The organism is Streptomyces sp. QH1-20, from assembly GCF_041283565.1.
Lineage (GTDB): Bacteria > Actinomycetota > Actinomycetes > Streptomycetales > Streptomycetaceae > Streptomyces > Streptomyces syringius.
Genome location: NZ_CP166299.1, coordinates 4,973,577 through 5,825,000, shown reverse-complemented (window position 1 = coordinate 5,825,000; position 851,424 = coordinate 4,973,577). Strand labels below are relative to the sequence as shown.

756 protein-coding genes, 9 tRNA genes, 4 pseudogenes and 3 riboswitches (1 of these 772 cut by a window edge) are annotated in these 851,424 nt (G+C 71.1%); of the genes and pseudogenes, 312 read left to right on the top strand and 457 right to left on the bottom strand.

The window, feature by feature from the left end; all coding sequences use genetic code 11:
• The 3 genes from AB8O64_RS26505 to thyX form a co-directional block, all read right to left on the bottom strand.
• On the bottom strand, positions 1-708 hold the 5' portion of the coding sequence (locus AB8O64_RS26505) for a ribonuclease J (RefSeq protein ID WP_130880226.1). Its footprint begins 978 nt before the window's first position; 708 of the gene's 1,686 nt are visible here — the first part of the coding sequence; its start codon is at positions 706-708; its stop codon lies off the left edge, out of view.
• Positions 709-845: 137 nt separating this feature from the next.
• Positions 846-1,745 (bottom strand): 4-hydroxy-tetrahydrodipicolinate synthase, encoded by a 900-nt coding sequence (dapA, locus tag AB8O64_RS26500; protein ID WP_130880225.1) that lies wholly within the window; start codon positions 1,743-1,745, stop codon positions 846-848.
• Positions 1,746-1,977: 232 nt separating this feature from the next.
• Complete coding sequence (gene thyX / locus AB8O64_RS26495; RefSeq protein ID WP_356456349.1) at positions 1,978-2,718, bottom strand: FAD-dependent thymidylate synthase; 741 nt, start codon at positions 2,716-2,718, stop codon at positions 1,978-1,980.
• Positions 2,719-2,970: 252 nt separating this feature from the next.
• On the opposite strand from thyX, the gene AB8O64_RS26490 reads away from it, so the two are divergent.
• Both AB8O64_RS26490 and AB8O64_RS26485 read left to right on the top strand, forming a co-directional pair.
• Positions 2,971-3,213, top strand: a complete 243-nt coding sequence (locus AB8O64_RS26490) for a hypothetical protein (RefSeq protein ID WP_356456347.1) — start codon at positions 2,971-2,973, stop codon at positions 3,211-3,213.
• Between the two features lie 113 nt (positions 3,214-3,326).
• The gene (locus AB8O64_RS26485) at positions 3,327-3,887 is read left to right on the top strand and encodes a hypothetical protein (protein ID WP_370421736.1); all 561 of its coding nucleotides are present in this window, start codon (positions 3,327-3,329) and stop codon (positions 3,885-3,887) included.
• Between the two features lie 148 nt (positions 3,888-4,035).
• Here the strand turns inward: AB8O64_RS26485 and AB8O64_RS26480 are convergent, their stop codons facing one another.
• The 6 genes from AB8O64_RS26480 to eccD all read right to left on the bottom strand — a co-directional run bounded on the left by AB8O64_RS26480 (position 4,036) and on the right by eccD (position 11,198).
• The gene (locus AB8O64_RS26480) at positions 4,036-4,494 is read right to left on the bottom strand and encodes a hypothetical protein (RefSeq protein WP_356456343.1); all 459 of its coding nucleotides are present in this window, start codon (positions 4,492-4,494) and stop codon (positions 4,036-4,038) included.
• Between the two features lie 5 nt (positions 4,495-4,499).
• Complete coding sequence (gene dapB / locus AB8O64_RS26475) at positions 4,500-5,252, bottom strand: 4-hydroxy-tetrahydrodipicolinate reductase (RefSeq protein WP_130880220.1); 753 nt, start codon at positions 5,250-5,252, stop codon at positions 4,500-4,502.
• Between the two features lie 78 nt (positions 5,253-5,330).
• Positions 5,331-6,710 (bottom strand): pitrilysin family protein, encoded by a 1,380-nt coding sequence (locus tag AB8O64_RS26470; RefSeq protein ID WP_361934672.1) that lies wholly within the window; start codon positions 6,708-6,710, stop codon positions 5,331-5,333.
• Positions 6,707-8,923 carry a polyribonucleotide nucleotidyltransferase gene (locus AB8O64_RS26465; protein ID WP_356456339.1) on the bottom strand — a complete coding sequence of 739 codons (2,217 nt, stop codon included), beginning with the start codon at positions 8,921-8,923 and terminating at the stop codon, positions 6,707-6,709. The genes AB8O64_RS26470 and AB8O64_RS26465 overlap by 4 nt, the downstream gene beginning before the upstream one ends.
• A 275-nt stretch (positions 8,924-9,198) precedes the next feature.
• Complete coding sequence (rpsO, locus tag AB8O64_RS26460) at positions 9,199-9,486, bottom strand: 30S ribosomal protein S15 (RefSeq protein WP_130880217.1); 288 nt, start codon at positions 9,484-9,486, stop codon at positions 9,199-9,201.
• 245 nt (positions 9,487-9,731) lie between these two features.
• Entirely contained in the window at positions 9,732-11,198 is a 1,467-nt protein-coding gene (gene eccD / locus AB8O64_RS26455; protein WP_370421735.1) for a type VII secretion integral membrane protein EccD, read from the bottom strand.
• Positions 11,199-11,460: 262 nt separating this feature from the next.
• On the opposite strand from eccD, the gene eccCa reads away from it, so the two are divergent.
• From eccCa to AB8O64_RS26430, 5 genes are all read left to right on the top strand, one after another.
• Positions 11,461-15,420, top strand: coding sequence for a type VII secretion protein EccCa (eccCa, locus tag AB8O64_RS26450; RefSeq protein WP_370421734.1), 3,960 nt, complete (start codon positions 11,461-11,463; stop codon positions 15,418-15,420).
• Positions 15,421-15,532: 112 nt separating this feature from the next.
• Positions 15,533-15,982, top strand: coding sequence for a type VII secretion target (locus tag AB8O64_RS26445; protein WP_370421733.1), 450 nt, complete (start codon positions 15,533-15,535; stop codon positions 15,980-15,982).
• 15 nt (positions 15,983-15,997) lie between these two features.
• The gene (locus AB8O64_RS26440; RefSeq protein WP_370421732.1) at positions 15,998-18,241 is read left to right on the top strand and encodes a DUF6571 family protein; all 2,244 of its coding nucleotides are present in this window, start codon (positions 15,998-16,000) and stop codon (positions 18,239-18,241) included.
• Positions 18,242-18,246: 5 nt separating this feature from the next.
• Complete coding sequence (locus tag AB8O64_RS26435) at positions 18,247-18,915, top strand: hypothetical protein (protein WP_370421731.1); 669 nt, start codon at positions 18,247-18,249, stop codon at positions 18,913-18,915.
• Between the two features lie 20 nt (positions 18,916-18,935).
• Positions 18,936-19,172 (top strand): DUF397 domain-containing protein, encoded by a 237-nt coding sequence (locus tag AB8O64_RS26430; protein ID WP_370421730.1) that lies wholly within the window; start codon positions 18,936-18,938, stop codon positions 19,170-19,172.
• Positions 19,173-19,250: 78 nt separating this feature from the next.
• Here AB8O64_RS26430 and AB8O64_RS26425 read toward each other — a convergent pair whose 3' ends face one another.
• The 6 genes from AB8O64_RS26425 to eccB all read right to left on the bottom strand — a co-directional run bounded on the left by AB8O64_RS26425 (position 19,251) and on the right by eccB (position 25,943).
• Entirely contained in the window at positions 19,251-19,526 is a 276-nt protein-coding gene (locus AB8O64_RS26425) for a WXG100 family type VII secretion target (protein ID WP_370421729.1), read from the bottom strand.
• 48 nt (positions 19,527-19,574) lie between these two features.
• Positions 19,575-19,919, bottom strand: a complete 345-nt coding sequence (locus tag AB8O64_RS26420) for a WXG100 family type VII secretion target (protein WP_130880209.1) — start codon at positions 19,917-19,919, stop codon at positions 19,575-19,577.
• A 133-nt stretch (positions 19,920-20,052) separates the two neighbouring features.
• Positions 20,053-21,504 carry a PQQ-binding-like beta-propeller repeat protein gene (locus AB8O64_RS26415; protein ID WP_370421728.1) on the bottom strand — a complete coding sequence of 484 codons (1,452 nt, stop codon included), beginning with the start codon at positions 21,502-21,504 and terminating at the stop codon, positions 20,053-20,055.
• A gap of 55 nt (positions 21,505-21,559) precedes the next feature.
• Positions 21,560-22,984, bottom strand: a complete 1,425-nt coding sequence (locus tag AB8O64_RS26410; protein WP_370421727.1) for a PQQ-binding-like beta-propeller repeat protein — start codon at positions 22,982-22,984, stop codon at positions 21,560-21,562.
• 24 nt (positions 22,985-23,008) lie between these two features.
• On the bottom strand, positions 23,009-24,340 hold the full coding sequence (mycP, locus tag AB8O64_RS26405; protein WP_370421726.1) for a type VII secretion-associated serine protease mycosin: 1,332 nt from the start codon (positions 24,338-24,340) through the stop codon (positions 23,009-23,011).
• A 4-nt stretch (positions 24,341-24,344) separates the two neighbouring features.
• Positions 24,345-25,943: a type VII secretion protein EccB gene (gene eccB / locus AB8O64_RS26400; protein WP_370421725.1), complete on the bottom strand. Its 1,599-nt coding sequence runs from the start codon at positions 25,941-25,943 to the stop codon at positions 24,345-24,347.
• 195 nt (positions 25,944-26,138) lie between these two features.
• Between eccB and eccE the strand changes: the two genes are divergently transcribed.
• The 3 genes from eccE (at position 26,139) to AB8O64_RS26385 (ending at position 31,364) form a co-directional block, all read left to right on the top strand.
• Positions 26,139-27,467, top strand: coding sequence for a type VII secretion protein EccE (gene eccE / locus AB8O64_RS26395; RefSeq protein WP_370421724.1), 1,329 nt, complete (start codon positions 26,139-26,141; stop codon positions 27,465-27,467).
• Positions 27,467-28,219, top strand: a complete 753-nt coding sequence (locus AB8O64_RS26390; RefSeq protein ID WP_370421723.1) for a hypothetical protein — start codon at positions 27,467-27,469, stop codon at positions 28,217-28,219. Before eccE ends, AB8O64_RS26390 begins: the two co-directional genes overlap by 1 nt.
• 358 nt (positions 28,220-28,577) lie before the next feature.
• Positions 28,578-31,364, top strand: coding sequence for an SCO5717 family growth-regulating ATPase (locus tag AB8O64_RS26385; protein ID WP_370421722.1), 2,787 nt, complete (start codon positions 28,578-28,580; stop codon positions 31,362-31,364).
• Between the two features lie 85 nt (positions 31,365-31,449).
• Here the strand turns inward: AB8O64_RS26385 and AB8O64_RS26380 are convergent, their stop codons facing one another.
• The 9 genes from AB8O64_RS26380 to rimP form a co-directional block, all read right to left on the bottom strand.
• Positions 31,450-32,415 carry a bifunctional riboflavin kinase/FAD synthetase gene (locus AB8O64_RS26380; protein ID WP_370421721.1) on the bottom strand — a complete coding sequence of 322 codons (966 nt, stop codon included), beginning with the start codon at positions 32,413-32,415 and terminating at the stop codon, positions 31,450-31,452.
• 52 nt (positions 32,416-32,467) lie between these two features.
• Entirely contained in the window at positions 32,468-36,616 is a 4,149-nt protein-coding gene (locus AB8O64_RS26375; protein ID WP_370421720.1) for a trypsin-like peptidase domain-containing protein, read from the bottom strand.
• Between the two features lie 264 nt (positions 36,617-36,880).
• Positions 36,881-37,753: a tRNA pseudouridine(55) synthase TruB gene (gene truB / locus AB8O64_RS26370; RefSeq protein ID WP_356456351.1), complete on the bottom strand. Its 873-nt coding sequence runs from the start codon at positions 37,751-37,753 to the stop codon at positions 36,881-36,883.
• A 167-nt stretch (positions 37,754-37,920) separates the two neighbouring features.
• Positions 37,921-38,406 carry a 30S ribosome-binding factor RbfA gene (gene rbfA / locus AB8O64_RS26365; protein WP_370421719.1) on the bottom strand — a complete coding sequence of 162 codons (486 nt, stop codon included), beginning with the start codon at positions 38,404-38,406 and terminating at the stop codon, positions 37,921-37,923.
• Positions 38,407-38,437: 31 nt separating this feature from the next.
• Positions 38,438-38,731 carry a DUF503 domain-containing protein gene (locus AB8O64_RS26360; protein ID WP_130880199.1) on the bottom strand — a complete coding sequence of 98 codons (294 nt, stop codon included), beginning with the start codon at positions 38,729-38,731 and terminating at the stop codon, positions 38,438-38,440.
• Positions 38,732-38,864: 133 nt separating this feature from the next.
• On the bottom strand, positions 38,865-41,942 hold the full coding sequence (gene infB, locus AB8O64_RS26355; RefSeq protein WP_370421718.1) for a translation initiation factor IF-2: 3,078 nt from the start codon (positions 41,940-41,942) through the stop codon (positions 38,865-38,867).
• A gap of 146 nt (positions 41,943-42,088) precedes the next feature.
• The gene (locus tag AB8O64_RS26350) at positions 42,089-42,385 is read right to left on the bottom strand and encodes a YlxR family RNase P modulator (protein ID WP_130880197.1); all 297 of its coding nucleotides are present in this window, start codon (positions 42,383-42,385) and stop codon (positions 42,089-42,091) included.
• 175 nt (positions 42,386-42,560) lie between these two features.
• Positions 42,561-43,619, bottom strand: a complete 1,059-nt coding sequence (gene nusA, locus AB8O64_RS26345) for a transcription termination factor NusA (protein ID WP_370421717.1) — start codon at positions 43,617-43,619, stop codon at positions 42,561-42,563.
• 2 nt (positions 43,620-43,621) lie between these two features.
• Entirely contained in the window at positions 43,622-44,155 is a 534-nt protein-coding gene (gene rimP, locus AB8O64_RS26340; RefSeq protein ID WP_130880195.1) for a ribosome maturation factor RimP, read from the bottom strand.
• 170 nt (positions 44,156-44,325) lie between these two features.
• On the opposite strand from rimP, the gene AB8O64_RS26335 reads away from it, so the two are divergent.
• From AB8O64_RS26335 to AB8O64_RS26325, 3 genes are read left to right on the top strand one after another with little or no spacing between them, the layout of a single operon-like run.
• Positions 44,326-44,883, top strand: coding sequence for a hypothetical protein (locus tag AB8O64_RS26335; protein ID WP_370421716.1), 558 nt, complete (start codon positions 44,326-44,328; stop codon positions 44,881-44,883).
• Positions 44,880-45,362 (top strand): ferritin-like domain-containing protein, encoded by a 483-nt coding sequence (locus AB8O64_RS26330; RefSeq protein ID WP_370421715.1) that lies wholly within the window; start codon positions 44,880-44,882, stop codon positions 45,360-45,362. The genes AB8O64_RS26335 and AB8O64_RS26330 overlap by 4 nt, the downstream gene beginning before the upstream one ends.
• 41 nt (positions 45,363-45,403) lie before the next feature.
• Positions 45,404-46,360, top strand: a complete 957-nt coding sequence (locus AB8O64_RS26325) for an aminoglycoside phosphotransferase family protein (protein WP_370421714.1) — start codon at positions 45,404-45,406, stop codon at positions 46,358-46,360.
• Positions 46,361-46,688: 328 nt separating this feature from the next.
• On the opposite strand, the gene AB8O64_RS26320 is transcribed toward AB8O64_RS26325, so the two are convergent.
• The 13 genes from AB8O64_RS26320 to AB8O64_RS26260 form a co-directional block, all read right to left on the bottom strand.
• Positions 46,689-48,386 (bottom strand): proline--tRNA ligase, encoded by a 1,698-nt coding sequence (locus AB8O64_RS26320; RefSeq protein WP_370421713.1) that lies wholly within the window; start codon positions 48,384-48,386, stop codon positions 46,689-46,691.
• 174 nt (positions 48,387-48,560) lie between these two features.
• On the bottom strand, positions 48,561-49,094 hold the full coding sequence (locus AB8O64_RS26315) for a GNAT family N-acetyltransferase (RefSeq protein ID WP_356456292.1): 534 nt from the start codon (positions 49,092-49,094) through the stop codon (positions 48,561-48,563).
• A gap of 50 nt (positions 49,095-49,144) precedes the next feature.
• A complete protein-coding gene (locus AB8O64_RS26310) occupies positions 49,145-49,990 on the bottom strand; it encodes a GNAT family N-acetyltransferase (RefSeq protein WP_356456290.1) in 846 nt (281 codons plus the stop codon).
• A gap of 171 nt (positions 49,991-50,161) precedes the next feature.
• On the bottom strand, positions 50,162-51,316 hold the full coding sequence (gene ispG / locus AB8O64_RS26305) for a flavodoxin-dependent (E)-4-hydroxy-3-methylbut-2-enyl-diphosphate synthase (protein WP_362212000.1): 1,155 nt from the start codon (positions 51,314-51,316) through the stop codon (positions 50,162-50,164).
• Between the two features lie 299 nt (positions 51,317-51,615).
• Positions 51,616-52,917 (bottom strand): RIP metalloprotease, encoded by a 1,302-nt coding sequence (locus AB8O64_RS26300; protein WP_370421712.1) that lies wholly within the window; start codon positions 52,915-52,917, stop codon positions 51,616-51,618.
• The gene (dxr, locus tag AB8O64_RS26295) at positions 52,914-54,191 is read right to left on the bottom strand and encodes a 1-deoxy-D-xylulose-5-phosphate reductoisomerase (protein WP_356459153.1); all 1,278 of its coding nucleotides are present in this window, start codon (positions 54,189-54,191) and stop codon (positions 52,914-52,916) included. The genes AB8O64_RS26300 and dxr overlap by 4 nt, the downstream gene beginning before the upstream one ends.
• 90 nt (positions 54,192-54,281) lie before the next feature.
• Positions 54,282-56,216 (bottom strand): acyl-CoA dehydrogenase family protein, encoded by a 1,935-nt coding sequence (locus AB8O64_RS26290; protein ID WP_370421711.1) that lies wholly within the window; start codon positions 56,214-56,216, stop codon positions 54,282-54,284.
• A 180-nt stretch (positions 56,217-56,396) separates the two neighbouring features.
• Entirely contained in the window at positions 56,397-57,104 is a 708-nt protein-coding gene (locus AB8O64_RS26285; protein WP_361930041.1) for a response regulator transcription factor, read from the bottom strand.
• On the bottom strand, positions 57,088-58,350 hold the full coding sequence (locus AB8O64_RS26280; RefSeq protein WP_370421710.1) for a sensor histidine kinase: 1,263 nt from the start codon (positions 58,348-58,350) through the stop codon (positions 57,088-57,090). The genes AB8O64_RS26285 and AB8O64_RS26280 overlap by 17 nt, the downstream gene beginning before the upstream one ends.
• Positions 58,351-58,628: 278 nt before the next feature.
• Entirely contained in the window at positions 58,629-59,609 is a 981-nt protein-coding gene (locus AB8O64_RS26275; RefSeq protein ID WP_365191080.1) for an NADP-dependent oxidoreductase, read from the bottom strand.
• 192 nt (positions 59,610-59,801) lie between these two features.
• Positions 59,802-61,247: an aldehyde dehydrogenase family protein gene (locus AB8O64_RS26270; protein ID WP_370421709.1), complete on the bottom strand. Its 1,446-nt coding sequence runs from the start codon at positions 61,245-61,247 to the stop codon at positions 59,802-59,804.
• 507 nt (positions 61,248-61,754) lie between these two features.
• Positions 61,755-63,428 carry a PucR family transcriptional regulator gene (locus AB8O64_RS26265; protein WP_370421708.1) on the bottom strand — a complete coding sequence of 558 codons (1,674 nt, stop codon included), beginning with the start codon at positions 63,426-63,428 and terminating at the stop codon, positions 61,755-61,757.
• Between the two features lie 93 nt (positions 63,429-63,521).
• Positions 63,522-65,738, bottom strand: coding sequence for an ATP-binding protein (locus AB8O64_RS26260; protein ID WP_370421707.1), 2,217 nt, complete (start codon positions 65,736-65,738; stop codon positions 63,522-63,524).
• A gap of 309 nt (positions 65,739-66,047) precedes the next feature.
• Between AB8O64_RS26260 and gabT the strand changes: the two genes are divergently transcribed.
• Together gabT and AB8O64_RS26250 are read left to right on the top strand one after the other, a co-directional pair.
• Complete coding sequence (gabT, locus tag AB8O64_RS26255; RefSeq protein WP_362211973.1) at positions 66,048-67,406, top strand: 4-aminobutyrate--2-oxoglutarate transaminase; 1,359 nt, start codon at positions 66,048-66,050, stop codon at positions 67,404-67,406.
• Positions 67,407-67,781: 375 nt separating this feature from the next.
• Positions 67,782-68,456: a phosphatase PAP2 family protein gene (locus AB8O64_RS26250; protein ID WP_370421706.1), complete on the top strand. Its 675-nt coding sequence runs from the start codon at positions 67,782-67,784 to the stop codon at positions 68,454-68,456.
• Here AB8O64_RS26250 and AB8O64_RS26245 read toward each other — a convergent pair.
• From AB8O64_RS26245 to AB8O64_RS26210, 8 genes are all read right to left on the bottom strand, one after another.
• Positions 68,386-68,835, bottom strand: a complete 450-nt coding sequence (locus tag AB8O64_RS26245) for a hypothetical protein (RefSeq protein WP_370421705.1) — start codon at positions 68,833-68,835, stop codon at positions 68,386-68,388. The genes AB8O64_RS26250 and AB8O64_RS26245 overlap by 71 nt on opposite strands.
• A 194-nt stretch (positions 68,836-69,029) precedes the next feature.
• On the bottom strand, positions 69,030-70,442 hold the full coding sequence (locus AB8O64_RS26240) for an FAD-dependent oxidoreductase (protein WP_361930027.1): 1,413 nt from the start codon (positions 70,440-70,442) through the stop codon (positions 69,030-69,032).
• 4 nt (positions 70,443-70,446) lie between these two features.
• Positions 70,447-71,262, bottom strand: a complete 816-nt coding sequence (locus tag AB8O64_RS26235; protein WP_370421704.1) for an ABC transporter permease — start codon at positions 71,260-71,262, stop codon at positions 70,447-70,449.
• A complete protein-coding gene (locus AB8O64_RS26230) occupies positions 71,262-72,200 on the bottom strand; it encodes an ABC transporter permease (RefSeq protein ID WP_370421703.1) in 939 nt (312 codons plus the stop codon). Before AB8O64_RS26230 ends, AB8O64_RS26235 begins: the two co-directional genes overlap by 1 nt.
• Positions 72,200-73,369, bottom strand: a complete 1,170-nt coding sequence (locus AB8O64_RS26225; RefSeq protein WP_370421702.1) for an ABC transporter ATP-binding protein — start codon at positions 73,367-73,369, stop codon at positions 72,200-72,202. The genes AB8O64_RS26230 and AB8O64_RS26225 overlap by 1 nt, the downstream gene beginning before the upstream one ends.
• Before the next feature lie 83 nt (positions 73,370-73,452).
• On the bottom strand, positions 73,453-74,646 hold the full coding sequence (locus AB8O64_RS26220) for a spermidine/putrescine ABC transporter substrate-binding protein (protein ID WP_370421701.1): 1,194 nt from the start codon (positions 74,644-74,646) through the stop codon (positions 73,453-73,455).
• A gap of 427 nt (positions 74,647-75,073) precedes the next feature.
• Complete coding sequence (locus AB8O64_RS26215) at positions 75,074-76,588, bottom strand: gamma-aminobutyraldehyde dehydrogenase (protein WP_370421700.1); 1,515 nt, start codon at positions 76,586-76,588, stop codon at positions 75,074-75,076.
• 130 nt (positions 76,589-76,718) lie between these two features.
• Positions 76,719-77,144 (bottom strand): DUF4190 domain-containing protein, encoded by a 426-nt coding sequence (locus AB8O64_RS26210; RefSeq protein ID WP_370421699.1) that lies wholly within the window; start codon positions 77,142-77,144, stop codon positions 76,719-76,721.
• A gap of 172 nt (positions 77,145-77,316) precedes the next feature.
• On the opposite strand from AB8O64_RS26210, the gene AB8O64_RS26205 reads away from it, so the two are divergent.
• Positions 77,317-77,949 carry an NADAR family protein gene (locus AB8O64_RS26205; protein ID WP_370423972.1) on the top strand — a complete coding sequence of 211 codons (633 nt, stop codon included), beginning with the start codon at positions 77,317-77,319 and terminating at the stop codon, positions 77,947-77,949.
• Here AB8O64_RS26205 and AB8O64_RS26200 read toward each other — a convergent pair.
• Positions 77,889-78,701 (bottom strand): DUF4190 domain-containing protein, encoded by an 813-nt coding sequence (locus AB8O64_RS26200; protein ID WP_370421698.1) that lies wholly within the window; start codon positions 78,699-78,701, stop codon positions 77,889-77,891. The genes AB8O64_RS26205 and AB8O64_RS26200 overlap by 61 nt on opposite strands.
• Positions 78,702-78,805: 104 nt before the next feature.
• Between AB8O64_RS26200 and AB8O64_RS26195 the strand changes: the two genes are divergently transcribed.
• Both AB8O64_RS26195 and AB8O64_RS26190 read left to right on the top strand, forming a co-directional pair.
• The gene (locus AB8O64_RS26195) at positions 78,806-79,828 is read left to right on the top strand and encodes an adenosine deaminase (RefSeq protein ID WP_365379694.1); all 1,023 of its coding nucleotides are present in this window, start codon (positions 78,806-78,808) and stop codon (positions 79,826-79,828) included.
• Positions 79,829-79,961: 133 nt separating this feature from the next.
• A complete protein-coding gene (locus AB8O64_RS26190) occupies positions 79,962-80,714 on the top strand; it encodes a glycerophosphodiester phosphodiesterase (RefSeq protein ID WP_370421697.1) in 753 nt (250 codons plus the stop codon).
• Between the two features lie 4 nt (positions 80,715-80,718).
• On the opposite strand, the gene AB8O64_RS26185 is transcribed toward AB8O64_RS26190, so the two are convergent.
• Together AB8O64_RS26185 and AB8O64_RS26180 are read right to left on the bottom strand one after the other, a co-directional pair.
• Positions 80,719-81,906, bottom strand: coding sequence for a spermidine/putrescine ABC transporter substrate-binding protein (locus AB8O64_RS26185; RefSeq protein WP_370421696.1), 1,188 nt, complete (start codon positions 81,904-81,906; stop codon positions 80,719-80,721).
• 17 nt (positions 81,907-81,923) lie between these two features.
• Positions 81,924-83,399: an MFS transporter gene (locus AB8O64_RS26180; RefSeq protein ID WP_370421695.1), complete on the bottom strand. Its 1,476-nt coding sequence runs from the start codon at positions 83,397-83,399 to the stop codon at positions 81,924-81,926.
• Positions 83,400-83,508: 109 nt separating this feature from the next.
• On the opposite strand from AB8O64_RS26180, the gene AB8O64_RS26175 reads away from it, so the two are divergent.
• Entirely contained in the window at positions 83,509-84,186 is a 678-nt protein-coding gene (locus tag AB8O64_RS26175; RefSeq protein ID WP_370421694.1) for a TetR/AcrR family transcriptional regulator, read from the top strand.
• A gap of 120 nt (positions 84,187-84,306) precedes the next feature.
• Here the strand turns inward: AB8O64_RS26175 and AB8O64_RS26170 are convergent, their stop codons facing one another.
• Positions 84,307-85,758, bottom strand: coding sequence for a gamma-aminobutyraldehyde dehydrogenase (locus tag AB8O64_RS26170; RefSeq protein ID WP_356454146.1), 1,452 nt, complete (start codon positions 85,756-85,758; stop codon positions 84,307-84,309).
• Between the two features lie 177 nt (positions 85,759-85,935).
• Here AB8O64_RS26170 and AB8O64_RS26165 point away from each other — a divergent pair, with 177 nt between their 5' ends.
• From AB8O64_RS26165 to AB8O64_RS26140, 6 genes are all read left to right on the top strand, one after another.
• The gene (locus tag AB8O64_RS26165; RefSeq protein ID WP_130880164.1) at positions 85,936-86,424 is read left to right on the top strand and encodes an Lrp/AsnC family transcriptional regulator; all 489 of its coding nucleotides are present in this window, start codon (positions 85,936-85,938) and stop codon (positions 86,422-86,424) included.
• On the top strand, positions 86,409-87,788 hold the full coding sequence (locus tag AB8O64_RS26160) for an aspartate aminotransferase family protein (protein WP_130880163.1): 1,380 nt from the start codon (positions 86,409-86,411) through the stop codon (positions 87,786-87,788). The genes AB8O64_RS26165 and AB8O64_RS26160 overlap by 16 nt, the downstream gene beginning before the upstream one ends.
• A gap of 391 nt (positions 87,789-88,179) precedes the next feature.
• Entirely contained in the window at positions 88,180-88,917 is a 738-nt protein-coding gene (locus AB8O64_RS26155) for an ATP-binding cassette domain-containing protein (protein ID WP_356454145.1), read from the top strand.
• Positions 88,899-90,104: a hypothetical protein gene (locus tag AB8O64_RS26150; RefSeq protein ID WP_370421693.1), complete on the top strand. Its 1,206-nt coding sequence runs from the start codon at positions 88,899-88,901 to the stop codon at positions 90,102-90,104. Before AB8O64_RS26155 ends, AB8O64_RS26150 begins: the two co-directional genes overlap by 19 nt.
• A 113-nt stretch (positions 90,105-90,217) precedes the next feature.
• On the top strand, positions 90,218-91,372 hold the full coding sequence (locus AB8O64_RS26145; protein ID WP_370421692.1) for an LOG family protein: 1,155 nt from the start codon (positions 90,218-90,220) through the stop codon (positions 91,370-91,372).
• Between the two features lie 143 nt (positions 91,373-91,515).
• Positions 91,516-92,451, top strand: coding sequence for a hypothetical protein (locus tag AB8O64_RS26140; protein ID WP_370421691.1), 936 nt, complete (start codon positions 91,516-91,518; stop codon positions 92,449-92,451).
• 73 nt (positions 92,452-92,524) lie between these two features.
• On the opposite strand, the gene AB8O64_RS26135 is transcribed toward AB8O64_RS26140, so the two are convergent.
• The 9 genes from AB8O64_RS26135 to rpsB form a co-directional block, all read right to left on the bottom strand.
• Positions 92,525-93,583: an ABC transporter ATP-binding protein gene (locus AB8O64_RS26135; protein WP_370421690.1), complete on the bottom strand. Its 1,059-nt coding sequence runs from the start codon at positions 93,581-93,583 to the stop codon at positions 92,525-92,527.
• A complete protein-coding gene (locus AB8O64_RS26130) occupies positions 93,584-95,197 on the bottom strand; it encodes an ABC transporter permease (protein ID WP_370421689.1) in 1,614 nt (537 codons plus the stop codon). It lies immediately after the preceding gene.
• 71 nt (positions 95,198-95,268) lie between these two features.
• Positions 95,269-96,351: a thiamine ABC transporter substrate binding subunit gene (locus AB8O64_RS26125; RefSeq protein WP_370421688.1), complete on the bottom strand. Its 1,083-nt coding sequence runs from the start codon at positions 96,349-96,351 to the stop codon at positions 95,269-95,271.
• A riboswitch (TPP riboswitch) is annotated at positions 96,347-96,452 on the bottom strand. Its footprint overlaps the gene before it by 5 nt.
• Before the next feature lie 38 nt (positions 96,453-96,490).
• The gene (gene rlmN / locus AB8O64_RS26120) at positions 96,491-97,597 is read right to left on the bottom strand and encodes a 23S rRNA (adenine(2503)-C(2))-methyltransferase RlmN (RefSeq protein ID WP_356454138.1); all 1,107 of its coding nucleotides are present in this window, start codon (positions 97,595-97,597) and stop codon (positions 96,491-96,493) included.
• 98 nt (positions 97,598-97,695) lie between these two features.
• Positions 97,696-98,778: a phosphatidate cytidylyltransferase gene (locus AB8O64_RS26115; protein WP_356454137.1), complete on the bottom strand. Its 1,083-nt coding sequence runs from the start codon at positions 98,776-98,778 to the stop codon at positions 97,696-97,698.
• Positions 98,778-99,335, bottom strand: coding sequence for a ribosome recycling factor (gene frr / locus AB8O64_RS26110; protein ID WP_130880153.1), 558 nt, complete (start codon positions 99,333-99,335; stop codon positions 98,778-98,780). The genes AB8O64_RS26115 and frr overlap by 1 nt, the downstream gene beginning before the upstream one ends.
• A 169-nt stretch (positions 99,336-99,504) precedes the next feature.
• On the bottom strand, positions 99,505-100,284 hold the full coding sequence (pyrH, locus tag AB8O64_RS26105) for a UMP kinase (protein ID WP_130880152.1): 780 nt from the start codon (positions 100,282-100,284) through the stop codon (positions 99,505-99,507).
• A gap of 162 nt (positions 100,285-100,446) precedes the next feature.
• Positions 100,447-101,283 (bottom strand): translation elongation factor Ts, encoded by an 837-nt coding sequence (gene tsf / locus AB8O64_RS26100; RefSeq protein ID WP_356454136.1) that lies wholly within the window; start codon positions 101,281-101,283, stop codon positions 100,447-100,449.
• Positions 101,284-101,378: 95 nt separating this feature from the next.
• Positions 101,379-102,248, bottom strand: a complete 870-nt coding sequence (gene rpsB, locus AB8O64_RS26095) for a 30S ribosomal protein S2 (RefSeq protein WP_338932235.1) — start codon at positions 102,246-102,248, stop codon at positions 101,379-101,381.
• Positions 102,249-102,562: 314 nt separating this feature from the next.
• On the opposite strand from rpsB, the pseudogene AB8O64_RS26090 reads away from it, so the two are divergent.
• Positions 102,563-103,084, top strand: a pseudogene (locus tag AB8O64_RS26090) (peptidoglycan DD-metalloendopeptidase family protein); the annotation flags it as partial.
• A gap of 147 nt (positions 103,085-103,231) precedes the next feature.
• Here the strand turns inward: AB8O64_RS26090 and AB8O64_RS26085 are convergent.
• From AB8O64_RS26085 to proS, 18 genes are all read right to left on the bottom strand, one after another.
• Positions 103,232-103,771: a TetR/AcrR family transcriptional regulator gene (locus AB8O64_RS26085; RefSeq protein ID WP_165451613.1), complete on the bottom strand. Its 540-nt coding sequence runs from the start codon at positions 103,769-103,771 to the stop codon at positions 103,232-103,234.
• A gap of 92 nt (positions 103,772-103,863) precedes the next feature.
• Entirely contained in the window at positions 103,864-104,700 is an 837-nt protein-coding gene (gene whiG / locus AB8O64_RS26080; RefSeq protein WP_130880148.1) for an RNA polymerase sigma factor WhiG, read from the bottom strand.
• A gap of 240 nt (positions 104,701-104,940) precedes the next feature.
• Entirely contained in the window at positions 104,941-106,191 is a 1,251-nt protein-coding gene (gene dprA, locus AB8O64_RS26075; RefSeq protein WP_370421687.1) for a DNA-processing protein DprA, read from the bottom strand.
• The gene (locus AB8O64_RS26070) at positions 106,188-107,804 is read right to left on the bottom strand and encodes a YifB family Mg chelatase-like AAA ATPase (protein WP_370421686.1); all 1,617 of its coding nucleotides are present in this window, start codon (positions 107,802-107,804) and stop codon (positions 106,188-106,190) included. Before AB8O64_RS26070 ends, dprA begins: the two co-directional genes overlap by 4 nt.
• Positions 107,804-108,163: a YraN family protein gene (locus tag AB8O64_RS26065; RefSeq protein ID WP_370421685.1), complete on the bottom strand. Its 360-nt coding sequence runs from the start codon at positions 108,161-108,163 to the stop codon at positions 107,804-107,806. The genes AB8O64_RS26070 and AB8O64_RS26065 overlap by 1 nt, the downstream gene beginning before the upstream one ends.
• Positions 108,164-108,341: 178 nt before the next feature.
• Positions 108,342-108,650, bottom strand: coding sequence for a DUF2469 domain-containing protein (locus AB8O64_RS26060; RefSeq protein ID WP_009714730.1), 309 nt, complete (start codon positions 108,648-108,650; stop codon positions 108,342-108,344).
• A gap of 39 nt (positions 108,651-108,689) precedes the next feature.
• Positions 108,690-109,178, bottom strand: coding sequence for an NUDIX hydrolase (locus AB8O64_RS26055; RefSeq protein WP_370421684.1), 489 nt, complete (start codon positions 109,176-109,178; stop codon positions 108,690-108,692).
• A complete protein-coding gene (lepB, locus tag AB8O64_RS26050) occupies positions 109,171-109,914 on the bottom strand; it encodes a signal peptidase I (RefSeq protein ID WP_370421683.1) in 744 nt (247 codons plus the stop codon). Before lepB (AB8O64_RS26050) ends, AB8O64_RS26055 begins: the two co-directional genes overlap by 8 nt.
• Before the next feature lie 82 nt (positions 109,915-109,996).
• Entirely contained in the window at positions 109,997-111,034 is a 1,038-nt protein-coding gene (lepB, locus tag AB8O64_RS26045) for a signal peptidase I (protein ID WP_370423971.1), read from the bottom strand.
• Complete coding sequence (lepB, locus tag AB8O64_RS26040) at positions 110,976-111,953, bottom strand: signal peptidase I (protein WP_365211578.1); 978 nt, start codon at positions 111,951-111,953, stop codon at positions 110,976-110,978. Before lepB (AB8O64_RS26040) ends, lepB (AB8O64_RS26045) begins: the two co-directional genes overlap by 59 nt.
• The gene (gene lepB / locus AB8O64_RS26035; protein ID WP_370421682.1) at positions 111,946-112,785 is read right to left on the bottom strand and encodes a signal peptidase I; all 840 of its coding nucleotides are present in this window, start codon (positions 112,783-112,785) and stop codon (positions 111,946-111,948) included. Before lepB (AB8O64_RS26035) ends, lepB (AB8O64_RS26040) begins: the two co-directional genes overlap by 8 nt.
• Before the next feature lie 45 nt (positions 112,786-112,830).
• Positions 112,831-113,178 (bottom strand): 50S ribosomal protein L19, encoded by a 348-nt coding sequence (gene rplS, locus AB8O64_RS26030; protein WP_130880139.1) that lies wholly within the window; start codon positions 113,176-113,178, stop codon positions 112,831-112,833.
• Between the two features lie 132 nt (positions 113,179-113,310).
• The gene (trmD, locus tag AB8O64_RS26025) at positions 113,311-114,159 is read right to left on the bottom strand and encodes a tRNA (guanosine(37)-N1)-methyltransferase TrmD (RefSeq protein ID WP_370421681.1); all 849 of its coding nucleotides are present in this window, start codon (positions 114,157-114,159) and stop codon (positions 113,311-113,313) included.
• Complete coding sequence (gene rimM / locus AB8O64_RS26020) at positions 114,159-114,770, bottom strand: ribosome maturation factor RimM (RefSeq protein ID WP_356454126.1); 612 nt, start codon at positions 114,768-114,770, stop codon at positions 114,159-114,161. Before rimM ends, trmD begins: the two co-directional genes overlap by 1 nt.
• Positions 114,771-114,894: 124 nt before the next feature.
• Positions 114,895-115,134 carry an RNA-binding protein gene (locus tag AB8O64_RS26015; RefSeq protein ID WP_020868149.1) on the bottom strand — a complete coding sequence of 80 codons (240 nt, stop codon included), beginning with the start codon at positions 115,132-115,134 and terminating at the stop codon, positions 114,895-114,897.
• Between the two features lie 2 nt (positions 115,135-115,136).
• Positions 115,137-115,577: a 30S ribosomal protein S16 gene (rpsP, locus tag AB8O64_RS26010; RefSeq protein ID WP_130880136.1), complete on the bottom strand. Its 441-nt coding sequence runs from the start codon at positions 115,575-115,577 to the stop codon at positions 115,137-115,139.
• 154 nt (positions 115,578-115,731) lie between these two features.
• Positions 115,732-116,322, bottom strand: a complete 591-nt coding sequence (locus AB8O64_RS26005) for a hypothetical protein (protein WP_130880135.1) — start codon at positions 116,320-116,322, stop codon at positions 115,732-115,734.
• A 242-nt stretch (positions 116,323-116,564) separates the two neighbouring features.
• Positions 116,565-117,977, bottom strand: coding sequence for a proline--tRNA ligase (proS, locus tag AB8O64_RS26000; RefSeq protein WP_130880134.1), 1,413 nt, complete (start codon positions 117,975-117,977; stop codon positions 116,565-116,567).
• 375 nt (positions 117,978-118,352) lie between these two features.
• Here proS and AB8O64_RS25995 point away from each other — a divergent pair, with 375 nt between their 5' ends.
• Positions 118,353-119,180: an SAM-dependent methyltransferase gene (locus AB8O64_RS25995; protein WP_370421680.1), complete on the top strand. Its 828-nt coding sequence runs from the start codon at positions 118,353-118,355 to the stop codon at positions 119,178-119,180.
• A gap of 88 nt (positions 119,181-119,268) precedes the next feature.
• On the opposite strand, the gene ffh is transcribed toward AB8O64_RS25995, so the two are convergent.
• The 5 genes from ffh to AB8O64_RS25970 all read right to left on the bottom strand — a co-directional run bounded on the left by ffh (position 119,269) and on the right by AB8O64_RS25970 (position 126,986).
• A complete protein-coding gene (gene ffh / locus AB8O64_RS25990; RefSeq protein WP_356454123.1) occupies positions 119,269-120,807 on the bottom strand; it encodes a signal recognition particle protein in 1,539 nt (512 codons plus the stop codon).
• A gap of 153 nt (positions 120,808-120,960) precedes the next feature.
• Positions 120,961-123,444, bottom strand: a complete 2,484-nt coding sequence (locus AB8O64_RS25985) for a [protein-PII] uridylyltransferase (protein ID WP_370421679.1) — start codon at positions 123,442-123,444, stop codon at positions 120,961-120,963.
• A 58-nt stretch (positions 123,445-123,502) separates the two neighbouring features.
• Positions 123,503-123,841 carry a P-II family nitrogen regulator gene (locus AB8O64_RS25980; RefSeq protein ID WP_370421678.1) on the bottom strand — a complete coding sequence of 113 codons (339 nt, stop codon included), beginning with the start codon at positions 123,839-123,841 and terminating at the stop codon, positions 123,503-123,505.
• Positions 123,838-125,115, bottom strand: coding sequence for an ammonium transporter (locus AB8O64_RS25975; RefSeq protein ID WP_370421677.1), 1,278 nt, complete (start codon positions 125,113-125,115; stop codon positions 123,838-123,840). The genes AB8O64_RS25980 and AB8O64_RS25975 overlap by 4 nt, the downstream gene beginning before the upstream one ends.
• Positions 125,116-125,432: 317 nt before the next feature.
• On the bottom strand, positions 125,433-126,986 hold the full coding sequence (locus tag AB8O64_RS25970; RefSeq protein WP_370421676.1) for a hypothetical protein: 1,554 nt from the start codon (positions 126,984-126,986) through the stop codon (positions 125,433-125,435).
• A 407-nt stretch (positions 126,987-127,393) separates the two neighbouring features.
• On the opposite strand from AB8O64_RS25970, the gene AB8O64_RS25965 reads away from it, so the two are divergent.
• Positions 127,394-128,062: a bifunctional DNA primase/polymerase gene (locus AB8O64_RS25965; protein ID WP_370421675.1), complete on the top strand. Its 669-nt coding sequence runs from the start codon at positions 127,394-127,396 to the stop codon at positions 128,060-128,062.
• A gap of 122 nt (positions 128,063-128,184) precedes the next feature.
• Here the strand turns inward: AB8O64_RS25965 and ftsY are convergent, their stop codons facing one another.
• Entirely contained in the window at positions 128,185-129,420 is a 1,236-nt protein-coding gene (ftsY, locus tag AB8O64_RS25960; protein WP_370421674.1) for a signal recognition particle-docking protein FtsY, read from the bottom strand.
• 210 nt (positions 129,421-129,630) lie between these two features.
• On the opposite strand from ftsY, the gene AB8O64_RS25955 reads away from it, so the two are divergent.
• Entirely contained in the window at positions 129,631-131,109 is a 1,479-nt protein-coding gene (locus tag AB8O64_RS25955) for a cytosine permease (RefSeq protein WP_365187793.1), read from the top strand.
• A 596-nt stretch (positions 131,110-131,705) separates the two neighbouring features.
• Here the strand turns inward: AB8O64_RS25955 and AB8O64_RS25950 are convergent.
• The 4 genes from AB8O64_RS25950 to AB8O64_RS25935 all read right to left on the bottom strand — a co-directional run bounded on the left by AB8O64_RS25950 (position 131,706) and on the right by AB8O64_RS25935 (position 138,085).
• Positions 131,706-133,124, bottom strand: a complete 1,419-nt coding sequence (locus AB8O64_RS25950; RefSeq protein ID WP_356454115.1) for a sugar porter family MFS transporter — start codon at positions 133,122-133,124, stop codon at positions 131,706-131,708.
• A 209-nt stretch (positions 133,125-133,333) separates the two neighbouring features.
• Positions 133,334-136,933, bottom strand: coding sequence for a chromosome segregation protein SMC (gene smc, locus AB8O64_RS25945; protein ID WP_370421673.1), 3,600 nt, complete (start codon positions 136,931-136,933; stop codon positions 133,334-133,336).
• A gap of 257 nt (positions 136,934-137,190) precedes the next feature.
• On the bottom strand, positions 137,191-137,397 hold the full coding sequence (locus tag AB8O64_RS25940; RefSeq protein ID WP_045933597.1) for a hypothetical protein: 207 nt from the start codon (positions 137,395-137,397) through the stop codon (positions 137,191-137,193).
• Between the two features lie 406 nt (positions 137,398-137,803).
• Positions 137,804-138,085 (bottom strand): acylphosphatase, encoded by a 282-nt coding sequence (locus AB8O64_RS25935; RefSeq protein WP_370421672.1) that lies wholly within the window; start codon positions 138,083-138,085, stop codon positions 137,804-137,806.
• A 378-nt stretch (positions 138,086-138,463) separates the two neighbouring features.
• Between AB8O64_RS25935 and AB8O64_RS25930 the strand changes: the two genes are divergently transcribed.
• The gene (locus AB8O64_RS25930) at positions 138,464-139,354 is read left to right on the top strand and encodes a CAP domain-containing protein (protein WP_370421671.1); all 891 of its coding nucleotides are present in this window, start codon (positions 138,464-138,466) and stop codon (positions 139,352-139,354) included.
• 126 nt (positions 139,355-139,480) lie between these two features.
• Here AB8O64_RS25930 and AB8O64_RS25925 read toward each other — a convergent pair whose 3' ends face one another.
• From AB8O64_RS25925 to AB8O64_RS25880, 10 genes are all read right to left on the bottom strand, one after another.
• Positions 139,481-140,065, bottom strand: coding sequence for a flavodoxin family protein (locus AB8O64_RS25925; protein ID WP_370421670.1), 585 nt, complete (start codon positions 140,063-140,065; stop codon positions 139,481-139,483).
• A 217-nt stretch (positions 140,066-140,282) separates the two neighbouring features.
• On the bottom strand, positions 140,283-141,182 hold the full coding sequence (mutM, locus tag AB8O64_RS25920) for a bifunctional DNA-formamidopyrimidine glycosylase/DNA-(apurinic or apyrimidinic site) lyase (protein WP_370421669.1): 900 nt from the start codon (positions 141,180-141,182) through the stop codon (positions 140,283-140,285).
• Between the two features lie 131 nt (positions 141,183-141,313).
• The gene (rnc, locus tag AB8O64_RS25915; protein WP_130880120.1) at positions 141,314-142,159 is read right to left on the bottom strand and encodes a ribonuclease III; all 846 of its coding nucleotides are present in this window, start codon (positions 142,157-142,159) and stop codon (positions 141,314-141,316) included.
• 19 nt (positions 142,160-142,178) lie between these two features.
• On the bottom strand, positions 142,179-142,352 hold the full coding sequence (rpmF, locus tag AB8O64_RS25910; RefSeq protein ID WP_030087884.1) for a 50S ribosomal protein L32: 174 nt from the start codon (positions 142,350-142,352) through the stop codon (positions 142,179-142,181).
• A gap of 2 nt (positions 142,353-142,354) precedes the next feature.
• Positions 142,355-142,948, bottom strand: coding sequence for a DUF177 domain-containing protein (locus tag AB8O64_RS25905; protein ID WP_356457212.1), 594 nt, complete (start codon positions 142,946-142,948; stop codon positions 142,355-142,357).
• 273 nt (positions 142,949-143,221) lie between these two features.
• Positions 143,222-144,328 (bottom strand): cell division initiation protein, encoded by a 1,107-nt coding sequence (locus AB8O64_RS25900; protein WP_370423970.1) that lies wholly within the window; start codon positions 144,326-144,328, stop codon positions 143,222-143,224.
• A gap of 111 nt (positions 144,329-144,439) precedes the next feature.
• The gene (coaD, locus tag AB8O64_RS25895; RefSeq protein WP_362219028.1) at positions 144,440-144,919 is read right to left on the bottom strand and encodes a pantetheine-phosphate adenylyltransferase; all 480 of its coding nucleotides are present in this window, start codon (positions 144,917-144,919) and stop codon (positions 144,440-144,442) included.
• A 26-nt stretch (positions 144,920-144,945) separates the two neighbouring features.
• On the bottom strand, positions 144,946-145,545 hold the full coding sequence (rsmD, locus tag AB8O64_RS25890; RefSeq protein ID WP_370421668.1) for a 16S rRNA (guanine(966)-N(2))-methyltransferase RsmD: 600 nt from the start codon (positions 145,543-145,545) through the stop codon (positions 144,946-144,948).
• A 186-nt stretch (positions 145,546-145,731) separates the two neighbouring features.
• Complete coding sequence (gene recG, locus AB8O64_RS25885) at positions 145,732-147,894, bottom strand: ATP-dependent DNA helicase RecG (protein ID WP_370423969.1); 2,163 nt, start codon at positions 147,892-147,894, stop codon at positions 145,732-145,734.
• A gap of 150 nt (positions 147,895-148,044) precedes the next feature.
• A complete protein-coding gene (locus tag AB8O64_RS25880; RefSeq protein WP_370421667.1) occupies positions 148,045-149,706 on the bottom strand; it encodes a DAK2 domain-containing protein in 1,662 nt (553 codons plus the stop codon).
• Between the two features lie 324 nt (positions 149,707-150,030).
• On the opposite strand from AB8O64_RS25880, the gene rpmB reads away from it, so the two are divergent.
• Positions 150,031-150,216: a 50S ribosomal protein L28 gene (gene rpmB, locus AB8O64_RS25875; protein WP_078645170.1), complete on the top strand. Its 186-nt coding sequence runs from the start codon at positions 150,031-150,033 to the stop codon at positions 150,214-150,216.
• Between the two features lie 180 nt (positions 150,217-150,396).
• Here the strand turns inward: rpmB and thiD are convergent, their stop codons facing one another.
• Positions 150,397-151,197, bottom strand: a complete 801-nt coding sequence (thiD, locus tag AB8O64_RS25870) for a bifunctional hydroxymethylpyrimidine kinase/phosphomethylpyrimidine kinase (protein WP_370421666.1) — start codon at positions 151,195-151,197, stop codon at positions 150,397-150,399.
• A 27-nt stretch (positions 151,198-151,224) separates the two neighbouring features.
• Positions 151,225-152,196: a thiamine-phosphate kinase gene (locus AB8O64_RS25865; RefSeq protein ID WP_130880114.1), complete on the bottom strand. Its 972-nt coding sequence runs from the start codon at positions 152,194-152,196 to the stop codon at positions 151,225-151,227.
• A 146-nt stretch (positions 152,197-152,342) separates the two neighbouring features.
• Here AB8O64_RS25865 and AB8O64_RS25860 point away from each other — a divergent pair, with 146 nt between their 5' ends.
• Together AB8O64_RS25860 and AB8O64_RS25855 are read left to right on the top strand one after the other, a co-directional pair.
• Positions 152,343-152,576, top strand: coding sequence for an Lrp/AsnC family transcriptional regulator (locus tag AB8O64_RS25860; protein ID WP_130880113.1), 234 nt, complete (start codon positions 152,343-152,345; stop codon positions 152,574-152,576).
• Between the two features lie 20 nt (positions 152,577-152,596).
• Positions 152,597-153,100: a DUF3515 domain-containing protein gene (locus AB8O64_RS25855; RefSeq protein WP_361929954.1), complete on the top strand. Its 504-nt coding sequence runs from the start codon at positions 152,597-152,599 to the stop codon at positions 153,098-153,100.
• A 52-nt stretch (positions 153,101-153,152) separates the two neighbouring features.
• Here the strand turns inward: AB8O64_RS25855 and AB8O64_RS25850 are convergent, their stop codons facing one another.
• From AB8O64_RS25850 to AB8O64_RS25840, 3 genes are read right to left on the bottom strand one after another with little or no spacing between them, the layout of a single operon-like run.
• Positions 153,153-154,307 carry a D-alanine--D-alanine ligase family protein gene (locus AB8O64_RS25850; RefSeq protein ID WP_370421665.1) on the bottom strand — a complete coding sequence of 385 codons (1,155 nt, stop codon included), beginning with the start codon at positions 154,305-154,307 and terminating at the stop codon, positions 153,153-153,155.
• Between the two features lie 46 nt (positions 154,308-154,353).
• On the bottom strand, positions 154,354-155,355 hold the full coding sequence (locus AB8O64_RS25845) for an NAD(P)H-dependent glycerol-3-phosphate dehydrogenase (protein WP_356457200.1): 1,002 nt from the start codon (positions 155,353-155,355) through the stop codon (positions 154,354-154,356).
• On the bottom strand, positions 155,352-156,110 hold the full coding sequence (locus AB8O64_RS25840) for a 1-acyl-sn-glycerol-3-phosphate acyltransferase (RefSeq protein WP_209517003.1): 759 nt from the start codon (positions 156,108-156,110) through the stop codon (positions 155,352-155,354). Before AB8O64_RS25840 ends, AB8O64_RS25845 begins: the two co-directional genes overlap by 4 nt.
• Positions 156,111-156,283: 173 nt before the next feature.
• On the opposite strand from AB8O64_RS25840, the gene cofC reads away from it, so the two are divergent.
• Complete coding sequence (gene cofC, locus AB8O64_RS25835; protein ID WP_370423968.1) at positions 156,284-156,940, top strand: 2-phospho-L-lactate guanylyltransferase; 657 nt, start codon at positions 156,284-156,286, stop codon at positions 156,938-156,940.
• A gap of 9 nt (positions 156,941-156,949) precedes the next feature.
• On the top strand, positions 156,950-157,174 hold the full coding sequence (locus AB8O64_RS25830) for a hypothetical protein (RefSeq protein WP_370421664.1): 225 nt from the start codon (positions 156,950-156,952) through the stop codon (positions 157,172-157,174).
• 144 nt (positions 157,175-157,318) lie between these two features.
• On the opposite strand, the gene AB8O64_RS25825 is transcribed toward AB8O64_RS25830, so the two are convergent.
• The 4 genes from AB8O64_RS25825 to leuC form a co-directional block, all read right to left on the bottom strand.
• Positions 157,319-158,023: an HU family DNA-binding protein gene (locus AB8O64_RS25825; RefSeq protein WP_130880107.1), complete on the bottom strand. Its 705-nt coding sequence runs from the start codon at positions 158,021-158,023 to the stop codon at positions 157,319-157,321.
• A gap of 125 nt (positions 158,024-158,148) precedes the next feature.
• On the bottom strand, positions 158,149-158,394 hold the full coding sequence (locus tag AB8O64_RS25820) for a hypothetical protein (RefSeq protein ID WP_130880106.1): 246 nt from the start codon (positions 158,392-158,394) through the stop codon (positions 158,149-158,151).
• Positions 158,395-158,563: 169 nt separating this feature from the next.
• Entirely contained in the window at positions 158,564-159,157 is a 594-nt protein-coding gene (gene leuD / locus AB8O64_RS25815) for a 3-isopropylmalate dehydratase small subunit (protein ID WP_130880105.1), read from the bottom strand.
• A 6-nt stretch (positions 159,158-159,163) separates the two neighbouring features.
• The gene (gene leuC, locus AB8O64_RS25810) at positions 159,164-160,606 is read right to left on the bottom strand and encodes a 3-isopropylmalate dehydratase large subunit (RefSeq protein ID WP_361929946.1); all 1,443 of its coding nucleotides are present in this window, start codon (positions 160,604-160,606) and stop codon (positions 159,164-159,166) included.
• Positions 160,607-160,734: 128 nt separating this feature from the next.
• Here leuC and ndgR point away from each other — a divergent pair, with 128 nt between their 5' ends.
• Positions 160,735-161,463, top strand: a complete 729-nt coding sequence (gene ndgR, locus AB8O64_RS25805; RefSeq protein ID WP_130880103.1) for an IclR family transcriptional regulator NdgR — start codon at positions 160,735-160,737, stop codon at positions 161,461-161,463.
• Positions 161,464-161,535: 72 nt separating this feature from the next.
• Here the strand turns inward: ndgR and AB8O64_RS25800 are convergent, their stop codons facing one another.
• From AB8O64_RS25800 to AB8O64_RS25755, 10 genes are all read right to left on the bottom strand, one after another.
• On the bottom strand, positions 161,536-162,504 hold the full coding sequence (locus tag AB8O64_RS25800) for an anti-sigma factor RsbA family regulatory protein (protein ID WP_370421663.1): 969 nt from the start codon (positions 162,502-162,504) through the stop codon (positions 161,536-161,538).
• Complete coding sequence (locus tag AB8O64_RS25795) at positions 162,494-163,387, bottom strand: MEDS domain-containing protein (protein ID WP_370421662.1); 894 nt, start codon at positions 163,385-163,387, stop codon at positions 162,494-162,496. Before AB8O64_RS25795 ends, AB8O64_RS25800 begins: the two co-directional genes overlap by 11 nt.
• A gap of 88 nt (positions 163,388-163,475) precedes the next feature.
• Positions 163,476-163,548, bottom strand: a tRNA-Glu gene (locus AB8O64_RS25790).
• A gap of 26 nt (positions 163,549-163,574) precedes the next feature.
• Positions 163,575-163,646 (bottom strand) — tRNA-Gln (locus AB8O64_RS25785).
• A gap of 12 nt (positions 163,647-163,658) precedes the next feature.
• Positions 163,659-163,731: transfer RNA gene (locus tag AB8O64_RS25780), tRNA-Glu, on the bottom strand.
• A gap of 63 nt (positions 163,732-163,794) precedes the next feature.
• Positions 163,795-163,867 (bottom strand) — tRNA-Glu (locus tag AB8O64_RS25775).
• A 49-nt stretch (positions 163,868-163,916) separates the two neighbouring features.
• A tRNA-Gln gene (locus AB8O64_RS25770) sits at positions 163,917-163,991 on the bottom strand.
• 298 nt (positions 163,992-164,289) lie between these two features.
• A complete protein-coding gene (gltX, locus tag AB8O64_RS25765; protein ID WP_370421661.1) occupies positions 164,290-165,768 on the bottom strand; it encodes a glutamate--tRNA ligase in 1,479 nt (492 codons plus the stop codon).
• Positions 165,761-166,543 (bottom strand): fumarylacetoacetate hydrolase family protein, encoded by a 783-nt coding sequence (locus tag AB8O64_RS25760; protein WP_365371644.1) that lies wholly within the window; start codon positions 166,541-166,543, stop codon positions 165,761-165,763. Before AB8O64_RS25760 ends, gltX begins: the two co-directional genes overlap by 8 nt.
• 88 nt (positions 166,544-166,631) lie before the next feature.
• Positions 166,632-166,823 (bottom strand): hypothetical protein, encoded by a 192-nt coding sequence (locus AB8O64_RS25755; protein WP_370421660.1) that lies wholly within the window; start codon positions 166,821-166,823, stop codon positions 166,632-166,634.
• 471 nt (positions 166,824-167,294) lie between these two features.
• Between AB8O64_RS25755 and AB8O64_RS25750 the strand changes: the two genes are divergently transcribed.
• From AB8O64_RS25750 to AB8O64_RS25715, 8 genes are all read left to right on the top strand, one after another.
• Positions 167,295-170,822, top strand: a complete 3,528-nt coding sequence (locus AB8O64_RS25750; protein WP_370421659.1) for a nitrate- and nitrite sensing domain-containing protein — start codon at positions 167,295-167,297, stop codon at positions 170,820-170,822.
• 9 nt (positions 170,823-170,831) lie between these two features.
• Positions 170,832-171,245 carry a roadblock/LC7 domain-containing protein gene (locus AB8O64_RS25745; protein WP_165451611.1) on the top strand — a complete coding sequence of 138 codons (414 nt, stop codon included), beginning with the start codon at positions 170,832-170,834 and terminating at the stop codon, positions 171,243-171,245.
• A 104-nt stretch (positions 171,246-171,349) separates the two neighbouring features.
• Positions 171,350-171,760 carry a DUF742 domain-containing protein gene (locus AB8O64_RS25740; RefSeq protein ID WP_130880095.1) on the top strand — a complete coding sequence of 137 codons (411 nt, stop codon included), beginning with the start codon at positions 171,350-171,352 and terminating at the stop codon, positions 171,758-171,760.
• Positions 171,741-172,322: an ATP/GTP-binding protein gene (locus AB8O64_RS25735; RefSeq protein WP_130880094.1), complete on the top strand. Its 582-nt coding sequence runs from the start codon at positions 171,741-171,743 to the stop codon at positions 172,320-172,322. The genes AB8O64_RS25740 and AB8O64_RS25735 overlap by 20 nt, the downstream gene beginning before the upstream one ends.
• Before the next feature lie 329 nt (positions 172,323-172,651).
• Positions 172,652-175,711 (top strand): nitrate- and nitrite sensing domain-containing protein, encoded by a 3,060-nt coding sequence (locus tag AB8O64_RS25730; protein ID WP_370421658.1) that lies wholly within the window; start codon positions 172,652-172,654, stop codon positions 175,709-175,711.
• A gap of 1 nt (position 175,712) precedes the next feature.
• Positions 175,713-176,135 carry a roadblock/LC7 domain-containing protein gene (locus tag AB8O64_RS25725; RefSeq protein WP_130880092.1) on the top strand — a complete coding sequence of 141 codons (423 nt, stop codon included), beginning with the start codon at positions 175,713-175,715 and terminating at the stop codon, positions 176,133-176,135.
• An 84-nt stretch (positions 176,136-176,219) separates the two neighbouring features.
• Positions 176,220-176,741 (top strand): DUF742 domain-containing protein, encoded by a 522-nt coding sequence (locus tag AB8O64_RS25720; RefSeq protein ID WP_130880091.1) that lies wholly within the window; start codon positions 176,220-176,222, stop codon positions 176,739-176,741.
• A complete protein-coding gene (locus tag AB8O64_RS25715) occupies positions 176,722-177,303 on the top strand; it encodes an ATP/GTP-binding protein (RefSeq protein ID WP_130880090.1) in 582 nt (193 codons plus the stop codon). The genes AB8O64_RS25720 and AB8O64_RS25715 overlap by 20 nt, the downstream gene beginning before the upstream one ends.
• 317 nt (positions 177,304-177,620) lie before the next feature.
• On the opposite strand, the gene AB8O64_RS25710 is transcribed toward AB8O64_RS25715, so the two are convergent.
• From AB8O64_RS25710 to AB8O64_RS25700, 3 genes are all read right to left on the bottom strand, one after another.
• Positions 177,621-177,818, bottom strand: a complete 198-nt coding sequence (locus AB8O64_RS25710) for an acyl-CoA carboxylase subunit epsilon (RefSeq protein ID WP_130880089.1) — start codon at positions 177,816-177,818, stop codon at positions 177,621-177,623.
• An 11-nt stretch (positions 177,819-177,829) separates the two neighbouring features.
• On the bottom strand, positions 177,830-179,413 hold the full coding sequence (locus AB8O64_RS25705; RefSeq protein ID WP_370421657.1) for an acyl-CoA carboxylase subunit beta: 1,584 nt from the start codon (positions 179,411-179,413) through the stop codon (positions 177,830-177,832).
• A 199-nt stretch (positions 179,414-179,612) separates the two neighbouring features.
• Positions 179,613-182,015, bottom strand: a complete 2,403-nt coding sequence (locus AB8O64_RS25700) for a polysaccharide lyase 8 family protein (RefSeq protein ID WP_370421656.1) — start codon at positions 182,013-182,015, stop codon at positions 179,613-179,615.
• Between the two features lie 224 nt (positions 182,016-182,239).
• Here AB8O64_RS25700 and AB8O64_RS25695 point away from each other — a divergent pair, with 224 nt between their 5' ends.
• Positions 182,240-182,872 carry a YceI family protein gene (locus tag AB8O64_RS25695; protein WP_370421655.1) on the top strand — a complete coding sequence of 211 codons (633 nt, stop codon included), beginning with the start codon at positions 182,240-182,242 and terminating at the stop codon, positions 182,870-182,872.
• A gap of 11 nt (positions 182,873-182,883) precedes the next feature.
• Here the strand turns inward: AB8O64_RS25695 and AB8O64_RS25690 are convergent, their stop codons facing one another.
• Complete coding sequence (locus AB8O64_RS25690; protein ID WP_370421654.1) at positions 182,884-184,401, bottom strand: FAD-dependent monooxygenase; 1,518 nt, start codon at positions 184,399-184,401, stop codon at positions 182,884-182,886.
• A 106-nt stretch (positions 184,402-184,507) separates the two neighbouring features.
• Here AB8O64_RS25690 and AB8O64_RS25685 point away from each other — a divergent pair, with 106 nt between their 5' ends.
• Entirely contained in the window at positions 184,508-185,155 is a 648-nt protein-coding gene (locus tag AB8O64_RS25685) for a TetR/AcrR family transcriptional regulator (RefSeq protein ID WP_370421653.1), read from the top strand.
• Positions 185,156-185,213: 58 nt separating this feature from the next.
• On the opposite strand, the gene cimA is transcribed toward AB8O64_RS25685, so the two are convergent.
• The 4 genes from cimA to AB8O64_RS25665 form a co-directional block, all read right to left on the bottom strand.
• Positions 185,214-186,848 carry a citramalate synthase gene (gene cimA, locus AB8O64_RS25680; protein WP_356452771.1) on the bottom strand — a complete coding sequence of 545 codons (1,635 nt, stop codon included), beginning with the start codon at positions 186,846-186,848 and terminating at the stop codon, positions 185,214-185,216.
• Positions 186,849-187,164: 316 nt separating this feature from the next.
• The gene (locus AB8O64_RS25675) at positions 187,165-188,526 is read right to left on the bottom strand and encodes an MFS transporter (RefSeq protein ID WP_370421652.1); all 1,362 of its coding nucleotides are present in this window, start codon (positions 188,524-188,526) and stop codon (positions 187,165-187,167) included.
• Positions 188,527-188,688: 162 nt separating this feature from the next.
• Positions 188,689-189,795: a branched-chain amino acid aminotransferase gene (locus tag AB8O64_RS25670; RefSeq protein ID WP_356452774.1), complete on the bottom strand. Its 1,107-nt coding sequence runs from the start codon at positions 189,793-189,795 to the stop codon at positions 188,689-188,691.
• Between the two features lie 262 nt (positions 189,796-190,057).
• Complete coding sequence (locus AB8O64_RS25665; RefSeq protein ID WP_356452776.1) at positions 190,058-191,098, bottom strand: 3-isopropylmalate dehydrogenase; 1,041 nt, start codon at positions 191,096-191,098, stop codon at positions 190,058-190,060.
• A 130-nt stretch (positions 191,099-191,228) separates the two neighbouring features.
• Here AB8O64_RS25665 and AB8O64_RS25660 point away from each other — a divergent pair, with 130 nt between their 5' ends.
• Complete coding sequence (locus tag AB8O64_RS25660) at positions 191,229-192,836, top strand: purple acid phosphatase family protein (RefSeq protein ID WP_370421651.1); 1,608 nt, start codon at positions 191,229-191,231, stop codon at positions 192,834-192,836.
• A 19-nt stretch (positions 192,837-192,855) separates the two neighbouring features.
• Here the strand turns inward: AB8O64_RS25660 and AB8O64_RS25655 are convergent, their stop codons facing one another.
• Positions 192,856-193,008 carry a hypothetical protein gene (locus tag AB8O64_RS25655; RefSeq protein ID WP_370421650.1) on the bottom strand — a complete coding sequence of 51 codons (153 nt, stop codon included), beginning with the start codon at positions 193,006-193,008 and terminating at the stop codon, positions 192,856-192,858.
• A gap of 330 nt (positions 193,009-193,338) precedes the next feature.
• Between AB8O64_RS25655 and AB8O64_RS25650 the strand changes: the two genes are divergently transcribed.
• Positions 193,339-194,223, top strand: coding sequence for a phosphatidate cytidylyltransferase (locus AB8O64_RS25650; RefSeq protein WP_370421649.1), 885 nt, complete (start codon positions 193,339-193,341; stop codon positions 194,221-194,223).
• 137 nt (positions 194,224-194,360) lie between these two features.
• Entirely contained in the window at positions 194,361-194,711 is a 351-nt protein-coding gene (locus AB8O64_RS25645; RefSeq protein ID WP_370421648.1) for an SH3 domain-containing protein, read from the top strand.
• A gap of 136 nt (positions 194,712-194,847) precedes the next feature.
• Here AB8O64_RS25645 and pruA read toward each other — a convergent pair whose 3' ends face one another.
• Positions 194,848-196,479, bottom strand: coding sequence for an L-glutamate gamma-semialdehyde dehydrogenase (gene pruA, locus AB8O64_RS25640; protein ID WP_356452784.1), 1,632 nt, complete (start codon positions 196,477-196,479; stop codon positions 194,848-194,850).
• A 42-nt stretch (positions 196,480-196,521) separates the two neighbouring features.
• Positions 196,522-197,448, bottom strand: a complete 927-nt coding sequence (locus AB8O64_RS25635) for a proline dehydrogenase family protein (protein ID WP_209518846.1) — start codon at positions 197,446-197,448, stop codon at positions 196,522-196,524.
• Positions 197,449-197,637: 189 nt separating this feature from the next.
• Between AB8O64_RS25635 and AB8O64_RS25630 the strand changes: the two genes are divergently transcribed.
• On the top strand, positions 197,638-198,897 hold the full coding sequence (locus AB8O64_RS25630; protein WP_370421647.1) for a PucR family transcriptional regulator: 1,260 nt from the start codon (positions 197,638-197,640) through the stop codon (positions 198,895-198,897).
• A 15-nt stretch (positions 198,898-198,912) separates the two neighbouring features.
• Here AB8O64_RS25630 and AB8O64_RS25625 read toward each other — a convergent pair whose 3' ends face one another.
• The 3 genes from AB8O64_RS25625 to AB8O64_RS25615 form a co-directional block, all read right to left on the bottom strand.
• Entirely contained in the window at positions 198,913-199,107 is a 195-nt protein-coding gene (locus AB8O64_RS25625; protein WP_356452788.1) for a ferredoxin, read from the bottom strand.
• A 44-nt stretch (positions 199,108-199,151) separates the two neighbouring features.
• Complete coding sequence (locus tag AB8O64_RS25620) at positions 199,152-200,414, bottom strand: cytochrome P450 (protein ID WP_370421646.1); 1,263 nt, start codon at positions 200,412-200,414, stop codon at positions 199,152-199,154.
• Between the two features lie 134 nt (positions 200,415-200,548).
• Positions 200,549-201,154, bottom strand: a complete 606-nt coding sequence (locus tag AB8O64_RS25615; protein ID WP_370421645.1) for a TetR/AcrR family transcriptional regulator — start codon at positions 201,152-201,154, stop codon at positions 200,549-200,551.
• Between the two features lie 95 nt (positions 201,155-201,249).
• Between AB8O64_RS25615 and AB8O64_RS25610 the strand changes: the two genes are divergently transcribed.
• Positions 201,250-202,812: an MFS transporter gene (locus AB8O64_RS25610; RefSeq protein ID WP_370421644.1), complete on the top strand. Its 1,563-nt coding sequence runs from the start codon at positions 201,250-201,252 to the stop codon at positions 202,810-202,812.
• Between the two features lie 107 nt (positions 202,813-202,919).
• On the opposite strand, the gene serA is transcribed toward AB8O64_RS25610, so the two are convergent.
• The 6 genes from serA to AB8O64_RS25580 all read right to left on the bottom strand — a co-directional run bounded on the left by serA (position 202,920) and on the right by AB8O64_RS25580 (position 212,812).
• Positions 202,920-204,524, bottom strand: coding sequence for a phosphoglycerate dehydrogenase (gene serA, locus AB8O64_RS25605; RefSeq protein WP_356452794.1), 1,605 nt, complete (start codon positions 204,522-204,524; stop codon positions 202,920-202,922).
• A 290-nt stretch (positions 204,525-204,814) separates the two neighbouring features.
• On the bottom strand, positions 204,815-205,816 hold the full coding sequence (gene ilvC / locus AB8O64_RS25600; RefSeq protein ID WP_356452796.1) for a ketol-acid reductoisomerase: 1,002 nt from the start codon (positions 205,814-205,816) through the stop codon (positions 204,815-204,817).
• A gap of 155 nt (positions 205,817-205,971) precedes the next feature.
• Positions 205,972-206,496 carry an acetolactate synthase small subunit gene (gene ilvN, locus AB8O64_RS25595; RefSeq protein WP_130880067.1) on the bottom strand — a complete coding sequence of 175 codons (525 nt, stop codon included), beginning with the start codon at positions 206,494-206,496 and terminating at the stop codon, positions 205,972-205,974.
• A gap of 48 nt (positions 206,497-206,544) precedes the next feature.
• A complete protein-coding gene (locus AB8O64_RS25590; RefSeq protein WP_370421643.1) occupies positions 206,545-208,404 on the bottom strand; it encodes an acetolactate synthase large subunit in 1,860 nt (619 codons plus the stop codon).
• Between the two features lie 243 nt (positions 208,405-208,647).
• Positions 208,648-211,557 (bottom strand): putative bifunctional diguanylate cyclase/phosphodiesterase, encoded by a 2,910-nt coding sequence (locus AB8O64_RS25585; protein ID WP_370421642.1) that lies wholly within the window; start codon positions 211,555-211,557, stop codon positions 208,648-208,650.
• Positions 211,558-211,849: 292 nt separating this feature from the next.
• On the bottom strand, positions 211,850-212,812 hold the full coding sequence (locus AB8O64_RS25580) for a 2-hydroxyacid dehydrogenase (protein WP_361930160.1): 963 nt from the start codon (positions 212,810-212,812) through the stop codon (positions 211,850-211,852).
• A gap of 72 nt (positions 212,813-212,884) precedes the next feature.
• Between AB8O64_RS25580 and AB8O64_RS25575 the strand changes: the two genes are divergently transcribed.
• The 3 genes from AB8O64_RS25575 to AB8O64_RS25565 all read left to right on the top strand — a co-directional run bounded on the left by AB8O64_RS25575 (position 212,885) and on the right by AB8O64_RS25565 (position 215,444).
• Positions 212,885-213,877 carry an aldo/keto reductase gene (locus AB8O64_RS25575; protein ID WP_356452802.1) on the top strand — a complete coding sequence of 331 codons (993 nt, stop codon included), beginning with the start codon at positions 212,885-212,887 and terminating at the stop codon, positions 213,875-213,877.
• A 137-nt stretch (positions 213,878-214,014) separates the two neighbouring features.
• Positions 214,015-215,190, top strand: coding sequence for a sorbosone dehydrogenase family protein (locus AB8O64_RS25570; RefSeq protein WP_370421641.1), 1,176 nt, complete (start codon positions 214,015-214,017; stop codon positions 215,188-215,190).
• A gap of 77 nt (positions 215,191-215,267) precedes the next feature.
• Positions 215,268-215,444: a DUF6191 domain-containing protein gene (locus AB8O64_RS25565; protein ID WP_362220540.1), complete on the top strand. Its 177-nt coding sequence runs from the start codon at positions 215,268-215,270 to the stop codon at positions 215,442-215,444.
• Here AB8O64_RS25565 and AB8O64_RS25560 read toward each other — a convergent pair.
• From AB8O64_RS25560 to AB8O64_RS25500, 13 genes are all read right to left on the bottom strand, one after another.
• Entirely contained in the window at positions 215,422-218,451 is a 3,030-nt protein-coding gene (locus tag AB8O64_RS25560; protein WP_370423967.1) for a BREX system ATP-binding domain-containing protein, read from the bottom strand. The two genes, AB8O64_RS25565 and AB8O64_RS25560, sit on opposite strands and share 23 nt — an antisense overlap.
• A 101-nt stretch (positions 218,452-218,552) precedes the next feature.
• On the bottom strand, positions 218,553-218,771 hold the full coding sequence (locus AB8O64_RS25555) for a hypothetical protein (RefSeq protein WP_370421640.1): 219 nt from the start codon (positions 218,769-218,771) through the stop codon (positions 218,553-218,555).
• Between the two features lie 150 nt (positions 218,772-218,921).
• A complete protein-coding gene (locus AB8O64_RS25550) occupies positions 218,922-221,162 on the bottom strand; it encodes an MMPL family transporter (RefSeq protein WP_370421639.1) in 2,241 nt (746 codons plus the stop codon).
• A 372-nt stretch (positions 221,163-221,534) separates the two neighbouring features.
• Complete coding sequence (locus AB8O64_RS25545) at positions 221,535-222,125, bottom strand: hypothetical protein (protein ID WP_370421638.1); 591 nt, start codon at positions 222,123-222,125, stop codon at positions 221,535-221,537.
• Positions 222,126-222,312: 187 nt separating this feature from the next.
• Complete coding sequence (gene gatB / locus AB8O64_RS25540) at positions 222,313-223,821, bottom strand: Asp-tRNA(Asn)/Glu-tRNA(Gln) amidotransferase subunit GatB (protein WP_365205843.1); 1,509 nt, start codon at positions 223,819-223,821, stop codon at positions 222,313-222,315.
• A gap of 14 nt (positions 223,822-223,835) precedes the next feature.
• The gene (locus tag AB8O64_RS25535; protein WP_130880055.1) at positions 223,836-224,090 is read right to left on the bottom strand and encodes a hypothetical protein; all 255 of its coding nucleotides are present in this window, start codon (positions 224,088-224,090) and stop codon (positions 223,836-223,838) included.
• Complete coding sequence (gene gatA / locus AB8O64_RS25530) at positions 224,087-225,586, bottom strand: Asp-tRNA(Asn)/Glu-tRNA(Gln) amidotransferase subunit GatA (RefSeq protein ID WP_130880054.1); 1,500 nt, start codon at positions 225,584-225,586, stop codon at positions 224,087-224,089. Before gatA ends, AB8O64_RS25535 begins: the two co-directional genes overlap by 4 nt.
• Position 225,587: 1 nt before the next feature.
• Entirely contained in the window at positions 225,588-225,884 is a 297-nt protein-coding gene (gene gatC / locus AB8O64_RS25525; RefSeq protein ID WP_356452817.1) for an Asp-tRNA(Asn)/Glu-tRNA(Gln) amidotransferase subunit GatC, read from the bottom strand.
• A gap of 504 nt (positions 225,885-226,388) precedes the next feature.
• A complete protein-coding gene (locus AB8O64_RS25520) occupies positions 226,389-228,518 on the bottom strand; it encodes a putative bifunctional diguanylate cyclase/phosphodiesterase (RefSeq protein ID WP_370421635.1) in 2,130 nt (709 codons plus the stop codon).
• A 240-nt stretch (positions 228,519-228,758) separates the two neighbouring features.
• The gene (gene ligA, locus AB8O64_RS25515; protein WP_370421634.1) at positions 228,759-231,062 is read right to left on the bottom strand and encodes an NAD-dependent DNA ligase LigA; all 2,304 of its coding nucleotides are present in this window, start codon (positions 231,060-231,062) and stop codon (positions 228,759-228,761) included.
• Positions 231,063-231,095: 33 nt separating this feature from the next.
• Positions 231,096-232,118 carry a methionine synthase gene (locus AB8O64_RS25510; RefSeq protein WP_370421633.1) on the bottom strand — a complete coding sequence of 341 codons (1,023 nt, stop codon included), beginning with the start codon at positions 232,116-232,118 and terminating at the stop codon, positions 231,096-231,098.
• Positions 232,119-232,190: 72 nt separating this feature from the next.
• Entirely contained in the window at positions 232,191-232,880 is a 690-nt protein-coding gene (locus AB8O64_RS25505; RefSeq protein ID WP_356452824.1) for an SDR family oxidoreductase, read from the bottom strand.
• A 15-nt stretch (positions 232,881-232,895) separates the two neighbouring features.
• A complete protein-coding gene (locus AB8O64_RS25500) occupies positions 232,896-233,435 on the bottom strand; it encodes a TIGR00730 family Rossman fold protein (RefSeq protein WP_370421632.1) in 540 nt (179 codons plus the stop codon).
• 247 nt (positions 233,436-233,682) lie between these two features.
• On the opposite strand from AB8O64_RS25500, the gene AB8O64_RS25495 reads away from it, so the two are divergent.
• Positions 233,683-234,285, top strand: a complete 603-nt coding sequence (locus AB8O64_RS25495) for a hypothetical protein (RefSeq protein ID WP_370421630.1) — start codon at positions 233,683-233,685, stop codon at positions 234,283-234,285.
• Positions 234,286-234,387: 102 nt separating this feature from the next.
• Here the strand turns inward: AB8O64_RS25495 and mnmA are convergent, their stop codons facing one another.
• The gene (gene mnmA / locus AB8O64_RS25490; RefSeq protein WP_370421628.1) at positions 234,388-235,545 is read right to left on the bottom strand and encodes a tRNA 2-thiouridine(34) synthase MnmA; all 1,158 of its coding nucleotides are present in this window, start codon (positions 235,543-235,545) and stop codon (positions 234,388-234,390) included.
• 121 nt (positions 235,546-235,666) lie between these two features.
• Between mnmA and AB8O64_RS25485 the strand changes: the two genes are divergently transcribed.
• Entirely contained in the window at positions 235,667-236,323 is a 657-nt protein-coding gene (locus tag AB8O64_RS25485; RefSeq protein ID WP_370421627.1) for an N-acetylmuramoyl-L-alanine amidase, read from the top strand.
• On the opposite strand, the gene AB8O64_RS25480 is transcribed toward AB8O64_RS25485, so the two are convergent.
• The 11 genes from AB8O64_RS25480 to AB8O64_RS25430 all read right to left on the bottom strand — a co-directional run bounded on the left by AB8O64_RS25480 (position 236,320) and on the right by AB8O64_RS25430 (position 249,099).
• Positions 236,320-237,489 carry a cysteine desulfurase family protein gene (locus AB8O64_RS25480; RefSeq protein WP_370421626.1) on the bottom strand — a complete coding sequence of 390 codons (1,170 nt, stop codon included), beginning with the start codon at positions 237,487-237,489 and terminating at the stop codon, positions 236,320-236,322. The two genes, AB8O64_RS25485 and AB8O64_RS25480, sit on opposite strands and share 4 nt — an antisense overlap.
• A gap of 50 nt (positions 237,490-237,539) precedes the next feature.
• A complete protein-coding gene (locus AB8O64_RS25475) occupies positions 237,540-238,391 on the bottom strand; it encodes a thioesterase family protein (protein WP_370421624.1) in 852 nt (283 codons plus the stop codon).
• Between the two features lie 55 nt (positions 238,392-238,446).
• Entirely contained in the window at positions 238,447-239,106 is a 660-nt protein-coding gene (locus AB8O64_RS25470) for a trimeric intracellular cation channel family protein (protein WP_130880043.1), read from the bottom strand.
• A gap of 93 nt (positions 239,107-239,199) precedes the next feature.
• On the bottom strand, positions 239,200-240,612 hold the full coding sequence (locus tag AB8O64_RS25465) for a M1 family metallopeptidase (protein ID WP_370421622.1): 1,413 nt from the start codon (positions 240,610-240,612) through the stop codon (positions 239,200-239,202).
• Between the two features lie 93 nt (positions 240,613-240,705).
• Positions 240,706-241,743: an ABC transporter ATP-binding protein gene (locus AB8O64_RS25460; RefSeq protein ID WP_370423966.1), complete on the bottom strand. Its 1,038-nt coding sequence runs from the start codon at positions 241,741-241,743 to the stop codon at positions 240,706-240,708.
• 56 nt (positions 241,744-241,799) lie between these two features.
• Positions 241,800-242,909, bottom strand: coding sequence for an ABC transporter ATP-binding protein (locus AB8O64_RS25455; RefSeq protein WP_370421621.1), 1,110 nt, complete (start codon positions 242,907-242,909; stop codon positions 241,800-241,802).
• Positions 242,906-243,904 carry an ABC transporter permease gene (locus tag AB8O64_RS25450; protein WP_370421620.1) on the bottom strand — a complete coding sequence of 333 codons (999 nt, stop codon included), beginning with the start codon at positions 243,902-243,904 and terminating at the stop codon, positions 242,906-242,908. The genes AB8O64_RS25455 and AB8O64_RS25450 overlap by 4 nt, the downstream gene beginning before the upstream one ends.
• Before the next feature lie 121 nt (positions 243,905-244,025).
• Positions 244,026-245,795, bottom strand: coding sequence for an ABC transporter substrate-binding protein (locus tag AB8O64_RS25445; protein WP_370421618.1), 1,770 nt, complete (start codon positions 245,793-245,795; stop codon positions 244,026-244,028).
• A gap of 115 nt (positions 245,796-245,910) precedes the next feature.
• Positions 245,911-246,909 carry an ABC transporter permease gene (locus AB8O64_RS25440; protein ID WP_365375549.1) on the bottom strand — a complete coding sequence of 333 codons (999 nt, stop codon included), beginning with the start codon at positions 246,907-246,909 and terminating at the stop codon, positions 245,911-245,913.
• 468 nt (positions 246,910-247,377) lie between these two features.
• Positions 247,378-248,136: an enhanced serine sensitivity protein SseB C-terminal domain-containing protein gene (locus tag AB8O64_RS25435; RefSeq protein ID WP_356452924.1), complete on the bottom strand. Its 759-nt coding sequence runs from the start codon at positions 248,134-248,136 to the stop codon at positions 247,378-247,380.
• A gap of 144 nt (positions 248,137-248,280) precedes the next feature.
• Complete coding sequence (locus AB8O64_RS25430; protein WP_356452925.1) at positions 248,281-249,099, bottom strand: enhanced serine sensitivity protein SseB C-terminal domain-containing protein; 819 nt, start codon at positions 249,097-249,099, stop codon at positions 248,281-248,283.
• Positions 249,100-249,475: 376 nt separating this feature from the next.
• Here AB8O64_RS25430 and AB8O64_RS25425 point away from each other — a divergent pair, with 376 nt between their 5' ends.
• Positions 249,476-250,006 (top strand): hypothetical protein, encoded by a 531-nt coding sequence (locus tag AB8O64_RS25425; protein WP_370421617.1) that lies wholly within the window; start codon positions 249,476-249,478, stop codon positions 250,004-250,006.
• Positions 250,007-250,034: 28 nt separating this feature from the next.
• Here the strand turns inward: AB8O64_RS25425 and AB8O64_RS25420 are convergent, their stop codons facing one another.
• A complete protein-coding gene (locus tag AB8O64_RS25420; protein ID WP_370421616.1) occupies positions 250,035-250,715 on the bottom strand; it encodes an AAA family ATPase in 681 nt (226 codons plus the stop codon).
• Positions 250,716-250,867: 152 nt separating this feature from the next.
• Positions 250,868-250,964: riboswitch (glycine riboswitch) on the top strand.
• Between the two features lie 176 nt (positions 250,965-251,140).
• Here AB8O64_RS25420 and gcvT point away from each other — a divergent pair.
• The 5 genes from gcvT (at position 251,141) to AB8O64_RS25395 (ending at position 256,188) form a co-directional block, all read left to right on the top strand.
• Positions 251,141-252,256 carry a glycine cleavage system aminomethyltransferase GcvT gene (gcvT, locus tag AB8O64_RS25415; protein ID WP_356452851.1) on the top strand — a complete coding sequence of 372 codons (1,116 nt, stop codon included), beginning with the start codon at positions 251,141-251,143 and terminating at the stop codon, positions 252,254-252,256.
• A gap of 77 nt (positions 252,257-252,333) precedes the next feature.
• On the top strand, positions 252,334-252,708 hold the full coding sequence (gene gcvH / locus AB8O64_RS25410) for a glycine cleavage system protein GcvH (RefSeq protein ID WP_370421613.1): 375 nt from the start codon (positions 252,334-252,336) through the stop codon (positions 252,706-252,708).
• 37 nt (positions 252,709-252,745) lie between these two features.
• Positions 252,746-254,008 (top strand): serine hydroxymethyltransferase, encoded by a 1,263-nt coding sequence (glyA, locus tag AB8O64_RS25405; RefSeq protein ID WP_184732368.1) that lies wholly within the window; start codon positions 252,746-252,748, stop codon positions 254,006-254,008.
• A 251-nt stretch (positions 254,009-254,259) separates the two neighbouring features.
• Positions 254,260-255,642, top strand: a complete 1,383-nt coding sequence (locus AB8O64_RS25400; RefSeq protein WP_370421611.1) for an L-serine ammonia-lyase — start codon at positions 254,260-254,262, stop codon at positions 255,640-255,642.
• A 105-nt stretch (positions 255,643-255,747) separates the two neighbouring features.
• On the top strand, positions 255,748-256,188 hold the full coding sequence (locus tag AB8O64_RS25395) for a VOC family protein (protein ID WP_370421609.1): 441 nt from the start codon (positions 255,748-255,750) through the stop codon (positions 256,186-256,188).
• On the opposite strand, the gene cutA is transcribed toward AB8O64_RS25395, so the two are convergent.
• Positions 256,139-256,483 carry a divalent-cation tolerance protein CutA gene (gene cutA / locus AB8O64_RS25390; protein WP_370421608.1) on the bottom strand — a complete coding sequence of 115 codons (345 nt, stop codon included), beginning with the start codon at positions 256,481-256,483 and terminating at the stop codon, positions 256,139-256,141. The two genes, AB8O64_RS25395 and cutA, sit on opposite strands and share 50 nt — an antisense overlap.
• A 62-nt stretch (positions 256,484-256,545) precedes the next feature.
• On the opposite strand from cutA, the gene AB8O64_RS25385 reads away from it, so the two are divergent.
• A complete protein-coding gene (locus tag AB8O64_RS25385; protein ID WP_184732376.1) occupies positions 256,546-256,854 on the top strand; it encodes a hypothetical protein in 309 nt (102 codons plus the stop codon).
• A 37-nt stretch (positions 256,855-256,891) separates the two neighbouring features.
• On the opposite strand, the gene AB8O64_RS25380 is transcribed toward AB8O64_RS25385, so the two are convergent.
• The 5 genes from AB8O64_RS25380 to AB8O64_RS25360 form a co-directional block, all read right to left on the bottom strand.
• On the bottom strand, positions 256,892-257,104 hold the full coding sequence (locus AB8O64_RS25380; protein ID WP_365375560.1) for an EF-hand domain-containing protein: 213 nt from the start codon (positions 257,102-257,104) through the stop codon (positions 256,892-256,894).
• A gap of 73 nt (positions 257,105-257,177) precedes the next feature.
• A complete protein-coding gene (locus tag AB8O64_RS25375) occupies positions 257,178-257,702 on the bottom strand; it encodes an N-acetylmuramoyl-L-alanine amidase (protein WP_370421606.1) in 525 nt (174 codons plus the stop codon).
• A gap of 454 nt (positions 257,703-258,156) precedes the next feature.
• The gene (locus tag AB8O64_RS25370) at positions 258,157-258,765 is read right to left on the bottom strand and encodes an ATP-binding protein (RefSeq protein ID WP_370423964.1); all 609 of its coding nucleotides are present in this window, start codon (positions 258,763-258,765) and stop codon (positions 258,157-258,159) included.
• 178 nt (positions 258,766-258,943) lie between these two features.
• Positions 258,944-259,711 carry an enoyl-CoA hydratase-related protein gene (locus AB8O64_RS25365; protein ID WP_356452866.1) on the bottom strand — a complete coding sequence of 256 codons (768 nt, stop codon included), beginning with the start codon at positions 259,709-259,711 and terminating at the stop codon, positions 258,944-258,946.
• 116 nt (positions 259,712-259,827) lie between these two features.
• Entirely contained in the window at positions 259,828-261,054 is a 1,227-nt protein-coding gene (locus AB8O64_RS25360; protein ID WP_370421604.1) for an Ig-like domain-containing protein, read from the bottom strand.
• Between the two features lie 406 nt (positions 261,055-261,460).
• On the opposite strand from AB8O64_RS25360, the gene glgX reads away from it, so the two are divergent.
• Positions 261,461-263,866 (top strand): glycogen debranching protein GlgX, encoded by a 2,406-nt coding sequence (gene glgX, locus AB8O64_RS25355; protein WP_370421603.1) that lies wholly within the window; start codon positions 261,461-261,463, stop codon positions 263,864-263,866.
• Here the strand turns inward: glgX and AB8O64_RS25350 are convergent.
• On the bottom strand, positions 263,836-265,026 hold the full coding sequence (locus AB8O64_RS25350) for a hypothetical protein (protein ID WP_370421601.1): 1,191 nt from the start codon (positions 265,024-265,026) through the stop codon (positions 263,836-263,838). The two genes, glgX and AB8O64_RS25350, sit on opposite strands and share 31 nt — an antisense overlap.
• A 187-nt stretch (positions 265,027-265,213) precedes the next feature.
• Between AB8O64_RS25350 and AB8O64_RS25345 the strand changes: the two genes are divergently transcribed.
• Both AB8O64_RS25345 and AB8O64_RS25340 read left to right on the top strand, forming a co-directional pair.
• Positions 265,214-267,055, top strand: a complete 1,842-nt coding sequence (locus tag AB8O64_RS25345; RefSeq protein WP_370421600.1) for an ABC transporter ATP-binding protein — start codon at positions 265,214-265,216, stop codon at positions 267,053-267,055.
• The gene (locus AB8O64_RS25340) at positions 267,052-268,920 is read left to right on the top strand and encodes an ABC transporter ATP-binding protein (RefSeq protein WP_370421598.1); all 1,869 of its coding nucleotides are present in this window, start codon (positions 267,052-267,054) and stop codon (positions 268,918-268,920) included. Before AB8O64_RS25345 ends, AB8O64_RS25340 begins: the two co-directional genes overlap by 4 nt.
• Before the next feature lie 40 nt (positions 268,921-268,960).
• Here AB8O64_RS25340 and AB8O64_RS25335 read toward each other — a convergent pair whose 3' ends face one another.
• A complete protein-coding gene (locus AB8O64_RS25335) occupies positions 268,961-270,535 on the bottom strand; it encodes an alpha/beta hydrolase (RefSeq protein WP_370421597.1) in 1,575 nt (524 codons plus the stop codon).
• A gap of 147 nt (positions 270,536-270,682) precedes the next feature.
• Between AB8O64_RS25335 and AB8O64_RS25330 the strand changes: the two genes are divergently transcribed.
• The 4 genes from AB8O64_RS25330 (at position 270,683) to AB8O64_RS25315 (ending at position 277,524) form a co-directional block, all read left to right on the top strand.
• Positions 270,683-271,993, top strand: coding sequence for a sensor histidine kinase (locus AB8O64_RS25330; RefSeq protein ID WP_370421596.1), 1,311 nt, complete (start codon positions 270,683-270,685; stop codon positions 271,991-271,993).
• Complete coding sequence (locus AB8O64_RS25325) at positions 271,990-272,766, top strand: response regulator (protein WP_370421594.1); 777 nt, start codon at positions 271,990-271,992, stop codon at positions 272,764-272,766. Before AB8O64_RS25330 ends, AB8O64_RS25325 begins: the two co-directional genes overlap by 4 nt.
• A 650-nt stretch (positions 272,767-273,416) precedes the next feature.
• Positions 273,417-275,684 carry a M4 family metallopeptidase gene (locus tag AB8O64_RS25320; RefSeq protein WP_370421593.1) on the top strand — a complete coding sequence of 756 codons (2,268 nt, stop codon included), beginning with the start codon at positions 273,417-273,419 and terminating at the stop codon, positions 275,682-275,684.
• A 265-nt stretch (positions 275,685-275,949) separates the two neighbouring features.
• Positions 275,950-277,524 (top strand): M4 family metallopeptidase, encoded by a 1,575-nt coding sequence (locus tag AB8O64_RS25315; protein ID WP_356452883.1) that lies wholly within the window; start codon positions 275,950-275,952, stop codon positions 277,522-277,524.
• Positions 277,525-277,597: 73 nt separating this feature from the next.
• Here AB8O64_RS25315 and glgP read toward each other — a convergent pair whose 3' ends face one another.
• Positions 277,598-280,225 (bottom strand): alpha-glucan family phosphorylase, encoded by a 2,628-nt coding sequence (glgP, locus tag AB8O64_RS25310; protein WP_370421592.1) that lies wholly within the window; start codon positions 280,223-280,225, stop codon positions 277,598-277,600.
• A 108-nt stretch (positions 280,226-280,333) separates the two neighbouring features.
• Between glgP and AB8O64_RS25305 the strand changes: the two genes are divergently transcribed.
• The 5 genes from AB8O64_RS25305 to glgB all read left to right on the top strand — a co-directional run bounded on the left by AB8O64_RS25305 (position 280,334) and on the right by glgB (position 290,052).
• Entirely contained in the window at positions 280,334-281,305 is a 972-nt protein-coding gene (locus AB8O64_RS25305) for a helix-turn-helix domain-containing protein (protein WP_370421590.1), read from the top strand.
• Between the two features lie 470 nt (positions 281,306-281,775).
• Positions 281,776-283,767 carry an alpha-1,4-glucan--maltose-1-phosphate maltosyltransferase gene (locus AB8O64_RS25300; protein WP_370421588.1) on the top strand — a complete coding sequence of 664 codons (1,992 nt, stop codon included), beginning with the start codon at positions 281,776-281,778 and terminating at the stop codon, positions 283,765-283,767.
• Positions 283,764-285,494, top strand: coding sequence for a maltose alpha-D-glucosyltransferase (gene treS, locus AB8O64_RS25295; RefSeq protein WP_370421587.1), 1,731 nt, complete (start codon positions 283,764-283,766; stop codon positions 285,492-285,494). Before AB8O64_RS25300 ends, treS begins: the two co-directional genes overlap by 4 nt.
• Positions 285,495-285,830: 336 nt before the next feature.
• Positions 285,831-287,414, top strand: a complete 1,584-nt coding sequence (locus AB8O64_RS25290; RefSeq protein WP_370421585.1) for a maltokinase — start codon at positions 285,831-285,833, stop codon at positions 287,412-287,414.
• A 67-nt stretch (positions 287,415-287,481) separates the two neighbouring features.
• Complete coding sequence (glgB, locus tag AB8O64_RS25285) at positions 287,482-290,052, top strand: 1,4-alpha-glucan branching enzyme (RefSeq protein ID WP_370421583.1); 2,571 nt, start codon at positions 287,482-287,484, stop codon at positions 290,050-290,052.
• 61 nt (positions 290,053-290,113) lie between these two features.
• Here the strand turns inward: glgB and AB8O64_RS25280 are convergent, their stop codons facing one another.
• The 6 genes from AB8O64_RS25280 to AB8O64_RS25255 form a co-directional block, all read right to left on the bottom strand.
• Positions 290,114-291,091 (bottom strand): hypothetical protein, encoded by a 978-nt coding sequence (locus tag AB8O64_RS25280; protein ID WP_370421581.1) that lies wholly within the window; start codon positions 291,089-291,091, stop codon positions 290,114-290,116.
• Positions 291,088-291,648 carry an RNA polymerase sigma factor gene (locus AB8O64_RS25275; RefSeq protein WP_370421580.1) on the bottom strand — a complete coding sequence of 187 codons (561 nt, stop codon included), beginning with the start codon at positions 291,646-291,648 and terminating at the stop codon, positions 291,088-291,090. The genes AB8O64_RS25280 and AB8O64_RS25275 overlap by 4 nt, the downstream gene beginning before the upstream one ends.
• A 229-nt stretch (positions 291,649-291,877) precedes the next feature.
• Positions 291,878-291,951: transfer RNA gene (locus AB8O64_RS25270), tRNA-Met, on the bottom strand.
• Between the two features lie 54 nt (positions 291,952-292,005).
• A complete protein-coding gene (locus tag AB8O64_RS25265; RefSeq protein WP_370423963.1) occupies positions 292,006-292,383 on the bottom strand; it encodes a MerR family transcriptional regulator in 378 nt (125 codons plus the stop codon).
• A gap of 26 nt (positions 292,384-292,409) precedes the next feature.
• A complete protein-coding gene (locus tag AB8O64_RS25260; protein ID WP_370421579.1) occupies positions 292,410-293,168 on the bottom strand; it encodes an SDR family NAD(P)-dependent oxidoreductase in 759 nt (252 codons plus the stop codon).
• 128 nt (positions 293,169-293,296) lie between these two features.
• Positions 293,297-294,976 (bottom strand): MFS transporter, encoded by a 1,680-nt coding sequence (locus tag AB8O64_RS25255; RefSeq protein ID WP_370421578.1) that lies wholly within the window; start codon positions 294,974-294,976, stop codon positions 293,297-293,299.
• Between the two features lie 151 nt (positions 294,977-295,127).
• Between AB8O64_RS25255 and AB8O64_RS25250 the strand changes: the two genes are divergently transcribed.
• Positions 295,128-295,814 carry a TetR/AcrR family transcriptional regulator gene (locus AB8O64_RS25250; protein ID WP_370421577.1) on the top strand — a complete coding sequence of 229 codons (687 nt, stop codon included), beginning with the start codon at positions 295,128-295,130 and terminating at the stop codon, positions 295,812-295,814.
• A 60-nt stretch (positions 295,815-295,874) separates the two neighbouring features.
• On the opposite strand, the gene AB8O64_RS25245 is transcribed toward AB8O64_RS25250, so the two are convergent.
• On the bottom strand, positions 295,875-297,260 hold the full coding sequence (locus AB8O64_RS25245) for a cation:dicarboxylate symporter family transporter (protein ID WP_370421575.1): 1,386 nt from the start codon (positions 297,258-297,260) through the stop codon (positions 295,875-295,877).
• Positions 297,261-297,408: 148 nt separating this feature from the next.
• On the opposite strand from AB8O64_RS25245, the gene AB8O64_RS25240 reads away from it, so the two are divergent.
• The 10 genes from AB8O64_RS25240 (at position 297,409) to AB8O64_RS25195 (ending at position 309,969) form a co-directional block, all read left to right on the top strand.
• Positions 297,409-299,451, top strand: coding sequence for an ATP-binding protein (locus tag AB8O64_RS25240; protein WP_370421574.1), 2,043 nt, complete (start codon positions 297,409-297,411; stop codon positions 299,449-299,451).
• The gene (locus tag AB8O64_RS25235; protein ID WP_370421572.1) at positions 299,448-300,149 is read left to right on the top strand and encodes a response regulator; all 702 of its coding nucleotides are present in this window, start codon (positions 299,448-299,450) and stop codon (positions 300,147-300,149) included. Before AB8O64_RS25240 ends, AB8O64_RS25235 begins: the two co-directional genes overlap by 4 nt.
• A gap of 144 nt (positions 300,150-300,293) precedes the next feature.
• Positions 300,294-301,655 carry an extracellular solute-binding protein gene (locus tag AB8O64_RS25230; RefSeq protein ID WP_370421571.1) on the top strand — a complete coding sequence of 454 codons (1,362 nt, stop codon included), beginning with the start codon at positions 300,294-300,296 and terminating at the stop codon, positions 301,653-301,655.
• Positions 301,652-302,554 (top strand): carbohydrate ABC transporter permease, encoded by a 903-nt coding sequence (locus AB8O64_RS25225; protein ID WP_370421570.1) that lies wholly within the window; start codon positions 301,652-301,654, stop codon positions 302,552-302,554. Before AB8O64_RS25230 ends, AB8O64_RS25225 begins: the two co-directional genes overlap by 4 nt.
• A gap of 36 nt (positions 302,555-302,590) precedes the next feature.
• Positions 302,591-303,043, top strand: a complete 453-nt coding sequence (locus AB8O64_RS25220) for an RICIN domain-containing protein (protein ID WP_370421568.1) — start codon at positions 302,591-302,593, stop codon at positions 303,041-303,043.
• A gap of 111 nt (positions 303,044-303,154) precedes the next feature.
• Positions 303,155-303,982 (top strand): carbohydrate ABC transporter permease, encoded by an 828-nt coding sequence (locus tag AB8O64_RS25215; RefSeq protein WP_370421566.1) that lies wholly within the window; start codon positions 303,155-303,157, stop codon positions 303,980-303,982.
• Positions 303,983-304,279: 297 nt separating this feature from the next.
• Positions 304,280-305,305, top strand: coding sequence for an AraC family transcriptional regulator (locus tag AB8O64_RS25210; RefSeq protein ID WP_370421564.1), 1,026 nt, complete (start codon positions 304,280-304,282; stop codon positions 305,303-305,305).
• The gene (locus AB8O64_RS25205) at positions 305,302-306,171 is read left to right on the top strand and encodes an SDR family NAD(P)-dependent oxidoreductase (protein WP_370421563.1); all 870 of its coding nucleotides are present in this window, start codon (positions 305,302-305,304) and stop codon (positions 306,169-306,171) included. The genes AB8O64_RS25210 and AB8O64_RS25205 overlap by 4 nt, the downstream gene beginning before the upstream one ends.
• Before the next feature lie 254 nt (positions 306,172-306,425).
• The gene (locus AB8O64_RS25200) at positions 306,426-307,217 is read left to right on the top strand and encodes an ABC transporter ATP-binding protein (RefSeq protein ID WP_370421561.1); all 792 of its coding nucleotides are present in this window, start codon (positions 306,426-306,428) and stop codon (positions 307,215-307,217) included.
• Between the two features lie 208 nt (positions 307,218-307,425).
• The gene (locus AB8O64_RS25195; protein ID WP_370421560.1) at positions 307,426-309,969 is read left to right on the top strand and encodes an ABC transporter permease; all 2,544 of its coding nucleotides are present in this window, start codon (positions 307,426-307,428) and stop codon (positions 309,967-309,969) included.
• Positions 309,970-310,050: 81 nt separating this feature from the next.
• Here the strand turns inward: AB8O64_RS25195 and AB8O64_RS25190 are convergent, their stop codons facing one another.
• Positions 310,051-311,076 (bottom strand): ATP-dependent 6-phosphofructokinase, encoded by a 1,026-nt coding sequence (locus AB8O64_RS25190; RefSeq protein WP_370421558.1) that lies wholly within the window; start codon positions 311,074-311,076, stop codon positions 310,051-310,053.
• A 234-nt stretch (positions 311,077-311,310) separates the two neighbouring features.
• On the opposite strand from AB8O64_RS25190, the gene pta reads away from it, so the two are divergent.
• The 3 genes from pta to pyk all read left to right on the top strand — a co-directional run bounded on the left by pta (position 311,311) and on the right by pyk (position 316,196).
• The gene (pta, locus tag AB8O64_RS25185) at positions 311,311-313,392 is read left to right on the top strand and encodes a phosphate acetyltransferase (protein ID WP_356455890.1); all 2,082 of its coding nucleotides are present in this window, start codon (positions 311,311-311,313) and stop codon (positions 313,390-313,392) included.
• Positions 313,393-313,488: 96 nt separating this feature from the next.
• Entirely contained in the window at positions 313,489-314,700 is a 1,212-nt protein-coding gene (locus AB8O64_RS25180) for an acetate kinase (protein WP_370421557.1), read from the top strand.
• Between the two features lie 71 nt (positions 314,701-314,771).
• Positions 314,772-316,196 carry a pyruvate kinase gene (gene pyk / locus AB8O64_RS25175; protein WP_356455894.1) on the top strand — a complete coding sequence of 475 codons (1,425 nt, stop codon included), beginning with the start codon at positions 314,772-314,774 and terminating at the stop codon, positions 316,194-316,196.
• A gap of 143 nt (positions 316,197-316,339) precedes the next feature.
• Here pyk and AB8O64_RS25170 read toward each other — a convergent pair whose 3' ends face one another.
• The 4 genes from AB8O64_RS25170 to AB8O64_RS25155 all read right to left on the bottom strand — a co-directional run bounded on the left by AB8O64_RS25170 (position 316,340) and on the right by AB8O64_RS25155 (position 320,499).
• Positions 316,340-317,653 (bottom strand): hypothetical protein, encoded by a 1,314-nt coding sequence (locus AB8O64_RS25170; RefSeq protein ID WP_370421556.1) that lies wholly within the window; start codon positions 317,651-317,653, stop codon positions 316,340-316,342.
• Positions 317,643-318,170, bottom strand: coding sequence for a DUF6114 domain-containing protein (locus AB8O64_RS25165; protein ID WP_356455898.1), 528 nt, complete (start codon positions 318,168-318,170; stop codon positions 317,643-317,645). The genes AB8O64_RS25170 and AB8O64_RS25165 overlap by 11 nt, the downstream gene beginning before the upstream one ends.
• A gap of 132 nt (positions 318,171-318,302) precedes the next feature.
• Positions 318,303-318,944 carry a DUF6230 family protein gene (locus AB8O64_RS25160; RefSeq protein ID WP_366684558.1) on the bottom strand — a complete coding sequence of 214 codons (642 nt, stop codon included), beginning with the start codon at positions 318,942-318,944 and terminating at the stop codon, positions 318,303-318,305.
• A 577-nt stretch (positions 318,945-319,521) separates the two neighbouring features.
• Positions 319,522-320,499 carry a tetratricopeptide repeat protein gene (locus AB8O64_RS25155; protein WP_370421554.1) on the bottom strand — a complete coding sequence of 326 codons (978 nt, stop codon included), beginning with the start codon at positions 320,497-320,499 and terminating at the stop codon, positions 319,522-319,524.
• A 264-nt stretch (positions 320,500-320,763) separates the two neighbouring features.
• Between AB8O64_RS25155 and AB8O64_RS25150 the strand changes: the two genes are divergently transcribed.
• Positions 320,764-321,417 (top strand): TetR/AcrR family transcriptional regulator, encoded by a 654-nt coding sequence (locus AB8O64_RS25150; RefSeq protein WP_370421552.1) that lies wholly within the window; start codon positions 320,764-320,766, stop codon positions 321,415-321,417.
• 36 nt (positions 321,418-321,453) lie between these two features.
• Here the strand turns inward: AB8O64_RS25150 and AB8O64_RS25145 are convergent, their stop codons facing one another.
• The 5 genes from AB8O64_RS25145 to AB8O64_RS25125 all read right to left on the bottom strand — a co-directional run bounded on the left by AB8O64_RS25145 (position 321,454) and on the right by AB8O64_RS25125 (position 326,106).
• A complete protein-coding gene (locus AB8O64_RS25145) occupies positions 321,454-323,157 on the bottom strand; it encodes a methylmalonyl-CoA mutase family protein (RefSeq protein ID WP_356455905.1) in 1,704 nt (567 codons plus the stop codon).
• Positions 323,158-323,304: 147 nt separating this feature from the next.
• On the bottom strand, positions 323,305-323,640 hold the full coding sequence (locus AB8O64_RS25140) for a DUF3817 domain-containing protein (RefSeq protein WP_130879986.1): 336 nt from the start codon (positions 323,638-323,640) through the stop codon (positions 323,305-323,307).
• 197 nt (positions 323,641-323,837) lie between these two features.
• On the bottom strand, positions 323,838-324,359 hold the full coding sequence (locus tag AB8O64_RS25135; RefSeq protein WP_370421550.1) for a MarR family winged helix-turn-helix transcriptional regulator: 522 nt from the start codon (positions 324,357-324,359) through the stop codon (positions 323,838-323,840).
• A gap of 165 nt (positions 324,360-324,524) precedes the next feature.
• Positions 324,525-324,863, bottom strand: a complete 339-nt coding sequence (locus AB8O64_RS25130) for a hypothetical protein (protein ID WP_370421548.1) — start codon at positions 324,861-324,863, stop codon at positions 324,525-324,527.
• A 31-nt stretch (positions 324,864-324,894) separates the two neighbouring features.
• Positions 324,895-326,106, bottom strand: coding sequence for an MFS transporter (locus tag AB8O64_RS25125; protein ID WP_370421547.1), 1,212 nt, complete (start codon positions 326,104-326,106; stop codon positions 324,895-324,897).
• Between the two features lie 70 nt (positions 326,107-326,176).
• On the opposite strand from AB8O64_RS25125, the gene AB8O64_RS25120 reads away from it, so the two are divergent.
• The gene (locus AB8O64_RS25120; protein WP_370421545.1) at positions 326,177-327,160 is read left to right on the top strand and encodes a DUF5937 family protein; all 984 of its coding nucleotides are present in this window, start codon (positions 326,177-326,179) and stop codon (positions 327,158-327,160) included.
• Positions 327,161-327,277: 117 nt separating this feature from the next.
• Entirely contained in the window at positions 327,278-328,837 is a 1,560-nt protein-coding gene (locus tag AB8O64_RS25115) for an alpha/beta fold hydrolase (protein WP_370421543.1), read from the top strand.
• A gap of 73 nt (positions 328,838-328,910) precedes the next feature.
• On the opposite strand, the gene AB8O64_RS25110 is transcribed toward AB8O64_RS25115, so the two are convergent.
• Both AB8O64_RS25110 and AB8O64_RS25105 read right to left on the bottom strand, forming a co-directional pair.
• On the bottom strand, positions 328,911-329,207 hold the full coding sequence (locus AB8O64_RS25110; RefSeq protein ID WP_184732477.1) for an MTH1187 family thiamine-binding protein: 297 nt from the start codon (positions 329,205-329,207) through the stop codon (positions 328,911-328,913).
• Positions 329,204-329,548, bottom strand: coding sequence for a DUF3817 domain-containing protein (locus AB8O64_RS25105; RefSeq protein ID WP_130879979.1), 345 nt, complete (start codon positions 329,546-329,548; stop codon positions 329,204-329,206). Before AB8O64_RS25105 ends, AB8O64_RS25110 begins: the two co-directional genes overlap by 4 nt.
• A gap of 275 nt (positions 329,549-329,823) precedes the next feature.
• Between AB8O64_RS25105 and AB8O64_RS25100 the strand changes: the two genes are divergently transcribed.
• The 7 genes from AB8O64_RS25100 to AB8O64_RS25070 all read left to right on the top strand — a co-directional run bounded on the left by AB8O64_RS25100 (position 329,824) and on the right by AB8O64_RS25070 (position 334,737).
• The gene (locus AB8O64_RS25100) at positions 329,824-330,462 is read left to right on the top strand and encodes an AIM24 family protein (protein ID WP_370421542.1); all 639 of its coding nucleotides are present in this window, start codon (positions 329,824-329,826) and stop codon (positions 330,460-330,462) included.
• Positions 330,462-331,112 (top strand): AIM24 family protein, encoded by a 651-nt coding sequence (locus AB8O64_RS25095; RefSeq protein WP_356455915.1) that lies wholly within the window; start codon positions 330,462-330,464, stop codon positions 331,110-331,112. The genes AB8O64_RS25100 and AB8O64_RS25095 overlap by 1 nt, the downstream gene beginning before the upstream one ends.
• A complete protein-coding gene (locus AB8O64_RS25090; protein WP_209516886.1) occupies positions 331,109-331,873 on the top strand; it encodes an AIM24 family protein in 765 nt (254 codons plus the stop codon). The genes AB8O64_RS25095 and AB8O64_RS25090 overlap by 4 nt, the downstream gene beginning before the upstream one ends.
• A 104-nt stretch (positions 331,874-331,977) precedes the next feature.
• The gene (locus tag AB8O64_RS25085; RefSeq protein ID WP_130879975.1) at positions 331,978-332,454 is read left to right on the top strand and encodes a MarR family winged helix-turn-helix transcriptional regulator; all 477 of its coding nucleotides are present in this window, start codon (positions 331,978-331,980) and stop codon (positions 332,452-332,454) included.
• A 168-nt stretch (positions 332,455-332,622) separates the two neighbouring features.
• The gene (locus AB8O64_RS25080) at positions 332,623-333,423 is read left to right on the top strand and encodes a Scr1 family TA system antitoxin-like transcriptional regulator (RefSeq protein WP_370423962.1); all 801 of its coding nucleotides are present in this window, start codon (positions 332,623-332,625) and stop codon (positions 333,421-333,423) included.
• Positions 333,408-333,653: a DUF397 domain-containing protein gene (locus AB8O64_RS25075; protein ID WP_370421540.1), complete on the top strand. Its 246-nt coding sequence runs from the start codon at positions 333,408-333,410 to the stop codon at positions 333,651-333,653. Before AB8O64_RS25080 ends, AB8O64_RS25075 begins: the two co-directional genes overlap by 16 nt.
• Positions 333,654-333,879: 226 nt before the next feature.
• The gene (locus AB8O64_RS25070) at positions 333,880-334,737 is read left to right on the top strand and encodes a hypothetical protein (RefSeq protein WP_370421539.1); all 858 of its coding nucleotides are present in this window, start codon (positions 333,880-333,882) and stop codon (positions 334,735-334,737) included.
• 80 nt (positions 334,738-334,817) lie between these two features.
• Here the strand turns inward: AB8O64_RS25070 and AB8O64_RS25065 are convergent, their stop codons facing one another.
• From AB8O64_RS25065 to AB8O64_RS25055, 3 genes are all read right to left on the bottom strand, one after another.
• A complete protein-coding gene (locus AB8O64_RS25065; RefSeq protein ID WP_370423961.1) occupies positions 334,818-335,690 on the bottom strand; it encodes a S8 family peptidase in 873 nt (290 codons plus the stop codon).
• Between the two features lie 186 nt (positions 335,691-335,876).
• The gene (locus AB8O64_RS25060; RefSeq protein WP_370421538.1) at positions 335,877-336,077 is read right to left on the bottom strand and encodes an SCO3870 family protein; all 201 of its coding nucleotides are present in this window, start codon (positions 336,075-336,077) and stop codon (positions 335,877-335,879) included.
• 133 nt (positions 336,078-336,210) lie between these two features.
• Positions 336,211-336,750, bottom strand: coding sequence for a GNAT family N-acetyltransferase (locus tag AB8O64_RS25055; protein ID WP_370421537.1), 540 nt, complete (start codon positions 336,748-336,750; stop codon positions 336,211-336,213).
• 254 nt (positions 336,751-337,004) lie between these two features.
• On the opposite strand from AB8O64_RS25055, the gene AB8O64_RS25050 reads away from it, so the two are divergent.
• Both AB8O64_RS25050 and AB8O64_RS25045 read left to right on the top strand, forming a co-directional pair.
• A complete protein-coding gene (locus AB8O64_RS25050; protein WP_370421536.1) occupies positions 337,005-337,478 on the top strand; it encodes a carboxymuconolactone decarboxylase family protein in 474 nt (157 codons plus the stop codon).
• Positions 337,479-337,602: 124 nt separating this feature from the next.
• Positions 337,603-338,526, top strand: coding sequence for an RNA polymerase sigma-70 factor (locus AB8O64_RS25045; protein WP_370421534.1), 924 nt, complete (start codon positions 337,603-337,605; stop codon positions 338,524-338,526).
• A gap of 66 nt (positions 338,527-338,592) precedes the next feature.
• Here AB8O64_RS25045 and AB8O64_RS25040 read toward each other — a convergent pair whose 3' ends face one another.
• Positions 338,593-338,850 carry a hypothetical protein gene (locus tag AB8O64_RS25040; protein WP_370421532.1) on the bottom strand — a complete coding sequence of 86 codons (258 nt, stop codon included), beginning with the start codon at positions 338,848-338,850 and terminating at the stop codon, positions 338,593-338,595.
• A gap of 225 nt (positions 338,851-339,075) precedes the next feature.
• Between AB8O64_RS25040 and AB8O64_RS25035 the strand changes: the two genes are divergently transcribed.
• Positions 339,076-340,062: a hypothetical protein gene (locus AB8O64_RS25035; protein ID WP_370421531.1), complete on the top strand. Its 987-nt coding sequence runs from the start codon at positions 339,076-339,078 to the stop codon at positions 340,060-340,062.
• A gap of 92 nt (positions 340,063-340,154) precedes the next feature.
• Here the strand turns inward: AB8O64_RS25035 and AB8O64_RS25030 are convergent, their stop codons facing one another.
• Complete coding sequence (locus tag AB8O64_RS25030) at positions 340,155-340,661, bottom strand: hypothetical protein (protein WP_370421530.1); 507 nt, start codon at positions 340,659-340,661, stop codon at positions 340,155-340,157.
• 539 nt (positions 340,662-341,200) lie between these two features.
• On the opposite strand from AB8O64_RS25030, the gene AB8O64_RS25025 reads away from it, so the two are divergent.
• Together AB8O64_RS25025 and AB8O64_RS25020 are read left to right on the top strand one after the other, a co-directional pair.
• Positions 341,201-341,608: a hypothetical protein gene (locus AB8O64_RS25025; RefSeq protein ID WP_370421529.1), complete on the top strand. Its 408-nt coding sequence runs from the start codon at positions 341,201-341,203 to the stop codon at positions 341,606-341,608.
• Between the two features lie 86 nt (positions 341,609-341,694).
• Positions 341,695-342,417 carry a DUF6766 family protein gene (locus tag AB8O64_RS25020; RefSeq protein WP_370421528.1) on the top strand — a complete coding sequence of 241 codons (723 nt, stop codon included), beginning with the start codon at positions 341,695-341,697 and terminating at the stop codon, positions 342,415-342,417.
• Positions 342,418-342,422: 5 nt separating this feature from the next.
• Here the strand turns inward: AB8O64_RS25020 and meaB are convergent, their stop codons facing one another.
• Both meaB and AB8O64_RS25010 read right to left on the bottom strand, forming a co-directional pair.
• Entirely contained in the window at positions 342,423-343,391 is a 969-nt protein-coding gene (meaB, locus tag AB8O64_RS25015) for a methylmalonyl Co-A mutase-associated GTPase MeaB (RefSeq protein WP_370421527.1), read from the bottom strand.
• 55 nt (positions 343,392-343,446) lie between these two features.
• Positions 343,447-344,622 (bottom strand): acetyl-CoA C-acetyltransferase, encoded by a 1,176-nt coding sequence (locus AB8O64_RS25010; protein WP_370423960.1) that lies wholly within the window; start codon positions 344,620-344,622, stop codon positions 343,447-343,449.
• Between the two features lie 173 nt (positions 344,623-344,795).
• On the opposite strand from AB8O64_RS25010, the gene mce reads away from it, so the two are divergent.
• From mce to AB8O64_RS24975, 7 genes are all read left to right on the top strand, one after another.
• On the top strand, positions 344,796-345,236 hold the full coding sequence (mce, locus tag AB8O64_RS25005; RefSeq protein ID WP_366684584.1) for a methylmalonyl-CoA epimerase: 441 nt from the start codon (positions 344,796-344,798) through the stop codon (positions 345,234-345,236).
• A gap of 175 nt (positions 345,237-345,411) precedes the next feature.
• Positions 345,412-350,232, top strand: coding sequence for a polarized growth protein Scy (scy, locus tag AB8O64_RS25000; RefSeq protein ID WP_370421524.1), 4,821 nt, complete (start codon positions 345,412-345,414; stop codon positions 350,230-350,232).
• A 114-nt stretch (positions 350,233-350,346) separates the two neighbouring features.
• Positions 350,347-351,285, top strand: coding sequence for a cellulose-binding protein (locus tag AB8O64_RS24995; RefSeq protein WP_130879962.1), 939 nt, complete (start codon positions 350,347-350,349; stop codon positions 351,283-351,285).
• Between the two features lie 185 nt (positions 351,286-351,470).
• A complete protein-coding gene (locus AB8O64_RS24990) occupies positions 351,471-352,469 on the top strand; it encodes an ABC transporter ATP-binding protein (RefSeq protein WP_370421523.1) in 999 nt (332 codons plus the stop codon).
• Positions 352,470-352,471: 2 nt separating this feature from the next.
• Positions 352,472-353,242, top strand: a complete 771-nt coding sequence (locus AB8O64_RS24985) for an ABC transporter permease (RefSeq protein ID WP_356455957.1) — start codon at positions 352,472-352,474, stop codon at positions 353,240-353,242.
• A 130-nt stretch (positions 353,243-353,372) separates the two neighbouring features.
• Positions 353,373-354,608, top strand: a complete 1,236-nt coding sequence (locus AB8O64_RS24980; RefSeq protein WP_370421522.1) for an ABC transporter ATP-binding protein — start codon at positions 353,373-353,375, stop codon at positions 354,606-354,608.
• Positions 354,605-355,546 carry an ABC transporter permease gene (locus AB8O64_RS24975; protein ID WP_370421521.1) on the top strand — a complete coding sequence of 314 codons (942 nt, stop codon included), beginning with the start codon at positions 354,605-354,607 and terminating at the stop codon, positions 355,544-355,546. The genes AB8O64_RS24980 and AB8O64_RS24975 overlap by 4 nt, the downstream gene beginning before the upstream one ends.
• Positions 355,547-355,760: 214 nt before the next feature.
• Here AB8O64_RS24975 and AB8O64_RS24970 read toward each other — a convergent pair whose 3' ends face one another.
• The gene (locus AB8O64_RS24970) at positions 355,761-356,102 is read right to left on the bottom strand and encodes an ATP/GTP-binding protein (protein ID WP_130879956.1); all 342 of its coding nucleotides are present in this window, start codon (positions 356,100-356,102) and stop codon (positions 355,761-355,763) included.
• A 204-nt stretch (positions 356,103-356,306) separates the two neighbouring features.
• Here AB8O64_RS24970 and AB8O64_RS24965 point away from each other — a divergent pair, with 204 nt between their 5' ends.
• Positions 356,307-357,347, top strand: a complete 1,041-nt coding sequence (locus tag AB8O64_RS24965) for an LLM class flavin-dependent oxidoreductase (RefSeq protein WP_370421520.1) — start codon at positions 356,307-356,309, stop codon at positions 357,345-357,347.
• A gap of 194 nt (positions 357,348-357,541) precedes the next feature.
• Here the strand turns inward: AB8O64_RS24965 and AB8O64_RS24960 are convergent, their stop codons facing one another.
• Complete coding sequence (locus tag AB8O64_RS24960) at positions 357,542-357,934, bottom strand: SCO5389 family protein (protein ID WP_365379224.1); 393 nt, start codon at positions 357,932-357,934, stop codon at positions 357,542-357,544.
• 221 nt (positions 357,935-358,155) lie between these two features.
• On the opposite strand from AB8O64_RS24960, the gene nucS reads away from it, so the two are divergent.
• Positions 358,156-358,818, top strand: coding sequence for an endonuclease NucS (gene nucS / locus AB8O64_RS24955; RefSeq protein ID WP_130879953.1), 663 nt, complete (start codon positions 358,156-358,158; stop codon positions 358,816-358,818).
• A gap of 161 nt (positions 358,819-358,979) precedes the next feature.
• On the opposite strand, the gene AB8O64_RS24950 is transcribed toward nucS, so the two are convergent.
• The 4 genes from AB8O64_RS24950 to AB8O64_RS24935 form a co-directional block, all read right to left on the bottom strand.
• Positions 358,980-361,571: an ATP-binding protein gene (locus tag AB8O64_RS24950; RefSeq protein ID WP_370421519.1), complete on the bottom strand. Its 2,592-nt coding sequence runs from the start codon at positions 361,569-361,571 to the stop codon at positions 358,980-358,982.
• Positions 361,572-361,839: 268 nt separating this feature from the next.
• Positions 361,840-362,163, bottom strand: coding sequence for an STAS domain-containing protein (locus AB8O64_RS24945; RefSeq protein ID WP_130879951.1), 324 nt, complete (start codon positions 362,161-362,163; stop codon positions 361,840-361,842).
• A 137-nt stretch (positions 362,164-362,300) separates the two neighbouring features.
• The gene (locus tag AB8O64_RS24940) at positions 362,301-363,149 is read right to left on the bottom strand and encodes a 3-hydroxyacyl-CoA dehydrogenase family protein (RefSeq protein ID WP_130879950.1); all 849 of its coding nucleotides are present in this window, start codon (positions 363,147-363,149) and stop codon (positions 362,301-362,303) included.
• Positions 363,150-363,320: 171 nt separating this feature from the next.
• The gene (locus AB8O64_RS24935; protein ID WP_370421516.1) at positions 363,321-363,971 is read right to left on the bottom strand and encodes a TetR/AcrR family transcriptional regulator; all 651 of its coding nucleotides are present in this window, start codon (positions 363,969-363,971) and stop codon (positions 363,321-363,323) included.
• Between the two features lie 80 nt (positions 363,972-364,051).
• On the opposite strand from AB8O64_RS24935, the gene AB8O64_RS24930 reads away from it, so the two are divergent.
• From AB8O64_RS24930 to AB8O64_RS24920, 3 genes are read left to right on the top strand one after another with little or no spacing between them, the layout of a single operon-like run.
• Positions 364,052-364,849: an ABC transporter ATP-binding protein gene (locus tag AB8O64_RS24930; RefSeq protein WP_370421514.1), complete on the top strand. Its 798-nt coding sequence runs from the start codon at positions 364,052-364,054 to the stop codon at positions 364,847-364,849.
• Positions 364,850-364,860: 11 nt separating this feature from the next.
• Positions 364,861-365,625: an ABC transporter permease gene (locus AB8O64_RS24925; protein ID WP_370421512.1), complete on the top strand. Its 765-nt coding sequence runs from the start codon at positions 364,861-364,863 to the stop codon at positions 365,623-365,625.
• 14 nt (positions 365,626-365,639) lie between these two features.
• A complete protein-coding gene (locus tag AB8O64_RS24920; RefSeq protein ID WP_356453983.1) occupies positions 365,640-366,212 on the top strand; it encodes a cob(I)yrinic acid a,c-diamide adenosyltransferase in 573 nt (190 codons plus the stop codon).
• A gap of 48 nt (positions 366,213-366,260) precedes the next feature.
• Here AB8O64_RS24920 and AB8O64_RS24915 read toward each other — a convergent pair whose 3' ends face one another.
• Positions 366,261-366,839 carry a hypothetical protein gene (locus AB8O64_RS24915; RefSeq protein WP_370421510.1) on the bottom strand — a complete coding sequence of 193 codons (579 nt, stop codon included), beginning with the start codon at positions 366,837-366,839 and terminating at the stop codon, positions 366,261-366,263.
• Positions 366,840-367,018: 179 nt separating this feature from the next.
• Here AB8O64_RS24915 and AB8O64_RS24910 point away from each other — a divergent pair, with 179 nt between their 5' ends.
• The 3 genes from AB8O64_RS24910 to AB8O64_RS24900 all read left to right on the top strand — a co-directional run bounded on the left by AB8O64_RS24910 (position 367,019) and on the right by AB8O64_RS24900 (position 371,407).
• Positions 367,019-368,239, top strand: coding sequence for a sensor histidine kinase (locus tag AB8O64_RS24910; protein WP_370421508.1), 1,221 nt, complete (start codon positions 367,019-367,021; stop codon positions 368,237-368,239).
• The gene (locus AB8O64_RS24905) at positions 368,236-368,922 is read left to right on the top strand and encodes a response regulator (protein ID WP_370421507.1); all 687 of its coding nucleotides are present in this window, start codon (positions 368,236-368,238) and stop codon (positions 368,920-368,922) included. Before AB8O64_RS24910 ends, AB8O64_RS24905 begins: the two co-directional genes overlap by 4 nt.
• A gap of 163 nt (positions 368,923-369,085) precedes the next feature.
• Positions 369,086-371,407: a glycosyl hydrolase family 18 protein gene (locus tag AB8O64_RS24900; protein WP_370421506.1), complete on the top strand. Its 2,322-nt coding sequence runs from the start codon at positions 369,086-369,088 to the stop codon at positions 371,405-371,407.
• Between the two features lie 51 nt (positions 371,408-371,458).
• Here the strand turns inward: AB8O64_RS24900 and AB8O64_RS24895 are convergent, their stop codons facing one another.
• The 25 genes from AB8O64_RS24895 to AB8O64_RS24775 form a co-directional block, all read right to left on the bottom strand.
• Positions 371,459-371,908, bottom strand: a complete 450-nt coding sequence (locus AB8O64_RS24895) for a DUF2550 domain-containing protein (RefSeq protein ID WP_130879941.1) — start codon at positions 371,906-371,908, stop codon at positions 371,459-371,461.
• A 120-nt stretch (positions 371,909-372,028) separates the two neighbouring features.
• Complete coding sequence (locus AB8O64_RS24890; protein WP_130879940.1) at positions 372,029-372,403, bottom strand: F0F1 ATP synthase subunit epsilon; 375 nt, start codon at positions 372,401-372,403, stop codon at positions 372,029-372,031.
• A 128-nt stretch (positions 372,404-372,531) separates the two neighbouring features.
• Entirely contained in the window at positions 372,532-373,974 is a 1,443-nt protein-coding gene (gene atpD / locus AB8O64_RS24885) for a F0F1 ATP synthase subunit beta (RefSeq protein WP_130879939.1), read from the bottom strand.
• A gap of 5 nt (positions 373,975-373,979) precedes the next feature.
• A complete protein-coding gene (locus tag AB8O64_RS24880; RefSeq protein ID WP_365212328.1) occupies positions 373,980-374,897 on the bottom strand; it encodes a F0F1 ATP synthase subunit gamma in 918 nt (305 codons plus the stop codon).
• Positions 374,898-374,920: 23 nt separating this feature from the next.
• Positions 374,921-376,513, bottom strand: a complete 1,593-nt coding sequence (atpA, locus tag AB8O64_RS24875) for a F0F1 ATP synthase subunit alpha (protein WP_130879937.1) — start codon at positions 376,511-376,513, stop codon at positions 374,921-374,923.
• A 115-nt stretch (positions 376,514-376,628) separates the two neighbouring features.
• On the bottom strand, positions 376,629-377,444 hold the full coding sequence (locus AB8O64_RS24870) for a F0F1 ATP synthase subunit delta (RefSeq protein ID WP_370421503.1): 816 nt from the start codon (positions 377,442-377,444) through the stop codon (positions 376,629-376,631).
• Entirely contained in the window at positions 377,441-378,004 is a 564-nt protein-coding gene (locus AB8O64_RS24865) for a F0F1 ATP synthase subunit B (protein WP_130879935.1), read from the bottom strand. Before AB8O64_RS24865 ends, AB8O64_RS24870 begins: the two co-directional genes overlap by 4 nt.
• 41 nt (positions 378,005-378,045) lie before the next feature.
• Positions 378,046-378,297, bottom strand: a complete 252-nt coding sequence (gene atpE / locus AB8O64_RS24860) for an ATP synthase F0 subunit C (RefSeq protein WP_087926250.1) — start codon at positions 378,295-378,297, stop codon at positions 378,046-378,048.
• 76 nt (positions 378,298-378,373) lie between these two features.
• The gene (gene atpB, locus AB8O64_RS24855; RefSeq protein WP_130880319.1) at positions 378,374-379,168 is read right to left on the bottom strand and encodes a F0F1 ATP synthase subunit A; all 795 of its coding nucleotides are present in this window, start codon (positions 379,166-379,168) and stop codon (positions 378,374-378,376) included.
• 279 nt (positions 379,169-379,447) lie between these two features.
• On the bottom strand, positions 379,448-379,885 hold the full coding sequence (locus AB8O64_RS24850) for a hypothetical protein (protein ID WP_356453976.1): 438 nt from the start codon (positions 379,883-379,885) through the stop codon (positions 379,448-379,450).
• A 295-nt stretch (positions 379,886-380,180) separates the two neighbouring features.
• Positions 380,181-381,500, bottom strand: a complete 1,320-nt coding sequence (locus AB8O64_RS24845; RefSeq protein ID WP_370421500.1) for an MraY family glycosyltransferase — start codon at positions 381,498-381,500, stop codon at positions 380,181-380,183.
• A 112-nt stretch (positions 381,501-381,612) separates the two neighbouring features.
• Positions 381,613-382,908, bottom strand: coding sequence for a serine hydroxymethyltransferase (gene glyA, locus AB8O64_RS24840; RefSeq protein ID WP_370421499.1), 1,296 nt, complete (start codon positions 382,906-382,908; stop codon positions 381,613-381,615).
• A gap of 100 nt (positions 382,909-383,008) precedes the next feature.
• Positions 383,009-383,680: a protein-tyrosine-phosphatase gene (locus tag AB8O64_RS24835; protein WP_370421497.1), complete on the bottom strand. Its 672-nt coding sequence runs from the start codon at positions 383,678-383,680 to the stop codon at positions 383,009-383,011.
• Positions 383,677-384,324 (bottom strand): L-threonylcarbamoyladenylate synthase, encoded by a 648-nt coding sequence (locus AB8O64_RS24830; protein WP_130879931.1) that lies wholly within the window; start codon positions 384,322-384,324, stop codon positions 383,677-383,679. Before AB8O64_RS24830 ends, AB8O64_RS24835 begins: the two co-directional genes overlap by 4 nt.
• 40 nt (positions 384,325-384,364) lie before the next feature.
• A complete protein-coding gene (prmC, locus tag AB8O64_RS24825; RefSeq protein ID WP_362209975.1) occupies positions 384,365-385,210 on the bottom strand; it encodes a peptide chain release factor N(5)-glutamine methyltransferase in 846 nt (281 codons plus the stop codon).
• A gap of 122 nt (positions 385,211-385,332) precedes the next feature.
• Positions 385,333-386,412, bottom strand: coding sequence for a peptide chain release factor 1 (gene prfA, locus AB8O64_RS24820; RefSeq protein ID WP_130879929.1), 1,080 nt, complete (start codon positions 386,410-386,412; stop codon positions 385,333-385,335).
• Positions 386,413-386,515: 103 nt separating this feature from the next.
• Positions 386,516-386,737: a 50S ribosomal protein L31 gene (rpmE, locus tag AB8O64_RS24815; RefSeq protein ID WP_087926259.1), complete on the bottom strand. Its 222-nt coding sequence runs from the start codon at positions 386,735-386,737 to the stop codon at positions 386,516-386,518.
• A gap of 251 nt (positions 386,738-386,988) precedes the next feature.
• Positions 386,989-388,176: an LCP family protein gene (locus AB8O64_RS24810; RefSeq protein ID WP_370421495.1), complete on the bottom strand. Its 1,188-nt coding sequence runs from the start codon at positions 388,174-388,176 to the stop codon at positions 386,989-386,991.
• Positions 388,177-388,570: 394 nt separating this feature from the next.
• Complete coding sequence (gene rho, locus AB8O64_RS24805; protein WP_370421493.1) at positions 388,571-390,646, bottom strand: transcription termination factor Rho; 2,076 nt, start codon at positions 390,644-390,646, stop codon at positions 388,571-388,573.
• A gap of 413 nt (positions 390,647-391,059) precedes the next feature.
• Positions 391,060-391,974, bottom strand: a complete 915-nt coding sequence (gene thrB / locus AB8O64_RS24800; protein ID WP_370421492.1) for a homoserine kinase — start codon at positions 391,972-391,974, stop codon at positions 391,060-391,062.
• Positions 391,975-392,281: 307 nt separating this feature from the next.
• A complete protein-coding gene (thrC, locus tag AB8O64_RS24795) occupies positions 392,282-393,370 on the bottom strand; it encodes a threonine synthase (protein ID WP_356453971.1) in 1,089 nt (362 codons plus the stop codon).
• Positions 393,371-393,386: 16 nt separating this feature from the next.
• Positions 393,387-394,679, bottom strand: a complete 1,293-nt coding sequence (locus tag AB8O64_RS24790; RefSeq protein WP_356453970.1) for a homoserine dehydrogenase — start codon at positions 394,677-394,679, stop codon at positions 393,387-393,389.
• 185 nt (positions 394,680-394,864) lie between these two features.
• Complete coding sequence (gene lysA, locus AB8O64_RS24785; RefSeq protein WP_370421490.1) at positions 394,865-396,256, bottom strand: diaminopimelate decarboxylase; 1,392 nt, start codon at positions 396,254-396,256, stop codon at positions 394,865-394,867.
• 14 nt (positions 396,257-396,270) lie between these two features.
• Complete coding sequence (gene nrtL, locus AB8O64_RS24780) at positions 396,271-397,092, bottom strand: ArgS-related anticodon-binding protein NrtL (protein WP_370421488.1); 822 nt, start codon at positions 397,090-397,092, stop codon at positions 396,271-396,273.
• Between the two features lie 88 nt (positions 397,093-397,180).
• Entirely contained in the window at positions 397,181-397,735 is a 555-nt protein-coding gene (locus AB8O64_RS24775; protein WP_370421487.1) for a response regulator, read from the bottom strand.
• A 99-nt stretch (positions 397,736-397,834) separates the two neighbouring features.
• Here AB8O64_RS24775 and AB8O64_RS24770 point away from each other — a divergent pair.
• Positions 397,835-397,906, top strand: a tRNA-Arg gene (locus AB8O64_RS24770).
• 160 nt (positions 397,907-398,066) lie between these two features.
• On the opposite strand, the gene AB8O64_RS24765 is transcribed toward AB8O64_RS24770, so the two are convergent.
• The 3 genes from AB8O64_RS24765 to AB8O64_RS24755 form a co-directional block, all read right to left on the bottom strand.
• Complete coding sequence (locus AB8O64_RS24765) at positions 398,067-398,303, bottom strand: hypothetical protein (protein ID WP_370421486.1); 237 nt, start codon at positions 398,301-398,303, stop codon at positions 398,067-398,069.
• Between the two features lie 219 nt (positions 398,304-398,522).
• On the bottom strand, positions 398,523-398,726 hold the full coding sequence (locus tag AB8O64_RS24760; protein ID WP_370421485.1) for a hypothetical protein: 204 nt from the start codon (positions 398,724-398,726) through the stop codon (positions 398,523-398,525).
• 156 nt (positions 398,727-398,882) lie between these two features.
• Positions 398,883-399,134: a response regulator transcription factor gene (locus AB8O64_RS24755; protein ID WP_370421483.1), complete on the bottom strand. Its 252-nt coding sequence runs from the start codon at positions 399,132-399,134 to the stop codon at positions 398,883-398,885.
• Positions 399,135-399,378: 244 nt separating this feature from the next.
• Between AB8O64_RS24755 and AB8O64_RS24750 the strand changes: the two genes are divergently transcribed.
• Both AB8O64_RS24750 and AB8O64_RS24745 read left to right on the top strand, forming a co-directional pair.
• Positions 399,379-400,434, top strand: a complete 1,056-nt coding sequence (locus AB8O64_RS24750) for a LuxR C-terminal-related transcriptional regulator (protein WP_370421482.1) — start codon at positions 399,379-399,381, stop codon at positions 400,432-400,434.
• Between the two features lie 89 nt (positions 400,435-400,523).
• Complete coding sequence (locus AB8O64_RS24745) at positions 400,524-401,102, top strand: hypothetical protein (RefSeq protein ID WP_370421480.1); 579 nt, start codon at positions 400,524-400,526, stop codon at positions 401,100-401,102.
• Here the strand turns inward: AB8O64_RS24745 and AB8O64_RS24740 are convergent.
• Positions 401,009-402,124 (bottom strand): ferritin-like domain-containing protein, encoded by a 1,116-nt coding sequence (locus AB8O64_RS24740; RefSeq protein ID WP_370421478.1) that lies wholly within the window; start codon positions 402,122-402,124, stop codon positions 401,009-401,011. The two genes, AB8O64_RS24745 and AB8O64_RS24740, sit on opposite strands and share 94 nt — an antisense overlap.
• Before the next feature lie 203 nt (positions 402,125-402,327).
• Here AB8O64_RS24740 and AB8O64_RS24735 point away from each other — a divergent pair, with 203 nt between their 5' ends.
• The 5 genes from AB8O64_RS24735 (at position 402,328) to AB8O64_RS24715 (ending at position 406,575) form a co-directional block, all read left to right on the top strand.
• On the top strand, positions 402,328-403,257 hold the full coding sequence (locus AB8O64_RS24735) for a diiron oxygenase (protein ID WP_370421476.1): 930 nt from the start codon (positions 402,328-402,330) through the stop codon (positions 403,255-403,257).
• Between the two features lie 55 nt (positions 403,258-403,312).
• The gene (locus AB8O64_RS24730) at positions 403,313-404,116 is read left to right on the top strand and encodes a TetR/AcrR family transcriptional regulator (protein ID WP_370421474.1); all 804 of its coding nucleotides are present in this window, start codon (positions 403,313-403,315) and stop codon (positions 404,114-404,116) included.
• A 77-nt stretch (positions 404,117-404,193) separates the two neighbouring features.
• The gene (locus AB8O64_RS24725; protein ID WP_370421473.1) at positions 404,194-404,949 is read left to right on the top strand and encodes an AAA family ATPase; all 756 of its coding nucleotides are present in this window, start codon (positions 404,194-404,196) and stop codon (positions 404,947-404,949) included.
• Between the two features lie 48 nt (positions 404,950-404,997).
• Entirely contained in the window at positions 404,998-405,273 is a 276-nt protein-coding gene (locus AB8O64_RS24720) for a hypothetical protein (RefSeq protein ID WP_370421471.1), read from the top strand.
• 150 nt (positions 405,274-405,423) lie between these two features.
• Positions 405,424-406,575: an NlpC/P60 family protein gene (locus AB8O64_RS24715; protein WP_370421469.1), complete on the top strand. Its 1,152-nt coding sequence runs from the start codon at positions 405,424-405,426 to the stop codon at positions 406,573-406,575.
• 7 nt (positions 406,576-406,582) lie between these two features.
• Here AB8O64_RS24715 and AB8O64_RS24710 read toward each other — a convergent pair whose 3' ends face one another.
• The 5 genes from AB8O64_RS24710 to AB8O64_RS24690 form a co-directional block, all read right to left on the bottom strand.
• Positions 406,583-407,887: a styrene monooxygenase/indole monooxygenase family protein gene (locus AB8O64_RS24710; RefSeq protein ID WP_370421468.1), complete on the bottom strand. Its 1,305-nt coding sequence runs from the start codon at positions 407,885-407,887 to the stop codon at positions 406,583-406,585.
• 92 nt (positions 407,888-407,979) lie between these two features.
• Positions 407,980-408,618, bottom strand: coding sequence for an ATP/GTP-binding protein (locus AB8O64_RS24705; protein ID WP_370421467.1), 639 nt, complete (start codon positions 408,616-408,618; stop codon positions 407,980-407,982).
• Entirely contained in the window at positions 408,599-409,015 is a 417-nt protein-coding gene (locus AB8O64_RS24700) for a DUF742 domain-containing protein (protein WP_370421465.1), read from the bottom strand. Before AB8O64_RS24700 ends, AB8O64_RS24705 begins: the two co-directional genes overlap by 20 nt.
• Positions 409,012-409,524 (bottom strand): roadblock/LC7 domain-containing protein, encoded by a 513-nt coding sequence (locus AB8O64_RS24695; protein WP_356453954.1) that lies wholly within the window; start codon positions 409,522-409,524, stop codon positions 409,012-409,014. The genes AB8O64_RS24700 and AB8O64_RS24695 overlap by 4 nt, the downstream gene beginning before the upstream one ends.
• Positions 409,521-412,118, bottom strand: coding sequence for a nitrate- and nitrite sensing domain-containing protein (locus tag AB8O64_RS24690; protein ID WP_370421463.1), 2,598 nt, complete (start codon positions 412,116-412,118; stop codon positions 409,521-409,523). Before AB8O64_RS24690 ends, AB8O64_RS24695 begins: the two co-directional genes overlap by 4 nt.
• Positions 412,119-412,341: 223 nt before the next feature.
• On the opposite strand from AB8O64_RS24690, the gene AB8O64_RS24685 reads away from it, so the two are divergent.
• Positions 412,342-413,115 (top strand): hypothetical protein, encoded by a 774-nt coding sequence (locus AB8O64_RS24685; protein ID WP_370421461.1) that lies wholly within the window; start codon positions 412,342-412,344, stop codon positions 413,113-413,115.
• Between the two features lie 108 nt (positions 413,116-413,223).
• On the opposite strand, the gene AB8O64_RS24680 is transcribed toward AB8O64_RS24685, so the two are convergent.
• Complete coding sequence (locus AB8O64_RS24680; protein ID WP_184732606.1) at positions 413,224-413,718, bottom strand: MarR family winged helix-turn-helix transcriptional regulator; 495 nt, start codon at positions 413,716-413,718, stop codon at positions 413,224-413,226.
• A gap of 218 nt (positions 413,719-413,936) precedes the next feature.
• Between AB8O64_RS24680 and AB8O64_RS24675 the strand changes: the two genes are divergently transcribed.
• On the top strand, positions 413,937-414,140 hold the full coding sequence (locus tag AB8O64_RS24675) for a hypothetical protein (protein WP_370421459.1): 204 nt from the start codon (positions 413,937-413,939) through the stop codon (positions 414,138-414,140).
• Between the two features lie 114 nt (positions 414,141-414,254).
• On the opposite strand, the gene AB8O64_RS24670 is transcribed toward AB8O64_RS24675, so the two are convergent.
• On the bottom strand, positions 414,255-417,086 hold the full coding sequence (locus tag AB8O64_RS24670; RefSeq protein WP_370421457.1) for a M4 family metallopeptidase: 2,832 nt from the start codon (positions 417,084-417,086) through the stop codon (positions 414,255-414,257).
• Between the two features lie 151 nt (positions 417,087-417,237).
• On the opposite strand from AB8O64_RS24670, the gene AB8O64_RS24665 reads away from it, so the two are divergent.
• A complete protein-coding gene (locus AB8O64_RS24665) occupies positions 417,238-418,251 on the top strand; it encodes a TrmB family transcriptional regulator (RefSeq protein WP_370421456.1) in 1,014 nt (337 codons plus the stop codon).
• Positions 418,252-418,265: 14 nt separating this feature from the next.
• Here the strand turns inward: AB8O64_RS24665 and AB8O64_RS24660 are convergent, their stop codons facing one another.
• The 3 genes from AB8O64_RS24660 to AB8O64_RS24650 form a co-directional block, all read right to left on the bottom strand.
• Positions 418,266-418,724, bottom strand: a complete 459-nt coding sequence (locus AB8O64_RS24660; protein ID WP_130879906.1) for a (2Fe-2S)-binding protein — start codon at positions 418,722-418,724, stop codon at positions 418,266-418,268.
• A gap of 60 nt (positions 418,725-418,784) precedes the next feature.
• Positions 418,785-421,013 carry a molybdopterin cofactor-binding domain-containing protein gene (locus AB8O64_RS24655; protein ID WP_370421454.1) on the bottom strand — a complete coding sequence of 743 codons (2,229 nt, stop codon included), beginning with the start codon at positions 421,011-421,013 and terminating at the stop codon, positions 418,785-418,787.
• Between the two features lie 100 nt (positions 421,014-421,113).
• Complete coding sequence (locus tag AB8O64_RS24650) at positions 421,114-421,683, bottom strand: PadR family transcriptional regulator (protein ID WP_370421452.1); 570 nt, start codon at positions 421,681-421,683, stop codon at positions 421,114-421,116.
• A gap of 104 nt (positions 421,684-421,787) precedes the next feature.
• Here AB8O64_RS24650 and AB8O64_RS24645 point away from each other — a divergent pair, with 104 nt between their 5' ends.
• Positions 421,788-422,231 carry a nuclear transport factor 2 family protein gene (locus AB8O64_RS24645; RefSeq protein WP_370421450.1) on the top strand — a complete coding sequence of 148 codons (444 nt, stop codon included), beginning with the start codon at positions 421,788-421,790 and terminating at the stop codon, positions 422,229-422,231.
• Between the two features lie 243 nt (positions 422,232-422,474).
• The gene (locus tag AB8O64_RS24640) at positions 422,475-423,305 is read left to right on the top strand and encodes a pentapeptide repeat-containing protein (RefSeq protein ID WP_370421449.1); all 831 of its coding nucleotides are present in this window, start codon (positions 422,475-422,477) and stop codon (positions 423,303-423,305) included.
• A gap of 28 nt (positions 423,306-423,333) precedes the next feature.
• On the opposite strand, the gene AB8O64_RS24635 is transcribed toward AB8O64_RS24640, so the two are convergent.
• From AB8O64_RS24635 to AB8O64_RS24625, 3 genes are all read right to left on the bottom strand, one after another.
• The gene (locus AB8O64_RS24635) at positions 423,334-423,921 is read right to left on the bottom strand and encodes a Uma2 family endonuclease (protein ID WP_370421447.1); all 588 of its coding nucleotides are present in this window, start codon (positions 423,919-423,921) and stop codon (positions 423,334-423,336) included.
• Between the two features lie 102 nt (positions 423,922-424,023).
• Positions 424,024-426,444, bottom strand: coding sequence for an endopeptidase La (lon, locus tag AB8O64_RS24630; protein WP_370421445.1), 2,421 nt, complete (start codon positions 426,442-426,444; stop codon positions 424,024-424,026).
• A 114-nt stretch (positions 426,445-426,558) separates the two neighbouring features.
• Positions 426,559-427,548, bottom strand: a complete 990-nt coding sequence (locus AB8O64_RS24625) for a helix-turn-helix domain-containing protein (RefSeq protein WP_370421443.1) — start codon at positions 427,546-427,548, stop codon at positions 426,559-426,561.
• 120 nt (positions 427,549-427,668) lie between these two features.
• Between AB8O64_RS24625 and AB8O64_RS24620 the strand changes: the two genes are divergently transcribed.
• Both AB8O64_RS24620 and AB8O64_RS24615 read left to right on the top strand, forming a co-directional pair.
• Entirely contained in the window at positions 427,669-428,535 is an 867-nt protein-coding gene (locus AB8O64_RS24620) for an NAD(P)-dependent oxidoreductase (protein WP_370421442.1), read from the top strand.
• Positions 428,532-429,128, top strand: coding sequence for a maleylpyruvate isomerase N-terminal domain-containing protein (locus AB8O64_RS24615; RefSeq protein ID WP_370421440.1), 597 nt, complete (start codon positions 428,532-428,534; stop codon positions 429,126-429,128). The genes AB8O64_RS24620 and AB8O64_RS24615 overlap by 4 nt, the downstream gene beginning before the upstream one ends.
• 66 nt (positions 429,129-429,194) lie before the next feature.
• Here AB8O64_RS24615 and AB8O64_RS24610 read toward each other — a convergent pair.
• Positions 429,195-429,857: pseudogene (locus AB8O64_RS24610) on the bottom strand (rhomboid-like protein); the annotation flags it as partial.
• A gap of 220 nt (positions 429,858-430,077) precedes the next feature.
• On the opposite strand from AB8O64_RS24610, the gene AB8O64_RS24605 reads away from it, so the two are divergent.
• From AB8O64_RS24605 to AB8O64_RS24590, 4 genes are all read left to right on the top strand, one after another.
• A complete protein-coding gene (locus tag AB8O64_RS24605; RefSeq protein WP_370421438.1) occupies positions 430,078-430,803 on the top strand; it encodes a spermidine synthase in 726 nt (241 codons plus the stop codon).
• 76 nt (positions 430,804-430,879) lie between these two features.
• On the top strand, positions 430,880-431,617 hold the full coding sequence (locus AB8O64_RS24600; protein ID WP_130879895.1) for a response regulator transcription factor: 738 nt from the start codon (positions 430,880-430,882) through the stop codon (positions 431,615-431,617).
• Positions 431,614-432,705, top strand: a complete 1,092-nt coding sequence (locus AB8O64_RS24595) for a sensor histidine kinase (RefSeq protein ID WP_370421437.1) — start codon at positions 431,614-431,616, stop codon at positions 432,703-432,705. Before AB8O64_RS24600 ends, AB8O64_RS24595 begins: the two co-directional genes overlap by 4 nt.
• A 251-nt stretch (positions 432,706-432,956) precedes the next feature.
• On the top strand, positions 432,957-436,766 hold the full coding sequence (locus AB8O64_RS24590) for a multifunctional oxoglutarate decarboxylase/oxoglutarate dehydrogenase thiamine pyrophosphate-binding subunit/dihydrolipoyllysine-residue succinyltransferase subunit (RefSeq protein ID WP_370421435.1): 3,810 nt from the start codon (positions 432,957-432,959) through the stop codon (positions 436,764-436,766).
• Between the two features lie 81 nt (positions 436,767-436,847).
• Here AB8O64_RS24590 and AB8O64_RS24585 read toward each other — a convergent pair whose 3' ends face one another.
• The 3 genes from AB8O64_RS24585 to AB8O64_RS24575 form a co-directional block, all read right to left on the bottom strand.
• Entirely contained in the window at positions 436,848-437,117 is a 270-nt protein-coding gene (locus AB8O64_RS24585) for a DUF6255 family natural product biosynthesis protein (protein WP_370421434.1), read from the bottom strand.
• Positions 437,114-437,434: a hypothetical protein gene (locus AB8O64_RS24580; RefSeq protein WP_370421433.1), complete on the bottom strand. Its 321-nt coding sequence runs from the start codon at positions 437,432-437,434 to the stop codon at positions 437,114-437,116. Before AB8O64_RS24580 ends, AB8O64_RS24585 begins: the two co-directional genes overlap by 4 nt.
• 122 nt (positions 437,435-437,556) lie before the next feature.
• The gene (locus AB8O64_RS24575) at positions 437,557-438,783 is read right to left on the bottom strand and encodes a helix-turn-helix domain-containing protein (RefSeq protein ID WP_370421432.1); all 1,227 of its coding nucleotides are present in this window, start codon (positions 438,781-438,783) and stop codon (positions 437,557-437,559) included.
• Between the two features lie 203 nt (positions 438,784-438,986).
• Between AB8O64_RS24575 and AB8O64_RS24570 the strand changes: the two genes are divergently transcribed.
• Entirely contained in the window at positions 438,987-439,172 is a 186-nt protein-coding gene (locus AB8O64_RS24570; RefSeq protein ID WP_301892376.1) for a DUF6104 family protein, read from the top strand.
• A 33-nt stretch (positions 439,173-439,205) separates the two neighbouring features.
• Here the strand turns inward: AB8O64_RS24570 and AB8O64_RS24565 are convergent, their stop codons facing one another.
• Entirely contained in the window at positions 439,206-440,027 is an 822-nt protein-coding gene (locus AB8O64_RS24565) for a hypothetical protein (protein ID WP_370421430.1), read from the bottom strand.
• 96 nt (positions 440,028-440,123) lie between these two features.
• Here AB8O64_RS24565 and AB8O64_RS24560 point away from each other — a divergent pair, with 96 nt between their 5' ends.
• Both AB8O64_RS24560 and AB8O64_RS24555 read left to right on the top strand, forming a co-directional pair.
• Positions 440,124-441,005: a DUF4097 domain-containing protein gene (locus AB8O64_RS24560; protein WP_370421429.1), complete on the top strand. Its 882-nt coding sequence runs from the start codon at positions 440,124-440,126 to the stop codon at positions 441,003-441,005.
• The gene (locus AB8O64_RS24555) at positions 441,005-441,988 is read left to right on the top strand and encodes a helix-turn-helix transcriptional regulator (protein WP_370421427.1); all 984 of its coding nucleotides are present in this window, start codon (positions 441,005-441,007) and stop codon (positions 441,986-441,988) included. Before AB8O64_RS24560 ends, AB8O64_RS24555 begins: the two co-directional genes overlap by 1 nt.
• Before the next feature lie 46 nt (positions 441,989-442,034).
• On the opposite strand, the gene AB8O64_RS24550 is transcribed toward AB8O64_RS24555, so the two are convergent.
• From AB8O64_RS24550 to AB8O64_RS24540, 3 genes are all read right to left on the bottom strand, one after another.
• The gene (locus tag AB8O64_RS24550; protein ID WP_370421425.1) at positions 442,035-444,683 is read right to left on the bottom strand and encodes a hypothetical protein; all 2,649 of its coding nucleotides are present in this window, start codon (positions 444,681-444,683) and stop codon (positions 442,035-442,037) included.
• A gap of 174 nt (positions 444,684-444,857) precedes the next feature.
• A complete protein-coding gene (locus tag AB8O64_RS24545; RefSeq protein WP_370421423.1) occupies positions 444,858-446,270 on the bottom strand; it encodes a cellulase family glycosylhydrolase in 1,413 nt (470 codons plus the stop codon).
• Between the two features lie 35 nt (positions 446,271-446,305).
• The gene (locus AB8O64_RS24540; protein WP_370421421.1) at positions 446,306-447,268 is read right to left on the bottom strand and encodes a zinc-binding dehydrogenase; all 963 of its coding nucleotides are present in this window, start codon (positions 447,266-447,268) and stop codon (positions 446,306-446,308) included.
• A 209-nt stretch (positions 447,269-447,477) separates the two neighbouring features.
• On the opposite strand from AB8O64_RS24540, the gene AB8O64_RS24535 reads away from it, so the two are divergent.
• Both AB8O64_RS24535 and AB8O64_RS24530 read left to right on the top strand, forming a co-directional pair.
• Complete coding sequence (locus tag AB8O64_RS24535; RefSeq protein ID WP_370421419.1) at positions 447,478-448,848, top strand: TolB family protein; 1,371 nt, start codon at positions 447,478-447,480, stop codon at positions 448,846-448,848.
• Between the two features lie 35 nt (positions 448,849-448,883).
• On the top strand, positions 448,884-450,224 hold the full coding sequence (locus tag AB8O64_RS24530) for a TolB family protein (protein WP_370421417.1): 1,341 nt from the start codon (positions 448,884-448,886) through the stop codon (positions 450,222-450,224).
• Positions 450,225-450,408: 184 nt separating this feature from the next.
• On the opposite strand, the gene AB8O64_RS24525 is transcribed toward AB8O64_RS24530, so the two are convergent.
• Positions 450,409-451,620, bottom strand: coding sequence for an NADP-dependent malic enzyme (locus tag AB8O64_RS24525; protein WP_130879884.1), 1,212 nt, complete (start codon positions 451,618-451,620; stop codon positions 450,409-450,411).
• A 586-nt stretch (positions 451,621-452,206) separates the two neighbouring features.
• On the opposite strand from AB8O64_RS24525, the gene AB8O64_RS24520 reads away from it, so the two are divergent.
• The 3 genes from AB8O64_RS24520 (at position 452,207) to AB8O64_RS24510 (ending at position 455,259) form a co-directional block, all read left to right on the top strand.
• Positions 452,207-453,172, top strand: coding sequence for an ABC transporter substrate-binding protein (locus AB8O64_RS24520; protein WP_370421415.1), 966 nt, complete (start codon positions 452,207-452,209; stop codon positions 453,170-453,172).
• A 432-nt stretch (positions 453,173-453,604) separates the two neighbouring features.
• Complete coding sequence (locus AB8O64_RS24515; RefSeq protein ID WP_370423958.1) at positions 453,605-454,501, top strand: amino acid ABC transporter permease; 897 nt, start codon at positions 453,605-453,607, stop codon at positions 454,499-454,501.
• A complete protein-coding gene (locus tag AB8O64_RS24510; RefSeq protein WP_365214852.1) occupies positions 454,498-455,259 on the top strand; it encodes an amino acid ABC transporter ATP-binding protein in 762 nt (253 codons plus the stop codon). The genes AB8O64_RS24515 and AB8O64_RS24510 overlap by 4 nt, the downstream gene beginning before the upstream one ends.
• Positions 455,260-455,340: 81 nt before the next feature.
• On the opposite strand, the gene AB8O64_RS24505 is transcribed toward AB8O64_RS24510, so the two are convergent.
• The 3 genes from AB8O64_RS24505 to AB8O64_RS24495 all read right to left on the bottom strand — a co-directional run bounded on the left by AB8O64_RS24505 (position 455,341) and on the right by AB8O64_RS24495 (position 456,963).
• Positions 455,341-455,697 (bottom strand): hypothetical protein, encoded by a 357-nt coding sequence (locus AB8O64_RS24505; protein WP_370421412.1) that lies wholly within the window; start codon positions 455,695-455,697, stop codon positions 455,341-455,343.
• A 31-nt stretch (positions 455,698-455,728) separates the two neighbouring features.
• On the bottom strand, positions 455,729-456,079 hold the full coding sequence (locus AB8O64_RS24500) for a hypothetical protein (protein ID WP_370421410.1): 351 nt from the start codon (positions 456,077-456,079) through the stop codon (positions 455,729-455,731).
• A gap of 125 nt (positions 456,080-456,204) precedes the next feature.
• A complete protein-coding gene (locus AB8O64_RS24495) occupies positions 456,205-456,963 on the bottom strand; it encodes a trans-aconitate 2-methyltransferase (protein ID WP_370421408.1) in 759 nt (252 codons plus the stop codon).
• A 102-nt stretch (positions 456,964-457,065) separates the two neighbouring features.
• Here AB8O64_RS24495 and AB8O64_RS24490 point away from each other — a divergent pair, with 102 nt between their 5' ends.
• A complete protein-coding gene (locus AB8O64_RS24490; RefSeq protein ID WP_370421406.1) occupies positions 457,066-457,716 on the top strand; it encodes a CGNR zinc finger domain-containing protein in 651 nt (216 codons plus the stop codon).
• Here the strand turns inward: AB8O64_RS24490 and sodX are convergent.
• Positions 457,599-458,072: a nickel-type superoxide dismutase maturation protease gene (sodX, locus tag AB8O64_RS24485; RefSeq protein WP_370423957.1), complete on the bottom strand. Its 474-nt coding sequence runs from the start codon at positions 458,070-458,072 to the stop codon at positions 457,599-457,601. The two genes, AB8O64_RS24490 and sodX, sit on opposite strands and share 118 nt — an antisense overlap.
• 142 nt (positions 458,073-458,214) lie before the next feature.
• Here sodX and sodN point away from each other — a divergent pair, with 142 nt between their 5' ends.
• Positions 458,215-458,610: a superoxide dismutase, Ni gene (gene sodN, locus AB8O64_RS24480; protein ID WP_130879876.1), complete on the top strand. Its 396-nt coding sequence runs from the start codon at positions 458,215-458,217 to the stop codon at positions 458,608-458,610.
• A 122-nt stretch (positions 458,611-458,732) separates the two neighbouring features.
• Here the strand turns inward: sodN and AB8O64_RS24475 are convergent, their stop codons facing one another.
• Positions 458,733-459,521 (bottom strand): phosphotransferase family protein, encoded by a 789-nt coding sequence (locus AB8O64_RS24475; RefSeq protein WP_370421404.1) that lies wholly within the window; start codon positions 459,519-459,521, stop codon positions 458,733-458,735.
• A 434-nt stretch (positions 459,522-459,955) separates the two neighbouring features.
• Here AB8O64_RS24475 and AB8O64_RS24470 point away from each other — a divergent pair, with 434 nt between their 5' ends.
• Positions 459,956-460,615, top strand: a complete 660-nt coding sequence (locus AB8O64_RS24470; protein WP_370421402.1) for a DUF3592 domain-containing protein — start codon at positions 459,956-459,958, stop codon at positions 460,613-460,615.
• A 13-nt stretch (positions 460,616-460,628) separates the two neighbouring features.
• Here the strand turns inward: AB8O64_RS24470 and AB8O64_RS24465 are convergent, their stop codons facing one another.
• Complete coding sequence (locus AB8O64_RS24465) at positions 460,629-461,525, bottom strand: LysR family transcriptional regulator (RefSeq protein WP_370421400.1); 897 nt, start codon at positions 461,523-461,525, stop codon at positions 460,629-460,631.
• Positions 461,526-461,612: 87 nt separating this feature from the next.
• Between AB8O64_RS24465 and AB8O64_RS24460 the strand changes: the two genes are divergently transcribed.
• Both AB8O64_RS24460 and AB8O64_RS24455 read left to right on the top strand, forming a co-directional pair.
• Complete coding sequence (locus tag AB8O64_RS24460) at positions 461,613-462,788, top strand: MFS transporter (protein WP_370421399.1); 1,176 nt, start codon at positions 461,613-461,615, stop codon at positions 462,786-462,788.
• Positions 462,789-462,892: 104 nt separating this feature from the next.
• Entirely contained in the window at positions 462,893-463,306 is a 414-nt protein-coding gene (locus AB8O64_RS24455) for an ATP-binding protein (protein WP_370421397.1), read from the top strand.
• Between the two features lie 208 nt (positions 463,307-463,514).
• Here the strand turns inward: AB8O64_RS24455 and AB8O64_RS24450 are convergent, their stop codons facing one another.
• Positions 463,515-464,381: an RNA polymerase sigma factor SigF gene (locus AB8O64_RS24450; RefSeq protein ID WP_370423956.1), complete on the bottom strand. Its 867-nt coding sequence runs from the start codon at positions 464,379-464,381 to the stop codon at positions 463,515-463,517.
• 286 nt (positions 464,382-464,667) lie between these two features.
• Between AB8O64_RS24450 and AB8O64_RS24445 the strand changes: the two genes are divergently transcribed.
• On the top strand, positions 464,668-465,333 hold the full coding sequence (locus tag AB8O64_RS24445) for an HAD family acid phosphatase (RefSeq protein ID WP_370421395.1): 666 nt from the start codon (positions 464,668-464,670) through the stop codon (positions 465,331-465,333).
• A gap of 80 nt (positions 465,334-465,413) precedes the next feature.
• Here AB8O64_RS24445 and AB8O64_RS24440 read toward each other — a convergent pair whose 3' ends face one another.
• A complete protein-coding gene (locus AB8O64_RS24440; protein ID WP_362218050.1) occupies positions 465,414-465,677 on the bottom strand; it encodes a GlsB/YeaQ/YmgE family stress response membrane protein in 264 nt (87 codons plus the stop codon).
• Positions 465,678-465,906: 229 nt separating this feature from the next.
• Here AB8O64_RS24440 and AB8O64_RS24435 point away from each other — a divergent pair, with 229 nt between their 5' ends.
• Together AB8O64_RS24435 and mgtA are read left to right on the top strand one after the other, a co-directional pair.
• Positions 465,907-466,242, top strand: a complete 336-nt coding sequence (locus tag AB8O64_RS24435) for a metalloregulator ArsR/SmtB family transcription factor (RefSeq protein WP_356457852.1) — start codon at positions 465,907-465,909, stop codon at positions 466,240-466,242.
• Positions 466,226-468,892 carry a magnesium-translocating P-type ATPase gene (gene mgtA, locus AB8O64_RS24430; RefSeq protein WP_370421392.1) on the top strand — a complete coding sequence of 889 codons (2,667 nt, stop codon included), beginning with the start codon at positions 466,226-466,228 and terminating at the stop codon, positions 468,890-468,892. The genes AB8O64_RS24435 and mgtA overlap by 17 nt, the downstream gene beginning before the upstream one ends.
• 133 nt (positions 468,893-469,025) lie before the next feature.
• Here mgtA and AB8O64_RS24425 read toward each other — a convergent pair whose 3' ends face one another.
• Together AB8O64_RS24425 and AB8O64_RS24420 are read right to left on the bottom strand one after the other, a co-directional pair.
• Entirely contained in the window at positions 469,026-470,375 is a 1,350-nt protein-coding gene (locus tag AB8O64_RS24425) for a hypothetical protein (RefSeq protein ID WP_370421390.1), read from the bottom strand.
• A 202-nt stretch (positions 470,376-470,577) separates the two neighbouring features.
• The gene (locus tag AB8O64_RS24420; protein WP_370421388.1) at positions 470,578-472,059 is read right to left on the bottom strand and encodes an LCP family protein; all 1,482 of its coding nucleotides are present in this window, start codon (positions 472,057-472,059) and stop codon (positions 470,578-470,580) included.
• 159 nt (positions 472,060-472,218) lie between these two features.
• Here AB8O64_RS24420 and tatA point away from each other — a divergent pair, with 159 nt between their 5' ends.
• From tatA to AB8O64_RS24405, 3 genes are all read left to right on the top strand, one after another.
• Positions 472,219-472,449, top strand: a complete 231-nt coding sequence (gene tatA / locus AB8O64_RS24415; protein ID WP_370423955.1) for a Sec-independent protein translocase subunit TatA — start codon at positions 472,219-472,221, stop codon at positions 472,447-472,449.
• 96 nt (positions 472,450-472,545) lie between these two features.
• Positions 472,546-473,922 carry an alkaline phosphatase gene (locus AB8O64_RS24410; RefSeq protein ID WP_370421387.1) on the top strand — a complete coding sequence of 459 codons (1,377 nt, stop codon included), beginning with the start codon at positions 472,546-472,548 and terminating at the stop codon, positions 473,920-473,922.
• Positions 473,923-474,106: 184 nt separating this feature from the next.
• Positions 474,107-475,045 carry a beta-ketoacyl-ACP synthase III gene (locus tag AB8O64_RS24405; protein ID WP_370421386.1) on the top strand — a complete coding sequence of 313 codons (939 nt, stop codon included), beginning with the start codon at positions 474,107-474,109 and terminating at the stop codon, positions 475,043-475,045.
• Positions 475,046-475,070: 25 nt separating this feature from the next.
• Here AB8O64_RS24405 and AB8O64_RS24400 read toward each other — a convergent pair whose 3' ends face one another.
• Both AB8O64_RS24400 and AB8O64_RS24395 read right to left on the bottom strand, forming a co-directional pair.
• Positions 475,071-475,292: a hypothetical protein gene (locus AB8O64_RS24400; RefSeq protein ID WP_370421384.1), complete on the bottom strand. Its 222-nt coding sequence runs from the start codon at positions 475,290-475,292 to the stop codon at positions 475,071-475,073.
• A gap of 59 nt (positions 475,293-475,351) precedes the next feature.
• Entirely contained in the window at positions 475,352-476,263 is a 912-nt protein-coding gene (locus AB8O64_RS24395; protein WP_356457830.1) for a glutaminase, read from the bottom strand.
• A 201-nt stretch (positions 476,264-476,464) separates the two neighbouring features.
• On the opposite strand from AB8O64_RS24395, the gene AB8O64_RS24390 reads away from it, so the two are divergent.
• Both AB8O64_RS24390 and AB8O64_RS24385 read left to right on the top strand, forming a co-directional pair.
• Positions 476,465-477,055 carry an N-acetylmuramoyl-L-alanine amidase gene (locus AB8O64_RS24390; protein ID WP_370421383.1) on the top strand — a complete coding sequence of 197 codons (591 nt, stop codon included), beginning with the start codon at positions 476,465-476,467 and terminating at the stop codon, positions 477,053-477,055.
• Between the two features lie 23 nt (positions 477,056-477,078).
• The gene (locus AB8O64_RS24385) at positions 477,079-478,044 is read left to right on the top strand and encodes a 1-aminocyclopropane-1-carboxylate deaminase/D-cysteine desulfhydrase (protein ID WP_370421381.1); all 966 of its coding nucleotides are present in this window, start codon (positions 477,079-477,081) and stop codon (positions 478,042-478,044) included.
• A gap of 28 nt (positions 478,045-478,072) precedes the next feature.
• Here the strand turns inward: AB8O64_RS24385 and AB8O64_RS24380 are convergent, their stop codons facing one another.
• A complete protein-coding gene (locus AB8O64_RS24380; RefSeq protein ID WP_370421380.1) occupies positions 478,073-479,668 on the bottom strand; it encodes a Na+/H+ antiporter in 1,596 nt (531 codons plus the stop codon).
• Positions 479,669-479,801: 133 nt separating this feature from the next.
• On the opposite strand from AB8O64_RS24380, the gene AB8O64_RS24375 reads away from it, so the two are divergent.
• The 4 genes from AB8O64_RS24375 (at position 479,802) to AB8O64_RS24360 (ending at position 482,276) form a co-directional block, all read left to right on the top strand.
• Positions 479,802-480,062 carry a UBP-type zinc finger domain-containing protein gene (locus AB8O64_RS24375; protein ID WP_370421378.1) on the top strand — a complete coding sequence of 87 codons (261 nt, stop codon included), beginning with the start codon at positions 479,802-479,804 and terminating at the stop codon, positions 480,060-480,062.
• A gap of 127 nt (positions 480,063-480,189) precedes the next feature.
• Positions 480,190-480,735 (top strand): N-acetyltransferase family protein, encoded by a 546-nt coding sequence (locus tag AB8O64_RS24370; protein ID WP_370421377.1) that lies wholly within the window; start codon positions 480,190-480,192, stop codon positions 480,733-480,735.
• Positions 480,736-480,934: 199 nt separating this feature from the next.
• Positions 480,935-481,348 (top strand): anti-sigma regulatory factor, encoded by a 414-nt coding sequence (locus AB8O64_RS24365; protein ID WP_030366270.1) that lies wholly within the window; start codon positions 480,935-480,937, stop codon positions 481,346-481,348.
• A gap of 40 nt (positions 481,349-481,388) precedes the next feature.
• Positions 481,389-482,276 (top strand): RNA polymerase sigma factor SigF, encoded by an 888-nt coding sequence (locus tag AB8O64_RS24360; protein ID WP_370423954.1) that lies wholly within the window; start codon positions 481,389-481,391, stop codon positions 482,274-482,276.
• 104 nt (positions 482,277-482,380) lie between these two features.
• Here the strand turns inward: AB8O64_RS24360 and AB8O64_RS24355 are convergent, their stop codons facing one another.
• Entirely contained in the window at positions 482,381-482,890 is a 510-nt protein-coding gene (locus AB8O64_RS24355; protein ID WP_356457842.1) for a hypothetical protein, read from the bottom strand.
• Between the two features lie 104 nt (positions 482,891-482,994).
• Between AB8O64_RS24355 and AB8O64_RS24350 the strand changes: the two genes are divergently transcribed.
• Together AB8O64_RS24350 and AB8O64_RS24345 are read left to right on the top strand one after the other, a co-directional pair.
• Positions 482,995-483,963, top strand: a complete 969-nt coding sequence (locus AB8O64_RS24350; RefSeq protein ID WP_130879855.1) for a diacylglycerol kinase family protein — start codon at positions 482,995-482,997, stop codon at positions 483,961-483,963.
• A 322-nt stretch (positions 483,964-484,285) separates the two neighbouring features.
• Entirely contained in the window at positions 484,286-484,543 is a 258-nt protein-coding gene (locus tag AB8O64_RS24345; protein WP_004937597.1) for a WhiB family transcriptional regulator, read from the top strand.
• A gap of 147 nt (positions 484,544-484,690) precedes the next feature.
• Here the strand turns inward: AB8O64_RS24345 and AB8O64_RS24340 are convergent, their stop codons facing one another.
• Together AB8O64_RS24340 and AB8O64_RS24335 are read right to left on the bottom strand one after the other, a co-directional pair.
• Entirely contained in the window at positions 484,691-486,157 is a 1,467-nt protein-coding gene (locus AB8O64_RS24340) for a sensor histidine kinase (RefSeq protein ID WP_130879854.1), read from the bottom strand.
• 116 nt (positions 486,158-486,273) lie between these two features.
• Positions 486,274-487,077 carry an ArsR/SmtB family transcription factor gene (locus AB8O64_RS24335; protein WP_370421375.1) on the bottom strand — a complete coding sequence of 268 codons (804 nt, stop codon included), beginning with the start codon at positions 487,075-487,077 and terminating at the stop codon, positions 486,274-486,276.
• A gap of 64 nt (positions 487,078-487,141) precedes the next feature.
• Here AB8O64_RS24335 and AB8O64_RS24330 point away from each other — a divergent pair, with 64 nt between their 5' ends.
• Both AB8O64_RS24330 and nagB read left to right on the top strand, forming a co-directional pair.
• The gene (locus AB8O64_RS24330; protein WP_370421374.1) at positions 487,142-488,611 is read left to right on the top strand and encodes an MFS transporter; all 1,470 of its coding nucleotides are present in this window, start codon (positions 487,142-487,144) and stop codon (positions 488,609-488,611) included.
• Positions 488,612-488,724: 113 nt separating this feature from the next.
• On the top strand, positions 488,725-489,510 hold the full coding sequence (gene nagB, locus AB8O64_RS24325) for a glucosamine-6-phosphate deaminase (protein ID WP_130879853.1): 786 nt from the start codon (positions 488,725-488,727) through the stop codon (positions 489,508-489,510).
• A gap of 71 nt (positions 489,511-489,581) precedes the next feature.
• On the opposite strand, the gene AB8O64_RS24320 is transcribed toward nagB, so the two are convergent.
• The 4 genes from AB8O64_RS24320 to AB8O64_RS24305 all read right to left on the bottom strand — a co-directional run bounded on the left by AB8O64_RS24320 (position 489,582) and on the right by AB8O64_RS24305 (position 494,232).
• Positions 489,582-491,066 (bottom strand): glycoside hydrolase family 3 protein, encoded by a 1,485-nt coding sequence (locus AB8O64_RS24320; RefSeq protein ID WP_370421372.1) that lies wholly within the window; start codon positions 491,064-491,066, stop codon positions 489,582-489,584.
• A gap of 10 nt (positions 491,067-491,076) precedes the next feature.
• Positions 491,077-491,907, bottom strand: coding sequence for a carbohydrate ABC transporter permease (locus AB8O64_RS24315; protein ID WP_370421370.1), 831 nt, complete (start codon positions 491,905-491,907; stop codon positions 491,077-491,079).
• On the bottom strand, positions 491,904-492,878 hold the full coding sequence (locus AB8O64_RS24310) for a carbohydrate ABC transporter permease (RefSeq protein ID WP_370421368.1): 975 nt from the start codon (positions 492,876-492,878) through the stop codon (positions 491,904-491,906). Before AB8O64_RS24310 ends, AB8O64_RS24315 begins: the two co-directional genes overlap by 4 nt.
• Before the next feature lie 82 nt (positions 492,879-492,960).
• Positions 492,961-494,232 (bottom strand): extracellular solute-binding protein, encoded by a 1,272-nt coding sequence (locus AB8O64_RS24305; protein ID WP_370421366.1) that lies wholly within the window; start codon positions 494,230-494,232, stop codon positions 492,961-492,963.
• 242 nt (positions 494,233-494,474) lie between these two features.
• On the opposite strand from AB8O64_RS24305, the gene AB8O64_RS24300 reads away from it, so the two are divergent.
• Positions 494,475-495,242, top strand: coding sequence for a GntR family transcriptional regulator (locus tag AB8O64_RS24300; RefSeq protein ID WP_370423953.1), 768 nt, complete (start codon positions 494,475-494,477; stop codon positions 495,240-495,242).
• Positions 495,243-496,442: 1,200 nt separating this feature from the next.
• Here the strand turns inward: AB8O64_RS24300 and AB8O64_RS24295 are convergent.
• Positions 496,443-496,712, bottom strand: coding sequence for a hypothetical protein (locus AB8O64_RS24295; protein WP_370421365.1), 270 nt, complete (start codon positions 496,710-496,712; stop codon positions 496,443-496,445).
• A gap of 231 nt (positions 496,713-496,943) precedes the next feature.
• Complete coding sequence (locus AB8O64_RS24290) at positions 496,944-497,093, bottom strand: hypothetical protein (protein WP_370421364.1); 150 nt, start codon at positions 497,091-497,093, stop codon at positions 496,944-496,946.
• A gap of 535 nt (positions 497,094-497,628) precedes the next feature.
• Between AB8O64_RS24290 and AB8O64_RS24285 the strand changes: the two are divergent.
• The 7 genes and pseudogenes from AB8O64_RS24285 to AB8O64_RS24255 form a co-directional block, all read left to right on the top strand.
• A pseudogene (locus tag AB8O64_RS24285) lies at positions 497,629-497,833 on the top strand (UTRA domain-containing protein); the annotation flags it as partial.
• Between the two features lie 231 nt (positions 497,834-498,064).
• On the top strand, positions 498,065-499,273 hold the full coding sequence (locus tag AB8O64_RS24280) for a radical SAM protein (protein ID WP_370423952.1): 1,209 nt from the start codon (positions 498,065-498,067) through the stop codon (positions 499,271-499,273).
• Positions 499,274-499,379: 106 nt separating this feature from the next.
• The gene (locus tag AB8O64_RS24275) at positions 499,380-501,506 is read left to right on the top strand and encodes a DegT/DnrJ/EryC1/StrS family aminotransferase (protein ID WP_370421362.1); all 2,127 of its coding nucleotides are present in this window, start codon (positions 499,380-499,382) and stop codon (positions 501,504-501,506) included.
• Positions 501,503-502,702 (top strand): hypothetical protein, encoded by a 1,200-nt coding sequence (locus AB8O64_RS24270; protein ID WP_370421360.1) that lies wholly within the window; start codon positions 501,503-501,505, stop codon positions 502,700-502,702. The genes AB8O64_RS24275 and AB8O64_RS24270 overlap by 4 nt, the downstream gene beginning before the upstream one ends.
• Positions 502,699-503,556, top strand: coding sequence for a hypothetical protein (locus AB8O64_RS24265; RefSeq protein ID WP_370421359.1), 858 nt, complete (start codon positions 502,699-502,701; stop codon positions 503,554-503,556). The genes AB8O64_RS24270 and AB8O64_RS24265 overlap by 4 nt, the downstream gene beginning before the upstream one ends.
• Entirely contained in the window at positions 503,556-503,792 is a 237-nt protein-coding gene (locus tag AB8O64_RS24260; protein ID WP_370421358.1) for a hypothetical protein, read from the top strand. Before AB8O64_RS24265 ends, AB8O64_RS24260 begins: the two co-directional genes overlap by 1 nt.
• A 33-nt stretch (positions 503,793-503,825) precedes the next feature.
• A complete protein-coding gene (locus AB8O64_RS24255; protein ID WP_370421357.1) occupies positions 503,826-504,683 on the top strand; it encodes a phytanoyl-CoA dioxygenase family protein in 858 nt (285 codons plus the stop codon).
• Between the two features lie 83 nt (positions 504,684-504,766).
• Here AB8O64_RS24255 and AB8O64_RS24250 read toward each other — a convergent pair whose 3' ends face one another.
• Positions 504,767-505,642, bottom strand: coding sequence for an NAD(P)-dependent oxidoreductase (locus AB8O64_RS24250; RefSeq protein WP_370421356.1), 876 nt, complete (start codon positions 505,640-505,642; stop codon positions 504,767-504,769).
• A gap of 120 nt (positions 505,643-505,762) precedes the next feature.
• Between AB8O64_RS24250 and AB8O64_RS24245 the strand changes: the two genes are divergently transcribed.
• The 3 genes from AB8O64_RS24245 (at position 505,763) to arr (ending at position 507,932) form a co-directional block, all read left to right on the top strand.
• Complete coding sequence (locus AB8O64_RS24245) at positions 505,763-506,140, top strand: winged helix-turn-helix transcriptional regulator (RefSeq protein ID WP_370421355.1); 378 nt, start codon at positions 505,763-505,765, stop codon at positions 506,138-506,140.
• A gap of 78 nt (positions 506,141-506,218) precedes the next feature.
• Positions 506,219-507,403 carry a galactosyltransferase-related protein gene (locus tag AB8O64_RS24240; protein WP_370421354.1) on the top strand — a complete coding sequence of 395 codons (1,185 nt, stop codon included), beginning with the start codon at positions 506,219-506,221 and terminating at the stop codon, positions 507,401-507,403.
• A gap of 118 nt (positions 507,404-507,521) precedes the next feature.
• Positions 507,522-507,932 (top strand): NAD(+)--rifampin ADP-ribosyltransferase, encoded by a 411-nt coding sequence (arr, locus tag AB8O64_RS24235; RefSeq protein ID WP_370421352.1) that lies wholly within the window; start codon positions 507,522-507,524, stop codon positions 507,930-507,932.
• Between the two features lie 126 nt (positions 507,933-508,058).
• Here the strand turns inward: arr and AB8O64_RS24230 are convergent.
• A pseudogene (locus AB8O64_RS24230) lies at positions 508,059-508,256 on the bottom strand (hypothetical protein); the annotation flags it as partial.
• Between AB8O64_RS24230 and AB8O64_RS24225 the strand changes: the two are divergent.
• Positions 508,221-508,988, top strand: a complete 768-nt coding sequence (locus AB8O64_RS24225) for a nucleotidyltransferase domain-containing protein (RefSeq protein ID WP_370421350.1) — start codon at positions 508,221-508,223, stop codon at positions 508,986-508,988. The pseudogene AB8O64_RS24230 and the gene AB8O64_RS24225 sit on opposite strands and share 36 nt — an antisense overlap.
• Here the strand turns inward: AB8O64_RS24225 and AB8O64_RS24220 are convergent.
• Together AB8O64_RS24220 and AB8O64_RS24215 are read right to left on the bottom strand one after the other, a co-directional pair.
• On the bottom strand, positions 508,975-509,505 hold the full coding sequence (locus AB8O64_RS24220) for a GNAT family N-acetyltransferase (RefSeq protein WP_370421349.1): 531 nt from the start codon (positions 509,503-509,505) through the stop codon (positions 508,975-508,977). The genes AB8O64_RS24225 and AB8O64_RS24220 overlap by 14 nt on opposite strands.
• Before the next feature lie 79 nt (positions 509,506-509,584).
• Complete coding sequence (locus AB8O64_RS24215; RefSeq protein ID WP_370421347.1) at positions 509,585-510,127, bottom strand: hypothetical protein; 543 nt, start codon at positions 510,125-510,127, stop codon at positions 509,585-509,587.
• 220 nt (positions 510,128-510,347) lie between these two features.
• Between AB8O64_RS24215 and AB8O64_RS24210 the strand changes: the two genes are divergently transcribed.
• Complete coding sequence (locus tag AB8O64_RS24210) at positions 510,348-511,286, top strand: MerR family transcriptional regulator (RefSeq protein WP_370421345.1); 939 nt, start codon at positions 510,348-510,350, stop codon at positions 511,284-511,286.
• A 305-nt stretch (positions 511,287-511,591) separates the two neighbouring features.
• Positions 511,592-511,972: a peptidase inhibitor family I36 protein gene (locus AB8O64_RS24205; RefSeq protein WP_370421344.1), complete on the top strand. Its 381-nt coding sequence runs from the start codon at positions 511,592-511,594 to the stop codon at positions 511,970-511,972.
• 301 nt (positions 511,973-512,273) lie between these two features.
• Here the strand turns inward: AB8O64_RS24205 and AB8O64_RS24200 are convergent, their stop codons facing one another.
• Genes AB8O64_RS24200 through AB8O64_RS24190 form a run of 3 tightly spaced genes read right to left on the bottom strand, consistent with a single transcriptional unit; the run spans position 512,274 to position 512,958 of the window.
• Entirely contained in the window at positions 512,274-512,420 is a 147-nt protein-coding gene (locus AB8O64_RS24200) for a hypothetical protein (RefSeq protein ID WP_370421343.1), read from the bottom strand.
• Positions 512,421-512,425: 5 nt separating this feature from the next.
• The gene (locus AB8O64_RS24195; protein WP_370421342.1) at positions 512,426-512,680 is read right to left on the bottom strand and encodes a hypothetical protein; all 255 of its coding nucleotides are present in this window, start codon (positions 512,678-512,680) and stop codon (positions 512,426-512,428) included.
• Positions 512,677-512,958 carry a hypothetical protein gene (locus AB8O64_RS24190; RefSeq protein WP_370421341.1) on the bottom strand — a complete coding sequence of 94 codons (282 nt, stop codon included), beginning with the start codon at positions 512,956-512,958 and terminating at the stop codon, positions 512,677-512,679. The genes AB8O64_RS24195 and AB8O64_RS24190 overlap by 4 nt, the downstream gene beginning before the upstream one ends.
• Between AB8O64_RS24190 and AB8O64_RS24185 the strand changes: the two genes are divergently transcribed.
• Positions 512,921-513,325 carry a GNAT family N-acetyltransferase gene (locus AB8O64_RS24185; RefSeq protein ID WP_370421340.1) on the top strand — a complete coding sequence of 135 codons (405 nt, stop codon included), beginning with the start codon at positions 512,921-512,923 and terminating at the stop codon, positions 513,323-513,325. The two genes, AB8O64_RS24190 and AB8O64_RS24185, sit on opposite strands and share 38 nt — an antisense overlap.
• A 158-nt stretch (positions 513,326-513,483) precedes the next feature.
• On the opposite strand, the gene AB8O64_RS24180 is transcribed toward AB8O64_RS24185, so the two are convergent.
• A complete protein-coding gene (locus tag AB8O64_RS24180; RefSeq protein WP_370421339.1) occupies positions 513,484-513,888 on the bottom strand; it encodes an SgcJ/EcaC family oxidoreductase in 405 nt (134 codons plus the stop codon).
• Between the two features lie 346 nt (positions 513,889-514,234).
• On the opposite strand from AB8O64_RS24180, the gene AB8O64_RS24175 reads away from it, so the two are divergent.
• The 3 genes from AB8O64_RS24175 (at position 514,235) to AB8O64_RS24165 (ending at position 517,015) form a co-directional block, all read left to right on the top strand.
• Positions 514,235-515,113 carry a hypothetical protein gene (locus AB8O64_RS24175; protein WP_370421338.1) on the top strand — a complete coding sequence of 293 codons (879 nt, stop codon included), beginning with the start codon at positions 514,235-514,237 and terminating at the stop codon, positions 515,111-515,113.
• Positions 515,114-515,213: 100 nt separating this feature from the next.
• Positions 515,214-516,209, top strand: a complete 996-nt coding sequence (locus AB8O64_RS24170; RefSeq protein ID WP_370421336.1) for an ATP-binding cassette domain-containing protein — start codon at positions 515,214-515,216, stop codon at positions 516,207-516,209.
• The gene (locus AB8O64_RS24165) at positions 516,206-517,015 is read left to right on the top strand and encodes an ABC transporter permease (RefSeq protein ID WP_370421335.1); all 810 of its coding nucleotides are present in this window, start codon (positions 516,206-516,208) and stop codon (positions 517,013-517,015) included. Before AB8O64_RS24170 ends, AB8O64_RS24165 begins: the two co-directional genes overlap by 4 nt.
• A gap of 108 nt (positions 517,016-517,123) precedes the next feature.
• On the opposite strand, the gene AB8O64_RS24160 is transcribed toward AB8O64_RS24165, so the two are convergent.
• The 9 genes from AB8O64_RS24160 to AB8O64_RS24120 form a co-directional block, all read right to left on the bottom strand.
• Positions 517,124-517,870, bottom strand: coding sequence for a hypothetical protein (locus tag AB8O64_RS24160; protein WP_370421334.1), 747 nt, complete (start codon positions 517,868-517,870; stop codon positions 517,124-517,126).
• A gap of 563 nt (positions 517,871-518,433) precedes the next feature.
• Positions 518,434-519,264 (bottom strand): serine hydrolase domain-containing protein, encoded by an 831-nt coding sequence (locus AB8O64_RS24155; protein ID WP_370421332.1) that lies wholly within the window; start codon positions 519,262-519,264, stop codon positions 518,434-518,436.
• A 39-nt stretch (positions 519,265-519,303) separates the two neighbouring features.
• Positions 519,304-520,404 (bottom strand): HTTM domain-containing protein, encoded by a 1,101-nt coding sequence (locus AB8O64_RS24150; protein WP_370421331.1) that lies wholly within the window; start codon positions 520,402-520,404, stop codon positions 519,304-519,306.
• The gene (locus tag AB8O64_RS24145) at positions 520,401-521,012 is read right to left on the bottom strand and encodes a DUF5819 family protein (protein ID WP_356454826.1); all 612 of its coding nucleotides are present in this window, start codon (positions 521,010-521,012) and stop codon (positions 520,401-520,403) included. Before AB8O64_RS24145 ends, AB8O64_RS24150 begins: the two co-directional genes overlap by 4 nt.
• Before the next feature lie 23 nt (positions 521,013-521,035).
• Positions 521,036-521,377 (bottom strand): hypothetical protein, encoded by a 342-nt coding sequence (locus AB8O64_RS24140; protein WP_356454828.1) that lies wholly within the window; start codon positions 521,375-521,377, stop codon positions 521,036-521,038.
• A gap of 597 nt (positions 521,378-521,974) precedes the next feature.
• On the bottom strand, positions 521,975-522,538 hold the full coding sequence (locus tag AB8O64_RS24135) for a hypothetical protein (protein ID WP_370421329.1): 564 nt from the start codon (positions 522,536-522,538) through the stop codon (positions 521,975-521,977).
• A 151-nt stretch (positions 522,539-522,689) separates the two neighbouring features.
• A complete protein-coding gene (locus AB8O64_RS24130) occupies positions 522,690-523,571 on the bottom strand; it encodes a Gfo/Idh/MocA family protein (protein WP_370421328.1) in 882 nt (293 codons plus the stop codon).
• Positions 523,568-524,569, bottom strand: a complete 1,002-nt coding sequence (locus AB8O64_RS24125) for a zinc-binding dehydrogenase (RefSeq protein WP_370421327.1) — start codon at positions 524,567-524,569, stop codon at positions 523,568-523,570. Before AB8O64_RS24125 ends, AB8O64_RS24130 begins: the two co-directional genes overlap by 4 nt.
• The gene (locus AB8O64_RS24120; protein WP_370421325.1) at positions 524,556-525,965 is read right to left on the bottom strand and encodes an MFS transporter; all 1,410 of its coding nucleotides are present in this window, start codon (positions 525,963-525,965) and stop codon (positions 524,556-524,558) included. The genes AB8O64_RS24125 and AB8O64_RS24120 overlap by 14 nt, the downstream gene beginning before the upstream one ends.
• Positions 525,966-526,203: 238 nt before the next feature.
• Here AB8O64_RS24120 and AB8O64_RS24115 point away from each other — a divergent pair, with 238 nt between their 5' ends.
• Positions 526,204-527,742, top strand: a complete 1,539-nt coding sequence (locus AB8O64_RS24115) for a glycoside hydrolase family 3 protein (protein ID WP_370421324.1) — start codon at positions 526,204-526,206, stop codon at positions 527,740-527,742.
• A 269-nt stretch (positions 527,743-528,011) separates the two neighbouring features.
• Here AB8O64_RS24115 and AB8O64_RS24110 read toward each other — a convergent pair whose 3' ends face one another.
• The gene (locus AB8O64_RS24110; RefSeq protein WP_370421323.1) at positions 528,012-528,215 is read right to left on the bottom strand and encodes a cold-shock protein; all 204 of its coding nucleotides are present in this window, start codon (positions 528,213-528,215) and stop codon (positions 528,012-528,014) included.
• A gap of 339 nt (positions 528,216-528,554) precedes the next feature.
• Positions 528,555-528,893, bottom strand: coding sequence for a MerR family transcriptional regulator (locus AB8O64_RS24105; protein ID WP_130879818.1), 339 nt, complete (start codon positions 528,891-528,893; stop codon positions 528,555-528,557).
• A 1,023-nt stretch (positions 528,894-529,916) separates the two neighbouring features.
• On the opposite strand from AB8O64_RS24105, the gene AB8O64_RS24100 reads away from it, so the two are divergent.
• The 4 genes from AB8O64_RS24100 (at position 529,917) to AB8O64_RS24085 (ending at position 535,684) form a co-directional block, all read left to right on the top strand.
• A complete protein-coding gene (locus AB8O64_RS24100; protein WP_130880302.1) occupies positions 529,917-530,126 on the top strand; it encodes a DUF3311 domain-containing protein in 210 nt (69 codons plus the stop codon).
• Complete coding sequence (gene mctP / locus AB8O64_RS24095; RefSeq protein ID WP_365210068.1) at positions 530,123-531,748, top strand: monocarboxylate uptake permease MctP; 1,626 nt, start codon at positions 530,123-530,125, stop codon at positions 531,746-531,748. Before AB8O64_RS24100 ends, mctP begins: the two co-directional genes overlap by 4 nt.
• A 244-nt stretch (positions 531,749-531,992) precedes the next feature.
• Positions 531,993-532,132: riboswitch (cobalamin riboswitch) on the top strand.
• A gap of 157 nt (positions 532,133-532,289) precedes the next feature.
• Positions 532,290-534,671 (top strand): ribonucleoside-diphosphate reductase subunit alpha, encoded by a 2,382-nt coding sequence (locus AB8O64_RS24090; RefSeq protein WP_370421319.1) that lies wholly within the window; start codon positions 532,290-532,292, stop codon positions 534,669-534,671.
• Positions 534,662-535,684 (top strand): ribonucleotide-diphosphate reductase subunit beta, encoded by a 1,023-nt coding sequence (locus AB8O64_RS24085; protein WP_370421318.1) that lies wholly within the window; start codon positions 534,662-534,664, stop codon positions 535,682-535,684. Before AB8O64_RS24090 ends, AB8O64_RS24085 begins: the two co-directional genes overlap by 10 nt.
• A gap of 130 nt (positions 535,685-535,814) precedes the next feature.
• On the opposite strand, the gene def is transcribed toward AB8O64_RS24085, so the two are convergent.
• The 8 genes from def to AB8O64_RS24045 form a co-directional block, all read right to left on the bottom strand.
• A complete protein-coding gene (def, locus tag AB8O64_RS24080) occupies positions 535,815-536,444 on the bottom strand; it encodes a peptide deformylase (RefSeq protein WP_356454845.1) in 630 nt (209 codons plus the stop codon).
• A gap of 117 nt (positions 536,445-536,561) precedes the next feature.
• A complete protein-coding gene (locus AB8O64_RS24075) occupies positions 536,562-537,548 on the bottom strand; it encodes a hypothetical protein (protein ID WP_356454847.1) in 987 nt (328 codons plus the stop codon).
• Between the two features lie 251 nt (positions 537,549-537,799).
• Positions 537,800-539,329 carry a metal-dependent phosphohydrolase gene (locus AB8O64_RS24070; RefSeq protein WP_370421317.1) on the bottom strand — a complete coding sequence of 510 codons (1,530 nt, stop codon included), beginning with the start codon at positions 539,327-539,329 and terminating at the stop codon, positions 537,800-537,802.
• Positions 539,326-540,636, bottom strand: a complete 1,311-nt coding sequence (locus AB8O64_RS24065; RefSeq protein ID WP_370421315.1) for an HD-GYP domain-containing protein — start codon at positions 540,634-540,636, stop codon at positions 539,326-539,328. The genes AB8O64_RS24070 and AB8O64_RS24065 overlap by 4 nt, the downstream gene beginning before the upstream one ends.
• 269 nt (positions 540,637-540,905) lie before the next feature.
• The gene (rsrA, locus tag AB8O64_RS24060) at positions 540,906-541,235 is read right to left on the bottom strand and encodes a mycothiol system anti-sigma-R factor (protein ID WP_356454853.1); all 330 of its coding nucleotides are present in this window, start codon (positions 541,233-541,235) and stop codon (positions 540,906-540,908) included.
• A complete protein-coding gene (locus AB8O64_RS24055; RefSeq protein WP_207303976.1) occupies positions 541,232-541,918 on the bottom strand; it encodes a sigma-70 family RNA polymerase sigma factor in 687 nt (228 codons plus the stop codon). The genes rsrA and AB8O64_RS24055 overlap by 4 nt, the downstream gene beginning before the upstream one ends.
• Before the next feature lie 383 nt (positions 541,919-542,301).
• The gene (locus AB8O64_RS24050; RefSeq protein ID WP_370423951.1) at positions 542,302-542,979 is read right to left on the bottom strand and encodes an alpha/beta family hydrolase; all 678 of its coding nucleotides are present in this window, start codon (positions 542,977-542,979) and stop codon (positions 542,302-542,304) included.
• A gap of 89 nt (positions 542,980-543,068) precedes the next feature.
• Complete coding sequence (locus tag AB8O64_RS24045; RefSeq protein ID WP_370421313.1) at positions 543,069-543,893, bottom strand: SOS response-associated peptidase; 825 nt, start codon at positions 543,891-543,893, stop codon at positions 543,069-543,071.
• Positions 543,894-543,934: 41 nt separating this feature from the next.
• Here AB8O64_RS24045 and AB8O64_RS24040 point away from each other — a divergent pair, with 41 nt between their 5' ends.
• The 4 genes from AB8O64_RS24040 to AB8O64_RS24025 all read left to right on the top strand — a co-directional run bounded on the left by AB8O64_RS24040 (position 543,935) and on the right by AB8O64_RS24025 (position 547,464).
• On the top strand, positions 543,935-544,648 hold the full coding sequence (locus tag AB8O64_RS24040) for a M50 family metallopeptidase (protein ID WP_370421311.1): 714 nt from the start codon (positions 543,935-543,937) through the stop codon (positions 544,646-544,648).
• 26 nt (positions 544,649-544,674) lie between these two features.
• On the top strand, positions 544,675-546,030 hold the full coding sequence (aroA, locus tag AB8O64_RS24035) for a 3-phosphoshikimate 1-carboxyvinyltransferase (RefSeq protein WP_370421310.1): 1,356 nt from the start codon (positions 544,675-544,677) through the stop codon (positions 546,028-546,030).
• 17 nt (positions 546,031-546,047) lie between these two features.
• Positions 546,048-547,052 (top strand): ribosome small subunit-dependent GTPase A, encoded by a 1,005-nt coding sequence (gene rsgA / locus AB8O64_RS24030; protein ID WP_130879805.1) that lies wholly within the window; start codon positions 546,048-546,050, stop codon positions 547,050-547,052.
• Positions 547,053-547,140: 88 nt separating this feature from the next.
• A complete protein-coding gene (locus AB8O64_RS24025) occupies positions 547,141-547,464 on the top strand; it encodes a multidrug efflux SMR transporter (RefSeq protein ID WP_130879804.1) in 324 nt (107 codons plus the stop codon).
• A gap of 40 nt (positions 547,465-547,504) precedes the next feature.
• Here AB8O64_RS24025 and AB8O64_RS24020 read toward each other — a convergent pair whose 3' ends face one another.
• A complete protein-coding gene (locus AB8O64_RS24020) occupies positions 547,505-548,119 on the bottom strand; it encodes a TetR/AcrR family transcriptional regulator (RefSeq protein ID WP_370421309.1) in 615 nt (204 codons plus the stop codon).
• A 123-nt stretch (positions 548,120-548,242) separates the two neighbouring features.
• On the opposite strand from AB8O64_RS24020, the gene hisN reads away from it, so the two are divergent.
• Together hisN and AB8O64_RS24010 are read left to right on the top strand one after the other, a co-directional pair.
• A complete protein-coding gene (hisN, locus tag AB8O64_RS24015) occupies positions 548,243-549,037 on the top strand; it encodes a histidinol-phosphatase (protein ID WP_361928947.1) in 795 nt (264 codons plus the stop codon).
• A 197-nt stretch (positions 549,038-549,234) separates the two neighbouring features.
• Entirely contained in the window at positions 549,235-549,645 is a 411-nt protein-coding gene (locus AB8O64_RS24010) for a cyclic nucleotide-binding/CBS domain-containing protein (RefSeq protein WP_370423950.1), read from the top strand.
• A 106-nt stretch (positions 549,646-549,751) separates the two neighbouring features.
• On the opposite strand, the gene AB8O64_RS24005 is transcribed toward AB8O64_RS24010, so the two are convergent.
• Entirely contained in the window at positions 549,752-551,227 is a 1,476-nt protein-coding gene (locus AB8O64_RS24005; protein ID WP_370421307.1) for a catalase, read from the bottom strand.
• A 180-nt stretch (positions 551,228-551,407) separates the two neighbouring features.
• On the opposite strand from AB8O64_RS24005, the gene AB8O64_RS24000 reads away from it, so the two are divergent.
• Entirely contained in the window at positions 551,408-551,824 is a 417-nt protein-coding gene (locus AB8O64_RS24000) for a Fur family transcriptional regulator (RefSeq protein WP_370421305.1), read from the top strand.
• A gap of 132 nt (positions 551,825-551,956) precedes the next feature.
• Here the strand turns inward: AB8O64_RS24000 and AB8O64_RS23995 are convergent.
• From AB8O64_RS23995 to AB8O64_RS23980, 4 genes are all read right to left on the bottom strand, one after another.
• Positions 551,957-552,030: transfer RNA gene (locus tag AB8O64_RS23995), tRNA-Met, on the bottom strand.
• Positions 552,031-552,168: 138 nt separating this feature from the next.
• Positions 552,169-554,136 carry a tetratricopeptide repeat protein gene (locus AB8O64_RS23990; protein ID WP_370421303.1) on the bottom strand — a complete coding sequence of 656 codons (1,968 nt, stop codon included), beginning with the start codon at positions 554,134-554,136 and terminating at the stop codon, positions 552,169-552,171.
• Between the two features lie 238 nt (positions 554,137-554,374).
• Positions 554,375-554,448: transfer RNA gene (locus tag AB8O64_RS23985), tRNA-Met, on the bottom strand.
• 51 nt (positions 554,449-554,499) lie between these two features.
• Complete coding sequence (locus AB8O64_RS23980; RefSeq protein WP_370423949.1) at positions 554,500-557,382, bottom strand: UPF0182 family protein; 2,883 nt, start codon at positions 557,380-557,382, stop codon at positions 554,500-554,502.
• A gap of 143 nt (positions 557,383-557,525) precedes the next feature.
• Between AB8O64_RS23980 and AB8O64_RS23975 the strand changes: the two genes are divergently transcribed.
• Positions 557,526-558,104 (top strand): PPA1309 family protein, encoded by a 579-nt coding sequence (locus AB8O64_RS23975; protein WP_130879797.1) that lies wholly within the window; start codon positions 557,526-557,528, stop codon positions 558,102-558,104.
• A gap of 28 nt (positions 558,105-558,132) precedes the next feature.
• On the opposite strand, the gene AB8O64_RS23970 is transcribed toward AB8O64_RS23975, so the two are convergent.
• The 4 genes from AB8O64_RS23970 to AB8O64_RS23955 form a co-directional block, all read right to left on the bottom strand.
• The gene (locus AB8O64_RS23970; protein ID WP_370421301.1) at positions 558,133-559,221 is read right to left on the bottom strand and encodes a PDZ domain-containing protein; all 1,089 of its coding nucleotides are present in this window, start codon (positions 559,219-559,221) and stop codon (positions 558,133-558,135) included.
• A 65-nt stretch (positions 559,222-559,286) separates the two neighbouring features.
• Positions 559,287-559,469, bottom strand: coding sequence for a hypothetical protein (locus AB8O64_RS23965; protein ID WP_370421299.1), 183 nt, complete (start codon positions 559,467-559,469; stop codon positions 559,287-559,289).
• A gap of 133 nt (positions 559,470-559,602) precedes the next feature.
• Positions 559,603-560,073, bottom strand: a complete 471-nt coding sequence (locus tag AB8O64_RS23960) for a molybdenum cofactor biosynthesis protein MoaE (protein ID WP_356454049.1) — start codon at positions 560,071-560,073, stop codon at positions 559,603-559,605.
• Between the two features lie 100 nt (positions 560,074-560,173).
• Positions 560,174-561,298 carry an SDR family oxidoreductase gene (locus AB8O64_RS23955; RefSeq protein ID WP_130879793.1) on the bottom strand — a complete coding sequence of 375 codons (1,125 nt, stop codon included), beginning with the start codon at positions 561,296-561,298 and terminating at the stop codon, positions 560,174-560,176.
• A 192-nt stretch (positions 561,299-561,490) separates the two neighbouring features.
• Between AB8O64_RS23955 and AB8O64_RS23950 the strand changes: the two genes are divergently transcribed.
• Complete coding sequence (locus tag AB8O64_RS23950; protein ID WP_370421297.1) at positions 561,491-562,972, top strand: zinc-dependent metalloprotease; 1,482 nt, start codon at positions 561,491-561,493, stop codon at positions 562,970-562,972.
• Positions 562,969-563,490 (top strand): NUDIX hydrolase, encoded by a 522-nt coding sequence (locus tag AB8O64_RS23945; RefSeq protein WP_370421295.1) that lies wholly within the window; start codon positions 562,969-562,971, stop codon positions 563,488-563,490. Before AB8O64_RS23950 ends, AB8O64_RS23945 begins: the two co-directional genes overlap by 4 nt.
• 52 nt (positions 563,491-563,542) lie before the next feature.
• Here the strand turns inward: AB8O64_RS23945 and AB8O64_RS23940 are convergent, their stop codons facing one another.
• The 4 genes from AB8O64_RS23940 to AB8O64_RS23925 form a co-directional block, all read right to left on the bottom strand.
• Positions 563,543-564,304, bottom strand: coding sequence for an AIM24 family protein (locus AB8O64_RS23940; RefSeq protein WP_370421294.1), 762 nt, complete (start codon positions 564,302-564,304; stop codon positions 563,543-563,545).
• A gap of 16 nt (positions 564,305-564,320) precedes the next feature.
• Positions 564,321-565,004: an AIM24 family protein gene (locus AB8O64_RS23935; RefSeq protein WP_130880299.1), complete on the bottom strand. Its 684-nt coding sequence runs from the start codon at positions 565,002-565,004 to the stop codon at positions 564,321-564,323.
• Between the two features lie 17 nt (positions 565,005-565,021).
• On the bottom strand, positions 565,022-566,752 hold the full coding sequence (locus AB8O64_RS23930; RefSeq protein ID WP_370421293.1) for a TerD family protein: 1,731 nt from the start codon (positions 566,750-566,752) through the stop codon (positions 565,022-565,024).
• A 170-nt stretch (positions 566,753-566,922) separates the two neighbouring features.
• A complete protein-coding gene (locus AB8O64_RS23925; protein ID WP_370421292.1) occupies positions 566,923-567,519 on the bottom strand; it encodes a M48 family metallopeptidase in 597 nt (198 codons plus the stop codon).
• A 316-nt stretch (positions 567,520-567,835) separates the two neighbouring features.
• Between AB8O64_RS23925 and AB8O64_RS23920 the strand changes: the two genes are divergently transcribed.
• Both AB8O64_RS23920 and AB8O64_RS23915 read left to right on the top strand, forming a co-directional pair.
• Positions 567,836-569,008, top strand: coding sequence for a ThiF family adenylyltransferase (locus AB8O64_RS23920; protein ID WP_370423948.1), 1,173 nt, complete (start codon positions 567,836-567,838; stop codon positions 569,006-569,008).
• Between the two features lie 42 nt (positions 569,009-569,050).
• On the top strand, positions 569,051-570,415 hold the full coding sequence (locus tag AB8O64_RS23915; RefSeq protein WP_370421291.1) for an ABC1 kinase family protein: 1,365 nt from the start codon (positions 569,051-569,053) through the stop codon (positions 570,413-570,415).
• Positions 570,416-570,436: 21 nt separating this feature from the next.
• On the opposite strand, the gene AB8O64_RS23910 is transcribed toward AB8O64_RS23915, so the two are convergent.
• The 5 genes from AB8O64_RS23910 to AB8O64_RS23890 form a co-directional block, all read right to left on the bottom strand.
• Complete coding sequence (locus tag AB8O64_RS23910) at positions 570,437-570,619, bottom strand: hypothetical protein (RefSeq protein ID WP_370423947.1); 183 nt, start codon at positions 570,617-570,619, stop codon at positions 570,437-570,439.
• 170 nt (positions 570,620-570,789) lie between these two features.
• Positions 570,790-571,119, bottom strand: coding sequence for a hypothetical protein (locus AB8O64_RS23905; RefSeq protein WP_356454055.1), 330 nt, complete (start codon positions 571,117-571,119; stop codon positions 570,790-570,792).
• Positions 571,116-571,478, bottom strand: a complete 363-nt coding sequence (locus AB8O64_RS23900; protein ID WP_130879785.1) for a WhiB family transcriptional regulator — start codon at positions 571,476-571,478, stop codon at positions 571,116-571,118. The genes AB8O64_RS23905 and AB8O64_RS23900 overlap by 4 nt, the downstream gene beginning before the upstream one ends.
• 128 nt (positions 571,479-571,606) lie before the next feature.
• Complete coding sequence (locus AB8O64_RS23895) at positions 571,607-571,891, bottom strand: hypothetical protein (RefSeq protein WP_370421290.1); 285 nt, start codon at positions 571,889-571,891, stop codon at positions 571,607-571,609.
• A 144-nt stretch (positions 571,892-572,035) separates the two neighbouring features.
• Positions 572,036-574,243: an ATP-dependent DNA helicase UvrD2 gene (locus tag AB8O64_RS23890; protein WP_370421289.1), complete on the bottom strand. Its 2,208-nt coding sequence runs from the start codon at positions 574,241-574,243 to the stop codon at positions 572,036-572,038.
• Between the two features lie 147 nt (positions 574,244-574,390).
• Here AB8O64_RS23890 and AB8O64_RS23885 point away from each other — a divergent pair, with 147 nt between their 5' ends.
• Positions 574,391-574,648 carry a glutaredoxin domain-containing protein gene (locus AB8O64_RS23885; RefSeq protein ID WP_130879783.1) on the top strand — a complete coding sequence of 86 codons (258 nt, stop codon included), beginning with the start codon at positions 574,391-574,393 and terminating at the stop codon, positions 574,646-574,648.
• A gap of 12 nt (positions 574,649-574,660) precedes the next feature.
• Here the strand turns inward: AB8O64_RS23885 and nudC are convergent, their stop codons facing one another.
• The 5 genes from nudC to AB8O64_RS23860 all read right to left on the bottom strand — a co-directional run bounded on the left by nudC (position 574,661) and on the right by AB8O64_RS23860 (position 584,691).
• A complete protein-coding gene (gene nudC / locus AB8O64_RS23880) occupies positions 574,661-575,608 on the bottom strand; it encodes an NAD(+) diphosphatase (protein WP_370421287.1) in 948 nt (315 codons plus the stop codon).
• A 62-nt stretch (positions 575,609-575,670) separates the two neighbouring features.
• Complete coding sequence (locus tag AB8O64_RS23875; RefSeq protein ID WP_370421286.1) at positions 575,671-577,071, bottom strand: dipeptidase; 1,401 nt, start codon at positions 577,069-577,071, stop codon at positions 575,671-575,673.
• Positions 577,072-577,117: 46 nt separating this feature from the next.
• Entirely contained in the window at positions 577,118-580,687 is a 3,570-nt protein-coding gene (locus AB8O64_RS23870; RefSeq protein WP_370421285.1) for a UvrD-helicase domain-containing protein, read from the bottom strand.
• 72 nt (positions 580,688-580,759) lie between these two features.
• Positions 580,760-584,056, bottom strand: coding sequence for an ATP-dependent helicase (locus AB8O64_RS23865; protein WP_370421283.1), 3,297 nt, complete (start codon positions 584,054-584,056; stop codon positions 580,760-580,762).
• Positions 584,057-584,295: 239 nt separating this feature from the next.
• Positions 584,296-584,691, bottom strand: coding sequence for an MGMT family protein (locus AB8O64_RS23860; RefSeq protein WP_370421281.1), 396 nt, complete (start codon positions 584,689-584,691; stop codon positions 584,296-584,298).
• A 181-nt stretch (positions 584,692-584,872) separates the two neighbouring features.
• Here AB8O64_RS23860 and AB8O64_RS23855 point away from each other — a divergent pair, with 181 nt between their 5' ends.
• The 7 genes from AB8O64_RS23855 (at position 584,873) to AB8O64_RS23825 (ending at position 595,817) form a co-directional block, all read left to right on the top strand.
• Entirely contained in the window at positions 584,873-587,644 is a 2,772-nt protein-coding gene (locus AB8O64_RS23855; protein WP_370421279.1) for a YbhN family protein, read from the top strand.
• A 406-nt stretch (positions 587,645-588,050) separates the two neighbouring features.
• On the top strand, positions 588,051-588,452 hold the full coding sequence (locus AB8O64_RS23850) for a molybdopterin-binding protein (protein WP_370421278.1): 402 nt from the start codon (positions 588,051-588,053) through the stop codon (positions 588,450-588,452).
• A 31-nt stretch (positions 588,453-588,483) separates the two neighbouring features.
• Entirely contained in the window at positions 588,484-589,272 is a 789-nt protein-coding gene (gene modA / locus AB8O64_RS23845; protein ID WP_370421277.1) for a molybdate ABC transporter substrate-binding protein, read from the top strand.
• Positions 589,269-591,218, top strand: coding sequence for an ABC transporter permease (locus AB8O64_RS23840; protein WP_370421276.1), 1,950 nt, complete (start codon positions 589,269-589,271; stop codon positions 591,216-591,218). Before modA ends, AB8O64_RS23840 begins: the two co-directional genes overlap by 4 nt.
• Before the next feature lie 234 nt (positions 591,219-591,452).
• A complete protein-coding gene (locus tag AB8O64_RS23835; RefSeq protein WP_370421275.1) occupies positions 591,453-592,967 on the top strand; it encodes an alpha/beta hydrolase in 1,515 nt (504 codons plus the stop codon).
• Positions 592,968-593,088: 121 nt separating this feature from the next.
• Complete coding sequence (locus AB8O64_RS23830) at positions 593,089-594,186, top strand: hypothetical protein (protein WP_370421274.1); 1,098 nt, start codon at positions 593,089-593,091, stop codon at positions 594,184-594,186.
• Positions 594,187-594,278: 92 nt separating this feature from the next.
• Positions 594,279-595,817 carry an alpha/beta hydrolase gene (locus tag AB8O64_RS23825; RefSeq protein ID WP_370421273.1) on the top strand — a complete coding sequence of 513 codons (1,539 nt, stop codon included), beginning with the start codon at positions 594,279-594,281 and terminating at the stop codon, positions 595,815-595,817.
• 111 nt (positions 595,818-595,928) lie between these two features.
• On the opposite strand, the gene moeZ is transcribed toward AB8O64_RS23825, so the two are convergent.
• From moeZ to AB8O64_RS23765, 12 genes are all read right to left on the bottom strand, one after another.
• Complete coding sequence (gene moeZ, locus AB8O64_RS23820) at positions 595,929-597,107, bottom strand: adenylyltransferase/sulfurtransferase MoeZ (RefSeq protein ID WP_130879771.1); 1,179 nt, start codon at positions 597,105-597,107, stop codon at positions 595,929-595,931.
• A gap of 81 nt (positions 597,108-597,188) precedes the next feature.
• Positions 597,189-597,941: a spherulation-specific family 4 protein gene (locus AB8O64_RS23815; RefSeq protein ID WP_365209281.1), complete on the bottom strand. Its 753-nt coding sequence runs from the start codon at positions 597,939-597,941 to the stop codon at positions 597,189-597,191.
• Positions 597,929-598,843: an NAD(P)-dependent oxidoreductase gene (locus AB8O64_RS23810; RefSeq protein ID WP_130879769.1), complete on the bottom strand. Its 915-nt coding sequence runs from the start codon at positions 598,841-598,843 to the stop codon at positions 597,929-597,931. Before AB8O64_RS23810 ends, AB8O64_RS23815 begins: the two co-directional genes overlap by 13 nt.
• A gap of 127 nt (positions 598,844-598,970) precedes the next feature.
• Positions 598,971-600,155 carry a hypothetical protein gene (locus AB8O64_RS23805; protein WP_370421270.1) on the bottom strand — a complete coding sequence of 395 codons (1,185 nt, stop codon included), beginning with the start codon at positions 600,153-600,155 and terminating at the stop codon, positions 598,971-598,973.
• Positions 600,152-601,807, bottom strand: a complete 1,656-nt coding sequence (locus AB8O64_RS23800; protein WP_370421268.1) for a DUF3492 domain-containing protein — start codon at positions 601,805-601,807, stop codon at positions 600,152-600,154. Before AB8O64_RS23800 ends, AB8O64_RS23805 begins: the two co-directional genes overlap by 4 nt.
• Before the next feature lie 162 nt (positions 601,808-601,969).
• On the bottom strand, positions 601,970-603,616 hold the full coding sequence (locus AB8O64_RS23795; RefSeq protein WP_370421267.1) for a dipeptide ABC transporter ATP-binding protein: 1,647 nt from the start codon (positions 603,614-603,616) through the stop codon (positions 601,970-601,972).
• On the bottom strand, positions 603,613-604,602 hold the full coding sequence (locus tag AB8O64_RS23790) for an ABC transporter permease (protein WP_370421266.1): 990 nt from the start codon (positions 604,600-604,602) through the stop codon (positions 603,613-603,615). The genes AB8O64_RS23795 and AB8O64_RS23790 overlap by 4 nt, the downstream gene beginning before the upstream one ends.
• On the bottom strand, positions 604,599-605,600 hold the full coding sequence (locus tag AB8O64_RS23785; protein WP_370421264.1) for an ABC transporter permease: 1,002 nt from the start codon (positions 605,598-605,600) through the stop codon (positions 604,599-604,601). The genes AB8O64_RS23790 and AB8O64_RS23785 overlap by 4 nt, the downstream gene beginning before the upstream one ends.
• A complete protein-coding gene (locus tag AB8O64_RS23780; RefSeq protein WP_370421262.1) occupies positions 605,597-607,324 on the bottom strand; it encodes an ABC transporter substrate-binding protein in 1,728 nt (575 codons plus the stop codon). The genes AB8O64_RS23785 and AB8O64_RS23780 overlap by 4 nt, the downstream gene beginning before the upstream one ends.
• Before the next feature lie 146 nt (positions 607,325-607,470).
• Positions 607,471-607,563 carry an Ms4533A family Cys-rich leader peptide gene (locus tag AB8O64_RS23775; RefSeq protein WP_311775271.1) on the bottom strand — a complete coding sequence of 31 codons (93 nt, stop codon included), beginning with the start codon at positions 607,561-607,563 and terminating at the stop codon, positions 607,471-607,473.
• A 116-nt stretch (positions 607,564-607,679) separates the two neighbouring features.
• Positions 607,680-608,657: a DUF3152 domain-containing protein gene (locus AB8O64_RS23770; protein WP_370421260.1), complete on the bottom strand. Its 978-nt coding sequence runs from the start codon at positions 608,655-608,657 to the stop codon at positions 607,680-607,682.
• A 376-nt stretch (positions 608,658-609,033) separates the two neighbouring features.
• A complete protein-coding gene (locus AB8O64_RS23765) occupies positions 609,034-610,020 on the bottom strand; it encodes an alpha/beta fold hydrolase (protein WP_370421258.1) in 987 nt (328 codons plus the stop codon).
• A 210-nt stretch (positions 610,021-610,230) separates the two neighbouring features.
• Between AB8O64_RS23765 and AB8O64_RS23760 the strand changes: the two genes are divergently transcribed.
• The 4 genes from AB8O64_RS23760 to AB8O64_RS23745 all read left to right on the top strand — a co-directional run bounded on the left by AB8O64_RS23760 (position 610,231) and on the right by AB8O64_RS23745 (position 612,135).
• Positions 610,231-610,449 carry a hypothetical protein gene (locus AB8O64_RS23760; protein ID WP_370421256.1) on the top strand — a complete coding sequence of 73 codons (219 nt, stop codon included), beginning with the start codon at positions 610,231-610,233 and terminating at the stop codon, positions 610,447-610,449.
• A gap of 190 nt (positions 610,450-610,639) precedes the next feature.
• A complete protein-coding gene (locus AB8O64_RS23755) occupies positions 610,640-611,275 on the top strand; it encodes a TetR/AcrR family transcriptional regulator (protein WP_130879760.1) in 636 nt (211 codons plus the stop codon).
• A gap of 173 nt (positions 611,276-611,448) precedes the next feature.
• Positions 611,449-611,676, top strand: a complete 228-nt coding sequence (locus AB8O64_RS23750; protein ID WP_130879759.1) for a DUF3107 domain-containing protein — start codon at positions 611,449-611,451, stop codon at positions 611,674-611,676.
• A 177-nt stretch (positions 611,677-611,853) separates the two neighbouring features.
• Positions 611,854-612,135, top strand: coding sequence for a hypothetical protein (locus AB8O64_RS23745; RefSeq protein ID WP_207303972.1), 282 nt, complete (start codon positions 611,854-611,856; stop codon positions 612,133-612,135).
• A 33-nt stretch (positions 612,136-612,168) separates the two neighbouring features.
• On the opposite strand, the gene AB8O64_RS23740 is transcribed toward AB8O64_RS23745, so the two are convergent.
• Entirely contained in the window at positions 612,169-612,909 is a 741-nt protein-coding gene (locus tag AB8O64_RS23740) for a ferritin-like fold-containing protein (RefSeq protein ID WP_370421254.1), read from the bottom strand.
• 518 nt (positions 612,910-613,427) lie between these two features.
• Between AB8O64_RS23740 and AB8O64_RS23735 the strand changes: the two genes are divergently transcribed.
• Together AB8O64_RS23735 and AB8O64_RS23730 are read left to right on the top strand one after the other, a co-directional pair.
• On the top strand, positions 613,428-616,109 hold the full coding sequence (locus tag AB8O64_RS23735; protein WP_370421252.1) for a DEAD/DEAH box helicase: 2,682 nt from the start codon (positions 613,428-613,430) through the stop codon (positions 616,107-616,109).
• Positions 616,110-616,220: 111 nt separating this feature from the next.
• Positions 616,221-617,075, top strand: a complete 855-nt coding sequence (locus AB8O64_RS23730) for an alpha/beta fold hydrolase (RefSeq protein WP_370421251.1) — start codon at positions 616,221-616,223, stop codon at positions 617,073-617,075.
• A gap of 140 nt (positions 617,076-617,215) precedes the next feature.
• Here AB8O64_RS23730 and AB8O64_RS23725 read toward each other — a convergent pair whose 3' ends face one another.
• Both AB8O64_RS23725 and AB8O64_RS23720 read right to left on the bottom strand, forming a co-directional pair.
• Positions 617,216-617,998 (bottom strand): VOC family protein, encoded by a 783-nt coding sequence (locus AB8O64_RS23725; protein WP_370421250.1) that lies wholly within the window; start codon positions 617,996-617,998, stop codon positions 617,216-617,218.
• A gap of 191 nt (positions 617,999-618,189) precedes the next feature.
• Entirely contained in the window at positions 618,190-619,140 is a 951-nt protein-coding gene (locus AB8O64_RS23720; RefSeq protein WP_356454082.1) for an NYN domain-containing protein, read from the bottom strand.
• 206 nt (positions 619,141-619,346) lie between these two features.
• Between AB8O64_RS23720 and AB8O64_RS23715 the strand changes: the two genes are divergently transcribed.
• A complete protein-coding gene (locus tag AB8O64_RS23715; RefSeq protein WP_165451601.1) occupies positions 619,347-619,499 on the top strand; it encodes a hypothetical protein in 153 nt (50 codons plus the stop codon).
• A gap of 86 nt (positions 619,500-619,585) precedes the next feature.
• On the opposite strand, the gene AB8O64_RS23710 is transcribed toward AB8O64_RS23715, so the two are convergent.
• The 4 genes from AB8O64_RS23710 to AB8O64_RS23695 all read right to left on the bottom strand — a co-directional run bounded on the left by AB8O64_RS23710 (position 619,586) and on the right by AB8O64_RS23695 (position 622,848).
• Positions 619,586-620,191 carry a MarC family protein gene (locus AB8O64_RS23710; RefSeq protein ID WP_130879753.1) on the bottom strand — a complete coding sequence of 202 codons (606 nt, stop codon included), beginning with the start codon at positions 620,189-620,191 and terminating at the stop codon, positions 619,586-619,588.
• Between the two features lie 166 nt (positions 620,192-620,357).
• Positions 620,358-621,233, bottom strand: a complete 876-nt coding sequence (locus AB8O64_RS23705; RefSeq protein ID WP_370421247.1) for a PHP domain-containing protein — start codon at positions 621,231-621,233, stop codon at positions 620,358-620,360.
• Positions 621,234-621,407: 174 nt separating this feature from the next.
• Positions 621,408-622,058: a DUF6758 family protein gene (locus AB8O64_RS23700; protein ID WP_130879751.1), complete on the bottom strand. Its 651-nt coding sequence runs from the start codon at positions 622,056-622,058 to the stop codon at positions 621,408-621,410.
• Between the two features lie 193 nt (positions 622,059-622,251).
• Positions 622,252-622,848 carry a suppressor of fused domain protein gene (locus tag AB8O64_RS23695; protein ID WP_370421246.1) on the bottom strand — a complete coding sequence of 199 codons (597 nt, stop codon included), beginning with the start codon at positions 622,846-622,848 and terminating at the stop codon, positions 622,252-622,254.
• A 474-nt stretch (positions 622,849-623,322) separates the two neighbouring features.
• Between AB8O64_RS23695 and AB8O64_RS23690 the strand changes: the two genes are divergently transcribed.
• Positions 623,323-624,429 carry a magnesium and cobalt transport protein CorA gene (locus AB8O64_RS23690; RefSeq protein WP_356454086.1) on the top strand — a complete coding sequence of 369 codons (1,107 nt, stop codon included), beginning with the start codon at positions 623,323-623,325 and terminating at the stop codon, positions 624,427-624,429.
• Positions 624,430-624,549: 120 nt separating this feature from the next.
• On the opposite strand, the gene AB8O64_RS23685 is transcribed toward AB8O64_RS23690, so the two are convergent.
• Positions 624,550-625,524, bottom strand: coding sequence for a DMT family transporter (locus AB8O64_RS23685; protein ID WP_370421244.1), 975 nt, complete (start codon positions 625,522-625,524; stop codon positions 624,550-624,552).
• 317 nt (positions 625,525-625,841) lie between these two features.
• Here AB8O64_RS23685 and AB8O64_RS23680 point away from each other — a divergent pair, with 317 nt between their 5' ends.
• On the top strand, positions 625,842-626,357 hold the full coding sequence (locus AB8O64_RS23680) for a hypothetical protein (RefSeq protein WP_370421242.1): 516 nt from the start codon (positions 625,842-625,844) through the stop codon (positions 626,355-626,357).
• On the opposite strand, the gene AB8O64_RS23675 is transcribed toward AB8O64_RS23680, so the two are convergent.
• On the bottom strand, positions 626,354-627,142 hold the full coding sequence (locus tag AB8O64_RS23675) for a hypothetical protein (RefSeq protein WP_370421240.1): 789 nt from the start codon (positions 627,140-627,142) through the stop codon (positions 626,354-626,356). The genes AB8O64_RS23680 and AB8O64_RS23675 overlap by 4 nt on opposite strands.
• 180 nt (positions 627,143-627,322) lie before the next feature.
• On the opposite strand from AB8O64_RS23675, the gene AB8O64_RS23670 reads away from it, so the two are divergent.
• The 3 genes from AB8O64_RS23670 to AB8O64_RS23660 are packed head-to-tail and all read left to right on the top strand — an operon-like array spanning position 627,323 to position 630,424.
• On the top strand, positions 627,323-628,627 hold the full coding sequence (locus AB8O64_RS23670) for a magnesium transporter MgtE N-terminal domain-containing protein (RefSeq protein ID WP_356454089.1): 1,305 nt from the start codon (positions 627,323-627,325) through the stop codon (positions 628,625-628,627).
• Entirely contained in the window at positions 628,617-629,219 is a 603-nt protein-coding gene (locus tag AB8O64_RS23665; protein ID WP_356454090.1) for a DUF1003 domain-containing protein, read from the top strand. The genes AB8O64_RS23670 and AB8O64_RS23665 overlap by 11 nt, the downstream gene beginning before the upstream one ends.
• Before the next feature lie 44 nt (positions 629,220-629,263).
• Positions 629,264-630,424 carry an Mrp/NBP35 family ATP-binding protein gene (locus AB8O64_RS23660; RefSeq protein ID WP_356454091.1) on the top strand — a complete coding sequence of 387 codons (1,161 nt, stop codon included), beginning with the start codon at positions 629,264-629,266 and terminating at the stop codon, positions 630,422-630,424.
• A gap of 71 nt (positions 630,425-630,495) precedes the next feature.
• On the opposite strand, the gene AB8O64_RS23655 is transcribed toward AB8O64_RS23660, so the two are convergent.
• From AB8O64_RS23655 to sigE, 5 genes are all read right to left on the bottom strand, one after another.
• Positions 630,496-631,203, bottom strand: coding sequence for a hypothetical protein (locus AB8O64_RS23655; RefSeq protein WP_370421237.1), 708 nt, complete (start codon positions 631,201-631,203; stop codon positions 630,496-630,498).
• A 118-nt stretch (positions 631,204-631,321) separates the two neighbouring features.
• Entirely contained in the window at positions 631,322-631,756 is a 435-nt protein-coding gene (locus tag AB8O64_RS23650) for a sec-independent translocase (RefSeq protein ID WP_370421235.1), read from the bottom strand.
• 107 nt (positions 631,757-631,863) lie between these two features.
• On the bottom strand, positions 631,864-633,507 hold the full coding sequence (locus tag AB8O64_RS23645) for a trypsin-like peptidase domain-containing protein (protein ID WP_370421234.1): 1,644 nt from the start codon (positions 633,505-633,507) through the stop codon (positions 631,864-631,866).
• A 106-nt stretch (positions 633,508-633,613) separates the two neighbouring features.
• Positions 633,614-634,381 carry a zf-HC2 domain-containing protein gene (locus AB8O64_RS23640; RefSeq protein WP_370421233.1) on the bottom strand — a complete coding sequence of 256 codons (768 nt, stop codon included), beginning with the start codon at positions 634,379-634,381 and terminating at the stop codon, positions 633,614-633,616.
• Positions 634,378-635,154: an RNA polymerase sigma factor SigE gene (gene sigE / locus AB8O64_RS23635; RefSeq protein WP_370421231.1), complete on the bottom strand. Its 777-nt coding sequence runs from the start codon at positions 635,152-635,154 to the stop codon at positions 634,378-634,380. Before sigE ends, AB8O64_RS23640 begins: the two co-directional genes overlap by 4 nt.
• 130 nt (positions 635,155-635,284) lie before the next feature.
• Here sigE and AB8O64_RS23630 point away from each other — a divergent pair, with 130 nt between their 5' ends.
• On the top strand, positions 635,285-635,950 hold the full coding sequence (locus tag AB8O64_RS23630) for an O-methyltransferase (RefSeq protein ID WP_130879739.1): 666 nt from the start codon (positions 635,285-635,287) through the stop codon (positions 635,948-635,950).
• A gap of 116 nt (positions 635,951-636,066) precedes the next feature.
• Here the strand turns inward: AB8O64_RS23630 and AB8O64_RS23625 are convergent, their stop codons facing one another.
• The gene (locus AB8O64_RS23625) at positions 636,067-636,234 is read right to left on the bottom strand and encodes a DUF3117 domain-containing protein (RefSeq protein ID WP_009997451.1); all 168 of its coding nucleotides are present in this window, start codon (positions 636,232-636,234) and stop codon (positions 636,067-636,069) included.
• A 311-nt stretch (positions 636,235-636,545) separates the two neighbouring features.
• Between AB8O64_RS23625 and AB8O64_RS23620 the strand changes: the two genes are divergently transcribed.
• Positions 636,546-637,334, top strand: a complete 789-nt coding sequence (locus AB8O64_RS23620) for an enoyl-CoA hydratase/isomerase family protein (RefSeq protein ID WP_370421228.1) — start codon at positions 636,546-636,548, stop codon at positions 637,332-637,334.
• A gap of 141 nt (positions 637,335-637,475) precedes the next feature.
• Here AB8O64_RS23620 and AB8O64_RS23615 read toward each other — a convergent pair whose 3' ends face one another.
• Together AB8O64_RS23615 and AB8O64_RS23610 are read right to left on the bottom strand one after the other, a co-directional pair.
• Complete coding sequence (locus AB8O64_RS23615) at positions 637,476-638,087, bottom strand: DNA-3-methyladenine glycosylase I (RefSeq protein WP_370421227.1); 612 nt, start codon at positions 638,085-638,087, stop codon at positions 637,476-637,478.
• Positions 638,084-638,557 carry a DivIVA domain-containing protein gene (locus tag AB8O64_RS23610; RefSeq protein WP_370421226.1) on the bottom strand — a complete coding sequence of 158 codons (474 nt, stop codon included), beginning with the start codon at positions 638,555-638,557 and terminating at the stop codon, positions 638,084-638,086. The genes AB8O64_RS23615 and AB8O64_RS23610 overlap by 4 nt, the downstream gene beginning before the upstream one ends.
• A gap of 124 nt (positions 638,558-638,681) precedes the next feature.
• Between AB8O64_RS23610 and folP the strand changes: the two genes are divergently transcribed.
• Complete coding sequence (gene folP / locus AB8O64_RS23605) at positions 638,682-639,542, top strand: dihydropteroate synthase (protein ID WP_370421224.1); 861 nt, start codon at positions 638,682-638,684, stop codon at positions 639,540-639,542.
• Positions 639,543-639,600: 58 nt separating this feature from the next.
• Here folP and AB8O64_RS23600 read toward each other — a convergent pair whose 3' ends face one another.
• Both AB8O64_RS23600 and dapE read right to left on the bottom strand, forming a co-directional pair.
• A complete protein-coding gene (locus AB8O64_RS23600) occupies positions 639,601-640,350 on the bottom strand; it encodes a TIGR00730 family Rossman fold protein (RefSeq protein WP_356454100.1) in 750 nt (249 codons plus the stop codon).
• Between the two features lie 140 nt (positions 640,351-640,490).
• Positions 640,491-641,570 carry a succinyl-diaminopimelate desuccinylase gene (gene dapE / locus AB8O64_RS23595; protein ID WP_370421221.1) on the bottom strand — a complete coding sequence of 360 codons (1,080 nt, stop codon included), beginning with the start codon at positions 641,568-641,570 and terminating at the stop codon, positions 640,491-640,493.
• A 145-nt stretch (positions 641,571-641,715) separates the two neighbouring features.
• Between dapE and AB8O64_RS23590 the strand changes: the two genes are divergently transcribed.
• Positions 641,716-642,645, top strand: coding sequence for a hypothetical protein (locus AB8O64_RS23590; RefSeq protein ID WP_370421219.1), 930 nt, complete (start codon positions 641,716-641,718; stop codon positions 642,643-642,645).
• A gap of 299 nt (positions 642,646-642,944) precedes the next feature.
• The gene (locus AB8O64_RS23585; protein WP_356454103.1) at positions 642,945-643,325 is read left to right on the top strand and encodes an ATP-binding protein; all 381 of its coding nucleotides are present in this window, start codon (positions 642,945-642,947) and stop codon (positions 643,323-643,325) included.
• 74 nt (positions 643,326-643,399) lie between these two features.
• Here AB8O64_RS23585 and dapC read toward each other — a convergent pair whose 3' ends face one another.
• Both dapC and fdxA read right to left on the bottom strand, forming a co-directional pair.
• On the bottom strand, positions 643,400-644,497 hold the full coding sequence (dapC, locus tag AB8O64_RS23580) for a succinyldiaminopimelate transaminase (RefSeq protein WP_370421218.1): 1,098 nt from the start codon (positions 644,495-644,497) through the stop codon (positions 643,400-643,402).
• Between the two features lie 117 nt (positions 644,498-644,614).
• Complete coding sequence (gene fdxA, locus AB8O64_RS23575; protein ID WP_087926433.1) at positions 644,615-644,944, bottom strand: ferredoxin; 330 nt, start codon at positions 644,942-644,944, stop codon at positions 644,615-644,617.
• Positions 644,945-645,058: 114 nt separating this feature from the next.
• On the opposite strand from fdxA, the gene AB8O64_RS23570 reads away from it, so the two are divergent.
• Complete coding sequence (locus tag AB8O64_RS23570) at positions 645,059-646,081, top strand: GNAT family N-acetyltransferase (protein ID WP_370421215.1); 1,023 nt, start codon at positions 645,059-645,061, stop codon at positions 646,079-646,081.
• A gap of 74 nt (positions 646,082-646,155) precedes the next feature.
• A complete protein-coding gene (locus tag AB8O64_RS23565; RefSeq protein ID WP_370421214.1) occupies positions 646,156-647,031 on the top strand; it encodes a transglutaminase-like domain-containing protein in 876 nt (291 codons plus the stop codon).
• Positions 647,032-647,049: 18 nt separating this feature from the next.
• On the opposite strand, the gene AB8O64_RS23560 is transcribed toward AB8O64_RS23565, so the two are convergent.
• The 8 genes from AB8O64_RS23560 to AB8O64_RS23525 form a co-directional block, all read right to left on the bottom strand.
• Complete coding sequence (locus tag AB8O64_RS23560) at positions 647,050-647,706, bottom strand: response regulator transcription factor (protein ID WP_370421212.1); 657 nt, start codon at positions 647,704-647,706, stop codon at positions 647,050-647,052.
• On the bottom strand, positions 647,703-648,938 hold the full coding sequence (locus AB8O64_RS23555) for a sensor histidine kinase (RefSeq protein WP_370421210.1): 1,236 nt from the start codon (positions 648,936-648,938) through the stop codon (positions 647,703-647,705). The genes AB8O64_RS23560 and AB8O64_RS23555 overlap by 4 nt, the downstream gene beginning before the upstream one ends.
• Positions 648,939-648,978: 40 nt before the next feature.
• Positions 648,979-649,719: an ABC transporter permease gene (locus tag AB8O64_RS23550; RefSeq protein WP_370421209.1), complete on the bottom strand. Its 741-nt coding sequence runs from the start codon at positions 649,717-649,719 to the stop codon at positions 648,979-648,981.
• Positions 649,716-650,669, bottom strand: a complete 954-nt coding sequence (locus AB8O64_RS23545) for an ABC transporter ATP-binding protein (RefSeq protein ID WP_370421208.1) — start codon at positions 650,667-650,669, stop codon at positions 649,716-649,718. The genes AB8O64_RS23550 and AB8O64_RS23545 overlap by 4 nt, the downstream gene beginning before the upstream one ends.
• 152 nt (positions 650,670-650,821) lie before the next feature.
• Positions 650,822-653,110: a hypothetical protein gene (locus AB8O64_RS23540; RefSeq protein ID WP_370421206.1), complete on the bottom strand. Its 2,289-nt coding sequence runs from the start codon at positions 653,108-653,110 to the stop codon at positions 650,822-650,824.
• Positions 653,111-653,312: 202 nt separating this feature from the next.
• A complete protein-coding gene (locus tag AB8O64_RS23535; RefSeq protein ID WP_356450077.1) occupies positions 653,313-653,702 on the bottom strand; it encodes a DUF6113 family protein in 390 nt (129 codons plus the stop codon).
• Complete coding sequence (mshB, locus tag AB8O64_RS23530) at positions 653,702-654,592, bottom strand: N-acetyl-1-D-myo-inositol-2-amino-2-deoxy-alpha-D-glucopyranoside deacetylase (protein ID WP_370421204.1); 891 nt, start codon at positions 654,590-654,592, stop codon at positions 653,702-653,704. Before mshB ends, AB8O64_RS23535 begins: the two co-directional genes overlap by 1 nt.
• A gap of 55 nt (positions 654,593-654,647) precedes the next feature.
• Positions 654,648-654,842 carry a hypothetical protein gene (locus tag AB8O64_RS23525; protein ID WP_130879722.1) on the bottom strand — a complete coding sequence of 65 codons (195 nt, stop codon included), beginning with the start codon at positions 654,840-654,842 and terminating at the stop codon, positions 654,648-654,650.
• Positions 654,843-655,014: 172 nt separating this feature from the next.
• Here AB8O64_RS23525 and AB8O64_RS23520 point away from each other — a divergent pair, with 172 nt between their 5' ends.
• The 8 genes from AB8O64_RS23520 to AB8O64_RS23485 all read left to right on the top strand — a co-directional run bounded on the left by AB8O64_RS23520 (position 655,015) and on the right by AB8O64_RS23485 (position 665,166).
• Positions 655,015-657,135 (top strand): alpha/beta fold hydrolase, encoded by a 2,121-nt coding sequence (locus AB8O64_RS23520; protein WP_370421202.1) that lies wholly within the window; start codon positions 655,015-655,017, stop codon positions 657,133-657,135.
• 237 nt (positions 657,136-657,372) lie between these two features.
• Positions 657,373-658,350: an ABC transporter permease gene (locus AB8O64_RS23515; protein WP_370421200.1), complete on the top strand. Its 978-nt coding sequence runs from the start codon at positions 657,373-657,375 to the stop codon at positions 658,348-658,350.
• Between the two features lie 53 nt (positions 658,351-658,403).
• Positions 658,404-660,206 carry an ABC transporter substrate-binding protein gene (locus AB8O64_RS23510; RefSeq protein WP_370421198.1) on the top strand — a complete coding sequence of 601 codons (1,803 nt, stop codon included), beginning with the start codon at positions 658,404-658,406 and terminating at the stop codon, positions 660,204-660,206.
• 147 nt (positions 660,207-660,353) lie between these two features.
• Positions 660,354-661,331 carry an ABC transporter permease gene (locus AB8O64_RS23505; RefSeq protein ID WP_338932059.1) on the top strand — a complete coding sequence of 326 codons (978 nt, stop codon included), beginning with the start codon at positions 660,354-660,356 and terminating at the stop codon, positions 661,329-661,331.
• Positions 661,332-661,351: 20 nt separating this feature from the next.
• Positions 661,352-662,377 (top strand): ABC transporter ATP-binding protein, encoded by a 1,026-nt coding sequence (locus AB8O64_RS23500; protein ID WP_370421197.1) that lies wholly within the window; start codon positions 661,352-661,354, stop codon positions 662,375-662,377.
• A 12-nt stretch (positions 662,378-662,389) separates the two neighbouring features.
• Positions 662,390-663,556: an ABC transporter ATP-binding protein gene (locus AB8O64_RS23495; RefSeq protein WP_370421195.1), complete on the top strand. Its 1,167-nt coding sequence runs from the start codon at positions 662,390-662,392 to the stop codon at positions 663,554-663,556.
• Between the two features lie 31 nt (positions 663,557-663,587).
• Complete coding sequence (locus tag AB8O64_RS23490; protein WP_362215951.1) at positions 663,588-663,743, top strand: cittilin family RiPP precursor; 156 nt, start codon at positions 663,588-663,590, stop codon at positions 663,741-663,743.
• Between the two features lie 100 nt (positions 663,744-663,843).
• The gene (locus tag AB8O64_RS23485; protein ID WP_370421192.1) at positions 663,844-665,166 is read left to right on the top strand and encodes a cytochrome P450; all 1,323 of its coding nucleotides are present in this window, start codon (positions 663,844-663,846) and stop codon (positions 665,164-665,166) included.
• Here AB8O64_RS23485 and AB8O64_RS23480 read toward each other — a convergent pair whose 3' ends face one another.
• The 5 genes from AB8O64_RS23480 to AB8O64_RS23460 are packed head-to-tail and all read right to left on the bottom strand — an operon-like array spanning position 665,167 to position 670,829.
• Positions 665,167-666,228: an ABC transporter ATP-binding protein gene (locus AB8O64_RS23480; RefSeq protein WP_370421191.1), complete on the bottom strand. Its 1,062-nt coding sequence runs from the start codon at positions 666,226-666,228 to the stop codon at positions 665,167-665,169. It lies immediately after the preceding gene.
• Positions 666,218-667,237 (bottom strand): ABC transporter ATP-binding protein, encoded by a 1,020-nt coding sequence (locus tag AB8O64_RS23475; protein ID WP_365374551.1) that lies wholly within the window; start codon positions 667,235-667,237, stop codon positions 666,218-666,220. The genes AB8O64_RS23480 and AB8O64_RS23475 overlap by 11 nt, the downstream gene beginning before the upstream one ends.
• Positions 667,238-667,260: 23 nt before the next feature.
• Entirely contained in the window at positions 667,261-668,238 is a 978-nt protein-coding gene (locus tag AB8O64_RS23470; RefSeq protein WP_370421189.1) for an ABC transporter permease, read from the bottom strand.
• Positions 668,231-669,154 carry an ABC transporter permease gene (locus AB8O64_RS23465; RefSeq protein ID WP_356450100.1) on the bottom strand — a complete coding sequence of 308 codons (924 nt, stop codon included), beginning with the start codon at positions 669,152-669,154 and terminating at the stop codon, positions 668,231-668,233. Before AB8O64_RS23465 ends, AB8O64_RS23470 begins: the two co-directional genes overlap by 8 nt.
• A gap of 46 nt (positions 669,155-669,200) precedes the next feature.
• Positions 669,201-670,829, bottom strand: coding sequence for an ABC transporter substrate-binding protein (locus AB8O64_RS23460; protein ID WP_370421186.1), 1,629 nt, complete (start codon positions 670,827-670,829; stop codon positions 669,201-669,203).
• Between the two features lie 414 nt (positions 670,830-671,243).
• Between AB8O64_RS23460 and AB8O64_RS23455 the strand changes: the two genes are divergently transcribed.
• Genes AB8O64_RS23455 through AB8O64_RS23445 form a run of 3 tightly spaced genes read left to right on the top strand, consistent with a single transcriptional unit; the run spans position 671,244 to position 674,379 of the window.
• Positions 671,244-671,618, top strand: a complete 375-nt coding sequence (locus tag AB8O64_RS23455) for a DUF6507 family protein (RefSeq protein ID WP_356450104.1) — start codon at positions 671,244-671,246, stop codon at positions 671,616-671,618.
• The gene (locus tag AB8O64_RS23450; RefSeq protein WP_370421184.1) at positions 671,615-674,149 is read left to right on the top strand and encodes a hypothetical protein; all 2,535 of its coding nucleotides are present in this window, start codon (positions 671,615-671,617) and stop codon (positions 674,147-674,149) included. The genes AB8O64_RS23455 and AB8O64_RS23450 overlap by 4 nt, the downstream gene beginning before the upstream one ends.
• The gene (locus AB8O64_RS23445; RefSeq protein WP_370421182.1) at positions 674,146-674,379 is read left to right on the top strand and encodes a hypothetical protein; all 234 of its coding nucleotides are present in this window, start codon (positions 674,146-674,148) and stop codon (positions 674,377-674,379) included. The genes AB8O64_RS23450 and AB8O64_RS23445 overlap by 4 nt, the downstream gene beginning before the upstream one ends.
• Positions 674,380-674,430: 51 nt before the next feature.
• Here the strand turns inward: AB8O64_RS23445 and AB8O64_RS23440 are convergent, their stop codons facing one another.
• Together AB8O64_RS23440 and AB8O64_RS23435 are read right to left on the bottom strand one after the other, a co-directional pair.
• Positions 674,431-674,595, bottom strand: a complete 165-nt coding sequence (locus AB8O64_RS23440; protein ID WP_370421180.1) for a hypothetical protein — start codon at positions 674,593-674,595, stop codon at positions 674,431-674,433.
• Between the two features lie 229 nt (positions 674,596-674,824).
• Positions 674,825-675,019, bottom strand: coding sequence for a hypothetical protein (locus AB8O64_RS23435; RefSeq protein WP_370421178.1), 195 nt, complete (start codon positions 675,017-675,019; stop codon positions 674,825-674,827).
• 276 nt (positions 675,020-675,295) lie between these two features.
• Here AB8O64_RS23435 and AB8O64_RS23430 point away from each other — a divergent pair, with 276 nt between their 5' ends.
• The 9 genes from AB8O64_RS23430 to AB8O64_RS23390 all read left to right on the top strand — a co-directional run bounded on the left by AB8O64_RS23430 (position 675,296) and on the right by AB8O64_RS23390 (position 683,740).
• Positions 675,296-676,153, top strand: coding sequence for a helix-turn-helix domain-containing protein (locus AB8O64_RS23430; RefSeq protein WP_370421176.1), 858 nt, complete (start codon positions 675,296-675,298; stop codon positions 676,151-676,153).
• Positions 676,150-676,374: a DUF397 domain-containing protein gene (locus AB8O64_RS23425; protein ID WP_370421175.1), complete on the top strand. Its 225-nt coding sequence runs from the start codon at positions 676,150-676,152 to the stop codon at positions 676,372-676,374. Before AB8O64_RS23430 ends, AB8O64_RS23425 begins: the two co-directional genes overlap by 4 nt.
• A 99-nt stretch (positions 676,375-676,473) precedes the next feature.
• Positions 676,474-678,024, top strand: coding sequence for an alpha/beta hydrolase (locus tag AB8O64_RS23420; protein WP_370421173.1), 1,551 nt, complete (start codon positions 676,474-676,476; stop codon positions 678,022-678,024).
• A 144-nt stretch (positions 678,025-678,168) separates the two neighbouring features.
• Positions 678,169-678,579: a DUF6507 family protein gene (locus AB8O64_RS23415; RefSeq protein ID WP_370421171.1), complete on the top strand. Its 411-nt coding sequence runs from the start codon at positions 678,169-678,171 to the stop codon at positions 678,577-678,579.
• Positions 678,576-680,930, top strand: coding sequence for a hypothetical protein (locus AB8O64_RS23410; protein WP_370421169.1), 2,355 nt, complete (start codon positions 678,576-678,578; stop codon positions 680,928-680,930). Before AB8O64_RS23415 ends, AB8O64_RS23410 begins: the two co-directional genes overlap by 4 nt.
• Before the next feature lie 17 nt (positions 680,931-680,947).
• Positions 680,948-681,337 (top strand): hypothetical protein, encoded by a 390-nt coding sequence (locus tag AB8O64_RS23405; protein ID WP_370421167.1) that lies wholly within the window; start codon positions 680,948-680,950, stop codon positions 681,335-681,337.
• Complete coding sequence (locus AB8O64_RS23400; protein WP_370421165.1) at positions 681,330-681,638, top strand: hypothetical protein; 309 nt, start codon at positions 681,330-681,332, stop codon at positions 681,636-681,638. Before AB8O64_RS23405 ends, AB8O64_RS23400 begins: the two co-directional genes overlap by 8 nt.
• A gap of 73 nt (positions 681,639-681,711) precedes the next feature.
• Positions 681,712-683,130 carry a DUF6177 family protein gene (locus AB8O64_RS23395; protein WP_370421163.1) on the top strand — a complete coding sequence of 473 codons (1,419 nt, stop codon included), beginning with the start codon at positions 681,712-681,714 and terminating at the stop codon, positions 683,128-683,130.
• 118 nt (positions 683,131-683,248) lie between these two features.
• Entirely contained in the window at positions 683,249-683,740 is a 492-nt protein-coding gene (locus tag AB8O64_RS23390; RefSeq protein WP_370421162.1) for a YbaK/EbsC family protein, read from the top strand.
• Positions 683,741-683,755: 15 nt separating this feature from the next.
• Here AB8O64_RS23390 and AB8O64_RS23385 read toward each other — a convergent pair whose 3' ends face one another.
• From AB8O64_RS23385 to AB8O64_RS23345, 9 genes are all read right to left on the bottom strand, one after another.
• Positions 683,756-684,373, bottom strand: coding sequence for a LysE family translocator (locus AB8O64_RS23385; protein ID WP_370421160.1), 618 nt, complete (start codon positions 684,371-684,373; stop codon positions 683,756-683,758).
• A 134-nt stretch (positions 684,374-684,507) separates the two neighbouring features.
• Positions 684,508-685,323 (bottom strand): 2OG-Fe dioxygenase family protein, encoded by an 816-nt coding sequence (locus AB8O64_RS23380; RefSeq protein ID WP_370421158.1) that lies wholly within the window; start codon positions 685,321-685,323, stop codon positions 684,508-684,510.
• A gap of 284 nt (positions 685,324-685,607) precedes the next feature.
• Positions 685,608-686,771 carry an ABC transporter ATP-binding protein gene (locus AB8O64_RS23375; RefSeq protein ID WP_370421156.1) on the bottom strand — a complete coding sequence of 388 codons (1,164 nt, stop codon included), beginning with the start codon at positions 686,769-686,771 and terminating at the stop codon, positions 685,608-685,610.
• The gene (locus AB8O64_RS23370) at positions 686,764-687,822 is read right to left on the bottom strand and encodes an ABC transporter ATP-binding protein (protein WP_370421154.1); all 1,059 of its coding nucleotides are present in this window, start codon (positions 687,820-687,822) and stop codon (positions 686,764-686,766) included. The genes AB8O64_RS23375 and AB8O64_RS23370 overlap by 8 nt, the downstream gene beginning before the upstream one ends.
• Positions 687,823-687,835: 13 nt before the next feature.
• Entirely contained in the window at positions 687,836-688,795 is a 960-nt protein-coding gene (locus AB8O64_RS23365) for an ABC transporter permease (RefSeq protein WP_356450128.1), read from the bottom strand.
• Positions 688,788-689,714: an ABC transporter permease gene (locus AB8O64_RS23360; RefSeq protein WP_370421152.1), complete on the bottom strand. Its 927-nt coding sequence runs from the start codon at positions 689,712-689,714 to the stop codon at positions 688,788-688,790. Before AB8O64_RS23360 ends, AB8O64_RS23365 begins: the two co-directional genes overlap by 8 nt.
• 137 nt (positions 689,715-689,851) lie before the next feature.
• Positions 689,852-691,489, bottom strand: coding sequence for an ABC transporter substrate-binding protein (locus AB8O64_RS23355; protein WP_370421151.1), 1,638 nt, complete (start codon positions 691,487-691,489; stop codon positions 689,852-689,854).
• Between the two features lie 496 nt (positions 691,490-691,985).
• Entirely contained in the window at positions 691,986-693,890 is a 1,905-nt protein-coding gene (typA, locus tag AB8O64_RS23350) for a translational GTPase TypA (RefSeq protein WP_356450134.1), read from the bottom strand.
• A gap of 172 nt (positions 693,891-694,062) precedes the next feature.
• Complete coding sequence (locus AB8O64_RS23345) at positions 694,063-695,985, bottom strand: ABC transporter family substrate-binding protein (RefSeq protein ID WP_370421148.1); 1,923 nt, start codon at positions 695,983-695,985, stop codon at positions 694,063-694,065.
• 305 nt (positions 695,986-696,290) lie between these two features.
• Here AB8O64_RS23345 and AB8O64_RS23340 point away from each other — a divergent pair, with 305 nt between their 5' ends.
• The 5 genes from AB8O64_RS23340 to AB8O64_RS23320 all read left to right on the top strand — a co-directional run bounded on the left by AB8O64_RS23340 (position 696,291) and on the right by AB8O64_RS23320 (position 702,330).
• Complete coding sequence (locus tag AB8O64_RS23340) at positions 696,291-696,578, top strand: hypothetical protein (RefSeq protein ID WP_356450138.1); 288 nt, start codon at positions 696,291-696,293, stop codon at positions 696,576-696,578.
• Between the two features lie 63 nt (positions 696,579-696,641).
• Positions 696,642-697,496 (top strand): hypothetical protein, encoded by an 855-nt coding sequence (locus AB8O64_RS23335; RefSeq protein ID WP_370421146.1) that lies wholly within the window; start codon positions 696,642-696,644, stop codon positions 697,494-697,496.
• A 16-nt stretch (positions 697,497-697,512) separates the two neighbouring features.
• Complete coding sequence (locus AB8O64_RS23330; RefSeq protein WP_370421145.1) at positions 697,513-699,459, top strand: fumarate reductase/succinate dehydrogenase flavoprotein subunit; 1,947 nt, start codon at positions 697,513-697,515, stop codon at positions 699,457-699,459.
• Positions 699,460-700,230 carry a succinate dehydrogenase/fumarate reductase iron-sulfur subunit gene (locus AB8O64_RS23325; protein WP_370421143.1) on the top strand — a complete coding sequence of 257 codons (771 nt, stop codon included), beginning with the start codon at positions 699,460-699,462 and terminating at the stop codon, positions 700,228-700,230.
• Between the two features lie 114 nt (positions 700,231-700,344).
• On the top strand, positions 700,345-702,330 hold the full coding sequence (locus AB8O64_RS23320) for a TPM domain-containing protein (RefSeq protein ID WP_370421141.1): 1,986 nt from the start codon (positions 700,345-700,347) through the stop codon (positions 702,328-702,330).
• 53 nt (positions 702,331-702,383) lie between these two features.
• Here AB8O64_RS23320 and AB8O64_RS23315 read toward each other — a convergent pair whose 3' ends face one another.
• From AB8O64_RS23315 to AB8O64_RS23290, 6 genes are all read right to left on the bottom strand, one after another.
• Positions 702,384-704,894 (bottom strand): SpoIIE family protein phosphatase, encoded by a 2,511-nt coding sequence (locus AB8O64_RS23315; protein WP_370421140.1) that lies wholly within the window; start codon positions 704,892-704,894, stop codon positions 702,384-702,386.
• Positions 704,895-705,088: 194 nt separating this feature from the next.
• Complete coding sequence (locus AB8O64_RS23310) at positions 705,089-705,508, bottom strand: ATP-binding protein (RefSeq protein WP_356450148.1); 420 nt, start codon at positions 705,506-705,508, stop codon at positions 705,089-705,091.
• An 87-nt stretch (positions 705,509-705,595) separates the two neighbouring features.
• On the bottom strand, positions 705,596-706,045 hold the full coding sequence (locus AB8O64_RS23305) for a (deoxy)nucleoside triphosphate pyrophosphohydrolase (RefSeq protein WP_370421138.1): 450 nt from the start codon (positions 706,043-706,045) through the stop codon (positions 705,596-705,598).
• A 74-nt stretch (positions 706,046-706,119) separates the two neighbouring features.
• Positions 706,120-706,299, bottom strand: a complete 180-nt coding sequence (locus AB8O64_RS23300) for an SPOR domain-containing protein (RefSeq protein WP_130879686.1) — start codon at positions 706,297-706,299, stop codon at positions 706,120-706,122.
• A gap of 193 nt (positions 706,300-706,492) precedes the next feature.
• Entirely contained in the window at positions 706,493-708,160 is a 1,668-nt protein-coding gene (locus tag AB8O64_RS23295; protein WP_370421136.1) for an APC family permease, read from the bottom strand.
• A gap of 279 nt (positions 708,161-708,439) precedes the next feature.
• Entirely contained in the window at positions 708,440-709,192 is a 753-nt protein-coding gene (locus AB8O64_RS23290) for a GntR family transcriptional regulator (RefSeq protein ID WP_356450453.1), read from the bottom strand.
• 292 nt (positions 709,193-709,484) lie between these two features.
• On the opposite strand from AB8O64_RS23290, the gene AB8O64_RS23285 reads away from it, so the two are divergent.
• Positions 709,485-710,066: a Uma2 family endonuclease gene (locus tag AB8O64_RS23285; protein WP_370421134.1), complete on the top strand. Its 582-nt coding sequence runs from the start codon at positions 709,485-709,487 to the stop codon at positions 710,064-710,066.
• A gap of 678 nt (positions 710,067-710,744) precedes the next feature.
• The gene (locus tag AB8O64_RS23280; RefSeq protein ID WP_370421132.1) at positions 710,745-712,127 is read left to right on the top strand and encodes a hypothetical protein; all 1,383 of its coding nucleotides are present in this window, start codon (positions 710,745-710,747) and stop codon (positions 712,125-712,127) included.
• A 707-nt stretch (positions 712,128-712,834) separates the two neighbouring features.
• Here AB8O64_RS23280 and AB8O64_RS23275 read toward each other — a convergent pair.
• The 7 genes from AB8O64_RS23275 to ychF all read right to left on the bottom strand — a co-directional run bounded on the left by AB8O64_RS23275 (position 712,835) and on the right by ychF (position 724,654).
• Positions 712,835-713,686 (bottom strand): HNH endonuclease, encoded by an 852-nt coding sequence (locus AB8O64_RS23275; RefSeq protein ID WP_370421130.1) that lies wholly within the window; start codon positions 713,684-713,686, stop codon positions 712,835-712,837.
• Between the two features lie 20 nt (positions 713,687-713,706).
• Positions 713,707-715,233: an AAA family ATPase gene (locus AB8O64_RS23270; RefSeq protein WP_370421129.1), complete on the bottom strand. Its 1,527-nt coding sequence runs from the start codon at positions 715,231-715,233 to the stop codon at positions 713,707-713,709.
• Positions 715,234-715,430: 197 nt separating this feature from the next.
• Entirely contained in the window at positions 715,431-716,153 is a 723-nt protein-coding gene (locus AB8O64_RS23265) for a M48 family metallopeptidase (RefSeq protein WP_370421127.1), read from the bottom strand.
• Positions 716,140-719,232, bottom strand: coding sequence for a type I restriction endonuclease subunit R (locus AB8O64_RS23260; protein ID WP_370421125.1), 3,093 nt, complete (start codon positions 719,230-719,232; stop codon positions 716,140-716,142). Before AB8O64_RS23260 ends, AB8O64_RS23265 begins: the two co-directional genes overlap by 14 nt.
• Entirely contained in the window at positions 719,229-720,398 is a 1,170-nt protein-coding gene (locus AB8O64_RS23255) for a restriction endonuclease subunit S (protein WP_370421124.1), read from the bottom strand. The genes AB8O64_RS23260 and AB8O64_RS23255 overlap by 4 nt, the downstream gene beginning before the upstream one ends.
• Positions 720,395-722,830: an N-6 DNA methylase gene (locus tag AB8O64_RS23250; protein ID WP_370421123.1), complete on the bottom strand. Its 2,436-nt coding sequence runs from the start codon at positions 722,828-722,830 to the stop codon at positions 720,395-720,397. Before AB8O64_RS23250 ends, AB8O64_RS23255 begins: the two co-directional genes overlap by 4 nt.
• Before the next feature lie 735 nt (positions 722,831-723,565).
• Positions 723,566-724,654 carry a redox-regulated ATPase YchF gene (gene ychF, locus AB8O64_RS23245; RefSeq protein ID WP_370421121.1) on the bottom strand — a complete coding sequence of 363 codons (1,089 nt, stop codon included), beginning with the start codon at positions 724,652-724,654 and terminating at the stop codon, positions 723,566-723,568.
• A gap of 230 nt (positions 724,655-724,884) precedes the next feature.
• Here ychF and AB8O64_RS23240 point away from each other — a divergent pair, with 230 nt between their 5' ends.
• A complete protein-coding gene (locus tag AB8O64_RS23240; protein ID WP_370421120.1) occupies positions 724,885-725,499 on the top strand; it encodes a DUF6542 domain-containing protein in 615 nt (204 codons plus the stop codon).
• Here AB8O64_RS23240 and ppgK read toward each other — a convergent pair.
• Together ppgK and AB8O64_RS23230 are read right to left on the bottom strand one after the other, a co-directional pair.
• Positions 725,396-726,160: a polyphosphate--glucose phosphotransferase gene (gene ppgK / locus AB8O64_RS23235; protein ID WP_370421118.1), complete on the bottom strand. Its 765-nt coding sequence runs from the start codon at positions 726,158-726,160 to the stop codon at positions 725,396-725,398. The genes AB8O64_RS23240 and ppgK overlap by 104 nt on opposite strands.
• A 69-nt stretch (positions 726,161-726,229) precedes the next feature.
• Positions 726,230-727,252 (bottom strand): 4-hydroxy-3-methylbut-2-enyl diphosphate reductase, encoded by a 1,023-nt coding sequence (locus AB8O64_RS23230; protein ID WP_370423946.1) that lies wholly within the window; start codon positions 727,250-727,252, stop codon positions 726,230-726,232.
• A 96-nt stretch (positions 727,253-727,348) separates the two neighbouring features.
• Here AB8O64_RS23230 and AB8O64_RS23225 point away from each other — a divergent pair, with 96 nt between their 5' ends.
• From AB8O64_RS23225 to AB8O64_RS23210, 4 genes are all read left to right on the top strand, one after another.
• Positions 727,349-728,701, top strand: a complete 1,353-nt coding sequence (locus tag AB8O64_RS23225; protein ID WP_370421117.1) for an APC family permease — start codon at positions 727,349-727,351, stop codon at positions 728,699-728,701.
• 187 nt (positions 728,702-728,888) lie between these two features.
• Complete coding sequence (xseA, locus tag AB8O64_RS23220) at positions 728,889-730,124, top strand: exodeoxyribonuclease VII large subunit (RefSeq protein WP_370421116.1); 1,236 nt, start codon at positions 728,889-728,891, stop codon at positions 730,122-730,124.
• A gap of 10 nt (positions 730,125-730,134) precedes the next feature.
• The gene (locus AB8O64_RS23215; RefSeq protein WP_370421114.1) at positions 730,135-730,401 is read left to right on the top strand and encodes an exodeoxyribonuclease VII small subunit; all 267 of its coding nucleotides are present in this window, start codon (positions 730,135-730,137) and stop codon (positions 730,399-730,401) included.
• Between the two features lie 167 nt (positions 730,402-730,568).
• The gene (locus AB8O64_RS23210; protein WP_370421112.1) at positions 730,569-731,159 is read left to right on the top strand and encodes a malonic semialdehyde reductase; all 591 of its coding nucleotides are present in this window, start codon (positions 730,569-730,571) and stop codon (positions 731,157-731,159) included.
• 75 nt (positions 731,160-731,234) lie between these two features.
• Here AB8O64_RS23210 and AB8O64_RS23205 read toward each other — a convergent pair whose 3' ends face one another.
• On the bottom strand, positions 731,235-731,804 hold the full coding sequence (locus AB8O64_RS23205) for a DUF4245 domain-containing protein (protein ID WP_370421110.1): 570 nt from the start codon (positions 731,802-731,804) through the stop codon (positions 731,235-731,237).
• Positions 731,805-732,101: 297 nt separating this feature from the next.
• Between AB8O64_RS23205 and glpX the strand changes: the two genes are divergently transcribed.
• Positions 732,102-733,133, top strand: a complete 1,032-nt coding sequence (glpX, locus tag AB8O64_RS23200) for a class II fructose-bisphosphatase (RefSeq protein ID WP_356450297.1) — start codon at positions 732,102-732,104, stop codon at positions 733,131-733,133.
• A gap of 90 nt (positions 733,134-733,223) precedes the next feature.
• Here glpX and AB8O64_RS23195 read toward each other — a convergent pair whose 3' ends face one another.
• Both AB8O64_RS23195 and AB8O64_RS23190 read right to left on the bottom strand, forming a co-directional pair.
• Entirely contained in the window at positions 733,224-733,580 is a 357-nt protein-coding gene (locus AB8O64_RS23195) for a WhiB family transcriptional regulator (protein WP_130879671.1), read from the bottom strand.
• Between the two features lie 238 nt (positions 733,581-733,818).
• Positions 733,819-734,475, bottom strand: a complete 657-nt coding sequence (locus AB8O64_RS23190; protein ID WP_370423945.1) for a DUF1707 domain-containing protein — start codon at positions 734,473-734,475, stop codon at positions 733,819-733,821.
• Positions 734,476-734,644: 169 nt separating this feature from the next.
• Here AB8O64_RS23190 and AB8O64_RS23185 point away from each other — a divergent pair, with 169 nt between their 5' ends.
• Entirely contained in the window at positions 734,645-736,315 is a 1,671-nt protein-coding gene (locus tag AB8O64_RS23185) for a fumarate hydratase (RefSeq protein ID WP_370421108.1), read from the top strand.
• Positions 736,316-736,373: 58 nt separating this feature from the next.
• On the opposite strand, the gene AB8O64_RS23180 is transcribed toward AB8O64_RS23185, so the two are convergent.
• Positions 736,374-737,891 (bottom strand): ricin-type beta-trefoil lectin domain protein, encoded by a 1,518-nt coding sequence (locus AB8O64_RS23180; RefSeq protein WP_370421107.1) that lies wholly within the window; start codon positions 737,889-737,891, stop codon positions 736,374-736,376.
• Between the two features lie 108 nt (positions 737,892-737,999).
• Between AB8O64_RS23180 and AB8O64_RS23175 the strand changes: the two genes are divergently transcribed.
• From AB8O64_RS23175 to AB8O64_RS23155, 5 genes are all read left to right on the top strand, one after another.
• Positions 738,000-739,394 carry a class II fumarate hydratase gene (locus AB8O64_RS23175; RefSeq protein WP_370421105.1) on the top strand — a complete coding sequence of 465 codons (1,395 nt, stop codon included), beginning with the start codon at positions 738,000-738,002 and terminating at the stop codon, positions 739,392-739,394.
• 111 nt (positions 739,395-739,505) lie between these two features.
• A complete protein-coding gene (locus tag AB8O64_RS23170) occupies positions 739,506-740,192 on the top strand; it encodes a DUF402 domain-containing protein (RefSeq protein ID WP_370421104.1) in 687 nt (228 codons plus the stop codon).
• 128 nt (positions 740,193-740,320) lie between these two features.
• Positions 740,321-740,995: a class I SAM-dependent methyltransferase gene (locus AB8O64_RS23165; protein WP_356450309.1), complete on the top strand. Its 675-nt coding sequence runs from the start codon at positions 740,321-740,323 to the stop codon at positions 740,993-740,995.
• Between the two features lie 56 nt (positions 740,996-741,051).
• Complete coding sequence (locus AB8O64_RS23160; protein WP_370421102.1) at positions 741,052-743,148, top strand: SpoIIE family protein phosphatase; 2,097 nt, start codon at positions 741,052-741,054, stop codon at positions 743,146-743,148.
• A 135-nt stretch (positions 743,149-743,283) separates the two neighbouring features.
• Positions 743,284-744,747 carry a catalase gene (locus AB8O64_RS23155; RefSeq protein WP_370421100.1) on the top strand — a complete coding sequence of 488 codons (1,464 nt, stop codon included), beginning with the start codon at positions 743,284-743,286 and terminating at the stop codon, positions 744,745-744,747.
• 85 nt (positions 744,748-744,832) lie between these two features.
• On the opposite strand, the gene AB8O64_RS23150 is transcribed toward AB8O64_RS23155, so the two are convergent.
• On the bottom strand, positions 744,833-747,103 hold the full coding sequence (locus tag AB8O64_RS23150; protein ID WP_370421098.1) for a transglycosylase domain-containing protein: 2,271 nt from the start codon (positions 747,101-747,103) through the stop codon (positions 744,833-744,835).
• A 252-nt stretch (positions 747,104-747,355) separates the two neighbouring features.
• Here AB8O64_RS23150 and AB8O64_RS23145 point away from each other — a divergent pair, with 252 nt between their 5' ends.
• Positions 747,356-748,312 carry an SPFH domain-containing protein gene (locus tag AB8O64_RS23145; protein ID WP_370421097.1) on the top strand — a complete coding sequence of 319 codons (957 nt, stop codon included), beginning with the start codon at positions 747,356-747,358 and terminating at the stop codon, positions 748,310-748,312.
• The gene (locus tag AB8O64_RS23140; protein ID WP_370421095.1) at positions 748,309-748,563 is read left to right on the top strand and encodes a hypothetical protein; all 255 of its coding nucleotides are present in this window, start codon (positions 748,309-748,311) and stop codon (positions 748,561-748,563) included. The genes AB8O64_RS23145 and AB8O64_RS23140 overlap by 4 nt, the downstream gene beginning before the upstream one ends.
• A 166-nt stretch (positions 748,564-748,729) precedes the next feature.
• Here the strand turns inward: AB8O64_RS23140 and AB8O64_RS23135 are convergent, their stop codons facing one another.
• A complete protein-coding gene (locus AB8O64_RS23135) occupies positions 748,730-749,671 on the bottom strand; it encodes a LysR substrate-binding domain-containing protein (RefSeq protein ID WP_370423944.1) in 942 nt (313 codons plus the stop codon).
• 213 nt (positions 749,672-749,884) lie between these two features.
• Here AB8O64_RS23135 and AB8O64_RS23130 point away from each other — a divergent pair, with 213 nt between their 5' ends.
• Both AB8O64_RS23130 and AB8O64_RS23125 read left to right on the top strand, forming a co-directional pair.
• Positions 749,885-750,439 (top strand): peroxiredoxin, encoded by a 555-nt coding sequence (locus tag AB8O64_RS23130; RefSeq protein ID WP_365213666.1) that lies wholly within the window; start codon positions 749,885-749,887, stop codon positions 750,437-750,439.
• 6 nt (positions 750,440-750,445) lie between these two features.
• Positions 750,446-750,979, top strand: a complete 534-nt coding sequence (locus AB8O64_RS23125; protein ID WP_370421093.1) for an alkyl hydroperoxide reductase — start codon at positions 750,446-750,448, stop codon at positions 750,977-750,979.
• Between the two features lie 87 nt (positions 750,980-751,066).
• On the opposite strand, the gene AB8O64_RS23120 is transcribed toward AB8O64_RS23125, so the two are convergent.
• The 4 genes from AB8O64_RS23120 to AB8O64_RS23105 form a co-directional block, all read right to left on the bottom strand.
• Positions 751,067-752,539 carry an AI-2E family transporter gene (locus AB8O64_RS23120; RefSeq protein WP_370421091.1) on the bottom strand — a complete coding sequence of 491 codons (1,473 nt, stop codon included), beginning with the start codon at positions 752,537-752,539 and terminating at the stop codon, positions 751,067-751,069.
• A gap of 147 nt (positions 752,540-752,686) precedes the next feature.
• Complete coding sequence (locus AB8O64_RS23115; protein WP_130879656.1) at positions 752,687-753,406, bottom strand: transglycosylase SLT domain-containing protein; 720 nt, start codon at positions 753,404-753,406, stop codon at positions 752,687-752,689.
• Between the two features lie 497 nt (positions 753,407-753,903).
• Positions 753,904-755,226, bottom strand: coding sequence for a PhoH family protein (locus AB8O64_RS23110; protein WP_356450326.1), 1,323 nt, complete (start codon positions 755,224-755,226; stop codon positions 753,904-753,906).
• Between the two features lie 371 nt (positions 755,227-755,597).
• The gene (locus tag AB8O64_RS23105) at positions 755,598-756,359 is read right to left on the bottom strand and encodes an isoprenyl transferase (protein ID WP_370421090.1); all 762 of its coding nucleotides are present in this window, start codon (positions 756,357-756,359) and stop codon (positions 755,598-755,600) included.
• Between the two features lie 112 nt (positions 756,360-756,471).
• On the opposite strand from AB8O64_RS23105, the gene mgrA reads away from it, so the two are divergent.
• Positions 756,472-757,509 (top strand): L-glyceraldehyde 3-phosphate reductase, encoded by a 1,038-nt coding sequence (gene mgrA / locus AB8O64_RS23100; protein ID WP_370421089.1) that lies wholly within the window; start codon positions 756,472-756,474, stop codon positions 757,507-757,509.
• 356 nt (positions 757,510-757,865) lie between these two features.
• On the opposite strand, the gene AB8O64_RS23095 is transcribed toward mgrA, so the two are convergent.
• The 3 genes from AB8O64_RS23095 to AB8O64_RS23085 all read right to left on the bottom strand — a co-directional run bounded on the left by AB8O64_RS23095 (position 757,866) and on the right by AB8O64_RS23085 (position 760,723).
• A complete protein-coding gene (locus AB8O64_RS23095; RefSeq protein ID WP_370421087.1) occupies positions 757,866-759,134 on the bottom strand; it encodes a Cmx/CmrA family chloramphenicol efflux MFS transporter in 1,269 nt (422 codons plus the stop codon).
• Between the two features lie 152 nt (positions 759,135-759,286).
• Positions 759,287-759,868: a TetR/AcrR family transcriptional regulator gene (locus tag AB8O64_RS23090; RefSeq protein ID WP_370421086.1), complete on the bottom strand. Its 582-nt coding sequence runs from the start codon at positions 759,866-759,868 to the stop codon at positions 759,287-759,289.
• A gap of 129 nt (positions 759,869-759,997) precedes the next feature.
• Positions 759,998-760,723: a prepilin peptidase gene (locus AB8O64_RS23085; protein ID WP_370421085.1), complete on the bottom strand. Its 726-nt coding sequence runs from the start codon at positions 760,721-760,723 to the stop codon at positions 759,998-760,000.
• Positions 760,724-760,880: 157 nt separating this feature from the next.
• Here AB8O64_RS23085 and AB8O64_RS23080 point away from each other — a divergent pair, with 157 nt between their 5' ends.
• Positions 760,881-761,222 carry a DUF192 domain-containing protein gene (locus AB8O64_RS23080; RefSeq protein WP_370423943.1) on the top strand — a complete coding sequence of 114 codons (342 nt, stop codon included), beginning with the start codon at positions 760,881-760,883 and terminating at the stop codon, positions 761,220-761,222.
• A gap of 70 nt (positions 761,223-761,292) precedes the next feature.
• Here AB8O64_RS23080 and AB8O64_RS23075 read toward each other — a convergent pair whose 3' ends face one another.
• From AB8O64_RS23075 to AB8O64_RS23020, 12 genes are all read right to left on the bottom strand, one after another.
• Positions 761,293-762,555 (bottom strand): hypothetical protein, encoded by a 1,263-nt coding sequence (locus AB8O64_RS23075; RefSeq protein ID WP_370421084.1) that lies wholly within the window; start codon positions 762,553-762,555, stop codon positions 761,293-761,295.
• 245 nt (positions 762,556-762,800) lie between these two features.
• Positions 762,801-763,433 carry an OmpA family protein gene (locus AB8O64_RS23070; protein ID WP_370421083.1) on the bottom strand — a complete coding sequence of 211 codons (633 nt, stop codon included), beginning with the start codon at positions 763,431-763,433 and terminating at the stop codon, positions 762,801-762,803.
• Between the two features lie 7 nt (positions 763,434-763,440).
• Positions 763,441-764,013: a hypothetical protein gene (locus AB8O64_RS23065; protein ID WP_370421081.1), complete on the bottom strand. Its 573-nt coding sequence runs from the start codon at positions 764,011-764,013 to the stop codon at positions 763,441-763,443.
• 20 nt (positions 764,014-764,033) lie between these two features.
• Complete coding sequence (locus AB8O64_RS23060; protein WP_370421080.1) at positions 764,034-764,720, bottom strand: pilus assembly protein TadG-related protein; 687 nt, start codon at positions 764,718-764,720, stop codon at positions 764,034-764,036.
• Positions 764,717-764,986: a Flp family type IVb pilin gene (locus tag AB8O64_RS23055; RefSeq protein WP_370424072.1), complete on the bottom strand. Its 270-nt coding sequence runs from the start codon at positions 764,984-764,986 to the stop codon at positions 764,717-764,719. The genes AB8O64_RS23060 and AB8O64_RS23055 overlap by 4 nt, the downstream gene beginning before the upstream one ends.
• Before the next feature lie 554 nt (positions 764,987-765,540).
• A complete protein-coding gene (locus AB8O64_RS23050) occupies positions 765,541-766,428 on the bottom strand; it encodes a DUF5936 domain-containing protein (protein WP_370421078.1) in 888 nt (295 codons plus the stop codon).
• Positions 766,429-766,441: 13 nt separating this feature from the next.
• Positions 766,442-767,380 (bottom strand): type II secretion system F family protein, encoded by a 939-nt coding sequence (locus AB8O64_RS23045; RefSeq protein ID WP_370423942.1) that lies wholly within the window; start codon positions 767,378-767,380, stop codon positions 766,442-766,444.
• 17 nt (positions 767,381-767,397) lie between these two features.
• The gene (locus AB8O64_RS23040; RefSeq protein WP_370421077.1) at positions 767,398-768,741 is read right to left on the bottom strand and encodes a CpaF family protein; all 1,344 of its coding nucleotides are present in this window, start codon (positions 768,739-768,741) and stop codon (positions 767,398-767,400) included.
• Positions 768,738-769,232, bottom strand: a complete 495-nt coding sequence (locus AB8O64_RS23035) for a TadE/TadG family type IV pilus assembly protein (RefSeq protein ID WP_370421076.1) — start codon at positions 769,230-769,232, stop codon at positions 768,738-768,740. Before AB8O64_RS23035 ends, AB8O64_RS23040 begins: the two co-directional genes overlap by 4 nt.
• Positions 769,233-769,235: 3 nt before the next feature.
• Positions 769,236-770,921 (bottom strand): TadE/TadG family type IV pilus assembly protein, encoded by a 1,686-nt coding sequence (locus AB8O64_RS23030; RefSeq protein WP_370421075.1) that lies wholly within the window; start codon positions 770,919-770,921, stop codon positions 769,236-769,238.
• A gap of 27 nt (positions 770,922-770,948) precedes the next feature.
• Positions 770,949-771,671, bottom strand: coding sequence for a Flp pilus assembly protein CpaB (cpaB, locus tag AB8O64_RS23025; protein WP_370421073.1), 723 nt, complete (start codon positions 771,669-771,671; stop codon positions 770,949-770,951).
• A gap of 111 nt (positions 771,672-771,782) precedes the next feature.
• Complete coding sequence (locus tag AB8O64_RS23020) at positions 771,783-772,670, bottom strand: hypothetical protein (protein WP_370421071.1); 888 nt, start codon at positions 772,668-772,670, stop codon at positions 771,783-771,785.
• Between the two features lie 295 nt (positions 772,671-772,965).
• On the opposite strand from AB8O64_RS23020, the gene AB8O64_RS23015 reads away from it, so the two are divergent.
• Positions 772,966-774,705 (top strand): chitinase, encoded by a 1,740-nt coding sequence (locus AB8O64_RS23015; RefSeq protein ID WP_370421070.1) that lies wholly within the window; start codon positions 772,966-772,968, stop codon positions 774,703-774,705.
• A gap of 69 nt (positions 774,706-774,774) precedes the next feature.
• On the opposite strand, the gene AB8O64_RS23010 is transcribed toward AB8O64_RS23015, so the two are convergent.
• Positions 774,775-775,662: a serine protease gene (locus AB8O64_RS23010; RefSeq protein ID WP_370421068.1), complete on the bottom strand. Its 888-nt coding sequence runs from the start codon at positions 775,660-775,662 to the stop codon at positions 774,775-774,777.
• Between the two features lie 215 nt (positions 775,663-775,877).
• On the opposite strand from AB8O64_RS23010, the gene AB8O64_RS23005 reads away from it, so the two are divergent.
• Complete coding sequence (locus AB8O64_RS23005) at positions 775,878-777,173, top strand: M14 family metallopeptidase (protein WP_370421066.1); 1,296 nt, start codon at positions 775,878-775,880, stop codon at positions 777,171-777,173.
• 78 nt (positions 777,174-777,251) lie between these two features.
• On the opposite strand, the gene AB8O64_RS23000 is transcribed toward AB8O64_RS23005, so the two are convergent.
• The 3 genes from AB8O64_RS23000 to AB8O64_RS22990 are packed head-to-tail and all read right to left on the bottom strand — an operon-like array spanning position 777,252 to position 779,541.
• Positions 777,252-777,656, bottom strand: coding sequence for a RidA family protein (locus AB8O64_RS23000; RefSeq protein ID WP_365209552.1), 405 nt, complete (start codon positions 777,654-777,656; stop codon positions 777,252-777,254).
• Positions 777,653-778,426 (bottom strand): IclR family transcriptional regulator, encoded by a 774-nt coding sequence (locus tag AB8O64_RS22995; RefSeq protein WP_365209555.1) that lies wholly within the window; start codon positions 778,424-778,426, stop codon positions 777,653-777,655. The genes AB8O64_RS23000 and AB8O64_RS22995 overlap by 4 nt, the downstream gene beginning before the upstream one ends.
• Entirely contained in the window at positions 778,423-779,541 is a 1,119-nt protein-coding gene (locus AB8O64_RS22990) for a sugar kinase (RefSeq protein ID WP_370423941.1), read from the bottom strand. The genes AB8O64_RS22995 and AB8O64_RS22990 overlap by 4 nt, the downstream gene beginning before the upstream one ends.
• 206 nt (positions 779,542-779,747) lie before the next feature.
• On the opposite strand from AB8O64_RS22990, the gene AB8O64_RS22985 reads away from it, so the two are divergent.
• The 4 genes from AB8O64_RS22985 to AB8O64_RS22970 all read left to right on the top strand — a co-directional run bounded on the left by AB8O64_RS22985 (position 779,748) and on the right by AB8O64_RS22970 (position 784,645).
• A complete protein-coding gene (locus AB8O64_RS22985) occupies positions 779,748-781,055 on the top strand; it encodes an amino acid deaminase (RefSeq protein WP_370421063.1) in 1,308 nt (435 codons plus the stop codon).
• A 143-nt stretch (positions 781,056-781,198) separates the two neighbouring features.
• Positions 781,199-782,815 (top strand): amidohydrolase family protein, encoded by a 1,617-nt coding sequence (locus AB8O64_RS22980; RefSeq protein WP_370421062.1) that lies wholly within the window; start codon positions 781,199-781,201, stop codon positions 782,813-782,815.
• Positions 782,816-782,902: 87 nt separating this feature from the next.
• Complete coding sequence (locus AB8O64_RS22975) at positions 782,903-784,114, top strand: pyridoxal phosphate-dependent aminotransferase (protein ID WP_356450374.1); 1,212 nt, start codon at positions 782,903-782,905, stop codon at positions 784,112-784,114.
• Positions 784,115-784,219: 105 nt separating this feature from the next.
• Positions 784,220-784,645 carry a hypothetical protein gene (locus AB8O64_RS22970; protein ID WP_370421060.1) on the top strand — a complete coding sequence of 142 codons (426 nt, stop codon included), beginning with the start codon at positions 784,220-784,222 and terminating at the stop codon, positions 784,643-784,645.
• 100 nt (positions 784,646-784,745) lie between these two features.
• Here the strand turns inward: AB8O64_RS22970 and AB8O64_RS22965 are convergent, their stop codons facing one another.
• Positions 784,746-786,578: a phosphoenolpyruvate carboxykinase (GTP) gene (locus AB8O64_RS22965; RefSeq protein WP_370421059.1), complete on the bottom strand. Its 1,833-nt coding sequence runs from the start codon at positions 786,576-786,578 to the stop codon at positions 784,746-784,748.
• Between the two features lie 272 nt (positions 786,579-786,850).
• Between AB8O64_RS22965 and AB8O64_RS22960 the strand changes: the two genes are divergently transcribed.
• Both AB8O64_RS22960 and AB8O64_RS22955 read left to right on the top strand, forming a co-directional pair.
• A complete protein-coding gene (locus AB8O64_RS22960; protein ID WP_370421058.1) occupies positions 786,851-787,585 on the top strand; it encodes a hemolysin III family protein in 735 nt (244 codons plus the stop codon).
• 379 nt (positions 787,586-787,964) lie between these two features.
• Positions 787,965-788,597 (top strand): TetR/AcrR family transcriptional regulator, encoded by a 633-nt coding sequence (locus AB8O64_RS22955; protein ID WP_370421056.1) that lies wholly within the window; start codon positions 787,965-787,967, stop codon positions 788,595-788,597.
• A gap of 27 nt (positions 788,598-788,624) precedes the next feature.
• Here the strand turns inward: AB8O64_RS22955 and AB8O64_RS22950 are convergent, their stop codons facing one another.
• From AB8O64_RS22950 to AB8O64_RS22940, 3 genes are all read right to left on the bottom strand, one after another.
• Positions 788,625-790,733, bottom strand: coding sequence for a thioredoxin domain-containing protein (locus tag AB8O64_RS22950; protein ID WP_370421055.1), 2,109 nt, complete (start codon positions 790,731-790,733; stop codon positions 788,625-788,627).
• Positions 790,734-790,834: 101 nt separating this feature from the next.
• Positions 790,835-792,862: an AAA family ATPase gene (locus AB8O64_RS22945; protein WP_370421054.1), complete on the bottom strand. Its 2,028-nt coding sequence runs from the start codon at positions 792,860-792,862 to the stop codon at positions 790,835-790,837.
• A 68-nt stretch (positions 792,863-792,930) separates the two neighbouring features.
• Complete coding sequence (locus AB8O64_RS22940; protein WP_370421053.1) at positions 792,931-794,508, bottom strand: MFS transporter; 1,578 nt, start codon at positions 794,506-794,508, stop codon at positions 792,931-792,933.
• Positions 794,509-794,986: 478 nt separating this feature from the next.
• Between AB8O64_RS22940 and AB8O64_RS22935 the strand changes: the two genes are divergently transcribed.
• Complete coding sequence (locus AB8O64_RS22935) at positions 794,987-798,352, top strand: tetratricopeptide repeat protein (protein WP_370421052.1); 3,366 nt, start codon at positions 794,987-794,989, stop codon at positions 798,350-798,352.
• Positions 798,353-798,490: 138 nt separating this feature from the next.
• Here the strand turns inward: AB8O64_RS22935 and AB8O64_RS22930 are convergent, their stop codons facing one another.
• Both AB8O64_RS22930 and mca read right to left on the bottom strand, forming a co-directional pair.
• Positions 798,491-798,781: a hypothetical protein gene (locus AB8O64_RS22930; protein ID WP_370421050.1), complete on the bottom strand. Its 291-nt coding sequence runs from the start codon at positions 798,779-798,781 to the stop codon at positions 798,491-798,493.
• A gap of 4 nt (positions 798,782-798,785) precedes the next feature.
• A complete protein-coding gene (mca, locus tag AB8O64_RS22925; protein WP_184733164.1) occupies positions 798,786-799,655 on the bottom strand; it encodes a mycothiol conjugate amidase Mca in 870 nt (289 codons plus the stop codon).
• 118 nt (positions 799,656-799,773) lie between these two features.
• On the opposite strand from mca, the gene AB8O64_RS22920 reads away from it, so the two are divergent.
• Both AB8O64_RS22920 and greA read left to right on the top strand, forming a co-directional pair.
• Positions 799,774-800,184: a DUF4307 domain-containing protein gene (locus AB8O64_RS22920; protein WP_356450392.1), complete on the top strand. Its 411-nt coding sequence runs from the start codon at positions 799,774-799,776 to the stop codon at positions 800,182-800,184.
• 187 nt (positions 800,185-800,371) lie between these two features.
• Positions 800,372-800,869 (top strand): transcription elongation factor GreA, encoded by a 498-nt coding sequence (greA, locus tag AB8O64_RS22915; protein WP_130879623.1) that lies wholly within the window; start codon positions 800,372-800,374, stop codon positions 800,867-800,869.
• Positions 800,870-800,966: 97 nt separating this feature from the next.
• Here the strand turns inward: greA and AB8O64_RS22910 are convergent, their stop codons facing one another.
• The 3 genes from AB8O64_RS22910 to ilvA all read right to left on the bottom strand — a co-directional run bounded on the left by AB8O64_RS22910 (position 800,967) and on the right by ilvA (position 804,189).
• Complete coding sequence (locus AB8O64_RS22910; RefSeq protein WP_370421048.1) at positions 800,967-801,827, bottom strand: ABC transporter permease; 861 nt, start codon at positions 801,825-801,827, stop codon at positions 800,967-800,969.
• Positions 801,824-802,903 (bottom strand): ATP-binding cassette domain-containing protein, encoded by a 1,080-nt coding sequence (locus AB8O64_RS22905; protein ID WP_370421047.1) that lies wholly within the window; start codon positions 802,901-802,903, stop codon positions 801,824-801,826. Before AB8O64_RS22905 ends, AB8O64_RS22910 begins: the two co-directional genes overlap by 4 nt.
• Before the next feature lie 86 nt (positions 802,904-802,989).
• Positions 802,990-804,189, bottom strand: a complete 1,200-nt coding sequence (gene ilvA / locus AB8O64_RS22900; protein WP_370423940.1) for a threonine ammonia-lyase — start codon at positions 804,187-804,189, stop codon at positions 802,990-802,992.
• A 436-nt stretch (positions 804,190-804,625) separates the two neighbouring features.
• Here ilvA and AB8O64_RS22895 point away from each other — a divergent pair, with 436 nt between their 5' ends.
• The 3 genes from AB8O64_RS22895 (at position 804,626) to AB8O64_RS22885 (ending at position 805,922) form a co-directional block, all read left to right on the top strand.
• Positions 804,626-805,126, top strand: coding sequence for a MarR family winged helix-turn-helix transcriptional regulator (locus tag AB8O64_RS22895; RefSeq protein ID WP_207303966.1), 501 nt, complete (start codon positions 804,626-804,628; stop codon positions 805,124-805,126).
• 68 nt (positions 805,127-805,194) lie between these two features.
• Positions 805,195-805,695, top strand: a complete 501-nt coding sequence (locus AB8O64_RS22890) for a sigma factor-like helix-turn-helix DNA-binding protein (RefSeq protein WP_370421046.1) — start codon at positions 805,195-805,197, stop codon at positions 805,693-805,695.
• Positions 805,692-805,922: a hypothetical protein gene (locus tag AB8O64_RS22885; RefSeq protein WP_370421045.1), complete on the top strand. Its 231-nt coding sequence runs from the start codon at positions 805,692-805,694 to the stop codon at positions 805,920-805,922. The genes AB8O64_RS22890 and AB8O64_RS22885 overlap by 4 nt, the downstream gene beginning before the upstream one ends.
• Positions 805,923-805,960: 38 nt before the next feature.
• Here AB8O64_RS22885 and AB8O64_RS22880 read toward each other — a convergent pair whose 3' ends face one another.
• Complete coding sequence (locus tag AB8O64_RS22880) at positions 805,961-807,106, bottom strand: cystathionine gamma-synthase (RefSeq protein WP_370421043.1); 1,146 nt, start codon at positions 807,104-807,106, stop codon at positions 805,961-805,963.
• 125 nt (positions 807,107-807,231) lie between these two features.
• Here AB8O64_RS22880 and AB8O64_RS22875 point away from each other — a divergent pair, with 125 nt between their 5' ends.
• Both AB8O64_RS22875 and msrA read left to right on the top strand, forming a co-directional pair.
• Positions 807,232-808,326 carry a hypothetical protein gene (locus AB8O64_RS22875; protein ID WP_370421042.1) on the top strand — a complete coding sequence of 365 codons (1,095 nt, stop codon included), beginning with the start codon at positions 807,232-807,234 and terminating at the stop codon, positions 808,324-808,326.
• A 76-nt stretch (positions 808,327-808,402) separates the two neighbouring features.
• Complete coding sequence (gene msrA / locus AB8O64_RS22870; RefSeq protein WP_370421041.1) at positions 808,403-809,062, top strand: peptide-methionine (S)-S-oxide reductase MsrA; 660 nt, start codon at positions 808,403-808,405, stop codon at positions 809,060-809,062.
• Positions 809,063-809,139: 77 nt separating this feature from the next.
• Here the strand turns inward: msrA and AB8O64_RS22865 are convergent, their stop codons facing one another.
• The 3 genes from AB8O64_RS22865 to AB8O64_RS22855 all read right to left on the bottom strand — a co-directional run bounded on the left by AB8O64_RS22865 (position 809,140) and on the right by AB8O64_RS22855 (position 811,751).
• On the bottom strand, positions 809,140-810,750 hold the full coding sequence (locus AB8O64_RS22865; RefSeq protein WP_370421040.1) for a tetratricopeptide repeat protein: 1,611 nt from the start codon (positions 810,748-810,750) through the stop codon (positions 809,140-809,142).
• The gene (locus AB8O64_RS22860; RefSeq protein ID WP_370421039.1) at positions 810,747-811,151 is read right to left on the bottom strand and encodes a hypothetical protein; all 405 of its coding nucleotides are present in this window, start codon (positions 811,149-811,151) and stop codon (positions 810,747-810,749) included. Before AB8O64_RS22860 ends, AB8O64_RS22865 begins: the two co-directional genes overlap by 4 nt.
• An 87-nt stretch (positions 811,152-811,238) precedes the next feature.
• A complete protein-coding gene (locus AB8O64_RS22855) occupies positions 811,239-811,751 on the bottom strand; it encodes a hypothetical protein (protein ID WP_370421037.1) in 513 nt (170 codons plus the stop codon).
• 51 nt (positions 811,752-811,802) lie between these two features.
• Between AB8O64_RS22855 and AB8O64_RS22850 the strand changes: the two genes are divergently transcribed.
• A complete protein-coding gene (locus AB8O64_RS22850; RefSeq protein ID WP_370421035.1) occupies positions 811,803-812,705 on the top strand; it encodes a phosphorothioated DNA-binding restriction endonuclease in 903 nt (300 codons plus the stop codon).
• A 13-nt stretch (positions 812,706-812,718) separates the two neighbouring features.
• Here AB8O64_RS22850 and AB8O64_RS22845 read toward each other — a convergent pair whose 3' ends face one another.
• The 3 genes from AB8O64_RS22845 to AB8O64_RS22835 form a co-directional block, all read right to left on the bottom strand.
• Positions 812,719-813,993 (bottom strand): DUF2786 domain-containing protein, encoded by a 1,275-nt coding sequence (locus AB8O64_RS22845; protein WP_370421033.1) that lies wholly within the window; start codon positions 813,991-813,993, stop codon positions 812,719-812,721.
• 88 nt (positions 813,994-814,081) lie between these two features.
• Positions 814,082-815,071, bottom strand: a complete 990-nt coding sequence (locus AB8O64_RS22840; protein ID WP_370421032.1) for a GNAT family N-acetyltransferase — start codon at positions 815,069-815,071, stop codon at positions 814,082-814,084.
• Positions 815,072-815,232: 161 nt separating this feature from the next.
• Complete coding sequence (locus AB8O64_RS22835) at positions 815,233-815,583, bottom strand: helix-turn-helix domain-containing protein (protein WP_130879603.1); 351 nt, start codon at positions 815,581-815,583, stop codon at positions 815,233-815,235.
• Between the two features lie 85 nt (positions 815,584-815,668).
• Here AB8O64_RS22835 and AB8O64_RS22830 point away from each other — a divergent pair, with 85 nt between their 5' ends.
• Positions 815,669-816,328 carry an NADPH-dependent F420 reductase gene (locus AB8O64_RS22830; RefSeq protein WP_370421030.1) on the top strand — a complete coding sequence of 220 codons (660 nt, stop codon included), beginning with the start codon at positions 815,669-815,671 and terminating at the stop codon, positions 816,326-816,328.
• A gap of 96 nt (positions 816,329-816,424) precedes the next feature.
• Here the strand turns inward: AB8O64_RS22830 and AB8O64_RS22825 are convergent, their stop codons facing one another.
• Positions 816,425-816,859, bottom strand: coding sequence for a winged helix-turn-helix transcriptional regulator (locus AB8O64_RS22825; protein WP_370421028.1), 435 nt, complete (start codon positions 816,857-816,859; stop codon positions 816,425-816,427).
• A 131-nt stretch (positions 816,860-816,990) separates the two neighbouring features.
• On the opposite strand from AB8O64_RS22825, the gene AB8O64_RS22820 reads away from it, so the two are divergent.
• The gene (locus AB8O64_RS22820; protein WP_370423939.1) at positions 816,991-817,941 is read left to right on the top strand and encodes an NADP-dependent oxidoreductase; all 951 of its coding nucleotides are present in this window, start codon (positions 816,991-816,993) and stop codon (positions 817,939-817,941) included.
• 106 nt (positions 817,942-818,047) lie between these two features.
• On the opposite strand, the gene AB8O64_RS22815 is transcribed toward AB8O64_RS22820, so the two are convergent.
• Positions 818,048-818,941 carry a hypothetical protein gene (locus AB8O64_RS22815; RefSeq protein WP_370421027.1) on the bottom strand — a complete coding sequence of 298 codons (894 nt, stop codon included), beginning with the start codon at positions 818,939-818,941 and terminating at the stop codon, positions 818,048-818,050.
• A gap of 10 nt (positions 818,942-818,951) precedes the next feature.
• Positions 818,952-819,515 carry a papain-like cysteine protease family protein gene (locus tag AB8O64_RS22810; RefSeq protein ID WP_370421025.1) on the bottom strand — a complete coding sequence of 188 codons (564 nt, stop codon included), beginning with the start codon at positions 819,513-819,515 and terminating at the stop codon, positions 818,952-818,954.
• Positions 819,516-819,776: 261 nt separating this feature from the next.
• Between AB8O64_RS22810 and AB8O64_RS22805 the strand changes: the two genes are divergently transcribed.
• A complete protein-coding gene (locus tag AB8O64_RS22805; protein WP_370421023.1) occupies positions 819,777-820,028 on the top strand; it encodes a hypothetical protein in 252 nt (83 codons plus the stop codon).
• Between the two features lie 983 nt (positions 820,029-821,011).
• Here AB8O64_RS22805 and AB8O64_RS22800 read toward each other — a convergent pair.
• Positions 821,012-822,280 (bottom strand): Ig-like domain-containing protein, encoded by a 1,269-nt coding sequence (locus AB8O64_RS22800; RefSeq protein WP_356450437.1) that lies wholly within the window; start codon positions 822,278-822,280, stop codon positions 821,012-821,014.
• A 318-nt stretch (positions 822,281-822,598) separates the two neighbouring features.
• On the opposite strand from AB8O64_RS22800, the gene AB8O64_RS22795 reads away from it, so the two are divergent.
• On the top strand, positions 822,599-822,919 hold the full coding sequence (locus AB8O64_RS22795) for an LPXTG cell wall anchor domain-containing protein (RefSeq protein ID WP_370421022.1): 321 nt from the start codon (positions 822,599-822,601) through the stop codon (positions 822,917-822,919).
• A gap of 141 nt (positions 822,920-823,060) precedes the next feature.
• Here the strand turns inward: AB8O64_RS22795 and hutH are convergent, their stop codons facing one another.
• The 5 genes from hutH to AB8O64_RS22770 all read right to left on the bottom strand — a co-directional run bounded on the left by hutH (position 823,061) and on the right by AB8O64_RS22770 (position 829,281).
• Positions 823,061-824,599 carry a histidine ammonia-lyase gene (gene hutH / locus AB8O64_RS22790; protein ID WP_370423938.1) on the bottom strand — a complete coding sequence of 513 codons (1,539 nt, stop codon included), beginning with the start codon at positions 824,597-824,599 and terminating at the stop codon, positions 823,061-823,063.
• A 181-nt stretch (positions 824,600-824,780) separates the two neighbouring features.
• A complete protein-coding gene (locus AB8O64_RS22785) occupies positions 824,781-825,890 on the bottom strand; it encodes a diguanylate cyclase domain-containing protein (RefSeq protein ID WP_370423937.1) in 1,110 nt (369 codons plus the stop codon).
• 198 nt (positions 825,891-826,088) lie between these two features.
• The gene (locus AB8O64_RS22780; protein ID WP_370421021.1) at positions 826,089-826,883 is read right to left on the bottom strand and encodes an enoyl-CoA hydratase/isomerase family protein; all 795 of its coding nucleotides are present in this window, start codon (positions 826,881-826,883) and stop codon (positions 826,089-826,091) included.
• 155 nt (positions 826,884-827,038) lie between these two features.
• Positions 827,039-828,232, bottom strand: coding sequence for an adenylate/guanylate cyclase domain-containing protein (locus AB8O64_RS22775; protein ID WP_370421020.1), 1,194 nt, complete (start codon positions 828,230-828,232; stop codon positions 827,039-827,041).
• 191 nt (positions 828,233-828,423) lie between these two features.
• Positions 828,424-829,281 (bottom strand): biotin--[acetyl-CoA-carboxylase] ligase, encoded by an 858-nt coding sequence (locus tag AB8O64_RS22770; protein ID WP_370421019.1) that lies wholly within the window; start codon positions 829,279-829,281, stop codon positions 828,424-828,426.
• Between the two features lie 147 nt (positions 829,282-829,428).
• Here AB8O64_RS22770 and AB8O64_RS22765 point away from each other — a divergent pair, with 147 nt between their 5' ends.
• From AB8O64_RS22765 to AB8O64_RS22730, 8 genes are all read left to right on the top strand, one after another.
• Positions 829,429-831,033 carry an acyl-CoA carboxylase subunit beta gene (locus AB8O64_RS22765; RefSeq protein WP_356450446.1) on the top strand — a complete coding sequence of 535 codons (1,605 nt, stop codon included), beginning with the start codon at positions 829,429-829,431 and terminating at the stop codon, positions 831,031-831,033.
• A gap of 40 nt (positions 831,034-831,073) precedes the next feature.
• On the top strand, positions 831,074-831,280 hold the full coding sequence (locus tag AB8O64_RS22760; RefSeq protein ID WP_370421017.1) for an acyl-CoA carboxylase epsilon subunit: 207 nt from the start codon (positions 831,074-831,076) through the stop codon (positions 831,278-831,280).
• A gap of 70 nt (positions 831,281-831,350) precedes the next feature.
• Positions 831,351-831,479, top strand: a complete 129-nt coding sequence (gene mmpB / locus AB8O64_RS22755) for a morphogenic membrane protein MmpB (RefSeq protein ID WP_362220146.1) — start codon at positions 831,351-831,353, stop codon at positions 831,477-831,479.
• Between the two features lie 131 nt (positions 831,480-831,610).
• Positions 831,611-833,071 carry a penicillin-binding transpeptidase domain-containing protein gene (locus AB8O64_RS22750; protein ID WP_365373253.1) on the top strand — a complete coding sequence of 487 codons (1,461 nt, stop codon included), beginning with the start codon at positions 831,611-831,613 and terminating at the stop codon, positions 833,069-833,071.
• A 176-nt stretch (positions 833,072-833,247) separates the two neighbouring features.
• Positions 833,248-833,628, top strand: coding sequence for a hypothetical protein (locus tag AB8O64_RS22745; RefSeq protein ID WP_370421016.1), 381 nt, complete (start codon positions 833,248-833,250; stop codon positions 833,626-833,628).
• 163 nt (positions 833,629-833,791) lie between these two features.
• Complete coding sequence (locus AB8O64_RS22740) at positions 833,792-834,400, top strand: carbonic anhydrase (protein ID WP_370421015.1); 609 nt, start codon at positions 833,792-833,794, stop codon at positions 834,398-834,400.
• Positions 834,401-834,466: 66 nt separating this feature from the next.
• Entirely contained in the window at positions 834,467-835,954 is a 1,488-nt protein-coding gene (locus tag AB8O64_RS22735; RefSeq protein ID WP_370421014.1) for a SulP family inorganic anion transporter, read from the top strand.
• 37 nt (positions 835,955-835,991) lie between these two features.
• Entirely contained in the window at positions 835,992-836,603 is a 612-nt protein-coding gene (locus AB8O64_RS22730; protein WP_370421013.1) for a nucleoside triphosphate pyrophosphatase, read from the top strand.
• Positions 836,604-836,657: 54 nt separating this feature from the next.
• On the opposite strand, the gene AB8O64_RS22725 is transcribed toward AB8O64_RS22730, so the two are convergent.
• Positions 836,658-836,948, bottom strand: coding sequence for a hypothetical protein (locus AB8O64_RS22725; RefSeq protein ID WP_370421011.1), 291 nt, complete (start codon positions 836,946-836,948; stop codon positions 836,658-836,660).
• A gap of 222 nt (positions 836,949-837,170) precedes the next feature.
• Between AB8O64_RS22725 and AB8O64_RS22720 the strand changes: the two genes are divergently transcribed.
• The 3 genes from AB8O64_RS22720 (at position 837,171) to AB8O64_RS22710 (ending at position 840,892) form a co-directional block, all read left to right on the top strand.
• Positions 837,171-837,956: an IclR family transcriptional regulator gene (locus AB8O64_RS22720; protein WP_370421010.1), complete on the top strand. Its 786-nt coding sequence runs from the start codon at positions 837,171-837,173 to the stop codon at positions 837,954-837,956.
• Positions 837,957-838,241: 285 nt separating this feature from the next.
• Positions 838,242-839,996, top strand: a complete 1,755-nt coding sequence (locus tag AB8O64_RS22715; protein ID WP_370421009.1) for a biotin carboxylase N-terminal domain-containing protein — start codon at positions 838,242-838,244, stop codon at positions 839,994-839,996.
• Positions 839,997-840,289: 293 nt separating this feature from the next.
• Positions 840,290-840,892: a TetR/AcrR family transcriptional regulator gene (locus AB8O64_RS22710; protein ID WP_370421008.1), complete on the top strand. Its 603-nt coding sequence runs from the start codon at positions 840,290-840,292 to the stop codon at positions 840,890-840,892.
• A 2-nt stretch (positions 840,893-840,894) separates the two neighbouring features.
• Here AB8O64_RS22710 and AB8O64_RS22705 read toward each other — a convergent pair whose 3' ends face one another.
• Positions 840,895-841,944 (bottom strand): DeoR/GlpR family DNA-binding transcription regulator, encoded by a 1,050-nt coding sequence (locus AB8O64_RS22705; RefSeq protein ID WP_356457931.1) that lies wholly within the window; start codon positions 841,942-841,944, stop codon positions 840,895-840,897.
• Between the two features lie 132 nt (positions 841,945-842,076).
• Positions 842,077-843,525: an NAD(P)H-quinone dehydrogenase gene (locus tag AB8O64_RS22700; protein ID WP_370421007.1), complete on the bottom strand. Its 1,449-nt coding sequence runs from the start codon at positions 843,523-843,525 to the stop codon at positions 842,077-842,079.
• Positions 843,526-843,722: 197 nt separating this feature from the next.
• Between AB8O64_RS22700 and AB8O64_RS22695 the strand changes: the two genes are divergently transcribed.
• The 3 genes from AB8O64_RS22695 to AB8O64_RS22685 all read left to right on the top strand — a co-directional run bounded on the left by AB8O64_RS22695 (position 843,723) and on the right by AB8O64_RS22685 (position 847,204).
• Complete coding sequence (locus AB8O64_RS22695; RefSeq protein ID WP_130879574.1) at positions 843,723-844,160, top strand: gamma-glutamylcyclotransferase; 438 nt, start codon at positions 843,723-843,725, stop codon at positions 844,158-844,160.
• A 126-nt stretch (positions 844,161-844,286) separates the two neighbouring features.
• Positions 844,287-845,108: a purine-nucleoside phosphorylase gene (locus AB8O64_RS22690; protein WP_356457929.1), complete on the top strand. Its 822-nt coding sequence runs from the start codon at positions 844,287-844,289 to the stop codon at positions 845,106-845,108.
• Positions 845,109-845,536: 428 nt separating this feature from the next.
• Entirely contained in the window at positions 845,537-847,204 is a 1,668-nt protein-coding gene (locus AB8O64_RS22685; RefSeq protein ID WP_370421005.1) for a phospho-sugar mutase, read from the top strand.
• Positions 847,205-847,271: 67 nt separating this feature from the next.
• On the opposite strand, the gene AB8O64_RS22680 is transcribed toward AB8O64_RS22685, so the two are convergent.
• Positions 847,272-847,919: a PH domain-containing protein gene (locus tag AB8O64_RS22680; protein ID WP_370421004.1), complete on the bottom strand. Its 648-nt coding sequence runs from the start codon at positions 847,917-847,919 to the stop codon at positions 847,272-847,274.
• A 103-nt stretch (positions 847,920-848,022) separates the two neighbouring features.
• Between AB8O64_RS22680 and deoC the strand changes: the two genes are divergently transcribed.
• From deoC to AB8O64_RS22665, 3 genes are read left to right on the top strand one after another with little or no spacing between them, the layout of a single operon-like run.
• Positions 848,023-849,015 (top strand): deoxyribose-phosphate aldolase, encoded by a 993-nt coding sequence (deoC, locus tag AB8O64_RS22675; RefSeq protein ID WP_356457946.1) that lies wholly within the window; start codon positions 848,023-848,025, stop codon positions 849,013-849,015.
• Positions 849,012-850,448 (top strand): aldehyde dehydrogenase family protein, encoded by a 1,437-nt coding sequence (locus AB8O64_RS22670; protein WP_370423936.1) that lies wholly within the window; start codon positions 849,012-849,014, stop codon positions 850,446-850,448. The genes deoC and AB8O64_RS22670 overlap by 4 nt, the downstream gene beginning before the upstream one ends.
• Positions 850,441-851,349 carry an aldehyde dehydrogenase family protein gene (locus tag AB8O64_RS22665; RefSeq protein WP_370421002.1) on the top strand — a complete coding sequence of 303 codons (909 nt, stop codon included), beginning with the start codon at positions 850,441-850,443 and terminating at the stop codon, positions 851,347-851,349. Before AB8O64_RS22670 ends, AB8O64_RS22665 begins: the two co-directional genes overlap by 8 nt.
• The last annotated feature ends 75 nt before the right edge of the window (positions 851,350-851,424 follow it).

Genomic DNA, 851,424 nt, shown 5'->3' with positions numbered 1-851,424 from the left:
GATGCGGCTCTGGGCGCCGGCGAAGACGGTGCGCAGCACATTGGAGATGTCGCGCTCGGGCGGTACGAAGCCGGGGACCTCGGCGTTCGTGGAGTCCGAGAGCAGCAGGTCGATGCCTTCCTCGCCGAGCCGCGCGAAGGCGGGCAGGTCGGTGAGGCGGCGGTCCAGCGGAAGCTGGTCCATCTTGAAGTCGCCGGTGTGCACGGCCATGCCGGCCGGGGTGCGGATGGCGACCGCGAGGGCGTCGGGGATGGAGTGGTTGACCGCCACGAACTCGCAGTCGAAGGGGCCGATGCGCTCGCGGTGCCCCTCCTTGACCTCGAGGGTGTAGGGGCGGATCCGGTGCTCCTGGAGCTTCGCCTCGATCAGCGCGAGGGTCAACTTCGAGCCGATCAGCGGGATGTCCGCCTTCTCGCGGAGCAGATACGGGACGCCACCGATGTGGTCCTCGTGGCCGTGCGTGAGCACGATGCCTTCGATGTCGTCCAGGCGGTCACGGATGGACGTGAAGTCCGGCAGGATCAGGTCGACTCCGGGCTGCTCCTCCTCGGGGAAGAGCACTCCGCAGTCGACGATCAGCAGACGGCCGCCGTATTCGAAGACCGTCATGTTGCGGCCGATCTCGCCGAGGCCGCCGAGCGGGGTGACGCGCAGGCCGCCCTCGGGAAGCTTCGGCGGCGGACCGAGTTCAGGGTGCGGGTGACTCAAAAGACTCTCCTCACCACGCACGCCACATGCCGCTGGGGCACATGGCGCGCATGACATTCGTGCACTTGCAGTTGTTTTCGGTGTTCAGTTGTGAAGTCTGTGGTGTGCCGGTCCGCTATGCGGGGAACGGCCCCTGGTTACAGCTGTACCCCACCGGCGGCCAGATCGCGCTTGAGCTGCTCGGTCTCCTCCGGGGACAGCTCGACGAGCGGCAGGCGCAGCGGTCCTGCGGGCAGGCCCTGCAGGGCCAGGGCGGCCTTGGTGGTGATCACGCCCTGGGTGCGGAACATGCCGGTGAAGACCGGGAGCAGTCGCTGGTGGATCTCGGTGGCCTTGGTGACGTCCCCGGAGCGGTGGGCTTCGAGCAGCGCGCGCAGCTCGGGGGCGACGACGTGGCCGACGACGGAGACGAAGCCGGCGGCGCCGACGGAGAGCAGCGGCAGGTTCAGCATGTCGTCGCCGGAGTACCAGGCGAGGCCGGACCGGGCGATGGCCCAGCTGGCGCGGCCGAGGTCGCCCTTGGCGTCCTTGTTGGCGACGATCCGGGGGTGGTCGGCCAGGCGGACGATCGTCTCGGTGTTGATCGGGACGCCGCTGCGGCCGGGGATGTCGTAGAGCATCACGGGCAGGCCCGTGGCGTCGGCGACCGCGGTGAAGTGCCGGTAGAGGCCTTCCTGCGGCGGCTTGTTGTAGTACGGGGTGACGACGAGGAGGCCGTGGGCGCCGGCCTGCTCTGCGGCGCGGGCCAGCTCGATGCTGTGCGCGGTGTCGTTCGTACCGGCTCCGGCGACGACGTGGGCACGGTCTCCTACGGCTTCGACCACGGCCCGTACGAGCTGGGCTTTCTCCGCGTCGCTGGTGGTGGGCGACTCGCCGGTGGTGCCGTTGACGACGAGGCCGTCGTTGCCGGCGTCCACCAGGTGGGTGGCGAGCCTCTGGGCGCCGTCGAGGTCGAGGTCACCTTCGGGCGTGAAGGGCGTCACCATCGCGGTCAGGACCCGCCCGAAGGGCGTCTGCGGTGTGGAGGTCGGAGCCATGGGGGCCACGCTACTCGTTGCTCACCGTGAGGTGCTCCCTCGGGGAGTGCGAAAGGGATCCCGGCACTGCCTGCTCGGGGGTTCAAGCAGTGCCGGGTCCGTTTGTTCAGCGTAGATGAAGGTGACGAAATGCCGCAATACGGACACTTCGCTACCGGTGCGTACATCAGTGCGTCACATGATCACGTCACACCGTGTGGGCGGCCGCGACAGCGTGCGAGCGCCCTCGCCCTTACGGGGCGACGCGGCCGTTCTTGTTGAAGGCGGCGTAGGTGAGCGGCATGAGCTTGGCCCACTCCGCCTCCATCTTCTCGCCGACCATCTCGATCTCCCGCTGCGGGAACGACGGGACGGTCGCCTGCTCGTGCTGGGTGCGCAGGCCGAGGAAGTGCATCAGCGACCGGGCGTTGCACGTGGCGTACATGGAGGAGAAGAGACCGACGGGCAGCACCGCGCGGGCGACCTCACGGGCGACGCCCGCGGCGAGCATCTCCTGGTAGGCCTCGTAGGCCCGGCGGTAGGAGTCCTCCATGACGCGGCTGGTCAGCTCGTGCTGCTCGGGGGTGCCGTCGACGAAGACGTACTTGCCCGGGCGGCCCTCCTGGACCAGCTTGCGGTCCTCGCCCGGAACGTAGAAGACGGGCTGGAGCTCGCGGTAGCGGCCGGACTCCTCGTTGTACGACCAGCCGACGCGGTGGCGCATGAACTCGCGGAAGACGAAGATCGGCGCGCTGATGAAGAAGGTCATCGAGTTGTGCTCGAAGGGGCTGCCGTGGCGGTCGCGCATCAGGTAATTGATGAGGCCCTTGGACCGCTCGGGGTCCTTCGTGAGCTCTTCCAGGGACTGCTCGCCGGCGGTGGAGACGCGAGCCGCCCACAGCACGTCGGAGTCGGCGGCGCTGTGCTTGACCAGCTCGACGGTCACGTCGCTGAGGAATCCGGGCTTGGCGGTCTCGGTGGGGCTGTCGGTCACCGGCGGGGTCCTTCCAGTTGCAATGCTCGGGCGGCGACAAGCCTACGGGCCGCCACTGACACTCGGTCCGGCCTGACGCGCTGACGGATCCCGCCGGGTGCCGCCGAGTGCGGTCGGGTGAGGGGCGCCGGTGGGGGTGACGGGACACCGGTTGAGATTTTTCACAGAAGTTGACGAAAACGGGCACCCCTGAGGCCAAAAGAACGTCCTTATGAGTAACAGCCGACTTCGAGGTTGCTAGGAGAGTTCTTCATGTTCCGCCGGCGAGAGCCCGTGCCGTTCGCCTTCGTCGCCGAGGCCGAGCGCTACCGCAGCAACGTCACGCCGCCGCCCCGAGATCGCGCGACCCGGTCGCAGATAGCCGGCCGGGTGCTCGTGGGACTGACGGTCACGACGGGGCTCGTCGGAGCGCTGTTGTTCGGGATGCCGTCGCTCCAGACGGGCACGCAGAATTCGCACCATTCGCAGCAGTCGGAAGCGTCCGACGGCCGCTGATCGACCGTGAGGGGCCCGGTCCACCCACCCTGGAGTGGTCGGGGCCCCTCACGCATCGATAACCTCACCGGGCACAGCCAGTGGAGCGTGCTCGTACGTGAGGAACAGCCGTCGTGCCCTTGCCCTTCTTGACAGCCGACCGGGACGCCGAAGCCCTCGCGCCCGCGACCGCGTCCGGCGAGAACCTGCCCTATGAGGATCTCGACCGTTGGCGGCGTCCGTACCGGCCCGGTCCCTGGCGGGTCGGCGGCTCCGCGCTGGTGCTGCTGCTCGCCTCGTACGTGCTGTTCTCGGCGCTGATCATCGCGCTCGCCGGATCACTGCCCGGCGCGGGAATCTGCTTCGCCGTCGCCGCACTCATGATCACCGTTGCGGTCCGGCTGGTGCGGGTGGGGATCTGGGTGAGCCCGCAGGGGCTGCGCCAGCTCCGGCTGACGTCCTGCACCACCGTGGCGTGGTCGGATGTCACCGCCGTACGGACCGCCCAGCAGCCGGTCCGCTGGCTGGGGCTGCCGCGCACGGTCCAGGGCCAGGCCCTGGTGATCGATCTGGCGCGGGGCGGTTCGCTCCCCGTGGTGGTCACGGACCGGGGCGGGGATTTCCTCGGCCGCCCGGAAGCGTTCGCGATGGCGGCCGACGCGATCGAGGACCAGGTCGCCGGGTATCGGCACTAGGCCTGGTCGGCGACTCTTCGGCTGCGGGCCGGTTTTGCCGCCTGCGGCGGCAAGCGCCCTGCGGGCGCGTCCTCAAAACGCCGGACGGGCTTGGTGACTGATCAGTCACCAAGCCCGTCCGGCGTTTTGAGCACACGATGGCAACGGCCTACGCCTCGACGCGGACCGGCTTTCCGTCGTGCAGGGCGATCGCCCGCTGCATGGCCTTGCGGGCCCGCGGGGTGTCACGGGCGTCGTGGTAGGCCACGGCGAGCCGGAACCACGAGCGCCAGTCGCCCGGGGCGTCCTCGGTCTCGGCCCGGCGCCGGGCGAAGACCTCGTCCGCGGAGTCGCGGTCGATACGGCCGCTCGGGGTCCGTACCAGCTCGTCGACCGGCAGGCCGCCCTCCGCGTCCAGCTCCCGCGCCAGCCGGTCGGCCGCGCGCGCGAACTTGGTGGTCTGGTAGAGGAACCAGGCACCGATGAACGGCAGGACCAGCACGGAGACGCCGAAGGTGACCGTGAGCAGCGTGCCCTGCTGGATGAGCATGACGCCACGGCTGCCGACCAGGACGAAGTAGGCGACCAGGACGGCGGCCAGGGCGAAATAGACGATCTTTGCGCGCACGGTTCTCAGCCCAGATCCAGGAAGTGTTCCAGCCCGAAGGTCAGGCCCGGGGTGTCCACCACGCGCCGCGCGCCGAGCAGGATGCCCGGCATGAAGCAGCTGTGGTGCAGCGAGTCGTGCCGGATGGTCAGCGTCTCGCCGGTGTCGCCGAGCAGCACCTCCTGGTGGGCCAGCAGCCCGCGCAGTCGCACCGAGTGCACCGGCACCCCGTCGACGTCCGCGCCGCGCGCGCCGTCCAGGGCGGTCGTCGTGGCGTCGGGCTGCGGGGCGCAGCCCGCCTCCCGCCGCGCCGCCGCGATGAGCTGCGCGGTACGGGTGGCGGTGCCGGAGGGGGCGTCGGCCTTGTTCGGGTGGTGCAGCTCGACGACCTCGACCGACTCGAAGAAGCGGGCCGCCTGCTGGGCGAAGGCCATGGTCAGCACGGCCCCGATGGAGAAGTTCGGGGCGATGAGCACGCCGGTGCCCGGCTTGGCGTCGAGCCAGCCGGTCAGCCGGGCGAGGCGGTCCTCGGTCCAGCCGGTGGTGCCGACCACGCCGTGGATGCCGTGGGCGACGCAGAACTCGAGGTTGTCCATGACCGAGTCGGGGTGGGTCAGCTCGACCGCGACCTGGGCGCCCGCCCCGGTCAGCGTCTCGAGCTTGTCGCCCCGGCCCAGCGCGGCCACCAGCTCCATGTCGGCGGCGGCTTCGACGGCTCGTACGGCCTCGGAGCCGATCCGGCCCTGGGCGCCGATGACCGCCACGCGCAGCTTGCTCATCCTTGGTGCTTCCTTCTCTTAAGGATCTCTAAGGATCACTCAGGATCAGTCGGGATCAGACGGAATCTGTCAGGACCGTCAGGCCACGACCGCGTCGAGCCTGGCCGCCTGCTTGTCCTTCAGCGGGCCGATGACGGACAGCGAAGGACGCTGCCCCAGTACATCGCGGGCCACTTCCCGGATCTCGTCCGGGGTGACGGCCGAGATGCGCGTCAGCATGTCGGAGACCGACATCTGCTCGCCCCAGCACAGCTCGCTCTTGCCGATGCGGTTCATCAGCGCGCCCGTGTCCTCCAGCCCGAGGACCGTGGAGCCGGAGAGCTGTCCGACGGCGCGGGTGATCTCCTCGTCGCTGAGCCCCTCGGTCGCGACCTTGTGCAGCTCGTCGCGGCAGATCTTCAGGACGTCGTGGACCTGGCTCGGGCGGCAGCCGGCGTAGACGCCGAAGAGGCCGCAGTCGGCGAAGCCCGAGGTGTAGGAGTAGACGGAGTAGGCGAGTCCGCGCTTCTCCCGGACCTCCTGGAAGAGCCGCGAGCTCATACCGCCGCCGAGCGCGGTGTTGAGCACGCCGAGGGCCCAGCGGCGCTCGTCGGTGCGGGCCAGACCCGGCATGCCGAGGACGACGTGTGCCTGCTCGGTCTTGCGGCCCAGCAGCTCCACGCGGCCCGCGGTGCGGATCGTGCGGGTGCCCGCGCGCGGGTCGACCGGCACGGCGTCCGTGCGGGAGAGGGCACCGGCCTTCTCGAACGCGGCACGCACCTGGCGGACGACCTTGGCGTGGTCGACATTGCCCGCGGCGGCCACGACCAGATGGGTCGGGTCGTAGTGCTTCTTGTAGAAGCGGGCGATCCGGTCGCGGGTGAGGGCGTTGATCGTGTCGACCGTGCCGAGCACCGGGCGGCCCAGCGGGGTGTCGCCCAGCATGGTGTGCGCGAACAGGTCGTGCACGCAGTCGCCGGGGTCGTCCTCGGTCATCGCGATCTCTTCGAGGATCACGCCGCGCTCGGCGTCGACGTCGGAGGCCTCGATGAGCGAGCCGGTGAGCATGTCACAGACGACATCGATGGCCAGCGGCAGATCGGTGTCGAGCACACGTGCGTAGTAGCAGGTGTACTCCTTCGCCGTGAACGCGTTCATCTCGCCGCCGACCGCGTCGATGGCGGAGGAGATGTCGAGCGCGCTGCGCTTGGAGGTGCCCTTGAAGAGCAGGTGCTCCAGATAGTGCGTGGCGCCGTTGAGGGTCGGGGTCTCGTCGCGGGAGCCGACGTTGGCCCAGATGCCGAAGGTCGCGGAGCGTACGGACGGCAGGGTCTCGGTGACGATGCGCAGGCCACCGGGGAGGGTGGTCCTGCGGACCGTACCGATGCCGTTCTCGCCCTTGAGAAGCGTTTGGGTACGGGCGACGGCCCGCCCCTCCGAAGAGGTGCGGGCCGTCTTCCGTGTACTACGGGACGTCACTTGGCGGACTCGTCCTTAGCCTCGTCGCCGTCCTCGCCCTCGATGACCGGGATCAGCGAGAGCTTGCCGCGCTGGTCGATCTCGGCGATCTCGACCTGGACCTTGGCGCCGACGCCGAGCACGTCCTCGACGTTCTCCACGCGCTTGCCACCGGCGAGCTTGCGGATCTGCGAGATGTGCAGCAGGCCGTCCTTGCCCGGCATGAGGGAGACGAAGGCACCGAAGGTGGTGGTCTTGACGACCGTACCCAGGTAGCGCTCGCCGACCTCCGGCATGGTCGGGTTGGCGATGCCGTTGATCGTGGCGCGGGCGGCCTCGGCGGCCGGGCCGTCGGCGGCACCGATGTAGATGGTGCCGTCGTCCTCGATCGTGATGTCGGCGCCGGTGTCCTCCTGGATCTGGTTGATCATCTTGCCCTTGGGGCCGATGACCTCACCGATCTTGTCCACCGGGATCTTGACGGTGATGATCCGCGGGGCGTTCGGGGACATCTCGTCCGGGACGTCGATGGCCTCGTTCATCACATCGAGGATGTGGAGGCGCGCGTCGCGGGCCTGCTTCAGCGCGGCGGCCAGGACCGAGGCGGGGATGCCGTCGAGCTTGGTGTCGAGCTGGAGCGCGGTGACGAAGGTCTTGGTGCCGGCGACCTTGAAGTCCATGTCACCGAAGGCGTCCTCCGCACCGAGGATGTCGGTGAGGGCGACGTAGTGCGTCTTGCCGTCGATCTCCTGGGAGATCAGACCCATGGCGATACCGGCGACGGGGGCCTTGAGGGGCACACCGGCGTTCAGCAGCGACATGGTGGAGGCGCAGACCGAGCCCATGGACGTCGAGCCGTTGGAGCCGAGGGCCTCGGACACCTGACGGATCGCGTAGGGGAACTCCTCGCGCGAGGGCAGCACGGGCACGATGGCCCGCTCGGCCAGGGCGCCGTGGCCGATCTCGCGGCGCTTCGGCGAACCGACGCGGCCGGTCTCGCCGACGGAGTACGGCGGGAAGTTGTAGTTGTGCATGTAGCGCTTGCGGGTCACCGGGGAGAGGGTGTCCAGCTGCTGCTCCATGCGGAGCATGTTGAGGGTGGTGACGCCCAGGATCTGGGTCTCGCCACGCTCGAACAGCGCCGAGCCGTGCACGCGCGGGATGGCCTCGACCTCGGCGGCGAGCGTACGGATGTCCGTGACGCCACGGCCGTCGATGCGGACCTTGTCCTTGATGACGCGCTCGCGGACCAGCTTCTTGGTCAGCGAACGGTACGCGGCGGAGATCTCCTTCTCGCGGCCCTCGAAGGCCGGGAGGAGCTTCTCCGCGGCGAGCTCCTTGACGCGGTCCAGCTCGGTCTCGCGCTCCTGCTTGCCGGCGATGGTGAGCGCCTGCGAGAGCTCAGCGGTGACCGCGGCGGAGAGCGCCTCGAAGACGTCGTCCTGGTAGTCGAGGAAGACCGGGAACTCGCCCTCGGGCTTGGCGGCCTTGGCCGCGAGCTCCGACTGGGCACGGCACAGGACCTTGATGAACGGCTTCGCCGACTCGAGACCGGCGGCGACGACCTCTTCGGTCGGGGCCTCGGCGCCGTCCGCCACCAGCTGGACGGTCTTCTCGGTGGCCTCGGCCTCGACCATCATGATCGCGACGTCGCCGTCCTCGAGGACGCGACCGGCCACGACCATGTCGAAGACGGCGTCCTCGAGTTCGGTGTGGGTCGGGAACGCCACCCACTGGCCCTTGATCAGGGCCACGCGGGTGGCGCCGATCGGACCGGAGAAGGGCAGGCCCGCGAGCTGCGTGGAGCAGGAGGCGGCGTTGATCGCGACCACGTCGTACAGGTGGTCGGGGTTGAGCGCCATGATCGTCTCGACGATCTGGATCTCGTTGCGCAGGCCCTTCTTGAAGGAGGGGCGCAGCGGGCGGTCGATCAGGCGGCAGGTGAGGATCGCGTCCTCGGAGGGGCGGCCCTCACGACGGAAGAACGAGCCGGGGATCTTGCCGGCCGCGTACTGGCGCTCCTCGACGTCGACCGTCAGGGGGAAGAAGTCCAGCTGGTCCTTGGGCTTCTTCGAAGCGGTGGTGGCCGACAGCACCATGGTGTCGTCGTCCAGGTACGCCACGGCGGAGCCGGCGGCCTGCTTGGCCAGGCGGCCCGTCTCGAAGCGGATGGTGCGGGTGCCGAAGGTGCCGTTGTCGATGACGGCTTCGGCGTAGTGGGTCTCGTTCTCCACCAGTGATATCTCCTCGTCTGCGTCCCTGCCCGTGTGGCGGGGACGTTGGTGGAGGGGCGCCGCGGCTTGCTCTGTGCGGGCCGGTCTTCGATCGAAGCGCCCGGAATCCCTGTTCCGGGGGCCACTACCGAGGACCGGCGGCGAGGCCGGCGCCTCCTCCGTCATGCGGTTCTGTCGTTGTTCCGTTGTGGGACCAGACTACAAAGCTTCCGGGTCCCACGAGATACGCGAAGGGAGCGGCCCCCAGATGTGGGAACCGCTCCCTTCACGATGTCTTACTTGGCGCCGGCGGCACCGCGGCGGATGCCGAGGCGCTCGACCAGGGCGCGGAAGCGCGTGATGTCCTTCTTGGCCAGGTACTGCAGAAGGCGGCGACGCTGGCCGACCAGGAGCAGCAGACCACGGCGGGAGTGGTGGTCGTGCTTGTGCGTCTTGAGGTGCTCGGTCAGGTCCGAGATGCGGCGGGTGAGCATCGCGACCTGGACCTCGGGGGAGCCGGTGTCGCCCTCCTTGGTGGCGAACTCGGTCATGATCTGCTTCTTCGTAGCGGCGTCGAGCGACACGCGTACTCCTCAAATTCTCAGTTTCAGCCGCCGAGTGCCCCTGGTCTTGATCTCAGGGGAGCTTCCGTGACTCGGGAGGCGAGGTCCGCTGGGCGCTGTCCCCAGAAGCCCTTACGGGCGGTCCGGAGGCGCGTACACAAACGGCCACTACACACAGTACCAGCCGGGCACCGCGGCCCCGGACGGGGTCGGCCCGGCCCGCCTCGGCCTTCGTGTCGGCCCTTACGGGGCCCGGGTCCTGTCCCTTATGAACTGGTCAGACCCCGCACGGTGGCGTACACGTCAAGAACGGCGAGGCACAGCGGGACGAGGGAGAGCAGGAGGGCGCTCTCAAAAATATCGGAGAGCCGCCCCCAAAAGGGTGACAGACCCTTGCTGGGGACGATCAGCGCGATGCCGGTGAGCAGGGCGGCCCCGGCGGTGACGGCGGCGGCGAGCCAGACCGTCCGGATGTCGAGCGGGCCGCCGTCGTGCTCGGCCAGGGCGCGGACGGCCGCGGCGGGCGGGTTCAGGGACAGCCCGAGGATCAGCAGGGCGAGGGCGCCGAGGCCGGCGGCGAGGACGGTGGTGACCTGCGCCGTGTAGCGGAAGAGACGGGCGCGCAGCAGGGTCGCCGCCCCGGCTGCCAGGGCGAGGGCCTGGGCCCAGGGGTCGGCGGAGAAGCCGAGGACCGCGGCCGAGCCGACGACGACGGCCGAGCAGCCGCCGACGAGGCCGAGCAGCAGTTCGTGGCCGCGGCGGGCCTGGGCGGCGATGCGCTCGGCGTCGACGGGCTCGGGGGTGTGGTCGCCGGTCGGGGTGTCGAGGTCGTCACCGACCGTGGAGCGGGGTGCGGCGTAGCCGATGGGCAGCCGGGCGACGCGGGCGGAGAGGCCCGGCAGGAAGGCGACGGCGCCGAGGGCGACGGCGGCGCAGACGGCGGCGACGGCCGTGGGCCCGGCTTCGGTGAGGATCGCGCAGAAGGTGGCGAGGGTGCCGGTGGCGGAGGCGACGACGGCGGCGACGAAGGGGGCGTCGCCGGAGGGCAGCGCGGCGACGAGGACGACGGAGCCGATGAGGACGGCGACGCAGCCGAGCAGGAACTGGAGCCGGCCGACGCCTTCGCCCGCGCCGGGGGGCAGCACGCCGGCTCCGGCGGTCATCAGGTGCGGGAGGGCGGCCAGGCCGAGGGCGACGGCGGAGCCGCGGTCGTCGTAGACCCGGGCCCGGACGCCGGCGAACGCCGTCAGGAAGAGGCCGACGGCGGCAGCGACGATGCCCGGCAGACCGTGGGTGTCGTGCCGGAGCGGGTCGGCGGACCAGAGGGCGAAGGCCAGCAGGACGAGCAGCAGCGCGCCGCCCCACAGGCCGCCGACGCGCAGCAGCCGGTCGTCCCAGAGGGCGCGGTCGCGGGTGACGGCGGCGGCCACGGCGTCGGAGACGTCGTCGTGGACGGCGGGCGGCAGCGATTCAGCGAAGGGGCGCAGCGCGAGGAGCTCTCCGTCCAGGACGCGCTGGGCTGCGAGGGTGCGGGCGCCTTCGAGGACGGTGCCGTCGCGGCGTACGAGGTGGTAGCCGGTGGGGGTGCCCGGGGCCTGGGTCTGTCCGGTCAGCCGCAGGAGCTCGGGGTAGACGTCGGCGACGGCGATGTCCTCGGGGAGGGCGACGTCGATCCGGCTGTCCGGCGCGACGACGGTCACCCTGCAGAAGCCTGTCGTAGCGGACGTACTCACCTTTGGTGTCCCCCTGGTTTCGCGGTGCTGGTGCGCGGTGCCGCTCCGCGTGCGTGGCCGTGTTCGCCTCGGTTGTCCGCGGGTGCGGCTTTCGCCGTGCGACGGCGGCGGTCGGGCTTCGTTCGTGCATACGGGCGGCTGGCAACCCTACCCGGGGAGAACGTTCGTACGCCGATAGGATCACCGTCTCGCGGAGGAGGCCGGGGCCACGGGGGCCACGGGCAAGGAACTTTCCTGCCGCGTCGAGGGGTTGAGGCAGTCCGTGAGCCAGGTCGTCGTCAAGCGCCAGCCGCGGGCTCTCCCGCCTGAGGTGCCGAGCGCGGAACTACGGCTGGAGTCCCCTCCGGAGCTGCCGCGCGGCCGTCAGGAGGGCATGCTGATGCAGCTGTTGCCCACCTTGGGCATGGCTTCGTCGGCGGTGTACTTCTTCATGCCGGGGGCCGCCCCGATGATGAAGATCATGGGCTTCCTGATGATGGTCTCGACGCTCGGCATGACCATCACCATGATCGTCCGGCATCGGCAGGGCACCCAGGGCGAGCTGGCGGACCTGCGCCGTGACTACCTCAAATACCTCGCGCAGACGCGAAGGACCGTGCGGCGGACCGCCCGCGCGCAGCGCGACGCCCAGTTCTACACGCACCCCGCGCCCGAGCAGCTGTGGTCGGTGGTCGCCGAGGGGAGCCGGGTGTGGGAGCGGCGGGTGAGCGACGACGACTTCGGGCAGGCCCGGATAGGGCTCGGCGCGCAGCAGCTCGCGACCCCGCTGGTGGCCCCCGAGACGGCGCCGATGGACGAGCTGGAGCCCCTGACGGCCGGTGCGATGCAGCGGTTCCTCGCCACGCACGGCTCGTTGGACGGCATGCCGGTGGCGGTGTCGTTGCGGGCCTTCTACCACGTGACCCTGTCGGGTGAGCCGGAGACGGTGCACGGCTCGGCCCGCGCGCTGCTCGCGCAGCTCGCCACGCTGCACTCGCCGGAGGACCTGGTCGTCGCGGTCGTCGCGGGGCGCGGTGCGGCCGAGCGGTGGGAGTGGGCGAAGTGGCTGCCGCATGTGCAGGTGCCGGGCCGGATCGACGGCGCGGGCACGCGGCGGACCATCGGTGACGACCTCGGTGAGCTGGAGGAGTTGCTGGCGCCGCGGCTGGAGGGGCGTACCCGCTTCAGCCGGGACGGTCAGCCGCTGCTGGACCAGCCGCATGTGGTGGTCGTCCTGGACGGTGCCACGGTGCCGCCGGACTCGGCGTTCGCTGCTGCCGAGGGTCTGCAGGGTGTCACCGTCGTCGAGGTGGTCCCCGGTGAGCTGGACGAGGAGCGCGGCGGGCTGTCGGTGATCGTCTCCCCGGGGCGGCTGCGTCTCCAGTCGCAGGTCGCGGCGTACGAGGGGGAGCCGGACACGCTGTCCCCGGAGGCCGCCGAAGCGCTCGCCCGGCAGCTCGCGCCGCTGCGGACGGGTGGTGGCGACGATGACGAACCGCTGCTCGCCAACCTCGATTTCACCGATCTGCTGGCCCTGGGCGACGCGGGCTCGGTGGACACCGCGCGCAGTTGGCGGCCGCGGTCGGCGGCGGAGCGGCTGCGGGTGCCGATCGGTGTCGGTGAGGACGGCTCGCCCGTCATGCTCGACCTCAAGGAGGCGGCGCAGGACGGCATGGGCCCGCACGGCCTGTGCGTCGGCGCGACCGGCTCGGGCAAGTCCGAGCTGCTGCGCACCCTGGTGCTGGGGCTCGCCGTCACGCATTCCTCGGAGACGCTGAACTTCGTGCTCGCGGACTTCAAGGGCGGCGCGACCTTCACGGGCATGTCCCGGCTGCCGCACGTCGCCGCCGTCATCACCAACCTCGCGGACGACCTGACACTGGTCGACCGCATGCGGGACTCCATCACCGGTGAGCTCCAGCGCCGCCAGGAGCTGCTGCGCTCGGCGGGCAACTACGCCAACACGCACGACTACGAGAAGGCGCGGCTGGCCGGTGCCCCGCTGGAGCCGCTCGCTTCACTCGTCCTGGTGATCGACGAGTTCAGCGAGCTGTTGACGGCCAAGCCGGACTTCATCGACATGTTCATCCAGATCGGCCGCATCGGCCGGTCCCTGGGCGTGCACCTGCTGCTGGCGTCGCAGCGGCTGGAGGAGGGCCGGCTGCGCGGACTGGAGACCTATCTGTCGTACCGCGTCGGCCTGCGGACGTTCTCGGCCGCCGAATCCCGTACGGCGCTGGGCGTCCCGGACGCCTACCACCTGCCGTCCATTCCCGGCTCGGGGTACCTCAAGTTCGGTACGGACGAGATGACGCGCTTCAAGGCGGCGTACGTCTCCGCGCCCTATCGCACCGGCTCCCTGGATCCGGCGGGCTCGGACCTGACCGTCGAGCGCCGCCCGGTGCTGTTCACGGCCGCCCCGGTGCCCGTCACCTATCTCGCGCCGGATCCGTCCGCCGTCCGTCCGGACGACGGGGACGACACCTCGGACGACGCCCTGTCCGACACGGTCCTCGATGTCATCGTCCGCCGTCTCGACGGCCAGGGGCCGCCGGCCCATCAGGTCTGGCTCCCGCCCCTGGACGAGGCGCCCTCTCTCGACCAGCTGCTCCCGCCGCTCGCCCCGGTGGAGGGCCGCGGTCTGAGCGCGGACGGGTACGGGCGCCCGGGCGGGCTGGTCGTACCGCTGGGGCTGGTGGACAAGCCGTTCGAGCAGAAGCGCGACGTGCTGCACCGGGACTTCTCGGGGGCCGCGGGTCACATGCTGGTCCTGGGCGGCCCGCGCTCGGGCAAGTCGACGCTGCTGCGCTCGATGGTCGGCGCGTTCGCGCTCACGCACACCCCGGCCGAAGTGCAGTTCTACGGTCTGGACTTCGGCGGTGGCGGCATGGTCGCCCTCGACGGTCTGCCGCACGTCGGCGGCGTCGCCTCGCGGCTCGACGCGGACAAGGTGCGGCGCACGGTCGCCGAGGTCGCGGGGGTGCTGAACCGGCGGGAGGCGTTCTTCCGGGACCACGCCATCGACGGCATCGCCACCTACCGGCGCCGGCGCGCGGCCGGGCAGCTGCCGGACGAGCCGTGGGGCGATGTGTTCCTGCTCATCGACGGCTGGCAGTCCTTCCGCACGGAGTTCGAGCACCTCGAGCCCGTCATCACCGACATCGCGGCCCGCGGTCTCGGCTTCGGCGTGCACCTGGTGATCACCGCCGCCCGCTACATGGAGATGCGCGCGGCCCTCAAGGACCAGCTGCTGAGCCGGCTGGAACTGCGCCTCGGCGACCCCACCGACTCCGAATTCGACCGCAAGAGCGCCAGGAACGTCCCCGTCAACGCCCCGGGCCGCGGCATCACGCCCGAGGCGCTCCACTTCCTGGGCGCGGTGCCGCGCGTGGACGGCCGGCCGGGCGGCGGCGAGGACCTCGCGGAGGCCACGGCCGCTTTCGTCCGGTCGGTGGAAGGCAACTGGCACGGCCCGCACGCGCCACGGGTACGGATGCTCCCCCATCTGCTGCCGGCCGATTCGCTGCCCGCGGGCAACGCCGCCCCGGACCGGGGTGTCGCCATCGGCATCGACGAGATGAACCTGGAACCCCTCTTCGTCGACTTCGACCAGCAGCCGCTGTTCGCCGTCTTCGGCGAGTCGGGGGCGGGCAAGACGGCGATGCTGCGGCTGCTGATCAAGCAGCTCACCGAGCGGTACACACCGGAGGAGGCGCTGTTCTGCGTCGGTGACTACCGGCGCGGGCTGCTGGAGTGCGTCCCGGAGCCGTATCTGGTGGGGTACGCGACCACGCAGAACGCCCTGGAGAAGTACATGGGCGACATGAACGCCCTCATCGCCGGCCGGATCCCCGGCCCGGACGTCACCCCGCAGCAGTTGCGTACGCGCAGCTGGTGGCAGGGGCCGCGGGCGTTCGTCGTGATCGACGACTACGACCTGGTCTCCTCCTCGTCGGGCAACCCCATGAGCGTGCTGCTCGACAATCTGCCCTTCGCGCGCGACGCGGGCGTCAACATCATCCTGGCCCGCAACACGGCGGGCGCCGGACGCTCGTCGTACGAGGCTTTCATCCAGCGCTTCAAGGAGCTGGGCGCCCAGGGTGTGCTGCTCTCGGGCCACCCGAGCGAGGGCGAGCTCCTGGGCGACATGAAGCCCCGCCCCCTGCCGCCGGGCCGCGGTGTCTTCGTCTCGCGGCGCCAGGGGTCCGCGCTGATCCAGACGGGGTGGCTGCCGGCGGAGTGAGGGGTGCGGCGGGTGTGACGGCACCGGTGAAGATCCACGGAAACGGGTCCGGGTGTCATGGCCGGGCGCTAGCGTCGTACACACCTGCCAACACGTGTGCCGGGGAGGCGACATGGCGCTCGACGAGGAGTGGGACCGTCGGTTCAACCCACATCGCTACGACGGCTCCGGCAAGCCCACGGGCGAGTCGATGCGGCTCGCGAGCTCGAAGGACGCGACGGGTGGGGCGGGGACCGCGGGGCCGCGCCGATTACGGGTCTCCCCGTCCTTCCTCCGGGACAAGGCGGGCAAGGCGGACGAGGTGCGGGCGGCCTTCAGGAAGACCGACGACAGTGCGGTCGGCACGGGAGGGGCCGGTTCGGTCGCCGAGGGGCTCAAGGGCTTTCGCTCCTCCCCCGCGTTCGCGGTCTTCCTCGACCGCTGGCGGGCTCAGATGAACGAGCTGGAGCGTTCACTGCGGCACGAGGTCGCGGCGCCCCTGCGGGCGGCGGCGCGTGACTTCCACGCGGACGACCAGCACACGCGCGGCACGTTCGACCGGTTCGACCGGTTCGGCGGGTAGGGAACGGCACGGACCATGTTGGGCTACCGGACCCTACGAGACGCGAACCTGGCCGCTCTGGAGGCGGCGGTCGAGGCGTGGCAGGCCCTGCCGAAGAGGCTCCAGGGCGTGGGCGACACGTTCGGCCACGAGGTCGAGAACCCGCTGTACGCCTGTGACTGGGAAGGCGAGGCGGCCACCGCCTGCTTCCGCAACCTGGCCCGTACGCGAACGGAGCTGCTGGCCGCGGCCGAGGAGGCCCGGGACGTCCACGCCGTTCTCGACTACGCGCTCGGCCGGTTCCGCGCGGCCCGCAGGACGCTGGACCAGGTCGCGGAAGCGGTCGCCCGCGACCGGCACTTGAAGCAGAACGACGACGGGCGCGTGTACGCCGAGGCCGATTCCTCGGCCCTCACCAAGGGCTATCAGGAGACGGTCGCCGCACACAACGACACGGTGGCGCGGGCGCTCCGGTCCGCCACGGAGGCCGACGACGACCTCTACTGGGCGCTGCTCCAGGACCCGAACGGCTCGCACGACCGGGGCTTCAACCAGGACGGCTACGACCGCGCCGGCCGGCGGCAGGCCGAGCAGGACGCGGAACGAGCCCTGGAACTGGCAGCCAAGGGCTCCGCCATGAGCGACGCGGAGCTCACCCGGCTGAGCGCGCTGCTCGGAGCCCACCGCGACGACCCGCTCTTCGGTGAACGCATCGCCACCGCCCTCGGCCCCCAGGGCGTCCTCCGCTTCTGGGCCGAGATGGCCGACCCGCAGCGGGTCGGCCCGGGCCGGGGCCGGGCGGACCTGCTGCGGGGTCTTCAGGAGAGCCTCGGCGTCACCCTGGCCTCGGCGACACAGGTCGACAGCAAGGCGATGGACTCCTGGAAGGCGGGGATCATCGAGGCGGGCGGGAAGAAGATCGGCACCGACGCCGCGGGAAACCCCTGGGGCTTCCAGGTCATGAGCAATCTGATGCGGCACGGTGAGTACGACGGCACATTCCTCACCGCGTACGGCGAAGCCCTCATCCGCATGGACAAGAAGGTCAACAGCGGTGACCTGTCCTTCTGGACGAACCCCGCCAACACCGCGGACCTCACTTACCACGGCGGAAAGAACGACCGCGGCCAGGACCCGATGACGGGCTTCCTCCAGGCCCTGGGCCACAGCCCGGAGGGCGCGGCGCGATTCTTCAAACCACCGGCTGGCGTTTCGGGCCCGGTCGACAAAGAGTCGGAGGTCAACGACAACCTCTGGTACCTCGCCAAGGACCGCCACTGGCACCCCGACGTCACCTTCACCGGCGACTCCGGCAGGATCGCGGGCTACAACGCCCTGGGCCACGCGCTGGAGGCGGCGACGACGGGCAGCCCGTACGACACCGCGTCGGGTGCGGACCGCCGGAGCGGGGCGACGGCGAGGGTGATGGAACAGGTCGCGTACGTCTACGGCGACGACAACTCCCTGATGCACCGGCAGTCGGGCATCGCCGACAGCCTCGGCAGGATGGGAGCGGCGTACATCGACGATCTCAACTACGCCGTCTCCGGCATCGGCGACCGCGGCGTGGGCCAGGACGCGGTGGCCTTCCCGGCGAAGTACGAGAACCGGGCGGAGTTCGGCCGCTACGGCGCGATCGGTTTCCTCAGCACACTGGGCCAGAACGAAACGGCCCACGGATATGTGTCACGGGCCGAGCACCTGCATACGTTGAGCGCGCTGGACGCGAACCCGGCGACGGACGAGGCGGGTTACGTCCGCGGCCGCAGCGCGCTCCTGACGGAGGCGGAGGTGCGCGGCATCCTCGACCACGCCCGGGTGGAACAGGCGGCGGCGGACCATGCGCATGATGCCGAGGAGAACAACAAGAGCTTGGCCCGGTCGACGGAGTGGAAGAAGTGGGTCGTGGGAGCCACGATCGGTGCGGGGGTCGCGGTGCTGCCGGTGCCGGGGGCGGCGGCGGTGGGGGTCTCGGTCGTGCCGCTGGCGGGTGAGACGGCGGGCGGGATGGTGAATACGTATGTGGGGCAGCGGTTTGACAGGGCGGCTGAGGCGGTTGAGTTGAAGCCGGATGAGGCCGTCAAGGTTGATAAGAACGAGTTCTATCGGGCGGGGGAAAACGACATCGCGGAGACTTATTCGGCATACCTAAGGGGGCAATCGAGCTCTGCCCAACAGGCCGATTACGCAGATCTGAAAAGCGACATCAAGGATATGTACAGCAGCACTGGGCCCAACACAGATGATCACCTCGGCCGCACGCCTCACGAAAAGGACTAGCCACGGTGGGATATCCGCGACACGTCGCATTGATGTGCGCACTGCTCGCGACACCCAACCTCTCCTGCGCCAACAATCAGGCCTCACAGCCCACCCCGTCGACCCTGCCCGCACTTAAGGTGTGCGACTCACTGCTTCCAGACGCGGCAGCACGAAAGCTTGAGGATCTCACCGGCCTGAAGCGATTCAGCGAGGACGGCAAGGAGGACACCAAAGCCTTCTCCTCGAAACTGCGCAACCTTGAAGAGACCCATGAAGGGTGGGAGGAGCAAGAGCTATGTCGACTCATCAGCGACATCGACGAGAGTGGTAGAGAGAAGCGCCTAATCGTCTCCGTATCCTTCTGGTGGAGCGATATCGAGGTAACCAAGCCTCACATGGAAACCACCCGCCAGGTAAGGTCTGGGAAGCTCACCCTCTACAAGCTTGGGGCTCGCGGCGAAGCCCGTGACAATGGCGCCACCATCTATTTTCCATGCGCTCGAGAAAGCCCACCGCAGAGCGGGAAAGTCCTACGAGCCGGACTCTGGACCGCCAACACCAAACTCACAGGCCAAGCAGGCCGAAACGCCAGGATCACCATCCTCAACGCCGCCGCGCGAAAGATCGCCCGGCAGCTCGGCTGCCTCGGCACCGCCAATCTCCCCGAAATGTTCCACAAGACAACACGATAACCCGCAAAGGAGCCCGACAAATGGCTGACGAACAAGAAAAAGCCGAGCTGTACGCCATGGACATCTCCGGTGCCGAGTGGCTCAGCGCCCCCGGCACCGACGCCTCCGACGAGCGTGTCGAGATCGCGTATCTGGCCAACGGGGCCGTGGCCATGCGGTCGTCGGCCGATCCGGAGACCGTGTTGCGCTACACCGAGGGCGAGTGGCGTGCGTTCGTGCTCGGGGCTCGGGACGGCGAGTTCGATCTCGAGCCCTGATACGCCGACGGGGCGTGCCCGGACGGTAGTCCTCCTGGCACGCCCCATCCATCAGGTCGCCGCAGCCACTGCGATCCGCTAGAACCGGCCCGCGTTCTTCTTGTCGACGGCCTGGTAGCTGTGGGTGGCCTCGCGGAGGAGGTCGCCGATCTTCTGGAGAGTCTGGGTGAGGTCCTGGGCCGTGGCGTCCCAGCCGCGCTGGCGGGCGTAGAAGGCCTCCTTGGCCTCACCGTCCCAGTCGTCGACGACGTTCTTGACCTGCGTCTGGAGGTCCCCCAGGCGCTGCGCCATCGTCGTGGCGGACTTCTTCACCGACTCGGAGGCGTTGATGACGCCCTCGTACGTGATTTCCATCGGAACTCCCTGTCTTGCTGCGTCGTGGCCGCGTACTGCGAAGAAGTGCTACGAAGTGACGTTGAAGCGCGACAGCACGCCGCTGCTGCCGGCGCCGCCGTCGATCTTGAAGCTGTTCAGGCGGTCGGCTTCGTTCTGGTTGAACCCGTCACGGCTCGCCTGAAGCGCTTCGCGGGTGAAGTCCAGGTACTCGTTGAGCTTGCGGACGTCCTCGTTCACCCGTCGCTGCAGCTCGGCGTACTGGACCTGGGCGTCGCTTCGCCAGTGGGAGCTGATGCCGTCCACGACGGTGGTCAGGTTGCGGATGGTGTCGCCCAGCATGGTCTTGACCTCGTCGAGGTCACCCACGGCCTTCTTGAGCTTTTCATCATGCGTACTGAGCTTGCCGGACATGATTCACCGTCTCCTTGTTGGGATTCGCCCCGTTGGCCGTGCCACCGCATCACTCTAGTCACATGCGGTGACTCCTCCAACTCATTTGAGTAGTCATTGAGTTGTGGTACTCAGCGGATCTGAGTAGCCGTACTCACTGGGTGTCGTCCGGCGCGCTGATCGCGAGGATCATTCCGCTGTCCTCGTCCGCGAACCCGCCGTCGTTGACGAGGAGCAGGCGATCGTTCGTCAGGCGGGGGAAGCCCTCGGATTTCGCCATGAGGGTTTCGTTCTTCAGGTCCGCCGACGTGCCCGTGTGGTCGACGGTGCGTTCCGCTTTGCCGGTGGACGTGGTGACGTAGGAGATCCGGCCGGGGCGGTCCGGGGTGGCGAAGGTGTACGCGGCGAGGCGGCCCTTGCGTACGGACACGGGCACGGTGAGCCGGTTGGCGTCGGCCTTGAAGGTCCAGCGCTCCTTGCCGCTGGAGAGGTCGTAGGCCATGGTCACACCGCGGCCGGCGACGTAGAGGGATTCCTTCGTCACGAGGGCCCCGGTGCAGCCGGAGGTGGCGAGGAAGCAATTGCCCCGCTGCCAGAGGGTGTTGTAGCCGACGCGGGCCTTTTCCTTTCCGTTCTCCGGGTCCAGCACGACGAAGTCGTACTGGTTGTCCGGGCCCCCGTTGCCCGGGGCCTGGGAGAGGACCAGCGGATCGGTGGAGATGATGGAGAGGAAGCCGTCATTGCGCTTGATGGTCCGGCTCCACCGCGACTTCTCCAGTTTCTTGGGGTTGATCGAGCGGATCTTGATGCTGTCCGATCCGCAATAGGTGATGGCGATCAGCCGGTCGCCGCCCGCGGAGTCGACCATTTCGCAGCTGTCGCGCTTCTCCTCCTCCATGCGCTTGCCGTCCTTCAGACGCCGTGTCTGCTCGCCGTTGCCCCAGATCGCGTAGACGTGGCCGTCGTGGAGGGCGAGTTCGAGGTTGGCCTTGGCCCACTTGCCGGGGGTGAGGGAATCGCCCGCGTCCTTCTCCGGGACGAGCAGTTCCTCCCAGATCCGCTTGCCGCTCCGCAGGTCGACGGCCATCAGGTGGGTACAGACACTGCCGAACCTGGCGGCGATGACGGCGACGTTCCCCTCGGATTCCCGGGAGGCCGAGCAGAGCGGGCCCTGGAGGAGGAAGGACCACTTCTTCGCGCCGGTCCTGATGTCGTAGGCGGTGACCATGTCCGGCTCGGCCTTGACGACGAGCGAGGAGGTGAACCAGGTGCCCAGGGCCTGCCTGTTGTCCTTGTCCGGCTTGGTGCGGGCCTCGGCCATCCACGCGACCCGCCCCGCGGCGGGGCCCTTCGCGGTGGCCGCCGGCTTCTTCGCCCCGGACGAGTCGTCACCGGTGAACGCCCAGAGCGCCCAGCCGCCCGCGGCGAGCAGGACGGCGAGCACCAGGCCTATGAGGGCCGGTTTGCGCCAGGCGGGCGGGCCGCTGCTGGGTGAGGGCGCGGAAGGGCCGGACCCGGTGTAGGGCGGGACGGGGGGCGGCGTCACCGGGGGCAGCGGCGCCGATGGCGGCTGGTGCGGATAGCCGTAGCTCGGTGGTTGCGTCACTGACTGGACTCCTGCGTTCTCGTTCTGGTGGCTCGGCGGGGCTGACAGGGGCGGGTCAGTGGAACGACATGATCATCGAGGGGTCGCTCATGCCCTCTTCCGGGACCAGATAGAAGTGGTCGTCACGGAAGTAGGCGGTGCCGCGGCGGGCGAGGGAGTACTCCCGTTCGGCGGACTCCTGGGGCAGCTTCATGAAGACGGTGGGGGTGCCGTCGGCGGGGTCGAGGGAGAGCAGCTTGCCGCCCTCGTCCTTGGTGGCCATCTGGTAGACGAGCAGGCGGCCGTCGTGCATGGCGAGGGGCCGGTTGGCGCGGTTGCCACCGAGGGGGGCGGTCCAGCGCTTCTTACCCGTGGCCAGATCGACCGCGACGACGGCGGTGACGCTCACCCCGTCCTGGTTCGTCTCGTCACTGCGGGTGGAGAGGTAGACCGTCCTGTCGTCGGTCACCGTCCTGTCGCAGGACTCCAGCACCCCTTTTCGGCATTCCTCGAAGTGGTACGGGCCCGCCGAGATGGATATCAGGGCCTTCAGCCGGCCCTTGTCGTCCAGCGTCACGATGTCCGAGGGCGAGTTGTCGTTCTCCCGGCCCACCGCCAGCACCGGAGGGTCGGCGGAGAGGACGTTGTGCACCTCGATGCCGTCCATGACCTTCCAGGTCCACTTCTCCACGCCGGTCTTCGGGTCCACGTTCATCACGAACTGCCGCCCGAAGATCTGGCACTGGGCGACCGTGAGCTGCCGGTCGCCCTTCACGGCCGTGCCGCGCTCCATGCAGCCGTAGTTCTTGGCCTTGCGCTTCGCTCCGCTCTTGGCGTCGTAGACCAGGGCCTCGCCCACCTCGGCCACGTTGACGAGGCCGTTGCTGAGGGCGATGTTGGCGTTGCTGCGCATGTCCTTGTTGCCCTGCGCGTTGACCATGTCCTTCGTCCACAGCTGACGGCCGCGCTCGAGGTCGACGGCCATCAGCTTGTCGCATTCGAACTCCGCCTTGCCGTAGACGATCACCGCGACGCCGCCGTCCGGCTTGGGTGACTGTGTGCAGGCGAATCCCGGGACGGGGACGGTCCAGCTGGGCTTTCCGGTGGCGACGCTGTAGGCCGTCACCGTCTTCTTCGTGTTCATCACGACGTTGCCCTTGGCGAACCACAGCGGGGCCACCCGCTGGGCGTGGTCCTTGTCCGGGGAGGGCATGGGGACCATCCAGTCGAGCTTCGCGTCGACGGGACGTGTGGGCTTCGCCTCGGGGGCGGCCTTCTTGTCGTCCTTGCCCCAGAGCAGCCAGCCGCCCGTGCCCGCTCCGGCGACGAGCAGCACCGCGAGCGCGATGACGAGGCCCTTGCGGCGCCCGCCGGTGCGGGAGCCGCCCGGTGGTGGCCCGCTGTCTCCGGTCGGTGGCGGGCCGAAGGGCTGCGGCGCCGGGCCGAAGCCCTGGGGCACCGTCGGGCGCTGCGAGTCGTGTGGGGGAAGTGGCTGAGTCATGGGTTCCTTCGTGCCGGGTGCCGCCTAGTGCGAGGGGCGGCGCTTGCGGTCTCTTACGACCATGGCCGAGCCCGCGATCACGGCGATCAGGACGGCCGTGCCGCCCAGGGCGTACGTCGCGAGCCGCACCTTACGTTCCTGGGGTGTCTCACCCAGCGGCAGGGCTGCGGGCTGTGGGGCCGCGACGGTGCGGGCGGGGCCCTGGTGGGGGGTGACGCGGTCGATGGGGCGCTCGTCCTCGGTGAGGGCGCGGACGGGGTCGACCACCCCCCAGCCGATGTGCCGGTCGCGGGCGTCGGCGGCGCGTTCGGCGGTCTGCTCGATCTGCGCCACCACCTGGTGCTGCCGCCAGTCGGGGTGTTTGGCCCGGATGAGGGCGGCGACTGCGGCCACATACGGCGCGGAGAAGCTGGTGCCGTTGTCGACGCACTGGCCGCCGCCGGGGACGGTGGAGACCATCTCGACACCGGGGGCGGCGACGCCGATGAACGCACCGGACTGGGAGAAGGGGGCGCGTTCGTTGTTGCGGTCGGAGGCGCCGACGGCGAGCACGCCCGGGTAGGCGGCCGGGTAGGTGGCCTTGGACTTGCCGTCCTGCCCGTCGTTGCCCGCCGAGGCGATCACGACGACGTCGCGGGCGAGGGCCGCCTTGACGGCCAGCTCGAGGTCGGAGCCGGGGGCCAGCCGGTCGGTGGTGTCCTGGGAGATGTTGATGACGCGGGCGCCCTCGTCCACGGCCTTCTTGATGCCCACGGCGAGCGTCTTGGAGGTGCCGCTGCCCTTTTCGTCGTTCTGCCGGATGGGGATGATGACCGACTCCGGGGCGAGACCGACGAAGCCGCTGGCGGGCGACGGCCGGGCGGCGATGATGCCGGCGACCTTGGTGCCGTGGCCGACGAGGTCGACGGTGGCCCCCTGACTTCCGCCCTGGCTCCCGGTCGTGTCCCCGCTGCCGGTTCGGCCCTTGGCATCGCCGGTGGCCTTGTCACCTTTTTCTGTGCCCCCGCCCTTGCCTTCCGCGAGCAGGTCGGCGCCGCTGCCGACGTCCACGGCGTCCTTGAGCTGGGGGTTCCGGATGTCCACACCGGTGTCGATGACGGCGACGCGCACCGGGCGGCCGTGGGTGTCCTTGCCCTTGGTGTGCTGCCAGAGCTGGTCGAGGAGTACGCGTTGCAGGGCCCACGGCGTGCCCTTGATGGGCTTCGCGGGGTACGTGCACTGGCCGCTGCCCGACAGGGTCGGGGAGGCCGCGCCGGGGGCGGAGCCGCGTTCGGGCGCCGTCGGCCCCGCGGCCCCGCTCAGGGCCGTCACGAGCACGGCCGCCAGCAGTGTTCCGGTCATGGGTGTGGTCTTCATCAGGCTACGAACCCTGTGGCTGCTTGGCGCTGTTGGAGTCCAGGCGCGGTCCGGTCGGCAGGAAGGCGGACCAGTTCGCGGGCACGGGGACGGGGTCGACGTCCCGGTAGCCGAGTCTGGTGCGGGCCTCGTCGGGCTGCTGCCGGCCGGGCGCGGGGGCTTCTGCGGCGTCCGCCTCCTCGGCCGTGCCCGGTGCCGGGGTGGGCTTCCGGCCGATCCGTGAGGTGTCCTTGGCGCTGTCGTTGTTGGACTGCACGGCGTAGCGCAGTCCGGTGTCGGCGACGAGGAAGACCGCGCCGCTTCTGGTCTGGCGTCCGGTGACCTGGCGGTAGAGGAGACCGGAGCCGGGGGTGACGTACGCGCTGGTGGCGCCGTCGGGGATGGTGGCGGGGTAGTCGGTGCCCGCCCAGGTGCCCAGGCTGAGGGTGCCCTTGGCGCTCATGCCGCCGAACAGGCTGCACACGGTGTCGTTGGCGGTGCCGCCCGCGGCGGGGTCGACGGAGTTGGCCTGGCGCGGCACCAGGTCGGGCCAGCGGGCGGTGCCGTAGAACTCCTCGGCGTCGGGCGTGAAGTCCGCGGCGCTGACCCGCTCGGGGGCGCCGGCCTGGCCGAGGGAGGCCAGTGCCTTGCTGTTGAGCAGCAGCTTGGCGACGAACTCCGAGACGCGCGCGACCTTGCCGGGCAGCACCACGTAAGTCTGGGTGCCGGTGCCGGCCGGGGCCTGGAGGATCGTGCCGATGCGGTTGGCCCGAGTGCTGAGGGTGGGCACGCCGGCCGGTTCGCCGATGGCGCCGCGCACCTTGGGGAAGGTGATGGGCGTGCCTTCGTCGAACGTGCCGAGCCAGTCCTTGGTGACGCGCTGCGGGACGGCGCCGTCGCGGAAGAGGGAGCGGAGCAGCAGATTGTGGTCGGCGGTGTCGGCGCTTCGCCAATCGGGGCCGCCGATGAGGTATTTGGTGCCCTTGGGGTCGATGAGATAGCGGGCGTCGTCCGGCCCCTGGACGTACAGGGCCTGGCCGCCCCGCAGCCGCTGCGGTCCGTTCAGCCGCTTCCCCTTCGGGTCACGGTCCGAGAAAAGGAAAACCGCCTTTTGAGTGGTTTTCCCGTAACCGCCGGGCTGTTGGCATACCGCCCACTGCTTCTGTTTGCCCGCTTGGCCGGCGCTGGGCATACGGTCCGGCGCGTAGGGAATGCCGAGAGTCGGGCCGCGCGGAATATGGCCGTTGTCGAGTTCTGATTCCCGGACCTTGATGACGGAGGCCTTGTCGGGCGTCAGCAGAAGCTTGGCGGAGGCCAGATTGAGCACCGGGTGGAGCTGCTTCCTGCCGTCGGTCATGAGGACGACGTAGCGGGTCGTGGACTCGCTGCCGACGATGACGTGGGCCTCGGGGGTGTCCCAGCCCTTGGGGGCGGTGGGCTTGAACATGCCCCACGCGCCGAAGCCCGCCACGAGCAGGGCGCCGACGACGATGCCGGGGAGCACGGTGCGCAGCGGGCGCGGTGCTCCTTCTTCCGTTCCGCTGGGCGAGGGTTGCAGAAAGGCGGCAACTGTCCGTTTCTTCGCGAAAGTGTAGGCGTTGAGTTCATCCCGCCGTGATGCCATGTTGCGCCGTTTCTCCCCAGTATTCGGCTTCGGTTGACGGGCGCCGCCCTCGGTCCCGGTGTCGTACCGACCCTCTACTATGCCCGTAGGCGAGGGAAGCCCGACGTCGGGGAGCTGCCTCGCAAGGGGCGGCGGACGATTTCGGCGCGGGTATTGCCGGTGCATTTCGGGATATACGAGGGGGCTTTGACGGGGATGGCTGCCGCGACGCGCGTACGGGCGGCGGGAGGCACGACGGGCCGGACCGGACCGGCGGGCCCGGAGCCCCGGCCGGACTCCGCCACCGCTCCGGCGGGTTCGGGGGCGGTGCTCCCGCGACCCGCCGCGGGGCCCGGCGCCTCGTTGTTGCGGCAGCTGGTGCTCGTCGAGGTGGCGGTGGCCGTCGTGCTCGTCGGGTGGGCGGTCGGCCGGGCGGCGCTGGTGCCGGCGGCGGTGCTCGCCGTGGTGCTGGTGCTCCTCGCGGTGCTGCGCCGGGGTCACCGGCCGATCGTGGACTGGCTGACCACGGGCCTGGCGCTGCGGCGGCGTCTGCGGCGCGCGGCGGAGCCCGCGACCCCGGGGACGCATCCCGGGCTCGCGCCGGTCGTGGAGTGCGAACCGGCGCTGCGCACCGAGGCGTTCGCCGCCCGTGAGCAGCGCGTGGTGGGTCTGGTCGGGGACGGGACGTTCCTGACGGCGGTGCTGCGGATCGAGACCGTGGACGCCCCGCTGCGCGCGCACCGTACGGAGAAGGCGCTGCCGCTCGCCCTGTTGCGGGACGCGATGGACGTCGACGGCATCCGGCTGGAGTCCGTGCAGGTCGTGCAGAGCACGCTGCCGTCCCCCGCGCCGCATCTGCCCGATGGGGCGTTGGCCGCCCGGAGCTACGCGCCGCTGCAGGCACTGACCGGCTCCCCCGCCGTGCGGCTGACCTGGGTGGCGTTGAAGTTCGACCCGGAGCTGTGCCCGGAGGCCGTCGCCGCGCGTGGTGGTGGCGCGGAGGGCGCGCGGCGCTGTGTGCTGCGGGCGGCGGACCAGCTGGCGAGTCGGCTGCACGGCGCCGGCTTCAGGGCGGTGGTGCTGTCGGAGGAGGAGCTGACGGCCGCGATCGCCACGGCCGCGAGCGTCAATCCGATGGCCACGGCCCAGGCGGGGCGCACGGGGGCGGCCGCGCGCCGGACCGCTGAGACCGCCCGCGCCTGGCGTTGCGACGACCGGTGGCACAGCACGTACTGGGTGGGCCGCTGGCCCCGGTTGGGCCCGGCGGCGACTCCCCTGCCGCAGTTGGCCGCGCTGCTCACCTCACTGCCCGCGCCGACGACGACCCTGAGCCTGACGCTGGGCCGGGGCCGCACCCGCGGCGGTCGGCACGCACCGACGATGACGGGGCACGTGCGCATCACCGGGCGCAGCGCCGATGAACTCACGGCGATCGGCCGGGAGATGGAGCGGGCCGCGCGGGCCGTGAAGGTCGGGCTGGTCCGGCTGGACCGCGAGCAGGTGCCCGGCGTCCTCGCCACCCTGCCGCTGGGAGGGACCCGCTGATGAACCCCGCTTCCCCCACGCCCCCGCCCGCCCCCGCGCCCGCCGCCCGTCGGCCGCGCTTCGGGTTCGGGCTTCTCGGGCCCCGGCGCGGACGGCACGAGCTGTCGGCGGAGGAGTTCGACTCGCTGGCGCTGCCGGTGGGCGACGACGGTGTCGTCATCGGGACCGACACGCAGGGCGCCCCCGCGGTCCTCGGCCTCGGCCGCCCCAGCCCCTTCGACATGGTCCTGGTCGGCGGGGCGTGGACGGCGCAGGTCATCGCCGTGCGTTCGGTCGCCACCGGTGCCCGCGTCGCCGTCGAGACCGGACGCAGGCCGTTGTGGACGGCGCTCGCGCAGGCCGCCAACAGCGGGCAGCAGTGCGTCACCCTGCACGATGTGGGCCGGGTGACGCCGCAGGGCCCGTCGGTGCACAGCCCGGTGCTGCTCGTCCGTGACTGCGGTGCGCGTCCTCCTCGTGGCCGCGCCGGCTCCACCCCTTGGCAGTCGGTGCTGACCCTGCTCCCCTATCTGAGTCCCGTCGCCGCGCGCCTGATGGAGGCCGCGGACCTCGTCGGTATCCAGCGGGTCTCGCCGGAGGAGGCCCGGCAGGCAGGCCGCATCATGGGGCTGCCGCCGAGCGACGTGGAGGCGCTGTCCACGCTCCCGGACGGCGTCACCCTCTGGTGCACATCACGGTCGCGGATGTACGTCGCCACGCGACCGACCGAGCCCGAGGCGGGGTTGCTGGGCGCCGAGCGCCGGATGGACTGAGGGACGGGTCCCGGCTGCCGATTCCCTTCGAATAGGCGGCAGATAGCGGGACATGTCAGGAAGCCACCGCCGTCCGTACGTTCCGCGTGGGCGTGCGCCCGTATGCCTCGGAAGCAGCCCGGGGCACCGAGTCGGGCGCGGACGGGCAGGTGACAGCGGGGGCGACTGATGGGTCGGGGGCGGGCCTGCCGTAGCGCTACGGATGACGATTAGTCTTGGTGTGCGTACGCACGGGAGAACCCGCCGCCGGGCCTGTCGCGTCACCCATGGGGGACCCGGGCAGCCGGACGACGGGAACGGTCGGCCCCGACAGGCGGATCACATCGGGCGCCGGACCAAACCAGCAGCAGGAGGAATTGTGGGCAGCGATCGGAACGAGATCCGCGCGGCAGGGGACACAGCCGGCGAGGACCGGTCCGACGCCGAGCACGACTACGAGCACACCGGCGAGTTCACCATCGACTACTCGCCGCCCGCCTGGTACACGCAGAACCCGTCGCCCGCCCCGGGCCCCGGGGCTGTTCCCGCCGACGTGAGCGAGGCCGACGCGGCGGACGACACCCCGCCTCCGCCGCCCACGGGCGAGCCGCTGTGGCCGTCCCCCGCGGGCGGCGCCACGATGCCTTTCTCCAGTGCCGCGCCGCGGGAGGAGAACGCGGCCCTCGCAGGCGAGTCGAATGCCGCCGCACAGGGGGCGGACGAGGCCAGTGCCGACGCCCCGGCGCAGCCGGGCCCCGGGACCGAGGGCCGTACGGACACGGCGCCGACGGACACCGCTCCGGCGGCCTCCGACACTCCGGCCTCCGACGCTCCGGACGCCGGGGACACCGCGGCCGGCTCAGGTGCCGCGGACGGTCCGGCGGACCGGTCGTGGGAGCCGCCGTCGCCTCCGCAGGTCGCACTGCCGCCGCTTCCCCCGGACTTCCCGCCCGCGAGCCCGGGTACGTGGCCGCCGTCGGCGCCGGCCGCCGCCGCGCCGTTCCCCGGCGCCGGTGCGACCACGACGCCACCGCCCGCCCAGCCGGCCCCCCAGGCCTTCCCGCCCCCGACCGACCCCACGGCGCCGCAGGGCGGTTACGGCTACCCGCGCCCGGACGCGCGGGACGCCCCGGCCCCCACCGGCCCCCCGCTCCGGAGCGCACCCACCGAGCCGCCCGCGCCCCCGGCCGGCGGCTTCGGCTACCCCCGCCCGGACGCGCAGAGCGCCCCGGCCGTCGCGGCACCCGCGCCCGCCGGGCCCCCGCCGCCGCCGAGCGCCCCTCCCACCGAGGGCCCCCGGGCGGCAGCCGAGGCCGACTCCCCCGCGCCGACCGGTGGTTACGGCTACCCGCGCCCCGCCGCGGAAGCCCCCTCGGCGGAGCCGGAGCCGCACGCACCGCCTGCCGCCGCATCGATCCCGGCGCCGCGCGACCCCGCCCCCGACGCCCCCGCCCCGCTGCACCTTCCCGACCAGCAGGAAGGCCGGGAGGGTCAGGAGGGCCCGGGCACGGGCGGCTACGGCTACCCGCGCCCCGACGCGCAGGACGCCCCCGTTCCGGCACCGCAGAGCGGCTACGGCTACCCGCGGCCGCAGGACACCGGACCCGGTGCCGCCCCGCAGCCGTCGTACGACCAGCCCGGGGCGATGCCCCCGGCCGCCGTCCCCGGACAGCCCGGCCCGGCACAGCCGATGCCCGGTCAGCCCGCGCAGGCCCACCCGAGCCCCGTCATGCCGCCGCCCGGGCAGCAGGCCCCCGCGGCCGCTCCCGGTCCGTACGCCGCCCAGCCCGGCCCGCAGCCGCAGGCACCCCAGACACCCCAGGCTCCGCACCCCGCGTACGCCCCGCCCGGCGCGCTCCCCCCGGCCGCGTCCCAGGTGCCGCCCGGGGCCATGCCCGACCCCGCGCAGCCCGCCGCCCCCGTCGACCCGCGGACCGGCGGCTGGCCGGCCGTGGCGCCGGAGCAGCGGCAGCGGTCCGTGCACGGGGCACCGCTCGGGTATACCGCGGCGGTGGAGCTGTCCTCGGAGCGGCTGCTCAAGAACAAGCCCAAGCCGCGGAAGCAGAGCGGCAACAGCCGGTTCAAGTTCGGCGGCAAGAAGGAAGAGGCCGAGCGGCAGCGCAAGCTGGAGCTCATCCGGACGCCGGTGCTGTCCTGCTACCGCATCGCGGTCATCAGCCTCAAGGGCGGTGTCGGCAAGACGACGACCACCACCGCGCTCGGCTCGACGCTCGCCAGCGAGCGCCAGGACAAGATCCTCGCGATCGACGCCAACCCCGACGCGGGCACGCTCGGCCGCCGGGTGCGCCGCGAGACGGGTGCGACGATCCGTGACCTCGTGCAGGCGATCCCGGGCCTGCACAGTTACATGGACATCCGCCGTTACACCTCGCAGGCGCCCTCCGGTCTGGAGATCATCGCCAACGACGTGGACCCGGCGGTCTCGACGACCTTCAACGACGAGGACTACCGGCGGGCCATAGACGTCCTGGGCAAGCAGTACCCGATCATCCTCACCGACTCGGGCACCGGGCTGCTCTACAGCGCGATGCGCGGCGTCCTCGACCTCGCCGACCAGCTGATAATCATCTCGACGCCGTCCGTCGACGGTGCGAGCAGCGCCAGCACCACCCTCGACTGGCTCTCCGCGCACGGCTACGCCGAGCTCGTCTCGCGCAGCATCACGGTCATCTCCGGGGTCCGGGAGACCGGCAAGATGATCAAGGTGGAGGACATCGTGTCGCACTTCGAGACCCGCTGCCGCGGTGTCGTCGTCGTGCCCTTCGACGAGCACCTGGCGGCGGGCGCGGAGGTCGATCTCGACATGATGCGGCCGAAGACCCGCGAGGCGTACTTCAACCTGTCCGCGATGGTCGCCGAGGACTTCGTGCGGGCGCAGCAGCAGCAAGGCCTGTGGACCTCCGACGGCGGCACGCAGCCCCCGCACCTGGCCCCGCCGGTGCCGGGCGGCTACGCGCCGGACCCCGCTCAGCCCGGGTATGCCGGATACCCCGGCCAGGGCGCGCCCGCGGCCCCCAACCCGTACGGCGGGCAGCCGCAGCAGCCCCACCAGCAGCCGGGTCCGTATCAGCAGCCGGGCGGCTGGCAGCAGCCTTCCCAGCAGGGTGACTACGGCTATCCCCAGCAGTACCCCCCGCAGCAGTAACCACCGGGGACACGAAGGGGCCCCGGGCGGCGACTGCCGCCCGGGGCCCCTTCGTTTCACACGTACGCGGTACGCGCGTGGGTCGTCAGCCGACCGCGGCGGCGCTCTCGTGGGCCGTGACCAGTTCCCGCGCCCGCTTCACGTCGTCCGCCATGCAGTCCAGCAGGGCCTCGATGGACTCGAACTTCTCCATCCCGCGCAGGTAGGCGAGGAAGTCCACGGCCGCGTGCAGCCCGTACAGATCGAGGTCGACCCGGTCGATGGCGTAGGCCTCCACCGTCCGCTCGGTGGCGTCGAACTGCACGTTCGTACCGACCGAGATGGCCGCGGGCATCGCCTCGGTGCCGACGGTCAGCCAGCCCGCGTAGACCCCGTCCGCCGGGATCGCGGTGTGCGGCAGCGTCTCCACGTTGGCGGTGGGGAAGCCCAGCTCGCGGCCGCGCTGCGCGCCGCGCACCACGACGCCCTCGACGCGGTGCGGGCGGCCGAGGATCTCCATGGCACCCGCCACGTCCCCCTCTGCGACCAGGCGCCGGGTCAGGGTGGAGGAGAACGGCAGTCCGCCGCCCGCCTCGCCGGTCACATACAGGTCGATGACCTCGACGTCGTAGTCGTAGGTGCCGCCGAGCTCCTTCAGGAGGCCGACGTCGCCGGCCGCGCGGTGGCCGAAGCGGAAGTTCGGGCCTTCGACGACGAGCCGCGCGTGCAGCTTGTCGACGAGCACCTTCACCACGAAGTCGGCGGGCGAGAGCTTCGAGAACTCCGCCGTGAACGGCAGGATCAGCACCGCGTCCACACCGAGCCCGTCCATCAGCTCCGCGCGCCGGTGGTGCGGCGCCAGCAGGGGCGGGTGGCTGCCGGGGCGCACGACCTCGCTGGGGTGCGGGTCGAAGGTCACCACGACGGAGGGCACGCCCAGTTCGCGCGCCCGCTCCACCGCACGGCCGATGATCAGCTGATGCCCGCGGTGCACGCCGTCGTACGAGCCGATGGTGACGACGCTGCGCCCCCAGTCCTGGGGGATGTCCTCCAAGCCACGCCAGCGCTGCACTGTGCCCGCTCCTCGCCCGAACCCGAACCTTTGTCTGTCGTTTTACGCAGGACTAAGAGTGCCATGCCGGTAGACGACGGTTCGCATCGGCCGGTGCACTGCTCGCGAGGTCCTCCGCCGTCTTCGGGTCCGCCGAATCCGCCGCAGTATCCGGAATGCCTGCTTCCGCAGCCTCCGCCTGATCTTCGGACGGCGGCGGGTGCTCGGAGGGCGGCGGGTCCTGCGCCGGACCGGCGCCCTCCCCGCCCGTGGGATCCGTTCCCGCCGTCAGCCGGATGCGCGCAGCCGGGCTCACCACCACCGCCCACTGCGCCGGCGCGGTCCGCAGCCACCCCCGTACCTGGGCGCCGAAGGACGGCACGTCACGGGCGAGCTGGGTCAACCGCCGGTCGAAGCAGGCGGCCCCCTCCGGTGTCCGGGCCATCAGCAGCCCCGTGCGATGGACGAGGTCCCGCGTCCGCGCCTCGCCGCGCTCGCCGGCCCCGCTCACCACCGCCCGCAGAAGGGTGTCGAGGACGGTGACGTCCCGCTCCTGCGGCCCGTACTGCTCGCACTCCAGCAGCACCTCCAGCAACTCCTGGCGCAGCGGGCGGGACACGGACGTGCCGGGGGCGGCCAGGACGGGCGCGAGGGCCCGGCGGACCTGGGCCGGGTGGGTCCGCAGCAGATCCGCGACCAACGGGAAGAGGACGGCCCGGCCGGCCGGGCCCGCTTCCAGCCGGCGGTCGACGAACGCGGCGGCGTGGGCGGCGCCCTCGGGATGGTGCTCCAGGTGCTCGCGCACGAGCGCGGCCGCACGGCGGGCGAGGGCGGGGGTGGTGACCTCGGCGAGGGTGCGCAGCACGTCGCCGGGCCCCTCCCCCGGCTGGTAGAGCCGTGCGCGGAAGGCGGCGAGGACGGGCTCGGGGTGGGTGGTCAGGGCGGCGGCGAGGGCACCGGGCGGCAGGTGCGGATCGCCGGAGGTGAAGCGGGCGATGGCCTGCGGGAGGTGTTTGGAGCGGGTCTGCCGGTCGCGGACGAGCAGGGCGAGCGCGGCGCCGTGCAGGGCGCCCTCGGCGGGGCGGTCGAGCAGGGCGAGCGCGGAGTAGCGCAGCAGCTGCCGGTCGGCCTCGGTGGTGACGTGGGGCGCGGCCTTGAGCGCGTACGCGGCGGCGGCCACGTGCCGGTCGACGCGGTCGTGGTGGGCCCAGCGGTCGACGGCCCGGCAGAGCGCGGAGGGCTCGTCCTCGGCGAGGGCGGACAGCAGCTCGTCGGCGTGCGGGTGCGCGGCGTCCACGAGCGCCTCGGCCAGATCGTCGACGGCGCGCCTGCGGTGGGTGTGCAGGAGGGCCTGGGCGGCGGCGGAGACGGTGGGGCGCACTCCGAAGCCGGTGGCGCCGCCGTCGGGTGTCGTCTGGAGGGGGCGGTCGTCGCCGAACCACTGGCACAGCAGCGGCTGCGCCGTGCACGGGTCCTTGGCGAGCACGGTCGCCACGGCGGTCAGGAAGCGGTCCGGCTGCGGTGCGGTGCGCTGGGGGGCGGGAGCGGCGGCCGGGCCGGGGGGCGGCCCGTCGGCGGGGACGAGGACGCGCAGCAGTTCGAGGCGGTCGGCGGTGCCGAGCGGCAGCCGGAGCCAGAACCACGGTCCGAATTCCGCGAGGCCGCCGAAGGTGCGGGTGGCCCCGCCGTCGAAACCGCCGTGGGCCAGGGAGCGGGCGGTGACGCGCTCGGCGAGCAGCCGCAGGACATCGAGGTAGGGCGTGGCGTCCGGTACCCGCAGCAACGCTTCGCCGAGCAGGTGCGCGGCCCACCAGACCGGGTCGGGAACGGTTCGGGGTGCCTCCTCGCCGTCGGCCGGCACCGTGTCCGCCGCCGTCGCCCCGGTGTCCGGCTCCGCCCCTTCCTCCTCGGGGGGCGGCATGGACCGCAGCGGGAGCGTCTCGACGGCGTGGACCAGCGCGGCGAGGCGGCGGGCGAGCTCGGCGGGGCCCGAGCGCCGGGCAAGGAGGAACAGGGCCTGGAGGACCGGGCCGATGCGATGGCGCGGGACGGGGAGCGGCCGGGACGGCTTCCGCCCGGCGTCACCGCCGCGCCGGCTGCGGCGGCGGGCGGCCGGTGTCCGTGCGGGCTCCTCCTCCCGCCGGGACGGCAGCCGGGCGGCGGCCCGGCCGGGTGTGCCCTCGGGCTCGTACCAGTGGTGGACCAGGGCGTGCAGGGCGGTGTCCAGGTCGAGGTGCGCGCCCTGGAGCCAGTCGGAGAACTCCTCGTGCGCGAAGCGGTACCCCGCGCCGGCCGGTACGAGCAAACCCTCGGTGAGCACGGCGGAGGCCCAGCCCGTGCGCCAGGGGAACAGCTCCTCGAAGGCCTCCCGCTCCAGCTCCCCCTGGCCCGGGCCCAGGCACCGCCGCGCGGCCTCGTGCACCTGCCCGGCGACGCGGGTGGCGAGCCGTCGCACCGCCGCACCACGCGGCGGCGGTGTGCGCGCGGCGGCCAGCCGGACGGCGATCCGCAGGCAGACCAGATCGAGGTGGGCGGAGAAGACGTCCCACCGGTCGGGGGCCCGGCCCTCGGTGCCGTCGCGCACCTGGCCGTCCGGGAGGGCGGCCTGGACCTCGGCGAGGAGGCGCAGGGCGAGGGGGTGGCAGGCGTCCGCCGGGGAGAGGGCGTCGGGGGCGAGGCCGTAGGCGGCGCGGGCCTCGGCGGCCTGCCCGGGCGCGAGGTCGGTGAGCAGGGCGCAGGGCGGCAGCGCGCGGGGGTGGGACGCGGGTGACGGCACGTGCAGCGCGGCGGCCGGGAAGAGGGCACCGGCCGTCTCCCAGTGCTCCGGGCGGCAGGCGACGATCAGCCGGGTGGCCGTCTTCTCCAGCCAGTCGGCGGTCGCGGCCGTCCAGCCGGTGAGAGCGTGCGCGAGGCCGGGCGGCATCTCCTCGGGACCGTCGAGAAGGATCAGGAGCGGGCGGCCCACGCGGTGCGCCATCTCCGCGACGGCCTCCGGGGTGGCGTCGGCGGGGTCCCCCACGGTGCCGTCGGCGCCCACCGAGGCGGTGACGATGCGTCCGGCGGTCTCCAGGACCCGCGCGACGGCGTCCCGGACGCTCTCGTCCCCGACCCGCAGATCCGCGCCGCGCAACCACACGGTCGGTGCGGGCTCGTCCCCCCGCGTCCGCCGCCCGGCAAGCGCCGCCAGTTCGGTCGTGCGCCCCGTACCGGGGTCACCGACCAGGCCCAGCACGCTGGCCGTACGGCTTCGGGCACGGGGACGGTCCTGGTCGGCGTCCGGCCCGGGGCCACCCCCGCCCCGGGCCGCGTCGGCCTCCGCCGCCGGACCGTCGGCACCCTCCGGCCCCCCACCGCACCGGCGGGCGTCCGAACCTGCCTCCCCGCCGTCCCCGTGACCCGCGTCCACGCCGTCGTCCGCCCCGCCGGGGTCGTCGGTCGCGGCAGCGTCATCGCCCTCGTCACCGCTCAGGAACCGCGCGAACTCCCTCTCGATCTCCGGGCGGGCCACGGGCTCGCTCCACGCGAGGGAGGCCGTGGCGGGGCCGAGGGAGGTCGCCGTCAGTTGCAGACCGCCCGCGAGGTTGAGCTCAAGGCCGTACGCGGGGACCGTGGCCGCGTTGCGTTCGAGGAGCGCGGCCAGGGGGCCGTCCGGGGAGGTCGCGGCGGCGGCGCGCAGGGGGATGGCGAAGCCGCCGGCCCGGTGTTCGGTGTGGAGCGCGGTACCGAGGACGGCGACGACCGCACCGGTGCGGGCGTCGATGACGGGGCCGCCCGTGGCCTCCTCGCCGAGCCGCAGCCCGTCGCGCTCCCCGAGGGACAGCTCCAGCGCGGCGCCGAGCAGATGGAAGCGGTCGGTCGCGGTGTAGATCACCAAGGCGTCGCCGATGATCTGGGCGGTCTGCCAGCGGCCCGCCCTCAGCCGGACCTTCGTGCCGCCTTCGACGCACTCGGCGCCCGCGATCGGCAGCGGCGGCACACAGAGGCCGTCGGTGCGCACGAGGGCGAGGTCCGCGCCGGGCAGGGGGGTGACCGCCTCGACGCCGACGAGACAGGTGCGCTCGCCCGGCGCGTGCAGCACCAGACGGGCCAGACCGTCCACCGCCTCATGGCTGGTGATCACGGTGCCACGGTCGTCGGCCACGAAACCCGTGCCGCGTGGCCGCCCGGCGAGATCGCGGATACGCACCAATGATTCGTCCGCATCGGCCCGCCGAGCACTCATCCGCCGATACCTCCCCGCCATGCCGGTTCGTTCCGACCGTAGGCAGCGGATGATCGGCAGGACAGATCACAAGCCGAACGCGCCCCCTTCCACCCCCGTTGTTCACTCCGAGCGCCTGCCCATTGGGGTGAATCCGCGGTGCCGGACGGATAGACAGCAGCGGAGGGGTATCGCGTGGTGCGCGACGACGGCGCCGAAAACGAGACAGAGGGCGGGCGCAGTGCGCCCGCCCTCTGTCGGAGCCGGAAGAATCTCGGCCGGATCTCAGCCGAAGACCGCGAGGCTCTTAGCCTTGCCGCCCTGGTTCTCGACCAGCACCAGGAAGCGGCCGTCCGGGCCGAAGACCGCGATCGGCCCCGTGGTGTCGAAGAGCGGGACCTTGATCCGGACGCCGTTGCCGAGCAGCCGGGCCTGCTCCTCGTTCACGTCCCAGCGCTGGAACGCCGCGGCGGCCGCGTCGGCGACCGGCATGACGGTCAGCTCCTCCTGGAGCTGGTCCAGCGTGCGGGCCTCGCCCAGCGCGTACGGGCCGACGCGGGTGCGGCGCAGCGCCGTGAGGTGACCGCCGACGCCGGTGTCGGCGCCCAGGTCGCGGGCGAGGGCGCGGACGTACGTCCCCGACGAGCAGACGACGGAGACGAGCAGGTCCTGCACCGGGGTGCCGTCCGCCGCCTCGGCCGGGTGCACGGCGTGCACGGCGAAGGAGGAGACCGTCACCGGCCGGGCCGGGATCTCGAAGTCCTCGCCCTCGCGGGCGCGGGCGTACGACCGCTTGCCGTCGATCTTGATCGCGCTGACCTTCGACGGGACCTGCATGATCTTTCCGGTGAGCTTGGCGACCCCGGCGTCGATCGCCTCGCGGGTGACCCCGGAGGCGTCGGCGGACGAGGTGATCTCGCCCTCGGCGTCATCCGTCACGGTGTTCTGCCCGAGCCGGATGGTGGCCACGTACTCCTTCTCGGTCAGCGCGAGGTGACCGAGCAGCTTGGTCGCGCGCTCGACGCCGAGGACGAGCACACCGGTCGCCATCGGGTCGAGGGTCCCGGCGTGGCCGACCTTCCGGGTCCGCGCGATGCCGCGCATCTTGGCGACGACGTCGTGCGAGGTGAAACCGGCCGGCTTGTCGACGATGACCAGACCGTCCGGGCAGACCGGCCGCGGTCCCTTCGTCTTCGGGCGCTCCGCCCGGGCCGCGGGGCGCTTGGGCTCCCCGGCCGCGGCGGCCGGGGTGACCTCGGCGGCGGGCGGGGCGCCCGCGTCGGCCGCCGGGGTCACCGCGGGACGCTCGCTTGGTGCCTGGTGGTTCATTCGGAGGCTGCACCCTTGCTGTCCGAGCTGTCCGAGCCGGCGTCGTCGACGCCGTCCTCGTCCTCGCCCGGCTTGCGGTACGGGTCGGCGTCGCCGGCGTACTGCGCGCCCGAGGAGACCTCACGGACCTCGGCGTCCTTGGCCTTGGCCTTGGCGAGCAGGTCGTCGATGGTCCGGGCGTTGTCCGGCAGGGCGTCCGGGACGAAGGTCAGGGTCGGGGTGAAGCGGACCCCGGTCTCCCGGCCGACCGTGGAGCGCAGGATGCCCTTGGCGCTCTCCAGCGCGGCCGCCGAGGCGGCCCGCTCCTCGTCGTCGCCGTAGACCGTGTAGAACACGGTGGCCTGCTGCAGATCGCCCGTGACCCGGGTGTCGGTGATGGTCACATAGCCGAGCCGCGGGTCCTTGATCCGGCGCTGGAGGGTCTCCGCAATGATCACCCGGATGCGGTCGGCCAGTTTGCGCGCCCGCGCGTTGTCGGTCATGCGCCTACTTCTTTCTTCTTCGGTTCAGTCATCAGTCGTCGTCGCCGTGGATCCGCCGTCTCACCGACAGCAGTTCCACTTCCGGCCGCCCGGCGACGAGGCGCTCGCAGCGGTCCAGCACGTCCGTGAGGTGCGCCGCGTCCCCTGAGACCGCCGCCAGGCCTATCTCGGCTCTGCGGTGGAGGTCCTGGTCGCCGACCTCCGCCACGCTCACCGCGTATTTGCGGTGCAGCTCGGCGACGATCGGACGGACGACGGAGCGCTTCTCCTTCAGCGACCGGACGTCGCCGAGGAGGAGGTCGAAGGACAGTGTCCCTACATACATGCGTAACGGGTGAAGCCCACCCGGGAGGCGTGAGGTGAAGCTGTGTGTACGAGCTCTTAGAACCGTACATGCAACGGCCGGGGCCGATCGACGGAAATAATCCGTCGACCGGCCCCGAATCGTTCTACGCGGATCAGCCGCGCGGCTTCTCGCGCATCTCGTACGTCGCGATGACGTCGTCGACCTTGATGTCGTTGAAGTTTCCGAGGTTGATACCGCCCTCGTAGCCTTCGCGGATCTCGGTGACGTCGTCCTTGAAGCGACGCAGACCCTGGATCGTGAGGTCCTCGGCGACGACCTTGCCGTCGCGGATGAGGCGCGCCTTGGTGTTGCGCTTGACCTCGCCGGAGCGGATGAGAACACCCGCGATGTTGCCCAGCTTGGACGAGCGGTAGATCTCGCGGATCTCCGCCGTACCGAGCTCGACCTCTTCGTACTCCGGCTTCAGCATGCCCTTCAGGGCCGCCTCGATCTCCTCGATCGCCTGGTAGATGACCGAGTAGTAACGGACGTCGACGCCCTCGCGCTCGGCCATCTGCGTGGCACGGCCCTCGGCGCGGACGTTGAAGCCGATGACGATGGCGTCGGAGCCGGTCGCCAGGTTGATGTCCGACTCGGTGACCGCACCCACACCGCGGTGCAGCACGCGGATCTCGACCTCTTCGCCGACGTCGAGCTGGAGCAGCGAGGACTCGAGAGCCTCCACCGAACCGGACGCGTCGCCCTTGATGATGATGTTGAGATCCTGGACCAGACCGGCCTTGAGCACCTTGTCGAGGTCCTCGAGGGACACCCGGCGGGTGCGCTTGGCGAAGGCGGCGTTGCGCTCACGCGCAGCGCGCTTCTCGGCGATCTGGCGAGCCGTGCGGTCCTCGTCGACGACGAGGAAGTTGTCGCCGGCGCCCGGGACGTTGGTCAGACCGAGGACGAGGACCGGGGTCGAGGGACCCGCCTCTTCCACGTTCTGGCCCTTGTCGTCGAGCATCGCGCGGACACGGCCGTAGGCGTCACCGGCGACCATCGTGTCACCGACGCGGAGGGTACCGCGCTGGACGAGCACGGTGGCCACGGCGCCGCGGCCACGGTCGAGGTGGGCCTCGATCGCAATACCCTGCGCGTCCTGCTCCGCGTTGGCGCGCAGGTCGAGCGAGGCGTCCGCGGTGAGGACCACGGCCTCCAGCAGGGAGTCGATGTTCAGACCCTGCTTGGCGGAGATGTCGACGAACATGGTGTCGCCGCCGTACTCCTCGGCCACCAGACCGAACTCGGTGAGCTGACCGCGCACCTTGGTCGGGTCGGCACCCTCGACGTCGATCTTGTTGACCGCGACCACGATCGGCACGTCGGCCGCCTTGGCGTGGTTCAGCGCCTCGATCGTCTGCGGCATGACACCGTCGTTGGCCGCCACCACGAGGATCGCGATGTCGGTCGACTTGGCACCACGGGCACGCATGGCGGTGAACGCCTCGTGACCCGGGGTGTCGATGAAGGTGATGGCGCGCTCTTCGCCGTTGACCTCGGTGGCGACCTGGTACGCACCGATGTGCTGCGTGATACCGCCGGCCTCGCCCGCGACGACGTTCGTCTTGCGGATGGCGTCCAGCAGTCGGGTCTTACCGTGGTCGACGTGACCCATGACGGTCACGACCGGCGGACGGGAGACGAGCATCTCCTCGCCGCCCTCGTTCTCACCGAACTCGATGGAGAACGACTCGAGCAGCTCGCGGTCCTCCTCCTCGGGGCTGACGATCTGAACCTGGTAGTTCATCTCGTCGCCGAGGAGCGTCAGCGTCTCGTCGGACACCGACTGGGTCGCGGTGACCATCTCGCCGAGGTTCATCATCACGGCGACGAGCGACGCCGGGTTGGCGCCGATCTTCTCCGCGAAGTCGGTGAGGGAGGCACCACGGGACAGGCGAATGGTCTCGCCGCCACCGCGGGGCAGCATCACGCCGCCGACGGACGGGGCCTGCATGGCCTCGTACTCCTGGCGCCTCTGCCGCTTCGACTTGCGACCACGACGCGCCGGACCGCCGGGACGGCCGAACGCACCCTGCGTGCCACCACGGGCACCGGGACCGCCGGGACGGCCACCGAAGCCGGGACGACCGCCGAAGCCGCCGCCGCCACCGGGAGCGCCACCGCCACCGGGACGACCGGCGAAACCGCCGCCGCCACCGGGACGACCGCCGCCACCGGGACCGGCCGGACGGCCGGCGAAGCCGCCGCCGCCGGGACGACCGGCACCGCCGGGACGACCCGCGCCGCCGCCGGGACCGCGACCGCCGCCGCCGGGGCCCGGACGCGGGCCGGCAGCCGGACGCTGCGGCATCATGCCCGGGTTCGGGCGGTTGCCCGCGGGAGCGCCACCGGGACGCGGAGCGCCACCGGGACCGCCCTGCGGACGAGGCATGCCACCGGGGGTCGGACGGGCGCCGCCCTGACCCTGGGGACGGGGAGCGCCGCCGGGACCGCCCTGCGGACGCGGACCGCCGGGGCCGGGCCGGTCGCCGCCGGGACGCGGGGCGCCACCGGGACGGGGGGCCTGCGGGCGGGCCATGCCGGTGGAGCCACCGGAGGTGAAGGGGTTGTTGCCCGGACGGGGACCGGCCGGACGGGCGCCACCGGGACGCGGGGCACCCTGGCCCTGCGGGCGGGGGGCACGCTCGGGGCGGCCGCCTTCCCGCTGACCGCCGTCACGACCGGCGGGCGCCGGACGGGCCGGACGCGGGCCGGGGGTGGCGCCGGGGCGCGGACCGGAGGGGGCCTGCTGGCTCGGCTGGGCCGGGGCCGGCGCGGAGAACTCCGCGGCGGGCACCGGGGTGACCGGGGCGGGCTTGGCCGGCGCCGCCGGAGCGGGCTTCGGACCCGGGCGGGGACCCGGGGTCGGCGCGCCACCTGCGGGCTTGGGGGTTGCGGGCGTCTCCGCGGCCGGCTTGGGAGCCGGGGCAGCGGGACGGGCCGGGGCACCCGGAGTGGGGGCACCCGGCTTCGCGGGCGCGGCCTTGCGCGGCGCCGCGGGCTTGGCAGCGGACTTGCCGGCGTTGCCGCCGGGCCCCTGCAAAGCGTCAGTCAACTTGCGGACTACAGGCGCCTCGATCGTCGAGGACGCCGAACGGACGAATTCACCAAGTTCTTGGAGCTTGGCCATGACGACCTTGCTCTCAACACCGAACTCCTTGGCGAGTTCGTATACCCGGACCTTAGCCACTTCGCTCCTTCTAGGTCCGGGTTGTCCACCGGACCGTCGCTACTTCATGGGCGTACTCATCGCGTACTCATCGAGTGCTCATCGCAATCTCGACCTACTTCCAACTCGCGAGGTACCTGACCGCACGGTTTCCCGTGCCGTTCTTCTTACGGTGTTGCCTGGCTGTGCCGCTCGGCCTGATCGACGTAGTGCCGAAGTGCCGAGGTATCGAACGGTCCCTGGCTTTTGAAGGCCCGGGAGAACGCCCGGCGGCGGACCGCCAGGTCGAGGCAGACCAGTGTGGGATGCACGGAGGCACCCCGGCCGGGCAGCGTACCGCGAGGATCGGGGACGCAAGCGCCCTCGTTCACCACGATCCGCAGCAGATCGCCCTTGGCCGCTCGCTCCCGGCACCCCACACAGGTGCGCTCAGGGCATGCGCGGGCATGCGTCCGGCCAGACACTGATTAAGTCTACCTCCCCGCGCCGACCTCACCCCTGTGGGGCGATGATCGGGCACATATGGATTTCGGCCACCCTGCGGGGCCGCTCCGGATGTGGTTCCGGATGTCACTCGTGAGGGGCGGCGGGCCGCTGTGGCCCGCGCCCCTCCCGTGGTTCAGTTGATCTTTGTGCTGATCAGTCCCGGTAGCGGTCGGACCGCTCGGACCGGTAGGGCTGCTCGGAACGGTCGGAACGCTCCGAGCGGTCGGACTGCCCGTCCTGCTCGGTGTCGGGGCGGATGTCGATCCGCCAGCCGGTCAGCCGCGCCGCGAGGCGGGCGTTCTGGCCTTCCTTGCCGATGGCCAGGGAGAGCTGGTAGTCCGGCACGGTCACCCGGGCCGAGCGCGCGCCGAGGTCCACGACCTCGACCTTGCTCACCCGCGCGGGGGACAGCGCGTGCGCCACGAGCTCCGCCGGGTCGTCCGACCAGTCGACGATGTCGATCTTCTCGCCGTGCAGCTCGGCCATGACCGCGCGGACCCGGCCGCCCATCGGGCCGATGCAGGCGCCCTTGGCGTTCAGCCCGGACCGGGTGGACCGGACGGCGATCTTGGTGCGGTGGCCGGCCTCGCGGGCGATGGCGGCGATCTCCACCGAGCCGTCCGCGATCTCCGGGACCTCCATGGCGAAGAGCTTCTTCACCAGGTTGGGGTGGGTACGCGAGAGCGTCACGGACGGACCGCGGACACCCTTCGCCACCCGGACGACGTACGTACGCAGACGCGTGCCGTGCTTGTACTCCTCGCCCGGCACCTGCTCCTGGACCGGCAGGATGGCTTCCAGCTTGCCGATGTCGACCAGGACGTTCTTGGGGTCCTTGCCCTGCTGGACGACGCCCGCGACGACGTCGCCCTCGCGGCCCGCGAACTCACCGAAAGTGATCTCGTCCTCGGCGTCGCGCAGACGCTGGAGGATGACCTGCTTGGCGGTGGTCGCGGCGATCCGGCCGAAGCCGGAAGGCGTGTCGTCGAACTCGCGGGGCTCCTCGCCCTCCTCCAGGTCCTGCGGGTCCTCCTTCGCCCACACCGTGACGTGGCCGGACGCGCGGTCCAGCTCGACGCGGGCGCGGCGGCGGCTTCCCTCGGTGCGGTGGTACGCGATGAGGAGGGCCGACTCGATCGCCTCGACCAGCAGGTCGAAAGAGATCTCCTTCTCTCGCACCAGACCCCGCAGGGCACTCATGTCGATGTCCACGGCTACGCCTCCTCTTGACTCTCGTCGGTCTCGTCCTCGGCCATGTCGGCTTCTTGCGGGGACTTCCGGTTGAACTCGATCTCCACGCGGGCCTTCGCGATCTCGGCGAAGGCCAGCCTTCGGGCGGTGGGCTTGCGGCCCTTCACACCCGGTACCTCCAGGTCCAGCCCCTCGTCGTCGACGGCGACGATGCGCGCGACGAGCTCGCCGCCCTCGGTCAGCTGCGCCTTGATCAGGCGGCCGGCGGCCCGTACGTAGTGGCGGTGCTCGGTCAGGGGACGGTCGGCGCCGGGCGAGGTGACCTCCAGCACATAGGGGGTCCCGCCCATGACGTCCGTCTCGTCGAGCTTCTCGGAGATCGCACGGCTGACTTCCGCACACGCGTCCAGCTGCACACCCTCATCGGAATCGACCACGATGCGGAGCACACGGCGCTTGCCGGCCGGCGTCACCTCGACCTCTTCCAGATCCAGCTCTCGCGCGCTGACGAGAGGGGCGAGCAATTCGCGCAGCCTCTCGCTCTGGGTGGTGCTCATCCGGGTGACTCCTCGGCCGCGTGTGCTGTTGTGGGAATGTCGCGTGTCTGGTCAAAGCCTATCTGTTCCGGCAGCCGACTGACGATTCGGTGCCCGCTCCCCGGTCGGGTGACCGCGCGCCGGTACGCTCACGTCCGGTGATCATGACCCGACCAGGCGGAAAGAGGATCGTGTCGCTCACGACGACGACGCGGGGCCCCGGCGACCCGCGCAGACGCAGGGTACTGGCAGGCGGCGCGGCGGCCCTGCTGGCGGGTGGCGGCGCCGCGCTGACCGGCTGTTCCGGCGATCCGGGCCCCCGCGACGACCGCTCCTCGGCCGAGGAGCGGCTGCGCGCCCGCGCCGGGCGGGGCTCGGCGGCGCTGCTGGAGCGGTACGACGCGACGATCGGTGCGCACGCCGCGCTCGCGGAGCGGCTGCGGCCGCTGCGGGCCGAGGTCGCCCGGCACGCGGCGGCCCTCGGGGCACGCCCGTCCTCCGCTTCTCCTTCCGCTTCGGGTGCCGCCTCCCCTTCCGGACCTTCCGCTTCCGCGCCCGCCGGGAAGTCCGGCCCCGCGGTCCCCCGGGACGAGAAGGCGGCGCTGGCCGCCCTCGCGGACGCCGAGCGGCGTACCGCCGACACCCACACCGCGGCCCTGGCTTCCGCACCGCCCGAACTCGCCCGTCTCCTCGCCTCCGTCGCGGCCTCGGGCGCGGCCCACGCCTATCTCCTCGGCGGTGTCGCGTGAGCGCGTCACCCGGCTCCCGGAAGCACGATCCGGCGCTGGAGGCGGCACAGGCGGCGCTCGCGGCCGAGCACGCCGCCGTGTACGGGTACGGGGTCGTCGGGGCGCGCGTCGGCGAGGCACGGCGGACGGAGGCGCGGGAGGCGCACGACGCCCACCGGGCCCGGCGGGACGCGATGTGGCGCTCCGTCCGCTCCCTGGGCGGCACGCCCGAGGCGGCGTCCGCCGCGTACGCGCTGCCGTTCCCCGTACCGGACGAGGCCGCAGCCGTGCGGCTCGCGGCGGAGCTGGAGAGCCGGCTCGCCGCTGTCTACGCCGATCTCGTACGGGCCGCCACCGGTGCCCCGCGCCGGGAGGCGGCGGCCGCGCTGCGCGAGGCGGCGGTGCGGGCGGTGCGCTGGCGGGGCGGCAGCGTAGCCTTCCCTGGGCTCGTCGAGCGGGCTCCTCGAACCGGGGCCGGCAGCTCGCCGGACGGCGCGTAGCAGCGCCTCTGACCAGCACAGACGAAAAGGACAGCGCAGGGATGGCCAACGCGAAGGACCGCCTCGAACCGCCGGAGCGGCTGGTGCGCGCCCTGGCGCGGGAAGGCCGGGGGGCCCGGGAGGACGAAGAGGGCGGCGCGGCGGCACTCCGATGGCTCGCGAACCTGCCCGCGAGCGCCCAGGAGTACCTGGAGCGCTGGGAGTTGACGCCCGATCGGGTGCAGACCCCGGGCGGCCGGACCAGCATGGTCGTCCTCGTCCGGCAGTCCGACGGCACACCCGCGGCGCTCAAGCTCGGTCTGCCCGACGGCTCGATCGCCCGGGAGCACGCGGCGCTCACACACTGGAACGGCCGGGGCGCGGTGCGGCCGTTGCGCGCCGACCCGGACGCGGGCGTGCTGCTCCTGGAGCGGCTGCACGGCGATGTGAGCCTGCGCTCCCTGGCGGACGCGAAGGCTCTGCTGGAGGCGACGGCGACGTTGCAGCGTCTGTGGGTGCCGCCTGCGGAGGGGCATCCGTTCACCGGCGTCGCGGACCACACGGCCGCGCTGGCTGACGTGCTGCGCGAACGCCGTGCCGAGCCGTGGGCGGCGGACATCCGGACGGTGCTCGACGAGGCGCTGGACCTGCGCGAGGGCCTGGTGGCCGACGCCGGGGACCCGCGGCCGTCCCTGCTGCACGGCGACTACCACCAGGGGAACGTCCTCGCGGGCGACCGGTCGCCCTGGCTGGCGATCGGCCCGCGCCCCTTGGTGGGAGAGCGGGCGTACGACCTGGCCTGGCTGGTCCGGGACCGGCTCGACACCCTGCTGGCCGCCCCCGGCGCCCCCGCCGCAGCGCGGCGCCGGGTGGCGAAGCTGGCGGAGTCGCTGGACGTCGACCGCGACCGGCTGCGCGGCTGGACGGTCTTCCGGGCGGTGGAAGCGGGCGTCCGCGAACTGTCCACCGGCGCCCGCCCGGCGGGCGAACTCCTGCTGGAGTTCGCCGGCTTGCTGTGACGCCGGGTGCCTGCCTGGTGGGCGACGCGCGGGGCCACTCGGCCGAGAGGGCTGATGGGCGATGCCGAGCCGTCGGCGGTCCCGCCACCCCTCCGAGGCGGCGTCAGCACGTCTTGGCGAGGCCGGCCGGACGCCCCTCAGGCGTCCGGCCGGGGGCCTGCGACCGGGTGAGCGATCCGGCCTCGGCCGGGCTGCCTGACCGGGGGCCAGGCCTCGGCTGCCGTCCCGCCGTTGTCCAACGGGGCCCGTCCTCACACGCCCAGCGGGTCGGTTCGGCTGGGCTCAGCCGAACCGGCTCGCTGGGCGGACGACGGCGCCCGCAATCCCGTTAGACCGCCGCGGCCAAGCGGGTCAGCGCCTCGTCCACGGGCAGTTCCTCGCGGGTGCCGGTGCGGCGGTCCTTGAGCTCGACCACGCCGGTGGCGGCGCCGCGGCCGACGACGAGGATCGTGGGCACACCGATCAGTTCCGCGTCGGTGAACTTCACGCCGGGCGACACGCCCGCGCGGTCGTCGACCAGGACCCGGACGCCCGCGGTGCCCAGCTTCTCGGCGAGTTCCAGGGCGAGTTCCGTCTGCACGGCCTTGCCCGCCGCGACGATGTGCACGTCCGCCGGGGCGACCTCGCGCGGCCAGCACAGACCGGACGCGTCGTGGGTCTGCTCGGCGAGCGCGGCGACGGCCCGGGAGACGCCGATGCCGTACGAACCCATGGTGACCCGGACCGGCTTGCCCTGCTGCCCGAGCACGTCGAGACCGAAGGCGTCGGCGTACTTCCGGCCGAGCTGGAAGATGTGGCCGATCTCGATCGCCCGACCGATCTCCAGGCCCGCGCCACAGCGGGGGCACGGGTCGCCGGGCTCGACCACGACGACGTCGAGGTACTGGTCGACCTCGAAGTCCCGCCCGCACACCACGTTGCGGGCGTGCTTGTCGGCCTTGTTGGCGCCGGTGACCCACGCCGTGCCGGGGGCCACGCGGGGGTCGGCGATGTAGCGCACGCCGAGGCCCTGCGGGCCGACGTAGCCGCGTACGAGGTCGGGCCGGCCGACGAAGTCCTCGGCCGTCACCAACTCCACGACGGCGGGCGCCAGGTGCTCGCCGAGCTTGCCGAGGTCGACCTCGCGGTCGCCCGGTACGCCGACGGCCGTGATCTCGCCGTCGACCTTGACCAGGAGGTTCTTCAGGGTCGCCGAGGCGGGCACGCCCAGGTGCGCGGCGAGGGTCTCGATGGTGGGGGTGTCGGGGGTGTCCAGCTCCTCGACGGGGCCATGGCCGGCCGGGTCGACGGGCGCCACGACCGCGGTGACCGCCTCGGTGTTGGCGGCGTAGTCACAGGCCGGGCAGTCGACGAAGGTGTCCTCGCCGGCCCCGGCCGGGGCCAGGAACTCCTCCGACGCCGAGCCGCCCATCGCCCCCGAGACGGCGGAGACGACGCGGTAGTCGAGACCGAGCCGCTCGAAGATCCGCGTGTACGCCTCGCGGTGCAGCCGGTAGGACTCGGCGAGGCCCTCGTCCGTGGTGTCGAAGGAGTACGAGTCCTTCATCTGGAACTCGCGTCCGCGCAGCACGCCCGAACGGGGACGCGCCTCGTCGCGGTACTTCGTCTGGATCTGGTAGAGGATCACCGGCAGGTCCTTGTAGGACGTGCACTGGTCCTTGACCGTGAGGGTGAAGATCTCCTCGTGCGTGGGCCCGAGCAGATAGTCGGCGCCCTTGCGGTCCTTCAGCCGGAAGAGGAGATCGCCGTACTCCTCCCAGCGCCCGCTCGCCTCATAGGGCTCCTTGGGCAGCAGCGCGGGCAGCAGGACCTCCTGGCCGCCGATGGCGTCCATCTCCTCGCGCACCACGCGCGAGACGTTGTCCAGCACCTTCTTGCCGAGCGGCAGCCAGGTCCAGACGCCCGCGGACGTACGGCGGACGTACCCGGCGCGGACCAGCAGCTTGTGGCTGGCGGTCTCGGCGTCGGCCGGGTCGTCGCGCAGTGTCTTGATCATCGTCGTGGACATGCGCTGGACGTGGGCCATCGTGGTCTCCTGCTGCGTAGTGGGAATGCGAGGAGATTAGCGGCAGGGGACAACGGTCAGGAAACGACTTCCGTCACCCCAGCAGCGGCAGCGGCGCGCCCATCACCGCATACGGCCTCGGCGCACTCGGGCTGCATCCCCCGGGGACAACCCCCGGCCCCCCGGCCGCCCCGGTCACCCCAGCAGCGGCAGCGGCGCCCCCATCACCGCATACGGCCTCGGCGCACTCGGGAAGTGCACCGGGCGGGCCAGGTCGTGGTAGCCGAGCTTGCGGTAGAGGGCCCGCGCCGGGCTTTCCGTGTCGATCGCGGAGAGGATGCTGCGCGGCTCCCGGGCGCTCGCGGTGATCGTGGTGATCAGCGACCGGCCGATCCGCCGGTTCTGGTAGGCGGGGTGGACGTGCAGCTCGGTGATCACAAAGGCGTCGTCCAGCCAGCCCTCGGACCCGGTGGCGCGCAGATACGGCTCGACGACCGTGGACCACCAGTGGGCGCGGTCGTTCGGCATGCCGTAGACGAAGCCGACCAGCCGACCGCTGTCCGTGGTCGCCCCCAGGGCGCGCGCGCCGCGGCAGCCGAGGTGGCGGAGCACGATGTGGCGCCGTACGCCGACCTCGTCGTCGGTGAGCCCGAAGGCGAGCGCCTGCACGGCGAGCGCGTCGTCGACCCGCGCGGCGAGGTCGAGCGGTCCGACCACGATGTCATCCATGCCCGGAGGCTACCTGGGCGGCAGCCGCTTGTGCGGTGGCCCGCGACAAGTCAGAACAGCACGCTCGTGAACGCGCCGACTTCCTCGAAGCCCACCCGTCGGTACGCCGCGCGTGCTGCGGTGTTGTAGTCGTTGACGTAAAGGCTGACGACGGGTGAGACCTCGCGCAGCGCATAGCCGAGCACGGCGGCCATGCCGGTCTCGGACAAGCCGCGGCCCCGGTACTCGGGGGCGACCCAGACGCCCTGGATCTGGCAGGCGAGGGCCGTCGCCGCGCCGATCTCCGCCTTGAAGACGACGCGGCCGTCCTCGATGCGGGCGAAGGAGCGGCCGGCTCCGACGAGCTCGGCGACGCGGGCCTGGTACAGCAGCCCGCCGTCCCCGGCGAGCGGGGAGACGCCGACCTCCTCGGTGAACATCGCCACGCACGCGGGCATGACCACGTCCAGCTCGTCCTTGCGGATGCGGCGGACGAGCGGGTCGGGCGCGATGTCCGCGGGCATGGCGCGGGTGACCATCAGGGGCTGGTGGGCGCGGACCTCACGGGCCGGGCCCCAGTGGGGTTCGAGGAGGGACCACAGCTCGGTGGTCGCCTCGGCGGGGCCGACGATGGAGGAGCAGCGGCGGCCGGAGCGGCGGGCGCGGTCGGCGAAGGCGCGCACGGCCTCGGGTCCGGCGCAGATGGGGACGAGGTTGGCGCCGGCGTAGCAGAGGGCTTCGAGGCGGCCGCCCGCGTACCAGCCCCACATCTCGCCGCCGAGCCGCCAGGGGTCGAGACCGGCGGCGTGCACCCGCGCGGCGACGAAGGCGTTGGCGACGGGCTCGCGGTCGAGGACGGCGAGGGCCGCGTCGAGGTCGCCGGGCTCCAGGACCTTGGTGGTGGTCGTCGTCAACACGTGTCGGATTGCCTCACCGTCGCGGGCCGGAGGCCATGGGAACAGGTCTTGGCACTGTACCTCTCCGTCCCCTTCGTACACCTCCCCTGACCGGAGGGGGTGCCGACCGTGCCCCGCCGCGGGGGCGGGGCACGTCGTGGATCGAGGGGGCGTGCGACGGGTGCGAGGGTGTCAGCCGACGCTGACCTGGGGCTCGCCGGAGGCGATGCCGTCCTTCTCCATCTGCTCGGCGAGCTTCAGGGCTTCCTCGATGAGGGTCTCCACGATCTTCGACTCCGGGACGGTCTTGATGACCTCGCCCTTCACGAAGATCTGTCCCTTGCCGTTGCCGGAGGCGACGCCGAGGTCGGCCTCACGGGCCTCGCCGGGGCCGTTGACGACGCAGCCCATGACCGCGACGCGCAGCGGCACCTCCATGCCCTCCAGGCCCGCGGTGACCTCCTCCGCGAGCTTGTACACATCGACCTGGGCGCGGCCGCAGGACGGGCAGGAGACGATCTCCAGCCGCCGCTGGCGCAGGTTGAGGGATTCGAGGATCTGGATACCGACCTTGATCTCCTCCGCCGGCGGCGCCGACAGCGAGACCCGGATGGTGTCACCGATGCCCTCGGAGAGCAGCGCGCCGAAGGCGACCGCGGACTTGATCGTGCCCTGGAACGCGGGGCCGGCCTCGGTCACACCCAGGTGGAGGGGGTAGTCGCACTGGGCGGCGAGCTGCCGGTAGGCGTTGACCATCACGACCGGGTCGTTGTGCTTGACCGAGATCTTGATGTCGCGGAAGCCGTGCTCCTCGAACAGCGAGGCCTCCCAGAGGGCGGACTCGACCAGGGCCTCGGGGGTGGCCTTGCCGTACTTCTGCAGCAGCCGCGCGTCCAGCGACCCGGCGTTCACACCGATGCGGATCGGGGTGCCCGTCGCGGAGGCCGCCTTCGCGATCTCCTTGACCTTGTCGTCGAACTGCTTGATGTTGCCCGGGTTCACCCGGACCGCCGCACAGCCCGCGTCGATCGCCGCGAACACGTACTTCGGCTGGAAGTGGATGTCGGCGATCACGGGGATCTGCGACTTCTTCGCGATGATCGGGAGGGCGTCGGCGTCGTCCTGCGTCGGGCAGGCCACCCGCACGATCTGACAACCCGAGGCCGTCAGCTCCGCGATCTGCTGAAGGGTCGCACCGATGTCCGAGGTCCGCGTCGTCGTCATCGACTGGACCGACACCGGCGCGTCGCCGCCGACAGCCACCGATCCGACCTGGATCTTGCGGCTGACCCGGCGGTCGGCGAGCTTGGTCGGGACGGACGGCATTCCGAGCGAAATCGCAGTCATGTGGCGTGCAACCCCAAGGTGTGAATCAAGGTCCCGAGATCGGCGGGCTCCAGGATTCGAGATTACGGCACCGGGTCACCTCGAAGCACATCCCGCCGCGAAGACCGCGCAAAGAAGGACGGCCGGACACAAAGCGCGTCCGGCCGTCACAAATGGGCAGGTGCCTGATTTTTTCGCGTACGGGTGCACCTCCGCTGCTGTGCTGTGTCCTCGATCGCCGGACGGGCTGATGCCAGCCCGTCCGGCGATTGAGGACGAAACGGCGGGTGAGCCGCCGATCAGGACCGGCCGGCAAGGCCCTACGTCAGGCGCACGGGGTTCACGACGTCCGCGATCAGGACGAGGAGGGTGAAGCAGATGAAGATTCCGGCCACCACATAGGCCACCGGCATCAGCTTCGCCACGTCGAACGGGCCGGGGTCGGGCCGTCGGAAGACCTTGGCGAAGGCCCGTCGGACGGACTCCCACAGCGCGCCGGCGATGTGTCCGCCGTCCAGCGGCAGCAGCGGCAGCATGTTGAACAGGAACAGAGAGAGATTGAAGCCCGCGACCAGGAAGAGCATGGTCGCGACCTGCTGCGACGGCGGGATGTCGAGGTTGAAGACCTCCCCGCCGACCCGGGCGGCGCCGACGACGCCCATCGGGGAGTCGGGCTTGCGCTCACCGTCGTCGAAGGCCGCGTTCCACAGGTCGGGGACCTTGCCGGGCAGGGCGATCAGTGACTCGACACCGGACTGGATCATGTCGCCCATACGGTCGACGGACTGGCCGAAGGTCTGCGGGACGACGCCGGTGGCGGGTGTGAAGCCGAGGAAGCCGGCCGTCACGGTCTCGCCCTTGACGGGCGTGCCCTTGGCGTCGTACTTCTGCACCTCGTTGGAGATCAGGTCCGCGGTCAGCGTCCTGCGCTGCCCGTCCCGCTCGACGGTGATCGTGGCCGGGCCGGTGGTCTTGCGGATGTCCTTCTGGAGGGTGGCCCAGTCGCCGACCTGGTGGCCGTTGAAGGCCACGATCTTGTCGCGGGGCTGCAGACCGGCCGCCTTGGCCGGGGAGTCCTTGGCGCCGGTGGGGCACTTGTCGGTCTTGGCGTTGGCCGAGACGACACAGTCCGAGACGGTGGAGACGGTCGTGGTCTGGGTGTTGATGCCGAACGACATCATCACACCGAGGAAGATCACCACCGCGAGGACCAGGTTCATGAACGGGCCCGCGAACATCACGATCACGCGCTTCCACGGCTTGCGCGTGTAGAAGAGCCGGGATTCGTCGCCGGGCCGCAGTTCCTCGAAGGCCGCCGAGCGGGCGTCCTCGATCATGCCGCGCCACGGGGAGGTGGAGCGGGCGGTGACCTTGCCGTCCGCGCCGGGCGGGAACATGCCGATCATGCGGATGTAGCCACCGAGCGGAATGGCCTTGATGCCGTACTCGGTGTCGCCCTTCTTCCGCGAGAAGATCGTCGGGCCGAAGCCGACCATGTACTGCGGCACCCGGATGCCGAACATCTTCGCGGTCGAGAGATGTCCCAGCTCGTGCCAGGCGATGGAGAAGAGCAAGCCCACCACGAAGACGACTATCCCCAGGATCGTCATCAGTGTCGTCATACGGGGGCCTCCGAGGTCGCTTGAGCCGTGCGGGCCGCCGATGCCGTACGACCTGCCAGTTCACGGGCCCGGGCGCGTGCCCAGGTCTCCGCTTGCAGGACGTCCGGGACCGTGAGGTGGGTTCCCGCGGCGGGCGTGCCGTGCTCCGCGACCACCTCCGCGACGGTGTCCACGATGCCATTGAACGGCAGTCGGCCGGCGAGGAACGCGTCGACGCACTCCTCGTTCGCCGCGTTGAAGACCGCGGGGGCCGTGCCGCCGAGGCCGCCGACGTGCCGGGCGAGGGCGACCGAGGGGAAGGCCTCCTCGTCGAGCGGGAAGAACTCCCAGGTGGACGCCTTGGACCAGTCGAAGGCCGGGGCCGCGTCCGGGACCCGCTCGGGCCAGCCGAGGCCGATGGCGATCGGTCCGCGCATGTCCGGCGGGGTGGCCTGCGCGAGAGTCGAGCCGTCGGTGAACTCCACCATCGAGTGGACGTAGGACTGCGGGTGGACGACGACCTCGATGCGGTCGAAGGGGATGTCGTAGAGCAGATGCGCCTCGATGACCTCCAGCCCCTTGTTGACCAGGGTCGCGGAGTTGATCGTGATGACCGGGCCCATGGACCAGGTGGGGTGCGCGAGGGCGTCCTGGGGGGTGACGGCGGCGAGCTCCGCCTTCGTCCGGCCGCGGAAGGGCCCGCCCGAGGCGGTGACGACGAGCTTGCGGACCTCGGCGCGGGTGCCGCCCAGCAGTGCCTGGAAGAGCGCGGCGTGCTCGGAGTCGACCGGGATGATCTGTCCCGGCTTGGCGACCGCCTTGACCAGCGGGCCGCCGACGATCAGCGACTCCTTGTTGGCCAGCGCCAGGGTCCGGCCGGCCTGCAGGGCGGCGAGGGTGGGCGCCAGGCCGATCGAGCCGGTGATGCCGTTGAGGACGGTGTGGCACTCGCCGCGCGCCAGCTCGGTGGCCGCGTCGGGACCGGCCAGGATCTCGGGCAGCGGCTCGCCGCCGTACTGCGCGGCGAGCGCCTCGCGCAGCGCCGGCACCTTGTCCGCCTGCGCGACGGCGACCCGCCGCACCCGCAGCCGCCGGGCCTGCTCCGCCAGCAGCGCCACCCGGCCGCCGGCGGCCGACAGGGCCGTCACCACGAACCGGTCGGGGTTGCGGAGCACGAGGTCGATGGCCTGGGTACCGATCGAGCCGGTCGAGCCGAGGATCACGATCTCGCGCGGTCCGCCGGAGGCGGGGGGCGCGGCGTAGCGCAGATGCGGGTCAGCGAGGGAGTCCGTCATGGGCTCCATTGTTGCCTCTTCCGGCCGGAAGACGGACCGGGAGCCCCCCGCCCGCCTTCCGTGACCGGAGCATCCGGGTGTCGCGGCCGCTCAGTGGACGGGCCGGTGGACGTTCTTCGCCTTGGAGGGGCCGGGGGTGGCGTCGGCGATCCAGGGGCCTTCGCCGCTGGGGTCGACGACGCCGCGCTCCAGCCACTCGTAGGCACCGGACATCACACTGGAGACGACCTTGCGGTCGAGCTCGTCGGTATTGGTCCACAGCCGGCCGAACAGCTCCTCGACCCGGATCCGGGACTGGCGGCAGAAGGCGTCGGCGAGCTGATAGGCCTCGGTGCCGTGGTCGCCCTCGGCACGCAGGGCCTCGGCCCGGACGCAGGCGGCGCTGATGGCGAAGAGCTCGGCGCCGATGTCGACGATCCGGCCGAGGAAGCCCTGCTTGGTCTCCAGCCGGCCCTGCCAGCGGGACATGGCGTAGAAGGTGGAGCGGGCGAGCCGGCGCGAGGAGCGCTCGGCGAAGCGCAGATGGCCGGAGAGGTCCCGGTGGCCGGGCGGGTGGAATTCGGTGTAGGTGCGCGGCAGCTGTCCGGGGCCGGTGACGAGCTTGGGCAGCCAGCGGGCGTAGAAGCCGCCGGCCCGGGCACCGGCCTTGGCCTTCTCGCCGAGGGTCTTCTCCGGGTCGATGAGGTCGCCGGCCACCGAGAGGTGGGCGTCGACCGCCTCGCGGGCGATCAGCAGGTGCATGATCTCGCTGGAGCCCTCGAAGATGCGGTTGATGCGCAGGTCGCGCAGGATCTGCTCGGTGGGGACGGCCCGCTCGCCGCGGGCGGCGAGGGAGGCCGCGGTCTCGAAGCCGCGGCCGCCGCGGATCTGCACCAGCTCGTCCGCCATCAGCCAGCCCATCTCGGAGCCGTAGAGCTTGGCGAGGGCCGCTTCGATGCGGATGTCGTTGCGGTCCTCGTCGGCCATCTGGGAGGAGAGGTCGACGACGGCCTCGAGGGCGAAGGTGGTGGCGGCGATGAAGGCGATCTTCGAGCCGACGGCCTCGTGCCGGGCGATGGGTTTGCCCCACTGCTCACGGACGGTGGACCACTCCCGGGCGATCTTCAGGCACCACTTGCCGGCGCCGACGCACATGGCGGGCAGCGAGAGGCGGCCGGTGTTGAGGGTGGTGAGGGCGATCTTCAGGCCGGCGCCCTCGGGGCCGATGCGATGGGCGGCGGGGACCCGGACCTGGTGGAAGCGGGTGACGCCGTTCTCCAGGCCGCGCAGGCCCATGAAGGCGTTGCGGTTCTCGACGGTGACGCCCTCGGAGGCCGCCTCGACGACGAAGGCGGTGATGCCGCCCTTGTGGCCCTCGCTCCTGGGCACCCGGGCCATGACGACGAGCAGGTCAGCGACGACGCCGTTGGTGGTCCACAGCTTCACGCCGTCGAGGATGTAGTCGTCGCCGTCGGGCACGGCGAGGGTGGCCAGCCGGGCCGGGTCGGAGCCCACGTCCGGCTCGGTGAGCAGGAACGCCGAGATGTCGGTGCGCGCGCAGCGCGGCAGGAAGGTGTCCCGCTGCTCCTGGGTGCCGAAGAGCTTGAGCGGCTGGGGCACGCCGATGGACTGGTGGGCGGAGAGCAGCGCGCCGATGGCCGGGCTGGCGGAGCCGACGAGGGCGAGGGCCTTGTTGTAGTAGACCTGGGTCAGGCCGAGGCCGCCGTATTTGGTGTCGATCTTCATGCCGAGCGCGCCGAGTTCCTTCAGGCCCTCGATCGTCTCGTCCGGGATCTGTGCCTCGCGCTCGATGCGGGCGCTGTCGATCCGGGTCTCGCAGAAGTCGCGCAGCTTGGACAGGAACTCCTCGCCGCGCCGGACGTCCTCCACCGCGGGGGAGGGATGGGGGTGGATCAGATCGAGCCGGAACCGGCCGAGGAAGAGCTCCTTGGCGAAGCTGGGCTTCTTCCAGTCCTGTTCGCGGGCCGCTTCGGCGACCTGGCGGGCTTCTCGCTCGGAGACCGGTCGTACGGATGGTGCGGACATCAGGCACCTCGCCGCTTACGTCGGGGCGGTTGTCCCGGTCGACTACCGACCGGTGCTACTCGTCCGTATGTACCTACCCGATCCCCACGGGCTCTACCAGACCGCGCGCAATGATCCGGCCTGCGGCGTACCCCTTCGACCGTACGAGCGGGTGAACAGCGCGCGTGAAGGGCGTGCGGGTCAGCGTCCCGCGCCGGGGGTGACGAGTCCGCTCTCGTAGGCGACCACGACGGCCTGGGCGCGGCTGCACAGGCCCAGCTTGCCCATGGCCCGGTTCAGATGGGTCTTGACGGTGGCCTCGCTGATGACCAGCTCGGCGGCGATCTCCGCGTTCGACAGACCGCGCGCGGTCAGGCGCAGCACCTCCAGCTCCCGGCCGGTGAGGACCTCGAGCGTCTCGGGCGGCGGCGGGGCGGGGGTGGGGAGCCGATGGGCGAAGGCCTCGACGAGGCGGCGGGTGACGGACGGGGCGAAGAGGGTGTCGCCGCCCGCGACGGCGGCGACGGCGGCCAGCAGCCGGTGCGGTCCGGCGTCCTTGAGCAGGAAGCCGGCGGCCCCGGCACGCAGTGCCTCGTAGACGTACTCGTCGAGGTCGAAGGTGGTCAGGACGAGGACGCGCGGGGCGGGCACGCCGTCCCGCTCGGCGGCGGCCAGGATCCGCTCGGTGGCGGCTATGCCGCTGAGACCGGGCATCCGGATGTCCATGAGGATCACGTCGGGCCGGTGCTCGGCGGCGGCCGCGACGGCTTCCTCGCCGTCGGACGCCTCGGCGACGACCGTCGTGCCGGGGGCGGCGCGCAGCAGGGCCGCGACGCCGGCCCGGATGAGGATCTGGTCGTCCACGACGAGAACGCGGATGTCCGCCGCCCCGTCAGCGCTTGCCGTCATGCCCCGGTCCGTCCCTCTCCCGTGCGGCTCCGGCCGCTGAGGGGGACCCGGCGGCCGGCTGCAGGGGAAGAGTCAGCCGGACCTCGAACCCGCCGTGGTCGCACGGTCCGGCGGCCAGGGTTCCCCCGTAGATCCTGGCGCGCTCGCGCATGCCGATCAACCCGTGTCCGTCCGACGGGCCGGGGTTGGCCGGAACCCGCCCTCCCCCGTCGTCGGTGACCCGCACGGTCAGCTGGTGGGGCCGGAATTCGACGCGGACGGTGGCCGCGGCGGGGCGGGCGTGCTTGATGACGTTGGTGAGCGCTTCCTGGACGACGCGGTAGGCGCACAGGTCGGGCCCCGGGGGCAGGTGTGGGCGCTCCCCCACGATCTCCAGCGTGACCGGCACCCCGGCGGCCCGTACCCGCTCGGCCGTCTCCTCCAGCCGGTCCAGGCCGGGAGCGGGCTGGTAGGCGCCGTCCCCGCCGGTCTCGCCCGCCCCTTCCGGGCCGACGCGGAGCACGGCGAGCAGGCGGCGCAGTTCCTCCAGGGCCTCGCCGCTGGTGCCCGATATGGTGCCGAGGGCCTGCCGGGCGGTGTCGGGGTCGGTCGTGAACACGTAGTGCGCGAGGCCCGCCTGCACGGAGATGACGGACATGTGGTGCGCGACCACGTCGTGCAGCTCCCGGGCGATGCGGACGCGTTCCTCGGCGACGGCGCGCCGGGCGTTGCCGTCCCGTTCGCGGCGGAGCTGCTCGGTGACGGCGGACAATTGCGCGTTGCGCCGGGCCAGTCGGCGGGCGGCGTTGCCGAACCACCACAGGGCGGCGGGGGTGACGACGCTCTGGGCGGCGACGGTCCCCATGTCGCTGTGGGGGTTCGACAGCCCGGAGACCACCCACAGCGCGACGAGCCCGCCCGCGCACAGTCCGGTGGTGCGCGGCGGGCGGGCGGCGGCGACGGTGTAGAGCGCGAGCATCGCGGCGGCCGTCTGGATGACGGGCCAGTAGCCGGCGGCGACATGGACGAGGGACAGCGCGCAGATCGTGGTGAAGACGGTGACCGGCATGCGTCTTCGGCCCGCCAGCAGCATGTTGGTCACGACGGTCAGGACGAGACCGCCCGTGTCCAGGGCGCGCCACCCCACGGGGGGCCGCTCCTGCCCCAACAGCAGGGCGACCACGGTGAATCCGACGGCGAGCGGCACGTCCAGCGCCGCTCGCGGCCAGCCGGCGATCCGCCGCTCCAGCGCTTGAGGCGTCAACATCGCCGCAGCGTAGCGGCGCGTCGCGGGCCGCGCATCGCTCGGGCGGAGGCACTGCCACCTACCGCGTGGGGTGGAGACGGAGGGCCGGGGTACCGCGGGGGTTGACGGTGGATTCCACCCGCCACGGGACGACTTGGGCGCGGCGCTCTCCGTAGGGTCGGTGCCGCCGGCACGGGGGAGCGTCGAGGAAGACGCCGGTGCACGGGGGAACGCGGTGCGCTCCGGCCGAGGGCCGGAGCGCACCGCCTCGGCGGAGGCCCCGGCTCTTCGGTCATCCGTCAGATGTGGACGGTGAGCACGATCTTCCCGGAGGTACGGCCCGTCTCGCCCAGTTCGTGGGCCTTGGCGGCGTCCTCCAGGGGCAGCACGGCGGCGATCTCGCACCGCAGCCGTCCGGACTCGACGAGTTCGGTGATGCCGCGCAGGCCCGCCTGGTCCGGCTCCACCACCAGCCGGGTGGCACGGACCCCGCGGGCACCGGCCTCGGCGTACACCGACTCCTCCAGCGGGAGGATCGACACGAGGGTGCCCCCGGGACGCAGGGTGCGCAGCGAGCGGGCCGGGTAGTCGCCGCCGACGGACTCCAGGACGACGTCGACGTCCCCGACGGCCTCGGCGAAGTCCTGCTCGTGATAGTCGATCAGTTCGTCGGCGCCGAGGCCGCGCAGGAACTCGTGCTTGGCGGCGCTCGCCGTGCCGATGACGTACGCGCCGCGGGCCTTGGCGATCTGGACGGCCAGATGGCCGACGCCGCCCGCCGCCGCGTGGATCAGGACGCGCTGTCCCTCCCGTACGTCGGCGGTGTCGACGAGGCACTGCCAGGCGGTGAGCGCGGCCAGCGGCAGCGCGGCTGCCCGTACGTGCTCGATGCCGTGCGGCTTGGGCGCCAGGTGGCGGGCGGGGGCGGTCAGATACTCGGCGTAGGCGCCGGCGGGGGCCGGGAAGCGGGGCATGCCGTACACCTCGTCGCCGACGGCGTGGACGGTCACGCCCTCGCCGACCTGCTCGACCACGCCGGACACGTCGAAGCCGAGGGTGAAGGGCGGGGTGTGGCCCGAGTAGAAGCGGCCGCGCGTCCGGGTCTTCCAGTCGACGGGGTTGACCCCGGCGGCGTGCACCCGCACCAGGACCTCGCCGAGCCCCGGCTCGGGGCGGGCGGTCTCGACCAGCTCCAGCACCTCGGGGCCGCCCGCCTTCTCCTGCCGGATGGCGCGCATGGGGCGAGCGGTACCAGGGGTGGTGGCGGTGGTGTCGGACATTGCGGTTTCTCCTTGCGGTGGTGCCGTTCGATGCCTCCAGGCTGCCGGAGCGGACCGCCTCCGGCGACTGGCCGCGCTGCCACTGTGCGCAAGGATCGGGCCACGGGCTCCGGGGCCCGGCGCGGGGAGAACGGCGGACGGCCGGGGCGCACCAGCGGTGCGCCCCGGCCGTCCGCCTGGCGGATCGTGGACTTACAGGTCCAGGCCCGTCATGACCAGCACCCGCTCGTAGGTGTAGTCGTCCATCGCGTAGCGCACGCCCTCGCGGCCCACGCCGGACTGCTTGGCACCGCCGTACGGCATCTGGTCGGCGCGGTAGGACGGCACGTCGCCGACGACCACGCCGCCGACCTCCAGCGCGCGGTGCGCGCGGAAGGCGGTCTGCAGGTCGTGCGTGAACACGCCCGCCTGGAGGCCGTACGGGGAGTCGTTGACGGCGGCGAAGGCAGCGGCCTCGTCGTCCACCTTGGTGATCGTGAGGACCGGTCCGAAGACCTCCTCGCACGCGATCGTCACGTCGGCGGGGACGTCGGCGAGCACGGTCGGGGCGTAGGTGGCGCCCTCGCGCTTGCCGCCCGCGAGCAGCTTGGCGCCGGCCGCGACGGCCTCGTCGACCCACGACTCGACGCGCTTGGCGGCGTCCTCGCTGACCAGCGGGCCGACCTCGGTGGCCGGGTCGGACGGGTCGCCGGTCACCTGCGCCTCGACGGCCGCGACGACCTTCGGCAGGAGCCGCTCGTACAGCGAGGCGTCGGCGATGACGCGCTGCACGGAGATGCAGGACTGGCCGCCCTGGTAGTTGGAGAAGGTGGCGATGCGCTGCGCCGCCCAGTCCAGGTCGGCCTCGGAGGACCAGTCGGCGAGGACGACGGCCGCGCCGTTGCCGCCGAGCTCCAGGGTGACGTGCTTGCGCGGCACGGAGTCCAGGATCGACCAGCCCACCGGGCCGGAGCCGGTGAAGGAGATGACCGGCAGCCGCTCGTCCTTGACGAGGGCGGGCATCCGGTCGTTGGGCACCGGCAGCACGCTCCACGAACCGGCCGGCAGGTCCGTCTCGGCCAGCAGCTCGCCGAGGATCAGCGAGGAGATCGGGGTCGCCGGGGCGGGCTTGAGGATGATCGGGGCGCCGACCGCGATGGCCGGGGCGACCTTGTGCGCGCTCAGGTTGAGCGGGAAGTTGAACGGCGCGATGCCCAGCACGGTGCCGCGCGGGACCCGGCGCGTCAGCGCGAGGCGGCCGACGCCACCGGCGTCGGTGTCCAGCCGCTGGGCGTCACCGGCGTTGTAACGACGGGCCTCCTCGGCCGCGAAGCGGAACACCGAGACGGCACGGCCGACCTCGCCGCGAGCCCACTTGATGGGCTTGCCGTTCTCGGCGGAGACGATCTGCGCGATCTCCTCGGTGCGCTCGGTCAGCCGCTTCGACACGTGGTCGAGGGCCGCGGCCCGGACGTGCGCCGGGGTCGCCGCGAACTCGTCGCGCACGGCGTGCGCGGCGGCCACGGCCTCCTCGACCTGCTCCTCGGTGGGGACGCTCACGGTGCCGACGAGACGGCCGTCCCAGGAGTTCGTGACGTCGAAGGTGTCCTCGCCGGTGGCCTCGCGGCCGGCCAGCCAGAACGCGTGGGGAGCAGTCACAATCCCGGCCCTTCCAGGTGGTGCGGATGATTAGCTCCCCCACCGTAGGTGCGGGTCGGCCGGGGGCCGATTGTCCGAGATGGCGCACACGGGCGCGCTCGCGCGCCGCGATGGAGGGTTAAGGGGTGTTTTCCGGCTCCGCCGGTGTGGTGGCGCGGCTGCGTGTCCCGCGCGGGGTGCGGGTTCGGCTGCGCCGGCGCGGGCGGGTTGCCGCGGGGGCGCAGCGGCGGCGGGCTGGGCGACCCGGGCGGCTGGTCCGTTCCGCACGGACTCTGCGGCGCGTGTCCCGCCGAAGGCGGCTGCCCGCCTGGCGAGGGGTGCGGCGCGGTACGGCCGGGGCCGTTGTCCCGTCGGCGCAACGGCGCGTCCCGCGAGGGCTCGGCGGCACGGTGCGGCTGCGCCAGCACGGCGGCGGGCTGAGGGACCCCGGGCGGCGGCCCGTTCGCGCGGCGGCCCGGTACGAGCGGGCTGTTGTCTCCCGCCACCGCGGCGCCTACCGCCGCCGCGTTACTTCGACGTCGCCTTCAGGGCCAGCCACAGCTCCATGCGGACGTCCGGGTCGTCCAGGGAGCGGCCGAGGATTTCCTCGACGCGGCGCATGCGGTAGCGGAGGGTGTGGCGGTGGACGCCCAGGTCGGCGGCGGCCGCGTCCCATTGGCCGTGGCGGGAGAGCCAGGCGCGGAGCGAGGCGACGAGGTCGCCGCGGCCCGTGGCGTCGTGGTCGCGCAGGGCCCGGAGCATGCCGTCGGCGAAGGCCCGTACCGCCTCGTCGGCGAGGAGCGGCAGGACGGAACCGGCGGCGACCTCCTCGTGCTCGACGAGGACCCGGCCGCGGCGGCGGGCCACGGACAGGGCCTGCTCGGCCTGGTGGCAGGCGGTCGCGGCGGCGACGGCGACGTTCGGGGCGGAGAGGCCGAGCACCACATCGGCACTGCCGTCGTCGGGCGCGGCGGCGGTGCGGTCGCGCGGGGTGCGGGCCGCGGTCGTACGGCTCTTCGCGGCGCTGCGGCGGGCCTCGATCGCGCGGGCGTGCTCGGCGCAGGCGGCGACGGCCGCGCCGCCGTCCGGTGCGAGGACGATCAGCCGGCCGCCGTCGGGGACGACGAGCACCGGCTCGGCCACCCGGCTCGCGGCGGTCTCCAGCGCGTCCGCGAGCGCGCCGAGCGGGTCGTGCGGCCCGGTGCCGGCGTCGCGCGGCTCCGCCGCCTCCGCCTCGCCGGGCGCGGTGGCCGCTTCCGCGACCAGCACCCGGAAGGGCGCGTCGAGCAGCCCGCCGTACAGCTCCCCGGCGACGGTCCGCGCGTGGTCCGGCTCGCCCGCCAGCAGCATGCGCAGCACCGCCGCGCCCAGCCGCTGTTCCGCGTCCCGCAGGGCACGGGAGCGCTCGGTGGTGAGGGTGAGGAGCGCGATCGCGGAGTGCACGGCGTAGCGATCGGCGGTGCCCAGCGGCGCGTCGGTGCCGACGGCGAGGACGGCGCGGGTGCGGCGTCCCGTGCCGAGGGACTGGAGCTCGACGCGGTCGGCTCCCTCGTCGTCGGGGTCCGCACCGACGACGGCGCTGGCGGGCGCGGGCCGCTCCCGCAGCCGCTCGACGTCGGCGCTGAGCCGGGCGGCGCGGCGCTCGGCCCAGTCGGGGGCGGCGGCCACGACCGCGCCCGAGGCGTCGTAGAGCGCGGCCCAGCCGCCGAGGTGCGCGGCGAGCCTGGCCAGGAGCGCGGCGGGCCCGTCCGCGCCGAGCGCGGCCCGGGTCAGCTCGCGCTGGGCCTCGAAACCGGCGGTCACCGCCCGGTACTGGTCGGCGGCGATGGCGGCGGAGACGGCCTTGGTGATGGCGAGGAAGGGGGTGCGGCGGGGCACCTCCAGCAGGGGCAGCCCCTCCGCCCGGGCCGCCTCGATCAGCGCACTCGGCACCTGCTCGTAGTTGACGCCGACGGCGAAACCGAGCCCCACGACACCCGCGCGGACGAGCCGTCGCACGTACCCGCGCATCGCCTCCGGGTCCTCGGCGTCGATCTTCATCGCGGTGATCAGCAGCAGTTCGCCGCCGTCCATCCACGGCACCGGATCGACCAGCTCGCTGACGTGCGCCCAGCGGACGGGGGTGTCCAGCCGGTCCTCCCCCGCGAGCACGGCGAGCTTGAGCGCGGAGTGGTGGACGAGTGAGGCGAGCGTGGGAGGCATGGCACCTTCGAAAGGGGCGTCGCGATGACTGTGCCGTCCCGTATGAACGGCTGTGACCGATTCTGCCTCAGTGGCGCATTGCCCGGCCAACGCTCACGTCCTGAGGTCGACCAGGACCGGCGGCGCGCTCCCTCCCTGCACGGACGTCACGGACAGCACCGCGTGCCCGGCGGGCACCGCGTGCGCCAGCTCCGAGGCGGACCAGCGCTCCCGCTCCACCTTGCGGACGGTGACCGACTGGGCGGTGACCGCCCGGCCGGTGATCACCCGCCGTACGACGTGGCTGGCGCGGGTCAGCGGCTCATGGGCGATGACCTGCCGGTCGGTGATGTCCCGGGTCTCGACCCACTCCTTGCCCCAGACCTCGGCGAACCGCGCGCCGTCCCAGGTGGTGACACCGGAGAAGGCCATCCGGCAGCCGACCGAGCCGAGCAGGGCGCTGCGCAGCGCCTCGGGCACGTCGTCGAGCGTACGGAGGGTGAGCACGGCCCCGGCGTTGGCGGAGCGCAGCCGCTGCAGTCCGCGGACGGCCTCGGCGGTGATGGTGTGGGTGGCGTCGTCCAGGACCAGACAGGTGAACAGCGAGCGGTCGGCGCGGCCGACGGCGGACTCCGTGAACTGCGCGAGGACGAGCCGGGCCAGCAGCCGGGACGCCTCGGCGTGGCCGCGCTCGGGCAGGTCGATACGGACCCGCAGCGGGTGTTCGAGGCTGCGCAGCGAGAAGGTGCGGCCGGGGTCGGTGGTGTCGAAGAAGCGCGCGAAGGCGGGCCGGTCGAGGAGGGCGAGCCGGTCGGCGAGGAACGCGCCGGGGTCGTCGGGGCGCTGCGCCTGCCGCTCGCGGGCGTCGAGCTCGCGGAGATGGGCGTCCAGGCCCGCGGCCCGCAGAGCGGTGCGCAGCGCGGTGCCGGCGTCGGCGGACCGGTCGAGGAGTTCCCGCAGTTCGGGCACGGACGGGAAGCGGCCGTGGGCGGCGCGGTAGGGCCCCAGCAGCTGGGCGAGTGCCGTGGCGGCGCGCCGGGCGTCCCCGCTGGGGAGGCCGGAGGTGATGTCGCCGACGAGGCCCTCGGCGAGGACCGTGGCGGCTTCGTCGGGGTCGTCGGTGCCCCCGTACAGGTCGAGGTCGTACTCGGAGTCGGGGCGTCCGATCTTCACCACGATGTCGAAGGACTCGTCCGGCGCGAGCCCGGCGCCCGCCGCGCCGACCACGACGACGGCGGTCCGCCCGGCGAGTGCCTGGAGGCACAGCGACTCCAGGACGGGGCGCACCAGGCGCGCGGTCTTGCCGCAGCCGGGCGGGCCGACGGCGAGGAGCGAGGTGCCGAGCAGCCCGGGGTCGAGCGCGCAGCCGGCGCCGCGGTGGTCGTAGGGGTTGCGGTCGTCGTCAGCGGCGGTGCCGATGCGGACCTGCCGGGTGAGCAGATCGTGCGGCGCGGCGCGTACAGGCAGGTCGCGGGAGCCGGAGGGGTGGGCGCACGCGGCGGCGCCGTGGCGCAGCACGGTGTCGGTGAAGGAGGCGGGGCCGCCGGGCCGGGCCCGGGTGGACTCCCACGCGTGCTGGATGCGGGCGTGGTCGACGTCGTTCATCAGCCCGTGCCGGGCGTCGGCCGTCAGCCGGTCGGCGGCGTCGTGCGCCCCGGCGGCGCGCAGCCTGGGCCATTCGGCGGGGTCCTCGCGGGGGGCCGGGGCGGCGGGTGGCGGGGTGCCGGAGTCGTCCCACAGACGGCGCAGGGCCGGGGTGGCGTAGCGGCGCCAGACCTGTGCCCAGCGGCCGAGGCGGCCGAAGACGACGAGCAGGACGCCGATGACGAGGGCGTAGTAGAGGTACACGGTCCAGACGGCGACCATGCCCTTGTGCCAGGCGTCCGGGGTGAGGGCGTACAGCGGCCAGATCCAGAACGGGCCGAGGTAGCCGTTCCACATCAGGGACCACAGCAGCCAGCCGCAGAGGAAGGAGATGACCGCCCCGCTGACCAGCGGTCGCCCGGCGATCCGGTCCGGTTCGTGCGGCGGCCGGGGCCGGTGGCCGAACGCCCAGATGCCGGGGGCCACCGCCGGGCGCGGGGTACGCAGCCAGGTGAGGAAGGCCGACCCGGGCGGCGGGGCGGCGGGGACCGGCCCGGCGGGTGGAGCGGGTACGGCGCCGCCCGGCAGGGCTGTGGGACGCGGCGGTGCAGAAGGAGGAGCGGGGGGACCGGCGAGGGGCGCCGGCGGTACGGGAGGCATGGCGGGGGGCCTGACCGGCGGGTCCGCCGGGCGGGGCAGCCGGTCGCCTCGGGTGCCCGGTTCGCCGTATGTGTCCTCGGTGTCCATCGCTGCCCCTTGCCCCCGACCAGCCGTCCTGCCGCCGTGCCCGCATCCGCCGTTCCGGGTGCGGGCCGTCGCTCAATCTAGTGGCCGCCGCCCGGGAGTTCAGCGTCCCCGGCGATGCCACGCCCGTAGCGTGCGCATGATCACTCGGAGGGTGCGCGCGGGCGGTGGCGCCGGGCCGCCATGTCCGTGACGGACAAGGCGACGCGCGCACTGCTCCCGAACGGAACATGCCGAGGCCCGCTCCCCCGCCCTAGCCTGCGACGTAAAAGCCCCCTTTCACCGCCTCTTTCTCTCCCTGGAGCGCACCTCATGACCGAACTGACCGGAGGCCCGTCCCTTCCCCAGGAGCGCCGTGTCGTCACCGCGATCCCCGGCCCGAAGTCGCTGGAGCTGCAGGCCCGCCGTCTTCAGACGGTCGCCGGTGGCGTGGGTTCGGTACTGCCGGTGTTCACCGTGCGCGCGGGCGGCGGTGTCATCGAGGACGTGGACGGCAACTCGCTGATCGACTTCGGTTCCGGCATCGCCGTGACCTCGGTGGGTTCCAGCGCGGAGGCCGTGGTGCGCCGCGCGTCCGCGCAGCTCGCCGACTTCACCCACACCTGTTTCATGGTGACCCCGTACGAGGGCTACGTGGAGGTCTGTGAGCAGCTCGCCGAGCTGTCCCCCGGCGACCACGCCAAGAAGTCGGCGCTGTTCAACTCGGGCGCCGAGGCCGTCGAGAACGCGGTGAAGATCGCCCGTGCGTACACCAAGCGCCAGGCCGTCGTCGTCTTCGACCACGGCTACCACGGCCGGACGAACCTGACGATGGCGCTCACCGCCAAGAACATGCCGTACAAGCAGGGCTTCGGCCCGTTCGCGCCCGAGGTCTACCGGGTGCCGGTGGCGTACGGCTACCGCTGGCCGACCGGCCCGGAGAACTGTGGCGCCGAGGCGTCCGCCCAGGCCATCGACCAGATCACCAAGCAGATCGGCGCGGAGAACGTCGCGGCGATCATCATCGAGCCGATCCTGGGCGAGGGCGGCTTCATCGAGCCGGCCAAGGGCTTCCTGCCCGCCATCGCGCAGTTCGCCAAGGACAACGGCATCGTCTTCGTCGCGGACGAGATCCAGTCCGGCTTCTGCCGCACCGGCCAGTGGTTCGCGTGCGAGGACGAGGGCATCGTCCCGGACCTGATCACCACCGCCAAGGGCATCGCGGGCGGTCTGCCGCTCGCCGCCGTCACCGGCCGCGCGGAGATCATGGACGCGGCCCACGCGGGTGGCCTCGGCGGTACCTACGGCGGTAACCCGGTGGCGTGCGCCGCGGCGCTCGGCTCCATCGAGACCATGCGTGAGCTGGACCTGAACGCCAAGGCCAAGCGCATCGAGGAGGTCATGAAGGGCCGCCTCGCCGACATGCGGGACAAGCTGGACAACGGCGCCATCATCGGTGACATCCGCGGTCGCGGTGCGATGATCGCGATCGAGCTGGTGGAGCCGGGCACCAAGACCCCGAACGCGGCGGCCGCGGGCGCGCTCGCGAAGGCCTGCCACGCGGAGGGCCTGCTGGTCCTCACCTGCGGTACGTACGGCAACGTGCTGCGCTTCCTGCCGCCGCTGGTCATCGGCGAGGACCTGCTGAACGAGGGTCTGGACATCATCGAGGCCGCGTTCGGCCGTCTGTGATCGCCATCCGTGGCCACGCCGGGGATTCCGGCGTGGCCACGGGTCATGGATACGGGGAGTGAAGAACCTGTGCGGGGCAGGTGGTGGAGGGGTGATCCGGGTGTTCGGCCCGCCCTACCTGCCGTACGGTTTCTTCAGATGAGTGAAACACCTCGTCCGCAGGGGACTGCGGGCGATGCCGAGCCGGTGCTTCCCCAGTGCCGACCCGGTCGTGCCATCGCGCACACCACTGGAGCCCCTGGCTCCGGACATCCTCACCGATCGGAAGACCGCCCGCCCCATACCCCCCGGGGCGCGCGGCCCACCGGTCCCCACGGCGGCCTCGGAACTACCCCCCCTGTTCCGGGGCCGCCGACTTCGCGCCCGTCGGCGGTGATGTCACCCGCCGTGCTTCTCCCGGCGCTGTGCGCCCTGCTCTTCGCCCTGGTCACCTGGCAGATCGCCGCCCACGGTCCCTTGCGCGCCGTCGACGAGCGGCTGGGCCGCGCGATGGCCGGCTCGGGCATTCCGCGCGGCGTCGCGGAGTTCTTCGCCGACCTCGGCAACACGGCCGTCGCGCTGCCCGTGCTGGCCGCCGCGATGATCGCGGCGGCCTTCCGGGCCCGGGCGCCCCGCCGGTGGCTGCCCCCGCTCGCCGCGGCGCTCACGATGGCGGTCGTGCCGGCCCTGGTCGTCCCCATCAAGAACGCGATCGCCCGGCCCGGCCCGCCGGGGATGCCGGCCGGCGCGCACGACGGATTCTTCCCCTCCGGCCACACCGCCACGGCGGCCGTCGCCTATGGCGCCGCTGTGCTGCTCCTGCTCCACCGGACCGGCCCGCCGCCGTCGTCGCGCGCACGCAGGGTGACGATCACCGGATGCGTGCTGCTCAACGTCGGCGTGGGCATCGGGCTGGTCCGGCGCGGCTACCACTGGCCGCTGGACGTCGTGGGCGCGTGGTGTCTGTCCGGGGTGCTCTTGTGGGCTCTGGCCCTGCTGCTCACCGGCCCGGTTCGCCGCGGCCGGCGACGGCCTCGTGCATCGCGAGCTCCAGCGTCGCCGGGTCGTTGAGCGTGCCCGACCCGTCGGGCGGCACGATCCAGCGCACCCCGCTCACGGCCCGGCCCGGGTGGGGAACGACGATCCACGCACCGCGCCCGGCGCCCCGTACGCCGGTGGCGACCCAGCCGGCGGCCGTGCCCGGTGGGACGAAGAACCCCACGCGGCTGTCGGCGAGCACCGGGCCGGGCCGGTCGGCGCGTCGGCTCAGCACGTCCAGCGTGGGGTAGCCGAGGCCGCCGGGGAGGATGAGCACGTCCCACAGCCGGCCCGCAGGCAGCAGTGCCACTCCCAGCGGGCTGCGTTCCCACTCCCACCGGCAGGTCTCGGGGTCGGGTGCCGCCGAAGCCAGCCACTCCACCGCGTTCCGCGCCCCCGCGTCGCCACTCATGTGTGGTCCCTCCACTCCGTGTCCGCTTGTTCGCGTTCACGGATGAGAGGCCGCCCGGGGCGGATCATTACGCGGGTTTTCCCTCCCGAACGGGTGATGCAGGGCGCACGGGAGAGGAAGGGCGCACGGGGCCGACGCGCCGCGCGCCGGGCGCGAGCGGGCGCGGGAACGCGTCCCGCTCACGCGGCGGCGGGTCAGCTGTCGAAGCCCATGCCGACCTTGTCCATGGCCTTGAGCCAGAGATTGCGACGGCCGCCGTTCTCGTCGGCCCGGGTCATCGACCACTGGGTGATGCCGATCCCCACCGACCGCACCGGCTCGGGCGGGAACGGCAGCGGCTTGCTGCGGACCATCTCCAGCTCGGTGCGCTCGGTGCGCTCGCCGGAGAGCAGGTCGAGCATGACGTCCGCGCCGAAGCGGCTCGCGCCGACGCCCAGCCCGGTGTAGCCGAGCGCGTAGGCGACCCGGCCGCCGTGCGCGGTGCCGAAGAACGCCGAGAAGCGCGAGCAGGTGTCGATGGCACCGCCCCAGTTGTGGGTGAAGCGCACCCCTTCGAGCTGCGGGAAGCAGCGGAAGAAGTGCTCGGCGAGCTTCTGGTAGGTGGCGGGGTGGTGGTCGTACTCGGAGCGGACCCCGCCGCCGTAGTGATGGACGATGTCGTAGCCGCCCCACAGGATGCGGTTGTCGCGCGTGATGCGGAAGTAGTGGAAGTGGTTGGCGGCGTCGCCGAGCCCCTGGCGCCGCTTCCAGCCGACGGCGGCCAGCTGCTCGGGGCTGAGCGGCTCGGTCATCAGCGCGTAGTCGTAGACCGGGGTGATGTACGGGCGCAGCCGCTTGACCAGCGAGGGGAAGGCATTGGTGCCCAGCGCGGCGTGCCGGGCGAAGACCCGGCCGTAGGGGGTGCGGACGGCGACGCCGGCGTTGCGCGAGGACAGCTCGGTGCCGGGGGTCTGTTCGTAGATCCGGACGCCGAGGTCCAGGCAGGCGCGCTTGAGGCCCCAGGCGAGCTTGGCCGGGTGCAGCATCGCGACGCCCGTGCGGTCCCAGAGCCCGGCGAGGAAGGTCGGGGAGTCGACCTCGGCGCGCAGGGCGTCGCGGTCGAGGAACTCGTAGTCGGGCAGGCCCAGGGCCGCGACCTCGTCGGCGGCCTCGCGCAGCTCCTGCACCTGGTGCGGGGCCGTGGCGATGTCGATCTCGCCGGTGCGCTCGAAGTCGCAGTCGACGCCGTGGCGGGTGAGGGCGGCCTCGAACTCGTCGAGGTTGCGGCGGCCGAGGCGCTCCAGGGTGGTGAGCTCCTCGGGCCAGCGGGACTGGCCGTTGGCCCAGCCGTGGGTGAGGGAGGAGGAGCAGAAGCCGCCGTTGCGGCCGGAGGCGGCCCAGCCGACCTCCTGGCTCTCGATGAGGACGACGTCCCGGCCGGGGTCGCGCTCCTTGGCGTTCAGCGCGGTCCACAGACCGGAGTAACCGCCGCCGACGACGAGCAGATCGCAGTGCTCGTCGCCGACGAGCGCGGGGAGGGGGGCCGGCCGGGCGGGGTCGTCGAGCCAGTAGGGGCGCGGCGCGGCGTCGGAAAGTGATTGGACAGGGTTCATGGCACGAGCGGCCATGGTCTCAGCTCCTTTTGCGGCGTCCGCCGGCCAGCTGACCGACGAGCACGCACAGCACGGCGATGACGAACATCGCCGTTCCGATGACATTGATTTGAACGGGTGTGCCCCTTTGTGCGGATCCCCAGACGAACATGGGGAAGGTCACAGTGGAGCCGGCGTTGAAGTTCGTGATGATGAAGTCGTCGAAGGACAGGGCGAAGGAGAGCAGCGCGCCCGCGGCGATGCCGGGGGCGGCGATCGGGAGCGTGACGCGCAGGAAGGTCTGCAGCGGGGTGGCGTAGAGGTCCTGGGCGGCCTGTTCGAGCCGAGGGTCCATGCTCATCACGCGCGCCTTGACGGCGGTGACCACGAAGCTCAGGCAGAACATGATGTGGGCGATGAGGACGGTCCAGAAGCCGAAGCTGACGCCCATGTTGAGGAAGAGGGTGGCCAGCGAGGCGGCCATGACGACCTCGGGCATGGCCATCGGCAGGAAGAGCAGGGTGCTCACCGAGGAGCGGGCACGGAAGCGGTAGCGGGCCAGCGCGAAGGCGATCATCGTGCCCAGGACCGTCGATCCGATGGTCGCCCAGACGGCGATCTGGAGGCTGAGGGACAGCGAACCGCACAGGTCGGCGACGCCGCAGGGATCGGCCCAGGCGTCGGTGGAGAAGCGCTGCCACTCGTAGTTGAACCGGCCGTTGGGCTTGTTGAAGGAGAAGACCGTCACGATGACGTTGGGCAGCAGCAGATAGCAGAGCGTGGCCAGCCCGGCGATGACGACGAGGTTGCGGCGCAGCAGGCGCAGCAGACGCGAGGGGCCCGTGGGAGCAGGCATCAGACCAGGTCCTCCGTCCCGGACTTGCGGATGTAGAGCGTGACCATGGCGAGGATCGACGCCATGAGGATGAAGGACAGTGCGGCGGCGGTCGGGTAGTCCAGGACGCGCAGGAACTGGGACTGGATGACGTTGCCGATCATCTTCTGGTCGGTGGAGCCGAGCAGTTCGGCGTTGATGTAGTCGCCGGTGGCGGGGATGAAGGTGAGCAGGGTGCCCGCGACGACGCCCGGCATGGACAGCGGGAAGGTCACCTTGCGGAAGGTGGTCAGCGGCTTGGCGTAGAGGTCGCCGGCCGCCTCGTGGAGCCTCGGGTCGATGCGTTCGAGGGAGGTGTAGAGCGGCAGGATCATGAAGGGGAGGAAGTTGTAGGTCAGACCGCAGACGACGGCCAGCGGGGTGGCGAGCACGCGGTGGCCCTCGGTGATGCCCAGTGCGTCGGTGAAACCGAGGATGTGCAGCGAGTTGAGGGCGGAGACGACGGGGCCGCCGTCGGAGAGGATCGTCTTCCAGGCCAGGGTGCGGATCAGGAAGCTGGTGAAGAACGGCGCTATGACCAGGATCATCAGCACGTTGCGCCAGCGGCCCGCCTTGAAGGCGATGAGGTAGGCGAGCGGGTAGCCGAGGGCGAGGCAGCCCACGGTGGCGGTGGCGGCGTAGCCGACCGAACGCAGGAACTGCGGGTAGTACTCGGTGGCCGCGTCCCAGTAGGTCGCGAAGTGCCAGGTGACCTCGAAGCCCTCTTCGAGCGAGCCGGTCTGCACGGACGTGGAGGCCTGGTACACCAGCGGCGCGGCGAAGAAGACGAGCAGCCAGAGGATGCCGGGGAGCAGCAGCCAGTAGGGGACGAGCTTCTTGCGGCGGGCCGCCGCGCGGAGCGCGGGCGGGACCTCGGGGGCGGGGTCGGTGGCGGTGGCCGTGGCCTGCGGGTGTGCCATCAGGTGCCCTCCCCCGCGTCCGTGCCCGCCTCGATGCTCTGCGCGGCGTCGAGACCGAAGCTGTGGCCGGGGTTCCAGTGCAGGACCACCTCGGCGCCGGGGACGAGCCGGTGGTCGCGTTCGATGTTCTGCTCGTAGACGGCCAGCGGCGCGGAACCGGCGGTGACGGGGCTGTCGACGAGGTACTGGGTGGAGACGCCGATGAAGCTGGAGGTGGCGATGCGGCCGGTGACCCGGTTGCGGCCGTCGGGGACGGTGCCGGCGTCGTCGGCGTGGGTCAGGCTGATCTTCTCGGGCCGTATTCCGATCAGCAGCCGCCCGCCGGTGCGGGGGGTGACCGTACATCGCTCGGCGGGGAGCGCGAGTTTGCTGTCGGCGGCCTGGAGGACGAGGTCACGGCCGGAGGCGTCGAGGACGTCGGCGGTGATGAGGTTGGAGGTGCCGAGGAAGTTGGCGACGAAGGTGGTGCGGGGCATCTCGTAGAGGTCGGCGGGGGCGCCGAGCTGCTCGACACGGCCGCCGTTCATCACCGCGACCGTGTCGGCCATGGTCATGGCCTCCTCCTGGTCGTGGGTGACGTGGATGAAGGTGATGCCCACCTCGGTCTGGATGCGCTTGAGCTCGAGCTGCATCTGGCGGCGCAGCTTGAGGTCGAGGGCGCCCAGCGGTTCGTCGAGGAGCAGCACCTGCGGGTGGTTGATCAGGGCGCGGGCGACGGCGACACGCTGCTGCTGGCCGCCGGAGAGCTGCTGGGGCTTGCGGCGGGCGAAGTCGCCGAGCTGGACGAGGTCGAGCATCTCGCCGACCTGCTTCTTGACGGACTTGATGCCGCGGCGGCGCAGCCCGAAGGCGACGTTCTCGTAGATGTCGAGGTGCGGGAAGAGCGCGTAGCTCTGGAAGACGGTGTTGACGGGCCGCTTGTGCGGGGGGAGGGCGGTGACGTCCGCGCCGGCCAGCTCGACGGTGCCGGCGCTGGGGTCCTCGAGACCGGCGATCATGCGCAGGGTGGTGGTCTTGCCGCAGCCGGAGGCGCCGAGGAGGGCGAAGAACGAGCCGCCGGGGACGGTCAGGTCGAGCGGGTGGACGGCGGTGAAGGCGCCGTAGCTCTTGCTGATCCCGGTGAGCCGGACCTCGGTGCCGGTGCGCTCGGTCGGGGCGGTTGCTGTCATGGGTGTCGGTCCAGGGGTGTCGGGGGGCGCCGGGGAAGGTCGGCCGCGTACGGGTGGAGACGGGGGTGAGCGGGTACGGGCTGTCAGGCGCCGGTGAGCTCGGCGAATGCGGCTTCGAACTCCTTGTCCTCCTTGGCGGACAGCGAGCGGAAGGCGTGTGCCTTCGCCGCCATCGCCTCACTGGGGATGATCAAGGTGTTGTCGGCCAGATCCTTGTCGATTTTCGCGAGTTCCTCGCGGAGGCCCGCCACCGGGCTCACATAGTTGATGGAAGCGGCGAGCCGGGCCGCGACCTTGGGCTGGTAGTAGTAGTCGATGAGACGCTCGGCGTTCTTCTTGTGGCGGGCGTGGTTGGGGACCAGAAGATTGTCGCTGGAAAGCATGTAGCCGGCGTCCGGGATCGCGAACCGGATGTCGGAATTGTCGGCCTGGAGCTGGACGAGGTCGCCCGCCCAGGCGATGCAGGCGGCGATGTCGCCGCTGTTGAGGTCGCCCGTGTAGTCGTTGCCCGTGAAGCGGCGGATCTGCCGGCGGTCGACGGCCTTCTGCAGCCGGCCGATCGCGGCGCCGTAGTCGTCGGCGGTGACGCGCTCGGGCCGCTTGCCCATGTCGAGGAGGGTGAGGCCGACGGTGTCGCGCATCTCGGACAGCAGGCCGACGCGGCCCTTGAGCTTGGGGTCGTCGAGGAGCTGGGAGACGGAGTCGACCGTGCGGCCGCCGGTCGCCTTGCGGTTGTAGGCGATCACGGCGGGGATGCCGGTCCAGGGGTAGGAGTGGGCACGGCCGGGGTCCCAGTCGGGGGCGCGGAAGCCGGGGGCGAGGTTGGCGTAGGCGTTCGGCAGGTTGGCGGCGTCCAGCCGCTGCGCCCAGCCGAGGCCGATCATGCGGCCGGCCATCCAGTCCGTGACGCAGATCAGGTCACGGCCGATGCCCTGTCCGGCGGCGAGCTGCTTGCTGACCTTGCCGAAGAACTCGACGTTGTCGTTGATGTCCTCGGTGTACGCGACCTCGATGCCGGTGCGCCGCCGGAAGTCGTCGAGGGTGGGGCGGCTCTTGTCGTCCTCGCCGACGTCGATGTACTCGGTCCAGTTGGAGAAGGAGAGCGTTTTCTCCGACGCGGAGCGGTCCTCCGACGAGCTGTCCACGCCGGTCCGTCCGGCGGGCGGAATGCCGCAGCCGCCCAGTGCGCCGAGGGCGCCGAGCGTGAGCGCACCGGCGCCCCCGGCCCGCAAAAGGGACCGTCGGGTCAATGCCGCACGTGGCTGGTAGCGCTCCATTCGGAATGCCCTTTCCGTAGCTCCAACGGGCTTTGGACGAGGATCCTGGCAGAGCGATTCGCCGTGAACAAGGGATTCCGTTGTTGCCTTTTGGTTACGCGACCGATTCGGCGAACGGCCGGGCATACGCGGGTCGGCGCGCGCGAAAGAGGCGATTTCGCCGCAGCACAACGCGGCACCAGAAAATACCGGCATTCATCACGGATCCGCGCACGGCGGCGCGCCCGCCCGGTGCCCCGCACCGGCGGATACGGCCCCGGAGCCGGTGCGGTCCGGACTCCGGGATTCGGCGGCACGGTGAATTGACGGCCCGCCGGGCATAAGGCGGACCGTTTCGCAGGACATTCCGGCACGGTGTTCCGACAGGACGACCGCGCGTATTCACGCGCGTCCCGTCCCCCTGCTGGGGATTTCCTCCCGGCGTTTTTCAGCGCGCGCCGAAGACCGTGCGGTGCCAGTCCTTTCTCGCGACCGCCGTGTTGTCGTACATGACGTGTTTGACCTGGGTGTACTCCTCGAAGGAGTAGGCCGACATGTCCTTGCCGTATCCCGAGGCCTTGTAGCCGCCGTGCGGCATCTCGCTGATGATCGGGATGTGGTCGTTGACCCAGACGCAGCCGGCCTTGATCTCCCGGGTGGCCCGGCTCGCGCGGTAGACGTCCCGGCTCCAGGCGGAGGCGGCGAGCCCGTAGGGGGTGTCGTTGGCCAGGGCGATGCCCTCGTCGTCGCTGTCGAAGGGCAGCACGACCAGCACCGGGCCGAAGATCTCGGCCTGGACGATCTCGCTGTCCTGCGGGGCACCCGTGACGAGCGTGGGGAGGTAGTACGCGCCCTTGGCCAGCTCTCCGTCGGGGGCCTCGCCGCCGGTGACGACGGTGGCATACGAGCGGGCCCGGTCGATGAAGTCCGCGACCCGGTCCCGCTGGGTGTGCGAGATCAGCGGGCCCAGATCGGTCCGGTCGTCGAAGGGGTCGCCGAGCCGCACGGTGGCCATCAGATCGGCCACGCCGGCCACGAACGCCTCGTACAGCGGTCGCTGCACATACGCGCGGGTCGCGGCCGTGCAGTCCTGGCCGGTGTTGATGAGCGAGCCCGCGACCGCGCCGTGGACGGCGGCCTCCAGGTCGGCGTCGTCGAAGACGACGAAGGGGGCCTTGCCGCCGAGTTCCAGGTGGAGCCGCTTGACCGTGGTGGTGGCGAGCTCGGCGACCCGCTTGCCGACGGCGGTGGAGCCGGTGAAGGAGGTCATGGCGACGGACGGATGGCCGACGAGGCGTTCGCCGGCGTCCTTGCCCGCCCCGCTGACGACGTTGACCACCCCGTCCGGGATCCCGGCGTCGGTGGCCGCCTGGGCGAACATCAGGGAGGTCAGCGGGGTCAGCTCGGCGGGCTTGAGCACGATGGTGTTGCCCGCGGCGATCGCCGGCAGGACCTTCCAGGCAGCCATCTGGAGGGGGTAGTTCCAGGGCGCGACGGAGCCGACGACGCCGATCGGCTCCCGGCGGACGTACGAGGTGTGGTCGGCGCTGTACTCCCCTGCCGACCTGCCCTCCAGGTGCCGGGCGGCGCCCGCGAAGAAGGCGGTGTTGTCGATGGTGCCCGGCACGTCGAACTCGGTGGTGAGCCGGAGCGGCTTGCCGCACTGCGCCGACTCGGCGCGCGCGAAGTCCCCGGCCCGCTCGGCGAGCACGGCGGCGAAGCGGTGCAGCGCGTCCGAGCGCTCGCCCGGGGTGGCGCCCGCCCACTGGGGGAAGGCCCGCTCGGCGGCGGCCACGGCCGCGTCGACGTCCGCGTCCCCGGCCAGCTCGTAGTCGAGGATCTCCACCCCGGTCGCCGGGTCGACGACCGCGTGCCGGCGGCCGGAGGTCCCGGCCCGCAGGCTCCCGCCGATGTACTGCGCGCCCTGGGCGAATCGTTCCGTGGCGTCGAACCGTTGACTCATGGCGCACTCCTCCGCCGACCGCGATGACCTCGGACGGGCGTAGCTCCAACCGGTATCGAGTGTCGATCCTGGCAGAGGCAGCCGCCCACAACAAGGGATTCCGTCGCGGCGTTTTGGATTGGCGACGGAATCAGTTTGCAACGAGGAGCTGGATGGGCCCGAGGTCGCGGAGCAGGGTCCCGATCAGGGCGAACCACAGGAGGGGGAGCACCAGAGCGGTGATGCCGAGCACGAGGCCGGCGGTCGCGGCGCCGCCGTTGTCCGCCTCTCCCTGCGCGACCCGGGACCGGCCGACAGCGCCGAAGACGATCGCCAGGACACCGAGCACGAAGGCGAGGAACCACAGGACGAAGGTCAGGCCGCACACCGCGCCGACGATGCCGCACACCAGGCCCGCGATCCCCAGTCCGTTGCGCGGCTGCGTCGGCATCGCGTTCCCGCTGTGGCCACCGGGCTGTCCGTAGGGCTGGAGAGGGGGTGCCACCGGGTAGGCGTAACCCTGGGGAGCGGGCGGCGACTGGGGGCCGGAATAGGGGTTCTGCTGGTGACCGGACATGGTGGGCTCCTCCGTGAAATGACGTCGCAAGAAATGACGTCACGTGATGCTATGGCCATAGATCACGGAGGGTGGACCGCCGGGGCCCGAGAGGTCTCACACGGGCACTGTCGGTGCCCGATGACAGAATGACGGCGTGAGTGACAACGGGGGCAGCAGCGTGCAGAACGACATGGGGAACGTATCCGCCCCGGCACCGGAGGCGGTTGCCGACGGTCCGCGTTCGGTCGCGGAACTGCGGGCGGCGCTCGCCCGTGGAGAGCGCGTCAAGTACGTGTATTTCTGGGGCCACCGGCCGCGCCGGGACGGCAGTGCGGGGCCCGGTTGCTTCAGCCAGTGGTGGGAGTCGCCGTTCTCGGTGGACGGTGTCGTCTATGCCACGGCCGAGCACTGGATGATGGCGGGCAAGGCCCGGCTCTTCGGTGACGCGGCGGCGGAGGCACGGGTGCTGGCGGCGGACCATCCCAAGCAGGCCAAGGACGCGGGCCGTTCGGTGCGCGGCTTCGACGAGGAGGCTTGGCGGCGGCACCGGTTCGCGCTGGTGGTCGAGGGAAGCGTCCACAAATTCGCCCAGCACCCGGAATTGGGTGCCTATCTGCTCGGCACCGGGGACCGGGTGTTGGTGGAGGCCAGTCCCCTGGACCGGATCTGGGGCATCGGCCTGGCCGCCGACGACGAGCGGGCACAGGATCCCGGCCGGTGGCTCGGGGAGAATCTGCTGGGCTTCGCGCTGATGGAGGCCCGTCAGCGGCTGGCGGCCGCCGGGAACACGAGCGAGGCGGGTCCGGGCGGCGCCGGCATATAGGCACCGTAGGTCGCGTCGGGATCGTCGGGGGCGTAGCGGGTGTCTTCCTGCTCGTCGATGTTGATGTAGACGACGACCATCAAGGCGGTGGCGACGAGCGCCGCACCGCCGAGGATCAGCCCCGCGAGGGCCTGCCCCGCGTTGTTCGCCTCACCGGCGCGCGCCTTGCCCCGGCCTATCGCGCCGAAGATGATCGCGAGCACCCCGCATATGAAGCTGAACACCAGCGTCCAGCACAGGACCGTGCCGATGATGCCGAGCACGAGGGCGGCGACGCCGAGGCCGTTGTTGGGCGCCATCGGGGGTGTCTGCCAGCCCTGTCCGTAGGGGGCGGCCGGCGGATAGCCGTAGCCCGCCTGCCCGTACGGGGGTTGGCCGTACGGCGGCTGCCCGTAGGGCGGCTGCTGCTGCCCGTAAGGCCGCACGGACGGCTGCGGGTAGCCGGGCGGGGCGTAGGGGGGCTGACCGTACGGGCTGCCGCCCGGGTACGCGCTCGGCGTCCCCGGGCCGGTCGGCGCGAGCGGCACGGGCGGCACTCCGCCGGGCGCCGGCGCGGCAGGAGCGGGGCCCGGCGCGGCGGCGGGCATGGCCGCCTGAGTGGGCTGCGGCGAGGTGGCCGGGGCGGGCGCGGCGGCGTCCGTCGGCGGCTCCCAGGCGGGCCGGGCGCCGGGCTTCTCCAGTGGCACACGGTGCTCCTGCGGAGCCCAGGGGTTTGTGTCCCGCTGCTCCGGTTGCGCGTCCTTGTCGGACATGACCCTCCCCTGTCGTTATCCCGTCATGCTAAGGCCTGGGCACGGCGGTGGCGCCCGCCCCGCATACGATGATCGGCACCTACCGACCGCCCTGGAGGCCGTGCATGTCCGTACTCGACTCGTTCATCGCCGGGCTTCCGAAGGCCGAGCTGCATGTCCACCATGTCGGCTCCGCGTCCCCGCGCATCGTCGCCGAGCTGGCGGCCCGCCACCCGGACTCGCCGGTGCCGACGGACCCCGAGGCCCTCGCGGACTTCTTCACCTTCCGCGACTTCGCGCATTTCATCGAGGTCTATCTGTCCGTGGTCGACCTGATCCGCGACGCGGCGGACGTACGTCTGCTGACGTACGAGGTCGCCCGTGACATGGCCCGGCAGAACATCCGCTACGCCGAACTCACCGTCACCCCGTACAGCTCGACCCGGCGCGGCATCCCGGACGAGGCGTTCGTGGAGGCGATCGAGGACGCCCGGAAGTCCGCGGAGGCGGAGCTGGGCGTGGTGCTGCGCTGGTGCTTCGACATTCCGGGCGAGGCCGGTCTGGCCTCCGCCGAGGAGACGGCCCGGATCGCCTGCGACCTGAAGCCGGAGGGCCTGGTCTCCTTCGGGCTCGGCGGCCCGGAGATCGGTGTCCCCCGGCCGCAGTTCAAGCCCTACTTCGACCGGGCCATCGCCGCCGGGCTGCACAGCGTCCCGCACGCGGGCGAGACGACGGGGCCGCAGACCATTTGGGACGCCCTCGTCGATCTGCGCGCGGAGCGCATCGGACACGGCACGAGCGCCACCCAGGACCCGAAGCTGCTGGCCCATCTCGCGGAGCGGCGCATCCCGCTGGAGGTCTGCCCGACCTCGAACCTGGCCACCCGCGCGGTGGCCGACCTGGACGCCCACCCCATCAAGGAGATGGTCGCGGCGGGCGTGCTGGTCACGATCAACAGCGACGACCCGCCCATGTTCGGCACCGACCTCAACACCGAGTACGCGGTCGCCGCCCGGCTGCTGGACCTCGACGCGACCGGCGTCGCGGCCCTCGCGAAGAACGCCGTCGAGGCGTCCTTCATGGACACCGCGGGCAAGGCGGCGCTGACCAAGGAGATCGACGCCTACACGGCGCTCTGGCGAGGCTGATTGGGCGGCAGGGCGGGCGCAGAGGCTGGGACGGCACGGAGGCAGGGCGGTCCGGGGCCGGGCGCGTGGAGAGGCAAGAGGGTCAGCGTGCCGAACCGCCCCCCTCTGCCCCGACTCCCGCCACAATGACCCCATGGTCATCACGGACACCAAAGACACCGGCGGCCGGGGCGCCGGGTCCCTGGGGGCGGGCGCCGTACCGGCCGCCCCCGCCACCGCGTTCACCGCCGTCGCCCACCGCGGCGACCCGTACGTCCATCGGGAGAACACCCTTCCCTCGATCCGTTCGGCGCTGCGGGCCGGAGCCGGGGCGGTGGAGATCGACGTCCGGCTGACCCGCGATGGCGTGCCCGTGCTGCTGCACGACGCGGACCTGTGGCGGCTGTGGCGCCACGACGTGCGCCTCTGCGCGGTCTCGGCCGCCGAACTGCGCGAGCTGACCGACGGCGAGCTGCCGACTCTGCGCGAGGCGCTCGCCGAGTCCGCCGGCGGGCGGCTGTTCATCGATCTGCCGGACGCCTCGGCCGTCACCGAGACCGTCGCCGAGGTGCACGCGAGCGGCGCCGCCGACCGCGTGTACTACTGCGGCGGCCCGGCCTCGATGCTCGCCGTCCGCCGTGCGGACGCGGAGGCGGAGACCGCGCTCTCCTGGACCACCGTCGCCCCGCCCCGCGCGACGCTGCTCGCCGAGCTGCGTCCGCGCTGGCTCAACTACCGCTTCGGGCTGGTGAGCCCGGAGCTGGTCGCCCGCAATCACGCCGACGGGCTGCTGGTCTCGGCCTGGACGGCGGACACCCGCTTCACCATGCGGCGGCTGCTGGCCGCCGGCGTGGACGCGATCACCACGAACCGCATCGGCGCCCTGCGCTCACTGATGCCGGGCTGAGCCGTCACAGACCGACGATCTCGTTCCACTCCTTGGCGAAGCCGGGGCGCTCCTTGGAGGTCATGTCGCGGGCGGTGGCGAGGCGCTTGCGCATGTCGTCGCTGGGGAAGATCAGGGGGTTCTCGGCCAGCTCCGCGAGCTCCTTGTCCTTCGAGGAGGCGAGGACCTCACGCGCGGCCGGCACGGGACAGACGTAGTTGACCGCGGCGGCCAGTCGCGCGGCGACGTCGGGCCGGTAGTAGTGGTCGACGAGCTGTTCCGCGTTGCGCTTGTGGCGGGCGAGGTTGGGGATCATCAGGCTCTCGGCCCACAGCTCCGCGCCCTCCTCCGGGACGACGAACTCGATGTCGGGGTTGTCGGCCTGGAGCTGGATGACATCACCGGAATACGCCTGGCAGGCCAGGACATCGCCGGAGGAGAGGTCCTTGATGTAGTCGTTGCCGGTGAAGCGGCGGATGTGCCGCTTGCGGACGAGACGGCGCAAATGATCGGTCATGGTGTGGAAGTCGTCGGCGGTCCAGCGGGTGACATCGGCGCCGTTGCCCTGCATGAGCAGACAGAACGCCTCGTCCAGCCCGGCCAGCAGGGTGACCCGGCCGCGCAGGTCGTCCTTCCACAGCTCCGAGGTGTGCCGGATCTCGCGGCCGAGCTTCTTGCGGTTGTAGGCGATGCCGGTGATGCCGGACTGCCAGGGGACGGCGTGCTTGCGCCCCGGATCGAAGGGCGTTTTGCGCAGCAGGGGGTCGAGGTGCCGGGTGACGTTCGGCTGCCGGGAGCGGTCCATCTCCTGCACCCACCCGAGGTGGACGTAGCGCGCGCACATCCAGTCGCTGACCACGATGAGGTCCCGGCCGGTGTCCTGATGGTTCATCAGGGCCGGGCTGACCTTCCCGAAGAACTCGTCGTTGTCGTTGATCTCCTCGGTGTACTTCACCGACACACCGCTGGCCTTCTCGAACTCCGCCAGCGTCGGCCGGACCTCCGCGTCCTCCTCGTCGGTGTCGATGTACAGCGGCCAGTTGGCGAAGACGAGACGCTTGTCGCTGCCGGAGCGATCCGTCGCGGCCCGGTCCCCCGGCCCGACATACGCGGCCGGCACACCGCAGCCGGCGAGAGCGGCGCCCCCGACGCCGGCGCCCAGAGTGCGCAGCAGGGACCGGCGGGTCAGGGACTTCACGGCGTTCACTCGCATTCCGGCAGGATGGCTGGTCAGATCTTGGCGGACAAGGTACGGCCTGTCCGGGAGACGCCCTCGGTCCCCGGCACCCTGCCGGGCCGGACGGGCCGGACGAGCAGCGTGTGGACGGTGAGCGCGCTCAGCGCGCACAGGGCGGCAGCCGACCAGAGTACGAGATGCCAGGCGTCGGTGAACTGTGCGGCGTGCAGTTCCCGGCCGGGCCCCGAGAGGTCACCCGCCGCGATCCGCCCGGCCAGCTCGGCCGAGCCCGTACGGGCCTGGACGAGGCTGATCAGCACCGCGCCGATCACGGCCAGGACGAGTGCGTTGCCCCCGCCCTTGACGGTGTTGAGGAACCCCGCGGCCATGCCGACCCGGGCCGGCTCCACCAGGCTCATCGCCTGGGCGTCGATGATACCGAGGACGAGGCCGTTGCCGACGCCCAGGCACAGCAGCGGGCCGAGCAGCGCGAGGGGGGATATGCCGGGGTGCAGCACGGTCAGCCAGGCGTTTCCGCCGGCGAGCAGCAGCAGGGCGAGGCCGGCGAGATGGCGGGCGGGGATCCCTCGGTTGACCAGCCGTCCGCCGATCGCGGGCAGGAAGAGGACGGGGGCGGTCAGCATCAGCATGGTCAGCCCCGCGTCCCGGGCGGAGAGGCCGTTCACCCCCTGGAGGTAGGTCGGCAGGAAGACCAGGACACCGGCGGAGCCGACGGGGACGGTCAGGGCGGCCAGGGACCATCCCAGGAAGCGGCGGTCGCGCAGCAGGGTCAGATCGAGGACCGGGTGGCCGCTGCGTCGCTCGACGCCCACGAACACCGCCAGCAGCGCGAGACCCGCGGCGACCGGGCCGAGCACCCGCCAGCTCCCCCATCCGGCCTGCGCGCCCTGGGTGATGCCGAACATCAGCAGGGCGAGGCCGCTGATGAACGTCGCCACGCCGGGCCGGTCGACCTTCGGCCGGTGGTCGGCCCGGGACTCGGCCACGAAGGGGGCGCCCGCGAGGATGACGAGGCCGATCCCGGCGAAGAGGCCGAAGGTGACCCGCCAGCCGAGCCCGCCGACCAGCCAGCCCGACAGCGTCGGACCGATGGCGAGGCCGATTCCGCCCACGGTGCCCATCGCGGCGAACGCCCGCGTTCTGGCGGCGCCCTGGAAGGTGCTCGCCAACAGCGCCCCACCGCCCGCCATGACACCCGCCGCGCCGACCCCGGAGAGCGTGCGGGCCGCGTCCAGCAGGGCGATGTCGCTCGCGACCGCGCTGCCCAGGGCCCCGGCCGTGTAGACCGCGGCACCGGTGGCGAATATCCGGCGCCGCCCGAAGAGGTCGGCGAGCGAGCCGGAGACGAGCATGAAGGAGGAGGCGGTCAGGAAGTAGCCGGTCACCACCCATTGCAGGGCCGCCCCGGAGGCGTGCAGGTCTTCGCCGATGCGCGGGATGGCGACGGTGGTGCCGGACATGGACATGGACAGCGTGAGGAAACCCAGCAGGACCACGAGCACCGTCATGACGGGACCGGACCGCCGGGTCCGCGAGGACTCGGAAGGCATACAGGTAAACTACACCGTGCAGTGCAACAGGTAAACCGAACAGTGCAATTTCTGGAAGGGAGCGGCGATGCCCGCAGCACAGGAGCCGACGGACCGGGAGCCGGCGGCCGGGCGCCCGCGCCGCGGCCTGGCGGAGAAACGTCAGTCGATCACCCGGGCGGCCCGCACGGTGTTCGCGCGCGACGGCTTCACCCGGGCGAGCGTGGACGCCATCGCGGCGGAGGCCGGGGTCTCCAAGCGCACGATCTACAACCACTTCACGGACAAGGAGGAGCTGTTCCGCTCCGTCCTCATCGAGAGCGCCGGATCCGTCGCCGCCTGGCACCGGGAGATGCTGGGCCGCCACCTCGACAAGATCACCGACCTGGAGCGGGACCTCACCGCCTTCGGGCTCGACTGGGCCCTGCCGCCGCGGGAGTTCGCGGACCACTTCGCGCTCGTGCGCCAGATCCACGCGGAGGCGGGCCACCTGCCCCCGGACGTCATCGAGGCCTGGCAGGAGACGGGCCCGCGGGCGGCGTTCCGCGGGCTGTCCCACCGTCTGGGCGAGCTGGCCGACGAGGGGCTGCTCGACGTCGACGACCCCGATCTCGCGGCGCGCCACTTCGCGCTGCTGGCCGTCTCGGACGTCAGCCAGAAATCGCTCTTCGGCGCCCTGGAGATGCCCGAGTCCGAGGTCGACTCGATCGTCACCACGGGCGTCCGTACGTTCCTGCGGCTGTACGGGCCGGGCGGCGCGGTCTGAGTCGTGAAGCGCGCGAACCTGGGGCCCGGCGCGTGAAACGACGGTGGCCCCACCGGATTCCGGTGGGGCCACCGTCCGCCGCGCCCCGGGGCGCGGCGGACGTGCTGCTGACGGCGGACGTCAGTCGAGCGACGTCATCACGTGCTTGACGCGGGTGTAGTCCTCGAAGCCGTAGGCGGAGAGGTCCTTGCCGTAGCCGGACTTCTTGAAGCCGCCGTGCGGCATCTCGGCGACCAGCGGGATGTGGGTGTTGATCCACACGCAGCCGAAGTCGAGCTTCTTGGACATCCGCATGGCGCGCCCGTGGTCCTTGGTCCACACCGACGAGGCCAGCGCGAACTCGACCCCGTTGGCGTACGTGACGGCCTGCGCCTCGTCCGTGAAGGGCTGAACGGTGATGACCGGACCGAAGACCTCGTGCTGGACGATCTCGTCGTCCTGCTTGAGCCCGGAGACGACGGTCGGGGCGTAGAAGAAGCCCTTCTCGCCGACCCGGTGGCCACCGGCCTCGACCTTGGCGTGCGCGGGCAGCCGCTCGATGAAGCCGCTCACCTGCTTGAGCTGGTTGGCGTTGTTGAGCGGGCCGTACAGCACGTCCTCGTCGTCCGGCTGTCCGGTCTTGGTGTCCGTGGCGGCCTTGGCCAGCGCGGTCACGAACTCGTCGTGGATCGACTCGTGCACGAGCACCCGGGTCGCGGCCGTACAGTCCTGGCCCGCGTTGAAGTAGCCCGCGACCGCGATGTCCTCGACGGCCTTGGCGATGTCGGCGTCCTCGAAGACGACGACCGGCGCCTTGCCGCCCAGCTCCAGGTGGACCCGCTTGAGGTCCTTGGAGGCGGACTCGGCGACCTGCATGCCGGCCCGTACGGAACCGGTGATCGAGGCCATGGCGGGCACCGGGTGCTCGACCATCAGCCGACCGGTCTCGCGGTCACCGCAGATGACGTTGAAGACGCCCTTGGGGTGGCCGAGCTCCTCCAGCACACCGCCGATGATCTCGGCGATGAGGACGGTGGAGGCCGGGGTGGTGTCCGAGGGCTTGAGGACGACCGTGTTGCCCGCGGCGAGCGCCGGGGCGAACTTCCACACGGCCATCATCATCGGGTAGTTCCACGGCGCGACCTGCGCGCAGACGCCGATCGGCTCGCGCCGGACGATGGAGGTCAGCCCCTCCATGTACTCGCCGGCGGAGCGGCCCTCCAGCAGTCGGGCGGCACCGGCGAAGAAGCGGATCTGGTCCACCATCGGCGGGATCTCTTCGCTGCGGGTGAGCCCGAGCGGCTTGCCGGTGTTCTCGGACTCGGCGGCGATCAGCTCCTCCGCCCGCGCCTCGAAGGCGTCAGCGATCTTGAGGAGTACCTTCTGCCGCTCCGCGGGCACCAGGTCCCGCCAGGCCGGGAAGGCCTCCTCGGCCGCGGCCATGGCCGCGTCGACGTCCGCGGCTCCGGACAGCGCGGCGGTGGCGTACGCCTCGCCTGTGGCCGGGTTGACCACCTCGGTGGTGCGGCCGTCGGCGGCGTCCCGGAACTCCCCCGCGATGTAGTTGCGCAAACGGCGCAGCTCGGTGGTCACTGTGCCACCCCTCCTGTCTGATGTCCGATGGATGAGACACAGCCTAGTCACTGGGGCAACGCTTTCGACATACCCGTCAGCCATGAACAACGGATTCAGTTAAATCTCATGGCGATCACAACGAATTTCATCGCTTCAGGGTTGCGAGACGGCCGAGTCCCATGCACAGTGGTGCTCGTGGCCACTCGTAGCGCAGATCCGAAAGGCGTGCAGGGCACGCCGCCGATCGATGCCGTCTCCCTGGCGATCATCGAGCAGCTCCAGGAGGACGGGCGCCGCCCGTACGCGGCGATCGGCAAGGCCGTCGGCCTCTCCGAGGCCGCGGTCCGGCAGCGCGTACAGAAGCTTCTCGACCAGGGCGTCATGCAGATCGTCGCCGTCACCGACCCGCTCACTGTGGGCCTGAGGCGGCAGGCGATGGTCGGCATCAACGTCGAGGGCGACCTCGACCCCGTCGCCGACGCCCTGACCGCGATGGACGAGGTGGAGTACGTCGTCATGACCGCGGGCTCCTTCGATCTCCTCATCGAGATCGTCTGCGAGGACGACGACCACCTCCTGGAAATGATCAACAAGCGCATCCGGACCCTCCCGGGCGTGCGCTCCACCGAAAGCTTCGTCTACCTCAAGCTCCGCAAGCAGACCTACACATGGGGAACCCGATAGCCGTGAGCAAGGACCTCTCCCAGACGGCGTACGACCACCTGTGGATGCACTTCACCCGCATGCAGTCGTACGAGAACGCCCCCGTGCCGACCATCGTCCGCGGCGAAGGCACGTACATCTTCGACGACAAGGGCAAGCGCTACCTCGACGGTCTCGCCGGACTCTTCGTGGTCCAGGCCGGCCACGGCCGTGTCGAGCTCGCCGAGGCGGCCAACAAGCAGGCGCAGGAACTGGCCTTCTTCCCCCTGTGGAGCTACGCCCACCCCAAGGCCATCGAGCTGGCGGAGCGGCTGGCGAACTACGCCCCCGGCGATCTGAACAAGGTCTTCTTCACCACCGGCGGCGGCGAGGCCGTCGAGACCGCCTGGAAGCTGGCGAAGCAGTACCACAAGCTCACCGGCAACCACACGAAGTACAAGGTCATATCCCGGGCCGTCGCCTACCACGGCACCACCCAGGGCGCCCTGTCCATCACCGGCCTGCCGGCGCTGAAGGCCCCCTTCGAGCCGCTGGTCCCCGGTGCCCACAAGGCCCCGAACACCAATCTGTACCGTGCGCCGATCCACGCCGACGACCCCGAGGCCTTCGGCCGCTGGGCCGCCGACCAGATCGAGCAGCAGATCCTCTTCGAGGGCCCGGACACCGTCGCGGCCGTCTTCCTGGAGCCCGTGCAGAACGCGGGCGGCTGCTTCCCGCCGCCCCCCGGCTACTTCCAGCGGGTGCGCGAGATCTGCGACCAGTACAACGTGCTGCTCGTCTCGGACGAGGTCATCTGCGCCTTCGGCCGCCTCGGCACGATGTTCGCGTGCGACAAGTTCGGCTACGTCCCGGACATCATCACCTGCGCCAAGGGCATGACGTCGGGCTACTCCCCGCTCGGCGCCACCATCGTCTCCGACCGGATCGCCGAACCGTTCTACAAGGGCGACGCGACGTTCCTGCACGGCTACACCTTCGGCGGTCACCCGGTCTCCGCGGCGGTCGCGCTCGCCAACCTCGACATCTTCGAGCGCGAGGGCCTCAACCAGCACGTGCTGGACAACGAGTCGGCGTTCCTGTCGACCCTGTCCAAGCTGCACGACCTGCCGATCGTCGGTGACGTCCGGGGCAACGGCTTCTTCTACGGCATCGAGCTCGTGAAGGACAAGGCCACCAAGGAGTCGTTCACCTCCGAGGAGTGCGAGCGGCTGCTCTACGGCTTCGTGTCGAAGAAGCTCTTCGAGAACGGCCTGTACTGCCGGGCCGACGACCGCGGCGACCCGGTCATCCAGCTGTCGCCGCCGCTGACCGCCGATCAGTCGACGTTCGACGAGATCGAGCAGATCGTCCGCGGCGTGCTCACCGAGGCATGGACGAAGATCTGACCGGGCCGCCGGCCCGGCTCTGATCCGGACCCGACGGGCAGCCCACCGGCCCGTCCCCCGGACCGTGGCCCCCCGCGCGCACCCCCACACCCCACCACGCGCGCGGGGACCACGGTTTTTGCGTGTCCCGGCGTCCCCGGCGGTCCCGCCCGTCCCGGCCCGCGCGCCGTCGCACCTCCGCTCGCGCGTGCCGCGTGGATGCGCTCCGACCGGCTCCGGCTCAAAAACGACCCTCCGGGATGAGCCCGACCGGAGGAAACTGGGCCACTCCCGCGTCGAGCCTGGGCGGAGGCTAGGATCCCCGTTCCGTACGGTGCCAGTGACCCAATGGCCTCCCGGTTCGTTCACCCGGACAGGGGAACGGACCCTTCAGCGACCCGAGGTGCTCGACATGGTGGCCCCGCCGGACAACGACGTGCTCTGGGCACGCGGTCTGCATTACGCCTACAGCGGTTCCCCCGCTCTCGCCGGTGTCTCCATCGGCGTACGCGAAGGCGAGATCCTCGCCGTCACCGGGCCGCGCGGCTCCGGGAAGTCCACACTCCTCAAGTGCCTCTCGGGTCAGCTCCTACCCGACCCCGGTGAGGTGTGGTTCAACAGCGCGCCCGTGCACACCCTCTCCCGTGCCGCACGGGAGCGGCTGCGCCGCGAGCGGTTCGGCTGGATCGGCAGCGAACCGCACCTGCTGCCCGAGCTGACCGGCTGGGAGAACGCCGCCCTGCCGCTGCTGGCCCGCGGCATCGGCCACCGTGCCGCCAAGCGGACCGCCGGGGAGTGGCTGGAGCGCCTCGACGTCGGGGACTGCGCCCGCAAGCGCCCCAAGGCCATGCTCCAGGCGCAGCGCCAGCGGATCGCCATCGCCCGGGCCCTGGCGGGCGAGCCGACCGTGGTCTTCGCGGACGAGCCGACCGCCCCGCTGCACACCACCGACCGGGCCCAGGTGCTGCGCACCCTGACGACCGCCGCGCGCTCGCATCAGATCACGGTCGTCCTCGCCACGCTCGACGACGAGAACGCCACCCTCGCCGACCGCACGGTCACCCTGACCGACGGCCGCCGGGGCGGCGCGATCCCGGCGCCCGAGTCGCCCGGCGGAGAGGGCAGGGCCGCGTGCTCAGTCTCCGCCTAGCGCGCGGCGCGCACCCGCTCGTCCTGCTGCGCCGGCTGCTGGTCGCCGCCGCCGCGGCGGGAGTCGGTTTCCTGCTGCTGTGCACCCTGGGGCACGCGGTGGCCCACCCGAAGGAGGCCGAGGGCTCGGTCGTACGACTCCTGTGGTGTGTGGTGCCACTGGCCGCCGTGGTGCAGTTCGCCGTCGCCGTCGCCCGCACGGATCCCGCCACCCGCCTCCGGGAGGGCCTGGACGCGGTGGGCCTCGGGCCCGTGGCGCTCTCGCTGCTGGCCGCCGTCTCGACGGCGCTCTCCTGCGCCGTCGGCAGCTGCGCCGCACTGCTCATCTACCTCGAACTGCGCGGCAATCTCCATCTGACGACGCTGAGCGGCTCCGCGACCAAGCTGCTGGACGGGGGCGAACCCCTGCCCTGGGCCGCGGCCCTGACCCTGCTGTCCCTGCTGCCGGTACTGGCCGGCGCGGCCTGCGCGGTCATGCTGCGCCCCGCCGAACAGTCGCCGGAGGGCGGCTCCACGGCGGACGACACCTCACCCGCCGTCAAAACACCCGAACCCAAGCGCACATACAGCGGCCTGCCCTGGGGCGTCGCCGTGATCGCCACCGGCCTCGCCCTGGAGTCCTACGCGAGTGACGGATCGGCACCCCCCGCCGAAGCGCTGCTGAATCTGCCCGGCCGGGCCGACGGCGCCTCCCCCGGGCTCGTCGGCGGTTGGCTGCTCGCGTGCCTCGGCTTCTGTCTGGCCGGACCGGGGCTGACCCACTGGTGCGGGGTACTGCTGTCGGCCGGCCGGCCCGGCCCCGTACGGCTGCTGGCCGGGCGCATACTGCAGGACGCGGCGCCACGGCTCGGCCGCCCGCTCGGTGTGCTCTGCGCCGTCGCCTCGGGCGCCCTGGTGGCCGTCGAGCTGTACGGCGCGGCCTGGGAGCCCTCCGGTGCGCGCCCCTTCGGCCCCCTCACCGGTCTCGGCGCGGCGCTCGTCATGGCCTGCGTGACGGCCACGGCGCTCACCGCGGCCCTGGACACCCGGCAGTCGCGCGCCGACACCGCGGCGACGCTGCTGCGGCTGGGCATCCCCGCCTCCCTGCTGCGCAGTGCGGCCGCCGTGCGGACCTGCGCGCTGGTGGCCGTGATGGCCCCGCTGACGTGGGTGGTCGGGGAGTTGGCGGCCATGCCGCTGACCAGATGAAGGCGGAGTGGCCGCCAGCGGGCGGGCCGTCGTCGCGACGTCCCGCCCGGGGCAAAGGCCGGAAGAGGCCCGCGGCCAGGACCTAGCATGGCCGGATGCAGCCGAATGCCCCTTTGCCCGCAGGTTCCCCCGCTGGTTCCGCCGCCGGTTCCCCCACTGCCTCCCCCCTCGGGTCCGACCGCGAGATCGAGAGCCTGGAGGAATTCGACCGGGTCGTCGCCTCCGGCTCGCTCGGCGGATACCGCGTGCAGTCCGTCGACCTGACGGCCCGTACGGCCGAGCTGGCGGCCGCGGACACCATGGAGGCCGTGTTCCTCGGGTGCCCGATGGAACCCGAGGCGGCCGCGAAGGTGCGGGCCGGGGGTGCGCTGGTCTTCCCGCCGGTGCCCTTCCTGCCGTTCAACCCCTACCGGGCCGCGCTCTACCGCCCGGAGGAGCTGTTCGAGGGCCTGGAGAAGGGCTACGGGAACACCCCGGACGCCCTCGCGTACGCGTGGTTCGAGAGGACCAAGTCGGACGGCGACATATTCGCCTCCATGCTGCGCAGCATCCACGACGACGCCGTGTCCGACGCGCTGGACGAACTGCTGGCCGGCCGGCGCGTGGTGGGCGTCATGGGCGGTCACGCCCTGGAGCGCGGTTCCGCCGGGTACGCCGGGGCGGCGCGGCTGGGCCGGGCGCTGGCGCGCGAGGGCCTGACCGTCGCCACCGGCGGCGGACCGGGCGCCATGGAGGCGGCGAACCTCGGCGCGTACGCCGCGCCCCTCGCGGACACGATGCTGGACGAGGCCCTGGCGCTGCTGGCCGGCGTTCCGCACTTCACGCCCTCGGTCGCGAAGTGGGCGGCCGCCGCGTTCGCCGTACGCTCGGCCTTCCCCGGCGGCGGGCCCTCGGTGGGCATCCCCACCTGGTTCTACGGACACGAGCCGCCGAACGCCTTCGCCTCGCACATCGCGAAGTACTTCGCGAACGCCACCCGCGAGGACGGTCTGCTCGCCCGCGCCAACGCCGGTGTGGTGTTCCTGCCGGGCGCGGCGGGCACCGTGCAGGAGATCTTCGACAACGCGACGCCCAACTACTACCAGTCCCGCGGCGAGCCCACCCCGATGGTGCTCGTGAACCGCGCGCACTGGACGCGCGAGCTGCCGACCTGGCCCCTGCTGGAGGCGCTGGCGGCCGGGCGGCCGATGGCCGGGCGCATCGCGCTGGTCGACTCGGTCGACGAGGCACCGGCGGCGCTGGCCCGGCTCACGGCGGGGTCACAGTGAGCGGCGGGCAGGGCCACCGGGGGCCCGTCACGCCCCCGCGCACAACAAGTCCTTGACTATTTCTTGACCCAAAGCAACTTCCGCGCCGAAAAGCGCGTCTGCTTCAGGAGCACGACGGGTTTATCAGGCGAACGGAGCTATTGGTGATCATCGGCCTTCTGACGGCTGTCGCGGCCTCGGCCTGTTACGGCACAGGCTCGGTCCTGCAAGCCGTGGGATCGCGCAAATCGGCCCGCCGGGAGGCCGCGGCGGCCTCCACGACGGGTACGACACAGCATGGCGGTCCCAGTCTCTCCTCCACCGCCAAGGCTGCGGTGACCTGGGAGTTCATGGTCGGTACGGTCTTGGACTTCCTCGGCTTCGGACTCGGCGCGCTGGCCGCCCGTATGCTGCCGCTGTTCCTTTCCCAGACCGTGATCAGCGCCAACCTCGTCGTCACCGCCGTCCTGAGCATCAAGCTCCTGGGCATCCGGCTGACCAAGCCGGAGTGGCTGTCGATCGGTGTCGTCTGCTCGGCGCTGGTGCTGCTGGCGACCGCCGCCGGCCACGAGGGCAGCGGCGATGCCGCGCGGTCCACCCACTGGTGGCTGCTGATCATCTCGCTGGTGCTGATGATCGGCGGCACGATCGCCGTCCGTCTGCTGGGCTCGAAGTCCGCGATCCTCGCCGGTCTGCTGTCCGGACTCGGCTTCGGCGCCATCGGTGTGGGCGTGCGCATCCTCGACGGCATCGACCCGTTCGACCTGCCCACGCTGCTCGCGGACCCGGCGCTCTACGCCATCCTCATATCGGGCACCATCGGCATGTATCTGCACACGGTCGCCCTGCAGATCGGCTCGGTCAACGGCGCCACGGCCGCCCTGGTCGTCGGCGAGACCGTCCTGCCCGGCCTCATCGGCGTGCTGATGCTCGGCGACACCTCCCGTGACGGCCTCGCCTGGATGGCTATCGCGGGCTTCCTGCTGGCCGTGGCGGGCGCGGTCGCGGTCGCCTGGTACGGCGAACCGGAGAGCGTGGTGGTGCCGGAGCCCGACCCCGGGGCACGGGATCTCACGCCGACCCCGACGAAAACGGGCTGAGGTTCGGCCACTGTTCACGGGAGAGCCCCCTGCACCGTCCCAAGGACGGTGCAGGGGGCTCTCCCGTCCGCGCTCAGACGGCGGAGCCGTCCTCGGGGCCGAGCACCACCACGTCGTGCACGTCGAAGCCGACGCCCACGCGGGCGTCGGGCTCCGGGGCGCCCCGCAGTTCGCACGCCGCCTCCAGCTCCGGCCCGTTCGGGGGCCGCAGCAGCACCACGACATGGTCGCCCCGGAACGTCCGGCCGGTGACGGTGCACGGCAGCCCCTCCCCCGCGGGCAGCAGCCGCACCCCGGCGGGGCGTACGAGCAGCCTGCACGGGCCTTGCCGCGTTCCCGCCGGCACCGGCACGCTCCCCCACACGGTGTCGGCCCGCTCACCGGCGACTGTGCCCTCGACCACGTTGTCGAAGCCGAGGAAGCGGGCCACGAACTCCGACGCCGGCCGCTGCCACACCTCCAGCGGCGTCCCGGCCTGGGCGATCCGCCCGTCGCGCATCACCACGACCCGGTCGGCGAGCGCGAAGGCCTCCCCCTGGTCGTGGGTGACGGCCAGCACCGTGGTGCCCAGCCGGCCGAAGAGCTGCCGCAGCTCCACCACGAGGCGCTCGCGCAGGCTCCGGTCGAGCTGGCCGAGCGGCTCGTCCAGCATCAGCAGCCGCGGCCGCGGCGCGAGCGCCCTCGCCAGGGCCACCCGCTGCTGCTCACCGCCGGACAGCGCCGCGACGGACCGCCGCTGCGCGCCCGGCAGGCCCACCATGTCGAGCAGCTCCGCGACGCGGCGCTCCGCCTCCGCGCGCCCGACCTTGCGCATCCGCAGCCCGAAGCCGACGTTGCCGCCGACGTCCCGCTGCGGGAAGAGCTGGTGGTCCTGGAACATCAGGCCCACCCCGCGCCGGTGCACGGGCACCCCGCCCTGGTCGGCGCCGGAGAGGAAGACCCGCCCAACGTCCGCGTGCTGCAGCCCCGCGACGACCCGCAGCAGCGTGGACTTCCCGCTGCCGCTCGGCCCGAGCACACACACCGTCTCGTGCTCGGCGACCTGAAGGTCGACCGCGTCCAGGGCCGTACGCCCGCCGAAGCGGACCGTGACGTTGTCCAGGCGCAGCAGATCCTGTCGCAGCCCGTGCATCTAGAACTCTCCCGAACGGTCGGTGCGGATGCGCTCCAGTACCAGCAGCGCCGCCGCGCACACCAGCATCAGGATCGTGCTGAGGGCCATGGCCTGGCCGTAGTTCAGTTCCCCGGGGCGGCCGAGCAGCCGGGCCACGGCCACCGGCAGGGTGGGGTTGTCGGGGCGGGCGATGAAAACGGTCGCCCCGAACTCGCCCAGCGACACGGCGAACGCGAACCCCGCCGCCACCGCCAGGGCCCGTCCGACCAGTGGCAGGTCCACTTCGCGCCACGCGCGCAGCGGGGACGCCCCGAGCACCGCGGCGGCCTCGCGCAGCCGCGCGTCCACCGCGCGCAGCACGGGCAGCATGATCCGGACGACGAAGGGCACGCCCACCAGGGCCTGTGCCAGGGGGACCAGGATCCAGGACGAGCGCAGATCCAGCGGCGGCTCGTCCAGGGTGATCAGGAAGCCGAAACCGACGGTCACCGCGGAGGTGCCCAGCGGCAGCATGAGCAGCGCGTCGAAGCCGCGTACGAGCCGTCCCGCCCGCCGGGTCAGCGCGGCGGCGGCGAGCCCGCCCACGACGACGGCGATGCCGGTGGCGGCCAGCGCGTAGGCCAGGGAGTTCCCGATGGCTTCCAGAGGGGCGACGACGAAGGTGCCGCCGTTGTCCTCCGCGGAGGCCAGGGCGCGGTAGAAGGCCAGACCGTATCCGTCGGGCCCGTCGAAGGAGCGCAGGACGAGCACGACGAGCGGCACCAGGATCAGCAGCGCCACCACGGCCAGCACGGACGCCAGGAGCGCCCATTGGGCGGCTCCCCGCGGGCGGCGGGAGGTGTGGGCGGCGTCGACCAGCTTCAGCGCCGATTCCCGCCGCCGTACCGTCCAGGCGTGCACCCCCAGCAGCACGGCCACGGCCACGAACTGAACGAGGGTGAGCACAGCGGCCGTCGGCAGGTCGAGCAGCCGCGCGGTCTGCTGGTAGATCTCCACTTCCAGGGTGGCGTAACGGGGGCCGCCGAGGATCTGGACGACGCCGAAGGAGGTGAAGGTGAAGAGGAAGACCATGAGGGCGGCGGCGGCCACGGAGGGCGCGAGCGCGGGCAGCGTCACCCGGCGCCAGGCGGCGAGGCGCCCTGCGCCCAGCACCCGGGCCGCCTCCTCCTGACGGGGGTCGAGCTGGGCCCAGAGGCCGCCGACGGTCCGGACGACGACGGCGTAGTTGAAGAACACATGGGCCAGGAGGATCGCCCAGACCGTGGTGTCCAGGCGCATCCCCCACAGCTCGTCCAGCAGCCCGCCGCGTCCGAGCAGCGCCAGGAAGGCCGAGCCGACCACGACGGTCGGCAGGACGAAGGGGACGGTGACCACCGCCCGCAGCAGCTGTTTGCCGGGGAAGTCGAAACGGGCGAAGACATAGGCGCCGGGGAGGGCGAGGGCGAGGGTCAGGGCCGTGGAGGCGAGGGCCTGCCAGGTGGTGAACCACAGGACGTGGCCGATCCGCTCGTCGCCGAGCACTTCCCCGACCCGGGCGAACTGCCATCGTCCGCCGTCCTTGAGCCCCCGGGCCACGATGGCGGAGACCGGGTAGGCGAAGAACAGCGCGAAGAAGGCGACCGGCAGGGTCATCAGCCCGAGCCGGACCGCCGTCTGCCGGGAGGGCCTCTTCGGTCGCTTCGGGACGTGTCGCTTGGGTGCGTCTACTTCAGGACGAGCGAGGACCATGCCTTGACCCACTGGTCGCGGTTCTTGGCGATCTTCTCCGGGGCGAGGGTCGCGGGATCGGTGATCTTGGCACCGAACCTGGTGAATTCCTCGGGCAGCGCGGCGTCCTGGTTCGCCGGGTTGACGAACATCTGGAGCGGCAGGTCCTCCTGGAACTTCTTGCCCAGCAGGAAGTCGATCAGAGCCTGGCCGCCCTTGGTGTTCTTCGCGCCCTTCAGCAGCCCGGCGAACTCGGTCTGCCGGAAGCAGGTGCCCGTCGCGACGCCGGTCGGCCCCTCCTTGGGCAGCGGCTTCGCACCGAGCACCTCGGCGGGCGGGCTGGAGGCGTAGGAGACGACGAGCGGCTTGTCGCCCTTGGCCTTCTTGCCCGCGGCGGAACCGGAGAAGCGGTCGTTGTACGCCTGCTCCCAGCCGTCCACGACCTCGACGCCGTTGGCCTTGAGCTTCTTCCAGTAGTCCTGCCAGCCGGCGTCGCCGTACTTGGCGATGGTGCCCAGCTGGAAGGCGAGACCGGGGGACGAGGTCGCCGCGTTCTCGGTGACCAGGAGGTTCTTGTACTCCGGCTTGATCAGGTCGTCGAAGGACGCCGGCGGGCTGAGCTTGTGGTCGGCGAAGTACGCGCGGTCGTAGTTCACGCAGATGTCGCCGAAGTCGATGGGCGTGACCCGGTGCTCGGCGGCGTCGGCCTGGAGCTCCTTGGGGACCCGGTCCAGGCCCTTGGCCTCGTACGGGGTGAACAGGTCGTTGTCGAGCGCCCGCGACAGGAGGGTGTTGTCGACGCCGAAGAAGACGTCGCCCTGCGGGTGCTTCTTGGAGAGGATGGCCTGGTTGACGGCCGTCCCGGCGTCCCCGCTCTTGAGCACCTTCACCTTGTACCCGGTGGCCTGCGTGAACTCCTTGAGCACCGCGTCCGACGCGGCGAAGGAGTCGTGCGAGACGAGCGTGACGGTCTTCGAGTCGGAGGCGGAGTCGTCCGAGCCGCCGCAGGCGGCCAGCACGGGGACGCCGAGCGCGGCGACGACGGCCGCGCCGACGGCACGCCGGAAGGTGGTGTTCATGAGTGGGTTGACTCCCTACGCCGGTATGACCCGGATCAGGTCCGAGGGTCTGCGGCCTGTGCCGCACTCTCAGCGCTCTGCGCGCTCCCCTGTCGGATGTTCTTTTGTGCGAATTCTTCGCCTGGGCGAGTGGACAGTATCAGCGCTCGGCGGCGGCGAGCTGACCGCACGCTCCGTCGATCTCCTGGCCGCGCGTGTCACGCACGGTGACGGGCACGCCGTGCGCGGCAATCGCCTGGACGAACGCCCGCTCGTCCTCCGGGCGGGACGCGGTCCACTTCGACCCCGGGGTGGGGTTGAGCGGGATGAGGTTGACGTGCACGCGCTTGCCCTTGAGGAGCCGGCCGAGCAGATCACCACGCCAGGCCTGGTCGTTGATGTCGCGGATCAGGGCGTACTCGATGGAGATCCGGCGGCCGGACTTCTCCGCGTACTCCCAGGCGGCGTCGAGGACCTCGCGGACCTTCCAGCGGGTGTTGACCGGCACGAGGGTGTCGCGCAGCTCGTCGTCCGGCGCGTGCAGGGAGACCGCGAGACGGCACTTGAAGCCCTCGTCGGCGAAGCGCAGCATCGCGGGCACCAGGCCGACGGTGGAGACGGTGATACCGCGCTGCGAGAGCCCGAGGCCGTCCGGCTCGGGGTCGGTGAGACGGCGGATCGCGCCGACGACGCGCTTGTAGTTGGCGAGCGGCTCGCCCATGCCCATGAAGACGATGTTGGACAGCCGCGCCGGGCCGCCGGGCACCTCGCCGTCGCGCAGGGCGCGCATGCCGTCGACGATCTGGTGCACGATCTCGGCGGTCGACAGATTGCGGTCCAGCCCGGCCTGGCCGGTGGCGCAGAACGGGCAGTTCATGCCGCAGCCGGCCTGGGAGCTGATGCACATGGTGACCCGGTCGGGGTACCGCATGAGCACGGACTCGACCAGGGTGCCGTCGTGCAGCCGCCACAGGGTCTTGCGGGTGGTGTCGCTGTCGCACGAGATGTGCCTGACGACGCTCATCAGCTCGGGCAGCAGCTCGGCCGCGAGCTTCTCGCGGGCCGCCGCCGGGATGTCCGTCCATGCCGCCGGGTCGTGCGCGTACCGGGCGAAATAGTGCTGGGACAGCTGCTTCGCACGGAACGGCTTCTCGCCGATCTCGGCGACGGCCTCGCGGCGCTCGGCGGGGGTGAGGTCGGCAAGGTGCCGCGGGGGCTTCTTGGCCCCGCGCGGCGCGACGAAAGTGAGTTCTCCAGGTGCAGGCATGGTCCTACCAGTGTCGCAGACATACGGAGAGGGGCCCGCCGCCCTGTGGACGACGAGCCCCTCACCGAAGAAACCGCAGGTAGAACCCCTGTCGCGGCTCAGGTGCTACCGACGAAGACGACCAGCAGCAGCCACACCACCGGAGCGGTCGGCAGCAGCGAGTCCAGCCGGTCCATGATCCCGCCGTGGCCCGGCAGCAGGGCGCCCATGTCCTTGATGCCCAGGTCCCGCTTGATCATCGACTCGCCGAGATCGCCCAGCGTGGCACTGACCGCGACCGCGAGGCCCAGCAGCAGACCCTGCCACCACGCTCCGCCGTCGATCAGGAAGTGCGTGCACAGCGCGCCCGCCACCATGGCGAACGCCACCGCGCCGAGCAGCCCCTCGCGGGTCTTGCCGGGGCTGATGCGCGGCGCGAGCTTCTTCTTGCCGAACCGCCAGCCCACCGCATAGGCGCCGGTGTCGCTGACCACCGTGAGCACCAGGAAGGTCAGCACCCGCCAGGCGCCGTCGTCCGCGGCCAGCATCAGCGCCACGAAGGTGGCGAGGAACGGCACGTAGAAGGCCGCGAAGATGCCCGCCGTGACATCACGGAGATAGTCCTCGGGCGGCTCCGTCATGCGCCACACGAGCACCGCGAGCGCGGTGAAGGCCATGGCCACCCACGCGCCCTCGGCGCCGTTCACGAAGCCGGCGACGACCATGGCGGCGCCACCGACCGCGAGCGGCACCAGAGGTGCCCGGATGGCCTTCTTCTCGGCCAGCCTGGAGGTCAGCTCCCACAGCCCGACGACCACGGCCACCACGATGACGCCGAGGAAGACGGGCTTGTAGATGAACAGGGAGGCGAGGATGACGGCGCCGAGGCCGATACCCACCCCTATCGCTGCCCGCAGATCACGCCCGGCGCTTTTCTTCGCCGCGTTCGCCGTCTGGGGGGCAGCAGGCTCCTGCGGCCGGATGTCGGGCTCCTGTTCATCGCGGAACAGGGGGCCGCCGAAGTCAGCGGCCCCCTGATCACGGTCGTCCTGGTCTCCGCCTGCGTCGGGCACGATGGGCATGGGGCGAGTCTGCGCCGCATAGGCCGCCTCGTGCACAGGACCCGCCGGTACGGCGGGTCCCTGGTCGGTGGACCCCCAAGAGCCGACGCGCGGCGGGGCCCCCCAGGATGCGTCGTTCATCAGACCTCGAGGAGCTCGGATTCCTTGTGCTTGAGCAGCTCGTCCACCTGAGCGACGTACTTCTGGGTGGTGTCGTCGAGCTCCTTCTCCGCGCGGCGCACCTCGTCCTCGCCGGACTCCTTGTCCTTGACGAGCTTGTCGAGGAGCTCCTTGGCCTTGCGGCGGATGGAGCGGATCGAGATCTTGGAGTCCTCGGCCTTGGTCTTGGCGACCTTGACGAACTCCTTGCGGCGCTCCTGCGTCAGCTCCGGGAAGGTCACCCGGATGATGTTGCCGTCGTTGCTGGGGTTGACGCCCAGGTCGGAGTCGCGGATGGCCTGCTCGATGTTGCGCAGCGCGCTCTTGTCGAACGGGGTCACCACGGCCATGCGCGGCTCGGGAACCGAGAACGACGCCAGCTGGTTGATGGGCGTCAGCGCACCGTAGTAGTCCGCCACGATCTTGTTGAACATCGCCGGGTGCGCACGCCCGGTGCGGATCGCCGCGAAGTCCTCCTTGGCGACCACGACGGCCTTCTCCATCTTCTCCTCGGCCTCGAGGAGGATCTCTTCGATCACCACTTGCTCCTGGTGTTATCAGTAAGCAGAGCCTCGCCCCTGCGCGCGTCTTCTCCTGCACGGTGTCCGACCGGCAGGCAGTTGTCCATCCCCGTGCCGAGGTCTTCCCGCGGCCCGGAGTTGCCGCCCGGACCGGCACCTGGCCGGTACGGGCGGTTGTGCGAGCCCGTCAGGCCCGCGTGCTCTGGTCGCTCACCAGCGTGCCGATCTTCTCACCCTTGACCGCACGCCCGATGTTGCCCTCGGCGAGCAGCTCGAAGACGAGGATCGGCAGCTTGTTGTCCATGCACAGGGTGATGGCGGTGGCGTCGGCGACCTTGAGGCCGCGGGAGAGGACCTCGCCGTATTCGAGGGCGTCGAACTTCACCGCGTCGGGGTTCTTCTTCGGGTCGGAGTCGTAGACCCCGTCGACACCGTTCTTGCCCATCAGGATCGCCTCGGCGTGAATCTCCAGGGCGCGCTGGGCGGCGGTGGTGTCGGTGGAGAAGTAGGGCATGCCCATGCCGGCGCCGAAGATCACGACGCGGCCCTTCTCCAGGTGGCGCACGGCGCGCAGCGGGATGAACGGCTCGGCGACCTGGCCCATGGTGATGCCGGTCTGCACCCGCGTCTCGATGCCTTCCTTGACCAGGAAGTCCTGGAGGGCGAGGCAGTTCATGACCGTGCCGAGCATGCCCATGTAGTCCGAGCGGGCCCGGTCCATGCCGCGCTGCTGCAGCTCGGCGCCGCGGAAGAAGTTGCCGCCGCCGATGACGACGGCGATCTCGTAGCCCTCGCGGACGACCGCCGCGATCTCCCGGGCGATGGCGTGCACGACATCGGGGTCGACGCCGAGCCCTCCGCCGCCGGCGAAGGCCTCGCCGGACAGTTTCAGCATGAACCGACGGCGCTTGCCGTGGTCGGTGCTCTCGTCGTCGGCGGCCTGTGGGGCGTCCGCACCCTGATTCATTGGAGATCTCCTCGTGCACATACGAAGAAGGCCATTGCCGGATGGGTCCTTATCAGATCCCTGTACGGCAATGGCCTCCTCGTCACATCAGCGGCCGGCCGGTGGACGGTCGGCTGCGTACGACCCTAGCGGGTCGCAGGTCATTCGCGTCCTGCTGACGGCTCAGGCGCCGACGCGGATGCGCGAGAAGCGCTTCAGCGTGACACCGGCCTCGTCCAGGATCTTCTGGACGGTCTTCTTGTTGTCCTTGGCGAACGGCTGGTCCAGCAGCACGCTCTCCTTGAAGAAGCCGGTGACGCGACCCTCGACGATCTTCGGCAGGGCGGCCTCGGGCTTGCCCTCCTCGCGAGCGGTGGCCTCGGCGACGCGGCGCTCGTTGTCGACGACGTCGGCCGGGATCTCCTCGCGGGAGAGGAACTTCGGCGCGAACGCGGCGATGTGCTGCGCGACGTCCTTGGCGACCTCGGCGTCGGCCTTGTCGAGCTCGACGAGGACACCGACCTGCGGCGGCAGGTCCGCGGCCGTGCGGTGCATGTACGCGAAGACGAAGCCGTCGGCGAACTGCGCGAAGCGGTCGACGACGATCTTCTCGCCGAGGGTGGCGTTGGCCTCGTCCACGAACGCCTGGACGGTCTTGCCGGACTCGATCTCGGACGCCATGAGCGCCTCGATGTCGGCCGGGGCCGTCTTGGCGACGTGGGCGGCGAGCGCGTCGGCGACGGTGACGAACTTGTCACCCTTGGCGACGAAGTCGGTCTCGCACTTCAGCTCGACGATCACACCGGAGGTGTTGTCGTCGGCGATGACGGAGACGACGGCACCGTTGGAGGTGGTGCGGCTCTCGCGCTTGGCCACGCCCTTCAGGCCCTTGACGCGAACGATCTCGACGGCCTTCTCGACGTTGCCCTCGGCCTCGTCCAGCGCCTTCTTGCAGTCCATCATGCCGGCGCCGGTGAGCTCGCGGAGCTTCTTGACGTCAGCGGCGGTGAAGTTCGCCATTTTCGTGAATCTCTTCTCGAAAGTCGTTGTGACTACGGTGCACGACGGGGGCGGCGCGTCTCGCGCCGACCCCGTCATCTACCGCGACTGAGTGGTCAGGCCTGCTCGGCGTCCGCGGCCGGGGCCTCGGGGGCCTCGGCGGGAGCCTCGGCAGCGGCCTCGGCCGGCTTCTCGGCCTCGTCGGACTTCTTGTCGCCCTCGAGCAGGTCGCGCTCCCACTCGGCCAGCGGCTCGCCGGCGGCCTTGTCGGCCTTGGCGTCACCGGTGGCGGCACCGGAGCGGGCGATGAGGCCCTCGGCGACGGCGTCGGCGATCACGCGGGTGAGCAGCGTGACGGAACGGATCGCGTCGTCGTTGCCCGGGATCTTGTAGTCGACCTCGTCGGGGTCGCAGTTGGTGTCGAGGATCGCGACGACCGGGATGCGGAGCTTGCGCGCCTCACCGACGGCGATGTGCTCCTTCTTGGTGTCCACGATCCAGACGGCGCTGGGCACCTTCTGCATCTCGCGGATACCACCGAGGGTCTTCTCGAGCTTGGTCTTCTCGCGGGAGAGGACGAGCAGCTCCTTCTTGGTGAGGCCGGACGCGGCCACATCCTCGAAGTCGATGAGCTCGAGCTCCTTCAGGCGCTGCAGGCGCTTGTAGACGGTCGAGAAGTTGGTGAGCATGCCGCCCAGCCAGCGCTGGTTGACGTACGGCATCCCGACACGGGTCGCCTGCTCGGCGATGGCCTCCTGGGCCTGCTTCTTCGTACCGACGAACATGATGGAGCCGCCGTGCGCGACGGTCTCCTTGACGAACTCGTAGGCGCGGTCGATGTACGACAGCGACTGGAGCAGGTCGATGATGTAGATGCCGTTGCGCTCCGTGAAGATGAAACGCTTCATCTTCGGGTTCCAACGACGGGTCTGGTGACCGAAGTGGACGCCGCTCTCCAGCAGCTCCCGCATCGTGACGACGGCCATGGCCGCGCTCCTTGTATTGCTCGGTTCCACGGCGGCCGGGCGGCCGCCGCTCCTGACGCCCCGGCGTGCCTGCCGCGGAGGGAACTCTTGCGAGAAGCCGTTCCACGGACCGAGAGACACGGCCACCGTGCTGCCCGAAAGGGACTGACGCGCCAGTGGCGGGGCGTGCGAAGTCGATCCGGTGACCCGGATCGCCATGAGAAGTGTACGGGACCGGTGAAGGCCCGGGTGACGGCGCTGTCCACAACCCGCGAGTAGTCCACAGATCCGGGTCAAGATCCCCACCGGACGGCGCAGTGCGGGACGGTGACGGCATGCGACGACTCGGCTCGGCCGTGCGAGCCCTCGCCCTCTGGGCGCTGCCGGCCCTCATCCTGTGCGCCACGGCTCCGGCCGCGGTTTCGGCGGCGTATCCCGCGGCCGGCCGACCCCCATCGGGCCGGGCTGCCGCGCCCACCGACGGGGCGGGGCGGGCGGCCGGTGACCGGGCCTGGCCGGTCAGTGGCGCGCGCGGGGCGCGGCCCCTGGTCGTGCGGGGCTGGGACCCGCCTCCGGAGCCGTGGAAGGCGGGCCACCGCGGGGTGGACCTCGCCGCCGTGGCCGGGCAGCCGGTCCGGGCCGCGGCGCCGGGCACGATCGCTTTCGCCGGCCCGGTCGCCGGGCGGCCGGTGCTGGTGGTGGAGCTGTCGGGCACCGGCGATCCGCCGCTGCGCACGACGTACGAGCCGGTCCGGGCGACGGCGCGCGTGGGCGACCGGGTGGCGGCGGGAGAGGTGATCGGCATCCTGGCGGGCGGGCCCTTCTCCTCCCACTGCCGGAACGGCGTGGGAGGTGCCCCGGCCCCGGCCGGGTGTCTGCACTGGGGGTTGCGGCGCGGTGAGGCCTATCTCGACCCGCTGAGCCTGTTGCCGCCGGACATGCTCCGTCGTGCCCCGTCCCGGCTGCTCCCGCTGACCGGGGTCTTCCCCGCCGTTTTCCCCGGCTCAGCCCCGTACGCCGCGCAGGGCCATGGAGACCGCCGCTTCGGTGATCCGGTGAGGCTCCTCGGCGGCGCCCAGCTCGATCCGGCGGACCGCGGCGTCCACCACGCCCTGGAGAAGCATGGCGGCCAGCCGGGGCTGCTCGTGGCCGAGGCTCATGAGGGCCTCGACGACCATGGCGATCAGCCCGCCGTGCGCGGCGCGGATCTTCTCGCGCGCACCCGCGTCCAGCTCACCCGCCGAGATCGCGACCACGGCCCGGTGACGGCGGTCGCCGACGAGCGCGAGCTGCTGTCGCACATACGCTTCGATCTTCGCCTCGGGCGTGTCCGCCCGGTCCATCGCGGCTTCGACCTCGGCCGCCCAGACGGGGAAGTCGACGGCGCACAGCTCCTCGACGACCGCCGCCCGCGAGCGGAAGTACTCATAGACCGAGGACCGCGCGAGTCCGGTGCGCTCGGCGAGGGCGGGGAAGGTCAGCGCCTCCGTACCGCCTTCGGACAGCAGGGATCGGGCAGCGTCCAGCAGGGCGCCGCGCTGCATCGTCCGGTGCTCGGCCACGGAGGCCGCTCGAATCCTGGGCACGCGTCCACTCTACGGACCCACCCCGTCCAGGACGACGCTGGAGGGACGATTCAGCGTCCGACATCCGCCAGCTTGGCCCGCAGCTGGAGCACCGACTTGGTGTGGATCTGGCTGACCCGGCTCTCGGTGACGCCGAGCACCTGGCCGATCTCGGCCAGCGTGAGGCCCTCGTAGTAGTACAGGGTGACGACGGTCTTCTCGCGCTCCGGGAGGGTGTTGATGGCACGGGCCAGCAGTCGGCGCAGCTCGTGGTCCTCGGCCACCTCGACCGGGTCGTCGGCGGCGGTGTCCTCCAGCGTGTCCATGAGGCTGAGCCGCTCGCCGCCCTCGTCGCCGGCGTGCAGCAGGTCCTCCAGCGCCACCACGTTGGCCAGGGACAACTGACTGAAAACGCTGTGCAGTTCCTCCAGCGCGATGCCCATCTCCGCAGCGACCTCCGCCTCGGTGGGCGTACGGCGCAGCTCGGCCTCCAGCGTGGCGTAGGCACGCTCGACGGCACGCGCCTTCTGCCGGACCGAGCGCGGGATCCAGTCCAGCGCGCGCAGTTCGTCGATCATCGCTCCCCGGATCCGGGTGATGGCGTAGGTCTCGAACTTGATGGCCCGCGCGGGGTCGAACTTCTCGATGGCGTCGATCAGCCCGAAGATCCCGGAGGAGACGAAGTCGGCCTGCTCCACATTGGGCGGCAGCCCGACGCTGACCCGGCCCGCCACGTATTTCACCAGCGGCGAGTAGTGCAGGATCAACTGCTCCCGCAGCCGTTCGTCGCCCGAGGCCTTGTACGACCGCCACAGCTCGTCGAGCGTCGAGGGCGCGGGAGGGCGCGCGGCGCCGCGAGCTGCGGGCGGCGCAGCCGCGCGGTCGGACCCGGAGGTGTGCTGGGGCATTCGTCGTCTTGAGCCGTTCTGGTGTGACGTGGATCGAGGGGTACGAATGGCGGGATTCCCGTGAGCGTAGCGTGACTGAGGCGTCGCGGTGAGCGAAGGGAACTCCTTCGGTGATGCGCGGATATGTTCCGCCGCCCGCGCCCCGGCATGGCGGCCGCACGGTTGCACGGCGGCCGTACAGGGCTCGCCGCATCGGCTGCCTCGGTCATCGCCTTAACCCTTTCACCCGATCGCCCCAGGTCAAGTACCGCCTCGCCGCACGGTCGGGCGTCGTCCGGGGGGCTTGGGGGTGCCGGATGTTGACGGCGGGCCGGCCAACTGCCAGAGGTCACCACGACGTTCGACGAAGCCCAGGGCCTGGAGTTCGTAGAGTCCGGCGAGCGTCCGGTCCCGGCTCAGGGCCGCGTCCCGGGCGATGTCGTCCAGGTGTCCGCCGCCCCGTCCGGGCAGGGCCTCCAGCACTGCGGCCGCCGTGGGCTCGAGCAGGTCCCGGGCGACGATCGGCCCGCGCCGCTCCGGCGCCAGCTCGCCGATGCGGCCGACCAGCTCGGCGACCTCGTCGGCGTCGGTCACCAGACTCGCCTCCTCGCGCAGCAGTTCGTGCACGCCGGCCGACAGTCCGGAGGTGACCGGCCCGGGAACGCCCATGGTGTGGCGGCCGAGCCGCCGTGCCCGGCGCGCCGTGACGAGGGATCCACTGCGGTATTCGGCCTCCACCACCAGCGTCCCGCGCGTCAACGCGGCAATGACGCGATTGCGCAGGACGAACCGGCTTCGGGTGGGATGAGCGCCGGGTGGCAACTCGGCCAGGACGAGCCCCTGTTCCGCGATCCGGTCGATCAACTCGGTGTGTCCGCGCGGATAGGGCACGTCCACCCCACAGGCCAGCACGGCCACCGTCGCCCCGCCCGCGGCGAGCGCCCCGCGATGCGCCGCCCCGTCGACCCCGTAGGCGGCGCCGGAGACCACCACCCAGCCGCGCTCGGCCAGCCCGGCCCCGAAGGTGGCCGCCACATGCGATCCGTAGTCGGTGCAGGCCCGGGCGCCGACGACGGCGACGGAGCGCAGCGCCCACAGTCGAACGTTCGCACGGCCGCGCACCCACAGGCCGAGGGGGCGGGCATCACCCAGGTCGTCGAGCTGCCCGGGCCATTCCCGGTCGCCGGGGCACAGGAAGCGGCCGCCCAGCCGGGCCACGGTCTCGAGGTCGCCCGCCGGGTCGAGGCGGGCGGCGCGGGCCCGGCACCCCGCCAGCCGCTCCTCGCGCGCCCCCTTCGGCGGCGGCCCCGTCCCCGTCAGTCCCCGGACCAGGGCGGCGGCCCCCAGCTCCCGCACCCACCGCCCCACGGTTTCGTCCCCCGGCTCGGTCAGCCTCGTCAACGCGGCCCTGGCGAGCCGTTCGTCGTCGGGAACGGATCCCGGAACGGATCCCGGGGCCGGAGCGGAATCCGGGGTGGGATCCGGCGGGAAGCCCGGGAGGAAGGGCGTCATGCCGGGGCTCCGGTCAGGGCGGGGCCGCGTTGGAAGCCGGTACGCAGTTCGAGCGCGTGGTTCACATCGGCCGTGTCGGGGCGGTCGTGGCCCGCGAGGTCCGCCAGCGTCCAGGCCACCCGCAGGACCCGGTCGAGGCCACGTGCCGTCAGCAGCCCCCGCTCCATGTCGCGTTCGGCCTCGGCCAGGGCTTCCGGGGCGGCACGCCAGCGGGTCCGCAGCTCGTGTCCGGGCACCTCGCTGTTGGCGCGCCAGGGCGTGTCCGCGTACCGGAAGAGGGCCCGGTCCCGGGCGGCGCGAACGCGCGCGGCGACATCGGCGGTCGACTCCGCACCGTGCCCCACGCCGAGGCCGACGAGCTCGGACCGGGCCACCGGTTCGACCGTCACCCGAAGGTCGACACGGTCCATGAGCGGGCCGGACAGACGCGACCGGTACCGTCTGACCGCCTGAGGGGCACAGTCACAGCCCTCCCCGGTCAGCCCGTGCCGACCGCACGGGCACGGATTGGCGGCCAGGGCGAGCAGGAAACGGGCAGGCAGCCTCATCACCCCCGCGGAACGGGCCACGATCACATGCCCCGACTCCAGCGGCTGCCGAAGGGCGTCGAGGACCCGCCCCGAGAACTCCGGGGCCTCGTCCATGAACAACACGCCCCTGTGCGCCAAGGACACCGCCCCGGGCCGGGGCATCCCCGAACCGCCGCCGACGAGCGAGGCCATGGACGCGGAGTGGTGGGGCGCGCAGTACGGCGCCCGCTCGACGAGCGGCTGCCCGGCGGGCAGTGCCCCGGCCACCGAGTGCACCGCGGTGACCTCCAGGGACTCCTGTGGGGTGAGCGGCGGCAGCAGACCGGGCAGCCGCTCCGCGAGCATGGTCTTGCCGGCGCCCGGCGGGCCCTGGAAGTAGAGGTGGTGGCGCCCGGCCGCGGCGACTTCCAGTGCCCGGCGCGCCCTGCTCTGGCCGGCGACCTCGGCGAGGTCCGGCCGGCGCTCGCCCAGGAGAGCGCCCGCACCGATGCCCACCCCCGGCACCGACAGCCCCGCCAGCATCGGGTCGGGGCTGCCTTCGCGCGGCCGGTCCTCCTCCTCGGGCACCGGCTCGTCCGTCAGGACCGCGATCAGCTGGCGCAGGCTGCGGACGCCGAGCACCGAGACCCCGGGCACCAAGGCGGCCTCGGCCGTCGTGCGTTCGGGGACGACGACCTGGCGGTAGCCGGCCTCGGCGGCGGCGAGGACCGCGGGGAGGACGCCGCGCACCGGGCGGACCCGGCCGTCGAGGCCCAGTTCACCGATCATCATCAGATCGGCGATCTCACGTGGGTCGATGCGCTCGGCGGCCCCCAGCACCGCGCAGGCCACCGCCAGGTCGAAGCCGCTGCCGCCCTTGGGGACCGAGGCCGGGCTCAGACCCACCGTCAGCTTCTTCTGCGGCCACTCCGCCCCGGAGTTCACGACCGCCGCGCGGACCCGGTCCCGGCTCTCGACGAGGCTCTTGTCGGGGAGGCCGACGAGGGTGAAGGCCGCGACGCCCGGCTCCAGATCGGCCTGGACCTCCACCACCACCCCTTCGACACCGACGAGGGCCACCGAGCAGGTACGGGCGAAACCCATCAGGCCACCCCCTTGACGTGCTCGACGACGGGCGCGCCCCGGTCGGGGACGACCACCCCCACCAGATCGATCCGCACCCCGCCCGGCGGCGGTCCGCCGTGCCGCTCCAGCCAGCATGCGGCGAGCCGCCGCAGTCGCTCGGCCTTCACCGGGGTGACGGCGGCCATCGGGTGCTCATAGACCCCCGAGCGACGGGTCTTCACCTCGCACATGACCAGCGCGTCGGCGTCCAGGGCGACGACGTCGATCTCGCCGGCCCGGCATCTCCAATTGCGCTCCAGGATGACGATCCCGGCCTCGGTCAGCCGCCGGACCGCCAGATTCTCGCCGTAGCGGCCGAGTGCTCCTCGGGCGTTCACGGGCACCACCTCCGGCACCGACTGTGCCGCGCCCGCCCCGAACTATTGGATCTTGGTGGATAACCCGTCGGTTGTGGAAAACCCCGTCACCCGGAAGGCCCCCGCCCCGGGCGGCTCAGCACGGCGCATGGCGGCTCAGCACGGTGAACGGCGGCTCAGGGCGGATCAGCTGAACGACTCAGCCACCCGGCAGGTCGAGATCGCTCTTGTTCAGCTCCTCGATGTTCACGTCCTTGAACGTGAGGACCCGCACCTGCTTCACGAACCGGGCCGGGCGGTACATGTCCCACACCCATGCGTCGGCCATCGAGACCTCGAAGAAGACCTCGCCCTGCACGGAGTGGACCTGCATCTCGTAGTCGTTCGTGAGATAGAAACGACGCTCGGTCTCGATCACGTATTTGAACAGACCGACGACATCGCGGTACTCCCGGTAGAGCTTCAGCTCCATCTCGGTCTCGTACTTCTCGAGGTCCTCGGCGCTCATGGCATGTTCCCCTTCAGCCGTGCGTCCCCCCATTGTGCGTCAGGCGCGCTCAGTCTCCAGGAGCACCGGCGTACTCGGGGGTCCCTCGTCGAGCAGCGTACGCAGCAGCTCGCCGAGCCTGGTCGGATACACCGTCTCACGGGCCGCGAGGAGTTCCTCGCAGGTCCACCACCGCAGGCCCGTGACGCTGCGGCGCTCCAGTTCCGTCCCGCCGCCCGTCCACCGGCCCGCCTGCTCGGTGCGGGCCAGGAAGTAGTGCTCTTCCTGGTCCCAGCGCCGCCCGTCGAAGGGGAAGGAGCAGAACCGGCGCCAGAGCACCGGGCCCAGCTCGATCTCCGTGATCCCGGTCTCCTCGGCCAGCTCCCGGCGTGCCGCCTGCTCCCAGGTCTCGCCGCCCTCCAGCCCGCCGCCCGGGGTGAACCACCAGGTGCTCGTGGGGTCGGCCGGCTCGAAGCCGTTCATGAGCAGGACGCGGTCCCGCGCGTCGAGCAGGATGACGCGCGCCGCCCTGCGCGTGCCGTCAGCCATGCGATACCGCCATCGCCCTTCCGTTCCTGGTCAGCCGGCGTGCGAGGGGCCCGTACGCCGCACCGCCCAGGATAAGCACGGCACCGACGACGACCGAGGTCACCACCAGCGGCAGCGGTCCGGGCCGTGAGGTGCCGCCCGGCAGCGCGGCGAAGGCGGCGGGCCGGTCGATCATGCCCCAGCCCGCCATGGGCCAGGCCGTGGCGTCCACCCGCGCCTTGACCGCCGTGCGCGGCACCGAGCCCCGGCCGGCGTCGGTCAGGTGGGTACGGGAGTCCAGGGAGTCGGCGCGGTGGTCGCCGAGGAGAAAGAGCTGTCCGTCGGGCACGGTGGCGGAGAAACCGGTCGGCGAGGCCGGCCCCGTCCCCGGTACGTAGGGCTCCACGAGCGGTTCGCCGTTGATCGTCATCCGGCCCTGCCGGTCGCAGCAGGCGACCTTGTCGCCGCCGACCCCGACGACCCGCTTGACCATGGGCTGGTCGGACCAGAGCCGGTCCTCGAAGACGACGACGTCCCCGCGCCGCACGGCATCGCCGTCGATCCGCTGGGCGAGGACCCGGTCGCCGATGCCGATGGTGGGCGACATCGAGTTGGTAGGCACGGTGTAGGGGCGGTAGAGGAGGGCTCCCCACACGAATCCGCCGAGGAAGAGCAACAGACCGACGGCCACGGCCAGCCCGGACAGTGTTCTGCCCGCGCGGCCGTGGCCGTCGGTCGTCTGCGTCACCGCGCTCATCCCGTGCCCCCGCCCGCGTAGAAGATCGGATTCCATGCCCGGGGGCATGGAATCGCACACTACCCGGCGGTACGGACGCGGGTCAGCCCTTCGGCACGGCCTTCCTGGCGATCCGGCCGCGGCGCCAGAGCACCAGCGGCACGGCGCCCGCGAGCCCGAGGGCCGGCGGCGCGAGAGCCGCGCCGAGCCCCTTCTGGTCGAAGGTGTCCGGGACGGGCAGGGTGGACCAGCGGTTGATCGGCCAGGCGATGACGATCGCGCGGCCGACGACCTCGTTCTCCGAGACCGTGCCCTGGAACTTGTCCAGTTCCTGGTGGTAGCGGGAGTCCAGGGAGTTCTGCCGGTGGTCGCCCATCACCCAGATCCGGCCCTCGGGGACCTTGATCGGGCCGAACGGCTTGTCACCGCAGGGGGTGTTGCCCGGGAAGATGTACGGCTCCTTGAGGGCCTTGCCGTTGACCGTCACGGGGTCGTTGTTGCCCTTGCACTCGACGGTGTCCCCGCCGACCGCGATCACCCGCTTGATCAGGTCCTTCTCCTCGGCGGAGGGCATCAGGCCGATGAAGCTCAGGACCTTCTGGATGCCGCCCGCGACCGGACCCGGGTCCGCCGTCGTCGTCTCGTCGAGCCAGCCGCCCGGATCGTGGAAGACCACCACCTCGCCGCGCTCGGGTTTCGACCCGAACCACGGCGTCAGCTTGTCCACCAGCACCCGGTCGCCCCGCTGCAGGGTGTCCTGCATCGAGTCGGAGGGGATGGAGAACGCCTGGACCAGGAACGTCTTGATGAGCAGCGCGAGCAACAGGGCGATGCCGATGAGGATCGGCAGTTCCTTCCAGAAGGACCGTTGCTTCTTGGCCGCCCGCTGTCCGTCCTGTCGCTCGTCGCTCTCGGGCGTCACATCGCCGGGGCCCGCGCCCGGCGATCCGTCTGTCGGTCCACCCACCGGTCCACCCGTCAATTCCTGTGAAGACTGGGGCGCCTGCGAAGACTGGGGCGCCGGGTTTGGCTGGGACGCCTCGGACACGGCCACCTCCGGCGCCTCGCCCGAGGGCGACTGCTCAGCTTCCCCGGGCCGCTTTTCCGGCTCTCCGTGACCGGAACGGGCGCCTACCGCCAAATCCCCCACATCCACTCCTCACTCCGCGCTGCCGCCTGTCGTGCATACGACGCAGGCCCACCACTCCCATAACGAGCGGGAGTTCCGCAGGGGTCGGGAGCTGGATCATTCCTTGCCGATCCATGGAAGACACACTATTCGGCGAACCGCGCGCCGACGTCCTCGTTCCCGGCGCGTCCCCGACCGATGCGAAGGTGTTCGGTTCGGCCAGCCGCCGCCAGTGGCCGAACGGCCAGGCAATGACCGTGGCACGCCCCACCACCAGATCCTCGGCGATCGTGCCGTTCCCGGGTTCGTCCAGGTGATAGCGGGAATCGGCTGAATCCGAGCGGTGATCACCCATCACGAAGATCCGCCCGGGCGCCACCTTCACCTCGAATTTCAACTGCGAGGGAACGTCCCCCGGGTTGAGGTACGGCTCGATGAGCGGCGTTCCGTTGACCGTGACGCGGCCGTCCTTGTCGCAGCACCTGACGGTATCGCCGCCGATCCCGACGACCCGCTTAATCAGATCCTGTTCATCGGCGGAGGGCAGCAGGCCGATAAACGTCAGAAACTGCTTTCCCTGTTTGATGACCACCGGGTCGGGTCCGGCCTTCGGCTCCCCGTCGAGCCAGCCGCCCGGGTCCTTGAAGACCACGACGTCGCCGCGCTCCGGTTTCGACCCGAACCACGGCGTCAGCTTGTCCACCAGGACCCGGTCGCCGATCCGGATCGTCTGCTCCATCGAGCCGGACGGGATCACGAACGCCTGCACCAGAAAGGTCTTCAGCACCAGCGCGATCAGCAGGGCCACCGCTATGAGGATCGGCACCTCCTTGACCGCCGACCGGCGCCGCCGCCGCTTGACCCGCCGCGCCGCCTTCCGCCGTGCGGCACGCCCGCCCGGCGCCGGCTCCGTACGCCCCCGGCTACCCATGCGGGCTCCCGCCGTGCCCCGGCTGCCCCGGCTCCGGTACGCGCGCGAAGGCGTCGGGCCGTTTCACCGACGTCATCCGGCCGAAGGGCCAGCCGATCCAGTCCGCCCGGCCGATGACCCGGTCCACCGGGACCGTGCCACCACCGGGCTCGCCGAGGTGGTCACGGGAGTCTCGGGAGTCACTGCGATGATCGCCCATCACCCAGAGCTTGCCCTCCGGCACCACGATGTCGAACGCCACCTCGGAGGGCGCGTCGCCCGGGTGGAGATACTCCTCGATCACCGGCCGGCCGTTCACTTCGAGCCTGCCGCGCCGGTCGCAGCAGCGGACCCGGTCGCCACCGGTGCCGATGACCCGCTTGATGTAGTCCGTCTCCGCCGGCCGCATCAGCCCGACGGCCGAGGCCCCCTCGCGCACCAGCGCCGCCACCGGGTTCTCGGTCGGTCTGCCCTGGACGAAGGAGTCGGTGCCGTCGAAGACCACCACGTCACCGCGGCGCGGCTCGCCGCCGAAGCGGTAGGCGAGCTTGTTGACCAGCACCCGGTCGCCGACCTGGAAGGTGTTCTCCATCGAGCTGGAGGGGATCAGGAAGGGCTGCACGAGATAGCTGCTGACCAGGAGCAGGAAGATCATGCATGCGGTCAGCAGCAGCCCGGCGCGGCGCAGCGGGCCGCCACCGGTCAGCCACTGCCCCACGGCAGCAAGGGAGAGGCGCCCGGAGGGCTCGTCCGGCAAGTCCCCGGAAATACGCGCGGAGCGCGACCCCTGCTCCTCCCCCTTGACGGGTTCTGGGCAGTGGTCGCGCTCCGAAAGCTGTGCGTCGGTGTCCATCGAGCCGAAAGCCTATCCGGCCCGGCCAGGACCCCCGACAGAAGCTCAGTTGTCGCGCTTCTCCTTGATCTTCGCGGCCTTGCCGCGGAGCTCACGGAGGTAGTACAGCTTGGCGCGACGCACGTCACCGCGGGTGACGAGCTCGACCTTCTCGAAGATCGGGCTGTGCACCGGGAAGGTGCGCTCGACGCCGACGGAGAAGGAGACCTTGCGGACCGTGAAGGTCTCGCGGACGCCCGCACCCTGGCGACGGATGACGACACCCTTGAACTGCTGCACACGGGAGCGGTTGCCTTCGATGACGCGAACGTGAACGTTCACGGTGTCACCGGGGCGGAAGTTCGGGACGTCCGTGCGCAGCGATGCGGCGTCGACGTTGTCGAGAAGGTTCATAACCGTCTGCTCTCCTCGCCGATGCCACAGGTCATCAGCGGAAATTCGTAATGATGATGGGGGTGTACCGAAACGTCGGGCGAACGTCGTTCCCCCTGTGGCAGGGGCGCGCGCCGGACGCAAGGCAACGGCTTATTCTTCCACGTCCGGGGCCAGTGGCCCAAATCGGCCGTCGGGCCCCGGGGCCCAGCCCAGGATCGAGAGGGTTTCGCGGTCCTTCTTGTCGAAGGCGGCCGGGTCGGCGCGGTGGATCAGGTCGGGGCGGTTCTGCACCGTCCGCCGGAAGGCCTCGTCGCGGCGCCACCGGGCGATCTTGCCGTGGTGGCCGCTGAGCAGGACGTCCGGGATGCCGCGCCCGCGCCACTGGGGAGGCTTGGTGTAGACCGGGCCCTCCAGGAGGTCGGCCATGGCGCCGGGGGCGAAGGAGTCGTCGCGGTGCGACTCGGCGTTGCCCAGCACACCGGGCAGCAGCCGGGCGATGGCCTCGACCATGACCAGGACCGGGGCTTCGCCGCCGGCCAGCACGTAGTCGCCGATGGAGACCTCGCGCACGTCGAGGCGGTCGCCGTACTCCTCGATGACGCGGCGGTCGATGCCCTCGTAGCGGGCGGGGGTGAAGACCAGCCACGGCTTCTCGGACAGCTCCACGGCGAGCTGCTGGGTGAAGGGCTTGCCGCTGGGCGTCGGAACGACCAGGACGGGGCGATCCCCACCCTCATCGGAGCCGTCACCGGAGTCAGCGGAGCCGCCCCCGGACTCGATGATCGAGTCGAGCGCCTCGCCCCAGGGCTCGGGCTTCATGACCATGCCGGGACCGCCGCCGTACGGCGTGTCGTCGACGGTGTTGTGCCGGTCGTGCGTCCATTCCCGCAGGTCGTGGACGCGCACATCGAGCCGGCCGCGGGCGCGGGCCTTGCCGACGAGCGAGACGTTCAGCGGTTCCAGGTACTCGGGGAAGATCGTGACGATGTCGAGCCGCATCACGCGTCACCCTTCGCGTCGTCGCCCGCCTTGCCGGACTCCGCGGCGGCAGCGGCCTCGTCGGCCGCCTCGGCGTCCCGGGCGCTCGCGACCACGGCCTGGTCGGCGTCGATCAGGCCCGGCGGCGGGTCGATGATCGCGCGCTGCGCCTCCAGGTCGATCTCCGGCACGATCTCGGCGACGAAGGGGATCATCACCTCGCTGCCGTCGGGGCGCTCGACGATGAACAGGTCCTGCGACGGCAGATGGGAGATCTCGGTGATCCGGCCGATCTCGATCCCGTCGACGGTGACGACGTCGAGGTCCATCAGCTGGTGGTCGTAGAACTCCTCGGGGTCCTCGGGGACGTCCTCGGGGTCGACCTCGGCGATCAGGAGCGTATTGCGGAGCGCCTCGGCGCCCGTGCGGTCCTTGACGCCGGCGAACCGCAGCAGCAGCCGGCCGCTGTGCACCCGGCCGGTCTCGATGGTCAGCGGCCCCACCCCGGCGGGGTCCGTGGCCAGGACGGCGCCGGGGCCGAGCCGCAGCTCGGGCTCGTCCGTACGCACCTCAACCGTGACCTCGCCCTTGATCCCATGGGCGCGGCCGATCCTGCCGACTACCAGCTGCACTGTGAATCCTTCTCTGCTTCCGCGTACGGCTTCCGCACGCGGACGCGGCTTTTGCGTACGAACGCGACAACGGGCCGGGAAGGGCCGTAACCCTTCCCGGCCCGTGCCGGTGCTCTATCGCTTCTCAGCGGACCTGATCCACATCGACGAGGTCGACGCGGATACCACGGCCGCCGATGGCGCCCACGACGGTGCGCAGTGCGCGTGCGGTGCGGCCGTTACGGCCGATCACCTTGCCGAGGTCATCCGGGTGGACCCGGACCTCGAGCACGCGACCACGGCGCAGGTTGCGCGAAGCGACCTGCACCTCGTCGGGGTTGTCGACGATGCCCTTTACGAGGTGCTCAAGGGCCTCCTCGAGCATCCTCAGGCCTCGGTCGACTCAGCGGACTCGGCCGCGGCGGCCTCGTCCTTCTTCTCCGACTTCTTGGCCTTCGGGGTGATGGCCTCACCCTTCGCGGCGCCAGCCTCGAGACCCTTGGTGAACTCGTCGAACGCGCGACGCTTGTCCTCCTTGGTCTCGGGGAGGAGCATCGGGGCCGGGGCCGGCAGACCCTTGAACTTCTGCCAGTCGCCGGTGACCTTGAGGATGGCCATGACGGGCTCGGTCGGCTGCGCGCCGACGCTCAGCCAGTACTGGACGCGGTCCGTGTCGACCTCGATGCGCGAGGGGTTCTGCACCGGGTGGTACAGACCGATCTCCTCGATGGCCCGGCCGTCACGGCGGGTACGGGAGTCGGCGACGACGATGCGGTAGTGAGGCGAACGGATCTTGCCCAGACGCTTCAGCTTGATCTTGACTGCCACTGGAGTGGTGTCTCCTGGTCTTGACGTGGTTGGGCACATGAGATGCCACGTGGGGTTGCGGTACTCGGGTGCCCGATGGACGCGTCAGCCGGAGGAGAGAGGGGTCCTATGCGACTGTCGAGTACAGCGTCCCATTGTGCCACACCGCTCCAGGTCAGCCGACCGATACGGCCTCGGGGATGCGGAAGGGCTTGCCACAGCCGCCGCACATGATCGGCGCCTGGGCCAGCACGGAGGGCACGACTCGGACATTACGGCCGCAGTCGCACACCGCCTTCACGCGCACCCCTCCGCCGGAGGAGCCGTGCCGCGCGGCCGGGCCCCGGAAGGTGCGCGAGGTGTCGGCGGCGGTCGCGACCGTGTGCGCCTTGAGGGCGCGCTGAAGTCTGTCGATGGTCGGGCGGTAGCGCTTGCGCGCCTCCGGGTTGAGCACGACCAGGGAGAAACCGCTGCTGGGATGCGGCTCATCGCTGTGGTCGAGCCCCAGCTCCTCGGCGATCGCGAGGAACCGGCGGTTGTGGTAGCGGCCGGCGCGGGAGGTGTCACGGATACCGCGGGCGGCCGCGATGCCGTGCACTGCCTCGTGCAGCAGCCGTTCGAAGGAGAGCTCGGCGCCGCAGGCGGACGACGACTCCCCGATCAACGATTCGGGCGCGGCTAGATCTGGCAGCTCGGGGTGGTACCGCTGAATGTCGGCCCACGCCTGCGCCAGCTCTGCGGCGAGAACAGGTGGTGTCGTGCTCACGTCGTGACAACGAGCAAGGACGGCCCGGTGTTCCGATACCGGGCCATCCCAAATAATTTGCACGTACCAGTCAGTTTCACGCTCATGCGTCCTGACGAGGGCGGGTGCGCAGATCTGTGGAGAAGCCGCGCACCCGTTCGCAAGAGTGGACGTACTGACTCACCGGTAAGGGTGAATCGGCCGGCGCACGCCGGGGAGCGTGCCCCTTGACGACCCGGGCGCCGGTGGGCGCCCGGGTGGGCTCAATAGGAGCGACCGACGATGGCGATGGTGCCCGGGGCGTCGTCCGCGTCCGGCACCGAGCCGTCCTCGGCGACCAGGCAGCGCACGGACACGGCCTGCTCACCGAGCTTGGCCTCGCCCTCGGGGCCCAGGTCCGCCCAGCGGATCCGCGCCCAGCCACCGGCGACGGCGGCCTCGGCGGCCTCCTCGATGGTGCTGACGTCGGCCGTACGGGACTCACGGCGCTCACGCGACTCGCGCAGCAGCTGCGCCTGGTCCTCCTCCAGCACCTTCGGCAGCAGGTCGACGAGGGAGTCGATCGTCACCGGCTCCTTGCCGCCGGGGATCCGGCGGGCCAGCATCGCGGTGCCGTTCTCCAGGTCGCGCGGGCCGATCTCGATACGGACCGGTACGCCCTTGAGCTCCCAGTCCACGGCCCGGCGGCCGAAGGGGGTGTCGACGCGGTCGTCGACCTGGACGCGGATGCCCGCGGCCTTCAGCCGGTCACCGAGCTCACGGACCTTGGCCACGGCCTCGTCGCCCTTGATCGCCATGACGACGACCTGGACGTGCGCCAGCCGCGGCGGGACGCGCAGACCGCTGTCGTCGCCGTGCGACATGATCAGACCGCCGACCATGCGGGTCGAGACGCCCCACGAGGTCTGCCAGACCAGCTCCTGCTTGCTGTCCTTGGACAGGTACTGGGTGTTGAAGGCCTTGGCGAAGTTCTGGCCCAGCTCGTGGCTGGTGCCCAGCTGGAGGGCCTTGCCGTCGCCCATCATGCCCTCGAGGGTGAGGGTGTTGATGGCACCGGCGAACCGCTCCTTGGCGGTCTTGCGGCCCAGGACCACGTCGATGCCGAGGACGTTGACCATGAAGTCGGCGTAGACGTCGCGGTGGATGCGGGCGGCGTAGTCGCGGGCGTCCTCGTAGGTGGCGTGGGCGGTGTGGCCCTCCTGCCAGAGGAACTCGCTCGTGCGGAGGAAGACGCGGGGGCGCATCTCCCAACGGACCACGTTGGCCCACTGGTTGATCAGCAGGGGCAGGTCGCGGTAGCTCTGCACCCACTTGGAGAAGTACTCGTTGATGATCGTCTCGGAGGTCGGCCGGACGACGACCGGCTCTTCCAGCTCCTTGCCGCCGCCGTGCGTGACGACCGCCAGCTCGGGGGCGAAGCCCTCGACGTGCTCGGCTTCCTTCGTCAGGTAGGACTGCGGGATGAAGAGCGGGAAGTACGCGTTCTGGGCGCCCGCGTCCTTGATGCGCGCGTCCATCTCCTGCTGCATGCGCTCCCAGAGCCCGTACCCGTACGGGCGGATGACCATGGTGCCGCGCACCGGGCCGTTGTCGGCCAGCTCGGCCTTGTTGATCAAGTCCTGGTACCAGCGCGGGAAATCTTCCGCCTGGGGGGTGAGAATGGGAGCCTTTGCCATGGTGCGAATGGTACGGGGCACTCAGGGTCGAGCGTGAATCCCCCGTCCCGGCCCTCGTCCCGGTCCCGTCCCAGGCTCCTTCCCACAAACCCGCCGGCCGGTCCTCGGCCCCCGGGCGTCCGCCCCCGATTCGCCCGGTCGGTCGCTTCCCCGTCCGGATTTCCGTCCGGCCCCTCCGGGAATCCTCTCCGTGCGATGACACCCGGCACATGCCATCGTGGGCGGACGGGAACGTTCTGGCACCGTCCCTCTGGACTCGGGGACGGAAGCGGAGTTCTCTGGCTATCGGGGGTGTTTCACAGCAGCGCGCACAGCAGCACACGGGGGCGGCAATCAGGACCAGATCACGTCTCTCGGCGGATTGGGGCGCTTTCGATGACACCAACGCTCGTACGGCGGCACCGGCCGTCCTCCACGTCGCCCGATCCTCGGGCCCGCGACTGGGCGGAAATCCAGGAACGGATGCTGGTGCCGCTCTACGAAGCGGTCTACGAACGGCTGGAGGTCGGCTCCGGTACCCGGCTCCTCAGCCTCGGCTGCGGCTCCGGCCTGGCGCTGCTGATGGCCGCGGCCCGCGGGGCCGCCGTCTCCGGCGTCGACCAGGACGGGCGCAGGCTGGAGCTGGCCCGGGAGCGGCTGATACCCAAGGGATCCGGCGGCGACGGCACGCAGCTGGGGCACGGCGGTCCGGAGTGCGTCCTCGAACCGGGCGCTCCGGCCTTCAATCTCATCACGGCCTTCGATCCGCTGTACTGCGCGGGCGGCAGCGCCCGCGGCATGGCGGAGGCGCTGTCCCGGGCCGCCGCCTGCGCCGAGCACGGCGCTCCGGTCGTCCTGGCCGGCTGGGGACCACAGGAGCGCTGCGCTGCCTCGGGGGCGCTTCGAGTCGCGGCCCGGCTCGCGGACCCGATGTGCGCGCCTGCCCGCTGGCGGCCCAGTGGCCGTGACGATCTGGAGGACCTGGCCCGCCGGGCCGGGCTCGTGCCGGACGGCTCGGGGCGGGTGTCGTGCCCGTACGGCTACGCCGACATGGGCAGCGCGGTGCGCGGCCTGCTGTCGACGGGCGCGTTCGACGCGGCGATGCGGGCGACGGACGAGGAGCAGGTGACCAAGGAATTGGTCGAAGCCCTGCACCCTTATCTGCGCCGGGACGGGACCGTCTGGATGCCGAATGTCTTCCGCTATCTCATCGCGCGCGTCTAGGGCGCCGCTTCCCTCGACCGACAACGAAATCGCCCGCCACTCAGAACCGTGACGGGCGATTTCACCGGCTGGGGCCGACGGATGGGTCTCAGCCCATGAATTTCTTGAACTCGTCGGGCAGTTCGAAGTTCTGCGGAGCCTGAGCGGGCAGCCCCAGCGGGCCCTCGCCCTGCTCGCGGCGCGCGGCCGCGGCCTGCTCCTCGGCCTTGCGCTTCATCGGGTTGCCGCTCTTGCGCTTACCCTTGGCCTGCTTCTGCTGCTTCTTCTGCCGGCCGGGGCCGCCGCCCATGCCCGGGATTCCCGGCATGCCCGGCATACCGCCGCCCTGGGCCATGCGCGACATCATCTTGCGGGCCTCGAAGAAGCGCTCCACGAGGTTCTTGACCGCGCTGACCTCCACGCCGGAGCCCTTGGCGATACGGGCGCGGCGCGAGCCGTTGATGATGTGCGGGTCCTGGCGCTCGGCCGGGGTCATCGACTTGATGATCGCGGCGGTGCGGTCCACGTCGCGCTCGTCGAGGTTGTTGATCTGGTCCTTCATCTGCGCCATGCCGGGCAGCATCCCGAGCAGCTTGCTGATGCTGCCCATCTTGCGGACCTGCTCCATCTGGGACAGGAAGTCGTCGAGCGTGAACTCCTTCGGCCCCTTCGCCAGCTTGGCCGCCATCTTCTCGGCCTCGTCCTGGCTGAAGGTCTGCTCGGCCTTCTCGATGAGGCTGAGCATGTCGCCCATGCCGAGGATGCGGGACGCCATGCGGTCCGGGTGGAACGCGTCGAAGTCGTCCAGCTTCTCGCCGTTGGAGGCGAACATGACCTGCTTGCCGGTCACGTGCGCGACCGACAGGGCGGCACCACCGCGGGCGTCGCCGTCGAGCTTGGAGAGCACCACGCCGTCGAAGCCGACGCCGTCGCGGAAGGCCTCGGCGGTGTTGACCGCGTCCTGGCCGATCATCGCGTCGACGACGAAGAGGATCTCGTCCGGGCGCACGGCGTCGCGGATGTCCGCGGCCTGCTGCATCATCTCGGCGTCGATGCCGAGGCGGCCGGCGGTGTCGACGATGACGATGTCGTACTGCTTGGTGCGGGCGAACTCGATCGAGTCCGTGGCGACCTGGACGGGGTCACCCACGCCGTTGCCCGGCTGCGGCGCGTACACGCCGACACCGGCACGCTCGGCGACGACGCTGAGCTGGTTCACAGCGTTGGGGCGCTGGAGGTCACAGGCGACGAGCAGCGGGCTGTGGCCCTGGCCCTTCAGCCAGTGGCCGAGCTTGCCGGCGAGGGTGGTCTTACCCGCACCCTGGAGACCGGCGAGCATGATCACGGTCGGCGCGGTCTTGGCGAAGCGCAGCCGCCGGGTCTCGCCACCGAGGATGCCGATGAGCTCCTCGTTGACGATCTTGATGATCTGCTGCGCCGGGTTGAGGGCCTTGGAGACCTCGGCCCCGAGCGCGCGCTCCTTGACCTGCTTGATGAAGGCCCGGACGACGGGGAGGGCCACATCCGCTTCGAGCAGCGCGATGCGGATCTCGCGCGCCGTGGCGTCGATGTCCGCCTCGCTCAAGCGGCCTTTGCCCCGGAGGGTCTTGAAAGTCGCGGAAAGGCGATCGGAGAGGGTATCGAACACGGCGCTCGTAGGTCCTCGGAGTCGGGGGGCAGAGTCAATCGCCTCCCAGGGTATCCGGCCGCGCCGAGCCGGTGTCCTCGCCCGCCGGATATGAGACGAAGAGGGGATTCCCGCGGGGACGGGAGGAGGCCGCCCGGCCGCCCCGCGGCGCGGTCACCGCAGGGCGTCCTCCACCGCCTTCGCCAGCGCCACCGCCGCCGCGTCCGGCAGCGGTGAGCCGTCCTGCCGGGTGAGATAGACGGTGTCCACGGCGTTCGCCCCGAGCGTGGAGACGTGGGCGCTGCGCACCCACACCCCCGCCGCGTCCAGGGCCCGGCCGATCCGGTGCAGCAGCCCGGGGGCGTCGTGCGCCCGCACTTCCACCACCGTCGCGGCCCGCGAGACGCCCTCGACCACGCTCACCCGCGGCGGCGCGGGACGGACGCCCCGGCGCCGTTTGCCGTGGGCGGCCTCGCGCTCGGCCAGCCGGCCCGCGATGTCCAGGGTGCCCGCCAGGGCCCGCACCAGGTCGTTCCGCAGCCGGGCCGCCTCGGGGGGCGCGCCGTACTCGGCCGCCACCCGCCAGTTCAGCACCAGGGCACTGCCGTCGATGGCGGGCTCGGGCGCGATCGTGCGCAGTTCCGCCGCGCGGACCGTCAGCCGGTGCAGGGCGAGGACCCCGGCCGTCGCGGGCAGCACGCCCGGCTGGTCGGGGACGGCGACGAGCAGCTCGATGCCGACGGGCGCCGGGGCACCGGAATCCGTCAGGGGGTCCGTCGGGGTGTCCGTCGGGGCGCCGGTTCCTTCCGGCCGGGTGCGCAGGACCAGGACCGGGCCGCCCGTGCGCAGCGCCTCGATCGCCAGCCGCTCCTCCTCCACGGTCGGCGCCGCGGCCTCCGCGCGGCTCGGGGTCACCCCGCCCGCGAGGGCGGCACCGGCACGGCGGACCAGATCGGCGACCAGCGAGGCCCGCCAGGCGCTCCAGGCCGCCGGTCCGGTGGCGAGGGCGTCGGCCTCGGTGAGGGCGTGCAGCAGCTCCAGGGTGTCGGGGTGCCCGATGGCGTCCGTGACCGAGCGGACGGTGGCCGGGTCGTCGAGGTCGCGGCGGGTGGCGGTCTCGACGAGCAGCAGATGGTGGCGTACGAGAGTGGCGAGGGTCTTGGTGTCGGCCGGGCCGAAGCCCAGCCGGGGCGCCACGTCCCGGGCGATGGTCTCGCCCGCGACGCTGTGGTCGCCGGGCAGGCCCTTGCCGAGGTCGTGCAGGAGGGCCGCGACGAGCAGCAGGTCGGGTCGGCCGACACGGCGGGTGAGGGCGGCGGCCCGAACGGCTGTCTCGACCAGGTGCCGGTCGACGGTCCAGCGGTGGACGGGGTTGCGCTGCGGGCGGCAGCGCACGTGCTTCCACTCGGGCAGGAGCCGGGAGACGATGCCCTCCGCTTCGAGGGCCTCCCAGACGCCGATGGTGGACTCGCCCGCCCCGAGCAGCGTGACGAGCTGCTCGCGGGCCTCGTCGGGCCACGGCACCGGCAGCGGCCCGGCGCCCGCGAGGCGGCGTACGGCGTGCCGGGACAGCGGCAGCCCCGCCTGTGCCGCCACGGCCGCCGCGCGCAGCGGCAGGACGGGGTCGCGCTCGGGCCGGGCGGTGCGGGCGAGCACGGCTTCGCCGTCCTGCTCGACCACGCCTTCCGCCAGCGGGGTCCGCTCGGGCTCGACGAACCCGCCGCGCCCGCCCCGCCCCCCGAGGAGCCGGCGCAGCCGGGGCCGCCCGGACCGCGCCCGCAGGACCCGTCCCACCTCGCGCCAGGTGATGTCGGCGGCGTAGGAGACGGTGTGGGCCGCTTCATAGACCTCGCGCAGCAGCGCGTCCGCGCCGGGCAGCCCGAGTGCGGTGGCGACCTGGTGCTGCTCCTGGAGGGCCAGCCGGTCCGTGGCCCGGCCGGTGGCCAGGTGGAGTGCGTCGCGGGTGTCGAGCAGCAGCGCCCGGGCCTCCTCCAGGCCCTCGCGGGGCGCGTCGGCCAGCCAGGACGCGGCGACGGCCCGCAGCGCGGTCGCGTCGCGGAGCCCGCCGCGCGCCTCCTTGAGGTCGGGTTCCAGCAGGAACCGCAGCTCTCCCTGGCGGCGGGCCCGCTCCTCCCCCAGCTCGCGCAGCTCCGGCAGCCGGGCGGGCGCCTGGGCCCGCCAGTCCTCGTAGGCCGCCGTGCGCAGCCCGGCGGTGAGGGCGGGGTCGCCGGCGATGTGGCGGGCGTCGAGGAGACCGAGGTGGACCTTGAGGTCACCGGCCGCGGTCTTGCGCGCCTCGGAGGGGGTGCGGACGGAGTGGTCAAGGGCGAGGCCCAGGTCCCACACGGGGTACCAGACGCGGTCGGCGAGTGCCGCGATGGTGGGCGCGTCCGCGGAGCCGTCGTGCAGGAGCAGCACGTCGAGATCGCTGCGCGGCGACAGCTCGCCGCGCCCGTAGCCACCGACGGCCGCCAGCGCGACGCCCCGCGCCGCGCCGAGCAGTCCGCCCAGCCACGCGTCGGTGGCGCGCGCGAGTGCGGCGCGGCGCGGCGGCCCGGCCGGCGCCTCCTCGTGCAGGAGGTGCAGCCGGGCCGCCGCGTAACCGCCGGGGTCGGGCCGGCGGCCAGGTTCGGTCTCGTCCGTCGTGATCTCGGTCAACTCGGGCTTCTCCTCTTCCGGCCCTGCTCCGGCCCTCTTCCGGCGGCGTGCTCCGGGCTCAGAGCGCGTCCGGCCCGCGGTCTCCGGTCCGGACGCGCACCACCGTCTCGACCGGGACGACCCAGACCTTGCCGTCGCCGATCTTTCCCGTGCGGGCCGTCTTCACGATGACGTCGACGACGTCCTCGGCGTCGGCGTCCTCCACCAGCACCTCTATGCGGATCTTCGGGACGAGGTCGATCTCGTACTCGGCGCCGCGGTAGACCTCGGTGTGGCCGCGCTGCCTGCCGAAGCCGCTGGCCTCGGTGACGGTCAGACCCTGGACGCCGAAGGTCCGCAGCGCGTCCTTGATCTCGTCGATCCGGTGCGGCTTGACGACCGCGGTGATGAGCTTCATGCGTCCACCTTCTTGTTCTGCGCCTTGTCGGATACGGCGGCGGGCGCGGCGGCCCGTGCGGAGGAGACTCCCGCGACCGCGCTGAAGTCGTAGGCGCTCTCGGCGTGGTAGGCCTGGTCGATGCCGCTGACCTCGTCGTCCTCGGTGGCGCGGAAGCCGACCACCTTGTCGACGCCCTTGGCCAGGAGCCAGGAGACGACGAAGGAGTAGCCCATCACGGCGAACGCCCCGGCGGCCTGCCGACCGAGCTGGGTCACGCCGCCGACACCGTCGGTGGCGAGGACGCCGACGAGGAGGGTGCCGATCACACCGCCGACGAGGTGCACGCCGACCACGTCGAGGGAGTCGTCGAAGCCCAGCTTGAACTTGAGGCTGACGGCCCAGGAGCAGACGGCACCGGCGACGAGTCCGATGAGGATCGCGCCGAAGGCGTTCACGGCGGCGCCGGCCGGGGTGATCGCGACCAGGCCCGCGACGGCGCCGGAGGCCGCGCCGAGGGTGGTGAAGGCGCCGTGCCGGATGCGTTCGTAGACGAGCCAGCCGAGCATCGCGGCACCGGTGGCCACCTGGGTGTTCATCGCCATGTTGGCGGCGACGCCGTTGGCGGCCAGCGCCGAGCCCGCGTTGAAGCCGAACCAGCCGAACCACAGGAGCGCCGCGCCGAGCATCACCAGCGGCAGGCTGTGCGGCCGCATCGGGTCCTTCTTGAAGCCGATGCGCTTGCCGACGACGAGGACGGCGGCGAGCGCGCCGACACCGGCGTTGATGTGGACGGCCGTGCCGCCCGCGAAGTCGATCACCTTGAGCTTGAAGAGCCAGCCGTCGGCCTGCCAGACCCAGTGCGCGACCGGGAAGTAGACGACCGTCACCCAGAGGGTGATGAACAGCGCCCAGGCGCTGAACTTCACGCGGTCCGCGAGGGCCCCGCTCATCAGCGCGGGGGTGAGGGCCGCGAACATCAACTGGAAGAGGGCGAAGGCGAGGACGGGGATGCCTTCCTTGCCGCCCGTCAGGGTCTCGGGACTGATGCCTTTGAGGCCGATGTGGTCGAAGTTGCCCAACAGCCCGCCGCCGAGGTCGTCACCGAAGGCGAGCGAGTACCCGTAGAGCACCCAGAGCACCGAGACGATGCCGAGCGAGATGAAGGACATCATCAGCATGTTGAGCGTGCTCTTCACCCGCACCATGCCGCCGTAGAAGAAGGCAAGGCCCGGTGTCATCAGCATCACGAGCGCGGCACTGATCAATACGAATGCGGTATCTGCGCCATTCAATGTCGTCGTCTCCTCGATCGAAGCGGCGACCCGTACACCCGTGCGGGCGGGAAATGTGATGGGCCGGTATGGCCTCGAGGCTGACGCAGCGCGATTTCAGCCGATGCCATCGATTGTTTCGCGACAGTGACGAAGCCGGCCGACGTGTTACGCCACGATGAACCGCGAGCGCACGGCTCGCCGGACCGCGCGGACGGCCGCGGTCCGGCGGCAGAAGAAGGCCGACCGCGACGACCAACCGAAGTGACCTGGCGTGGGGGGAGCCGAGTCGGGCTGTACGGGATGGTCGTCGCGGCCGGGTCCGGGGGCCGGAGGGGTCAGACCGCGTGCGCGGTCTCCACGGATTCCGGCAGGTGAACGGCGAGTTGCTCGGTCAGGTCGACGACTTCGGCCACATCGCCGAAATCGCGCACGGCGGTGTCGACGGTCTTGCGCAGCCGGTTGTTGACCCGCTCCGAGCGCACCTGCTTGGCGATCTTGAGGGCCTTTCCGGCGAGCACCGTGGACTGCTCGGGCTCGCGCTCCATGAGGTGCACGGTGGCCATGCCGATGAGGTTGAGCGCATACGACCGCTGATGCTCCACGTCCTGCTCGAAGAGCTCGACGGCCGTCTCCATCTTGGGCCGCGCGAGCGAGGCGTATGTGGGGCTGCGACCGGCGACATAAGCGAGATCCCGGTAGGAATGGGCATTCTCCGCGTTGAGTTCGGCCTCGGAGAAGAAACGGATCCAATCGGGATCCCCGTCGCCCGGCGCGCAGTCGCTGAAGCAGTCCTCCGCCATGTTCACCGCGCGCTTGCACTTGGCGGGCTGGCCCATATTGGCGTAGGCGCGGGCCTCCATCGCATACAACATCGCCTGTGTCCGCGCGGTGGCCGTCTCGCGGGAGCCGTACTGCCCGAGATGGATCAACTCCAACGCGTCGTCCGCCCGGCCGAGGTGGATCATCTGGCGGCTCATGCTGGAGAGGATGTACGAACCGAGGGGGCGGTCGCCGGCTTCCTTGGCGGCGTGCAGAGCCAGCACGAAATACTTCTGCGCGGTGGGGTGCAGACCGATGTCGTAACTCATCCAGCCCGCGAGCTCCGCCAGCTCGGCCGCGACCTTGAACAGCCGCTTGGACGTGGCGTCCGACTGGGGCTCCTGGAGCAGGTCGGTGACCTCGTGCAGCTGCCCGACCACGGCCTTGCGGCGCAGACCGCCACCGCACTGGGCGTCCCACTGCCGGAACATCATCGTCGTCGATTCCAGCAGATCCAGCTCCGGCCTGGAGAGCTTGGCCCCGCGACGGCCACCCTCGGACACGGCCGGCCGCTCGGGCTCACGGCCCGCCGGGACCGGCACCAGCCAGCGCTGCATGGGCTCGATCAGCGCGGGTCCCGCCGCCAGGGCGAGCGAGGTACCGAGGAAACCGCGCCGCGCCAGCATCAGGTCGCTGCGGGAGAACTCGCTGATCAACTCGACGGTCTGGGACCCGGCCCAGGGCAGGTCCACGCCGGACACGGACGGCGACTGGTGGGCGGCACGCAGACCGATGTCCTCGACGCCCACCACACAGCCGAAGCGCTCGGAGAACAACTCGGAGAGGATCTTCGGGATCGGCTCGCGCGGCTGCTCGCCGTCGAGCCAGCGCCGCACCCGCGAGGTGTCCGTGCTGATGTGATGCGCGCCCAACTGACGCGCCCTGCGGTTGACTTGCCGGGCCAACTCGCCCTTCGACAGACCACTGCGCAGGAACCATGAGCCCAACTGCTCATTGGGACGCTTGTCGCCCTTGTCGGGCTGGTCGGCCCCACCGATGCCGCTGCCGTTGCCGCCCACTGGAACGCCCCCATCCGGAACTCTGCTCTGCGCTCGAACCGCCCACAGCATGCCGCCTGTTGCGACTGCTTGTCCGGTGATGCACCATCTCGGCCGGTAATAAACGGTCGCGAGGCAAGGAGCACCGGGACGGAGCAATGCCTCCGGCATACCCACCGGCGGGTGCGTCTCCGGGTTCGCGTACCGAAAGTAATCCTACGATCACGGCTTCGGCGAGAAGAGTCCAGTAATCGCCACCATTCGCCACCCCAACGAATGAACTCCTCCACGTCACAACGCGATTGACTTGACAGCGGAACGATCAGGAGGGGGTGGGTTGATGCACGCCAGGGCGCACAGAGCGAGCCGCACCACCCGTCACGCACCGCCGCGCCGCCGCAGAGCAGGCGTCGGCGACCGTACGTGTTCGGGACACTCCGAGTCGTAACCATCTGCGAGCACGACCCGTTGGAGGGGGCATGGGCTTCACAATCGGCGGCATCCGGGATCTGCGCTCGAGCTCTCGGCGCCGGTGGCGCGCGTCGGAGTGCGCGACGACGGTAGCGGAGTACACCGGCCTCTGGGGGTGGGACGTGGTGCCCGGCGCCCGGGCGGCCCGCGGCGGGAGTGTGACGTGTTCGTGCGGCACCGCCGACTGCCCTGCCCCGGGCGCCCATCCACTCTCTTTCGCCCCACCCGTCCCGGCCGGGGCCACATTGGACGATGCCACGGCGGCCTGGGCCGAGGTACCGGGCGCGGCCGTACTGCTGCCCGTGGGCCGCTCGTTCGACGTCCTGGAGGTCGCGGAGGCGGCGGGCCGGCACGCGCTGGTGCGGCTGGAGCGGATGGGGCTGCCGCTCGGTCCGGTGGCCCTCACCCCGCACGGCCGGGCGCTGTTCTTCGTCGCACCGGGCGCCGCCGCCGAACTCCCCCAGCTGCTCTACCGCATGGGCTGGGACGACGCCCGGCTCGATCTGCGCTGCCTGGGAGCCGGTGACCACATCACCGCCCCGCCCTCCGACTTCGCGGGCCTCGGCCCGATGCGCTGGTTGCGCCCGCCGGCCCTGGACACCGCGGGCCGCCCCCCGCAGGCCCGGCTGCTGCTGGGCACCCTCGCCTATGTCTGCCACCGCTCGGCCGCGAGCTGAGCGCGCGGAGTTTTCCCCTCGAGTTCACCCCCCACAAGAAAAAGAGGCCCCGCCACGGACAGGTGTCCGTGGCGGGGCCTCTCTCTTATGGGGTGCCGCCGCTAGCGACGGGACTCCCCTACTCAGTCACCGATGAGGGCGTCGACGAACGCCTCCGGCTCGAACGGCGCGAGGTCGTCCGCGCCCTCGCCGAGGCCCACCAGCTTCACCGGCACGCCCAGCTCACGCTGGACCGCGACGACGATGCCGCCCTTGGCGGTGCCGTCCAGCTTGGTCAGGACGATGCCCGTGATGTTCACGACCTCGGCGAACACCCGGGCCTGGACCAGGCCGTTCTGTCCGGTGGTCGCGTCCAGCACCAGCAGCACCTCGTCCACCGAGCCGTGCTTCTCCACGACCCGCTTGACCTTGCCCAGCTCGTCCATGAGCCCGGTCTTGGTGTGCAGTCGGCCGGCGGTGTCGATGAGGACGACGTCCGCGTTCTCGGCGATGCCCTCCTTGACCGCGTCGAAGGCGATCGACGCCGGGTCGCCGCCCTCGGGCCCGCGGACCGTACGGGCGCCGACGCGCTCGCCCCAGGTCTGCAGCTGATCGGCGGCGGCGGCACGGAAGGTGTCCGCCGCGCCGAGCACGACGGACTTGCCGTCGGCGACGAGCACACGCGCGAGCTTGCCGGTGGTGGTGGTCTTGCCGGTGCCGTTCACGCCGACGACCATGACGACGCCGGGCTTCTCCTCGCCGTTCGTCCCCACACCGGGCTCGGTGTGGACACTGCGGTCGAAGTCGGTGCCGATGAGGGTGAGCAGCTCCTCGCGGAGCAGATCGCGCAGGTCCTCCGGGGTGCGGGTGCCGAGTACCCGGACCCGCTCGCGCAGCCGCTCCACGAGCTCCTGCGTCGGCGCGACGCCGACGTCGGCGGTGAGCAGGGTGTCCTCGATCTCCTCCCAGGTGTCCTCGTCGAGGTGCTCGCGGGAGAGCAGGGTGAGCAGTCCCTTGCCCAGGGAGTTCTGGGAGCGGGAGAGCCGGGCGCGAAGCCGCACCAGCCGGCCCGCGGTGGGCTCGGGGACCTCGATTTCGGGGGCGGCCGGTGCCTCGGGGGCCTCCGGCTCGACTACGGGTGCCTCCGCGGCCGGCGCCTCGGCCGGCGGCAGGTCCACCTCTTCAATGGTCCGGCGCGGCTCCGCGCTCGGGGTCTCGGCCTCCTCGCCGACGTGTGGCTCGGCGGGCGGCGCGGTGACGGACGGGCTGCTCGGCGGGGCCGGGGGCAGCTGCTTCTTCTTGCGGCTGCTGACCACGAGCCCGCTGATCGCGGCGAGCGCGACCACAGCGATGACTACAGCGAGGATGACGATTTCCATAACGGACCCAGTATCGGACACCGAGCCGCCGGGGCTACTCCACAAACGGTGGCGCGCGTGTTCGATCTTGGTTGTGAGGACCAAAGCGACCAACCCGCCAAAGTTGGAGCAAACTACGGTGGCGTGCGACGATGCGACGCGCGTAGAGTCCCCACGTCCCCCTCTGCCCAGGCTTCCCGCCTCGCTTCACCCCGCACGGAGCCCCACCTCATGGACAACGTCGTCCTCGCCGATTCAGAAGGCGCGATAGAAACCCGCGGCATCGAGCCCGTACCGGATCAGGAGCGTCACGGCAGAGTCCGGGAACTCTTCCCGACCTGGGTCGCGGCCAACATCAGCGTGTTGCTGCTCACCATGGGCGCCGCCCTGGTCGTCTTCAACGCGCTGAACTTCTGGCAGGTACTGATCGTCGCCGCCTGCGCCGCGCTCGCGTCGTTCGGCATGGTCGGCGTGCTCTCGGTGTCGGGCAAGTGGGGCGGCGCCCCGGGCGCGATGCTCTCCCGCGCGACCTTCGGTGTGCGCGGCAATCTCTTCCCGGGCGCGATCCTGTGGGTCGCCCGCTTCGGCTGGGAGACGATCAACGCGGTCACCGGCGCGTATGCGGTGCTGACCGTCCTTGACCTGCTCTTCGGCATCAAGAGCAACAACGTGCTCATCGTGATCACGCTGTTCGTCTTCGTCGCCTGCACGTTCCTGGTCAGCGGCATGGGCCGCAAGGCGCTGAACGTGTGCAACAAGTGGTCGACGTACCTCTTCGGCATCTTCAGCGTGCTGGTCCTCGGCTACCTGATCGCCAACATGGACTGGGACGAGGTCTTCTCCAAGCCCGCCGGCACCACGGCCATGATGATCACCGGCATCGGCACGATCGCCGCCGGCGGCATCAGCTGGGTGCCCACCGGCCCCGACTTCACCCGCTACCTCCCGCACGCGGCCTCCGGCAAGAAGATCGTCGGTGCGACGATCTCGGGCGCCGGTCTGGTCATGGTCCCGATGGTGTTGATGGGCGCGGTCATGGCCGTGGCCACCCCGGGCCTCGCCGAGGCCCCGGACCCGGTCTCCTTCCTGGGTGACATCCTGCCGACCTGGCTGGCCGTGCCCTACCTCGTCACGGCGATCGTGGGCATGCTGCTGATCAACAGCCTCTCGATGTACTCGGCCGGTTTCACCGCGCAGACCATGGGCGTGAAGCTGCCCCGCGCGATGGCCGTCAGCATCAACGCCGTGATCTCCCTGGTGGGCGGTCTGCTGCTGATGCTGGTCGCGAAGAGCTTCCTCAGCTCCTTCATCACCTTCCTGATCCTGCTCGCGGTCTCCTTCTCCGCCTGGATCGGCGTCTACGCCGTCGACATGGCCCGCCGCCGGGCCCGTGCCGTGCGCTACGACCCCGAGGGCCTCATGGACACCGGCCGCACCAGCCGCTACTGGTACGTGGGCGGCTTCTGCTGGCAGGCGATGACGGCCTGGACGATCGCCCTGATCGCGGGCATCTGCTTCACGAAGTGCGACTGGTTCACGGGGCCGCTCGCCTCGACGTTCGTCGGAAAGTACGGGCTGAGCTGGGCGGCGACGATCGCCATCTCCGCCCTGCTGATGGCAGTGCTGCCGGCTCCGCGGGAATCGGCCTCGCCCGACGCGGACGCGGCTGCGGCCGCCGCCGGTGCGCAGCGGGAGTCCGCTGCCGCGTAGTCGCTGGTCGCTGGACTGTTCGGACGCCCCCTTTGCCGCTTGTGCGGCGGAGGGGGCGTCTGCGTTTTGCCTACGGCGTCTGTGGCGCTGGCGGGCGTCTGTGACGCCGGCACCGGGACCCGCGGGGCCCGGTGCCGCGCTGCGCGTATCGCGTGGCGAAACCCCTGGGGGCTGGGGCCGGTGCCGTGCCGCCCGTATCGCTCCGCGAAACCCGTGGGGCCGGGCCCGGGGCCACGCCGCTCCGGGGTGGGTTCGGGGCTGCTTCGCTTTACGCCCCGAACCCACCCCTCCGCGTCCCGGCCCCTCCCGTCGCGGGAGCCGGGGGTATCCGGTTCCTCGCCCCGTACACCCGCAGTCGACAACGCCGGGGGCGGGACGCGCAGGGGGGTCGGGGGGCGTAAAGCGAAGCAGCCCCCCCGACCCCCCTGCGCGGCACGGCACCGGCCCCAGGCTCCACAGGGCACCGCCGAAGCCGAAACCCGGCAAAGGGCACGGCACCGGCCCCAGCGCGCCCCCCACAGGTACAAACAAAAGACGCCGCCCCGGCTCATGGTGAGCCGGGGCGGCGTCCTTCGAGGAGACGGGCAGCGGGGGGGTTAGCCCATCTCCTCCAGCGCCTTGCCCTTGGTCTCCTTCACGAACTTCATCACGAAGGGGATCGAGAGCAACGCGAAGAACGCGTAGATGACGTACGTACCCGAGAGGTTCCAGTCCGACAGGCTCGGGAAGCTCGCCGTGATGGCCCAGTTCGCGATCCACTGCGCGGCGGCGGCGACGCCGAGCGCCGCGGCGCGGATCTTGTTCGGGAACATCTCGCCCAGGAAGACCCAGACCACGACACCCCAGGAGAGGGCGAAGAAGAGCACGAACGCGTGGGCCGCGATCAGGGCCACCGTGCCCTGCGTGGTCGGCAGCGAGCCGTCCGCCGCCTGGGCGGAGAAGGCCCAGGCCTCGAGGGCGAGGGAGATGGCCATACCGGCGGAGCCGACGAGGGCGAGCGGGCGACGGCCAATCTTGTCGACGAAGATCATCGCGATCACGGTGCCGACGATGTTGATGATCGACGTGGTGAAGGAGTAGAGGAACGAGTCGCTCGGGTCGATGCCCACGGACTGCCACAGGGTCGCCGAGTAGTAGAAGGCGACGTTGATGCCGACGAGCTGCTGGAAGACCGAGAGGCCGATGCCGACCCAGACGATCGGCATGAAGCCCATCCTGGAGCCGAGCAGGTCCTTGAAGGACGACTTGTGCTCGCTGCGCATCGCCAGCTCGATCTCGTTGACGCGCGCGTCGAGGTCGATGTGGCTGCCCTCGACGTCGGCCAGGACGGCCTTCGCCTTGTCGATCTTGTTGACCGAGATCAGGAACCGGGGCGACTCGGGGATCGCGAAGGAGAGCAGACCGTAGAGCACGGCCGGGACGACCATGACGCCGAGCATCAGCTGCCAGGCCTCTATGCCCATGAGCTTGCCGCGCTGGTCACCGTCGGCGAGGTTGAGGATGCCCCAGTTGACCAGCTGCGAGACGGCGATGCCGATCACGATCGCGGCCTGCTGGAAGGAGCCGAGGCGGCCGCGGTAGGCGGGCGGCGAGACCTCGGCGATGTAGGCCGGGCCGATGACCGAGGCCATGCCGATCGCGATGCCGCCGAGCACCCGCCAGAAGGCGAGGTCCCACAGGGCGAAGGGCAGCGCCGAGCCCACCGCGCTGATCGTGAACAGGGTCGCGGAGATCTGCATCACGCGGATCCGGCCGATGCGGTCCGCGAGCCGGCCCGCGGTGGCGGCACCGATCGCGCAGCCGATCAGGGCGATCGCGATGACCTGGGCGAGGGCGGCGGAACCGACGTCGTACTTACCGCGAATGCCCTCGACCGCGCCGTTGATCACGGAGCTGTCGTAGCCGAAGAGGAAGCCACCCATGGCCGCGGCCGCGGTGATGAAAATGACGTGGCCGAGGTGGTCCGGCTGGGCCTTGCGGCCCTCGGACCCCTGCGCCGTCGCAGTGCTGGTCAACGTGTACTCCTGAGACCCGGCCGCGTTGCCGGGCGTGGGGGGGGCTGGCCCTTCCAGTGGTACATGGGGCATCGGCACCCACCACCGAAAGGTAAAAGCAACGTTGCAGACCCTATGCCTTCAACTTTCGAAGTCAATAGGTCGTAACCAAGAAGTTTCCTGTGAGTTTCCCCGCGCTTGAGTTCAACACTTGAACTAGCGGTTTTTGATCATCGAAGTCGCTGACTGATGACCTTCGAGACCCCGTCGCCCTGCATGGAAACCCCGTACAGCGCATCGGCCACCTCCATCGTCCGCTTCTGGTGCGTGATGACGATCAGCTGGGAGCTCTCCTGGAGCTCTTCCATGATCCCGATCAGCCGCTGGAGGTTGGTGTCGTCCAGCGCCGCCTCGACCTCGTCCATCACATAGAACGGGCTCGGCCGCGCCTTGAAGATCGCCACCAGCAGCGCCACGGCGGTCAACGACCGTTCGCCGCCCGACAGCAGGGACAGCCGCTTGACCTTCTTGCCCGGCGGCCGGGCTTCCACATCGACGCCGGTGGACAGCATGTCCTCCGGGTCGGTGAGCACCAGCCTGCCCTCGCCGCCGGGGAACAAACGCGCGAAGACGCCCTCGAACTCGCGGGCCGTGTCGTGGTAGGCCGCCGTGAAGACCTCCTCGACCCGCCGGTCGACGTCCTTCACGACCTGGAGCAGATCGGAGCGCGTCTTCTTCAGGTCTTCAAGCTGCTCCGAGAGGAACTGGTGCCGCTCCTCGAGCGCTGCGAATTCCTCCAGCGCGAGCGGATTCACCTTGCCGAGTTGCTGGTACGCCCGCTCGGCCGCCCGCAGCCGCTTCTCCTGCTCGGCCCGTACGTAGGCCACGGGCTGGTTCCGCGGATGGCCGGGGTCCTCAGGCAGTTCCTCGCCCTCGGCGGCGGGCGAGGGCGGTACGGGCTGGTCCGGGCCGTACTCGGCGACGAGCCCGGCCGGCTCGACGCCGAGTTCCTCCAGGGCCTTGGCCTCCAGCTGCTCGATGCGCAGCCTCTTCTCCGCGCCCAGCACCTCACCGCGGTGGACCGAGTCCGTCAGTGTGTCGAGCTCGGCCTTGAGCTCCCGCGCCCGGTTCCGCTCGGCGACCAGCTCCCGCTCCTGCCCGGCCTTGGCCGTCTCCGCCGCGCGCCGCTCCTCGTCGGCCCGTACGACCGAGACCTCGACGTGTGCGAGCAGCTGCCGGGCCCCGGCCGCCACGGCGGTGGCGACGCGCGCCTCGTGGCGCAGCCGTGCCCGCCGCTGTTCGGCCCGGACGCGGGCCTCCCGCTCGGCACGGGCCGCCCGGTCGAGGGCGTCCGCCCGGCCGGCGAGGCCCTTGACCCGCTCCTCGTGCGTGCGGACCTGGAGGCGTGCCTCCATCTCGGTCTGCCGCGCGTTGGCACCGTCGGCGGCCAGCCGGTCGCGTACGGACGAGTCCGGCTCGTCCGCCGCCTCGTCGCCGTCGGCGGCCATCTCCTCGGCGACCGCCAGCCGCTCGGCCAGCTCCTCGGCCTCCTCGGTGGCCCGTTCGAGGGCCTCGGCGGCGCGCTCGGCCGCCGCGGCCGAGCGCCCGGCTTCCCCGGCCGCCGCCCGCGCCTGGCCCGCGAGCCGTCCCAGGTCCTGGGCGATCTGCGACTTCTCCCGGTCCGCGGCGCTGCGCCGGACCGCCAGTTCCTCGACGTGGTCGGCGCACTCATCGCGGCGCCGGGCGGCGGCCCGCAGGGCGGCGGTCAGTTCCTCGCACCGCGCGTCCAGTTCGGCCAGCTCGGCCGTCGCCTCGTCGACGGCCGCCTGGACCTCCAGCAGGCTCGGCGCCCCACCGGATCCGCCGTGCGCGAAGTGTGCGCCGAGGGCGTCGCCTTCGGCGGTGACGGCGGTGAGCTCGGGCCGGGCCGCCACCAGTTCCTCGGCGTCCTCCAGGGTCGCGACGACCATGACGTCGCGCAGCAGCCGGCGTACGGCGGGCAGCAACGCCGCCGGGCCGGCCACGAGTTCCGCCGCCGGGCGCGGGGTCCCCGGCGTCCGGTCGCGGTCGTCGGGGTCTGCCGGGGCGTCGTCGGGTCCGTCGGGCTCCGGTGCCGCCGACACCAGCAGTGCCGCGCGCCCGGCGTCCTCCTTGCGGAGCAGGCGCAGGGCTTCGGCCGCCGTGGCGGTGTCCGTGACGGCGATCGCGTCGGCGGCGGCGCCGAGGGCGGTGGCGACGGGGAGCTCGTGTCCGGGGGTGACGGTGAGGAGTTCCGCGGCCGGACCCAGCAGGCCGGACAAACGATCCTTCGCCGACAGCAGCGTGCTCGTTCCGTCCTTGCGGCGCAGCCCCAGGGCGAGTGCGTCCCGGCGGGCGGCCAGCGCCGCGCGGTGCCGTTCGGTGTCCGTCGCCGCCTCGCGGGCCGCGTTCAGCCCGGCTTCCGCGGCGGCGAGCTCGCGCTTCGCGCTCTCGTGCCGGTCGGCCAGCTCGGCGTCGTCCGCGCCCTGGCCGTCCACCTCGCTCTGCCGTGCCGCGTACGCGGCCTCGGCCTCGGCGGCGCGTTCCAGGGCCTCGTCGCGGGCGGCGGCGAGCCGGTCGATCTCCGCCTGGGCGGAGGCGACCCGGTCGCGGGCGGCGGTGGCGCGGCCGTGCAGCCGGGCGAGCTGTTCGCGGCGGTCGGCGATGGCCCGGGCGGCGTCCTTCAGGCGCCGTTCCTCCTCCGCCAGCCGCCGCTCCAGCTCGGCGCGGTGCTCGGCCGTGTCCTCGAGCGCCCGGCTCGCCGCCTCCAGGGCGGCCTCCAGCTCCGCTTCCTGCTCACGGACCCGGGCCGCCTCGCGTTCCAGGTCCTCCGGGTCGCGGCCGCGCCGCTCCTCCTCGGGGGCGGTGGTCGCGCTGGTGACCCGGGCGTCCGCGAGGCTCACCGTGCCCCGTACGCGTTCGGCGAGCCGGGAGAGCTCGTACCAGGTCTGCTGCGCCTGCCCCAGCCGCGGCGTCAACGTCCGCACCCGGTCCTCCAGCGCCGCCTCGCGGTCGGTCACCGCCCGCAGCTCGGCCTCCACGGCCTCCCGGCGGCTCTTGAGCGCGGCTTCGTCGGCGATCTCCGCGCGTAGCGCCTCGCGCAGGGTCACCAGATCGTCGGCGAGCAGCCGCAGCCGGGCGTCGCGGAGATCGGCCTGGATGACGGCGGCGCGGCGGGCGACGGCCGCCTGCCGGCCGAGCGGTTTGAGCTGGCGGCGGAGTTCGTCGGTCAGGTCCTGGACGCGGGCGAGGTTGGCGCGCATCGCGTCGAGCTTCCGCAGCGCCTTCTCCTTGCGCTTGCGGTGCTTGAGGACGCCGGCCGCCTCCTCGATGAACGCGCGGCGCCCCGTCGGGTCGGCGTGCAGGACGGAGTCGAGCTGGCCCTGGCCGACGATGACGTGCATCTCGCGGCCGATGCCGGAGTCGGAGAGGAGTTCCTGGATGTCCAGGAGCCGGCAGGTGTCGCCGTTGAGCTGGTACTCGCTGCCGCCGTTGCGGAACATGATCCGCGTGATGGTGACTTCCGCGTAGTCGATGGGCAGCACACCGTCGGAGTTGTCGATGGTGAGCGAGACCTCGGCGCGGCCCAGCGGCGGCCTGCCGGTCGTCCCGGCGAAGATGACGTCTTCCATCTTGCCGCCGCGCAACGACTTGGCACCCTGCTCGCCCATGACCCAGGAAAGCGCGTCCACGACATTGGACTTTCCCGAACCATTGGGGCCCACGACGCAGGTGATGCCGGGTTCGAAGCGCAGCGTCGTGGCCGAGGCGAAGGATTTGAACCCACGCAGGGTCAGGCTCTTGAGGTGCACGCGGTGGGACTCTACCGCCCGCCCGCCTCCCGTCGCGTCCTGGCACGAGGCGCGGGCGACACCGCGTCTTCATTTCGGTTTCACCCGGGAAAGCGCAGGGCACATCAGACGTGAGGGGGCGGTGCGGCGAAATTCAGACAGGCGCCCAGGTCGGGCGGCAGCCGGGGGGATACGACGAAGGGACGCCGAAGCGTCCCTTGCAGATCACAAGCGGCTGACAGTGCAGCCTGACCGGACCCCCGGAGGAAGGGCGTGGGTCAGGCGAGCGCAGGCTCCGCCTGGGGTACGTCGATGCTGTCGAGCAACGAGTCGCCGTGGTGCGCGGCGGCGGACAGTGCGTCGTTCTCGGCCTGCATCCGAATGAGCTCGGATTCGAGGTCCTGGACACGCTGCTGAAGCCGTCGCATCTCGGAGAGGACTCGGGGGTCGGAACCGCCGACGTAACCGAGAAGCGCCTTTGCCATGATGGATGGTCCTCCACACTGAGTGACCGACCGGAAGCGGTGTGGGTCGTGAGGGATTCGCACCCGCGGTGTCTGCCATCAGCTACTGCGGTGTTCAATGGCCAAACAGCTAAGGTGCGCGGGGCTTCCAGAGTCTCACCAAAAGGTTTGACGGTCAACACGATCACGCCCCGTATCCACGGGCGTCCCAGGGGTGCGCGGCGGCGAATGCGCGGCGCTTTCCTCTCCCGGGGCCCGAGGGGGCGTGGAGATCATCCGTTGAGTTGCAGCCTTCCACGACGGGGCCGAGTTGGCAACCATCAGGCAATTTCTGCCGAGCGAATATGCCAGCGGCATATGAATACGACTCCCATGCCCCGCCAAATCTCTTCGCTTCACCCCGCAAACCGCTTTCCGGGCCGTCCGGTCAGCGGATCTCGAAGCCGTCATAACCACCCTTGGGTGTGGCCCAGATCTCGGTGACACCGTCCACGCGCCCGGGCGTGTCCCCGTCGCGGAGCCAATCGAGCAGCTGTTCGCACCGCTCGCGCGGCCCCTCCGCGACCACCTGGACGCGCCCGTCGTCGAGATTCGAGGCAAAGCCGATCAGATTACCGATCCCCAGAGCGTTCTCCCGCGTGAACCATCGGAAGCCGACACCCTGCACATGACCACGAACCCAGGCAGTAAGACGGACATTCTCGTTCATGTCTGCACGTTAACCGGGCAATTGCGCAGGTAGCACCTCGGCCCCCCATGTCTTGGCGTACAGTCGCCGCTCGTTAAGACTCCGCCGTACGAGTGACGCACGATGACGCCGAGCACGTAAGGAAGGCAGCGGATGGGTCGCCATCGACGCTCTGCCCCCGAGACCTCCGACGACACGGCCGCGATTTCCCAGGCAGCCGGCGCGTCCCTGACGAGCGGGTCGACCGAACGCAGCGATCCCCCGAACACACCGACGCAACGGTCCGCCAAGCCCTTCCCGGCGAACTCCCGCAGCCCTTTCGGCGCGTCCGTCCCGGCGGCCGGCACGGGACGGCACCGGAGCCCCCGCCGCGGAGCCCGGAGCAGGGCGAAGGGGCCCGTGCGGACCGGGCTGCTGGGCGCGTCCGCCGCGATGGCGATGGGCGCGGTCGTAGTGGCCTCAGGGCTGCTGCCGGGCGGCAGCGACACCTACACGCTCAACAGCGGCACCGGCAGCGAGAGCACCCGGGGCCGGTTCGAGGTGGAGGAGCCGTCCGAGCCCGATCTGCCGCCCGACTTCGGCGAGGACCTGCCCCGCGATCTCCTCACCCAGCGCCCCCGGCCACTGGAGCCCCGGGAGCCCGAAGAGCGGCAGTGGTTCCCCGCGCACCGGGAGGCCGAGCCGTCGCACGCGCCCTCGGCGGCCCCGTGGCGGGAGCCCGCGGCCGAGCCCTCGGCGTCCGCCCCGCCCGCGCCCCGGGAGACCGGCTTCGGCGCCGATCCCCGTGGCGACGCGGCGGCACCGCCGGAAGCGGCCCGGACCACCGCGGCACCGTCCGCCCCGCCACCCTCCTCCCCGCCCCGGGCCGATGACCCCGCGGCGCCGGACGCGGCCCAGGCGGTCGCGCTTCCCCGGGCCTCGGTCGCGGCCCATCTGCTCGCGCTGGTCAACCGGGAGCGGGTGCGGGCGGGCCGCCGCCCGGTGCGCGCCGACGCCCGGCTGGCCCGGCTCGCCCAGGACTTCAGCGAGGACATGGCCAGGCGGGGCTTCTTCGCCCACACCGACCCGGACGGCCGGACGCCCTGGGACCGGGCCGCCAAGCGCGGCATCACCACCCTCGGCGGCGAGAACATCGCCCGCGGCCACAGCGACGCCCAGTCCGTGATGGAGGCCTGGATGCGCAGCCCCGGCCACCGGCGGAACATCCTGAACGGCGACTACCGGACGATCGGCATCGGTATGCACTCCGGCCCGGGGGGCCCGTGGTGGACGCAGGAATTCGGCTACTGAGGGCTTTGCGGGGCGCGCCCAACAGGCCGTCACCCAGCGCCCGTTGAACGTCGTCGGCCGTCGCGGACCGGGAGGAAACCCGGACCGCGACGGCCGACGTCATCGTTCAGCAGGGGCGGGCACCGGTCAGACGGCCGCGCGGCCCGCGACGTAGATCCGGGTCTGCTCGGCGACGCGGCGGCCGAGGTGCTCGGCGGTCGCTATGTCGGCCTTGTGGACACCTTCCGGGCCCTGGTCGGTGTCGGTCTGGGCGCCGGCGCCGAGGTAGAAGCCGAGGCGGTTGATGTCGTTCTCGGAACCCGTGGAGCTGCACCAGCCGGGCGACAGGTTCAGACCGACCCAGTGCATGCCGTGCTGGGCGGCGAGGACCGTGAAGAACTGGAGGGTGTGCAGCTTGTCGCCGCTCTTGGAGCCGGAGTTGCTGAAGCCGGCCGCGATCTTGTCCTGCCAGGCGCGGGTCGCCCAGCGCCTGGACGTGGCCTCGGCGAAGACATGGAAGGCGCCGGAGGCGGTGCCCATGTAGGTGGGCGAGCCGAAGATGATCGCGTCGGAGGCGTCGAGCAGCTCCCACTGTGCCTCGCTGATCTCGTCGACCTTGATGAGGTGGACGGTCGCGCCGGTGTCGGCGGCGCCGGCCCGGACGGCCTCGGCGAGGACCGCGGTGTGGCCGAAGCCGGAGTCGTAGGCGATGGAAACGACGGGCGTGGCCACAGCGGGCTCCTAGGGAAAGGGGGCGAGCGAAGTGATGGCCAAAGGTAAACACTGCGTTTTGGGAAAGCGCAATCCTGGGGTGGGCGCTGTGCGGAAGTACGAGGTTCCGCAGCGCGACAGATGGCATGGTTCACGAAGCCCTGGCGCAGCAGACCCTGCACGCGGGGAGCACGCCGAAGGCTGAGAGGCCGGCCGGGGCCCCGGGCCCCGGGCCGCTCTAGGACACGCGCGGCGGGCGCTGGCAGCGCGGGCAGAAGTAGCTGGACCGGTTCATCCACGGCCGTCGGCGCATGGCCGTGCCACAGCGGCGGCAGGGCTCGTCCTCGCGTCCGTACGCGTCCAACGACCGGTCGAAGTAGCCGGATTCGCCGTTCACATTGACGTAGAGGCTGTCGAAGCTGGTGCCGCCGACGGCGAGAGCCGCGTGCATGACGTCGCGGATGTGGGTGAGCAGCTCGGCGCTGCGCGGGCGGGTCAGGGTCGCGGTCGGGCGGTCGTAGTGCAGCCGGGCGCGCCACAGCGCCTCGTCGGCATAGATATTGCCCACGCCGCTGATCAGCGACTGGTCCAGCAGAGCACGCTTGACGGTCGTACGGCGGCGGCGCAGCGCCGCGTGGAAGGCGTCCTCGTCGAAGGCGGGGTCGAGGGGATCGCGGGCGATGTGCGCGATGACGTCGGGAAGCCCGTCGGGGTCGCCGGGGACGGTGTCGTGCAGCGACAGGCCGCCGAAGGTGCGCTGATCGACGAAGCGCAGCTCGGTGCCGTTCGCATCGGCGAAGCGGACGCGGATGCGCAGGTGTTTCTCGTCGAGCGCGTCGTGCGGCTGGACGAGGAGCTGGCCGCTCATGCCGAGATGGGCGAGGACGGCCCGGTCGGGAGCGGCACGGTCAGGCGTCCCGGCAGGTGTCTCGGCTTCGAGGGGCAGCCAGAGGTATTTGCCCCGGCGCCGGGCGGCACCGAGCCGGCGCCCACGCAGCTGCGCGGCGAAGTCCTCGGGTCCGGCGAGGTGACGGCGGATCGCACGGGGGTGCAGCACGGCCACGTCCGCGACCGTGCGGTCACGGACCCAGCGCTCCAGCCCGCGCCGTACGACCTCGACCTCGGGCAGCTCGGGCACGGTGCTCCTTGGGAGGGTTCGCCGGGATTCGCCAGGATGTCAGCTCCCGCGCCGCTGCCGCGGCTGCCGGCCGGGCTCGGTCACCCGAGCCCGGCCGGCAGCCGGGGTGCGTGGCGTCGCGGGGCGGCGCTTCAGTGCGAAGCGCCCTGCGCGCCGTCCGTGGCGGGTTCGGCCGCCACACCGTCGGCGGGCGTCTCGTCCGCCGGGGCGGGCGCGGCCTCCGCCGCCGCCCGGGCGGCCGAGGCGCGAGCCTCCGCCGCTCCGTGGATGGCGCGCCAGGCGGATTCCGCCGCCTGCTGCTCCGCTTCCTTCTTGCTGCGGCCGGTGCCGGTGCCGTACGCGACACCACCGACGCGGGCAGCAGCCGTGAAGGTCTTCTCGTGGTCGGGACCCGTCTCGGAGACCAGGTATTCGGGAACGCCCAGCCCCTCCGTCGCGGTCAGCTCCTGGAGGCTGGTCTTCCAGTCCAGGCCGGCCCCGAGGTTCGAGGACTTCTCGATCAGCGGATCGAAGAGCCGGTGCACCAGTTCGGCGGCGGCTTCGAGACCCTGGTCGAGATAGACCGCACCGATCACCGCTTCCAGGGTGTCGGCGAGGATGGACGCCTTGTCCCGGCCGCCCGTGCCCTCTTCACCGCGGCCGAGCCGGATGAAGGAACCGAGTTCAAGGCCGCGACCGACCTCCGCCAGCGCACGCGAGTTGACCACCGCGGCCCGCAGCTTGGCCAGCTGGCCTTCGGGCAGATCGGGGTGGATGCGGTACAGCGTGTCCGTGACCACCAGGCCGAGCACGGAATCCCCGAGGAATTCCAGCCGCTCGTTGGTGGGCAGACCGCCGTTCTCGTATGCGAAGGAACGGTGGGTCAGTGCACGCACCAGAAGGGCGGTCTCGAGTCTGTACCCGAGCCGCCCTTCCAGAAGCGTGTGAGACGAGGCCGTGTCCGCCGGCGCCTTCTTCGGCGTAATGGCGTCTGACATGAAGCCTGTCACCCGCCGATCAGACCTCGAGGACCTGGCGCTTGTTGTAGGTGCCGCAGCTGGGGCACGCGATGTGCTGCAGCTTCGGCTCGTGGCAGCTAGCGCATGCCACCAGGGTGGGGACCGCAGCCTTCCACTGCGACCGGCGGTGGCGCGTGTTGCTGCGCGACATCTTCCGCTTCGGAACAGCCACGGCTACTTCTCCTGTGAGTCATCCCCGCCGGAGCGGGGTGCGTTGTCCATCTCGCCGTCCTGGTTGGACCCGGCGAGGCCCTGCAGTGCCGCCCAACGAATGTCGACGGACTCGTGGTGGTGGTCCAGGTCGTCCGCCAGTCGCGCGCCGCACTCGGCGCACAGACCCGGGCAGTCTTCCTGGCACACCGGCTGCAGCGGCAGTGCGAGCACCACCGCGTCACGCAGCACGGGTTCGAGGTCGAACAGGTCGCCCTCGAGGAAGAGCATGTCCTCCTCTTCCTCGGCGTCGTCGCCGGTGTCCGCGGGGCGGCTCCGGTCGTCGGCGTCGGGGTAGGAGAACATCTCCTGGAAGTCCACTTCGAGCTCACGCTCGAGCGGCTCCAGACACCTTACGCACTCCCCTGTCAGCGGTGCACGGGCGGTGCCTGTGACAAGCACCCCTTCCATGACCGACTCCAGTCGGAGGTCGAGCTCCACGGTCGCGCCCTCGGCGACCCCGATGACCTCGATGCCGAGGTCCTGGGGGGCCGGAATGGAGCGGGAGACCCTCTTCAGCGCACCGGGACGCCGACCCAGCTCGCGTGTGTCGAACACGAGAGGGGCACGGTGATCGAGGCGGGTGTTCAGGGCTTCCTGCTTTCTACACTGCGGCGACGGCGGCCCGACGCTGAATGCGCTGAGGGCAGCCGAGATCGCGAACGTACACGCGACCGAAGAGCCAGGATACTGGACGGGCCGCCGTAGACCCAATCCGCACCTATGGGGAGCGGTCGGGCCGCCGACGGGCGGCACCCGGTCCGGGCCAGGTCAGACCTGGCGGACGGATCCGGTCCGGTTTCACCCTACGGGGGACACCGCGGCCATGCGTCAGCGGCCCTGCTCGTAGCGCCGGAGCTGGTCGAGGTCGATCATGCTCGTGTCGAAGAGGCTCGTCTCGTCGAGCGAGCCGGTGCCCTGCTGCGCCGCCGTCGGCTGCGGCGAGGCCTGCGCGGGCACGTACCCGCCGTGCGGGCCGTAGCCCCCCTGGCTCGGCTGGCCCGGCTGGCTCCCCTGGTCGAGGCCCTGCCCGCCGTCGTGGGATGCCCAGGCGTACGGGTCCTGCTGGTAGCCGCCGTGCGCCGCGTACGGGTCCGCCTGGTGGGTGTAGTGCTGCTGGTACTCGTACGGGTCCTGCTGGGCGTAGCCGCCCACGGGCGCGTAGTAGTCCTGCTGGGGCGGCGCGGGGGGCGCCGCGGCCGGCCCCTGGGGGGCGGCCAGCTCGGAGAGGAAGTCGGCGTCGCTGGTGTGGTGGCCGCCGGGAAGGCTGTCCTGGGCTGCCATGTGGGCGCCCAGCTCGTCGGCCGGCCGGGCCCCGAGCAGCTTCTCGCGGCCCTTGCCCACGGCTTCGAGCGTCTTGGCCAGCACCGCGGCGACCGCGCCGAGCTTGGCGTCCACGTAGGCGTCGGCGTTCATCCGCTGGGTCTGGGGGTCGGCGCTGCGCTCGGGGGCGTCCTCGGCCAGGCCGCCCGAGGAGCCGTAGTCGGCGTCGTCCGCGCGGCCGAGCAGCTTCTCGCGGCCCCGGTCGACGGAACCGATGGTCTTGGTGAGGACGACCTCGAAGTTGGCGAGCTTGCTGTCGACGTAGTCGTCGGCCTCCGCGCGGATCTCGTCGGCCTCCCGGCGGGCCTCCGCGAGGATGCGGTCGGCCTCCTCCTGGGACTGCCGGGCGACCTCGGTGTCGGAGATCAGCGAGCCGCGATGGGCGCGTGCGGACTCGATGATCCGCTCGGCCTCCTCGCGCGCGTCCGCGACGAGCTGCTCCCGGCCGCCGATCAGCTCCCGCGCCTGGGCGAGGGAGCCGGGCAGGGCGGCCCGCACCTCTTCGAGCAGGGCGAGCAGCTCGGCCCGGTTGACCACACAGGAGGCCGACATGGGCATGGACCGGGCGCCGGAGACGGTCGCGACGATCTCGTCGAGCTTCTTCTGCACGTCCACCTTGGCGCTCGCCACTCTCTTTTGACGGATGGGCACGAACGGGGACGACTGTACGGCCAGTGGCCCCCGCTCGACACCCGATGACAGTCCGCCGGTGGTGAGGCCGGTGTGTCAGCGCTGGGCGAGCCGCTCGGTGAGGGATTCCAGCACCAGCGGCGGCACCAGATGGGAGACGTCGCCGCCCCATGCCGCCACCTCTTTGACGAGGCTGGAGGAGAGGAAGCTGTAGGTGGGGTTGGTGGGGACGAAGAGGGTCTCCACGCCCGAGAGCCCGTTGTTCATCTGGGCCATCTGCAGCTCGTAGTCGAAGTCGCTGACCGCCCGCAGTCCCTTGACGATGGCAGGGATCTCACGCTGCTTGCAGAAGTCCACGAGCAGACCGTGGAAGGACTCCACCTGCACATTGCCGTATTCGGCGGTGACCTGGCGGAGCAGCTCTATCCGCTCCTCGACGGTGAACAGGCCCTTCTTCGACTGGTTCACCATCACTGCGACGTGCACGACGTCGTACAGCCTGGAAGCTCGGGCGATGATGTCGAGATGTCCATTGGTGACGGGGTCGAACGACCCCGGACAGACGGCGCGGCGCAACGGTGGTTCCTCGCTCTCCGGTCCATTCATGACGTGCACGGAGCCGGGTCGGCGGTGCGCGTCGAGGCGGCGCGACCGTACCAAAGCGTCCCCTCCCCGTAGCGACGGGCCCTCAGGGCCTCGAAGCCGTCCGGCCAGGGGAATTCCCCTCCCCTGGTGCTTCTCTCCACAGTGACCAGCGCGTCGTCCGCGAGCCACCCCCGGGTACGCAGTGTGAGCAGGATCTCGCACAGTTCGGCGTCGGTGACGGCGTAGGGCGGGTCGAGGAAGACCACGTCGTACGGGCTCTGCGGCGCGGCCCCGGCGACGACCTGCTCGGCCTTGCCGCTGCGGACCTCGGCGCCGGGCAGGCCGACCGCGCGGACGTTGTCCCGGATGGTGCGGACCGCGCGGGCGTCGGCCTCGACGAGCAGGGCGTGCTCGGCGCCCCGTGAGAGCGCCTCCAGGCCGACGGCGCCCGAGCCGCCGTAGAGGTCCAGGACCCGGCTGCCCTCCAGGGGGCCGTGCAGCGACTCCCAGGTGGAGAACAGGCCCTCGCGCGCCCGGTCGGAGGTCGGGCGGGTGCCAGTGCCCGGCGGTACGGCCAGGCGGCGTCCGCCGGCGGTGCCGGCGATCACGCGGGTCATGGGGTTCTCGGTCCTTCGCGGGTCGGGGGTGGTGGGGCTGGTGGGTGTCGGACCGTTACGGTGAGCGGCGGGTCCGCCCCCTCAGCCTAGGGCGTCGGCGGCGCCCCGGCCCTGCCCGGTGGCCCGGACGCGGCGGACGGGGACCCCTCGGTCCGTGCCAGGTCGCGGCCGTCCGGCCCGTCCGTGTCAGCCCTTGTCCAGATAGCGCTCCCGCTCCTTGTCCAGCAGGGCGTCCAACGCGGTGCGCAGCTCGGGCAGTCGCTCCAGCTCGGGGTCGGCGGTGACGATCGCGGTGGCCTCCTCGCGGGCGGCGGCGATGACCTCCTCGTCGTCGATGACCGTGAGCATCCGCAGCGAGGAGCGGACGCCGGACTGCGCCTGGCCGAGCACATCGCCCTCGCGGCGCTGCTCCAGGTCGATGCGGGACAGCTCGAAGCCGTCCAGCGTGCCGGCGACGGCGGCCAGCCGGGCCCGTGCGGGGCTCGCCTCGGAGGCCTCGCTGACCAGCAGACAGAGCCCGGGGGCGGAGCCGCGGCCGACGCGGCCGCGCAGCTGGTGCAGCTGGGAGACGCCGAACCGGTCCGCGTCCATGATCACCATGACGGTGGAGTTGGGGACGTTCACCCCGACCTCGATGACGGTCGTCGCGACCAGGACGTCCACCTCGCCCGCGGCGAAGCGGCGCATGACGTCGTCCTTCGCCTCGGGCTGCATCCGCCCGTGCAGCACCTCCACGCGCAGCCCGCCGAGCGGCCCCCCGGCGAGCTGCTCGGCGATGTCGAGGACCGCGAGCGGTGGTCGCTTCTCCGCCTCCGGCTCCTCGGCGGCCGCCTTCTTCTTCGGGCTGTCGCCCTCTCCCTGCGGCTCGTCCCCCAGGGTGTCGCCGATGCGCGGACACACCACGTACGCCTGGTGTCCGCCCTCGACCTCCTCGCGCACCCGCTCCCAGGTGCGCGCCAGGAAGTGCGGCTTGTCCTTGGCGGGCACGACGTGGGTGGCGATGGGCGACCGGCCGGCGGGGAGCTGGTCGAGGACCGAGGTCTCCAGGTCGCCGAAGACGGTCATGGCGACGGTCCGCGGGATCGGGGTCGCGGTCATCACCAGCAGGTGCGGGGGTTGCTTGCCCTTGGAGCGCAGGGCGTCGCGCTGCTCGACGCCGAACCGGTGCTGCTCGTCCACGACCACCAGGCCGAGGTCGTGGAACTGGACCTTGTCCTCGATCAATGCGTGCGTGCCGATGACGATCCCGGCCTCGCCGGTGACGAGGTCGAGCAGCGCGTGCCGGCGCGCGGCCGCGCCCATGGAGCCGGTGAGCAGCACGACCTTGGTGCCCTGCTCGGCGCCGCCGAGCATGCCGCCCTCGGCCAGCTCGCCCATCATCTCGGTGATCGACCGGTGGTGCTGCTGGGCGAGCACCTCGGTGGGGGCGAGCATCGCGGCCTGGCCGCCCGCGTCCACGACGCCGAGCATGGCGCGCAGGGCGACCATCGTCTTGCCCGAGCCGACCTCGCCCTGGAGGAGGCGGTGCATGGGGTGTTCGGTGGCCAGGTCGTCGAAGATCTCCGCCGAGACCGTCCGCTGTCCGTCGGTCAGCGTGAAGGGCAGCTTCGCGTCGAAGGCGTCGAGCAGGCCGCCCGCCACGGGCTTGCGGGCCACGGCGGGGAGCTGGGCGTCGGTGTGCCGGCGACGGGCGAGGGCGACCTGGAGCACGAAGGCCTCGTCCCACTTCAGCCGGGCCCGGGCGTCCTCGATGTCGGCCTTCGAGGCCGGCCGGTGGACCTTGCGGAACGCGTCCGCGAGGGGGGCGAGGCCGCGGCCGTCGCGCAGCGCGGGGGGCAGCGGGTCGACGATGCCCTGCCAGGTGTCCGCCTCGAAGAGGTCCAGCAGGGTGTCGACGGCCTTGGTGAGCTTCCAGGACTGGAACTGCTTGCAGGCCGGGTAGATCGGCAGCAGCCGTCCGGCGAAGGACTCGGCGGCGTCCGCGCCGCTCTCGCGGTCCAGGAGTTCGTAGTCGGGGTGGAGCAGCTGCCGGGTGCGGTTGAAGACCGAGACCTTGCCCGCGAACATGCCGCGCCGGCCGGGCAGCAGCTCCTTCTCCCGCGCGTAGGCGCCGCGGCCGAAGAAGACCAGGGTCAGCGAGCCGCTGCCGTCGGTGACCACGACCTCCAGGCGGACGCCCTTGCCGTGGTTGAAGGTCTTCATGGCGGCCTTGGCCACCTGGGCGACGACCGTGACGTGCTCGTCGAGCGGCAGGTCGGCGAGCCGGGTCAGCTCGCCGCGCTCGGCGTGGCGGCGCGGGTAGTGGTGCAGCAGGTCGCCGACCGTGTGCAGGTCGAGGTGCTCGGCCATCACCTTCGCGGTGTTGCCGCCGAGGATCTTCTTCAGGGGTTCATCGAGCGCGGGCACGCGACCATTGGACACCACCGCACTGACATCGCGGTGGCACGCCCGAGGAGCCGGGAGGCCCGGGGTGTCGCGCCCCTGGTCGTCGGGGCGGGCTCACTCCACCCCGACGATCAGGGGCGCGGACTGCTGTCCGCCCCGGTAGACCACGGTGTCCACGGCCAGGTGTCCGCCGCGTACGTGCCGTTCCAGGCGGTCGGCGACGGCGTCGGGGACGTCCGCGCCGAGGACGAGGGTGACCATCTCGCCGCCCGCCGCGAGCATGCGGTCGAGTACGGTCTCGGCGGTGGCGGCCAGTTCGGCGCCGATGACGGCCACGTCGCCGTCGATCAGGCCAAGCACGTCCCCGGCCTGGCAGACGCCGGCCATGGTCCAGGACTGTCGCTCGGCGACGGCCAGTTCGGCGTAGCGGGTGGCGCCGGCGGCCGCGGTCATGGCCACGACGTCCTCGTCGAAGCGTCGGCCGGGTTCGTGGACGGCGAGGGCGGCGATGCCCTGGACCGGTGAGCGGGTGGGGATGAGGGCGACGCGGACGCCCTCGGCGCGGGCCTGCTCGGCGGCCGCGGCGGCCGTCTGCCGCAGTTCCGCGTCGTTGGGCAGCAGGACCACCTCGCGCGCGTGGGCACGCCGGATCGCCTCGACCAGCTCCTCGCCCGTGGGCTGCTGTCCGGGCCGGGTCGCGACGACCGTCGCCCCGGCCTCGGTGCACAGCCCGGCCAGTCCCTCGCCGGGCACGACCGCGACGACGGCCCGCTGGGAGCGCTCGCGGGTGCGGGTGCGCTCCTCCTGGGCCGCACCGAAGTGGGTGATCCGGATCCGGTAGGGCCGGCCGGCCTCGACGCCGGCCTCCACGGCGGCCCCGGCGTCGTCGACGTGCACATGGACGTTCCACAGCCCGTCGCCGCCGACGACGACGAGCGATTCGCCGAGGGCGTCGAGCCGGGTGCGCAGCCGTGCGACGGCGGTGTCGTCCGCCTCCAGCAGATAGATCACCTCGTAGGAGGGTTCGCCGCCGCCTCCGGGGTCGGCGGCGCAGCTCTCGGTCCGCCACGCGCGCGTGGCCTGCGTTTCGGGGGCGGCGGCGTCGTGGGACGGCTGCTGGGCCGTCTCCCCCGCAAGCGCCCGGGTCAGCGCGCCCAGCACCTCGACCAGGCCGAGCCCGCCCGCGTCCACGACCCCGGCGCGGCCGAGGACCTCCAGCTGGCCGGGGGTGGCCGCGAGGGCGGTGCGGGCCGACTCGTACGCGGCGCGGGCCACGGCGGCGGCGTCGCCCGGGGCGTTCGCCGCCCCGTCGGCGGCGGCTGCCGCGACGGTCAGCACGGTGCCCTCCACGGGCCGGGCCACGCCCTCGTACGCGGACTCCACCGCGCGCCGCAGGGCCCGTCGCAGCCGCTCGGCGTCGTCGGCGCGGGGGAACGTCCCGGGGTCGGCCGTGAGGACCTCCGCCATGCCGCGCAGCAGCTGCGCGAGGATCGTCCCGGAATTGCCGCGCGCTCCTATCAGCGCGCCGTGCGCCATGGCCCGGACGGTGTCGGGGAAGGCGGGGGGCGATACGGGGTCCGTGGTGGCGTGGCCGTGGAAGACGTCGTCGACGGCCCGGGCGGCGGATTCGACGGTCAGGTAGAGGTTGGTGCCGGTGTCGCCGTCCGCGACCGGATAGACGTTGATCGCGTCGATCTCCTCGCGGGCCCGGCCGAGCGCGTCGAGTGCCAGGGCGCACCAGGCACGTACCGCGTCGGCGTCCAGGGTGTGCGACACCTGTGTCCTCCTCGGACTCCTGGGGGCTGTGGCAATGCTGGGCAGGTTAGTCCGTGGGGTGGCCCGATGGGACCCTGACCAGCCCCGGCCGGGGGCCTGTGGGGTCGCCGCGGGTCGCGGCCGACGGCCCGGGGCGGCCGGGCGGGTGCGGGACCGTTCGTGGTAGTTTCGTTGAACAGGAGCGGCCGTTGTATGCTGCTCCGGTTGCCTGATGAGAATCAGGCCATCCCTTCCTGGCACTGCCGGTCATCGACTTCCTCAAGACTTCGATCTCGGCTTGCCGGGATTTCACCGTAAGAGCATCTGAAGTCTTTGGAGTGACCCGTGGCTGCCAACTGCGACGTCTGCGGCAAGGGGCCGGGCTTCGGCAACGCTATTTCGCACTCGCACCGCCGTACCCCCCGCCGTTGGAACCCCAACATCCAGCGGGTGCGTGCAGTGGTCGGGAGCACGCCGAAGCGGCTCAACGTCTGCACCTCGTGCATCAAGGCCGGCAAGGTCTCGCGCTAGCGAGTGGTCCTCCCCGCGCAAGCGGGGGTGAGCCGGTCTCGCAATGACGTTTACGTCGTGGCGCAGCCCCCTCCGGTTGCCTGAAATACCGGTCCATCTCACGATGGGCCGGTTTTTCGCATGTCCGGGGACTTTTCCCGCCCGGAAGGCCCCCGCAGGGGCCGCCCCGCTCGCGGCCGTTCAGTCCTGGTGGTCCCGGAACCGCCATCCGTGGTCCACCGGTCCGATCCCGCCGCCGAGCGGGAAGCCGGCCGCGATGGCGCCGGTGACGTAGTCCTTGGCGTCGGCCACCGCCTCCGGCACCGAGCGTCCCCGTGCCAGTCGCGCCGCGATGGCGCTCGCCAGGGTGCAGCCGGTGCCGTGCGTGTGGCGGTTGTCGTGGCGCACGGCCCGCAGCCAGTGCTCCTCGGTGCCATCGGTCAGCAGGTCGACGGCGTCGCCCGCCAGATGACCGCCCTTGATCAGCGCCCAGCGGGGGCCGTGGGAGAGCACCGCGTCCGCCGCCCGCCGCAGGTCGCTCTCCGCCCGCACGCGTACGCCGGTGAGCCAGGCGACCTCGTCCAGATTGGGGGTGGCGACCGTGGCGGCCGGCAGCAGTTTCGTGCGGACCGCGTCGAGCGCGGAGGCGGCGAGCAGCGCGTCGCCGTGCTTGGAGACGCCCACCGGGTCGACGACCACCGGGGCGCCGACCTCGCCGAGCAGCCCCGCGACGGTCTCCACCAACTCCGCCGAGGCGAGCATGCCGGTCTTGACGGCCTGGACGCCGATGTCGTCGACCACACTGCGGAACTGGGCCCGTACGGCCTCGGCCGGCAGCTCCCACGCCCCCTGGACGCCCCGGGAGTTCTGGGCGGTGACGGCGGTGAGCACGCTCATGCCGTGCACGCCGAGCGCGAGCATCGTCTTCAGGTCGGCCTGGATGCCCGCACCGCCGCCGGAGTCGGATCCGGCGACGGTCAGGACGCGTGGAGGTATGCCCATGGGGCCGAATCTACAGGCCCCTCCCCGCTACTCCTCGGGCTCCATGTCGCCGAAGTGGTCCCAGCCGCCCGCCTTGTCCCAGGGGGCGCCGTCGACGGTCACCTGCGGCAGGGCGGACGGGTTGACCACCTCACCGATGACCTTCCAGCGGGCGGGGAGCTTCACGTCCGGCGGGAAGGTCGCCACGATGGCGTGGTCCTCTCCCCCGGTCAGCACCCACTGCAGCGGGTCGACGCCGACGGCCTGCCCGATGTCGGACATCTGCGTCGGTACGTCGATCGCGGCCGTGCGCAGATCGATGCGGACCTTGCTGGCCTCGGCGATGTGCCCGAGGTCGGCGATGAGACCGTCGCTGATGTCGGTCATCGCGGTGGCGCCGAGGGAGGCCGCCGCGGGGCCCGCGTGGTACGGCGGCTCGGGCCGCCGGTGGGCCTCGACGAAGGCCCGCGGGGAGCGGAAGCCGCGGGAGAGCACCGCGTGCCCGGCCGCGGACCAGCCCAGCCAGCCCGTGACGGCGACGACGTCGCCCGCCTGGGCCCCGGAGCGGGTGACCGGCTCGTGGTTGCGCAGATCGCCCAGCGCCGTGATGGCGACGGTGATCGTCTCACCGCGCACCACGTCCCCGCCGACCACGGCCGCGCCCGCGACCTGGCACTCGTCGCGGATGCCGTCCATCAGCTCGGTCGGCCAGGTGACGGGAAGTTCGGCGGGCACCACGAGGCCGAGCAGGATCGCGGTGGGCACCGCGCCCATGGCGGCGATGTCGGCGAGGTTCTGCGCCGCGGCCTTGCGCCCGACGTCGTAGGCGGTGGACCAGTCGCGGCGGAAGTGCCGCCCCTCCAGGAGTACGTCCGTGCTGGCCACGACCCTCCGGTCGGGGGCTGCGACCACCGCGGCGTCGTCACCCGGCCCGAGTCGGACCGCCGGGGTGGTGGTGAGCCGGGAAGTAAGCTCTCTGATGAGCCCGAACTCCCCCAACTCGCCCACGGTGCCTTTCACTGAGCTCCTCCTCGGAGTGTCGGTTGCCCTGTTCGTGACGTGTCCCGCGCCGCGCAGACCGCGCGGGTCTCCCCGCACCGTGCGACGACGCGGTACCGTGGCGTCTCTTCTCCCCACATGATCCTCGAAGCCGCCCTGGAGGTTCCGTGGTACAGGCGTACATCCTGATCCAGACCGAGGTCGGCAAAGCGTCGACCGTGGCCGAAGTCATCGCGAAGATCCCGGGGGTGATCCAGGCCGAGGACGTGACCGGACCCTACGACGTCATCGTGCGCGCCCAGGCCGACACCGTGGACGAACTCGGCCGGATGGTGGTCGCGAAGGTGCAGCAGGTGGACGGCATCACCCGCACACTGACCTGCCCGGTCGTCCATCTGTAGCTCCCCCGTATGCTCGGCCGGTGAAGTCTTTGCTCCGCCGGCCCCTCGGCCTGTCCGCTGTCGCCGTGCTGTGCGCGGCCGTTGGCTGCTCATCCACGGACGACGCGGCGGGCTTGGTGGTTCCCACGCCGTCGGCGCGGGAGGCCAAGCTCTGCCGGGCACTGCACAAGGAACTGCCCGAGGCCGTGGACGGGCACAAGCGGCGTACCGCCGATCCCGTCTCGGACTTCACGGCCGCGTGGGGCGCGCCCGCGATCGCGCTGCGGTGCGGGGTGGGCCGCCCCAAGATCCTTACGCCCGGCACCGAACACTACAACCCCGCCGCCGACTCGGTGGAGATCGACGGCGTGGGGTGGCTGCCGGAGCGACAGCCGGACGGCAGTGTCCGCTGCACGACAACGCTGCGGGCGGCGTGGGTGGAGGTCACCCTGCCGAAGAAATACGTCGGTGACGCCGGCGACATCAGTGCGCTCACCGATTTCGCCGACGCCGTCAAGAAGACGATTCCCGAGGGCGTCGTCTGAGAAGCGGGACGGGCGGGCCGGTCGTGCCACGACCGGCCCGCTTCGCTTGCCGTCAGCGCAGGCCGGTCGAGCGGCGCAGCGCCGCCTGGACGAGCCGGTCCACCAGTTCCTGGTAGCCGACGCCGCTCTCCTGCCACATCCGCGGGTACATGGAGATGGGCGTGAAGCCCGGCATGGTGTTGATCTCGTTGATCACGAACTCGCCGTCCTCGGTGAGGAAGAAGTCCGCGCGGACCAGGCCCTCGCAGGAGGTGGCCTCGAAGGCCTGGACGGCCAGCTCCTGGATCCGGGCGGTCTGCTCCTCGCTCAGCGGCGCGGGCACGATACCGGCGGCGGAGTCGATGTACTTCGCCTCGAAGTCGTAGAAGTCGTGGGCCGTGACCGGGGGGATCTCGGCGGGCAGGCTCGCACGCGGCCCGTCCTCGAATTCCAGCACGCCGCACTCGATCTCGCGACCGCTCAGCAGCGACTCGACGATGATCTTCGGGTCGTGGCGCTGTGCCTCGGCGATCGCCTCGTCCAGGCCGGTCACGTCGTCGACCTTGGTGATGCCCATGGAGGAGCCGGCGCGGGCGGGCTTGATGAAGACGGGCCAGCCGTGCTCCCCGGCGAAGTCCACGATCTTCTTCCGGGCGGCGGCCGGGTCGGCCTGCCACTCACGGGGCCGCACGACCTCGTACGGGCCGACGGGCAGTCCGAAGGAGGTGAAGACGCGCTTCATGTACTCCTTGTCCTGGCCCACGGCCGAGGCGAGCACGCCCGCTCCGACGTAGGGGATCCCGGCCAGCTCCAGCATGCCCTGCAGGGTGCCGTCCTCGCCGTAGGGGCCGTGCAGCACGGGGAAGACGACGTCGATCTCGCCCAGCGCCTTCGGCATGGCGCCCGGCTCGGTGTAGACGACCTCACGGTCGGCGGGGTCGACCGGCAGCACGACGGTGCCGTCGAGGGACTGCGCCAGCCCCTCGACGCTCGGCAGCGAGCGGTCGGTGATGGCCATCCGCTCGGGGTCGTCGGCGGTGAGCGCCCAACGGCCGTCGGTGGTAATGCCGATCGGCAGCACGTCGTACTTCGTGCGGTCGATCGCGCGCAGCACCGCGCCGGCGGTGACGACGGAGATCGCGTGCTCGGAACTGCGACCGCCGAACACGACCGCGACTCGCGGCTTCCGGCTCCGGTCAGGGCTGTGGGAGGTGGTCTCGCTGCTCATATCGCGTCGAGAGTACCTCGTGGTCCGCCGGGTGCAATCCCGCGCTTCAGTGTCGCTCGGGCTTGGCGCTGCGCGACATGAGCTCCTTGAGGGCCACCAGCGGCGGCTTGCCCTCGTGCACGATGTCCACGACCGTCTCGGTGATCGGCATGTCGACATCGTGGCGCCGGGCCAGATCCAGCACGGATTCACAGGACTTGACGCCTTCGGCGGTCTGCTTGGTGACCGCGATGGTCTCGGCGAGGGTCATGCCGCGGCCGAGGTTGGTGCCGAAGGTGTGGTTGCGCGAGAGCGGCGAGGAGCAGGTGGCGACGAGGTCGCCCATGCCGGCCAGTCCGGCGAAGGTGTGCGCGTCGGCCCCCATCGCGAGGCCCAGCCGGGTCGTCTCGGCCAGCCCGCGGGTGATGAGCGACGCCTTGGCGTTGTCGCCCAGACCCATGCCGTCGGCGATGCCCACGGCGAGGGCGATGACGTTCTTCACGGCGCCGCCGAGCTCGCAGCCGACCACGTCGGTGTTGGTGTACGGGCGGAAGTACGGGGTGTGGCAGGCGGCCTGGAGCCGCTTGGCCACGGACTCGTCACGGCAGGCGACGACGGCCGCGGCGGGCTGCCGGGCGGCGATCTCGCGGGCGAGGTTGGGGCCGGTGAGGACCGCGACCTGATCTGCGGAGACCTTGGCGACCTCCTCGATGACCTCGCTCATCCGCTTGGCCGTGCCCAGTTCGACACCCTTCATCAGGGAGACGAGCACGGTGTCGGCGGGCAGCAGGGGCGCCCACTCGGCGAGATTTCCGCGCAGCGTCTGGGACGGCACGGCCAGCACGGTGAACTGTGCGCCGTCGGCCGCCTCGGCGGGGTCGGTGGTAGCCCGGACCGTGGCGGGCAGCTCGATGCCCGGGAGGTAGTCCGGGTTGGTGCGGCCGGTGTTGATGGCGTCCACGGTGGCGGCGCGTCGGCCCCACATGGTGACCTCGCAGCCGGCGTCGGCGAGGACCATCGCGAAGGCCGTGCCCCAGGAGCCGGTGCCGTAGACGGCGCAGCGCGTCACTTGCTGTCCCCTTGTGTCTGCTGTGGTGTCCGGCGGGCCGCGGCGCGGGCCCGCTTGTGGTTGTACGGCTCGGCGGGCGCCGGCTCGCCGCGGAGTTCGGCGAGGAGTTCGGTGATCGCGGCCATGATCTTCTCGGTGGCCTCGCGCAGCACCTCGGCGGTCGGCTCCTTGCCGTAGTACGCGGAGAGGTCGACGGGCGGTCCCGCCGCGACCCTGAGCGTCTTGCGGGGGAAGAGCCGCAGCTTCTTCTCCTTGGCGTACGGCGGCATGGCCTCGTTGGCGCCCCACTGGGCGACCGGGATGACCGGCGCCTTGGTGAGCAGGGCGACACGGGCGGCCCCGGTCTTGCCCTCCATGGGCCACATGTCGGGGTCGCGGGTGAGGGTGCCCTCGGGGTAGAAGGCCACGCACTCGCCCTTGTTGATGGCGTCGACGGCGGCCCGGAAGGCGGTGGCGGCGTCGGTGGTCTCGCGGTAGACCGGGATCTGCCCGGTGCCGTGCAGCAACGTTCCGACGAAGGTGGTCCTGAACAGGGCGGCCTTGGCCAGGAAGCGGGGGACGCGCCCGGTGTTGTACTGGAAGTGGGCGTACGAGAGCGGGTCGAGATAGGAGTTGTGGTTGACCGCGGTGATGAATCCGCCGTCAGCCGGAATGTGCTCCATTCCCCTCCAGTCCCGCTTGAACAGAACCACGAGCGGCGGTTTTGCCAACACCGCCGTAAAGCGGTACCAGAAGCCGATTCTGTGGCGGGACACTCGGACACCCTTCTCTTGGAACCTGAAGCCGGGCTCGGGAGCCGTCCGAACCCGGGGGCCGGACAAGTGTGGCCCCAGGTACCCGGTCTGTCGAGAACACCGTAACCCCGGCGGTCCCCGGCGGGCTGCGGCAGCAGGTGACAATAAGAGCCATGCGACGGGAGGGAGCGGACGTGGTCTGGACGCTGGTGGTGCCCGTGAAGCCGCTGGCCCTGGCCAAGAGCCGCCTCGCGGGCGGCACCGGGCGGCTGCCCCGGCCCGCCCTCGCGCTGGCGTTCGCCCTGGACACCGTGGGCGCCGCGCTGACCTGCCGGGCCGTGCGGGATGTGGTGGTCGTCACGGACGATCGCCGGGCGGGGGCGGAGCTGTCCGCGCTCGGCGCCTGGGTGCTGCCCGAGCCGACGGCGGGCGGTGGCCTGAACAGCGCCCTCGCGCACGGGGCGCACACCGCCCGGCAGCGGTGGCCGCATACCGCGGTGGCGACGCTCAACGCGGATCTGCCGGCGCTGCGCCCGGCGGAACTCGGGCGGGTGCTCGATTCGGCCGCCGAATTCCCGCGCGCATTTCTCGCGGATGCCGCGGGAATCGGTACGACACTGCTGTCGGCGACCGCGGGAAATGAATTGGCGCCGGCGTTCGAGGGCCGGTCGCGTGCCCGTCACCGCGCTTCGGGTGCCCGCGAGATCGAGCTGACCGGGGTGGATTCCGTACGCCAGGACGTGGATACGGAGCACGATTTGCGGACGGCTCTGGCATTGGGCGTGGGCCCGCACACGGCGGCCGCGGCGGGCCGTGCGACGGCCACCGGCCCGGCGGTGGGCCTCGACTAGGCTGGCCCCATGCAGGCCACCGCGTACACCTACGACCCTCAGACCCGCGCCGGGAGCGTGCTCCTGGACGACGGCACCCCGGTGCCCTTCGACGCGGCGGCGTTCGACGCGGGCGGCCTGCGGCTGCTGCGGCCCGGGCAGCGCGTACGGATCGAGCTCGGACCGGCCCCGGAAGGCGCCGAGGGCGGCGACGCGGGCCGACGCGTGACGTTGGTAACGCTGCAGACCTTCTAGCTTCAACAGTTCCCTGGGCGGCCCCCCGGCGACTCCCGTACAGGGGCCGTGGGGCTTTTCCTCAACGTCTCCCGGCTGTGGACGCACCGCGGGCCGGGCTCCCCGAGGGGAGCCCGGCCCGGCGCGTGACGCCGTGCGTCGCCGTTACTTCTTCTTGGCGGCCGTCTTCTTGGCGGTGGTCTTGCGCGCGGTGGTCTTGCGCGCCGGAGCCTTGGTCGCCGTGGCCTTCTTGGCGGGCGCGGTCTTCTTCGCCGTGGTCTTCTTGGCGGCCGTCGTCGTGGCCTTCTTCGCCGGGGTCGCCTTCTTGGCGGCGGCCTTGGTGGCGGTGGCCGTCGTCTTCTTGGCGGTGGCCTTCTTCGCGGTGGTGGCCTTCTTGGCCGCTGCCGCGGTGGTGGTCTTCTTCGCCGTGGTCTTCGCCGCGGTCTTCTTCGCGGTGGTGGCCGTGGTGGCCTTCTTCGCGGCCGCCTTCTTGGCGGTGGCCTTCTTGGCCGCGGCCTTGGTGGTGGTCTTGACGCCACCGGAAAGGCTGCCCTTGGGCGCCTTCTTCACCGCGACATCGTTCTTCGGGAGCTTCTTCGAGCCGCTCACCAGGTCCTTGAAGCCCTGACCCGCGCGGAAGCGGGGCACCGAGGTCTTCTTGACCCGCACGCGCTCACCCGTCTGCGGGTTGCGGGCGTAACGGGCCGGACGGTCGACCTTCTCGAACGAGCCGAAGCCGGTGACCGAGACCCGGTCGCCGGAGACCACCGCACGGACGATCGCGTCGAGTACCGCGTCGACAGCGTCTGCGGCCTGCTGACGGCCGCCGAGCTTGTCGGCAATCGCTTCAACGAGCTGCGCCTTGTTCACGTCTTCCCCTTCGGAGACATTGCTGGAACGAATGCGTTCCAGCCTTTTCGCACGTTAGGCAGATATATACCGCAAATCAAACACGAAACGGTCTAATCACCCTTGTGCCGCAACGAACTCGACCATCACGGAGTTCCGTCGGGGTCGGGCTCTTCGGGGAAACGGCCCTCGTCGAGGTCGTTCATCAGCCGGTCCAGACGCCTTGCCGCGCCTGAGAGATCGTGCTTTGCCGCGGCCGTGATGACCAGCAGCTTCCGGGACAGCGCCATCCGTACGCCCTCCGGGACTTGCAGTGCGCGCACCCTTGTGTGCGCTTCCTTGAGTTGGTCGGCGACGAGCCGGTAGAGCTCGAGTTGGCTGTCGCGTTCCATGCACCGATTGTGCCATCTGAGGCGAGTTGTCGCTTCACAGGGCCTCAACAGAGCGATGCGCCCCCTGTCCGAAGACAGGGGGCGCATCATGTCAAACCCTGGGTGAACAGCGAAAATCCGGGGTCGGCAAGGGGCTCGGACGATGGGCCGTTCGGGCCCGAAATTGATGTCAGATCCGGGCCGTGGACGGCTTGTAGGAAGGCCTCCGGGCCTCGAAGGCGGCGATGTCGGCCTCTTGCCGGAGGGTCAGGCTGATGTCGTCCAGCCCCTCCAGGAGTCGCCACCGGGCGTTCTCGTCAAGGTCGAATCCAGCCGTGATGCCCTCGGCCCGGACCTCCCGCGCGACGAGGTCCACCGTGACCTCGGCGGTGGGGTCGGCCTCGGTCAGCTCCCAGAGCGCGTCGACGGTCTCCTGCGGCAGGACGACGGTCAGCAGACCGTTCTTGAGCGAGTTCCCACGGAAGATGTCGGCGAAGCGCGACGAGACCACGGCCTTGAAGCCGTAGTTCTGCAGCGCCCACACCGCGTGCTCACGGGAGGAGCCGGTGCCGAAGTCGGGGCCGGCGACCAGCACCGTGGCGCCCGCGCGCTCGGGCCGGTTCAGGACGAACTCCGGGTCCTTGCGCCAGGCCTCGAAGAGCCCGTCCTCGAAGCCGTCGCGGGTCACCTTCTTGAGCCAGTGCGCCGGGATGATCTGGTCGGTGTCGACATTTCCGCGGCGCAGCGGGACGGCCCGGCCGGTGTGCGTGGTGAAAGCTTCCATGACTGTTCAGGCCCCCACGGGAGTCGTGACATCGGACGCGGCGGCCGGACCGGAGAGGTCCGCCGGGGAGGCCAGATGGCCCAGTACGGCGGTGGCGGCGGCGACCTGGGGCGAGACCAGGTGGGTGCGGCCGCCCTTGCCCTGCCTGCCCTCGAAGTTACGGTTGGAGGTCGACGCGGACCGCTCGCCGGGCGCGAGTTGGTCGGGGTTCATGCCGAGGCACATCGAACAGCCCGCGTGCCGCCACTCGGCGCCGGCGGTGGTGAACACCTTGTCCAGCCCTTCCTCGACGGCCTGCAGCGCCACGCGCACGGACCCGGGGACGACCAGCATCCGGACGCCGTCGGCGACCTTCCGGCCCCCCAGGACATCGGCGGCGGAGCGCAGGTCCTCGATCCGGCCGTTGGTGCACGAGCCGACGAAGACGGTGTCCACCCGGATGTCGCGCAGCGCCTGACCTGCCGTCAACCCCATGTATTCCAGGGCCTTTTCGGCGGCCAGCCGCTCGGAGGCGTCCTGGTACGAGGCGGGGTCGGGAACGGCCGCGGACAGCGGGGCGCCCTGGCCGGGGTTGGTGCCCCAGGTGACGAACGGGGCGAGCTCGGTGGCGTCGATGACCACCTCGTGGTCGAAGACCGCGTCGTCGTCGGTGCGCAGGGTGCGCCAGTACGCGACGGCGGCGTCCCAGTCCGCGCCCCGGGGGGCGTGGGCCCGGCCTTCCAGGTAGGCGAAGGTGGTCTCGTCGGGGGCGATCATGCCGGCCCGGGCGCCCGCCTCGATGGACATGTTGCAGACGGTCATCCGGGCTTCCATCGACAGCTTCTCGATGGCGGAGCCGCGGTACTCGATGACGTAGCCCTGGCCGCCACCGGTGCCGATCCTGGCGATGACGGCGAGGATCAGGTCCTTGGCGGAGACGCCGTCCGGCAGTTCGCCCTCGACGGTGACGGCCATGGTCTTGAAGGGGGCGAGCGGCAGCGTCTGGGTGGCCAGCACGTGCTCGACCTGGCTGGTGCCGATGCCGAACGCCAGCGCGCCGAAGGCGCCGTGGGTGGAGGTGTGGCTGTCGCCGCAGACGACGGTGGTGCCGGGCTGGGTCAGCCCCAGCTGCGGGCCCACGACGTGGACGACGCCCTGCTCGACGTCGCCCAGCGGGTGCAGCCGGACGCCGAACTCCGCGCAGTTCTTGCGCAGCGTCTCCAGCTGGGCCCGGGAGACCGGGTCCGCGATGGGCTTGTCGATGTCGAGGGTGGGGGTGTTGTGGTCCTCCGTGGCGATGGTCAGGTCGAGGCGGCGGACGCCGCGGCCGGCCTTGCGCAGACCGTCGAAGGCCTGCGGGCTGGTGACCTCGTGCAGCAGGTGCAGATCGATGAAGAGGAGGTCGGGCTCGCCTTCGGCGCGCGTGACGACGTGGTCGTCCCAGACCTTCTCCGCGAGTGTCCGTCCCATCGCTGTCCCTCCGGCCGGCGTCGCTGCCGACCCAACTCGTGTGCCAGTGGGGTCCTGTCCGTCCAGGTTGGCGCCAATCCCGGAAAATTGAACTTGCGTTTCACACTGTGAGACGCGAATATCGTTTCATGGACAACTCTGGTGGCGCCTCGAGTGGCGTGGGCGTTCTCGACAAGGCGGCTTTGGTACTGAGCGCTCTGGAGTCCGGCCCGGCGACGCTGGCCGGGCTGGTGGCGGCGACCGGGCTCGCCCGGCCGACGGCGCACCGCCTCGCGGTGGCGCTGGAGCACCACCGGATGGTGGCGCGGGACATGCAGGGCCGTTTCATCCTCGGCCCCCGGCTCAGCGAGCTGGCGGCGGCGGCCGGTGAGGACCGGCTGCTGGCCACGGCCGGGCCGGTGCTCACGCATCTGCGGGACGTGACGGGCGAGAGCGCGCAGCTCTACCGCCGCCAGGGCGACATGCGGATCTGTGTGGCGGCCGCGGAGCGGCTGTCCGGACTGCGGGACACCGTGCCGGTCGGCTCGACGCTGCCGATGAAGGCGGGCTCGGCGGCCCAGGTGCTCATGGCCTGGGAGGAGCCCGAGCGGCTGCACCGCGGTCTGCAGGGCGCCCGCTTCACGGCGACCGCGCTCTCGGGCGTCCGGCGCCGGGGCTGGGCCCAGTCGATCGGCGAGCGGGAGCCGGGCGTCGCCTCGGTCTCCGCGCCCGTGCGCGGCCCCTCGAACCGTGTGGTGGCCGCCGTGTCGGTCTCCGGCCCCATCGAGCGGCTCACGCGCCACCCGGGCCGGATGCACGCCCAGGCGGTCATCGACGCCGCCCTGCGCCTCAGCGAGGCCCTCCGCCGCAACGGCTGAGCCGCGCCGGCCGGCGGTCGCCCGTGGCGGAGCACCCGCGGGACGACCGCCCGTGGGTGACCGTTCGTGCGGTCACCCGCACTCCGCGTCACGCAGGCCCGCGAGGCGCAGGGCGAGGCGGGTGCGGGTGCCCTCGGCACGCACCTCCAGGGTGTCGCTGAGGGTGCGCGCGAGCCAGAGGCCGTCCTCGGGGTCCGGTGCCTCGTCGGGCGGCAGAAAGCCTGCGAAGACCGGCACGCTCGCGCCGTGGGGGTCCTCGCGCAGCAGTTCGCAGGCCAGGGTGCCCGGCTCCTCCCAGATCCGCAGGGCGACCCGGGCGCCGTCGGCGGCCAGCAGATAGCCCGCCGCCTCGGCGACGGCGAACTCGGCCAGGGCGAGCCGCTCGCCCGTCAGACCCGCCGCGGCCGCCCGCTCACGGGCGAAGAGCCGTACGGCCGAGGGGTCGGCCGTCGGACCCATCCGCGCGGCCGTGGCCGGGGCGGCCTCCGGCGGCGGTCCGATCGCCGCCGCGTACGCCATCGGGTCCGTGAAGCCCGCGCAGGGGTGTGCCCTTCCGCCGTCCATCCGCACGGGGTGCGTGACGCAGGCGGCCGCCGCCACGTCGGCGGAGACGGCCCGGGTGTCGTACGGGCAGATCATCCAGACCGGCAGCTCGGCGAGCAGCACATTGAGCCCGGACTCCATCCGCTTCCACTCGGCGATCTGGCGGGCGGATCTGCCGCCCCACACCGGCTCGGCGAGCATCCGCATCCGCCGCCCGGGGCGGGCCCGGCGGTCGTGGTAGCGCAGGAAGGCGGAGACGCGCTCCACGGGCCGGCGGCCGAAGTACGCGGTCTCGGCGGTGTCCAGGGCGTGTGCCCGCTCACCGAGGGCGTCCCGGAGCAGCTCGATGTTGGCGGGGGTCGTCGCGGCCAGGACGGGCTCCCCGGCCGCCAGCCCGTCCCGGACGAACGGCAGGGCCGTCGCCAGGAACTGCTCGTCGCTCCCGTACAGGCAGGCGTGGTGGACGAATCCGGTCCCGTCGGTGTGGTCAGTAGGCATGCGCGGCCCCGAGCCGGAGGCCGGGCGTCCGGTCCCAGCCGATGAGCGTGATGACGCGCAGCAGATGGGGCAGCAGCCCCGTCAGCTCGACGGCGTAGTGGCGGGCGGCGCGGGCCCTGGCGAAGGTCATCAGCAGCCGCAGCCCGCCGAGGTCGAGGAATTCCACCCGGGACATCTCCAGGCGGACGTCGCCCCTGACGGCCGCGACCGACTGCAGGGCCTCCCTGAGGTGCCCGTGGGAGCCGGCGTCGACCGCTCCCTCGATCCGCAGGCCCGGGGGGCTGAAGGTGCGGACCACGACCAGATCGGCCGTGCGGACGAGTGGATCCACTTCGACGCTCCGGGGGTGGGCGGCTGCGAGGGTGTCCAGCGCGGCGGGATCACAGCGGCGGAGGTCGTACTGGCAGACGGCCAGCGCCTCCTCGTCGATGAACTCCGCGGCCAGCAGGGCTTCGTACCGCAGTAAGCGGTGGACGTCGCGGCCGTCGCGCAGGAGGGCGCCCAGATCGGCCGCGACCCGCAGGGCGCGGTAGCCCTCCCGGCGCCCGCGGTCGGCGGCGGCCCGGAGCCGGTCCAGCAGGGCGGCGGGTTCGAACTCCCCGCGGCCCGAGGAGATTTCGGCCGCGCCCACGATCTCCAGCTGTCCGGACAGGTCGGGTGGCCCGGCGGGGAAGCGGCAGCGGTCCAGCAGGGCGTCATGGCCGGCCGGGCCGCCCTCCCCCGCGAGATAGAGGATCTTGTCCTTGGCGTCCAGGCCCCCGAGCAGGAAGCCGCCCAGGAGCAGGGCTCGTTCCTCGTCCGAGTCGAAGAGGAGGCACGCGTGGTCGCCGGGCCGGAGATCGCCGACGTGGACCCGGCGGCGCCCGCCGTGGGGATGGACCATGCGGGAATTATCGGGGCGGCATCCGGCGGCGCGGAAGAGCGCACGAAAAAATGCCCTCCGCTCGCGCGAAAGGCATTTTTTCTTCTTGTACCCCCGACCGGATTCGAACCGGCGCTACCGCCTTGAGAGGGCGGCGTGCTAGGCCGCTACACAACGGGGGCTAGCTTTGTTTGCAGAGCTATCTGCGCTGGGATACCAGGACTCGAACCTAGACTAAGGGAACCAGAAACCCTCGTGCTGCCAATTACACCATATCCCATGGTGATACCAGTACCCCCGACCGGATTCGAACCGGCGCTACCGCCTTGAGAGGGCGGCGTGCTAGGCCGCTACACAACGGGGGCCCTAGCGATCCATTCATCATCGCCTCCGGATGTTATCCGGATGGTGACGGAATTCAGGATCTGTACCCCCGACCGGATTCGAACCGGCGCTACCGCCTTGAGAGGGCGGCGTGCTAGGCCGCTACACAACGGGGGCTCGCACTGCGCTTACTAATTTACCAAAAGAAATTCGATCGAATTTCCTTTGGCTGGGGTACCAGGACTCGAACCTAGACTAAGGGAACCAGAAACCCTCGTGCTGCCAATTACACCATACCCCACCAGAACTCGACCTTCGTTAAAGGGTCTTGCTCGGGCTTGCACCGTCCGCTCCGGCCTCTCGGCCCTCTCGGGCGGCGCAGGAAGAACATTACCCGAAGGTGGACGGGGCTCCAAAACCGATAACCCGCCGGGCCGGCCCGGACGCCCCACGGCACCTCGCGCGGCGCCCGCCCCGCGCCCGCACGGCCGTACGGGCCGCCACAGGCGACGGGGCCCGCCCCCGCGGTCGAACAACCGCGGGGACGGGCCCCCGAGCCCCTGAAAGGGCCCTGTGGCCGCCTGGGCGGCCCTGTGTCGTCAGCCGGCGAGCTTCGCCAGGGCCGCGTCGATACGCGCCAGGGTGCGCTCGCGGCCGAGGATCTCCAGCGATTCGAACAGCGGCAGGCCGACCGTGCGGCCCGTGACCGCGACGCGGACCGGCGCCTGGGCCTTGCCGAGCTTCAGACCGTGCTCCTCACCGGCGGCGAGGACGGCCGCCTTGAGGGCCTCGGGGTTCCACTCCGCGGCCTCCAGCTTGGCGCGCGCGGTGCGCAGCAGCGCGTCCGAGCCCTCCTTCATGGCCTTGGCCCAGGACGCCTCGTCGTGGGCCGGCTCGTCGAGGAAGAGGAAGTCGACGTTGGCCGTGATGTCGGAGAGCACCGTCAGTCGGGTCTGCGCGTGCGGGGCGATGGCCTCGAAGACCGCCTGGTCGAAGGCCTCGGGGGCCCACGGGGCGAACGGGGCCTTCAGCCAGGGGCCGCAGGCCTCGATGAACGCCTTCACGTCCATGCGACGCATGTGGTCGCCGTTGATCGACTCGCACTTCTTGAGGTCGAAGCGCGCCGGGTTGGCGTTGACGTCCTTGATGTCGAACGCCGCGACCATCTCGTCCATCGTGAAGATGTCCTGGTCGGCCGAGAGGGACCAGCCGAGCAGGGAGAGGTAGTTCAGCAGGCCCTCGGGGAGGAAGCCGCGCTCCCGGTAGAGGTTCAGGGACGCCTGCGGGTCGCGCTTGGAGAGCTTCTTGTTGCCCTCGCCCATCACGTACGGCAGGTGGCCGAACTGCGGGGTGGTGCCGTTGCCGACGCCGATCTCGGCGAGCGCCCGGTAGAGGGCGATCTGGCGCGGCGTGGAGGACAGCAGGTCCTCGCCGCGCAGCACGTGGGTGATCTCCATCAGCGCGTCGTCGACGGGGTTGACGAGCGTGTAGAGGGGCGCGCCGTTGGCCCGGACGATGCCGAAGTCCGGCACGTTCTCCGGGGTGAAGGTCAGCTCGCCACGGACCAGGTCGGTGAAAGTGATCGGCTCGTCGGGCATCCGGAAGCGGACGATCGAGGTGCGGCCCTCGGCGTCGTACGCCGCCTTCTGCTCGGGGGTGAGCACCCGGCACTGACCGTCGTAGCCGGACGGCTTGCCGGCGGCGCGGGCGGCGTCGCGGCGGGCGTCGAGCTCCTCGGTGGTGCAGTAGCAGTAGTAGGCGTGGCCGCCGTCCAGCAGCTTCCGCGCGACGTCCTGGTAGATGTCCATGCGCTGCGACTGGCGGTACGGCGCGTGCGGGCCGCCGACCTCGGGGCCCTCGTCCCAGTCGAAGCCCAGCCAGCGCATCGAGTCCAGCAGCTGCTGGTACGACTCCTCCGAGTCGCGCGCCGCGTCGGTGTCCTCGATGCGGAAGACCAGGGTGCCGCCGTGGTGGCGGGCGAACGCCCAGTTGAACAGGGCGGTGCGGACCAGGCCCACATGGGGGTTGCCGGTCGGCGAGGGACAGAAACGGACGCGTACGGGAGTTGCGCTAGCCACGCTTGATCACCTTATTGGTGAGAGTGCCGATGCCTTCGATGGTGACGGCGACCTCGTCGCCGACGTTCAGGGGTCCGACCCCGGCCGGGGTGCCGGTGAGGACGACGTCGCCGGGGAGCAGCGTCATCGCCTCGGTGATGTGGACGATCAGGTCCTCGATGGAGCGGACCATGTCGCTCGTGCGGCCCAGCTGGCGCTGTTGGCCGTTGACCGTGCACATGATCCCGAGGTCGCTCGGGTCCAGCTCGGTCTCCACCCAGGGGCCCAGCGGGCAGGAGGTGTCGAAGCCCTTGGCCCGGGCCCACTGCTTCTCGCGCTCCTGGACATCACGCGCGGTGATGTCGTTGGCGCAGGTGTAGCCGAGGATGACGTCCTTCACGCGCTCGCGCGGGACCTCACGGCACATACGGCCGATGACCACGGCCAGCTCGGCCTCGTGGTGCACCTCGCTGGAGAAGGAGGGGTACGCGATGGGGTCGCCGGGGCCGATGACCGCGGTGGACGGCTTGAAGAACGCGACGGGGACGTCGGGGACCTCATTGCCCAGCTCCGCGGCGTGCTCGGCGTAGTTGCGGCCGATGGCGACGACCTTGTTGGGCAGGACGGGCGGCAGCAGCCGCACCTTGCTCAGCGGGATCTTCTGCCCCGAGCGCTCGAACTCGGCGAAGGGGTGGCCCTTGATGATGTCGAGGACGGGGCCGCCTTCTGTGGAGGCGTCCCCTTCCACGACACCGAAGGCGACGTTGCCGTCGATGGAGAACCTGGCGATGCGCACGGGAAGCTTTTGCCCCTATCTGGTCCGGCCGGAGACTGACACCCCAGGCTATCGCGGGGGTCGCCGACGGCCCGTGCGCCGCCGTGGGTCAGCCCTGGGGGACCACCACGGGCGCGGTCATGAGGACGGTGCGGCGCGGGTTGGCGGTGACGGCCGGCAGCTCGACGGCGTGCTCGCGGACGAGGTCGCCCGCGGCGCTCAGCCCCGCGGCGTTCTCGAGGTGCGCGAGCGTGGTGCGGCGCGGGTTGGCGGTCTTCCGGGACGGCGTCGTCGTCTTCACTGTGAGTGGCCTCGCGTTGTCGTTTTCGCAGCGGGTGTAAAGGTCCAGGCTAGGCCTGCCCTTCCCCACCGGCCCGCTGGAGAAGTCCTGAGTCTGCTGTGAGTTTGCTCACGAGTACATCAAAAAATGCCGCATATCGGTCGGACATTTCACCCTCGCGAAACGGACATTGCAGGGCTGAACCAGACGTTCCGCTCCTGATCATGGCGACTGGGACACCGGGCGCCCCTTCGTGTCCGTGGGGCGAATTGCCGGATTGGGGGCGTTTTACGGGGTGCAACTTTCTACATCTGGTGACCCATTCCGCACATAGCGTCACAGCATTCCGGGCCCCGTGCACCGGCCTTGTTGGAGATCCGGCACTGTGCTGGAATTCCACGGACCGCCAGGGGGCAACCGCGGTCCCCCCACGACTCGACACCGTCCCGCCGCTCACCCGGAGGGACGCCTGGTCCAGAGGTTGCGACGCTAGTGCAGGGACGTTTCAAGAGGGATGGCAGCGCTGCGGCGGAGCCGGAGCCGCGCGGTGCGACCGACCGCGGCACGCCCGCCGACGCGCCGAGCGGCGGCGAGCCCGCCGACAAGCCGAAGGCCAAAAAGCCGAACGGGCCGGGCTCACGAATAGCCCTGCGCAACTGGCGCATCAGCACCCGACTGGTCTCCCTGCTAGCCCTGCCCGTGGTCGCCGCGACGACCCTGGGTGCGCTACGTATCGACGGCTCGCTCGAGAACGTCGACCAGCTCGACCACATGAAGATCCTTACCGAGATGACCGGTAAGGCCACCCAGCTCGCGGACGCGCTCCAGGAGGAGCGCGACAAGTCCGCGGGTCCGCTGGTCGGCGGCAACGACAAGGACGACCGCGTCGTCGCCCCGCGTGAGAAGACCGACCGCGCCATCGACGCGTTCCGGCAGGCCACCACCAAGGTCGAGTCGAACGACCCGACGATGGTCGGCGTCCAGACGACCCTTGTCGACATCACCAAGCAGCTCGACAAGATCAAGAACCACCGTCTCCAGGCGTACCAGGAGACCGACTACATCGCGCAGACGGTCAACGACTACAACGCGCTGATCACCTCGCTGCTGTCGCTGTCCCAGGACATGGCCCAGGCCACCAGCAACAGCGACATGATCACCAGCACCCGTGCGCTGGCGACGTTCTCCTCCGCCAAGGAGTACGCCTCCATCCAGCGGGCCGTGATCAGCGCCGCGCTCGCCAACCCCAAGGGCGCGCGGCTTTCCGCGAACGACCTGCAGTACGGCAAGAACGCGCTGGACAGCGAGGACGAGGCGCTGCGCCGCTTCACCGCGATCCGCGCCGGTGACTCCGCCGAACTGCTCCAGGCGCTCAACGGCGGCCAGACGGAGATCACCTCGGCGAACACCTTCGCCGAGCGCGCGCTCGGCAAGACCGAGGGCCTGAAGTCCGCGCCGTACACGTATATGGACTGGTACGACCAGGACAGCGTGAAGCTCGAAGAGATGTCCAAGATCGAGCAGACCCTGCTGTCCCAGATGGACCAGAAGGCGCGCGAGCTCCGTGACGACGCCCAGCAGGACGCCATCCTCAACGGTGTGCTGATCATCCTGGTCCTCGGCATCTCGCTCGTCGGCGCGTTCGTCGTGGCCCGGTCCATGGTGCGGTCGCTGCGCCGACTGCAGGACACCGCCCAGAAGGTCGCCCAGGAACGTCTGCCCGAGCTCGTCAAGCAGCTGTCCGAGACGGACCCGCAGGACGTCGACACCACCGTCGAGTCCGTCGGTGTGCACAGCCGCGACGAGATCGGCAAGGTGGCCGCGGCCTTCGACGACGTGCACCGCGAGGCGGTCCGCCTCGCCGCCGAGCAGGCGTTGCTGCGAGGCAACGTCAACGCGATGTTCACCAACCTCTCGCGCCGCAGCCAGGGCCTCATCCAGCGTCAGCTCTCGCTCATCTCCGAGCTCGAGAGCCGCGAGGCCGACCCCGACCAGCTCTCCTCGCTCTTCCGGCTCGACCACCTCGCGACCCGTATGCGCCGTAACGGCGAAAACCTCCTCGTCCTCGCGGGCGAGGAGCCGGGCCGCCGGTGGACCCGCCCGGTGCCGCTCGTCGACGTGCTGCGTGCCGCCGCGTCCGAGGTGGAGCAGTACGAGCGCATCGAGCTGAGCGGTGTGCCGCCGACCGAGGTCGCCGGCCGCGTGGTCAACGACCTCGTGCACCTGCTCGCCGAGCTGCTCGAGAACGCGACGTCCTTCTCGTCGCCGCAGACCAAGGTCAAGGTCACCGGTCACGCCCTGCCCGACGGCCGGGTGCTGGTCGAGATCCACGACACGGGCATCGGCCTCTCCCCCGAGGACCTTGCCGCGATCAACGAGCGGCTCGCCAGCCCGCCCACGGTCGACGTCTCCGTCTCCCGACGCATGGGTCTGTTCGTGGTCGGCCGTCTGTCCCTGCGACACGGCATCCGCATTCAGCTCCGGCCCTCCGACTCGGGCGGCACGACCGCGCTCGTCATGCTGCCGGTCGACGTCGCCCAGGGCGGCAAGAAGCCGGCTCCGGGCATGCCGGGCCAGCCCGCCATGGGCGGCGGCAACCCGGGCGCCGGGCAGGCCGGCCTCATGGGCGGCGGCCAGGCTCCCCGCCGGCAGGTTCCCCCGGCCAGCGGGCCGCGGCCCGCGCTGCCGGGTCGCCCCGGCACGACGGACAAGGGTCTGCCGACGCGCCCCGCCCCGGCGGCCGGTGCAGGTGCCGGCGCTGGTTCGAGTGGCGGCAGCCTCTTCGACAGCGCGCCGCGCGGCGGCGGCGAGCGTCCCACGCTCCCGCCCCGGGGCAACACGGCCGGTCCCTCCGCCACACCGCCCGCCGGTGACCGCGGCGGCCGCCGTCCGCAGCTGCCCGCCCGCGGCGCCGCTCCCGAGCTCCCGGGCCGTGCGGCACCGAGCTGGGGCAACGAGCAGTCGCCCGCGGCCCCCACGCCCGCTTCCGGCACCCCGGCTCCGGCCGCCCCGGTCGATGACTGGCCCCTGGCCTCGGACGGCGGCTCCCGCCGCTCGGCGCAGGACAGCCCGCGCGGCCACGAGGACGTGGAGAACACCGGCCGGTTCGCGCAGCCCGCACAGGGCGCGCGTCCGGACACCACGGGCCAGTTCCCGCAGCCCGGCGCCCCGCAGCCCGGTTCCGGCGGTCCCGGTGACACGTCCGAGTTCCCGCGGATCGGCGACGAGCCCCGCACCGACACCACCGGCCAGTTCCCCCGGCCGACGGGCGCACAGCCGTCCGCGGGCCCCGGTGACACCGGCCAGTTCGCGCTGCCCGGCTCGCCCTCCGACACGTCGTCGTTCCCGCAGCTCGGCGGCGTCGGCAACGCGCAGAACGGCAGCACCGGCCAGTTCGAGCGTCCCGGTGACACCGGGCAGTTCGCACAGCCCGGCGGCAGGCCCGAGGCGGGCCAGCTGCCGGCGGCCGGGCCCGGCGACGGGCGGGCACCGCTCTTCGAGGAGCTGGAGTCGAACTGGCGCCGGGGCGAGAACGGCCAGAACGCCGGGAACGCTCAGAACACGTCCGCCCCGACGGCCGGGCAGCCCGCGAAGAACGGGCGGTCGCTGCCGCGGCGCGAGCCGCAGCCGACGCCCACGCCGCAGGGCGACCGGGCCCCCAAGGCCCAGCGCACGCCGCGCAACCCGCAGGCCCCCAAGGCCCAGCAGGCTCCGGCGGACGACTGGCGCAACCCCAACGACGAACGCCAGCAGCGGGCCGAACAGCTCCGCGAGCCGGCGGCCGGCGGCATCACCTCTTCCGGTCTGCCGCGGCGCGTGCCGCGTGCGAACCTCGTCGAGGGTGCCGCGCAGGAGCAGGAACAGAACAACCCGACCGGTCCGGCGGTCTCGCGTGCGCCTGATGACGTGCGCGGCCGGCTGACCAATCTTCGCCGGGGCATCCAGCAGGGTCGTCAGGCCGGAAACGGCTCGACCACCGGCAGTCACAACATTGGCCCCACTTACCAGCAGGAGCGTTAGTTGAGTCCGATGAGCCAGGCGGCGCAGAATCTGAACTGGTTGATCACCAACTTCGTGGCGAACACCCCGGGGGTGTCCCACACGGTGGTGGTATCCGCCGACGGACTCCTTCTGGCGATGTCCGAAGGCTTTCCGCGCGACCGCGCCGATCAGCTGGCGGCTGTCGCCTCCGGCCTGACCTCCCTCACGGCCGGGGCCTCCCGGATCTTCGAGGGCGGCCCCGTCACCCAGACCGTGGTGGAGATGGAGCGGGGGTTCCTCTTCATCATGTCCGTCTCCGACGGTTCGTCCCTGGCCGTGCTGGCGCACCCCGAGTGCGACATCGGCCTCGTGGGCTACGAGATGGCCCTGCTCGTCGACCGCGCGGGCACGGTGCTGACGCCTGATCTCCGCGCGGAGCTTCAGGGCAGTCTGCTGAACTGACCGTACGCATAACGCAAATACCGTCCGACCGTACGGCCGAAAACCCCCCACCGGCCACCGCTCGACGGCATTATTGCCATCCTGCTGTCCCGTCCGGAGGATTCATGACCCCGCCCGCCTCGCCCGGCCCGTACGGCGCCTCGCATCATCACGCGTCGTACGGGAGTGAAGGCGACCAGCCGCTGGTCCGCCCCTACGCCATGACCGGGGGCCGTACCCGGCCGCGCTACCAGCTCGCCATCGAGGCCCTGGTCAGCTCCACGGCCGACCCGGCCCACCTCGCGGGGCTGCTTCCCGAGCACCAGCGGATCTGCCACCTCTGCCAGGAGGTCAAGTCGGTCGCGGAGGTCTCCGCGCTGCTGAACATGCCCCTGGGCGTGGCGCGGATCCTCGTGGCGGACCTGGCGGAGGCCGGAATGGTGGCGATCCACCAGCCGGGCGGCAGCGGCGAGTCCGGTGGAACGCCGGATGTGACACTGCTCGAAAGGGTGCTCAGTGGACTTCGGAAGCTCTAGCGGGAGCGTCGGCCGTTCCACCACTTCGGCGAAGATCGTGGTGGCTGGCGGCTTCGGCGTGGGCAAGACGACATTCGTCGGTGCGGTCTCGGAAATTTCTCCGCTGCGCACCGAAGCCGTCATGACCTCCGCCTCGGCGGGGATCGACGACCTGAGCCACGTCCAGGACAAAACCACCACCACGGTGGCGATGGATTTCGGCCGCATCACACTGGACGACGATCTGATCCTGTACCTCTTCGGTACGCCCGGTCAGGACCGCTTCTGGTTCATGTGGGACGACCTGGTCCGCGGCGCCATCGGCGCCGTCGTCCTCGTCGACACCAGGCGCCTCGCCGACTGCTTCCCCGCCGTCGACTACTTCGAGAACAGCGGCCTCCCCTTCGTCATCGCCCTCAACGGCTTCGACGGACACCAGCCCTACAACCCCGAAGAAGTCCGCGAAGCACTCCAGATCGGCCCCGACGCACCGATCATCACCACCGACGCCCGCCACCGCAACGAAGCCAAGAGCGCACTCATCACGCTCGTCGAGCACGCCCTCATGGCCCGGCTCAAGTAGCTTTGCGCGTCCCGCAGTTACGATGGGCGGTTTTGTGTTATTGGCCACGGACCACCGTCCGGGGTTCATAACATTTCAACAAGAGAATTGACCGGACGTGACCACTCGGCGCGTTCGGTCAACTTCGCTCTGCACACAATTCGCCCGTCATTTGGCGCTGCTCGCTCTTAATGCCCGTTTTATGTCGGGTGAATCGTCGTGTCCGGCGGCCGTGCCCACTGTTTGGAATGCACCTGCCTGCCGTGCTGGAATTCCGGGGCTGAGCAGTCACGGCTCAGCGGAAATACACGGCACAGGTCAGGTGCCGACGCCGAGAGGTTGTTGGTCGAGTGAGGCGTAGAAAGACGGGCGCCACGCAGCAGGCGCGGGACGAGCGGGGCAACTTCACCCCACCGTCGCGCTCAGCGGCGTTGCCCTCTGACGTGCCCGAAGCCCCCGCCGCGCCCGTGAAGGGCAGTGGCGGCAGGTTCTCCCCACGCAACTGGCGGGTGCCGACCCGGCTGAACGTCATTCTGCTGATCCCGGTGCTCGTCGCCCTGGTCTTCGGTGGCCTTCACGTGAAGACCTCCGTCGACACGTGGAACGAGGCGCAGGACGCGACGGAGACCGCGCGAGGGGTGCGGGCCGCGGCCACGTACGCCCACGCCGTGCTCGAGGAGCGCGACCAGACGGCGCTGCCGCTGCTCGGGAACCACCGCGACGACCCGGTCATCAAGAAGACGCGGGACGCGACGGACGTCGCCCGGGCCGAGTTCGACAAGGCCGTCAAGAGCATGCCGGCCACCCCCAGCGTCAAGCGCCGCCTCAAGCTGCTGCGTGACGCCGAGGCCGGGCTGCCCAGGCTCCGAAGCGCCGCGTACTCCTCCGCCCTGTCCGGTGCGGACACCGAGGACGGCTACGGCGCCATCCAGCGTCCCCTCATGGCCTTCTCCAACGAGCTGGGCCTCGGCACGGACAACGCGAGCTCCTTCGGCCGCATGGTCTACGCCGTGCAGCTCGCCAAGGCCGCCGAGTCGCTGCAGCGTTCCATCGGCGCCCACCTGCTGGAGAAGCCCGGCAGCGCGCAGAACCGCGAGAAGCTGACGACCTCCTTCGTCTCCTACAACTTCCTGGAGTACATCGCCCACGGCGAGTACGTCCAGGCGGGCACCGACGACGACATCAACCGGCTCAACAAGGCGCTGGCCGACAAGGCCCAGGTGACCGAGCAGGACAAGATGTACGCCGCGATCTCCACCACGCCGGCCGCGGCGCTGAAGACCAAGGGCATCACCGCCGAGTCGTGGTTCACCACCGCGACGGGCAAGTTCGACGCGTACCGCTACATCGAGGTGGAGCTGGCCGACCGGGCCGTGGCCGACGCCGAGAAGGTCGCCTCGGACGCCAAGCAGGAAGCGATCATCAACTCCTCGATCATGGTGCTGGCCCTGTTCGCCGCCTTCGTGGTGGCCGGCAAGATGGCCCGCTCGATGAGCCGGAGCATGCTGCGCCTGCGCAGCGGCGCCTTCGAGATCGCCGAGCAGCGGCTGCCGGCCCTGGTCGACCAGCTCTCGCGCACCGACCCCGGTCACGTCGACACCCGTATCGAGCCCATCCCGATCACCACCGGTGACGAGATCGGCGAGGTCGCCCGCGCCTTCGACCAGGTCCACCGCGAGGCGGTGCGACTGGCCGCCGAGCAGGCGCTGCTGCGGGGCAACGTCAACGCGATCTTCACGACCCTCTCGCACCGCAACCAGGCCCTCATCGAGCGTCAGCTGACGCTCATCACGGAGCTGGAGAACAACGAGGCGGACCCGGACCAGCTGGAAAACCTCTTCCGGATGGACCACCTGGCCACCCGTATGCGGCGCAACGGCGAGAACCTCCTCGTCCTCGCGGGCGAGGAGCCCGGCCGCCGCTGGGACCAGCCGATCCCGCTGGTGGACGTGCTCCGTGCCGCCTCCTCCGAGGTGGAGGCGTACGAGCGCATCGAGCTGAGCGGTGTCCCGGAGGCCGAGATCCACGGTCTGGCCGTGACCGACCTCGTGCACCTGCTCGCGGAGCTGCTGGAGAACGCCACGACGTTCTCCTCCCCGCACACCAAGGTCCGGGTGACCGCGACCCGGCTGCCCGACGGCCGCGTCATGGTCGAGATCCACGACAAGGGCATCGGCCTCACGCCCACGGACTTCGCGGACATCAACCACCGGTTGGCCAACCCGCCGACCGTGGACGTCGCGATCGCCCAGCGCATGGGTCTGTTCGTGGTCGGCCGCCTGGCGACCCGCCACGGCATCCGCGTCCAGCTGCGCCCGTCGGGCGAGCAGGCCGGCACCACCTCGCTGGTGATGCTGCCCGACGCCATCACGCACGGTGGTGGCGGCTCGCTGGACGAGATGTCCCCCGAGGACTTCACGCTGACCTCCCGGGCCGTGCCCGAGCAGCAGGCCGCGCCGGCCGCACCGACCGGCCCCCGGCTGCGCACCGCCGCCGAACTGGGCTTCGACGACTCCCGTTACGAGCCCCGGCCGGACGCCGGCACCGGACCTTCGCTGGACCCGGTCGGCCGTTCGCTGATGCGCGAGGAGCGGCGCGCGGCGCTGGAGGCGCAGGCCGCCGACAACCGTCCGCTGTTCCGGGACGAGGTTGGGCAGCAGGGCTACGACCAGGGTTACGACCAGCAGGGTTACGACGAGCAGCAGGGCCTGGCGCAGGCGCCGGAGCAGACCGCGCAGCAGCCGTATACGGAAGCGGGCTATACCGAATCCGGTTACGGCGACCAGCAGGGCTACGGCGACTACAACGCCCCCGCTCCCCAAGGCGAGTGGAGCGAGGCCGGTCCGTACCAGCACGGTTACGAGCAGGGTCGCGGAGCCGATTCGGAATCCCGGCCGTCCGCTGACACGGCCCAGCCGGAGCGCGTAGAGTTCGACCGTCCGGGCCCCTCTTCGAGCGGCTCCCACTCGCTGACCGGGTCCGGTCTGCCGCGCCGCGCGAAGCAGTGGCAGCAATCCGAGTCGGGCGAGAGCGCCGCGGGGGCCGGCGGAGAACCGGAGCAGTCCCAGCAGGACCCACAGCAGCGTCCAGAGGCCGATAAGTCCGACTGGCAGTCGGCGAACGACGAGCGCTGGCACCGCGCCGAGCAGCTCCGTGAGCCGAAGGCCGGCGGAATCACCTCTTCCGGTCTCCCCCGCCGGGTCCCCAAGGCCAACCTGGTCGAGGGCAAGGCGGAAACGACCCCGCAGGGCGGCCCCCAGATATCCCGCGCTCCGGAGGACGTCCGCGGCAGGTTGAGCAACCTGCGCCGCGGTGTCCAGCAGGGGCGCAGCGCGGGGAACGACACCTCCGCACATGAGCAACACGACCAGGGCTTCGGCCCCGGCGGCACCTACGATCAGGAGCGTTAGTGTGAGCCCGATGAGCCAGGCGGCGCAAAACCTGAACTGGTTGATCACCAGTTTCGTGGACAACACCCCAGGGGTGTCCCACACCGTCGTGGTCTCCGCCGACGGACTCCTTCTGGCCATGTCCGAAGGGTTCCCGCGGGACCGCGCCGACCAGCTGGCGGCAGTCGCCTCCGGCCTGACCTCGCTGACCGCGGGTGCTTCCCGGATCTTCGAGGGCGGCGCGGTCAACCAGACCGTGGTGGAGATGGAGCGTGGTTTCCTCTTCATCATGTCCGTCTCCGACGGATCCTCGCTGGCCGTGCTGGCGCACCCCGAGTGCGACATCGGCCTCGTGGGCTACGAGATGGCTCTGTTGGTCGACCGCGCGGGCAGTGTGCTCACGCCCGACCTCCGCGCCGAACTGCAGGGAAGCCTTCTCAACTAGCAAAGAGGCAGTGCGTTTCGCGCCACCGCCCCATAAGGTGCGGTGGCGCGACCAGCATCAGACAGGCAAGTTGGAGGAGGAGACGTGGCAACGCCCCCCGGCGGTTACCCGTACGGCAATGAACAGCAGGCTCAGCCCCCGCTGAACCGCTTCAATTTCCCCTCCGCACCGAGCCACCAAGCTCAGCCGGAGGCTCCGCGGTCGCCGTACTCGGCACCCGCGCAGCCCCAGAAGCACCGGCGTGCGACCCCCTCCGGGGGCGCGCACAACCCGCTGGTGCGACCGTATGCGATGACCGGCGGCCGTACGCGGCCGCGCTACCAGCTCGCCATCGAGGCACTGGTGCACACCACGGCCCAGCCGTCCCAGCTCCAAGGGCAGTTGCCGGAACACCAGCGCATCTGCCAACTGTGCCGTGAGATCAAGTCGGTCGCCGAGATCTCGGCACTTCTTTCCATCCCACTCGGCGTCGCCCGAATCCTCGTCGCCGACTTGGCGGAGGCCGGACTCGTCGCCATCCATCAGCCCGGCGGCGACGAGTCCGCCGGCGGCCAGCCTGACGTGACACTGCTCGAAAGGGTGCTCAGTGGACTTCGGAACCTCTAGCGGCGAGGCAGCCCGCTCCACCACCTCCGCGAAGATTGTGGTGGCCGGTGGCTTCGGCGTGGGCAAGACCACGTTCGTCGGCGCGGTCTCGGAGATCAACCCGCTGCGCACCGAAGCCGTCATGACCTCCGCCTCGGCGGGGATCGACGACCTCACGCACGCGCCGGACAAGACCACGACGACCGTGGCCATGGACTTCGGCCGCATCACCTTGGACCAGGACCTGATCCTGTACCTCTTCGGTACGCCCGGTCAGGACCGCTTCTGGTTCATGTGGGACGACCTGGTCCGCGGCGCCATCGGCGCCGTCGTCCTCGTCGACACCAGGCGCCTCGCCGACTGCTTCCCCGCCGTCGACTACTTCGAGAACAGCGGCCTCCCCTTCGTCATCGCCCTCAACGGCTTCGACGGACACCAGCCCTACAACCCCGAAGAAGTCCGCGAAGCACTCCAGATCGGCCCCGACGCACCGATCATCACCACCGACGCCCGCCACCGCAACGAAGCCAAGAGCGCACTCATCACGCTCGTCGAGCACGCCCTCATGGCCCGGCTGCGGTAGAGCGGTCAGGGATGGCTGTGCGGATCTGCTGACACCGGGTGTCAGCACCTCCGCACAGCCATCGCTTTCGGTCGCGCAGACGAAAAGGTCCCCGCACTCGTACGAGTGCGGGGACCTTTCGCGTTCGGGTGGGCCTGATGCGGCCCTGGGCCCGCCCTGAGGCGCGTCAGCCCTGCCAGCTGTGCGGGGCCCGGCTGTGCCTACCCGGGGGGGCAACCCCCGGCCCCCCGGCCTGAGGCGCGTCAGCCCTGCCAGCTGTGCGGGGCCCGGCTGTGCCTACCCGGGGGGCACCCCCCGGACCCCCGGCCTGAGGCGCGTCAGCCCTGCCAGCTGTGCGGGGCCCGGAAGCCCGGGGTGCGCTCCAGGCGGCGCCAGCCGGCGGAGGAGCGGCGCGGGCGGGCGGGGGCCTCGTGGCCGTTGCCGGCCGCGGCGCGGGCGAGGAGGACGGCGGTGACCGCGGCCAGTTCCTCGGCGTCGGCGGTGCCCTTCTCGACGCGTACGAGCGTGTCGTTCATGTGTCTCTCCCTTACTGGGGCGGGTTGCCGTGCTTGCGCGAGGGCAGATCGGCGTGCTTCGTCGCGAGCATGGCCAGCGACTTGATCAGCACCGAACGGGTCTCGATGGGGTCGATCACGTCGTCGATCAGCCCGCGCTCGGCCGCGTAGTACGGATGCATCAGCTCCGCCTTGTACTCCTTGACCATGCGTGCCCGCATCGCCTCCGGGTCGTCGGCCTCCGCGATCTGCTTGCGGAAGATCACGTTTGCCGCGCCTTCCGCGCCCATCACGGCGATCTCGTTGGTCGGCCACGCGTACGTCAGGTCCGCACCGATGGACTGGGAGTCCATCACGATGTACGCGCCGCCGTACGCCTTGCGCAGGATCACCGAAATACGCGGAACCGTGGCATTGCAGTACGCGTACAGCAGCTTCGCGCCGTGGCGGATGATTCCACCGTGCTCCTGGTCCACACCGGGCAGGAAGCCGGGGACGTCCAGAAGAGTGATGATCGGGATGTTGAAGGCGTCGCACATCTGGATGAATCGAGCGGCCTTCTCCGAGGCCTCGATGTCCAGGACGCCGGCCAGGGACTGCGGCTGGTTGGCGACGATGCCCACGACCTGGCCGTCGAGCCGGGCCAGCGCGCAGATGATGTTGGTCGCCCAGCGCTCGTGGATCTCCAGGTGGTCGCCGTCGTCGACGAGCTCCTCGATCACCTTGCGCATGTCGTACGGGCGGTTGCCGTCCGCCGGGACCAGGTCCAGGAGGGCGTCGCCGGTGCGGTCGGCCGGGTCCTCGGAGGCGACCCGCGGCGGGTTCTCGCGGTTGTTCTGCGGGAGGAGGGAGAGGAGGTAGCGGACCTCTTCGAGGCAGGTCTCCTCGTCGTCGTAGGCGAAGTGCGCCACACCGGAGGTCTCGGCGTGCACATCGGCACCGCCCAGGCCGTTCTGGGTGATCTCCTCGCCCGTCACGGCCCGCACCACATCGGGGCCGGTGATGAACATCTGCGACGTCTCCCGGACCATGAACACGAAGTCCGTCAGCGCCGGGCTGTAGGCCGCACCACCCGCACACGGGCCGAGCATCACACTGATCTGCGGGATGACACCCGACGCCTTGGTGTTCCGCTGGAAGATCCCGCCGTACCCCGCCAGCGCCGAGACGCCCTCCTGGATACGCGCACCCGCACCGTCGTTCAACGACACCAGCGGAGCACCCGCCGAGATCGCCATGTCCATAATCTTGTGGATCTTCGTCGCATGGGCCTCACCCAACGCACCACCGAAGATCCGGAAATCGTGCGCGTACACAAAAACCGTACGCCCGTGCACCGTCCCCCACCCGGTGATCACACCATCGGTATAGGGCTTCTTCGCCTCCAGACCGAAGCCCGAAGCGCGGTGCCGCCGCAGCGGCTCCACCTCGGAGAACGAGCCTTCGTCGAGGAGGAGGTCAATACGCTCGCGAGCCGTCAGCTTGCCCTTGGCCTTCTGGGCCTCGGTCGCCCGGTCACTGGGGCCACGCCGAACCTGCTCGCGGATGGCGTGCAGCTCGGCGACGCGCCCACGGACGTCACTCGCCTCTACGGGCGCACCTTCGAGATTGCTCATGCATAGACGGTACGTGCCGGGGGTGCTGGAAACTCATGTCGGTTCCATACAACGTCATGCACTGTTTGGTGGGCAGGCAGCACAGAAAGGCACACGGGCTTTATCACTTCACCACACCCGCCGAGGGCTCACAGCGCTGTGGATATTCCACAAATCTCCACGTCACGAGCCGTAGGGCGAGCGTCTTGACGGGGGAGGCTCATCCGAGGACCACCTCACAGGCGTGGGCCGCGCACGCCGTGCCCGGCTGGACGCGCAACCGCAGTGCGGCCCCTGTGGCGAGCACGCGGACCGAGGTGTCGTGCGCGGTGACCCGGCGCACGGGCCGGGTCCAGAGGAGATCGATCGGGGTGCCGGCGCGCAGCGGATCGGCAAGGTGGAGGGTCGCGGTGCGGCCCCTCCGGCGGACGAGCACGGCCGCGGGGGCCGTGACGCAGAGCGTACCGGCCGTGCCCGGGGACCAGAAATTGGCCGCGGTGAGTCCCTGCGCGGGCACATGGACGGCCTGGCAGTCGCGGGAGTTGGCGAGGACCGTGAGCCGCTGCGGGTCCCGGGCGTGGGCGGCCAGCTCGCGGGGGGTGGCGCCGGGCATGAGGGCGTAGGCGTACGAGGAGTCCGCGGGGTCGGTGCCGTGGGGGCGCAGAAGGGTGAGATAGCGGCGGGTGATCCGGTCGGGGCTGCCGCCGGTGTTGATGTCCCGCCAGGAGCCGGTGCGCGATCGGCGCAGCGCGGTGAGCGCGGTGCCGCCGGGGAAGAGATAGCCGCCGTGCCCGTCGAGGTGGGCCCAGTGGACGCGCTCGTAGGACTGCGACCAGCCGTCGCCCTGGGGCTGGGGTGTGCCGTCGACGGTGAGCCGCGGGGTGCCGGTGGCGCCGAGGTTGCGGTTGTCGACGACCGTCTCGACGGGGACGCCGTCGTGCGCGGTGATCCCGGCGCCGAGGCAGATGACGGAATCGGCGGCGCAGAACCAGGACTTCCTGGCTTCCAGGGTGGAGCCGAGCCCCTTGAGATGCTGGCCGACGGTGGCGAACTCCCCGTCGGTGACGCCGCCCACCCAGCGCGCGGCGGGCTTGGGTTCGCCCCAGCCGCCGCCCTCGTTGTCGGCGAGGGGTTTGGTGGAGACGGTGGTACCGGGCAGCCGGTACGGGTCGACGGTGGGCCAGAAGCCGTCGGTGTACTGGCCGCCGCCGTGGTCGCGGCCCCACCAGTAGAGCATTCCGGCCCCGGTGTGCCAGCCGCGCGGGTTCTCGCCGTTGCCGTTCTCGTAGTGGCTGACGCGGTCGGAAGCCATGGCGATGTTCGCGCACCAGCCGGGGCGCCGGTGGACGGCCCGGTCCATGGCGGCGAAGAGCCGGTGTCCGACGGGCTCGGGGGCGGCGGGTGCCGGGCTGTCGGCGACGGCCGCGAGCCGGGCCAGATCGGCGACGCCGAACTGGGGGTCAAAGCGCACGGGGCTGGTGGTGTCGCGGGCGATCCAGCCCTTGACCAGGCCGTGCCAGCGGTCCCGCTCCGTCGTGCTCGCGCCGCCGGACAGCAGCGCGATGGCCGCGATGAGCGCATGGCCGCGCTGGTGGTCGCCCTGGGTCAGCCGCCGGGGGTCGGCGGTCTGCACTCCCCGGCTGATGGCGCGGCCGGAGACGCTGTCCATCATCAGGCCGTTGTACAGCAGGGGGGCGTAGGCCCGCTCGACACTGTCGTGGATGATCTGCCGACGCGGGTCGGTGACTTCCCAACTCGACCCGCGCAGCAGGGAGAAGAGCCGTCCGAGCCCGTCGAGCAGCACCTGGCCGTAGGTGCCGGAGTAGGCGACCCAGGTGTGCTGGATGAAGGAGCCGTCGGCGTAGAGCCCGTCGCCCTTGGTGACATAGGGGAAGACCGGCGACAGGGCGTCGCGGGCGAGGGCGACCTTGGCGGGGGCCGCGCCCAGGATGCCGCGCACGGCCACGACGCGGCACAGGTCGACGCGGTTGGCCCCGGTGCTGGTGCCGGTATAGGCGCCCAGCATCGAGTCGGGGACGAAATGGTCGACGGCGGCGAGTTGGCCGGCGCGCCGGGCGGGGTCGAGGTGGTCGTGGAGGAGGATGAGGGTGTCGAGGAGCAGCCGGGGGCTGCCGATCTGCCACTCCCACCAATTGCCGTAGCGCGTGGTCCCGGGGTGGTAGATCCGGTCGTGGAGGTGGTCGAGCCCGGCGATCACATCGGCGGCGAGCCCGGCGTCACCGGTGCCGCCGGTGCCGGGCTGGGCGTAGGCCTGGGCCATGGTGTGCAGACGGGCGTAGCTCTGGGTGATGCCGGCGGGCGGGTCGAAGGGCGCGTCGGGCCAGAGCGAGGTGGGGCCGGGCCGCATGCCCGCCCGGTGGGCGCGGGCGAGGTCGCCGGTGCGGCGCAGGGCCGAGGCGTAGGGCTCGGCCGAGGCTTCGAACCCGGTGCCGAGCATGAGGTCGCGCCATCTCTCCCGCAGCACCCGGAACTCATCGCCCGGATCCGCACCCGCGGCTGCCGCTGCGGCCCTGTCCGGTGGTCCGGCCGTGGTGAGGCCGAGGGCGGTCACGGCGGAGGCGGCGAGGAAGCCGCGGCGGGTCCAGCTCGGGGCAGACGGCACGGCGGGTCCTCCCGGGGCACGGGGTGCGGACGGTACCGGGGCCACACCGTGGCACGGCCCGTGGACGTGCGGCAATACCCCCGACTCGGCCATCGCCCGGCTCCTCCCCCCCAAGGCCTTCGTAAAAAATCCCCACCACAAATGTTGAAAGTTGAACCAGATCGGGCTAGCGTTGTTCTCGTTGAACCTTCAACAACCACTCTCGTCTTCTCCAGGAGCACGTCATGGGCATCTTCAGCCGCAAGAGCAACACCGCCGCCACTGCCGCCGACCGTGGTGCCACCGCCGTCCTCGATGTGGACCCCGCGCTGGCGGCCCTGACCGGCGACTACGCCATCGACCCGGCCCACAGCAGCATCGGCTTCACCGTGCGCCACGCCATGGTGACCAACGTGAAGGGCTCCTTCGCCGAGCACGAGGGCAGCCTCCACCTCGACGGCACCGACCCGTCCCGCTCCACCGCGCGCATCGACGTCAAGATCGAGAGCGTGGACACCGGCATCAAGGACCGCGATGCCCATCTGCGGGGTGACGACTTCTTCGACGCCGCGGCGTTCCCCCTGATGACCTTCCGCTCCACCAGCGCCGAGCAGCTCGGCGGCGACCGCTACCGGATCACCGGCGACCTCACCATCAAGGACGTCACCCGCCCGCTCGCCATCGACCTGGAGTTCAACGGCTCGGCCACCGACGTCTACGGCAACGAGCGCGTCGGCTTCGAGGGCGGCGCCGAGATCCTGCGCTCCGACTGGGGCCTGACCTGGAACGCGGCCCTGGAGACCGGTGGCGTGATGGTCAGCGACAAGGTGAAGCTGACCTTCGACATCTCCGCCGTCAAGACCGCTGCCCAGGCCTGACCCCGTGCGGATCAGCGACCGAGGCGCCGCAGACAGTCGATGACGTCCGCGCCTCGGTCCGCCGCCACGCTCAGCGCTATGTGGTTGTCGGGCCGCACCAGCACCAGACCTTCCCGGCCTTCCGCCACCCCGTACGCCGCGCGGGCATGCCCCTCGGGATCCGCGAGCCCCTCCCCGGGCGCCCCGTCGACAAGGCAGGTGCGGACAAGGGCACCGCACTCCCCCGCGACGTCCGCCAGTGCCTTCGCGCTGTCCTCGCCGAAGCCCAGCAGCGTGAAGTGCGGTCCGGCGAAGACATCGAAGAGCCGCACCGGCCGGCCGGTGACCGCGTCCACGCAGGGCGCGTCCGGTGCCCGGTCGCCCGCAGTCTCCCCACCGCAGGCCAGTGAGCTCCAGCGGTAGCCCACGCCCAGTGTGGTGGCGGCGTCGTCGACGACCACCTCCGTACCGACGCCCGCTTCCTTGACGGCCTCCCGCACCACCCGCATCCGCTCATCGGTGGTCCGGAGCGTCCAGGCCGCGACGGGGAGCCGCTCCTCCTCGTACGTGTCCAACAGCCCCTCCCCCGCCTGCCCCTTGGCGACGAGCGCGAGCTTCCAGCCGAGGTTGAAGGCGTCCTGGACGCCGGTGTTCATCCCGAGGCCGCCCGCTATCGGCTGCACGTGTGCCGCGTCGCCCGCGAGGAAGGCGCGACCGACCCTGAAGCGCTCGGCCATCCGTACATTGATGCGGTAGGTCGAGATCCATGTCGGATTGGCGAGCCGCACCCCGGGCAGCCGCGCGTGCCGGTCGAAGAGGCGCTGAAAGGTCTCCAGCGAAGGGGGCACCAAGCGGCCCTGGTCATCATGCTCGGTCGTCCCCTGGAGCTGCCACGATGTGGTGCCCGGAATGGGCCAGAGCATGATCGCGCCGTCCTCGTCGAACCACTGGTGCCAGTAGGCACGGTCCAGCCCGTCGGCCTCCACGTCCCCGATCACCATGCATTCCTCGTCCTCGGACTCGCCCTCGAAGGCCACGCCGAGCGTCCTGCGCAGCACACCGCGCCCGCCGTCGCACCCCACGACGTACGACGCCTCGATGCTTCGCCCGTCCGTGAGGGTGACGGTCGCCTTCTCCTCGTCCTGCGTCAACCCGGCCACCTCGCAGCCGAGTTCGACCGCCACCCCGTACTCGGCGAGCTTGGTGCGGAGGATCTCCTCGGTGCGCCACTGCGGAAGGCCCAGCCCCTTTCCGTACGGCGCCGAGGGCGTCGGGACGGCTCCCGCGAAGATCTCGGCGTCGGCCAGCGGGACGCCTCCCCGGTACTTGCGCAGCACCATGCGCTCCACGCCCACGGCATCGAACTCCGCCGCCACGCCGAGGTCCGCGAACACCTCCCGGCTGCGCTGGTTGGGGCCCTTGGCGCGCGAAGAGCGGTGAAAAGCGGGGGACTTGTCGATGATGCGGACCGGCACCCCGGCCCGGGCGATCGTGCACGCGAGAGTCAGCCCGGTCGGCCCGGCGCCCACGATCAGCACTGTGGATGTCATGCGGTGTCCCTCCGTCGTTCGGTGTCTCCATGAAAGACCCCCGGAGCAGAAAACGCAACCGGGTAACGAATCTTTCTTGGTAACGAGAATCTGGTAGGGTGGCCGTGTGAACGAGGTGACCGGACTGCGGGAACGAAAGAAGCAGCGCACGCGAGAGGCGCTGTCCAGCACGGCGATCGAGCTCTTTCTGGAGCGCGGCTTCGATCAGGTGTCGGTCGCGGACGTGGCGGCCGCGGTGGAGGTGTCCAAGCCGACCCTCTTCCGCTATTTCCCGGCCAAGGAGGATCTGGCCCTGCACCGGATCGCCGACCACCAGGGCGAGGCCGCCCGCGTCGTGCGCGACCGGGCCGCGGATCAGTCGCCGCTGGCCGCCCTGCGAGCCCACTTCCACGCGCGGCTCGACGCCCACGATCCGATCACGGGTCTCAACGACGACGCCCGGATACGGGCGTTCAACGACATGCTCTACACCACGCCGAGCCTGCTGGCCCGGCTGGTGCACTACACCGGCCGGGACGAGGAGGAGCTGACCGAGGCGCTCCACGAGACCGCCGACGACGGCGCGTCGGCGGCCCGGTTCACGGCCGGGCTCGCGGCCGCGCAGGTCATCACCCTCCACCGGCGCCTCGCCGAGGCGAATTGGCGCAGGATCACGGACGGCCGCACCGCCGAGCAGGCACTGCCCGAGGCCCACGCCGCCGCCGACCTCGGGTACGACCTGCTCGACGGCGGGCTGGCGGCCCACTACGGCTGACGGGCGGCGGAGGGCCGGGCGGGCGCGCACACGGCGCCGCCCGCCCGGAGAGCCGGCGCTACTCCTGCGGCTCGACCCCCGCGCGCCGCAGACCGTAGGCGTAGGCGTCGTCGAGTGCCTGCCAGGACGCGGCGATGACGTTCTCCGCGACCCCGACGGTGGACCATTCACCGCGCTCGTCGCTCGTGGAGACCAGGACCCGGGTGATCGAGCCCGTGCCCAGGCTGCCCTCCAGGATGCGGACCTTGTAGTCCGTCAGCTTCAGGGCGGCCAGCTGCGGATAGATGCGCTCCAGTGCGACGCGCAGCGCGCGGTCGAGGGCGTTGACCGGGCCGTTGCCCTCCGCGGTGGCGACGATGCGCTCGCCCTTGGCCCACAGCTTCACGGTCGCCTCATTGGCGTGCGTACCGTCGGGTCGGTCCTCGACGATCGCGCGCCAGGACTCCACACGGTAGTAGCGGCGGGCCCTGCCCTCGACCTCCGCGCGCAGCAGCAGTTCGAAGGACGCGTCGGCGGCCTCGTACGTATAGCCGGCGAGTTCACGCTCCTTCACGCGCTCGACGACCCGCGCGACCAGGGCGCGGTCCCCGCCGAGGTCGATGCCCAGCTCCTTGCCCTTGAGCTCGATGGACGCCCGCCCGGCCATGTCGGAGACGAGCATCCGCATGGTGTTGCCGACCCGCTCCGGGTCGATGTGCTGGTACAGATCCGGGTCGACCTTGATCGCCGAGGCGTGCAGTCCCGCCTTGTGGGCGAAGGCGGAGACCCCCACGTAGGGCTGGTGAGTGGAGGGCGTGAGGTTGACGACCTCGGCGATGGCGTGCGAGATGCGCGTCATCTCCGCGAGCTTCCCCGCCGGGAGCACCCGCCGGTCGTACTTGATCTCCAATGCCGCGACCACGGGGAAGAGATTGGAGTTGCCGACCCGTTCGCCGTAGCCGTTGGCGGTGCACTGCACATGCGTGGCGCCCGCGTCCACGGCCGCGAGCGTATTGGCCACCGCGCATCCGGTGTCGTCCTGGGCATGGATGCCGAGCCGGGCGCCGGTCTCGGCCAGCACGGCCGCCACGACCGTGTGGACCTGGGCGGGGAGCATGCCGCCGTTGGTGTCGCAGAGCACGACCACGTCGGCGCCGGCCTCGTGCGCGGTGCGCACGACCTGCGTCGCGTAGTCGGGGTTGGCGTGGTAGCCGTCGAAGAAGTGCTCGCAGTCGACGAAGACACGACGTCCCCGCTCCCGCAGATGGGCGACGGTGTCCCGCACCATCGCGAGGTTCTCCTCCAGCGTGGTGCGCAAGGCGAGTTCGACGTGCCGGTCGTGGGACTTGGCCACCAGGGTGACGACCGGGGCGCCGGAGTCGACCAGCGCGGCGACCTGCGGGTCGTCCTCGGCCCGTACGCCCGCCTTGCGCGTGGCGCCGAACGCGACGAGCCGCGCGTGCCGGAAGTCGATCTCGGCGGCGGCCCGCTGGAAGAACTCGGTGTCTCGGGGGTTGGCGCCGGGCCAGCCGCCCTCGATGAAGCCGACGCCGAAGTCGTCCAGGTGCCGGGCGATGGTCAGCTTGTCCGCGACGGTGAGGCTGATGCCCTCGCGCTGCGCGCCGTCGCGCAGCGTCGTGTCGAAGACGTGGAAGCTGTCGTCGACCTGAAGGCCGTCCTCGGCGGGAAAGCCGTCCTCGGGTGCGTCCGTCATGCTGCTCTGACTCCTGTCGAGATCTCGGTCTACCGGAATAACCGGTTCCACCGTCCCCCTATGATCCCGCGCGATACGCCTCCGGCGTGGTGGGCCGGGAAACGAAAAGACCTCTCGCGGGTGCGAGAGGTCTGCGCGCGGGTCTGGGACGACGGTGTCCGCGTCGTACGGGTTGGTACGAGGCGGTCACTGCGGACCGGCGCGCCTGCTGCCAATAATCATGGCGAACGAGAGCATGGCGCCATCCTGGCACGGTGTCTCGTATCGGCGCTGCGGAGTCTCACGATGCGGATGCTTCCGGCGGAGCGGGTGCTCGCTACGGTGCGGCCGGGTCCTCGATACGGTCAGTGTCGCCCTCAAACGCCGGGCGGGCTGGATGGTGTCGGGCCGGGATCACGGCACCCGTGGTGCCCACGTTCTTCAGGTCGATGTCCCGGGTCTCGCGCATCGTGAGGTAGACGATCAGTGAGACGGCCGCACAGCCCGCCACGTACCAGTAGTAGCCGGACTCGATGCCGCCCTTCTTGAACCACAGCGCCACGTATTCCGCCGTCCCCCCGAAGAGGGCGTTGGCGATGGCGTAGGGCAGGGCCACGCCCAGCGACCGGACGCCCGTGGGGAACAGCTCCGCCTTCACGCACGCGTTGATCGACGTGTAGCCGGTGACGACGACCAGCGCCAGCAGGGCCAGGCCCAGGGCCGGCCAGAAGGAGCCCGCATGGCCGAGCAGCGTCATGATCGGCACGGTCAGGAAGGTGGAGCCCACGGCGAAGGTGACGAGCAGCGGGCGGCGGCCGATGCGGTCCGAGAGGGCGCCCGCGAGGGGCTGCAGGCACATGAAGACGAAGAGGGCGCAGAAGCTGACGAGGGTCGCCGTCTGCTTGGACAGACCCGCGCTGTTGGAGAGGTACTTGGTGAGGTAGGTCGTGTACGTGTAGTACGCGACCGTGCCGCCCATGGTCAGCGCGACGACGAGGAACGCCTCGCGCTTGTGCCGCAGCAGCGCCTTGATCGTGCCGCGGTCCTCCTCGGAGGTCTCGCCCGACTCCTCGTACACCTCCGTCTCCAGCATGTTGCGCCGCAGATAGAAGATGACGGCCGCGCCCAGCGCGCCCACGATGAAGGGGATGCGCCAGCCCCAGCTGTGCAGCGCGCTGTCGGACAGGGTGTGCTGCAGAAGGATCTGCAGGCCGAGGCCGACGAGCTGGCCCGCGGTCATGGACACGTACTGGAAGCTGGAGGCGAAGCCGCGGCGGCCGGGCGCGGACGCCTCGGTGAGGTAGGTGGCGCTGGCCGCGTACTCACCGCCGACCGAGAGACCCTGGAGCAGCCGGGCGACCAGCAGGACCGCCGCGCCGCCGTAGCCCGCGACCGCGTAGGTCGGCGCGATGGCGATCAGTACGGCGGAGGCCGACATCAGGGTGACGGTCAAGGTGAGCGCCGACTTGCGGCCGCGCCGGTCGCCGACGCGGCCGAGCAGCCAGCCGCCGAGGGGGCGCATGAAGAAGCCGACGGCGAAGAGGCCCGCGGTGTTCATGAGCTTCGCCGTGTCGTCACCCGAGGGGAAGAAGGCGCCCGCGAAGTAGGTGGCGAAGCTGGCGTACACGAACCAGTCGAACCATTCGACCATGTTGCCGGCCGAGCCGACCCAGATCTTCTTCCAGTGCTGTCGTCCCATGGTCGATCACGGTGGCGGAGCGACACGTGTCGGACAAGGGGCCGGGCGGCAACGATCATGCCAACTTGCGTGCGTTGCGTTCACGACGGCCACCGGAGCCCGTACGGTCGAGGCCGCCCCGACGGTTGGTCGGGGCGGCCTCGGCGGTGGCGAAGAGCGGGCTCAGCCCAGCGGGTGCATCCAGCCGCGGGTGTCCTCGGCCTTGCCGGTCTGGATGGCGAGCAGCGCCTCGCGCAGCTTCATCGTGACCTCGCCCGGACGGCCGTCGGCCTGGGTCCACTCGGCGCCCGCGGACTTCACGGAGCCGACCGGGGTGATGACCGCGGCCGTGCCGCAGGCGAACACCTCGGTGAGCGTGCCGTTCTCGGTGTCGCGCTTCCAGTCGTCGGTGGAGATGCGGCGCTCCTCGGACTCGTAGCCGAGGTCCTTGGCCAGCTTCAGCAGGGAGTCACGGGTGACGCCGGCGAGGAGCGAGCCGGTGAGCTCGGGGGTGACGATCCTGGGCTGCTCATTGGCTTCGGCCCCGTACACGAAGTACAGGTTCATGCCGCCCATCTCCTCGACCCAGCGGTGCTCCAGGGCATCGAGCCAGACCACCTGGTCGCAGCCCTTCTCCGCCGCCTCGGCCTGGGCGAGCAGGGAGGCCGCGTAGTTGCCGCCGGTCTTGGCGAAGCCCATGCCGCCGGGCACCGCGCGGACGTAGTTCTCCGAGAGCCAGACGGACACCGGCTGCACGCCGCCGGGGAAGTACGCGCCGGCGGGCGAGGCGATGACGATGAAGAGGTACTCGTTGGCGGGCCGCACGCCGAGGCCGATCTCGGTGGCGATCATGAAGGGGCGCAGATAGAGCGACTCCTCGCCGCCGTGCTCGGGCACCCACTTCTTGTCCTGCTCGACCAGCACGTCGCAAGCCTCGATGAAGGTCTCGACGGGCAGCTCCGGCATGGCCAGACGGCGGGCGGACTTCTGGAAGCGCTCGGCGTTGGCCTCGGGCCGGAAGGTGGCGACCGAGCCGTCGGGGCGGCGGTAGGCCTTCAGGCCCTCGAAGATCTCCTGCGCGTAGTGCAGGGTCATGTTGGCCGGGTCGATCGACAGCGGCGCGTACGGGACGAGCTGTCCGTCGTGCCAGCCACGGCCCTCGGTCCACTTGATGGTGACCATGTGGTCGGTGAAGTGCCGGCCGAAACCGGGGGCAGCCAGGATCTTCTCGCGCTCCGCGTCGGACAGCGGGTGCGAGGAGGGCTTGAGCTCGATCGTGGGCGTCGTCATGAATGCGTGTCCTTCACCTTGGTGTGTGGCGGACCGCGCTCATTCCGTCCCGATCGACTCGAGGACGTCCGAGCTTCCCCTCATACCGCGGCCCCACGTTCGATTATCTCTCCCGTGGGGCCGAGGACGAAAAAACTGCGCGCGGCCCTGGATGGATGGTCGCACCCAACCGCGCGGTAGCACAGCGACCCATCTCATACAGCGGTGCTCCGCAGGTGCGGCACCGCTGGCGGGGATGGCGTCGGGAGGCGTGGCGGCCGGGTCAGCCGGATACTCGTGCGGCGAGCGCGTCGCCGATCTCGTCCGTCGTCCGGTGGGCTGTGCCGCGGGCGGCCAGGTCGTCGGCGACGGCGTCCTCGACGCGGGCCGCCTCCGCCTCGTGGCCGAGGTGGCGCAGCAGGAGCGCGACGGAGAGGACGGCGGCGGTGGGGTCGGCCTTGCCGGTGCCGGCGATGTCGGGCGCGGAGCCGTGGACCGGCTCGAACATGGACGGGAAGGCGCCGGTCGGGTTGATGTTCCCGGAGGCGGCCAGCCCGATGCCACCGGTGACGGCGGCGGCGAGATCGGTGAGGATGTCACCGAAGAGGTTGTCGGTGACGATGACGTCGAAGCGCTCGGGCTGGGTGACGAAGAAGATCGTCGCCGCGTCGACGTGCAGATAGTCGGTGGTGACCTCGGGGTACTCCCGGCCGACCCGGTCGAAGACGTTCTTCCACAGGTGGCCCGCGTAGACGAGGACGTTGTTCTTGTGGACGAGGGTCAGCTTTTTGCGCGGCCGGGCCTGCGCGCGCTCGTACGCGTCGCGCACCACGCGCTCCACGCCCAGTGCCGTGTTGAGGCTGACCTCGGTGGCGACCTCGTCGGGGGTGCCGGTGCGCAGGCTGCCGCCGTTGCCGACGTAGGGGCCCTCGGTGCCCTCGCGGACGACGATGAAGTCGATCTCCGGGCGTCCGGCGAGCGGGGTGTCCGTGTGGGGGAAGAGCTTCGACGGACGCAGATTGACGTAGTGGTCGAAGGCGAAGCGCAGCTTGAGCAGCAGCCCGCGCTCGAGCACGCCGGACGGCACGGAGGGATCGCCGACCGCGCCGAGCAGGATCGCGTCGTGGTCCTTGAGGGATTCGAGTTCGGCGTCCGGCAGGGTCTCGCCCGTCGCGTGCCAGCGCCGGGCGCCGAGATCGTACTCCCGGGTCTCCAGCTTCACGTCCGAAGGAAGGACGGCACTGAGGACCTTCAGGCCCTGGGCCACGACTTCCTGGCCGATACCGTCACCGGGGATCACTGCGAGGCGCATGGTGCGAGACATAGCGGGACCGTACTCCGCCGTCCCGGGGGTTGACACGCGATGTCCACGATCCGGACAGATGGCGGTCCGGTCAGGTCACGTTCACCTCAAGTAGGGGACGGTGTCGCTCGTTCCTGGGACGTTTTCGAGCATGGAGACACCACGGGTAGGCATCCCCGATCACCTCGCCGTCCGGATGACGATGGCCGAGCAGCACGAGTACCTGCGGACGAAGCTCACCCGGCGCGGGATGCTGCGCGCCGGTGCCGCCACGGCCGGGACGGTCGCCGGGCTGGGTGTCCTCGGCGGCGCGGGCGCGTACGCGGGCCCCACCCTGATCGGCGCGCCCGCGACCGCCCGGGTGGACGGCTCGGTGGTCGCGCCCTTCGGCCGCCATCTCGCCTTCGGCGCCGACCCGAGGACACAGATGCGGATCTCCTGGCAGGTGCCGTTCGCGGTCAAGGACCCGTTCGTCCGGGTGGGCCTCGAACCGTGGGACCTCGGCCAGCGCGTCGAGGCGGAGGTGCGCGCCCTGCACACGCCCGCGCTCAGCAACAAGCTCCCTGCCGTCGACCAGGTCTATCTGCACGCGGCGCTGGACGGCCTCAGTCCGGGCAGGACCTACTACTACGGCGTGGGCCACACCGGCCACGACCCAGCCGACCCGCGCCACTTCACGACCATCGGCACCTTCCGCACCGCCCCGGAGAACGCGGAGAGATTCGTCTTCACCGCCTTCGGCGACCAGGGCGTCAGCTATGACGCGCTCGCCAACGACCAGCTGATCCTCGGCCAGAACCCGGCGTTCCATCTCCACGCGGGCGACATCTGCTACGCCGACGCCAGCGGCGCGGGCAAGCCGACGGACGTCTACGACGCGCGGGTGTGGGACCAGTTCCTCGCCCAGACCGAGTCGGTGGCGGCGCGGGTGCCGTGGATGGTGACCACCGGCAACCACGACATGGAGGCCTGGTACTCCTCCGACGGCTACGGCGGTCAGCGCGCCCGCTGGACCCTGCCGGACAGCGGCTTCGACCCGCGCCGCGCGCCGGGCGTCTACTCCTTCACCTACGGAAACGTGGGTGTCGTCGCGCTGGACGCCAACGACGTCTCGTACGAGATCGCCGCCAACACCGGTTACACCGGCGGCAGACAGACCGCCTGGCTGGACCGGCGGCTGCGGGAGCTGCGCGGGCAGCGCGGGATCGATTTCCTCGTCGTCTTCTTCCACCACTGCGCGTTCTCGACGACGAAGGCGCACGCGTCGGACGGCGGGGTGCGCGACGCGTGGCTGCCGCTGTTCGAGAGGCACCAGGTGGATCTGGTGATCAACGGCCACAATCACGTCTACGAACGGACCGACGCGATCCGGGGCCGACGGGTGGGCAGGAAGGTCCCGATCGGCGGGAGCGTCGACTCGGTGCGCGACGGCATCGTCTACGTCACCGCGGGCGGAGCGGGCAAGGCGCTGTACGACTTCCCGGTGCCGGACAGCTACGAGGGCCATGTGAAGGATCTCGACGGCGTCGCCAGCTACCACTGGGCCAAGGGCCGGGTGAAGCGCCCGGAGACCGTGGAGTGGTCACGTGTACGCTACACCGGCTTCTCGTTCCTCGCCGTCGAGGCCGAGCCGGGCCGTCACCCGCGACTGCGGGTGACGGCACTGGCGGAGAGCGGAGCACGGGTCGATTACTTCGAGGTGACGCGGAGCGGAGCCGAGAAGGGGACCTCAGCCCAATCCAGCCCGTCCGGCGTTTGAGGACGCGCCCGCAGGGCGCTCAGTGGCCCGTCACGCCGCCGTTGTCGCGGCGGTCGAGCGCGCGCTGGAGCGCGGCGGCGGCGTTGGCGCGGTCGGTCGCGCGGGCGGCGGTGGTGTCGGACGTACGGGCGCGGGCGGCACGGCGGGTCCTGCGGACAACGGTCTCGGCCATGAAGTCACGTCTCCTCTGAATGGAAGCCCGAGAAGTGCGGATGAGAGCCGGAAAGAGTGCGGGGGCCCGCGTACGGCAGGGGTCACCTGCGCTCACGCACCGGGCCGCAACCGCCTTCGCTCGATGGAGCGGGACGTTCGGCTGCTACCACGCTAGGTCAGCGGGGTCGCGCTGTCTGCAGATTTAGTCGGCCTTCCTACTATCTGAGACGGCGGGACGGGTCCACCCGCCCGTCCGGCGCGGAAACGGGTCGGCGACAGTAGGGCCCATGAACGGCCAGTACGTACGCGACCCCTGGGCCCCGGCCCGTCTCCTGCCCGACGAGGCGCGATGAGCGCGCTGTTGGAGGCCGAGGAGGCATTCGGCAGCGCCCTGCCCGTCGTCGCGGGGGCGCTGGCCGTCGCCGGTGCGGCCGTCGCGGTCCTCCCCGCGCGTGTCACCGCCCGCCGTGAACTGCGCCGCGCCTGGGGCACCTCCCTCGTGGCGGCGCTGTTGTTCTTCGCCGCGCTGTACCCGGTGGACTCGCCGGGGCCGCTGCTGCTGCCGGCCGCGCTGGGGCTGATCGCGGTGGCCGAGTACGCGGCTCTGCTGCGCCTCGGGCCGGGCGAGCGGGTGGTGCTGGGCGTCGCGGCCGTGCTGGTGCCGCCGCTGGCGTACGTGGCCCACGTGCTGCCGGAGGACGTGCGTGTCGGGCTGCGGTTGCCGGTGCTCGTGCTGATCGCGTGCGTGCTGGTGGCGGTGCTGTCCGGGGACCCGGCGAGGGCCGGGGAGCGGGCGGCACGCACGGTCTTCGGGATGCTGTGGATCCCGTTGGCGCTGAGCGGACTCCTGGTGCTGGAGGGCACGGCGATCGCCGTGGTCGTGGCCGTCGCCTTCGGTGACCTGGCCGCCTGGTGCGGAGGGGCCGTGCTGGCCCGGCTGGGCGGCGGTCTCGCCCTGCCGCTGTCCCGGCTCTCCGCCGACCGGACGTGGGCGCATGTGCTCGCCGCGGGCATGGGCGTGGCCGTCGGCCTGGGCGCGGTCGGCGGGTTCACGGTCACGCTGTGGGCCGCGGTGCTGTGCGGCTGTGTCGTGGGCGGTCTGCTCGGATCCGCGCTCACCCGCGAGGCCGGCGCGCAGGGCACCGGCACCTGGCTGCCGGGCTTCGGCGGCCTCCTCGACCGGCTCGGCTCCCTGCTGTCGGCGCTGCCGCTCGCGATGCTGGTCGTGCTGTGACGGCCGCCCCCGTGACAGGGGCGTGACAAAACCGCCATACGAGCACGACGCGACGGCGCCTAAGGTGATCGCCGCGGCAGTAGTCGCGATCTTGCTTCATCCACCGTTCCACCCTCGCTCCACCGGAGGACATCCCCGTGCGTCGAATATCCCTCGCGCTCACCACCGTCGCGCTGCTCGGCACCGCCGCCCTGGCCGCCCCGGCCCAGGCGGCCACCGCGGCGCCGCAGCGCGCGGCGGCCGCCAAGCCGTGCAACGCGGACAACGCGTTCATCTACACCGACGGCACCCGGCTGCGCACCAAGGCGAGCGCGTCGAGCGGCGTCAAGGGCCAGCTCTACTTCAAGGACCCGATCCGGATCCTCAGCAAGTCGGGCAAGTGGGACTACGTCCAGCTGAAGGCCAAGAGCAGGGGCGGGCTGCCCAAGGGCACCCGCGGCTATGTGGCCCACGCCAACATCATCCCGCCGTACTGCGGCGGTCTGTAGCACCACCGCCGCGCCCTCCGCGGCGCCCCTCCACGGCCGGTCCGGCGGCCGGCCCTGGAGCCCGGGAGATCCCGGAAAAACGACGCCGCCGCCCGGCTGGGGAGCCGGGCGGCGGCGTCGCTTATGAAAGGGCCGGTCAGCCCATGTGCGGGTAGCCGTACTCGGTCGGCGGGACCAGCGTCTCCTTGATGGAGCGGGTCGAGGTCCAGCGCATCAGGTTGGACGCGGCGCCGGCCTTGTCGTTGGTGCCGGACGCGCGGCCGCCACCGAAGGGCTGCTGGCCGACGACGGCACCGGTCGACTTGTCGTTGATGTAGAAGTTGCCCGCGGCGAAGCGGAGCTTCTCCATCGCGTCGGCCGCGGCGTAGCGGTCCTGGGCGATGATCGAGCCGGTCAGGGCGTACGCGGAGACGGACTCCATCTGGGCCAGCATCGCGTCGAACTCGGCGTCCTCGTAGACGTGGACGGCGAGGATCGGGCCGAAGTACTCGGTCGTGAAGACCTCGTTCTCCGGGTCCGTGCACTCGATGACCGTCGGGCGGACGAAGTAGCCGACCGAGTCGTCGTACGTGCCGCCCGCGATGATCGTGCAGGTCGGGTCGGACTTGGCACGGTCGATCGCGGCCTTGTTCTTGGCGAACGAACGGTCGTCGATGACGGCGCCGATGAAGTGCGACAGGTCGGTGACGTCACCCATGGTGATGCCGTCGACCTCGGCCGCGAACTGCTCCTTGAAGCCGTTCTCCCACAGGGAACGCGGGATGTAGGCGCGGGAGGAGGCCGAGCACTTCTGGCCCTGGAACTCGAAGGAGCCGCGGGTCAGCGCGGTCTTCAGGATCGCCGGGTCGGCGCTCGGGTGCGCGACGACGAAGTCCTTGCCGCCGGTCTCGCCGACCAGACGCGGGTAGGACTTGTACTTCTCGATGTTGTTGCCGACCGTCTTCCACAGGTACTGGAAGGTCTTGGTCGAGCCGGTGAAGTGGATACCCGCCAGCTCGGGGTGGTTCAGGGCCACCTCGGAGACGGCGATGCCGTCACCGGTCACCAGGTTGATGACGCCCTTGGGCAGGCCCGCCTCCTCCAGGAGCTGCATGAGCAGCACGGCGGAGTGGGTCTGGGTCGGGGACGGCTTCCAGACGACCACGTTGCCCATCAGGGCCGGGGCGGTCGGCAGGTTGCCCGCGATGGCGGTGAAGTTGAAGGGCGTGATCGCGTAGACGAAGCCCTCGAGCGGACGGTGGTCGCTGCGGTTCCACACACCGGCGGAGTTGGCGACCGGCTGCTCGGCGAGGATCTGGCGCGCGAAGTGCACGTTGAAGCGCCAGAAGTCGACGAGCTCACAGGGGGTGTCGATCTCCGCCTGCTGGGCGGTCTTCGACTGGCCGAGCATGGTGGAGGCGGCCAGCGTCTCGCGCCAGGGGCCGGCCAGCAGCTCGGCGGCGCGCAGGATGATCGCCGCGCGGTCGTCGAAGGACATCGCGCGCCACGCCGGTGCGGCGGCCAGGGCGGCGTCGACCGCGTCCTGGGCGTCCCGGGTGGTGGCGTTGTTGAAGGTGCCGATGACGGCCGCGTGGTTGTGCGGCTGCACGACCTGGAACGGCTCGCCGCCGCCCATCCGCTTCTCACCGTTGATGGTCATCGGCAGGTCGATGGGGTTGCCGGCCAGCTCCTTGAGCTTGGCCTCGAGGCGGGCACGCTCCGGGGAACCGGGGGCGTAGCTGTGCACCGGCTCGTTGACCGGCGCGGGGACCTGGGTGACGGCGTCCATGAGTTCCGTGTCTCCTTCGGGGCTCTGGTGGGGGTTCGGGGGTCAGCCCGTGGTGAGGATGGAACGGGCGAAGAACAGCAGGTTCGCGGGCTTCTCGGCGAGGCGGCGCATGAAGTAGCCGTACCAGTCGGTGCCGTACGCGGTGTACACCCGCATCCGGTGGCCCTCGGCGGCCAGCCGGACGTGCTCGTCGCTGCGGATGCCGTACAGCATCTGGAATTCGTACTCATCCAGTTTGCGCCCCGCCTGCCGGGCCAGCTCCTGCGAGATGGCGATCAGCCGCGGGTCGTGCGACCCGATCATCGGGTAGCCCTCGCCCTGCATGAGGATCTTGACGATGCGGACGAAGGCCTTGTCGATCTCGGCCTTGTCGAGGTACGCGACGGAGGCGGGCTCCTTGTACGCACCCTTCACGATACGCACTCGGCTGCCGGCCGCGGCGAGCCGGCGGGCGTCGTCCTCGGTGCGGAAGAGGTAGGCCTGGATCACACAGCCGGTCTGCGGGAAGTCCTTCCGCAGTTCCTCGTGGATGGCGAACATCGAGTCGAGGGTGGTGTGGTCCTCGGCGTCCAGGGTGACCGTGGTGCCGATGGCGGCGGCGGCCTCGACGACCGGGCGCACATTGGCGAGCGCCAGCTCGTGGCCGCCCTCCAGGGCCTGGCCGAACATGGAGAGCTTGACCGACATCTCGGCCTTGGTGCCCAGGCCGAGCGCCTTGAGGCGGTCGATCAGCTCCAGGTAGGCGTCACGGGCGGCGTACGACTGCTCGACCGTGGTGATGTCCTCGCCCACGACGTCCAGGGTGACCTCGAGGCCCTTGGCCGAGGCGTCCTGCACGATCGGGATGACCTGGTCGACGGTCTCGCCGGCGATGAACCGGTCGACGACCTGCTTGGTGCCCGGGGCAGCCGACACGAAACGGCGCATCTTGTCGCTGCGCGAAGCGGCGAGGATCACGGGAGCCAGCACGGGCACCTCCACAATGACGGCCGCCCCCACCTGGGGAGTCGGCATAAGTAACTCAACGTGAAACGTAGAGTTCATGCCACCGCGCGGCCATCGACAGCTGTCACGCATCCGTGGCCGGGATCTCAGACAGATGTATGACAATGGGGGCACGGGCATGGGGAATACCCGAGGGAAGGAGCGGAGCGCGGTATGCGGGGCGACTATCAGCAGCTCGTGGACGACATCTCGGCGGCACTCGGCGCGCCCGCGACCCTCGAGGACCGCGACTTCGGGCTGATCGCGTTCGGCGCCCACGGCGGTGACGACGATCTCGACCTGATGATGGACCCGGTCCGCACCCGCTCGATCCTCCAGCGCCGGTCGACGGCGGCGGTACGGGCGTGGTTCGAGGCCTTCGGCATCGCGCGGGCGCAGTCGCCGCTGCGGATCCCGCCGGACCCGGCAGCGGGGGTCTTCAAGGGGCGCATCTGTCTGCCCGTGCGCCACCGCGGGGTGGTCCACGGCTATGTCTGGCTGCTGGACGACGAGCAGTTGGCGGGGCTCGATCTCGCCCTGCCGTACGCGGACCCCCGGCTCGCGCACGCCATGGAGACGGCCGACCGGATCGGCGCGCTGCTGGCCGCCGAGGCCCGGGCCGGTGCCGAGCTGGGCGAACTGCTGCGGGAGCTGCTGACGGCCCGCCCCGCCGGGCGGGACGCGGCGCGCGGCGCGCTGCGGGAGGCGCTCGGAGCGGCGGCGGACGGCCCGCTGGCGCTCGTCGCGGTGGCCCCCTGGCGTCCGGTGGGCGAACCGGGCTCCGCCGGGGGCGAGCCGGACCGGTCGGCGGCAGTGCCGGACACGGGCTCCGGCTCGATGCTCGCCGCGCAGTCGGGCGTCGCCGCGCTCTGCGCGGTCCCGGACTCCTTGCCCGACGGCTCGGCGGCACTGGCCGCCCTGGTCCGGCTGCGCGCCCTCACCACGCCCGCCCCGGCCCGCACCGCGGCGGAGCGGCTGCTGCGCTCCCCGCGCGCGGCCGGCCCGGCCTCGGCGGCCACGGCGGGCATCGGCACCCCCCGCCGGGGCCTGGCCGAGCTGCCGACGGCCTGGTCGGAGGCGCTGGCCGCGGCGCGCGCGGCGGGTGCCGCGGCGGGCTCGGGGCGGCGGCTGGGGCCGGTGGCGGAGTGGGAGGCGCTCGGTGCGTACCGCGCGCTGACGGCGCTGCCGGCCGACCGCGCGGCCGATCCGGCCGTGCTGCGCCTGCTGGAGCCCGCCAACACCGAGCTGGCCCGCACGGCGGAGACCTTCCTCGACTCCGCCGGCCAGGCGGGCCGGGCGGCCGCCGCCCTCGGCATCCACCGCCAGACCCTGTACTACCGGCTCGCGCGCGTGGAGCAGCTCACCGGCCTCGACCTGGACGAGGGCGAGGACCGGCTGCTGCTGCACATGTCGCTCAAGGCGTCCCGGCTGTAGTCGCCCGGGGCGCCGTCAGTCCTCCCCGACCGTGATCGCCTGTACGGGGCAGGCCCGTACCGCCTCCCGTACGAGCGGCTCGCCGGCGCCGTCCTCACGGCCCGGCAGGACTTCGCCGAATCCGTCGTCGTCCTGGGTGAAGACACCGGGCGCGGTGAGGGCGCACTGGCCACTGCCGATACAGGTGTCCGAGTCGATGCTGATCTTCATGACGGGCTCCGTTCTCTCCATGGGCCGCTGGCCGGCCGCTCACGTCACCAGGCGACCGGCAGGGCGAACAGTCCCTGCAGCGTCGTGGCGGGCTTGATGAGCAGCTCGTCACGGGCAACGGTGATCCGCAGGGTGGGGATGCGGGTCAGCAGGGTGGTGAGGGCGATTTCCAGCTCGGCGCGGGCCAGGTTCTGGCCCAGGCACTGGTGGATGCCGAAGCCGAACGCGACGTGGTGCCGGGCCGAGCGGCGGACGTCGAGCGCCCCGGGCCGCTCGTAGACCTCCGCGTCACGGTTGATCAGCGAGACCGCGAGGATGACGCCGTCCCCCGCCCGGATGGTCCGGCCGCCGATCTCGATGTCCGAGGTGGCGACCCGCATCATGACGTCGGCGATGGACAGATAGCGCAGCAGTTCCTCGACGGCGCCCGGCATCAGTGCCGGATCGGCACGCAACGCGGCGAGCTGGTCGGGGTGTTCGTGGAGGGTGTACATCCCGAGGGTGATCATGTTGGCCGTGGTCTCGTGCCCGGCGATGAGCGTGACCATGGCCGTCATGACCAGCTCCCGGCGGTCCAGCTGTCCTTCCGCGAGCCGGTCGGCGATGAGTTCGTCGAGCAGCCCGTCGCCGGGGGCCGCTTCCTTGCGGGCGATGAGCCCGTCGAGGTAGTCCTCGAACTCCAGCCGTTTCTCGCGTGCTTCGGCGCTCGTCTCCGAGAGCAGCAGGGCCCGGGACAGGGATTCGAAGAGTTCGTGCTCCTCATAGGGGACGCCGAGCAGTGAGCAAATGACCATGGACGGCAGGGGCAGGGCGTACGCGGAGACGAGCTCGGCCTCCGTGCCGCCGGCGAGCATCGCGTCGATGAGCTCGTCCGCGATCCGCTGGATCTGCGGGCGCATGGCGGCGATCCGCTTGAGCCCGAAGCTGGGGATCAGCATGCGCCGTTGCCGGGCGTGCTCGGGGTCGTCGTAGCCGATGAGCGGGAAGGAGGCCTCACCCTGCCCCTCGGCCCGGGGGGCGAAGACCGGAAAGGCCGGATTCTGCCGGTCCGAGGAGAGCCTCTGGTCGGTGAGCAGGGCCCGCCCCTCGGCGTGCCCGGTCACCAGCCATACCTCACGGCCGTCGTACAACGTCACGCGTGAGAGGGGGCCGTCCGCGACGAGGGCTTCATGGCCGGCGGGGGGCTGGTAGGGACAGGTGCGTTCATGAGGGAAAACGGGGGCGGTGGCGCTCTTCTCCGCGCGGCTGTCGGCTTCGGTGGTGCCGTCGTCGACAACGACGTCGCTGCTGGTGCGGCTCCGGGTCACGGTCAACCTCCCAGTTCGGGACTGACGTCCTTCCCGTGCCTTACCCAGGGCGGGGCGGCAGGTTGCCGGACTACGTGCGGTTCGGGCCATATTTCCGTTCAACCGCCAACAAGTCCCCCGCGCACCCGCACCCGTCAGGCGTCCGGCAGCGGCTCGCCGCTCAGGGCCGCGCCGGTCAGGACCCTGCGCATGCCCTCCACCAGCTCACGCCCCGTCGGCACGGCCTCCGGGTTCATCAGCCACTGCACCCACATACCGATGAAGAGCGCGTGGACGAAGGCTCCTGCGGTCCGCGTGGCCTCGGCGGGCACATCGACGTCGTCGACGCCCTCGAAGATCGCCAGCATGCCCTCGCGTCCGCTGGGCAGGACCTCGGCGAAGCGCTTCTTCAGGTCGGGGTTGCGGTCCAACTGCCCGATGACCTCCATCTGGACCAACCAGAACTGCCGGTCCCGCTCGAACTCCCCGAACATCGCGTCCATGACCTGCGCGAGCTGCCGCTCCCGGCCCGCTTCCCGGTCCCGCCCCGCCGCGAGCCTGCGCGTGGCCCCGTCGCCCCACTCCTCGACCAGCTGGAAGAACGCTGTCGTCATCAGCGCCTCCTTCGAGCCGTAGTGGTAGCCGATGGAGGCGAGGTTGGCGCCGGAGGCGGCCACGATGTCGCGCGCGGTGGTGCGCACCCAGCCCTTTTCGAGCAGGCAGCGCTTCGCGCCTTCGAGCAGATCTTCGCGATGTCCCATGTGGGAACCCTAGCGCCGCCCATACACCCGTACCAGACAGACGTCTTATACAAGCGTCATAGACAATCGTTTAAGACAGCCGTATATTCGTGGCCATGACGAACCCCAGCGCACGCGCCGGGCGGCGGGAATGGACGGCTTTCGTCGTCCTCCTGCTGCCCCTCCTCCTGGTCTCGATGGACGCCTCCGTCCTGTTCTTCGCCGTCCCCTCCATCAGCGAGTCGCTCGACGCCTCCGCCACCCAGCAGCTGTGGATCTTCGATGTCTACGCCTTCGCCCTCGCCGGGCTGCTGATCACGATGGGGTCGCTCGGCGACCGGATCGGCCGGCGCAAGCTGCTGATGTTCGGGGCGGCGGCCTTCGGGGTGGCCTCGGTGGCGGCCGCGTACGCCCAGAGCGCGGAGATGCTGATCGCGGCGCGGGCCGTGCTCGGCATCGGCGGCGCGACCCTGATGCCGAGCACGATGGCGCTGGTGCGCAACTTGTTTCACGACGACACCCAGCGCACCAAGGCCATCGGCATCTGGTCCGGCGCCATGGCGGGCGGGATCGCGCTCGGGTCGGTGCTGGGCGGGGTGATGCTGGAGCACTACTGGTGGGGCTCGGTCTTCCTGATCAACGTCCCCGCGATGGTGCTGCTGCTGGTGCTCGTCCCGTTCCTGGTGCCGGAGTACAAGGACCCGAAGCCGGGCCGGTTCGATCTGCTGAGCGTTCCGCTGTCGATGGCCGCCGTGCTTCCGGTGACCTACGGGCTCAAGGAGATCGCCGCCGAGGGGTTCAGCGCGGCGAGGGCCCTGTGCGTCGCCGCGGGCCTGCTCGTGGGCTGGATCTTCGTACGCCGCCAGCGCACCCTGTCGTCCGCGATGATCAGCCGGGAGCTGTTCCGCCACCGTGCCTTCGGGGCGGGCATCGCGCTCAACACCCTCGCGGCGTTCGGGATGATGGGCTCGGTCTACTTCACCACCCAGTATCTGCAGTCCGTGCTCGGCAAGGGCCCGATGGAGGCCGCGCTGTGGAGCGTCGTCCCGTCCCTCGCGGTCGGTGTCGCCGCGCCCCTGTCGACGGCGATCGCACAGAAGGTCGACAAGGCGTACGTCATCGCCGCCGGATTCGTCGTCGCCGCCCTGGGCTACGCCGTCCTGACCCGGGCCGGCACCGACTCGCTGTGGACCACATTGATCGGAGCCGGCGTCATCGGCTGCGGCATCGTGACGGTCATGGCCCTGGTCTCCGACATGGCCCTGTCCACCGCCCCGCCGGAGAAGGCCGGTACGGCGGCGTCACTGCTGGAGACGGGGCAGGAGTTCGGCGGCGCGCTCGGCATGGCGGTCTTCGGCAGCGTCGGCGTCGCCGTCTACCGCCGTGACGTGACCGACTCGCTGCCCGCGGACCTGCCGCACGGGGCCCTGGAAGCGGCCCGCGAGACACTCGGCGGGGCGGCGGGCGTGGCGGCCGGGCTGCCGGGCCGGGCGGGCGAGACGGTGCTGGCCGTCGCCCGCGACGCCTTCACCCACGGCATGAACCTCGCCGCCCTCGGCGGAGCCGCCGTGCTGGCCCTCGCCGCCGTCGGCGCGGTGGCCGCGCTGCGCGGGGTGACGACAACGCCGGAGCACCCCCCTGCGGAAACCGCCCCCGAGGCGGTCCTGACCCGCCGCTGAGCAGGCCATCCCAGAGCCGAGCGGCGCCCTTCGTCCACCAGGACCGGGGCGCCGCTCCGCCATGAGCACCGCCGGCTCGACCTCGTCGAACCGGCGTACGACGGCCGTCAGTCGGTCAGATTGACCGCACGGGCGGACGCGGCGCCGATCTCCTCGGCGATCTCCGCGAGCACCGGTGCCGGGATCGACTCGTCGACCGTGAGGGCGACCAGCGCCTCGCCGCCCTCCGTGGCGCGGGAGACCTGCATGCCGGCGATGTTGATGCCCGCCTCGCCCAGGATGCGGCCGACCGTGCCGACGACACCGGGGCGGTCGCCGTAGCGGAGGAAGGCCATGTGGTCGGCGAGGCCGAGGTCCACATCGTGCTCACCGACGGCGACGATCTTCTGGAGGTGCTTCGGGCCGGCCAGCGTGCCGGAGATGGACACCTCGCCGCCGCCCGAGAGGGTGCCGCGCACGGTGACCACGTTGCGGTGGTCGGGCGACTCGGAGCTGGTGGTCAGCCGGACCTCGACGCCGCGCTCCTGCGCGAACAGCGGGGCGTTGACGTAGCTCACCGTCTCGTCGACGACATCCTCGAACACACCCTTGAGCGCGCTCAGTTCGAGCACCTTCACATCGTGCTGGGTGATCTCGCCGTAGACCTCGACGTCGAGCCGGACCGCGACCTCGCCCGCGAGGGCGGTGAAGATCCGGCCCAGCTTCTCGGCCAGCGGCAGCGCGGGCTTGACGTCTTCGGCGATGACCCCGCCCTGGACGTTGACCGCGTCCGGCACGAGCTCGCCCGCCAGCGCGAGCCGCACGGACCGCGCGACCGCGATGCCCGCCTTCTCCTGCGCCTCGCCCGTGGAGGCGCCGAGGTGCGGGGTGGCGACCACGTTGTCGAACTCGAAGAGCGGGGAGTCGGTGCACGGCTCGGTGGTGTAGACGTCCAGGCCCGCGGCCGCGACCCGGCCCTCCTTCAGGGCCGTCGCCAGCGCGGCCTCGTCCACGATCCCGCCGCGGGCGGCGTTGACGATGCGGACCGAGGGCTTGACCTTGTGCAGCGCGTCATCACCGATCAGCCCGAGGGTCTCGGGGGTCTTCGGCAGGTGCACGGTGATGAAGTCCGCGACCTCCAGCAGCTCGTCGAGGGTGAGGAGCTTCACCCCCATCTGCGCGGCGCGCGCCGGCTGGACGTACGGGTCGTAGGCGACGACCTTCATGCCGAACGCGGACATGCGCTGCGCGACCAGGACACCGATCCGGCCGAGGCCGACGACGCCGAGGACCTTCTCCGACAGCTCGACACCGGTGTACTTCGAGCGCTTCCACTCGCCGTTCTTGAGCGCGGTGTTGGCCTGCGGGATGTTGCGGGCGGTGGCGATGAGCAGACCACAGGCCAGCTCGGCGGCGGTGACGATGTTGGACGTCGGGGCGTTGACGACCATCACGCCGGCCTTGGTGGCGGCGGAGACGTCGACATTGTCCAGGCCGACTCCGGCGCGGGCGACGACGCGCAGCTTCTTCGCGGCCGCGATGGCCTCCGCGTCGATCTTGGTGGCGGAGCGTACGAGGATGGCGTCCACGTCGGCGACGGCGGGCAGCAGCTCGGCGCGGTCCGCGCCGTTGCAGTGCCGGATCTCGAAGTCCGGTCCGAGGGCGTCGACGGTGGCGGGCGACAGCTCTTCGGCGATGAGTACGACGGGTTTACGGGACGAAGCAGTGCTCACGTGGTCCTCACTAGTCCTTTGCGGGACGGCCGTCCCTACGGCCGAAGGCGGTGAAGGGGGCAGCCGCGTGGAAGACGCACGACGCTGTGAGCCTGACGCGTTTGTGCTCCGCAGTGTATCGGGGACCTCGGCCCGGCCCCGGGCGGACGGGAAAAGGTGTCACCCGCCGGTGTCGACTTCGTGTCGCCTTCGATCGCCGGACAGGCTGATGTCAAGCCTGCCCGGCGATCGAGGGCGAAGGGGGGCTCGGCGGGCGAAGCCCCCGGCACCCCCAGGACCGTGCCGGAGGACTACTCCTTGTCGTCCACCCAGCTCATCAGCTTGCGCAGCTTCTTGCCGGTGGTCTCCAGCAGGTGGTCCTCGTCGGCCTTCTTGTACTCGTTGTACTTCGGCAGACCGTCGTTGTACTCCTTCATCCAGTTGTTGGCGAAGGTGCCGTCCTGGATCTCGCCGAGGACCTTCTTCATCTCGGCCTTGGTCTGGTCCGTGATGATCCGCGGGCCGGTGACGTAGTCGCCCCACTCGGCGGTCTCGGAGACCGACCAGCGCATCTTCTCCAGGCCGCCCTCGTACATCAGGTCCACGATCAGCTTGAGCTCGTGGAGGCACTCGAAGTACGCGATCTCCGGCTGGTAACCCGCCTCGACCAGGGTCTCGAAGCCCGCCTTGACCAGCGCGGAGGCGCCGCCGCAGAGCACGGCCTGCTCACCGAACAGGTCGGTCTCGGTCTCCTCGGTGAAGGTGGTCTTGATGACGCCGGCGCGGGTGCCGCCGATGGCCTTGGCGTAGGAGAGCGCCAGGGCGAAGCCGCCTCCCGTGGCGTCCTGCTCGACGGCCGCGATGCACGGAACGCCGCGGCCCTCCTCGTACTGACGGCGCACCAGGTGGCCGGGGCCCTTGGGGGCGACCATGCAGACGTCGACGCCGGCCGGGGGCTTGATGAAGCCGAAGCGGATGTTCAGACCGTGGCCGAAGAACAGCGCGTCGCCGTCCTTGAGGTGCTCCTTGATGGACTCCTCGTAGACCTTGCCCTGGATCGGGTCCGGAACGAGGATCATGATGACGTCGGCCTCGGCCGCCGCCTCGGCCGGGGTGACGACCCGCAGGCCCTGCTCCTCGGCCTTCGCCTTGGACTTGGAGCCCTCGTGCAGACCGACGCGGACGTCCACGCCCGAGTCGCGCAGCGACAGCGCGTGGGCGTGGCCCTGACTGCCGTATCCGATCACCGCGACCTTACGGCCCTGGATGATGGACAGGTCGGCGTCGTTGTCGTAGAACAGCTCGGCAGCCACTGGGGTATCTCCTTGATTTCCGGTTGTACGTCCCACCGTATGACGGGCGGGTGCGGGAAGGTGTTCGGGTCTCGGTATCCGGGCGCGCCCCGCATCGGGGGGCCGGGACGGACGGGCGGCGTCCCCGGGAGGACGCCGCGCGCCGGGGGTGTTCGTCAGGCCGAGCGGTCCAGGGCGCGCAGGCTGCGGTCCGTGATGGACCGGGCGCCACGCCCTATGGCGATCGTCCCGGACTGCACCAGCTCCTTGATGCCGAAGGGCTCCAGCATCTTGAGCATCGCGCCGAGCTTGTCGCTGCCGCCGGTGGCCTCGATGGTCACGGCCTCCGGGGAGACGTCGACGGTCTTGGCGCGGAAGAGCTGGACGATCTCGACGATCTGGGAGCGGGTCTCGTTGTCGGCGCGGACCTTCACCAGCACGAGTTCGCGCTGGATCGCGGCGCTGTCCTCCAGCTCGACGATCTTCAGCACGTTGACGAGCTTGTTGAGCTGCTTGGTGACCTGCTCCAGCGGCAGCGTCTCGACGTTGACGACGATGGTGATGCGGGAGATGTCGGGGTGCTCGGTGACCCCGACGGCGAGCGAGTCGATATTGAAGCCGCGGCGGGCGAACAGCGCGGCGATCCGGGTGAGGATGCCGGGGGTGTTCTCCACCAGGACGGAGAGCGTGTGCTTGGTCATCTCAGATCTTCCTCGTCGTCCTCGTCATCTCTGGAGTCCTCACGGTCCTCAGTCGTCTTCGTTGTCGCCGAAGTCCGGGCGGACGCCGCGTGCCGCGAGGATCTCGTCGTTGGAGGTGCCGGCGGCGACCATCGGCCAGACCATGGCGTCCTGGTGGACGATGAAGTCCACCACCACGGGGCGGTCGTTGATGGCGTTGGCCTGCTCGATGACGGCGTCGAGCTGGGCCGGGTCCTCGCAGCGCAGTCCCACGCAGCCCATGGCCTCCGACAGCTTGACGAAGTCCGGGACCCGGGTGCCGGCGGCGGCCTCCTTGCCGTCGTGCCCGGGGCCGGAGTGCAGCACGGTGTTGGAGTAACGCTGGTTGTAGAAGAGGGTCTGCCACTGGCGGACCATCCCGAGCGCACCGTTGTTGATGATCGCGACCTTGATCGGGATGTTGTTCAGCGCGCAGGTGACCAGTTCTTGGTTGGTCATCTGGAAGCAGCCGTCGCCGTCGATGGCCCACACCGTGCGGTCGGGCACACCGGCCTTGGCGCCCATGGCGGCCGGGACCGCGTACCCCATCGTCCCGGCGCCGCCGGAGTTCAGCCAGGTGGCGGGCTGCTCGTAGTCGATGAAGTGCGAGGCCCACATCTGGTGCTGGCCGACGCCGGCCGCGTAGATGGTGCCCTCCGGGGCGAGTTGACCGATGCGCTGGATGACCTGCTGCGGGGAGAGGCTGCCGTCCTCGGGCTGGTCGTAGCCGAGCGGGTAGGTGTCGCGCCAGCGGTTGAGGTCGGTCCACCAGGCGTCGTAGTCACCCTTGTGACCGGCGGCGTGCTCCGCCTGGAGCGCGACGATCAGATCCGCGATGACCTCGCGGGCGTCACCGACGATGGGGACGTCGGCGGCGCGGTTCTTGCCGATCTCGGCGGGGTCGATGTCCGCGTGGACGATCTTGGCGTAGGGGGCGAAGGAGTCGAGCTTGCCGGTGACGCGGTCGTCGAACCGCGCGCCGAGGGCGACGATCAGGTCCGCCTTCTGCAGGGCGGTGACGGCGGCGACCGCGCCGTGCATGCCCGGCATGCCGACGTGCAGCGGGTGGCTGTCGGGGAAGGAGCCCAGCGCCATCAGGGTGGTGGTGACGGGGGCGCCGGTCAGCTCGGCGAGGACCTTCAGCTCGGCCGTGGCACGGGCCTTCATCACCCCGCCGCCGACGTAGAGCACCGGCCGCCTGGCCTGCGTGATCAGCTTGGCGGCCTCACGGATCTGCTTGGCGTGCGGCTTGGTGACCGGGCGGTAGCCGGGCAGGTCGGTGTGCGGCGGCCAGACGAAGGTGGTCTGGGCCTGGAGGGCGTCCTTGGCGATGTCGACGAGCACCGGGCCGGGCCGGCCGGTGGAGGCGACGTGGAACGCCTCGGCGATGGTGCGGGGGATCTCCGCCGGGTCGGTGACCAGCCAGTTGTGCTTGGTGATCGGCATGGTGATGCCGCAGATGTCCGCCTCCTGGAAGGCGTCCGTACCGATCGACTTGGAGGCGACCTGACCGGTGATGGCGACCAGCGGGACGGAGTCCATGTGGGCGTCGGCGATCGGGGTGACGAGATTCGTCGCGCCGGGGCCCGAAGTGGCCATGCACACCCCGACCTTGCCGGTGGCCTGCGCGTATCCGGTGGCCGCGTGACCCGCCCCCTGCTCGTGGCGCACCAGGACGTGGCGGACCTTCGAGGAGTCCATCATCGGGTCGTACGCGGGGAGGATCGCACCGCCCGGGATGCCGAACACGGTGTCGGCCCCGACCTCCTCCAGCGCGCGGATGAGGGACTGCGCACCCGTGACGTGCTCGACGGTGGCGGGCTGCTGCTGCGCCCCGCCGCTACGGGCCCGCGGCTGCGGATGATGGGCCCCGGTGGCCTGCTCGGTCATCGACTTCTCTTCTCGAAGGATTCGGCGATTTCGACGGATTCGATGGAAATACGACGGTGATTTGTGGGGGTCTGCGAGGTTCCGGTGCAACAAAAAACCCCTCGTGCCGTGAGGCAAGCGAGGGGAGCGCGTCGGTGTGGTCAGCAGGGATCGAGATGATGGCCTGCTTCAGCCGACGCGCTTTCCAAGTACGAGAATTCGGGTGCGCATGGCACTGACCCTCCCCCCGCCGCCCACGAGGTGTCAAGTGGGTGGGACGGGCGTCTCATTATTTGAGCGCAATGGAGCATGCGCGAGCGAGCCCGCGCCGCCCGCCGTTCCGGATCGTACGGGCAGCGAACCCCCGACGAGCACCTGTTCCGCGTCTTCCACCGGAACGGATTCGGCGGCCGGTACCGCGTACGCGCCCCGGTCGAGGGCATGGCGCAGCCGGTGCTCGTCGACGGGGCCGGCGAAGGCGGCGCCCAGCGCGTGGGTGCAGCCCATGGTGCGCAGGGCGTGCGCCTGCTCGGGCACGTCCACGCCCTCGGCGACGGACTGCATCCCGAGATCGTCCGCGATCTTCAGCAGCCCTGCGGTGATCTTGTGCAGCCGGGGGGACTCGATGACTCCTTCGACCAGGCCCCGGTCGATCTTGAGCACATCGATCGGCAGCCTGCGCAGCGCGCTGATCGCGGCGTATCCGCTGCCGAAGCCGTCCAGGGCGATGCGCACACCGAAGCGGCGCAGGGCGACCAGCCGTCGCTCCAGCTCGTCCAGCGGGATCCGCGGATCGCTGCCGGACAGCTCCAGGGTGAGCGCGCCGGTGGGCAGGGCGTGCCGGATGAGAAGCGCCTCGAGATTCTTCGGGGGCTGCGACTTGTCCAGCAGCCGGGCGCCGGAGAGGCGGACGTAGACGGGCACGCCGTAGCCCGCGAGACGGCGCTGCGCGGCGTGCTCGAGCGCCTTCTCCAGCGTCCAGCGGCCGAGCTCGGCGGTGCGCGCGCTCTCGTCGGCCCGCTCCATCTCGGCCACCCGGAGGAACTCGGCCGGGGTGAAGAGGATGCCCTGGGTGGAGCGCCAGCGGGGCTGTGCGGCGACCGCGGTGATCCGGCCGGTCGACAGCTCCACCACGGGCTGGTGCAGCAGCGCGAACTCGCCGTCGTGCAGGGCGGTGCGCAGCCGGGTGGCCAGCTCGGCGCGGCGTACGACATCGGCCTGCATCTGCGGTGCGTACAGCTCGACGCGGCCCTTTCCGGCCTGCTTCGCGCGGTACATCGCGAGGTCGGCGTTGCGCATCAGTCCGCCGGGGGTGATGCCGGGCTCGGCGAAGGCGACGCCGATGCTGGCGGCGACGCGGACCTCCTGGCCGCCCTCCACCTTGTAGGGCTGGGAGAGGGTGAGCCGCAGCCGGTCGGCGATCTCATGGATGCGGTACTCGCGCGCGGCGGGGTCGCGGGTGCCGTCGCCGATGATCAGCGCGGCGAACTCGTCGCCCCCGAACCGGGCGGTGCTGTCCCCGGCCCGTACCGACTCCTGGAGCCGGCGGGCCGCCTGGACGAGCAACTCGTCGCCCGCCTGGTGGCCGACGGTGTCGTTGACCGCCTTGAAGCCGTCGAGGTCGATGAAGAGCACGGCGGTGCCCGCGTCGGTCGCTCTGCGGCCGGCGAGGGCCTGCTGGACGCGCCGGGTGAACAGGGCGCGGTTGGGCAGGTCGGTGAGCGGGTCGTGCTCGGCCGTGTGCTGCAACTGGGCCTGGAGGCGGACCCGCTCGGTCACGTCCCGGCTGTTGAAGATGAGGCCGCCGTGGTGGCGGTTGACGGTGGACTCCACATTGAGCCAGTCGCCGCTGCCGGAGCGGAAGCGGCACTCGATGCGGGTGGTGGGCTCCTCGGCGGGTGGCGCGGCGAGGAAGCGGCGCACCTCGTGGACGACCCGGCCCAGGTCCTCGGGGTGGATGAGGGAGGCCAGCTCGGAGCCGACCAGCTCCTCGGCGTCGCGGCCGTAGACCCCGGCGGCGGCGGGGCTGACGTAGCGCAGTATCCCGGTGGGGGCGGCGATCATGATGACGTCGCTGGAGCCCTGGACCAGGGAGCGGAAGTGGTTCTCCTTCTGCGCCAGCTCCTGGGTGAGGGAGATGTTGTCCAGCAGCATGATGCCCTGCCGGATGACCAGGGCCAGGACGACCGTACAGCCGGTGAAGAGCACGACGCGGTCGACCTGGTGGCCGTCGAGGACGTTGTACAGGATGCCCAAGGTGCAGACGGCGGCGGCGAGATACGGGGTGAGGGCGGCGAGCGAGCCGGCGATGGGCCGGCTGGGGTGCTGGCCCGTGTGCCCCGCCTGGCCGGCCTGGCCCGCCTGGCTCGCGGTGTCGTCGCCCTTCTCGCGGGCCACCCAGGGCGCGTACGCCATCAGCATGTAGCCCGCGAACCAGCCCGCGTCGAGGATCTGGCCGGAGCGGTAGTTCACCTTCAGCAGCGGCGAGGTGAACAGGGCGTCGCACAGGACGGTCAGGGCGAGGGCCGCGATGGCGGTGTTGATCGCGGAGCGGTTGGCGGAGGAGCGGCGGAAGTGCAGCGCCAGCACCATCGAGACCAGCACGATGTCGAGCAGCGGATAGGCCAGCGAGAGCGCGGTGTGCGCCACGGTCTCGCCCTCGAAGTGCGCGGTGTGCGCGAGCGCCAGGCTCCAGGAGAGCGTGAGCAGGGAGCCGCCGATCAGCCAGGCGTCGAGCGCGAGGCAGACCCAGCCGGCCCGGGTGACCGGACGGCGGGCGAGGACCAGCAGGCCGATGATGGCGGGCGGCGCGAAGAGCAGGAAGCAGAAGTCGGCGGGGGACGGGGTGGGCACCGGCTGGCGCAGGATCACCTCGTACCAGCCCCAGACGGCGTTGCCGAAGCCGGCCATCGCGGACGAGGCCGCGAAGAGCAGCCAGGCGGGGCGGAAGCGGGTGTTGCGCGTGCGGCTGTACCAGGAGCAGGAGATCGCGGCGACGACGGCGGCGGCGCTGAGCCCGAAGTCGCCCATGACGCGGGCCAGCTCGGGCGAGCCCCAGCCGAGGGCGGCGCCCGTGGCGTAGCCGCCGCAGACCAGGGCCAGCAGGAGCTGGGACCACAGCCCGGAGCCGGCGGGGGCCGGCTGGCGGGGCAGCGTCGCTCCGGGGGCGCTCACCGCGCCGCCGTCCCGGGCCGGGGGCTCGCAAGGAGCCGTGGATCCGGGGTCGCGGCGCGGCGGAGTCGTGATCGGCGCATGAGCCGCGTCGGGTAGATCGTCCATTGGCCGTGCATCGCCCGTCGCCCCCCTCGAGTCGCGGTCCCTCGCTGCGGCCGTACGGTGCGCGGCGCAGCCCCCGGTCGGGACGATACACCAGACTCGTCACTCAGGGACATAGCTCATATACACAGCGTAACCAGGCATGGGTTTATGGATACGCAGTGCAGTCAAACGGTACCTCTACGTGCCGCTACGCGGCGCTGACTACGACATTTCGCAGAGGCTCGTCCAGTACAAATCTGGCCAGTTGATCGCGGAGCAGGGCCTTGGCGCGGGGCAGGAACGCCGACGAAGGACCACCCACATGGGGGGTGATGAGGGTCCCCGGAGCGGTCCACAGCGGGTGCCCCGGGGGCAGCGGCTCGGGGTCGGTCACGTCCAGCGCGGCCCGCAGCCGGCCGCTCTCCAACTCGGCGAGGAGCGCCTTGGTGTCCACGACGGCCCCGCGCGCGACGTTCACCAGAAGGGCCCCGTCCTTCATCCGGCCGAGGAACCCCGCGTTGACGAGCCCCCGGGTCTCCTCGGTGAGCGGCGTCGCGAGAATCACCACGTCGGCGTCGGGAAGCAACTCGGGCAGGGAGGCGACCGGATGCACCGGACCGCGCGCGGTGTTACGCGCGGAGCGCGCGACGCGCGCCACCCGCGCGCACTCAAAGGGCGCGAGCCGGTCCTCGATCGCACTGCCGATCGAGCCGTAACCCACGATGAGTACGGAGCTGTCGGCGAGCGCCGGGCGGAAGCCCTGCCGCCACTGCCCCGCGTCCTGGGCGCGTACGAAGCCGGGGATGTCCCGCAGGGCGGCGAGGGTCAGCGCGAGGGCCAGCTCGGCGGTGCTCGCGTCGTGCAGCCCGCGCGCGTTGCAGAGCAGGGTGCCCGACGGCATCCGCGGCACGGCGGGCAGGATGTCGTCCACGCCGGCGGTCAGGGTCTGCACGACCCGGAGCCGCGGCATGTGCGCCAGGGGGCGGGCGGAGACCTCGGGGGGCGCCAGATAGGGGACGCCGTAGAAAACGCACCGGGCGGGGTCGGTGGGGAAGTCCGAGACCCCCGCCCAGTAGGCGTAGTCGAGTTCGGCGGGCAGCCCGTCGATCTCCTCGGGGTGGAGGGGCAGCCATGCCAGTGGGCGCCCGGAACCGCTGTGATCTGCACTCATGCCAGGAGGCTATGCGAACCGGGCCGGAGCGCAGAGGTTAGTTTGGGGGCGAGGAACGGGAGGGCACGGCGGGTGGAGCGCAGGACAATCGGTGCGACGGCTCTCGAGGTGGGCGCGATCGGCCTCGGGTGCATGCCCATGCACTGGGCGTACACCGCCTCCCAGCAGAGCGGCGAGGGGGCCCTGCGCACGGTGCACGCGGCGCTCGACGCCGGAGTGAGCCTGCTGGACACCGCCGATATGTACGGGCCCTTCACCAATGAGCTGCTCGTGGGGCGGGTGTTGCGGGAGCGGCGCTCGGAGGCGTTCGTGTCGACCAAGTGCGGGCTGCTGGTGGGCGAGCAGCACATCGTCGCCAACGGCCGCCCCGGCTATGTGAAGCGGGCGTGCGACGCCTCGCTGCGCCGCCTCCAGACCGATGTCATCGACCTCTACCAGCTCCACCGCCCCGACCCCGAGGTGCCGGTCGAGGAGACCTGGGGCGCGATGGCGGAGCTGGTCTCCGCCGGCAAGGTCCGCGCGCTGGGGTGGTGCGCGATCGGGGCGCGCACCCGGCGCCGCTCCCGGGCGGGGCTCTACGACGCGACGGTCCGGCAGCTGGAGCGGGTGCAGCAGGTCTTCCCGGTGAGCTGTGTGCAGGCGGAGCTGTCGGTGTGGTCACGGGAGGCGCTGGACGCGCTGGTCCCGTGGTGCGCGTCGCGAGGGGTCGGGGTGCTGGCCGCGATGCCGCTGGGGAATGGTTTCCTCAGTGGCACGCTCACGCCGGGCCAGGGCTTCGAGCCCGAGGACATCCGGGCCCGCCATCCGCGCTTCACGGCGGAGATGATGGCCGCCAATCAGCCGATCGTCGCGGGGCTGCGCCGGGTCGCGCACCGCCACGACGCGTCCGCCGCGCAGGTCGCGCTGGCGTGGGTGCTGGCGCAGGGGCGGCACGTGGTGCCCGTGCCGGGCACGAAGAAGGCGCGGTGGGCGGTGCACAACGCCGCGGCGGCCGAACTGCGGCTGACCGGGGAGGACTTCGCGGAGCTGGCGGCGTTGCCGAGGGCACTGGGCTCCTGGTACTGACCGGGCGGCCCCGGCATCACCGGCACGACGGCGCGGTGCCCGTGATGCGGCGCGGTCGGCGGCCGTGCGGTGTATAAGGAACGCAGTACAGGAGAGCGCCGCGCTCCGGCGGGCCGTCCCCGTGAGAGGAACGAACCGTGCGACGTACCGCCGTCACCGCCGCGCTGGCCGCCGCCGCGCTGCTGATCGTCACGGGCTGCTCCACGGGTGAACTCCCCGACGGCGTCACCACCTCGGGCGACCGGACGCCGTCCGCGGCCAAGTCCCCCGGCGCGGGCGGACCTTCGGGCTCCCCCACCACCGCCTCCCCCGCCCCGGCCAAGGGCTCGGTCGAGGTCGTCCGTACCCTCACCACGAAGCTCGGCTCCCCGTGGGGCGTGGCCACGCTGCCCGACGGGGATCTGCTGGTGGCCTCGCGCGATACGGCGAAGATCTTCCGGGTCGCGGTGAAGGACGGCAAGCAGACCGAGCTGGGCTCGGTGCCCGGCGTCTCGCCGGGCGGCGAGGGCGGGCTGCTGGGCCTCGCCGTCAGCGCCGACTTCGACACCGATCACCAGGTGTACGCCTACTTCACCACCGAGTCCGACAATCGCGTCGCGAGCATGCTCTACGACGAGCGGAAGCCCGCGGGACGCCGGCTCGGCGCGCCGAACACGGTCTTCCGGGGCATCCCCAAGGGCACCGTCCACAACGGCGGCCGGATCGCCTTCGGCCCCGACAAGATGCTCTACGCCGGTACGGGCGAGAGCGGGCGGCGCGGCCTGTCCCAGGACCGCGAGTCGCTCGGCGGGAAGATCCTGCGGATGACCCCGGACGGCAGGCCCGCACCGGGCAATCCGTGGCCCGACTCGGTCGTCTACTCCTTGGGGCACCGCAATGTGCAGGGCCTGGCGTGGGACGCGGACAAGCGGCTGTGGGCGGCGGAGTTCGGCCAGGACACCTGGGACGAGCTGAATCTCGTCGAGCCGGGCAAGAACTACGGCTGGCCGCTCGTCGAGGGCAAGGGTGGCAGGAGCGGCTATGTGGACCCGGTCGCACAGTGGAAGACCGCCGACGCCTCCCCCAGCGGCCTCGCCTACGCGCAGGGCTCGCTGTGGCTCGCCGGCCTGCGCGGCGAGCGGCTGTGGCGCGTCCCGCTGGCGGGCGCCAGGCCGGTCGCCGATCCACAGCCGTTCCTGCCGGGTGAGTACGGGCGGCTGCGGACGGTCGTCGCGGCGGACGACGGCGGGCTGTGGCTCACGACGAGCAACACCGACGGCCGCGGCACCCCCGGTGACCAGGACGATCGTCTGCTGCGGCTGAAGGTGCGCTGACGGCCCCGGTCGCCGCCGGGTTCGCGCCCCGAGGGACGCACGCACCGTCTGCCTACACTGAGGGGGACAGTTGAGCGATGGGGGTTGACGTGTTCAACGTTTTCGAAGAACTGTTCGCACCCGGGCGCAAGCACGAGGAAGAGGAGCAGAACCGGCTGGAGCTGGTTCGCGACGACGTCGGCGACGCCGACCCGGGCAAGGGCCCGATCGATCTCGAGTCCGGTCAGGTGGTCATCCGGCCTCGGCAGGGCTGAACAGCCGGAACCGGTGGGCCAGGGCCGCCGCCTCGCCACGGCCCGAAACGCCCAGCTTGGCGAGGATGTTGGACACGTGCACGCTCGCCGTCTTCGGTGAGATGAACAGCTCCTCGGCTATCCGGCGGTTGCTGTGCCCGAGGGCGACCAGCCGGAGGACGTCCCGCTCGCGCGGGGTGAGGCCGAGCGACTCGGCGGGCGCGGGCTCCTCGGCGGCCGGTGGCACCGCGGTGGCCGCGGTGAGCGGCAGCCGGGCGCGGCGGGCCAGCAGCTCTGTCGCCTCGCGCAGGGGCCGGGCGCCGATCCGCTCCGCCGTCCCGTAGGCCTGTCGCAGTGGCTTCGCGGCGGCCCCCGCGGCGGATCCGTCGGTGGCGAGCAGGGCCTCGGCCCAGCGGTAGCGGACCCGGGCCAGCTCATAGGGGCGGCCCGTGGCCTCGAAGGCGGCCACCACCTCGGCCCAGCGGTCCGCGTCCTGCCGACCGTCCTCGGCCCGCTGGAGTTCGGCCTCCAGGAAGATCCCGTACGCGTCCCAGACGGGCACGGCCCGGGCCAGCTCCTTGGCCCCGGCCCGGATCCGGGCGAGCACAGCGGCCCGGCCGGGCTCGGCGGCGGGCAGCCCGCGGGCGTCGGCCTCGGCGGTGGCGGCGGCGACCAGGAGCGGCCAGACGTAGCGCTGGACGGCCGGGTTCACCCCCTGCTCCAGCACGCCCTCCAGGGCCGCGCGGCCCTCGGCGATCCTGCCCCGGACGGCGGCGAGCTCGACGGTGAAGCGGGCGAGGGGGATGGTGTGCTGCGGTTCGGGCTGGTGGGCGTCGTAGTGCTCACGGGCGGCGGCCAGTTCGCGCTCGGCCGACTCCCAGTCGCCACGGACCAGTGCCAGCCGGGTGAAGCGGCTGGCGGCGATGCCGCGCGACTTGCGGCTCTGGGCGATACGCAGGCACTCGCGGGCGGCCTCCTCCGACTCCTCCCAGCGGGCGAGCGAGAACAGCGACTCCGATGCGTTCCCGAACACCCAGGAACGGGCGTCGGGCAGGCCGAAGCGGCGCAGTTCCCGGGCGCCCTCGGCCGCCACCTCGACGGCTTCCGCCGACCGGCCGACACCCTCCAGGGCGGAGGACAGGTTGATGTAGCACCGGCCGAGCACATGGACGTTGCCCAGCTCGACGACGCGCCCGCAGACCGCGCGCATCTCGGCGATGCCGCCCTCCGCGTCCCCGGCGTCGATCTTCAGGCCGGCCAGGGTGAGCCGGGCGTTGAGCTCGATGCTCTCGGCGCCGACGAGACGGGACAGCTCGACGGCCCGTTCGGCGATGCCGTAGCTCCCCGGTCCCGGGGTGTGGGTGGCCTCCCAGGCGGCGACCTGCGTCAGCACCTCGGCGTGCACGGCGGACGGCGGGAGCCCGCGCACCAGCTCCTGCGCGTGTGCGAACTCCACCCGGGCGTCGCCCCGGCCGAGGGCTCCCAGCATCCTGCCGCGCTGGGTCCGGAACCAGGCGGCCCGCAGCGGGTCCTTGTGCTCGTCGAGCAGACGCAGCCCGCTCTTGATGATCGCCAGCGCCCGCTCCCGGTCGCCCGCCATCTGCGCGGCGACGACGGTCTCGGCCAGCAGGTCCAGCCGGCGCAGGGCCTCGTCGCTGCACCCGCACGCCGGGTAGACGCCCGCGTCGTCGACGGGGCGCTGGCGCTTGCGGACCTCGGTCGGCACGTCCTCCCACAGCTCGAGCGCGCGCTCCAGCAGCCGTAGTTGCTCGGCGTAGGCGTAGCGGCCGCGGGCCCGCACCGACGCGTCGAGTACGGCGGGGAGCGCCTTGGCGGGGTCGTGGGCGTGGTACCAGTAGCTGGCCAGGCGGGCGGGGCGTTCGTCGGCCCGGACGATCCCCGGGGCGGCCTCCAGCGCCTCGGCGTAGCGGCGGTTGAGCCGGGAGCGCTCGCCGGGCAGCAGGTCGTCCACGACGGCCTCGCGCACCAGGGCGTGCCGGAAACGGTAGCCGTCGCCGTCGGGGGTGGGAAGCAGGATGTTGGCGCCGACGGCCGTGCGCAGCGCTTCGATCAGCTCGTCCTCGCCGAGGCCGGTGACGGCGCGCAGCAGCTCGTACTCGACGGTGGAGCCGCCCTCGGCGGCGATGCGGATCACGCGCTGCACTCCGTCGGGCAGCGCCTCGACCCGGACCAGCAGCAGGTCTCGGAGGGACTCGCTGAGCCCGGTGGAACAGCCGCAGGAGAGCGAGGCGACGATCTCCTCGACGAAGAAGGCGTTGCCGTCGGAGCGCTCGAAGACCCGGTCGAGGAGCTCGCGGTCGGGGCGGGCGCCGCTGATGCCGGTGAGCTGGGCGCCCACTTCGGCGCGGGTGAAGCGGGAGAGCTCGACGCGGTGGACGCTGCGCGTGCGGTCGAGTTCGGCGAGGAAGGGGCGCAGTGGGTGGCGGCGGTGGATGTCGTCGGAGCGGTAGGTGGCGACGATGACCAGCCGGGCGGTCTGCAGCGAGCGGAAGAGATAGCCGAGGAGTTCGCGGGTGGAGCGGTCGGCCCAGTGCAGGTCCTCGATGGCGAGCACGAGCGTGCGGTCGGCGGTGAGCCGCTCCAGCAGCCGGGCGGTCAGCTCGAACAGCCGGGCGCGGCCGTCCTCCTCGTGCGATTCGCGGGTGGTCTCGCCGAGCTCGGGCAGCAGCCGGGCCAGCTCGCCCTCCTGGCCGGCGGCGGCGACGGCGAGGGCGTCACCGAGCTTGCGGTGCAGGGCGCGCAGGGCGGTGGAGACGGGCGCGAACGGCAGGCCGTCCGCGCCGATCTCCACACAGCCGCCGACCGCGGTGACCGCCCCGGCCGCCGCTGCGGCGGTCAGGAACTCCTCGACGAGCCGGGACTTGCCCACGCCGGCCTCGCCGCCGACGAGCAGCGCCTGCGGCTCGCCCTCGGCGGCACGGGCGAGCGCGTCGGTGAGCGCGGCCAGTTCGTCGGTACGGCCGACGAACACGGGGCTGACGTTGGTGTTCTGCACGGTGCCGAGCATCGCACAGCCGTCCGACAACGGGGTACGGATATCCACAGGTCCGAGAGCGGGCACGGCCGTCGGGTGCGTGGTCACCGTGGCGAGGGTCGCTGCCACGGTGCTCAGGCGGTGGCGCCGTGGGTCCGGCCGTGGCGACGGGCGAGGCGCCAGGTGCCGGTGGTCCTCACCCGCCCCTCGGCTTCCCGGCGCCCCTGACGGGGGCCGCGGGTGCCCTCGGTCCGGGCGGCGAGCCGGGCCTCGTCGGCCAGCCGGTGGTCGGCTGCGTCACGGGCGAAGTCGGCGGCGCGGAAGTGGTGGAGGGCGAGGTTGGTGTCGAACATGGTGGTTCCCCCTGGTGATGACGGGCTTCTCGGTTCTGCCGGGCCATTTCTTGGCCCACGAGAAGCTTCGTCTCCCAGGGGGGTCGCGCACATCGGGCGACTGCCTCATCTACGGCCCCGGTGGGGCCTTAGGCAGACCTACGACCGGACTCAGAGGGCTCGGGAGGGGACCTTGGCGGACTCGGCCGCCGCCGGGACGGGGATGAGGTCCATCGGGCCCACCGGGCTCGCCGGTACCGCCGCGCTGTCCTCGGACGGTTCGATGCTGATGCGCGGCAGCCTGCGGTCCAGCCACTTCGGCAGCCACCAGTTGGCGCCGCCCAGCATGTGCATGAGGGCCGGGACCAGCAGGGTCCGCAGGACGAAGGCGTCCAGGGCGACGGCGGAGGCCAGTCCGATGCCGAACATCGCGATGACGCGGTCACCGCTGAGGACGAAGGCCAGGAAGACGGCGATCATGATGACCGCGGCGGAGTTGATGACGCGGCTGGTCTCGGCGAGGCCGACGCGGACGGCCCGGGTGTTGTCGCGGGTGGCGAGCCACTCCTCGTACATCCGGCTGACCAGGAAGACCTGGTAGTCCATGGAGAGCCCGAAGAGCACGGAGACCATCACGACCGGCAGGAACGGCTCGATCGGGCCCGCGGCCCCGAGGCCCAGCAGTTCGCTGCCCCAGCCCCACTGGAACATCGCGGTGACGACGCCGAAGGAGGAGGCGACGGCGGCGATGTTCATCGCGGCGGCCTTGAGCGGGATGCCGATGCTGCGGAACGCCAGGAGCAGCAGGACGCAGCCGAGGCCGACGACGGCGCCGACGAACAGCGGCAGCTTGCCGAGGATGACCTGGGCGAAGTCGTCGTAGCTCGCGGTCACCCCGCCGACGTGGACGTCCATGCCGGTGGCGGCGGTGGCCTTCGGCAGCACCTCGGCGCGCAGCCGCTCGACGAGGTCGCTGGTGTCGGTGGACTGCGGGGAGGCGGTGGGGATGACGGTGATGACACCGGTGTCGCCGCTGCCGCTGAGGGTGGAGGAGCTGACGGAGGCGACGCCCTCGGTCTGCCGGAGGGTGCCGGGCAGCTGGTCGAAGGCGAGCCGGTCGGCGGCGCCGTCGAGGTCGGCGACGAGGGTGAGCGGGCCGTTGACGCCGGGGCCGAAGCCCTCGCCGAGCATGTCGTAGGCCTGGCGGGTGGAGGAGGTCGCCGGGTTGTTGCCCTGGTCGGAGGTGCCCAGGTGGAGGGAGGCCGTGGGCAGGGCCAGCACCAGCATGACGGCGGCGGCGAGGGTGCCCAGCAGCTTGGGGTGGCGCTCGACGAACGCGGACCAGCGGGCGGCGAGCCCGGTGGGGATCTCCGGCCGCGGGCCGTGCTCGGCCAGCCGGCGGCGCTCGCGGCGGCTCAGCGCCCGCGGCCCGATGACCCCGAGGAGGGCGGGCAGCAGGGTGACGGAGGCGGCGACGGTGAGGACGACGGTCAGCGAGGCGGCGATGGCGACGCCGTTGAGGAAGCTGAGCCGCAGGATGAGCATGCCGAGCAGGGCGACGCAGACGGTGCCGCCGGCGAAGACGACGGCCCGCCCGGTGGTGGCGACGGCCCGTTCCGCCGCGACGTGCACCGGGAGCCCGGCCCGCAGACCGCGGCGGTGCCGGGTGACGATGAACAGGGCGTAGTCGATGCCCACCCCGAGCCCGATGAGGGTGCCCAGCATGGGGGCGAAGTCCGCGACGGACATCAGGTGGCCGAGCAGGACGGTGCCCATGGCGGCGGTGCCCACGCCCACCAGGGCGGTGGCGATGGGCAGCAGGCTCGCGGCCAGCGAGCCGAAGACGAGGAAGAGCACGACGGCGGCGATGACGACGCCGATGATCTCGCTGAGGTGGCCGCTCTTGCCCTCGGCGGCGCCGGCGGCGCTGCCGCCGACCGCGACGTCCAGATTGTCGGTGGCGGCGGACCGCGCGGTGTCGACCACCCGCTGGACCTCGGCCTTGTCGAGCTGGCCGGAGGTCCGTGCGAAGGCGAGGGAGGCGTAGGCGGTGTGCCCGTCGGCACTGATCCGGCTCGCGCCGTCGCTGCCGTACGGGCCGCTGACCGAGGCCACGCCGGGCAGCTCGGCGACCTCGCGCAGGGTGTCGGTCATGCGCTGTTCGACATCGGCCGCCCGTACGGTGCCACGGTCGGTGTGCCAGACGAGGGTGGCGCTGTCGCCGCCCTGGCCGGGGAACGCCTTCTCCAGGAGGGCGGTGGCACGGGACGCCTCGGTGCCGGGGACGGTGTAGTCGTTGGAGTACGCGGACCCCGTCAGCGTCGCGGCGGCGGTCGTGCCCGCGAGGGCGACGAGCCACAGCACGATGACGACGAAACGGCGGCGCAGGCACCACCGGGCAAGTGAGGTCAAAATCGCTGCTTCCCGGGTATCGCGTCGATCTCACCGGGAAGATCCCGTGGTGCCGATCGCATGGCTACTGGGGCGGATGGGCCGCTGCCGATACTGATCGGGGGCCCTCTGCTGAGCAACTCTGACAGCCAGAAAAGATCATTTGTCCCTTTTGTGGGTTAGCCCACAAGGCGCTAACAGTGCGCCGAACGGGCGTATCAGCCAGTGACGTACCCGCCCCGACCAGGCACGGAACGGACACCGCCGAGCGTTTCCGGGGCATGCGGCCGATTCCCGGCATGCCGATGGGGGCCGGCCGGGGGAGGATCCCCGGCCGACCCCCGGGGTCGGCGCGCGAACGGCCGGCGCAACTCCCGCCGCCACCGGTTCGCGTCAGTCCAGGACGCCCCACCGGTGGGCGACGTCGATCACGATGCGGTGGTCCCACTGGAAGACCCGGAACGGCAGCCGGGCGCGGACGCCCAGACCGATCTGGGTGTCGCCCTCGAAGCTGCCGACGAACCGGGTGTCCTTGAAGGTGCGGTAGCCCGTGACGTCCACGCCCGGCAGCCGCCGCCCCGCCTTCGCACGGTAGGTCGCCCTGCCCGTGGCCGGGTCGTAGCTGGGCGCCGCGACCCGGACCTCCAGGACCGCCCCGCCGGCGACGTGGATGGCATCGCCGGAACCGTCCTGATCGAGCGAGTCGACGTAGGCGACGCGATAGCCGATCGGGCGGTGCCCCACGCCCTCCATGTCGAGCACCATCCGGTCGAAACACTCGTGCCGCCCGGTTCTCACGTCGGTCAGCGGCTTGTACGAGGTGTCGACGCCGGTCTTGCCGTAGCTTCCCCAGCCGACCTCGCACATCGCCGACGACGGGTGGGCCTCCGCCGCGGTCCGGGACGCCGAGGCCGGAGCCGTCGTCGTCGCCACCGCGGCGCCCGCCAACAACAGTGCGGCCAGCGCTGTACTCCACCGTCGCATGCAGCTACCCCCAGCCTTCGAGTACGGGCTCCGGATCCGGCCCGTTGCCCGGGATCATGCCGGACCATTCGGAATGCGCACCCCACACCGAACACTTCCGGCCAATGCACCGCTGCACAAAGGCCGCCCCTCGGTGCGAGGGGCGGCCTTGTGTTCTACGTATGCGCTGCTGGACGCGGTGCGGGGATCAGCCCTCGACGCCCAGCTTCTCGAGGATCAACTCGCGGACGCGCGCCGCGTCCGCCTGGCCGCGGGTGGCCTTCATGACCGCGCCGACGAGCGCGCCCGCCGCCGCGACCTTGCCGGAGCGGATCTTGTCGGCGATGCCCGCGTTGGCCGCGATGGCCTCGTCGACGGCCGTGCCCAGCGCGCCCTCGTCGGAGACGACCGCGAGACCGCGGCCGGCGACGACCGCGTCGGGGTCGCCCTCGCCCGCGAGCACGCCCTCGATGACCTGACGGGCGAGCTTGTCGTTGAGGGAGCCCTCGGCGACCAGCGCGCACACCCGGGCGACCTGCTCCGGAGTGATCTCCAGGGCGGCGAGGTCGGTACCGGCCTCGTTCGCCCGGCGGGCCAGCTCGCCCATCCACCACTTGCGCGCGGAGGCGGCGTCCGCGCCCGCGTCGATGGTGGCGACGATCAGGTCGACGGCACCGGCGTTGAGGATGGACTGCATGTCGTGCTCGGAGACGCCCCACTCCTCGCGCAGCCGGTTACGGCGCACGCGCGGCAGCTCGGGCAGGCCCTTGCGGAGCTCCTCGACCCACTCCCGGGAGGGAGCGACCGGCACCAGGTCCGGCTCGGGGAAGTAGCGGTAGTCCTCGGCGTTGTCCTTGATGCGACCCGCCGTGGTCGACCCGTCCTCCTCGTGGAAGTGCCGGGTCTCCTGCACGATCGTGCCGCCGGAGGACAGCACCGCCGCGTGCCGCTGGATCTCGAAGCGGGCGGCGCGCTCGACGCTCCGCAGCGAGTTGACGTTCTTCGTCTCCGAGCGGGTGCCGAACTTCTCGGTGCCGTTCGGGCGCAGCGACAGGTTCACGTCGCAGCGCATCTGGCCCTGCTCCATGCGGGCCTCGGAGACGCCGAGCGCCTTGATGAGCTCGCGCAGCTCGGCGACGTAGGCCTTGGCGACCTCGGGGGCCCGCTCGCCCGCGCCCTCGATCGGCTTGGTGACGATCTCGATGAGCGGGATGCCGGCCCGGTTGTAGTCGAGCAGGGAGTGGGACGCGCCGTGGATACGGCCGGTGGCGCCGCCGACGTGCAGCGACTTACCGGTGTCCTCCTCCATGTGGGCGCGCTCGATCTCCACGCGGAAGATCTCGCCGTCCTCCAGCTGGACGTCCAGGTAACCGTTGAAGGCGATGGGCTCGTCGTACTGGGAGGTCTGGAAGTTCTTCGGCATGTCCGGATAGAAGTAGTTCTTCCGGGCGAAGCGGCACCACTCGGCGATCTCGCAGTGCAGCGCGAGACCGATCTTCACGGCCGACTCGACGCCGACGGCGTTGACGACCGGCAGCGAGCCGGGCAGGCCGAGGCAAGTGGGGCAGGTCTGCGCGTTGGGCTCGGCGCCCAGCTCCGTGGAGCAGCCGCAGAACATCTTGGTCCTGGTGCCCAGCTCGACATGGACTTCGAGGCCCATGACGGGGTCGTAGGACGCCAGCGCGTCCTCGTACGACACCAGATCAATGGTGGTCACGGAAAACTAACCTCTCAGTCCGCGAGAACGTCGTCGCTGCTCATCCGGCGCAGTTCGCGCACGAGCAGGGCGACACCGGTGGCGATGGCGGCGGCGGAGACGACGGCGTCCACGAGCTGCAGGGTGTCCTGCTCGCCCCGGGCCTTCTTCGCCTGCTTGATGACGCTCACGGCCCCGAAGAGCGTGGTGCCGATGGACAGGTACGTGCCGGGCCGGGACTTCTTGAAGCCCTTGGCCTTCGCGAGCTTTCCGCCCTTTTCGGTGTTCACAGTGACGGTGCCTCCTCGAGCAGCGGGTGACCCCAGCGGGCGTTGAACGCGGCCTCGACCGCGGCACCGACCCGGTAGAGCCGGTCGTCGGCCATCGCGGGCGCGATGATCTGCAGGCCCACCGGCATCCCGTCCTCGGGCGCCAGACCGCAGGGCAGCGACATGGCGGCGTTGCCGGCCAGGTTGGTCGGGATGGTGCACAGGTCGGCGAGGTACATCGCCATCGGGTCGTCGGCCCGCTCGCCGATCGGGAACGCCGTGGTCGGGGTGGTCGGCGAGATCAGCACGTCGACACCACCCTCCCCGAAGGCCTTCTCGAAATCGCGCGTGATGAGCGTACGGACCTTCTGCGCGGAGCCGTAGTACGCGTCGTAGTAGCCGGAGCTGAGGGCGTACGTACCCAGGATGACGCGGCGCTTCACCTCGTCGCCGAAGCCGGCTTCGCGGGTGAGCGCGGTGACCTCCTCGGCGGACTTCGTGCCGTCGTCGCCGACGCGCAGGCCGTAGCGCATGGCGTCGAAGCGGGCCAGGTTGGAGGAGCACTCGGACGGCGCGATGAGGTAGTACGCGGCCAGGGCCAGGTCGAAGGACGGGCAGTCCACCTCGACGACCTCGGCACCGAGCTCCTTCAGCAGCTCCACGGACTCGTCGAAGCGCTGCAGGACACCCGCCTGGTAGCCCTCGCCGCGGAACTGCTTGACGACGCCGACGCGCATGCCCTTGACGTCGCCGTTCCGCGCCGCCTCGACGACCGGCGGGACCGGGGCGTCGATGGAGGTGGAGTCCAGCGGGTCGTGGCCGGCGATGGCCTCGTGCAGCAGGGCCGCGTCCAGGACCGTGCGGGCGCAGGGCCCGCCCTGGTCGAGGGAGGAGGAGAAGGCGACCATGCCGTAGCGGGAGACGGCGCCGTAGGTCGGCTTGACGCCGACGGTGCCGGTGACGGCGGCGGGCTGGCGGATCGAGCCGCCGGTGTCCGTGCCGATGGCGAGCGGGGCCTCGTAGGAGGCGAGGGCGGCGGAGGAGCCGCCGCCGGAACCGCCGGGGATCTTGGTCAGGTCCCAGGGGTTGCCGGTGGGGCCGTACGCGCTGTTCTCGGTCGACGACCCCATGGCGAACTCGTCCATGTTGGTCTTGCCGAGGATGACGACGTCCGCTTCCTTGAGCTTGCGGGTGAGCGTCGCGTCGTACGGCGGGATCCAGCCTTCGAGGATCTTGGAACCGACGGTGGTCGGGATCCCCTTGGTGGTGAAGATGTCCTTGAGCGCCAGCGGCACACCGGCCAGCGGGCCGAGCTTCTCGCCGCGCTCGCGCTTGGCGTCCACCTCGCGCGCCTGGGCCAGCGCGCCCTCGCGGTCGACGTGCAGGAAGGCGTGCACCTTCTCGTCGACGGCTTCGATCCGGGCCAGATGCGCCTCGGTCACCTGGACGGCGGTGACCTCGCCCGAAGCGATCTTCGCGGCGATCTCGGCCGCGGTGAGCTTGATCAGGTCGGTCATGTCAGTCCTCCCCCAGGATCTGCGGCACCTTGAAACGCTGCTGCTCCTGGGCCGGGGCGCCGGAGAGCGCCTCCTGCGGGGTCAGCGACGGACGGACCTCGTCCGAGCGCATGACGTTGGTCAGCGGCAGCGGGTGGGACGTCGGCGGTACGTCCTGGTCGGCGACCTCGGAGACGCGGGCGACCGCGCCGATGATGTCGTCGAGCTGTCCGGCGAAGTGCTGGAGCTCTTCGTCCTTGAGCTCCAGACGTGCCAGCCGTGCGAGGTGGGCGACCTCCTCGCGCGTGATGCCAGGCATGCGGCGATCCTCAGGGTTCGTGACGGTTCTGGGCGGGTTAATGCGCCCAATCCTATGGCGCGGCGAGCACTGCCCGCGAAACGGTTTCGCTGGGCGCTGTGCCGGTGCCGGTTTCCGGGCCTCCGGGGAGGGATTCGCGCTACCGCGCGGGCCGCCTGCGGCGGGCTGCGGGTACGGTCCCGGCCGGGTGCGGCTTGCCCGCGGCGCGGCGGCGATGCGGCGCGGCGGCGGGCGCGCGGCCCTCACGACGTCTCCGCCGCACCCGCCCGACGCCGGAACCCGACGCGGCTCCCCGCTCCGGCGGTGCGGCGATACCCCGTCCCCCGCCACAGCGGAACGCCCCCGACGGGGCAGACACCCCATCCCGCCGCCACGGCGAACACCCACGACGGCGCAGCCCGGCGGTGACCGACTGCCGGTGGGAGGCATTGCCGGCGCCGAGCCGGCACTCGTTTCCTCCGCCCGGCGGAGCCGAACCGCAACCCGCCGTTTCCGGCCCGACCACTAGGTCACGGGCTGGTCCGCTTCCTCCTCCGCCGGGGCGGTGGACGTCGCGGCCGCCGCCGCGGCGGCGGCGTGGAGGGGTTCGTCCTCGCGGTGCCAACCGCTTTCGCTGCGCAGCCGCAGCCACGCCGTCGTTTCGTCCGGCGGCATCGCCGCCGCGACCAGCCAGCCCTGGACCGCGTCACAGCCCAGGTCCCGCAGGCGCTCCCAGGTCTCGTCGTCCTCGACACCCTCGGCGACGACGACCAGGCCGAGGGAGTGGGCCAGGTCGAGCGTGCAGCGGACGATCTCGGCGTCCTCGTTGTCGATGGCGAGGCGGGCGACGAAGGAGCGGTCGATCTTGAGCTCGCTGACCGGCAGACGGCGCAGGTGGACGAGGGAGGAGTAGCCGGTGCCGAAGTCGTCGAGGGACATCTTCACGCCGTGGCCGGTGAGCCCGGCGAGGGTGTCGGCGGCGCGCTGCGGGTCCTCCAGGAGGACGTGCTCCGTTATTTCCAGCTGGAGCGACCCGGCGGGGACGCCGTGCCGGGCGAGGCGGGCGGCGACCGAGCCCGCGAAGCCTGGGGTGTGGACGTCGCGCGGCGAGACATTGACCGCGACGGGCACCTCCAGGCCCATGGCCCGCCACTTGGCGACCTGCCCGAGGGCGGTCTCCAGGACGTACTCGGTCAGCCGGGGCATCAGGCCGGACGACTCGGCTATCGCGATGAACTCGTCCGGGGAGACCCTGCCGCGCTCGGGGTGCACCCAGCGCACCAGCGCCTCCAGCCCCGCGACGTGGCCGTCGAAGCCGACCTTGGGCTGATAGTGCAGCTCGACGTCGCCCGCGTCCAGGGCACGCCGCAGATCGCCCAACAGGCCGAGCCGGTCTGGGGTGTTGCCGTCGCGGCGGGCCTCGTAGACCTCGACTCCGCTGCGGTCCCGCTTGGCCTGGTACATCGCCACGTCGGCGCGGCGCAGCAGCCCTTCCGCGTCGAGGGCGTGATCGGGATAGACCGCGACGCCGGCGCTGGCTTCCAGGACGAGGGTGAGGCCGTCCAGGTCGAGCGGTGAGCCGAGTGCGGCGACCAGCGACCGGGCCACCCGCTGGGCGCTGGTCAGGGAGTCGGTGGTGGGCAGCAGTACGGCGAATTCGTCGCCGCCGAGCCGGGCGGCCTCCGCGCCGTGCGGCAGGGCGAGCCGCAGTCGCTCGGCTATCTGCAGCAGCAGCCGGTCGCCGGCGAGGTGGCCGAGGGTGTCGTTGACGGACCGGAAGCGGTCGAGGTCGATGAGGACGAGGGCGGCGCGGTCGCCGGCCTGCTCGGCCTCGTCGAGGGCGTTCCAGGTGCTCTCCAGCAGCCATTGGCGGTTGGGCAGCCCGGTGAGGGGGTCGCGGAGCTGTTCCTCGGCGCGGGCGTGGGCGATCCACAGGGTGGAGTCCAGCGCGATGAGCGGGACGGCGAAGAGGGGCAGCAGCAGGGGCGCGTGGTCGGCGACGACGGCGATGAGCGGGGCGATGCCGAGGAGGGCACCGCCGACGAGGGCCTGCCGGACCAGGGCGGTACGGGCGATGCTGCTGATGCCGCCGTTGCGCGGGGCCATGGAGTACCAGAGCAGGGCGCGGGTGACGACGAGGTAGAGGAAGGCGGCGAAGCCGATCTGGGGGATGTCGGTGAGCTGCCAGGTGTCCGGGAGCCAGGGGTCTTCGACGGTGGCGGCCGTCCCGCACAGGGCGAGGGCGAGACCGGCGGCGACGATACCGAGGATGTCGACCGCGCCGTGGAGTAAGGCCTGCCGCCAGCGGTGCCGGCGGGCGGTGGCGACGAGGGTGACGACGGCGATGCTGATGAGGGCGGCCGGTACCCAGCCGTAGAGCATCAGGACGGCGAGGGTCAGGGCGGCGCCGGAGCCGGTGCCGCCCCACCAGCGGTCCCGGCCGAGGGCGACGAGATGGGCGACGATGAGCGCCGTCAGCGTCGCCAGCGACCAGCCGACGGCACGGCCGGGAAAGAGGCCGTGGCCGGTGCTGAGTGCCCAACAGATTCCGGCGGCGAGCGCGAGCGCGGCCATCACGACACAGACCGCCGGCAGCGCGGGCGGGGGGACCCGGCGCAGCCGCGAGGCCGGTTCGGCGCTGTCGGTGGGTTTCATGCCCGTCCCTCTCACAGCCGGCGGTGCCCGCGCCACGGCAGGCGCACATCTCAACAGTAGGCCGCAGAAGGCTACGACGGGCAGCGATCGGCAGCGGTTGCCCGATTGCGATCCGCCCTCCTCCGGCCTTTGGTGGCGCTGTAGAGGTAATGCCCACTGACTATGCGGGCATTACTCCGCTGGGGTGGCGACCTGGGTGCCGCCACCCCTCGCGCGCCCCCCGGCGAGCCGGGGAGCGGGTCAGCCGGCGGCCGGGGCCTCGGCTTTGCCGTCACCCGAACTGTCGTCCGTGCCGGCGCCCGCGCCACCCTCCTGGGGGACCGCCGCCGCGCGGGCCGCGTCGGGCCCTTCCGCGAGCAGCACGGCGAAGCCGTCCTCTTCCAGTACGGGGACCTTCAATTGCATGGCCTTGTCGAACTTCGACCCGGGGTTGTCACCCACGACAACGAAGTCGGTCTTCTTGGAGACCGATCCGGTCACCTTCGCGCCCTGGCTCTGGAGGGCTTCCTTCGCTCCGTCACGGGTGTGGGAGGCCAGCGTTCCGGTGACGACGACCGTCAGTCCCGCCAGCGGGCGCGGGCCTTCGTCCTCGCCGACCTCTTCCTCCATGCGGACGCCGGCGGCCTTCCACTTCTCCACGATCTCGCGGTGCCAGTCCTCGGCGAACCACTGCCGCACCGAGGCCGCGATGGTGCCGCCGACGCCCTCGACGGCGGCCAGCTCCTCCTCGCTCGCCTCGGCGATCCGGTCCAGCGAGCGGAACTCCCGTGCCAGGGCGACCGCCGCGACCGGTCCGACGTGGCGGATGGAGAGGCCGGTGAGGATGCGGGACAGCGGGCTGGACTTGGCCCGCTCCAGCTCGTTCATGAGCTTCTTGGTGTTCTCCTTCGGCTCGGGAGGCAGCGTGCGCTTCTCCTCCCCCCGGCCCACCGTCTTCTCCTGGCCGTAGAAGTACGGGACGAGGAGGCGGTCGTCCTCGGCCGCGCCCTTGCGGGTGTCGCGGCGCCACATGCGGACGTCGCGCAGGTCCTCGACCTTCAGGTCGAACAGGTCGGCCTCGGTGGTGAGCGCGCGGGGGCCCTCGTCGGGGCTCGTGAGCGCCCGGACCGTCTCCTCGCCGAGCGCCTCGATGTCGAGCGCCTTACGGCCCGCCAGGTAGAAGATGCGCTCCCGCAACTGTGCCGGGCAGGACCGGGCGTTGGGGCACCGGAGGTCGATGTCGCCCTCCTTCATCGGGCGTAGCCCGGCCCCGCACTCCGGGCACTCGGCGGGCATCACGAACTCCCGCTCGGTGCCGTCGCGCAGATCCACCACGGGGCCCAGGATCTCGGGGATCACATCGCCGGCCTTGCGGAGCACGACGGTGTCACCGATGAGGACGCCCTTGGCCTTGACGACCTCCTGGTTGTGCAGGGTGGCGAACTCGACCTCGGAGCCCGCGACCGTGACGGGCTCCACCACCGCGTACGGGGTGACGCGGCCGGTGCGGCCGACGCCGACGCGGATGTCGACCAGCTTGGTGTTGACCTCCTCCGGGGCGTACTTCCAGGCGATGGCCCAGCGCGGGGCGCGCGAGGTGGAGCCGAGGCGGCCCTGGAGAGGGATCTCGTCGACCTTGACGACCGTGCCGTCGATCTCGTGCTCCATCGAGTGCCGGACCTCGGGGTCACCGTAGTGGGCGATGAACTCCCGCACGCCCTCCAGCGAGTCGACGACCTTGGCGTGCGCGGCGGTGGGCAGACCCCACTCGCGCAGCAGTTCGTACGCGTGCGACTGGCAGTCGATGTCGAAGCCCTCGCGGGCGCCGATGCCGTGCACCACCATGTGCAGCGGCCGGGTCGCGGTGATCTTGGGGTCCTTCTGGCGCAGCGAGCCGGCCGCCGCGTTGCGCGGGTTGGCGAACGGCGGCTTGCCGGCCTCCACCAGGCGGGCGTTGAGCTCCTGGAACTTCTCCATCGGGAAGTAGACCTCGCCGCGCACCTCGACGAAGGCGGGGACGCGGTCGCCCTGGAGCCGGTTGGGGATCTCCTCGATGGTGCGGACGTTGGGCGTGATGTCCTCGCCGGTGCGGCCGTCGCCGCGGGTGGCGGCGCGGACGAGCCGGCCGCGCTCGTACGTGAGGTTGACGGCGAGTCCGTCGACCTTGAGCTCGCACAGGAAGTGGTACGCGGTGCCCTCGCCGATGTCCTTGGCGACGCGCTCGGCCCAGCCGGCCAGCTCTTCGTCGTCGAAGGCGTTGTCGAGGGAGAGCATGCGCTCGCGGTGCTCGACGGCGCTGAATTCCGTCTCGTAGGACCCCGCGACCTTCTGGGTGGGCGAGTCGGGGGTGCGCAGCTCCGGATACTCCTCCTCCAGGGCCTCCAGCGAGCGCAGCAGCTGGTCGAACTCGGCGTCACTGACGACCGGGGCGTCCTTCACGTAATACCGGAAGCGGTGCTCCTCGATCTGCTCGGCCAGCAGCGCGTGCCTCTCCCGCGCCTCCGCGGGTGCCGTAGCAAGCGGCGTCTTCGCCTCGAGCTGTTCGCCGTGCTGTTCGCCAGCCACCGTCTCGTCCTCCCGTTTATTCCAAGAGCGCAGTCACTCAGGGTTGTCTGCGAGTGATCTCGCCGCCCGGGCGCAGTGGGCGAGGGCCGCCCGGGCATATGCGGGCGAAGCGCCCGCGAGCCCGCACGACGGGGTGATCACCACGGACTCCGCGAGAGCCCCCGGCGACAGCCCCAACCTGCGCCACAGCGTCCTGACACCCATGACGCTACCGGCAGGGTCTGACAATGGACCGTCCACGCCCGGCACCACGCCAGCGAAGAGCTTGGTGCCGGCCTCCGCGGCCTCACCGATCGCCTCGTCATCACGCTCGGTGAGCAGCGAGAAATCGAACGAGACGCCCTCGACGCCGGCTCGGCGCAGGAGCGCGAACGGCACTCCGGGGGCGCATGAATGCACGACGGGGGGTGCGCCGGTGACATCCCGCGCGAGGGCCACCAGGTCGCGCAGCGCGCCCTCGACGACGGCCCGGTCGACGGCGCGGTGGGTGCGGTAGCCGCTGGCCGTGCGGACCTGGCCGAGCAGCACGGCGGTCAGCGACGGTTCGTCGAGCTGGAGCACCACCTGGGCGCCCGGCACCCGGCGCCGCACCTCCGTCAGATGGTTCCGCAGCCCCTCCACGAGGGAGGCGGCCAGGTCCCGGCAGGCGCCCGCGTCGCTGAGCGCCGCCTCGCCGCCGCGCAGTTCCAGGGCGGAGGCGAGGGTCCAGGGGCCGACGGCCGACACCTTGAGCGGACCCTCGTACCCCTGGGTGAACTCCTCGATCGCGTCCAGGTCCTCGCCCAGCCACGACCGTGCGCGCCGGGTGTCCCGGCCCGGCCGGTCGCTGATCCGCCAGCCGCTCGGTTCGACGTGTGCGAACACCTCCACGAGCAGCCCGGCGGTCCTGCCGATCATGTCGGCGCCGGGCCCGCGCGCGGGCAGCTCCGGCAGATACGGCAGGGCCTCCAGCGACCCCGTGACGGTTTTCGCGGCCTCTCGCGCGTCCGTCCCGGGCATCGAACCGACCCCGGTGGCGACGCCCGCACCCCAGCTGAACTTGCTCTTCTCGCTCACGCAGGAAGGGTACGGGGCCGGACCGGCTTCACGCCCGCGCCGGTGGCCGACGAGGGGCCCGCCGAAGCCCGCTCAGCGGCCCGGGCGGACCGTCAGGTCGTTGATCTCCGCGTCCCGCGGCAGGTCGATGGCGAGCAGGATGGTCGTCGCGACGGACTCGGGGTCGATGTACGCCGCCGGGTCGTACTCCCTGCCCTCCTGCTGGTGCACCTTCGCCTGCATGGGGGTGGCCGTGCGCCCGGGGTAGACGCTGGTGACCCGGACGCCGTTGCCGTGCTCCTCCTCGCGCAGCGCGTCGGCGAGCGCCTTGAGGCCGTGCTTGCTCGCCGCGTACGCGCCCCAGTTGGCGTGGGCGTGCATCCCGGCGCCGGAGTTGACGAAGACCACGTGCCCCTTGGTGACCCGCAGCTGCGGCAGGAACAGCCGGGTCAGCTCGGCCGGGGAGACGAGGTTCGCCGCGAGCTGGCGGTTCCACGCCTTGGGCGCGAGGTCACCGACGCCGCCGAGGTCGCAGACGCCCGCGATGTGCAGCAGCGAGTCGACGTGGTCGGGCAGCGTCTGCTGGCTGAGGGCCCAGGCCAGCCGGTCGGGGTTGGACAGGTCGCCGACGAGCGTGCGGGCGCCGGGGAACTGCGCGGCCAGCTCCTTCGCCCGGCCCGCGTCCCGCGCGAACAGATACAGCTCGTCGCCGCGCTCGAGCAGCCGTCGGGCGACGGCCGCCCCGATGCCGGAACCGGACCCAGTGATCAGATGTGTTGCCATACCGCCCAGCTTGCCCTACTGAATCCCGGCGGACTCCTCCAGGTACGCCATCGCGCCCACCCCGTCCTCCGCGAAGAACACCAGGTCGGCGAGGGGAACCGGCAGAAAACCCTCCGCGTCCATCCGCTGGAACTGCTGCTTGAGCCCGTCGTAGAAACCCGCGGCGTTCAGCAGCACCACGGGCTTGGTGTGCATTCCGTGCTTCTTCAGCTCCAGGATCTCCGTCGCCTCGTCGAGCGTTCCCGTACCACCGACCATGATCACGATTGCGTCGGCCCGTGCGAGCAACTGCGCCTTGCGCTCGGCGAGATCCTTGGTGATCACCATTTCGTCGGCGTTCTTACGGGCCTTCGCCGCGAGGAATTCCACCGAGATCCCGACCAGCCGCCCGCCGTGCGCCTGGACGCCGTCCGCCATGACCTTCATCAGGCCGGACTCCGAACCGCCCCAGACCAGGGTGTGCCCGCCCTTGCCGATGAGTTCGGCGAATTCCCGGGCGGGGGTGGTGTAGCGGTCGTCGAGGTCGGCGGCGGAGCAGAAGACGGAAATATGCATAAGCCCACGGTACGCGCGCGGATATGCGGCCCGGCGGCGGCTCGTCCCCGTCGGAACAAGGGCGCGAATCGTACGGACCTCCGCTATGACCTGCTTTCAGACATCCTCTGTCCCGTTTCCGGATCTGTTCCGTCGCGACCTCGTCACAGTCCTCGCCGCGATTTGGGGGCTCGGCCCGGCATTGCTAGCCTGACGTGCGCTCGTCAAGCGGGCCCAAATCAAGCCAATTCCTCGGGGGAGTTCTCACGTGAAGCTTCGTCATGTCCGCGGCGCCGCCGTATTCGTCATCGCCGTCGTCGCCCTGACCGGTGCGCGCGGCAGCCACGGCGGCAGCTGCGGTGGTGGCGGCGGGTCGAGCCACAGCTCCTCGTCCTCCTCCGGCGGCAGCACGTCGGGGGGCACGTCCGGCGACTCCACCAGCGGCCTCACGAGCGGCGGCACGACCTCCTCCGGTATGACCTCCGGCACCACGAGCGGCACGTCCGGCGACTCGACCACCTCCTCGGGCTCGACCACCTACGGCTCGACCGGCGGCAGCGGGAGCCGGAACTCCGCGATGCGGGACATCAAGATCCTCGACTGCGCGTACACGGACCGGCTCGGCATCACCGCGAAGCTGGCCGCCACCAACAGCAGCTCGACGGCCTCCTACGACTACCGCATCACCGTGAAGTTCACGGGCCCGGACGGTGCCGTCATCGGCACCCGCAACCCGTCCATCCCGTGGGTCCAGCCGGGCAAGACGAGCAACCTCGACGTCTCGACCCCCTACGTCCCCAAGCCGGGCGCACCCCGGAGCGGCGGCAAGTGCGAGGTCACGAACGTCCTGCGCACCACGACGCAGCACTGACCTCCGAGGGACACCTCTTCATCCGGCGGCGCCGGGTGCCGGAAAAGACCGGCGCCCGGCGCCGCTGTGTGTGCGGGGCCGGGCGTACCGGGACGGTCGTCGTCAGCCGCTGTGGGCCGCGGCCGCCGAAACGCGGTCCGTCGCCGCGATCGTGGCCGAGCCGACGACCCGGGTGCCGTCGTAGAGCACGATGGCCTGGCCGGGGGCCACACCGCGGACCGGCTCGGCGAAGGACACGCGCAGCTCCTCGCCGACGAGCTCGGCCGTCACCGACGTCTCGCCGCCGTGCGCGCGCAGCTGCGCCGTGTACGTGCCGACGCCCTCCGGGGCCACCCCGCACCAGCGGGGCTTGATCGCGGTCAGGGCGGTCACGTCCAGGGCCTCCACGGGGCCGACCGTCACCGTGTTGTTCACCGGGGAGATGTCCAGGACGTAGCGCGGCTTGCCGTCGGGGGCCGGGTGGCCGATGCGCAGGCCCTTGCGCTGGCCGATGGTGAAGCCGTACGCGCCCTCGTGGGTGCCGACCTTGGTGCCGGTCTCGTCGACGATGTCGCCCTCGGAGGTGCCCAGGTGCTTGGCGAGGAAGCCCTGGGTGTCGCCGTCGGCGATGAAGCAGATGTCGTGGCTGTCGGGCTTCTTCGCCACGGCCAGTCCGCGGCGCTCCGCCTCGGCCCGGATCTCGTCCTTGGTCGTCAGGGTGTCGCCCAGCGGGAACATCGCGTGGGCCAGCTGCTTCTCGTCCAGCACGCCCAGGACGTACGACTGGTCCTTGGCCATGTCGCTCGCGCGGTGCAGCTCGCGGGTGCCGTCCTCGTTCAGCACGACCGTCGCGTAGTGGCCGGTGCAGACCGCGTCGAAGCCGAGCGCGAGGGCCTTGTCGAGCAGCGCCGCGAACTTGATCTTCTCGTTGCAGCGCAGACAGGGGTTGGGCGTGCGCCCGGCCTCGTACTCCGCGATGAAGTCCTCGACCACGTCCTCGCGGAAGCGCTCGGCGAGGTCCCAGCAGTAGAAGGGGATGCCGATGACGTCGGCGGCGCGACGGGCGTCACGCGAGTCCTCGATGGTGCAGCAGCCGCGCGCACCCGTGCGGAAGGACTGCGGGTTCGCCGACAGCGCGAGGTGCACACCGGTCACCTCGTGCCCGGCTTCGGCAGCGCGGGCGGCCGCCACGGCGGAGTCGACACCGCCGGACATCGCAGCGAGTACGCGGAGGCGACGGCCGTCACGAGGCCCTGAAGGTGCACCGGGGAAGTCAGTCATAGCTCTACCAGAGTAAGGGGTGCGTCCGGACCGGCTGGATTTTCCAGCCCGTCCAGCGCTTGAGGACCGGGGTCCGGGGCGGAGCCCCGGCTGGAACCAGGGGGACGCCGTACGCGTTCTGGTGCACGTGGAGCCGAAAACACAGCGGATCAGCCGTCGCGGGCTGCTGATCGGCGGCGGGGCCGCCGTGGTCGCCGCCGGGGCCGCGGGATACGCGAGGCGGGACGACCTCCTGCCGTGGTGGTACCGGGCCGCCGGCCTGGAGCGTCCGCGCACGGACGGCGAGCTCGACCACGACGGCGCCGAGTGGGTCGCCGCGTCGTCGGCGAACTGGCGGTGGGCGCACCGGCCGGCCGACTACACCGTCGACCGGGTCGTGATCCATGTGGTCCAGGGCAGCTACGGCGATGCCCTCCGGGTCTTCCGCAACCCCCTGCACGAGGCCGCCGCGCACTACGTCGTGCGCAAGGACGGTCACATCGCACAGACCGTCCGCGAGCTGGACGTGGCCTTCCACGCCGGGAACCGCCGCTTCAACGAGCGCAGCGTCGGCATAGAGCACGAGGGCTACGTGGACCGGCCCGGCGATTTCACGGACGCGATGTACCGGGCGTCGGCCGTGCTCACGGCCGGGATCTGCGCGCGTTACGACTTCCCGGCGGACCGGGACCACATCGTCGCCCACTCCCAGGTGCCGGGCACGGACCACACCGATCCCGGCCCGCACTGGGACTGGGACCGGTATCTGAAGCTCGTCCGGGCGGCGGACAGGCGCTAGCTGAGACCGGCCGTGCGGGCCCGCTCCACCACCGAGCCGATGACATCCCGCACGGCGGCCACGTCCTCCTTGGTGGAGGTGTGGCCGAAGGAGAAGCGCAGCGTGCCGCGGGCCAGGTCCCGGTCCGTGCCCGTGGCGAGGACCACATGGCTGGGCTGGGCGACCCCGGCGGTGCAGGCGGAGCCGGTGGAGCACTCGATGCCCTGGGCGTCCAGCAGCAGGAGCAGCGAGTCGCCCTCGCAGCCGGGGAAGGAGAAGTGGGCGTTGGCGGGCAGCCGGCCCGCCGGGTCGGGGTCGCCGCCGAGCACCGCGTCCGGCACGGCCGCCAGGACCGCCTCGACCAGCTCGTCGCGGAGCGCGCCGACCTCGCGCGCGAAGTGCTCGCGCCGCTCGGCGGCGAGCACGCCCGCGACCGCGAAGGAGGCGATGGCGGGCACGTCGAGGGTCCCGGAGCGCACGTGCCGCTCCTGGCCGCCGCCGTGCAGCAGGGGTACGGGGGCGTACCGGCGGCCCAGCAGCAGGGCGCCGATGCCGTACGGGCCGCCGACCTTGTGACCGCTGACGGTCATCGCGGCCAGCCCCGACGCCGCGAAGTCGACGTCCAGCTGACCGAAGGCCTGTACCGCGTCGGCGTGCAGGGGGACGTCGAACTCGGCCGCCACGTCCGCCAGTTCACGGACCGGCATGACCGTGCCGATCTCGTTGTTGGCCCACATGACGGTGGCCAGGGCCACGTCGTCGGGGTCGCGGGCTATGGCCTCGCGCAGCGCGTCGGGGTGCACCCGCCCGTGGGAGTCGACGGGCAGGTACTCCACGGTCGCCCCCTCGTGCGTGGCGAGCCAGTCGACGGCGTCGAGGACGGCGTGGTGCTCCACGGGGCTGGCGAGGACACGGCGGCGGGCCGGGTCGGCGTCCCGGCGGGCCCAGTACAGGCCCTTGACGGCGAGGTTGTCCGCTTCGGTGCCGCCCGCGGTGAAGACCACTTCGCTGGGGCGCGCGCCGAGCGATGTCGCGAGGGATTCGCGCGCCTCCTCGACGGTACGGCGCGCGCGGCGCCCGGCGGCGTGCAGCGAGGAGGCGTTCCCGGCGAGGGCGAGCTGGGCGGTCATCGCCTGCACCGCTTCCGGGAGCATCGGGGTGGTGGCGGCGTGGTCGAGGTAGGCCATGGTGGGACGATTCTACGAGCTGGGCCCGGGCGCCGTACCGGGCGTTCCGGTCAGGAGGTGCGCAGCACCCGCGCCAGCTGGCGGGACTGCGCCACCAGGCGGTCCTGGCTGTCCCAGACCTCGGCGTCCTCCTCCAGATAGCCGCCCGCGAGGTTGCGGGTGCTGACGGAGACCCGCAGCGGTCCGGGGGCGGGCCGGCTGCGGACGTGGGCGGTGAGTTCGATGGTGGGGACCCAGCCGGTCACGCCCAGCTCGAAGACGGCGGGCGGCAGCGCGTCGACGGCCAGCAGCAGGGCGAGCGGGTCGGGGTCGCGGCCGTCGGCGAGGCCGAACCAGCCGCGCATCTCGCCCTGCCCGCCGGGGGCGCCGAGCGCCCAGCCGGCCGTGGCCGGGTCGAGCCGGACGTCGAGGCGCCCGGCGATCTCGGGCGTTGTCGAGGGGTCGCCGTCCTTGCTGCTCAGGCACTGCTCGTAGGGCGGGACGGCCGGAGGCTTGGCGGTGGTGCGGACGTCCTCGGGGAGGGCGTCCAGCTCGCCGTAGGTGGCCAGGACGCGGATGCGCTCGACCTCGGCGCCGTCCTCGTCGAACTGGAGCAGCGTGGCCTGGCCCGTGGAGAGCGACCGGCTGGCTCGGATCTGCTCGGTGCGGATCAGGGCGGGTCCGGGCCTGGAGGCGGAGAGGTAGTGCGCGGTGATGGAGAAGGGGTCGGGGTGCCGGAGGGTCTCGCCGAGGGCCCGGCCCAGCAGGGCGAGGAGGTAGCCGCCGTTGACGGCGTGCCCGATGGTCCACCCCGCGGAGAGGTCCGCGTCGAACACGGCGGAGGTGCCGGGTGTGAGGGGTGAGCGCCGCGCAAGGGCGGTGTCCCGGTCGAATTCGCTGGTGCCGATGGTTCCCTGTGCCATGCTCCGCACGCTACACCCGGAAGTTACTGACTGGTAGGTCCAGTGTGCCCCGGCGTCACACCTCTTCGGCGGCCGCGCTGCGTCGGTGCCAGGCGCGCGGCGCCCGCCAGTGGAAGTGCATCGACAGCAGCCGCAGCGCGAACGCCGTCAGGACCGGGATCACGCTGGTGGTGGCGGAGAGCGCGTCGAAGTGGATCAGCAGGGCGGCCATCGTCGCCCCCATCATCGCGGGCACGGCGTACAGATCGCGGTCCCAGCGCAGCAGCGAGGGCACCTCATGGGCGAGGATGTCGCGCAGCACGCCGCCGCCGACCGCCGTGGCCACGCCGAGCGCGGCGGCGAAGGTGAGACCGAGCCCGTAGGCGTGGGCCTTCATCGTGCCGGTGACACAGAACAGGCCCAGCCCGGCGGCGTCGAAGACACCCACCGCCTTGGTGATCCGCTCGACCTCGGGGTGCAGGAAGACGACGAGCAGGGTGGCCAGCATCGGGGTCAGGAAGTAGCCGAGGTCGGTGAAGGCGGCGGGCGGTACGGCACCGATGATCAGGTCCCGCAGCACGCCGCCGCCCAGCGCCGTGACCTCGGCGAGCACGGTCATGCCGAAGACGTCGAAGTTCTTCCGCACGGCGAGCAGCGCACCCGAGATGGCGAAGACGAAGATCCCGACGAGATCCAGTGAATGCTGGACTGAGGGGCTGAACAGATCGGTGAGCACGCGACATTCTTACCCGTCGCGGACAGTGGTCCCGACCTCCCCACTGTCCCCAGCACTCCCACTGACTCTACCCAGCCCCACAGCCCCTCGGCGCTACGGCAGCGCGGGCTTGCCCGGCTTCTTGATCCAGGTGTCGAACAGGCCGCCGAGCTTCTGGCCCGAGACCTTCTCGGCAAGCGCGATGAACTGCTTGATCTCGGCGTTGCCGTAGCGGTGCTGCGAGGTCCACAGCGGCAGCAGCTTGAAGAAGGCCTTGTCGCCGATCCGCTCACGCAGGGCCTGCAGGGCCATCGCCCCGCGCGTGTAGACCGCCCGGGAGAACATCGTGTCGCGCTGCGGGTCGGCGACGACGATCTTCCAGAACGGGTCGTCGGCCCCGTAGCGGTTGTAGGCGTCCAAGAAGGACTGGTGGGCGCTCTTCTTGCCCTTGTGCTCGGTCCACAGCCACTCGGCGTAGGAGGCGAAGCCCTCGTTGAGCCAGATGTTCTTCCACTCGCGCACCGAGACGGAGTCGCCGAACCACTGGTGGGCCAGCTCGTGGACGATGGTCTCCTCGTCCCGGACCGCGGAGTAGACCGGCTTGGTCTGGGTCTCCAGCGAGAACTCGGCATCCGGCATGTCGTCGACGATGGCGCCCGTCTCCTCGAAGGGGTACGGACCGAAGACCTTCGACCAGTAGTCGGTGGCCTCGGCCGTGATCCCGTAGAAGTCGACCGGGATCTTGTCCTTGAGCTTCGGGTCGATGGCCACGTAGATCGGGGTACCGGCGGGGGTCTTGCCCGTGCGGACGTCGAACTTCCCGATGGTGGCGGTGGCGAGGTAGGGCGCCATGGGCCGGGTGGCCCGCCAGTGCGAGACGGTCTTGGACCCCTGGGTGCGGGTGGAGACCAGCCGGCCGTTGGAGATGCCGGTGAGGCCCTTGGGAGCCTTGATCCGGACGTCGAAGGCCGCCTTGTCCGAGGGGTGGTCGCTGGAGGGGAACCAGGTGGAGGCGGCGTTGGGCTCGCAGGCGACGAAGACGCCGTCGGGGGTCTTCATCCAGCCGTACTTGGAACCGAAGATGATGGGGCCGCTGAGCGGCTTGGGTATGCCGCCGTACGTCACCGTGGTGGTGAAGGTCCGGCCCTTGGCCAGGTGCCGGCCGGGGCGGATGTTGATCTCGTCGCCGCTGCGGGTGAAGTGCGCGCGCTTGCCGTTCACCTCGACCGAGGTGACCTTCAGCTGCTGGAGGTCGAGATGGAAGGAGGAGAGCGACGTGGTGGCCCGCGCGGTGATGGTGGCCCGCCCCTCGAGCCTCCCGGTGTCGGGCGTGTAGCCGATATCGAGCCCGTAGTGCCGGACGTCGAAGCCGCCGTTGCCCAGGTTCGGGAAGTAGGAGTCACCCACACCGGGCGCTCCCGGCACGGGGGCCGGGGCGGCGGAGATCACCCACACGGACGCCGCAGCGGTGGCGAGGGCGAGAAGTCTGGTCGAGCGGTGCCGGGCGGAGCGGCGGGAGAGTGCCATGAGTCGTTCCTTTCGAACACGCGAACGCCAATGCAGCGCACGCGCCGACTCTGCCTCCTCCCGCCCCAACCAGCCAAGAGCTTTACCGATTTGTCATGCCGGGACGTTCGTCACAGCCTCTTCCGGAAGGTTCTCGGGGTGGTGGCAGGCCACTTGATGGCCCGTCACCAGCGGGATCAGCGGCGGCTCCTGCTGCTTGCACACGTCCGTCGCCTTCCAGCAGCGGGTGTGGAAACGGCACCCCGCCGGCGGTGAGATCGGCGAGGGCACATCGCCCTTGAGCAGGATCCGCTCCCGCTTCGCCCGCCGCTTCGGGTCCGGCACCGGCACCGCGGACATCAGCGCCTTGGTGTAGGGGTGCATCGGCTTCTCGTACAGCGCCTTGCGGTCGGCCAACTCGACGATCTTCCCGAGGTACATGACCGCGATCCGGTCGGAGACGTGCCGGATGACCGACAGGTCGTGCGCGATGATCACGTAGGTGAGACCCAGCTCGTCCTGGAGGTCGTCCAGCAGATTGACCACCTGGGCCTGGATCGACACGTCCAGCGCGGAGACCGGCTCGTCCGCGACCACCAGCTTGGGCTTGAGCGCGAGCGCCCGGGCGATGCCGATGCGCTGCCGCTGCCCGCCGGAGAACTCGTGCGGATAGCGGTTGTAGTGCTCCGGGTTGAGGCCCACCAGCCCCAGCAGTCGCTGGACCTCCTTCTTGATCCCGCCTTCGGGCGTGATCCGCTGGAGCTTGAACGGCGCGCTGACGATCGAGCCGACGGTGTGCCGGGGATTCAGCGAGGAGTACGGATCCTGGAAGATCATCTGGACGTCGCGGCGCATCGGCCGCATTCCGGCCACGCCGAGGTGCGTGATGTCCTTGCCCTCGAACTCGATCCGCCCGCCGGTGGGCTCCAGCAGCCGGGTGATCAGCCGGCCCATGGTGGACTTCCCGCAGCCGGACTCGCCCACCACGCCCAGGGTCTCCCCCGGCCGTACGTCGAAGGAGATGCCGTCCACGGCCTGCACCGCGCCCACCTGGCGGCGCAGCAGCCCCTTGTTGATCGGGAAGTGCTTGACCAGGCCCTCGACCTTGAGCAGGGGCTCGGCCCCGGGCGCCTGCTGCCGGGGAATGGTCACGTCCTGCTCGGGCGCGGTCTTGTCGGGTACGGCGTTATCGGGCACGGGTCGGTCCTTCACAGCTTGGGCGCAATCTCTTCGGTCCAGATGCGCGTCCGCTCCTCCTGCGCCATGTGACAGGCGGAGTGGTGCCGGCCGCCCTCACCACCGGTCACCAGGCGCAGTTCGGGCCGCTCGGTGCGGGTGACGCCGTCCTTGGGAACGTCGGCGTAGGGGCAGCGCGGGTTGAAGGCGCAGCCGGACGGCACATTGATGAGGCTGGGCGGCGAGCCCTTGACCGGGATCAGCCGCTCGGTCTGGTCCCGGTCGATGCGCGGCATCGAGCCCAGCAGGCCCCAGGTGTAGGGGTGCTGGGGTTCGTAGAAGACCTTCTCCGCCGGGCCCCGCTCGACACAACGGCCGCCGTACATCACCAGGATGTCGTCGGCCAGCTCGGCGACGACGCCCAGGTCGTGGGTGATGATGATGACCGCGGAGCCGAACTCCTTCTGCAGATCGCGGATCAGGTCGAGGATCTGCGCCTGGACGGTCACGTCCAGGGCGGTCGTCGGCTCGTCCGCGATGAGCAGCTCGGGGTTGTTGACCAGCGCCATCGCGATCATCGCGCGCTGGCGCATCCCGCCGGAGAACTGGTGCGGGTAGTCGTCGACCCGCCGGTCGGGCTGGGGGATGCCGACGCGGTCCAGCAGCTCGATCGCGCGCTTGCGGGCCACCTTCTTTTCCACGTCGTGGTGGACCCGGTAGGCCTCGACGATCTGGGCGCCGATGGTGAAGTACGGGTGCATGGCCGACAGCGGATCCTGGAAGATCATCGCCATCTCGCGGCCGCGCAGCCGGCGCACCTCGTCCGGGTCGGCGGTCATCAGCTCCTTGCCGTCAAGCCAGATCTCCCCGGAGATCCGGGCCTTGCCGCGCCCGTACTGGCCGACGGTGTGCAGGCCCATGATGCCGAGCGAGGTGACCGACTTGCCGGAGCCGGACTCACCGACGATGCCGAGGGTCCTGCCCTTCTCCAGCTGGAAGGAGAGCCCGTCGACGGACTTCACCAGGCCGTCGTCGGTGGGGAAGTGGATGTGCAGATCGCGCACGTCGAGGAAGGCGGAGGGGGCCGCGGCGCCCGCGCGGACGGGCTCGCCGACGGCGCCGCTCTTGGAAAGGTCCGTCACGAGAGCCTCACTCGGGGGTCGATCACGGCGTACAGGAGGTCCACCACGAGGTTGGCGACCACGACGGCGGCCGCGGCGATGAGCGTCACGCCGAGGATCAGCGGCAGGTCGCGGTCGCTGATGGCCTTGACCGCGGCCTGGCCGAGGCCCGGCAGGTTGAAGGTGGTCTCGGTGAGGATCGCGCCGCCGACGAGCGCGCCGAGGTCCATGCCGAGGATGGTCAGGATGGGGGTCATCGTGGAGCGCATGGCGTGCTTGCCGATGACGACGGGTTCGCGCAGGCCCTTGGCGCGGGCCGTGCGGATGTAGTCCTCACCGAGGATCTCCAGCATGGTGGCCCGGGTGAGCCGGGCGTACATCGCCGCGTAGAGGAAGGCGAGGGTGACCCAGGGCAGGATCAGCCCGGCGAACCATGAGGCCGGATCCACGGCGAATTCGACGTATTCACCGTTCACCCAGCCCAGTCCGTAGCTGAAGATCGCGAGCGAGAGCAGACCGGTGAAGTAGATCGGCAGCGAGACACCGCTCAGGGCGATGGTCATGGCCGCGCGGTCCCAGAGGCTGCCGCGCTTGAGCGCGGAGACGATGCCGGTGGTGACGCCGCCCAGCACCCACAGCACACACGCGCCCCCGGCCAGCGAGAGCGTGACCGGCAGCCGGTCCTGGAGCACGGGCCAGATGGGCTGCTCGTTGCGGAAGGAGTAGCCGAAGCACGGGGCGTCGCAGCGGACGGTGGTCCCGCCGCCGGTGTAGTCCCGGCCGGCGAAGATGCCGGTGACGAAGTCCCAGAACTGCACGAGGATCGGCTCGCCCAGTCCGAGCTTCTCCCGGATCCCCTCGATCGTGGCCGGGTCCGCCTGCTTGCCGACGTACAGGGCGGCGGGGTCGGCTCCGGTGAGCTTCGGAATCGCGAAGAAGATGCCGAAGGTCACGAGGGTGACCACGAGCAGCATCACAATGACGGCGATCAGCCGCCTGACGATATAAGCGAACACTGCGGTCGGCCCGGCGGCGGCCCGGGAACCCCTTGGGTCAAGGGGCGCCCGGGCCGCCACGCGCGGCCCTCACCTGCCCTTCGGGCCTAGCGGCGGGTGCGCCGGTGGAGCGGACGGACTGTCACTTGACGACACCGAGGGAGGCGTAGTCGTAGCGGCCGTTGTAGGAGTCGGCCGTGTAGACGTTGGTCAGCCGGGAGCTGCGCCAGATGATGTTCTTCTCGTAGGTGAAGGGCAGGTACCAGGCGCCCTCCATGACCTTCTTGTTGGCCTCCTGGTAGATCTTCCCGGCCTTCTCGGGGTCGGTCTCGACGAGGGCGTCGTCGAAGAGCTTGTTGATCGCCGGGTCGTCGAGCTCGGGGTAGTTCTGGTTACCGCTCTGCTGGATGAAGCGGCCGTCCGCGATGGGCTTCAGGAAGCCCTGTCCACTGGGGAAGTCGGCACCCCAGCCCATGATGATGATGCCGTAGTTCTTGGCCTTGACGTTCTTCGGAGCACCGATGATGCCGGTGGACTGCGCACCGTCGTACTGGTCGATCTGCGCGTCGATGCCGACCTTCTTCAGGGCCGCCTGGAGCGACTCGGCGGTGGCGACCTCCGGCGGCTTGTTGTTGCGCACCGCGATCGTGGTCTTGAAGCCCCCGGGCTTGCCGCAGGCCTTCAGCTCCTCCTTGGCCTTGGCCTCGTTGGGCTTGCCCTGCTTGACGTCGTACGGGTCGTAATTGGCGTCGAAGCCCTTGACCGACGGCGGGAGCATGCTGGTGCCGATGTCGCCGCCCGCCTGCGGGCCGCCGCGGGCGGTCTGCAGCGAGGTGTGGTCGGCGGCGTGGATGACGGCCTTGCGGCAGTGCTCGTTGTCGAACGGCGCGACCGTCTTCGGGAAGGCGGCGTAGCGGATGAAGCCGGTCTCGGGGTTGTCGACGTTGGTCTTGTGGGACTGCAGCGCCTTCTGCCGGCCGGCCGAGCCCATGCCCGTCGCGTTGATGTCGAGGTCGTAGTCACCGGCGATCAGCCGGTTGTCCATGTCGTCGGCGTTGGTGGTGAGCTTGACCGTGATCTTGTCCGGCAGGGCCTTGCGGACCGGGTCGCTCTCCTTCTTCCACTTGTCGTTGCGGACGAGCTCCAGGCCCTTGTTCGGGGTGTAGGAGACCCACTTGTAGGGGCCGTTGGAGAAGGGTTTGCTGCCGTACTTCTCCGCGGTGTCCTTGTCCGGGCGGACCGGGCCCGCCGCGGGCAGGGCCAGCATCTGGAGGAAGTCACCGTTGGGCTTGGGCAGCTTGAAGATGATCGTCTTCTCGTCGGGCGTCTCGATCGCCTTCAGGCCCAGCTTGTCCTTGGAGGTGTCCTTGTACGGACCCTTGTACTCGTTCCCCGGGTCCAGGGTGTCCTTCAGCCAGGTCGGGCCGCCGGAGATCTTGTCCGTGGCCCAGGTGCGCTCGATGCCGTACTTGATGTGCTGGGAGGTGACGGGCTGGCCGTCCTCCCAGGTCAGGCCGGAGCGCAGCGTGAAGGTGTAGGTCTTCTTGTCGGCCGAGATCCGGCCGGTGTCCGTGGCCATGTCCGGCACGAGCGTGGAGCTCTGCGCGCCGGGGGCGGCCTTCGGGGTGACGAGGGTGCGGACGTAGTAGCGGGCGAAGTCCCACACGAAACCGTAGTAACCGCGTTGCGGATCCCACGAGTCGGCGTCCTGGGTGCCGATGAACTTCAGCTCGCCACCCTTCTTGTCGGACGGGCTGGCCACCTTGCCGACACCGGCGTTGAAGCCCGCGGCCTTGCCGCCCTTGCTGTCGCCGCTCCCGCCGCCGCCACAGGCCGCGGTGCCGACGAGGGCCGCGACCACGAGGGCCGACCCTGCGGCCAGTCTCCGCCTCGAAGTGCTCTGAGTTGTCAAGATGTCGCGACCTCCGTGATCGACGCGGCCCGTGGGACGGACCGGCTTGTTTCGGGAACGGCCTCCTGACGGAACGACAGGGGCGGTGTACGACAGCGGACTTGGGCTGTTGGGATCAGCGCGAACCCTTCGGGTCCAGCGCGTCACGCACGCCGTCGCCGAAGAGGTTGAACGCCAGTACGGTGACGAAGATGGCGAGGCCGGGGATGATCATGAACATCGGGTCGGACTCGTAGGTGCTGACGGCCTTGGAGAGCATCTGCCCCCAGGACGCGGTGGGCGGCTTGACGCCGGCGCCGAGGAAGCTCAGCGCGGCCTCGGTGAGCACATTGGTGGGGATCATCAGCGTGGCGTACACGGTGATCGGCGCCACCAGGTTGGGCAGTAGCTCGCGGAAGAGGATGTACAACTGTCCGGCGCCCAGGCTGCGCGCCGCCTCGACATACTCGCGCTCCCGTAGGGACAGCGTCTGACCTCGCACGATGCGCCCCACATAGGGCCAGCCGAAGAAGCCGATCACCATGATCAGCACGGCCATGCGCACACCTGAACCAGACATTCCCCACAGCGAGTTGGGCACCACGGACACCAGTGCGATGATGAACAGCAGCTGCGGGAAGGCCAGCAGCAGGTCCATGACCCGGCTGATGACGGCGTCGACCCAGCCACCGAAGTAGCCGGCGACGATGCCGACGACCGTACCGACCACGACGGCGACGACCGCGGAGAGGAAGGCCACGAGCAGCGAGATCCGGGCCCCGTAGACGACCCTGCTGAAGACGTCACGGCCGTTGCCGGGCTCGACGCCGAAGAGGAAGTCGCCGCTGATGCCGCCCCAGTCCCCCTTGGGGGTGCTGAACAGCGGATCGATCTGCTCCTCGTGGAATTCGTTCGGCGGATGTCCGAACGCGCTCACGATGAGCGGGGCGAAGACCGCGACCAGTATGAGCAGCAGCACCACGATGCCCCCGGACAGGGCCACCTTGTCGCGCTTCAGCCGGATCCAGGCGATGCGCCAGGGGGAACGCCCCTCGATCGCCTTCGCCGGGACGCCGGCGGCGACATCGACGGCTGCGGTCTCCGCCGCGCTCGTGTCGTGCAATGGTGCCGTCATCGTCTGGTGGACCCCTCTCGGCCGGCACAACCGGCCCAACGCCCGCCGCCCGAAAGGCGGCTGGATCACATCACTGGTGCATCACTGGTGCATCACTTGGTGCAGATGGTGCATGGATGGTGCGATGGTGCGGGAAGTTCACGCGGAGCAGGTCGTACGCAGGGCCGATGGCCCGAAGAGCGAGAGCCGACGGCCCTTGATGCGGGAGTCTTCAACGCGTTCACGATCACCCGCCAGACCTGACCGGCAATGGATGCGCAACCGTGATGTGTAGAGGAGGGTTCCGTTATACGGACATCCGTGATCCATCAGCGGATGCGCCAACCTGCTGAAACGTTTGGTCAGTTACCGTCGACGGGCCCGGCCGCATGGATGAACACCCCCTGAGCGGGGCGTTCAGGCGGGAAGGGGCAGGAAACCGGCGGGCCCGGCCGGGGGCAGCCCGAGGGCAGCCGGGGTCAGCCCGGGTCAGTACGCCCCGGCCTGCCAGCCCTGTTGCGGCGGATAGCCGTAGCCGGCCGAAGGAGCGGGCGCGGCGCCGCCGTAGGCGTCACGGTCGAAGAAGGGCCGCGCGTTGGCCCGCATCCACATCGCGACCGGGTCGTACTCGTCCGACATCGCCACGGTGGACACCGGCAGTCCCTCGGGCACCACACTGATCGACTGCTGCATCATCAAGCGCACGGATTCCACGGCGGCTTGCGAGGTGTCGTACAGATCGAGGCCGATCGCCAGATACGGGGTGCCCAGCGCGGGCTGCACCCAGGCCCGGCGCAGTGCCCGGACGGCGGGCGTGCGGTGGGCGTTCTGCCCGAGCAGGGCGTAGAACTGCGGAATGTCTATGGCCGGTTCGCTCAGCCGCAGGGGGCCGGCGGGCAGCCGGTCGAGGCCGCCGGTGATCCGCCGCAGGTCGAGCCACGGGATGCCGACACCGCCGCCGGGGGCGTGCGGATTGAGCCACAGGCCCCAGCGGTCGGGGAAGAGGGAGGCGGCGATGGACCGCCCGGGGACGACCTCGTGGGCGCGGTTCCAGCCGCTGGCGGCGAGCTCCTGCGCGGAGGTCACACAGGGCGCGTAACCGAGCCCGTCGACCTCCATGTTCCCGTACTGGGCGTCGGGCGATCCGGCCTGCCCGTGCCACAGCAGCATCCAGATCTGCCCCTCGGCGAGGGCGTGCAGCAGCGCCTCATAGGCGTCGTACCTGCCGGGCGCCACTTGGCGCAGCATCTGCTCCACGCCGCTCTCCGCGCCCGCGCTCACCTGGGTCCGCCTCTTCTCTCGGCCGTCTCTCCACCGCAGGGGGGCGTGACTGCGCGCCCCCTGTCGTCATCCAACCAGCTTACGAGCCCGCGGCGGCGGGCACGGGAGGAGTCACAGGTCACGGTCGTAGAACGGGCGGACCCTCTCCCGCAGCCAGTCGCCGACGGGGTCCTGTGCGACGTCGAGGAAGACCAGCTGTACGGGCCAGGGCACCGGCACGGTGCCCAGCGCCCGGCCGAGGGCGTCCAGGGCGGCGGTGCGGCTCCCGGGGTCGGGCAGGTCCAGCTCGACGCCGACGAACAGCGCCGGGGCGCCGCCCTCGACACTCGCCAGGGTGCGGCGCGCGGTCCTCACGACGGCGGCGGCCGCGAATTCCAGCCCGGCAGCGGCGAGGAAGGCGGTGGGCTCGTCCTGCCAGTCGGGCTCGAAGAGCCTGACCCGGCCGCCGGTGGCGTCGCCGTCCAGGGCGCTGCGCCCGGCCCGGCACAGGGCGGCCACCGCGGCGGGCGGCAGCGGAACGCCGACCGCGCCCTCGGGGTTGACCACGATGCCCACCTGCGGGGGCAGCCCGCGGGCGAATTCCACGGCGGGCGCCACGGTGAAGGACATCAGGTCGCCGGCGACGCTCCGGAACTGTGCCTCGGAGCTGAACACGGGGACGAACGCCGCGCCGTCGAGTTCGAGCGTGGGGAGATCGAGGTCCGGGCTGTCCGGGCCACCGCCGTTCGGCAGCGGTATCCACAGATGGCTGCGGCCGAGGGCCTCGACGATCGCGGGGCCGGCGCCGGGGTCGCCGAGGGAGCCGGCGAGCACCGCTTCGAGTTCATTGGCGGGCCACCCCTGCGGGAGACCGGGGCCGCCGCCCTGGGGACCGTCATTGAGGACACTGCCCTGAGCGGGGGTCCAGCCGTACTGCTCGGGGATGCTCATCTCGTCCAACTCGCCCAACGCCGTCCAACCACCGTATCGACAAAGCCGCATCCGAACCCTAGCGGCTCCGGGCCCCGCCGCTCTCGTCGGCCGCCGAATTCGGTGCCGATCCGGGCGTTCGGCGCGGGTGGCGACGTCCGTACCGATATAGGGCGCGAGCCTCCGCGGTGCGGTCGCGCGCACTCTTTCGGCGGGCAGCGCGGGCAGGAGGCGGCGACTCCTGGGCGGCCCATGAAGGCGCAGGTCAAAGGGGTGGAGCGGACGCACCACGGCCACCACTCACGGTAGGTGATGAGTTGCGCACGGCTACCGGCCCGGCACACGGTGAGCGGACAGCTCCCCGGCAGCCTCACCGAACTGAAGGGACACACCCCGCATGCGCGTCAACAAGCTCGTCTCCACCGCCATAGCCGTCGTCGCCTGCGGCTCCCTCGTCGTGGGTGCCGCCGGTCCCGCCCTCGCCGCCGCACCGGCACCGGCCCTCACGGCCGCGGCCCCGGACCCGAAGGCGGCCACGGCACAGCAGCTGGAGACCGTGGCCAATCTGGGCGAGCTGCTCTCGCTGGCCGCCAAGATCGCGACCGAGGCGCAGTCCAAGACGCCGAACAAGGCCGTGCTCGCCGATCTGCGCCAGCGGTACCAGGCCTCGGCCGACAAGCTGCTGAAGTCCGTGAAGGCCAGAGCGGCCGCGCCCGGCGGACTGCCGGCGGACGCCGTCAAGGACATCCAGGACGCCCTCGCGAAGCTGACCAAGGACCTCACCGATCTGCTCGCGGCCGTGGTGGCCGTCGACCTGCCGAAGGTGACGGCGGGCATCACCAAGGTCGTCGCGGATCTGCAGGCCCTTCTCACGGCGGTGCCGAAGCTCGCTACCGGCGCGCTGCCGCTGCCGGTTCCCGGCGTCTAGGGCCTGTCCGGCCCGGTGCGCCCGGCCGTCAGCCGTCGAAGACGATGCCCTCGAGCGCCCGGGCGGCGGCGCGGTCGAGCAGCGTCGCGGACACGCACCCGTCCGGCAGCCGCCCGGCGGCGGTGTCCGCGACCAGCCGCGCCATCGCCCGGCGGTGCCGCCCGAAGGCGTACGCGGAGACGGTGCGGCCGCGCGCCGCCTGACCGGCGAGGGCGGTGGCCGGGTCCACGGCCAGCACCAGCAGATGGACCGAGCTGCCGCGCCGCCGCGCGTCCCGGACGAGCCAGCGGCGGACCCAGCCGCGCTGCCCGCAGTCGTGCACGACCGCGCTCGCGTCCGAACGCAGGGCCCGGCGCAGTCCGGCGTAGTGGGCGATCCGCACGAGCGGGCGGTAGACCCCGTAGGGCAGCCAGGACGGGGTGCGGCGCTCCAGACGGTCCCGGGCGTCCTGTGAGTCGACGCACCAGACCACCGCGTCCCGGCTGTCGAGGGCGGCCACGGACCGTCGGATCAATGTCGACTTGCCGCTTCCGGGCAGCCCGGAGACGACGAGCAGATCTCCGGCCGGATAACGCAGGACCGCGGGGGCCGCACCCCCGCGGAGATCGCGCACACCCGTCGGCCCCACGTCCCGCCCTGCCCCCTGTGCCTGCTGTGGCCCAGGCGGCACGGATCCCGCCCCTCTCGCGTCCGTACCCCGCGCCCGCACCGTGGTCCCCCTCCTCTGGCCTCCCCTGTCCGGCCCCTGAACCCCCTACCCATCGAACGTAAAGAAAAGGTAATCCAATTCAGGGGGTCTCGGGCCGTCCGTCGCACGCCTGTACGTGCAATGATGTGCGCGCCAACTGCATACCGGCCGCTCGAATCCGCGCGGGAGAGTCCCAGCACTATGTGTGCTGGGCGCCGAAGGAGCAAGTTCCTCCCTTGAATCTCTCAGGCCCCGTACCGCGCGGGTGAGGCAGATCTGAAAAGCGAGGCGCCCCCGGGCGACCTCCACCCAAGGTGCAAGCCGGGGACTCGCTCGTTTCGAGGCTCTCGGTGAACCTCTCAGGTTCCGATGACAGATGGGGAGGCCGTGACCCCTCTTTCGCGAGCCTTCCGCGAGTCTCGCGACCACGCCTGGGAGCCTGAACCATGACCGAAGCCCCCCGCCGCACCGCCCTCGACGCGCTCCACCGCGCGCTCGGCGCGACGATGACCGACTTCGCGGGGTGGGACATGCCCCTGCGTTACGGGAGCGAGCGCGACGAGCACGTCGCCGTTCGGACCCGTGCCGGTCTCTTCGACCTGTCGCACATGGGCGAGATCACCCTCACCGGTCCGCAGGCGGGCCGGGCGCTGGACTTCGCGCTCGTCGGCAATCTGTCCGCACTGGCCGTCGGCCGGGCCCGGTACACCATGATCTGTGACGCCGCGGGCGGCATCCTGGACGACCTGATCGTCTACCGCCTGGCCGACGAGGAGTTCATGGTCGTCGCCAACGCCTCGAACGCGCAGGTCGTGCTGGACGCGCTGACCGAGCGCGCCGCGGGCTTCGAGACGGCCGTCCGCGACGACCGCGAGAACTACGCGCTGCTCGCGATCCAGGGCCCCGAGTCCCCCGGCATCCTGAAGTCGCTCACCGACGCCGACCTCGACGGCCTCAAGTACTACGCGGGCCTGCCGGGCACGGTGGCGGGCGTTCCCGCGCTGATCGCCCGTACGGGTTACACCGGCGAGGACGGCTTCGAGCTGTTCGTCGCCCCGGCCGACGCCGAGCGGCTGTGGCAGGCGCTCACCGACGCGGGCGCGGACGCCGGTCTGGTGCCGTGCGGTCTCTCCTGCCGCGACACGCTGCGCCTGGAGGCCGGCATGCCGCTGTACGGGCACGAGCTGACCACCGCCACGACGCCCTTCGACGCGGGCCTGGGCCGGGTCGTGAAGTTCGACAAGGAGGGCGACTTCGTCGGCCGCGAGGCCCTCACCGCCGCCGCCGAGCGCGCCGCGGCGAAGGCGCCCCGCAAGCTGGTCGGCCTGATCGCCGAGGGCCGCCGGGTGCCGCGCGCCGGGTTCCAGGTCGTCGCCGACGGCCAGGTCGTCGGCGAGGTCACCTCCGGCGCCCCCTCCCCCACGCTCGCGAAGCCGATCGCCATCGCGTACGTCGACGCGGCGCACGCCGAGCCGGGCACCAAGGGTGTAGCTGTGGACATCCGCGGCACCCACGAGCCGTACGAGGTCGTCGCCCTGCCGTTCTACAAGCGTCAGCGCTGACCCTTCTCGATCAACTCTCGTCCCACCTGTCAAGACCCGTTGCAAGAGCATCAACGCGCATCCAGGAGAATCAAGCCATGAGCAACCCCCAGCAGCTGCGTTACAGCAAGGAGCACGAGTGGCTGTCGGCCGTCGAGGACGGTGTGGCGACGGTCGGGATCACCGAGTTCGCGGCCAATGCCCTCGGCGATGTCGTCTTCGCCCAGCTCCCCGAGGTCGGCGACACCGTCACCGCCGGTGAGTCCTGTGGCGAGCTGGAGTCGACCAAGTCGGTCAGCGACCTGTACTCCCCGGTGACCGGCGAGGTCGTCGCGGCCAACCAGGACGTCGTGGACGACCCCGCGCTGGTGAACTCCGCCCCCTTCGAGGGCGGCTGGCTGTTCAAGGTGAAGATCACGGACGAGCCGGCGGACCTGATGTCCGCCGACGAGTACACCGCCTTCGCCGGCTGAGCCCGTACCCCGCCTCCGCCCCACCCAGGAAGAACTCATGTCGCTTCTGAACAGCTCCCTCCATGAGCTCGACCCCGACGTCGCCGCCGCTGTCGACGCCGAACTCCACCGCCAGCAGTCCACCCTCGAGATGATCGCCTCGGAGAACTTCGCTCCGGTCGCGGTCATGGAGGCGCAGGGCTCGGTCCTCACCAACAAGTACGCCGAGGGCTACCCGGGCCGCCGCTACTACGGCGGCTGCGAGCACGTGGACGTCGTCGAGCAGATCGCGATCGACCGGATCAAGGCGCTCTTCGGCGCCGAGGCCGCCAACGTGCAGCCGCACTCCGGTGCGCAGGCCAACGCCGCGGCGATGTTCGCCCTGATCAAGCCCGGCGACACGATCCTGGGTCTGAACCTCGCCCACGGCGGGCACCTGACCCACGGCATGAAGATCAACTTCTCCGGCAAGCTCTACAACGTGGTCGCCTACCACGTCGACGAGCAGACCAACCTGGTCGACATGGAGGAGGTCGAGCGCCTCGCCAAGGAGCACCGTCCGAAGCTGATCGTCGCCGGCTGGTCCGCGTACCCGCGCCAGCTGGACTTCGCCGCCTTCCGCCGGATCGCGGACGAGGTCGGCGCGTACCTGATGGTCGACATGGCCCACTTCGCGGGCCTCGTCGCCGCCGGGCTGCACCCCTCCCCGGTGCCGCACGCGCACGTCGTGACCACCACCACGCACAAGACCCTCGGCGGTCCGCGCGGTGGTGTGATCCTCTCCACGGCCGAGCTGGCCAAGAAGATCAACTCCGCGGTCTTCCCCGGTCAGCAGGGTGGCCCGCTGGAGCATGTGATCGCGGCGAAGGCGGTGTCCTTCAAGGTCGCGGCGAGCGAGGAGTTCAAGGAGCGCCAGCAGCGCACCCTGGACGGCGCGAAGATCCTGGCCGAGCGCCTGATGCAGTCCGACGTGGCCGAGGTGGGCGTCTCCGTTCTCTCCGGCGGCACGGACGTGCACCTGGTCCTGGTCGACCTGCGCAACTCCGAGCTGGACGGCCAGCAGGCCGAGGACCGTCTCCACGAGGTCGGCATCACGGTCAACCGCAACGCCATCCCGAACGACCCGCGCCCCCCGATGGTCACCTCGGGCCTGCGGATCGGCACCCCGGCGCTGGCCACCCGCGGTTTCCAGGCCGATGACTTCCGTGAGGTCGCGGACATCATCGCCGAGGCCCTGAAGCCCGTCTACGACGCGGAGGCCCTGCGCGGCCGCGTCACGGCCCTGGCGGACAAGCACCCGCTGTACGCCGGCCTGAAGTAACGAAGGCAGTTCGGATTCACCCGCCGGTCCGGGGCATCGCGCACACTGAGAGGTGTGTGCGGTGCCCCGTACCGTGTGGCGCAGCGCACGCCCCTCGCCCCCCAGGAGTGGCGTGCACACAGCGCACACTGGACATACGGCAGTAGAACAGTGCACAGTGCCCGTCCGGTATGTCGGCGCGTTCGCGCCCGCCCCGTGCGTCACCGCACGTCCCCCCAGTACCACCCACCAGCAGACAGGAAGCCGCCACCGTGGCCATCTCCGTTTTCGATCTCTTCTCGATCGGCATAGGCCCGTCCAGCTCCCACACGGTCGGCCCGATGCGCGCCGCACTGATGTTCACGCGGCGGCTGAAGAACGAGGGCCTGCTGGCGCACACCACGTCCGTGCGGGCCGAGCTCTTCGGCTCGCTCGGCGCCACCGGGCACGGCCACGGCACCCCCAAGGCCGTCCTGCTGGGCCTGGAGGGCCACTCCCCCCGCACGGTCGACGTCGAGACCGCCGACGACGAGGTCGAGCGCATCCGCACCACGAAGCGGCTGCGGCTGCTCGGCGCGGAGATCGGTGCGGACCACGAGATCGACTTCGACGAGTCGACCCAGCTGATCCTGCACCGCCGCCGCTCCCTGCCGTACCACGCGAACGGCATGACCCTCTTCGCGTACGACGAGGCCGGCGCCCCGCTGCTGGAGAAGACCTACTACTCGGTCGGCGGCGGCTTCGTGGTGGACGAGGACGCGGTCGGCGAGGACCGGATCGTCCTGGACGACACCGTGCTGAAGTACCCCTTCCGCACCGGTGACGAGCTGCTGCGCCTCTCCCGCGAGACCGGCCTGTCGATCTCCGCCCTGATGATGGAGAACGAGAAGGCCTGGCGCACCGAGGAGGAGATCCGCGAGGGGCTGCTGGAGATCTGGCGCGTCATGCAGGCGTGCGTCGCGCGCGGCATGTCCCGCGAGGGCATCCTGCCGGGCGGCCTCAAGGTCCGCCGCCGGGCCGCCGGCACCGCCCGCCAGCTGCGCGCCGAGGGCGACGCGCAGGCCCGCGCGATGGAGTGGATCACGGTCTACGCCATGGCGGTCAACGAGGAGAACGCCGCCGGCGGCCGGGTCGTCACCGCCCCCACCAACGGCGCCGCCGGCATCATCCCCGCCGTCCTGCACTACTTCCTCGACTTCGTGCCCGGCGCGAACGAGGACGGCATCGTCCGCTTCCTCCTCGCCGCGGGCGCGATCGGCATGCTCTTCAAGGAGAACGCCTCGATCTCCGGCGCCGAGGTCGGCTGCCAGGGCGAGGTCGGCTCGGCCTGCTCGATGGCCTCCGGCGGTCTCGCCGAGGTACTCGGCGGCTCCCCGGAGCAGGTCGAGAACGCCGCGGAGATCGGCATGGAGCACAACCTGGGCCTCACCTGCGACCCCGTGGGCGGTCTGGTCCAGATCCCGTGCATCGAGCGCAACGGCATGGCCGCCGCCAAGGCCGTCACCGCCGCGCGCATGGCCCTGCGTGGCGACGGCCGCCACCACGTCTCCCTCGACAAGGTCATCAAGACCATGAAGGAGACGGGCGCCGACATGAAGGTCAAGTACAAGGAGACGGCGCGCGGCGGCCTCGCCGTCAACGTCATCGAGTGCTGATCCGGCCGTTCAGCGCCGCGACCGCCTGAAACCTGCCCCCTGCCACCCCGTGGCAGGGGGCAGGGCCGTTTCCCGGGCACGCCGTCTCCGGGGCATGATCATCACATGCCTCATCTCGGACTGGTGACCCTCGTCGTGCGGGACTACGACGAGGCCATCGCCTTCTACGTGGACGCCGTCGGATTCGAACTCGTCGAGGACACCCGCATCGACGACCGGAAGCGCTGGGTGGTCGTCCGCCCGCCGGGCGCCCGGGAGACGGGGCTGCTGCTGGCCCGGGCGGCGGACCCCGCGCAGGAGGCGCGGGTGGGCGATCAGACGGGCGGCCGGGTCGGGCTGTTCCTGAACACCGACGACTTCGCGCGTGACCACGCGCGGATGCGGGCGGCCGGGGTCGTGTTCCAGGAGGCTCCCCGCCGGGAGCCCTACGGGACGGTGGCCGTCTTCCAGGACCTGTACGGGAACCTGTGGGACCTGATCGAGCTCGACGCCCCCGCTACGGCCCCGTCTCCCCCGTCCCCTGCGTCTCCTCCGTCAGCCACCTGAGGTACTCGGCGCTGCCCGCCGTGACCGGCGTGGCGATGATCTCGGGGGTGTCGTAGCCGTGCTCGGCCCGGAGGTGCGCCTCCAGCTCGGGGTAGCGGGCGGCCGTGGTCTTGTAGACCACGCGCCACTCGGGGGCCGTCTCGACCTGGCCGCGCCAGCGGTAGACGCTGGTGACCGGGCCGTCGATCTGGGCGCAGGCGGCGAGGCGGCGGGCGATCGCGGTCGTGGCCAGGTGGTGCGCGTGGTCGGCGCTGTCGGTCGTGGTCGTCACCGCGAGGTACTGGGCGTCCGGCATGGCGCCGACCGTATCGCAGCGCGCCGGGGGCGTTGTCAGTGGCGCCGCGTACGCTCGCGAGCATGAGTTACGCAGATCTGCGCGAACTCCAGAGCGCGCTCAATACCGCTTCGGACATCGCCTTCTCGCTGGACGCCGCGCCCGCGGCGCACGAGGCCGACCAGCTCGTGGACGCCCTGCGCCGGGCACTGGCCGCGGCCAACGCCCTGGGAGCCGGGTTCGGTGCGACGGGCTGCGCCGAGCATCCGCGGGGAGCGGTCGACCCGCTCTACGGCGACAAGGACGATCCGCTGCCGCCGGGGTGGGGTCGGTGTCTGTTGTGCAACGACCGCCGGCGGCGGGCCAGCGCGCAGCGGCGGGGCTGGCGCTGACCCGGCGGCCGGGCTCGCACGGTTCTCGCGGGCCGGGTCAGGCGTTGTAGGAGGTCCAGAACTCCTCGAAGGACAGCACGCCGTCGCCGTTGCCGTCCTTCTTGTTGATGATGGCCTGGGCCACGGTCTCGGTGACGTTGAAGTCGCCGAGCTCGGCCATCACGCTCTTGTACTCGGCGGCGGTGATGAAACCGTCCCCGTCCACGTCGAACCGGTCGAACGCCTTGCGCGCTGCATCCATGCTGGCCACGCGGGCCTCCCCTTTTGTGTGCTGGTGTGACCGGCACAGATTAGCCGTCGCCTGCGGGCGCCAATCCGGGGGTTCAGCCGTCGGCCACCAGCTCCATGTAGCGGGTCCAGTCCCAGTACCGTCCGGGGTCGGTGTGGGTGGCGCCGGGGACCTCGTGGTGGCCGATGACATGGGCGCGGGTCCTGGGGATGCCGTAGCGGGCGCAGACGGCGGCGGTGAGCCTCGCGGAGGACCGGTAGAGCGCGTCGGTGAAGTACTCGGGGCGGTCGGTCCAGCCCTCGTGCTCGATGCCGATGCTGCGGGTGTTGTAGTCCCAGTTCCCGGCGTGCCAGGCGATGTCCTTCTCGCGGACGAACTGGCCGATGTAGCCGTCGGCGGAGGCGACCATGTAGTGCGCCGAGACCTTCGACCGCGGGTTCTGGAAGATCTTCATGGCGTCAGGGAACGTCTCCTGGGTCACATGGATCACGACGTAGCGGACGGGGTACGCGGCGGGGCGGCCGGAGACCGTGTAGTTGGCGCTGCTGGCCGGGATCCAGTGGGTGGCCGGGTAGCCGGCCGCGGGGGTGGCGGGGTCGGGTAAGGCGGGTTGTGCCATGGGGGGCTCCATCGGTCCGTGGCGCGGGAAGCGCCGGATGGTGCCATGACACCCGCCGGGCAGGCGGACCGCAAGGACCGCGACACCGCCCTCCATTGTTACGCACAGTAAAGGCGCATAAAGATAAGTGGCCACGGCGAATCATTCATGGAATGCAAGGCGGGTGGCATAGCTCACCTTTGATTACCGAACGGTATTGCCTGCGATATCCCCTTAGGGGCGATTGCCCTTTTGGCTCCCGACCACTCCGCGTGACATAGTCGGGGGCAACGACCCCCATTGACCCGGGCCAGGTCGTCACTACGCCGCGGGATACACCCCAATTCATTCCGCGGCCCACGAAGAGGCCTCCGGCCCGTCGCAGACCGACGGATGGAGGCCTCTTCGTTTTGGGGCGAACGCAGTCGCTTTGGGATGAACGCGCCCGCCACCGGCCACGCTCCCCTGCCACCGCTCAGCGGTCGGCGACCCGCATCTCGAACCAGGTCGTCTTGCCGCGCGCCAGCAGATCCACGCCCCAGCGGTCGGACAGCTTGTCGACCAGGAACAGCCCCCGGCCGCTCGTGTCGAGCTCGCGCACGGGCAGCAGACACGGCAGCCCGCGCGAGGGGTCGCGCACCTCTATCCGGAGCCAGCCGCGGCGGCGCAGCATCCGCAGGCCGAAACAGCGGGCACCGGTGTGCCGGACGGCGTTGCCGACGAGTTCGGAGACCAGCAGGACCGCGTGCTCGGTGAGTTGGGCCGACAGGCCCCACTGGCGCAGGACGACGGTCTGGGTCAGCCGCCGGGCGGCGGCCGCCGACTCCGGACGCGAGGGCAGCCGGACCTCGCCGAGTGTGGGGTTGCCGAACAGTTCGAGCGCCTTCAGCGCCAGTTCATCCTCAACGGTCGGGCTCCACCGCACAGCGGCCGTACCGACCCGCTGCCGCGGTTGCTCCGATCCCTCCAGGCCCGCCATGCCCCCATCATGGCCGCCGTAAAGCCGCCACGGAGGGGAACGTAGGGATTCACCGCACCGGAACCTACGATTCCACGCGCCCCTCCCGACATATGCCATGGGCAGCGAGGCCCCTGGGAAACGTTCACCGACCTGCGGCGACGCCCGGTGTCCGACAGGCCTGAGACGGCCCGCGACCGGGTCAATCCAAGGGGTACGCACGCCGGAGGAAATTCCCCCACAAGAAGCAACCCTCCGGCGTGCGCCCCCGACAGGGTGTCGGCGGCCGGCAACCCGGCGCGGGTCAGCCGAACTTGGCCTTGCCCGGACCGTCCTGGACAAAGCTGCGCATACCGATCTCCCGGTCCTCGGTCGCGAACAGCCCCGCGAACCAGTTGCGCTCGATCGCGAGCCCGGTGTCGATATCGGTCTCCAGCCCCGCGTCCACCGCCTCCTTGGCCGCGCGCAGTGCGATGGCGGGACCGGCCGCGAGCCTGGCCGCCCACGCGTGTGCCTGCTCGTACACCTCCTCGGCCGGTACGACCCGGTCGACGAGCCCCAGGGAGAGCGCCTCCTCGGCCTTGACCTGACGACCGGTGAAGATGAGGTCCTTGGCCTTGGACGGGCCGATGAGCCGGGCCAGCCGCTGGGTGCCGCCCGCACCGGGGATGAGCCCGAGCAGGATCTCGGGCTGGCCGAACTTGGCGTTCTCGGCGGCGATCCGGAAGTCGGCACACAGGGCCAGCTCACAGCCGCCGCCCAGGGCGTAGCCGGTGACGGCGGCGACAACGGGCTTGGGGATGCGGGCCACAGCCGTGAAGGAGTCCTGGAGTCCGCGGGACCGCGCCACCATGGCGGCGTGGTCCATGTTCTGCATCTCCTTGATGTCCGCCCCGGCCGCGAACACCTTCTCCCCGCCCCACAGCACGACGGCCCGTACGTCGTCGCGGCGGGTCGTCTCCTCGGCCAGCTCCCGGATCCGGTCCTGGGAGGCGATGTCCAGTGCGTTCATCGGCGGACGGTCGAGCCGGATCGTGCCGACGCCCTCGGCAACCTCTAGATGCACAGTCATGGCAGCAGGTTAGTACCGGGGTGTTCGGGGGTGTCCCCCCGAAAAGACGCAGCACCACGTGGGGCCCGGGGCACGGGTTTACCGTGCACCGGGCCCCACAGGGACGACGTCAGGCGTCAGCTGCTGCTCTTGCCCCAGTCCGCCCACGGCATGTTCCAGCCGTTGAGGCCGTTCTCGGGCTGGATCGTCTTGTCGTCGGAGTTCTTCACGACGACGACGTCACCGATGAGGGAGTTGTTGTAGAACCAGGCGGCCGGGGTGGACGGGTCGCCGCCGCCGCGCTGGTCCTCCAGGCCCACGCAACCGTGGCTGGCGTTCTCCGAGCCGAAGGTGGAGGAGCCGGACCAGTAGTTGCCGTGCAGGAAGGTGCCGGAGGTGGACAGGCGCATCGCGTGCGGCACGTCCGGGATGTCGTACTCACCCTTGCCGTCGGCCTTGGTGAAGCCGACGGTGGCGCCGTTCATGCGCGTCACCTCGTGCTTCTCACTGATGACCATCTGGCCGTTGTACGTGGGGCTGGCAGGGGAGCCGGCCGAGATCGGGATGGTCTTGATGACCTTGCCGTCCCGCTCGACCGTCATCCGGTGGGACTTGGCGTCGACCGTGCTGACCTGGCTGCGGCCGACCGTGAACTTCAGGGTCTTCGTCTGCGAGCCGTACACACCCTCGCGGCCCTCGACGCCGTCGAGGTTGAGCTGGACGGTCACCTTGGTGCCGGCGGCCCAGTACTTCTCGGGGCGGATGTCGAGGCGGTCGTTGCCGAACCAGTGGCCCTTGACGGGTACGGACGGCTCGGCGGTCACCTTGACGGCCCGCTCGACGGCCTTGGGGTTGGTGATGCCACGGCTGAAATTGATCGAAACGGGCATTCCCACGCCGACGGTGGTGCCGTCCTCGGGCGTGAAGTAGCCAACGAAGGTGTTCTTCGGAGTGAGGGTCGTGAACGCCGCGTGCTTGGCGGACGTCCGGCCCTCCTTGTCCTTGGCGATGGCGTCGACCGTGTACTTCGTGGAGCCGGCCAGGTGACTGGTCGGCTCCCAGGCCGCGCCACCGCCGGTTATCTTGCCCTCGACCGTTCTGCCCTTGTCGTCGGCGACCTTGACGGACGTGATGCTGCCCTTCTCGGCGGTCACCTTGAGGGCGCCGCTCGTCGCGACGTCCTTCGCACCGTCCTTGGGGGCGATGGTGACGACGGCCTGGGAGGGGCCGCTGACACTGGCACCGGCCTTCTTCGCGTCATCCGACCCGCCACAGGCGGTGACCAGCAGCAATGTGGCCCCGAGCAGCGCGGCGAGCGGTGCGCTGCGGCTCCCCCGCCGACCCGGTATCGGCTGCGTCTTCAAAACGGTTGTCTCCCCTCACACGGCCCGCCCACGCGGCGCCCATCTGAGCGCGGCACGCGCGCATGGCGATAGATAACCACACGCCCCGGACTGCTCCGCCCCCCGCGTATGTCACCGTTCGGTCCCAAATGGGAGTGGTGATGCGAGCCGTGTGCTTGGTGACTGACCAGTGGCTCGATCGGGGCAGCATATTTCAGCCATGCGGACCGGACGACCGGGGCCCGGCCCGAGGCCGTCGAGGGGGCCGGGCGGGGCCGGGTCCGCCGGTGCACTCGTTTGCCGGTCCCGATCACGCGTGTGAGCGCACCCGTGGATCTGGGCAGAACTGGGGGAAGGACGCGACCGCCGACGCCCGGCACGGGAGCCGGGTGCCCGGCGCGCCAGCCGAGCCGCCGGAGGCGAACACGTGTCGAGCGCACCCGAGCAAGAGGCGGAACAGGGCGAGAGCTTCGCGCGCGGTCCAGGACGTCCCGGCGCGGGGGCCGGGCCGGCCCCCGTCACGGCCGGGGCGAACGGCCATCGGCCGACGGCCTCGCCGCCCCCGCCCCACGCCCCCGTCCGGCCGGGCAGCCCGGAGCCGCTCGGGGCCCGCTTCACGGTGGGCGCGGACGGGGTGGCCGGGACGAACTTCGCCCTGTGGGCGGCCGGGGCGGAGGCCGTGGAGCTGTGCCTGTTCGACGACGAGGAAGGCGGGGAGGGCGCCGAGGGGGCGACGGGGGCGGGCCCCGGCGGTGCCGTGCGGGAAACCCGCTGCCGGCTGACCGAGTTGACGCATGAGATCTGGCACGGCTTCGTCCCCGGCGTGCTGCCCGGCCGCCGCTACGGCTACCGCGTGCACGGCCGCTGGGACCCCTGGACGGGCGCCCGGTGGAACCCCTCGAAGCTGCTGCTCGACCCGTACGCGCGCGCGGTGGACGGCGACTTCGCCCTCCCTCCCGAGGTGTACGGGCACGTCCGCGACTGGCCGCAGCAGCACATCGCCGACACCGTGCGCGACGAGCGCGACTCGGCCCCGTACGTCCCCAAAGGGGTGGTCGTCGCCGATGACGACGACTGGGCGGACGACCACCGCCCCAAGACCCCCTGGCCCGACTCGGTCATCTACGAGCTGCACGTGCGCGGCTTCACCATGCGCCACCCCGGCATCCCGGAGCGGCTGCGCGGCACCTACGCCGGGCTCGCGCACCCGGCGGCCGTGGAGCATCTGGTCCGGCTGGGAGTGACGGCCGTGGAGCTGCTGCCGGTGCACCAGTTCGCGCACGAGGACCATCTGTTGCGGCGTGGTCTGCGTAATTACTGGGGCTACAACTCCATCGGCTACTTCGCGCCGCACGCCGCCTACGCCGCCTCGGGGTCGCGGGGACAGCAGGTCGGCGAGTTCAAGCGCATGGTGCGGGCCCTGCACGCGGCGGGCATCGAGGTCATCCTCGACGTCGTCTACAACCACACGGCCGAGGGCGGCGAGCTGGGCCCGACCCTGTCCCTGCGGGGCATCGACAACCGCGGCTACTACCGGCTGCAGGGCGACGCCCGCCGCTACACCGACTACACGGGGTGCGGGAACACCCTTCACGTGGTGCAGCCGAACGTCCTGCGGCTGATCACCGACTCACTGCGCTACTGGGTCACGGAGATGGGCGTCGACGGCTTCCGCTTCGACCTGGCGGCGGCCCTGGCCCGGTCGATGCACGACGTGGACATGCTCTCCCCGTTCCTCGCGGTCATCGCCCAGGACCCCGTGCTGCGCCGCGTCAAGCTGATCGCCGAGCCCTGGGACGTGGGCTCCGGCGGCTACCAGGTCGGTGCCTTCCCCCCGCTGTGGGCGGAGTGGAACGACCGCTACCGCGACGCGGTGCGCGACTTCTGGCGGGGCGCGCTGCCCGACGTCCGGGACCTCGGCTACCGGCTCTCGGGCTCCAGCGACCTCTACGCGTGGGGCGGCCGCCGCCCGTACGCCTCCGTCAACTTCATCACCGCGCACGACGGCTTCACCCTGCGGGACCTGGTCAGTTACGAGCAGAAGCACAACGAGGCCAACGGCGAGGGCAACCGGGACGGCACGGGCGACAACCGGTCGTGGAACTGCGGCACCGAGGGCGAGAGCGACGACCCGGCCGTCCGGGCCCTGCGTCAACGGCAGTTACGCAACCTGCTGACCACGCTGCTGCTGTCCACCGGGGTGCCGATGCTGGTGGCGGGCGACGAGATGGGCCGTACCCAGCGGGGCAACAACAACGCGTACTGCCAGGACAACGACACCAGTTGGATCGACTGGTCGCTGCTGGACGACACCGCCGACCCGGGCTGGCGGACCCTGACGGACCTCTGCTCCCGGCTGCTCGCGCTGCGCCGGAGCCACCCGGTGCTGCGCAGCCACGCCTTCTTCTCCGGCCGCCCGCAGAGCGCGGACGGCCTGCGGGACCTGGCCTGGTTCAGCCCGCGCGGCACGGAGATGACCGAGGCCGACTGGTACGCGCCGGCCCGCACCCTCGGCATGTACCTCTCCGGCCGGGACATACCGCAGCGCGATCCGAAGGGCGACCCGGTCACGGACGACAGCTTCCTGGCCGTCCTGCACGGCGGCCACCGCCCGCAGCGTTTCACCCTTCCGGGTCCTCCTTGGGCGGACGCCTACGAGCTGCTGGTGGACACCTCACGGGAGGACCAGCGCACGGCACCGGGCACCCGCCGCAGGGCGGGCGCCCGGATCACGGTGCCGCCCCGGACGGTACTGCTGCTGCGGGCGGTGCCCCCACGGGGTGGGAAGGCCGGGGAGCCCGGTCAGGAGCCGGGGGTGGAGGTGCGGATGTAGCAGGTGATGTGACCCTTGAGCTTGCTGTGGCTCTCACCGCTGGCGCCGTAGTGCCCGGTGAAGCGGGAACCACCCGCCATGCGGTACAGGCCTGCCGGGACGGCCTCCTGCCGCCACTCCTCGGGGGCCGCCCGGAACTTTTCACGGCACCCCTCTCCGGCCCTTTTCATCGCCGCTTCGCCGTCGACGGCTTCCGAGCCGCGGACGTCCACGGGCAGTTGGCCGAACACCCGGAGGTCGTGCTGCCGATCGCAGGAGACCACGCGCACCATCGACACGGAGGAAAGCCCCGGAGCCGTCAGCGCGCAGTCGCCGGGGGCCAGTTCGCCTGTCAAGGTCAATGTCTTGGTCGCGTCCTGCGCCTCGGACGGATCGGGCAGGGCACGGCCGACCCTGCTGCCGTAGCCCGACAGCTCGTACGTGGCCCGGACGCTCTTCACTCCCTCCACCTCCCGCATATGGGCGAGCAGGGGTGTCAGGTCCATCGTGGCCCGGGTGACCCGGCCCTGGGAGTCGAGCCGTACGTCCAACGGGTACGAGGCGTTGTTGCCCTTGCCCCTTTCACTGTTCCAGCCGTCCTTCATCCGCCCCAGACCTCTGGGCAGGGCGGCGGCCGCGACCCCTCCGGGCACCACGGCCCGGTAGTCGCGCCCGCCGTCCTCGCGTCCCACGGACCGGCCCTGGGGGCGGGCCGAGCCGATCGCCTCGGCCAGGGTGCCGCCGTACGGTGCCGTCTCCCCTTTGAATCGCCTCAGCGAGCGCATCGCGTCGGCGACCGGGCCGACTCCCGTGGGCCGGTAGTGCAGCCATGTGACCCCGTCGCGGACGAGCACCTGGCGCGCCACGATCGCGAATGTCTCCGTGCCGGGAGGGCCGAGCCGGTCGGCGGCTCGCTCGGGGAAGTCGTCCGGGATGCTCACGGTCCGCTCCGCGTAGGCGGTACCCCTGCCGAAGTCCTGTTCGCCCCGGCTGGTTTCGACCGCGTCGCCTCCGGTGGAGGCGACGACGACGGTCGAGGTGAAGCGGGCCAGGCCCGACTGCCGTGTCACCTCGCGGGCCTTGAGCAGCTGCATCGACTGCTCGGCGTCGAACACCGGGTGCCGGATCGTCGTTTTCGGAGGCGGGGCGCCGCCGGGGCTGCCGCAGGAGACAGCCCCCATCAGTAAGACCAGTAACGCCGCCGCTCTTCGACCACCACGGCCCCCACGAACACCACGCATCGCGTCCCACCCTCAACTCACTTGGAAATCCCCCGGTCGAACCCAACCCGGCCTCTACCACGGACGCAAGTCCTAGGTACAAGAACCGGGTGGGCCTTGTCAGTGGAGAACCGTACGCTCGCCGGTGATGACTGAGACGACCACGACCCCGGAGACCCGTCCACGGCGCTCCGCCGTGCGCTCGCTGTTACGCCTGTGGCCGTATGTACGGCCGGTGCGGGGGCGGCTGGTCGGGGCGGCGCTCGTGGCCGTGCTGGCGTCGTGTCTGGGGCTGGTCATTCCGCTCGCGCTCAAGTGGATCGTGGACGGGCCGGTCGCCGATCGCGATCCGTCCGGGGTGTGGCTCGGCGGGGTGGTGCTGCTGGTGCTCGGGGCCGCCGAGGCGGTGTTGTTCTGGGTGCGGCGGATGTTGGTGGCGCGGCCCCTCGCGCGGGTCGAGGCGGACATGCGGGCGGCGCTCTTCCGTCATCTGCAGCGGCTGCCCGTCGCCTTCCACGACCGCTGGTCCTCCGGGCAGTTGCTCTCGCGCGGCACGACCGACCTGATGCTGATGCGGATGTTCCTGGCGTTTCCGTTGACCTTCCTACTGGTCAACGCCACGACGATCGTCGTGGGCTTCGCCATTCTGCTGGCGCAGCAGTGGACGCTGGGGCTGGTGCTGCTCGCGCCGGTAGCCCCGCTGGTCGTGCTGTGCTGGTTCTTCGAGCAGCGCTATTCCCTGGCCGCGCGCACCGCGCAGGACCAGGTGGGCGATGTGACCACGATCGTCGAGGAAAGCGTCCTCGGTATCCGCATCATCAAGGGGTTCGGTCAACACCGGGGACAGGAGCGGGCCTTCGGATCCCTGTCCGAGCGACTGCGGTCGACGGAGCTGCGCAAGGCGGGCCTGCTGGGGACGCTCTGGGCGTTGATCATGGTGTTGCCCGAACTGGCGATCGGGGCGGCGCTGGTGCTCGGGGTGGTGCAGGTCGCGGACGGCGAGCTGTCGGCGGGCACGCTCGTGGCGTTCCTTTCCACGGCGCTGGCGCTGCGCTGGCCGGTGGAGTCGCTCGGCTTCCTGCTCGCGATGACCAATGAGACCGCGACGGCTTCGGACCGCTTCTTCGAGGTGATGGACGTCGCGGAGGCGGACCCCCGGCCGAGGACCCCGGCAGGAGAGCCCGGGCAGCCGGGGGCCGAGGACCGCGGACTGCGTCTCGAAGGTGTCGCGTTCCGCTATCCCGACGCACCACCGGACGCCCCGCCCGTTCTCCGGGGGATCGATCTGCACATCCGGCCCGGCGAGACCATGGCTCTCGTCGGCACCACGGGCAGCGGCAAGACCACGCTGACCGCGCTGATTCCCCGGCTGCACGAGGCGACCGCCGGCCGCATCACCCTCGACGGCCAGGACATCACCGCGCTGCCCCGCGAGCGGCTGCGGGAGCTGGTCTCCGTCGCCTTCGAGGAGCCCACGCTCTTCTCCGCCTCCGTCGGCGAGAACGTCCTGATGGGCGCGGAGGGCGCGGACGAGTCCGATCTGAAGCGCGCTCTGGCCGTCGCCCAGGCCGACTTCGTGGACGGCCTCCCCGCCGGGCACCGCACCCAGGTCGGGGAGCAGGGGCTCAGCCTCTCCGGCGGCCAGCGGCAGCGGCTGGCACTGGCTCGGGCGGTCGTCGGCAGCCCGCGCTTCCTCATCCTGGACGACCCGCTGTCCGCGCTCGACGTGCACACGGAGGCGGCGGTCGAGGCGGCGCTGCGCGAGGTGCTGGCGACCACGACGGCCCTCGTCGTCGCCCACCGCCCGTCGACGGTGCTGCTCGCCGACCGCGTCGCACTGCTCTCGCGGGGCCGTATCGCGGCGGTCGGCACCCACCACGAACTGCTGCACGGCAACGAGGAGTACGCGTCGCTCATGTCCGGCCACGACGGCTCCGAGGACACCAAGGACTCCAAGGGCAACGCGCGGGACGGAGGCTCTCCGCGATGACCACCGATGTTTCCGGCCCCGATGTCTCCGGCCGGCCGCCCGCCGAGGAGCAGGAGAAGGGCGCCGAGCCCGCCGGCGACCCCTTCGACCGGGATGTACTGCCCACCCCCAAGGGCGCCTCCCGCGCCCTGCTGCGCTCGCTGCTCGCCCCCGCCCGGGGCCGGGTGCGGATCGCCGTCGTCCTGCTGCTGCTTCAGCAGGCGGCGGTGCAGGCGGGCCCGCTGCTCGTCGCGTACGCCATCGACCACGGTGTGCCCGCCGTGCGCCGCCACGACCACGGCCCGCTCGTCGCCGTCGGCGTCGGATATGTGATCTGTGCGCTGGCCGCCGGGCTCTTCCAGCTCGCCTTCATCCGGCTCGCGGCCCGCATCGGCCAGGGTGCCCTGCTGGATCTGCGCGGCCGGATCTTCCGGCACGCGCAGACCCTCGGCGTCGACTTCCACGAGCGCTACACCTCCGGCCGGATCGTCTCCCGCGCCACCACCGACGTCGAGTCGATCCGCGAGCTGCTGAACGACGGCCTCCAGGAGCTGATCGGCGTCGCCCTGTCCGTGGTGTACGTCTCCGCGATGCTGCTCTATCTGGACTGGGGTCTGGGCGCCGCGGCGATGGTCTCCTTCGGTCCGCTGTATCTGTTCGTGCGCTCCTACCAGCGGCGCTCCCGGCGGGTGTACAGCAGGCGGTCCACGGCGATCGCGGCCGTCATCGTGAAGTTCAGCGAGACGATGAACGGCATCCGGCCGGTCCAGGCGTTCCGTCGTGAGCGGGTCAACGAGGCGGACTTCCGGCTGCTCAACGACCGCCATATGCGGGCCAACGGCGACGTGATGCTGGAGATGGCCCGCTATGTGGTCTCCGCGCGGCTGGCCGCCAACGCCGCGCTGGCCGCGATCGTGCTGTGGGGCGCCTACCGGGTGGCGTCCGGTGGGCTGGCGCTCGGGGTGCTCGCGGCGTCGGTGATGTATCTGCGGCGGCTCTACGACCCGATCGACCGGCTCGGGATGTTCCTCAACGCCTATCAGTCCGCGGCGGCCTCATTGGAGAAGATCGCGGGGCTGCTCGCCCAGCAGCCCTCAGTGCCCGAGCCGGCAGACCCCCGGCCCCTGCCGGAGCGCCCGTCCGGCCGGCCGGGCCGCGAGGTCGTCTTCGAGGGGGTGCGTTTCGCGTACCGCACGGGCGGTGAGGTGCTGCCCCGCTTCGACCTCACCCTCACCGCGGGGCGGACGGTGGCCGTGGTCGGCTCCACGGGCGCCGGCAAGTCCACGCTCGCCAAGCTGCTCGCCCGGTTCTACGACCCCACCGAGGGCCGTGTCCTGCTGGACGGCGTCCCCCTGCCCGAGCTGTCGGGGGCCGAGCTGCGCCGCGCGGTGGTCATGGTGACGCAGGAGGCTTTCCTGTTCTCCGGCACGGTGGCGGACAACATCGCCATCGGCCGCCCCGGGGCCACCCGCGAGGACATCGAGAGGGCGGCGAAGGCCATCGGTGCCCATGACTTCATCATCGCTCTGCCGGACGGCTACGACACGGACGTCCGAAAGCGTGGCGGCCGTATCTCGGCAGGCCAGCGCCAATTGGTCAGCTTCGCCCGGGCCTTGCTCGCCGACCCGGCGGTCCTCATCCTCGACGAGGCGACATCCTCACTGGACGTTCCCGGTGAGCAGGCGGTGCAGCGCGCGATGCGCACGGTCCTGCGCGGCCGTACGGCGGTGGTCATCGCGCACCGGCTGTCGACCGTGGAGATCGCGGACCGGGTCCTGGTGATGGCCGGCGGCAGGGTCGTGGAGGACGGCACCCCCGCCGAACTGACCGCCGGGACCGGCCGCTTCGCCGCACTGCACCGCGCGTGGCGGGACAGCCTGGTCTGACCGCCACCCTTCCCCTACCGTCTCCCGTCCCTGGCCGCGGTCAGTGCCCAGGGGTGCGGGTTTGCTCCTTCTGCCCGGTCGGCGCTTGGCAGGTCACGTCCTTGGCCGGGAGCCTGCCCGTGGTCAGATAGGCCGTGGCGCTCTTGTCCGCACAGGAGTCAGTGCCGTAGACGCCGTGTCCCTCCCCTCCTGCGACAGTGATCATCCGGGAGCCACCCAGGGCCCGGTGCATGGCCCGGCCGCCGGCCAGGGGTGTTGCGGGGTCCCACTCGTTCTGCAGGATCAATGCACTGACGTCGTTGTTCACCGTGGTCGCGGGCTCGCTGCCCGGCTTCCAGAAGGCACACGGCTTGATGGTGGCAGCGAAATCGCCGTACAGCGGATAGCGGGACTTGTCGCGGATCGCGTCGCGGCGGTACTGCTCGGGGTCGCTCGGCCACGTCATACGGGTGTCGGCGCACAGGACGGCCCAAGCCATCGCGGTGTCATTGTCCGCGGGAACGTCACGGGCGAACGCCGACGGGCGGGGGCTCGGGTCCCGCTCAGGCGTGCCGGACGGGGCCTGCTTCTTGCCTTCGGCCGCCTTCTTCAGCCCGGCGACCCATTCGGCGGCCTCCTGGGCGTGGAAGAACGTGGAACGCTGGGCGCGTATGCCGTCACCGGTAAGGGGCTTCCCATCGGAGTCGATGGGCTTGCGGTCGGCCTGGGCGACCAGCTTCCAGAAGGCCGCGCGGACTTCGGCCGGGGTGGTGCCCAGTTGGTACGTCGTGTGTCGCTGGGCGGTCCATTCGCTCCACCGTATGAAGGCGGGCTCGGTGCCCTCCGCCATCGCCTGGAACATGCCCCGGCCATACCGAGCGGGATCGACCGCGCTGTCCAGCACGAACCGGTCGGTGCGCCGGGGGAACATCTGGGTGTAGACGGCGCCGAGGTAGGTGCCGTAGGAGTACCCCAGGTAGGAGATCTTCTTCTCTCCCAGCACGGCACGGATGACGTCCATGTCGCGAGCGGTGTTGCGGGTGGTGAGGTGCCGCAGCGTGTCACCCCCCTTGGCCTGGCACTTGTCGGCCACCGCACGGGCCCGCTCCACGTCCTTCGCGAAGGTCTCGGCCCTGTACGCGGGGTCCGCGTCCTGTTCGTCACGCGTCAGACCGCAGCTGAGGGGAGAGCTCTGCCCGACGCCCCTCGGATCGAATCCGATGAGGTCGTAATGCCTCTTTATTTCATCGGGGAATTTCATCATCGGGTCGACCGGCATATTCAGACCCGGGCCGCCGGGGCCGCCGGGGTTGAGCAGCAGAACGCCCCGACGCTCTTTCGTACTGCTCGCCTTCAGCCGGGATACCGCGATGTCCATCTTCTTTCCACCGGGATCGCTGTAGTCCAGCGGCACCTCGAGAGTCGCGCACTGAAAGGTGGCAGGGCTTCCGGCGTCGCAGCGCTGCCACCGGGGCTGCTGCTCTGTGTACGGCCGCAGAGGGTCCTGGACTGCGGAGGCCGGAGCGGCCGCAGATGCCTGAGAGGAGGAAAGGGCCGTTGCGGGTGTCAGCGCCGAGACGAAAGCCGCCGCGATACCGATGGCCAGAAGAGAAGCTGTTCGTGTGTTTCGCACCATGATGCTCGTCCTTGCCGAGGAGTGGTAACTGGGCAGGGCACGATCCTGGCTTCCGGGGCCTTGGATACGCATCGCGGGAAGGCGGGAGAAAATACTCCCCCGATCGGGGGAGGCCGCCGGTGAGCCGCGCGGTCATACTGGCCCATCATGATCAGGGGAATCCGGCCGCTGCTGCGCGGCTCCACGTATTCGGGTGCGCTGTTCGCCTTTTGCGGGGCGTTGGTGAGCCTTCCACTGCTGCCCGTCGCCATGCTGCCGGCACTGGCGTGGCCCACCGCTCCCTATGGGGTGCGGATAGCTCTGGTCCTGCTGTCCTGGGCGGCGCTGATCGGCGTGGTCGGGCTGGCCCGCGCCACGCGGCGGGTACTGATCGCGGACGCCCGTCGGCTGCTGAGGGTGCCGTTGCCGGACCCTGCGGGCGCACGTCGGCCCACGAGCTCACCCGGCACCTCACCCGACACCTCGCCCGGCACCGAGCCGACTACCCCCGCGCCGGCCCCCGCGGCCCGGTGGCGGACCCCTCTCTGGCTGCTGCTCCACGTGGCACTGGGGTGGACAGGCGCGCTGGTGAGCGGCGTGCTGATCATCGCGGGCCTGACCCTGCCGGGGAATTGGCTGCGCGCCGAGGCGGGGCTGAGTCTGTTCGGCTGGTCGGTGCGGGTGGCCGGTGGCTGGGCGAGCTGGGTGGTGGCGCTCGGCTGCCTGCTGCTGGCGGCGACCGTGTGCGTGGTGGTGACGGGCGCTTTGCGGTGGGCGGCGCCGAAGCTGTTGGGACCGTCGTCGGCCGAGCGGCTCGCGCTGGCGGCCGAGCGGGAGCTGCGGTTGGCCGAACGGAACCGGCTGGCCCACGAGTTGCACGACTCGATCGGGCACACGCTGACGGCAGCCACGATCCAGGCGGCGGTGGCGGGTGAGGTGCTCTCCGCCGACCCGGTGGCGGCGCGGGCCGCCATGCGCAGCATCGAGGAGTCGACCCGGGCCGCGCTGGTGGACCTGGACTACGTGCTGGGCGCGCTGCGCGAGGAAAAGGCGGGGACAGCGCCGACCCGGACCCTGGCCGACCTGCCGGAGCTGCTGGACCGGTTGCGGCACGCGGGCGCGGTGGTGGAGCCGGAGCTGTCGGGCGAGTTGGCGCAGGTGCACGGGACGCTCTCCCGGGCGGCCTACCGGATTCTGCAGGAGGGGCTGACGAACGCGTTGCGGCACGGGGCGGGCGGTCCGATCGAGGTCCGGGTGGCGGCCGCGTCGGACGCACTGGAGATCGATGTGGTCAACCGGACCGGGGTGGGGGCGAGCACGGGCAGGGGCGCGGGCTCGGGTGCCTTCCCGACGTCCGGGCATGGCCTGCCCGGGCTGGCCGAGCGTGTGCGGCTGCTGCACGGTGAGGTCGAGGCCGGCCCGGACGGGCCGCGGCACTGGCGACTGGCGGTCCGGCTGCCCGTACGGTTGTCGGCATGATCGTCTCCGACGCGGACACAGCCGTCACGACCGGCCCTGACGCGAGCTCAGCCGTCATACCCGGCGTCGACGCCGACACCGCACCCGCCACCGCCGCCAACCCCGGCGCCCCCAGCGCCCCCGTCACCCTCCTGATCGCGGACGACGACGAGGTGACCCGCAGTGGTCTGCGCACCTTGCTCGCGGCACAGCCGGGAATCGCGGTGGTCGGGGAGGCTGCCGACGGCGTCGAGGCGGTCGAGCAGGCACGGCGGCTGCGGCCGGACGTGGTCCTGATGGATGTGCGGATGCCGCGTCGCAACGGGATCGAGGCCACCCGGCACCTGCTGGCCGAGTCGGCCGAGCCGCCGAAGGTCGTGGTGATCACCACCTTCGAGAACGACGGTTATGTCACCGCCGCACTGTCCGCGGGGGCCAGTGGATTCGTGCTCAAGCGACTGCCGGTCCGGCAGATCGCGGAGGCGGTGCTGGTGGTGGCGGCGGGCGAGGCGATCCTCTTCCCGGCGGCACTGCGCCGGATGGTCGCCACCCGCCCGCTGGGCTCCGCCGAGGCGTTGCCGAAGGCGGCGCTGACGGGGCGGGAGGAGGAAGTGCTGCGCCTGATGGCCACCGGCCTGTCCAACCCGGAGATCGCGGAGTCGCTCACGGTGAGCCTGGAGACGGTGAAGACCCACGTCGGGAACGTCCTGACCAAGCTCGGCGCGCAGAACCGCACCCACGCCGTAGTGATCGCGTACGAGTCCGGTCTGGTGGTGCCGGGGTTCGCCGACTGACGCCTGACCGTTACACCTGACCCTGACGCCTGACCGAGCGCCCGGTCCGAGGCTCCGACCGTGAACGCAACTCGCCGCCTGAGGCACGGAGTTCACCGCAACGCGGCGTTCATAGCACTGAAACACACCGCCTCCGGACCACCGAAGCGGAACCACCCCCCGACGGCGGCGAAAACGCGCCACCCATGCGTGACGGCGCCCTCCACGCGGCCATGGCCGGTTCGCACACCTGGACGGAATGCGGTCCGGGATGTTTACCGAGGGTGATCAAGGGGTCCGGTGCCGATCAGGCAGAGCGGCGGCCGACCGGCATCCGCCCGCTATCCGGACCGCGGTCTTTTCTCAACGGACGGATTTTGGCCAACTTGGTTCCACAGTCCTGACACGTACATGCCTGCGATGGCACTCTTCCCTCCACTGACGCACGGCTTCCCCACAGCCTCTCGGCCTCGCGTCGGCCTTCCGTACCTGCGCCTGCCCCCACACCCCCGTTCACCGCGGCCACCGCCCGCTCGCCCGATGGGCGCCGGGCGGCCACCTCGGCGTACGGAGACGTTCCACGTGTTCCGCCTCGCTCTGCCCGGTCGGCCACTTGGGCCGCCCGGTCACCCCCGGCCACGCCCACCGTGGCCACCGCAGAAGGAGCCAGCGTGAGACCCACCCCCCATCGACGCGCCGTCGCGACCGGCGCGCTCGTCGCCGTCACGGCGATGCTCGCCGTCGGAGTACAGACCGGTTCCGCCAACGCCCGCACCGACGACGCGGGCTCGGGACAGCAGATCCTCGCCAAGGCCGACCCCGGCGCGCTGCCGGTCAAGCTGTCGCCGTCGCAGCGTGCGGAGCTGATACGCGACGCGAACGAGACCAAGGCGACGACCGCGAAGTCCCTCGGCCTCGGCGCCAAGGAGAAGCTGGTCGTCCGCGACGTCACCAAGGACGCCGACGGCACCACCCACACCCGGTACGAGCGCACGTACGACGGGCTGCCCGTGCTCGGCGGCGACCTCGTGGTCGACGCGGCCAAGGGCGGCAAGCTCAAGACCGTCGCCAAGGCCACCAAGGCGCGGGTGACCGTCGCCACGACCTCCGCGTCCTTCGCCGCAGCCACCGCCGAGAAGGACGCCGTCAAGGCGGCCAAGGCGCAGGGCTCGAAGGCCACCAAGGCCGACCGGGCGCCGCGCAAGGTGATCTGGGCCGCGAACGGCAAGCCCGTCCTCGCCTACGAGACGGTCGTCGGCGGCCTCCAGCACGACGGCACGCCCAATGAGCTGCACGTCATCAGCGACGCGAAGACCGGCAAGAAGCTCTTCCAGTTCCAGGGCGTCCAGCAGGGCACCGGCAACAGCCAGTACAGCGGCAAGGTCACCATCGGCACCTCCGGCTCGTACCAGCTGAACGACAGCACGCGCGGCGGCCACAAGACGTACAACCTGAACAAGGGCACGTCCGGCACCGGCACGCTGTTCACGGACACCGACGACATCTGGGGCAACGGCACCACCACCGACCCGGCCACCGCGGGCGTGGACGCGCACTACGGCGCCCAGCTCACCTGGGACTACTACAAGAACGTACACGGCCGCAACGGCATCAAGGGCGACGGCGTGGGCGCGTACAGCCGGGTCCACTACGGCAACAACTACGTCAACGCCTTCTGGTCCGACGCCTGCTTCTGCATGACCTACGGCGACGGCAGCGGCAACGCCAAGCCGCTCACCTCGATCGACGTGGCCGCGCACGAGATGACGCACGGCGTCACCTCGAACACCGCCAAGCTCGTCTACAGCGGTGAGTCCGGCGGTCTCAACGAGGCCACCTCCGACATCTTCGCCGCGGCCGTCGAGTTCTGGGCCAACAACCCCCAGGACGTCGGTGACTACCTGGTCGGCGAGAAGATCGACATCCGGGGCAACGGCACCCCGCTGCGCTACATGGACAAGCCCAGCAAGGACGGCCAGTCCAAGGACGCCTGGTACTCGGGCATCGGCGGCATCGACGTGCACTACTCGTCGGGCCCGGCCAACCACTGGTTCTACCTGGCCTCCGAGGGCAACGGACAGAAGGAGATCAACGGGGTCAAGTACGACTCCCCGACCTCCGACGGACTGCCGGTGACCCCCATCGGCCGGGACAACGCCGCGAAGATCTGGTTCAAGGCGCTGTCGCAGCGCATGCAGTCCAACACCAACTACGCGGGCGCCCGGGACGCGACGCTGTGGGCCGCCGGTGAGCTGTTCGGTGTCGGCAGCGAGACGTACAACAACACCGCCAACGCCTGGGCCGCCATCAACGTCGGCCCCCGGGTCTCCACCGGTGTCTCGGTCACCAGCCCCGGCGACCAGGTGAGCGTGCTGAACCAGGCCGTCTCCCTCCAGGTCAAGGCCACCGGCTCCGGTGCCCTGAACTACACCGCCACCGGGCTCCCGGCCGGTCTGTCGATCAACGCGTCCACCGGCCTGATCTCCGGCACCGTCACCACCGCCGGCACCAGCAACGTGACCGTGACGGTCAAGGACGCGAGCGGCAAGACGGGCACCGCCACCTTCAAGTGGACGGTCAACACCTCGGGTGACGGCAACGTCTTCGAGAACACCACCGACGTGGCGATCCCCGACGCCGGTGACGCCGTGACCTCGCCGGTCCTCGTGACCCGCAGCGGCAACGCCCCGACCGCCCTCAAGGTGGACGTCAACATCAAGCACACCTACCGCGGTGACCTCCAGATCGACCTGGTCGCGCCCGACGGTACGGCCTACCGGCTGAAGAACAGCGACGCCTGGGACTCCGCCGCCGACGTCGTCGCCTCGTACACCGTCAACGCCTCCGGCAAGGCGGCCTCCGGCACCTGGAAGCTGAAGGTCCAGGACGTCTACTCCGCCGACGACGGTCACATCGACAGCTGGAAGCTCACGTTCTGAGACCGTGATCCAGGGCCACCCGCACAGTGGCCGATAACCAACTGAACCAGGCGCCGTCCGGGGTGAGTTCGACTCCCCCGGGCGGCGCCGTTGCACTACTTTGTCCGGTATTTTCCGCCCGCAATGCCGCACTGAAGGAATCTTTACCGGACAGTAATCCCCCAAGCCTCAATAATCCCAGCGGAACGCACGCAAGTTCGAGCAGACTGTGCGCAGTTGGGCGTGATCTCCGACGCCCGGCACCCCACAGCCAGAGGAGTACCGCGTGCGCCACACCTCCCGCATATCCCGCTCCGGTCACCGCCGTGCCGTCGCCGCCAGCGCCGCCACGGTCGCCGCTGCCCTGCTCGCCGCAGGCTTCAGCGCCGGATCGGTCCAGGCCGCCGACGCCCCCGGCGCGGGCGACCACACCAAGACCCTCGGTCTCGGCGGCCAGGAGAAGCTGATCGCCCGTGGCGTCATCACCGACGCGGACGGCACGGTCCACACCCGGTACGAGCGCACCTTCGACGGTCTGCCGGTGCTCGGCGGCGACCTGATCGTCCACCAGGCCAAGAACGGCAAGGTCGAAGAGGTCACCAAGGCCACCGACGCGGACATCAAGGTCCCCACCACCACCCCGAAGGTCAAGGCTCCCGCGGCCGAGAAGCACGCGCTCGCCGCGGCGAAGACGGCCGGCGGCAAGGCGGCCGAGACCGACAAGGCGCCGCGGAAGGTCATCTGGGCGGCGAGCGGCAAGCCCGTCCTGGCCTACGAGACCGTGGTCACCGGTGTGCAGCACGACGGCACGCCCAGCAAGCTGCACGTCATCACCGACGCCACGACCGGCAAGAAGCTCTACGAGTTCCAGGCCGTCGTGACCGGCACCGGCACCGGCCAGTACAGCGGCAAGGTCAAGGTCGGCTCGGTCAAGAGCGGCAAGTCCTTCCTGCTGAAGGACAACGCGCGCGGCGGCCACATGGTCTACAACCTCAAGCACGCCGAGGACGGCCGGGGCGCCACCTTCACCGACGCCGACGACATCTGGGGCAACGGCAAGCCGACCATCGCCCAGACCGCCGCCGTCGACGCCCAGTACGGCGCTGCCGTCACCTGGGACTACTACAAGAACGTGCTGGGCCGTAAGGGCATCAAGAACGACGGCAAGGCCGCCTTCTCCCGCGTCCACTACGGCAAGGAGTACGTCAACGCCTTCTGGGACGACGACTGCTTCTGCATGACCTACGGCGACGGCGAGGGCGACAAGAAGCCCCTCACCTCGATCGACGTCGCGGCCCACGAGATGAGCCACGGCGTCACCTCCGCCACGGCGAAGCTCAACTACAGCGGTGAGTCCGGCGGTCTCAACGAGGCCACCTCCGACATCTTCGCCGCCGCGACCGAGTTCTACGCCAAGAACGCCGCCGACAAGGGCGACTACCTGGTCGGCGAGAAGATCGACATCAACGGCGACGGCACCCCGCTGCGCTACATGGACAAGCCCAGCCGGGACGGCGGCTCGCCCGACTACTGGAACTCCAAGCTCGGCGAGCTCGACGTGCACTACTCCTCGGGCGTCGCCAACCACTTCTTCTACCTGCTGTCCGAGGGCAGCGGCAAGAAGACCATCAACGGCGTCAAGTACGACAGCCCGACCAAGGACGGCAAGGCCGTCAAGGGCATCGGCCGGGCCGCCGCCGAGAAGATCTGGTACAAGGCGCTGACCACATACATGACGTCCACGACCAACTACAAGGGCGCCCGCGCGGCGACCCTGAAGGCGGCCAAGGCGCTGTACGGGCAGAACAGCGCCCAGTACAAGGCCGTCGGCGCCGCCTGGACCGGCGTCAACGTCAAGTGACGCGCTGACGACCGCACACCTCATGAAGCGCCCGGTGCGCACGGCGAAGGCCGTGCCACCGGGCGCTTCGCGTTCATCGCATCAGCACGCCCGCCTTCTCGCCGGAGGACTCCGGCGGCAGTGCCACGAGGCCCAGCTCGGCGCCGCTGGCCAGCAGCCGGTGGGCGGGCAGGATCCGGACGGTGTAGCCGAAGGGGCCTGTGCTGTCGAGGGTCAGCGAGCCCTCGTACTGGCGGCGGCCGTCCATCGCCGGGGCGCCCGTGGGCTTGAGCGGGACGGCGGCGGTCCGGGAGAGCCGGTCGGCGGGGTCGACCCGGCCGGCGACGGCCTGCACCTCCACGTCCGAGGGATCCAGATCGCCGAGGGTGACGCTCACCCGCAGACAGATCGTGGAACCCAGCTCGGCCGTGCCGTTCAGCGGACTGTCCGCCACCGTCTCCACATGGTCGACGGCCACCGCCGGCCACGCGGCCCGTACCCGGGCCTTCCAGTCGGCCAGCTCCCGCGCCGCCTCCGGGAACAGGGCCCGCTGGGCCTCGGCGGCCGGTCCGTAGAGCCGCTCGACGTATTCGCGCACCATGCGCCCCGCGAGCACCTTCGGGCCGAGCGAGCCCAGTGTCCGGCGGACCATCTCGATCCAGCGGCCGGGCAGCCCGCCCGTGCCCCGGTCGTAGAAGCGCGGCGCGACCCGGTCCTCCAGCAGCTGGTAGAGGGCTGCGGCCTCCACGTCGTCGCGGCGGGTCTCGTCCATGGCCGTACCGTCGGCGGTGGGGATCGCCCAGCCGAAGTCGGGCTCGTACCACTCGTCCCACCAGCCGTCGAGGACGGAGAGGTTCAGACAGCCGTTGAGCGCGGCCTTCATGCCGGAGGTGCCGCACGCCTCCAGGGGGCGCAACGGGTTGTTCAGCCAGACGTCACAGCCGGGGTAGAGCTTCTGGGCCATCGCCATGCCGTAGTCCGGGAGGAAGACGACGCGATGGCGCACCCGGGGGTCGTCGGTGAAGCGGACGAGCTCCTGGACGAGCCGTTTGCCGCTGTCGTCGGCGGGGTGGGCCTTGCCGGCGACGACGATCTGGATCGGCCGCTCGGGGTGCAGCAGCAGCCGGGTCAGGCGCTCGGGGTCGCGGAGCATCAGGGTCAGCCGCTTGTACGACGGGACGCGGCGGGCGAAGCCGATGGTGAGGATGTCGGGGTCGAGCACTCCGTCGATCCAGCCGAGTTCGGCGGTGCCGGCGCCGCGCTGTCGCCAGGAGGCGCGCAGCCGCTCCCGTACCTCCTCGACGAGCTGTTCGCGCAGGGTGCGGCGCAACTCCCAGATGTCGGTGTCGGGGATGTCGGCGACGGTGTCCCAGCGCTGTTTGCCGCCGACGGTCAGGGCGTCCTCGGCGCGGCTCGCGCCGATCTGGCGGGCGCCGAGCCGGAAGACCTCGGGGGCGATCCAGGTGGGGGCGTGGACGCCGTTGGTGATGGCGGTGATCGGCACCTCCTCGGCGTCGAAGCCCGGCCACAGCCCGGCGAACATCTCCCGGCTCACCTGCCCGTGGAGGGTGGAGACGCCGTTGGCGCGCTGGGCCAGGCGCAGGCCCATGACGGCCATGTTGAAGAGGTTGGGCTCGCCGCCCGGGTAGGTCTCCAGGCCGAGCTCGAGGATCTTGCCGACGTCGATGCCGGGCAGCTCCCCGCCGTCGCCGAGGTGGCGGGCGACCAGCTCGCGGTCGAAGCGGTCGATGCCGGCGGGTACGGGGGTGTGGGTGGTGAAGACGGCGCCGGCCCGGACGCTCTCCAGTGCGGAGTCGAAGTCGGCGCCTTGTTCGGCCAGTTCGCGGATGCGTTCCAGGCCGAGGAATCCGGCGTGGCCCTCGTTGGTGTGGAAGACCTCGGGGGCGGGGTGGCCGGTCAGCCGGCAGTAGGTCCGTACGGCGCGGACCCCGCCGATGCCCAGCAGCATCTCCTGGAGCAGCCGGTGCTCGCTGCCGCCGCCGTAGAGCCGGTCGGTGACGTCGCGCTCGCCCGGTCCGTTCTCCTCGACGTCGGAGTCGAGGAGCAGCAGGGGCACCCGGCCGACTCTGGCCTGCCAGATGTACGCGCGCAGGGACCGGCCGCCGGGGAGGGCGAGGGCGACCCGGCTGGGGGTGCCGTCGGGCTCGCGGAGCATCGACAGGGGCAGCTCGTCGGGGTCGAGGAGGGGGTAGGTCTCCTGCTGCCAGCCCTCGCGGGAGAGGGACTGGCGGAAGTAGCCGTGGCGGTAGAGCAGCCCGACGCCGATGAGGGGGACGCCGAGGTCGCTGGCGGACTTCAGATGGTCGCCGGCGAGGATGCCGAGGCCGCCGCTGTACTGCGGGAGGGCGGCGGTGATGCCGAACTCGGGTGAGAAGTAGGCGACCGCCTCGGGCAGCCCGGGGGGCTGTTCCTGGTACCAGCGTCGGCCGGTGAGATAGTCGTGCAGATCGTCGGCGGCCGCGGCGAGCCGCCGCCGGAAGCGACGGTCGTCGGCGAGGGCGGCCAGCCGGGTGGCGGGCACGGCGCCCAGCAGCCGCAGCGGGTCCCCGCCTGCGGCCTGCCAGCCCTCGGGGTCGACGGACTGGAAGAGCTCGCGGGTCTCGGGGTGCCAGGACCAGCGCAGATTGCGCGCCAGCTCACTGAGCGGTCGTAGGGACTCCGGAAGGACGGGGCGCACACTGAATCGACGAATGGCCTTCACCCCCACGACGGTAGCGGCGTGGCCCCCCGGGTTTCCGGCAGTGACGCCAACTGCCTGCCACTGACAGGGGCAGGCAACGGGCGTGCGCCCTGTTGTTGACTGGAACGTATGAACACACCTGGCGAGTTGGGAAGCTTCCTCCGTACGCGCCGAGCCCGGCTGCAGCCGGAGGACGTGGGTCTCGTGTCGTACGGGGCACGCCGGCGCGTGCCCGGGCTGCGGCGCGAGGAGCTGGCGCAGCTGGCGGGGGTGAGCGTCGCGTATTACACCCGTTTGGAGCAGGGCCAGTCGGGCAACGCCTCGGACGGTGTCCTGGACGCGATAGCGCGGGCGTTGCGGCTGACCCCGGACGAGCACGCCCACCTGCGGAATCTGGCCCGGCCGGGGCGGGCCGGGCGGCGGCCGGCGCCCCGGGTGGAGACGGCCGGGCCGGGGGTGCGGCAGCTGGTCGCGGCCATGGAGGGAGTGCCGGCGGTCATCGTCGACCTCCGTTACGACGTGCTGGGGTGGAACGCCCTGGGGCACGCGCTGCTGGCGGGGCATCTGGCCGCCGACGCCCCGGCGCGCCCGGCCGACCGGCCCAATACGCAGCGGCTGTTCTTCCTGGACCCGCACGCGCGCGAGCTGTATCCGCAGTGGGACACGGAGGCGCGGCGGGCGGTCTCCGCGCTGCGGCTGGCGGCGGGCGAGCACCCGGAGGACCGCGGGCTGGCGGAGCTGATCGGGGAGCTGACGATGAAGAGCCCGGAGTTCGCCGCGCTGTGGGCCCGGCATCCGGTGCGGGCGTGCACCTCGGGGGTGAAGGACTTTCATCACCCGTTGGTGGGACGGCTCAGTCTGTCGTTCGAGATGCTGCGGTTGCCGGACTCGGGCGGTCAGGGGGTGGTGGCGTTCAGCGCCGAGCCGGGTTCGGCGTCGGAGGCGGCGCTGCGGCTGCTCTCGTCCGCGACCGGGCCGGGATCCACCGCGCCCACCGGGGCACATGCCGGGAGCAGCGTCGAAACAAGCGCGGAGACAGGCACCGGTCCGCATGGTGGACAGGGCCCGTCGGCCGGACGGAAGAGGCCGATCACCGGCTGATGCGTTGGTACGAGGTGGATCTACGCCGCGCGTACAGCAGGAACGCGCGCGGCGAAATCCCGCTACGGCTGTCGATGAGAAGGCCGGGGCACCGATTCTCCGACCGGCCGCCGCTTACCCCGTTTCGTCACATTGCACACGATCGGCCGCGCGAGGAGACTCCCTACGGGTGACGCGATCCGGCCGCCCTCCTCAGCTGGTGCCACGGGATCTACGCACCGGCAGTTCGCACGGTCCGGGCATGCCCGGCCGGGGCTGGTGGGAAAGCTCAACCGGTATGCAGCCCGTCACGCGTCCACCGGCTCGGTCACGGCTCCGTTCTCCTCGCCCTTGCTTCCGTCCACCCGAGTGAACCCGGGCCAGCGCGGACAGGAGCAGTCATGCGCGCAGCCAGCCGACTGCCGACGGAGCAGATAGAAAGTACAGAACCCGCCACACCCTCAGATTCCGTCGAACTTCCAGGTGATCCCATGATCGGTCGCATCCCCGTCCTGGACCTCGGGCCGCTCGTCGACTGCGGTCGCAGACCGGCCAAGGCGGTGGTGGGCGAGACCTTCCAGGTCACGGCCACCGTGTTCCGCGAGGGCCACGAGGCGTTGGGCGCCAATGTGGTGCTGCGCGACCCGGCGGGCCGCTCCGGGCCCTGGGCGCCGATGCGGGAGCTGGCGCCGGGCACCGACCGCTGGGGCGCGGAGGTCACCCCGGACACCGAGGGCCGCTGGACGTACGCGGTCGAGGCGTGGAGCGATCCGGTGGCCACCTGGCGGCACCAGGCCCGGATCAAGATCCCTGCGGGCATCGACACCGAACTGGTCCTGGAGGAGGGTGCCCTGCTCTACGAGCGGGCCGCCGCCGGGGTGCCGAAGAGCGACGGCCGGGAGGCGGTGCTGGCCGCGGCCGACGCGCTGCGCGACCGGCACCGGCAGGTCGCCGACCGGCTCGCGGCCGCCCTCACCCCGGCGGTGACCGCGGCCCTGACCTGCTACCCCTTGCGTGAACTGGTCACCAGCTCGCGCTCGCTGCCGCTGCTCGTCGAGCGTGAGCGGGCGCTGTTCGGCTCGTGGTACGAGCTGTTCCCGCGCTCGGAGGGCGCGACGACGGTGGACGGCAAGCCGCGGTCGGGTACGTTCCGTACGGCCGCCCGGCGGTTGCCCGCGGTGGCGGCCATGGGGTTCGACGTGGTGTATCTGCCACCGATCCACCCCATCGGCACCTCCTTCCGCAAGGGCCCCAACAACGCGCTGTCCGCGGGACCGCACGATGTGGGCAGCCCCTGGGCGATCGGCTCGGCCGACGGCGGGCACGACGCGATCCACCCGGACCTCGGCACGTTCGAGGACTTCGACCACTTCGTGTCCTGCGCCCGCGATCTGCGCATGGAGGTCGCGCTCGACTTCGCCCTCCAGTGCTCCCCCGACCATCCGTGGGTGGCGAAGCACCCCGAGTGGTTCCATCACCGGGCGGACGGCTCGATCGCGCACGCCGAGAACCCGCCGAAGAAGTACCAGGACATCTACCCCCTCGCGTTCGACGAGGACTTCGACGGTCTCGTCACCGAGACGCTGCGGGTGCTGCGGGTGTGGATGGACCGCGGCATCCGGATCTTCCGGGTCGACAATCCGCACACCAAGCCGGTGGTCTTCTGGGAGAAGGTCATCGCCGAGGTCGGGCGCACCGACCCCGATGTCGTCTTCCTCGCCGAGGCGTTCACCCGCCCCGCGATGATGCGCACCCTGGGCGCCATCGGCTTCCAGCAGTCGTACACCTACTTCACCTGGCGCAACGACAAGCGTGAACTCACCGACTATCTGCGGGAGCTGTCGGGCGAGTCCGCCGCCGTCATGCGGCCGAACCTCTTCGTGAACACGCCCGACATCCTGCACGCCTATCTCCAGCACGGCGGGCGCGCGGCCTTCGAGATCCGGGCCGTGCTCGCCGCGACCCTCTCCCCCAGCTGGGGTGTCTACGCGGGCTACGAGCTGTGCGAGAACACCCCGGTGCGCGAGGGCAGCGAGGAGTATCTGGATTCCGAGAAGTACCAGCTGCGCCCGCGCGACTGGGAGGCCGCCGAGCGCGAGGGGCGCTCCCTGGCCCCGCTGCTCACCGCGCTGAACCGGCTGCGACGGCGGCAGCCGGCCCTGCGCCAACTGCGGAACTTGCGCTTCCATGACGCCGACAACGACTCCGTCATCGCCTACTCGAAGCGCACGGCAAGCTCCTGCGTCCTCACGGTCGTCAACCTCGACCCCCACCACACCCAGGAGGCCACGGTCTCGTTGGACATGCCGGAACTCGGCCTCGAATGGCACGAGTCCGTCCCGGTGCGCGACGAGCTCACCGGAGAGACCTATCACTGGGGCAGGGACAACTATGTGCGCCTCGAGCCGGGCCGTTCCATCGCGCCCGCGCACGTGTTCTCGCTGCGACCGTCCTCACCGATCGGAGGGTCACCCACATCATGATCGTCAATGAGCCCGTACAGGACACGTTCGAGGACACACCCGCGAAGGACCGGGATCCCGACTGGTTCAAGCGCGCCGTCTTCTACGAGGTGCTCGTACGTTCCTTCCAGGACAGCGACGGCGACGGCGTCGGCGACCTCAAGGGGCTGACCGCCAAGCTGGACTATCTGCAGTGGCTGGGCGTCGACTGCCTGTGGCTGCCGCCGTTCTTCCAGTCGCCGCTGCGCGACGGGGGCTACGACGTCTCGGACTACACCTCGGTGCTGCCCGAGTTCGGCGATCTCGCCGACTTCGTGGAGTTCGTGGACGCGGCGCATCAGCGGGGCATGCGCGTCATCATCGATTTTGTCATGAACCATACGAGCGATCAGCACGAGTGGTTCCAGCAGTCGCGCACCGACCCCGAAGGCCCCTACGGCGACTACTACGTCTGGGCCGACGACGACAAGCAGTACCAGGACGCGCGGATCATCTTCGTCGACACCGAGTCGTCCAATTGGACCTTCGACCCGGTGCGCCAGCAGTACTTCTGGCACCGCTTCTTCTCCCACCAGCCGGATCTCAATTACGAGAACCCGGCGGTACAGGAGGAGATCCTGGCCGCGCTGCGGTTCTGGCTGGACCTCGGCATCGACGGCTTCCGGCTCGACGCGGTGCCGTACCTCTTCGCCGAGGAGGGCACCAACTGCGAGAACCTGCCGCGCAGCCATGACTTCCTCAAGCGGGTGCGGGCCGAGATCGACGAGCACTACCCGGACACGGTGCTGCTGGCGGAGGCCAATCAATGGCCCGAGGACGTCGTCGACTACTTCGGTGACTACGCGGCCGGCGGCAACGAATGCCATATGGCCTTCCACTTCCCGGTCATGCCGCGCATCTTCATGGCCGTCCGCCGGGAGTCCCGCTATCCGGTCTCGGAAATCCTCGCCAAGACCCCGGCGATCCCCGCGCACTGCCAGTGGGGCATCTTCCTGCGCAACCACGACGAGCTGACGCTCGAGATGGTGACGGACGAAGAGCGCGACTACATGTACGCGGAGTACGCCAAGGACCCGCGGATGCGCGCCAACATCGGCATCCGCCGCAGGCTCGCCCCGCTGCTCGACAACGACCGCAATCAGATCGAGCTGTTCACCGCCCTGCTGCTGTCCCTGCCGGGCTCGCCGATCCTCTATTACGGCGACGAGATCGGCATGGGGGACAACATCTGGCTCGGCGACCGCGACGGGGTGCGCACCCCGATGCAGTGGACACCCGACCGGAACGCGGGCTTCTCCTCCTGCGACCCGGGGCGGCTGTATCTGCCGACCATCATGGACCCGGTCTACGGCTACCAGGTCACCAACGTCGAGGCGGCCATGAGCAGCCCCTCCTCGCTGCTGCACTGGACCCGGCGGATGATCGAGATCCGCAAGCAGAACCCGGCCTTCGGCCTCGGTTCGTACACCGAGCTGCCGTCGAGCAATCCGGCCGTGCTCGCGTTCCTGCGCGAGATGCGGCTGCCCGGGCAGCGGGAGGACGACCTCGTCCTGTGCGTGAACAATTTCTCGCGCTTCGCACAGCCGACCGAGCTGGATCTCCAGACGTTCAACGGGCTGCACCCCGTCGAGCTGATCGGTGGGGTGCGCTTCCCGGCCATCGGTGAACTGCCCTATCTGCTCACCCTGGCCGGACACGGCTTCTACTGGTTCCGGCTGCGGCGCGGCGCGCCACCCGCCGGGCACTGAACCCGCCCCCGTGCGCGGCGGTCACGGCTCGTCCGACCGCGCACGGACGGTTTTCCCTTCCGGGCCCGGGGCACCCTCACTACTACGCACGGACCCGGATCGACCGCTTCTACACCGCTCGATCCCTCTCGATACGGCTCGACACCGCTCCACGGCACGACTCCGCCACATGTGGCCGCACAGTCCGCAGAAGCCACCGACACCGCACACAGGGGCCTCAGGCGCTGACCGTACGGACGATCCTCGCCCGACACGTCCCGCACCGCGCACGGTCAAAGCCGCAATCCGGGACACTTTGCCCTACCTGTCGTGTGCCCGGGGAAAGGACGCGACGCCATGTCGGACGCTGCACCGTCCCGCCGGGGGGCGCCTCCCGGACCTCTGCCGTCCGCGGCCCGGGCCACCGCCGCACGGCCGGCGGCGCCCCCCGCCGACGGGGGGCTGCTCGGCTCGCTCGCCCCGCTGCTGTCGGAATGGCTGCCCCGGCAGCGCTGGTTCGCGGGCAAGGGCCGCCCGATCACCGGCTTCACCCTCGTCGCGGCCACCGAACTGCTGCCGGCCCCGGCCGGCGGCACCGCCCCCGGACTGGTCCATCTGCTCATCCGCGCGCAGCAGCTGGGGTCCCCGGGCCCCGGCGGCGCCCCGGCGCGCGGCACCGACGACTGCTATCAGCTGCTCCTCGGCGTCCAGGACGTCCTGCCCCCGCAGCTCGCACCCGCCCTGATCGGCCGCCCCGCGGGCGGCCCGCTGCACGGCCGCGTCCTCTACGAAGCCCTCGCCGACCCACGGCTGGCGGCCGTGGTCCTCGAACGGCTGCGGCTGCCGGGGCGCCTGGGGCCACTGCGCTTCGCACGGGAGGAAGGGACCGTCATCGCCGCGGGCCTCGCACCCCGGCTGCTCGGTGCGGAGCAGTCCAACTCCTCGATCGTTTACGGCGAAACGTATATCCTCAAGCTCTTCCGCCGCGTCTGCCCCGGCACCAACCCCGACCTGGAACTGCCGCGCGCGCTCGCCGGGACGGGCTGCCGACGGGTGCCGACGCCCGCCGCCTGGTTCGAGGCGGACCTGACCGGGCTGCCCGGATCGGCCGAGCCGGCCGGGCTGTCCCACGCCGACGGCGAGCCGATGACGCTCGGTGTGCTCCAGCCCTTCCTGCCCGGCTCCGCCGACGGCTGGCAACTGGCCCTGGGCGCGCTGGCCGTACGGGCCGACTTCACCGCCTCCGCCCGGGCCCTCGGGCACGCCACGGCCGAGGTGCACGGCGCGCTGGCGGAGGCGCTGCCCACCGTCGTCCTGCGCCGCCCCCAGCTGGAGCGGCTCGCCGGTGCCATGACCCAGCGCCTGGACGCCGCCGCCGACGCGGTCCCCGCCCTGCGTCCCTACCGGGCCGCGCTGCGCGGGGCGTACGAGGAGCTCGCGGCGCTCGGCCGGGCCGGGCGCACTTGGTCCGCGCAGCGCATCCACGGCGATCTGCATCTGGGGCAGGCGCTGCGCACGGCCTCGGACGGCCGCTGGTCCCTCATCGACTTCGAGGGCGAGCCCGCCCGCCCGCTGGCCGAGCGCCGCAGGCCGCAGCCGGTAGCCCGGGACATCGCGGGCATGCTGCGCTCCTTCGACTACGCGGCGGCGGTGGGCCGGGCGGCCGGCACCGCCTGGTCCGACCGGGCCCGGGCCGCGTTCTGCGAGGGCTACGCCACGGTCCACGACGACCCGCGCGAGGAGCCCCGGCTGCTGCGCGCCCACGAGACGGACAAGGCCGTCTACGAAGTCCTCTACGAGGCCCGGCACCGCCCCGACTGGCTCCCGGTCCCCATGGCCGCGATCCGGCGGCTCGCGGAGCTCCCGGCGGAGGGCGGCGCGCACACCGGCCCGCCCCCGGGCGGCGGCGAGCTGCGGCCCGACCCGAGGAATCCCGTATGACCCACCGACCCGCACGACAGATCCGCCCCCGGCCGACCGTCCGGGGGACACCGAGGAGGACCGCCCCGTGACCGCTCGTCCGCCGTCCAGCCGACCGTCCCGCGAGCCCGGGGCCGACCGCCCCGGCGGTCCTGCCCCGGTCCCGGCCACGTTCCTGCCCGCGTTCCCCCCACGCGCGCGTCCGCCGAGGGAGGCGGAGCCGGAGGCGCCGGTGCCGGACCAGGCGTCCAGCCCGGAATCAGCGTCGGAAGCGGCACCGGAATCGCCACGGGGCGACGATTTCGTGCCGGAGGCCGCACCGGACGCAACGGAAGCGACAGAAGCAGCGCATGTACCGGACGTCGCGCCCGTCACCCCCGAAGCCCCCGCAGCGCCTGTAGCCCCAGCAGCCCCCGAAGCACCGGCCCCCGCGCCGTCGATGGCCCGCGCCGCGACCCGCCGGGGGGTACGCCCGGCCGATCCGCTGGACGCCGGGGAGCGTGGGCGTCTGCTGCACGGCGCGCACCACGATCCGCACGCCCTGCTCGGGGCGCACCCCGTGCCGGGCGGCGTGGCGTTCCGTACGCTGCGCCCCTACGCGCGGGCGGTCTCGGTCACCGCGAAGGGGCTGCGGGCGGAGCTGTACGACGAGGGCGACGGGCTGTTCGGGGGCGTGCTCCCGCTGAAGGAGATCCCCGACTACCGCCTGGTGGTCACGTATGAGGACGCCGAGCTGGAGGTGCACGACCCGTACCGCTTCCTGCCCGCCATCGGTGAGCTGGACATGCACCTCATCCGCGAGGGCCGGCACGAGGAGCTGTGGCGGGCGCTCGGCGCGCAGCCGATGACGCACGAGGGTGTGATCGGCACCCGCTTCACCGTGTGGGCGCCGAACGCGCAGGGCGTGCGGGTCGCCGGTGACTTCAACTACTGGGACGCCACCGGGTCCCCGATGCGCTCGCTGGGCTCCTCCGGGGTGTGGGAGCTGTTCCTGCCGGGCATCGGCGAGGGGGCGCTGTACAAGTTCCAGATCACCCGTCCCGACGGTTCGCACACGCTGCGCGCCGACCCGATGGCGCGGCGCACGGAGGTCCCCCCGGCCAACGCCTCGATCGTGCACACCTCGCACCACCGGTGGCGCGACGAGGAGTGGCTGGCCCGCCGCGCGGAGCGGCATGTGCACGAGTCGCCCTTCTCCGTCTACGAGCTGCACCTGGCGTCCTGGCGCCCGGGGCTGACCTACCGGCAGCTGGCCGAGCAGCTTCCCGCGTATGTGAAGGATTTGGGCTTCACGCACGTCGAGCTGATGCCGGTCGCCGAGCACCCCTTCGGCGGCTCGTGGGGTTACCAGGTCACCGGCTTCTACGCCCCGACCGCGCGGCTGGGCACGCCCGACGACTTCAAGTACCTGGTCGACGCGCTGCACCGGGCGGGCATCGGGGTGCTCGTGGACTGGGTGCCGGCGCACTTCCCCAAGGACGATTGGGCGCTGGCCGAGTTCGACGGCCGGCCGCTGTACGAGCACGCGGACCCGGCGCGGGCGACGCACCCGGACTGGGGGACGCTGGAGTTCGACTACGGCCGTACGGAGGTCCGTAACTTCCTGGTGGCCAACGCCGTCTATTGGTGCGAGGAGTTCCACATCGACGGGCTGCGGGTCGACGCGGTCGCCTCGATGCTCTACCTCGACTACTCCCGCGAGGACGGCCAGTGGACGCCCAATGAGCGCGGTGGCCGGGAGAACCTCGACGCGGTGGCGTTCCTCCAGGAGATGAACGCGACGGTCTACCGCCGCTGCCCCGGCGTCATCACCGTCGCCGAGGAGTCCACCGCCTGGGACGGGGTCACCCGGGCCACCCATCATGTGGGGGTCAGCGGCTTCGGCGGTCTCGGCTTCGGCCTGAAGTGGAACATGGGCTGGATGCACGACTCGCTGGAGTACGTGTCGAAGGAGCCGGTGCACCGCAAGTACCACCACGGCGAGATGACCTTCTCCATGGTCTACGCCTACAGCGAGAACTACGTGCTGCCCATTTCCCACGACGAGGTGGTCCACGGCAAGCGGGCGCTGGTCTCCAAGATGCCGGGCGACTGGTGGCAGCAGCGCGCCAATCACCGTGCCTACCTGGGCTTCATGTGGGCCCATCCGGGCAAGCAGTTGCTCTTCATGGGGCAGGAGTTCGCCCAGGGTGCGGAGTGGTCCGAGGGGCACGGCCCGGACTGGTGGCTGCTCGATCCCTCGTACTCGGCGGAGGCCGACCACCGGGGCGTGCGGGATCTGGTGCGCGATCTGAACGCGGTCTACACCGCGACGCCCGCGCTGTGGCAGCGCGACACCGACCCGGGTGGCTTCGAGTGGGTCGAGGGCGACGCGAGCGAGGACAACGTCTTCGCGTTCCTGCGCTTCGACGCGGACGGCTCCCCGCTGCTGGCCGTCAGCAACTTCTCCCCCGTCGTCCGGCACGCCTACCGCCTCGGCGTCCCGGCGCGGCACGCCCTGTGGCAGGAGGTCCTCAACACCGACGACGGGCGCTACGGCGGCAGCGGTGTCACGGACACGGAGCCGATCAAGTCCGAGCCGACCCGGCGGCACGGCCGCCCGTCGAGCATCGTGGTGACCCTGCCCCCGCTGGCGACGGTCTGGCTGCGGCCGGTCTGAGCTCGTCTTCCGACCTCCGTCTGAGTCGTACGGCGCAGACGGAGGTCGAAGCGGCCTACCGTCAGCGGGACGGCTTCGGCGCCTCCCAGACGGGCCCGACGGAGAGGTACGTGGTGCGGTGGAGGAGGTCCCCGGCCCGGAGCTGCTGCGTCCCCCACTTCAGGCCGTCGTCCCGCGCCGTGTCCACGGCCTCCAGCGTGTGGAACGCCTCGGTGTCGATGATCAGCCGCCGGTGCCAGGTGTCGGCGTCCAGGTCGACGGCCGTGCCGACGCGCCCGGTGCTGTCCTTGACCCGCTCCGTCACCCGCACCCCGGGAATCCTGGTGAGGACCTTGAACAGCGCGGCCCGCAGCTCCGGTTCGGCGGGTGACCGGGCGAGCAGTTCTTCGACGCCGTCGAAGAGCCCCTCCTCGACCCCTTCCCCGGTGGCCTTCCCGACGAGCCGGGCCCGCAGCGCCGCCGGGTCGGTGGGCAGCGTCTCGAGCTCGCGCCACATGATCGGATTGCGGCCGACCATGTAGGCCGTCCCCGCCATCTCCACCGGCGTGTACTCCCGGACCGGACCGTCACCGAACTGCCCGCGGGTGCCGCTCCGGCTCAGCCAGACGGTCTCGTACGAGTCGTCCGGCCGCTGGGCGCTGGTCCGGTTCCACTGGTGGATCCGCACCTTCCAGTACGGTGCCGTCCCCGTCCGCTCCGCCGTCCGCTCCGCCGCCGGGGAGCTCTGCCCGTCCCCGGAGCCCGACCCGGGCTGGAACGCGACACCCAGCGCGATCGCCACGACCGCCGCCGCCGAGACCAGCGCGGGAAGGCGCCGCCGCCACGTATGCACCGGGACGACGGGGGCCACCGGCTCCCATTCGAGCTCGATGGCCTGCCCGTCCCCCTCCGCCCGGTCGGCCGCCGACCGCACCGCGGCCAGCGCCGCGGCGACGGCGTCCGCCGAGGGCGGCGCGACCTTGCCCGCGGCCTTCAGCCGCCCGGCACCGGGGAAATCGAGGAAGTCCGTGCCGTCCGTGTTCCTGTCCTGTCCGGTCATGCGAGGTCTCCTGTCAGGGAAAGCGGGGCGGAGGGGCCGAGCGCCGCGCGGAGCCGGGTGCGCGCCCGGTGCAGCCGGGATCTGGCCGTGCCGGCGGGGATGCCGACGACGGCCGCGGCCTCGGTGGGGCTGAGCTGCTCCCAGGCGATCAGGAGCAGCAGTTCCCGCTCCACGGCCGGCAGCTCGGCCAGGGTCCGGCGGATCAGCGGCGCGACCGCCGCCGCGTCCAGCCGCCGGTCGACGGCGTGCCATGGGTCGCTGCTCGCCTCGCCGACGAGCGCGGCGGCGGCCGCGGGCCGTTCCTGCCCGCGCCAGTGCGCGGCCAGCACATTGCGGGCCACGCCGAAGAGCCACGCCCGGACCGGCCCGCGGGCCGCGTCGTAGGTGCCGCGCCCCGCGTAGGCCCGCAGCCACGCCTCGGCCAGCAGATCGTCCGCCGCGCCGGGCGCCCGGCGCGCGAAATAGCCGTGCAGCGCCCTCGAATGGCGCTCCACGAGCGGTTCAAAGGCCGACGCGTCGGTTCCCGAGCGCGCCAGCACTTCCTCGTCGGTCGCCACGGACCTCCCCTTCCACGGGCCACGCCGTCCGCGGCCCCTCCCCCTTCTTGTGCCGGCCCCGCAAAAGCGTTCGCGGCGCCGGGAGCCGGTCGCGGGCGAGCACCCGGCGCGAAGGGGGCGCCCCTTGGCCATCGGCATCGGCATCGGCATCGGCGGGGAATCGCCGGGACGGAACGGTCCCGGACGCAGTGAAGGCCCGGCAGCTTGGCTGCCGGGCCTTCACCTTTTGTAGCGGGGACAGGATTTGAACCTGCGACCTCTGGGTTATGAGCCCAGCGAGCTACCGAGCTGCTCCACCCCGCGTCGGTAGGTTGAACAGTACGGCACCACACCGGATCGGCCCAATCGGTACCGGTCTCACGACACCGTTGCCTCATGGGAGAGGCCGCCGGTGGTGACCCGGAGCGCGGCTTCCAGCCGGTCGCGGGCCTCGGTCTGGGCGGCGATCCGTTCGTTGAGGACCGCCAGCCGTTCCAGCGCGACGCGCAGGCCCTTGTCCGACGGCGGGGCGGCGGTCACGTCGCCGTCCAGGCAGGGCAGGAAGACGCGCACGTCGTCGAGGGTGAGTCCGGCGGCCAGCAAGTAGCGGATGTTGCGGACCCGGACGACTGCTCGTTCGTCGTAGACGCGGTAGTCGTTGGCGGCCCGCTCGGAGGAGATCAGTCCGGCCTGCTCGTAGTGCCGCAGCGCACGGGCCGTCGTCCCGGTCGCCTTGGCCAGCTCGCCGATCCTCACTCGTTCCACCTCACGGGCCACTCCTATCACGCCACGACTGCCCCACCGTCGACCGGGAGGACGACCCCGGTGACGAACGACGCGGCCGGTGAGGCGAGCTGGGTGATGGCCCAGGCCACCTCCTCGGGCCGGCCGATCCGGCCGAGCGGGGTGTGGGCCAGCTGCCATTCCCGTACGGCGGCCATCGCCTCCGGCGTCAGGCCCTGGTGTTCGCCGATCGGGGTGTCGATCGCTCCGGGGGCGACCGCGGCCACGCGGATGCCGCGGGGTGCCAGCTCGACCGCCCAGCTGCGGGTCAGCAGCTCCAGCGCGGTCTTGGTCGCGGCGTAGAGCGAACTGCCGGGCCACGCCCGCTGCCCCACCGATGTGCTCACGTTGACGACCACGCCGCCGGCCGCCTCCAGGAGCGGCAGCGCGGCCTGGGTCAGCAGGACGGGGGCGATGAGGTTGGTGGCGAGCTGGGCCGTGATCGTCTCCGGGGTCAGCGTGCCGAGGGGGCCGCCGCGCACGATGCCGGCGTTGTTGACGAGGACGTCCAGCCGGCCGTGGGTCTCCAGCACGGCCCGGGCGATCCGCTCGGGCCCGTCCTCGGCGGTGATGTCGGCGGCGAGCGGCGTGATCCGGTCGTCCCCGGCAGCGGTCTCCCGCAGCGGTTCGGTCCGCCGTCCGATCGCGACCACGCGGGCGCCCTCGGCGGCGAAGGCGCGGGCGGTGGCCCGGCCGATCCCGGTGCCGGCTCCGGTGACGGCGACGACCCTGCTGTTCTGCGATGCGGTGCTGTTCATGCCGCCGATCGTGCAACCCTGCCGCCAACGGCAAGGTCAAACAGCGGGGTCGTCACCTGACCTCGGCCGTGGACGCGCTGTGCCCCGCACCCCACCGGGGCACGGGGCACAGCGGCCTTGTCGCAGGGTCAGACGCGCTCGTCCGCCCGCTCGTTGTCCTTCGCGGCCGGGGCCTCGGCCGGAGCGGCCTTCGTCGACTTGCCCGCGTCGCGCGGGAGCAGGGTGACGACCAGGACCGTGCCGACGCCGAGGATGATCGCGCCGATCATGCTGGTGTGGGCGACGGAGTCCGCGAACGCCTTGTGTACGGCTTCCACGACGGACTGCGCCTGCTGCGCACCGTACGCGGCCGCCTTCTCGGCGCCCATCTTGGGCGTGGCGCCGGCCGTGACCTGCTTGCCGACCTCCTTGGCGACGTACAGGCCCGCGCCGACCGAGTCCTGCGCGGCGGTCAGGGCCTTCTCCGGGAGCTTCGGGCCGCCGCCGGCCGCCACCTTCGCGGCGGTGTCGGCGAGGTTGGAGGAGTAGGTCTTGGCCAGCACCGTGCCGAGGATGGCGATGCCGAGCGAGCCGCCCATCTCGATGGAGGTGCTGTTGACCGCGCCGCCGACGCCGAGCTGGTCCTCGGGGAAGGAGCCCATGATGGCGTTGGTGCAGGGCGACAGGGACAGCCCGATGGCCAGGCCCAGGATCATCAGCGGCACGAGGAAGTCGCTGTACGTGGAGCCCGCGTCGACGCGTGTGAGCAGCGCGATCGCGATCGTGCCGACGGTCATGCCCAGCGCGACCGTGATCTTCATGCCGAACTTCGGCGTGAGGAAGGCGGTCAGCGCGCCGCCCACGAAGACGGCTCCGGCCAGCGGCAGCATGCGCACACCGGTGTCCAGCGGCGAGTAGCCGAGGACGAACTGCAGGTGCTGGGTGAGGTAGTAGAAGGCGCCGAAGACGGCGAGGAAGAACAGCGCGACGGCCAGCGTGGAGCCCGCGAAAGCGCGCTGCGCGAAACGGCGGACGTCCAGGATCGGGCGCGGGTGGCGCAGCTCCCAGAGGACGAAGCAGACCAGGCCGACGCCGGCGAGCACGGCGGCGGTGACGGCCTTGGCGCCCCAGCCGAAGTGCGGGCCCTCGATGATCATGTAGATCAGCGAGCCGACCCAGATGACGGAGAGCAGACCGCCGATGTAGTCGATCCTGTCGACGTCGGCCGCCTTGGACGGCGGCACGAGCAGCAGCGCGCCGACGATGCCGAGGGCGGCGATCGGCACGTTGATCAGGAACGTCGAGGCCCAGCCGTGGTCCTCCAGCAGCGCACCGGCGACCAGCGGGCCGACGGCGATGGCGAGGCCCGCGGTGGCGGTCCAGATGGTGATCGCCTTGGCCCGCTCGGCGCGCGGGAACGTGGCGGCGAGCAGCGACAGCGTGGCCGGCATGATCATGGCCGCGCCGACGCCCATCACGGCGCGGGCGGCGATGACGGCGCCCGAGCTGTCGACCAGCGAGCCCGCGACGGAGGCGGCGCCGAACACGAAGAGGCCGAGGACGAGCGCGCCACGGCGGCTGTACTTGTCACCGATCGCACCGAGGATCAGCATCAGCGCGGCGTAGGGGACGGTGTAGCCGTCGATCACCCATTGCAGGTCCGAACTGCCGAGGCCGAGGTCCTGGACCATGTCCGGGGCCGCCACCGTCAGCGACGTGTTCGCCATGACGATGATCAGCAGACTCAGGCACAGGACGGCCAGGGCAGGCCAGCGTCGCTTGTACGGACCATCCATCTCGTCGACCGGTGTCGACATCACGAGGCCCATCGGCCCCCCTTTCCAGATCTTGCACACTACTGTGCAATTACACACTGCTGTGCAATTTACGCGTCTGCCCAGCCGTGTGCAAAATGAACCCAGCGGACCGCCGCGAGTTCGTCGGTGACGTCCGGGGGACGCCCGATCGAGAAGAGAGCCAATGGCCGGCAGAGCCGACGCCAATCGCCGCCGCATCATGGACATCGCGCTCTCCGAGCTGCTGCGCGACGCGGACGCGAGCATGGATCAGATCGCGCGCGCGGCAGGCGTCGTCCGCCGCACGGTCTACGGACACTTCCCCAGCCGCGACGCGCTGATCGTCGCGCTCGTCGACGACGTGGCCGAAACGGTCGGCGCGGCCCACGCGGCGGCCCTGCACGGGGTGGACGACCCGGCCGAGGCGCTGGCCCGGTCGGTGCTGGCCGTCTGGGAGATCGCCGACGGCTACCGTCTGCTGATCTCGCTGGCCCAGCGCAGCGTCACGGTGGAGGGCATCCACCGGCGCCTGGAGCCGGTGCGCCTGGAGACCGCGACGGTGCTCCAGCGCGGCCTGGACGCCGGGCAGTTCACCTCGCCGCTGCCGGTCACGGCCCTGGCGTATGTACGCGAGCAGGTGATCTTCGGTCTGATGCAGGCCGTCAACGAGGGCCTGCTGGCCCCCGAGGACGCGGGCCGCTCCGCCGCGGTCACCGCCCTGGCCACCCTGGGCGTCCCCGTCGCCTCGGCCACCGAGCTGGTGGCGCGCATCCTGGCGGACGACGGCCCGGCGCACACCGAAAACGCCGCAGCGCCCGACGCGAGGGCGTCGGACGCTGCGGTGCCGGGAAGCGGGGACATTGGGGTGTAGGACTCCGGTCCACCCCGCCCTCCGGCGGCTTGGGGTGAGCGCTCGCGCTCACATCGGTGATCAGACCCCGGCGGGCTCCTTCGCGTCGTCGCGCTGCTCGGGCAGCTCCGGGCCGCCGTGCCCGTCGCCCACCAGCGTCGTCTCGTCGAACGGCAGCCGTCCGGCGAGGACTTCCCCGACCCGCTCCTTGTCGATCTCCTTGGTCCAGGTGCCGACCAGGACCGTGGCGACCGCATTGCCCGCGAAGTTCGTCAGGGCGCGCGCCTCGCTCATGAAGCGGTCGATGCCGACGATGAGGCCGACGCCGTCCACCAGCTCCGGGCGGTGCGACTGCAGACCGCCCGCGAGCGTCGCGAGTCCGGCACCCGTCACGCCCGCCGCACCCTTCGACGCGATGATCATGAAGACGAGCAGCGAGATCTGCTGCCCCACCGACAGCGGCTGTCCCATCGCCTCGGCCACGAACAGCGAGGACATCGTCAGATAGATGGCGGTGCCGTCGAGGTTGAAGGAGTAGCCGGTCGGCACGGTGATGCCGACGACCGGCTTGCTCACGCCCAGGTGCTCCATCTTCGCGATCAGGCGCGGCAGCGCCGACTCGGAGGAGGACGTGGAGAGGATGAGCAGGAACTCCCGGCCGAGGTACTTCAGCAGCGCGAAGATGTTCACCCCCGCCACCAGCCGCAGGATCGCGCCGAGCACCAGGAAGACGAAGAGCGCGCAGGTGACGTAGAAGCCGATCATGATGACGGCCAGGGACTTGAGCGCGTCCATGCCGGTCGCGCCGACGACCGCCGCGATGGCGCCGAAGGCGCCCACCGGCGCCGCCCACATGACCATCGCGAGGATCCGGAAGACCAGCCGCTGGATGTGCCCGATGCCGCGCAGCACCGGCTCGCCCGCCGGGCCCATGGCCTGCAGCGCGAAGCCCGCCAGCAGCGCTACCAGCAGGGTCTGGAGCACCTCGCCGCCGGTGAAGGCGGACACCATGGTGGTCGGGATGATCCCGAGCAGGAAGTCGGCCGTCGACTCGTGCGCGCCCTTGGCCTGGGCCTCGCCCGCGTGCCGGAGCGACTCCGTCAGCTGCAGCCCGCTGCCCGGCTCCAGGAGATTGCCGACGACCAGGCCGATGGCGAGCGCGACGGTGGACATGAGCAGGAAGTAACCGAGCGCGAGCCCCCCGACCGCGCCGACCTTCGCCGCCTTCCGCACCGAGCCGACGCCCAGCACGATCGTGCAGAAGATGATCGGGGAGATCATCATCTTGATCAGGTTCACGAAGCCGGTGCCGAGCGGCTTCAGCTCGACGGCCACCCCCGGGGCCGCGAAGCCCACCGCGATGCCGGCCAGCACCGCCGCGATCACCGCGAGATAGAGATAGTGCGTCCGGTCCGGCTTTCTGCGTGCCGTGTCCGTCGGCGGTGACTGCGCCGCTGCGCCTGCCATGGGGGGACTCCTCGTCGTCGCGGCTCGTGGGGGTGGTGACCCCTTCCTCCCGACGAGTGGGGTCCCGGCGACTATGCACCCCGCTGTGACCGTGGTCACGATTACGTGCATTACGTTCACGAACCCGCCGCAGTGCAGACTGTCCGCCATGCGCAAACCCCGCATACGTCGCCCCCACAGCCTGGCCGGCCGGCTCTTCGCGGTACAGATCGTGCTGGTCGCCGCCGTGGTGACCGGCTGCGCGGTCTTCGCGTACCTCACCGACCGCTCCCAGGCCGAGGCCGCCGCGCGCCGCCAGGTGACGGCGACGGCGACCGCCGTCGCCGCGTCCCCCGCCGTACGCGAATCCATCCGTTCGACGGACCCCACGTCCACGCTCCAGCCGTACGCCGAGCAGGTGCGCCGCGACACGGACGTCGACTTCGTGACGATCATGCGGCCGGACGGCAGCCGCTGGACCCACCCGGACTCCACCCGAATCGGTGAGCGCTTCCTCGGCCACACCCGCCCCGCGCTCGACGGCGTCACCTTCTCCGAGACCTACACCGGCACCCTGGGCCCGTCCGTACGGGCAGTCGCCCCGGTGCGCGACACCGACCAGCCCGACGGCCGGATCGTGGCGCTGGTCAGCGCGGGCATCAAGGTCGACTCGATCAGCGCGGACGTGCGCCGGCAGCTCACCGGGCTGCTCGGCGTCGCCCTCGCCGCGCTCACCCTCGGTGGCATCGGCACGTACCTCCTCAACGCCCGGCTGCGCCGGCACACGCACGGCATGAACGCCGCCGAGTTGAGCCGGATGCACGACTACCACCAGGCCGCGCTGCACGCGGTGCGCGAGGGGCTGCTGATGCTCGACGGGCGGAGGTGTGTGGCCCTCGTCAACGACGGCGGCCGTGAACTGCTCGGTCTGCACGGTGATGTCGTCGGCCGCCGCGTCGACGCGCTCGGTCTGCCGCCGGCCCTGACCGAGGCCCTGCTGGCCACCGAACCGCGCGTCGACGAGGTGCATCTGACCGCCGACCGGATCGTGGTCGTCAACACCTCGCCGGTCTCCGGCGGGGAACGGCGCGGCACGGTCGTCACCCTGCGGGACCACACCGAACTCCAGGCGCTGTCGGGGGAGCTGGACTCCGTGCGCGGCTTCGCGGAAGCGCTGCGCTCCCAGTCCCACGAGGCGGCGAACCGGCTGCACGCCGTGGTCTCGCTGATCGAACTCGGCCGTGCGGACGAGGCCGTCGACTTCGCGACGGCGGAACTCGAACTCGCGCAGGCCCTCACCGACCGGGTCATGGCCGCCGTCGCCGAACCGGTCCTCGCGGCCCTCCTCCTCGGCAAGGCCGCCCAGGCCAACGAACACGGCGTGGAGCTCCTCCTCACCCCCGACACCCGCATAGACGACGGCCTCCTCCCGCCCGCCCTCACGCCCCGCGACCTGGTCACGATCCTGGGCAACCTCATCGACAACGCCATGGACGCGTCCGCGTCGGAAGCGAACCGGCCTGCGGCCGAAGCCGGACCGACGGCCTTCGGTGCCGCCGGGTCCGAACCCGCACCCAGCGCGGGCGCGGCCACCGCCGAGCAGGCCGCGGTCTCCCAGCCCGGCCGGCCGGGCGCGCCCGACCCGGCTCGGCCGGAGGCGGGAAGCCACGGCACGGCAGCGCCGCAGGCGAACCCGGCGGGCGCGCCGGACGAACCGACATCCCGGCCGACGACACACACCGCGCCGCCGCAGACGCAACCGCACCCCCCACGGCCGGAGGCCCACGCGCCCGGCGCGGCAGCACAACACGCGGGCCGCGGCACCGGACTTCTCCTCGCGCCCGCGCATGCGACACCGCACGCGGCACACCGCCGCCCGCAGGTCACCGTGACCGTGCGGGCGGACGGCGGGGAGTTGCTGTTGCGGGTCGGGGACACCGGGCCCGGGGTGGCGGCGGAGGTGGTGGACGAGGTGTTCCGCCGGGGGTGGTCGACCAAGTCGGCCGGGCCCGCGCCGCACGGGCGTGGGCTCGGGCTGGCGCTGGTCCGGCAGGCCGCCCGGCGCAACGGCGGCACGGTCACGGTCGGCGAGTCCCCCGCCGGGGGCGCCGAGTTCACGGTCCGGCTGCCCCTGCTCGTCACCGCGAGTGCCACCGCGAGCGCATCCACGAGCGCATCCACGAGCGCATCCACCCCAGGAGCCACCCCATGAGCACGCCGCAGGCGACCCCACTCCCCATCCGGGTCCTCGTCGTCGAGGACGACCCCCTCGCCGCCGACGCGCACGCGCTCTACGTCGGGCGCGTACCCGGTTTCACCGTCGCCGGTGTCGTCCACTCGCGCGCGGACGCCTCGCAGTTCCTCAAGCGGACGGCCGTCGATCTGCTGCTGCTCGATCTGTACCTCCCCGACGGCCACGGGCTCCAGCTCGTGCGCTCGCTGCGCAGCGCCGGGCACACCGCCGACGTCATCGCGGTGACGTCGGCGCGCGATCTGGCCGTCGTCCGGGAGGGCGTCTCGCTGGGCGTCGTCCAGTACGTGCTGAAGCCCTTCACGTTCGCCACCCTCCGCGACCGGCTCGTCCGCTACGCGGAGTTCCGTGCCGTCGTCGGCGAGGCGAGCGGTCAGGACGAGGTGGACCGCGCGCTCGCCGCGCTGCGCGCCCCGCAACCCGCCGCGCTGCCCAAGGGGTTGAGCCTGGACACCCTCCAGGCGATCACCGAAGTGCTGCGCGGGGCGGGCCCCGAGGGCGTCTCCTCGGGCGCGGCCGCCGCCACCGTCGGGATCTCACGGATCACCGCCCGCCGCTACCTGGAACACCTGGTCACCGGCGGCCGGGCCGCCCGCGCCCCGCAGTACGGGCAGATCGGCCGGCCCGAACTGCGCTACCGCTGGCTGAGCCGGCGGTAGCGACGGTAACCGGCCCCGACGCGTGCGACGGCGCCAACCAGGGAACGTACGACTTCATCAGGCCGCCGACCGTCCATATCGAACGGACCGAGCGCTCACGGACGGCCGCCGGCCAGCCCACGAGGTTTGCAGGAGGTCGTGCCCGTGCGTCCCACCGCCCCTCTGCTCCTGGTCACAGCCCTCGCCGCGGCATCGCTCACCGCCTGTGGCGGGGGCTCCGGCGGCGACCCCGACACCGTGAAGGTCGCCTATCCGCGCAGCACCGACAACAAGGTGCGGATCATGGACGAGTACCTGGCCATGATCAAGAAGCAGTTCGAGCAGCGCCACAAGGGCAAGAAGCTCCGACTCGTCCCGATCCAGGCTTCGCAGGACGACTACTACACCAAGATCCAGCAGATGATGCGGTCGCCGAAGACGGCACCGGACGTGGTGCACGAGGACACCTTCCTCATCAACTCGGACATCAAGAGCGGCTATCTACGGCCCCTGGACGACAAGCTGGCGGCCTGGAAGGACTGGGCGCGGTACGCGGAGACCGCGAAGGCCTCGGCGAGAGCGGAGGACGGGAAAACCTACGGCGTCCCTGACGGCACGGACACCCGCGGCCTGTGGTTCAACAAGGAGATCTTCGCCAAGGCCGGGCTCCCCGCCGACTGGCAGCCGAAGAACTGGCAGGAGGTCCTGGACGCGGCCCGCACGGTCAAGCGGAAGGTCCCGGGCGTCATCCCCTTCAACATCTACACGGGCAAGGGGCCGGGCGAGGCGGCCGTCATGCAGGGCTTCGAGATGCTGCTGTACGGCACGGGGAAGGACCCCCTCTACGACCCGGCGGCGAAGAAGTGGGTGGCCGGCGGGAAGGGCTTCACCGACTCCCTGGAATTCGTCCGGACCGTCTACGGCGAGAAGCTCGGCCCCGACCCCGCCGACGCGCTGGATCCCAATGTCGGCACCCGCGTCACTGCCGAGTGGATCCCGGGCGGCAAGCTCGCCATCGCCCTCGACGGCAACTGGCTCGCCAAGAACTGGCTTCCCAAGGGCGCCCGGCCCTGGCCGCAGTGGTCGAAGGTGATGGGCCGGGCCGCCTTCCCGACCCGGGACGGCGCGGCACCGGGCAAGGTGAGTCTCTCCGGCGGCTGGACCTGGGCGATCGGTGCGAAGTCCACGAAGCCGGACCTGGCGTGGCAGCTCGTCGAGTTGCTGCAGACGAAGGAGAACGCGCTGGAGTGGACCGTGCGGGACGGGCAGATCGCCGTGCGGGACGACGTGGCGGCGGACCCGAGGTACCGGAAGTCGATGCCCGGCATCGATTTCTTCACCGGCCTGGTCGAGTACACCCACTACCGCCCCACCCTGCCCGTGTACCCGCAGGTGTCCGGGGCGATCGGGGAGGCCATGGAGTCGGTCACGACGGGCGACGCGACGGCGGCGGAGGCGGCCCGGGGCTATGACGAGCAGCTGAAGTCGATCGCGGGTGACGGCAACGTCCGGGACGGGGAGCGGTGACGGGCACGACGAGCGCACCGCCCGCCTCGCTCCCGGGCGGCGGACCCCGCCGGGCCGCCCGCTGGCTGCCGCTGGCCCCGGCGACGCTCCTGCTGCTGCTCTTCCTCGCCGGGCCGATCGCCTATTGCGTCTACCTCGCCTTCACCGACACCCAGCTGACCGGCCAGGCCTCGGCGTCCTTCGTCGGCCTCGCCAACTTCCGCCGTGCGTTCGGTGACGACGGCTTCCGCAACGCCGTCGTCCTCACCCTCCTCTTCACGGTCCTCTCCTCGATCGTGGGCCAGAACAGCCTCGGCTTCGCCCTCGCCGCCCTGATGCGGCGCGCGTCGAAGCCCGTGCGGTCCCTGACCGGCTCGGTCGTGATCGCCGCGTGGGTGCTCCCGGAGATCGTGGCGGGCTTCCTGCTCTACACCTTCTTCAACCGGCGCGGCACGCTGAACGCCGTGCTGGAGTGGCTCCATCTGCCCGCCCAGAACTGGCTGTTCACCCTGCCCATCCTCGCCGTCTCCTTCGCCAACGTCTGGCGCGGCACGGCCTTCTCCATGCTCGTCTACTCCGCCGCCCTCGCCGAGATCCCCCGGGACGTCACCGAGGCGGCCGAGGTGGACGGCGCGAGCGGCCTGCGCCGCTTCTGGCACATCACCCTGCCGATGATCCGGCGCTCGATCGGCACCAACCTCATGCTCAACACCCTCCAGACTCTGTCGGTCTTCGGTCTCATCTGGGCCATGACACGGGGCGGCCCCGGCAACCGCAGCCAGACGCTGCCGGTGTTCATGTACGACCAGGCGTTTTTGAAGTCGCTGATCGGCTACGGCACGGCGGTGGCGCTGCTGCTTCTGCTCGTGGGGGCAGTGTTCTCGGTGGTGTACCTGCGCATGATGCGGGAGGAGGTGTGACAGGGGATTGTCGGACCCCGCCCTTACGATCAGCGCATGGAAGGCACGTACCACCTACGCAATGTCCACAGCGGTCTGCTGCTGGAGGTCGCCGACGGTCGCAAGGGCAGCGGAGCCAATGTGCGGCAGGGCAAGGACGACGGCACGCCCGCGCAGTTGTGGCGGGTGAGCCCGGTGCACGCCGGCGGCGGCGTGCACCACCTGGAGAACGTGGGCAGCGGCAAGCGCCTGGACGTCACCGGCGCCTCCACGGAGAACGGGGCGAACGTCCAGCAGTGGAAGGCCAATAACTACGGCGCCCAGGAGTGGCTGATCGAGCAGCACCTGGACGCGCCGGGCACGGTCACCCTCGTCAACCACGTCAGCGGCCTCCTCCTGGAGGTCGCCGACGCGGGCACGGCCCCCGGGGACAACGTCCAGCAATGGGAGGACAAGGACAGCCCGGCCCAGTGGTGGCTCATGGAGCCGTTCAGCCCGTCCGGCGATTGAGGACGCGCCCGCAGGGCGCCCACCGCCGCAGGCGGCAGCACGGCCACGGCACGACACACCGCCGGCGGCAGAACGACCCGCCGTCGGCACGACAACCCGCACGGAGGTGCCATGCTCACCCGCCGCACCCGTCACCGTCTGGCCGCCGACCTCGCACTGCTCGCCGTGGCCGTCTCCTTCGCCGTTCCGCTCGTCTGGCTGCTGGTCTCCTCCGTCGACTCCGAGGCGGGGCTGCGCGTCGCCGTCCCCGCCTCGCCGACGACGGACAACTTCTCGGCGGTGCTGACCGACGAGATCACTTTCCGGCCGATGCTCAACAGCCTGCTGCTCTGCGGCGGGGCCACCGTCTTGACCATCGCGTGCGCCGCACTCGCCGCGTACCCCCTCTCCCGCTACCGGTCGCGCTTCAGCAGGCCGTATCTGATGGGCGTCCTGTTCACCACGTGCCTGCCGATCACCGCCGTCATGGTGCCGGTCTACGGGCTGTTCGTGCGGATCGACCTCATCGACACGGTGTACGGGACGGCCCTGTTCATGGCGACCGCCCAACTGCCCTTCGCGATCTGGCTGATGAAGAACTTCATGGACGGGGTCCCCACCGTCCTCGAGGAGGCCGCCTGGACGGACGGGGCGAGCCGGCTGCAGGCGCTGGTCAGGGTGATTCTGCCGCTGATGGGGCCGGGGATCACGGTCGTGATGATCTACAGCTTCATCATGATGTGGGGGAACTTCTTCGTCCCCTTCATGCTGCTGCTGTCCCCCGAGCAACTGCCCGCTTCGGTCAGTATCTTCACGTTCTTCGGCAATTACGGGCAGGTCGCCTACGGCCAGCTCGCCGCCTTTTCGATCCTCTACTCGACGCCCGTGATTCTGCTCTACGCCCTGATCTCCCGCCGTCTCGGCGGCGGCTTCGCCCTCGGCGGCGCCGTAAAGGGGTAGCCACGGTCGGGGTGGCCCTGCCAGTGACCTGCGAAAAGCCCCCCGGGCATGGAAAGGCCCCGCCGTCCGTGCCCAGACGGCGGGGCGTGCCACCCGATGTCGGATGGCCGGCCCTGAATCTCCCCCGTTAACCCAAGGCCGGGTCCGCGGACCGCGCCGGCCTGTCCCGAAACCGATGTGGGATTTGCCGACGCCTTGACTGCGAACAAGCAGAACGGTACTAACGGGGCCACCCGTCGGCTACTCGCGAAACGCGGCTGTCGGCCGGATAACGCGGTCATCCCGGGAGGAAGCCCGATGAGTGAATCCGACGCGGGATCCATCAGTCCCGATAGCCCCAATGACCTCATTAACAACAGCAATATGCGCACGCTCGTGCTCAGCAACGATCTCGACGAAACGCAGGAAGCCATCAGCTCCGCGTACAGCCCGTACCGGCTGAGCTGTCTGGGCGATCCCGAGGACTTCTCCGCCTGGTACGCGGAAGGCGGCTTCCCGGGGGTCACCCTCTCGGGGCTCCAGTACGGCGCCGAGACGCTCGTGGACCCCCAGCCCCTCGGCTCGTACCTCCTGGTCTGCCGGCTCGTGAACGGCGGGGTCCGGGTGTCCTCGCCGGGCCGCGAGGAGCGGTTCGTCGGCACGGGCCAGACCTATGTGCTCGACCCGTACCGCAAGTTCCAGGTGCACTGGACCCCGGGCGCCCGGATGACGACCGTGCGCCTCTCCCGGGAGACCGTGGAGCAGGCCGCGGCCGACGCGCTCGGCGTCGAGGGGCCCGTCCGGGCGCGGTTCACGCTGGAGGGCACGGTCTCCGGGAAGGCCGCCAGGAGTTGGGAGGGGATCTCCGAGGCCGTGCACCGGGAAGTGCTCGGCGAGGGCATCGCGCGCAACAGCCCCATCCTGGCGTCCCATCTGACCCAGACGACGGCCGCGATGCTCATGGAGACCCACCATCTGGTCACGGCGGGCATCGACGCGCGGCGCACCGGCGTCGTCGCGCATCCCGCCGTGCGCCGGGTCATGGCCCTGGCCGAGGAGCGGGCGGACGAGCCGCTCACCCTGACCGAGCTCGCGGCGGTGGCGCGGTGCAGCCCACGCGCGCTGCAGGAGGCCTTCCGCCGGTATCTGGACACCACGCCGCTGGGCTATTTACGCGAGGTCCGGCTGGGCCGGGCCCACGAGGAGCTCGTCGCCGCGCAGGGGAACGGGGACGTCACCGTCTCGGACGTCGCCTACCGTTGGGGTTTCTCCAACCTGGGCCGGTTCGCGGCCTATTACCAGCAGCGGTACGGCCATGCGCCGTCCCACACGCTGCGTACGTGAGCCGCACGGCCACGTCGCACGAGCAGCGCGAGCAACATCAGCAACACGAGCAGCGCAAGAGAGGCACCACCGACATGACCTACCAGCAGCCCGAGCCCCTGGCGTTCACCGCCGGGCGGCTCACCGGGCGCGTCATATTCGTGACCGGAGCGTCCAGCGGCATCGGTGCCGCGGCCGTACGCCGGTTCGCCGCCGAGGGCGCGCTCGTCGCCGCTGCCGCCCGCCGCGCCGACCGCGTCGAGGCGCTCGCCGCGGAGCTGCGCGCGGCGGGGCACGAGGTGCTGGGCCTGGAGTGCGACGTGACGGACGAGCGGTCGGTGGCCGACGCCGTCGCCGGGACCGTGCGCGCCTTCGGCCGGCTCGACGGGGCGTTCAACAACGCGGGGGCGGGCGGCGCGCGGGCGCGGCTGCACGAGCTGGACACGGATCACTTCGACACGGTCATGGCCACGAACGTACGTGGCGTCTTCCTCTCCATGAAGCATCAGATTCCGGCCATGCTCGACAGCGGCGGCGGGTCCGTCGTGATCTCCTCGTCGGTGGCCGGCCTGGTGGGCAGTGCGCTGAACACCGACTACTCCACCAGCAAGCACGCCCTCACCGGTCTCGTGAAGTGCGCCGCGCTGGACTACGCCCGGGACAACATCCGGGTCAACGCCATCGCGCCCGGGCCGACCCGCTCGGAGATGTTCGACCGCTGGATGCCGACGGACGAGGCGCGGGCCGCGCTGGCCGACCGCTTCCCGATGAACTACGTCGCCGACCCGGACGACATGGCACGGGCCGCGCTCTTCCTCCTCTCCGACGAGTCCCGCTGGACGACGGGCACGGTGCTGCCCTGCGAGGGCGGTCTCACCGCCGGCTGACCGCACCCGGCTCCTCGGTCCTTGAGGATGACGGTGTCCGTCTGAAGGACTACGGCCGAGCACCCCCACGGACCTAAAGTCCGACGCCGGGTTCAAGCCGTACGGCTGAGGCGGCGGCGGGTTGCGGCTCAGAGAATTGGAAGCGTTGATTCCCCCCGGTCTCGACGTCTCGACCTTGTCGGCCGGTCGGTCGCCCCTTCCTTACCGACCTCGTCGGCCTTCTCGACGCATCCCGCCCCTCCGGAGGAGCCCCCGTGTCCCATGCGACGCCTTTTCCCGTTTCGTCCGCCCCCCACGCGCCCCACGGCTCCATCGCCGCCCGCGCCACCGACCTGAGCAAGGTCTACGGGCAGGGCGAGACCCGGGTGGCCGCCCTGGACTCGGTCTCCGTCGAGTTCCGCCGTGCGGAGTTCACGGCGATCATGGGCCCGTCCGGTTCCGGCAAGTCGACGCTCATGCACTGCATGGCGGGCCTGGACTCCGTCTCCTCCGGTTCCACCCGGATCGGTGACGTGGAGCTGGCCTCCCTCGGTGACCGGCAGCTGACCCGGCTCCGCCGCGACAGGATCGGCTTCATCTTCCAGGCGTTCAATCTGCTGCCGACGCTGACCGCGCTGGAGAACATCACGCTGCCGATGGACATCGCGGGCCGTAAGGCGGACCGTGCCTGGCTGGAGCAGATCGTGACGACGCTCGGCCTGTCCGGCCGGCTCGCGCACCGCCCCAGCCAGCTCTCCGGCGGCCAGCAGCAGCGCGTCGCGGTGGCCCGCGCGCTGGCCTCCCGCCCCGAGATCATCTTCGCGGACGAGCCGACCGGCAATCTCGACTCCCGCTCCGGCGCCGAGCTGCTGGGCTTCCTGCACGAATCGGTACGGGCCCTGGAGCAGACGGTCGTCATGGTCACCCACGACCCCGTCGCCGCCTCCTACGCGGACCGCGTGATCTTCCTGGCCGACGGGCACATCGTCGACGAACTGCGCGAGCCCACCGCCGACGCGGTGCTGGACCGCATGAAGCGCTTCGACGCGAAGGGCCGCACGAGCTGAGGCCGTACGAGCCGAGCAGCGGACGGCCCGCGTTCCCCGAGGCCGCGTCCCCCGCGCCCGAGTCCGCCCGGCCGTAGGCGCTGACCACCCGCGCCCGCGTCCGTAGCCGCCGAACGCCCGCACGCGGCGACGCCCGGCCCCCTCGCCACCGCCACCCGACTTCCCCCCGCCCCTCATCAGGGCGTGGGAATCCCACCCTGGACCCGCCATGTTCCGTACCGCCCTGCGCAATCTCCTCGCGCACAAAGCCCGGCTGATGATGACCGCCCTCGCGGTCCTCCTCGGCACCGCCTTCGTCTCCGGCACGCTCGTCTTCAGCGACTCCGTCGGCAGCGCCTACCGCGACAAGACGTCCAGGAGCCTGGACGACGTCGCCGTCTCCGTGACGGGGTTCGGCCCTACCAAGACCGATGCGCGCGGGCACCGCCAAGTCCTCGACGACAAGATGGTCGCCACCGTCCGCGCGCTTCCCGGCGTGACGTCCGTACGCCCCTCGGTCGTCGGCGTCGCCACGGTCGCCGACAAGAACAACGACCCCGCGGGCAGCGAGTGGGGCAGCAGCGCCGCCAACTACGTCGCGGGCAAGGACGGCAAGGACAGCCGATACCCGCTGCTCAAGGGCCGGGGCCCGGCCGCCGCGGGCGAGATCGCCCTGGATGTGAAGACCGCCGGCAAGACGGGCGCCAAGATCGGCGACACCGTCCGGCTGGCCGTCGACGGCCCGGTGATGACGAAGAAGCTCGTCGGCATCGTGGAGACCGACGACCCGCGCGTGAGCGCGGGCGGCAGCCTCGCGCTGTTCGACACCCCGACGGCGCAGAAACTCTTCGGCAGGCCGGGCGAGTACGGCGAGCTCGTCGTCTCCGCCACCCCGGGCACCGACCAGAACGAGCTGACCCGCAAGGTCGGGGCCATCCTGCCGGAGGAGGGCTTCAAGGCCCAGAGCGGCAAGCAGCTGGCGGCCGAGGAGTCCAAGCTCATCGACGAGCAGACCAGCTCGATCCGGAACACCTTCCTGGTCTTCGCGGGCATCTCCCTCTTCGTCGGCATCTTCATCATCGCCAACACCTTCACCATGCTCATCGCCCAGCGCAGCCGTGAGATCGCCCTGCTGCGCGCGGTCGGTGCCTCCCGCCGCCAGGTCGTGCGCTCGGTGATGATCGAGGCCGGGCTGCTGGGCCTCGTCGCCTCCGCCGTCGGCTTCGTGCTGGGCCTCGGCATCGCCACGGGCCTGTGGTCGGTGCTGAACTCGTCCGGCGCCGCGCTGCCCGAAGGCCCGCTGGTCATCGAGCCGACGGCCGCGCTGTCCGCTCTCGCCGTCGGCGTCGTCGTGACCGTGCTGGCCGCGTGGCTGCCCTCCCGCAAGGCCGCGAAGATCGCCCCCGTCGAGGCGCTGTCGGCCGTGGACCAGGCGCCGACCACCCGAAGCCTCGTCGTCCGCAATTCCATCGGCGCGGCCCTGACCGCGCTGGGCGTGGCCGTCATGCTGTACGTGACCACGCTGCGCGACAGCGGTGGTCTGACGACCGCCATGGCCGGCTCGGCCCTGACCCTCGCGGGCGTCATCGTGCTGGCCCCGCTGCTCTCCCGCCCGTTCGTGAACCTCTTCGGCCGCCTCGCCGTCCGGCTCTTCGGCGTCAGCGGCAAGCTCGCCACCCAGAACGCGCTGCGCAACCCGCGCCGCACGGCCGCCACCGCCTCCGCGCTGATGATCGGCCTGACCCTGATCACGGGTCTGACGGTGGCCGCGGTCTCGGCGAACCAGGGCATGGACAAGATGGGTGCCCAGGACCTGACGGCCGACTACAAGGTCTCGTCGAACAGCTACCTCGGCCTCTCCCCCGACGTCGCCAAGAAGCTCGCCGAACAGCCCGGCGTCACCGCCTCGGTGCCCATGCGGATGACCGGCTTCCAGTCGAAGGGCGAACCGGCGGGGATCCGGGCGACGGACCTCTCCAAGCTCTCCCAGGTCACCGACCTGAAGATCACCGGCGGCTCGCTCTCCGAGGTGCGCGGCACGACCGCCGTCGCGGTGGCCGAGGACTACGCGAAGAAGAACCGCCTGGCGGTCGGCTCCACCCTCCCCATGGACTTCTACGACGGCAAGAAGGCCACCCCGCGCGTCGTCGCGGTCTACGCCGAGAACGACGTCCTCGCCGATGTCCTCGCCGCCCCGGCCCTCGTGGATCCGCACCTGGAGAAGGTCCGTGACGACGAGGTGCTGATCAAGGCCGCCCCCGGCCGGGCGGGCAGCCTGCCCGGCAAGATCAAGGAGACGCTGGGCGGCAACCCGATCATCAAGGTCCAGAGCCAGGACGACCTGCGGCGCTCCGAGGCGGGCGACATCGACGACATCCTCTACCTGATGTACGGGCTGCTGGGCATGGCCGTCGTCATCGCGGTCATCGGCGTCGTCAACACCCTCGCGATGTCGGTCTTCGAGCGGACCCGCGAGATCGGGATGCTGCGCGCGATCGGCCTGGCCCGCACCGGGATCAAGCAGATGGTGCGGCTGGAGTCCGTGATGATCTCGATGTTCGGCGCGGTGCTCGGCGTCGGCGTGGGCATCTTCCTGGCCTGGTCGGGCGGCCATCTGCTGCGGTCCTCGTTCCCGCAGTACGAGATGGTCGTGCCGTGGGCCCGGATCGGCCTGTTCCTGCTGCTCGCCCTCGTCGTCGGCGTCCTGGCCGCGGTCTGGCCGGCCCGCAGGGCGGCGAAGCTGAACATGCTGGAGTCGATCGGGGCGCAGTAACCGGGGCCCCGGGTACGCAAACGCCGGGCGGGCTGGAGAAATCCAGCCCGCCCGGCGTGTGTGCGTTTTCCTGGCCGGCCCCTAGAAGACCGACTCCGCCTCGTCCATCCGGTTCTCCGGGACTCGCTTCAGCTCGGTGACGGCCTGCGCGAGCGGCACCATCGTGATGTCCGTGCCGCGCAGCGCGGTCATCTTGCCGAAGTCGCCGCGGTGGGCGGCCTCGACGGCGTGCCAGCCGAAGCGGGTGGCGAGGACGCGGTCGTAGGCGGTCGGCGTGCCGCCGCGCTGGACGTGGCCGAGGATGACCGGGCGGGCCTCCTTGCCGAGGCGCTTCTCGAGCTCGACGGCGAGCTTCGTGCCGATGCCGGCGAAGCGCTCGTGGCCGAACTGGTCTATGGCGCCCTTGGCGTAGTCCATGGACCCCTCGGCGGGGTGCGCGCCCTCGGCGACGCAGATGACGGCGAACTTCTTGCCGCGGGAGAAGCGCTCCTCGACCATCGAGACCAGGTCGGCGACGTCGAAGGGGCGCTCCGGGAGGCAGATGCCGTGGGCGCCGCCGGCCATGCCGGACTCCAGGGCGATCCAGCCCGCGTGGCGGCCCATGACCTCGACGACCATGACGCGCTGGTGCGACTCGGCGGTGGTCTTCAGCCGGTCGATGGCCTCGGTGGCCACGCCGACGGCGGTGTCGAAGCCGAAGGTGCGGTCGGTGGCGGAGATGTCGTTGTCGATGGTCTTCGGGACACCGACGACGGGCATGCCCGCGTCCGACAGCATCCGGGCGGCGGTCAGTGTGCCCTCGCCGCCGATGGGAATGAGGACGTCGATGCCGTATTCACGGGAGAAGTCCTGGGCGCTCTCGCACGCCTCGCGCAGCCGGGCGCGCTCGAGGCGCGCGGAGCCGAGGATGGTGCCGCCCCGGGCCAGGATGCCGCTCACGGCGTCGAGGTCGAGCTTGCGGAACCGGCCGTCGAGAAGGCCCTTGAAGCCGTCCTCGAAGCCGATGACCTCGTCGTTGTGGCCGACGAGTGCCCGGTGCACCACCGAGCGGATGACAGCGTTCAGGCCGGGGCAGTCGCCGCCTGCGGTGAGGACTCCGATGCGCATCGTGCTGTTTCTCCTGCTCGCTACTGGTACATGTGAGCCAGAACCGATTGTTTCACGGGCCGGGCGGTACTGCCGCACCCCTAAGGACGCCCCTCCGACATCCCGTCGACGTCCACCGCCGAGCGCCCTACCCACGGGCGCAGGTATTGTCAAGAGGGAAAGGCCACCCTAACGGCTATTTTTTCAGCAGCAGCACTCGGCGAGAAAACAAGCGACGGAACAAGGAGAGCACGCGTGACGCGCAGCGTGTACGTGACCGGGACCGACCGGGGCGACGGCCGCCAGGTCATCGAGCTGGGAGTCATGGAGCTCCTGACCCGCCACGTGGACCGGGTGGGTGTCTTCCGCCCGCTCGTTCACGACCACGGACCGGACCGTCTCTTCGACCTCCTGCGGTCGCGCTACCGCCTCGGGCAGTCGCCCGAGTCCGTCTACGGTCTGACCTACGGCGAGGCCTCCGCCCTCCAGGCCGAGCGCGGCATGGACGAGCTGGTCTCGGCCCTCGTCGAGCGCTTCCTCGCGGTCGCCCGGGAGTACGAGTACGTCCTGGTGCTCGGCACCGACTTCGCCGCCACCAACGTCCCCGACGAGCTGGCCCTCAACGCCCGGCTGGCGAACGAGTTCGGCGCCTCCGTGATCACCGTCGTGGGCGGCCAGGACCAGGCCGCCGAGGCCGTGCGGGCCGAGGCGGCCAACGCCTACCGCGCCTACGAGGCGCTGGGCTGCGATGTCGTGGCGCTCGTCGTCAACCGTGTCGCGCCCGCCGACCGCGCGGCCGTCGCCGAGGGGCTCGCCGCGCATCTGCCGGTGGCCTGCTACGCGCTCCCCGAGGACGGCTCGCTGTCCGCGCCGACCGTGGCGCAGATCGTCCGCAAGCTGGGCGCCGAGGTGCTGCTCGGTGACGACGCGGGGCTCAACCGCGACGCCCGCGACTTCGTCTTCGGCGGCGCGATGCTCCCCGCGTTCCTGCCCGCCCTGACCGAGGGCTGCCTGGTCGTGACCCCCGGGGACCGCACCGACCTGATCATCGGCGCGCTGGCCGCGCACAGCGCGGGCGCGCCGCCGATAGCCGGACTGCTGCTCACCCTCGACGAGCGCCCCGGCCCGAGCATCCTGGCCCTCGCCGGCCGGCTGGCCCCGGGCACCCCGGTGATCTCCGTGCCCGGTGGTTCCTTCCCCACCGCGGCCGAGCTGTTCGCGATCGAGGGCAAGCTGAACGCCGCGTCGCCGCGCAAGTCGGAGACCGCGCTCGGTCTGTTCGAGCGCCATGTGGACACCGCCGAGCTGACCAACCGCATCTCCGTGGCCCGCTCCAGCCGGGTCACGCCGATGATGTTCGAGCACGAGCTGATCGAGCGCTCCCGCTCCGGGCGTCGCCGGGTGGTCCTGCCCGAGGGCACCGAGGAGCGCGTGCTGCGCGCCGCCGATGTGCTGCTGCGCCGCGACGTCTGCGATCTCACCCTCCTGGGTGAGGAGGAAGCGATCCGCAAGCGCGCCGCCGAGCTGGGCATCGATCTGACCGAGGCGCAGCTCATCGACCCGCAGACGTCCCCGCTGCGCGAGCGCTTCGCCGAGCTGTACGCGCGGGTCCGCGCCCACAAGGGCATGACGGTGGAGCTGGCGCACGACGTCGTCGCCGATGTGTCGTACTTCGGCACCCTGATGGTCCAGGAGGGCCTGGCCGACGGCATGGTCTCGGGCGCGGTGCACTCCACGGCCGCCACCATCCGGCCCGCCTTCGAGATCATCAAGACCGCGCCGGGCGCCCAGATCGTCTCCTCGGTCTTCTTCATGTGCCTGGCCGACCGGGTCCTCGTCTACGGCGACTGCGCGGTCAACCCGGACCCGAACGCCGAGCAGCTCGCGGACATCGCCATCCAGTCCGCCGCGACCGCCGCCCAGTTCGGCGTGGAGCCGCGGATCGCGATGCTGTCGTACTCCACCGGTACCTCCGGGTCCGGCGCGGACGTCGACAAGGTCCGTAAGGCCACCGAGATCGTCCGTGAGCGCCGCCCGGACCTCCTGGTCGAGGGCCCGATCCAGTACGACGCCGCCGTGGACGCGTCCGTCGCGGCGACCAAGCTCCCGGGCTCGGAGGTCGCCGGCAAGGCCACCGTGCTGGTCTTCCCGGACCTGAACACGGGTAACAACACCTACAAGGCCGTCCAGCGCTCGGCCGGCGCGGTCGCGGTCGGCCCGGTCCTGCAAGGCCTGCGCAAGCCCGTCAACGACCTGTCGCGCGGCGCGCTCGTGCAGGACATCGTCAACACGGTCGCCATCACCGCCATCCAGGCGCAGGGCGAGCAGCGCCCCTGACGCCCGTACGGCCGTACGGGGACCGCCCGGTTCCCGTACGGCCGCGTCCCGCCCCCCTACGACGCCCAGCATCGCCCCCAACCCGGAAAGCCCTCCATGACTGCCAACGCCACCCGAGTCCTCGTCCTCAACTCCGGTTCCTCGTCGGTGAAGTACCAGCTGCTCGACATGGCCGACGGTGCCCGGCTGGCCGTCGGGCTGGTCGAGCGCATCGGTGAGGAGACCTCCCGGCTGACGCACACGCCGCTCGCGACGGGCGGTGCCAAGCGCGAGCGCGAGCAGCCGATCGCCGACCACGAGGCCGCGCTGCAGGCCGTCGCCGGGGAGCTGGCGGCGGACGGGCTGGGGCTGGACTCCCCGGAGCTGGCCGCGATCGGCCACCGGGTGGTGCACGGCGGCAAGAAGTTCACCGAGCCGACGGTGATCACCGACGAGGTGACGGCGGAGATCGAGCGGCTGGTGCCGGTCGCGCCGCTGCACAACCCGGCCAACATCACCGGCATCCGGGTGGCCCAGGCGCTGCGCCCCGACCTCCCGCAGGTCGCGGTCTTCGACACCGCCTTCCACACCACGATGCCCGAGGCCGCCGCGCGCTACGCGATCGATGTGGAGACGGCCGACGCGCACCGCATCCGCCGTTACGGCTTCCACGGCACCTCGCACGCCTATGTCTCGCGCGAGACCGCCAAGCTGCTCGGCAAGGACCCCTCCGAGGTCAACGTCATCGTGCTGCACCTGGGCAACGGCGCCTCCGCCTCCGCCGTCCGGGGCGGTCGCTGCGTCGACACCTCCATGGGGCTGACCCCGCTGGAGGGCCTGGTCATGGGCACCCGTTCCGGTGACATCGACCCGGCGGTCATCTCCCACCTGGCGCGCAACGCGGACATGTCCATCGACGAGATCGACTCGCTCCTCAACAAGAAGAGCGGTCTGATCGGACTGTGCGGCGACAACGACATGCGCGAGATCCGCCGGCGGATCGACGCGGGCGACGAGCGGGCGGCGCTCGCCTTCGACATCTATGTGCACCGGCTGAAGAAGTACATCGGCGCCTACTACGCGGTCCTCGGCAAGGTCGACGCCGTGGCCTTCACGGCGGGCGTCGGCGAGAACGCGGCCCCCGTGCGGGAGGCCGCCGTGGCCGGTCTGGAGGAGCTGGGCCTGGCCGTGGACGCCGATCTCAACGCCGTCCGGGGCGACGAGGCGCGGCTGATCTCCCCCGAGTACGCCCGGGTCGCGGTGGCGGTCGTCCCCACCGACGAGGAGCTGGAGATCGCCACTCAGACGTACGCCCTGGTCAGCGCTTGATCGACGGCCGGCTCCGGTCGTTCCCCCCGCTCGAATATTCCGCTCCGAAACAAACCGATAGGATCTGCCCCATGCGCCGTTCCAAAATCGTCTGCACCCTGGGCCCCGCCGTCGACTCCTTTGACCAGCTGAAGACGCTGATCGAGGCCGGTATGAACGTGGCCCGCTTCAACATGAGCCACGGGACCCACCAGGAGCACGAGGAGCGGTACGACCGCCTCCGTAAGGCCACCGAGGCGACCGGCCGCGCGGTCGGCGTCCTCGCCGACCTCCAGGGCCCGAAGATCCGTCTGGAGACCTTCGCGGACGGCCCCGTCGAGCTGGTGCGCGGTGACGAGTTCACCATCACCATCGAGGACGTCCCCGGCGACAAGACGATCTGCGGCACGACCTACAAGGGTCTGCCGGGCGATGTCTCCAAGGGCGACCAGATCCTGATCAACGACGGCAACGTCGAGCTGCGCGTCACCGAGGTCCAGGGCCCCCGGGTCAAGACCATCGTGATCGAGGGCGGTGTGATCTCCGACCACAAGGGCATCAACCTGCCCGGCGCGGCCGTCAACGTCCCGGCGCTGTCCGAGAAGGACATCGAGGACCTGAAGTTCGCCCTGGACATGGGCTGCGACATGGTCGCGCTGTCCTTCGTCCGCGACGCGAAGGACGTCCTCGACGTGCACCGCGTGATGGACGAGGTCGGCCGCCGGGTGCCGGTCATCGCCAAGGTCGAGAAGCCGCAGGCCGTGGCCAACATGCAGGACGTCGTCATGGCGTTCGACGGCGTGATGGTGGCCCGTGGCGACCTGGCGGTGGAGTACCCGCTGGAGAAGGTCCCGATGGTGCAGAAGCGCCTCATCGAGCTGTGCCGCCGCAACGCCAAGCCGGTGATCGTGGCGACCCAGATGATGGAGTCGATGATCACCAACTCGCGGCCGACCCGCGCCGAGGCCTCCGACGTCGCCAACGCGATCCTCGACGGCGCGGACGCGGTCATGCTGTCCGCCGAGTCCAGCGTCGGCGCGTACCCGATCGAGACCGTCAAGACGATGTCCCGCATCGTCGAGGCGGCCGAGGAGGAGCTGCTCTCCAAGGGTCTCCAGCCGCTGGTGCCGGGCAAGAAGCCGCGCACGCAGGGTGGTTCCGTCGCCCGCGCGGCCTGCGAGATCGCGGACTTCCTGGGCGCGAAGTCGCTGGTCGCCTTCACCAAGTCCGGTGACACGGCCCGCCGTCTGTCCCGCTACCGCACGGCCCAGCCGATCCTGGCCTTCACCACGGACGCCTCGACCCGCAACCAGCTCGCGCTGAGCTGGGGCGTCGAGACCTACGTCGTCCCGCACGTGGAGAACACCGACGCCATGGTCGACCTGGTCGACGCCGAGCTGCTCAAGCTCAACCGCTACGGCGAAGGCGACACCATGATCATCACGGCCGGTTCGCCCCCCGGCATCCCCGGCACCACCAACATGGTGCGGGTGCACCACCTGGGCGAGAACCGCTAGGTCTCCCGCTCACCGCACGAACGGCCGTGGCCGCCACCCCTGGAGACAGGGGTGGCGGCCACGGCTGTTTCGGTTCCCACGGAGTCGTCCGCACCTCCGCTGCGCGGCGATGTCCTCAATCGCCGGACAGGCCCTGCACCGGTCTACGGATACGTCCCATCCGTCAGGTACTGGTGCAGATTCGGGATGGCGAGGGTGCCGCCGAACTGACCCGCCTGCCGGATCTTGACGTCGGTGAAGACGAGCTCCGGCAGGGACAGCGGGGGCGGGCTCTCCGGGCTGAAGGTGACCTTGAGCGTGGGGATGCCCAGGAGGTTGAGGGTGCCCTTGAGCTCCTCGGTGTACATGGTGACCTTGCTGTTGCGGATCGTGGACGTCTGCCCCATGCCCGTGACGTGGTACTGCTTGCCGCCGCTGTTGACGATCTGATGCAGGTCCTTGATGTCCAGTGCGCTCGCGGTGAACTTCAGGACCTTCTTCCGCTGCCCGTTCACCATCGTGATCTCTTTGATGCCCTCGTACTTGAGGCCGTGCAGGGAGAGTTTGCTGGTCTCCAGGTACCAGGGCTGCGTCGGGAAGGCGTGCTGCTCGTTCTCGTCCGTCACGGCCCGGCTGGGGCAGGGCGTCTCCTCGGACCCGTCGGCATCCGCGTCCGCGCTCGCGCTGGTGCTCGGCGAGGGGGACGGCGACGAGGTGGCGGAGCCGGACGGCGTGGGCTCCTTGGTCGGCGTGGGCTTCTTCGACGGCCGGGCCTTGTCGGCCGGCGTCCCGGTGGACGGAACGGGCTTCCCCGGCTCGGCGGGCTTCGAGGCCGACGGGCCGGTCGACGTGCTCGGCGGCGTGACGGGCGCGGCCTTGTCGCCCTGGTCCGACTTGCTGCCCGTGAGGATCTCCCCGAGCTTCTCGCCGAGGCCCAGGGGATCCAGCGGGTTCGTGGCCTTGGAGGCCGACGGGGTGGGGGTGGGAGTGGGAGTCGCCGAAGGGGACGTCTTGGGCTCGGCGGGGCGCTTGCGGGGCACGGCGGGAGACGCCGGCGGTGAGGGCGTTCCGGGCTTCGTCGCCTTCCCGTCCGGCTTCTCGGCGTCCTTCCCCGTGTCCTTCTCGGCGTCCTTCCCTGCGTCCTTCCCCGCGTCCTTCGCGGAGCCGCTCGGGTCGGGACGGGGAGTCGCCTCGGCCGTGCCGCTGGGCGTCCCGCTCGGTGTCCGGTCCGGTGCCGTGACACACGGTCCGTCCAGGAAGGGGTTCTTGGGTACGGGCTTGGCCTGTGCCAGCTGGGGTGTGAAGCCCATTCCCATCAGCACCGCGGTGGGCATCGCGGCCAGTGCCACAGCCTTGCCGGCGGGCATGTGCAGCCGGTTCAGCAGCGGCTTCCTGGGCGCGGCGTGCCGCGGCCCGGTTCTCGACCGGCCGGCCGGCCCGGGGGCCGCGCCTTCTTCGCGAGCGTCGTCAGTCGCCACGGTGCCCCCCGTCGAATTCGCCACCCGGCGTCGTTCCTGACACCTCACCCCGGGGGGAGGTGTCCTTCGTCAGCCGCACCGGCTCGTCCGAAGGCTCGGTCGCGGCCGGGGCGGCGATCGGCTTGCCGGGCATCCAGGACACGCTGAGCGCGCCGCCGATCAGAGCCAGCAGGAAACCGATCAGGAACGCACCGATGTTGGAGACGACCAGGGAGACGAGCGCGAGCAGGATGGCCGCCACGCCCGCGAAGATGCGCGACTGCTGCTGGAACCACATGGTCAGGCCCAGCACGACCAGCAGCACACCGATGATCAGCGAGCCGGCGCCCGCCGTGGTGGCCATGCGGATGCTCAAGTCGCCCAGCGTCATGGTCTGGTACGGGATGTACATGATCGGAATCCCGGCCAGCAAGGTCAACAGCCCGGCCCAGAAGGGGCGCTGCCCGCGCCAGTGCCGGAACGAATGACGGAAGCGGCGGAAATTGTCGATCGGCTGGGGGCGCGTGTCGGCGCTCATGGCGTACAGCTCCTCGGAACCGGCGAATCGGTGGAACCTGAACTCGGCGCCACTGCTCCGACGGTGCGGGGCGCGGCGCGGTACGGGTACGGGGGCGCGAAGAAGGGCCCCCGTACCCGCCCGTTCAGTGCGTCAGTTGTTCTTGCAGTCGGCTTCGCCCATGTTGACGCCCATCTTCAGGCCGGGAAGCGTGAACGATCCGGCCGAGGTCGCCCAGGCACGCTGGTGGACATTGGTGAACTCCACCTCGTCGGCCTGCTGGGCGAACGAGCCCGGTACATAGCCGCCGCGCTCACCGTGCGCACCACCGGGCTTGGCCGGGCCTGGGCCCTTGGTGGTGTCGGTCACCGAGACGCCGATGTCCACATTGGTGAACTTCGCGTTGGCCTGGAGGTCGTCGGCGTCGATGTAGAGCTTCTCCGCCTGGACCTTGTCCTTGCCGGTGCCGGCCTGCAGCTTCATCGACACCCTGCCGAACGGGGTGGGGATGGTGACCGCCTGGCAGAGCTTGGTGATCTCCGCTTTCTCGATACCGACCACCGCGACCGGCTTGTTTCCCTGCTTGGTGACGTCGTTCGCCCCGTACTGGACGAAACCCCAGCCGTGCAGGCTCTCGGCCGCCACTTCGAATTGCTGCCCCGACACACTGAAGGACGCCGCGAGGGCGCCCTGTGCGAGGGCCACTCCGATGGCGGCCGTCGCCGCGACGCTGGGCACCATGACGACGGCGAACCGCTTCCATCTGGTGCCGCCGCGAGTCGTCATCGACTCCATGACTTTCCTCCTTCTCGGACGTACATCTCCGGCAAGGGCTGGGACCCGTGCCCGGGATGGGAGAAGTGCTACGTCCTCGGGAAGGAGCGCCGTCGCTTCGGTGGCGCCAACCGCTCCGCACCCGACACTCCGGCGATCACCCCCGAGCGACAACCACTGGCCACGCCTTCGCGCAACCTCGGGGACAGGCACCGCCGTTGGCGACGGAGACCCCCCTGTCCCAAGGCCGGCTGATGGTGCCGCCGGCCACCCGGTGGGGACCCATCACCCCCGGGCGCGGGCCAGTTGGGGCCGTGCCGGGGGAATGGACCGAGCTTGGCCGATCGTGGTCCATTCCCGGCCGGGGCACAAGAGGTTCGTTACTAGCGAGTAACGGGGGGATAACCGAAGGGCGACCGACCCGCATCGGCCGGGCGTGCGAGAGCGCCGGAGTGTGGCCGGACAGAAGGGGTGCGAAAGAGAAAACCCGGGCGAAGGGCCCGGGTTTTCTTACTGCCAGTAACAGCAGCGCGGTTTATCAAGTTTTGGTAAAGCGCCGCCGTCGCCTCGTTGGTGGTGCGGGAGGTACGGGAGTCCGTCAGAACAGCGCGCGGGAGAGCGCGGTACGCGCTGCGGCCACCCGCGGATCATCCGGACCGATCACCTCGAAGAGCTCCAACAGCCGCACCCGCGCCGCGTCCCGGTCCTCGCCGGCCGTCCGCTTCACCGCGTCGATCAGACGACCGAAGGCGTCCTCGACATGCCCGCCGACCAGGTCGAGATCGGCGGCGGCGAGCTGCGCCTGTACGTCGGCGGGGCGCTCGGCGGCGTCCCGGCGGACCTTCTGCGGGTCCAGGTCCTGGACGCGCTGGAGCAGTTCGGCCTGGGACAGACCGAGCTTCGCCTCCAGGTTGCCCGGGTCGTCGGACAGCACGTTCTTGTACGCCTGGAGGGCGCCGCCCAGGTCACCGGCGTCCAGCGCCTCGTGGGCCAGGGCAAGGGCGCTGTCGTGCGGGCCCGCGGGCGGCTGCGGCGCGGCAGCGGCCGCCGACTCGTCGGCCGCACCGGGCTGCACCGGCGCGCCCACGATCCCGAAGCGCTGCTCCGAGACCTGGATGAGCTGGTCCAGCACCTGGCGGATCTGCCCCTCGGGCGCGGCGCCCTGGAACAGCGGCAGGGCCTGCCCGGCCACCACCGCGAAGACCGCGGGGATGGACTGCACGCCGAACTGCTGGAAAAGCATCTGGTTGGCTTCGACGTCGACCTTGGCGAGCACGAACCGGCCGGCGTACTCCGCCACCAACCGCTCCAGCAGCGGGCCGAGCTGCTTGCACGGCTCGCACCATTCGGCCCAGAAGTCGATGACGACCGGCACCTCGGCGGAGCGCTGGAGGACTTCGAGCTCGAAGCCCGCCTCGTCGACGTCGAAGACGAGGCCGGAGGCCCCGACGGGCGGCGTACCGCCCTGGCGCGCCGCTTCGGCGCGCGCCTGCTCGGCCTTCTGCTTGGCTTCCCCGGCCGCCTTCACCGCGGCGAGGTCGACCACTCCACTCATGGACATGTTCCGTGGCTGCATGGGCCTATCCTCCCCCCTCCGCGCGGCGATCGGAAAAACGCACGTCGTCACGTGATCCCATAGCGCTTCGCAATCGACACCGGGTCCCCACCCGGCATCCGTGGTTGTCGCTCTTTCGCTACGAGTCGTAGCGTAACTGCAACCCCATATCCCTCCGCAAGCATTTCCGGTGATCTGCCTCACGGACAGGCGCACACAGGGGCGCACGAAGAGGCGCACGAGGGGCACGCTTCCTCGGTCGTACTCATGGGTAAGGTCGCGGGCATGACTTCCGCCTCCCCCTCCGGGCGCCGGACGGGCCGCCCGCGCAGCGCCGAGGCCGACCGCGCCATCCTCGACGCGACGCGCGCGGCGCTGGTCGAACTCGGCTGGGGAAAGCTGACGCTGGGCGACGTGGCGGCCCGCGCCGGGGTCGCGAAGACCACCCTCTACAGACGCTGGGCGGGCAAGAGCGAACTCGTCGTGGACGCCGTGGCGGCCCTCTTCGACGAGCACTTGGAGCTCCCCGACCGGGGCAGCCTCCAGGCCGACATCGAGGGGGTCGTCCTGCAGTTCGCCGCCCTGCTGGAACGCCCGGAGACGAAGACGGCCCTGATGGCCGTGGTGGCCGAATCCACCCGGGACGACGCCCTGCGCTCCCGGATCCGCTCCGCGATCGTGGACCGGCAGAAGACCCTGGTGCTCCTGGGACGGGAACGGGCACAGGCCCGGGGTGAACTACCCCACGAGCCGGACCCGGCCACGGCCGGCCGCAACACCGACCTGATCTTCGACGTGGTCGCGGGCACGGTGCTGCACCGCACGCTGGTCAGCGCGGAGGCCGTGGACGGGGAGTGGGCGCGGAGCTTCGCGGCGCTGGTGGTGGGAGGACTGGCGTCGGTGGGCACTCCGTACCCACCCAGCCCGTCCGGCGTTTGAGGACGGGTCCGGGGCGGAGCCCCGGGTCAGAACCCGTCAGAACCCCGCCGGCTCGACGTACGTCCCCCACTCATCCCGCAGCACATCGCAGATCTCCCCCAACGTGGCCTCGGCGCGCACCGCCTCCAACATCGGCTCGATCATGTTCGAACCACCCCGCGCAGCGTCGAGCATCGCGCTCAGCGAAGCCTTCACCTTGGCGTCGTCACGGCCGGCCTTCCGCCCGCCCAGGACCCGGACCTGCTCCCGCTCGACCTCGTGGCTGACCCGCAGGATCTCCAGATCGCCGGTCACCGACCCGTGGTGGCAGTTGACGCCGACGACCCGCTTGTCCCCCTTCTCCAGGGACCGCTGGTACTGGAAGGCGGACTCGGCGATCTCGCCCGTGAACCAGCCGTCCTCGATGCCGCGCAGGATGCCGGACGTGATCGGGCCGATGGGGTGCTCGCCGCCGTCCCGCACGGCACGGGTGCCGCGCTCGCGGATCTGCTCGAAGATCTTCTCCGCGTCGGCCTCGATCCGGTCGGTGAGCTGCTCGACGTACCAGGAACCGCCGAGCGGGTCCGCGACATTGGCGACGCCGGTCTCCTCCATCAGCACCTGCTGCGTGCGCAGGGCGATCTCGGCGGCCTGCTCGCTCGGGAGGGCGAGGGTCTCGTCGAGGGCGTTGGTGTGCAGGGAGTTCGTGCCGCCGAGGACGGCGGACAGGGCCTCCACGGCCGTGCGGACGACGTTGTTGTACGGCTGCTGCGCGGTCAGTGACACGCCCGCCGTCTGGGTGTGGAAGCGCAGCCACTGGGCCTTGTCGGTCTTGGCGCCGTAGACGTCCCGCATCCAGCGGGCCCAGATGCGGCGGGCCGCGCGGAACTTGGCGATCTCCTCGAAGAAGTCGAGGTGCGCGTCGAAGAAGAAGGAGAGCCCCGGGGCGAAGGTGTCGACGTCGAGGCCCCGGGAGAGCCCGAGCTCCACGTAGCCGAAGCCGTCGGCGAGGGTGTACGCGAGCTCCTGCGCGGCCGTGGCCCCGGCCTCACGGATGTGGTAGCCGGAGACGGAGAGGGGCTTGTAGGCGGGGATGGCGCGGGCGCAGTGCTCCATCAGGTCGCCGATCAGGCGCAGGTGCGGCTCGGGCGGGAAGAGCCACTCCTTCTGCGCGATGTACTCCTTGAAGATGTCGGTCTGGAGCGTGCCGTTGAGCACGGCGGGGTCGATGCCCTGCCGCTCGGCGGCGACCAGGTACATGCAGAAGACGGGCACGGCCGGCCCGCTGATCGTCATCGAGGTCGTGACGTCACCGAGCGGGATGTCCTTGAAGAGGACCTCCATGTCGGCGGCGGAGTCGATGGCGACGCCGCAGTGGCCGACCTCGCCGAGGGAGCGGGCGTCGTCGGAGTCGCGGCCCATGAGGGTCGGCATGTCGAACGCGACCGAGAGCCCGCCGCCGCCCGCGGCGAGGATCATCTTGTACCGCTCGTTGGTCTGCTCGGCGTTGCCGAAGCCGGCGAACTGGCGGATGGTCCAGGTCCGGCCGCGGTAGCCGGTCGCGTGGAGGCCCCGGGTGAAGGGGTACTCACCGGGCCAGCCGATCCGCTCGAACCCCTCGTAGGAGTCACCGGGACGGGGCCCGTAGACCGGGTCGACCGGGTCACCGGAGAGCGTGGTGAAGTCCGCGTCCCGCTTGCGTGCCGCGTCGTAACGGGCCTGCCACCGACTGCGCCCTGCCTCGATCGCCTCTGCGTCCATAACGCTGCCTGCCGCCTCTCGCGCTGCCCGCCGCCTCGCGGGGCCAGATTTACTAGGACGTCCTAGTAAATGGTCGCGCACAAACGCCCCGGACACAAGGCTTGTCCGGGGCGGTGGTGTGGGATGCGGGTCGAGGAGCGGCGGCGCTCAGGCGCCGACCGGCTCCGCGGTGCCCTCGATCAGCGGCTCCAGCTCCCGGGCGACCTTGCGCTCGACGAAGAACGCGGCCGTGGGGATGGTGCCCGCGAGCAGCACCCACACGAGCTTGCCGAACGACCACTTGGCCTTGGAGCCCATGTCGAAGGCGAAGATCAGGTAGAGGACGTAGAGCCAGCCGTGCGCGATACCGACGAGGCTGACGAAACCGTCCGCGCCGTCCATCGTGAGCAGGTACTTGGCGATGACGCCGATCGTCAGCAGGACCAGCAGCACACCCGTGACGTATGCCATCACGCGGTAGCGGGTCAGCACGCTCTTCTTCACTGAGGGGTTCCTCGCATTACCGTCTCGGAGCAGCCGCCTCCCGGGGCGGAAGACCGCGGCAGTAGTCGAGCGTAACGCCATCTTCCGGGGCGATCTTCGCCGCCCCTGGCCCAGCGGGCGGCTCGCCGAATCCAGCCCGTCCGGCGATTGAGGACACCGCCGCGCAGCGGAGGTGCACACGCCACGGCCCGCAGGGGCTAGCCCTCGGCCGGCTCCTCCGCGAAATCCGCCGCCGCCACCCGCAGTGGCCTCAGCATCGTGAAGATCTCCGTGCACTCCTCCGCGTCGTACGCGCCGAGGCCGAAGTCCATGGCCATCAGATCGCGCGTGGCCGACTCGACGACCTCGCGCCCCTTGTCGGTGATCGAGGCGAGCGTGCCGCGCCCGTCGTTGGGGTTGGGCCGCTTGTCGACGAAGCCGGCGGTCACCAGCCGGTCGACGGTGTTGGTGACCGAGGTCGGGTGGACCATCAGCCGCTCGCCGATCTTCGACATCGGCAGCTCGCCCGCCTTGCTGAATGTGAGCAGCACCAGGGCCTCGTAGCGCGCGAAGGTCAGCCCGTACGGCTTGACGACCGCGTCGACCTGTCCGAGCAGGATCTGCTGGGCGCGCATGATCGAGGTGATCGCGGCCATGGACGGCACGGATCCCCAGCGCTGCTTCCAGAGCTCGTCGGCTCGGGCGATGGGATCGAAGGGGAGGCTGAGGGGCTTCGGCACGGCACCGAGCCTACCCGGCGGCCATATCCTGGTCGCCGGTATCTCGCACTCCGGACGCGCTTGCCGAGTCCTCGGCTGCGGCCCGTCGTTGCCGCCTGCGGCGGCGAGCGCCCTGCGGGCGCGTCCTCAATCGCCGGACGGGCTGATTTCGGAACCGCCCGGTTCCTACTTCGGCTTTGCCTCTCTCACCAGCTCCACCGCCGCGAGCAGGCTCAGGCCCCGCTCCGCGTCCCGTACCGCCTTGACCGCGCGGACCTCGTGCTTGACCGGGTCCACTCCCGCCTCCGCGAGGACACCGCGCACCCACTCCACACGCGCCTCCGCCGCCGGGCGGCCCCCGTACTCGGCGACGATCGCGGCGGCGCGCTCCAGGCCCGGCCGCTCCGCGTCACTCGCACCGGCCAGCGCCTCGCGTATCGCGTCGGCGACCGCCTCGGTGTCGCGCAGCACGAGGACCTCGTGCTCGAGCCCGGTCTTCTTGCCACCGCTCAGGAAATCCAGCATCCGGCCACTCCCCCGGTTGATTCGATCTTGATCAGGCAGCCGAGCGTACGACAAGCCGCACCACGACACCCACCGCCACCGTCCCCGACAGCCCTACCCCCGCCACCACGACGTGCACCGGCGCGAACTCCGCGGCCACGCCCGCGAGTGCCATGCCCAGGCCCTGGATCGTCATCATCCCGGCCGTCTGGAGCGTCATCGCCCGCCCGCGCAGCTCTTCGGGCACGGCCGCGATGAACCACTGGTCCAGGCCCAGCGTGTACGCCATGCCCGTGCCGGCCAGCGCCACGATCAGCAGGGCCCACCCCAGCGACGGCCGGAACGCGTACGCGAGGAACGGCAGCAGGGTCGCCGCCGCCACCGGCAAGGTGATCCGCTCCCGGGCCCGCGCGCTCAGCACCGACCCCGCGAGCATCTCCCCCACGATCGAACCCACCGGCATCCCGCACATCAGCAGCCCCAGGCCCACCGGGCCCACCCCGATCGCGTCCGCGTACGGCGCCGCGAGGGCCTCCGGGGCGACGAGGAGGAACGGCGGCACCCAGGTCAGCAGCAGCAACGCCCGTATGCGCCGGTCGGCGAAGAGCTGCCGGGCGCCGGACAGCGAGGACTTCACCAGTGCCCCGCCCGCGCCCGCACGCGACGGTCGCCGCCGCGTCCCGAAGCGCAGCAGTGCCGCCGAGCCCAGGAAGCCGACGACCGTGGCGACCAGCACCTCGCGCGGCGACGCCATCGTCAGCAGCACCCCGCCCGCCGCGAACCCGGCGAGCTGCGCGCCCTGCGAGACGATACGGATCAGCGAGCGCCCCAGGACGAAGAGTTCGCCCTCGCCGAGGATGTCGCCCAGGGTCGCCGCCCTGGTCCCGCCGAAGACGGGTGCGACGGCGGCGAGGACGCAGCGCAGGGCGAGCAGCCCGGCGATCGGTGTCGCGGGCAGCGCCATGGTCGCGGCGGCCCCGGCGCACACCAGGTCGCAGACCACCAGCACCCGCCGGGCGGGATATCGGTCGGCCATGCCGGACAGCAGCGTGCCGCCCGCGACGTACGGCAGGAAGCCGAGGGCGAAGGTCAGCGCGGTCAGCATCGGCGACCCGGTCAGCCGGTAGACGAGCACGGACAGTGCGATCTCCCCGACGACGATGCCGAGCAGGGACAGCAGATGGGCGGCGAAGACGGTACGGAACTCACGCACGGCGAAGACGGCGGCGTAGCCCGCGGGGGCGACGGCAGGGGCGGAAGACATGCCGGTCAGCGTGCCGAGGGCGACCGAGGGGAACTAGTGTTTCGGCTGGATCCGAAAGAAAGACTGCAAGATGCCCTTCCATATGCGGTTCGGCGCCGACGATCTGCTGCGCTGCCGGTTCGGGATCTCCCCTCTGTGGGAGACCCACCAGGCGCTGTACACCTTGCTGCGCCCGGAGCGGCACGGCTACCACCTGCCGTGGCTGCGCCGGATGCGGGAGGCGGTCGAGCGGCTGGACCTCGCGCGGATGGCGCTGCTGGCCCCCGCCGCTTCCGGCGGCTACCACCCGGACTTCCTCTGCCCGCCGCCCGTCGGCCCCCTGTCGTCGTTCGAGGACGAGCTGGCGCGCGTGAGGGCCACCGACCCGGCGGTCGTCCACGCCGAGCTGGCCCGGTCCATGGCCGATACCCCGGGCGCGGCCGAGTCCGTGCCCGGCCGGGCGCTGCTGGCCGACCCGGTGCGCGCCCTCGGCGAGCTGACCGGTCTGCTGGAACAGGCCTGGCTCACCCTGCTGGCCCCCGACTGGCCGCGGCTGCGCGCCCTGCTGGAGGCCGATGTCGCCTTCCATACGCGGCGGCTGGCGGAAGGCGGCCTGGAGCGGCTCTTCGCGGATCTGCATCCGCGGCTGGTCTGGTCGGACGGCACCCTCACGATCACCAATCGCGGCGATCACGTCCGGGAACTGGGCGGTCAGGGGCTGATGCTGGTGCCGAGCGTCTTCGCGTGGCCGGAGGTGATCGGCGGTTTCGACGCTCCCTGGCAGGCGACCGTGATCTACCCGGCGCGCGGCATCGGCGGCCTGTGGGCCGAGCCGGACGCGGAGACGTCGGACGCGCTCGTCCGTCTCCTCGGCCCGAACCGCGCCGCCGTCCTGTCCGCTCTGGACGAGCCCGCCTCCACCACCACCCTGGCCCACCGCCACGGCCTCGCCCTGTCGTCGGTCTCCGCGCACCTGTCGGTACTGCGGGCAGCCGGCCTCCTGACGTCCCGCCGCCACGGCCACCAGGTCCTGTACGAACGCACGCCCCTGGGCATGGCGCTGGCGGGGAGATGAGAGGCGGGGCCACCGGGGCCTGGAGGGAGCCTCCCGTACTTCGGGGGGATTCCCCCCGATCACACCCGGGTGCTGGTCCCGTGGGAACGCGGTCGCGCGATTCCTAGGTTGGTGGCCATGAACACCCCCCTGACCGCGGCGACCGCCGCGACCCTGGCCGTCCTCGTCCTCGCGGGGTCCGCGGAAGCCCGCGCCGACCAGCCGCAGTCCACGCCGAAGCCGGGCATTTCCGCGGCCCCCGCGGCCACCGAGGCGCTCGACCGCTTCTACCGGCAGGACGTCTTATGGGGGCCGTGCGAGGCCCCGGCCCTGGCGAAGTCCGGGACCGAGTGCGCGAAGGTCACCGTGCCGCTCGACTACGCCGCTCCTGACGGCCGCACCCTCTCCCTCGCCGTCTCCCGGATCAAGGCCACCGGTCCGCGCACCGCGCGCCGGGGCATCATCCAGACCAACCCCGGCGGCCCCGGCGGCCGTGGCCTGGACTTCCCCGCCACGCTGCGCGCCAAGATGACCCCGCAGGTGGCGGCGGCGTACGACGTCATCGGCATGGACACCCGCGGCCTGGGGAAGAGCGAACCGCTCGACTGCGGGCTGAACAGCCTCAGCTGGATGCGGGGCACCGGCTTCGACCGTGCCTCATTCGACCGGGTCTCGAAGCAGGCCATCGGCGACGCCGCCAAGTGCGACGCCAAGTACGGCGACTCGCTGCGGCACTACTCCACGCGCAACATCGCCCGCGATGTGGACATCGTGCGCGGTGCCCTGCGCGAGCGGAAGACCTCGTGGTTCGGCCAGTCCTACGGCACCTACCTGGGCGCCGTGTACGCGCAGATGTTCCCGGGCAAGGTGGACCGGCTGGTCCTCGACAGCGCCCTGGATCCCCGCAAATACGGCCCCGCGACGATCCAGGCGATGGGTCCGGCCAATGAGAAGGCGCTGGACGACCTCGCCGCCTGGGCCGCCCCGCGGGACGCGGTCTACCACCTGGGGAAGACGCCCGCGGCCGTGCGCGCCACGGCCGAGGGCCTGGTGCGCCGGGCCGCCGAACGCCCGATCGCCATCGGTGGGTACCGGCTCGACGAGCAGACCCTGCCGTTCATCCTCTTCGCCATGGGCACGGACGACTTCGACAACAAGGAGTACGCCGCCATCCTGCGGCAGCTCGCCGACGCCGCGGCGGGCCGGAAGGTGGAGCCGACCGAGCGGCTGGCCGGTCTGCTGGCCGCCGTGTTCCGCACCGCCGCCGACGAGACCGGCACCGGGCCCGACTACGCCTCGCAGCTCGCCGTCCTCTGCGCGGACACCACGATGCCGGGCGACCCCGAGAGCTACCGCAAGACCATCGAGCGGGTCCGCCGCACACAGCCGGTCTTCGGCCCCCTCGTCAATGCCCCGATGCCGTGCGGCTGGTGGAAGCACAAGCCGCACGAGCGGCGCACCGAGATCGACAACACCGTCCCGGCCCTCCAGCTCCAGGCCACCGGCGACACCCGCACCACCTACGAACAGGGCCTCGGCATGCACAAGGCGATGCGCGGCTCCAAGCTCGTGACCGTCCCCGTACGGACCCACGCCGTGTTCGGCTACTACCCCAACGCCTGCGCCAACAAGGCGGTCAACGACTACTTGCTGACCGGCAACCTGCCCACGGCCGACACCACGTGCGAGCGCGACTGATCCGGCAGAAAAACGGCTCGGCCCGGGACGCACACAGGTGTGCGTCCCGGGCCGAGCCGTTCGTGATTTCGGGTCACCCCTCGGAGAGATACCGCTCCACCGTGTCGACCTTCGACGTCAGTCCGTTCGTCACGCCCGGCCGGATGTCCGCCTTCAAGACGAGCGACACCCGCCCGCACCGCGCCTCGACGGCGGCCACCGCGCGCTTGACGACGTCCATGACCTCGTCCCACTCGCCCTCGACGGACGTGAACATCGCGTCCGTGCGGTTCGGCAGGCCGGACTCACGCACCACGCGCACCGCGTCGGCCACGTACTCGCCGACGTCCTCACCCACGCCCAGCGGGGAGACGGAGAAGGCGACGATCATGCGTTGACCACGCCTTCCTTGCGGGCGCGGGCGGCGATGACGCTCGCCTCGGCCTCACGGCGCAGCATGCGGTCGGCGAAGAAGCCGCCGGTCGGCAGGACGGAGAGGACGAAGTAGAGGGCGGCGGTCTTCAGGCCCCACTTGGTCTTGTTCCAGGCGTCCAGCCAGAAGAGCACGTAGATCACGAACAGCACGCCGTGCACGGCGCCCATCACGGGCACCGCGTTGAAGTCCGTGGTCCGCTTGAGCACCGAGCAGAGCAGCAGCAGCAGGAAGGAGACGGCCTCCGGGGCGGAGACCAGGCGGAGTCGGCGCAGGGCGGATGCGGTCGTCATGTCCACGGGGGCACGCACCTTCTATTAGCGAGTGGCGGATCGGCTACGGCTTGTGACGGCATTCACAAACCACCCCATTGTTGCAGCTCGCGAGTTGATCAAGCCCGCCGGGTCCGCCCCGAAGCGCCCCCGGATGTCCGCCGCTCTCCCGTCGGCCTCCCGGCGGTCCCCCGCCGGCCTCCCACCCACCTCTCGTTGATCTTCCTTCGGGACTTCTTCGGGCCGGTTCCGGGACCATGGGGCCTGTTGGAGCGGTATGTCCTGCCGCTAGCGTCTGATCCGTGGCTCAGTTTCGGCTCCAAGGGAGCAAAGTCCTCGCCGTCGACATGGCGGGTGACGCGGTCAAGGCCAAGAACGGCGCCATGGTCGCGTACGAGGGCGAGATGACGTTCAAGAAGATGACCGGCGGCGGTGACGGCCTGCGCGGCATGGTCACCCGTCGGCTCACCGGCGAACAGATGGAAGTCATGGAGGTGAAGGGACACGGCACCTGCTACTTCGCCGACCGCGCGAGCGAGATCAATCTCGTCACGCTGCACGGCGACACGCTGTACGTCGAGTCGAGCAATCTGCTCTGCACGGACAGCGGCCTCCGCACGGGCACCTCGTTCACCGGCCTGCGCGGCGCCTCGCAGGGCACCGGGCTGTTCACGACCACCGTCGAGGGCTCCGGCCAGGCCGCGATCATGTCGGCCGGCACGGCCGTCGTCCTGCGGGTGACGCCGAACATGCCGCTCCAGGTCGACCCCGGCGCCTACATCGCCCACACCGGCAAGCTCAAGCAGCACTTCCAGTCCGGGGTGAACTTCCGGACGTTCATGGGCGAGGGTTCCGGCGAGGCCTTCCAGATCCGCTTCGAGGGCGAGGGGCTCGTCTACGTGCAACCCAGCGAGCGCAACACCATCGGGGGTGACGTCTGATGCCCTTCCGGCTTCTGAACTCGCGCATGGTCGAAGCCAGCGTCCTGCCGGGCCAGCGGCTCTTCAGCCAGCGCGGCGCGATGCTCGCCTACCAGGGCGACGTCTCCTTCACCCCCAGCATCACCGGCGGCCAGGGCGGCGTCATGGGGATGATCGGCCGCCGGATCGCCAATGAGGCCACCCCGCTGATGACCGTCGAAGGCAGCGGCACGGTCATGTTCGGCCACGGCGGCCACCATGTCTCGGTGATCGAGCTGTCCGGCGACACCCTCTACGTCGAGGCCGACCGGCTGCTCGCCTTCGACGGCACACTCCAGCAGGGCACGATGTTCATGGGGTCCCAGGGAGGTGTGATGGGCATGGTGCGCGGCCAGGTCACCGGCCAGGGGCTCTTCACCACCACCCTCAAGGGCCATGGCGCGGTGGCGGTGATGGCCCACGGCGGCTTCATCGAGCTGCCCATCGCCCCGCAGCGCCCCGTCCACGTCGACCCGCAGGCCTACGTCGCCCACCGCGGCGACGTCCGCAACAAGCTCTCGACCGCCCTCGGCTGGCGCGAGATGGTCGGCCGCGGCTCGGGCGAGGGCTTCCAGCTGGAGCTGTCCGGCAGCGGCACGGTGTACGTACAGGCGTCGGAGGAAAAGCTGTGAACGGCCCGGTCATCCATGACGCGACCACGCTTCCGGTCGACGACAACGTCAATCCGTACGCGTTCTCCGTCGATCTCAACGGCCAGTGGTTCCTGCAGAAGGGGAAGATGATCGCCTACTACGGGCGCATCGACTTCCACGGCATCGGCCACGGTCCCCTCGACCGTCTCATCCGCAGCAGCTTCCACTCCCCGCTGCACGCCTCGGACTGGGTCGTCGCCGAGGGCCAGGGCAAGATGCTCCTCGCGGACCGTAGCTTCGACGTCAATTCCTTCGACCTCGAAGACGGCAACCTCACCGTTCGCTCGGGCAATCTCCTCGCCTTCCAGCCCTCGCTCTCGCTGAAGCAGTCGATCATCCCCGGCTTTCTGACGCTGATCGGCACGGGCAAGTTCGTGGCCGCCTCCAACGGCCCGGTCCACTTCGTCGAACCCCCGATCCGCGTGGACCCCCAGGCCCTCGTCGGCTGGGCCGACTGCCCTTCCCCTTGCCACCACTACGATCACCAGTACCTGAAGGGCGTCCTCGGTGGCATCCGCTCCCTGACGGGCCTCGGCGGCACATCGGGCGAGGAGCATCAATTCGAGTTCGTCGGTGCCGGTACGGTGCTCCTGCAGTCCACCGAGCAACTGATGGACGAGCAGAACACGGGCGTCACGCCACAGCAGGCCGGCGTTCCGAACGCAACACCGGCAAACCAGCCAATGACACCCCGGATGCCCGGCCAGCTCGGAGACCTCCAGCGTCGCTTCGGGCTGTGAGCGGTACCCTGCGGAGTGTGACGCCGAACGCGTGACTTCTCAGTCCCGATCGCTCCGCAAAGACCATTGGTTCATCTTTCAACTTTCTTAGGTAGAATCCATCTATGGACACCGAGAACGGCACCCGTTGGCTCAGCGACGAGGAACAGCGCGCCTGGCGTGCCCACCTGGAGGTCAGCCGACTGCTGATGCACCAGCTCGAACGGGACCTCCAGCCGTTCGGACTCACCAATAACGACTACGAGATCCTGGTCAACCTCTCGGAGTCCGAGGACCACCGGATGCGGATGAGCGACCTCGCCACCGCGACCCTCCAGTCCAAGAGCCGTCTCTCGCACCAGATCACCCGCATGGAGACGGCGGGCCTCGTCCGCCGCGAGAACTGCGAGTCGGACCGGCGCGGCCTCTTCGCCGTCCTCACCGACCAGGGCTGGGAGACGATGCGCGAGGTCGCTCCGCACCATGTCGCCTCGGTGCGCGAGCACTTCATCGACCTGCTGTCCCCCGAGGACCTCAAGGCGCTCCACGCCGCCCTCGCCCCGATCGCAAAGCGGCTGCGCACGACGCGCGGTCGCGTCTGACCTCTCCCCTCTCGGGGCCCCCGGTCACTCCGTCGCTCCCGTCACTCGGGAGCGGGGAGTTTCCCCGAACCCGGCTCATATGCCCCTTGCCCGGCAATAGCGTCGCCAGTAACGACATGGGTACGGGAAAGGCGGGGTGCCGTGACCGGAGAGACCTCCCAGCCGCCGATGGCATGGCGGTATTGCGGGAACCAGATCAAACTGTGGCGAACTCAAGCGGGTATCTCCCGCGAGGAGTTGGGCAAGGAAGCCGGGTACGAGTACGAGTCGGTCAAGTCGATGGAGCAGGGGCGGCGGAAGCCGCAGCTTCGACTCCTTGAAGTGGCGGACCAGATGTGCGGGGCGCGGGGGTTGTTGCTCGCGGCGCAGGATTATCTGAAGCCGGAGAAGTTCCCGGTGCGCACGCAGGAGTTCATGACGGCCGAGGCCGAGGCCATTGCGCTGCACTCGTACGAGGCCGTACTCATCCCAGGCCTCCTGCAGACCGAGGAGTATGCGCGGACTCTCATGACCAACCGCTGCCCGCCGCTGGATGACGAGACGGTAGAGGAGCGAGTGTCGGGCCGCATGGAGCGCCAGGAAAAGCTGGCGGGCAAGCCAACCGTCCCGTTCAACTTCGTGATCTACGAAGCGGCCTTACGCACCATGGTGGGCGGACCGGAGCTAATGAAGCGCCAGCTTGACCAGCTCCTGCACGTCGGCAGGTTGCGCAATGTGACCATCCAGGTCCTACCCGCCGACCGAGGCGCCCACGCAGGGCTGAGCGGTCCGCTAGTGCTGTTGGAGTCCGCCGATCACGAGCAGCTTGCCTACGTGGAAGGCCAGGAAACAGCGGCTCTCTACGAAGACCCTGAGAAGATCAGCCTCCTCTCGCAACGCCATGGCATGATCCGCATGCAGGCGCTCAGCATTGAGGAATCGGCGGAGTTCATCAGAAAGCTGGCGGAGGAGATATGGACACCGAGCTGACGTGGTTCAAGTCCAGTCACAGCGACGACGAGGGCGGCAACTGCGTCGAAGTCGCCCTCGCCTGGTGCAAGTCCAGCTACAGCGACTCCGGCGGCGGCGCCTGCGTGGAAGTCGCCGCCCCGCACCCCCACACCATCCACATCCGAGACTCGAAGCTCGGGTCCGGACCGGAGGTCCGCGTAACGGCGGCGACCTGGGCGAAGTTCATATCTCATATAGCCGAGGCTTGAGCGTCGGGCTTCGGGGGTCGGGATCCGAGCTCCTTACCAACGGAATGGTGGGAAAGAGATAACCCACCCACCCTCCCAACTCCCGCATGCACTCGTACAGATGACTTTTTCGCGACGAGGTCACGGCGACGCGCAGCGCCCGGTAGCGTGCGGAGCAACAAACAACCCCCGCTGGTGTTAGCGCACCGAACGGGGGTCTGACCACCAAGATCGAGGACACGATCCCGTGGCTGTTGCCAACCTTATCGCTGCCCCGCCCATGGCCGCACCGGGCTACGGAAAACGCTCCGCGCCCGGAGAAGCTCCCCGCCGTCGGGACGACTTCACGCACTTACCGGCCCGTGAGGCGTCCATCGCCACGCACATCGACCGCCTGCCGGACGGTGCGGCGATCGACACGAAGACGCTGGCCAAGGAGCTGGCGGCCTACGGCCAGCAAGCGATCCGCACCGCGCTCAACGCCCTTTCCGTGGCTGGCCACTTGCGCCGCGTACGGGAACCGGTCGGGGACGGCCGGACGCAGTGGGTGTTCCGTACGTACTTCTCGCGAACCGCCCGCAGCGATGCCTGGTGGAGCCGCTTCCTGGCGGGAGACGTACCGGAGACGGAGGCGGAACCGCAGGCACCTGCGCCACAAGCTCGGCAGCCGAAGCGGACGGACGCCTACGAGGCGCTGGCCGCACTCGGCCGGACCGACGCCCGCCTGACACTCTCGGCGGCGGACTGCAAGGCCCTGGAACCCCTGGCCGCCGAATGGCTGGCACGCGGGGTGCGGTCGGCGGACTTCGCGACGACCCTCACCGCCGGACTTCCGGACGTCATCCACTCCCCCGGAGCGTTCACCCGAAAGCGGCTGGTGGACAAACTCCCACCCGAGCCACCCCGAACGCCATCAGCTGAGCCGACCCCGCGCAGCCGCATCATGGAATGCACGGGTTGTGGGATCGCGGGCCGCCCGGAAGCCCTCCCCGGCGGCCTCTGCCGAACCTGCCGAGGTGAAGTGCCCAACGACCCCGCCCCGGCGGCCGACTGGATCCACTCCCAAGTCGACCGCCTACGCGCCGCCGCCCGGCACGCCCGCTGACGCGGACTCCCAGCGGCAGTGCAACGCCGTCGATTCCGCCCGGCACCCGCCGGACGGATTGCCCGGCCGACGATGGTCGTCTAGGAGAAGCCGTTGTACAGCAGCAGGTTGGGGGTGCTGCTGGGCAGACCTGTCACCGCATTCTTCGTGGCTGCGGAAAGGATCTTCGCGTTGGTCTGGGCGTTGGTCAGGTTCTGGGAGGAAAGGAAGATCGCCGCGACGCCGGCGGCGTGAGCGGCGGCCATCGCGGTCCCCGACTTCGTGGCGGCCGTGCCGACGCTGCCGGGCCATGTGGACACAATGTCCTTGCCGGGGCCCAGCACGTCGACGCATTTGCCGAAGTTGGAGCTGGGGAGGAGCTTGTCGTCCGGTGTCGTGGCGCCGACCGTCACCGCGTTGGGCGCGCTGGCCGGAGTTTCGGTGCAAGCGTCGGCCCCATGGCCTCCGGAGCCGACGACGACCACGAAGCCTTTCGAGTAGGCAGTCTGCACCGCATTGTTGATTGTGGTGCTCTTGGCCCAAGAGCTGCCGATGAGGATGACGTTGCCCTTCGTTCCCTTCTTGTCATTGACTGCCCAGTTGATGGCGGAGAGGAGGCCGGAGCCAGTGGAGGTGCCGTCGCAGTCGGCGACCTTCACGGCAACGAGACTGGCCTTCTTCGCCACGCCGTACGTCTTGGCACCGACGGTGCCGGCCAGGTGCGTCCCCAGGCCGTTGCAGTCCCTGTCGCTGCTCCCGGCGAACCTCGCCCCGAAGCGAGCCCTGCCCTCGAACTCCGGGTGTGTGCTATGGACACCCGTGCTCAGGACGTATACAGAAACGCCCTCACCTGCGGCGTTGGGCGCCCTGTACTTCCACGGCCCGGGCCCCACAGGCTCCCGTTGCGAGATGCGCGCCAGACCCCAGCCGGCCCCCTCCTGCTCACCCGCCCAGACACTTCCCACCGCGCACATCATCAAGACGAGCGCTCCAGCCACCCCACGACTCCACGTCCCTCGTGCCACCACGTCTCCTCACTGCCGTCAGCCGCGCGGGACGGCCGCCCGCCCCTGGCAAACGAACCCACGCATCGGCGGACACTGGTGAGGCTGCTTCTTGAGCACTGCCACTGCGGGGTTGTGGCGGTCGAGCTCCTGAGCTCAGTCCGAGCGCGTCTGACGGTCACGGACCCACGTCGCCACGACCAGGCTCGCGGTGACGTACATGAGGACGGCGGCTGTGGACACGGACTCGACGTACTGCTCGTAGCCGTCTGCGCGCAACTCGACCGCGAGGTAGCCCAGCGCGGTCCCGAGCCCCGCGAGCGCAGCGGACAAGGCGCCGAAGGGGGTTTTTGCCATTCCATTTCCTCCAGACAACAAGACGACCCGGCCACGGCCGAGCCCACAGACACCTCGTCAACTACCCCCATCTGCCCGGAGCATCGCAACTCACGCACGTGGCGAGGGCCACATCGACCGAGGGCTCCAAGGGTCATCGACCTGCACCTGGCCGCGACGGCATTCCTGTCCTGAACCACTCGGCCAGGCCGTCGAGCCGCTCCGCGCGGCGACCGAACAAGTAGAGCCGGTACTTGGTGCGCTCCACTTCGTGGACCAGGGTGAAGCCCTGACTCTCGTAGTAGCGCACCAGGTCCGGCCACAAGCAGTCCCGCCGCACCCACTCCCGGCCCTCGCGCGCGGCGCGGTTCACCGCCCACAAAGCCATCAGCGTGCCCGGCCGCAGGTGCCTCACTGACGGATCCGTCACCGAGGTGTTCAAATACAACGCAGGCTCAGCCTGCTCCTGCGTTGTCCATCCCCAGGGCGGCCCCTGCTCCTGCACGGTCGTACGCCCTACGACCCTGCCGTCCAACTCCAGCAGCCACACGTCCCCGAACTGGTTATCGCACTGAGCGGCAAGGTCCGCTGCGCTATCGCGCCAGCTCGGCAGCCCTTTCCCCTCCATCCACTCGCATCGGGCGCGGATCACCTCCTCCACTGAGGCGCGATCCCCCGGCTCAGCACGTCGCATGGAGAACACCTGGGCTCCTCACATGAGGTTGGGGGCGGGGAGGCCACCAACTGACAGTGGTGCAGCCAGCCCGACGCTTCTGCCGTTCAATCTAGGCGACCGTACTCCCCGGGCCCGCTGACCGCCCCTCGTCGGCGCGGGCGCTGACGCGCGTCCGTGCGAGGGAGACCCAGGTCACATCCACTCATGTCACAGGGCGTCGGGCTGCCCCGTCTCAAGGGGCGTAGGCACTGACGATGACGGAGGAGCACACCATGGACGCACGACTGGACTTCTTTGCCGACCCGACCACCGGCAAGGCCCTCAAGCAATTCATAGCACTGGGCAAGTCGTTCAGGGAGTCGTCGCTGCCGGCCGCGACGCAGGAGCTGGTGTCACTGCGCGTGAGCCAGATCAACGGCTGCGCCGTCTGCATCGACATGCACACCAAGGAGGCAGCCGCCGCCGGTGAGACCTCGGTGCGGCTGAACCTGGTGGCGGCATGGCGGGAGGCCACGGTCTTCACGGACGCCGAACGGGCCGCGCTGGAGCTGGCGGAGGAGGGGACCCGGGTCGCGGACGCGGCCGGTGGGGTCAGCGACGCGGTGTGGGCGAATGCCGCCGAGCACTTCGACCAGGAGCAGCTCTCCTGCCTCACCCTCCTGATCTCCGCCATGAACATGGCCAACCGGCTGAACATCATCACCCAGCAGCCGGCCGGTGACTACAAGGCCGGGCAGTTCCACTGAGCGGCATCAGCTCCCCGGCCGACGGGCGTTAGTGTGGCCTGCCGGTGGTCCGGATGATCACCGGGGGCCACCTGCGTCGGCGAGTACGGCCAGGTGGGCGGGGATGAGGGGGAGGAGAGTCGGCGTGAGCAAGGTCGAGGAGTTCGAGGAGCTGCGGCCGCTGCTGTTTTCGATCGCCTATCGGATTCTGGGCAGTGTGGGTGAGGCCGAGGACGCGGTGCAGGAGACATGGCTGCGCTTCGACGGCTCGTCGACACAGCCCACGTCGACCAAGGCGTTCCTGTCGGCCACGGTGACGCGGATATCGATCGATGTGCTGCGCTCCGCGCGGGTGCGGAGGGAGCAATACGTGGGCCCGTGGTTTCCCGAGCCGCTGCTGAGCGATCCGTATCAGGATCCGGCGCGGGCGGCGGAGCTGGCCGACTCCGTGTCGATGGCGGCGCTGGTACTGCTGGAGCGGCTCAGCCCACTGGAGCGGGCGGTGTTCGTGCTGCGGGAGGTGTTCGGCTTCGGGTTCGACGAGATCGCCACGGCGGTGGAGCGTTCGGAGGCGGCCTGCCGACAGCTGCTGGTGCGGGCACGGCGGCACATGCAGGCCGGACGGCCACGGTTCGAGGCGGACCGTCAGGAGCGGCAGGAGCTGGCGACGCGGTTCTTCGAAGCTCTCCGCGAAGGCGACGTCACCGGTCTGCAGGAACTGCTGGCAGCCGACGTATCGCTGGTCGGCGACGGCGGCGGCAAGTCCCCGGCGCTGGCCAGGGCCATCGTGGGCGCGGACAAGGCGGCCAGGTTGCTCGCCTCGATCTTCCCCTGGCTGCTCCGGGTCGACGTGACGTTCGAGGCGCGCGACGTCAACGGCCAGCCGGGCGCGATCTTCCGCGACCGGGACGGCAAGGTGCTCTACGCCATGGCCCTCGATGTGCTCGACGGGCAGATCCAGACGATCCGCTCGGTGAGCAACCCCGACAAGCTCGGCCACCTCGGACCGGTCGCCGACGCCTGGGCCACCGACCGCGAGCTGAAGCAGGCCCGTCGGCGGACGAGCTGACCTCGGGACGGCCGACTCCCCCCTGAGCAGGCGGGGAGTCGGCTCGCGCCTGAGGCTACGGACAGATCACCGTACGTAGAGGTCGTACGTGCCGTCTCCCCACGGGACGCACTTGTACTCGCCGGCATAGCCCCGGCCCTCCGCGTGGCATGCCCTCCTCGTCGGGAAGTTGCCGACGTAGTCCCAGGGCGCAAACGCCACACTGGATGCCGTGGTGGACTCGGAGGACGCGGGTGCCGCCTGCGCGGTGCCTGCGGTGGCGGCTCCACCTGCCAGCAGCGTGGCGGCCAACGCGACACCGGCGAGCCGGACTCGTGTGTTCATGGTTGCCCCTCGGATCGAAGTGGTTCGACTGCTCCGAGCGTGCTGGCGCGGCTCGGGGCGGGGCAACAGCGATATCCGTCCCGGACGGCGCACTGCCTGTCCGGCCTGGTCAGCGCCTCGTCCGGGTCCTGTCCGGACGCAGCGCGGCGGCCTCACCCACCCGACGGATGCGGATCGTCCCGCCGAGGGACGTGCGTCGGCCACAGCGGATGCGACGTTCGACGCATGACCGATGTCGTACGAATGACGAGCACGTCCTGGCGTGAGCGACGGCAGGCGTGGCCGCGCTGGGTGGGGTACGCGACGCTCGGCTGGGCCGTGGCTTATGGCGGGTTCGGGCTGGGGGCCGTGCTGAGCGGCACGTCCCTCTTCTACCGGGGTGACGACCCCGGTCCCGTCGAACTGGGTTGGCTGATCGTGGGGTTGGGCGTACTGGCCGCGCTCGCCGCGCTGACCCGGGCGCGGGCGTTGCTCTGGGCGGCTTGCGTGCTGTCCACCGTCTGCGCGTTCGGGCTGCTCATGGACGTGATATCGCTGATGATCAATCAGGAAGTCGACAGCAGCGCCGGTTTCGTCAAGAACGCGCTCGGCGGGATCGGCGCCGTGCTGCTCGCCGCCACCGCCCGCGTCGGCGGCGCACGGCCCGCGACGGGTGCCCGGCCGGCACCGTCCCCGGCGTCCCGCGACGTCCACCTCGCCGCCTACGCCGGTACCGCAGCCTTCGTTCCGTACGCGGCGATGAAGGTGACCTGGGCGGTGGGCGGGACCTTCGCGGGCGTGAGCGGCGCGGAGATGCTCGCGAAGTCCGAGGAGAACGGCGCTTCCGGGCTGTGGCTCACCCTGGCGTCCTGGGGTCTCGACGCCACCGCGCTGCTCGCCGCGCTCGGGGTGTTCCTGCTGTTCGGGCTGATCCGGCCCTGGGGCCAGGTCTTCCCCCGCTGGACCCTCGTCCTCGGCGGCCGCCGGGTGCCGCGCTGGCTGCCGCTCGCCCCGGCCCTCATCGGCGCCGCCACGCTCGCGCCGTACGGTGTGCTCGGGATCGGCTACTGCGCCCTGGCCACCGTCGGAGTGGTGCGCGTGCGGCCCGGCGACTTCCCTTCCCCGGCCGACGCGCTGCTCGTCAGCTGGATCGGCCTCGGCGCCTTCGCCGTCTACGGCGTCGCCCTGACCGTGGCCGCCCGCTCGTACTGGCTCCGCACCCGGCCCGCTTGACCGTGCGCACCGGGCACCGACCCGGGCCCGCTCCCAGTGGAGCGGGCCCGGAAGAGGCCGGCGTCCGGTGCGTCGAAATTCGGCCGACGATATCAGCTGAGCGCGGGCTCGATCTTTCCGTGGGCACTCGCGGGCATGTACTTCTTGCTCCCCTGGTAGTGGACCTCATAGCCGGAGCTGACGGCGTGGAACCACAGCAAGGGGTCGAGAAGATTCGAGCCACTGTCGAGATGCGCGACGCCGGTGGCATCGGTTACCGCGGTGCCGATCTGCCGGCCGTCGGAGACGGTGAAGGTGATCGGCTGACCCTTGATCGGCTCACCGTCATTGCTGATGAGCTTCGCACTGATTTGGGCCTGCGCCTGGCCGAGAACCGTTCCCTTCACCGTCGCCGCGGTGAGTTGCGGGTATTCCTTTTCCACGTCCGGCTGGGGCGGCGGCGGGTAGTAGTACCCGTACCCCGGCTGGGGCTGCGGCGGGTAGTACCCCTGCGGGGGGTAGTAGCCGGGCTGGGGTGGGGGCTGGGGCTGGTAGTAGCCCGGTTGGGGCGGGTAGTACCCCGGGGGCTGCTGCGGCTGCGGCGCGTACGGCTGTGTCACCAGAGAACTCCTAGCGGTCGTGGGCCTTGAGTTTCTTGGTCGAGCCAGGGCACAGAGATCGGCGGCTCGGGCACCGGGGCTTCCGCTCATCCGGATATCCCGCTATGGCGCCTTATTTCGCCGCCGTACGGCAAAGGTACGGCCCTGTCCGACTCGCCCACATCGGCCCTATCGAGTCACCGGCGGGGAATTGCGGAAATGAGTCACGGCGGCCCTTTACCAAAGGGCAGCCTGACCCGCCCACGACGGCGGCGGAAACCGTGGAGGCACTCCCGGCCCCACCCTCCCCTACCAACCCCGCGGTCCCGGCCGGAATGCACCCGACAACCGTTTCTGCTGATTTCTGCTGACGGCAAACGGGCCACGAAGGGCCGAAACCGCGAAACACCGGGCATGGGGCACCGGGCATGGGGCTTGGGCCGAACGGCGCACCCCGAGGCGTGGAAAGCGGACCGCCCGGGTACCGATGCCGCACTGATCGACAGGGTCGGCCGTCGGACCAGCGGCTTCGCGGCCCGGCCAGGTGAGCGAGGTGACCGGTGACCGGGCGATGGTTCGGCGTGGTGATCGCGGTGGCGGCCGTGTCCGCGGCGAGCGGGTGCGGCACGGTCTCCGAACGTCGTGAGGGAGCCACCGCCGCAACCGCCTTCTTCGAGAAGGCCCTTGGGTCCCGGCAGTACGCGAAGGTATGTGCCGTACTGGCCCCCGCCACCCGCGAGGAGCTCGCGCAGTCGGCACGCGCGACGTGCGAGGAGGCCATGGGCCAGGAGGAGGTGCCGGCCGGTGGCCCGGTGCGGCACGTGGACGTGTACGGCAACCAGTCCCGTGCCGTACTGGCGACGGACACCCTGTTCCTGTCGCGGTTCCCCGACGGCTGGAAGGTCACCGCGGCGGGCTGCGAGGAGCGCCCGGACAAGCCGTACCGGTGCGAGATCAAGGGCGGGTGAGAGCGGGTGAGGGTGATGTTCATCGGAATCCTGCTGATCCTGGCCGCCGGCCTGGCGTACTTCACGACGCTGGGCCTGATGTACCGATGAAGGGGCCGACGGGCGATGAGGAGCAGCGGCAACACACGCCGCAGAAACGGAGCTTCCTGCGCGACAACGGCCTCGGACTCGCCTTCGGTATCGGCTTCTTGCTCACGCTCGTAGGCCAAGCGGTGGCCGGGCACGCGGAGTTCAACAACCAACTCGTCGACGAGGGCCTGGCCCGTGTGGACTTCGGCGGCTATGTGACGTCCTCGGACTTCGCGGTGGACGTCACCGAGAACTGGCAGTCCGAGTACCTGCAGTTCTTCCTCTACATCTTCGTCACCGTGTGGCTGGTGCAGCGCGGTTCACCGGAGTCCAAGGAACCACACAAGGCCGGCACCGGTTCGGACAAGGAGCAGATGATCGGCGAGCACGCCAAGGAGGACTCCCCCCGCTGGGCCAAGAAGCACGGCTGGCGGCAGACCAACTACGCCCGCTCGCTGGGCATGGTGATGGGCACCATCTTCCTGCTGTCCTGGCTGGCCCAGTCCGTCACCGGCGTGGCCGCCTACAACGAGCGTCAGCTCAGGGAATTGCAGGCCCCGAGCAGCTGGAGCGAATACCTGATCCTGCCGGACTTCTGGGCCCGCACCCTGCAGAACTGGCAGTCCGAACTGCTCGCCGTCGCCTCCATGGCGGTGCTGTCGATCTACCTGCGCCAGCGGGGCTCCCCCGAGTCGAAGCCGGTGGGCGCGGCCCACACCGCCACGGGAGTCGAAGGCTGACGGCCTCAGCCCTCCGTGATGCCCTCCGCAATGCCCGCCACCAGCTCGTCCGCCGCCGCGTACGGGTCCAGGTCGCCGGCGACGATCCGCTCCGCCAGTGCGTCCAGGCGGCGGTCGCCGTGGAGGTCGCCGATGCGTTCGCGCAGGGCGGTCACCGCGATGGTCTCCACTTCGCGGGCCGCTCGTGCCACGCGTCGCTCCGACAGGACGCCGCGCTCCTCCATCCACGCCCGGTGCTTCTCCAGCGCCTCGACGACCTCGTCGAGGCCCTCGCCGCGCGCGGCGACGGTCTTGACGATGGGGGGCCGCCAGTCGCCCGGGCCGCGGGACTCGCCGAGGCCCAGCATGTGGTTCAGCTCGCGGGCCGTGGCGTCGGCGCCGTCGCGGTCGGCCTTGTTGACGACGTAGACGTCGCCGATCTCCAGGATGCCCGCCTTGGCCGCCTGGATGCCGTCGCCCATGCCCGGGGCCAGCAACACCACGCTCGTATCGGCCTGGGAGGCGATCTCCACCTCGGACTGCCCCACGCCCACCGTCTCGACGAGGATCACGTCGCAGCCCGCCGCGTCCAGCACCCGGATGGCCTGGGGGGCGGCCCAGGCCAGGCCGCCGAGGTGGCCGCGGGTGGCCATCGAGCGGATGTAGACCCCCGGGTCGGAGGCGTGGTCGGACATCCGGACGCGGTCACCCAGCAGGGCGCCGCCCGAGAACGGGGAGGACGGGTCGACGGCGAGGACGCCGACCCGCTTGCCCGCCCGGCGGTAGGCGGAGACCAGGCCCGAGGTGGAGGTGGACTTGCCGACGCCGGGCGGGCCGGTGAGGCCGACGACGTACGCCCCGCCGGTCAGCGGGGCCAGCGCCGCCATCACCTCGCGCAGCTGCGGGGACGCCCCCTCGACCAGGGAGATCAGCCGGGCCACGGCACGCGGCCGGCCTTCCCGTGCCTGCTCGACCAGCGTGGGGACGTCCGCCATGACTGCTCCGTTCGATCTGAGAAAGCCCGAGCCCGCGCGTCGGAATCCGGGGAGGTCAGTTCCCCGGCACCCGGATGATCAGCGCGTCGCCCTGACCGCCGCCACCGCACAGCGCCGCCGCGCCCACGCCGCCGCCGCGCCGCTTCAGCTCCAGCGCGAGGTGCAGCACGATGCGGGCGCCCGACATACCGATGGGATGCCCGAGCGCGATGGCTCCGCCGTTGACGTTCACCTTTTCCGGGGACACCCCGAGGTCCTTCATTGACTGCACGGCCACCGCGGCGAACGCCTCGTTGATCTCGATGAGATCGAGGTCCTCCACCGTGAGGCCCTCCTTGCCCAGCGCGTGGTTGATCGCGTTGGACGGCTGGGACTGGAGGGAATTGTCCGGCCCGGCCACATTGCCGTGGGCGCCGATCTCGGCGATCCACTCCAGGCCCAGCTCCTCGGCCTTGGTCTTGCTCATCACGACCACCGCGGCGGCGCCGTCGGAGATCTGCGAGGACGTACCGGCCGTGATCGTGCCGTCCTTGGCGAAAGCGGGCCGGAGCTTGGCCAGCGACTCGACGGTGGTCTCCGGGCGGATGCCCTCGTCCTTGCTGAAGATGACCGGCTCGCCCTTGCGCTGCGGGATCTCCACGGGGGTGATCTCCGCCTCGAAGAGGCCGTTCTTCTGGGCGGCGGCGGCGCGCTGGTGGGAGCCGGCCGCGATCTCGTCCTGCGCGACGCGCGCGATGCCGAGACGGGTGTTGTGCTTCTCGGTCGACTCGCCCATGGCGATGTTCTCGAACGCGTCCGTCAACCCGTCGTGCGCCATCGCGTCGAGCATCTCGATCGCGCCGTACTTGTAGCCCTCACGGGACTTGGGCAGCAGGTGCGGGGCGTTGGTCATCGACTCCTGGCCGCCGGCCACCACGATGTCGAACTCGCCCGCGCGGATGAGCTGGTCGGCCAGCGCGATGGCGTCGAGGCCCGAGAGGCAGACCTTGTTGATGGTGAGGGCGGGCACGCTCATCGGGATGCCGCCCTTGACGGCGGCCTGGCGGGCCGGGATCTGCCCGGCGCCGGCCTGGAGCACCTGGCCCATGATCACGTACTGGACCTGGTCGCCGCCGATGCCTGCCCGGTCCAGGGCCGCCTTGATGGCCACCCCGCCCAGGTCGGCACCGGAGAAGGTGCGCAGCGATCCGAGGAGGCGGCCCATGGGCGTCCGGGCGCCCGCGACGATCACGGAGGTCTTGTCGGTGGAACCGTTCGTACCGGTCATGAGGCGCGGCCCCTTCGAGCGGAGGAGGTTAACGAGGGTTTCCGTCAATGTACTGAGCGGTACCCGCCCGGTCACCGGGCAGCGGGTGTGATCGCGCGCACGTTGCGTAACCACGCGTACGGCGGTGCACTGGAGCCATGCTGACGCGAATCGACCACATCGGGATCGCCTGTTTCGACCTCGACAAGACTGTCGAGTTCTACCGTGCCACGTATGGCTTCGAGGTGTTCCACAGCGAGGTCAACGAGGAGCAGGGCGTGCGCGAGGCCATGCTCAAGATCAATGAGACGTCCGACGGCGGGGCGTCGTACCTCCAGCTCCTGGAGCCCACCCGGGAGGACTCCGCGGTCGGCAAGTGGCTTGCGAAGAACGGGGAAGGGGTCCATCACATCGCCTTCGGCACGGCCGACGTGGACGGCGACGCGGAGGCCATCCGGGGCAAGGGCGTACGGGTCCTCTACGAGGAGCCGCGGATCGGTTCCATGGGCTCCCGGATCACCTTCCTGCACCCCAAGGACTGTCACGGCGTTCTCACCGAACTGGTCACCTCGGCGACCACCCCCGGGACGGAGCACTGACCACTGCCTCCCCCGGCCGGTAGAGTGCAGGCTCAGCCGGGGTACGGGTGGGGCCCGGCCCAGGCTGTACCGATGATCTGACACCATTTCTTCGGAAGGGCGGGCTCCGGGGTTCCACCAGTACGCAGGACGGGGCCGGCCGCCAACGCGACCAGGGGACGGATGGGACCGCGCAGTGCGGGGCAACGACCGCTACGAGGCTGACGACCACCTCTCGCAATTCGAAGCCGAGATGGAGCGGCTGAAGAAGGAGCGGGAGAAGGCGGTCCAGCACGCCGACGACCTCGGCTATCAGGTCGAGGTGCTGCGCGCCAAGCTCCACGAGGCGCGCCGCACTCTCGCCCACCGTCCGGCATACGACACCGCCGATATCGGGTACCAGGCGGAGCAGTTGCTCCGTAATGCCCAGATTCAGGCGGAACAGCTGCGCACGGACGCCGAGCGCGAGCTGCGCGAGGCCCGGGCCCAGACGCAGCGTCTCCTCCAGGAGCAGGCCGAGCGCCAGGCCCGGATGGAAGCCGAGCTGCACGCCGAGGCCGTCGCGCGCCGACAGCGGCTGGACGAGGAGCTCAACGAGCGCCGCCAGACCGTCGAGTCGCACGTCAACGAGAACGTGGCCTGGGCCGAGCAGCTGCGGGCCCGCACCGAGTCGCAGGCGCGGCGGCTGCTGGAGGAGTCCCGGGCGGAGTCGGAGGCCGCGCTGGCCGCCGCCCGCGCGGAGGCCCAGCGGCTGACCGAGCAGGCCCGGGCCCGGCTCGGGGCGGCCGCCGAGGAGGCGCGCGCCGAAGCGGAAGCGATACTGCGCCGGGCGCGCACCGACGCGGAGCGGCTGCTGACCGCCGCGTCCGCGCAGGCCCAGGAGGCCACCGACCACGCCGAGCAGCTGCGCACGGCCACGAGCGCGGAGTCCGACCAGGCCCGTACGACGGCGGCCGAGCTGACACGCGGCGCCGAGGCGCGGATGCAGGAGGCCGACACGGCGCTGCGCGAGGCGCGCGCCGAGGCCGAGAAGCTGGTCACCGAGGCGAAGGAGTCCGCCGCCCGCCGGCTGACGTCGGCGGAGTCGGAGAACGAGCAGCGCACCCGTACCGCCAAGGCCGAGATCGCCCGGCTGGTGGGCGAGGCGACGAAGGAGGCCGAGGCCCTCAAGGCCGAGGCCGAGCAGTTGCGCGCCGATGCCCGGGCGGAGGCCGACCGGCTGCTGGCCGAGGCGTCCGACAACGCCCGCAGCGCCGCCGCCGAGGACTCCGCGGCGCAGCTCGCGAAGGCCGCCCGGACGGCGGAGGAGATCCTGACCAAGGCGTCCGAGGACGCCCGCGCCGCCACGAAGGCGGCCGCCGAGGAGGCCGAGCGGATCCGCCGGGAGGCGGAGGCCGAGGCCGAGCGGCTGCGTGAGCAGGCGGCGGACACCGCCGAGCAGCTCAAGGGCGAGGCGAAGGACGACACCAAGGAGTACCGCGCCAAGACCGTCGAGCTCCAGGAGGAGGCACGGCGGCTGCGCGGCGAGGCCGAGCAGCTGCGGGCCGAAGCGGTCGCCGAGGGCGAGCGGATCCGGGGCGAGGCGCGCCGGGAGGCGCTCCAGCAGATCGAGGAGGCGGCCAGCACCGCCGAGGAGCTGCTCGCGAAGGCCAAGGCCGACGCGGAGGAGACCCGGGGCGGCGCGAACGCCGAGAGCGAGCGGGTGCGCACCGAGGCGGCCGAGCGCGCGGCGGGCTTGCGCAAGCAGGCCGAGGAGGTGCTGGAGCGGTCCCGGGCCGAGGCCGAGGAGATGGCCGAGGAGGCCGAGGACCACGCGACGCGCACCCGTGCCGAGGCGGCGGAGGCCGCCCGACAGCTGCGCGAGGAGGCCGAGCGGGCCGCGAAGGCGCGCCGCGAGGAGGCGGACGCGGAGCTGACGCGGCTGCACACCGAGGCCGAGCAGCGGGTGGAGTCCGCGGAGACGGCGCTGCGCGAGGCCCGTACGGAGGCCGAGCGGCTGCGCCGGGAGACCGCCGAGGAGACCGAGCGGCTGCGTACGGAGTCCGCGGAGCGGATCCGTACGCTCCAGGCGCAGGCCGAGACGGAGGCCGAGCGGCTGCGCGCCGAGGCCGCCGAGGAGGCGGCCGCCGCGCGTGCCGAGGGCGAGGCCGTGGCCGTGCGGCTGCGGACCGAGGCCGCCGCGGAGGCGGAGCGGCTGCGCGCCGAGGCGCGGGAGAAGGCCGACCGGGTGCGGGCCGAGGCGAACGCCGCGGCCGAGCGGACGGCCGCCGAGGCCGCCGAGGCCCTGACGGCCGCGCAGGAGGAGGCCGCCCGTCGGCGTCGCGAGGCCGAGGAGCTGCTCGGTGACGCCCGTACGGAGGCGCAGGCCGAGCGGGCCGCCGCCCACGAGCAGAGCGAGGAGCTGCTGGCGTCGGCCCGTAAGCGGGTCACGGAGGCGCAGGAGGAGGCGCGGCGGCTGGTCGAGGAGGCCGAGCAGCGCGCCACCGAGCTGGTGGCCGCCGCCGAGCTGACGGCCCAGCAGGTGCGGGACGCGGTCGCGGGGCTGCACGAGCAGGCCGAGGAGGAGATCGCCGGGCTGCGCTCGGCGGCCGAGCACAACGCCGAGCGGACCCGTACCGAGGCGCAGGAGGAAGCGGACCGGGTCCGCGCCGACGCCTATGCCGAACGGGAGCGCGGCGGCGAGGACGCGGCCCGGATGCGGGCCGAGGCGCAGGCGGCGAAGGACGCCGCGAAGGCGCTGGCGGAGCGGACGGTCGAGGAGGCCGTCGCCGAGGGCCAGCGGCTGGAGGCGGAGGCCGCCCGCACGCTGGACGAGGCGCGGGAGGCCGCGGGCGCCCGGCGCACCGAGGCCGCCGAGCAGGCGGACCAGTTGCTCGCCGAGGCCATGGCCGAGGCGGAGAAGCTGGTCACGGAGGCCGAGGAGACGGTCGAGCTGGCCCGGGCCGAGGCGGCCCGGACGGCGGACGAGGCCCGCAAGGCCGCCGACGCCAAGCGTGCCGAGGCCGCGGAGCAGGCCGACGCCCTCGTGATCGAGGCGACGATCGAGGCGGACCGGCTGCGTGCCGAGGCCTCCCAGGTGCTCGATGACGCCCGGGACGCCGCGAACGCCCGTCGCACGGAGGCCGCCGGTCAGGCGGACGCGCTCCTGGCCGAGGCGACCGCGGAGGCCGAGCGGCTGGTGGCCGAGGCCACCGCGACGGTGGACACGGCCCGCGAGCGCGCCGAGGCGCATCGCGCGGAGGCCGCAGGGCGGGCCGAGGCTCTCGTGGCCGAGGCGACCGCGGAGGCGGAGCGGCTGCAGGCCGAGGCCGCCAAGGCCCTCGACGAGGCACAGGAGTTCGCCGAGACGCACAAGGCGGAGGCCACGGCGGAGGCCGAGCGGCTGGTCGCCGAGGCCGAGCGGACCGTGGACGAGGCCCGTGAGGCGGCGAACGCGCATCGCACGGAGGCCGCCGAGCAGGCCGACGAGCTGATCGCCAAGGCGACGGCCGAGGCCGAGCGGATGGTCTCGGACGCGTCGGCCAAGGCGCAGCAGATGCGCATCGACGCCTCCGACGCCCTCGCGTCGGCCGAGCAGGACGCGGCGCGTGCGCGCGCCGAGGCCCGCGAGGACGCGAACAAGATGCGGGCCGAGGGCCACGCCGAGGCCGAACGGATCGTCAACGCGGCGACCGAGCTGACCTCTTCCGCGCAGGACGACGCGGATCGCATCGTCGACGAGGCCCGCGAGGCCGCGGGTGCGCGGCGCACGGAGGCGGCCAAGCAGGCCGACGAGCTGATCGCCGAGGCGACGGCTCAGGCCGAGCGGATGCGGGCCGAGGCCGAGGAGAGCCTGGAGACGGCCCGGGCCGAGGCGGCCCGGACGGCCGAGGAGGCCCGGGAGGCCGCCGACGCCCGGCGCACGGAGGCCGGCGAGCAGGCCGACGCGCTCATGGCCGAGGCCACCGCCGAGGCGGAGCGGCTGCGTACCGAGGCCGCCAAGGCCCTGGACGAGGCCCGGGAGGCCGCGAACGCCCGCCGCACGGAGGCCGCCGAGCAGGCGGACGCCCTCGTCGCGGAGGCGACGGCGGAGGCCGAGCGGATGCGGCTGGAGGCCGAGGCCGCGCTCAACTCCGCGCAGGAGAACGCGAACAGCACGCGTGCCGACTCCGCGAAGATCAAGGCCGATGCCGTGCTGGAGGCGGAGCGGCTGCGGTCCGAGGCGCGGGCCGAGGGCGAGCGGACCATCGACCAGGCGCGGGACGCGGCGGCGCAGAAGCGCACGGAGGCCGCCGAGCAGGCGGACGCCCTGATCGCCAAGGCCCAGGAGGAGGCTCTGCGGGCCGCCGCGGCCGCGGAGGAGCAGGCCGACACCATGGTGGGCGCCGCCCGCCGGGAGGCCGAGCGGATCGTGAAGGAGGCCACCGGCGAGGGCAACGCGCTGGTGGAGCAGGCCCGTACCGACGCGAACACCATGCTCGCGGAGGCGCGCGGGGACGCGACGGCCATAAGGGAGCGGGCCGAGGAGCTGCGCTCGCGGCTCGAGGGAGAGGTCGAGGAGCTGCACGACCGGGCCCGCCGGGAGGCGGCCGAGGCGATGCAGTCGGCGGGTGAGCGCTGCGACAAGCTCGTCGCGGCGGCCACCGAGCAGCTGGCGGCGGCGGAGGAGAAGGCGAAGAAGCTGGTCTCCGACGCCGGGGCCGAGGCCAACAAGGTCCGGATCGCCGCCGTGCGGAAGGCCGAGGGGCTGCTGAAGGAGGCCGAGCAGAAGAAGGCGGCCGCTGTACGCGAGTCCGAGCGCCTGCGCACCGAGGGTGCGGAGGAGGCCAAGCGGCTCGTGGAGGAGGGAAAGCGGGAGTTGGAGGTGTTGGTGCGCCGTCGGGAGGACATCAATGCCGAGATTTCCCGTGTCCAGGACGTGTTGGAAGCGTTGGAATCATTTGAGGCCCCGGGGGCAGGCGGCACCAAGGACGGTGGGGTGAAGGCGGCTGCGGGCGCGGGGGCAACTCGATCGAGTGGCAAGCAGTCCCAGAAGTAGCCACTCAAACGGGGGGACATTCTCCAGTTGTCCTTCCCATCCTCTCGTTGACACGCCGCTCGCACCCCTAGGATTCCCTCTATCACCTCACCGGTCTCTTTCGACAGGAACCCCATGAGTGACACTTCCTCCCCCTTCGGCTTCGAGCTCGTGCGGCGTGGCTACGACCGCGGCCAGGTGGACGACCGCATTTCGAAGCTCGTTGCCGACCGTGACAGCGCACTGGCTCGCATCACGTCTCTGGAAAAGCGGATCGAGGAGCTGCACCTCGAAACGCAGAACGCTCAGGCCCAGGTCAATGACGCGGAGCCGTCCTACGCGGGTCTCGGGGCACGGGTCGAGAAGATCCTGCGGCTGGCCGAGGAAGAGGCCAAGGACCTGCGCGAGGAGGCCCGTCGGGCCGCCGAGCAGCACCGTGAGCTGGCGGAGTCGGCGGCGCAGCAGGTGCGCAACGACGCCGAGTCGTTCGCCGCCGAGCGCAAGGCGAAGGCGGAGGACGAGGGCGCCCGGATCGTCGAGAAGGCGAAGGGCGACGCCGCTTCCCTGCGGGCCGAGGCGCAGAAGGACGCGCAGTCCAAGCGGGAGGAGGCGGACTCCCTCTTCGAGGAGACCCGTGCCAAGGCCGCCCAGGCCGCGGCGGACTTCGAGACCAACCTGGCCAAGCGCCGCGAGCAGTCCGAGCGCGACCTGGCGTCCCGCCAGGCCAAGGCCGAGAAGCGGCTCGCGGAGATCGAGCACCGGGCCGAGCAGCTGCGACTGGAGGCGGAGAAGCTGCGCACGGACGCCGAGCGCCGGGCCCGCCAGACGGTGGAGACCGCGCAGCGCCAGGCCGAGGACATCGTCGCCGACGCCAACGCGAAGGCCGACCGGATCCGCAGCGAATCCGAGCGTGAGCTGGCGGCGCTCACCAACCGCCGCGACAGCATCAACGCCCAGCTGACCAACGTCCGCGAGATGCTGGCCACGCTGACCGGCGCGGCGGTGGCCGCGGCCGGCGTCCCCGGCGACGACGAGCCGATCTCCCGCGGCGTCCCGGCCCAGCAGAGCCGCTGAGCCCGTGAACGACGCCCCGTAGCGGGCTGAACGTACCCAGCGCGTCGTGCGCGAACCCCTGTGGCGCACGGGGCGCTGGGCTGTTCTCAGCCATAGTTTCGGCCATACATCCGGCCCGGTCCGCCGGTGTTCCGGACCCGCCGCCACCGGTGGCGAGGCGCCCCGGGCCCCCTTAGCGTGGGTGAATGATCGAGCTTGAGGGGCTGACCAAGCGCTACGGCGAGAAGCTCGCCGTGGACCACCTCACCTTCACCGTGCGCCCCGGGATCGTCACCGGCTTCCTGGGCCCCAATGGCGCCGGCAAGTCCACGACCATGCGCATGATGCTCGACCTGGACAACCCCACCAGCGGCTCGGTGCGGATCGACGGCAGGCACTACCGCTCGCTGAAGGATCCGCTGAAGGTCGTCGGCGCCCTGCTGGAGGCCAAGGCCTGGCACGGCGGCCGCAGCGCCCACAACCACCTGCTGTGCCTGGCCCAGAGCAACGGCATCCCCCGCGCCCGGGTGCGTGAGGTGCTGGACACCGTCGGCCTGACCTCGGTGGCCAAGAAGCGCACCAAGGGCTTCTCGCTCGGCATGGGCCAGCGGCTCGGCATCGCCGCCGCACTGCTCGGCGACCCCGAGATCCTGATGTTCGACGAGCCGGTCAACGGACTGGACCCCGAGGGCATCCACTGGATCCGCAATCTCATGAAGAACCTGGCGGCCCAGGGCCGTACGGTCTTCGTCTCCTCGCACCTGATGAGCGAGATGGCGCTGACCGCCGAGCACCTCGTGGTCATCGGCCAGGGCCGGCTGCTCGCCGACACCTCCATGGCCGCCTTCATCGCGGAGAACTCACGGTCGTACGTACGGATGCGCTCGCCCGACCACGAGCGGCTGCGGGATGTGCTCTCCGGGGCCGGGATCACCGCCCGGCCCGCGGCCGACGGCTCCCTGGAGGTGGACGGCGAGGACGCGCCGCACCTCGGCGAGCTGGCCGCGCGGCACCAGCTCACGCTGCACGAGCTGAGCCCCCAGCGGGCGTCCCTGGAAGAGGCCTTCATGCAGCTCACCGCCGAGTCGGTGGAGTACCACGCGCACGACGGCCGCCCGCCGGAGGAGGCCCGGCAGGACACGTCGGCCGCGCCGCCGGGCGGGCGCCCCGGCTGGGGAGCCGACTGGCGGAAGAAAGGGGCCTGACGATGGCGGTGGTGACGCAGGTCCTGCGCTCCGAATGGACAAAGATCAAATCCGTGCGTTCCACGGTGTGGACGCTCGGTCTGGCCGTGGTGGTGACGGTCGCGCTCGGCGCGCTGATCAGCGCATTGTCCAAAAATGAGTTCGACAAACTCTCCACGCGGGAGAAATTGACCTTCGATCCGACCTTCACGAGTTTCGCCGGGATGGGTCTCGGACAGCTCGCGATGATCGTTTTCGGTGTGCTGGTGGTGTCGAACGAATACAGCACCGGAATGATCCGCACTTCACTGGCGGCCGTTCCGCAGCGCGGCACCTTTCTCTTCAGCAAGATCACTATTGCCACGCTGCTCGCCCTCGTCGTCAGCATGATCACGAGTTTCGTCGCCTTTTTCGTCGGCCAGGCGATGCTCGGCAGCCACAAAGCGGCCCTCGGCGATCCCGGAGTTCTGCGCGCGGTGATCGGCGGCGGGCTCTACATGACGCTGATCACGGTCTTCTCGATGGGCGTCGCGACGATGCTGCGCAGCCCGATGCTCTCGCTCGGCATCCTGATGCCGTTCTTCTTCCTCATCTCCGCCATCCTCGGCAACGTCTCCGCCACCAAGAAGGTCGGCCAGTACCTCCCGGACCAGGCGGGGCAGAAGGTCATGCAGGTCGTCACCTTCGACGACGACGCCCCGTACGGGCCGTGGGGCGGGTTCGCGATCATGGTGGTCTGGGTGGTCGCCGCGCTGATCTGCGCATATGTCCTGCTGAAGAGGCGGGACGCATGAGCGCTCGGTGATCACTCCCTGACCCACCGCCGACCCTGGAAATCCCACAAATCGGGAACCGTCAACCCTCGTCTATCCTCCTAACCCTCACGGGGGCTTATTGCCCCGACCAGCTCGCGAGGGGCGGAGAATGATCGAGGCAGTCGGCCTGACGAAGCGCTACGGCGCCAAGACGGCCGTGTACAACCTGTCGTTCCAGGTGCGGCCAGGCGCCGTCACCGGCTTCCTGGGGCCCAACGGCTCCGGCAAGTCGACGACGATGCGCATGATCCTGGGCCTGGACAACCCGACGGCCGGGCAGGTGACCATCGGTGGCCACCCGTTCAACAAGCTGCCCAACGCCCCCCGCCAGGTCGGTGCCCTCCTCGACGCGAAGGCCGTGCACGGCGGGCGCAGCGCGCGGCAGCACCTGCTGTCCCTCGCCCAGCTCTCCGGCATCCCGGCCCGCCGGGTCGACGAGGTGCTCGGCGTCGTGGGTCTGCAGGACGTGGCCCGCAGGCGCTCCAAGGGCTTCTCGCTCGGCATGGGCCAGCGGCTCGGCATCGCCGCCGCGCTGCTCGGCGACCCGCAGGTGCTGCTCTTCGACGAGCCGGTCAACGGCCTCGACCCCGAGGGCATCCTGTGGGTCCGCAATCTCATGAAGCGGCTCGCCGCGGAGGGCCGCACGGTCTTCGTCTCCTCGCACCTGATGAGCGAGATGGCGCTGACCGCCGACCACCTGATCGTCATCGGGCGCGGCCAGCTGATGGCCGACATGAGCGTCACCGACTTCATCTCCGCGAACTCGGCGGACTTCGCCCGCGTCCGCACGCCCGAGGGTGAGCAGGAGAGCCGCGAGAAGCTCACCGCCGCGCTGGTCGAGGCGGGCGGCCAGGTGCTGCCCGAGCAGGACGGCGCGCTGCGCGTCACGGGCCTGGCCCTCCCCCGGATCAGCGACCTCGCGCACGGCGCGGACGTCCGTCTGTGGGAGCTCTCCCCGCACCAGGCGTCCCTGGAAGAGGCATACATGCGCCTCACCCAGGGCGCGGTCGACTACCGCTCGACCGCCGACCAGATGTCCGGCTTCCAGCAGTCCGCCCCCGGGTACGGCCAGCCGGGCGCCCCGCAGGGCTGGGCCCCGCCGCAGGGGCAGCCGCACGGGCAGCCGCAGGGCAACCCCTACCCCGTGCTTCCGGGCGAGCAGCCCAACCCGTACGCGCAGCAGCACCAGCAGCAGTTCGCCGCCGCGCCTGCCGCTCCGCAGTACCAGCAGCCTCAGCCGCCCGCCGCGGCTCCGGCCGCTCCCCCGGCGCAGCCGCCCGCCGCACCGGCTTCCGCACCCGCCCCCGCCGACCTCACCAAGCGCGACAGCGAGGACGCCCGATGACCACCCCCCAGCACCCCGCGCCCCCGCAGTCCGCCCCGCAGGGCCCGCCGCAGGGACCCCCGCAGGCCGCCCAGGCCTACGCCCAGCCGCAGCAGCCCCAGCAGCCCCAGCACGAGCAGGGCTACTGGCCGGGCACGGCGCCCGCCGGCGGCTACGTCTCGCCGATCCCGGTGCGCAAGGCCACCCTCGGGGACGCGCTCGCCTCCGAGTGGACCAAGATCAAGTCGGTCCCCTCGACGATGTGGACGCTCGGCGTCATGGTCGTGCTCGTGGTCGGCATCGGCATCCTGATCGGGACGATCTTCAAGGCGGTGAACAAGGAGGTCGACGCCTCCGCGCTGGGCCTCGGCGTCTTCGGTCTGCTGCTGGGCTCGATCTGCGTGATCACCCTCGGGGTCCTGACGATCGCCTCCGAGTACGCCACGGGGATGATCCGCACGACCCTGACCGCCTGCCCGAACCGCGGCCGGGTGCTGGCGGCCAAGGCGATCGTCTTCTTCTCGCTGACGTTCGTGATCACCTTGGTCTCCACCGCGCTGGTGAGTGTGATCAACACGGCGATGGTCGGCGATCTGGCCCTTGAGGCGACGGGCGCGGAGTGGCTCCAGGCGACCGTCGGCGTGAGCCTTTACATGGGTGCGCTGGGGCTGCTGGCGCTCGCCGTGGGCACGCTGCTGCGGCACTCCGCCGGGGCCATCACGACCATGCTGGGTCTGGTGCTGCTGCCCGTGGTGGTGGCGATGTTCATGATGTCCGAGAGCCTCTCGGACGTCCGTGAGTGGCTCTTCGAGTACTCGATCCCCAGCCAGCTCGTCGGCATCTTCGCCACCGAGGGCGGCGACGGCCTGACCGGCTGGGAACCGCTGTGGGTCATGCTCGTCATGGCGGCGGTCGCCCTGGGCGGCGCGTACGCGGCACTGGTGAAGCGCGACGCGTAACGCTGGGCGCTGAGCCTTTGCACGGACCTCGGGCCGATCCGGCCTCGCAGGGGGCTTCGCCCCCTGAACCCCGGAGAGGGGAGAAGCCGGGTCGGACCTCGCTTCACCCCCGCCCCGGCGGGCCGAGGGGGCGGCCCCCGAGGGGCGGATCTCGCACCGATCCGGCCCTCGCAGGGTCACCCTGAAACCCCGGAACGCCGGGCGGCGGGAGCCATCAGTACCGCGGTGCGTTACGAGACCGCTGGAGCCTCGCGCTCCGGCGGTCTCTCGCGTTCCAGCAGGCCTTGTGCCAGTGGCGGCGGTCCTCGACGCCGCCGCCGTACTGCGGCCAGGCGACGAGGTGCGGGACGCCGGGCGGGATCTCCTGGTCGCAGCCGGGGCAGCGATAGTGCTTGGCCGCCGAGCCGCCGCCGATCATGCGGACGTTCCACTCCTCGCCCTGCCAGCTCTCCGTGCGCTCCAGCCCGTAACGGTTGCCGACCGGTTCACGCTCGTCGCGCGGGTCGGCGGCTTGCTTGTCGGCGCCGCCTCGCGGGCGGTTTCGGCGCGGGGACACGGAACACCTCGGAGGTCTGGAAACACGGGCCGTGACCAGTATTACGCGCTGCGGCGGCCCGCCCGGGCACCCGCACCCCGGCACCACCCCCGCCCGCTCTCCGATCATCATGAAAACTTCACGCGCCGCCGTGCCCTTGGCACGTGTCGGGCGTTATTGCCTTTGGGGGGAGGCCGCGTCGGTCGCTTAGGAGGAGTCAGAGCGATGCGCGTTGGAGCTTTTGTCCTAGCCGCCCAATTCCCCGGTCAGGGCCACGGAGAAGCGCTGTACCGAGCCGTGCGGTCGGCGGAGGTGGCCGAGGAGGCCGGGCTGGACGCCGTCTGGGTGGCCGAGCACCACTTCGTACCGTACGGAGTCTGCCCGTCCGCCGTCACCCTGGCGGCACTGCTGCTGGGGCGCACGCATTCCATCGAAGTGGGCACGGCTGTCAGCGTGTTGCCGACCGTGCACCCGGTGGCCCTGGGGGAACAGGCGGCACTCCTGCATCTGACGTCCGGTGGCCGATTCACCCTCGGGGTGGGGCGCGGCGGGCCGTGGGTGGATCTGGAGGTCTTCAACTCCGGCCTCGCGGCGTACGAAGAGGGGTTCCCCGAGTCCCTCGAACTGCTGATGCGCTGGCTGCGCGAACCCCGCGTGAGCGCTGACGGGAAACGATTCGCCTTCCGCGAGGTCCCGGTCGTCCCGCGCCCGGACGAACTGCTCGACCTCTCCGGTGCCGACCGTCCCGGCCCGCCGGTCATGGTCGCCTGCACCTCGCCCGACAGTGTGCGGCTCGCGGCCCGGCAGGGGCTGCCGATGCTGCTGGGCATGCACATCGGGGACGAGGAGAAGGCGGAGATGGTGGCCGCGTGGCGCAAATGCGCCCTGGAGTACGGGAGTTCGCCGGAGGAGGTCGCGGCGGCGGGCCATGTGGCGGCCGGGGTCGCCCAGGTCGCGGACAACCGGGCCGCCGCGACCGAGACCCTGCTGAAGGCCATGCCGGGCTGGCTGCACAAGGGGCTCACGGCGCATGTGACGGTCGACGGCCGTGAGCGGCGGATGCGCGACCCGTACGCCTACACGGAGCTGCTCTGCGATCTCCATCCGGTGGGGCCGCCCCGGCTGTGCGCCGACCGGCTGGCCGCGACCTCCGAGCGCACGGGCATCAGCCGTTTCGCCCTGCTGACCGAGGGCTCGGGAGATCTCGCCGCCACCGAGGACAATCTCCGTCGGCTCGGCGGGGAGGTACTGCCGCTGCTCGCCTGAGCCGGTACGGCCGGTACGGGCCTCCTGCCCCCGGCCGTGCGCCCCCTTGTGCCCATGCCCTTCGCCCGGCTTCCCCCACCCGGGCCCCTGCACCCCTGTGCCCCCGTGTCCCCCGTGTCCCCGCGAATCGTGCGGAGCTGCCGCCCACTACTCGTCGCACACCTCCCCCCGCGAGGAGCGGCAGCATGGGCGGATCAGCAGTCCCGCAGCTCCGGGGACTGGTTCAGCAGCTGGCCCCGGATCGAGGTGAAGCGGGCCAGGCGGTCGTCCACCGCCGGGTCGAGCGGGAAGACGGCCACCCGATGGCAGTTCTGGAACGCCAGGCGTACCCCGAAGTGTCGCTGGAGCGCACCGCGAATCGCGTCACTCGCAAGGGCGCGCAGCAGCTGACCGCGCGCATGCTCGTCCGGCGGCGGCGTCCGGTTGTCGGCGAATGCGCCGCCTTCGACCTTGAGCTGGACCACCAGAGAGCTGACCATTTCCCACGCGTACGGCAGGGAGTTCCGGACGCAGTCGACGAATTCCGCTTCGTCGACCTCGCCTCGCTCGGCCTGTTCAAGGAGGGCCGGTGAGACGTCGAGCGACATGGGTTCTCCTCTCGAGGACCCCGCGAGCGGGGTCACAGGGATGGGCGGGCGGACGACGACGCCCTGTGCCCGTACGGCGACCGCCCGCTTCAACGGTAATTCGGCCACTGCTGCCGCACCAGGAGAACGCACATACAACTGGCCATCCAGCGCCCTCCATCGAACGGGTTCTTCCGGGGCGAATCGCGTCGAGCGGCAGGAGTCGAGTAGCGTGACCCACCATGCGTCTCGTCATTGCCCGTTGCTCCGTGGACTACGCGGGCCGGCTCACCGCCCACCTTCCTTCCGCCCCGCGTCTGATCCTGGTCAAGGCGGACGGCAGCGTCTCCATCCACGCGGACGACCGGGCCTACAAGCCCCTCAACTGGATGTCCCCGCCCTGCACGCTGAAGGAGGGCGACGGCAGCGTGTGGACGGTGGTGAACAAGGCGGGCGAGAAATTGATCATCACCATGGAGGAAGTCCTCCACGATTCCTCGCACGAGCTGGGTGTCGATCCCGGTCTGGTGAAGGACGGCGTGGAAGCACACCTTCAGGAGCTGCTCGCGGACCGCATCACCACGCTCGGTGACGGATACACCCTGATCCGTCGCGAATATCCGACGGCGATCGGCCCCGTGGACATCCTCTGCCGGGACGCCGACGGCGCCACCGTGGCCGTGGAGCTGAAGCGGCGCGGCGACATCGACGGCGTCGAGCAGCTGACCCGCTATCTCGAGCTGCTCAACCGCGACCCGCACCTCGCCCCCGTACGAGGGATTTTCGCCGCGCAGGAGATCAAGCCGCAAGCACGCGTTCTGGCCACCGACCGCGGCATCGGCTGCGTCGTCCTGGACTACGACGCGATGCGCGGCATCGAGGACGACAAGCTGCGGCTGTTCTAAGGACCGGGCGCCCTGCGGGGTTGTCCTGCCGACGGCGGGCCGTCTTGCCGCCTGCGGCGGCGGGCGCCCTGCGGGCGCGTCCTCAATCGCCGGACGGGCTGATTTCAGCCCGTCCGGCGATTGAGGACACCGCCGCGCAGCGGAGGTGCACCCGGCACGGCCTACACAGCGGGAGCGCTACCGCTGCCCGATCCGCCCGGCGCGGGGCCGCTCGCGGAGTTCGAGCTGCCGGCGGGGGACGAGGGAGGCGTCGGATTCTGCGTCGGCGGCTCGGGGTCCTTCGTGGGCTCCTGCGTCTTCGTCGGCGTCGGCTTCTGCGTCGGCGGCGTGGGATCGCCACCGCCCGGCGTACGCGTGGGGCTCTTCGTCGGCCCGCTCGACGACGACGGCGTGCCGGACGGCGAGCCGCTGTCGCTCGGGCTCGGCGAGGTGCTGCCGGAGGCGCCCGGCGAGGACGGCGTGGCACCCGGGCTCTGCGACTGGCCCGGCTTCCCCGTGCCGCCCGGCGCCTGCGGGCGGCCGGTGGCGCCCGGCGCCGGCTGATCGGCGTTGAGGGTGTTGTCGCCGTCCTGCTGGGACGCCGACTGGTCCGGCTTCACCTGGTCCGACGGCTTGTGGTTGGGGCCACCGGAGGCCGCGCCGAGCGTGACGACCGTGCCGAGGACGCCCGCGAGGAGCGCGCCCGCGCCCGCCGCGATCAGATTGCGCCGGGCCCGGCCCGCCATGAGTCTCCTGGCCCACGGCTCGCGGTGCGCCGGGCGGCCCGGGCCGCTCTGCGCGACGGGCCCGGAGGCGGATGCCCCCGCGGGCCCGGTCTTGCCGCTGTCCGCGCCGAAGCGGCCCACGACCGTGGTCGCCCCCGAGTCGTGGGAGCGGGCCGCGGGCACGGCGTAGGGCGGAGTGAGGGACTGCTCGCTCCGCGCGGCCGGGATCTCCTCGGCCGCCGGGGCGGGCCCGTCCTCGCCGGGCAGCGGCGGCAGCGGGGGCACGCCGGGGACGCCGCGCATGCCCATCGCCAGCCCGGAGCGGTCGGCGACCAGCGCGAGCGCCCGGCGGCCGGCGACCGCGCCGCGCTTGTCGGCCATCACACCGCGCAGCCCTATCGAGGCCTCCAGCTCGGCGCGGGCCCGGTCGAGGTTGCCGGTGCACAGCGCCAGCACGCCCAACTCGTGGTGGAAATACGCTTCTTCGCCGACCTCGCCCGACATGCGCGCGGCCGCCTGGCCGTGCCGCAGGCAGCGCTCCCAGGCGCTCCAGTGGCAGGCGGCGGCGAAGGCGGGCGCCGCCGTACGGGCCAGCAGCACCGCGGCCGCCGGGTGTCCGGCCTCGCCGTCGGCGACCAGCACGGCCATCGCGGCGAGGATCGCGTCGGCCTCGGCGGCGGCCCGCTCGGGGGCGACGGAGGGGTGCCCGGCCCACCAGGCGTAGTGCTGCGCGGCGGAGTGCGCGCGGGCGGCGGTGTCGGTGCCGTAGCCCTCGGCGAGCAGCTGGTCGGCGACGCCGGCCGCGAGCCGGTAGTGCGCGCCGACGGCGGTGATCAGCCCGCTGGCGAGCAGCTCGCCGACGGCGGCGTCCGCGTGGGTGTCACCGGCCAGCGCGGGCAGGTGGGCCTGGTGGGGGACCTCGCCGCCGAGGGCGAGGGCGAAGCTCAGGGTGTCGCGGGCGACGTCACTGAGCCGGGAGGCGAGCACGCCGACGGGCGCCGCGCTGACGGCGAGGCTCGGCAGCGGCGGCTTGACGTCGCCGCCGGCCTCCTCGGGCCCGCCGGCCGCGTCGGCCACGTAGGGCCGCTCGGCGAAGACGCCGAACTCGTCGACGGCGGCGGGGTCGGCGCCCGTCCGGTCGCGGTGCCGCAGCAGGGCCCCGGCCTGGACGAACCGCAGCGGCAGCCCCTCGGACTCGAACCACAGGTCCGCCGCCCAGTCGGCTTCCTCGTCCGTGAGCGGTCGCTCCACGGACCGCTCCAGCAGCTCCAGGCAGCCGGTGCGGTCGAGGCCACCGAGGAAGACCTCTTCGAGGTGCGAGTCGGGGGAGGGCGCGGCGACGTCAGGCGTGGCCGCGAGGAGGAAGGCGCACTCGGGGGTCGCGTCGAGCAGCTCGTCGAGCGCGCTGCCGCCGAATTCGAGGTCGTCCAGGACGACGATCGCGCCGATCTCGTGCACCGCCGCCAGGACCCCGGCCCGGTCGGGGCGGTTCAGGGGCGCGTGGTGGACGGCGGCGAAGAGCTCGTAGAGCAGATCGGCGGGGGTGCGGTGGTAGCCGCTGAGGCGGACGACGCCGTCGGGGGCCAGGCCCTCGACGTCGGTGGCGACGGCGTCCAGCAGGGCGGTGCGCCCGGAACCGGCGGGGCCGGTGAGGCGCACGGAACGGCCGCGGGAGAGCAGCCGGGTCAGCCGCTCGCGCTCCTCGTCCCGCTCGACCAGCGGCAGCTCGGGGCCGACGGGGCGGGCGGGCGGCGGCGGGGCCGCGGCGCGGCGCAGCTCGGCACGCTCGTCGGCGCCGTGCCGCTGGGGGCGGGCGGGCAGCCGGCCGGGCGGGCAGGGCTCTATTTCGCTGCCGTCGACGGGGTTGACGGTGAGCAGATAGTCGCCGGTGACCAGCTGGACGACCCGGACGGGGCCCTGGCTCGGGGAGTCGGGCGCGCTCGACGACGCGGCCGCGGGCTCCGTCCGCGACGGCTGCTGCGGGCCGCCGTCGGCGGACGCGCGGACGTCGTCGTGGAAGTCCTCGGATCCCGGGTTCGTCGGGTCCATGGTCAAAAGCCCCCCAGATGCGTGGCGTGCCGTCCTGCCCTTTCGGCCTGACCTTCGCTTCTGGTCCGGTGCCCGCCGTGGGCGTACTTATGCGGCCTTTTCGTGTGCGGCGGGAAAACCGAACCTCAGACCTGCGCCCAGTATCTACGACCGCCGGGGGCGGATGCCGCCGGGGCAGATCACAGTCTTATGAGGATCTGATGCCGGAGGGGGTCGGAGGGGAACGAGGGACGGCGGACCGGGGTGACGTCCTGAAGGGGCGGGCAGGTCAGACGCGGGGCAGGGACTCCGCCTCGATGCCGCCCTCGATGGCGAGGATGCGGTGCAGCCGGGTGGCGACCAGGAGCCGCTGCATCCGGTCGGGGACCCCGCGCAGGACGAGCCGTCGGCCGGTGCGGCCGGCCCGGCGGTGGGCTCCCATGATCACCCCGAGTCCGGTGGCGTCCCAGGAGTCCAGCTCGGTCAGGTCCAGGACGAGGTCGCCCCGGCCGGCGTCGAGCGCGGAGTGCAGCAGGCTTCGGGCGTCCGCCGCGTTACGGACGTCGAGGCGCCCCCCGACGACCAGCTCGGCGTGGTCGCCCCTGATATGCATATGCGCTCCCGGGAGTGGTCGATGATGTGGGTGTGGCCGTACTGAACTGACTGCCTCTCACACGACAAAGTTGCCGCCTGTAAGCGAACCGATACCGAATTCACCCCGGAGGGTGAATTCGATTGGGCGTTACAGGCTCAGTGCTGGTAAAAGCCCTGCCCGCTCTTGCGGCCGAGGTCACCCGCGTCCACCATGCGGCGCATCAGCTCCGGCGGTGCGAACTTCTCGTCCTGGCACTCGGTGTAGATGTTGTCCGTGGCGTGCATCAGGATGTCGACACCGGTCAGGTCGGCGGTGGCCAGCGGCCCCATCGCATGACCGAAGCCCAGCTTGCAGGCGATGTCGATGTCCTCGGCGCTGGCCACCCCGGACTCGTACAGCTTGGCCGCCTCGACGACGAGCGCCGAGATGAGGCGCGTGGTGACAAAGCCCGCGACGTCGCGATTGACGACGATGCAGGTCTTGCCGACACCCTCGGCGAACTCCCGCGCGATGGCGAGCGTTTCGTCACTGGTCTTGTACCCGCGAACGAGCTCGCAAAGCTGCATCATCGGCACCGGCGAGAAGAAGTGCGTCCCGACGACGCGCTCCGGGCGCTGCGTGGCGGCGGCGATCTTGGTGATCGGGATGGCGGAGGTGTTGGAGGCGAGGACCGTCTCGTCCTTCACCAGCCCGTCCAGGGTGCGGAAGATCTCGCGCTTGGTGTCGACGTCCTCGAACACCGCCTCGACGACGATGTCGGCGTCGGCGGCCGCGTCCAGGTCGGTGGTGGCCGTGATCCGGGCGAGGGCCGCCTCGGCGACGTCCGCGTCGAGCTTGCCCTTGGAGACGAACTTGTCGTACGAGGCCTTGATGCCGTCCGTACCCCGCGTGAGCGCCGCGCCGGTGACGTCCCGCAGCACGACGTCCCACCCGGCCTGGGCGGAGACCTGTGCGATCCCGGAACCCATCAGACCGGCTCCGATGACGGCGAGCTTCTTGGCCACTGCTGTCCCCTTAATCCCTGTTCACTTACGGTCTCTGGCCCGGACCTTAGCGTCAGTGGGCGCGCCGTTGGGAAGGAAGAGATGCGCGTCACGTCCCAAATGACGGACGTCACACTGGACAGCCCAGCGGCCTGACCACACCCCGCAGTTGAGCCACTCCAGCCCCAGGATTCACACGGTCGGCCGTACGGTCCCACCGGCGTAGCCGAGCAGCTTCTCCCCCATCAGCTCCTCCATCTCGTCCAGCAGGACGAGCGCGTCGCGGGAGGCGTCCACCGCCGTACGGCCCGTCAGCAGCGCGCGTCCGATGTGCTCGGTGAGCCGGGCCAGCACCCAGGTGAGCTGACCGGCCACCAGTTCCGGCAGTACGTCACCGGGCGCGGCCCCGGCCTCCTCGGCGAGGGTGACCGTGAGCGCCTCGGTGGCCTGCCGGTCCATGGCAGCGAGACGGGACGTCAGGGCCTGCGAGTCCCCGATGACCCGCAGAAAGCGGTCGTATCCGTCGATCAGCCCGAGGCGCGGCGACACGGCCACGGCCTCGGCGCGCAGCGCGCGCAGCACGGCCCGGGCGGCCGACTCGCCCTCGGCCCGGCCCCGGACGACGGACGGCAGCCAGTCGACGACGTCGTCCTGACGGTCGAGGAAGAGGTCTTCCTTGGCCGGGAAGTAGTTGTACACGGTGTTGACGGACACGTCGGCCGCCGCCGCGATCTCCGCGATCGTCACGGCGTCGAATCCGCGCTCCAGGAACAGGCCGGTCGCGACATCGGAGATGTGCTGCCTGGTCTGCCGCTTCTTCCGCTCCCTGAGCCCCTCGGTCATGGCCCCATCATAGCTTCGCTGGACTCCATGAAAACTTGGGGTCATTGCAAACTTTAAGAGACTCTGCTTTTCTTGCGGCCATGGACGCACCCGATCGGCTCAGCATCAGCGCCACCGGGCTCACCCGGACCTTCCGCACCGGGCGAGGCCCCGTCGAGGCCGTACGCGGCATCGACCTCACCGTCCGCGAGGGCGAGATCCTCGGTCTCCTCGGCCCCAACGGCGCGGGCAAGACCACCACCCTGCGCATGCTCACCACGCTCCTCTCCCCCACCGGCGGCACCGCGACCGTCGCCGGCCACGACCTCGCCCGCGACCCGGCGGGCGTACGGCGCCGCACCGGGTACGTCGCCCAGTCCGGCGGCGTCGACCCGACCGTGTCCCTGCGCGAGGAACTGCTCACCCAGGCCCGCCTCTACCGGCTCCGCAAGGCCGAAGCCGCCGCCCGGGTCGAGGAACTCACCCTCGACCTCGGTCTCACCGGGCTCCTGGACCGCCCCTGCGGCGCACTCTCCGGCGGCCAGCGACGCCGTCTCGACCTCGCCATGGCCCTGACCCACCGCCCCGAGGTGCTCTTCCTCGACGAGCCCACCACCGGACTCGACCCCGGCAGCCGCGCCGACCTGTGGGACCTCCTGCGCCGCGTCCGGGCCGAGTGGGGCACCACCGTCGTCCTCACCACCCACTACCTCGACGAGGCCGACGTGCTCGCCGACCGGCTGGTCGTCGTCGACCGGGGCGCCGTCGTCGCCGAAGGAACCCCGGCCGCCCTCAAGACCCGATACGCCGGCTCACCCGACGCGAGCCTGCAAGCCGCCTTCCTCGCCATCACCGGGCGCACCGCCACGCCCCGGGAATCCGCCCCCGTAGCCGTCTAGGAGCCACCGCGATGCCCCCTGTCCCCGCACTCCTGTCCGACACGGCGCTGGTCTTCGGCCGCTACGCCCGGCAGACCCTGCGCTCGAAGATGGCCGTCACCTTCGGCATGCTGATGCCGCTGCTCTACCTCCTCCTCTACGGGCCCCTGCTCACCGACGTGCCGCTCGGCGCCTCGGGCAGCTCCTGGCAGATCCTCGTCCCCGGACTGCTGCTCCAACTCGCGCTGTTCGGCGCGGGCTTCGCCGGGATCGGGCTGCTGATGGAGAAGCAGCACGGCGTCGTCGAACGCATGCGGGTGACCCCGGTCAGCCGACTGGCCCTGCTGCTGGGGCGGGTGCTGCGCGACGCGGTGCTGCTGACCTTCCAGGCCGGGCTGCTCGTCCTCGCGGCCGTCGCCATGGGACTGCGCGCGCCGCTGCCCGGCGTGCTCATCGGCTTCGCCTTCGTCGCCCTGCTGGCGGCCTCGCTGGCGGCGCTGTCCTACGCGCTGGCCATGAAGGCCGCCGCCCCCCAGGCCTTCGCACCGGTCGTCAACGCCGTCAATCTGCCCGCGATGCTGCTGTCGGGCCTGATGCTGCCGATGTCGCTGGCGCCCGGCTGGCTCGACGCGCTCTCCCACCTGATGCCGCTGCGCTATCCGGTCGACGCGGTACGGGCGGCGTTCATCGGCGACTACACGGCGCCCGCCGTGCTCCACGGCACCCTCGCGGCGGTCGCCCTGGCCGCCGTCTCCGTGGCGGCGGGCACACGGCTCTTCCGTGCGGCCGGTGCGTAGCTAGGCTCGGACCCATGGTCAATCTGACGCGCATCTACACCCGCACCGGGGACGACGGCACGACCGCCCTCGGCGACATGAGCCGCACCGTGAAGACCGACACCCGCATCGCGGCGTACGCCGACGCCAACGAGGCCAACGCCGCGATCGGCGTGGCCATCGCGCTGGGGCAGCTGCCGCAGGAGGTCGTCAAGGTACTCGTCCGGGTGCAGAACGACCTCTTCGACGTCGGGGCGGATCTGGCGACGCCGGTCGTCGAGGAGCCGAAGTACCCGCCGCTGCGGGTCGAGCAGTCCTACATCGACAAGCTGGAGGCGGACTGCGACCACTTCCTGGAGGACCTGGAGAAGCTGCGCAGCTTCATCCTGCCCGGCGGCACGCCCGGCGCGGCCCTGCTGCACCAGGCGTGCACGGTGGTCCGGCGCGCCGAGCGCTCCACGTGGGCGGCGCTGGAGCTGCACGGCGACATCATGAACCCGCTGACGGCGACGTACCTCAACCGGCTCTCGGACCTGCTGTTCATCCTGGCGAGGACGGCGAACAAGGAGCTCGGGGACGTCCTGTGGGTGCCGGGCGGGGATCGCTGAAGCCCGGCGTGTCCCGGCCCTACCCCCGTCGAGGGCCGGGACACGAGGTCAGAGCTTTTCGAAGGTGCGGGTCCCTTCCTCGGAACCCGCTCCGCCCTTCGGCTCCTTGGGCCAGATCGTGTAGCTCGCCGCGATGAGCAGGTTGATGCCGATCACGAAGTACATCTTCGTCTGCCAGGCACGCAGCGAGCTGATGTCGCCCGAGTCGCCGACGTACCAGATCGCGCCCTGGAGCAGGCCCATGGCGACAACCGCCGCCAGTACCCAGCGGCCGGCTGTCTTCCACTCGTGGACCGCGCGCGCCCTGCCGTACTTCGGCGCCTTGACCGGCGGGGGGCCGCCCGCGAAGCGGTAGGCGAAGCGCTGGTCGACCCACTTGATCGTGGAGTGGCCCAGACCGACCGACCAGCCGATGTAGACCGCCGCCAGACCGTGCTTCCAGTCGGCCTCCGCGCCATTGCGCAGGTCCATCGCGGTGGCGACCAGCAGCACCAGCTCCAGCACGGGCTCCAGCAGCAGCACGGCCGCGCCGGTGCGGGGCATCTTCGCCAGGTAGCGCAGGCTCAGGCCGACGGCCAGCAGCACCCAGAAGCCGACCTCACAGGCGATGATCAGCGTCACGATCACGGGTCTCTCCTTCCCTTACCGCCCCCTTCGTTCGGGACCCCTCCAGCGTCGCCGCCGACGGCTTCCGTTTCGTCGTCGCGCGTGACGATCCCGCGCTGCATCCTTCGATGTACCGAAGTCCGTCACGAAGCGCCCCGCAGGGGACGTCCCCACCCGCTCCGACGTGCTGTGATGGACCCATGCCGGTCCGCCTCCCCAGCCGTCCCCACCGTGACGACGTCCTCATCGCGGCCGTCGGGCTGCTCGGCGGGCTCACCCTGTGGTTCCTCGGGCTGAGCAACAACCCGCCGATGCTCGGGCTGCCGAAGTGGCTGTGTCTGGTCGCGCTGGGCATCATGTGCGGCACCGAGCTGCTGCGCCGCAGCGCCCCGCTGACCGGGCTCGCGATCGGCACGGTCACGATCGTGCTCGACATCTGCACGGGTTCGCTCGTCGCGACGATCGCCATGTACACGGACGTCGTGTACGCGGCCGCGCTGTACGGGCGGCTCTCCGTCGCCCGGCGCATCCCGCGCGCCTGCGAGCTGGTGACGGGCATCGCGACGCTGCTGGCCCTGGCCGTCATCCGGAAGCCGGAGGCGCTGCTCATCGGCTTCGGCATCGGCGTGCTGACCATCGCCCCCGCCTGGACCGGTATCGGGCTCCGTGCACATCGGGACGCCGCCCACGCGGCGCGGCTGGAGGCCGAGCGAACCGCGCTGCTGGCGGAGCTGGACCGGCGCGAGGCGGTCGGCGCGGAGCGCGCACGGATGGCGCGCGAGCTGCACGACATGGTCGCGGGGCATCTGTCGGCCATCGCGATCCACTCCACGGCCGCGCTGTCGATAGGCGATGCGAAGGCGTCCGGTGAGGCGCTGACCGTGATCCGGGAGAACAGTGTGCAGGGGCTCGCCGAGATGCGCCGTCTCATCGGACTTCTGCGGGACGCGGGCCCCGACGAGGAGCCCGCCGCCTCGCCCCGGCTCGACGGCGTCGACGCGCTGCTCGCCCGGGCCCGTACCACCGTGCGCGACGACCGCTTCGTCTTCGTCCTGCGGGACGCGCGCGGCCCGGGCGCCCTCCCGGCGCCGGTGGAGCTGGCGGCGTACCGCATCGTGCAGGAGTCGCTGACCAACGCCGTCAAGCACGCGGCGCCGGGCGAGGTGGCAGTGGAGCTGTCCCGCGACGGGCACGGCGGCGCGGCGGGCGCCGGGCCGCTGACCGTGCGGGTGACGAGCGCCCTGAGCGGCGACCAGCACGGCCCCCGGGCGCCGGGTGCGGGAGCCGGGCTGGTCGGCATGCGGGAGCGGGTCGCCCTGCTGGGCGGGGAGTTGGAGGCCGGCCCGGTGGCCGGATCCGACGGAGAGAAGTTCTGGGAGGTACGGGCGGAGCTGCCCGTGGAAGAGGAGGGGACGCCATGACGGACCGCGAGACGGGCAACGGGCACATCCGCGTGGTGGTCGCCGACGACCAGTCCGCCGTGCGGTCCGGGCTGGTGCTCATCCTGCGTTCGGCGCCCGGCGTCGAGGTCGTCGGCGAGGCCCCGGACGGCGAGGAAGCCGTACGGCTGGCCCGTGAGCTACGGCCCGATCTGGTGCTGATGGACGTCCAGATGCCCCGCCTGGACGGGGTGTCGGCGACCCGGCTGATCGTCGCCGAGGGGCTGGCGGACGTCCTCGTGCTGACCACCTTCGACCTGGACGAGTACGTCTTCGGGGCGTTGCGCGCGGGAGCGGCCGGGTTCCTGCTCAAGAACAGCGAGGCCGCCGATCTGGTCGCGGCCGTCCGGACCGTCGCGCGCGGCGAGGGGCTGATCTCCCCGGCCGTGACGCGCCGGCTGATCGCGGAGTTCGCCCGCCCCGTGCCCTCGCGGTCGGCGAACGCACCCGACCCCGCCGTCCTCGACGTCCTGACGCGCCGCGAGCGCGAGGTGCTGGCGGCACTCGGGGCGGGGCTGTCGAACGCGCAGATCGCCGAGCGGCTGGGGATGGCGGAGGCGACGGTGAAGACGCACGTCAGCCGATTGCTCGGAAAGCTGGAGCTGCGCAGCCGGGTGCAAGCGGCCGTGCTGGCCCAGGAGTTGGGCCTGGTCCAGACCTCTTGACCGTTGGTCCAGACCTTCTTACTCTCCCCTCACAACTGTGGTGAGGGTGTTCAAATAACGCACACTCACCGGGCTGCGCACTGGTTCCGACGTTCGTCCCCCACCAGTCAAGGAATCCCCCAGCCCACCGCTGGGAGGTGCCCCCACACTCAAGGAGTTTCCCTTGAGCACAGGAACCTCAGGACGTAACAGACACACCAAACGCATCGCTTCCGGAGCCGTCGTGGTGTTCGCCGCACTGCTGCTCCCGCTCGCCACCCTGGTCGGCCTGGCTGCCGCACCGGCCCAGGCGGCGGCCTCCGCGACGGCCTCCTTCACCAAGACCTCCGAGTGGGGCAGCGGCTTCCAGGGCCAGTGGACGGTGAAGAACACCGGCACCACCACCATCAACGGGTGGACCGTCGAGTGGGACTTCCCCGCGACCACCACCGTCGGCGCCTACTGGGACGCCCTGGTCACCTCCTCCGGCGGGCACCACACCGCGAAGAACCGCGAGTACAACGGCACCATCGCCCCCGGCGCCAGCGTCTCCTTCGGCTTCGTCGCCTCCGGGGACGGCGAGCCGAGCGGCTGCAAGCTGGACGGCGGCCCCTGTGACGGTTCCTCCGGCGACGACCCGCCGAGCGCGCCCGGGCAGCCCACCTCCACCGGCGTCACCGAGAACAGCGTCTCGCTGAGCTGGACGGCGGCCACCGACGACAAGGGCGTCAAGAACTACGACGTCCTGCGCGGCACCACCGTCGTCGGCACGGTCTCCGGCACCACCTTCACCGACACCGGCCTGACCGCCGACACCGAGTACACCTACACCGTCGTCGCGCGCGACACCGCCGGTCAGACGGGACCCGCCTCCCCGCCCACCACCGTCCGTACGGGCACGGGCGGCGGCACCGACAAACCGCCCTCCGCCCCCGGCACCCCCCAGGCCACCGCCGTCACCGACACCTCCGTCGCGCTGAAGTGGACCGCCGCCACCGACGACAAGGGCATCAAGAACTACGACGTCTACCGCGGCACCACCAAGGTCACGACCGTGGCCAAGCTCGCCTGGCAGGACACCGGGCTCACCCCCGGCACCGACTACGCCTACACCGTCGTCGCCCGCGACACCGCCGACCAGACCGGCAAGGCCAGTGCGCCGCTGAGCGTCCGGACCACCGGCGGGGGCGGACAGCCCGGCGAGTACGCCAAGGTCGGCTACTTCGTGCAGTGGGGCATCTACGGGCGCGGCTACACGGTGAAGTCCCTGGACACCACGGGCGCCGCCGCCAAGCTCACGCACCTCAACTACGCCTTCTCCAACATCGACCCGATGAACCTCACCTGCCTCAACGGCGTCACCAAGGCCACCTCCCCCAACCCCCAGGACCCCAACCAGGGCGACGGCGCGGGCGACGCCTGGGCCGACTACGAGAAGGGCTTCGGAGCGGGCGAGTCCGTCGACGGGGTGGGCGACACCTGGAACCAGCCGCTGGCGGGCAACTACAACCAGCTCAAGAAGCTCAAGGCCAAGTACCCCAAGCTCAAGACCCTGATCTCGCTGGGGGGCTGGACCTACAGCAAGTACTTCTCCGACGCGGCGAAGACCGACGCCTCCCGGCAGAAGTTCGTGAAGTCCTGCGTCGACATGTACATCAAGGGCAATCTGCCGACCACCGGCGGGCGCGGTGGCGCCGGGGCCGCGGCCGGCGTCTTCGACGGCTTCGACCTCGACTGGGAGTGGCCGGGCTCCGAGGGCCACGCCGGCAACCACGTCTCGAAGGACGACAAGGCGAACAACACCCTGCTGTTCGCCGAGTTCCGCCGCCAGCTCGACGCCCTGAGCACCACGACCGGCAAGAAGTACCTGCTCACGGCCTTCACCCCGGCCGACCCCGGCAAGATCGAGGCGGGCTGGGACATCACCACCAAGGACGGCACGCCCAGCGTCTTCGACTACATGGACTTCGCCAACGTCCAGGGCTACGACTTCCACGGCTCCGGCAGCGACAACAGCTGGGAGCCGAACCGCACGGGCCACCAGGGCAATCTCTACACCGACGCCCAGGACCCGTACCCCACGAAGTTCAGCGTCGAGTCGACCGTCCGGGCCTACCTCGACGCCGGCGTCGATCCGCGCAAGGTCGTCCTCGGCCTCGCGTTCTACGGCCGCGGCTGGCAGCAGGTCGCCGACGGCGGCGCGCGCGGCGAGTGGCAGACGGCGGGCGGCGCGGCTCCTGGCCAGTTCCCGGAGGAGGCCGGCACCCGCGGCTACGACAACCTGCTCGCGTCCGTCCCCAACCTGACCGTGCACCATGACGAGCAGTCGGTCGCGACGTACGGCTACACGGGCGACAAGGGCCAGTGGTGGACCTTCGACGACGTCTGGTCCATCAGCAAGAAGACGACCTGGCTCAAGACCCAGAAGCTGGGTGGCGTCATGATCTGGGAGATGTCCGGCGACAGCGGCACGCTGATGACCGCCGTCGACAGCGGCCTGAAATAACAAATCGCCGGCCGGGCTAGAACGAGCCCGGCCGGCGTTCGCCACACGCGACTACGCCACGTTGACCCGCTGGCCGGGAGGCGCCGCCTCCAGCCACGCCAGGAAGCCCGTCAGGGCGTCCTCGCTCATCGCCAGCTCCAGTCGCGTACCGCGGTGCATACAGACCAGGACGACGGCGTCGGACAGCAGGGCCAGCTCCTCCTCGCCCTGCGGCGTACGCCGCTCCAGCACCTCGATCGAGGCACGCTCCAGGACCCGACGGGGCCGGTACGCGTACGAGAAGACCCGGAACCACTCGATCCGGTCACCGTTGTACCGCGCTACGCCGTACACCCACCCCTTGCCCGCCGGCTCCGGGTCGTCCTCGGGGACGTTCCAGCGCAGGCTGCAGTCGAAGGTTCCCCCCGACCGCTGGATGAGCCGTCTGCGCAGCCCGAAGACGAAGAGTCCCACCAAAACCAGCAAGACGACGATGCCGCTCACGAGCAGAGCGAGGACCATCTCCACCGACCTCCTCGCATCATCTAGAGCAACCGCACCTGTATTGCCTCAGCCGCGGACCGCCCTGGAGAACTCCAGTGCGGTCCGCGGCTGAGGGACGAACTCAGTGAGTCGCGGGGTTCAGTGAACGCCCGTGACCGAACGCAGCCGGACATCCGCACGACGCTCGGCGTGCGCGTCGGCCTCGGCCTTCGCGCGCTCCAGCGCCCGCTCCGCGCGCTGGACGTCGATCTCGTCGGCCAGCTCCGCGACCTCGGCGAGCAGCGAGAGCTTGTCGTCCGCGAACGAGATGAATCCACCGTGCACCGCTGCGACGACATTGCCGTCCGCGGTCTTGATCGTCACCGGGCCGGACTCCAGCACACCGAGCAGCGGCTGGTGGCCGGGCATGACGCCGATGTCGCCCGATGTGGTACGCGCGATGACCAGAGTGGCCTCGCCGGACCAGACGCTTCGGTCCGCCGCGACCAGCTCGACGTGCAGCTCAGCAGCCAACGTGGCTCCTCGGGTCTCCACCTGCCGGGTCTGACAGGTGTTGGGTCAAAGAATAGGGGACGTACGGTCCGGGGGCGGGAGAGCCCCGCCCCCGGACCGCTGATCACAGGGCTCGACGAGCCCGTGGATCAGGAGACGCCCAGCTCCTTGGCGTTGGCCTTGAGGTCCTCGAGGCCACCGCACATGAAGAACGCCTGCTCGGGGAAGTGGTCGTAGTCGCCGTCGCAGATCGCGTTGAACGCGGCGATCGACTCGTCCAGCGGCACGTCCGAACCGTCCACGCCGGTGAACTGCTTCGCCACGTGGGTGTTCTGCGACAGGAAGCGCTCGACGCGACGGGCACGGTGGACAACGAGCTTGTCCTCCTCGCCCAGCTCGTCGATACCGAGGATCGCGATGATGTCCTGGAGGTCCTTGTACTTCTGCAGGATCGTCTTGACGCGCATGGCGGCGTCGTAGTGCTCCTGCGCGATGTAGCGCGGGTCCAGGATGCGGGACGTCGAGTCCAGCGGGTCGACCGCCGGGTAGATGCCCTTCTCCGAGATCGGACGCGACAGCACGGTCGTCGCGTCGAGGTGCGCGAAGGTCGTGGCCGGGGCCGGGTCGGTCAGGTCGTCCGCGGGGACGTAGATCGCCTGCATCGACGTGATCGAGTGACCACGCGTCGAGGTGATGCGCTCCTGCAGCAGACCCATCTCGTCCGCCAGGTTCGGCTGGTAACCCACCGCGGACGGCATACGGCCGAGCAGGGTGGACACCTCGGAACCGGCCTGGGTGTACCGGAAGATGTTGTCGATGAAGAAGAGCACGTCCTGCTTCTGCACATCGCGGAAGTACTCCGCCATGGTCAGACCGGCCAGGGCGACGCGCAGACGGGTGCCCGGGGGCTCGTCCATCTGGCCGAAGACGAGCGCCGTCTTGTCGATGACGCCCGAGTCGGTCATTTCCTCGATGAGGTCGTTGCCCTCACGAGTGCGCTCACCGACACCGGCGAACACCGACACACCGTCGTGGTTGTTGGCCACGCGGTAGATCATTTCCTGGATCAGCACGGTCTTGCCGACACCGGCACCACCGAACAGACCGATCTTGCCGCCCTTGACGTACGGGGTCAGCAGGTCGATGACCTTGACGCCGGTCTCGAACATCTCGGTCTTCGACTCGAGCTGGTCGAAGTTCGGGGCCTTGCGGTGGATCGGCCAGCGCTCGGTGACCTCGACCGTGGACGGGTCCACGTTCAGGATCTCGCCGAGGGTGTTGAACACCTTGCCCTTGGTGACGTCACCGACGGGCACGGTGATGCCCGCGCCGGTGTCGGTCACCGCGGCCTGGCGGACCAGACCGTCGGTGGGCTGCATGGAGATGGCGCGGACCAGGCCGTCACCCAGGTGCTGGGCGACCTCGAGGGTCAGCGTCTTGAGCTTGCCGTCCTCGGCCGGGTCGGCGACCTGGACGTGCAGCGCGTTGTAGATCTCCGGCATCGCGTCGACGGGGAACTCCACGTCGACGACCGGGCCGATGACCCGCGCGACGCGGCCGGTGGCCGCAGCGGTTTCAACAGTCGTGGTCATAGTGGTCAGTCACTCCCCGCGTTCGCGTCGGCCAGGGCACTGGAGCCACCGACGATCTCGCTGATTTCCTGGGTGATTTCGGCCTGGCGGGCCGCGTTCGCAAGCCGCGAGAGCGACTTGATGAGTTCGCCGGCGTTGTCGGTCGCCGACTTCATCGCACGACGGCGGGCGGCGTGCTCGGAGGCAGCCGACTGCAGCAGCGCGTTGTAGATCCGGCTCTCGACGTACCGCGGCAGCAGCGCGTCGAGGACACCCTCGGCCGACGGCTCGAAGTCGAAGAGCGGAAGGATCTTGCCCTTGCCCGCCTCCTCGGCCTGGTCCGTCACGTCGAGGCTGAGCGGCAGCAGCCGCTTCTCGACCGGCGACTGCGTCATCATCGAGACGAACTCGGTGAAGACGATGTGCAGCTCGTCGACGCCGCCCTCGGCGGTGTCCCGCTGGACCGCCTCGATGAGCGGACCCGCGACCTTCTTGGCGTCCGCGTAGGTCGGGCTGTCGGTGAAGCCGGTCCACGACTCGGCCACCGGCCGCTCCCGGAAGCCGTAGTACGCCACGCCCTTGCGGCCGATGATGTACGTCACGACGTCCTTGCCCTCCGAGCGCAGGCGCTCGGTGAGCTTGTCCGCGGCCTTGATGGCGTTGGAGGAGTAGCCGCCGGCCAGACCGCGGTCGCTCGTGACGAGCAGCACCGCGGCGCGGACGGGGTTCTCGACCTCGGTGGTGAGGGCGTGCTTGGTGTTCGAGCCGGTGGCAACCGCCGTCACCGCGCGGGTGAGCTCACTCGCGTACGGCGTCGATGCCGCCACCTGGCGCTGCGCCTTGACGATGCGCGAGGCGGCGATCATCTCCATCGCCTTGGTGATCTTCTTGGTCGCGGTGACGGAGCGGATGCGACGCTTGTAGACCCGGAGCTGGGCTCCCATGGATCAGGTCCCTTCCGTCGTCGTCACTTCGCGGAGCCGGCCGTGGCGTCGTCACCGAGAAGCTTGCCGTCCGAGGTCTCGAACTGCTTCTTGAAGGTGGCGATGGCGTCGGCGAGCGCCTGGAGGGTGTCGTCGGACATCTTGCCGCCCTCGACAATGCTGTCCATCAGGCCCTTGTGCTCGCGGCCCAGGTAGTCGAGCATCTCGCGCTCGAAGCGCTGGATGTCCTCGACCGGCACGTCGTCCATCTTGCCGGTGGTGCCGGCCCAGACGGAGACGACCTGGTTCTCGACCGAGTACGGGGCGTACTGGCCCTGCTTCAGCAGCTCGACCATGCGCTTACCGCGCTCCAGCTGCGACTTCGAGGCCGCGTCCAGGTCGGAACCGAAGGCGGCGAACGCCTCCAGCTCGCGGTACTGGGCGAGGTCGACACGGAGTCGGCCGGAGACCTGCTTCATGGCCTTGTGCTGGGCCGAGCCACCGACGCGGGAGACCGAGATACCGACGTTCAGCGCCGGGCGCTGGCCCGCGTTGAACAGGTCGGACTCCAGGAAGCACTGGCCGTCGGTGATGGAGATGACGTTGGTCGGGATGAACGCCGACACGTCGTTCGCCTTGGTCTCGACGATCGGCAGACCCGTCATCGAACCGGCGCCCATGTCGTCGGAGAGCTTGGCGCAGCGCTCCAGCAGACGCGAGTGCAGGTAGAAGACGTCACCCGGGTAGGCCTCACGGCCCGGCGGGCGGCGCAGCAGCAGGGACACGGCGCGGTAGGCGTCGGCCTGCTTCGACAGGTCGTCGAAGACGATCAGGACGTGCTTGCCCTGGTACATCCAGTGCTGACCGATGGCCGAGCCGGTGTACGGGGCGAGGTACTTGAAGCCGGCCGGGTCGGACGCCGGAGCCGCGACGATCGTCGTGTACTCGAGGGCGCCGGCCTCCTCCAGCGCACCGCGCACGGACGCGATGGTGGAGCCCTTCTGGCCGATGGCGACGTAGATGCAGCGGACCTGCTTCTTCGGGTCGCCGGAGCGCCAGTTGTCGCGCTGGTTGATGATCGTGTCGACGGCCAGCGCGGTCTTGCCGGTCTGACGGTCACCGATGATCAGCTGACGCTGGCCACGGCCGATCGGCACCATCGCGTCGACGGCCTTGAGGCCGGTCTGCATCGGCTCGTGCACCGACTTGCGGACCATGACGCCAGGAGCCTGCAGCTCCAGGGCGCGGCGACCTTCGGTCGCGATCTCGCCGAGGCCGTCGATCGGGTTGCCCAGCGGGTCGACGACGCGGCCGAGGTAACCCTCGCCTACCGCGACGGAGAGCACCTCACCGGTGCGCTGCACCGGCTGGCCCTCCTCGATGCCGCTGAACTCGCCGAGGACGACCGCACCGATCTCGCGCTCCTCGAGGTTGAGGGCGAGACCGAGGGTTCCGTCCTCGAACCGCAGCAGCTCGTTCGCCATGGCCGAGGGAAGACCCTCGACCTTCGCGATGCCGTCGCCGGCAACGCTGACCGTACCGACCTCCTCGCGCGAGGCCGCGTCCGGCTTGTACGCCTGGACAAAGTTCTCCAGCGCGTCCCGGATCTCCTCCGGCCGGATCGTGAGCTCCGCCATCTGGGTTCCCTGCTCTCCTTGTTGGGCCCGAAGTATTTCTTCTCTGGAGGAAGCCCTCCAGAGGACACCGTCGGCCCAACTCGGGCCGTCAGTCATGCTCTTGAGTTGGTGGCTGTCAGCCGGCCATCCGGCGGCTCGCCTCGGCGAGCCGGTCCGCGATGGTGCCGTTGATGACCTCGTCACCGATCCGCACCTGGACACCACCGAGAACCTCGGGGTCCACGTCCAGGTTGAGGTGGACACGCCGTCCGTACAGCTTGGCGAGCGCCTCACCGAGGCGCTGCTTCTGCTGATCGTTCAGCGGCACCGCGGACCTGACCTCCGCGACCATCCGGTCCCGGCGGTCGGCGGCCAGCTTGGAGAGGGCGGTGAGCCCCGACTCCAGGCTACGTCCACGCGGGTGCGTGACGAGTCGGATCACCAGACGCTCGGTGGCCGGGTTGGCCCGGCCGCCCAGCAGGCTGTGCAGCAGCTCGGCCTTGGCCGAACGGCTCGCGACCTTGTCGGTCAGCGCCGACCGCAGCTCGGCGTTCGAGGTGACGATCCGGCCGAAGCGGAACAGCTCGTCCTCGACGTCGTCCAGGACACCGGTCCGCTGCGCCGCGATGAAGTCGGCGCTGTCGGCCAGCTCCTCGATCGCGTCCACGAGGTCACGCGAACGCGACCAGCGGGAGCGGACCATGCCGGCCACCAGATCGGCGGTCTCGCCGCCCACCTGGCCGCCCAGCAGCCGCCGGGCAAGCTCGGCCTTGGCCTCGCCGGACTGCGCCGGGTCGGTCAGGACCCGACGCAGCGACACCTCGCGGTCGAGCAGCGCGGTGACGGCGGCAAGCTCCTCGGCGAGCTTCGCCGCGTCCACGGACGTGTTGTCCGCCAGCGCGTCGAGGCTCTCGCGTGCGGAGGCCAGGGCCTCGCGGCTCGCTCCGCTCATCGGGTCACCTCTGCCTTCGCCGCACCGGCCGACTTGTTCTCGAGTTCGTCGAGGAAGCGGTCGATGGTCCGGCTCTGCCGGGTGGCGTCCTTGAGGGACTCACCCACGAGCTTGGCCGCCAGGTCGCCGGCCAGCTGGCCCACGTCCTGTCGCAGCGAAGCCGCTGCGGACTTGCGGTCGGCCTCGATCTGGGCGTGGCCGGCCGCGATGATCTCCTCGCGCTGACGCTGACCCTCGGACCGCATCTCGGCGATCATCGCGACGCCCTGCTCCTGCGCCTCCTGGCGCAGACGCGCGGCCTCGTGGCGGGCGTCGGCGAGCTGTGCCCGGTAGTCGTCGAGCACCTGCTGAGCCTCGGCCTGCGCGGCCTCGGCCTTCTCCAGGCCGCCTTCGATGGCCTCGCGGCGCTCTTCGAGAACCTTGTTGATCTTCGGAGAGAGCTTCTTGGCCAGGAAGAAGAAGACGATGGCGAAGGCGATCAGACCGATGACGAGCTCTGGGATCGGCGGCAGGAGGGGAGCTTCCACTTCCCCCTCGCTCGCCAAGAGCAGGGCTTTCACATCAATGCCTTCCGTCGAAAACAGTGGTCGTCGGACCGTGATCAGGCAGACGGGTAGACGAACGGCATGACCAGGCCGATCAGGGCGAGCGCCTCACAGAAGGCGAAGCCGAGGATCTGGTTGGCGCGGATCAGGCCGGCGGCCTCGGGCTGACGGGCCAGCGCCTGGGTGCCGTTACCGAAGACGATGCCGACGCCGACGCCGGGGCCGATCGCGGCGAGGCCGTAGCCGATCGAGCCGAGGTTGCCCTTGATCTCGACACCAGCGGCGATGGTCTGGAGAGCAGCAGACATGCTCGTTCTTCCTTCTCTTTCACGGACCGGTGGGGGTTGGCCACCGGACGATTGTTGGACTGGGAGGCGAGGGCACTCAGTGGTGCTCGGCGAGCGCGCCCTGGACGTAGTTGGTGGCCAGCAGCACGAAGACGTACGCCTGGACGGCCTGGATGAACAGCTCGAAGGCGGTCATCACGATGGTCATCACGAACGAGACACCCGCGTAGGCGATGCCGATGCCGTTCAGCAGGTACCAGCTGGCGATGGTGAACATCAGGATCAGCAGGTGACCGGCGAACATGTTGGCGAAGAGTCGCACCGCGTGGGTGAACGGCCTGACCAGCACGTTCGAGAAGAACTCCAGGGTCACCGCGAGCGGGAGGACGCCACCGAGCGACTTGTCGTAGCCGGTGATGTTCTTCAGACCGCCGACGAAGCCGTGCTTCTTGAACGTCAGGTACATCCACAGGACGTAGACGATCAGCGCGAGCGCCGCCGGGAAGGCGATGATCGAGGTCACGGGGAACTGGGCGACCGGAATGATCGACCAGAGGTTCATGATCCAGACGAAGAAGAACAGCGAGACCATGAAGGGGACGTACTTCTCGCCCTCCTTCTTGCCGAGCGCCTCGTAGACGATGCCGCGGCGTACGAAGTCGTAACCCGCCTCACCGACCATCTGCAGCTTGCCCGGGACCACCTTCGCCCGGCCGAACGCCGCCCAGAAGAAACCGATGATCAGGAACGTGCCCAGCACGGCCAGCAGCATCGGCTTGTTGAAGTCGAAGCCACCGATGCTGAAGATCGGTTCAAACAAGAACGAGTGAAGGCCTGGGGCTGGGAAGCCGCACCCATCGAAGATGTGGCAATCGGTCTCGAAGGCGAGCATCTGTTCAGCACTCACCGCGAGCTCCTTCAGCGTGGCGCATAGGTACGGCAACCTCGTTGTGTCGGCGCGGCGCACAGCCGCGGAACGGCACTGGACTGGTCTTGCGGATGGGGGGGCAGGTGACCGGTGCGGGACCGGTCGGCGTAAGCGGCATCAGCTGCATGGACCGCCGATTCCGTCCCGGGATACTCGGGAGTTCAGCTGCCTGCGCCCACTGTGCCTCAGATGGCACCGGACGATAGCAGGTGAGCACCGGCACCTTTATGGCGGCCCTACCGGTCACGACGGAGACCCTGCGGGCGCGGACTTCTTCGCCTCGGAGGATTCCGGTTCCACATAAAGGATCTTGGCCTTCATGTAGGCACGCGTCTGGGCCGCCGTCCACACGAGGACGGCGGCGAGCAGGGCGAAGGCGAAGGCCCGGGTGTTGAAAAGCGAGGTGTCCCGGAAGACCGCCAGCACGACGGCGGAGATCAGGAACTGGGTCACGTACAGCACCAGACCCATGGCCTGGAACAAGTGCGGGAACGACTTCGCGGTGCGCTGGAGCACATAGAGACCCAGGGCCATGACGCCACCCGCGACGGCTGTGCCGACGGCGGCGCCGATCGCACCCTTGCCACCGGCGAGGACACCGCTGACGGCGACAGCGACCACACCGGCGAGGGCGGTCGGGACGGCGCAGCGCAGGAGTGTTCGAGCGTCGTTGGACTGCATGAAGGGTTTCTCCGGCGAGAGGTCGGAAGCAACGATTCGTCGTGGACGAGCGTATCCCCGGGAGTGAGACGTGACTCGCGACGAAGGGCCGCCGCACTACGGTCCTTCGGCTCTAGCACCGGGTTTAGTGAACGGTATCACAAACTATTTGATGAGGTCTTTACCTACATCGTGTGCTGGCCCTCACACACAAGGGTGAATGTGCTGGTTGCAGGGCTGACGGGCCACATATTTCTCTGCTAAAAGCCCCCGCGAAACCCTGCTTCCGTCCGGGGCACTCCCTGCCCCGGACGGGTCAGCGGTGGCTGCTGATCTTCCTGGTGTGCGGGAAGCGCGACCGGTCGCCGATGGCCGTCGCCCCGTGCAGCCCCGCCGGAACGGGCTCGCGCTGCTCCCCGATGCCCGCGCCCTCGCCCGTCCCTCCTGCCAGAGCCACCACGACCGACTTACGGCGGCGGTAGCGCGGCGGCACGAAGGCCTCGGCCCAGCGGGGGGCGCGCGGGGTGAAGCGCGGCAGCAGCAGAAGGACCAGGCCGACCGCGCTGAGCGCCACGATGACCAGCAAGATCCAGACACTCGCCGAGTGCACGGAATAGGCGACGGTGCCGAAGGCGATGAGCGCCGACCAGAAATACATGATCAATACGGCGCGGCTGTGCGAGTGGCCGATCTCCAGCAGCCGGTGGTGCAGATGCCCGCGGTCGGCGGCGAACGGCGACTGGCCGTTCCAGGTCCGGCGCACGATGGCCAGCAGCAGGTCCGCGACCGGCACCGCGATCACCGTGAGCGGCAGCAGCAGCGGAATGTAGACGGGCACCGTGGCGTGCACGGCCGCCCGCTCCGAACCGACGAAGAGACTGAGCGCGTCCGGGTCGAGCTGCCCGGTCACCGAGATGGCGCCCGCCGCCAGCACCAGGCCGATCAGCATCGAGCCGGAGTCGCCCATGAAGATCCGGGCGGGGTGCATGTTGTGCGGCAGGAAGCCCAGGCACATGCCCATCAGGACCGCCGCGAACAGCGTCGCGGGCGCGGCCGCCTCCAGCCCGTACCCGAACCAGATCCGGTAGGTGTACATGAAGAACGCGGCGGCGGCGATGCAGACCATGCCCGACGCCAGCCCGTCCAGGCCGTCCACGAAGTTCACGGCGTTGATGGTGATGACGACCAGCGCGACGGTCAGCAGCGTGCCCTGCATCGGCGTGAGCGAGACCGGGCCCACACCGGGCACCGGGATCCACAGGATCGTCAGACCCTGGAGCACCATCACACCGGCGGCGATCATCTGCCCGCCGAGCTTGACCAGGGCGTCCACGCCCCACTTGTCGTCCAGCACACCGAGCAGCCAGATCAGCCCGGCCCCGGAGAGCAGCGCCCGGGGCTCGTTGGACAGCTCGAAGACACTCTTGAGGTTCGACAGGTGCGCGGCCACCAGCAGTCCCGCGCACAGCCCGCCGAACATCGCGATACCGCCGAGCCGCGGCGTCGGTTCGCGATGCACGTCCCGCGCGCGGATCTCCGGCATCGCCCCGGCCGCGATGGCGAACTTCCGCACCGGACCCGTCAGCAGATAGGTGACCGCTGCGGTGACGCACAGCGTCAGCAGATATTCACGCACGGGCTGCCCCAGAGTTTTCGCTGGACATCACAGCCCCACACCATATTCGCGTCCGCCCCCGATCTGTGAATGTGGCTGGAGACGTTCGCCACGCCCCCGCGGTTGCGGAGGGTCAGAAACGGGCCGGATAGGGCGGGAAGTCCGCTGCCAGGCGCAGCACCGCGTCCCGGACGGCGCCGCCCGGCCCGTCCCCGCGCAACGCGCTGCCCATGAGGGCCGCCAGACGGCCCATCTCGGCCTCCCCCATGCCCTGGGTGGTGACCGCCGCGGTACCCAGCCGCAGGCCGCGACCGGTGCCGTGGGGCAGCCCGCAGGTGTCCAGGACGATGCCCGCCGCCGCGAGCCGGCCACGGGCCGCGGCGGCGTCCGGTGCGAGCGCCCCGAGGTGGGCGGTGATCAGGTGGGTGTCGGTGCCGCCCGTGGTCACGGTGAGTCCCTCCGCGGCCAGCGCGGCGGCCAGCGCACGGGCGTTGGCCACCACTCGATGGGCGTACGCGGTGAACGCCGGGGTCGCGGCCTCGCCGAAGGCGACGGCCTTCGCCGCCACGGTGTGCATCTGCGGACCGCCCTGCGTGAGCGGGAACAGCGCCCGGTCGATCCGGTCGGCCAGCTCCGCGCCGCACAGCAGCAGCCCGCCGCGCGGGCCGCGCAGCACCTTGTGCGTGGTCGCGCACACCACGTCCGCGTAGGGCACGGGGCTGGGCGCCGCTCCCCCGGCGACCAGACCGATGGGGTGCGCGGCGTCGACGACGAGATAGGCGCCCGTCTCGTCGCAGATGTCGCGGAAGGCGGCGTAGTCGGGGTGCCGGGGGTATGAGATCGAGCCACAGACGATCACCTTGGGCCGGTGCTCACGGGCCAGGGCCCGGACCCGCGCGTAGTCGATCAGGCCGGTCTCCTCGCGGACCCCGTACCCGACGAAGTCGTACCAGCGGCCCGAGAAGTTCGCAGGTGAGCCGTGGGTGAGATGCCCGCCCTGGGTGAGGGCCATGGCCAGGACGGTGTCGCCGGGGCGCAGCAGGGCGGCGTAGGCGGCCATGACGGCGGCGGTGCCGGAGTGCGGCTGGACGTTGGCGTGCGCGGCGCCGAAGAGATCCTTGGCGCGGTCGACGGCGGTGCGCTCGGCGGCGTCGACCAGCTCGCAGCCGCCGTGGTGGCGGGCGCCGGGATAGCCCTCGGCGTACTTGTTGGCCAGCGGGGAGCCGAGGGCGGCGAGGACGGCGGGTGAGGTGAAGTTCTCGGCGGCGATGAGCTGGATGCCGGTGGCCTGCCGGTTCGCCTCGCCCAGGAGGATTTCGGCCATCTCGGGGTCCTGCCGCAGCAGCGCGTCGAAGCCGGGGCCCCATGCGGGGTGGCCGGTGGCGCCTTCCGCGCTGGCGCCCCTGGTGGGAGTGGGGGTGACGGTCATCGCTGGCTCCGGGCTGTGCGGTGCGATGGTCTCCACCCCAATGTAGGCCCGTGCCGGCCCGCCTGCCCGGTGTGCGCACCGGACAGGCCCAGGGCAGGCCCTAGGCCCGGGCGGGGACCCCCGTGAGCGCGGTGACGACCGGGTCGAGTGCCTGGTTGATCTCGTCACCGATGGAGCGGAAGAAGGTGATCGGGGCGCCGTAGGGGTCGTGGACCTCGTCGGCCTCCGCGTTCGGGGCGAGCAGCCAGCCGCGCAGCGCGGCGGCGGCCTGCACCAGGGCGCGGGCACGGTCGACCACCCCGCCGGCCTGCTCGGGGTCCGGGAGGGTCGCGTGGTCTATGGCCCGTACGAGCCGGGTGAACTCCTTGAGCGTGAACGTCCGCAGCCCCGCGGAGTGGCCCATGGAGATGACCTGGGCGCGGTGGTCGCGGGTCGCGGTGAGCACGAGATCGGCGCGGATGACGTGCTCGTCCAGCAGCTCACGGCCGATGAACCCGTCCGGGTCGGCGCCGAGGTCGGCCAGGACGGTCGCCGCGTGCGCCTCCATCGGGGCTCCCTCGTGGCCCCAGGTGCCGGCGCTCTCCACCACGAGACCGCCCGTGAGGGGGTCGCCGAGGCGGTCGGAGAGGGCATGGCGGGTCAGCCGCTCGGTGATGGGCGAGCGGCAGACGTTGCCGGTGCTGACGTGGAGGATGCGGAAGGTGGGGACCCCGGACCGGCCGGGGTCATGGGTGTCCGGTCCCGCTATGCCACGCCCCTGCGGGGCGATCAATTGGCCACCTCGAGATCGGGGACTACCTCGCGCAGCTGCTCGGCGCTGAGCGCACCGGCCCGCAGCAGCACGGGCACCTTGCCGGTGACGTCGACGATGGAGGAGGGCACGTTGTCCGGGGTGGAGCCACCGTCGAGGTAGACCGAGACGGAGTCGCCGAGCATCTCCTGCGCGGAGTCGCAGTCCTGCGGGGCCGGGTGGCCCGTGAGGTTGGCGCTGGAGACGGCCATCGGGCCGAACTCGGTGAGCAGCTCGATGGCGACGGGGTGCAGCGGCATCCGCACGGCGACGGTGCCGTGCGTCTCGCCCAGGTCCCACGTCAGCGACGGCTGGTGGTTGGCGACCAGGGTGAGCGCGCCGGGCCAGAAGGCGTCGACCAGCTCCCAGGCCTGCTCGGAGAAGTCCGTGACCAGCCCGTGCAGGGTGTTCGGAGAACCGACGAGTACGGGCGTGGGCATGCCACGGCCACGCCCCTTGGCCTCCAGGAGGTCGCCGACGGCCTCGCGGCTGAAGGCGTCCGCACCGATGCCGTAGACGGTGTCGGTGGGCAGCACGACCAGCTCGCCGCGGCGGACCGCGGCGGCGGCTTCGCGCAGACCGGTCTTGCGGTCGGTCGCGTCGCTGCAGTCGTATCGCCGTGCCATCACATCTCCTTCGCGAAGCGGTTAGGTGCCGTTGCCCCGCTCACGCCGTCGCCCTACGGGCCGTCGCGAAGCGCGGGCGGTTGTTGAGGTCGGGGTGGTCGGCAGCGTCCGCCCAGCCCTTCTCCTCGGTGAAGATCCACGGCACCTGGCCGCCCTGGGTGTCGGCGTGCTCGATGACGACGACGCCGCCCGGGCGCAGCAGCCGGTGGGCGGTGCGCTCGATGCCGCGGATGGTGTCGAGGCCGTCCTCGCCGGAGAACAGCGCGAGCTGCGGGTCGTGGTCGCGGGCCTCGGGCGCCACGAACTCCCACTCGGTGAGCGGGATGTACGGCGGGTTGCTGATGACGAGGTCGACCTGGCCGTCCAGCTCCGGCAGCGCGGTCAGCGCGTCGCCGTGGTGCAGGGACACCCGGGAGCCCTCGACGTTCTTGCGGGCCCAGCCGAGGGCGCCCTCGTCCAGCTCCACGGCGTGCACACGGGAGCGCGGCACCTCCTGCGCGAGGGCCAGGGCGATGGCCCCGGAGCCGGTGCACAGGTCGACGATCAGGGGCTCCACGACGTCCATGGCCCGTACGGCGTCTATGGCCCAGCCGACGACCGACTCGGTCTCGGGGCGGGGCACGAAGACTCCGGGGCCCACCTGGAGTTCGAGGTAACGGAAGAAGGCGCGGCCGGTGATGTGCTGGAGCGGCTCCCGGGCCTCGCGGCGGGCGACCGCCTCCCAGTAGCGGGCGTCGAAGTCGGCGTCGGCCACGTTGTGCAGCTCACCCCGCTTGACGCCGTGCACGAACGCGGCCAGCTCCTCCGCGTCGAAGCGCGGAGAAGGTACGCCGGCGTCGGCCAACCGCTGGGTGGCTTGCGCCACCTCGGCGAGCAGCAGGTTCACGTTGATCCTCTCGCGCTTTCGTCGCGGCGGCTGTCCGGGTCCGTCGTACGGGCTCGATGGGTCGAGCCCGCCCGGCGACCGCGGACGCGTCGCACGCCGCATTGGGGCATTGTCTCAGTCGGTCAGCCGGCGTCAGCCAGTTTGGCGGCCGAGTCGGCGTCGACGCACGCCTGGATGACCGGATCCAGCTCGCCGTCGAGCACCTGGTCCAAGTTGTACGCCTTGAATCCGACGCGGTGGTCGGAGATGCGGTTTTCCGGGAAGTTGTACGTACGGATCTTCTCGGAGCGGTCCACCGTGCGGACCTGGCTGCGGCGGGCGTCGGCGGCGTTCTTCTCCGCCTCCTCCTGGGCCGCGGCGAGCAGCCGGGAACGCAGGATGCGCATGGCCTGCTCCTTGTTCTGGAGCTGGCTCTTCTCGTTCTGGCAGGAGGCGACGATGCCGGTCGGCAGGTGCGTGATGCGGACCGCGGAGTCGGTGGTGTTGACGGACTGGCCGCCGGGGCCCGACGAGCGGTAGACGTCGATCCGCAGGTCGTTGGCGTGGATCTCGACGTCGATCTCCTCGGCCTCGGGCGTGACGAGCACGCCGGCCGCGGAGGTGTGGATCCGGCCCTGGGACTCGGTGGCGGGCACGCGCTGCACGCGGTGCACTCCGCCCTCGTACTTCAGCCGCGCCCAGACGCCCTGGCCGGGCTCGGTGGCGCCGTTGCCGCCCTTGGTCTTCACCGCGACCTGGACGTCCTTGTAGCCGCCCAGCTCGGACTCGGTGGCGTCGATGATCTCGGTCTTCCAGCCGACGCGCTCGGCGTAGCGCAGATACATCCGCAGCAGGTCGCCGGCGAAGAGCGCCGACTCGTCGCCGCCCGCACCCGCCTTGACCTCGAGGATGACGTCCTTGTCGTCGCTGGGGTCGCGCGGGACGAGCAGCAGGCGCAGCTTCTCGGTGAGCGCCTCGCGCTGCTTCTCGATCACCTTGACCTCGGCGGCGAAGTCCGGGTCGTCGGCGGCGAACTCGCGCGCGGTCTCGATGTCCTCGCCGGCCTGCTTCCAGGAGCGGTAGGTCCCGACGATCGGGGTCAGCTCGGCGTAGCGCTTGTTGAGCTTGCGGGCGTTGGCCTGGTCCGCGTGCACGGCGGGGTCGGCGAGCCGCTTCTCGAGGTCGGCGTGCTCACCGATCAGTTCCTCGACTGCCTCGAACATCAAGTTTCCCTAGCTGGAAGTGACGGGCCTGCTGGACGACAAAGCGCCGGTCCGGTCACCCCTCGCGCGCGAAGGGCGACCGAGAACCGGCGCCTGCGGGTCGCTACTTCTTGGCAGCGGCGGCCTTGCCGAAGCGGGCCTCGAACCGCGCCACGCGGCCACCGGTGTCGAGGATCTTCTGCTTGCCCGTGTAGAACGGGTGGCACTCGGAGCACACGTCGGCACGGATGGTGCCGTCCGCGACGGTGCTACGGGTGGTGAACGAGGCGCCACAGGTGCAGCTGACCTGGGTCTCGACGTAATCCGGGTGGATGTCGCGCTTCAAGGGATCTCCTAGGTTCGGGAGGGCACCGGGTCGCAGAGGCGGGATTGCCTTACGTGAACCGGGGCCGACGTACCAGTTTGCCAGTACTGGCCGTATCCCCCAAAACGTGGGGTGGCGGCCAGGTATTCCCCCGATGTCCCGGCCGGGGGCCGGGAGCCGGCCCGGGGGAAAAGGCGCAGGTGGGAGCCGCGGTGGCGGCCAGCAGGGGGGCCACTACGGCCCACGCGGCCGATTACCACCTGGCCGACCGGCTACTTGACGGGGCTCTTCTCGGCGGCTTCCTTCTCGGCCTTCCCGTCGGCGCCCTTGCCGGCCGAGACCTGCTTGACGGCGTTGTCCGCGTCGGTCTTCGTGCCCGCGCCGTCCTTGAGCGCGGACTGCGGTATCTCCCGGTCGGCGCGGAGCGCGTCCCAGACCTCGGCGGACTCGGCCTCGAGCGGCACCACCCGGTTGGGGTCCCGGGGGTCGTACGTCACCGGCAGCGTGACCATGTGCATGTCGTTCGACTCGATGCTCTTGAGCCCGTTGGCGAAGCTCATCAGCTTGTCGAGCGAGGCCAGCTCCCGGTCGGTGGTGACGGCCTTGGTGGCCGTGTCGGCGAGACCGTAGAGCTTGGTGGGGCTGGTGAAGAGGCCCACCGACTTGATCTGGTCCAGCAGCGCCTTGATGAACGTCTGCTGGAGCTTGATCCGGCCGAGGTCGCTGCCGTCGCCGACGCCCTTGCGGGTACGGACGAGCGCGAGGGACTTCTCGCCGTTGAGGGTGTGGGTGCCCGCGGCGAGGTCGAGGTGGCTCCACTTGTCGTGGATGGGCTTGGCGGTGGTGACCTCCACCCCGCCCAGCTTGTCGATCATCTTCTGGAAGCCGGCGAAGTCGACCTCCACGAAGTGGTCCATGCGGATGCCGGTCATGCTCTCGACGGTCGCGACCGCGCAGGCCGGGCCGCCGATCGAGTACGCCTCGTTGAACTGCGCGCGCTTCACGGCCGGGCTCGTCCTGCCTTCCGACGTCTTGCACTCGGGGCGGGAGACGATGGTGTCGCGCGGGATGCTGACGACGCTGGCCTTCTTGTGGCCCTCGTAGACGTGCAGGATCATCGCGGTGTCGGAGCGGGCGCTGCCCTCGTCCGTGCCGTACTTGGCGTTGGCACCGGCCCGGGAGTCGGAGCCGAGGACGAGGATGTCCTGCGAGCCGTTGTCGACGTCCTTGGGACGGTTCTTGCCCAGCGCCGCGTTGATGTCGACGCCGTGCAGATTGCCGTTGAACTTGAAGTAGAGGAACCCGAGGCCGCCACCTCCGAGCAGAATGACCCCCGCGAGGGCCCAGGCGGCTATTCGCCAGCCCTTACGACGGGCCGGAGGCTTACGGCGCCGGCCGCGTGACCCGCCGGCACGCCGACGGCGCGATCCCGCCCTCGTGCCCTTGCTGTCGTCAGCCATACGTCCTCAGTCCTCCGCTGCTCTCCGGCTACCCCCTGCCGCCTTGGTCAGGCATGGTGTCCCGTCATCCGGTCAGACGGGAGAGCCTGCGCCAGGGTTGCACAGCGGTTTCTGAGGACCTTCTTAGAAAGAGCGCGGGCCACCGCCCTCGCGCGAACCGGCCACGACCCCGCCCACCTGCGATTTCGGCCAGAAAGAGGCAAAAGTTCAAGCCAATGTCGGACGGCGGCGCTGTGGTGCAAATCTCAGCCGGTCACGAGGCGGACTCGGGATGATCACGACTGCGACACGGCACGGGCGTCCGGTGCCGGCGCCGGACACACGACCGCCCCGCCACACAAGTGGCGGGGCGGTCGTGGTGATGCGTGGGTGACGCGTCGTGCGTCAGCGAAGATCAGTCGTTGCCGTTGCCCGAGGAGGGCGTGGTCTTCGCGATCTGCATCAGGAACTCGGCGTTGGACTTCGTCTGCTTCATCTTGTCGAGAAGCAGCTCGATGGCCTGCTGCGAGTCGAGCGCGTGCAGCACCCGGCGGAGCTTCCAGACGATCGCCAACTCATCGGCACCCAGGAGGATCTCCTCCTTGCGGGTACCGGACGGGTCGACGTCCACGGCCGGGAAGATGCGCTTGTCGGCGAGCTTCCGGTCGAGCTTGAGCTCCATGTTGCCGGTGCCCTTGAACTCCTCGAAGATCACCTCGTCCATGCGCGAGCCGGTCTCGACGAGCGCGGTGGCCAGGATGGTCAGCGAGCCGCCGTCCTCGATGTTGCGCGCGGCACCGAAGAACTTCTTCGGCGGGTAGAGCGCGGTCGAGTCGACACCACCGGACAGGATGCGGCCCGAGGCCGGGGCGGCCAGGTTGTAGGCACGGCCCAGACGGGTGATCGAGTCCAGCAGGACGACCACGTCGTGACCCAGCTCGACGAGACGCTTGGCGCGCTCGATGGCCAGCTCGGCGACGGTGGTGTGGTCCTCGGCCGGGCGGTCGAAGGTCGAGGAGATGACCTCGCCCTTGACCGACCGCTGCATGTCGGTGACCTCTTCCGGACGCTCGTCGACCAGGACGACCATCAGGTGGCACTCGGGGTTGTTCGTGGTGATCGCGTTGGCGATCGCCTGCATGATCATGGTCTTGCCGGTCTTCGGCGGGGCCACGATCAGACCGCGCTGGCCCTTGCCGATCGGCGCGACCAGGTCGATGATCCGGGTCGTCAGCACGCCCGGGTCCGTCTCCAACCGCAGGCGGTCCTGCGGGTAGAGCGGGGTGAGCTTGCCGAACTCCGGGCGGCCACGGCCGGTTTCGGGCGCCATGCCGTTCACCGAGTCGAGGCGGACGAGGGCGTTGAACTTCTCGCGCCGCTCGCCGTCCTTCGGCTGCCGGACCGCACCGGTGACGTGGTCACCCTTGCGCAGGCCGTTCTTACGGACCTGGGCGAGGGAGACATAGACGTCGTTCGGACCCGGGAGGTAACCGGAGGTCCGGATGAACGCGTAGTTGTCGAGGATGTCGAGGATGCCCGCGACGGGGATCAGGACGTCGTCGTCGGAGACCTGCGGCTCATTGCCGAAGCCCTCGTCCCGACCCCGACGGCCACGGCGGTCGCGGTAGCGGCCGCGACGGCCACGACGGCCGCCCTCGAAGTCGTCGTCGTCCTGCGGGCCGCCCTGGCCGCCGCCCTGCGGGCCGCGGTTGTCGCGCTGCTGCTGACGGTCCTGGCGGTCGCCGCCGGCCTGGCCGGCGCCGTCGCGGTTGCCACGGCGGTCGCGGTCACGCTCGCCGCGCTCGCCACGGTCACGCTCACCGCGCTGGCCGCGCTCGGCACGCTCGCCGCGCTCACGGCGGTCGCCCTTGCCGGCACGCTCGCCGCGCTCCTGGCGCTCGCCGCTCTTGGCGGCCTTGCCCTCGGCGGTGTCCACGGCCGTCTCGGCCTTGGCCTCGGCGCGCTCCTCGACCTTGACCTCGGTCTTGGTCTCGGTGGCCGTCTCGGGGCTGCCCGAGGGCGCGGTCGCACGACGGCGACGGCGCTCGCCGGCCGGCTGCTCGTCGCTGCTCGGCTGGCCCGGGATCTCGATCTGCTGCTGGGCAGCGGCCTTCTCGGCGGGCTTCTCGGCGGCCGCCTCACCCGTACGGGCCTTGGAGGTCGCACGGCGCTTCGGCTTGGCCTCCGCGGGGGCCGCCTCGGCGGCCTTGGCGGACGCGGCGGAGCCGGCCTGCTTCTCCTTGATGACCTCGATCAGCTGGCCTTTGCGCATCCGCGCGGTGCCCTTGATGCCGAGGCCGGAGGCAACCTGCTGGAGCTCGGCCAGGACCATGCCGTCGAGGCCGGTGCCCGAGCGGCGCCGCTTGGGGGCGGTAGAGGCACCGGTGGCAGGCGCGGCGGGAGCGTCCGTGGCGGGCGCGGAGGCATTGCCGGCGTCACTGCCCGCAGTGCCGGCGGCGTTCACGCCCATCAGATCGGTGGTGTCGCTCACGAAGGGTCCTTCCCTGGAGCGGGCGTCGGCCTGTCTGGCTCGGCGACCGGTTGTGCTGTCCGGCTGCGGTCCTGGTATGCGGACCGGGCCTGGGCGGTGGTCCGCCGGTACGGCGGAAGAATCAGGTTCATTGGTTTCGGCGTGAAGGAATCAGTGAAGACATGGCGTTTACTTCACTCATGTCACCCACGCCGATTCCGGAGCGTGCTCGAAGCTGCTCAGGCAGGCTGCTCAGGCAGTTTGGGAGGCTCCCGGAAGAAAAGCGGTCCCTGATCGGGACACAGAGCACCGAGCCGATGTGGCTACGAGTGCAGACTTGAGGTTAACACTACCGGATCCCACAAACATTCCCCCTCTCAAAGACCGGCAACCGCAATTTTCGGGTGCCTGGGGTTACCCCCGGACACCGCTGGTCAGGACAGCGGCAGCACGCTCGTCCCCCCGGCGTCGAGAGTCAGCCGATTGGCCGCCCACCCCTCGCCCGCCAGTCGTGCGACCTTGTCGGCCGCACCGTCCTCGACCAGCGCGAGCACCGTGGGGCCCGCGCCGGAGATGACCGCGGGGACGCCGTCCGCGCGCAGTCGGTTGACCAGGGCCACGCTCTCCGGCATCGCCGGAGCGCGGTATTCCTGGTGGAGCCGGTCCTCGGTGGCCGGCAGCAGCAGCTCGGGACGCCTGGTCAGGGCCTCCACGAGCAGCGCCGCGCGCCCGGCGTTGGCCGCCGCGTCCACATGGGGGACATTGCGCGGCAGCAGCCCGCGCGCGGTCTCGGTCAGTACGGCCTTGGAGGGCACGAAGACCACCGGAACGACGGAATCCGCCGGATCCATCCGAATGGCCCGCGCGGCCCCCGCCTCGGTCCAGGCCAGGGTGAATCCGCCGAGCAGACAGGCGGCGACGTTGTCCGGGTGGCCCTCGATCTCGGTGGCCAGCTCGAGCAGCGCGGCGTCGTCGAGCCGCTCGGCCCCGCCTATCGTCACGGCGCGGGCGGCGACGATGCCCGCGCAGATGGCGGCGGAGGAGGAGCCGAGGCCCCGCCCGTGCGGAATGCGGTTGGCACAGACGACCTCGAGGCCGCGCGGCTGGCCGCCGAGCAGGTCGAAGGCCGTACGCAGGGACCGTACGAGCAGATGACTCTCGTCACGCGGCAGGGTTTCGGCACCCTCGCCGGCGATGTCGATGTGCAGCCCGGATTCGGCCACCCGGACGACGACGTCGTCGTAGAGCCCCAGGGACAGGCCGAGGGCATCAAAGCCGGGACCGAGATTTGCGCTGGTGGCAGGGGTGCGCACTCGGACGGCGGCGGCGCGGAACGCGGGACCGGCCATCGCTCGAAGACTCTCCTTGGTGTGGCCTCGGTGGGGCGTGCAACGTCCGCAAGGGCCGCGACGGCGATGCCGCATGGGGGGCGACAGGGGTCTGCGACGGGGCGGAGTGAGTACAGCCTATCGAAGGAAGGTTCTGCGGCGACATAGGGCGCACGGGAGGCGCACGAAGCGTGTCGCCTGCGGCGCGCCGCTATGGCACGAGCTGGGTTGATTTGGCGTGTCCCGAGTCGCCGGACGGGCTGGGAAACGCGGCCCGTCCGGCGACTCGGGACCCGTGGCCCGGGGGCGGAGCCCCGGGTACGAGCCGTCAGACGAGGCCGAGCTGCTGCGCGGCGGCCGTGGCGTCCACCGGCACGGTGATGGGCTGCGGCGCGCCGGCCACCGCCCAGTCGGGGTCCTTGAGGCCGTTGCCCGTGACCGTGCAGACGATGCGCTGGCCCGGGTCGACCAGGCCCAGCTCGGCGGCCTTGAGCAGACCGGCGACGCTCGCCGCCGAGGCGGGCTCGACGAAGACGCCCTCCTGGGAGGCCAACAGACGGTAGGCGGCCAGGATCTGTCGGTCGGTCACCTCGTCGATGAGACCGCCGGACTCGTCCCGCGCCTCCTCGGCGAACTGCCAGGAGGCGGGGTTGCCGATGCGGATCGCGGTGGCGATGGTGTGCGGGTCCTTGACCGGCTCGCCGCGCACGATCGGGGCGGAACCGGAGGCCTGGAATCCCCACATCCGGGGGTTGCGGGAGGAGATCCCGTCGGCCGCGTACTCGCGGTAGCCCCGCCAGTAGGCGGTGATGTTGCCCGCGTTGCCGACCGGCAGGACGTGGATGTCGGGCGCGTCGCCGAGCATGTCGACGATCTCGAAGGCCGCCGTCTTCTGGCCCTCGATCCGTACCGGGTTGACGGAGTTGACCAGCGCCACCGGGTAGTTGTCGGACAGCTTGCGGGCCAGCGTGAGGCAGTCGTCGAAGTTGCCGTCGACCTGGAGGATGCGGGCGCCGTGGACCAGCGCCTGGCCCATCTTGCCGAGCGCGATCTTGCCTTCCGGCACCAGGACGGCGCAGACCATTCCGGCGCGGACGGCGTAGGCGGCGGCCGACGCGGAGGTGTTGCCGGTGGAGGCGCAGATGACGGCCTTCGCGCCCTCCTCCTTGGCCCGCGTGATGGCCATGGTCATGCCGCGGTCCTTGAAGGACCCGGTGGGGTTGGCGCCCTCGACCTTCAGGTGCACCTCGCAGCCCGTGCGCTCGGAGAGCACCTGGGCCGGTACGAGCGGGGTGCCGCCCTCGCGGAGGGTGACGACCGGCGTGTCGGCCGAGACCGGGAGCCGGTCGCGGTACTCCTCGATGATGCCGCGCCACTGGTGGGTGCGGGAGGTCTGGCGACCGTTGTTGGCAGACATTGCTTTCGTAACTCCCCTACTCGCCTTCAACGCGCATGATGCTCGCGACGCCGCGGACCGTGTCCAGCTTGCGCAGCGCCTCGACGGTCGCCGAGAGGGCGGCGTCGGGTGCCCGGTGGGTGACGACGACGAGGGACGCCTCGCCGTCCTTGCCCGTCTGCCGGACGGTGTCGATGGACACGTCGTGCTCGGCGAAGACCGTGGCGACCTGGGCGAGGACACCCGGCTTGTCGGCCACGTCGAGGCTGATGTGATAGCGGGTCACGACCTCGCCCATCGGGCTCACGGGCAGCCGGGTGTAGGCCGATTCGCCGGGGCCGGTGGCCTCGCCGAGCTTGTTGCGGCAGACGGCCACGAGGTCGCCGAGGACCGCGGAGGCGGTCGGCGAGCCGCCCGCGCCCGGCCCGTAGAACATCAGCTGTCCGGCCGCCTCGGCCTCGATGAACACCGCGTTGTAGGCCTCGCGCACGGAGGCGAGGGGGTGGCTCAGCGGGATCATCGCCGGGTGCACGCGGGCGGTGACGGACTGCCCGTCGGCGGCCCGCTCGCAGATGGCGAGCAGCTTGATGGTACAGCCCATCTGCTTCGCGGACGCGAAGTCGGCGGCGGTGACCTCGGTCATGCCCTCGCGGTGCACGTCGTCCAGCCGGACCCGGGTGTGGAAGGCGATGCCGGCCAGGATCGCGGCCTTGGCGGCGGCGTCGAAGCCTTCGACGTCGGCGGTCGGGTCCGCCTCGGCGTAACCGAGGGCGGTGGCCTCGTCCAGCGCCTCGGAGTAACCGGCGCCGCTGGTGTCCATCTTGTCGAGGATGAAGTTGGTCGTGCCGTTGACGATGCCGAGCACCCGGTTGACCTTGTCGCCGGCGAGGGACTCGCGCAGCGGCCGGACGAGCGGGATGGCGCCCGCGACGGCGGCCTCGTAGTACAGGTCGGCGCCGTGGCTCTCGGCGGCGGCATGCAGGGCGGCCCCGTCCTGGGCGAGCAGCGCCTTGTTCGCGGAGACGACGCTGGCGCCGTGCTCGAACGCGGTCGTGATCAGCGCGCGGGCGGGCTCGATGCCACCGATGACCTCGACGACCACATCGATGTCATCGCGCTTGACGAGCGCGGTGGCATCGGTGGTGATCAGCTCGGCGGGCACCCCGGCGCGCACCCGGCTGGGGCGGCGGACGGCGATGCCGGCGAGCTCGACGGGCGCGCCGATGCGCGCCGCGAGGTCGTCCGCGTGCGTCGTCATGATGCGCGCCACCTCTGAGCCGACCACTCCACAGCCCAGCAGCGCCACTTTCAGCGGACGCGTACGCATCATCCGACCTCGTTTCTCATACATCTTCGGTAGTTCACCAGTCTCACTCACTGGACCGGGGTTTCCTCCCCCGGGTCCAGTATTCGAGATCTTTGTTTCCGTGGGCCGACATCTGTCCGTCAACGGAATCATCTGTCAGCTAAATGCCAGCCGGGGTATTTCGGCCGACACGGGGTGGCCCGCGCGGTTTAGCCGACGTCGAGGCGGAGAAGGTCCTCCTCCGTCTCGCGCCGCACGATGACCCGTGCGGCACCATCCTTCACCGCTACGACCGGCGGGCGCAGCGCATGGTTGTAGTTGCTGGCCATCGAGCGGCAGTACGCGCCGGTGGCGGGCACGGCGAGCAGATCGCCGGGCGCCACGTCGGCGGGGAGGAAGGCGTCGCGGACGACGATGTCGCCGGACTCGCAGTGCTTGCCGACGACGCGGGAGAGCATCGGCGCGGCGGTGGAGGTGCGGGAGACCAGCGCGACGGAGTACTCGGCGTCGTAGAGCGCGGTGCGGATGTTGTCGGACATGCCGCCGTCGACGCTCACGTACGTCCGCAGGCCCGGCAGCTCCTTGATGGTGCCGACCTCGTACAACGTGAAGGCCGTGGGGCCGACGATGGCGCGCCCCGGCTCGACGGACAGGCGCGGTACGGCGAGCCCGGCGGCCGCGCACTCGCGGGTGACGATGTCGCCGAGCGCCCTGGCGATCTCGTGCGGCTCGCGCGGGTCGTCCTCGGGGGTGTAGGCGATGCCGAGGCCGCCGCCGAGGTCGATCTCGGGCAGCTCGATGCCGTGCTCGTCGCGGATCTCCTTCAGCAGCCCGACGACGCGGTGGGCGGCCACCTCGAAGCCGGAGGTGTCGAAGATCTGCGAGCCGATGTGCGAGTGGATGCCGATGACCTCCAGCCCGTCGAGCTTGAGCGCGCGGCGGACGGCCTCGGCCGCCTGGCCGCCGGCCAGCGCGAGGCCGAACTTCTGGTCCTCGTGGGCGGTGGCGATGAACTCGTGGGTGTGCGCCTCGACGCCGACGGTGACCCGGATCTGCACGCGCTGGCGCTTGCCGAGCCGCTCGGCGATGTGGGCGACGCGGACGATCTCCTGGAAGGAGTCGAGGACGATCCGCCCGACACCGGCCTCGACGGCGCGGGTGATCTCCTCGGTCGACTTGTTGTTGCCGTGCAGCGCGATGCGCTCGGCGGGCATCCCGGCGTCGAGGGCGGTGGCGAGCTCCCCGGCGGAGCAGACGTCGAGGTTGAGGCCCTCCTCGTGCAGCCAGCGCACGACGGCCCGGGAGAGGAACGCCTTGCCGGCGTAGAAGACGTCGGCGTCGTCGCCGAAGGCATCGCGCCAGGCGCGGCAGCGGGCGCGGAAGTCGTCCTCGTCGAGGAAGTAGGCGGGCGTGCCGAACTCCTCGGCGAGCCGCTTCACGTCGAGCCCGCCGACGGTGGCGACGCCTTCGGCGTTCCGCGTGACGGTGCGGGACCACACGCGCGGGTCGAGCGCGTTGAGGTCGGTGGGCGGCGCTGTGTAGTGCCCCTCGGGGAGGACGTCGGCGTAGCGGGGCCCGGCGGGGTGGGCGGAGCGGCTCATGGGCTCTGATCTCCTCAGAGGTGTGCGGGTGCGGTGATGCCGAGCTGGTGGAGGCCGTCGGCGAGCACCTTGCCCGAGGCCTCGGCGACGGCCAGTCGGGCGCGGTGAACGGCCGAGGGTTTCTCGTCGCCGCGGGGCAGCGTGGGACACGCCGCGGTCCAGCGGAGGAAGGCGTCGGCGAGCCGTTCGAGATGCCGGGCGAGCCGGTCGGGCGCACGGGTGGCGCTGACGCGGGCGTGGTCGGCGAGGACGGCCAGGAGAGCTCCGGCGTCCTCGCTTCGGATGTCCCCGGCCTCGGGCGAGAAGCCCAGGTCACGGGCGTTGCGCAGCAGTGCCCGGCTACGGGCGTGGGCGTACCGGACGCGGAAGAGGGGGTTGCTCTCGCGCTGCGCGAGCAGCAGGTCGCGGTCGAGGCCGGGCGGGCAGAGGAGGCTCCACCGGGCGGCGTCCGGGCCGAGCCGGCGCAGCAGTGCGGGGTCGGGTTCGGGGAGCGGGAGGGGCCGGCCGGTCTCCCGGTCGCCCAGCAGCCCGCGCACCAGCTCCGCCTGGGTGGCGCCGGCGAGGGTGATGTTGAGGAATCCGGGTCCGGCGATGTCGACCGCCGCGATCCCCGGCTCCCGCACGAGCCGCCGGCGCAGTACCTCGGCGATGTCGAGGGCGGGGCGGCCGGTGTCCTGGGCGATCCGCAGGGCGACGTTGGTGGCGTAGTCCCCGCATCCAGGCCGCGGCGGAACCCGCACGGTGACCCGCTCCGGCACGACGGCGCACAGCTCGTCGGCCTCGACGGCGCGACGCACGGTGTGCAGCACGGTGCGGGTGAGATCGGCGGGGGTCACAGGGTCAAGCCTAGGGGAGGTGGGGGGCCACTCCGCGAACAGGTTTCACCAGGCGGGACGGAACGAGGGACGGCCGCGGCCACCACGGCTACCCGGCGGGCCGCGCGGCCGGCTCCACTTCCCCGGGGGTGCGGATCCCCGGCAGCCCCTCGCCGCCCTCCACTTGACCGCACCCCATGAGCCGCCGGACGAGCCGCACCATCTCCGCCGGCTCGAACGGCTTCGCCAGGAACGCGTCCACTCCGGCGGCCCGGCCGCCGTCGACTTCCAGCTGGGTGCAGGCGCTGATGATCGCGATCGGTATGTCCCGTGTGCGGACATCGGCCCGGAGCCGGGCGGCGGCCTGCAGTCCGTCGAGTCGCGGCATGACGACGTCCAGCGTCACGACATCGGGACGCACCCGGTGCACGATCTCCAGGCACTCGGCACCATCGGCCGCGGTCACGACCTCGAAGCCTTCGAGCTCGAGGTTGACCCTGATCAACTGCCGGATGACCTTGTTGTCGTCGACAACGAGGACCCGGCCGGACAAGCCAGGCACACCCTGAGAGTAGGCGCGCCCGCCGCGCTGCGTCCGGGTTTTCCCCACTTCCACCCCGTGCGAGCGAGCTTTCCCGGACCGCGCCACCCCCCACCACCCCATGCGCTAATCCCCCGCCCCGACGGCCCCCGACCACCCGTTACTTCCCACCCGACAAGAGCTGGTAGGGTTCTACCCGTCGCCGCGAAACGCGGAAGACACGCCCCCGTAGCTCAGGGGATAGAGCAACGGCCTCCGGAGCCGTGTGCGCAGGTTCGAATCCTGCCGGGGGCACTCACCGGGAAGCAGTCGGATCACTCGCTGATCCCGGTAAGTGCCAAGTCGAAGGGCCGGATCCAGTTCACTGGGTCCGGCCCTTCTGCGTTGCCGTCACACCCCGGCCGCACGGCTCAAGCCGGTGCGCTGCCACGGCGGTTGCCTGCCCGGTGGCGCGTCACGCGCCGCGAAGGAAGCTGTCCCCGTGGGCGGTGATGTGGGCCTCCAGGTCGGACAGGGCGCGCTGGGTCGCCTCGGGGGTGCCCGCGCCGCGCTTTTCCGCGTAGTAGGCGGCGCCGAGTTTCTTCAGCAGGTCTCCCCCGGCACGCTGGGCCTGGACCTCCTCCAGTTTTTCCTTGCCCTGCGCCATGCTGCGCTGCGCCTGCTCCTTGGCCCGGTCGAGAAAACCTGCCATGTGCGCCTCCTGTGAAGTCGGAATGTGCGGTCGGGACGTGCGGTCGGAAGGTGAGCCGGACGACGTCGCGATTCGTGGCGAAACAACGAGGCGCGTGATCGGGAGACACGCGGTCGGGGCCGACAGGGGGACCGGCGTGGAACGCGCCCGAGCCCCGCCGTCGGCATGGGGGGTGCCGACGCGGGGCTCGGGTGGGGGGCAGCCGGGGTGCCGCGGGGGTCAGCCGCCCCAGCTGCTGTCGGTGGGCTTGTTGCCGCCGCCGGGGCGGGTGGTGGTCGTGGGGAGGACGATCACGCGGGGCGTCTCGCCGGCCGTCACCCGCGGGGCGGCGGGGGTGGTGGGGGCGGTGTCCGCCTGGGCGGGGGACGCCAGGGCGAAGAGGGCCGCGACGACGGGGGCGGCAACCAGGGCGAAGCGCTTCATGAGGTCCTCTTGGAGTAGGGGGCGGGCCGGCGGCGGCCGGTGGGATCAATATGCCGAGTCGTCCGGTCCGGTCTCCAGTAGTCACCCATGTCACCAAACTGCCGCGCACGAAAGGGAATGGGGGATAAGACCGGACAGAACTGGCTATAGCCGGTCTTAGGCGGCCTGCGCCCGGGGCATCCCCACCACCCGGGGCTGGTGGAACGACACCGCCAACACCGCCAGCTGCGTGCGGTTGTTGACACCCGTCTTGCCACGGATCCGGCGCAGGTAGGTGTCGACCGTGTGGGCACTGACGCCCATGCGGCGCGCGATGGCCGCGTAGGTGTGGCCGTCGGCGAGATGGCCGAGCACCTCCCGCTCGCGCTCGGAGAGTGCGGCGAGGGCTTGGGGGATGGCCTGGTTCACGCTGACTTCACTGCCTTCCTGGGAGGGGACGACGCGTCACATGACAGCAACGGTGGTTACCCCCGAAACCGCAGACATTCATCTTAAAATCCCCACGGTGGCCCGGGGGTTCGAACAGCCGCGGTGGGGGGGTCTGCCGGCTGTGACTGACCTCGACCGGCATGACCAAGCCTGGTGGACAACCGGCGCCATCACCACACACGGGACAGATCACCAAGCTGCCTGGCAGCAAGGCGAGCAGGGGATGAGTATGGACATATGCGACGACCGCGCCTCTGATGCCTCGTGCACCGCTCTGAGTGCGGACGAGATGGCCGCGTACGGCTGGGTGCTCGACCATCGGTGCATCGATCCCGGGCGGGCCGCCGCCGAGCTGGGGCTGACGCGGGGACAGGTCGACGCGGCGTTCGTGAAGCTGACCACGCTGCGGCTGGTGGTCCCGGACGCGGAAGCCGGCCCGGAGGTCCCCGACCGGGTGCGGGCGGTCGATCCGGACGCCGTCCTCGGCGGGCTGACGGAGTCGTTGCGGGAGTCGATCCAGCAGCGGCAGTCGCAGTTGCAGCGCGTCCAGGAGGACTTCGACCGGCTGCGGGAGAGATTTCTGCGCGGCCGCGGCGAGACCTCCCCGGCCGGACTGGAGGTCATCCCGAGCCTGGAGGAGGTCCGTGCCGCGCTCAACCGCGCCTCCGCCGAGTGCCGCAGCGAGCTGATGACCAGCCAGCCGGGCGGCAACCGGGTGCCGGCGGCGATGGAGGAGGCCCTCGCCCGGGACACGGCCCTGCTCAACCGCGGGATCCGGATCCGTACGCTCTACCACCACACCGCCCGGTTCAACGGGCCCAGCCAGGCCTATGTGGCCGCCGCCTCGGCGCTCGGGGCCGAGTACCGCACCGCGCACGAGCTGTTCGGGCGGATCATCGTCTTCGACCGTGAGCTGGCGTTCATCCCCGACCACATGGGCACCTGGGGTGCGGTGGCCATCCGTGAACCCTCGGTCGTCGCCTACCTCTGCGAGATCTTCGAGCAGGCCTGGACCCACGCCACCGTGTTCTCCGAGGCCGGGCAGGACGGGCTGGAGCGCGTGGCCAAGGAGCTCGACCACACCATCGTCCGGCTGCTGGCCGCCGGGCTGAAGGACGAGTCGATCGCCCGGCGGCTGGGCATGTCCCTGCGCACGGCCCGGCGGCACATCGCGGACATCATGGAGACGCTCGGCGCCGAGAGCCGCTTCCAGGCGGGCATGCTCGCCGCCCGGGCCGGGATGACCGACGACGCCCCCGCGGAGGCCACGGGACCGTGAACACGTGACTGGCCCTCCGCCCCGCGGCGGGTCAGGATTTCCGGGACAGCAGGCACGGGGACGCACCGCGCCGTACGCCGGAGGGGCCCATGCGCAGCGAACCAGCCGACCCCGACGCCTGCGCCCCGTCGGCCCTCGCCGCCTTCGTCACGGACATCGCCCTGTCCCTCGCCGTCCACCGCGGCCGCAGCGCCGCGCTCGTCTGGCCGGAGCACGAGCCCACCGGCCTGCTCGACGCGCTGGCGACCGCGGCGGGGAAGGCCACGGGCACGGTCCCGGCAGGCCCCGAGGCGGACGGGCTGGCCGGGCTCCTGCACACCGCGCTGGGCGGCAGCGCGCCCGTGCGGGCCTTCTACGCCGCTACCTCGCCTCCGGTACCCCCCGGCGAACTGCTCCTCGTCCCGCTCGCCCGGGGCTGCGACTGCCGTGTCACCTCCGCCGTCCGGCCGCCGCTCCGGCTGCGGCTGCGCAAGGGCGACGTGCTCTACGTGCCGGAGTCCTCGGCCCTCGACATCGTCTCCGGGCAGCCCGCGCCCTGCCCTCTTCTCGTCCTCGCCCTCCCGGGCGGGGCTGGTCAGTCCTGCGCCGCCCCCTCGCCCTCCGCGATCGTCGCCGCCACCTCCGCCGTGCGCGCGGCCTCCTCCGCCGCGAACCTTTCCGCGTCGTAGGCCTCGGCGATCTCCTCGTCCTGCGCCATGAGGAGGTCCAGGCTCGTGTCGCCCATCTCGAAGACGCCCATGTCGACGTAGGCGCGCTGGAGCCGCTCGCCCCACAGGCCGATGTCCTTCACGCACGGGACGATGCGGCTGAAGAGCAGCTTCCGGAAGAGCCGGAGGTATTCGGCCTGCTCGCTCAGCTCCCGGGCGTCCTTCGCGGGGATACCGAAGTCGGTCAGGACCTCGTCACCGCGCAGCCGGTCGCGCATCAGATAGCAGCCCTCGATGACGAATTCCTCGCGCTCGCGCAGCTCGGCGTCGGTGAGCTCTTTGTAGTAGTCGCGCAGGGCCATCCGGCCGAAGGCGACGTGCCGGGCCTCGTCCTGCATGACGTAGGTGAGGATCTGCCGGGGCAGCGGCTTGTCGGTGGTGTCGCGCAGCATGCCGAAGGCGGCGAGGGCGAGGCCTTCGATGAGGACCTGCATGCCGAGGTAGGGCATGTCCCAGCGGGAGTCCCGCAGGGTGTCGCCCAGCAGCGACTGGAGGTTGTCGTTGATCGGGTAGAGCATGCCGATCTTCTCGCGCAGGAACCGGCTGTAGATCTCGGCGTGCCGGGCCTCGTCCATGGTCTGGGTGGCGGAGTAGAACTTCGCGTCCAGGTCGGGCACGGACTCCACGATGCGCGCGGCGCACACCATGGCCCCCTGCTCACCGTGCAGGAACTGGCTGAACTGCCACGAGGCGAAGTGGCGGCGCATGTCGCGCCGCTCGGCCTCGCCCATCCGGTCCCAGTACGGGGAGCCGTAGATGGTCATGTTCTCGTCGGGCACGCCGAGCGGATCGTACGGGTCGACCTCGAGGTCCCAGTCGATGCGCTTGACGGAGTCCCACTGCTTGTCCTTGCCCTTCTGGTACAGGGCGAGAAGCCGGTCGCGGCCACTGTCGTAGTCCCAGCCGAACCGGGCGGCGCCGCTCACCGGAACCTCCCAGGCGCCGGCACCGGGGTCGTGTGCGTAGAGCTTTCGCGTCGTCATCGACGCCTCCTGTCCCTCGCGCGCATGGCTGATTGGCAGGCTCACACGCCGCTTACCGCCGGGTCAATGAGGGGGTGTCAGCTCGTTGGGCCTGTCGTGCGACTTGTCGCACCGGAGGGATTGACGTCCTTGCTGACAAGCAGTCTCATAAGGACGAACCAAAGTCGTACCACGGGTAACTCATAGACGAGGTGTCCTCAGCCATGACCACGGTGACCGAAAAAACCGCGCTCCGGGACGCGCTGGGGCTGCTCAAGGACCGCGAGCAGGTCGCCGGGCGACTCCTGGAGTCCTCCGCCAGGCACTCCTTCGACCCGGACGCCGAGCTGGACTGGGCCGCGCCGCTCGAAGAGGGCAAGTGGTTCTGGCCCCCGGAGCTGGTCTCCCTCTACGACACCCCGCTGTGGCGGCGGATGGCGGAGGAACAGCGGATGGAGCTGGCCCGGCACGAGGCCGCGGCCATCGCGTCCCTCGGCATCTGGTTCGAGATCATCCTGATGCAGCTGCTGGTCCGGCATATCTACGACAGGCCCGTGACCAGCGCACACGTCCGGTACGCGCTGACGGAGATCGCGGACGAGTGCAGACACTCCAAGATGTTCGCCCGCATGATCGAACGGACGGGGTCACCGACCTACCCGGTGCGCCGGCTGCACCACAACCTCGGCCGGGTCCTCAAGACGGTCTCCACCACGCCCGGTTCGTTCGCCGCCACGCTGCTCGGCGAGGAGATCCTCGACTACATGCAGCGTCTGACCTTCCCCGACGAGCGCGTGCAGAGCCTCGTCCGCGGCGTCACCCGCATCCACGTCGTCGAGGAGGCGCGGCACGTGCGCTACGCGCGGGAGGAGCTGCGCCGCCAGATGGTCTCCTGCCCGCGCTGGGAGGCGGAGCTGACCCGGGTCAGCTGCGGCGAGGCGGCCCGCGTCTTCTCCATAGCCTTCATCAATCCGGCCGTCTACACGAACGTCGGCCTCGACCGCCGCGAGGCCGTCGCCCAGGTGCGGGCCAGCGGCCACCGGCGTGAGGTCATGCAGGCCGGGGCGAAGCGGCTCACCGACTTCCTGGACGACGTCGGGGTCCTGCGGGGCGTCGGCCGACGGCTGTGGCGGAGCTCCGGACTGCTCGCCTGAGCCCCGCGGCCGAAGGCCGCCGCGCACACCCACCAGGACCGTTACGCTGCGCATCATGAACGGCAGCGGAACCGCCTCGGCAGCACCGACCCCGGCCGTACCGACTCCCGCAGCGCCCCCGTCCCCCGGGCCGGCCCCCGCTCCCGCCGCCCGTGGCGCCTACCGCAGGCTCAGCGTCGAGGAGCGCCGCACCCAGCTCATCACCGCCGCGCTCGGGCTGTTCGGGCACCGGACGCCGGAGGACGTCTCGCTCGACGACGTCGCGGCGGCCGCGAAGGTGTCGAGGCCGCTGGTGTACCGCTACTTCCCCGGCGGCAAGCCCCAGCTCTACGAGGCCGCCCTGCGCAGCGCCGCCGACGACCTCGAACAGTGCTTCGCCGAGCCGCAGAGCGGCCCCGTCACCGGCCGGCTGGCCGCCGCGCTCGACCGCTATCTGGCCTTCGTCGACGGGCACGACGCGGGATTCAGCGCGCTGCTCCAGGGCGGCAGCGTCGTCGAGACCTCCCGGACGGGCGCGATCGTGGACGAGGTGCGGCGCGCAGCGGCCGAGCAGGTGCTGGCGCATCTGCAGGTGGCGGAGCCGGGGCCGCGGCTGCGGATGATGGTCCGCACGTGGATATCGGCCGTCGAGGCCGCGTCGCTGATCTGGCTGGACGAGGGCAAGCAGCCCCCCGTGGAGGAGCTGCGCGACTGGCTGGTCGACCACTTCATGGCCCTGCTCACCGTGACCGCGGCGAGCGACCCGCAGACCGCGGCGGTCGCCCGCGACGCGCTCGCCCTGGAGCGGTCGGACGGCCCGGTGGGGCAGCTGGGCCGCCGGGTGCTGGAGGTCGTCGCGGACGCGGAGCACCTGCTCTGACGCGCTCTGGCGTGCTCCGGCCTCGCCGTCTCCACGCCCAGGGGCCGTTGTCACACCCCGCCCCTAGGCTCGTACGCATGCTCGTGGACCGCGCTTTCGTACCTCCCGAGCTCGTCGACGACGGCGAGCGCGACGGCTGGCCCTGGTCGGTGCCCTGTGTGAAGGAGCTGCTCGGTGACGGGATCGCCTTCGAGGCGCCCGTCACCTTCCTCGTCGGGGAGAACGGCTCGGGCAAGTCGACCGTCGTCGAGGCGGTGGCGGAGGCGTTCGGGCTGGACGGGCGCGGCGGCCGGGCGGGCCGCAAGTACGCCAACGACCGCCCGCAGTCCCCGCTCGGGTCCGCCCTGCGGCTGGACCTCACCTCGGCGGGCTCGCGCATGATGACCGGCTCCCGGACGCGGAAGAAGGGGTACTTCCTCCGGGCCGAGACGGCGTTCGGCCTGATGGAGACCGTGTGGGGGCTGCCGGGGTACTGGGACGAGAACACCTCGGAGATGAGCCACGGCGAGGGCTTCCTCACCGTCTTCGAGGCGATGTTCCGCCATCCGGGGCTGTATGTGATGGACGAGCCGGAGGCCGCGCTGTCCTTCGCCTCCTGTCTGCGTCTGGTCTCGCTCATGCACCGGCTCGGACGGACCGGCGCGCAGGTGATCTGCGCGACCCACTCCCCCGTCCTCGCGTCGACCCCGGGGGCCCGGATCCTGGAGGTGGGCGAGCACGGCATCCAGCCGGTGGAGTGGAGCGAGCTGCTGCTCGTGGACCACTGGCGGCGGTACATGAGCGACCCGGAGGCGTATCTGCGCCATCTCATCCCGAAGGACGAGCGCGGCTGACGCGCGCCCGGTGCGGCCGACGCGTCCGCGACGACGGAGACTGGAGGGGTGAAAAGCGAAGAGACGCCCTTCGTGGGCGGGCCGCTGGACGGCCGCGTTCTGCCGGTGCTCCTGGGACCCACCGGTCATCCGCCGAAGACGTACGAGATCCCCGTGCCGGACGCGGAGGGCGGGGAGCCGACCGTGCTCGTGTACCGCAGGGTGCAGGGGGCCACGACGCGGCGGCTCGGGCTGCACAAGGGCTGGAAGTACGAGTACGACCCCGAGGGCCGGCGGAGCACCGGCCTCAAGTGGCCGTGGTCGCGGCCCGACGCCCGGCCGTAACGCCAGGTGCCACGCCGGGTGGGCAACGAAAAAGTCCACCGGAGGAGTGACCGGGTTAGGCGGATTCGCCCACCGGACTGCCATTAGTACTACTGGCATGACACGATCCTCCTGGGGCTGCCGACACGCCCCATTACCGGAGGTGAAGCTGTGTCAGGACGGTCAGGACGCTTCGTGCAAGCGGTCTGCACAGCGGCGCTCGTCACGAGTGCCACGCTCGTACTGCCCGCGCCGACGGCGGCCGCCGCGCCCTCCGACCCGCCCGACCAGTCGGTCAGCGCCCTGCTCAGCCGGCTCCAGACGCTCTACCAGAAGACCGAAGAGGCCACCGAGACGTACAACGCGACCGAGGAGAAGCTGAAGAAGCAGCGCGCCAAGGTCAAAAAGCTCAACGAGGAACTGGCCGACGCCCGCGTCGCCCTCGACGGCAGCCGCGACGACGCGGGGCGGCTGGCCCGGGAGCAGTACCGCGGCGTCGGCGACCCCCTCTCCCCGTACATGCGGTTCCTGCTCAGCGGCGACACCCGGCAGGCCCTCGACGAGGGGCACGAGCTGAAGCGCGCCGCGGGCCGCCGCGCCGCCACGGTCGAACGCCTCACGGGCACCGAGAAGCGGGCGGCGGTCCTCGCCTCGCAGGCGCGCGACGCGCTCAATGTGCAAGAAGCCCTCGCCGCGAAGCAGAAGCAGCAGCGCGACACCGTGCGGAAGCGGCTGGCCGCCGTCGAGCGGCTGCTGGCCTCCATGACCGGCGAGCAGTTGGAGCGGCTGCGGAAACTGGAGCAGCAGGGCATCACCGAGGCACAGCGCAAGCTCGTCGACTCGGGGAAGCTCGGCGGCTCGGTCAACCCCTCCGAGATCGGTGGTAAGGCGGTGCGGTACGCCTTCCAGCAGGTCGGCAAGCCGTATGTGTGGGGTGCGTCGGGGCCGGACTCCTTCGACTGCTCGGGCCTGACCTCCCAGGCGTGGGCGCACGCGGGCGGCTCGATACCCCGGACCAGCCAGGAGCAGTGGAAGTCGCTGCCGAGGGTGCCGCTCAATGAGCTGCGCCCCGGTGACCTGGTGCTCTACTTCGGCGGTGCGACGCATGTCGCGCTCTACATAGGCAATGGCCAGGTCATACAGGCGCCCCGGCCCGGGGCGTATGTGAAGGTCTCCCCGATCGCGGCGAACCCGCTGCTCGGCGCCGTACGCCCGGACGCGGGCAGGGCCCCGCTGCGCGACTACGTCCCGCCGAAGGTGCCCAAGGGCGCCGGGGCCGGTTCGGACGCCGGCTACGGCTCGGCGAACGCGCCGGGTCGCTAGCCGCGCCTCAGTCCGCGCCTCCCCTCTCCGCCCCGGCCCCCACGGCTTCCTCCGGGTCCCCCTCCGCCTCGGCCGTGTCCCGCACATACGCGTCGGCCTTCGCGGAGTCGAAGAAGAAGTGCTCGAAGTCCGCCGGGTCGTCGAAGCCGTTCGCGATGCGGTCCGCGACCGGCTGCAGCCGGCCCGCCGCGCCGATGAGGTTCAGCACGTGCGGGGGCGGGGGCGCCAGCATCGCGTTGGTCCACTTCGTCGCGGGCCGGGCGGTGGCCCAGAACCGCTCGAAGGTGGCCTGCATCCACGCCGCGTCGAAGGGCGCGCCGCCGCGCGCGACGATCGCTTCGAGGTAGGAGGCCGCGCACTTGGCCGCCAGATTCGCCCCCTGGCCGGTGACCGGGTCGTTGGCCACGACGACATCACCGGCACCGAGGACCACCCCGCCCGACGGCAGCCGTCCGACGGGGTGCCGGACGGTCGGGGCGTAACGGCCGACGAGGGTGGCGTTGGCGTCGGTCAGCTCCACCTTCGTGGCGCGCGCGTACTCCCAGGGGGTGAAGCGCTCCAGCAGTTCCAGGGTGCGCACCAGATGCTCGCCCGGGTCCCTGACGTCCTGGAAGACATCGATCGGTCCGCCCGGTATGCCCTCCCAGAAGAGGATGTCGGCGTGGCCGGAGGTGGTGAGCGTGGGCATCACGAACAACTCGCCCGCGCCGGGCACGAGATTGCACCGCATGGCGTCGTACTCCGGGTGCTCGTGGCGCGGGCCGAGCCCGTGGACGTAGGCGACGGCCAGCGACCGCTGGGGGGCGGCGTAGGGCGAGCGGGCGGCGTCCCGGCCGAACATCGACGCCAGCTCGCCCTTGCCCGCCGCGACCACCACCAGTTCATAGCGGCGGGAGAGGAAGTCCAGGTCGGAGACGGCCGCGCCGTGGATGACGAGCCGGCCGCCGCGCTCGGCGAAGACGTCCATCCAGCCGGCCATCTTCATCCGCTGGTCGACGGACTGGGCGTAGCCGTCGAGGCTGCCGGCCCAGTCGACGGTCCGCTGGTAGCCGCCGGGCGCGCGGGCGGGCCCGGCCACGGACATGCCGAGGCCCTCGATGCGCGGGGCCCGGTTCTCCCAGAAGTTCAGCTTCAGGTCGCGCTCGTGGTCGAGCGCGGTGGCGAACATGACCTGGGTGGACATGACCCGGCCGGAGCGCGTCTCGTCGGCCGTGCGGTGGGACATCAGGGTCACGTCGTACCCCTTGGACTGGAGCCCGAGGGCCAGCTGGAGGCCGGACTGACCGGCTCCGACGATGAGGATCCGTCGCATGCTCTGTCTCGCTCCCGCTCTGGCTCGGTACCAAGTCCTTGCCCGGTGGCGCCTCCCGCACGTCGGTGCCGGCCGGTCCCGCGGGCCCGCGGCTACGCGGGGGCGGCGTCGAGGGCCTGCCGGACCAGCGTCAGCAGCGCGTCGACGACGCTCTCGCGCCGCCGGGCGTCGATGTCGACGACCGCCACGTACGACGGCAGGGACAGCGCCTCCCGCACGTCCTCGGGCGCGTACCGGGCGGTGCCCTCGAAGTGGTTGACCGCGACGATGTACGGCAGCCCGCAGCTCTCGAAGTAGTCGAGCGCGGGGAAGCACTCCGTCAGCCGCCGGGTGTCGGCCATCACCACCGCGCCGATCGCCCCGCGCACCAGGTCGTCCCACATGAACCAGAAGCGCTTCTGGCCCGGTGTGCCGAAGAGGTACAGCACCAGATCGGCGTCGAGGGTGATGCGGCCGAAGTCCATGGCGACCGTGGTCGTGGCCTTCTCCGGGATGGCGACGAGGTCGTCGAGTCCCTCGCTGGCGACCGTCATCACCGCCTCGGTGCGCAGCGGGGTGATCTCGGAGACCGATCCGACGAAGGTCGTCTTCCCGACGCCGAAGCCACCGGCCACCACGATCTTCGTGGCGGCGGGGGCGCGCGACCGGTCGGTCTGCCAGCTCTGCGGCTCCCCTTCGTCGCCGGGGGCCGCGGCCTTCGCGGCTATCGTGTCAGAGTCCGGAAAGTCCACTCAGCACCCTTTCGAGCAGCGCGCGGTCGGGCCGGCAGCCGCCGTACCCGATGCCGTACACGCGGATCCTTCCCTGGTCGGCCAGATCGCCGAGGAGTACGCGCACGACGCCCAGCGGCATCTTCAGCAACGCGGACACCTCGGCGACCGACCGCAGTCGGCGGCAGAGCCCGATGACGGCACGCACCTCGGGCATGAGCAGGGCGGCCAGTCCGCCGGTGACCGGCTCGGGCCACTCGCCGGGGTCGTCGAGCGCCGCCACGAACGTCTCCACGCGCAGGACGTGGCCGTAGCGGTGCCGCCCACCGGTGAGCGAGTACGGACGTACCCGCGCCGGTCTCCTGCCCGTCGCGGCCCGCTCGGGGACGCGCACGGGCAGGGGGTGAGTGAGGGTCACGTAACCGCCTCCACCGACATGCGCAGCTCCCTGCGCAGTTCGGGGGTGAGTACGTGGCCGGCCCGGCCGACGAAGAGGGCCATGTGATACGCGACGACGCTCATGTCGCAGTCCGGGGAGGTGTGGACGCCGAGCAGCGAGCCGTCGCTGATGGTCATGACGAAGAGGCTGCCGCCGTCCATGGCGACCATCGTCTGCTTGACGAAGCCGCCGTCCATCAGGGCCGCCGCGCCCGTCGTCAGGCTGCCGAGACCGGCCACGATGGTGGCCAGGTCGGCGGTGGAGCCCCGTGGGCTCTCCGGCTGTTCGGCTCCGGCGGCGGGGGCCGGCGGGTCGGAGGAGAGCAGCATCAGACCGTCGGAGGAGACGACGGCGACGGACTCGACGCCGGGCACCTCCTCGACGAGGTCGGTGAGCAGCCAATGCAGATTGCGGGCCTCGTTGCTCAGCCCGTAGCCCGTGGGACCGGCGGGGGTAACGGGGGTCGCCCCCCGGGAAAATGCAGTCAACCGCGTGCCTCCTCGACAGTGCCACCCTCGTCCCGCGCCCCCGCTTGGTGTTGATCAGTATCCCGGTCCACCAGCTCGGCTTCCACATCCCGCCGCCCGTCGCGCGCGCCCTGTTGGAACCCGGCGAGCTTGCGGCGCAGCGCCTCCGCGTCCACGCCTTGGCGCACCCGCGGTGCGGGGGGCTTGCGCGGCACCGTCTTCGGCGTCCGCTTGGGCAGTCCCGTACCGGTGAGGCCCACCGCGGGTCCGGGCGCCGGGGCGGCGGGCCGGTCGGGGGGCGGGGCGGGGGCAGCCGGCGGGGGTGGTGACGGGGCCGGCGGCGGGGCCGCGTGGCGGGCGTGCCGGCCCGTGGCCGTGGGCTGGCCGGGGATGGTCGGCTGACCGGGGAGCACCGTGGGCTGCTGGCCGGGGATCGCGTTGAGCCGGATGGCCCGCTCGGCGGCCTCGATCAGCGGGTCGGACCGCCGGGGGCCGACCGTGTGCTGTGAACGCGGCGGCAGCTCGTGGGAGTTGGCCTCGGCGATGGAGCCGGGGAGGTGCACCGGCGGTGGCGCCGAGGCGCCCGGCACGGGCGGCGCGGCCGCGAAGTCGGTGACGACGGGCGGGCCGTCCGGCAGGAGCGTCCTGGGCAGCACCACGACCGCCGCGACACCGCCCGGCCTCTGGTCGCGCAGCTGGACGCGCACCCCGTGCCGGGCGGCGAGCCGGGCGACCACGTACAGCCCGAGGCCCAGGGCCGGGCGGTCGTGCTGGTCGCCGCCGCCGGGCCGGGGCCCGCGCGGATCGGGGTCGGCCAGCAGGGTGTTGAGCTCTTCGAGGCGCTCGGGGGCCATGCCGATGCCCTCGTCCTGGACGGAGAGCATCAGCTCGCCGCTCTCCAGCAGCCAGCCGGAGACCTGCACCTGGACGTCGGGCGGCGAGAACGCCGTGCCGTTCTCCAGGAGCTCGGCGACCAGGTGGCTCACATCGTCCGCGGCGAACCCGGCGAGCTGGGCGCCCGGTGGCAGGGAGTGGATCCGGACCCGCTCGTACCGCTCGATCTCGCTGATGGACGCCCGCAGGACGTCGAGCAGGGGGACGGGCCCGTGGTGTCCGGAGCTGTGCTCGGCGCCGGCGAGGACGAGCAGGTTCTCGCTGTGGCGGCGCATCCGGGTGGCGAGGTGATCGAGCTTGAAGAGGACTTCCAGGCGGTCGGGGTCCGCCTCGTTGGCCTCCATGGACTCGATGACGCTCAGCTGACGCTCGACCAGGCCGAGGGTGCGCAGCGACAGGCTGACGAACGTGCCGTGCACCCGGCCGGAGAGTCCGGCGAGCCGCTCGGTCAGGTCCTGGGCCTGGGCGCGCAGCGCGTCCCGCTCCTCGGCGAGGGAGCGTCGGGCGCCGATGAGGCGGGTGCGCTCGGCCTCCAGGGTCGCGATCCGCTCCCGGTCGCCGCCGACGGTCTCACGGAGCGCGTCGAGGGACCGGGCGATGTCCGCGAACTCGTCGTCACGGCGGCGGCCGGTGGCGAGCTGCTCCTTGGCGGCCGGGTCGGCGGCCACCCGCCGGGCGCCGTCCCGCAGCGCGGTGAGCGGCCGGGTCACCGAGCGGGCGGAGCCGAGGCCGAGGCACAGGGCGAGCAGCAGGCACCCGGCGGCGACACCGCCGCGCAGCTCCAGGGCCCTGAGGTCGTCGTCGCGCAGCTGCCGCGCGGCCGGGACCTGGTCGGCGGCGAGGGAGGTCTCGACGTCGCGCATCCGGTCGACACGGGCGGTCAGGGCCGTGCGGACGCCGTCCTTGGGCAGGGCCAGATCCGCGGCGGTGAGCTGCGGGTGGGCGGCGAGCCGGGCCAGATACTCATCGGCGGCGGTGATCTGCGGGCCGGTGACCGTGTCGCGGAAGGTGTCGCGGACGGTGGCGGGGGCACGGTCGGTGAAGTCGGCGCGCGCGGCCCGCTCGCGGAGCTCCGCCCGCTGGGCGGCGGCGCCGAGCGCGGGCGGTTTGCCTCCCGTGGCGAGCGCGGCGAGCAGCAGGCCGCGCGTGGCGGCGGCCTCGTCGACGGCGCGGCCGAGCGGCGCCAGGGCCGCGGCCCCGCCCGGGCCGGGCAGCCGCGCGGCGAGGGTGCCGGGGACGCCGTGCAGGGCCCGGATGGCGTCGCTGTAGGCGGTGAAGGCGGCCTCGGCGTCGCCGGGACCGGACAGCGCCCGACGGCGCACCTCGGGGAGCGCGTCGAGCCGGTCGCGCACGGCGACGGGGACGGCGGCGCGGACGGCGGGGAGCTGCCGGTCCACGCGGTCGCGCAGCTCGTCGGTGAGGCCGGACCCGGTGGTGTCGGAGCGCCCGCCGGCCACGTAGAGCACCATGGCGTCGCGCTCGTCCGCGAGGGAGTGCGCGAGCGTCACCGCGTCGCCGCCGGCCTCCGCGAGGCCGACGAGCCGCCGGGAGTCGGTGAGGTCGCGCGTGGCGTCGACGATGCCCAAGGCGCTCGCCCCGAGAACCGTGAGGGCCACGGCCGCGAGGGAGGCGACCAGCCGGTTACGTACGTGAGCGGTGCAGTCCGGCACCGCCGTGGTCTGCTGTTCGCGCTTCCCGCCCCGAAGCCGCTTCTTCCGCACCGGTGCTCACAATCTTCTCTCGCCGGTCCCACCCCTGGTACTCATTTGACCTTTTCAGCACCTCTGAAGGGCAGGTGCGCTTCGCCTGCCCGGCCACTCGAAGGAGTGAATGTCGGTGGGAAGTTGAACCTCCCGAAAGGCGGCACGCTTCAAGAACGGCCGGACCGGTGGGGAGGATGCGCGTCCACGGCCCCCGATTTCGCCCGTCCGGCACACTGGCCGCATGCGCATCGAACTCGCCACCGAGCCGGGCGGCCCCCGGCGCCCCAACGAGGACTTCGCGTCCGTGGCCCTGCCCGCCTCCGGCCGGGGCGGCGCGCTCGTGCTGCTGGACGGGGTGACGCCGCCACCGGCCGGCGGGGACGGCTGCGCGCACGGCGTGCCGTGGTTCACGGCCCGCCTGGGCACGGCCCTGCTGGAACTGGCCGTCACCCGCCGGGATCTGACGCTCGGGCAGTGCCTGGCGGAGTCGGTCGTCCGGACCGCCGACGCCCATCGCGGGACCTGCGATCTGGCCCACCCCCGCACCCCTCAGGCGACCGTCGTCGCCGCCCGCTGGGACGACGAGCGGGTGGAGCATCTGGTGCTGTCCGACTCGGTCCTGCTCATCGAGGACCCGGCCGGGGAGGTGACGGCCGTGCTGGACGACCGTATCGACCGGCTGTGCGCCCTGGGGCCGGTGACGGACGCCCAACGCAACGCCGAGGGGGGCTTCTTCACGGCCGCCGCCGACCCGGACGTCGTCGCCCGCGCGGTCACGGGGGTCACCGCGCGGGCGGACGTCCGGGCGCTGGCGGCGCTCAGCGACGGCGCGACGCGCTGGGTCGAGATCTTCCGGGAGGGCGACTGGGCCGACTGCCTCGGCGTCCTGCGCAAGGAAGGCCCGCAGGGCCTGATCGACCGGGTGCGGCTGGCGGAGCGGGCCGATCCCGAGGGTGTGGCCTTCCGGCGCGGGAAGGTGCATGACGATGCGGCGGTGCTCTACGCCGAGCCGTAGCCTCCGGCGGTTCGCCGGGGACGGTCCGGCCTGCGGCCCGTCGTGCCGCCTGCGGCGGCGGGCGCCCTGCGGGCGCGTCCTCAAGCGCCGGACGGGCTGGTTCGCGCCCTACGACTCCGCGCTCACATTGAGCTGGTGGAGCAGCCGTGCCAGTTCGGCGATCTCGGCGCGGTCCCAGTCGGCGAGCTTGTGGACGTACTGGGCGCGCCGGGCGTTGCGTACGCGGGTGAAGCGGGCGCGGCCCTCCTCGGTGAGCTGGACGAGGGAGGCGCGTCCGTCGGCGGGGTCCGGGGCGCGGGTGACGAGGCCGAGGTCGGCGAGGGCCCGCAGCTGGCGGCTCATGGTGGCCTTGCCGACGCCGAAATAGGCGGCGAGGTCCGTGGCGCGCTGGGTGCCGGCGTCCTCCAGGCGGACGAGCAGGCCGTAGGCCGCCGCCTCCAGGTCGGGGTGGACCGCGCGGGCCATCTCACCGGAGGAGGCGCGGGCGCGGCGCAGGAAGACGGCCAGCTCACGCTCCAGGGCGAGATACGCCTGGTCCACACCACTGCCGCCGAGGGTGTTCGAGCCGGCGTCCTCGGGGGGTGGAGTACTGATCTGGTGCACGTCAGTGGCCCTCTCCAGCTTTTCAGCCGCTGAAATTTTCGCGGATCCACGGTCATCGCCGCAGCTCCGACAGTATTTCGCAGGAATAGACCAACGGAAGCACTGCGGGGGCCTATCCGGAGCGTGGCAGCGGCCGTACTTTTGTTGATGAGTGACCTAATGACATGACCACACCAATGGCACTTCTCTCTCCCCCCACTGCATCACGGAGGCACGCCGTGCCCACCCCCATGCCCCGCATCCCGAGACCGGGCGGTCACCCCTCCGCCTCCTCACCGCTCTCCGCCCTGCTCTACGCCCTCTCACTGCTCTCCGCGCTCGTCCTCCTCGCCGCCTTCCCCGGCACCTCGCTCGCCTCCGCCGGTGATCACGAGCGCCCCCACGGCTCGTGCGCCCGGCACCACGCGCTCGTGGACGCCTGACGCGGCGGCACGGAAGAACGCGGCACGGCGCCTCGCGCCACGCCGCGTCCACGCACGCCGGGCCCCCGGCACATCGGCACCGGGGGCCCGGCTCGGTCCGCTATCGGCTCACCGTCAGCCGCAGGCGCCCGCCGGGCGGGTGCGGGTCACCAGGTCGGAGGTGCCGGTGGTGCCGTCGATCCACACCACCTGCTTGCCGGCCACGGCCGCCGCCGAGGACTGCTCACCGCGGTTGCAGGAGACGCGGCCCTTGCCCGAGCCGTCCGCCTGGAACTGCCACAGCTTGGGCATCGTCTCGTTGCGGTAGGTCGAGTCGGGCTGCTGCGTGGTGACCGTCACCGCCTCCTGGGAGGCCGTGAGGTCGTAGGGGAAGAGCGCGTCGGCGCCCTTCTCCTTGCTGAGGTCGACGGCGCCCGTGCCGTCGAGGTTCGCGCGGCGCACCGCCATCTGCCCGGCGTCGTCGCCCACCTCGTCCGCCAGCCAGAAGACGTGGCTGCCGTTGACACCGGTCTGGCCGATGGCCTCCGGGTTGCCGATCTGGCCCATCAGGGTCCGGGTGCCGCTCGCCAGGTCCAGCACCTCGGTGCCGGCCTTGTACGTGTCGCCCTCGGCGTAGACCTTGGCGTAGGCGATCCGGCCGCCGGACAGGGACGGAAGGCCCGTCGCCAGCTCGGCCCGGCCGCCGTCCACCCAGGTCGGCTGCTTGTCACCGGCGCGCAGATAGCCGACGTGGCGGCCCGCGAAGAACTCCATCTTCTCGAAGGCGACCACGCCGCCCTCGACCCGCACCCCGGCGAGGTCGGACTGGCTGGAGTACAGCTTCTTGATCGGGCCGCCGGCGAGCGGCCGCGACAGGATGTCCACGCCGGTGGAGCCGTACGCCGTCCAGACCACGGACTTGCCGTCCGTCGCCGGGTTCACGTGGTAGCGCCCGTCGTTGGGGCTGATCAGCTTCGGGCTGCCCTTGCCGTCGGCGCGGCCCGCGTAGACCGAGTACGGCTCGGAGCCGTCGTCGTTGGACTTGGCCGCCGTCCACCAGCCGCCGCCCGCGCCCACGCCCGAGCCCGAGGTGTTGAGCTTGCCCAGCAGGCGGTCGGTGTCGACGCCGAGGGCCAGCTCCCAGTTCGGGACGACGCCGTGGGCGTTGAAGGAGCGCTTGACGACGTTCAGGTCCTTGGTGGAGACCTTGAGCGCCTTGGCGGCGGCGAGCACCGCGTTACGGCCCTCGGTGAAGCCGTCCAGCGGGGTCATGAACTCCGTCAGCGCCTTGTAGACGATCTTGTCGGCGAGGGTCCGGCCGATGTCCTCGCGGATGTCCCACAGGGCGCCCGAGAAGATGGTGGAGTTCAGGTGCACCCCGCCGCTGTCGGTGCCGAAGCCGACACCGAGGAAGTTCTTCGAGGTCGTGGCGCCGTCGTTGAGGTCGCGGATGGCGCAGTCGCGCGGCGACTTCGTACGGCACAGGTTCTCGCCGAGCAGCCCGGCGGCCGGGTCGTCCATGGCCATGCCGGAGGCGTCCACGTCGAGGGCGTTGCCGAAGTAGTCGGCGACCGCCTCGTTCAGCGCGCCGGACTGGCCCGCGTAGACGAGGTTGGCGGAGTTCTCGACGACGCCGTGCGTCATCTCGTGGCCGACGACGTCCAGATCGGCGGAGAGCGTCTTGTATTCGTCGTCACCCCCGCCGTACACCATCTTGGTGCCGTCCCAGAAGGCGTTGACGTACGCGTCGCCGAAGTAGGTGACGCCGACCAGCGAGTTGATGGTCATGCCGCGGCCGTCGAGGCTGTCGCGGCCGTGCACCTTCTTGTAATAGTCGTAGACCTTGCCCGCGGCCCAGTGCGCGTCGACCGCGCCGGCCTGCGTGGCCTCCTTGCCGAAGGTCGGGGTCTCGGAGCCGAACTCCTTGATGCCCGAGGGCCAGCGGCCGGACACCTCACCGACGTCCTTGCCGCGCGCGTCCCAGGTGGAGAGGGTGTTCTTGCTGCCGCCCGCCATCCGGAAGGGGTCGCGCATGATGTATTGGTTGCGCGCCTTGTCGTGGGTCAGGCCCAGCTCGACGGCGGTGCCGTCGTAACGGATGCCCGAGCCCGTCACCCCCGGGTCGGCGGCGCCGTCGCCGGGGCCCGCCCCGGCGCCGCCCGCCCGGCCCGGGGCTCCGCTGCCGCCCGCCGACTTGGGGGCACCGAACGTCTTGATGCCGCTGTATTCCAGGACCGGGAAACCGGCCTTGGCGTCGATGTAGACCTCGCGCAGCACCGGCTCGCCCGTGCCGGGGTGCGTGCCGCGCACGGTGATGTGGTGGGTGAGCACACCGGGGCCCTTGGGCAGGACGACCAGCCCGCGCGCGGTGCCGGTCAGCGGTGCGGCCGCCGCGGCGCCCTTCTTCGGGGCGTCCTTCGTGGCCAGCTTGTTCCCGCCGAGCCGGGCGGCGGTCGCGGAGACCGCCCGCCGGACGGCCAGCTCTTCGCCGACCTCGGCCTCCGTGGCGACCTTCAGCCCGGTGAAGTACTTGCCGGAGGTGCCGGTGACGACCCGCTTGCCGTCCCTCTTCTCCATCCGCACGACGTACTGGCCGCCCAGGACGTCGACACCGCGGTGCTTCTGCTGCAGCCGTACGGTCTCCCCCGCGCCGCTGTTCAGCGTCTGCACGGGCTTGAGGTCGCGGCGCGGGTCGGCGATGCGGTAGCGGCTCTCCTTGTCGGCGAGGTGTCCGCGCGCGGCGTCCGCGGCGCTGCCCGTCGACTTCACCGCCTCCCGGATGCCGTCCACCAGTGCCGGGGTCGCGGTGTCCGTCCCCGGGATCACATCCGCCGGGCTCTGGCCGGGTGCCGCCGCGTGGGCGGGCACCGCGGTGACGACGAGCGCGGCAGCACCGAGCAGCGCCGCCGCGCCCGATATTCCGCTTTTGATGCTCGATCTTCCTGAACGTGCTCTGGGCTTACGCAAGGATTTCCCTCCGTACATGCCTGACCGCCGGGACATCTCCGGGCAGCGCCATGCAACTGGGTGGGGCGCGAACTCATCAATGGGGCGTGGGGGTTCAGTAGTGAACATGCACACTTGTGTGTGTTCCAGACCCGGGGTAACAATCACTCACATGATCGAGGGGGCGGAACTGCACGCCCTTGGCCTGGGGGAGGCCGAGGAGCGGGTCTATGAGGCGCTGTTGAGCGACCGGGCGCCCGATGCGGCGGCACTGGCGGATGAACTCGGCATGGCGTATGGGGAGTTGGAGGCTGCCCTGGCCCGATTACGGGACCACGGCTTCACCCTGCCCGGCCCGCCGTCGGGTCCGGGGGGCCGGCGGCCGTTGCCCCGGCCGGTGGCTCCTGCCTCGGCCATCCGCACGCTGATCCACCGCAGGCAGGCGGAGTTGCATCTGAAATCGGCCGAGCTGGAGCGATTACGCCTGTCGGCCGACCACATCGCGGGGCGGCTCGGTGCCGGCGGCACGGCCGTCGGCGGCGGCGTGGAGGCCGTCAGCGGCGCGGAGGCCATCGCCGAGCGCACGGCGTATCTGCTGGCCTCGGCCGAGCGCGAGGTCGTCGTCCTGGACCGCCCGCCCTGTCCGGGCGGCTCGGCGACGGACCCGCTGTTCGAGGCGCTCGTCGAGGCGCTGCCCGCCCGGGGGGTCGGGGTCCGGATGGCCGTCCGGCGCGACGGCCTCGACGCCGACCGGCTGCGCACCCTGACGACCCTGGCGGGGCGCGGGGTGCGGGTCCGGACCGCCACCGAGGTCCCCACCCGGCTGATCGCCGTCGACGGCCGGGTGACCCTGCTGCCGCCCGCCGACACCACCGACCCGGCGGCCTCCGCCCTGGTCATCGGGGAGACCCTGCTGCGCGACGCGCTGCTCCCCCTCTTCGAGACGGTGTGGGACCGCGCGGTCCCCCTCGGCGCCTCCGGCGGCGACGGCCGGGTCTCCGAGCACCGCCGGGAGCTCCTCGGTCTCCTCGCCGCGGGCCTGAAGGACGAGGCCATCGCCCGCCGGCTGGGCGTCCACGTCCATACCGCCCGGCGGCGCATCAGCGGGCTGCTGGACGCGCTGGGCGCGGACACCCGCTTCCAGGCGGGCGCGCAGGCGACCTTGCGGGGGTGGCTGGAGCGCTGACCGCCCCGCGCGGGTCAGCGCATTTTCGCCGCCGCGCTGTGGATGGCCTCGCGGATGCGGAAGTACGTGCCGCAGCGGCAGACGTTGGCGATCGCGTCGATGTCGGCGTCCGTGGGGTTCTTCGTCCGCTTCAGCAGGGCGACGGCGGCCATGATCTGGCCCGGCTGGCAGTAGCCGCACTGGGCGACGTCCTGCTCCAGCCACGCCTCCTGGACGGGGTGCAGGGTGTCGCCGTCGGCGAGGCCCTCGATGGTGGTGACGTCACGGCCCGCGGCCTCGGAGACCGGTACCACGCACGGTCGGACGGCCTCGCCGTCCAGATGGCTGGTGCAGGCCTTGCAGACGTCGATCCCGCAGCCGTACTTGGGCCCGCGGATGCCGAGCAGGTCGCGCAGCGCCCACAGCAGGGGCAGGTCGTCGGGGGCGTCGACGGTGACGGACCGGCCGTTGACGGTGAAGGTGTGGGAGGGCATGGAAGCTCCTGGTCTCTGGCTTCGGCCCGCGCCGGGCCCGGTGGTAGCTCGTGACGTGAGCTAGCGGGGGAAGGGGGTGAAGTCGACGTCGAAGTTGACCGGAAAGCGCCGGGGGCTGGTGCCCGTGGCCCGGGCATAGGCGTTGGCGATCGCGCCGACGGCGGCCGGCACCCCTAGCTCCCCCGCGCCGCCCGGTTCCCCGGTGGCGGGCATGATGAAGATCCGGACGTCCGGTGGGGAGTCCTGCTGGCGCGCGTAGTGGAACTGCGAGTAACTGCCCTCCAGCGGCAGTCCCTCGTCGATGTGCAGCCCCGCCCGCAGCGTGGTGGAGATGGCGTCCGTCAGCCCGCCGAGCAGTTGGGCCTCCAGCCCGCGCGGGTTGATCGGCCGCCCCACGTCGGCCGCGATCACGGCCTTGGTGACGCGCGGCTTCGCAGGATCACGCGCGTCGATCTCGACCAGGCAGGCCGTACGGGACTTGTACTCCTCGTGGTAGCCGACCCCCTGCGCGTGCCCGGCCGGCATCGGCCGCCCCCACTCGCCCTCCCGTGCGACCTTCTCGAGCACGGCGCGCTGCGCCGGACTCTTCAGGCACGCGCGGCGGAAGTCCACCGGGTCCTTCCCCAGCTTCGCGGCCAGTTCGTCGACGAGGATCTCCTCCGCACCCCGGGTGTTCGCCGAGTACACCGACCGCCAGGAGGCGGTGGGCATCTTCAGCGGCACCTCGGTCAGATGCTGGGTGGTGACGCCGAAGTGGTACGGGCACTTGACGGTCGTGTGGAAGAGGGTCTGCGCGAAGGCGGCGTTGCCGAGGCCGCCGGGCAGCTTCGTGGCGGTCGCGCTGAGGATCTCGCCGAGGCCGTGCCGGAAGTCGGTCTCGACGGCGGCCACCCGGTGGTCGAAGCTCAGCACCTTGCCCAGGGCGTAGGTGGCCCGGATCCGGTGGTGGGTGGCGGGCCGCATCCGGCCGTGCCGCATGTCGTCGACGCGGGACCACATCAGCCGCACCGGCCGCCCGCTGCGCCGGGACACCCGGGCGGCCTCCAGGGCCGCGTCGAAGAACAGCCGCCGGCCGAAGGAGCCGCCCGCCTGCACCACGTGGACGGTGACCTTGTCGACGGGCAGCCCGAGTTCCTTCGCGATGGTCTGCTGGGCGACGATCGGCCCCTTGAGCCCGGACCAGATCGTCGCCCGGTCGGCCCTGACGTCCGCGACCGCGGAGTTGGTCTCCAGCGGCGCGTGACTGGCGAACGCGAAGTCGAACTCGGCGTCGATGTGCCGGGTCAGCGGCGGCAGGTCCACCAGGGGCGCGGCCGCGGCCTTCAGCCGGGCGCGGATGTCGTCGTCGGAGAGGCCGTCGACGGTGCCCGGGCCCCAGGCGACGTCGAGCTTGTTCTTCGCGTCGAGCGCCTGTCCGAAGGTCTCGGCGACGACGGCCACGCCGGTGGGGATGGTGACGACGTCGAGGACTCCGGGCATGGCCCGCACGGCGGCCTCGTTCCGCACGGACCGCACGGTGCCGCCCAGGGTGGGCGGTCTGCGCACCATGCAGGGTTTGGCGCCGGGGACGTCGAGGTCCAGGGTGTACCGCTGCTTGCCGGTGACCATGGCCCGGGCGTCGATGCGGGAGGTGGGGGTGCCGACGAGGGTGTGCGCGGACTCCGGTTTGGGTGCGGCGGTGACCGCGCCGAGGTCACGCGCGGCGGCCTCGACCGCGAGGGACCCGTACGGGGCGCTGCGCCCGTCCGGCGCCACGACGGCGCCGCCCCGGGTGCGCAGCCCGCCCGCCGGGATGCCCCACCGGGCGGCGGCCGCCCGCACCAGCCGGGCCCGGGCCGCGGCGGCGGTGTGCCGGACCGGGCCGTACAGCGAGCGGATGGAGTTGGAGCTCCCGGTGAACTGGCCGAAGAGCAACTCCGGCCGCGCGTCCTCCAGTCGGATGTCGATCCGGTCGACGGCCATGTCCAGTTCCTCGGCCACCAGCATCGCCACGGCCGTCGTCAGTCCCTGCCCGACCTCTTCGCGCGGCAGCCGGAAGGAGACCCGGCCGTCCTCGCCGACGGTCAGCACCAGCATGTGGGCGGTGGGGGCGCCGGCGAGGATCAGGATGTCCCCGAGATCGACGAGGTCCGCGGTCGCGGGCAGGCTGGGCACGGGGGCGCCGGCCGCGGCGTCGGCGACGGCCGGGGCGGCGCCGGCCGCTCCCGCCGTGCCGAGGCCGGTGGCCACGGCGAGGGTGGGCGCCGCGACGAGGTAGGTGAGAAAGCCGCGCCTGCTGGGTTCCGCCATGAGAGCTCCGTCCCGCCCGGCCCGCCGCCGGTGCCGGACCCTCCGAAGATCATTACCGGCGGGTAGGGCGAGGGCAAGAGGCGACCCGGCCAGACCTCGCTCACCGCTCGGCGGCCACCGTCCGCCGCTCCCGCAGGACGCCGGCGACCCGCAGGCACCAGTCGCGGTTCTCCCGCTCGAAGGCGAGACCGCGCAGACACGTCAGATACGGGCCGATCCGCTCGCCGCGGAGGAGGAATTCCTCCTCGTCCACCTCGCCGCGCATCTGCCGCAGCAGCTCGCCGAAGAGCTCGGTCTTGGCCGTGGCGACGGCCGCCCGCTCCTCCAGCTGGGCGATCACCGCCGTGGTGCCGACGCGGTCGGCGGCCCGGACCTTGACGAGCAGGTCGTCACGGATGAAGGAGGGCTTCGACGCGGCGCCCGCGAACCGCTCCAGCTCGGCGGCGCCGACGTCGGTGACGTGGAACAGCCGCTTGTTGGGCCGGGTCTCCTGGACCACCTCCCGGCCCGCGACCAGCCCTTCCTGCTCCAGCCTGGCCAGCTCGGCGTAGAGCTGCTGGGGCAGCGCGTGCCAGAAGTTCGCGACGCCGACGTCGAACGCCTTGGCCAGCTGGTATCCGCTGCGCTCGCCGTCCAACAGCGCCGCCAGCACGGCATGTCGCAAAGCCATCGGCTCGACCCCTTCCCCTTCGCGGCCCGGGACCGCAGGATATCTACTCAAGAAAGTGACTAGTCAGATCCTTGAGTATCCCGTGCGTGGGAGAAGGAGCAGTCATGCCGATCGCCGAACGTTTCCGTACCGCCGTGGAGAAGCGTGATCTCGCGGGGATGGAGGGCCTGTTCACCGAGGACGTCCGCTTCTACAGCCCGGTGAAGTTCACCCCCTTCGAGGGCCGGCCCATGGTGCTGGGCCTGCTCGGCGTGCTGCTGCGCACGTTCGAGGACTTCCGCTACATCGGAGGGTTCGAGGGCACGGCCGAGACCAGCACGGACGGCGACGAGGCCGCGTCGGAGATCCTGCTCTTCCGGGCCACGGTGGAGGGGAAGGAGATCCACGGCATCGACATGCTGCAGTTCAACGAGGAGGGCCGGATCAAGGAGTTCACCGTGATGGTCCGCCCGCAGTCCGCGGTGCAGACGCTGGGGCGGGCGGTGTTCGCGGGCCTGGTGGCGGACGGTCTGGTCCCGGCCCCGGCCGCCGCCTCGGCGGAGGGGTAGGGCGTGTCTTGTGGATCAGGCCGGATCAGGGAGCGGGGTCCGGTGCGTGCGATCGCAAGGCGGAGGAGGGAGCCACTGCGGAGCATTGGCGACTGACGACAACGCGGCGAGTGTGCGTGCCGGGGCACGCGAGCCCGGCAAGATCCACAAGACACGCCCTGCGCACCTGGGGGACAATAGGGGCCGTACCCAGAGCCTGGCGGAAAGTCGCCGTGCTCATGTCGTCAGTGGAGAACAGAGACCTTGCCGAAGCAGGACGCCCCCTCCCCCGCCCCGGACCGCGCCGATCTGCAGGCGGACTGCGGAAGCTGCTTCGGGCTGTGCTGTGTCGCGCTGCCCTTCGCGGCCTCGGCGGACTTCGCGGTGAACAAGGACGCGGGCAAGCCGTGCTCGAACCTCAAGACGGACTTCACCTGCGGCATCCACACCCGGCTGCGGGAGAGGGGCTTCTCCGGCTGCACCGTCTTCGACTGCTTCGGCGCGGGCCAGAAGGTCTCCCAGGTCACCTTCCTCGGCCGGAACTGGCGGGAGGCCCCTGAATCGGCCCGGCAGATGTTCGACGTGTTCCCCGTCATGCGGCAGCTCCACGAGTTGCTGTGGTACCTGACGGAGGCCCTGTCGATGCCGGCCGCCCGCTCCCTGCACGGCGACCTCCGCCGCGCCCTGAACGACACCGACCGCCTCACGCGCGGCAGCGCGGAGGAGCTGGTGAAGGTGGACGTGGCGGAGGTCCGGCACGGCGTGAACACCCTGCTGCTGCGCGCCAGCGAGCTCGTACGGGCCGACGTCCCCGGCCGTAAGAAGAACCACCGGGGGGCCGACCTCATCGGCGCCAGGCTGGGCGGCGCCAATCTGCGGGGCGCCACCCTCCGGGGCGCCCTCCTCATCGCGGCCGACCTCAAGAAGGCCGACCTGCGGTCGGCCGACCTGATCGGCGCGGACTTCCGCGACGCCGACCTGTCCGGCGCGGACCTGACCGGTAGCCTCTTCCTCACCCAGGCCCAGCTCAACGCGGCGAAGGGCTCCCCCACGACGAAGCTGCCGCCGGCGCTGAACCGTCCGGCGCACTGGTAGTCCGCGGCGGGGCCGGCACACGCCGGCCTCAGTCCCGGGGGAACGCGTCCGTGGTGATCGTCAGTCCGAGGACGGTGTCGGTGAGGTCGATCGGGTCGCCGAAGTCGAGGGTCAGGCTGCCTCGGTACTCGCCGTCCTTCGGCAATGTGTGCACGTGGCACAGGCGGGTGTACGGGTCGGCGATCACGTACACCGGAATCCCGCCGACGGCGTAGGCGGCCATCTTGGTGCCGTAGTCGTTACCAGCGGTCCCCCGCGAGATCACCTCAAGGACGAACTCGACGTCCTGGTAGCGCCATCGGCCCTTCCCGTCCTGTTCGGCGTCGTCCGACAGCTTGAAGAGGTCCGGGGCGAAGGCATTGCCTTCACCCGGGAGGTCGAGGCGGACGTCGGACATGATCCTGCTCCGGCGCCCGAAGTGCTGTTTCAGCTGCAGGAACGCATCCCCGATGATTTCCCAGTGCGTTCCCCTTTGCGGCGCCATGTGGACAGCTCCCCCGACGATCTCGCCCTTGTAGCCCTCGGGGACGATCCCGCAGAGAAGCTCGAACATCTCGTCCGAACTCGGCTCGCCGTTGTCGGCCATCTCGGTCCTGTCGGTCAGTGCGATGGTCACCGTGGCGCTCCTCCCCGCTGCCACTGGTTTCAGCAGCCGCGCGGTACAACGATACGCACGGGGGGCCGGACACGCCCGGGCCCCGGCCCGGCCCCCGCACCCCTACGCCGCGGCCACGATCTCCGGTGCCGGCTTCGAGGCCGAGGCCGACGTCGCCGGCTCGAGGGCCAGCTCCAGGACCTGGCGGACGTCCGAGACCGGGTGGACGTCGAGTTTGGCGAGGACCTCCGCCGGGACGTCGTCCAGGTCGGCTTCGTTCCGCTTCGGGATGATCACCGTGGTCACCCCCGCCCGGTGCGCGGCCAGCAGCTTCTGCTTGACGCCGCCGATGGGCAGGACGCGGCCCGTCAGCGAGACCTCGCCCGTCATGGCGACGTCCGGGCGGACCCGGCGGCCGGAGAGCAGGGAGGCCAGGGCCGTCGTCATCGTGATGCCCGCGCTCGGGCCGTCCTTGGGGACCGCGCCCGCGGGGACGTGGAGGTGGACGCCGCGCTCCTTGAAGTCGCCGACGGGCAGTTCCAGTTCGGCGCCGTGGGAGCGGAGGAAGGACAGGGCGATCTGCGCGGACTCCTTCATCACGTCGCCCAGCTGACCGGTCAGGGTCAGGCCCGCCGCGCCCGTTTCGGGATCGGCCAGGGACGCCTCGACGAACAGCACGTCGCCGCCCGCGCCGGTCACCGCCAGGCCCGTCGCCACACCGGGTACGGACGTGCGGCGTTCGGCCGGGTCCTGGGCGGACTCGGGCGTGTGGTGCGGGCGGCCGATCAGGGCACGCAGATCGTCCGCGCCCAGGGTCAGCGGCAGTTCCCGCTCGCCCAGCGCGTGCTGGGCCGCGACCTTGCGCAGCAGCCGGGCGATCGAGCGCTCCAGGGTGCGCACGCCCGCCTCGCGGGTGTACTCGCCCGCGAGCTTGCGCAGGGCGTCGTCCGCCAGCCCGACCTCGCCCGGCTCCAGGCCCGCGCGCTCCAGCTGCCGGGGCAGCAGGTGGTCACGGGCGATGGTGACCTTCTCGTCCTCGGTGTAGCCGTCGAGCCGGACCAGTTCCATGCGGTCGAGCAGCGCCTCGGGGATCGCCTCCAGGACGTTCGCCGTCGCCAGGAACACCACGTCCGACAGGTCCAGCTCGACCTCCAGGTAGTGGTCCCGGAAGGTGTGGTTCTGCGCCGGGTCGAGGACCTCCAGGAGGGCCGCCGCCGGGTCGCCGCGGTAGTCGGAGCCGACCTTGTCGATCTCGTCGAGCAGCACGACCGGGTTCATCGAACCGGCCTCCTTGACCGCCCGCACGATCCGGCCGGGCAGCGCGCCCACGTAGGTGCGGCGGTGGCCGCGGATCTCCGCCTCGTCGCGTACGCCACCGAGCGCGACGCGCACGAACTTACGGCCCATGGCCCGGGCGACCGATTCGCCCAGTGAGGTCTTTCCGACCCCCGGCGGGCCGACGAGCGCCAGCACCGCGCCCCCGCGCCGCCCGCCGACGACGCCCAGCCCCCTGTCGGCGCGGCGCTTGCGCACCGCCAGGTATTCGGTGATCCGCTCCTTCACGTCCGCGAGGCCCGCGTGGTCCGCGTCGAGCACGGCCTTGGCGCCGGCGATGTCGTAGGCGTCCTCCGTGCGCTCGTTCCACGGCAGTTCCAGCACCGTGTCGAGCCAGGTGCGGATCCAGCTGCCCTCGGGGCTCTGGTCGGAGGAGCGCTCCAGCTTGTCGACCTCCTTGAGGGCCGCCTCGCGGACCTTGTCCGGCAGGTCGGCGGCCTCGACGCGGTCGCGGTAGTCGTCGGACTCGTTCTCCGGGTCGCCGTTGAGCTCGGCCAGCTCCTTGCGGACGGCTTCCAGCTGACGACGGAGCAGGAACTCGCGCTGCTGCTTGTCGACGCCCTCCTGGACGTCCTTGGCGATGGACTCGGCGACGTCCTGCTCGGCGAGGTGGTCGCCGAGCCACTTCACGGCGAGCTTCAGCCGGGCCACCGGATCGGCGGTCTCCAGCAGCTCGACGCGCTGGGCGACGGTGAGGAAGGGGGAGTAGCCGGAGTTGTCGGCGAGCTGGGCGACGTCGTCGATCTGCTGGACGCGGTCCACGACCTGCCAGGCGCCGCGCTTGCGGAGCCAGCTGGTGGCCAGCGCCTTGTACTCCTTCATCAGCTCGGTGACCGCGCCGGGCAGCGGATCGGGGGTGATCTCCTCGATCTGGGTGCCCTCGATCCACAGGGCGGCCCCGGGGCCGGTCGTGCCGGCCCCGACGCGGACGCGGCGGACACCGCGGATGAGCGCGCCGGGGTCGCCGTCGGAGAGCCGGCCGACCTGCTCGACGGTGCCGAGCGTGCCGACGCCCGCGTACGTCCCCTCGACGCGGGGCACAAGCAGCACCCTCGGCTTGTTGTCGCCGGTGGCGGCGGCCTGGGCGGCCTCCACCGCGGCCCGTACCTCGGTATCGGTCAGATCGAGCGGCACCACCATGCCGGGCAGCACCACCTCGTCGTCGAGCGGCAGCACGGGCAGGGTGAGCGGTGTGGACGTCGAAGCCATGATCTCCCCTTCGGCAGGCAAGTTGAGTTATACCGACTCAATGCTTCTGATGCCGATGGTGTTCCCCGAGCGTCCTGGGTTTCTGTTCGCTCTCAGCGATCACGTGGCAGGGGGTCACCCCGCCGCCGGGAAGGCCCGCCGGTAGTCCGTCGGCGTGATGCCGAAGTGCAGGGTGAAGTGGCGGCGCAGATTGGCCCCGGTGCCCAGCCCGCTCAGCTCGCTGATCCGCTCGACCGGCAGCCCGGTCGACTCCAGCAGCGACTGGGCCCGGGCGAGCCGCTGGGTGAGCAGCCATTGCAGCGGGGTGGTGCCGGTGGCGGCCTGGAGACGGCGGAAGAAGGTCCGGGGGCTCATCCCGGCGCGCCGGGCCAGGTCGTCGACGGTCAGCGGCCGGTCCAGGTGGCCGGTGGCCCACTGGAGTACGGGCGCGAGGCCCTCGTCGTCGGCGGCGGGGACGGAGAGGTCGACGTACTGCGCCTGGCCGCCGGGCCGGTGCGCGGGGACGACCAGACGGCGGGCCAGTTGGTTGGCGACGTGCGCGCCGAGGTCGCGGCGGACCAGGTGCAGGCACAGGTCGAGCCCGGCGGTGACCCCGGCGCTGGTGAGGACGTCGCCGTCGTCCACGTAGAGGACCGAGTCGTCGACGTCGACCTCGGGGTACCGCCGCGCCAGCTCCTCGGTGTGCAGCCAGTGGGCGGTGGCGCGGCGGCCGTCGAGGATCCCGGCGGCGGCGAGCGCGAAGGCGCCGGCGCACAGGGACACCATGCGGGCGCCGCCGTCGGCGGCCCGGCGCAGCGCGGTGAGGAGTTCCGCGGGGAGCTCGCGATCGCCGTCGACGCAGGCTTCCGGCACCGAGGGGACGATCACGGTGTCCGCGCCGGCCAGGGCGTCCAGCCCGTGCGGGGTGCGCAGCGCGAAGCCGCCCGCGCCGGTCGCGGCCTGGGCCGAGTCACCGCCGGCCGAGCAGAGCCGCAGGTCGTACCAGGGGTCGGCCAGGTCGTGGTGCGGGATGCCGAAGACCGTGCAGACGACCCCCAGTTCGTACAGGTCCCAGAAGGGGACATCGTCGTCGATCACGGCCACGGCCACGGAACCAGCGCTCATGACCGGCAGCGTATGGCAGGAATTTTTCGACAGCCGTCAGTTCTGCCACTGTCGGGGTCCGGCGGGCGGTGCGAGCGTGGTCCCACTTGATCGACTTCTGCGACACACGGGGAGCAACACATGAGTGTGACCGTTCTCGGCCTGGGTTCGATGGGCACGGCGCTGGCCGACGCCTTCCTGAAGGCCGGTCACCCGACCACCGTCTGGAACCGCTCGGCCGCCAGGGCCGACGCCCTCGTCGCACGGGGGGCCGTCCGCGCGGAGTCGGTACGCGACGCGGTCACCGCGAGCGAGCTGGTCGTGATCTGCGTGACGACCTACGACGACGTCCACGCCGTCCTCGACCCCGTCGTGGGCGACCTCGCCGGCCGCACCCTCGTCAACCTCACCTCCGGCACGCCCGAGCAGGCCAGGGCCGGTGCCGCGTGGGCGGCGGAGCACGGCGTCGGCTATCTCGACGGGGCGATCATGACGACCCCGCCGGGCATCGGGAGCGCGGAGTTCATGCTGCTCTACAGCGGCTCGCCGACCGCGTTCGCCGCGCACCGGGCCACGCTGGCGAGCCTGGGCGACCCCCTGGACCTCGGCGCGGACCCGGGCCTCGCCTCGCTCTACGACACGGCTCTGCTCGGCCTGATGTGGTCGGCGCTCAGCGGCTGGCTGCACGGCGCCGCGCTGACCGGCTCCGAGGGGGTGCCGGCGGGGGACTTCACGCCGGTGGCGATCCGCTGGCTGACCGCCGTCACCGGGTTCATGAGCACCTACGCGCCCCAGATCGACGCCGGTCACTACCCGGGCGACGACGCCACCTTGGACATCCACCTCGCGTCGATGGACCACCTCGTGCACGCGAGCGAGGCGGCCGGCCTGGACGTCGGGCTGCCGCTGCTGCTGAAGGCGTTCGTCGCCCGTGCGGTCGCCGCGGGCCACGGCGGCGACAGCTACGCGCGGCTGGTCGAGGTCGTCCGCGAGGGGGGCCGGGCATGAGCGCACCGGAGTCCACCGCGGCGTGGGCCTCTCTTGTCGTCGCGGCGGCCGAGGAGTGCACCGCCGTCCTGGAGGGGGCCGCGGCGAAGGACTGGTCCGTGCCCGCCGGGGGCCTGGACTGGTCCTGTCACGCGACGCTCGACCACCTGGCGCTCGGCCTCGTCGGCTACGCGGGGCTGCTCACCGCGAAGCCGGCCGACCGCTACATCGCGCTCTTCGCCTCGCTGGACCCGAAGGCCCCGGTCTCAGCCCGTCTGGAGGGCATCCGCATCGCGGCGTCGCTGCTCGCCGGCACCGTCCGGGGTGCGGGGGCGGGGGACCGCGCCTGGCACCCGTGGGGCCACTCCGACGGGCCCGGCTTCGCCGCGATGGGCGTGGTGGAGACCGTCGTCCACACCCATGACGTGGCGCGCGGCCTCGGGCTGGACTGGAGCCCGCCCGACGGCCTCTGCGCGCCCGCCATAGGACGGCTCTTCCCCGACGCCCCGGAAGGCCATGCCCCCGGCCGCACCCTCCTGTGGTGCACGGGCCGGGGCGTACTGCCGGGGCAGCCACGGCGGGAACAGTGGCAGTGGGACGGCGCGGTCCGCTGAGAGCGCGGCGCCCGGGCCGGCACCCTGACCGGCACCGGCGCTCTTGCGCCCGGCCGCGTCGCGGACCAGGGGCACACAGGCCAGCCCGGTCAGCAGGGCGATGGGGTGACCCCAGCTCGCGAGGGGGTCGACGAGTTCGATCAGGTCCTGGGCGCACATCGCGCCCGCCGCACCGAGCAGGGGCCACTTCCACCGGGGCCGCAGCAGCCCGGACAGCGCGCCGACGCACGCCATCAGCCCGAAGCTGATGCCGTAGTCCAGGCGGTGCATCGAGGCCGCGGGCAGCCGGCCCATGGCGACGGCGCCCGCCACCGGAAGCTCGGTCGCGAGCGTGGCCAGCACATGGCCGAGCAGGAAGACCCCGGCGGCACGCGCCCCGCCGACCCGCCGCTCCAGCGCGGTGACGACGAGCAGGAAGGCCACGCCGTAGAACGAATAGATCCCGCCCGCGATCCACAGGGCGCTGGCCACGAGGACGAACAGTGGCTGCTCGGCGAGGTGCGCCGCGTCGGTGCTGGACTCGCGGAGCAGCCGGTCGACCGTCGCCTGGTCACCGAAGTCGGTGTAGAGGGCGGTGCTGAGCAGGATCACGCCGTAGCCGAACGTGAACGGCGTGCCGACGGGGGTGGGCAGCAGCCGTGCGAGGCGGCGGAGGCGGGACGGCTGCCGGGAACGTGCCCCGCCGCTCGCGGTCCGCGCGCCGGGGGCCGAATCATCGGCGGGATCCACCACGGTCACTCGGCCGGGCCCCTTTCCACCGGGCTCTCCTGGGTATGCGCGGCGGCCGTGCGGCAGGCCCCTCGGAAAAGGCCGCGCATCGGTCGCCCCATGAACACTAAGGTGCGCCGTGGCCTGCCGGATCACCTCCGGCAGTGACCCCTGTCACCCCTGTCAACCGAATAACCGCGCACTGCGTCCGCCGAGCATCACCGCCCTCCCGGAGGCCCGCATGACCGTCCCGTACGTCCGGTACGACCACGACAGCGAGACCGCGCCCGTCACCGTCGAGCGCCGTGAGGGACCGTACGGCGAGGTGGTGCTCAGACGGCGCGGCGGCGGTGGCGGGGCGACCGGCGCGGTCTACGAGATCATCGCCAACGGCTGCTTCCTGATGGACACCTCCGACGGCCGTTCCGAGCGGCTGCTGGTCGACGCCGCGCTCGCCGCCCTGCCCGCCGGGCGCCCGGACCCGGCCGTCCTGATCGGCGGGCTCGGGGTGGGCTTCTCGCTCGCGCACGCGGCCGCGGAGCCGCGCTGGGGGCGCGTCACGGTCGTCGAGCGGGAGGGCGCGGTGATCGACTGGCACCGCACCGGCCCGCTCGCCGCGATCTCCGCCGACGCCCTCGCCGACCCGCGTACGGAGCTCCTCCACACCGACCTCGTCGCTCACCTCCGCACCGCCGACGCGACCTACGACGCGCTGTGTCTCGACATCGACAACGGCCCCGGCTGGACCGTCACGGAGGACAACGGCGGTCTCTACTCCCCCACCGGTCTCGCGGCCTGCCGGGCGCGGCTGACACCCGGCGGGGTGCTCGCCGTCTGGTCCGCGCAGCCCTCCGCGGAGTTCGAGAACGCCCTCCGGAATGCCGGGTTCGCCGGGGTTAGAACCGAAGAGATCACCGTTGCCCGGGGCGTCCCCGACGTCGTTCACCTCGCGGTCAAGGCCGCGTAGCCGTCCGCCGTCACCTGCCCGTACCCTGCTTGCCACAGTCGCAACGAGGCACAGGAAGACGCTAGGGGCGGGGCGCATGGAGCACACACACATCGGCCCGAGCGGCACCACAGCCTCCGCCGGGGCACAGCGGCGGGTCCTGGTCGTCGAGGACGACCGGACGATCGTCGACGCGATCGCGGCCCGGCTGCGGGCCGAGGGATTTCAGGTACGGACCGCCGGCGACGGCCCGGCGGCGGTCGACGCCGCCGAGGCCTGGCAGCCGGATCTGCTGGTGCTGGACGTGATGCTGCCGGGCTTCGACGGCCTGGAGGTCTGCCGCCGGGTGCAGGCACAGCGTCCGGTACCGGTACTGATGCTCACGGCCCGGGACGACGAGACCGACATGCTGGTCGGGCTGGGCGTGGGCGCCGACGACTACATGACCAAGCCGTTCTCGATGCGCGAGCTGGCGGCGCGGGTGCACGTCCTGCTGCGGCGGGTGGAGCGGGCCGCGCTCGCCGCGCACACCCCGCGCAGCGGCATCCTGCGCCTGGGCGAGCTGGAGATCGACCACGCGCAGCGAAGAGTGCGCGTACGGGGCACGGACGTGCATCTGACGCCCACCGAGTTCGACCTGCTGGTCTGTCTGGCCAACACCCCGCGCGCGGTCCTCTCCCGCGAGCAGCTGCTCGCCGAGGTGTGGGACTGGGCCGACGCCTCCGGCACCCGGACCGTGGACAGTCACATCAAGGCGCTGCGCCGGAAGATCGGGGCGGAGCGGATCCGCACCGTCCACGGCGTCGGGTACGCGCTGGAGACCCCGGCGGCATGACCGGCCCCCGAGTCGGCGACGGCCGTCGGCCGGGCCTGTGGAGCCGCGTCTGGGCGGCGTTGCGCCCGCTGGACCCCTACCGGTCGGTGAAGGCGGCGCTGGGCGCGCTCGTCATCGGCTCGGTGGTCATCACGACCTTCCTGGTCTTCGTCGCGATCCACTCGGCCACCGAGCTGCGGGTCATCACGATCTTCTCGATCATCGCCTCGCTGCTGATAACCCAGTTCGTGGCGCACGGGCTGACCGCGCCGCTGGACGAGATGACCGAGGTCACCCGGTCGATGGCGCACGGTGACTACACCCGGCGGGTCGGCGGCGGGCGGCGTGACGAGTTCGGGGACCTGGCCAAGGCCTTCAACCGGATGGCGGCCGACCTGGAGGCGGTCGACACCCACCGCAAGGAGCTGGTCGCCAACGTCTCGCACGAGCTGCGCACCCCGATCGCGGGGCTGCGGGCGGTGCTGGAGAACGTGGTGGACGGCGTCTCGGCCGCCGATCCGGAGACGATGCGCACCGCGCTGCGCCAGACGGAGCGGCTGGGGCGGCTGGTGGAGCAGCTGCTGGACCTGTCCCGGCTGGACAACGGCGTGGTGCCGCTGCACGCGCGGCGCTTCGAGGTCTGGCCGTATCTGGCGGGGGTGCTGAAGGAGGCCAGCATGGCGGCCGGCACCTCACCGCGCGCCCGCAAGGACGTGCATCTGCATCTGGACGTCCAGCCGCCGGAGCTGACCGCGCACGCGGACGCCGAGCGGCTGCACCAGGTGGTGGCCAATCTGGTCGACAACGCCGTCAAGCACAGCCCCCGGCACGGCCGGGTCACGGTCCGCGCCCGCCGGGGCGAGGGGCCGCAGTCGCTGGACCTGGAGGTCGTGGACGAGGGTCCGGGCATCCCCGAGTCCGAGCGGCACCGGGTCTTCGAGCGCTTCAACCGGGGCAGCTCCGGCCAGCAGGGTCCGGACAGCGACGGGGGTACGGGCCTGGGCCTGGCCATCGCCCGCTGGGCGGTCGATCTGCACGGCGGCAGCATCGGCGTGGCCGAATCACCACGCGGTTGCCGCATCCGGGTCACTCTTCCGGGCGGACCTTGAGAAGCGACTTGACGTAGGGTCGGTGGTGGAAGCACACATTCAGCGGAATGTGGGCAGGACTCGGCGAACCTGGAAGCCAGCGGGAGAAGCGGAACCCCGTCTGCTTCCCGCCATGTCATGCCCCGAAACCCGTCGATGAATGTGACTTAGGCGACGACTGGCCGGGGTGGCCTGCATAGAGTGCCCTGACAGGCGTAGCCTTTATTCCCGCTGTCCATCACCTTGTGAAGCGGAAGAGGGCGGTTGCCGCCGTGTCGCCACAGTCCCCCAACACCTCGAGCGTCTCGACCGACCAAGACGGGCAGGGCAAGAGCCCTGCCGACGTCTTCGGTCCCAATGAGTGGCTCGTCGACGAGATCTACCAGCAGTACCTCCAGGACCCGAACTCGGTCGACCGAGCCTGGTGGGACTTCTTCGCCGACTACAAGCCCGGGAAGGACACGGGGTCGGCAGCCGCCGCCCCGCCCGCCCCCCCGGGTGCCGCGCCCGCCGCGCCGGCTGCCCCGCAGGGCAAGCCCGCCGCCGCTGCCCCGGCAGCGCCTGCCGCGCCTGCTCCGCAGGCCGCCAAGCCCGCCCAGGCCGCTCCGGCACCGGCTGCCCAGCCGGCCGCGGCGAAGCCCGCCGCGCAGGCTCCCGCCAAGGCGGCGCCTGCGAAGGCTCCTGCGTCCGAGGCCCCCGCGGCCGAGGCCCCGCAGGGTCCCGAGTTCGTGACGCTGCGCGGTCCGTCCGCCGCGGTCGCCAAGAACATGAACGCCTCGCTGGAGCTGCCGACGGCCACGTCCGTCCGCGCCGTCCCGGTGAAGCTGCTGTTCGACAACCGCATCGTCATCAACAACCACCTCAAGCGCGCCCGGGGCGGGAAGGTCTCCTTCACCCACCTCATCGGCTTCGCGATGGTGCAGGCCCTCAAGGCCATGCCGTCGATGAACTACTCCTTCGCGGAGAAGGACGGCAAGCCGACGCTGGTCAAGCCGGCGCACGTCAACCTCGGCCTCGCCATCGACCTGGTGAAGCCGAACGGCGACCGCCAGCTGGTCGTCGCGGCCATCAAGAAGGCCGAGACGCTCAACTTCTTCGAGTTCTGGCAGGCCTACGAGGACATCGTCCGCCGGGCCCGTGTCGGCAAGCTGACGATGGACGACTTCACCGGGGTCACCGCCTCGCTGACGAACCCCGGCGGCATCGGCACCGTGCACTCCGTGCCGCGTCTGATGCCCGGCCAGGGCCTCATCCTCGGCGTCGGCGCGATGGACTACCCCGCCGAGTTCCAGGGCACCTCCCAGGACGCCCTGAACAAGCTGGGCATCTCCAAGGTCATGACCCTGACCTCGACGTACGACCACCGCGTGATCCAGGGCGCCGCCTCCGGCGAGTTCCTGCGCGTCATGAGCCAGCTGCTGCTCGGCGAGGGTGACTTCTACGACGAGATCTTCGAGGCGCTGCGGATCCCCTACGAGCCGGTCCGCTGGCTGCGTGACATCGACGTCTCCCACGACGACGACGTCACCAAGGCCGCCCGGGTCTTCGAGCTGATCCACTCCTACCGGGTCCGCGGCCACGTCATGGCCGACACCGACCCGCTGGAGTACCGCCAGCGCAAGCACCCCGACCTCGACATCACCGAGCACGGCCTCACCCTGTGGGACCTGGAGCGCGAGTTCGCGGTCGGCGGCTTCGCCGGCAAGGCGATGATGAAGCTGCGCGACATCCTCGGCGTGCTGCGCGACTCGTACTGCCGCACCACCGGCATCGAGTTCATGCACATCCAGGACCCCAAGCAGCGCAAGTGGATCCAGGACCGTGTCGAGCGCGGCCACTCCAAGCCCGAGCGCGAGGAGCAGCTGCGCATCCTGCGCCGGCTGAACGCGGCGGAGGCCTTCGAGACCTTCCTGCAGACGAAGTACGTCGGCCAGAAGCGCTTCTCGCTGGAGGGCGGCGAGTCCGTCATCCCGCTGCTCGACGCCGTGCTCGACTCGGCCGCCGAGTCGCGCCTGGACGAGGTCGTCATCGGCATGGCCCACCGCGGCCGGCTGAACGTGCTGGCCAACATCGTCGGCAAGTCGTACGCGCAGATCTTCCGCGAGTTCGAGGGCAACCTCGACCCGAAGTCGATGCACGGCTCCGGCGACGTGAAGTACCACCTGGGCGCCGAGGGCACCTTCACCGGTCTCGACGGCGAGCAGATCCAGGTCTCGCTGGCCGCCAACCCGTCCCACCTGGAGACCGTCGACCCGGTCGTCGAGGGCATCGCCCGCGCCAAGCAGGACGTCATCAACAAGGGCGGCACGGACTTCACGGTCCTGCCCGTCCAGCTGCACGGCGACGCGGCCTTCGCGGGCCAGGGCGTCGTGGCCGAGACGCTCAACATGTCGCAGCTGCGCGGCTACCGCACCGGCGGCACCGTGCACATCGTGATCAACAACCAGGTCGGCTTCACCGCCGCCCCGGAGTCCTCGCGCTCGTCGATGTACTGCACCGACGTCGCCCGGATGATCGAAGCGCCGATCTTCCATGTGAACGGTGACGACCCGGAGGCCGTGGTCCGCGTCGCGCGGCTCGCCTTCGAGTTCCGCCAGGCGTTCAACAAGGACGTCGTCATCGATCTGATCTGCTACCGCCGCCGGGGTCACAACGAGGCCGACAACCCCTCGTTCACCCAGCCGCTGATGTACGACCTGATCGACAAGAAGCGCTCGGTGCGCAAGCTCTACACCGAGTCCCTCATCGGTCGCGGCGACATCACCCTGGAAGAGGCCGAGCAGGCCCTGCAGGACTACCAGGGTCAGCTGGAGAAGGTCTTCACCGAGGTCCGCGAGGCGACGTCCGCGCCGACCGCCGCCGAGGTCCCGACCGCGCAGGCCGAGTTCCCGGTCCCGGTGAACACCGCGATCTCCCAGGAGGTCGTCAAGCGGATCGCCGAGTCGCAGGTCAACCTGCCCGAGCACGTCACCGTGCACCCGCGGCTGCTGCCCCAGCTGCAGCGCCGCGCGGCCAGCGTCGAGGACGGCACGATCGACTGGGCCATGGGCGAGACCCTCGCCTTCGGCTCGCTGCTGATGGAGGGCACCCCGGTCCGGCTCGCCGGCCAGGACTCCCGCCGCGGCACGTTCGGCCAGCGTCACGCGGTGCTCGTCGACCGGGAGACCGGCGAGGACTACACCCCGCTGATGTACCTCTCCGAGGACCAGGCCCGGTACAACGTCTACGACTCGCTGCTCAGCGAGTACGCGGCGATGGGCTTCGAGTACGGCTACTCGCTGGCCCGCCCGGAGTCCCTGGTGCTGTGGGAGGCCCAGTTCGGTGACTTCGTCAACGGCGCCCAGAGCATCGTCGACGAGTTCATCTCCTCCTCCGAGCAGAAGTGGGGCCAGACCTCCGGCGTCACGCTGCTGCTGCCGCACGGCTACGAGGGCCAGGGCCCGGACCACTCCTCGGCCCGTGTCGAGCGCTTCCTCCAGCTCTGCGCGCAGAACAACATGACGGTCGCGATGCCGACCCTGCCGTCGAACTACTTCCACCTGCTGCGCTGGCAGGTCCACAACCCGCACCACAAGCCGCTCATCGTCTTCACCCCGAAGTCGATGCTGCGTCTGAAGGCCGCGGCGTCGTCGGCGGACGAGTTCACCAGCGGCAGCTTCCGCCCGGTCATCGGTGACGACACGGTCGCCACCGACGACGTGCGCAAGGTCGTCTTCTGCTCCGGCAAGGTCTACTACGACCTCGTCGCCGAGCGGACCAAGCGCGGTGCGAACGACACGGCCATCATCCGCATCGAGCGGCTGTACCCGCTCGCGGGTGCCGAGCTCCAGGCGGAGATCGCCAAGTACTCGGGCGCCGAGAAGTTCGTGTGGGCCCAGGAGGAGCCGGCGAACCAGGGTGCCTGGCCGTTCATCGCGCTCAACCTGATCGACCACCTGGACCTGGCTGTCGGCGCCGACATCCCGGCCCGGGAGCGACTGCGGCGGGTCTCCCGCTCGCACTCCTCCTCCCCGGCGGTCGGCTCGGCCAAGCGCCACCAGGCGGAGCAGGCGGCCCTGGTCGCCGAGGTCTTCGACATCTGACCTCGACCGCCCCTGGGGTAACGGACACCGGGCCCCCACCGCCGACCGACGGCGGTGGGGGCCCGGTCCCGTTCCGGCAGCTCAGGCGGCCGCGACGCCGAGTGCCGCCGGTCTCGGCATCCACCGGCTGAGGTGGTGGGCCGTCCGCGAGATCAGCAGGGCCGCCGAGTGGTCGGACCGGGCGCGGGCCTTGTCGGAGGGGGTGCGGGCCTGCGGGAGGCCGGGTGGCAGCAGGGCGCCGTAATCGGTGAAGCGGCGGGTGCCGCAGGCGTCGCAGCGCTCCTCGCCGCCGACGGAGGTCCAGCCGTCGGCGTGGGCACAGTTGTTCATGATCCGGCCGATGGTCCTCATGCGTCCGCCCTGACGGTGGCGTGGGTGGCGAGCCAGTGTGCACGGGCGTCGGCGCTCGCCTGGGGCCGTTCGACGTCCGATGCCTTGCGCCAGGCGTCCTCCAGCGCGGCGCAGTCGGGACACCCGCTCAGGTACGGGCGCAGCCCGGCGGCATTGCGCTCGTCGCGGGTCGCGAGCCGTAGGGCGGTGACGGGGACCTCCCACGCCGTGCCGCCGCCGGGCGTCCGGACCCGTACGCGGGTGTCCGTCCCCCCGATGACCTGGGCGATTCTGTTGTCGCGGATGTCCACGACGTAGGCACCGTTTCTGTACGTCATCACGCAACGCCTTCCGTTCGCTGGCTCACGAAGGAAACGTACGGATGCCAGAAATCCCGGACCAGCCACGGAACGTGGTAGTTCGCGGAGACCGCGACGCCAACTACCACGCTACGTAGTAGTTAGCTGCTGACGCCCAGGTGGGAGGCCATGTCACGCATGTCCTGAGTCAGGGTGCGCTTCCGTGACGCAAGGAGGTCGCTCATGACGTAGCGAGCCATGGGCTGGTGCTTCAGCCACTCGCCGGAGGTGTGCCGGAGCTGTTTGAGTTCCGCCAGGGCGTCCTCGTGGGAGCCCAGGGAGACGTGTGCTTTGGCCACGTCGAGACGATGGCGCGACCAGCCGTTCACTCCTGGGCTGCCATATGCGCCGATGGCCCGCTGACTCAGCGGTCCTTCATCGGCGCGGCGTAGCACCCCTCGCGCGTCGCCCGCGATCGACAGGTCCTCGACAACCTTCAGTTCCGTTGTCACGGGGCCGAAGTTTCCCCAGCTCTGACCGAAATTCGAGAATTGCCTACCGAGCGCGCTGGCAGCGGTGCCCGCCATTCTGCGCGCTTCCTTGGCCACGTCAGGGCGGTTGTTGCGCACGGTTGACGATGCGACCCGTAGCCACAGCTCTCCCCAAACGGCCAGATGGCCCGGACTGGCATCCGAGATGCGGGGTTCCAGCTCTGCTGCGGTAACGCCGGCGAGTTCTTCGCTCTCGTCGAATCGGTCCTGGCGCAGCAACAGCCAGCACATGCCGACCACGCCTGTGGCGGTGGTGAGTGTCCGGCCCGTCTCACGGGCGAGCCGGATGCCCTCGACAAGCGCGTAGTACGCCATGTCGTATTGCCGGACCTGTGTGAGGTATTTTCCCGCCAGCAGCAGCGCGTGTGCCCGCACGATCTTTGCCTGCAGCCGCTGCTTGCCCTCTGCGACGACCACGGACGCTTCGCTGGCCCGGAGCAGACCGGGAAGCTTCTTCGCGACAGAGCCGTACCGGTCCGCCTGATAGAGCGCGTCGCCATCCGCGATCTCCCGTCGCAAGACGGACAGTTCGGCAGCCGCCCCCAGATCGGTGACAGGCGTGCCACCGAGTCCGACCGGCGGCATCAGCGCCTTCCGCAGTTCCACCAGATAGCGCCGGTTCGCCTCATCGCCGACGACCGGCTCCGGCGCCTCCGTCGTGAACAGTGCCGAGGTCGTCACGCCGAGCGCACGCGCCAGCGCGTGCAACGTCTCGACGCGTGCGTCACCGCCCTGCTCGATCTTGCGTACGACGCCGACGGAGAGGCCCGACTCGTGGGCCAGCCCCTCCTGGCTGAGGCCCGCCGCGCGGCGGAACTTGCGGATGTTGTCTGCCAACCCTGATGACATAACCCTCACCATCCCTCCCCAACGAGGCTACGCCGACAGGGCACTTGGCCGTACCGAGTCGGCGTTCGAGTCACCCTGGCCCTCCCGGTCGTAGCGGCGCAGCGAGGTCCTGGCCGAGGGTGCCGGGTGCACGCCGCCTATCCTGGGCGGGACCGTCCGCCCACCCCTGACCATCACTGACGGAGATCACGTTGTACTTCACGGACCGCGGCATCGAGGAGCTGGAGAACCGGCGGGGCGAGGAGGAGGTCTCCCTCGGCTGGGTGGCTGAGCGCCTGCGTGAGTTCGTCGACCTCAACCCGGACTTCGAGGTGCCGGTGGAGCGCCTGGCGACCTGGCTGGCCCGCCTGGACGACGAGGACGACGACGACCTGTAGGGACAAACCGGGAGGCGGGGCGGAGCCCCGGTTCTACATCCGCTCGCGCCACCGGTCGTAGGCCAGGGTCAGTACCCCATCCGCCGCCAGCGCCCAGCCCGCCGCCGCCCAGCCCCGGCGCCCGGCGCGGCGGGCGCAGAGGGCCAGCGAGACACCCGCCGCTATCTCCGCCGCGCCGCGAACCCGCGCCTTGGGGCCGCGCGACCACGCGCCCAGCGCACCCCGCTCGGACTCGTCAAGCCCAGTCCGCAGGGCCTCCCGCCAGCCCGGCCATTCGACGGTTTCGGTGGCGGGCAGCGCCGCGGCCGCCTCGCGCAGCAGGGGGGCGTCCGTGCCCGGCGCGAGGCCCGTCGCGAGGTGCAGGCCCGCGCGGGCGAGGACCGCCACCAGGCCCAGTGCGCGGGCGGGCGCGTCGAGGTCCGGGTCCGGCGCGGTGAGCCGGTCGAGCGCCGCCCCGTCGAGCACGGGGTCGAGGCCGAGCCGGGCGCGCAGGGCCGTCATGGCCTCCTCCGCGCCGGGCGGCTGTGTGCCGTCCGCGTGCCAGGTGTGCGAGACCGTGCGGCGGAAGGCCGCCGCCACCACGAAGCCCGCTTCCGCGCCGTCCCACCACAGGCCGACGACCGGCCATGATTCGGCGACGGTCAGCGCCTGCGCCCAGTCGGCCGTCAGTACGGACAGCTCCTCGTCCTCGTCCCGCCAGGAGTCCGCGCCGGGGACGAGCGCGCTCCATTCCTCGCCCGCCGGGGCGAGGAGCAGGGACATGCCGAGGAGCTGGGCGGAGGGGCGGACGCGGTCGGGCTCGGCCCGGCAGAGCAGCAGGACCCCTGCCGCCGGACGGTGATCGGTAGCTGACATGCGTCAACGCTATGCCACCCGGGTGACACTTGACTTCCGCTAACCGCGATATATCGTGTTGGCCAATAGACGCGATATGTTGCGAGGAGGCCCGGGATGCCGGATGGGTCAGACCGAACGGACCAGTCGCACTGGTCACTCGACGCCCCACGGACGCTCACCTTCGAGGAGCCGGTCACGGCCCTGAACGTGCGGCTCGTGGGCGGCACGGTCAATGTCGTCGGCGCCGGCACCGGCCCCGCCCGGCTGGAGCTGTCCGAGATCGACGGCCGGCCACTCGTCGTCAGTCTCCAGGAGGGCACGCTCACCGTCGGCTACGAGGACCTGCCGTGGCAGAACTTCCTCACGTGGTTCGACCCCCGGGAGTGGAGCCGCTCCGCGACCGTCACCCTGACCGTCCCCGCCGCCACCCGGGTCGAGGTCGGCGTCGTCACCGCGAGCGCCGTCGTCTCCGGGATCTCCGGGCCCACGGACATCCGCGGGGTGGGCGGCGACACCACGCTCGTCGGGCTGACCGGGGCCGTACGGGCCGAGACCGTCACCGGGCGCCTGGAGGCCCAGTCCCTCGGCGGCGATCTGCGCTTCCACTCCGTCTCCGGCGATCTCACGCTCGTCGACGGCTCCGGCGGCACCGTCAAGGCCGAATCCGTCAGCGGTGACGTGGTGGTCGACCTCTCCCCCACCGCCCAGTGCCCGGACCTCGACATCACCAGCGTCTCCGGCGAGGTCGCCGTCCGGCTGCCGCACCCCGTCGACGCGGAGGTGGACGCGGGCACCGCGAGCGGCAAGGTCTCCTGCGCCTTCGAGGACCTGCGGATCAGCGGCCAGTGGGGCGCCCGGAAGATCACCGGCCGGCTCGGCACCGGGCACGGCAAGCTCAAGGTCACCACCGTCTCGGGCTCGGTCGCGCTGCTGCGCAGGCCCGTGGACCCGGGCAACGGCCCCGCCGATGTCCCCGCTCAGGGAAAGGTCCTCTGATGCCTCCCGTCTTCGCCCACGGCCGACTGCGCCTGTACCTCCTCAAGCTGCTCGACGAGGCGCCCCGCCACGGCTACGAGGTCATCCGGCAGTTGGAGGAGCGCTTCCAGGGCCTGTACGCGCCGTCCGCCGGCACGGTCTATCCGCGGCTGGCCAAGCTGGAGGCCGAGGGCCTCGTCACCCACACCACCGAGGGCGGCCGCAAGGTCTACTCCCTCACCGACGCCGGCCGCGCCGAGCTCGCCGACCGCCGGGGCGAGCTGGCCGAGCTGGAGCTGGAGATCCGCGAGTCCGTCTCCGCGCTCGCCGCCGACATCCGTGAGGACGTCCGCGGCGCCGCCGGTGATCTGCGGCGCGAGATGCGGGAGGCCGCGCTCCGGGCCCGTACGGCCGCCCCCGGGGCGGCCGAGGGCCAGCCCACCGACTACTTCGCGGGGGCGAAGGAGGAGTTCCGGCGCGCCAAGGAGGAGTGGCGGGAGCAGGCCCGCCGGGCGAAGGAGGAGGCCCGCCGCGCCCGCCAGGACGCCCAGCAGGCCCGCCACCAGGCCCAGCAGGCCCAGGACCGCACCCGCGAGGAGGTGCGGCGCGTCAAGGAGCGCGTGGAGGAGCAGGTCCGCGAGCACATGCGGCACGGCGACTGGCCGACGGGCCTGGTCGAGGGCGTCAACGCGCTCGCCAGGGAGCTCGGTGCCCTCGCCGGCCAGGGCCGGACGCACCGCGGTCCGGACGTCGCGCCCGACGTCACGGCGGAGCGGGAGGACGGGCCCGGCCGACAGGAGCCCGCGTGGGCCTCGGCCGACGACTCCCTCTCCAAGGACCCCGCCCGCGACCTCGACCGGCTGCTCGACCGCTTCCGTGACGACGTCCGCGACGCGGCCCGCGACCACGGCGTGACCCCCGAGCAACTGGCCTCGGCCCGGCGGCACCTGGCGGTGGCGGCCGCCCGTATCGACGCGCTGCTGAAGCCGGAGTCTCAGGGCTGAGCCGACCGCGCGCCGGCCCGTACGCGTACGGGCCGGCGTCGGTGTCCTACTCGTCCCGCACGCAGGGGAACGCGCCGCCCGGCCCCCAGGACGTCCGCTCGTCCTGGCTGGCACGGAACCCGCACTCCAGCGCCACTTCCGGCCCCGAATCGGTGTCGTGCAGCATCAACAGCCGCTTGTTCACGGGCACTTTGCCGTTGCGGTCGAAGGCCAGCACCCCCGTGGCACCGCGCTTGCCGTCCGGGCCGCCGACGCCCCGCACCAGGGACTGCTGCACCGTACCCAGCCCGAACGGCGCCGAACCCGCGTCCTGACGGGCCGAGTTGACGGCGGAGCCCAGCAGCCGCAGCGCGTCCCAGGCGAGCGGGGCGTGGCCGTCGTTGCCCCACAGGTCGTCCGCGCCGTAGGCCTTGCGGTACTGATCGCGGAAGCGGTCGCCCATGACATTGGGCGAATGGCTCCTGGGCAGCGCGTGCGCCGCGTAGTACAACCGCACCCGGGGGTGCAGGGCGCTGGGGTGCTGCGCGTCGACGACCGCGTTGGTGATGTCGTTGCCTCCGACGACCGTCAGCCGGCCGTCACACCCCGTGCCACCGGCGAACTCCTCCAGGAACGCGCTGAATTCGGTCGGCCGTGCCGCCCAGTACACCACCGTGCGCGGATCCTCCTGGATGCGCTCGCAGACCCTGAACGCCACCTCGGCCAGCGTGCTCGCCGACTCGACCCGGTCGCCCGACGCGGGCGGAACGGGCTCCCGGCCGGGCTCCGCGGTGTACCGGATCGTCCGCGCACCCGCGAACTCCGCCATGAACAGCTCGCTCAGATTGGCGCTGTAGCTGTCCGTGGGGTCCGCGACCACGACCGCCGAGCGGGCCGGAGCGCACGTCCCGGCCGAGGTCTCCACGATGTTGCCGCGGCGGGCGAGGTCCGCGGCGATCCGGGCCTCGCGCCGGTTGTCGGGCGCCACCTGTCGGTACATGCCGTGCTGCTGCATCTCCAGCGCGGTCGCCGTGGTGCCGATCACGGGCAGTCCCGCGTCGCCGAGGATGTCCCGGGCAGCCATGGTGTCGGCGCGGCTCTGCCCGAGGCCGACCACGCCCATGATCTCCTGATCGCCCTTCCGCTCCGCCATCTCCCGTACGAGCTCCCCGGCCACCTTCGGGGCGTTCGAGAAGCGCGGGCCCGCGTCGAGGACCCGCACCCGGAGCCACACCTTGCGGTGCACGTCCTTGGCGGCCTCGCTGTTGAGCTGTTCCTGGGCAAGGGCGATGCCGCGCAGCTCGGGGATGGCGCCGCTGTACAGACCGTCGTTCCAGTTGTCGACGGTCACCGGGATGCCGAGGTAGACGACGGTCCGGATCACCGTGTCGGCCCGCTTGGCGGCCTTCTCGGCCTGCTTGTTCTGCTCGTCGATGGCTTCCCGCGCCCGCGCGTACAGCTCCTTGGGGCTCTGCTCGGGGAGCCGGCCCGGCGCGGCCGACTCCGGCATGCTCACCGACGCGCCGAGGCATCGGTCGCTGGCCGGGTCGACGAGGTACACCACCGCCAGGTAGGCCAGCAGCGACAGTGCCACGACCCCGGCCACCGCCATGACGGACGCTTCCGCCCGCGGCGCCAGATCGGAGTACACCCGGCGGGGCTGGATCTCCGGATAGCCGCGCAGCCGGCCCTCGGCCTCCTGGTCGGGCTCCCCGGCCAGCGGTTCCACGCCCACGGCGACCGCCCGCCCGCGCCCCCGGCCGGGGCTTCGCGCCCAGGAGTCGATCGTGGTCGTCGCCATGGCGAGGCTCTGCGGGGTGTCCGGACCGGCCCGGCCCACCGCCAGCAGGACGACGGCGGTGCTGCCCGTCTGCTCGACCGCCTGCGGGAAGCCGCGCACCACGCTCTCGGTGACCGAGCCGGGTGCGCCCTCGCGCGGGAGGACGAGGACGAAGCGGCTGCGCCGGCGCCTGGCCCAAGGGGAGAGCCGGGGGCCGCGCGCCGCCGCCTCCAGATCGTCGAGCAGCGCGCACAGCAGCGCGTCCTCCCGCTCCGCGACGACCGCTTCGTGGTGGCGGAAGAAGTTCCCGCGGCCCGAGGGGACCCGGGCCCAGCGGCGGAACCAGCCGCCCTTGCGCATCATGCGGCGCCCCGCGCGGAAGCCGTACAGCCAGCGCGGCAGCAGCCCGAACAGCGGGTGGCGGGCCCAGTGCCAGATCCAGGCCGCGATGTTTCCCGGCGTCTGGTCACGGCCGCCGATCGCGTGCAGCGCCTTGAGGACGTGGGAGTCCTTGCGGCGTTCCGCGTAGCACTGGTCGCGCAGCTCCCGGGCCCGCACCGGCGCTTGGTCCTCCAGGGAGGAGGCGGCCGCGAAGGCCCGCATGAGCCGGTAGCGCGGCAGCTTCAGCCGGCCGAAACCGCCGGGCCGGTTGTCGCGCAGGCCGTCCTCGATCTGCTCGAAGACGTCCCGGGTCCGCTGCCGGTCGCCGCGCGGCCGGGACTCCTGGATCCGGGCGTACGGGACGAGCGCGCGGCCGCGGACCCGCAGCCGCAGACACTCGCCCTCCGCTATCTGCTCGGCCTCGTCGCCCCGGCCCTGCTGGACGAGGACGATCCTGGCGGAGGGGCCGCGGCGCCCGGGTGGCACCAGGATGAGCTCTTCGAGTGCGGTGACGAAGTCCCCTACGGAAGGGACAGGTGGAATCGATGAGGACATGGCTTCACCCCCGAACGGCCCGTCGCCGGGCCGCCACAGTCCTTGAGCACCGATGTACGAGTACGTGCACGACTACGCGTGCGATGACGCTTGTATGACTACGTCGATTGACGGGGCGCTCGCCCCGAGCCTTCCATCATCCTCAGCGCCCGGGCGCAGCGCCACCGCACCGGCTCACTCCGCTTCGCGTCCTGCCGTGACCACCACCGAGATCGGCGCACCGTCGCGCGGCGCGCCGTGCACGCGCACCGTGCCGCGCTCCCCCGGCGGGATGTCCCGGGTCCTGGTCCGGGCCGGGCCGGTCACGGTGATGTGCCAGCCGCGCGGGGCGGGCGGCAGGGACAGTTCGGTGGTGCCCGGCCGACGCGGCAGATACGTCAGGCGGTAGGCGGGGGCGGCCGGTTCGTAGGACTCGGTGATGACGGTGCCGGCGACGCCGGGGGCGTACGGGCGGGCCGTGCGCTCCTTGTTCGTACGGAAGCGGCCTTCGGCGTCCAGGGCGCAGTAGCCACCGCCGTAGCACCAGGTGTAGCCGGCCCAGCCGGAGGTGTAGCGGGCCAGGGAGGCGAGGGCGTCGTCGTAGAAACGGCCCATGTTCGGCAGGGAGTTGTTGAGCGGTCCCCATTCGCCGACGACGACGGGGACGCGCCGCTCACGGGGGTAGCGGGTCACGGCCGCCTCGTAGTTCTCGATCCACTTCGCGGCCGGGTCGTAGTCCCGCCCCGCCTCCATGGCGGCGTTGTAGAAGTGCGGGGCATAGACGACCTTGGGGTCGGCCACACGGCCGAGGCCGGTCGGTACGCCCTCGCCGACGATGGGGGTCGGCTCGACGAACAGCCAGTGCCGGCGGTCGACCTGCCGGATGGCGGCGGCGAGCCGGTTGTACATGGGGGTGATCTGTTCGGCCTCGATCCGGCGGGCGGCGGCCGGCAGGTCCTCGCCGGGGCGGAGCCTGCCCATCGGCTCGTTGATGAGGTCGTAGCCGAGCACGGCCGGGTGGTGGGCGAGGCGCCCGGCGAGCACCCGCCACATCCGGGCCTGGGCGCGGCGCAGGTCCGCGTCCTCGTAGAGGTGCTCGAAGGCGGCCTGCACGGCGGGTTCGAAGTACTCGGCGAACCAGTCGTCGGGGTGGGGGGTGTAGGGCAGGCCGTCGGTGCGGGTGGCCCACTCGGGGATGCCGCGGTGGCTGCCGAAGGCGGGGCCGAAGACGTCCTGGTGGGCGTCGATCACCACCCGGACGCGGTGGGCGTGTGCCCAGTCCAGGACCCGCTCGATCTTCGCGAGGTAGCGCTCGCTGTAGTGGCCGCGGCGGGGTTCGAGGTCGTCCCAGAAGACCAGCAGCCGCGCGGTGTTGAAGCCCCGCGCGGCCAGGTCACGGAAGTGCCGCTCGGTGATGTCGGACAGGGCCGAGGCACCGCGGTGGTTCTTGTCCTCGACATTCCAGCCGCGCAGGGTGAGCACCCGGCCGCGCTCGTCGGTCAGCTTCGGGATGTCGGCCTGGCGGGCCGCGGCGGGCACGGGGGCCGTCGCGGTGAGAATCGCGGTGAGAACGGCGAGAACGGTGAGTTGAGCCCCGGGCTTGCGCATGACCCTCCGGAGGATTCCGGACGGCCCGGGCAGCCCTAGACCGTCAGCACGATCTTTCCGAACACGTCTCCGTCGGACATCTTCTCGAACCCTTCCCGCGCCCGGTCAAGGGGCAGGACGGAGTCGATGACGGGCCGCACGCCCGTCGCGGCGCAGAAGGACAGCAGGTCGGCCAGCTCGTCCTTGGTGCCCATCGTCGAGCCGACGACCTTCAGCTCCAGGAAGAAGATCCGGTTGAGCTCGGCGGCCTTGGGGCTCGGCCCGCTGGTCGCGCCGGAGATGACGAGGGTGCCGCCGGGCCTCAGGGACTTGACCGAGTGCGACCAGGTGGCGGCGCCGACGGTCTCGATGACGGCGTCCACGCGCCGCGGCAGCCGTGCCCCCGGCTCGAACGCGTCCTCGGCGCCCAGCTCCACGGCCCGCTCCCGCTTGGCCGCGTCGCGGCTGGTGGCGAAGACCCGCAGCCCGGCCGCCGCGCCCAGCGCGATGGCGGCGGTGGCGACACCGCCCCCGGCGCCCTGCACGAGGACGCTCTGGCCGGGGCGCACCCCGGCGTTGGTGAACAGCATCCGGTACGCGGTCAGCCAGGCGGTGGGCAGACAGGCGGCCTCCTCGAAGGACAGCTCCTTCGGCTTGGGCAGCACGTTCCACGTGGGCACGGCGACCCGCTCGGCGAAGGTGCCCTGATAGCGCTCGGTGAGGATGGAGCGCTGCTCGTCCGGCCCCACGCCGTGGCCGCTCTGGCCGATGACGGAGTGGAGGACGACCTCGTTGCCGTCGTCGTCGGTCCCGGCGGCGTCGCAGCCGAGGATCATCGGCAGCGCCTCCTCGCCGAGCCCCACGCCCCGCAGCGACCACAGGTCGTGGTGGTTGAGCGAGGCGGCCTTGACGTTGACGGTCGTCCAGCCCGGCCGCGGTCCGGGCTCGGGGCGCTCCCCCAACTCCAGGCCGCTGAGCGGCTGGTCACGGTCGATGCGGGCGGCATAGGCGGCGAACATGATCCGAACCTAGCCCCGGGGGCGTCCCCGGCGGAACCACGCGACGGTGTGACACGCGCCGCGTCCCTCGCGCACCGTCCACGGCTCCCTCACACAACGACCGTATCCGCGGCCGAGTGCGGCCGTTCCGCGTTGACCCCGGGGCGGGTGGGGGGATTGGCTTCGCAGGTCCGTACAAATGCCGTACGGGCTTTCGCGAGGGGGGAAACATGCGTCGTCTCAGACGTACCGCCGTACTGGCGGCGATATTAGGCACCTGCGCCACAGCTCTGCCCGTGGCGCAGGCCGCGGCCGCCGGGGAGGGGCGGCGGGCGACGGGCGCCGAACGGGTGAGCGTGACCGCCGCCGGCGAGCAGGCGGACGGCGAGTCCTACGGGCCCGTGATCAGCGGCGACGGGCGCTTCGTCGCCTTCGTGTCCTGGGCGGCCAATCTGGCGCCCGGTGGCAAGGCCGAGTCCCAGGTCTATGTGAAGAACCGGTCGACCGGCAGGCTCCAGCAGGTCAGCGTGACCACGGACGGCACCCGGGCCGACGGCGCGTCGGGCGCCCCGTCGATCAGCGCCACCGGGCGGTACGTCGCCTTCGAATCGTTCGCGCGGAACCTGGCCCCCGGCGGGAATCCGGATCCGGGATCCGATGTCTACGTCCGTGACCTGTGGACCGGACGCACCGAGCTGGTGACCGGGGACAAGCCGTCGACGCGCGGCTCGTCCTCCGCGCCGGCCATCAGCGCCGACGGCCGCTACGTCGCCTTCGCCTCGACCCGCGACGACCTCGTCCCTGGCGACACCAATCTCCGCTCGGACGTCTTCGTCCGGGACCGCTGGAAGGGCACCACCAAGCGGGTCAGTGTCAGAAACGACGGCACCCAGGTGCGTCTTGCCTCCGTCCAGCCGGTGATCAGCGCGGACGGCAGCAAGGTCGGCTTCCGCGGCAGGGGGCTGACGGACGCCCCCGAGCCGCCGTTCGAGCCGCCGTCCGATTCGACGTCCGAGCCGACGGCCACCGGCTTCCGGCCGCCGTCGTCCAACGAGTTCTATGTGCACGACCAGCGCACCGGGCGGCTCGAACTGGCGGCCCACGACCGCGACGGCCGGCCCGCACCGGTCGGCGGCTTTCAGCTGAGCCCCGACGGCCGGCACGCGCTCTTCACCAGCCGCTCGGCCACGGTCGTGGAGGGCGACAGCAACAACCGCGCCGATGCCTTCGTCAAGGATCTGCGCACCGGCGTCACCCGGCGCGTCAGCCTGGCCCACGACGGCGCGCAGGCCGACGGCCACACCTATGGCGACCCGGTCATGAGCGCCGACGGCCGACGGGTGTTCTTCGTCTCCACCGCCACCAACCTGGTCCCCGGCGACACCAACGAGGGCGTCGCCGACGTCTTCGTCCGCGATCTGCGCACCGGTGCCGTCGAACGGCTCAATGTGGCGTCCGACGGCTCCCAGGACAACGGCGGCGTGGTCACCGTCGCCGCCGATCTGCCGGGCCGGACCGCCGTCTTCGAGAGCTCCGGCGACAGTCTCGTCCCCGGCGACACCAACAAGGTGACCGACGTCTTCCTGCGGCGCGTCCGGTGACGCCGTCCGCAGCACCCCGGAAGGAGCAGATCATCATGGACTGCCTCAGACGCGCCACCGTGGTGGCGGCGATCGTGGGCACCTGCGCCACGGCCCTGCCTGCCGCCTCGGCGGCGGCCGCGGGCACAGCGCCCCGGCCGCACACCGAGCGGGTGAGCGTCGCCGCCGACGGCACCCAGGCGGACGAGGAGTCGCTCAGCGGGGGCGTCAGCGCCGACGGCCGCTTCGCCGTCTTCGAGTCCAGGGCGAGCACCTTGGTGCCGGGCACGACGCCGGGCAGCCGCCATGTGTACGTCAAGGACCTGCGCAAGGGCGGGATCGAGCTGGTGGACGTCGCGAGCGACGGCACCCCGGCCGCCGCGCCGTCCTACAACGCCTCGATCAGCGGGAACGGGCGGTACGTCGTCTTCTCGTCGGAGGCCGCGAACCTCGCCCCGGGCCAGAACCCCCCGGGCGGGCTCGATGTCTTCGTCCGTGACCGCAGGACCGGCCGCACCGAGGTCCTGGTCAGGAACGACGCGCAGGTGCGCGCCACGAATTACGACCCGTCCATCAGCGCCGACGGCCGCTACGTCGCCTTCGCCTCCAGCCGTGACGACCTCGTTGCCGGCGACACCAACGGGGTGACGGACATCTTCGTCAAGGACCGTCAAAAGGGCACCGTCAAGCGGGTCAGCGTCGCCACCGACGGCACCCAGGCGGACGCCTTCTCCGCCCAGCCGGTGATCAGCGCGGACGGCAGCCGCGTCGGCTTCAAGAGCGCCGCCCACAATCTGTACCCCACGCCGCAGCCTCCCGAGCTGCGCCGGCCGCATCCGCGGGCCCGCGCCTTCTACACGCACGACCTGCGGACCGGGCGCACCCACCTGGCCGCCCACGCGGCGGACGGCGGGACCGTGGCGGTCATCGGCGGCATCGGACTCAGCCCCGACGGGCGGTACGCGCTGTACTCGTCGATCTCCTCGTCCATCGTGCCGGACGACACCAACGGAGCCACGGACGCGTTCCTCAAGGACCTGCGCACGGGCGCCACGCGGCGGATCTCGCTCGCCCCCGGCGGCGCCCAGGCCAACGGCGGCTCCAACGACGGCGCGGTCATGAGCGCCGACAACCGGAGGGTGTACTTCACCTCCGCGGCGAGCAATCTGGTCCCCGGGGACACGGGTGGCCAGCAGGACGTGTTCGTCCGCGACCTGCTGACCGGCACCGTCGAACGCCTCAATGTGGCGCCCGACGGCGCCGAGGACACCGCGGGAGCGAGCGGCGTCTCGGTCGACCGCACGGGCCGGACGGTGCTCTTCGGCAGCCGCGGCGACAATCTGGTGCCCTCCGACACGAACCGTCTGCACGACGTGTTCGTACGCCGACTGAAGTGACGCGAGCGCCCTGCGGGCCGTCTGTGCCGCCTGCGGCGGCGAGCGCCCTGCGGGCGCGTCCTCAATCGCCGGACGGGCTTAATAAGCCCGTCCGGCGATTGAGGACACAGCACAGCAGCCCGTCCGGCGCTTGAGGACACCGCCGCGCAGCGGAGGTGCACCCGTCAAGGCCGCCGGCGAGGCGCTAGCGGCGCGCCACGCCCTCCGCGCGCGCGGCGGCCGCGACGGCGGCCGTCACCGCGGGGGCGACCCGCTCGTCGAACGGCGACGGGATGACGCACTCGGCGCTCAGCTCGTCGGCGACCACCGCGGCCAGCGCCTCGGCGGCCGCGAGCTTCATGCCCTCGGTGATCCGCGAGGCGCGGACCTGGAGGGCGCCCGCGAAGATGCCGGGGAAGGCGAGCACGTTGTTGATCTGGTTCGGGTAGTCGCTGCGGCCGGTCGCGACGACGGCCGCGTACTTGTGCGCGACGTCCGGGTGGATCTCCGGGGTCGGGTTGGCCATGGCGAAGATCAGCGCGTTCTTCGCCATCCTCGCGACCGCCTCCTCCGGGACCGTGCCACCGGAGACGCCGATGAAGACGTCCGCGCCGTCCAGCGCGGCCGCGAGCGTCCCGGAGCGGCCCGCCTTGTTGGTGAAGCCCGCGAGCTCCCGCTTGACGTCGGTGAGGTCGTCGCGGTCCTGCGAGACGACGCCCTTGCGGTCGCAGACGGCGACGTCGCCGATGCCCGCCTCCACCAGGATCCTGGCGATGGCGACCCCGGCCGCGCCCGCGCCGGAGATGACGGCGCGCAGCTGGCCGAGCGCACGGTCGGTGACCCGCGCGGCGTTGCGCAGGGCGGCGAGCGTGACGACGGCGGTGCCGTGCTGGTCGTCGTGGAAGACCGGGATGTCCAGCCGCTCCTGGAGCTTGCGCTCGACCTCGAAGCAGCGCGGCGCGGAGATGTCCTCCAGGTTGACGCCGCCGAAGGAGGGCGCGAGCCGGACGACGGTCTCGACGATCTCGTCGACCTCCCGGCAGTCGAGCGCGATCGGCACCGCGTCCACGCCGCCGAACTGCTTGAAGAGGATCGCCTTGCCCTCCATCACGGGCAGGGACGCCTCCGGCCCGATGTCACCCAGCCCGAGCACCGCGCTGCCGTCGGTGACGACGGCCACGACCTGGGACTTCCAGGTGTAGTCGTGGACGAGCTCGGGGTGCTCCGCGATCGCGCTGCACACCTTGGCGACGCCCGGCGTGTAGGCCAGGGACAGATCGTCCTTGTCACGCACCGGGACGGTCGACACGACCGCCATTTTGCCGCCTCGGTGCAGCGCGAAGGCCGGATCGAAGAACTCGTCCCGAGTCTCGTCCGTGCTCTTGTCGCTGGGAGGATTCACGATCTCCGCTGCCACTTTCTTGACCCCTTTGTCGAATTGCAGTCGAGGGTAGCCGCCCCTGGTTTTGAGGGCGGGTCGGGCATCACGTCCGTACCGGTCCGGCGGATGGGCCGCACGGGCGGTGTCGCGCGGGGGGTGGTGCCGCGCGAGGGATACGGACGCCGGGCACGCGCACCGCGCACGCGCCCTGAGCCCCGGGTGAGGGGTGTAACTGGCTTTTCTATCAAATGAGCGCTACGGCCGACGAGTGAGATCGGCCGCTGTGTGCCACGGCACGCCCACCTCTCGGCGAAAACCGTGTCAACTGGTGCCGGAAGTCCACGGAGTGAGACAAGCGGTGCGTGATGTGCGTCTCATGCCTGTCTCAGACCAAAGGGGAACACGGTCGTCCACTCGTAAGAACACCCCGGTACCGCACGTCGATCACCCGTTATCCGATTTTGACCTGGCTAGCCCCCCGAACGGTGCAGTCCAGATGGCAAGATGCCCCAACCGCACGAGGTCGCGACACCCGCTGTCGTGTGCTTGTCGATCTCGGCGCCGATCCCATGTGACCAGCGAGAACATTCGGCTATCCCCTCACCCGCAGGAGGAACCAGCAATGACCGCAAGCTCCATCCATCGCCCGGCTGCCGCCAGGAGTCGTTTGGCCGCCGCCGGCGCGATCGCGGTCGCCGGCGCTCTCCTGCTGACCGGTTGTGGTGATCAGCGGAACAAGACGACCGCCGGTGGCGACCAGACCGTCAAGGGCTCCTCGGCCCCCCTCTTCTCGAAGCTGCCGAAGAACATCCAGGACGCCGGGGTCGTGAAGGTCGGCTCCGACATCGCCTACCCGCCGGTGGAATTCAAGAAGGACGGCAAGGTCGTCGGTCTCGACCCCGACATCGCCGCCGCGCTGGGCAAGGAACTCGGCGTGAAGTTCGAGTTCAACAACGGCACCTTCGACTCGCTGCTGATCGGTATGCGCTCCAAGCGCTACGACATCGCGATGTCCGCGATGACCGATTCCAAGGACCGGCAGAACGGCGTCGACTCCAAGACCGGCAAGAAGATCAGTGAGGGCGTCGACTTCGTCGACTACTTCACCGCCGGTGTCTCGATCTACACCAAGAAGGGCGACACCAAGGGCATCGACTCCTGGGACGACCTCTGCGGCAAGAAAATCGCGGTCCAGCGCGGCACCGTCTCGAACGACCTGGCCAAGGCCGAGTCCGAGAAGTGCGAGAAGGACGACAAGGACGCCATCGAGATCGAGGCCTTCGACACCGACCTGGAGGCGCAGACCCGCCTCAAGGCCGGTGGCGTCGACGCCGTCTCCAGCGACTTCCCCGTCGCCGCCTACGCGGTGAAGACCTCCGGTGGCGGCAAGGACTTCGAGACGGTCGGCGAGCAGGTCGAGGCCGCTCCCTACGGCATCGCCGTCTCCAAGGACAACACGCAGCTGCGGGACGCCATTCAGGCGGCCCTCGACGCGATCATCAAGAACGGTGCGTACGAGAAGGTCATCAAGACCTGGGGCGTCGAAGCCGGCGCCGTCAAGGAAGCCAAGATCAACGGCGGTTCCTGACCCTTACCCTCCCCTCGTACGGCACGCTGAAAGGCCATACCCGTGACTGCTTCTTCCGATAAGCCAGAGCCCGAAAAGCCGGGTCCGGACTCCCCCGAGCCGGAGAACAAGGACGCCGCGAAGGCGGCTGAGAAAGCCGCCGACAAGCCCGCCGGCAAGCCCGCTGACGAGGCTGCCGACAAGGACGCCGCCGAGACGCCCGCCGACGAGACGCCCGTCGACGCGAAGCCCGCCGACGCGGCTTCCGACGAGAAGGCTTCCTCCGACGGCAAGGCCGGCGAAGAGAAGGCCACCGAGGCGAAGGCCGCCGACAAGCCGTCGCTCGACAAGAAGAGCGGCGACGACGCGAAGTCCTCCGCCGGCAAGCGGACCGCCGCCGACACCCCGCCGCCCGGCAAGGGCACGGGCACGGCCAAGACGGCCGCCGCCACGGTGCCGGAGGCCATCAAGGCCATCCCCGTCCGGCACTACGGCCGCTGGGTCTCCGCCGTCCTCGTGCTCGGTCTGCTGGCGCTGCTGGTGAACGCCTTCGCCACGGCGAACGTGAACTACAGCGCGATCCCCGACTACCTCTTCAATTCGACAGTCGTCGAGGGCCTCGGCAAGACGATCCTGATCTCGGTGCTCGCGATGGTGCTGGGCCTCGTGCTCGGCATCCTGCTGGCCGTGATGCGGCTGTCGAAGAACCCGGTGACGTCGTCCGTCTCCTGGGCCTATATCTGGTTCTTCCGGGGCACGCCGGTCTATGTCCAGCTGCTGCTGTGGTTCAACCTCGCGCTGATCTTCCCGTACATCAATCTCGGTTTCATCTACCGGGACGAGATGAGCGACTTCATGACCCCGTTCATGGCCGCGCTGCTCGGCCTGGGGCTCAATGAGGCCGCGTACATGTCGGAGATCGTCCGTGCGGGCATCCAGTCGGTCGACGAGGGCCAGACCGAGGCCTCGCACGCGCTGGGCATGAACCAGAGCAAGACGCTGCGCCGGATCGTGCTGCCGCAGGCGATGCGCGTGATCGTGCCGCCGACCGGCAACGAGTTCATCAACATGCTCAAGACCTCGTCGCTGGCGGCGAGCGCGGCCCAGTACCTGGAGCTGCTGCGGTCCACCTCGGACATCGGCCAGACCACCGGCGCCACCGTGGAGATGCTGTTCCTCGCGGCCACCTGGTACCTGATCCTGACCAGCGTCTTCAGCGTCGGCCAGTACTACCTCGAGCGGCACTACGCCCGTGGCTCGCTGCGCAGCCTGCCGCTCACCCCGTGGCAGAAGGTCAAGAAGAACCTGGCGACCGTCGGTCACCGTTCCCCCGGAGGTATGAGCGCATGAACGCGATGGTGAAGGCCGAGGGCGTCCACAAGTCCTTCGGCGCCGCGCACATCCTCAAGGGCATCGACCTCGAGGTCGCCCCGCGTGAGGTGTTCTGTCTGATCGGCCCGTCCGGCTCCGGCAAGTCCACCTTCCTGCGGTGCATCAACCACCTGGAGAAGATCAACGCCGGTCGGCTGTCCGTCGACGGCGAGCTGGTCGGCTACCGCCAGAAGGGCGACAAGCTCTACGAGCTCAAGGACAGCGAGGTCGCTCTGAAGCGACGGGACATCGGCATGGTGTTCCAGCGCTTCAACCTCTTCCCGCACATGACCGCGCTGGCCAACGTCATGGAAGCGCCCATGCAGGTCAAGGGCGTCAGCAAGTCGGTGGCCCGCGAGCGGGCGATGAAGCTGCTGGACCGGGTCGGTCTCGCCGACAAGGCGGGCAACTACCCCTCCCAGCTCTCCGGCGGCCAGCAGCAGCGCGTGGCGATCGCCCGCGCGCTGGCCATGGAGCCGAAGCTGATGCTCTTCGACGAGCCGACCTCCGCGCTCGACCCGGAGCTGGTCGGTGACGTCCTGGACGTCATGCGGGGCCTGGCCGAGGACGGCATGACGATGATCGTCGTCACGCACGAGATGGGCTTCGCCCGCGAGGTCGGCGACGCGCTGGTCTTCATGGACAACGGCGTGGTGGTCGAGTCCGGCCACCCGCGTGACGTCCTGACCAACCCGCAGCACGACCGGACGAAGTCGTTCCTGTCGAAGGTGCTCTGACGGATCACCGCGATACGCACAGCGCGGGGGTACGGGCCGTGAAGGCTCGTACCCCCGCGCTGTTCTGCGGTGCGGCGGAACTCAGTCGGTGTGGATGTGCACCGCGTTCTTCGAGCCGGCCTCGGTGGGCCTGAAGACGGCGCCCTTGGTGAACGACACCTTGCTGCCGTCCGCGAAGACCACATAGCCGGAGTGGTCACCGGCCCGCATGTAGAAGATGTAGTTCACGTTGATGTCCAGGTCCCCGGAACCCTTGAAACAGCCCATGGGCCACGGCTGGACGAAGCCTTCGAACTGAAACTGGGTGGTGTTCTCGCGGTCGCACGTGACCGGCGCCAGCGGCGTGGTGGCGGCGTTCGCCGGAGCGGACGCGAGGGCCGCACCCGCAGCCGCGGCGAGCGCCACAGCGGCGAGCTTGGCCGACTTGACGAAACGCATGGGTTCTCCTTCTCTCAGTGGTGGGCCGGGCTCAGTTGGTGTGGATGTGCACCACGGTCTTCCAGTCCGGGATGCTGATGTCCCCGCCACTGGTGAAGGACGACTTGGTGCCGTCCGCGAAGACCACGTAGCCGGAGTGGCTGCCCGCCCTGCCGTACATCGCGTTCTTCACGTTGACGTCCAGGTCCCCGGAACCCTTGTAACAGCCCAGGGGGAACGCCGAGATGAAGCCCTCGAACTGCAGCTGAGTGGCGTCGGAACGGTTGCACGTGACCGACGTCAGCGACGTGGTGGCGGCGTTCGCCGGAGCGGACGCGAGAGCCGCACCCGCAGCCGCGGCGAGCGCCACAGCGGCGAGCTTGGCCGACCTGACGAAACGCATGGGTATCTCCTTTTCGCAAAGGTGAGGAACCCGCTCATCGTCCGTGGCCGCTTGATCCCGACACCACCCGGATTGCAGCTAACTGCCAGGAGAGAAAGGGGCGTTGGCCGCTTCGGGCGCCCGGCTCACTTGAGTGCGAGGACCATGGCGTCGGAGGGCGAGCGCCACACCGTGCGGGCCTCCGCGAACCCGGCTTCGCGCAGGGTCGTCGCGTGCCAGTCGGCGGAGGGTGTCTCGCCGTCGGCGTGCTCGCCGTAGATCTCGAACCGCTCGGCGGTGGGCCCGGCCAGCACCGGGTCGGCGGCGGCCAGCTCCCACCAGGCACGCCAGTCGAGGGCGCCCTCGGCCTTGGCGCGGTCCATGCGGGCGTGCCGCTGGGCGCGGTCGGCGGCGTTGATCCGCGGCGTCGACTCGTCCGGCATGTGGTCGGCGTTGAGGAAGACGCCGCCCTCGCGGACGAGCCCGGCGAGCTGTCCGTACAGCGCGCGCAGCGGTTCGACGCGGAGCCAGTGCAGGGCGGTGGCGGTCAGGACGGCGTCGTAGGAGTCGTACGGCAGCTTCGCGGTCCAGGCGGGGTCGGTGAGGTCGGCGGTCACGAACGTCACGCGCGGCTCGTCGGCGAAGGTGCCGCGAGCGATGGCGAGCAGGGCGGGGTCGAGGTCGACGCCGACGGAGACGGCCTTGGGGAAGCGCTCCAGCAGCCGGCCGGAGATCGAGCCCGTGCCGCAGGCGAGGTCGAGCACCCGCGCCTCGGCGCCGGCGAAGGCCTCGACCATGTCGAGCATGACGCGGAACCGCTCCTCGCGGTCGGGGAGGTACCACTCCTGCTGCCGGTCCCAGCTGGTCTGCCAGGCGTTCCAGTCCGTGTTGGGGGTCTCGGTCATGGTGGTGCCTCCCACGCGCGCAGTCCTGTAATACCCTCGGCACTGAACCGACCATTACTGATCGACACCCGCGACCATAGACCGCCTCCGTAAGGACCACAAGTGGAACTGGCCTATTACTCGGACTACGCCGTGCGGCTGGTCAACAGCGAGGAGCCCACACGAGGCACCGACGCGCTCACCTCCGTCGAGGCCGTACGGGATCTTTTCGGCGCGGGCTCCCAGGGCGCGCGGCGCGCGACCGACAGCGACGTCACCCGCCTGCGATCGGTGCGGGCCCGGCTGCGCGCGGTGTTCGAGGCGGCCTCCGAGGGCGACGAGGTACGGGCCGTGGACCTGCTCAACGCGCTGCTGATGGAGTTCCCGGTCAGCCCCCAGGTCTCGGGCCATGAGTTCCGCGACGAGGACGGCCGCCCCAAGTGGCACATGCACATCGCCGACCACGCGGTGAACGCCGGCGCGTCCTACACCGCGACCGCCTGCATGGGCCTCGCCGTGCACCTCACGGAGTACGGCGTCGACCGCCTCGGCATCTGCCAGGCCAGCCCCTGCCGCAACGCCTACCTCGACACCTCCACCAACCGCTCGCGCCGCTACTGCTCCGACCGCTGCGCGACCCGCGCCAACGTCGCCGCCTACCGCGCCCGCAAGCGCCGCGAGAGCCAGGAAACGGTGCGCCCGGAGGACGGCTCGGCCGTCAGCGGCCGCACGGCCGAGGCGATCCAGGACAGCAGCGCGACCGCCGACCGCTGACCCGCCCCGGGCGGCCGCCGCAGCCGCAGCCGGGCGCGGGCCACCACGAACTCGTCCGGCACGGTGCCGAACTCCCGACTGTCGTTCTCCACCAGCGGGTTGTCCCCCACCACCCACCACCCGCCGGCCCGCCGCTCGACCGCGCGCTTGACGATCAGCAGATCCTGCCGGAACGGGTGCCGCAGCACCACCACGTCACCCGGCCGGACGGTCGCCCCGTACTGCACGACGATCTGATCCCCGGGGTTCAGCGTCGGCACCATCGACGGGTTGTAGACCTCGGCGAGGCCGATCCGCAGCAGTCCCCGACGCTCGCGCTCCAGCTCCTGACCGCGCTCGTCCACCTGCTCCTGCACCACGGCACCTCCCGGTCCGTTCCGCCACCGGTCCCAGACTGTCACCGGTCTTTTGTCCTAAGCCCCCCGGGGCACCCGAGAAAAGCCTTCCCACACCGAGTAATCTCGCACCTGAGAAGACGATCACGAGGAAGGACAGCACATGCTTTCCCGCCTGTTCGCCCCCAAGGTGAAGGTCAGCGCCCACTGCGACCTCCCCTGCGGCGTGTACGACCCTGCCCAGGCCCGCATCGAGGCCGAGTCGGTCAAGGCAGTCCAGGAGAAGTACCTGGCCAACGAGGACGCGCACTTCCGCGCCCGCGCCACGGTCATCAAGGAGCAGCGCGCGGAGCTGGCCAAGCACCACGTCTCGGTGCTCTGGAGCGACTACTTCAAGCCCCCGCACTTCGAGAAGTACCCCCAGCTCCACCAGCTGGTCAACGACACCCTGAAGGCCCTGAGCACCGCCAAGGCCTCGACGGACCCGAAGACCGGTGAGAAGGCGCTGGAGCTCATCGCGGAGATCGACAAGATCTTCTGGGAGACGAAGAAGGCCTGACCCCGGTTCCGGGTCATCCGGCCCGAACTTTATTTCGCCCGCACCCGGCTCGTCGGGGCTCCCTTTCGGAGCCCTCGACGGGCCGGGTGCGGTCGTTCGGCGGGCGATCCGCGGGGGTGCCCTCACACCATGGTGAGCAGCGCGGCGAACCGGGCGTTGCTCGACCGCGCGGCGACGGGCCCGACGGCGGTCTCCCACTGGCGGCAGGTCGCCGTGACGAACGCCGCCACGGCTCGGGGATCCGCCGAAGTCCAGCAGTCAAAACGGGTGGCCCATTTCCGGACGTCATCGGGGGCGCAGTCGGCTTCGAGCAGCCGTACGGCCGTGTAGGCGATGTCCACCCAGGCGGGGCCGAGGGCGGGCGTCGCCCAGTCGACGAGGTACGCCCGGTCGTCGGTGACCATGAGGTTGTGCGGGTTGGTGTCCGTGTGCAGGAGCGTGTCACCGTCCAGGAGGCGGAGGTCCCCGGGCCCGAGGAACCGCGTCCAGCGGTCGGCGAACCTCGGCACGGCGGTGTGTCTCGGGGCGCGGAGGGCCTGGGCCGTACGGAGTGTCTCCGCGACCAGCGGCAGGTCGGCCGACCCGGCCGACAGATCCGCGTGCCGCCCCTCGATGTGCTCGAACCCGAGCAACTCCCAGCCGTCGGCCACGATCCGCCAGCGGAGCCGGGGGCCGACGTCGAGTACGTACGGGTTGACTGCCGCTTCCCACCGCTGCGCGGCGCACGCCCCGGCGTCGTGCAGGGGCACCCCCTTCACGAACGTCGAGCCCCGGGCCGTCGTCAGGCTGGTGGCCGTGGCGCAGTTGAGGCCGTGCGGGACGGCGCCCACGGCGATGACGGGCCCGGTGCGGGCTTCGACGGCAGCGCGGAGGGAACGGGGGAGGTCGTTCCAGAGGGTGCGGGCTGTCATGGGGTTCTCCCCGGGTGGGCGGGGGTCGTCAGCCCCCACCCACGGTCGGCCGAACTACTGCGGGCTTCCGCACTTACGGCACCGCGTCGCGCCACTCCATTGGACCCAGTCGTGATCGCAATCGTCGCTCATGGTGCCCTCCTCGCATTCCGGTGATCGAGTGAAGGATCATCCGACGTCCTCGCTCCGGGGAAAGCGGCTCGCTTGTGCCGCGTCCGCGGCCAAGAGGTTCAGCCGTTCGACCGAGTTGGCGGCCCGGAGGTGTGCCGGTCGTCGGAGAAGCGCGCCCGGGCTTGCGCAGGTCCCAGCTTCATGGCTGCACCGTACGCGAGGTCGGTGGCAGGTCGGTCGCCGCCCAAATCCACCTAACCATTAGCCCCCAAAGGCCATCTCACTGTTGGATGTGGGCATTCATCCACACAACCGGGGGACTCATGTTCGATGTCTTCGCCCTGGCGCTGCCCAGTCTGCTGGCCGTCGGCGGTATCGCGGCGATGGTCTGGGCGGTCGTCCGGTTACGGCGGCTCAGATCCGCCTGGCGCAGCGGGCTCACCGCGCACGCCGTCTGTCTGCGTTCGTACGCGACCACGCGGACCCGGCGGAACGGCATGCACCGCAGCAGTTCGACGACGCTGACTCATCTCTACGAATTCACGACCCCCGAGGGGCAGACGCTGCGCTTCGAGGAGTCGGGCGGGCCGTCGTCGGTCGTCCCCGGGGACACGGTTCCCGTGCGCTATCCCGCCGGACGGCCCGACCGGGCGACCGCGGTTCCGCCCGGTGACACGAAGGCCCTGGTGGGCACCGGGGTGTTGCTCGCGTTTCTCACCGTCTTCGTCACCGCTTGTGTCGGGTTCGGCATCTTCTATCTGACCGTATTCAGCGGTCTGAAGGACAAGGCGAAGGACGTCATCGAACGGTCGGAGGACGGGGTGAACGCCCCCGCCCACAGCCCCAGTGCCCCCGCCCTGCCCACCGGGCCGCCGGATGGTTTTCCCACCGGGCCGCCCGAGGGCTTCCCCACCGATCTGCCCACTGACATGCCCACTGACATGCCCACCGGATTCCCGAGCGGGTTCCCCGGCCGGCGGTAGTCGGCCGACGCGGTCACGACGGCTCCGTGGCAGCGGCCACCGCGGCCGCGAAGGCCCGTAGGCGGGCGGTGTCGGCGTCGCGGCGGCGGACCAGGCCGAGGGCCGAGTCCGGCAGGCCGGTGACGGGAACGAAGGTGATGTCGCCACGGCCGTGGTAGTCGGCCGTCGGCCGGCACAGCAGCATTCCGCCACGGTTCGCGGCGACCTGCGTCAGGCCCTCCTGGAGCGTGGTCACCAGCGGCCCCCGGGGTACGGGCCGCCCGCCGGGCGTCACCGCCGGGGCCTGGGCCTCGCGCCAGTAGGCCGGCGCGGTGCCGGCGGGGGCGACGAGGGGGCAGTCGGCGAGGTCCTCGGCGGACAGCGAGGAGCGGTCGGCGAAGGGGTGGCGCAGCGACACCGCGAGGGTCTGGCGCTGCCGGGAGAAGACCGGGCCGAGCGCGAGGCCCGGCTCCCGTACGGGCAGCAGCACGATGGCGGTGTCGACCTCGCCCCGGTGGACCGCGCCGAACGGGTCGGACAGCGGGATCTCCGTGATGTCGACCGCGCACCCGGGATGGTCCCGCTGGAAGGTGTCGATGGCCGCCATGACCCGGCCGTCGGCCGTGCCCTGGAAGCCGACCCGCAGCCGGCCCGCCACCCCCCGGGCGGCTTCGCGGGCCTCCTCGACCGTGCCCTTGAGCGCGTCGTAGGCGGGCCGCAGCCCGGCGAGGAAGCTCTCGCCGAGCGGGGTGAGGGCGACCCGTCGGCTGGTGCGTTCGACGAGGCGGGCGCCGATACGGGTCTCCAGCGCGCGCAACAGTTGGCTGACCCGGCTCTGCGTCAGATACAGCCGCTCGCCGGTACGACCGAAGTGCAACTCCTCGGCGAGCACCAGGAAGCACTCCAGCTCCCGCAATTCCACGCGTCCCACTCCCCAGCCGTGATCGATAAGCCTCGCTCATGGAAGGGTGAGACATCCGGCGTTGTTCCCGGGCGCGCGGCTGCCGAGGCTGGGCGCATGTCGAAGATCAACGAATCCGCAGGCGGCTGGCCCGCCGTCGCGGCGGTCGCCGCCGCCACGTTCTCGGTCGTCACGACCGAGATGCTGCCGGTCGGACTGCTCACCCCGATCGGTGCCGGCCTCGGTGTCTCGGCCGGCACGGCCGGGCTCACGATGACGGTTCCCGGGCTGGTGGCCGCGGTGGCCGCGCCCCTGGTCACGGCGGCGGCGGGGCGCTGGGACCGGCGGTGGGTGCTGGTCGCCCTGATGGGACTGCTGGCGGCGGCCAATCTGCTGTCGGCATGCGCGACGGACATCACGGTGCTGGTGGCGCTGCGGGTCCTGGTGGGCGTGTGCATCGGCGGCGTCTGGGCCGTCGCGGCGGGGCTGGCGGTACGCCTCGTGCCGGAGAGGTCCGTCGGGCCCGCCACCTCACTGATCTTCAGCGGGATAGCGGTGGCGTCGGTGCTGGGCGTACCGGCCGGCACACTCACCGGCGAACTGGGCGGCTGGCGCGCCTCCTTCGCCGTCATGGGAGCCGTGTCCCTGGCCGTCGCGGCCGCCCTGGCCGTGACGCTGCCGCCGCTGCCCGCCGAACGGGCGGCCCGGCTCGGTGACGTCCCGGAACTGCTGAAGCACGCGCGCGTACGGGTCGGGCTGCTCGTCATCCTGCTGCTGGTGACCGGGCACTTCGCCGGATACACCTTCGTACGCCCCGTGCTGGAGCGGGTGCCGGGGACGGACGCCGGGCTGATCACCGCGTTGCTGCTGGCCTACGGAGTCGCCGGCGTGGCCGGGAACTTCCTCGCCGGGGCGGCGGTCGTCCGCGGCCCCCGCACGGTCCTGGTGGTGATCTCCGCGGTGCTGGGTCTGGTGATGCCCGCGGTGACGGTCGCCGGAGGCGGCACGGTGGGGGCGGCCGTGTTGATGGTCGTGTGGGGGCTGGCCTACGGAGGGGTGTCGGTCAGCACGCAGAGCTGGCTGCTGGCGGCCGCTCCCGGGGCGCGGGAGACGGCCTCGGCGCTGTTCGTGGCGGTGTTCAACGTGGCGATCTCGCTGGGGGCGCTGCTGGGCGGGCGGGCCGTGGACACGGTCTCGCTGTCCGGCGCGCTGTGGCTGGGCGGCCTGCTGGCGGCGGGGGCGCTGGTGACGACGGCCTCGGCGCGGGCGGCACGGCCGTCGTCACGGGTGTGAGGTGGCCGTCACACGTACGGCCGGTGGACGACCCGTACCGATGCGCGGTAATGAGCCGCTGATCGCTGGGTAAGCGTCGGGGTGGACCGAGAAGGAGCCGCCACATGGTTGTCATCGAATCCCCCGAGGGGGACGCCGCCGGGGCCCGCCACGCGACGGCGGAGTTCCTGGCCCGGCACTGCCCGTGGGCCGACCTCGAGGCCGTTGTGCTCGTCGTCTCCGAGCTGGTCGCCAATGCCATCCGGCACACGGACGGCTGGTGGCGGCTGTGCGTACGGGCCGCCAGAGGCCTCCTCGTGGTGGAGATCGCCGACGCCAGCCCCCAGCCACCGGAGCCGCGTACGCCGAGCCTCACCGGCGGCGGCGGCTTCGGCTGGCACATGGTGCAGCGGCTGGCCACCCGGGTGGAGGTCGACCAGCGCCCGGAGGGCAAGACGGTGCGGGCCACATGGCTGCGGCCCGCACCGTCCATGCCGACACCGACAGGGCCGTCGGCCACGGCACTGTCGGCGGGCTGAATCGGCTGACCGGGCTCGGTATCGGCTGAGTATCGGCTGACCGGGCCTCGGTCGCCTGAGTCGGCTGACGAGGAACGGCGGCACGGAACCTGGCGAGGATGACACCCGGGGCGACCCGGCCGACGGGGCCGCCCCGGCCGGCCCGATCCCGTCAGCCGGGCTCAGTCGCCACAGGCGGTCGCCTCAGTACAGGCGGTCGCCTCAGTCGCTACACCCGCCCGAGCAGTCCCGCCCGTAGCTTGGTCAGAATGCGGGCCAGCAGCCGCGAGACATGCATCTGGGAGATCCCCAGCTCGGCGCCGATCTCCGACTGCGTCATCTCACCGCCGAAGCGCATGCGCAGGATCTCCCGGTCGCGTTCGCTCAGATTGGCGATCAGCGGCTTGAGCGCGTGCACGTTCTCCACGCCCTCCAGGGCGGGGTCCAGTTCGCCGAGCCGGTCGGCGTAGGTGGCGCCGGACTGTTCGGAGCCCTCGTCGACCGGGGCGTCGATCGATCCGGCGGTGTAGCCGTTGCTCGCGACTATCCCCTCGATGACCTCTTCCTGGCTCAGTCCGAGGTATTCGGCCAGCTCGGCGGCGGTCGGCGCGTGATCGAGGCTCTGGGAGAGTTCCCCGGTGGCCTTGGCGAGGTCGACGCGCAGTTCCTGAAGACGGCGGGGCACGTGGACGGACCAGCTCGTGTCCCGGAAGTGACGCTTGATCTCGCCCACGATGTAGGGGACGGCGAAGGTGGTGAACTCCACCTCGCGCGCCAGGTCGAACCGGTCGATCGCCTTGATCAGACCTATGGTGCCGACCTGGACGATGTCCTCCATCTGGTCACCGCGGCTGCGGAAGCGCGACGCCGCGAAGCGCACGAGCGAGAGATTGATTTCGATCAGGGTGTTCCGCGCGTACTGGTATTCGTGCGTGCCCTCTTCGAGCTCCTGGAGCCGGTCAAAAAAGATCTTTGACAGATCTCGGGCGTCGCGCGGGGCCACGGCAGTCGCGTCCTCGATATACGGCAGCCCCCCGACCGCTTCTTCGGACCGCTGCGTAGCAGCCGCAGAAAGCTCTGTCGCAGATGCCGTGATGGTCACGTCGTCCTCCCCGGGTCCGTGTATTGGCTCAGGTCCGCCTACCCGACCCCAACGCGACCATGCCTGCTTGTTTCGCCGGAGGCGGAATTAACGGAATGGGGGGATTCGCGAGGGAAGCTGAGGGGCCGTCGGAGGCGTGACGACCCGGCGGGACGAACGGGTTGGGTGAGGCGGGCAGAGACAGGAGCGAGCGAGAGGGGCGGGAGAGGGAAGCCAACTGTTACCCGCCGGTCAGTTCGCCTTCCCTTTCCGGTCACCACCGAACGTGAACATGCCACGCATGACCGCATCGATCCGGGCCCGCCGCGCCGCCGTCGCCACGGCCGTCACCACCCTGGCCCTGGGCGCGACCCTCGCCTCCGCCCCCGCCCAGGCCGCCACCACGAGCACCGTCGGGAAGGCCGCCGAGAACACCGCCACCGCGCGGACCTCCGGCACCGCCGGGCTCAAGGGCGTCGACTACGACACCTGGCAGCGCGACGTGAAGGCCGTCATCGACCAGGCGCGCCCCTACGTCACCGAGCGCACCCGTGACCCGCGCGGCCGGAAGCAGGCCGTCGTCCTCGACATCGACAACAGCTCGCTGGAGACGGACTTCCACTGGACGACGTTCCCCACCCCGGCCATCCAGTCGGTCCTGGAGCTGACCCGCTACGCGCACGAGCGCGGCGCCGCCGTCTTCTTCGTCACCGCGCGGCCCGGCATCCTCGAGTCCGTCACCGCCTACAACCTGCGCGCGGTGGGCTACCCGGTCAGCGGCGTGTACGTACGCCACCTCCCGGACCTCTTCCAGGGCGTGAGCACGTACAAGACGGCGAAGCGGGCGGAGATCGAGGCGAAGGGGTACACGATCATCGCCAACATCGGGAACAACACCACCGATCTGGTGGGCGGTCACGCGGAGCGGACCTTCAAGCTGCCGGACTACGACGGCAAGCTGTCCTGAGCCCCGCCGGTGCCGGGCGCGGCGGACGCGGCGGCGGGGGCGGAGCCCAGGACAGCACGGGGAGCGCCGATCAGTAGGGGTCAGGCACGGGACTTGCTGCGGTCCAGGGCGTACACGCCCAGCGCGGCCAGGGCGATCTGGATGAGCCACTTGATCCAGTCCACGCCCTTGGTGTCGCCCACGCCCAGCAGATGGGCGAGGTAGGCACCGACGAAGGCGGCGACGATGCCGACGGCGATCGTCCACAGCACACCGATGTGCTGCCGTCCCGGGACCACCAGACGGCCCAGGACGCCGATGATGATGCCGATCACAATCGCACTGATAATGCCTGAGATTTCCACGACTTCCCCTTTGCGGCCGGTTTCCTCGTGTTAGGTCTGCCCAGCCGCGACGGGCGCATGTCAGCCCGTTGTCCCCGGTCGGGGTGCCTAGACTGGTCCTTCCCGGGCGCCGTGACGCCCGGGAGGGACGGGAGATCAGACAGTGGCCGCAGGCGCCGGGAGCTTCGAGAGCTTCGAAGGGGGCTTCGACGACCCGTCGGTCGATCCGTCGGGCGATCCGTCGCCGGAGGTGCTGGCCGAGGCCGCCGCCGCGTTCGGGCTGCTCGCGTCCTCCGCCCGGCTGCACCTGGTCTGGGCGCTGGCCCAGGGCGAGAGCGATGTGAGCGGGCTCGCCGAGCGGGTGGGCGGAGCGCTGCCCGCCATCAGCCAGCATCTGGCGAAGCTGAAGCTCGCGGGGCTGGTGCGGTCCCGGCGCGAGGGGCGCCGCGTGGTGTATCTCGTGGACGACCCGGATGTGGTGACGATCGTCCGTCTCATGGTCGGCCAGCTCGCCGACCGCAGGGCCGAGGGCGCCGGTGCGCACCCCGGTGCCCGGGCCGGGCGCCTTCGTGGCCTGGGCGCCTGAGGCCCGTACGGCGGCCGTGCGCGGCGCGGACGGCACGACGCTCGAAGTGCTGCGCGCGCTGGGGAGCGGGCCGCGCGGGCTGGTGGAGGAAGAGGCCGAGGAGCGGCTCGTCCGGCACGGTGAGAACACCTTCCCCGGGCGCCACCCGGACTCCTGGCAGCGCCGGTTCGCCCGCAGCCCGCGTGACCCCTTCACCGCCGTCCTCCTCGTCCTCGGTCTGGTCTCGGCGGCCGTGGCGGCATGGGGCACGGCCTGCGTCATCGCCGTCCTGGTCCTGGTCAGCTGTGTGCTGCGCACCACGGGCGAGCACCGCGCCGACCGCAGTGCGGCCGCGCTCCGCGACCTCCTCGCCACCACGGCGACCGTCCGCCGCCGCGCCACGGCCGCCGCGCCGCCGCTGACCCGCGAGCTGCCCGTCGACCAGCTCGTGCCGGGCGATGTCGTCCTCCTCGCCCCGGGCGACGTGGTCCCCGCCGACCTGCGGCTGCTGCGCACCACGGCCCTCACCGTGCACGAGGCCACTCTGACGGGCGAGTCGGCGCCGGTGCGGAAGTCCGTGGACGCCGACGGGCCGGGGGACGGCGGGCCCCCCGCGCTACCCCTCGGCCACCCGCACCTCTGTTTCCAGGGCAGCAGCGTCGTCTCCGGCAGCGGCAGCGGCGTGGTCGTCGCGACCGGGGCCGACACCGTGCTCTCCGGTGCCCTGCCGCGCGCCGGCGGGCGGCCCCGGCCGCCGAGCCCGTTCGACCGCTCGGTGAACGGCATCGCGTGGACGCTCATCCGCTTCACCCTGCTCACGGCGCCGCTCGTGCTGATCGCGAGCGCCCTGCTGCGCGGGCGGGGGCTGGAGACGCTGCCGTTCGCCGTGACGGTGGCGGTGGGGCTGACGCCCGAGATGCTGCCGGTCGTCGTGACGACCGCGCTGGCGCGCGGCGCGGCACTGCTCGCGCGCGGCGGGGAGGTGATCGTCCGGCGGCTGCCCGCGCTGCACGACCTCGGCGCCGTCGATGTGCTGTGCGTCGACAAGACCGGGACGCTCACCGAGGACCGGCCCGTCCTCGCGTTCTGCGAGGGCCCGGACGGCCGCGCGGACCCCGAGGTGCTGCGCTGGGCCGCCGTCAACGCCCTGTGGACCCTGCACCTCTCCGAGCTGCCGGTGCCCGACGCCCTGGACGAGGCGATCCTCGACGCGGCCGAGGGCGCGGCGGGGGACGCAGGCGAGGTGAGCGCGCCGGACGCCGGCCGCTTCGAGGAGTTCGAGGGGGTCGAGGCCCTGCCCTGCGGGCCCGGCCGGCGGCTGTCGACCGCCGTCGTGCGCCCGCCGGGCGACCCCCGGTTCACCCTGGCGGCCCGCCACACGCTCGTCGTCAAGGGCGCGCCCGAGGACGTGCTGAACCGCTGCGCCCGGGCGGCCGGTGCGGAACTGGGGGCCGACGGGTGGGAGCGGCTCGCCCGCCGGGCCGGGGAGCTGGCCGCCGAGGGTCTGCGCGTGCTCGCCGTCGCCCGCGCCACGTGCCCGGCCCGTAGTCGCCCGTACACCCCGGCCGACGAACGGGATCTGGACTTCGTGGGCTTCGTCGCCCTGAGCGACGCGCCCGCGCCCACCGCCGCTGAGGCGCTCGCCGTCCTCGCCCGGCACGGGGTGGACGTGAAGGTCCTCACCGGCGATCACCCGGGCACCGCCGCCCGCGTCTGCCGTGAGCTGGGGCTGGCCCCGGGCCAGGTGGTCACCGGCGAGCGGATCGACGCCCTGGACGATGCGGAGCTGGCCCGGCTCGCCGTGCGCACCACGGTCTTCGCGCGGTGCGCGCCCGAGCACAAGGCCCGGGTCGTCCGGGCGCTGCGGGCCGCCGGCCACACCACGGGGTTCCTCGGCGACGGGGTCAACGACCTGGCCGCGACGGTCGCCGCCGACGTGGGGATCTGCCCGCGCGACGGGGTGGACGTGGTGCGGGAGGCCGCCGATGTGGTGCTGGCGTCGAAGGACCTCACGGCCCTCGACCGGGCGATCGTCGCCGGGCGGCGCAGCACCGGCAATATCGCCGCCTATCTGCGGATCGCCCTGTCGTCCAACGTCGGCAATGTCATCGCGATGCTGGTGGCCGGGCTGCTGCTGCCGTTCCTGCCGATGCTCCCGGCGCAGGTGCTGGTGCAGAACCTGTGCTTCGACGCCGCCCAGCTGGCGCTCGCCTTCGACCGCCCCGGGCCGGGCGCCCATCTGCGGCCGGCGCTGCTGCGGCCGCGCGCGCTGCTGCGCTTCGTGACGGGTTTCGGGCTGCTCAACGCGGTCGCGGACCTGGCCACGTTCGGCGTACTGGCGCTGGCCCTGCGGTCGATGGGGGAAGCGGAGGGGCAGTCCGCGTTCCACGCGGGCTGGTTCACGGAGAACCTGCTGACGCAGGCGCTGGTGATGCTGCTCCTGCGGTCGGGCCGGCACGCGGCCGAGGGCCGGGTGCCGGGTCCGATCCGGCTGGCGACGACGGCGCTGGCGGTGGTCGGTCTGCTGCTGCCCCTGTCCCCGCTGGGCCCGCCGCTGTCCATGACACCGCTGCCGCCCTTGTATTACGGACTGTTGGCGCTGGTGCTGGTGGTGTACGGGTTGCTGTTGGCGGCTGCACGGGCCCGCCAGCCAAACCCGTCCGGCGATTGAGGACGCCGGACGGGCTGGATTCCGCTGAGCTCAGCCACAACAAGCCCGCCCGGCGATTGAGGACGCGCCCGCAGGGCGCCCGCCGCCGCAGGCGGCAAGACGGGCCGCAGGCCAGACCGTCCCCGACCGGAGGTCAGAAGTCGCCGCCTCCGAAGCCACCCCCATCCCCGAAACCACCACCACCGCCGTCCCCGAAGCCACCGCTGAAGTCGTCCGGGTTGTAGTCCGAGCCGGTGTAGTCGCCGCCTTCCGGTCCGCCTCCCCCGTCGCCCGAGGACGCGTACGCGGGGCCGCTCATCATGCTGCCGAGCATCGTGCCCATGAGCAGGCCCGGCAGCAGTCCGCCGCCGAAGTAGCCGCCCGCCCAGGGGGCGTAGGCGGGGCCCGCGTTCCAGTACGGCTGGGGGCCGTTCGCGGTCTGGACCGTGCGGGACATCGGCTCCTCGCCGTCGGCGAGCCGGGCCGCGTCGGCGGCACACGCCGGTACGGTCCGGGTCGCGCCGCCCGGGGGCGCCCACTCGACGTCGGAGACGGACGGCCCGTGGCGCGGGTCGAAGAAGCAGGGCATGCGGCGCTCGGGCAGCGGGGCCCCGGTGCGGCGCGCGGCGAGGGTGGCCAGGGCGAAGCGGCCGTCGTCCAGGGACTCGGTGACGCCCTTGACGTCCTGAGGTTTGTCCGCCGCCGCCATCTTCGACTTGGCGTCCTCGTACGCGTCGAGGGCCCGTTCGTAGTCGGCGCGCATCGCGTCGTCGGCACCGGCCTCGCCGGGGGAGAAGTCGAGCCGGTCCAGTTCCTCGCCGAAGGCGGTGATGTCCTCGTCGACCACGACCCGCAGGGCGTCGAGCTCCGCGCGCTCGCGGGCCTCCCTCCTCTTCTTGTTCCGCCGGTAGAGGGCGTACGCGCCCGCGCCACCGGCGACGACGACCGCGCCGCCCGTGATCAGCCCGCCCGTGTCGACGCCGTCGGATCCGGCGCCCCAGGCATCGGGCGCGTGGCCCCTGGCCACCCGGTCGGCCTGGTCGACGAAGCCGTTCAGCATGGTCGCGGTGTCACCGCCGGACCGCTGGACGGATCCGACGAGGTTGGTGACGGCGTTGCCGGACATCACCGAACGGTCGGCCTTGGCGCTGAAGGCCTTGTCACCGAGGTGCACGGCGTAGACGCCGGCGATGCCGACCTTGGTCCGCAGGTCCTGGATGACGGTGGCCCGGGGGAAGTCCGCGTTGTCCGGCAGGACCGCGACGAAGACCGGCTTGTCCGCGTCCTTGATCTTCTGCGCCAGTGCCTCGGCGTCGGCCGCCGGGAGCTGCGCGGACACCCGGGGGTCGACATAGACCGGGCTCTTCTTCAGGGCCTCCGCCACGGTGTCCACTCCCGTGGCGGCGTGCGCCGCCGGGGCGAAGAGTCCCGCACCGGCCAACGCGAAGAGGGCGACGAGCAGGGCCAGCAGCGGCCTGGGCAGCGCCCGTGGGGTGGCGGACATGGCGGTTCTCCTCGGACAAGAGAGCGGAGCACGGGAGAGACGGGCTGTACGGCAATTACTCACTGGTACTCATCACGTACGGATCGGGCACACTTCGCATAGGCGTCGGCTCACTCAGCGTCTACCACGAAAACGGATCAATCGGTCACTCTGTTCCCCCGGATCTCCCCCTGGCCCGGCCTCGCCCGCCCCGCCGCCGCCGTCAGCCATACGAGAGGTTGGCGCACGGGTCGTCGTCGGCCGACCGCGCCGTACCGGCGACGCCGGAAGGCACCGGGCCGGGCGTCGCCTCGGCGGGGGCCGCCGCGACGGCGGGCGGCCCGCTGGGCGCCGCGGCGAAGTCATGGCCGACGGTGACCGCGAGCCCCTTGACGGACGTTCCCCTGACGAACGCGCCGGGGAACAGCCGGGCCAGCTCCCGCGCGTGCCCGGCCTCGCCGGGACCGAACTCGATCACGGTGACGCGCTGGTCCCGGGCGCGGGCGGTGGAGGTGTCGGCGACGGTGAACCCGTGCTCCTTGAGCGAGGCGGCCGCGCGGGCGGCGAGGCCGTTGACGGTGGTGCCGTTGGCGACGGAGACGCTGACGCCCCCGCCCGAGACCGGCTGCGAGGGGGACGGGCCGGAGGTGGTGGCCTTGCCGCCCGCCTGCTTCTTCGCCGCGTCCTTGCCGTCGAGCGTGCGGTCGGCCCGCAGTGAGGCCCACAGCGCGTCGGCCTCGGGCTGGACGAGGGCGACGCGATTGCCCGCGTAGCGCCAGGGCACGGTGATGAACTTGGTGTCGTGCAGGTCGATCTTCTTCAGCGACATCGCGAAGGAGAGCAGTTTGTCGGCCGAGCCGAGTCCGGGGTCGACGGTCATCGACTTGGTGGCCGCGTCCGCCAGCGGCAGCAGCGTGCCGGGGCTGAACCCCTGCGAGCGCACCTTCTTGATCATGGCGGCGACGAACGCCTGCTGCCGCTGGATGCGGCCGATGTCGGATCCGTCGCCGATACCGTGCCGCACGCGCACGTAGTCCAGCGCCTTCTGCCCGGAGACGCTCTGCGAGCCCTTGCGGAAGAGCAGCTCGCCGCGGGCGCCGCGGTTCGGATTGAGGTCGCCCTCGTAGACGTCCTTCGGCACGCACACCTGGACGCCGCCCACCGCGGAGGTCATCGCCGAGAAGCCCTCGAAGTCGACGACGACGGTGTGGTCCACGCGCAGCCCGGTGAGTTTCTCGACGGTGTTCTGGGTGCAGGCGGGATTTCCCTTGGCCGACTCCCCCACGGAGAAGGCGGAGTTGAACATCGCGTCGGTGCGCGGAGCCGTCCAACTGCCGTCGGGCAGTTTGCACGGCGGGATGTCCACCAGGGTGTCACGGGGGATGGAGACGGCGACGGCGTGCTCGCGGTCGCCGTAGACGTGCAGCAGGAACGCCGTGTCCGAGCGGCCCACGTCGCCCTCCCCGCCGCCGAGCCCGCTGTTGCCGCCGGAGCGCGAGTCCGAGCCGATGACGAGGACGTTCTGTCCGCCCGCGCCGGCGCCGGGCCGGTCGCGGGCCAGGCCGTCGGCGTCGAACACGTCGATGTTGCCGTTCAGCCGGAGGTAGAGCCATCCGACACCCGCGGCCAGCAGTACCAGGAACACCACCCCGACGGAGGTCACCTTCCGCGTCCGGTGCGTCGGCTTGCCTCGGGTGCCCGTCATATCCGTGCCCTCATCCACTCCCCCGGTCCGTACTGGTTCACCGAGCTAGACGGCCCACCGGGCCTTTTGGTTGTCCAGTTGCGCAATCTAGCAAGTATGGTGAGGGCGAATTCTCTGCGTATTTCCTCGCATATGACGCACAAGGAAGGTGGGCCGCCGATGCTGCGCAACGCCCTGGAGCCCTGGCACATACTCGTCGTCGTCCTCGCGATGGTGGTCCTGTTCGGCTCCAAGAAGCTGCCGGACACCGCCCGCGCGCTCGGCAAGTCCATGCGCATCCTCAAGAGCGAGGCCAGGGCCATGAGGTCCGACGGGACCGACGCCGCCGGAACCGATACGTCCGGTGAGCCCGCCGCTGCCCCGGGGAGCCCCGCCGACAGCCGCCGGTGATCTTCACTTCACCTGGGCGTCCCCTCCGGTACACCCGCCCCTGGTGAGCTTCCTTCCGCCGGGCAGTCCCGCCCGGCGCAGCTAGGAGGAAAAACCATGGGTTCTCGTCCGTACCGGCGCCGTCTCGCCTGGAGCGCCGCCGCACTGCTCGTCGCCGGTGTCGCGGTGCCGGCCACCGCCGCCGCCGGGCCGGACGACACGTCGGACGCCCCGTCGCAGATCGCCGCCCAGAGCGGCAAGCAGAAGGCCAAGAACGTCATCCTGCTCATCGGTGACGGCATGGGCGACTCGGAGATCACCCTGGCCCGTGACTACACCGTGGGCGCGGCCGGCCGGCTGAACATGGACAAGTTCCCGATGACCGGCTCGTACACCACGTACTCCGTCGACAAGAACGGCAAGCCGGACTACGTCACCGACTCAGCGGCCAGCGGCACCGGCTGGGCGACCGGGCAGAAGACCGTCAACGGGCGGATATCCAAGACGCCCGGCACGGACAAGCCCATGACGACGATCCTGGAGCTGGCCCAGCGCAACGGCCTCGCCACCGGCAGTGTCACCACCGCCGAGCTGACCGACGCCACCCCCGCGGTCCTCGCCTCGCACGCCACCGACCGCAGCTGCGCGGGCCCGGCCGACATGAAGGCGTGCCCGAACGACACGATCGCCAAGGGCGGCCCGGGCTCGATCGCCGAGCAGAGCGTGAACCACAAGGTGGACGTGCTGCTGGGCGGCGGCAAGGCCCGCTTCGACCAGAAGATCACCGAGGGCCGCCACAAGGGGCTGACCGTCACCGAGCAGGCCAAGAAGCTCGGCTACCAGGTCGTCACCGACGACAAGGGCCTGAAGAACGCCCGCGCCGGCAAGCCCGTCCTCGGTCTCTTCGCCCCCGGCAACGTCCCCGTCGAGTGGACCGGCAAGGCCGCCGCCCAGGGCGGAACCGAGCCGCAGCGCTGCGTGACGAACAACCCCGAGCGCAAGGCCGGTACGCCGAGCCTGGACGAGCAGACCCGCAAGGCGCTCCAGCTGCTGGAGGCCAAGCAGAGCGGCAAGGGCAAGAAGCCCGGCTTCTTCCTCCAGGTCGAGGGCGCCTCGATCGACAAGCGCGACCACGCCGCCGACCCCTGCGGCCAGATCGGCGAGACCGCGGCCCTCGACCGCGCGGTGAAGGTCGCCCGCGCCTACGCCGCCAAGCACCCCGACACCCTGGTCGTCACCACCGCCGACCACGGCCACACCAGCCAGATCGTGCCGCTGGAGGCCACCCCGCCCGGGCTGTCCTCCACCCTCGTCACCAATGAGGGCCAGCAGCTCAAGGTGAACTACTCCACGAACACGCCGGGCGAGGCGCAGGAGCACACCGGCACCCAGGTCCGCATCGCGGCCCAGGGCCCGCAGGCCCACCGCGTCCTCGGCGTCACCGACCAGACCCAGCTCTTCGGCACCATCCGCACGGCGCTCTCGCTGCGCTGACCCGTCCGGTAACGGTTCGCACAACGATTCGCACACCACCGCAGGGCCCGGCCGCTCACACGGCCGGGCCCTGCCGGTTGTGCCAGTTATCGAGCCCGAACATTGGCGGATCACACACCCGCTGGCAACGCTCCAGCGTCAAGACTGTGTCATCCGTACTACAGCCGCTCGCGCAGGAGGACCGATGACCGGGTCACGCGTACTCGCCCTCGGCCACTACCAGCCCGCCAGGGTGCTGACCAACGACGATCTGGCCGCCATGGTCGACACCAGCGACGAATGGATCCGCTCCCGCGTCGGCATCCGCACCCGCCGGATCGCCGAGCCGGACGAGAGCGTCGCCTCGATGGCCGCCGAGGCCGCGGCCAAGGCCCTCGCGAACAGCGGTCTCGATGCCGCGGACATCGACCTCGTGCTCGTCGCCACCTGCACCGCCGTGGACCGCAGCCCGAACACGGCCGCCCGCGTCGCCGCCCGGCTGGGGCTCAGCGCGCCCGCCGTCATGGACATCAACGTCGTCTGCGCCGGCTTCCCGCACGCCCTGGCCACCGCCGACCACGCCATCCGCGCCGGGTCCGCGGTCAACGCCCTGGTCGTCGGCGTCGAGAAGTTCACCGACGTGGCGGACTGGACCGACCGCACCACCTGCGTCCTGGTCGGCGACGGCGCGGGCGCGGCCGTGGTGACCGCCGCCGCGGAGCCCGGCATCGGCCCGGTGGTCTGGGGCTCGGTGCCCGAGATGGGGCACGCCGTCCGGATCGAGGGCAACCCCTCCCGGTTCGCCCAGGAGGGCCAGTCCGTCTACCGCTGGGCCACGACCCAGCTGCCGCCGATCGCCCGGAAGGTGTGCGAGCGGGCCGGGGTCGCGCCGGAGGAGTTGGCGGCGGTCGTCCTGCACCAGGCCAACCTGCGGATCATCGAGCCGGTCGCGCGGAAGATCGGCGCGGTCAACGCGGTGATCGCCACCGATGTGACCGAGTCCGGCAACACCTCGGCCGCGAGCATCCCGCTCGCCCTGTCCAAGTTGGTGGAGCGCGGCGAGATCGCCTCGGGCGCGCCCGTCCTGCTGTTCGGCTTCGGCGGCAATCTGTCGTACGCCGGTCAGGTCATCCGCTGCCCGTAGCAGCCACACCAAGCCCGTCCGGCTTCTACGGCACCTCGCGGAGGTACAGCGCCCCGCAGGAGTGGCACAGCGGCAGCCCGGACGTGCCCCAGTCGTCGGCCGTACGGGTGGCCGAGCCGGGATCCAGCTCGCGCCCGCACATGGCGGTCATGCCGTCCTGCCGGACCACGTGCCAGGCCTTGACCTGGGCGTCCGGATCCTGCGGGGTGCTTCCGTCCGCGTACTCGGCACGCAGCTCGTGCTCCATGGGGGCACCACCTCCGGGATCAACGATGGGGTACCGACGGGTACCCCGCCAGCCCGCCCTCAGAACACCGACCACCCGGTGAGAGTCGTGAAGTGGTCCAGCGCCGCCACGCCCGCGACCGAGTTGCCGCGGGTGTCGAGGCCGGGGCTCCAGACGCACAGCGTGCAGCGACCCGGTATCACCGCGATGATGCCGCCGCCCACGCCGCTCTTGCCGGGCAGGCCCACGCGGTAGGCGAAGTCGCCGGCCGCGTCGTACGTCCCGCAGGTGAGCATGACGGCGTTGACCTGCTTGGCCTCCCGGCGCGGCAGCAGCCGCGTGCCGTCGGCGCGCAGACCGTGCCGGGCCAGGAAGCCGCCCGCCAGGGCGAGATCGCGACAGCTCATCTCGATGGAGCACTGCCAGAAGTAGTGCTCCAGGACAGCCGGCACGGGGTTGTCGAGGTTGCCGTAGCTGGCCATGAAGTGCGCGAGGGCCGCATTGCGGTCGCCGTGCTCGGACTCCGACGCGGCGACGGCCGGGTCGAAGGAGACGGACGGGTTGCCGCTCTCCGCGCGCAGGAACTCCAGCAGCGTCGTGCTGGCGTCCCCGGTCAGCGTCTGGAGCCGGTCGGTGACGACGAGGGCGCCCGCGTTGATGAACGGATTGCGCGGAATACCGTTCTCGTATTCGAGCTGCACCAGGGAGTTGAACGGGTTTCCGGACGGTTCCGTGCCGACCCGCTCCCAGATCTTCTCGCCGCCCTCGGCCAGCACGAGCGCCAGGCCGAACGCCTTGGAGATGGACTGCACCGAGAACGGCCGCTCCCAGTCCCCCACACCGTGGACACCGCCGTCGACATCGGCGACGGCCATCCCGAAGTGACCGGTGTCCACCCCGGCCAGGGCCGGAATGTAATCGGCCACCTGCCCGCGGCCGACCAGCGGGCGCGCGAAGTCGGCGACCTCTTCGAGTACGGCCTGGTAGTCCACTGCTGCGCGCCTTCTGTTCCGGTCGTCCCCGAGCGGGTCCGTTTCGGCCCCGCCCCGTACCGACAACACGCTTTTCAGCCTGAGGCCGGATCGGCTCGCACGATATCCGAACGCCCGGCCCAGCTGCGAACTTTTGGGTACAAGGGGGTCATTCAGTCGTGCGCGGTCGGCGTACGTCACAGACACGGCAAGGAGGCGGTCATGGCCTCACCCATGTCCGCGGGAACGTTTCTCAGAGCACTCAGAGCGGAAGGCGTGCGCGTCATCGAGGTCGACGGCTGGCGCACCCACAACCGCGCCGGACGTGGCGCCTGGGGGCCGGTCCATGGAGTGATGATCCACCACACGGCCACCACCGGCACCACCAAGAGCGTGCAGCTGTGCTGGAACGGCTACGCGGATCTGCCCGGCCCGCTCTGCCACGGCGTCATCGCCGACGACGGCACCGTCCATCTCGTCGGCAACGGGCGCACCAACCACGCCGGGCGGGGTGACGGCGATGTGCTGCGGGCCGTGATCGCCGAGAAGCGGCTGCCACCGGTCCGTGCGGCCGACACCGACGGCAACGTCCACTTCTACGGCTTCGAGTGCGTGAACCTCGGCGACGGGCGGGACACCTGGCCCGAGGAGCAGCTGGAGGGCATCGAGCGCGCGGCGGCCGCGATCTGCCGCCACCACGGGTGGACCGAGCGGTCCGTCATCGGTCACAAGGAGTGGCGGCTCGGCAAGATCGACCCCAAAGGCTTCGCGATGGACGCGATGCGGGCCCGGATCCGCGACCGGCTCAAGTAGCCGCCCGAGGTGACAATGGGGGTGTGACCAGCGACCTCCCCCGTGGCCCCGCCGCCCTCGCCGCCCTGGACCCGCGGCTGCCGTCCCCGCTCGAAGAGCTGCGGGACGAGCGGTTCGCCCGTCGCGGGCTGCGGCTGCTGCTCAAGCGGGACGACCTGATACACCCCGAGCTGCCGGGCAACAAATGGCGGAAGCTGGAGCCGAACCTGGGCGCCGCCTCCTCCGGACGGCTCACGCTGTTCACGTTCGGCGGTGCGTATTCCAACCATCTGAGGGCGACCGCGGCGGCCGGCCGCCTCCTCGGCCTCGCCACCGTCGGCGTCGTCCGCGGCGACGAGCTGGCGGACCGTCCGCTCAACCCCTCCCTCGCGCGCTGCGCGGCGGACGGGATGCGGCTGTTGTTCGTCGACCGCGCCACGTACCGCCGGAAGGCGGAACCCGAGGTGCTGGCCCGGGTGACGGCACGGGCGGGGCTGACCGCCGACGACTGCCTCGTCGTCCCCGAAGGCGGCAGCAACGCCGCGGCCGCGCGCGGCTGTGCCGGGCTCGGCGAGGAGCTGCGGGGCGTCGCGGACGTCGTCGGGGTCGCCTGCGGCACGGGCGGCACCCTCGCCGGTCTCACCGCCGGACTGACCGAGGGCCAGCGGGCCATCGGCTTCCCCGTACTCAAGGGCGGCTTCCTCGAAGCGGAGGTCGAGCGGCTCCAGACGGAGGCCTTCGGCGCCCGGCGCGGCGACTGGCGTCTGGACGACCGCTTCCACGGCGGCGGCTACGCGAAAGTCACCCCCGCGCTGACCGCCTTCGCCGACGACTTCACCACCCGCCACGGCCTCCCCCTGGAACGGCTGTACGTGGCGAAGGCCCTGCACGGCCTGACGACCCTGGCGGAGGAGGGCGCGTTCGCCCGGGGCATGACGGTGGTGGCGGTGGTAACGGGGGCACCGGCCCCACCCGGCCCGTCCGGCACCTCCAGCCCGTCCGGCGCTTGAGGGCCGGGGTGCGGGGCGGAGCCCCGGTTCACCCCTCCCGATAAGCCGCGGCCTCCTCCAGATCCAGCCGCCGCAACAACGTACGAAGCATCTCGTCGTCAATACGCCGAGCATCCCGCAGCGCCACGAACACCTCCCGCTCCGCGTCGATCATTTCCCGCGCCAGCCGGCGATACGTGTCGTCCGCCGACTCCCCGGTCGCCTCGTCGACCGCACCGAGCCGTTCCCAGACCGCGTTCCGGCGCCGCTCCAGCACCGCGCGAAGGCGGTCGACGAGCGGGGACGGCAGCGCGTTGCCGCCCTCGGCGAGGAGTTCGTCGAGGCGGCGCTCGGCGGCCTGGGACGCCTCGCTCTGGGCCTGGGCCTCCGCGAGCGTCTCGGCGCTCGTGTCCCGGGCGGGCAGCCGCAGCCGGCGGATGAGCGGGGGCAGGGTGAGGCCCTGGACGACGAGGGTCCCGATGACGGTGGTGAAGGTGAGGAAGAGGACGAGGTTACGGGCCGGGAAGGGCTCCCCGCTGTGCGTGGTCACCGGGATCGAGAAGGCGATGGCGAGGGAGACGACGCCGCGCATCCCGGCCCAGCCGACGACGAGCGCGCTCTTCCACGTCGTGTCGGTCTCCCGCGCGCGGATCCGGGTGGACAGCGCGCGCGGCAGGAACGTGGCGGGGTAGACCCACACGAAGCGGGCCGCCACGACGGTGACGAAGACGACGGAGGCGTACCAGACGGCGGCCTCCCGGAAGCTGTACTCCCCGAGCCCGCGCAGCACCACGGGCAGTTGCAGCCCGATGAGCGCGAAGACCGCCGACTCCAGCACGAAGGCCACCATCCGCCATACCGCGGCCTCCTGGAGCCGGGTGGCGAAGTCGACCTGCCAGGAGTGGTGCCCGAGATAGAGGGCGACGACCACGACGGCGAGCACTCCGGACGCCTCGACCTCCTCGGCGGCGGCGTAGGCGGCGAAGGGGATGAGCAGCGACAGGGTGTTCTGCAGCAGTGGCTCGCGCAGCCGTCTGCGCAGCCAGTGCAGCGGCACCATGAGGACCAGGCCGACGCCGATCCCGCCGACCGAGGCGACGGCGAACTCCCGGATGCCCTCGCCCCAGGTCGTGCCCACACCGACGGCGGCGGCGAGCGCCACCTTGTAGGCGGTGATCGCGGTGGCGTCGTTCACCAGGGACTCGCCCTGAAGGATCGTGGTGATCCGCGAGGGCAGCCCGAGTCGGCGGGCGATGGCGGTGGCGGCGACCGCGTCGGGCGGGGCGACGATCGCGCCGAGCACGAGGGCGGCGGGCAGCGGCAGACCGGGCACCACCAGATACGCCACATAACCGACGACGAGGGTCGCGAAGAGGACATAGCCGACGGAGAGCAGGGCGACGGGCCGCAGATTGGCGCGGAGGTCGAGGTAGGAGCTCTCGAGTGCGGCGGTGTGCAGCAGAGGCGGCAGCAGCAGCGGCAGCACGATCTCCGGGTCGAGGGTGTAGTCCGGCACGCCGGGGACGTACGAGGCGACGAGCCCGGCGGCGACGAGCAGCAGCGGGGCGGGCACGGGCGTGCGGCGGGCCGCGCCGGCGATGGCGGCCCCACCCGCGACCAGCATCAGCAGTGGCATTACGTCCATCGGTCCCCGCCCGTCTCCATACGTGCCTCCCGCGCCGTCCGTCGCGTCGCCACCATCCGTCACCGTCCGTCAACGGCAGCGAGGGCCGACGGCCGTTCGGTGATCGTCGGCAGGGCGATCTAATCTGGCAATCATGAGCGAGTGCCCGCACGTTCCCGAGCTGCCGCGCCCCGAGCCGGCACCGCTGCACACCACCTGCCCGGAGTGCGCGGCCGCCGGCAGCCACCCCGTGCAACTGCGGCTGTGCCTGGAGTGCGGACACGTGGGCTGCTGCGACTCCTCGCCGTACCGGCACGCCACCGGGCACTTCACGGAGACCGGGCACGCGGTGATGCGCAGCTTCGAGCCCGGGCAGAGCTGGCGCTGGTGCTACGTGGACCTGCGGATCGTCTGACGACGGCCGTCAGTTGCCCTCGACGCGCCGCCCCGCTCCCCTTTCCACCCGCTCCCGTCGAGCCGCGCGCGGACCGCGCGCCCCCCGTTCCGGGGAGGCTGTCGGTCCGGCCCGCTAGCATGCACCCATGATCCGACCCGCCACGCCCGCCGATGTTCCCCTCATCCATGCGATGATCCGCGAACTCGCCGAGTACGAACGGGCGCTGGAGGAAGCGAAGGCGACCGAGCAGCAGTTGCGCGAAGCCCTGTTCGGGGCGGACCCCGCCGTCTTCGCCCTGATAGCGGAGAGTGACGAATCCTCGGCCGACGGCACGATCGCCGCCGGGGAGCCGGTCGGCTTCGCCCTGTGGTTCCGTAACTTCTCCACCTGGACGGGTACGCACGGTATCTATCTGGAAGACCTCTACGTCCGCCCGCAGGCACGCGGCGGCGGGCACGGCAAGGCACTCCTCGCGGCCCTCGCCCGGATCTGCGTGGACCGCGGCTACCAGCGTTTCGAATGGTCAGTGCTGGACTGGAACGAACCCTCGATCGCGTTCTACAAGTCGCTCGGCGCGGAGCCGATGAACGAGTGGACGATGCAACGCATGTCCGGAGAACCGCTCCGCACCCTTGCGGGGTTCGCGCAGAGTGACGAAAATCCCAACAAGGCGACTTCTCTTTCGATTTGAGACCGCACGCCCCTACCCACTGTCCGTACTCATGGGTTTACCATGAGTGACAGTCGTGGGGCTGCGGCACGGAACCTCGGATCGCGATAGCGTCGCATCCGAACCATGTGCCGCGCCGGACCGCCCCGCCCCTCATCCGAGAGGCGCGCGACCGGCGCTCGTAACAGCTCAAGAAGCTTGTGCCACCTTGGAGGTGAGGGTGTCCCCAATCGCAGGCGAGCCCGGGACCCAGGACTTCGTGGAAGTCCGGCTGCCCGCTGCGGGTGCCTACCTGTCGGTGCTGCGGACGGCGACAGCCGGCCTCGCAGCCCGCTTGGACTTCACCCTCGACGAGATCGAGGACTTGCGCATCGCCGTGGACGAGGCGTGCGCGATCCTTCTGCAACAGGCCGTTCCCGGCTCTGTTCTCAGCTGCGTCTTCCGCCTGGTCGGTGACGCGCTCCGGGTGACCGTCTCGGCACCCACCACCGACGGTCGCGCGCCCGAGCGCGACACCTTCGCCTGGACGGTGCTCTCCGCGCTGGCCGGCGAGGTCGACTCGACCGTCGCCGACGACCGTACGGTCAGCATCAGCCTGCACAAGAAGCGCGGCGCCGGCCCCGGACAGCCGTGACGGAAGAGGGGGCTCCGTGAGTACTGCATCGTCGCGGGGAGTGCGCACCCCGGCCATCCCGCAGCAAACCCCCCGGCCGCATCCCTCGGATGCGGAGCCGGAGCGGGCGAGCGACCCACCAGAGCGGGCGGACCACATGGACCAGCATCAGCAGTGGCACCAGCACTCCCCTGCGCAGGATCGCAGCGGTGCCCGTGCCCTGTTCATCCAGCTGCGGGCGCTCCCGGACGGCTCGCCCGAGCGGGCCGAGCTGCGCAATCACCTCGTGCGGATGCATCTGCCGCTGGTGGAGCACCTGGCGCGGCGGTTCCGCAATCGTGGTGAGCCGCTCGACGACCTGACCCAGGTCGCCACGATCGGCCTGATCAAGTCGGTGGACCGGTTCGACCCGGATCGCGGGGTGGAGTTCTCGACCTACGCGACCCCCACGGTCGTCGGTGAGATCAAGCGGCACTTCCGGGACAAGGGCTGGGCGGTGCGGGTGCCGCGTCGGCTCCAGGAGCTCCGGCTGGCCCTGACCACCGCCACGGCCGAGCTGTCCCAGCGGCACGGTCGCGCGCCCACGGTCCACGAGCTGGCCGAGCACCTCGGGATCTCCGAGGAGGAGGTGCTGGAGGGGCTGGAGTCGGCGAACGCCTACAGCACGCTGTCCCTGGACGTGCCCGACACGGACGACGAGTCGCCGGCCGTCGCGGACACCCTGGGCGCCGAGGACGAGGCGCTGGAGGGCGTCGAGTACCGCGAGTCGCTCAAGCCGCTGCTGGAGGATCTGCCGCCGCGCGAGAAGAAGATCCTGCTGCTGCGCTTCTTCGGCAATATGACCCAGTCGCAGATCGCCCAGGAGGTCGGCATCTCCCAGATGCACGTCTCCCGGCTGCTGGCCCGCACGCTCGCCCAGCTCCGCGACCGGCTGCTCATCGAGGAGTAGGCCGAGGAGCGAGCGGACCCCGGGCAGCGCATCGCCTCATCGGCCTATCGGAGTGCACCGGGCCGTATCGAAAGGCGCCGGCCGAAAGAACGGCCGGCGTCGGCTCACGTCTCCCGCGGGCCGATGCCGAGCGCCTCGGTCGCCGTCGGGTTCACCACGAGCCCCAGGGCGGCCACGGCGACGAGCGCGAGCACCACGGCGCCGGCGATCAGCAGGCCGCCGCCGTTGAACAGCGTCCACGCGACGGGCATCGCCATGATCTGCGTGATCATCGCGGGCCCGCGGCTCCAGCGCCGCCGCAGCCACAGTCCGCGCGCCGCCGCCAGCGGCAGTGCGGCCAGCGCGAGCACGGTCAGTCCGCCCGTCACCGCCTGCCGCATGCTGTCCGGCTTGTCCGTCAGCACCAGGACCAGCAGCGTCACCCCGCAGACGACGAGCGCCACCCCTTCCAGGGCGGTGAGCACCGCCGCGGCCGTCAGCCTGCGCGGCCGGGGGCCGGTGGGCTCGGGGGCCGTGCGGGACGGGCGGGAAGGCGCCGCGGCGTCCTTCGCCGTCGGCCGGCTCGCGCGGGTGGTCTTGCGGGCGCCCTTGGGCGCTGACTGCTTGCTGCTCACCCATGCAGGGTAGCCCCGCCGCCCGGGAACGGACGGCGGACGGGGAGGGGACAGGACCGGGGCTGGGACCGAGGCTGTACCGACAGGTAGGTAGGCTGGCGGTCATGCGTGCGCTTCTCGTGGTCAATCCGTCGGCCACCACCACCAGTGCCCGTACCCGTGATGTCCTGGCACACGCGCTCGCCAGCGACCTCAAGCTGGAGGTCGCCACCACCGAGTACCGGGGACATGCCCGCGATCTGGCGCGCCGGGCGGCGGAGGACGGCAACACCGGGCTGGTGGTCGCCCTCGGCGGCGACGGCACGGTCAACGAGGTGGTCAACGGTCTGCTGCACGCGGGCCCCGACCCCGAGCACCTGCCCCGGCTGGCCGTGGTCCCCGGCGGCTCCACCAATGTCTTCGCCCGCGCCCTGGGCCTGCCCAACGACGTCGTCGAGGCGACCGGGGCACTGCTGGACGCCTTGCGGGAGGGGACCGAGCGGACGGTCGGTCTGGGCCTCGCGGCGGGCACGCCGGGCACCGACGACGAAGCCGTGCCGCCCCGCTGGTTCACCTTCTGCGCGGGCTTCGGCTTCGACGCGGGGGTCGTCGGCCGGGTGGAGCAGCAGCGGGAGCGCGGCAAGCGTTCGACGCACGCGCTCTATGTACGCCAAGTGATGCGGCAATTTCTCGGCGAAGCGCACCGCAGACGGGGCACGATCACCCTCGAACGGCCTGGCGAGGAGCCACTCGCGAATCTCGTCATGTCGATAATCTGCAACACCGCGCCGTGGACCTATCTGGGCAACCGGCCGGTCTACGCATCGCCGCGGGCATCCTTCGACACCGCCCTTGACGTGCTCGGATTCACCAAGCTGTCGACCGCGACGGCCGGCCGCCACGTCACTCAGCTGCTGACGTCGACTCCGGAGCGTGGCCCCCAGGGCAAACACGCTGTGTCATTGCATGACCAGACCGCGTTCACCTTGCATTCGCAGGCCCCACTGCCCTTCCAGATGGACGGTGACCACCTCGGACTGCGTACGAGCGTGACGTTCACAGGCGTACGCCGTGCACTGCGTGTGATTGTGTGAGTGGTAGGGCCTAAAGTCCTTCCACTCGAACGTTTAGACTGGGTTCCACCCCCTGGAAGTACGGCTGTGACCTAGCCGACACCGAGGAATCAAAAAAAACTTTCCAGAAGGGGTTGTATCCGCAGCCGAGGTTTGCGAGTCTCTTCATGGCGATCGGGACGGCCGCTCATTCGGCCTCCTTCGAAAGCCCGAACCCCCTCCTCATTTACCTGGACCGCACCAGTCTTCCGACTGGGCGTCGGCCCTTCCCTTGCGGGGGGATTCGTGAAAGCGTTCACATTCACAAGCAACGTAGCCGCAATTACGAGGAGATGGAGCAGCCATGGACTGGCGTCACAACGCCGTTTGCCGCGAGGAAGACCCGGAGCTCTTCTTCCCCATCGGCAACACCGGTCCTGCGCTGCTGCAGATCGAGGAAGCCAAGGCCGTCTGCCGCCGCTGCCCCGTCATGGAGCAGTGCCTGCAGTGGGCGCTCGAGTCCGGCCAGGACTCCGGCGTCTGGGGTGGCCTCAGCGAGGATGAGCGCCGGGCGATGAAGCGCCGCGCCGCTCGCAACCGGGCGCGTAACGCTACCGCCTGACGATGCCCCTCGGCTCCCGAGCCGCAGCGCGCAGTACCCCCCATATGCGCTAAGCAATAAAGCTTTGAGCCCCGGACCTGGATCAGGTCCGGGGCTCAGTGCGTTTTCGGCTCCGCCGGGGTTCCGTCGGCCGCCGGGCCGCTGTGGCTACTTCTCCGCCCGTACGGGGATGTCGAGCACCACGCGCGTGCCCTGCCCGGAAGCGGGCACCATGTCGAACGTACCGCCCAACTCCCCCTCGACCAGGGTTCGTACGATCTGCAGGCCCAGATTGCCCGCGCGCTGCGGGTCGAAGCCCTCGGGCAGCCCCCGGCCGTCGTCCTGCACGGAGATCAGCAGGCGGGCGTCGGTCCGGCCGCCGCCGCGCACGGCGGTGATCTCCACCGTGCCCCGCTCCCCCGGGCCGAAGCCGTGCTCCATGGCGTTCTGCAGCAGCTCGGTCAGGACCATCGACAGCGGCGTCGCGACCTCGGCGTCGAGTATTCCGAAGCGGCCCGTGCGGCGGGCGGTGACCCGGCCCGGGGAGATCTCGGCGACCATCGCCAGCACCCGGTCGGCGATCTCGTCGAATTCGACGCGCTCGTCCAAATTCTGCGAGAGCGTCTCGTGCACGATCGCGATCGACCCGACCCGCCGGACCGCCTCCTCCAGCGCCTCGCGCCCCTCGGGCGAGCCGATCCGGCGGGCCTGGAGGCGCAGCAGGGCGGCGACGGTCTGGAGATTGTTCTTGACCCGGTGGTGGATCTCCCGGATGGTCGCGTCCTTCGTGATCAACTCGCGTTCGCGACGACGCAGTTCCGTGACATCGCGCAGCAGCACGAGCGAACCGATGTGGTTTCCCTTGGGTTTGAGGGGAATGGCCCGCAGGTGGATCACCCCGTCATCGCCCTCGACCTCGAACTCGCGCGGCGCCCAGCCGCTGGCGAGCTTGGCCAGGCCCTCGTCGACCGGACCGCGTGAGGGTGCCAACTGAGCGGTGGTGTCGCCCAGATGATGCCCCACGAGATCGGCGGCGAGGCCGAGGCGGTGGTAGGCGGAGAGGGCGTTGGGGCTGGCGTACTGGACGACACCGTCGGCATCGAGCCTGATCAGACCGTCGCCGGCGCGCGGGGAGGCGTCCATGTCGACTTGTTGCCCCGGGAAGGGGAAGGCACCGTTGGCGATCATCTGGGCGAGGTCGGAGGCGCTCTGCAGGTAGGTGAGCTCCAGCCGGCTCGGCGTCCGCACGGTCAGCAGGTTCGTATTGCGGGCGATGACACCGAGCACCCGGCCGTCCCGGCGGACCGGGATGGACTCGACCCGGACCGGGACCTCCTCCCGCCACTCCGGGTCTCCCTCGCGCACGATCCGGCCCTCGTCGAGGGCGGCGTCGAGCATGGGGCGGCGGCCGCGCGGCACGAGGTGGCCGACCATGTCGTCCTGGTAGGAGGTGGGGCCGGTGTTCGGCCGCATCTGGGCGACGGACACATAGCGGGTGCCGTCGAGGGTGGGGACCCACAGGACGAGGTCGGCGAAGGAGAGGTCGGAGAGCAGCTGCCACTCCGAGACCAGCAGATGCAGCCACTCGAGGTCGGAGTCGTCGAGGGCGGTGTGCTGGCGTACGAGGTCGTTCATGGAGGGCACGGTGTGAGCCTACCGGCGCTTGATGTGGCTGAGCTCAGCCACATCAAGCCCGTCCGGCGTTTGAGGACGCGCCCGCAGGGCGCCCGCCGCCGCAGGCGGCAACGGAACTAGCCGTCCACCGCCACGCCGAACGTCCGCCGCAACCCCTCCGCACCCGCCTCAGTCAGATGCACCACCCGCGGGCTCACCCCATACCGCAGCCAGCCGAGGTCGAACAGACGAGCGGTGATGGCCGCACCGAGCGCACCCGCGAGGTGGTGCTGGCGCTCGCTCCAGTCGACGCAGTAGCGGATGGCCGGCCGCCGCCCGGGCAGTCGGTCCGGGTCGACGCCGAAGGCGACGAGGTCATCACGGCCGGTGTCGGTCAGCCGGTAGACGGTGTCCTGCCCGTACGCCGAGGGCCGGTCGCGCACGGCCCGCTCGGGGCGGTGGATGCCGTCGTGCCCGGTGAGGACGTCACCGTCGAGCAGGGCCCGCATGAGGGCGACGCCGAGCCGACCGGCGAGATGGTCGTAGCAGGTCCGGGAACGGTACAGCGCGTTGGTGACGCCGCTCTCGCGCAGCGAGGTGACCGGCAGCGGCGGGGCGATGAGGGCGAGCGCCTCCAGCGCGGTGCTGATCTCGGGGCCCCGCAGCCGGTAGAAGCGGTGCCGGCCCTCGCGGACGGCGGTGATGAGCCCGCCCTCGACGAGTTTGGCCAGATGGGCGCTGACCGTCGGGGCGCCGACGCCGGCCTCGGTGGCCAGGGCGCCGGCGGGCAGGGCGCGCCCGTCGCAGAGGGCTTTGAGGATCCGGGCGCGGGAGGGGTCCGCGATCAGGGCGGCGGTACGGGCGATGTCGGTCTGGCGGTTCAGCCGGTCGGCGGCCCGGTCGGCACGCCGCCCGGCCGACGGGGTGATCTCGTCGCTCATGACCTCACCGTATGCCGACGACACTTCGTCCACGGGCGAAGTATCCGGGCCCGAGACTGCCCCCATGACCGTCTCCGAGACCACAGCCGATCGGCGGCAGCCGCACCGCGCCGGTCCCGACGCGGCGCCCGCGCGACCGCCCCTGGCCCTCGCCCCCCTGATCGCGCTGAGCCTGGGCTACTTCCTGGTGATGCTGGACGTCACCGTGGTGACCGTGGCGGTGCCGGACATCCGCGACTCCCTGCACGCCGGCCCGTCCGCCCTGCAGTGGATCGTCGACGGCTACAGCACCCTCTTCGCTGGACTGCTGCTGCTCGGCGGTGGCCTCGGCGACCGGCTCGGCCACCGCCGGATGTTCCTCACCGGCCTCGCCGTCTTCACCGCCGCCTCGGTCGGCTGCGGTCTCGCCGGCACCACGGCCGTCCTGGTGGGTGGCCGGCTGGCACAGGGCGCCGGAGCCGCCTTCCTCGTCCCGGCCTCGCTCGCCCTGCTGCAGGCCACCTACCCCGACCGGGCCGTCCGCGCCCGGGCGATCGCGATCTGGGGCGCCGTCGCCTCGATCGCGTTCGGCGCCGGTCCCGTGGTCGGCGGCCTCCTGATCGCCGGTCTGGACTGGCGGGCCGTGTTCTGGCTGAACCTGCCCGTGGGCGCCCTCGCCGTCGTACTGACCCTGCGTCATCTGCCCGCCGCCACCCGTAGGCCCGCCGCCCACCGGATGGACCCGGCGGGCCAGGTCCTCGGCGTGGTGGGACTGGTCGCCCTGGCCGGCGGTATCAACGAGGCCGGTTCGCAGGGCTGGGCCTCTCCCCGCGTCCTCGGCTGCTTCGCCGTGGGCGTGGTGGCCCTGGCCCTGTTCATCGCGGTCGAGCGCCGCCTGGAGGTCTCGGTGCGGACCCGGCCGAACGGCCGGGCCCCCCTGCTGCGCCTGTCGCTGTTCACGACCGGCGCCTTCTCCGCCACCGCCGTGATCGGCCTGCTGATCAGCCTCGGCTACTACGGCATGCTGTTCCTCTCCACCCTCTACTTCCAGCAGGAGCGCGGCTATGACGCGCTGACCACGGGCCTGGCGCTGCTGCCCTCGGTCTGCATGGGCCTGATCGCGGCCCCCGTCTTCAGCCGGGTGGCCGCCCGCACCGGCCCGTACGTCCCCATGACCCTCGGGCTCTTCCTCGGCGCCGTCGGCTTCCTCGGCTGGCTGCTCGCCGGGCCCGGCACCGCCTACCCCGTGCTGCTGTTCGCCCTGATCGCCACCGGTCTCGGCCAGACCATGACGGCCCTGGCCTCCATGGCCGCGATCATCGAGTCGGCCCCGACGGACGGCACGGGCGTGGCCTCGGCGGTCTTCAACGTCTCCCGTCAGGTGGGCAGCGCCGTCGGCGTCGCCCTCTTCGGCACCCTCGTCGCCACCTCCGACCACCTCACCGACGGCCTCCACCTCTCCGCGGCCCTGGCCGCCACGGCCTTCCTGACCGGCGGATTCCTCGCCATCGGTGCCCGGCGCAGGACCGCGGCGGCGGTCGGTGCCACGGCGTGACCCCCGGGCCGGGACCGACCGCGCCGCCCGGCGCACACCTACCTTGCCCGTTCCGCCCGCTCTGCTAGATTGGTCTATACCACCAGCCCATTCTCCAGATCGGCAGGCCCAGCGTGGAAGTTGTCATCGTCCAGGACGCCAAGGCAGGCGGCGAACTCATCGCGGAGGCCATGGCCTCCCTGCTGAGCCGCAAGCCCGACGCTCTGCTCGGCGTGGCCACCGGCTCGACCCCGCTGCCCATCTACGAGGCGCTGGCCGCCAAGGTCCGTTCCGGGGCCGTGGACGCCTCGCGTGCCCGCGTCTGCCAGCTCGACGAATACGTCGGACTGCCCGCCGACCACCCCGAGTCCTACCGGTCGGTCGTGCTGCGCCAGGTCGTCGAGCCGCTCGGGCTGACCGAGGCGTCGTTCATGGGTCCCGACGGCACCGCCGAGGACGTCCAGGCCGCCTGCGAGGCATACGACCGCGCGCTCCCGGAGGCCGGCGGTGTGGACCTCCAGCTGCTCGGCATCGGCACCGACGGGCACATCGGCTTCAACGAGCCGTGCTCCTCGCTCGCCTCCCGCACCCGGATCAAGACGCTGACGGAGCAGACCCGCGTCGACAACGCGCGGTTCTTCGACGGTGACATCGACCAGGTGCCGCACCACGTCATCACCCAGGGCATCGGCACCATCCTGGAGGCCCGCCACCTGGTGCTGCTCGCCACGGGCGAGGGCAAGGCCGACGCCGTGGCGCAGACGGTCGAGGGACCGGTCTCCGCACTGGTGCCCGCCTCGGCCCTCCAGCTGCACCCGCACGCGACCGTCGTCGTCGACGAGGCCGCGGCGTCCAAGCTGAAGCTGGCGGACTACTTCCGCCACACGTACGCGAACAAGCCTGCCTGGCAGGGGCTGTAAACGAGGGCTTACGTCAAAACGCCGGACGGGCTGGCTATCCAGCCCGTCCGGCGTTTGGCGTGAGCGGAGTCCTAAACCCCCGCGATCACCTCGGCAGCAGCCAGGCCGCACACCCGCGCCGCACCATGCGTAGCGATGTGCAGCGCACCCACCGACGGCGCCTGGTTCAGCCCCATCTCCACGACGACCGTGTCCGGCCGCGCGGTGACGAGCGCGCCCAGCGCCTGCGCCATCCACGGGTGCCGGTGCGCGTCACGCACCACGGCGACGATCCTCCGGCCCCCCGCGGCCCGCAGCACCTCCTCGGTGCCGGCCGCGTCACGCCCGTACGTCCCCGTCTCCGTGCCCGGCAGCAGCCGGGCCAGCTCGGCGGCCACGCCCCACGGCGTCTCGTCGCCGACGGCGATGTTCGCGACGGGGGTGAACGCGGCGACGTACGCGGGCCCGGCGATCGGCTCGTACGGGCCCGTCGCCGTCACGCGCAAGGCACGCCGCGCGGCCGTCAGCCCCACCTCGGGGGCGGATCCGGTCCCCTCCTGCTCCGCACCCGCCCCCGAGGTCCAGCGCGCCAGGGCGCGCACCCGTGCGGCGGCGTCGGCGAGCCGCTCCTCCGGCAGCTCGCCGGACCGTGCGGCCAGGACGAGCGCGTCGCGCAGCCGCAGCACGGTGCCCTCGTCGGCCAGCCCGCCGCCGACGCAGATCGCGTCGGCGCCCGCGGTGATGGCCATGACGCTGCCGCGTTCGATGCCGTACGTACCGGAGATGGCCCGCATCTCCATGCCGTCGGTGACGATGAGCCCGTCGAAGCCGAGGCCGCCCTCGGTGACCGGTCCGCGCAGCAGGCCGTGCAGGGCGGCCGGGCTGAGCGTGGCGGGCAGCGCGGCGTCCAGCGCGGGCAGCAGGATGTGCGCGCTCATCACGGCCTTGGTCCCGGCGGCGATGGCAGCCCGGAAGGGCACCAGCTCGCGGGCGTACAGCGTGGTGAGGTCCGCGTCGATGCGGGGCAGGTCGTGGTGGGAGTCGACGGCGGTGTCGCCGTGGCCGGGGAAGTGCTTGGCGCAGGCGGCGACCCCGGCCGCCTGCATGCCCTCGACGTAGGCGGTGGTGTGCCGGGCGACCAGGGCGGGATCGGCTCCGAAGGACCGTACGCCGATGACCGGGTTGTCGGGGTCGGAGTTGACGTCCGCGGAGGGCGCCCAGTTGAGGTTGACCCCGCAGGCGGCGAGGCGGCGGCCCAGTTCGTGGGCGACGGCCCGGGTCAGCCGGGTGTCGTCGACGGCGCCGAGCGCGAGGTTGCCGGGGAAGGAGGAACCCGTACGGACCTCCAGGCGGGTGACGTCGCCGCCCTCCTCGTCGATGGCGACGAGCACGTCCGCCCGCTCGGCGCGCAACTGCGCGGTGAGCGCCGCGAGCTGCTCGGGCGAGGCGATGTTGCGGCCGAAGAGGCCGACGGAGGCGAGCCCTTCACCGAGCCGGCGCAGCAGCCAGTCGGGAGCCGTGGTGCCGGTGAAGCCCGGCTGCAGGACCGTGAGGGCGTCACGGGTGAGCGTGTCCATGGAAGTAGTGCTAGCCCTTCACTGCGCCGGACGTGAGGCCGCCGACCGCCTTGCGCTGGAGGAACAGGAAAAGGAGCAGAACCGGTAGAGCGAAGATCGAGGACGCGGCCATCGTGGCCCCCCAGTCGTCACCGAAAACCGACTGGAATCTTGAAATCCACAAAGGCAGCGTTTGAGCCTCTGGGTCCTTATTCAAGATCATCACGATAGGGAATTCATTCCACGCCGTAATGAAACCAAAAAGCGAGGTGGACATGAGGCCCGGAGCAAGAAGCGGAAAGATTACTTTGATGAACGCCTGACTTCGACTGCAACCGTCAACCATTGCCGACTCTTCCAACTCCCTGGGAATCGCAGCAATGAATCCACGCAGCGTTAGAACGGTAAAAGGAAGCACCATGACCATGTAGATCAAAGTCAACAATGGGAGGCTGTTCAGGATGTCGCCGTCGCGAGCGATCATATACAGCGAAATAACCATGACTTCCCACGGAGCCATCTGGGCAATCATGAAGATGAGAATAAAGCCCTTGCGCCCCTTGAACCGCATACGAGCGATTGCGAATGCGGCCGCGAGCGCCAAGATTAGACAGAGCAGCACTGCAATAATCGTCACCGTCAGCGAGTTCCGCACCATAATCCAAAAATTCTCGGCACGCACCGCCGTCTGGAAATGTTCGAAGGTTGGGTCACGCGGGAACCAGACCGGCTCCTCACTGATTATTTCCGTCGTCGGCTTAACAGCCGTCGCGAACATCCAGTACACGGGGAACGCGAAACCGACAAAGAGGATGACCGCAACCGCATTAGGCCATGCGCGGCCAAAGAATGAGCGGATCAAAGCACGCCCTCCTCTTGCTTAAGTACGATACGGAGGTAGTAGGAAACCAGCCCGAGAAGGATAAGAATTGTTAGCACAGATATCGCGGCACCCATTCCATAGTGCTGATTTCCGCCACCTTCAACAAAGGAGTATATCGGCAAGGTTTCAGTACGACGATCAGGACCGCCGCCATTGATTGCAAACACTTGCGGAAACGCCTTGAATATCCATATGACTTCAAGGAAGGTAGTCGCATAGAAAAATGGTCGCAAGAATGGGAAAGTCACCGAGGTGAAACTCTTCAATGGCCCGGCCCCATCCAATTCAGCAGCCTCGTACAGTTCTTTAGGGATCGTGGTAGTCGCCGCATAGAGATTGAACGCCACAAACGGGATCGATTGCCACACTACTACCAGGGTGATCACAAAGAAGGTGGAAATCTGACTGCCGGTCCAGTTAAACCCGGCCATGGAATGCCACCCGAGGGAATCCAGGAGCCAGTTGACAACCCCGTAGCGAGAATCAAACAGCCACTGGAAGACAGTAGTTGCCGCAATCACGGGCATCGCCCAGGAGAGTATGAGTCCGACAGACAGGAGCAGTCGCATCTTGTTCCCGAGGCGAGCCAGCAAGAGGCCCACTAGACAGCCCAAAAGCATGATCAGAGCGACATTGGTCGCCGTGAACAGGACGGACCGTCCGACAACTCGCCAAAAGTCAGAATTACTCAGCACTTCTCGGTAGTTCTCGACCCCATTCCACTCCGTCAGATGCTGAATGATCTGCTTCATGTTGAGGTTCTGGAACGACAGTATGACATTCTTCACCAGTGGCCAGCCGAGGAATATCGCCGCTGCAACTATCGAGGGAAGAAGAAGCAGGTAGGGTACCCCCTCGGCTGCTCTGCGGTCCCTGCCAGGTGAGGGCGGGACATCTCCCTTGCGGGCCTCCGGCGCGCGGTGCGCGGCTTTCTCGGACTGAACTGACATGTCCGCTCTTCTCCTGATCAAGTGCTACGTGTGCAGGGCTCCGTCCAATCGCCCGTCCAGGCGACTGAACGGAACATCGCGGCTACTGCTTCTGCGACAGACGCTTGTTGATCTCGCCCTCAATCTGCTTGGCGGCACCGTCAGGAGACTTGCCGTTCAAGACTGCGGTCAAGTAGCTCTTGATCGGGTTCGGCGCATTCTCTACTGCGGCCCACTCGGGGATCAGCGGGGTGGTACCGCCTCCCGCAACAGCCGGCGCGGCAGCTGCAGCAGCCGGACTCTCCTTGGCCAAGGACGCCGAAGACGGAGTCTTGGGTGTCCAGCCGGCCTCCTTGACCATCTGCCCGTCGTTGTCCTTGGACAGCGCGATCCTGAGGAACTCCTTGGCCAGTTCCTGCTTCTTACTTCCACCCGCTACAGCGAGGTTGGATCCGCCCAGGAAGACACCCTCGGGCTTCCCTGGCGTCTCACCCGGGATCGTGAAGTAGCCAATCTGGTCCTGAATCTGCGGGTTGGCCTTGATGGCCGTTCCTGCCTCGTAGCCCATCGCAATGATGGCACCAGTCTTACCCTTGGCAAATATGTCAGCCTGCTGAGGAGTGGCTTCATCCTTGTCCTTAGGCGCCTTGCTGAAGGACTGATATTTCTTGTAGATCTGAGCGGCCTTGGCAACCTTGCTATCAGCAAGATTCGAAACCCACTTCCCACCCTCGTTCTTCACCAACTGTGCCCCCTGACCGATGGTCAGGCCATCAAAGAAGTACCAGTTCTGCCCAGGAAGGTAGAGAGGCTCTGCCTCTGTCTTCTTGCTGATGGCGTCCAGGTCGCTGAAGAACTCGTCACGCGTCTTGGGGGTGTCCTTGATCCCTGCGTCAGCCCAGATCTTCTTGTTGTAGATGACCACGCGGTTGCCTACATACCAGGGAAGGGCAACTTGCTGATCGTCAACGATGGCCGCCATATTGATCGACTCGGACCAGTCAGCACCGATCTCTTTCTTGAGGTCACCAAGGTCGGCGAGCGCTCCAGCCTTGGCATAGGCGGCTGTCTGCGTGTTGCCGATCTCGACAACGTCTGGTGGGTTCTGCTCGGACAGGGCGGTGGTCAACTTTTGCTGGATGCCGTTCCACTGCTGGATCTCGACCTTGAGCTTGGCCCCAGTCTTCTTCTCGAACTCGGCCTGGACTTTCTTCGTCCACTCTGGCGGGTTCGAGCCGGACATGAACCAGACCGTCAGAGTCTTGCCCTTGCCGCCCGAGCCGGCGACATCGCTGCCGTCACCGCTGGCCCCGCAGGCAGCAACACTCACCAACATGGCCGCGACACCCGTCGCCGCTATGAGCCCACGCTTCACAGCACTCTCCTCAAGGACCGAATGTGGTCTTTAATGGTTTAGACCAGTGCCCCGCAGCTTGGCCTAGACCTTTGGGGGTGTCAAGGGTGTATAAGAGTCGCTGTCGGCTCCGTTACCGGACCGACACCTCGAGGTCGGCCTGGGCGTCTCCGGGTTCCTCGGGCTCTGCCCGTGCCACGATGTGACCGCGATTTACGGAGGAGCCGGTGACGGCAGCAGGATCGGAGTCGGTGAGGCGCACCATGGTGACCGAGGGCCGTACGGCGGAGAGCGGCAACGCCGCGGGGAGCGGGCGGACGGCGCGCGTTCCCAAGTACTACCGCCTTAAACGGCATTTGCTGGAAATGACCGAAACCATGCCTCCCGGCACCCCGGTGCCACCGGAGCGGACGCTGGCGGCGGAGTTCGACACGTCGCGGACGACGGTGCGCCAGGCGCTCCAGGAGCTGGTCGTCGAGGGCCGCTTGGAGCGCATCCAGGGCAAGGGCACCTTCGTCGCGAAGCCCAAGGTCTCCCAGGCGCTGCAACTGACCTCCTACACAGAAGACATGCGGGCCCAGGGCCTGGAACCCACCTCGCAGCTCCTCGACGTCGGCTACGTCACCGCCGACGACCGGCTCGCCGCCCTGCTCGACATCGCGGCGGGCGGCCGCGTCCTGCGTATCGAGCGGCTGCGGCTGGCCAGTGGTGAGCCGATGGCGATCGAGACGACCCATTTGTCGGCGAAGCGGTTTCCGGCGCTGCGCCGGAGCCTGGTGAAGTACACCTCCCTCTACACGGCGCTGGCCGAGGTCTACGACGTCCGCCTCGCCGAGGCCGAGGAGACCATCGAGACCTCCCTGGCCACCCCGCGCGAGGCGGGCCTGCTGAGTACGGACGTGGGCCTGCCGATGCTGATGCTCTCCCGCCATTCGCTGGACGCCCAGGGCGAGCCCGTGGAGTGGGTGCGGTCGGTGTACCGAGGAGATCGATACAAGTTCGTGGCCAGGCTGCAGCGGCCGTCGACCTGAGGAGTCGCCGGAAAGGTGGGGACCGCCAAGCTGGCTGATTAACGCCTTACATAAGGCGCTAATCAATGCATTAAAAAAACCCAAACCCACCTTGACGCTGGGCGTTGGTATGGACCAGGATGGCCGCAGCAAGACCACTGGCGTATCTGCCGACGCGCCTACTCTCTCCAAAGCAGCTCAGCGTCGGCCAGCACTCCCCGCATCGATCACTTGCCTTCACGATGCACCAAAAGAGGTTGCTTCCCAATACACTCATCGACTAGGTTCCACACGAGCCGGTGAAACTCAAGAGAAAAGAACTTCAACGAGGAGTTTTTATGAGCACTCGTAAGGCATTCGCCATGTTAAGCGCTACTGCTGCGCTGGTAACCGGAGGGATGGCGCTGGCGTCTCCGGCCAGCGCTACGCCGACCGAAAACATGCCGAATATTTCCTGTCAGACCTGGAAGTCAGGAGGCGGCAAGGTCGCCAATGCGACGTGCCGCGGCACAGCGGTAAACGCATACAAGATAGTAGCCACGTGCCTCATGGGCAACAACAGCGGCACGTTCGACAGGTACGGCCCGTGGAGGGCCGTAGGCGCCCCCGATACATCTACTGCAGACTGCGGTGCCCCTGTCGTATCCATGCGCGTCGAGTTCCGACTGCATCCCTGACCTGGCCCAGATCTCCAGATCAAGATTTGATCGATCTTCCAGAAGGTAGAGAGACATGCGGAACATTCGACAGGCTGCGATCTCAACAGCCCTATCTGTTGCATTTTTCGCTACAGGCATCACAGTAGCGACCTCAGCGGCTGCTCTGCAAGGTCCAGATCCGAGCTGCAACGCTTGGAAGGACTCTCCCTACACGGCTATCGCCAACTGCGTCAACAACTACAACGCCAAATATAGGGTCCGGGCCACCTGCGTCAGAAACAATGGCTCCGAGTGGACCCTGTACGGGCCGTGGCGGACCTCCGGAAATTCAGTCGCTACATGCTCCACCAACGGATCATCCGGACTTTCCGGATATGTCGAGGTGGAACTCGCGCGCAAATAATACCCACGGTTAGTGGGATGGTTCGGCAAAGTGTGTAGCGCTCCCTTTTTCACGTTCTGGCCAGGTGGCGGAAAGCGCCTGGCCAGAACGCGCATGAACGACCACTCAATATGGAATCACGGCTTGGCTTGGCTTCCCCTCGGGCGGGTTAGAAACTAGTCATAGGTTCTCCAGCGCCACACTAAACACCTCGTCCTCACACTCCACCCGCTCCGCCAAGAACGACTCCCACGTCCGAACCCCCACCACCGTCCTGACCAGCGACAGGTTCTCCCCGGCCCGATACGCCCGCCCAACCCGCACAGGCATCAACAGCCGCCGCTCCCCGCTCGCCCGCAGATACCCCCAGCTCAGCTCGCCCGTCGCGTACACCTGCGGCCCCGCCAGGTTTGGCGCCAGCCCGGTCGGCTTGCCGAGGGCCAGTTCCATCAGCCGGGCCACGGCCTCGCGCGAGTCGACCGTCTAGAAGCGCAGCCCGCCCGGGACCGGTACCACCGAGCTTCCCCACTTCCGCACCACGATCAGGACCAGGTCGTGGAACTGCGCGGCACGCAGCGTCATCCAGGGCAGACCGGACTCGTCGATGGCCCTCTCCGCGCCCAGCTCGGACCGGAAGTAGCCCAGCGGGACCGCATCCCGCCCCGATAACCGAGATGTACATCAGGTGCCGCGCCCAGGCTCGCGACGCGGCCCGGACGAGGTCCCGGTGGCCTCGTCGTCACCCCTAGAGCTGCCCGCGAGGCGCAGGACGATCTCGACCCCGTCCTCCGCGGCGTCGAGCCCCTCGGCCTTGAGCAGGTCATCGGTCACGTACTCGACGCCGTCACCGGACGGGTGGCCGTGCCGGCTGAGGATCCGTACGTCGCGGCCGGCCGCCCGCAGGAGCCGAACCTGCTGGAACGGGACAGCGCGGTCAGGACCGGCCCCCACCCGTGGTTCCCGTGGGACGGCGTCACGGCCGTACGCCCCTGGACGCCGGAAGCGGAGCGGAGAAGACGCGGAGGGCGCCGTCGAAGGCGTCTACTGAGCGGGGAGAAACACCATGACGACGCTGTCCTCGAACGACCTCCCGCTCGCCTTCGACGAGGAACTATTCACGCCACTGCGGGACAGCACGAAGCTGCGGGCCCGGCCGTCCTTGTGATGGCCCGGCTGCGCGCCGAGGGCTGTATGCAACTGCGCGGGGCTCGGCTCGCGGCGGCGGTCGAGGAGGGGGACCGGCACATCTGGATCGACTACCGCTTGGGGTCGGGTGACGAGGCGCCCCCGGCCGGGACACCGGCGACGGCTTCGGACCGGGCCTCCGGCCCCGCCGTGGTCCACATCGTCATCCCGTTCCGGGACCGACATCGCGGCGGGCGGCCGCGTCCTGCGTATCGAGCGGCTGCGGGCTGGCCAGTGGTGAGCCGATGGCGATCGAGACGACCCATTTGTCGGCGAAGCGGTTTCCGGCGCTGCGCCGGAGCCTAGTGAAGTACACCTCCCTCTACACGGCGCTGGCCGAGGTCTACGACGTCCGCCTCACCGAGGCCGAGGAGATCGATACAAGTTCGTGGCCAGGCTGCAGCGGCCTGCGGACTAGGAGGCCCGGAGCCCACGCGCGGCTGGGGGTCCGCGGGTTGTCCCCCGGGAGATCACAGCACGGGCCGAACCGCCCCCTCCCCCGGGAGGGGGCATTCGCGTTTTTCCGCCCGGGTCTAGACCTATTGACGCCCCCGACGCGGACTCATAGTGTCGCCACGCCGAACCTCTGGCCTTGCGAGAGCTGCGAGAGGAACACCATGAACGACACCGCAGGCATGCGGAGTTATGACGCGGCCGCCCCCACCAACAACCGTCCCGGACTGCCCGTGGTCAATCTCGACCGGGCGCACTCCCCGCAAAAAGTCCTCGCCCACGGCGACCTGTTGCGCCGTTTCGTGGCGGGTGAGGAGATCCGGCCCGTCCATATGCGCATCGGCATCATGGGCGCGTGCAATATGCGCTGCAACTTCTGTAACTTCCACTCCCCCAATGAAGAGCAGTTCTACGACCTTTTCTCCTTCAAGGACTCCATCCCGACGGAGAAGGCCGTCTTGCTCATGCGCCAGTTCGCCGCCAACGACGGCCGCGCGGTGACGTTCTGCGGCAGCGGTGAGTGCACCATCCACCCGGGCTATTCCGCCATCTGCGACGCCGGGCACGAGGCGGGGCTGCGCATCGGTCTGATCACCAATGGCTCCCGGCTCGGCAGGCCGGCGCTGGCGGAATGCGTGGCCTCCACCCACACCTGGGTGCGGATCGGGCTCAACGCGGGCACCGAGGCCACCTTCGACGAGATCACCCGCGACCGTGAGCACACCTTCACGTCCTTCCTGCGGAACGTGAGCCGGCTGCGGGAGTCGGCCATCGACCCGGACTTCCGGATCGGCTTCAACTACGTGATCACCGAGCGGAACCACCGGGAGATCCTGGCCGCCGCCCGCGTGGCCCGGGAAGCCGGGGCGCACTACGTGCGGTTCGAGCCGGAGTTCTACAGCGCGCTCGGGCACGAGACGATCGAGGCGGTCATGGCCGAGGTCGCCGGGGCGCTGACCGAGGCGGCGGCGCTGGCGGACGACGGCTTCGAGGTGTCGGTCCCGAAGCTCGACCGGGGGCCGATGGACCAGGTCGAGGCCGTCGAGGGCGACTTCGACCGCTGCCACTACAGCCGCTTCGTGACCGCCGTCGGCGCCGACGGGCATCTCTACCCGTGCCCTCAGGTCCACCTCAACAGCCGCTACCGCATCGGCGATGTGATCGGGACCGGCTACGCCGAGGTGCTGGAGGGCGGCCCCCGGGCCGAGTGGGAGGCTTCCAACCCGCTGCGGACGGACCTGTGCAAGTCCTGCTTCTACCGCCCGCAGAACGAGCTGCTCGAACTGCTGCGACGCGGCCGGATCCGGCTGGACGACGCACTCGCCTCGTACGCGGTCGAGGTGCCCAGCACCCTGCACGCCGACTTCGTCTGACACCCGGCGAGGCCCCGGCCCCCGGCCCCCGCCCGTCGGCCCCGGCCCCCCGGACAGAGCCCGCCCTACCGCCGACGACGTACCTCCTCCCCCCGCGAAGGGCTCCATGCAGATCCATCGTTTGCGTCAACTTCTCTCCGTGGAGCGGGCACTGGGTCCCGCCCCCGGCAAGGCGGCCGGGCCGGACGGGTTCACCGCGTGGTCCCGGCGGGTGCGGGACGTCGTGGACCGGCTGGCGCGCGCCGAGCGCGGACCGGTCGCGGCGACGAGCGAGCGGCCGCCCGAGACGGCGGACGGGCTGGTGCGGGAGAGGCTGCTGTTCGACAGCCCGGCCCGGGGCCGGTTCCGGGCCACCGCGCTGGCCCCCGCCGGGAGCGGGCCGCTGCCGGCCGTCCTCGTCGTCGGGGGCAAGAACGCCCGGCTCGACCAGCTGACCGGCGACGAGCCGCCCGACCACCCGGACCGCAACGTCGCCGAGCACCTGGCGCGCTCGGGCTTCCTCACCCTCGCCGTCGATCACGGCATCGACGGCGGTCTCGACCCGGGCCGGCTCGCCGGGCGGGACGAGGGGACGCTCCTGGCGCACGCCTTCGCGCTGCGCGGCCATTCGCTGCTGGGCGCCCTGCTCGGCGACGCGACCGCCGCCCTCGACTGGCTGCGCGCCCACCCCCGGGCCGCGCCCGGCCGGACCGGGATCTTCGGGCACAGCCTCGGCGGGGCCGTCGCCCTGCACACGGCCCTCCTCACGGACAGGCCGACGCCCGTCTGCGTGGCCGGTCACCTCGGCAGCTACCCCGCGCTCTTCGCCCGGCTGCTGACCGGCTTCGAGGGGGCGGTACTGCCGGGCATCCTCGAATACGCCGACCTGCCCGAACTGCTCGGCGCCCTGGCCCCCGCCCCGCTCCAGTTGCAGTACGGGCTGCGCGACCCCTACCTCGACCCCGCCGACGCCCGCGAGGCCGCCCGTACGATCCGCCGCGCGTACACCGCCGCCGGTGCGGCGGACCTGCTGGACGTGCTGGAGCTCGACATGGGCCACGGCACCGACCGGGAGCGGGCGGCCGCGTTCTTCACCCGGGCCCTCGCCGCGCCCACCGCGCCCGCCACCACCCCGGTGCCCGCGCAGCGCGTCCGCTTCACGGCGGAGGAGCGGCGGACGATCGCCGACCGGGTGGACGACGCCCTGGCCTGCGGGGTGCTCACGCAGGGGCCACAGGTGACCCGGTTCGAGGCGCTGGCCCGCACCTGGACCGACGGCCGGGAGACGGTCGCCCTCTCCTCGGGCACCGCCGCCCTGGAGATCGCGCTGCGCGTCCTCGACGTCGCGGGCCGTACCGTGCTCGTCCCCGTCAACACGTTCTTCGCCACCGCCGCCGCTGCCGTCCGGGCGGGGGCGCGGGTGGGCTTCGTGGATCTGGAGCTCGACGGGCTCGGCATGGACCCGGGCGCCCTGCGGGCGGCGCTCGCTGCGGCCGGTCCGGTCGCCGCCGTCGTGCCGGTCCATATCGGCGGGGTCGTCTCGCCCGCCCTCGAACCGCTCCTGGAGGAGTGCCGGGCGCGCGGCATCCCCGTTCTGGAGGACGCCGCGCACGCCTTCGGCAGCACGCTGCACGGGCGGGCGGCCGGGGCCTTCGGGCGCTTCGGCGCGTTCTCGTTCTTCCCGACGAAGGTGGCCACCAGTGCCGAGGGCGGTCTGCTGACCGGCGCCGGGCCCGCCGACCTGGAGAGCGCGCGGCGCTGGCGCGACCACGGCAAGAGCGCCCCGGGCTCCACCCTGCACGACCGGCCCGGCGGCAACTGGCGGCTGAGCGAACTGCACGCGGCCGTCGGCACGGTCGACCTGGAGCGCTTCGCCCCGGCCCTCGCCGCCCGCCGGGCGCTGGCCGCCCGCTACGACGAACTCCTCGTCGGCGTCCCGGGTTTACGTCCGTACGTCCCGCCCAAGGCGTCGGAGAGCAACTTCTACAAATACCTCGCCTACCTCGACGATCCCGTGGTCCGGGGGCGGCTCAAGGCGAGGCTGCGGGAGCGGCACGGCGTCGCGCTCGCGGGCGAGGTCTACGACACGCTGCTCTGTGACCAGCCGTTCTTCCGCGAGCGGGATGCCGGGGCGGCGACCTTCCCGCGAGCGCGCTGGTTCGCCGAGCGGCACATCGCCCTGCCGCTCTACCCCACGCTGACGGAGGCCGAGCAGATCCGGGTGGCGGCCGCGCTGCGGAGCGAGCTGTCGTGACCGCGCGCCCGGTCACGCTGCCCGCCTTCCGCCGGGCGGCCTGGCACACCTCGGCGGACACGCTCCGGCTGCCCGGGCCGCCCGCCGAACTGGCCCTGGTGCCCGAGGTGGTGGCGGCGGCCGACCGGCGCTGGTGGGAGACGGAAGCCCTCGCGCGCGAGGGGGAGTTCCGTCCCGCCGACCGGCGGAAAATGCTGGCCGAGGCGCTGGACCTGTTCGCGGACGGCACCGTGACCATCGGCGATTCCCTCGTCCAGGGCGCGGCGGAGTTCCGCGCGGCGATGTGGGCGACGGCGGGCGTCCCGGCCGCGCTCGTGGACCGCTGGTGCACTCTGCTGCGCGAGGCACTGCCCGAGGCCGGGGTGCCGGACGAGGGAGTGCCGGACGGTGCTCTGTCCCTGGTGTCGCTGCCGGGCAACACCTTCTCCTGCCTGGAGTCCGTGCTGTCCGAGGCGGCCCGCGGCGCGGCGGTCTGGGTGCGCCCCAGCCGCCGCGAACCCTGGTCCGCCGCCCGTCTCGTGGCGGCCCTGCTGGCGGTCGGCTGGCCCGCCTGGCGGCTCGGCCTGTACCCGTCGGAGCGGCGGACGCTGCGCGGCCTCATCCGCCTTACGGATCGTCAGATCGTCTACGGGGGCGCGGGGCTGGCGGCTTCCGTGCGCGGCGCGCCGCACCTGACCGTGCACGGCCCGGGGCGCGGCTGCGCGCTCGTACCGCCGGGGACGGTCCCGTCCGAAGCCGTGGCGTGGCTGCTGCCGCTGGTGGCGGGGGACGGGGGCCGGTTCTGCACCAATGTGCGGACGGTCGTGTGTCCGGGGGCGGGGGCGGACGCGCTGGCCACCGCCCTGGCCGAGGCCCTCGACGCCCTCCCCACCGATCCCGCCGCCCCCTGGCCGCTGACCGCCTGCCGCGCACCCGGCGAGGCCGAGCGGGCGGCTTGGGGCGTGCGGGAGCGGCTGCGCCCCGGCGACCGGCTGCTGACCCGGCGCCCTCCGACGGCCCGTACCGGCGCCGGCGACTGCGACGTGTACGCCCTGCCCGCTCTCGCGCTGCTGGCCACCGACGACCCCGGCCACCCGCTCGTCGGTCATGAGGTGCCGTTCCCGTTCGCGGCCGTGGTGCCCACCTCGCCCGCCGGCGCCGAGGCGATCGCCGCCGGCTCGCTGTTCGTCCACAGGCCCCCGGAGGGACCGGTATGACCTGCGACCTCTACGCGACGATGCGCGAGCGTGTGCCCGAGCTGCGGATCGGGCTCGACGCGTGGACGCGGCGGATGATGCGCTGGCACTTCTCCCCCGCGACCGGCTCCCCGTTCTGGCTGTCCCGCCGCTCCGGCCTGGGCTTCGGCCCGCTCACCGATGTCGACGGGTTCGCCGCTCTCGCGCTCTTCGGCCTGTTCGACAAGGCGGAGCTGAGGGCCGCGAGCGCCCGGGAGCTGCTGCCGCGCGGGTACCGGGACCGCCCGTTCCGCGTCTTCGAGACCGGTGGCACGACCGGGCCGCCCTGCCGGATCGTCAACGTCTCCCGGCTCGCGTACGACGTGGCTCTCTACCGGGCGATGCTGGAGGCCCGGGGCGTGGCCGGTGGCGACGTCCTCGCGATGACCCCCTCCGGGCCGCATGCGTACGGGCACTTCGTGGAGGGGCTCGCCGACAGCTGGCGCGGGGCCGTCTTCGCCGTCGACTTCGATCCCCGGTGGGTGAAGGCGGAGATCAGGGCGCACGGCGAGGCCGACGCGTACACCGACCACCTCGTGGCGCAGACGGAGGCGCTGCTGACCGCCGAGCGGCCCGCCCTGCTCTTCACCACGCGCGGCTGCTGCTCGCCCTCGCCATGCGGCTGCCGAAGCCGATCGACGCGTACGGGCTGCGGGCGGTGTGCACGGGCGGTACGTCCTGCACGGCGGCGGAGGCGCGGTACCTGCGCCAGGAGCAGTTGCGGGACGTGCGGTGGATCGACACCTACGGCAACACGCTGGTCGGGCACGCGCTCCAGGCGGACGGGCCGGAGCCGGGGAGCCACTCGTACCACCTGCCGCCGCCGTTCGCCGTGATGGCGGTCGTCGACCCCGACGACCCGTGGCGGGAGGTGGCCGTCGGCGAGCGGGGCCGGGTGCGGGTGACGACGCTGCTGGAGGACCTGTTCCTGCCGAATCTGCTGGAGCGGGACAGCGCGGTCAGGACCGGCCCCCACCCGTGGTTCCCGTGGGACGGCGTCACGGCCGTACGCCCCTGGACGCCGGGGGCGGGCGGAGAAGACATGGAGGGCGCCGTCGAAGGCGTCTATTGAACGAAGGCGCCCACTGAACGGGGGAGAAACCTCATGACGACGCTGTCCTCGAACGGCCTTCCGCTCGCCTTCGACGAGGAGCTGTTCACACCGCTGCGGGACAGTACGGAGCTGCGCTCCCGGCCGTCCTCGTTACGGGCCCGGCTGCGCGCGGACGGCTGTCTGTATCTGCGCGGGGTGCTGGCGCGGGAGGACGTACTGCGGTTGCGCGAGGCGTACTTCGCGTCCTGCGATCCGGTACTGCTCGCCCCGGGGACGACCCACCGCGAGGGGATCTTCTCCGGCCAGGTGCCGCCGGGGCTGCCCGCGCACGGTGTCCCCGGCCATCCGGCGCACGCGTTCGTCCGCTCCGAAACGTTTCACCGCTTCCTGGCCGACCCGGCGCCGGCCGCGCTCGCGGAGTCCCTGCTGGGCGGCCCGGTGCAGATGCTCCCCCGCCGGATCCTGCGCCACTTCCACCGGGGCTCGCGCCTCGCCTCCCGCGCCCATGTCGACCGCGACTACATGGAGCGGGGCTCGGACCGGGTGCTGACCCTGTGGATACCGGTGGGCGACTGCCCGCCCGCCACCGGCGGCCTGGTCTACCTGGAGGGTTCCCACACACTGCCGCCCGCCGCGTACGCACCGCTGCGCGCTGCGGGTGACCGCCCCGGCGACCGTCGGCCCATCAGCCACGACCTGGCCACGACGGCCCGGGCGCTGGGCCGGCGTTGGATGTGGGCGGACTACGCGGCGGGGGACATCATGGTCCACCAGCCGCACATCGTCCACGCCTCCCTGGACACGACGACGGACGCGATGCGGCTGTCGGTGGACGCCCGGTTCGTGCGGCGCGGTGACACACCGGATCCGCGCTGGCTGCGGACGTGGTCGGGGGACGACGGGGCGTGAGGAAGGATTTCCGTGGTGGCCCCCGACGCCGGAACGACCGGCCCACCAGGCGTCCTTGGCCCCGCACCCGTCCGCGCGGGCTGTCAGCCCGGTTGCTTGATGCTCTCGATGATGCGGGCGAAGCCTTCCTTTCCATGGCCCGCGTCGATCTGGCGCTGGATGAGCCGCTGGACCATGGCGACCACCTCGGTGCTGATGCCCTGGTCGGAGCTGGCGGCCAGGAGGTGGCCGAGGTCGGAGAACTCGAGGCTCTGTTGCCCTTCGACGGTGTAGTCCCCGCCGTCGATGACTGCGGCGAACCCCTCGAAGCCGCCGGTCATGGCGGTCAGCCACGGCGCGGCCATGGCGGCGAACTCGCCCGCCGTCACGCCGGCCGGGGCGACCATGGCGGCGCCGTGCAGGAACCCGGCGAACATGACGTACATGCCCGCGAGCAGGGCGAGGTCGTACAGGGACGCCAGCCCGGCGTCGTCACCGAAGTAGGTGCTGGTTCCCCACAGATCGAGCATCGGCTTGTACTGATCGAAGACATCGGCCGATCCGCTGTAGAGGATCGAGGATCCCGGCCGGCCGATCATGTGCGGGACGGCCATGATGCCGCCGTCCAGATACGCGATCCCGGCCTGGGCGGCCCAGGCCGCCAGTTCCCGTGACTGAGCCGGTGACGTCGTGGTCACGTTGATCAACGTGCGTCCGGCCAGCTCATGGGTGAGCGGGTCGAGCACCTCGTGGACCGACGCGTGGTCCAGCAGGCATGCGATCACCACCCCGCTCGCCCGGACGGCGTCGCCCGCGGTGGCAGCGGCCTGTGCACCCTGCGCGACGAGGTCGTCCGCCTTCCCCGGTGAGCGGTTCCAGACTGTGGTCGCGTATCCGGCCTTCACCAGGGCGCCCGCGAGAGCGCTGCCCATCGCGCCCAGCCCGAGAACACTCACCTGGACGTTGTTGCTGGTTGCCATTCCTGGAACTCCTCCTCGTGTTCATCGTTCGACTGAATCCTCTGCGCTGCCAGTAGAGTTGACCAGTACGGACTAATTAGTCAGGTACTCACCCGCGGGTAAGTACGTCTTGGAGGGCGGATGGCGACATCAGCACGACGCGGTCCCTACTTCTGCGGCATCGACGCGGCGATGGACGTGGTCACCGGCAAGTGGAAATCGCTGATCCTCTGGGAGCTGCACCACCACGGGATCCGCCGGTTCGCCGAGCTCCGGCGCGGGTTGCCGGGCGTCAGCGAGAAGATGCTGATCCAGCATCTGCGGGAGATGGAAGAAGACGGGCTCGTGCATCGTGAGGTGTACCGCGAGGTGCCGCCGAAGGTGGAGTACTCCCTGACGGAGCACGGCGTCTCGCTCAACGCGGCCCTGGCCTCATTGGGAACGTGGGGTGCCGAACGCATGCGGCGGATCGGGGCCGAGAAGGTCTCCACCGACGTTGCCGGAACAGTTTCGCGCTAGCACGCGACAGAAGCGGACGCGGCCGACCGGGCGCTTTGCGGCGGCGCCGCGCGTGGGGCTGACGAGAAGGAGTCGTACGTGCCGAGCAGGACCCTTTCCGAGCGACTGACGGCCTACGCCGTGCTGGCCCACGACCCTGCGGTCCCGGGGATCGCCGCCGACTACTGGGAGCTGAGCGAGCCGCACTACCGGGCGGTCGACGCGCTGCTCTCCGGTTTCCTGGCGGCCCGGCCGGAGGCGGCACAGCCGTACAAGGACCTGGTCGCCGACCCGACAGCGCTCGCGCCGCAGCTGGAACTGCGGCAGCGTCTCGCCCGGTCGCTGGCGACGGCCGACGGCAAGGAGCGGGCCCGGCTCGCGGCGGCGGTCGAGGAGGCGGACCGGCACATCTGGATCGACTACCACGTGGGGTCGGGTGACGAGGCGACCCCGGCCGGGACACCGGCGACGGGTCCGGACCAGGCCTCAGGTCCCGCCGTGGTCCACATCGTCATCCCCTTCCGGGACCGCGACGCGGACGGCCTGCGCACCCGTAATCTCCTCGCCTGTCTGCTCGCCCTCGCCGACCAGGGACCGGGCCCCGCACACCACGTCACAGTGGTCGAGACCGACGACCGCCCGCGCTCGCGCGCCCGGCTGGAGCCGCTCGTGGACCGTTACGTCTTCGCGGAGAACCCGGGGCTGTTCAACAAGTCCTGGGCGGTGAACGTCGGCGCCCGCACCGTCCCGGACTCCGTCCCGTACCTGTGCGTCCTGGACGCCGACATCCTGGTGGACCGCTCCTTCGTCCGCCGCAACGTCGACCGCATCGCCACCGGCGCCCACGGCACGCACCTGCCGTTCCGCTGGTCGCTGTCCCTGGACGAGCCGTCCAGCCTGCGGGCCATCCACGCCCGCACGGCCCTCGGCCTGCCGGACGTACCGGAGAGCACGCTGCGCGGCCTGCTCCTGCGGGAACCGCCGGGCGGCTGCGTCTGGGTCCGCACCGAGGTCTTCCACGGTGTCGGCGGCTTCGACGAGCGCTACGAGGGCTGGGGCGGCGAGGACGACGACGTCATCGCCCGCCTCACGGCCGCCGCCGGGGTCGTGCGCTTCGAGGACCCGCTGCTGCATCTGAACCATCCGCGCCCCCGGATGACGCGGGAGGGCGTGCCGTTCAACGCCCATATCGAGCCACTGAGCTGGACGGCGGAGGCGGGGTACGGGGACCCGTCGGCGTTCGCCCGCCGAAAAGATCGGCACCCCGACGGCGGTCCCGCCTAAGGGTTGTCCCGTAACTACTGATCAGGGTCAGGAGATCTTGCTGTGGCTGGTGTGATCGCGGCCCGAGATGTCCTGGATGGCTCGCCGTCACGACGGCTTGGCTTGATAATCTGCGGCGATGGACGAGGTATTGGACGAGGGGCCGTTCTTTCACGGCACAAAGGCCGAGCTGCGGGTCGGAGATCACCTCACCGCTGGTTTCCGTTCCAACTACCGGCCCGAAATCGTGATGAACCACATCTACTTCACCGCGTTGCGCGACGGCGCGGGACTCGCCGCCGAACTCGCCACCGGCGACGGGGCCCCGCGAGTGTATGTCGTCGAACCGACCGGGGAGTTCGAGAACGACCCAAACGTCACCGACAGGAAGTTCCCTGGCAATCCCACCCGCTCCTATCGCAGCAGGGAACCGCTCCGGATCGTTGGCGAGGTCACCGACTGGACGCGACAGACACCCGAAGCCCTCCAGATGTGGCGAGACCGGCTGGCCGCAATCCGTCTGGACGACCGCGCCGAAATCATCAACTAAAGAGTGTCCCGTATGGGATGGGGCAACTCACGCCCCATCCGGGACAAACCAGACGGGCAGCTCGGGCAGGCTGTCGATGGGCAGCTTGGGCAGGGTGCCGCAGACAGCGGCCGTACGGCAGGCGTTCCGCAACGTCAGGTTCGTGCGCCAGTACGTCGCCACCAGCAACACTCGGTTCTCCAGCGACAGCCGCCAGGGACGGCCGCGCCGGATGTCACCACCGCGACGCCGTACCCACGCGACCAGCCCGGTGAACTGCGACTCGATCAGACCTCTAGGCTGCCGTCCATGCAGGCACATGACGACGAATCCTTCCTCGCCCATGTCACGCAGCGACTCGCGGCACTGCCGTGTGTGCACGCGGTCGCGCTGGGCGGCTCGCGGGCCACGGGAACGCACGGGCCCGACAGCGATTGGGACTTCGCCATCTACTACCGGGGCGCGTTCGATCCGGAGGACGTGCGCGCGCTCGGTTGGCCGGGCGAGGTCTCCGGGATCGGCGGGTGGGGCGGCGGGGTGTTCAACGGCGGCGCCTGGCTGACCGTCGAGGGCCGGCGCATCGACGTGCACTACCGGGACCTGGACGACATCGAGCACCATCTCGCCGAGGCCCAGGAGGGCCGTTTCCACGTCGAGCGGCTGCTGTGCCACCTGGCGGGCATCCCCACCTACATCGTCCTCGCCGAACTGGCCGTCAACCAGGTGCTCCACGGGGAGCTGCCGCGCCCCGCGTACCCCGAGGCCCTACGGCGGAGCGCCCCGGAGCGCTGGTGGGGCGACGCCCGGCTCACCCTCGCCTACGCCCGGACCGCCCACGCCGAACGGGGGCACCTCGCCGACACCGCCGGGGCCGTCGCCACCGCCGCCTGCCAGGCGGCGCACGCGGTGCTGGCGGCGAAGGGCGAGTGGGTCACCAATGAGAAGAGGCTGTTGGAACGGGCGGGGCTGCGCGGCATCGATCACGTACTCAGCGGCCTGTCGCCCCGGCCCGAGGCTCTGACCGGGGCGATCGACAAGGCGGAGGCGTTGCTGGAGGCGGCCGTCAGGGCTTCCTGAGCCGGTACACGACGTTCGGCCGCAGCGGCCCTTCGGGGAAGTCGAGGTCGTCGAAGTCGTCGGCGGGGTCACGGGTCATGCCGAGCCGGGCCATCACCGCCCGGGAACGGGTGTTGGTGGCGGTCGTCACCGCGAGGATCTCGGCGAGCCCGAGCGTCTCGAAGCCGAACGCGAGGACGGCACGGGCGGCCTCGGTGGCGTACCCGTGCCCCCAGGCCGAGCGGGCGAGGCGCCAGCCGATCTCCACGCCGGTGAACGGCGCCCAGTCCTCCACGTCGTCGAGGCCGGCGAAGCCGATGAACTCACCTGTGGCGGTCACCTCGACGGCCCACCACCCGTAGCCGCGCGCCGCGAATTCGGCCTGGAAGACAGCCACCGAGGCATCGGCCCGCTCCCGCGTGAGCGGCTCGCCGAGGAATTCCCGGACCTCGGGATCGGCGTTCATGGCCGCCCACGGGGCGAGGTCGGCTTCCCGCCAGGGGCGGAGCGTGAGGCGCTCGGTGCGCAGTTCGGTCATGCGGCCAAGGAGACGCCAGCGGTGGCCGAAACGTCCACCGGATTTCGGGGCCCGGGCCGGCAACTGCCGGGAGCCCCGGCTAGAGCCAGCTGACGCGGGCATTGGTGACCGGCTCGTCACCGCTCGGCGGCCTGCCGAGTTCACCGGCCCGCACCCCGGCCAGCAGTCGGCTGACGGCGTCCATGATCTCCGGTACGGCACGCCGGAGACCGGCCGCGTCCGCCGCCCCGACCTCCTCCCGGGCCACGCCCGCCTCGACGAGCACACTGTCGAGGTCGCCGAGCCGCTCGGCCAACCACCCCAGGGGATCGGCGGACAGCTTCTCGTCGAAGACTCGCGCGCCGGGGCTCCACCCCTCGAACCGGGGGTGGTGATGGGTCCGGTCGAAACTCCCGGCCGGCCCGGCCACCGACTCCAGCAGGTCCACGCGCCACAGCGGCCGGTCGATCGCGATGGGCCGGGCGGAGTAGATCGACCCCTTCAGGGCCCCGCTTTCGACGTGCCGCAGCTCCAGGCGCACACCGCGCTCGGCGCCTTCCTGCCCGGGTGTCGGGTCCGGGTCGACGAAGTAGAGGTCGCTCACCACTACCCCGACCCGCTCAAAGCCGTATGCGTAGAACACGAGACCGTCCTCACGTTCGTATCAAGTGGCGCTGCGTCGGGCGGTGTTCACCGCTTTCGTACGCCAACGGTACCGCCGCGGGGTACGGGCGCGCCGTGCGGTCGACCACCCCGCGCCACCACCGGATGATGGAGTCCAAGGGCTCGTAGCCGTAGGCCGCCGACGAGCGGTGTCGCATGGCCTTGAGTCTCCAGTGACTGGAGACAGCAGAGTGAGGGTCATGGACGTTACGACCCTCTACTCGATCGGGGAGCTTTCCCGGCGGACCGGCTTGTCTGTGAGGACCATCCGGTTCTACTCCGATTCGGGGGTGGTAGCGCCGACCACCCGTAGTCCCGCCGGCTATCGGCTCTACGACCTTGACGCACTGCTTCGTCTCGAACTCCTCCGCACACTGCGCGAGCTGGGCATGGACCTGCCCACGATTCAACGGGTGCTGGAACGCGAGCTCTCGGTGGCGGAAGTCGCCGCGGCGCACGCCGACGCCGTGGACGTCCAGATCCGGATGCTGCAACTGCGTCGGAGCGTCCTGCGAGTCGTGGCCAGCCGCGGGGCCAACCCCGAGGAGACCAAGCTCATGCACAGGCTCACGCAGTTGTCCGGCGAGGAACGCCGACGTCTGATCGACGATTTCGTGGAAGGCACCTTCGGCACAGGGGCTGCCGACCCGGCCGCGGTGGCCATGGTTCGCGCTGCCACTCCCGACCTCCCCGATGATCCGACCGGCGAGCAGGTCGCCGCGTGGGTGGAGCTCGCCGAGCTGGTGGGCGACGAGGATTTCCGTGCCCGGATGCGCCGGACGGCCGTACGCCAGGCCGCCGGGCGCCCGCTCGACATCGAGCGCGATGCCGGCGAGGAACTGATGGAGTTCACCCGCCAGAAGGTGGCCGAGGCCAGGAAGTCGGGCATCGACCCGCTCAGCGACAGGGGCGCACCCGTCATCGACGACCTCGTGCACCGCTTCGCCGCGGTGCTCGGGCGCACCCCTGACACGGAATTCCGGCACTGGATGGCGCAGCAGTTCGAAGAGGCGCACGATCCCCGGGTGGACCGGTACTGGCGGCTGGTGTGGATCGTCAACGGCTGGCAGGTAGTACCGAACCTGATCCCGGTGTACCCCTGGCTCATCCAGGCCCTGAGAAATGACCGCGCCGCATAGATCGCCTGCGGACCTCAGACGAGGGCGCCCAACGTCGATGTGTGACTCACGACCTGGACGCCCTCACATTGCAACAACTGCTGAGCCCGCGCCCCCTGCGCGCCAGCCGGCCCGGCGTCAGGCACAGCCGGAGGTGCCCGAGGGCTGAGGGCCACGCCGGGAGATCATCCGAAGGTTCGCGACATTTCGGTGGTGTTCTTCGGATGGCAGGAAATGCCCTCCCGCTCCGACATGTCGGATGACACGCTGCCTGGGGTCAGATTCGGGCATTGCCCGGAGTTCACGTCGGAAAGGGGAAGGGTTCCATGCGTCGTGCCATTCCGTTCGCCGTGGCGTCTGTGATCGCTCTCAGCACCGCTCTCGTCGCGCCCAGCGCGGTTGCTGCCCCCGGCGGAGGGCCTTCCACGCTGGGCTACCCATGCTCGCCTGGGAACTTCTGCATCTTCTCCGACTGGAACGGCGGCGGGGAGAGGTGCGAGTGGTCCGTGAGCAAGAAGGCCAACACCGCAGACGACTGCGGATTCATCCAAAAGGGATGGAACGTCCGTTCCGTGCGGAACAACACCGGTCACCGCGTGCAGTACTACACGCAGACCAACTACAAAGCACGGGTGGGCTCCACCCCGAAGGGCGGGGAGGGAAACCTCCAGGGGAGCTACCAGATTCGTTCCTTCAAGCCGCAGTAACCGCGTCCCGAGCATTCCGCCGAGACGAATAACAAGGGAAAGGGTGCCCCGCCCGGTATCTCGGGCGGCCCACCTACGCGTTCGGCCGACGACCACGAACGCGAGCATTCCTGCGTGTTGATGGAGCAGGGTTCCGTGTTCCGTTGGCGGCAGCGGGCGGGAAGCCCCCGCATCGCCGACGGGGATGTCCGGTGTCGACTGCCGGGGCGGTCCGGCAAAACTTCCCCGTCCTGCGGGAACAGGACAAGGGACGGGCCCGCCAGGCCCAGGAGCCCGAGGCAGGGCGCGGCACGGCCCTCGCTCACGTGGCCACCCCGCCCCGGCTGTTGTCGCTCACCAGGCCGAGGAGCATCTGGCAGCTGCGTGCCATCTCCTGGCACCACACGTGCGCGGCGTCCACGTCGGTCCCGGCGTCGGGACAGTCGGCGTGGGTGAGCCGGTAGCGCACGTGCGTCAGCCCGTGTCCGGTAAGACCCGGCCCCGCGACGAGCGACGCGTGCCGTGGGCAGCGGCGGCCTGCGGCAGCAGGGCTTGCGCGTACTCGGCCGGCCGCTGCGCCGTGGTGGTGACCACGGCCGGGTCGAGGCGGTCACCGACGGGCAGAGGCGCGAGTGCGGCTGCGATGGTCTGCCGAACGCGGTCGACGTCGAGTTCGCCACCCCTCGCAGCCGAGGCCGGGCGAGCCGATGGGTTGTTCGCCGCGTTCACCGGGCCTCCTCGCTCGTGGCGTCGGCTGCCGCCTCGAGGACCTGGGCGAGACGGGCCGCGACCTCCGCCCGGCAACCGCCGAGTTCGACGAAACCTTGGTGGTTCACCGGCTCGGAGCTGCGCAGTGACGGGATGACCAGACCGTGCCGCGCGAGCGCCGCCCGCAGTTCCGCGGCCGCCGCGTCACTGGCGTCGAGCGCGGCGTGCCGCTGCTTCCAGTACTTCTTGGCCGCCTCGGTATTGATCCCGGCCGGCCGGCCGGGATGGGACTGCGTCATCGGTTACGACGACACCGAGCCGGTCGGATTCGCCTACGGAGCGCCCCTCCCCACAGGCACCCCCTGGTGGTCGAAGATCAGCGGCCTCGCCCCCGAGTTCACCCACGAGACCGACAGCCGTACCTTCGCCGTCAGCGAGGTCATGGTCCGCCCCCGCTGGCGCAAGACCGGCACAGCCGAACTCCTCCACCACGAGCTGCTCACCGGCCGCCCCGAAGCCCGCGCCACGCTCTTCGTCGACAACTCCCACCCCAAGGTCGCGGCGCTCTACGAGAGCTGGGGCTATACCGGCGTCGGCGAGTCACAGCCCTTCGCCGACGCACCGCTGATGATCGCCATGGTCCGTCCGCTCCACCGCCCGACGTGACGGCCGCCAGCCTGCCGAAGCCGACGGACGGCCGTCTCCCAGGGGGAGACTCCCCCGAGCCCTGCACCCGGACCACAGCTCGCTCCACCAGCGGGCAGCGCAGAGGACTCTGCCGCACCGCCAGGCCGCCAGGCTCGGCCCTTACCCGCGAACAAGAGCTAGTCGGCGAGGACCCCCGTGTTCTGGCAGGCGGTCAGCAGCCAGCGGCCGTCGGCTTGCTTCGAGATCACGTACAGCGGGGCGCCCTCGCTCTCCTCGCCCGGGGCCAGGTAACGCTGACGGACCTTGACCGCCGCGACGTCGGGGCGGATGAAGAGCACGTGGACCACCTCGTAGGTGACCTTGCCGTCCCAGCTCGCCGCGGGGAGGACCTTGCGGGTGAACTCTGAGATCGCGTCGAGACCGATGAGGACCTTGCCGTGAGCCGTCGTCCAGATCGCGTCCGGGTGGAAGAGGCCGAGGAACTCCTCGGGGTCCTTGTTCTGCTGGGAGTGCTCGACGGTGGCGACGAGCCGGCTGATCGCTTCGATGTCTGCCGCGTGGGATGTGGATTCCGTGGTCATGTGGATCAGCGTCACACCTCAAGCGCGGCTGAGGTCAAGCGGGTGATCGCATGGCGATATGAGCATGACCGGATGTCCGGCCCGGTTCCGGCACATCGGCCGGGCCGCCGAACAGCGACAGGTAGCGGCGGGAGGACTCCACCGGCACAAACGTGTCCTTCGTCCCGTGAACCACCAGCGTCGCCCACCCGACGAGCAGCCATTACCAGAATGGGGTCAACTGACACCAATCCACACGGGAGTTCACCATCCGTGCGCTACCTTGGCGAAACAAAGCGGCCCCCGGCGGTGCTACCAACACCGGCCGGAGGCCTTCACCCACGAGGACTGAAGAGGAGTCCGCGGGATGCTTCGGCATGTTATCGCCCCTGAGCGTTTCTTCACTCAGGTATCGAACGAGATCATCCGCCACCCGCGCCTGTCGGCGGCGGCCGTACGCATGCTCATGTGGCAACTTTCGCTCCCGGCCGGCGTGGACGAGCCGCTGTGGGCGACGGCGAAGAACGCGGGGATCAAGAGGGGCGCGTTCACCGTCGCGAAGCGGGAGCTGAAGGCGGAGGGCTACTTCCACGAGTGGAAGCTCCAAGTCGCGGGCGGGGAGTGGCACACGAAGCAGATGGTCTCCAACGTCGTCCTGTCCCCCGAGGAAGCAGCGGCCTTACGGGACGGGTACCAGCAGGTCACACCGACTGCCCCGGAACCGGCCGTCGGTGAACCGACCGACCCGCCCGTCGGCCGTTACCCAACAAACACGGAGGGGAAGAAAGACAACCCTCCCTCCCAGCCCTCCCACGTCCCCGCTCCGCTCATCGAGCGCGGGGGACTGATCCTCGCCTCCGTCTCCCACCAGGAACGCCGCCTGCGCCTCAACGGCCGCGACATCCAGCACCTCGCCGCCCTGGCGGGCGAATGGCTCCTGCGCGGCGCAACAGCCAAGGACCTCCGCGAAGCCCTCACCGACGGCCTCCCGGCCCGCGTCCACTCCCCCGCCGCCCTGGCCCACAACCGCCTCACCCGCAAGATGCCCGAGATCCCGCCCTTCACGGCCCCCGTAACCGCCCCACAACCACTACGCACCTGCGCAGGCACCTGCGACCGCGTCTTCCGACCCCTCGCGGACGAAACCAAATGCCGCGACTGCCGCCAGGACGACGCACAGGCCGCACACGCGCGGAACCGGGGCCTGAGCCACGGACAAGGACCCCACCGGGCCCGCTGGGTCTAAAGCTCAGGCCCAAGCTCGCCGCGCGGAATGTCAGTGGTGTGGGTCACAGTAGGGGGAGACGTGGGCGCACGCGGCGGCCGCGGCATCAAGGGGACGTCCGATGGAATTCGCGATCCAGGCGGAAGGCCTGGCGAAGAGCTTCAAGGAGACCCACGCCCTGGCCGGCGTGGATCTCGCCGCCCGTACCGGCACCGTGCTCGGGCTGCTGGGTCCCAACGGCGCGGGCAAGACCACCGCGGTGCGCATCTTCGCGACGCTGCTCACGCCCGACAGCGGATGGGCGCGCGTCGGCGGCCACGATGTCGTACGGGAAGCGGGCCTGGTCAGGGCCATGATCGGGCTGACCGGGCAGTACGCCGCGGTCGATGAGAAGCTGACCGGCACCGAGAATCTGCTGATGATCGGCCGACTGCTCGGCATGGGCCGGACCGAGGCCCGGGCCCGGGCCGGAGAGCTGCTGGAGCGGTTTCACCTGGAGGACGCGGCGGGCCGCGCCGCCAAGACGTACTCCGGCGGCATGCGGCGGCGCCTGGACCTCGCGGCGAGCCTCGTGGGCAGGCCGCAGATCCTCTTCCTCGACGAGCCGACCACCGGCCTCGACCCGCACAGCAGGGGCGAGCTGTGGGACATGCTGCGCGGCCTGGTCGCGGAGGGCGTGACGGCGCTGCTGACCACCCAGTATCTGAACGAGGCCGATCAGCTCGCCGACGAGATCATCGTGATCGACAAGGGCCGGGTGATCGCCGAGGGCACGCCCGATGAGCTGAAGTCGCAGGTCGGCGGGCAGGTGCTACAGCTGCGGCCGGTGCACTCGGCGGATCTGGACAAGGCCCATGCGCTGGTCAGGGAAGCGGCCGGACGGGCGAGGATCGAGGGCGAGGAGATCACCGCCCCGGTCAATGACCTGGAGCTGCTGCCGTCCGTGGTGCGCCGCCTGGACCAGGCGGCGATCCCGGTCGGCGAGCTGACCTTGCGCCGCTCCTCCCTCGACGAGGTGTTCCTCGTCCTGACCGGCCACCGCGCCGAACCGCAGCAGCCGGACGAGGACGCCCCGGACGCGGGCGACGAGCAGGAAAAGGTGGGGACCCCGTCATGACCGCCGCGACCGCCACCGCACCCATGGGCAGGAAGGGCAACGTACGGCCGCTGGCCGCGCTCCGGCAGACCGGCACGATGGCCTGGCGCAGCCTGGTGTCCGTCAAGCACAATCCGCTGGAGCTCGTCGACTACAGCATCACGCCGATCATGTTCGTGTTCCTCTTCACGTACGTCTTCGGCGGGCAGATGGCCGGTACTCCGAAGGCGTACCTCCAGTACGCCCTCTCCGGGATCATCGTCCAGAACACGCTGTTCATGAGCATGTACACCGCGATGTCGCTGAACACGGACCTCACGAAGGGCGTCTTCGACCGGCTGCGCAGCCTTCCGATAGCCCGCTCGGCGCCACTGTTCGGCCGGATCGCGGCGGACCTCGCCAAGCAGCTCTGGGCGATGCTGCTGATGCTCGGGCTGGGCGCTGCGCTGGGCTTCCGGATCACCGGTGGGCTCGGCGGATTCCTGGGCGCCACGCTGATGTTGATGATCTTCGCCGCGGCGGTGGCGTGGACCGCGGTGCTGATCGGCATGCTGGCGGGCGACGTCGAGAAGGTGCAGGTCTTCGCGTTCGTGCTGATCTTCCCGCTCACCTTCACCAGCAGCGCGTTCGTCCGTGTCGACACCATGCCGGGCTGGCTGCAGGCGTGGGTGAACGTGAATCCGGTGACCCATCTGTCCGATGCCTTCCGCGGGCTGCTGCTCGGCGGCGAGGCGGCCCGGCCGGTGCTGTGGTCCCTGCTGTGGGCGGCGGGCATCGCGGCGGTCTTCATCCCCCTGGCCATGCGCTCGTACCGTTCACGCGCCTAGAGCCTGTTCCGACGCGGAGCGGGCCCGGCCGACGCACCGACCGAGACTGAGCCGCCCCATCGGCGGCCGGCGGCTCAGCCCGGTTGTCGCGCTCGTGGTGGGTCGGTGTTACCCGATGCAGCCGGGGACGGGAGAGGGGCTACCGGTGCAGTTGGTGGGGGTGTTGGCGGTCACCGAGGAGGTGTTGAGCGTTGCGGTGCCGGCGACGTAGTAGATACCACCGGGGTTGATGGCGGCGGCGTTGCCGCTGACCACGCTGCTGGTGAGGGTGAGTGTCGCGCGGTCGCTGGCGATACCGGCGGCCCGGTGGGCGGTGTTGTTCTCGACGTTGCTGCTGGTGAACGTTGCCGCCGCCGCACCGCCGGTGCTGTGGATGCCACCGCCGGTGCCATCGGCGGCATTGTTGGACAGCTCGCTGCCGGTGAGGGTGACCGCACCGAAGTTGAGGATGCCGCCGCCGTTCGTGGCCGCGTGACCGCCGCTGAGGGTGACCTCCTTGAGAGTGAGGCCGCCGGTGGTGCTGACCTGGGCGATGCGGAAGTTGGTCGCCCCGGCGCGGGTGATGGTGTTGGCGTTGCCCTCGAAGGTGATGGGCGTGGTGATGATCGGCAGCCCGGTGGGGCCGTTGACGCCGTCGTTGCCGTGGGCGGCGGTGAGAGTGTAGGTACAGCCCGGGGTGAGGGTCACGGTTCCGCCGCCGGCGGCGTTGGCCTCGTTCACGGCGGTGATCAGCGATGTCTCGTCGCACGCGACGTCCATGATCCGGGCCTGGGCGGTCGCGGGCAGAAGGGCGGTCGTGCCGGTGGCCAGAACAGCGGCCCCGGCAAGGGCGAGAAGGGCACGGCGAAATCTCATGGGACCCCCTGGAAATAGCTCGGCTGCCTCGCTGATGCGGGCACTGCGTCGATGCGCAGCGAGCCCAGACGTACCCCCTCGGCTTCCAGGGGATGCGCGGAGAAGCTTTTCCCTTCATACCGAAATGCGTAGTAGTGAACATCCGTTGGAAGGATCGCCAGGCCCTCACTCTCGAATTTCCCACCGATCGCTCGACGTGAGTGCGGGCGCCCCTTCGGCGGCGGCGCCGGCTTCGGGCACAGCAGCACGTCCCCCGTGCGGGTGAGCCTTCAGCCATGCCGTCATGACAGTGAAGTGCCTTGGGAACCATGGGAGTTACCTAACCCAAGGAGCGTTCATGGGCGTGCCCATTGTTGGCGGCATGATCGACAGCGTGATCGGCATCGTAGCTGGCGCAGGGGCCGGCATCGTGCCTCAGGCTCTGGCCCTCGTGCGTGGTCTGGGCGTGCCGGTGTGAGTGACTCGGGCATGCCGTGACGGCTCGACGTCATTGAGCGGGGTCCTACTCCGGATCAGGAGTAGGACCTCGGCGTTTGAGCGGGCACGGCGGGCTGTCACGCCGTTCAGGCACGCGGGAGCTGCGCGAGCATCTGGGCGCCCAGCTTGTCCGTCCGGTTCGGGGAGCCGCCGAGCCGGTGGAGCAGCAGCCATCTGCCGTCGGGCAGCACACCGGTGAAGACCGAGGCGCCCTTGGTGGCGCCGTTGTGCCAGACGAGCCGGCCGGTGGTCTGCCAGGAGGGCGCGGGCGGGCCGAGCTCGCGGTCGACGACCAGTTTGGTGACCACCTCGGCGGCGGCCCGGGGGGTGGCCCACATGCCCCCGGCAGGCATGATCGCCGTGTCCATGGTCCATGGCCGCCGCTGCCGCCCGAGGAGCCCGGTGGCGTGCAGCCGCCTGCCCGCGGGCGGATCGACCGTGACGTCCTGGATGTTCAGAGGGCCGAGGACGTACTCGTGGATCAGCTCGTCACAGGGCTTCCGCGCGGCGGCCGACAGCGCCGCGCCGAGTACCGCGTATCCGAGGTTGGAGTATTCCTCCGCCTGCCCGACGGGCGTGGTGGTGAGCTGGTCGAGGCGCCGCAGATGTGCGTGGAGGTCGGCGTCGTCGAAGGACAGATAGGGGTCCTTGCGGGGCAGCCCGGTGGGTTGCGCGGGAAGACCCGAGGTGTGGTCCGCCAGGTGCCGCAGGGTGATGCCCGTACCCGGCGGGACGTCGAGCCAGCGCTCCAACGGGTCGTCCGCGTCGAGCACTCCGGCGTGGGACATGCGCATCAGCGCGGTGCCGGTGAGGACTTTGGTGAGGGAGCCGATCTGGACGAAGCGGTCCGGATCGTGACCGTGGACGGCACGTGGGGGGCCGGCGCTGCTGAGGACACACATCGGCGTGCGGAACAAGGTCGGACGTCCTTTCGGGAACGGTGTGCCGTCGCACCTCTACCGGGACGGCTCGGCGGCGACGACCTCGCCCGTCGGCACCGTCGATGTCGTCGAAGCCGTCGAGAGCTGGGCGGCGGGCTCGGGATCATTCTCCGTGCCCACGGGGGCGGTTGCCCCGCCGGGAAGCTTTTCCGGCCGCCCTCGCTCCCGTCGGCCATGGGACTGGAGTCGACGGAGCACCGGCGCGGTTCGGGCCATGGCGGCGCCGAGCGCGCCGCTCAGGAAGATGAGGTCGCAGGCCACCATGGTCAGGGCGAAGCCCGTCAGTCCCATGAGCACACCGATGGAGACGTGGAAGCCGATCGACGCCACGGCGGCCCAGGGCCGCAGCTGTGGCACGAGGACGCCCAGCGGGAAGTACACCAGGAAGATCGTGGTGGAGTACGTCCCCAGGAACACCAACATGTCGTTCTCGTAGACCAGGTTGGACACTCCGGGAAGGCTGAACTCAGAGACCCGGAGGACATAGAACAGGGCGGTTCCGTCCTGCCACATCTTCCCTTGCACCTTGTACAGTCCGCTGACCACGTACACCAGGCAGATCTGCAGGGCGATGGCGACGACGCCCAGATTGTGCAGGGGCGCCGACAGCGACCGCAGCACCGACGGAACGCGCGGGGCGATCTTCTTGGCGAGACCGCCGGACATGGCGAACCGGTCGTAGCAGCGGGTCAGCAGAAGCATGGGGATCACCAGATAGGCCAGGTTGTCCCCGCCGTCCAGGAGAACGGGCTGGCGCTGGTAGATCGACCACAGGAAGACCCAGTGGACGGCCAGCCCGAGCCGGCCTCCGAGGCCGAGGGTGACCGCCAGGGCGGCCAGCATTCCCGTGTGGAAGACGAGCTCGAACCACACGCCGGAGCTGCTGACCGTATAGAGGCTGAACGTTCCGGCCTCCTGCACCTTGCTCGTGAACTCGCCCCAGGGGAAGACCCCTTCGGGGCCGAACAGATACCGCCGGTCACCGTACTGGCTCGCGTAGTACATGAAGCCCACGAACCCCAGGAGGAGCCGGGTACCGCTCATACCGAGCACACTGATGTGGCGGGCGGCCGCACCGTCCACGGCATCGACGAGTTTCCTCACGGCAGCGTTCACAGCAGCGATCCCGCCTTCAGCCACTTCAGGTCCTGAACGGTGACCTTGTCCTCGGCCTTCGGGTCCTTCCGCTTGGACCAGGGCGGCAGCTCCTGGATGTACACCCGGACCTGGACCTGGTCCGGTTTTCCGCCGCAGACGCCGGACATCTGCGTCAGGGAATACCTGGACAGGAAGCGGATGGCTTCCTCCTGCGAGGTCTTCTCGAAGGGCATGAGCGGAATTTCCTTCTTCTTCTTTTCCTTCTCGGCCTCGCGCAGTCGGTTCAACACCGGGTCCCCGCCGTTGATCTGCTGGACGTTGCCGGTGACCAGCCGCGACATACGGGACGGGAAGAAGCGGCTGTTCTGGGCCTGCTCGACATATTTGGTCGTCACGTCGTAGTACTCGGTGGTGGAGCCGTCCGCGCACTTGGCCCGGGCCAGGATGCCGCGGTTGTCGGCCAGCGGATCCGGGGCGAAAAGCATCCAATTCTGAGTGAAATAGGGGTCGAGATAGCCGCTGACCGTCTCGAAGTGCCGCAGCTTCACCGGATTGAGCGGCATCTGGGAGAAGGAGGCCGCGAGGAAATGGAGGCCCAGAAGGGCGGCGCCGACGAGCAGCGCCACCCTCCTGGCTACAAGGTGATCCCTCACTTGTCGAAAACCGTCTCGACGGAGGCCGCGTCGGGGACGTTGGCCGAACGGACGGTGCCGACGTTGCCCGCCGCCTCCAGGGCCGCGTTGGCGACCGACGGGCAAGCCGCCTTGGCGTGGACGTAAGCCTTGCCGGCCGCCTTGCCGACAGCCTTACCGGCCTTGCCGGCGAGCTTGCCCAGGCCGCCGATCGCCTCCGGCCCCTTGCCCGAGTCCTGGGCGGACACGGTCTCGACGGGCGCCACGGGGGTGGCCGCGGCCTGCGCCGAGCCCTGGCTGGTCAGGACGAGGGCGGTGCCGCCGAGAGCCACGCCCACGGCTGCGATGATCTTCTTCATTGTTTTCTCCTTGGTTACTGCGCCGCATCCGGGATGAAGGCGCGGAATTCATGGCAAGAGAACTTCACTGCCGCCGGAACGAAAAGCGGCAGCACGAGACCGCAAAAGGGCGGCCGAGCCTGTTCGATGACAGCTGGGAACCGGCCGGGAAGGAAATGGGGGCGATACGGAATTACTCCGTTGCCGCACGCACAATAATCGCCCCCGTTTTACCGCGGCCCCCTTGCGGGGCCTCCTTGCGGATTACGTAGGGACAGTTTCATGCGAACGTCCGTGCGTCCACGGTTGAGCAAAGGAAAGGTAACGTCCGCCGCAGACCTGAAATCACCCATGCGGTCTCCGCCTACCGTCCGGTAGACGGTGACCGGGTAGCGGTATCCGGGGCTCCCCTTCCCTGTCGACCTGGGAACGTCACGGAGGGCGACCGGCCGATGCGGCGACGGAGTGACGGATACGCGCCGCCGGCTCCCCCCACGTTCCGGCCAACTCCGGCTTGATCAAGGTGACTTGATATCGCCCACTCCACTTGAACACGTGGACGACAGGCTGAACTCACCTATGCGGTAGGCGACTTGACCTGATCGGGCAAACCGCGGGTCATGAACCGTTGGGGCGGCAGCGACGTACGTAGTAGGCGTAGGTCAGCACCAGGACCAGCGGGCCCCACAGCATCCCCGGGGTGATGCACACCTTCGCCAGCATCCCCCACCAGTCGTTGGCGTACCCGGCGGGCTCCAGGCCGAACGCACCGAACCAGGACAGCAGAGTCGGCGCCCAGAAGACCGTCGCGCACAGGCCGCCGATGGTGGCGATGGTGATCACGACGCGGGGCGCGAGGTGCTTGCCGCCGATGACCGGGAGCCACGAGGGGGCGACCTCGCCCCAGCCCCGCACCAGCCCGAAGCAGAGCAGCGCCAGCCCTTCCGTGAGCACGCTGAGGCCGAAGACGTAGGGAATGGACACCCACGGCGACGACGGCATCTCCCCTTCGACGTTCAGCCCCATTTCGAAGTGGAAGGCGAAAGGCAGCCGCCACAGGCACTGGGGCAGCAGGAGGAGCGGGATCGCGTGGGCGGTGAGGTTCGCCCATCTCGGGACGGGCCGCTCGGTGCGGAGGGCGGTCCCCGCCGGCTTGGGTTCGCTGATCGTGGTGGTGGTCACGGGAACCAGCCTCTTCGATCCCCACCGGCCGGGCGTCTGCTCCGCGGGCGATCCGCCTCCCCCTTACGGCGGAGGCCCCGATCACCCTGCGGGAGCAGAGGTTCGCCGAAAGACCCGGCCCCGGGCCTCGCGTTGGGGCCCCGCCTGCCGCTCACGCCAGCGCGGCCGCGATGACCTCGTCGACCAGGGCCGCCTCCACGATCGGGCAGACCGGTGCCCGCCCCTCCCCCGCCGCCGCGACGAAGTCGGCGATCAGCGGGAGGTGCGGATTGGGCACCGCACCGGCATCCAGCGGGTCGAGCACGTACGACCGCCCGGCGCCCTCGGCCTCGAAACGGTCCCGCACCGGCCCCTCCGCCCAGGCGAAGCGGCACTCGGCCGTCGCCCCCGAAGCCCACACGAGCGTCAGCCGGGCCCGTCGCTCGCATCCCGCCGGGAACCGGCGGTCCACCCGGCTCCCGACGTGCGACGGGCGCCCCAACGCCCGCAGCAGCAGGTCCAGCCGGTGGCTGCCCGCGTCCGCGAGGACCCCGCCCCCCGCGACGGCCGGATCGGTGCGCCAGCGCATGGGGTGATCCGGCCCCGGGTCGAAAGGGGCGCGGAAGTCGACCCGTAGCCGCGAGGCGCCGTCCCGCAGGACCGATGCCAGCCACCGGGCCGCCGGTCCCAGCCGTCGGTAGTACGCCACCCCCGCGCACCGCCGCGCCGCGCGCGCCCGCGTCTCCAGCGCCGCGCCACCGCCCAGCGCACCGGCGAGGGGCTTTTCGACCAGGACGTGGCAGCCCGCGTCGAGCGCCCGCGCCGCCAGCGGTACGTGCGCGACGACGGGCGTCGCCACGTACACGGCGTCGACGCCCGCGAAGAGCCGGCCGGTGTCGTCACCGCCTCGCACGGCGCCGTGGGCGGCGGCCGTACGGGCCGCCCGCCCGGCGTCGCGCCCCCATACGTACGCCACCTCCTCGCCCGAGGAGCCGAGCGCGGGCAGGACGCGGCGCGTCACCACGTCCCCGTACCCGGCGACGGCCCACCTCACGGGCGGATCGCGACCTTGAGGACCTTCGACGGCGGCCCGGCGTACGGCGCGGGCTCGCCGTCCGGGTACAAGGCGCGGCTCGCGGAGAGGAGTTCGACGGCCCGGGGCAGTTCGGTCAGCGGCAGCACGTGGGTGAGGAGCTCGTCCAGGCGCAGCTCGTCGGCGCGCTCGGCGGCCAGCCGTTCGGCGACGGCCATCGCACCGGCCCGCGCGGTGTCCGTGGGCTCGGCGGAGCTGTGCACCCGCAGGCCCTTGCGCTCCCACGTCACCAGGTCCACGGTGACCTTCGTGTCGACGTGGTGCGTGCCGAGCATGACGACCAGCCCGTTCTGCCGGACCAGTCCGACGCAGGCGTTCAGCGTCGTGGGCGTGCCGACGGCGTCGATGGCGACGTCGAACTCCTCACCGACCCCGGCCAGTTCCCCCGTCGTGCCGTCCACCCGGCGGCACACGTCCGCGCCCAGCCGCCGGGACCTCTCCAGCCGCCATTCGTCGAGGTCGACGGCCGTCACCGCGGCCGCCCCGCGCGCGGCCGCCATGCGGAGGGCCATGAGGCCTACCGGCCCCTGGCCGATGACGGCGACCCGGTCGCCGAGGGTGACGCCCCGGGTGGCGTGGACGGCCAGCGGCAGCAGTTGCAGGATGGCGCCCTGCTCGAAGGGGATCGTGTCGGGCAGGGCGCCGACGCTCACCTCGCGGGCGACGGCGTAGTCGGCGTATCCCGTGGTCAGGGGCGTGCGGACGAAGACGCGCTGCCCGGGGCGCACCCGGGTGACGCCGGGACCGACGCGCTCCACGACCCCGGCGATCTCGTGTCCGAAGCAGCCTTGGGCGCAGTGGTCGCGCAGCCCGTAGTAGTGGTAGTAGGCGAGATCGCTGCGGTTGCAGACGGTGCAGGCGCGCACCTGGACGAGCACTTCCAGCGGCCCGGGGACGGGTACGGGGACGTCGTCGGCGAGCCGGATCTCCCGGCGTCCGACCAGGTCATAGCGGCGCATGCTCCTTCTCCTCCGCACGGGGATCCGAGGTGGTCACGGCGGTGACCCGGCCGGCGAGCAGGCACGCGCCCCCGGCCACGGTCGCGGCGACCGCGAAGACGAGGGCGAAGGCGCCCGCGTCGTGTCCGGCCCGGGTGTGCGCGGCGTTGAACGCGGCCCCGCAGGCACCGACGAGCAGGACGCTGCACAGGTTGTCGGCCAGTTGCAGGGCCGCCGAGTTGGCGCCCTGCCGGTCGGGCGCGGAGCGGTCCAGGGTGAGGACGCCCACGCCGGGCAGCAGCAGCCCCATCCCGAACCCGGCGACGACCAGGCCCACGGCGGCGGTCACGGCGGGCAGGGCACGCAGCACCCCGGCGATGGTGAGGGCGGCCGCGCAGAAGTGGACGAGAGCGCCGACGAGGACGACGCGCTCGCGCGTCAGGGGCAGACGGGGGCGGCCCTGGAGCCAGGCGGCACCGGCCCAGCTGAGGGCGGCCCCGGTCAGGGACGTCCCGGCGGCGGTGGGCGAGAGGTCGCGCTCGTTGACGAGCATGAGCGGGATGAACGACTCGACGGTGAAGTACGCGGCGGCCGCCACTCCGCGCAGCAGCACCAGGGACGGGAGCCCGCGCCGGGCGCGCAGGGTGCCGGGCGGCAGGAGGGTCCGTACGCTGACGGCCAGGAGTGTGAGGCCGAGCGCGGCGAGGGGCAGGGCCTGCCATCCCTTGGCCGAACCGGCGTAGCCGATCAGCCCCGCGCCGACGGCGACCGTCACGGCGGCCCGGACCTGCCCGGCCTGAGCGGACTGCCCGGCCTGGCCTGTCGTGTCGTCGTTCGTTGTTCCGGGTGGCCCCACCTTCCGCAGGGGCCGCACCAGCACCGCCATGGCCACCACGGAGAGCACGGCGATCGCGTGGAACACCCAGCGCCACGAGAGCCGTTCGGTGACGGCGCCCGCGACGGGCGGGCCGAGCATGGACGGCAGGATCCAGCAGGCGGTGATCAGCGAGAACATCCTCGGCCGCAGCGGCGCCGGGTAGGCCCGGCCGACCACCACGTACAGCGCGACGGTCACGGCACCGCCGCCGAGGCCCTGGACGCAGCGGCCCAGCAGGAACGGCGGCATCGCACCGGCGGTTCCGGCGAGCAGCGTGCCGATGGCGAAGCAGCACAGCCCGGCGAAGAGGGCGGGGCCCGGGCCGCGCCGGTCGGCGTGGCCGCCGCCGACGACCGTGCCGATGATGGACGCGGCGAGGAAGCCGCCGAACGCGAGGGCGTAGAGGGAGAGCCCGCCCAGTTCCTGCACGGCGACGGGCATGGCGGTGCTGAGGGCGAGCCCGGCGAAGGCCACGAGCACGAAGGTGCCGGCGACGGCGGTCGTACGGGCCCGGTGCGGCCGGGAGAAGAGGCCGTCCACGCACCCCACCCCCGTTGGATCAGACCAATCGGAGACTCGCACAGCCCTTCGGGGGCCGTCAACCGCCTTTGACCGACCGGGGGATGACCTCAAGCGATCTCCAACTGAGGCTCCAGAACGGCCTATTCGAACAGCTCAGGCACGCAGTCCGGCCTTGACACCCCCATTGGTACAGTCCAACATCCCGATTGTCCCGTCCCGTTCTCGCGGGCACCGGCACCATCGGAGGTACCCACCCATGCTGTCCCACGGTCGCGGCGAGCCACTGACCCGGCTGACGCACGCGGTGCTCCAGCCCGGCTTCGAGGGCACCGAGGCCCCGGACTGGGTCCGCCGCCGGATCGCCGAGGAGGGCTTGGCCGCCGTCGTGCTGTTCGGCCGCAACATCGTCGACCCCGAGCAGGTCGCCCGGCTGACCTCGGCGCTGCGCGCGGAGAACCCGGACCTGATCATCGCGATCGACGAGGAGGCGGGGGACGTCACCCGCATGGAGGCGTGGACGGGCGCCTCGCGGCCCGGCAATCTGGCCCTCGGCGCGGTGGACGACCCGGCGCTGACCGAGTCCGTCGCCCACGACATCGGCCGCGAGCTGCACGCGGCCGGCGTCTCCCTCAACTACGCGCCGAGCGCCGACGTCAACTCCAACCCCCGCAACCCCGTCATCGGCGTGCGGTCCTTCGGGCCCGCCACCGATCTGGTCGCCCGGCACACCGCCGCCTGGGTCCGGGGCCTGCAGTCCGCCGGGGTCGCCGCCTGCGCCAAGCACTTCCCCGGCCACGGCGACACCGCCGTCGACTCCCACCACGACCTGCCCCGCGTCACGGCCTCCGCCGAGGAGATCGCCGCGACCGCCCTGCCGCCCTTCACCGCCGCGATGGAGGCGGGCGTCCGGGTCGTGATGACCGGCCACCTGCTCGTCCCCGCCCTCGACCCCGAGCTCCCGGCGACCCTCAGCCCCCGCATCCTGGACGACCTGCTCCGGGGCACGCTCGGCTTCGACGGCCTGGTGGTCACCGACGGCATCGAGATGAGCGCGGTGACCGGCCGCTACGGCATCGACGGCGCGACCGTGCGGGCCGTGGCGGGTGGCGCCGACGCCGTGTGCGTCGGCGGCGAGAGCGCGGACGAGACGACCACCGAACTCCTGACGACCGCACTGGCCAAGGCCGTGCACGACGGCACCCTCCCGGAGGAGCGACTGGCCGAGGCGGCGGCCCGGGTCGCGGAGTTCGCCGCCTGGTCCGGCCGCCACGCCCGGTCCCGCACGGCGGCCGACGGGGTGCGCTCCGACATCGGCCTGGTGGCGGCCCGGCGCGCGCTGCGCGTCGCCGGCCGCGTGGACGGCACTCTTCCGCTGCCGGCCGACCCGCACGTGGTGGAGCTCGTCCCCACCTCGACCCTGGCCATAGACCGGCAGACCCCGTGGGGCGTGGCGGGCCCCCTGCGCGAACTGCGCCCCGGCGCCACGTCCGTCCGGCTGGCACAGCCCGACCTCGCCGCCGACCCGGACCTCCTGGACCGCACCGCCCTGACCCCCGCCATCGGCCGCCCGCTCGTCGTCGTGGTCCGCGACGCCGCCCGGCACACGTGGATGTCGGACGCGCTGAACCGTCTGCTGACCGGCCGCCCGGATGCCGTCGTGATCGAAATGGGCGTCCCCGGCAGTACGTCCCCCGGCGCCGTCCACCTCGCCACCCACGGCGCGACCCGCGTCTCGGGCCAGGCGGCAGCGGAACTCCTCGCCGGAGTAGCCGATTCGACGTCCCCGGCGAATTGACCCGGTCCGGCCGCCGGGAGGAACGCACCAAGGAATTCCCGCAGCGGAAAGCAAGGGGGGAATCACGGGAAAGGCCGAATGGAATGCGAATCCGGCTGCCGTGAATCCGGTGCGGAGTGCAGGCGATGAAATGGCTGACGCCGTGCGGACGCGAATCCCGGATCCCGTCGGGCGCGACTTCGAAAGGGTCACACCACTCCGGGAAACTCCCATAGCGGAGGCCCGCACCCAGAGGGGTGCGGGCCCCAGCCGCAAAGTACGCGTCAGCGTCAGGCGGGAACGATGTTCTCGGCCGTCGGGCCCTTCGGGCTCGGCACGATGTCGAAGGTGACCTTTTGGCCTTCGAGCAGCTCACGGAAGTCTTGAGCTGCGATGTTCGAGAAGTGGGCGAACACGTCGGCACCGCCGCCGTCCTGCTCGATGAAGCCGAAACCCTTGGCCGCGTTGAACCACTTCACGGTGCCTGACGCCATGCCGTATCTCCTATGGTGCAGTACGCCGGCACCCGCGATGTACGGATACCGGGTCGCCGCGATGAGGCCCGCCCCAAAAAATGACCGGCAGTACGAAAGCGCTTTCCAGTGGCTGAAAGTGCCGAGGAAGGCGCTTGAAGTTCGGGAACACAACTACAACTGAGCTCGACAGTAGCATGCCGGCAACAGCCCACGTAGGGTACGTAATTCCACTCTGTTAGTTGCGGTAAAAACACTCCGCGCGCGACGTGCTGAACCCTCACCTCGCGGCCATAGATATTGGTCTACCCGAAGTGCAAACTCTCAGGAAGTGCGGTCGCTCTTCGGGCGCGCACGACCTCAGACCGCGGGTGGTGGATTCACCGACTCGGCGGCACGCCGGTATTCCGCATTGAGGCGCTGGGCTTCCTCGAGCTGATCCTCGAGGATGACGATGCGGCAGGCGGCCTCGATCGGGGTGCCCTGGTCGACGAGTTCGCGGGCGCGGGCGGCGATGCGCAGCTGGTAGCGGGAGTAGCGGCGGTGACCCCCCTTGGAACGGAGCGGGGTGATCAGGCGGGCTTCGCCGATGGCGCGGAGGAAGCCCTGGGTGGTGCCGAGTAGCTCGGCGGCCCGGCCCATGGTGTAGGCGGGGTAGTCGTCGTCATCGAGACGGCCGAACGAGTCGTCTGCTGTCATCTGCACCTCTCCGTGGAACGCATGGAGGGGCCCTGGTGCCATATGGCACCAGGGCCCCGAAGGAACTGCTACACCATCTGCCGACCCTAGTACTGCGTCGGCCTTCCGTTTCCGCAGACCCGACCGAGATGCTGCCGGGGGTGCGGGGATCGCGGTTGCTTGACCGGAGACCACCTCACTGTCGATGTCCTGCGGTACCCGGACTCAGCGATCCGCCCGGGCGATCCTGATGGCGCGGGGCTCCTCCGTTCTTCCCTCTGTATGAGCTACTACTTGCCGAACTGCCCGATGCGCGCGTCCGCAGCCGACGCCTTCACCGGGGTGCTGCTCACTGACTGCACTGCTGGGTACTGCGAACTGCACTTACTGAACCGCTACCGCGGTCCTGTCCACGGCGGCCCCTGATCACTGCGGGCCACCCGGTCCGGTCGTCAGTCCCGTCGCCGTCCTGCAACAACCCTGGCTTCGAAACTCCACCACCGCACCGTCCTGCGAACTACGGTGCTGCTGCCCGGCAGTTCATCTCTGCCGGGCCTTGCTCGATCTCGGCTACAAGAGAAACCATAACCACACCGGCACCCAATGTCTACTCTGACCGACATAGATTTTTGTGTGCCGATCGGAGAGATAGTCGCCTTCGATCACAGACGGGGCACGTGGCGACCGCTCCAGCCCGGGGCCCCGCTTCGAGCAGCGCCGTGACGCCGGCCTCGGGGCCGCGTACGAACGCGTGCGGGCCCGACGTCACCGCCTGCCGCATCGCTCTCGGGCCTGAAATTGCCATACCGATATGCGGACAGGGGGTGACGCCCAGTAGCACCCTCCCCTAGATTTCCTGCGCATCACGCAGTGATCACACAGGGGGGAGTCACCACCATGACGGAACCACCGACCGAACCACCCGCCGAGCCTCTCGCCGGGTCGGCAGCGCAGCTGCCCCAGCAGTCGACGACGTCACCGTCCACGGTGTCGTCGGAGGGCGGCCCCAAGGGTGGGCGTACGGCATCCGCCGTCACCGTGCCCATGGTCGTCGCGGGGGTGTGTCTGGCCATCCCCTTCGGCGCGATGCTGTGGGTCGACTCCTACTCCCGGCTCACCCCCACGTTCATCGGCATGCCGTTCTTCTACTGGTACCAGATGCTGTGGGTGGTCCTCTCGACCGCGCTCACCGTTGTCGCGTATGTGATCGTCAGGCGCCAGGAGCGCGCCCGCAAGGGTGGTGAGCGGCGGTGAAGGACGGCGTGAACGGCGTGGCGCTCGCCGTCTTCATCTTCTTCTTCCTGGTCGTCACCGTCATGGGCTTCGTCGCCTCCAGGTGGCGGCGCGCGGAGAACGCGAACAATCTCGACGAGTGGGGGCTGGGCGGGCGCTCGTTCGGCACCTGGGTCACCTGGTTCCTGCTGGGCGGCGACCTCTATACCGCGTACACCTTCGTGGCCGTCCCGGCGGCTATCTACGCGGGCGGCGCGGCGGGGTTCTTCGCGGTGCCGTACACGATCCTCTGTTATCCGCTGGTGTTCACCTTCCTGCCCCGGCTGTGGTCGGTCTCGCACAAGCACGGCTATGTCACCTCGTCGGACTTCGTCCGCGGCCGGTTCGGGTCCAAGGGGCTGTCGCTGGCCCTCGCGCTGACCGGCATCCTCGCGACGATGCCGTACATCGCGCTCCAGCTCGTCGGCATCCAGGCCGTCCTGGACGTGATGGGCGTCGGCGGCGGGTCGAACTGGTTCATGAAGGACCTGCCGCTGCTGATCGCCTTCGGCGTGCTCGCCGCCTATACCTATTCCTCCGGGCTGCGGGCGCCGGCGCTGATCGCCTTCGTCAAGGACGCGCTGATCTACATCGTGATCATCGTGGCGATCGTCTACATCCCGATCAAGCTCGGCGGCTTCGACGACATCTTCGCCAAGGCGGGCGAGGCGTTCGCGGTCGAGAACCCGGCGACCGGCAAGCCGCGCGGTTCCCTGGTGACCGGGCCGGAGGCGCAGTGGGCGTACGCGACGCTCGCCCTCGGGTCGGCGATGGCGCTCTTCCTCTATCCCCACTCGGTGACGGCGGTCCTCTCCAGCCGCAGCCGCAACGTCATCCGCCGGAACACCACGATCCTGCCGCTGTACTCGCTGATGCTCGGGCTGCTGGCGATCCTCGGCTTCATGGCGCTCGCCGCCGGGGTCAAGGTCAAGAACGGCCAGCTGGCCATCCCGCAACTCTTCGAGAACATGTTCCCGGACTGGTTCACGGGCGTCGCCTTCGCCGCGATCGGGATCGGCGCGCTCGTCCCGGCGGCCATCATGTCGATTGCCGCCGCGAATCTGTTCACCCGCAACATCTACAAGGACTTCATCAGGCCGGACGCCACGCCCGAGCACGAGGCGAAGGTCTCCAAGCTCTCCTCGCTGCTGGTGAAGGTCGGCGCGCTGGCCTTCGTGCTCACCATGGACAAGACCGTCGCGATCAACTTCCAGCTGCTCGGCGGCATCTGGATCCTGCAGACCGTCCCGGCCCTGGTGGGCGGGCTCTTCACCCGCTGGTGCCACCGCTGGGCGCTGCTCGGCGGCTGGGCGGCCGGAATGATCTACGGCACCTGGCGGGCGTACGACACGCCGAGCGCGACGCAGGACCACTTCGGCAACACGAACCTCATCCCGCTCATCGGTGAGAAGGGTTACATCGGCCTCACGGCCTTCGTCCTCAACGTCATCGTGGTGATCGTCCTCACCTTCGTGCTCAGGAAGCTCGGCGCCCCGGACGGCGTGGACCAGACGAAGGCGTCGGACTACACCGCCGACGCGGGTGACCCGGGCGTGGTGGAGAAGCTCCCGGCGGCCACCGCGGGAGCACCCGGCGGCCACTGACCCCCACACCCCCGACCGCGCCTCTGAGGCCGCCGCTCCCCGACGAACAGGGGGGCGGCGGCCTTCGCCTTGCGGGTGCCGCCCCGACGCTCGCAGAGGCCCTTCGGGGGGCTTCGGGGGAGGCCTCCGAGGGCCGTGACGGGGGCTCAGGCGATAAGCGATTCGAGGTCCAACACCCGGGCGCTCTAGCACATTCCGCACCCAGCTCATTACCGCGCGACACAACATGTGGGGGCGCGTACGAGTGGCAGCACTAGATGTATGCTCGTCCTCGCTGTCGCCGCAGGGGAATCCGGTGGAAATCCGGAACTGTCCCGCAACGGTGTATGTGTGCGGTTTTACGTACCCAGAGTCCGAGGACCTGCCGACAGCGCGCCCGCCTCCGAGCCTCCGCTCGGAACAGGGCGTCGAATTCGTCCGGGTCTCGCGGGTTGGGCCGGTGGACGCTGCGTGGCATGCCCTGGTGCAGGGGTGTCCCCGTACGCGCCCGTCGCGCCCGCCCGCCCGGCCCACACCACTGCCGAGCGAGGGAGAGCCCCACGTGACCATCGCGCCCGCCGATCCGGTCTCAGCGACAGCGGAAGCGACCGGCGGCCCCGGGACCGCGCTGCTGCGCACCCTGACCGACCTCACCGCCGATCTGCCCGCCACCGACCCCGGCAAGGTCGCCGCCGCCGCACTGCGCGGCCGGCACCCGGGCTCGGACGAGGCCGAGTTGCGGTCCCTGGCCACCGAGGCCGCCGCCGGGCTCATCGCCGAGGAGCCGGAGTACTCCCGGCTCGCCGCGCGACTGCTCACGCGTGCGATCGCCGACGAGGCGGCCGGACAGGGCGCGCTCTCCTTCTCCGCCTCCGTCGCGGTCGGCCACCGCGAGGGCCTGATCGCCGACGAGACGGCCGCGTTCGTCGTGACGCACGCCGAGCGCCTGGACGCCCTCGTGGACGCCGCGCTCGCCGACGGCGCCGACGACCGCTTCGGCTACTTCGGTCTGCGCACCCTGCACAGCCGCTACCTGCTGCGCCACCCCATCACCCGCCAGGTCGTCGAGACCCCGCAGCACTTCCTGCTGCGCGTGGCCTGCGGCCTCGCCGAGGACCACTCGACGCGGGCCCTGGACGACGTGGCCGAGCTGTACCGGCTGACCAGCACGCTCTCCTACCTGCCGTCCTCCCCCACGCTCTTCAACTCCGGCACCCGGCACCCGCAGATGTCCTCCTGCTACCTGCTGGACTCGCCGCTGGACGAGCTGGACTCGATCTACGACCGCTACCACCAGGTGGCGCGGCTGTCGAAGCACGCCGGCGGCATCGGCCTGTCGTACTCGCGCATCCGCTCGCGCGGCTCGCTGATCCGCGGCACCAACGGCCACTCCAACGGCATCGTGCCGTTCCTGCGCACGCTGGACGCCTCCGTCGCCGCCGTCAACCAGGGCGGCCGGCGCAAGGGCGCGGCCTGTGTCTACCTGGAGACCTGGCACGCGGACATCGAGGAGTTCCTGGAGCTCCGCGACAACACCGGTGAGGAGGCCCGCCGCACGCACAACCTCAACACCGCGCACTGGATCCCGGACGAGTTCATGCGCCGCGTCGAGGCGGACTCCGACTGGTCGCTGTTCTCCCCCGCCGACACCCCCGAGCTGGTCGACCTGTGGGGCGACGAGTTCGACGCGGCGTACCGCAAGGCCGAGGCCGACGGCAAGGCGATCAAGACGATCCCCGCGCGCGTGCTGTACTCCCGGATGATGCGCACCCTCGCGCAGACCGGCAACGGCTGGATGACCTTCAAGGACGCGTCCAACCGCACCGCGAACCAGACCGCCGAGCCCGGCAAGGTCGTCCACTCCTCGAACCTCTGCACCGAGATCCTCGAGGTCACCGACGACGGCGAGACGGCCGTCTGCAACCTCGGTTCGGTCAACCTGGCGCAGCACCTGGGCGCCGACGGCGAGATGGACTGGGAGAAGCTGGACCGCACGGTCCGCACTGCCGTGACCTTCCTCGACCGCGTCGTGGACATCAACTTCTACCCGACCGAGCAGGCCGGGAACTCCAACAGCCGCTGGCGTCCGGTGGGCCTGGGCCTCATGGGTCTCCAGGACGTCTTCTTCCGGCTGCGGCTGCCCTTCGACTCCGCCGAGGCGAAGGAGCTGTCCACCCGGATCTCCGAGCGCATCATGCTCGCGGCGTACGAGGCGTCCGCCGACCTCGCCGAGCGGCACGGCCCGCACCCGGCCTGGTCCGCGACCCGCACCGCGCGCGGCGTGCTGCACCCCGACCACTACCCGAACGCCGAGCAGCGCTGGGCCGACCGCTGGGACGCGCTGCGCGCCCGGATCGCGAAGACGGGCATGCGCAACTCGCTGCTGCTCGCCATCGCGCCGACGGCCACCATCGCCTCCATCGCGGGTGTGTACGAGTGCATCGAGCCGCAGGTCTCCAACCTCTTCAAGCGCGAGACGCTCAGCGGTGAGTTCCTCCAGGTCAACACCTACCTGGTGGAGGACCTGAAGCAGCTCGGCGTGTGGGACCGCACCACGCGTGACGCGATGACGGACGCCAACGGCTCGATCCAGGACATGAACTGGATCCCCAAGGAGGTGCGCGACCTCTACCGCACCGCCTGGGAGATCCCGCAGCGCGCCCTGATCGACATGGCCGCGGCCCGTACGCCGTACCTGGACCAGAGCCAGTCGCTGAACCTCTTCATGGCCTCGCCCACCATCGGCAAGCTCAGCTCGATGTACGCGTACGCCTGGAAGCAGGGCATCAAGACGACGTACTACCTGCGCTCGCGTCCGGCGACCCGGATCGCCCGCTCGGCCGGCGCCGCCGCCACCATCCCCGTACAGCAGGTCGCGACCCCGGACGCCGACGCCGTCGCCTGCTCCCTTGAGAACCCCGAGTCCTGCGAGGCATGCCAGTAATGTCGTCCGAACAGAAGAACCTGCTCGACCCCGGGTTCGAGCTGACGCTGCGCCCGATGCGGTACCCGGACTTCTACGACCGCTACCGCGACGCGATCAAGAACACCTGGACCGTCGAGGAGGTCGACCTCCACTCGGACGTCGCCGACCTCGCCAAGCTGTCCCCGGGTGAGCAGCACATGATCGGCCGCCTCGTCGCGTTCTTCGCGACCGGCGACTCGATCGTGGCGAACAACCTCGTCCTCACGCTGTACAAGCACATCAACTCCCCCGAGGCGCGGCTGTACCTGTCGCGGCAGCTCTTCGAGGAGGCCGTGCACGTCCAGTTCTATCTGACGCTGCTGGACACCTACCTCCCCGACCCGGAGGACCGTGCCGCCGCCTTCGACGCGGTCGAGAACATCCCCTCGATCCGTGAGAAGGCCCAGTTCTGCTTCAAGTGGATCAATGAGGTCGAGAAGCTGGAGCGGCTGGAGACGAAGGCCGACCGCCGTCGCTTCCTGCTGAACCTGATCTGCTTCGCGGCGTGCATCGAGGGCCTGTTCTTCTACGGCGCCTTCGCCTACGTGTACTGGTTCCGCTCGCGCGGTCTGCTGCACGGCCTGGCGACCGGCACCAACTGGGTCTTCCGTGACGAGACCATGCACATGAACTTCGCGTTCGAGGTCGTGGACACCGTCCGCCAGGAGGAGCCCGACCTCTTCGACGACGAGCTCCAGCAGCAGGTCACCGACATGCTGCGGGAAGCCGTCGAGGCGGAGCTGCAGTTCGGCCGCGACCTGTGCGGCGAGGGCCTGCCGGGCATGAACACCGAGTCCATGCGCGAGTACCTCCAGTGCGTCGCCGACCAGCGCCTCCAGCGCCTGGGCTTCGCACCGGTCTACGGCTCGGAGAACCCTTTCTCCTTCATGGAGCTGCAGAACGTCCAGGAGCTGACCAACTTCTTCGAGCGCCGCGCGTCCGCGTACCAGGTGGCGGTCGAGGGCTCGGTCGCCTTCGACGACGAGTTCTGATCAAACCAAGCCCGTCCGGCGATTGAGGACGCGCCCGCAGGGCGCTCGCCGCCGCAGGCGGCAAAGAGACGACGAAGGGCCCCGCTCCTATCGAGCGGGGCCCTTCGTCGTACGTAGCCGTACGTACGGATCAGTCGTTCGGGACGATCTCGTAGCGCGGGGTGCCCTCGGCCATCTGCTGGAGGGCGTCCTTGCGCTCGCGCTTGGAGAGGCGGTCGATGTAGAGCCGGCCGTAGAGGTGGTCGGTCTCGTGCTGGAGGCAGCGGGCGAAGTAGCCGGTGCCCTCGATCGCGATCGGGTTGCCCTTCGCGTCCTGGCCGCGCACGACCGCGTAGTCGGGGCGGGCCAGCGCGGCGTAGGCGGTGGGGACCGACAGGCAGCCCTCGTTGGAGTCATCGAGGACGCGGCGGTCGGCCGGCAGCTCGTCCAGGACCGGGTTGCAGATGACACCGGTGTGCCGGACGCCCTCGTCGTCGGGGCAGTCGTAGACGAAGACCTTGAGGTCCACGCCGATCTGGTTCGCGGCGAGGCCCACGCCCTCGGCGGTCCGCTGGCTGGCGAACATGTCGTCGATCAGCTGGGCGAGCTTGTCGTCGAACTCCGTGACGTCCTTGCACTCCCGGTGCAGAACGGGGTTGCCGACGACGGTGATCGGACGGGAGGTGCCGCGCTCGCGGTACGCGAGCTCGCGCGCCTCGCAGTCCTCGGTGTCCACGATGAACTCGCCGTTCACCGGCTGCTCGCTCTCTTGCTGCGCCATGTCCGCCGTATGCCTCTCTCAGAACCCGGAAAACTCATATCCCACAGGATCCCTACAGAGTACGGGGGACGCGGCGGCCCCAGAGGCCCACTGGGGGCCTCCGGCTCAGCAGACGGCTCAGCAGACCTCTTCGAGATCCCGCCATTCACGGGAGTCGGGGCTGTCGGCGACCCAGCCGTCCAGCAGGCCCCGCACCAGCCCGGCGGGCGCGGCGATCCCGGCCTCGCGCTCGGGCACCCACAGGGAGCCGGAGCCCGCCGTGCGGTGGCCCAGCGGGCCCGGGTGGCCCGGCTCGCTGTGGTCGTGCGGGTCCAGGTGCTCCCCGTCGCCCTCGTCACTGGGCATCCGGCTCTCCGAACACGTACGGCACAGCAGCCGCACCGAGGAGGACCAGTCCTCCGCGGCGAAGCCCGCGTCGGCCGCGAGCCGCTCCAGGGCGTCCCGGTCGGCCTCGGTCGCGGCCTCCAGGAGCACCACCCAGGTCGGGACGGGTGAGGGGGCCCACAGCTCGATCTCGTCGAAGACCGGGTACGCGGGGCCCGCCGCGGTGACGCGCTCGCCGTGCGGGACGCCGTCGTGCAGCACGACCTCGCCCCAGCGGCGGCCGGACGACGGCAGCGGGATCGACAGGACCTCCATCCGGGCCGGGTCCAGCCGGCGGCCCCAGACGACCTCGGCCTCGCCCTCGGGGGACAGCCGCACGGCCGCGCTGCCGAGCTCCATGCCGACCGGCTCACCGGCCGGGCTGCCCTCGCCGGGCACCCGCAGCCCGTACGCCTGCCAGGCGCGCCGGGCCAGCGGCCAGTCCTGGAGTGCCGTCGCGGCGATGCCCACGTTCCACCAGTCGGGAGCGCCCGTCTCGCGGTCGAGCAGCGCCACGGCGCGCAGCCCGGCGGCCCGGGCCTGCTCCCAGTCGTGCCGGAACTTATGGAGCAGCGCGAGATTGAACCAGGACTCGGACAGCCACGGCTCCATGTCGGCGGCCCGCGTCAGCAGCGCGCCCGCGTCCTCGTACCGGCCGTCGCCGATGAGTGTGAACGCGCGGTCGGTGGCCTGCCGCCACGAGGCGGAAGGCCGGTGCCGTACCTTGCCGAAGATCCTCACGATTCCCGCCTGCCGGTTTCTGCGTGCAACCACGCCGGATCGCCCTGGTGGCGGCCGCCGTCCTCCCTGACGACAACCTGCCACACCTCATGTGCTGCGGGGAGCGGCGCCCACCACACCTCCTTGCCGACGGCGGCGCGCATGACACCCCCCGGTTTCCCGCATTTTCTTCGTCTCTCGCATCCAACCATGCCCCTTTGGACGCCCGCTCATTACCCGTGGGTTCAGCGGGCTAGTCAGCGTTTCCCGGACTATCGGAGGTCGGCGGGTGCAGGGGCGCACCGGGAGAGCACCCGGGCGAGCGCCTCCACCACCCGGGGCTCGTGGTCGTACGCGGTGGCCAGCCGGAGCCGCTCCAGCGCGCGCAGGGGCCCGCGCGCCTCGGCACCGGTCGGATCGTCGTAGTCGGCGGGGGTGGCGAAATCGTCGTAGGCACGCACGGTGGCGACGATCCTGGCGGCGAGCGGCTGGGCCCGGTACGGCTCACCCTGCCGCTCCACGGCCACGGCGACCGCGGCGGGCACCCCGGCCCGCCGGGCCACGACCCCGGCGAGCAGTGCGGCGCGCCGCCGCTCGGCGGGCGGCGCCACGTCGGGAAGGGCGAGCCGGCCGACGTCGCGGAGCAGGGCCGCGTGCTCCACCGCGTCGAGCTCGGCCGCGCTCAGGCCGAGCTCCCGCCCGACGGCCCGGCCGAGCGCCGCGACACGGTGGGACCGCCCGCTGGGGACGTGGCCCGCGATCTCCGTGGCACGGGCGAGGGCGGCGACGGTCTGGTGCCGGACGACCCGTGCGGCCTCCGGGCGACGGGCTCCGAGCTGGACGAACAGCAGCGGCAGGCCGAGGGCCGGCAGCGCCCAGAGCCCGGCGGCGCCGACGGCCGGTGCCATCACCACGCCGGTCGCGTGGATCGCGGTGCCCGGCCCTTCCACGGCCCGCAGCTCCGTGCGCAGGGCCCGCCCGTACCGGCCGCCGGTGCGGGCCCGGGCGAGCGCGGCGGCGAGCAGCGCGTCCCCCAGGGTGCTGAGCACGAGGAGGGACAGGAGGTAGATCACGTAATACGGGCCGTGGCCGGGCCACCGGTCCAGGACGCCGGTGTGGTGCGGTGGCTGGAAACAACCGGCGACGAAGGCGGTGGTCAGCACGCGGCGGGCCAGTTCGTCGAGCGCGGGCGGCCGTCCGATCGCTCCCGCGAGGGTGGCGGCGAACACGACGGCGACGACCTGCGGCACGCCGTGCACGGCTTCCCGGCCCCCGATCTGGCCGAGCAGCGCGTAGGCGAGCGCCCCGGCGGCCCCGACGGGCGCGGGCGGCCGGGGCGTCTGCCCGTCCCGCCCGCCCGGGTGCGGCCGCCACGTCGCCTCACCGAGCGCGATCAGCGCTCCCCAGGCGAGCGCCACCTGCGGTTGCGCCACCCCGTGCCACGCGGTCCACCCGACCGCCAGCACGGCGACGGCCCCGGCGACGGCATGCACCCCGCGGACGAACCGCCGACCGGTGAGGGTGTCGCTCCCGGCGGGGGCGGCGGGCCAGGCCCGGTGCCGGGCCCAGGGCCCGTCGGCCCGGCCGGCCGGATCGCGCCGGGTGCCGCTCGCTTCGCCGGGGCGAGGTGCGTACCCATCGGGGCCCCACCGATACGGATCCGGCCACGGTTCGCCCCCGGGCCACTCCCCACGACCGAGGCCGGGGGCCGGGGCCACCGGGTGGCCGGGCGGCGCCTTGGTGCCCTCGGCGTCGGCCGGGTGGACGTCGGCGCCCGGGCCACGGGCCGCGCGAGGGGTCATCGCTCGCCCCCGCGGCCCACGGCGGCATCCGCACTACAGCCCGAAGGGACGTTTCGGCTGACGGGAACGGCCAGGTCGGAGGCGTCCGCGGGGACCACGAGGCCCCAGCCCCGGCGGTCCAGGGCGCGGGTCAGGGCGGCGACCATGCGGGGGTCGAAGTGGGAGCCCGCGCACCGGTGGAGTTCGGCGAGGGCGACGGGGACCGGCCGGGCGCGGCTGTAGCTGCGGTTGGAGGTCATGGCGTCGAAGGCGTCCGCGACGGCGACGACGCGGGCGGACTCCGGGATGTGATGCCCCGTCAGGCCGTGCGGGTAGCCCGTGCCGTCCAGCCGCTCGTGGTGGTGCAGGATCGCCGCCCGCGCCTCGTCCAGGAAGGCGATGCCGCGCACGATCTCGTGCCCGTACTCCGGGTGGAGCTCGATGACGCGGCGCTCCTCGGGGGTCAGCGGCCCGTCCTTGCGCAGCAGCCGGGTAGGGACGCCGATCTTGCCGATGTCGTGCAGCACGCCCGCGAGGCGCATCGTCTCCAGTCGTTCACCGGTCATGCCCAGCTCGCGGGCGATCAGCACCGAGGCCCGCCCGACGCGCTCGCAGTGCGCCCGGGTGTAGCGGTCCTTGAGATCGACGGCCTGCACCAGTGCCCGTACCGCTTCCTGCTGGGCGGCGCGCTCGCGCCTGCCGCTGTCCAGGAGCCAACCGGACAGGGCCATGGGCAGCAGCACGAGCAGTGCCGCCGCCGGCCCGTACGCGCCGCGCCACAGGATCGCGGCCAGCAGCGCGGCCGGCCCGTGGACGAGCGTGGGCCCGAGCAAGCCGGTCGGCAGACCGCTCAGGAGCGCGGAAAAAGGGCGGTGCTCGGCGGCGACCTGGATCGCCCCGTCCAGGACGGTGAGGACCAGAGCGCAGACCAGGGCGGCGGTGAGGGCGGGAGGCAGCGCGTGAAGGCCGGGGAGCGGCGAGAAGGCGGCGAAGACGGAGGAGGCGGCCCACACCGCCAGCGACTGCTGGGCCGCGTGCCACAGGCGGCGCGTGGCCACCGGGGGCCGCTCGACCCTGCCGACGAGCGCGCCCGGCACGGCGACGAGCGCGGCGGCGGCCGGTGGCAGCACGAACGCGGCGGTGAGCAGCACGGGGAGGGCGAGGGACCGGCGGGGCAGCCGCTCGGCGGCCGCGCCGACGGCGGCGAGGAGCGCGACCGCCGCCCAGGGGACGCCGGCACCGGCCCGCAGCGCGGGGGCCGCGCACAGCGCCGCGGCGAGTACGGCGCCCATGACCAGGGCGCGCGCCGTCGCCGGAAGTGCCCACATGGCGCGTCCTCCCCGTCCATTCAGGCTTGCCTGTGGATGGGGAGAATAGGCTCATATACGGCCGGAGAACGGCGCATCGAGGGATTGCCCGGCCCGTATCTGCCGGATGCACACCTTCGGGTGATGATCTGGGGCGCGGTGGTTTGCTCCGGCCCGATCCGGGGCGCGAAGCGGAACGGGCCGAGGGAAGCCGGGCGGGAGCCGAGCGGGAAGGGGCGCGCGGGAAGGAACGGCGCCCGGGCGGGCTCAGGGCCGGCCGGGCTCCCGGCTCAGTCCCGGGAGACCGCGTCCGCCGCCTCCGCCGCCCTGGCCTCGGCCACGACGTCCTGCTCGGGCAGGGCTTCGCCGGCGCGGATCATCTCGATCCGGCCCATGACCTTCGACCGGAGGTCGGCGGGGACGTCGTCGTGGCCGCAGCAGCGCTTGACGAGCTTCTTCACGGCCTGCTCCAGCCCGTACTTCTCCAGGCACGGGGAGCATTCGTCGATGTGCACCTCGAACTTGGCGCAGTCACCGTCGGGCATCTCGTGATCGAGGAACTCGTAAAGATGGTCGAGGACTTCAGAGCAGTCCGTCTCGTGCGGGTCTCCGCAGCTCATGAGTCCGAGCCTTTCCGATTGTGCGACTCGTCGGAGCCCTTCGCTCCGGGGGTGGCCCCGGCCGGAACCAGTCCCCGCTCGCGGGCGTAGTCCTCGAGCATTCCGCGCAGCTGACGACGGCCCCGGTGCAGTCGGGACATGACCGTACCGATGGGCGTACCCATGATGTCCGCGATCTCCTTGTACGCAAAGCCCTCCACGTCCGCGAGGTAGACCGCTATGCGGAATTCCTCGGGAATGGCCTGCAGGGCCTCCTTGACATCGGAGTCGGGGAGGTGGTCGAGCGCCTGGGACTCGGCGGAGCGCAGTCCGGTCGACATATGCGACTCGGCGCGCGCCAGCTGCCAGTCCTCGATCTCCTCGGAGGCGCTGCGCAGCGGCTCACGCTGCTTCTTGCGGTACGAATTGATGAACGTGTTCGTCAGAATGCGGTACAGCCACGCCTTGAGGTTCGTACCGTCGCGGAACTGGTGGAAGGACGCGTAAGCCTTCGCGTACGTCTCCTGGACCAAGTCCTCCGCGTCAGCGGGATTGCGCGTCATGCGCAGGGCGGCCGAGTACATCTGGTCGAGGAAGGTGAGGGCGTCCCGCTCGAAGCGGGCATTGCGCTCGGCAGCGCTCTCCGTGGGCTGCCGCTCCTGGCTGTCATCCGTCCCCGCGTCGGTCCCAGTGACCGGACCCACCTCCTCCAGCACAGTGGCGGAACCGGATACGGACCCGCTCGAATCGGAGAATAGACGACGATCCGGTGCGCCCGCCGCTCCAGCCAGGGCCGGACGGGCCACGCGCAGCACCGACCATTCGAGGTCGGCCGACTGCGGGCGGGACGGGCAAGCGATCGAACCCATGCGGGGAACTCCCAATCCTCTGCTCTACCGGTACGTATCTACGACTGACACAACAGCGACAACGGATGTCGCATTCCCCACCGGCCCACCCATTGTCGATCTTTGAACGATCTTTGCCCATCGAACGGTTCCTGCCGATCGAACGGTCCTTGCCGATCAGCCATGGAGCCGTCAGCCGACGACCAGTCATCGACCGACCGGCATCGACCGGCCGTTCGTCAGCGCGGCAGCCCGTCCAGCCATCCGCCGACGGCGTCGGTGATCACCGCGAGCGCGTCCTCCTGTGTGAGGTCCGCCTTCTTCGGCACGGCGAAGCCGTGGTCACCGAACGGCACCGCGACCGGCTCGGTGCCCGGTGGGAATTCCTCGGGCCGCCCGAAGGGGTCACGGGCGCCCTGGACGACGAGCGTCGGCAGCCCGGCGCCCGTCAGCTCCTCGGCGCGGGACTTCTCCGGCTTGCCCGGCGGGTGCAGAGGGAAGCTCAGCGCGAGGACGGCGATGGCACCCAGCTCCGCGCCCGTGCGGCACGCGACCCGGGCCCCGGCGCTCCGGCCGCCCGCGACGACCGGCACACCCGGCGCGGCGAGCGCGGGCCACAGCGCGACCCAGGCCGCGTCGAGTGCCTTCGGGGCGGGGGCCACCTTCTTGCCCGCGACCCGCCACGGTTGCTCGACGAGCGCGACGTCCACCCCTCGGCCGGGCAGCGCGGCGGCGAGCGCCCTCAGGTCACGGGCCTCGATGCCGCCGCCCGCGCCGTGCCCGAGGGCGAGCGTGAACCGCGCACCGGGCACGGAGTACCAATGGATACGGGCATCCCCGGCCGGGGTCGGCACCGTCTCGACAGTCGCTTCGGCCACTGGGCCCTCCGTGGTCTCTTCCGTCACCGATTCGATCATCGAATCGCTCACCGGCCATCCTGCCGCCCCCAGAACAGCCCACCCGAGGAGCCTCTCCGAACAGTCTCGGAACGACCGCGGAACAGCCCTCAGAAGAGCGTCGTCTCCTCCGGCGCCTCGAGCTCGGTGAGCAGCTCCGGCCCGTTGTTGCGGACGTCGCTGACCGCCGTCGCCACCGGGTAGGCCCGTACGAGACCGGCGGCCGGCGGGGCCAGCAGCGCGCGCAGCTCGGCGGGGTCGGTGCGGGCCGGGTCCAGCCACGCGTCCCACCGGTCCGGCGGCAGCACCAGCGGCATCCGCGGGTGGATCTCCGCCAGCGAGCGCGGCCCGGCCTCCTCCTGGGCACCGCCGGGGGCGAACGGCTCCGGTTCGGCCTCGGTCGTTATCACCGAGCAGGTCACCCACCACGCCTGCGGGTGGTCGCCGGGCAGCGCCGGGTCGCGCCAGAACTCGTAGATCCCCGCCAGTGCCATGACCGAGCCGTCCGCCGGGGTGACGAAGTAGGGCTGCTTGCGGGACCGCTTCCGGCGGCCCTTCTCCTCCAGCTCGCGCTCACCGGCCCCGGTGACCCACTCGAAATAGCCGTCGGCCGGGAGCAGGCAGCGCCGCGACTCGAAGGCCTGGCGGAAGGACGGCTTCTCGTGGACCGTCTCCGCCCGCGCGTTGATCATCTTCGCGGCGCCCTCGGGCGATTTCGCCCACGACGGCACCAGGCCCCACCGCAGCGCCCGCAGCTGACGAACCGGACGCCGGTCGACGGCGTCTTTCACAGGACGCATCAGCACCGCGTGGACGCTCTTGGTCGGCGCCACGTTCCAGTCCGGAGCCAGCGTCTCCGTCGGTTCCCATTTCTCCACCCCGAAGAGCCCGACCAGATCCTCCGGCCGCCGGCTCGCCGCATATCGCCCGCACATGAGTGCCACACTGCCGCGACGACCCAAGGAGCCGCTCACACATGGACAGCACGAACGCCACCGACCTGTGGGACCGCGTCGTCGGCACCCAGCCCGACCCGTCGACGTGGCTGGTGGTGCTCACCGCTGTCGTGGCGCTCGCGGCGGTCGCCCCCTACGGGGTGTGGCGGGTGACCCGTAACGCGATCACCATTGCCCACGAGGGCGGCCACGGGCTCGTGGCCCTGCTCAGCGGCCGTCGGCTGGACGGCATCCGGCTGCACTCGGACACCTCGGGCCTGACCGTCTCGCGCGGCAAGCCGACCGGCATCGGCATGATCCTGACCGCCGCCGCCGGCTACACCGCCCCCTCGCTGCTCGGCCTCCTCGGCGCCTGGCTGCTGGCCGCCGGGCACATCACCGCCCTGCTGTGGGGCGCGACCGGGCTGCTCGCCGCGATGCTGGTGATGATCCGCAACGCCTACGGCGTCCTGACGGTCGTCCTCGCCGGAGCGGCGTTCGTCCTTGTCTCCTGGCTGACCGGCCCGGCGGTGCAGGCGGCGTTCGCGTACGGGGTGGTGTGGTTCCTGCTGCTGGGCGGGGTCCGGCCGGCCTTCGAGCTCCAGCGGAAGCGGCGGCACGGCGGGGCGCCGGATTCCGACGCGGACCAGCTGGGGCGGCTCACGAACGTGCCGCCGGTGATCTGGCTGGGCTTCTTCCATGTGGTGTCGCTGTGCTCGCTGACCGGCGGCGGGCGCTGGCTGCTCGGACTGTGACCCGGACGAGCCACTAAGGTAAAGGCATGACCGAGAGCCCCGCGCACACCGACCTCTGGCCCGCCCCGACCGCGACCGGAGCAGTCGACGCGACCGTCACCGTGCCCGGATCGAAGTCGGTCACCAACCGCGCCCTCGTCCTGGCCGCCCTCGCCTCCGAGCCCGGCTGGGTCCGCCGCCCGCTGCGCTCCCGGGACACCCTGCTGATGGCCGAGGCACTGCGCGCCATGGGCGTCGGCATCGAGGAGACGGTGTCCTCCGCCTCCGCGGACTCCGAGGGCGAGGCCTGGCGGGTGATCCCCGCCCGGCTGCACGGCCCGGCCACCGTCGACGTCGGCAACGCCGGCACGGTCATGCGCTTCCTGCCGCCCGTCGCCGCCCTCGCCGACGGCCCGATCCGCTTCGACGGCGACCCGCGCAGCTACGAGCGCCCGCTGCACGGCGTGATCGACGCGCTGCGCGCCCTCGGCGCCCGCATCGACGACAACGAACGCGGCGCGCTGCCGCTGACCGTGCACGGCGGCGGTGCCCTGGACGGCGGGCCGGTGGAGATCGACGCGTCCTCGTCCTCGCAGTTCGTCAGCGCCCTGCTGCTGTCCGGGCCGCGCTTCAACCAGGGTGTCGAGGTGCGCCACATCGGTGGCGTGCTGCCCTCGATGCCGCACATCCGGATGACCGTGGACATGCTGCGGACGGCTGGTGCCCAGGTGGACACCCCCGAGTCCGGCGGCGAGCCGGACGTCTGGCGGGTCTCCCCCAGCGCCCTGCTGGGCCGGGACATCGTGGTGGAGCCCGACCTGTCCAACGCGGCGCCGTTCCTGGCGGCCGCCCTGGTCACCGGCGGCAAGGTCACCATCCCCGACTGGCCCGAGCACACCACCCAGCCGGGCGACGCGCTGCGCGACATCTTCACCGCCATGGGCGGCAGCTGTGAGCTGACGGAGGCCGGTCTGACCTTCACCGGTACGGGCCGGATCACCGGCATCGACGCCGATCTGCACGAGGTCGGCGAGCTGTCCCCGGTGATCGCGGCGGTCGCCGCCCTCGCCGACTCCGAGTCCGTCCTGCGCGGCATCGCCCATCTGCGGCTGCACGAGACCGACCGGCTCGCGGCCCTCGCCAAGGAGATCAACGAGCTCGGTGGCGATGTCACCGAGACCGAGGACGGGCTGCACATCCGCCCGCGCGCCCTGCACGGCGGTGTCTTCCACACCTACGAGGACCACCGGCTCGCCACCGCGGCCGCCGTCATCGGCCTGGCCGTCGAGGGCGTCCAGGTGGAGAACGTGGCGACCACCGCGAAGACCCTCCCCGACTTCCCGGCCCTGTGGACCGGCATGCTCGGGCCGGTCGCCGGGGCGGCCCCGGCAGGCAGAGTCTGAGAGAGCGGAAGAGCACCATGCGCCGCTACGGCAAGAACCCCGACGAGGACGACATCCGCGTCCGGCCCAACCGCAAGGGCAACCGCCCCCGCACCAACATCCGCCCCAAGCACGAGGACGCCTCCGAGGGCTTCGTCCTCACCGTCGACCGGGGCCGGCTGCACGTCCTCGTCGAGGACCGCACCATCATCGCGATGAAGGCACGCGAACTGGGGCGCAAGGGGGCCGTGGTGGGCGACCGGGTCGCCGTCGTGGGCGACCTGAGCGGCGCCAAGGACACCCTGGCGCGGATCGTCCGGGTCGAGGAGCGCTCCTCCGTGCTGCGCCGTACCGCCGATGACGACGACCCCTTCGAGCGGGTCGTCGTCGCCAACGCCGACCAGCTCGCGATCGTCACCGCCCTCGCCGACCCCGAGCCCCGGCCCCGGCTCATCGACCGCTGTCTGGTCGCCGCGTACGACGCGGGGCTGGAACCGCTGCTCGTGCTGACGAAGTCGGACCTGGCCTCCCCGGACAAGCTCCTGGAGTCCTACGGGGCACTGGGCGTGCCCTATGTGGTGACCAGCCGTGAGGAGCTGGCCGCCGGTGCCGCCGCCGAGCGGGTCCGGGAGCGGCTGACGGACCGGGTCACCGCGTTCGTCGGGCACTCGGGCGTCGGCAAGACCACCCTCGTCAACGCGCTCGTCGAGCGGCAGCGGGCCACCGGCCACGTCAACGCGGTCACCGGCCGCGGCCGCCACACGACGACCTCGGCACTGGCCCTGCCCCTCCCGGGCGATACGGGCTGGGTGATCGACACCCCGGGCGTCCGGTCCTTCGGGCTGCACCACGTGGACCCCTCGCGGGTCATCCTCGCCTTCCCCGACCTGGTGCCCGGCACGGAGGACTGCCCGCGCGCGTGCAGCCACGACGAGCCGGACTGCGCGCTGGACCAGTGGGTGACGGACGGTCACGCCGATCCGCAGCGGCTCTACTCCCTGCGGCGGCTGCTCGCGACCCGGGAGCGGCGCGAAGGCGACTGATCGCCTACGTTTGCGAGTGACCGCCAGTGGCAAGGGCATGCAAGAGCACCGGATTGCCGGCGCGGTCGCGAATACGGGAGGCAATCTGATGGCGTGGCTGCTGGTCGTGGTCGCCGGACTGCTGGAGACCGGCTTCGCCGTCTGCCTCAAGCTCTCCCACGGCTTCACCCGGCTGTGGCCCACGATCGCCTTCGCCTGCTTCGCGCTCGGCAGCTTCGGCCTGCTGACGCTCGCGCTCAGAAGGCTCGACGTGGGCCCGGCCTACGCCGTCTGGACGGGCATCGGCGCGGCCGGCACGGCCATCTACGGCATGGTCTTCCTGGACGACCTGGTCTCCACCCTCAAGCTCGTCTCGATCTCCTTCGTGATCGTGGGCGTGATCGGGCTCCAGCTCTCCGGCTCCTCCCACTGACGCCCCGTCGGCCGCCGGGCCGTGTGCCGCCTCCCGCCCGTCACCCGTCGGCGAGGAGGGCGCGGGCGAGACGCGCGACGTCGACCGCCACCGCCTCGTCGGAGTCGCCCGGGGCGAGCACATAGGACAGCGTGAGGCGGACCGCGGCCGCGCAGGCCCGCCGGGCGGTCTCCGGGGCGGCCGGGGCCGTGATCGCACCGGCCACCCGGTCCGTGATCCGGTCGGCCATCGCCGTGGGGGTGGGCGCGCCCCGCAGCACCGGCGTCTCGGGCCGGGCGCGCTGCGCCGGGACGGCGGCGGGCACGGTGGCCGGGAGCCGCTCGCTGCGGCAGCCGGTGAGCACGGCCCGTACGAGCGGGTTCGTCCGGGCCGTGCGCAGGGTCCACAGGGCCACGGCGGCGCAGTGGTCACCCGGATCGCCGATGCCACGGGCGGTGGCGTCGGCGAGGGTGCGCTCCACGCCGGCGAGGAACACGTCCGCCTCGCGGCGCACCAGGGCGCGCCCGAGGCCGTCCTTGCCACCGAATTCGTTGTACAGCGTCTGCCGGGACACCCCGGCGGCGGCCGCGACGTCGACCATCCGGACCCCGCTCCAGGGCCGGGCGGCGAGCGCCACGAAGGCCGCGTCCAGCAAGAGTTCTCGTGCCGCGGGCATCGTCGCCTCCCCGGCCGTGCGGCCGCACGACGGTCTGGGCTCAGAATTGACGCACCGCCAGACGGTGTCAAGACCCGGGCGGGCCGCACGGGACTGCGGGGTACCCCCGGGTACTGTGCAGTCATGTCCGACTACCACGATGATCTGCGCCTGGCCCACGTCCTCGCGGACGCCGCCGATGCGGCGACCATGGACCGGTTCAAGGCCCTCGACCTCAAGGTCGAGACCAAACCGGACATGACTCCGGTGAGCGAGGCGGACAAGGCCGCCGAGGAGCTGATCCGCGGCCATCTCCAGCGGGCCCGCCCGCGGGACGCCGTGCTGGGCGAGGAGTTCGGGGCCGAGGGCACGGGTCCGCGACGCTGGGTCGTCGACCCGATCGACGGCACCAAGAACTACGTCCGCGGGGTGCCGGTCTGGGCCACGCTGATCTCGCTGATGGTGCAGGTCGAGGGCGGTTTCGAGCCGGTCGTCGGCGTGGTGTCGGCGCCGGCGCTGGGCCGCCGCTGGTGGGCGGCGAAGGGCGCGGGGGCCTTCACCGGCCGCAGCCTGCTGTCGGCGTCGCGGCTGCAGGTCTCGCGGGTGGGCCGGATCGAGGACGCGTCGTTCGCGTACTCCTCGCTGTCCGGCTGGGAGGAGCGCGGCATGCTGCCGGGCTTCCTGGATCTGTCGCGCGACTGCTGGCGGACCCGCGGCTACGGCGACTTCTGGCCGTACATGATGGTCGCCGAGGGCTCGGTGGACATGTGCGCGGAGCCGGAGCTGTCGCTGTGGGACATGGCGGCGAACGTCGTCATCGTCGAGGAGGCGGGCGGGCGCTTCACCGGCCTGGACGGCCGCCCCGGCCCGCACAGCGGGAACGCCGCCGCGTCGAACGGACTGCTGCACGACGAGCTGCTGGGCTACTTCAGCAAGTAGGCACGCCACCGGGAGCCGTTCACCGTCAGGACGCGCTCCCGGCCCAAACCTCGATATCGAAGCGCGCGGATCGGTGCTTCCACCTCCGCACGACCCCTTGTTGTGCCCGCTCGGCCGTGTGACGATGACAGCCCCATGCTTGTGAACTTGTGAATCCTTTCTCGGACTCACGGTCCACCAAGGAGGTGGCTCCGACCATGCTCGTCCGCGACGCCATGAGCACGGTGGTCCTCACCATCGGCCCCGCCCACACCCTCAGGCAGGCCGCGCGGATGATGTCCGCGCGCCGAATAGGAGCGGCGATAGTCCTCGATCCGGACACCAGCGGGCTCGGCATCCTCACCGAGCGCGACATCCTCAACTCGGTCGGCGCCGGTGAGGATCCGGACCGGGAGACCGCGCAGGGCCACACGACGACGGACGTCGTCTTCGCGGCCCCGGAATGGACACTGGAGGACGCCGCGTGCGCCATGGCCCACGGCGGCTTCCGGCATCTGATCGTCCTCGACGGGGACGGGCCCGTGGGCATCGTGTCGGTCCGCGACATCATCCGCCGCTGGGCACCCCTGCGCGCCGGACGGCGGCAGCCGGGCGTGCTGGCGGGCTGAGCGGAAAAAGCCGGAGGGACCGGAGCCCATTGGCGTCCGGTCCCTCCGGTGGGTACGGCAAGCGGCTGTTGGGACCAGCCCCGCGGCGGTCGGGCCGCCGCGGGACTCAGCCGCGCAGGGCCTGGACCGCGGCTTCGAGCCGCTTGCCGTAGTCGGGGTCCGCCTGGCGGAAGTTGCTGATCGCGCGCTCGGCGATGTCGTCGCGCGAGACCTTGGCGATGAAGTCGGCGAGGTTGTCGATCAGCCGGCCCTTCTCCTCCTCCGACATCAGCCGGTAGAGGTTGCCCGCCTGGACGAAGTCGTTGTCCTCGGCGTGCGAGGGAGCCTCGGGGCTACCGGTGTAGCCGGTGACCTCGGTGGGCTGCCACAGCGGCCGGCCGGTCTCCTGCGGTCCGCCGAAGCTGTTGGGCTCGTAGTTCTTGGCCCGCCCGTGGCGGCCGTCGTAGGCGTAGCCGTCACGGCTGTTCGTCCGCGCCTCGGTGGCGTGCGGACGGTTCACCGGCAGGTGGTCGGCGTTGATGCCGACGCGGTAGCGGTGGGCGTCGCCGTAGGCGAAGAGCCGGCCCTGGAGCATCTTGTCCGGGGACGGGCCGATGCCCGGCACGAAGTGCGCCGGAGAGAAGATCGACTGCTCGACCTCGGCGAAGATGTTCTCCGGGTTGCGGTTGAGCTCCAGCTTGCCGATCTCGATCGGCGGGTAGTCCTCGTGCGGCCACACCTTGGTGAGGTCGAACGGGTTGAAGCGGTAGGTCGCCGCGTCGGCCGCCGGCATGATCTGCATCTGCACGGTCCAGCTCGGGAAGTCCCCGCGCTCGATGGACTCGCGCAGATCGCGCTGGTGACTGTCGGGGTCCATGCCGGAGATCTGGTTGGCCTCCGCGGTGGTGAGGTTCTTGATCCCCTGGTCGGTCTTGAAGTGGTACTTGACCCAGAAGACCTCGCCGGCCTCGTTGTTCCACTGGTAGGTGTGGGAGCCGTAGCCGTTCATGTGGCGGTAGGAGGCCGGGATGCCTCGGTCGCCGAAGAGCCAGGTCACCTGGTGGGTGGCCTCGGGCGACAGCCCCCAGAAGTCCCAGACGTTGTCCGCCTCCTGCGAGCCGGTGTACGGGTCGCGCTTCTGGGTGTGGATGAAGTCGGGGAACTTGATGGCGTCCTTGATGAAGAACACCGGGGTGTTGTTGCCGACGAGGTCGTAGTTGCCCTCTTCGGTGTAGAACTTCAGCGCGAAACCGCGGGGGTCGCGCACCGCGTCGGCCGAACCCAGGTTGCCCGCGACGGTGGAGAAGCGCAGGAACGTCTCGGTCTGCTTGCCGACCTCGGAGAGGAACTTGGCCCGGGTGTACCGGGTGACGTCCGCCGTCACGGTGAAGGTGCCGTACGCCCCGGCGCCACGGGCGTGCACCACGCGCTCCGGAATGCGCTCGCGGTTGAAGTGCGCGAGCTTCTCGATCAGCGACTGGTCCTGCACCAGGACGGGGCCGCCGAGGCCCGCGGACTCACTGTTCTGGTTGTCCGCGACCGGAGCTCCGGACTCCGTGGTCAGCGGACCCGTTCCCGAAATGGCCTCGCCCTGAACCGACACGTGCGCCTCCGTCTTTTTCGTCCTGTCACCGGGCCCGCGTCACCGTCTCCGGAGGCCCGAGCCGAACTCGATCCTACATTGGACTTTGTCTAAGTCAAGATGGATCAGACATAAATACGCGATCCATTGATGGACAAGCCTCGCTGCTACGCTGGTCCTATCTGACTGATAGGTGATGGCATGAGTGACCTGCTGGAACGGCTCCGGGGACGCGGCTGGCGGCTGACCGCGCAGCGACGCGTCGTCGCCGAGGTCCTCGACGGGGACCACGTGCACTACACCGCGGACGAGGTGCACGCCAAGGCGGCGGACCTCCTGCCCGAGATCTCGCGCGCGACGGTGTACAACACCCTCGGCGAGCTGGTCTCCCTGGGCGAGATCCTCGAGGTGAGCACGGACGGGCGCGCCAAGCGCTACGACCCGAACGCACACCACGCGCACCAGCACCTGGTGTGCTCGCAGTGCGGCACGATCCGCGACGTCCACCCCTCCGGGGACCTGCTCGCCGACCTCCCGGCGCACGAGCGCTTCGGCTTCCAGGTCTCGGCGGTCGAGGTGACCTACCGCGGCATCTGCCCGAACTGCTCGACGGCGTGACGCGACGCCCGTGACGGACGGCGGCGGCCATGGCCGCCGCCGTTTCCCCGGGACGGGCCAAAGGGCGCGCGAACGGCTCCGGACATACAACAAAGGCCCGGATCCTTGAAGGATCCGGGCCTCGTCTTCGAGTAGCGGGGACAGGATTTGAACCTGCGACCTCTGGGTTATGAGCCCAGCGAGCTACCGAGCTGCTCCACCCCGCGTCGTTGACCCAACTGTAACCCGGCGGTAGCCCTTCAGGCAAACGGGTATGCAAACACCCGTGCGAACGGCCTCGGGACGGCCACGGCCGGGACGCCGCAGCCCCGGGGCCACTGGGCCGACGAGGGCGCCCGCCGGCTCTACGCCGACAGTTCCTGCTGCAACGCGTCCCGCAGCCGCGCCGCCCGCTCGGCGACCTCGGCCGGGCCGAGCTCGACAGCGCGGGCGCACCAGTGCTGCCCCTCGGCCAGATTGCCGCGCCGGGCCGCCAGCAGGGCGAGCCGGAGCGCGGCCCGCCCGTGGCCGGCCTGCGCGGCCCTGGCCCACCACAGCGCCGCCTCGGGCTCGCTGCCCTCGCGCGCGAGCAGCAGCCCGAGGTTGAAGGCGCCGTTGCGGCTGCCGGCCTCGGCGGCCTGGCGGTACCAGTGCGCGGCCTCGACCACGTCACCCCGTGCGGCGACGAGCATGCCGAGCCGGACCTGGGCCCGCCGGTGGCCCTGCCGGGCGGCGTGCCCGTACCACTTCTCGCACTCCTCCCACGTCTCGTCGTCGCGGTCGAGCAGCGCGCCCAGCCGGAAGGCCGCCTCGGCGCTGCCGCCGCGCACGGCGACCCGCAGATGGCGCTCCGCCTCCTCGTCCTCGCCGTCCCGCAGCAGGACCATGGCGACCTGGAGGGCCGCGTCGGTGTGCCCGGCGGCCGCGGCGCGCTCGTACCACTCGAAGGCCGACCGCTCCTCGTCCCGCCCGGCGTAGAGGATGCCCAGGTTGAACGCGGCGTCGACGCTGCCCGCCTCGGCGGCCTTGGAGAACCACGGCTCGGCCCCGGCGGAGTCGCCGCCCTGCAGCAGCAGCACGGCCAGCGCGTTGGCGGCCTCCTGGTGCCCGGCGTAGGCGGCCCGGCGGTACCACTGCTCGGCCTGCGCGGTGCGCCCCTGCTCGGCGCAGAGCAGGCCGAGGTTGTAGGCGCCGTTGACATCACCGGCGTCGAGCGCGGCGCGGTACCAGCGCTCGGCCTGCTGCGACTCGCCCCGGTCGGCGTGCAGGGCGCCCAGTGCGTTGGCGGCGTTGCCGTCGCCGTCCTGGGCGGCGCGGCGCCACCAGATCGCCGCGCTCTCGGTGTCACCGGCGTCGCGCAGCAGGAAGCCGAGGGCGCACGCGGCACGCGACTCCCCGTCCTTGGCGGAGGTCAGATACCAGCGCCCGGCCTCCTGGATCTCGCCGCGCGCCTCCAGCAGGGTGCCCAGGTGCAGGGCGGCGCGCCGGTGGCCGCGGGCGGCGGCCTGCCGGTACCACTGCTCGGCCTCACCGGCCGCGCTCTCGTCGCGGCGGCCGGCCGCCGCGGCCCGCAGATCACGGACCGAGGTGTCGACACCGCCGGCCGAGGCGTAGCGGGTGCCGGTGGAGGGGCCGAGGCCGCCGGGGCCGTCGCCGAGGCCGTCCAGCCCGGCGAGGCCGCCGGGACCCGTGCCACGGCGCGGCGCCCGGCCGTCGAGGATGCGCGCGAGGCGGTAGGCGGCCTCGCGGTGCCCGCGCTCGGCGGCGGAGCGGAACCACCGCTCGGCGCCCACGTCGCTGCGGTGCTCCAGCAGATCCGCGAGGGCGTACGCGCCGAGGGCGTGCCCGGACTCGGCGGACTGCCGCAGCCAGTACTCGGCGGCGGGCTCGTCGCCGCGCTCGCGGTGGTAGCGGCCGAGGGCATGGGCCGCGGCGGCCGAACCGGCGACGGCGGCGACGCGCCACCAGGAGGCGGCCTCGTCCGCGTAGCCGCGCTGGTGCAGCAGGACGCCCAGATTGTTGGCGGCGGAGCGGTCGCCGTCGGCGGTCGCGGCCCTCAGGTGGCGCTCGGCGCCGTCGAGGTCGCCGCGGCGCAGCAGCAGCGCGCCGAGCATGCTGAGGGCGGCGGGGTCGCCGGACTCCTCGGCCCGGCGCCGGGCGGTTTCGAGTTCGAGGTCGGCGGCGTCGGTGGAGAGGTCGCCCGTGTCGGCGCTCCCGCCGGGGCCGGCCGCCTCCGAGCCGAACGCCTGCGGTTCCTGATCGCTCCCGTCACCGGGAGCCTCCACAAGCCGACGTGTCCCCAACAACCTCGTCCTGTCCCCCATAAGACCCATCGTCGCACCACCCGCAACCCGCGTACACCTGGTATACCGCAGCCGATGAGGTCACTTCAGCGTTTTGTCGACTTCCCGACTTCCCGACACGGCCGTGCTGCAAACTCTATTCAGAAGCCCCGCACACAACCCCCACAGGCCACGGCGCGCCGGGGTACGGTCACCAAAATTTCGGGACGCCCTGCCCCGGACACACGACAAGGCCCGGAGTCCGAGGACTCCGGGCCTTGTCTTTGAGTAGCGGGGACAGGATTTGAACCTGCGACCTCTGGGTTATGAGCCCAGCGAGCTACCGAGCTGCTCCACCCCGCGCCGTTGTGAAACAACCGTACCACGGCGCGGGGTGGGGCCTCACCGGACTTCTCAGCTGCCCGGCTTCGTCGCCTTCTCGGCAGCCTTGGCCTCGGCCTTGGCGGCCCGGTCCAGGGCCTCCTTCAGGCTCTGCTGGGCCTTGCCGTAGGCCGCCCAGTCCTTGTCGTCGAGCGCCTTCTGGCTCGCGTCGAAGGCGTCCTGGGCGTCCTTCAGGGCCTGCTTGACCGTGGGGTCCTGGGACGGCGGCTTCGTGGGGGTGTCCGCCGGCGGCTCGGTGCCGGTGTCCGGACTCCTGACCCCGAAGACCACGTCCAGCGCCTTGGTGAGGTCGTCCTCGAAGGCGGTCTTCTCCCCGTAGGTCACCAGGACCTTCTTCAACCGGGGGAAGTTCGTGCCGGCACCGCGCACATAGACGGGCTCCACGTACAGCAGCCCGCCGTCGAGCGGCACGGTCAGCAGATTGCCGTACTCGATCTCGGAGTCCCCGCGCTTCAAGATATTGATCTTGTTGGCGATCTCGGGGTCACCGTTGAACTTGCTCTGCACCTGCTGGGGGCCCGACACCGTGGTCTCGGACGGCAGCTTCAGGATTCTGATCTTGCCGTAGCCGGGGCTCTTCGCATCTGCGTCGACGGCCATGAAGGCACCGAGGTTCTCCCGGCTCTTCGGCGTCAGCGTCGTCGTCAGCGAGAACGACTGCTCCTGCTGGTCCGGCATCTTCATGCTGAGGTAGTACGGCGGCACCGCGTTCTTCGACTTGGTGGTCGGGTCGTTCGGCACCTCCCAGCGCTCACTGCCGGTGTAGAACGTGCCCGGGCTGGTGACGTGGTAGCGGGTGAGCAGCTCGCGCTGGACCTTGAAGAGGTCCTGCGGGTAGCGCATGTGGTCCATCAGGTCCGAGGAGATCTGGCTCTTGGCCTTCACCGTGCCCGGGAAGGCCTTCATCCAGGTCTTGAGCACCGGGTCCTTGGTGTCCCACTGGTACAGCTTCACCGTGCCGTCATAGGCGTCCACGGTCGCCTTCACCGAGTTGCGGATGTAGTTGACCTGATTCTGCTGGGCCACCACCGCCCGCTGTCCGGTGGTCAGCGAGTCCGCCGTCGTGTCACCGAGGGTCGTGCGGGACGCGTACGGATAGCCGTTGGTCGTGGTGTAGGCGTCCACGATCCACTGGATGCGGCCGCCGACGACCGCCGGGTAGGCGTCGCCGTCGATGGTCAGCCACGGGGCGACCGCCTCGACGCGCTCCTTGGGCGTGCGGTTGTACAGAATCCGCGAACCCTCGCCGATGGCACCCGAGTAGAGGATCTGCGGCTCGCCGAAGGCCACCGCGTAGGCGGCCCGGTTGACCGGGTTCGAGAGGTTCACACCGCTCTTGCCCCGGTAGCTGTAGCTCTTCTCACCCCGGTCGCCGGAGTAGTCCAGCTCCTTCTGCGGCCCGCCGACGATCGAGTACTGCGTCGTCTTCTCGCCGTAGTACACCCGCTGCTCGTACGAGCCGAGCTTGCCGGTGGTCGGCAGGTTCTTCTCGGTGAAGTCCGGGTCGCCCTCACCGACGGTGGCGGTGCCCTTCGCGGTGATGGCGCCGTAGCCGTGGGTGTACTTGAAGTGGTCGTTGATCCAATTGCGCTCGGGGATGCCGTTGATGTTCAGCTCGCGCAGACCGACGACCGTGTCCGTCTCCTTGCCGTCGACCTTGTAGCGGTCGACGTCCAGGGTGGACGGGAACTGGTAGTACCCACGGACCTGCTGGAGCTGCTGGAACGTGGGCGAGACGATGTTCGGGTCGAGCATCCGCAGACTGGCGGTCGAGTCGGCCGCGTCACGCAGCTTCTGCTTGTCCTTGCCCTTGAGATCGCTGGTGCCCGCGTAGTCCGTCACCTTCGAGCCGTCGATGCCGTAGGCCTCGCGCGTCGCGGTGATGTTCTTCTTGATGTACGGGGCTTCCTTGGCCTGCTCGTTCGGCTGGACCTGGAACTTCTGCACGATCGCCGGGTAGAGCCCGCCGATCAGGACCGCCGAGAGCACCATCAGACCGAAGCCGATCACCGGCAGCTGCCAGGTGCGCCGCCAGAGCGTCGCGAAGAACAGCACGGCGCAGATCAGCGCGATGATGAAGAGGATGGTCTTGGCCGGCAGATAGGCGTTGGCGTCGACGTACCGCAGACCGGTCCAGCCCTCGGTGGACTTCAGTCCGCTGGACTTCACCGCCAGGCCGTACCGGTCGAGCCAGTACGCGACGGCCTTGAGCGTGACGAAGATGCCGAGCAGCACCGACAGGTGCCCCGTGGCCGCCGCGGTGGCCCGCGCGCCCGGGCTGGTGGGCCGCAGACCGTTGTAGAGGTAGTGCACCAGGGTCGCGGCGATCAGCGACAGGACCGCGGCCGCGAAGCCGAAGCTCAGCAGGAAGCGGTACCAGGGCAGATCGAACGTGTAGAACGCGATGTCCTTGTGGAACTGCGGGTCCGTCTGGCCGAAGGACACGCCGTTGATCCACATGAGCCAGGTGCGCCACTGCCCGGCCGCGGACGCGCCGGCGACCAGCCCGACGAGCGAGGCGATGGCCAGCAGCACCCACTTCTTGTAGGGCGCGATGCTCATCCGGTAGCGGTCGAGGCTCTCCTGCTCCCCCGACATCGCGCTCAGCGGCGGCCGCAGCCGGTGCGCCAGCCAGATGTTGAATCCCACCGCGAGGGCCATCAGCAGTCCGAAGACCGCGAACAGACCGATCTTGGTGCCCAGGGTGGTGGTGAAGACGGAGGAGTAGTGCACGGAGCGGTACCAGAGCCATTGCGTCCAGTACCCGGCGAACATGACGAAGAGCATGGCCAGGACGGCCAGCACTCCCAATGTCATGAGCAGGGTCCGGACACGCCGGGACGGGCGGCCGACTCTCATCCGTGGCCTCGTCGGGCCTCCGCCGCGGTCCGGCATCTGGAAAGCCAAGGTGCGCACCTCGAAGTTCGCTGTCGATGAAGCTGTCGATCAGGCCCAGCGATAGTAGGACCCAGTGTGGCAACTTACCGAGGCTTTACTCAGTTCCCGTTTTTGGTCACTCTCAGGGCACGATTGTGACCATGTCCAGCTTTCCCAGCTTCCCCAGCCCTTCCGAACCCGGCACCCCGATGGCCGCCAGCCCGCTGACCCGAGCCGTGCTCGAAATCGACGAGTACGCCTCCGGCCTCGGCTGGGACCAGCCCGCCCGTCTCTTCGCCCTGGTCGACACCGCGAAACTGCGCGCCCAGGAGCCCGGCCTGGCCGCCCAGCTCGGCCTCGACGAAACCCCCGGCAACGCCACCTCGCTCACCCCGATCGAGCAGGACGAGCTGCCGCGCGGCACCGCTCTCGACAAGTTCCTCGGCACCATCGCCTGGCCCGACGCGGTGGTCGGCTGCGCCCTGACCGTGGAGCGGCTGATGCTGCCGCCGTCCGCCGAGGGGACCGTGCCCAACGGGATGAACGAGAAGCAGCTCGCCAAGTGGGTCGCGGCGCACCCGGACCGGCAGGAGGTCCGGATGACCGTCGCCGTGCTGCGTGACGGCGCGCGCGAGTCGGCGCTGCGCCTGCGGGAGAAGGACTCGCCGAACGAGGTGCTGACCGGGGCCGACCTCGTACCGGGCCTGGCCGAGGCCCTCGCGGCCACGTTCGAGGGCTGACGCCCGCCCGCGTCCGCGGGGGTGGCGCCTAGCGGCCTGCCGAGCAGCTCGGCAGGCTCGCCGCGTCACCCTTGCGGATCTTCTCGAGGGCCTTCGTCGCGTCACCTATGGTGTCGACCTTGACGAGCGTGAGGCCCTTGGGGGTGTCCCTGGCGGCCGCCGCGCAATTGTCCTTGGGCGTGAGGAAGAACCGGGCGCCCTTGGACCGCGCGGCGACCGTCTTCATCTCGATGCCGCCGATCGGCCCGACCTTGCCGGTGTCGTCGATCGTGCCCGTGCCGGCGATGAACTTGCCGCCGGTGAGGTCTTCCGGGGTCAGCTTGTCGACTATCCCGAGGGCGAACATCAGCCCGGCGCTCGGCCCGCCGACGTCCGTCAGCTTGATGTTGATGGTGAACGGGAACGTGTGGTCGATCCCGGCCTGGATGCCGACTACGGCCCGCTTGTCGGGGGCCTTGCCCGTGACGAGGTTGACCGTCCGCTCCTGCCTCGGCGCCCGCTTCTCCTTCTCCGCCGCGGCCGCCTCCTTGGCCGGGACGACCCGGAAGGAGACCTCCTGGCCGGGCTGGTGCTTGGTGACGAGCTTGGCCACGTCGCCGGGCTGCTTGATCTCCGTGCCGTCGACGGCCTTGATCACATCGCCCGCGTGCAAGGCGCCCTCGGCCGGGCTGCCCTTGACGACCGACGCCACGACGACGCGCGTGCCGACCGGGATCTTCAGCTCCTTGAGCGCCGCCACCTTGGCGCTCTCCTGGGACTGGCTGAACTCCTCGGCGGTCTCCTGGTTCAGCTGGTCCGGAGTCTTGTCGTCCGGATAGAGCGTGCTGTGCGGGACCACCAGATTGTCGTGCGCGAGCCAGCCGTAGACCGCTTCGACCAGATTCATCCGGTACTGCGAGCCGGTGACGCGGACCGTCGTCATATTGAGATTGCCGCTGGTCGGATACGTCTTGTGACCGGAGATCTGGAGCACCGGCTCGCCGTCGTGCTCACCGAGGGTGTTGTACGTCGGCCCCGGCGACATCTCCGCGTACGGCACGGGGATCAGCACGCCTGCGCAGAGCAGCGCGATCAGCATCAGGAGGGAGGCGAGCATCGTCGCGGTGCGGCGGGGCATGGAACGACAGTACGGGACGGGTCCGACAGTCCACCCCCGGGGCGGTCCGTACGGGGCAGCGCCCGCTAGGCCGCGTCGGAGCCCGACGAGGCGCCGGAATCCGGGCGTTCCATGGCGGCGCGGAACCGCTCGTAGCCCGCCAGTTCCGCGACATCGCCGACCTTGCGGTTGCGGGCCGCCCAACTCCCCCACAGGGCGGCGGCGACGGCCGCGGCCACGGGGATCAGCAACCATGCAAGTGCCGCCATGCCGGCCTCCCGACCCCTTCCGAAGCGCAACTGACTGATGAGCAGATTAAACGTCCGCCGTCTCAACGCTTACGTCAGGGGCCCGGTTACGCAACCCGGGTCAGCCAATAGGGGGCTGGCCTGCGGAGACGACCTAAGCCCCCACCCATTCCTCTGTCCCGTCCGTGAACTTCTGGTGCTTCCAGATCGGGACCTCCGCCTTGAGGTCGTCGATCAGGCGGCGGCACGCGGCGAAGGCCTCGGCCCGGTGCGGGCAGGAGACGGCCACCACGACCGCCAGGTCGCCGATGGCGAGCTCCCCCACGCGGTGCACCGCGGCGAGCGCCCGGACCGGGAAGTCCGCCGCGATCTTCTCGGCGACGCGGCGCAGCTCGGCCTCGGCCGTGGGGTGCGCGGAGTAGCCGAGCCCGTCCACGTCCGCACCGCCGTCGTGGTCGCGCACCGTGCCCACGAAGAGCGCGGTGCCCCCCGCGGCGTCGTCGCCGACCGCCGCGAAGACCTCGTCCAGTGACAGCGGGGTGTCACGGACGGCGAGGAGGCGGATCGGATCCAGGGCGGCGAGCTCACCGGGGTGGCCGCCGGGGCGGTCATACGTACGGGCCATGCGGTCCATCGTGCCGCACGCGGGGCGGCGGTGGTGAATGGTGTTTCACCAGGCCGCCCGGAACGCCGCATGGAGGGTCCTACAGCGGCCCCGGCGGGGTCTACAGGCGGCGGCGCGCCTTGCGGGCACGGCGGACCAGCGCGGCGGTGCCCACCAGGGCGACGGTCGCCCCCGCGGCGCCCAGCGTGGTGGCGTCCTTGCGGCCGAGCCGGCGGCCCGCGACCGTGTGCCGGCCGGCGACCTCCTCCAGCAACTCCGCGAGGACCTCCTCATTGGTCCAGCGCGGCCGCCAGCCGGCGTCGTGCAGCCGGCTGCCGCTGACCACCCACGGGTGCATCGTGTACTCGAGGTCGCCCGCGGGCGAGGGGGTCAGACCCAGGCGGTGCAGCCGGGAGGCCGCGCCCAGCGCGACCGCCGAGGGCAGCTCCATGCGCCGGATGCCGGTCAGCTCCTCGACCTCCTCCTGCTCCAGCCAGCCGTCGCAGCCCACCGCGAGGTCGCCCTCCGCCTTTTCCAGGGCGGCGAACTCCAGGGCGCTCACCAGGTCCTCCACGTGGCAGAACTGCCAGGTCGGCCGGGAACCGGCGACCACCAGGAGGCGGGGCGACTCGAAGTAGCGGGTGAGGGCGGTGTCGGTGCCGCCGACGAGGACGGCGGGCCGCAGCACGGTGACGTTCAGGCCGGGGTGCGCGCGGGGTGCGCGCTTGGCGAGCCGCTCGATCTCCAGCAGGTCGCCGACGCCGGTGGCCTCGGCGGTCGCGCGCAGCTCGGCGTCCTCGGCGAGCGGCACGGCGTTGTCGGGCCGGGCCCCGTAGACCATCGCGGAGGTGCACAGCACCACGCGGTGCACGCCGGCGGCCGCGGCGGCGGTCAGCACGGTCTGGGTGCCACGCACGTTGTAGGCGGTGCGGGCGGCGGGGTCGGTCTCCAGGTCGAGGTCCAGGGCGAGGTGGACGACGACGTCGGCACCGCGCAGCTTCTCCGCGATCGCCGGGTCGCGCACGTCCAGCACATGCCACTGTGCCTCGGTGACGTCGCCACGGCGCTCGTCTATCGCCACGACCTGCTTGATCTCTTCTGATGCGGCCAGCCGCTGCGTGAGCAGCGCGCCGACGCCGCTCGCGGCACCGGTGACGGCGACGACGGGTCGGCGGCCGGGCAGGGCCGTACTGTCTCGCGCGGAACCGTTTCGCGCTGCGCGAACTTCTCGGTCGGGGGAACTCACCGGGCGTCTCCAGCGGTTGTCTTCAGTACGTAAGTGTGATGACGCGTACGTACCAGGTGACGTCCATCCTGCCGCAGGCCCCGGGTCGGCGAAGCACCAAGCCCGGATACCGCAGAGGTGTCTACGCTGGGTAGTGATGTCGGGCATTCGCCGCCGGTTCCACGCCGGCGGCCCTACGAGCCGAGGAAACCCGTGAGTGACACCCCATTCGGATTCGGTCTTCCGCCGGAGGAGCCGGAGAACGGCGACGACGGCAAGAAGAAGGACGGCAGCCAGGGCGGCGGCCAGGGACCGGCGAATCCGTTCGGGTTCGGCGGGGCCGCGGGCGGTGGGGACAACCCCTTCGCCGCGATGTTCGGCTCCATGAACCCGGGCGATCTTGGCGCCGCGTTCCAGCAGCTCGGCCAGATGCTCTCGTACGAGGGCGGTCCGGTGAACTGGGACATGGCCAAGGACATCGCGCGGCAGACCGTCGCACAGGGCACCGCCGACGGCGGCAAGGACGCCAGCGTCACGCCGGGCGAGCGGGCCGCCGTCGAGGAGGCCGTGCGCCTGGCCGACCTGTGGCTGGACGGCGTGACGTCGCTGCCGTCGGGCGCGGGCACGGCGGTCGCCTGGAGCCGCGCGGAGTGGGTCGAGGCGACCCTCCCGGTGTGGAAGGACCTGGTCGACCCGGTCGCCGAGCGCGTCGGCGCCGCCATGGGCGATGTGCTTCCCGAGGAGATGCAGGCCATGGCGGGCCCGCTGCTGGGGATGATGCGGCAGATGGGCGGGGCCATGTTCGGCCAGCAGATCGGCCAGGCCGTGGGCGTGCTGGCCGGCGAGGTGGTCGGCTCGACCGACATCGGTCTGCCGCTCGGCCCCGCGGGCAAGGCCGCCCTGCTGCCGGTGAACATCGCCTCGCTCGGCTCCGGGCTCGGTGTGCCGCAGGACGAGGTCCGGCTGTACCTGGCCCTGCGGGAAGCCGCCCACCAGCGGCTCTTCGCCCACGTGCCGTGGCTGCGCTCGCACCTGTTCGGCGCGGTCGAGGGCTACGCCCGGGGCATCAAGGTCGACACCTCCAAGCTGGAGGACGTCGTCGGCCAGCTCGACCCCTCGCACCCCGAGCAGCTGCAGGACGCCCTTCAGCAAGGCATGTTCCAGCCGGAGGACACCCCGGAGCAGAAGGCCGCCCTCGCCCGCCTGGAGACCGCGCTGGCGCTGGTCGAGGGCTGGGTCGACGCCGTCGTGCACGCGGCCGCCTCGCCGCACCTGCCGTCGGCCGACGCGCTGCGCGAGACGCTGCGCCGCCGCCGCGCGTCCGGTGGTCCGGCGGAGCAGACCTTCGCCACCCTGATCGGCCTGGAGCTGCGGCCGCGCCGCCTGCGGGACGCCTCGCGGCTGTGGGCGTCGCTGACCGACGCCCGGGGTCTGGAGGGCCGCGACGCCCTGTGGGAGCACCCCGACATGCTGCCGACGGCCGCCGACCTGGACGACCCGGACGGCTTCGTGCACCGCGAGCACCTGGACTTCTCCGAGCTCGACAAGATGCTGGGCGAGGCGGCCGGGAGCGGCTCCGCGAAGCCGGACCTCAAGAAGGACTCCGCCGGGGATTCCCCCAAGGCCGGGGACTCTCCCGAGGACTCTCCCAAGGACGGGGAAAAGGGCGAGGACAAGGGCGAAGGCGACAAGTGAGCCTCCATGAGAGCGCGGTCCTCGTCCTGAAGGAGTACGGGGACCAGGAAGAGCTGCGCGATCTCTATCTGGATCACCTGGCCGAGCACCCGGACGGCATGTGGAAGCCCTGCCGGGCCGGGCACATCACGGCGAGCGCGCTGGTGATCGACCCGGCGCGCAGCAAGGTGCTGCTGACGCTGCACCGCAAGCTGCGGATGTGGCTCCAGATGGGCGGCCACTGCGAGCCGGGCGACAGCACCCTCGCGGAGGCGGCGCTGCGGGAGGCGACCGAGGAGTCCGGCATCGAGGGCCTGACCCTGCTGCCGGTCGGTCCGGTCCGGCTGGACCGGCATCCGATCCCCTCGCCCTGCAACTGGCACCTCGATGTGCAGTACGCGGCGCTGGTGCCCGAGGGCGCGGTGGAGGCCATCAGCGACGAGTCGCTGGACCTGCGCTGGTTCGCGTACCACGAGGTGGCCGCGGTGGCCGACGAGTCGGTCGTCCGGCTGATGGAGCGGACGCTCGCCCACCTGTGAGCGCACACGGGTAAGGGGCGTCACCCCGAGGGTGACGCCCCTTACCCATCGCTCAGCGGTTGGACCAGATGTTGCCCTGGTTCTGACCGTGCGCGCCCTGCTGGCCGAGGCCGTACTGGGCCATCGCCCCCTGGCCGATCTCCGCGCCCTGCGGCGGAAGCAGCTCGCTGGGCTGCACGAGGGCGTAGCCGTGGCCCTGGAAGTTCAGCTCCCAGCCCTCTCCCGTGCTGCCGCGCCGCCGCCAGACGCTCGACGAGGACGTCGGCGCCTGCATCTGGACGACGAGCGACGTCGACCACGCCACGACGGCGTCCGCGTCGGCATTGACGTACTTGTCCGGGGTCACCTGGAGCATCAGGGGCTGGCCGGAGGTCATGAGCGCGACCTTGCCCTGCCCGGAGATGACGAGGTTGTACGCACCCGAACCGGAGATGCCGAACTGGCTGTCCACCGCGATGGTGTCCCAGTGCAGGGTGGAGTCCATCGCGAGGACGTAGGCGGCGTCCACGGTCAGACCGTTGTGGTCCACGTCGACAATGTGGACGTACTGCGCGAGGTTGGCGAAATAGACCGTGCCCTGCCCCGAGCAGCGCATCAGGTCCAGGACCTCACCGGTGTGGGCCCGGGCAGTCTGCTGGCCGCGCGTCAGATACTCGCCGTCGAACTCCATCATGCCCTGGTAGGCGACCATCGAGCCCTTGCGGGCGAGGATGTCGTCGTGGCCGGTGAGCAGGACCCGCAGCAACTGCGGGTTCTGGAGCGCGTAGCGATCCTGGGACTGGGCCTCGGTGTGGCCGAAAAGCGGGCTCTGCATATGTCTTCGCTCCCCCTCAGCCCCGGGCCCGGAGCCGGTCAGTGCTGTCCTCGCTGGGCTGTACGACCACGAAACCCTGGCCCGAGAAGCCCAGCTGGTACGCCTCGCCGCTGCCCCGGCCGATCATCGAGGAAGCCTTGAAGCTGCGCTTCCCCTTCATCTTGAGGCCCGTGGACCACGCCACGAGGGCGTCGGGGTCCACATAGGTCTCGTCCTCACCGCGGCCGCAGTCGACGACGATCGGGGTGCCGCGCGAGGTGAGCGCGACCCAACCGGTGCCGGAGATGGCCACATTGAACAGGCCCTGGCCCGCGAACTTCGCCATGCCCTTCACCCGCTGCACGCCCCACTGCAGATGCGCGTCGAAGGCGAGGATGTTGGTGCCGTTGACGGAGAGCGAGTCCCCGTTGAGCTGGAGGCAGACGACGTCCGCCCCGTAGTCGGCGAGGTAGAGCAGCCCGTCGCCGTGGCACTTCATGAGCGGCATGCCCTCGCCGGTGACCCACTGCGAGGCCATCTGCCGGATGGCGGGCGGGTTCGCCTCGTACTGGACGAAGCCCTCGTAGGCGATCATCGAGCCCGTGCGGGCGAACAGGTCGTGGCCGGACTGCATGGCCACCTTGAGCATGCTGCTGCCGTGGTTCTCCATCCGGGCCGCGACGGGGGTCGGGGCGTAGCCCGAGATCGGAGTCTGGTTCATGGTCATTTCGGGCTCCCTCAGACCTCGTAGGGCTGGACGACGATGAAATTGCCGGGCGCGCCGCGGAATTGGAGGTTCACGGTCTCCCCGCTGTGGCCCGGGTAGGCGTTGCGCCGCAGCCGCACCTGGCTGGAGACGACCACCTGGGCGGCGGCGGACCAGGCGACGATGGCGTTGCTGTCGGCGTAGGTGGTCGGGGTGACCGGCAGGACCACGGGAACGCCGTTGGTCTTGACGACCACAGTGCCGTGCCCCTGGAACTGCATGGTGAAGAGCGCGCCGCCGGGGATGCCGTGGCCCTCGATCCGGCGGACCTCATGCTGGAGCGACTCGTCGAAGGCGAGCACCGACTCCGCGGAGACGCAGATGCCGTCGCCCTGGAGCTCGATGGGGTGCACATGGGCGGAGTTCTCCGCCAGGAACACCTGTCCCCGGCCGGTGCAGCGCATCAGCTGCATCTCCTGGCCGGTGGCATTGCCCATGATCCGGCCGGCGAACCCGGCGCCCTTGTAGCCGAAGTCGACCTTGCCCTGGTAGAGCACCATGCTGCCCTGGCGGGCGAGCACGGGCTGCGGGTCGGTGCCGAGGTCGACGCGGATGAGCCGGGGGTTCTGCAGGGTCCACCGCTGCCCGGTGGGCGCCTCGCGGTACTTCTCGAGCGCGGCCTGGACGCCCACGGGGGTGCCGCCCTGCGGCGTGCCCTGGGGCGCCGCGGGCGGAGGCCCGCCGTACGGCGCCGGCTGACCGGGCTGACCGGGGTACGGCGCCGGCTGGCCGGGGAACGGCTGACCGGGCTGCCCCGGCTGTCCGTAGGGCTGCTGCTGGCCGGGGTGCTGACCGGGGTGCCCGTAGGGGGCCGGCTGCTGCTGGCCGTACGGGGCCGGCTGGCCGGGCAGGCCGGGCGGGGGCGGGACCGTGCCGCCGGGCGGGGTCTGCTGGCCCGTGCCGGGCTGGCCGGCGAAGAAGCCGGGCGGGGCGATCGGCGCGGCGATCGTGGCGGCCGCGTGCACCGCGGGGGCGGCCGGCGGCGGGGTGCTGCCGGGCGGGGGCGGGAAGCCCTGGGCGGGCGGCGGGGTAGGCGCGGCGGGCGCGGGCTGTGGGGCCTGCGGCGGAGCCGCGGCCTGCGGCGCGGCGAAGGCCGGGGGCGCGCTCGCCTGTGCCGCCGGGGGCGCGAAGGCGGGGGCGGGCGCGGCGGGGGCCGGAGCCGGTTCCGGTTCCTCCTCCAGGACCTCGCCGCCGAAGTTGGTGAGCAGCGCTTCCAGGCCGCCGTCGAAGCCCTGCCCGACAGCGGCGAACCGCCAGACGTCCTTCATATAGATGTCGCCGAGCATCACCGCACGCTCGGTGCTGAATTCCGCACCGGTGAAGGAATACCGCGCGACTTCCTCACCGCCCGCGACGATGCGGACATAGCCGGGGCCGATCTGCGACATCTGGCCCGCGCCGTCGACCGTCGCCGTGAAGGAGAGCTTCCGGACATGAGCCGGAATGCGGTCGAGCGTGACCCGGAAGGACTCCGTGTCACCGGCCTGCGCGCCGAGCTGCTGAATGGACTCCTCGGGGGACTTCGGCTGATTGAAGAAGATGAAGTACCGGTCGTCGGACAGTCGCTCCTGGGCGTCGAGCCCGAAGCAGCTGATGTCGAAGGACAGCCCGGGCCCGGAGATCTGCACACCGATGTACAGATCGGTCCCCGCTGTCAGGTCACTGATCTTGGCCTTGTGGCCGCGCTGGAATTCCCTGGCCATGCGTAACGACCGTCCCCCATCCGAACCTGCGATGAATGCGTTGCGTCAGGCTAACGGCTGACCCTCACAGCCAGCGATTCCGGGGCGTGCGGGGGCCCGGGGCGGCGCGGAGGCGAACGGGCCCGCCCGCCCCGGGCGCGGGCGGGCGGGGTGTCACGCGGCCGACGGCGTCATTCGCTGCGGGCGGCGGGCAGATGCGGAAGCCGGTCGGCGGCGACCACACCTTCGAGGTAACCGCGGGCCCGCTCGGTGCGCGGATAGGCCTCGAGGAGCTCCCAGAAGCGCGGGCCGTGCCCGGGGACCAGGAGATGCGCCAACTCGTGGAGCAGGACGTAGTCCACGACGTACTCGGGCATGCCCTGGAGCCGGTGGGAGAGACGGATGCTGCCCTCGGCGGGGGTGCACGAGCCCCACCGGGTGTTCTGATTGGTGACCCAGCGGACCGTGGCGGGGCGGGCGCGGCCGTCGAGGTACTGGGCGGAGAGCCGCTGCGCCCGGTCGGCCAGCTCGGCGTCGCCGAGCATCCGCTTGCTCTCCTGCGCGGCGAGTCTGTCGAGCATCACGCCCACCCACCGCTTCTCCTCCGCCTCCGACATCCGGGCGGGGATGAGGACGACGGTGCGCTCACCCTCCCGGTAGGCGGAGACCGTTCGGCGGCGGCGCGAACTCCGGCGGACCTCCACCGCGTACGCGTCCGAGCCACTGGAGAGCGGGCTCGGGGCGCTGCGCGGTGGTCTTGGGGCACTGTGCAGTGGGTCGACGGGCACGGCCCCGACGTTACCCGCTGGCGGCGCGTGAAGTCCCGCCCCTCGCTCGGTTGCCGGGGAAACACCCGCAGAGCGCACGGCTTGTATGACAATCACCCCGTGCTTGTGGACAACTTCGTACGGTGACGAGGCGGGGCGCGCATGCTGAAGGCCGACCGAGGGGGAAGCCATGCAGAGGAACTCCGCACACCGAGCCGCCGTACCGCACGCCGCGCACCGCGACGACGAGGGATCCCCGGCCCCGGGACGGGCCCGGCCGTTCGCCGTACGTCCCCGCACCCGCCCGGCCGGCGAGCCGCCCGCCTCCCCCCATCCGATGCTCAAGCCCGCCCTGCGCCGGAGCTGGCGCGACCGCGAGACGGTGCAGTTCGGGGTGGCCCCGGCCCACGCGGTGGTGGTCGGTCCGGTGGACACCGCGACCGGCAGCTTTCTGGGCCTGCTCGACGGGACGCGCGGGCTGCCCTTGCTCCGTGAGGCGGCGCGTGATCTCGGGTTGCCGGACGGGCGGACGGATGCCCTGGTGGAGCGGCTGAGCCAGGCCGGGCTGCTCGACGACCCCCGGGGCGGCGGGGACGGGGCCGCCGCTCTGCGCGGCCGGGGCGCGGGCCTGGAGCGGCTGCGCCCGGACCTGGCCTCGCTGTCGGTGCTGCACCCCGAACCGGGGGCGGCGGCCCGGCTGATGAGCGCGCGGCAGGCGACGCGGGTTCAGGTGCGGGGCGCGGGGCGGGTGGGAGCGGCCGTCGCGGCGCTGCTGTCGGCGTCGGGGGTGGGCCAGGTCGATGTGCTGGACGGCGGCTGTGTCGAGCCGTGGGACGTGGCGCCCGGCGGGGTGGGCGCCGAGCGGGCCGGGGAGCGGCGGGACGTCGCCGCCCGCCGGGTGGTGCGACAGGCCGCGCCGCTCCCCCGCCCCCGGACCCGCGGCGGCGCGGGCCCGGGCCGGGACGCCGGCGCGGCCGCGGAGGGCGGCCCGCCGGACACCGGCCCGCCACCGCTGGCGCTGGTGGTCTTCGCTCCGCGCGACGGGCTCGCGGCCTACGCACCCGAGCCCGCCGCGGCGAAGGAGCTCATCGCGTCGGGGACCCCGCATCTGTACGCGGGGGTCCTGGAGGCCACCGGGCTGGTGGGGCCGCTGGTGCTGCCGGGCGGGTCGGCGTGCGCCGGCTGTATCGAGCTCGGGCGCGCCGAACGGGACGCCGCGTGGCCCCGGATGCTCGCCCAGTGGAGGTCGGGCCGGAGCGCGGGGGTACCGTCTTGCGACATGGCACTGGCCACGGTGGTGGCGGGGCTGACCGTGGCGAGGGCTCTGGCCTTTCTCGACGGTGGGTCCCCGGCGAGCGCGGGGGTCCGTCTGGAGCTGGCTCTGCCGGGTCCGGCCTGGTCTCCCCGGCCCGTCGAGCCGCATCCGCGGTGCCCGTGCGGCGCGGCGGGATCTTCGTATCCCGAATATGCCTCGGCCGCGGGGGCGTCGCACGGGACAATGAACGGGTAACCGCCGTCCACGGCGTGGCCGTTCAGCGAGTTGGAGGGGCGCATGTCTGATCTACCCCGCAAGGCGGTCACGCGTACCGCCAAGTTGGCCGCGCTGCCACTGGGGTTCGCGGGGCGCACGGCGCTCGGACTCGGCAAACGCATCGGCGGACGGCCCGCGGAGCTGATCGCGGCGGAGTTGCAACAGCGCACGGCCGAACAGCTCTTCGCGACCCTCGGTCAGCTGAAGGGGGGTGCGATGAAGCTGGGTCAGGCCCTGTCCGTCTTCGAGTCGGCGCTCCCCGAGCAGATCGCCGGTCCCTACCGGGCGGCGCTCACCAAGCTCCAGGAGGCCGCGCCACCGCTGCCGTCGAAGTCGGTGCACGCGGCCCTGGCGGAGCGGCTCGGCGAGGACTGGCGGGATCTGTTCGAGGAGTTCGACGACCAGCCCGCGGCGGCGGCGTCGATCGGGCAGGTGCACCGCGCGGTCTGGCACGACGGGCGCGAGGTCGCGGTCAAGGTGCAGTACCCGGGAGCGGGCGAGGCGCTGCTCTCCGATCTGACGCAACTGGGCCGCTTCGCCCGGCTGCTGGGTCCGTTGGTCCCCGGCATGGACATCAAGCCCCTCATCTCCGAGCTGCGCGACCGGGTGTCCGAGGAGCTGGATTACGAGCTGGAGGCCCGCGCCCAGGACGCGCACGCGACGGAGTTCGCGGGCGACCCGGATGTGACGGTGCCGGCCGTGGTGCACCAGAGCGACCAAGTGCTGGTGACGGAGTGGCTCGAGGGGGTGCCGCTGTCCGAGGTGATAGCGGACGGCACTGCGGAGCAGCGGAACCGGGCGGGCCAGCTGCTGGCGCGGTTCCTCTTCTCGGGCGCCGCCCGGACGGGGCTGCTGCACGCCGATCCGCACCCGGGCAACTTCCGCCTGATCACCGGGGACCACCCGGACGGCCCACCGGAGAAATGGCGGCTGGGCGTGCTGGACTTCGGCACCGTCGACCGGCTGCCGCAGGGACTGCCGCCGGAGATCGGCACCGCGCTGCGGCTGACGCTGGACGGCGAGGCGGAAGCGGTCCACGAGCTGCTGCGGGAGGAAGGGTTCGTCAAGCCGGGGATCGAGCTGGAGCCCGGTGCGGTGCTGGATTATCTGCTGCCGATCATCGAGCCCGCGCAGGCGCAGGAGTTCACCTTCACCCGGAGCTGGCTGCGCGCCCAGGCGGCCCGGATCGCCGATCACCGCTCCCCCGCCTACCAACTGGCCCGGCAGCTCAATCTGCCCCCGGCGTATCTGTTGATACACCGGGTGACGATGAGCACGATCGGTGTGCTGTGTCAGCTGGGCGCGACCGTGCGGTTGCGGGAGGAGATGGAGGCGTGGGTGCCCGGTTTCGCGGCGGTCGACGAGAGCCGGGAAGCACCCGCCTGACGGCCCCCGGCGGGGTGGGGGTCACCACCAGGAGGAATCGAGACGGCCTTCGATCGATCTGATGTTGGCGCGAGCGCAGTCGTCGCAGAGATAGCTGCGACGGCCGTTCTCGACGGAGAAGGTCCAGGTCGGCGGCGTACCGTCGGCGGTGATGCCACAGCGAGCGCACACGGCTTTCTCGGTGGCCTCAGGGTCCGACTGCACTGATTCATGCGTGTTCTGCTGGTCCACCTCCCAGACGATATCCCCGCGAACAGGCCGCGAGGGCACAACGCACCCAATGCGGCGCGGGGCCGGTCCGAATGGACCGGCCCCGCGGGTGTCTCGTGGTATAGCGGCCCTGCCGCCGCCACTACCGCCGACTGGGCTTCCGCTCAGTGCATGACGGCCATGGCGAGGGCCCGGCGGGCGCGCAGCGAGGCGCGCTCGGCGCGCCGCTGCATCCGCCGGGCGGCGGCCAGCCGAACGGCACCGCGTTCGGCCTCGGCCTCCCGGAGGCGTTCATGCATATGAGCACGGGCCAGGGCTTCTGGGATGAGTTGCATTTCGAGGTTCCTGTTCTGGCGCGAAGCGGTCGCGCTCGAGGTGTCACGGGTGGGGGTCTTCGAGCCGGCCGGCTCGTGGGACGGGCGCTGCATCGTCGGATCCTGCTTCTTGGGGTCGTGCGTGGTGGGGCGGTCGATGGTGCCGAGGAGGGTGTTCATGCGGCGACCGGGTTCTTGCGCGGGCGACCACGCGGACGCTTGCGGGCCACGACCACGCCCTGGACGAACAGCTCGCCGCCCCAGACGCCCCACGGCTCACGGCGGTCCTTGGCGCCGGCCAGGCAGGCCTCACGCAGCGGGCAGGTCTGGCAGAGCGACTTGGCGTACTCGACGTCGGCCGGGGTCTCGGCGAAGAAGACCTCGGGGTCATAGCTGCGGCACGGGACCGGGACGCCGAGGTTCTCGATGGCGTCGTCGAGCTCGGTGAGGGCGGTGAGGGGAGTCAAGGTGTCCTCCGTGGGGACAGGCGGGGGGATCAGGTCGGTCGCTACTGACGGGGTGTGTGCCTTGAGTTGCACGGTGTTGTTTCCTCGTCTGTTGTTCCGGCTGGTAGCCGGGCTGGCGCCCCGGTTCGGGGCAAACAAAAGGGCCGCGGATCCCGGTGTGGGTTCCGCGGCCCTGGAAGGTGCCGACCTGATCATGCCGATCAGGCTGGATCTCTCCAGGGTTCGAGCCCACGGAAGGCCCACATCGTGTGGTGCAGGTGCTGCTGCGCGTTCAGGGATCCGGCGCCATTGATCGTCGCTACGGAGGCATAGGCCTGGGCCTGTGCCGTTGCCGCTGCCTTAATCGCAGACGCCTTGCTCGGTCGCTCCTCGATGAGTTCCGCGCCGCCGAAGGGCAGACCGGTGCCCCGGAGGGAACCGCCGAGCGGGCAGGTGGCGACGACCGAGCGATCGGTCATTTTGTTGAAGCTCATGAAGCTGATCATTGGTCTCCGCCTCCTCTCGGCGTCTCGGGGGACCGGTGAAAACCCGGTCCGGGACAGTTCAGTACAGCACGGAACCAGCGACTCTTGGAAGAACCGCGGTTTCCCTGCTCGGAAGGCTATGGGTATGCCGTCCGCGCGCGCAAACTATTTTTCGGGAGAGTCTTCGGTCGCGTCCGTAGGCGCGTCCGACGACGTCGGCTCACGGCCGGAGCAGAGAGCCAGGACATCGGCACCGAACTTGTCGAGCTTCCGTCCTCCCACACCTGAGATGCAGGAAAGCTCCGATTCGGTTCCCGGAACGGCCTCGGCGATCGCGAGAAGTGTCTTGTCGGTGAAGACGCAGTAGGCGGGCTGGCCCAGCAGCTCGGCCTGTCCGGCCCGCCAGTCGCGCAGCCGCTCGTAGAGCGCCTCGTCCAGCTCCGAGGGACAGTCCTCGCAGCGCATCAGCTTGATCTCGCCCGCATCCGTCAACGTCCGCCCGCAGACCCGGCACAGGGCCGGTCCGCGCCGCTTGCGCCGGGCGGCGGCACCGCGCTCCACGCCCCCCTGCCCTGCCGCCCCGGCCGTGCCCGGGCGGGGCGCGGCGGAGCCCGGTCGCAGGCCGTTCAGGAAGCGGCTGGGGCGCCGGGACGCCCGGCCGCCGGGAGCGCGGGAGAGCGCCCAGGAAAGGGAGAGGTGACGGCGGGCCCGGGTGACGCCGACATAGAGGAGCCGGCGCTCCTCCTCGACCTGCTCATCGGTCTTGGCGTAAGTGATCGGCATCATGCCTTCGGTGAGCCCGACCAGGAAGACGGCGTCCCACTCCAGGCCCTTGGCCGCGTGAAGTGAGGCGAGAGTCACACCCTCCACCGTCGGCGCGTGCTGGGCGGAGGCCCGCTCGTCCAGCTCGGCCACGAGATCGGTGAGGGTGGCGGTCGGCTTGGCCCGCACGAAGTCCTCGGCGAGCCGCACGAGGGCCGCGAGGGACTCCCAGCGGTCACGGACCGCGCCCGACCCGGCGGGCGGCTCGGCCGTCCAGCCACGGGTGCCGAGCACGGCGCGCACCTGGGAGGGCACGTCATCGGCGTCGGCGAGCTGTGCGTCCGCACCGCCGGCCCGGGCCGCACCTCGCAGCAGCAGCCCGGCCTCGCGCACCTCGGGCCGCTCGAAGAACCGCTCCGCGCCGCGCAGCTGATAGGGCACCCCGGCGTCGGCGAGGGCCTGCTCGTAGACCTCGGACTGGGCGTTGATGCGGTAGAGGATCGCGATCTCGCTCGCGGGCACCCCGGAGTCGATCAGATCCCGGACCCGGCGGGCCGTGCCCTCGGCCTCGGCCGGCTCGTCCCCGTAGGCGCAGTAGTGGGGCTCGGGGCCGGACTCGCGCTGGGAGACCAGCTCCAGGCGGTGCTCGGCGGCCCGGCCGCGGGCCTGGGCCAGCAGGCCGTTGGCAAGGCGCACCACCTGGGGGGTGGAGCGGTAGTCGCGGATCAGCTTCACGACCGTGGCACGCGGGTGGCGGACGCGGAAGTCGAGCAGATAGTCCGGGGTGGCTCCGGTGAAGGAGTAGATGGTCTGGCTGGCGTCGCCGACGACGCAGAGATTGTCCCGGTCGCCGAGCCACAGCTCCAGCAGCCGCTGCTGGAGCGGGCTGACGTCCTGGTACTCGTCGACGACGAAGTGCTGGTACTGGCGGCGGACCGTCTCGGCGATGTCGTGCCGGTCCTGGAGGACGCCGACGGTCAGCAGCAGCACATCCTCGAAGTCGATCACTCCGCGGTCGCGCTTGAGCTGCTCGTACATGCCGTAGATCCGGGCGATCTCGGCGGGATCGCGGGGGGCCTCGCGGCCGGTCTTGGCGGCGGCGGCCGGATAGTCCTCGGGGACGGTCTGGGTGACCTTCGACCACTCGATCTCGCCCGTCACATCGCGCAGCTCATTGCGGTCGAGGCGGACCCGGCAGCGGGCGGCGGACTCCGCCACGAGCTGGATCTTGCGCTCGACGAGGCGGGGCACCTCGCCGCCGACGGCCTTCGGCCAGAAGTACTGGAGCTGCCGCAGGGCGGCGGAGTGGAAGGTGCGGGCCTGGACGCCGCCCGCGCCGAGCTGGCGCAGCCGGCCGCGCATCTCGCCCGCCGCGCGGTTGGTGAAGGTGACCGCGAGCACACTCGACGGCTGGAGCAGCCCGGAGCGGACGCCGTAGGCGATGCGATGGGTGATCGCCCGGGTCTTGCCCGTACCGGCTCCGGCCAGCACGCACACCGGTCCGCTCAGGGCCGTGGCCACCTCGCGCTGCTCGGGGTCGAGCCCGTCGAGCACCGCGTCGGCAGAGTCAGGGACCTGCGGGAAGAGGGAGGAGTGCGTTGCTGCTGTCACCCCGCCATGCTGCCAGGTCGGCGGAGGCGACCGGGAATGTTGTCCACAGGCGTGCACCGGCAGTCGTACTAATGCCGGGAATGGTCGGGGGTAGGTGCGCGTTCTACCACCGGAAAACCACCCATGAACGAAGGAGCGCGAGGTCGAATGTCGGGCACCGTGACGATGTACAGCACCACCTGGTGCGGCTACTGCCGCCGGCTGAAGAGCCAGATGGACCGCGAGGGGATCACCTACAACGAGGTCAACATCGAGCTCGACGCCGACTCGGCGGCCTTCGTGGAGAAGGCGAACGGCGGCAACCAGACGGTCCCCACCGTTCTGGTCGTTCCCCCGAACGGTGGCGATCACATCGTCATGACGAACCCGAGCCTCGCCCAGGTGAAGCAGGCCCTCGCGGTCTGACGCTCCGGCGCCCTAGCTCCAGCTCTGGCCCTGCGGCAGCGGTTCGCCGTACCAGAGCTCGATCAGGCGGGCCGCGATCGAGATGCCCGTGGGAGGCAGCACCTCCCCGGACTCGAACGCGGCCCGCAGGTCCGCCCGTGAGAACCAGCGGGCCTCGTGGATCTCCTCGCCGTCCACCTGGATGTCGGAGGACGTGGCCCGGGCCATGAAGCCCAGCATCAGGCTGGACGGGAACGGCCACGGCTGGCTGGCGACGTACTCCACGTGACCGACCACCACGCCCGCCTCCTCGGCGACCTCGCGGCGCACGGCCTCCTCGATGGACTCGCCCGGCTCGACGAAGCCCGCGAGGGTCGAGAAGCGGCCTTCGGGCCAGTGCATCTGCCGGCCCAGCAGCGCCCTGTCCTCGTGGTCCGTGACCAGCATGATCACGGCCGGGTCGGTGCGCGGGTAGTGCTCGGCGCCACAGGCCGGGCAGCGGCGGATGTGGCCCGCGGCCGCGACGACCGTGCGCTCGCCGCAGCGCGAGCAGAAGCGGTGCAGCCGCTGCCAGTTCTCCAGGGCCACCGCGTGCACCAGCAGCCCCGCGTCGCGCTGCGACAGCAGCAGGCCCGCCTCGCGCAGCCCCGCGGCGCGCGCCGACTGGTCCATCCGGCCGGGCAGGGTGTCCTTCTGCAGGGCGAAGTAGGCGACGCCCTTCTCGTCCTGGCCGAGGAAGTAGCGGTGCGTCTCGGTGACCGGCGCCTCGAAGGCCGGGGTCATCACCAGCTCGGTGCGGCCGTCCGGGGTGTCGTCGATCAGGACCTGGCCGCCGGAGACCACGAAGACCCGCGTGGACGGGTGGCTCCACGCGGCGGACAGCCACGCCTCGTCCAGCCGGTGGTGCGCGGCACGGTCGATGCCGCTCGCACCACTGAGCGTGATGGGCCGGACGGCTGAGAGATCGGTCCAGGTGGTCACTGCTGCTTCCAACTCCCCCTACGAATGGTGGTTTGCATCACGGACGCGAGCGAAAGCCGCAGCTATCGCGCGCGCCCGTGCTCGGCGAGGTCGCCCCACAGGTAGGCGGCGGTCTCGACGCCCTTCATGAGCAGGTCCAGCTCGACCTTCTCGTTCGGCGCGTGCCAGCCGTCCGAGGGCACCGAGATGCCGAGGAACAGCACCGGGACGCCGAGCACGTCCTGGAGGTCGGCGGCCGGTCCGGAGCCGCCCTCGCGCGTGAACCGGACCTGCTGCCCGAAGGCGCGGCCCATGGCGCGGGCGACCGACTGCAGAGCCGGGTGGTCCAGCGGGGTCAGGCAGGGGCGGGTCGCGCCCCAGAAGGTGATCTCGTGCCGGATCCCCGCCGGGAGCAGGCCTGCGACCCAGTCCCGCACGGCCTGCTGGACGCGGTCTCCGTCCTGGCCGGCGACCAGCCGGAAGGACAGCTTGAGCTGTGCGGCGGACGGCACGATCGTCTTGCCGCCGGGGCCCTGGTAGCCACCGCCGATGCCGTTGACCTCGGCCGTGGGCCGCGCCCAGATGCGCTCCAGCGTGGTGTAACCGCTCTCGCCGAGGGCGCCGTGCGAGTGGGCGGTGCGCAGCCACTGCTTCTCGTCGAAGGGCAGCTCGGCGAAGAGTTCGCGCTCGCGGTCGGTGAGCTCCACGACGCCGTCGTAGAAGCCGGGGATCGCCACCCGGCGGTCCTCGTCGTGCAGGGCGGCGACCAGCCGGGCGGCCTCGGTGGCCGGGTTGGGCACGGCGCCGCCGAAGGAACCGGAGTGGATGTCCTGGTCCGGTCCGTAGAGGTCGATCTGGCAGTCCGTGAGACCGCGCATGCCGGTGCAGACGGTCGGGGTGTCCTCGGACCACATGCCGGTGTCGGAGACGATCACCGCGTCGCAGGCGAGGCGGTCCGCGTGGGCGCGGACGAGGTCGGGGAAGTGCGCCGAACCCGACTCCTCCTCGCCCTCGATCAGGAGCTTGAGGTTGACGGCCGGGGCGGTGCGGCCGGTCGCCGCCAGGTGGGCGCGGACGCCCAGGGTGTGGAAGAAGACCTGGCCCTTGTCGTCGGCGGCACCGCGCGCGTACAGCCTGCCGTCCTTGACGACGGGCTCGAAGGGCTCGGTGTGCCAGCCGTCCTCGACGGCGGCGGGCTGGACGTCGTGGTGGCCGTAGACCAGGACCGTCGGGGCGCCCTCGTCACCGGAGGGCCACTCGGCGTAGACCGCCGGGGCGCCGTCGGTCTCCCAGACCTCGGCGGTGGGGAAGCCGGTCTCGGTGAGCTTCGCGGCCAGCCAGTCCGCGCTGCGGCGGACGTCGGCGGCCCGGCCGGGATCGGCCGACACCGAGGGGATGCGGAGCCATTCGACGAGGTCGTCGAGGAAGGCGGCGCGGTGGCCTTCGATGTACGCGCGGACGGCGCTGTCCGGGGTGTAGCTCATGGCATCGAGCCTAACCGGCCACACGGTGTGACCATGACCGGGTTTCTCACCCGTCCTCCCCGAGCAGGAGCCGCTCCAGGCCCGCGCGGTCCGGGAGGTCCGGGGGGCGGACGGTCTCGCCGTCGCGGACGTACACGAAGGCGGCGGCGACGGCGGACAGCGGCAGGCCGTGCTGTTCGGCCCAGGCGAGGCGGTAGATCGCGAGCTGGAGGGGATCGGCGTCGTGGTCGCGGTTCGTCTTCCAGTCGACGATCTCGTAGGTGTCGCCGTGCGGGCCGCGCTCGCGGTACACCGCGTCAATCCGCCCGCGGATCACTCGGCCCGCGAGAGTGAGCTGGACGGGCACCTCCACCCGGTACGGGGTGCGCCGGGCGTAGGCGGTGCGCTCGAACGCGTCCTTGAGCTCGGCGAGGTCCCGCTCGTCGGCGATCTCCGGGGCGAGGCCGTCGGCGTCCTCGTCGTCGGCGCCGCCCGGCAGCTCCTCGGGGCCGAGCAGCGGGAGCGGCAGCTCCTCGAAGCGGGACTCCACCCAGGCGTGGAAGCGGGTGCCGCGGCGCGCGGCGGGCTGCGGCGGGCGCGGCATGGGGCGGGCCAGCTCCCGTGCGAAGCCGTCCGGGTCGGCGGCCAGCCTGACCAGCTGCGAGGCACTCAGCGACGACGGCACGACCACGTCCCGCACGCTCGCGCGGGCCCGGCGCAGCTCGCCCGCGAGCGCGTCCAGGTCGCGGTCCCAGGAGCCGACGAGGCGGGCCTCCTCGGGCAGCAGCCGCGGCGGTCCGCCGTGCGGCTCCGGGTGGGGGCGGCCGCCGGCCTCATCCGGGTGGGAGGCGGCGTGGTCGGGGCCGCCCGGTGCCCGCCGGGGGCCGGGCAGGGCGCCGTGCGCGGCCGCGTTCCCGGCGTCCTCGGCGTCCTCGGCCTCGGACGGCTCGTCGGCCGGTGCCGGGCGGGTGGTGGGCAGCGTGTCCCACGCCGCGAGGTCGTCCTCGGACACCTCGTCGAAGGCGGCGTCGTCGAAGGCAGCGTCGTCGAACGGCTCGTCCTCCGGCGGTGGGGGCCAGTCGGGGTCGTGGGCGGTGGTGGCCGGGTGCGGGGCGTCGTGGACGGCGGCGGCGGGGTGGTCCTCCGGGTGGTCCGCCAGGCGGGCGAGGTGGGCGAGGACGGCGTCCGCGGCGGTGCGGCGGCGGGCGAGGGACGCGGGATCCAGGGGCAGCGGCCAGGACCGCTCCGCGGCCGACTCCTCCAGGGCCGGGTTCTCCTCGCCCTCCTCCGGTGCCGACGCCCAGGCCTCGATCTCTCCGTGGCCCGCCTCGCAGTGCTCCCGGAGGGCTTCGAGGAAGGCGGACGGGCCGCGCGGCTTCTTCTGGCTCGGTCCCCACCAGTGGCCGGAGGCGAGGAGCAGCGACCGGGGCCGGGTGAAGGTGACGTAGCCGAGGCGGAGCTCCTCGATGCGCTGGTGTTCCTTCATGGCCGCCTTGAAGGCGGCGAGCCCCTTGGCGTCCCAGGCGCCGACGTCGGGGAGGGTGTCCGCGTCGCCCCGCAGCGCGTGCGGCAGCACCTTCGCCTGGGCCGTCCAGGACTCGCGGGACTGCTCGCTGGGGAAGGTCTTCGTGACGAGGCCGGGGACCGCGACCACGTCCCACTCCAGGCCCTTGGACTTGTGGGCGGTGAGGACCTTGACGGTGTTCTCGCCGCCGGGCAGGGAGCTGTCGAGGCCCTTCTCGTACTGGGCGGCGGTGCGCAGGAAGCCGAGGAAGGCGAGCAGGGTGGCCTCGCCGTCGACGGCGGCGAACCCGGCGGCGATGTCCAGGAACGAGGAGAGCGTCTCGCGGCGCCGGGCGGCCAGCGCGTGCGGCGACGCGGAGAGCTCGACCTCCAGGCCGGTGGTGGCGAGCACCCGGTGCAGGACGTCCATGAGCGGATCGGCCAGGGAGCGTCGCAGCTCGCGCAGCTCCCTGGCGAGCCGGGCGAAGCGGACGCGGGCCGCGGCGGAGAACGGCAGTCCGTCGTCCGGGCCGGCGGTCAGGAACGTGTCGAGGGCGTCGGCGAGCGACACGGCCTCGGCCGGGTCGACGCCTTCGACCGCCTCGGCGAGGCGCCGGTCGGGGTCCGAGCCCGCGCTGCCGTAGGGCACGAGCGTCCGCGCGCGGCGCCCGAGCAGCGCCAGGTCACGGGGGCCGATGCGCCAGCGGGGACCGACCAGGAGCCGGACGAGCGCGGCATTGGCCGTGGGGTCCTGGAGCACCTCGCAGACGGCGACGAGGTCGGCGATCTCCGGCAGGTGCAGCAGCCCGGACAGGCCGACGACCTCCACCGGGACGTCCCGCTCGACGAGGGCGCCCTGGATCTGCGCGAAGTCGACGGCGGTGCGGCACAGTACCGCGATGTCACCGGGCCGGGTGCCCGTGCGCACCAGGTGGGCGAGGGAGTCCGCGAGCCAGTCCAGCTCCTCGGCGTGGGTGGGCAGCAGGGCGCAGCGCACCACGCCGTCGCGCTCGGCGCCGGGGGCGGGCCGCAGGGCCTCGACACCTTCGTGGCGCTCCCGCAGCGGGGCGGCCAGGCCGTTGGCCAGCTCCAGGAGCCGGCCGCCGCTGCGGCGGTTCTCGCTGAGCGCGAAGCGCTGGGCGGGGCGCCCGTCGGCGTACGGGAAGTGGCGCGGGAAGTCGTCGAGGTTGGCCACGGAGGCCCCGCGCCAGCCGTAGATGGCCTGGCAGGGGTCGCCGACGGCGGTGACGGCGTGCCCGGTGCCCCCGCCGAACAGGCCCGCGAGCAGCAGTCGCTGGGCCACGGAGGTGTCCTGGTACTCGTCGAGGAGGACGACCGCGAACTGCTCGCGCAGGATCCGCCCGACCTCCGGCCGGGTGCCGGCCAGCTCGGCGGACAGGGCGATCTGGTCGCCGAAGTCGAGGAGGTCGCGCGCCCGCTTCTCCTTGCGGTAGGCGGCCACCAGGCCGAGGAGCTCGAGGCGGGCGCGGGCGGTCTCGGGCACCTGGCGCAGCTCGGCGTTGGAGAGCTTGGCGCTTTCGAGGGCGGTCAGCAGCTCGGTGTCGTAGGCCCGGAGGTCCTCGGGGCCTACGAGGTGCTCGGCGAGTTCGCCGTCGAGGGCGAGGAGGTCGGAGACGAGATCGCCGAAGGAGCGGGTGAGCGCGGGGTACGGGCCGGGCGAGGTGCGCAGCACGCGGGCGGCGAGCTGGAAGCGGGTGGCGTCGGCGAGCAGCCGGGAGCTGGGCTCCAGGCCGATGCGCAGGCCGTGCTCCTTCAGGAGCCGGCCGGCGAAGGCGTGGTAGGTGGAGATCTGCGGGTCGCCGGGCGCCCGGTCGGGGTCGCTCGGCTCCGGGTCGGTGACGCCCGCCTCGACGAGGGCCTTGCGCACCCGCTCGGACAGCTCGCCCGCCGCCTTGTTGGTGAAGGTGAGGCCGAGGACCTGCTCGGGCGCGACCTGCCCGGTGCCGACGAGCCAGACCACGCGGGCGGCCATGACGGTGGTCTTGCCCGAACCGGCTCCGGCCACGATGACCTGCGGGGCGGGCGGCGCGGTGATGCAGGCCGTCTGCTCCGGGGTGAACGGAATGCCGAGCAGCTCCTTGAGCTGCTCGGGGTCGGTCAGGCGCGGGGTCACACGAAAACGCTAACGGCCCACACTGACATCACTGAACTCCGCAGGTCAGAGCCCTCGACCGGGCAGCGGACCTCACTCCACGACCTGACGGCCCTCCGGCCGGGCCGTGCAGGAGGCGCGGAAGGAGCAGTGGGTGCAGTGCCGGCCGGGGCGGGGGGCGAAGCGCTCCTCCAGGACCCGGCCGGCGGCCTCGGCGAGGAGGCCGCTGATCCACTCGCCCTCCCCCAGCGGGTCCTGCGCCTGCACCTTGGGGAGGGCGTCGCCGCCCTCCTTCTTCGCGGCCCCCTGCCGCAGCTGTACGAGCTCCGCGCCGCCCGCGATCGGGCGCACCCCGTCGAAGAGGTCGTCGACGGCGCCCTGCTCGACCGCGAGCTGGTAGACGGCGAGCTGGGGGTGGCGGGCCACGTCGTTCGCGGAGACCGCGCCCTTGCCGGTCTTGAAGTCGACGACGTAGGCGCGGCCGTGGGCGTCCGTCTCCACCCGGTCCATGGAGCCCCGGACGCGCACCCGGTAGTCCCCGGTGGCGTTCAGGGTGACGTCGAAGGAGTGCTCGGTGGCGACGGGGGTGCGGCCGCCGCGCTCCATCACGTGCCAGCGCAGGAAGCGTTCCAGGGCCGCGCGGGCGTTCTCCTTCTCCTGCGTCGACTTCCAGGGCGCGTCGAAGGCCAGCGCGTCCCAGACGGATTCGAGGCGTTCCATGAGGACGGCGAGGTCGGCCGGGGTGCGCCCGGAGGCGACCTCGTCGGCCAGGACGTGCACGACGTTGCCGAAGCCCTGGGCGGCGGTGGCCGGGGCGTCCGCCTTCACCTCGCGGCCGAGGAACCACTGGAGCGAGCAGGTGTTGGCCAGTTGGTCGAGGGCCGAGCCGGACAGCGCGACGGGGTGTTCCCGGTCGCGCAGCGGGGCCTCGCTGTGCGTCGGCTCGTCCAGGCCCCACCAGCGGTAGGGGTGAGCGGCGGGGACGAGGGGCTGGCCCTCGTCGTCGCTCAGCGCCGCGAGCCGGGCGAGCCGCTCGGCCGCCGCGGCCCGCAGGGCGTCCGAGGCGTCGGGGTCGACGGTGGTGGCGCGCAGTTCGGCGACGAGCGCGGCGACGGCCAGGGGGCGGCGCGGCCGCTGGGTGACGTCGACGGGCTCGGTGCCCAGCTCGGTCAGGAACCGGGAGGGCTGGTCGCCGTCCTCGGCGGCCGCCTTGACGGCGGTGACGACCACGCGCTCGCGCGCACGCGTGGCGGCCACGTAGAACAGGCGGCGCTCCTCGGCGAGCAGCGCGCCGGGGCTGAGCGGCTCGGCGAGGCCGTCGCGTCCGATGCGGTCGGCCTCCAGGAGCGAGCCCCGGCGCCGCAGGTCCGGCCAGAGGCCTTCCTGGACCCCCGCGACGACGACCACCCGCCACTCCAGGCCCTTGGAGCGGTGCGCGGTCATCAGGCGTACGGCGTCGGGCCGCAGGGCCCGGCGGGTGAGGGTGTCGGCGGCGATGTCCTGGGCGTCGAGCTCGTCCAGGAAGTTCAGGGCACCCCGGCCGCCGGTGCGCTCCTCCGCGCGGGCGGCGGTCTCGAACAGCGCGCACACCGCGTCCAGGTCCCGGTCCGCGTTCCGTCCGCCGGCCCCGCCGCGCCGGGCGGCCCGCTCCAGCCGCTCCGGCCAGGTGGTGCCGTTCCACAGCGCCCAGAGCGCCTCTTCGGCGGTGCCGCCGCCTTCGAGGAGTTCGCGGGCGGTGCGCAGGAGCGCGCCCAGGCGCTGCGCGCTCCGCGCGTAGGACGGGTCGTGCGCCACGAGGCGCTCCGGTTCCGCGAGGGCCTCCGCGATCAGTACGTCCGAGGGGCGCGGCACGGCGTGGCCGGCGGCGCGTTCCTCGTCCCGCAGGGCACGGCCCAGCCTGCGCAGGTCCGCGGCGTCCATGCCGCCGAGCGGCGAGGTGAGCAGGGTGAGCGCGGTCTCGGGGTCGAGGTGGGCCGCCGGGTGGGAGGCATCGGAGGGGGCCGGGGGTTCGGCCACCGCGCGCAGGGCCGTCAGCAGCGGCGCGACCGCGGGTTCGTGGCGCAGCGGCAGGTCGTCGCCGTCGACCTCCACGGGCACGCCCGCCGAGGTCAGGGCGCGGCGCAGGCCCGGTATGGAGCGGGCGCCCGCGCGGACGAGGACGGCCATGTCGTGCCAGGGGACGCCGTCCTCCAGGTGGGCGCGGCGCAGGATGTCGGCGATGTTGTCGACCTCCGCGCCCGGCGTCGGGTAGGTGTACGCCTCCACCCGGCCGCCCTCGCGGACGGCCGTCAGCTCACGGTGGGCGCGCACGGCCCGCGCCGGCAGGCGGGTCAGCGGCATCCGGCGGGTGAGCAGCCGGGTCGCGGCGAGGAGGGCGGCGCCGGAGCGGCGCGAGACGGTGAGGACCTCGACCGGGGCGGCGGACCCGTCCCGGCGGGGGAAGGCGTCGGGGAAGTCGAGGATGCCGTTCACGTCGGCGCCCCGGAAGGCGTAGATCGACTGGTCGGGGTCGCCGAAGGCGACCAGGGTGCGCCCGCCGCCCGCGAGCGCGCGCAGCAGGCGCACCTGGGCGGCGTCGGTGTCCTGGTACTCGTCCACGAAGACCGCGTCGTAGCGCAGGGCCAGCTCGGCGGCGACGTCGGGCTGCTCCGCGAGCAGCACGGCCCGGTGGACGAGTTCGGCGTAGTCGAGCACTCCGCGCATGTCGAGCACGTCGAGGTACTCGGCGAGGAAGGACGCGGCGGCCCGCCAGTCGGGGCGGCCGGTGCGGGCGGCGAAGGCGTCGAGGGCCCCGGGGCCGAGCCCCAGCTCGCGGCTGCGCGCGAGGACCGCGCGGACCTCGTCGGCGAAGCCGCGCGTGGTCAGGCACGCGCGCAGCTCGTCGGGCCAGCCCACCGCCTCGCGCCCGGCGCGCTCCAGCTCGGCCTGTCCGGCGAGCAGCTCGCGCACGACGACGTCCTGCTCGGGTCCGGACAGCAGCCGCAGGGGGTCGATGAAGAGGTCGACGTCCTGGTGGGCGCGGACCAGGGCGTAGCAGTACGAGTGGAAGGTCGTGGCCCGCAGGCCGTGGGCGGCGCCCAGCCGGGCGGCCATCCGGTCCCGGAGTTCGACCGCGGCCTTGCGGCTGAAGGTGAGGACGAGGATCCGCTCGGGGTCGGTGCCCCGCCGCACCCGCTCGGCGACCGCCTCGACGAGCGTCGTCGTCTTGCCCGTGCCCGGCCCGGCGAGCACCAGCAGCGGCCCGTCCCGGTGGTCAACCACGGCGCGCTGTCGTGCGTCCAGCTCAGGAGGGCCCACCGGGCCCGGCCGGGTGCGCACGAGGCGGTACGCACCCGAAGAGGGCCGTCGCAGCTGCTGCTGCGGCGGGCGGGACGATACGGAGGAGCTCACGTGGGTTGCCGGTCCTGGTGGAGGTGCGGGGTGACGTACGGCCGTACGGGCCGGGAAGCGGCCTGGGGGTGAGGCGGGGCAGACGACGGAGGGCGGTCCCCGACGCTACGCCAGGAGGCACCCCGGGCGCAGGGCGTCCCGGGTGCCGCCGAACCGCCGCAGCCACCTCATCCGTTCGGATTACGCCCAGGCGTCATGGGCTCCGGCGGGGTCGGGCGGTACCCGGACGGCCGGGGCCGTCAGGTGTGCGGATTCACACCCGGCGCGGCGTCGTCGGCGCCGGTGCCGTCCCAGCGGGCCCGCCGCATGTCGAGCCGGGGCAGATGCCCGTCGGCGAAGCGGCCGGCCTCCCGCAGGGGGGTGTCCTCGTCGCGGTAGTGGTCCAGGGCGCGCAGCTCGTGGCCGGGCAGCAGCGTGCCGTCCGCGCGGACCACCCGCCACCAGGGCACCGGCCCGCCGTAGAGCGCCATGACCCGGCCCACCTGCCGCGGCCCGCCTTCCCCGAGCCACTCGGCGACGTCCCCGTAGGTCATCACCCGGCCGGGCGGGATCAGCTCGGCGACGGCCAGCACCCGCTCCGCGTACTCGGGAAGCCCGGCGGCCGGCCCGTGGTCCGTCGTCACGTCCTCGCTCATCCGGTCCATACTGCCGCACCGCACCGACAACGCCGGGGCCCTCTTGCGCGGACCCCTCAAGATCACCGAGAGTGCGTCTTTGCACTACAGGGCGTACGATCCGGAGTCCGCGCCCCCGAAATGCACCCTGATGCCCCCTTGCCCGGCGGGGTCATGCCACCATCTTCCGGGCGGTGAACTGGTGATACGAGACCAAGAAGAGACGGACGAGCAGGGCGCGCAGCCTCCCGAGGGAGCCCGCGCCCCCAAAGAGCTGCCCCGCCACGGGGGCGACCCCGGTGACCGCCCCGGCGCGGACCTCGGCAAACCGCCGTCCTCCAGCCCCTACGGCTGCGAGAGCGGCGAGTCCGGCCGCGGCTGCGAGGCGCACATCGACCAGGTCTCCGGCGACGAACCGCTGCTGCCCGCCCGTGTGCACCGGCCCGCCGACCTGGTCCGGCTCTTCCTCGGCATCCTCGGCATCGCCCTCGTGCTCGCCCTCGCGGCCTTCGCCCACGGCACCACCGCCGGCCTGTCGAAGGACATCGGCGACAGCACCGGCCGGGCGCCGCAGCTGCTGGCGAACTTCGCGGGGCTCGCCGCCAACATCGCCATCTTCATCGTCCCGGTGGCCTTCGCCATCGAACGGCTCATCAAACGGGACGGCCTGCGCATCGCCGACGGCGTCCTCGCGGCCGTCCTCGCGCACGGCGTCTCCCTCGCGACCGACCTGTGGGTCGCCGAGACCGCCCCGGAGACCATCCGCGCGGCCCTCACGCGGGCCGCCCCCACCGGCGGCTTCACCGACCCCGTGCACGGCTATCTGGCCCCCGTGATCGCCTATATGACGGCCGTCGGGATGTCCCGCCGGCCGCGCTGGCGGGTCGCGATGTGGGCCGTGCTGCTGCTGGACGCCTTCGCGGTGCTGGTCAACGGCTACACCACACCGTTCTCGATCGTCACCACCGTGCTGATCGGCTGGACCGTCGCCTACGGCACGCTCTACGCCGTCGGCTCGCCGAACGTCCGCCCCACCGGCCAGAACCTCCTCGCCGGGCTGCGCCGCGTCGGCTTCAAGCCGGTCACCGCGCTGCGCTCGGAGGACCCGGCCGACACCGAGCCGGACCGCCACCACGACCGGGGGCGCCGCTACATCGTCACCCTGGAGGACGGCCCGCCCCTCGACGTCACGGTCGTCGACCGCGAGCAGCAGGCGCAGGGCTTCTTCTACCGCCTGTGGCGGCGGCTCGCGGTGCGCGGCATCAACCAGCGCCGCAGCCTCCAGACCCTGCGCCAGGCCCTGGAACAGGAGGCGCTGCTCGCCTACGCGGCCATCGCCGCCGGCGCCAACGCCCCCAAGCTCATCGCCACCTCCGAACTCGGCCCCGACGCCGTGATGCTCGTCTACGAGCACATCGGCGGCCGCACCCTCGACGCCATCCCGGCAGAGGAGATCACCGACGAGCTGATGGCCGGGGCCTGGCGTCAGGTCCGGGCGCTGCAGTCGAGGCGGATCGCGCACCGGCGCCTGGACGGTGACGCCCTGCTGGTGGATCGTTCCGGCAATGTCGTCCTGACCGACCTGCGCGGCGGTGAGATCGCGGCCGGCGACGTGGTGCTGCGGATGGACGTGGCACAGCTGCTCGTCACGCTCGGCCTGCGGGTCGGTGCCGAGCGGGCGGTGGCCGTGGGCGTGGCCGTCCTCGGGCCGGACGCCGTCGCGAACAGCCTGCCGCTGCTCCAGCCGCTCGCCCTCACCCGCGTCAGCCGCGCCACCTTGCGCCAGCTGGCGCGCGAGCGCGCCCAGCGGGAACGCGAGAAGGTCCTGGAGGCGGCACGCGCCGCCAAGGAGAACGCCGCGAGCGGGGCCGAGGCCGAGCCCGCCGAGTCCGAGAGCGCGGGCCGCAAGGCGCTCAAGGCCGAGCGGCAGGCGGAGAAGAAGGCGATCGGCGAGGCGCTGGAGGAGGCCCGCGAGGAGGACCTGCTCGCGCAGATCCGCCGGCAGGTGCTGCTGATCCGGCCGCAGGCGCCGATAGAGCCCGTACGCCTGGAGCGGATCAAGCCGCGCACCCTGGTCACCTTCGTGGCGGGCGCGTTCGCCGCGTACTTCCTGCTCTCGCAGCTCACGCACATCCAGTTCGGCGATCTCGTCGACAAGGCCAACTGGGCGTGGGTGGCGGTCGCGGTGGGCTTCCAGGCCCTCACCTACGTCGCCGCCGCGCTGAGCCTGCTGGGCTTCGTCCCGGAGAAGGTGAAGTTCGGGCGGACGGTCCTCGCGCAGGTCGCGGGCTCCTTCGTGAAACTCGTCGCTCCGGCGGCGGTCGGCGGCGTGGCCCTCAACACCCGCTTCCTGCAGCGCGCGGGCGTCCGGCCGGGCCTGGCCGTGGCGAGCGTCGGCGCGTCCCAGCTCTTCGGCCTGGCCTGCCACATCATGCTGCTGCTGTCCTTCGGCTATGTGACCGGCACCGAGCGGAGTTCGTCGATCGGCCCCTCCCGGACGGTCATCGGCGGGCTGCTGACGGCGGCGGTGCTGGTGCTCGTCGTGGCCGCGATCCCGGTGCTGCGGAAGTTCGTGGCGACGCGGGTGCGGTCGCTGTTCGCGGGTGTCGTACCGCGCATGCTGGACGTGCTCCAGCGCCCGCAGAAGCTCGCCTCCGGCATCGGCGGCATGCTGCTGCTGACGGCGGCGAACGTGATGTGCCTGGACGCCTCGATCCGCGCCTTCGGCGGCGAGCTGAGCTACGCGAGCATCGCGGTGGTCTTCCTGACGGCCAACGCCCTGGGCTCGGCGGCCCCGACACCCGGCGGTGTCGGCGCGGTGGAGTTCGCCCTCACCGGCGCCCTGACCTTCGCCGGCCTCCCGGCGGAACAGGCGGCTCCTGCGGTGCTGCTGTTCCGCTTGATGACGCTGTGGCTGCCGGTGCTGCCGGGGTGGGTGTCGTTCTCGCACCTGACGCGCAAGGGAGCGATTTAGCAGGCTGCTGCCCCTGCCACGGGGGGTGGCGGCCTGCTGGTCGGGTGCGGCCCGCCACCCCAACGCCCGCCCTCCGGGCGGGGGCCGTCCCGCCGACAGCGGGTCCGTTTTCGCCCTCCGGGCGGGGCCTACGGCGGCCAGGCCGCAGCCAGTATCCGGGCGGCTGCCCATTCAAGCCCGCCCGGCGATTGAGGGCACACGTACCGCAGCCCCCGCCGCGCCGCGGACACCTGCAAGGCCCGCCCCATCAAGCCCGCCCGGCGATTGAGGGCACACATACCCGCAGCCCCCGCCGCGCCTCAAGGCACAGCCATCATCAGCCCGCCCGGACGGGCCACAGCATTTGCGAGGCAAATAACCAAACCCACCTTGCACCTGCGGGCCGCATGGCCATACCGTGCCGCGTATGCGGTCATACACCATCGGGCGGGCGGCCCGGCTTCTCGGGGTCAGTTCCGATACCGTCCGGCGCTGGGCGGACGCCGGGCGGATCCCCACCCGGAGGGACGACGCGGGCAAGCGGATCATCGACGGGCCCGACCTCGCCGCGTTCTCCGTCGCGCTCGCCGCCGAAGCGCACAGCGCCGAGGGCGACGAGGGGACGTACACCACCGCCCGTAACGCCTTTCCCGGCATCATCACCGCCGTCAAGCTCGGCGACGTCGCCGCCCAGGTCGAGGTCCAGGCCGGACCGCACCGCCTCGTCTCGCTCCTGACGCGCGAGGCCGTGGAAGAGCTGGGGCTCGCCGTCGGCATGGAGGCCGTGGCCAGGGTGAAGGCCACCAATGTGCACATCGACCGCGTCTGACCGCTGACCGCCCGGCCCCCTGGAGACCCCGATGCACCGCACCTTCGTACGTCGCGCCGCCCTGCCCGTGCTGGCCGGCGCGCTGCTCGTCCCCCTGGTCACCGCCTGCGGCAGCGGCGACAAGAACGACGACGAGGGCAACGGCGGGAAGAAGCCGACCACGCTGACCGTGCTCGCCGCCGCCTCCCTCACCGACGTCTTCAAGAAGGCCGGGGCCGCCTACGAGAAGGAGCACCCGGGCACGAAGGTGCGGTTCTCCTTCGCCGGGTCCCAGGAGCTGGCGGCGCAGGTGCGCCAGGGCGTGCCCGCCGACGCGCTCGTCACCGCCGACACCAAGACCATGGACGGTCTCAAGGCCGACACCGGCGCCCCCACCGTCATCGCGAAGAACCGGCTCACGATCGCCACCGCCAAGGGCAACCCGAAGAACGTCAAGGGGCTCGCGGATCTCGCCAAGAGCGACCTCAAGGTCGTCCTGGCCGCCCCCGAGGTGCCCGTGGGCCGCTACAGCCGCAAGGTTCTCGACCAGCAGCACGTCACGGTGAAGCCGGTCTCCCAGGAGCCGAACGTCCGGGCGGTGCTCAGCAAGGTCACCCTCGGCGAGGCCGACGCCGGGATCGTGTACCTCACCGACGCGGCCTCGGCGAAGGACAAGGTCGCCACCGTCACCGTCCCCGACGCGCAGAACGCGGTCGCCTCCTACCCGGCCGCCACCCTCAAGGGCTCCAGGAACGCCGGGGAGGCCGGTGACTTCGTGAAGTGGCTGGCGTCGGACGAGGCGCAGAAGCTGCTCCGTGCGGCGGGGTTCCAGCAACCGTGACAGCAACCGCGACCGCGACCGGAGCCCGTACGCGCCGGGGGCGCACGCCCTTGGCGCTCGGGCTGCCCGCCGCGCTGGGGGTGGCCTTTCTGCTGCTGCCCCTGGCGGGCATCCTCGCCCGTACCCCCTGGAGCACTCTCCCCTCCCGCCTCGGATCGCACGAGGTCACCGAGGCGCTCGGGCTCTCGCTGCTCGTCTCCGGCTGGGCACTGCTGCTCTCCCTGACGCTCGGCGTGCCGCTCGCGTGGCTGCTGGCCCGGGTGGACTTCCCCGGCAAGGCGGCGGTGCGGTGCCTGGTGATGCTGCCGATGGTGCTGCCGCCGACGGTCGCCGGTGTCGCGCTGCTCCAGGGGTTCGGGCGGCGGGGGATCCTCGGGCCGTGGCTGGAGTCGTGGTTCGGCGTGACCCTGCCGTTCTCCACGGCGGGAGCCGTGCTGGCGTCGGCGTTCGTGTCGATGCCGTTCCTCGTGATCAGCCTGGAGGGGGCGCTCGCGGGGCTCCACCCGCGCTACGAGGAGACGGCGACCTCGCTCGGCGCCGCCCCCTTGCGGGTGTTCCGCACGATCACCCTGCCCATGGTCGGGCCCGGGCTGATCGCGGGCGCCGCCCTCTGCTGGGCCCGAGCCCTCGGCGAGTTCGGCGCGACGATCACCTTCGCGGGCAATCTGCCGGGGACGACACAGACCCTCCCGCTCCAGGTCTATCTGCTCCTGCAGGAGGACCCGGAGGGGGCGACGGCGGTCTCGCTGCTCCTGCTGGCCATCGCCACCACGGTTCTGCTGGCGCTGCGCGGGCGCTGGCTGACGACCGGACGGGACGAAACAGCGCCGACGGGCGGTCTCCCCGAGCCCACCGCACCGAGTGAGCCTCATGTGGCCGCGCCCACACCGGCAGGCCCGACGGACGGGCCACGTCCCTTGCGCGCCACCGTGACCGGCGCGACCGCCGCGGACCTCGACGCGACCGCCGGCACCACCATCGCCGTCGTCGGCCCCAATGGCGCCGGCAAGACCACGCTCCTGCGGGCCCTCCTCGGCCTCACCCCCCGCGCCACCGCGGCCGCCCTGGCCCTCGGCGGGACGGACGTGTCCGACGTCCCCGCGCACCGGCGGCGCATCGCCTGGGTCCCCCAGGACGGCGCCCTCTTCCCGCATCTGACCGCTCTCGCCAACACCGCCTACGGTCTGCGCGCCCAGGGCGTCCCCAAGGACGAGGCGCGCCGCGAGGCGCGGCGCTGGCTCGACCGGCTGGGCGTCGGGCAGTTCGCCCACCGCAAGCCCGGCCGGCTCAGCGGCGGCCAGGCACAGCGCGTGGCGTTGGCGCGCGCCCTGGCCGCGCGCCCTCGACTGCTGCTGCTCGACGAGCCGCTGGCCGCCCTCGACCCGTCGACGCGGGCTCATGTCCGGCACACCCTGCGCACCCACCTCGCGGACTTCCCCGGCGTCTGTCTGATCGTCACCCACGACCCGGTGGAGGCCGTGTCGCTCGCCGACCGGATCCTCGTGCTGGAGGACGGCCGGACGGTCCAGTACGCGTCACCGGCCGAGCTGACCCGGCATCCCCGCTCCCCCTGGGTGGCCCGCATGCTCGGGCGCAACGCCTGGCCGGGCAAGGCCATGGGCGGGCGGACGCTGCTGCTCGACGGCGGCGCGAGCCTGGTCGTCGCGGACCCGGTACCCGGGGAGGCCACCGCCGGGCTGGCCGTCGTGGGCCCCGAGGCGGTGTCCCTGCACACCACCCGGCCCACCGGAAGCCCCCGGAACGTCTGGCGGGGCACCGTCCGGGAGATCACCGCTCAGGGCGGCCGGCTGCGCGTCCTGGTGGACGGCGAGCCGGACGTGGTCGCCGAGATCACCCCGTCCGCCGCCGCCGATCTGTCGTTGGCCGAAGGCGTGCCGGTGTGGGTGAGCGTCAAGGCGACCGAGGTCACGTTCGTCGCGCTGTGAGGCGGCCCGTCCGGCGTTTGAGGGCACAGCACAGCAGCCCGTCCGGCATTTGAGGACGCGCCCGCAGGGCGCCCGCCGCCGCAGGCGGCAGGACGACCAGCCGTCGGCAGGACAACCCGTAGCCCACGATCCGCCGGACACGGCTAACCCGTACGCCCCGCACGCCGCGCGCCCCTCTCACCCCCGGCCGGAGGATGGAAGCGCCTTCTTCCCCCGAGCTCCGGGAGTGCCACCGTGTCCAGACCGCTGAGGGTCGGCGCCCTGCTCTGCGCGCTACTCCTGACGGGCGCGGTGGCCGGCTGCGACGGCGGCGGCGCCGACCGTGCGGAAGCCGCGTCCTCCGCCTCGGCCGCGCAGCGGCTGGACTGGAAGACCTGCCCGGCGCCCAGCACCAGCCAGGGCACCGGCAAGGCGCCGGGCCGCGACTGGGAGTGCGCGACGCTGCGCGCTCCCCTGGACTACGGCCGCCCCGACGGGGGCAGCGTCGGCATCGCCATGATCCGCGCCAGGGCCACCGACCGGGCCCGCCGCATCGGCTCGCTCGTCTTCAACTTCGGCGGCCCCGGCGGCTCCGGCGTCGCCTCCCTCCCGGCCTTCGCCGACGACTACAAGACGCTGCGCACCCGCTACGACCTGGTGAGCTTCGACCCGCGCGGCGTCGGCCGCAGCGACGGGGTGACCTGCCTGGGCGACAAGGACCTCGACGTCTACTACGCGGCCGACGGCACACCCGACGGCAAGGACGAGGAAAAGGCCCTGGTGGAGCGGGTCGGGAGATACGCCTCCGGCTGCGAGAAGAACTCCGGGAAGGTCCTGCCCCACGTCGGGACGCAGAACACGGCCCGCGACATGGACCTGATGCGCCAGGTGCTCGGGGACGACAAGCTGCACTACTTCGGCATCTCGTACGGGACCGAACTGGGCGGCGTCTACGCCCACTTGTTCCCGAAGAAGGTCGGCCGGGCCGTCCTCGACGCCGTCGTGGACCCGTCCGACGACCCCGTGCAGGGCGCCCTCGGCCAGGCCAAGGGATTCCAACTGGCCCTCGGCAACTACATGGACGCCTGCGCGGAGACCTCCGACAACTGCCCCACCAAGGACCAGATCACCGATCTGCTCAAGCGCCTGGACAGCGATCCGGTGCCCGCCGGCGACACCCGCGAACTGACCGAGTCCCTCGCCACCGGCGGCATCGCCCAGGCGCTGTACTCCAAGGACTTCTGGGACTACCTCACGGAAGGCATCGAGGACGCCGAGAACGGCGACGGCAAACTCCTGCTCGCCCTCGGTGACTCCATGAACGGCCGGGGTGAGAACGGCCGCTACAGCTCGCTCCAGGCCTCCCTCGCCGCCGTCAACTGCGCCGACTTCGCGCAGCGCTACACGGCCGCCGAGATCGAGGAGAAGGTGCCGGAGTTCCGCAAGGCGTCCCCCGTCTTCGGGGACTTCATGGCCTGGAGCCTCACCCAGTGCACCGGCTGGCCCGTCAAGGGCGCCTGGCAGAACCCCGACGTGAGCGCCAAGGGTTCCGCGCCGATCCTCGTCGTCGGCAACACCGGCGACCCGGCCACGCCGTACGAGGGAGCACGCGAGATGGCGCGCGAACTGGGCCCGGGCGTCGGCGTGGAGATGACCTTCCGCGGCCAGGGGCACGGCGCCTACGACAGTGGCAACGCGTGCGTCACGAGGGTGGTCGACGCGTATCTGCTGGACGGCACGGTGCCCGCCTCGGGCACGGTCTGCTCATAGCACACATAGCACATCACACCGGCGCTTCGGACACACCGGATCGAATGTCAGTGGCCCGCACTACGATTCCCCGCACTGAAGTTCCGCACTGGGCAGGCGAGTCGACGAGCGGGGTGACGAGGTGCCGTACAGCACGTCACGGACCACCGGGCGCACGACACGGCTGCTCACCGGGGCCCTGGCCATCGCGGCCCTGGTGGCCGCCCTGGTGGCCCTGTGGCAGACGCAGTTCAGACCGATCGCACCGCCCGGGTACTGCTGGGGCACCTGGCCCGGGGAGGCCCGGGACGGCGGCCTCTTCCAGCGCGGCGTCCGCCACCGTACCGCCGACGAGCGCGCCCCCACGCCCGGACGGCCCAGCGGCCACTGCGCCTTGAGCTGGCGCGGCGGCCGGGGCCCGGAGGCGTACGAGCAGCGCGTCACGGTCCGGCTGGACACCGGTCCACGCGGCGTCGACCAGCGGCGGAGCTGGCTGGATGGGCTGTTCGCGGGCGGCGGCACGGCCCTGCCCGGCGGGCTCCCCGGGTTCGCCTCGGCCGGGTCGGGTGCGCTGGTGCTGCCCGAGAGCTGCGACGTGGCCGGCCGCCCCTCCGTCCTGTCCCTGACCGGCACCTTCACCGGCTCCACCGCCCGCACCGGCCACCCCGGCTTCCCCCAGGGCTCGGCACCGGAGATAACCGGAAAACTGCTGATAGAAATAGCCAATCGAGCGATAAACGTCAGCAGTTGCGCTTCCGGACCACCCCTGCGGTTGCCTCACGCCACAGCCGGAGACGGACCGGACGGCGAGGGCGGGGGCGCGGACGCGGGGACGGGTGACGACTGCGCGATACCCGCGCTCGCGGCCGCCGAGGCCAAGGGCACCAGGCACCCCGCCAGGACGGCGGGCAGCTCCCCCGGCACCCTGCGGACCTGCACCGTCCCCGCCGCCGACGGCCGGCCGGCGATCCGGTGGGCGGCCATCGGCATACCCCGGCTCGTCACCCTCTTCGACGGCCTCACGGGCGACCGGCCGCCCGCGCCCGGCTGGCGGGCCACCGGCCGTATCGAGGCGACGCGCGCCCTCGTACGGGCCGACTGCGCCGGCCGCCCCACGGTCTTCGTCCTGCGCACCGGGCCGGGCCGCACCCACACCCCGCTCGACGACGCGCGCGTCGCCTTCCCGGCCCTCGTCGACGGGGCGGCCGAGCGGGCCGGCTGCGCGCGCCTGCGCACCTGACCCGGCTCGCCGCCGGCGCCGCGCTCCGCCGCCGGCGGCGTTTCCCGGCGGCCCCGCCACCTCCCCCGCGGCCGGTCCGTAGAGTTTGAGCCATGAGTCCCATACGGCTACGGGCCACCGCCCTCGCCTCCGCCGCCCTCGCGATCGTCCTCGCCGCCACGGGGTGCGAGAACGGCAGGCCCATCGACGGCAAGAACAGCTCGGAGGACCGCGCCTCCGATGACGGCTCCCTGCGCTGGAAGAAGTGCTCCGCCCCCACCGCCGCCCAGGGCGGCGACGGAAAGGCGCCCGGCAGGGCGTGGGAGTGCGCGAAGCTGCCCGTACCGCTGGACTACGCCAAGCCGGACGGCGAGAAGATCGACCTCGCGCTGATCCGCATCAAGGCCAAGGACACCTCGCGCCGTATCGGATCCCTCGTCTTCAACTTCGGCGGCCCCGGTGGCTCCGGCGTGGCCACCCTGCCGGGTTTCGCCGACAGCTACGACAAACTGCGCGGCCGCTACGACCTCGTGAGCTTCGACCCGCGCGGGGTCGGCGAGAGCGCGGGCGTACGGTGCCAGAGCGACGCGGAGCTGGACGCCGCCGCGCAGCTCGACTTCACCCCCGACGACGACGCCGAACTCCGCACGGCCCTGGCCTCCAACAAGGCGTACGTGGACGCCTGCCGACGCAATTCGGCCAAGGTGCTCCCCCATGTGACCACGACGAACACCGCCCGCGACCTGGACCGGCTGCGGGCCGCCCTCGGTGACGCCAAGCTCCACTACTTCGGCATCTCCTACGGCACGGAACTGGGCGGCGTCTACGCCCACTTGTTCCCGAAGAAGGTCGGCCGGGCCGTCCTCGACGCCGTCGTCGACCCGACGCAGGACCCCGTGGGGGGCGGCCTCGGCCAGACGAAGGGCTTCCAGCTCGCCCTCGGCAATTACCTGAAGGACTGCGCCTCCCAGGGCGCCCCGGGTTGCCCGACGCAGGACCGGATCACCGACCTGCTGAAGAAGCTCGACGCGAAGCCGCTGCCCACCTCGCAGGGCGGCCGCAAGCTCACCCAGGACGAGGCGGTGAACGGCATCGCGGCCGCGCTGTACTCCAAGGAGACCTGGAAGTACCTGACGGTCGGCCTCCAGGAGGCCATGGGCAAGGGCACCGGCGACACCCTGCTGCTGCTCTTCGACTCCCTCGCCGGCCGTAACCCCGACGGCCGCTACAGCAACCTCCAGGCGGCCAACAGGGCCATCTCCTGCGCCGACGCCGAACAGCGCTACAGCGTGGACGACGTGAAGGCGAACCTGGCGGAGTTCCGCAAGGCGTCGCCGGTCTTCGGCGAGTCGGCGGCCTGGTCGCTGCTCGGCTGCACGGACTGGCCGGTCAAGGGGCAGTGGAAGGCGCCGGACGTGCGCGCCGAGGGCGCCGCCCCGATCGTCGTCATCGGCAACACGGGCGACCCGGCCACCCCGTACGAGGGCGCGCGGAAGATGGCGCGGCAGCTCGGCGAGGGGGTCGGCATCGAGGTGACGTACCGGGGCGAGGGCCACGGCGCGTACAACAGCGGCAACGCCTGCATGACCCGCGCGGTCGACGGCTATCTGCTGGACGGCAAGGTCCCGGCCGCCGGATTGAGCTGTTCGTAGACGCATCCGTCAGGACGCGAGCGAAGGGCCGGTCCGCATCCGCGGACCGGCCCTTCGTCATGAGCGCGACTGCATGAGCGCGACGGAGTGAGCGCGACGGCGTGAGCGCGTCTAGTAGACGGGCTTCTCGGGCTCGATCTGGTGGACCCAGCCGATCACGCCGCCGCCGACGTGGACGGCGTCGGCGAAGCCCGCGGCCTTGAGGACCGCGAGCACCTCCGCGGAGCGGACGCCCGTCTTGCAGTGCAGGACGATCTTCTTGTCCTGCGGGAGGCCCTGGAGGGCGCTGCCCATCAGGAACTCGTTCTTCGGGATCAGCCGGGCACCGGGGATGGAGACGATCTCGTACTCGTTCGGCTCGCGGACGTCGATGATGTCGATGTCGTCGCCCTCGTCGATCCACTCCTTGAGCTGCTTGGGAGTGATCGTGGACCCGGCGGCGGCCTCCTGGGCCTCCTCCGAGACGACGCCGCAGAAGGCCTCGTAGTCGATGAGTTCGGTGACCGTCGGGTTCTCTCCGCAGACCGCGCACTCGGGGTCCTTGCGGATCTTGACCTGGCGGTAGCTCATCTCCAGGGCGTCGTAGATCATCAGCCGGCCGACCAGCGGCTCGCCGATGCCCGCGAGCAGCTTGATGGCCTCGTTGACCTGGATGGAGCCGATCGAGGCGCAGAGCACCCCGAGCACGCCGCCCTCGGCGCAGGAGGGCACCATGCCCGGCGGCGGGGGCTCGGGGTAGAGGCAGCGGTAGCAGGGACCGTGCTCGCTCCAGAACACCGAGGCCTGGCCGTCGAAGCGGTAGATGGAGCCCCACACGTACGGCTTGTTGAGCAGCACGCACGCGTCGTTGACGAGATAGCGGGTGGCGAAGTTGTCGGTGCCGTCCACGATCAGGTCGTACTGGGAGAAGATCTCCTTGACGTTGTCCGCCTCCAGGCGCTCCTGGTGGAGGACGACGTTCACATACGGGTTGATGCCGAGGACCGAGTCGCGGGCCGACTCCGCCTTGGAACGGCCGATGTCCGCCTGGCTGTGGATGATCTGGCGCTGCAGGTTCGATTCGTCGACCTCGTCGAACTCCACGATGCCCAGCGTGCCGACACCGGCCGCGGCGAGGTACATGAGGGCGGGCGAGCCGAGACCGCCGGCCCCCACACAGAGCACCTTGGCGTTCTTCAGGCGCTTCTGCCCGTCCATCCCGACGTCCGGGATGATCAGGTGGCGGGAGTACCGACGGACCTCTTCGACGGTGAGCTCGGCAGCCGGCTCGACCAGGGGTGGCAGCGACACGGGGTCTCCAGGGTCATCCCCGCAAGCGGGGAACATTCAGGCGACGTACGTACTTCCCCTGTAACCCTGCCACGCCCCGTCTCATTCCGAGACACCCGGTCCGATGCGCGAGACGATTTCGTCCCAGTAGCCGGGCATGGACTCCCAGGGGTCCGCTTCGTCGCGATCCGTCCGGTCCGTGAGGTAGACCGTGCCCGCGCCCTGCCAGCGGGCGATGCGCAGGGCCTCGTCCAGGTGCGGGCGCGGCACGCCGTGCACGAGGTGGCAGAAGCGCTCCGGCGGGTGGTCGGCGGTCCACTCGGCGACCTGGGACCAGCGGTAGCGGGACCAGGGCCCGGCGAAGGTGACGAGTTGGTCGGCGAGGGTGGCGTAGCCGGAGCACGGGTGCGTGCCGTGGACGAGGACGACGTAGGCGTTCTCGCGCAGGGTGCGCAGGGTGGTGACCACCCGCCGGATGCCGGGGAGGGCGCCGGCCTCGGTCGGCGCGCGGTCCAGCGAGAAGCCGTCGACCTTGTACCAGTTGAGGAAGCGCTGGGCCTCCGACACCAGTTCACCGAAGGGGCGCGAGCCGAACCCCACGTCCAGATGACCGAGGACGCGGACCCCCGCCTCGCGCAGCCGGGTGGCGGCGGTCAGACAGTACGGGTCGGGACGGCTGCCGGGGCCGCTCGCGACGTTGAGCACGGTCCAGTCCAAACGGACTTCGGCACGGGCCAGTTCACCCCATTCGAGGGGGGCGACCAGGGGGTGGGCGAAGCCGGGGACGCCGAAGCGGAGCGGTGATTCGCCCGGCGGCGCGGAGCGGCGGTGCCCCGAGGAGATCAGATGCGACATGCCGCCTCCATCCAGATGTCGGCGAGCGACTCCTCCAGACCGATCCGGGGACGCCAGCCGAGCCGGTCGCGGGCGGTCCGCACATCGGCCTGCTGCCAGGTGCCGCAGCCGTCGGGATAGGGGTACGCGGGCGGGCTGCCCAGATGCGGGTCGTCCAGCTCGTGCAGGGCACCGCCGAAGCCCGCGACCCGGGCGAGGAGCGAGGCGGCGTCCCGCAGCCGGACGGCGCGGCCGGTGCCGATGTTGACGGCGCCCTGGGCGGCGGAGAGGGAGGCCGCGTGGACGGCCCGGGCGATGTCGCGGACGTCGACGAAGTCGCGCTGGACGCCGAGGCCGCTGAGCTTGAGTTCGTTGTCGCCGCTCTGCATCGCGCGGCGCATGGACTCGGCGAGCCGGCCCAGCGGCGAGCCGGCGGGGGTGCCGGGGCCCACCGGGGAGAAGACCCGCAGCACGATGGCGTCCAGACCGGAGCCGAGCACCAGCTCGGTGGCGGCGAGCTTGCTCACCCCGTACGGGCCGCCGGGGCGCGGCACGGCGTCCTCGGCCGTGGAGGAGCCGGGCTGCGAGGGCCCGTACTCCGAGGAGCACCCCACCTGCACCAGCCGGGCGCCACAACCGCTGCGGCGCAGCGACTCGCAGACCGTGGCGACGGCGACGGTGTTGTGCCGCGCCAGATCGCGGGCGCCGCCGCGGGTGGCGCCCGCGCAATTGATCACCACGCCGGGGTGGACGGCGTTCAGGAACCGGGTGAGCGCACCGGGGCTGCCGGTGGCCAGGTCGAAGCGGACGTCCGCCTCGTCGCCCCGGCCGAGGGCGGTGAGCTGGACGGCGGGGTCGGCGAGCAGCCGGTCGGCCACATAGCGGCCGAGGTAGCCGTTGGCGCCGAGAAGAAGGACCCTCATCGGTCGCGCCCTCGCTCTCGCCCGGCGGTGCTGAGGGGGTGAACGGTCATCTTTCTTGCTCCTCTAACGGGGTGTGCGGCGTGCCGCGTGGCGGCGGATCGAAGGTCACCGGGCGAGGGCTCCTGCGCTATGCCTCCGGCGCGGGGGCGTAGGGGGAGGAGCCTGGGCGGAAGTGACCCGGCGCGTACGCGGGATCCCCGCGGCCATGGGCGCAGGCGCGGGACAGGGCGGAGAAGGAGTGGGCCAGCAGGGCGAGCGCGGGGACGGCGCAGGCCACGAGGGGGAGGGCGGCGGCTCCGTACGCCTCGACCGCCCGGGCGACGGGCTGCTCCAGGCCCGCGCAGCCGGGCAGCCGTGCCACCAGGAGCATGCCGAGCGGGGTGGCCTCCGCCGCGCAGGCGGCGAGCGCGGCGGTGACGGCCGCCTTGCCGTAGCCGTGCGCCGCCAGCAGCCGGCCGACGAACAGGAGCGCGCCGAGGGCCGCCACGGCGCCGTAGGCGAGGGCGGGCGGGGTGGTGGGCGCCGGGGCGGCGAGCTGTCCGGCGGACTCCAGGGCGGCGGCGAAGGGGCCGCCCAGCCGGGTGCCGGGCGCCGTGACCCCCGAGGGCACCGCCGTGCGCGCGGCCCACAGGAGCGCGAGCAGCAGGGCGACGAACAGTCCGACCGCCGCGAGGAGCAGCGGCCGGACCCGCGCCCCGAATTCCGCCAGCCCCCGGCTGGTCGCGAGCGCGCGGCACGCCCGCGTGCCGAACCAGTAGCCGCACCAGGCCGCCGGGGCGACGGCACAGGCCAGCGCGACGGCGGTCGGCGCGGCGGCCGCGGCGACGGTGGGCGGGGTGATCCCTTGGCGGCTGCCGAGCAGTTCGAGGAGCAGGCGCTCGCCGACGAGGGCGTACGCGACCAGCCAGAGGCAGCAGATCCAGCCCAGGAAGCCCCAGCCGTACGGGCTGCGGTCGTACGCCCGCCGGTCGAACGCACCGGGCCCGTGGGCGTCCGATCCGTCGGCGGCCCGAGCCTCGGACTCGACCGGCAGCGGACCGTCGGCGCGCTCCACGCGTGCGTGGATCTCTTCCGCCAGGGAGAACACATCGCGGTGCCGGCACTCCGCCGCCACCCGGTCCGTGACGCCGCGCGCCTCCAGGGCGGCGGCCAGTTCGAAGGGGTCCGCGGCGCGGGCGCACAGGAGGTGGTGCCGTTGGATGAGCGTCTTGACCGGATCGGCGGGACCGGCGTACTCCGCGGGACCGGCGGGGCCTGCGGGTATGCCGGCGGCGGCGGTCGGGGAGTTGTCGTCGGCGAGGGGAGTCGTCATGGGCGGCCCGCCCAGGTGGGTGAGGTGGAGCGGCTCCAGGGCAGCGGCGGGTGGGCGTCGGCGGCGTGGGCGAACGGCACGGACGGGTCCGGGGTCTCCTGCCGCACCGGGGCGCGGGAGAGGACTTCCAGATGGATCCCGTGGTACGCGGCCACGTTCCGCTCGACGGTGAAGAGTTCGAGCGCCCGCGCCCGGGCGGCGGCCCCGAGCCGTGCCCGCCGCTCGGGGTCGCGCAGCAGCGCGAGAGCGGCCTCGGCGAGCGCCCGGGCGTCACCCGGCGGGACGACCGGGCCGGTCCCGCCGATGACGTCCCGCACCACGCCGACGTCGGGCGAGACGGTGGCCCTGCCGCAGAGCATCGCCTCCACGAGCGGTGCCGGGAAGCCGTCCGCGGACCCGGCGAGGAGCACGACACTGGCGGAGGCGTAGACGTCCGGGTCACCGGCTTCGTCGAACGACGCGGCCTGCTCGAACGAGACGGCCGGGGCCAGGGCCGAGGGGGGCCCGGAGTCCGGTGGCGGCCCCGGGTCCGGGGGGCCGACGACGCGGAGGCGGACATCGGGCTCGGCCTCGCGCAGCTCGGCGAGCGCCTGCCACAGGGCGGGCTCGGGGCGGCCGCCCACCCAGACCAGGGTGCGGCCGTCGTCCGTGCGGGCCGCACCGGCCCGGCCCACGCCCTCGCCCACCGCGTCGTAGCGGCTCGGGTCGACGCCGGGGTGGACCGTGCGCAACCGCTTGCGGTCCGCGCCGCAGTGCTCCTGCCAGCGCCGGTCCCGGGCGTCGCCGTGGGTGACGAGCGCGGCCCGGTCGTAGACCTCGGCGGTCAGCCGCCGGTGGAAGGCGGAGAGCAGCGTCCGGACGGCCAGGGACAGCCCCGCGGCCCCCTCACCGCCCGTCCCGTCCGCGGTGCGCCCCGCGCCGCCTTCCCGCAGGTAGTACGCCCGGAGCCGGACGCCGTACTCGGTGACGAGGAGCGGTGTCCCGAAGAAGCGTTTGGCCAGCAGTCCCGGCAGCGCGGCGACGCCGCCCGAGGTCGCGTGGCACAGGTCGACGCCGGCCAGGCCCCGCTCGTCGTCGGCGCCGCTGCCGGACGCGCCGTACCAGTCGAGGGACAGCGGTCTCAGTGCCCGTTCCAGGAGCCCGGAGACGAGGAGGAGATCGGCGACCCGGGTGCCGTAGGCGGCCGGGTGCGCACCCGGTGCCCGGCAGGCTCTCTCCAGGGCGCGCAGGGCCTGTTCGGAGCGGAGCGCGCCCGCCAGCCCGCCGACCTCGCGGGCCAGCTCGGCGAGTCCGTACAGACCGTCGGCGAAACGGTACGCCAGATCTGCCGACGAGGGCTCCCCGGGTGAGCTGATCGCCGCGACCAGCTCACCGAAGTGCGTGTCGAACGCGCGCCGTTCGCGTCGCCCGTACGCGCCGTAGGCGCGCCCCCCGGCCCGGGCGGCCGGGTCGCCCCACAGCGGGGCCGTCCGCACCCGCCGCACCTGGGCCGGGAGTTCGGCCGGCTCGCCCTGTTCCTCGCGGGCGTCGCGGCTCAGTGCGTAGATCTCGAAGTCGTGTCCGTCGAGCCCGCGGACCAGTCGCTCGCACCACCGGCCGCTCTCGCCCGCGCCGTACGGGTACCCACCCTCGGTCAGCAGTCCAACGCGCACGAGCGCACCCCCGTCTCTCCCTGATGGCCACGTCGGCAACCGCCGAACGGCAGCGGGAGCACGCTATGCGCGGTCCCCGGTGGCGCGATGGACGGTTGTCCGTCGCGCCACCGGAAGGGGTGAACGCACGTGACTTTCCGGGAGATGCGGCGTTACTCCGCGCTATGCGACGGCTTCCGCCGGTTCGAGCAGGGGTACGGCCGCCAGCAGACCCTGGGTGTAGGGGTGCCGGGGCTGCTCGTAGACGGAGTCGGCGGGGCCCTCCTCGACGATCCGCCCGCCGCGCATCACGACCAGCCGGTCGCTGACCTGCCGCACCACGGCGAGGTCGTGCGCGATGAAGACGAGCGCCAGCCCCAGATCGCGCTGCAGCTCGCCGAGCAGCCGTACGACCTGCGCCTGGGTGGTGACGTCCAGGGCGGAGACGGGCTCGTCGCAGACGATCAGCCTGGGCTCGGGCGCGAGCGCCCGGGCGATGCCCACGCGCTGGCGCTGGCCACCGCTGAACTCGTGCGGATAGCGGTGGTACGCGCCGGGGTCGAGCCCCACCCGCTCCAGCAGTTCCCGCACCCGCGCGACGATCTCGGTGTCGCCCAGCTTCCCGGCGGCCCGCAGCGGGTCGGCGATCGACTCCCCGACGCTGCGCCGGGGGTTGAGCGAGGAGACCGGGTCCTGGAAGACCATCTGGAGCTCGCTGCGGAAGGACCGCAGCTCCCGTTCGCGCAGCGCCCCGATGTCCCGGCCCCGGTAGCGCAGCTCCCCGCCGGTGGGCTCCAGGAGCCGCACCAGCATCCGGCCGAGCGTCGTCTTCCCGCTCCCGGACTCACCGACGACACCGACCGTCTCCCCGGCGCGCACGGTCAGCGACACCTCGTCCACGGCGGTGACGGCCCGCTTGCCGCGTCCGAACTCCCGGCGCAGGCCGGTGGCTTCCAGCAGCGGGACGCCCTCGGAAGAGCCGCTCGAAGGGCCGTTGACGGACGGCTCACGAACGCCCGTCCGCCGGACGTTTATCCGCGGGACGGCGGCCAACAGGTCACGCGTGTACGGCTCGCGCGGCGCGCCCAGCAGCGCGCGGACCGGGCCGCGCTCGACCGCGCGGCCGTCCTTCATCACCAGCAGGTCGTCGACGCTGCCGGCCGCCACGCCCAGGTCGTGGGTGACGAGGATCAGGCCCATGCCGGTCTCCTCGCGCAGCTCGCGCAGCAGACCGAGGATCTGGGCCTGGACGGTGACGTCGAGGGCGGTGGTGGGCTCGTCGGCGACGAGGAGGCGGGGCTCGCAGGCGAGCGCCATGGCGATGAGGGCGCGCTGGCGCATGCCGCCGCTGAACTCGTGCGGGCGGGAGCGGGCGCGGCGGGCCGCGTCCGGGATGCCGACCCGGCCCAGCACCTCGGCCGCCCGCGCCCGCGCGTCCCGCCGGGAGGCGCCCGGGCGGTGGACGCGGTGGACCTCGGCGATCTGGTCGCCGACGGCCTGGTACGGGTCGAGGGAGGAGAGCGGGTCCTGGAAGACCATGGCCGCCACCCCGCCCCGCAACCGGCGCAGTTCGGCGTCGTCCGCGGCCGACACGTCGTGGCCGGCGACCCGCACCGAGCCGGTGACCCGCGCGCCCGTACCGCGGTGCAGACCGAGCAGCGCGTACGCGGCCGTGCTCTTGCCCGAACCGGACTCGCCGACGATGGCGAGCGCCCCGCCGGGGGCGAGCTCGAAGGAGAGACCGTCGACGGCCCGTACGACGCCGTCCTCGGTGGGGAAGGCGATGGACAGGTCGGCCACGGACACCAGGGGCTGGAGGTCGGCGGTCATCGCAGGGCCACCCTTCGGTCGGCGACGGCGTACAGCACGTCCGCCACGATGTTGGCGATCACGACGGCGGCACCGGTGATCACCACGACGGCCACGACGACCGGCAGGTCGATGGTCTGCGTGGAGCGCACCAGCAGCTGGCCGATGCCGGGCAGGCCGAACATCGTCTCGGTCAGCACCGCGCCGCCGAAGATCGACCCGAAGTCGGCGGCGGTCAGGGCGATGACCGGGGCCAGCGCGCCCCGCAGGGCGTGCCGCGCGACCAGCGACCGCTCGCGCACGCCGTAGGCGCGGAAGGTGCGGATGTGGTCCTCGGCCAGCGTCTCCAGGGTGGAGCTGCGGGTCAGGCGCGCGTACTTGGCGGATTCGAGCAGGCCGAGCGCGACCCAGGGCAGCAGCATGTTCCACGCCCACTGCTCGGGGTCCTCGGTCAGCGGCACGTAGGACGGGAAGGGCAGCCATTCCAGATACGCGCAGAAGATCATCAGCAGCACCAGACCGCTGATGAAGACCGGGGTGGCGGTGCCGGCGAGGGTGAGCCAGGTGAGGAGCCGCTCGGTCACCCCGCCGCGCCGCAGCGCGGACAGCAGACCGGTGCCGATGCCCACCACGAGCCAGACGACCATGGCGCCGACGGCCAGCGAGGCCGTGGCGGGCAGCCGCTCGACGAGGAGATCGGTGACCTGCTGGTTGTTCTGGTACGAGAGGCCGAAGCAGGGCGCGTCGCAGTGCAGCACGGTGGTGCCGGCGGAGTAGTCCGAGCCGACGAAGACGCCCTGCAGGAAGTGCCAGTACTGCACCAGGAGGGGGTCGTCGAGCGCGAGCTGCTCGCGGACCTGCCGGATCTGCTCGGGGTTGCAGCGCGGGCCGCACGCCAGGCGCGCGGGGTCGCCGGGCGCGACGTAGAACGTCACGTAGACGACGGCCGAGAGCACGAGGACGACGGCGACCGCGCCCAGCGCGCGGCGCAGGAAATAGGTGATCACGCCAGGCCTCCCGGACGGGTCTTGCGGGAGGTGCGCCCGCCCCTGCCGACCCGCAGCCGGGACGCCTCGCGCGGGTCGAGCGCGACGCGCACGCCGTCGGCGAGCACGGTGAAGGCGAGCGTGGTGACGAACAGCAGCAGCGCCGGCAGCAGCACGTAGGCGGGGTCCGAGCGGAACCACGTGGTGGCCGTGGAGAGCATCTGCCCCCAGGAGGGCGTCGGCGGCTTCACGCCCACGCCGAGGAAGGACATGCTCGCCTCGACGACGATGTTGCTGGGCAGCAGGATGGCCGCATAGGTGATCACGGGCGCGGCGAGCGCGGGCAGCAGCTCGCGCCGGGCGACCCGCCAGGACGAACCGCCGGTCAGCCGGGCGGCCGAGACGTAGTCGAGCTTCTTCAGGCTCAGCGTCTGACCGCGCACGAGCCGCGCCATGGGGCCCCAGGCGAGCAGGCCGATGGCGAAGACGAGCAGCAGCGGCCGCGGGAAGTCCGTCGGCACGACGGCCATCAGCGCGATGGCGAAGACGAGCAGCGGCATCGCGACCATCACATCGGTGAGGTGGCTGAGCGCGCTGTCGAGGAACCGGTTGCCGAGCGCGGCGGCCAGCCCCACGGCGAGGCCGATGAGCACCTGGACGACAGTGGCGCCGAGGGCGACGAGCAGCGAGACGCGGGCGCCGTAGAGGAGCCGTACGAACATGTCGCGGCCGGTGCCCGGTTCGACGCCGAGCCAGTGGTCGGCGCTGATGCCGCCGAAGTCACCGAGCGGCACTCCGCCGCGGGCGGAGTCGACGAGCGTGTCGTGGTAGGTGTTCGGGTCCTGGCCCTCCAGCGCGGCCAGCAGCGGCGCGGCGAGGGCGAGGAGGACGAGGAGACCCAGCACGGCGGCGGCCGCGACCGCGGACTTGCGCGCCCTCAGCCGCCGCCAGACCTGCCGGGCGCCGGAGGCGGGAGCGGCTCCCGCCTCCGGTTCCGAGGTGATGAGGAGGTCCGTCACTTGACCGCGACCTGCGAGACGTCGAGGACGCCGGTCCAGTCGCTGATGACGACGTTCTTGACGCTCTTGCCGTAGAGGCGCTTGTAGACCGGGTGGAAGAGCGGCACGGTCAGCGCCTGCTCGCCGATCTGCCGGTCGAGGGCGCCCCAGCGCTTGGCCGCGGCGGCGTGGTCGGTGACCTTGTTGATCGCGTCGATCTCGTCGTTGACCTTGGAGTCGTCGAGGCGGGAGGCGTTGAAGTTGCCCGCGCCCTCCTTGACGATCTGCCGGCCGTCGAAGATCGGCGCGAGGAAGGGGCCGCCGGAGGGCCAGTCGGCACCCCAGTGGGCGAGGAAGAGGCCCGGCTGCTTGTCGAGGCTGTGGGTCTTCTCTTCGTAGTCGTTGGTCTCCAGGCCCTCGAGCTTGACCTTGATCCCGGCCTCCTTGAGCGCGGCCTGGACGGCGGTGGCGATCTCGGGGCTGGTCTCGAAGTCCTGGGCGGTGGAGTGCGTCAGCGTGATCTCCAGGCCGTCCTCGTGACCGGCTTCCTTCAGCAGTTCCTTGGCCTTGGCCGCGTTGCCGGTCTTCCCCGCCGGGAAGTGGTCGTAGGGCGTGAAGCCGAAGGACTTCTGGTTCGGCAGGAAGGTCGTCGCCGGCTCGGCCAGCGAGGAGCCGCCCGCCGCGTTCACCACGCTGGTGCGGTTGATCGCGTAGGAGATGGCCTCGCGCACCTTCGGGTCGTCGAAGGGCTTCGCCTCGGGGTTGAAGGCCAGGTAGTTGGTGTAGCCGAAGTGGCCGGTGCCGACCCGGCCGGCGAGCTTCTTGTCACCGGTGACCTGGGCGAGTTCGGCGGGGCCGAGGTTGGTGTCGGTGGTCACGGCGGCGGCGTCCGCGCCCTGGCCGCTGGAGAGGCGCTGGTTGATGACCGCCGAGGACAGACCGGACTTGACCTCGATCCGGTCGGGGTACGCGTGCCGCTCCTTGTCGGTCTCCTCCGACCAGTGGGTGTTGCGCTCCAGCACCAGTTGCTCGCCGTCGCCGACGTTCTTCACGACCTTGTAGGGGCCGGAGGAGACCGGGTGCTCGGCGTACTTGACGCCGGTGTCCTTCGCCTTGGGCACGGGGGCGAACTGGGTGGAGGTGGCGAAGTAGGGGAAGTCGCCCACGGACTTGCGCAGCTTGAAGACGAGGGTCTTCGCGTCGGGCGTCTCGATCGAGTCGAGGCCCTTCTTCTCCTTGTACGGGCCCTGGTAGGAGTCGCCACCGATCAGCCAGTCGCGCAAGTAGGGTGCGCTGCCGGAGAGTTCGGCCGCGAAGGAGCGCTCGACGCCGTACTTGATGTCGGCGGCGGTGATGGGCGAGCCGTCCTCGTACTTCAGCCCGTCCTTGAGCTTGTACGTCCACGTCTTCGCGTCGTCGCTCGGCGTGCCGGTGTCGGTGGCGAGGTCGGGGACGACCTCGGTGCCCTTGGCGCCGTCCTCGCGGTTGCGGGTGGTGAGGGTGCGGTAGACGAGCGAGGGGATGTTGCCGCCGCCGGAGGTGTAGAGGCGGGCGGGGTCGAACTGCTTCTGCGGCTGCCGGTTGAGGACGGTGAGGGTGCCGCCCTTCTTCGCGGAGCCCTGGGCTCCGCCGTCGCCCCCGGCGCCGTCGTTGCCCTCCGGGCCGCAGGCCGCCGCGCCTCCGATCAGGACCACACTGACGGCGGCCGCGGCCACGCGGCGGGATATGACGGACATGTGACGCATGACGGGGTATGCCTTTCGCGGAAGCGAGAGAAGGAGAGCGGAAAGCACCCACGGAAGGCGGTTGGAGGAGCGCAGCGGAGCGCGGACCGCCCCCGGCGGGCGCGGCCCCGGAGGGCAACGCGGAAGTACGCGGGGGAAGGGCGGTCTCAGCGACAGAGGATGTCGGCGACTGCGTGCGCGGCCACGCCGATCAGCGCCAGCTCGAAGCCGGCGATCTCGGAGGCGTGGTGGTGCGACATGGCCAGAACATTGAACGAATTTTCGGCCCCTGGCAAAGCTGTCTCAGCATCAGAGACCGAATGTCTCACCTATTGAGAAGATAACGGGACGGCATCCCCCGCCCGCTCCCGGCCCGTCAGCCGCCCTTGGGGAAGGGCCAGGCGTTGGGGCGGCAGGTCACCCCGTCGGTGGTCAGAAACTTGGTCTGCTGCATCATCACCGGCGCCAGGGCGCCCTGCGTCTCGCAGGACTCGTGGTCGCGCCCGAGGCGGTGACCGACCTCGTGGTTGATCAGCATCTCCCGGTAGGCGTGCATCTGGTCGCCGTACGTCTGCGCGCCCTGCGCCCACCGATAGGCGTTGATCATCACGCGGTCGGTCGCGGCGGAGTCGCAGGAGACGTTGTCCTGGGTGGTGTCCAGACCCGATTTGGCGCACCAGGTGTGCGTCGTGCCGGGGCTGGCCAGGGTGATGACGAAATCGACGTCCTTGGAGGGGACGCGCTCGAACGTCCGCTTGCCGCCGTGGCCCCAGCTGCGGTCGTCGTTGAGGGTCCGGTGCACGGCCTCGGCGAAGAGCGCGCCGTCGAGCGGCAGCCCCTTCTCCACGTCAACGCGGTAACGCAGGACTTCACCCTTACCGGTGCCCCGGTCGTGGCCGCCCACGGGCTCGAACGTGCCGGACGCCTTCGCCTTCGCGTCCAGCGGGTACTTCTTCGCCATCTTCTGTTCGTACGAGAGGGGGACGGCTGCGCCGCCGTTCGGCGTGGGCCGGCTGTCGGAGCGCGAGGCTGCCTCGGATCTGTGCCGCTCGACGTCCGCGGACCGCGCCTGGGCCTTGTCCTCCGCCGTGTCCTCGACCTGGCCCGTGACGACGACGGCCAGCACGGCCGTCACCACGGCCGCGGCCACACCGGTCACGGTCCGCGCCGGTCCGCCGGTTCTCGGCGCGGCGACGCGCCGATTGCCACCGCCACCCGTGCCCCGCGGAGTGGGCAGCGGATTCCGGTCGGGGCCGTCGGAGCCGTAGTCCCCGGAAGGGACGTACACCGGCGGGACGTACGCGGCGGGAGCGGGTGCCCGGCCGGAGGGGCCGTACCCGGAATTCTCATACACATCTGGATCATGCCCGGAAGATCCATGGCCATGATCCTCGAACACAGTGGAGCCGTACCCGTGCGGCGCACTGTCGTGCCCCGCGCCCCGGGTGCTCTCCCCGCGCTGCGGGCCGATGAAGCCCCATCCGAGCCCCGGCTCGGCAGGCGCGGGATGCCCGCTCCGGGCGGACGGCCGAATGGCCTCATCGGCGGGGCCGACGCCGTCGGCCGCCGCACTCCGCTCGGGAGCGGCACGGTGGCGCACCCGGTCCGGTGCCGGTGTCTCCGAGCGCGGGGCCGGCGGGACCTGGCCGGCCGGTGCGCGCCTGCGGCCCGTGCCGGGGCCGGCCGGTGCCGCGGGCTCCTGGGCGGCCTGGGGGGCGCGTGCGCTGTGTTTACCCACGGGGCGGGGCGCTCCGTTCAGACGTGCTCGCGGGGACCGCGAGGAGTTCGCGGAAGGCACGGGCCACCGCGTCCGGATCCTCCATCATGGCGACGTGACCCGCGTCCAGCAGCGTCAGCAACCGCGAGTCGCGGAAAGCCTTGGCCGCGCGGTGCGCCATGCGGTAGGAGACGAGCTGGTCGCGCGTTCCGTACACGAGCAGCGTAGGGGCAAGGACCTTCTCCGCCTGGCGCCACAGCGAGTGCTGGCCGCCGAGGGTGTACGCGTCGACGATGCCGCGCGCCGAGCGCGCCATGACGTCCCAGAAGTACGGCAGCTCCAGCCGGCGCTCGTACTCCGCGACGGCCAGGGCGAATCCTTCCGGCGAGACCCGCGCGGGGTCGCCGTAACAGAGGGCCAGCACCTCGCGGGTCCGCCGCTCGGGTGTCCAGTCCTTGGTCATCCGGGCGAAGAGCGAGACGATGCCCGGCACCGCGAGCAGCCCGGTCGGCACGGCCGTGCGCTGCGGGCGGAGCTCGGGCAGGGCGGGTGAGACGAGCGTGAGCGTGCGGACGAGGTCCGGCCTGACGGCGGCGACCCGGGTGGTGATCGCGCCGCCCATCGAATTGCCGACCAGGTGCACCGGGCCGCGGCCGGCCGCGTCGAGGTGGCGGATGACCACGCGGGCGTACGCGGTGATGGAGTAGTCGCCGTCGTCCGACGGGGGCGAGTAGCCGAAGCCCGGCAGGTCCAGCGCCTCGCCGTCGACGGTGTCCGTGAGCCGCTCCATGAGCGCGGACCAGTTCTGCGAGGAACCGCCGAGTCCGTGGACGTAGAGCGCGGGCGGCAGTCCCGGCCGCGCGGCGGGACGGGAGCGCACGGCCAGGGTGGCCCCGGGCAGGGCCACGGTGCGCAGTTCCTCGCCCTCGCTGACCTGCGAGGACCGCGTGGGTGGCACCACGGGTACGGCGCGGGCGTCCGGCGACTGGGTCGATGACATGCGGGCAATGTTACGAGACGATCACGCCCGGCCCCCTATGGCGGCCGTCACAGATCGCCTGGCGGCGGGAAGCCGCCTCTCCTAGGCTCATAACCACAAGGGCGTGAGGGACCCTGGAAGAGCAGGGAAAAGCGGCAGCGCAGCGCGGAACACCGCACGGGACACCACGACGACAAGGCTCGATCAGGCAGACCGGGAAAGAGGCTCCGTATGACCATCGACCCGTCCGACCCCGCGACGTTCGAGGACGACGAGGAAGTCACGGAATTCGATGTCGAGGCACCGGAGGCCGACGCCGCGGAACAGCACGCGGACATCGCACCCCGCCGGGACGGCCCCCAGTCGCCCCCCGACCCCGACTCCGCCAATGAGGCGGACCTCCTGGAGCAGGCGCGGATCGTGGAGGAGGACGAGGACGACTACCGGTGACCGCGACCGCCATACCACCGGGTAACCCGAGGTCACCTGGGGTGACCTGCACCGATTGTCGGGTATTTGTCGGCTTCCCACAGCGTCCGGTACGTGAAATTCTCCGCTCCGACCACGCACGGCCCGGTTACCCAAAAGTACGATGGCGGGCGCGGTGCACACCGTGCACGGAACAATCATGGGAGGCGGCGTGACAGCCATCGAGCAGACCGAGGCGCGCCCGCGAGGCACGCGCCTGCCGCGCCGAGCCCGACGCAATCAGCTCCTGGGCGCGGCCCAGGAGGTCTTCGTGGCGCAGGGGTACCACGCGGCGGCGATGGACGACATCGCCGAGCGCGCCGGCGTCAGCAAGCCGGTGCTGTACCAGCACTTCCCCGGCAAGCTGGACCTCTACCTGGCCCTGCTGGACCAGCACTGCGAGTCCCTGCTGCACGCGGTGCGCACCGCGCTCGCCTCCACCTCGGACAACAAGCTGCGCGTGGCGGCCACCATGGACGCCTATTTCGCGTACGTCGAGGACGAGGGCGGCGCCTTCCGGCTCGTCTTCGAGTCCGATCTGACCAACGAGCCGGCCGTGCGCGAGCGGGTCGACAAGGTCTCCCTGGAGTGCGCGACGGCCATCAGCGAGGTCATCGCCGAGGACACCGGCCTGTCGAAGGACGAGGCCATGCTGCTGGCCGTGGGCCTCGGCGGCGTCTCCCAGGTCGTCGCCCGCTACTGGCTCTCCAGCGAGAGCACGGTCCCGCGCGAGACGGCCGTCCAGCTCCTCACCTCGCTGGCGTGGCGCGGCATCGCGGGCTTCCCGAAGAACGCTCCCGAGCTCTGAGGCGGCGCCGGCCGGTCCTCGGGGATCCGCCCGTGTTCGCTGCGAGCGAGCGGGGACCGGCTCGGCTCGTCCCCGCACCGGGCTAATGTGTGGAAGGTACGGCGCGGTTGACCGCGTACCCCTCCCCCGGGCTTCGCCCTGGGGGACCCCACATCTTCGGAGGGACATAAGCCGTGGAGGTCAAGATCGGCGTGCAGCACGCACCCCGCGAGATCGTTCTGGAGAGCGGGCAGTCTGCCGAAGAGGTCGAGCGCCTGGTCGCCGACGCCCTCGGCGGCAAGACGCCGCTGCTGAGCCTGGTGGACGACCACGGCCGCAAGGTCCTGGTGCCCTCCGAGCGACTGGCGTACGTGGAGCTCGGCGAGCCGACCGCCCGTCGGGTCGGTTTCAGCGCGCTCTGAGTCCAGTCGGACGACAGTGACGAACGGCGGGGCCCCGGTGCGGAATTCACCGGGGCCCCGCCGTCGTCGTACCCGACGCGTCCGCAGGGACGAGGGTTGCCGCGGACGGGCATGGGGTAAGACCGCTACGACCGATTTGCACCTGCTCCTCGGCCCCCGCACGGGAGGGAAGTGACCATGATCCTCTGGGAAGCGCTCGGCTCGGTCCTCATCGGCCTCGCCGTCTCCTACGGAGCCCTGCGCTGGCTGCCCGAGCGTTACGGGCAGTTCCGCTCCCGGCTCCTGGCGCTGACCACCGGACCGGTCTCCGCGCTGTTCGGCGCCCTGCTGACCCATTCGGTCCTCGGGTCCGGCCATGCGGTGGCCACCCTGATCGCCTCCCTCTGCGTGGCCGTCGCCCTGCAGTCCCTGCTGCTGCGCCCGGCGAACCGGGCGCCCCGCCGATCAGCCACTGCTTGAAGCGGACCCGCCCGGCGCCGCGCGCGGTCGCGGCTACGCCGCGAGGCCGAGCGCGGCCATCCGCTTGGTGTGCGCCTCGGTGATGCGGGAGAACATCTTCCCGACCTCCGCGAGGTCGAAGCCGTCGGCCACCCCGCCGACCAGCATCGTGGAGAGCGAGTCGCGCTCGGCGACCACGCGCTGCGCCTGGGAGAGCGCCTCGCCCATCAGCCGCCGGGCCCACAGCGCCAGCCGGCCGCCGACCCGCGGCTCGGCCTCGATCGCGGCCCGGACCTTCTCGACCGCGAAGGTCGCGTGGCCGGTGTCGTCCAGCACGGTCAGCACCAGGGCGCGGGTGTCGGAGTCCAGCCGGGCCGCCACCTCGCGGTAGAAGTCACTGGCGATCGAGTCGCCGACGTATGCCTTGACCAGGCCCTCCAGCCAGTCCGAGGGCGCCGTCTGGCGGTGGAACTCGTCCAGCGCCGCCGCGAAGGGCTGCATCGCGCCGGTCGGCTCCACGTCGATCGCGGTCAGCCGGTCACGCAGCCGCTGGAAGTGCTGGAACTCGGCGGTGGCCATCTTGGCCAGCTCGGCCTTGTCATCGAGCGTGGGCGCCAGCTTGGCGTCCTCCGCGAGCCGCTCGAAGGCGGCCAGCTCGCCGTAGGCGAGGGCACCCAGCAGGTCCACCACCGCGGCGCGGTACTGCGGGTCGGCGGAGGCCTGGGCCCAGTCCTGGGCGGCGATTCCGGTCAGTGCTTCGTCGGCGGGCTCGTTGGCCTTGTCGGGCGTCTCCATGAAAGGCACCCTAGCCCGCCCCGCTACAGGGGGAAGGCCCTGGTCAGCCACTTCATCCACATCCGTCCGAAGGATTGTCCGGACACACATGCGCGTTTCCGGGGTACAGTGGTAATGCGCCTGCCGAGTATTCGGTGGGCTGTTCCAATGCTGTGTCTTCTGGAGACGCCACACATCAGTCCCCAGAGTTCCAGCGGATGCCCGGTCGGTGGCCCGATCGGCTTCCACAAAACCGACCGCCCTCCGCGCGGTGCGTACGAGACGTACGCACATCTGGAGGGATCCGCTCGCGGCACGAGAGCTCGAGCGAAGGCAGTGGTCCCGCGCCTTCCGGCTTCCCCAGGCCGGACAGTACCCCGGCGCGGTACGTACGACCCCCTTCGCCGCCTCGCGCCGCGTCTCACAGAAGAGGCAATCCGCTGACATCTCAGCCCACTTTCCGAGACCTCGGGATTCTCCCCGAAATCGCCGAAGCCCTCGAAGCCGTCGGCATCGTGCACCCCTTCCCGATCCAGGAGATGACGCTCCCGGTGGCCCTCTCGGGCTCCGACGTCATCGGCCAGGCCAAGACCGGCACCGGCAAGACGCTGGGCTTCGGCCTGCCCCTGCTGGAGCGCGTCGTCGTCCCCGCCGACATCGAGTCGGGCCGGGCCAAGCCCGAGCAGCTGACCGACGCCCCGCAGGCCCTCGTGGTCGTCCCCACCCGCGAGCTGTGCCAGCAGGTCACCAATGACCTCCTCACCGCCGGCAAGGTCCGCAATGTGCGGGTCCTGGCGATCTACGGCGGCCGTGCCTACGAGCCGCAGGTCGAGGCGCTCAAGAAGGGCGTCGACGTGATCGTCGGTACGCCCGGCCGGCTGCTCGACCTCGCCGGCCAGCGCAAGCTCGACCTCTCGCACGTGAAGGCCCTCGTCCTGGACGAGGCCGACGAGATGCTCGACCTGGGCTTCCTGCCCGACGTCGAGCGGATCATCACGATGCTGCCGGCCAAGCGCCAGACGATGCTGTTCTCGGCGACCATGCCGGGCGCGGTCATCAACCTCGCGCGCCGCTACATGTCGCAGCCCACGCACATCCGCGCCACCGCGCCGGACGACGAGGGCCAGACCGTCGCCAACATCACGCAGCACGTCTTCCGCGCCCACAACATGGACAAGCCGGAGATGGTCTCGCGCATCCTCCAGTCGGAGGGCCGCGCGCTCGCGATGATCTTCTGTCGGACGAAGCGGACGGCGGCGGACATCGCCGACCAGCTCGCGCGTCGCGGCTTCGCCTCCGGCGCGGTCCACGGCGACCTGGGCCAGGGCGCCCGCGAGCAGGCGCTGCGCGCGTTCCGCAACGGCAAGGTCGACGTCCTGGTCTGCACCGACGTCGCCGCCCGCGGCATCGACGTCGACAACGTCACCCACGTGATCAATTACCAGACCCCCGAGGACGAGAAGACCTATCTGCACCGCATCGGCCGCACCGGCCGCGCGGGCAAGTCGGGTACGGCCATCACGCTGGTCGACTGGGACGACATCCCGCGCTGGAAGCTGATCAACAAGGCGCTCGACCTGCCGTTCGACGAGCCGGAGGAGACGTACTCCACCTCCCCGCACCTCTACGAGCTGCTGGGCATCCCGGCCGGCACCAAGGGCATCCTGCCGCGTGCCGAGCGGACGCGCGCCGGGCTCGCGGCCGAGGAGATCGAGGACCTCGGCGAGACCGGCGGCCGTGGTCGCGGCCGTGGCCCGAAGCAGGCGTCGGCGCCGGTGGCCGAGGAGCGCCCGGCCCGTACCCGCACCCCCCGTCAGCGCCGTCGCACCCGCGGTGGCTCGGACCCGGTCGCCGAGACGGCCGCCCCGACGCAGGCCCCGGCCGCGACGGAGCAGTCCGCCCCGCAGACGCCCGCGAAGCCGCGCCGTCGCCGTCGCACCCGCAGCGGTTCCGGCTCCGGCTCCCCGGCCGCCGTCACGCCTGTGACGACCGAGGCCGCGTCCACCGAGGCCCCGGCCGCGAAGGCCCCGGCGTCGGAGCAGCAGGCCGACCGCCAGCCGCGCCGTCGTCGTACGCGTGGCACCCGGCCGCAGGGCGCCCTCGCGCCGCTCGCGCCGCTGGAGGCCGTGCGGAAGGACCCCGAGCCCGACTTCCAGACGGTCCAGACCGTTGTCGCGGCCGCCGCCGCCCCGGTCATTCCGGCCCAGGCCACCGAGGCGGCTCCGGTCGCCCCGAAGCGCACCCGCGCCCGTAAGGCCGTCGTGGCCGAGCCCGAGGCCGACTTCCAGACGGTCGCACCGGCTCCGGCCGTCGAGACCGCCCCGTCCAAGCCGGTCCGCCGCACCCGGGCGAAGAAGGCCGCGGCTCCGGTCGAGACCGCCGCTGTCGTCGAGGCCCCGGTGGCCGAGGAGGCCGCCGAGGTCAAGCCGAAGCGCACCCGCGCCAAGAAGGCCGTCGCCCCGGCCGCCGAGGCCGTCGTCGAGACGGCTCCGGTCGCCGAGGTCGCGGAGGTCGCGGAGGTCGCCGAGGTCAAGCCCAAGCGCACCCGTACGGCCAAGAAGGCCGTGGCCGCGGTGGAGACCGTCGCCGCCCCGGCCGCCGAGGTCGCCGAGGTCGCGGAGACGAAGCCCAAGCGCACCCGGGCGAAGAAGGCCGCCGCTCCGGTGGAGACCGCCGCTGTCACCGAGGCCCCTGTCGCCGAGGAGACTGCCGAGGTCAAGCCGAAGCGCACCCGCGCCAAGAAGGCCGCCGCCCCGGCCGCCGAAGCCGTCGCCGAGACGGTCGAAGCCGCCGAGGCCGAGGTCAAGCCGAAGCGCACGCGTGCCAAGAAGGCCGTCGCCGCCGAGCCCGTCGCCGAGACGGCCCCGGTCGTCGAGGAGAAGCCGAAGCGGACCCGCACCACGAAGGCCGCCGCCGCCAAGGCGGAGGCCGCGGTGGAGACCGCCGAGGCGGCCGAGGCCAAGCCGAAGCGCACTCGCGCCAAGAAGGCCGTCGCCCCGGCCGCCGAAGCCGTCGCCGAGACGGTCGAAGCCGCTGAGGCCAAGCCCAAGCGCACCCGCGCGAAGAAGGCCGTCGCCGCCGAGCCCGAGGCCGCCCCGGCCGCCGAGGTGAAGCCGAAGCGCACCCGCGCCGCGAAGCCCGCGGCCGAGGTGACGGACGAGGCCCCGGCCAAGCCGAAGCGCACGCGCACCACCAAGCCCAAGGTCACCGCCGAGGGCTGACGCACCACCACCGACGGCCGGTCACCCCACGCGGGGTGACCGGCCGTCGGCGTATCCGGGATCCGAACCCGCGGGTCCGGCGGCTGTCGGACGTGGCGTTAGCCTCGTGCCATGAGCCGGCCGCCCTTTCTCACCCTCCCCGCGTGCGCACGCGCGTACCGCCTCGCCACCTCGCGCGGAGAGTTCGCCGTGCACGACGCGCGACCCGCCGCGCCGGCGCGCGGCACGGTGTTGCTCGTCCCCGGATTCACCGGCAGCAAGGAGGACTTCGTCGCGCTGCTGGAGCCCCTCGCGGACGCCGGGTACCGTGCCGTCGCCGTCGACGGCCGGGGGCAGCACGAGAGCGGCGGGCCGCGTACGGAGGGCGCGTACGAGCAGGGTGAGCTGGCCCGGGACGTCCTCGCGCAGGCGGTCGCCCTGGGTGGTGACGTCCATCTGCTCGGGCACTCCCTCGGCGGGCTGATCACGCGCGCCGCCGTGCTCACGGACGCGGCGCCGTTCCGCTCGCTGACCATCATGAGCTGCGGTCCCGCCGCGATCTCCGCGGTACAGCAGGACCGGACCCGGATGCTGATCCACGCCCTGACCACGCTGGACATGGAGGCCGTCTGGCAGGAGATGCGACGGGTGGACGCGGAGAACGGCCCCGCCGAGGACACGCCGCCGGAGCTGGACGCGTTCCTGCACCGGCGCTGGATGGGCACGACGCCGGAGCAACTCATCGCGACCGGGCGCCAGTTGACCGTCGAGCCGGACCGCACGTCGGAGCTGGCCGGGGTGGCGCTGCCCAAGCATGTGATCTCCGGGGCGCTGGACTACGCCTGGCCGGTGCCGTCGATCGACGCGATGGCCAAGGAGCTGTCGGCGGTGCGCACCGTCGTCCAGGGCGCGGGCCACTCCCCCAACGCCGAACGCCCGGCCGCCACGGCGGAGGCCCTCATCCGCTTCTGGGACGTCGCGGACTGAAGGCGCGGTGTCGCCGCGGGCGATGTCCAGGGCGCGTCCGGCGGGTCTGGGGCTGCGGGCCGTCTTGCCGCCTGCGGCGGCGAGCGCCCTGCGGGCGCGTCCTCAATCGCCGGACGGGCTGAAATGAGCCCGTCCGGTGATTAACACTCGGCCTGGGCCGTCACGGTGAAGAGCCCGCCCTCCGGGTCGCGCAGGGTCGCCTCGCGGCCCACCGCCGACCTGCCGGGCTCGGCGGCGACCGTGCCACCCGCCGCGAGGGCCGCCTCCACGGCCTTCTCCACGTCGTCGACGCAGAAGTAGACGTGCCAGCGCGGCCGGACCCGGGGGTCGGGGGCCGCCTCGACGCCGCCGCCGCGCAGACAGGCCACCGTCTGCCCGCCGGCCAGCACCATGACCGCGTCGTCCTCGTAGCGGACCTCGATGCGGCCCGGCCGGTCCGTGGCCCATTCGAAGACCTCGCCGTAGAACATGGCGGCGGCGAAGGCGTCCCGGGTGCGCAGCTCCAGCCAGGCGGGCGCGCCGCCGCTGCCGATGTGCCACCCGGGCAGGAGCTGGCCCTCCCAGAAGCCGAAGACGGCTCCCGCCGGGTCCGCCGCCAGCGCGGCCCGGCCGCGGCCGACGGCGATCGGCCCGACCGCGACGGTCGCGCCGCGCTCGCGGATCCGCGCCGCCACGACATCGGCGTCGTCGACGGCGAAGTAGGAGGTCCAGGAGACGGGGACGCCCATGGACTTGGCGACGTTGCCGAGCCCGGCGACGGGCTTCCCGTCGGCGAGCGCCACCGAGAAGTCCTCGCCCAGGCTGCCCGCCCGGAAGGTCCAGCCCATCACCGCACTGTAGAAATCCTGGGCCGCGGTGAGGTTGCTGGTCAGCAGGCTCACCCAGCAGGGCGCCCCGCGCCCGGCACGGTCGGAGGCCGACATGGCCGATCGCCTCGTTTCTCTTCCGCACTTCGCCGACGGTCATGGGCGGTCGCGACGTCCGCGACCACGCCCCTAGTCAGGGTTCCACTCGCTTACCCGGCGCGCATTCCGGCACGCGCGGGCACGCACGGTGATGGCACCGGGCGCGGGCCCTACCTACGACCGTACGACTGTCTCCCGGCGACCGCGGTTCAGTACTGCGTGCGCAGGTGGTCCCAGAAGCCGTCCCGCAGCGCCCGGCGCAGATCCGCGTGGCCGCGCAGGGACAGGCCGAGCAGCGCCTCCGCCTCGACCAGCAGCTCCTGGTCGACGGAACCGGGCAGATAGGGGTGGCCGGGCAGCAGCTCGGCGAGCGTGGCCCGGCCGCGCGAGCCGAGCCATTGGGCGGCGACCCGGGCGCCGACGAACCGCACGTCGTCGCGGGTGGGGGCGGGCCCCTGGTGGACGGGGGCGTCGCCGAAGGGCTCGTAGACGGCGCGCCGGGTCACATAGGGCTTGCAGAAGTCGAGGTCGAAGGTGCGCTGGCTGTCGACCTCCCACAGCAGCGGCTCGGCCTGGTTCCGGCCGCCGACGGCCTCGATGCCCCAGAGGTGGACGCGCGCGCCGTAGCCCTGCGCGGCCTCGACCGCCGAGACGAGGTCCTCGTCGCCGCCGATGAGCGCCGCGTCGCTGATGGCGCGGTGCCGGGCGAGGGATTCGAGGTCGGTGCGGATGAGGGAGTCGACGCCCTTCTGCTGGTTGTTGGCGTTGAGGTTGCCGAGCCGGACCTTGACGTCGGGGAGCTCGGCGATGCTCTGCTGCTCGGTGGTGTGGATCCGGCGGCGGGCCCCGTCGTACCAATAGACCCGCAGCAGCCGGCTGTCGGGGAAGATCGTGCGCGCCCGGTCGATGAAGGCCTCGATCAGCCCTTCGGCGTCGAGGTCGAAGGTGCGCCGGTCCTCGGTGCCGGTGACGAGCCGCCCGGCCGCGGCGTAGACATAGCCGGCGTCGACGAAGATCGCGTGGGTGGAGGGGGTGGTCGCGACCTCGGCCAGCACCCGGGTGAGCAGCTCGTTCGTCCGCTCGACACCGGCGGCGATCGCGGCGAGGTCCAGGGGGCGGGGGTGCTCTTGGGGGCCGGTGAGGCCCTGTGTGTCATTCATACACATCTCATTGTCGCGGTGGTCACGCAGCGGACACAAGCCGTCACACTACTGACCAGTAATTAGTCAAGTTAAAAATTTCCTTAGCGTAGGGAATGTTTGCAGGTACCACCTCGTTGGACACATGTAGAACGCGCCGCACTGTCGCCGCGCGCGTCACTACTCATTGAAGTTCTCCTCAGGAGGATCAGACGAAGGGAGAAGCCTTGCGCTTCGAGATCATGCGCCTGGACGACGTCGACGGCTCCGCCGTGGACAGCACCGTCGTGGACGCCGCCTCCGTCAACCGGATCGTGCAGCAGGCCGCCCAGATCGGCCAGCGCATCTATATCCGCCCGGCCAGCACCTCGGTCCGGTAACGCCTTACGTTCGGCAACGGCCGACGCCCCCGTACGCTCGATCGTACGGGGGCGTTTCGTATGTCCGGGGCGGTTCGGCCGAGACGTCAGGTGCCGTTGATGACCTGGGTGACACCGTTGATGATCTGCTGCACGGCGAGCGCGGAGAGCATCATGCCCGCGAGCCGCGTCACGAGCACCACGCCGCCGTCCTTGATGACACGGATGATCAGCAGCGAGTAGCGCATCACGAGCCAGAGCACGATGTGCATCGCGGCGATCGCGGTCCACACCGACACCTGCCCGGCGAAGCCGTCCGCGTGCTGCACCGCGAGAATCACCGAGACGATCGCACCGGGGCCGGCGAGCAGCGGCATGCCCAGCGGCACGAGCGCGACGTTGACGTCCTTGGTCTGCGTCGGCTCCTCCGACTTGCCCGTGAGCAGGTCCAGGGCGATGAGCAGCAGGAGCAGACCACCGGCGATCATCAGCGCGGGCGTCGTGATGTGCAGATAGTCCAGGATCTGCTGACCGCAGATGCCGAACACGGCGATCACGCAGAACGCGACGGCCGCCGCCTGCCAGGCCATCTTCCGCTGGATCTTGGCGGGACGGCCGGAGGTGAGGGCGAGGAAGATCGGCGTGATGCCGGGCGGGTCCATGATCACGAAAAGCGTGAGGAAGAGGGATCCGAAGACAGCGATGTCGAACACAGTGAGGGCCTTGCAGGAGTGGTGCGAGCGGGGAGGTGGGGAGCGCGAAGGAGCGCGGGTGCCGAGGGCGTAGGGGTGGGTACGGGCGTACGGGCACGGTCGGGGCCGTACGGGAACCCGGAGGGCAGGAGGGCGGGTCCGGGGAGCGGGCGAGGCCCGGGGTGGGTCAGCCGCCCGCGCCGGGGACGGGGAACGCGCCCGTCGCGCGACGCGTGATCTCGCCGTAGATTTCCGGGTCGGTGGTGTACTCGCCGAGCTCGCAGGTCTTGCGGCTGCCGTGGTAGTCGCTGGAACCGGTGGTCAGCAGACCGAGGTCGGCGGCGAGGCCGCGCAGCCGGGCGCGGGTCGGCTCGTCGTGGTCCATGTGGTCCACCTCGATGCCGTCCAGGCCCGCCGAGGCCAGGGCGGCTATCGCGCTCTCCGGGACGCACCGGCCGCGCTTGACGGCCAGCGGGTGCGCGAGGACGGTGACCCCGCCGGCGGCCTTGACCAGCCGGATGGCCTCGAAGGGGTCGAGTTCGTGCTTGTCGACATAGGCACGGCCGTCATTGGCCAGCCAGTCGGAGGTGAAGGCGTCGGAGACGGTGTCGATCACACCGAGCTCGACCATGGCGGTGGCCACGTGCGGCCGGCCCACGGCGCCGCCGGCGGCGAGCTCCGCCACCCGCTCCCAGGTGATGGGCACGCCCAGCTCACGGAGCTTGGCGACCATGCCGCGGGCGCGGGGCACCCGGTCGTCGCGCACCAGCTCGCGCTCGCGGGCCAGCTCCGGCTCCAGCGGGTCGAAGAGGTAGGCCAGCATGTGCAGGCCGACGGCCGCTTCCCCGGACGGGGAGGGGGCCAGGCGGCAGGAGAGCTCGGCGCCGGTGACCAGGGTCAGCCCCGCGGGGAGGGCCGCGATGGCCTCCGCGTGGCCGCCGACCCCGTCGTGGTCGGTCAGCGCGACGACGTCCAGCCCGGCGGCGGCCGCGTTGCGGACCAGCTCGGCGGGGGTGTCCGTGCCGTCCGAGGCCGTGGAGTGGGTGTGCAGATCGATGCGCACGACACGGCTCCCCACAGCAAGCGGTACGGACAGGACCGGTTCAGGATAGCCGTCGATTGAATACGGCCTGAATACGACCGGGTCCGGCCCGGTCAAGAGGCATGCACGATCACTTACGGAAGCCTGACGTATGTCGCGGGCGTCCGGACCGCCTCGGCGCGCCCCGGGCGGGCCTCAGCGGGGCCCCGGCGACAGGATGCGCGGCGACAGCGCGCCGCACGGCAGCAGATCGACCTCCGCACCCGCGTCACGCAGATCCGTGAGCACCAGCTCGTCGTACATCAACAGCCCCGACCGCTCCGGCCAGACGACGGCCCACAGCCACAGCCCGCGCGCCTCGCCCGCGAACACGGCCCGGTCGTGGGGCGCGCCCTCGACGTGCCAGAGGGGGGTGGGACGGCCGGCGGCGTGCACTTTGGCGGCCGGCGGGCGGTCCACGCACATATGGGGGCCGGGGTCCGGGCCGTCGATGCCCGCGTAGCGCGCGCCGAGGCCGACGCCCAGCTCCTCGGCGACGAGCAGCAGCTCACCGGGGCCGCCCAGCGGGCCGGGTCCGGAACAGGCGACGGCGGTGGCCCGCCCCCCGCTGCGGTCGTCGCCCGCGCACGCCACGCCGGTGAAGAGCCAGCCCACCGGCAGGGGCCAGGGCATCCACACGGGGACCCGGGCCCGGTTGACCACGACGGCCAGCGCCTCGACGCTCGGCGGGACGACAGGCTGCAAGGGGTGCACAGCTCCGTGCACGCCGCACTGCCAGGAGTCGGCGAAGAGACCGGGCGCCCGCACCCGGCCACCGCACTTCGGGCAACTGGGTTCGCCCCTCATAGGGTCCAACGGTCCTCCGCGGTCGGCGCCGCGTCAAGGACGATCACCCGTCCGGGCGGAGTCATGGCGCATTCCCACGGGCGGCCCGTCGCTCTGGTCCCGTCCGAGTCGTATCCGGCACGGGGGTGGGGCGCGGAAGCCGTCGCGCGCCCCACGGCGGCCGCGGTCGGTCGCGAGTCGCGGAGAGCCTTGATCAGCCCAGCGGGACCCCGGCGCGCATCGGATCGCGCAGATCGGTCCCGTGCCGCAGCCACCGCTCCTCCAGGGCCGCCGCGCCCTGCACCCGCTTCCACGCCGCCTCATTGGGCGTCATCGGCAGCAGCGGGAGGAAGCGGACCGGGTCCATCGGCTCGTCCAGCTCCAGATCCTCGACCAGCCCGCCGGACTCGGCGACGAGCACGGAGGTGAAGGGGGCCTCCGGCCAGAGCGGCTCACCGGTGTCCAGCGACGCGCCCGGCGCCACGATGACGCCCTCCACCTGCGGGGACGCGGCGAGCACGGCCAGCGGGCGGAGCACCTTGTCGGTGTCCGCCCGGCCCGTGCGGACGGTGAGGACCAGCTCGGCGCGGGGGCCGCGCAGCGGGTCGACCAGGGTGGCCGTGGGGTCGGCCATCGGTTGGGCGGACATCCCGAGGGTGGCGTAGCGGACGACCTCGCCGCCGGCGTCGGAAGCGGTGAAGCGGAGGACCTCGATGCGGTCCGTGCCCAGGAAGGTGACCGCGGCGCGTGCGTCGGGCTCGCCCAGGGCCGTACGCAGCCGGGCCTCGACCAGTGCGAGAACGTCTGACATGCAGCGAGCATAGAACGCGTATCGAACGGGCAAAGGCGGGGTCCGGTACGCCACGCGGCTGCTAGCCTTGACCTCTGGTCAGGGAATTACGTTCGTCCCTCAGCGGGGACCGGCCGGAGGAGGTGGGGCTGCGGTGGATCCTAGTCGACCGTGCAGTACCGACAGTTCTCCCGTCCCTCCGCTCCGGACGCGCCCTGTGTGACCCAAGAGCCTTCTGCGACCCGGCCGCCGTTTCGGCCGTCCCGGCCCCGGAAGTCCTTTCGCGCCCGCAGTACTTGACGGAAGAGCGCCTTCGTCTCGCTTTGTTCCGTGTTCTCTGCGAAGTTCTCTGCGAACTGCCGTCAGCCTCCACGCACCGCACGAAGCGCCGCCCGATTCGCGGACGTAGCCCCCTGCCCAGGCACTCACGTCCACGTTCCCGGCCGCGTTGCGCCCGCGCCCGTGGCTGACGGCCGGCCCGTGAAGGAGCCAGCCATGTCGATGATCCGCGACCTGCGTGCAGCCGTCCGCCCCGCCCTCCGCCGGGGGGACGCCCCTTACACCTATGACACGACCCGGGACCCTGCCACCAACAGCGCCGTGGTCGACTGCGCCGTCTACCGCGACGGCAAGCGGGCGAGCGCCCACATCAGCCCGGCGGAGGCCATGCGGCGCGTACGGGCCGACGGCGGCTTCGCGTGGATCGGGCTGCATGAGCCGACCGAGCGTGAGTTCTCCGGTATCGCCCGGGAGTTCGGGCTCCACCCGCTCGCCGTGGAGGACGCGATCCACGCCCACCAGCGGCCGAAGCTGGAGCGCTACGACGACACCCTCTTCACCGTCTTCAAGACCATCCACTACGTCGAGCACGCCGAACTCACCGCCACCAGTGAGGTGGTGGAGACCGGCGAGGTGATGTGCTTCACCGGCCGGGACTTCATCATCACGGTCCGGCACGGCGGCCAGGGTTCGCTGCGCGCGCTGCGCCACCGCCTCCAGGACGACCCGGTGCTGCTCGGCAAGGGCCCCTCGGCCGTTCTGCACGCGATCGCCGACCAGGTGGTCGACGGCTACATCGCGGTCGCCGACGCGGTGCAGGACGACATCGACGAGGTGGAGATCGATGTCTTCTCCGCGCCCAGCAAGGGCACTTCGCGCGGCGGCGACGCGGGCCGGATCTACCAGCTCAAGCGTGAGGTGCTGGAGTTCAAGCGAGCCGTCACCCCGTTGATGCGGCCCATGCAGCTGCTGAGCGAGCGGCCGATGCGGCTGGTGGACCCGGACATCCAGAAGTACTTCCGCGACGTCGCGGACCACCTCGCGCGCGTGCACGAGCAGGTGGTCTCCTTCGACGACCTGCTCAACTCGATCCTCCAGGCCAACCTCGCGCAGGCGTCGGTCGCGCAGAACGAGGACATGCGCAAGATCACCTCGTGGGCGGCGATCTTCGCCGTGCCGACGATGATCGCGGGGATCTACGGCATGAACTTCGACCACATGCCGGAGCTGAAGTGGAAGTACGGCTACCCGACGGTCATGGTCGTCACGGTCACGATCTGTGTGGCGATCCACCGGGGGTTCAAGCGGAACGGGTGGCTGTAGAGGCGGGGGGCGACAGCGGAACCGGCCGGGGGCCCGGGGGTTGCCCCCGGGAAAACACAGCAAGAGGAACGGGTGGCTGTAGGGGCGGGGCCCTCACAAGGCCGTTGAAGACCCCGCCCGTCAGACACCCGTTTCGACCTGCGGCTTCCGGGTGCGGTCAGCCATGATCACCAGGGCCAGGCCCGCCATGATCACCGCGAGCGCCGGGTAGGCCGCGGCGGACGGCAGCTGGCCCAGCCAGACGGCCGCGATCAGGGCCGCGCCCGGTGTCTCCAACAGGATCGCCGTCGAGGTGACGGACGGGCCGAGGCCCTTGACGACCCGGTTGATGAGGGAGTGCCCGAGCAGTTGGGCGCAGACGGTCAGCACGGCCAGCTTGAGCCACGTCCCGCCGCTGTAGCCGCCCAGGGCGGAGCCCGAGACGAGACAGGTGACGAGCAGCAGCACGGTCGTCGTGGCGTAGCAGACGTAGGTGTACGCGAGGGTGCCCACCGTCCGCCGCACCTCCGCTCCCAGCAGCACGTACCCCGCCGCCGCCATGCCGCCCGCGAGGGCCAGGGCGTCCCCGGCGAGGGCGCGCGGGGAGAGGGACAGGTCCACGCCCGTGAGGATCACGACGCCGAGGAAGGCGAGGGCGGTGCCCGCCCAGACGAGCGCGGGCGGGCGGTGGCCGCGCAGGCGCAGCAGGAGCGTCGTCCAGATCGGGGTGGTGGTGACCAGCGCGGTCGAGGAGGCGACCGAGGTCATGTGCAGGCTCGGCAGCCACACCGCGAAGTGCACGGCGAGCAGCGCCCCCGCGGCGACGGCCAGCAGCAGCGCGCGACGGCCCATGCCGAACAGCTCCGCGCGGTGCCGGAACAGGGCGAAGGGGGTGAGCGCGCCGACGGCCATGGCGTTGCGCCAGAACGCGATGGCGAGCGCGGGGGCCGCGGTGGCGGCGATGAGTGGGGCGGAGAGCGAGACACCGGCGATGGCTGTCGCGAGCAGCACCAGATCGGTACGCATCCCGGGTCGCATGCCTTGCCCTTCGGGCCCCTGCGGATCGGTGGATATCGCGGGGGACGGGTCGCCACGACGGGCACGGGCTGCTCTCACGCTTCCCAGCGTATGCGCTGCGCTGTGCCCTACAGCGGGCCTGGTGGGCTTAGGCCGTCGGCCCGGTGCAGCGCTGTTTCGCCTGCGGCGGGCTGTGGGGGTTCGGGCCGTCGGCGCCGCCGGGCGTTCATCGTGGGTCGGGCCCGTCCCGCTCCGGTGGGTCGCGGGGCTGCTTCGCTTTACGCCCCGCACCCCACCTGCGCGTCCCGAGCCCTCAGGCCGGTGAGCCTGCGGCGCCTCCGCCCCTGGGGGAGGATCGGTTACCCGGCACGCCATCACGCCAGTGGACCGGTATGCCCGCCGCTTAAGGTAATCGCATGACGCTGACGCAGGCCCTGATCGAAGAGGCCACCAAGAAGTCCGGTCTCATCTGGGTGGAAGGGCCCACCGGCCCCAGCCGTGCGCTGTGGCATGTGTGGCACGAGGGTGCCGTGCATCTCGTGGGCGGGCCCGGGGAGCAGCCGTTGGAGGGGCTCGCGCTCGAGGACGGCGGGGTGGCGACCGTGACCGTGCGCAGCAAGGACAAGGGCGGGCGGCTCGTCATGTGGGTCGGCCGGGTCACCGTGCTGGAGCCCCGGGGCGAGGCGTGGGAGGGGGCCGTGGGCGAGCTGAAGGGCAAGCGGCTCAACGCGCCGGACGCCGAGACGATCGAGGAGCGGTGGGCCCGCGACTGCCGGGTGCTGCGGATCGAGCCGAACGGGGCGACCGGTGAGCTGCCCGACGGTTCGCTGGCCGCCAGGCCGCTGCCGACGTCCGCCACGACCCGGCAGCCGATGCCCGCGGCGCTGCCGAGGCTGCTGCGCAAGGGCCTGGGGCGGAAGAAGCGGCGTTAGCCGGTCCGCGGGATCTGCTTCCCGTAGTCGACCATCTGCTTCTTCTCCGGCACGGCCAGCGCGAAGTCCTGGCCCCAGCCGCCCAGTTCCAGCTGGCCTCCGCCACCCGCGCGCTGCACGCGCAGCGGGTAGGGAGTGCCGTTGAGCGAGACGTCGAGCTGGCCGCCGTTGCCCGCGCCGCCGCTGATGCGGATCGTCCGGACGCCGCCGACGGTGCCGTGCTCGCCGCGGGCGAGCTTGCCGTGCAGTCCGAGGAGGCCGTCGAGGAGCACGTCCTTGTCGGTGAAGCCCTTGAACTGCTGGTAGGAGGGGTCGCCGGTCGGGACCTTCACGTACTTGTCGTCGAGCTTGTCGGCCGCGGCCGCGGCGTCGCCCTTGGCGGCCGGCTTCCCGGTGGCGGCACCCGGGGTGCCCGCCGCGCCCTGGCCCGGGACGGCGTCGTGCGACCAGAACGCCTTGTTCGCCTTCAGGAACAGGGCGTCGCCGACGCGTAGCAGCTCGAAGGTGCTGCCGTTGGAGGAGACCCGGCCCATGCCGCCGTCCTTCTTCAGCCGCATGTCGAGCTTGTACGTGCGGCCCTGGCTGACGACGTTGCCGGAGAGGTGGACCGCGGCGGCGCTGCGGGCGGCCGCGCGGGCCTTGGTCTGGATCACCGTGGCTTCGAGCTTGCCGACACCGTTGGTCCCCTTGTCGGGGTCCTCGGGGGTGCTGCCGCCGCAGGCCGTGAGCGTCGCGGCCAGGGCGGCGCACACTGCCCCTACGAGGGCCGCGTTCCGGGTTCGCACCTTGGCTCCTGCCTCCTGTTACCGATGGGAGTACGGCAGCGTACCCGCGCCGCCCGGAGCGTACGCGGGGAGACCGTACGGGCGCACCCTCGCGGCGGGGCGCAGCCGGTCACGTTAGCCTGAATCGCAGATCGGCCGGTGACCGGCCGGGGAACGGCCAGGGGTCAGGAGGTTCGCGGCATGGCAGCAGGCGCCCCCCGGGTCTTCGTCTCGCACCTCTCGGGCGTGGCCGTGTTCGATCCGAACGGCGACCAGGTGGGCCGGGTGCGCGACCTGGTGGCGATGCTGCGGGTCGGTGGCCGCCCGCCGCGGGTCCTCGGGCTGGTCGTGGAGGTCGTCAGCCGGCGCCGGATCTTTCTGCCCATGACCCGGGTGACCGGGGTGGAGTCCGGCCAGGTCATCACCACGGGCGTGGTCAACATGCGGCGCTTCGAGCAGCGGCCGACCGAGCGGCTGATCCTCGGCGAGCTGCTGGACCGGCGGGTGCGGCTGGCCGACGCGGATCCGAAGGACGCCGAGGTCACGGTCCTCGATGTGTCGATCACCCAGCTGCCGGCCCGCCGTGACTGGGAGATCGACAAGGTTTTCGTGCGGCGCGGCAAGGGCGGGGCGTTGCGCCGCAAGGGCGAGACGCTGACGGTCGAGTGGTCGGCCGTGACGGGCTTCTCCATGGAGGAGCAGGGGCAGGGCGCGGAGAACCTCCTGGCGACCTTCGAACGGCTGCGCCCGGCCGACCTGGCCAATGTGCTGCACCATCTGTCGCCCAAGCGGCGCTCGGAGGTGGCGGCGGCGCTGGACGACGACCGGCTGGCGGACGTGCTGGAGGAGCTGCCGGAGGACGACCAGATCGAGATCCTCGGCAAGCTGAAGGAGGAGCGCGCCGCCGACGTCCTGGAGGCGATGGACCCGGACGACGCGGCCGACCTGCTCTCGGAGCTGCCCGAGGAGGAGATGGAGCGGCTGCTGACGCTGATGCAGCCGGGCGACGCCGCCGACGTACGGCGGCTGCTGGCGTACGAGGAGCGGACGGCCGGCGGGCTGATGACCACCGAACCGATCGTGCTGCGCCCGGACGCCACCGTCGCCGACGCGCTGGCCCGGGTGCGCAACCCCGATCTGTCCCCCGCGCTCGCCGCGCAGGTCTACGTCTGCCGGCCGCCGGACGAGACGCCGACGGGCAAGTATCTGGGCACCGTGCACTTCCAGCGGCTGCTGCGCGACCCGCCCTTCACGCTCGTCGGCTCGATCGCCGACACGGATCTGCGGCCGTTGCCGCCGGGCACCCCGCTGCCGGCCGTCACCAGCTATCTGGCGACCTACAACATGGTCGCCGCGCCCGTCGTGGACGAGAGCGGCTCGCTGCTGGGCGCGGTGACCGTCGACGACGTCCTGGACCATCTGCTGCCCGAGGACTGGCGGGAGACCGAGCTGCACCACGGCGCGCTGGACATGAGCGATCTGCGGGAGAGCGTCGATGGGCACTGACCGCGGCCGCGACTTCGGGCTCACCCCGCGCGGGGAGCGCGGCGAGTCCAAGGACCGGGCCAAGGAGCGGGCCAAGGCGCAGTCCGCCGCCCCGCAGCGGGTGCGGCTGGACCAGCCCCGCCTCAAGCGGCGCAGCTGGCTGCCGACGTACGACCCGGAGGCCTTCGGCCACGCCTCGGAGCGGATCGCCCGGTTCCTGGGCACGGGCCGCTTCATCGTGTGGATGACGATCGTCATCATCCTGTGGGTGGTGTGGAACACGTCCGCGCCCGCTCATCTGCGGTGGGACACGTACCCGTTCATCTTCCTGACCCTGATGCTCTCGCTCCAGGCCTCGTACGCGGCGCCGCTGATCCTGCTGGCGCAGAACCGGCAGGACGACCGGGACCGGGTCAATCTGGAGCAGGACCGCAAGCAGAACGAGCGGTCCATCGCGGACACCGAGTACCTCACGCGGGAGATCGCGGCGCTGCGGATGGGGCTCGGCGAGGTCGCCACACGGGACTGGATCCGCTCGGAGTTCCAGGAGCTGGTGAAGGAACTGGAACAGCGGCGGATATTCCCGGAAGAGAGTGAGGAACGCGACCGCTGACAGCCCTTTCCGCGGCCCTGGTCGGGCGCCGTACCATCGACCGTATGGCTACCGACACTGCACCGGGCTCCGCGCCGAGCGAGGACGCGATCCGCGCCGCGCTCGCGACGGTGAACGACCCCGAGATCCACCGGCCGATCACCGAGCTGGGCATGGTCAAATCCGTCGGGATCGCCGCGGACGGCACCGTCGCCGTGGTCGTCTACCTGACGGTGTCCGGTTGCCCGATGCGCGAGACGATCACGAAGAACGTACGGGACGCGGTCGCGGGCGTCGCCGGCGTCACGGGCGTCACCGTCGAGCTGGACGTGATGAGCGACGAGCAGCGCAAGGAGCTGGCCTCCGCGCTGCGCGGCGGCACGGCCGAGCGCGAGGTCCCCTTCGCCCAGCCCGGCTCGCTGACCCGCGTCTACGCGGTCGCCTCCGGCAAGGGCGGCGTCGGCAAGTCCTCCGTGACGGTCAACCTGGCGGCGGCGATGGCGGCCGACGGGCTGAAGGTCGGCGTCGTCGACGCGGACATCTACGGCCACTCGGTGCCGCGCATGCTGGGCGCCGAGGGCAAGCCCACCCAGGTCGAGAACATGATCATGCCGCCGTCGGCGAACGGCGTGAAGGTCATCTCGATCGGGATGTTCACTCCGGGCAACGCCCCGGTGGTGTGGCGCGGCCCGATGCTGCACCGTGCGCTCCAGCAGTTCCTGGCGGATGTCTACTGGGGCGACCTCGACGTCCTCCTGCTGGACCTGCCGCCGGGCACCGGTGACATCGCGATCTCCGTCGCGCAGCTCGTGCCGAACGCCGAGATCCTGGTGGTGACGACCCCTCAGCAGGCCGCCGCCGAGGTCGCCGAGCGCGCCGGTTCGATCGCCGTGCAGACCCACCAGAAGATCGTCGGCGTCGTGGAGAACATGTCCGGGCTGCCCTGCCCGCACTGCGACGAGATGGTCGACGTCTTCGGTTCGGGCGGCGGTCAGCGGGTCGCCGACGGCCTGACCCGGACCACGGGCGCGAACGTGCCGGTGCTGGGTTCCATCCCGATCGACGTGCGGCTGCGCGAGGGCGGCGACGAGGGCAAGCCCGTCGTCCTGACCGACCCGGAGTCCCCGGCGGGCAGCGCGCTGCGCGCCATCGCCGGCAAGCTGGGCGGCCGCCAGCGCGGCCTGTCGGGCATGTCGCTGGGCATCACCCCGCGCAATAAGTTCTGACCGGCCGCGGAGCCGGACGGTAAGGGGCGGTCTCCCTCGGAGGCCGCCCCTTACCCATGACCGGATGCCGGTCAGTGCTCGTAGGAGGCGATCTCCTTGATCACCGAGAAGCCCATGCCGTACGCGCTCATGCCACGCCCGTACGCGCCCAGGTGGACCCCTCCTTCGGCCGACCCCGCGAGGACCCAGCCGTACTCGGACTCGCGGTAGCGGAATTCGGTCGGCACCCCGTCCACCGGGAGCGACAGCGTCGACCACGCCGCGTCGTCCAGATGGTCCGCGAGCTCCCAGGCCAGCGCCGTCTGCTGGTCCAGCCAGTCCTGCCGCAGGGCCCGCTCCATCTGCGCGGGCCACGTGCACGACAGCAGCCCCGAACCGGCGAGCCAGGCCGCCGAGGAGACCGAGGTGGCCTCCAGCACGCCCGTACCGTCGGCGCTGCGCCGCAGCGGGCGGCTCGCGACGGTCACCACGACCGCGAAGCGCTGCCGGGAGCCGTGGCCGCCGATGTGCTCGCCGCGCAGCGAGGGCTCCTCGCCGTGGCCCGTCGCCCCGTGTTCCACCGTGCCGTCGGCGGCGGCGCCCACCTGCATCAGCCAGCGCCGCCCCGTGTACGCCTCGTCCAGGCCGTACCACGGGAACGAAGCCATCAGATAGCCGTCGACCGACCGCCGGGTACCGGTCCCGCCCTGTGCCGCTTCCTGCACCGCGGACGCGGTGTCCACGGCGGACGCATCGGTTGTACCGGCCCCCTGGGCCCCTACCCGACTCGTCGTCTCCATCTGCGTGGCGCCTCCTTGTTGCCCTGCCGGCCCGGGCGAGCACGCCCCTCAAGGACGACTTCACCCCAAACACAGGGAGGATAGCCACCCCCGTCAATGGCGCCCGGCATACGCGAACTCAGGTGGCGTCGGAATCGAACGGCGGAGGTGTGCCGACATCCCGCGTGGCCTGCTTCTTCAGCAGGTCCGGGGTGTCCGAGCCGCCCGCGGAAGGGGCCGGCCGGGTGGATTCGCGGCCGTGCACGGCGTCCGTGACCTCGGCCATCTCCGACTTGAAGTCGAAGCCGTTGCGGATCTCCTTCAGCCCCAGCTCGTCCTTGTCCAGGACGTGCTTGCGGACGAAGGTCTTGGGGTTCAGGTCCTCGAACTCGAAGTCCTTGAATTCCGGGCCCAGCTCGGAGCGGATGTCCTCTTTGGCGCTCTCGGAGAACTGCCGGATCTTGCGCAGGGTCCGGGACACGTCCTGGATGACCTTGGGCAGCTTGTCCGGGCCGAAGATGAGCACCGCCAGCACGGCGAGCGCGACCAGCTCGAAGAATCCTATGTCGAGCACGTGCAGCTCCTTGATGCGTCAGTGGCCGACGGGCCAGGCCATCTATCACGGTACCTGGCCCGGAGCGGGCCGAGGGAACAGCCGGGCCAACATCGGGCCAAAGCCTGTCAGCCCGCGTCCGCCGATCCCAGGGTCAGTTGCACGGTGCGCTCCCGGCCGCCGCGCTCGACGGTCAGACCGAGCCGGTCGCCCGGGCGATGACTGCGGATCTTGACGATCAGTTCCTGGCCGCTGTGCACCGGAACGCCGTCGACCTTGGTGATCACGTCCCGGGGCTCGATGCCCGCCTTGTCGCCCGGCCCGCCGGGTGTCACGGCGGGGCCCTTGGCGCCCTGGGTGTTCACCCGCGCGCCGTCGCCCGTGAACTCCATGTCGAGCGTCACGCCGATGACCGGGTGGGTGGCCTTGCCGGTGTTGATCAGCTCTTCGGCGACCCGCTTGGCCTGGTTGATCGGTATGGCGAAGCCCAGGCCGATGCTGCCGCCCTGGCCGCCGCCGGGGCCGTCCTCGCTCCCGGCGGAGCGGATGGCGCTGTTGATGCCGATCACGCGGGCCTGGGCATCCATCAGGGGGCCGCCGGAGTTACCCGGATTTATGGGCGCATCGGTCTGCAGCGCGTCGACGTAGCTGACGTCGCTGCCGTCGCGCTTCTCGCCGCCCGCGGTGATCGGGCGCTCCTTGGCGCTGATGATGCCGGTCGTGACCGTGCCCGCGAGGTCGAACGGCGCCCCGATGGCGACGACGGAGTCACCGACCTGCACGGAGTCCGAATTGCCCAGGGGCAGCGGGGTCAGCCCGGAGACCCCGGTGACCTTGATGACGGCCAGGTCGTAGCCGCTGTCCCGGCCGACGACGGTGGCCTTGGCGGTCTGGCCGCCGTTGAAGGTCACGGATATGGAGCCGTCGGCCCCGGCGGGCTCCACGACGTGGTTGTTGGTGAGGATGTGGCCCCGCTTGTCGAGCACGAAGCCCGTGCCGGTGCCCTGGTCCTCGCCGCCGCGCACATGGATCGTCACCACGCCGGGCAGCGCGCGGGCGGCGATGCCCGCGATGCTGCCGGGGGCGCGGCTCGCCTGCTCCGCTGACGCCTGCGGCAGCGTCACGTTCCCGCCGATGCCGCCGTCCCGCTCCAGGTGGGCACCGATCGCGCCGCCGATCCCACCAGCGGCCAGGGCCACCAGAGCGGCCCCTGCCACGAGCCTGCCGCGCCGGGCCCGCTTCGCCGGTGCCTCGACGGGGTGGGAACCCGGCGCGCCCTGCGGCCGGGCTGCCCAGGGGTCGTACTGCCAGGGACCCGGCTGGGGCCCGGCCGGGGGCGCCGCGGCCGGGAAGGGGGTGCCGTGCGCGGGGGTGACGCCCGCCGGCGGCAGATGGGTGCCGTGCGCCGGGGTCACCGGGCGCTGGACGGGCGGTGCGGGGGCCCAGGGGCCCGGACCGCCGTACGGGGGCGTCCCGTACGGATCGGGGGCGTGCAGGGGGGCCGGGGCGGCGTCGTGGCCGGGGGCGGGGGTGACGGGCGGGGCCACCGGGTCCGCGGGGGTCTGCTCGGCCGGGTGCGCGGGGTGCGCCTCCCGCGGTGCGTCCTGCGGCAGGGGCGGCGCCACGGGCCGCGCCTCGGCACCCGCGTACTGCTGCGCCCCCGGGGGTACGGGCTGCTCGCCCGCCCCGTCCGGCCGGTCGGCCTGCGCCCGGCGCGGACGGCTCCACCACTGCGGCTTGGGCCCGGGAGCCCCCGCCTTCCCCTCGTCCATCTTCTCCCCACGGTTCGCCTGAGGGCGCGCGGCATCGCCCGAGGCATGCCCGGCCCACTATGGATTCAACCAGGTCTGCCCGGTTGTGCGCAGTGGGCCTCGGTTGTCAGTGCGAAGTGGACGAGCCCGCCGCGGGCGGGGACGGGAGGGCCGTCGGGACGGCGAGCGTGGTGCGGATGAGCGGCGGCAGGAGCGGCGCCCCGGAGGGGCGCAGCAGGGCCACGCTCAGCGAGGTGGGCACCACGGGGGCGCTCATCGCGGTGGGCCGGTCCTGCGAGGCGGCGGCCATCCCCCGCTCCCGGCGGGTGTCCTCACGGACCCGGCCGGGGGCCATGGCGAGCGGGCTCGCGATCCGCCGGGCGTTCTCGGCCCGGGCCCGGGGGCTGTCCACGGTCGTCTCCAGCGGCTGGGAGCCGCCGAGGGCGAACGCGGCGAGCGAGACGGCACCGGCCGCGGCGAAGGCGAACCGGCGCCCGCGCACACTGCCGCGCTCCACGTCGTGGGTGCGGAAGCCGCGCTCAAGGGGCCGGTGGTCGACGCCCGGGAGCAGAGCCAGCTCCTCCGCCCGTACGCCGAAGGCGCCTTTTCCCGGACCGCCCGGGCCCTGCCGTCCGTCCGGCCCGTCATCGCCCCCGGTGGCCGGCAGGCCCTGGAGCCGCGCGAGCAGGCTGTCGGACAGCGGCGGGGGCGCCGCCTGGGCGAACACGCTTTTGAGCCGGCGCTGAGCGTCGGCTTCCGCTTTACATGTCCAGCAGGTCGCCAGGTGCGCGAGCACCCGCTCCCGAGAGTCGTGTCCCAACTCCCCGTCGACCAGGGCCGCGAGGCGGTCGCCGAGATGGTGCTCGGCGGGGGACTGACCGCCTGAACCGGTCACGCGATCCCGACCTCCCTACCCAAAGGAATGCCGGGAGCCACACCCGCCACCGCGCGCTGCTCGGCCCGGGCGGCGGGCGAGCGGTGCTGCAGGGCCTTGCGCAGATGGGAGCGGCCACGGTGGATACGGCTGCGCACGGTGCCGAGCTTCACGCCGAGGGTCGCGGCGATCTCCTCGTAGGACAGTCCTTCAATGTCGCACAGGACCACCGCGGCGCGGAACTCCGGGGCGAGGGTGTCCAGCGCCTGCTGGACGTCCGCGTCGAAGTGCGTGTCGTTGAAGTGCTGCTGCGGGGAGGGCTCGCGGCTGGGCAGCCGCTCCGCGGCGTCGTCGCCCAGCGCGTCGAAGCGGATGCGCTGACGGCGCCGGACCATGTCGAGGAAGAGGTTGGTGGTGATGCGGTGCAGCCACCCCTCGAACGTGCCCGGGGTGTACGTGGACAGCGATCGGAAGACACGGACGAAGACCTCCTGCGTGAGGTCCTCGGCATCGTGCTGGTTACCGGTCAGGCGGTAGGCGAGACGGTAGACCCGGCCACTGTGAGTGCTGACGATCTCCTCCCAGGTGGGAGGGGTCCACGCCTGAGCATCCGCATCGGTGGCGAAAGTCGCGGTGGATGCGTCTGCGGTGCGGGTGGGGTTGTCAGCAGTGTTGGTCACGGATTTCGGCTCGACGGCGGACCTGCGAAAGCGCCGCAGCGCTCTCCGACGGTCTCCGGCCGCAGCCGCACCTCCCCTGTCGGCTCTGGCGGTCTCCAGTAGAGCCCCTACCATATCCACCCCGCCCGTTAGCTCCGGATAAGTATTTTTGACCTGCTTTTGGTCTTGGTCCGCCAACTGCCTCTGCTCCTCTCAACGCCCGGTCCCATCTGCGGGTTCCCGTGGTCAGCGGATACAGTCACGGGTGCGTCGACTACGGGGACAGGAGAGGGCCATTACCGGCAACCGGCAGACGAGCTGGGCGTTCGCCGATGCGTTCGTCGCCGAGGACGAGGCGCTGCGCTGGGCCCGTGACCGGGCCCGTGAGGCAGGTCTTCGCTCGGTGTCGTCCGGCACCGGCGCCGCGCTGCGCCTGCTCGCCGCGGCGGTGGACGCCAAGGCCGTCGCCGAGATCGGCACCGGCACCGGGGTCTCCGGTATCCACCTCCTGCACGGCATGCGGCCCGACGGCGTGCTGACGACGGTGGACAGCGACCCCGAGAGCCAGCAGTTCGCCCGGCAGGCGTTCCGCGCGGCGGGCTTCGCCGGCAACCGGGCGCGCTTCATCCCCGGCCGTGCGCTGGAGGTGCTGCCGCGCCTCGCCGACGGCGGGTACGACCTGGTCTTCTGCGACGGCGACCGGCTGGAGTGCCTCGACTACCTAGCCGAATCGTTGCGCCTGCTGCGGCCCGGCGGCCTCGTCTGCTTCGAGGGCGTCTTCGCCGACGGCCGCACCGTGGACTCCGCGGCGCAGCCCGCGGAGGTCCAGCGGCTGCGCGAACTGCTCCGGGCGGTACGCGAGTCCACCGTGCTGCTGCCGTCCCTGCTGCCGGTCGGCGACGGACTGCTGTGCGCCGTGCGGCGCGGCTGAGCGGTGCGACGGGGCGGGAAAGCGGCATGACGGGGGCCTGGGCAGGCCCCGGACATGCCACTGCCCCGGTGCCGGTGATCCGGCTGCCGGGGCAGTAAAAGAATCGTGGGCCTGCGTCAGCCGACGACCTTCTTCAGGGCGTCTCCGAGGGCCTCGGCCTCGTCCGGTGTCAGCTCGACGACGAGACGACCGCCGCCTTCGAGCGGAACCCGCATGACGATGCCCCGCCCCTCCTTGGTCACCTCGAGCGGGCCATCGCCCGTCCGCGGCTTCATGGCCGCCATGCTCGTTCCCCTTCCTGAAACCAGCTCATCGTCAGCCGACGGGTCCCTGGCAGGGCTCCGCATCACCGGCATCGAACACATTGCTTCCAGGCCATTATCCCGCATCGCGCGACCCGATGACCAACATCGGTCCGCATCCCTTCGACAACGCTCTCGCGCAAAACCACCCAATTCGGGGATCCGGCTGCGATACTGCTCCGCCACCACACCCGCACAGAGTCCCGATTCTTTGACGCAGGTCACATATCGACTGCGGATGATCTCCGGCATGCTGAGCCTGGACCACAGCCGACCGAGGGAGGGACCGCACCATGGCCGACACCGTGTTGTACCAGGTGAACGACGGACTCGCGACGATCACACTGAATCGTCCCGACGCCATGAACGCGCTGAACATCGAGACCAAGGTCGCGCTGCTCCGGGCCCTGGGCGAGGCGGCGGGCGACCCGGCCGTACGGGCCGTGCTGCTCACCGCCACCGGCCGCGCCTTCTGCGTCGGCCAGGACCTCAAGGAACACGTCGAGCTGCTCGGCCACGACGCCGAGAAGGTGATGAGCACGGTCGCGGAGCACTACAACCCGATCGTCACCGCGATCACGAGCATGCCGAAGCCCGTCGTCGCCGGGGTCAACGGGGTCGCGGCGGGCGCGGGCGCGGGCTTCGCCTTCGCGGCGGACTACCGCGTGGTCGCGGACACCGCGGGCTTCAACACCTCTTTCGCCGGGGTGGCGCTCACCGCCGACTCGGGCGTCTCCTGGACCCTCCCCCGCCTCATCGGCCACAGCCGCGCCGCCGATCTGCTGCTCTTCCCGCGCAATGTCAGCGCCCAGGAGGCGCAGGAGCTGGGCATCGCGAACAAGGTCGTCCCGGCCGCGGAGCTGGCCGCCGAGGCGAGCGCCGTGGCCCGCCGGCTGGCGGACGGCCCGACCTTCGCCTACGCGGCGATCAAGGCGTCCCTGGACTTCGCCGCGGGCCACTCGCTGACCGAGGCACTGGACAAGGAGAACGAGCTCCAGGCCAAGGCGGGCGCCTCCGACGACCACCGGATCGCGGTGGACGCCTTCCTGAAGAAGGAGAAGCCGAAGTACGTGGGGCGCTGACGCCAGGCGCCGCCGGGCGGGCTGCTGCGCTGTGTCCTCAATCGCCGGACGGGCTTGTTGTGGCTGAGCTCAGCCACAACAAGCCCGTCCGGCGATTGAGGACGCGCCCGCAGGGCGCCCGCCGGCCGGGCGCCGGACACATCAGGCTGTCGCAGACCCCCGCGGCGGCAGCCGCCTGGCGTGGCAGTCCGCGAGGTGGTCGTCGACCAGGCCGCAGGCCTGCATCAAGGCGTACGCGGTCGTGGGGCCGATGAAGCGGAAGCCGCGCTTCTTGAGCTCCTTGGCCAGCGCCGTGGACTCGGGGGTCGTCGCGGGCACATCGGCCCACGTGCGCGGGACGGGCCGGTCGGGCCCGGGGGCGTAGGACCAGATGAGCGCGTCCAGCTCACCGGGCTCCCACTGCGCCGCGACCTTGGCGTTGCCGATCGCGGCCGCGATCTTCGCGCGGTTGCGGATGATGCCCGGGTCGGCCAGCAGCCGCTCGGCGTCCGCGTCCGTGAAGGCCGCCACCGCGGGGATGGAGAAGCCGGCGAAGGCCGCCCGGAAGCCCTCCCGGCGGCGCAGGATCGTCAGCCACGACAGCCCGGACTGGAACGCCTCCAGGCACATCCGCTCGTACAGCGCGTCGTCACCGCGCACCGGGAGGCCCCACTCGGTGTCGTGATAGACGCGGTAGTCCGCCATGGACTCCGCCTCCAGGCCCCACGGACAGCGCGCCAGCCCGTCCGGACCTGCGACCGCACCCACGCTCATGATCCCGATCCCCCGTCCCGGCCGTCCGCCGTCGCGTCCCCGTCGGCACGCCCGTCGGCACGCCCGTCGGGGTCGTACTGATCCGACTCCTGGCCACGGCCTTCACCCTGCCCGGCCCGAGCCGGGTGACCGGAGTCGCCCTTGAGCAGCCCCGGCCCGCTCATGGCCGACGCCTGCGCCCCGGCGAGCGCCGCTTCCAGCTCGGCGATCCGGGCGTCGCGCTCGGCCAGCTCGGCGGCGAGCCGGTCCAGGGCGTCGTCGGTCTCGACCATGCGGTAGCCGCGCAGGGCGACCGGCAGCCGCAGCGCGTCGACGTCGGCCCGGCCCAACGGGCGCTCGGCGGGCAGCTGCGGGCCGATCCGGTCGGGAGCCGCGTCGGCCAGGGCACCGCCGCTGCCGCCGCCGACGGCGAGCGTCACCGCGCCCACCACCACGAGCAGCGTGATGAGAAAGAACCAGAACACGACCATCTCCCCGAGGTGCGCCCGTCACGCGGTGCGTCGGTATTCCGCAAGCCAAACCGTGCTCCACGATCGTGCCATGCCCCACTGACGGTTATGGTCGCTGGCGGACCACGGAGAGGGAGTACGGAAAATGCTGCGGCTGGGACGACGCGAGTTCGACGAGCGTGAACCGGTGATCATGGCGATCGTGAACCGGACGCCGGACTCCTTCTACGACCAGGGCGCCACCTTCCACGACGAGCCCGCGCTGGACCGGGTCGAGCAGGCGGTGTCGGAAGGTGCCGCCATCATCGACATCGGCGGTGTGAAGGCCGGTCCCGGCGAGGAGGTGACCGCCGAGGAGGAGGCGCGCCGCACGGTCGGCTTCGTGGCCGAGGTGCGCAGGCGCCACCCGGACGTGGTGATCAGCGTGGACACCTGGCGGCACGACGTCGGCGAAGCGGTCTGCGAGGCCGGCGCGGACGTGCTCAACGACGCGTGGGGCGGGGTCGACCCCAAGCTCGCCGAGGTCGCCGCCCGGTACGGCGCGGGGCTCGTGTGCACGCACGCGGGCGGTGTCGAGCCGCGCACCCGGCCGCACCGGACGGAGTACGACGACGTGATGGCCGACATCCTGCGGGTGACCCTCGGGCTGGCCGAGCGGGCCGTCGGGCTCGGGGTCCGCCGCGACGGCATCATGATCGACCCGGGCCACGACTTCGGGAAGAACACCCGGCACTCGCTGGAGGCGACCCGTCGGCTCGGCGAGATGACGGAGACCGGCTGGCCGGTGCTCGTCTCGCTGTCGAACAAGGACTTCGTGGGCGAGACGCTCGACAAGCCGGTGAAGGAGCGGGTGCTGGGCACCCTCGCGACGACGGCGGTCTCGGCGTGGCTGGGAGCCCAGGTCTACCGCGTGCACGAGGTCGCGGAAACCAAGCAGGTGCTGGACATGGTGGCCTCCATCGCCGGTTACCGCGCACCTGCGGTGGCCAGGCGGGGACTCGCCTAGCGCGCATCGGGCGCCGGACGGGCCGGAAGGCGGCCCGTCCGGCGCCCGAGGACCCCCGTTACGTCCCCGCTTCCTTCGTCACCAGGCCGATCGCCTCGTCGACGTCATCCGTGAGGTGGAAGAGCTGGAGGTCGTGCGCCCCCGCCTTGCCCTGCGCGATCAGCGTGCCGCGCAGCCAGTCGACCAGGCCCTGCCAGTACGCGGTGCCGAAGAGCACGATCGGGAAGCGCGTGACCTTCTTCGTCTGGACGAGGGTCAGCGCCTCGAACAGCTCGTCGAGGGTGCCGAGCCCGCCGGGCAGGACGACGAACCCGCTCGCGTACTTCACGAACATCGTCTTGCGGACGAAGAAGTAGCGGAAGTCCACGCCGAGGTTCACATAGGGGTTGAGCCCCTGCTCGAAGGGCAGCTCGATGCCGAGGCCGACCGAGACGCCGCCCGCCTCCGTCGCGCCCTTGTTCGCCGCTTCCATCGCCCCGGGCCCACCGCCCGTGATCACCGCGAAGCCCGCCTCGACCAGCCCGCGCCCGATCGCCACCCCGGCCTCGTACTCCGAGGAGTCACGGGGCGTACGGGCCGAGCCGAACACGCTGATGGCGGGTGGCAGTTCGGCGAGGGCGCCGAAGCCCTCGACGAACTCGGACTGGATGCGCATGACCCGGAAGGGGTCCTCGTGCACCCAGTCCGCGGTGCCTCTCGTGTCCAGCAGGTGCTGGTCGGTGGTCCCCTGCTGCATCTGACCGTGCCGGCGTGTGACCGGCCCCCGGCGCTGTTCCCGCTGCGCGCGCCTGCCGTCGGGACTGTCCATACCGTGCTCCCTCCGCATGGGGCCTCCCCGCCGGAAGCGGGGGAAGGATCTTCCGATCAGCCTAGGCCCCCGCGCGGGGCGCGCAGCGGAATTCGCGATTGCGGAGGGAGCTGACGGACCGGCGGGGGCCCGAGGGGCCGTCAGCTCGTCAGCCAGGCACGCAGCCGCTCCGCGCAGTCGTCGACGAGGGAGGCCAGCACCCGCTCGTCGCGCTTGTGCGCGAGCAGCGGGTCGCCGGGGCCGTAGTTCACCGCGGGCACCCCGAGGGCGCTGAAGCGCGAGACGTCCGTCCAGCCGAACTTGGGCTTCGCCGTCCCGCCGACGGCCGCCATGAAGGCGACGGCGGCCGGGTGGGACAGCCCGGGCAGCGCGGCGGCCGAGTGGTCGTCCACCACCAGCTCCGCCACCCCGCAGTCCGCGAAGAACTCACGGACGTAGTCGAGCGCCTCGGCCTCGCTGCGGTCGGGCGCGTAACGGAAGTTGACGGCGACGGTGCAGACGTCGGGGATGACGTTGCCCGCCACGCCGCCCTCGATACGGACGGCGTTGAGCCCCTCCCGGTACTCCAGTCCGTCGATCACCGGGCGCCGCGGCTCGTAGGCCGCCAGCCGGGCGAGGATCGGCGCCGCCGCGTGGATGGCGTTGCTGCCCATCCAGGAGCGCGCCGAGTGGGCCCGCTCGCCCTGGGTGCGCAGCAGCACCCGCAGGGTGCCCTGGCAGCCGCCCTCGACCTGGCCGCTGGAGGGTTCCAGCAGTACGGCGAAGTCCCCGGCGAGCCAGTCGGGGTGCGCCTCGGCGACGTGGCCGAGGCCGTTGAGGTGGGCGGCGACCTCTTCGTTGTCGTAGAAGACGAAGGTCAGATCGCGGTTCGGCTCGGGCACCGTCGCGGCGATGCGCAGCTGCACGGCGACGCCGGACTTCATGTCGCTGGTGCCGCAGCCCCACAGATAGCCGTCGTCGTCCAGCCGGGAGGGGACGTTGTCGGCGATGGGGACGGTGTCCAGGTGGCCGGCCAGCACGACGCGCTCGGCGCGGCCCAGGTTCGTACGGGCCACGACGTTGTTGCCGTACCGGTCGACCGTGAGGTGGGGCAGGGTGCGCAGCGCTTGTTCGACGGCGTCGGCGAGGGCTTTCTCGTCACCGCTCACCGACGGGAAGTCGACGAGCCGAGCGGTCAGGGTGCTCGCGTCGAGGGACAGGTCAAGTGCGGCATGGTCCATGCCGCGACTCTAACTCTCGCGGTCGTGTTCGAGGAGTCCCGGGGCGATTTCGGGCACTTCGGGAAAGGAGCTCGAAAGGCATGGGACCGGGAAAGGCACGGTCCGGCTCAATCGATTCTTATGTCTCTCCAGTAACGTGGCCCGCATGTCCCGGATCTCCCTCGCCCGCCGTGGCCGACTGCTGCGTACCGTGGCCGCCTGTGCCGTGCTGCTGGCATTGATCGGGTATCTGGTGGCACATTTCGTGACAGCCGGGCCGGGTGCGCCCCGGTGCGTCGTCCGGGATCACGGCGAGGAGTATTCGCTCGACCCCGAACAGGCGGTCAACGCCGCGACGATCTCCGCCGTGGGCACCTCCCGCGTACTGCCGGAGCGGGCGGTGACGATCGCGCTCGCGACGGCCATGCAGGAGTCGGGGCTGCGCAACATCCACCACGGCGACCGCGATTCGCTGGGGCTGTTCCAGCAGCGGCCCACCCAGGGCTGGGGCACCGCACGGCAGATCACCGATCCGGTGTACGCGTCGGGGAAGTTCTACGCTCATCTGGTCGAGGTGCCGGGCTACTCGCGGCTGCCGCTCACGGTGGCCGCGCAGAAGGTGCAGCGCAGCGGATTCCCGCAGGCGTACGCCAAGCACGAGCCGCGCGCGGCGCTGCTCGCCTCGGCGCTCACCGGCCGCACGGCGGGCGCGTTCAGCTGCGCGAGGAGCCCCGGTGACGGAAAGCCGGGCGACCCCTCGGCGGTACAGGCGAAGCTGACACGCGAGTTCGGCGCGCTGGTGCGCCCGGTCGTGGGCGCCGGGGCCGGCGGCGGCGCCAAGGGTGCCGCGGGCGCCCGCACGGTGACGGTCCCGCTGCGGGCGGCGTCGACGGAGGACGATCTGCCGCGGCGCGGCTGGGCGTTGGCGTCGTGGGCGGTGGCGCACGCCGCCGAACTGCGCATCGAACGCGTCTCCTTCGACGGCCGGGTATGGACGGCGGAGGATTCCGCCGCGGGCTGGCGGAAGAACGCGGGGCACGCCGGGGAATCCGGTGCGGATACGACTCCCACCGTCCGGATCACCACCGATCAGTAGTGCGATCACACCCTCTTCCGGGGGATGCCCGGCGTACGCGAATGCCGTGCTCACCGCATGCCCGGGAGGGCGGCGGGATTTACCCGAATCCCTTGTGACTAAAGGCTTGTAAGCCTTCCGCACCGCATCGCGGGCCGTCACGTTTGCCCGGGTTTTCACAGAGCTGATAATGCGACGCATTACGAACTCTTTACCCTGGGGCACCGCAACCTTCAAGGGATTCGCGCGGTAGTCACTGCGTCCGCTCGCCAGCCAGCAAGCCGGACAGCAAACCTCCTCCACTCCGTCAAAGGAGCAACATGTCCCTCCCCCTCACGCGTCGGATCGCCCAGGCGGCACTCCTCGTCGCAGCGGGTGCCGCCGGCGCCGTCGGCGCGGCCGGCGCCGCGAGCGCCGCGGACGTGACCCAGGCCCCCCTGAGCGCCCTGGACACCGCGAACGTGACCAACAACGTGAGCGCGGTCACCGACCAGGCCGGTGGCACGGCGACGAACCTCGGGGGCAAGGCCGTCGAGGGCGTACCCGCCGCCACCAAGACCGTCGGCAAGGTCGGCAAGGAGGCCACCCCGGTCGTCCAGAAGGCCGCGGGCCAGGTCGGCTCCTCCGCCGGCAAGGTCGTGGGTGAGACCGCCAACACCGCGACCAAGGGCGGGCTGCCCAGCACCCCGCTCGGCGGCTGATCCAGCAGCGCGCCGCTCACGCGAGAGGGCCCGGGAGTCACCTCCCGGGCCCTTTCGCGTGTCTGCCGCCGCGGCTATTGCGCGAGCCGGCTGACCGCCGCCGCGACCCGCTCGTCGGTCGCGGTGAAGGCGATCCGCACGAAGCGCTCGCCCGCCGTGCCGTAGAAGTCACCGGGGGCGACAAGGATGCCGCGCTTGGAGAGCTCGCCGACGGTGTCCCAGCACGGCTCGTCGCGCGTGGCCCACAGGTACAGCGACGCCTCGCTGTGCTCGATCCGGAAGCCCGCGCCCTCGAAGGCCGCGCGCAGGGCGGCCCGGCGGCGGGCGTAGCGCTCGCGCTGCTCGGTGACGTGCGTGGTGTCGCCGAGGGCGGCGACGGTGGCGGCCTGGACGGGGGCGGCGACCATCATGCCGCCGTGCTTGCGGATCTGGAGCAGCTCGCCGAGGACGGCCGCGTCACCGGCGAGGAACGCCGCGCGGTAGCCCGCCAGGTTCGAGCGCTTGGAGAGGGAGTGGACGGCGACGATGCCCTCGTAGGAGCCGCCGCAGACCTCCGGGTGCAGCACGGAGACCGGGTCGGCCTCCCAGCCCAGCTCCAGGTAGCACTCGTCGCTGAAGAGCAGCACGCCGTGCTCGCGCGCCCAGGCGACCGTGCGCCGCAGCTCGTCCGCCGACAGGACGCGGCCCGTCGGGTTGGACGGGGAGTTCAGCCAGAGCAGCTTGAGGCCGGTGGGGTCGAGCTCCGTCGGGTCGTCGTAGACGACGGGCTCGGCGCCCGCGAGCCGCGCGCCGACCTCGTACGTCGGGTAGGCGAGCCGCGGGTAGCCGACCTTGTCGCCGGCGGTGAGGCCGAGCTGGGTCGGCAGCCAGGCCACCAGCTCCTTGGAGCCGACGACGGGCAGCACATTGGTCTCGGCCAGTCCCTCGGCGCCCAGGCGGCTCGCCGCCCAGCCGGTCAGGGCCGCGCGCAGCGCGGGCGTCCCCCACACGGTGGGGTAGCCGGGGCTGTCCGCCGCGTCGGTCAGCGCCCGCTGGATCAGCTCCGGGACGGGGTCGACGGGGGTGCCCACCGACAGGTCCACGATGCCGTCCGGGTGGGCCGCGGCGGCGGCCTTGTAGGGCTCGAGCCGGTCCCAGGGGAAGGCGGGGAGGCGGGAGGAGACTGCGCCCACGATTCTCTCTCTTACGTCAGTCCGAAGTCGGTCTTGGGTCGGCGGTCCGCCGTGGAAACGCCGCGGCCCCGTACGGCGGAAGTGCCGTACGGGGCCGCGGCGGCGCTGGCGGGGCGATCAGTGCTCGCCCTCGGCCTGCGGCGGCAGCGCCGCGATGAAGGGGTGATCACGCTCGATCAGGCCGAGCTTGGAGGCACCACCGGGCGAACCGAGCTCGTCGAAGAACTCGACGTTCGCCTTGTAGTAGTCCTTCCACTCCTCAGGAGTGTCGTCCTCGTAGAAGATCGCTTCCACGGGGCATACCGGCTCACAGGCACCACAGTCGACGCATTCGTCCGGGTGGATGTACAAGGACCGGGAGCCCTCGTAGATGCAGTCGACGGGGCACTCCTCGATGCACGCCTTGTCCTTCACGTCGACACAAGGCTGCGCGATGACGTAGGTCACGCTGTCGTTCCTCCTCGGTAGGGCTCATCTCGCGCGGGAGCGCGGCGTCGTCGATGCCCACACCTAGTATCTCCGTTTCCGGGCACATGACGAACAGGAGGGGTGGGGAGAGCTGTGGAATTCACCACGGGCGGACGACTGGAAGTCCGGATCAATACCGCTGATGTAGGAAAAAGGGTATCTGTACGTCTCCTGAACGACCGCGAGCGTTCACCGGAGCGCTTCACCGACGTGGTGGGGGTGCTCGCGTCCTGGGACCACGGTGTGTTGCGGATCACACGCCGGAACGGGGAAACGGTCGAGGTCAAGGAGTCGGCGCTCGTCGCGGGGAAGGTCGTGCCGGACGCCCCGGCGCGGCGGCGCGGCCCGGCCACGAGCACGCGCGAGCTCCAGGAGGTCGCGGCGCGGGGCTGGCCCGCGCGGGAGACCGGGCGGCTGGGCGACTGGACCCTGCGGGCGGCGGGCGGCTTCACCGCCCGGGCCAACTCGGCGCTGCCCCTCGGCGATTGCGGACTGCCGCTGCCGGCCGCCGTGGACCGGGTCACCGCGTGGTACGCCGAGCGCTCGCTGCCCGCGTCGGTGCAGGTCACCACGGGGGACGCCGCGGCGGACGCGATGCTTGACGCCGAGCTCGCCGGTCGCGGCTGGACGGCCGAGCGGCACGCGGTGATGCGCACCGCCGCACTGGCGCCGATCGCCGACCGGGCGGACCGCACGGCCACGGACGAGGTCCTGCTCTCCCGCGAGCCCTCCGAGGCCTGGCTCGGCGCGTACGGGCGGGCCGCGACGGCCCCCGGGAGCGCCGACGACGCGTTGGCGGTGCTGGCCGGCGGGCCGTCGGTCTGGTTCGCGACCGTACCGGGCGGGCCGGGCGAGACCGGTCCGGCGGCGATCGGCCGCTGTGTGGTGGACGGCCGGTGGGCGGGGTTCGCCGCGCTGGAGGTCGGCCCCGCCCACCGTCGGCGGGGGCTGGGCACCCTGGTGATGGCACGGCTGGCCCAGCGGGCCCTCGCCGAGGGCGCCTCCGCCGCGTACCTCCAGGTCGAGACGGACAACGGCGCCGCCCACGGCCTCTACGACGACCTCGGCTTCACCACGCACCACACCTACCACTACCGCCGCGAGCCCCAGCGGTAGGCACGGTCGCGGCCGCATCATGGAAACCGGCGATGGGCTTGTCGTCCACCGCCCCGAGCGGGTACGAGGCACGTATGCACGAGACGACTGGCCGACGGCAGCGGTTCACGGAGGCGGCCCGGGAGGTGCGCCCGGACCTCGCCCTGCTCTGTCTGCTGGTCGCCGCCGAAGCGCACGCCGGGTCCCGGTCCGGGGCGAAGGCCCCGCCGGAGGAGGCCCCCTCCGAGGAGGACCGGATCGATGCCGCGCAGATAGAGCTGGACCGGCTCGCCGGCCTGCTGCCGGCGCTCGGCCGCCAGGCCGGACCGAGGCGGTGGGCGGAGGCGCTCGCGCAGCTGCTCGGCGAGCGCTGCGGCTTCCACGGCTCCGCCGCGGACTACCGCAGGCTGGAGTCCTCGCTGCTCGACGAGGTGCTGCTGCGCCGCCGCGGCCTGCCGATCCTGCTGTCCGTGGTGTGGCTGGAGGTGGCGCGGCGGGCGGGCGCGCCGGTGTACGGGGTGGCGCTGCCCGGCCACTTCGTCGTCGGCTTCGGCGACCCGTACGGGGAGAAGGTGCTGGTCGACCCCTTCGACGGTGGCCGGCCGCTGTCCGACGAGGACGCCGGGCTGCTGGTCGCGGGCGCGACCGGGGCCCCCTTGTCACCGTCGATGTTCGCCCCCGCGGAGCCGCTGGACATCGTGCTGCGGGTGCTGAACAACATCCGCGCCTGGGCCGCCGCCCGGCCCGAGCGCAGCGACGTCCAGCTGTGGGCCCTCGAACTCTCCCTGCTGCTCCCCCGCCACCCCGCCCGGCTGCGCTACGAGCGCGCCGAGCTGCTCGTGGAGCGCGGGGACTTCCTGCGCGGCGCGCGGGAGCTGGAGGAGTACGCGGAGGTGATCGCGGCGGTGGAGCCGGGCACGGCCAGTACTGTGCTGGGCCAGGCGCGCGCGGCGCGGGCGATGCTCAACTGACAGGCGCGTCGACCGGGGTCAGAGCCAGCCCTTGTCCCGGGCGATACGGACGGCCTCCGCGCGGTTGCGGGCGCCGGTCTTCTGGATGGCCGTGGAGAGGTAGTTGCGGACCGTGCCCTGGGAAAGATGCAGGGCCGCGGCCAGTTCGGCGTTGGTCGAGCCGTCGGCGGAGGCGCGCAGGACGGCCCGCTCGCGGTCGGTCAGCGGATTGGCGCCCTCGGCGAGCGCGGCCGCCGCGAGCGTCGGGTCGATGACCCGCTCCCCGCGCAGCACACGTCGTACGGCGTCCGCGAGCTGGGCGGCGGGCGCGTCCTTGACCAGGAAGGCGTCCGCCCCGGCCTCCATGGCCCGGCGCAGATACCCCGGCCGCCCGAACGTCGTCAGGATCACGATCTTCAGCCCGGGCAGCTCGCGGCGCAGCAGCGCCGCCGCCTCCAGCCCGGTCATCCCCGGCATCTCGATGTCCAGGAGCGCCACGTCGACGGCCGTGCCCCGGGCGGCGTCCAGCACCTCGTCGCCCCGGGCCACCTGGGTGACGACCTCGATGTCCCCCTCCAGCCCGAGCAGCGCGGCGAGCGCCTCGCGGACCATGGACTGGTCCTCGGCGAGGAGCACCCGGACGGTGCTGACGGGGCCGGTGGTGTGGTCGTCGGGGCGCACGGGGAGATCGTTCACAGCGACAGGTTAGGCCGTTCGCCGGGGGCCGTGGCCGGCCCCGCGGGGTGCGCCTCGGCGGGCCCGGGTTCCGGGAGGCGGGTGAGGGGTACGCGCGCCCGCAGCCGGAAACCGCCCCGCGGTCCGCGCCCGGTCTCCAGCCGGCCGCCCGCCAGCGCCAGTCGCTCGGCCAGGCCCGTCAGGCCGTTGCCGTGCGGCCGGGCGGGGCCGTGGCCGTTGTCGGTGACGGTCAGGCACAGCTCGTCCCTCCGCTCCTCGATCGTCACCTCGCAGCGGCTCGCGCCGCTGTGCCGCACCACATTGGTCACGGCCTCGCGCAGCGCCCACGCCAGCGCGCCCTCCTCCTCCGCCGGCAGACCGGCATGGCCGCCCGCGCCGTCGACGGCGGCGGCGACGCCCGCGGCGGCGAGCGCGGTGCGGGCGCCCGCGATCTCGGCGTCCAGCGTCGGACGGCGGAAGCCGCTCACGGCCTCCCGGACGTCCACGAGCGCCTGCCTGCTGACCCGCTCGATGTCCGCGACCTGCTGGGCGGCCTGTCCGGGCCGGTCGGGCAGCATCCGCCCGGCCAGCTCGCTCTTGAGCGTGATCAGGGACAGCGAGTGCCCCAGCAGGTCGTGCAGGTCACGGGCGAGCCGCAGCCGCTCCTCGTTGGCCGCGAGATGGGCGACGGTGGCGCGGGCCTCGCGCAGCTCGCGCATGGTGCGCCCCATCTGGACGATGCCCATCATCGCCGCCCCGCCCAGCAGCGTCGGCAGCACCAGCGTCAGCTGTCGCGAGATGCCCGCCCCGTCCGCCAGACCGATCAGCAGCTCGGAGGCGGCGACGAACGGGATGACCCGCAGCGCCCACTTCATGGGCAGCATGACACCGGCCGAGACGGCGACGTAGACCAGCAGTACCAGCCACACCGAGCCGAGCGTCAGCGCCAGCACCACGGCCAGCGCGTACAGCCCGGCGAGGGCGGTCAGCTGACGGCGGGAGAGCCGGCCGCGGGGTCGCCGGCCGAGGACCATGGAGAGGTAGACGACGACGAAGACGGTCAGCCCCGCCCAGCCCAGCACCGTGGCGGGGCCCGTGTGGTGGCCGTCGGTCAGGTCCCCCACCACGACGGCCAGGTACAGCATGTAGAGAAGGGTCCAGCAGCCCTTGGCCAGCATCTGCCGCCAGTCCTCGGGCGCCTCGCCGATCCGGATGAATCCCCTGTCCACGGCGTGGTCCTCGCGCTCCGTCATCCCCGCAGTGTCTCCCGCCCGTCGGGCACCGCCTGTCCGCTCACGCCTTGTGGGTGTCCTTGCGGTACAGCCAGGTGGCCGCGCCGGTGAACAGCACCAGATAGCCGACCAGGATCGCCACGTCCTTGGCGTGCGGCGCGCCGCCCAGCTCGATGGCCTGGCCGAGGGCGGCGTAGGCGTGGGTGGGCATCCACTCGGCGATGTCCTGCAGCCACCCGGGGAAGGCCGCGGTCGGCATCCACAGACCGCCCAGCATCGACAGCCCGAAGTAGATGATCATCGTGAGGGGCCGTACGGCGTCCCCCGTGGCCAGGTAGCCCACCGCGACGCCGAGGGCGGCGAAGACGATGCTGCCCGCCCAGATCGCGCCCGTCAGCGCCAGCCACTGCCAGGCGTCCAGCCGCACGTGCTTGACGGCCGCGGCGATGACGAAGACGAAGACGATCGACGGCAGTGACACCACGGCGGCCGAGGCGATCTTCGACAGCACATAGCCGCGGCCCGGCAGGGCGGTGAGCCGCAGCTGGCGCACCCAGCCCTTCTCCCGCTCCTTGGCGATCTTCTCGCTGTTGCCGACGAGGACGGCGGTGATGGCGCCGAAGGAGGCCATGGAGACCATCATCAGCAGCGGCAGCGTCAGCTCGCTGTCGCCGACGACCTCGGTGCTGCTCGCGCCGCCCGCGATCAGCAGATAGAGCGCGGCGGGGTAGATCACCGAGAAGAACATGAACTTCTTGTTGCGCAGCGTGCGCTGGATTTCGAGCTTGATCAGGGTGTTCATGCTGCCGCCTCCTCGGCGGTCGCGGCGTCGGTGATGGCGATGAAGGCCTGCTCCAGGCCGAGGCCCGCGACCTCGAGGTTGCGCGGGAAGAGTCCGAGCCCGTACACCGCGTGCACGGTCGCGTCGGCGTCGTGCGACTGGATGCGGACCGTGCGGCCCGATATCTCCAGGGCGGCGAGGAACGGCAGCTCGCGCAGCGCGGCCTCGGAGATGTGCCCTTCGAGGTCGAAGACGATCCGCCGGGCCCCGGCCTTCGCCTTGATCTCGGCCGCCGAACCGTCCGCGAGCACCCGGCCGCGGTGCAGCACGACGACGCGGTCGGCGATGGCGTCGGCCTCCTCCAGATAGTGCGTGGCGAACAGCACCGCGCGGCCCTGGCGTGCCTGCTCGCGCATGACGCTCCAGAACGCCTGGCGGGAGGTGACGTCCATGCCGGTCGTCGGCTCGTCCAGCACGATGAGGTCACTGGCGCCCGCGGTCGCCATCGCGAACCGCACCCGCTGCTCCTGGCCGCCGGACAGCTTGTTGACCATACGGTCGGCGATCTCGGTGATGCCCGCGTGCTCCATCACCTGCTCGACGGGGTACGCCCGTGGATGCAGATCGCACGCGAGCCGTACCAGCTGACGGACCTTCACGTCCTCCATGAGGCCGCCGGTCTGCAGCATCGCCCCCACCATGCCGCGCGCGATGGCCTGCTGCGGGGTGGTGCCGAACAGCTCGACGCGGCCCGCGTCGGGGTTGCGCAGCCCCAGGAGCAGATCGAGGGTGGACGACTTGCCGGCGCCGTTGGGGCCGAGGAGGGCGACGGTCTCGCCCGGGTGGAGCTGAAGGTCCAGATCGGCGACCGCGCGCACATCGCCGTAACTCTTGCTGACGTTCTCAAAACTGACCACGGGAGCGCCGGCGCGGCGCCCGTCCCCCGTGAACGTATTGCCTGTGGTGGTCATGACGGCAATCCTCACCGCCCGGACCCCCTCGGCGGCAGTGTCAGCCGTCGTGAACCTCGGATGACAGATGTCATGGGTGCCGCCGGGCATGCGCGAGCCCCCGCGCCGGGTACGGCGCGGGGGCTCTGGCGGGACTGCGAGGATCCGCGCGATCAGCTCGGGTTGAGCGGGATCACGCCGACGCGCTCGGCGGGCGTCTTGCCGATCAGCGCCTTGCGGAGGGCACCGACCACGTCCTGGGGGGTGACGGCGGTCTTCGTGCCGTTGCCCCGCTGGATGAGGACGCCGTTGAAGCGGCTGCCGTACAGCTCCTTCAGCGCCTCCAGGTTGTAGTTCTCGACGAGCTTCCCGTCGACCTCCTTGACCGAAAGGATCTTCGGCAGCGAGAGGTCCGGACCGAACTGGATCGAGTGCGCCGGGCCGGCCTGGATCGTGACCTTGCCGGACATCGCGGGCTTCGCGAAGGCCGCCATCATCCGGTCGACCTCGGCGTTTCCGATCTTGGGCGTCTGGGGTGCGCTCGGCAGCTCGACGGTCTTGCTCGCGCCACCGGCCGCGCGCTCGCGGTAGGCGTCCGAGACGGCCTTGACCGCCTTGGCGTTGTCCAGGCCCTGGTACGGCTTGCCGTAGACGGGGACGGCCTTGCCCGGCTCGAACTTGATCGTGCCGTCCTTGGCCGCGCCGCTCTCACCGGCCAGCGTCTTGAGCGCGGCGGCGACCTTCTCCTCGTCCACGTTCAGCACGGGATCGGCCTTGCGGCTGCCGCCGATCAGCGAACCGAGGACGGTGACCGGGTTGTAGTCCCGGCCGGCCGCGGCCCGCACCGTGGCCTGGGTGTCGATGGACAGGCCCGCCACGGACGGCTTGAGCTGCGCCTCCTTGCCCGCGATGGACACCGACAGGGGCGCGGTCGCCCGCTCGCCGAGGGCGGAGTCGAGCTTCTTGACGGCCTCCTCCTTCGAGGTGCCGCCGATGTCCACGCCGAGCACGGTGGTGCCGTTCGGCACGTCCGCGTGGTCGAGCAGCAGCCCGGCGCCGTACGCGACACCGACCAGCGCGACCAGACCGCCGCCCAGCAGGACGAGCTTGGAACGGCCCTTCTTCTTGGGGGCGCTCTTCGCCGCGGCCTTGGGCGCGCTCTTGGCCGCGGGCGCGGCCGGCTTCGGCGCCGGAACGCCCGGCTTGGGCTTCGGCACCGGCACACGGGGCGCGCCGCTGTCGACGGGCTTGGGGACCGTGCCACCGGGCGACACCGGGGGCACGCCGCTCACCAGCGTCTCGCCGGGCATCTGGCCGACGGGAGGCGTGGGCGCGGGCACCTTGGCCTTGCGCTTCTTGGACTGCTTGCCGGACGTTGCCTGCTGGCCCTGCTGGCCCGGCTGGGTCTGACCCGGCCGGCCCTGGCCCTGCTGCTTGCCCTGGGGCGGCCGCGGGGCACCGCCGACGGGGGGCGGCGTCTGTATGGCCGGGAAGCCCTCACGCGGGGTGTCCGTACGACCCGGCGCGAACGCGCCCGCGGCCGTGCTGCCCTGGGGGTACACGAACGGGTCGTCGAGGCTCGGCGCCTGGAACTGCTGGGTGGTCTCGGGCTCGGCCCACGGCGGGGCGCCGGCGGCATTCTGCCCGGGGACGGTCGGCTGCGCCATGGCACCCGTGACGGAGGACTCGCCGGGCCACGGCGCGGCGGAGTTCTGCCCGTCCTGCCAGGGGGCGGCACCGGCCGGGGCGGCGGTGCCCGACGTGTCACGGACCCACGGCGCACCACCGGACGCGGCGGGGGCGGCGCCCTGCCACGGAGCGGAGCCCGTCGTGGAGCCCTGGCCCGGGGCGGGCGGCTGCCCGGAGCCGGCCGAGGTGTCGCGGACCCACGGCGCGCCGCCACCCGCGGCGGGCGGCTGCGGGGTCACCGGCGGCGGGGCGCTCTGACCCACCTGACGGCGGGGCAGACCCGGCGCGGGAGCCGCGGCGGGGGCGGCCGGGGCCGACTTGCGCGGGGCGAACCAGTCGCTGGTCTTCTCGCCCTTCCCATCCCCGCGGTCCGCCTCCGCCGCGGCCGGCGGCGTCGCGGACGGCTCCGGGCGGCGGGGCAGGCTGGGCTTGGTCCTGGGCGGCTCGGCCCCCCGGTCGGATCCGGCGGCCGAGGGCGCGCCGGGACCGGCGGGGTCCGGGGTGGCGGAAGCCTTCCCGGCCGTGCCGTCCTCGACGGGCGTGCGCATGATGACCGGCGGAATGGGTCGCGAGCCCGGGATGTTGATGCGGATCCGCGTCGTCATCGTGGTCTCGGTCTTGGGCTCTTCCGGCATGGGCGGCCCGGCGGGCTCGTCTTGGCCGGCGGCGCCGGGCGGCACATCGCGGGTGCCGTAGGGCGGGGTGCCCGACGGGTACGCGGCGCCACCGCGCCCCTGGGGCCCAGAGGACGAAGTGTCAGATTCACGGCTCAAAGCAGGTTCTCCCGGTTACTCTCCGCCGCCCTCGATGACCTCGCTCGGGGTCGCCCATGCCGAAGGCCAGGGGTAGCTCGGCGGCGCGCACCACCATACTGGGCACCACCGGCACGCACTTGACGACCGTCGGATCACCCCGGCGGGCGGGAGCGCGGTGCGTGCCTTCGTGCCTCGGACGCGTCAGGCAGAAATCGTCACGTCACTTCCCAAGTCGGACCGACGGCCCGCCCGGTTGCGACAGTTTGGGCACCGTGGCGCAGATCACAGCCACGGCCATTCCGCCCAGCAGAAAGGCGTACGAGCCGAGTCCGGCCCCGAAGAGGAAATCCCCCTCCGGGCGGCTCGCCGTCAGCATCAGCACGGCGAGCAGCCAGCCGATCCCGGGTGCCACACCGCCGGATCTGCTGCCGGTGGCCGTCACTCCGCCGTAGCAGAGCGCGGCGATGCCGAGCAGCGCGAGCAGCAACCCGCCGGGGAACCAGCCGCCTTGCACCAGCGACCCGGCGATACCGACCAGGGCCCCTAGCACGGCAAGTCCGACGAACGCCACGATCCGGCCGATACCGAGCTCCGGAGTGAGGCCCTTCATCAGGCCACCCCCGCGAAGAGGTCGTCCTCGCGGCCGGCCGCGGACGAGCCGCGGACGAGCCGGTAGTACTCGTCGCCGAGCAGCGGCTGTCCGAGGTCGTTGGAGAGCGCGAAGAAGGGGCCGTCCACAGCGATCTGGGTGGCGTGGGCGCGCATCGCGGCGGCCTTCGCCGAGGCGTAGGGAGCGCTGTCGACCGCGGCCGTCACCTCGCTGTCGGGCACGACACCGGGCACGTCGGAGGGCGAGGCGATGCCCGGGAAGGGCATGTCCTTGCCCTGTTCGCGCAGCCGTGCGAAGCCCTCCTCGACGACCGAGAGCGGGACGCAGTTCCAGTAGACCTTGGGGATGCTGTGCGGGTCGCCGAGGTCACGGCGGAAGACCGGCTCCGCCGCCAGCTCGACGGCGCGCATCGCGACGCGGTGGGCCTGGATGTGGTCGGGGTGGCCGTAGCCGCCGTCCGGGTCGTAGGTCACGAGCACCTGGGGCCGGACCTCGCGGATCACCTCGACGAGGTGCGCGGCCGCCTCGTCCACCTCGGCGCGCCAGAAGCAGCCGGGGTGCTCGTTCTGCGGGGCGCCCATCATCCCGGAGTCTCTGTACCGCCCGGGTCCGCCGAGGAAGCGGTGGTCGGTGACGCCCAGCTCCTTCATCGCGGCGGCGAGTTCGGCGACGCGGTACGGGCCGAGGGTGTCGTCGCGATCGGCCGCGAGATGGGCCAAATCGGGCGGGATCACCTCGCCCTCCTCGCCGAGCGTGCACGTCACGAGCGTGACGAGGGCGCCCTCGGCGGCGTACTTGGCCATGGTCGCGCCGTTGTTGATCGACTCGTCGTCCGGGTGCGCGTGCACCAGGAGCAGCCGGCGGCCTGGCAACAAGGAGCTGTCGGTCATGGGGCAAGCCTACGAGCCCGGCGGCGCGTGCGGGGCGCCGCCCGGACAGCGAACGTCAGAACTTGATGTTGCTGATCATCCCGGTCACGCTCGTGGTCAGACTGTGCAGCGTCGGGGCTACCGACGAACTCGCGAGGTAGAACCCCAACAGCACACAGACCGCGGCGTGGCCCGCCTTCAGTCCGGACTTCCGGACCAGCAGGAAGACGATGATCGCCAGCAGCACCACCGCCGAAATCGAGAGTGCCACAGCGGTTCACCTCCAGTACGCGCGGTCGGATGGATCACATACAGATGCCTCAGAAGCCATACCCACTATGCGCGAGTGATCATAACTTTCCGTACGTGCCAAGACTCGGTGCACAGGAGCAAATGTGGGGCGCACGGCGAGATCTCGCCGCCCCCGGCCGTAGGCTCCCGGCATGACCGGACAGCTCTCTTTCCCTCGTCAACACGCCCGTACCCAGCGCTTCTCCCTCGGCGCGCCGCGCGCGTTCACGGTGTCGCCGGACGGCTCGCGTGTCGTCTTCCTCCGCTCCCGTTCCGGCACCGATCGGGCGAACGTCCTGTGGGTGCTCGACCTCGACGCGGGCCGGGAGTACCCGGCCGCGGACCCGGCGGTGCTGCTGGGCGGCGCCGACGAGGAGCTGTCCGCCGAGGAGCGGGCCCGCCGCGAACGCAGCCGTGAGGGGTCGGCGGGCGTCGTGGGATACGCGGTGGACAACGCCGTGGAGTTGGCGGCGTTCGCCCTGTCCGGGCGGCTCTTCGTCGCCGAACTGCGTGGTGGGACGGCCCGTGAGCTGACCGTGCCGGGCCCGGTCGTCGACCCCCGCCCCTCCCCCGACGGCCGCCGGGTCGCGTATGTCGCGGGCGGCGCGCTGCGCGTGGTGGAGGCGGACGGCAGCGGCGACCGCGCATTGGCCGAGCCGGAGAACGACACCACCACGTGGGGGCTCGCCGAATTCATCGCCGCCGAGGAGATGGACCGCTCGCGCGGCTTCTGGTGGTCGCCGGACGGCACCGCCCTGCTGGCCGCCCGCGCCGACGACGCGGCCGTCGGCCGCTGGTGGATCGCCGACCCGGCCAACCCCGGCCGGGAGCCCGCCGAGGTCGCCTACCCGGCGGCGGGCACGGCCAACGCGTCGGTGTCGCTGTCCCTGCTGCGCCTGGACGGCTCCCGGACGGACGTCCGCTGGGACCATGAGCGCCACCCCTACCTGGCACGCGTCCACTGGTCGGCGGACGGCGCCCCGCTGCTGCTGGTGCAGTCGCGCGACCAGCGTTCGCAGGTCTATCTGGCCGTGGACACCGATTCGGGTGACACCCGGGTGCTGCACCTTGACGAGGACGCAATCTGGCTTGATCTTTTCGCTGGTGTGCCCGCATGGTCGCCGCAGGGTGATCTCGTACGGATCGCCGAAGAGGACGGCGCCCGCGTGCTCGTGGTCGGCGACCGGGCCCTGACCGGTCCCCACACGCATGTGCGGGCCGTGCTCGACGTGGGCGACGACGACGTGCTGGTCTCCGCCTCCGCCGGACCCGGGGCGGACGATCCCGAGACCGGCCAGGCGCATGTGTACCGCGTCGACGAGCGGGGCGCGGAGCGCCTTTCGGAGGGCGAGGGCTGGCACTCGGCGGTGCGTTCGGGCGCGGTCACCGTACTGGTGTCGGCGTCGCTCGGCCGCGCGGGCGCCGAGGCCCGGGTGCTGCGGGACGGCAAGCAGATCGCCGTCGTGGCCTCGTACGCGCAGCAGCCGGTGCTGACCGCTCACGTCACGCTCACCGAGGCGGGCGAGCGGCGCGTGCCGTGCGCCGTCCTGCTGCCGACCGGCTACACGGAGGGCGACGGCCCGCTGCCGGTCCTGATGGACCCCTACGGCGGTCCGCACGGACAGCGGGTGGTCGCCGCGCACAACGCCCATCTGACCTCGCAGTGGTTCGCCGACCAGGGCTTCGCTGTCATCGTCGCCGACGGGCGGGGCACCCCGCACCGCTCCCCCGCCTGGGAGAAGTCCATCCGCGACGACTTCGCGGGGGCCACCCTGGAGGACCAGGTCGAGGCCGTACGGGCGCTGGCCGGGCGCTACCCCCTGGATCTGACCCGGGTGGGCATCCGCGGCTGGTCCTACGGCGGCTATCTCGCGGCGCTCGCCGTGCTGCGCCGCCCGGACGTCTTCCACGCGGGCATCGCGGGCGCGCCCGTCACCGACTGGCGGCTGTACGACACGCACTACACCGAGCGCTACCTCGGGCACCCCGACGAGCAGCCGGCGGTGTACGCCCGTAATTCCCTGGTCACGGACGAGGGCCTGTCCGAGCCGGCCGAGCAGGTCCGCCCGCTGATGGTCGTCCACGGTCTGGCGGACGACAACGTGGTCGCCGCGCACACCCTGCGGCTCTCCTCGGCCCTGCTGGCGGCGGGCCGCCCGCACGAGGTGCTGCCGCTGTCGGGGGTCACCCACATGACCCCGCAGGAGCAGGTCGCGGAGAATCTGCTGCTGCTTCAGGTCGACTTCCTCAAGAGGAGCTTGGGCGTCGCCTGATCGCTCTTCGTCTCTCGCCGGACGGGCTGCACATGCAGCCCGTCCGGCGATTGAGGACACCGCCGCGCAGCGGTGGTGCACCCGCCACGGCCCGCAGGGCGGATGCGGAAGGACACCAGGCATTTCACCCAGGCCCTCTTGACCGCGCTGTGAGTCCATTGCCACAGTCCGCTCAACCCACCGCGTGCGCGCCCTGTGCGCCGGGTTGACGAGACGACAGTGCGGGGGATCCACGCGATGACGAGTCCTTCCCCGGCCGCGACGGCCGAAGCCGGGCCGGTGGGCCGGTCGCCCGGGCAGCTGATGTGGCGCCGCTTCCGACGCGACCGCTCGGGGGTCCTCTCCGCGTACGTCGTGGCGTTCTTCTTCACCGTCGCCATCGCGGCGCCGGTGATCTCGAAGCTGTACGGGAAGAGCCCGACGACGACCTACGGTCTGAACGAGCAGGGCCTGCTCAACGAGTTCGGCTACCCGGTCGCGCCCAACGGCGGCATCTCCGGCCGGTTCTGGTTCGGCATCGAGCCCACCCTGGGCCGGGACGTGCTGACCCAGCTCGTCTTCGGCATCCGCACCTCCCTGCTGATCGCCGTGGCCGCCACCGTGCTGTGCGTGCTGACGGGCGTGGTGGTCGGGGTGACGGCCGGCTATATGGGCGGCCGGACCGACTATTTCCTGGGCCGGTTCATCGATCTGCTGCTCGCCTTCCCCTCCCAGCTGTCCTTCATCGCCTTCACCCCCGTCGTCTACTCCCTCTTCGTCAGCCCGGAGAAGGAGACCCCCACCTATCTGCGGGTGGTGACGCTGATTCTGGTGCTGTGGGTGCTGGGCTGGATGGGACTCGCGCGACTGCTGCGCGGCCAGGTGCTCAGCCTGCGGGAGCGGGAGTTCATCGAGGCCGCGAAGGTGACCGGCGCCTCGCCCTGGCGGATCATCACCAAGGAGTTGCTGCCCAATCTCTGGACCCCGATCCTGGTGCAGTCGACGCTGATGCTGCCCTCGTTCGTGACCGTCGAGGCCGGGCTCTCCTTCATCGGGGTCGGCATCCTGGAGCCCACGCCCGACTGGGGCCGGATGTTCGCCAACGGCGCCCAGTACTACGAGAGCGACATCACCTACATCTTCTTCCCCGGCCTCGCGATGATCATTTTCGTGGTCGCCTTCAACCTGCTCGGGGACTCGGTCCGGGACGCCTTCGACCCCCGGACCACCCGCTGAACCGCACGCAGCCGCACGTCATCGTCACAACGGACAGGCAGGTGCATCGACCCATGACCCCCAGGACGAGATCTTCCAGGAGAAGGGCCCCGCTCGTGGCCACGGCCCTCGCGGCCGGTGCGCTGGTGCTCTCCGCGTGCAGCGACGGAGGCGGTGGGAGCGGCGGAGACAAGGACAGCGGTCCGGGCGACGACAAGACCACGGCCTCGAACTATTCGATCGGCACCAAGGCCGACTCGGCCGGCCCCGCCCCGGAGATCCCGGGCGCGAAGAAGGGCGGCACGGTCGGCGTCCTCCAGCGGGACGCCTTCAACCACCTCGACCCGGGCCAGATCTACTACGCCGACGTGCTGGCCAACCAGATGCTCTACAACCGCTCCCTGACCTCCTACAAGGTGGACGGCAAGGGCAGGGTCAAGGTCGTCGGCGATCTCGCGACCGACGCCGGTACCGCCTCGGACGGCGGGAAGACCTGGAAGTTCACCCTCAAGGACGGACTGAAGTTCGAGGACGGCTCGCCCATCACCGCCAAGGACGTGCGGTGGGGCATCGAGCGGCTCTACGCCCCCTTCGAGACCGACGGTCCCCTCTACATCCCGCAGTGGCTCTCCGGCGACGGCAACGACTTCCGCAAGGCCCTGCCGGACGGCCCGTACAACGGCAAGCACCTGCCCGCGTCGGTGCTCGACACCCCCGACGACAAGACGATCATCTTCCACTTCCGTCAGCCGCACGCGGACACCCCCTTCGCCACCGCGATGCCGAACATCGGCGCGGTCAAGCAGGCGAAGGACACCAAGCAGAAGTACGACAACGCCCCCTTCTCCTCCGGCCCGTACAAGGTCGGCTCGTACAAGGTCGGCAAGTCGCTGACGCTGGTGAAGAACGAGAACTGGGACGCGAAGACCGATCCGATCCGCCACCAGTACGCCGACCGGTTCGAGATCAGCTTCGGCCACCAGTTCGCCGACTCCACCCGGCGCTTCCTCGCCGACCAGGGCGGCGACAAGAACGCCCTGTCGTTCAGCAACGCCGTGGCACCGGAGATGACCGAGAAGGTGCTGAAGCAGACCGACACCAAGGCCCGCCGCTTCGTGGAGATCCAGCCCTACGTCGACTACATCAGCTTCAACACCGACCGCCTCAAGGACGCCAAGGTCCGCAAGGCGCTCGCGTACGCCATGCCCAACGGGCAGATCCTCCAGCAGAACGGCGGCGCGACCGCCGGGGTGGTGGCCACCAACTACCTCTCGCCCGCGATGGACGGCTACCGGCCGACCGACCCCTACGGGAAGAAGGCGAACCCGGCCGGGCAGCCCGAGAAGGCCAAGGCGCTGCTGAAGGAGGCCGGCAAGCTCGGCCAGGAGATCGTCTACGCCTACGCCAACACCGACGTCCAGCAGAAGGTCGCCGTCGTGGTGACGCAGGCTCTGGAGCGGGCGGGCTTCACGGTGCAGAAGAAGGAGATCGACGCCAACACCTACCGGACGGCGATCGCCGAGGTGAAGAACAAGTTCGACATCTACCGTTCGTCCTGGGGAGCGGACTGGCCGGTCTCCTCCACCGTCGTACCGCCGCTCTTCGACGGCCGGCAGGTCTCCGACGGCGCCCAGAACTACGGCCATCTGAAAAACCCCCGGATCGACTCCGAGATCGACCGGATCAACGCCATCCCGGATGTGAAGAAGGCCGCGCCCGAGTGGCAGAAGCTGGCCGACAAGATCCTCGAGGAGGACGTCCCGGGCGTGCCGGTCTTCTACAACCGGCAGTTCTCGCTGTGGGGTTCGAACCTCGGCGGCGTCCGCTACCACCCCGTCTACGGGACGGTCGACCCGACCTCCGTCTACGTCAAATAGCGCCGACGGGTCAGGGCGGGTGAGCGCGCCCGCCTCACCCGCGCCACGTCCGGCCGGGGCCACCACGGCCCGGCCGGCCCCCGCCGCCCGGCCGGAATCCCCGTCCGCCCGGCCGCTGCCTCCCGCTACCCGGAAGACCGCGACGACATGCTCAGATTCCTCGTCCGCCGCTCGCTCGGCGCGATCGTCATCATCCTGCTGATCAGCGCGATCACCTTCTTCCTCTTCTTCGCCCTGCCCTCCGAGCCCGCCCTGATGTCCTGCGGCAAGAACTGCACGCCCGACGCCCTCGCAGTCATCAACAAGAATCTGGGCCTCGACCAACCGGTCCCCGTCCAGTACTGGCACTACATGCAGGGCATCTTCATGGGCCGCGACTTCACCGTCGGCCACTGCCCGGCGCCTTGCTTCGGTTACTCCTTCTCCAACCAGCAGCCGGTCTGGGGCACGATCGTGGACCGCTTCCCGACCACCTTGTCCATCACCCTCGGGGGCGCGGCCGTCTTCCTCGTCGTCGGTGTGGGCATCGGCATGATCGCGGCGGCCTTCCGGGGCACCTGGATCGACAAGTTCTTCAGCTCCCTGTCGCTCGTCGGCGGCGCCCTGCAGATCTACTTCGTCGGCGTCATCGCCCTCGCCGTCCTGGTCAGCGGGCTGCACTGGATGGACAACCCGGCCTATCACCCGATCACCGAGGACCCCGTCAAGTGGTTCACGGGCATGCTCATCCCCTGGCTGGTGCTCTCCATCATCTTCATCGCCAACTACAGCCGGATGACCCGCTCCCAGATGATCGAGCAACTGGGCGAGGACCATGTGCGCACCGCCCGCGCCAAGGGCCTCGGCCGTCGCACGGTCTTCTTCCGTTACGCCTGGCGGGGTGCGCTGGCGCCCATCGTCACCATCTTCGGCATCGACCTCGGCTCGCTCTTCGGCGGCGCGATCATCACCGAGTTCACCTTCAGCCTCCACGGCCTCGGCCGGCTCGCCGTCTCCTCGGTGAGCGAGACCGATCTGCCCACGCTCATGGCCGTGATGCTCGTCGGCTGCACGGCGATCGTCGTCGCCAACATCGTGGTGGACGCCGCCTACGCCGTCATCGACCCCCGCGTACGCCTCGCCTAGCAGCCGGGAGAACCACCGCCGTGACCGCGACCACACCCTTTCTGTCCGTGCGCGATCTGTACGTGCGCTTCGCCACCGAGGACGGCACGGTCAGGGCCGTCGACGGGCTCTCCTTCGAGCTGGAGCGCGGCCGTACGCTCGGGATCGTCGGCGAGTCCGGCTCGGGGAAGTCCGTCACCAACCTCGCCGTCCTCGGGCTGCACGACCCGCGCACCACCGAGATCGAGGGCGAGATCCTGCTGGACGGGCAGGAGCTGACCGGTGCCCCCGAGTCCACGCTGGAGAAGCTGCGCGGCCACAAGGCGGCGATGATCTTCCAGGACTCGCTCACCGCCCTCTCCCCGTACTACACCGTGGGCCGCCAGATCGCCGAGCCCTTCCGCAAGCACACCGGGGCCACCCGGCGCGAGGCACGGCTGCGGGCGATCGAGATGCTGGGGCGCGTCGGCATCCCCAACCCCGCGCTGCGCGTGGACGATTACCCGCACCAGTTCTCCGGCGGCATGCGCCAGCGCGCGATGATCGCGATGGCGCTGGTCTGCGACCCCGAGCTGCTGATCGCCGACGAGCCGACGACCGCGCTGGACGTGACCGTGCAGGCGCAGATCCTCGATCTACTCAAGGACCTTCAGCAGCAGACCGGTTCGGCGATCATCCTCATCACCCACGACCTCGGCGTCGTCGCCCACACCGTCGACGAGCTGCTGGTGATGTACGCGGGCCGGGCCGTGGAGCGCGGCACGGTCCGCGAGGTGCTGGGGGCGCCGCGGCACCCGTACACCTGGGGGCTGCTGGGCTCGATGCCCCGGCTGACGTCGGACGTCGAGGAGCCGCTGAACCCGATCCCGGGCGCCCCGCCGAGCCTGCTGGCCCCGCCGCCGGGCTGCCCCTTCCACCCGCGCTGCGGCCAGGTCGCGGCCGTCGGGGGCGACCGGTGCCGGACCGAGCGGCCGGAGCTGCCGGGAGGCCGGGGGGCGGCCTGTCATCTGACGCCCGAGCGGCAGCGGGCCACCTTCGCCGAGCAGATCAAGCCCCGATTGCGCTGAGGAGTTCCCACCGTGACCGACAAGGTTTCGCTGCCCGCGCCGCGCGAGGCGGCCCCGGACGGGGCCCGGGGCGAGCCGCTGCTCGTCGCCGAGGGACTGACCAAACACTTTCCGATCATGGGCGGCTTCCCGGTGAAGCGGCGGATCGGGGCCGTACAGGCCGTCGACGGCCTGGATCTGACCGTACGGGCCGGGGAGAGCTTCGGGCTGGTGGGCGAGTCGGGGTGCGGCAAGTCCACCACCGGCCGACTGCTGACCCGGCTGCTGGAGCCGACCGCCGGGCGGATCGTCTACCGGGGCCGGGACATCACGCACGCGGGGCGGCGGGAGCTGGCGCCGTTCCGCGCCGAGATCCAGATGATCTTCCAGGACCCGTATGCCTCGCTGAACCCCCGGCACACCGTGGGGAAGATCGTTTCCGGGCCGATGGAGATCAACGGCATCGATCCGCCTGGCGGCCGGGAGGCGCGGGTACGGGAGCTGCTGGAGACCGTGGGGCTGAGCCCCGAGCACTACAACCGCTTCCCGCACGAGTTCTCCGGCGGCCAGCGCCAGCGCATCGGCGTCGCCCGCGCGCTCGCCCTCGAACCCAAGCTGATCGTCGCCGACGAGCCGGTCTCCGCGCTCGATGTCTCCATCCAGGCCCAGGTCGTCAATCTGCTCCGGGACGTGCAGCGCGAGTTGGGCATCGCGTTCGTCTTCATCGCGCACGACCTGGCCGTCGTACGGCACTTCTCGCAGCGCGTCGCCGTGATGTACCTCGGCAAGATCGTCGAGGTCGGCGACCGGGACGACATCTACCGCCGGCCGCGCCACCCCTACACCCACGCCCTGCTCTCCGCCGTCCCCGAGGCCGCGGACCTGATCGACGAGGGGGAGGCGGGGGCCGGCTCCGGTCGCGTGAGCCGTGAGCGCATCCGGCTCGCGGGCGACGTGCCGTCGCCGATCCGGCCGCCGTCCGGCTGCCGGTTCCGTACGCGCTGCTGGAAGGCGCGGGAGGAGTGCGCCACCGAGGAACCGCCCCTGCTGCGCGCCGAGGGCAGCGGGCCGGGTCATCTGTCCGCGTGCCACTTTCCCGAGCCGCCGACGGTGGAGCGGGCGACCGAAGTCATTCTCGATCCGGCCCTGCGGGCGGCGGAGGGACATACGGAATCCCAGCCGCCGAACCATGCACCGTAAATTCTGTCAACTCTTGTGATTACAGGGGCACATGCCTACTGTCAATTCCACGCGACGCGGTATTCACACCGCGGGCGGACCTGACGAGAAGGAGGTGTTTGCCATGCGCAAGATGATCCTGACCGGTGCGCTTTTCGCCCGGCTGACTCGCAAGGACCGACTCACCCTGCCGTACTCGTACTACTAAACCGGCGCGGTGACGCACCCGGTGGCCGCGGCAGCGATGCCGCGGCCACCGTCGTATCCCCGCATGAACCCCTGCCCGTACGAACCCCTGCGAGGCACCCGTGACCGCCGCCGCTCGCCCGCGCAACGATCTTCCCGGCCCGTCCGGTGACAAGTACTTGGGCAATCTGCACGCGTTCAGCACCGACCCGCTCGGCTTTCTGACCGCTTGCTCCCGGAATTACGGTGACGTGGTGCGGCTCGGCGCGAACAATGTGCTGCTGACCTCCCCCGGTGACGTCGAGAAAATGCTCGTCGACCGGAACGCGAAATTCTCCAAGGCCAGCGCCGACACCCGGCGCGGTTCACGGCGGCAGGGCTTCCCCCGCTCGACCATGAACAGCGACGGCGCCGAGTGGCAGGCCAAACGGCATCGGATGCAGCCCGCGTTCGGCCGGTCCCTGGCCACCAAGGCTGCCGAGATCGTCGACGCGCAGGGCGAGCGGATGCTCGCCCCCTGGCGCCCCGGCCAGGCCCGCGACCTCCAGGACGACGTCTCCGTACTGACCCTGCGGCTGGTCACCTCGCTGATGTTCGGTGACGAGTTCAGCGACGCGGACACCGCCGAGGTGGCCCGGCTGGTCGCGCCCATCATGGACCTCTCCACCTCGCCGGTGCTGCTGCCCGAGTGGGTGCCCACCCTCCGCAAGCTCCGCATCCGGCGCTCGATGCGCCGCGTCGACCGCACCCTGCACGCCCTCGCCGCCTCGCCCGCCGCCGGTGACCCGCAGCGCGCACCCGTGCTGCACGCCCTCGTGCACGGCGACCCGGCCCCCTCGCCGGACGAACTCCGCGACGAACTCGCCACCTTGATCATGGCCGGGTTCGAGACGACCAACGACTCCGTCGTCTGGGTGAGCGTGCTGCTCGCCCAGCATCCCGAGGCCGCCGAGCGGGTCCGGGCCGAGGCCGAGGCGGCCTTCGCCGGCACCCCGGCCGGACTCGCCCGGATGGAGGCGCTGTCGTACACGAACGCCGTGGTCCGCGAGGCCCTGCGGCTGTACTCACCGGTCTGGCTCACCAGCCGCGACGCCACCGAGGACATGGAGTTCGGCGGCTACCTCATACCGGCCGGCACCACCGTGACCGTCAGCCAGTGGGTCAACCACCGCGACCCCCGCTACTGGGAGGACGCCGAGGAGTTCCGCCCCGAGCGCTGGCTCGGCAGCGGGCCCAAGGCCGTACCGCGCGGCTCGTACTTCCCCTTCGGCCTCGGCCCCCGGGTCTGCGTCGGCGCCGCCGTCGCGACCACCGAGACCGTGCACATCGTCGCCGACATCTGGCGCCGCTTCCGGCTGGAGCTGATCCGCCCCGAGCGCATCACCCCCCGCCCGGCCCTCGCCCTCCAGCCGATGGGCGTGGAGGTCGTGCCGCGCGCCTGGTGATCAGGCGTCGTCCCGCCCCTCGGTGCCCTCCGGCGGCACGACCCGGCGCTCCTCGGCGAAGTGACAGGCCGACGGATGCGCGGGCGGGCCGCCCTCCTGTCGGAACCACTCCGGCACCGCCAGCTCCGGCACCTCCACCACGCACCTCTCCTGCGCCTTCCAGCAGCGGGTGCGGAAGCGGCAGCCCGACGGCGGATGCGCGGGCGAGGGCACGTCCCCCGACAGCAGGATCCGCTCCCGCCGCGCCCGCGCCGCCGGGTCCGGCATGGGCACCGCCGACAGCAGTGCCTGGGTGTAGGGATGCGTCGGGTGCTGGTAGATCTGAGTGTCGGTGCCGATCTCGGCGAGCCGCCCGAGGTACATCACCGCGACCCGGTCGGAGATGTGCCGCACCACGGACAGGTCGTGCGCGATGAAGACATAGGACAGCTCGAACTCGTCCTGGAGCTTCTCCAGCAGATTGACCACCTGTGCCTGGACGGAGACGTCCAGCGCCGAGACGGGCTCGTCGCAGATGATGATCTCCGGGTTGAGCGCCAGGCCGCGCGCGATGCCGATGCGCTGCCGCTGACCGCCGGAGAACTGGTGCGGATACCGGTTGATGTACTCCGGGTTCAGACCCACGACGTCCAGCAGCTCCTGGACCTTGCGACGCCGGTCGCCCTTCGGCGCCACCTCGGGATGGATCTCGTACGGCTCCCCGACGATGTCCCCGACCGTCATCCGGGGGTTCAGCGAGGTGTACGGATCCTGGAAGACCATCTGGATGTTTCGCCGCACGGCCTTGAGCGCCTTGCCCGACAGATCGGCGATGTCCTCGCCCTTGTACAGGATCCGCCCGGACGTCGGCCGCTCCAGGTTGACCAGCAACTTCGCGACCGTCGACTTGCCGCAGCCGGACTCCCCCACGATGCCCAGCGTCTCGCCCCGGCGCAGCTCGAAGGAGACCCCGTCGACCGCCCGGACCGCGCCCACCTGCTTGCGGAAGACGATCCCCCGGCTCAGCGGGTAGTGCTTGACGAGGTCCCGTACCTCCAGAATCTCCTCGCCTTCAGCTCTCATCGAGGGTGTCCTTCCAGAAGTGGCAGGCGCTGGCCCGGCCCGGGCCCACGGTGAACAGCGGCGGCCGGTCCGTACGGCAGATGTCCTGGGCGCGGGGGCAGCGCGGGTTGAACGGACAGCCGGGCGGGATGTCGGTCAGGCTGGGCGGCAGGCCCTTGATCGCGTAGAGCGCGCGGCCCTTCTGGTCCAGGCGCGGGATCGAGTCCAGCAGGCCACGGGTGTACGGATGCGCGGGCGCCGCGTACAGCTCGTGGACGGGCGCGGTCTCCACGATCCGGCCCGCGTACATCACCGCGATCCGGTCGGCGACGTCCGCGACCACGCCCAGGTCGTGGGTGATGAGGATCAGTCCCATGTTGTACTCGCGCTGGAGCTCCGCGAGCAGATCCATGACCTGCGCCTGCACCGTCACATCGAGCGCGGTCGTCGGCTCGTCCGCGATGATCAGGTCCGGCTCCAGGGCCAACGCCATCGCGATCATGATGCGCTGGCGCATACCGCCCGAGAACTGGTGCGGATAGTCCCGCAGCCGCTCCTGCGCGGCCGGGATCCGCACCCGGTCCATCAGCTGCGCGGCCCGCGCGCGGGCGTCCTTGCGGGTCATCCCCTGGTGCACCACGTACATCTCGGCGAGCTGCGCGCCCACGGTCATCACGGGGTTCAGGGACGACAGCGCGTCCTGGAAGATCATCGCGATCTTCGCGCCGCGCAGTCTGCGCCGGGACTCGGCCCCCATCGTCAGCAGGTCCTCGCCCCGGAAGAGCACCTCACCGCCGGTGACGAACCCCGGCGGCGAGTCGAGGATGCCCATCACCGCCTGGGCGGTCACCGACTTGCCCGACCCCGACTCGCCGAGCACGGCCAGCGTCTCGCCCGCCGCCACGCTGTACGTCACGCCGTTGACCGCCTTGGCCACCCCGTCCCGGGTGCGGAACTCCACCCGCAGATCGCGCACGTCCAGCAGATTCTTCGGCTCCGCCGGGGTCTCCTGGGTCAGCTGCTGATCCATCCGTCGCTCCATCCCGCCGGGTCTCAGCGCAACTTGGGGTCGAGGGCGTCGCGGACCGCGTCGCCGAGCATGATGAACGCGAGCACCGTGATGCTCAGTGCTCCCGCCGGCCACAGCAGCATGTGCGGGGCATTGCGGATCTGGGTGGAGGCGTTGGAGATGTCGATCCCCCAGGAGACCGTCGGCGGCTTGAGACCGACGCCCACGAACGACAGCGTCGCCTCCAGGGCGATGTACGTCCCCAGCGCGATGGTCGCCACGACGATCACCGGGGCCACCGCGTTGGGCGCGATGTGCCGCAGCAGCATCCGCCGGTTGCCGGCCCCGAGCGCCCGCGCCGCCTGGACGTAGTCGTGCTGCTTGGCCGTGACCACCGAGCCGCGCGCGATCCGGGAGATCTGCGGCCAGCCCAGCAGCACGATGAAGCCGACCACCGGCCACACCGAGCCGCTGGTGACCACGGAGAGGAAGACCAGCCCGCCGAGGATGATCGGGATGCCGAAGAAGATGTCGGCGATCCGGGACAGCAGCCCGTCCCACCAGCCCCCGAAGAACCCGGCCAGCCCGCCCAGCACACTGCCGAGCAGCGCCGCCCCGGTCGTGGCGCAGACGCCGACGGCGATCGAGGCGCGTGCCCCGTGGACCGTGCGGGTGTAGACGTCGCAGCCCTGGGTGTCGAAGCCGAAGGGGTGGCCGGGCTGGGAGCCCTGGCCGGCCTTGGCCAGATTGCAGCTGAGGGGGTTGCCGCTCGCGATGAGGCCGGGCCAGATCGCGATCAGTACGAGGAAGACGATGACCAGCCCGGAGACGAGGAAGACGGGGTTGCGCCGCAGGTCGTGCCAGGCGTCGGACCACAGGCTGCGGGCCTTGCCGTCGGCGCCGCCGGGGGGCGGCTCCTTCTCCAGCGACTCGCCCTCGCTGGTGGCCAGCGTCATCGCGCCGCCGTCGCCGGGCGTGATGGCCGCCTGGGGATCGAGCTTCGGGTCGAAGGGGTCAGGCATAGCGGATCCTCGGGTCGAGCACGGCGTAGAGGAGGTCGACGAGCAGGTTCGCCAGCAGGAAGACGATGACCAGGACGGTCACGAAGCCGACGACGGTCGGCGAGTTCTGCCGCAGGATGCCCTGGTAGAGCTGGTAGCCGACGCCGTGGATATTGAAGATCCGCTCGGTGACGATGGCGCCGCCCATCAGCGCGCCGATGTCGGTGCCGATGAAGGTGACGACGGGGATCAGCGAGTTGCGCAGCAGATGCCGGGTCACGACCCGGCGCCGGGGCAGCCCCTTGGCCACGGCCGTACGGACGTAGTCGGCGCGGGAGTTCTCGGCGATGGACGTGCGCGTCAGCCGGGTGACGTAGGCGAGCGAGGTCAGGGCGAGCACCAGGCCCGGCAGGATCAGCTCGTCGAACGGCGCGGCCGGGGAGACGGACGGGGAGACCCACCCCCATTTCACGCCCAGCAGGTACTGGAGCACATAGCCGCTGACGAAGGTGGGGATCGAGACCACGATCAGGGTGAGCAGCAGCACGGAGGTGTCTACCGAGCGCCCGCGCCGCAGCCCGCTGAGGACGCCGAGGGTGATGCCGACGAGGATCTCGAAGAGCAGCGCGACGACGGTCAGCCGCAGGGTCACCGGGAAGGCGCTCTTCATCAGCTCGGTGACCTTCATGCCGTTGAAGGCGGTGCCGAAGTCACCGGTGAGGATCTGCCCCATGTAGTGCAGGTATTGCTTCCACAGCGGCTCGTCGAGGTAGAGGTCCTTGCGGATCCGCGCGGCGGTCGCGGGGTCGGGGGCCTTGTCGCCGAACAGTGCGGCGATGGGGTCACCGAGGGCGTAGACCATGAAGAAGATCAGGAACGTGCTGCCGATGAACACCGGGATCATCTGGAGCAGCCGCCGGATCACATACCGTCCCATGGGGGCTCCGGGGGTTCGGACGTAAGGAAGGGGCTTCCGGGTACGGTCAGCCGACCTTGATCCGGTCGTAGACGGGCACGCTGAAGGGATTGAGCATCACGTCGGAGAGATTGGCGGAATAGCCGGCGCTGCCGTTCTGGTACCAGAGCGGGATGGCCGGCATCTGCTCGGCGAGGATCTTCTCCGCGTCCTGGAACTTCCCGACCGCCTTCTCCTGGTCGCTCTCGGCATTGGCCTCGTCGACGAGCTTGTCGAAGTCCGGGTCGCTGAACTTCCCGTAGTTGGAGGAGGCGTTCGAGTAGTAGAGCGGCTGGAGGAAGTTCTGGATCAGCGGATAGTCCATCTGCCAGCCCGAGCGGAACATCCCGGTCATCCGGTGCTGGGAGATCTGGTTGCGGAAGTCCGCGAAGGTGCCGACGGGGTTGACGACGCAGGCCTTGTCCATGCCGAGGGCGTTGTTGATGCTGTTGCAGACGGCGTCCATCCACACCCGGTGCGAGCCGGTGTCGACGTTGGAGGTGATGGTCACCTGCCCGCCGGGCAGCCCGCCGCCCTCCTGGATCAGCTTCTTCGCCCGCGCGGCGTCGAAATCGCAGGCGTCACCGCACACCCCCTCCTTGTAGCCGCCCTCGGACTTCAGGACGGGCGAGGTCCAGTCGGTCGCCGGGGTGCGGGTCTTCTGGTAGATCTGCTCGGTGATCTCCTTGCGGTTGATCGCCATGGAGATGCCCTTGCGGACCTTCTCCATCCCGGCCTTGGACCACTTCGCGTCGTACATCGGGAAGACGACGGTCTGGATGATGCCGGCGGGCTGATTGATGTAGCGGTCACCGAGGTCGTTCTTGACGTTCTTGAGCTGGGCGGCCGGAACGTCGTCGACAAGGTCGAGATTGCCCGCCTGGAGATCGGTGTAGGCGGTGTTGTTGTCGGTGTAGACGCGCAGCTCGACGCCCTCGTTCTGCGCCTTGTCGTCGCCCGGGTAGCCCTCCCACTTCTTGAGGTGGAGAGCGGACCCCTTGGCGTACGAATCCACCATGTACGGACCGTTGCCGATCGGTTTCTTCAGCCAGTTGTCGTGGTCGTCGAAGAACGCCCGGGGCAGCGGGGAGAAGGCCTGGTAGCCGAGGGTCTGCGGCCAGGTGGAGAACTTCTGATCGAGCTTGACGGTGAAGGTCCGCTCGTCCTTGACCACCAGCCCGGACATGGTCTTGGCCTTGGCCGAGCCGCTGGCGGGGTGGACCTCGTCATAGCCCTCGATGGTGGCGAAGAAGGGGGCGTTGTTCTGCTTGTTGTCGACGAGGGCCGCGTAGTTCCACGCGTCGACGAAGGATTTGGCGGTCACCTTCTCGCCGTTGGAGAAGGTCCAGCCGTCCTTGAGGGTGACGGTGAAATTCTGCTGGTCGGACGTGTCGATCTTCTCGGCGAGCACGTTCTTCGCGGCACCGGACTTGGGGTCGTACTCCTTGAGCCCCCGGAAGATCATGGCCAGCACCTTGCCGCCCTGCACCTCATTGGTGTTCGCCGGCTCCAGCGGATTCTGCGGATCCCCCCAGGAGGCCCGCACCACCCCGGCCCCGCCGCCGCCACCCCCGCCGCATCCCGACGCCACGAGCGCGACCGCGAACGTCGTCGCCGTCGCACAGACGGCCCACTTGGCGCGCGTGCCTCCACGCATGGAGTGCCTCCCTCAAGGTCCCGAGCCAAATCCCAGCCATATCCCAAGCCACGCTTAGGCCCACATAACACCCCATGAGGTGACGAAAAGCGCCCTTCTGGCGGCCGTCCGCGCGCGATCCGACGCGGAATCCGCCCGAATGCGTGAGCGCTCGCCGGGCGGGGCTCGCCGTGTGGGGCTCGCGTGCGCGATGCCGGGCGGCCACCGGGGGGCGGTGGACTACTTTCAGCCCGTCAGTTCGCAACAACCCTGTCCTTGTTCTGCCACAAGCCCGTGACACCTACCTGCCCTGACCTGCATCTCCTTTGCTTCTCATACGCATCTTCGGTAGACAGGAGTGCTAGTGACGATGTGACAGTCGGCCGAAACGCACCGGGCCGCTGGCACGTCAGCAACGGGGGCAGGGGGACTTTCGTGTCGGCTTGGGACATCAATCCGTCCGGGGTGAGTGGCGTGCTCACCAAGTGCGGGACGGCCGCCGAGGGGTTGTCGAAGGCGGGTCAGGCGGTGCAGAAGTCACTGCCGGCCGCCGCGACGGCGGCGGGCACGATCAGCGGGATGTACTGCGGTGAGGCGCCGAGCGGCCCGGTCGCGGGGGCGCTGGCCGAGTTCGCCAACGCGTGGGGCAAGGACGTCGCCTACGTGGCACAGCGCACCGCCAACTCCCTGACCGGGGCCAAGACGGCCACCGAGGAGTACATCAAGGGCGACCTGAAGATGGCTGCGGACGCGCACAACGAGGCGCTCAAGGAGCCCAAGATCGACATGCCGGGTCAGGGGAAGAAGTGAGCGACAAAGACCTCATCGTCCCGTCGGGCATACCGCAGTTCACCGGAGACCTGGAGACCCTGGACACCGAGTCCAAGTCCTTGGCCACCAACGCCAAACTCTTCCGTGACTCCGGTGCCGCCGTCCACACCCAGTTCCAGGGGCTCTCGGCCTGCTACAAGGCCCCCGAGGCGGACAAGCTGTTCGCCACCACCCAGCCCGTCGCGACCAAGTCCGACGGCTTCGCCGACGACCTCGAAAAGGTCGCCTCGGCGCTGACCGCCTACGCCGGCGAAGTACGTCCCCTGAAGGACAAGCTCAAGAGCCTCAAGGACGACGCCTTCGCGTTCGTCGAGAGCATCGAGGGCGACGACGACTGGCGCGAGGACCAGAAGAAGGTCGACCGCAACAACAACCTCTGGCACAGCGTCAACGCCACCGTCGCCGCCTTCCACGCCGCCGAACGCGCCTGCCACGACAAGATCGTCGCCCTGGTGAAGGGCACGCCCCTCATCCCCGACGACGGCTCCCACCAGCCGAACATGTACGGCTACAAGGCCAGCGACCTCGACCATGCCGAGGAAACACCCTGGGGCAAGATGGCCGAGCGCGAATACACCGGCATCGCGTGGCTGGGCCACCAGATCAAGAGCTTCGTCTGGGACGGCTTCATCGTCGACGGCGTCTGGGGCACGATCAAGGGCCTCGGCACCCTGGTCGGCACCGACGGCTGGGACGCCGCGGGCCAGGCCTGGACGGGCCTGGCCAAGCTGGCCACCGGTCTGGCCATCACGGCCACCCCGCTCGGCGCGGCGTACTGGATGGCCCCCGAGGACAAGCTGCCGAGCTGGCTGCGCGACTCCCGCACGGCGGTGAAGGAGACCGGCAAGGCGCTCATCGCCTACGACCAGTGGGGCAAGAACCCCGCCCGCGCGGCAGGCGGCGTCACCTTCAACGTCCTCACCACCGTCTTCACCGGCGGCGCCGGAGGCGTCGCGAAGGGCGGAGCCGCCGCGAAGGCGATCTCCGTGGCCGGCAAGGTGAGCCGCGTGGTCGACCCGATCACCTATATCGGCAAGGCCGGGAAGTTCACCTTCGTCAAGGTCGGCGACCTCATGGCGGGCCTGAAGTCCCTGAACCCGGCCGCCTCGTTGCGCATCGCGGGCGAGACGTTCAAGCTGGCCGACGAGCTCGCGGCGGCCAAACTGCCGGAACGCCCCGCCGGCGTGCCCGACGACGCGGCGCCCTTCGTCGACAGCAAGGGCCGCCCGGTCTATCTGAACCCGAAGACCGGCGAACTCTTCGACCAGCACGGCAAGGTCAAGCAGGCCGTCGAGGACGTCCCGAAGGAGCCCTCGGCAGCGGAACGCGCCGCGGAGGCCGAGCGGGCCCGTACCGCCGAGCCGGAGAAGGTCCTGGTCGGCGCGGGTGCCCGCGCAGGTTCCGAGGTCACGGCCTCGGCCGGGCGCACCGGCGACAACTCCGCGGGCGGCGCGGCACGCGACGTCCCCGGCGGCGGCACGGGCAACCGGGCCCCCGGTGGCTCGGCCCACGACGTGGGGCAGGGCCCCTCCGCGAGTCATGGGACTCCGGGCACGGGTGGTGGCGGTGGCCACGGGTCTGGTGGCCACGGGTCTGGTGGACATGGCTCCGGTGGGCATGGATCTGACGGGCACGGCTCCGGCGGCCACGGCTCCGGTGGGCATGGCGACACCCCGCCGCGCGACGGCGACCACGGCAACGGCGGCGGCCACGACACGCCCTCGGGCAACCCGCACGAAGCGGACGGCGCACACGGCTCCAAGCCCGAAGGCGCGGACAACTCCGGCCCCGGCGGTGCTCACGGCGCCGACGGCGGCACGCCGCCGCACACCCCCGCACCGGCTCGCCGCCCGGTCGGCGACTTCGTCCCCGGATCGGGAAAGGATCTCACCCCGGAGCAGCTCCAGGAGGGCCTGCAGCAGGCCCTCGACGGCGACTACGCGGGCCTGCGGATCAAGGTCGACGGCGTATTCCCCATGGACAACCAACTGGGCTGGAGCGCACAGATAGTCGACCAGGCCGGGAACCCGGTGGGCAGGATGGACCGCGACTTCATCCGCAAGGAAGACGGTACGCTGGCCGTCAAGCACAACATCATGAAAATCGACGACCCCGCCTATCGCGGAAAGGGCGTCGGTTCGGCCATCAGCAGGGACCTGGAGAACTGGTACCGGAAGTCCGGTGTATCGGAAATCCAGCTCACGGCGGCCAAGGAGAACGGCGCCTACACCTGGGCCCGACGGGACTACGACTGGGTGCAGGAGAAGTCCGCAAAGAAGATCTTCAACCGCATCAATGTAAAGATGAAGGATCCCGAGTGGGACCTCTCCCCGGAGGAGCTCGCGGCCGCACAGGACATTGTGAACCGCGCGCGCAACAACCCGTTCGGAAGCCCCGACTACCCCACCCCGCGAGAGATCGCGAACATCGGGCGTGGGAGCGGCCGGGAGAACCCCTTCGGGAAGCGTGTACTCGTGGGTCAGCGTTGGGAAGGTAGGAAGCTGCTATGACGGAGCGCGAGCCCGGCAAGCTGGAGCCGTCGGAGCCGGTGCACCCTCTGGTGGCCAAGCGGCACCGGCTGTCATCGGAATGGTTCTACGAATTCTGCGCCAAGTACGGCGTGGACTACCCGGACGAAGCCACTCCCGAGCAGGAAGCGGAATACGAAGCGGGCCTGGACGCGATCCATGCGCAGATCCGCGAGGAGTACGCCGCCGAGAAGGCGAAGCAGGGCGACTGATGGTGGTCGGGCGCGGCTCGGTCGAGCCGCGCCCGACGACTCAGGGGTTGATCACGGGTACTCGTGCGCCACGCGCAGATGCACCCCCATGGCCGTGGTCAGCGCGGCGGCTTCCTGCACATCCCCGGCGGCCAGCGCGCGGGCGCGCTCGCGCTTGATGTCCCGGCAGCCCTCACACGTCTTCGCGGACGCCGTCGCAACGGCCTCCTCATTCACAGCCGACTCCGCGCGGCCTGATCATTGGCGTGGGCCACGCGTGAGCGCAGCGCATCACCGGTGGTCGCCGGCCGCAGGTCGCACGGGAAGGCCTCCCACTCCCGACCACCGGCAGGGTCTCGCAGTAACACCCGCCCGCAGATGACGTCCATCACCTCACCGACCCGATCCCGCCGGGCGTCCAGCATCAGCGCCCCGACGTCGGGAAGCGGTGACTGCGCGTCCCCGCTCACCGAGCCGCCGCCGGCGGCCGGGTGACGATGTCGATGCCGTGCGCGGACATCCGCGCGACGACGGCCGGGGCGGGCGGTCGCGGCGGTTCGCTCGGCCGATCGGGACAGCGGACCGGCAGCGCAGGGTGGTTGGCCTTCACCCCACGTAGGGCTCTCGCCCATGCGAACCAGCGGAAGATAAACTTCTCCACGTTGACGCTCCTTAACCAGCGTTGGCCATGCCCCGGGACTGGTCGCACAGTCGCCGGGGTCCCTGTTTTGGGCACACGGGTGCCCTACGACTCCTCCGTCACGGCCGCCGAGCACGACCGGATGAGGGCACGCCACGCAGCATGCCGACCGGACCAATGCGTCGCAACGCAATCTCTGAATGTGCATACGCACGGGTGAACTCGCGGCTATGGACCGCATTTACATGCGGGACACTGTGCGCCAAGACTCCTCCGCCATACCCAGGAGACTGGAACATGCCTGCGATTCCCACCATTCGTCGCCGCATGCTCGGCACCGAACTCCGCGCACTTCGGGAAGGTTTGGGGCACACAGCAGATCAGATGGCCAGACATCTCGGCTGGCACCAGACCAAGGTGAGCCGCATCGAGAATGGCCGCTCCGGAGTTCGTGTCCACGAGCTGGAAGCCATGTTGGATCTCTACGGGGTGAAGGATCCCGAGGCGCGAGAAGGTCTTGTCGGCCTGGCGCGGGAGAGCAAGGGCCGGATGTGGTGGACGCCCTACTCGGACGTGATCACTCCGCGATACGCGTCGTACATCGCGCTGGAGACGGAAGCCGCATCCAAGCGGACCTTCGAGATGACGCTCGTCCCCGGCCTGCTCCAGACGCCGGAGTACACCCGTGCGGTCATCACCGCGCTTGCACCAGAAACCACACCGGAGGCACTCGATGCCCTGGTCAACGTCCGGCTCGCCCGGCAGAACGCCACCCTCCGCCGATCCTCCCCGCTCAGGTTGTGGGCTGTCGTGGATGAGGCTGCCCTGCGGCGATCAACCGGCGGGGCTCAGGTCATGGTCAAGCAGCTTCACTGCCTGCTGGACGCCTCCGAGGAACCCAACGTCACCCTTCAGGTGTTGCCCTTCGCGGCAGGCGGGCATGCCAGCATGCTGGGATCGTTCTCCATCCTTCAGTTCCCTATCCGCAGCGACCTCGACGTGGTGTGTACCGAGTCCTATGTCAGTAGCATCCAACTCGAGCGACGAACCGACCTCGCGACCTACAGCCAGTTGTTCGATGGGCTCCGTGCGACCGCGCTCGATGAGGCGCAGTCGCGCAAACTCATCTCGCGCACCCTGAAGGACTTCCAATGAGGCACATCACCTGGCAAGGCACGGGCCGGAACGGCCTCGTGTGGCGCAAGAGCAGCTACAGCGGTCACCAGACGGATTGCATACAGGTCGCGGACGGCCACCCCGACCAAGTGCCGGTCCGCGACAGCAAGAACCCCCACGGCCCCACCCTCCTCTTCCAGACCGCCGCCTGGTCGGCGTTCATCACCGGCCTGAAGCGCGGCTCCATCCCGGCGGAGTGACGTCCCCACGTCCGTAACACCGTTACGGGGGCAGACCCCCCGGCGCATACGGGGGATCAACCCATGGAGCGGAGCGCCCCCGCTCCATAGCGTCGGGGCATGAGAAAACGGAACGTACTCACCGCCCTCACCCTCACCTTCGCCACCGTCGCCACAGGGACCGGCTTCGCCGCGAGTCCCAAGAAGCCGGCTCCGGCGCAGCAGGACGGGTTGGAGCGGTTCAGAGAGCAGAAGGTCGTCTGGGGTGCCTGCCAGGACGAGAAACTGGCGGCGAGCGGGACCGAGTGCGCTCGGGTCACCGTCCCGCTGGACTACCGCAACCCGGACGGGCGGACGTTACAGATCGCGATCTCGCGCATCAAGGCCCGCGACAACGGCAAGGGCAAGGGCAAAGTCAAAACGCGGCGCGGAATACTCCAGACCAACCCCGGCGGCCCCGGCGGCCCCGGCCTGTCCATGCCCGCCGAATTGCGGGAGCGGCTGAGCCCCGAGGTGGCGGCGGCCTACGACATCATCGGCATGGACCATCGCGGGGTCGGGGAGAGCAATCCGTTGGACTGCGGGCTGTCCCGTACGGCCTGGATACGCTCGGCCGGAAACGACCGGGCCGGGTTCGACGAGAACGTACGGCTGGCGCGGCAGGACGCCCGTAAGTGCGCCGACAAGTACTCCGGCACGCTCGCGCATTATTCGACCCGCAATATCGCCCGCGATGTCGACATCGTCCGCGCGGTGCTGGGCGAGCGCAGGACCTCGTGGTTCGGGCAGTCGTACGGCACGATCCTCGGCGCAACCTACGCGCAGATGTTCCCGGAAAGGGTCGACCGTCTGGTGCTGGACAGCGCCCCCGACCCGGTCAAATACGGTGGCATGCGCCTGGCCCAGGACATGGGGCCCGTCAATGAGAAGGCTCTGGACGAATTCGCCGCATGGGCCGCGCCCCGCCACAGCCGGTATCGCCTCGGCGCCACGCCCGCCGCCGTCCGTAGCACCGTCGAGGGGCTCGTACAGCGGGCCATGGACGAACCGGTCAAGGTCGGCCCGTACCGGGTGGACGGGCACGAGCTGCCGCTCTTCCTCTTCGACTTGGGAGTGGACGCCCAGAAGAACACGGAGTACGCCGAGGTGGTGCGGAACCTCCTCGACGCTGCCGACGGCAAGGCGAACACCCCGCACCCGTACCTGCTCGAGCAGCTCAAGGTGATGTCCGATCCGGCGGGCTCCGGGATGAGCGCGGGCATCTCCGGTCAGCTCGCGGTGCTCTGCGCGGACACCACCATGCCCAGGGACCCCGAGTGGTACTGGCGAGCCGTCGAACGTTCCCGCGCCGAGCAGCCGGTCTTCGGCCCGGCCCTCAACGGCCCTCTGCCGTGCGCCTTCTGGAAGGACCGCCCCAGCGAGAAGCTGACGGAGATCAACAACAAGGTGCCCGCGCTGCAGCTCCAGGCGACCGTCGACACCCGCACCTCCTACGAGCAGGGGCTCGGCATGCACCGGGCCATGCGCGGCTCGGTCCTGGTGACCGTCCCGACCCGTACCCACGCGGTCATCGTCTCCCGCCCCGGCACCTGCGCGGACAAGGCCGTCGACGACTACCTGCTGCGGGGTGCCCTGCCCGCGCGGGACATCACCTGTAAGCCCGCCGCCTGATCCGAGACACCGGCCCTGGGTTCAAGGCCCGCCCCGCCCCATGTGCATCAATCAGGCCACGCAGCACGTAACCACTTTGCGCATACAACATGTTTTCGATAGACATGGATGCCATTCAGTGGGGGCTGTGCGGCAAGAGTGCACATGGGTGCGGGGATCGGGGATCTGGGGGATTCCATGACGGCTTGGGACATTGTTCCGTCCGAAGTGGGCGCGGTGCTCACGAGATGCGGGAAGGCCGCTGAAGGGCTGTCGAAGGCGGGTCAGGCCGTGCAGAAGTCGCTGCCGGCCGCTGCGCTCGCTGCCGGCACGATCAGCGGTATGTACTGCGGGAGCGCGCCTCCCAAGGGGCCGGTAGCGGCGGCCCTGGCGGAGTTCGGCTCGAAATGGGGCAAGGACCTGGCCTATATCGCGCAGCGCACCGTCAATTCCCTCAACGGAGCCGGGGCGGCCACTCAGGCCTACGTGGAGGGTGACTTGAAGATGGCGGCGGACGTACACAACGCGGCGCTCAAGGAGCCCGTCATCAGGATGCCCGGGCAGGGGAAGAAGTGAGCGACCTCATCATCCCGACGGGCATACCGCAGTTCGTCGGCGAATTAAGCACGCTGGAGAAAGAGGCCAAGTCCCTGGCCTCGAACGCCAAGCTGTTCCGGGACTCCGGCTCGTCCGTGCACTCCTCCTTCCAGGGCCTGTCGGCCTGCTACAAAGCCCCGGAGGCGGACAAACTTTTCGCCACCACCACCCCCGTCGCGACCAAGTCCGACGGCTTCGCGGACGACCTGGAGAAGGTCTCCTCCGCGCTGGACACCTACGCGAGCGAAGTGCGCCCGTTGGCTGCCAAGCTCGCGACCCTCAAGGAACAGGCCATCGCCTTCGTCGCAAGCGTCGAGGGCGACGACGACTGGCGCAAGGACAAGAAGAAGACCGACCGCAACGACGAGCTCTGGCGCAGCGTCAACGCCACCGTCGCCGCCTTCCACGCCGCCGAGCGCGCCTGTCACGACAAAATCGTCGCGCTGGTGGGCGGCAAGTCGTTGATTGCCGATGACGGCTCCCACAAGTCCAACATGTACGGCTACAAGGCCAGCGACCTCGACCGCGCCGAGGAGACCCCTTGGGGGAGCATGGCCGAGCGGGAGTACACCGGTCTCGCTTGGCTGCGCCACCAGGCCAAGAGCTTCCTGTGGGACGGCATCGTCATGGACGGGATCGTCGGCACCGCCAAGGGCGTGGCGACCCTGTTCGGCTCCGAGGGCTGGGACAAGGCCGGTGAGGCGTGGACGGGACTGGCCAAGCTGGCGACGGGCGCGATCATCAGTATCTCGCCTCTGTCGGGCGCCTACTGGATGGCGTCCGACGACCAGCTACCGGGCTGGTTCCGTGACTCCCGCACCACCTTGAAGCAGACCGGCAAGGCGTTCGTCGCCTACGACCAGTGGGGCAAGAACCCCGCCCGCGCGGCCGGTGGGGTCACCTTCAACGTCCTCACCACCATCACGGGCGGCGCCGGAGCAGCCGCGAAGGGCGGGGCCGTGGCGAAGACGTTCGCCGCGGCGGGCAAGGTGGGCCGGCTCATCGACCCGATCACCTATGTCGGCAAGGCCGGGAAGTACACCTTCGTCAAGGTCGGCGATCTGATGTCGAGCCTGAAGACGTTGAACCCCGGTACGTCTTTGCGTATCGCTGGCGAAACGTTCCGTCTTGCGGACGAGGCCACGGCGGCCAAGCTGGCGGAGCGCCCCGCCGGCCTGCCCAAGGACGTGGCGGAGTTCGTCGACAACAAGGGCCGACCGGTCTACATGAACCCGAAGACCGGCCAGCTCTTCGACGAACACGGCAAGGTCAAGCAGCCCGCGGAATCCGTCCCGAAGGAGGGCTCGGCGGCGGAGCGCGCCGCCGAGCACGCACGCGCGTCCCAGCCGGAGAGGGTTCCGGTGGGCGCGGGCGCCCGTGCGGTTTCCGACGTCACGGCCTCGGTGGGCCATGTCGGCGACAACACCCCCGGCCGCGCGGCCGATCATCCGCCGGGCGGCTCTGCGAGCCACCAGCCCGGAGGATCAGCCGACGACCTCAGGCGAGGCCCGTCCGGTAGCCACGAACCACCCACAAGCCCGCGCGATACGTCCTCGTCCCATGGGGGCAGCCGCGGTGCAGACGATGCCGCACGCACAGGCGGTCGCGCCACGGAGACGTCAGCTCACACTGGTGGTTCCCGTGATTCAGCGCTGGGCGGCAACCACGCCGCTTCACCGCATCCAGCCCATGACGGTCGGGGCAGCGACGCGGAGCACAGCGTGCCGCACGAACGGCTCGGCGAGCATGACGGGGCAATCCCTCACAACCATGCCAACGACGGTACTGATGTACCCAGTGCTGCCCACGACGGGCCAGGTCTTGAGAACAGGGGAAACCCCATCCCCACCCCTCAGACCCACCCACTCGGCGAGGGCCGTAACGGCTTCTCCGTGATGGCCGAGGGCGATGCGTTTTACCAGGCCGCGCTCAAGGCCAAGCCATTCCCCGGGCATTACGACATCGTGGCTCACGGGACCCCCCACAACACGCTGATGGACACTGCGGGGGGACGGGAGCTCACTCCACGCCAAATGGCAGACGTCATCCGTCGACGCCCGGACTACTCCCCCGGCACGCCAATCAGGCTGCTCTCCTGCAACACAGGCCACGTCGACGGGACATTTGCACAGCAACTGGCGCGCGACCTGGATACCACAGTCATCGCGCCGGATGGCTTCCTGTACGTGGATGCGTGGGGTCGGTTCGGCGTCGACAGAAGGTACCTGCTCTTCGCGCACAACGTTCCGGGACTACCGGATTCGTTCTACCGGTACCATCCGGGTGGTTACGTTGAGAAGATTCCGCGCTCCGACTGGACCGTGGAATAGCAAAAGGAGGGGCCTCCGTGCGACTGCTGCCTGCATTCAGTGAGATCAAAACAGCGGACCTGGGGAAATTCGACCAGGTATCCCTGAGCGATGGCGTTGATCATCTCGAACCTTCTCTGCGTGAACCCATTTTCCGTTATCTGATGGACTCGACCTCGCTAATCTCGGCAGGCAACACCAGCGATCCCCTGGCCCCAGGAAAGGGCCCCGTAGTGCCATTCGGATTTTCAACGGATGGGACTTGGGCCTGGCCGGCGTACTGGAGTTACTTCGTACGTGAATACGGTATGGCGCTCCCAGAGGAGTTTGTCGCACACGTACGATCCCTCGACTTCACCCCGCCAAATTTGAGCTCCGAGCAGATCGAGCAAGCATCGGCTGAGATCCAGGAAGCCCTGTATGAGTAAAAGGCGGGAGGCCCCCGCACCCGATCCCAGCCTGGCCGACCCCGTTGAAGTGCAGGACCACAAAATGACAGCGGGCAGAAGCCTGGAGCCATCGGACCCGGTTCACCCTTTGGTAGCCAAGGCGGACCGACTGTCGTCGGAATGGTTTTACGAATTTTGCGCCAAGTACGGCGTCGACTATCCAGACGAGGCCACCCCCGAGCAACAAGAAGAATACGAAGCCGAACTGGACATCATCCACTCCCGAATTCGCGAAGAGTACGCCGCCGAAAAGGCCAGGCAGGGCGTCTGGTCCTACTGAAGGCCCTCTCCCCGCAGCCACCCGACCACCACTCTCCGGCAAACTTCCTCTCCACCGGACACCAGGACATCGCATGAAAGACGTCATAGCCCTCACCCCCAACATGCCCGACTCCTGGGCCGTGTTGGCCGGGCTCTACGCGGGTGGGCCCGATCTCGAGGTCAGTTCCGGGCACGACGGTGCCGTCATCCAGCTGCATGCCGCGGACGGCCGGCCGCTCGTCTCGCTGGAGGCGCCGCTCCTCGTGCACGTGGCCGGCGAGGCCGAGCGGCTGCTCGGGGGTGATGTCGAAGCACCCCCCGTGCCGTACTGGTGGTCCGAGGTGCGGGCCTCTACCGCCGTGCCGGAGGCAGGGCCGCTGGCCGGGTCCGTCGCGGGGCGGCTCACCGCGCTGCTCGGTGGGAGCGTGTGGCCCGCCGGGGCCGCCACCACCGAGGTCGTCCGGACCGCCGCCGCCGAAACCGCCACCGCCACCGCCACCGGTGACGACGACGCCCTCACCGTGGACGTCCTCACCGACTCCACCGCCGTGGTCCTGGCCGACCGGCCCGTCCTCGCGCTGACGGCCTGGCTGTCCGCGATCCTGCGGAAGGTCACCGACGCCGGGCTCGCGCTGCACATCGTCACCCCGGCCCACGTGCGCCTCAGCCTGCCTCTGCGCACCGCTCTGGCCGGGGCTCCCAACCGCTGGGTCGTACAGGACCCCGAGTGCGGTTACTACGACGGGCTCTCCGGTGCCGTCCTGCACTGGCACGGCGGCACCTTCACCCCCGTCGTCGACGAAGCCGGGGAACGATCCGCGGCCAAGGCCTTCACCGAACACGCCCCCGCCACCGAGCGACAGCTCGGCGTCGCGTTCCGCGTCACGCACCGGCCCGACGACAGCCTCGTGCTCGGCCGTTCCCTGGAAGCCGCCTGGACCGCGCTCACCGGTGCCGCGCCCGCCGGGTGGGGGACCGCCGAACCCGTCAACCTCCGGTGGTCCACCGGGCAGTTGACGGATCTCGCCCGGGACCGCGCCCCCGAGCCCACGCAGCTGCTGGCCGTCGGGCACCCCGACCGCCCCGCCATCGCCACCCACCGCGTCACCCGCACCCCCGACGGCGTCGCGGAGGACATCACCCTCACCATCGGCTACGGCGAGAACGAGGCCCCGCCCCTCGACGCGATCGAGCCCCTCGCCCGGACCCTCGTCGCCGAGCACGGCCTCACCTCCATGCTCGTCACGCTGCGCCGGGCCCGCCGGGACCTCGCCGTCCCGCCGCGCTTCGAGGCGCCGCCCATCCCTGTCTCGTTCACCCTCGGGGCCGGCGACGTCCACACCATCGGCCTCGACCACGCCCGTCGCCCACCCGTCGAGCTCCGGCCCGTGCCCCTCGGCCCGACGGCCCGGCCCGCCCTGTACTACCCCCTCGGCGACGGCACGGACGCCCAGGCATGGACCGTCCTCCAGCAGCTCTCCGCCCACCTCCAAGTCGCTCCCGCGAACTGAGCAAGGGGCACCGCCCGTTGCTCATGCACCAGGCGGGTAGCCACACCCCCTCTGACATACTCATGCACACTGAAACTTCTTCGTATCAGCGGTTCAGCGGTGAGGACTTGGTGGGCACATGAAGTCGGACGAGACGTACGAGAAGCTGATCGCCCTGCTCGACGAGCACGGCGCCACGTACCGAACCATCGATCACGAGGCCGAGGGCGGCACCGAGGCCGTGAGCCGGCTGCGTGGGCACGAGCTCGCGCAGGCGGCCAAGTGCATCGTCATCATGGTGAAGTTGGGCAAGAAGACGAAGCGCTACGTGCTCGCCGTGGTCTCCGGCGAGCAGCGCGTCGACCTCGGCGCGGTCAAGGGGCTGCTCGGCGGTACCTATGCGGGGTTCGCCTCGCAGGACGTCGCCGAAGAGCTCTCGGGCTGCGCGAGCGGGACGATCCTGCCGTTCTCCTTCGACCCCGAGCTGGAGCTCATCGTCGATCCGGCACTGCTCGAGCACCCCGAGTTCTTCTTCAACGCCGCCCGCCTCGACCGCTCCCTCGCCCTCTCCACCAGCGACTATCTCAAGATCGCGGAGCCGCGCGTCGAGGCCATCGCGGCCAACGGCTGACCCGCCGCTTACGGTCTACGTCGTGCTCGGCGTGAGCGCCAGCGCCACGCCGAGGCCGACGAGCACCGAGCCGATCACCCTGTTCAGCACCACCTGCTTGGCCAGCATCTTCGCGCGCAGCCGGTCGTTCGAGAAGAAGAGCGCCGCCATGCCGAACCAAACCAGGTGGGCAAAGGACATGAACATCCCGTAGCCGATCTGGCGCCATAGGGGCGTGTCCTGGTGAATGACCTGGGTGAAGGTGCTGAGCACGAAAAGGGTGGTCTTCGGGTTGAGCGCATTCGTCAGAAAGCCGGTCCGGAGCGCCTGGGCGCTGGTGATCACCGGGCCATTGGAAAGGTCGACGTCCAGCTGGGTGCGATTGGTGAACGTCTTGATGCCGATGTAAACGAGATATCCGGCACCGATCAGCTTGATGACCGTGAATGCCGAGGGAGTGTGGGCGATCAGCAGCCCCACGCCCAGAATGGTGTAGGTCACGTGCACCAGCACGCCGAGCGAGATTCCCACGGCGGAGAGCAGCCCCGCGGTGCGCCCGTACAGATAGCTGTTGCGGATGGTCATCGCGAAGTCCGCGCCGGGACTGATGACGGCCAGGACGGTGATGAGGGCGACGGCGAGAAGTTCGGCCATGGTTCCTGATTCCGGCGGGTCGGAGCGGACGGTTCGGGGAGCGGGCAACTCAGGGGCGGGCGGCAATGGGCCGGGGTCGCCTCACAGGACGGCAACGGGTGGGACCGCCTCGCAAGGCGGCCCCACCCCTTGGCTCAGGGCTTGTGACGGTAGGTGATCACCAGGACGTCACGGACCGCGGGTCGGTCGCTGTCCAACTGCTCGATGGGGCTGACACCGTGGAAGACACGCTCGTCGTTGACGATCGCCATGTCGAGCGGATCGGTCAGCGTGAACTTCTCGAGCGGGTTCCTTTCGAGGTTGTAGATGGTGCTTTCACCGTTGACGGTGTTGGAGCGCTTTGCCATCAGCATCATCACGAAGGTCACACCGTCCCGGTGGATGCCCTCTGGGGTGGGCTTGGCGATCTCCCGGCCGGCCTCGCCCCCCGTGACCTCGATGCGGAACTGGTGGGCTTCGATGTGCCAGGCCGAGTACGGCGCCAGCCGTCCGAAGAGGTCGCAGCCCAGGGTGAGCAGGCTGCTCATGGTGGGGCCGTGCAGCGCCGCGTCCTCGAACGGCTCGTAGTGGCGCGCGATGCCACCGTTCAGCGTGTTGTAGTCGACGGTCTGGTAGTGCGGCTGGTGCGGCTCGACCTGGAAGCGGTTGTCCGCGCGGGGAGCGCTCAACGTCGCGTGGCGGCGCCTGCGGTAGCGACCACCGTCGGCCATATAGCCGTCCAGCGGCATGTTGTCCCAGCTGCTCTGGAAAGAGTCCCAGTCCTGCAGGGCATTCGCGTCGCGGCGGCGCAGCAGCTCGCCGACACTTTCACCGGCTAAGCGGAAGTAGCTCTTACTCGAAACGCTTTCACATATTTCTTCGACGCCGTCGATGTAGGACGACTTGGAAGCCGTTGCTTCGACGGACTGCGCTGTGCTGACCATTCCTGTGGAACCCATCCCGTTGGCCATGACAAGTACTCGACAAAGCATGTGCGTTGCACTCGAAGTCGTCAAGATCAACCAGGAATTCAAAACAAGACAGATGCCGGGAGGTGTGGCCGAAATCTTTCGTCAGGCAATTATGCGTCAATATTCCGTCTCGAAATGCGGGACACCTCTTGCATTCGCCACGAAGGAGAATTATCCCGGTGAGTCCGGAACGCACCGTCCCGCGCAACGACAAAGCGGGGGCTCCCCCCGGACATCACCTCCGGAAAGAGCCCCCGCCACAGCCGAACGCCGAGCGTGAGCGACTACGCCACGCCCACCACCTGCTTCTCCTCCGCGAAGTGGCACGCGGACTCATGCGCCGCCGGGGTCTTCTTGCCCGCGAAGACCTCGGGGATCGCCAGCAGCGGGGTCTCCTCCGCGCAGCGGTCCTCGGCCTTCCAGCAGCGGGTGCGGAAGCGGCAGCCCGACGGCGGGTTCGCCGGGGAGGGCACGTCGCCGGTCAGGATGATCCGCTCCCGGCGCTCGCGGGCGTCGGGGTCGGGGACCGGGACGGCCGACAGCAGCGCCTGGGTGTAGGGGTGCGTCGGGTGCTCGTAGATCTCCGTGTCCGTGCCGATCTCGGCCATCTTGCCGAGGTACATCACGCCGACCCGGTCGGAGATGTGCCGCACGATGGACAGGTCGTGCGCGATGAAGAGGTAGGAGAGGTTGAACTCGTCCTGCAGCTTCCCCATCAGGTTGATGACCTGTGCCTGGACGGAGACGTCCAGCGCCGAGACGGGCTCGTCGCAGATGATGATCTCGGGGTTGAGCGCCAGGCCGCGCGCGATGCCGATGCGCTGCCGCTGACCGCCGGAGAACTGGTGCGGATACCGGTTGATGTACTCCGGGTTCAGGCCCACGACGTCCAGGAGTTCCTGGACCTTGCGACGCCGGTCGCCCTTCGGGGCCACCTCGGGGTGGATCTCGTAGGGCTCGCCGATGATGTCGCCCACCGTCATACGGGGGTTGAGCGAGGTGTACGGGTCCTGGAAGACCATCTGGATGTTGCGGCGCACGGCCTTCAGGGCGCGCCCGGACAGCTTGGTGATGTCCTGGCCCTTGTAGAAGACCTCGCCCGACGTGGCGGTCTCCAGCGTCATCAGCAGCTTGGCGACCGTGGACTTGCCACAGCCGGACTCGCCGACGATGCCGAGGGTCTCGCCCTGGTAGAGGTCGAAGGAGATCCCGTCGACCGCCTTGACCGCGCCGACCTGCCGGCGGAAGAGGATGCCCTGCGTCAGCGGGAAGTGCTTGACGAGGTTGCGGACCTGGAGGATCGGCTCGCCGCGCTCGACCGGGGCGTCGAGGACGGCCTCGACCTCGGCGGTGGTGCTGGCGTCGGTGTGCACCACCTCGGTGACGTTCGGCGTCGCGTCGGCCACGGCCTCGCCCTTCTTGCCGGACTCGCTGCTGGGCTCAGCCATGGATCGTCTCCTTCCAGAAGTGGCACGCGCTGCCGCGGCCCGGCATCGCCGCGCCGTCCGGCTCCGTGACCTGGTGCAGCTGCGGGACGTCGGTGTGGCAGACGTCCTGCGCCTTGACGCAGCGCGGGTTGAAGGCACAACCGGCGGGGATCCGCGTCAGGTTGGGCGGCAGGCCCTTGATCGCGAAGAGCTCCTGGCCCTTCTGGTCCAGGCGCGGGATCGAGTCGAGCAGACCACGGGTGTACGGGTGCGCGGGGCGCTTGTACAGCTCGTGCACCGGCGCGGTCTCGACGATCCGGCCCGCGTACATCACCGCGATCTTGTCGGCGACGTCCGCGACGACACCGAGGTCGTGGGTGATGAGGATCAGGCCCATGTTGAACTCGCGCTGGAGCTCGGCGAGCAGGTCCATGACCTGGGCCTGCACCGTCACGTCCAGGGCCGTCGTCGGCTCGTCCGCGATGATCAGGTCCGGCTCCAGGGCCAGCGCCATCGCGATCATGATGCGCTGACGCATACCGCCCGAGAACTGGTGCGGGTAGTCGCCCACCCGCTCCTTGGCGGCCGGGATGCGCACGCGGTCCATCAGCTCGATCGCCTTGACCTTGGCGTCCTTCTTGGACAGGCCCTGGTGCACCCGGTACATCTCGCCGAGCTGGTAGCCGACGCTGAGGACGGGGTTGAGCGAGGACAGCGCGTCCTGGAAGATCATGGCGATCTTCCGGCCGCGGATCTGCCGCCGCTCCTCGCCGGACATGGTGAGCATGTCCTGGCCGCGGTAGAGGATCTGGCCCTGCGGGATCTTGCCGGGCGGCATGTCGAGGATGCCCATGATCGCCTGCGCGGTCACGGACTTGCCCGAGCCGGACTCGCCGAGCACGGCCAGGGTCTCACCGGAGTCGACGGTGTAGTTCACACCGTTGACCGCCTTGGCGACACCCTCGCGGGTGTGGAACTCCACGTGCAGGTCGCGGACTTCGAGCAGCGGAGTGCTCGCGTCGTCGGCCGAACGGGGTTCGGGGACGTTCGCGGTCTTCTCAAGAGTGGTCACGGTTACGCCTCCCTCAGCGCAGCTTGGGGTCGAGGGCGTCGCGCACCGCGTCGCCGAGCATGATGAACGCGAGCACCGTGAGGCAGAGCATGCCGGCGGGGAAGAACATGACGTGCGGGGCGTCCCGCAGTGCGTCCTTGGCGTCCGAGATGTCGATGCCCCACGAGATCGTCGGGTCGGCGAGGCCGAGACCGAGGTACGAGAGCGTGGCCTCGGCGGCGATGTAGCCACCCAGGGCGATCGTGGCGACGACGATGACGGGGGCGATCGCGTTCGGCAGGATGTGCCGGAACAGGATCCGCCCGGTGCCCGCGCCGAGCGCGCGCGCGGCCGTCACATAGTCGGACTGCTTGGTGGTGATCACCGAACCGCGCATGACGCGGGCGATCTGTGTCCAGCCGAGGAAGGCCATGGACCCGGCCACCACCCACAGCTCCCGGTCGGTGAACGAGGTCAGGATGACCATGGCGCCGAGGAAGAAGGGGATGCCGAAGAAGATGTCGGTGAAGCGGGAGAGCACCGAGTCGATCCAGCCGCCGTAGTAGCCGGCGAGCATGCCGATCAGTCCGCCGAGGAGCGTGACCGCGAGGGTGACGAGCACGCCGACGCTGATCGAGGCGCGGGCGCCGTAGATGACACGCGCGTAGATGCTGCGGCCCTGCTTGTCGTAGCCGAACCACTCGGGCGAGAAGACGTGGCCCCACTCCGGCTTGGACATGAAGTGGTTCGTCAGATCGCCGCTGCGCGGGTCCACGCTGGTGAAGAGCGTCGGGGCGATCGCCATCACCAGCAGCAGCACGATCAGCAGCGCGGAGATGACGAAGAGGGGGTTGCGGCGCAGCTGCTGCCAGGCGTCGCTCCACAGGCTGCGCGGCTTGCCGGTGGCGGGCACCGCGGGCACGTTCGCCGCGACCGTCTCGTCCGAGGTGAGGACGGTGTCGGAGGCGGCCGGGGTCTTGGTCACGTCAGGCATACCGGATCCTCGGGTCCAGGACCGCGTAGAGCAGGTCGACGATCAGGCTGGTGAACAGGAAGACGATGACCAGGACGGTGACGATCCCGACGGTGGTCGTGCCCTCGCCCTGGCTGACCGCCCGGTACAGCTGCATGCCGATGCCCTGCACATTGAAGATGCCCTCGGTGACGATCGCGCCGCCCATGAGGGCGCCGATGTCCGTACCGAGGAAGGTGACGACGGGGATCAGCGAGTTGCGCAGCAGGTGCACACCCACGATGCGGCGCCGGGGCAGGCCCTTGGCGAGCGCGGTGCGCATGTAGTCGGAGCGGACGTTCTCACTGATGGTGGTGCGGGTCAGCCGCGCCACGTAGGCCAGCGACAGGGAGCCCAGCACAGCGCCCGGGAGGATGAGTTGGGTGAAGTCCTCGGAGTCCTGGACGCTCGGCGTCACCCACCCGAGTTCGGTCGCGAAGACCGTCTGGAAGATGTAGCCGAGGACGAAGACGGGCACCGAGATCACCAGCAGGGTGAAGATCAGTACGGCGGTGTCGACGGCCTTGCCGGCCTTGAGCCCGGCGAAGACGCCGAGGGTGATGCCGAGGATCACCTCGATGACGAACGCGACGAGCGCCAGCCGGATGGTGACCGGGAAGGACTCCGCCATGAGGTCGGAGACCTGACGGCCGCCGAAGGTCTCGCCGAACTTCCCCTGGAAGAGGTCGGCCATGTAATTGGTGTATTGCTGCCACAAGGGCAGGTCGAGCCCGAACTTATGGCGCAGCACCGCGACCTGGGCGGGGTCCGCCGCCTTGTCGCCCCACAGCGCCTTGATCGGGTCGCCGGGCAGCACATGCACCATGAGAAAGATCAGCAGAGTGGTCCCGATGAACACCGGGATCATCTGGAGCAGTCGCCTCGCGACGTAGCGCCCCATGTCGCCTCCATGTCAGTCGCATCCGCGGCGTCGGACGCATGTGCCCCTGCGGGTGGAGGAGGATGGCGCTAACGCTCGCGGGTGCGCCGGTGCCGCCGACGTATGCGGCGGCACCGGCCTCAACGGTTGTCCCTGGGTTACTTCTGCTTCACCTGAACGTCGGTGAGGATGGGGTCACCGTCCTGGCCGTACGGCATCTTGCCGTAGACCTTCGTGGACTGACCGGCGTTGGTCGCGTAGTACCAGAGCGGGATGACCGGGAGCTTCTTGGCCAGGGTCTTCTCAGCCTCCTGGTAGAGCTTCACGGTCTCGTCGAGGGTGTTCGCCTGGTCGGCCTTGGCGGCCAGCTCGTCGAACTCCTTGTTCTCGTAGGCGCCCTGGTTGCCGTCGGCCTTGGAGCCGTAGAGGTCACGCAGGAAGTTGGCGTTGACCGGGTAGTCCAGCACCCAGCCGGACCGGTACATCGACTTGACCTGCTTCTTCTCACGCTGGTCGAGGTCGGCCTTGAAGTTCGGCTTGGAGTCGCCGACGCACTCGATACCGGTGGACTTGCGGATGCTGTTGCACACCGCGTCGACCCAGGTCTTGTGCGGCTGGTCGGCGTTGTACTGGATGGAGATCTTGTTGCCGGGGACGCCGCCGCCGTCCTTGATGTACTGCTTGGCCTTCTCGGGGTTGAACGTGCAGGCCTCGCCACAGGAGTTGGCCTGGTAGCCGATGACGCCCTTGGCGACGAAGCTGGTCGCCGGGACGCGGGAGCCGTGCAGCGTGGTCTTGGTGATGGTGTCGCGGTCGATCGCCATCGACAGGCCGGTGAGGACCTTCGGGTTGATGCTCTTCCACTGGTCGGTGTAGAAGGCGAACGCGATGTCCTGGATCGCCGAGTACTCGTTGGTGATCGCCCGGTCGCCGAGGTCCTGCTTGTAGTTCGTCAGCGAGGTGTCGGGGATCTGCTCGACCCAGTCGAGGTTGTTCGACCGCAGGTCGTTGTAGGCGGCGTCGGCGGTCGTGTAGTTCTTGAAGGTGATGCCGCCGTTCTTCGCCTTGTCCGGGCCCTGGTAGCCGTCGAAGCGCTTCACAACGATCTTGTCGTTGTGGTCCCAGGACTCGAACTTGTACGGGCCGTTGCCGACGGGCTTCTGGCCGTACTCCTTGGGGTTCTTGAAGAACGCGTCGGGCAGCGGGTACCAGACCGAGTAGCCGAGCTTGTAGTTGAAGTACGAGACCTTCGACTTCAGCGCGATGGTGAACTCGGTGTCGCTGACGACCTTGAGGCCCGACATCTTGTCGGACTTCGGGTCACCCTCGGCCGGGTGGACGTCGTCGTAGCCCTCGATGTCGGAGAACCACTGCGAGTTGATCTGGTTGTTCTTGGTGTTGGCCGACCAGTTCCAGGAGTCCACATAGGACTTGGCGGTCACGGGCTCACCGTTGTGGAACTTCCAGCCCGGCTTGAGCTTGACGGTCCAGTGCTTGGCGTCCGAGGAGGTGACGGACTCGGCGTTGATGTTCTTGATCTTGCCGGTGCCGGGTTCGTAGGTCACCAGGCCGGAGAAGAGGCTCTTCAGGACGCGGTGGCCCTGGCTCTCCTTGGCGTTGGCGGGCTGCAGCGGGTTCTGCGGCTCACTGGTCTGAATGACCAGCGTGCCGTTCGGGTCGACCTTGCCATCGGTCAGACCGCTTCCGCTGTCGCTCTTGTCGCCGCCGCAGGCGGTCGCAGCCATGGCCACGACTATCGCGCCCGTGACCCACTTGGCGCTCTTGGCACCGCGCATGGGAATGCCTCCTCAGGAGTCCACTTATCACTACAAGAGAGGCACCGGCCCCACGCTGACACCCCTGACAGCGGAGACGGAACCGGCACCCCGAGTGTGCTCGTGAGTCGGCGCTCCCCACAGCGCGTGACCCGTTGACCCGAGCTCAGTGAACCCAACTATTAAGTAGGTCCGCCTTGTAAACCACACTTAAAGGGTCTCGCTTTGGTCACATCGATCACCTCCGGAGGCTTTAAATCCGGACAAAGTGATCACAGACAGACACACGCGAAACGGACTGTTAACACGAGTTACGGATTTTCCCGTCCGCTCACCGGACGTACGGAGGGGTAAACCTGACGGATAATCCGTTGCCATCCGGCCCCCGGGCATGCCATCCGTTGCCAACCGGACCCCGAGCATGCCAGAGGCCCGGGACCACCGCTACGAACAGCGGGGTCCCGGGCCTCGGGTCAGATCAGCTCACCCGGCCGGACCGGGCGTGGCTCACGAAGCGTCAGCGCTTGGCGCGCGAAGCCGTGCGGCCGCGCTCCTTCTGGTCCAGGACGACCTTGCGGATGCGGACCGCCTCCGGGGTCACCTCGACGCACTCGTCGTCGCGGCAGAACTCCAGGGACTGCTCCAGCGACAGCTTGCGCGGCGGGACGATCGCCTCGAAGGAGTCGGCGGAGGAGGAGCGCATGTTGGTGAGCTTCTTCTCCTTGGTGATGTTGACGTCCATGTCGTCGGCGCGCGAGTTCTCGCCGACGATCATGCCCTCGTACACCTCGGTGCCCGGGTCGGTGAAGAGCACACCGCGCTCCTGGAGGTTCGTCATCGCGAAGGCGGTGACGGCGCCGGCGCGGTCGGCGACCAGGGAGCCGTTGTTACGGGTCTTCAGCTCGCCGAACCACGGCTCGTGGCCCTCGTGGATGGAGTGGGCGATACCGGTACCGCGGGTGTTCGTCAGGAACTCCGTACGGAAGCCGATGAGGCCACGGGACGGGACGACGAACTCCATGCGGACCCAGCCGGAGCCGTGGTTGGACATGTTGTCCATGCGGCCCTTGCGGGTGCCCATGAGCTGCGTGACCGCGCCCATGTGCTCCTCGGGCACGTCGACCGTGAGGCGCTCGACCGGCTCGTAGGTCTTGCCGTCGACCTGCTTGGTGACGACCTGCGGCTTGCCGATGGTCATCTCGAAGCCCTCGCGGCGCATCTGCTCGACCAGGATGGCCAGCGCCAGCTCACCGCGGCCCTGCACCTCCCAGGCGTCGGGGCGCTCGGTGTCCAGGACGCGCAGCGAGACGTTACCGATCAGCTCGCGGTCCAGACGGTCCTTGACCTGGCGGGCGGTGACCTTGCGGTCCTTGACCGCGGACTTGGCGTCCGCGCCCTTGCCCGTGCCACCGCGGCCGACCAGCGGCGAGGTGTTGGTGCCGATCGTCATGGAGATCGCGGGCTCGTCGACCGTGATCAGCGGCAGCGCGATCGGGTTCTCCGGGTCGGCCAGGGTCTCGCCGATCATGATGTCGGGGATACCGGCGACGGCGCAGATGTCACCCGGGCCGGCCACCTCGGCGGGCTTGCGGGTGAGGGCCTCGGTCATCATCAGCTCGGTGATGCGGACGTTGGAGACCGTGCCGTCACGCTTGATCCACGCGACGGTCTGGCCCTTGCGCAGCTCGCCCTGCTCGACGCGGAGCAGCGCGATACGGCCGAGGAAGTTGTCGGCGTCGAGGTTGGTGACGTGCGCCTGGAGCGGCGCCTCCTCCTCGTACGTCGGGGCCGGGACGTGCTCCAGGATGGTGGAGAAGAACGGCTCCAGGTTCTCGCTGTCGGCGGGGACGGTGCCGTCCTCCGGCTTGGTCAGCGAGGCGATGCCGTCACGGCCACAGGCGTAGACGATCGGGAACTCGATCTGGTCCTCGTCGGCGTCCAGGTCGAGGAAGAGGTCGTACGTCTCGTTGACGACCTCGTCGATGCGGGAGTCCGGGCGGTCCGTCTTGTTGATGCACAGGATGACGGGCAGCCGCTTGGCCAGCGCCTTGCGCAGCACGAAGCGGGTCTGCGGCAGCGGGCCCTCGGAGGCGTCGACCAGCAGCACGACCGCGTCCACCATCGACAGACCACGCTCGACCTCGCCACCGAAGTCGGCGTGACCGGGGGTGTCGATGATGTTGATCGTGATCGGGTCGCCACCGTCCTTCGGGTGGTACTTGACCGCCGTGTTCTTGGCCAGGATCGTGATGCCCTTCTCACGCTCCAGGTCGTTGCTGTCCATCATGCGGTCGTCGAGGGACTCGGCGGCGTGCGCGGCGAAGGCGCCGGCCTGCTTGAGCATGGCGTCGACGATGGTCGTCTTGCCGTGGTCGACGTGGGCGACGATGGCGACGTTACGAATGTCGTGGCGGGTGGGCATACTTGCGGCGCTTCTCCCGGGTTGAGGATGGCGTCGCGTACGGTCCGGTACGCGAGCCCGCCGGGCAGAACACGCCACGGCCACTCTCCATGGTACGGGGCCGAGCCGAGTACAGCCTCCCCAGCCCGCTCGCAGTACCTCTGACCTGGGGTTACTCGGGGAAAGAAGCTATCTACCCAGCCGCTTGTCCCCGGAAACCGAGGTCCTGGTACCGGGGAGTGGCGAGGCCGAAGGCGCCGGCGTTGACCACCGTCTTGCGGACCCCCGTCAGCTCGGGGCGCTGGAAGAGGGGGATCGACCCGGCCGCGGCCCAGATCCGGGCGTCGGCGCGGGCGATCAGATCACGGGAGGCGTCGGCGTCCAGCTCGGTGGAGGCCTGGTCGAAGAGCTGGTCGATCTGGTCCGTACCGACCCGGGTGTAGTTCTGCTCCACCAGCAGCGAGCCGTCGGCGGCGGGCTGCGGCTTGGCGAAGACCGGGCGGGCGTCGGTGGCCGGGAAGGCGGTGGCGGGCCAGGAGTAGAGGGCCATGTCGTAGTCGCCGGCCGCGATGTGGTCCTTGAAGTAGCTGCCGCCGTCGACCTTGGAGATCTTCGTGTCGACGCCGACCGCGGCCAGCTGCCGGGCGATGCCGTCGGCGACCTGGTGCAGGGGCTCGGTCCCGGCGCCGTCCGGCACCATGAAGCGCAGGGTGAGCTTCTTGCCGTCCTTGATCCGGGCCGGGGCGGGGGCCGCCTTGCCGCCGTCCCGGTTGCTCTTCGGGTCCTCCTTCTTACCGGCCGTGTCCTTCCCGGCCGCGTCGGCCGGGTTGCCGGGAACCTTCGTGCCGCGTGCCGCCCCCTTCTCCCGCCAGCCCGCGTCGGCCAGCAGCGACCGGGCCGCCCCGGGGTCCTTGCCGCCGATGGCGTCGCTGTTGTCCTCGTAGCCGTCCTGGCCGGCCAGCAGCACATGGCTGCCGAGCGGCTCGGCGGGCAGCCCCAGGGGGCCCAGCACGGACTCGGCCAGCTTCCTGCGGTCGATGGCCCGGGCCACGGCCTTGCGCACCCGCTCGTCGGCGAGCGGGCCGGTGGAGCCGTTGAGCGCGAGCTGGGTGTAGGCGGGCTCCAGGGACTTGCGGACGGTCACCTTGCGCAGCCCGGCGGTCGCGGCGTCCCGGGGCGGGTCGTCCAGGGCGGGCTTGCCCTTGGACGCCGCCGTGTCCTTCTTCGGCGGATTGTTGGCCAGGGCGATCCGGGTGGCGTCCGCCGGGGTGATGTCGGCCAGGTCGAGCAGGCCCTTGGCGAGCGCGTCGGCCCGCTCCCCGCGCGGCACGGCCCGCAGGACGAGCTTGTCCAGCCGCGCCCGGTCGCCCCACCACTTCGGGTTCCGTTCGAGGACGAGCGTGCCCTGCTTGTTGTCCCGCGCGCCCACCTTGAAGGGGCCCGCGACGATCTTCAGATCATTGCGGGCGCCGTCGTTGAAGGCATTGCCGTTGCCCATGACGCTCTTGGGGTACAGAGGGGTGAAGAGCGCGGGCCAGTCGGCGTAGGGCTTCGCGAAGGTGACCTTGACCTCGTGGGCGTCCGCACCGCGCTCGACGCGGTCGATCCGGTCGTAGCCCGCGTTCCGGGCCGTCCAGTACGCGCTGTCCTTGCCGCGCAGGGCCTTCCACTGCGCCTCGAAGTCCTCGACCCCGATCGCCCGCCCGTCGCTCCACACCGCCCTGGGGTTGAGCTTGTAGACGACGACCTGCCGGGGCTCGCGCTGGACGACCTCCGCCGATCTCAGGAAGTCCCCGTCGCGCTGCGGGCGCCCCCGCTCGTCCATGGTGAACAGGGCGGGCAGTACGGCCCCCGCGACCCGCTGGGTGGCGTCGTCCGCGTCGGCCTGGAAGGCGTTCAGGGTGCCGGGCAGGGCGTCCACGGCCCAGTTCAGCGTGCCACCCCCGGCGGTCTGGGCGGGCGGGAGCGCGGCGATGTCCCGCGGCGCTCCCGCCCGGTCGTCGTCCCTGTCCCCCACTCCGCAGCCGCCGAGCACGGGCAGCGGGAGCAGCATGCCCGCGAGCAGAACGACGGAGCGGCGGGGACGGGACCGGGGGCGGGTCGAGAGGGGGGCCATGGTGATACCTCCGCCGGACTGGGCCGGGATCGTTCATTCGGCGTAATGCGCCGCTGATCGCATCTACTGCCCACCACTGAAGGCGACGGTCCGCGGGAAGCCGGGCCGACACGGCGCCGACGGCGAACACGCCACTCGCCTGGTCGAACGGCTCGGCGAAGGGCGGTCGCACGGCGAATGGTCCCGCGAAGGGCCGATCGGGGCGGCTATCTTCCCCTGGAGGGCTGTGACGCGCGACACTCTCAGTCGCATCAGCGTCTCCACCCGCAACAGCCGACCGCCGACCGCGGAAGTGAGGGCAAATCATGTCCTTGAATGACGACTTGACGGCCGTTCAGCGCTCTTTGGATGATCTCGACCGCTCGCTCGGGCTGCTGGAGAAGGACCTGGACGCCAGCGGCCTGGACATGCGACGGGTACGCACCGACGCGAACCATCTGCGCGAGAGCTTCGCGCTGCTGCGCGGCTCCCGGCCGGCCGAGCGGCCGCCCGTGGAGAAGGTGACGATCCCCGACACCCCGTACGACGCCTCGCTGTGGGCCAACGCCGAGGACGACGAGGGCCTCGGGGCCCGCGACCGGCGCGCGCCCTGACGGCCGCGGTCCATCCCGGCACGGAAGGCACCGACCACCCCTCGCTCCTCCCCGGAGTCCCCCTTGGCCACTGGTACCGAGCCCGAAACCGACGCGGCCCCCGCCGTCACCGACGGTGACCGCGCGCGCGGCGGCGTCCACCATCCCTCGCGCGCCGCGATCCCGGCCCGCCATCTGCGCCGTGACCGCTGGTGGCTGCAGCCCGCCGGCACGGCCGCCGGGCTGTTCGCCTTCATCGTCTACTCCACCTGGCGCGCCTTCGCCGACACCGACTACTACGCGGCGCCCTACGTCTCGCCGTTCTACTCGCCCTGTCTGGCGGAGAACTGCGTGCCGATGCGCGGCGGCCCCAACTGGGAGATCTTCGGTGCGTGGTGGGGCCTGTCCCCCGCCCTGCTGATCCTGATCTTCCCCCTCGGCTTCCGGCTGACCTGCTACTACTACCGCAAGGCGTACTACCGGGGCTTCTGGGCCTCGCCGCCCGCCTGCGCCGTCGCCGAGCCGCACCGGACGTACAGCGGTGAGACCCGTCTGCCGCTGATCCTCCAGAACGTCCACCGCTACTTCTTCTACTTCGCGGTGCTGGTCGCCGGGATCCTCACCTACGACACCGTGCTCGGCTTCCGTGACGAGCACTACGCGTGGGGCCACATGGGCCTGGGCACCCTGATCCTGCTCGTCAACGTCGCGCTGATCTGGGCGTACACCCTCTCCTGCCACTCCTGCCGGCACATCGTCGGCGGCCGGCTCAAGCACTTCTCCAAGCACCCCGTCCGCTACCGCATGTGGGGCTGGGTCTCGAAGCTCAACGCACGGCACGCGCTGCTCGCCTGGGCCTCCCTGATCAGCGTGGCGGTGGCCGACTTCTACGTCTATCTGCTCGCCACGGGCGCCTTCGACGATCCGCGCTTCTTCTAGGAGAGGGACACATCTGATGACGCAAGTCGACCGGCAGTCCTGGGACGTCGTCGTGGTCGGCGCGGGCGGCGCCGGCCTGCGCGCGGCGATCGAGGCACGCGAGCAGGGCGCGCGGACGGCCGTCATCTGCAAATCGCTCTTCGGCAAGGCCCATACGGTGATGGCCGAGGGCGGCATCGCCGCCAGCATGGGCAACGTCAACGCGGGCGACAACTGGCAGGTCCACTTCCGCGACACGATGCGCGGCGGGAAGTTCCTCAACCAGTGGCGGATGGCGGAGCTGCACGCGCAGGAGGCCCCCGACCGGGTCTGGGAGCTCGAGACCTGGGGCGCGCTCTTCGACCGCACGCCCGACGGGCGGATCTCCCAGCGCAACTTCGGCGGCCATGAGTTCCCCCGGCTCGCGCACGTCGGCGACCGCACGGGCCTGGAGCTGATCCGCACCCTCCAGCAGAAGATCGTCTCGCTCCAGCAGGAGGACGAGCGGGAGTTCGGCGATCACGAGGCACGGCTGAAGGTCTTCCAGGAGTGCACGGTCACCCGGGTGCTGAAGGAGGAGGGCGGCGAGCGGGTCTCGGGCGTCTTCGGCTACGAGCGGGAGTCCGGGCGCTTCTTCGTCATGGAGGCGCCCTCGGTGGTCCTGGCCACGGGCGGTATCGGCAAGTCCTTCAAGGTGACGTCCAATTCCTGGGAGTACACCGGCGACGGGCACGCGCTGGCGCTGCTCGCCGGGGCGTCGCTGGTCAACATGGAGTTCGTGCAGTTCCATCCCACCGGGATGGTCTGGCCGCCGTCGGTGAAGGGCATCCTGGTCACCGAATCGGTCCGCGGCGACGGCGGTGTGCTGCGCAACAGCGACGGCAAGCGCTTCATGTTCGACTACGTGCCGGACGTCTTCAAGGAGAAGTACGCCCAGTCCGAGGAGGAGGGCGACCGCTGGTACGAGGACCAGGCGAACAACCGCCGGCCCCCCGAGCTGCTGCCCCGTGACGAGGTGGCCCGCGCGATCAACTCCGAGGTCAAGGCCGGGCGGGGGTCACCGCACGGCGGGGTGTTCCTGGACGTGTCGACCCGGCTGCCCGCCGAGGTCATCAAGCGCAAGCTGCCTTCCATGCACCACCAGTTCAAGGAGCTGGCGGACGTGGACATCACGGCCGAGCCCATGGAGGTCGGCCCCACCTGCCACTACGTGATGGGCGGCGTAGACGTCGATCCGGACACCACGGCCGCCGTCGGCGTCCCGGGGCTGTTCGCGGCGGGCGAGGTCGCGGGCGGCATGCACGGCTCCAACCGGCTCGGCGGTAATTCCCTCTCCGATCTGCTGGTCTTCGGCCGCCGCGCGGGACTGCACGCGGCGCAGTACGCCACCGGGTACGCGAGCGCGGACCGCCCCGCACCCGGCGGGTCCGACATCGACCTCGCCGAGGCGGAGGCGCTGCGCCCCTTCAGCGCGGAGGGCTCCCCGCCGGGCACCGAGCCGGGCCGCCCGCCGGAGAATCCGTACACCCTGCACCAGGAACTCCAGCAGACGATGAACGACCTCGTCGGCATCATCCGGCGGGAGGCCGAGATGCGGCAGGCGCTGGAGAAGCTGGCGCAGCTGCGGGACCGGGCCGGGCGCGCCGGGGTCGAGGGGCACCGGCAGTTCAACCCCGGCTGGCACCTGGCCATCGATCTGCGGAACATGCTGCTGGTCAGCGAGTGCGTGGCGCGGGCGGCCCTGGAGCGCCGGGAGAGCCGCGGCGGGCACACCCGCGACGACTACCCGGACATGGAGCGGCGCTGGCGCCGGGTCAATCTCGTGTGCCGGCTCTCCGGCGGCCCGGGCGACCCGGCCGGTGACCCGGCGCTCGGCCGGATCCGGCTGGAGCACCGGGAGACCCGGCCGATCCGCCCGGATCTGCTCGGGCTGTTCGAGAAGGACGAGTTGGCGAAGTACCTGACGGACGAGGAGCTGACCTGAGTGAGCTCGTACAAGGCCCACTTCAAGGTGTGGCGGGGCGACGCGGAGGGCGGCGGACCGGCCGACTTCACGGTGGAGGTCAATGACGGCGAGGTCGTCCTGGACATCATCCACCGCATCCAGGCCACCCAGGCCCCGGACCTGGCCGTGCGCTGGAACTGCAAGGCGGGCAAGTGCGGTTCCTGCAGCGCCGAGATCAACGGCAGGCCGCGGCTGCTGTGCATGACGCGGATGTCGGTCTTCGACCGGACGGAGACGATCACGGTCACCCCGCTGCGGGCGTTCCCCGTGGTCCGGGACCTGGTCACGGACGTGTCCTTCAACTACGCCAAGGCGCGGGAGATCCCGTCGTTCGTGCCGCCGGCGAAGCTGGCGCCGGGCGAGTACCGGATGCGGCAGGAGGACGTGAACCGCTCACAGGAGTTCCGCAAGTGCATCGAGTGCTTCCTGTGCCAGGACACGTGTCATGTGGTGCGTGACCACGAGGAGAACAAGACCGCCTTCGCCGGGCCGCGCTTCCTGATGCGCGTCGCCGAGCTGGACATGCACCCCCTGGACGCGGCGACGGAGGTCGGCCTCGACCGCAAGCGGACGGCGCAGGACGAGCACGGGCTCGGCTACTGCAACATCACCAAGTGCTGCACGGAGGTCTGCCCCGAGCACATCAAGATCACCGACAATGCGCTGATCCCGCTGAAGGAGCGGGCGGTGGACCGCAAGTACGACCCACTGGTCTGGCTCGGGAACAAGATCCGCCGGCGCGAGGCCTGAGGGAGCCGGGTGAGCGGGGCGGGTGCCGCCCCGCTCACCCGGCCCCGCCACGGTCCGTGGACGGCCCGGACCTCCCGGTAGCGGGCCGAACGATACGGCCATACGCTCCGAAATGTGACGCAGCTTTCGAGGCGGGACGGGCCGAGGGCGGCAGGCTGGGCCGTCGTCGGTGCCCTCCTCGCGCTGTGCGTCCTGCTGCTCCCGCCGATGGCGTCCGCACGCGCCGACACCCCTCTCGACCTGGACTCCCCGGGGCGGATCACCGACACCGTCGGCGCCCTCGGCCAGCGCCGCCACCAGGTCGAAGCCGCTCTGAGCCGGCTGCACGCCGAGCACCGGATGCGGCTGTACGTGACCTACGTGCGCGACTTCTCCGGCCGCGACGGCCACGACTGGGCGGACGCCACCGCCGACCGCAACGGCCTCGGCCCGCGCGATGTGCTGCTCGCCGTCGGCACCCATGTGCGCCGCTACGCCGTCTCGGCCGCCACGGACTCCGGCTTCCGCCAGGACCAGCTCTCCGAGGTCGCCGACACCGCCATCGCCCCCGCCGTCAAGGGCCACGACTGGGCGGGCGCAGCCATCGGCGCCGCGGACGGCTACCGGGCCGTGCTGCGCGGGGAGCGGGTACGGGCGCCCGTCATCGTCCCCGGCGACAGCGACCCCGGCGGCGGCCTCGTCCCCGGCAACCACCGGGTGTGGCTGCCGACGGTCCTGGCCGCCGGGGCCTGCCTGGCCGGGTTGTACGTCTGCTCCCGGCGCGCGGCCCGCCGCCGCGCCGACCGGCGGCCGCAGGTCCTCGCCACGAGCACCCCGCCCGGCCTCGCCCGAATGGCCCAACCGCTGACCCCGCTGCCGGAGCTGGAGGCGGAGGCCGCGCGGAACCTCGTCGGGACGGACGACGCGGTCCGTACCAGCGCCGAGGAACTCCTCTTCGCCAGAGCCCAGTTGGGAGTCGCGGTGACCCGCCCGTTCGCCGAGGCCGTGGCCTACGCGCGGAGCGAGCTGGCCGACGCCTTCCGGCTGCGGCAGTGGCTGGACGACAACCCGTACGAGGAGGAGGAGATCCGCCGCCACGCGCTGGACGAGATCTGCTCCCGCTGCACCAGCGCCAACCGGCGCCTCGACGCCGAGTCCGAGTCCTTCGACCGGCTGCGCGACATCAAGGTCAACGGCGCCGGGATACTCGCCCGGGCCGAGGCCGCCGCCAAGGCCCTCACGCCCCGCCTCGACGCCGCCGAGGCCGCACTCGCCGCCCTCACCCAGCGCTGCGCCGACAGCGCGATCGACACCGTCGCCCGCCATCCCGCCGAGGCCCGAGACCGTCTCGCCTTCGCCACCGCCGCCCTCACCGAGGCCCGCGACGCCCTGGCCGCCCGTGACGGCGACCGGGCGGCGATCTCCCTGCGGGCCGCCGAGGCCGCCCTGTCCCAGGCCCGCACCCTCGCCACCGCCGTGCTGCGGCGTGCCAACGAACTCACCGGGGCGACCGCACGGCTGCGCGCCGCCCTGGCCGACGCCAAGGCCGCCCCGGTCCCGGGAACGGCGGACCTCGACCGGCAGACCGCACGGGCCGCCGAGGTGCCGACCGAGGCGGAACGGGAGATGGCGACCGGGCGCTACGACCCCGGGACCCTGCTGCGCCGGGTCGAGGAGGCGGCGGCACTGCTCGACGCGGTCTCCGGGATGCCGCCGGGCCTGAGGGAGCAGCGCCGACGGGCACGACTCGCGCGGGCGATGCCGGCCACGCGGGGCGAGGTGGCGGCGGCACGGGACTTCATCAGCACCCACCGGGGCGCGATCGGCAGCCGCGCCCGCACCCGGCTGGCCGAGGCCGAGCGCCATCTGGGCCTGGCCGAGTCCCTGGCCGCCACGGACGGAGCCGCCGCCCTGCACGAGACGGGGGAGGCGGACTCCCTGGCCCGCCAGGCCCGGGCCCTCGCCGAACACGACGTCGGCAGCTACGGCACCCCCTACGATCCGCAGACCCCCCGCCCCACCCGCGCCCTGGGCGGGGCCCTCCTCGGCGGCATCATCCTCGCGGGCCTCCTCCCCGCCTCCTTCGGCGGCGGGGCGACCCGGGGGCGGCTGGCGGGCTGAGGCGGCGCGGGAGGCGGTTGTTTTCAAGTACAGGTGTTTCGGTACAGGTGTTTTCAGTACAGGCTCAGCAGTGCCTCCACCGCGTCCGGCGGCGGGGATTCGCCGTCCGGGAGGGCGAGTTCGAACCAGACCGTCTTGCCGATCGGGGTGCGACGGCTGCCCCAGGCCGCGCTGAGGAGGCCGACGAGCTGGAGGCCCCGGCCGCCCTCGTCCGTGTCACGGGCCCGGCGGCGGCGCGGCTGGACGAGACCGCCGTCCCACACCTCGCACACCAGGGTGCGGTCCAGCAGCAGCCGGAGCCGGATCTCCCCCTCCCCGTACCGCAGGGCGTTCGTGACCAGCTCGCTGACCAGCAGCTCGGTGGTGTCCACCAGATCTTCGAGGTCCCACGCCTGCAGCATGTCGCGGGCCATCTCGCGGGCCCGCGACACCGAGCGGGCCTCGGGCGGGAGCGTCCAGTCGCCCACATGGGTCTCGGGCAGCCCCCGCAGCCGCGCCATGAGGAGCGCGATGTCGTCCTCGCCGTGGTGGGTGTCCAGTGCGCTCAGCACGTGGTCGCACACCTCCTCCAGCGGGCGGGTCGGGTCGGTGAGGGCGTCGCGGAAGGCCTGGAGGCCCTCGTCGAGGGGGTGGTCACGGGACTCGACCAGGCCGTCGGTGTAGAGGGCCAGCAGCGCGCCGTCCGGCAGCTCGATCTCGGTCTCCTCGAACGGCTCGCCCCCGACACCGAGCGGCATGCCCGGCAGGACGTCCAGCAGCCGGGCCGGCCGGCCCTCCTCGACCAGCACCGGCGGCAGATGCCCGGCGTTGGCGACCGTGGCCCGCCTCGTCACGGGGTCGTACACGGCGTAGACGCACGTCGCCAGATACACCTCGGAGAGATCCGCGGCGCGCACGCTGCCCCGCACCCCGCGCGAGGCGGACTGCTTGCCGCCGGGCGTGCCCAGACCGTGGGCGATCTCGTCCAGCGCGGAGAGCACCTCGGCGGGCTCCAGGTCGAGCATGGCGAGGGTCCGTACGGCCGTCCGCAGCTCGCCCATGGCGACGGCGGCCCGCAGACCGCGCCCCATGACGTCGCCGACGACGAGGGCCGTGCGGTGCCCGGGCAACTCGATGACGTCGAACCAGTCGCCGCCGACCTCGGTGGCCGTATTGCCGGGGAGATAGCGGGCGGCGATCTCCAGCCCGGCCGCCTCAGGGGCCCCGGGCGGCAGCAGGCTGCGCTGAAGGATCAGCGCCCGCTCGTGCTCGCGCCGGTACAGCCACGCGTTGTCGATACAGACCGCCGCGCGCGCCGCCAGCTCCACGGCCAGCGCGGTGTCCCGCTCGCCGAACGGCTCGCTGCCCTTCGTCCGGGCGAACTGCACCAGCCCCACGACCGTGTCCCGGGCGACCATCGGCACGACCAGGGTCGACTGCACGACCGCCCCCAGCTCCGGCCCCTCCTCGCTCTCCCGGCGCGGAACGGTCTGGACGTGCGCGGTCCGCAGCGCCCCGGCACACGGCGAGTGGAAGGGGTAGCGGTGCACCTCGCCGACCTGGATGGGCTTGTCCGTCCCGTCGACCGGTGCCCCGGACACCGCGCTGGCGTACGCGACGCGCCGCAACTCGCCGCTGCCGTCGGCGAGGCCGGGCGGCGCCTCGTCACCGACGAGCAGGCCCTGGTAGAGGTCGACGGAGGCCAGATCGCAGAACTGCGGGACGGCGACGTCGAGGAGCTCACGCGCCGTGGTCTCCAGGTCCAGGGAGTTGCCGATCCGCGCGCCGGCCTCGTTGAGCAGCGCCAGATTCCGCCGGACGCCCGCGGCCTCGCGCTCCGCGCGGCGGCGGCCGGTGACGTCCGTGGCCAGCGCGGCCACCCCGATCGGCCGTCCGCTGCCGCTGTGCAGCCGGTACAGCGACACCGACCAGCGGCGTCGCTCACTGCGCCCGGGCACGGGCCCGACGAGCTGAATGTCCGACACCGGCTTGCCGCTGTCGAGGACTTGGCGCAGCGCGGAGGTCAGCCGGTCGGCCTCGTTGCGGGGCAGGAAGTCGTGCGGGGTGCGGCCGCGGTGCCAGCCGGCCGGGCGGCCGAAGGTCTGGGCGAAGCTCTCGTTGACCCGAAGGAGCGTCAAATCCGTACCGAAGAAGAAGAAGCCGAGGGGAGATTGGCCGAAAACGGCCTCCGACGCGGCGATGTCGGTCTCTATCGCCCGTAGGGCCCGTACATCAACGGCCACACAGAGCGCGGCCCGCTCACCGTGCTCGTTCTCGGTGGGCATCACATAGATCTCGGCGAGGCCCTGCTCCTGGCCCTCGCGCCGGTAGGGCACGAGGCCCGTCCACTCGCGGCCGTCGAGGCCGCCCTCGCCCAGGAAGGGGGCGCCGGTCCCCCGCCGTTGACCCGGCACGGCGGGGGCGAACACTTCGAGCGGGTCCTTGCCGACGGCCTGCCGGGCCTCTATGCCGAAGAGCTCGGCCGCGCGCTCGCTCCATTGCTCGATCCGCCCGTCGGGCCCGAGGGAGAAGGACGCCACGCGAATGTAGTCGTAGAGGGATCCGGGCGGACTGTTCTGCCACATCGCTGCGGCGTCCGTTTCCCCCGGCGTTCCCGCTCCCGCCGTACCCGCTGGCTTTTCGCTCACGTGCCCGTCCCCTCCGGCTCATGTGCTCGCACCGGCATCAGAAGGCCGAGTATCCAGCACAGGGGCCCTTCGGAACACGGACTTCACGATCACAGCACGGTCTCAACCCGCTATGTCTCCTCCCCGGGTTCCTAACCGGGCAAGCCCAGCTCGAACCACACCGTTTTGCCGGTGTTCCCGCGACGGGTCCCCCAGCGGCGGGAGGCGAGGGCCACCAGTTGCAGTCCGCGGCCGCCCTCGTCGTCGGGTTCGGCGACGCGCTCGCGGGGCGGGTCGGGCAGCGGGTCGGAGACCTCGACGAGGAGCACCGGGCCGGCGTGCGAGTACATCCGTACGCCGATCGGGCCGCTCGCGTACCGCAGGGAATTGGTGACCAGCTCGCTGACCAGCAGGACCGTCACATCGGTGACGCCCGCCATCCCCCACTCCTCCAGGGTGTCGCGCACCAGGGTGCGGGCGGTCCGTACGGCGCCCGGCTCGGCGGGGAAGCTCCACTCGGCGAATCCGGGCGTGGATGCCAAGGTCCCTGCGCTGTCGCTCACGCCGACCACTTCCCAGACCGCTGCGACCCCACCGGTATGCCCGGATTAGGGGAGAATAATCAGCACATACCCGGATCTGGGGTCTGACTATCTTCCTCAGTGGTCCCGGACCGTCTCCTGTGGCACGGATGGCGTATCGGAATCGGTCACTCCAGCGGTGAGCAACCGAGCGGCGGCGGCCACCGCGGGGCGGTCCTGGTCCAACCAGTCGACCTCGTCCACCCGGTCCGGGGGGAGCCAGCGCAGCTCGTCGTGGTCCTGGAGCGGGCGGGCCTCGCCCGCCAGCAGCCGGGCCGTCCAGACGTGGAGCACATACGGCGGCTTCAGGGGCCACTCACCGTCGATGCGCGCGAGCGGCTCGACCTCGACGCCGAGCTCCTCGCGCAGCTCCCGTACGAGCGCCTCCGGGGCGCTCTCGCCGGGTTCGAGCTTGCCACCGGGCAGCTCCCACCGGCCTGCCAGCTCGGGCGGGGCGCTGCGCCGCGCGGCGAGCAGCCGCCCTTGGTCGAAGACCGCTCCGCCCACCACCACACGTACCGTCGTCATGGGCGGAGCCTATGTGCCACGGGAGCACCCGCGCGTTCCGGGAGACCGCGCGCGACGTGCCCTTGGACGAGCCCTTAAGAGACCGCCCGCCCCACGCGCTCGACTATGTAGAGCTGGGGGTGACCGTGGGTGTCCAGCCGGTCGGCCACCTTCTCGGCCTCGGTCTTCGTGGCGTAGCGGCCGACGCGATAGCGGTTGCCGTTCTCGTCCTGGCGGATCACCAGCCAGGGCAGGACCGGTCCAGTCTCATTCATCGTCCCGCCCTTCCGCTGTGGCGTCGCACACCGGCGTACGCCCGTCGGCGCCTTCCGAAGAAACCGCAGTCCGCATATGCCCGAGCGTACGCCCGACCTTTACGCAGCGGATACGGGTTTTCACGAAGAGGTACGCATTTGGCCACCCACGGGCGACCGTGGGTGGCCAAATCAGCGTTCGGCAACGGGAAGGCTACGCCTTCGCCGCCTCCTTCTCGGCCGCCTTGGCGAGTTCCGCCTCTTCGCGCTCCTCGGCCTCGGCCATGACCGTCATCTCCTTCTCGACCTCCACCAGGGTGGGGTTGCGCCAGGCGCTGCGCACGCCCCACGCGTAGAAGACGAGGGCGATCAGGCAGACCACGACGATGTCCCAGCCCTGGGCGAGGTAGCCCTTGCCACCGAACTCGGTGCCACCGGCCCACGACACGAAGGCCATGACCAGCAGGTAGGTGACCATCCAGGCACCGGCCTTCAGGTGCGGCTTGAGCTCGGCCCACGGCTTGCGGAGCTCGTACCAGGCCCAGATCGGCAGACCGATGGCCATGATGAAGATGACCTTGCCGGTCAGCGGCCAGCGCGCCCAGTACATGACCAGGGAGCCGAAGATCATCGCTATCGGCGCGATGACCGGCATGGCCTTCAGCTTGACCGGGCGCTTCATGCCGGGCGCGATGCGGCGCAGCGACATCACGGCGACGGGGCCGGTGATGTACGAGATGACCGTGGCCACACCGACGATCTCTGCTATCGAGCCCCAGCCGCGGAAGACGGCCAGGAAGATGAAGGAGATCACGAGGTTGAGCAGCAGCGCCGGCTTCGGCACACCGGTCTTGGGGTCGACCTTGCCGAAGACCTTGGGCAGGTGGCCGTTCTCCTGGACACCGTTGATCATGCGCGAGGTGGTGGCCGCGTAGATCATGCCGGTGCCGGACGGGGAGACGAAGGCGTCCGCGTAGAGCAGCAGCGCCAGCCAGTTCAGACCCCAGGCGATGGAGAGGTCCGCGAGCGGGGACTTGTAGCCCAGCGCGTTCCAGCCGCCGGCCGCAGTGAGGTCCTGGGCCGGGACGGCCATCAGGAACGCGACCTGGAGGGCGATGTAGATCACCAGGGCGATCAGGATGGAGCCGATGACGGCCTTCGGCAGCGACTTGCCCGGGTTACGGGCCTCGGCGGCCATGTTCAGCGGGGACTGGAAGCCGTTGAAGGCCCAGACGATGCCCGCGACGGCGACGGCGCTGAAGACGGCGCTCCAGCCGTTCGGCGCGAACCCGCCGTGGTCGGTGACGTTGCTCGTGTCGAAGTGGGCGAAGATCAGCGCGCCCGCCGTGAGCACCGGCACGACGACCTTGAACACGGTGATCGCGTTGTTCGTCTTGGCGAACAGGGTGATCGCGAACCAGTTCAGGAAGAAGTAGAAGACCACCAGGACGCTGGCGCACACCAGACCGGAGCCGGTGAGCTCCTTGCCGTCGAACAGACCCTGCGCCCAGTCGAAGTCCCACGAGCTCATGTACTGGATGGACGCGGTCGCCTCGCCGGGAATGACGGAGACGATGGCGATCCAGTTGGCCCAGGCGGCCATGTACCCGGCGAGCGAGCCGTGCGAGTACTGGCCGAAACGCACCATGCCGCCGGCCTTCGGGAACATCGAGCCGAGCTCGGTGTACGTCAGGGCTATGGTCAGCGCCACGATGGCGCCGATGACCCAGGCGAGGATCGCGGCCGGACCGGCCAGCGCGGCGGCTCGCTCGGCTCCGAAGAGCCAACCGGAGCCGATGATCGACCCGAGACCGACGGCCGTCAGGGCCGCCGTGCCCAAGCTCCGGCGGTAATTCGAGTGGGAACCCTGTTCGGTACTCAAGCCCCGGATCTCCTTTTCTTCCTACTCCCCCACGGCACGACACAAACCGCGCCATCGTACGAGCGAATTGGCACGGTCCGTTCCGCAAAAACGCTCTGACCTGGGCGTATGTGAGGTTTGCAACACAAAGATCCACCTCGCCGAATCAGGACAAGATGGGCCAAAGTGCGCATATTCTTCCATGGGCGCAAGCCGACGTAGGGCACATTTCCGGACGTCAACTCTCCGCCGCCGCCTCCGAATCGCTATCGAGACGGCGGCGTCACCTTCACGTCATCTTCACTTCACCGGCAGGTGGTAAGCGACCCGGTGCCGCTCGGCAAGCATGACGATGTCCGCCGTCTCGACCGGACAGCCCCCCGCGAGATACGTGCGCGAGACGACCAGCACGCAGTGACCGGGCACCCCGCCGAGCGCCAGCGCCTCCTCGGCCAGCCCGGGGCGCGCGCTGACCTCCTCGGTGACGTTGTCCACGATCAGATCGATGGCGGCCATCCGCTCGACCACTCCCTTGCCCGCCAGCGGCCCCTCCTCGGGCAGCATCACGGGCGTCCGCCCGGTGACGGCCAGCGGCTCCCAGGAGGTGGAGAGCATGGCCGGCTCCCCCGCGGCCCGGAAGAGATAGCCCGTGCGCATCACCCGGTCACCGACCGCGATCCGCAGCCGCCGCGCCACCTCGGCACCGGCCGCCACCTGCTCACTGCGCGACTCCCAGGTCCCCTTGACCCGGTCGTCGGCCTGCTCCTGCCGGAACGGCGTGGAATCCCCCACCGACCGGTACCCCGTCCGCACGAGCGCGCGCGGCACGGGCTGCTCCCGCACATACGTCCCCGACCCGGACCGGCCCTCGACCAGCCCCTCGGCCATCAGCACCTTGCGGGCCTCCAGGGCGACGGTGTCCGAGACCCCGTACTGCTCGCGGATGCGCGCTTGTGAGGGGAGTCGGGTATGCGGCGGCAACTCGCCTGCGACGATCTTCTGGCGAAGATCACCGGCGACGCGGAGATATGCGGGCTGGTCACCGAAGGCCACGTCCACTCCCATCAAGTTGACAGTCCGCAACAGCTTGGCAACCGATGGTTGTGATCCGCAACTCAAGGCCAAGGATTCACTAGATGTGGTGAATTGCAGCTCAGCGGCGCGTGATCGGGCGACGCACGCACATGCACGCAGCACTGCCCCGGGGCACATCCCCTCATACCCCGCGGAACGCCCGGATACGGAGCGTGACCCCGCGCGGGGCGGGGTCGGGGGTGCGGGAGCCGAGGAATGACGTCGCAGAGATCCACTGACCGGACGTCCGACAGCTCGCTACGGTGGAGCCATGACCGCCCTGCCCGACTGGATGATCCCGCCCCGTCCCGAGGGATGGTTCGCGGAGGATCTGGACCGCCTGCCGGAAGCGCCGCGCCACACCGAGCTGATCCACGGGGCCCTCGTCTTCAGGATGCCGCCGCAGCGGGCATGGCACGGCCGCCTCGTCACCGTGCTGGCGGTCGCCCTCATGGAGCAGGTACCGGAAGGACTCGCAGTCGGCCGGGAGGCGGCCATCCGGCTCGACGAACGCAACCGCCCCGAGCCCGACCTCCTGGTGGCCACCACCCCTTTCGACCCTGACCGCACCTGGTTCCCCCCGAAGGACGTCCAGCTCGTGGTCGAAGTGGTCTCCCCTGAGTCCGCGCACCGCGACCGCACGGTGAAGCTGCGCAAATACGCGCAGGCCGGGATCCCGCACTACTGGTGCATCGAGGACGAGGACGGCGCGCCTGTCGTCCATGTCTACGAGCTGGACGAGCCGACCGGCGCCTACGCCCCGGCGGGGATCTTCCGCCACGCCCTCCACCGTGAGCTGCCTTTCGAGATCAGCCTCGATCTCGACAAGCTCACGCCGCGCAAGGGCGTATGAATCGACGTGAGAAGGGGCCGCACTCCCAGGAGTACGACCCCTTCTCACGTATGCGTTCGCAATCAGACGTTGAAGCGGAATCTGTAGTGCAGAGCTCCCGCCTACGAAACGCGGGTTTGGCGGGGGTTATCCCAGCACCATCCCAGCACGGGCGTTCCATCCCAGCATCACGCAGCCCAGACGCCTCTCCTGCCGCTTACGCAGCTCAGATGCCAGCACTCCAGCGCTCGCCCACTTCGACGGCACGGACGTTGCATCCAAGAAGACAGGCCGCATGGTGTGCTGCAGAACTTCCCGGCAACGGTCCCACGCGCTGGGCAGCAGATGCCCGTAGATGTCGACCGTGGTCTTGACCGAGTGCCCAGCCAGCGCGATACCTCGTGGATCGGCACGCCGTTGGCCAGGGCAGTGGAGGCGAGGAAGTGCCGCAGGCTGCGAGGCGTGTACTAGGCCTTGCCGTCCAGATCGACCAGACCAGCTGACACGCATGCCGACCTCTACGGCCCGATTTCGAGGGCCGACCGGGAGGGCACTAGGCCGGAGCTGAACACGCTCACTGGCCGTTGCGGAGGCCGCGACGACCGGCTGTACGACTGGGCTACGGCTGTCAGCGCTCTCCGGTACTGAACTTCGCGAACTACCCATCGTCGCACTTTTGAACAACAGGGTGTGCCGTGAATGGACTTACCCGAGAATGACCACGTCAAACTGCTTCATCATCGGGAGATTTTCGTGACATCCATCGCCCTGGTCCACTGCACCACCCTCATGCTGCAGCGCCTCCCGGAATCCCCACCACGCTGGCTTCAGCGAGACGAGCGGAGCTTCGCCTACCCGTACAAAGAGTGGCGAAAGCCCCGAGGATGGTGTCTGACCTTCTTCACCGACCGGGACCCCGATTTCGGCAAGCGCACTGTCATCGGCGTCGGTGGCGCTTTCCCCGGGAGACGGTCAGGAACCTACGAACGCTCCTTGCTCTCCAGGGATTTCACCCCGCTCACTCGGCCGCTCCCACTCGCGGATCTTGAGATGCCGATGGGAGCAAGCCGGCGGTTCCTTCAGGACGACGGCCGCATGTCGGAAGTAGCCGGCCAACGACTGCTCGAATGCGTACGTCAGCTACGGCCCGAGCTGGCCTCGACACTTTCCGGTCTGGAGCAGTCCCTTGGGATGCACCCACCAGCGGGCGCCGTCGGCGAGAAACTGAACCTGGAGAAGGATGCCGTAGGCATGCTGCTCGAGGCCGCGGGCATGGAGCGTGACGTGGTCGAGTCCTGGCAGTCTCCCGTTGCGTCCGAAGTCCTGGAGACCCGCTCTGTTCCATTTCTCGCGGGGCTACCCGATCTCCGACAGATCGAGGACCAACAGATCGTGCACGACTACCACCGCTTCCCGGGGATGACTGGCATGGACGCGATCGAGGTGGGGTGGCGCATCTACCGTCGCAGCGGCGGACCGTCTGGTCATCGTCTTTTCGTGTACAACGCCAACCGCCACAACGTGGAGACCGTCACCGGGGTCGACATGATCTACGTGAACGAGTTCACGGGAAGTCTTACCACAGTCCAGTACAAGAGGATGCGCAAGGAGGCGGGTGGCCTCTGGACATACCGGTACGACGCGACCGCAGAGCGCGAGCTGGAGCGCATGGCGATGGTGGACAAGGAATGCGAACAACTCGACGACGGCTTGGATCCTCGGCTCGTCACCGCTCCGAGCATGGTCAAGCTGTGCCGGAACGTGCCCTTCGTCATGAGCTCCACTGCACTCATCCCCGGCATGTACCTCACCCGCCCTCATTTCAAGGCGCTGATCGACAGCCCGCTCGCTCGGGGTTCTCGTGGTGGCAGGCGCCTTCGGGAAGGAGATGTGCCCAGGTATCTGAACAACACCACGTTCGCCACGCTCCTCAAGGACGGATGGCTTGGTACGCGAGGTGCCAGCAGCGACTACGTCATCGACTTGATCCTCCGCGCTCTTTCACCTGACGGCCCGGGGTCCGTCGCGGTCGGTCTCCACGGGAGCTCCATAGCTCCTGGGAATCGACGCACCTCGTGGTGATTGCGCCTTGCACGGTGGGGGGAGGGCAGTACCTGGTTCCCGACCTTGCATGCCGTCATGGAGATGAAACCTCGGCGGCACGCCCTCCTCCGCGCCTACGGTGTGCGCCGGTTCGGGCCGCGGAACAGGAGCGTTGCTTCGCGGATCGACTCCAGGCAGAGCATCACCATCAGCTCCCGCCCCAACTGCCATCTGCCTCGCTGGCAACGGTGCAGCTTTGATGAGCACGAGCCAGTCGGTGACGAGTTCGCAGGTCCCCATGACGACCACTCAGTCGATGTGCAGCTGATCACCGCCTGGCGCTTCCAAAGCCCCAGCCGAAGCCGGATTCCCTGAGGCCTCGGACGCGACCTACCAATGGCCGCACCTTGGACGCTCACACGGATAGTTCCGATCCCGGGCGTCTCGCTTACACCTCGGAAAGACACTCGCCACCCAAGTCCCCGATCTGCAGCCAGACCCAGCGCATAAGATCGTCGCCAGCACCGCACGACCGGACAAGACGATCGTCATTAATCCGCCCTTTTCAACGCACGTGACCCTTCAGCCGCAGGCCGAACCAGCCCCATGCTCATCTGGCCTTTGCTCCCAGACGGCGGGGGGCAACACGGCTTCCTACGTGCCGACGTACGCGAGTCAGGAGACGCCAGTCGCCGAACAGCAACCCGGAGCAACAAGAGCTGCGCGGCGACACCCAACCTGGATGGTCACAGTGAGCCCGCTGAGCTGGGACTGTCTTGCATTAAGGGGCCTTCGCAGTAGAGGTCATCGGCTGCGAGTGTCCGGTATGTGACGCCTTCGCAGCTGTTGAGGTCTACGGCGAACCGGCTTTCCGCTTGGTCCTCCAGGTAGTAACGGACCATGCGTGCACCACCACGCTTGCGCTGCCTCTCTACGCCGTACGTCACATCGGAGATCGCGCGATTGGCTTCTATGGCGTAGCGCTTCCCCAGCTCGAAGAGCCTGAAGTGGTTCTTGATCCGCGCAGTGAGCGTGTCATCCCAAGATGCCGGCGGGCTGACAAAAAAGCGCAGCCGCACCGTGCCCGAATCGTGAATCGAGCGTGCGTCAAGCCAACTCTCATTGGATACCCGGTCGAGATATGGATGCAGGAGGGTGCTCTCGGCGCTGTCCGGACGCTTGTTTCCCTTGATCAAATTGCACCGCTCGCAAACGGGGACCAGGTTCAGCGGATCTACACACAGCGCGGGGAAGAAGCTCTTCGGCATGAAATGATCAAGCTGCCGGACGGTGCCCTGCCTGCATAACGGGCATCGTTCGTTGGGTGGAGCGGCCATCAGCTCGTCGCGTATCACCCGCCCCCCGACGGTCTGCATGCCGTTCTCGTACGCCCAGTCCACGAAGGTTGCACCAGTAATCTCGGGAACCGTGAAGCACTTCGTGTCAAGGTCATGCAGGTTCCTGGCAGCCGCGGCCTCACGCAGCGCCTGGCCAGCCTTCTGCACAGTGTCGGCTGCGTTAAGCAGCCGCTCACGCCGGCCTTCCGCCTTGGTGCTGCGGGCGACGCATGCCTGGTAGCTGTCACTCGCCTTCCGCATGGGAACCTTCAGGGGCCACATCAAAGGTGCCCATCCGTTTTCTCTGCGAGAAGGATCCGGACCAACCCCTTCGCCTCTCCGCCCAGCTTACCGTCGAAGTGGGCAACAACCTCTTCGTATGTGTCCAGTGCGGCCACCGCTCTGCCGATCTCCGCATAAAAGCCGGACTCCATCACCTCCAGCCCGAATACCTCGTGGGTCAGCACTCCCACGTTCTCTCCGTACGTCTCAATCAGCGGGCGCTCGGAGCGGCTACTCTCTCCCCGGCGTATGAGCTTGTAGACGCAGGACTGCGGCACCGTCTGGAGTACGACGGGCGAGTGTGTGGCAACTACTGCGACTCCGTTGCGCGCGGACAACAGGTTAGACAGCGCCTGCATGAAGGAAGCCAGCAGCGGCGGATGCAAGTGGGCTTCAGGCTCGTCCAGTAGGACTAGAGACTGCTCAGCCACGAGATGCACGAGCTGTGTCATGGTCAGCGTCACGATCGCGTGACCTGAGCTCATCCGCCCGAAGGCAGAGGTCAGATCCCGTACATGGGATTCCGTAACTTTCATGCCGGCTTGTATGTCGCGGGCGTAGGCCGCGATGGCGGAGTTCGCGAACTGCGGGTCGCGACTCAACAGCATGATGGCCTCGCGCCAGCGCATGAGGTCGCGCGAGTTGATGACGGCATGGATTCCAGCGTTGAAGGCCGCTTGCAGTCGTTGCTGCTGGGTGCCGGTGGACGGATCATCGAGCGAGGTGCTTTGCAGGCCGACGTAGGTGTACTTCACCGCTCGGGGGTCGTTCTCCTCGACTACTTCGACGAAGGGATCGAAGGCACTGAAGGTGACCGAGACCACGTTCACGAACCGCTCGCCGGTTGCGGACGTGGGCGTCGGGAGCACATCGACGCGACCAAACTCCGCGTGCCGCTCCGGCCAGACAACCGCAGCGGCAAGATTCCGAAGCAAGGTCGTCTTGCCCACTCCGTTGCGACCGATGAGGACGTGGATGTTGCTAGACGGCGTGGAGTCAGGGTCGATCTCGAAGTCAAGAGTGATCTCAGCCCTGTGCCGCGGTTCTGTGTAGCGGAATCGATACTCGGTCAGCCGGACTCCGCCACGTGCGATCCGGTTGAACTGGGCCCTGACTGTCTGTTCCTCGACCGTCCGCAACAGCGATGAGCGTGTCACTGAGTACTGCATGGCGGTCTCAAGAAGGTCGGGGTTGTAGGCCACGTCACAAAGCCCTCGGAGGATTTCTTCGCGCCTGTCGTGTCCAAGCTTCTTGATGTTGTCGTAGTAGCGATCACTCTGCCCGAGGGAGAAGAGTTCACCTGGTGGCGAGCCATCGTAGACCCCGGAACGAATGGGGCTGGGGCCGTCTTCCTGCCCAGCGACGGCGACCTTGACGAAGCCTAGGTTTGTCTGCGTCTGCGAGTCTCTATACCAGAGCATGTAGCTGGTGCGGTAGCCGAAGTCATCCCAGTCATCGGCTACTAGGACCACAGCTTCGGGGCCCGAGCGCACCGGCGTGTTTTGGGGCAGGACAATGAACTTCACCGGGTCGAGCCTCCGGATCTGCGGCGGACACCCGCACTACGATCGCACTGAGATTGGACCCTATCGCCTCGCTCTGACAGGACGATCACGATGCCTTCGACTCAAGGACGTGCACCCGCCTGGCAGCTCACGCCGCCGTCTGCACTATCGACCTGTTTGCACGAGTTCACCCCGAAAAGAGCTCTTCATCCCACTCCTCAGGGCCACTCTTCCTCTGCGAGTGGCGCGTCGTTTAGCTGGTCACGAAGGGTCCGCCAATTCGGCATGAACCTTTCCATCAGGTTGGTGAAGCGCTCATCGTGGTTGCGTTCAAGGTAGTGCGTCATCTCGTGGACGACGATGTACTCGAGGCAGCCCGGAGGCTTCTTAGCAAGCTCGACGTTGAACCAGATGCGCCCGCTCTCGCGATTACACGAGCCCCACTTGGTCTTCATTCGCTTGATATTCCACAGCGGCACAGAAACTTCGAGGACGGCTCCCCACTTGGAAATCAGACCCGGGAGCACATGTCGAAGCTGCTCCCGATACCAGCGGTCCAGCAAGTCCCGTCGCCGTTCAGCTGTTGTGCCGGCCGGGACGTACAGCAGCAGCCTCTCGCCGTCTAGTTCGAAGTGAGCCCGCCCGGGACGCTCCACGACCTTCATCCTGCGACGAACGCCCCACACATAGTGGGACTCGCCTGTGACCATCTCTCGCGTGGACTGCCGCTCGGCAGATCTAAACCGCTCCCGCTGCTCCTTGATCCACGGTAGGCGTTGGATTACAGCGAGCCGCACCTGCTCATCGTCAAGCTGGTGCGGCGCTGCTACACGGACGCGCCCCAGCGGTGGGTAGACACCGATGTGCAGGTTCTTGATGTTCTTGTAAATGATGTCAACATCGATGCCACGGACGTTGAGAGAGGCACTAGCGGTACTCATGACGTGCCTTCAGCAATTCCATTAGCTCATCAAGCTGGTCGAAGTCGGCAGCCAATTTCTGAGCGAGAGCGCGCCTGACCTTCTTTTCCTTCATCGTGTTACCCACCCACGAGTCGGGCTTGGTATGGAGAATGGTGGTGTCCACAACCACGGCCAGGTCCGGTGACGGACCGAAGAAATCAATCAGAGCACGGCGAGCACCATTGTCAGCCCACTCCGGGTACTGGGTATCTGACTCGCCCTGGCCGAGCTTGGACGCATGCTCCAGGAGCTTCCCGAGATACTCCTTGTAGTCCAGAACACCCTGCCGATGTTCCTCGAGTATGGCGTCGAGCAGCTCCGACATTTTGTCGTAGTACTTGGGGTTCATCGGGCGCTCGTCAATGATCACCGTGCGCATATTGTTGGTGATCGTTTCCGCCACCGCTTCCGGGTCCTTCTTGATACCCTCAGGAAGCTTGTCGAGCGCACCGGCTCCCATCTCGACGATCAACTGAACCAGCCCAGTTTCCTGGAAGTCAGAGATCACCTCGGAGGGACTAGCGCTGATGTACGTGTCCAATAGGTGTCGCATGCCGGCTTCGTGCTGCTTGAAGTCAACATTCTCGCCAGCACCGAGCTTTACCTCTTCACGCACGTTGGCGTAGTGAGCTATCTCTTCCTTGATCGCTGCAGCTTCAGTGTCTTTGTACCCAGCGGCTCGCATTTCGTTGGCGAGGTTGCCGTACGCGCGGGTCACGGCCGCCACAGACTTGTAAAGTTCAACCCGCTTGGGTTCGTTGGCCTTGAGCTGCTCGGCGTCGCCTTGCTCCCGAGCGCAGAAATACTGCTGGTACTGGAGGGTGTTCTTTGGTGGTCCGACCGGCTCGCAGAGCGCTCGGATCTTCTCTAGAGTCTCATCGAGGTCATCACGGGCCTTCTCGAGCCGGTCCGGCAGCAGCCCCTCGATGTCCTTCTTGTCGTAACCCTGCAGAGCAGCACTGGTGTAGTCCTTGATCGCGGACTCAAGGGAGTTGAACAAGTCTCGATAGTCGACGATATAGCCGTAGTCTTTATCTTCGCCGTCGAGGCGGTTGACTCGACAGATCGCCTGAAACAGGCCATGGTCCTGCATCTTCTTGTCGATGTACAAGTACGTCGCACTCGGGGCGTCGAATCCGGTCAGGAGCTTGTCAACGACGATGAGCAGCCGCATCTGGGCCGGATCATTGATGAAACGGTACTTGACGTCCCTCTCGAACTGCTCGACCTTACCCATCGCCTTGTCTGCGGGCTCGTTGAAGTGATCCGCGAGCATCTGCCGGTAGGTCTCGTACTGGCGCAGGCGCTCGGTCGCGCCGTGGCCTGAGTCTTCCTTGGCGATGTGACTCGCCTGCGGTGTGTACGACGTGATGATGGCGCACTTGCCCTTGAACCCGGCCTGAATGAAAAGCTCGTAGAACTTGCACGCCTGGTAGATACTCTGACTGACGAGCATGGCATTGCCTCGGCCATCTATCAACCGCGGCTTGGTCTCCATGTCGAACAGGATGTCGTTGACTATCTCTCGAGCTCGCGGTTCCGAGCTGGCGACCTTCTGCACGGTGCCCCAGCGCTTCTTGAGCTCGGCGCGCGAAAGGTCCGTCATGCCGCGGGTCTTGGCCTCAAACCACTGGTCGACCTTCGTTGGTGAGGTCAGGTCCTGATCGATGTTGCGAGCCTCGTAGCGCAAGTCGAGCACGACACCATCGGCAACTCCCTCGTTGAACCTATAGGTGTGAATAAAGCTGCCGAACCGCTGGACAGTGGTGTCCTTGTCCTCTTTGAGGAGAGGTGTGCCGGTGAAGCCGATGAACATGGCGCCAGGCATAATTGCTTTCATGGCGTCGTGCATCTTGCCCGACTGAGTACGGTGGGCTTCGTCAACAAAGACGAATAGGTTACCCTTTGCCTGGAACCCCTTTGGCACGGTCGCTGTGAGTTCACGAATAAATTCACTCTGAACTTCATCGCGGACGTTCTCGTCTTCCGAACCGCGGAACTTGTGAACCAGCGAGCACATCAGCCACTCTTCGCTCGCATTCAAGGTGGCGAGGAGATCAGCACTGCTCTTGGTCCGGTATATCGGCTCTTTGGCTCCCTGGAATACCTTCTGAATCTGATCATCCAGTTCGGTCCGGTCAGTGATCAGCACGACCCGTGGGTTTGTGCCAACTTGAGATTCCCGGATCCACTTAGCCAGCCACACCATAGTCAACGACTTGCCGGAGCCCTGGGTATGCCAGATGATGCCGCCCTCGCGCTTGACGATCCGCTCCTGAGCCGCCTTGACGCCGAAGTACTGGTTGTGCCGACAGGTTTTTTTCTGCCCCGCGTCGAAGATCATGAAGTCGTGAACCAGCTCAAGGAAGCGCCCCTTCGAGCAGAGCTGCGTCAAGGACCGATCGAGGGGGGCGGCGATGTCGGACGGTTCACGCCATGCGAGCCAGTACTTCTCCGGCGTATCGATAACGCTGTAACGCAGCCCCTCCACGTCGTTGCCGGCCATGACGAGCTGCACCGTCGTGAAGAACGAACGGATGAACTCGGGACGCTGGTTCCCGATGCTCTGGCGGATGCCTTCAGAGACGGCGACCTTCGAGCGCTTGAGCTCGATCGTCCCGAAGGCGATGCCGTTGACGTACAGCACGATGTCTGGGCGCTTCGTGTGCTGCCCCAGCACCGTCACTTCTTCGGCCAGCGCGAAGTGATTGGCTTCGGGGTGCTCCCAATCGACCAGCTTCACCGTCGCCGTCTGCTCGCCAGCACCAGGCTTGACCTTCACCCCGTACCGGAGCAGTCCATACACATCCCGGTTCGCCTCGTACAGATCGCGGCCGCCACCAAGCGAGGCGTCACTCTTCAGCTTGTCGATCGCCCTGTTGATGATGTTGTCGCTGTAACCCCGGACACGGAGATTTTGAGTGAGCAGCTCCACATCTACGTTGGAGTTTTCCGCACGGCGTTCCCAGTTGCCGAGGTACTCGTAGCCCAACGAATTTCGGAACAGCTTTACGATGCGGTCTTGCGTTTTGCGCTCCGACTGACCGACGTTGCTCATGCTGCACTCTCCTTAGCGGGAAGGCGAGTGCGACCAGTCAGGAGTTGTTGCATCAGGCCAGTCTTAACAGCGCGAACCTTGGCGAGTCGATCCTCTAGTTTGTTGACCTCCATGTCTACCTGGTCGAGAATCGAAGCGATTGCGCGCTGCTCGTCCTCGTCAGGCACCTCGACCTCAATCTTGCTGTATTCTGCGATCCAACGTCGCTTGTGATCGACAACAATGTAATCGATCAACTGCATCCGTTCGTACGCGTAGCGAAGATCTACGCCCGAGCGAGCACTCAGGATCTTCATTGCCGACGACTTCGCCTTAAAAGGAAATGTGACAAGTTTTGACGCCGTCGTGAAGTCGTCGAAGATTATTACTGGCACCGCATTGTAGATGCCGTACGTTTCTGCTGTGCGGCCAAGGATAAATGTCTTACCAGCCGTCAGAACCGGCGTGCCTACATCGCTATACTCTGCACTCGAGACTAGATAGCGACCAGGCTGTTCGTATGCCAGCAATTCGCCGAGCCGCTTCATTCCCCAGGGTTTCGCGAAACCAGGTAGGCGCGTACGACCGGTGAGAAGCTGCTGCATCACACCTTGCTTGATCTGCCGCTTTTTGGCAAGCATCCTCTCCAGCGCGACAATTAGATCATCGGCATCGCGAAGCGCCTGGGCGATCAGGCGCTGCTCTTCAATCGGCGGCAGTGGAATCTCAAGCTGCCGAAAGTATTCGAGCCCAATGGTCTTGATCGTGCTTCCGTTGGAGATTCTCTCCAACTCAGGCTTCATATACTGGAGATAGTAATAAAGATACCAGTTATCGAGACGGGGGCCGCAGTTCCAGGCCATGAAGTGTTGACTGACAGCCATGTCAGTCCCGAGGACGGCGCTCTTCCCGATTCCAGCATCCCGCAGGAGGACAACTGAACCCTTGGAATGGACCACTGCTGACGAGTTAGCCAATCCCATACATGTGATGGTCTCAGTTGTTGTCGAAACTAGACCCTGGTCCAGCCTAAAAGTGTCCTTGAGTGAAACCCAAGGGATACTACCGTTCCAATAGTCCTCACGCTTCTTATCCGGCGTGTGTCCGCTGCCTCGGGTGGCAACGTCGTCGAGAGCTACCCGGCTCCAAGGCAGACTTTGAACCCGAGCGCTCTCACCATCGGTCACGACTCAATCCCCATGTTGGCGAGGCAGCCGACGACCTTTGCCCCAAGCATCTCGAGAGCGATGTCAAGGCTGCCTACTGTCTCGGCGTATCGTTCGCCGAGCTGCTGGATCCGTGAGACGAGTGCGCGCGTGAGCCACTCAGCCTCAGACGCCACGCGACTGGTGACCGTCGTTCGCCACTTGTCGTCAAGCACAAGCTGCTTGATCTCAGGCTCGGTGAGGTCGCCGTATTTCTTGAGGGTCGCGAGATCGAGGGCGGCCTGGGCTTCCTTGGCGGTCCTCTTGGCGACAGCCTCTCCGTTGTACAGCTTGATCAGGTGCTGCAGCGCTTTGAGCTCCTCCGCGTCAGCTCCCTCATGCCGGGCCACCTTGAGCCGCGTAGTAGCAAGCGGCTTGGAGATCTTGCCATCGTCCATTGCCTCGGCAAGTAGGCTGTCTTCCGCGGCGTGCTCCTCGATGTACTCCTCGACAGCGCGGCTTGCCTTGTCCGCTGCCGCGTGCAATGCGTCGACCTTGGTCTGCTCATCCGCAAAGTAACGGGCGACTACGAGCGCTGGCGGGATGAGGTCCATCTTGTACTTGGTGGCGCTGCGCCCGGAGCCAATAACCAGGTCCGGGGTCTCGGAGAGCTTGCGCTCCTTATCCTCAATTGTCTTGCGGGGCTTCGCCGCCTCACACCACCCATCGTTCATGACGAGGAAGACGTCGTCGTGCATCACGCCGTGCCAATAGGTCATGAGCTGCTCGTAGACGTCGTACTCGTCGACCAGAGGGGTGTTCTTGAACCGGGCCAGCAGATCGTCACTGATACCAGCGATCAGATCCTTGGGGACAGTGTCCGGGTTGAGCGCCTGCAGGACTGGCCGGTGCACGGCGAACCAGTCGTCAACCTGGCCGCGGACGTCCATAGCGAACTTCTGGAACTCATCGGAGTCCAGGATGGCCTGTTGTACCTCAGCCAGGCCAACAGCCAGGTCACTGTAGCCGGGGCGGCGCGGCTTGAAGAGCGTGGCACGAAGGCTCGGGAACGCCTCCCAGTACCCGTTGAGTGTGTCCAGGTCGTGGTCCGGGATCCCGCCGTGAAGGTGGGCGTGGAGGTCCTGGATGTCTTCCGGCTCGGAGGAGTCGATGTACCGCGGGATGTTGAGGTTGTAGTCGTTCTTCGGGTCGGCGATCTCGTGGAGAGGCACCATCCGCGAGTAGCGCTCGATCGCGGTCTGCTTGTTGAAGACGTCGACGATCTTGTGGATGTCCTGGCTGCGGAGGCGGTTCTTATTGCCGTCCTTCATGAAACCCTTGGAAGCGTCGATCATGAAGGCGCCAGTTCGCGCCTGGGCGTTCTCCTTGTCGAGGATGATGATGCAAGCCGGGATGCCGGTACCGTAGAAGAGATTCGCGGGAAGGCCGATGATCCCCTTGATGTAGCCACGGCGCAGCAGTTCCTTACGAATGTTGGCCTCGGCGTGACCACGGAACAGTACGCCGTGCGGCAAGATGACTGCGGCCTTACCTTTGCTTTTTAGGGACTTAAGAATGTGTAGGAGGAAGGCGTAATCACCGTTCTTCTCCGGCGGCCGGCCGAACTCGAAGCGACCGTAGTCGTTCTCCAAGCCGTTGCTCCACGACTTGATCGAGAACGGCGGATTGGCGACAGCGAAGTCGAAGGTCTGTAGCCGTGCGCTCTGGGTGAATTGTGGGCTGGTAATCGTGTCACCCTTGCGGATGTCACGATCCTCGTAGCCGTGAAGGATCATATTCATCTGGGCCAGCGCCCAGGTGGCGTTGTCCTTCTCCTGGCCGTAGATGGTAAGGCCGCGTGGGGCCTCGTCAGCGACCTTGAGCAGCAAGGAGCCAGACCCGCACGTGGGGTCGTAGACCGTGTGATCCTGCCGGGTGCCCGCTCCAATACCGACGACCTTGGCGAGTACCCGCGAGACCTCGGCCGGCGTGTAGAACTGGCCCTTCGACTTGCCCGAATCCGTTGCGAAGTGCCGCATCAGGTACTCGTAGGCGTCGCCCAGCAGGTCATCGCCCTCAGCGCGGCTACCCCGGAAGTCGAGGCCAGCAAAGATCGTTACCAGCTTGGAGAGGCGATCCTGCATCTCCTTGCCCTTGCCGAGCTTCTCCTCGTCGTTGAAGTCGGCCAGGTCGATGACCTTCTCAAGTCCGTTAGCCTCGGCGAGCTTGCCAATGATCTTGTTGATCCGGTCGCCGATCTCCTTGTGGCCCTTGAGGGCAACCATGTCATCGAAGGATCCGCCGACGGGGACGTCGATCAAGGAGTCCGGATCGGACTTGGCCTTGTCCGTCACGTACTTCACGAACAGCAGCGTCAGGATGTAGTCCTTGTACTGGCTAGCATCCATGCCGCCACGCAGTTCGTCGCAGCTCCGCCACAGGGAGCTGTACAGGTCCGACTTCTTGAGGGCCACTAGCACGCCACCCCCTTGCCAGCGCCGAGCCCAGAGCCTGACCGCGACCCCGCGGTGAGGTGTACGTGCGACCTGTCCATTCTTCGGCGCCCATCCTTCGTATGTCAGTGCGCGACAGCCTTGCCACTAGAGGCAAAACCCAAGCTAAGTGCACCAACCATAGCGCCGGGTTCTCACGCAGGGTGCCGTTAGACCGCGGCACTCATGACAGAGTCCGTGTCACATGCAATGAGTTGGACGAGCCGCCTTCACTGACCCAAGGTGTGGTGGTCAGCCTCTGATCGAGGGACGTGGGCCGCAGTGTGAGTGGTGGTCCGGCTGGGCCAGGCGGCCGCTCTCCCGCCATGAGGTGTAACTCTTCATGTTCCGCGCTACACATGCCCCAGCGTCCGCCTGCATCAACCCTCGGCCTGGCCAGCCGGCGGTCGTACGGCACTGCTGATGAGGTCGAAGTTCGGGTGGAATCTGACCCGGGGCCGGGTTGACACAGCGTCTCCATAGCTCTGCGAGCTCGGCCTTGGGAACTGCAGGAACTGCAAAGCACGATGTCAGCACGGGACAGCATCCCGGGGGGCCGCAGGTACCAACAGGTGGTCAGATCCGGCCGCCCGGGACAGCATCCAGCACTAAAGCGCCGTCCGACCTTCGGTGGGGCCGCAAGAGGGGCCCGTCTTGGATTGGCGGACCCCTCTTGACCTGATGTTTTATCGAACGAGGAATTTAGTTGAACTTCAATTAAACGTTGAAGCGGAACTCCACCACGTCGCCGTCCGCCATCACGTACTCCTTGCCCTCCATGCGGGCCTTGCCCTTCGCGCGGGCCTCGGCTACCGAGCCGGTCTCGATCAGGTCGTCGAAGGAGATGACCTCGGCCTTGATGAAGCCCTTCTGGAAGTCGGTGTGGATGACACCGGCCGCCTCGGGGGCCGTGGCGCCCTTCTTGATGGTCCAGGCGCGGGTTTCCTTCGGGCCTGCCGTCAGGTAGGTCTGCAGGCCCAGGGTGTCGAAGCCGACGCGGCCGAGGGTGGCCAGGCCGGGCTCCTCCTGGCCCATGGACTGCAGGAGCTCCAGCGCCTCGTCGTCGTCCAGCTCGATCAGCTCGGACTCGATCTTCGCGTTGAGGAAGATCGCCTCGGCCGGGGCGACCAGGGCGCGCTGCTCGTTCTTGAAGTCCTCGTCGACCAGCTCGTCCTCGTCGACGTTGAAGACGTAGAGGAACGGCTTGGTGGTCAGCAGGTGCAGCTCGTGCAGCAGGTCGCCCTGCTCGGTGCCCTTGGTGATGCCGGCCGAGAAGAGCGTCTGGCCGGACTCGAGGATCTTCCGGGCGGACTCCACGGCGGCCAGGACCGCGACCTTCTCCTTCTGGAGGCGGGACTCCTTGGTCAGGCGCGGGACGGCCTTCTCGACGGACTGGAGGTCCGCGAGGATCAGCTCGGTGTTGATGGTCTCGATGTCGTCCTTGGGCGAGACCTTGCCGTCGACGTGGACGACGTTCTCGTCCTTGAAGGCGCGGATGACCTGGCAGATCGCGTCGGACTCACGGATGTTCGCGAGGAACTTGTTGCCCAGGCCCTCGCCCTCCGAGGCGCCGCGCACGATGCCCGCGATGTCGACGAAGTCGACCGTGGCGGGGAGGATCTTCTGCGAACCGAAGATCTCCGCGAGCTTCTGCAGCCGGGGGTCGGGGACACCGACGACACCGACATTGGGCTCGATGGTGGCGAACGGGTAGTTGGCCGCCAGTACGTCGTTCTTGGTCAGGGCGTTGAACAGGGTCGACTTGCCGACATTCGGCAGACCGACGATTCCGATCGTGAGCGACACGTGGCGACTTCCCGTAGCGAGATTCCCGTAGCGGCGCGGGCGGCGGTTCGCCGTGCGTCGTCCGGGAATGGTGTAAAGGGTCCCGGCCCCCGGCGGGGCCGGTCAACCAGTCTACGGGTCCGCGCCGCGACCCCGCCCCGAACGGGCAGTCCTTCGAACGCTTGGGCAAGGTGGCTCAAAGCGCGTGTCCAACGCCGGATTCCTCCCGCTTCCCGACCTACTTTGGTCGGGTGGAGCAACCCAGCACACATACCCCGCAGCGCAAGGCCCGCCGCACGCCCCCCGTGCCGCGCCCCGCTGCCCCCGTAGGACAGGGCGAGCACGCGACCGTCTACCGGTCGGGGCCCGGGCCCAAGCTGCCGCCGCTGCGGCAGGCGCTGGAGCGGATGCCCGCGGCCCGGCTGACGGGGCTCGGCAGCGGGCTGCTCACCGCGCTCGGGATGCTGGCCATCGGCGCGGGCGACGCGGCGCTGCTGGACGGCTCCCCCGCCGTCTACGGCGTGTTCTTCATCATCGGCAGCGCGGCCTGCGCGCTGTGGGTCCGGCCCGCCGATCTGGTCACCGCGCCGATCAGCGCGCCCATCGCGTACGCCGTCGGCGGGGTGCCGATCAGCGGCGGCGGGGGCGGCTTCGGCACCCAGCTCATGGGGCTGATCACCCTGCTGTCACTGAACGCCGGGTGGCTCTACGCCGGCACCCTACTGGCCGCGCTGATCGCCCTGGTCCGCAGGATCGCGCTGATCAGAGCGCGAAGGCGGGAGCGGAACCGGCAGCGGAAGCGGCCATCGCGGCCCCCACGATCCCCGCACTGTTCTCCAGCCGGGCGGGAACGATCTCCGCGCTGACCCCCTTGATCAGCGGCAGGAACTTGTCCGCCTTGCGGCTGACGCCACCGCCGATCACGAAGAGCTCGGGCGAGAAGAGATTCTCGACGTGCAGCAGATACCGCTCGACCCGCTTGGCCCAGCGCTCCCAGCTCAGGCCCTTGTCCTCCTTGACCCGCGTCGAGGCGCGCGTCTCCGCGTCGTGCCCGCGCAGCTCCAGATGGCCGAGCTCCGTGTTGGGCACGAGCCTGCCGTCGATGAAGACGGCACTGCCGATGCCCGTGCCGAAGGTGAGGACGATGACGGTGCCCTTGCGGCCGCGGCCCGCGCCGTAGTGCATCTCGGCGAGCCCGGCGGCGTCCGCGTCGTTCAGCAGCGTCACCGGCGCCCCGAGCCGCTCGCCCAGCAGGGCCGCCGCGTCCCGGTTGATCCAGTCCTTGGAGACGTTCGCGGCCGTGCGCGTCGTCCCGTCGACCACCACTCCGGGGAAGGTCGCCCCGATCGAACCGCCGGACCAGCCGAAGTGCTCCACGACCTCGCGGACACAGTCCGCCACCGCGTCCGGGGTCGCCGGATGGGGGGTGAGGACCTTGAAACGCTCCTCCGCCAGCTCGCCCCTGGCCAGATCGACCGGTGCGCCCTTGATGCCCGATCCGCCGATGTCCACGCCGAATACGTCCATGACGACCACGCTAAGGGGTGCCGCCGCGCGACACCCCCCGTACGGTCCGGGCGGACGGCTCAGGCGGCCTCAGGCAGTACCGGACGAGTCGGACGACCCGGACGACTCAGTCGAAAGCTCCGCCGCCTCGGCCCGCAGGTCCCGGCGCAGCTCCTTGGGGAGCGAGAAGGTGATGGACTCCTTGGCGGCCGTGATGACCTCGACGTCGGCGTAGCCGCGCTCGGCGAGCCACTCCAGGACGCCCTCGACGAGGATCTCGGGCACCGACGCGCCGGAGGTCACACCGACCGTCTGCACGCCCTCCAGCCACGCCTCGTCGATCTCGTCGGCGAAGTCCACCAGGTGGGCGGCGCGGGCGCCCGCGCCGAGGGCCACCTCGACGAGACGGACCGAGTTGGAGGAGTTCTTGGAGCCGACGACGATCACGAGGTCGGCGTCCGCGCCCATCTGCTTGACCGCCGTCTGACGGTTCTGCGTGGCGTAGCAGATGTCGTCGCTGGGCGGGCTGATGAGCTGCGGGAACTTGGTCTTCAGCGCGTCCACGGTCTCCATCGTCTCGTCGACGGAGAGGGTGGTCTGGGAGAGCCAGACGACCTTGGACTCGTCGCGGACCTCCACGTTGGCGACGTCCTTGGGGCCGTCGACGAGCTGGATGTGGTCCGGGGCCTCGCCGCTGGTGCCGATGACCTCCTCGTGGCCCTCGTGGCCGATGAGGAGGATGTCGTAGTCCTCGTTGGCGAAGCGGACGGCTTCCTTGTGCACCTTGGTGACCAGCGGGCACGTGGCGTCGATCGTGGCGAGCTTGCCGCGGGCGGCCTCGTCGTGGACGACCGGCGCGACACCGTGCGCCGAGAAGATCACGATGTTGCCCTCGGGGACCTCTGCCGTCTCCTCGACGAAGATGGCGCCCTTCTTCTCGAGGGTCTTGACCACGTATTTGTTGTGCACGATCTCGTGGCGCACATAGACCGGCGCACCGTACTGCTCCAGGGCCTTCTCGACGGCGATCACGGCGCGGTCGACACCCGCGCAGTAGCCACGGGGGGCGGCGAGCAGGACCTTACGGGCGGGCGTAGCAGTCATGCCGTCCATCGTACGGGCCCGGCCCACCGGCGCGTCCCGGCCGGGCGGACCGGCGTGGTGGCCGAAGCTGGGGGAACGATCCGCCGCACCAGCGAGGGGGCCTCCATGTCCGCACCACCCTCCGAAGGCGGCGGCACGCTGCGCCGGACGCTGTCCTTCCGGGACCTCGTCGTCTACGGCCTGCTCTTCATCGCCCCCATGGCGCCGGTCGGTGTCTTCGGCACGCTGGACGCGAAGTCGCACGGGGCCGTCGCGCTGGTCTATCTCGTGGCGACGGTCGCGATGGCCTTCACGGCGTTCTCGTACGCGCAGATGGTGCGGGTCGCCCCGCAGGCGGGGTCGGTGTTCGCGTACGCGCGCCTGGGGCTCGGCGAGGGCGCCGGGTTCATCGCCGGGTGGATGGCGATGCTGGACTACCTGCTGATCCCGGCGGTCGCGTATCTCTTCTCCGGCATCGCGATGCACGCACTGGTGCCGAGCGTCCACCAGTGGGTGTGGACGGCGATCGCCGTGGTCGTGACGACCGCGCTGAACCTGTCGGGCGTACGGGCCGCGGCGCTGGTCGGCTTCCTGGTGCTGGCCATGGAGATCGTCGTGCTGCTGGTCTTCCTGGTCGCCGCGGTCGTCGCGCTGGCCCAGGACGGGGCGCGGCGCGGCTGGCTGTCACCGCTGACCGGCGAGGGCGGCTTCTCCACGACGGCCGTGCTGGGGGCGGTGTCCGTCGCGGTGCTCTCCTATCTGGGCTTCGACGCGATCGCCTCCTTCGCGGAGGAGGCGACGGGCGGTTCGGAGCGGGTGGCCCGAGCGGTGCTGACGTGTCTGGTGGTGGCGGGCGTGCTGTTCGTCGCGCAGACGTACCTCGCCGCCCTGCTCGCACCGATGTCACCGGCGGAGCTGGCGGCGAAGCCGGAGAACCAGGGGTCGGCGTTCTACGACACGGTGGACTCGGCGACGGGGACCTGGCTGCACGACCTGGTGGCCGTCAGCAAGGCGATCGGCGCGGCCTTCGCCGCCCTGGCGGGCCAGGCGGCGGCCGGCCGGCTGCTGTTCGCCATGGCCCGCCGGCGGCGGCTGCCGAACCTTCTGGCGAAGGTGGACCGGGGGTCGGGGGTGCCGCGTCTGGCCCTGCTGGCCGCGGCGGCGGTGACGCTGGTGGCGGCGGTGTGGGCCGCCCGACGGGACGACGGCCTGGACCGGCTGGTGTCGGTGGTGGACGTGGGCGCGCTGGTGGCGTTCGCGCTGCTGCACCTGTCGGTGATCGGCTGGTTCGCGGTCCGCAAGCAGGGCGGGGCGCTCCGGCCGGTACGGCATGTGGTGCTGCCGCTGCTGGGGCTGGTGGTGACGATCGCGGTCGTCGTCGAGGCGGCGGCCACGGCCCGCTTCGTCGGTGCGGTGTGGCTGGCCGCCGGCTTGGGTGTGTTGGGCGCGCAGGCGCTGCGGCGTACGACGCCGGAGTGAGGCCGCCTTGAGCCGCCGGTCGCGCTTGAGCCGGCTGTCGTGCCGACTGCGGGCCGTCCTGCCGCCTGCGGCCCGTCCTGCCGCCTGCGGCGGCGGGCGCCCTACGGGCGCGTCCTCAAGCGCCGGACGGGCTTGAGGTGGCTGAGCTCAACCGAGACCGATCCCGTCCGGCGCTACGCTCACCCCCATGGCTCTCAACACGTCCCCCGAGGCCCCGATCCCCGTCGGTCAGGTGTCCCGGCTGATCGGCGGCTGGATCGACCGGCTGGGTGCCGTGTGGGTGGAGGGGCAGATCACCCAGCTGTCGAGGCGGCCCGGCGCGGGCGTCGTGTTCTTGACGTTGCGTGATCCCTCGCACGACATCTCCCTGTCCGTCACCTGCTACCGGAGCGTCTTCGACCAGATCGCCGACGTCGTCTCGGAGGGCGCGCGCGTCGTCGTGCACGCCAAGCCCGAGTGGTACGCGCCGCGCGGCTCGCTGTCGCTGCGGGCGACCGAGATCAAGCCGGTCGGGGTCGGGGAGCTGCTGGCGCGGCTGGAGCAGTTGAAGAAGTCCCTGGCGGCGGAGGGGCTGTTCGCCGCCGACCGCAAGCGGCCGCTGCCGTTCCTGCCGCAGCTCATCGGGCTGGTCTGCGGGCGGGCGTCCGCCGCCGAGCGCGATGTGCTGGAGAACGCCCGGCACCGCTGGCCCGCCGTGCGGTTCGAGGTGCGCAACGTCCCCGTGCAGGGCGTGCACGCCGTGCCGGGCGTCGTGGCGGCGATCGAGGAGCTGGACGCCGCGCCGGACGTGGACGTGATCATCGTGGCCCGCGGCGGCGGCAGCGTGGAGGATCTGCTGCCGTTCTCGGACGAACAGCTCGTGCGGACCGTGGCCGCGTGCCGGACGCCGCTGGTGTCGGCGATCGGCCACGAGCCGGACTCGCCGCTGCTCGATCTCGTCGCCGATCTGCGCGCGTCCACGCCCACCGACGCGGCGAAGCGGGTCGTGCCGGACGTGGGTGAGGAGCTGGTCCGGGTCGGGCAGTTGCGCGAGCGCGCGCTGCGCTCGGTCACCGCGCACCTGGACCGCGAGGAGCGCGGTCTGGCGGCGGCGCGGGCGCGGCCGTGCATGGAGCGGCCGCAGCGGATGGTGGACGAGCGGGAGCAGCAGATCTCCGCGCTCGCGGACCGGGGCCGGCGCACGCTCGGGCACCTGCTGGACCGGGCGGACTCCGAGCTGGCGCACACCCGGGCGCGCGTGGTCGCGCTGTCCCCGGCGGCGACCCTGCGGCGCGGTTACGCGGTGCTCCAGCACGCGGACGGCTCGGTGGTGCGCGACGCCGACGAGGTGACGCCGGAGGAGGAGCTGCGGGCGCGGGTCGCGGAGGGCGAGTTCACGGTGCGGGCCGTTGCCGCGGCCCCCGCCGTCACACCGCCCGCATAGGCTGGGGCACATGGCGAAGACGGGTGCGATGGACGGCAACGAGGGTGCTCAGGGGGCCGGGGACGATGCCCTGGGGTACGAGCAGGCGCGGGACGAGCTGATCGACGTCGTCCGCCGCCTGGAGGCCGGTGGCACGTCGCTGGAGGAGTCGCTGGCCCTGTGGGAGCGGGGCGAGGCGCTGGCGAAGGTGTGCCGCCGCTGGCTGGACGGTGCGCGGGCGCGGCTCGACGCGGCGCTGGCGGAGTCCGAGGGCGGGCAGCCCGCCGGGGACGGCTGAGCGGTCCCCGGGAAGAGCCGAAGAGACCCGAAGAGAGCCGATCGCCCGTACCGGCGGGATGTGAGGCCTGTCACGGACCCCGCATTTTTAGTTGAAACTTCATACACCTCGCGTACAGTGGTCACCACCAGCCCGAAACCCTGTTCGCAACAGAAGGTGTGTCCCGCATGACTCTCGCACTCGACGCCGCCGCCCAGGACCTGCTCTTCCGAGCGGCTCACACGGCCAACACCTTCACCGACGAGCCGGTGTCCGACGAGCAGGTCCAGGCCATCTACGACCTGGTCAAGTACGCGCCGACCGCGTTCAACTCGACGCCGCTGCGCGTGGTGCTGGTCCGTTCCGAGGAGGCCCGCGAGCGCCTCGTGTCGCACATGGCCGAGGGCAACCGCCCGAAGACCCGCACCGCGCCGCTGGTCGCGATCCTCGCCACGGACAACGAGTTCCACGAGGAGCTGCCGCACCTGATGCCGCACTTCCCGCAGGCGAAGGACGTCTTCTTCTCCGAGCGCCCCGCCCGCGAGGGCTCCGCCGCGCTGAACGGCGCCCTCCAGGCCGGTTACTTCATCCTGGGCATCCGCGCCGCCGGTCTGGCCGCGGGCCCGATGACCGGCTTCGACTTCGCCGGCGTCCAGAAGGAGTTCCTGGACGACGACCACACGCCGCTGATGGTGGTCAACATCGGCAAGCCGGGCGTCGACGCCAGCCACCCCCGCTCGCCGCGCCTGGCCTACGACCAGGTCGTCACGACCGTCTGACCGTCTCCCCCCGACGGCAGACCCGCGCCCGTCCGCCTACCCCCCCCCAGGCGGACGGGCCGTTGGCCGTCGCGCTCAGTTCGAAGGACCGGAGCTCGATGCCCCGGCCTTCGGGGCCTTCTCGGCCTTGAGCGCGGCGGCCATCTCCACGAGCCGCTCGTGCGAGGCGGTGCCCGTGACCACGGTGGTCACCCCGCGCTCCTCGCGCACCAGGGCGTTGTACTTCTCGCCCTCGTAGCGCTGCCAGGTGGCGTTCCCCACCCGCTCCGTCTTGCCGGTCTTCTCGGCACGCTGGCTGACCGTGTTGATGAAACCGCGTGCCGGACCGTCGCTCTGCTCGACCGCGACGTACTGCCGCTGCGGGTCGAGGAAACCCAGGTGCCAGACCGAACCGTCCTCGGTGCGCGCCTGGTACGACACCGAGGTCGCGCGCCAGTCCTTGTCGAGCCCCTCGGGGGCGGCCACCGCGTACGGCGCCGCACGCCGGGCCTGGTCCAGCTCCACGTGGTAACCGACCGTCTTGATGGGGTCGTGGTCCTCGTTGTGCGGGATGAAGAGATAACTGACTACCGCCACGGGGATGACCACCGCCATCGACAGCATCATGTTCCGGATGGTCTGCGTCTTACCGTTCCTACCTGCCACGCCCCCTATCGTCCCCCATGCCCCCGCCGATCTTGACGGCGGTGCCCGGCCGGGCGCCCGGCGACGGCCGGCCCGGCGAGGCCGGACGAGGGCTGACGAGGGCCGACGGCGTGGCGGATGCGTGTCGCGCGTCATCTGGCCATCGTTCGCAACCGCATCGCCACCTTGACGCCGCTCATGCGTGGGGCGCTCTGCTCACTCTCGCAATGAACCGATAAAGTCATCAGCACCCTCACCCTCCTGGCCCTTACGGGACAGAGGTCCCACGGCCGTCGCCGTACAGAAAGGTGCGTTCCGATGACCGATCATCACCTGCCGTCCCAGCTCGAGGTCAGCCCCGAGGCCCCCGACCGCAACCTCGCACTCGAGCTCGTCCGGGTCACCGAGGCGGGCGCCATGGCGTCGGGCCGCTGGGTGGGCCGCGGTGACAAGAACGGCGCCGACGGTGCCGCGGTCAAGGCCATGCGGGCCCTGATCGGCACTGTTTCCATGAACGGTGTCGTCGTCATCGGCGAGGGCGAGAAGGACAACGCCCCGATGCTCTACAACGGCGAGCGGGTCGGTGACGGGACCGGCGCGGAGTGCGACGTCGCCGTGGACCCGGTCGACGGCACGACGCTGACCGCCAAGGGCATGGCCAACGCCGTCTCCGTCATGGCCGTCGCCGACCGCGGCTCCATGTTCGACCCGTCCGCCGTCTTCTACATGGACAAGCTGGTCACCGGCCCCGAGGCGGCCGACTACGTCGACATCAACGCCCCCGTGGCGGTCAACATCCGTCGCGTCGCGAAGGCAAAGCACTCCTCGCCCGAGGACGTGACGGTCGTCGTTCTGGACCGCCCGCGTCACGACGGCATCGTCAAGGAGATCCGCGAGGCGGGCGCCCGCATCAAGTTCATCTCCGACGGCGACGTGGCCGGCGCGATCATGGCCGTCCGCGAGGGCACCGGCATCGACCTGCTGCTCGGTGTCGGCGGCACGCCCGAGGGCATCATCGCGGCCTGTGCGATCAAGTGCCTCGGCGGCACGATCCAGGCCAAGCTGTGGCCCAAGGACGACGAGGAGCGTCAGCGGGCGCTCGACGCGGGCCACGACCTCGACCAGGTCCTGCACACCAACGACCTCGTCAGCGGCGACAACGTCTTCTTCGTCGCCACCGGCATCACCGACGGCGAGCTGCTGCGCGGCGTGCGCTACCGCGCGGAGACCGCGACGACGCAGTCGCTGGTCATGCGCTCCAAGTCCGGCACGATCCGGCAGATCGACTCCACGCACCGGCTGTCCAAGCTGCGCGCGTACAGCACCGTCGACTTCGAGCGCCCCAGCTGATCGCGGCGGACCGACCGGGTCCGACGCCCCGCGCACATACGGGCCGGGCCCCGCCGCTTCCGGCGGGGCCCGGCCCGTATGTGTCCGCGCTCAGCCCGCGGCGGCGACCCGTGCGGAACGCTGGAGCTCCGCGTCCCGCCGCCGGCGCCTCGCGAGCACGACCCTGCGCTCGGCCGCGGTCAGTCCGCCCCACACCCCATAGGGCTCGGGCTGGAGCAGCGCGTGCTCCCGGCAGGCGACCATCACCGGGCAGCGGGCGCAGACGCGTTTCGCGGCCTCTTCCCGTGACAGGCGCGCGGCCGTGGGTTCCTTGGATGGTGCGAAGAACAATCCGGCTTCATCCCGGCGGCACACCGCCTCCGAATGCCAGGGGCCGGCCTGATCCCGAGCGGCGATCCGCTGAGACGGTACGGCGGCTTCCTGCCGGGGCTGATGCGGTAGCAGCACGGTCTACTCCTGACGACGGCTTTGCTGGGCCGATTGAGTCACCTTTGCCCGTCTCACTGCGCACGACCATTCGCACCCGCAGCCGTACGAGAGACGATGCACCAAGCTTTACCCGCTGTGCGCGCTCTTATTCACACCGTTGTCATGACCGGAACGCGATAAGCCGCGTAGCGCGCCCGCCGGCGCCCGTCGGCCCACGTCACAGGGCACGCCCGAGCCGTGCGATCAGGTCGTGCGATCAGGCGCGCGCGAGGAGGTTCCTGACCCGCTTGCCGCGCCGCGCCCTGGCCTTCACCGCGCCGAAGAGGGCGAAGCCCGTGACGAGCACCACCGGCGCGTCGGGCTCGTCGGCCTCGTGGGTCCGGACGTCGAAACCGCCGAAGACGCCGGTGCCCGCGGAGCGCACCGAGACGTTCTCCGGGACCTTGATGTCGACGCCGCCGAAGACCGCGGTGGCGTTGATCACGATCTCCCGCTGGGTGAAGAGCGCCTCGGACAGGTCGATCTCCACCTCGCCGAACAGCGCGAAGGCGTTCGTCCGGGGCCCGACCCGCCAGCGGCCCTTGCGTGCCGCGCCGCCGAAGACGGCGACGAGGTTCTCGGTGGCGGCCGACGGGACGGGGTAGGGGTACGGGAGCGGGCCGCCCGGCGCGGGACGCCGCCCCTTGGGCAGATCGCGTACCAGCGGCTCCAGCTCGGCGTGGGTCCTCGCCCGGTACACCGCGCCGATCCGCTCGGCGTGCTCCTCGGCGGTAAGCCGTCCCTCCGCCAGCGCCTCGCGCAGGATGTCCGCGGTCCGGTCCCGGTCCGCGTCGGAGGCGCGCAGCGCGGGGGCGGGCTCGGCGCCCTTGGTCACTGACACCGGCTTTTCGGCAGACTCGTCCACGGCCGCCACCCTAGCCAAACGCGATAGGTCGCGACAGGGGCGTTACGAGGGCGCGTCCGCGCGGTGCGCCGCGAAGTGAGCCTTACCTCACCAACCGGTCAGCGGCGGAGCGTCCTAGTCTGGAGAGCGCTGTCGAGGATGCCAGCCACCGTTGCCTGCCCAGTGAGGAATCGCCGCAATGTCTGCCCAGTCTGAGTTCGCCTATACGGATCTCCTGCCCCTGGGCGAGGACGACACGCCGTACCGTCTGGTGACCGCCGAGGGTGTGAGCACCTTCGAGGCCGACGGCCGTACGTTCCTCAAGGTCGAGCCGGAGGCGCTGCGGAAGCTGGCCGCCGAGGCGATGCACGACATCTCGCACTACCTGCGCCCGGCGCACCTGGCGCAGCTGCGCCGGATTCTCGACGACCCCGAGGCGTCCCCGAACGACAAGTTCGTCGCGCTCGACCTGCTGAAGAACGCGAACATCGCGGCCGCGGGCGTGCTGCCCATGTGCCAGGACACCGGCACCGCGATCGTCATGGGCAAGCGCGGCCAGAACGTGCTGACCGAGGGCGGCGACGAGAAGGCCCTCTCGCACGGCATCTTCGACGCCTACACCAAGCTGAACCTGCGGTACTCGCAGATGGCCCCGCTGACCATGTGGGACGAGAAGAACACCGGCTCGAACCTGCCCGCCCAGATCGAGCTGTACGCGACCGACGGCGGCGCGTACAAGTTCCTCTTCATGGCCAAGGGCGGTGGCTCGGCCAACAAGTCCTTCCTCTACCAGGAGACGAAGGCGGTTCTCAACGAGGCCTCCATGATGAAGTTCCTGGAGGAGAAGATCCGCTCGCTGGGCACCGCCGCGTGCCCGCCGTACCACCTGGCGATCGTCGTCGGCGGCACCTCCGCGGAGTTCGCGCTCAAGACCGCGAAGTACGCCTCCGCCCACTACCTCGACGAGCTGCCCACCGAGGGCTCCCCCACCGGTCACGGCTTCCGTGACAAGGAGCTGGAGGAGAAGGTCTTCGAGCTGACGCAGAAGATCGGCATCGGCGCCCAGTTCGGCGGCAAGTACTTCTGCCACGACGTCCGCGTGGTCCGGCTGCCGCGCCACGGCGCCTCGCTGCCCGTCGCCATCGCCGTCTCCTGCTCGGCCGACCGCCAGGCGGTCGCGAAGATCACCGCCGAGGGCGTCTTCCTGGAGCAGCTGGAGACCGACCCGGCGCGCTTCCTGCCCGACACCACCGACGAGCACCTGGACGAGGCCGGTGAGGTCGTCAAGATCGACCTCACCCGTCCGATGGACGAGATCCTCGCCGAGCTGACGAAGTACCCGGTCAAGACCCGGCTCTCGCTGACCGGCCCGCTGGTCGTGGCGCGCGACATCGCACACGCGAAGATCAAGGAGCGGCTGGACGCGGGCGAGGAGATGCCGCAGTACCTGAAGGACCACCCGGTCTACTACGCGGGCCCGGCCAAGACCCCCGAGGGCTACGCCTCCGGTTCCTTCGGCCCGACCACGGCCGGCCGCATGGACAGCTACGTCGACCAGTTCCAGGCGGCGGGCGGCTCCAAGGTCATGCTCGCCAAGGGCAACCGCTCCAAGCAGGTCACCGACGCGTGCGACGCGCACGGCGGCTTCTACCTCGGCTCGATCGGCGGCCCCGCGGCGCGCCTGGCGCAGGACTGCATCAAGAAGGTCGAGGTCCTGGAGTACCAGGAGCTCGGCATGGAGGCGGTCTGGAAGATCGAGGTCGAGGACTTCCCGGCGTTCATCGTCGTGGACGACAAGGGCAACGACTTCTTCGTCGACCCGGCCCCGACGACGCCGACGTTCACGGCGATCCCGGTGCGTCAGAAGTAACCGGGCCCGATCGCCGGACGGGCTGCAGCCAGCCCGTCCGGCGATTGAGGACAAGAAACTACGCGAAGCGCTGGTTCGCCGCGCCGTCACACTTCTGCAGCCGCAGCGCGTCCTTGGCCGACCCGAGCGTCAGACACAGGTCCTGCGCCGCCGCCGGGCGGATCGACTCGGCGGACCGTACGAACTGCTGGTTTCCACCACCGTGGCAGTTCCACAGCACCACCGCCATGCCCGCGCGATACGCGCCCCCCGGCACATCCACACACCGGTCGTGCGTCAGCGCGGAGTGCAGTGACTTCTGCCCCGCGTCGTACCACCACTCCTGGTTGCGGCTGCCGCCGCACGGCCAGCCGCCCACCTGTGTGCCGTTGGCGGTGGCCGCGCCGTAGGCGTCCACGCACGCGCCCGTCGCCGCGTTCTTCAGTGGCCGGTATGCGTCGTCCCACCCGCCGGGGTACAGCGTGGGCGTCCCCGTGCTCGCCGGGTCCGCGCAGCCGGCCTCCCGGTGACCGGAGCGGTAGAGCTGGGTGAGGCAGGACGCGAAGGCGCCGTGGCCGCGCGCGTTGGGGTGGAAGGACTGCCGTACGGAGTTCGCGTTCGGCGGGAAGGGGTTGGCGAGGTCGACGTAGAGGCCGCGCGCCCAGGTGTCCTCCATGCACACCTCGTGGCCGTGGAAGAGGCGGGAGTTGTCGAGGTAGAGCGCGCCGGTGTTCCTGGCGACGCGTCGCATGCCGCGCTCGAAGGCCGGGACGGCGGTGTTGCGGCCCCAGGCGGAGTCGGAGGTGTGGCCGACGCAGCCGCCGGGGAGCTTGCCGGGGAAGTTCGGGTTGTCCTCGAAGTCGGGGCCGATGGGGCTCGGGTAGCCCATGACGACGAGCTTGTAGTCACTGTCGGCGTAGCCCGCGTCCTTCATGACGGTCCGCAGGTCCCGTACGGTCTGCTCGACCTTGGGCACGAGGGCGTCGACGCGGGACTGCCAGCCGGGGGCGTACTTCGGCTCGCAGGGGCCCTGGAGGGTTAGATAACGGGTGACGCAGTCGGTGATGACGGGCCCGAACTGCAGGTCGTCGTTGGCTCCGGCGACCAGCAGCACCATCTTCACGCGTGTGTTGCGGGCCTTGACCGCGAGGTTGTCGCTCTGGACCAGCTCGTCCGCGTACTGCTTGCTGCCGCCGATCCGGATGTTGCCGGTGTAGGCGCCGGAGCAGGCGACGTTGTAGGTGACGTCGGCGGGTATCGCCGTGCGGTGGATGGCGGCGTCCGGCGAGCGGTGGCACCAGTTGTCGGGGCCGTTGGTGCCGGGCTCGTACGTGCCGACCCCTTCGCCGGAGATCTCGCTGTCGCCCAGCGAGACGAGTGACGTCTTGCGCTGTTCGAACGGCCGCTCGGCGGCGCTGCCGTAGAGCTTCGTGGCCTCGGCCGCGCGGACCTTCTCGAGCTCCGGCGAGAGGGGGGTCGAGGCGGTGGTGCGCGGGGCCGCTTGCGCGGTGGGCCCGGTCGCGGCCACCCCGCCGAGCGCCGCGGCGAACGCGGCGACGGCGGCGAGGGTACAGCGCAGGGTGGGTCTGCGTGTCATGAAGCCTCCCCGGTTTCAGTTGTTACTCGCGGTATTTACTAGTCGGTAAGTGCTTTTGGGAACACTGTGAACGAGACAAACGCTTGGTTTGTCAGGAGGTAAGCAACGATGACCGACAGTGATCAGTACCGGATCGAGCACGACTCCATGGGAGAGGTCCGCGTCCCCGCACACGCCAAGTGGCGGGCCCAGACACAGCGGGCGGTGGAGAACTTCCCCCTGAGCGGACAGCGGCTGGAGCGCTCGCACATCGAGGCGCTGGCCCGCATCAAGGCCGCCGCGGCGAAGGTCAACGCCGAGTTGGGCGTGGTCGACAAGGACATCGCGGAGGCCATCGAGGCGGCCGCCGCCGAGGTCGCGGAGGGCCGCTGGGACGACCACTTCCCCGTCGACGTCTTCCAGACCGGCTCGGGCACGTCGTCCAACATGAACACCAACGAGGTCCTCGCCACCCTCGCCACCGAGCGGCTCGGCCGTGAGGTGCACCCCAACGACCACGTCAACGCGTCGCAGTCGTCCAACGACGTGTTCCCCTCCAGCATCCACATCGCGGCGACGGCGGCCGTCACCGGTGATCTCGTGCCGGCGCTCGAGCATCTCGCTGCCGCGCTGGAGCGCAAGGCAGCGGAGTTCGCGGAGGTCGTCAAGTCCGGCCGCACCCATCTGATGGACGCCACGCCGGTGACGCTCGGCCAGGAGTTCGGCGGTTACGCCGCCCAGGTGCGCTACGGCGTCGAGCGGCTGCGCTCCTCGCTGCCGCGGCTGGCCGAACTGCCCCTCGGCGGCACGGCCGTCGGCACCGGCATCAACACCCCGCCCGGCTTCTCCGCCGCGGTCATCGCCGAAGTGGCCCGCACCACCGGTCTGCCGCTGACCGAGGCCCGTGACCACTTCGAGGCACAGGGCGCCCGTGACGGCCTGGTGGAGACCAGCGGCCAGCTGCGCACCATCGCCGTCGGCCTCACCAAAATCGCCAACGACCTGCGCTGGATGGCCTCCGGCCCGCGCACCGGCCTCGCCGAGATCAACCTCCCCGACCTCCAGCCGGGCTCCTCGATCATGCCGGGCAAGGTCAACCCGGTGGTTCCCGAGGCCGTCCTCATGGTGGCCGCCCAGGTGGTCGGCAACGACGCGACCGTGGCCACGGCGGGCGCCGCGGGGAACTTCGAGCTCAATGTGATGCTCCCGGTGATGGCGAAGAACCTCCTGGAGTCCGTACGGCTGCTCGCGAACGCCTCCCGGCTGCTCGCCGACCGCACGGTCGACGGCATCACCGCCAACGTCGAGCGGGCCCGCGCGTACGCCGAGTCCTCCCCGTCGGTGGTCACCCCCCTGAACCGCTACATCGGATACGAGGAAGCGGCCAAGGTGGCCAAGAAGTCACTGGCCGAGCAGAAGACGATCCGGGAGGTCGTCCTGGAGTCCGGCTACATCGATCGCGGACTGCTGACGAGGGAACAGCTCGACGCGGCGCTCGATGTGCTGCGGATGACCCGCCCGTAGCCCTCACCTGCCACGATGCCCCGGCGCCAGGCGTCAACCCGGACGCTTGGACCGGACCTTTTGCGGCGCACATCACGGCGCATCGGCGGGCGGGGCACCTAAGATCTGCGCATGACAGCGGACACGGTGGAGACGACGGGCACGGCAGGCACCGCCCCCTGGGCGCCGGGGGACCACATCCTCTGGCGCTATCGGGGCAATGCCACCGACCGTGTCCACATCTGCCGTCCGGTGACCGTCGTCCAGGACACCGAGGATCTGCTCGCCGTCTGGATGGCCCCCGGCACCGACTGCGTCAAGCCCCAGCTCGCCGACGGCACCCCCGTGCACCGGGAGCCGCTGGCCACCCGTTACACCAAGCCGCGCACCACCACCACGTCCCGCTGGTTCGGCACCGGCGTCCTCAAGCTCGCCCGGCCCGGCGAGGCCTGGTCGGTCTGGCTCTTCTGGGACCCCGGCTGGCAGTTCAAGAACTGGTACGTGAATCTCGAGGAGCCCCTCGTCCGGTGGGCCGGCGGAGTGGATTCCGAGGACCATTTCCTGGACATCGCCGTCTACCCGGACCGCAGTTGGGAATGGAAGGACGAGGACGAGTTCGCGCAGGCACAGCGAGCGGGCCTGATGTCCGCCGCCCAGGCCGAGCGGGTACGGGCGGCCGGGCGGTCGGCGGTCGAGCGGATCGAGACCTGGGCCGCGCCGTTCGCCGCCGGCTGGGAGGGCTGGCGGCCCGACCCGGCGTGGACGGTGCCGGCGCTCCCCGACGACTGGGACCGCACCCCGGCGCGTCTGGGCGCGTGAACCGCTTGATGTCTCCCCGTGGGACAACCGTAGGATCGGCCTCCGCGATACTGCACAGCAGCACGGCACGATCAGAGCACGGCATGTGACACCTGGTCACAGACAACAGTCGCAGAAAGGGCGGAGCCGTGAGCGGTGACGACGAGCGGGACTACGACGGTTACGCCCGGTTAGGGCTGGACCGCAGCGGACAGGCCGAGGCGTTCGACAACATCGGCGTCCGCTACGACGATGCCTTCCCGCACAAGGAGGGCCAGCTCGAGGCCGGTGCCTGGCTGGCGGCCGAGCTGCCGCCCGGCTCCCGGATCCTCGACCTCGGCTGCGGCACCGGCCTGCCCACCGCCCGCCAGCTCACCGACGCCGGCCACCACGTCATCGGCGTCGACCTCTCGCCCGGCATGCTCAAACTCGCCCGCGACAACGTCCCCGGCGCCGACTTCCGGCTCGGCGACCTGGCCGAGCTGCGCGACGGACGGCTCGGCACCTTCGACGGCATCGCCGCCTTCTTCGCCCTGCTGATGCTGCCGCGCCCCGAAATCCCGCACGCGCTGCGGATGCTGTACGGAATGCTGAGGCCCGGGGGGCTGCTGGCGCTCTCGATGGTGGAAGCGGACGTGGACGACTTCGCGATTCCGTTCCTGGGCAACACGATCCGGGTATCCGGTTACCTGCGGGACGAATTGCGCCAGGTCGTGCGCGAGGCGGGTTTCGAGATCACCGGGGAGAGCTCGCCGGCGTACGCCCCCGCGAGTACGGACGTACCACCCGAGATCCAGCTCTTCCTCAATCTGCGACGCGCCTGATCCACGGTGCGCCCCCTGCGAGGGGGCGTACGGCCCCGACGGATGGAACCCCACACGTGACGGAGCATCCCAACTCCCACGGAAGACAGCGGACCGCGCAGGTCCGGCAGTCCGCTGTCCCCGCCCCGGAACCGGGCCGCGCCCGGGCGGTCGCGGACGAGCCGGAGGGCACGCGCCGCGCGGAGTCCCCCGCGCTCGACCGGCTCCCCGGCCACGACGGCCCCGAGCCGGCCCTGCCGCGCCCGGCGCGCGAGCCCGGCGCGGCGGCCTCGGCCCCACGCGCCAGGGCGCGCGGTGAGGCGCACCCCGAGCCGGGCGCGCCCCGCCGTGCCATGCCCCGCCCCGGCGGCCCGGAGGCGGCCGCGGACGGCCCCGAAAGACCGGCTTCCGGTGGTGCGGACGGGCCCGGGGACGGGGGTGCCGGCAAGGGCCCCGCCGGGACGACCGGCGGGGAGCGGCTGCGGTTCGTGGGCGCCGCCACCCGGCGGATCGCCCGCGGCATCGACCTGGACGAGATCGTGCTGGGGCTGTGCCGGGCGACCGTGCCGACCTTCGCGGACGCCATCCTGGTCTATCTGCGCGACCCGCTGCCGGTCGGTGACGAGCGGCCCGTCGGGCCCGTCGTGCTGCGGCTGCGCCGCACCGACCAGCTGCCCGAGCATGTACGCGGCCCGGAGGACCCGGACGCCCCGCAGGAGCGGGCCGAGCCCGTGCCCGACCTCGCGGGCGCCGCGGCCGAGCGCTGCGAGGTACGGATAGGCGGGCCGCTCGCGGAGGTGCTGCGAGGGGTCAGGCCCGTATTCGGCGACTCCTCCGCCGCCCGGGCGGCGCTCCCCGAGCTGCTGGGCGACGAGCAGGACGTCCCCGACCGGCAGCGCACGATCCTCGCGCCGCTGCGCGGCCGCCGCCGCGTGATCGGCGCGGCGGTGTTCATACGCCGGGCGGACCGGCCCGCCTTCGAAGGCGACGACCTCCTGGTCGCGGCCCAGCTGGCGACCCACACCGCCCTCGGCGTGGACAAGGCCGTGCTCTACGGCCGCGAGGTCTACATCGCGGACGAGCTCCAGCGCACGATGCTTCCCGACTCCCTCCCCCAGCCGACCGGGGTCCGGCTCGCCAGCCGCTATCTCCCGGCGGCCGAGACCGCCCGCGTCGGCGGCGACTGGTACGACGCGATCCCCCTCCCGGGCAACCGGGTGGCGCTCGTCGTCGGTGACGTCATGGGGCACTCCATGACCTCCGCCGCGATCATGGGCCAGCTGCGCACCACCGCGCAGACCCTCGCGGGGCTGGACCTGCCCCCGGCCGAGGTGCTGCACCACCTCGACGAGCAGGCGCAGCGCCTGGGCAGCGACCGCATGGCCACCTGCCTGTACGCGGTGTACGACCCGGTCGCCCACCGCATCGTGATCGCCAACGCCGGTCATCCCCCGCCCATCCTGCTGCACCGCGGCGGCCGGGCCGAGGTGCTGCGCGTCCCGCCGGGCGCGCCGATCGGCGTGGGCGGGGTGGACTTCGAGGCCGTGGAGCTGGACGCGCCGGCGGGGGCGACGCTGCTGCTGTACACGGACGGCCTGGTGGAGTCCCGGATCCGGGACGTGTGGACGGGCATAGAGCAGCTGCGCGAGCGGCTGATCGACACGGCCCGGCTGACGGGTCCGAACCCGCCGCCGCTGGAGCCGTTGTGCGACGAGGTCCTCGGCATGCTCGGCCCCGGTGACCGGGACGACGACATCGCGCTGCTCGCGGCCCGCTTCGAGGGCATCGCGCCGAGCGACGTGGCGTACTGGTTCCTCGACCCGCGCCCGCAGACGGCCGGTCAGGCCCGGCGGCTGGCGCGGCGGGCGCTGACCCGCTGGGGGCTGGAGGAGCTGACCGACAGCGTGGAGCTGCTGGTCAGCGAGGTCGTCACCAATGCCGTGCGGTACGCGGAGCGGCCGGTGACCCTGCGGCTGCTCCGCACGGACGTGCTGCGCTGCGAGGTCGGTGACGACGTGCCGCAGCTGCCGCGGCTCCGGCAGGCCCGGCCCTCGGACGAGGGCGGCCGGGGGTTGTACCTGGTGAACAAGCTGGCCCGCCGGTGGGGGGCCACCCGGCTGAGCACGGGCAAGGTGGTGTGGTTCGAGCTGGCGCTGCCCGGCCATGCGCGCTGAGCCGGCGGCGCGGTGGAGTTCTGGACAGTGTCCGGACTCCTGTTGCCGACAGCTCGTCGGCGGGGTTGACTGCTGAGGTGGAGGGCGGAACGACGCCCTCACCATCTGGCATCGCCCCGCGATGGGAGGCGTCGCATGACCGACTCCGCGCAACCGGTCCCGTACACCACCAACAACGCCGGCATCCCGGTGGAGAGCGACGAGCATTCGCTCACCGTCAGCCCGGACGGCCCCATCCTGCTGCAGGATCACTACCTGATCGAGAAGATGGCCCAGTTCAACCGCGAACGGGTCCCCGAGCGGGTGGTGCACGCCAAGGGAGGCGGCGCCTACGGCGTCTTCGAAGTCACCAATGACGTGAGCCAGTTCACGAAGGCCGATCTGTTCCAGCCCGGCAAGCGGTGCGAGATGCTGGCCCGCTTCTCGACCGTGGCGGGCGAGCAGGGCAGCCCCGACACCTGGCGGGACCCGCGCGGCTTCGCGCTGAAGTTCTACACCGAGCACGGCAACTACGACCTGGTCGGCAACAACACCCCCGTCTTCTTCGTCCGCGACCCGCAGAAGTTCCAGGACTTCATCCGCAGCCAGAAGCGCCACCCGCAGACGGGGCTGCGCAGCAATGACATGCAGTGGGACTTCTGGACGCTGTCGCCGGAGTCCGCGCACATGGTCACCTGGCTGATGGGCGACCGCGGCATCCCGAAGACCTGGCGCCATATGAACGGCTACAGCTCGCACACCTACATGTGGGTGAACGCGGGCGGCGAGAAGTTCTGGGTCAAGTACCACATCAAGACCGACCAGGGCATCGACTTCCTCACCCAGGCCGAGGCGGACGAGCTGGCGGGCTCGGACGCCGACAAGCACCGCCGTGATCTGTTCGAGGCCATCGACAGCGGCAACGCCCCCTCCTGGACGATGAACGTCCAGGTCATGCCCTTCGAGGACGCTCCGGACTACCGCTTCAACCCCTTCGACCTGACCAAGGTGTGGCCGCACGGCGACTACCCCCTGATCGAGGTCGGCCGGATGACGCTCAACAAGAATCCCGAGGACTTCTTCGTCCATATCGAGCAGGCCGCGTTCGAGCCCTCCAACCTCGTACCCGGCATCGGCCCGTCCCCCGACAAGATGCTGCTCGGCAGGCTGTTCTCCTACCCGGACACCCACCGCTACCGCATCGGCCCGAACTACGCCCAGCTCCCGCCGAACCGGCCGCATTCCCCGGTCGGCTCGTACGCGAAGGACGGCCCGATGCGCTACGAGCCGGCCCGTACGGGCGCGGTGTACGCCCCGAACTCCTACGGCGGCCCCGCCGCCGACACCGCGCGCTTCGGCGAGCCGGCGGGCTGGGAGACGGCGGGCGAGATGGTCCGCGAGGCGTACCGGCTGCGGCGCGATGACGACGACTGGGGCCAGCCGGGCACGATGGTCCGCCAGGTCCTCGACGACGCCGCGCGCGCCCGGCTGGTCTCCAACGTCTCCGGCCATCTGCGCCAGGGCGTGAGCAGGCCCGTACTGGACCGGGCGCTGCAGTACTGGCGCAACATCGACAAGAACATCGGTGACCGGATCGCCACCGAGGTCAACGGCGGCTGATCCTCCCTGGCCCCTCAGAACACACCACCGGCCGCCGACCTCGTGACGAGGTCGGCGGCCGGTGGTGTGCTTCCGCTGCGGAGGATCAGGGCTTGACGCCGCCTGTCTCCGTGCCGCCGTTGGGGCGGGTGCCGCCGCCGCTGGGCGTCGACGTCGGAGGTGTCGTCGGCGGCTTCGGCGGAGTCGGGGTGATCTTCGTCGGGTTCGGCGTCGGCTTGCCCGTGGACCCGCCGGTCTTCGTCGGGCCCGGCGAGGGCTTGCCCGTGGCGCCGCCGCTCTTCGTCGGCGTCGGGGTCGGGGTGGCGCCCTTGGTGGGCGTCGCCGCGGGAGCCGTGGCCGGCGCCTGGATCGACCCGGCGCTGATGTCGGTGTCCAGGTCGAACTCTTCGTCGCCCTCGCCGCCGAGCACGGCCGCCGTGTAGGCGGACCAGATCTGGGCCGGGTACTTACCACCGTTGACGCGACCGCCACCGCCGGTGCCCTGCAGGGTCACCTGCTTACCGCCGGGGCCCTCACCGAAGAGGCCGACGGTGGTGACGAGGCTCGGGGTGTAGCCCGCGAACCAGGCCGACTTGTTGTCGTCGGAGGTACCGGTCTTGCCCGCCACCGGGTAGTTGGCGCTGGCCACCACGGTCGCCGTACCGTCGTTGACCACGCCCCGCAGGACGCGGGTGACGCCGTCGGCGGTGTTGCGGGAGACGGCCTGGTCGCCGACCGCGCTGTCGCGCTTGAGCTCCACACCGTTCTGGGACGCGGACTTCAGGATGGTCGGGGTGACCCTCTTGCCGTGGTTGTCCAGGGTGGCGTAGACCGCGGCCATGTCGAGCGGGCTCGCGCCCATGGAGCCCAGCGACATCGCGGGGGCCTCCACGAAACCGGCCTGCTTGCCGTTCATGCCCAGGTCGACGGCGGTCTGCTTGACCTTGGCGAGCTTGACGTCGATGGCCATCTGCGCGAACACGGAGTTGACCGAGTCGTTCATCGCCTTCTGCACGGTGATGGCCTTCTCGGAGTACCCGTCCTCGTTCTCCGGGGCGAAGTGCACATCGCTGCCCACGACCGGCCGCTCGCTGGTGCCGTCGTAGATGGTGCTCGGCGTGATCGGCTCGTTGTCCTGCGTCCTGGACTTGTTCTGCAACGCGGAGGCGAGAATGATCGGCTTGAAGGTCGACGCCGGCTGGAAGTCCTCGCGGGTGGCGTTGTTGGTGTAGTGCTTCAGATAGTCCGGACCGCCGTACAGCGCCTGGACGCGACCGTTCTTCGGGTCCACCGACACGGCGCCGACCTGGACGTTCTTGTCCACCTCGCGGCTCTTGGTGTCCAGGTCGTCGAGCAGCTGCTCCTTGACCGCCTTCTCCAGCGCCGCCTGCTTCTTGGGGTCGATGCTGAGCGTGACGGTCCAGCCGCCGGCGGCGAAGTCGCTCTCCTTGCGGCCCTGCTTCTCCAGGGCCTTGATGACCTCGCGCTTGGCCGCGTCGATGAAGTAGCCGTTCTGACCCGACAGACCCGGGGCCGCCTTCGGCGCCTTCGGGTCCTGGAAGGACATGCCCTGCCGCTGGTCCTTCTTCAGCCAGTCCTTCTCGACCATCTTGTCGAGGACGTAGTTCCAGCGCCGCTTGGCGTTCTCCTTGCCGGCGTCGGTGGCCGCCGGTCCGAAGTCGTACTGGCTCGGGGCCTGGAGCAGCGCGGCCAGGTAGGCGCCTTCCTCGGTGGTGAGGCTGCCGACGTCCTTCTGGTAGTACGCACGGGAGGCGGCCTGGATGCCGTAGGCGCCACGCCCGTAGTAGCTCGTGTTCAGGTAGCCCTCGAGGATCTCCTCCTTCGAGGTCTCCTTCTGCACCTTGAGCGAGATGATCAGTTCCTTGACCTTGCGGGTCACGGTCTGCCGCTGGTCGAGGTAGTAGTTCTTCACGTACTGCTGGGTGATGGTCGAACCACCCTGCTTGCCCCGCCCCATGACGGTGTTGAAGATGCCTCGGGCGGTGCCCTTCACATCCACACCGGGGTCGGTCCAGAAGTTCTTGTTCTCGGCGGCGACCACGGCGTGCTGCACATGCTCGGGGATCTTCGCGAGCGGAACTTCCTCGCGGTTGACCTCACCGATACGGGCCAGCACCTTGCCGTTGCTGTCCTTGTAGACGTTGCTCTGCAGCTTGGCCGCGCCGTTGCCGTCCTTCGGCACGTCGACGTAGAAGTAGAGCGCCAGGAAGGCGCCCATCCCCAGCCCGATGACCGCCACGAAGTAGGCAAGCAGCATCTTCCATGTGAAGAACCGGCGTATGCCGGTCTTCTTGGGCTTCTTGCCCTTTGCATTGCGGGTGCTGTCCTGCGCCCGTCGCGCTTCCGCTCGGCCCATCTCTCCCGTAGCTCCAGTCTGTCCGCCCCCAACCCAGCTCACGAAGCTAACACCGCAACTGGCACCAAACGCCCATCGATCACGGCTTCGACACACGTGACATACAGCACCCCGGATGGCGGGAACCCGGGCACGGTGTAGTGCGGGAAACCGTACAGGGCGCTAAAGTGATATCACTTTGCTAGACAGCGTTAACCGCGCGTCGAGCCGGCCTGGGCTGTGCGCGCGCCATCAGATACGGGGGACCCACCCATGACCGACACCATCGGCACCGCCGAGACCGCCCCACCCGAGACGGTGCCCGCCATGCCCGATCCGCTGGTGCGGGAGACCCCGGCGCGCGACATCGGCGGCGGCCTCGCCCTACTGCTCGGTCTGGCGGGACTGCTCATCGGGGCGGGCGCGGTGGCCCTCGGCGTCGTCTTCGGCAACGACGGCAAGTCGGGCCTGTGCGCCGCGTTCGTCGCGGCCGGCATCCTCATCGGCCTCGGCGCGATCATCGCCATGAGCGGACTGAACACGATCTCCCCCGGTGAGACCCGTGTCGTCCAGCTCTTCGGCCGCTACCGCGGCACGATCCGCAATGAGGGCCTGCGTTGGGTCAACCCCTTCACCAGCCGCGAGACGGTCTCCATCCGGGTGCGCAACCACGAGACGGCCGTACTGAAGGTCAACGACGCGTACGGCAACCCGATCGAGCTGGCGGCCGTGGTCGTGTGGCGGGTCGAGGACACCGCCCAGGCGACGTTCGCGGTCGAGGACTTCCAGGAGTTCGTCGCCACCCAGACCGAGGCGGCCGTGCGGCACATCGCCATCGAGTACCCCTATGACGCGCACGAGGAAGGCGGCCTCTCGCTCCGCGGGAACGCCGAGGAGATCACCGACATGCTCTCGGCGGAGCTGCACGCCCGCGTCGCGACCGCCGGTGTCCACATCATCGAGTCGCGCTTCACGCATCTCGCCTACGCTCCGGAGATCGCTTCCGCGATGCTCCAGCGCCAGCAGGCGGGCGCCGTCGTGGCCGCCCGCAAGCTGATCGTCGAAGGCGCCGTCGGCATGGTCGAGCAGGCGCTGGAGCGGATCAGCGAGCAGGGCATCGTGGAGTTGGACGAGGAGCGGAAGGCGGCCATGGTGAGCAATCTGATGGTGGTGCTGTGCGGTGACCGGGCCGCCCAGCCCGTCCTCAACACCGGCACTCTCTACCAGTGACGGACGACGCACCGCCCAAGGGCCGGCCGCGGCAGCGCAAGCAGGTGCTGCTGCGGCTGGACCCCTTGGTCCACGACGCGCTGGCGCGCTGGGCGGGCGAGGAACTGCGCAGCGCCAACGCGCAGATCGAGTTCCTGCTGCGCAAGGCGCTCGGTGACGCGGGACGGCTGCCGAAGGACACCGGCGCGATGCCCCGCCGGGGCCGCCCGCCGAAGTCCGACCGGCCGCGAGAAGGCACCGACGGGCAGTAGGGGCCGCCTGGCGGCGGCGAGCGCCCTGCGGGCGCGTCCTCAACCTCCCCCAGCTACCGCTGGGAGGTGCCCCCAGCGGGCTTGATGTGGCGGAGCTCAGCCACATCAAGCCCGTCCGGCGATTGAGGACACCGCCGCGCAGCGGAGGTGCGACCCGACAAAGCCGTCAGCCGACGATCCGCACCGGCAGGCTCCGGAGAGCCGTCCGCAGCGCGACCGCGAATTCCTCGAACTCGCCCTGCCGGGCCGCCCCGGCACGCATGGCCAGGGCGATGCGCCGGGAGGGCGCCGGGTCGGCGAAGTACCCGGTGGAGAGCTGGTCGTTGCGCCCGGTCTCGACGCGCAGGGCGGTCCGCGGCAGCAGGGTGACCCCCAGGCCGCCGCCCACCAGCTGCACCAGGGTGGACAGGCCGGCGGCGCTGGTCGTCACCGGGGCGCCGTCCGTACGACCCGCCTCCCGGCAGATGTCGAGGGCCTGGTCCCGCAGACAGTGCCCCTCGTCCAGCAGCAGCAGCTCCAGCTCGCGCAGCGCGGCCCGCGGGATGTCCCCGCGCCCGGCCAGCCAATGGTCACTCGGTGTGACGAGCACGAAGTCCTCGTCGAAGAGCGGGATCTCCGTGACGCCGGGCGCGCCGAGCGGCACGGCCAGCAGCAGTAGGTCCAGCCGCCCCTGGGTGAGCCCGTCCAGCAGCGAGGAGGTCTGCTCCTCGTGGACCTGGAGATCGAGGGCGGGATAGGACTCGTGGACCAGGCGCAGGACGGAGGGGAGAAGATAGGGCGCCACGGTCGGGATGACGCCGAGCCGGAGCACACCGGTGAAGGGCGCGCGGGCCGCGTCGGCCTCCTCCATGAAGGCGCCGACCGCGTCGAGGACCGTCCGGGCGCGCGCCGCGAGCCGCTCACCCGCGGGACTGAGCAGCACCTTTCTCGTCGTACGCTCGAGGAGCTGCACTCCGAGCGCGTCCTCCAGTGCCGAGACGGCGCCGGAGAGAGCGGGCTGGCTCATGCCGATGGCGGTCGCCGCGTCACGGAAGTGGAGCTGCTCCGCGACGGCGGCGAAGGCCCTCAGCTGGGCGAGGCTGGGCTGCCGGGGCCGCGCCTGCGACACCTTCCCGGCGCCCCTCGTGGGTCCGCCGCCGGGGCCGCGCGACGGGCCTCGGCCGCCGCCGGACGGCTGGGATATGGGCTTCACTGATAGCCACCTCCGATCAACACCACTCAGTCTAGCTATTTCCGCTATCAATGCCTCCTGTGGCACTGTGGAGGCCGTCCAACCCCGCAGGAAACCCCTGAGTGGGATTTCCCGTTGCAAGGAGAGCGCGTGCTCACTGTCGGTGACAAGTTCCCCGAGTTCGACCTGACCGCCTGTGTGGACCTCGACGCGGACAAGGCCTTCGCGCAGATCGACCACAAGACCTACGAGGGCAAGTGGAAGGTCGTCTTCTTCTGGCCGAAGGACTTCACCTTCGTCTGCCCGACCGAGATCGCCGCGTTCGGCAAGCTGAACGACGAGTTCGCGGACCGCGACGCCCAGATCCTCGGCGTCTCCGGCGACTCCGAGTTCGTCCACCACGCCTGGCGCAAGGACCACGCCGACCTGCGTGACCTGCCCTTCCCGATGCTGGCCGACGCCAAGCACGACCTCATGCGCGACTGCGGCGTCGAGGGCGAGGACGGCTACGCCCAGCGCGCCGTCTTCATCGTGGACCCGAACAACGAGATCCAGTTCACCATGGTGACCGCCGGTTCCGTCGGCCGTAACCCCAAGGAGGTCCTCCGGGTCCTCGACGCCCTGCAGACGGACGAGCTGTGCCCCTGCAACTGGAGCAAGGGCGAGACCACCCTTGACCCGGTCGCGCTGCTCGCGGGCGAGTGATCTGACATGGCCCTCGACGAGCTGAAGTCCGCGATACCGGACTTCGCCAAGGACCTGAAGCTGAACCTCGGCTCGGTCATCGGCAACTCCGACCTTCCGCAGCAGCAGCTGTGGGGCACCGTGCTCGCCTGCGCGATCGCCTCGCGTTCGCCGCGCGTGCTCAAGGAGCTGGAGCCGGAGGCCAAGGCCAACCTCTCCCCGGAGGCGTACACCGCCGCCAAGTCCGCCGCCGCCATCATGGCGATGAACAACGTCTACTACCGGACCCGGCACCTGCTGTCGGACCCGGAGTACGGCAACCTGCGCGCGGGCCTGCGGATGAACGTCATCGGCAACCCGGGCGTGGAGAAGGTCGACTTCGAGCTGTGGTCCCTGGCCGTCTCGGCCATCAACGGCTGCGGCATGTGCCTCGACTCGCACGAGCAGGTGCTCCGCAAGGCCGGCGTGGACCGCGAGACGATCCAGGAAGCCTTCAAGATCGCTGCCGTCCTCCAGGCCGTCGGCGCGACCCTCGACTCCGAGGCCGTGCTGAACGACTGAGGCCGTCAGGCATCACCGCATGACGAAACCGCCCGCCGACCTTCTGGTCGGCGGGCGGTTTCGTCATGTACGGCAGGTCCGGGGGGGTCAGCCCCGGCCCTCCCCCGGTGGGCCCGCGCTGGCGGCCGGGACGTCCTGCCCGGCGGCCTCGGGCGCGGACTCCCCGGCGGCGGTCCGCAGCGCGTTCTCCCGCGCGTACGCCCGGAGGTATCCCACGACGGCGTTGGTCACCGCGACCAGCGGGACGGCGACCACCGCGCCGCCGATGCCCGCCATCAGCGAGCCGGCGGCCACCGAGAGGACCACCGCGAGCGGGTGGACGCGCACGGCCCGGCCGAGGATGAACGGCTGAAGGATGTGGCCCTCGATCTGCTGCACCGCGAGCACGACCGCCAGCACCATCGTCGCCGTGAACATGTCGCGCGTCACCAGCGCCACGACGACCGCGAGCGCGCCGGAGACGACGGCACCGACGAGCGGGATGAAGGCGAAGAGGAAGATGAAGACGGCCAGCGGCACCGCCATCGGCACATCGAGGAAGAACAGCCCTATACCGATGAAGATCGCGTCGATGAGGGCCACTATCACCGTGCCGCGCACATAGGCGGTGAGCGTCGCCCACGCGCGCGGACCCGCGCCCGCGACACCGTCGCGGGCCGCCGCCGGGAAGAGCTTCAGCAGCCAGCCCCAGATCTTGGGGCCGTCGTAGAGCAGGAAGAGCGTCGAGAACATCGCCAGCAGGATGCCGGTCAGCACCTCGATGATGACCGTGACGCCCTCGATGCCGGCCGAGGTGATGTCCTTGGTGTTGGTACCGATCGCCTTGCTGAGGTTGTCGGCGATGTTGTTGATCTGGTCCTCGGTGACATGGAACGGGCTGTTCAGCAGCCAGGTCTTCAGCTCGGTGATGCCGTGCTGCACGTTCTCGGTCAGGTCGTCGAGGTTCTCCGTCACCTGCCAGACCACGAACCAGCAGACCAGCCCCATGATGACGAAGCCGGAGATGAAGGTCATCGCCGTGGCGAGGCCCCGGGGCACACCGTGCCGCCGGAGCAAAGCGACGGTGGGCTGGAGCAGCGCCGTGATGAGCAGGGCGGCGACGAAGGCCAGCACCACCAGCTGCACGGCGCTGATCATCCGCATCAGCACCCACAGCGAGGCGGCGAGTATCAGCAGCCGCCAGGCGACCTCGGCCGCGACCCGTACGCCCCAGGGGACGGCGGCCACGGGATCCGGCCGGGGCGCGACGGAGGGTGCGTAGCCGGGCGGCGGCGGCACGTGCTCGTGCTCGGAGACGGCCACGCCGACGCCTGCACCGACGGGGGTCTGCCCGGCCGCGGCTTCAGCCGTCCCGGACGGAACACCCGTACCGGAGGACGTGGGCGCACCGGATGAACCGTGTGTATCGGAGGAAGCGCTCATACCCGCCGGAGTCGGCGCAGACGCCTCCCCCGACGCGTCCGCGGCACCCGACGTCTGCGCTTTGCGTTCGTCGAGCCGCTGGGCGAACCGCGTCAGGCCCGCCCCCAAGCCGCCGACCCATTGTGGCAATCTGGACATTTCTCTTCCTCTACCCCACTCCCCCGTGGTCATCGTGACGACGTTACCTGTGCCCGGCCGCTTCGAACGCGCGGCCCGTCGTCGGGCAAGACACACAAAGCCCCCGACCGGTTGAGGTCGGGGGCTTGGTGAAGGTGAAGACGCGGCCTAGTACCACTGGTTGGCTTGCCAGAACGACCAGGCGCCGCAGGGGCTGCCGTAGCGCTCGTTCATGTAGCCGAGGCCCCACTTGATCTGGGTGGCCGGGTTGGTCCGCCAGTCGGCGCCGGCGGAGGCCATCTTGGAGCCGGGCAGCGACTGCACGAGTCCGTAGGCGCCGGAGGAGGGGTTCTCCGCGGTGTAGTCCCAGGTGCTCTCGTTGTTCACGATGTTGCTGAAGCACTGGAACTGGTCGCCGGGGACCATCTGCCGGGCCATCGCCTGGACCTCGGCGGTGGTGTAGGAGCCCTTGGCCTCGAAGCTGGAAGCGTCACGCGTGGCCGAACGGCTGCTGACCTCTTCCTTCTTCTCGCGCTCCTTCTCGGCCTTCTCCTCGGCCTCTTTCTTCTCCGCCTCCTCGGCGGCTTCCTTCTTGGCGGAGGCGTCCTCGGCGGCCTGCTTGCGCGCGGCCTCCTCGGCTTCCTTCTTCGCCGCCGTCTCGGCAGCGGCGGACTGCGTGTCCGCCTGCTCCGTGAGGGACGCGGTCTGGGCCTGGAGCTTCTGTCCGGCGGGGATCTCCGCGAGGATCGTCGCGTCGGCGGCAGTGGCCTCGACCTGACCGGTCGTGCTGCCCTGCTCATTGCCCGAGGCGACGCCAACGACGGCGCCGACGGTGGTGACCGCGGTGGCGGATGCCACGGCGAATCCCCGGACCGAAATCCGGCTCACACGGTTTCCTTCCAGCATCGCCCGCATAGGTGACCTCGCGGGCGCAATCGTGCCCCTGGCACTGGCCTCCACTCGGACCGGCCCCGGGAACCGAGGGACCGGATGGTCACGGAAGGCACTGACCCGGTGGGCCCTCCCGCGAAGGAGGTCCGCATGGTGCTCGGGTGGCATACGACAACGCTGTTGAGTTCTGTGGTGCAGCATCCCTGAGGATGCAGGTGTGCCGTATGCGGGGCCTGACAGGCCCCAGACTTTGCCCGACGGGGATGCCCCGAAGCAATTCTTCGTTGCGTGGGAAAGCTCACACGCCGTTTACTCCAGGGGTTTTGCGGAAACCTTGGCGCCGCGCCACAGCGCGCGGCTAAGCTCTGTCGCTTTGCCGCGCACTGCCCTGGGCGGAACGCACACCGGGTTGTACGGGCTTGGGCCGAGATGCGCGGAGATCCTGCCGCGCGCCCCATCCGTACACCCCGTCCGTACAACTGACGGCAGGCGCCTCAGATACGGCCGTCCTCCAGCATTTCGGTCACCAGGGCCGCGATGGGCGACCGCTCCGAACGCGTGAGGGTGACGTGCGAGAAGAGGGGATGCCCCTTCAGCTTCTCGACCACGGCGACCACACCGTCGTACCGCCCGACGCGCAGATTGTCCCGCTGGGCCACGTCATGGGTGAGGACCACCCGCGAATTGGCGCCGATCCGGGACAGAACGGTCAGGAGAACGTTCCGCTCGAGTGACTGCGCCTCGTCGACGATCACGAACGCGTCGTGCAGCGACCGGCCGCGGATGTGGGTGAGCGGCAGCACCTCCAGCATGCCGCGCCCGACGACCTCCTCGATCACCTCGGCGCTCGTCACCGCCGAGAGCGTGTCGAAGACCGCCTGGGCCCAGGGGCTCATCTTCTCCGACTCGCTGCCCGGCAGATAGCCCAACTCCTGCCCGCCCACCGCGTACAGCGGCCGGAAGACCATCACCTTCCGGTGCTGGCGGCGCTCCAGTACCGCCTCCAGCCCGGCGCACAGCGCCAGCGCCGACTTGCCCGTACCCGCCCGGCCGCCCATGGAGACGATCCCGATGTCGGGGTCCAGCAGCAGATCGAGCGCGACGCGCTGCTCGGCGCTGCGGCCGTGGATGCCGAAGGCCTCCCGGTCGCCCCGCACGAGCCGCACCGAGCCGTCGGCGCAGACCCTCCCCAGCGCCTTGCCGCGCTCGGACTGCAGCACCAGACCGGTGTGCACGGGCAGTTCGGCCGCTTCGGGCACGTGGACCCGCTCGTCGGCGAAGAGTTCGTCGACCTGCTCGGCGGTGATGGCCAGCTCCGCCATCCCCGTCCAGCCCGAGTCGGTGATGGCGAGCTCGGCGCGGTACTCCTCCGCGAGCAGCCCGACCGCCGACGCCTTGATCCGCAGCGGCAGGTCCTTGGAGACGACGGTGACGTCGTACCCCTCGGCCTGGAGATTGCGGGCGACCGCGAGGATCCGCGAGTCGTTGTCACCGAGGCGGAAGCCGGCGGGCAGTATGCCCGGATCGGAATGATTGAGCTCGACCCGCAACGTTCCGCCGAGCTCACCGATCGGAATCGGTGAATCGAGACGGCCGAATTGCACCCGGTATTCGTCCAGCAGGCGCAGTGCCTTCCGGGCGAAGTAGCCGAGCTCCGGGTGGTGCCTCTTGGCCTCCAACTCCGTGACCACCACGACGGGCAGCACGACCTCGTGCTCCTCGAAGCGGGCCATGGCTCCTGGGTCGGCCAGCAGGACGCTGGTGTCGAGGACATACGTGCGCCGGTCGTTCTCACGGCGATTCTTGCTGGTCACCACGGGTGGACGAACCCCCTCGGGAAGAGGTCGGGGCGCGACGGCGTCGCGGCGTAAGGGGCCGGGTGCTCGCCCTTCGAGGGCCGGACACCGGCCCTCCGCGTCGACCGCGCGACCGCGTGGGTCCGCTCGATCCGCACGGTCGTCGTCCGTGTGCAAAGGGCCTCCCGGGCGGGCGGCCCCATGCCGCCCGCTGGCAGAGCGACGGTCTTAGGACAGACCGTCGGCCTGGAGGGGATATTCCCTTCCAGGCGCTTGCCCATGCAACGGCATATGCGACGACCAAGTGAACGATCGATCCGTCAGCCGCCGTACCCCGAGCGGCACGCGGTGCGCCCGCGCGCCGTCGTTCCCGCCCGGCCCCTTCGCAGGTGTCAGAACCCGTACCGCCGGTGGCGGGCCGCGTAGTCGCGCAGGGCCCGCAGGAAATCGACCTTGCGGAAGGCGGGCCAGAAGACCTCGCAGAAGTAGTACTCCGAGTGCGCGCTCTGCCAGAGCATGAAGCCGGACAGCCGCTGTTCACCGCTCGTTCGGATCACGAGGTCCGGGTCGGGCTGGCCGCGGGTGTAGAGGTGCTTGGAGATGTGCTCGACGTCGACGGTCTCGGCCAGCTCCTCGAAGGAGCTGCCGTTCTCCGCGGCCTCCAGCACGAGGGAGCGCACCGCGTCCGCGATCTCCTGCCGGCCGCCGTAGCCGACGGCGACGTTGACCAGTATCCCGGCGACGTCGTCGGTCGCCTGCTCGGCTTCCTTCAGCACCCGCTGGGTGCGGGCCGGGAGCAGATCGAGGGTGCCCACGTGGTGAACGCGCCAGCGGCCGTCCTCGGCCAGTCCGCGCACGGTGTTCTCGATGATGCCCAGCAGCGGGTTGAGCTCCTCGGCGGACCGGTCCAGATTGTCGGTGGACAGCATCCAGAGCGTCACGACCTCGACGTCGGTCTCGGCGCACCAGCCGAGCAGCTCCTGGATCTTGTCGGCACCCGCCTGATGGCCCTGTTCCGTCGTACGGCCGTCCGCGCGCGCCCAGCGGCGGTTGCCATCGAGGATGACGCCGATGTGCTTGGGCACCTGCGCATGGTCGAGGCGGCCTTCCACCCGGCGTGCGTAGAGCCTGTACACCAGGTCGCGCAACTTCACGTCTTCCCAGCCCCTCCATGTCATGGCGGTCGCCCCGAAGGCGCCACCCTACTGCCCGCGTGTCACCGGGACCCAACTCGGTCTGTCACAAGAGCGTGATAGTCAGGTGGACATGACCGATTCCACGCATTTCCGCGCGGCCGAAAGCCGATACGACTCCATGGAGTACCGGCGTACGGGCCGCAGCGGACTCAAGCTTCCCGCCATTTCCCTCGGACTGTGGCACAACTTCGGCGACGACCGCACCCTGGAGTCGCAGCGCGCCATCCTGCGCCGCGCCTTCGACCTGGGCGTCACGCACTTCGACCTGGCCAACAACTACGGCCCGCCGCCCGGCTCCGCCGAGCTGAACTTCGGCAAGCTGTTCGCACAGGACTTCCGCCCCTACCGGGACGAGCTGATCCTGTCCACCAAGGCCGGCTACCTCATGCACCCCGGCCCGTACGGCGAGTGGGGCTCGCGGAAGTATCTGCTGTCCTCGCTCGACGCGTCCTTGGGCCGAATGGGGGTGGACTACGTCGACATCTTCTATTCGCACCGGTTCGACCCGGAGACCCCGCTGGAGGAGACGATGGGCGCGCTCGCGTCCGCCGTCCACCAGGGCAAGGCGCTGTACGCGGGCGTCTCCTCGTACAACGCGGAGCAGACCCGCGAAGCGGCCCGCCTGCTGCGTGAGATGGGCGTCCCGGCCCTCATCCACCAGCCGTCCTACTCCATGATCAACCGGTGGACGGAGGACGACGAGCTGCTCGACACCCTGGAGGCGGAGGGCATGGGGTGCATCTCCTTCGCGCCGCTCGCGCAGGGGCTGCTGACCGACAAGTACCTGAAGGGCGTCCCGGAGGGCTCGCGCGCGGCACAGGGGAAGTCGCTGGACCCGGGGCTGCTCACCGAGGACGTCGTACGCCGGCTGCGCGGGCTGAACGAGATCGCGCAGCGCCGCGGCCAGTCCCTCGCCCAGCTCGCCCTGACCTGGGTGCTGCGCGACGAGCGGATGACCTCGGCGCTGATCGGGGCGTCCGGCGTGGGCCAGCTGGAGGCGAATGTGGCGGCGCTCGGCGCCGCGAAGCTGACCGAAGAGGAGCTGGCGGAGATCGACGCCCTGGCGGTGAGCACCGAGGGGGTCAATATCTGGGCCCGCCGCTCCTAGATCAACTTTCGGTCACCGTTGATCGACTTCCCGGTCATCCGGTGCGTGGCACATGAATGCACACGGAGAGTAAGGGCCGGGAAAGAAAAACGGGCCGGTCCGTGGGGGGGATACGGACCGGCCCGAGGGGGGGTTTCCACCATAACCGGTCGGAGGGCATGCTTCGCGCATCCTCGGGGGTGACAATGCGTGGCGTGCTGACGGGCAACAGCCTTATTGATCTTGAAGAGTTCGGCGGTCGCGGCCCCCGGAAATCCCCCTGGGCCCACCAGCACTAGGCATACAGCGTAGAACGCTCTGCGCCTTCCGGCCGGAATGGCGTCCGCCGCTCCTTCCCCGAACGTCCTACAAATTCGTCACCGGTTTGACGTCATTGACGCCACACGGGCGACGTCCTCCCGGATCGGCTCCCGTCGGGGCTCCGGAGCCGCCCCCTCGCGCGGCCCCTGCCCCGGTCCGGTCGGGGTGTCGACACGGTCGCGCCGCTCCAGCGCGGCGGCCAGGGCGGTCGCGAGCAGACCGGCCACGCCGATCGCCGCGCCGACCCAGGCGACGGAGCGGTAGCCGAGACCCGCGTCGATGGCCAGGCCGCCCAGCATCGGGGCCACCGTGATGCCGACGTTGAACGCCGAGGTGTTCACCGCTCCGACCAGGGTGGGCGCGTCGCCGCCGAGGGCGAAGACGCGGGCCTGCACGGCCGGGTTGGTCACGAAGCCCACGATGCCGAGGAAGAAGACCAACACGACGGCGAGCACCGTGTGGCCCGCGGCCCACCACAGCGCCAGCGAGAAGGCCACGACACCGCCGAGGCCGATGAAGAGCGTCGGGAAGGGCCGGGCGTCGGCGGTACGGCCACCGATCGTCAGGCCCACCAGCGCGCCCAACCCGTACAGCGACAGCACGGCCGGGACCCAGCCCTCCGGCACGCCGCTCACCTCCGTCAGGAGCGGGGCGAGATAGCTGAAGGAAACGATGACCCCGCCGATGCTGAGCGCGGTGATGCCGTACGAGAGCCACAACCGCGGCCGGACGAACGCCACCAGTTCCTGCCGGACGGTACGCGCCGGGCCGTCCGCGCCCAGGCGGCCCGGCAGGAACAGCATCACCGTCACCAGGCTCGCGGCGGTGAGCACGGCCACCGCCCAGAACGCCGCCCGCCAGCCGGCGTGCTGCCCCAGTACGGTCCCGGCGGGCACACCGAGCACGGTGGCAAGGCTGAGTCCCGTGGCGACCACGGACATCGCCTTGGCCCTGTTCTCCACGGGCACCATGCTCACGGCCGTGACGGCCGCCACCGCCCAGAAACCGGCGTAGGCGACGGCGGTGACGACGCGGGTCGCGAACAGCAGCTCGTACGAGGGTGACAGCGCGCCCACCACATGGCCGGCGATGAAGACGGCCTGGAAGGCCACGAGGGCGGTGCGGCGCGGCATGCGCAAGGTGGCCACGGCCAGCAGGGGCGCGCCGACGAGCATGCCGACGGCGAAGGCCGAGATCAGCAGCCCGGCGTCGGGGATGGACACCCCCAGGTCCTCGGCCATGGTGGGCAACAGGCCGGACAGCATGAATTCCGAGGTGCCTTGGGCGAATATGCCCAGGCTCAGGATGTATACGGCGACGGGCACAGCGGGTCCCCCTGTGAGTTCTCGTTGACGTCGACAGTTTTGTATTGATCAGTTCAAAACGAGCTCATGCGGAAGCCGGGCGGGCGCCGGGTGGCTGCCGTGCGGAAGTCGGGCGGCACGCCGATACGACGGGGGCCCGGGCCGTCCGGGGCTCAGATCGCGTCGAGCGTGGTGCGCACGATCCCTTCGAGCGCGGCCCGTCCCGCGCCGGCGCGGGCGGAGACCCGCATGCCGCCGACGGACGCGATCAGGAAATGCGCGAGCGTGCGGGCGTCCTTGGCGCGGTCGATATCGCCGTCCCGCTGTCCGGCCTCGATGGCGGCGGCGAGTGCGTCGAGCCGGCGTCCGTAGTCCCGCTCCAGGTCGTGCGCCACCTCGCGGTCGCGCGCGGCCAGTTCGATGGCGGTGTTGACGACCAGACAGCCACGGCCGAGGTCGACGTACTCCGACTCCTCGTCGACGATGCGGACGAGTGCGGTCCGGAGCTTCTCCCGGACAGGCAGGTCACTCTCCAGCAGCTCGATCAGCTCGCCGGTCTTGCGCTCCATATAGAGGAGAAGGGCGCGCTGAAAGAGATCGCGCTTGCTCTTGAACGTGTTGTAGATGCTGCTCCGGCCGAGACCGGTGGCGTCGCACAGATCCTGGGTCGAGGTCGCCTCGTACCCGGCGGTCCAGAACGCCTCCAGCGCGGCGTCGACCGCCCGCTCCTCGTCGAACTTCCTCGGTCGGGCCATGGTGTGACCGTAGCATGTTTTGGATCGCTCGGTACATAAACTTCTACGGGACATCACCATCTGTGGGGCATCCCCCCGGCGGGCCGACTTCGCAGACCGGAGAGGCTCGCACCAGGGCTCGCGCCGGGCTCAGCCACTCGTCGCCCCGCCTATCAGCACCCCCAGCCAGGCCCCTGCGATCATGAACGGCCCGAAGGCCAGCGCCTCCCCGCGCCGCGCCCGCCGCGTCACGAGCAGCGCCACCCCGTACAACGACCCCAGCAGCAGCCCCGCGAACGCCCCGAGAAACAGCACCGCCCAGCCGTACCACCCCAGCACGCACCCCAGCCCGACCGCCAACTTCGCGTCCCCGAAGCCCATCCCACCCGGATGGACGAGGAACAGCCCGAAATACCCACCCCCCATCACCAGCCCGCCCCACAACGCCCCCCACCACGAGCCCGCCGCCCCGGGAATCAGCGCCGCCACCCCCAGCAGCCCCGCCGCCCCCGCCGCCAACGGCAGGGTCAGCACATCCGGCAGCCGGCGCACCGATACGTCAACCCCCGCCAATAGCACTGCTATCGGCGCCGCCGCCAGCCACACCACCAGCTCGGGACGTATCCCCACCACAGCCGCGAGACTCGCGCACACCAGGGACGTCAGCGCCGCCGAAGGCAACGCCCCCACTCCGTATCCCCCCGCACACACCGCACAACGCGCCCGCCCGAGCCACCCGCCGACGGCATGCCCGCACGGACCCGCCGACCGCCATTCCTCCTCGGGCTCGACGGACAGGCGATAGCGGGCGCGCGGCACCAACAGCCCCGCCACACAGCCGAATACGGCGGCGAGGACGATCAGCAGCGAGTACATGCTCCGAGGCTACGCACGGTTCGGAATCCCCGCTGAAGCCTGTGGATAAAGTGGCCGGCGACGCGCCGCGCGCCTTGTACGGGCGACCGGCCGAAGGGAGCGGTACATGCCTCACCGGCGGGACGGCAGGGCCCAACTCCACGTACTGCCAGGCACGATGGCGGATAAAACGGCGCCGGACGACAGGCCACGACACGGGCCCGTCCCGCTGGAGATCGCCGCCTCCTACCGGGCCCGCACCCGGGGGCTGCTCGGCCGGGACGGTATCGAGGGCGCGCTGCTGCTCACGCCCGCAGGCAGCGTTCACACCTTCCGGATGCGCTTCGCCATCGATGTCGCCTATCTGGACCGGCACATGACCGTCCTGGCGGTACGGACCATGGCACCCGGCCGTCTCGGCCTGCCGCGGCTGCGGGCCCGCCATGTGCTGGAAGCGGAAGCAGGCGCCATGGCCGGCTGGGGGCTGCGTCCGGGCGTCCGCGTGGAGATCTCGCCCTGACCCGGCGCGCGGATCGCGCATTGCGGACGTGGATCGTAAACCGTGGATCCGGCGGCGGCCGGCCCTCCCGTCAGCTCTTCCAGCGACGCGCGGCCAGCGACCATCCGCCGAGTCCGAGCAGCAGCACGGACCCCGTACCGACACCGGCGTATCCGACCAGCCGCAGCCGGTCGCTCCGGCCGGAGCCGCCGCCCTCCCGGACCCCGCCGGGCCCCATGCCGTCGCCCGCGAGCGGCAGCATCCCGCCGCCGAACTCCCCCGGGTCCTTCACATACTCCGGGCCCTTGGCGGGCTCGCCCTCCACACCGATGCGCAAGGTGAACGGCACGCTTCCGGAGACCTTCCCGGCCACGGCCGGATGGACGCTGACCTGGAGGTAGTAGGCGCCCGCGAAGCGCATCGCCTTGGCGGCCGCGTCCAAGCCCGCACCGAAACGATTGGCGTAGGCGACCGGGGCGGTCTCCAGGGAGACGGACTTCGACTTGCCCTGATAGCCGCCGTTCCGGTTGGTGACCAGGCCGCGCGCGGTGTTGCTCAACGCCAGCCGCACGCCGTTCGCCGCGTGGAACGCGGACCCCGAGGGCGCCGCCCCGAATTCCGCGGTGACCCGCAGCCGTTGGCCCCACCCGACCGGCACACGGTAGAACCGCGTGCCGCCGGGCTCCACCGATCCCTTCACCGAGCCGGCCCGCACCTCGGCGGCGTCATTGAAGCCCGTGCCGCCCTCCGCGCTCTGCTCCGCTCCGCCCGAGGCCGCGGGCGGGGACGCCGCGGGCGCCTGGGCGGCCCCGGGCATTCCCTTGCCGCCGGCCGCCGGGGAGCCTTCGGTCCCCTTCCGCACGGCGGGCTCGGAGAGGTACGCCAGCTCGATCGGCAGCGCCGCCGTGCTCCCGCCGCCGGTGACCTCCCCGCGCGTCACGGTGACGACATAGCGCCCGGCACCCCGGCACACACCGCTCGGCTCGACCACCCGCTCCGCGTAGTCCCCCGTCGGATACGCACCGCCCTGCGCCGCGAAGGTGCGCTGGTGCCCGAGGCCGCACCGCCTGCCGTCCGCGGTCCGCATCGACACACCGATGCCGTCCTGGGCCCCCGGCACACTGCCCTCCCGGGGCACCGCGATCGCCGAGACGTACGCGCTCGACGCGTCGTCCAGCTCGACGCTGTAGTACTTCGTCGCACCAGGCTTGATGCTGTCCGTGTACATCCCTTCGGCCAGCAGGGGCGCGTCACCCGCGTTCGCCGCGCCTTTGACGGGGTTCGCACCGGGCGCCATCCGGTACGCACCCCCGTCCTCGGCATTCCCGGCCGCTCCCGCGGGAGCGGCCGTCATCAACGCCCCCACGGCTATTCCGACGAGCCCGCCCCTGGCTGTCCGCCGGCCCCTCATCTCCCGCCTCCCTCAGCTCTCCCCCAACCTTCGGGCTGCCCCATCCTGCCCCGCCGAACACTCCCGCACACCGGCCTGGAGAGCGGGAGTCGAAGCGCGGCGGCGCGGCGCGCGCCTCTTGGCCCAAGGCGCGCGCTACGCCGCGGACGCGGTACGGGGATGCCGCGCCGGACGTCCGGGCCGTCGCCCTACGGCCGGCGCGGGAAGCTGACCTCCACGCGGCGGTTCTTCCTGCGGCCCTCTTCGGTGGAGTTGTCGGCGATCGGATACTGCTCGCCGTAGCCGCGGATCTGGTAGCTGATGCGCGACGACCCCGCCGACGATCCGACGTTCTGGGCGAGTTGGCGCTGCACCGCGTCGGCCCGTTGCTTGGAGAGCACCATGCCGTGCCCCGAGGAGCCGAGGCTGTCGGTGAAGCCGAAGACGCGCACGATGGTCGCGCGGTGTCGGGTGGCCTCGTCGGCGATGGTCCGGATCCGGGCGTTGGCCTCGCGGTTGAGGGTGGCGCTGTCCTTGTCGAAGAGCACTTCGGCCTGGAGGGCGAAGGTCACGTTGACGTTGGTGGTCTCGCGGCGTTCGTCGCCGTCGTCCGTCTCGACCACCGATTTGATGTCGAGGACCCGGCCCGGCGCGAGCTTCGCCCCGGCGCGCATCTTGAGGTCCGGATCACCGTTGTCGATCTTCACCGGTGGCGCGGTGTCGGCGGGCCCCCCGGGGCCGCCCGCGGCGCGGGCGGGCGTGGGGGACGGCGCGAGGGCCACGAGCGCGGCGAGCACGGTGGTGGCGACGGCCGCGCCGCGGCGGGTCCGATGCGTCGGCATGGGACGGTCACCCCGAGATCTTGATGCGGACGGTCGGCATGGTGGGCAATTGGAAGTCGATGTCCGTGACGCTCTCGGGCGGCGCGGGGAACTGCGCGAAGACGGGTCGGCTCTCGTCGGGCCGGATATTGACCAGGCCCGTGGTGCACAGGCACTCACCGTCCGTGTCCCGGAGCACGAGGTACCGCTTCTTGCCGGCCCGGTCCACGAGCGACGCCCCGGACACCGACGACTGGGACTTCATCTCCGTCTCCTTGGAACGCCAGGTCAGCGGGGTGTAGGGCTTCGAGCCACGGTTCGCGACCACCCCGCTGACCGTGACGAACCCCCCGGTGTCGCGCACGGCGGAATGGAGGACGACTACCACCCCCTCGGGCCCCTTGATCTCGCCGATGGTCTCGCTCGGCGCCGGTGCGGGCTTGTCCCCGGCCGTACGGGGGGCACCGGACGGCCGGGGGCCACCGGCGTCGTCCTTCTTCTCGCCGCCGCTCCCGCAGCCCGCCACGGCCAGGGCTATGACGGCTGCCAGCGCCGCACCGGCCGCGCCCCTCCGGGCCGTCGTCGTCTGCCGAATGCTCATGGGCAACTTTCCTTCGCTGGTCAGTCGGCGAGGTGCACGGCGAACAGCTCCGCCGTGTCCGGAAGCCGGTCGGGGTGACCCGGGTCGATCGTCACGTGCTTGCCGTCGCAGTCGAGGAAGAGGACGGCAGGCCTCTCAGGGGGCTTCTCACCGCCCTTGCCCTCGTCGTCCTCGCCGCCCTTTTCCTTCGACGGCGAAGGCTTCGGCGCCTGCTTCGGCGGTGAGGCGTCCGGCACACAGAGCGGGGTGACGAGCGCCCTCGCCGTCGCGGTGGCCTTCTTGCCCTCCGTCCCGGGGATCACCGACTTGCCCACCCCTTTGAGGGACTCGACCGCGACGGTGAAGGACGGCGGCGTGTACGCCGGGGCGCAGTCGCGTACCGAGGCGCCATTGCTCTTCGCGAACCTCAGCGCCGCGCCGCAGACATCGACCGGCGCGGTCAACTGCCCGTCGAGGACGATGCCTTGCCACGCCGCGTCGGTGCGGAGGGCGTTCAGGAAGCTCGCGCCCAGCTGGTCGCGGTAGCTCTGCGCCGCCGCGAGGGCCGCGGCGTCCGCCGCCGTCTGCGCGCCGTTCTTCGTGGCTCCCGCCCGGCCGACCGTGAAGAAGGCCAGGGCGAGGAAGAGCAGGCCCGCCACCGCCGTGATGTAGAGGGGGAAGGCCTGCCCGGCGTCGGTCACCTGACGCGCGGAGGGCGCGCGCCTCACCCGGTGATCTGGGAGATCTGGTTGGTGATGGCCGTCGCGATCATCGTGCCGAAGTCGGTCGTCGTCAGCACCAGGATGATCGCCACGACCACGGCGATGATGCCCAGGTACTCGATCGAGGTCTGCCCCCGGTCGTCGTACCGGCCACCGCCGGGCCCTTGGTCCGCCGCGCCGCACCGGCCCGTTCCCCGCCCCGTCCTCCTGCCTGCGTCCCGGACGTCTCCCGGGCGGTGCCCCAGGCCGTCTTCCCAGAACCGCTTTCCCATCGTCTTCCCCTCCGTGGGCAGCCGGGCCCGTCCGGTCCGGCGGGTGAATCTCCGTGATACGACCCGCGTCCCCGTTCGCGGCACCAGAAAAGTACGCCGATTCGGCGGTGGCGGAACAGGTCACGTGGCAGCATTCCCTTCCTCTGTGGGGGAGTTGGGGCACCATGCGCCTCTTGAACCTCGCCCACCCCGCGCGACCCATAAGCCTCACCACCGCTCCGTCAGGCCCGTGGCGGACCCGTCGACGGGCGCCTCCGGGGACCCGTCGGAGGATGGCCATCCCCTATCCGATTGCAGAAGCGAAGACTCTTCGCGTATCCCGAACCGGGTACCGAGCCGCTCCGCCACAGCTCCCGCCCCCCGTTCGGCCTCCGTCGGGCGGGCTCGCTCCGAGCACGGCGCGGCGTGGTGCGGAGAGGTGTGCTGGGAGGCGTGCTGGGCGGCGCCGGGGTCGTACGGGGGCTGCCGGGGAGTGCCCTCCGGTGGCCGGGAGGGGCGGGGCGGGGTGTCCATGGGGTCTCCTTGTGCGGTGGTGCGGGCGAGGTGTGCGCAGCTCAATCCCCCGTGATGGAGCCGAGATCCGTGCCCGAGCCGAGGAAGAACCCCGCGATCAGCAGGATCATCGTGCCCGGAACCATGAAGGTGGTGACGACCATGGTCGCCTTCGGTACGGCCCGGGCCGCGCGGCGGCGGGCCTGCTGGGCGTCGGTGCGACGCATGTCGTTGGCGATGTCGATCAGCGTGTCCACGATCGGGGCGCCCAGCTCCTCGCCCTGCTGCAAGGCCGTGACGAACTGCGCCACCTGCTCGGAGTCGTTGCGTTTGCGTAGCTCGTCGAACGCCTGGCGGCGGCTGACACCCATGTCCAGCTGGCGCAGGGTGATCCGCAGCTCGTCGGCCCACGGCCCCTCGTACTTCTCCGAGACACGGTCCAGGGCCTGCCGGAAGCTCAGCCCCGCGCTCACCACCACCGCGAGGACGTCGAGGAAGTCCGGCAGGGTGCGCTCGATCGCGTCCTTGCGTTCACGCACCGCCACCCAGATGCCGACCTCGATCCAGAAGAGACCGAAGGCGACCAGCAGCAGCGCCATGAGGACGTGCCCTTCGAGCAGCATCACCAGCGCGCCGCCGAAGCCGAGGAAGCCGTAGACCGCGCGGCGTGCCGCGTACCGGTCGACCGTGAGGCCCCCGGGGTTGCCGGCCCGGTCGATGCGGGTGCGGACCTTCGCGACCCGTTTGCCGCCCATCATGCGCAGCACGAGAGGTGCGTAGCGCATGCCGAGCCGGTCGACGGCAGAGCCCACGGCGGTCGTCCGGGTCGCGCCGACCTCCAGGGCCAGCGCCAGGTCGGCGGGCAGCTTGGCCTCGCTGCGGCTGAGGGCGATGCCGTAGCAGGCACCCGCCACGGACAGCCCGATCAGCAGCGCCAGCAGAAGTCCCATCTTCGGCCGCCCCTCAGACGTCGATCTTGGACATGCGGCGGATGAGGAAGAAGCCGAGCCCGTACAGCCCGAAGGCGGCGACCACGGCCGCCCGCCCCGGGAAGCCGGCGGTCATCCGCTCGATCGACCCCGGCGCGATGCGGTCCATGAGCAGCAGCGTGCCGATGCCCATCAGGGGCACGACGTACGCCGTCACGGTCACCTGGGAGAGCTGGGTGCGGACCTCCCGCCGGGTCTCCTTCCGCTCCTCCAGGGTCGTCGTGAGGTTGCGCAGCGAGCTGACGACCGTGCCGCCGGCCGTGTGCGACAGCACCAAGGTCGTGACCAGGACGACGAGTTCACGCGACGGCAGCCGGTCGGCGAGTTCGTCGAGCGCCGCGTCGACGGAGTGGCCGACGGCCAGTTTGTCGGCGACCTTGGCGAGTTCCTCGCCCGCCGGGGCCTCCATCTCGTCCGCCGCCATGCCGAGGGCGGTCCGCAGGGCGAGTCCCGCCTGGGTGGCGTTGGCGAGGATGCGGGACAGCTCGGGGAGCTGGTTGATGAACTTCTCGATGCGTTTGCGGCGCTGCCAGGCGAGGAAGGCGGACGCGGACCAGACCGCGACGACCCCGGCCAGCGGGCCGAAGAAGGGCGCGAGGGAGGCGGCCGCGACGAGCCACAGCCCGGCCGCGGCGGCGAGGGTGCACAGGACGAACTCGGCCGGGGCGACGTCCAGCCCCGTCGAGGCGATCCGCGACTCCAGGCGAGCGCCGAAGCGGGTGCCGCGCAGCCTCCGGTCCAGGCCGGTGAAGTACCGCCCCCGCCCGGCGGGCGGCAGGCCGGGGGCGTCGGAGAGCCGGTCGACCAGCGCCTGGTGGCGGGCCCGCCCGGTGACGTACAGGTGCACGCCGGCGATGCCGAGGGCGCCGCACACCAGGGTGAGTCCGGCGGTGACGGTTGCGAGATTGTCCATACTGTCCATGTACGGCGTTACCTCTGTCCGGCCTCTCGGGGGCTGCGTTCGGTGGGTGACCCGGCGACGCCGAAGGCCGGTGGCACGGCCTCGTCGGCCAGCCGCAGCCGCTCCGCGACCCGCCCGGGAACGGGGAAGTGCGTGAAGTGCCCGCGGACGACGCGGTCCGCGCCCATCGGCCGGGCGTCGAAGCGGCAGACGGTGGCGAGGCGGTAGTCCTCCCGGCCGTGCGAGTCGAGGAGGGCGACCTCGGCGACACGGCGCGAACCGTCGGCGTTACGGGTGAGCTGCACCAGACAGTCGACGGCACTGTTGATCTGGTCCCGCAGGGCCTCGTACGGGATCTTGACCTCGGACATGGACGCCAGGGTCTGGAGCCGCATGAGCGCGTCCTCGGCGCTGTTGGCGTGGACGGTGGCCAGCGAGCCGTCGTGGCCGGTGGACATGGCCTGGAGCATGTCGAGGGTCTCACCGCCGCGCACCTCGCCGACGATGATGCGGTCCGGGCGCATCCGCAGGGAGTTGCGCACGAGGTCGCGGATGGTGATGCGGCCCTTGCCCTCGACGTTCGGGGGCCGGGATTCGAGGCGGATGACGTGTGTCTGCTGGAGTTGCAGCTCGGCCGCGTCCTCGACGGTGATGATGCGCTCGCCCTCGGGGATCAGCCCCGAGAGGGCGTTCAGCAGGGTGGTCTTGCCGGAGCCGGTCGGCCCGGAGACGACCACGTTGAACTTGGCGCGCACGAGGGCTGCCAGCAGCAGCAACGTCTGCTCGTCCAGCGTCCCCATGCCGATGAGTTCCCTCAGCGTGTAGGCGCGCGGGAAGCGGCGGATCGTCAGGGTCGCGCCGTTCAGCGCGAGGGGCGGAATAATCACGTTGACGCGCTCGCCGCTCGGCAGCCGGGCGTCGACCATCGGATTCGACTCGTCCACCCGGCGGTTGACCGTGGAGACGATGCGTTCGATGGTCTGCATCAGCTGCTCGTTGGAGGCGAACCGTACGGGGACGAGTTCGACGCGGCCCGCGCGCTCGACGAAGACCTGGTCGGGGCCGTTGACCATGATCTCGGTGACGGAGGGGTCCTCCAGGAGGGGTTCGAGGACCCCCAGGCCCAGTGCCTCGTCCACGACCCGGCGGATCAGCCGGTCGCGTTCGGCGGTGGACAGCACCGGCCCCTCGCGGCTGATGATGTGGCCGAGCACCCGCTCCAGCCGGGTGCGCCGCTCGGCGGCGGCCAGGGCGGACATCTCCGCGAGGTCGATCTCCTCCAGCAGCTTCGCGCGGTAGACGGGGACGAGATGGCTCGACTCCCGCCCGTCGGCCGGTGCTTCCGGTGCGACGATCCGCGCCCGTAGGCTCATGGCGCACTCCTCGCGGACGAGGGTGGATAGGGGAACCCGCCGGATTCCAGGGAGGCGGGGCACGGCATGGTGGCGCGGCGCGTGGTACTGAATCCGGTGCCGGGAATGAGCTCCGGGACGGTGACGGTGACGGTCGCGGTGACCTCACCGCCGTCCGGGCACGTCGGCGCGCCGACCTCGGCGCGGTCCGCGACCCAGCCGGTCATCGCGGACCGCGCCGCGGCCTCCGGGTCGGGGGGCTCCTCGCCCGGTGTCCGGTCCAGCGTCGCCGTCCGGGCGGCCGTCCGGGCTCCGCTGCCCGCCTGCTGGGTGGCGAAGGCGGCCAGCCCCAGCTGGATGGCGGCGAGTGCGACGATCAGCAGCAGGGGCAGGAACCCGAGGAACTCGATCGAGGCGATGCCGTGGTCCCGGGCGGGCGGACGGGCCACCGGGGGCGGCCGGCCGACGGAGCCGCCCTCGCCGGTGCAGCGGGACCGGAATCGCGCGCGCATCGCTCAGTCCTCCCGCGCCGCGCCGGCCGAGCTCTCCACCTGCCAGGGCCAGCTCACCGCCCCCGGAAAGAGCACGGGGACGTCCAGGGAGACCGTCGCCCGGTAGACGCCGTTCTCCTCGCCGCAGCCGATGCCGTCGCCGCCCCAGGCGCCGGGTAAGTCGGCCTGTGCCGCGGCCGCGCAGTCGCCGCCGACGGCTCCGGTCCGGGCGCCCTTGTCCGCCGCGTTCCCGGCGAGGGAGTAGGTGTAGCCGACCAGGACGCACTGCCAGACCACCGCCAGCACCACGAGGATGAGCGGCAGTACGCCCGCGAACTCCACCGCGACCTGTCCCCGGTCACCGCCGCCCCGTCTGCGGAAGCGGCTGGTCGGCACGGGGGCCAGCTGGTCCGGGCCGGTGCCGCCGCCGGTGGGAGCGGGGCCCCCTATGGCCCGCCGTCGGCGCGGTCCGCCCCCGAGCGGGCGGGCTGCGTGGGCGGCGTGGGCTCCGCCGTGCGCGAGCCGGGCGCCGGGGGCGTCGGCCAGCCCCAGCTCGCCCGCCAGCGTCCACAGGGCCCCTCGGACGGAGGACTTGGCGTCGAGGTCCTGCATCCGGCCGGAGTCGACGGCGGCCTGGAGCTCCTTGTACCCGGCGGGGATCGTGGTCCGCGCGGTCCTGGTGCCCGTGGTCCGTTCGACGAGGGGCGGCTGGATCTCGGCGGTGCGGGTGTGGCGGTTGATGACGGTCGTCGTCTCCTCGGCCTTGCGGATCTGGAGCCGGTCCCAGAGCCGGACCATGCGCTTGGCGGCCCGTACGGACACCACGTCCGGTGTCGTGACCAGCAGGGCGGTGTCGGCGGTCTCGACCACCGCGGCACCGGCGGCCGTGATCTGGGTGCCGCAGTCGACGACGACGAGTTCGTAGCGGCCGCGCAGCGCGGCGGCGATCTGGCGGGCGGCGAGGTCGCCGACGTCCTCGCCGCGCTCGCCCTCCGCCGGGGCGAGCAGCAGCCCGAGCCCGGTGGGGTGGGGGAAGACGGCGTCCTGCAGGACCCGGGGGGAGATGTCGTTGATGCCCGCCAGGTCGGCGATGGACCGGCGGAACTGGACGTCCAGGTAGGAGGCGATGTCACCGGACTGGAGGTCCATGTCGACCAGGGCGACCTCACGGCCCGCGGCGCACGCGGCGAGCGCGAGCTGGACGGCGGTGACGGTCGTCCCGACGCCGCCCTTGGCGCCGATGACGGCGACGAGCCGGCCGCCGGGCCCGCCCCCGGGGACGAGGTCGCCGGTACCGCCCAGATGCCGGCGGACCCCCCTCGCCCACTGCGCGGCGGCCTGGACGCGGGCCCCCAGTTCCTCGTAGGACAGCGGCGTTCCGACGAGGCCGCGCGCTCCGGAGTCCATCGCGGCGGCGTACAGCGCGGGCCCGGCGTCGGCGGCGGCCAGGACGACCCCGGTGGCCGGGAACCGGAGGGCCACCTCGCGGATGAGTTCGAGGGCGGGCACCGGTCCGATGCGCTCGTGCACGAGGACGACTTCGGGGAGTTCCTCGAGGGAGGCCGCAGCCAGGACGGCGAGCGTGTCGAGGAGCCGGGTGGTGTCCCCGACGGTCGGCAGTGGCTCGACGCCGGGGAGCTGCCCGAGCAGACCGCCGATGGAGCGGGCGGTGTCCGGATCGCCGATGGCCGGCAGGATTCTGATCGTCACCGTGGCCCCTTTGCCTCTCTTGTGCCGCTACTTGTCGCCGTCGAGGGTGTAGGTGCGGTCGCCTTCGCTGACCGTGTCGTCGCCTCCGGGTGCGACGAGGGCGAGCCGGACGTGCGAGGCGAACGACTCGGCGTACGCGACGCGCTGGGCGTCCTTGGTGCCGAGGGCGAAGGTGATCGGCACCGCGTCGCCGGCCGCCTTGCGCGTCGTGCCGCCCCCTCGGCTGCCGCCGTCGCGGTCGAGAGGGGTGAGCTTGCCGACGTCGATGACCTGGGCACCGCTGACGATGACCTTGGAGACGGGCTTGGTGCCCTGCTCCTTGGCGTCGAAGGTCGCATAGATGTTGACCTTCGCCCCCGGATTGATCTTGCCGGCGACCCCCGTCGCCGCGTCGATCATGATGGCGATCTCCTGCTGCCCGGCCGTCAGCGCCGGACGGGCGACGATCATGTCGCTCTGCAGCAGCGAGCCCTTGCGCAGCGGGGTGACGGCGATCTTCCCGCGCACCCGGGCGAGGTCGGTGACGGCGGTGGCGGGGAGCCAGCGCCTGGGCATCGAGACCTCCTCGAACTCGTCCTCCTCAAGGGTCCGGTAGGCGGGGACGTCGCCTTTCAGCCGGTAGGCGGTGACCTCGGGGCCCACCTTGGATTCGACGTCGTCGATGACCGAGAACACTCCGGCGAACGCGCCGACGGCGCAGAGGACCGACAGGAGCAGCAGGATGATCCCGCGGCGCTGGCGTGAATTCATGGGGCGGCGGACCTCATTCGTGGGCGTTCGTCGGCATGCGTCGGATGTGACCGGGGGTGCGGCCCGGCAGGGCCGGCGGCGACCGGGCTCACGGGCCGGGTGCGGCGGTGATCAACGGTGGCCGGGCGGGGCGCCCGCCCCGGCCCGTACCGGCGGGTCGAGGGCGCCCGCGGCGGTACGCGGCACGGCCGCCCGGCAGAACCCGCAGCGGTCGCCGATGAGTTCGAGCCCGCACCAGCGGCACTCCTCCCGTCGCACGGACGTGACGAGCTGATAGAGCACGGAGGGGTCCCCGATGGCGGCGGCGAACTCGACGGCCCGGCGGGTGCCCCACCAGCGCGCGGACTCGGCGGGGAGGACGGTCTCCTGGACGCCCTGGACCCGCCAGTGGGGGGCGACGGTGTCGAGGACCCAGTCCTCACCGCCGACGGGCCTGCCGCGGGCGAGGGTCAGCCGGGTGCCGAAGCCGGGGCCGTCGGGGGGCTCACCGGCGCCGATCCGCAGCAGCCGGGGCACGGGGTTGACGAGGACCCCGAAGCGGGCGCCGGGCAGCAGGGACGCCAGGTGGTCGCCGAGGCCGACGTCGGCCCTCTCCAGCCGGGTGACGCTGGAGAGCTGGGCTCCCGCGTAGATGTAGTGGGCGAGCAGCCGGGCGGCGGAGGCGAGCACGCCGGGGCCGAGGTCCGACACGGACAACTGCCGTAACTGGCGGGCCAGTACGCCGACGGCGAGCGGCGGCAGCGCGATGGGCAGCAGGGCTACCCGGTCGCTCTCCAGGACGGAGCGGATCGTGTGCAGGCGCCGGACGTACGGGCCGGGGAGCGCGTCGGGGTAGAGCACGATCAGATGGCCGCACTGGTCGAGCAGAACGCCCGCCTGGGTGACCGCGGTCTCCAGCGGCTGCGCTTCGGGCGGCTGGAACACAGCGGAGTGCGGAGTCTTCCCGTCGGGGGGCGGGAGCACCAGATCGGAGCTGGTGACTGCTATCGCGATGGGCACGTCGGCTTCCCCGTTCACTCCGGCCGCGGGGGGCTCCGGCGGACGCGGATCGATACTGCCCGGTGCTGGTGCCTCCGCACTTTATCCACGAATGGAGCGGCTGAGAACCGTTCTTCGGGCTTTGCCACCGGCGCCCCGGCGCGACGTGGACGGGAGTTCACCGACCCGTTCCCTGCCCTTGACGGAAGCATTGGTCTGGACCATCTTTACGCGCATACGGAGCCCACCACCCCCACGGCCATACCCCCAGGGCTCCGACCCACCCCCGCCAACTCCCTTCCCACCGGAGGCATTCGTGGATCGGGTACGTCACATCGGCCGCACCGGCTTCATCGGAGGAAGACGCCGACTCGGCGGCGTCCTCGCCGCCCTCGCCCTCACCACCGGCACGCTTCTGACCGTCGGCGGCGCGAACACCGAGGCGGTCGGCGCGCACGCGAAGGCCGCCACGACCGACCAGGCCAACCTCGTCAGGAACCCGGGCTTCGAGTCGGGGATCGCCGACTGGACCTGTTCGAACGGCAGCGGCCAGGCCGTCGCCTCCCCCGCGCGTTCCGGCTCGGCGGCGCTCAAGGCGACCCCTGCCGGATCCGATCACGCCCGATGCGCGCAGACCGTCACCGTCCGGCCCGGTTCCTCCTACACGCTGAGCGCGTGGGTCCAGGGCAGCTACGTCCATCTCGGCGCGAGCGGCACCGGCACCACGGACGTATCCACCTGGACACCCTCGGCGAGCGGCTGGCAGCAGCTGACCACCCGCTTCACGACCGGCGCGGACACCACCTCCGTCACCCTCTACACCCACGGCTGGTACGGACAGCCCGGCTACTTCGTCGACGACGTCGAGCTGTCCGGTCCCGGCGGCACCGACCCCGGCGACCCGATACCCGGCGCCCCGGACGGGCTGAAGGCCGGCGCCACGACGTCCTCGTCCGTCGCCCTGTCGTGGAACCCGGTCGGCGGCGCCACCGGCTATCACGTCTACCGGGACGGCACCAAGGTGCAGAGCGTCAGCGGCACTTCGGCGACCGTGACCGGACTCGCGCCCTCGACCTCGTACCGGTTCGAGGTGACGGCGACGAACGCCAAGGGCGAGTCCCCGAGGTCGGCGGCCGTCACCGGCACCACCACCGCCGGCAGCGGCAACGGCCCCGGCGTGCCCAAGCACGCCGTCACGGGCTACTGGCAGAACTTCAACAACGGCGCCACGGTCCAGAAGATCAGTGACGTACAGGATCAGTACGACATCATCGCCGTCGCCTTCGCGGACGCGACGGCCACTCGCGGGGCCGTCGACTTCACCCTCGACCCCGCCCTGAACTACACGGAAGAGCGGTTCAAAAGCGATATCGCCGCCAAACAGGCGGCGGGCAAGTCCGTGGTCATCTCCGTCGGCGGCGAGCGGGGAACAGTCACCGTCAACGACGCGGCCTCCGCGGCCAACTTCGCCGACTCCGTCCACGCCCTGATGCGGAAGTACGGCTTCAACGGTGTCGACATCGACCTGGAGAACGGGATCGACCCGACGTACATGACACAGGCGCTGCGCGCCCTGTCGGCGAAGGCGGGCAGCACGCTCGTCATCACCATGGCCCCGCAGACCATCGACATGCAGTCCACCTCGGCGGGCTACTTCAGGACCGCCCTGAACATCAAGGACATCCTGACCGTCGTCAACATGCAGTACTACAACAGCGGTTCCATGAACGGATGCGACGGCAAGGTCTACTCACAGGGTTCGGTGGACTTCCTCACCGCGCTGGCCTGCATCCAGCTCGAAGGCGGCCTCGCCCCGTCGCAGGTCGGTCTCGGCCTGCCGGCCTCGCCCCGCGGCGCGGGCAGCGGCTACGTCCCCCCGTCCGTCGTCACCAACGCGCTCGACTGCCTGGCCAAGGGCACGGGCTGCGGCTCCTTCAAGCCCGCCAGGACCTACCCGGACATCCGGGGCGCGATGACCTGGTCGACCAACTGGGACGCCGCGAACGGCAACGCCTGGTCGAAGGCAGTGGGACCGCACGTCCACGGGCTGCCGTAGCGGCCTCGCGGGAACGCGCGGGCGCCGGACGGGCCGCAAGGGTCCGTCCGGCGCTCGGGAACGCGGCGGTTACGGCTTGGGCAGCGTGCAGCCCGGCCGACCGAGGTCGATCTTGTTGCCGGTGCCGACGCACTTGGTTATCTGGTAGGTCTGCTGGGCGTAGTTGATGCCCTTGCGGACCGTGACCTGGCCCTTCTCGTCCACCTCGCACGGGTTGTTGACCGTGCAGCGCTCACCGCTCTCGTTGCCGGTGTTGTTGATGGCGACGACCTTGCCGGAGTTGACGTCGATCACCGGCGATCCGGACGTGCCGCCTATGGTGTTGCAGGCCGAGGTGTAGCGCAGGGAGTCCTTCCAGGTCCAGTCCCCCTCCTTGAGCCGGTACACGAACGCGTCGGCGTTGCAGGAGTAGATCCGCTTCCAGTAGCCGGAGACGACCTTGATCGCGGTGCCCGCGGTCGGGTGGTCACCCGACAGGGCGAGCGCGTTGATGTTGTACCGCTGCTTGATCTGCGCGTACGTGGTGTTGAGCTCGTAGAGCGCGACGTCCGTGTCGGTCATCGTGCCGTACGCGAGCTTGGTGGCGCGCAGTGTCGCGACCTTGCCGGCCGTGGAGTTGAGCAGGCTGAACGTACGGCTGGAGGGCTTGTCGGTGAGGACCTCGCCGGGGCCCGGCATGCCGCTCTCCAGACAGTGGCCGTTGGTCATGACGAGAGCGGGGTCGTTGTCGGCCGAGCCGGGCATGCGGATCAGCGAGCCGGAGCAGTTGCTGAGCGCGACCGTACCGGCGAAGTCCACTGCCTTGGGCTTGACTTCGGCCTGCGGGGCCGCGGCCGTCACGGCCACCGCGCTGTCCGCCTTCTCCTGCGAGGTCGCGAAGGCGGAGGTCGTGCCGACGCCGACGGTGGCTCCGGTGAGGAGGAGCGTCGCGAGCGCACCGACGAGAGGTCGTCTCATGGGGGGTGGTCCTCTCTAGACCGACGTGCTTTCGGTTTTGACGTGTTCATTGTTGGTACGGGTGGGGCCGATGAGCAATCAACCGGACGTAAGTGCGAGCGAAGTTGGCTGGATTCACCCACCACCGGCGTATTGACCGTTGCATGCCAACTCTCGAACACTGGGAAGGCTCACACCCCCCACCCGTCGCACTAACGGACCCTCCAGGAGACCGCATGCGACTGCGTTCCCAGGGCAGATGGGCCACCGCCCTCGCGGCCCTGCTCACCCTGGCCCTCGCCGCCCCGGCATCCCCCACCACCGCGGAACAGGCCCAGGAGTACGAGGTCACCGGCGCGCGGACCGCCGCCGAGCGCACCGCCCTCGCCGCCACCGGCGCCTCCGTGGACGCCGTCCGCGAGCAGTCCGTCGTCATCACGGCGGACGACGCGCAGGCCGACGCCGTACGACGGCTCGGCTACCGGCTGAAGCGACTGGCCGGTCCGCCGGAGCGGAGCGGCGGCGGCAAGGTCAAGCCGTACGACTTCCCGCCCGCCGACTCCGGCTACCACAACTACAACGAGGCCCTCGCGGAGATCAACGCCGGGGTCGCCGCGCACCCCTCGATCATGTCGAAGAAGGTCATCGGCAAGTCCTACGAGGGCCGGGACATCATCGCCATCAAGATCAGCGACAACGTCGGCACGGACGAGGCCGAGCCGGAGGTGCTCTTCACCCACCACCAGCACGCACGTGAGCACCTGACCGTGGAGATGGCGCTCTACCTGCTCAAGGAGTTCGGCACTAAGTACGGCAGCGACGCGCGTGTCACCAAGATGGTCGACAGCCGGGAGATCTGGATCGTGCCCGATGTCAACCCCGACGGCGGGGAATACGACATCGCTACGGGGTCGTACCGCAGCTGGCGCAAGACCCGCCAGCCCAACGCCGGCTCCTCCTCGCGCGGCACCGACCCCAACCGCAACTGGGACTACAAGTGGGGCTGCTGCGGCGGTTCCTCCGGCAGCGCGGGCTCCGAGACCTACCGCGGCGCCGCCCCCGAGTCGGCGCCCGAGGTGAAGGTCGTGGCCGACTTCGTCCGCGGCCGGGTCGTCGGCGGGAAGCAGCAGATCAAGGCCGCGATCGACTTCCACACCTACAGCGAGCTGGTGCTTTGGCCGTTCGGCTACACGTACAGCGACACCGCTCCCGGCATGACCAAGGACGACCGCGACGCCTTCGCGGCCATCGGCAAGTCCATGGCCGCCTCCAACCGCTACACGCCCGAGCAGTCCAGCGACCTCTACATCACCGACGGTTCGATCGACGACTGGCTGTGGGGCAACCAGAAGATCTTCGCCTACACCTTCGAGATGTATCCCGGCCCGAGCGGCTCCGGCGGTTTCTACCCGCCCGACGAGGTGATCGGCCGCGAGACCGCCCGCAACCGCGACGCGGTGCTCCAGCTCCTGGAGAACGCGGACTGCATGTACCGGGCCATCGGCAAGGAAGGGCAGTACTGCGCCCAGTGAACGCACGACGCGGAACGCTCCCGCCCCGCCGGATCGACGGATCCGGCGGGGCGGTTCGGCGTCGGTGCCCGGCCCGGCTCAGCCGAGGACGGCCAGGGCGTCGATCTCGATGAGCAGCCCCTCGGGCAGGCCGACGTACACGGTCGTACGGGCCGCCGGAGCCTCCTTGAGGTCGGCGAAGTAGTCGTCGTAGAGCGCGTTCATCTCGGCGAAGTGCGCGGTGTCGGTGAGGTAGACGCGCAGCATCATCACGTCCTCCCACGTCGCGCCGCCCGCTTCGAGGACCGAGCGCACATTGGCGAGCGTCTGCAGGGTCTGCTCGCGCAGGGTGGGGCCGGCCACGGTGGGGGGCTGCCCCGGGACGGCGGGCAGGAAGCCGACCTGCCCGGCGACCTGGAGGATGTTGCCCTTCCGCACTCCGTGCGAGAACTTCGCGGGCGGGGTGGTGTGGGTGGCCGGGGTGAGGGCGGTCTTCACGGTCATGACAGTGCCTTCGCAGGGTTGGCGGGTGGGGTGCTTCCGGAGTACTCGGCGCTGATGGCGTCGGCGGTACGGCGCAACAGCGGGAGCAGGGCGAGGAGTTCCTCGGCGGTGACGACGACGTTCGGCGCGGAGATGGAGCAGGCGGCGACAACACGTCCGTCGGTGCCGCGGATGGGAGCGCCCACGCAGTTGATGGACTCCTCGTGGCCGCCGAGGTCGGTGGCCCAGCCCTGGTCCCGCACGGCGGCCAGTTCCTTCAGGAACGCGGCGGCGTTCGGCGTCGACCGGGAGGTGTAGGCGGGGTAGTCGAGCCGCTCGGCGACGGCACGCCGCTCGTCCTCGGGCAGGTCGGCGAGAAGCAGCTTGGCGACGGCGGCGACGGTGATCGCGACGGGCTTGCCGATGCGGGAGTACATGCGCACCGGATAGCGGCTCTCGACCTTGTCGATGTAGAGGACCTCGTTCTCCTCGTACACGGCCAGGTGGACGGTGTGCCCGCACCGTTCGTTGAGGGCGGCGAGATGGGGGTGGGCGATCTCCCGGACGTCGAGGTTCTCGACGGCCTGCTGGGCGAGGGCGAACAGCCGGGTCCCGAGCCGGTAGCGCTGGTCCTGCTGGCGGTAGACCATGCCGTGTTCGTGCAGCGTGCGCAGCAGGCGCAGCGCGGTCGACTTGTGGACCCCGAGCCGGCCCGCCACCATCTCCAGGTTGGCGGGCCCCTCGGCGAGCAGCGGCAGGATGCGCAGGGCGCGGTCGACGGTCTGGCTCATACGGTGTGGTCCTCCACCTTCGCGGACCGGTCCTCGGCCTCGGCGGGACACCCGGTCCAGCCGGGGCCGAGTCGCAGTCTCTCCCAGCCGTCGGCATCGAGGGCTGCCCATCGGTCGGCGTGTGCCCGGCCGGGCGGCTCGCCGAGATCACCGGGCGCGGTGAGGGCCGCGGCGGCCATGAGGTGGCCGTGCCGCAGCCGCTCGTGGAGCGACAGCCCCCGCAGCGTCCCGGACAGGAATCCCGCGGCGAAGGCGTCACCGGCCCCGACGGGGGCGACGACGTCGACGCGGAGCGCCGGCGCCGAGACGACGACATCGGCGTCGGCATCGGCATCGGCATCGGCATCGGCAGGGCGCGGGGTCGCGGCCCGGGGGCGCGCGGCGTCCCGCCGCGCGAACACCGTGGCGCCCGCCGCGCCCCGTTTGACGACCAGCACCTCGGGCTCCGGGAGGGCGGCCCGGACGGCGGCGGCGTCGCGCAGGCCCCAGGCGGCGGCCGCCTCGTCCTGGCCGACGAAGACGAGGTCGCAGCCCCGGGCGAGTTCGGCGAGGACCTCCGGGCCGTTCGTGGTGCCCTGCCACAGGCCCACCCGGTAGTTGACGTCGAAGGAGACCACCGGGCGGCCGGGGTGCCGGGTCGTCAGTTCACGCATCAGGGCGAGGCAGCCGGCGGAGAGCGCCGCGGTGATGCCCGTCAGGTGCAGAAAGCGTCCGGAGCACGCGGCGGCGCGGATGTCCCGGCCGGGAGCCATGGCCGAGGCCGCGGAGCCGGACCGGTAGTAGACGACTTCGGCGAGGCGCTCGTCCGACGTCGATCCGGGGCCCGGTCCGCGTGGCGGTGCCACATCGACCGCCCGTTCACCCGACGTACGGAAATAAACGCCGGTCGGCCGGTCGGGATCGCGCCGGACCGCGGAGGTGTCCACGCCGTACGCGGCGATCGCCGCCAGGAGGTGGTCGCCGAAGCCGTCGGCGCCGACCCGGCTGACCCAGCGGGTGCGGTGGCCCGCCCGGGCGAGCACACAGGCGACGTTCGATTCGGCGCCGCCGATGCCCCGGTCGAAGGACGGCACGTCGGCGAGGCGCCCCGGGCCCGAGGGACGGAAGGTGACCATGGACTCGCCCAGGCACACGACATCGACATCGTGGGACCGGCTGTCCAGGGGCGGTGCCGGGGCGACTGCGGTCACGGCCCTCCGCTCCTTGATCCGCGCTTTACACGCATTCTGTGACGGTCTCCCAAGGAGTCCCGGACACCGTTGACCGGGCGCTTGCCCGGATGTTAGACAGCACCGAGCGCTACACGCAATGGGTGTTGCACATGCTGCAACCTACTTCTCTGGAGGCTCTCTTGGCCGCCCACGACGCCGTCACCCGCCTCGCCCAGGACCGGGTGGACCACCGCTTCAAGGGGCTGCCCCCGGACGCGGAGGGGCTGACCGTCGGCGAGCTGGCCGCCGAGCGCCGCTCGCTGTTCACCGGCGGCTTCACCACGCCCGTGCTCGCCCTCTCCGCCGAGGCGCTCGCGCACAACCTCGCCCTCATGGAGCGCTACTCCACCGAGCACGGCCTCGCCTTCGCCCCGCACGGCAAGACCACGCTCGCCCCGCAGCTCTTCGAGCGGCAGATCGACCACGGCGCCTGGGGCATCACCGCCGCCGTCCCCACCCAGGTCCGCGTCTACCGCGCCTTCGGCGTGCGGCGGATCTTCCTCGCCAACGAGGTGGTGGACGCGGCCGCGCTGCGCTGGATCGCGGGCGAGCTGGCCGCCGACCCCGGCTTCGAGCTCATCACCTACGTCGACTCCACGCGCGGCGTCGAGCTGATGGACGCCGCCCTGCGGGACGCCGGCGCCGGGCGCCCCCTCGACGTCGTCATCGAGCTGGGCGTCGCGGGCGGCCGCACGGGCGTACGGACCGAGGCCGAGAGCCTGGCCCTCGCCGAGGCGGTGGCGGCCACGGACACCCTGCGCCTGGTCGGCGTCGCCTGTTACGAGGCGGAGGTTCCGCAGGCCGACGGCGAGAAGGTGCGCGCCTGGCTGCGCCGGCTCACCGCGCTCGCCGTGGAGCTCGACAAGGCGGGCCACTTCGCGGGCGTGACGCAGATCGTCGTCAGCGCGGGCGGCAGCGCCTGGTTCGACGCCGTCGCCGAGGTCTTCGCGGAGATCCCGTCGCTGTCCGCACCGGTGCTCAAGCTGCTGCGCTCCGGCGCGTACGTCACCCACGACGACGGGCAGTACCGACGCAAGACCCCCTTCAACCGCCACCCGGAGGAGGGCGCCCTCCAGCCCGCCTTCCGGCTGTGGGCGCAGGTCGTCTCGCGGCCCGAGCCCGGCCGGGCCTACCTCAACGCGGGCAAGCGCGACGCCGCGTACGACCTCGACCTGCCGGAGGCCCAGGTCGTACGGTCCGCCCGGGACGGCTCGCTGCGCCCCGCCGAGGGGCTGAAGGTCACCGCGCTCGCCGACCAGCACGCCTTCGTCGAGGTGGCGGAGGGCACGGAGATCGAGGTCGGGGACTGGGTCGGGCTGGGCCTGTCGCACCCCTGCACGGTCTTCGACAAGTGGCAGATGATCCCGCTGGCCGAGGCGGACGGAACGGTCACGGACTACATCCGCACGTTCTTCTAGCCCTCTGCGCCCCCTCGCCGGACGGGCTCGCCGTTTCCGCGGCCCGTCCGGCGGGAGGAGACGACGGAGGACAGGGAACGTGAACGGCAAGCCCGTCCGGAGCCAGTCCGGAGCCCGTCCGGCCAAGAGAAGGGCACGCACCTATGGACCTCGTCATCCGTGACACGCGCGTCATCGACGGCACCGGCGGCGCCTCCTACCGGGCGGACGTGGCCGTCGCGGACGGCCGCATCGCCGCGATCCACCGGGAATCGGACGGTCACCGCCCCGGTGGCACCCGTGTCCTGGACGCCGACGGCCTGGCGCTGGCGCCCGGCTTCATCGACATGCACGCCCACAGCGACCTCGCCCTGCTGCGCGACCCCGGCCATGAGGCGAAGGCCGCGCAGGGCGTGACCCTGGAGGTCATCGGCCAGGACGGGCTGTCCTACGCGCCGGTCGACGACCGCACCCTCGCCGAGGTCCGTACACAGATCACCGGCTGGAACGGCGACGGTCACGACATCGACTTCACCTGGCGGAGCGTCGGGGAGTACCTCGACCGTCTCGACCACGGCTTCGGCGGCGAGGGCATCGCGGTCAACGCCGCCTATCTCGTGCCGCAGGGCAGCGTCCGGATGCTCGCCGTGGGCTGGGAGCGCCGCGCCGCCACGGCCGAGGAGACCGGGCGGATGAAGCACCTGGTCGCCGAGGGCCTGGAACAGGGCGCGGTCGGGCTCTCCTCGGGGCTCACCTATACGCCGGGCATGTACGCCACCGACGCCGAGCTGACCGAGCTGTGCCGGGTGGTGGCCCGCTACGGCGGCTACTACTGCCCGCACCACCGCTCCTACGGGGCCGACGCGCTGCGGGCGTACGAGGAGATGGTCGCCCTCACCCGCGAGGCGGGCTGCGCCCTGCACCTGGCCCACGCCGTCATGAACTTCGACGTGAACCAGGGCCGCGCCCCCGAGCTGCTGGACCTTCTCGACACCGCGCTCGCTGCGGGCGCCGACATCTCCCTGGACACCTATCCGTACACCCCGGGCTGCACGACGCTCGTCGCGATGCTGCCGAGCTGGGCGGGCGAGGGCGGGCCGGAGGCGGTGCTGGCGCGGCTGCGCGACGACGCGACGGCCGAACGGATCCGGCGGGCCGTGGAGGTCGAGGGCGCGGACGGCTGCCACGGAGTGCCGATCGACTGGGACACCATCGAGATCTCCGGTGTCGCGGACCCGGGACTGGCCGACCACGTCGGCCGGTCCGTCGCCCGCAGTGCCCGCGAGCGTGGCGAGGAGCCGTGGAGCACGGCCCGCCGGCTGCTGATCGAGGACCGGCTGGGGTCCACGATCCTCCAGCACGTCGGACACGAGGAGAACGTCCGGACGATCATGCGGCACGCGGTGCACACCGGCGGCAGTGACGGCATCCTGCACGGCGAGAAGCCGCATCCACGCGCGTACGGCACCTTCCCGCAGTACCTGGGCCGGTACGCGCGGGAGCTGGGCGTACTGCCGCTGGAGGAGTGCGTGGCGCATCTCACGTCCCGTCCCGCCGCCCGGCTACGGCTGCCGGATCGGGGTGTCATCCGCCCGGGATTCCGTGCTGACCTCGTTCTCTTCGACCCGGAGACGGTGGCCGCCGGTGCCACTTTCGAAGCCCCTCGGACGCTTCCGACCGGCATTCCATATGTCCTGATCGATGGTCGCTTTGTGATGGAAGACGGGCGGCGTACGGACGTCCTGGCGGGGCGCGCGGTGCGGCGCACGCCGGTCGGCTGATCCGGTGCGCGTGGGCCCCGCCGGTGTGAGGCACGCCCGCCGAGAAACAGTGCGCGCCTGATTTCGTGCCCCCGTATGGTGGCCGTCATGCAGGTGATCCAGTCAACGAAGCTCGCAAACGTCTGCTACGAAATCCGTGGCCCGGTGCTCGAGGAGGCCATGCGGCTGGAGGCGGCAGGTCACCGCATCCTCAAGCTCAACACCGGCAACCCCGCGATCTTCGGGTTCGAGTGCCCGCCGGAGATCCTCGAGGACATGCTGCGCAATGTGGGTGACGCGCACGGCTACGGCGACGCCAAGGGGCTGCTCTCGGCCCGGCGCGCGGTGGTGCAGCACTACGAGACCAAGGGCATCGAGCTGTCCGTCGAGGACGTCTACCTCGGCAACGGCGTCTCCGAGCTGATCCAGATGTCGATGCAGGCACTGCTCGACGACGGCGACGAGGTGCTCGTCCCCGCCCCGGACTATCCGCTGTGGACCGCCTCGGTGTCCCTGGCGGGCGGTACGGCCGTGCACTACCGCTGTGACGAGCAGTCCGACTGGATGCCGGACCTCGCCGACATCGAGCGCAAGGTCACCGACCGCACCAAGGCCATCGTCATCATCAACCCGAACAACCCCACGGGTGCCGTCTACGACGACGAGATGCTGCGCGGCCTCACCGAGATCGCCCGCCGCCACAATCTGATCGTCTGCTCCGACGAGATCTACGACAAGATCCTCTACGACGGCGTGACCCACACCCCGACCGCCGCGATCGCCCCCGACCTGCTGACGCTGACCTTCAACGGTCTGTCCAAGTCCTACCGGGTGGCGGGCTACCGCAGCGGCTGGATGGCGGTCTGCGGCCCGAAGGCACACGCCGACAGCTACATCGAGGGTCTGACGATCCTGGCGAACATGCGGCTGTGCGCGAACATGCCCGCGCAGTACGCGGTGGCCACGGCCCTCGGCGGCCGGCAGACGATCAACGACCTGGTGCTGCCGGGCGGTCGGCTGCTGGAGCAGCGCGATGTGGCGTACGAGTTGCTGAGCCAGATCCCGGGCGTCAGCTGCGTCAAGCCGAAGGGCGCGCTCTACGCCTTCCCGAGGCTCGACCCGAAGGTCTACAAGATCAAGGACGACCGGCAGATGGTGCTGGACCTGCTCCGGGCCGAGAAGATCATGGTCGTGCACGGCACGGGCTTCAACTGGCCGGAGCCCGACCACTTCCGTCTGGTCACCCTGCCGAACGCGAAGGATCTGGCGGACGCGGTGACGCGGATCGGCACCTTCCTCGACGGCTACGGCCAGACGTGACGGGCGATTACAGCCCGCCGCACGCCGAACCCAATCTGTAAGCAAAACAACTTTAGACGCCGTCTAAGTTAGGATGGCCTTCTGAGACTGTTCAGGAGGCCATCCATGTACGAGCCGATCCGTACCAAATCGGTCCACACCATGGCCGAGACCCGTGTGAACCGCGGTCCGCACCGCTCCCGCGAGGAGGAGCTGGACATCCGGCTGGCCGGGCATCTGACCGCGCTGCTGACCGTCACCGACGAGCTGCGCGCGCTCACGCCCGACGCCTCGCTGGACGACGCGGCGCGTCGGCTCGCCGAGCGGGTGGCGCGGCTGAGCGGCGGACACCCGCCGCTGCGGGCCATGCCGTCGGCCGGCACCTCCGCCTGGACGGCCTCCCGGGTCGCGTCGCTGCACCAGCGCGCGCACACCCTCGCCGGGCAGGCCCTGGTGGTCGCCACGTCCCGCGGTGACGTCGCCGGCTCGGCGCTGGCCGCCGAGCGGCTGCGCGCCCACGCGACGACGCTCGGCATCGCCGAAGCGGCCTGACGCCCCCTGCGGCCGTGCTTCCCCTCGCCTCGCGTGCGTACGCCCATGGGCCCGGTCCGAGACAGGTCGGACCGGGCCCCCGGGGGTGTGCGGGGAGCGATCAGCCCAGGCGCTGGACCAGCGCGCGGTACTCGTCCCACAGCTCCGGCGGGGTGTGGTCACCGAAGGTGTTGAGGTGCTCGGGCACCAGAGCTGCCTCCTCGCGCCACACCTCCTTGTCGACCGTGAGCAGCAGATCGAGGTCGGCGTCGCTGATCTCCAGGCCGTCGGTGTCGAGGGCCGCACGCGTCGGCAGCACGCCGATCGGGGTCTCGACGCCGTCCGCCTTGCCCTCCAGGCGCTCCACGATCCACTTCAGCACCCGGCCGTTCTCGCCGAAGCCCGGCCACACGAAGCGGCCCTCCGCGTCCTTGCGGAACCAGTTGACGTAGTAGATCTTCGGGAGCTTCGCGGCATCTCCCTTGCGTGCGGCGTCCTGGCCGACCTTGACCCAGTGGCCCATGTAGTCGCCCATGTTGTACCCGCAGAAGGGGAGCATGGCGAACGGGTCGCGGCGCAACTCGCCGACCTTGCCCTCGGCGGCGGCGGTCTTCTCGGAGGCGACGTTGGCCCCGAGGAAGACGCCGTGCTGCCAGTCGAAGGACTCCGTCACCAGCGGCACGGCCGAGGCGCGGCGGCCACCGAAGAGGATCGCCGAGATCGGCACGCCCTTGGGGTCCTCCCACTCGGGCGCGATGATCGGGCACTGGGAGGCGGGGGTGGTGAAGCGGGCGTTGGGGTGGGCGGCCGGGGTCCCGCTCGCCGGGGTCCAGTCGTTGCCCTTCCAGTCCGTCAGATGCGCGGGCTGCTCCTCCGTCATGCCCTCCCACCAGACGTCGTTGTCGTCGGTGAGGGCGACGTTGGTGAAGACCGAGTTGCCCCAGAGGGTCTTCATGGCGTTGGCGTTGGTGCTCTCGCCGGTGCCGGGGGCGACACCGAAGAAGCCGGCCTCGGGGTTGATGGCGTAGAGACGGCCGTCCTCGCCGAAGCGCATCCAGGCGATGTCGTCGCCGATGGTCTCCACGGTCCAACCGGAGATGGTCGGCTCCAGCATGGCGAGGTTGGTCTTGCCACAGGCGGAGGGGAAGGCGGCGGCGACGTACTTGGACTCACCGACGGGCGGGGTGAGCTTCAGGATGAGCATGTGCTCGGCCAGCCAGCCCTCGTCGCGGGCCATGACAGAGGCGATGCGCAGGGCGTAGCACTTCTTGCCCAGCAGGGCGTTGCCGCCGTAGCCGGAGCCGTAGGACCAGATCTCGCGGTCCTCGGGGAAGTGCGAGATGTACTTGGTGCTGCTGCACGGCCACGGGACGTCGGCCTCGCCCTCGGCCAGCGGGGCACCGAGGGTGTGCACGGCCTTGACGAAGAAGCCGTCGGAGCCGAGCTCGTCGAGGACGGGGCGGCCCATCCGGGTCATGGTGCGCATCGAGACGGCGACGTACGCCGAGTCGGTGATCTCGACGCCGATCGCGGACAGCGGCGAGCCGAGCGGCCCCATGCAGAACGGCACGACGTACATGGTGCGGCCGCGCATCGAGCCGCGGAAGATGCCCTGCTCACCGGAGAAGATCTCCCGCATCTCGGCCGGGGCCTTCCAGTGGTTGGTCGGGCCCGCGTCCTCCTCCTTCTCGGAGCAGATGAAGGTGCGGTCCTCGACGCGCGCGACGTCGCTGGGGTCGGAGGCGGCGTAGTAGGAGTTCGGGCGCTTGACCGGGTCGAGCTTCTTGAAGGTGCCCTTGGCGACGAGCTCCTCGCACAGGCGCTCGTACTCGGCTTCCGAACCGTCGCACCAGACCACCTGGGCCGGCTCGGTGAGGGCGGCGATCTCGTCGACCCAGGAGAGAAGCTCCTGGTGGTTGGTGAGGCTGGTGGGAGCCGCATTGCTGCGCGCCACGATCGCTCCGTCCCGCCGGAACCGCGGTGCCCGGCGTCAGATGTTGAGGATGGAACGGACCTTGCCTTCTGACCGTTCTGCCGGCGAAGTCCGCTTCGTGATGGTTGCCCCTTGGGAGCTGCGACCCAGACGCTTCGTGACCGCTCATCCGGTGCCGCCCGCACTCATTTGATCATCCGACTCCTCCAGCGATCTGTCCAGGGGGCGCCCCCGTGACCATCGCCACGTGATACCGGTCCGTAACCTACGGTGGCGTAGGTAGCATGTCGGGCATGACATCCGCGCCCGACGCAGCGCACAGCGCGCCCCTCGCTCCCGCCGGCGCCGCGACCGCCGTACTCCCCGACGACGCGCCGCTCGCCCCGGCGATTCCGGTCAAGCCGCGCCTGCGCGGCTGGCTGCACGCCGGCATGTTTCCCGCCGTCCTGATCGCCGGCGTCTTCCTGACCGCCCTGGCCGACAGCACCCGCGGCCGGATCGCCTGCGCGGTCTACGTCCTCACCGCGTGCCTGCTGTTCGGCATCAGCGCGCTCTACCACCGGGGCGACTGGAGCCCGCGCGTCAGCGGCCTGCTGCGCCGCCTCGACCACGCGAACATCTTCCTGATCATCGCCGGCACCTATACGCCGCTGACCATGCTGCTGGTGCCCGGCGGCCGGGGTCAGGCACTGCTGTGGGCGGTCTGGGCGGCCGCCGTGGCCGGCATCGTCTTCCGGGTCTTCTGGGTCGGTGCTCCGCGCTGGCTCTACACCCCCTGCTACATCGCCATGGGCTGGGCCGCCGTCTTCTTCCTGCCGGACTTCCTGCGCAAGGGCGGCATCGCCGTGCTCGTCTGCGTGATCGTCGGCGGACTGCTCTACAGCGTGGGCGGCGTGATCTACGGCATCAAGCGCCCCAACCCGTCACCGCGGTGGTTCGGCTTCCACGAGGTCTTCCACTCACTCACGCTGGCGGCCTTCGTCGTGCACTACGTGGGGATCTCTCTGGTGGCCTATTCGCACGCCTGAGACACCCGGCGCGAGACGCGCCTGTCGGCTCCTTCGCGGTGGCCGTGGCCTCGATGCCACGGCCACTCGCCATGTCAGGGCACCGACACCCGCCAGGACCACGGCCAGCACCGCGATCTCACCCGCCACCAGGAAGCCTCCGACGCATAACGCCGCGACCAGCGTGGCCATCAGCTTCGCGACGACACCTATCAGCATGTCCCCTCCGATCGTCACCGAGTGAACCCTTGCCCTCCACTCAGCGTGACACACCCCACTGACAATCAGCGTGCCATCACGACAGCGGGATTGAGGGCCGCATGCCGGTGAAAGCTGCCTTCCTTCCGCACCAACTCCCGCACGCGGACGCTGTGGTCCCTCAAAACACACATGCCTGAGAATGCTCTTCATGGCCTCAGCTCAGACATCGTCCGCGACGCAGCCCCAGCCCAGGCTCGGGCTGCGCGAGCGGAAGAAGATCCAGACCCGGCAGGCGATCCGCCGCGCGGCCTACCGGCTCTTCGAGAGGCAGGGGTACGACGCGACACCGGTCGACCAGATCGCGGAGGCCGCCGACGTCTCCCCCAGCACCGTGTTCCGGTACTTCCCGACCAAGGAAGACCTCGTCCTCACCGACGAGTACGACCGCGTCGTGGAAGCCGCGATCAGGGCCCGCCCGCCGCATGAGTCACCGCTGGAAGCCGTCCGGCACGGCGTCATGGACGCCCTGCGCCACACCATCGAAAACGACATCACCGAACTCATGCAGCGCACCAGACTCATGAGGGCGGTCCCCGCGCTGCGCGGCAGACGGGCGGAGGGCACGGCGGAGTCCTCCCGCATGCTCCGCGTGGTGCTGGCGGAGCGTACGGGACGCCACCCGGACGACCTGGAGCTGCGGGTCGCCGCCGTGGCGATCCTCGCGGCGATACAGGAGGCCATGATGACGTGGGTGGACCGCGGTCAGGGCGAGGACCTGATGGCGATCATCGGCCGCGGCCTGGACGTACTGGCGCGCGGCCTGGCTCTCTGACCCACGCCCTCGGGGCCGCCCGCCGCCTCACTCCTGTCCCGACAACTGCTCCTGAAGGATCTCGGGGTCGGACGTCGGCGCGTCACAGGTGAAGTGGCGGCACACATAGGCGGCCGGACGGGCGTCGACCAGCGAACGACCGGCCAGCAGCGGGACCTCCACCTGCTCTCCCTCCGCGCCCGACGGCGGCTCGCCCACCGCGACGACCAGACCGGGCGCCGTGGACAGCAGGGCGGTGCGGTGCAGCGCACCGGTGGAGGGGTGGTCGTGCGGGCCGACGACGGCGACCTCGCGGGGGCCGTCCAGCAGCGCCTCCGTCACGGCCAGACCCCAGCTGATGAAGCGGGGGACCTTCGGGCCGAGCACCCGCACCACGCCGAGCGCGCGCTCCGCCGCCTCCCGGTGCGGGGAGCTGCCGGTGTAGGCGGCGTAGGACAGCAGCGCCCCGGCGGCCGCCGTCCATCCGGAGGGGGTGGCGTTGTCCGTGGGGTCCTGCGGGCGGCGGATGAGGGCCTCGGCATCGTCGGCGGTGTCGTACAACGAGCCGTTCGGGGCGGTGAAGTGCACCAGGACGGTGTCCAGGAGCAGCCCCGCGAAGTCGACCCACACCCCTTCGCCGGTGACACCGGAGAGCGCGAGGAATCCCTCGGCCACGTCGGCGTAGTCCTCCAGGACGCCGGCGTTGGCGCCCGCGACACCGTCGAGGGAGGTGCGGAACAGCCGCCCCTGCCAGTCCATGTGGGTGCGTACGAGCAGGTCCGCGGCGTCCGTCGCGGCCTGGACGAGATCGGGGCGGTCGAAGTAGGCGCCGGTCTCGGCGAGCGCGGCGATGGCCAGTCCGTTCCAGGCGGCCACGACCTTGTCGTCACGGCCGGGCCGCGGCCGCTCCGCGCGTGCCGCGAGCAAGCGGGCCCGTACGGACGCGATCTTCCCCGCTTCCATGAGCTGCTCGGTGTCGGGAAGCTGAAGGACGGAGGCGCCTTCCTCGAAGGTGCCGTCCTCGGTGACCCCGAAGTGGGACGCGGCGAGCGCCGCGTCCTGCTCCCCCAGTACCTCCCGCAGCTGGGCGGGGGTCCAGACGTAGTAGGCGCCCTCGACGTGCTTGCCGCTCACGTCGCCCGGCACCGCGCTGTCGGCGTCCAGCGCGGAGGCGAATCCGCCCTGCTCGGTGCGCATTTCGCGCACCAGGAAGTCGGCGGTCTCCAGAGCCACCCGCCGGGCGAGCTCGGAGCCGGTGGCACGCCACAGGTGCGCGTAGACCCGGCACAGCAGGGCGTTGTCGTACAGCATCTTCTCGAAGTGCGGCACGACCCAGGAGGCGTCGACGGAATACCGCGCGAAGCCGCCGCCGAGCTGGTCGTAGATCCCGCCGCGGGCCATCGCCTCGCAGGTGGCCTGGGCCATCTGGAGGGCGGCCGTCGAACCGGTGCGCGCGTGGTGGCGCAGCAGGAACTCCAGCGTCATGGACGGCGGGAACTTCGGCGCGCCGCCGAAGCCGCCGCGCACGGCGTCGAAATCGCGGGTCAGCCCCATCAGGGCCTTGTGCGGGTCCTCGACGGTCGGCGGCTGGGGTGCGGCCGGGCCGCCGTCTTCCGCGGTCGGCACGCCGAAGGCCAGGGTGCGCTCGGACAGCTCCCGCACGATCCGGCCGGCGACCTCCCCGACCTCCTCGCGGCGGTCGGTCCACGCGACCTTGATCCCCTCCAGCACCTGCCGGAACGACGGCATGCCGTGCTTGGGGGCGGGCGGGAAGTACGTGCCGAAGTAGAAGGGCTCGGCCTCAGGCGTGAGGAAGACCGTCATCGGCCAGCCGCCCTGACCGGTGGCGGCCTGGACGGCCTCCATGTACACCGCGTCGATGTCCGGCCGCTCCTCGCGGTCGACCTTGACGGACACGAAGTGCTCGTTGAGGAAACCGGCGGTCGACTCGTCCTCGAACGACTCGTGCGCCATGACGTGACACCAGTGAATCAACAGAAGCCGTAAGTGGCAGGACGCATACCCCACACTCAAGAGGATGGGTACGTCCCGCCGCTTCGCTTCTGTCATCGCCTCCTCTCCCCATGGCCACCAGTCCACTGGATTGGAGGCGTGCTGGAGCAGATAAGGCGACTGGGAGTTGGCCAGTCGATTCATATCGGCATCGTCGCACGATCCGGAGCGTCCGGCCCTGCAATCGAGGGCCGGATCCGGAAGTAATGAGCAGCACACGGGCCGTAAGGCGAGGCGCCGAGCCGTCAGGCGGCCTGGACGGCGACGGTGCACAGGCGCTTGGTGGCCCGGGTCAGGGCCACGTACAAGTCCCTTTCCCCACCGGGGCGGGTCGTGATGATTTCCTCGGGGTTCATGACGACGACCCCGTCGAATTCCAGGCCGCGTGCTTCGGACGCCGGCACGATGCGTGCGTGGTGGGCGACGCCCTGGGCCGTCAGCTCGCTCACCCTGCTGTCCGCGCAGATCACTCCCAGCAGCTCTCCCGGGTGTGCGGTGCTCTGGGCGCGGAGTTCCTGAACGACGGCGGTGACCAACCCGTCCGGAGGTGCGGTCACGGTGCGAGGGCTCTCACCGCTTCGCAGTGACCGTGTGGGCTTCTGGTCCGGATCGATCCGCGCGAGCAGGCCCCGGACGCTCTCCAGAATCTCCTGCGTCGTGCGGTAGCTGACGGTCAGGTTGTGCAGGGTGAACCGCGGTCCGACATGCGGGCTCAGCGCTTCCTTCCAGTCGCGTGCTGTCGCGACCGGCCCTGCCTGGGCGAAGTCACCCACCAGCGTCATCGCCCTTGACGGGCAGCGGCGGACGATCATCCGCCACTGCATGGCGGTCAGTTCCTGCGCCTCGTCGACGACGACGTGCCCGTACGTCCGCTCGGGGGGTCCGTCGACCAGGCTCGCCGCCTCGTCCAGCAGCGGCACATCGGCATCGGTCCACGGGTCGTCCGGACCGCGCAGCAGAAGGGGGCGCTCCTGCGCGGTCAGGCGGGGCAGGAGCTCGGCGAGAGCGTCGGCGTTCGTCAGGAGCGCCTGCACGAGATCACCGGGTACCAGCCGCGGCCACAACCCCTCGACCGCCCGGTCGACGCCGGCGTCGTCGAGGAGGTCGGCTCGGATGGCGTCCAGGTCCAGCTCGTGGACCGGACCCGGGTCGGCCGCACCTTCGGCACGGCGCCGGGCGGCTCCCGTGAACCGGTCGAGGTTGATACCCGTCATCCTTTCGGCATCGGCGTCGATCTGCTCCAGGAGGTCGCCCATGTCTCGTCGCATCGCGTCGGTGACGGCGTCGGCCAGGAGCTCTTTGAACACCTGGCGCGCGGGGTTGTGCCCCATGACGGCTGCCACGGCGGCGTCGCGTGCCGCGGCCACTTCCTCGCCGGAGAGGTGAACCAGCTCCTGTCCGACCCGCACGGTGAAGTCACCGGCGGGGGCTTGGTGGACGCGCAGCAGGCCGGCCAAGGCGTCGGCGAGGTCGGCGCTGCCCTTCAGACGTGCCGTATCGAACGGTCCCACCGTGTCCGTGAACACTCCGGCCAGTTCCCGGCAGGTCGCCAGAACGACGTCGTTCTCTCCGAGCGAGGGAAGGACCTGGGAGATGTAGTCGAGGAACCGAGCGTTGGGGCCCACCACCAGGACGCCCTCCTCCGCGGCGCGCGGGAACGCGTACAGGACATAGGCCGCCCGGTGCAGGGCGACCACCGTCTTGCCGGTGCCGGGCCCGCCCTGCACCACGGTCACCCCGCGGTGGGCGGAGCGGACGATCTCGTCCTGCTCGGCCTGCAGCGTCGCGACGGCCGCGTGCATCCTGCCCGTACGCCGTGCCGACAGAGCCTCGGTCAACGGGCCGTCCCCCACGACGTCCTCGTCGGTCGGGGCGGTGCCGTCCAGCAGTTCGTCGCTCACCGAGATGACCGTGCGCTCCTCCAGACGCAGGTGCCGGCGCCGCCGCAGGCCCATCGGGTGGACCGGTGTCGCCTCGTAGAAGGGCCGCGCCGCGTTCGCACGCCAGTCAACGAGCAGAGGCAGATCGTCCTCTTCCGTATGCAGTCCGATCCGCCCGATGCGCAGGGCCATGCCGTCCGTCCAGTCGATGCGACCGAAGACCAGCCCCTTTTCGGCGCCCTCCAGCCGACTGATTTCCTTGGCCAGACCCTCGGCAGCGATTTCTCTCTCGTATGCCTCGCCGGCGCTTTCCGCCGGGGCCTTCAGCACCCTCGCTCGCTGTATTCGCGCCTCGGAAATCCGCTCGGTGAGCAACTCGTACAAGGAGGACACATAATTCTGCTCCGCTTCAACCGCGCGCCCAACGGGATCATTGATTTTCGACAACAGGGGTCTCCCCATCACGCGGTGGATCGAGGCTCGGGGCTGCGGGTCTCTTCGTGGTCCGGCTCCGGTGTCGGACCCTTCTTCTTTCCGGCAGCAGGCAAGGCGATGAGCAGCACAGCCGCCCCGAGGAGTACGACGGCCGCGATCCAGCCCGCGCCGACGTGCATCGCGTGGATAAACGCCTGATCAGCGGCCTGGGCAAGAGAGGGCCTGTGGACGGTGGCGGCGACGTGGCGGGCCTGTTCGGCGGAAACTCTCACCTGATCCCGTACCGGCCCGGACGCACCCTCCAGTGAAGGTTCGATCGCACGGCGGTACATGATCGACATGATCGTGCCGCCCACCGCGATTCCGATCACGCTGCCGGTTTGTCGCACGGTGTTGGTGACGGCCGATCCCGCACCAGCCTGTTCCAACGGCAGATCGCTGATCAATGCGGCGGTAACGGGGCCGATCACCATGCCGACCGAGAGGCCCTGTACCGACAGGAGGATCTCGATCCAGACGAGTGGAGTTTGCAGTCCGAGGAACGCGTACCCACCCATGGTCAGCGCGGCCATGGTCAGCGCCGGCACGGTGACAAGGCGTAGCGGCAGACGGCGAACCAGGCGCGAGGCAAGGGGCGCCGCCGCGAGCGCGCCGAGTGCGGTCGGGATATTGGCCAAGCCCGCCTTCATCGGCGAAAATCCGAGCGCGCCTTGCAGATAGAACGCGTTGTAGAAGGTGATGGCGGCCACGCCGAAGAGCAGCAATCCGAGCGCCGCATTGCCGCCACCGAATGTGCGTTGCGCGAACAGTCGCGGATCGAAGCTGGGCACCTTGAGGCGCAGTTCGACGAGTACGAAAACGGTCAGCAGAACCAGGCCGACAACGATCGGCGCCCACACGTCGGTACGACTCCACGCCGCCACCTGTCCCGCCCGGATCAGCCCGTAGGCCAACGCCACGAGCCCACTGATCGACAGCAGCATTCCAGCGGGGTCCAGTGGCCGCGGAGTGGGGCTGCGGAAATTCGGGACCAGCACGGCAAGCCCGGCCAACGCCAATGCCGCGACCGGAACATTGATCAGAAATACCGAGCCCCACCAGAAATGATCGAGCAGGAATCCCGCCAGCACCGGGCCGGCAGCCATTCCGACACCGGCCGATGTCGAGAAAATGCCGATCGCGGCAGCCCGCGCGGGGCCGGTGAAGGTCCACATAAGGATGGCCATCATGGCGGGCGTGATCAGCGCACTGCCCACCCCCATCGCAGCCCGAGCCGCGATCAGCTGGCCCGCATCGCTTGCGTACGCCGACCACAGCGAGGAACCGGCGAAGATCACCAGCCCACTGGAAAACACAGTCCGGTGACCGAACCGATCACCCAACGCGCCTGCGGTGAACATCAATGTGGCGAAGGCCAGAGTGTACGAACCGGTCGCCCATTGCAGCTGACCGGGATCGGCCCCCAGTCCACGGACCGGGTCCGCAAGGGTCTCCAGCGTGGTGCTCAGGACGGTATTTTCCATCCATATCAGCAGTGAGCACAGCATGAGAATGGCAAGGATCAACTGCTGCCTGGACTTCGGTAATGCCAGAGGCGCGGCCATGTACACCTTCGGATATCGATCGGCGGGAACTTGACCGACTGGAATATAGGCAGGCTCCACAACGCTGTCAAGCTTCGGAATTCTCGCCAAAACCATTGCGGCCGAGCGAACCATATGCCTCTGCCAGATTTGCGGACTGGGCACTTTTATGCCTCTGACGGATTTGTGAGGTGAAGGAATTCACGTCCGGAGGATTGCGGCTGAGCGGATTTCATGCCTCGGTGAGCCGGCGCACCGCGTCGCCCGCCGCCACGCCCCGGCACTCCCTCGGTCGGCTCCCTGGCATCACCGGCGACCAGCAGCCAGTCGTCGGGGCCGCCGTCGGCCGCCGTCAGCCGCAGGTTCTCCGCGGTCTCCGGTGCGTTGTCCACAGGTGCGGTCGGCCGGTTATCCACAGGGCTGCCGGAAATCTTGTCCAGGCGGAACACTTGGGGTGCACACGTGAGGCACAGAGCAATCGCTGGTGAGGGGGAAGCACATGCCGGGTTCGCTGGCCGTGTTGCGAGAGGTCCACCGCACGGATGTCGAGGGCTTGTTGGGGCGCGCCGTGGAGGAGGAGGTGCGCCGTTCGGGTGGCCGGGCCGACGGCGTGGCGTTGCTGCGCCGGGCGCGCGAGGAGCTCGATGCCATAGCGGCCACGGCGGCCGAGGAGTACGGCGCGTATGTACGTGCCCTCGATGAGGAGGCGGTGTCGGAACGGCCGCTGACGGCCCGTCTGTCACGTGCCTCGCTCAGCACTCCGCTGCTGGTCACGGCCGTGGCGGCGGCGACGGCGTTCGGTGTCGACCTGGGGTACGGGACATCGGCCGGGACCGCGCTCGGCACGGGGGCCTTGGTGGCCGTGGCGGGCTCGGCCGCCACCCTCCTCAAGCTGACGGCCGGGCACTGGCCGGCCGCGCACCGGCGGGCGGGCTTGCGGGGGCAGCCCGGCGGCGCCGAGCAGTTGCGTCTGCAGTGGCTGACGGCGGTGGAGGTGCGCGGGATCCGCCCGTTCCTGGACCAGCAGCGCATCCTGTCGGCGGCGACCCGCGCCAACGGCACGGGTGGGCAGCCGAGCACGGAGACCGTGGGCCACGACCCGCTGCGACGGGGCACGGACCGCAGTGCCGCCGCCTTGCGGCGCAGCGTGCTGGAGCAGTCCTTCGATCACCTGCCGGCCCCGGACGGCCTGTTCGCGGGGCGCAGAGCGCAGATCACACAGATCGCCCAATGGGTCCATCAGGCGCGGGCGAGCACGGAGACCAGACCGACGGTCGTCCTGCTGTACGGGCCGCCCGGGTCCGGGCGTTCGACGCTCGCGGTGCGGGCCGCCCACCATCTGCGCGACCAGTTCCGGGGCGCGTGCGTGGTCGATCTGCGCGGGGAGACCCAGGGCGCGCCACCCCTGCCGACCCGGGACGCGCTGCTCCATCTGCTCAACAGGCTGGGCGCGCCGCGCGATCAGCTGCTGTTCCGGGAGCGCTCCCCTCAGGAGCGGCATCTGCGGCGGCTGTCCGAGCTCTACCACCAGCACCTCACGGGGCTGCCGGTGACGGTGGTCCTGGAGGACGCCTCGGACGCGGAGCAGATCCGCACGCTGATCCCGGAGCGCTCCGACAGCCTGGTGCTGATCACGGCCCGCGCTCCGTTGCCCCTGCCCCCGGACCTGGTGGCCTGGGTGCACGAGCTGCCGGTCGAGCCGCTGGACGAGGCGGGCGCGGCGGAGCTGCTGCGTTCGGCGGCCGAGGAATCTCCCCCGGTCGCCGCCCCGACAGGCCCCGAGGGGCCCGGGGAGTACGCCGGTCCGGTCGCCGCCGGGTCGCAGGACGCCGGCCTGGAGGGCGCCGGGCCGGAGGACGAGAAGGCCCTGGCCCGGGTGAGGGAGCTGTGCGGTGGACTGCCGCTCGCCCTGCGCGTGGCGGGCTCCTCGCTGGGATCACGCAGCGCGCAGTCGCTGGCGGCGGATCTGGAGGCGCACAGCACCACCGACCCGGTGGAGCGGGCCTTGCGACTGCGCTACGCCGACCAGGAGGACAGCGCCCGTCGGCTGCTGCGCCGGCTGGCGCTGGCGGGGCGGGCCTCGCTCGGGGCGGCCGCCGCGGCGGCGCTGCTGGGGACGGACGAGCAGGAGGCAGCCCATCAGCTGACGGCACTCGCCCGGGCCGGGCTGATCGAGAACGTACGCGCCAACCGGTACCGGATGCACGACCTCGTCCGGGACTTCGCCCACGTCCGGCTGCTCGACGAGGAGGAGCCGGGCGAGCGGGCGGCGGCGCAGGAACGGCTGATCCGCAGCTACGCGGAGCTGGCCGACACGGTGATCCGCATGGTCGACGGCAAGACCTCGACCCGGGCGGACATGTTCACCCAGGGCGCCGCCGGGGGCCACGGCTTCTCCTCACTGGCCGCGGCACTGCGCTGGCTGGACGACGAGTCGAGTTTCATCACCGCGGCGCTGCGCCACGCGGAGGGCGTCGACCAGGCGGCGGTGCTGCATCTGCTGGGCGCCCTGTGCGACTACTGCCTGCTGCGCGGCGATCTCTACCGGCTGGGTGAGCTGAGTGAGCTGACACAGGCCACGGACCGGGGCCTGCTGTCGCGTTCGGTGCAGTGGCGCACGGGTGTCGCCGCCCGGCAGCTGGGCGAGCTGGACAAGTCCCGTACGACCCTGTCCTCCGTCGTCGATCTGTACTTCGACGCCCAGCATCCGGCGGGGGCCGCCCGGGCGCTGCGCGACCTGGGTGTCACCTTGCAGCATCAGGGCAATCTCCAGGAGGCGGCGGTGAAGCTCCGGGAGGCGCTGGAGCTCCAGTCCGCGCCGGAGCTGAGCGGGGACCGGGCCTGGACCATGCACGCCCTGGCGGCGGTCGAGCGGGACCGGGCACGGATAGCGCCGGCGCTCGACCTGCTGAACGAGGCACTGGAGCTGCACCGGCGGAGCGAGAGCGTGCACGGCCAGGCGTGGGCGCACTTCCAGCTCGGCCAGGTGCGGCTGCGGATGGGCCAGGTGACGCGCGCGGAGGCCGAGCTCCGCGAGGCCCTGGAGAGCTACGGGCGGACGCGGGACAGCCGCGGTGAGGCCTGGGCCCTGACCCAGCTGGCGCGGGCCCGCCTGGTGGCCGGGGATCCGGCTCGGGCGGCGGATCAGCTGCGGCGGGCGACGGCCCGCCACCGGGAGAACGAGGACGCGCGCGGCGAGGCCTGGTCGCTGTACTACCTGGGCCAGTCGCTGGAGGAGTGCGGGGACCAGGCGGCGGCAGTGCGGGCCCTGGAGCGGGCGCGCACGATGTTCAACCGGATGCGGGACAGCTACGGCCTGGCCTGCGCCCGGCACCACTCGGGGCGGGTCACCCGTGATCAGCGGGCGGCGCAGACGGGTGGGCTGCGCAACAGCGGATTCGCCCGGCAGTTGCTGCAGGACGCCCGGACGGACTTCCGTCGGCTGGCCGTCCCGCACGGCGAGGCGTGGTCCTGCATGGAGCTGGCGGTGATCGACGCGGGCAATGGCCGCGCGGTGCAGGCCCTGACGCTGCTGGAGGAGGCGGCGCGGCTGTTCGCGGAGTACGGCGACCGGCGCGGTGGGAGCTGGGCCCGGTTCCTGCGCTGCACGCTGCTGCCGTACGCCTCGCCGGGAGGCGCGGTGGTGGGGGCGGCGGTGGCCGAGGAGGAGCTGGCCGCGCTCCTGCGCGAGCTGCGGGACGCCGACTGGGCGGGCGACCCGGCTCTGGAGGACTACGTGGAGGCGTACGCCGTGATGCTGGAGAGAGGCGCCTCGCCGGAGACGGGATGGCCGGCATGGCGGCTCGGCATGGTGCCGAACCGCCGGGCCCGCGAGGTCATGGCGGTGCTGCCGCGGGAGGCCTGAGCCACCCGCGGCAGGTTGTGCGACCAGGAGCCGGGGCGCGGACCGAGGCGTCGTCCGGGCATGCCGAACTCACCCACCGGTCGGCCGGTCGCCCGTCGGGCGACCGGCGTCACCGGTCGGAGTGGCCGAGCCGGCCGGTCAGGTGGCGGGCTCACCCTTGGGCGCGGCGCCCTTGGTCACGGTGGTGGTGGTCCGGGCAGCCTTGCCGCCCGAGCCCGTACCACCCTGCTCCGGGCTCGCCGGGGTCTCCTCGAAGTCCACCTTCTTCATGTGCTTGTTCATGCTCTTCATCAGCAGCCATACGGCGCCACCGATGAGGGCGAAGACGATGAAACCGAGCACACCGGGAGTGACCTTGTTCTTGTCCAGCTCGTCGGCGGCGAACGGCACCAGGTGGGTGGCGGCGAGGGAAGCGGTCGCGCTCATCATGGGGTCAATTGTTGCGGATGCCCGCGAAGAGGTCGTCCTCGGGGAGGGAAGTGCCGACGCGGGACTTCGCCAGCTCGTACTCCTCGGTCGGCCAGACCTCCCGCTGGAGGTCCAGCGGCACGCGGAACCAGCCGCCGTCCGGGTCGATCTGCGTGGCGTGCGCGATCAGCGCCTTGTCACGGATCTCGAAGAAGTCACCGCACGGGACGAAGGTGGTCAGGGTCCGCTCGCGACCGGCCGTGAGCCACCGCTCCAGCCACTCCCCGTACGGGGACTCCATGCCGCGCGCCAGCAGCGCCTCGTGGAGCGCCAGGGTGCGCTGCCGGTTGAAGCCCTGGTTGTAGTAGAGCTTCAGCGGCTGCCACGGCTCGCCGGCCTCGGGGTAGCGGGTCGGGTCACCGGCCGTCTCGAAGGCCAGCATCGAGATCTTGTGGGTCATGATGTGGTCGGGGTGCGGGTAGCCGCCGTTCTCGTCGTACGTGGTGATCACGTGCGGCTTGAACTCGCGGATCAGCTTCACGAGCGCGCCGGTCGCCTCCTCGACGTCCTGGAGCGCGAAGCAGCCCTCGGGCAGCGGCGGCAGCGGGTCGCCCTCGGGCAGCCCGGAGTCGACGAAGCCCAGCCACTCCTGCTTGACGCCGAGGATGTCGCGCGCCTCCGCCATCTCCTTGGCGCGGACCTCGTGGATGTGCTCCTCGATGTAGGCATCGCCTTGGAGCTTGGGGTTCAGGATGGAGCCACGCTCACCACCCGTGCAGGTGGCGACCAGCACGTCCACCCCCTCGGACACGTACTTGGCCATCGTGGCCGCGCCCTTGCTCGACTCGTCGTCGGGGTGGGCGTGAACGGCCATCAGTCGGAGCTGCTCAGTCAAGGCTCGATCCTCAGTCACTGGTCACGGGAGACGCCTCCTATAGTGACCGAAGCAGGGGTCGATTCATTCCGGCTTCCACTACCGGCCTTCCACCGGCCCCCGACCAGGAGGAAAGATCATGGCTGCGGTGCGTGACGGACTGCCCGAGGGTCGGTACGGCCGTACGGCGGACGAGCGCGCGGACCGCAAGCTGAAGATCGTCGGTGCGGTGCTGGGCACGGCGCTGCTCGGCATGGTCGGCTGGTTCGGCGTGCACTACGTCACCAAGACGGACGTCAGTGGTGAGCTCGTACGGTCGAAGTCGATGTCGGACACCACCGTTCAGGCGGTGCTGGAGGTCCGCAAGGAGAAGAACGCCACCGCGGTCTGCACCCTGCGCTCGCTGGCCGGGGACGGCTCCGAGACCGGGCGGAAGGACGTCAGGTTCGACCGCCGCGAGACCCATTTCACCGAGCTGGTCACGCTCCGTACGACCCAGTGGGCCGCCGCGACGAAACTCGAAGGCTGCACGGTCGTTTCAAACGGCTGATCGCACCGCGCTGACCTGCACTGACGCGATTCTTGCGCAGTATCGCCCGCTTGCTCCTTCCCCCTTCCCGTGCGGAATTGTTAGGCTCGTGGTTTCGCCCACCTCTGAAGGCGCACCCTTCTGAGTAGGGCGTTCATTTGTATCGCGATGTATCCCCAAGCATTCCCAGTACCGACGAGGAGCACCTGTGACCCAGACCAGCGACAACGTCACCTGGCTGACTCAGGAGGCGTACGACCAGCTCAAGGCCGAGCTGGAGTACCTGTCTGGTCCCGCTCGCACCGAGATCGCGATGAAGATCGCGGCGGCCCGCGAGGAGGGTGACCTGCGAGAGAACGGCGGGTACCACGCGGCCAAGGAGGAGCAGGGCAAGCAGGAGCTCCGTGTGCGTCAGCTCACGCAGCTGCTGGAGGCCGCGAAGGTCGGCGAGGCTCCTGCCGCGACCGGCGTGGTCGCCCCCGGCATGGTCGTGACCATCGCCTTCGACGGCGACCCGGACGACACGCTCGACTTCCTGCTCGCCTCGCGCGAGTACGCCAGCTCGGACATCGAGACGTACTCCCCCCAGTCCCCGCTGGGCACCGGCGTGAACGGCAAGAAGATCGGCGAGGACGCCGAGTACGAGCTGCCGAACGGCAAGAAGGCCAAGGTCCGCATCCTGGAGGCCAAGCCCTACCAGGCCTGATCCGAGCGCGCCCGGCCCCGGGCGTGACCGAAGAGCCCCGGACCTCATTCGAGGTCCGGGGCTCTTCGCCGTCCACCCGTTCGGGTTCTTCTCCTGCTCAAGCCGTCGCCGAGCGGTATTTACGGACCGACAGGGCGCGGAAGACGGCGATGATCACCACCGACCAGATCAGCGACGCCCACACCGGGTGCTGCATCGGCCACGCCGCCGGCACCGGATAGCCCTCAGGCAGATTGCCGAAGAGCTGCCGGGCGGCCTGCACGGTCGCGCTGAAGGGGTTCCACTCGGCGATGTAGCGCAGCGCCGTCGGCATGTTGTCGGACGGCACGAAGGCGTTCGAGATGAAGGTCAGCGGGAAGAGCCAGATCAGCCCGCCCGAGGTGGCCGCCTCCGGGGTCCGGACCGTCAGCCCGATCAGCGCGCCGATCCAGGAGAAGGCGTAGCCGAGCAGCAGAAGCAGCGCGAAGCCCGCCAGCGCCTTGAGGACGCCCTCGTGGATGCGCCACCCCACGATCACCGCGACGATCGCCAGCACCACCAGCGTCAGCGCGGTCTGGACGAGGTCGGCGAGCGTACGGCCGGTGAGGACGGCACCGCGCGCCATGGGCAGCGACCGGAAGCGGTCGATGAGCCCCTTGTGCATGTCGTCGGCGATACCGGCGCCCGCACCCGCCGTGGCGAAGGTGACGGTCTGGGCGAAGATGCCCGCCATGAGGAACTGCCGGTACGTGGAGGGATCGGTGCTGCCGCCCACCGCGATCGAGCCGCCGAACACATAGCTGAACAGCACCACGAACATGATCGGCTGGATGACCCCGAAGATGACCACTTCGGGGATGCGCGCCATGCGGATGAGATTGCGCTTGGCGACGACCAGGGAGTCCCGCCCGGACTGGACGACCCCGCCGCGCGCTCTGGGGGCCGCCGTCCCGAGGGCGGTGTTGCCGATGGTGCTCATGAGGCGGCCTCCTCGTCCTCGCGCGTCGCCCCTCCGGTCCCCGGACGACGGCGCTCCCGCTTCCCGTCCCGCGCTCCCTCGGACGCCCCTTGCGCCCCTTCCCGCGTCCCGCCGCCGTTCTCCCGTTCCTCCTCCGCCTCGGCCGCGTGGCCGGTGAGCGAGATGAAGACGTCGTCCAGCGTCGGGCGGCGGAGCCCGATGTCGTCGATCTCGATGCCCCGCCCGTCCAGCTCGCGGATGACCTCGGCGAGCAGCTTCGCGCCGCCCGAGACCGGGACGGTGACCTTGCGGGTGTGCTCCTCGATCTTGGAGCCGCCCTTGCCGAAGGACCGCAGGATCCCGTCGGCCACGGAGATGTCGCCGGGCTCGTGCACGACGACTTCGACGCGCTCCCCGCCCGTACGGGCCTTGAGCTGATCGGATGTGCCGCGCGCGATGACCCGGCCGTGGTCGACGACCGCGATGTCGTGCGCGAGGTGATCGGCTTCCTCCAGATACTGCGTGGTCAGCAGCAGGGTCGTACCGCCGGCGACCAGTTCCTGGATGACCTCCCACAACTGCTGGCGGTTGCGGGGGTCGAGCCCGGTGGTCGGCTCGTCCATGAACATCACGGGCGGGCTGACGACCAGGGCCGCCGCGAGGTCGAGGCGGCGGCGCATGCCGCCGGAGTAGGTTTTGGCGGTGCGGTCGGCGGCGTCGCCGAGATTGAAGCGCTCCAGCAGCTGTCCGGCCCGCACCTTCGCGTCCCGGGCACTCATCTGGTAGAGCTGACCGACCATCTGAAGGTTCTCGCGGCCCGTCAAATATTCGTCGACAGCGGCGAATTGGCCGGACAGACCGATGTGGCGGCGGACCTCGGTGGGGTTCTTCAGGACGTCGATGCCCGCGACGACGGCCCGTCCGCTGTTGGGTTTGATCAGGGTGGTGAGTACGCGCACTGCGGTGGTCTTGCCGGCGCCGTTGGGGCCCAGCAGTCCTAGAACGGTTCCTTCCGGAACGTCGAGATCGACGCCGTCCAGAGCCCTGACGTCGCCGAAGGTCTTGACCAGGCCTTCGGCGTAAATGGCGCCTGGCATGGAGGTTCTCCCCGTTTCGGGTGACGTATTACAGGATTTTACGTTCGCCGAGCCCGAACCGCCTTGGGAATGAACCACCCCACTTGTCACAACATGACGAGATAACCCGCATTCCGCAGGGCTTCTCCCACCTCAGTACAGTGCTCCGGCCCCTTTGTCTCCAGATGCAGCTCCACCTCCGCCTCCGTGAGCCGGAGCCGCGGATCGGTGCGCACATGGCTCACGTCGAGGACGTTCGCGTCCAGCTCCGACAGCACCTCCAGGAGCGCGGCCAGCGCGCCCGGACGGTCCGTCAACCGCAGCCGCAGGGACAGATACCGGCCCGCCGCGGCCATGCCGTGCCGCAGAATGCGCTGCATCAGCAGCGGGTCCACGTTGCCGCCCGACAACACCGCGACGACCGGCCCCTCGAACGAGTCGGGCGTGGCAAGCAGCGCCGCCACCGGGCTCGCCCCGGCGGGCTCCACCACGAGCTTCGCCCGTTCCAGACAGAGCAGCAGCGCGCTGGAGAGATCGTCCTCCGTGACCGTGACGACCTCGTCCACAAGGTCGTTGACGATCTTGAACGGGACGTCGCCCGGGCGCCCCACCTTGATGCCGTCCGCCATCGTGACCGGAGCCGGTAGCGACACGGGATGCCCGGCGGCCAGCGACGGCGGGTACGAGGCGGCGCCCTCCGCCTGCACCCCGACGATCCGCACATCGGGCCGCAGGGCCTTGACCGCCACCGCGATCCCGGCCGCCAGCCCACCGCCACCGATGCCCACCACAATGGTGCGCACCTCGGGGCACTGCTCCAGGATCTCCAGCCCCACCGTGCCCTGCCCCGCGACGACATCGGGGTGGTCGAAGGGGTGGATCAGGACCGCGCCGGTCTCCCGCGCGTAGTCCTGGGCGGCCCGCATCGCGTCGTCCACGATCTGTCCGTGCAGGCGGACTTCCGCTCCGTAGTCGCGGGTGGCGGCGACCTTCGGCAGGGGCGCGCCCTCCGGCATGAACACCGTGGAGCGCACGCCCAGCAGGGAGGCCGCGAGCGCCACGCCTTGCGCGTGATTGCCCGCGCTGGCCGCGACGACGCCCGCCGCCCGCTCCCGCTCGGTCAGGCCCGCGATCCGGACGTACGCGCCGCGCACCTTGAAGGAGCCGGTGCGCTGGAGGTTCTCGCACTTGAGGTGGACGGGCGCGCCGACCAGCCCGGACAGATAGCGGCTGCCTTCCAGCGCGGTGACCCGGGAGACCCCCGACAGCGTCTTCTGCGCATGGCGCACATCGTCAAGAGTCAGGATGGACGGGGCGGATGAGACGGAAGCACCTTCCGGCGCTCTACCGGACTTTCCGGGCGACCCCGCCACCGGAACGGAAGACCTGGCCGCCCGAACGGACGTCCCTGGCGTCGGCACGGACGGCCCGGCCGCCGCAACAGTCGCCCCAGGCACCGAAACAGTCGCCCCAGGCACCGAATTGGGCGCCTCAGGCACCGAATCCGGTGCCTCGGCCGTCGGAGCAGAGGTACCCGCCTCGTCACCAACTCGTGCAGCCATGGTGCCAAGTCTCGCAGCTCGCCCCCGTCCCGGCCGCCGCAGAGCCGCACAAACCGACCGGTTTGCGCAGCACCAGTACGGCCGCCCGCCCGGCCGCGTACTCTGTCCCCCATTCCGCAGCGTTTTCCGAGCTTTTCCCCGCCCTTTTTCCGTCCCCGCCGCACGAAGTGAGTCCCAGGCCATGCCCACCCCTCCGGACATGACGACCGACCTCGCACCCGGTGTCCTCGACACCCTCCAGCACCAGGTGGCCGTCTTCGCCCGCCGCGCCGAACAGACCCGGCTCGGTGGCGTAGGCCAGGTCCGCAACTCGATGGACCGCGCCGCCTACCTCCTGCTCAACCGTCTCGACCAGGAAGGCCCGATGGGCGTCAAGGCGCTCGCCGCGGGCATGGGTATCGACTCCTCGACCGTGACCCGCCAGGTGGCGCCGCTCGTCGACACCGGCCTGGTCAAGCGCACCTCGCACCCCGAGGACGGCCGGGCCGTCGTCCTGCAGCTCTCCCCGCGCGGCAAGGCCCGCCTGGAGGAGGTGCGCGCCTCCCGGCGCGAGCTGATGGCGCTGGTGACCGAGGGGTGGACCGAAGCGGAGCGGGACTCCTTCTGCACCCTCCTCACCCGCTTCAACGTGGCCCTGTCCGACCTGCACACCGCGCTTCCCCCGGTGCCGCCGACCTCTTGACCCGGCGCGGGTTGCTGCCGTGTCCTTGAGGGCACGTGCCCGTACGGGCACGTGCCACGGAGGCCCCGGTGAACGAACGGCGTGCGGCCAGGGAGCGCCGTCGCGCCCAGGAGTTCGAGTTGTTCGTCGCGGGCGCGGGCGGCCGGCTGCTGCACGCCGCGCTCCTGCTGACCGGTGAGCCCGGCCGTGCCGTCGGCAGCGGTGACGGCGCCGACGGCGACCCTGGCAGCGAGGCCGCCGAGCGCCTGCTGACGGCGGCCCTGGCCCGTACGTACGCCGACTGGGAACGGCTGCGCGGCGAGGATCCGTACGCCCGCACCCGCCAGGAGCTGGCGGCCCGCTTCGCGCGGTCCGCCCGGCGCTACCGCCGCCCCCGGGGCGGCGTCCTGGACCGGCTCTCCCCACGGGAGCGCCTGGTGCTCGTCCTACGGCTCCACGAAGGCGTCCCCGAGGAACAGACCGCGGCCGCCCTCGGAATGTCCGTGGAGCGCGTGCGGGTCATCTGCACGCGTGCGGTCAGCGCCCTGCGCTCCCGCCCTACCGCGACCCCGTACCGGGCCGCGCCGTGAGCGCGCAGGACCGCAAGGAGGACGAGGTCCGGCGGATGATGGGCCCTGCGCACCCGCAGGTCCCGCCGGGGCTGGCCGCACGGGCCGCTGCCCGGGGCCGGCGGATCCTGCGCACCCGCCGGGCCGTAGGAGTCGTGACGTGGGCGCTGCTGCTGATCGCGGTCGTGGCCTTCTGGGTCTGGGCCGCGATCGAACAGCCCTGGTCGGCGCCGCCGCGGGACCCGTGACGGGCCCCGTGGCGTACGACTCGACCGGCTGTGGGCGACTAGCCCAGGGCCTGGGTGAGGTCGGCGAGCAGGTCGTCCGCCGACTCGATGCCGACCGAGGCCCGCACCAGGTCCGCCGGGACCTCCAGCGCGGAACCGGCCACCGAGGCGTGCGTCATCCGGCCCGGGTGCTCGATCAGCGACTCGACGCCGCCCAGGGATTCACCGAGGGTGAACAGCTTGGTGCGGTTGCAGACCTCGACCGCCGCCTCCTCGCCGCCCGCGACGCGGAAGGACACCATGCCGCCGAACGCGCGCATCTGCTTGGCCGCGACCTCGTGCAGCGGGTGCTCGGGCAGACCCGGGTAGTAGACCTGCGTCACCTTCGGGTGCGCGATCAGCAGCTCCACCACGCGCTCGGCGTTGGCGGTGTGGCGGTCCATGCGCACGGCCAGGGTCTTGATGCCGCGCATCGTCAGCCAGGAGTCGAACGGGCCGGCGACGGCACCCATCGCGTTCTGGTGGTAGGCCAGCTCCTCGCCGAGACCGGCGTCGGCGGTGATCAGCGCGCCGCCGACGACGTCGGAGTGACCGCCCATGTACTTGGTGGTGGAGTGGACCACGACGTCCGCGCCCAGGGCCAGCGGCTGCTGGAGGTAGGGGCTGGCGAAGGTGTTGTCCACGACCAGCTTCGCGCCGGCCTCGTGGGCGACGGTGGCGATGGCCGCGATGTCGGTGATGCCGAGCAGCGGGTTCGAGGGGGTCTCGACCCACACGGCCTTCGTCTCCGGCCGGATGGCGGCGCGTACGGCGTCCGGGCTGGAGGTGTCGGCGACCGACCACTCGACGCCCCAGCGGCTGACGACCTTCGCGAACAGCCGGAACGTTCCGCCATAGGCGTCGTTCGGGATGACGACGTGGTCGCCGGGCGAGAGCAGCGTGCGCAGCAGGCAGTCCTCGGCCGCCAGGCCCGACGCGAAGGCGAGGCCGCGGGTGCCGCCCTCGAGCGCCGCCAGGTTCTCCTCCAGCGCGGTGCGCGTGGGGTTGCCGCTACGGCTGTACTCATAACCACCACGCAGGCCGCCGACGCCGTCCTGCTTGTAGGTGGAGACTTGGTAAATGGGCGGGACGACGGCTCCCGTCAGGGGATCCGGCTCCTGTCCGGCGTGGATGGCGAGGGTTTCGAAGGAATGCTGGTCGCTCATTGAACCGAGGGTAGTACCAGGTTCACCGAAACACTCCTGTTCACTTGTAACCGGCGGATGAACGATCCGCCGGTTCCCCGCGTTGTCCCATCGTCGGCCCACGTTCTCTGCTCTCAGGACACCTCATGGAGTTTCTGTTCATCCTGCTCGCCCTCGTATTGATCTGCGGGGTCCTGGTGGTGCCCGCGATGCGGCGCCGCCGCGCCGGGCAGGACGCCGTACGGGGCCACCAGGTCGCCGTCGATCCGGCCGGTGCGTACGGCTTCGTCCCCGTCGAACAGCTCGACGTACGGCTGCCCGGCCCGGACCCGGAGCTGCTCGCGGCCGTCACGGAGGCGCGCCGCACCCAGGACTGGAAGCCCGCCTCCGAGCTGCTGGCCCGCACCGACGCCACCACCGCCGCCGAGCTGCGCTGGCAGCGGGTGCAGACCCTGGCCGGTGCGGCGGTCCAGGAGCTGGCCGAGGCGCCCGGCACCGGCGGGATGTGGCTGCGGCACTGGCGGGTCGTGGCGCCCAAGGACGCGGGCGGCGCGGCCGTGCAGGCCGAGTTCCTGGTCCAGCAGGCGCTGCGCGACCCGTCCTCGCAGGACTACCGCATGATCCTGGAGGAGGCCCGCTCGGTCTGCGCGGAGGCGGCCCTGCTGGCCCCCGGCGACGCCGTCCCGTACATCGTCCGGCTGGGCGTCGAGCGGGGTCTGGGTTCGAGCGAGGCGGAGTTCCAGTCCGTCTGGGAGACCGTCGTGGCCCGCGCACCGGGGCACATGGGGGCGCATCTGGCGGCCCTGCGCTACTGGAGCGCGAAGTGGCACGGCTCGCAGGACCGCGCGGACGCCTTCGCGCAGCGCGCGGCGGGCGCGGCCCCGGCGGGCAGCCTGCTGCCCGCGCTGCCGCTGTTCGCCGTGTACGACCATCTGTCGGACGTGAACCTGGTGCGCGGGCTCTACCAGAGCGCGGTCGTCTCGCAGGCGATCGAGGCCGCGCGCTTCGCGGTGGCGCACGCGCCGGCCGACCACCCGGTGCTGCCGCACGTACGGCACCTGCTGGTGTGGTTCCTGGTGCGCGCCGAGCGCTTCCAGGAGGCGATGGACCAGCTGCGCAAGGTCGACGGCCACATCGGGGCGGTGCCGTGGACGTACGAGTCGGACCCGGTCGGGGCGTACGCGACGTACCGTGCGCTGGCCGTGGCGGGCTGGGAGGCCCAGGGCGGAGCAAGGGGCTGAAGCACGCGGGGGCCGGAATGCGTTCCGGCCCCCGCACGTTCTACGGACGCCGCCCTCATCACCGCTTGGAGCCGAGATGCTGTTCCACCGCCGCGAAACCCGTCTGCCGTCCCCCGACGAAGCACTCAAGGGCCGCCCGGAACCGGAATTCGCCCTCCCCGACCGCCACACCGTCCTCGGCAACCCCCTGGCGGGCCCGTACCCCGAGGGCCTGGCCGTGGCGGACTTCGGCCTGGGCTGCTTCTGGGGCGCCGAGCGCAAGTTCTGGCAGACCCCCGGCGTCTGGACGACCCTGGTCGGCTACCAGGGCGGCCACACCCCGAACCCTGCCTACGAGGAGGTGTGCAGCGGCCTGACCGGCCACACCGAGGCGGTCCGCGTCGTCTTCGACCCCTCGGCGGTGTCGTACCCGTCGCTCCTCAAGCTCTTCTGGGAGTCCCACGACCCCACCCAGGGCTTCCGCCAAGGCAACGACACCGGCACCCAGTACCGCTCGGCGATCTACACCCACTCCCCCGCCCAACAGGCCGAGGCCGAGGCCTCCCGCACGGCCTACCAGTCGGTCCTGCGCGCCTCCGGCTACGGCGACATCACCACCGAGATCCTCCCGGCGGGCCCCTTCTACGCGGCGGAGCCGCACCACCAGCAGTACCTCGACAAGAACCCGGCGGGCTACTGCGGCATCGGCGGCACGGGCGTGAGCTGCCCGGTTGGCGTGGGCCAGGCCGACAGCTGACGGGCTCCCGCCCGAGTGTCGTTTGCCGCCGGAGCCGTCGCCCCGAGCCGGCGCCGGCGTCCGGGGCGACGGCAGCACTACTGCGCCGCGTCCCTGCGGGCGTTGGTCAGGAGTTCGTGGGCCAGGGACGTATGGGGGTGGGTGGGGCCCAGGAGGCGTTCTCGGGCGGTCAGGACGTGCACGAGCAGCGGGACGGCCCTCGCCAGGTCGCCGGCCTCGCGGTACGCGCTGGCGAGGATGCTGCGCGAGCTGAGCGTGTGCGGGGCGTCCGGGCCGTACAGCCGCTGTGAGGCCGCCATGGAACGCTCGGCGAAGTCGACGGCCCGGTCGAGTCGGACTTCGCTCTGCAGGAACGCCGAGGTCAGGAGCCAGATGGCAGCGGTCTCCTCGTCGTCCCGCGCGGGCGGGACATGGTCGGCGAGGGCTTCGACGTGCGGGAGCAGTGCCCGCCAGCGCGGTCGGCCGGCCACGTTGAACAGCGGGTCCCCCGGGAGCGCCGCGACGAGCAGACCGATCGCCCGGCGGCGGGCCTCCTCGATCGTCCCCTCGGCGCGGTGGGGGTCCGCGGGGTCGGCGGTGCGGGCCACGGCCTGGACGAGGCGGTGGACGGTGAAGGTCCGAGGGGTGAGCGTGATCATGCTGTACGCGTGCAGCAGCGCCAGGGCCTCGTCGACGGCGATCGGATCGTCGTCGAGGGCCTCGGCCGACTCGCGCGGCACGTCGTCGGGGCCGAGCCAGGCGAAGGTCCGCAGGATATCGACCGCGAGCGGGGTCCGGGCGGCGATGGCCTGCAAGGTCAGCTGCCAGACACGGGCGATGGTGCGCTCGTGGTTGTCCGTGGCGGACGCGGCGAACATCCGTGCCGGATGGCGGCGCAGCCGCGCCAGGTACGAGGCCGGGGTGATGGCGGTGTGCTGGATGTACGCGGCGGCCTGGGTCAGCGCGAGGGGGAGGTGGCCGAGTTCGGCTGCCAGCTCCGCCAAGGCGGGACCGTCGTCGGGCTCGCCCGGCTCGCCGATGATGCGCATGAGCAGATCCGTCGAGGCGTCGGGGTCCAGGGTGCGCAGGCCCAGGGGCTGGGCGAGGTGGTGCCAGCCGGTGGCGCGCCGGCTGGTGATCAGATGCTGCCCCGTCGTGAGGGGGCCGATCAGCGGGGCCAGATCGTCGGAGGTCTCGGCGTTGTCGAGGACGAGCAGCCAGCCCTCGTGCGACTGGAGCCATGCGGTGGCCCACGCGGCTCCTTCGGCACTCGCCGAAGCGGTGAGGCCCGCGTACGGGTCGAGGTGCGCGGCGAGGGAGGTGAGCGCGAGGGCGATGCCGTCGGGGGTTTCGGCGGGCACCCACCAGACGGGGTTGTAGCGGTCGCGGTGGCGATGGGCGTAGTGCAGGGCGAGCGTGCTCTTGCCCATGCCGCCGAGACCGTGCACGACGGTCGGGGCTCCCCCGCCGTCCATCGCGGCGCCGAGCCGTGCCAGGTCCTCGTCGCGGCCGACGAAGACGGCGCTGCGCGGTGCGGGCAGATTGTTCAATCCGGGCGGCGCCGGCACGTCGGCGGGTGCTCTGAGCGCCTGGGCCGGAAGGTGCAGGATCGTGGCCGCGTCGCCGGTGCTGATGATGCCCTGGTTGCTGCCGACGGCCACCGCGCCGGGCCCGGACGCCTCCGCCGGCATCTGATGCTGGCTCGTCATCGCTGGATGGTGGCGTCGCTTCCGGTGCTGATGATGCCGGAGTTGTGCTGCACGGCGACGGCGCCGGCACCGGAGGCGGTGAACGCCGGCCCGGCGGGCGGCAGCAACCGCGCCAGTTCGGCGGTGAGTTCGGGGTCCGCCAGCAACGCCCGCTTGAGCTGCGCCCGCAGCAGGGCCTGGAGATCCTCGTCCTCGGGCGCGGCGGCGAGCGCGTCGACCGCGCCCTCGATGTCCTCGCGGCTCTCCTCCCGCCGCCAGACGCGCTGCAGGATCCGCTGCCCGAGCGACACGGTCGCGTCGGCTCCGGCATCATTCACACGCGTCACCACGGCCGTCCCGTACGCACCGACCGCCGCCGTGACGTACGGCGCTACCTGACCGGCCACCAGCAGAGCGTCCATGACGCGACCTCCCCCGTTCCGCCCGCGCGGAGTCCCAGGCGGCTCAACTTACCCGTGGAGCAAGCCGAACGGCAGCCCGATACGCCGTCAGTCCATGACGCCCAGGTCCTCACGCATGAGACGCCGCATGGCGGACAGCCGGGGTTCCGCCTCCTTGAGGTCGAGCAGGACCTGCCGGGTGTCCTCGCCGTCACGGGCCCGCCCCCGGTCGATCCGCTTCACGGCGGCGTCGCTCGCGGAGAGGACCTTGTTCAGATGGCGGGACGCGTCCAACACCGCCTCCGGAACGATCATTTGCGCCTCGGCATAACGATCGCGGTGATCGAGCCGGGCCTCTTCGAGCTGCGCGCGCTCCTGGTCGGTGTAGACACCGTCCCGGATGCGGTGCAGGGCGTCCTTGAGGAGGGTGTGGAACTGCCCCGTCGCCCGGTTCATCGCCGTGTACGCGGCCCGGCGCTCCTCGAAGCGCCGCCGCGACTCCTCCGCCCGCGCTTCCTCGGCACGCTGCCGCGCGGTCACCCGATGGGTGACCAGCGGTGCGAAGAGGGTGCCCAGCACCCCCACCACGGCGGTGAGCATGGCGGCTATGACGGCGCTCATGCGCAGACCCTAGCGGGGCGGACGTCGTGCGCCATGACTACAGTCCACGGGATGGACTGGATGGAGCGGGTGAGGAATCTGCGGCAGTGGTCGCAGAACGGGGTGCGTGCTCCGCACAAGCCGTTGTTGATGCTGTATGCGCTGGGGCGGTTTCAGCAGGACGCCGACGCCGCTCTCCGTTTCACGTCCGTGGAGGGCGATCTGGCCCGGCTGCTGGAGGACTTCGGGCCCAACCGGAAGACGAGCGCGGCGTATCCGTTCCACCACCTGACGAGTGACGGCGTCTGGGAGGTCCGTACCGACACGGGCTCCGGAAGCCCTGGGGCCGCCGTGGGCAAGCTCCGGTCGAGCGGTGCGGCGGGGCGGCTGGCGCCCGGCCTGCGAGCGGCTCTGTCGTCGGAGCCCGCCCTGCTCGGACGCCTCGCGCACCTGCTCCTGGACAGCCACTTCCCGCCGTCCCTGCACCCGGACATCACCGCCGCCGTCGGGCTCGACCTCGAGACGGCCGACGGAACGGTCGTACTCCTCGGCGAGGCCGCCAAGGAGACCCGGCGCCGTAACGCCGAACTGCGCGCCAAGGTGCTCGTGGCCTACGAATACCGTTGCGCCTTCTGCGGCTTCAGCGGGTCGATCGGGCACACTCCGGTCGGGCTGGAGGCCGCGCACGTGCGGTGGTGGGCGTTCGACGGGCCGGATCACCTGGCCAACGGCCTCTGCCTCTGCTCGCTCCACCACAAGCTGTTCGACCAAGGGGTGCTGGGTTTGAGCGAACAGCGCCGGATCATGGTCTCCCAGGAGTTCGTCGGCCACGGTCGCGCCGCGCGCGGACAGGTCCACGACCTGTCCGGTCAACCGCTCATGGGACCCCAGCCGGGCAGCGATCCGGTAGACCCGGAGCACATAGCCTGGCACACCCGCCAGGTCTTCCGTGGCGAACCCCGCCTGGCAGCCTGACGCCGCCCGCGCACTACTTCCTACCCCTCAGCACCGCCGCGTCCGCCGCCTCCTCGCCGCGCGCCCACCCCTCCGCGTCGCGTCCCTTGAGGCGGTGCGCCGTCGTCGTCGGGAAGAGCCGCTCGGCGGTCTCGCCGACCGCCACCTCGCGCGCCGCCAGCACCGGCAGCACCTCCCGGTCCTCCCGCTCGGCCTCCGCCGCGACGTCGCGCGCCGCGTCCGACAGCCGGTCGCGGATGCGGGCCGCGTAGGCGATGAGGAAGGACTGACGGAAGTCGCGGGTGCGGCGGGAGCGGGCGTGGTGGGCGTCGCCGGCCCGGCGCATCGCGGCGGTGGCCTGCACCAGCAGCGAGGTGTACATCAGCTCCACCAGCTCCAGGTCGGCCTCGAAACCGACGACCGTGGAGAAGTCGTAGTCGCTCGACCACACCGCCCGGCAGTGGTTGGCGGCGGCGACCGCGTCCAGGAGCAGCGCCTTCGCGGACTCGTACGGCCCCTCGACGCCGATCCGGCAGGCAGTGGGCCCGTCGACCGGTTCCGTGGAGTGGGCGGCGACCAGCGCCTCGTCGATGGAGTGCTGCGCCATGAGCTCCTGGGCCTTCGCCGACAGCGCCTCGGCCTCCTCGGCGAACTCCGTGGACTCCGCCTTGGCCAGCAGGGCCCGGACCCGGGCGAGCATCCGGGGCGCGATGGCGCCGGTCCGGGCTTCCGCGCGCCCCACAGCCGTCGCGTGCGCGGTGCCCGTCCCGTGCACGGCACCCGGCAACGGGCCGGCTGCTCCGATCTTCGGCAGCGTGCCGATCAGCCGCAGTGTCCCGAGCGCGCACGCCGTCGTCTCGAACCGGCTCAGCCGCTCGCGCCCCGCGAAGCCCTTCAGGAAGGCGTCGTCCGCCTCCCACCACACGCGGGCATCCGCGTCCGCCAGCTGCGCGGCCCAGCGCGCGCCGATCGTGTCCGGCGCGTACCGCCGCGCCTCGGCCGCGATGGCGTCCACCGCGAACCGCACCTCGGCGGCGGTCAGCTCCCGCCGCACGAGCCGCAGGACGTCGGCGGGCTGCCAGCCGTACTCCCAGGCACGCCGTACGGTCGCCCCGGCGACCCGCAGCACGGACCGGCTCACGGCCTCCCAGCCGGCCGGGGCGGCGCTCAGCGCCGAGGCGGCGGCGTACAGCGCGTCGTCGAGGTCCTCCGGTGCCTGGGCGCGCAGGCCGCGCAGGGCCTCCTCCACGGCCTCCCGCAGCCGGGCCTCCTCCGGCAGCTCCCGCTGCCGCTTGTCGCGCTTGGCCACGGAACTCTCTTCCCTCGGGGTGTCTGGGCTGTACACCCCATTTTCCCGCACGCCTCCGTGGACGGGCCCATGCCTCCGCCGTGCAGGCCTACGCGGACGGCAGTCGCACCTGGTAGATCCCGATCGACCGCTCGGGGCGGTAGCCGAGCAGCTTGTTCACGGCCCGCATCGGGCCGTTGTCGTCGGCGACGGTGGTGGCGATCTCACGCACCGGCAGCCCCTCCTCGGCCAGCAGCTCCAGCATCCGCAGCTTGACCGCCCGCCCGAGCCCGAGCCCCCGGTAGGCGGGGGCCACGGCGGTGTCGTACTGCAGGGCCCGTACGTCACCGGGCGCGCGCTGCACCAGCTCCGAATAGCCCGCGTGCGTCCCGTCGGGCGCGACCGCGACGACCGTGAGCATCACCCCGCCGCGCTCGACGACGGCGTTCTGCGCGGCACGGATGCGGTCGGCGTCCCACTGGAACGGCTTCTCGTCCACGTCACCCATGGGGCTGTCGGCCATGGCGCCGTGCGCGACCGCGAACGGCTCGGCGTGCTCGTCGGGCACGACGCCGTTCCAGTGCACGAACCGATAGCCGTCGGGGAGCCGCGGCGGCTCGGCGGTCTCCTCGGTGATGCGCAGCACGTACATGACGAGCGGCAGCGCGCAGGTGGCGCCGTGCGCGACCGCGAACTGTTCGCCTTCCCCGCCGAGTTCGATCTCCAGGCTCACGGAGGTCCGCTTCTCCTCGGCGAGCACCTCCCGCAACTCCCGCCACAATCTCGCACCGATCCCGCGCCGCCGCTGTTCCGGCCGTACGACGAGCCGGTCGATCCAGGCCGTCGCCCGGTTCTCCTCGTCGTCGAACAGCCGCAGCGAGGCGACGCCGGCGTATCCGTCGCCGTCCGGCATGGGCACGGCCAGCCGCACATACCGGCTGCTCGCGGCCGGTACGCGCAGCGCGCCCGCCGTCTCCACCCGGTCGGGCGCGGGCACCGCGGCGGGCAGGTCGCGCGCGTGCGCGTCGGTGACGACGGCGTGCCACGCGTCGATCTCGGCCTCGGTCGGGCTCGCGGTCAGCCGCAGCAGGTCAGTCATCCTCCGCACGGTACGGGCTGTGGTCTGTGCTGTCGTCGGGTTTTCCGATCAACGGGAGGTTCCGGGCGTCTCTGATCGAACGGGTCAATTCACCTGGTCGTCCCCGGCCTTGCGCAGGGCCTCCAGCACGGCCACGCCCCCCGTTCCGGGGCCCGGCGGAGTCACCCGCCGTTCCGGTCCTGCGCGGCCATGACCTCATCACCGTGCTCGAAGGCCCAGGCACCGAACGCGTCGATCGGCCCGAGCAACGTGCGTCCCAATGCGGTGAGTTCGTACTCGACGCGGGGCGGCGCTTCGGCATGGGCATGCCGTTCCACCAGACCGTTGAACTCCAGCCGCCGCAGCGTCTCGGTCAGGACCTTGGGGCTGATGCCGCCGATGCGCTCGCGAAGTTCGCCGGGGCGCCTGGGACCGTCCCGCAGGACCCAGATCAGCACGGGGTTCCAGGTGTTGGAAAGCAGGTCGAAAGCGAGGCGGGCGCGGCAGTCGGCGAGGTAGGCGTCGGTCGTCACGTACCGAATGGTGCCTGACGGTTTTCCTAGTGTCGCCATGTCGCCCGGGAAGCGGTGGCAACAAGCGAGGAGAGGGGCGGGATCAATGAAGATCGGCGTGCTGGGCACGGGGAACATGGCGGACGCACTGGCCACGCACTGGGTGCGGGCCGGGCACGAGGTGTTCGTCGGAGGCCGGGACGAGCGGAAGGCCCAGCGGCTCGCGACGCGCATCGGCGGCGGCGCGGGGCACGGGAGTCTGCACGCGGCGGCGGACTTCGGCGAGGTGGTGCTGGTCGCGCTGCCCTATGGCGCCGGGGCGGACGTCGTCAGGGAGGTACAGGCGACGCTGAGCGGGAAGGTCCTGCTCGACTGTGCCAATCCGGTCGGCCCCGGCTTCAGGCTGCTGACGGAAGACGGCCCCTCGGCGGCGGCCCGCCTTGCCGTGGCGGCACCGGGTGCGCGGGTCATCAAGGCGTTCAACCTCTGCCACGAGGACGTGTGGCGCATGACCCCACCGGTCTTCGACGGTCAGCCCCTCATGGTCCCGGTCTGCGGGGACGACGAGACGGCAGTCGCGTCGGTGTACGAACTGGTGCGGGACGTGGGCTGTGCGCCGGTGGCCGGGGGCGGATTGGAACGCGCCGGACTGCTGGAGGCGACCGCGGCGCTGTTCATCGGGCTGTGGGTGGAGGAGCAGGCGGACGCGCGGGCGATCGCGCCGCCCTTGGCCTATGCGACAGGCCCGGGGGCCGAGAGCGTGTGAGACCCCCTTCTCCCGGCGCCTGATCACGCACCAGCGCGCCTGCGCACCCATCACCACACAGACCGCCGCAGCACTGGCCGCCCCCGGACCCCCGGCCTAGGCAGTGTCCGGGGCGTCGGCCTGTCGCACCGGCTCCACCTCGACTGCCGCCCGCCGGTCATAGCTCCGGCGGGCGGCGAGTACCTCGTGCTGGTGTTCCTCGGACCAGCCCTGAATCGCCGTCAGCAGGCCGGTGAGGCTGTGACCGAGCTCGGTGAGTTCGTATACGACCTTGGGCGGGATCGTCGGGTAGACGGTGCGGGTGACCAGGCCGTCGCGCTCCAGGGTGCGCAGTGCCTGCGTGAGCATCTTTTGCGTGACGCCATCCAGGCTGCGGCGCAGCGCGTTGAAGCGCAGCGGCCCCTGTTGCAGGGCACCCACGGTGAGCAGGGCCCATTTGCTGGTGAGCAGTGACAGCACCGGGCGGGACGGACAGGCCTGGAAGTAGGCGTCGGCACCACCGTATTGCCGCAGGTCATCGCAGGTATCCATAGGGAACCTGGATATCAGGAGGGTGCCTTCTTCTCAAGAGTCAGTGCCTGGCGCAGGCTGGTGTGTGCCGCGCGGCGACCGTGAGAGATCAGCTGGACGATCAGTAAGAGGGGTACGTCATGGGTGTGCTCATGCGCGCCGTCCGTCAGCTTGCCTTCGGTGGTCCCGAGGAGCTGCGCGTGGCGGAGGTGGAGCGTCCGGAGCCGGTGGCCACCGAGGTGCTGGTGCGGGTCCAAGCAGCCGGCGTGAACCCGGTGGACGCGAAGTTCCGGGCGGGCACAGTCCCTTGGGCAAGCCTGCCGTTCGTTCCCGGCTGGGACGTGTCGGGGGTGGTCGAGGCGGTGACGCCCGGCGTCACCCGCTTCGCGCCGGGCGACACGGTGTACGGGATGGTGCACTTCCCGTGGCGCGGCGGCGGCTACGCCGAGTACGTCACCGCCCCACCCCGCCATCTGGCCCGCAAACCCGCCGCCCTCACACACGCCGAGGCCGCGGCGCTGCCGATGGCGGCGCTCACCGCCTGGCAGGGCCTGGGGGACACGGCCCGGGTGTCGAGCGGGCAGCGGGTGCTGATCCTCGGGGCGGCCGGCGGGACGGGCCACCTGGCCGTACAGATCGCCAAGGCGCTCGGGGCGTACGTCATCGGCACCGCGCGGGCGGAGAAACACGCGTTCGTGCGTGGTTTCGGCGCGGACGACGTCGTCGACTACACCACGACGGACGTCGCCACGGCGGTACGGGACGTCGACGTGCTCTTCGACTTGGTCGCAGGTGACGACGCGGCGCGCGCGGTGGAGGTGCTGCGCCCCGGCGGGATCCTGGTGAGCGCCACCCGCGCGGCGGCCGTCCCGGGCCTGGCGGAGCGAGGGGTGCGCTTCGCCGCCCTCGGCGTCGAGCCCGACTATGCCTCGTTGGAGAAGCTCAACGCCCTCATCGAGCAGGGACGGCTCCGGGTGCACGTCGAACGCAGCCTGCCGCTGACGGAGGTGGCCGAGGCTCACCGTCTGATCGAAAGCGGGCGGGTAAAGGGAAAGATCGTTCTCGTTCCTCCGGGCGGGGATCCCGGGAAAGCGGGCAGGTGACGCCGAACGGGTGGCCGGCGAGCTGCCCGGCATGACCGGCCGGGCACGGCCCCTGCTCCGCCCAAGCCGGCTGCCGGGGCGGAGCGGGGGCCGTACGGGGTCGGGCTCAGCCGGTGCTTGCGTCGCGCAGGCGTCGGCGTCGGCTTCGGCGGAGCGCGGCGGCCCCGCCCACGAGGGCGAGCGCCGCGCCGGAACCACCGGCGAGGAGCGGGGCGGAGAAGGAGGCGTCGTCCTCCTTGTGCTGGGGGCTGTAGCCGCTGGAGTACCCCTTGGTGTCGTACTCCGAGCCGGCCTGCTTGTCGGCGTAGCGGGCCTTGACCAGCTTCTGGTAGTCGCTGAGCGACACCGACGCCTGGCCGCCCAGCCCCTGCCGGGCCTGCTCGTTGAGCGGCTCGACGGTGGTGAGCTTGAGCTGGTACCAGCCGCGGATCTGCGGCTCGGTGAAGACCAGCGTGCCCACGGTGGCCTTGGCGGCGTACGAGGCGTCGGTGTCACCGTCGCGCACGGCCGCCAGGTGCCAGCCGCCGCCCTGGGTGGGGGCGAGCATGACGGTGGCGTTGCGGCCGTTGACGGTGGCGCTCAGCGAGGAGACCAGTTGCGTCAGCTTGACCGCCTCGGTGGGCAGCGGCTGGGACGTGCCCGCGACGAACCCGGGGGTGATCTCGTTCAGCGCCAACGGGTCCTTGATCGTGAAGGCCGGGAGGCCCTGGCACGGCTCGGCCGTCTCGGGGATCGCCTGCACCGGCCCGCCGACGCCACTGGGCACCGGAGTGCGCAGAAAACGACAGACGGCGTTGCGGACGGCCGGGGACTTCACCGCGTCGAGGGCGGCCTGGTAGTCCGGGATGTCCGCCGGGAGCGGGTCCTTGGCCGGGGCCGCGTGGGCCGGGCCGACGACGGACAGCAGTGCGGATGCGCTCAGTGCGAGGACGATGGACAGGCGGGAGGAGCGAGAGCCCGCCCGCTTGCTGGACGTTCTGGTACCGCTGGTGTCGCGCATGTCGCCTGCCTTAGCGGGAGATGCCGATGCGGGAGTGGGTCCACTTGGACGAGCTGTTGCTCACGTAGTCGTTGTAGTTCCACCACGTGTACGTGGCGGTGTCCGGCCACGGGTCGGCCACGGCGATGGTGTTGTTCGACGTGTCGAAGCCGTAGACCACGTTCATGTGGCCCCCGCCGGACGTCCACCCGATGCGGGCCCCGATCGGCCGGGCCGCCTTGACGTCGGTGTACACCTGGTTGAACGTGGCCGCGCTGTTCAGCCCCGAGCCGGTGTGGGCCAGGCCGAGGCTGCCCCAGCCCCTGGCCATGTCGTCGAGCGTGGCGGGCTGGTTGTTGCAGCCGTAGTAGGGCTGGGCCCGGCTGCAGAAGTCCGTCTGCGTGGAGCCGTAGCCCTGGTACTTGGCGATGGTCAGCCCGGAGGCGACCCAGCACCACTGGGACTTCTCCTGCTTCAGCATGGTGATGGTGTCCTGAGCCGCTTCCGCGTGAGCCGTTCCTCCCGCGACCGCGAGCAATCCCGAGGCGGCCAGCACGATGGCCGACGCCGAGGTTCCGTACCTGAATCTGCCCATGTTCCTGCCTTCCCATGATGGGTGCGACGAGACGAGTGGGGCGATCTGGCACGGATATGACAGCGCATCGTGCCAAAGTCATATAGGGGTCATGCGGGGATTTAACCCTTACTGATTATTCGTCGGGTAATCGTGCAACTCGGGTAGCGCACTGGGCGGCCCGGTCGAGGATCTTGTCGTTTCCGGAACGCCCGGTGCCGGGCCGAAGCCATCCCCGGCAGCGGCCCTACCGAGGCACCGGCAGGAAGAGGAGTGGTTCACGTGATGGTGCTGGCCGAGTTTCTTCCCCAGTTTCTTCCGAGCAGCGTCAGGACCCGGCGCGCCTATCTGATGTCGTGCCTGCTCGCGGCTGCCTTAGCGGGCCTCGTCACCGCTTCCCTGATGCGCTTCTTCGCGCAGCCCGCCCCACGATCCACTCTCTGGTGGGCCGCGGGCACCGCCGCCTGTGCGGCCGCGGGATACCTCCTCGCGTACCCGTTGGCCAAGAAAAGGCTGCTGAAGGACGAACAGTGAGCCGGGCCGTACGGGTCGGGTTCAGTCGAGGCGGGAGATCTCCGGCCCGACCACCGGATCACCTGCGATATCAACGCGGTCAAGCCCAACCACAGCGGAACCACGGTCACCGGCGTCGGTTGCATGAGCATCTGCAAGCCCACTACGCCGGAGACCTGCCGGACGGAAACGGACCTTCTGCGGTACTACCCCGGCCCCGGGGCGTGGGAGGTAGTGGCGTCAGGCAAGGTGAGCTATTCGTGTCCGACGCCGAACCGCACGAGTACCGCTGTCCTGAGGGACTGCGAACCCAACCCCGTCAACTGGACCTGTATGACCCGTTCCTACGGGACCATCGTCCATGACGGCTAGCCGAAGGTCGGCCACGTGGACATCTCCCTGCTGAACGTCAGATGCGTCCGAGGCAGAGGCTGGCTCTCAGATGGTTACGGCTCTGTTCACAGAGTGTGCAGCTACGCCGGCCTGTCACTGCATACCCCGTGGAGAGGCCGTTGCCCCCGGGAGGAAGGGCAAGAATGACAGGTGATCAACGCGAAAGCGCCTGGCGGTTCTGCACGACCGTGAGTACACGCGGCGGCATGCCGGGCACAGGCGCTCACCCGCTACCGGGGTGAACAGGCGGGGCTGCGTGTGCTCACCCCGGCATTCCCGCATGTCCGCCGCCCTCGGTGCCGCGCACGCCAAAGGCATACGTTCGACACCGTACGCGTCGTCGATCACTGGCCGCCTTCACCCTGCGACTTCCACTCGAACACATGGCCTTCGACGACCAGTTGACGCTTTGCCAGGGTGAAGGACCTCTTCCCGATCCGCGCCCTGCGGCAGCGACAGGCTCCCTCGCTGGTTGCACCCGCCGACGGGGGGCCGCTTCGTTCACCGTACGAAGCCGCCCGATTACCCGCCCCGTAGCGCACGAAAAGGCCCTCCCGGCGATGTTCCGCCGGAAGGGCCCCTTCTGTGCTATAGGTGCTACAGGCTCAGGATCACGCGCCCGTCGCGCTGCCCGCGACCCACGCGTTCCAGTCCATGTTCCAGCCGTTGAGGCCGTTGTCCGGAGCGATCTTCTTGTCGTTCGAGTTCTTGACCTCGACGACGTCACCCAGCTGCGAGTTCTCGAAGAACCACGCGCCCGACGTCGACGGGTCGTCGGCGCCCTGCTTGTCCGCGAGACCGATGCAGCCGTGGCTGGTGTTCACCGAGCCGAAGATGCCGCTGCCCCAGTAGTTGCCGTGGATGAACGTGCCCGACGTGGACAGGCGCATCGCGTGCGGCACGTCCTTGATGTCGTACTCGCCCTTGCCGTCGCCCTTGGTGAAGCCGACGGTCGAGCCGTCCATCCGGGTCTCCTTGAACTTCTCGGAGATCACCATCTTGCCGTTGTACGTCGGGTTCTCGGGGCTGCCCGCGGAGATCGGGATGGTCTTGATGGTCTTGCCGTCGCGGACCACCGTCATCTGGTGGGTCTTGACGTCGACCGTGGAGACCTGGGCGTGGCCGATCTTGAACTTGACCGTCTTCTTCTGCACGCCCTTGATGCCCGGCGCGCCCTCCACCCCGTCGAGGTCCAGCTTCAGGGTGACGTCGGAGTTGGCCTTCCAGTACTCCTGCGGGCGGAAGTCGATCCGCTGGTCACCGAACCAGTGACCGACGACCTTCTGGCCGCTGGTGGAGTTGACCGTGATGGCCGACTGGACGGCCTTGCGGTCCTTGATCGGCTTGTCGAAGTTGATCGACACGGGCATGCCGGCGCCGACGGTCGAGCCGTCCTCCGGCGTGAAGGAGCCGATGAAGCTGTTGGCCGGCGAGACGGTGGAGAAGGAGGAGTGCTCGGTCGCCTTGCGGCCCTCGGAGTCCTTGGCCTCCGCGACGACCTTGTACTTGGTCGACCGCTCGAGCTGCTTCGCGGGCTTCCACGACTTCTTGTCCGGCGATATTGAACCCTCGACCGGGGTGCCCTTTTCGGTCGTCATCTTGACGCTCGTGAGCTCGCCGTCACTGACGGTGACCTGGGTCGCATCGCCGGTGATGCCGGCGTTGGTGGTCCCGCCCTTCGGCGTGATCTTGATCTGCGCCTTGGACGCGTCCTTGGCAGCAGCGGCGTCGACCTGGTTCTGCGACTTGCCGGAGCCGCCGCTCTTGGCGTCGTCGTCGCCTCCGCCGCACGCGGCGAGAGTCAGTACACCGCCGAGCACGGCGGCCGCGGCCACCAGGCTCTTGCGGCGCTTGCCGTACGTCATCACACGCTTCTCCATTGCTCCTGGACCCCGAAATCCCGAGCCGAATCGTGGGGCAACACGTATCCCGGCTACTGCTTAAGGAACGCCTGCACCGTTTCGTCCGTTCCACACCTCGGGAAAGTGTGGGCAAGACCACGCGGAACCACGCCAGTAAAGACCCTCCGGCGCCCAACGGGGAAACCGGTGAGGCCGATCCGGACGGTGTCCACGCGGACAGGTCGGTGGGGGCCACGACTTCCCCCGGATCCATCTGTATCACTAACATCGGGTCAGTCGGGATTCACACAAGATCCACGACCCCCAACTCTTCGTCACTTCAAGGGGGATCATCCCGTGACCGCACGCCGACCGCTGCTGACCGCCGTCGCCGCCGGTTCGCTGCTGTGTGCGGTGTGGTTCGTACCGACCGCCAATGCGACGGCAGAACGTTCCACCCACGCTTCCGCGGCCCCGCAGGACCGCGCCGCGTCGGCGCCCCGGCACTCCACCGGTTCATCCGCCTCCGGCACCGTCGCCGGTGGCGAACAGCTCGCCCTCGCGAAGACGGGCGGCTTCGACACCACCCCGTACGTCGTCGGCGGTATCGCCTTCGTCGGCGCGGGTGGCGCCCTGGTCACCGTCGCCGTACGCAGATCGCGCCAGGCGGTTCGGTAGCTTCGTTCGACATCTCCATTCGACCGCGGAACACCTCCGGGGCGAAAGAGTCGAAAGGCCCTGCCGGGCGGGGGCCGGGGGCCCCTCACCCCGGCAGGGCCGGGTCAAGCAAAGGTAAAGCCGCAGGTCGCTGGGGGCGCGCTAGGCCAGCGGGCCCGTCACCGTCTCCGCCGCCTCGACGAGCTTCCCCGCACGGACGAACGCGTCGGCCGCCGCCAGGTCGGGCGCGAGGAAACGGTCCTCTCCCGGGCCCTCGACCCCCGCCGCGCGCACGGCGCGCAGCACCGCCCGCGTGGCGGGCGCGGGCTCCAGGCCCTCGCGCAGCTCGATCGCGCGGGTCGCGGCGACCAGCTCGACGGCGACGATCTTGGACAGGGCGTCAACGGCCGTACGCAGCTTGCGTGCCGCGGACCAGCCCATGGAGACGTGGTCCTCCTGCATCGCGGAGGAGGGGATCGAGTCCGCGGAGGCGGGGACGGCCAGCCGCTTCATCTCGCTGACCAGGGCGGCCTGCGTGTACTGGGCGATCATCAGGCCCGAGTCGACGCCCGGGTCGCCCGCCAGGAACGGCGGCAGGCCGTGCGAGCGGTTCTTGTCCAGCAGCCGGTCCGTGCGGCGCTCGGCGATGGAGCCGAGGTCGGCGGCGGCGATGGCGAGGAAGTCCAGGACGTACGCGACGGGGGCGCCGTGGAAGTTGCCGTTGGACTCCACGCGGCCGTCGGGCAGCACCACGGGGTTGTCGACGGCGGCGGCCAGCTCGCGGTCGGCGACCAGCCGGGCGTGCGCGAGGGTGTCCCGGCCCGCGCCCGCGACCTGCGGGGCACAGCGGATCGAGTACGCGTCCTGGACGCGCGGCGCGTCGTCCTGGTGGTGCCCGGTCAGCCCCGAACCGGCCAGCACACGGAGCATGTTGTCGGCGCTGGAGCCCTGGCCGGGGTGCGGGCGGATGGCGTGCAGCTCGGGGGCGAGGACCTTCTCGGAACCGAGCAGGGCCTCCAGCGAGAGCGCGGCGGTGATGTCGGCGGAGGTGACCAGGCGGGCGAGGTCCGCGCAGGCCATGACCAGCATGCCGAGCATGCCGTCGGTGCCGTTGAGGAGCGCGAGGCCCTCCTTCTCCCGCAGCTCGACCGGCTCGATGCCGTGCGCGGCGAGGAGCTCGGCGGCCGGGCGCAGCACCCCGTCGGGGCCCTCGGCGTCACCCTCACCCATGAGGGTGAGCGCACAGTGGGAGAGCGGCGCGAGGTCACCGGAACAGCCGAGGGAGCCGTATTCGTGGACGACCGGGGTGATGCCGGCGTTGAGGATCGCGGCCATGGTCTGGACAACGAGGGGGCGGACGCCCGTATGGCCGGAGGCCAGGGTCTTCAGCCGCAGGAACATCAGCGCCCGGACGACCTCGCGCTCCACGCGCGGGCCCATGCCGGCGGCGTGCGAGCGCACGATGTTGCGCTGGAGCTGGGCGCGCAGGTCGGGGCTGATGTGACGGACGGCGAGGGCACCGAAGCCGGTGGAGACGCCGTAGACGGGGTCGGGCTTGGCGGCCAGATCGTCGATGATCTGCCGCGCCGCGGCGACGGCCTCGATCGCCTCGTCCGATACGACGACCCGGGCGCCGTCGCGCGCCACGGCGATCACGTCCTCCGCGGTCGTCCCGGCCGTCCCCACCACCACAGTGTGCATATCCATATTCAGGCACCCTAGAGACTGAATCGCTTACTGTCACTAGGTCTCGGCCAATCCCTCGCCGGGGCCCCGACGAGGGCGTTTGCGTGCCCTGACGCCTCCACTCCGTAACAACGCCAGGCGGTGGCTCCGGCATGCCCGGCGCCCACGCGGCACTCCGGCGCTGGTGGCAGCCCCGTCACGGTCTGCGGCCCCGGAAGCGGCGGCGCTCGGCCTGCGGGGGCGCGGGCGGGCGGTCGGCGAGGCGGACGACCGGGTCCTCAGGGCCGCCCTCGCGGCCCGCGACGACCGGTTTCAGCTCGCGGGCCGCCTTCGCGCGGTACTGGGCCGCGTCCGCGAGACGGAAGAGGCGGCGGGCGGAGCGCACGTCCCCGATCGGGTCGCCCGTCGAGGCGATCCCGCAGGCCACCCCCTCGCCGAACTCCAACTCCGCCGCCCGGCGGCACAGTTCCTCGGCCACCCGCACCACGTCGTCCGCCGGGTGGCCCACCGTCAGAAGACAGAACTCGTCACCGCCGAGCCGCGCCGCCAGCGCCCCCGGAAGCTTCGCCCCGCACAGCGACAGCACCGAGCCGAACCGTTCCAGCAGCCGGTCGCCCACCGCGTGGCCCAGCGTGTCGTTGACCCGTTTCAGCCCGTTCAGATCGCACACCACCAGGCTGACGACCACACCGTCCGCCAGGTGCCGCTCCACGGCCTCGTCGAGCCGCGCGTCGACCGCCCGGCGGTTGGCGAGACCGGTCAGGGGATCGGTGAAGGCGAGCTTGCGGACCTCCTCCAGCCGTTCGGTCTGCGCGATCCCCGCCGCCGCCACGGCGGCCAGGACGGTCGCGAAATCGGCGTCCGCGCGGTCGAACGCGGGCACGCCCGGCGGGCGTGCCACATACAGCTCGCCCCACGCCCGCCCGTGCAGCACGATCGGGGCGACGACACAGCTGCCGCGCCCCCGCCGCCGCAGGCCGTGCGCCCGTCCGGGACCGTACGTACCGAAGCCGCCGGCCGCCTCTTCCGGGGCCTCGGCGGTCTCCACCCAGGCGTGCGGCTCGCCGCCGCCCACCCATTCGTCGTGCAGGAACTCCGCGATCTCCGGGAAGTCGTGCACGGGGTAGGACTCGTCGACCGGGAACCGCTCCTCGCCCTCGGCCCGCTCACCGGCGTTCACCAGCACCCGCAGCCGCCCGCGGGCCCGCTCCCACGCGGAGACGGCCGCGAACGTGCCCTCCAGGGCACGCCGCGCGCCCTCGGCCGCGGCGTCGACGGTTTCCAGCGGGGTGCGCGCCGCCGCCATCGCCTGCGCCAGTTCCACCACGGCGCGCAGCCGGCCGTCGCACTCCCCGTCACCTGCCACCCGAGCCTCACAATCCGTCGCCGTGTGCAGCCTCGCACTCCAGCGTAAGAATTGTGGACCCGTTCTGCCCATTCCGCTTAGCCGCGAAGCCATCGGATATCTCCGACGTCGACGCTGATGAGCCGGGCTAAGGGCTTACTACTCGCCCGGCCAGTTCGGCGTCCGCTTCTCGTTGAACGCGGCCACGCCCTCGGCCCGGTCACCGGAGAAGGCCACGGACCGCCATGCCGCGTCCTCGACCTCCAGCCCCGCCCGCAGGTCCAGCCCGTGCCCGAGCCGCAGCGCCCGCTTCGCGGCCCGCAGCCCCACGGGCGAGTTGGCGGCCATCCGGTGCGCGAGCGCCAGCGCCTCCGTGCGGTCCTGGCCCTCGGGGACGAGCTGGTCCACCAGGCCCAACTCCCGCGCCTCCTCGGCCGGCACGCGCCGCGCGGAGAAGATCAGCTCGGCGGCGCGGGCGGCACCCACCCGGCGCGGCAGCAGCTGCGTCCCGCCGCCGCCGGGGATCACCCCCACGGACACCTCGGGCAGGCCCACCACGGCCGTACGGTCCGCCACGATCACATCGCAGGACAGCGCCAGCTCGAAGCCGCCCCCGAGGGCGAAGCCGTGCACGGCCGCGATGGCCGGTACGGGCAGCTCCAGGACGCCGGTGTAGGCGGCACGGGCGTGCGGGCGCTGGCGCCCCAGGTCGGCGTCGGAGAAGGAATTGCGCTCCTTGAGGTCCGCGCCGACACAGAAGGCCCGCTCGTGGGTGGAGGTGAGGACGACGACCCGGACGTCCGGGTCGGCGGCGAGGGCGGTGGTGGCCTCCGCGATCCGGCGGCCCATCTCCGTCGAGACGGCGTTCATGGCCTTGGGCCGGTCCAGGGCGAGCTCGGCGACGTGGCCGTGTTTGATGACGGCGACCCATTCGCCGAAGCGTTGCTCACTCATGTGATGACCTCCGCGGGGTTAACGACCGTGAACCTGTCGCGTTGGATCATCGCATCGGTGGGGGGTGTCCTCAATCGCCGGACGGGCTTGATTTTGCGGACCCGTCAAAGATGCCCTCAATCGCCGGGCAGGCTTGGTTTGCGGGCGGGCTTGATTCAGTTGCCCCTGCGCGTGAGCAGCCAGGGTTCGACCACTCCCAGGCCTCGGACCGGGCGTTGCCACATCGGCTGGAGGGCGAAGCGGTACTTCTCCACCTCCTCCGGGGACGCCGACGCCGCGGCCTCCGCCTCCGACTTCGGGGCGTCGCCGTTGCGCGCGAGCTCCTCCGCGAAGGCGCCGTCCACCAGCACCGCGTCCTTCGGCGCTATCGACGTCAGCCGGGACGCCAGGTTCACCGTCGTGCCGAAGACGTCGCCCATCCGGGTCGTGACCGTCCCCAGGGCGATGCCGACCCGCAGCTCGGGCATCGTCTCGTCATGGGTCAGGGTTTCGATCAGCCGCAGCCCGATCTCGGCGGCGGTGCCGGCGTCGTCCGCCGCGTAGAGCACCTCGTCTCCGAGGGTCTTGATCAGCCGGCCGCCGTGCGCCGCGACCAGGTCGGCGGCGGTCGTCTCGAAGGCCTCGACCAGCTCGCCCAGCTCCTCCTCCTCCAGACGGCGCGTCAGGCGGGTGAAGCCCACCAGGTCCGCGAAGCCGACCGCGAGCCGCCGGTCGACCATCTCCGCGTCGTCCTGGGCCTGGACGACACGGCCGGTGGCGGCGGCCAGCTGGCGCCGCCAGACGTAGATGAGGAACTCCTCCAGCTCCGGCAGCAACAGCTCGACCAGCGGATAGGTGATCTCCGTGCGGGTCATGCCCGGCTCCTGCGGCTCCGTCAGACCCTCCAGGAAGGAGTCGATCTGCCAGTCGGCGAGCCGTGCCGTGGTCTGCCCGGTGGACCGGGCGACCTGGACCGCCATGGGCTCGCTCAGCAGGCCCGCCTCGACCAGGCCCGCCAGCCGGCGCAGCGCGAGGACGTCCGCCTCGGTCAGGGCCTTGGCCTGGCCGATGTCGGCGAAGCCCATGGCGCGCCAGAAGCGGGAGGCCAGATCCATGGACACACCGGCCGCCCGCGCGGCCTGGAAGGGGGTGTAGCGGCGCTCGGCGCCGAGGATCAGCGCTTCCAGCCGGAGCGCGATGGGGTCCCCGCCCTCGTCGGCGGCGTCCCCCTCCACGCCCCGGTGCGGTGCGTCCTTGTGCGAGGCGTCCCGGTCCGACCGGCCGGCCGACGCGTCGGCCCCGCGCGCACCACTGCTGTCCTCCCCCGTAGCCCTGACGGCACGGGAGGTGCCCCCATCGTCGGCGGTCACCGCCCGCCCCCTGTCCGATCCGTGCGCACTGCCCTGCCGATCGCTGCTCGCCTAGGTTCTGGGCACAACGATACGGCAGGTGTGCCGTAGCTCACTCTCTTGACGGTATCGGCTCACTCTTCCCGCCCACTCTTCCGGCCCCTCTTCGGCCCGCCCCGGTGAAGCACTCGGGCCCACTCGCGGCGCGCGGTTCACTCCTCCGGCCGCGCCGGGCGCAGATGGACGATGTCGCCCGCGCCGACCGGTTCCTGCACACCGTCCTCCGTCGCGAGCACCAGCCGGCCGTCGCCGTCCACGGCCACCGCCTCCCCGAGCAGCTCGCGTCCGCCGGGCAGTTCGGCCCGTACGGTCCGGCCGAGCGTCGCGCACCCGGCCGCGTACGCCTCCTGCAGCCGGCACGCCCCCGGGTCGCCCCCGGCGCGCCGCCACTCGCCGTACCACTCCTCGACCGAGCGCAGCACGGCCCGCAGCAGCGGATCGCGGTCCAGCACCTTCGCCCCGGCGAGCGCCAGCGAACCCGCGGTGGGCACCGGAAGTTCGTCGGCGCGCAGCGAGACATTGAGGCCGATGCCGATGACCACGCTGTCGCCGGTCCGCTCGGCGAGGATGCCGCCCGCCTTGCGCTCGGCACCCTCGACGTCGATGAGCAGGTCGTTGGGCCACTTCAGCGCCATGTCGACGCCCGCCGCACGGGCCAGCGCCGTCGCCGTCGCGACACCGGTGAGCAGCGGCAGCCAGCCCCACCGCTCGGCCGGTACGTCCGGGCCGGGGGTGAGCAGGAAGGAGAAGAACAGCCCGGAGCGGGGCGGTGCCGACCAGGTGCGGTCGAGCCGGCCGCGCCCGGCGGTCTGCTCCTCGGCGACGAGCACCGCGCCCTCGGTGCCGCCGGAGGCGACGAGGTCCGAGTTGGTGGACCCGGTGGTCGTGACCACGTCCACGGACGTCCACAGCCCGTCGGGGCGCAGCAGGCCACGCCGCAGGGACGTGGTGTTGAGCGGGGGGCGGCCGAGGTCGGACCAGGGGTTGCCGGAAGCGTCGGAGGGCGTCATAACAGCCACCATAGGAGGGAAACCACAGCGAACCGGTGTGGCCAACGACGCACTTCCGCAGCGCAGCCGCGCCGATACGCTACGAACCGGTAGCCAGTCGGTAGCCAGTGACCCCCGCCCCTCAGGACGAGCAGGAGCCGCATCCCGATGTCCGAGCCAGACACCAGTGGAATCGACGGTATCGACATCCACACCACCGCCGGGAAGCTCGCGGATCTTCAGCGCCGGATCGATGAGGCCACTCACGCCGGCTCCGCGCGGGCGGTGGAAAAGCAGCACGCCAAGGGCAAGTTGACGGCACGCGAGCGCATCGAGCTGCTGCTGGACGAGGGCTCGTTCGTCGAGCTGGACGAGTTCGCCCGGCACCGGTCGACCAACTTCGGCATCGAGAACAACCGCCCGTACGGCGACGGCGTCGTCACCGGTTACGGCACGGTCGACGGCCGTACGGTCTGTGTGTACTCGCAGGACTTCACCATTTTCGGCGGTTCGCTCGGTGAGGTCTACGGCGAGAAGATCGTCAAGGTGATGGACTTCGCCCTGAAGACCGGCTGCCCGGTCGTCGGCATCAACGACGGTGGCGGCGCCCGGATCCAGGAGGGCGTGGTGGCCCTCGGACTGTTTGCCGAGATTTTCCGTCGAAACGTCCACGGCTCGGGTGTCATCCCGCAGATTTCCCTGATCGTCGGCCCCTGCGCGGGCGGCGCGGTGTACTCCCCCGCGATCACCGACTTCACCGTGATGGTCGACCAGACCTCGCACATGTTCATCACCGGCCCCGACGTCATCAAGACGGTCACCGGCGAGGACGTCGGCTTCGAGGAGCTGGGCGGCGCCCGGACGCACAACACCACCTCGGGCGTGGCGCACCACATGGCGGGGGACGAGAAGGACGCCATCGACTACGTCAAGGCGCTGCTGTCCTACCTGCCCTCCAACAACCTCTCCGAGCCCCCGGCCTACCCCGAGGAGGCCGATCTGGAGATCTCGGAGACCGACCGCGAGCTGGACGCGCTCATCCCGGACTCGGCGAACCAGCCGTACGACATGCACACGGCGATCGAGCACGTGCTGGACGACGGCGAGTTCCTGGAGACGCAGGCGCTCTTCGCGCCGAACATCATCACCGGCTTCGGCCGGGTCGAGGGTCACCCCGTCGGCATCGTCGCCAACCAGCCGATGCAGTTCGCCGGCTGCCTCGACATCAACGCGAGCGAGAAGGCCGCGCGCTTCGTGCGCACCTGCGACGCCTTCAACGTCCCGGTGCTGACCTTCGTGGACGTCCCCGGCTTCCTGCCGGGCACCGACCAGGAGTACAACGGCATCATCCGGCGCGGCGCCAAGCTGATCTACGCCTACGCGGAGGCGACGGTCCCGCTGATCACCGTCATCACCCGCAAGGCGTTCGGCGGCGCGTACGACGTCATGGGCTCCAAGCACCTGGGCGCGGACCTGAACCTCGCCTGGCCCACCGCGCAGATCGCCGTGATGGGCGCCCAGGGCGCGGTCAACATCCTGCACCGCCGCACGATCGCCGCGGCGCCGGAGGTGGAGCGGGAGGCGCTGCGCGCCAAGCTGATCGCGGACTACGAGGACGCGCTGCTCAACCCGTACGCGGCCGCCGAGCGCGGTTACGTCGACGCGGTGATCATGCCGTCCGAGACCCGCCGCCACATCGTGCGCGGTCTGCGGACGCTGCGTGACAAGCGCGAGACGCTCCCGCCGAAGAAGCACGGCAACATCCCGCTGTGAGCAGCCAACACCGCCGTCCTTTCGAGGAAGGGATCCACTCGTGATCAAGGTCGTACGGGGCAACCCCACCCCGGAGGAGCTGGCCGCCGCACTGGCGGTGGTCCAGGCCCGCGCGGCGGCCCGCGCCGCCGCCGCGCCGGAGGGCGAGGCCCGGCCGGAGTGGGCCGCCCCGGCCCGCCTGGTCGCATCCCGCCGCACCCCCCACCCGGGCCCCAGGGCGTGGCGGACCACGTACTGGCCCGCGTAGTCCTCCCGCCCGGCGCGGCTGAGTACGGGTACTCAGGCGCGCCGGGCATTCCGGGCGGACCATGGACAGCATGCTCTGGTCCGACCCGTCCGACGAACCGCCCGAGGAGCTGCGCGAGGCGCAGGCCATGCTCCGGAGGGCGGGTGTCGTCCTCGCGGTCGGCATGGTGATCCTCTTCTTCATGCTCGGCGTGGCCTGATCGTGGGCTGACGCACACCGGGCCGCCGCAGGGGTCACAGCGGACACACAGGTGCATTCCACCTGCAACCAAAACCTCCCCATTGGCATCACTACCAGTGATATGCCGCGAACCGGGGAGTGCGTCGAACCATGAACAGGCCCGTACGCCACATAGCGATATTCGTCGGGGTGCTGGTGTTCGCCCTGCTCGCCCAGGCCACCTGGGTGCAGTTCGCACGCAACGGCGAGCTCTCGAACCACGAGAAGAACCACCGGGTGACCATCGCCCGGTTCGCCCAGCCGCGCGGCAGCATCATCGTCGGCGGCCAGCCCATCACCGGTTCCATCGCGACCGACGGCGACCTGAAGTACAAGCGCACGTTCAAGGACGGCGCGATGTACGCCCCCGTCACCGGTTTCTCCTCGCAGGGCTACGGCAACACGTTCCTGGAAGGCGTCAACGACAAGCTGCTCAGCGGCAAGGACGACCGGCTCTTCTTCCAGCACACCAGTGACATGCTCACGGGCAAGAAGTCCCGCGGCGGCGATGTGGTGACGACCATCGACCCCAAGGCGCAGAAGGCCGCCTACGAGGGCCTCGGCAAGTACAAGGGCGCGGTCGTCGCGCTCGACCCGCGCACCGGCAAGATCCTCGCCCTGGCCTCCACCCCGTCCTACGACCCGTCGCTCATCGCCGGGCAGTCCGCCAAGGACAAGGCGGAGTGGAAGAAGCTCCAGGACGACAAGGACAAGCCGATGAACAACCGGGCGCTGCGCGAGCGGTTCCCCCCGGGCTCGACGTTCAAGATCCTCACCGCGGCGGCGGCGCTGGAGCACGGGCTGGTTTCGGACATCGACGCCAAGGGCGACGCCCCGGCCCCGTACCAGCTGCCCGACAGCACCACGAAGATCGGCAACGACATCAAGACCGCGCCCTGCGACAAGGCCTCGCTCAAGACCGGTCTGCAGTGGTCGTGCAACAACGTCTTCCTCGACCTCGCGGCCAAGCTGGGCAAGGACAAGATGCGGGAGACGGCGGAGAAGTTCGGCTTCAACTCCGAGGTGTTCACCCCGGTGCGGGCCAGCGAGAGCCTCTACCCCAAGAAGCTCGACCGTCCGCAGACCGCGCTGACCGGCATGGGCCAGGGCAGCCTGGACAGCACGCCGCTGCAGATCGCGATGATGACCGCCGGCCTCGCCAACGACGGCAAGGTGATGAAGCCCTACATGGTCGAGGAGCTGCGCGGCCCCGATCTGTCCGTCCTGGAGAAGCACGAGCCCGAGGTCCTGAACCAGGCCGTCTCCGCCGAGACCGCCAAGAAGGTCCAGGCGATGATGGAGAACACCGCCGAGAACGGCACCGGCAAGAAGGCGCTCATCGACGGCGTCACGGTCGGCGCGAAGACCGGCACCGCGCAGCACGGCGTGAACAACGAGAAGCTGCCGTACGCCTGGTTCGTCTCCTACGCCAAGCAGGGCGACGGTTCGCCGGTCGCCGTCGCCGTGTTCATCGACCCCGAGGGCTCGGGCATCGACCGCGAGGAGATCTCCGGTGGCGGGCTCGCGGGCCCCATCGCGAAGAAGGTCATGGAGTCGGTGCTCAAGAAGTAACAGACCCTGTCGCAAAGGGCGTTCGAACGGCCGTCATCTACCCACCAAACACCCACCGAAGGAAAATCGTACGATCTTCGGACTTAACTGAGAGGTAATCACTCCGCCCCTGCGATGACACCTCGTGTGGCTAGAATCGATCTCCACAGTCACTCGAACGAGGGAAGGGGGATGTGATGCGCCACCGGTCCGCCGGCTTCGTCGGCACGCTCCTCACCCTCCTCCTGTCTCTGTTACTGCTCGCCCAGGCGGCGCCGTGCGGGGAACCCGCGATGGCGCCGTCGTCGGCCTCCTACGCGGCTCAGGCCGCCGAGACCGACCGCCTCCACACCGACGAACGCGGCGACGACGATCAGGTCCGTCGCGGCCGGGTCCCCAGTGGCACCGGCGTCATGTCGCAGCTCAAACAGCGGCCCACCCCCACCGCGCCCACCGGGAACTCCCCGGACGCCGCGCGCGTTGGAACGGGTGCGGGGCAGCCCGATTGGCGGATGCCCGCGTCAGCTCGCGGATCCAGCCATCAACTCTCCACCGTGTTCCAGGTGTTCCGGCACTGAGCGTGCCCAGGCACTGAGCACGGCGGCTTCGCCGACTTCTCGGCCGCACCGATCTCTTCGGTGCTTCACACCCATATCCACATAAGTCCATACGAGACGTACCGACGACGCAACGTCTTCGATGTCCGACCGACAACGACGACCTCCAGGAGGTCAGCCGTTCATGCAGTCCCTCATCGACCACGCCCGCGCCTTTTCGACCCGCGCGCCTCAATCCACCGGGGAACTCAGCAGCCTTGAGCTGGGCCAGTCCCCCGAAGCACTGTTCATCACCTGTTCCGATTCCCGTGTCGTGCCGACACTCATCACCGGGACCCGACCCGGAGATCTGTTCGAACTTCGTACAGCGGGCAACATAGTCCCCGAATACAACACCGAACACCCCTCCGGCGAAATGGCCACCATCGAGTACGCGGTTTCGGTCCTCGGCGTCCGCGACATCATCGTCTGCGGGCACTCCCACTGCGGCGCCGTGGGCGCCCTGGTGCGCGACGAGGACCTCACCCAGCTGCCCGCCGTCCACGGCTGGCTGCAGCGCGGGGCATCGGCCGAGCTGAAGGAACCGGGCACCGGCACCGACGGCCCCGACGTGGCCGAGCCCGTGCAGCGGCACGCGCTCGACCAGCTCGAACGGCTGCGCGCCTACCCCTGCGTGGCCGAGCGACTCGCCAAGGGCGAACTCGGGCTGCACGCCTGGTACTACGAGGTCCACACCGGGGCCGTCCTCGCCCACCAGTCCGCTGGCGACGAAGCCGAGTTCCTGCCCCTGTGAACCGCCGGCGGTGATCCGCGGCATCGGATCACCGCAGCTCGCCTTCCCCACCTACGTGAGGAATCCATGCAATCCAGATTCCGTCCCGCAGATCTGCGGCGGGACTTCACCGCTTCACTCGTCGTCTTCCTCGTGGCCGTCCCGCTGTGCGTCGGCGTCGCCGTCGCCTCGGGGGTGCCCGCCGAACTCGGCTTGGTCACCGGCATCGTCGGCGGCCTCGTCGTCGGCCTGCTGCCCGGCAGCTCCTTGCAGGTCAGCGGACCGGCCGCCGGTCTGACCGTACTCGTCTACGAGGCCGTCCAGACCCATGGTCTGGGCACCCTCGGGGTGATCGTCCTCGCCTCCGGCGCCATCCAACTCGCCCTCGGATTCCTGGGGTTCGGGCGCTGGTTCCGGGCCATCTCCGTCGCCGTCGTCCAGGGCATGCTGGCCGGCATCGGGCTCGTCCTGATCCTCGGCCAGTCCTACGCGATGGCCGGACTCAAGGCCCCCAGCAGCGGGCTGGACAAGATCGCCGGGCTCCCCGGCCTCGTCGGCGACATCGCCGCCGACCGGGACGCCCTGTCCGCCTTCGCCCTGGGCGCCGGGACCATCGCCGTCCTGGTGCTCTGGAAGAAGCTGCCCGCGCGGATCTCGGGCATCGTGCCCGCCCCGCTGGTGGCGGTGGCACTCGCCACGGCCGCCACGGCCCTGTTCTCCCTGCCCGTCGCCAAGGTCGAGGTGAAGGGCCTGCTGGAAGCCATCCAGCCGCCCGGCGTCGACGCCTTCTCCGAACTGGGCAATGTGGCCCTGCTCGGCACGATCCTGGCGTTCACCCTCATCGCCTCCGCCGAAAGCCTGTTCAGCGCCGCGGCGGTGGACCGGATGCACGACGGACCGCGTACCGACTACGACAAGGAGCTGATGGCCCAGGGCGCGGGCAACGCCGTCTGCGGGCTGCTCGGCGCACTGCCGATGACCGCGGTCATCGTGCGCAGCGCGGCCAACGTCCAGGCGGGCGCCCGTACCAAGGCCTCGCGCGTCCTGCACGGCGTGTGGCTGCTGCTGTTCGCGGCACTGCTCCCGGCGGCGCTCGGTGTGATCCCGATCGCGGCCCTCGCGGGTGTGCTGGTGCACGCGGGCTGCAAGCTCGTCCCGGTCCGTGAGCTGGTTCCGCTGTGGCGCGAGCACCGCGGCGAGGCCGTGGTGCTGGCGGTCACCGCCATCGCCATCGTCACGACGAACATGTTCGAGGGCGTCCTGATCGGTCTGCTGCTCGCGGTCGCCAAGACGGCGTGGACGATCTCGCACATCCAGATGAACGTCAAGGACGACGACGAGAAGGGCCCCATCCACGTCCGGCTCACCGGCAACGCCACGTTCCTGCGGCTGCCGCACATGCTCGACACCCTCGAAGCGCTGCCGAAGGACCGGCCGATCGAACTCGACCTGTCCGGGCTGCGGCACCTCGACCACGCGTGCCTGACCGCCCTGACGAACTGGGCGGACCGGCACAACGAGGAGGGCACGGACCCGGTCCGGATGAGCGGGAAGGTGGCCTCGGCCGTCGGCTGAGCCACCAGGAGGCGGCGGACCTCTTAGGCTGGCCCGTATGAACGACAGCCCCGAGCGCCGCCGCCTCGTCCTCGCCTCCCAGTCCCCCGCCCGACTCGGCCTGCTGCGCCAGGCCGGGCTCGCGCCCGAGGTGATCGTCAGCGGTGTGGACGAGGACGCGATCACCGCGGCGACCCCCGCCGAGCTGGCGCGGGTGCTCGCCGAGGCGAAGGCCGCGGCCGTGGCCGCGCGGGCGGAGGCGGCCGGGGCACTCGTCATCGGCTGCGACTCGGTGCTGGAGCTGGACGGCGAGGCCCTCGGCAAGCCCCGCGACGCCGAGGACGCCACCGCCCGCTGGAAGTCGATGCGTGGCCGGTCCGGAGTGCTCCGGACCGGCCACTGCGTCATCGACACGGCCACCGGCCGTCAGGTCTCCGCCACCGCCTCCACCACGGTCCGCTTCGGCGAGCCGAGCGACGCCGAGATCGCCGCGTACGTGGCCTCCGGCGAGCCCCTGCACGTGGCGGGCGCGTTCACCCTCGACGGCCGGTCCGCGCCCTTCATCGAGGGCATCGACGGCGATCACGGCAACGTCATCGGTCTGTCGCTCCCCCTGCTCCGCACGCAGCTCGCCGAGCTGGGCGTCGTGATCACCGACCTGTGGGCCTGACGAACCGCTCCGGGGCGGGGCGCCCGCCGACCCGCCCTTGCGAGCGGCCCGGCCCTAGAGCGGCAGGATGCCGACCACCGGGGTCAGGACCCCGGTCACCTGGTTGAGCTGCCCCAGCTCGTTCAGCTTCTCGAGCTGCTGCAGCTTGCCGAGCTCGTCGGTGGCGCCCGGGTAGACGCTGGTCTGCGGATTGCCGTCCTTCGCCATGCCCGGCGGCGGGGTCACGACGTCGCCCGCCGTCGAGTTCGGCGGGGGCACGGGCGTGGGCACGGCGGACGCGGAGGCGGCGGTCATCGTGAGAGCGGCGCCGGCCAGAACGGCGGCGGCTGCAATGCGCTTGATCATGACTTCACCAACGATGTCGTGTCATCTCGGTCACCGACGCTTCGGCCACTCGGGGGCTCCTTCCGGGAAACCCCCATGGTGCTCCGCGGAGCTGGTAGAGAAGGCGGACCGGGCGGCGCCGGGGCCGGTCGTGCCAAGCTGGTGGGTCCGCCCGCCGAAGACTCGTGTCCACCGACGACCCTTCACCGAAGATCCGACCCACCCCCGAGGAGCCGTTCCGTCATGCCGCAGTCCGTCGACCGCGCTCTGGACGTGCTGGACGCCGTCGCCGCGTCCGACGGGCCGGTGCCCGCCAAGGCGCTCGCCCGGCAGCTGGGCTGCGGGCTGTCGACGGTCTACGACCTGCTCGGCACCCTCACCGCGCGCGGCCATCTGGTCCGCGGCTCCGGCGGCTACACCCTCGGCTATCGCGTCCCCTCCCTGCACAGCGCCTTCCAGCGGCAGATGCGGATGGACGAGCGGGTGCACGAGCTGCTCGCCCGGGTACGGCGGGCGGCCGGGGCGGACACCTACTTCAGCACCTACCGGGACGGGGACATCGCCGTCCTCGCCGGAGCGGCCGCCTCCCATCCGGCCACCGGGGGCTTCTCCGTCGGCCGCGACACCGACGGACACGCCACCGCCCACGGGAAGGTCCTGCTCGCCGCCCTCCCCCGGGCCGCCCGGCTGCGCTATCTCACGGACTCCGGAATGCGGGCCATCACCCCCCGCACCATCACCTCGCCGGAACGGCTGGATCTGGAGCTCCGACAGGTGCGCCGCAGCGGCGTCGCGGTGGAGGTGGAGGAATGCGCACCCGGCGTGGCCTGCATCGCGGTGCCCGTGCCGGGTGCGGGCACCGGTCCGGCGCAGGCCGTATCGGCGGCACTGCCACTGGCTGATTTCCATCGGCGCAGACACCAGGTGACCGAGGTGATGCGCCATGTCGCGGCAGAGGCCGGAAAGTTGGCCGACTCGGGGACACTACTGGTGGGTAAACCAACCGTTGAGGGGCCCGGAACCGTCTGAGGCCCACCCCAACGCCCCGGGCGAGAGCGCAAACTTTGTGTCACCCGTTCGTAGGGACTCCACAAAGAATCAGCACCGCCACTCCCGGGTACCCATCGAGACCTTGACCACATCGTCACGCGCGCAGCACTCCAGGAAACGCGGCGTACCGTGGGGGATCTGGGAACTTCAGTCCATAGGGCGCTTCCGTTTAACGCTCCGTGTGGGCAAGGTCACCCTGGAAGTCGGGTCGGCACAGAGTGTTGCCAGTACCTAAACTCACCTTGTTTCAAGGAGGGAGCCATCGTGCGCAAGGTGCTCATCGCCAACCGTGGCGAAATCGCTGTCCGCGTTGCTCGTGCGTGCCGGGATGCCGGGATCGCGAGCGTGGCGGTCTATGCCGACCCGGACCGTGACGCGTTGCATGTCCGCGCGGCCGACGAGGCCTACGCGCTGGGCGGTGACACCCCGGCGACGAGCTACCTCGACGTGGCCAAGGTGCTTGCCGCGGCAGCCGAATCGGGCGCGGACGCCATCCACCCCGGATACGGATTTCTGTCCGAGAACGCCGAATTCGCGCAGGCCGTCCTCGACGCCGGCCTGACCTGGATCGGCCCGCCCCCGCAGGCCATCCGCGACCTCGGTGACAAGGTGGCGGCCCGTCATATCGCGCAGCGGGCCGGTGCCCCGCTCGTCGCCGGCACCCCCGACCCGGTCTCCGGGGCGGACGAGGTCGTCGCGTTCGCCGAGGAACACGGCATGCCGATCGCCATCAAGGCCGCCTTCGGCGGTGGCGGTCGCGGCCTGAAGGTCGCCCGCACCCTCGAAGAGGTACCGGAGTTGTACGACTCCGCCGTCCGCGAGGCCGTCGCCGCCTTCGGTCGCGGCGAGTGCTTCGTGGAGCGCTACCTGGACCGGCCGCGCCACGTCGAGACGCAGTGCCTGGCCGACAAGCACGGCAACGTCGTGGTGGTCTCCACCCGCGACTGCTCGCTGCAGCGCCGCCACCAGAAGCTCGTGGAAGAGGCCCCGGCCCCCTTCCTCACCCCGGAGCAGAACGCGGAGCTCTACCGCGCCTCCAAGGCCATCCTGCGCGAGGCCCGCTACGAGGGCGCGGGCACGTGCGAGTTCCTCGTGGGCCAGGACGGCACGATCTCCTTCCTGGAGGTCAACACCCGCCTCCAGGTCGAGCACCCGGTCACCGAAGAGGTCACCGGCATCGACCTGGTCCGCGAGATGTTCCGCATCGCCGACGGCGAGGAGCTCGGCTACGACGACCCGCCGATGCGCGGTCACTCGTTCGAGTTCCGCATCAACGGCGAGGACCCGGGCCGGAACTTCCTGCCCGCCCCCGGCACGGTGACCCGCTTCGACCCGCCGTCGGGTCCGGGCGTGCGCCTGGACGCCGGCGTCGAGAGCGGCTCGGTCATCGGCCCGGCGTGGGACTCCCTCCTCGCCAAGCTCATCGTCACGGGCGCCACGCGTGAGCAGGCGCTCCAGCGCGCGGCACGGGCCCTGGGCGAGTTCACCGTCGAGGGCATGGCCACGGCGATCCCCTTCCACCAGGCGGTCGTCACCGACCCGGCGTTCACCGCGGACCCGTTCACGGTCCACACCCGCTGGATCGAGACCGAGTTCGAGAACACCATCCCCGCCTTCACCGGCGCGGTGGCGGACGAGGACGAGGAGGCCCCGGGCCGCGAGACCGTGGTCGTCGAGGTCGGCGGCAAGCGCCTGGAGGTCTCGCTGCCCTCCTCGCTCGGCATGACCATCGCCCGCACCGCCGCCGCGGGCGGCGCGAAGCCGAAGCGCCGCGCGGCCAAGAAGGCCGGCTCGGCGGCCTCCGGTGACGCGCTCGCGTCGCCGATGCAGGGCACCATCGTGAAGGTCGCGGTCGAAGAGGGCCAGGAAGTGGCCGCGGGCGATCTGATCGTGGTCCTGGAGGCCATGAAGATGGAGCAGCCGCTGAACGCGCACCGCGCGGGCACGGTCAAGGGCATCACCGCGGAGGTCGGCGCCTCGGTCTCCTCCGGTGCGGTCATCTGCGAGATCAAGGACTGACCCCCGGCTCAGCACCGACCGCGGGCCCCGACCGGAACGATCCGGCCGGGGCCCACGGTTTTGGCCGCGCACCTTTGGCTGCGCCAAGCGGCACCCTGCCCAGCTCCCCCGGCGGTCGAGGGTTCCAGCCCGTCCGGCGATTGAAGACACCACCGAGCCGCAGGCTCACGCCGGCCGTCGGCCACCCGTAGGAGCCCACCCACCCGCCGGGAGGGCAACTGGCATCCTTGGACCCGCGAGGACCAGGACCGTACGCGGCCATGTGAGCGCACCGAGCGGGAGGACGACGCAAAATGGCGACCGATACGGCGCAGACGTCACCACGACCCATGCGCGCGGACGCGCGGCGCAACTACGAGCGGCTGCTCGTGGAAGCCCGCACCGCCTTCACCCGGCACGGCACGGACGCCTCCCTCGAGGACATCGCCCGGCGGGCCGGCGTCGGCATCGGGACGCTCTACCGGCACTTCCCCAACCGCACGGCCCTGATGAGCGCGGTCTTCCAGGGCGAGGTCGACTCCCTCCTCGCCCGCTCGCGGGAGCTGCTGGCGGCACCCGAGCCGTGCCGGGCGCTCGTGGACTGGCTGCGGGCCATCGTGGCGCACGCCAGCACCTACCGGGGGCTGTCGCGGGCCCTGATGGCCGCGCAGAGCGACGAGGCGTCCGCCCTGTCGCGGTGCAGCCTGCCGATGCGGGAGGCGGGCAGCACGCTGCTCGCCCGCGCCCAGCGGGCCGGGGCGGTCCGATCGGATGTGGACATCGTCGATCTGATGCAGCTGACGAACGCCATTTCCTTGGCGGTCGAACAGTCTCCGGACGATCCGGAGTTGGCCGACCGCCTGCTGATGTTGACGCTCACCGGTCTCAAGGCGTCCTCGGACCCCGGGCGGGACTGAGGTCAGCGCCGCCGGGGTGCCAGATCCGCCACGCGGGCCGTGGGCTGGTCGCCCATGCCGGACGCGCTGCGGAGCTGAGGCGCGCCCGGCGGGCCGCCCTGGCCCCGTCCGGGGTCCTGGCCGGGCCCCAGCGGGATGCTGCGGCGCTGCCCCGGCAGGGGCGGCACATCGCGCACCTCGCGGCGGCGGGATCCCTGGGCCTCACCGCCGGCCACCCCGCCCGGTCCCGAGCCCGACCCCGCGCCGGGCCCGGCGACCGAGATGTGCACGCCCTGGTCGGCGAGCGCCTGGAGCTCCGTCGCGGCACGGTCGTCGTGACCGGGCGGCTCATCGGTCACGAGTCTGGTGATGACGTCCGTGGGCACCGTCTGGAACATCGTGTCGGTGCCCAGCTTCGTGTGGTCCGCGAGCACCACGACCTCCGCGGCGGCCTGCACCAGCGCCCGGTCCACGCTCGCGGAGAGCATGTTGGACGTGGAGAGCCCGCGCTCGGCGGTCAGCCCGCTCCCCGACAGGAACGCCCGGGTCACCCGCAGGCCCTGCAGGGACTGCTCGGCCCCGCTGCCCACCAGGGCGTAGTTGGACCCGCGCAGGGTGCCGCCGGTCATGACGACCTCGACCCGGTTGGCGTGCGCGAGCGCCTGCGCGACGAGCAGGGAATTGGTGACCACGGTCAGACCCGGCACCCGCGCGAGCCGGCGGGCCAGCTCCTGCGTGGTCGTACCGGCGCCGACGACGACGGCCTCGCCCTCGTCGACGAAGCTCGCCGCGAGATCGGCGATGGCCGTCTTCTCGGCGGTCGCTAGATGGGATTTCTGCGGGAAGCCGGACTCCCTGGTGAAACCGCCCGGCAGTACCGCACCGCCGTGCCGGCGGTCGAGCAGTCCTTCTGCCTCCAATGCCCGCACGTCGCGCCGTACGGTCACTTCGGAGGTCTGGACGACGCGGGCGAGCTCCCGGAGCGAAACCGCTCCGTTGGCGCGCACCATTTCGAGGATCAATTGACGACGTTCTGCAGCGAACACGAAACCGACAGTAACGCCAACGCGCATCCGTTTTCAGCAGGTTGCAGCAATTAACGGAAGTTGTCCGCTACGCAACCCGCCAAGTGATATAGGGGAACCGGAAGAAGAGGCCCCGGCTCCCCTTCCACGGGGGCGGGGCCTCTCGCACCGGCGCTCGCGCTAGCCCTCCCGCTGCGTCTTGCGGGTGTGCAGCTGACGGGCCACCTCGGCGATCGAACCGGACAGCGACGGGTACACCGTGAACGCGTTCGCGATCTGCTCCACGGTCAGGTTGTTGTCGACCGCGATCGAAATGGGGTGAATCAGCTCGCTGGCCCGGGGCGAGACCACGACGCCGCCGACCACGATGCCCGTGCCGGGACGGCAGAACATCTTGACGAATCCGTCCCGGATGCCCTGCATCTTCGCCCGCGGATTGCGCAGCAGCGGCAGCTTCACCACGCGGGCGTCAATACGGCCGGCGTCGACATCGGCCTGCGTATAGCCGACCGTGGCAATCTCCGGATCCGTAAATACGTTCGCGGATACAGCCTTGAGATTCAGCGGCGCGACCGCGTCGCCCAGGAAGTGGTACATGGCGATCCGGCCCTGCATGGCGGCGACCGACGCCAGTGCGAAGACCCCGGTGCAGTCGCCGGCCGCGTAGACGCCGGGCGCGCTCGTGCGCGAGACCTTGTCGGTCCACACGTGCCCCGAGTCCTTGAGCCGGACGCCGGACTCCTCCAGCCCGATGCCCGCCGTATTGGGAATCGAGCCGACCGCCATCAGGCAGTGCGTACCGGTGATGACCCGGCCGTCCGCCAGCGTCACCTCGACCCGGTCGCCCACCCGTTTGGCGGACTGCGCCCGGGAGCGCGACATCACGTTCATGCCGCGGCGCCGGAAGACGTCCTCCAGCACGGCCGCCGCGTCCGGGTCCTCACCCGGCAGCACCCGGTCGCGCGAGGACACCAGGGTGACCTTCGAGCCGAGCGCCTGGTACGCGCCGGCGAACTCGGCACCGGTGACACCCGAGCCGACCACGATCAGCTCTTCGGGCAGCTCCTCCAGGTCGTAGACCTGGGTCCAGTTCAGGATCCGCTCGCCGTCCGGCAGCGCGTCCGGGATCTCCCGGGGGTGCGCGCCCGTGGCGATCAGCACCGCGTCCGCGACGAGCGTCTCCTCCGAGCCGTCCGCGGCCCGTACGACGACCTTGCGCGAGCCGTCCGGGGCCTGGTTCGGCTCCAGGCGGCCGCGGCCGCGCATGACCCGGCCGCCGGCCCGCGTCACCGAGGCGGTGATGTCGTGCGACTGGGCCAGCGCCAGACGCTTCACACGCCGGTTCACCTTGCCCAGGTCCACGCCCACCACGCGCGCCGCGTGCTCCAGATGCGGCGTGTCGTCGGCGACGATGATCCCCAGCTCCTCGTAGGAGGAGTCGAAGGTCGTCATCACCTCAGCCGTCGCGATAAGAGTCTTCGAGGGCACGCAGTCGGTGAGCACCGACGCCCCGCCCAGACCGTCGCAGTCGACGACGGTCACCTCCGCGCCGAGCTGCGCGGCGACGAGCGCCGCCTCATAGCCGCCGGGTCCGCCACCGATGATCACGATCCGAGTCACGTATTCCATTGTCCCGCACCCATCAAAGCGAATCCTTCCGGGGCCCGTATACGCGATTTCGCACGTAATACGCCGTGATCCAGGCGATCCCGTCCGGGGCGGCATCCGAGGATCCGTACGAGGTTCGGCAGCAGGTTCCGCGCGAACCCTCCTTCGAGACTGCCACCCCAAATGCCGTCCCGCCTCACTCCCGTACCCTCAGAACCATGTCGCTCTACGCCGCGTACGCCGGCAACCTCGACGCGCGGCTGATGTCCCGCCGCGCACCGCACTCGCCGCTGCGCGGCACGGGCTGGCTCGCCGACTGGCGGCTGACCTTCGGCGGTGAGCAGATGGGCTGGGAGGGAGCGCTCGCCACGGTCGTCGAGGCACCGCGCTCCCAGGTCTTCGTCGCCCTCTACGACATCGCCCCGATGGACGAGGACTCGATGGACCGTTGGGAGGGTGTCGGCCTCGACATCTACCGGCGGATGCGGGTCCGGGTCCACACCCTGGACGGCGAGGAACCGGCGTGGATCTACGTCCTGAACGGTTACGAGGGGGGCCTGCCCTCCGCGCGCTATCTCGGCGAGATCGCCGACGCCGCGGAGTCGGCGGGCGCCCCTCACGACTATGTGATGGAACTACGCAAACGACCCTGCTGACCCGGTAGGGCCGAACGGTGGGAAAGGATGAGAAATCGGTCTCGTCCAAAACCACAAGGCAACAATCAGAACACCGTCACCAGAGACATCTACGCGCGTAGGCCATTAGCGGTTACCCTCGTCCGCGTGAACGCATCAGTTACTCCGGACATCCAGGCCGACCCGTACACCGCGGCCGACGCCGCCGCCGCCCGCCTGCGCGAGCTCACGGGCGCCGAGACCCACGACGTCGCGCTGGTCATGGGCTCCGGCTGGCTCCCCGCCACCGAGGCGCTCGGCACCCCCGAGGCCGAGTTCCCCGTCACCGAGCTGCCCGGCTTCCCGCCGCCGGCCGTGGCCGGGCACGCGGGCACCATCCGCTCGTACAAGGTCAACGACAAGCGCGTCCTGGTCTTCCTCGGCCGCACGCACTACTACGAGGGCCGTGGCGTCGCCGCCGTCGCCCACGGTGTCCGCACGGCCGTCGCCGCGGGTGCCAAGACCATCGTCCTGACCAACGGCTGCGGTGGCCTCCGCGAGGGCATGCGCCCCGGCCAGCCGGTGCTGATCAGCGACCACATCAACCTCACGGCGACCTCGCCGATCGTCGGCGCGAACTTCGTCGACCTCACCGACCTCTACTCGCCGCGGCTGCGCGCGCTGTGCAAGGAGGTGGACGCGACCCTCGAGGAGGGTGTCTACGTCCAGCTCCCCGGCCCGCACTACGAGACCCCGGCCGAGATCAAGATGGTCCGCGCCATCGGTGGCGACCTGGTCGGCATGTCCACCACGCTCGAGGCCATCGCGGCCCGCGAGGCGGGCGCCGAGATCCTCGGCATCTCCCTGGTCACGAACCTGGCCGCGGGCATGACGGGCGAGCCGCTCAACCACGAAGAGGTCCTGCAGGCGGGTCGCGATTCCGCTGCGCGGATGGGAACGCTGCTGGCCAGCGTCCTGGACCGGCTCTGACATTTCGCCGGTGACCGCACGGGGTGACCTACCCGGTGCGGCACCGTCTCCCGCCTTCGGCGGGAGTGGGGGTTCGGGCCGTAGGCCCACAGCGCGGGCCCGGCCATAGGTCGGGCCCGCGCCCGTGTGCCTGGCAGCACCCCCCGCCCCTGGGCGGGGAGGGAATGAGCGCCGGCAGCCGCGCGGGGACGGGAGGGGACGGGGTGGGGTGGGCCCGGCAAGGGGCGTAAGGCGTGATTTGCGGGCCCGATCTCAGGGCACCGATGCAACACCGGGTGACGGGCCCGTAAATCATGCAGCCCCGTAGGGCCCGCCCCACCCCGGCACCGACCCACCCACCCACCGGCACCCACCCACCGGCACGCGCACCCCGGCACCGGCCGCCGCACCCCCAGTTCGTACCCCCTGACCACTCCGGAGGAGAACCCGTGGAGCGAGACCTCATCACGCTGGCCAAGTCGTGGCTGGCCGAGGACCCCGACCCCGACACCCGCGACGAGCTGGCCAAGCTCATCGACGCCGAGGACGTCACCGAGCTGACCGCCCGTTTCGGCGGCACCCTGCAGTTCGGCACCGCCGGTCTCCGCGGTGAGCTCGGCGCCGGGCCGATGCGCATGAACCGCGCCGTCGTCATCCGCGCGGCCGCCGGTCTCGCCGCGTACCTCAAGAAGCAGGGGCACGCGGGCGGCGTGGTCGTCATCGGCTACGACGCCCGTCACAAGAGCGCCGACTTCGCCCGCGACACGGCCGCCGTCATGGTCGGCGCGGGCCTGCGTGCCGCGCTGCTGCCGCGCCCGCTGCCCACGCCCGTGCTCGCCTTCGCGATCCGCCACCTCGGCGCGGTCGCCGGTGTCGAGGTGACCGCCAGCCACAACCCGCCGCGCGACAACGGCTACAAGGTCTACCTCGGCGACGGCTCCCAGATCGTGCCGCCCGCCGACGGGGAGATCGCCGCCGAGATCGCCGCGATCGCGAACCTCGCCGACGTGCCCCGCCCGAGCGCCGGCTGGGAGACCCTGCGCGACTCCGTGGTGGAGGCGTACCTGGAGCGCACCGACGCCGTTCTGACCGCCGGCTCCCCGCGTGACGTCCGCGTGGTCTACACACCCATGCACGGCGTCGGCCACGACACCCTGACCGCCGCCTTCGCGCGCGCCGGGTTCCCCGCGCCGACCGTGGTGGCCGAGCAGGCCGAGCCGGACCCCGACTTCCCCACCGTCGCCTTCCCCAACCCGGAGGAGCCGGGCGCGATGGACCTGGCGTTCGCCACCGCCCGCGAGGCGGCGCCGGACATCGTCATCGCCAACGACCCGGACGCGGACCGCTGCGCCGTCGCCGTCCCCGCCCCGGACAGCGTCGTCGGCTGGCGCATGCTGCGCGGCGACGAGGTGGGCGCGCTGCTGGCCACGCACCTGGTGCACAAGAAGGCGACCGGGACGTTCGCCACGACGATCGTCTCCTCCTCGCTGCTCTCCCGTATCGCGGCCGCCGCGCCGGGTGCCGCGTACGAGGAGACGCTCACCGGCTTCAAGTGGCTGGCCCGCGTGGACGGCCTGCGCTACGCCTACGAGGAGGCGCTGGGCTACTGCGTCGACCCCGAGGGCGTCCGCGACAAGGACGGCATCACCGCCGCCCTGCTGATCGCCGAGCTGGCCGCCGAGCTCAAGGCCTCCGGGCGCACGCTCACCGACCTGCTGGACGACCTCGCCGTCGAGCACGGCCTGCACGCCACGGACCAGCTCTCGGTGCGCGTCGAGGACCTGTCGCTGATCGCGAACGCCATGCGGCGGCTGCGCGAGCAGCCCCCGACGACCCTCGCCGGGCTCCGGGTCTCCTCCGCGGAGGACCTGTCCGAGGGCTCTGCGGCCCTGCCGCCGACCGACGGTCTGCGGTACCACCTGGCGGGTGACGCCACGGGCACCGTCTCCGCGGCGCGCGTCATCGTCCGCCCGAGCGGCACCGAGCCCAAGATCAAGTGCTATCTGGAGGTCGTCGTCCCGGTGACCGACGCGAGCGCCCTCACCGCCGCCCGCACCCAGGCCGAAACGGTCCTCGCCGCCATCAAGGCCGACCTCTCCAAGGCCGCCGGTATCTGACGCACAGGGGTGTTGCGGGACGTAAAGCGAAGCAGTCCCGCAACACCCCTGTTCCTCTACGCCACAGCTACGCCACAGCGAAGAGCACCACGAGCAGCACCAGCCCCACCACGGACGGCACGATCAGCTCGAAGGCCCATCGCACCTCCGGCTCCCCCTGCGCCCCCGGACGCGAAGCGTTCCGCTCGGCGAGTTCGCGCAGGTCGTCGATCGCCTGGTCCGCGGGGGCCCGGGTGAAGCCGGAGACTCCGACCGAGACCGTGCCGGTGACGTCCTCCGAAGCCGCCCGCGCCTGCCGTCGCGCAGCGGACTTGCGCTGGCGGAGGGAGACGGGGATCGCCCAGAGCTGGTACTTGGCGCCGCCCGCCAGGACCTCGCTGGAGTAACCGGCGCGGACGCCGGCCACACTCGCCCAGGGCAGCGTGATCGTGCGGAAGGGGTTGCGCACCCGGAGGGCGTCCTCGCCCGCCCATACCGCGGGGCGCAGCGTGAAGGCGATGACCAGCGGCACCCCGCACAGCAGCGCGGCCAGCGTGAGCCAGGGGGTGCGGCCCGCGCCGCGCACGATCGCGTCGCCGCCCAGCCAGGCTCCGATCAGAAGCAGCAGCACGCCGCCGCCGATGCCTGCGGCGGAGCGGTAGCACCGCTCGGCGTACCCCTGGTCCGGTGTGTTCTCAGGGGGCCGTGGTGCGGATGAGTCGTCCGGGCTCGTCATGCCGCCGATTGTGCACCACGCCCGCAGGAGGCAGTGTGGTGCAGGGGACGCCACCCTGGGGGGTGACACGCGCTACGCGCGTAGATATGCTCATCCGGTGACCATGCCCACTGTTCCCTCAAACGGCAACGAAGCCGCCGAGCGACTGGCGTCGATGGCGGACGTGACCGCCTCCGACGGTGCGCTGCGCCGCTTCCTGCACGGCCTGCCGGGTGTCGACACGGTCGGGCTCGAGGCCCGCGCCGCCATGCTCGGCACCCGCTCGATCAAGACGACGGCGAAGGCGTACGCCATCGACCTGGCAATCTCCATGATCGACCTGACGACGCTCGAGGGCGCGGACACCCCGGGCAAGGTCCGGGCGCTGTGCGCCAAGGGCGTCAACCCCGATCCGATCGACCGCACCACGCCCAAGGTCGCGGCGATCTGCGTCTATCCCGACATGGCGGCCACCGCCGCCGAGGCCCTCAAGGGCTCCGGCGTCAAGGTCGCCTCCGTCGCCACCGCCTTCCCGGCCGGCCGTGCCGCGCTGCCGGTGAAGCTGGCCGACACGCGCGACGCCGTCGCCGCCGGCGCGGACGAGATCGACATGGTGATCGACCGGGGCGCGTTCCTCTCGGGGCACTACCTCTCGGTGTTCGAGGAGATCAAGGCCGTCAAGGAAGCCTGCCGCCGGGAAGACGGCAGCGCCGCCCGGCTGAAGGTCATCTTCGAGACCGGCGAGCTGTCGACGTACGACAACATCCGCCGTGCCTCCTGGCTCGGCATGCTGGCCGGCGCCGACTTCATCAAGACCTCGACCGGCAAGGTCGCGGTGAACGCCACCCCGGCGAACACCCTGCTGATGCTGGAGGCGGTCCGCGACTTCCGCGCCACCACGGGCGTCCAGGTGGGCGTGAAGCCGGCCGGCGGCATCCGCACCACGAAGGACGCGCTGAAGTTCCTGGTCCTCGTCAACGAGACCGTCGGTGAGGAGTGGCTGACCAACACCTGGTTCCGCTTCGGCGCCTCCAGCCTCCTCAACGACCTGCTGATGCAGCGCCAGAAGCTGAGCACCGGGCGCTACTCCGGTCCCGACTACGTGACGGTGGACTGATCATGGCCTTTGAATACGCACCCGCGCCGGAGTCGCGCGCGGTCGTCGACATCGCCCCGTCCTACGGGCTGTTCATCGACGGCGAGTTCCGCGACGCCTCGGACGGCAAGGTCTTCAAGACCCTCTCCCCCTCCTCCGAGGAGGTCCTCTCCGAGGTCGCGCAGGGCTCGGCCGAGGACGTGGACGCGGCGGTCAAGGCCGCCCGCAAGGCGTTCGAGAAGTGGTCGGCGCTGCCGGGCGCCGAGCGCGCCAAGTACCTGTTCCGGATCGCCCGGATCATCCAGGAGCGCTCGCGCGAGCTGGCCGTCCTGGAGACCCTGGACAACGGCAAGCCGATCCGTGAGACGCGCGACGCCGACCTGCCGCTGGTCGCCGCGCACTTCTTCTACTACGCGGGCTGGGCCGACAAGCTCGACCACGCCGGCTACGGCCCGAACCCGAAGGCGCTGGGCGTCGCGGGCCAGGTCATCCCGTGGAACTTCCCGCTGCTGATGCTGGCCTGGAAGATCGCCCCGGCGCTCGCCACGGGCAACACGGTCGTCCTCAAGCCCGCCGAGACCACCCCGCTGTCGGCGCTGTTCTTCGCGGACATCTGCCGCCAGGCCGGTCTCCCCAAGGGCGTCGTCAACATCGTCACCGGTGAGGGCTCCACCGGCGCCGCGCTGGTCGAGCACCCGGGCGTCGACAAGGTCGCCTTCACCGGCTCCACCGCCGTCGGCAAGGCCATCGCGCGCAGCGTCGCCGGTACGGACAAGAAGCTGACGCTGGAGCTGGGCGGCAAGGGCGCGAACATCGTCTTCGACGACGCGCCCATCGACCAGGCCGTCGAGGGCATCGTCAACGGCATCTTCTTCAACCAGGGCCAGGTCTGCTGCGCGGGCTCGCGGCTGCTGGTCCAGGAGTCGATCCAGGACGAGCTGCTGGACGCGCTGAAGCGCCGGCTGTCCACGCTGCGTCTCGGCGACCCGCTGGACAAGAACACCGACATCGGTGCGATCAACTCCGCCGAGCAGCTGGCCCGGATCAAGGCCCTCGCCGACAGCGGCGAGGCCGAGGGCGCCGAGCGCTGGGCCCCGGCCTGCGAGCTGCCCTCCGCGGGTTACTGGTTCGCCCCGACGCTCTTCACGAACGTCACCCAGGCACACCGCATCGCCCGCGAGGAGATCTTCGGCCCGGTCCTGTCGGTGCTGTCCTTCCGCACCCCGGCCGAGGCCGTCGCGAAGGCCAACAACTCGCAGTACGGGCTGTCGGCGGGCATCTGGACCGAGAAGGGTTCGCGGATCCTGTCGGTGGCGAACAGCCTGCGCGCGGGCGTCGTCTGGGCCAATACGTTCAACAAGTTCGACCCGACCTCGCCCTTCGGCGGCTACAAGGAGTCGGGCTTCGGCCGCGAGGGTGGCCGTCACGGTCTGGAGGCCTACCTCGATGTCTGAGCGACTCAGTGTCTTCAAGACCTACAAGCTGTTCGTCGGGGGCAAGTTCCCCCGGTCCGAGAGCGGGCGGGTGTACGAGGTGACCGCAGCAACATCAGCCGCCGGCGCGGCGGGCAAGGGCAAGTGGCTCGCCAACGCCCCGCTGTCGTCCCGCAAGGACGCGCGTGACGCGGTCGTCGCGGCGCGCAAGGCGTTCGGCGGCTGGGCGGGCGCGACCGCGTACAACCGCGGCCAGATCCTCTACCGCGTCGCAGAGATGCTGGAGGGCCGCCGCGACCAGTTCGTCGCGGAGGTCGCCGACGCCGAGGGGCTCTCGAAGTCCAAGGCGGCGGCCCAGGTGGACGCGGCGATCGACCGCTGGGTCTGGTACGCGGGCTGGACCGACAAGATCGCGCAGATCGTCGGTGGCGCGAACCCGGTCGCGGGTCCGTACTTCAACCTCTCGACGCCGGAGCCGACCGGTGTGGTGGCCGTGCTGGCCCCGCAGGAGTCCTCCTTCCTCGGTCTGGTGTCCGTGATCGCCCCGGCGATCGCGGTCGGCAACACGGTCGTGGTCGTCGCCTCCGAGCAGGCCCCGCTCCCGGCGCTGTCGCTGGGTGAGGTGCTCGCCACCTCCGACGTGCCCGGCGGTGTGGTCAACATCCTGTCCGGCAGGACCGCGGAGATCGCTCCGTCCCTCGCCGCGCACCAGGACGTCAACGCGATCGATCTGGCCGGTGCCGACGCGGAGCTGTCCAAGGCGCTCCAGATCGCCGCGGCCGACAACCTCAAGCGCGTCCTCCGTCCACAGGCTGTGGACTGGTCCGCCGACCCCGGCACGGAGCGGATGACGGCGTTCCTGGAGACCAAGACCGTCTGGCACCCGACCGGTTCGCTCGGCGCGGGCGGCTCGGCCTACTAGCCGACGGCACCAGGACATACGACGGCGGCGGCTCCCCGGACCGGGAGCCGCCGCCGTCGCGTACGCGCGGCCATC

Excerpts from the sequence above, each read along its gene's own strand:
- AB8O64_RS25155 (WP_370421554.1), bottom strand. The coding sequence starts at position 320,499 with ATGCAGCCACGGAACATGTCCATGAGTGGAGTGGTCGACCTCGCCGCG.
- AB8O64_RS25660 (WP_370421651.1), top strand. The coding sequence starts at position 191,229 with ATGGAGACACCACGGGTAGGCATCCCCGATCACCTCGCCGTCCGGATG.
- AB8O64_RS26160 (WP_130880163.1), top strand. The coding sequence starts at position 86,409 with ATGGGGAACCCGATAGCCGTGAGCAAGGACCTCTCCCAGACGGCGTAC.
- AB8O64_RS24685 (WP_370421461.1), top strand. The coding sequence starts at position 412,342 with ATGCGCATCGAACTCGCCACCGAGCCGGGCGGCCCCCGGCGCCCCAAC.
- mnmA (WP_370421628.1), bottom strand. The coding sequence starts at position 235,545 with ATGACTGACTTCCCCGGTGCACCTTCAGGGCCTCGTGACGGCCGTCGC.
- AB8O64_RS24125 (WP_370421327.1), bottom strand. The coding sequence starts at position 524,569 with ATGCGCCGCTATGACCTGGTCGGACGCCGGGAGATCCGGCTCGCCGAC.
- AB8O64_RS24275 (WP_370421362.1), top strand. The coding sequence starts at position 499,380 with ATGCAGATCCATCGTTTGCGTCAACTTCTCTCCGTGGAGCGGGCACTG.
- AB8O64_RS23040 (WP_370421077.1), bottom strand. The coding sequence starts at position 768,741 with ATGAGCCTACGGGCGCGGATCGTCGCACCGGAAGCACCGGCCGACGGG.
- AB8O64_RS24930 (WP_370421514.1), top strand. The coding sequence starts at position 364,052 with ATGGACGCACCCGATCGGCTCAGCATCAGCGCCACCGGGCTCACCCGG.
- AB8O64_RS24910 (WP_370421508.1), top strand. The coding sequence starts at position 367,019 with ATGCCGGTCCGCCTCCCCAGCCGTCCCCACCGTGACGACGTCCTCATC.
- atpD (WP_130879939.1), bottom strand. The coding sequence starts at position 373,974 with ATGACCACGACTGTTGAAACCGCTGCGGCCACCGGCCGCGTCGCGCGG.
- AB8O64_RS24975 (WP_370421521.1), top strand. The coding sequence starts at position 354,605 with ATGACCACCCCCCAGCACCCCGCGCCCCCGCAGTCCGCCCCGCAGGGC.
- AB8O64_RS26260 (WP_370421707.1), bottom strand. The coding sequence starts at position 65,738 with ATGGACACCGAGGACACATACGGCGAACCGGGCACCCGAGGCGACCGG.
- ppgK (WP_370421118.1), bottom strand. The coding sequence starts at position 726,160 with ATGGACGTATTCGGCGTGGACATCGGCGGATCGGGCATCAAGGGCGCA.
- AB8O64_RS25430 (WP_356452925.1), bottom strand. The coding sequence starts at position 249,099 with ATGAGCATCCCCGAGCAGTACGGCTGGACCCCCGCTCAGGGCAGTGTC.
- AB8O64_RS24370 (WP_370421377.1), top strand. The coding sequence starts at position 480,190 with ATGATCCGACCCGCCACGCCCGCCGATGTTCCCCTCATCCATGCGATG.
- dprA (WP_370421687.1), bottom strand. The coding sequence starts at position 106,191 with ATGACGCCCTTCCTCCCGGGCTTCCCGCCGGATCCCACCCCGGATTCC.
- AB8O64_RS26275 (WP_365191080.1), bottom strand. The coding sequence starts at position 59,609 with ATGTCCGACACCACCGCCACCACCCCTGGTACCGCTCGCCCCATGCGC.
- AB8O64_RS25120 (WP_370421545.1), top strand. The coding sequence starts at position 326,177 with ATGCCCTTCCATATGCGGTTCGGCGCCGACGATCTGCTGCGCTGCCGG.
- ilvN (WP_130880067.1), bottom strand. The coding sequence starts at position 206,496 with ATGACCAAGCACACGCTCTCCGTCCTGGTGGAGAACACCCCCGGCATC.
- AB8O64_RS25980 (WP_370421678.1), bottom strand. The coding sequence starts at position 123,841 with ATGAAGCTCATCACCGCGGTCGTCAAGCCGCACCGGATCGACGAGATC.
- AB8O64_RS23545 (WP_370421208.1), bottom strand. The coding sequence starts at position 650,669 with ATGACCACCACAGGCAATACGTTCACGGGGGACGGGCGCCGCGCCGGC.
- AB8O64_RS22850 (WP_370421035.1), top strand. The coding sequence starts at position 811,803 with ATGGACTGGATGGAGCGGGTGAGGAATCTGCGGCAGTGGTCGCAGAAC.
- glyA (WP_370421499.1), bottom strand. The coding sequence starts at position 382,908 with ATGACCGTCACCCCCACTCCCACCAGGGGCGCCAGCGCGGAAGGCGCC.
- AB8O64_RS23510 (WP_370421198.1), top strand. The coding sequence starts at position 658,404 with ATGACCCCCAGGACGAGATCTTCCAGGAGAAGGGCCCCGCTCGTGGCC.
- pruA (WP_356452784.1), bottom strand. The coding sequence starts at position 196,479 with ATGGACGCCGTCACCCAGGTCCCCGCGCCGGTCAACGAGCCGGTGCAC.
- AB8O64_RS24250 (WP_370421356.1), bottom strand. The coding sequence starts at position 505,642 with ATGGCAACCAGCAACAACGTCCAGGTGAGTGTTCTCGGGCTGGGCGCG.
- AB8O64_RS24180 (WP_370421339.1), bottom strand. The coding sequence starts at position 513,888 with ATGACCACGGAATCCACATCCCACGCGGCAGACATCGAAGCGATCAGC.
- AB8O64_RS23045 (WP_370423942.1), bottom strand. The coding sequence starts at position 767,380 with ATGGACAATCTCGCAACCGTCACCGCCGGACTCACCCTGGTGTGCGGC.
- hisN (WP_361928947.1), top strand. The coding sequence starts at position 548,243 with ATGTCCGACTACCACGATGATCTGCGCCTGGCCCACGTCCTCGCGGAC.
- AB8O64_RS23670 (WP_356454089.1), top strand. The coding sequence starts at position 627,323 with ATGGCAGCAGGCGCCCCCCGGGTCTTCGTCTCGCACCTCTCGGGCGTG.
- AB8O64_RS25670 (WP_356452774.1), bottom strand. The coding sequence starts at position 189,795 with ATGACGACGCCCACGATCGAGCTCAAGCCCTCCTCGCACCCGCTGTCC.
- AB8O64_RS25655 (WP_370421650.1), bottom strand. The coding sequence starts at position 193,008 with ATGGCCGAGACCGTTGTCCGCAGGACCCGCCGTGCCGCCCGCGCCCGT.
- AB8O64_RS23825 (WP_370421273.1), top strand. The coding sequence starts at position 594,279 with ATGAGTCCCATACGGCTACGGGCCACCGCCCTCGCCTCCGCCGCCCTC.
- AB8O64_RS23010 (WP_370421068.1), bottom strand. The coding sequence starts at position 775,662 with ATGAGACGACCTCTCGTCGGTGCGCTCGCGACGCTCCTCCTCACCGGA.
- AB8O64_RS23145 (WP_370421097.1), top strand. The coding sequence starts at position 747,356 with ATGACCGACACCATCGGCACCGCCGAGACCGCCCCACCCGAGACGGTG.
- AB8O64_RS23915 (WP_370421291.1), top strand. The coding sequence starts at position 569,051 with ATGTCTGATCTACCCCGCAAGGCGGTCACGCGTACCGCCAAGTTGGCC.
- modA (WP_370421277.1), top strand. The coding sequence starts at position 588,484 with ATGCACCGCACCTTCGTACGTCGCGCCGCCCTGCCCGTGCTGGCCGGC.
- AB8O64_RS22950 (WP_370421055.1), bottom strand. The coding sequence starts at position 790,733 with ATGAATCGACTGGCCAACTCCCAGTCGCCTTATCTGCTCCAGCACGCC.
- AB8O64_RS23875 (WP_370421286.1), bottom strand. The coding sequence starts at position 577,071 with ATGAGCTACACCCCGGACAGCGCCGTCCGCGCGTACATCGAAGGCCAC.
- AB8O64_RS23645 (WP_370421234.1), bottom strand. The coding sequence starts at position 633,507 with ATGGACGAGGGGAAGGCGGGGGCTCCCGGGCCCAAGCCGCAGTGGTGG.
- AB8O64_RS26360 (WP_130880199.1), bottom strand. The coding sequence starts at position 38,731 with ATGTATGTAGGGACACTGTCCTTCGACCTCCTCCTCGGCGACGTCCGG.
- AB8O64_RS24905 (WP_370421507.1), top strand. The coding sequence starts at position 368,236 with ATGACGGACCGCGAGACGGGCAACGGGCACATCCGCGTGGTGGTCGCC.
- AB8O64_RS23940 (WP_370421294.1), bottom strand. The coding sequence starts at position 564,304 with ATGCAGAGCCCGCTTTTCGGCCACACCGAGGCCCAGTCCCAGGATCGC.
- AB8O64_RS26115 (WP_356454137.1), bottom strand. The coding sequence starts at position 98,778 with ATGAACGACGCATCCTGGGGGGCCCCGCCGCGCGTCGGCTCTTGGGGG.
- AB8O64_RS24020 (WP_370421309.1), bottom strand. The coding sequence starts at position 548,119 with ATGCCCGCGGCACGAGAACTCTTGCTGGACGCGGCCTTCGTGGCGCTC.
- AB8O64_RS22740 (WP_370421015.1), top strand. The coding sequence starts at position 833,792 with ATGCAGTCCCTCATCGACCACGCCCGCGCCTTTTCGACCCGCGCGCCT.
- AB8O64_RS24190 (WP_370421341.1), bottom strand. The coding sequence starts at position 512,958 with ATGACGCAGTCCCATCCCGGCCGGCCGGCCGGGATCAATACCGAGGCG.
- AB8O64_RS22895 (WP_207303966.1), top strand. The coding sequence starts at position 804,626 with ATGCCCACCCCTCCGGACATGACGACCGACCTCGCACCCGGTGTCCTC.
- AB8O64_RS23935 (WP_130880299.1), bottom strand. The coding sequence starts at position 565,004 with ATGAACCAGACTCCGATCTCGGGCTACGCCCCGACCCCCGTCGCGGCC.
- rpsB (WP_338932235.1), bottom strand. The coding sequence starts at position 102,248 with ATGGCCGTCGTCACGATGCGGGAGCTGCTGGAGAGCGGCGTCCACTTC.
- def (WP_356454845.1), bottom strand. The coding sequence starts at position 536,444 with ATGGCGCAGCAAGAGAGCGAGCAGCCGGTGAACGGCGAGTTCATCGTG.
- AB8O64_RS24750 (WP_370421482.1), top strand. The coding sequence starts at position 399,379 with ATGAGTATGGACATATGCGACGACCGCGCCTCTGATGCCTCGTGCACC.
- lepB (WP_365211578.1), bottom strand. The coding sequence starts at position 111,953 with ATGGGTAGCCGGGGGCGTACGGAGCCGGCGCCGGGCGGGCGTGCCGCA.
- AB8O64_RS24425 (WP_370421390.1), bottom strand. The coding sequence starts at position 470,375 with ATGTCCGCCACCCCACGGGCGCTGCCCAGGCCGCTGCTGGCCCTGCTC.
- AB8O64_RS24175 (WP_370421338.1), top strand. The coding sequence starts at position 514,235 with ATGCTTCGGCATGTTATCGCCCCTGAGCGTTTCTTCACTCAGGTATCG.
- typA (WP_356450134.1), bottom strand. The coding sequence starts at position 693,890 with ATGCCCACCCGCCACGACATTCGTAACGTCGCCATCGTCGCCCACGTC.
- AB8O64_RS23680 (WP_370421242.1), top strand. The coding sequence starts at position 625,842 with ATGACGCTGACGCAGGCCCTGATCGAAGAGGCCACCAAGAAGTCCGGT.
- AB8O64_RS24210 (WP_370421345.1), top strand. The coding sequence starts at position 510,348 with ATGGACGTTACGACCCTCTACTCGATCGGGGAGCTTTCCCGGCGGACC.
- AB8O64_RS23065 (WP_370421081.1), bottom strand. The coding sequence starts at position 764,013 with ATGAGCATTCGGCAGACGACGACGGCCCGGAGGGGCGCGGCCGGTGCG.
- rsgA (WP_130879805.1), top strand. The coding sequence starts at position 546,048 with ATGCGCCGCTACGGCAAGAACCCCGACGAGGACGACATCCGCGTCCGG.
- AB8O64_RS22765 (WP_356450446.1), top strand. The coding sequence starts at position 829,429 with ATGTCCGAGCCAGACACCAGTGGAATCGACGGTATCGACATCCACACC.
- AB8O64_RS24995 (WP_130879962.1), top strand. The coding sequence starts at position 350,347 with ATGAGTGACACTTCCTCCCCCTTCGGCTTCGAGCTCGTGCGGCGTGGC.
- AB8O64_RS25965 (WP_370421675.1), top strand. The coding sequence starts at position 127,394 with ATGGGCTTCACAATCGGCGGCATCCGGGATCTGCGCTCGAGCTCTCGG.
- AB8O64_RS22930 (WP_370421050.1), bottom strand. The coding sequence starts at position 798,781 with ATGATGAGCGCGACCGCTTCCCTCGCCGCCACCCACCTGGTGCCGTTC.
- AB8O64_RS22695 (WP_130879574.1), top strand. The coding sequence starts at position 843,723 with ATGTCGCTCTACGCCGCGTACGCCGGCAACCTCGACGCGCGGCTGATG.
- AB8O64_RS23385 (WP_370421160.1), bottom strand. The coding sequence starts at position 684,373 with ATGGCCGAACTTCTCGCCGTCGCCCTCATCACCGTCCTGGCCGTCATC.
- AB8O64_RS22990 (WP_370423941.1), bottom strand. The coding sequence starts at position 779,541 with ATGGTCACCTTCCGTCCCTCGGGCCCGGGGCGCCTCGCCGACGTGCCG.
- AB8O64_RS23975 (WP_130879797.1), top strand. The coding sequence starts at position 557,526 with ATGTCCAGCTTTCCCAGCTTCCCCAGCCCTTCCGAACCCGGCACCCCG.
- AB8O64_RS24545 (WP_370421423.1), bottom strand. The coding sequence starts at position 446,270 with ATGCGCAAGCCCGGGGCTCAACTCACCGTTCTCGCCGTTCTCACCGCG.
- AB8O64_RS26390 (WP_370421723.1), top strand. The coding sequence starts at position 27,467 with ATGAACCCCGCTTCCCCCACGCCCCCGCCCGCCCCCGCGCCCGCCGCC.
- AB8O64_RS25500 (WP_370421632.1), bottom strand. The coding sequence starts at position 233,435 with ATGCATATTTCCGTCTTCTGCTCCGCCGCCGACCTCGACGACCGCTAC.
- AB8O64_RS24110 (WP_370421323.1), bottom strand. The coding sequence starts at position 528,215 with ATGGCGTCAGGCACCGTGAAGTGGTTCAACGCGGCCAAGGGTTTCGGC.
- AB8O64_RS26410 (WP_370421727.1), bottom strand. The coding sequence starts at position 22,984 with ATGACTCAGCCACTTCCCCCACACGACTCGCAGCGCCCGACGGTGCCC.
- tatA (WP_370423955.1), top strand. The coding sequence starts at position 472,219 with ATGCTGCGCAACGCCCTGGAGCCCTGGCACATACTCGTCGTCGTCCTC.
- AB8O64_RS26430 (WP_370421730.1), top strand. The coding sequence starts at position 18,936 with ATGGCTGACGAACAAGAAAAAGCCGAGCTGTACGCCATGGACATCTCC.
- AB8O64_RS26155 (WP_356454145.1), top strand. The coding sequence starts at position 88,180 with ATGGTGGCCCCGCCGGACAACGACGTGCTCTGGGCACGCGGTCTGCAT.
- AB8O64_RS24580 (WP_370421433.1), bottom strand. The coding sequence starts at position 437,434 with ATGACGTACAGAAACGGTGCCTACGTCGTGGACATCCGCGACAACAGA.
- AB8O64_RS23760 (WP_370421256.1), top strand. The coding sequence starts at position 610,231 with ATGACCATCGACCCGTCCGACCCCGCGACGTTCGAGGACGACGAGGAA.
- AB8O64_RS24495 (WP_370421408.1), bottom strand. The coding sequence starts at position 456,963 with ATGACCGAGACCCCCAACACGGACTGGAACGCCTGGCAGACCAGCTGG.
- AB8O64_RS24730 (WP_370421474.1), top strand. The coding sequence starts at position 403,313 with ATGAACGGCAGCGGAACCGCCTCGGCAGCACCGACCCCGGCCGTACCG.
- AB8O64_RS25590 (WP_370421643.1), bottom strand. The coding sequence starts at position 208,404 with ATGACCGAGCAGGCCACCGGGGCCCATCATCCGCAGCCGCGGGCCCGT.
- AB8O64_RS23665 (WP_356454090.1), top strand. The coding sequence starts at position 628,617 with ATGGGCACTGACCGCGGCCGCGACTTCGGGCTCACCCCGCGCGGGGAG.
- hutH (WP_370423938.1), bottom strand. The coding sequence starts at position 824,599 with ATGCACACTGTGGTGGTGGGGACGGCCGGGACGACCGCGGAGGACGTG.
- rlmN (WP_356454138.1), bottom strand. The coding sequence starts at position 97,597 with ATGCCTGCACCTGGAGAACTCACTTTCGTCGCGCCGCGCGGGGCCAAG.
- AB8O64_RS23610 (WP_370421226.1), bottom strand. The coding sequence starts at position 638,557 with ATGGTCGTGTTCTGGTTCTTTCTCATCACGCTGCTCGTGGTGGTGGGC.
- treS (WP_370421587.1), top strand. The coding sequence starts at position 283,764 with ATGATCGTCAATGAGCCCGTACAGGACACGTTCGAGGACACACCCGCG.
- AB8O64_RS25375 (WP_370421606.1), bottom strand. The coding sequence starts at position 257,702 with ATGGCACAACCCGCCTTACCCGACCCCGCCACCCCCGCGGCCGGCTAC.
- AB8O64_RS23480 (WP_370421191.1), bottom strand. The coding sequence starts at position 666,228 with ATGAGAGCTGAAGGCGAGGAGATTCTGGAGGTACGGGACCTCGTCAAG.
- AB8O64_RS23175 (WP_370421105.1), top strand. The coding sequence starts at position 738,000 with ATGACCGACAGTGATCAGTACCGGATCGAGCACGACTCCATGGGAGAG.
- atpA (WP_130879937.1), bottom strand. The coding sequence starts at position 376,513 with ATGGCGGAGCTCACGATCCGGCCGGAGGAGATCCGGGACGCGCTGGAG.
- AB8O64_RS24165 (WP_370421335.1), top strand. The coding sequence starts at position 516,206 with ATGACCGCCGCGACCGCCACCGCACCCATGGGCAGGAAGGGCAACGTA.
- AB8O64_RS25215 (WP_370421566.1), top strand. The coding sequence starts at position 303,155 with ATGCTCACCCGCCGCACCCGTCACCGTCTGGCCGCCGACCTCGCACTG.
- AB8O64_RS26200 (WP_370421698.1), bottom strand. The coding sequence starts at position 78,701 with ATGTCCGACAAGGACGCGCAACCGGAGCAGCGGGACACAAACCCCTGG.
- AB8O64_RS23505 (WP_338932059.1), top strand. The coding sequence starts at position 660,354 with ATGCTCAGATTCCTCGTCCGCCGCTCGCTCGGCGCGATCGTCATCATC.
- ndgR (WP_130880103.1), top strand. The coding sequence starts at position 160,735 with ATGGACAACTCTGGTGGCGCCTCGAGTGGCGTGGGCGTTCTCGACAAG.
- AB8O64_RS24300 (WP_370423953.1), top strand. The coding sequence starts at position 494,475 with ATGGTGACCGAGGGCCGTACGGCGGAGAGCGGCAACGCCGCGGGGAGC.
- AB8O64_RS24470 (WP_370421402.1), top strand. The coding sequence starts at position 459,956 with ATGTTCGATGTCTTCGCCCTGGCGCTGCCCAGTCTGCTGGCCGTCGGC.
- AB8O64_RS26290 (WP_370421711.1), bottom strand. The coding sequence starts at position 56,216 with ATGTCCGCACCATCCGTACGACCGGTCTCCGAGCGAGAAGCCCGCCAG.
- mgrA (WP_370421089.1), top strand. The coding sequence starts at position 756,472 with ATGACCGATTCCACGCATTTCCGCGCGGCCGAAAGCCGATACGACTCC.
- AB8O64_RS22700 (WP_370421007.1), bottom strand. The coding sequence starts at position 843,525 with ATGGAATACGTGACTCGGATCGTGATCATCGGTGGCGGACCCGGCGGC.
- AB8O64_RS24555 (WP_370421427.1), top strand. The coding sequence starts at position 441,005 with ATGCCTCCCGTCTTCGCCCACGGCCGACTGCGCCTGTACCTCCTCAAG.
- AB8O64_RS23550 (WP_370421209.1), bottom strand. The coding sequence starts at position 649,719 with ATGAACACCCTGATCAAGCTCGAAATCCAGCGCACGCTGCGCAACAAG.
- mshB (WP_370421204.1), bottom strand. The coding sequence starts at position 654,592 with ATGACCGACAGCTCCTTGTTGCCAGGCCGCCGGCTGCTCCTGGTGCAC.
- leuD (WP_130880105.1), bottom strand. The coding sequence starts at position 159,157 with ATGGAAGCTTTCACCACGCACACCGGCCGGGCCGTCCCGCTGCGCCGC.
- AB8O64_RS25210 (WP_370421564.1), top strand. The coding sequence starts at position 304,280 with ATGAGTGAATCCGACGCGGGATCCATCAGTCCCGATAGCCCCAATGAC.
- AB8O64_RS23390 (WP_370421162.1), top strand. The coding sequence starts at position 683,249 with ATGAAGTCGGACGAGACGTACGAGAAGCTGATCGCCCTGCTCGACGAG.
- rsmD (WP_370421668.1), bottom strand. The coding sequence starts at position 145,545 with ATGACCCGCGTGATCGCCGGCACCGCCGGCGGACGCCGCCTGGCCGTA.
- AB8O64_RS25255 (WP_370421578.1), bottom strand. The coding sequence starts at position 294,976 with ATGGGCCTCGTGATGTCGACACCGGTCGACGAGATGGATGGTCCGTAC.
- AB8O64_RS25830 (WP_370421664.1), top strand. The coding sequence starts at position 156,950 with ATGCAGGCCACCGCGTACACCTACGACCCTCAGACCCGCGCCGGGAGC.
- AB8O64_RS26235 (WP_370421704.1), bottom strand. The coding sequence starts at position 71,262 with ATGCCTGCTCCCACGGGCCCCTCGCGTCTGCTGCGCCTGCTGCGCCGC.
- AB8O64_RS25995 (WP_370421680.1), top strand. The coding sequence starts at position 118,353 with ATGACACCAACGCTCGTACGGCGGCACCGGCCGTCCTCCACGTCGCCC.
- AB8O64_RS24550 (WP_370421425.1), bottom strand. The coding sequence starts at position 444,683 with ATGTCCTCATCGATTCCACCTGTCCCTTCCGTAGGGGACTTCGTCACC.
- AB8O64_RS25850 (WP_370421665.1), bottom strand. The coding sequence starts at position 154,307 with ATGAGCAGCGAGACCACCTCCCACAGCCCTGACCGGAGCCGGAAGCCG.
- AB8O64_RS26060 (WP_009714730.1), bottom strand. The coding sequence starts at position 108,650 with ATGAGCGCCGAGGACCTCGAGAAGTACGAGACCGAGATGGAGCTGAAG.
- AB8O64_RS22855 (WP_370421037.1), bottom strand. The coding sequence starts at position 811,751 with ATGAGCGCCGTCATAGCCGCCATGCTCACCGCCGTGGTGGGGGTGCTG.
- AB8O64_RS25565 (WP_362220540.1), top strand. The coding sequence starts at position 215,268 with ATGGGGGTTGACGTGTTCAACGTTTTCGAAGAACTGTTCGCACCCGGG.
- AB8O64_RS24245 (WP_370421355.1), top strand. The coding sequence starts at position 505,763 with ATGGCGACATCAGCACGACGCGGTCCCTACTTCTGCGGCATCGACGCG.
- AB8O64_RS25160 (WP_366684558.1), bottom strand. The coding sequence starts at position 318,944 with ATGGAGTCGATGACGACTCGCGGCGGCACCAGATGGAAGCGGTTCGCC.
- AB8O64_RS23225 (WP_370421117.1), top strand. The coding sequence starts at position 727,349 with ATGTCCGCACCACCCTCCGAAGGCGGCGGCACGCTGCGCCGGACGCTG.
- meaB (WP_370421527.1), bottom strand. The coding sequence starts at position 343,391 with ATGGCGGACGTCCCCACGCTGGTCGAGCAGGCACGGGAAGGCCGGCCG.
- lepB (WP_370421682.1), bottom strand. The coding sequence starts at position 112,785 with ATGGACACCGACGCACAGCTTTCGGAGCGCGACCACTGCCCAGAACCC.
- AB8O64_RS23515 (WP_370421200.1), top strand. The coding sequence starts at position 657,373 with ATGACGAGTCCTTCCCCGGCCGCGACGGCCGAAGCCGGGCCGGTGGGC.
- AB8O64_RS25580 (WP_361930160.1), bottom strand. The coding sequence starts at position 212,812 with ATGAGTGCAGATCACAGCGGTTCCGGGCGCCCACTGGCATGGCTGCCC.
- AB8O64_RS24945 (WP_130879951.1), bottom strand. The coding sequence starts at position 362,163 with ATGCATATCAGGGGCGACCACGCCGAGCTGGTCGTCGGGGGGCGCCTC.
- AB8O64_RS23590 (WP_370421219.1), top strand. The coding sequence starts at position 641,716 with ATGTCCCGGATCTCCCTCGCCCGCCGTGGCCGACTGCTGCGTACCGTG.
- thrC (WP_356453971.1), bottom strand. The coding sequence starts at position 393,370 with ATGTCTGCCAACAACGGTCGCCAGACCTCCCGCACCCACCAGTGGCGC.
- AB8O64_RS26195 (WP_365379694.1), top strand. The coding sequence starts at position 78,806 with ATGTCCGTACTCGACTCGTTCATCGCCGGGCTTCCGAAGGCCGAGCTG.
- AB8O64_RS24405 (WP_370421386.1), top strand. The coding sequence starts at position 474,107 with ATGACCGGGTCACGCGTACTCGCCCTCGGCCACTACCAGCCCGCCAGG.
- AB8O64_RS23475 (WP_365374551.1), bottom strand. The coding sequence starts at position 667,237 with ATGGATCAGCAGCTGACCCAGGAGACCCCGGCGGAGCCGAAGAATCTG.
- AB8O64_RS26250 (WP_370421706.1), top strand. The coding sequence starts at position 67,782 with ATGTCACCCGCCGTGCTTCTCCCGGCGCTGTGCGCCCTGCTCTTCGCC.
- AB8O64_RS25940 (WP_045933597.1), bottom strand. The coding sequence starts at position 137,397 with ATGGCAAAGGCGCTTCTCGGTTACGTCGGCGGTTCCGACCCCCGAGTC.
- AB8O64_RS25630 (WP_370421647.1), top strand. The coding sequence starts at position 197,638 with ATGCGGGGCGACTATCAGCAGCTCGTGGACGACATCTCGGCGGCACTC.
- AB8O64_RS24265 (WP_370421359.1), top strand. The coding sequence starts at position 502,699 with ATGACCTGCGACCTCTACGCGACGATGCGCGAGCGTGTGCCCGAGCTG.
- AB8O64_RS24115 (WP_370421324.1), top strand. The coding sequence starts at position 526,204 with ATGCTGTCCCACGGTCGCGGCGAGCCACTGACCCGGCTGACGCACGCG.
- sigE (WP_370421231.1), bottom strand. The coding sequence starts at position 635,154 with ATGGTAGGGGCTCTACTGGAGACCGCCAGAGCCGACAGGGGAGGTGCG.
- AB8O64_RS23920 (WP_370423948.1), top strand. The coding sequence starts at position 567,836 with ATGCTCAAGCCCGCCCTGCGCCGGAGCTGGCGCGACCGCGAGACGGTG.
- AB8O64_RS25095 (WP_356455915.1), top strand. The coding sequence starts at position 330,462 with ATGCCCTTCCGGCTTCTGAACTCGCGCATGGTCGAAGCCAGCGTCCTG.
- cpaB (WP_370421073.1), bottom strand. The coding sequence starts at position 771,671 with ATGAATTCACGCCAGCGCCGCGGGATCATCCTGCTGCTCCTGTCGGTC.
- AB8O64_RS25475 (WP_370421624.1), bottom strand. The coding sequence starts at position 238,391 with ATGGCACAGGGAACCATCGGCACCAGCGAATTCGACCGGGACACCGCC.
- AB8O64_RS22905 (WP_370421047.1), bottom strand. The coding sequence starts at position 802,903 with ATGCCAGGCGCCATTTACGCCGAAGGCCTGGTCAAGACCTTCGGCGAC.
- AB8O64_RS24990 (WP_370421523.1), top strand. The coding sequence starts at position 351,471 with ATGATCGAGCTTGAGGGGCTGACCAAGCGCTACGGCGAGAAGCTCGCC.
- AB8O64_RS25820 (WP_130880106.1), bottom strand. The coding sequence starts at position 158,394 with ATGGAACGCGACAGCCAACTCGAGCTCTACCGGCTCGTCGCCGACCAA.
- AB8O64_RS23080 (WP_370423943.1), top strand. The coding sequence starts at position 760,881 with ATGGCGGATAAAACGGCGCCGGACGACAGGCCACGACACGGGCCCGTC.
- AB8O64_RS22745 (WP_370421016.1), top strand. The coding sequence starts at position 833,248 with ATGCGCCACCGGTCCGCCGGCTTCGTCGGCACGCTCCTCACCCTCCTC.
- AB8O64_RS24390 (WP_370421383.1), top strand. The coding sequence starts at position 476,465 with ATGGCCTCACCCATGTCCGCGGGAACGTTTCTCAGAGCACTCAGAGCG.
- AB8O64_RS24505 (WP_370421412.1), bottom strand. The coding sequence starts at position 455,697 with ATGCGTTTCGTCAAGTCGGCCAAGCTCGCCGCTGTGGCGCTCGCCGCG.
- AB8O64_RS26125 (WP_370421688.1), bottom strand. The coding sequence starts at position 96,351 with ATGAACACCACCTTCCGGCGTGCCGTCGGCGCGGCCGTCGTCGCCGCG.
- AB8O64_RS22865 (WP_370421040.1), bottom strand. The coding sequence starts at position 810,750 with ATGACGAGCCAGCATCAGATGCCGGCGGAGGCGTCCGGGCCCGGCGCG.
- AB8O64_RS25740 (WP_130880095.1), top strand. The coding sequence starts at position 171,350 with ATGACCCCGCCCGCCTCGCCCGGCCCGTACGGCGCCTCGCATCATCAC.
- AB8O64_RS26375 (WP_370421720.1), bottom strand. The coding sequence starts at position 36,616 with ATGAGTGCTCGGCGGGCCGATGCGGACGAATCATTGGTGCGTATCCGC.
- AB8O64_RS24735 (WP_370421476.1), top strand. The coding sequence starts at position 402,328 with ATGACCACGGTGACCGAAAAAACCGCGCTCCGGGACGCGCTGGGGCTG.
- AB8O64_RS22705 (WP_356457931.1), bottom strand. The coding sequence starts at position 841,944 with ATGCGCGTTGGCGTTACTGTCGGTTTCGTGTTCGCTGCAGAACGTCGT.
- AB8O64_RS23815 (WP_365209281.1), bottom strand. The coding sequence starts at position 597,941 with ATGTCGCATCTGATCTCCTCGGGGCACCGCCGCTCCGCGCCGCCGGGC.
- AB8O64_RS24475 (WP_370421404.1), bottom strand. The coding sequence starts at position 459,521 with ATGACAGCCCGCACCCTCTGGAACGACCTCCCCCGTTCCCTCCGCGCT.
- AB8O64_RS25345 (WP_370421600.1), top strand. The coding sequence starts at position 265,214 with ATGACTGAGACGACCACGACCCCGGAGACCCGTCCACGGCGCTCCGCC.
- AB8O64_RS23415 (WP_370421171.1), top strand. The coding sequence starts at position 678,169 with ATGGGTGCGGGGATCGGGGATCTGGGGGATTCCATGACGGCTTGGGAC.
- AB8O64_RS23690 (WP_356454086.1), top strand. The coding sequence starts at position 623,323 with ATGTCGATGATCCGCGACCTGCGTGCAGCCGTCCGCCCCGCCCTCCGC.
- AB8O64_RS24420 (WP_370421388.1), bottom strand. The coding sequence starts at position 472,059 with ATGACGGGCACCCGAGGCAAGCCGACGCACCGGACGCGGAAGGTGACC.
- AB8O64_RS23265 (WP_370421127.1), bottom strand. The coding sequence starts at position 716,153 with ATGAGTACCGCTAGTGCCTCTCTCAACGTCCGTGGCATCGATGTTGAC.
- AB8O64_RS23730 (WP_370421251.1), top strand. The coding sequence starts at position 616,221 with ATGAGCCGGCCGCCCTTTCTCACCCTCCCCGCGTGCGCACGCGCGTAC.
- AB8O64_RS25690 (WP_370421654.1), bottom strand. The coding sequence starts at position 184,401 with ATGACATCCACAGTGCTGATCGTGGGCGCCGGGCCGACCGGGCTGACT.
- AB8O64_RS24965 (WP_370421520.1), top strand. The coding sequence starts at position 356,307 with ATGCGCGTTGGAGCTTTTGTCCTAGCCGCCCAATTCCCCGGTCAGGGC.
- AB8O64_RS24345 (WP_004937597.1), top strand. The coding sequence starts at position 484,286 with ATGGACTGGCGTCACAACGCCGTTTGCCGCGAGGAAGACCCGGAGCTC.
- ispG (WP_362212000.1), bottom strand. The coding sequence starts at position 51,316 with ATGACTGCGATTTCGCTCGGAATGCCGTCCGTCCCGACCAAGCTCGCC.
- AB8O64_RS24140 (WP_356454828.1), bottom strand. The coding sequence starts at position 521,377 with ATGAAGAAGATCATCGCAGCCGTGGGCGTGGCTCTCGGCGGCACCGCC.
- AB8O64_RS24535 (WP_370421419.1), top strand. The coding sequence starts at position 447,478 with ATGCGTCGTCTCAGACGTACCGCCGTACTGGCGGCGATATTAGGCACC.
- AB8O64_RS23120 (WP_370421091.1), bottom strand. The coding sequence starts at position 752,539 with ATGTCCAGATTGCCACAATGGGTCGGCGGCTTGGGGGCGGGCCTGACG.
- AB8O64_RS22940 (WP_370421053.1), bottom strand. The coding sequence starts at position 794,508 with ATGGCCGCGCCTCTGGCATTACCGAAGTCCAGGCAGCAGTTGATCCTT.
- AB8O64_RS25340 (WP_370421598.1), top strand. The coding sequence starts at position 267,052 with ATGACCACCGATGTTTCCGGCCCCGATGTCTCCGGCCGGCCGCCCGCC.
- AB8O64_RS23380 (WP_370421158.1), bottom strand. The coding sequence starts at position 685,323 with ATGGCCAACGGGATGGGTTCCACAGGAATGGTCAGCACAGCGCAGTCC.
- AB8O64_RS24775 (WP_370421487.1), bottom strand. The coding sequence starts at position 397,735 with ATGGGGTGGTGGGGGGTGGCGCGGTCCGGGAAAGCTCGCTCGCACGGG.
- AB8O64_RS23780 (WP_370421262.1), bottom strand. The coding sequence starts at position 607,324 with ATGCGTCACATGTCCGTCATATCCCGCCGCGTGGCCGCGGCCGCCGTC.
- AB8O64_RS25560 (WP_370423967.1), bottom strand. The coding sequence starts at position 218,451 with ATGCTCGGCACCGTGCAGAACACCAACGTCAGCCCCGTGTTCGTCGGC.
- AB8O64_RS25425 (WP_370421617.1), top strand. The coding sequence starts at position 249,476 with ATGCGCGTCAACAAGCTCGTCTCCACCGCCATAGCCGTCGTCGCCTGC.
- AB8O64_RS23535 (WP_356450077.1), bottom strand. The coding sequence starts at position 653,702 with ATGAAGGGCCTCACTCCGGAGCTCGGTATCGGCCGGATCGTGGCGTTC.
- AB8O64_RS23565 (WP_370421214.1), top strand. The coding sequence starts at position 646,156 with ATGCACGAGACGACTGGCCGACGGCAGCGGTTCACGGAGGCGGCCCGG.
- AB8O64_RS25055 (WP_370421537.1), bottom strand. The coding sequence starts at position 336,750 with ATGCGACGTGCTGAGCCGGGGGATCGCGCCTCAGTGGAGGAGGTGATC.
- atpB (WP_130880319.1), bottom strand. The coding sequence starts at position 379,168 with ATGCTCGCCTTCGAGACCGATTGCCACATCTTCGATGGGTGCGGCTTC.
- AB8O64_RS25035 (WP_370421531.1), top strand. The coding sequence starts at position 339,076 with ATGACCGATGTCGTACGAATGACGAGCACGTCCTGGCGTGAGCGACGG.
- sodN (WP_130879876.1), top strand. The coding sequence starts at position 458,215 with ATGCTTTCCCGCCTGTTCGCCCCCAAGGTGAAGGTCAGCGCCCACTGC.
- AB8O64_RS24460 (WP_370421399.1), top strand. The coding sequence starts at position 461,613 with ATGTCGAAGATCAACGAATCCGCAGGCGGCTGGCCCGCCGTCGCGGCG.
- AB8O64_RS25505 (WP_356452824.1), bottom strand. The coding sequence starts at position 232,880 with ATGGCAACACATCTGATCACTGGGTCCGGTTCCGGCATCGGGGCGGCC.
- AB8O64_RS25520 (WP_370421635.1), bottom strand. The coding sequence starts at position 228,518 with ATGAAACCCACCGACAGCGCCGAACCGGCCTCGCGGCTGCGCCGGGTC.
- AB8O64_RS24850 (WP_356453976.1), bottom strand. The coding sequence starts at position 379,885 with ATGCAGTCCAACGACGCTCGAACACTCCTGCGCTGCGCCGTCCCGACC.
- AB8O64_RS22875 (WP_370421042.1), top strand. The coding sequence starts at position 807,232 with ATGGAGTTTCTGTTCATCCTGCTCGCCCTCGTATTGATCTGCGGGGTC.
- AB8O64_RS24980 (WP_370421522.1), top strand. The coding sequence starts at position 353,373 with ATGATCGAGGCAGTCGGCCTGACGAAGCGCTACGGCGCCAAGACGGCC.
- AB8O64_RS25190 (WP_370421558.1), bottom strand. The coding sequence starts at position 311,076 with ATGCGCATCGGAGTCCTCACCGCAGGCGGCGACTGCCCCGGCCTGAAC.
- AB8O64_RS23055 (WP_370424072.1), bottom strand. The coding sequence starts at position 764,986 with ATGGGAAAGCGGTTCTGGGAAGACGGCCTGGGGCACCGCCCGGGAGAC.
- AB8O64_RS24710 (WP_370421468.1), bottom strand. The coding sequence starts at position 407,887 with ATGCGACGGATCCTCATCGTCGGAGCCGGTCAGTCCGGCCTCCAGCTG.
- AB8O64_RS24320 (WP_370421372.1), bottom strand. The coding sequence starts at position 491,066 with ATGGACACGCTCACCCGTGACGCCCTCACGGTCCTGCAGCCGGGCTTC.
- AB8O64_RS22955 (WP_370421056.1), top strand. The coding sequence starts at position 787,965 with ATGCTCTTCATGGCCTCAGCTCAGACATCGTCCGCGACGCAGCCCCAG.
- msrA (WP_370421041.1), top strand. The coding sequence starts at position 808,403 with ATGCTGTTCCACCGCCGCGAAACCCGTCTGCCGTCCCCCGACGAAGCA.
- AB8O64_RS24380 (WP_370421380.1), bottom strand. The coding sequence starts at position 479,668 with ATGGACGTAATGCCACTGCTGATGCTGGTCGCGGGTGGGGCCGCCATC.
- AB8O64_RS25305 (WP_370421590.1), top strand. The coding sequence starts at position 280,334 with ATGAACACACCTGGCGAGTTGGGAAGCTTCCTCCGTACGCGCCGAGCC.
- AB8O64_RS23700 (WP_130879751.1), bottom strand. The coding sequence starts at position 622,058 with ATGAGGGGCGAACCCAGTTGCCCGAAGTGCGGTGGCCGGGTGCGGGCG.
- AB8O64_RS24260 (WP_370421358.1), top strand. The coding sequence starts at position 503,556 with ATGGCGGTCGTCGACCCCGACGACCCGTGGCGGGAGGTGGCCGTCGGC.
- AB8O64_RS23345 (WP_370421148.1), bottom strand. The coding sequence starts at position 695,985 with ATGGCCCCCCTCTCGACCCGCCCCCGGTCCCGTCCCCGCCGCTCCGTC.
- AB8O64_RS25435 (WP_356452924.1), bottom strand. The coding sequence starts at position 248,136 with ATGCTGCGCCAAGTGGCGCCCGGCAGGTACGACGCCTATGAGGCGCTG.
- AB8O64_RS24310 (WP_370421368.1), bottom strand. The coding sequence starts at position 492,878 with ATGTCAGTTCAGTCCGAGAAAGCCGCGCACCGCGCGCCGGAGGCCCGC.
- AB8O64_RS22840 (WP_370421032.1), bottom strand. The coding sequence starts at position 815,071 with ATGACTGACCTGCTGCGGCTGACCGCGAGCCCGACCGAGGCCGAGATC.
- aroA (WP_370421310.1), top strand. The coding sequence starts at position 544,675 with ATGACCGAGAGCCCCGCGCACACCGACCTCTGGCCCGCCCCGACCGCG.
- AB8O64_RS23520 (WP_370421202.1), top strand. The coding sequence starts at position 655,015 with ATGACCGGACAGCTCTCTTTCCCTCGTCAACACGCCCGTACCCAGCGC.
- mycP (WP_370421726.1), bottom strand. The coding sequence starts at position 24,340 with ATGAAGACCACACCCATGACCGGAACACTGCTGGCGGCCGTGCTCGTG.
- xseA (WP_370421116.1), top strand. The coding sequence starts at position 728,889 with ATGGCTCTCAACACGTCCCCCGAGGCCCCGATCCCCGTCGGTCAGGTG.
- AB8O64_RS25800 (WP_370421663.1), bottom strand. The coding sequence starts at position 162,504 with ATGCCTACTGACCACACCGACGGGACCGGATTCGTCCACCACGCCTGC.
- AB8O64_RS24985 (WP_356455957.1), top strand. The coding sequence starts at position 352,472 with ATGGCGGTGGTGACGCAGGTCCTGCGCTCCGAATGGACAAAGATCAAA.
- AB8O64_RS26185 (WP_370421696.1), bottom strand. The coding sequence starts at position 81,906 with ATGCGAGTGAACGCCGTGAAGTCCCTGACCCGCCGGTCCCTGCTGCGC.
- AB8O64_RS26180 (WP_370421695.1), bottom strand. The coding sequence starts at position 83,399 with ATGACGGTGCTCGTGGTCCTGCTGGGTTTCCTCACGCTGTCCATGTCC.
- AB8O64_RS23885 (WP_130879783.1), top strand. The coding sequence starts at position 574,391 with ATGTCGGGCACCGTGACGATGTACAGCACCACCTGGTGCGGCTACTGC.
- AB8O64_RS24410 (WP_370421387.1), top strand. The coding sequence starts at position 472,546 with ATGGGTTCTCGTCCGTACCGGCGCCGTCTCGCCTGGAGCGCCGCCGCA.
- AB8O64_RS22750 (WP_365373253.1), top strand. The coding sequence starts at position 831,611 with ATGAACAGGCCCGTACGCCACATAGCGATATTCGTCGGGGTGCTGGTG.
- AB8O64_RS24810 (WP_370421495.1), bottom strand. The coding sequence starts at position 388,176 with ATGGCTGACGACAGCAAGGGCACGAGGGCGGGATCGCGCCGTCGGCGT.
- AB8O64_RS23420 (WP_370421173.1), top strand. The coding sequence starts at position 676,474 with ATGAGAAAACGGAACGTACTCACCGCCCTCACCCTCACCTTCGCCACC.
- AB8O64_RS25795 (WP_370421662.1), bottom strand. The coding sequence starts at position 163,387 with ATGGTCCATCCCCACGGCGGGCGCCGCCGGGTCCACGTCGGCGATCTC.
- AB8O64_RS24400 (WP_370421384.1), bottom strand. The coding sequence starts at position 475,292 with ATGGAGCACGAGCTGCGTGCCGAGTACGCGGACGGAAGCACCCCGCAG.
- AB8O64_RS24340 (WP_130879854.1), bottom strand. The coding sequence starts at position 486,157 with ATGAACGACCTCGTACGCCAGCACACCGCCCTCGACGACTCCGACCTC.
- AB8O64_RS26220 (WP_370421701.1), bottom strand. The coding sequence starts at position 74,646 with ATGGAGCGCTACCAGCCACGTGCGGCATTGACCCGACGGTCCCTTTTG.
- AB8O64_RS23315 (WP_370421140.1), bottom strand. The coding sequence starts at position 704,894 with ATGTGGCAGAACAGTCCGCCCGGATCCCTCTACGACTACATTCGCGTG.
- AB8O64_RS24765 (WP_370421486.1), bottom strand. The coding sequence starts at position 398,303 with ATGGCAGGTTTTCTCGACCGGGCCAAGGAGCAGGCGCAGCGCAGCATG.
- AB8O64_RS23260 (WP_370421125.1), bottom strand. The coding sequence starts at position 719,232 with ATGAGCAACGTCGGTCAGTCGGAGCGCAAAACGCAAGACCGCATCGTA.
- AB8O64_RS23810 (WP_130879769.1), bottom strand. The coding sequence starts at position 598,843 with ATGAGGGTCCTTCTTCTCGGCGCCAACGGCTACCTCGGCCGCTATGTG.
- AB8O64_RS24725 (WP_370421473.1), top strand. The coding sequence starts at position 404,194 with ATGCTCGTGGACCGCGCTTTCGTACCTCCCGAGCTCGTCGACGACGGC.
- lysA (WP_370421490.1), bottom strand. The coding sequence starts at position 396,256 with ATGAGCCGCTCCGCCCACCCCGCCGGGCCCCGCTACGCCGACGTCCTC.
- AB8O64_RS25085 (WP_130879975.1), top strand. The coding sequence starts at position 331,978 with ATGGACACCGAGAACGGCACCCGTTGGCTCAGCGACGAGGAACAGCGC.
- AB8O64_RS25240 (WP_370421574.1), top strand. The coding sequence starts at position 297,409 with ATGCGCAAACCCCGCATACGTCGCCCCCACAGCCTGGCCGGCCGGCTC.
- tsf (WP_356454136.1), bottom strand. The coding sequence starts at position 101,283 with ATGGCGAACTTCACCGCCGCTGACGTCAAGAAGCTCCGCGAGCTCACC.
- AB8O64_RS25195 (WP_370421560.1), top strand. The coding sequence starts at position 307,426 with ATGTTCCGTACCGCCCTGCGCAATCTCCTCGCGCACAAAGCCCGGCTG.
- trmD (WP_370421681.1), bottom strand. The coding sequence starts at position 114,159 with ATGCGGCTCGACATCGTCACGATCTTCCCCGAGTACCTGGAACCGCTG.
- AB8O64_RS24510 (WP_365214852.1), top strand. The coding sequence starts at position 454,498 with ATGAACGCGATGGTGAAGGCCGAGGGCGTCCACAAGTCCTTCGGCGCC.
- AB8O64_RS24455 (WP_370421397.1), top strand. The coding sequence starts at position 462,893 with ATGGTTGTCATCGAATCCCCCGAGGGGGACGCCGCCGGGGCCCGCCAC.
- AB8O64_RS24330 (WP_370421374.1), top strand. The coding sequence starts at position 487,142 with ATGACCGTCTCCGAGACCACAGCCGATCGGCGGCAGCCGCACCGCGCC.
- AB8O64_RS24040 (WP_370421311.1), top strand. The coding sequence starts at position 543,935 with ATGGACAGCACGAACGCCACCGACCTGTGGGACCGCGTCGTCGGCACC.
- AB8O64_RS26055 (WP_370421684.1), bottom strand. The coding sequence starts at position 109,178 with ATGGCTGACGGCACGCGCAGGGCGGCGCGCGTCATCCTGCTCGACGCG.
- AB8O64_RS24595 (WP_370421437.1), top strand. The coding sequence starts at position 431,614 with ATGACCGGCCCCCGAGTCGGCGACGGCCGTCGGCCGGGCCTGTGGAGC.
- AB8O64_RS23360 (WP_370421152.1), bottom strand. The coding sequence starts at position 689,714 with ATGGGGCGCTACGTCGCGAGGCGACTGCTCCAGATGATCCCGGTGTTC.
- AB8O64_RS24745 (WP_370421480.1), top strand. The coding sequence starts at position 400,524 with ATGCGCAGCGAACCAGCCGACCCCGACGCCTGCGCCCCGTCGGCCCTC.
- AB8O64_RS25060 (WP_370421538.1), bottom strand. The coding sequence starts at position 336,077 with ATGGCAAAAACCCCCTTCGGCGCCTTGTCCGCTGCGCTCGCGGGGCTC.
- AB8O64_RS23170 (WP_370421104.1), top strand. The coding sequence starts at position 739,506 with ATGACAGCGGACACGGTGGAGACGACGGGCACGGCAGGCACCGCCCCC.
- AB8O64_RS23090 (WP_370421086.1), bottom strand. The coding sequence starts at position 759,868 with ATGGCCCGACCGAGGAAGTTCGACGAGGAGCGGGCGGTCGACGCCGCG.
- dapE (WP_370421221.1), bottom strand. The coding sequence starts at position 641,570 with ATGGACCATGCCGCACTTGACCTGTCCCTCGACGCGAGCACCCTGACC.
- AB8O64_RS24830 (WP_130879931.1), bottom strand. The coding sequence starts at position 384,324 with ATGGCACGGCGATACGACTGCAGCGACGCGACCGACCGCAAGACCGGT.
- AB8O64_RS24655 (WP_370421454.1), bottom strand. The coding sequence starts at position 421,013 with ATGGCGGAACCCAGCAGGCGCGGCTTTCTCACCTACCTCGTCGCGGCG.
- AB8O64_RS23720 (WP_356454082.1), bottom strand. The coding sequence starts at position 619,140 with ATGAATGACACACAGGGCCTCACCGGCCCCCAAGAGCACCCCCGCCCC.
- AB8O64_RS24920 (WP_356453983.1), top strand. The coding sequence starts at position 365,640 with ATGGTCAATCTGACGCGCATCTACACCCGCACCGGGGACGACGGCACG.
- AB8O64_RS24740 (WP_370421478.1), bottom strand. The coding sequence starts at position 402,124 with ATGACGACGCGAAAGCTCTACGCACACGACCCCGGTGCCGGCGCCTGG.
- AB8O64_RS22985 (WP_370421063.1), top strand. The coding sequence starts at position 779,748 with ATGCTGCAACCTACTTCTCTGGAGGCTCTCTTGGCCGCCCACGACGCC.
- AB8O64_RS25065 (WP_370423961.1), bottom strand. The coding sequence starts at position 335,690 with ATGTGCGCGGTGGGAAGTGTCTGGGCGGGTGAGCAGGAGGGGGCCGGC.
- AB8O64_RS24925 (WP_370421512.1), top strand. The coding sequence starts at position 364,861 with ATGCCCCCTGTCCCCGCACTCCTGTCCGACACGGCGCTGGTCTTCGGC.
- AB8O64_RS25610 (WP_370421644.1), top strand. The coding sequence starts at position 201,250 with ATGACGAACCCCAGCGCACGCGCCGGGCGGCGGGAATGGACGGCTTTC.
- AB8O64_RS23425 (WP_370421175.1), top strand. The coding sequence starts at position 676,150 with ATGAGGCACATCACCTGGCAAGGCACGGGCCGGAACGGCCTCGTGTGG.
- AB8O64_RS23375 (WP_370421156.1), bottom strand. The coding sequence starts at position 686,771 with ATGGCTGAGCCCAGCAGCGAGTCCGGCAAGAAGGGCGAGGCCGTGGCC.
- AB8O64_RS24000 (WP_370421305.1), top strand. The coding sequence starts at position 551,408 with ATGAGTGACCTGCTGGAACGGCTCCGGGGACGCGGCTGGCGGCTGACC.
- AB8O64_RS24025 (WP_130879804.1), top strand. The coding sequence starts at position 547,141 with ATGGCGTGGCTGCTGGTCGTGGTCGCCGGACTGCTGGAGACCGGCTTC.
- AB8O64_RS23930 (WP_370421293.1), bottom strand. The coding sequence starts at position 566,752 with ATGGCCAGGGAATTCCAGCGCGGCCACAAGGCCAAGATCAGTGACCTG.
- mce (WP_366684584.1), top strand. The coding sequence starts at position 344,796 with ATGCTGACGCGAATCGACCACATCGGGATCGCCTGTTTCGACCTCGAC.
- AB8O64_RS25545 (WP_370421638.1), bottom strand. The coding sequence starts at position 222,125 with ATGCGACGGTGGAGTACAGCGCTGGCCGCACTGTTGTTGGCGGGCGCC.
- AB8O64_RS23280 (WP_370421132.1), top strand. The coding sequence starts at position 710,745 with ATGGACTTACCCGAGAATGACCACGTCAAACTGCTTCATCATCGGGAG.
- AB8O64_RS25165 (WP_356455898.1), bottom strand. The coding sequence starts at position 318,170 with ATGAGCGCCGACACGCGCCCCCAGCCGATCGACAATTTCCGCCGCTTC.
- AB8O64_RS24205 (WP_370421344.1), top strand. The coding sequence starts at position 511,592 with ATGCGTCGTGCCATTCCGTTCGCCGTGGCGTCTGTGATCGCTCTCAGC.
- AB8O64_RS25115 (WP_370421543.1), top strand. The coding sequence starts at position 327,278 with ATGAACACCCCCCTGACCGCGGCGACCGCCGCGACCCTGGCCGTCCTC.
- AB8O64_RS23555 (WP_370421210.1), bottom strand. The coding sequence starts at position 648,938 with ATGACGGAGCGCGAGGACCACGCCGTGGACAGGGGATTCATCCGGATC.
- eccE (WP_370421724.1), top strand. The coding sequence starts at position 26,139 with ATGGCTGCCGCGACGCGCGTACGGGCGGCGGGAGGCACGACGGGCCGG.
- AB8O64_RS23400 (WP_370421165.1), top strand. The coding sequence starts at position 681,330 with ATGAGTAAAAGGCGGGAGGCCCCCGCACCCGATCCCAGCCTGGCCGAC.
- AB8O64_RS25040 (WP_370421532.1), bottom strand. The coding sequence starts at position 338,850 with ATGAACACACGAGTCCGGCTCGCCGGTGTCGCGTTGGCCGCCACGCTG.
- AB8O64_RS24870 (WP_370421503.1), bottom strand. The coding sequence starts at position 377,444 with ATGAGCGGAGCGAGCCGCGAGGCCCTGGCCTCCGCACGCGAGAGCCTC.
- AB8O64_RS24045 (WP_370421313.1), bottom strand. The coding sequence starts at position 543,893 with ATGTGCGGGCGATATGCGGCGAGCCGGCGGCCGGAGGATCTGGTCGGG.
- AB8O64_RS25235 (WP_370421572.1), top strand. The coding sequence starts at position 299,448 with ATGAGCACGCCGCAGGCGACCCCACTCCCCATCCGGGTCCTCGTCGTC.
- AB8O64_RS24880 (WP_365212328.1), bottom strand. The coding sequence starts at position 374,897 with ATGGGAGCCCAGCTCCGGGTCTACAAGCGTCGCATCCGCTCCGTCACC.
- gatC (WP_356452817.1), bottom strand. The coding sequence starts at position 225,884 with ATGCCTGGCATCACGCGCGAGGAGGTCGCCCACCTCGCACGGCTGGCA.
- AB8O64_RS26265 (WP_370421708.1), bottom strand. The coding sequence starts at position 63,428 with ATGCCTCCCACGCTCGCCTCACTCGTCCACCACTCCGCGCTCAAGCTC.
- AB8O64_RS24565 (WP_370421430.1), bottom strand. The coding sequence starts at position 440,027 with ATGTCAGCTACCGATCACCGTCCGGCGGCAGGGGTCCTGCTGCTCTGC.
- AB8O64_RS25250 (WP_370421577.1), top strand. The coding sequence starts at position 295,128 with ATGGCCGGCAGAGCCGACGCCAATCGCCGCCGCATCATGGACATCGCG.
- AB8O64_RS25290 (WP_370421585.1), top strand. The coding sequence starts at position 285,831 with ATGTCGGACGCTGCACCGTCCCGCCGGGGGGCGCCTCCCGGACCTCTG.
- AB8O64_RS23000 (WP_365209552.1), bottom strand. The coding sequence starts at position 777,656 with ATGACCGTGAAGACCGCCCTCACCCCGGCCACCCACACCACCCCGCCC.
- AB8O64_RS24520 (WP_370421415.1), top strand. The coding sequence starts at position 452,207 with ATGACCGCAAGCTCCATCCATCGCCCGGCTGCCGCCAGGAGTCGTTTG.
- AB8O64_RS22735 (WP_370421014.1), top strand. The coding sequence starts at position 834,467 with ATGCAATCCAGATTCCGTCCCGCAGATCTGCGGCGGGACTTCACCGCT.
- AB8O64_RS26285 (WP_361930041.1), bottom strand. The coding sequence starts at position 57,104 with ATGACGGCAAGCGCTGACGGGGCGGCGGACATCCGCGTTCTCGTCGTG.
- AB8O64_RS23300 (WP_130879686.1), bottom strand. The coding sequence starts at position 706,299 with ATGAATGAGACTGGACCGGTCCTGCCCTGGCTGGTGATCCGCCAGGAC.
- thiD (WP_370421666.1), bottom strand. The coding sequence starts at position 151,197 with ATGGGCATACCTCCACGCGTCCTGACCGTCGCCGGATCCGACTCCGGC.
- AB8O64_RS25365 (WP_356452866.1), bottom strand. The coding sequence starts at position 259,711 with ATGACTGTGCATCTAGAGGTTGCCGAGGGCGTCGGCACGATCCGGCTC.
- AB8O64_RS23600 (WP_356454100.1), bottom strand. The coding sequence starts at position 640,350 with ATGGACAGTCCCGACGGCAGGCGCGCGCAGCGGGAACAGCGCCGGGGG.
- AB8O64_RS24600 (WP_130879895.1), top strand. The coding sequence starts at position 430,880 with ATGGAGCACACACACATCGGCCCGAGCGGCACCACAGCCTCCGCCGGG.
- AB8O64_RS23275 (WP_370421130.1), bottom strand. The coding sequence starts at position 713,686 with ATGCGGAAGGCGAGTGACAGCTACCAGGCATGCGTCGCCCGCAGCACC.
- AB8O64_RS23745 (WP_207303972.1), top strand. The coding sequence starts at position 611,854 with ATGATCCTCTGGGAAGCGCTCGGCTCGGTCCTCATCGGCCTCGCCGTC.
- AB8O64_RS23005 (WP_370421066.1), top strand. The coding sequence starts at position 775,878 with ATGCGACTGCGTTCCCAGGGCAGATGGGCCACCGCCCTCGCGGCCCTG.
- AB8O64_RS23305 (WP_370421138.1), bottom strand. The coding sequence starts at position 706,045 with ATGACGACGGTACGTGTGGTGGTGGGCGGAGCGGTCTTCGACCAAGGG.
- AB8O64_RS24070 (WP_370421317.1), bottom strand. The coding sequence starts at position 539,329 with ATGACCCCTCGCGCGGCCCGTGGCCCGGGCGCCGACGTCCACCCGGCC.
- AB8O64_RS24065 (WP_370421315.1), bottom strand. The coding sequence starts at position 540,636 with ATGTGGGCACTTCCGGCGACGGCGCGCGCCCTGGTCATGGGCGCCGTA.
- rplS (WP_130880139.1), bottom strand. The coding sequence starts at position 113,178 with ATGAACCTTCTCGACAACGTCGACGCCGCATCGCTGCGCACGGACGTC.
- AB8O64_RS25260 (WP_370421579.1), bottom strand. The coding sequence starts at position 293,168 with ATGAACAGCACCGCATCGCAGAACAGCAGGGTCGTCGCCGTCACCGGA.
- AB8O64_RS23585 (WP_356454103.1), top strand. The coding sequence starts at position 642,945 with ATGTCCCTCCCCCTCACGCGTCGGATCGCCCAGGCGGCACTCCTCGTC.
- AB8O64_RS25970 (WP_370421676.1), bottom strand. The coding sequence starts at position 126,986 with ATGCTGTGGGCGGTTCGAGCGCAGAGCAGAGTTCCGGATGGGGGCGTT.
- nucS (WP_130879953.1), top strand. The coding sequence starts at position 358,156 with ATGCGTCTCGTCATTGCCCGTTGCTCCGTGGACTACGCGGGCCGGCTC.
- whiG (WP_130880148.1), bottom strand. The coding sequence starts at position 104,700 with ATGCCCCAGCACACCTCCGGGTCCGACCGCGCGGCTGCGCCGCCCGCA.
- AB8O64_RS25020 (WP_370421528.1), top strand. The coding sequence starts at position 341,695 with ATGAAGGGGCCGACGGGCGATGAGGAGCAGCGGCAACACACGCCGCAG.
- AB8O64_RS23850 (WP_370421278.1), top strand. The coding sequence starts at position 588,051 with ATGCGGTCATACACCATCGGGCGGGCGGCCCGGCTTCTCGGGGTCAGT.
- AB8O64_RS22880 (WP_370421043.1), bottom strand. The coding sequence starts at position 807,106 with ATGAGCGACCAGCATTCCTTCGAAACCCTCGCCATCCACGCCGGACAG.
- AB8O64_RS24615 (WP_370421440.1), top strand. The coding sequence starts at position 428,532 with ATGAGCGCACCGGAGTCCACCGCGGCGTGGGCCTCTCTTGTCGTCGCG.
- AB8O64_RS24375 (WP_370421378.1), top strand. The coding sequence starts at position 479,802 with ATGAGCGAGTGCCCGCACGTTCCCGAGCTGCCGCGCCCCGAGCCGGCA.
- AB8O64_RS22975 (WP_356450374.1), top strand. The coding sequence starts at position 782,903 with ATGCAGGTGATCCAGTCAACGAAGCTCGCAAACGTCTGCTACGAAATC.
- AB8O64_RS24280 (WP_370423952.1), top strand. The coding sequence starts at position 498,065 with ATGAACGACACCGCAGGCATGCGGAGTTATGACGCGGCCGCCCCCACC.
- AB8O64_RS22970 (WP_370421060.1), top strand. The coding sequence starts at position 784,220 with ATGTACGAGCCGATCCGTACCAAATCGGTCCACACCATGGCCGAGACC.
- gabT (WP_362211973.1), top strand. The coding sequence starts at position 66,048 with ATGACCGAACTGACCGGAGGCCCGTCCCTTCCCCAGGAGCGCCGTGTC.
- AB8O64_RS26490 (WP_356456347.1), top strand. The coding sequence starts at position 2,971 with ATGTTCCGCCGGCGAGAGCCCGTGCCGTTCGCCTTCGTCGCCGAGGCC.
- AB8O64_RS23330 (WP_370421145.1), top strand. The coding sequence starts at position 697,513 with ATGACGCAAGTCGACCGGCAGTCCTGGGACGTCGTCGTGGTCGGCGCG.
- AB8O64_RS24650 (WP_370421452.1), bottom strand. The coding sequence starts at position 421,683 with ATGGCTTTGCGACATGCCGTGCTGGCGGCGCTGTTGGACGGCGAGCGC.
- AB8O64_RS23210 (WP_370421112.1), top strand. The coding sequence starts at position 730,569 with ATGACTCTCGCACTCGACGCCGCCGCCCAGGACCTGCTCTTCCGAGCG.
- AB8O64_RS24100 (WP_130880302.1), top strand. The coding sequence starts at position 529,917 with ATGGTCGTCGCGGGGGTGTGTCTGGCCATCCCCTTCGGCGCGATGCTG.
- AB8O64_RS25050 (WP_370421536.1), top strand. The coding sequence starts at position 337,005 with ATGGACGCACGACTGGACTTCTTTGCCGACCCGACCACCGGCAAGGCC.
- atpE (WP_087926250.1), bottom strand. The coding sequence starts at position 378,297 with ATGTCTGCTGCTCTCCAGACCATCGCCGCTGGTGTCGAGATCAAGGGC.
- AB8O64_RS23795 (WP_370421267.1), bottom strand. The coding sequence starts at position 603,616 with ATGACCGCCGACCTCCAGCCCCTGGTGTCCGTGGCCGACCTGTCCATC.
- AB8O64_RS22980 (WP_370421062.1), top strand. The coding sequence starts at position 781,199 with ATGGACCTCGTCATCCGTGACACGCGCGTCATCGACGGCACCGGCGGC.
- AB8O64_RS25695 (WP_370421655.1), top strand. The coding sequence starts at position 182,240 with ATGGGCATCTTCAGCCGCAAGAGCAACACCGCCGCCACTGCCGCCGAC.
- AB8O64_RS26245 (WP_370421705.1), bottom strand. The coding sequence starts at position 68,835 with ATGAGTGGCGACGCGGGGGCGCGGAACGCGGTGGAGTGGCTGGCTTCG.
- AB8O64_RS23395 (WP_370421163.1), top strand. The coding sequence starts at position 681,712 with ATGAAAGACGTCATAGCCCTCACCCCCAACATGCCCGACTCCTGGGCC.
- AB8O64_RS26315 (WP_356456292.1), bottom strand. The coding sequence starts at position 49,094 with ATGGATGACATCGTGGTCGGACCGCTCGACCTCGCCGCGCGGGTCGAC.
- AB8O64_RS23620 (WP_370421228.1), top strand. The coding sequence starts at position 636,546 with ATGGCCGACACCGTGTTGTACCAGGTGAACGACGGACTCGCGACGATC.
- dapB (WP_130880220.1), bottom strand. The coding sequence starts at position 5,252 with ATGAGCAAGCTGCGCGTGGCGGTCATCGGCGCCCAGGGCCGGATCGGC.
- glpX (WP_356450297.1), top strand. The coding sequence starts at position 732,102 with ATGACCGATCATCACCTGCCGTCCCAGCTCGAGGTCAGCCCCGAGGCC.
- AB8O64_RS25955 (WP_365187793.1), top strand. The coding sequence starts at position 129,631 with ATGGACAACGTCGTCCTCGCCGATTCAGAAGGCGCGATAGAAACCCGC.
- AB8O64_RS25110 (WP_184732477.1), bottom strand. The coding sequence starts at position 329,207 with ATGATCGTCGCCTTCTCCGTCTCCCCGCTGGGCGTGGGTGAGGACGTC.
- AB8O64_RS25220 (WP_370421568.1), top strand. The coding sequence starts at position 302,591 with ATGGAAGGCACGTACCACCTACGCAATGTCCACAGCGGTCTGCTGCTG.
- AB8O64_RS22680 (WP_370421004.1), bottom strand. The coding sequence starts at position 847,919 with ATGACGAGCCCGGACGACTCATCCGCACCACGGCCCCCTGAGAACACA.
- AB8O64_RS23735 (WP_370421252.1), top strand. The coding sequence starts at position 613,428 with ATGACGCTCCCGGTGGCCCTCTCGGGCTCCGACGTCATCGGCCAGGCC.
- AB8O64_RS23765 (WP_370421258.1), bottom strand. The coding sequence starts at position 610,020 with ATGTCATCGACCCAGTCGCCGGACGCCCGCGCCGTACCCGTGGTGCCA.
- AB8O64_RS23860 (WP_370421281.1), bottom strand. The coding sequence starts at position 584,691 with ATGAGCGAGGACGTGACGACGGACCACGGGCCGGCCGCCGGGCTTCCC.
- rimP (WP_130880195.1), bottom strand. The coding sequence starts at position 44,155 with ATGAGCACCACCCAGAGCGAGAGGCTGCGCGAATTGCTCGCCCCTCTC.
- AB8O64_RS23155 (WP_370421100.1), top strand. The coding sequence starts at position 743,284 with ATGACCGACTCCGCGCAACCGGTCCCGTACACCACCAACAACGCCGGC.
- AB8O64_RS24050 (WP_370423951.1), bottom strand. The coding sequence starts at position 542,979 with ATGATCGAATCGGTGACGGAAGAGACCACGGAGGGCCCAGTGGCCGAA.
- AB8O64_RS23660 (WP_356454091.1), top strand. The coding sequence starts at position 629,264 with ATGGCTACCGACACTGCACCGGGCTCCGCGCCGAGCGAGGACGCGATC.
- glyA (WP_184732368.1), top strand. The coding sequence starts at position 252,746 with ATGTCGCTTCTGAACAGCTCCCTCCATGAGCTCGACCCCGACGTCGCC.
- AB8O64_RS22825 (WP_370421028.1), bottom strand. The coding sequence starts at position 816,859 with ATGGATACCTGCGATGACCTGCGGCAATACGGTGGTGCCGACGCCTAC.
- lon (WP_370421445.1), bottom strand. The coding sequence starts at position 426,444 with ATGGCTTCGACGTCCACACCGCTCACCCTGCCCGTGCTGCCGCTCGAC.
- AB8O64_RS25350 (WP_370421601.1), bottom strand. The coding sequence starts at position 265,026 with ATGGGGGCTGTCTCCTGCGGCAGCCCCGGCGGCGCCCCGCCTCCGAAA.
- AB8O64_RS23180 (WP_370421107.1), bottom strand. The coding sequence starts at position 737,891 with ATGACACGCAGACCCACCCTGCGCTGTACCCTCGCCGCCGTCGCCGCG.
- AB8O64_RS26015 (WP_020868149.1), bottom strand. The coding sequence starts at position 115,134 with ATGCTCGAGGAGGCCCTTGAGCACCTCGTAAAGGGCATCGTCGACAAC.
- AB8O64_RS22725 (WP_370421011.1), bottom strand. The coding sequence starts at position 836,948 with ATGATCAAGCGCATTGCAGCCGCCGCCGTTCTGGCCGGCGCCGCTCTC.
- AB8O64_RS25245 (WP_370421575.1), bottom strand. The coding sequence starts at position 297,260 with ATGGCAGGCGCAGCGGCGCAGTCACCGCCGACGGACACGGCACGCAGA.
- AB8O64_RS25075 (WP_370421540.1), top strand. The coding sequence starts at position 333,408 with ATGGACACCGAGCTGACGTGGTTCAAGTCCAGTCACAGCGACGACGAG.
- AB8O64_RS24255 (WP_370421357.1), top strand. The coding sequence starts at position 503,826 with ATGACGACGCTGTCCTCGAACGGCCTTCCGCTCGCCTTCGACGAGGAG.
- AB8O64_RS22720 (WP_370421010.1), top strand. The coding sequence starts at position 837,171 with ATGCCGCAGTCCGTCGACCGCGCTCTGGACGTGCTGGACGCCGTCGCC.
- AB8O64_RS23430 (WP_370421176.1), top strand. The coding sequence starts at position 675,296 with ATGCCTGCGATTCCCACCATTCGTCGCCGCATGCTCGGCACCGAACTC.
- AB8O64_RS25280 (WP_370421581.1), bottom strand. The coding sequence starts at position 291,091 with ATGACCGGACAGGACAGGAACACGGACGGCACGGACTTCCTCGATTTC.
- AB8O64_RS24665 (WP_370421456.1), top strand. The coding sequence starts at position 417,238 with ATGATCGAGGGGGCGGAACTGCACGCCCTTGGCCTGGGGGAGGCCGAG.
- AB8O64_RS25710 (WP_130880089.1), bottom strand. The coding sequence starts at position 177,818 with ATGAACGACACGCTCGTACGCGTCGAGAAGGGCACCGCCGACGCCGAG.
- AB8O64_RS23125 (WP_370421093.1), top strand. The coding sequence starts at position 750,446 with ATGGCCCTCGACGAGCTGAAGTCCGCGATACCGGACTTCGCCAAGGAC.
- AB8O64_RS23960 (WP_356454049.1), bottom strand. The coding sequence starts at position 560,073 with ATGGCCCGTACGTATGACCGCCCCGGCGGCCACCCCGGTGAGCTCGCC.
- AB8O64_RS23490 (WP_362215951.1), top strand. The coding sequence starts at position 663,588 with ATGCCTACTGTCAATTCCACGCGACGCGGTATTCACACCGCGGGCGGA.
- AB8O64_RS26320 (WP_370421713.1), bottom strand. The coding sequence starts at position 48,386 with ATGGCCCACGTCCAGCGCATGTCCACGACGATGATCAAGACACTGCGC.
- AB8O64_RS26440 (WP_370421732.1), top strand. The coding sequence starts at position 15,998 with ATGTTGGGCTACCGGACCCTACGAGACGCGAACCTGGCCGCTCTGGAG.
- AB8O64_RS25650 (WP_370421649.1), top strand. The coding sequence starts at position 193,339 with ATGAGCGCGCTGTTGGAGGCCGAGGAGGCATTCGGCAGCGCCCTGCCC.
- AB8O64_RS24445 (WP_370421395.1), top strand. The coding sequence starts at position 464,668 with ATGACCGCATCGATCCGGGCCCGCCGCGCCGCCGTCGCCACGGCCGTC.
- AB8O64_RS26280 (WP_370421710.1), bottom strand. The coding sequence starts at position 58,350 with ATGTTGACGCCTCAAGCGCTGGAGCGGCGGATCGCCGGCTGGCCGCGA.
- AB8O64_RS25335 (WP_370421597.1), bottom strand. The coding sequence starts at position 270,535 with ATGGTGCGAAACACACGAACAGCTTCTCTTCTGGCCATCGGTATCGCG.
- AB8O64_RS25705 (WP_370421657.1), bottom strand. The coding sequence starts at position 179,413 with ATGAGCAATCTCGAAGGTGCGCCCGTAGAGGCGAGTGACGTCCGTGGG.
- AB8O64_RS22820 (WP_370423939.1), top strand. The coding sequence starts at position 816,991 with ATGCGCGCCGTCCGTCAGCTTGCCTTCGGTGGTCCCGAGGAGCTGCGC.
- AB8O64_RS23230 (WP_370423946.1), bottom strand. The coding sequence starts at position 727,252 with ATGGACGGCATGACTGCTACGCCCGCCCGTAAGGTCCTGCTCGCCGCC.
- AB8O64_RS23075 (WP_370421084.1), bottom strand. The coding sequence starts at position 762,555 with ATGACGGCCGCTCCCGCGGGAGCGGCCGGGAATGCCGAGGACGGGGGT.
- pyrH (WP_130880152.1), bottom strand. The coding sequence starts at position 100,284 with ATGAATCAGGGTGCGGACGCCCCACAGGCCGCCGACGACGAGAGCACC.
- ftsY (WP_370421674.1), bottom strand. The coding sequence starts at position 129,420 with ATGGAAATCGTCATCCTCGCTGTAGTCATCGCTGTGGTCGCGCTCGCC.
- AB8O64_RS24500 (WP_370421410.1), bottom strand. The coding sequence starts at position 456,079 with ATGCGTTTCGTCAGGTCGGCCAAGCTCGCCGCTGTGGCGCTCGCCGCG.
- AB8O64_RS23365 (WP_356450128.1), bottom strand. The coding sequence starts at position 688,795 with ATGCCTGACGTGACCAAGACCCCGGCCGCCTCCGACACCGTCCTCACC.
- AB8O64_RS24645 (WP_370421450.1), top strand. The coding sequence starts at position 421,788 with ATGCCGATCGCCGAACGTTTCCGTACCGCCGTGGAGAAGCGTGATCTC.
- AB8O64_RS23965 (WP_370421299.1), bottom strand. The coding sequence starts at position 559,469 with ATGGCGGCACTTGCATGGTTGCTGATCCCCGTGGCCGCGGCCGTCGCC.
- AB8O64_RS22780 (WP_370421021.1), bottom strand. The coding sequence starts at position 826,883 with ATGAGTGAGCAACGCTTCGGCGAATGGGTCGCCGTCATCAAACACGGC.
- AB8O64_RS23695 (WP_370421246.1), bottom strand. The coding sequence starts at position 622,848 with ATGTCAGACGTTCTCGCACTGGTCGAGGCCCGGCTGCGTACGGCCCTG.
- AB8O64_RS26210 (WP_370421699.1), bottom strand. The coding sequence starts at position 77,144 with ATGTCCGGTCACCAGCAGAACCCCTATTCCGGCCCCCAGTCGCCGCCC.
- AB8O64_RS23980 (WP_370423949.1), bottom strand. The coding sequence starts at position 557,382 with ATGCCGGACCGCGGCGGAGGCCCGACGAGGCCACGGATGAGAGTCGGC.
- AB8O64_RS23775 (WP_311775271.1), bottom strand. The coding sequence starts at position 607,563 with ATGTCGCACCACCACGCCTCCGAGATCGCCGGCTTCGAGCTGGCGCTG.
- AB8O64_RS26225 (WP_370421702.1), bottom strand. The coding sequence starts at position 73,369 with ATGACAGCAACCGCCCCGACCGAGCGCACCGGCACCGAGGTCCGGCTC.
- AB8O64_RS25935 (WP_370421672.1), bottom strand. The coding sequence starts at position 138,085 with ATGAACGAGAATGTCCGTCTTACTGCCTGGGTTCGTGGTCATGTGCAG.
- AB8O64_RS22785 (WP_370423937.1), bottom strand. The coding sequence starts at position 825,890 with ATGGCGGCGGCGCGCACCCCGCTGGAAACCGTCGACGCCGCGGCCGAG.
- AB8O64_RS22810 (WP_370421025.1), bottom strand. The coding sequence starts at position 819,515 with ATGGGCAGATTCAGGTACGGAACCTCGGCGTCGGCCATCGTGCTGGCC.
- AB8O64_RS22960 (WP_370421058.1), top strand. The coding sequence starts at position 786,851 with ATGACATCCGCGCCCGACGCAGCGCACAGCGCGCCCCTCGCTCCCGCC.
- AB8O64_RS23150 (WP_370421098.1), bottom strand. The coding sequence starts at position 747,103 with ATGGGCCGAGCGGAAGCGCGACGGGCGCAGGACAGCACCCGCAATGCA.
- AB8O64_RS26070 (WP_370421686.1), bottom strand. The coding sequence starts at position 107,804 with ATGGGTTTCGCCCGTACCTGCTCGGTGGCCCTCGTCGGTGTCGAAGGG.
- AB8O64_RS22910 (WP_370421048.1), bottom strand. The coding sequence starts at position 801,827 with ATGAGCACCATCGGCAACACCGCCCTCGGGACGGCGGCCCCCAGAGCG.
- AB8O64_RS25555 (WP_370421640.1), bottom strand. The coding sequence starts at position 218,771 with ATGTTCGACACCAACCTCGCCCTCCACCACTTCCGCGCCGCCGACTTC.
- AB8O64_RS23615 (WP_370421227.1), bottom strand. The coding sequence starts at position 638,087 with ATGAGCGTGGGTGCGGTCGCAGGTCCGGACGGGCTGGCGCGCTGTCCG.
- AB8O64_RS22830 (WP_370421030.1), top strand. The coding sequence starts at position 815,669 with ATGAAGATCGGCGTGCTGGGCACGGGGAACATGGCGGACGCACTGGCC.
- AB8O64_RS22815 (WP_370421027.1), bottom strand. The coding sequence starts at position 818,941 with ATGCGCGACACCAGCGGTACCAGAACGTCCAGCAAGCGGGCGGGCTCT.
- AB8O64_RS25745 (WP_165451611.1), top strand. The coding sequence starts at position 170,832 with ATGAGCCAGGCGGCGCAGAATCTGAACTGGTTGATCACCAACTTCGTG.
- eccB (WP_370421725.1), bottom strand. The coding sequence starts at position 25,943 with ATGGCATCACGGCGGGATGAACTCAACGCCTACACTTTCGCGAAGAAA.
- AB8O64_RS24950 (WP_370421519.1), bottom strand. The coding sequence starts at position 361,571 with ATGGACCCGACGAACCCGGGATCCGAGGACTTCCACGACGACGTCCGC.
- arr (WP_370421352.1), top strand. The coding sequence starts at position 507,522 with ATGGACGAGGTATTGGACGAGGGGCCGTTCTTTCACGGCACAAAGGCC.
- AB8O64_RS24605 (WP_370421438.1), top strand. The coding sequence starts at position 430,078 with ATGACCGTCCCGTACGTCCGGTACGACCACGACAGCGAGACCGCGCCC.
- AB8O64_RS24225 (WP_370421350.1), top strand. The coding sequence starts at position 508,221 with ATGCAGGCACATGACGACGAATCCTTCCTCGCCCATGTCACGCAGCGA.
- AB8O64_RS24760 (WP_370421485.1), bottom strand. The coding sequence starts at position 398,726 with ATGAAGCGCTTCGCCCTGGTTGCCGCCCCCGTCGTCGCGGCCCTCTTC.
- AB8O64_RS25675 (WP_370421652.1), bottom strand. The coding sequence starts at position 188,526 with ATGGGACGACAGCACTGGAAGAAGATCTGGGTCGGCTCGGCCGGCAAC.
- AB8O64_RS25385 (WP_184732376.1), top strand. The coding sequence starts at position 256,546 with ATGAGTTACGCAGATCTGCGCGAACTCCAGAGCGCGCTCAATACCGCT.
- AB8O64_RS23805 (WP_370421270.1), bottom strand. The coding sequence starts at position 600,155 with ATGACGACTCCCCTCGCCGACGACAACTCCCCGACCGCCGCCGCCGGC.
- AB8O64_RS23085 (WP_370421085.1), bottom strand. The coding sequence starts at position 760,723 with ATGTACTCGCTGCTGATCGTCCTCGCCGCCGTATTCGGCTGTGTGGCG.
- AB8O64_RS25145 (WP_356455905.1), bottom strand. The coding sequence starts at position 323,157 with ATGGACGCAGAGGCGATCGAGGCAGGGCGCAGTCGGTGGCAGGCCCGT.
- gatA (WP_130880054.1), bottom strand. The coding sequence starts at position 225,586 with ATGACCGACCTGATCAAGCTCACCGCGGCCGAGATCGCCGCGAAGATC.
- thrB (WP_370421492.1), bottom strand. The coding sequence starts at position 391,974 with ATGGCCGGTCCCGCGTTCCGCGCCGCCGCCGTCCGAGTGCGCACCCCT.
- AB8O64_RS23905 (WP_356454055.1), bottom strand. The coding sequence starts at position 571,119 with ATGAACACCCTCCTCGGCACCATCGACCGCCCCACCACGCACGACCCC.
- AB8O64_RS24935 (WP_370421516.1), bottom strand. The coding sequence starts at position 363,971 with ATGACCGAGGGGCTCAGGGAGCGGAAGAAGCGGCAGACCAGGCAGCAC.
- AB8O64_RS24170 (WP_370421336.1), top strand. The coding sequence starts at position 515,214 with ATGGAATTCGCGATCCAGGCGGAAGGCCTGGCGAAGAGCTTCAAGGAG.
- AB8O64_RS24895 (WP_130879941.1), bottom strand. The coding sequence starts at position 371,908 with ATGGTCCTCGCTCTGCTCGTGAGCGGCATCGTCGTCTTGCTGGTTTTG.
- AB8O64_RS24295 (WP_370421365.1), bottom strand. The coding sequence starts at position 496,712 with ATGGAACTGGCCCTCGGCAAGCCGACCGGGCTGGCGCCAAACCTGGCG.
- AB8O64_RS24350 (WP_130879855.1), top strand. The coding sequence starts at position 482,995 with ATGCGTGCGCTTCTCGTGGTCAATCCGTCGGCCACCACCACCAGTGCC.
- AB8O64_RS26445 (WP_370421733.1), top strand. The coding sequence starts at position 15,533 with ATGGCGCTCGACGAGGAGTGGGACCGTCGGTTCAACCCACATCGCTAC.
- AB8O64_RS24625 (WP_370421443.1), bottom strand. The coding sequence starts at position 427,548 with ATGAGCGCTGGTTCCGTGGCCGTGGCCGTGATCGACGACGATGTCCCC.
- AB8O64_RS26135 (WP_370421690.1), bottom strand. The coding sequence starts at position 93,583 with ATGCACGGGCTGCGACAGGATCTGCTGCGCCTGGACAACGTCACGGTC.
- AB8O64_RS23625 (WP_009997451.1), bottom strand. The coding sequence starts at position 636,234 with ATGGCGGCCATGAAGCCGCGGACGGGCGATGGCCCGCTCGAGGTGACC.
- prfA (WP_130879929.1), bottom strand. The coding sequence starts at position 386,412 with ATGTTCGAGGCAGTCGAGGAACTGATCGGTGAGCACGCCGACCTCGAG.
- AB8O64_RS24085 (WP_370421318.1), top strand. The coding sequence starts at position 534,662 with ATGCCAGTAATGTCGTCCGAACAGAAGAACCTGCTCGACCCCGGGTTC.
- AB8O64_RS23740 (WP_370421254.1), bottom strand. The coding sequence starts at position 612,909 with ATGGAGACGCCCGACAAGGCCAACGAGCCCGCCGACGAAGCACTGACC.
- AB8O64_RS26230 (WP_370421703.1), bottom strand. The coding sequence starts at position 72,200 with ATGGCACACCCGCAGGCCACGGCCACCGCCACCGACCCCGCCCCCGAG.
- AB8O64_RS24530 (WP_370421417.1), top strand. The coding sequence starts at position 448,884 with ATGGACTGCCTCAGACGCGCCACCGTGGTGGCGGCGATCGTGGGCACC.
- AB8O64_RS23470 (WP_370421189.1), bottom strand. The coding sequence starts at position 668,238 with ATGCCTGACCCCTTCGACCCGAAGCTCGATCCCCAGGCGGCCATCACG.
- cutA (WP_370421608.1), bottom strand. The coding sequence starts at position 256,483 with ATGCCGGACGCCCAGTACCTCGCGGTGACGACCACGACCGACAGCGCC.
- AB8O64_RS26425 (WP_370421729.1), bottom strand. The coding sequence starts at position 19,526 with ATGGAAATCACGTACGAGGGCGTCATCAACGCCTCCGAGTCGGTGAAG.
- AB8O64_RS25665 (WP_356452776.1), bottom strand. The coding sequence starts at position 191,098 with ATGTCTCGCACCATGCGCCTCGCAGTGATCCCCGGTGACGGTATCGGC.
- AB8O64_RS26325 (WP_370421714.1), top strand. The coding sequence starts at position 45,404 with ATGGCCAACGCGAAGGACCGCCTCGAACCGCCGGAGCGGCTGGTGCGC.
- AB8O64_RS23215 (WP_370421114.1), top strand. The coding sequence starts at position 730,135 with ATGGCGAAGACGGGTGCGATGGACGGCAACGAGGGTGCTCAGGGGGCC.
- AB8O64_RS23460 (WP_370421186.1), bottom strand. The coding sequence starts at position 670,829 with ATGCGTGGAGGCACGCGCGCCAAGTGGGCCGTCTGTGCGACGGCGACG.
- AB8O64_RS25615 (WP_370421645.1), bottom strand. The coding sequence starts at position 201,154 with ATGGGACATCGCGAAGATCTGCTCGAAGGCGCGAAGCGCTGCCTGCTC.
- AB8O64_RS25395 (WP_370421609.1), top strand. The coding sequence starts at position 255,748 with ATGCCTCATCTCGGACTGGTGACCCTCGTCGTGCGGGACTACGACGAG.
- AB8O64_RS25625 (WP_356452788.1), bottom strand. The coding sequence starts at position 199,107 with ATGAAGATCAGCATCGACTCGGACACCTGTATCGGCAGTGGCCAGTGC.
- AB8O64_RS23285 (WP_370421134.1), top strand. The coding sequence starts at position 709,485 with ATGACCGCCCTGCCCGACTGGATGATCCCGCCCCGTCCCGAGGGATGG.
- AB8O64_RS26085 (WP_165451613.1), bottom strand. The coding sequence starts at position 103,771 with ATGCAGCGCGGCGCCCTGCTGGACGCTGCCCGATCCCTGCTGTCCGAA.
- AB8O64_RS23725 (WP_370421250.1), bottom strand. The coding sequence starts at position 617,998 with ATGTCGGCCTCCGACCGTGCCGGGCGCGGGGCGCCCTGCTGGGTGAGC.
- gcvH (WP_370421613.1), top strand. The coding sequence starts at position 252,334 with ATGAGCAACCCCCAGCAGCTGCGTTACAGCAAGGAGCACGAGTGGCTG.
- AB8O64_RS23185 (WP_370421108.1), top strand. The coding sequence starts at position 734,645 with ATGTCTGCCCAGTCTGAGTTCGCCTATACGGATCTCCTGCCCCTGGGC.
- AB8O64_RS25300 (WP_370421588.1), top strand. The coding sequence starts at position 281,776 with ATGATCGGTCGCATCCCCGTCCTGGACCTCGGGCCGCTCGTCGACTGC.
- AB8O64_RS26175 (WP_370421694.1), top strand. The coding sequence starts at position 83,509 with ATGCCCGCAGCACAGGAGCCGACGGACCGGGAGCCGGCGGCCGGGCGC.
- AB8O64_RS26215 (WP_370421700.1), bottom strand. The coding sequence starts at position 76,588 with ATGAGTCAACGGTTCGACGCCACGGAACGATTCGCCCAGGGCGCGCAG.
- AB8O64_RS23050 (WP_370421078.1), bottom strand. The coding sequence starts at position 766,428 with ATGGGACTTCTGCTGGCGCTGCTGATCGGGCTGTCCGTGGCGGGTGCC.
- AB8O64_RS22800 (WP_356450437.1), bottom strand. The coding sequence starts at position 822,280 with ATGGAGAAGCGTGTGATGACGTACGGCAAGCGCCGCAAGAGCCTGGTG.
- AB8O64_RS22710 (WP_370421008.1), top strand. The coding sequence starts at position 840,290 with ATGGCGACCGATACGGCGCAGACGTCACCACGACCCATGCGCGCGGAC.
- AB8O64_RS24620 (WP_370421442.1), top strand. The coding sequence starts at position 427,669 with ATGAGTGTGACCGTTCTCGGCCTGGGTTCGATGGGCACGGCGCTGGCC.
- mmpB (WP_362220146.1), top strand. The coding sequence starts at position 831,351 with ATGCTCTGGTCCGACCCGTCCGACGAACCGCCCGAGGAGCTGCGCGAG.
- rnc (WP_130880120.1), bottom strand. The coding sequence starts at position 142,159 with ATGTCAGACGCCATTACGCCGAAGAAGGCGCCGGCGGACACGGCCTCG.
- AB8O64_RS26190 (WP_370421697.1), top strand. The coding sequence starts at position 79,962 with ATGGTCATCACGGACACCAAAGACACCGGCGGCCGGGGCGCCGGGTCC.
- dxr (WP_356459153.1), bottom strand. The coding sequence starts at position 54,191 with ATGACGGACTCCCTCGCTGACCCGCATCTGCGCTACGCCGCGCCCCCC.
- deoC (WP_356457946.1), top strand. The coding sequence starts at position 848,023 with ATGCCCACTGTTCCCTCAAACGGCAACGAAGCCGCCGAGCGACTGGCG.
- folP (WP_370421224.1), top strand. The coding sequence starts at position 638,682 with ATGCTGCGGCTGGGACGACGCGAGTTCGACGAGCGTGAACCGGTGATC.
- AB8O64_RS24960 (WP_365379224.1), bottom strand. The coding sequence starts at position 357,934 with ATGTCGCTCGACGTCTCACCGGCCCTCCTTGAACAGGCCGAGCGAGGC.
- dapA (WP_130880225.1), bottom strand. The coding sequence starts at position 1,745 with ATGGCTCCGACCTCCACACCGCAGACGCCCTTCGGGCGGGTCCTGACC.
- AB8O64_RS25440 (WP_365375549.1), bottom strand. The coding sequence starts at position 246,909 with ATGACGGCACCATTGCACGACACGAGCGCGGCGGAGACCGCAGCCGTC.
- AB8O64_RS23035 (WP_370421076.1), bottom strand. The coding sequence starts at position 769,232 with ATGCGCGCGCGATTCCGGTCCCGCTGCACCGGCGAGGGCGGCTCCGTC.
- AB8O64_RS24660 (WP_130879906.1), bottom strand. The coding sequence starts at position 418,724 with ATGCCCTCCCACACCTTCACCGTCAACGGCCGGTCCGTCACCGTCGAC.
- AB8O64_RS26420 (WP_130880209.1), bottom strand. The coding sequence starts at position 19,919 with ATGTCCGGCAAGCTCAGTACGCATGATGAAAAGCTCAAGAAGGCCGTG.
- AB8O64_RS22920 (WP_356450392.1), top strand. The coding sequence starts at position 799,774 with ATGGCTGCGGTGCGTGACGGACTGCCCGAGGGTCGGTACGGCCGTACG.
- AB8O64_RS23990 (WP_370421303.1), bottom strand. The coding sequence starts at position 554,136 with ATGGGTCTTATGGGGGACAGGACGAGGTTGTTGGGGACACGTCGGCTT.
- AB8O64_RS24220 (WP_370421349.1), bottom strand. The coding sequence starts at position 509,505 with ATGACCGAACTGCGCACCGAGCGCCTCACGCTCCGCCCCTGGCGGGAA.
- leuC (WP_361929946.1), bottom strand. The coding sequence starts at position 160,606 with ATGGGACGGACACTCGCGGAGAAGGTCTGGGACGACCACGTCGTCACG.
- proS (WP_130880134.1), bottom strand. The coding sequence starts at position 117,977 with ATGGCAAAGGCTCCCATTCTCACCCCCCAGGCGGAAGATTTCCCGCGC.
- rsrA (WP_356454853.1), bottom strand. The coding sequence starts at position 541,235 with ATGAGCTGCGGAGACCCGCACGAGACGGACTGCTCTGAAGTCCTCGAC.
- AB8O64_RS25080 (WP_370423962.1), top strand. The coding sequence starts at position 332,623 with ATGGCATGGCGGTATTGCGGGAACCAGATCAAACTGTGGCGAACTCAA.
- AB8O64_RS24540 (WP_370421421.1), bottom strand. The coding sequence starts at position 447,268 with ATGTTCGCCGCCTATGCCGCCCGCATCGACCGTGACCAGCCGCTCAGC.
- AB8O64_RS25130 (WP_370421548.1), bottom strand. The coding sequence starts at position 324,863 with ATGCTGGATTTCCTGAGCGGTGGCAAGAAGACCGGGCTCGAGCACGAG.
- AB8O64_RS22860 (WP_370421039.1), bottom strand. The coding sequence starts at position 811,151 with ATGGACGCTCTGCTGGTGGCCGGTCAGGTAGCGCCGTACGTCACGGCG.
- AB8O64_RS24105 (WP_130879818.1), bottom strand. The coding sequence starts at position 528,893 with ATGACAGCAGACGACTCGTTCGGCCGTCTCGATGACGACGACTACCCC.
- AB8O64_RS23070 (WP_370421083.1), bottom strand. The coding sequence starts at position 763,433 with ATGCCGACGCATCGGACCCGCCGCGGCGCGGCCGTCGCCACCACCGTG.
- AB8O64_RS25150 (WP_370421552.1), top strand. The coding sequence starts at position 320,764 with ATGACTTCCGCCTCCCCCTCCGGGCGCCGGACGGGCCGCCCGCGCAGC.
- lepB (WP_370421683.1), bottom strand. The coding sequence starts at position 109,914 with ATGAGCGCGGTGACGCAGACGACCGACGGCCACGGCCGCGCGGGCAGA.
- AB8O64_RS26205 (WP_370423972.1), top strand. The coding sequence starts at position 77,317 with ATGGGGAACGTATCCGCCCCGGCACCGGAGGCGGTTGCCGACGGTCCG.
- AB8O64_RS22730 (WP_370421013.1), top strand. The coding sequence starts at position 835,992 with ATGAACGACAGCCCCGAGCGCCGCCGCCTCGTCCTCGCCTCCCAGTCC.
- AB8O64_RS23655 (WP_370421237.1), bottom strand. The coding sequence starts at position 631,203 with ATGGAGACGACGAGTCGGGTAGGGGCCCAGGGGGCCGGTACAACCGAT.
- AB8O64_RS25180 (WP_370421557.1), top strand. The coding sequence starts at position 313,489 with ATGACTGCCAACGCCACCCGAGTCCTCGTCCTCAACTCCGGTTCCTCG.
- AB8O64_RS22770 (WP_370421019.1), bottom strand. The coding sequence starts at position 829,281 with ATGACGCCCTCCGACGCTTCCGGCAACCCCTGGTCCGACCTCGGCCGC.
- AB8O64_RS24790 (WP_356453970.1), bottom strand. The coding sequence starts at position 394,679 with ATGATGCGTACGCGTCCGCTGAAAGTGGCGCTGCTGGGCTGTGGAGTG.
- AB8O64_RS26240 (WP_361930027.1), bottom strand. The coding sequence starts at position 70,442 with ATGGCCGCTCGTGCCATGAACCCTGTCCAATCACTTTCCGACGCCGCG.
- AB8O64_RS23355 (WP_370421151.1), bottom strand. The coding sequence starts at position 691,489 with ATGCGCGGTGCCAAGAGCGCCAAGTGGGTCACGGGCGCGATAGTCGTG.
- AB8O64_RS23445 (WP_370421182.1), top strand. The coding sequence starts at position 674,146 with ATGACGGAGCGCGAGCCCGGCAAGCTGGAGCCGTCGGAGCCGGTGCAC.
- AB8O64_RS25325 (WP_370421594.1), top strand. The coding sequence starts at position 271,990 with ATGATCGTCTCCGACGCGGACACAGCCGTCACGACCGGCCCTGACGCG.
- AB8O64_RS25330 (WP_370421596.1), top strand. The coding sequence starts at position 270,683 with ATGATCAGGGGAATCCGGCCGCTGCTGCGCGGCTCCACGTATTCGGGT.
- AB8O64_RS26130 (WP_370421689.1), bottom strand. The coding sequence starts at position 95,197 with ATGACCCTGCCGGTCGCCTTCTTCGCGCTGTTCTTCGCCTACCCGGTC.
- AB8O64_RS23970 (WP_370421301.1), bottom strand. The coding sequence starts at position 559,221 with ATGCCCCGCCGCACCGCGACGATGCTCGCCTCCCTCCTGATGCTGATC.
- AB8O64_RS22995 (WP_365209555.1), bottom strand. The coding sequence starts at position 778,426 with ATGAGCCAGACCGTCGACCGCGCCCTGCGCATCCTGCCGCTGCTCGCC.
- gcvT (WP_356452851.1), top strand. The coding sequence starts at position 251,141 with ATGACCGAAGCCCCCCGCCGCACCGCCCTCGACGCGCTCCACCGCGCG.
- AB8O64_RS24010 (WP_370423950.1), top strand. The coding sequence starts at position 549,235 with ATGCTCGTCCGCGACGCCATGAGCACGGTGGTCCTCACCATCGGCCCC.
- AB8O64_RS25465 (WP_370421622.1), bottom strand. The coding sequence starts at position 240,612 with ATGGCACTCTCCCGCCGCTCCGCCCGGCACCGCTCGACCAGACTTCTC.
- AB8O64_RS24335 (WP_370421375.1), bottom strand. The coding sequence starts at position 487,077 with ATGAGCGACGAGATCACCCCGTCGGCCGGGCGGCGTGCCGACCGGGCC.
- AB8O64_RS22935 (WP_370421052.1), top strand. The coding sequence starts at position 794,987 with ATGCCGGGTTCGCTGGCCGTGTTGCGAGAGGTCCACCGCACGGATGTC.
- AB8O64_RS23895 (WP_370421290.1), bottom strand. The coding sequence starts at position 571,891 with ATGATCAGCTTCATGAGCTTCAACAAAATGACCGATCGCTCGGTCGTC.
- AB8O64_RS25125 (WP_370421547.1), bottom strand. The coding sequence starts at position 326,106 with ATGTCTTCCGCCCCTGCCGTCGCCCCCGCGGGCTACGCCGCCGTCTTC.
- AB8O64_RS26300 (WP_370421712.1), bottom strand. The coding sequence starts at position 52,917 with ATGACGACACTGATGACGATCCTGGGGATAGTCGTCTTCGTGGTGGGC.
- cimA (WP_356452771.1), bottom strand. The coding sequence starts at position 186,848 with ATGACGGACGCACCCGAGGACGGCTTTCCCGCCGAGGACGGCCTTCAG.
- AB8O64_RS23340 (WP_356450138.1), top strand. The coding sequence starts at position 696,291 with ATGTCCTTGAATGACGACTTGACGGCCGTTCAGCGCTCTTTGGATGAT.
- pyk (WP_356455894.1), top strand. The coding sequence starts at position 314,772 with ATGCGCCGTTCCAAAATCGTCTGCACCCTGGGCCCCGCCGTCGACTCC.
- AB8O64_RS24560 (WP_370421429.1), top strand. The coding sequence starts at position 440,124 with ATGCCGGATGGGTCAGACCGAACGGACCAGTCGCACTGGTCACTCGAC.
- AB8O64_RS25480 (WP_370421626.1), bottom strand. The coding sequence starts at position 237,489 with ATGGCCTACCTCGACCACGCCGCCACCACCCCGATGCTCCCGGAAGCG.
- AB8O64_RS22665 (WP_370421002.1), top strand. The coding sequence starts at position 850,441 with ATGTCTGAGCGACTCAGTGTCTTCAAGACCTACAAGCTGTTCGTCGGG.
- rbfA (WP_370421719.1), bottom strand. The coding sequence starts at position 38,406 with ATGACCGACAACGCGCGGGCGCGCAAACTGGCCGACCGCATCCGGGTG.
- AB8O64_RS23465 (WP_356450100.1), bottom strand. The coding sequence starts at position 669,154 with ATGGGACGGTATGTGATCCGGCGGCTGCTCCAGATGATCCCGGTGTTC.
- recG (WP_370423969.1), bottom strand. The coding sequence starts at position 147,894 with ATGGCCGAGCACCTCGACCTGCACACGGTCGGCGACCTGCTGCACCAC.
- AB8O64_RS24585 (WP_370421434.1), bottom strand. The coding sequence starts at position 437,117 with ATGAGGACCATCGGCCGGATCATGAACAACTGTGCCCACGCCGACGGC.
- AB8O64_RS24160 (WP_370421334.1), bottom strand. The coding sequence starts at position 517,870 with ATGAGATTTCGCCGTGCCCTTCTCGCCCTTGCCGGGGCCGCTGTTCTG.